Annotated in this window: 1007 protein-coding genes, 20 tRNA genes, 3 pseudogenes and 3 CRISPR repeat arrays (2 of these 1033 running past the window's edge); of the genes and pseudogenes, 533 read left to right on the top strand and 497 right to left on the bottom strand. The window is 57.3% G+C overall.

What is annotated here, in order from left to right; genetic code table 11:
* From PCAL_RS09440 to truD, 4 genes are all read right to left on the bottom strand, one after another.
* A protein-coding gene (locus tag PCAL_RS09440; RefSeq protein ID WP_011850461.1) for a hypothetical protein crosses the window boundary here: on the bottom strand, window positions 1-82 show its beginning. It extends 236 nt beyond the left edge of the window; 82 of the gene's 318 nt are visible here — the first part of the coding sequence; its start codon is at window positions 80-82; its stop codon lies beyond the left edge, outside the window.
* 67 nt (window positions 83-149) lie between these two features.
* Window positions 150-584: a 50S ribosomal protein L14 gene (locus tag PCAL_RS09435; RefSeq protein WP_011850460.1), complete on the bottom strand. Its 435-nt coding sequence runs from the start codon at window positions 582-584 to the stop codon at window positions 150-152.
* Between the two features lie 94 nt (window positions 585-678).
* Entirely contained in the window at window positions 679-1,476 is a 798-nt protein-coding gene (locus tag PCAL_RS09430; RefSeq protein ID WP_193322668.1) for a DUF362 domain-containing protein, read from the bottom strand.
* A gap of 29 nt (window positions 1,477-1,505) precedes the next feature.
* A complete protein-coding gene (gene truD, locus PCAL_RS09425; protein ID WP_193322667.1) occupies window positions 1,506-2,744 on the bottom strand; it encodes a tRNA pseudouridine(13) synthase TruD in 1,239 nt (412 codons plus the stop codon).
* A gap of 36 nt (window positions 2,745-2,780) precedes the next feature.
* On the opposite strand from truD, the gene PCAL_RS09420 reads away from it, so the two are divergent.
* The 3 genes from PCAL_RS09420 to PCAL_RS09410 are packed head-to-tail and all read left to right on the top strand — an operon-like array spanning window position 2,781 to window position 5,957.
* Entirely contained in the window at window positions 2,781-3,608 is an 828-nt protein-coding gene (locus tag PCAL_RS09420; RefSeq protein ID WP_011850457.1) for a TIM barrel protein, read from the top strand.
* Between the two features lie 22 nt (window positions 3,609-3,630).
* Window positions 3,631-5,475 carry a ribosome rescue protein RqcH gene (gene rqcH / locus PCAL_RS09415; protein ID WP_193322666.1) on the top strand — a complete coding sequence of 615 codons (1,845 nt, stop codon included), beginning with the start codon at window positions 3,631-3,633 and terminating at the stop codon, window positions 5,473-5,475.
* Complete coding sequence (locus PCAL_RS09410) at window positions 5,469-5,957, top strand: Mut7-C RNAse domain-containing protein (protein WP_011850455.1); 489 nt, start codon at window positions 5,469-5,471, stop codon at window positions 5,955-5,957. Before rqcH ends, PCAL_RS09410 begins: the two co-directional genes overlap by 7 nt.
* On the opposite strand, the gene PCAL_RS09405 is transcribed toward PCAL_RS09410, so the two are convergent.
* The 4 genes from PCAL_RS09405 to PCAL_RS09390 form a co-directional block, all read right to left on the bottom strand.
* Window positions 5,935-6,819 (bottom strand): beta/alpha barrel domain-containing protein, encoded by an 885-nt coding sequence (locus PCAL_RS09405; RefSeq protein WP_011850454.1) that lies wholly within the window; start codon window positions 6,817-6,819, stop codon window positions 5,935-5,937. The two genes, PCAL_RS09410 and PCAL_RS09405, sit on opposite strands and share 23 nt — an antisense overlap.
* Window positions 6,807-7,385: an orotate phosphoribosyltransferase gene (gene pyrE, locus PCAL_RS09400; RefSeq protein WP_011850453.1), complete on the bottom strand. Its 579-nt coding sequence runs from the start codon at window positions 7,383-7,385 to the stop codon at window positions 6,807-6,809. Before pyrE ends, PCAL_RS09405 begins: the two co-directional genes overlap by 13 nt.
* A complete protein-coding gene (gene pyrI, locus PCAL_RS09395; protein WP_011850452.1) occupies window positions 7,382-7,837 on the bottom strand; it encodes an aspartate carbamoyltransferase regulatory subunit in 456 nt (151 codons plus the stop codon). Before pyrI ends, pyrE begins: the two co-directional genes overlap by 4 nt.
* Before the next feature lie 65 nt (window positions 7,838-7,902).
* Window positions 7,903-7,996: transfer RNA gene (locus tag PCAL_RS09390), tRNA-Gly, on the bottom strand.
* Between the two features lie 93 nt (window positions 7,997-8,089).
* On the opposite strand from PCAL_RS09390, the gene PCAL_RS09385 reads away from it, so the two are divergent.
* Window positions 8,090-8,174 (top strand) — tRNA-Leu (locus PCAL_RS09385).
* Between the two features lie 151 nt (window positions 8,175-8,325).
* Here the strand turns inward: PCAL_RS09385 and PCAL_RS09380 are convergent.
* Window positions 8,326-9,627, bottom strand: a complete 1,302-nt coding sequence (locus tag PCAL_RS09380) for an ABC transporter substrate-binding protein (RefSeq protein WP_011850451.1) — start codon at window positions 9,625-9,627, stop codon at window positions 8,326-8,328.
* A gap of 63 nt (window positions 9,628-9,690) precedes the next feature.
* Here PCAL_RS09380 and PCAL_RS09375 point away from each other — a divergent pair, with 63 nt between their 5' ends.
* A complete protein-coding gene (locus tag PCAL_RS09375) occupies window positions 9,691-10,422 on the top strand; it encodes a branched-chain amino acid ABC transporter ATP-binding protein (RefSeq protein ID WP_011850450.1) in 732 nt (243 codons plus the stop codon).
* Window positions 10,422-10,628 carry a hypothetical protein gene (locus PCAL_RS09370; RefSeq protein ID WP_011850449.1) on the top strand — a complete coding sequence of 69 codons (207 nt, stop codon included), beginning with the start codon at window positions 10,422-10,424 and terminating at the stop codon, window positions 10,626-10,628. Before PCAL_RS09375 ends, PCAL_RS09370 begins: the two co-directional genes overlap by 1 nt.
* On the opposite strand, the gene PCAL_RS09365 is transcribed toward PCAL_RS09370, so the two are convergent.
* From PCAL_RS09365 to PCAL_RS09345, 5 genes are read right to left on the bottom strand one after another with little or no spacing between them, the layout of a single operon-like run.
* Entirely contained in the window at window positions 10,588-10,920 is a 333-nt protein-coding gene (locus tag PCAL_RS09365; protein WP_011850448.1) for a DNA-directed RNA polymerase subunit K, read from the bottom strand. The two genes, PCAL_RS09370 and PCAL_RS09365, sit on opposite strands and share 41 nt — an antisense overlap.
* 47 nt (window positions 10,921-10,967) lie before the next feature.
* Complete coding sequence (gene thsA, locus PCAL_RS09360) at window positions 10,968-12,632, bottom strand: thermosome subunit alpha (RefSeq protein ID WP_011850447.1); 1,665 nt, start codon at window positions 12,630-12,632, stop codon at window positions 10,968-10,970.
* 38 nt (window positions 12,633-12,670) lie between these two features.
* Window positions 12,671-13,564, bottom strand: coding sequence for a pyruvate synthase subunit PorB (gene porB / locus PCAL_RS09355; protein ID WP_011850446.1), 894 nt, complete (start codon window positions 13,562-13,564; stop codon window positions 12,671-12,673).
* A complete protein-coding gene (locus PCAL_RS09350) occupies window positions 13,561-14,712 on the bottom strand; it encodes a pyruvate ferredoxin oxidoreductase (protein ID WP_011850445.1) in 1,152 nt (383 codons plus the stop codon). Before PCAL_RS09350 ends, porB begins: the two co-directional genes overlap by 4 nt.
* Window positions 14,709-14,960, bottom strand: a complete 252-nt coding sequence (locus tag PCAL_RS09345) for a 4Fe-4S binding protein (protein ID WP_011850444.1) — start codon at window positions 14,958-14,960, stop codon at window positions 14,709-14,711. The genes PCAL_RS09350 and PCAL_RS09345 overlap by 4 nt, the downstream gene beginning before the upstream one ends.
* A gap of 150 nt (window positions 14,961-15,110) precedes the next feature.
* Between PCAL_RS09345 and PCAL_RS09340 the strand changes: the two genes are divergently transcribed.
* Complete coding sequence (locus PCAL_RS09340) at window positions 15,111-15,671, top strand: 2-oxoacid:acceptor oxidoreductase family protein (RefSeq protein ID WP_011850443.1); 561 nt, start codon at window positions 15,111-15,113, stop codon at window positions 15,669-15,671.
* Here the strand turns inward: PCAL_RS09340 and PCAL_RS09335 are convergent.
* Window positions 15,641-16,978, bottom strand: coding sequence for a nucleotide sugar dehydrogenase (locus PCAL_RS09335; RefSeq protein ID WP_011850442.1), 1,338 nt, complete (start codon window positions 16,976-16,978; stop codon window positions 15,641-15,643). The two genes, PCAL_RS09340 and PCAL_RS09335, sit on opposite strands and share 31 nt — an antisense overlap.
* 45 nt (window positions 16,979-17,023) lie before the next feature.
* On the opposite strand from PCAL_RS09335, the gene PCAL_RS09330 reads away from it, so the two are divergent.
* Window positions 17,024-17,731, top strand: a complete 708-nt coding sequence (locus PCAL_RS09330; RefSeq protein WP_011850441.1) for an MBL fold metallo-hydrolase — start codon at window positions 17,024-17,026, stop codon at window positions 17,729-17,731.
* Window positions 17,728-18,234 carry a GTP-dependent dephospho-CoA kinase family protein gene (locus PCAL_RS09325; protein ID WP_011850440.1) on the top strand — a complete coding sequence of 169 codons (507 nt, stop codon included), beginning with the start codon at window positions 17,728-17,730 and terminating at the stop codon, window positions 18,232-18,234. Before PCAL_RS09330 ends, PCAL_RS09325 begins: the two co-directional genes overlap by 4 nt.
* On the opposite strand, the gene PCAL_RS09320 is transcribed toward PCAL_RS09325, so the two are convergent.
* Window positions 18,231-18,386, bottom strand: a complete 156-nt coding sequence (locus tag PCAL_RS09320) for a hypothetical protein (RefSeq protein ID WP_193322665.1) — start codon at window positions 18,384-18,386, stop codon at window positions 18,231-18,233. The genes PCAL_RS09325 and PCAL_RS09320 overlap by 4 nt on opposite strands.
* 139 nt (window positions 18,387-18,525) lie before the next feature.
* On the opposite strand from PCAL_RS09320, the gene PCAL_RS09315 reads away from it, so the two are divergent.
* Complete coding sequence (locus tag PCAL_RS09315) at window positions 18,526-19,524, top strand: pelota family protein (RefSeq protein WP_011850439.1); 999 nt, start codon at window positions 18,526-18,528, stop codon at window positions 19,522-19,524.
* 21 nt (window positions 19,525-19,545) lie between these two features.
* Here PCAL_RS09315 and cc1 (PCAL_RS09310) read toward each other — a convergent pair whose 3' ends face one another.
* Window positions 19,546-19,719 (bottom strand): DNA-binding protein CC1, encoded by a 174-nt coding sequence (gene cc1 / locus PCAL_RS09310; RefSeq protein WP_011850438.1) that lies wholly within the window; start codon window positions 19,717-19,719, stop codon window positions 19,546-19,548.
* Between the two features lie 215 nt (window positions 19,720-19,934).
* On the opposite strand from cc1 (PCAL_RS09310), the gene PCAL_RS09305 reads away from it, so the two are divergent.
* Window positions 19,935-20,447 carry a Rab family GTPase gene (locus PCAL_RS09305; RefSeq protein ID WP_011850437.1) on the top strand — a complete coding sequence of 171 codons (513 nt, stop codon included), beginning with the start codon at window positions 19,935-19,937 and terminating at the stop codon, window positions 20,445-20,447.
* On the opposite strand, the gene PCAL_RS09300 is transcribed toward PCAL_RS09305, so the two are convergent.
* Genes PCAL_RS09300 through PCAL_RS09290 form a run of 3 tightly spaced genes read right to left on the bottom strand, consistent with a single transcriptional unit; the run spans window position 20,436 to window position 21,992 of the window.
* Window positions 20,436-20,963: an NTPase gene (locus PCAL_RS09300; protein WP_011850436.1), complete on the bottom strand. Its 528-nt coding sequence runs from the start codon at window positions 20,961-20,963 to the stop codon at window positions 20,436-20,438. The genes PCAL_RS09305 and PCAL_RS09300 overlap by 12 nt on opposite strands.
* A 25-nt stretch (window positions 20,964-20,988) precedes the next feature.
* Window positions 20,989-21,774 (bottom strand): polyprenyl synthetase family protein, encoded by a 786-nt coding sequence (locus PCAL_RS09295; RefSeq protein ID WP_011850435.1) that lies wholly within the window; start codon window positions 21,772-21,774, stop codon window positions 20,989-20,991.
* A gap of 29 nt (window positions 21,775-21,803) precedes the next feature.
* Window positions 21,804-21,992: a TrmB family transcriptional regulator gene (locus PCAL_RS09290; protein WP_011850434.1), complete on the bottom strand. Its 189-nt coding sequence runs from the start codon at window positions 21,990-21,992 to the stop codon at window positions 21,804-21,806.
* 77 nt (window positions 21,993-22,069) lie between these two features.
* Between PCAL_RS09290 and ribH the strand changes: the two genes are divergently transcribed.
* Window positions 22,070-22,522 (top strand): 6,7-dimethyl-8-ribityllumazine synthase, encoded by a 453-nt coding sequence (ribH, locus tag PCAL_RS09285; RefSeq protein WP_011850433.1) that lies wholly within the window; start codon window positions 22,070-22,072, stop codon window positions 22,520-22,522.
* Here ribH and PCAL_RS09280 read toward each other — a convergent pair.
* The 5 genes and pseudogenes from PCAL_RS09280 to PCAL_RS09260 all read right to left on the bottom strand — a co-directional run bounded on the left by PCAL_RS09280 (window position 22,519) and on the right by PCAL_RS09260 (window position 26,918).
* Window positions 22,519-23,430, bottom strand: a complete 912-nt coding sequence (locus tag PCAL_RS09280) for a branched-chain amino acid transaminase (RefSeq protein WP_011850432.1) — start codon at window positions 23,428-23,430, stop codon at window positions 22,519-22,521. The genes ribH and PCAL_RS09280 overlap by 4 nt on opposite strands.
* Window positions 23,427-24,422, bottom strand: a pseudogene (ilvC, locus tag PCAL_RS09275) (ketol-acid reductoisomerase); the annotation flags it as partial. The gene PCAL_RS09280 and the pseudogene ilvC, both read right to left, overlap by 4 nt.
* 21 nt (window positions 24,423-24,443) lie before the next feature.
* Window positions 24,444-24,665, bottom strand: a complete 222-nt coding sequence (locus tag PCAL_RS09270) for an ACT domain-containing protein (protein ID WP_193322664.1) — start codon at window positions 24,663-24,665, stop codon at window positions 24,444-24,446.
* A 19-nt stretch (window positions 24,666-24,684) separates the two neighbouring features.
* The gene (gene ilvB / locus PCAL_RS09265) at window positions 24,685-26,457 is read right to left on the bottom strand and encodes a biosynthetic-type acetolactate synthase large subunit (protein ID WP_011850429.1); all 1,773 of its coding nucleotides are present in this window, start codon (window positions 26,455-26,457) and stop codon (window positions 24,685-24,687) included.
* A 17-nt stretch (window positions 26,458-26,474) separates the two neighbouring features.
* Window positions 26,475-26,918, bottom strand: coding sequence for an NUDIX hydrolase (locus tag PCAL_RS09260; RefSeq protein ID WP_226951945.1), 444 nt, complete (start codon window positions 26,916-26,918; stop codon window positions 26,475-26,477).
* A gap of 46 nt (window positions 26,919-26,964) precedes the next feature.
* Between PCAL_RS09260 and PCAL_RS09255 the strand changes: the two genes are divergently transcribed.
* Complete coding sequence (locus PCAL_RS09255) at window positions 26,965-27,465, top strand: hypothetical protein (protein WP_011850427.1); 501 nt, start codon at window positions 26,965-26,967, stop codon at window positions 27,463-27,465.
* Between the two features lie 289 nt (window positions 27,466-27,754).
* On the opposite strand, the gene PCAL_RS09250 is transcribed toward PCAL_RS09255, so the two are convergent.
* Both PCAL_RS09250 and PCAL_RS09245 read right to left on the bottom strand, forming a co-directional pair.
* Complete coding sequence (locus PCAL_RS09250; protein ID WP_193322663.1) at window positions 27,755-27,892, bottom strand: hypothetical protein; 138 nt, start codon at window positions 27,890-27,892, stop codon at window positions 27,755-27,757.
* 6 nt (window positions 27,893-27,898) lie between these two features.
* Window positions 27,899-29,185 carry an MBL fold metallo-hydrolase gene (locus tag PCAL_RS09245; RefSeq protein ID WP_011850425.1) on the bottom strand — a complete coding sequence of 429 codons (1,287 nt, stop codon included), beginning with the start codon at window positions 29,183-29,185 and terminating at the stop codon, window positions 27,899-27,901.
* A 199-nt stretch (window positions 29,186-29,384) separates the two neighbouring features.
* Here PCAL_RS09245 and rplX point away from each other — a divergent pair, with 199 nt between their 5' ends.
* Both rplX and PCAL_RS09235 read left to right on the top strand, forming a co-directional pair.
* Window positions 29,385-29,771 carry a 50S ribosomal protein L24 gene (gene rplX, locus PCAL_RS09240; protein ID WP_011850424.1) on the top strand — a complete coding sequence of 129 codons (387 nt, stop codon included), beginning with the start codon at window positions 29,385-29,387 and terminating at the stop codon, window positions 29,769-29,771.
* Window positions 29,758-30,471, top strand: a complete 714-nt coding sequence (locus PCAL_RS09235) for a 30S ribosomal protein S4e (protein ID WP_011850423.1) — start codon at window positions 29,758-29,760, stop codon at window positions 30,469-30,471. Before rplX ends, PCAL_RS09235 begins: the two co-directional genes overlap by 14 nt.
* Here PCAL_RS09235 and PCAL_RS09230 read toward each other — a convergent pair.
* Genes PCAL_RS09230 through PCAL_RS09220 form a run of 3 tightly spaced genes read right to left on the bottom strand, consistent with a single transcriptional unit; the run spans window position 30,468 to window position 32,874 of the window.
* The gene (locus PCAL_RS09230; protein WP_011850422.1) at window positions 30,468-30,899 is read right to left on the bottom strand and encodes a hypothetical protein; all 432 of its coding nucleotides are present in this window, start codon (window positions 30,897-30,899) and stop codon (window positions 30,468-30,470) included. The two genes, PCAL_RS09235 and PCAL_RS09230, sit on opposite strands and share 4 nt — an antisense overlap.
* A 30-nt stretch (window positions 30,900-30,929) precedes the next feature.
* Entirely contained in the window at window positions 30,930-31,904 is a 975-nt protein-coding gene (locus PCAL_RS09225; RefSeq protein WP_011850421.1) for an ABC transporter ATP-binding protein, read from the bottom strand.
* A gap of 1 nt (window position 31,905) precedes the next feature.
* Window positions 31,906-32,874 carry an ABC transporter ATP-binding protein gene (locus tag PCAL_RS09220; RefSeq protein ID WP_011850420.1) on the bottom strand — a complete coding sequence of 323 codons (969 nt, stop codon included), beginning with the start codon at window positions 32,872-32,874 and terminating at the stop codon, window positions 31,906-31,908.
* A gap of 43 nt (window positions 32,875-32,917) precedes the next feature.
* Here PCAL_RS09220 and PCAL_RS09215 point away from each other — a divergent pair, with 43 nt between their 5' ends.
* Entirely contained in the window at window positions 32,918-33,697 is a 780-nt protein-coding gene (locus PCAL_RS09215; protein WP_193322662.1) for a PfkB family carbohydrate kinase, read from the top strand.
* On the opposite strand, the gene PCAL_RS09210 is transcribed toward PCAL_RS09215, so the two are convergent.
* Window positions 33,666-34,526, bottom strand: coding sequence for a CBS domain-containing protein (locus tag PCAL_RS09210; RefSeq protein WP_011850418.1), 861 nt, complete (start codon window positions 34,524-34,526; stop codon window positions 33,666-33,668). The genes PCAL_RS09215 and PCAL_RS09210 overlap by 32 nt on opposite strands.
* Window positions 34,527-34,650: 124 nt before the next feature.
* Between PCAL_RS09210 and PCAL_RS09205 the strand changes: the two genes are divergently transcribed.
* Genes PCAL_RS09205 through PCAL_RS09195 form a run of 3 tightly spaced genes read left to right on the top strand, consistent with a single transcriptional unit; the run spans window position 34,651 to window position 37,365 of the window.
* Entirely contained in the window at window positions 34,651-35,571 is a 921-nt protein-coding gene (locus PCAL_RS09205) for a D-2-hydroxyacid dehydrogenase (RefSeq protein WP_011850417.1), read from the top strand.
* Window positions 35,568-36,578: a pyridoxal-phosphate-dependent aminotransferase family protein gene (locus PCAL_RS09200; protein WP_011850416.1), complete on the top strand. Its 1,011-nt coding sequence runs from the start codon at window positions 35,568-35,570 to the stop codon at window positions 36,576-36,578. Before PCAL_RS09205 ends, PCAL_RS09200 begins: the two co-directional genes overlap by 4 nt.
* A complete protein-coding gene (locus PCAL_RS09195) occupies window positions 36,565-37,365 on the top strand; it encodes an ARMT1-like domain-containing protein (protein WP_011850415.1) in 801 nt (266 codons plus the stop codon). The genes PCAL_RS09200 and PCAL_RS09195 overlap by 14 nt, the downstream gene beginning before the upstream one ends.
* On the opposite strand, the gene PCAL_RS09190 is transcribed toward PCAL_RS09195, so the two are convergent.
* From PCAL_RS09190 to PCAL_RS09165, 6 genes are read right to left on the bottom strand one after another with little or no spacing between them, the layout of a single operon-like run.
* Entirely contained in the window at window positions 37,343-37,762 is a 420-nt protein-coding gene (locus tag PCAL_RS09190; protein WP_011850414.1) for a hypothetical protein, read from the bottom strand. The genes PCAL_RS09195 and PCAL_RS09190 overlap by 23 nt on opposite strands.
* A 36-nt stretch (window positions 37,763-37,798) precedes the next feature.
* On the bottom strand, window positions 37,799-39,055 hold the full coding sequence (gene cca / locus PCAL_RS09185) for a CCA tRNA nucleotidyltransferase (RefSeq protein ID WP_011850413.1): 1,257 nt from the start codon (window positions 39,053-39,055) through the stop codon (window positions 37,799-37,801).
* Entirely contained in the window at window positions 39,052-39,612 is a 561-nt protein-coding gene (gene thpR / locus PCAL_RS09180; RefSeq protein ID WP_011850412.1) for an RNA 2',3'-cyclic phosphodiesterase, read from the bottom strand. The genes cca and thpR overlap by 4 nt, the downstream gene beginning before the upstream one ends.
* Window positions 39,609-40,049, bottom strand: a complete 441-nt coding sequence (locus tag PCAL_RS09175) for a MarR family transcriptional regulator (RefSeq protein ID WP_193322661.1) — start codon at window positions 40,047-40,049, stop codon at window positions 39,609-39,611. Before PCAL_RS09175 ends, thpR begins: the two co-directional genes overlap by 4 nt.
* 31 nt (window positions 40,050-40,080) lie before the next feature.
* Window positions 40,081-40,977 carry a TFIIB-type zinc ribbon-containing protein gene (locus PCAL_RS09170; RefSeq protein ID WP_011850410.1) on the bottom strand — a complete coding sequence of 299 codons (897 nt, stop codon included), beginning with the start codon at window positions 40,975-40,977 and terminating at the stop codon, window positions 40,081-40,083.
* On the bottom strand, window positions 40,974-41,222 hold the full coding sequence (locus tag PCAL_RS09165; protein WP_011850409.1) for a Gar1/Naf1 family protein: 249 nt from the start codon (window positions 41,220-41,222) through the stop codon (window positions 40,974-40,976). Before PCAL_RS09165 ends, PCAL_RS09170 begins: the two co-directional genes overlap by 4 nt.
* A 106-nt stretch (window positions 41,223-41,328) precedes the next feature.
* Between PCAL_RS09165 and PCAL_RS09160 the strand changes: the two genes are divergently transcribed.
* Genes PCAL_RS09160 through PCAL_RS09150 form a run of 3 tightly spaced genes read left to right on the top strand, consistent with a single transcriptional unit; the run spans window position 41,329 to window position 42,770 of the window.
* Window positions 41,329-41,724 carry a 30S ribosomal protein S8e gene (locus PCAL_RS09160; protein ID WP_011850408.1) on the top strand — a complete coding sequence of 132 codons (396 nt, stop codon included), beginning with the start codon at window positions 41,329-41,331 and terminating at the stop codon, window positions 41,722-41,724.
* Complete coding sequence (locus PCAL_RS09155) at window positions 41,721-42,014, top strand: signal recognition particle subunit SRP19/SEC65 family protein (protein ID WP_011850407.1); 294 nt, start codon at window positions 41,721-41,723, stop codon at window positions 42,012-42,014. Before PCAL_RS09160 ends, PCAL_RS09155 begins: the two co-directional genes overlap by 4 nt.
* A 6-nt stretch (window positions 42,015-42,020) precedes the next feature.
* Window positions 42,021-42,770, top strand: coding sequence for an ATP/GTP-binding protein (locus PCAL_RS09150; protein ID WP_011850406.1), 750 nt, complete (start codon window positions 42,021-42,023; stop codon window positions 42,768-42,770).
* 10 nt (window positions 42,771-42,780) lie between these two features.
* Here PCAL_RS09150 and PCAL_RS09145 read toward each other — a convergent pair whose 3' ends face one another.
* Entirely contained in the window at window positions 42,781-43,080 is a 300-nt protein-coding gene (locus PCAL_RS09145) for a 50S ribosomal protein L21e (RefSeq protein WP_011850405.1), read from the bottom strand.
* Window positions 43,081-43,126: 46 nt separating this feature from the next.
* Between PCAL_RS09145 and PCAL_RS09140 the strand changes: the two genes are divergently transcribed.
* From PCAL_RS09140 to guaA, 6 genes are all read left to right on the top strand, one after another.
* The gene (locus PCAL_RS09140; protein WP_011850404.1) at window positions 43,127-43,552 is read left to right on the top strand and encodes a class I SAM-dependent methyltransferase; all 426 of its coding nucleotides are present in this window, start codon (window positions 43,127-43,129) and stop codon (window positions 43,550-43,552) included.
* A gap of 72 nt (window positions 43,553-43,624) precedes the next feature.
* Window positions 43,625-44,455: an ATPase domain-containing protein gene (locus PCAL_RS09135; protein WP_011850403.1), complete on the top strand. Its 831-nt coding sequence runs from the start codon at window positions 43,625-43,627 to the stop codon at window positions 44,453-44,455.
* Window positions 44,456-44,485: 30 nt separating this feature from the next.
* Window positions 44,486-45,781 (top strand): signal recognition particle protein Srp54, encoded by a 1,296-nt coding sequence (locus tag PCAL_RS09130; RefSeq protein WP_011850402.1) that lies wholly within the window; start codon window positions 44,486-44,488, stop codon window positions 45,779-45,781.
* Entirely contained in the window at window positions 45,778-46,257 is a 480-nt protein-coding gene (locus PCAL_RS09125) for a hypothetical protein (RefSeq protein ID WP_011850401.1), read from the top strand. The genes PCAL_RS09130 and PCAL_RS09125 overlap by 4 nt, the downstream gene beginning before the upstream one ends.
* A gap of 31 nt (window positions 46,258-46,288) precedes the next feature.
* Window positions 46,289-47,524: a tRNA pseudouridine(54/55) synthase Pus10 gene (locus PCAL_RS09120; protein WP_011850400.1), complete on the top strand. Its 1,236-nt coding sequence runs from the start codon at window positions 46,289-46,291 to the stop codon at window positions 47,522-47,524.
* A gap of 27 nt (window positions 47,525-47,551) precedes the next feature.
* On the top strand, window positions 47,552-49,069 hold the full coding sequence (guaA, locus tag PCAL_RS09115; RefSeq protein ID WP_011850399.1) for a glutamine-hydrolyzing GMP synthase: 1,518 nt from the start codon (window positions 47,552-47,554) through the stop codon (window positions 49,067-49,069).
* Here the strand turns inward: guaA and tsaA are convergent.
* The 3 genes from tsaA to PCAL_RS09100 are packed head-to-tail and all read right to left on the bottom strand — an operon-like array spanning window position 49,066 to window position 51,624.
* Window positions 49,066-49,548 (bottom strand): tRNA (N6-threonylcarbamoyladenosine(37)-N6)-methyltransferase TrmO, encoded by a 483-nt coding sequence (tsaA, locus tag PCAL_RS09110; RefSeq protein ID WP_011850398.1) that lies wholly within the window; start codon window positions 49,546-49,548, stop codon window positions 49,066-49,068. The two genes, guaA and tsaA, sit on opposite strands and share 4 nt — an antisense overlap.
* Window positions 49,549-49,583: 35 nt before the next feature.
* A complete protein-coding gene (locus tag PCAL_RS09105; RefSeq protein ID WP_193322659.1) occupies window positions 49,584-50,852 on the bottom strand; it encodes an MFS transporter in 1,269 nt (422 codons plus the stop codon).
* A gap of 22 nt (window positions 50,853-50,874) precedes the next feature.
* Window positions 50,875-51,624, bottom strand: a complete 750-nt coding sequence (locus PCAL_RS09100; RefSeq protein WP_011850396.1) for a carbon-nitrogen hydrolase family protein — start codon at window positions 51,622-51,624, stop codon at window positions 50,875-50,877.
* 480 nt (window positions 51,625-52,104) lie between these two features.
* Between PCAL_RS09100 and PCAL_RS09095 the strand changes: the two genes are divergently transcribed.
* Window positions 52,105-54,240, top strand: coding sequence for a hypothetical protein (locus tag PCAL_RS09095; RefSeq protein WP_193322658.1), 2,136 nt, complete (start codon window positions 52,105-52,107; stop codon window positions 54,238-54,240).
* Between the two features lie 89 nt (window positions 54,241-54,329).
* A tRNA-Pro gene (locus PCAL_RS09090) sits at window positions 54,330-54,452 on the top strand.
* Between the two features lie 369 nt (window positions 54,453-54,821).
* On the opposite strand, the gene PCAL_RS09085 is transcribed toward PCAL_RS09090, so the two are convergent.
* The 4 genes from PCAL_RS09085 to PCAL_RS09070 form a co-directional block, all read right to left on the bottom strand.
* Window positions 54,822-54,983: a hypothetical protein gene (locus PCAL_RS09085; RefSeq protein WP_193322657.1), complete on the bottom strand. Its 162-nt coding sequence runs from the start codon at window positions 54,981-54,983 to the stop codon at window positions 54,822-54,824.
* 36 nt (window positions 54,984-55,019) lie between these two features.
* Window positions 55,020-56,411 (bottom strand): gamma-glutamyltransferase, encoded by a 1,392-nt coding sequence (locus tag PCAL_RS09080; RefSeq protein WP_193322656.1) that lies wholly within the window; start codon window positions 56,409-56,411, stop codon window positions 55,020-55,022.
* 254 nt (window positions 56,412-56,665) lie between these two features.
* Window positions 56,666-56,790, bottom strand: a tRNA-Gln gene (locus tag PCAL_RS09075).
* Window positions 56,791-56,875: 85 nt separating this feature from the next.
* Window positions 56,876-57,003: transfer RNA gene (locus PCAL_RS09070), tRNA-Pro, on the bottom strand.
* A gap of 46 nt (window positions 57,004-57,049) precedes the next feature.
* On the opposite strand from PCAL_RS09070, the gene hemL reads away from it, so the two are divergent.
* Window positions 57,050-58,330: a glutamate-1-semialdehyde 2,1-aminomutase gene (hemL, locus tag PCAL_RS09065; protein WP_193322655.1), complete on the top strand. Its 1,281-nt coding sequence runs from the start codon at window positions 57,050-57,052 to the stop codon at window positions 58,328-58,330.
* Window positions 58,331-58,353: 23 nt separating this feature from the next.
* Window positions 58,354-59,490 (top strand): TIGR04053 family radical SAM/SPASM domain-containing protein, encoded by a 1,137-nt coding sequence (locus PCAL_RS09060; protein WP_011850392.1) that lies wholly within the window; start codon window positions 58,354-58,356, stop codon window positions 59,488-59,490.
* On the opposite strand, the gene PCAL_RS09055 is transcribed toward PCAL_RS09060, so the two are convergent.
* Window positions 59,448-60,035 (bottom strand): HAD family hydrolase, encoded by a 588-nt coding sequence (locus tag PCAL_RS09055; protein WP_011850391.1) that lies wholly within the window; start codon window positions 60,033-60,035, stop codon window positions 59,448-59,450. The genes PCAL_RS09060 and PCAL_RS09055 overlap by 43 nt on opposite strands.
* Before the next feature lie 45 nt (window positions 60,036-60,080).
* Here PCAL_RS09055 and PCAL_RS09050 point away from each other — a divergent pair, with 45 nt between their 5' ends.
* From PCAL_RS09050 to PCAL_RS09020, 7 genes are all read left to right on the top strand, one after another.
* Window positions 60,081-60,617, top strand: a complete 537-nt coding sequence (locus PCAL_RS09050) for a hypothetical protein (RefSeq protein ID WP_011850390.1) — start codon at window positions 60,081-60,083, stop codon at window positions 60,615-60,617.
* A gap of 22 nt (window positions 60,618-60,639) precedes the next feature.
* The gene (gene cobA, locus PCAL_RS09045; RefSeq protein ID WP_011850389.1) at window positions 60,640-61,386 is read left to right on the top strand and encodes a uroporphyrinogen-III C-methyltransferase; all 747 of its coding nucleotides are present in this window, start codon (window positions 60,640-60,642) and stop codon (window positions 61,384-61,386) included.
* A gap of 2 nt (window positions 61,387-61,388) precedes the next feature.
* Window positions 61,389-62,003, top strand: coding sequence for a uroporphyrinogen-III synthase (locus PCAL_RS09040; RefSeq protein ID WP_011850388.1), 615 nt, complete (start codon window positions 61,389-61,391; stop codon window positions 62,001-62,003).
* A 16-nt stretch (window positions 62,004-62,019) separates the two neighbouring features.
* Window positions 62,020-62,214: a hypothetical protein gene (locus PCAL_RS09035; protein ID WP_011850387.1), complete on the top strand. Its 195-nt coding sequence runs from the start codon at window positions 62,020-62,022 to the stop codon at window positions 62,212-62,214.
* 23 nt (window positions 62,215-62,237) lie between these two features.
* On the top strand, window positions 62,238-62,876 hold the full coding sequence (locus PCAL_RS09030; protein ID WP_011850386.1) for a precorrin-2 dehydrogenase/sirohydrochlorin ferrochelatase family protein: 639 nt from the start codon (window positions 62,238-62,240) through the stop codon (window positions 62,874-62,876).
* 20 nt (window positions 62,877-62,896) lie between these two features.
* Window positions 62,897-63,913 (top strand): porphobilinogen synthase, encoded by a 1,017-nt coding sequence (gene hemB / locus PCAL_RS09025; protein WP_011850385.1) that lies wholly within the window; start codon window positions 62,897-62,899, stop codon window positions 63,911-63,913.
* 118 nt (window positions 63,914-64,031) lie between these two features.
* Entirely contained in the window at window positions 64,032-65,003 is a 972-nt protein-coding gene (locus tag PCAL_RS09020) for an Lrp/AsnC family transcriptional regulator (RefSeq protein WP_011850384.1), read from the top strand.
* Here the strand turns inward: PCAL_RS09020 and hemC are convergent.
* Window positions 65,000-65,890, bottom strand: a complete 891-nt coding sequence (gene hemC / locus PCAL_RS09015) for a hydroxymethylbilane synthase (protein WP_011850383.1) — start codon at window positions 65,888-65,890, stop codon at window positions 65,000-65,002. The genes PCAL_RS09020 and hemC overlap by 4 nt on opposite strands.
* A complete protein-coding gene (locus tag PCAL_RS09010) occupies window positions 65,880-67,022 on the bottom strand; it encodes a radical SAM/SPASM domain-containing protein (RefSeq protein ID WP_011850382.1) in 1,143 nt (380 codons plus the stop codon). Before PCAL_RS09010 ends, hemC begins: the two co-directional genes overlap by 11 nt.
* Before the next feature lie 76 nt (window positions 67,023-67,098).
* Here PCAL_RS09010 and PCAL_RS09005 point away from each other — a divergent pair, with 76 nt between their 5' ends.
* On the top strand, window positions 67,099-67,689 hold the full coding sequence (locus tag PCAL_RS09005) for a 50S ribosomal protein L6 (RefSeq protein WP_011850381.1): 591 nt from the start codon (window positions 67,099-67,101) through the stop codon (window positions 67,687-67,689).
* Entirely contained in the window at window positions 67,649-68,761 is a 1,113-nt protein-coding gene (locus PCAL_RS09000) for an MFS transporter (protein WP_193322654.1), read from the top strand. Before PCAL_RS09005 ends, PCAL_RS09000 begins: the two co-directional genes overlap by 41 nt.
* Here the strand turns inward: PCAL_RS09000 and PCAL_RS08995 are convergent.
* A complete protein-coding gene (locus PCAL_RS08995; RefSeq protein WP_011850379.1) occupies window positions 68,739-69,614 on the bottom strand; it encodes a UbiA-like polyprenyltransferase in 876 nt (291 codons plus the stop codon). The genes PCAL_RS09000 and PCAL_RS08995 overlap by 23 nt on opposite strands.
* Window positions 69,615-69,667: 53 nt before the next feature.
* Here PCAL_RS08995 and PCAL_RS08990 point away from each other — a divergent pair, with 53 nt between their 5' ends.
* From PCAL_RS08990 to PCAL_RS08955, 8 genes are all read left to right on the top strand, one after another.
* Window positions 69,668-70,096 (top strand): thioredoxin family protein, encoded by a 429-nt coding sequence (locus PCAL_RS08990; RefSeq protein ID WP_011850378.1) that lies wholly within the window; start codon window positions 69,668-69,670, stop codon window positions 70,094-70,096.
* A 36-nt stretch (window positions 70,097-70,132) separates the two neighbouring features.
* Complete coding sequence (dpdh, locus tag PCAL_RS08985; protein WP_011850377.1) at window positions 70,133-71,254, top strand: D-proline dehydrogenase; 1,122 nt, start codon at window positions 70,133-70,135, stop codon at window positions 71,252-71,254.
* A gap of 22 nt (window positions 71,255-71,276) precedes the next feature.
* Window positions 71,277-72,623: an FAD-dependent oxidoreductase gene (locus tag PCAL_RS08980; RefSeq protein ID WP_011850376.1), complete on the top strand. Its 1,347-nt coding sequence runs from the start codon at window positions 71,277-71,279 to the stop codon at window positions 72,621-72,623.
* 65 nt (window positions 72,624-72,688) lie between these two features.
* The gene (gene mdh / locus PCAL_RS08975; protein ID WP_011850375.1) at window positions 72,689-73,618 is read left to right on the top strand and encodes an NAD-dependent malate dehydrogenase; all 930 of its coding nucleotides are present in this window, start codon (window positions 72,689-72,691) and stop codon (window positions 73,616-73,618) included.
* A gap of 34 nt (window positions 73,619-73,652) precedes the next feature.
* Entirely contained in the window at window positions 73,653-74,036 is a 384-nt protein-coding gene (locus tag PCAL_RS08970; protein WP_011850374.1) for a hypothetical protein, read from the top strand.
* Between the two features lie 72 nt (window positions 74,037-74,108).
* The gene (pdo, locus tag PCAL_RS08965; protein WP_011850373.1) at window positions 74,109-74,840 is read left to right on the top strand and encodes a protein disulfide oxidoreductase; all 732 of its coding nucleotides are present in this window, start codon (window positions 74,109-74,111) and stop codon (window positions 74,838-74,840) included.
* Between the two features lie 24 nt (window positions 74,841-74,864).
* On the top strand, window positions 74,865-75,422 hold the full coding sequence (locus tag PCAL_RS08960) for an XTP/dITP diphosphatase (RefSeq protein WP_011850372.1): 558 nt from the start codon (window positions 74,865-74,867) through the stop codon (window positions 75,420-75,422).
* Between the two features lie 16 nt (window positions 75,423-75,438).
* Entirely contained in the window at window positions 75,439-76,284 is an 846-nt protein-coding gene (locus tag PCAL_RS08955) for a CBS domain-containing protein (RefSeq protein WP_011850371.1), read from the top strand.
* On the opposite strand, the gene PCAL_RS08950 is transcribed toward PCAL_RS08955, so the two are convergent.
* The gene (locus PCAL_RS08950; RefSeq protein WP_011850370.1) at window positions 76,261-76,815 is read right to left on the bottom strand and encodes a hypothetical protein; all 555 of its coding nucleotides are present in this window, start codon (window positions 76,813-76,815) and stop codon (window positions 76,261-76,263) included. The genes PCAL_RS08955 and PCAL_RS08950 overlap by 24 nt on opposite strands.
* Before the next feature lie 42 nt (window positions 76,816-76,857).
* On the opposite strand from PCAL_RS08950, the gene PCAL_RS08945 reads away from it, so the two are divergent.
* The gene (locus tag PCAL_RS08945; protein WP_011850369.1) at window positions 76,858-79,644 is read left to right on the top strand and encodes a DEAD/DEAH box helicase; all 2,787 of its coding nucleotides are present in this window, start codon (window positions 76,858-76,860) and stop codon (window positions 79,642-79,644) included.
* Here PCAL_RS08945 and PCAL_RS08940 read toward each other — a convergent pair.
* Window positions 79,621-80,625, bottom strand: coding sequence for a sugar phosphate transferase (locus PCAL_RS08940; protein WP_011850368.1), 1,005 nt, complete (start codon window positions 80,623-80,625; stop codon window positions 79,621-79,623). The genes PCAL_RS08945 and PCAL_RS08940 overlap by 24 nt on opposite strands.
* 37 nt (window positions 80,626-80,662) lie before the next feature.
* Between PCAL_RS08940 and PCAL_RS08935 the strand changes: the two genes are divergently transcribed.
* A complete protein-coding gene (locus PCAL_RS08935; RefSeq protein WP_011850367.1) occupies window positions 80,663-81,388 on the top strand; it encodes a hypothetical protein in 726 nt (241 codons plus the stop codon).
* On the opposite strand, the gene PCAL_RS08930 is transcribed toward PCAL_RS08935, so the two are convergent.
* Both PCAL_RS08930 and PCAL_RS08925 read right to left on the bottom strand, forming a co-directional pair.
* On the bottom strand, window positions 81,376-81,657 hold the full coding sequence (locus PCAL_RS08930) for a hypothetical protein (RefSeq protein WP_011850366.1): 282 nt from the start codon (window positions 81,655-81,657) through the stop codon (window positions 81,376-81,378). The two genes, PCAL_RS08935 and PCAL_RS08930, sit on opposite strands and share 13 nt — an antisense overlap.
* Before the next feature lie 21 nt (window positions 81,658-81,678).
* Window positions 81,679-82,191: a ribbon-helix-helix protein, CopG family gene (locus PCAL_RS08925; RefSeq protein ID WP_011850365.1), complete on the bottom strand. Its 513-nt coding sequence runs from the start codon at window positions 82,189-82,191 to the stop codon at window positions 81,679-81,681.
* A gap of 116 nt (window positions 82,192-82,307) precedes the next feature.
* Between PCAL_RS08925 and PCAL_RS08920 the strand changes: the two genes are divergently transcribed.
* The 6 genes from PCAL_RS08920 to PCAL_RS08895 are packed head-to-tail and all read left to right on the top strand — an operon-like array spanning window position 82,308 to window position 87,031.
* A complete protein-coding gene (locus tag PCAL_RS08920) occupies window positions 82,308-83,372 on the top strand; it encodes a glycosyltransferase (RefSeq protein WP_011850364.1) in 1,065 nt (354 codons plus the stop codon).
* Window positions 83,363-83,590, top strand: coding sequence for a hypothetical protein (locus PCAL_RS08915; RefSeq protein WP_011850363.1), 228 nt, complete (start codon window positions 83,363-83,365; stop codon window positions 83,588-83,590). The genes PCAL_RS08920 and PCAL_RS08915 overlap by 10 nt, the downstream gene beginning before the upstream one ends.
* 45 nt (window positions 83,591-83,635) lie before the next feature.
* Window positions 83,636-85,405, top strand: a complete 1,770-nt coding sequence (locus PCAL_RS08910; RefSeq protein WP_011850362.1) for a ribosome biogenesis/translation initiation ATPase RLI — start codon at window positions 83,636-83,638, stop codon at window positions 85,403-85,405.
* Window positions 85,406-85,465: 60 nt separating this feature from the next.
* Complete coding sequence (locus tag PCAL_RS08905; protein ID WP_011850361.1) at window positions 85,466-85,933, top strand: 2'-5' RNA ligase family protein; 468 nt, start codon at window positions 85,466-85,468, stop codon at window positions 85,931-85,933.
* The gene (locus PCAL_RS08900; RefSeq protein WP_011850360.1) at window positions 85,926-86,390 is read left to right on the top strand and encodes a hypothetical protein; all 465 of its coding nucleotides are present in this window, start codon (window positions 85,926-85,928) and stop codon (window positions 86,388-86,390) included. Before PCAL_RS08905 ends, PCAL_RS08900 begins: the two co-directional genes overlap by 8 nt.
* Window positions 86,369-87,031, top strand: a complete 663-nt coding sequence (locus tag PCAL_RS08895; protein WP_011850359.1) for a trimeric intracellular cation channel family protein — start codon at window positions 86,369-86,371, stop codon at window positions 87,029-87,031. The genes PCAL_RS08900 and PCAL_RS08895 overlap by 22 nt, the downstream gene beginning before the upstream one ends.
* Here PCAL_RS08895 and PCAL_RS08890 read toward each other — a convergent pair.
* Entirely contained in the window at window positions 86,963-87,610 is a 648-nt protein-coding gene (locus PCAL_RS08890; RefSeq protein ID WP_193322653.1) for a hypothetical protein, read from the bottom strand. The genes PCAL_RS08895 and PCAL_RS08890 overlap by 69 nt on opposite strands.
* A 70-nt stretch (window positions 87,611-87,680) precedes the next feature.
* On the opposite strand from PCAL_RS08890, the gene PCAL_RS08885 reads away from it, so the two are divergent.
* Genes PCAL_RS08885 through PCAL_RS08870 form a run of 4 tightly spaced genes read left to right on the top strand, consistent with a single transcriptional unit; the run spans window position 87,681 to window position 89,961 of the window.
* On the top strand, window positions 87,681-88,043 hold the full coding sequence (locus PCAL_RS08885; RefSeq protein ID WP_011850357.1) for a hypothetical protein: 363 nt from the start codon (window positions 87,681-87,683) through the stop codon (window positions 88,041-88,043).
* Complete coding sequence (locus PCAL_RS08880) at window positions 88,043-88,666, top strand: hypothetical protein (protein ID WP_011850356.1); 624 nt, start codon at window positions 88,043-88,045, stop codon at window positions 88,664-88,666. The genes PCAL_RS08885 and PCAL_RS08880 overlap by 1 nt, the downstream gene beginning before the upstream one ends.
* A 54-nt stretch (window positions 88,667-88,720) precedes the next feature.
* A complete protein-coding gene (locus PCAL_RS08875) occupies window positions 88,721-89,008 on the top strand; it encodes a hypothetical protein (RefSeq protein WP_011850355.1) in 288 nt (95 codons plus the stop codon).
* Complete coding sequence (locus PCAL_RS08870; RefSeq protein WP_011850354.1) at window positions 89,005-89,961, top strand: hypothetical protein; 957 nt, start codon at window positions 89,005-89,007, stop codon at window positions 89,959-89,961. The genes PCAL_RS08875 and PCAL_RS08870 overlap by 4 nt, the downstream gene beginning before the upstream one ends.
* Window positions 89,962-89,974: 13 nt before the next feature.
* On the opposite strand, the gene PCAL_RS08865 is transcribed toward PCAL_RS08870, so the two are convergent.
* The gene (locus PCAL_RS08865; protein ID WP_011850353.1) at window positions 89,975-90,652 is read right to left on the bottom strand and encodes a methyltransferase domain-containing protein; all 678 of its coding nucleotides are present in this window, start codon (window positions 90,650-90,652) and stop codon (window positions 89,975-89,977) included.
* A 3-nt stretch (window positions 90,653-90,655) separates the two neighbouring features.
* Complete coding sequence (locus PCAL_RS08860) at window positions 90,656-90,973, bottom strand: hypothetical protein (RefSeq protein ID WP_011850352.1); 318 nt, start codon at window positions 90,971-90,973, stop codon at window positions 90,656-90,658.
* Between the two features lie 2 nt (window positions 90,974-90,975).
* Here PCAL_RS08860 and PCAL_RS08855 point away from each other — a divergent pair, with 2 nt between their 5' ends.
* Complete coding sequence (locus PCAL_RS08855; protein WP_011850351.1) at window positions 90,976-91,800, top strand: SagB/ThcOx family dehydrogenase; 825 nt, start codon at window positions 90,976-90,978, stop codon at window positions 91,798-91,800.
* Here the strand turns inward: PCAL_RS08855 and PCAL_RS08850 are convergent, their stop codons facing one another.
* On the bottom strand, window positions 91,801-92,988 hold the full coding sequence (locus tag PCAL_RS08850; protein ID WP_011850350.1) for a M20 family metallopeptidase: 1,188 nt from the start codon (window positions 92,986-92,988) through the stop codon (window positions 91,801-91,803).
* 84 nt (window positions 92,989-93,072) lie between these two features.
* On the opposite strand from PCAL_RS08850, the gene PCAL_RS08845 reads away from it, so the two are divergent.
* The 4 genes from PCAL_RS08845 to PCAL_RS08830 are packed head-to-tail and all read left to right on the top strand — an operon-like array spanning window position 93,073 to window position 97,238.
* On the top strand, window positions 93,073-94,716 hold the full coding sequence (locus PCAL_RS08845; protein WP_011850349.1) for a long-chain-fatty-acid--CoA ligase: 1,644 nt from the start codon (window positions 93,073-93,075) through the stop codon (window positions 94,714-94,716).
* Between the two features lie 29 nt (window positions 94,717-94,745).
* Window positions 94,746-95,501 (top strand): D-aminoacyl-tRNA deacylase, encoded by a 756-nt coding sequence (locus tag PCAL_RS08840; RefSeq protein ID WP_011850348.1) that lies wholly within the window; start codon window positions 94,746-94,748, stop codon window positions 95,499-95,501.
* A complete protein-coding gene (locus tag PCAL_RS08835; protein ID WP_011850347.1) occupies window positions 95,498-96,643 on the top strand; it encodes an MFS transporter in 1,146 nt (381 codons plus the stop codon). Before PCAL_RS08840 ends, PCAL_RS08835 begins: the two co-directional genes overlap by 4 nt.
* Window positions 96,621-97,238, top strand: coding sequence for a 6-hydroxymethylpterin diphosphokinase MptE-like protein (locus PCAL_RS08830; RefSeq protein ID WP_011850346.1), 618 nt, complete (start codon window positions 96,621-96,623; stop codon window positions 97,236-97,238). The genes PCAL_RS08835 and PCAL_RS08830 overlap by 23 nt, the downstream gene beginning before the upstream one ends.
* On the opposite strand, the gene PCAL_RS08825 is transcribed toward PCAL_RS08830, so the two are convergent.
* From PCAL_RS08825 to cutA (PCAL_RS08815), 3 genes are read right to left on the bottom strand one after another with little or no spacing between them, the layout of a single operon-like run.
* Window positions 97,209-97,475, bottom strand: coding sequence for a hypothetical protein (locus PCAL_RS08825; RefSeq protein ID WP_011850345.1), 267 nt, complete (start codon window positions 97,473-97,475; stop codon window positions 97,209-97,211). The two genes, PCAL_RS08830 and PCAL_RS08825, sit on opposite strands and share 30 nt — an antisense overlap.
* Complete coding sequence (locus PCAL_RS08820) at window positions 97,472-98,707, bottom strand: 2,3-bisphosphoglycerate-independent phosphoglycerate mutase (RefSeq protein WP_011850344.1); 1,236 nt, start codon at window positions 98,705-98,707, stop codon at window positions 97,472-97,474. The genes PCAL_RS08825 and PCAL_RS08820 overlap by 4 nt, the downstream gene beginning before the upstream one ends.
* Window positions 98,700-99,008 (bottom strand): divalent-cation tolerance protein CutA, encoded by a 309-nt coding sequence (gene cutA / locus PCAL_RS08815; protein WP_011850343.1) that lies wholly within the window; start codon window positions 99,006-99,008, stop codon window positions 98,700-98,702. Before cutA (PCAL_RS08815) ends, PCAL_RS08820 begins: the two co-directional genes overlap by 8 nt.
* A 69-nt stretch (window positions 99,009-99,077) precedes the next feature.
* Between cutA (PCAL_RS08815) and PCAL_RS08810 the strand changes: the two genes are divergently transcribed.
* The gene (locus PCAL_RS08810) at window positions 99,078-99,647 is read left to right on the top strand and encodes a 50S ribosomal protein L15e (RefSeq protein WP_011850342.1); all 570 of its coding nucleotides are present in this window, start codon (window positions 99,078-99,080) and stop codon (window positions 99,645-99,647) included.
* A 30-nt stretch (window positions 99,648-99,677) separates the two neighbouring features.
* Entirely contained in the window at window positions 99,678-100,496 is an 819-nt protein-coding gene (locus PCAL_RS08805; RefSeq protein ID WP_011850341.1) for an HD domain-containing protein, read from the top strand.
* On the opposite strand, the gene PCAL_RS08800 is transcribed toward PCAL_RS08805, so the two are convergent.
* A complete protein-coding gene (locus PCAL_RS08800; protein ID WP_011850340.1) occupies window positions 100,486-101,454 on the bottom strand; it encodes a hypothetical protein in 969 nt (322 codons plus the stop codon). The two genes, PCAL_RS08805 and PCAL_RS08800, sit on opposite strands and share 11 nt — an antisense overlap.
* Window positions 101,455-101,523: 69 nt before the next feature.
* Between PCAL_RS08800 and PCAL_RS08795 the strand changes: the two genes are divergently transcribed.
* Entirely contained in the window at window positions 101,524-101,889 is a 366-nt protein-coding gene (locus tag PCAL_RS08795; protein ID WP_011850339.1) for a hypothetical protein, read from the top strand.
* On the opposite strand, the gene PCAL_RS08790 is transcribed toward PCAL_RS08795, so the two are convergent.
* From PCAL_RS08790 to PCAL_RS08745, 10 genes are all read right to left on the bottom strand, one after another.
* Complete coding sequence (locus tag PCAL_RS08790) at window positions 101,836-103,338, bottom strand: cation:proton antiporter domain-containing protein (RefSeq protein ID WP_011850338.1); 1,503 nt, start codon at window positions 103,336-103,338, stop codon at window positions 101,836-101,838. The genes PCAL_RS08795 and PCAL_RS08790 overlap by 54 nt on opposite strands.
* Entirely contained in the window at window positions 103,338-104,054 is a 717-nt protein-coding gene (alaXM, locus tag PCAL_RS08785; RefSeq protein WP_011850337.1) for an alanyl-tRNA editing protein AlaXM, read from the bottom strand. The genes PCAL_RS08790 and alaXM overlap by 1 nt, the downstream gene beginning before the upstream one ends.
* Before the next feature lie 35 nt (window positions 104,055-104,089).
* Window positions 104,090-105,301 carry a threonine ammonia-lyase gene (gene ilvA / locus PCAL_RS08780; protein WP_011850336.1) on the bottom strand — a complete coding sequence of 404 codons (1,212 nt, stop codon included), beginning with the start codon at window positions 105,299-105,301 and terminating at the stop codon, window positions 104,090-104,092.
* Window positions 105,298-106,497: an aminotransferase-like domain-containing protein gene (locus PCAL_RS08775; RefSeq protein ID WP_011850335.1), complete on the bottom strand. Its 1,200-nt coding sequence runs from the start codon at window positions 106,495-106,497 to the stop codon at window positions 105,298-105,300. The genes ilvA and PCAL_RS08775 overlap by 4 nt, the downstream gene beginning before the upstream one ends.
* A 295-nt stretch (window positions 106,498-106,792) precedes the next feature.
* Window positions 106,793-107,674, bottom strand: a complete 882-nt coding sequence (sucD, locus tag PCAL_RS08770) for a succinate--CoA ligase subunit alpha (RefSeq protein WP_011850334.1) — start codon at window positions 107,672-107,674, stop codon at window positions 106,793-106,795.
* Window positions 107,671-108,819, bottom strand: a complete 1,149-nt coding sequence (gene sucC / locus PCAL_RS08765) for an ADP-forming succinate--CoA ligase subunit beta (protein ID WP_011850333.1) — start codon at window positions 108,817-108,819, stop codon at window positions 107,671-107,673. The genes sucD and sucC overlap by 4 nt, the downstream gene beginning before the upstream one ends.
* 54 nt (window positions 108,820-108,873) lie before the next feature.
* Window positions 108,874-109,041 carry a hypothetical protein gene (locus PCAL_RS08760; protein WP_011850332.1) on the bottom strand — a complete coding sequence of 56 codons (168 nt, stop codon included), beginning with the start codon at window positions 109,039-109,041 and terminating at the stop codon, window positions 108,874-108,876.
* On the bottom strand, window positions 109,038-110,285 hold the full coding sequence (locus PCAL_RS08755) for an NAD(P)/FAD-dependent oxidoreductase (RefSeq protein ID WP_011850331.1): 1,248 nt from the start codon (window positions 110,283-110,285) through the stop codon (window positions 109,038-109,040). Before PCAL_RS08755 ends, PCAL_RS08760 begins: the two co-directional genes overlap by 4 nt.
* 142 nt (window positions 110,286-110,427) lie before the next feature.
* Entirely contained in the window at window positions 110,428-111,345 is a 918-nt protein-coding gene (locus PCAL_RS08750; RefSeq protein ID WP_011850330.1) for an aldo/keto reductase, read from the bottom strand.
* A complete protein-coding gene (locus PCAL_RS08745; RefSeq protein WP_011850329.1) occupies window positions 111,335-111,730 on the bottom strand; it encodes a Fur family transcriptional regulator in 396 nt (131 codons plus the stop codon). The genes PCAL_RS08750 and PCAL_RS08745 overlap by 11 nt, the downstream gene beginning before the upstream one ends.
* A gap of 326 nt (window positions 111,731-112,056) precedes the next feature.
* Here PCAL_RS08745 and PCAL_RS08740 point away from each other — a divergent pair, with 326 nt between their 5' ends.
* Genes PCAL_RS08740 through PCAL_RS08730 form a run of 3 tightly spaced genes read left to right on the top strand, consistent with a single transcriptional unit; the run spans window position 112,057 to window position 115,930 of the window.
* Complete coding sequence (locus tag PCAL_RS08740; RefSeq protein ID WP_011850328.1) at window positions 112,057-112,551, top strand: adenosine-specific kinase; 495 nt, start codon at window positions 112,057-112,059, stop codon at window positions 112,549-112,551.
* 33 nt (window positions 112,552-112,584) lie between these two features.
* Entirely contained in the window at window positions 112,585-113,694 is a 1,110-nt protein-coding gene (locus PCAL_RS08735) for an MFS transporter (protein ID WP_011850327.1), read from the top strand.
* 1 nt (window position 113,695) lies between these two features.
* On the top strand, window positions 113,696-115,930 hold the full coding sequence (locus tag PCAL_RS08730; RefSeq protein WP_193322652.1) for a DEAD/DEAH box helicase: 2,235 nt from the start codon (window positions 113,696-113,698) through the stop codon (window positions 115,928-115,930).
* Window positions 115,931-115,951: 21 nt separating this feature from the next.
* Here the strand turns inward: PCAL_RS08730 and PCAL_RS08725 are convergent, their stop codons facing one another.
* Window positions 115,952-118,351: a valine--tRNA ligase gene (locus PCAL_RS08725; RefSeq protein WP_011850325.1), complete on the bottom strand. Its 2,400-nt coding sequence runs from the start codon at window positions 118,349-118,351 to the stop codon at window positions 115,952-115,954.
* Between the two features lie 70 nt (window positions 118,352-118,421).
* Between PCAL_RS08725 and PCAL_RS08720 the strand changes: the two genes are divergently transcribed.
* Window positions 118,422-119,075 carry an ACT domain-containing protein gene (locus tag PCAL_RS08720; protein ID WP_011850324.1) on the top strand — a complete coding sequence of 218 codons (654 nt, stop codon included), beginning with the start codon at window positions 118,422-118,424 and terminating at the stop codon, window positions 119,073-119,075.
* On the opposite strand, the gene PCAL_RS08715 is transcribed toward PCAL_RS08720, so the two are convergent.
* The 5 genes from PCAL_RS08715 to PCAL_RS08695 are packed head-to-tail and all read right to left on the bottom strand — an operon-like array spanning window position 119,072 to window position 123,655.
* Window positions 119,072-120,055 carry a TIGR00269 family protein gene (locus PCAL_RS08715; protein WP_011850323.1) on the bottom strand — a complete coding sequence of 328 codons (984 nt, stop codon included), beginning with the start codon at window positions 120,053-120,055 and terminating at the stop codon, window positions 119,072-119,074. The two genes, PCAL_RS08720 and PCAL_RS08715, sit on opposite strands and share 4 nt — an antisense overlap.
* Window positions 120,052-120,267, bottom strand: coding sequence for a hypothetical protein (locus tag PCAL_RS08710; protein WP_011850322.1), 216 nt, complete (start codon window positions 120,265-120,267; stop codon window positions 120,052-120,054). The genes PCAL_RS08715 and PCAL_RS08710 overlap by 4 nt, the downstream gene beginning before the upstream one ends.
* Window positions 120,268-120,283: 16 nt before the next feature.
* Window positions 120,284-120,889: an HAD family hydrolase gene (locus PCAL_RS08705; RefSeq protein WP_011850321.1), complete on the bottom strand. Its 606-nt coding sequence runs from the start codon at window positions 120,887-120,889 to the stop codon at window positions 120,284-120,286.
* A complete protein-coding gene (locus PCAL_RS08700; protein ID WP_011850320.1) occupies window positions 120,886-121,065 on the bottom strand; it encodes a hypothetical protein in 180 nt (59 codons plus the stop codon). The genes PCAL_RS08705 and PCAL_RS08700 overlap by 4 nt, the downstream gene beginning before the upstream one ends.
* Window positions 121,043-123,655: an MMPL family transporter gene (locus PCAL_RS08695; protein ID WP_193322651.1), complete on the bottom strand. Its 2,613-nt coding sequence runs from the start codon at window positions 123,653-123,655 to the stop codon at window positions 121,043-121,045. The genes PCAL_RS08700 and PCAL_RS08695 overlap by 23 nt, the downstream gene beginning before the upstream one ends.
* A 45-nt stretch (window positions 123,656-123,700) precedes the next feature.
* Here PCAL_RS08695 and PCAL_RS08690 point away from each other — a divergent pair, with 45 nt between their 5' ends.
* From PCAL_RS08690 to PCAL_RS08680, 3 genes are read left to right on the top strand one after another with little or no spacing between them, the layout of a single operon-like run.
* The gene (locus tag PCAL_RS08690; protein WP_193322650.1) at window positions 123,701-124,840 is read left to right on the top strand and encodes an ABC transporter permease; all 1,140 of its coding nucleotides are present in this window, start codon (window positions 123,701-123,703) and stop codon (window positions 124,838-124,840) included.
* Entirely contained in the window at window positions 124,831-125,595 is a 765-nt protein-coding gene (locus PCAL_RS08685; RefSeq protein ID WP_011850317.1) for an ABC transporter ATP-binding protein, read from the top strand. The genes PCAL_RS08690 and PCAL_RS08685 overlap by 10 nt, the downstream gene beginning before the upstream one ends.
* Complete coding sequence (locus PCAL_RS08680) at window positions 125,592-127,394, top strand: hypothetical protein (RefSeq protein ID WP_011850316.1); 1,803 nt, start codon at window positions 125,592-125,594, stop codon at window positions 127,392-127,394. Before PCAL_RS08685 ends, PCAL_RS08680 begins: the two co-directional genes overlap by 4 nt.
* Before the next feature lie 12 nt (window positions 127,395-127,406).
* Here PCAL_RS08680 and tes read toward each other — a convergent pair whose 3' ends face one another.
* Complete coding sequence (gene tes, locus PCAL_RS08675) at window positions 127,407-129,146, bottom strand: tetraether lipid synthase Tes (protein WP_011850315.1); 1,740 nt, start codon at window positions 129,144-129,146, stop codon at window positions 127,407-127,409.
* Between the two features lie 80 nt (window positions 129,147-129,226).
* On the opposite strand from tes, the gene PCAL_RS08670 reads away from it, so the two are divergent.
* A complete protein-coding gene (locus tag PCAL_RS08670; RefSeq protein ID WP_011850314.1) occupies window positions 129,227-129,973 on the top strand; it encodes a TrmB family transcriptional regulator in 747 nt (248 codons plus the stop codon).
* Between the two features lie 46 nt (window positions 129,974-130,019).
* Here the strand turns inward: PCAL_RS08670 and PCAL_RS08665 are convergent, their stop codons facing one another.
* The 6 genes from PCAL_RS08665 to PCAL_RS08640 are packed head-to-tail and all read right to left on the bottom strand — an operon-like array spanning window position 130,020 to window position 135,631.
* Window positions 130,020-132,407 (bottom strand): AAA family ATPase, encoded by a 2,388-nt coding sequence (locus PCAL_RS08665; protein ID WP_011850313.1) that lies wholly within the window; start codon window positions 132,405-132,407, stop codon window positions 130,020-130,022.
* A complete protein-coding gene (gene rkd3, locus PCAL_RS08660; protein WP_011850312.1) occupies window positions 132,385-132,555 on the bottom strand; it encodes an arcadin-3 in 171 nt (56 codons plus the stop codon). The genes PCAL_RS08665 and rkd3 overlap by 23 nt, the downstream gene beginning before the upstream one ends.
* Window positions 132,556-132,590: 35 nt before the next feature.
* Complete coding sequence (rkd2, locus tag PCAL_RS08655) at window positions 132,591-133,202, bottom strand: arcadin-2 (RefSeq protein WP_011850311.1); 612 nt, start codon at window positions 133,200-133,202, stop codon at window positions 132,591-132,593.
* A 26-nt stretch (window positions 133,203-133,228) separates the two neighbouring features.
* Complete coding sequence (locus PCAL_RS08650) at window positions 133,229-134,521, bottom strand: heat-shock protein Hsp70 (protein WP_193322649.1); 1,293 nt, start codon at window positions 134,519-134,521, stop codon at window positions 133,229-133,231.
* A gap of 22 nt (window positions 134,522-134,543) precedes the next feature.
* Entirely contained in the window at window positions 134,544-134,885 is a 342-nt protein-coding gene (rkd1, locus tag PCAL_RS08645; RefSeq protein ID WP_011850309.1) for an arcadin-1, read from the bottom strand.
* A 29-nt stretch (window positions 134,886-134,914) separates the two neighbouring features.
* A complete protein-coding gene (locus PCAL_RS08640) occupies window positions 134,915-135,631 on the bottom strand; it encodes a nitroreductase family protein (protein ID WP_011850308.1) in 717 nt (238 codons plus the stop codon).
* A 43-nt stretch (window positions 135,632-135,674) separates the two neighbouring features.
* Here PCAL_RS08640 and PCAL_RS08635 point away from each other — a divergent pair, with 43 nt between their 5' ends.
* Both PCAL_RS08635 and PCAL_RS08630 read left to right on the top strand, forming a co-directional pair.
* A complete protein-coding gene (locus tag PCAL_RS08635) occupies window positions 135,675-135,893 on the top strand; it encodes a CpXC domain-containing protein (RefSeq protein WP_011850307.1) in 219 nt (72 codons plus the stop codon).
* A 47-nt stretch (window positions 135,894-135,940) separates the two neighbouring features.
* Entirely contained in the window at window positions 135,941-136,327 is a 387-nt protein-coding gene (locus PCAL_RS08630; protein WP_011850306.1) for an Hsp20/alpha crystallin family protein, read from the top strand.
* On the opposite strand, the gene endA is transcribed toward PCAL_RS08630, so the two are convergent.
* Genes endA through glyS form a run of 3 tightly spaced genes read right to left on the bottom strand, consistent with a single transcriptional unit; the run spans window position 136,324 to window position 139,012 of the window.
* Window positions 136,324-136,875: a tRNA-intron lyase gene (gene endA / locus PCAL_RS08625; RefSeq protein ID WP_193323034.1), complete on the bottom strand. Its 552-nt coding sequence runs from the start codon at window positions 136,873-136,875 to the stop codon at window positions 136,324-136,326. The genes PCAL_RS08630 and endA overlap by 4 nt on opposite strands.
* Window positions 136,875-137,222, bottom strand: coding sequence for a hypothetical protein (locus tag PCAL_RS08620; protein WP_011850304.1), 348 nt, complete (start codon window positions 137,220-137,222; stop codon window positions 136,875-136,877). The genes endA and PCAL_RS08620 overlap by 1 nt, the downstream gene beginning before the upstream one ends.
* A gap of 32 nt (window positions 137,223-137,254) precedes the next feature.
* Window positions 137,255-139,012, bottom strand: coding sequence for a glycine--tRNA ligase (gene glyS, locus PCAL_RS08615; RefSeq protein ID WP_193322648.1), 1,758 nt, complete (start codon window positions 139,010-139,012; stop codon window positions 137,255-137,257).
* A 42-nt stretch (window positions 139,013-139,054) separates the two neighbouring features.
* Between glyS and PCAL_RS08610 the strand changes: the two genes are divergently transcribed.
* The 5 genes from PCAL_RS08610 to PCAL_RS08590 all read left to right on the top strand — a co-directional run bounded on the left by PCAL_RS08610 (window position 139,055) and on the right by PCAL_RS08590 (window position 141,692).
* On the top strand, window positions 139,055-139,921 hold the full coding sequence (locus tag PCAL_RS08610; protein WP_011850302.1) for a cation diffusion facilitator family transporter: 867 nt from the start codon (window positions 139,055-139,057) through the stop codon (window positions 139,919-139,921).
* Window positions 139,914-140,711 (top strand): agmatinase family protein, encoded by a 798-nt coding sequence (locus tag PCAL_RS08605; protein ID WP_011850301.1) that lies wholly within the window; start codon window positions 139,914-139,916, stop codon window positions 140,709-140,711. Before PCAL_RS08610 ends, PCAL_RS08605 begins: the two co-directional genes overlap by 8 nt.
* Before the next feature lie 77 nt (window positions 140,712-140,788).
* Complete coding sequence (locus tag PCAL_RS08600; RefSeq protein WP_011850300.1) at window positions 140,789-141,295, top strand: nicotinamide-nucleotide adenylyltransferase; 507 nt, start codon at window positions 140,789-140,791, stop codon at window positions 141,293-141,295.
* A 2-nt stretch (window positions 141,296-141,297) separates the two neighbouring features.
* The gene (locus PCAL_RS08595) at window positions 141,298-141,456 is read left to right on the top strand and encodes a DNA-directed RNA polymerase subunit P (RefSeq protein ID WP_011850299.1); all 159 of its coding nucleotides are present in this window, start codon (window positions 141,298-141,300) and stop codon (window positions 141,454-141,456) included.
* A complete protein-coding gene (locus PCAL_RS08590; protein WP_011850298.1) occupies window positions 141,456-141,692 on the top strand; it encodes a hypothetical protein in 237 nt (78 codons plus the stop codon). Before PCAL_RS08595 ends, PCAL_RS08590 begins: the two co-directional genes overlap by 1 nt.
* On the opposite strand, the gene PCAL_RS08585 is transcribed toward PCAL_RS08590, so the two are convergent.
* Window positions 141,684-142,646 (bottom strand): NAD(P)/FAD-dependent oxidoreductase, encoded by a 963-nt coding sequence (locus PCAL_RS08585; protein WP_193322647.1) that lies wholly within the window; start codon window positions 142,644-142,646, stop codon window positions 141,684-141,686. The genes PCAL_RS08590 and PCAL_RS08585 overlap by 9 nt on opposite strands.
* 40 nt (window positions 142,647-142,686) lie before the next feature.
* Here PCAL_RS08585 and PCAL_RS08580 point away from each other — a divergent pair, with 40 nt between their 5' ends.
* Both PCAL_RS08580 and PCAL_RS08575 read left to right on the top strand, forming a co-directional pair.
* Window positions 142,687-143,121 carry a hypothetical protein gene (locus tag PCAL_RS08580; protein ID WP_011850296.1) on the top strand — a complete coding sequence of 145 codons (435 nt, stop codon included), beginning with the start codon at window positions 142,687-142,689 and terminating at the stop codon, window positions 143,119-143,121.
* 56 nt (window positions 143,122-143,177) lie between these two features.
* Window positions 143,178-143,351, top strand: a complete 174-nt coding sequence (locus PCAL_RS08575; protein WP_011850295.1) for a hypothetical protein — start codon at window positions 143,178-143,180, stop codon at window positions 143,349-143,351.
* A 76-nt stretch (window positions 143,352-143,427) separates the two neighbouring features.
* Here PCAL_RS08575 and PCAL_RS08570 read toward each other — a convergent pair whose 3' ends face one another.
* Genes PCAL_RS08570 through PCAL_RS08555 form a run of 4 tightly spaced genes read right to left on the bottom strand, consistent with a single transcriptional unit; the run spans window position 143,428 to window position 149,571 of the window.
* Window positions 143,428-144,234: a sugar ABC transporter permease gene (locus tag PCAL_RS08570; protein WP_011850294.1), complete on the bottom strand. Its 807-nt coding sequence runs from the start codon at window positions 144,232-144,234 to the stop codon at window positions 143,428-143,430.
* Entirely contained in the window at window positions 144,224-145,147 is a 924-nt protein-coding gene (locus tag PCAL_RS08565; protein ID WP_011850293.1) for a carbohydrate ABC transporter permease, read from the bottom strand. Before PCAL_RS08565 ends, PCAL_RS08570 begins: the two co-directional genes overlap by 11 nt.
* Window positions 145,147-146,529, bottom strand: coding sequence for an extracellular solute-binding protein (locus PCAL_RS08560; protein ID WP_011850292.1), 1,383 nt, complete (start codon window positions 146,527-146,529; stop codon window positions 145,147-145,149). The genes PCAL_RS08565 and PCAL_RS08560 overlap by 1 nt, the downstream gene beginning before the upstream one ends.
* Before the next feature lie 21 nt (window positions 146,530-146,550).
* The gene (locus tag PCAL_RS08555; RefSeq protein ID WP_011850291.1) at window positions 146,551-149,571 is read right to left on the bottom strand and encodes a glucodextranase DOMON-like domain-containing protein; all 3,021 of its coding nucleotides are present in this window, start codon (window positions 149,569-149,571) and stop codon (window positions 146,551-146,553) included.
* A 35-nt stretch (window positions 149,572-149,606) separates the two neighbouring features.
* Here PCAL_RS08555 and mobA point away from each other — a divergent pair, with 35 nt between their 5' ends.
* The 4 genes from mobA (at window position 149,607) to PCAL_RS08535 (ending at window position 152,727) form a co-directional block, all read left to right on the top strand.
* Complete coding sequence (gene mobA / locus PCAL_RS08550; protein ID WP_011850290.1) at window positions 149,607-150,413, top strand: molybdenum cofactor guanylyltransferase; 807 nt, start codon at window positions 149,607-149,609, stop codon at window positions 150,411-150,413.
* A 74-nt stretch (window positions 150,414-150,487) separates the two neighbouring features.
* Complete coding sequence (locus PCAL_RS08545) at window positions 150,488-150,697, top strand: hypothetical protein (RefSeq protein ID WP_193322645.1); 210 nt, start codon at window positions 150,488-150,490, stop codon at window positions 150,695-150,697.
* Between the two features lie 13 nt (window positions 150,698-150,710).
* Entirely contained in the window at window positions 150,711-151,595 is an 885-nt protein-coding gene (locus PCAL_RS08540) for a hypothetical protein (protein WP_011850288.1), read from the top strand.
* On the top strand, window positions 151,570-152,727 hold the full coding sequence (locus PCAL_RS08535) for a pyridoxal-phosphate-dependent aminotransferase family protein (protein WP_011850287.1): 1,158 nt from the start codon (window positions 151,570-151,572) through the stop codon (window positions 152,725-152,727). The genes PCAL_RS08540 and PCAL_RS08535 overlap by 26 nt, the downstream gene beginning before the upstream one ends.
* A gap of 47 nt (window positions 152,728-152,774) precedes the next feature.
* On the opposite strand, the gene PCAL_RS08530 is transcribed toward PCAL_RS08535, so the two are convergent.
* The 8 genes from PCAL_RS08530 to PCAL_RS08495 form a co-directional block, all read right to left on the bottom strand.
* On the bottom strand, window positions 152,775-153,836 hold the full coding sequence (locus PCAL_RS08530; protein ID WP_193322644.1) for an asparagine synthetase A: 1,062 nt from the start codon (window positions 153,834-153,836) through the stop codon (window positions 152,775-152,777).
* Window positions 153,837-153,972: 136 nt separating this feature from the next.
* Window positions 153,973-154,644, bottom strand: a complete 672-nt coding sequence (locus PCAL_RS08525) for a class II glutamine amidotransferase (RefSeq protein WP_011850285.1) — start codon at window positions 154,642-154,644, stop codon at window positions 153,973-153,975.
* On the bottom strand, window positions 154,644-155,930 hold the full coding sequence (locus PCAL_RS08520) for a glutamine synthetase family protein (RefSeq protein ID WP_193322643.1): 1,287 nt from the start codon (window positions 155,928-155,930) through the stop codon (window positions 154,644-154,646). The genes PCAL_RS08525 and PCAL_RS08520 overlap by 1 nt, the downstream gene beginning before the upstream one ends.
* 211 nt (window positions 155,931-156,141) lie before the next feature.
* Window positions 156,142-158,223, bottom strand: a complete 2,082-nt coding sequence (locus tag PCAL_RS08515; RefSeq protein WP_011850283.1) for an FMN-binding glutamate synthase family protein — start codon at window positions 158,221-158,223, stop codon at window positions 156,142-156,144.
* On the bottom strand, window positions 158,213-159,931 hold the full coding sequence (locus PCAL_RS08510; protein WP_011850282.1) for a GltB/FmdC/FwdC-like GXGXG domain-containing protein: 1,719 nt from the start codon (window positions 159,929-159,931) through the stop codon (window positions 158,213-158,215). The genes PCAL_RS08515 and PCAL_RS08510 overlap by 11 nt, the downstream gene beginning before the upstream one ends.
* 178 nt (window positions 159,932-160,109) lie before the next feature.
* The gene (locus PCAL_RS08505) at window positions 160,110-161,375 is read right to left on the bottom strand and encodes a Glu/Leu/Phe/Val family dehydrogenase (RefSeq protein ID WP_011850281.1); all 1,266 of its coding nucleotides are present in this window, start codon (window positions 161,373-161,375) and stop codon (window positions 160,110-160,112) included.
* A gap of 64 nt (window positions 161,376-161,439) precedes the next feature.
* Complete coding sequence (locus tag PCAL_RS08500) at window positions 161,440-162,417, bottom strand: isocitrate/isopropylmalate dehydrogenase family protein (RefSeq protein WP_011850280.1); 978 nt, start codon at window positions 162,415-162,417, stop codon at window positions 161,440-161,442.
* The gene (locus PCAL_RS08495; protein WP_011850279.1) at window positions 162,407-163,543 is read right to left on the bottom strand and encodes a homocitrate synthase family protein; all 1,137 of its coding nucleotides are present in this window, start codon (window positions 163,541-163,543) and stop codon (window positions 162,407-162,409) included. The genes PCAL_RS08500 and PCAL_RS08495 overlap by 11 nt, the downstream gene beginning before the upstream one ends.
* Window positions 163,544-163,631: 88 nt before the next feature.
* On the opposite strand from PCAL_RS08495, the gene PCAL_RS08490 reads away from it, so the two are divergent.
* On the top strand, window positions 163,632-164,117 hold the full coding sequence (locus PCAL_RS08490) for a 3-isopropylmalate dehydratase small subunit (protein WP_011850278.1): 486 nt from the start codon (window positions 163,632-163,634) through the stop codon (window positions 164,115-164,117).
* Here PCAL_RS08490 and PCAL_RS08485 read toward each other — a convergent pair.
* Genes PCAL_RS08485 through PCAL_RS08455 form a run of 8 tightly spaced genes read right to left on the bottom strand, consistent with a single transcriptional unit; the run spans window position 164,101 to window position 172,713 of the window.
* A complete protein-coding gene (locus tag PCAL_RS08485) occupies window positions 164,101-164,571 on the bottom strand; it encodes an archaemetzincin family Zn-dependent metalloprotease (protein ID WP_011850277.1) in 471 nt (156 codons plus the stop codon). The genes PCAL_RS08490 and PCAL_RS08485 overlap by 17 nt on opposite strands.
* A gap of 33 nt (window positions 164,572-164,604) precedes the next feature.
* Window positions 164,605-165,645, bottom strand: a complete 1,041-nt coding sequence (locus tag PCAL_RS11620; RefSeq protein ID WP_226951943.1) for a molybdopterin dinucleotide binding domain-containing protein — start codon at window positions 165,643-165,645, stop codon at window positions 164,605-164,607.
* A 39-nt stretch (window positions 165,646-165,684) separates the two neighbouring features.
* Entirely contained in the window at window positions 165,685-168,114 is a 2,430-nt protein-coding gene (locus PCAL_RS08480; protein WP_226951942.1) for a molybdopterin-dependent oxidoreductase, read from the bottom strand.
* Window positions 168,107-169,240: a hypothetical protein gene (locus PCAL_RS08475; protein ID WP_011850276.1), complete on the bottom strand. Its 1,134-nt coding sequence runs from the start codon at window positions 169,238-169,240 to the stop codon at window positions 168,107-168,109. The genes PCAL_RS08480 and PCAL_RS08475 overlap by 8 nt, the downstream gene beginning before the upstream one ends.
* Window positions 169,237-169,884: a 4Fe-4S dicluster domain-containing protein gene (locus PCAL_RS08470; protein ID WP_011850275.1), complete on the bottom strand. Its 648-nt coding sequence runs from the start codon at window positions 169,882-169,884 to the stop codon at window positions 169,237-169,239. The genes PCAL_RS08475 and PCAL_RS08470 overlap by 4 nt, the downstream gene beginning before the upstream one ends.
* Window positions 169,885-169,942: 58 nt before the next feature.
* Window positions 169,943-170,497 (bottom strand): hypothetical protein, encoded by a 555-nt coding sequence (locus PCAL_RS08465; RefSeq protein ID WP_011850274.1) that lies wholly within the window; start codon window positions 170,495-170,497, stop codon window positions 169,943-169,945.
* Window positions 170,490-170,900 (bottom strand): molecular chaperone TorD family protein, encoded by a 411-nt coding sequence (locus tag PCAL_RS08460; protein ID WP_011850273.1) that lies wholly within the window; start codon window positions 170,898-170,900, stop codon window positions 170,490-170,492. Before PCAL_RS08460 ends, PCAL_RS08465 begins: the two co-directional genes overlap by 8 nt.
* Window positions 170,901-170,928: 28 nt before the next feature.
* Window positions 170,929-172,713: a phosphoadenosine phosphosulfate reductase domain-containing protein gene (locus PCAL_RS08455; RefSeq protein ID WP_011850272.1), complete on the bottom strand. Its 1,785-nt coding sequence runs from the start codon at window positions 172,711-172,713 to the stop codon at window positions 170,929-170,931.
* A 249-nt stretch (window positions 172,714-172,962) separates the two neighbouring features.
* On the opposite strand from PCAL_RS08455, the gene lysS reads away from it, so the two are divergent.
* Window positions 172,963-174,351 (top strand): homocitrate synthase, encoded by a 1,389-nt coding sequence (lysS, locus tag PCAL_RS08450; protein WP_226952007.1) that lies wholly within the window; start codon window positions 172,963-172,965, stop codon window positions 174,349-174,351.
* Here the strand turns inward: lysS and argF are convergent.
* The 7 genes from argF to PCAL_RS08415 all read right to left on the bottom strand — a co-directional run bounded on the left by argF (window position 174,348) and on the right by PCAL_RS08415 (window position 180,067).
* A complete protein-coding gene (argF, locus tag PCAL_RS08445; protein WP_011850270.1) occupies window positions 174,348-175,274 on the bottom strand; it encodes an ornithine carbamoyltransferase in 927 nt (308 codons plus the stop codon). The two genes, lysS and argF, sit on opposite strands and share 4 nt — an antisense overlap.
* A gap of 292 nt (window positions 175,275-175,566) precedes the next feature.
* Window positions 175,567-176,808, bottom strand: coding sequence for a 3-isopropylmalate dehydratase large subunit (locus PCAL_RS08440; RefSeq protein ID WP_011850269.1), 1,242 nt, complete (start codon window positions 176,806-176,808; stop codon window positions 175,567-175,569).
* Between the two features lie 95 nt (window positions 176,809-176,903).
* Window positions 176,904-177,734, bottom strand: coding sequence for a hypothetical protein (locus PCAL_RS08435; protein WP_011850268.1), 831 nt, complete (start codon window positions 177,732-177,734; stop codon window positions 176,904-176,906).
* Between the two features lie 35 nt (window positions 177,735-177,769).
* Window positions 177,770-178,534: an apurinic/apyrimidinic endonuclease family protein gene (locus tag PCAL_RS08430; RefSeq protein WP_011850267.1), complete on the bottom strand. Its 765-nt coding sequence runs from the start codon at window positions 178,532-178,534 to the stop codon at window positions 177,770-177,772.
* Window positions 178,535-178,539: 5 nt separating this feature from the next.
* Complete coding sequence (locus PCAL_RS08425) at window positions 178,540-179,205, bottom strand: ribosome biogenesis protein (RefSeq protein ID WP_011850266.1); 666 nt, start codon at window positions 179,203-179,205, stop codon at window positions 178,540-178,542.
* Window positions 179,202-179,471, bottom strand: coding sequence for a DNA-directed RNA polymerase subunit L (locus tag PCAL_RS08420; RefSeq protein WP_011850265.1), 270 nt, complete (start codon window positions 179,469-179,471; stop codon window positions 179,202-179,204). The genes PCAL_RS08425 and PCAL_RS08420 overlap by 4 nt, the downstream gene beginning before the upstream one ends.
* Window positions 179,468-180,067, bottom strand: a complete 600-nt coding sequence (locus PCAL_RS08415) for a DUF2067 family protein (protein ID WP_011850264.1) — start codon at window positions 180,065-180,067, stop codon at window positions 179,468-179,470. Before PCAL_RS08415 ends, PCAL_RS08420 begins: the two co-directional genes overlap by 4 nt.
* A 53-nt stretch (window positions 180,068-180,120) precedes the next feature.
* On the opposite strand from PCAL_RS08415, the gene PCAL_RS08410 reads away from it, so the two are divergent.
* Together PCAL_RS08410 and PCAL_RS08405 are read left to right on the top strand one after the other, a co-directional pair.
* Window positions 180,121-180,654, top strand: a complete 534-nt coding sequence (locus tag PCAL_RS08410) for an exosome complex RNA-binding protein Csl4 (RefSeq protein ID WP_011850263.1) — start codon at window positions 180,121-180,123, stop codon at window positions 180,652-180,654.
* A gap of 27 nt (window positions 180,655-180,681) precedes the next feature.
* A complete protein-coding gene (locus PCAL_RS08405) occupies window positions 180,682-181,044 on the top strand; it encodes a hypothetical protein (protein ID WP_011850262.1) in 363 nt (120 codons plus the stop codon).
* 73 nt (window positions 181,045-181,117) lie between these two features.
* Here the strand turns inward: PCAL_RS08405 and PCAL_RS08400 are convergent, their stop codons facing one another.
* The 3 genes from PCAL_RS08400 to rpl3p are packed head-to-tail and all read right to left on the bottom strand — an operon-like array spanning window position 181,118 to window position 183,245.
* Entirely contained in the window at window positions 181,118-181,363 is a 246-nt protein-coding gene (locus PCAL_RS08400; RefSeq protein ID WP_011850261.1) for a 50S ribosomal protein L23, read from the bottom strand.
* Window positions 181,360-182,217 (bottom strand): 50S ribosomal protein L4, encoded by an 858-nt coding sequence (gene rpl4p / locus PCAL_RS08395; RefSeq protein WP_011850260.1) that lies wholly within the window; start codon window positions 182,215-182,217, stop codon window positions 181,360-181,362. The genes PCAL_RS08400 and rpl4p overlap by 4 nt, the downstream gene beginning before the upstream one ends.
* Window positions 182,218-182,228: 11 nt before the next feature.
* Window positions 182,229-183,245 (bottom strand): 50S ribosomal protein L3, encoded by a 1,017-nt coding sequence (gene rpl3p, locus PCAL_RS08390; protein ID WP_011850259.1) that lies wholly within the window; start codon window positions 183,243-183,245, stop codon window positions 182,229-182,231.
* An 89-nt stretch (window positions 183,246-183,334) separates the two neighbouring features.
* Between rpl3p and PCAL_RS08385 the strand changes: the two genes are divergently transcribed.
* Window positions 183,335-183,793 carry a PaREP1 family protein gene (locus tag PCAL_RS08385; protein ID WP_226951941.1) on the top strand — a complete coding sequence of 153 codons (459 nt, stop codon included), beginning with the start codon at window positions 183,335-183,337 and terminating at the stop codon, window positions 183,791-183,793.
* Here PCAL_RS08385 and PCAL_RS08380 read toward each other — a convergent pair.
* The 19 genes from PCAL_RS08380 to PCAL_RS08290 all read right to left on the bottom strand — a co-directional run bounded on the left by PCAL_RS08380 (window position 183,790) and on the right by PCAL_RS08290 (window position 198,138).
* Entirely contained in the window at window positions 183,790-184,743 is a 954-nt protein-coding gene (locus tag PCAL_RS08380; RefSeq protein WP_193322641.1) for an MDR/zinc-dependent alcohol dehydrogenase-like family protein, read from the bottom strand. The genes PCAL_RS08385 and PCAL_RS08380 overlap by 4 nt on opposite strands.
* An 887-nt stretch (window positions 184,744-185,630) precedes the next feature.
* A tRNA-Arg gene (locus PCAL_RS08375) sits at window positions 185,631-185,724 on the bottom strand.
* 98 nt (window positions 185,725-185,822) lie between these two features.
* The gene (locus tag PCAL_RS08370; RefSeq protein ID WP_011850256.1) at window positions 185,823-186,404 is read right to left on the bottom strand and encodes a hypothetical protein; all 582 of its coding nucleotides are present in this window, start codon (window positions 186,402-186,404) and stop codon (window positions 185,823-185,825) included.
* A 22-nt stretch (window positions 186,405-186,426) separates the two neighbouring features.
* Window positions 186,427-186,636, bottom strand: a complete 210-nt coding sequence (locus PCAL_RS08365) for a hypothetical protein (RefSeq protein ID WP_193322640.1) — start codon at window positions 186,634-186,636, stop codon at window positions 186,427-186,429.
* Entirely contained in the window at window positions 186,633-187,142 is a 510-nt protein-coding gene (locus PCAL_RS08360; RefSeq protein ID WP_011850255.1) for a hydrogenase maturation protease, read from the bottom strand. The genes PCAL_RS08365 and PCAL_RS08360 overlap by 4 nt, the downstream gene beginning before the upstream one ends.
* Window positions 187,121-189,037, bottom strand: coding sequence for a nickel-dependent hydrogenase large subunit (locus PCAL_RS08355; RefSeq protein ID WP_011850254.1), 1,917 nt, complete (start codon window positions 189,035-189,037; stop codon window positions 187,121-187,123). The genes PCAL_RS08360 and PCAL_RS08355 overlap by 22 nt, the downstream gene beginning before the upstream one ends.
* 43 nt (window positions 189,038-189,080) lie before the next feature.
* Entirely contained in the window at window positions 189,081-190,364 is a 1,284-nt protein-coding gene (locus PCAL_RS08350; RefSeq protein ID WP_011850253.1) for a (Fe-S)-binding protein, read from the bottom strand.
* Entirely contained in the window at window positions 190,361-191,134 is a 774-nt protein-coding gene (locus tag PCAL_RS08345) for a hypothetical protein (protein WP_011850252.1), read from the bottom strand. Before PCAL_RS08345 ends, PCAL_RS08350 begins: the two co-directional genes overlap by 4 nt.
* Entirely contained in the window at window positions 191,131-192,459 is a 1,329-nt protein-coding gene (locus PCAL_RS08340; protein WP_011850251.1) for an NADH-quinone oxidoreductase subunit B family protein, read from the bottom strand. Before PCAL_RS08340 ends, PCAL_RS08345 begins: the two co-directional genes overlap by 4 nt.
* Window positions 192,460-192,494: 35 nt before the next feature.
* Complete coding sequence (locus PCAL_RS08335; RefSeq protein ID WP_011850250.1) at window positions 192,495-192,758, bottom strand: hypothetical protein; 264 nt, start codon at window positions 192,756-192,758, stop codon at window positions 192,495-192,497.
* Between the two features lie 50 nt (window positions 192,759-192,808).
* Window positions 192,809-193,081, bottom strand: coding sequence for a hypothetical protein (locus tag PCAL_RS08330; RefSeq protein WP_011850249.1), 273 nt, complete (start codon window positions 193,079-193,081; stop codon window positions 192,809-192,811).
* Window positions 193,068-193,529, bottom strand: a complete 462-nt coding sequence (locus PCAL_RS08325; RefSeq protein WP_011850248.1) for a hypothetical protein — start codon at window positions 193,527-193,529, stop codon at window positions 193,068-193,070. Before PCAL_RS08325 ends, PCAL_RS08330 begins: the two co-directional genes overlap by 14 nt.
* On the bottom strand, window positions 193,526-193,834 hold the full coding sequence (locus tag PCAL_RS08320) for a hypothetical protein (RefSeq protein WP_011850247.1): 309 nt from the start codon (window positions 193,832-193,834) through the stop codon (window positions 193,526-193,528). Before PCAL_RS08320 ends, PCAL_RS08325 begins: the two co-directional genes overlap by 4 nt.
* Window positions 193,827-194,552 carry a P-loop NTPase gene (locus PCAL_RS08315; protein ID WP_011850246.1) on the bottom strand — a complete coding sequence of 242 codons (726 nt, stop codon included), beginning with the start codon at window positions 194,550-194,552 and terminating at the stop codon, window positions 193,827-193,829. Before PCAL_RS08315 ends, PCAL_RS08320 begins: the two co-directional genes overlap by 8 nt.
* Window positions 194,549-194,953, bottom strand: coding sequence for a hydrogenase/urease maturation nickel metallochaperone HypA (locus tag PCAL_RS08310; RefSeq protein ID WP_011850245.1), 405 nt, complete (start codon window positions 194,951-194,953; stop codon window positions 194,549-194,551). The genes PCAL_RS08315 and PCAL_RS08310 overlap by 4 nt, the downstream gene beginning before the upstream one ends.
* 30 nt (window positions 194,954-194,983) lie before the next feature.
* Window positions 194,984-196,003 carry a hydrogenase expression/formation protein HypE gene (gene hypE, locus PCAL_RS08305; protein ID WP_011850244.1) on the bottom strand — a complete coding sequence of 340 codons (1,020 nt, stop codon included), beginning with the start codon at window positions 196,001-196,003 and terminating at the stop codon, window positions 194,984-194,986.
* Window positions 195,991-196,494 carry an MBL fold metallo-hydrolase gene (locus PCAL_RS08300; RefSeq protein ID WP_011850243.1) on the bottom strand — a complete coding sequence of 168 codons (504 nt, stop codon included), beginning with the start codon at window positions 196,492-196,494 and terminating at the stop codon, window positions 195,991-195,993. The genes hypE and PCAL_RS08300 overlap by 13 nt, the downstream gene beginning before the upstream one ends.
* Window positions 196,491-197,762 (bottom strand): hydrogenase formation protein HypD, encoded by a 1,272-nt coding sequence (hypD, locus tag PCAL_RS08295; protein ID WP_193322639.1) that lies wholly within the window; start codon window positions 197,760-197,762, stop codon window positions 196,491-196,493. The genes PCAL_RS08300 and hypD overlap by 4 nt, the downstream gene beginning before the upstream one ends.
* A gap of 28 nt (window positions 197,763-197,790) precedes the next feature.
* Window positions 197,791-198,138, bottom strand: coding sequence for a HypC/HybG/HupF family hydrogenase formation chaperone (locus PCAL_RS08290; RefSeq protein ID WP_011850241.1), 348 nt, complete (start codon window positions 198,136-198,138; stop codon window positions 197,791-197,793).
* Between the two features lie 56 nt (window positions 198,139-198,194).
* Here PCAL_RS08290 and hypF point away from each other — a divergent pair, with 56 nt between their 5' ends.
* Together hypF and PCAL_RS08280 are read left to right on the top strand one after the other, a co-directional pair.
* On the top strand, window positions 198,195-200,432 hold the full coding sequence (gene hypF / locus PCAL_RS08285; protein ID WP_011850240.1) for a carbamoyltransferase HypF: 2,238 nt from the start codon (window positions 198,195-198,197) through the stop codon (window positions 200,430-200,432).
* A gap of 22 nt (window positions 200,433-200,454) precedes the next feature.
* Complete coding sequence (locus tag PCAL_RS08280) at window positions 200,455-200,844, top strand: CopG family ribbon-helix-helix protein (RefSeq protein ID WP_193322638.1); 390 nt, start codon at window positions 200,455-200,457, stop codon at window positions 200,842-200,844.
* Here PCAL_RS08280 and PCAL_RS08275 read toward each other — a convergent pair.
* The 5 genes from PCAL_RS08275 to PCAL_RS08255 are packed head-to-tail and all read right to left on the bottom strand — an operon-like array spanning window position 200,838 to window position 204,654.
* Window positions 200,838-202,526: an AMP-binding protein gene (locus tag PCAL_RS08275; protein ID WP_226951940.1), complete on the bottom strand. Its 1,689-nt coding sequence runs from the start codon at window positions 202,524-202,526 to the stop codon at window positions 200,838-200,840. The genes PCAL_RS08280 and PCAL_RS08275 overlap by 7 nt on opposite strands.
* 14 nt (window positions 202,527-202,540) lie before the next feature.
* Window positions 202,541-203,152, bottom strand: coding sequence for an ATP-binding cassette domain-containing protein (locus tag PCAL_RS08270; protein ID WP_011850237.1), 612 nt, complete (start codon window positions 203,150-203,152; stop codon window positions 202,541-202,543).
* Window positions 203,137-203,790: a hypothetical protein gene (locus tag PCAL_RS08265; RefSeq protein WP_193322637.1), complete on the bottom strand. Its 654-nt coding sequence runs from the start codon at window positions 203,788-203,790 to the stop codon at window positions 203,137-203,139. The genes PCAL_RS08270 and PCAL_RS08265 overlap by 16 nt, the downstream gene beginning before the upstream one ends.
* A complete protein-coding gene (locus PCAL_RS08260) occupies window positions 203,765-204,049 on the bottom strand; it encodes a PDGLE domain-containing protein (RefSeq protein WP_011850235.1) in 285 nt (94 codons plus the stop codon). Before PCAL_RS08260 ends, PCAL_RS08265 begins: the two co-directional genes overlap by 26 nt.
* The gene (locus tag PCAL_RS08255) at window positions 204,046-204,654 is read right to left on the bottom strand and encodes an energy-coupling factor ABC transporter permease (protein WP_011850234.1); all 609 of its coding nucleotides are present in this window, start codon (window positions 204,652-204,654) and stop codon (window positions 204,046-204,048) included. The genes PCAL_RS08260 and PCAL_RS08255 overlap by 4 nt, the downstream gene beginning before the upstream one ends.
* Window positions 204,655-205,176: 522 nt before the next feature.
* On the opposite strand from PCAL_RS08255, the gene PCAL_RS08250 reads away from it, so the two are divergent.
* The 4 genes from PCAL_RS08250 to PCAL_RS08235 all read left to right on the top strand — a co-directional run bounded on the left by PCAL_RS08250 (window position 205,177) and on the right by PCAL_RS08235 (window position 207,611).
* The gene (locus PCAL_RS08250) at window positions 205,177-205,929 is read left to right on the top strand and encodes an aldo/keto reductase (RefSeq protein ID WP_264317720.1); all 753 of its coding nucleotides are present in this window, start codon (window positions 205,177-205,179) and stop codon (window positions 205,927-205,929) included.
* Entirely contained in the window at window positions 205,916-206,452 is a 537-nt protein-coding gene (locus PCAL_RS08245) for a GNAT family N-acetyltransferase (protein ID WP_011850232.1), read from the top strand. The genes PCAL_RS08250 and PCAL_RS08245 overlap by 14 nt, the downstream gene beginning before the upstream one ends.
* Before the next feature lie 174 nt (window positions 206,453-206,626).
* Window positions 206,627-207,412: a sulfide-dependent adenosine diphosphate thiazole synthase gene (locus tag PCAL_RS08240; RefSeq protein ID WP_011850231.1), complete on the top strand. Its 786-nt coding sequence runs from the start codon at window positions 206,627-206,629 to the stop codon at window positions 207,410-207,412.
* Window positions 207,396-207,611: a TRASH domain-containing protein gene (locus PCAL_RS08235; protein WP_011850230.1), complete on the top strand. Its 216-nt coding sequence runs from the start codon at window positions 207,396-207,398 to the stop codon at window positions 207,609-207,611. Before PCAL_RS08240 ends, PCAL_RS08235 begins: the two co-directional genes overlap by 17 nt.
* A 263-nt stretch (window positions 207,612-207,874) precedes the next feature.
* Here PCAL_RS08235 and PCAL_RS08230 read toward each other — a convergent pair whose 3' ends face one another.
* On the bottom strand, window positions 207,875-208,336 hold the full coding sequence (locus PCAL_RS08230; protein ID WP_011850229.1) for a DsrE/DsrF/DrsH-like family protein: 462 nt from the start codon (window positions 208,334-208,336) through the stop codon (window positions 207,875-207,877).
* Between the two features lie 198 nt (window positions 208,337-208,534).
* Window positions 208,535-208,942 carry a hypothetical protein gene (locus PCAL_RS08225; RefSeq protein ID WP_011850228.1) on the bottom strand — a complete coding sequence of 136 codons (408 nt, stop codon included), beginning with the start codon at window positions 208,940-208,942 and terminating at the stop codon, window positions 208,535-208,537.
* Between the two features lie 53 nt (window positions 208,943-208,995).
* Between PCAL_RS08225 and PCAL_RS08220 the strand changes: the two genes are divergently transcribed.
* Entirely contained in the window at window positions 208,996-209,931 is a 936-nt protein-coding gene (locus PCAL_RS08220) for a DUF1152 domain-containing protein (RefSeq protein ID WP_011850227.1), read from the top strand.
* Here PCAL_RS08220 and PCAL_RS08215 read toward each other — a convergent pair.
* Window positions 209,897-210,673, bottom strand: a complete 777-nt coding sequence (locus tag PCAL_RS08215; protein WP_011850226.1) for a hypothetical protein — start codon at window positions 210,671-210,673, stop codon at window positions 209,897-209,899. The genes PCAL_RS08220 and PCAL_RS08215 overlap by 35 nt on opposite strands.
* 40 nt (window positions 210,674-210,713) lie before the next feature.
* Here PCAL_RS08215 and PCAL_RS08210 point away from each other — a divergent pair, with 40 nt between their 5' ends.
* Genes PCAL_RS08210 through PCAL_RS08190 form a run of 5 tightly spaced genes read left to right on the top strand, consistent with a single transcriptional unit; the run spans window position 210,714 to window position 214,608 of the window.
* Window positions 210,714-211,364, top strand: coding sequence for an RNA 2'-phosphotransferase (locus PCAL_RS08210; RefSeq protein WP_011850225.1), 651 nt, complete (start codon window positions 210,714-210,716; stop codon window positions 211,362-211,364).
* 2 nt (window positions 211,365-211,366) lie between these two features.
* Window positions 211,367-212,026: a PD-(D/E)XK nuclease family protein gene (locus PCAL_RS08205; protein ID WP_011850224.1), complete on the top strand. Its 660-nt coding sequence runs from the start codon at window positions 211,367-211,369 to the stop codon at window positions 212,024-212,026.
* 47 nt (window positions 212,027-212,073) lie between these two features.
* Entirely contained in the window at window positions 212,074-212,814 is a 741-nt protein-coding gene (locus PCAL_RS08200; RefSeq protein ID WP_011850223.1) for a helix-turn-helix transcriptional regulator, read from the top strand.
* 49 nt (window positions 212,815-212,863) lie between these two features.
* A complete protein-coding gene (locus PCAL_RS08195; protein WP_011850222.1) occupies window positions 212,864-213,769 on the top strand; it encodes an MBL fold metallo-hydrolase in 906 nt (301 codons plus the stop codon).
* Entirely contained in the window at window positions 213,766-214,608 is an 843-nt protein-coding gene (locus PCAL_RS08190) for an NTP transferase domain-containing protein (RefSeq protein WP_011850221.1), read from the top strand. The genes PCAL_RS08195 and PCAL_RS08190 overlap by 4 nt, the downstream gene beginning before the upstream one ends.
* 45 nt (window positions 214,609-214,653) lie before the next feature.
* Here PCAL_RS08190 and PCAL_RS08185 read toward each other — a convergent pair whose 3' ends face one another.
* Window positions 214,654-215,157, bottom strand: coding sequence for a PaREP1 family protein (locus PCAL_RS08185; RefSeq protein ID WP_011850220.1), 504 nt, complete (start codon window positions 215,155-215,157; stop codon window positions 214,654-214,656).
* A 114-nt stretch (window positions 215,158-215,271) separates the two neighbouring features.
* Here PCAL_RS08185 and PCAL_RS08180 point away from each other — a divergent pair, with 114 nt between their 5' ends.
* Window positions 215,272-217,020 carry a chloride channel protein gene (locus PCAL_RS08180; RefSeq protein ID WP_011850219.1) on the top strand — a complete coding sequence of 583 codons (1,749 nt, stop codon included), beginning with the start codon at window positions 215,272-215,274 and terminating at the stop codon, window positions 217,018-217,020.
* Window positions 217,021-217,050: 30 nt separating this feature from the next.
* On the opposite strand, the gene PCAL_RS08175 is transcribed toward PCAL_RS08180, so the two are convergent.
* Genes PCAL_RS08175 through PCAL_RS08160 form a run of 4 tightly spaced genes read right to left on the bottom strand, consistent with a single transcriptional unit; the run spans window position 217,051 to window position 218,728 of the window.
* Window positions 217,051-218,091, bottom strand: coding sequence for an ATP-binding protein (locus tag PCAL_RS08175; protein ID WP_226951939.1), 1,041 nt, complete (start codon window positions 218,089-218,091; stop codon window positions 217,051-217,053).
* 40 nt (window positions 218,092-218,131) lie between these two features.
* Window positions 218,132-218,335, bottom strand: coding sequence for a hypothetical protein (locus PCAL_RS08170; RefSeq protein ID WP_193322635.1), 204 nt, complete (start codon window positions 218,333-218,335; stop codon window positions 218,132-218,134).
* Window positions 218,313-218,534, bottom strand: coding sequence for a hypothetical protein (locus PCAL_RS08165; protein ID WP_193322634.1), 222 nt, complete (start codon window positions 218,532-218,534; stop codon window positions 218,313-218,315). The genes PCAL_RS08170 and PCAL_RS08165 overlap by 23 nt, the downstream gene beginning before the upstream one ends.
* A gap of 11 nt (window positions 218,535-218,545) precedes the next feature.
* Window positions 218,546-218,728, bottom strand: a complete 183-nt coding sequence (locus tag PCAL_RS08160; protein WP_193322633.1) for an ATP-binding protein — start codon at window positions 218,726-218,728, stop codon at window positions 218,546-218,548.
* 49 nt (window positions 218,729-218,777) lie between these two features.
* Between PCAL_RS08160 and PCAL_RS08155 the strand changes: the two genes are divergently transcribed.
* The 11 genes from PCAL_RS08155 (at window position 218,778) to PCAL_RS11610 (ending at window position 225,861) form a co-directional block, all read left to right on the top strand.
* Window positions 218,778-219,242: a cob(I)yrinic acid a,c-diamide adenosyltransferase gene (locus PCAL_RS08155; RefSeq protein ID WP_011850217.1), complete on the top strand. Its 465-nt coding sequence runs from the start codon at window positions 218,778-218,780 to the stop codon at window positions 219,240-219,242.
* Window positions 219,232-220,179 carry a cobalamin biosynthesis protein gene (locus PCAL_RS08150; protein WP_011850216.1) on the top strand — a complete coding sequence of 316 codons (948 nt, stop codon included), beginning with the start codon at window positions 219,232-219,234 and terminating at the stop codon, window positions 220,177-220,179. The genes PCAL_RS08155 and PCAL_RS08150 overlap by 11 nt, the downstream gene beginning before the upstream one ends.
* Entirely contained in the window at window positions 220,176-220,784 is a 609-nt protein-coding gene (locus PCAL_RS08145; protein ID WP_011850215.1) for a TTX_0299 family putative ATP pyrophosphatase, read from the top strand. The genes PCAL_RS08150 and PCAL_RS08145 overlap by 4 nt, the downstream gene beginning before the upstream one ends.
* Window positions 220,781-221,605: an asparagine synthase C-terminal domain-containing protein gene (locus tag PCAL_RS08140; RefSeq protein ID WP_011850214.1), complete on the top strand. Its 825-nt coding sequence runs from the start codon at window positions 220,781-220,783 to the stop codon at window positions 221,603-221,605. Before PCAL_RS08145 ends, PCAL_RS08140 begins: the two co-directional genes overlap by 4 nt.
* A gap of 147 nt (window positions 221,606-221,752) precedes the next feature.
* The gene (locus tag PCAL_RS08135) at window positions 221,753-222,622 is read left to right on the top strand and encodes an aminotransferase class I/II-fold pyridoxal phosphate-dependent enzyme (protein WP_226951938.1); all 870 of its coding nucleotides are present in this window, start codon (window positions 221,753-221,755) and stop codon (window positions 222,620-222,622) included.
* Window positions 222,610-223,263, top strand: a complete 654-nt coding sequence (locus PCAL_RS08130; protein WP_011850212.1) for an adenosylcobinamide-GDP ribazoletransferase — start codon at window positions 222,610-222,612, stop codon at window positions 223,261-223,263. Before PCAL_RS08135 ends, PCAL_RS08130 begins: the two co-directional genes overlap by 13 nt.
* A 40-nt stretch (window positions 223,264-223,303) precedes the next feature.
* Window positions 223,304-224,314 (top strand): nicotinate mononucleotide-dependent phosphoribosyltransferase CobT, encoded by a 1,011-nt coding sequence (gene cobT / locus PCAL_RS08125; RefSeq protein WP_011850211.1) that lies wholly within the window; start codon window positions 223,304-223,306, stop codon window positions 224,312-224,314.
* Window positions 224,287-225,300, top strand: a complete 1,014-nt coding sequence (cbiS, locus tag PCAL_RS08120; protein ID WP_011850210.1) for a bifunctional adenosylcobinamide hydrolase/alpha-ribazole phosphatase CbiS — start codon at window positions 224,287-224,289, stop codon at window positions 225,298-225,300. The genes cobT and cbiS overlap by 28 nt, the downstream gene beginning before the upstream one ends.
* 21 nt (window positions 225,301-225,321) lie before the next feature.
* A complete protein-coding gene (locus PCAL_RS08115; RefSeq protein WP_011850209.1) occupies window positions 225,322-225,474 on the top strand; it encodes a hypothetical protein in 153 nt (50 codons plus the stop codon).
* Window positions 225,434-225,655 carry a hypothetical protein gene (locus PCAL_RS11615; protein ID WP_226951937.1) on the top strand — a complete coding sequence of 74 codons (222 nt, stop codon included), beginning with the start codon at window positions 225,434-225,436 and terminating at the stop codon, window positions 225,653-225,655. Before PCAL_RS08115 ends, PCAL_RS11615 begins: the two co-directional genes overlap by 41 nt.
* Window positions 225,656-225,684: 29 nt before the next feature.
* The gene (locus PCAL_RS11610; RefSeq protein ID WP_226951936.1) at window positions 225,685-225,861 is read left to right on the top strand and encodes a hypothetical protein; all 177 of its coding nucleotides are present in this window, start codon (window positions 225,685-225,687) and stop codon (window positions 225,859-225,861) included.
* Window positions 225,862-226,639: 778 nt separating this feature from the next.
* Here PCAL_RS11610 and cbiG read toward each other — a convergent pair.
* Together cbiG and PCAL_RS08100 are read right to left on the bottom strand one after the other, a co-directional pair.
* Window positions 226,640-227,581 carry a cobalt-precorrin 5A hydrolase gene (cbiG, locus tag PCAL_RS08105; RefSeq protein WP_011850206.1) on the bottom strand — a complete coding sequence of 314 codons (942 nt, stop codon included), beginning with the start codon at window positions 227,579-227,581 and terminating at the stop codon, window positions 226,640-226,642.
* Window positions 227,571-228,206: a cobalt-precorrin-7 (C(5))-methyltransferase gene (locus PCAL_RS08100; protein WP_011850205.1), complete on the bottom strand. Its 636-nt coding sequence runs from the start codon at window positions 228,204-228,206 to the stop codon at window positions 227,571-227,573. The genes cbiG and PCAL_RS08100 overlap by 11 nt, the downstream gene beginning before the upstream one ends.
* A 66-nt stretch (window positions 228,207-228,272) precedes the next feature.
* Here PCAL_RS08100 and PCAL_RS08095 point away from each other — a divergent pair, with 66 nt between their 5' ends.
* Genes PCAL_RS08095 through cobM form a run of 8 tightly spaced genes read left to right on the top strand, consistent with a single transcriptional unit; the run spans window position 228,273 to window position 233,756 of the window.
* On the top strand, window positions 228,273-228,500 hold the full coding sequence (locus PCAL_RS08095; RefSeq protein ID WP_193322632.1) for a CbtB-domain containing protein: 228 nt from the start codon (window positions 228,273-228,275) through the stop codon (window positions 228,498-228,500).
* Window positions 228,491-229,087 carry a hypothetical protein gene (locus PCAL_RS08090; protein ID WP_011850204.1) on the top strand — a complete coding sequence of 199 codons (597 nt, stop codon included), beginning with the start codon at window positions 228,491-228,493 and terminating at the stop codon, window positions 229,085-229,087. The genes PCAL_RS08095 and PCAL_RS08090 overlap by 10 nt, the downstream gene beginning before the upstream one ends.
* Window positions 229,075-230,046: a precorrin-8X methylmutase gene (locus PCAL_RS08085; RefSeq protein WP_011850203.1), complete on the top strand. Its 972-nt coding sequence runs from the start codon at window positions 229,075-229,077 to the stop codon at window positions 230,044-230,046. Before PCAL_RS08090 ends, PCAL_RS08085 begins: the two co-directional genes overlap by 13 nt.
* Window positions 230,036-230,773: a precorrin-3B C(17)-methyltransferase gene (locus PCAL_RS08080; RefSeq protein ID WP_011850202.1), complete on the top strand. Its 738-nt coding sequence runs from the start codon at window positions 230,036-230,038 to the stop codon at window positions 230,771-230,773. The genes PCAL_RS08085 and PCAL_RS08080 overlap by 11 nt, the downstream gene beginning before the upstream one ends.
* Window positions 230,770-231,780 carry a cobalt-precorrin-5B (C(1))-methyltransferase CbiD gene (cbiD, locus tag PCAL_RS08075; RefSeq protein ID WP_011850201.1) on the top strand — a complete coding sequence of 337 codons (1,011 nt, stop codon included), beginning with the start codon at window positions 230,770-230,772 and terminating at the stop codon, window positions 231,778-231,780. Before PCAL_RS08080 ends, cbiD begins: the two co-directional genes overlap by 4 nt.
* Entirely contained in the window at window positions 231,777-232,364 is a 588-nt protein-coding gene (cbiT, locus tag PCAL_RS08070; RefSeq protein WP_011850200.1) for a precorrin-6Y C5,15-methyltransferase (decarboxylating) subunit CbiT, read from the top strand. The genes cbiD and cbiT overlap by 4 nt, the downstream gene beginning before the upstream one ends.
* Window positions 232,357-232,986 carry a cobalt-factor II C(20)-methyltransferase gene (locus PCAL_RS08065; RefSeq protein ID WP_011850199.1) on the top strand — a complete coding sequence of 210 codons (630 nt, stop codon included), beginning with the start codon at window positions 232,357-232,359 and terminating at the stop codon, window positions 232,984-232,986. Before cbiT ends, PCAL_RS08065 begins: the two co-directional genes overlap by 8 nt.
* Window positions 232,971-233,756 carry a precorrin-4 C(11)-methyltransferase gene (cobM, locus tag PCAL_RS08060; protein ID WP_011850198.1) on the top strand — a complete coding sequence of 262 codons (786 nt, stop codon included), beginning with the start codon at window positions 232,971-232,973 and terminating at the stop codon, window positions 233,754-233,756. The genes PCAL_RS08065 and cobM overlap by 16 nt, the downstream gene beginning before the upstream one ends.
* Here cobM and PCAL_RS08055 read toward each other — a convergent pair.
* Window positions 233,753-235,258, bottom strand: a complete 1,506-nt coding sequence (locus PCAL_RS08055) for a bifunctional ADP-dependent NAD(P)H-hydrate dehydratase/NAD(P)H-hydrate epimerase (protein WP_011850197.1) — start codon at window positions 235,256-235,258, stop codon at window positions 233,753-233,755. The genes cobM and PCAL_RS08055 overlap by 4 nt on opposite strands.
* Before the next feature lie 280 nt (window positions 235,259-235,538).
* Here PCAL_RS08055 and PCAL_RS08050 point away from each other — a divergent pair, with 280 nt between their 5' ends.
* From PCAL_RS08050 to PCAL_RS08025, 6 genes are all read left to right on the top strand, one after another.
* Window positions 235,539-236,846, top strand: a complete 1,308-nt coding sequence (locus tag PCAL_RS08050; protein ID WP_011850196.1) for an ABC transporter substrate-binding protein — start codon at window positions 235,539-235,541, stop codon at window positions 236,844-236,846.
* On the top strand, window positions 236,843-237,763 hold the full coding sequence (locus tag PCAL_RS08045; RefSeq protein ID WP_011850195.1) for an iron chelate uptake ABC transporter family permease subunit: 921 nt from the start codon (window positions 236,843-236,845) through the stop codon (window positions 237,761-237,763). The genes PCAL_RS08050 and PCAL_RS08045 overlap by 4 nt, the downstream gene beginning before the upstream one ends.
* Entirely contained in the window at window positions 237,747-238,400 is a 654-nt protein-coding gene (locus tag PCAL_RS08040) for an ATP-binding cassette domain-containing protein (RefSeq protein ID WP_011850194.1), read from the top strand. Before PCAL_RS08045 ends, PCAL_RS08040 begins: the two co-directional genes overlap by 17 nt.
* Window positions 238,401-238,474: 74 nt before the next feature.
* Window positions 238,475-239,026 carry a DUF3782 domain-containing protein gene (locus PCAL_RS08035; protein ID WP_193322631.1) on the top strand — a complete coding sequence of 184 codons (552 nt, stop codon included), beginning with the start codon at window positions 238,475-238,477 and terminating at the stop codon, window positions 239,024-239,026.
* Between the two features lie 33 nt (window positions 239,027-239,059).
* A complete protein-coding gene (locus tag PCAL_RS08030) occupies window positions 239,060-240,217 on the top strand; it encodes a M16 family metallopeptidase (RefSeq protein WP_011850192.1) in 1,158 nt (385 codons plus the stop codon).
* 324 nt (window positions 240,218-240,541) lie between these two features.
* A complete protein-coding gene (locus PCAL_RS08025; RefSeq protein WP_193322630.1) occupies window positions 240,542-241,408 on the top strand; it encodes a hypothetical protein in 867 nt (288 codons plus the stop codon).
* Here the strand turns inward: PCAL_RS08025 and PCAL_RS08020 are convergent.
* Genes PCAL_RS08020 through PCAL_RS11710 form a run of 3 tightly spaced genes read right to left on the bottom strand, consistent with a single transcriptional unit; the run spans window position 241,405 to window position 244,112 of the window.
* Window positions 241,405-243,303 (bottom strand): oxidoreductase, encoded by a 1,899-nt coding sequence (locus tag PCAL_RS08020; RefSeq protein ID WP_011850190.1) that lies wholly within the window; start codon window positions 243,301-243,303, stop codon window positions 241,405-241,407. The genes PCAL_RS08025 and PCAL_RS08020 overlap by 4 nt on opposite strands.
* Before the next feature lie 41 nt (window positions 243,304-243,344).
* Window positions 243,345-243,977 (bottom strand): metallophosphoesterase family protein, encoded by a 633-nt coding sequence (locus PCAL_RS08015; RefSeq protein WP_011850189.1) that lies wholly within the window; start codon window positions 243,975-243,977, stop codon window positions 243,345-243,347.
* A gap of 3 nt (window positions 243,978-243,980) precedes the next feature.
* The gene (locus PCAL_RS11710; RefSeq protein WP_264317706.1) at window positions 243,981-244,112 is read right to left on the bottom strand and encodes a hypothetical protein; all 132 of its coding nucleotides are present in this window, start codon (window positions 244,110-244,112) and stop codon (window positions 243,981-243,983) included.
* Between the two features lie 44 nt (window positions 244,113-244,156).
* On the opposite strand from PCAL_RS11710, the gene PCAL_RS08010 reads away from it, so the two are divergent.
* The 6 genes from PCAL_RS08010 (at window position 244,157) to nrfD (PCAL_RS07985) (ending at window position 250,426) form a co-directional block, all read left to right on the top strand.
* The gene (locus PCAL_RS08010) at window positions 244,157-244,588 is read left to right on the top strand and encodes a DUF1122 family protein (protein ID WP_011850188.1); all 432 of its coding nucleotides are present in this window, start codon (window positions 244,157-244,159) and stop codon (window positions 244,586-244,588) included.
* 22 nt (window positions 244,589-244,610) lie between these two features.
* Entirely contained in the window at window positions 244,611-245,177 is a 567-nt protein-coding gene (locus tag PCAL_RS08005) for a hypothetical protein (RefSeq protein ID WP_011850187.1), read from the top strand.
* A 30-nt stretch (window positions 245,178-245,207) separates the two neighbouring features.
* The gene (locus tag PCAL_RS08000; RefSeq protein WP_011850186.1) at window positions 245,208-245,645 is read left to right on the top strand and encodes a hypothetical protein; all 438 of its coding nucleotides are present in this window, start codon (window positions 245,208-245,210) and stop codon (window positions 245,643-245,645) included.
* 91 nt (window positions 245,646-245,736) lie between these two features.
* Window positions 245,737-248,913, top strand: coding sequence for a molybdopterin-containing oxidoreductase family protein (locus PCAL_RS07995; RefSeq protein WP_011850185.1), 3,177 nt, complete (start codon window positions 245,737-245,739; stop codon window positions 248,911-248,913).
* On the top strand, window positions 248,910-249,599 hold the full coding sequence (locus PCAL_RS07990; protein WP_011850184.1) for a 4Fe-4S dicluster domain-containing protein: 690 nt from the start codon (window positions 248,910-248,912) through the stop codon (window positions 249,597-249,599). The genes PCAL_RS07995 and PCAL_RS07990 overlap by 4 nt, the downstream gene beginning before the upstream one ends.
* Entirely contained in the window at window positions 249,596-250,426 is an 831-nt protein-coding gene (gene nrfD, locus PCAL_RS07985; protein ID WP_011850183.1) for an NrfD/PsrC family molybdoenzyme membrane anchor subunit, read from the top strand. The genes PCAL_RS07990 and nrfD (PCAL_RS07985) overlap by 4 nt, the downstream gene beginning before the upstream one ends.
* Here nrfD (PCAL_RS07985) and PCAL_RS07980 read toward each other — a convergent pair.
* Together PCAL_RS07980 and panB are read right to left on the bottom strand one after the other, a co-directional pair.
* Window positions 250,397-250,891 carry a PaREP1 family protein gene (locus PCAL_RS07980; protein WP_011850182.1) on the bottom strand — a complete coding sequence of 165 codons (495 nt, stop codon included), beginning with the start codon at window positions 250,889-250,891 and terminating at the stop codon, window positions 250,397-250,399. The two genes, nrfD (PCAL_RS07985) and PCAL_RS07980, sit on opposite strands and share 30 nt — an antisense overlap.
* A gap of 26 nt (window positions 250,892-250,917) precedes the next feature.
* Window positions 250,918-251,715 carry a 3-methyl-2-oxobutanoate hydroxymethyltransferase gene (gene panB, locus PCAL_RS07975; RefSeq protein ID WP_011850181.1) on the bottom strand — a complete coding sequence of 266 codons (798 nt, stop codon included), beginning with the start codon at window positions 251,713-251,715 and terminating at the stop codon, window positions 250,918-250,920.
* Window positions 251,716-251,761: 46 nt separating this feature from the next.
* Between panB and PCAL_RS07970 the strand changes: the two genes are divergently transcribed.
* On the top strand, window positions 251,762-252,670 hold the full coding sequence (locus tag PCAL_RS07970; protein ID WP_011850180.1) for a fumarylacetoacetate hydrolase family protein: 909 nt from the start codon (window positions 251,762-251,764) through the stop codon (window positions 252,668-252,670).
* Between the two features lie 202 nt (window positions 252,671-252,872).
* Entirely contained in the window at window positions 252,873-253,034 is a 162-nt protein-coding gene (locus PCAL_RS07965; protein ID WP_193322629.1) for a hypothetical protein, read from the top strand.
* Here the strand turns inward: PCAL_RS07965 and PCAL_RS07960 are convergent.
* From PCAL_RS07960 to PCAL_RS11705, 3 genes are read right to left on the bottom strand one after another with little or no spacing between them, the layout of a single operon-like run.
* Window positions 252,972-253,643 (bottom strand): nucleotidyltransferase domain-containing protein, encoded by a 672-nt coding sequence (locus tag PCAL_RS07960; RefSeq protein ID WP_193322628.1) that lies wholly within the window; start codon window positions 253,641-253,643, stop codon window positions 252,972-252,974. The genes PCAL_RS07965 and PCAL_RS07960 overlap by 63 nt on opposite strands.
* The gene (locus tag PCAL_RS07955) at window positions 253,621-253,890 is read right to left on the bottom strand and encodes a HEPN domain-containing protein (protein ID WP_264317719.1); all 270 of its coding nucleotides are present in this window, start codon (window positions 253,888-253,890) and stop codon (window positions 253,621-253,623) included. Before PCAL_RS07955 ends, PCAL_RS07960 begins: the two co-directional genes overlap by 23 nt.
* The gene (locus tag PCAL_RS11705; RefSeq protein ID WP_264317705.1) at window positions 253,874-254,029 is read right to left on the bottom strand and encodes a HEPN domain-containing protein; all 156 of its coding nucleotides are present in this window, start codon (window positions 254,027-254,029) and stop codon (window positions 253,874-253,876) included. Before PCAL_RS11705 ends, PCAL_RS07955 begins: the two co-directional genes overlap by 17 nt.
* A 71-nt stretch (window positions 254,030-254,100) precedes the next feature.
* Between PCAL_RS11705 and PCAL_RS07950 the strand changes: the two genes are divergently transcribed.
* From PCAL_RS07950 to nrfD (PCAL_RS07940), 3 genes are read left to right on the top strand one after another with little or no spacing between them, the layout of a single operon-like run.
* Window positions 254,101-256,569: a molybdopterin-dependent oxidoreductase gene (locus tag PCAL_RS07950; protein WP_193322627.1), complete on the top strand. Its 2,469-nt coding sequence runs from the start codon at window positions 254,101-254,103 to the stop codon at window positions 256,567-256,569.
* Window positions 256,566-257,129, top strand: coding sequence for a 4Fe-4S dicluster domain-containing protein (locus PCAL_RS07945; RefSeq protein ID WP_011850176.1), 564 nt, complete (start codon window positions 256,566-256,568; stop codon window positions 257,127-257,129). The genes PCAL_RS07950 and PCAL_RS07945 overlap by 4 nt, the downstream gene beginning before the upstream one ends.
* The gene (gene nrfD, locus PCAL_RS07940) at window positions 257,126-257,998 is read left to right on the top strand and encodes an NrfD/PsrC family molybdoenzyme membrane anchor subunit (RefSeq protein WP_011850175.1); all 873 of its coding nucleotides are present in this window, start codon (window positions 257,126-257,128) and stop codon (window positions 257,996-257,998) included. The genes PCAL_RS07945 and nrfD (PCAL_RS07940) overlap by 4 nt, the downstream gene beginning before the upstream one ends.
* 390 nt (window positions 257,999-258,388) lie before the next feature.
* Here nrfD (PCAL_RS07940) and PCAL_RS07935 read toward each other — a convergent pair whose 3' ends face one another.
* On the bottom strand, window positions 258,389-258,571 hold the full coding sequence (locus tag PCAL_RS07935; protein WP_193322626.1) for a hypothetical protein: 183 nt from the start codon (window positions 258,569-258,571) through the stop codon (window positions 258,389-258,391).
* Between the two features lie 244 nt (window positions 258,572-258,815).
* Between PCAL_RS07935 and PCAL_RS11700 the strand changes: the two genes are divergently transcribed.
* From PCAL_RS11700 to PCAL_RS07850, 17 genes are all read left to right on the top strand, one after another.
* A complete protein-coding gene (locus tag PCAL_RS11700; RefSeq protein WP_011850173.1) occupies window positions 258,816-259,610 on the top strand; it encodes a 4Fe-4S dicluster domain-containing protein in 795 nt (264 codons plus the stop codon).
* The gene (locus tag PCAL_RS07925; RefSeq protein WP_193322625.1) at window positions 259,603-260,289 is read left to right on the top strand and encodes a 4Fe-4S dicluster domain-containing protein; all 687 of its coding nucleotides are present in this window, start codon (window positions 259,603-259,605) and stop codon (window positions 260,287-260,289) included. The genes PCAL_RS11700 and PCAL_RS07925 overlap by 8 nt, the downstream gene beginning before the upstream one ends.
* Window positions 260,289-261,266, top strand: a complete 978-nt coding sequence (gene nrfD / locus PCAL_RS07920) for an NrfD/PsrC family molybdoenzyme membrane anchor subunit (RefSeq protein ID WP_011850171.1) — start codon at window positions 260,289-260,291, stop codon at window positions 261,264-261,266. Before PCAL_RS07925 ends, nrfD (PCAL_RS07920) begins: the two co-directional genes overlap by 1 nt.
* A 53-nt stretch (window positions 261,267-261,319) precedes the next feature.
* Window positions 261,320-262,942: a hypothetical protein gene (locus PCAL_RS07915; RefSeq protein ID WP_193322624.1), complete on the top strand. Its 1,623-nt coding sequence runs from the start codon at window positions 261,320-261,322 to the stop codon at window positions 262,940-262,942.
* A complete protein-coding gene (locus PCAL_RS07910; protein WP_011850169.1) occupies window positions 262,935-263,639 on the top strand; it encodes a cytochrome c3 family protein in 705 nt (234 codons plus the stop codon). Before PCAL_RS07915 ends, PCAL_RS07910 begins: the two co-directional genes overlap by 8 nt.
* Window positions 263,624-265,432 carry a hypothetical protein gene (locus tag PCAL_RS07905; protein WP_011850168.1) on the top strand — a complete coding sequence of 603 codons (1,809 nt, stop codon included), beginning with the start codon at window positions 263,624-263,626 and terminating at the stop codon, window positions 265,430-265,432. Before PCAL_RS07910 ends, PCAL_RS07905 begins: the two co-directional genes overlap by 16 nt.
* Before the next feature lie 401 nt (window positions 265,433-265,833).
* On the top strand, window positions 265,834-266,631 hold the full coding sequence (locus tag PCAL_RS07900) for a hypothetical protein (RefSeq protein ID WP_226951935.1): 798 nt from the start codon (window positions 265,834-265,836) through the stop codon (window positions 266,629-266,631).
* A 27-nt stretch (window positions 266,632-266,658) separates the two neighbouring features.
* Window positions 266,659-267,975, top strand: a complete 1,317-nt coding sequence (locus tag PCAL_RS07895; RefSeq protein ID WP_011850166.1) for a hypothetical protein — start codon at window positions 266,659-266,661, stop codon at window positions 267,973-267,975.
* Window positions 267,976-267,993: 18 nt separating this feature from the next.
* Entirely contained in the window at window positions 267,994-270,573 is a 2,580-nt protein-coding gene (gene ccsA / locus PCAL_RS07890; protein WP_011850165.1) for a cytochrome c biogenesis protein CcsA, read from the top strand.
* A gap of 511 nt (window positions 270,574-271,084) precedes the next feature.
* Window positions 271,085-271,972 (top strand): hypothetical protein, encoded by an 888-nt coding sequence (locus tag PCAL_RS07885; RefSeq protein ID WP_193322623.1) that lies wholly within the window; start codon window positions 271,085-271,087, stop codon window positions 271,970-271,972.
* 55 nt (window positions 271,973-272,027) lie between these two features.
* Window positions 272,028-272,966: a cytochrome c biogenesis protein CcsA gene (gene ccsA, locus PCAL_RS07880; RefSeq protein ID WP_193322622.1), complete on the top strand. Its 939-nt coding sequence runs from the start codon at window positions 272,028-272,030 to the stop codon at window positions 272,964-272,966.
* A complete protein-coding gene (locus tag PCAL_RS07875) occupies window positions 272,963-273,337 on the top strand; it encodes a hypothetical protein (RefSeq protein WP_011850162.1) in 375 nt (124 codons plus the stop codon). The genes ccsA (PCAL_RS07880) and PCAL_RS07875 overlap by 4 nt, the downstream gene beginning before the upstream one ends.
* A 66-nt stretch (window positions 273,338-273,403) precedes the next feature.
* Window positions 273,404-273,979: an ATP-binding cassette domain-containing protein gene (locus tag PCAL_RS07870; RefSeq protein WP_011850161.1), complete on the top strand. Its 576-nt coding sequence runs from the start codon at window positions 273,404-273,406 to the stop codon at window positions 273,977-273,979.
* On the top strand, window positions 273,963-274,502 hold the full coding sequence (locus PCAL_RS07865) for a hypothetical protein (protein ID WP_193322621.1): 540 nt from the start codon (window positions 273,963-273,965) through the stop codon (window positions 274,500-274,502). The genes PCAL_RS07870 and PCAL_RS07865 overlap by 17 nt, the downstream gene beginning before the upstream one ends.
* Window positions 274,499-275,605: a cytochrome c biogenesis protein CcdA gene (locus PCAL_RS07860; RefSeq protein ID WP_011850159.1), complete on the top strand. Its 1,107-nt coding sequence runs from the start codon at window positions 274,499-274,501 to the stop codon at window positions 275,603-275,605. Before PCAL_RS07865 ends, PCAL_RS07860 begins: the two co-directional genes overlap by 4 nt.
* Window positions 275,596-276,738, top strand: coding sequence for a glutamyl-tRNA reductase (locus PCAL_RS07855; protein WP_011850158.1), 1,143 nt, complete (start codon window positions 275,596-275,598; stop codon window positions 276,736-276,738). The genes PCAL_RS07860 and PCAL_RS07855 overlap by 10 nt, the downstream gene beginning before the upstream one ends.
* A complete protein-coding gene (locus tag PCAL_RS07850) occupies window positions 276,735-277,307 on the top strand; it encodes a hypothetical protein (RefSeq protein ID WP_011850157.1) in 573 nt (190 codons plus the stop codon). Before PCAL_RS07855 ends, PCAL_RS07850 begins: the two co-directional genes overlap by 4 nt.
* On the opposite strand, the gene PCAL_RS07845 is transcribed toward PCAL_RS07850, so the two are convergent.
* From PCAL_RS07845 to PCAL_RS07830, 4 genes are read right to left on the bottom strand one after another with little or no spacing between them, the layout of a single operon-like run.
* Window positions 277,304-277,684: a CBS domain-containing protein gene (locus tag PCAL_RS07845; protein ID WP_011850156.1), complete on the bottom strand. Its 381-nt coding sequence runs from the start codon at window positions 277,682-277,684 to the stop codon at window positions 277,304-277,306. The genes PCAL_RS07850 and PCAL_RS07845 overlap by 4 nt on opposite strands.
* Before the next feature lie 52 nt (window positions 277,685-277,736).
* Window positions 277,737-278,981, bottom strand: a complete 1,245-nt coding sequence (locus PCAL_RS07840; protein ID WP_011850155.1) for a YeeE/YedE family protein — start codon at window positions 278,979-278,981, stop codon at window positions 277,737-277,739.
* Window positions 278,982-278,983: 2 nt separating this feature from the next.
* Window positions 278,984-280,330 carry a hypothetical protein gene (locus PCAL_RS07835; RefSeq protein WP_011850154.1) on the bottom strand — a complete coding sequence of 449 codons (1,347 nt, stop codon included), beginning with the start codon at window positions 280,328-280,330 and terminating at the stop codon, window positions 278,984-278,986.
* A gap of 2 nt (window positions 280,331-280,332) precedes the next feature.
* Window positions 280,333-281,355 carry a hypothetical protein gene (locus PCAL_RS07830; RefSeq protein ID WP_011850153.1) on the bottom strand — a complete coding sequence of 341 codons (1,023 nt, stop codon included), beginning with the start codon at window positions 281,353-281,355 and terminating at the stop codon, window positions 280,333-280,335.
* Window positions 281,356-281,562: 207 nt separating this feature from the next.
* On the opposite strand from PCAL_RS07830, the gene PCAL_RS07825 reads away from it, so the two are divergent.
* Together PCAL_RS07825 and PCAL_RS07820 are read left to right on the top strand one after the other, a co-directional pair.
* Complete coding sequence (locus PCAL_RS07825; RefSeq protein ID WP_011850152.1) at window positions 281,563-281,811, top strand: sulfurtransferase TusA family protein; 249 nt, start codon at window positions 281,563-281,565, stop codon at window positions 281,809-281,811.
* A complete protein-coding gene (locus tag PCAL_RS07820) occupies window positions 281,811-282,182 on the top strand; it encodes a DsrE family protein (RefSeq protein WP_011850151.1) in 372 nt (123 codons plus the stop codon). Before PCAL_RS07825 ends, PCAL_RS07820 begins: the two co-directional genes overlap by 1 nt.
* Here the strand turns inward: PCAL_RS07820 and PCAL_RS07815 are convergent.
* From PCAL_RS07815 to PCAL_RS07785, 7 genes are all read right to left on the bottom strand, one after another.
* Window positions 282,168-283,367, bottom strand: a complete 1,200-nt coding sequence (locus PCAL_RS07815) for an NAD(P)/FAD-dependent oxidoreductase (protein WP_011850150.1) — start codon at window positions 283,365-283,367, stop codon at window positions 282,168-282,170. The two genes, PCAL_RS07820 and PCAL_RS07815, sit on opposite strands and share 15 nt — an antisense overlap.
* Entirely contained in the window at window positions 283,364-284,122 is a 759-nt protein-coding gene (locus PCAL_RS07810) for a hypothetical protein (RefSeq protein WP_011850149.1), read from the bottom strand. The genes PCAL_RS07815 and PCAL_RS07810 overlap by 4 nt, the downstream gene beginning before the upstream one ends.
* Window positions 284,106-285,290 (bottom strand): YncE family protein, encoded by a 1,185-nt coding sequence (locus tag PCAL_RS07805; protein ID WP_011850148.1) that lies wholly within the window; start codon window positions 285,288-285,290, stop codon window positions 284,106-284,108. The genes PCAL_RS07810 and PCAL_RS07805 overlap by 17 nt, the downstream gene beginning before the upstream one ends.
* 36 nt (window positions 285,291-285,326) lie before the next feature.
* Window positions 285,327-286,133 (bottom strand): hypothetical protein, encoded by an 807-nt coding sequence (locus PCAL_RS07800; protein ID WP_011850147.1) that lies wholly within the window; start codon window positions 286,131-286,133, stop codon window positions 285,327-285,329.
* Window positions 286,130-287,026 (bottom strand): pirin family protein, encoded by an 897-nt coding sequence (locus PCAL_RS07795; protein WP_011850146.1) that lies wholly within the window; start codon window positions 287,024-287,026, stop codon window positions 286,130-286,132. The genes PCAL_RS07800 and PCAL_RS07795 overlap by 4 nt, the downstream gene beginning before the upstream one ends.
* Before the next feature lie 83 nt (window positions 287,027-287,109).
* The gene (locus tag PCAL_RS07790; RefSeq protein WP_011850145.1) at window positions 287,110-287,415 is read right to left on the bottom strand and encodes a Rieske (2Fe-2S) protein; all 306 of its coding nucleotides are present in this window, start codon (window positions 287,413-287,415) and stop codon (window positions 287,110-287,112) included.
* Between the two features lie 205 nt (window positions 287,416-287,620).
* Window positions 287,621-287,794 (bottom strand): hypothetical protein, encoded by a 174-nt coding sequence (locus tag PCAL_RS07785; RefSeq protein ID WP_193322620.1) that lies wholly within the window; start codon window positions 287,792-287,794, stop codon window positions 287,621-287,623.
* Window positions 287,795-287,826: 32 nt separating this feature from the next.
* Between PCAL_RS07785 and PCAL_RS07780 the strand changes: the two genes are divergently transcribed.
* From PCAL_RS07780 to PCAL_RS07770, 3 genes are read left to right on the top strand one after another with little or no spacing between them, the layout of a single operon-like run.
* On the top strand, window positions 287,827-288,072 hold the full coding sequence (locus tag PCAL_RS07780) for a sulfurtransferase TusA family protein (protein WP_011850144.1): 246 nt from the start codon (window positions 287,827-287,829) through the stop codon (window positions 288,070-288,072).
* Entirely contained in the window at window positions 288,069-289,772 is a 1,704-nt protein-coding gene (locus tag PCAL_RS07775; RefSeq protein ID WP_011850143.1) for a SelD-related putative sulfur metabolism protein, read from the top strand. Before PCAL_RS07780 ends, PCAL_RS07775 begins: the two co-directional genes overlap by 4 nt.
* Complete coding sequence (locus tag PCAL_RS07770) at window positions 289,769-289,990, top strand: sulfurtransferase TusA family protein (protein ID WP_011850142.1); 222 nt, start codon at window positions 289,769-289,771, stop codon at window positions 289,988-289,990. Before PCAL_RS07775 ends, PCAL_RS07770 begins: the two co-directional genes overlap by 4 nt.
* 211 nt (window positions 289,991-290,201) lie before the next feature.
* Here the strand turns inward: PCAL_RS07770 and PCAL_RS07765 are convergent, their stop codons facing one another.
* Complete coding sequence (locus PCAL_RS07765) at window positions 290,202-290,687, bottom strand: PaREP1 family protein (RefSeq protein ID WP_193322619.1); 486 nt, start codon at window positions 290,685-290,687, stop codon at window positions 290,202-290,204.
* 98 nt (window positions 290,688-290,785) lie between these two features.
* On the opposite strand from PCAL_RS07765, the gene PCAL_RS07760 reads away from it, so the two are divergent.
* From PCAL_RS07760 to merA, 4 genes are all read left to right on the top strand, one after another.
* Window positions 290,786-291,373: a hypothetical protein gene (locus PCAL_RS07760; protein ID WP_011850140.1), complete on the top strand. Its 588-nt coding sequence runs from the start codon at window positions 290,786-290,788 to the stop codon at window positions 291,371-291,373.
* 119 nt (window positions 291,374-291,492) lie between these two features.
* Window positions 291,493-292,200, top strand: coding sequence for a uroporphyrinogen-III synthase (locus PCAL_RS07755; protein ID WP_011850139.1), 708 nt, complete (start codon window positions 291,493-291,495; stop codon window positions 292,198-292,200).
* A 12-nt stretch (window positions 292,201-292,212) separates the two neighbouring features.
* A complete protein-coding gene (locus tag PCAL_RS07750) occupies window positions 292,213-292,590 on the top strand; it encodes a hypothetical protein (RefSeq protein WP_011850138.1) in 378 nt (125 codons plus the stop codon).
* Window positions 292,591-292,593: 3 nt separating this feature from the next.
* Window positions 292,594-293,988, top strand: a complete 1,395-nt coding sequence (merA, locus tag PCAL_RS07745) for a mercury(II) reductase (RefSeq protein ID WP_011850137.1) — start codon at window positions 292,594-292,596, stop codon at window positions 293,986-293,988.
* A gap of 7 nt (window positions 293,989-293,995) precedes the next feature.
* Here merA and PCAL_RS07740 read toward each other — a convergent pair whose 3' ends face one another.
* Window positions 293,996-294,805: a uroporphyrinogen-III synthase gene (locus PCAL_RS07740; RefSeq protein ID WP_011850136.1), complete on the bottom strand. Its 810-nt coding sequence runs from the start codon at window positions 294,803-294,805 to the stop codon at window positions 293,996-293,998.
* A gap of 82 nt (window positions 294,806-294,887) precedes the next feature.
* Here PCAL_RS07740 and PCAL_RS07735 point away from each other — a divergent pair, with 82 nt between their 5' ends.
* The 9 genes from PCAL_RS07735 (at window position 294,888) to PCAL_RS07695 (ending at window position 301,375) form a co-directional block, all read left to right on the top strand.
* The gene (locus PCAL_RS07735) at window positions 294,888-296,126 is read left to right on the top strand and encodes a sulfite reductase subunit alpha (RefSeq protein WP_011850135.1); all 1,239 of its coding nucleotides are present in this window, start codon (window positions 294,888-294,890) and stop codon (window positions 296,124-296,126) included.
* Window positions 296,123-297,223: a dissimilatory-type sulfite reductase subunit beta gene (gene dsrB / locus PCAL_RS07730; RefSeq protein WP_011850134.1), complete on the top strand. Its 1,101-nt coding sequence runs from the start codon at window positions 296,123-296,125 to the stop codon at window positions 297,221-297,223. Before PCAL_RS07735 ends, dsrB (PCAL_RS07730) begins: the two co-directional genes overlap by 4 nt.
* On the top strand, window positions 297,220-297,720 hold the full coding sequence (locus tag PCAL_RS07725; RefSeq protein ID WP_011850133.1) for a hypothetical protein: 501 nt from the start codon (window positions 297,220-297,222) through the stop codon (window positions 297,718-297,720). Before dsrB (PCAL_RS07730) ends, PCAL_RS07725 begins: the two co-directional genes overlap by 4 nt.
* A gap of 29 nt (window positions 297,721-297,749) precedes the next feature.
* Window positions 297,750-298,172 carry a DsrE/DsrF/DrsH-like family protein gene (locus tag PCAL_RS07720; RefSeq protein WP_011850132.1) on the top strand — a complete coding sequence of 141 codons (423 nt, stop codon included), beginning with the start codon at window positions 297,750-297,752 and terminating at the stop codon, window positions 298,170-298,172.
* Window positions 298,173-298,258: 86 nt separating this feature from the next.
* The gene (locus PCAL_RS07715; protein WP_011850131.1) at window positions 298,259-299,419 is read left to right on the top strand and encodes an NAD(P)/FAD-dependent oxidoreductase; all 1,161 of its coding nucleotides are present in this window, start codon (window positions 298,259-298,261) and stop codon (window positions 299,417-299,419) included.
* Window positions 299,416-299,844, top strand: a complete 429-nt coding sequence (locus tag PCAL_RS07710) for a DUF1641 domain-containing protein (RefSeq protein WP_011850130.1) — start codon at window positions 299,416-299,418, stop codon at window positions 299,842-299,844. The genes PCAL_RS07715 and PCAL_RS07710 overlap by 4 nt, the downstream gene beginning before the upstream one ends.
* Window positions 299,845-299,891: 47 nt before the next feature.
* On the top strand, window positions 299,892-300,119 hold the full coding sequence (locus PCAL_RS07705) for a sulfurtransferase TusA family protein (RefSeq protein ID WP_011850129.1): 228 nt from the start codon (window positions 299,892-299,894) through the stop codon (window positions 300,117-300,119).
* A gap of 7 nt (window positions 300,120-300,126) precedes the next feature.
* Entirely contained in the window at window positions 300,127-300,582 is a 456-nt protein-coding gene (locus PCAL_RS07700; RefSeq protein WP_011850128.1) for a hypothetical protein, read from the top strand.
* Window positions 300,583-300,664: 82 nt separating this feature from the next.
* Complete coding sequence (locus PCAL_RS07695) at window positions 300,665-301,375, top strand: hypothetical protein (RefSeq protein ID WP_011850127.1); 711 nt, start codon at window positions 300,665-300,667, stop codon at window positions 301,373-301,375.
* On the opposite strand, the gene PCAL_RS07690 is transcribed toward PCAL_RS07695, so the two are convergent.
* Window positions 301,350-301,595, bottom strand: coding sequence for a hypothetical protein (locus tag PCAL_RS07690; RefSeq protein WP_011850126.1), 246 nt, complete (start codon window positions 301,593-301,595; stop codon window positions 301,350-301,352). The two genes, PCAL_RS07695 and PCAL_RS07690, sit on opposite strands and share 26 nt — an antisense overlap.
* Before the next feature lie 104 nt (window positions 301,596-301,699).
* Here PCAL_RS07690 and PCAL_RS07685 point away from each other — a divergent pair, with 104 nt between their 5' ends.
* From PCAL_RS07685 to PCAL_RS07670, 4 genes are read left to right on the top strand one after another with little or no spacing between them, the layout of a single operon-like run.
* On the top strand, window positions 301,700-302,173 hold the full coding sequence (locus PCAL_RS07685) for a hypothetical protein (RefSeq protein ID WP_011850125.1): 474 nt from the start codon (window positions 301,700-301,702) through the stop codon (window positions 302,171-302,173).
* A gap of 58 nt (window positions 302,174-302,231) precedes the next feature.
* Window positions 302,232-303,470 (top strand): dissimilatory-type sulfite reductase subunit alpha, encoded by a 1,239-nt coding sequence (gene dsrA / locus PCAL_RS07680; protein WP_193322618.1) that lies wholly within the window; start codon window positions 302,232-302,234, stop codon window positions 303,468-303,470.
* The gene (dsrB, locus tag PCAL_RS07675; protein WP_011850123.1) at window positions 303,467-304,624 is read left to right on the top strand and encodes a dissimilatory-type sulfite reductase subunit beta; all 1,158 of its coding nucleotides are present in this window, start codon (window positions 303,467-303,469) and stop codon (window positions 304,622-304,624) included. The genes dsrA and dsrB (PCAL_RS07675) overlap by 4 nt, the downstream gene beginning before the upstream one ends.
* Window positions 304,614-305,105: a hypothetical protein gene (locus PCAL_RS07670; RefSeq protein ID WP_011850122.1), complete on the top strand. Its 492-nt coding sequence runs from the start codon at window positions 304,614-304,616 to the stop codon at window positions 305,103-305,105. Before dsrB (PCAL_RS07675) ends, PCAL_RS07670 begins: the two co-directional genes overlap by 11 nt.
* Here the strand turns inward: PCAL_RS07670 and PCAL_RS07665 are convergent.
* Window positions 305,095-305,445: a DsrE family protein gene (locus PCAL_RS07665; RefSeq protein WP_011850121.1), complete on the bottom strand. Its 351-nt coding sequence runs from the start codon at window positions 305,443-305,445 to the stop codon at window positions 305,095-305,097. The genes PCAL_RS07670 and PCAL_RS07665 overlap by 11 nt on opposite strands.
* A 100-nt stretch (window positions 305,446-305,545) precedes the next feature.
* On the opposite strand from PCAL_RS07665, the gene PCAL_RS07660 reads away from it, so the two are divergent.
* The 8 genes from PCAL_RS07660 (at window position 305,546) to PCAL_RS07625 (ending at window position 312,424) form a co-directional block, all read left to right on the top strand.
* A complete protein-coding gene (locus PCAL_RS07660) occupies window positions 305,546-305,881 on the top strand; it encodes a TusE/DsrC/DsvC family sulfur relay protein (RefSeq protein ID WP_011850120.1) in 336 nt (111 codons plus the stop codon).
* Between the two features lie 15 nt (window positions 305,882-305,896).
* On the top strand, window positions 305,897-307,234 hold the full coding sequence (locus PCAL_RS07655; protein ID WP_011850119.1) for a cobyrinate a,c-diamide synthase: 1,338 nt from the start codon (window positions 305,897-305,899) through the stop codon (window positions 307,232-307,234).
* Window positions 307,222-307,869: an SAM-dependent methyltransferase gene (locus PCAL_RS07650; protein ID WP_011850118.1), complete on the top strand. Its 648-nt coding sequence runs from the start codon at window positions 307,222-307,224 to the stop codon at window positions 307,867-307,869. The genes PCAL_RS07655 and PCAL_RS07650 overlap by 13 nt, the downstream gene beginning before the upstream one ends.
* A gap of 271 nt (window positions 307,870-308,140) precedes the next feature.
* Window positions 308,141-309,625 carry a (Fe-S)-binding protein gene (locus PCAL_RS07645; protein WP_193322617.1) on the top strand — a complete coding sequence of 495 codons (1,485 nt, stop codon included), beginning with the start codon at window positions 308,141-308,143 and terminating at the stop codon, window positions 309,623-309,625.
* Window positions 309,626-309,742: 117 nt separating this feature from the next.
* Window positions 309,743-310,879, top strand: a complete 1,137-nt coding sequence (locus PCAL_RS07640) for an NAD(P)/FAD-dependent oxidoreductase (RefSeq protein ID WP_011850116.1) — start codon at window positions 309,743-309,745, stop codon at window positions 310,877-310,879.
* Entirely contained in the window at window positions 310,876-311,313 is a 438-nt protein-coding gene (locus PCAL_RS07635; protein ID WP_011850115.1) for a DUF1641 domain-containing protein, read from the top strand. The genes PCAL_RS07640 and PCAL_RS07635 overlap by 4 nt, the downstream gene beginning before the upstream one ends.
* Before the next feature lie 47 nt (window positions 311,314-311,360).
* Window positions 311,361-312,125, top strand: coding sequence for a respiratory nitrate reductase subunit gamma (locus PCAL_RS07630; RefSeq protein ID WP_011850114.1), 765 nt, complete (start codon window positions 311,361-311,363; stop codon window positions 312,123-312,125).
* Window positions 312,125-312,424 carry a hypothetical protein gene (locus PCAL_RS07625; RefSeq protein ID WP_011850113.1) on the top strand — a complete coding sequence of 100 codons (300 nt, stop codon included), beginning with the start codon at window positions 312,125-312,127 and terminating at the stop codon, window positions 312,422-312,424. Before PCAL_RS07630 ends, PCAL_RS07625 begins: the two co-directional genes overlap by 1 nt.
* On the opposite strand, the gene PCAL_RS07620 is transcribed toward PCAL_RS07625, so the two are convergent.
* From PCAL_RS07620 to PCAL_RS07610, 3 genes are all read right to left on the bottom strand, one after another.
* Window positions 312,405-312,995 carry an adenylate kinase gene (locus PCAL_RS07620; protein WP_011850112.1) on the bottom strand — a complete coding sequence of 197 codons (591 nt, stop codon included), beginning with the start codon at window positions 312,993-312,995 and terminating at the stop codon, window positions 312,405-312,407. The genes PCAL_RS07625 and PCAL_RS07620 overlap by 20 nt on opposite strands.
* A gap of 20 nt (window positions 312,996-313,015) precedes the next feature.
* Entirely contained in the window at window positions 313,016-313,705 is a 690-nt protein-coding gene (locus tag PCAL_RS07615) for a hypothetical protein (protein WP_193322616.1), read from the bottom strand.
* 213 nt (window positions 313,706-313,918) lie between these two features.
* On the bottom strand, window positions 313,919-314,419 hold the full coding sequence (locus PCAL_RS07610; protein ID WP_011850110.1) for a metallophosphoesterase: 501 nt from the start codon (window positions 314,417-314,419) through the stop codon (window positions 313,919-313,921).
* Window positions 314,420-314,491: 72 nt separating this feature from the next.
* On the opposite strand from PCAL_RS07610, the gene PCAL_RS07605 reads away from it, so the two are divergent.
* A complete protein-coding gene (locus tag PCAL_RS07605) occupies window positions 314,492-314,986 on the top strand; it encodes a hypothetical protein (protein WP_193322615.1) in 495 nt (164 codons plus the stop codon).
* Here the strand turns inward: PCAL_RS07605 and PCAL_RS07600 are convergent.
* Window positions 314,983-315,885, bottom strand: coding sequence for a hypothetical protein (locus PCAL_RS07600; RefSeq protein WP_011850108.1), 903 nt, complete (start codon window positions 315,883-315,885; stop codon window positions 314,983-314,985). The genes PCAL_RS07605 and PCAL_RS07600 overlap by 4 nt on opposite strands.
* A 94-nt stretch (window positions 315,886-315,979) precedes the next feature.
* Between PCAL_RS07600 and aprB the strand changes: the two genes are divergently transcribed.
* Both aprB and aprA read left to right on the top strand, forming a co-directional pair.
* Complete coding sequence (aprB, locus tag PCAL_RS07595) at window positions 315,980-316,462, top strand: adenylyl-sulfate reductase subunit beta (RefSeq protein ID WP_011850107.1); 483 nt, start codon at window positions 315,980-315,982, stop codon at window positions 316,460-316,462.
* A 1-nt stretch (window position 316,463) separates the two neighbouring features.
* The gene (aprA, locus tag PCAL_RS07590; RefSeq protein ID WP_011850106.1) at window positions 316,464-318,347 is read left to right on the top strand and encodes an adenylyl-sulfate reductase subunit alpha; all 1,884 of its coding nucleotides are present in this window, start codon (window positions 316,464-316,466) and stop codon (window positions 318,345-318,347) included.
* 29 nt (window positions 318,348-318,376) lie between these two features.
* On the opposite strand, the gene PCAL_RS07585 is transcribed toward aprA, so the two are convergent.
* The 3 genes from PCAL_RS07585 to PCAL_RS07575 are packed head-to-tail and all read right to left on the bottom strand — an operon-like array spanning window position 318,377 to window position 321,266.
* Window positions 318,377-318,967, bottom strand: a complete 591-nt coding sequence (locus tag PCAL_RS07585; RefSeq protein ID WP_193322614.1) for a hypothetical protein — start codon at window positions 318,965-318,967, stop codon at window positions 318,377-318,379.
* Window positions 318,968-318,981: 14 nt separating this feature from the next.
* A complete protein-coding gene (locus tag PCAL_RS07580; RefSeq protein ID WP_011850104.1) occupies window positions 318,982-320,190 on the bottom strand; it encodes a DUF2201 family putative metallopeptidase in 1,209 nt (402 codons plus the stop codon).
* Window positions 320,187-321,266, bottom strand: coding sequence for an AAA family ATPase (locus PCAL_RS07575; RefSeq protein WP_193322613.1), 1,080 nt, complete (start codon window positions 321,264-321,266; stop codon window positions 320,187-320,189). The genes PCAL_RS07580 and PCAL_RS07575 overlap by 4 nt, the downstream gene beginning before the upstream one ends.
* An 85-nt stretch (window positions 321,267-321,351) precedes the next feature.
* On the opposite strand from PCAL_RS07575, the gene sat reads away from it, so the two are divergent.
* Both sat and PCAL_RS07565 read left to right on the top strand, forming a co-directional pair.
* Window positions 321,352-322,713, top strand: coding sequence for a sulfate adenylyltransferase (gene sat, locus PCAL_RS07570; RefSeq protein WP_011850102.1), 1,362 nt, complete (start codon window positions 321,352-321,354; stop codon window positions 322,711-322,713).
* Window positions 322,710-323,057, top strand: a complete 348-nt coding sequence (locus PCAL_RS07565) for a DUF6955 family protein (RefSeq protein ID WP_011850101.1) — start codon at window positions 322,710-322,712, stop codon at window positions 323,055-323,057. Before sat ends, PCAL_RS07565 begins: the two co-directional genes overlap by 4 nt.
* Here PCAL_RS07565 and PCAL_RS07560 read toward each other — a convergent pair.
* On the bottom strand, window positions 323,040-323,810 hold the full coding sequence (locus PCAL_RS07560) for an HpcH/HpaI aldolase family protein (RefSeq protein WP_011850100.1): 771 nt from the start codon (window positions 323,808-323,810) through the stop codon (window positions 323,040-323,042). The genes PCAL_RS07565 and PCAL_RS07560 overlap by 18 nt on opposite strands.
* A 128-nt stretch (window positions 323,811-323,938) precedes the next feature.
* Between PCAL_RS07560 and PCAL_RS07555 the strand changes: the two genes are divergently transcribed.
* The 4 genes from PCAL_RS07555 to PCAL_RS07540 all read left to right on the top strand — a co-directional run bounded on the left by PCAL_RS07555 (window position 323,939) and on the right by PCAL_RS07540 (window position 325,773).
* On the top strand, window positions 323,939-324,805 hold the full coding sequence (locus PCAL_RS07555; RefSeq protein WP_011850099.1) for a sulfite exporter TauE/SafE family protein: 867 nt from the start codon (window positions 323,939-323,941) through the stop codon (window positions 324,803-324,805).
* A complete protein-coding gene (locus PCAL_RS07550; RefSeq protein ID WP_011850098.1) occupies window positions 324,802-325,119 on the top strand; it encodes a hypothetical protein in 318 nt (105 codons plus the stop codon). The genes PCAL_RS07555 and PCAL_RS07550 overlap by 4 nt, the downstream gene beginning before the upstream one ends.
* A 34-nt stretch (window positions 325,120-325,153) precedes the next feature.
* Window positions 325,154-325,507, top strand: a complete 354-nt coding sequence (locus PCAL_RS07545) for an aspartyl protease family protein (protein ID WP_011850097.1) — start codon at window positions 325,154-325,156, stop codon at window positions 325,505-325,507.
* Between the two features lie 127 nt (window positions 325,508-325,634).
* Window positions 325,635-325,773: transfer RNA gene (locus PCAL_RS07540), tRNA-Tyr, on the top strand.
* A gap of 24 nt (window positions 325,774-325,797) precedes the next feature.
* Here PCAL_RS07540 and PCAL_RS07535 read toward each other — a convergent pair.
* The 5 genes from PCAL_RS07535 to PCAL_RS07515 form a co-directional block, all read right to left on the bottom strand.
* Entirely contained in the window at window positions 325,798-327,657 is a 1,860-nt protein-coding gene (locus tag PCAL_RS07535; RefSeq protein WP_011850096.1) for a hypothetical protein, read from the bottom strand.
* A 264-nt stretch (window positions 327,658-327,921) separates the two neighbouring features.
* Window positions 327,922-328,015: transfer RNA gene (locus tag PCAL_RS07530), tRNA-Arg, on the bottom strand.
* 328 nt (window positions 328,016-328,343) lie between these two features.
* Window positions 328,344-328,682 carry a hypothetical protein gene (locus PCAL_RS07525; protein ID WP_193322612.1) on the bottom strand — a complete coding sequence of 113 codons (339 nt, stop codon included), beginning with the start codon at window positions 328,680-328,682 and terminating at the stop codon, window positions 328,344-328,346.
* Window positions 328,683-328,702: 20 nt separating this feature from the next.
* Entirely contained in the window at window positions 328,703-329,203 is a 501-nt protein-coding gene (locus PCAL_RS07520) for a PaREP1 family protein (protein WP_011850094.1), read from the bottom strand.
* Window positions 329,204-329,231: 28 nt separating this feature from the next.
* Complete coding sequence (locus PCAL_RS07515) at window positions 329,232-329,537, bottom strand: winged helix-turn-helix transcriptional regulator (RefSeq protein ID WP_226951934.1); 306 nt, start codon at window positions 329,535-329,537, stop codon at window positions 329,232-329,234.
* A gap of 154 nt (window positions 329,538-329,691) precedes the next feature.
* On the opposite strand from PCAL_RS07515, the gene PCAL_RS07510 reads away from it, so the two are divergent.
* The 3 genes from PCAL_RS07510 to PCAL_RS07500 all read left to right on the top strand — a co-directional run bounded on the left by PCAL_RS07510 (window position 329,692) and on the right by PCAL_RS07500 (window position 331,199).
* Entirely contained in the window at window positions 329,692-330,291 is a 600-nt protein-coding gene (locus PCAL_RS07510) for a DUF981 family protein (protein ID WP_226952006.1), read from the top strand.
* Between the two features lie 76 nt (window positions 330,292-330,367).
* Window positions 330,368-330,853, top strand: a complete 486-nt coding sequence (locus PCAL_RS07505; RefSeq protein WP_193322611.1) for a peroxiredoxin — start codon at window positions 330,368-330,370, stop codon at window positions 330,851-330,853.
* Window positions 330,854-330,884: 31 nt separating this feature from the next.
* Entirely contained in the window at window positions 330,885-331,199 is a 315-nt protein-coding gene (locus PCAL_RS07500; RefSeq protein WP_011850090.1) for a 4a-hydroxytetrahydrobiopterin dehydratase, read from the top strand.
* Here the strand turns inward: PCAL_RS07500 and PCAL_RS07495 are convergent.
* A complete protein-coding gene (locus tag PCAL_RS07495) occupies window positions 331,196-331,357 on the bottom strand; it encodes a CDGSH iron-sulfur domain-containing protein (RefSeq protein ID WP_011850089.1) in 162 nt (53 codons plus the stop codon). The two genes, PCAL_RS07500 and PCAL_RS07495, sit on opposite strands and share 4 nt — an antisense overlap.
* A gap of 71 nt (window positions 331,358-331,428) precedes the next feature.
* Between PCAL_RS07495 and PCAL_RS07490 the strand changes: the two genes are divergently transcribed.
* The 10 genes from PCAL_RS07490 (at window position 331,429) to lipB (ending at window position 340,950) form a co-directional block, all read left to right on the top strand.
* Window positions 331,429-331,665, top strand: coding sequence for a hypothetical protein (locus PCAL_RS07490; protein WP_011850088.1), 237 nt, complete (start codon window positions 331,429-331,431; stop codon window positions 331,663-331,665).
* A 98-nt stretch (window positions 331,666-331,763) separates the two neighbouring features.
* A complete protein-coding gene (locus PCAL_RS07485; RefSeq protein ID WP_011850087.1) occupies window positions 331,764-332,621 on the top strand; it encodes a sulfurtransferase in 858 nt (285 codons plus the stop codon).
* A 43-nt stretch (window positions 332,622-332,664) separates the two neighbouring features.
* Window positions 332,665-333,576, top strand: a complete 912-nt coding sequence (locus PCAL_RS07480; RefSeq protein ID WP_011850086.1) for an ABC transporter ATP-binding protein — start codon at window positions 332,665-332,667, stop codon at window positions 333,574-333,576.
* Complete coding sequence (locus PCAL_RS07475) at window positions 333,573-334,745, top strand: ABC transporter permease (protein ID WP_011850085.1); 1,173 nt, start codon at window positions 333,573-333,575, stop codon at window positions 334,743-334,745. Before PCAL_RS07480 ends, PCAL_RS07475 begins: the two co-directional genes overlap by 4 nt.
* Before the next feature lie 20 nt (window positions 334,746-334,765).
* Window positions 334,766-335,641: a lipoyl synthase gene (lipA, locus tag PCAL_RS07470; protein WP_011850084.1), complete on the top strand. Its 876-nt coding sequence runs from the start codon at window positions 334,766-334,768 to the stop codon at window positions 335,639-335,641.
* A gap of 46 nt (window positions 335,642-335,687) precedes the next feature.
* The gene (locus PCAL_RS07465) at window positions 335,688-336,797 is read left to right on the top strand and encodes a thiamine pyrophosphate-dependent enzyme (protein ID WP_226951933.1); all 1,110 of its coding nucleotides are present in this window, start codon (window positions 335,688-335,690) and stop codon (window positions 336,795-336,797) included.
* A gap of 2 nt (window positions 336,798-336,799) precedes the next feature.
* Window positions 336,800-337,771: an alpha-ketoacid dehydrogenase subunit beta gene (locus PCAL_RS07460; RefSeq protein WP_193323019.1), complete on the top strand. Its 972-nt coding sequence runs from the start codon at window positions 336,800-336,802 to the stop codon at window positions 337,769-337,771.
* Window positions 337,764-338,939, top strand: coding sequence for a dihydrolipoamide acetyltransferase family protein (locus PCAL_RS07455; RefSeq protein ID WP_011850081.1), 1,176 nt, complete (start codon window positions 337,764-337,766; stop codon window positions 338,937-338,939). The genes PCAL_RS07460 and PCAL_RS07455 overlap by 8 nt, the downstream gene beginning before the upstream one ends.
* The gene (lpdA, locus tag PCAL_RS07450) at window positions 338,936-340,267 is read left to right on the top strand and encodes a dihydrolipoyl dehydrogenase (protein WP_011850080.1); all 1,332 of its coding nucleotides are present in this window, start codon (window positions 338,936-338,938) and stop codon (window positions 340,265-340,267) included. The genes PCAL_RS07455 and lpdA overlap by 4 nt, the downstream gene beginning before the upstream one ends.
* The gene (lipB, locus tag PCAL_RS07445) at window positions 340,264-340,950 is read left to right on the top strand and encodes a lipoyl(octanoyl) transferase LipB (protein ID WP_011850079.1); all 687 of its coding nucleotides are present in this window, start codon (window positions 340,264-340,266) and stop codon (window positions 340,948-340,950) included. The genes lpdA and lipB overlap by 4 nt, the downstream gene beginning before the upstream one ends.
* A gap of 378 nt (window positions 340,951-341,328) precedes the next feature.
* On the opposite strand, the gene PCAL_RS07440 is transcribed toward lipB, so the two are convergent.
* The gene (locus PCAL_RS07440; RefSeq protein WP_011850078.1) at window positions 341,329-341,688 is read right to left on the bottom strand and encodes a retroviral-like aspartic protease family protein; all 360 of its coding nucleotides are present in this window, start codon (window positions 341,686-341,688) and stop codon (window positions 341,329-341,331) included.
* 444 nt (window positions 341,689-342,132) lie between these two features.
* On the opposite strand from PCAL_RS07440, the gene PCAL_RS07435 reads away from it, so the two are divergent.
* The 5 genes from PCAL_RS07435 (at window position 342,133) to PCAL_RS07415 (ending at window position 346,528) form a co-directional block, all read left to right on the top strand.
* The gene (locus PCAL_RS07435; protein WP_193322610.1) at window positions 342,133-343,143 is read left to right on the top strand and encodes an ABC transporter substrate-binding protein; all 1,011 of its coding nucleotides are present in this window, start codon (window positions 342,133-342,135) and stop codon (window positions 343,141-343,143) included.
* Window positions 343,143-343,868, top strand: a complete 726-nt coding sequence (locus PCAL_RS07430; RefSeq protein ID WP_193323018.1) for an ABC transporter permease family protein — start codon at window positions 343,143-343,145, stop codon at window positions 343,866-343,868. The genes PCAL_RS07435 and PCAL_RS07430 overlap by 1 nt, the downstream gene beginning before the upstream one ends.
* The gene (locus PCAL_RS07425) at window positions 343,853-344,530 is read left to right on the top strand and encodes an ATP-binding cassette domain-containing protein (RefSeq protein WP_011850075.1); all 678 of its coding nucleotides are present in this window, start codon (window positions 343,853-343,855) and stop codon (window positions 344,528-344,530) included. The genes PCAL_RS07430 and PCAL_RS07425 overlap by 16 nt, the downstream gene beginning before the upstream one ends.
* Window positions 344,531-344,600: 70 nt before the next feature.
* Window positions 344,601-346,106: a 4-hydroxyphenylacetate 3-hydroxylase family protein gene (locus PCAL_RS07420; protein WP_193322609.1), complete on the top strand. Its 1,506-nt coding sequence runs from the start codon at window positions 344,601-344,603 to the stop codon at window positions 346,104-346,106.
* Window positions 346,103-346,528, top strand: coding sequence for a CBS domain-containing protein (locus PCAL_RS07415; protein WP_011850073.1), 426 nt, complete (start codon window positions 346,103-346,105; stop codon window positions 346,526-346,528). Before PCAL_RS07420 ends, PCAL_RS07415 begins: the two co-directional genes overlap by 4 nt.
* Here PCAL_RS07415 and PCAL_RS07410 read toward each other — a convergent pair.
* The 3 genes from PCAL_RS07410 to ppcA are packed head-to-tail and all read right to left on the bottom strand — an operon-like array spanning window position 346,525 to window position 348,727.
* Window positions 346,525-346,911: a CBS domain-containing protein gene (locus tag PCAL_RS07410; protein WP_226951932.1), complete on the bottom strand. Its 387-nt coding sequence runs from the start codon at window positions 346,909-346,911 to the stop codon at window positions 346,525-346,527. The two genes, PCAL_RS07415 and PCAL_RS07410, sit on opposite strands and share 4 nt — an antisense overlap.
* Entirely contained in the window at window positions 346,908-347,318 is a 411-nt protein-coding gene (locus tag PCAL_RS07405) for a CBS domain-containing protein (protein ID WP_011850071.1), read from the bottom strand. Before PCAL_RS07405 ends, PCAL_RS07410 begins: the two co-directional genes overlap by 4 nt.
* Window positions 347,319-347,347: 29 nt before the next feature.
* Complete coding sequence (gene ppcA / locus PCAL_RS07400; RefSeq protein ID WP_011850070.1) at window positions 347,348-348,727, bottom strand: phosphoenolpyruvate carboxylase; 1,380 nt, start codon at window positions 348,725-348,727, stop codon at window positions 347,348-347,350.
* Window positions 348,728-348,855: 128 nt separating this feature from the next.
* On the opposite strand from ppcA, the gene PCAL_RS07395 reads away from it, so the two are divergent.
* The gene (locus PCAL_RS07395; protein WP_011850069.1) at window positions 348,856-349,944 is read left to right on the top strand and encodes a zinc-binding dehydrogenase; all 1,089 of its coding nucleotides are present in this window, start codon (window positions 348,856-348,858) and stop codon (window positions 349,942-349,944) included.
* On the opposite strand, the gene PCAL_RS07390 is transcribed toward PCAL_RS07395, so the two are convergent.
* Genes PCAL_RS07390 through PCAL_RS07380 form a run of 3 tightly spaced genes read right to left on the bottom strand, consistent with a single transcriptional unit; the run spans window position 349,941 to window position 353,346 of the window.
* Complete coding sequence (locus tag PCAL_RS07390) at window positions 349,941-351,248, bottom strand: FAD-dependent oxidoreductase (protein ID WP_011850068.1); 1,308 nt, start codon at window positions 351,246-351,248, stop codon at window positions 349,941-349,943. The two genes, PCAL_RS07395 and PCAL_RS07390, sit on opposite strands and share 4 nt — an antisense overlap.
* A 39-nt stretch (window positions 351,249-351,287) precedes the next feature.
* The gene (locus PCAL_RS07385) at window positions 351,288-351,563 is read right to left on the bottom strand and encodes a 2Fe-2S iron-sulfur cluster-binding protein (RefSeq protein WP_264317704.1); all 276 of its coding nucleotides are present in this window, start codon (window positions 351,561-351,563) and stop codon (window positions 351,288-351,290) included.
* A 40-nt stretch (window positions 351,564-351,603) separates the two neighbouring features.
* A complete protein-coding gene (locus PCAL_RS07380) occupies window positions 351,604-353,346 on the bottom strand; it encodes a succinate dehydrogenase/fumarate reductase flavoprotein subunit (RefSeq protein ID WP_011850066.1) in 1,743 nt (580 codons plus the stop codon).
* A gap of 196 nt (window positions 353,347-353,542) precedes the next feature.
* Here PCAL_RS07380 and PCAL_RS07375 point away from each other — a divergent pair, with 196 nt between their 5' ends.
* The 5 genes and pseudogenes from PCAL_RS07375 (at window position 353,543) to PCAL_RS07355 (ending at window position 359,845) form a co-directional block, all read left to right on the top strand.
* Complete coding sequence (locus tag PCAL_RS07375; protein WP_011850065.1) at window positions 353,543-354,961, top strand: aldehyde dehydrogenase family protein; 1,419 nt, start codon at window positions 353,543-353,545, stop codon at window positions 354,959-354,961.
* 1 nt (window position 354,962) lies between these two features.
* Complete coding sequence (locus PCAL_RS07370; RefSeq protein WP_011850064.1) at window positions 354,963-356,843, top strand: acetate--CoA ligase; 1,881 nt, start codon at window positions 354,963-354,965, stop codon at window positions 356,841-356,843.
* Window positions 356,844-356,867: 24 nt separating this feature from the next.
* Window positions 356,868-358,501, top strand: a pseudogene (locus PCAL_RS07365) (acyl CoA:acetate/3-ketoacid CoA transferase).
* Between the two features lie 28 nt (window positions 358,502-358,529).
* Complete coding sequence (locus PCAL_RS07360; RefSeq protein ID WP_011850063.1) at window positions 358,530-359,639, top strand: 4Fe-4S binding protein; 1,110 nt, start codon at window positions 358,530-358,532, stop codon at window positions 359,637-359,639.
* A complete protein-coding gene (locus PCAL_RS07355) occupies window positions 359,636-359,845 on the top strand; it encodes a hypothetical protein (protein WP_011850062.1) in 210 nt (69 codons plus the stop codon). Before PCAL_RS07360 ends, PCAL_RS07355 begins: the two co-directional genes overlap by 4 nt.
* On the opposite strand, the gene PCAL_RS07350 is transcribed toward PCAL_RS07355, so the two are convergent.
* From PCAL_RS07350 to PCAL_RS07340, 3 genes are read right to left on the bottom strand one after another with little or no spacing between them, the layout of a single operon-like run.
* Complete coding sequence (locus PCAL_RS07350; protein WP_011850061.1) at window positions 359,842-360,063, bottom strand: hypothetical protein; 222 nt, start codon at window positions 360,061-360,063, stop codon at window positions 359,842-359,844. The two genes, PCAL_RS07355 and PCAL_RS07350, sit on opposite strands and share 4 nt — an antisense overlap.
* A 35-nt stretch (window positions 360,064-360,098) precedes the next feature.
* A complete protein-coding gene (locus tag PCAL_RS07345; protein WP_011850060.1) occupies window positions 360,099-360,287 on the bottom strand; it encodes a hypothetical protein in 189 nt (62 codons plus the stop codon).
* Between the two features lie 22 nt (window positions 360,288-360,309).
* A complete protein-coding gene (locus tag PCAL_RS07340) occupies window positions 360,310-360,510 on the bottom strand; it encodes a hypothetical protein (RefSeq protein ID WP_011850059.1) in 201 nt (66 codons plus the stop codon).
* 113 nt (window positions 360,511-360,623) lie between these two features.
* Here PCAL_RS07340 and lysX point away from each other — a divergent pair, with 113 nt between their 5' ends.
* Window positions 360,624-361,427 (top strand): lysine biosynthesis protein LysX, encoded by an 804-nt coding sequence (gene lysX / locus PCAL_RS07335; RefSeq protein WP_011850058.1) that lies wholly within the window; start codon window positions 360,624-360,626, stop codon window positions 361,425-361,427.
* Here lysX and PCAL_RS07330 read toward each other — a convergent pair whose 3' ends face one another.
* Both PCAL_RS07330 and PCAL_RS07325 read right to left on the bottom strand, forming a co-directional pair.
* A complete protein-coding gene (locus PCAL_RS07330) occupies window positions 361,428-361,712 on the bottom strand; it encodes an SWIM zinc finger family protein (RefSeq protein ID WP_011850057.1) in 285 nt (94 codons plus the stop codon). It abuts the gene before it with no gap.
* A 5-nt stretch (window positions 361,713-361,717) separates the two neighbouring features.
* Window positions 361,718-362,560: an eIF2B alpha/beta/delta subunit family protein gene (locus PCAL_RS07325; protein WP_011850056.1), complete on the bottom strand. Its 843-nt coding sequence runs from the start codon at window positions 362,558-362,560 to the stop codon at window positions 361,718-361,720.
* A gap of 6 nt (window positions 362,561-362,566) precedes the next feature.
* Here PCAL_RS07325 and PCAL_RS07320 point away from each other — a divergent pair, with 6 nt between their 5' ends.
* Genes PCAL_RS07320 through PCAL_RS07310 form a run of 3 tightly spaced genes read left to right on the top strand, consistent with a single transcriptional unit; the run spans window position 362,567 to window position 365,409 of the window.
* Window positions 362,567-363,307: a metal ABC transporter ATP-binding protein gene (locus PCAL_RS07320; protein ID WP_011850055.1), complete on the top strand. Its 741-nt coding sequence runs from the start codon at window positions 362,567-362,569 to the stop codon at window positions 363,305-363,307.
* Window positions 363,291-364,172 carry a metal ABC transporter permease gene (locus PCAL_RS07315; protein WP_011850054.1) on the top strand — a complete coding sequence of 294 codons (882 nt, stop codon included), beginning with the start codon at window positions 363,291-363,293 and terminating at the stop codon, window positions 364,170-364,172. Before PCAL_RS07320 ends, PCAL_RS07315 begins: the two co-directional genes overlap by 17 nt.
* Before the next feature lie 37 nt (window positions 364,173-364,209).
* Window positions 364,210-365,409, top strand: coding sequence for a hypothetical protein (locus PCAL_RS07310; protein ID WP_193322608.1), 1,200 nt, complete (start codon window positions 364,210-364,212; stop codon window positions 365,407-365,409).
* Between the two features lie 75 nt (window positions 365,410-365,484).
* Here the strand turns inward: PCAL_RS07310 and PCAL_RS07305 are convergent, their stop codons facing one another.
* Window positions 365,485-365,961, bottom strand: a complete 477-nt coding sequence (locus PCAL_RS07305) for a PaREP1 family protein (protein WP_011850052.1) — start codon at window positions 365,959-365,961, stop codon at window positions 365,485-365,487.
* A 51-nt stretch (window positions 365,962-366,012) separates the two neighbouring features.
* On the opposite strand from PCAL_RS07305, the gene PCAL_RS07300 reads away from it, so the two are divergent.
* From PCAL_RS07300 to PCAL_RS07275, 6 genes are all read left to right on the top strand, one after another.
* Window positions 366,013-367,083, top strand: coding sequence for a radical SAM/SPASM domain-containing protein (locus tag PCAL_RS07300; RefSeq protein WP_011850051.1), 1,071 nt, complete (start codon window positions 366,013-366,015; stop codon window positions 367,081-367,083).
* A gap of 15 nt (window positions 367,084-367,098) precedes the next feature.
* Window positions 367,099-367,719 (top strand): LysE family transporter, encoded by a 621-nt coding sequence (locus tag PCAL_RS07295; RefSeq protein WP_011850050.1) that lies wholly within the window; start codon window positions 367,099-367,101, stop codon window positions 367,717-367,719.
* 99 nt (window positions 367,720-367,818) lie between these two features.
* Window positions 367,819-368,418 (top strand): arsenate reductase (azurin) small subunit, encoded by a 600-nt coding sequence (locus PCAL_RS07290; protein WP_011850049.1) that lies wholly within the window; start codon window positions 367,819-367,821, stop codon window positions 368,416-368,418.
* Between the two features lie 2 nt (window positions 368,419-368,420).
* Window positions 368,421-371,501 carry a molybdopterin dinucleotide binding domain-containing protein gene (locus tag PCAL_RS07285; protein ID WP_011850048.1) on the top strand — a complete coding sequence of 1,027 codons (3,081 nt, stop codon included), beginning with the start codon at window positions 368,421-368,423 and terminating at the stop codon, window positions 371,499-371,501.
* Window positions 371,502-371,530: 29 nt separating this feature from the next.
* Complete coding sequence (locus PCAL_RS07280; RefSeq protein ID WP_011850047.1) at window positions 371,531-372,718, top strand: Nre family DNA repair protein; 1,188 nt, start codon at window positions 371,531-371,533, stop codon at window positions 372,716-372,718.
* Between the two features lie 62 nt (window positions 372,719-372,780).
* Complete coding sequence (locus tag PCAL_RS07275; protein WP_226951930.1) at window positions 372,781-373,854, top strand: metal ABC transporter solute-binding protein, Zn/Mn family; 1,074 nt, start codon at window positions 372,781-372,783, stop codon at window positions 373,852-373,854.
* Window positions 373,855-373,885: 31 nt separating this feature from the next.
* On the opposite strand, the gene PCAL_RS07270 is transcribed toward PCAL_RS07275, so the two are convergent.
* Genes PCAL_RS07270 through PCAL_RS07260 form a run of 3 tightly spaced genes read right to left on the bottom strand, consistent with a single transcriptional unit; the run spans window position 373,886 to window position 375,044 of the window.
* The gene (locus PCAL_RS07270; RefSeq protein ID WP_011850045.1) at window positions 373,886-374,236 is read right to left on the bottom strand and encodes a type II toxin-antitoxin system VapC family toxin; all 351 of its coding nucleotides are present in this window, start codon (window positions 374,234-374,236) and stop codon (window positions 373,886-373,888) included.
* Window positions 374,223-374,459, bottom strand: a complete 237-nt coding sequence (locus PCAL_RS07265; RefSeq protein ID WP_193322605.1) for an AbrB family transcriptional regulator — start codon at window positions 374,457-374,459, stop codon at window positions 374,223-374,225. Before PCAL_RS07265 ends, PCAL_RS07270 begins: the two co-directional genes overlap by 14 nt.
* A 39-nt stretch (window positions 374,460-374,498) precedes the next feature.
* Window positions 374,499-375,044, bottom strand: coding sequence for a class I SAM-dependent methyltransferase (locus PCAL_RS07260; RefSeq protein WP_011850043.1), 546 nt, complete (start codon window positions 375,042-375,044; stop codon window positions 374,499-374,501).
* Between the two features lie 24 nt (window positions 375,045-375,068).
* On the opposite strand from PCAL_RS07260, the gene PCAL_RS07255 reads away from it, so the two are divergent.
* A complete protein-coding gene (locus PCAL_RS07255; RefSeq protein WP_011850042.1) occupies window positions 375,069-377,324 on the top strand; it encodes a bifunctional alpha,alpha-trehalose-phosphate synthase (UDP-forming)/trehalose-phosphatase in 2,256 nt (751 codons plus the stop codon).
* Here PCAL_RS07255 and PCAL_RS07250 read toward each other — a convergent pair.
* Both PCAL_RS07250 and PCAL_RS07245 read right to left on the bottom strand, forming a co-directional pair.
* Window positions 377,266-378,483: a glycosyltransferase gene (locus tag PCAL_RS07250; RefSeq protein WP_011850041.1), complete on the bottom strand. Its 1,218-nt coding sequence runs from the start codon at window positions 378,481-378,483 to the stop codon at window positions 377,266-377,268. The genes PCAL_RS07255 and PCAL_RS07250 overlap by 59 nt on opposite strands.
* Window positions 378,480-379,076, bottom strand: a complete 597-nt coding sequence (locus tag PCAL_RS07245) for a mechanosensitive ion channel family protein (RefSeq protein ID WP_193322603.1) — start codon at window positions 379,074-379,076, stop codon at window positions 378,480-378,482. Before PCAL_RS07245 ends, PCAL_RS07250 begins: the two co-directional genes overlap by 4 nt.
* Window positions 379,077-379,162: 86 nt before the next feature.
* Between PCAL_RS07245 and PCAL_RS07240 the strand changes: the two genes are divergently transcribed.
* The 3 genes and pseudogenes from PCAL_RS07240 (at window position 379,163) to PCAL_RS07230 (ending at window position 381,273) form a co-directional block, all read left to right on the top strand.
* Entirely contained in the window at window positions 379,163-379,375 is a 213-nt protein-coding gene (locus PCAL_RS07240; protein WP_193322602.1) for a hypothetical protein, read from the top strand.
* Between the two features lie 28 nt (window positions 379,376-379,403).
* Window positions 379,404-380,068, top strand: a pseudogene (locus PCAL_RS07235) (DUF5752 family protein).
* Window positions 380,065-381,273, top strand: a complete 1,209-nt coding sequence (locus PCAL_RS07230) for a glycosyltransferase (protein WP_011850039.1) — start codon at window positions 380,065-380,067, stop codon at window positions 381,271-381,273. The pseudogene PCAL_RS07235 and the gene PCAL_RS07230 overlap by 4 nt, the downstream one beginning before the upstream one ends.
* Here PCAL_RS07230 and PCAL_RS07225 read toward each other — a convergent pair.
* The 5 genes from PCAL_RS07225 to PCAL_RS07205 all read right to left on the bottom strand — a co-directional run bounded on the left by PCAL_RS07225 (window position 381,251) and on the right by PCAL_RS07205 (window position 385,749).
* A complete protein-coding gene (locus PCAL_RS07225) occupies window positions 381,251-382,348 on the bottom strand; it encodes an ABC transporter ATP-binding protein (protein WP_011850038.1) in 1,098 nt (365 codons plus the stop codon). The genes PCAL_RS07230 and PCAL_RS07225 overlap by 23 nt on opposite strands.
* A complete protein-coding gene (locus PCAL_RS07220; protein ID WP_011850037.1) occupies window positions 382,345-383,208 on the bottom strand; it encodes a carbohydrate ABC transporter permease in 864 nt (287 codons plus the stop codon). The genes PCAL_RS07225 and PCAL_RS07220 overlap by 4 nt, the downstream gene beginning before the upstream one ends.
* The gene (locus tag PCAL_RS07215; RefSeq protein ID WP_226951929.1) at window positions 383,205-384,002 is read right to left on the bottom strand and encodes a carbohydrate ABC transporter permease; all 798 of its coding nucleotides are present in this window, start codon (window positions 384,000-384,002) and stop codon (window positions 383,205-383,207) included. Before PCAL_RS07215 ends, PCAL_RS07220 begins: the two co-directional genes overlap by 4 nt.
* Before the next feature lie 65 nt (window positions 384,003-384,067).
* Window positions 384,068-385,363, bottom strand: a complete 1,296-nt coding sequence (locus tag PCAL_RS07210; protein ID WP_193322601.1) for an ABC transporter substrate-binding protein — start codon at window positions 385,361-385,363, stop codon at window positions 384,068-384,070.
* 146 nt (window positions 385,364-385,509) lie between these two features.
* On the bottom strand, window positions 385,510-385,749 hold the full coding sequence (locus tag PCAL_RS07205) for an AbrB/MazE/SpoVT family DNA-binding domain-containing protein (protein ID WP_011850034.1): 240 nt from the start codon (window positions 385,747-385,749) through the stop codon (window positions 385,510-385,512).
* Window positions 385,750-385,911: 162 nt separating this feature from the next.
* Between PCAL_RS07205 and PCAL_RS07200 the strand changes: the two genes are divergently transcribed.
* The 3 genes from PCAL_RS07200 to PCAL_RS07190 all read left to right on the top strand — a co-directional run bounded on the left by PCAL_RS07200 (window position 385,912) and on the right by PCAL_RS07190 (window position 386,775).
* Window positions 385,912-386,244 carry a helix-turn-helix domain-containing protein gene (locus tag PCAL_RS07200; protein WP_193322600.1) on the top strand — a complete coding sequence of 111 codons (333 nt, stop codon included), beginning with the start codon at window positions 385,912-385,914 and terminating at the stop codon, window positions 386,242-386,244.
* Window positions 386,245-386,375: 131 nt separating this feature from the next.
* Window positions 386,376-386,573, top strand: coding sequence for a hypothetical protein (locus tag PCAL_RS07195; RefSeq protein ID WP_193322599.1), 198 nt, complete (start codon window positions 386,376-386,378; stop codon window positions 386,571-386,573).
* 22 nt (window positions 386,574-386,595) lie between these two features.
* Complete coding sequence (locus PCAL_RS07190; protein WP_193322598.1) at window positions 386,596-386,775, top strand: hypothetical protein; 180 nt, start codon at window positions 386,596-386,598, stop codon at window positions 386,773-386,775.
* 5 nt (window positions 386,776-386,780) lie between these two features.
* Here the strand turns inward: PCAL_RS07190 and PCAL_RS07185 are convergent, their stop codons facing one another.
* Together PCAL_RS07185 and PCAL_RS07180 are read right to left on the bottom strand one after the other, a co-directional pair.
* The gene (locus PCAL_RS07185; protein WP_193322597.1) at window positions 386,781-387,155 is read right to left on the bottom strand and encodes a hypothetical protein; all 375 of its coding nucleotides are present in this window, start codon (window positions 387,153-387,155) and stop codon (window positions 386,781-386,783) included.
* A 102-nt stretch (window positions 387,156-387,257) separates the two neighbouring features.
* The gene (locus PCAL_RS07180; protein ID WP_011850032.1) at window positions 387,258-387,713 is read right to left on the bottom strand and encodes a hypothetical protein; all 456 of its coding nucleotides are present in this window, start codon (window positions 387,711-387,713) and stop codon (window positions 387,258-387,260) included.
* Between the two features lie 100 nt (window positions 387,714-387,813).
* Here PCAL_RS07180 and PCAL_RS07175 point away from each other — a divergent pair, with 100 nt between their 5' ends.
* Window positions 387,814-388,371: a pyrimidine dimer DNA glycosylase/endonuclease V gene (locus tag PCAL_RS07175; protein ID WP_011850031.1), complete on the top strand. Its 558-nt coding sequence runs from the start codon at window positions 387,814-387,816 to the stop codon at window positions 388,369-388,371.
* A 285-nt stretch (window positions 388,372-388,656) separates the two neighbouring features.
* On the top strand, window positions 388,657-389,508 hold the full coding sequence (locus PCAL_RS07170; protein WP_011850030.1) for a ZIP family metal transporter: 852 nt from the start codon (window positions 388,657-388,659) through the stop codon (window positions 389,506-389,508).
* Window positions 389,509-389,683: 175 nt separating this feature from the next.
* Here the strand turns inward: PCAL_RS07170 and PCAL_RS07165 are convergent, their stop codons facing one another.
* The 8 genes from PCAL_RS07165 to PCAL_RS07130 form a co-directional block, all read right to left on the bottom strand.
* Window positions 389,684-389,971, bottom strand: coding sequence for a Rieske (2Fe-2S) protein (locus PCAL_RS07165; RefSeq protein WP_011850029.1), 288 nt, complete (start codon window positions 389,969-389,971; stop codon window positions 389,684-389,686).
* A gap of 170 nt (window positions 389,972-390,141) precedes the next feature.
* Window positions 390,142-390,657, bottom strand: coding sequence for a PaREP1 family protein (locus tag PCAL_RS07160; protein ID WP_011850028.1), 516 nt, complete (start codon window positions 390,655-390,657; stop codon window positions 390,142-390,144).
* Window positions 390,658-390,794: 137 nt separating this feature from the next.
* Window positions 390,795-391,916: a nucleotide-binding protein gene (locus tag PCAL_RS07155; protein ID WP_011850027.1), complete on the bottom strand. Its 1,122-nt coding sequence runs from the start codon at window positions 391,914-391,916 to the stop codon at window positions 390,795-390,797.
* On the bottom strand, window positions 391,907-392,188 hold the full coding sequence (locus PCAL_RS07150; RefSeq protein WP_011850026.1) for a hypothetical protein: 282 nt from the start codon (window positions 392,186-392,188) through the stop codon (window positions 391,907-391,909). The genes PCAL_RS07155 and PCAL_RS07150 overlap by 10 nt, the downstream gene beginning before the upstream one ends.
* A gap of 63 nt (window positions 392,189-392,251) precedes the next feature.
* Window positions 392,252-393,037, bottom strand: a complete 786-nt coding sequence (locus PCAL_RS07145) for a type II secretion system F family protein (protein ID WP_011850025.1) — start codon at window positions 393,035-393,037, stop codon at window positions 392,252-392,254.
* Window positions 393,034-394,509 carry a type II/IV secretion system ATPase subunit gene (locus tag PCAL_RS07140; protein WP_011850024.1) on the bottom strand — a complete coding sequence of 492 codons (1,476 nt, stop codon included), beginning with the start codon at window positions 394,507-394,509 and terminating at the stop codon, window positions 393,034-393,036. The genes PCAL_RS07145 and PCAL_RS07140 overlap by 4 nt, the downstream gene beginning before the upstream one ends.
* Window positions 394,506-395,276 carry a type II secretion system F family protein gene (locus PCAL_RS07135; protein WP_011850023.1) on the bottom strand — a complete coding sequence of 257 codons (771 nt, stop codon included), beginning with the start codon at window positions 395,274-395,276 and terminating at the stop codon, window positions 394,506-394,508. The genes PCAL_RS07140 and PCAL_RS07135 overlap by 4 nt, the downstream gene beginning before the upstream one ends.
* Before the next feature lie 31 nt (window positions 395,277-395,307).
* A complete protein-coding gene (locus PCAL_RS07130) occupies window positions 395,308-395,736 on the bottom strand; it encodes an archaellin/type IV pilin N-terminal domain-containing protein (protein WP_226951927.1) in 429 nt (142 codons plus the stop codon).
* 105 nt (window positions 395,737-395,841) lie between these two features.
* On the opposite strand from PCAL_RS07130, the gene PCAL_RS07125 reads away from it, so the two are divergent.
* The 4 genes from PCAL_RS07125 (at window position 395,842) to PCAL_RS07110 (ending at window position 401,499) form a co-directional block, all read left to right on the top strand.
* The gene (locus tag PCAL_RS07125) at window positions 395,842-396,255 is read left to right on the top strand and encodes an archaellin/type IV pilin N-terminal domain-containing protein (RefSeq protein ID WP_011850021.1); all 414 of its coding nucleotides are present in this window, start codon (window positions 395,842-395,844) and stop codon (window positions 396,253-396,255) included.
* Complete coding sequence (locus PCAL_RS07120) at window positions 396,242-399,766, top strand: hypothetical protein (protein WP_193322596.1); 3,525 nt, start codon at window positions 396,242-396,244, stop codon at window positions 399,764-399,766. The genes PCAL_RS07125 and PCAL_RS07120 overlap by 14 nt, the downstream gene beginning before the upstream one ends.
* 200 nt (window positions 399,767-399,966) lie before the next feature.
* Complete coding sequence (locus PCAL_RS07115) at window positions 399,967-400,401, top strand: CBS domain-containing protein (RefSeq protein ID WP_193322595.1); 435 nt, start codon at window positions 399,967-399,969, stop codon at window positions 400,399-400,401.
* Between the two features lie 72 nt (window positions 400,402-400,473).
* A complete protein-coding gene (locus tag PCAL_RS07110; RefSeq protein ID WP_011850018.1) occupies window positions 400,474-401,499 on the top strand; it encodes an ATP-binding protein in 1,026 nt (341 codons plus the stop codon).
* Here PCAL_RS07110 and PCAL_RS07105 read toward each other — a convergent pair.
* Complete coding sequence (locus tag PCAL_RS07105; RefSeq protein ID WP_011850017.1) at window positions 401,496-402,503, bottom strand: GumC domain-containing protein; 1,008 nt, start codon at window positions 402,501-402,503, stop codon at window positions 401,496-401,498. The two genes, PCAL_RS07110 and PCAL_RS07105, sit on opposite strands and share 4 nt — an antisense overlap.
* Before the next feature lie 312 nt (window positions 402,504-402,815).
* Window positions 402,816-402,922: transfer RNA gene (locus tag PCAL_RS07100), tRNA-Ala, on the bottom strand.
* A gap of 123 nt (window positions 402,923-403,045) precedes the next feature.
* Between PCAL_RS07100 and PCAL_RS07095 the strand changes: the two genes are divergently transcribed.
* Window positions 403,046-403,561 (top strand): NUDIX hydrolase, encoded by a 516-nt coding sequence (locus PCAL_RS07095; protein WP_011850016.1) that lies wholly within the window; start codon window positions 403,046-403,048, stop codon window positions 403,559-403,561.
* Here the strand turns inward: PCAL_RS07095 and PCAL_RS07090 are convergent.
* Window positions 403,558-404,850, bottom strand: a complete 1,293-nt coding sequence (locus tag PCAL_RS07090) for an APC family permease (protein ID WP_011850015.1) — start codon at window positions 404,848-404,850, stop codon at window positions 403,558-403,560. The two genes, PCAL_RS07095 and PCAL_RS07090, sit on opposite strands and share 4 nt — an antisense overlap.
* Window positions 404,851-404,904: 54 nt before the next feature.
* On the opposite strand from PCAL_RS07090, the gene PCAL_RS07085 reads away from it, so the two are divergent.
* Entirely contained in the window at window positions 404,905-405,960 is a 1,056-nt protein-coding gene (locus PCAL_RS07085; RefSeq protein ID WP_011850014.1) for a DUF1646 family protein, read from the top strand.
* Here PCAL_RS07085 and PCAL_RS07080 read toward each other — a convergent pair.
* The 8 genes from PCAL_RS07080 to PCAL_RS07045 all read right to left on the bottom strand — a co-directional run bounded on the left by PCAL_RS07080 (window position 405,957) and on the right by PCAL_RS07045 (window position 412,700).
* Entirely contained in the window at window positions 405,957-406,406 is a 450-nt protein-coding gene (locus tag PCAL_RS07080) for a hypothetical protein (protein ID WP_011850013.1), read from the bottom strand. The genes PCAL_RS07085 and PCAL_RS07080 overlap by 4 nt on opposite strands.
* Window positions 406,407-406,448: 42 nt before the next feature.
* Window positions 406,449-406,730, bottom strand: coding sequence for a hypothetical protein (locus PCAL_RS07075; RefSeq protein WP_011850012.1), 282 nt, complete (start codon window positions 406,728-406,730; stop codon window positions 406,449-406,451).
* Complete coding sequence (locus PCAL_RS07070; protein WP_011850011.1) at window positions 406,727-407,479, bottom strand: ATP-binding cassette domain-containing protein; 753 nt, start codon at window positions 407,477-407,479, stop codon at window positions 406,727-406,729. Before PCAL_RS07070 ends, PCAL_RS07075 begins: the two co-directional genes overlap by 4 nt.
* Before the next feature lie 23 nt (window positions 407,480-407,502).
* Window positions 407,503-409,254 (bottom strand): beta-propeller domain-containing protein, encoded by a 1,752-nt coding sequence (locus tag PCAL_RS07065; RefSeq protein WP_193323013.1) that lies wholly within the window; start codon window positions 409,252-409,254, stop codon window positions 407,503-407,505.
* Window positions 409,255-409,506: 252 nt separating this feature from the next.
* Window positions 409,507-409,947, bottom strand: a complete 441-nt coding sequence (locus PCAL_RS07060) for a hypothetical protein (RefSeq protein ID WP_193322594.1) — start codon at window positions 409,945-409,947, stop codon at window positions 409,507-409,509.
* An 81-nt stretch (window positions 409,948-410,028) separates the two neighbouring features.
* Window positions 410,029-410,670, bottom strand: a complete 642-nt coding sequence (locus tag PCAL_RS07055; protein ID WP_011850008.1) for a hypothetical protein — start codon at window positions 410,668-410,670, stop codon at window positions 410,029-410,031.
* Entirely contained in the window at window positions 410,667-411,524 is an 858-nt protein-coding gene (locus PCAL_RS07050) for an SPFH domain-containing protein (RefSeq protein WP_011850007.1), read from the bottom strand. The genes PCAL_RS07055 and PCAL_RS07050 overlap by 4 nt, the downstream gene beginning before the upstream one ends.
* 9 nt (window positions 411,525-411,533) lie before the next feature.
* Window positions 411,534-412,700 carry an NfeD family protein gene (locus PCAL_RS07045; protein WP_011850006.1) on the bottom strand — a complete coding sequence of 389 codons (1,167 nt, stop codon included), beginning with the start codon at window positions 412,698-412,700 and terminating at the stop codon, window positions 411,534-411,536.
* 144 nt (window positions 412,701-412,844) lie between these two features.
* On the opposite strand from PCAL_RS07045, the gene PCAL_RS07040 reads away from it, so the two are divergent.
* Window positions 412,845-414,560 carry a ferrous iron transporter B gene (locus tag PCAL_RS07040; RefSeq protein WP_011850005.1) on the top strand — a complete coding sequence of 572 codons (1,716 nt, stop codon included), beginning with the start codon at window positions 412,845-412,847 and terminating at the stop codon, window positions 414,558-414,560.
* A gap of 86 nt (window positions 414,561-414,646) precedes the next feature.
* Here PCAL_RS07040 and PCAL_RS07035 read toward each other — a convergent pair whose 3' ends face one another.
* Together PCAL_RS07035 and PCAL_RS07030 are read right to left on the bottom strand one after the other, a co-directional pair.
* On the bottom strand, window positions 414,647-415,414 hold the full coding sequence (locus tag PCAL_RS07035) for an XdhC family protein (RefSeq protein ID WP_011850004.1): 768 nt from the start codon (window positions 415,412-415,414) through the stop codon (window positions 414,647-414,649).
* 20 nt (window positions 415,415-415,434) lie between these two features.
* Window positions 415,435-416,598, bottom strand: coding sequence for an NAD(P)/FAD-dependent oxidoreductase (locus PCAL_RS07030; RefSeq protein WP_011850003.1), 1,164 nt, complete (start codon window positions 416,596-416,598; stop codon window positions 415,435-415,437).
* Between the two features lie 93 nt (window positions 416,599-416,691).
* On the opposite strand from PCAL_RS07030, the gene PCAL_RS11600 reads away from it, so the two are divergent.
* The gene (locus PCAL_RS11600) at window positions 416,692-416,970 is read left to right on the top strand and encodes a PaREP1 family protein (RefSeq protein WP_226951926.1); all 279 of its coding nucleotides are present in this window, start codon (window positions 416,692-416,694) and stop codon (window positions 416,968-416,970) included.
* 173 nt (window positions 416,971-417,143) lie between these two features.
* Here the strand turns inward: PCAL_RS11600 and PCAL_RS07020 are convergent, their stop codons facing one another.
* Together PCAL_RS07020 and PCAL_RS07015 are read right to left on the bottom strand one after the other, a co-directional pair.
* The gene (locus tag PCAL_RS07020) at window positions 417,144-417,518 is read right to left on the bottom strand and encodes a DsrE family protein (RefSeq protein WP_011850002.1); all 375 of its coding nucleotides are present in this window, start codon (window positions 417,516-417,518) and stop codon (window positions 417,144-417,146) included.
* Window positions 417,519-417,548: 30 nt separating this feature from the next.
* Complete coding sequence (locus tag PCAL_RS07015) at window positions 417,549-417,758, bottom strand: hypothetical protein (RefSeq protein ID WP_193322593.1); 210 nt, start codon at window positions 417,756-417,758, stop codon at window positions 417,549-417,551.
* 152 nt (window positions 417,759-417,910) lie between these two features.
* Between PCAL_RS07015 and PCAL_RS07010 the strand changes: the two genes are divergently transcribed.
* Together PCAL_RS07010 and PCAL_RS07005 are read left to right on the top strand one after the other, a co-directional pair.
* Window positions 417,911-418,849 (top strand): AAA family ATPase, encoded by a 939-nt coding sequence (locus tag PCAL_RS07010; protein WP_011850001.1) that lies wholly within the window; start codon window positions 417,911-417,913, stop codon window positions 418,847-418,849.
* A 185-nt stretch (window positions 418,850-419,034) separates the two neighbouring features.
* Entirely contained in the window at window positions 419,035-419,229 is a 195-nt protein-coding gene (locus PCAL_RS07005; protein ID WP_011850000.1) for a hypothetical protein, read from the top strand.
* On the opposite strand, the gene PCAL_RS07000 is transcribed toward PCAL_RS07005, so the two are convergent.
* Together PCAL_RS07000 and tenA are read right to left on the bottom strand one after the other, a co-directional pair.
* Window positions 419,201-419,845, bottom strand: coding sequence for a hypothetical protein (locus tag PCAL_RS07000; RefSeq protein ID WP_011849999.1), 645 nt, complete (start codon window positions 419,843-419,845; stop codon window positions 419,201-419,203). The two genes, PCAL_RS07005 and PCAL_RS07000, sit on opposite strands and share 29 nt — an antisense overlap.
* Before the next feature lie 35 nt (window positions 419,846-419,880).
* Window positions 419,881-420,525, bottom strand: a complete 645-nt coding sequence (gene tenA, locus PCAL_RS06995) for a thiaminase II (RefSeq protein ID WP_011849998.1) — start codon at window positions 420,523-420,525, stop codon at window positions 419,881-419,883.
* A 106-nt stretch (window positions 420,526-420,631) separates the two neighbouring features.
* Between tenA and PCAL_RS06990 the strand changes: the two genes are divergently transcribed.
* Window positions 420,632-422,113 carry a hypothetical protein gene (locus PCAL_RS06990; protein WP_193322592.1) on the top strand — a complete coding sequence of 494 codons (1,482 nt, stop codon included), beginning with the start codon at window positions 420,632-420,634 and terminating at the stop codon, window positions 422,111-422,113.
* A 136-nt stretch (window positions 422,114-422,249) separates the two neighbouring features.
* On the opposite strand, the gene PCAL_RS06985 is transcribed toward PCAL_RS06990, so the two are convergent.
* From PCAL_RS06985 to PCAL_RS06975, 3 genes are all read right to left on the bottom strand, one after another.
* Window positions 422,250-422,367: transfer RNA gene (locus PCAL_RS06985), tRNA-Met, on the bottom strand.
* A 24-nt stretch (window positions 422,368-422,391) separates the two neighbouring features.
* Window positions 422,392-422,928 carry an inosine/xanthosine triphosphatase gene (locus tag PCAL_RS06980; RefSeq protein WP_011849997.1) on the bottom strand — a complete coding sequence of 179 codons (537 nt, stop codon included), beginning with the start codon at window positions 422,926-422,928 and terminating at the stop codon, window positions 422,392-422,394.
* Entirely contained in the window at window positions 422,906-423,580 is a 675-nt protein-coding gene (locus PCAL_RS06975) for a methyltransferase domain-containing protein (RefSeq protein ID WP_011849996.1), read from the bottom strand. The genes PCAL_RS06980 and PCAL_RS06975 overlap by 23 nt, the downstream gene beginning before the upstream one ends.
* A 28-nt stretch (window positions 423,581-423,608) precedes the next feature.
* Between PCAL_RS06975 and PCAL_RS06970 the strand changes: the two genes are divergently transcribed.
* The gene (locus tag PCAL_RS06970) at window positions 423,609-425,231 is read left to right on the top strand and encodes an acyl-CoA dehydrogenase family protein (protein ID WP_011849995.1); all 1,623 of its coding nucleotides are present in this window, start codon (window positions 423,609-423,611) and stop codon (window positions 425,229-425,231) included.
* Between the two features lie 201 nt (window positions 425,232-425,432).
* Here PCAL_RS06970 and PCAL_RS06965 read toward each other — a convergent pair whose 3' ends face one another.
* The 8 genes from PCAL_RS06965 to PCAL_RS06930 all read right to left on the bottom strand — a co-directional run bounded on the left by PCAL_RS06965 (window position 425,433) and on the right by PCAL_RS06930 (window position 432,490).
* Window positions 425,433-426,170, bottom strand: coding sequence for an SDR family oxidoreductase (locus tag PCAL_RS06965; protein ID WP_011849994.1), 738 nt, complete (start codon window positions 426,168-426,170; stop codon window positions 425,433-425,435).
* A 277-nt stretch (window positions 426,171-426,447) separates the two neighbouring features.
* Window positions 426,448-426,597: a Clp protease/crotonase-like domain-containing protein gene (locus PCAL_RS06960; protein ID WP_193322591.1), complete on the bottom strand. Its 150-nt coding sequence runs from the start codon at window positions 426,595-426,597 to the stop codon at window positions 426,448-426,450.
* A gap of 33 nt (window positions 426,598-426,630) precedes the next feature.
* The gene (locus PCAL_RS06955) at window positions 426,631-427,677 is read right to left on the bottom strand and encodes a zinc-dependent alcohol dehydrogenase (RefSeq protein ID WP_011849993.1); all 1,047 of its coding nucleotides are present in this window, start codon (window positions 427,675-427,677) and stop codon (window positions 426,631-426,633) included.
* A gap of 66 nt (window positions 427,678-427,743) precedes the next feature.
* A complete protein-coding gene (locus PCAL_RS06950; RefSeq protein ID WP_011849992.1) occupies window positions 427,744-428,199 on the bottom strand; it encodes a Zn-ribbon domain-containing OB-fold protein in 456 nt (151 codons plus the stop codon).
* Window positions 428,196-429,359 (bottom strand): thiolase domain-containing protein, encoded by a 1,164-nt coding sequence (locus PCAL_RS06945; protein WP_011849991.1) that lies wholly within the window; start codon window positions 429,357-429,359, stop codon window positions 428,196-428,198. Before PCAL_RS06945 ends, PCAL_RS06950 begins: the two co-directional genes overlap by 4 nt.
* Entirely contained in the window at window positions 429,356-430,561 is a 1,206-nt protein-coding gene (locus PCAL_RS06940; protein WP_193322590.1) for an acyl-CoA dehydrogenase family protein, read from the bottom strand. Before PCAL_RS06940 ends, PCAL_RS06945 begins: the two co-directional genes overlap by 4 nt.
* A gap of 104 nt (window positions 430,562-430,665) precedes the next feature.
* Window positions 430,666-431,607, bottom strand: coding sequence for an alpha/beta hydrolase (locus PCAL_RS06935; RefSeq protein WP_011849989.1), 942 nt, complete (start codon window positions 431,605-431,607; stop codon window positions 430,666-430,668).
* Between the two features lie 91 nt (window positions 431,608-431,698).
* Window positions 431,699-432,490 (bottom strand): enoyl-CoA hydratase/isomerase family protein, encoded by a 792-nt coding sequence (locus PCAL_RS06930; RefSeq protein ID WP_011849988.1) that lies wholly within the window; start codon window positions 432,488-432,490, stop codon window positions 431,699-431,701.
* Between the two features lie 263 nt (window positions 432,491-432,753).
* On the opposite strand from PCAL_RS06930, the gene PCAL_RS06925 reads away from it, so the two are divergent.
* Genes PCAL_RS06925 through PCAL_RS06915 form a run of 3 tightly spaced genes read left to right on the top strand, consistent with a single transcriptional unit; the run spans window position 432,754 to window position 434,063 of the window.
* On the top strand, window positions 432,754-433,017 hold the full coding sequence (locus PCAL_RS06925) for a hypothetical protein (RefSeq protein ID WP_011849987.1): 264 nt from the start codon (window positions 432,754-432,756) through the stop codon (window positions 433,015-433,017).
* Entirely contained in the window at window positions 433,014-433,829 is an 816-nt protein-coding gene (locus PCAL_RS06920; protein WP_011849986.1) for a hypothetical protein, read from the top strand. The genes PCAL_RS06925 and PCAL_RS06920 overlap by 4 nt, the downstream gene beginning before the upstream one ends.
* 27 nt (window positions 433,830-433,856) lie before the next feature.
* Window positions 433,857-434,063 (top strand): hypothetical protein, encoded by a 207-nt coding sequence (locus PCAL_RS06915; protein ID WP_226951924.1) that lies wholly within the window; start codon window positions 433,857-433,859, stop codon window positions 434,061-434,063.
* Here PCAL_RS06915 and PCAL_RS06910 read toward each other — a convergent pair.
* Window positions 434,060-434,953, bottom strand: a complete 894-nt coding sequence (locus PCAL_RS06910) for a PD-(D/E)XK nuclease family protein (protein ID WP_011849985.1) — start codon at window positions 434,951-434,953, stop codon at window positions 434,060-434,062. The two genes, PCAL_RS06915 and PCAL_RS06910, sit on opposite strands and share 4 nt — an antisense overlap.
* 250 nt (window positions 434,954-435,203) lie before the next feature.
* On the opposite strand from PCAL_RS06910, the gene PCAL_RS06905 reads away from it, so the two are divergent.
* Both PCAL_RS06905 and PCAL_RS06900 read left to right on the top strand, forming a co-directional pair.
* The gene (locus PCAL_RS06905; RefSeq protein WP_193322589.1) at window positions 435,204-435,452 is read left to right on the top strand and encodes a hypothetical protein; all 249 of its coding nucleotides are present in this window, start codon (window positions 435,204-435,206) and stop codon (window positions 435,450-435,452) included.
* The gene (locus PCAL_RS06900; RefSeq protein ID WP_011849984.1) at window positions 435,443-436,195 is read left to right on the top strand and encodes a 5-formyltetrahydrofolate cyclo-ligase; all 753 of its coding nucleotides are present in this window, start codon (window positions 435,443-435,445) and stop codon (window positions 436,193-436,195) included. The genes PCAL_RS06905 and PCAL_RS06900 overlap by 10 nt, the downstream gene beginning before the upstream one ends.
* Here the strand turns inward: PCAL_RS06900 and PCAL_RS06895 are convergent.
* From PCAL_RS06895 to PCAL_RS06880, 4 genes are all read right to left on the bottom strand, one after another.
* Window positions 436,143-436,391: a hypothetical protein gene (locus PCAL_RS06895; protein WP_193322587.1), complete on the bottom strand. Its 249-nt coding sequence runs from the start codon at window positions 436,389-436,391 to the stop codon at window positions 436,143-436,145. The genes PCAL_RS06900 and PCAL_RS06895 overlap by 53 nt on opposite strands.
* Window positions 436,382-437,071 (bottom strand): hypothetical protein, encoded by a 690-nt coding sequence (locus PCAL_RS06890; protein ID WP_193322586.1) that lies wholly within the window; start codon window positions 437,069-437,071, stop codon window positions 436,382-436,384. The genes PCAL_RS06895 and PCAL_RS06890 overlap by 10 nt, the downstream gene beginning before the upstream one ends.
* Before the next feature lie 27 nt (window positions 437,072-437,098).
* Window positions 437,099-437,605, bottom strand: coding sequence for a PaREP1 family protein (locus PCAL_RS06885; RefSeq protein WP_226951922.1), 507 nt, complete (start codon window positions 437,603-437,605; stop codon window positions 437,099-437,101).
* A gap of 111 nt (window positions 437,606-437,716) precedes the next feature.
* The gene (locus PCAL_RS06880) at window positions 437,717-439,186 is read right to left on the bottom strand and encodes a DUF4349 domain-containing protein (protein ID WP_011849981.1); all 1,470 of its coding nucleotides are present in this window, start codon (window positions 439,184-439,186) and stop codon (window positions 437,717-437,719) included.
* Window positions 439,187-439,394: 208 nt separating this feature from the next.
* Here PCAL_RS06880 and PCAL_RS06875 point away from each other — a divergent pair, with 208 nt between their 5' ends.
* The 3 genes from PCAL_RS06875 (at window position 439,395) to PCAL_RS06865 (ending at window position 443,103) form a co-directional block, all read left to right on the top strand.
* Entirely contained in the window at window positions 439,395-440,459 is a 1,065-nt protein-coding gene (locus PCAL_RS06875) for an ATP-binding protein (RefSeq protein ID WP_226951921.1), read from the top strand.
* A gap of 348 nt (window positions 440,460-440,807) precedes the next feature.
* Window positions 440,808-441,308, top strand: a complete 501-nt coding sequence (locus PCAL_RS06870) for a hypothetical protein (protein WP_011849979.1) — start codon at window positions 440,808-440,810, stop codon at window positions 441,306-441,308.
* 193 nt (window positions 441,309-441,501) lie between these two features.
* Window positions 441,502-443,103, top strand: coding sequence for an ATP-binding protein (locus tag PCAL_RS06865; protein WP_193322585.1), 1,602 nt, complete (start codon window positions 441,502-441,504; stop codon window positions 443,101-443,103).
* Here PCAL_RS06865 and PCAL_RS06860 read toward each other — a convergent pair.
* A complete protein-coding gene (locus PCAL_RS06860) occupies window positions 443,069-443,635 on the bottom strand; it encodes a hypothetical protein (RefSeq protein ID WP_011849977.1) in 567 nt (188 codons plus the stop codon). The genes PCAL_RS06865 and PCAL_RS06860 overlap by 35 nt on opposite strands.
* Window positions 443,632-444,630 (bottom strand): DNA double-strand break repair nuclease NurA, encoded by a 999-nt coding sequence (locus PCAL_RS06855; RefSeq protein WP_011849976.1) that lies wholly within the window; start codon window positions 444,628-444,630, stop codon window positions 443,632-443,634. Before PCAL_RS06855 ends, PCAL_RS06860 begins: the two co-directional genes overlap by 4 nt.
* Before the next feature lie 68 nt (window positions 444,631-444,698).
* On the opposite strand from PCAL_RS06855, the gene PCAL_RS06850 reads away from it, so the two are divergent.
* Together PCAL_RS06850 and PCAL_RS06845 are read left to right on the top strand one after the other, a co-directional pair.
* A complete protein-coding gene (locus tag PCAL_RS06850) occupies window positions 444,699-447,575 on the top strand; it encodes a hypothetical protein (protein ID WP_193322584.1) in 2,877 nt (958 codons plus the stop codon).
* Window positions 447,576-447,808: 233 nt separating this feature from the next.
* Window positions 447,809-448,750, top strand: coding sequence for a hypothetical protein (locus PCAL_RS06845; protein WP_011849974.1), 942 nt, complete (start codon window positions 447,809-447,811; stop codon window positions 448,748-448,750).
* Window positions 448,751-448,977: 227 nt separating this feature from the next.
* Here PCAL_RS06845 and PCAL_RS06840 read toward each other — a convergent pair whose 3' ends face one another.
* The 8 genes from PCAL_RS06840 to cmr4 form a co-directional block, all read right to left on the bottom strand.
* Entirely contained in the window at window positions 448,978-449,115 is a 138-nt protein-coding gene (locus tag PCAL_RS06840) for a hypothetical protein (protein WP_193322583.1), read from the bottom strand.
* A complete protein-coding gene (locus PCAL_RS06835) occupies window positions 449,100-449,510 on the bottom strand; it encodes a hypothetical protein (RefSeq protein WP_193322582.1) in 411 nt (136 codons plus the stop codon). Before PCAL_RS06835 ends, PCAL_RS06840 begins: the two co-directional genes overlap by 16 nt.
* Window positions 449,511-449,686: 176 nt before the next feature.
* Window positions 449,687-452,191: a CRISPR direct-repeat array (repeat unit 24 nt; unit sequence CTTTCAATCCTCTTCTTGAGATTC).
* Window positions 452,192-452,643: 452 nt separating this feature from the next.
* Window positions 452,644-453,189: a hypothetical protein gene (locus PCAL_RS06830; RefSeq protein WP_011849972.1), complete on the bottom strand. Its 546-nt coding sequence runs from the start codon at window positions 453,187-453,189 to the stop codon at window positions 452,644-452,646.
* 433 nt (window positions 453,190-453,622) lie between these two features.
* The gene (locus tag PCAL_RS06825) at window positions 453,623-454,447 is read right to left on the bottom strand and encodes an AAA family ATPase (protein WP_011849970.1); all 825 of its coding nucleotides are present in this window, start codon (window positions 454,445-454,447) and stop codon (window positions 453,623-453,625) included.
* A gap of 24 nt (window positions 454,448-454,471) precedes the next feature.
* Window positions 454,472-455,176 (bottom strand): type III-B CRISPR module RAMP protein Cmr6, encoded by a 705-nt coding sequence (cmr6, locus tag PCAL_RS06820; RefSeq protein WP_011849969.1) that lies wholly within the window; start codon window positions 455,174-455,176, stop codon window positions 454,472-454,474.
* Entirely contained in the window at window positions 455,167-456,216 is a 1,050-nt protein-coding gene (cmr1, locus tag PCAL_RS06815) for a type III-B CRISPR module RAMP protein Cmr1 (RefSeq protein WP_011849968.1), read from the bottom strand. The genes cmr6 and cmr1 overlap by 10 nt, the downstream gene beginning before the upstream one ends.
* Window positions 456,206-456,646: a type III-B CRISPR module-associated protein Cmr5 gene (cmr5, locus tag PCAL_RS06810; protein WP_193322581.1), complete on the bottom strand. Its 441-nt coding sequence runs from the start codon at window positions 456,644-456,646 to the stop codon at window positions 456,206-456,208. The genes cmr1 and cmr5 overlap by 11 nt, the downstream gene beginning before the upstream one ends.
* Window positions 456,640-457,560, bottom strand: coding sequence for a type III-B CRISPR module RAMP protein Cmr4 (gene cmr4 / locus PCAL_RS06805; protein ID WP_011849967.1), 921 nt, complete (start codon window positions 457,558-457,560; stop codon window positions 456,640-456,642). Before cmr4 ends, cmr5 begins: the two co-directional genes overlap by 7 nt.
* Window positions 457,561-457,592: 32 nt before the next feature.
* On the opposite strand from cmr4, the gene PCAL_RS06800 reads away from it, so the two are divergent.
* From PCAL_RS06800 to cas6, 7 genes are all read left to right on the top strand, one after another.
* Window positions 457,593-460,217: a type III-B CRISPR-associated protein Cas10/Cmr2 gene (locus tag PCAL_RS06800; RefSeq protein WP_011849966.1), complete on the top strand. Its 2,625-nt coding sequence runs from the start codon at window positions 457,593-457,595 to the stop codon at window positions 460,215-460,217.
* Window positions 460,214-461,056 (top strand): type III-B CRISPR module-associated Cmr3 family protein, encoded by an 843-nt coding sequence (locus PCAL_RS06795; RefSeq protein ID WP_011849965.1) that lies wholly within the window; start codon window positions 460,214-460,216, stop codon window positions 461,054-461,056. Before PCAL_RS06800 ends, PCAL_RS06795 begins: the two co-directional genes overlap by 4 nt.
* A complete protein-coding gene (locus PCAL_RS06790; RefSeq protein WP_011849964.1) occupies window positions 461,053-461,958 on the top strand; it encodes an ATP-binding protein in 906 nt (301 codons plus the stop codon). The genes PCAL_RS06795 and PCAL_RS06790 overlap by 4 nt, the downstream gene beginning before the upstream one ends.
* A gap of 279 nt (window positions 461,959-462,237) precedes the next feature.
* A complete protein-coding gene (locus PCAL_RS06785) occupies window positions 462,238-463,026 on the top strand; it encodes a putative CRISPR-associated protein (RefSeq protein ID WP_193322580.1) in 789 nt (262 codons plus the stop codon).
* A gap of 49 nt (window positions 463,027-463,075) precedes the next feature.
* A complete protein-coding gene (locus PCAL_RS06780) occupies window positions 463,076-464,491 on the top strand; it encodes a TM1812 family CRISPR-associated protein (RefSeq protein WP_011849962.1) in 1,416 nt (471 codons plus the stop codon).
* A gap of 519 nt (window positions 464,492-465,010) precedes the next feature.
* Window positions 465,011-467,386: direct repeats of the CRISPR family, unit length 24 nt; unit sequence GAATCTCAAGAAGAGGATTGAAAG.
* Between the two features lie 108 nt (window positions 467,387-467,494).
* Window positions 467,495-467,746 (top strand): hypothetical protein, encoded by a 252-nt coding sequence (locus PCAL_RS06775; protein WP_011849961.1) that lies wholly within the window; start codon window positions 467,495-467,497, stop codon window positions 467,744-467,746.
* A gap of 771 nt (window positions 467,747-468,517) precedes the next feature.
* On the top strand, window positions 468,518-469,327 hold the full coding sequence (gene cas6 / locus PCAL_RS06770) for a CRISPR-associated endoribonuclease Cas6 (protein ID WP_011849960.1): 810 nt from the start codon (window positions 468,518-468,520) through the stop codon (window positions 469,325-469,327).
* 398 nt (window positions 469,328-469,725) lie between these two features.
* A CRISPR array of direct repeats spans window positions 469,726-470,218; the repeat unit is 24 nt; unit sequence GAATCTCAAGAAGAGGATTGAAAG.
* Between the two features lie 185 nt (window positions 470,219-470,403).
* Here the strand turns inward: cas6 and cas4 are convergent.
* From cas4 to cas4a, 4 genes are read right to left on the bottom strand one after another with little or no spacing between them, the layout of a single operon-like run.
* On the bottom strand, window positions 470,404-470,973 hold the full coding sequence (cas4, locus tag PCAL_RS06765; protein ID WP_011849959.1) for a CRISPR-associated protein Cas4: 570 nt from the start codon (window positions 470,971-470,973) through the stop codon (window positions 470,404-470,406).
* A complete protein-coding gene (gene cas2, locus PCAL_RS06760; protein WP_011849958.1) occupies window positions 470,957-471,232 on the bottom strand; it encodes a CRISPR-associated endonuclease Cas2 in 276 nt (91 codons plus the stop codon). Before cas2 ends, cas4 begins: the two co-directional genes overlap by 17 nt.
* The gene (cas1, locus tag PCAL_RS06755; RefSeq protein ID WP_011849957.1) at window positions 471,223-472,107 is read right to left on the bottom strand and encodes a CRISPR-associated endonuclease Cas1; all 885 of its coding nucleotides are present in this window, start codon (window positions 472,105-472,107) and stop codon (window positions 471,223-471,225) included. Before cas1 ends, cas2 begins: the two co-directional genes overlap by 10 nt.
* Window positions 472,088-472,936 (bottom strand): type I-A CRISPR-associated protein Cas4/Csa1, encoded by an 849-nt coding sequence (cas4a, locus tag PCAL_RS06750; RefSeq protein ID WP_011849956.1) that lies wholly within the window; start codon window positions 472,934-472,936, stop codon window positions 472,088-472,090. Before cas4a ends, cas1 begins: the two co-directional genes overlap by 20 nt.
* 78 nt (window positions 472,937-473,014) lie before the next feature.
* Between cas4a and csa3 the strand changes: the two genes are divergently transcribed.
* The 7 genes from csa3 to PCAL_RS06715 are packed head-to-tail and all read left to right on the top strand — an operon-like array spanning window position 473,015 to window position 478,720.
* Window positions 473,015-473,620 carry a CRISPR-associated CARF protein Csa3 gene (csa3, locus tag PCAL_RS06745; RefSeq protein WP_011849955.1) on the top strand — a complete coding sequence of 202 codons (606 nt, stop codon included), beginning with the start codon at window positions 473,015-473,017 and terminating at the stop codon, window positions 473,618-473,620.
* Between the two features lie 46 nt (window positions 473,621-473,666).
* On the top strand, window positions 473,667-473,960 hold the full coding sequence (locus PCAL_RS06740; protein WP_011849954.1) for a hypothetical protein: 294 nt from the start codon (window positions 473,667-473,669) through the stop codon (window positions 473,958-473,960).
* A 1-nt stretch (window position 473,961) separates the two neighbouring features.
* A complete protein-coding gene (locus PCAL_RS06735) occupies window positions 473,962-474,897 on the top strand; it encodes a DevR family CRISPR-associated autoregulator (protein WP_011849953.1) in 936 nt (311 codons plus the stop codon).
* 20 nt (window positions 474,898-474,917) lie between these two features.
* A complete protein-coding gene (locus tag PCAL_RS06730; RefSeq protein WP_193322579.1) occupies window positions 474,918-475,727 on the top strand; it encodes a type I-E CRISPR-associated protein Cas5/CasD in 810 nt (269 codons plus the stop codon).
* Window positions 475,714-476,595, top strand: coding sequence for a hypothetical protein (locus tag PCAL_RS06725; protein WP_011849951.1), 882 nt, complete (start codon window positions 475,714-475,716; stop codon window positions 476,593-476,595). Before PCAL_RS06730 ends, PCAL_RS06725 begins: the two co-directional genes overlap by 14 nt.
* Window positions 476,592-478,058, top strand: a complete 1,467-nt coding sequence (cas3, locus tag PCAL_RS06720; RefSeq protein ID WP_011849950.1) for a CRISPR-associated helicase Cas3' — start codon at window positions 476,592-476,594, stop codon at window positions 478,056-478,058. Before PCAL_RS06725 ends, cas3 begins: the two co-directional genes overlap by 4 nt.
* A complete protein-coding gene (locus tag PCAL_RS06715) occupies window positions 478,055-478,720 on the top strand; it encodes a CRISPR-associated endonuclease Cas3'' (protein WP_011849949.1) in 666 nt (221 codons plus the stop codon). The genes cas3 and PCAL_RS06715 overlap by 4 nt, the downstream gene beginning before the upstream one ends.
* Window positions 478,721-478,920: 200 nt before the next feature.
* On the opposite strand, the gene PCAL_RS06710 is transcribed toward PCAL_RS06715, so the two are convergent.
* The 3 genes from PCAL_RS06710 to PCAL_RS06700 all read right to left on the bottom strand — a co-directional run bounded on the left by PCAL_RS06710 (window position 478,921) and on the right by PCAL_RS06700 (window position 481,152).
* On the bottom strand, window positions 478,921-479,325 hold the full coding sequence (locus tag PCAL_RS06710) for a hypothetical protein (RefSeq protein ID WP_193322578.1): 405 nt from the start codon (window positions 479,323-479,325) through the stop codon (window positions 478,921-478,923).
* A gap of 737 nt (window positions 479,326-480,062) precedes the next feature.
* Window positions 480,063-480,776, bottom strand: coding sequence for an SDR family NAD(P)-dependent oxidoreductase (locus tag PCAL_RS06705; RefSeq protein WP_226951920.1), 714 nt, complete (start codon window positions 480,774-480,776; stop codon window positions 480,063-480,065).
* Window positions 480,742-481,152 carry a NifB/NifX family molybdenum-iron cluster-binding protein gene (locus PCAL_RS06700; protein WP_011849946.1) on the bottom strand — a complete coding sequence of 137 codons (411 nt, stop codon included), beginning with the start codon at window positions 481,150-481,152 and terminating at the stop codon, window positions 480,742-480,744. Before PCAL_RS06700 ends, PCAL_RS06705 begins: the two co-directional genes overlap by 35 nt.
* Before the next feature lie 70 nt (window positions 481,153-481,222).
* Between PCAL_RS06700 and PCAL_RS06695 the strand changes: the two genes are divergently transcribed.
* Window positions 481,223-481,837 carry a molybdopterin-dependent oxidoreductase gene (locus PCAL_RS06695; RefSeq protein ID WP_011849945.1) on the top strand — a complete coding sequence of 205 codons (615 nt, stop codon included), beginning with the start codon at window positions 481,223-481,225 and terminating at the stop codon, window positions 481,835-481,837.
* On the opposite strand, the gene PCAL_RS06690 is transcribed toward PCAL_RS06695, so the two are convergent.
* Window positions 481,753-482,655: a DMT family transporter gene (locus tag PCAL_RS06690; RefSeq protein ID WP_011849944.1), complete on the bottom strand. Its 903-nt coding sequence runs from the start codon at window positions 482,653-482,655 to the stop codon at window positions 481,753-481,755. The two genes, PCAL_RS06695 and PCAL_RS06690, sit on opposite strands and share 85 nt — an antisense overlap.
* Complete coding sequence (locus PCAL_RS06685; protein ID WP_011849943.1) at window positions 482,652-484,220, bottom strand: S49 family peptidase; 1,569 nt, start codon at window positions 484,218-484,220, stop codon at window positions 482,652-482,654. The genes PCAL_RS06690 and PCAL_RS06685 overlap by 4 nt, the downstream gene beginning before the upstream one ends.
* A gap of 52 nt (window positions 484,221-484,272) precedes the next feature.
* On the opposite strand from PCAL_RS06685, the gene PCAL_RS06680 reads away from it, so the two are divergent.
* The 6 genes from PCAL_RS06680 to PCAL_RS06655 all read left to right on the top strand — a co-directional run bounded on the left by PCAL_RS06680 (window position 484,273) and on the right by PCAL_RS06655 (window position 488,624).
* The gene (locus tag PCAL_RS06680; RefSeq protein ID WP_011849942.1) at window positions 484,273-485,142 is read left to right on the top strand and encodes a S1C family serine protease; all 870 of its coding nucleotides are present in this window, start codon (window positions 484,273-484,275) and stop codon (window positions 485,140-485,142) included.
* A 26-nt stretch (window positions 485,143-485,168) separates the two neighbouring features.
* A complete protein-coding gene (locus tag PCAL_RS06675) occupies window positions 485,169-486,176 on the top strand; it encodes a M20/M25/M40 family metallo-hydrolase (protein ID WP_011849941.1) in 1,008 nt (335 codons plus the stop codon).
* A 28-nt stretch (window positions 486,177-486,204) separates the two neighbouring features.
* Complete coding sequence (locus tag PCAL_RS06670; protein WP_011849940.1) at window positions 486,205-486,597, top strand: hypothetical protein; 393 nt, start codon at window positions 486,205-486,207, stop codon at window positions 486,595-486,597.
* A 42-nt stretch (window positions 486,598-486,639) separates the two neighbouring features.
* Window positions 486,640-486,807 (top strand): DNA-binding protein CC1, encoded by a 168-nt coding sequence (gene cc1 / locus PCAL_RS06665; protein WP_193322577.1) that lies wholly within the window; start codon window positions 486,640-486,642, stop codon window positions 486,805-486,807.
* 348 nt (window positions 486,808-487,155) lie between these two features.
* Window positions 487,156-487,959 (top strand): ParA family protein, encoded by an 804-nt coding sequence (locus PCAL_RS06660; protein ID WP_011849938.1) that lies wholly within the window; start codon window positions 487,156-487,158, stop codon window positions 487,957-487,959.
* A gap of 23 nt (window positions 487,960-487,982) precedes the next feature.
* On the top strand, window positions 487,983-488,624 hold the full coding sequence (locus PCAL_RS06655; RefSeq protein WP_011849937.1) for an eight-cysteine-cluster domain-containing protein: 642 nt from the start codon (window positions 487,983-487,985) through the stop codon (window positions 488,622-488,624).
* Here PCAL_RS06655 and PCAL_RS06650 read toward each other — a convergent pair.
* Window positions 488,621-489,628, bottom strand: a complete 1,008-nt coding sequence (locus PCAL_RS06650) for a family 1 encapsulin nanocompartment shell protein (RefSeq protein WP_193322576.1) — start codon at window positions 489,626-489,628, stop codon at window positions 488,621-488,623. The genes PCAL_RS06655 and PCAL_RS06650 overlap by 4 nt on opposite strands.
* Before the next feature lie 45 nt (window positions 489,629-489,673).
* Between PCAL_RS06650 and PCAL_RS06645 the strand changes: the two genes are divergently transcribed.
* The 4 genes from PCAL_RS06645 (at window position 489,674) to PCAL_RS06630 (ending at window position 491,518) form a co-directional block, all read left to right on the top strand.
* Window positions 489,674-489,865: a hypothetical protein gene (locus PCAL_RS06645; protein WP_193322575.1), complete on the top strand. Its 192-nt coding sequence runs from the start codon at window positions 489,674-489,676 to the stop codon at window positions 489,863-489,865.
* 384 nt (window positions 489,866-490,249) lie between these two features.
* On the top strand, window positions 490,250-490,573 hold the full coding sequence (locus PCAL_RS06640) for a hypothetical protein (RefSeq protein WP_011849935.1): 324 nt from the start codon (window positions 490,250-490,252) through the stop codon (window positions 490,571-490,573).
* A gap of 30 nt (window positions 490,574-490,603) precedes the next feature.
* Window positions 490,604-490,921, top strand: coding sequence for a hypothetical protein (locus tag PCAL_RS06635; RefSeq protein ID WP_226951919.1), 318 nt, complete (start codon window positions 490,604-490,606; stop codon window positions 490,919-490,921).
* 282 nt (window positions 490,922-491,203) lie between these two features.
* The gene (locus PCAL_RS06630) at window positions 491,204-491,518 is read left to right on the top strand and encodes a hypothetical protein (protein WP_193322574.1); all 315 of its coding nucleotides are present in this window, start codon (window positions 491,204-491,206) and stop codon (window positions 491,516-491,518) included.
* A gap of 355 nt (window positions 491,519-491,873) precedes the next feature.
* Here PCAL_RS06630 and PCAL_RS06625 read toward each other — a convergent pair whose 3' ends face one another.
* Window positions 491,874-492,758 carry a DNA glycosylase family protein gene (locus PCAL_RS06625; protein ID WP_193322573.1) on the bottom strand — a complete coding sequence of 295 codons (885 nt, stop codon included), beginning with the start codon at window positions 492,756-492,758 and terminating at the stop codon, window positions 491,874-491,876.
* A 36-nt stretch (window positions 492,759-492,794) separates the two neighbouring features.
* On the opposite strand from PCAL_RS06625, the gene PCAL_RS06620 reads away from it, so the two are divergent.
* The 4 genes from PCAL_RS06620 to PCAL_RS06605 all read left to right on the top strand — a co-directional run bounded on the left by PCAL_RS06620 (window position 492,795) and on the right by PCAL_RS06605 (window position 495,872).
* A complete protein-coding gene (locus tag PCAL_RS06620; RefSeq protein ID WP_226951918.1) occupies window positions 492,795-493,448 on the top strand; it encodes a hypothetical protein in 654 nt (217 codons plus the stop codon).
* Window positions 493,420-494,385: a hypothetical protein gene (locus PCAL_RS06615; protein WP_193322572.1), complete on the top strand. Its 966-nt coding sequence runs from the start codon at window positions 493,420-493,422 to the stop codon at window positions 494,383-494,385. The genes PCAL_RS06620 and PCAL_RS06615 overlap by 29 nt, the downstream gene beginning before the upstream one ends.
* A gap of 117 nt (window positions 494,386-494,502) precedes the next feature.
* Window positions 494,503-494,712 carry a hypothetical protein gene (locus PCAL_RS06610; RefSeq protein ID WP_193322571.1) on the top strand — a complete coding sequence of 70 codons (210 nt, stop codon included), beginning with the start codon at window positions 494,503-494,505 and terminating at the stop codon, window positions 494,710-494,712.
* 257 nt (window positions 494,713-494,969) lie between these two features.
* A complete protein-coding gene (locus PCAL_RS06605; RefSeq protein ID WP_011849929.1) occupies window positions 494,970-495,872 on the top strand; it encodes a ParA family protein in 903 nt (300 codons plus the stop codon).
* On the opposite strand, the gene PCAL_RS06600 is transcribed toward PCAL_RS06605, so the two are convergent.
* Window positions 495,835-496,176 (bottom strand): hypothetical protein, encoded by a 342-nt coding sequence (locus tag PCAL_RS06600; RefSeq protein ID WP_011849928.1) that lies wholly within the window; start codon window positions 496,174-496,176, stop codon window positions 495,835-495,837. The two genes, PCAL_RS06605 and PCAL_RS06600, sit on opposite strands and share 38 nt — an antisense overlap.
* 16 nt (window positions 496,177-496,192) lie before the next feature.
* Window positions 496,193-496,549: a hypothetical protein gene (locus tag PCAL_RS06595; RefSeq protein WP_011849927.1), complete on the bottom strand. Its 357-nt coding sequence runs from the start codon at window positions 496,547-496,549 to the stop codon at window positions 496,193-496,195.
* An 87-nt stretch (window positions 496,550-496,636) separates the two neighbouring features.
* Here PCAL_RS06595 and PCAL_RS06590 point away from each other — a divergent pair, with 87 nt between their 5' ends.
* Genes PCAL_RS06590 through PCAL_RS06580 form a run of 4 tightly spaced genes read left to right on the top strand, consistent with a single transcriptional unit; the run spans window position 496,637 to window position 497,861 of the window.
* Window positions 496,637-497,203, top strand: a complete 567-nt coding sequence (locus tag PCAL_RS06590) for a DUF996 domain-containing protein (protein ID WP_011849926.1) — start codon at window positions 496,637-496,639, stop codon at window positions 497,201-497,203.
* Window positions 497,204-497,249: 46 nt separating this feature from the next.
* Window positions 497,250-497,510 (top strand): HEPN domain-containing protein, encoded by a 261-nt coding sequence (locus PCAL_RS11755; RefSeq protein ID WP_011849925.1) that lies wholly within the window; start codon window positions 497,250-497,252, stop codon window positions 497,508-497,510.
* Window positions 497,477-497,632: a hypothetical protein gene (locus PCAL_RS11595; RefSeq protein WP_226952011.1), complete on the top strand. Its 156-nt coding sequence runs from the start codon at window positions 497,477-497,479 to the stop codon at window positions 497,630-497,632. The genes PCAL_RS11755 and PCAL_RS11595 overlap by 34 nt, the downstream gene beginning before the upstream one ends.
* On the top strand, window positions 497,604-497,861 hold the full coding sequence (locus PCAL_RS06580; RefSeq protein ID WP_226951917.1) for a nucleotidyltransferase domain-containing protein: 258 nt from the start codon (window positions 497,604-497,606) through the stop codon (window positions 497,859-497,861). The genes PCAL_RS11595 and PCAL_RS06580 overlap by 29 nt, the downstream gene beginning before the upstream one ends.
* A 132-nt stretch (window positions 497,862-497,993) precedes the next feature.
* Here the strand turns inward: PCAL_RS06580 and PCAL_RS06575 are convergent, their stop codons facing one another.
* A complete protein-coding gene (locus tag PCAL_RS06575; protein WP_011849924.1) occupies window positions 497,994-499,280 on the bottom strand; it encodes a chloride channel protein in 1,287 nt (428 codons plus the stop codon).
* Window position 499,281: 1 nt separating this feature from the next.
* A complete protein-coding gene (locus PCAL_RS06570) occupies window positions 499,282-499,467 on the bottom strand; it encodes a hypothetical protein (RefSeq protein WP_193322570.1) in 186 nt (61 codons plus the stop codon).
* Window positions 499,468-499,657: 190 nt separating this feature from the next.
* Here PCAL_RS06570 and PCAL_RS06565 point away from each other — a divergent pair, with 190 nt between their 5' ends.
* Both PCAL_RS06565 and cimA read left to right on the top strand, forming a co-directional pair.
* The gene (locus PCAL_RS06565) at window positions 499,658-500,911 is read left to right on the top strand and encodes an ATP-binding protein (protein WP_011849923.1); all 1,254 of its coding nucleotides are present in this window, start codon (window positions 499,658-499,660) and stop codon (window positions 500,909-500,911) included.
* A gap of 321 nt (window positions 500,912-501,232) precedes the next feature.
* Window positions 501,233-502,882: a citramalate synthase gene (cimA, locus tag PCAL_RS06560; protein ID WP_193323008.1), complete on the top strand. Its 1,650-nt coding sequence runs from the start codon at window positions 501,233-501,235 to the stop codon at window positions 502,880-502,882.
* Here the strand turns inward: cimA and PCAL_RS06555 are convergent.
* Window positions 502,823-503,689, bottom strand: coding sequence for a CoA transferase (locus PCAL_RS06555; protein WP_011849921.1), 867 nt, complete (start codon window positions 503,687-503,689; stop codon window positions 502,823-502,825). The two genes, cimA and PCAL_RS06555, sit on opposite strands and share 60 nt — an antisense overlap.
* Complete coding sequence (locus PCAL_RS06550) at window positions 503,676-504,077, bottom strand: acyl-CoA thioesterase (RefSeq protein ID WP_193322568.1); 402 nt, start codon at window positions 504,075-504,077, stop codon at window positions 503,676-503,678. The genes PCAL_RS06555 and PCAL_RS06550 overlap by 14 nt, the downstream gene beginning before the upstream one ends.
* 38 nt (window positions 504,078-504,115) lie before the next feature.
* On the opposite strand from PCAL_RS06550, the gene PCAL_RS06545 reads away from it, so the two are divergent.
* Window positions 504,116-504,388 carry a hypothetical protein gene (locus PCAL_RS06545; protein WP_193322567.1) on the top strand — a complete coding sequence of 91 codons (273 nt, stop codon included), beginning with the start codon at window positions 504,116-504,118 and terminating at the stop codon, window positions 504,386-504,388.
* Here PCAL_RS06545 and PCAL_RS06540 read toward each other — a convergent pair.
* Both PCAL_RS06540 and PCAL_RS06535 read right to left on the bottom strand, forming a co-directional pair.
* Entirely contained in the window at window positions 504,347-504,592 is a 246-nt protein-coding gene (locus tag PCAL_RS06540; RefSeq protein ID WP_193322566.1) for a TIGR00304 family membrane protein, read from the bottom strand. The two genes, PCAL_RS06545 and PCAL_RS06540, sit on opposite strands and share 42 nt — an antisense overlap.
* Before the next feature lie 29 nt (window positions 504,593-504,621).
* Complete coding sequence (locus tag PCAL_RS06535) at window positions 504,622-505,023, bottom strand: vitamin K epoxide reductase family protein (protein ID WP_011849918.1); 402 nt, start codon at window positions 505,021-505,023, stop codon at window positions 504,622-504,624.
* Between the two features lie 75 nt (window positions 505,024-505,098).
* Here PCAL_RS06535 and PCAL_RS06530 point away from each other — a divergent pair, with 75 nt between their 5' ends.
* From PCAL_RS06530 to PCAL_RS06490, 9 genes are read left to right on the top strand one after another with little or no spacing between them, the layout of a single operon-like run.
* Complete coding sequence (locus PCAL_RS06530) at window positions 505,099-505,956, top strand: hypothetical protein (RefSeq protein ID WP_226951916.1); 858 nt, start codon at window positions 505,099-505,101, stop codon at window positions 505,954-505,956.
* Between the two features lie 18 nt (window positions 505,957-505,974).
* Window positions 505,975-507,300, top strand: a complete 1,326-nt coding sequence (locus PCAL_RS06525) for a glycerate kinase type-2 family protein (protein WP_011849916.1) — start codon at window positions 505,975-505,977, stop codon at window positions 507,298-507,300.
* Between the two features lie 20 nt (window positions 507,301-507,320).
* A complete protein-coding gene (locus PCAL_RS06520; RefSeq protein WP_011849915.1) occupies window positions 507,321-507,758 on the top strand; it encodes an SRPBCC domain-containing protein in 438 nt (145 codons plus the stop codon).
* Between the two features lie 36 nt (window positions 507,759-507,794).
* Complete coding sequence (locus PCAL_RS06515; protein WP_193322565.1) at window positions 507,795-510,029, top strand: ABC transporter substrate-binding protein; 2,235 nt, start codon at window positions 507,795-507,797, stop codon at window positions 510,027-510,029.
* 9 nt (window positions 510,030-510,038) lie between these two features.
* Window positions 510,039-511,037 (top strand): ABC transporter permease, encoded by a 999-nt coding sequence (locus tag PCAL_RS06510; protein ID WP_011849913.1) that lies wholly within the window; start codon window positions 510,039-510,041, stop codon window positions 511,035-511,037.
* Window positions 511,037-512,101 (top strand): ABC transporter permease, encoded by a 1,065-nt coding sequence (locus tag PCAL_RS06505; protein ID WP_011849912.1) that lies wholly within the window; start codon window positions 511,037-511,039, stop codon window positions 512,099-512,101. The genes PCAL_RS06510 and PCAL_RS06505 overlap by 1 nt, the downstream gene beginning before the upstream one ends.
* A complete protein-coding gene (locus PCAL_RS06500) occupies window positions 512,098-513,066 on the top strand; it encodes an ABC transporter ATP-binding protein (RefSeq protein WP_011849911.1) in 969 nt (322 codons plus the stop codon). Before PCAL_RS06505 ends, PCAL_RS06500 begins: the two co-directional genes overlap by 4 nt.
* Window positions 513,063-514,025: an ABC transporter ATP-binding protein gene (locus PCAL_RS06495; RefSeq protein WP_011849910.1), complete on the top strand. Its 963-nt coding sequence runs from the start codon at window positions 513,063-513,065 to the stop codon at window positions 514,023-514,025. The genes PCAL_RS06500 and PCAL_RS06495 overlap by 4 nt, the downstream gene beginning before the upstream one ends.
* 6 nt (window positions 514,026-514,031) lie before the next feature.
* A complete protein-coding gene (locus PCAL_RS06490; RefSeq protein WP_011849909.1) occupies window positions 514,032-514,778 on the top strand; it encodes a flavin reductase family protein in 747 nt (248 codons plus the stop codon).
* Here PCAL_RS06490 and PCAL_RS06485 read toward each other — a convergent pair.
* The 7 genes from PCAL_RS06485 to PCAL_RS06455 form a co-directional block, all read right to left on the bottom strand.
* Complete coding sequence (locus PCAL_RS06485; RefSeq protein ID WP_011849908.1) at window positions 514,775-515,914, bottom strand: LUD domain-containing protein; 1,140 nt, start codon at window positions 515,912-515,914, stop codon at window positions 514,775-514,777. The genes PCAL_RS06490 and PCAL_RS06485 overlap by 4 nt on opposite strands.
* The gene (locus tag PCAL_RS06480; RefSeq protein ID WP_011849907.1) at window positions 515,911-516,828 is read right to left on the bottom strand and encodes a (Fe-S)-binding protein; all 918 of its coding nucleotides are present in this window, start codon (window positions 516,826-516,828) and stop codon (window positions 515,911-515,913) included. Before PCAL_RS06480 ends, PCAL_RS06485 begins: the two co-directional genes overlap by 4 nt.
* Complete coding sequence (locus PCAL_RS06475) at window positions 516,825-519,266, bottom strand: aldolase/citrate lyase/malate synthase family protein (RefSeq protein ID WP_011849906.1); 2,442 nt, start codon at window positions 519,264-519,266, stop codon at window positions 516,825-516,827. The genes PCAL_RS06480 and PCAL_RS06475 overlap by 4 nt, the downstream gene beginning before the upstream one ends.
* Before the next feature lie 38 nt (window positions 519,267-519,304).
* Window positions 519,305-520,759, bottom strand: a complete 1,455-nt coding sequence (locus PCAL_RS06470; protein ID WP_011849905.1) for an Nramp family divalent metal transporter — start codon at window positions 520,757-520,759, stop codon at window positions 519,305-519,307.
* Window positions 520,760-520,831: 72 nt separating this feature from the next.
* Window positions 520,832-521,989: a (Fe-S)-binding protein gene (locus PCAL_RS06465; protein WP_011849904.1), complete on the bottom strand. Its 1,158-nt coding sequence runs from the start codon at window positions 521,987-521,989 to the stop codon at window positions 520,832-520,834.
* On the bottom strand, window positions 521,986-522,960 hold the full coding sequence (locus tag PCAL_RS06460) for an FAD-binding oxidoreductase (protein WP_011849903.1): 975 nt from the start codon (window positions 522,958-522,960) through the stop codon (window positions 521,986-521,988). The genes PCAL_RS06465 and PCAL_RS06460 overlap by 4 nt, the downstream gene beginning before the upstream one ends.
* The gene (locus PCAL_RS06455) at window positions 522,957-524,357 is read right to left on the bottom strand and encodes an FAD-binding oxidoreductase (protein WP_011849902.1); all 1,401 of its coding nucleotides are present in this window, start codon (window positions 524,355-524,357) and stop codon (window positions 522,957-522,959) included. The genes PCAL_RS06460 and PCAL_RS06455 overlap by 4 nt, the downstream gene beginning before the upstream one ends.
* Window positions 524,358-524,412: 55 nt before the next feature.
* Here PCAL_RS06455 and PCAL_RS06450 point away from each other — a divergent pair, with 55 nt between their 5' ends.
* Genes PCAL_RS06450 through PCAL_RS06440 form a run of 3 tightly spaced genes read left to right on the top strand, consistent with a single transcriptional unit; the run spans window position 524,413 to window position 527,109 of the window.
* A complete protein-coding gene (locus tag PCAL_RS06450) occupies window positions 524,413-525,792 on the top strand; it encodes an FAD-binding oxidoreductase (RefSeq protein ID WP_011849901.1) in 1,380 nt (459 codons plus the stop codon).
* Window positions 525,792-526,088 carry a (Fe-S)-binding protein gene (locus tag PCAL_RS06445; RefSeq protein ID WP_011849900.1) on the top strand — a complete coding sequence of 99 codons (297 nt, stop codon included), beginning with the start codon at window positions 525,792-525,794 and terminating at the stop codon, window positions 526,086-526,088. Before PCAL_RS06450 ends, PCAL_RS06445 begins: the two co-directional genes overlap by 1 nt.
* 40 nt (window positions 526,089-526,128) lie before the next feature.
* Complete coding sequence (locus PCAL_RS06440) at window positions 526,129-527,109, top strand: sodium:calcium antiporter (RefSeq protein ID WP_011849899.1); 981 nt, start codon at window positions 526,129-526,131, stop codon at window positions 527,107-527,109.
* On the opposite strand, the gene PCAL_RS06435 is transcribed toward PCAL_RS06440, so the two are convergent.
* The 3 genes from PCAL_RS06435 to PCAL_RS06425 form a co-directional block, all read right to left on the bottom strand.
* Complete coding sequence (locus PCAL_RS06435) at window positions 527,089-527,985, bottom strand: cation diffusion facilitator family transporter (protein WP_193322564.1); 897 nt, start codon at window positions 527,983-527,985, stop codon at window positions 527,089-527,091. The two genes, PCAL_RS06440 and PCAL_RS06435, sit on opposite strands and share 21 nt — an antisense overlap.
* 400 nt (window positions 527,986-528,385) lie before the next feature.
* Window positions 528,386-530,224 (bottom strand): hypothetical protein, encoded by a 1,839-nt coding sequence (locus PCAL_RS06430; protein WP_011849897.1) that lies wholly within the window; start codon window positions 530,222-530,224, stop codon window positions 528,386-528,388.
* A gap of 428 nt (window positions 530,225-530,652) precedes the next feature.
* Window positions 530,653-531,405 (bottom strand): indole-3-glycerol-phosphate synthase, encoded by a 753-nt coding sequence (locus PCAL_RS06425; protein WP_011849896.1) that lies wholly within the window; start codon window positions 531,403-531,405, stop codon window positions 530,653-530,655.
* Between the two features lie 52 nt (window positions 531,406-531,457).
* Between PCAL_RS06425 and PCAL_RS06420 the strand changes: the two genes are divergently transcribed.
* Window positions 531,458-532,135: a queuosine precursor transporter gene (locus PCAL_RS06420; protein WP_011849895.1), complete on the top strand. Its 678-nt coding sequence runs from the start codon at window positions 531,458-531,460 to the stop codon at window positions 532,133-532,135.
* Here PCAL_RS06420 and trpA read toward each other — a convergent pair.
* Genes trpA through trpD form a run of 4 tightly spaced genes read right to left on the bottom strand, consistent with a single transcriptional unit; the run spans window position 532,107 to window position 535,672 of the window.
* Window positions 532,107-532,817, bottom strand: a complete 711-nt coding sequence (gene trpA, locus PCAL_RS06415) for a tryptophan synthase subunit alpha (protein ID WP_193322563.1) — start codon at window positions 532,815-532,817, stop codon at window positions 532,107-532,109. The two genes, PCAL_RS06420 and trpA, sit on opposite strands and share 29 nt — an antisense overlap.
* Before the next feature lie 28 nt (window positions 532,818-532,845).
* A complete protein-coding gene (locus PCAL_RS06410) occupies window positions 532,846-533,424 on the bottom strand; it encodes an aminodeoxychorismate/anthranilate synthase component II (RefSeq protein ID WP_011849893.1) in 579 nt (192 codons plus the stop codon).
* Window positions 533,415-534,677, bottom strand: coding sequence for a chorismate-binding protein (locus PCAL_RS06405; protein ID WP_011849892.1), 1,263 nt, complete (start codon window positions 534,675-534,677; stop codon window positions 533,415-533,417). Before PCAL_RS06405 ends, PCAL_RS06410 begins: the two co-directional genes overlap by 10 nt.
* Window positions 534,674-535,672 carry an anthranilate phosphoribosyltransferase gene (trpD, locus tag PCAL_RS06400; RefSeq protein WP_193322562.1) on the bottom strand — a complete coding sequence of 333 codons (999 nt, stop codon included), beginning with the start codon at window positions 535,670-535,672 and terminating at the stop codon, window positions 534,674-534,676. The genes PCAL_RS06405 and trpD overlap by 4 nt, the downstream gene beginning before the upstream one ends.
* Window positions 535,673-535,750: 78 nt before the next feature.
* On the opposite strand from trpD, the gene PCAL_RS06395 reads away from it, so the two are divergent.
* A complete protein-coding gene (locus PCAL_RS06395) occupies window positions 535,751-536,035 on the top strand; it encodes a hypothetical protein (protein ID WP_011849890.1) in 285 nt (94 codons plus the stop codon).
* Window positions 536,036-536,059: 24 nt separating this feature from the next.
* Here PCAL_RS06395 and PCAL_RS06390 read toward each other — a convergent pair whose 3' ends face one another.
* The 7 genes from PCAL_RS06390 to PCAL_RS06360 form a co-directional block, all read right to left on the bottom strand.
* Window positions 536,060-537,301 (bottom strand): TrpB-like pyridoxal phosphate-dependent enzyme, encoded by a 1,242-nt coding sequence (locus PCAL_RS06390; RefSeq protein WP_011849889.1) that lies wholly within the window; start codon window positions 537,299-537,301, stop codon window positions 536,060-536,062.
* 120 nt (window positions 537,302-537,421) lie between these two features.
* Window positions 537,422-537,835, bottom strand: coding sequence for a hypothetical protein (locus PCAL_RS06385; protein ID WP_193322561.1), 414 nt, complete (start codon window positions 537,833-537,835; stop codon window positions 537,422-537,424).
* A 219-nt stretch (window positions 537,836-538,054) separates the two neighbouring features.
* Complete coding sequence (locus tag PCAL_RS06380; RefSeq protein ID WP_193322560.1) at window positions 538,055-538,942, bottom strand: hypothetical protein; 888 nt, start codon at window positions 538,940-538,942, stop codon at window positions 538,055-538,057.
* On the bottom strand, window positions 538,939-540,132 hold the full coding sequence (locus PCAL_RS06375) for a hypothetical protein (protein ID WP_011849886.1): 1,194 nt from the start codon (window positions 540,130-540,132) through the stop codon (window positions 538,939-538,941). The genes PCAL_RS06380 and PCAL_RS06375 overlap by 4 nt, the downstream gene beginning before the upstream one ends.
* The gene (locus PCAL_RS06370; RefSeq protein ID WP_193322559.1) at window positions 540,129-540,779 is read right to left on the bottom strand and encodes a hypothetical protein; all 651 of its coding nucleotides are present in this window, start codon (window positions 540,777-540,779) and stop codon (window positions 540,129-540,131) included. The genes PCAL_RS06375 and PCAL_RS06370 overlap by 4 nt, the downstream gene beginning before the upstream one ends.
* A gap of 55 nt (window positions 540,780-540,834) precedes the next feature.
* Window positions 540,835-541,056, bottom strand: a complete 222-nt coding sequence (locus tag PCAL_RS06365) for a hypothetical protein (protein WP_011849884.1) — start codon at window positions 541,054-541,056, stop codon at window positions 540,835-540,837.
* A complete protein-coding gene (locus tag PCAL_RS06360; RefSeq protein ID WP_193322558.1) occupies window positions 541,047-541,397 on the bottom strand; it encodes a hypothetical protein in 351 nt (116 codons plus the stop codon). Before PCAL_RS06360 ends, PCAL_RS06365 begins: the two co-directional genes overlap by 10 nt.
* Between PCAL_RS06360 and PCAL_RS06355 the strand changes: the two genes are divergently transcribed.
* Window positions 541,396-542,031: a hypothetical protein gene (locus PCAL_RS06355; protein ID WP_011849883.1), complete on the top strand. Its 636-nt coding sequence runs from the start codon at window positions 541,396-541,398 to the stop codon at window positions 542,029-542,031. The two genes, PCAL_RS06360 and PCAL_RS06355, sit on opposite strands and share 2 nt — an antisense overlap.
* A gap of 45 nt (window positions 542,032-542,076) precedes the next feature.
* A complete protein-coding gene (locus tag PCAL_RS06350) occupies window positions 542,077-542,727 on the top strand; it encodes a phosphoribosylanthranilate isomerase (RefSeq protein ID WP_193322557.1) in 651 nt (216 codons plus the stop codon).
* On the opposite strand, the gene PCAL_RS06345 is transcribed toward PCAL_RS06350, so the two are convergent.
* The 3 genes from PCAL_RS06345 to PCAL_RS06335 all read right to left on the bottom strand — a co-directional run bounded on the left by PCAL_RS06345 (window position 542,680) and on the right by PCAL_RS06335 (window position 545,104).
* Window positions 542,680-543,090 (bottom strand): metal-dependent transcriptional regulator, encoded by a 411-nt coding sequence (locus PCAL_RS06345; RefSeq protein ID WP_011849881.1) that lies wholly within the window; start codon window positions 543,088-543,090, stop codon window positions 542,680-542,682. The genes PCAL_RS06350 and PCAL_RS06345 overlap by 48 nt on opposite strands.
* Window positions 543,087-544,217, bottom strand: coding sequence for an Nramp family divalent metal transporter (locus PCAL_RS06340; RefSeq protein WP_011849880.1), 1,131 nt, complete (start codon window positions 544,215-544,217; stop codon window positions 543,087-543,089). The genes PCAL_RS06345 and PCAL_RS06340 overlap by 4 nt, the downstream gene beginning before the upstream one ends.
* An 83-nt stretch (window positions 544,218-544,300) precedes the next feature.
* Window positions 544,301-545,104 carry an undecaprenyl-diphosphate phosphatase gene (locus tag PCAL_RS06335; protein WP_011849879.1) on the bottom strand — a complete coding sequence of 268 codons (804 nt, stop codon included), beginning with the start codon at window positions 545,102-545,104 and terminating at the stop codon, window positions 544,301-544,303.
* 34 nt (window positions 545,105-545,138) lie between these two features.
* Between PCAL_RS06335 and PCAL_RS06330 the strand changes: the two genes are divergently transcribed.
* Window positions 545,139-545,630, top strand: a complete 492-nt coding sequence (locus tag PCAL_RS06330; RefSeq protein ID WP_011849878.1) for a DUF6884 domain-containing protein — start codon at window positions 545,139-545,141, stop codon at window positions 545,628-545,630.
* Window positions 545,631-545,809: 179 nt separating this feature from the next.
* On the opposite strand, the gene PCAL_RS06325 is transcribed toward PCAL_RS06330, so the two are convergent.
* On the bottom strand, window positions 545,810-546,232 hold the full coding sequence (locus PCAL_RS06325; RefSeq protein ID WP_011849877.1) for a hypothetical protein: 423 nt from the start codon (window positions 546,230-546,232) through the stop codon (window positions 545,810-545,812).
* 46 nt (window positions 546,233-546,278) lie between these two features.
* Here PCAL_RS06325 and PCAL_RS06320 point away from each other — a divergent pair, with 46 nt between their 5' ends.
* Window positions 546,279-547,013: a hypothetical protein gene (locus tag PCAL_RS06320; protein ID WP_011849876.1), complete on the top strand. Its 735-nt coding sequence runs from the start codon at window positions 546,279-546,281 to the stop codon at window positions 547,011-547,013.
* 13 nt (window positions 547,014-547,026) lie between these two features.
* Here the strand turns inward: PCAL_RS06320 and PCAL_RS06315 are convergent, their stop codons facing one another.
* Window positions 547,027-548,061: a zinc metalloprotease HtpX gene (locus PCAL_RS06315; protein ID WP_011849875.1), complete on the bottom strand. Its 1,035-nt coding sequence runs from the start codon at window positions 548,059-548,061 to the stop codon at window positions 547,027-547,029.
* Between the two features lie 136 nt (window positions 548,062-548,197).
* On the opposite strand from PCAL_RS06315, the gene PCAL_RS06310 reads away from it, so the two are divergent.
* Together PCAL_RS06310 and PCAL_RS06305 are read left to right on the top strand one after the other, a co-directional pair.
* The gene (locus tag PCAL_RS06310) at window positions 548,198-548,506 is read left to right on the top strand and encodes a hypothetical protein (RefSeq protein WP_011849874.1); all 309 of its coding nucleotides are present in this window, start codon (window positions 548,198-548,200) and stop codon (window positions 548,504-548,506) included.
* On the top strand, window positions 548,503-550,419 hold the full coding sequence (locus PCAL_RS06305; protein ID WP_011849873.1) for a molybdopterin biosynthesis protein: 1,917 nt from the start codon (window positions 548,503-548,505) through the stop codon (window positions 550,417-550,419). The genes PCAL_RS06310 and PCAL_RS06305 overlap by 4 nt, the downstream gene beginning before the upstream one ends.
* 85 nt (window positions 550,420-550,504) lie before the next feature.
* Here PCAL_RS06305 and PCAL_RS06300 read toward each other — a convergent pair whose 3' ends face one another.
* The gene (locus PCAL_RS06300; RefSeq protein WP_193322556.1) at window positions 550,505-551,743 is read right to left on the bottom strand and encodes a molybdopterin molybdotransferase MoeA; all 1,239 of its coding nucleotides are present in this window, start codon (window positions 551,741-551,743) and stop codon (window positions 550,505-550,507) included.
* A 46-nt stretch (window positions 551,744-551,789) separates the two neighbouring features.
* On the opposite strand from PCAL_RS06300, the gene PCAL_RS06295 reads away from it, so the two are divergent.
* Window positions 551,790-552,800: a hypothetical protein gene (locus PCAL_RS06295; protein ID WP_011849871.1), complete on the top strand. Its 1,011-nt coding sequence runs from the start codon at window positions 551,790-551,792 to the stop codon at window positions 552,798-552,800.
* Here PCAL_RS06295 and PCAL_RS06290 read toward each other — a convergent pair.
* Genes PCAL_RS06290 through PCAL_RS06270 form a run of 5 tightly spaced genes read right to left on the bottom strand, consistent with a single transcriptional unit; the run spans window position 552,761 to window position 555,285 of the window.
* Window positions 552,761-553,489: a DUF973 family protein gene (locus tag PCAL_RS06290; RefSeq protein WP_011849870.1), complete on the bottom strand. Its 729-nt coding sequence runs from the start codon at window positions 553,487-553,489 to the stop codon at window positions 552,761-552,763. The two genes, PCAL_RS06295 and PCAL_RS06290, sit on opposite strands and share 40 nt — an antisense overlap.
* A gap of 27 nt (window positions 553,490-553,516) precedes the next feature.
* Window positions 553,517-554,176 carry a class II glutamine amidotransferase gene (locus PCAL_RS06285; protein WP_011849869.1) on the bottom strand — a complete coding sequence of 220 codons (660 nt, stop codon included), beginning with the start codon at window positions 554,174-554,176 and terminating at the stop codon, window positions 553,517-553,519.
* Window positions 554,176-554,415, bottom strand: a complete 240-nt coding sequence (locus PCAL_RS06280) for an Lrp/AsnC family transcriptional regulator (protein ID WP_193322555.1) — start codon at window positions 554,413-554,415, stop codon at window positions 554,176-554,178. The genes PCAL_RS06285 and PCAL_RS06280 overlap by 1 nt, the downstream gene beginning before the upstream one ends.
* Window positions 554,416-554,444: 29 nt before the next feature.
* Window positions 554,445-554,744, bottom strand: coding sequence for a hypothetical protein (locus PCAL_RS06275; RefSeq protein ID WP_011849867.1), 300 nt, complete (start codon window positions 554,742-554,744; stop codon window positions 554,445-554,447).
* 37 nt (window positions 554,745-554,781) lie between these two features.
* Window positions 554,782-555,285 (bottom strand): Lrp/AsnC family transcriptional regulator, encoded by a 504-nt coding sequence (locus PCAL_RS06270; RefSeq protein WP_011849866.1) that lies wholly within the window; start codon window positions 555,283-555,285, stop codon window positions 554,782-554,784.
* An 81-nt stretch (window positions 555,286-555,366) separates the two neighbouring features.
* On the opposite strand from PCAL_RS06270, the gene PCAL_RS06265 reads away from it, so the two are divergent.
* Window positions 555,367-556,035: a 30S ribosomal protein S3ae gene (locus PCAL_RS06265; RefSeq protein WP_011849865.1), complete on the top strand. Its 669-nt coding sequence runs from the start codon at window positions 555,367-555,369 to the stop codon at window positions 556,033-556,035.
* Here the strand turns inward: PCAL_RS06265 and PCAL_RS06260 are convergent.
* Entirely contained in the window at window positions 556,032-556,556 is a 525-nt protein-coding gene (locus PCAL_RS06260) for a KH domain-containing protein (RefSeq protein ID WP_011849864.1), read from the bottom strand. The genes PCAL_RS06265 and PCAL_RS06260 overlap by 4 nt on opposite strands.
* A gap of 44 nt (window positions 556,557-556,600) precedes the next feature.
* On the opposite strand from PCAL_RS06260, the gene PCAL_RS06255 reads away from it, so the two are divergent.
* Window positions 556,601-557,404: a serine protein kinase RIO gene (locus PCAL_RS06255; protein ID WP_011849863.1), complete on the top strand. Its 804-nt coding sequence runs from the start codon at window positions 556,601-556,603 to the stop codon at window positions 557,402-557,404.
* On the opposite strand, the gene PCAL_RS06250 is transcribed toward PCAL_RS06255, so the two are convergent.
* Window positions 557,372-557,923 (bottom strand): indolepyruvate oxidoreductase subunit beta, encoded by a 552-nt coding sequence (locus tag PCAL_RS06250; RefSeq protein WP_193322554.1) that lies wholly within the window; start codon window positions 557,921-557,923, stop codon window positions 557,372-557,374. The genes PCAL_RS06255 and PCAL_RS06250 overlap by 33 nt on opposite strands.
* A complete protein-coding gene (locus PCAL_RS06245; RefSeq protein WP_011849861.1) occupies window positions 557,908-559,689 on the bottom strand; it encodes a thiamine pyrophosphate-dependent enzyme in 1,782 nt (593 codons plus the stop codon). Before PCAL_RS06245 ends, PCAL_RS06250 begins: the two co-directional genes overlap by 16 nt.
* Before the next feature lie 77 nt (window positions 559,690-559,766).
* On the opposite strand from PCAL_RS06245, the gene PCAL_RS06240 reads away from it, so the two are divergent.
* A complete protein-coding gene (locus PCAL_RS06240) occupies window positions 559,767-560,036 on the top strand; it encodes a DNA-directed RNA polymerase (RefSeq protein ID WP_011849860.1) in 270 nt (89 codons plus the stop codon).
* 82 nt (window positions 560,037-560,118) lie between these two features.
* On the top strand, window positions 560,119-560,580 hold the full coding sequence (locus PCAL_RS06235; RefSeq protein WP_011849859.1) for a bifunctional nuclease family protein: 462 nt from the start codon (window positions 560,119-560,121) through the stop codon (window positions 560,578-560,580).
* Here the strand turns inward: PCAL_RS06235 and PCAL_RS06230 are convergent.
* From PCAL_RS06230 to PCAL_RS06220, 3 genes are read right to left on the bottom strand one after another with little or no spacing between them, the layout of a single operon-like run.
* The gene (locus PCAL_RS06230; protein ID WP_011849858.1) at window positions 560,567-560,806 is read right to left on the bottom strand and encodes a KEOPS complex subunit Pcc1; all 240 of its coding nucleotides are present in this window, start codon (window positions 560,804-560,806) and stop codon (window positions 560,567-560,569) included. The two genes, PCAL_RS06235 and PCAL_RS06230, sit on opposite strands and share 14 nt — an antisense overlap.
* Window positions 560,787-561,851: a hypothetical protein gene (locus PCAL_RS06225; RefSeq protein ID WP_011849857.1), complete on the bottom strand. Its 1,065-nt coding sequence runs from the start codon at window positions 561,849-561,851 to the stop codon at window positions 560,787-560,789. Before PCAL_RS06225 ends, PCAL_RS06230 begins: the two co-directional genes overlap by 20 nt.
* Before the next feature lie 20 nt (window positions 561,852-561,871).
* Window positions 561,872-562,327 carry a 30S ribosomal protein S15 gene (locus tag PCAL_RS06220; protein WP_011849856.1) on the bottom strand — a complete coding sequence of 152 codons (456 nt, stop codon included), beginning with the start codon at window positions 562,325-562,327 and terminating at the stop codon, window positions 561,872-561,874.
* A 67-nt stretch (window positions 562,328-562,394) separates the two neighbouring features.
* On the opposite strand from PCAL_RS06220, the gene PCAL_RS06215 reads away from it, so the two are divergent.
* Genes PCAL_RS06215 through PCAL_RS06185 form a run of 7 tightly spaced genes read left to right on the top strand, consistent with a single transcriptional unit; the run spans window position 562,395 to window position 566,560 of the window.
* Window positions 562,395-563,105 (top strand): SAM-dependent methyltransferase, encoded by a 711-nt coding sequence (locus PCAL_RS06215; protein ID WP_011849855.1) that lies wholly within the window; start codon window positions 562,395-562,397, stop codon window positions 563,103-563,105.
* On the top strand, window positions 563,102-563,989 hold the full coding sequence (locus tag PCAL_RS06210; protein ID WP_011849854.1) for a deoxyhypusine synthase: 888 nt from the start codon (window positions 563,102-563,104) through the stop codon (window positions 563,987-563,989). Before PCAL_RS06215 ends, PCAL_RS06210 begins: the two co-directional genes overlap by 4 nt.
* Window positions 563,977-564,927 (top strand): MraY family glycosyltransferase, encoded by a 951-nt coding sequence (locus tag PCAL_RS06205; RefSeq protein ID WP_011849853.1) that lies wholly within the window; start codon window positions 563,977-563,979, stop codon window positions 564,925-564,927. The genes PCAL_RS06210 and PCAL_RS06205 overlap by 13 nt, the downstream gene beginning before the upstream one ends.
* A complete protein-coding gene (locus PCAL_RS06200) occupies window positions 564,924-565,139 on the top strand; it encodes a hypothetical protein (RefSeq protein ID WP_011849852.1) in 216 nt (71 codons plus the stop codon). The genes PCAL_RS06205 and PCAL_RS06200 overlap by 4 nt, the downstream gene beginning before the upstream one ends.
* On the top strand, window positions 565,114-565,257 hold the full coding sequence (locus PCAL_RS06195) for a hypothetical protein (protein ID WP_193322553.1): 144 nt from the start codon (window positions 565,114-565,116) through the stop codon (window positions 565,255-565,257). Before PCAL_RS06200 ends, PCAL_RS06195 begins: the two co-directional genes overlap by 26 nt.
* The gene (locus PCAL_RS06190; protein WP_011849851.1) at window positions 565,254-565,742 is read left to right on the top strand and encodes a Rab family GTPase; all 489 of its coding nucleotides are present in this window, start codon (window positions 565,254-565,256) and stop codon (window positions 565,740-565,742) included. The genes PCAL_RS06195 and PCAL_RS06190 overlap by 4 nt, the downstream gene beginning before the upstream one ends.
* Window positions 565,739-566,560: a hypothetical protein gene (locus PCAL_RS06185; RefSeq protein WP_011849850.1), complete on the top strand. Its 822-nt coding sequence runs from the start codon at window positions 565,739-565,741 to the stop codon at window positions 566,558-566,560. The genes PCAL_RS06190 and PCAL_RS06185 overlap by 4 nt, the downstream gene beginning before the upstream one ends.
* A 35-nt stretch (window positions 566,561-566,595) precedes the next feature.
* Here PCAL_RS06185 and PCAL_RS06180 read toward each other — a convergent pair whose 3' ends face one another.
* Window positions 566,596-567,282, bottom strand: a complete 687-nt coding sequence (locus PCAL_RS06180; RefSeq protein WP_193322552.1) for a phosphoglycolate phosphatase — start codon at window positions 567,280-567,282, stop codon at window positions 566,596-566,598.
* Window positions 567,283-567,329: 47 nt separating this feature from the next.
* Here PCAL_RS06180 and PCAL_RS06175 point away from each other — a divergent pair.
* A tRNA-Asn gene (locus PCAL_RS06175) sits at window positions 567,330-567,440 on the top strand.
* Between the two features lie 157 nt (window positions 567,441-567,597).
* Here PCAL_RS06175 and PCAL_RS06170 read toward each other — a convergent pair.
* On the bottom strand, window positions 567,598-568,362 hold the full coding sequence (locus PCAL_RS06170) for a hypothetical protein (RefSeq protein ID WP_011849848.1): 765 nt from the start codon (window positions 568,360-568,362) through the stop codon (window positions 567,598-567,600).
* Window positions 568,363-568,414: 52 nt separating this feature from the next.
* Here PCAL_RS06170 and PCAL_RS06165 point away from each other — a divergent pair, with 52 nt between their 5' ends.
* Together PCAL_RS06165 and PCAL_RS06160 are read left to right on the top strand one after the other, a co-directional pair.
* The gene (locus tag PCAL_RS06165) at window positions 568,415-568,942 is read left to right on the top strand and encodes a THUMP domain-containing protein (protein WP_011849847.1); all 528 of its coding nucleotides are present in this window, start codon (window positions 568,415-568,417) and stop codon (window positions 568,940-568,942) included.
* Complete coding sequence (locus tag PCAL_RS06160) at window positions 568,935-569,522, top strand: alpha/beta fold hydrolase (protein WP_011849846.1); 588 nt, start codon at window positions 568,935-568,937, stop codon at window positions 569,520-569,522. Before PCAL_RS06165 ends, PCAL_RS06160 begins: the two co-directional genes overlap by 8 nt.
* On the opposite strand, the gene PCAL_RS06155 is transcribed toward PCAL_RS06160, so the two are convergent.
* Window positions 569,490-570,392, bottom strand: a complete 903-nt coding sequence (locus tag PCAL_RS06155) for a dihydropteroate synthase (RefSeq protein ID WP_011849845.1) — start codon at window positions 570,390-570,392, stop codon at window positions 569,490-569,492. The two genes, PCAL_RS06160 and PCAL_RS06155, sit on opposite strands and share 33 nt — an antisense overlap.
* 34 nt (window positions 570,393-570,426) lie before the next feature.
* On the opposite strand from PCAL_RS06155, the gene PCAL_RS06150 reads away from it, so the two are divergent.
* Together PCAL_RS06150 and PCAL_RS06145 are read left to right on the top strand one after the other, a co-directional pair.
* Entirely contained in the window at window positions 570,427-570,726 is a 300-nt protein-coding gene (locus PCAL_RS06150; protein ID WP_011849844.1) for a hypothetical protein, read from the top strand.
* Between the two features lie 22 nt (window positions 570,727-570,748).
* Window positions 570,749-572,071 (top strand): MiaB/RimO family radical SAM methylthiotransferase, encoded by a 1,323-nt coding sequence (locus tag PCAL_RS06145; protein WP_011849843.1) that lies wholly within the window; start codon window positions 570,749-570,751, stop codon window positions 572,069-572,071.
* On the opposite strand, the gene metG (PCAL_RS06140) is transcribed toward PCAL_RS06145, so the two are convergent.
* From metG (PCAL_RS06140) to PCAL_RS06115, 6 genes are read right to left on the bottom strand one after another with little or no spacing between them, the layout of a single operon-like run.
* On the bottom strand, window positions 571,989-573,701 hold the full coding sequence (gene metG, locus PCAL_RS06140) for a methionine--tRNA ligase (protein ID WP_011849842.1): 1,713 nt from the start codon (window positions 573,699-573,701) through the stop codon (window positions 571,989-571,991). The genes PCAL_RS06145 and metG (PCAL_RS06140) overlap by 83 nt on opposite strands.
* A gap of 25 nt (window positions 573,702-573,726) precedes the next feature.
* The gene (locus tag PCAL_RS06135; protein WP_011849841.1) at window positions 573,727-574,341 is read right to left on the bottom strand and encodes a VTT domain-containing protein; all 615 of its coding nucleotides are present in this window, start codon (window positions 574,339-574,341) and stop codon (window positions 573,727-573,729) included.
* Window positions 574,338-575,042: a polyprenyl diphosphate synthase gene (gene uppS, locus PCAL_RS06130; protein ID WP_011849840.1), complete on the bottom strand. Its 705-nt coding sequence runs from the start codon at window positions 575,040-575,042 to the stop codon at window positions 574,338-574,340. Before uppS ends, PCAL_RS06135 begins: the two co-directional genes overlap by 4 nt.
* Window positions 575,032-575,373, bottom strand: a complete 342-nt coding sequence (metG, locus tag PCAL_RS06125; RefSeq protein ID WP_011849839.1) for a methionine--tRNA ligase subunit beta — start codon at window positions 575,371-575,373, stop codon at window positions 575,032-575,034. The genes uppS and metG (PCAL_RS06125) overlap by 11 nt, the downstream gene beginning before the upstream one ends.
* Window positions 575,374-575,377: 4 nt before the next feature.
* Complete coding sequence (locus PCAL_RS06120) at window positions 575,378-575,776, bottom strand: hypothetical protein (RefSeq protein WP_011849838.1); 399 nt, start codon at window positions 575,774-575,776, stop codon at window positions 575,378-575,380.
* Between the two features lie 37 nt (window positions 575,777-575,813).
* On the bottom strand, window positions 575,814-578,243 hold the full coding sequence (locus tag PCAL_RS06115; protein WP_193322551.1) for a hypothetical protein: 2,430 nt from the start codon (window positions 578,241-578,243) through the stop codon (window positions 575,814-575,816).
* Between PCAL_RS06115 and PCAL_RS06110 the strand changes: the two genes are divergently transcribed.
* Window positions 578,209-578,967 (top strand): HAD family hydrolase, encoded by a 759-nt coding sequence (locus tag PCAL_RS06110; protein WP_011849836.1) that lies wholly within the window; start codon window positions 578,209-578,211, stop codon window positions 578,965-578,967. The genes PCAL_RS06115 and PCAL_RS06110 overlap by 35 nt on opposite strands.
* On the opposite strand, the gene PCAL_RS06105 is transcribed toward PCAL_RS06110, so the two are convergent.
* The 3 genes from PCAL_RS06105 to PCAL_RS06095 are packed head-to-tail and all read right to left on the bottom strand — an operon-like array spanning window position 578,948 to window position 580,262.
* Window positions 578,948-579,712 (bottom strand): MinD/ParA family ATP-binding protein, encoded by a 765-nt coding sequence (locus PCAL_RS06105; protein WP_011849835.1) that lies wholly within the window; start codon window positions 579,710-579,712, stop codon window positions 578,948-578,950. The genes PCAL_RS06110 and PCAL_RS06105 overlap by 20 nt on opposite strands.
* Window positions 579,709-579,918 (bottom strand): hypothetical protein, encoded by a 210-nt coding sequence (locus PCAL_RS06100; protein WP_011849834.1) that lies wholly within the window; start codon window positions 579,916-579,918, stop codon window positions 579,709-579,711. Before PCAL_RS06100 ends, PCAL_RS06105 begins: the two co-directional genes overlap by 4 nt.
* A gap of 35 nt (window positions 579,919-579,953) precedes the next feature.
* Complete coding sequence (locus PCAL_RS06095) at window positions 579,954-580,262, bottom strand: hypothetical protein (protein ID WP_011849833.1); 309 nt, start codon at window positions 580,260-580,262, stop codon at window positions 579,954-579,956.
* A 51-nt stretch (window positions 580,263-580,313) separates the two neighbouring features.
* Here PCAL_RS06095 and PCAL_RS06090 point away from each other — a divergent pair, with 51 nt between their 5' ends.
* Window positions 580,314-581,450: a hypothetical protein gene (locus PCAL_RS06090; RefSeq protein ID WP_011849832.1), complete on the top strand. Its 1,137-nt coding sequence runs from the start codon at window positions 580,314-580,316 to the stop codon at window positions 581,448-581,450.
* Here the strand turns inward: PCAL_RS06090 and PCAL_RS06085 are convergent.
* The gene (locus tag PCAL_RS06085; RefSeq protein ID WP_193322549.1) at window positions 581,413-581,604 is read right to left on the bottom strand and encodes a hypothetical protein; all 192 of its coding nucleotides are present in this window, start codon (window positions 581,602-581,604) and stop codon (window positions 581,413-581,415) included. The genes PCAL_RS06090 and PCAL_RS06085 overlap by 38 nt on opposite strands.
* Before the next feature lie 142 nt (window positions 581,605-581,746).
* On the opposite strand from PCAL_RS06085, the gene PCAL_RS06080 reads away from it, so the two are divergent.
* The 4 genes from PCAL_RS06080 to cobB are packed head-to-tail and all read left to right on the top strand — an operon-like array spanning window position 581,747 to window position 584,281.
* Window positions 581,747-582,559 carry an ABC transporter substrate-binding protein gene (locus PCAL_RS06080; RefSeq protein WP_011849831.1) on the top strand — a complete coding sequence of 271 codons (813 nt, stop codon included), beginning with the start codon at window positions 581,747-581,749 and terminating at the stop codon, window positions 582,557-582,559.
* Window positions 582,544-582,939 carry a DUF192 domain-containing protein gene (locus tag PCAL_RS06075; RefSeq protein ID WP_011849830.1) on the top strand — a complete coding sequence of 132 codons (396 nt, stop codon included), beginning with the start codon at window positions 582,544-582,546 and terminating at the stop codon, window positions 582,937-582,939. The genes PCAL_RS06080 and PCAL_RS06075 overlap by 16 nt, the downstream gene beginning before the upstream one ends.
* A 53-nt stretch (window positions 582,940-582,992) precedes the next feature.
* On the top strand, window positions 582,993-583,568 hold the full coding sequence (locus tag PCAL_RS06070; protein ID WP_011849829.1) for a hypothetical protein: 576 nt from the start codon (window positions 582,993-582,995) through the stop codon (window positions 583,566-583,568).
* Window positions 583,517-584,281 (top strand): NAD-dependent protein deacetylase, encoded by a 765-nt coding sequence (gene cobB / locus PCAL_RS06065; RefSeq protein ID WP_011849828.1) that lies wholly within the window; start codon window positions 583,517-583,519, stop codon window positions 584,279-584,281. The genes PCAL_RS06070 and cobB overlap by 52 nt, the downstream gene beginning before the upstream one ends.
* On the opposite strand, the gene PCAL_RS06060 is transcribed toward cobB, so the two are convergent.
* The 6 genes from PCAL_RS06060 to PCAL_RS06040 are packed head-to-tail and all read right to left on the bottom strand — an operon-like array spanning window position 584,262 to window position 586,304.
* Window positions 584,262-584,783 carry a DUF309 domain-containing protein gene (locus tag PCAL_RS06060; RefSeq protein ID WP_011849827.1) on the bottom strand — a complete coding sequence of 174 codons (522 nt, stop codon included), beginning with the start codon at window positions 584,781-584,783 and terminating at the stop codon, window positions 584,262-584,264. The genes cobB and PCAL_RS06060 overlap by 20 nt on opposite strands.
* Window positions 584,780-585,196 carry a CBS domain-containing protein gene (locus tag PCAL_RS06055; protein WP_011849826.1) on the bottom strand — a complete coding sequence of 139 codons (417 nt, stop codon included), beginning with the start codon at window positions 585,194-585,196 and terminating at the stop codon, window positions 584,780-584,782. The genes PCAL_RS06060 and PCAL_RS06055 overlap by 4 nt, the downstream gene beginning before the upstream one ends.
* 22 nt (window positions 585,197-585,218) lie before the next feature.
* Window positions 585,219-585,548, bottom strand: a complete 330-nt coding sequence (locus tag PCAL_RS06050; protein WP_011849825.1) for a hypothetical protein — start codon at window positions 585,546-585,548, stop codon at window positions 585,219-585,221.
* Window positions 585,545-585,970, bottom strand: coding sequence for a hypothetical protein (locus tag PCAL_RS06045; RefSeq protein ID WP_011849824.1), 426 nt, complete (start codon window positions 585,968-585,970; stop codon window positions 585,545-585,547). The genes PCAL_RS06050 and PCAL_RS06045 overlap by 4 nt, the downstream gene beginning before the upstream one ends.
* On the bottom strand, window positions 585,967-586,098 hold the full coding sequence (locus tag PCAL_RS11690) for a hypothetical protein (protein ID WP_264317701.1): 132 nt from the start codon (window positions 586,096-586,098) through the stop codon (window positions 585,967-585,969). The genes PCAL_RS06045 and PCAL_RS11690 overlap by 4 nt, the downstream gene beginning before the upstream one ends.
* The gene (locus tag PCAL_RS06040; RefSeq protein WP_011849822.1) at window positions 586,095-586,304 is read right to left on the bottom strand and encodes a hypothetical protein; all 210 of its coding nucleotides are present in this window, start codon (window positions 586,302-586,304) and stop codon (window positions 586,095-586,097) included. The genes PCAL_RS11690 and PCAL_RS06040 overlap by 4 nt, the downstream gene beginning before the upstream one ends.
* A 52-nt stretch (window positions 586,305-586,356) precedes the next feature.
* Between PCAL_RS06040 and PCAL_RS06035 the strand changes: the two genes are divergently transcribed.
* From PCAL_RS06035 to PCAL_RS06020, 4 genes are read left to right on the top strand one after another with little or no spacing between them, the layout of a single operon-like run.
* Window positions 586,357-587,040 carry a nucleotidyltransferase family protein gene (locus PCAL_RS06035; protein ID WP_011849821.1) on the top strand — a complete coding sequence of 228 codons (684 nt, stop codon included), beginning with the start codon at window positions 586,357-586,359 and terminating at the stop codon, window positions 587,038-587,040.
* Entirely contained in the window at window positions 587,030-588,742 is a 1,713-nt protein-coding gene (locus PCAL_RS06030) for a glutamate--tRNA ligase (protein WP_011849820.1), read from the top strand. Before PCAL_RS06035 ends, PCAL_RS06030 begins: the two co-directional genes overlap by 11 nt.
* Entirely contained in the window at window positions 588,735-589,724 is a 990-nt protein-coding gene (locus PCAL_RS06025) for a DUF354 domain-containing protein (RefSeq protein ID WP_011849819.1), read from the top strand. The genes PCAL_RS06030 and PCAL_RS06025 overlap by 8 nt, the downstream gene beginning before the upstream one ends.
* A 30-nt stretch (window positions 589,725-589,754) precedes the next feature.
* Window positions 589,755-590,141, top strand: a complete 387-nt coding sequence (locus PCAL_RS06020; protein ID WP_193322548.1) for a hypothetical protein — start codon at window positions 589,755-589,757, stop codon at window positions 590,139-590,141.
* Here PCAL_RS06020 and PCAL_RS06015 read toward each other — a convergent pair.
* Genes PCAL_RS06015 through PCAL_RS06000 form a run of 4 tightly spaced genes read right to left on the bottom strand, consistent with a single transcriptional unit; the run spans window position 590,104 to window position 593,021 of the window.
* Window positions 590,104-590,664 (bottom strand): adenylate kinase family protein, encoded by a 561-nt coding sequence (locus tag PCAL_RS06015; RefSeq protein ID WP_226951914.1) that lies wholly within the window; start codon window positions 590,662-590,664, stop codon window positions 590,104-590,106. The genes PCAL_RS06020 and PCAL_RS06015 overlap by 38 nt on opposite strands.
* 1 nt (window position 590,665) lies before the next feature.
* Entirely contained in the window at window positions 590,666-591,961 is a 1,296-nt protein-coding gene (gene asnS / locus PCAL_RS06010; protein WP_011849816.1) for an asparagine--tRNA ligase, read from the bottom strand.
* Window positions 591,961-592,215, bottom strand: a complete 255-nt coding sequence (locus PCAL_RS06005; RefSeq protein WP_011849815.1) for a hypothetical protein — start codon at window positions 592,213-592,215, stop codon at window positions 591,961-591,963. Before PCAL_RS06005 ends, asnS begins: the two co-directional genes overlap by 1 nt.
* Complete coding sequence (locus PCAL_RS06000; RefSeq protein ID WP_011849814.1) at window positions 592,212-593,021, bottom strand: NAD(P)-dependent oxidoreductase; 810 nt, start codon at window positions 593,019-593,021, stop codon at window positions 592,212-592,214. Before PCAL_RS06000 ends, PCAL_RS06005 begins: the two co-directional genes overlap by 4 nt.
* Window positions 593,022-593,600: 579 nt before the next feature.
* On the opposite strand from PCAL_RS06000, the gene PCAL_RS05995 reads away from it, so the two are divergent.
* From PCAL_RS05995 to PCAL_RS05980, 4 genes are all read left to right on the top strand, one after another.
* A complete protein-coding gene (locus PCAL_RS05995) occupies window positions 593,601-594,671 on the top strand; it encodes a hypothetical protein (protein WP_193322547.1) in 1,071 nt (356 codons plus the stop codon).
* A gap of 63 nt (window positions 594,672-594,734) precedes the next feature.
* Complete coding sequence (locus tag PCAL_RS05990) at window positions 594,735-595,763, top strand: L-threonylcarbamoyladenylate synthase (protein ID WP_011849812.1); 1,029 nt, start codon at window positions 594,735-594,737, stop codon at window positions 595,761-595,763.
* 18 nt (window positions 595,764-595,781) lie between these two features.
* Window positions 595,782-596,555 carry a class I SAM-dependent methyltransferase gene (locus tag PCAL_RS05985; protein ID WP_011849811.1) on the top strand — a complete coding sequence of 258 codons (774 nt, stop codon included), beginning with the start codon at window positions 595,782-595,784 and terminating at the stop codon, window positions 596,553-596,555.
* A 23-nt stretch (window positions 596,556-596,578) separates the two neighbouring features.
* The gene (locus tag PCAL_RS05980; RefSeq protein WP_193322546.1) at window positions 596,579-597,436 is read left to right on the top strand and encodes a ribose-phosphate diphosphokinase; all 858 of its coding nucleotides are present in this window, start codon (window positions 596,579-596,581) and stop codon (window positions 597,434-597,436) included.
* Here PCAL_RS05980 and PCAL_RS05975 read toward each other — a convergent pair.
* Complete coding sequence (locus PCAL_RS05975) at window positions 597,431-598,441, bottom strand: histone deacetylase family protein (RefSeq protein ID WP_011849809.1); 1,011 nt, start codon at window positions 598,439-598,441, stop codon at window positions 597,431-597,433. The genes PCAL_RS05980 and PCAL_RS05975 overlap by 6 nt on opposite strands.
* A gap of 40 nt (window positions 598,442-598,481) precedes the next feature.
* Here PCAL_RS05975 and PCAL_RS05970 point away from each other — a divergent pair, with 40 nt between their 5' ends.
* Window positions 598,482-598,673: a hypothetical protein gene (locus PCAL_RS05970; RefSeq protein WP_011849808.1), complete on the top strand. Its 192-nt coding sequence runs from the start codon at window positions 598,482-598,484 to the stop codon at window positions 598,671-598,673.
* Here the strand turns inward: PCAL_RS05970 and PCAL_RS05965 are convergent.
* Complete coding sequence (locus PCAL_RS05965) at window positions 598,636-599,277, bottom strand: creatininase family protein (protein ID WP_011849807.1); 642 nt, start codon at window positions 599,275-599,277, stop codon at window positions 598,636-598,638. The two genes, PCAL_RS05970 and PCAL_RS05965, sit on opposite strands and share 38 nt — an antisense overlap.
* 86 nt (window positions 599,278-599,363) lie before the next feature.
* Between PCAL_RS05965 and PCAL_RS05960 the strand changes: the two genes are divergently transcribed.
* Genes PCAL_RS05960 through PCAL_RS05950 form a run of 3 tightly spaced genes read left to right on the top strand, consistent with a single transcriptional unit; the run spans window position 599,364 to window position 601,357 of the window.
* On the top strand, window positions 599,364-600,029 hold the full coding sequence (locus PCAL_RS05960; protein ID WP_011849806.1) for a GTP cyclohydrolase IIa: 666 nt from the start codon (window positions 599,364-599,366) through the stop codon (window positions 600,027-600,029).
* Window positions 600,026-600,679, top strand: a complete 654-nt coding sequence (locus tag PCAL_RS05955; protein WP_011849805.1) for a 2,5-diamino-6-(ribosylamino)-4(3H)-pyrimidinone 5'-phosphate reductase — start codon at window positions 600,026-600,028, stop codon at window positions 600,677-600,679. The genes PCAL_RS05960 and PCAL_RS05955 overlap by 4 nt, the downstream gene beginning before the upstream one ends.
* Before the next feature lie 39 nt (window positions 600,680-600,718).
* Entirely contained in the window at window positions 600,719-601,357 is a 639-nt protein-coding gene (locus PCAL_RS05950; protein ID WP_011849804.1) for a 3,4-dihydroxy-2-butanone-4-phosphate synthase, read from the top strand.
* On the opposite strand, the gene PCAL_RS05945 is transcribed toward PCAL_RS05950, so the two are convergent.
* Window positions 601,341-601,754, bottom strand: coding sequence for a YkgJ family cysteine cluster protein (locus PCAL_RS05945; protein WP_193323002.1), 414 nt, complete (start codon window positions 601,752-601,754; stop codon window positions 601,341-601,343). The genes PCAL_RS05950 and PCAL_RS05945 overlap by 17 nt on opposite strands.
* Window positions 601,755-601,799: 45 nt before the next feature.
* Between PCAL_RS05945 and PCAL_RS05940 the strand changes: the two genes are divergently transcribed.
* Window positions 601,800-602,873 carry a geranylgeranyl reductase family protein gene (locus tag PCAL_RS05940; RefSeq protein ID WP_193322545.1) on the top strand — a complete coding sequence of 358 codons (1,074 nt, stop codon included), beginning with the start codon at window positions 601,800-601,802 and terminating at the stop codon, window positions 602,871-602,873.
* On the opposite strand, the gene PCAL_RS05935 is transcribed toward PCAL_RS05940, so the two are convergent.
* Entirely contained in the window at window positions 602,874-604,034 is a 1,161-nt protein-coding gene (locus tag PCAL_RS05935; protein WP_011849801.1) for a nicotinate phosphoribosyltransferase, read from the bottom strand.
* Between the two features lie 31 nt (window positions 604,035-604,065).
* On the opposite strand from PCAL_RS05935, the gene PCAL_RS05930 reads away from it, so the two are divergent.
* A complete protein-coding gene (locus tag PCAL_RS05930; RefSeq protein ID WP_011849800.1) occupies window positions 604,066-605,814 on the top strand; it encodes an ATP-dependent DNA helicase in 1,749 nt (582 codons plus the stop codon).
* Here PCAL_RS05930 and PCAL_RS05925 read toward each other — a convergent pair.
* On the bottom strand, window positions 605,771-606,262 hold the full coding sequence (locus tag PCAL_RS05925; protein ID WP_011849799.1) for a hypothetical protein: 492 nt from the start codon (window positions 606,260-606,262) through the stop codon (window positions 605,771-605,773). The genes PCAL_RS05930 and PCAL_RS05925 overlap by 44 nt on opposite strands.
* Window positions 606,263-606,331: 69 nt before the next feature.
* Between PCAL_RS05925 and PCAL_RS05920 the strand changes: the two genes are divergently transcribed.
* From PCAL_RS05920 to PCAL_RS05905, 4 genes are read left to right on the top strand one after another with little or no spacing between them, the layout of a single operon-like run.
* Window positions 606,332-608,122 carry a DNA topoisomerase gene (locus PCAL_RS05920; RefSeq protein WP_011849798.1) on the top strand — a complete coding sequence of 597 codons (1,791 nt, stop codon included), beginning with the start codon at window positions 606,332-606,334 and terminating at the stop codon, window positions 608,120-608,122.
* 6 nt (window positions 608,123-608,128) lie between these two features.
* The gene (locus PCAL_RS05915) at window positions 608,129-609,037 is read left to right on the top strand and encodes a diphthamide synthesis protein (RefSeq protein WP_011849797.1); all 909 of its coding nucleotides are present in this window, start codon (window positions 608,129-608,131) and stop codon (window positions 609,035-609,037) included.
* Window positions 609,038-609,056: 19 nt separating this feature from the next.
* Window positions 609,057-609,308 carry a hypothetical protein gene (locus PCAL_RS05910; protein WP_011849796.1) on the top strand — a complete coding sequence of 84 codons (252 nt, stop codon included), beginning with the start codon at window positions 609,057-609,059 and terminating at the stop codon, window positions 609,306-609,308.
* A gap of 38 nt (window positions 609,309-609,346) precedes the next feature.
* Window positions 609,347-610,921 carry a helicase HerA domain-containing protein gene (locus tag PCAL_RS05905; protein ID WP_011849795.1) on the top strand — a complete coding sequence of 525 codons (1,575 nt, stop codon included), beginning with the start codon at window positions 609,347-609,349 and terminating at the stop codon, window positions 610,919-610,921.
* Here the strand turns inward: PCAL_RS05905 and tuf are convergent.
* The gene (tuf, locus tag PCAL_RS05900; protein WP_011849794.1) at window positions 610,914-612,248 is read right to left on the bottom strand and encodes a translation elongation factor EF-1 subunit alpha; all 1,335 of its coding nucleotides are present in this window, start codon (window positions 612,246-612,248) and stop codon (window positions 610,914-610,916) included. The genes PCAL_RS05905 and tuf overlap by 8 nt on opposite strands.
* A 77-nt stretch (window positions 612,249-612,325) precedes the next feature.
* Here tuf and PCAL_RS05895 point away from each other — a divergent pair, with 77 nt between their 5' ends.
* Genes PCAL_RS05895 through PCAL_RS05885 form a run of 3 tightly spaced genes read left to right on the top strand, consistent with a single transcriptional unit; the run spans window position 612,326 to window position 614,243 of the window.
* Window positions 612,326-612,580: a 50S ribosomal protein L34e gene (locus PCAL_RS05895; protein WP_011849793.1), complete on the top strand. Its 255-nt coding sequence runs from the start codon at window positions 612,326-612,328 to the stop codon at window positions 612,578-612,580.
* On the top strand, window positions 612,580-613,134 hold the full coding sequence (cmk, locus tag PCAL_RS05890; protein ID WP_011849792.1) for a (d)CMP kinase: 555 nt from the start codon (window positions 612,580-612,582) through the stop codon (window positions 613,132-613,134). The genes PCAL_RS05895 and cmk overlap by 1 nt, the downstream gene beginning before the upstream one ends.
* 50 nt (window positions 613,135-613,184) lie before the next feature.
* Window positions 613,185-614,243: an FAD-dependent oxidoreductase gene (locus PCAL_RS05885; protein ID WP_011849791.1), complete on the top strand. Its 1,059-nt coding sequence runs from the start codon at window positions 613,185-613,187 to the stop codon at window positions 614,241-614,243.
* Here PCAL_RS05885 and PCAL_RS05880 read toward each other — a convergent pair.
* From PCAL_RS05880 to rsmA, 4 genes are read right to left on the bottom strand one after another with little or no spacing between them, the layout of a single operon-like run.
* Window positions 614,227-614,931, bottom strand: a complete 705-nt coding sequence (locus tag PCAL_RS05880) for a fibrillarin-like rRNA/tRNA 2'-O-methyltransferase (RefSeq protein WP_011849790.1) — start codon at window positions 614,929-614,931, stop codon at window positions 614,227-614,229. The two genes, PCAL_RS05885 and PCAL_RS05880, sit on opposite strands and share 17 nt — an antisense overlap.
* Window positions 614,932-614,960: 29 nt before the next feature.
* Window positions 614,961-616,211, bottom strand: coding sequence for an rRNA biogenesis protein Nop56/Nop58 (locus PCAL_RS05875; RefSeq protein WP_011849789.1), 1,251 nt, complete (start codon window positions 616,209-616,211; stop codon window positions 614,961-614,963).
* Between the two features lie 21 nt (window positions 616,212-616,232).
* Window positions 616,233-618,059 (bottom strand): Glu-tRNA(Gln) amidotransferase subunit GatE, encoded by a 1,827-nt coding sequence (gene gatE, locus PCAL_RS05870; protein WP_011849788.1) that lies wholly within the window; start codon window positions 618,057-618,059, stop codon window positions 616,233-616,235.
* A gap of 29 nt (window positions 618,060-618,088) precedes the next feature.
* Window positions 618,089-618,781, bottom strand: a complete 693-nt coding sequence (gene rsmA / locus PCAL_RS05865; RefSeq protein ID WP_011849787.1) for a 16S rRNA (adenine(1518)-N(6)/adenine(1519)-N(6))-dimethyltransferase RsmA — start codon at window positions 618,779-618,781, stop codon at window positions 618,089-618,091.
* 42 nt (window positions 618,782-618,823) lie between these two features.
* Here rsmA and PCAL_RS05860 point away from each other — a divergent pair, with 42 nt between their 5' ends.
* Window positions 618,824-619,687 carry an MBL fold metallo-hydrolase gene (locus tag PCAL_RS05860; protein ID WP_011849786.1) on the top strand — a complete coding sequence of 288 codons (864 nt, stop codon included), beginning with the start codon at window positions 618,824-618,826 and terminating at the stop codon, window positions 619,685-619,687.
* Window positions 619,688-619,700: 13 nt separating this feature from the next.
* On the opposite strand, the gene PCAL_RS05855 is transcribed toward PCAL_RS05860, so the two are convergent.
* Together PCAL_RS05855 and PCAL_RS05850 are read right to left on the bottom strand one after the other, a co-directional pair.
* On the bottom strand, window positions 619,701-620,450 hold the full coding sequence (locus PCAL_RS05855; protein WP_011849785.1) for a class I SAM-dependent methyltransferase: 750 nt from the start codon (window positions 620,448-620,450) through the stop codon (window positions 619,701-619,703).
* Window positions 620,451-620,453: 3 nt separating this feature from the next.
* Window positions 620,454-622,007, bottom strand: a complete 1,554-nt coding sequence (locus PCAL_RS05850; RefSeq protein WP_011849784.1) for a PINc/VapC family ATPase — start codon at window positions 622,005-622,007, stop codon at window positions 620,454-620,456.
* A gap of 46 nt (window positions 622,008-622,053) precedes the next feature.
* Here PCAL_RS05850 and PCAL_RS05845 point away from each other — a divergent pair, with 46 nt between their 5' ends.
* Window positions 622,054-623,043, top strand: coding sequence for a THUMP domain-containing class I SAM-dependent methyltransferase (locus PCAL_RS05845; RefSeq protein ID WP_011849783.1), 990 nt, complete (start codon window positions 622,054-622,056; stop codon window positions 623,041-623,043).
* Here PCAL_RS05845 and PCAL_RS05840 read toward each other — a convergent pair.
* Window positions 623,038-623,673 (bottom strand): diacylglycerol/polyprenol kinase family protein, encoded by a 636-nt coding sequence (locus tag PCAL_RS05840; RefSeq protein WP_011849782.1) that lies wholly within the window; start codon window positions 623,671-623,673, stop codon window positions 623,038-623,040. The genes PCAL_RS05845 and PCAL_RS05840 overlap by 6 nt on opposite strands.
* On the bottom strand, window positions 623,670-624,275 hold the full coding sequence (locus tag PCAL_RS05835; RefSeq protein ID WP_011849781.1) for a cysteine hydrolase family protein: 606 nt from the start codon (window positions 624,273-624,275) through the stop codon (window positions 623,670-623,672). Before PCAL_RS05835 ends, PCAL_RS05840 begins: the two co-directional genes overlap by 4 nt.
* A gap of 90 nt (window positions 624,276-624,365) precedes the next feature.
* Between PCAL_RS05835 and PCAL_RS05830 the strand changes: the two genes are divergently transcribed.
* The 4 genes from PCAL_RS05830 to PCAL_RS05815 all read left to right on the top strand — a co-directional run bounded on the left by PCAL_RS05830 (window position 624,366) and on the right by PCAL_RS05815 (window position 626,662).
* Window positions 624,366-625,280, top strand: coding sequence for a hypothetical protein (locus PCAL_RS05830; RefSeq protein WP_011849780.1), 915 nt, complete (start codon window positions 624,366-624,368; stop codon window positions 625,278-625,280).
* Window positions 625,281-625,321: 41 nt separating this feature from the next.
* Complete coding sequence (locus PCAL_RS05825; protein ID WP_011849779.1) at window positions 625,322-625,702, top strand: RidA family protein; 381 nt, start codon at window positions 625,322-625,324, stop codon at window positions 625,700-625,702.
* A 64-nt stretch (window positions 625,703-625,766) separates the two neighbouring features.
* Window positions 625,767-626,063, top strand: coding sequence for a hypothetical protein (locus tag PCAL_RS05820; protein WP_011849778.1), 297 nt, complete (start codon window positions 625,767-625,769; stop codon window positions 626,061-626,063).
* Window positions 626,054-626,662 (top strand): hypothetical protein, encoded by a 609-nt coding sequence (locus PCAL_RS05815; protein ID WP_011849777.1) that lies wholly within the window; start codon window positions 626,054-626,056, stop codon window positions 626,660-626,662. Before PCAL_RS05820 ends, PCAL_RS05815 begins: the two co-directional genes overlap by 10 nt.
* 80 nt (window positions 626,663-626,742) lie before the next feature.
* Here the strand turns inward: PCAL_RS05815 and PCAL_RS05810 are convergent.
* Window positions 626,743-626,835 (bottom strand) — tRNA-Thr (locus tag PCAL_RS05810).
* Window positions 626,836-627,053: 218 nt separating this feature from the next.
* Between PCAL_RS05810 and PCAL_RS05805 the strand changes: the two genes are divergently transcribed.
* Window positions 627,054-628,595, top strand: a complete 1,542-nt coding sequence (locus PCAL_RS05805) for a hypothetical protein (protein ID WP_011849776.1) — start codon at window positions 627,054-627,056, stop codon at window positions 628,593-628,595.
* A 135-nt stretch (window positions 628,596-628,730) separates the two neighbouring features.
* On the opposite strand, the gene PCAL_RS05800 is transcribed toward PCAL_RS05805, so the two are convergent.
* A tRNA-Leu gene (locus PCAL_RS05800) sits at window positions 628,731-628,815 on the bottom strand.
* A gap of 315 nt (window positions 628,816-629,130) precedes the next feature.
* On the opposite strand from PCAL_RS05800, the gene proS reads away from it, so the two are divergent.
* The 5 genes from proS to PCAL_RS05775 are packed head-to-tail and all read left to right on the top strand — an operon-like array spanning window position 629,131 to window position 632,399.
* Complete coding sequence (gene proS, locus PCAL_RS05795) at window positions 629,131-630,594, top strand: proline--tRNA ligase (protein ID WP_011849775.1); 1,464 nt, start codon at window positions 629,131-629,133, stop codon at window positions 630,592-630,594.
* 32 nt (window positions 630,595-630,626) lie between these two features.
* On the top strand, window positions 630,627-630,923 hold the full coding sequence (locus PCAL_RS05790) for a 30S ribosomal protein S26e (protein ID WP_193322544.1): 297 nt from the start codon (window positions 630,627-630,629) through the stop codon (window positions 630,921-630,923).
* A complete protein-coding gene (locus tag PCAL_RS05785; protein WP_011849773.1) occupies window positions 630,920-631,402 on the top strand; it encodes a tRNA (pseudouridine-N1)-methyltransferase in 483 nt (160 codons plus the stop codon). The genes PCAL_RS05790 and PCAL_RS05785 overlap by 4 nt, the downstream gene beginning before the upstream one ends.
* Window positions 631,403-631,414: 12 nt before the next feature.
* Window positions 631,415-631,960: a CDP-alcohol phosphatidyltransferase family protein gene (locus PCAL_RS05780; RefSeq protein WP_193322543.1), complete on the top strand. Its 546-nt coding sequence runs from the start codon at window positions 631,415-631,417 to the stop codon at window positions 631,958-631,960.
* A gap of 19 nt (window positions 631,961-631,979) precedes the next feature.
* A complete protein-coding gene (locus PCAL_RS05775) occupies window positions 631,980-632,399 on the top strand; it encodes a DUF2286 domain-containing protein (RefSeq protein WP_011849771.1) in 420 nt (139 codons plus the stop codon).
* On the opposite strand, the gene PCAL_RS05770 is transcribed toward PCAL_RS05775, so the two are convergent.
* Window positions 632,391-634,952: a DNA-directed DNA polymerase I gene (locus PCAL_RS05770; RefSeq protein ID WP_011849770.1), complete on the bottom strand. Its 2,562-nt coding sequence runs from the start codon at window positions 634,950-634,952 to the stop codon at window positions 632,391-632,393. The genes PCAL_RS05775 and PCAL_RS05770 overlap by 9 nt on opposite strands.
* A 92-nt stretch (window positions 634,953-635,044) precedes the next feature.
* Here PCAL_RS05770 and PCAL_RS05765 point away from each other — a divergent pair, with 92 nt between their 5' ends.
* Window positions 635,045-635,455, top strand: a complete 411-nt coding sequence (locus PCAL_RS05765) for a hypothetical protein (RefSeq protein ID WP_011849769.1) — start codon at window positions 635,045-635,047, stop codon at window positions 635,453-635,455.
* Here PCAL_RS05765 and hmgA read toward each other — a convergent pair.
* A complete protein-coding gene (gene hmgA / locus PCAL_RS05760) occupies window positions 635,440-636,639 on the bottom strand; it encodes a hydroxymethylglutaryl-CoA reductase (NADPH) (protein ID WP_011849768.1) in 1,200 nt (399 codons plus the stop codon). The genes PCAL_RS05765 and hmgA overlap by 16 nt on opposite strands.
* A gap of 36 nt (window positions 636,640-636,675) precedes the next feature.
* Between hmgA and PCAL_RS05755 the strand changes: the two genes are divergently transcribed.
* Genes PCAL_RS05755 through PCAL_RS05735 form a run of 5 tightly spaced genes read left to right on the top strand, consistent with a single transcriptional unit; the run spans window position 636,676 to window position 640,221 of the window.
* The gene (locus PCAL_RS05755) at window positions 636,676-637,782 is read left to right on the top strand and encodes a thiolase family protein (protein ID WP_011849767.1); all 1,107 of its coding nucleotides are present in this window, start codon (window positions 636,676-636,678) and stop codon (window positions 637,780-637,782) included.
* Window positions 637,783-637,816: 34 nt separating this feature from the next.
* A complete protein-coding gene (locus PCAL_RS05750) occupies window positions 637,817-638,221 on the top strand; it encodes a Zn-ribbon domain-containing OB-fold protein (RefSeq protein ID WP_011849766.1) in 405 nt (134 codons plus the stop codon).
* Window positions 638,218-639,270, top strand: coding sequence for a hydroxymethylglutaryl-CoA synthase (locus PCAL_RS05745; protein ID WP_011849765.1), 1,053 nt, complete (start codon window positions 638,218-638,220; stop codon window positions 639,268-639,270). Before PCAL_RS05750 ends, PCAL_RS05745 begins: the two co-directional genes overlap by 4 nt.
* A 46-nt stretch (window positions 639,271-639,316) precedes the next feature.
* Window positions 639,317-639,541: a FaeA/PapI family transcriptional regulator gene (locus PCAL_RS05740; protein ID WP_011849764.1), complete on the top strand. Its 225-nt coding sequence runs from the start codon at window positions 639,317-639,319 to the stop codon at window positions 639,539-639,541.
* Window positions 639,542-639,564: 23 nt separating this feature from the next.
* Window positions 639,565-640,221 carry a hypothetical protein gene (locus PCAL_RS05735; protein ID WP_011849763.1) on the top strand — a complete coding sequence of 219 codons (657 nt, stop codon included), beginning with the start codon at window positions 639,565-639,567 and terminating at the stop codon, window positions 640,219-640,221.
* Here the strand turns inward: PCAL_RS05735 and PCAL_RS05730 are convergent.
* Entirely contained in the window at window positions 640,218-640,550 is a 333-nt protein-coding gene (locus PCAL_RS05730; protein ID WP_011849762.1) for a 30S ribosomal protein S25e, read from the bottom strand. The two genes, PCAL_RS05735 and PCAL_RS05730, sit on opposite strands and share 4 nt — an antisense overlap.
* Window positions 640,551-640,628: 78 nt before the next feature.
* On the opposite strand from PCAL_RS05730, the gene PCAL_RS05725 reads away from it, so the two are divergent.
* The 10 genes from PCAL_RS05725 to PCAL_RS05680 all read left to right on the top strand — a co-directional run bounded on the left by PCAL_RS05725 (window position 640,629) and on the right by PCAL_RS05680 (window position 648,289).
* On the top strand, window positions 640,629-641,228 hold the full coding sequence (locus tag PCAL_RS05725) for a TATA-box-binding protein (RefSeq protein ID WP_011849761.1): 600 nt from the start codon (window positions 640,629-640,631) through the stop codon (window positions 641,226-641,228).
* Window positions 641,225-641,713 carry a hypothetical protein gene (locus PCAL_RS05720; RefSeq protein WP_011849760.1) on the top strand — a complete coding sequence of 163 codons (489 nt, stop codon included), beginning with the start codon at window positions 641,225-641,227 and terminating at the stop codon, window positions 641,711-641,713. The genes PCAL_RS05725 and PCAL_RS05720 overlap by 4 nt, the downstream gene beginning before the upstream one ends.
* The gene (hjc, locus tag PCAL_RS05715) at window positions 641,710-642,111 is read left to right on the top strand and encodes a Holliday junction resolvase Hjc (RefSeq protein WP_011849759.1); all 402 of its coding nucleotides are present in this window, start codon (window positions 641,710-641,712) and stop codon (window positions 642,109-642,111) included. Before PCAL_RS05720 ends, hjc begins: the two co-directional genes overlap by 4 nt.
* Before the next feature lie 21 nt (window positions 642,112-642,132).
* Window positions 642,133-642,372, top strand: a complete 240-nt coding sequence (locus PCAL_RS05710; protein WP_011849758.1) for a hypothetical protein — start codon at window positions 642,133-642,135, stop codon at window positions 642,370-642,372.
* 75 nt (window positions 642,373-642,447) lie between these two features.
* Window positions 642,448-643,125: a metal-dependent hydrolase gene (locus tag PCAL_RS05705; RefSeq protein WP_011849757.1), complete on the top strand. Its 678-nt coding sequence runs from the start codon at window positions 642,448-642,450 to the stop codon at window positions 643,123-643,125.
* 31 nt (window positions 643,126-643,156) lie between these two features.
* On the top strand, window positions 643,157-644,515 hold the full coding sequence (locus PCAL_RS05700) for a digeranylgeranylglycerophospholipid reductase (RefSeq protein ID WP_011849756.1): 1,359 nt from the start codon (window positions 643,157-643,159) through the stop codon (window positions 644,513-644,515).
* Entirely contained in the window at window positions 644,515-645,084 is a 570-nt protein-coding gene (locus PCAL_RS05695; RefSeq protein ID WP_011849755.1) for a class II aldolase/adducin family protein, read from the top strand. Before PCAL_RS05700 ends, PCAL_RS05695 begins: the two co-directional genes overlap by 1 nt.
* Window positions 645,081-645,719, top strand: a complete 639-nt coding sequence (locus PCAL_RS05690; RefSeq protein ID WP_011849754.1) for a DUF120 domain-containing protein — start codon at window positions 645,081-645,083, stop codon at window positions 645,717-645,719. The genes PCAL_RS05695 and PCAL_RS05690 overlap by 4 nt, the downstream gene beginning before the upstream one ends.
* Complete coding sequence (locus PCAL_RS05685; RefSeq protein ID WP_011849753.1) at window positions 645,716-647,074, top strand: ATP-binding protein; 1,359 nt, start codon at window positions 645,716-645,718, stop codon at window positions 647,072-647,074. Before PCAL_RS05690 ends, PCAL_RS05685 begins: the two co-directional genes overlap by 4 nt.
* 36 nt (window positions 647,075-647,110) lie before the next feature.
* A complete protein-coding gene (locus PCAL_RS05680) occupies window positions 647,111-648,289 on the top strand; it encodes a DNA double-strand break repair nuclease NurA (RefSeq protein WP_011849752.1) in 1,179 nt (392 codons plus the stop codon).
* Here PCAL_RS05680 and PCAL_RS05675 read toward each other — a convergent pair.
* Window positions 648,286-649,350 carry a radical SAM family protein gene (locus PCAL_RS05675; protein WP_011849751.1) on the bottom strand — a complete coding sequence of 355 codons (1,065 nt, stop codon included), beginning with the start codon at window positions 649,348-649,350 and terminating at the stop codon, window positions 648,286-648,288. The genes PCAL_RS05680 and PCAL_RS05675 overlap by 4 nt on opposite strands.
* Window positions 649,316-649,879 (bottom strand): ASCH domain-containing protein, encoded by a 564-nt coding sequence (locus PCAL_RS05670; RefSeq protein WP_011849750.1) that lies wholly within the window; start codon window positions 649,877-649,879, stop codon window positions 649,316-649,318. Before PCAL_RS05670 ends, PCAL_RS05675 begins: the two co-directional genes overlap by 35 nt.
* A 174-nt stretch (window positions 649,880-650,053) precedes the next feature.
* Here PCAL_RS05670 and PCAL_RS05665 point away from each other — a divergent pair, with 174 nt between their 5' ends.
* Together PCAL_RS05665 and PCAL_RS05660 are read left to right on the top strand one after the other, a co-directional pair.
* Complete coding sequence (locus PCAL_RS05665; RefSeq protein WP_193322542.1) at window positions 650,054-650,437, top strand: hypothetical protein; 384 nt, start codon at window positions 650,054-650,056, stop codon at window positions 650,435-650,437.
* Window positions 650,424-650,936, top strand: a complete 513-nt coding sequence (locus PCAL_RS05660) for a hypothetical protein (RefSeq protein ID WP_011849749.1) — start codon at window positions 650,424-650,426, stop codon at window positions 650,934-650,936. The genes PCAL_RS05665 and PCAL_RS05660 overlap by 14 nt, the downstream gene beginning before the upstream one ends.
* Here the strand turns inward: PCAL_RS05660 and PCAL_RS05655 are convergent.
* Complete coding sequence (locus PCAL_RS05655; protein ID WP_011849748.1) at window positions 650,926-651,888, bottom strand: DUF711 family protein; 963 nt, start codon at window positions 651,886-651,888, stop codon at window positions 650,926-650,928. The two genes, PCAL_RS05660 and PCAL_RS05655, sit on opposite strands and share 11 nt — an antisense overlap.
* Window positions 651,889-651,910: 22 nt before the next feature.
* Window positions 651,911-652,807: an HhH-GPD family protein gene (locus PCAL_RS05650; protein WP_011849747.1), complete on the bottom strand. Its 897-nt coding sequence runs from the start codon at window positions 652,805-652,807 to the stop codon at window positions 651,911-651,913.
* A gap of 43 nt (window positions 652,808-652,850) precedes the next feature.
* Between PCAL_RS05650 and PCAL_RS05645 the strand changes: the two genes are divergently transcribed.
* Together PCAL_RS05645 and PCAL_RS05640 are read left to right on the top strand one after the other, a co-directional pair.
* On the top strand, window positions 652,851-653,234 hold the full coding sequence (locus PCAL_RS05645; RefSeq protein ID WP_011849746.1) for a 6-pyruvoyl trahydropterin synthase family protein: 384 nt from the start codon (window positions 652,851-652,853) through the stop codon (window positions 653,232-653,234).
* A gap of 38 nt (window positions 653,235-653,272) precedes the next feature.
* Complete coding sequence (locus PCAL_RS05640; RefSeq protein ID WP_011849745.1) at window positions 653,273-653,551, top strand: ubiquitin-like small modifier protein 1; 279 nt, start codon at window positions 653,273-653,275, stop codon at window positions 653,549-653,551.
* On the opposite strand, the gene PCAL_RS05635 is transcribed toward PCAL_RS05640, so the two are convergent.
* Complete coding sequence (locus PCAL_RS05635) at window positions 653,526-653,969, bottom strand: flavin reductase (protein ID WP_011849744.1); 444 nt, start codon at window positions 653,967-653,969, stop codon at window positions 653,526-653,528. The two genes, PCAL_RS05640 and PCAL_RS05635, sit on opposite strands and share 26 nt — an antisense overlap.
* Window positions 653,969-654,835: a fumarate hydratase gene (locus PCAL_RS05630; protein WP_011849743.1), complete on the bottom strand. Its 867-nt coding sequence runs from the start codon at window positions 654,833-654,835 to the stop codon at window positions 653,969-653,971. The genes PCAL_RS05635 and PCAL_RS05630 overlap by 1 nt, the downstream gene beginning before the upstream one ends.
* A gap of 105 nt (window positions 654,836-654,940) precedes the next feature.
* Between PCAL_RS05630 and PCAL_RS05625 the strand changes: the two genes are divergently transcribed.
* A complete protein-coding gene (locus PCAL_RS05625; RefSeq protein WP_193322947.1) occupies window positions 654,941-655,546 on the top strand; it encodes a FumA C-terminus/TtdB family hydratase beta subunit in 606 nt (201 codons plus the stop codon).
* A 105-nt stretch (window positions 655,547-655,651) separates the two neighbouring features.
* Window positions 655,652-658,402 carry a DEAD/DEAH box helicase gene (locus PCAL_RS05620; RefSeq protein WP_011849741.1) on the top strand — a complete coding sequence of 917 codons (2,751 nt, stop codon included), beginning with the start codon at window positions 655,652-655,654 and terminating at the stop codon, window positions 658,400-658,402.
* 172 nt (window positions 658,403-658,574) lie between these two features.
* Here the strand turns inward: PCAL_RS05620 and PCAL_RS05615 are convergent, their stop codons facing one another.
* Together PCAL_RS05615 and PCAL_RS05610 are read right to left on the bottom strand one after the other, a co-directional pair.
* Window positions 658,575-659,009, bottom strand: coding sequence for an Lsm family RNA-binding protein (locus PCAL_RS05615; protein WP_011849740.1), 435 nt, complete (start codon window positions 659,007-659,009; stop codon window positions 658,575-658,577).
* Window positions 659,010-659,038: 29 nt separating this feature from the next.
* Complete coding sequence (locus PCAL_RS05610) at window positions 659,039-659,353, bottom strand: hypothetical protein (RefSeq protein ID WP_011849739.1); 315 nt, start codon at window positions 659,351-659,353, stop codon at window positions 659,039-659,041.
* A gap of 113 nt (window positions 659,354-659,466) precedes the next feature.
* Here PCAL_RS05610 and PCAL_RS05605 point away from each other — a divergent pair, with 113 nt between their 5' ends.
* From PCAL_RS05605 to PCAL_RS05595, 3 genes are read left to right on the top strand one after another with little or no spacing between them, the layout of a single operon-like run.
* Window positions 659,467-659,931 (top strand): TFIIB-type zinc ribbon-containing protein, encoded by a 465-nt coding sequence (locus PCAL_RS05605; RefSeq protein ID WP_011849738.1) that lies wholly within the window; start codon window positions 659,467-659,469, stop codon window positions 659,929-659,931.
* The gene (locus PCAL_RS05600) at window positions 659,924-660,952 is read left to right on the top strand and encodes an ATPase, T2SS/T4P/T4SS family (RefSeq protein WP_011849737.1); all 1,029 of its coding nucleotides are present in this window, start codon (window positions 659,924-659,926) and stop codon (window positions 660,950-660,952) included. Before PCAL_RS05605 ends, PCAL_RS05600 begins: the two co-directional genes overlap by 8 nt.
* Window positions 660,942-661,478, top strand: coding sequence for a hypothetical protein (locus PCAL_RS05595; RefSeq protein ID WP_011849736.1), 537 nt, complete (start codon window positions 660,942-660,944; stop codon window positions 661,476-661,478). The genes PCAL_RS05600 and PCAL_RS05595 overlap by 11 nt, the downstream gene beginning before the upstream one ends.
* Here PCAL_RS05595 and thsB read toward each other — a convergent pair.
* Together thsB and map are read right to left on the bottom strand one after the other, a co-directional pair.
* Complete coding sequence (thsB, locus tag PCAL_RS05590) at window positions 661,475-663,124, bottom strand: thermosome subunit beta (protein ID WP_011849735.1); 1,650 nt, start codon at window positions 663,122-663,124, stop codon at window positions 661,475-661,477. The two genes, PCAL_RS05595 and thsB, sit on opposite strands and share 4 nt — an antisense overlap.
* A 38-nt stretch (window positions 663,125-663,162) precedes the next feature.
* A complete protein-coding gene (gene map / locus PCAL_RS05585; RefSeq protein WP_011849734.1) occupies window positions 663,163-664,038 on the bottom strand; it encodes a type II methionyl aminopeptidase in 876 nt (291 codons plus the stop codon).
* 67 nt (window positions 664,039-664,105) lie between these two features.
* On the opposite strand from map, the gene dnaG reads away from it, so the two are divergent.
* Window positions 664,106-665,329 carry a DNA primase DnaG gene (gene dnaG / locus PCAL_RS05580; RefSeq protein ID WP_011849733.1) on the top strand — a complete coding sequence of 408 codons (1,224 nt, stop codon included), beginning with the start codon at window positions 664,106-664,108 and terminating at the stop codon, window positions 665,327-665,329.
* Here dnaG and PCAL_RS05575 read toward each other — a convergent pair.
* Window positions 665,321-667,672: a DNA-directed DNA polymerase gene (locus tag PCAL_RS05575; RefSeq protein WP_011849732.1), complete on the bottom strand. Its 2,352-nt coding sequence runs from the start codon at window positions 667,670-667,672 to the stop codon at window positions 665,321-665,323. The two genes, dnaG and PCAL_RS05575, sit on opposite strands and share 9 nt — an antisense overlap.
* Window positions 667,673-667,796: 124 nt before the next feature.
* Between PCAL_RS05575 and PCAL_RS05570 the strand changes: the two genes are divergently transcribed.
* Entirely contained in the window at window positions 667,797-668,135 is a 339-nt protein-coding gene (locus PCAL_RS05570; protein ID WP_011849731.1) for a hypothetical protein, read from the top strand.
* 162 nt (window positions 668,136-668,297) lie between these two features.
* A tRNA-Thr gene (locus PCAL_RS05565) sits at window positions 668,298-668,427 on the top strand.
* A 128-nt stretch (window positions 668,428-668,555) separates the two neighbouring features.
* Here the strand turns inward: PCAL_RS05565 and PCAL_RS05560 are convergent.
* The 8 genes from PCAL_RS05560 to PCAL_RS05525 all read right to left on the bottom strand — a co-directional run bounded on the left by PCAL_RS05560 (window position 668,556) and on the right by PCAL_RS05525 (window position 679,156).
* Window positions 668,556-669,413 carry an ABC transporter permease gene (locus tag PCAL_RS05560; RefSeq protein ID WP_011849730.1) on the bottom strand — a complete coding sequence of 286 codons (858 nt, stop codon included), beginning with the start codon at window positions 669,411-669,413 and terminating at the stop codon, window positions 668,556-668,558.
* A complete protein-coding gene (locus PCAL_RS05555; protein ID WP_011849729.1) occupies window positions 669,404-670,366 on the bottom strand; it encodes an ABC transporter permease subunit in 963 nt (320 codons plus the stop codon). Before PCAL_RS05555 ends, PCAL_RS05560 begins: the two co-directional genes overlap by 10 nt.
* On the bottom strand, window positions 670,363-671,754 hold the full coding sequence (locus PCAL_RS05550; protein ID WP_011849728.1) for an ABC transporter ATP-binding protein: 1,392 nt from the start codon (window positions 671,752-671,754) through the stop codon (window positions 670,363-670,365). The genes PCAL_RS05555 and PCAL_RS05550 overlap by 4 nt, the downstream gene beginning before the upstream one ends.
* Entirely contained in the window at window positions 671,754-673,040 is a 1,287-nt protein-coding gene (locus PCAL_RS05545) for a BMP family ABC transporter substrate-binding protein (protein ID WP_011849727.1), read from the bottom strand. Before PCAL_RS05545 ends, PCAL_RS05550 begins: the two co-directional genes overlap by 1 nt.
* Before the next feature lie 148 nt (window positions 673,041-673,188).
* Complete coding sequence (locus PCAL_RS05540; protein WP_193322945.1) at window positions 673,189-674,136, bottom strand: MBL fold metallo-hydrolase; 948 nt, start codon at window positions 674,134-674,136, stop codon at window positions 673,189-673,191.
* 245 nt (window positions 674,137-674,381) lie between these two features.
* The gene (thiI, locus tag PCAL_RS05535) at window positions 674,382-675,803 is read right to left on the bottom strand and encodes a tRNA uracil 4-sulfurtransferase ThiI (RefSeq protein ID WP_011849725.1); all 1,422 of its coding nucleotides are present in this window, start codon (window positions 675,801-675,803) and stop codon (window positions 674,382-674,384) included.
* Between the two features lie 21 nt (window positions 675,804-675,824).
* Window positions 675,825-677,282 (bottom strand): glycosyltransferase, encoded by a 1,458-nt coding sequence (locus tag PCAL_RS05530; RefSeq protein WP_011849724.1) that lies wholly within the window; start codon window positions 677,280-677,282, stop codon window positions 675,825-675,827.
* 47 nt (window positions 677,283-677,329) lie between these two features.
* Window positions 677,330-679,156 carry an aldehyde ferredoxin oxidoreductase family protein gene (locus tag PCAL_RS05525; protein ID WP_011849723.1) on the bottom strand — a complete coding sequence of 609 codons (1,827 nt, stop codon included), beginning with the start codon at window positions 679,154-679,156 and terminating at the stop codon, window positions 677,330-677,332.
* Between the two features lie 85 nt (window positions 679,157-679,241).
* On the opposite strand from PCAL_RS05525, the gene PCAL_RS05520 reads away from it, so the two are divergent.
* From PCAL_RS05520 to PCAL_RS05510, 3 genes are read left to right on the top strand one after another with little or no spacing between them, the layout of a single operon-like run.
* Window positions 679,242-680,615: a glycoside hydrolase family 57 protein gene (locus tag PCAL_RS05520; protein WP_011849722.1), complete on the top strand. Its 1,374-nt coding sequence runs from the start codon at window positions 679,242-679,244 to the stop codon at window positions 680,613-680,615.
* Window positions 680,602-682,056 carry a glycogen/starch synthase gene (locus tag PCAL_RS05515; protein ID WP_011849721.1) on the top strand — a complete coding sequence of 485 codons (1,455 nt, stop codon included), beginning with the start codon at window positions 680,602-680,604 and terminating at the stop codon, window positions 682,054-682,056. The genes PCAL_RS05520 and PCAL_RS05515 overlap by 14 nt, the downstream gene beginning before the upstream one ends.
* Window positions 682,057-682,093: 37 nt before the next feature.
* Window positions 682,094-683,323, top strand: coding sequence for a sugar phosphate nucleotidyltransferase (locus tag PCAL_RS05510; protein ID WP_011849720.1), 1,230 nt, complete (start codon window positions 682,094-682,096; stop codon window positions 683,321-683,323).
* On the opposite strand, the gene PCAL_RS05505 is transcribed toward PCAL_RS05510, so the two are convergent.
* The 5 genes from PCAL_RS05505 to PCAL_RS05490 are packed head-to-tail and all read right to left on the bottom strand — an operon-like array spanning window position 683,295 to window position 687,063.
* The gene (locus PCAL_RS05505; protein ID WP_011849719.1) at window positions 683,295-684,116 is read right to left on the bottom strand and encodes a putative RNA uridine N3 methyltransferase; all 822 of its coding nucleotides are present in this window, start codon (window positions 684,114-684,116) and stop codon (window positions 683,295-683,297) included. The two genes, PCAL_RS05510 and PCAL_RS05505, sit on opposite strands and share 29 nt — an antisense overlap.
* A complete protein-coding gene (locus PCAL_RS11685; protein WP_011849718.1) occupies window positions 684,117-684,245 on the bottom strand; it encodes a hypothetical protein in 129 nt (42 codons plus the stop codon). It abuts the gene before it with no gap.
* Between the two features lie 38 nt (window positions 684,246-684,283).
* Window positions 684,284-685,651 (bottom strand): preprotein translocase subunit SecY, encoded by a 1,368-nt coding sequence (gene secY / locus PCAL_RS05500; protein WP_011849717.1) that lies wholly within the window; start codon window positions 685,649-685,651, stop codon window positions 684,284-684,286.
* The gene (locus PCAL_RS05495) at window positions 685,651-686,121 is read right to left on the bottom strand and encodes an uL15 family ribosomal protein (RefSeq protein ID WP_011849716.1); all 471 of its coding nucleotides are present in this window, start codon (window positions 686,119-686,121) and stop codon (window positions 685,651-685,653) included. The genes secY and PCAL_RS05495 overlap by 1 nt, the downstream gene beginning before the upstream one ends.
* Before the next feature lie 51 nt (window positions 686,122-686,172).
* Window positions 686,173-687,063, bottom strand: coding sequence for an ATP-dependent glucokinase (locus PCAL_RS05490; RefSeq protein WP_011849715.1), 891 nt, complete (start codon window positions 687,061-687,063; stop codon window positions 686,173-686,175).
* Window positions 687,064-687,176: 113 nt separating this feature from the next.
* Here PCAL_RS05490 and PCAL_RS05485 point away from each other — a divergent pair, with 113 nt between their 5' ends.
* Window positions 687,177-688,451, top strand: coding sequence for a Glu/Leu/Phe/Val family dehydrogenase (locus tag PCAL_RS05485; RefSeq protein ID WP_011849714.1), 1,275 nt, complete (start codon window positions 687,177-687,179; stop codon window positions 688,449-688,451).
* Here the strand turns inward: PCAL_RS05485 and PCAL_RS05480 are convergent.
* The gene (locus PCAL_RS05480; RefSeq protein ID WP_011849713.1) at window positions 688,448-688,654 is read right to left on the bottom strand and encodes a hypothetical protein; all 207 of its coding nucleotides are present in this window, start codon (window positions 688,652-688,654) and stop codon (window positions 688,448-688,450) included. The genes PCAL_RS05485 and PCAL_RS05480 overlap by 4 nt on opposite strands.
* A gap of 3 nt (window positions 688,655-688,657) precedes the next feature.
* Complete coding sequence (locus tag PCAL_RS05475) at window positions 688,658-689,050, bottom strand: putative metallopeptidase (RefSeq protein WP_011849712.1); 393 nt, start codon at window positions 689,048-689,050, stop codon at window positions 688,658-688,660.
* 41 nt (window positions 689,051-689,091) lie between these two features.
* Here PCAL_RS05475 and PCAL_RS05470 point away from each other — a divergent pair, with 41 nt between their 5' ends.
* The 5 genes from PCAL_RS05470 to PCAL_RS05450 are packed head-to-tail and all read left to right on the top strand — an operon-like array spanning window position 689,092 to window position 693,970.
* Entirely contained in the window at window positions 689,092-689,781 is a 690-nt protein-coding gene (locus PCAL_RS05470) for an amino acid ABC transporter permease (protein ID WP_193322943.1), read from the top strand.
* Between the two features lie 3 nt (window positions 689,782-689,784).
* A complete protein-coding gene (locus tag PCAL_RS05465; RefSeq protein WP_011849710.1) occupies window positions 689,785-690,513 on the top strand; it encodes an amino acid ABC transporter ATP-binding protein in 729 nt (242 codons plus the stop codon).
* A gap of 27 nt (window positions 690,514-690,540) precedes the next feature.
* Window positions 690,541-692,433, top strand: coding sequence for a molybdopterin-dependent oxidoreductase (locus PCAL_RS05460; RefSeq protein WP_011849709.1), 1,893 nt, complete (start codon window positions 690,541-690,543; stop codon window positions 692,431-692,433).
* A gap of 8 nt (window positions 692,434-692,441) precedes the next feature.
* The gene (locus tag PCAL_RS05455; RefSeq protein ID WP_011849708.1) at window positions 692,442-693,152 is read left to right on the top strand and encodes a TatD family hydrolase; all 711 of its coding nucleotides are present in this window, start codon (window positions 692,442-692,444) and stop codon (window positions 693,150-693,152) included.
* Window positions 693,134-693,970: a metallophosphoesterase family protein gene (locus tag PCAL_RS05450; protein ID WP_011849707.1), complete on the top strand. Its 837-nt coding sequence runs from the start codon at window positions 693,134-693,136 to the stop codon at window positions 693,968-693,970. Before PCAL_RS05455 ends, PCAL_RS05450 begins: the two co-directional genes overlap by 19 nt.
* On the opposite strand, the gene PCAL_RS05445 is transcribed toward PCAL_RS05450, so the two are convergent.
* The 3 genes from PCAL_RS05445 to dcd are packed head-to-tail and all read right to left on the bottom strand — an operon-like array spanning window position 693,959 to window position 696,481.
* The gene (locus tag PCAL_RS05445; protein ID WP_011849706.1) at window positions 693,959-695,323 is read right to left on the bottom strand and encodes a hypothetical protein; all 1,365 of its coding nucleotides are present in this window, start codon (window positions 695,321-695,323) and stop codon (window positions 693,959-693,961) included. The genes PCAL_RS05450 and PCAL_RS05445 overlap by 12 nt on opposite strands.
* Window positions 695,320-695,892, bottom strand: a complete 573-nt coding sequence (locus PCAL_RS11590; protein WP_011849705.1) for a hypothetical protein — start codon at window positions 695,890-695,892, stop codon at window positions 695,320-695,322. Before PCAL_RS11590 ends, PCAL_RS05445 begins: the two co-directional genes overlap by 4 nt.
* Window positions 695,893-695,950: 58 nt before the next feature.
* Complete coding sequence (dcd, locus tag PCAL_RS05435) at window positions 695,951-696,481, bottom strand: dCTP deaminase (RefSeq protein ID WP_011849704.1); 531 nt, start codon at window positions 696,479-696,481, stop codon at window positions 695,951-695,953.
* Window positions 696,482-696,581: 100 nt separating this feature from the next.
* Between dcd and PCAL_RS05430 the strand changes: the two genes are divergently transcribed.
* Entirely contained in the window at window positions 696,582-697,082 is a 501-nt protein-coding gene (locus PCAL_RS05430; protein WP_011849703.1) for a hypothetical protein, read from the top strand.
* On the opposite strand, the gene PCAL_RS05425 is transcribed toward PCAL_RS05430, so the two are convergent.
* Window positions 697,079-697,351, bottom strand: coding sequence for a MoaD/ThiS family protein (locus PCAL_RS05425; RefSeq protein ID WP_011849702.1), 273 nt, complete (start codon window positions 697,349-697,351; stop codon window positions 697,079-697,081). The two genes, PCAL_RS05430 and PCAL_RS05425, sit on opposite strands and share 4 nt — an antisense overlap.
* A gap of 26 nt (window positions 697,352-697,377) precedes the next feature.
* Between PCAL_RS05425 and PCAL_RS05420 the strand changes: the two genes are divergently transcribed.
* From PCAL_RS05420 to PCAL_RS05400, 5 genes are all read left to right on the top strand, one after another.
* A complete protein-coding gene (locus tag PCAL_RS05420) occupies window positions 697,378-697,839 on the top strand; it encodes an MGMT family protein (RefSeq protein WP_011849701.1) in 462 nt (153 codons plus the stop codon).
* A gap of 88 nt (window positions 697,840-697,927) precedes the next feature.
* Window positions 697,928-698,155: a ferredoxin gene (locus tag PCAL_RS05415; RefSeq protein ID WP_193322942.1), complete on the top strand. Its 228-nt coding sequence runs from the start codon at window positions 697,928-697,930 to the stop codon at window positions 698,153-698,155.
* On the top strand, window positions 698,156-698,794 hold the full coding sequence (locus PCAL_RS05410; protein ID WP_011849699.1) for an HAD family hydrolase: 639 nt from the start codon (window positions 698,156-698,158) through the stop codon (window positions 698,792-698,794).
* Window positions 698,795-698,871: 77 nt separating this feature from the next.
* Entirely contained in the window at window positions 698,872-699,765 is an 894-nt protein-coding gene (locus tag PCAL_RS05405) for a phosphate signaling complex PhoU family protein (RefSeq protein ID WP_011849698.1), read from the top strand.
* Window positions 699,762-700,454, top strand: a complete 693-nt coding sequence (locus tag PCAL_RS05400) for a DUF1614 domain-containing protein (protein ID WP_011849697.1) — start codon at window positions 699,762-699,764, stop codon at window positions 700,452-700,454. Before PCAL_RS05405 ends, PCAL_RS05400 begins: the two co-directional genes overlap by 4 nt.
* 225 nt (window positions 700,455-700,679) lie before the next feature.
* On the opposite strand, the gene ribC is transcribed toward PCAL_RS05400, so the two are convergent.
* Window positions 700,680-701,138 carry a riboflavin synthase gene (ribC, locus tag PCAL_RS05395; RefSeq protein WP_011849696.1) on the bottom strand — a complete coding sequence of 153 codons (459 nt, stop codon included), beginning with the start codon at window positions 701,136-701,138 and terminating at the stop codon, window positions 700,680-700,682.
* Window positions 701,139-701,184: 46 nt separating this feature from the next.
* On the opposite strand from ribC, the gene PCAL_RS05390 reads away from it, so the two are divergent.
* The 6 genes from PCAL_RS05390 (at window position 701,185) to PCAL_RS05365 (ending at window position 704,209) form a co-directional block, all read left to right on the top strand.
* On the top strand, window positions 701,185-701,553 hold the full coding sequence (locus tag PCAL_RS05390) for a CopG family ribbon-helix-helix protein (protein WP_011849695.1): 369 nt from the start codon (window positions 701,185-701,187) through the stop codon (window positions 701,551-701,553).
* Complete coding sequence (locus tag PCAL_RS05385) at window positions 701,550-701,924, top strand: M67 family metallopeptidase (RefSeq protein WP_011849694.1); 375 nt, start codon at window positions 701,550-701,552, stop codon at window positions 701,922-701,924. Before PCAL_RS05390 ends, PCAL_RS05385 begins: the two co-directional genes overlap by 4 nt.
* Window positions 701,921-702,889, top strand: a complete 969-nt coding sequence (locus PCAL_RS05380) for a M24 family metallopeptidase (RefSeq protein ID WP_011849693.1) — start codon at window positions 701,921-701,923, stop codon at window positions 702,887-702,889. The genes PCAL_RS05385 and PCAL_RS05380 overlap by 4 nt, the downstream gene beginning before the upstream one ends.
* 396 nt (window positions 702,890-703,285) lie before the next feature.
* On the top strand, window positions 703,286-703,501 hold the full coding sequence (locus PCAL_RS05375) for a hypothetical protein (RefSeq protein ID WP_193322941.1): 216 nt from the start codon (window positions 703,286-703,288) through the stop codon (window positions 703,499-703,501).
* A complete protein-coding gene (locus tag PCAL_RS05370; RefSeq protein WP_011849691.1) occupies window positions 703,491-703,991 on the top strand; it encodes a hypothetical protein in 501 nt (166 codons plus the stop codon). Before PCAL_RS05375 ends, PCAL_RS05370 begins: the two co-directional genes overlap by 11 nt.
* Window positions 703,988-704,209 (top strand): hypothetical protein, encoded by a 222-nt coding sequence (locus tag PCAL_RS05365; protein WP_011849690.1) that lies wholly within the window; start codon window positions 703,988-703,990, stop codon window positions 704,207-704,209. The genes PCAL_RS05370 and PCAL_RS05365 overlap by 4 nt, the downstream gene beginning before the upstream one ends.
* 234 nt (window positions 704,210-704,443) lie before the next feature.
* Here PCAL_RS05365 and PCAL_RS05360 read toward each other — a convergent pair.
* Window positions 704,444-704,541, bottom strand: a tRNA-Ser gene (locus PCAL_RS05360).
* Window positions 704,542-704,740: 199 nt separating this feature from the next.
* Between PCAL_RS05360 and PCAL_RS05355 the strand changes: the two genes are divergently transcribed.
* From PCAL_RS05355 to PCAL_RS05335, 5 genes are all read left to right on the top strand, one after another.
* Window positions 704,741-705,916, top strand: coding sequence for an ABC transporter permease (locus tag PCAL_RS05355; RefSeq protein ID WP_193322940.1), 1,176 nt, complete (start codon window positions 704,741-704,743; stop codon window positions 705,914-705,916).
* A gap of 165 nt (window positions 705,917-706,081) precedes the next feature.
* The gene (locus tag PCAL_RS05350; protein ID WP_011849688.1) at window positions 706,082-708,448 is read left to right on the top strand and encodes a COG1361 S-layer family protein; all 2,367 of its coding nucleotides are present in this window, start codon (window positions 706,082-706,084) and stop codon (window positions 708,446-708,448) included.
* Complete coding sequence (locus PCAL_RS05345; RefSeq protein WP_011849687.1) at window positions 708,441-709,862, top strand: MFS transporter; 1,422 nt, start codon at window positions 708,441-708,443, stop codon at window positions 709,860-709,862. Before PCAL_RS05350 ends, PCAL_RS05345 begins: the two co-directional genes overlap by 8 nt.
* On the top strand, window positions 709,849-710,961 hold the full coding sequence (locus tag PCAL_RS05340; protein ID WP_011849686.1) for an MFS transporter: 1,113 nt from the start codon (window positions 709,849-709,851) through the stop codon (window positions 710,959-710,961). The genes PCAL_RS05345 and PCAL_RS05340 overlap by 14 nt, the downstream gene beginning before the upstream one ends.
* 37 nt (window positions 710,962-710,998) lie before the next feature.
* Window positions 710,999-711,472 (top strand): hypothetical protein, encoded by a 474-nt coding sequence (locus tag PCAL_RS05335; RefSeq protein ID WP_011849685.1) that lies wholly within the window; start codon window positions 710,999-711,001, stop codon window positions 711,470-711,472.
* Between the two features lie 11 nt (window positions 711,473-711,483).
* Here the strand turns inward: PCAL_RS05335 and PCAL_RS05330 are convergent, their stop codons facing one another.
* The 3 genes from PCAL_RS05330 to PCAL_RS05320 are packed head-to-tail and all read right to left on the bottom strand — an operon-like array spanning window position 711,484 to window position 715,413.
* Window positions 711,484-712,575, bottom strand: a complete 1,092-nt coding sequence (locus PCAL_RS05330) for an NTP transferase domain-containing protein (RefSeq protein ID WP_011849684.1) — start codon at window positions 712,573-712,575, stop codon at window positions 711,484-711,486.
* On the bottom strand, window positions 712,575-714,383 hold the full coding sequence (gene glmS, locus PCAL_RS05325) for a glutamine--fructose-6-phosphate transaminase (isomerizing) (protein ID WP_011849683.1): 1,809 nt from the start codon (window positions 714,381-714,383) through the stop codon (window positions 712,575-712,577). The genes PCAL_RS05330 and glmS overlap by 1 nt, the downstream gene beginning before the upstream one ends.
* Before the next feature lie 55 nt (window positions 714,384-714,438).
* Window positions 714,439-715,413 (bottom strand): DHH family phosphoesterase, encoded by a 975-nt coding sequence (locus PCAL_RS05320; protein ID WP_011849682.1) that lies wholly within the window; start codon window positions 715,411-715,413, stop codon window positions 714,439-714,441.
* A gap of 40 nt (window positions 715,414-715,453) precedes the next feature.
* Here PCAL_RS05320 and PCAL_RS05315 point away from each other — a divergent pair, with 40 nt between their 5' ends.
* The 4 genes from PCAL_RS05315 to PCAL_RS05300 all read left to right on the top strand — a co-directional run bounded on the left by PCAL_RS05315 (window position 715,454) and on the right by PCAL_RS05300 (window position 718,986).
* Entirely contained in the window at window positions 715,454-715,990 is a 537-nt protein-coding gene (locus PCAL_RS05315) for a hypothetical protein (protein ID WP_011849681.1), read from the top strand.
* A 49-nt stretch (window positions 715,991-716,039) separates the two neighbouring features.
* Window positions 716,040-716,204 carry a hypothetical protein gene (locus tag PCAL_RS05310; RefSeq protein ID WP_193322939.1) on the top strand — a complete coding sequence of 55 codons (165 nt, stop codon included), beginning with the start codon at window positions 716,040-716,042 and terminating at the stop codon, window positions 716,202-716,204.
* A 209-nt stretch (window positions 716,205-716,413) separates the two neighbouring features.
* Entirely contained in the window at window positions 716,414-718,753 is a 2,340-nt protein-coding gene (locus PCAL_RS05305; RefSeq protein ID WP_011849680.1) for an STT3 domain-containing protein, read from the top strand.
* Window positions 718,750-718,986 (top strand): RNA-protein complex protein Nop10, encoded by a 237-nt coding sequence (locus tag PCAL_RS05300; protein WP_011849679.1) that lies wholly within the window; start codon window positions 718,750-718,752, stop codon window positions 718,984-718,986. Before PCAL_RS05305 ends, PCAL_RS05300 begins: the two co-directional genes overlap by 4 nt.
* On the opposite strand, the gene PCAL_RS05295 is transcribed toward PCAL_RS05300, so the two are convergent.
* The 7 genes from PCAL_RS05295 to PCAL_RS05265 form a co-directional block, all read right to left on the bottom strand.
* Entirely contained in the window at window positions 718,983-719,783 is an 801-nt protein-coding gene (locus PCAL_RS05295) for a translation initiation factor IF-2 subunit alpha (RefSeq protein WP_011849678.1), read from the bottom strand. The two genes, PCAL_RS05300 and PCAL_RS05295, sit on opposite strands and share 4 nt — an antisense overlap.
* A 20-nt stretch (window positions 719,784-719,803) precedes the next feature.
* A complete protein-coding gene (locus PCAL_RS05290) occupies window positions 719,804-720,007 on the bottom strand; it encodes a 30S ribosomal protein S27e (RefSeq protein WP_011849677.1) in 204 nt (67 codons plus the stop codon).
* A 4-nt stretch (window positions 720,008-720,011) separates the two neighbouring features.
* Window positions 720,012-720,287, bottom strand: a complete 276-nt coding sequence (locus PCAL_RS05285) for a 50S ribosomal protein L44e (RefSeq protein WP_193322938.1) — start codon at window positions 720,285-720,287, stop codon at window positions 720,012-720,014.
* A 67-nt stretch (window positions 720,288-720,354) separates the two neighbouring features.
* On the bottom strand, window positions 720,355-720,840 hold the full coding sequence (locus tag PCAL_RS05280; protein ID WP_011849675.1) for a DNA replication complex subunit Gins51: 486 nt from the start codon (window positions 720,838-720,840) through the stop codon (window positions 720,355-720,357).
* Window positions 720,833-721,771, bottom strand: coding sequence for a DNA primase catalytic subunit PriS (gene priS, locus PCAL_RS05275; protein WP_011849674.1), 939 nt, complete (start codon window positions 721,769-721,771; stop codon window positions 720,833-720,835). The genes PCAL_RS05280 and priS overlap by 8 nt, the downstream gene beginning before the upstream one ends.
* Window positions 721,768-722,520 (bottom strand): proliferating cell nuclear antigen (pcna), encoded by a 753-nt coding sequence (gene pcn / locus PCAL_RS05270; protein WP_193322937.1) that lies wholly within the window; start codon window positions 722,518-722,520, stop codon window positions 721,768-721,770. The genes priS and pcn overlap by 4 nt, the downstream gene beginning before the upstream one ends.
* 124 nt (window positions 722,521-722,644) lie before the next feature.
* Entirely contained in the window at window positions 722,645-722,977 is a 333-nt protein-coding gene (locus PCAL_RS05265; RefSeq protein ID WP_193322936.1) for a transcription factor S, read from the bottom strand.
* Between the two features lie 74 nt (window positions 722,978-723,051).
* Here PCAL_RS05265 and PCAL_RS05260 point away from each other — a divergent pair, with 74 nt between their 5' ends.
* From PCAL_RS05260 to PCAL_RS05250, 3 genes are read left to right on the top strand one after another with little or no spacing between them, the layout of a single operon-like run.
* Window positions 723,052-723,528 carry a 30S ribosomal protein S19e gene (locus tag PCAL_RS05260; protein ID WP_011849671.1) on the top strand — a complete coding sequence of 159 codons (477 nt, stop codon included), beginning with the start codon at window positions 723,052-723,054 and terminating at the stop codon, window positions 723,526-723,528.
* Window positions 723,528-723,854 carry a DNA-binding protein gene (locus PCAL_RS05255; protein WP_011849670.1) on the top strand — a complete coding sequence of 109 codons (327 nt, stop codon included), beginning with the start codon at window positions 723,528-723,530 and terminating at the stop codon, window positions 723,852-723,854. The genes PCAL_RS05260 and PCAL_RS05255 overlap by 1 nt, the downstream gene beginning before the upstream one ends.
* Before the next feature lie 31 nt (window positions 723,855-723,885).
* A complete protein-coding gene (locus tag PCAL_RS05250) occupies window positions 723,886-724,041 on the top strand; it encodes a 50S ribosomal protein L39e (protein WP_011849669.1) in 156 nt (51 codons plus the stop codon).
* On the opposite strand, the gene PCAL_RS05245 is transcribed toward PCAL_RS05250, so the two are convergent.
* Both PCAL_RS05245 and PCAL_RS05240 read right to left on the bottom strand, forming a co-directional pair.
* Complete coding sequence (locus PCAL_RS05245; protein ID WP_011849668.1) at window positions 724,030-724,755, bottom strand: geranylgeranylglyceryl/heptaprenylglyceryl phosphate synthase; 726 nt, start codon at window positions 724,753-724,755, stop codon at window positions 724,030-724,032. The genes PCAL_RS05250 and PCAL_RS05245 overlap by 12 nt on opposite strands.
* Window positions 724,742-725,032, bottom strand: a complete 291-nt coding sequence (locus tag PCAL_RS05240) for a hypothetical protein (RefSeq protein ID WP_011849667.1) — start codon at window positions 725,030-725,032, stop codon at window positions 724,742-724,744. Before PCAL_RS05240 ends, PCAL_RS05245 begins: the two co-directional genes overlap by 14 nt.
* A 138-nt stretch (window positions 725,033-725,170) precedes the next feature.
* Between PCAL_RS05240 and PCAL_RS05235 the strand changes: the two genes are divergently transcribed.
* The gene (locus PCAL_RS05235) at window positions 725,171-726,406 is read left to right on the top strand and encodes a molybdopterin molybdotransferase MoeA (protein WP_011849666.1); all 1,236 of its coding nucleotides are present in this window, start codon (window positions 725,171-725,173) and stop codon (window positions 726,404-726,406) included.
* Here PCAL_RS05235 and PCAL_RS05230 read toward each other — a convergent pair.
* From PCAL_RS05230 to PCAL_RS05205, 6 genes are all read right to left on the bottom strand, one after another.
* Entirely contained in the window at window positions 726,386-727,048 is a 663-nt protein-coding gene (locus tag PCAL_RS05230) for a phosphoribosyltransferase (protein WP_011849665.1), read from the bottom strand. The two genes, PCAL_RS05235 and PCAL_RS05230, sit on opposite strands and share 21 nt — an antisense overlap.
* 31 nt (window positions 727,049-727,079) lie before the next feature.
* Window positions 727,080-728,072: a hypothetical protein gene (locus tag PCAL_RS05225; RefSeq protein WP_011849664.1), complete on the bottom strand. Its 993-nt coding sequence runs from the start codon at window positions 728,070-728,072 to the stop codon at window positions 727,080-727,082.
* A 78-nt stretch (window positions 728,073-728,150) separates the two neighbouring features.
* On the bottom strand, window positions 728,151-728,525 hold the full coding sequence (locus PCAL_RS05220; RefSeq protein WP_011849663.1) for an SWIM zinc finger family protein: 375 nt from the start codon (window positions 728,523-728,525) through the stop codon (window positions 728,151-728,153).
* A complete protein-coding gene (locus PCAL_RS05215; RefSeq protein ID WP_011849662.1) occupies window positions 728,494-729,261 on the bottom strand; it encodes an inositol monophosphatase family protein in 768 nt (255 codons plus the stop codon). The genes PCAL_RS05220 and PCAL_RS05215 overlap by 32 nt, the downstream gene beginning before the upstream one ends.
* 122 nt (window positions 729,262-729,383) lie before the next feature.
* The gene (locus PCAL_RS05210; protein ID WP_193322935.1) at window positions 729,384-730,409 is read right to left on the bottom strand and encodes an RAD55 family ATPase; all 1,026 of its coding nucleotides are present in this window, start codon (window positions 730,407-730,409) and stop codon (window positions 729,384-729,386) included.
* A gap of 190 nt (window positions 730,410-730,599) precedes the next feature.
* Window positions 730,600-731,025: a hypothetical protein gene (locus tag PCAL_RS05205; protein ID WP_011849660.1), complete on the bottom strand. Its 426-nt coding sequence runs from the start codon at window positions 731,023-731,025 to the stop codon at window positions 730,600-730,602.
* A gap of 73 nt (window positions 731,026-731,098) precedes the next feature.
* Here PCAL_RS05205 and PCAL_RS05200 point away from each other — a divergent pair.
* From PCAL_RS05200 to PCAL_RS05165, 8 genes are all read left to right on the top strand, one after another.
* Window positions 731,099-731,214: transfer RNA gene (locus PCAL_RS05200), tRNA-Val, on the top strand.
* 201 nt (window positions 731,215-731,415) lie between these two features.
* Window positions 731,416-732,555: a glucodextranase DOMON-like domain-containing protein gene (locus PCAL_RS05195; protein ID WP_011849659.1), complete on the top strand. Its 1,140-nt coding sequence runs from the start codon at window positions 731,416-731,418 to the stop codon at window positions 732,553-732,555.
* A 235-nt stretch (window positions 732,556-732,790) separates the two neighbouring features.
* On the top strand, window positions 732,791-735,394 hold the full coding sequence (locus PCAL_RS05190; RefSeq protein ID WP_011849658.1) for an ABC transporter substrate-binding protein: 2,604 nt from the start codon (window positions 732,791-732,793) through the stop codon (window positions 735,392-735,394).
* Between the two features lie 51 nt (window positions 735,395-735,445).
* Entirely contained in the window at window positions 735,446-736,516 is a 1,071-nt protein-coding gene (locus PCAL_RS05185; protein ID WP_011849657.1) for an ABC transporter permease, read from the top strand.
* Window positions 736,513-737,928 carry an ABC transporter permease gene (locus PCAL_RS05180; RefSeq protein ID WP_011849656.1) on the top strand — a complete coding sequence of 472 codons (1,416 nt, stop codon included), beginning with the start codon at window positions 736,513-736,515 and terminating at the stop codon, window positions 737,926-737,928. The genes PCAL_RS05185 and PCAL_RS05180 overlap by 4 nt, the downstream gene beginning before the upstream one ends.
* A gap of 28 nt (window positions 737,929-737,956) precedes the next feature.
* Complete coding sequence (locus tag PCAL_RS05175; RefSeq protein WP_011849655.1) at window positions 737,957-738,418, top strand: 30S ribosomal protein S13; 462 nt, start codon at window positions 737,957-737,959, stop codon at window positions 738,416-738,418.
* A gap of 30 nt (window positions 738,419-738,448) precedes the next feature.
* Window positions 738,449-738,928 carry a 30S ribosomal protein S4 gene (locus PCAL_RS05170; RefSeq protein ID WP_011849654.1) on the top strand — a complete coding sequence of 160 codons (480 nt, stop codon included), beginning with the start codon at window positions 738,449-738,451 and terminating at the stop codon, window positions 738,926-738,928.
* A 27-nt stretch (window positions 738,929-738,955) separates the two neighbouring features.
* Window positions 738,956-739,855, top strand: coding sequence for an isoaspartyl peptidase/L-asparaginase (locus PCAL_RS05165; RefSeq protein ID WP_011849653.1), 900 nt, complete (start codon window positions 738,956-738,958; stop codon window positions 739,853-739,855).
* On the opposite strand, the gene PCAL_RS05160 is transcribed toward PCAL_RS05165, so the two are convergent.
* Window positions 739,852-740,055 carry a hypothetical protein gene (locus PCAL_RS05160; protein ID WP_011849652.1) on the bottom strand — a complete coding sequence of 68 codons (204 nt, stop codon included), beginning with the start codon at window positions 740,053-740,055 and terminating at the stop codon, window positions 739,852-739,854. The two genes, PCAL_RS05165 and PCAL_RS05160, sit on opposite strands and share 4 nt — an antisense overlap.
* Before the next feature lie 34 nt (window positions 740,056-740,089).
* Window positions 740,090-740,443 (bottom strand): hypothetical protein, encoded by a 354-nt coding sequence (locus PCAL_RS05155; RefSeq protein WP_011849651.1) that lies wholly within the window; start codon window positions 740,441-740,443, stop codon window positions 740,090-740,092.
* A 38-nt stretch (window positions 740,444-740,481) separates the two neighbouring features.
* Between PCAL_RS05155 and PCAL_RS05150 the strand changes: the two genes are divergently transcribed.
* On the top strand, window positions 740,482-741,192 hold the full coding sequence (locus PCAL_RS05150) for a DUF72 domain-containing protein (RefSeq protein ID WP_011849650.1): 711 nt from the start codon (window positions 740,482-740,484) through the stop codon (window positions 741,190-741,192).
* Between the two features lie 57 nt (window positions 741,193-741,249).
* Here PCAL_RS05150 and PCAL_RS05145 read toward each other — a convergent pair.
* Window positions 741,250-741,355 (bottom strand) — tRNA-Ala (locus PCAL_RS05145).
* Window positions 741,356-741,485: 130 nt separating this feature from the next.
* On the opposite strand from PCAL_RS05145, the gene PCAL_RS05140 reads away from it, so the two are divergent.
* Window positions 741,486-741,579, top strand: a tRNA-Lys gene (locus tag PCAL_RS05140).
* 13 nt (window positions 741,580-741,592) lie between these two features.
* Here PCAL_RS05140 and PCAL_RS05135 read toward each other — a convergent pair.
* The 3 genes from PCAL_RS05135 to PCAL_RS05125 are packed head-to-tail and all read right to left on the bottom strand — an operon-like array spanning window position 741,593 to window position 743,807.
* Window positions 741,593-742,546 carry an aldo/keto reductase gene (locus PCAL_RS05135; protein WP_011849649.1) on the bottom strand — a complete coding sequence of 318 codons (954 nt, stop codon included), beginning with the start codon at window positions 742,544-742,546 and terminating at the stop codon, window positions 741,593-741,595.
* Window positions 742,547-742,574: 28 nt separating this feature from the next.
* Window positions 742,575-742,880: a hypothetical protein gene (locus tag PCAL_RS05130; protein WP_011849648.1), complete on the bottom strand. Its 306-nt coding sequence runs from the start codon at window positions 742,878-742,880 to the stop codon at window positions 742,575-742,577.
* A 24-nt stretch (window positions 742,881-742,904) separates the two neighbouring features.
* The gene (locus PCAL_RS05125) at window positions 742,905-743,807 is read right to left on the bottom strand and encodes a radical SAM protein (RefSeq protein ID WP_011849647.1); all 903 of its coding nucleotides are present in this window, start codon (window positions 743,805-743,807) and stop codon (window positions 742,905-742,907) included.
* A 42-nt stretch (window positions 743,808-743,849) separates the two neighbouring features.
* On the opposite strand from PCAL_RS05125, the gene PCAL_RS05120 reads away from it, so the two are divergent.
* The gene (locus tag PCAL_RS05120; protein WP_193322933.1) at window positions 743,850-744,413 is read left to right on the top strand and encodes a transcription factor; all 564 of its coding nucleotides are present in this window, start codon (window positions 743,850-743,852) and stop codon (window positions 744,411-744,413) included.
* Between the two features lie 37 nt (window positions 744,414-744,450).
* On the opposite strand, the gene PCAL_RS05115 is transcribed toward PCAL_RS05120, so the two are convergent.
* The 4 genes from PCAL_RS05115 to PCAL_RS05100 form a co-directional block, all read right to left on the bottom strand.
* The gene (locus tag PCAL_RS05115) at window positions 744,451-745,632 is read right to left on the bottom strand and encodes a pyridoxal phosphate-dependent aminotransferase (protein ID WP_011849645.1); all 1,182 of its coding nucleotides are present in this window, start codon (window positions 745,630-745,632) and stop codon (window positions 744,451-744,453) included.
* Between the two features lie 220 nt (window positions 745,633-745,852).
* On the bottom strand, window positions 745,853-746,596 hold the full coding sequence (locus tag PCAL_RS05110) for a DNA double-strand break repair nuclease NurA (RefSeq protein WP_011849644.1): 744 nt from the start codon (window positions 746,594-746,596) through the stop codon (window positions 745,853-745,855).
* Entirely contained in the window at window positions 746,596-747,102 is a 507-nt protein-coding gene (locus PCAL_RS05105; protein ID WP_011849643.1) for a hypothetical protein, read from the bottom strand. Before PCAL_RS05105 ends, PCAL_RS05110 begins: the two co-directional genes overlap by 1 nt.
* The gene (locus PCAL_RS05100) at window positions 747,092-749,950 is read right to left on the bottom strand and encodes a hypothetical protein (protein WP_011849642.1); all 2,859 of its coding nucleotides are present in this window, start codon (window positions 749,948-749,950) and stop codon (window positions 747,092-747,094) included. The genes PCAL_RS05105 and PCAL_RS05100 overlap by 11 nt, the downstream gene beginning before the upstream one ends.
* Before the next feature lie 47 nt (window positions 749,951-749,997).
* Here PCAL_RS05100 and rimI point away from each other — a divergent pair, with 47 nt between their 5' ends.
* From rimI to PCAL_RS05085, 3 genes are all read left to right on the top strand, one after another.
* Window positions 749,998-750,480 carry a ribosomal protein S18-alanine N-acetyltransferase gene (rimI, locus tag PCAL_RS05095; protein WP_193322932.1) on the top strand — a complete coding sequence of 161 codons (483 nt, stop codon included), beginning with the start codon at window positions 749,998-750,000 and terminating at the stop codon, window positions 750,478-750,480.
* Between the two features lie 146 nt (window positions 750,481-750,626).
* Complete coding sequence (locus PCAL_RS05090; RefSeq protein ID WP_226952004.1) at window positions 750,627-751,115, top strand: hypothetical protein; 489 nt, start codon at window positions 750,627-750,629, stop codon at window positions 751,113-751,115.
* A 16-nt stretch (window positions 751,116-751,131) separates the two neighbouring features.
* Window positions 751,132-751,902, top strand: coding sequence for a metallophosphoesterase (locus PCAL_RS05085; protein ID WP_011849639.1), 771 nt, complete (start codon window positions 751,132-751,134; stop codon window positions 751,900-751,902).
* Window positions 751,903-751,981: 79 nt separating this feature from the next.
* Here PCAL_RS05085 and PCAL_RS05080 read toward each other — a convergent pair whose 3' ends face one another.
* Window positions 751,982-753,268, bottom strand: coding sequence for a Clp1/GlmU family protein (locus PCAL_RS05080; RefSeq protein WP_011849638.1), 1,287 nt, complete (start codon window positions 753,266-753,268; stop codon window positions 751,982-751,984).
* Between the two features lie 71 nt (window positions 753,269-753,339).
* Between PCAL_RS05080 and PCAL_RS05075 the strand changes: the two genes are divergently transcribed.
* From PCAL_RS05075 to PCAL_RS05060, 4 genes are read left to right on the top strand one after another with little or no spacing between them, the layout of a single operon-like run.
* The gene (locus tag PCAL_RS05075) at window positions 753,340-754,254 is read left to right on the top strand and encodes an AAA family ATPase (RefSeq protein ID WP_193322931.1); all 915 of its coding nucleotides are present in this window, start codon (window positions 753,340-753,342) and stop codon (window positions 754,252-754,254) included.
* A complete protein-coding gene (locus PCAL_RS05070; RefSeq protein WP_011849636.1) occupies window positions 754,247-755,317 on the top strand; it encodes a VWA domain-containing protein in 1,071 nt (356 codons plus the stop codon). Before PCAL_RS05075 ends, PCAL_RS05070 begins: the two co-directional genes overlap by 8 nt.
* A 30-nt stretch (window positions 755,318-755,347) precedes the next feature.
* Window positions 755,348-756,388: a DNA primase large subunit PriL gene (locus tag PCAL_RS05065; protein ID WP_011849635.1), complete on the top strand. Its 1,041-nt coding sequence runs from the start codon at window positions 755,348-755,350 to the stop codon at window positions 756,386-756,388.
* Window positions 756,354-757,127 (top strand): N-glycosylase/DNA lyase, encoded by a 774-nt coding sequence (locus PCAL_RS05060; RefSeq protein WP_011849634.1) that lies wholly within the window; start codon window positions 756,354-756,356, stop codon window positions 757,125-757,127. Before PCAL_RS05065 ends, PCAL_RS05060 begins: the two co-directional genes overlap by 35 nt.
* Here the strand turns inward: PCAL_RS05060 and PCAL_RS05055 are convergent.
* The 5 genes from PCAL_RS05055 to albA form a co-directional block, all read right to left on the bottom strand.
* Window positions 757,072-757,365, bottom strand: coding sequence for a hypothetical protein (locus PCAL_RS05055; protein WP_193322930.1), 294 nt, complete (start codon window positions 757,363-757,365; stop codon window positions 757,072-757,074). The two genes, PCAL_RS05060 and PCAL_RS05055, sit on opposite strands and share 56 nt — an antisense overlap.
* The gene (locus PCAL_RS05050; RefSeq protein WP_011849633.1) at window positions 757,352-757,708 is read right to left on the bottom strand and encodes an aconitase X swivel domain-containing protein; all 357 of its coding nucleotides are present in this window, start codon (window positions 757,706-757,708) and stop codon (window positions 757,352-757,354) included. Before PCAL_RS05050 ends, PCAL_RS05055 begins: the two co-directional genes overlap by 14 nt.
* A gap of 192 nt (window positions 757,709-757,900) precedes the next feature.
* On the bottom strand, window positions 757,901-759,022 hold the full coding sequence (locus PCAL_RS05045; RefSeq protein WP_193322928.1) for an aconitase X: 1,122 nt from the start codon (window positions 759,020-759,022) through the stop codon (window positions 757,901-757,903).
* 19 nt (window positions 759,023-759,041) lie between these two features.
* Window positions 759,042-760,319 (bottom strand): UbiD family decarboxylase, encoded by a 1,278-nt coding sequence (locus tag PCAL_RS05040; RefSeq protein ID WP_011849631.1) that lies wholly within the window; start codon window positions 760,317-760,319, stop codon window positions 759,042-759,044.
* An 18-nt stretch (window positions 760,320-760,337) separates the two neighbouring features.
* Complete coding sequence (albA, locus tag PCAL_RS05035; RefSeq protein ID WP_011849630.1) at window positions 760,338-760,616, bottom strand: DNA-binding protein Alba; 279 nt, start codon at window positions 760,614-760,616, stop codon at window positions 760,338-760,340.
* Between the two features lie 72 nt (window positions 760,617-760,688).
* Here albA and PCAL_RS05030 point away from each other — a divergent pair, with 72 nt between their 5' ends.
* The gene (locus tag PCAL_RS05030; protein WP_011849629.1) at window positions 760,689-761,483 is read left to right on the top strand and encodes a helix-turn-helix domain-containing protein; all 795 of its coding nucleotides are present in this window, start codon (window positions 760,689-760,691) and stop codon (window positions 761,481-761,483) included.
* Window positions 761,480-761,977, top strand: coding sequence for a class I SAM-dependent methyltransferase (locus PCAL_RS05025; RefSeq protein ID WP_011849628.1), 498 nt, complete (start codon window positions 761,480-761,482; stop codon window positions 761,975-761,977). Before PCAL_RS05030 ends, PCAL_RS05025 begins: the two co-directional genes overlap by 4 nt.
* Here the strand turns inward: PCAL_RS05025 and PCAL_RS05020 are convergent.
* From PCAL_RS05020 to PCAL_RS05005, 4 genes are all read right to left on the bottom strand, one after another.
* Entirely contained in the window at window positions 761,946-762,959 is a 1,014-nt protein-coding gene (locus PCAL_RS05020; protein ID WP_011849627.1) for a phosphate signaling complex PhoU family protein, read from the bottom strand. The genes PCAL_RS05025 and PCAL_RS05020 overlap by 32 nt on opposite strands.
* Window positions 762,960-763,009: 50 nt before the next feature.
* Window positions 763,010-764,113 (bottom strand): DNA topoisomerase IV subunit A, encoded by a 1,104-nt coding sequence (locus PCAL_RS05015; protein WP_011849626.1) that lies wholly within the window; start codon window positions 764,111-764,113, stop codon window positions 763,010-763,012.
* A gap of 38 nt (window positions 764,114-764,151) precedes the next feature.
* Window positions 764,152-765,726, bottom strand: coding sequence for a DNA topoisomerase VI subunit B (locus tag PCAL_RS05010; RefSeq protein WP_193322995.1), 1,575 nt, complete (start codon window positions 765,724-765,726; stop codon window positions 764,152-764,154).
* Window positions 765,727-765,867: 141 nt separating this feature from the next.
* Window positions 765,868-766,740 (bottom strand): thiamine-phosphate synthase family protein, encoded by an 873-nt coding sequence (locus PCAL_RS05005; RefSeq protein ID WP_011849624.1) that lies wholly within the window; start codon window positions 766,738-766,740, stop codon window positions 765,868-765,870.
* A gap of 222 nt (window positions 766,741-766,962) precedes the next feature.
* Here PCAL_RS05005 and PCAL_RS05000 point away from each other — a divergent pair, with 222 nt between their 5' ends.
* Window positions 766,963-767,694 carry a hypothetical protein gene (locus tag PCAL_RS05000; protein ID WP_226952003.1) on the top strand — a complete coding sequence of 244 codons (732 nt, stop codon included), beginning with the start codon at window positions 766,963-766,965 and terminating at the stop codon, window positions 767,692-767,694.
* 20 nt (window positions 767,695-767,714) lie between these two features.
* Here the strand turns inward: PCAL_RS05000 and PCAL_RS04995 are convergent, their stop codons facing one another.
* Window positions 767,715-767,939 (bottom strand): hypothetical protein, encoded by a 225-nt coding sequence (locus PCAL_RS04995; RefSeq protein ID WP_011849622.1) that lies wholly within the window; start codon window positions 767,937-767,939, stop codon window positions 767,715-767,717.
* Between the two features lie 22 nt (window positions 767,940-767,961).
* Window positions 767,962-768,378, bottom strand: a complete 417-nt coding sequence (locus PCAL_RS04990; protein WP_011849621.1) for an RNA-binding domain-containing protein — start codon at window positions 768,376-768,378, stop codon at window positions 767,962-767,964.
* Between the two features lie 39 nt (window positions 768,379-768,417).
* Here PCAL_RS04990 and PCAL_RS04985 point away from each other — a divergent pair, with 39 nt between their 5' ends.
* Window positions 768,418-768,678 (top strand): hypothetical protein, encoded by a 261-nt coding sequence (locus tag PCAL_RS04985; protein ID WP_011849620.1) that lies wholly within the window; start codon window positions 768,418-768,420, stop codon window positions 768,676-768,678.
* Here PCAL_RS04985 and psmA read toward each other — a convergent pair.
* Window positions 768,675-769,403 (bottom strand): archaeal proteasome endopeptidase complex subunit alpha, encoded by a 729-nt coding sequence (gene psmA, locus PCAL_RS04980; RefSeq protein ID WP_011849619.1) that lies wholly within the window; start codon window positions 769,401-769,403, stop codon window positions 768,675-768,677. The two genes, PCAL_RS04985 and psmA, sit on opposite strands and share 4 nt — an antisense overlap.
* Window positions 769,404-769,486: 83 nt before the next feature.
* On the opposite strand from psmA, the gene PCAL_RS04975 reads away from it, so the two are divergent.
* Genes PCAL_RS04975 through PCAL_RS04945 form a run of 7 tightly spaced genes read left to right on the top strand, consistent with a single transcriptional unit; the run spans window position 769,487 to window position 774,029 of the window.
* Window positions 769,487-770,185: a ribosome assembly factor SBDS gene (locus tag PCAL_RS04975; protein ID WP_011849618.1), complete on the top strand. Its 699-nt coding sequence runs from the start codon at window positions 769,487-769,489 to the stop codon at window positions 770,183-770,185.
* On the top strand, window positions 770,185-770,892 hold the full coding sequence (gene rrp4 / locus PCAL_RS04970; protein ID WP_011849617.1) for an exosome complex RNA-binding protein Rrp4: 708 nt from the start codon (window positions 770,185-770,187) through the stop codon (window positions 770,890-770,892). Before PCAL_RS04975 ends, rrp4 begins: the two co-directional genes overlap by 1 nt.
* Window positions 770,889-771,629, top strand: coding sequence for an exosome complex exonuclease Rrp41 (gene rrp41, locus PCAL_RS04965; protein ID WP_011849616.1), 741 nt, complete (start codon window positions 770,889-770,891; stop codon window positions 771,627-771,629). Before rrp4 ends, rrp41 begins: the two co-directional genes overlap by 4 nt.
* Window positions 771,629-772,453, top strand: coding sequence for an exosome complex protein Rrp42 (gene rrp42, locus PCAL_RS04960; protein ID WP_011849615.1), 825 nt, complete (start codon window positions 771,629-771,631; stop codon window positions 772,451-772,453). Before rrp41 ends, rrp42 begins: the two co-directional genes overlap by 1 nt.
* A 51-nt stretch (window positions 772,454-772,504) precedes the next feature.
* Entirely contained in the window at window positions 772,505-772,882 is a 378-nt protein-coding gene (locus tag PCAL_RS04955) for a prefoldin subunit beta (RefSeq protein WP_011849614.1), read from the top strand.
* A complete protein-coding gene (locus tag PCAL_RS04950) occupies window positions 772,882-773,154 on the top strand; it encodes a hypothetical protein (protein WP_011849613.1) in 273 nt (90 codons plus the stop codon). Before PCAL_RS04955 ends, PCAL_RS04950 begins: the two co-directional genes overlap by 1 nt.
* Entirely contained in the window at window positions 773,139-774,029 is an 891-nt protein-coding gene (locus tag PCAL_RS04945) for a DHH family phosphoesterase (RefSeq protein ID WP_011849612.1), read from the top strand. Before PCAL_RS04950 ends, PCAL_RS04945 begins: the two co-directional genes overlap by 16 nt.
* Here PCAL_RS04945 and PCAL_RS04940 read toward each other — a convergent pair.
* Window positions 774,018-774,560, bottom strand: coding sequence for a hypothetical protein (locus PCAL_RS04940; RefSeq protein ID WP_011849611.1), 543 nt, complete (start codon window positions 774,558-774,560; stop codon window positions 774,018-774,020). The genes PCAL_RS04945 and PCAL_RS04940 overlap by 12 nt on opposite strands.
* Window positions 774,561-774,605: 45 nt before the next feature.
* Between PCAL_RS04940 and PCAL_RS04935 the strand changes: the two genes are divergently transcribed.
* Genes PCAL_RS04935 through PCAL_RS04925 form a run of 3 tightly spaced genes read left to right on the top strand, consistent with a single transcriptional unit; the run spans window position 774,606 to window position 776,008 of the window.
* Window positions 774,606-774,767, top strand: coding sequence for a metal-binding protein (locus PCAL_RS04935; RefSeq protein ID WP_193322927.1), 162 nt, complete (start codon window positions 774,606-774,608; stop codon window positions 774,765-774,767).
* A 28-nt stretch (window positions 774,768-774,795) separates the two neighbouring features.
* A complete protein-coding gene (locus PCAL_RS04930) occupies window positions 774,796-775,680 on the top strand; it encodes a hypothetical protein (protein ID WP_011849610.1) in 885 nt (294 codons plus the stop codon).
* Window positions 775,681-775,732: 52 nt separating this feature from the next.
* Entirely contained in the window at window positions 775,733-776,008 is a 276-nt protein-coding gene (locus PCAL_RS04925) for a hypothetical protein (RefSeq protein ID WP_193322926.1), read from the top strand.
* On the opposite strand, the gene PCAL_RS04920 is transcribed toward PCAL_RS04925, so the two are convergent.
* On the bottom strand, window positions 776,005-777,123 hold the full coding sequence (locus tag PCAL_RS04920; protein ID WP_193322925.1) for a radical SAM protein: 1,119 nt from the start codon (window positions 777,121-777,123) through the stop codon (window positions 776,005-776,007). The genes PCAL_RS04925 and PCAL_RS04920 overlap by 4 nt on opposite strands.
* A 43-nt stretch (window positions 777,124-777,166) precedes the next feature.
* On the opposite strand from PCAL_RS04920, the gene PCAL_RS04915 reads away from it, so the two are divergent.
* The gene (locus PCAL_RS04915) at window positions 777,167-777,820 is read left to right on the top strand and encodes a KEOPS complex kinase/ATPase Bud32 (RefSeq protein WP_011849607.1); all 654 of its coding nucleotides are present in this window, start codon (window positions 777,167-777,169) and stop codon (window positions 777,818-777,820) included.
* Here PCAL_RS04915 and PCAL_RS04910 read toward each other — a convergent pair.
* The 6 genes from PCAL_RS04910 to PCAL_RS04885 all read right to left on the bottom strand — a co-directional run bounded on the left by PCAL_RS04910 (window position 777,798) and on the right by PCAL_RS04885 (window position 780,550).
* Window positions 777,798-778,562 carry a tRNA (adenine-N1)-methyltransferase gene (locus tag PCAL_RS04910; protein WP_011849606.1) on the bottom strand — a complete coding sequence of 255 codons (765 nt, stop codon included), beginning with the start codon at window positions 778,560-778,562 and terminating at the stop codon, window positions 777,798-777,800. The genes PCAL_RS04915 and PCAL_RS04910 overlap by 23 nt on opposite strands.
* Before the next feature lie 28 nt (window positions 778,563-778,590).
* Entirely contained in the window at window positions 778,591-779,079 is a 489-nt protein-coding gene (locus tag PCAL_RS04905) for a hypothetical protein (protein ID WP_193322923.1), read from the bottom strand.
* A 104-nt stretch (window positions 779,080-779,183) separates the two neighbouring features.
* Window positions 779,184-779,277 (bottom strand) — tRNA-Arg (locus PCAL_RS04900).
* A 214-nt stretch (window positions 779,278-779,491) separates the two neighbouring features.
* Window positions 779,492-779,731 (bottom strand): hypothetical protein, encoded by a 240-nt coding sequence (locus tag PCAL_RS04895; RefSeq protein ID WP_011849604.1) that lies wholly within the window; start codon window positions 779,729-779,731, stop codon window positions 779,492-779,494.
* On the bottom strand, window positions 779,724-780,266 hold the full coding sequence (locus tag PCAL_RS04890; protein ID WP_011849603.1) for a ribosomal biogenesis protein: 543 nt from the start codon (window positions 780,264-780,266) through the stop codon (window positions 779,724-779,726). The genes PCAL_RS04895 and PCAL_RS04890 overlap by 8 nt, the downstream gene beginning before the upstream one ends.
* Window positions 780,242-780,550, bottom strand: coding sequence for a 50S ribosomal protein L37ae (locus tag PCAL_RS04885; protein WP_011849602.1), 309 nt, complete (start codon window positions 780,548-780,550; stop codon window positions 780,242-780,244). The genes PCAL_RS04890 and PCAL_RS04885 overlap by 25 nt, the downstream gene beginning before the upstream one ends.
* Before the next feature lie 54 nt (window positions 780,551-780,604).
* On the opposite strand from PCAL_RS04885, the gene PCAL_RS04880 reads away from it, so the two are divergent.
* The 4 genes from PCAL_RS04880 to PCAL_RS04865 all read left to right on the top strand — a co-directional run bounded on the left by PCAL_RS04880 (window position 780,605) and on the right by PCAL_RS04865 (window position 783,536).
* Entirely contained in the window at window positions 780,605-780,919 is a 315-nt protein-coding gene (locus PCAL_RS04880) for a DUF2175 domain-containing protein (RefSeq protein ID WP_011849601.1), read from the top strand.
* 21 nt (window positions 780,920-780,940) lie between these two features.
* Window positions 780,941-782,992 (top strand): alpha-glucosidase MalA, encoded by a 2,052-nt coding sequence (malA, locus tag PCAL_RS04875; protein ID WP_011849600.1) that lies wholly within the window; start codon window positions 780,941-780,943, stop codon window positions 782,990-782,992.
* A gap of 143 nt (window positions 782,993-783,135) precedes the next feature.
* A complete protein-coding gene (locus PCAL_RS04870) occupies window positions 783,136-783,279 on the top strand; it encodes a hypothetical protein (RefSeq protein ID WP_193322922.1) in 144 nt (47 codons plus the stop codon).
* Between the two features lie 26 nt (window positions 783,280-783,305).
* Complete coding sequence (locus PCAL_RS04865; RefSeq protein WP_226952002.1) at window positions 783,306-783,536, top strand: hypothetical protein; 231 nt, start codon at window positions 783,306-783,308, stop codon at window positions 783,534-783,536.
* A 4-nt stretch (window positions 783,537-783,540) separates the two neighbouring features.
* Here the strand turns inward: PCAL_RS04865 and PCAL_RS04860 are convergent, their stop codons facing one another.
* Together PCAL_RS04860 and PCAL_RS04855 are read right to left on the bottom strand one after the other, a co-directional pair.
* Entirely contained in the window at window positions 783,541-784,356 is an 816-nt protein-coding gene (locus PCAL_RS04860; protein WP_011849598.1) for a shikimate kinase, read from the bottom strand.
* On the bottom strand, window positions 784,353-785,351 hold the full coding sequence (locus tag PCAL_RS04855) for a pyridoxal phosphate-dependent aminotransferase (RefSeq protein ID WP_011849597.1): 999 nt from the start codon (window positions 785,349-785,351) through the stop codon (window positions 784,353-784,355). The genes PCAL_RS04860 and PCAL_RS04855 overlap by 4 nt, the downstream gene beginning before the upstream one ends.
* Window positions 785,352-785,406: 55 nt before the next feature.
* Here PCAL_RS04855 and PCAL_RS04850 point away from each other — a divergent pair, with 55 nt between their 5' ends.
* Window positions 785,407-786,228, top strand: a complete 822-nt coding sequence (locus PCAL_RS04850) for a hypothetical protein (protein WP_011849596.1) — start codon at window positions 785,407-785,409, stop codon at window positions 786,226-786,228.
* Here the strand turns inward: PCAL_RS04850 and PCAL_RS04845 are convergent.
* Entirely contained in the window at window positions 786,170-787,243 is a 1,074-nt protein-coding gene (locus PCAL_RS04845) for an anthranilate synthase component I family protein (RefSeq protein ID WP_011849595.1), read from the bottom strand. The two genes, PCAL_RS04850 and PCAL_RS04845, sit on opposite strands and share 59 nt — an antisense overlap.
* A gap of 52 nt (window positions 787,244-787,295) precedes the next feature.
* On the opposite strand from PCAL_RS04845, the gene PCAL_RS04840 reads away from it, so the two are divergent.
* The 11 genes from PCAL_RS04840 (at window position 787,296) to PCAL_RS04790 (ending at window position 797,491) form a co-directional block, all read left to right on the top strand.
* Window positions 787,296-788,180 (top strand): chorismate mutase, encoded by an 885-nt coding sequence (locus PCAL_RS04840; protein ID WP_011849594.1) that lies wholly within the window; start codon window positions 787,296-787,298, stop codon window positions 788,178-788,180.
* A gap of 535 nt (window positions 788,181-788,715) precedes the next feature.
* Window positions 788,716-789,330 carry a hypothetical protein gene (locus tag PCAL_RS04835; RefSeq protein ID WP_011849593.1) on the top strand — a complete coding sequence of 205 codons (615 nt, stop codon included), beginning with the start codon at window positions 788,716-788,718 and terminating at the stop codon, window positions 789,328-789,330.
* Between the two features lie 2 nt (window positions 789,331-789,332).
* Entirely contained in the window at window positions 789,333-790,565 is a 1,233-nt protein-coding gene (locus tag PCAL_RS04830) for a hypothetical protein (RefSeq protein ID WP_011849592.1), read from the top strand.
* Complete coding sequence (locus PCAL_RS04825; protein ID WP_193322921.1) at window positions 790,562-790,963, top strand: hypothetical protein; 402 nt, start codon at window positions 790,562-790,564, stop codon at window positions 790,961-790,963. The genes PCAL_RS04830 and PCAL_RS04825 overlap by 4 nt, the downstream gene beginning before the upstream one ends.
* Complete coding sequence (locus tag PCAL_RS04820) at window positions 790,960-791,322, top strand: hypothetical protein (RefSeq protein WP_011849590.1); 363 nt, start codon at window positions 790,960-790,962, stop codon at window positions 791,320-791,322. Before PCAL_RS04825 ends, PCAL_RS04820 begins: the two co-directional genes overlap by 4 nt.
* Entirely contained in the window at window positions 791,319-791,816 is a 498-nt protein-coding gene (locus PCAL_RS04815) for a Rab family GTPase (protein ID WP_011849589.1), read from the top strand. The genes PCAL_RS04820 and PCAL_RS04815 overlap by 4 nt, the downstream gene beginning before the upstream one ends.
* Before the next feature lie 20 nt (window positions 791,817-791,836).
* Entirely contained in the window at window positions 791,837-792,496 is a 660-nt protein-coding gene (locus PCAL_RS04810) for a winged helix-turn-helix domain-containing protein (protein WP_011849588.1), read from the top strand.
* Complete coding sequence (locus PCAL_RS04805; protein ID WP_011849587.1) at window positions 792,493-794,757, top strand: hypothetical protein; 2,265 nt, start codon at window positions 792,493-792,495, stop codon at window positions 794,755-794,757. Before PCAL_RS04810 ends, PCAL_RS04805 begins: the two co-directional genes overlap by 4 nt.
* Window positions 794,748-795,272 carry a hypothetical protein gene (locus PCAL_RS04800; protein WP_193322920.1) on the top strand — a complete coding sequence of 175 codons (525 nt, stop codon included), beginning with the start codon at window positions 794,748-794,750 and terminating at the stop codon, window positions 795,270-795,272. The genes PCAL_RS04805 and PCAL_RS04800 overlap by 10 nt, the downstream gene beginning before the upstream one ends.
* 144 nt (window positions 795,273-795,416) lie before the next feature.
* Window positions 795,417-796,439: an ATP-binding protein gene (locus PCAL_RS04795; protein WP_011849585.1), complete on the top strand. Its 1,023-nt coding sequence runs from the start codon at window positions 795,417-795,419 to the stop codon at window positions 796,437-796,439.
* 29 nt (window positions 796,440-796,468) lie between these two features.
* Window positions 796,469-797,491, top strand: coding sequence for an ATP-binding protein (locus tag PCAL_RS04790; RefSeq protein ID WP_011849584.1), 1,023 nt, complete (start codon window positions 796,469-796,471; stop codon window positions 797,489-797,491).
* Window positions 797,492-797,512: 21 nt separating this feature from the next.
* Here PCAL_RS04790 and ilvD read toward each other — a convergent pair whose 3' ends face one another.
* Entirely contained in the window at window positions 797,513-799,207 is a 1,695-nt protein-coding gene (ilvD, locus tag PCAL_RS04785) for a dihydroxy-acid dehydratase (RefSeq protein WP_011849583.1), read from the bottom strand.
* Window positions 799,208-799,295: 88 nt separating this feature from the next.
* Here ilvD and PCAL_RS04780 point away from each other — a divergent pair, with 88 nt between their 5' ends.
* The 3 genes from PCAL_RS04780 (at window position 799,296) to PCAL_RS11580 (ending at window position 800,021) form a co-directional block, all read left to right on the top strand.
* Window positions 799,296-799,487 (top strand): hypothetical protein, encoded by a 192-nt coding sequence (locus PCAL_RS04780; protein WP_193322919.1) that lies wholly within the window; start codon window positions 799,296-799,298, stop codon window positions 799,485-799,487.
* A 224-nt stretch (window positions 799,488-799,711) separates the two neighbouring features.
* Entirely contained in the window at window positions 799,712-799,876 is a 165-nt protein-coding gene (locus tag PCAL_RS11585; protein WP_226952000.1) for a hypothetical protein, read from the top strand.
* On the top strand, window positions 799,851-800,021 hold the full coding sequence (locus tag PCAL_RS11580; RefSeq protein ID WP_226951999.1) for a HepT-like ribonuclease domain-containing protein: 171 nt from the start codon (window positions 799,851-799,853) through the stop codon (window positions 800,019-800,021). The genes PCAL_RS11585 and PCAL_RS11580 overlap by 26 nt, the downstream gene beginning before the upstream one ends.
* A 67-nt stretch (window positions 800,022-800,088) precedes the next feature.
* Here PCAL_RS11580 and PCAL_RS04770 read toward each other — a convergent pair whose 3' ends face one another.
* The 5 genes from PCAL_RS04770 to PCAL_RS04750 all read right to left on the bottom strand — a co-directional run bounded on the left by PCAL_RS04770 (window position 800,089) and on the right by PCAL_RS04750 (window position 805,025).
* Entirely contained in the window at window positions 800,089-800,880 is a 792-nt protein-coding gene (locus tag PCAL_RS04770; RefSeq protein ID WP_011849581.1) for an ATP-binding protein, read from the bottom strand.
* Window positions 800,881-801,062: 182 nt separating this feature from the next.
* Window positions 801,063-802,274 carry a 3-phosphoshikimate 1-carboxyvinyltransferase gene (locus PCAL_RS04765; protein WP_011849580.1) on the bottom strand — a complete coding sequence of 404 codons (1,212 nt, stop codon included), beginning with the start codon at window positions 802,272-802,274 and terminating at the stop codon, window positions 801,063-801,065.
* Window positions 802,262-803,287 (bottom strand): 3-dehydroquinate synthase, encoded by a 1,026-nt coding sequence (aroB, locus tag PCAL_RS04760; protein ID WP_011849579.1) that lies wholly within the window; start codon window positions 803,285-803,287, stop codon window positions 802,262-802,264. Before aroB ends, PCAL_RS04765 begins: the two co-directional genes overlap by 13 nt.
* A complete protein-coding gene (locus tag PCAL_RS04755; RefSeq protein ID WP_011849578.1) occupies window positions 803,284-804,228 on the bottom strand; it encodes a transketolase family protein in 945 nt (314 codons plus the stop codon). The genes aroB and PCAL_RS04755 overlap by 4 nt, the downstream gene beginning before the upstream one ends.
* Window positions 804,222-805,025 carry a transketolase gene (locus PCAL_RS04750; protein WP_011849577.1) on the bottom strand — a complete coding sequence of 268 codons (804 nt, stop codon included), beginning with the start codon at window positions 805,023-805,025 and terminating at the stop codon, window positions 804,222-804,224. The genes PCAL_RS04755 and PCAL_RS04750 overlap by 7 nt, the downstream gene beginning before the upstream one ends.
* 90 nt (window positions 805,026-805,115) lie before the next feature.
* Here PCAL_RS04750 and PCAL_RS04745 point away from each other — a divergent pair, with 90 nt between their 5' ends.
* From PCAL_RS04745 to PCAL_RS04710, 8 genes are all read left to right on the top strand, one after another.
* Entirely contained in the window at window positions 805,116-806,063 is a 948-nt protein-coding gene (locus tag PCAL_RS04745; protein WP_193322918.1) for a tyrosine--tRNA ligase, read from the top strand.
* 61 nt (window positions 806,064-806,124) lie between these two features.
* A complete protein-coding gene (gene aroF / locus PCAL_RS04740; RefSeq protein WP_011849575.1) occupies window positions 806,125-807,114 on the top strand; it encodes a 3-deoxy-7-phosphoheptulonate synthase in 990 nt (329 codons plus the stop codon).
* A 7-nt stretch (window positions 807,115-807,121) separates the two neighbouring features.
* Window positions 807,122-807,883 (top strand): prephenate dehydrogenase, encoded by a 762-nt coding sequence (locus PCAL_RS04735; RefSeq protein WP_011849574.1) that lies wholly within the window; start codon window positions 807,122-807,124, stop codon window positions 807,881-807,883.
* Between the two features lie 12 nt (window positions 807,884-807,895).
* Window positions 807,896-808,711, top strand: coding sequence for an FAD binding domain-containing protein (locus PCAL_RS04730; protein ID WP_011849573.1), 816 nt, complete (start codon window positions 807,896-807,898; stop codon window positions 808,709-808,711).
* The gene (locus PCAL_RS04725; protein ID WP_011849572.1) at window positions 808,708-809,148 is read left to right on the top strand and encodes a (2Fe-2S)-binding protein; all 441 of its coding nucleotides are present in this window, start codon (window positions 808,708-808,710) and stop codon (window positions 809,146-809,148) included. The genes PCAL_RS04730 and PCAL_RS04725 overlap by 4 nt, the downstream gene beginning before the upstream one ends.
* Window positions 809,145-811,328, top strand: coding sequence for a glyceraldehyde dehydrogenase subunit alpha (cutA, locus tag PCAL_RS04720; RefSeq protein WP_011849571.1), 2,184 nt, complete (start codon window positions 809,145-809,147; stop codon window positions 811,326-811,328). The genes PCAL_RS04725 and cutA (PCAL_RS04720) overlap by 4 nt, the downstream gene beginning before the upstream one ends.
* The gene (locus PCAL_RS04715) at window positions 811,310-811,873 is read left to right on the top strand and encodes a nucleotidyltransferase family protein (protein WP_011849570.1); all 564 of its coding nucleotides are present in this window, start codon (window positions 811,310-811,312) and stop codon (window positions 811,871-811,873) included. The genes cutA (PCAL_RS04720) and PCAL_RS04715 overlap by 19 nt, the downstream gene beginning before the upstream one ends.
* Before the next feature lie 343 nt (window positions 811,874-812,216).
* On the top strand, window positions 812,217-813,155 hold the full coding sequence (locus PCAL_RS04710; RefSeq protein ID WP_011849569.1) for an NAD-dependent epimerase/dehydratase family protein: 939 nt from the start codon (window positions 812,217-812,219) through the stop codon (window positions 813,153-813,155).
* Window positions 813,156-813,234: 79 nt separating this feature from the next.
* On the opposite strand, the gene PCAL_RS04705 is transcribed toward PCAL_RS04710, so the two are convergent.
* Window positions 813,235-813,648, bottom strand: a complete 414-nt coding sequence (locus PCAL_RS04705) for an NUDIX hydrolase (protein WP_011849568.1) — start codon at window positions 813,646-813,648, stop codon at window positions 813,235-813,237.
* Window positions 813,649-813,750: 102 nt separating this feature from the next.
* On the opposite strand from PCAL_RS04705, the gene PCAL_RS04700 reads away from it, so the two are divergent.
* A complete protein-coding gene (locus PCAL_RS04700; RefSeq protein WP_011849567.1) occupies window positions 813,751-814,863 on the top strand; it encodes a PhoH family protein in 1,113 nt (370 codons plus the stop codon).
* Window positions 814,864-814,904: 41 nt separating this feature from the next.
* Window positions 814,905-815,900: an alcohol dehydrogenase catalytic domain-containing protein gene (locus PCAL_RS04695; RefSeq protein WP_011849566.1), complete on the top strand. Its 996-nt coding sequence runs from the start codon at window positions 814,905-814,907 to the stop codon at window positions 815,898-815,900.
* Here the strand turns inward: PCAL_RS04695 and PCAL_RS04690 are convergent.
* Window positions 815,897-816,619, bottom strand: a complete 723-nt coding sequence (locus PCAL_RS04690) for a pyrroline-5-carboxylate reductase family protein (RefSeq protein ID WP_011849565.1) — start codon at window positions 816,617-816,619, stop codon at window positions 815,897-815,899. The genes PCAL_RS04695 and PCAL_RS04690 overlap by 4 nt on opposite strands.
* A 52-nt stretch (window positions 816,620-816,671) precedes the next feature.
* Between PCAL_RS04690 and aroE the strand changes: the two genes are divergently transcribed.
* The 3 genes from aroE to PCAL_RS04675 are packed head-to-tail and all read left to right on the top strand — an operon-like array spanning window position 816,672 to window position 818,791.
* Complete coding sequence (aroE, locus tag PCAL_RS04685) at window positions 816,672-817,460, top strand: shikimate dehydrogenase (RefSeq protein WP_011849564.1); 789 nt, start codon at window positions 816,672-816,674, stop codon at window positions 817,458-817,460.
* The gene (gene aroC, locus PCAL_RS04680; RefSeq protein WP_011849563.1) at window positions 817,457-818,563 is read left to right on the top strand and encodes a chorismate synthase; all 1,107 of its coding nucleotides are present in this window, start codon (window positions 817,457-817,459) and stop codon (window positions 818,561-818,563) included. The genes aroE and aroC overlap by 4 nt, the downstream gene beginning before the upstream one ends.
* Window positions 818,564-818,611: 48 nt before the next feature.
* Window positions 818,612-818,791 carry a chromatin protein Cren7 gene (locus PCAL_RS04675; RefSeq protein ID WP_193322917.1) on the top strand — a complete coding sequence of 60 codons (180 nt, stop codon included), beginning with the start codon at window positions 818,612-818,614 and terminating at the stop codon, window positions 818,789-818,791.
* 136 nt (window positions 818,792-818,927) lie between these two features.
* Here the strand turns inward: PCAL_RS04675 and PCAL_RS04670 are convergent, their stop codons facing one another.
* A complete protein-coding gene (locus tag PCAL_RS04670) occupies window positions 818,928-819,323 on the bottom strand; it encodes a hypothetical protein (protein WP_011849561.1) in 396 nt (131 codons plus the stop codon).
* 45 nt (window positions 819,324-819,368) lie between these two features.
* On the opposite strand from PCAL_RS04670, the gene PCAL_RS04665 reads away from it, so the two are divergent.
* Window positions 819,369-819,794, top strand: a complete 426-nt coding sequence (locus PCAL_RS04665) for a CBS domain-containing protein (RefSeq protein WP_011849560.1) — start codon at window positions 819,369-819,371, stop codon at window positions 819,792-819,794.
* Between the two features lie 27 nt (window positions 819,795-819,821).
* On the top strand, window positions 819,822-820,784 hold the full coding sequence (locus PCAL_RS04660; RefSeq protein ID WP_011849559.1) for an NAD(P)/FAD-dependent oxidoreductase: 963 nt from the start codon (window positions 819,822-819,824) through the stop codon (window positions 820,782-820,784).
* A gap of 71 nt (window positions 820,785-820,855) precedes the next feature.
* Here the strand turns inward: PCAL_RS04660 and PCAL_RS04655 are convergent, their stop codons facing one another.
* Window positions 820,856-820,999 carry a hypothetical protein gene (locus tag PCAL_RS04655; RefSeq protein WP_193322916.1) on the bottom strand — a complete coding sequence of 48 codons (144 nt, stop codon included), beginning with the start codon at window positions 820,997-820,999 and terminating at the stop codon, window positions 820,856-820,858.
* A gap of 70 nt (window positions 821,000-821,069) precedes the next feature.
* On the opposite strand from PCAL_RS04655, the gene PCAL_RS04650 reads away from it, so the two are divergent.
* From PCAL_RS04650 to PCAL_RS04635, 4 genes are all read left to right on the top strand, one after another.
* Window positions 821,070-821,945 (top strand): hypothetical protein, encoded by an 876-nt coding sequence (locus PCAL_RS04650; protein ID WP_011849558.1) that lies wholly within the window; start codon window positions 821,070-821,072, stop codon window positions 821,943-821,945.
* A 64-nt stretch (window positions 821,946-822,009) separates the two neighbouring features.
* Window positions 822,010-822,225, top strand: coding sequence for a hypothetical protein (locus PCAL_RS04645; RefSeq protein WP_193322914.1), 216 nt, complete (start codon window positions 822,010-822,012; stop codon window positions 822,223-822,225).
* 36 nt (window positions 822,226-822,261) lie between these two features.
* Window positions 822,262-822,846 (top strand): translin family protein, encoded by a 585-nt coding sequence (locus PCAL_RS04640; protein ID WP_193322913.1) that lies wholly within the window; start codon window positions 822,262-822,264, stop codon window positions 822,844-822,846.
* Between the two features lie 102 nt (window positions 822,847-822,948).
* On the top strand, window positions 822,949-824,151 hold the full coding sequence (locus PCAL_RS04635; RefSeq protein ID WP_011849556.1) for an amidase: 1,203 nt from the start codon (window positions 822,949-822,951) through the stop codon (window positions 824,149-824,151).
* On the opposite strand, the gene PCAL_RS04630 is transcribed toward PCAL_RS04635, so the two are convergent.
* The 6 genes from PCAL_RS04630 to PCAL_RS04605 form a co-directional block, all read right to left on the bottom strand.
* Window positions 824,148-824,942 carry an MBL fold metallo-hydrolase gene (locus PCAL_RS04630; protein WP_011849555.1) on the bottom strand — a complete coding sequence of 265 codons (795 nt, stop codon included), beginning with the start codon at window positions 824,940-824,942 and terminating at the stop codon, window positions 824,148-824,150. The genes PCAL_RS04635 and PCAL_RS04630 overlap by 4 nt on opposite strands.
* 544 nt (window positions 824,943-825,486) lie before the next feature.
* Window positions 825,487-825,623, bottom strand: a tRNA-Glu gene (locus tag PCAL_RS04625).
* A 235-nt stretch (window positions 825,624-825,858) separates the two neighbouring features.
* On the bottom strand, window positions 825,859-827,445 hold the full coding sequence (locus tag PCAL_RS04620) for an ATP-binding cassette domain-containing protein (protein ID WP_011849554.1): 1,587 nt from the start codon (window positions 827,443-827,445) through the stop codon (window positions 825,859-825,861).
* Window positions 827,446-827,804: 359 nt separating this feature from the next.
* Window positions 827,805-828,101 carry an archaellum operon transcriptional activator EarA family protein gene (locus PCAL_RS04615; RefSeq protein ID WP_011849553.1) on the bottom strand — a complete coding sequence of 99 codons (297 nt, stop codon included), beginning with the start codon at window positions 828,099-828,101 and terminating at the stop codon, window positions 827,805-827,807.
* Window positions 828,083-828,808, bottom strand: coding sequence for a hypothetical protein (locus tag PCAL_RS04610; protein WP_011849552.1), 726 nt, complete (start codon window positions 828,806-828,808; stop codon window positions 828,083-828,085). The genes PCAL_RS04615 and PCAL_RS04610 overlap by 19 nt, the downstream gene beginning before the upstream one ends.
* 73 nt (window positions 828,809-828,881) lie before the next feature.
* Window positions 828,882-829,217 carry a hypothetical protein gene (locus tag PCAL_RS04605; protein ID WP_011849551.1) on the bottom strand — a complete coding sequence of 112 codons (336 nt, stop codon included), beginning with the start codon at window positions 829,215-829,217 and terminating at the stop codon, window positions 828,882-828,884.
* Between the two features lie 78 nt (window positions 829,218-829,295).
* Here PCAL_RS04605 and twy1 point away from each other — a divergent pair, with 78 nt between their 5' ends.
* Entirely contained in the window at window positions 829,296-830,384 is a 1,089-nt protein-coding gene (gene twy1, locus PCAL_RS04600) for a 4-demethylwyosine synthase TYW1 (protein ID WP_193322912.1), read from the top strand.
* Here twy1 and PCAL_RS04595 read toward each other — a convergent pair.
* The 7 genes from PCAL_RS04595 to PCAL_RS04565 form a co-directional block, all read right to left on the bottom strand.
* On the bottom strand, window positions 830,347-830,778 hold the full coding sequence (locus PCAL_RS04595; RefSeq protein WP_011849549.1) for a hypothetical protein: 432 nt from the start codon (window positions 830,776-830,778) through the stop codon (window positions 830,347-830,349). The genes twy1 and PCAL_RS04595 overlap by 38 nt on opposite strands.
* Complete coding sequence (locus PCAL_RS04590; RefSeq protein WP_011849548.1) at window positions 830,768-831,031, bottom strand: hypothetical protein; 264 nt, start codon at window positions 831,029-831,031, stop codon at window positions 830,768-830,770. The genes PCAL_RS04595 and PCAL_RS04590 overlap by 11 nt, the downstream gene beginning before the upstream one ends.
* On the bottom strand, window positions 831,028-832,011 hold the full coding sequence (locus tag PCAL_RS04585; protein WP_011849547.1) for an ArsA family ATPase: 984 nt from the start codon (window positions 832,009-832,011) through the stop codon (window positions 831,028-831,030). The genes PCAL_RS04590 and PCAL_RS04585 overlap by 4 nt, the downstream gene beginning before the upstream one ends.
* Window positions 832,008-833,012 carry an ArsA family ATPase gene (locus PCAL_RS04580; protein WP_011849546.1) on the bottom strand — a complete coding sequence of 335 codons (1,005 nt, stop codon included), beginning with the start codon at window positions 833,010-833,012 and terminating at the stop codon, window positions 832,008-832,010. The genes PCAL_RS04585 and PCAL_RS04580 overlap by 4 nt, the downstream gene beginning before the upstream one ends.
* Complete coding sequence (locus tag PCAL_RS04575; RefSeq protein WP_011849545.1) at window positions 833,009-833,257, bottom strand: hypothetical protein; 249 nt, start codon at window positions 833,255-833,257, stop codon at window positions 833,009-833,011. Before PCAL_RS04575 ends, PCAL_RS04580 begins: the two co-directional genes overlap by 4 nt.
* A gap of 22 nt (window positions 833,258-833,279) precedes the next feature.
* Window positions 833,280-835,055 (bottom strand): carbon starvation CstA family protein, encoded by a 1,776-nt coding sequence (locus PCAL_RS04570; protein ID WP_011849544.1) that lies wholly within the window; start codon window positions 835,053-835,055, stop codon window positions 833,280-833,282.
* Window positions 835,056-835,129: 74 nt separating this feature from the next.
* The gene (locus PCAL_RS04565; RefSeq protein ID WP_011849543.1) at window positions 835,130-835,657 is read right to left on the bottom strand and encodes a hypothetical protein; all 528 of its coding nucleotides are present in this window, start codon (window positions 835,655-835,657) and stop codon (window positions 835,130-835,132) included.
* Between the two features lie 619 nt (window positions 835,658-836,276).
* On the opposite strand from PCAL_RS04565, the gene PCAL_RS04560 reads away from it, so the two are divergent.
* The 4 genes from PCAL_RS04560 to PCAL_RS04545 all read left to right on the top strand — a co-directional run bounded on the left by PCAL_RS04560 (window position 836,277) and on the right by PCAL_RS04545 (window position 838,807).
* Window positions 836,277-836,495 (top strand): hypothetical protein, encoded by a 219-nt coding sequence (locus PCAL_RS04560; RefSeq protein ID WP_193322911.1) that lies wholly within the window; start codon window positions 836,277-836,279, stop codon window positions 836,493-836,495.
* Between the two features lie 244 nt (window positions 836,496-836,739).
* On the top strand, window positions 836,740-837,756 hold the full coding sequence (gene amrS, locus PCAL_RS04555) for an AmmeMemoRadiSam system radical SAM enzyme (protein WP_011849542.1): 1,017 nt from the start codon (window positions 836,740-836,742) through the stop codon (window positions 837,754-837,756).
* 399 nt (window positions 837,757-838,155) lie between these two features.
* Window positions 838,156-838,506 (top strand): HEPN domain-containing protein, encoded by a 351-nt coding sequence (locus PCAL_RS04550; protein ID WP_320056663.1) that lies wholly within the window; start codon window positions 838,156-838,158, stop codon window positions 838,504-838,506.
* A complete protein-coding gene (locus tag PCAL_RS04545) occupies window positions 838,484-838,807 on the top strand; it encodes a nucleotidyltransferase domain-containing protein (protein ID WP_193322909.1) in 324 nt (107 codons plus the stop codon). Before PCAL_RS04550 ends, PCAL_RS04545 begins: the two co-directional genes overlap by 23 nt.
* Window positions 838,808-838,872: 65 nt before the next feature.
* On the opposite strand, the gene PCAL_RS04540 is transcribed toward PCAL_RS04545, so the two are convergent.
* Together PCAL_RS04540 and PCAL_RS04535 are read right to left on the bottom strand one after the other, a co-directional pair.
* A complete protein-coding gene (locus tag PCAL_RS04540; protein ID WP_193322908.1) occupies window positions 838,873-839,250 on the bottom strand; it encodes a nucleotidyltransferase domain-containing protein in 378 nt (125 codons plus the stop codon).
* Window positions 839,220-839,633, bottom strand: a complete 414-nt coding sequence (locus PCAL_RS04535) for a HEPN domain-containing protein (protein WP_011849538.1) — start codon at window positions 839,631-839,633, stop codon at window positions 839,220-839,222. The genes PCAL_RS04540 and PCAL_RS04535 overlap by 31 nt, the downstream gene beginning before the upstream one ends.
* Window positions 839,634-839,673: 40 nt before the next feature.
* Here PCAL_RS04535 and PCAL_RS04530 point away from each other — a divergent pair, with 40 nt between their 5' ends.
* A complete protein-coding gene (locus PCAL_RS04530; protein ID WP_011849537.1) occupies window positions 839,674-840,672 on the top strand; it encodes a radical SAM protein in 999 nt (332 codons plus the stop codon).
* A gap of 4 nt (window positions 840,673-840,676) precedes the next feature.
* Here the strand turns inward: PCAL_RS04530 and PCAL_RS04525 are convergent, their stop codons facing one another.
* The 4 genes from PCAL_RS04525 to PCAL_RS04510 form a co-directional block, all read right to left on the bottom strand.
* Window positions 840,677-842,095 (bottom strand): putative sulfate exporter family transporter, encoded by a 1,419-nt coding sequence (locus PCAL_RS04525; protein WP_011849536.1) that lies wholly within the window; start codon window positions 842,093-842,095, stop codon window positions 840,677-840,679.
* Between the two features lie 67 nt (window positions 842,096-842,162).
* Window positions 842,163-842,756, bottom strand: a complete 594-nt coding sequence (locus PCAL_RS04520) for a helix-turn-helix domain-containing protein (protein WP_193322907.1) — start codon at window positions 842,754-842,756, stop codon at window positions 842,163-842,165.
* 89 nt (window positions 842,757-842,845) lie between these two features.
* Window positions 842,846-843,331 (bottom strand): DUF1641 domain-containing protein, encoded by a 486-nt coding sequence (locus tag PCAL_RS04515; RefSeq protein ID WP_011849534.1) that lies wholly within the window; start codon window positions 843,329-843,331, stop codon window positions 842,846-842,848.
* Entirely contained in the window at window positions 843,328-844,518 is a 1,191-nt protein-coding gene (locus PCAL_RS04510) for an NAD(P)/FAD-dependent oxidoreductase (protein ID WP_193322906.1), read from the bottom strand. Before PCAL_RS04510 ends, PCAL_RS04515 begins: the two co-directional genes overlap by 4 nt.
* Window positions 844,519-845,443: 925 nt before the next feature.
* Here PCAL_RS04510 and PCAL_RS04505 point away from each other — a divergent pair.
* From PCAL_RS04505 to PCAL_RS04485, 5 genes are read left to right on the top strand one after another with little or no spacing between them, the layout of a single operon-like run.
* Window positions 845,444-846,856, top strand: a complete 1,413-nt coding sequence (locus PCAL_RS04505) for an amino acid ABC transporter substrate-binding protein (RefSeq protein WP_011849532.1) — start codon at window positions 845,444-845,446, stop codon at window positions 846,854-846,856.
* Window positions 846,857-847,732 (top strand): branched-chain amino acid ABC transporter permease, encoded by an 876-nt coding sequence (locus PCAL_RS04500; RefSeq protein WP_011849531.1) that lies wholly within the window; start codon window positions 846,857-846,859, stop codon window positions 847,730-847,732.
* Entirely contained in the window at window positions 847,729-848,694 is a 966-nt protein-coding gene (locus tag PCAL_RS04495; RefSeq protein ID WP_011849530.1) for a branched-chain amino acid ABC transporter permease, read from the top strand. The genes PCAL_RS04500 and PCAL_RS04495 overlap by 4 nt, the downstream gene beginning before the upstream one ends.
* Window positions 848,691-849,416 carry an ABC transporter ATP-binding protein gene (locus PCAL_RS04490; RefSeq protein ID WP_011849529.1) on the top strand — a complete coding sequence of 242 codons (726 nt, stop codon included), beginning with the start codon at window positions 848,691-848,693 and terminating at the stop codon, window positions 849,414-849,416. Before PCAL_RS04495 ends, PCAL_RS04490 begins: the two co-directional genes overlap by 4 nt.
* Window positions 849,407-850,111 carry an ABC transporter ATP-binding protein gene (locus PCAL_RS04485; RefSeq protein ID WP_011849528.1) on the top strand — a complete coding sequence of 235 codons (705 nt, stop codon included), beginning with the start codon at window positions 849,407-849,409 and terminating at the stop codon, window positions 850,109-850,111. Before PCAL_RS04490 ends, PCAL_RS04485 begins: the two co-directional genes overlap by 10 nt.
* Here the strand turns inward: PCAL_RS04485 and PCAL_RS04480 are convergent.
* From PCAL_RS04480 to PCAL_RS04460, 5 genes are read right to left on the bottom strand one after another with little or no spacing between them, the layout of a single operon-like run.
* Window positions 850,108-851,082, bottom strand: a complete 975-nt coding sequence (locus PCAL_RS04480; protein WP_011849527.1) for a mechanosensitive ion channel family protein — start codon at window positions 851,080-851,082, stop codon at window positions 850,108-850,110. The genes PCAL_RS04485 and PCAL_RS04480 overlap by 4 nt on opposite strands.
* Window positions 851,082-852,170, bottom strand: coding sequence for a M42 family metallopeptidase (locus PCAL_RS04475; RefSeq protein WP_011849526.1), 1,089 nt, complete (start codon window positions 852,168-852,170; stop codon window positions 851,082-851,084). The genes PCAL_RS04480 and PCAL_RS04475 overlap by 1 nt, the downstream gene beginning before the upstream one ends.
* Window positions 852,171-852,209: 39 nt before the next feature.
* Window positions 852,210-854,198: a 3-hydroxyacyl-CoA dehydrogenase/enoyl-CoA hydratase family protein gene (locus PCAL_RS04470; RefSeq protein WP_011849525.1), complete on the bottom strand. Its 1,989-nt coding sequence runs from the start codon at window positions 854,196-854,198 to the stop codon at window positions 852,210-852,212.
* Window positions 854,199-854,248: 50 nt separating this feature from the next.
* A complete protein-coding gene (locus PCAL_RS04465; protein WP_011849524.1) occupies window positions 854,249-855,193 on the bottom strand; it encodes an aldo/keto reductase in 945 nt (314 codons plus the stop codon).
* 22 nt (window positions 855,194-855,215) lie between these two features.
* A complete protein-coding gene (locus PCAL_RS04460; RefSeq protein ID WP_011849523.1) occupies window positions 855,216-856,949 on the bottom strand; it encodes a long-chain-fatty-acid--CoA ligase in 1,734 nt (577 codons plus the stop codon).
* A 105-nt stretch (window positions 856,950-857,054) separates the two neighbouring features.
* On the opposite strand from PCAL_RS04460, the gene PCAL_RS04455 reads away from it, so the two are divergent.
* Genes PCAL_RS04455 through PCAL_RS04435 form a run of 5 tightly spaced genes read left to right on the top strand, consistent with a single transcriptional unit; the run spans window position 857,055 to window position 861,339 of the window.
* Window positions 857,055-858,287 carry an acyl-CoA dehydrogenase family protein gene (locus PCAL_RS04455; protein WP_011849522.1) on the top strand — a complete coding sequence of 411 codons (1,233 nt, stop codon included), beginning with the start codon at window positions 857,055-857,057 and terminating at the stop codon, window positions 858,285-858,287.
* Between the two features lie 50 nt (window positions 858,288-858,337).
* Window positions 858,338-859,510 carry a thiolase domain-containing protein gene (locus PCAL_RS04450; protein WP_011849521.1) on the top strand — a complete coding sequence of 391 codons (1,173 nt, stop codon included), beginning with the start codon at window positions 858,338-858,340 and terminating at the stop codon, window positions 859,508-859,510.
* 4 nt (window positions 859,511-859,514) lie between these two features.
* Window positions 859,515-860,084 (top strand): Zn-ribbon domain-containing OB-fold protein, encoded by a 570-nt coding sequence (locus PCAL_RS04445; protein WP_011849520.1) that lies wholly within the window; start codon window positions 859,515-859,517, stop codon window positions 860,082-860,084.
* Window positions 860,085-860,107: 23 nt separating this feature from the next.
* Entirely contained in the window at window positions 860,108-860,512 is a 405-nt protein-coding gene (locus PCAL_RS04440) for a translation initiation factor IF-2 subunit beta (RefSeq protein ID WP_011849519.1), read from the top strand.
* Window positions 860,512-861,339 (top strand): DMT family transporter, encoded by an 828-nt coding sequence (locus tag PCAL_RS04435; RefSeq protein ID WP_011849518.1) that lies wholly within the window; start codon window positions 860,512-860,514, stop codon window positions 861,337-861,339. Before PCAL_RS04440 ends, PCAL_RS04435 begins: the two co-directional genes overlap by 1 nt.
* 8 nt (window positions 861,340-861,347) lie before the next feature.
* On the opposite strand, the gene PCAL_RS04430 is transcribed toward PCAL_RS04435, so the two are convergent.
* The 8 genes from PCAL_RS04430 to PCAL_RS04395 form a co-directional block, all read right to left on the bottom strand.
* The gene (locus tag PCAL_RS04430; RefSeq protein ID WP_011849517.1) at window positions 861,348-861,989 is read right to left on the bottom strand and encodes a hypothetical protein; all 642 of its coding nucleotides are present in this window, start codon (window positions 861,987-861,989) and stop codon (window positions 861,348-861,350) included.
* 35 nt (window positions 861,990-862,024) lie between these two features.
* The gene (locus PCAL_RS04425) at window positions 862,025-862,927 is read right to left on the bottom strand and encodes a hypothetical protein (RefSeq protein WP_011849516.1); all 903 of its coding nucleotides are present in this window, start codon (window positions 862,925-862,927) and stop codon (window positions 862,025-862,027) included.
* Window positions 862,928-863,091: 164 nt separating this feature from the next.
* Window positions 863,092-865,464: a tRNA(Met) cytidine acetyltransferase TmcA gene (locus PCAL_RS04420; RefSeq protein ID WP_011849515.1), complete on the bottom strand. Its 2,373-nt coding sequence runs from the start codon at window positions 865,462-865,464 to the stop codon at window positions 863,092-863,094.
* Window positions 865,465-865,488: 24 nt separating this feature from the next.
* Window positions 865,489-866,289, bottom strand: coding sequence for a menaquinone biosynthesis family protein (locus tag PCAL_RS04415; RefSeq protein WP_011849514.1), 801 nt, complete (start codon window positions 866,287-866,289; stop codon window positions 865,489-865,491).
* Between the two features lie 18 nt (window positions 866,290-866,307).
* A complete protein-coding gene (locus PCAL_RS04410; protein ID WP_011849513.1) occupies window positions 866,308-867,111 on the bottom strand; it encodes an EamA family transporter in 804 nt (267 codons plus the stop codon).
* Window positions 867,111-867,545, bottom strand: a complete 435-nt coding sequence (locus PCAL_RS04405; RefSeq protein WP_011849512.1) for a methyltransferase family protein — start codon at window positions 867,543-867,545, stop codon at window positions 867,111-867,113. Before PCAL_RS04405 ends, PCAL_RS04410 begins: the two co-directional genes overlap by 1 nt.
* A 335-nt stretch (window positions 867,546-867,880) precedes the next feature.
* Window positions 867,881-869,002 carry a branched-chain amino acid ABC transporter permease gene (locus PCAL_RS04400; protein WP_011849511.1) on the bottom strand — a complete coding sequence of 374 codons (1,122 nt, stop codon included), beginning with the start codon at window positions 869,000-869,002 and terminating at the stop codon, window positions 867,881-867,883.
* Window positions 868,999-869,955, bottom strand: coding sequence for a branched-chain amino acid ABC transporter permease (locus PCAL_RS04395; protein WP_011849510.1), 957 nt, complete (start codon window positions 869,953-869,955; stop codon window positions 868,999-869,001). The genes PCAL_RS04400 and PCAL_RS04395 overlap by 4 nt, the downstream gene beginning before the upstream one ends.
* A 73-nt stretch (window positions 869,956-870,028) precedes the next feature.
* Here PCAL_RS04395 and PCAL_RS04390 point away from each other — a divergent pair, with 73 nt between their 5' ends.
* The 4 genes from PCAL_RS04390 to PCAL_RS04375 are packed head-to-tail and all read left to right on the top strand — an operon-like array spanning window position 870,029 to window position 873,090.
* The gene (locus tag PCAL_RS04390; RefSeq protein WP_193322905.1) at window positions 870,029-871,408 is read left to right on the top strand and encodes an ABC transporter substrate-binding protein; all 1,380 of its coding nucleotides are present in this window, start codon (window positions 870,029-870,031) and stop codon (window positions 871,406-871,408) included.
* Window positions 871,380-872,123: an ABC transporter ATP-binding protein gene (locus tag PCAL_RS04385; protein ID WP_011849508.1), complete on the top strand. Its 744-nt coding sequence runs from the start codon at window positions 871,380-871,382 to the stop codon at window positions 872,121-872,123. The genes PCAL_RS04390 and PCAL_RS04385 overlap by 29 nt, the downstream gene beginning before the upstream one ends.
* Window positions 872,120-872,827 carry a branched-chain amino acid ABC transporter ATP-binding protein gene (locus tag PCAL_RS04380; RefSeq protein WP_011849507.1) on the top strand — a complete coding sequence of 236 codons (708 nt, stop codon included), beginning with the start codon at window positions 872,120-872,122 and terminating at the stop codon, window positions 872,825-872,827. Before PCAL_RS04385 ends, PCAL_RS04380 begins: the two co-directional genes overlap by 4 nt.
* A gap of 20 nt (window positions 872,828-872,847) precedes the next feature.
* On the top strand, window positions 872,848-873,090 hold the full coding sequence (locus PCAL_RS04375; RefSeq protein WP_011849506.1) for an Lrp/AsnC family transcriptional regulator: 243 nt from the start codon (window positions 872,848-872,850) through the stop codon (window positions 873,088-873,090).
* On the opposite strand, the gene PCAL_RS04370 is transcribed toward PCAL_RS04375, so the two are convergent.
* Window positions 873,091-873,546 (bottom strand): 30S ribosomal protein S6e, encoded by a 456-nt coding sequence (locus PCAL_RS04370; RefSeq protein ID WP_011849505.1) that lies wholly within the window; start codon window positions 873,544-873,546, stop codon window positions 873,091-873,093.
* Between the two features lie 47 nt (window positions 873,547-873,593).
* Here PCAL_RS04370 and PCAL_RS04365 point away from each other — a divergent pair, with 47 nt between their 5' ends.
* Window positions 873,594-874,226 (top strand): hypothetical protein, encoded by a 633-nt coding sequence (locus PCAL_RS04365; RefSeq protein ID WP_011849504.1) that lies wholly within the window; start codon window positions 873,594-873,596, stop codon window positions 874,224-874,226.
* On the opposite strand, the gene PCAL_RS04360 is transcribed toward PCAL_RS04365, so the two are convergent.
* Window positions 874,207-874,560 (bottom strand): hydroxymethylglutaryl-CoA reductase, encoded by a 354-nt coding sequence (locus tag PCAL_RS04360; RefSeq protein WP_193322904.1) that lies wholly within the window; start codon window positions 874,558-874,560, stop codon window positions 874,207-874,209. The genes PCAL_RS04365 and PCAL_RS04360 overlap by 20 nt on opposite strands.
* 45 nt (window positions 874,561-874,605) lie before the next feature.
* Between PCAL_RS04360 and PCAL_RS04355 the strand changes: the two genes are divergently transcribed.
* Window positions 874,606-874,893 carry a hypothetical protein gene (locus PCAL_RS04355; RefSeq protein WP_011849502.1) on the top strand — a complete coding sequence of 96 codons (288 nt, stop codon included), beginning with the start codon at window positions 874,606-874,608 and terminating at the stop codon, window positions 874,891-874,893.
* Between the two features lie 52 nt (window positions 874,894-874,945).
* Here the strand turns inward: PCAL_RS04355 and tpiA are convergent, their stop codons facing one another.
* The 3 genes from tpiA to PCAL_RS04340 form a co-directional block, all read right to left on the bottom strand.
* The gene (gene tpiA / locus PCAL_RS04350) at window positions 874,946-875,632 is read right to left on the bottom strand and encodes a triose-phosphate isomerase (protein ID WP_011849501.1); all 687 of its coding nucleotides are present in this window, start codon (window positions 875,630-875,632) and stop codon (window positions 874,946-874,948) included.
* A gap of 91 nt (window positions 875,633-875,723) precedes the next feature.
* Window positions 875,724-876,050, bottom strand: coding sequence for a hypothetical protein (locus PCAL_RS04345; protein WP_011849500.1), 327 nt, complete (start codon window positions 876,048-876,050; stop codon window positions 875,724-875,726).
* A 21-nt stretch (window positions 876,051-876,071) separates the two neighbouring features.
* Entirely contained in the window at window positions 876,072-877,022 is a 951-nt protein-coding gene (locus PCAL_RS04340) for a M42 family metallopeptidase (RefSeq protein ID WP_011849499.1), read from the bottom strand.
* 506 nt (window positions 877,023-877,528) lie between these two features.
* Between PCAL_RS04340 and PCAL_RS04335 the strand changes: the two genes are divergently transcribed.
* Window positions 877,529-878,111: the 5' portion of a phosphorylase family protein gene (locus PCAL_RS04335; RefSeq protein ID WP_011849498.1), read on the top strand. The gene runs 83 nt beyond the window's last position; the window shows 583 of its 666 coding nt (coding positions 1-583); its start codon is at window positions 877,529-877,531; its stop codon lies beyond the right edge, outside the window.

The raw sequence follows: 878,111 nt of genomic DNA, 5'->3' as shown, positions 1-878,111 counted from the left end.
TCAGCTTGTACAGGGCGGCGGCCCTCTTCGCCGGGCTAAGCCTCCTAAGCCGCGGGATTAAAATCTCCACAGCCGCTTCCACGTGGTTTTGACTCTGCGTAGATAAATATGCTGTGTTTAACAAAGTGCGTGGGGAGAGTGGAGTGAAACTAAACCACTATGGAGGCTAGGTTTGCAATTGTGGGCCACCTAAGCGTCGCCTCCATGGCCACGGGGCCGTGTATCTCAGAGCCCTTCGGGTCTCCCTCGGGCGTAACTATGACAACGGCGTTGTCCTCAAACGCCACCCACGTGCCGTCCGGCCTCCTGTAGGGCCTCCTCTGCCTAACCACTATCGCCCTGAAAATCTGCTTCCTCAACTCGGGCTTCCCCTCCCTCACCACAACTACCACCATGTCACCCACGCCGGCGCCCGGAATTCTCCTATGCACAGACTTAGAGTAGTGGCCAACGACGCCTATCACTCTAACCAGCTTCGCGCCAGAGTTGTCAGCCACGGGGACTAGGCTGTTCATAAATATGCCAGGAGTCACGTGGAACCTATACGGGACGCCTACCGTTCTCTTGCCGCCACGCTTTGCCATAGCACCCCCTACAGCCGCAGTTTATAAGCTTTTCCCACGGAGGCCGTCAGTCCGTCCGTCGTCAGTCACCGTTCTTCCACCAACGCTTTCATCATCAGCCTTTCTTCCAACTGAGCAGTATGCCAACGTTGCTCGTCAGTTTAATATTTAGCCGGTTCTTCTCGACGAGCTCTGGAACGTCGATCTTGGGTATTGCCCCATCGTAGTAGAAGTAGAGGTAGCCCAAGTCCCCCGGGTCTACCCCCAGCCCCCTCGCGACGACGTAGTCCACCTCTGCGCAGTTCTCGCCCACCACTTGCACCCCCCAGTAGCGCTGGAAGCCCTTGATGGGGCCGTCTCCCTCGATGACGTACTTCCCGTCGGCGATGCAGAGGGTGTTTTTCTCCAGCTTGTATATGTCTGCGATGTACTTGTACAAGGCCCTGAACCCCTCGTAGAGGTTTTGCGAATCTTTCGGCTCCAGTATCTGCAACGCGGCGGTGGTCATCGTGGAGTAGAGAATGGTCTGGGGGTGGCTGACGGGCATCGCAACGACTATCTTCAGTAGTGACTCGTCGAAGGCTGCCTCGAGGGCTCTTACGCGGACCTTGTTGCCCAGAGGCGACTGAAGCTCCAGCCTATATGTGGCACTTTGATGCGGCATCACTATCTTGGCGCCGTACTTAGCCGCCAGTTTGTCTAGCCCCATCACTTTCACGGCCTTTTCAAAGTAGGACTTAGGCATCGAGAAAGTAAGCGACACGTGGCGCCCCTCCAAGATCTGTAAAATTGTCTCAAGGAGCTCGGCCCGGGGGTTTGCCTGAGAGGGGATGTAGCTGTGGACCGCCAAAACTATCAACGCGTCCTTCTTAGGCACCGGAGGCCTCTCGTCCGCCGGCAGTGCCACTACCACGCCCCAAGTTAGACGGTAAAATAAATGTTTTAGAACCCATGCGCGGCGGGGTCGACCGGCTTCACCACCTCCCTCAATACCACAGTGGCGTAGCTCCCCCTCGGCAGAGTCATACGTATCTCCACCTCGCCGCCGGCGACCTTGTACTCCAGCTGGCCTACGTCCAGCCGGGCGCGCCTATAGCTACCATACGCCCTCAAGCCCCTCGGCATCTTCAAGAAGAGGGCTGGGTCGAGGCCTAGGTCCTTCACCACTCTTACAAGAGCCTCGCCCACTCTGCCCCTCGGCATCTTAACCCCCGCGCCGGGCACGGGCAAGACGAGATCCCCCGCGAGGCCCTCCACGTAGTACGCCACTTGGCCCCCCACGTCCACTAAGTCCCCCTCCACGGGCTCCAGCGGCGCCAGCTCCATCCGCCTCGAGAGAAAGAGGTTAAAGACGTAGGACTGGGCAGCCTCTATGTAGATCTTGAGGATCTGCCCCGGTATAGCCATCGCCGCGTTCCAGAGGTCCGCCCCCTCCACCAGCTTCCTCAGAAAAGCCCTCTCCTCGAGAAACCTCTTGGGAAAAGCCTCCAGCGCCTTGGCGTACTCCCCCCTACACGCCAACTCCCTCGCTCTCTTGGCGGCCTCGGACTCCCGCGGAAATATTTTACAAAACATGACGTCGAAGAACGCCTCGGCGTCCTTCTTCAAGAGGGCTAGGCCGAGGAGGTGGCCCACGGGGCGCACAGTCCCGAAGCGCTGATAGCCGTAGTAGTTGGGAATCGGCGTCTTGGCCAAAGCGGCAAGCGCCTCAGCGGCGCAGTCCGCCCTATCCACGCCTCTGACAACAATCGTAAATCTATTCCCATATATCTCCGCCGGCGTAATAGGCCTATCCATCGGCCACATGCCTAAGAACTCTACCCCGGGGATCTGGGGCAGGCTGGAGACGGTTCCCCTCACAGACACTATCTGCGAAGTGACCGCCCTAGTGTCCTTTATGCCGCCGATAGATATGTCGCGTGGATTTACCCCAAGAGCCTTGGCCAACCTTAACACAAACTTAAGAGTGTCCACGCCCCTCTTCACGACGTGAATCCACGTCCAATTCCCAACCCTCGGCGTGAGCGCAACGCCGTTGACAGAGACAACAGTGCCGTCTTTGAGGATCTCCTCCACGACGAAATCCTCCACCCTTTCCTTGATACGGCCCCCGGCCGGGCAAGTGTCCGTGGCGTAGTATTGCATCCCCAAGCTTTTGTCAAATGGCGGGGCCTCCATCACGGCTGAAACTTAATTAGGTAATATAATATGTAGAGCATGGCGAAGGTGTGGTTAGGTCCAGCCGGCATCCCACAGTACGTGGTGAAGGCGAAGTCTACGCTGGACGCAGTCAGAGTGGTGAGAGAGCTGGGCTTAAACGCCATGGAAGTGGAGTTCGTGCAGGGTGTCCGCATGTCGCGCGAGCTCGCTAAACAGGTTGGCAAGGCCGCTCAGGATCACGGAGTACTGTTGTCTGTCCACGCGCCGTACTTTATTAACTTGTGCTCGGATGAGGCGGATAAGGTGGAGAAGTCTCGGCAGAGGCTTGTAGACTCGTTAGACAGGGCGTATCATATGGGGGCCTGGGTCGTTGTCGTCCACGCCGCCTACTATGGCAAGCTCGGCCCCTCTGGGTGTTATGAAAAGGTGAGGGAGGAGCTGGCTAAGGCGTATAGGGAGGCGGGCGAGCCCTCTGGCGTTTACATCGGCGTGGAGATCACGGCGAGGAAGAACCAGTTTGGGAGCGTGGAGGAAGCGTTTTCTCTCGCAAAGGAGTTGACGTTTGTCACCCCCGTGATAGACTGGGGGCACTTATACGCGAGGAACAACGGAACTATCGACTATGGGGCTGTCCTCGATTTGTGGAATAGGGAGTTCCCGGGGAGGCATATGCATACACATTTCACGTCTGTTAGATATCGCAATGGGAAATTTGTCGACGAGCACGAGCCTGTTGAAGTGGGGAGGCCGCCCTTTGAGCCGCTTGCAAAACAGTTGGCTGAAAGGGACATGGCTATTACGCTTATCTGCGAATCCCCCCTGTTGGACAAAGATGCGTTGTTTATGAAGGAGGTGTTGGAGCGCCACGGCGTTAAACTGTCTTAAAGCCGGGAGTTGACGTTTGGTTGTGAAGACTGTATTAACCGCGCTTGACTTATTGGCCTCGTCTGTGGAGATGTCGAGGCTTGTTGGAGCACATGTGGAAAACGTCTACAGGACGGCGGCGGGATTCCTCTTTAAGTTTGGCCAGGGTTTTGTGACTATCACTAGGCATAGGGTCTCTTTGACTGGGCTAATTCCTGAGAAGACGCATGAGGGGGCGGAGACTTTGAGGGGGCTTTTCCGCGGCGAGCGGCTTACGTGGGTTGGCCTCCCGCGGTTTGACCGCATTGTGGAGTTCCACTTTGAGACTGGGACGCTCGTAGTTGAACTATTGGAACCTTTCAACGTTGTCGCGGTTAGGGAGGGCAGAGTTGTGTGGCTTCTCCACAGCTATAGGGGGAAGGACAGGGAGCTCAAGGCGGGGGCTCCCTACACCTATCCGCCCGCTGTGTTTGTAGACGTCTTGAGGGCCGGGGTGGAGGAGGTGGCAAAGGCGATAGATCCGTCAGATGTGAGGCGTAGCTTGATTAGGCGAGTTGGGACTGGACCTGAGTTCGCCGATGAGCTCATTGCTAGAGCCGGCGTTGACCCCCACGCGCTAGCCGCCGCGTTGAAGAAAATCGTGGACGACGTGGCGGCGGGGAGGCTTGAGCCGTCTGTGTGCATAAGGGGCGGCGCCGCTGTGACCGTCCTCCCCATTGTGCCTGTGGCCGCCAAGTGCGACGAGGTGAGGCGGTTTGACTCATTCTGGGTTGCCCTCGACTTCTACTTTGGCCCACTGGAGCTGGAGGCGGCTAAGGCGTCGGCTACGCGGGAGCTAGAGCAGAGGCGGAGGCGGCTGGAGGCGAGCATACAGGAGTTGGAGAGGAAAATTCCTGAGTACAGAGGCGAGGCGGCGAGGCTCAAAGCTCTTGCCCATAGGCTGTTAGTGTATAAGTACGAGGTAGAGCAAGCCTTGGCTGGCTCCGAATCAAGTATACGTGTAGTATACGTAGACGGAACTAGAGTAAAGATAATTCTGCCAGAGGGCGACGAGGTGGAGATTAGGCGAGATGTACAGTTGGGGCGCCAAATCTCTGCCTTGTTTGAGAAGGCCAAGGAGTTGGAGGAGAAGGCGGCCAAGGCGCAGGCAGTTCTAGACAAGATGAGGGGGGAGTTGGCTAAGCTGGTGGAGGAGCAGAGGAAGGCGGAGGAGAAGGTGAAGTCGTCTGTCAAGGCTGTGGTTGAGAGGGAGTGGTTTGAGAAGTACCACTGGACTGTGACCACTGGGAAGAGGCCGGTGTTGGGCGGCCGCGATGCCTCTCAGAACGAGTCCATTGTCCGGAAGTACTTAAAGGATCACTACCTGTTCTTCCACGCGGATATCCCCGGCGCCTCTGTGGTAATAGCGCCACCCATAGAGGACCCCCTTGAGGTGCACCAAGTGGCCCAGTTCGCCGCGGCGTATAGCAGGGCGTGGAAGATAGGCATTCACGCGATCGACGTCTACTACGCCAGGGGGGAGCAAGTGTCTAAGCAGCCGCCGGCCGGCCAGTACTTGGCGAGGGGGTCGTTCATGGTGTATGGAAAGAGGGAGTATGTGAGAAACGTGAGACTGGAACTCGCCGTGGGCTGTAGACGCGACGGCGAGGCGGCGAGAGTGGTCGCCGCGCCGCCTAAGTCGGCTCCCTTACTCGCGGAGAAATACGTCGTGGTGACCCCTGGGAACGTTGAGAAGAGTAGGCTGGCGAAGGAGTTGGCGGAGAAGTGGGGCGGTTGCAACGTTGATGAGATAGTGGCGGCCTTGCCCGGCCCCTCGAGGGTGTCTGAGGTGGGCAAGGGCTCGCCGCTGTCTTGGGAGGAGATAAGGGAGATATTTAAGTCGTGGTAGACTGTTTGTACAAGGGGCCTCTGCGCCTCGATTGTATATACGTGGACTCGATGCTCGGTTGGCTTGCCAGACTGTTGCGCATAGTGTTTGGGCTAAGAGTCGCATATGCGCCCGACCTCGACGATGCCGAGCTTCTGCGGACGGAGTGCCTAGTGGTAACCCGCGACGAGGAGGTCTTCAGAGCTAGGAGGGGGCCGGCCCTTCTGCTTAGGACCGACGACCACGTTAAGTGGATTGCAGCGTTTCTCTCCATGGGCCTTCCGCCGTTTGTAAAAACTGCTTGTCCCATATGCGGCGGCGAGTTAGTGGAAATAGACTGTGGAGAAGCTGGGCGAATCGTCGGCCATGTCGTGTACAGCGAGAAATGTTGGCGTTGTATCTCCTGTGGCCGGGTCTATTGGGTGGGCTCCCACTGGCGCGGCATAAGGTCGTTGGTGGAGGCGGCGCGTAGGGCCAATGTCAACTGCGTCCACACTGGTTAAGCCACCTCAATATAGCGGGGGTGAAGTACAGCACGGCGGTTAAGACCTCGACGCCGTCTGCGTAGGCCAAAACCTCCCTCACTTGTCTACAGGTAAAGACGCCGCCGACATAGATAATCGCAATATCTTTCCCTGCGAGGCGCCTAGCCTTTTTCAATGCCTCTAAGCCGTATCTGTACAACAGCAAGCCGCTGAGGCCGCCTCGCCCCACGCTAATTCGGCGGTCCTCGACGGGGATGGTGTTGGTCACAACGAGGCCCCACCCTGCCCTCCTCGCCTGTGCCACGGCAGACGGCAAGTCGGCAGAGGGGCCCACCTTCAAGAATATGGGTATATCCACCTCTGCCAGTTGCGGCGCGGTTTTCCAAAAGCCCTTGTACGTGGGGCTTGAAATGTTTATCTCAACGGCCGCTGGCTTAAAGTGCCGCTCTAGAAATCTCAGTTGTACTAGGAAGTCCTTGGCGGTGAAGCCTGCTAGACTTATGAAGAGCGGGTAGTTTACCTTGGCCACCCTCGACACCACCACGGGCAGGCCGGGGGAGCCGAGCCCCATGGCGTTCACCAGGGAGTAGGGGCGCACTCTGGCCATCCTAGGCGGCTTATTGCCCCGCCTAGGCCTCGGGAGCGTGGAGCCCACGACCACGAAGCCGGGACAGAAGAAGGAGAGAAACCTGGCGTACATCCCTCCCTTGTCTAAGCCAGCGGCTACCCCCACTGGGCCGCACACCTCCACCTCGCCTATACGCCACCTCTCTCTACATCGACAGCTGGGCAACGGGGCTGAGAACAACAGGGCCCCCAGCCTGTGGCTAATTTCGGGATGTACGAAGTGTAGCAACTTGCCGAGGGTTAACAAGACCATTTAGCCAAGTATTCAACCGCGGCGCGGTAGTGCCCCTCCCCGATATACGGCTTCAATGTCTCCAAAAGCTCCCTCATCTTATACACACTGAAGACCTCCACTCCCGTCTCTCTCCTAACGTTTTGCGACCCGCACTGCTCTCTGTCTAGGAACACCAAGGCGCCCACCACCTCGCCCCCGGCCTCTCTGACGGCTTTTATGGCGTTTATCAAGCTATTCCCAGTGGTCAACACGTCGTCTACAACAACCGCGGCTAGCCCCGCCACATCTGCCCCCTCGACGGCCTGCATTGTTCCATAGCCCTTGGCCCCTGCTCTCACATATCCAAACGGCTTTTGTAGAAGGTAGCCCAAAATGGAGGCGTAGGGTATTCCCCCAGTGGCAACTCCCAGCAAAACGTCGAACTTTAGCCTAGAGAGCGCAGAGAGGTATCCCGAGACCACCCACTTGACTAAGTCCGGGTGCCCCAAGGCCCTCCGCAAATCTACGTAAAAAGGGCTCTCAATGCCGCTAGAGAGGACAAATCTTCCAAATTTGACGACGCCAGCGTCAATTAACGCCTTCATATCAAGTCGCTAAGCTCGTGATATCGGCCACAGTATGCGCATACAAAGAGGGGAGGCTCTCTCTTCACGAGGTAAAACGTGGGGACCACGGGCTCCCTAGGCGCATTTGTTATACACATGGGGTTGCGGCACTTGAATCTCCCCCTTATCACCTCGGGGGGCGACACCTTGAACTTCTTAATCACCTCGAAATTCTTCACAATGTTTATAGTGGCGGTTGGCGCTACCGCCGAGATTATATTCACTTCCTCTGGCGTCAACTCCCGCCCCTCAATTTTGACGATGTCCTTCTTACCAAGCTTGCGCGAATCCACGTTCATCACAAGGGCGATGCGCAACCCCTCCCTCCCAGTTATCCCCAAGACCCGCAAAACCATCAAAGCCCTGCCAGCGGGTATGTGGTCTATCACTGTGCCGTTCTCAATTTTACTCACTATGAGCTCCTTAGACACGAAAAGAAGAAGCCCGGAATATTAAAAACCAGCCCGGCGTCTCACGGCGTGGTAAAACTCAGACATGCGGCGGCCGGGATTCGAACCCGGGATCAACGGCTTGGGAGGCCTGTGGGGGTTGCGCCCTCGCCATCCTAAACCAGGCTAGACTACCGCCGCTGTGATTAACTACATAGACTGTTTATAAGCTTTGACACCATCTTTGCCCCGGACCACGGGTTAAGTTTAAAACCCCGTGTGTATTCACTATCGGCGGGGGTGCCCGAGCCAGGTCAAAGGGGCAGGGCTTAAGACCCTGTGGCGTAGGCCTGCGTGGGTTCAAATCCCACCCCCCGCATACCCCCTCTTGTTTCCTGCAAGAAGGGCCAAAGGCGAGGTTCTGAGTCAGTAAGGTGCGCCCGTGTTTATGGTAGTGGACTCGTTAAACCGTTGCTTGATTTTACTAGAGTTTGGGCCTTGGGAAAAAGTGTTATATAAAATTTGTTATATTATTTAAAGTATTGTTGTCCCTCTTGTGTAAATGTTATGGTGTCTTTGTCATAGTCGTAGTAGCCTACTTCTATGTAGGTAAGTGTGCCGTTTTTCGACGTGACTCCCCATAGTAGGAAATTGGGGTTTGCCCTATCGCCGTTTTCGTCTAGTAGCACTACGCCTGTGGCTCCCTTATATCTGCCTTCTTTGCCCCACTGCTCGAGCGTGGCGCGTACCTTGTCTGGGTCGTCTGTGCCTATTGTGGCCATTATTTCGCCTAGCATTTTGATTATGTCGTATGACTGGGGCGCGGGGGTTATGGGCTCGGCGCCGCACTTGGCTTTGAACTTCTTGTAGAAGTCTTGGTACTCTGGGGTCGTGGGTAAGGCCCAGTTGGTTGTCCCTATGATTTTGCCGTTGGCCATGACGTCTCCCGCCTCCTTGAGCAAGATGGGGGAGAACGCCATGCCCTCTGTTCCTATGAGTCTGGCCTTTGAGAGAACTGGGTCTTGGCCTATGGCTTTTAATACGACGGAGCCGTCGTCTTCAAAAGACACTATTACTAGTGCAAAGTCCGGCCCCACTAGGTCTTTTACCTTAGAGGAGATTGACCTCACGGCCTCTGGCGCTGCTTGTGGAAAAACTTTGGGGTCTGGGTCGTACGACGCGGCGGCTACTAAGTTAAATCCACGTGCTTTTGCCTCCTTCTGTAACTCTAGGTATAGCCCCTCGCCGTATGTGTCCTTTCTATAGATTATTGCGACGTTTTTTACGCCCAGTTGCTTTATAATAGCGCCGATGGCCTTTATTTGCTTCGCATCTGTCCCAACTATTCTATATAGCCAGTCGTTGGGTATGGCTAGGAGGCTTGAGGTAGACCACGCGCTGAATAGTATGATCTTGTTTTGATCTGCGAAGGGCTTCTCGCCTGACGCCTCTCTGCTGGTCAACCCCGCATGTACCGCCCTCACGCCTCTTGCGTACAGCGACTGTAACTTCTGTAGTGCGATGTTTGGATCAAGTTGCGTGTCTTCCACGTATAGTTCAAACTTTATGCCCTTGCTCCCATACTCGGCATTTAGATCGTCGATTGCGAGTTGCGCAGCGCATTGTGCAAGTTTTGCATAGCTACTGAAGCCGCCTGTGAGAGGCAGTAGGGCCCCAAGTTTAAACACCTTTTGGCTGGTAGTTTGGGTGGGTTGGACGGTTGTTGTTTGAGTAGGCGGCTGTTGGCCTCCTCCCATTAGCAGAAGCGCCGCCACGGCGGCCAGCAATATTACAACAACGACAATTGCTATGTAGAGAGTTTTGGACGCCATAGAACCACCTTTTTTCAAGTATAAAACAATTAACGCTTATTAACTCCTCCGATTTCCCTCCTCGTGTCGGCGGAGGTTTTGAGAGTGGAGAAGCTTGACGCTGGGTATGGGAAATTTCACGTGTTATTTGGCGTAGATTTGGTCGTGCGTCAGGGGGAGATCGTGGTACTGCTTGGCCCCAACGGCGCGGGGAAATCCACGTTGTTGAACGCCGTGGTGGGCATGGCGGACGTCTTCGGGGGCAGAGTGGTGCTGTCTGGTAGAGACATAACTGGGAAGCCGCCGCACGAGGTCATGAAGATGGGGGTCGCCTACGTGATGCAGTCGCCCAACAACTTCGGCACGCCCAACGTCTTCGGCGAGTTGACAGTTTACGAGAACCTACTCGCGGCGTCTATCGGCCTGCCCAGAGACGAGGTTAGTAGGAGAATCGAAGAGGTCTACTCCCTGTTCCCAAAACTCAGAGAGCTGAGGGATAGGAAGGCCAAGTTTCTCTCCGGCGGCGAGAGGCAGATGCTTGCAATAAGCCTCGGCCTCATGAAGAAGCCGACGCTGTTGATGCTGGACGAGCCCACCGCGGGGCTTGCGCCTAAGCTCGTCGGCGAATTTTTCCACGCCATTAAAGAGATTAGGGACAAGTTGGGCATCTCCATCCTTCTCGTGGAGCAGAACGCCAGAAAGGCCCTTGAAATAGGCGACAGGGCCTACGTGCTTGTGACAGGTAGGATAAAGTACAGCGGAGCCGCCAAGGAGTTGGACGAGGAGAAGCTGGCAAGTCTCTTCCTAGGGGGCTAATGTCGGTGGAACTCCCAAAAGGCGTGAAGTACAAGGTGTATAAAACCGACAAATACACTATATACTACGTCATGGACGAGGTAGAGCTAGGGGGATTTGAAAAAAGGATGGTTAAGGGAGGCCACGAGTTTCTCTACTATGGAAATGCTGTAGTTATAAGGCCGATTAAACAGATTTCTCAAGGTCGAGAAGCTCCTTCAGCGTAACACGTATAGCCCTCCCGTCAGGTAGCTCTCTTACAATTATAAAGTCTAGAAGCCCCTGCCTCAGCTCCTCCATGGCTATGAGCACTGGGTCTATTGTGCCCAGTTGCCTTACATCCACAAGTGGCTGCGCCCCCATCGCCAGTTGCGTGGCCCTAGCCCCTATTATGCGGGCTATCTCGTACTTAGTCAGCCTAGGCGGATAAAGCTCCCTTTTTACCAATGCGCGCTCTAGTAAATCAACAAGGCGGTTTATCTTCTCCAGGAGTTCTGTTGTAGAAAGGGTTTCGGCCACGGCGAGGAAGGTAAAAACTGTATTTAACTTTTTGGGGTGTGGAAAAACTAGTCGAATTTAGACTCCCCCTTCTCCTCCTTCTCCTCTCCCTCCTCCTTCTTGCCGCCCTTCTTTTCCTCCTTCTTGGCGGCGCCGGCGGCGATTATGTCGTCAATGCGCAGTATCATTATGGCCGCCTCGACAGCGGACTTGATGACCTGCTTCTTGACGAGCAACGGGTCCCACACGTTTAACGCGGCCATGTCTGCAATCTTTCCGCCGTGGACATCTACGCCGGCGGTGATCTCGCCGTTGTCGTGTCTTCTCCTAAGCTCTGCAATGGCGTCTACTGGGTCTAGGCCGGCAGTGAGCGCAAGTATTGTGGGTATGTGTTCAAGAGCGTCTGCGAACTTCAGGGCGGCTAACTGCTCTTTGCCAGACAGCTTTCTCGCAAACTCGCGAACCCTCCTTGCCACCTCTATCTCGAACGCGCCACCTCCTGGCACAATCTTCGGCTCGCGGAATAGGTCTCTTACCACGTGCAACGCGTCTTGTAGAGACCGCTCTACCTCGTCCAGTATTCTGTCGCTACCGCCTCTCACCAGTATTGTGACAGCTCTCGGGTTGGGTATCTCCTCTACGAAGACCATCTTCTCCTCGCCTACTTTCCTCTCCTCAACTAGCCCGGCGGTGCCCAAGTCCTCCGGCCTTGCGTCCTTTATGCTTGTGATAATCTTAGCGCCCGTGGCTCTGGCGAGCTTCTCTATGTCGCTCCTCTTGACTCTCCTAACCGCTAAGATGCCCTTCTTGGCAAGGAAGTGTTGTGCAACTTCGTCGATGCCCTTCTGTGTAATTACCACGTTTGCGCCAATAGAGGCGAGGTGGTCCACGTAGCTCTTGAGAATCTCGGCCTCTTGGTCTAGGAAGGCCTTTATCTGGTCAGGCGAGGTGACGCTTATCTTAGTAGTCCACTCCGGCTTCTCTATCTCAAGCGGCGCGTCCAACACGGCTATCTTGGCGTTGACCACTCTCTTAGGCATGCCGGGGTGCACCACCTCTTTGTCTAACACTATGCCTCTGATGAGCTGCGTCTCGTAGATGGACTTGCCCTTCTTCTTCTCAATCTTAATCCAGTCCAAGTCAAGGTACGGCTTGCCGTCTCTCATCTCCACAGCCTGCAGCGCGGCGTCTACGACGAGGCCTGCCAAGTAGTCGCGCGTCTCTGCGACAACTTTTGAGGAAAGCGCGCTGGACGTCACCTTTAGCAACTGCTCCTTTGTGAGCTCTATGGGCTTCGCAATTTCCTCAGCAACTTTCAAGGCGTACTCCGCCGCCTTCTTGTACCCGTCAATTACAATTGTGGGGTGGATACCCTCTTCAAGTAGCTCCTCGCCTAGCTCCAGTAGCTTGCCTGCGAGCACCACCACCGTCGTAGTGCCGTCGCCAACCTCGGCGTCTTGGGCTTTGGCGACCTCGATGAGCAATTTGGCGGCCGGGTGCTGGACCTCCATCTCTTTTAGAATCGTAGCGCCGTCGCCGGTTATGGTGACGTCTCCGAAGGCGTCAATCAACATCTTATCCATCCCCCTAGGCCCTAGCGATGTAGCCAAGATCTCCGCTATAACTTTTGCAGCCTGTATATTAGACCTCCTTGCATCTACGCCAGTGGTCCTCTGGCTCCCCTCTTTCAAAATCATTACGGGGACTCCTGTTCTTGGCGCCTGCTGTGACATGGCTTTACAAAAATCGTGTATATAAAAACTTTTCGATCCTACAGCTTAGCGAGCTTTAATATCGTGTTCCACTTGGCGTCTACCTCCTCCTCTAAGGCCTTTATCTCCTCCTCTGTCAAATGGGCGAAGCGCCCCTGTAGCTTCAAGTAGTCTTTAAGGGGCCTCCTCTTTGACTTATCTGCGTATACTGTGCTGGGGGGATTCAGCTTAAATACGCCGTTGTCGTACTCCCACAAAATCCACGCGCCAGTCTCCACGGCGAGTCTAGCCACCTCCACCGTCTTAGCGGGGTCAAAACGCCAACCCGGAGGACACGGCGTGTACAAATGTATAAATTTGAAGCCCTGGATTTCCGCGGCTCTCTTAAGCTTTCTATAGAAGTCCTGGGGGTACGCTATATTGGCTGTTGCAACATAGGGCACCCCGTGCATGGCCATGAGAAGCGCCACATCTTTCTTGCGTTCACGTTTTCCAGCAGGCGTTGTAGTAGTCCACGCTGTGCGGGGGGTAGAGCTACTCCGTTGTATCCCAGTATTCATGTACGCCTCGTTGTCGTACATTATGTAGATGATATTACTATTCCTCTCAGCGGCGCCGCTTAGTGCGGCAAAGCCGATATCAGCAGTCCCGCCGTCGCCGGCCCACACCACGGCGTGGCCCTTCACGCCGAGCATTTTAAACGCCTCTGAGATCCCCGTCGCGACGGCTGGAGAGGAGGCAAATGGGACATTTAAAATCGGCATTGCCACGCCCGACTTAGGCGCAAGGCCTTGTACAACAGAGGCGCACGAGGCCGGTATAACTAGGACAGACTCCTCCCCCAGCGCCATGCCCAATATCTTGAGCCCTATCATCATTCCACAGCCTGCACAAGCGGCGTTGCCAGGAACTACGTACTTTTTCTTTGGCAGAAGGTCTAGTCTAAAGCTCATATTACCACCTCCACGTCCCTGTACTTGCCCTCCAACGCCCTTTGGAGAGTTTCGTAGAAGTTGCGGTTGTCAAAGTCCACCCCCGCTATTCCGGCTATGATGTTAACCACTTTTGCCCTCCTAAGCGCCGATTTTACCTCAATCCCCAATATCCCCCCCGCCGGCGTTATGTCTCTATCGTATACAACGACTAAGTCGTATTGATCTAGCTTCTCCACCTCTTCGCGTGGGAACGGCCTTATGAATCTCAGACGCATTAGCCCAATTGGGACGCCCCTCTCTCTCAAGGCGTCTACCGCATCTTTTGCATCACTACACCAGGCGCCGGTACACACGGCAATGTACTTGGCGTCACTTGCCTTGTACCACTCCACAAGGCCTTGGTAGCCGCGTCCAAACATTTTTCCATACTCCCTGTCCACTTGTGTTATCACTGCCTTTGCCTCTTGATGTGCCTGATATATCGCCGCCTTGTGCCTAGCATGTATCCGATTGTCAGAGGGAAGATTTCCGAAAGTTATTGCATTACCCGGGCGCAAAGCCAGCGGCACATCTGGCCTCCTAGGCGGCAGGAATTTGTCCACGAGCTCCTGCGGTGGAATCTCCACAGGCTCTGTTGCATGCGAGAGTATAAACCCGTCTACTCCCACGGCCATTGGGAGGACCACGGTTTCCGCGATTTTGAAGGCTTGAAGAGTTAAGTCAAAGGCCTCTTGTACAGTCTCCGCCATAGCGATTATCCACCCGCTGTCTCTCAATGTCAATATGTCGTTGTGTTCTACGTGTATGTTCCAAGGAGGGCCTATGGTTCTAGTCACAACCGCCATTACGACGGGCGCTCTGCTTAGGGCAGTCCACCAGATGGCTTCGTACATGTAGAGAAGGCCGTGTGAAGACGTGGCGGTGAAGGCCCGGGCGCCCGCCATGGCGGCGCCGTATACGACAGACATCGCTGAGAACTCCGATTCCACATTCACAAAGCTCGCGTTTAACTCGCCCTTTTCCACAAACTCGGCCAATTTCTCCACGATGGTGGTCTGAGGCGTAATTGGGTAAGCCGCTATTACGTGCGGTTTTGCCATCTTAACCGCGTGCGCCACCGCGTAGTTTCCAGTGAGAGCGGTCCTCTGTACAGTCAGCGTCTTCATAGTTCACCTTCTGGGACCATGTCTATGGCCTTTACGGGACATACGTCTGCACATATGCCACACCCTTTGCAGAACGTGTAATCAATAGTCACCTTCTGGCCCTTCTCCCAGTCGATTACAGACTCGGGGCAGTACAGCCAGCAGAGTCCACAGTCTATACACTTCTGTAAATTCACCACGGGCTTATAGGTACGCCAAGTGCCTGTCACACCCGCCGACGCTGTTGAAGGAGTTGAGATCGGCAACACATCTCTTCTACATCTTCCATTTATATATTTTATATTGGCATATAGAACCGAGATATGGCAAATAGAGTTGCAAAATTTACAAAGGCGAAAAGGGACGTGGTAGAGGTAAACTTTGACGAAAACTAATTAAACATGGTAGTTCAATAAGTTGTGTACGAGGTGGTGTTCCTTGGGCGGGGCGGACAGGGCGCGGTTACGGCCGCGCAACTTCTAGCCTACGCGGCTACGTTGGAGGGAAAGAAGGCACAGGCGTTGCCAGAGTTTGGGGCCGAGCGCAGGGGAGCCATTGTGAGGGCGTATCTCAGGTTTGGGGAAACTCTTCTCCACTCCTCAGTAAAAGAGGCAGACTACGTCGTGGTACTAGACGGGAGAATACTAGAGCAGATAGACGTGAGGCGGTATGGCAAACCTGGCGCAGTTTACATAGTAAACACAAAGTCCAAAGCCGAGTGGTACATAGGCATAGACGCGACAGCCATAGCGCTGAAATACGGCCTAGTGGTCGCCGGGTGGCCCGTTGTAAATCTCATCATGGCCTCGGCTTTTGCGGCAGTTAGCAGGCTTGTCTCACTAAAGAGCATTATTGATGCAGTGCCCGTATTTGTGCCTAAGAAGTACATAGAACCTAATGTAAAAGCCGTGGAGGAGGCCTATAGGACTGTGGAAGAGCTGTTGAAATCTCAGGGCCAGCGCCCTGCGTCAATCGCGTAGATCTCTATATCGGGAATTAAGACGCCCCTCGCGTCAATTATAATAGACCTGCCTAGTCTGCTCGCCTCCATGCGGTATGCCGTGTGGTCAGTGGCTACAATGACCACATCTGCGCCTCTTACTGCATCGTCTAGGCTCTGTGTAAGCGCTATGCCCCACTTGGCCAGCGCCGCGTCGCTTCTCACATATGGGTCGTGTACCACTATCTGCGACGGCTTAATGCCCATTTTTACCAATGTGGACACTATACCGTATGTGGGGCTTTCCCGCGTGTCATCTACATCTCCCCTAAAGGCGAGGCCCAGAATAGCTATTTTTGCAGTTGCCGGGTTTATGCCGTGTTTCAGCATTGCGCGTAGCGCCGCGTAAGCCACCTCGCTGGGCTGGCTTTCGTTGATGCGCCTAGCGGTGGCCGTCAAGGGGAGTTCCACTCCGAATTTCGCCGCTGTCCATAGCAGGAAGTAGGGGTAGACCGGTATGCAGTTGCCCCCTACCCCAGCCCCCGGCTTGTGCACGTGACTGTACGGCTGGCTGTTGGCCGCCTCGCGCGCCTCTTTGAATGAGATGCCGAGGGCGTTGGCCAGCCTTGCCATTTCGTTTGCGAGCGCTATGTTGACATCGCGGTACACGCCCTCGAGCAATTTCTCAAACTCGGCCTCCTTAGGCGAGCGCAGAGTTATCACGCCCCTCTTGGCGATTAGGCGGTAGAGCTCGGCCGCCTCCTCGGTGCTCTTCGGCCCCACGCCGGCCACGACCTTTGGGTAATTCTCCACAATGTCCTTAAATGCGTGTCCCACCATTATGCGCTCAGGGCTGTAGGCCAAGTAGAAGTCTTCCTCGGCCGCCAGGCCTGAGGCGTTTTCCAGCGTTGGCTTAACTACTTCCTCCGTGGTGCCCGGAGGCACGCTTGACTCCACTATCACCAAGTCCCCCCTCTTTAGGCCATTGCCAATTGCTCTAACCGCAGAGAGTAGCGACGAGAAGTCCACGTCGACAGAAGAGGGGGACTTCCGCAAGTGCACAGGCACGGCCACGATTTTTACGTGGCTTTTTATTGACGCAACTACGCCGTCGTCTGTGGCAGTTAGCCTCCCCTCCCTCCAAGCCTGCTTAAGAACGTCTACCACATCTCGCTCCGGGTACTCTATCGCCCCCGCGTTTATCCGCTCCACTTTAGCTGGGTCTACGTCTACGCCTATCACTCTCGCCCCTGCGTACGACCATGCCGCAGCCAAGGCCATGCCCACGTAGCCTAGCCCGTATATAGACACCACGAGTTCGCCCCTCTTCAAGAGGTCTGCAAGCATAGCCGCGTGGGGGCAACCTTTTAAAAAGTAGATGGCCGTCGAGCTGTGGAGATATACATATTGGGCTACGGCGGCTGGATATCTAACCCCAACATAGGGTACACCTCGCTCTACGTCAAGACGGATATCAATCTGCTTTTAGACGCTGGAGAGGGGACATACGCAAGACTTGCGCAATGCGGCTTGCCCTTCCCCGACGTCATATACATAAGCCATCGACACGGGGACCACATACTGGGAGTACCCACATTTCTGCTTATGGCGCGTAGGCTGGGGCGCAAGGTTAAAATCGTGGGAAGCGCCGAGGTGCTAGACGCTGTGAAGAATTTGGCGGTAATAACGGGCATCGAAAACGCGTTACCCCACGCGGAGCTGATAGAGGCGCATGACAAAGTCAAAATAGGCAACACTGTCATGTCTTTTGCGCCCACGGAGCATCCAGTGCACACGTTAGCTGTGAGAGTGAAGCATGGGGGCAAGTGCCTTGTGTATAGCTCAGACACTGCGCCAGTAGACACAGTCGTCGAGTTGTCAAAGGGGTGCGACTTATTGGCCCACGAGGTGTCCGGCAACCCCGGCCAGGAGGAGGAGGCGCGGAGGGTTGGCCACAGTACCACCGCCGACGCCGTTGAGATAGCTCTAAGGGCGGGCGTAAAAATGTTGATGCCCATACACTTCTACATTGAACAGCCCATAGTCCCCCCCGGCGTCACCCTAGTGTTGCCATCTCCCTGTGGAAAAATTGTCCTATGACGTGCTACCGTTTGGCCAAGAGGCGTGATTTATTCGCGTTCCCTTACCCAATAGCCATATGGAGGGATCCTCCCAAGTCCGTCGAAATAGTCCGCAACCTAGTTGCAGATGGCGGTTTTAAGCACATATACACGGTGGGGGACGTCGTCACGAGAAACTTCCTTGAATACGGCCTAATACCCACGTCGGCCGCTGTGGATGAGAAGACGAGGAGAGGGATACGTGTAGAGCGTTTCTCGGCTTTTAGAAGCGTGGTGGAGGTAGTGAATCCGCCTGGGTACATTACTGACGAGGCGTGGTCAGCTGTGGAGAAGGCTGTAGAGGGCGGCGTGGTCGTAAAGGTAAGGGGGGAGGAGGACATGCTTTCCTTGGCGTTTATCAGGTTGGCTCCCCCGAGGTCAATAGTGGCTTACGGGCACTACATGGGCGCACTTATTGCAATTCCAGTGGATTGGTACAGGCGAGATCTCCTAAAATTATTTGACTTTCTTGAGAAGTGTTAGTCTGTAGCTGGTGGTATAAGTCTTTCTCTCTCTTTCATTAGCGCTATTATTCTTGCCTGTTCTAACGCCCGGGCCACCTCTATGTACCCATGTTCATAGAACTTGTCCACCAACCTCGTCAACTCCTCGATTAGTGACGAATCTGGTTTCATAGATAGGCGAAACGGATATGTTTATAAACTTTTTGCCTCAGCCAGCTGCCGCGCAGTCACACGTCCTCTTTGGTCGAGCTCATCACTGTGTAGTAAGCCGCTTCCAGTTATAAATACCGGTGCCGCCCCCCTTGGATACGTGAAGTTTGAGCTAGACGAGAAGCGTAGAGTCGTGCGAATTGTGCCAGAGAGAGAAGAAGACTTATACTTCATCTACCTGCTTATAGACAGAGGCGATATAGTCAGAGGGTGGACCGTCAGAGAGTACAAGCCAGAGGGCGCAAAAGAGGGAGAGAGAGTGAAAATGTATCTAGGGATAAGTGTTGAAAAGATAGAGTATCACAAGTTTCGGAGTAGCTTGAGAGTGAGGGGCACCGTGGTGGAGGTTCAAGAGGAGGTAGAAGGCGTTAAAGGTAGACGCCACACCTTTGAGATAGTCCCCGGTAGAGAGGTCGTAGTAGAAAAGAGACGGGGCTCTGTTGAAGTTGTCAAAAGGATACTAGATATGGCAAACGTGGCGCTTCCAAGAATTCTCCTAGTGTCTATAGACGACGAAGAAGCGGCTTTAGCGTACATCTCGGCGCTAGGCGCCGAGATTATGTATACAGTGCCTAACCAGGTGAATAGGGGGAAAAGGGGGGAGAGCCTCCTTGAGGACTTCTTTAAGTCTGTAAATACACTAGTAGAAGAGGTGAAACGTCTGCGGAAGATTGACAGAGTTGTACTGGCGGGCCCCGGCATGGTGGTGGATCAAGCGGGCAGATATATTCGGGGCGAGAGGGTTGTCCAAAGTTCTGGCGGAGTAGCAGGCGTTTATGAGTTTCTTAGGAGCGGCCTATATGACAAACTCAAAGAAGAGCTGGGTCTCGAAGCCTATAGCAGGTTGCAGAAGATGTTGGCTAGCCAAAGAGACTTAGTTGCACTTGGCGTAGAGGAGGTGAAAGAGGCTGTTTCAATTGGCCGAGCTGAGACGGTCCTCATATTGGACACATATATGAAGGAGAAGCCGGATGAGGCGTGGGAAATACTGTCGCAGGTTTATAACACAGGCGGCAAGGTGTATATAGTTAGGGAGGATACTGAGGTTGGCGCCGCGATAAGAGCGATGGGAAATATAGTTGCGCTATTGAGATGGTAAAAAAGGTGGGTTTTGGGGTTTTTACTTTTTCTTGCCTAGTAGGCGGTATACTTTGATGCCGGTGTATGGGGACTTGGCCACTGCAAACATCATCGGCCCACGAGCAGTCTGCTTCTCCACCACCTCATACTGATCCGTCTCAAACGCCTGCTTCGCTTTTATGTCGTAGAACTTCAACTTCTGCTTCTTCGACATGTGACAACAGTTCTCACCGGTTTATAAAGCTTTTGTTTAATTTAACTACTGGATATTGTTATTAGGCTATTCATATGAAATTTGTGTAAGATATTCGCTTTATATTCTTTTTATAATTCATCTAGTTTTCCTATTTCTGTATATTCTATATTGCTCTGTAGTTTTTTAGAATACTCTCTGTGAGAGCTGAAAGGAGGGACCGGTTGTGCCCTATCATGTTTAAAACTTGCGTCTTTAGATTCATCGTGCGTAGAAGAGTAGTTGTTTTGCTCGGCGTTGGTGGCGTTGGTAAGACTACACTTGCCTACAGAGTAATCGGCCTATCTGAGAGGCCTGTGATGACTCTTAGGCCTAGCTACTACAGGCTGTATATAGGGGACTTGGAGCTTGATCTCGTGGATGTTCCAGGTCAACGTGCCTATGAGGTGGCCATGAAGTTTGCATCATTTAAAGTGTCAATTATAGATAGACTTATATATTTATACGATGTAACAAATCAAGAAACACTATATTCAATATCTGAGATCCACAGTATCTTTATAGAGTTGAACTCCCACGTTGCGAAAGAAGTCGCCATAGTCGGCAACAAGAAGGATTTGGCCGAGGAAATAGGCGTTTTTATAGAGGCTGACGACGTTGCTAAGGCCTTAGGCGTAGGTGAGATATACTACATATCTGCAGTTAAAGACCCGCCAGAGGTACTTGTAAAAATTCTACTAGGTAGATAGAGAAAGAGCTTTGAGCACCGTGCTTAGCGTCGAGTTCCAGTTTTCCCGTGTAAGCCAAATAATCTCAAAGCCTAACTTCTCCGCTGTATGTATATAGTTCCTATGTACTGTGGCTATTATCCTTGGAATTCTGTCCACTGCCACGCGGAGGTCTGTGTAAAAAGTTGGGCACTTGAACTCCATGGCCCCTATCTCGTCTATGAAGGCCACTTCGCAGTCCTCTTGCCGTAATGCGCGGCTTATAACTTCACAACTGGGGAGGTTGACCACGTACTTCCCCACCGAGGGACTTCCGGTGCCCACTCTAGCTAGGGGGACTCTTGCGCCGCTTACCACGTCGATTGTGTCAAATCCTATTCGCACGCCCCGTTCTCTTACTTCTACCGTCACAAAGCCGCAGCAGCGATATTTACTCCGCGCCAGTTCTAACACTCTTAGTACTAGCGTCGTTTTTCCCACGCCGGGCATTCCACTAATCCCAATGAGTAATTTCTCAGCCCTTTCACGCCACGTCATTATTCGGCTTAGTCTAGCCTCATCATTAGATTGTACGTGAAACAGTTAGCGTGCCCTCCAGCGCTTTGCCTATTAGGTACTTAATAAGTCTTTCAAAGGGAGCGATGGCGTCTCCCACATGTTCTTTGATTTTTAGCAAATACCTACCTATTTCATTTGCTATACTTTTTGTCTCAGGTCTTTCTACATTTTCATCGCTATAATCATCTGAGTATTGGTAGAGTATGCCTAGCTTAGTCCCAAGTTTTTTCGCAGTCTCTATTAACTCGCGGCGCCCCAGGATCACAAGCGGCATTACTAGCGCCGCCTCAATAAGCGGCGCCGTTTTGAATTCTGCAGCCTTGTCACGTTCTCCCTCTAAGTCTAGCGCCTGGCCCACAGAGAGCCTCTGCGCCACGTCTGCTAGATATGTCACGACATCGGCTCCCAGGTTCACCGCCATTTTAATGGATTCCGCGATTAGCCAATCACTGGCGACAATAGCCCTACCGTCGCCATACATTGCGCGGGGCGTCTTTATGCCTCTTCGCTGGTCGTGTTGATCCATGACGTCGTCTTGCAGAAGCGAGACGACGTGTAGAAGTTCCACTATGGCGGCTGCCTCTAAAATCCTTGGATCCATTATAGAGCGCCTATCAATGCTATAAGTAAAAGTCAACAAGAGGAGAGGCCTCAGCAGTTTGCCAGGCGTCTCTATGTAATGCCGCACGGCTTTTCTGAGGGATATTGGCTCAAGCTCTTCGCCCACTTTGTTGAGCCTGGCTTTAACACGCTCCAATGCGGCTAAAACCTCTGGCGGCAATGAGTACACGGGGATAAAAAATAGGTGTGTTTATATGCTCACTTAGCCCTATACTTGCCCTCGGCCGTTTTTTCCACTTTCCCCTCTCTTATTAGCCTAGTTAACTGCGCTTTTACAATGGCTACCTTGTCTGCTCCTATGGCTTTTGCAATTTCCTCCGCTGTAAACTCTTTACCTTTATTCTGGGTCAGATACTCATAAATCTTGGTCTTAACCCCGGACGGCATGTACTAAGATAAAGTCCAGTATTTAAATATTTGACTTCGCAAATCAATTTTTATACCTGCCACTACCCACAGCCTCAATGGTAAAGCTGGCGTTAGTGGTAGCGGAGTTCAACTACGACATTACGCACCTCATGTTGCAAAAGGCGTTGGAGCACGCCAAATTTTTAGGTGCCGAAGTTACCTATGTAGTTAAGGTGCCCGGCGTATTTGACATTCCAATGGTCCTCAAAGAGCTGGCGCTGAAGGAGGATGTAGACGCCGTAGTGACGCTAGGCGCCGTGATACAGGGGGCTACAAAACACGACGAAATAGTGGCCCAACAAGCAGCTAGAAAGATACTGGACTTGGCTGTGGAGAGCGGGAAGCCCATAACCCTCGGCATTATAGGCCATGGAGCCAATAGGATGCAGGCTTTGGAGAGAGTTGAGGAGTATGCCAGACGCGCTGTAGAGGCGGCGGTTAAACTGGCACGTAGAAAGAAGCTTCTGAAGGAGGCAAAATACGGCGGCTCGACAGTTGTAATAGACTAATAGGTGGGAGTAAGCCAGTGTAGGTATTTTTCAACCCCACCTCTTACAACTCTTGCGTACAGCTCTCTAAGCCTAGTGGTTATAGGGCCTGGCCTTCCGTCGCCTATGGCTCTGCCGTCTACCTCGACTACTGGCGTAACCTCTGCCGCAGTCCCCACCAAGAATACTTCGTCGGCAGTGTACACCTCCTCTCTAGTCACGGGCTTTTCCGCCACGGGGATTTTTAGATCGTCTGCAAGCGTAATAATGGCGTCCCTGGTTATGCCCTCGAGTATTGAGGAGTGAACAGGTGGCGTATACATCTTTCCCCTTCTCACCACGAACACGTTTTCCCCAGACCCCTCTACCACGTAGCCATTGGCGTCTAAAAGCAACGCTTCGTCGTATCCGCGGCTTCTAGCCTCTACTAGAGCTAGCACAGAGTTTACGTATATCCCGCCTATCTTTGCCATGACTGGCAACATGGTATTATGTACTCTTCGCCATGTGACAATGGCGGCCCTAATTCCGTCGGGAGGTAGGTATTTTCCAAACGGGAACGCCACAACGGCGACTGAAACATCTAGGCTTCTGACATCCAGGGTGACGGTCGGCGTAGAGACGTACGCTACCGGCCTAATGTATACGTCCTCCTTAAAGCTATTTGCACGTAACACCTCCAGCACGGCGTTTCGTACCTCGCCCTGGCTGTATGGCATCTTTATCCCAAGGATTTTCGCCGAGTAGAACATCCTCGCCACGTGGTCGTCGAGTCTAAACACGTAGAGGTTTTCGCCGTTCCAATACGCCCTAATGCCTTCGAAGATGGACGTGCCGTAGTGTAGCGCGTGGGTTAAAACGTGGACTTTTGCCTCTTCCCATTTCGTAATGCGGCCGTCTAGCCAGACGTATTGGGCGTATATCTTCATGGCCCAAACAGCAACTTCCGCATTTCTGCACCAACGGCTTCAATGGGGTGGTTTTTCGCTTTTTCCATTAACTCGCGTAGGCGGGGGGCGCCTCGCTGGTACTCCTCGACCCACTCTTTGGCAAACTCTCCGCTTTTAACTCTCGCCGCGGCTCTCCTCATCTTCTCCTTTACCTCGTCGTCGATGACCCTGGGCCCCACAGTTAGACCGCCATATTTTGCAGTATCAGAGACTCCGTTTAACATGCCGTAGATGCCCCTCTGCCATATGAGATCCATGATTAGCTTAGCCTCGTTCAACACTTCGAAATAGGCCACCTCTGGCTGATACCCCATCTCAACTAGTACCTCAAACCCCTTCTTTATCAACTCCATTAGGCCGCCTACTAGCACCACTTGTTCGCCTATTAGGTCTGTCTCAGTCTCCTCTGCAAACGTGGTCTCAATTACTCCGGCCCGCGTAGCCCCTATGCCCTTGGCGATTGCCAGCGCATACTTCAACGCCGCGCCGCTGTAGTCTTGGTAGACGGCGACTAGCGCCGGCACTCCCCTTCCGGCTAGGAACTCCTCTCTCACGGCCTTTCCCGGGCCCTTTGGCGCCACCATTACGACGTCTACATACGGCGGCGGCGTGATGAGCTTGTAGTGAATGTTAAAGCCGTGGGCGAAGTCGACTACGGCGCCCTTGCGCAAATTGGGTGCCACTTGTTCACGCCAGACGTGCGGTTGCTCCATGTCGGGTATGAGCATCATTACTACGTCGGCCTTGGCTACGGCCTCTCCCACTTCGTATACCTGAAAGCCGTCCCTCCTTGCGGCCTCCCAGGAGTTGCCTCCCCTTCTCGCACCTATGATTACGTCAAGGCCGCTATCTCTCAGGTTTAACGCCTGTGCCCTGCCTTGAATTCCGTAGCCGATTACTGCGATGGTTTTCCCCTTTAGCCAGTCTAGAGATGCATCGCCGTCTCTATATATCTTCGCCATGGTGACTCTCTTACTATAGTTTTTAAATTGTTACCTACTGACTATCGCCGTTGCCGTAATTATGGGCGCCGTTTTGATCTCTAGCACCTCTGGCAACTTGTCCAACTTTGCAACCAGCCACTGCACCTCGTCTGCGGCGCCTTCTACATACATCTCAACTTCGTATAGGGAGTCTGTGGAGACTAGCTCTAGTCTCTTTACGCTGACCTTGGCCCTTCTAACTATGCTGATGACTCTTCCGACGCTGTCCATTGATTGGGATATCTTTAGCTTAATTGTGTTCATATGTTAGCACAACGTCTTCCATGCCCTTTGGCAGAATTGCTTGAGTGAGCCAGTCGCCTGGCTTAACCCACGGCAGTACAATATCCTTGTCTTCGTCGATTGTCACGTCTATAACGAGCGGTTCGTTGTTTCTAACGGCCCATGACACGGCTTTTTCCAACTCTTCATATGAGGAGGGCCTAATACCCTCAATGTTGTACGCTTCCGCTATTTTTATGAAGTCGGGGTTTCTAGCGAACCTTGTCGCAACTTGTCTATTGCCATATAGGTAAACTTGCCACTGTTTTACCAGTTGCAGAGATGCGTTATTAAATATTATTTCAACAAATGGGAGATCGTATTCTCTCACTAGGGCTAGGTTGTTGAACGTCATCTGGAAAGAGCCGTCTCCGTCGATGCACACCACGGGCCTAGTTCTGTCGGCCAGTTTTGCCCCCAGCGACGCAGGAATTCCGAAGCCCATAGTGCCTAGCCCAGCCGACGTGATAAAGGTCCCCGGCTCGTAGACATCCCACCAAATCTCAGCCCACATCTGGTGGCTCCCCACGCCGGTCACAGTTATCGTGTCGGGGGGCGTCGCCCTCCTCACAGTTTTCAACACCTTCCAAGGGGCGAAGAACTTGAACACGGAGGCCCACTTCTCCATGGTCTCCTCATACCTCCTCCTAATTGTGTACAGCCACTCTAGGAACTTGCCGTTTCTCATAGCCGCCTTAGGCAGTAGCCGTAGTATCTCTTTCAAGGCCTCTCTGGCGTCTGCCACAATTCCCAAAGTCGGCTTCACGTTCTTCCCTATCTCGCTTTTGTCGACGTCTATGTGTATTAACTTCACGTCGCCTGACTTTACCATTTCTTGTAGCTCCTTAAACCGTCCCCATGTCCTATCGCTAAACCTTGTGCCTACTGCGATGATTACGTCGGCGTTTGCCAATGCGGCGTCTGCCTCAGCTCTGCCGTGCATCCCAGCGGGGCCCATGTAGAGGGGGTGGTTGTGTGGTATCGCCGCCTTGCCCGGCAGCGTGGACACTATAGGTGCGCTTAGCCTCTCTGCAAGTTCCAATGCCTCTTTTGTTGCCCCCGACCAGAGGACGCCGCCGCCGACCAAGACGACGGGCCGCTCAGCCTCTAAGATTATCTTTGTGGCAAGCGCTATCTCAGACTCAGAGGGCTTGGGAGGCTTGAACTTCGCGACATTGACCAATATCCTGCCCTCGCCGCTGGCTTTTGCTAGTTGTAGGTCGCGCGGTATATCCACGAGAGTGGGCCCTGGCCTGCCTACCGTGGAGATCTCATAGGCCAGTTTGACCGCGGCCGTGGCCTCTTCGGGCTTTTTCACCTGGTATACCCACTTTGTTATTGGTGTAACGACGCCTAAGATGTCTGTTTCTTGAAATCCGTCACGCCCGAAGACCCATGTGGGCACTTGGCCCGTTATAGCAACGACGGGCACTGAGTCCATATATGCATCTGCTATACCAGTTACTAGATTCGTGGCCCCCGGCCCGCTAGTTGCCGCAACGACGGCCGGCCTTTTAGCCACGCGGGCGTAGCCCTCGGCGGCGTGCACGGCGCCTTGTTCATGTCGAAACATTACGACCTCGATGTCGTCTGTGAAATAGAGTGCGTCAAATAGTGCCATAATTGAACCCCCTGTGATGCCCAACACGTGTTTAACGCCGAGCCCCCTTAGTGTGTCTACGATCTTGTCTACAACTCTGTCAGGCCTTTCGCGAGCCCCGATACCCCCGACATTGCCCAAGTGAAAAGTCTGTATATTTAAACGTTTCCCGATCTATATAGGCTTATTACAGACGCGGCGAGCTTTATAACTTGTCGAACATTGGGGTAGGTACTTATCCTCTCCACCTCTGCTAAGTCTACCCACACCCCGTTTACTAAAGAGCCGCCTACCTCCCTAACCAGATACACAAGGTCGAAGTGTATATGTACCTCGTTGGGATATTTAACGGTCTCCTCAAGGATTACTATGGGCAACGGCCTCTCTATCACATTTTCGTCGCGTATCCCACGCCGCGCTCCCATCACTTCCACAGCAAGCCCCGTCTCCTCGCGAAATTCTCTTTCAACGGCCTCTATGGGGGTTTCGCCCTCTTCCACATGTCCGCCTGGGTATATGTATACGCCAAGCTTTGGGTGTTTCACTAACAGAACTTTCCCGTCTCTAATTAGCACCCCGCTGGCCACAATACACTTTTTCACACGAGGCGTTTAGTTTAACTTTTTAAATTGCCGCGGCTGCCCACATGTGCTGGGGAAAATAAAACTTGGGGTAGAGGAGTGGAAAAAACTTGAAACAGAGCTACAGAGAATAGCCGGCGGAGAACAGCTAGAGGTAGTAATAAGCCTAACCCTAGTATCTTCAGCTGACGAGGGAGAGGAGGAAGAGGAAGAAGAACATAACCATCACCACCATTTTGTAGAAAACGAGTTTACCAAGGAGGTGTCTGGTCTCATAGACCACTTGGCGCACACCTATAACGCGCATGTGCATCCGCATTTACATAGCAACCACGGCACTATAACGCTCTCGATAAAGGGTGAACCAAAGTACTTAGTAAAATCGCTTAAAGACATAATAGAGTTCGTAAAACTAAACTGTGAAAAATGTGTCTTACACTCATTAGACGGGGAATTCCACATAGGCGAAGACTTAGCAGGCATATATTTCGGCGACGCCTATAAAATAACGGTAATTCTGCCGGCAAGCGACGGGAGACGGCTCATCGTGCACGAGTTGCACTTCTAAGCTTATCCATTATACAATTTACCACATCTAAATTTCCCCCTCTAATTTTGCCGATTTCATGTATGTCTATATGCGGAAGTCCTCTTATCCACACATATCGATGTACAAAGCTAGGATCGTCAATAACCCACACACAGTCTCCGGCGCCAACTCTCTCTAAGTCATTTACGTGTATCACCACATCGCAGTCACAAGTGGTGGGGCATCCCAACAATTTGGCGTATGTAGAAGGCCCACTCAGCACGGGAATTCCTCTGTCATAGAGTTGCCAATAGAGGTCGCACATGCCTTAGCTTAGCCACTCAACGTCGCCGTCCAATAGTATTATTATATCGTCTAACTTCCTCTTTTTTGCCAGGTACCTGAGCGGCACTTCTACGAACTCTACGACTCCTGTCTCGTCCACCTTCTTCACTAGGACTTTCATGTACTTCTACTTCTTTAAATCCAGGTATAGCTCCTCGCCGACGGTTGTGGGGAGGTATACTCTGCGGCCCTCTTCGATTAGCTGTTTAACGAATGGTGACGATGCCGCAGGGTCTGTGTGAACAAGCAGGATGTTTGTATCTTCGTGGAAGTGTTTTATGAAGGCTCTTAGCTCGTCTCTACCGGCGTGAGCGCTGAAGTCAAACCACTCAATTCTCGCCTCGACCTTTATGGTGGCGCCTTCTACCACGGCATGCCCTTTGCTCAAGATTTCGAACCCAGGCGTATTCGGAGCTTGAAACGATGGCAGAAAGATTCCGTTTTTCTTGTTGGCGGCAAGCCGCTTGAAGTAAAACAAGGCGGCTCCCCCCTTTAGCATGCCAGCTGGCGCTATGATTATCGAGGGCTCCTCTGCCGCGCCTTTTCTCACATAGGCGTTTGGCACCTCTATAGCTACCTCAAGCGCCTTCTTGTAAAGTGCCGGATCTCTGACCAAGTGCAGATATCTGCCAATTATCTGGTTAATCTGGCGCGCGAGCCCATCTATGTATATTGGGTAACTATCAAGCTTATTTTTTACTAATGTCAACAGTATTTCTTGGGCTCTTCCAAGGGCGAAGGAGGGTATCAGCACTGTGCCGCCGCCCTCCACTACCTCCCTCACCGCATTTACGAACTCCGTCTCCATCTTGTCTCTAGGCGGATGCGTCGAGGAGGCGTATGTGGCCTCCATAACTACCACGTCTGGGTTCTTTGGTATATTGTACAAGTCGGCCCCCCTCAGCAGATTTGTATCAGACAAGTTAAAATCGCCGGTGAATACCACCGTCGCCCCCTCGACCTCTATAACGCCTATCGCGCTCCCCGGCACGTGGCCTGCGTTATACGTCGTCAACACGGCGTCTCTGCCGATTTCCACCGGCTCGCCATATGTGAGAGGAAAGGCGCTAGACATGACCTCTCTCACCTCTTCTTGGGTGTATGGGAGGTAGTAGCCGGAGAGCTTTATCGCGTCTGCATACATGAGGTCTGAAAGTTCCATAGTCAAAGGCGTGGCATAAAGCGGCGTCTTTGTCGTCACGTAAAGCGTTGGCACACCCCCACTGTGGTCTAGGTGTGCGTGGCTTAAAAAAACTGCAGTAAGATCGCGGGGACGTACGTGAAGTGGGAAAACAGGCCTTCCTTCTGCGTCAAAATTTACGCCGTAGTCTAACAGTATGCCATTGTAGGCCGTCCTTATGAGTACAGCAAGCCTGCCCACTTCGCCAGCGCCGCCAAGGAGTCGCAAAATCACGACGTGGTGGAGGCAAGGGGTAAAATATTTTTTAGAACTAGTAGGGGCGCCTGTGGAAGAGATCGACAAGGCGATAAAGAGGATAATAGAGATCCATGAGAGGATAATAAGACACTTGGATGAGTTAAACCAAGCGTTGCGTAAGTCGGCTAAGAAAACGACGTGATAAACTTTATATATAGTACGCACCGTGTCGGCTATGCCGTTTACTGCGTCAGCACAACCGCGCAAACAAAGGCTGAGTCTATACGCCGCGCCGCTCCACCTTAGGCGAAAACTGTTAAACGCAAAACTATCGCCTGAGCTTCAGAAGAAGCTGGGCGTGAAAAGGTTGCCAGTAAGACGGGGAGATACCGTGTTAATAATGCGGGGAGATTTCAAGGGCGTGACAGGCAAAGTTGTCAAAGTGGATTTGAAGAGGGTGAGAATCTTCGTGGAAGGCGCTACTAGGACCAATAGCAGGGGGCAGACGGTCTACTATCCAATACACCCATCCAAGGTAATGATCGTAGACGTAGATCTGTCGGACAAAGCAAGGCAAAAACTTATAGAGAGGAGGAAGAGGGGCCAGCATGGTTCATCTTAGAAAGTCGCTGGCGCCATATTGGTGGCCAATACCCAGAAAAGCCGGTGGAGTCTGGGCCGTAAGGCCATCAACGGGGCCACATAGTTTGGAATACTCTCTTCCGTTGGCAGTTGTAGTAAGGGATGTACTGCGATATGCAAAAACGCTACGCGAGGCGAGGTACATAATTTCGAGAGGGTACATAAAGGTAGACGGGGTCGTAAGAAAAGACTATAAATTCCCCATAGGGCTCATGGACGTAGTTGAAATAGTGCCAACTGGCGAGATTTATAGAGTGGTGCCAGACGAGGCCAAGTACTACGACTTGAAACCCATACCGTCCAGCGAGGCGGCTCTAAAGCCGCTACGTGTAGAAGGTAAAACCGCCGTAAGCGGCGGCAGAATTCAGCTACACTTTCACGACGGCCGCAACCTGATACTACCGCCCGACGTAGGCCGCCAGATAAAGACCTTTGACACTGTGGTGTACGATTTGGAAAACAAGGCGATTAAGACTCATTTGCCGCTGAGGCTGGGCCAGCTCGCCGTAGTAACTCACGGTGGCAACATAGGATTTGTGGGCCAGTTTTTTGAAGTGGTGTGGACGCTTAAAAGACGTCAATCCGTTGTGGCTCTTAGAAAAGGCGAGGAGGTAAGAAGAACGATCTTAGACTACATAATGGTGATTGGGACAGAAGCCCCAGTAGTAAAAATAAGCTAATCCGCTGGCGGCTGTTGTTCTTCGACGTAGGTCTGCGCCATCTTTTTCGAGAGGAGCTTCTCCTCTGTCTTCCAGAAAATGTCGCCGTAGTAGTCAAGTGTCTTCTCAATATCTGGGGCGCTCACGGCTATAGGCTCGTAAATCTTGACCACGTTGCCTTCCACGACCCACCCTTCCACGATTCCGCCAGACACCCAGTCAAATTTCGCAGATATCACATATCTACGCTCAAACGTTGCCGTTCTTACCCTTATGTACACTGTGGCAACTCCAAACTCCGTGAAGAACTTGGAGACTACCTCCCTATAGCGCTCCCCCGCTCTTGGAGCTGGGACGCGCTCGACGTAAATTACGTCGTCGCGTTTTAAGTCCTCTTCTAAAAGCCTTAGCAATGCGGTTACCGGCTGGCCGCTTCGCTCAATTTTCATAGATGGATTTGCTAAGCCACGTATTAAATGTTAACGCTTTATATGAAGCCAGCAGGCCACGTAGTGGCCCCTCTTTACTTCCACGAGGGGCGGCTCTTCTTTGTCGCACTCGCCCTTTATCATATATGGGCAACGTGGGTGGAATCTACACCCAGTCGGCGGATTGACTAGACTTGGCGGCTCTCCCGGCGGGACTTTACGTATTTTAAGCCTGTTCGTGGGATCTGGATCTGGCAACGCCTCTATGAGCGCCTGAGTGTAGGGGTGAAGAGGCTCCTTTATCACATCTCTAAACGGCCCGTATTCCACCGCCTTACCTGCGTACATTACTAGTAGTTTATCCGCCAAGTACTTGGCCGTGGCTATGTCGTGAGTGATGTACATCATGGCTATGTTGTACTTCGACTGAAGAGACCGTATTAGGGAAAGTATCTCAGCTCTGATAGAGACGTCTAGCATAGACACGGGCTCGTCTGCCACAATGAACCTCGGCCTAGTAATCAACGCCCTTGCAATTCCCACCAGTTGCCTTTGACCCCCACTTAACATATGCGGATACTTCTTTAGAAAATCTTCAGGCGGCACCAACTTAACCTCTTCAAGCGCCTTTACCACGAGCTCCCGCCTCTCCTGGGGCGGCACTTTCCGCAGAATTAGAGGCTCTTCCAATATGTATTGCACAGTGTGATATGGGTTAAGCGAGCTGAAGGGGTCTTGGAATATCATGGCGGTAGAGAATCGGTACCACTTGAGAGAGGCGTCGGGCGCGTAGGTGATGTCTTTTCCATCGAAAACTATCTTCCCGGCAGTCGGCCTTATCAGCCTAAGCACAGTTCTTCCCAGCGTCGTTTTTCCAGAGCCAGACTCGCCAATAACTGCGAGAACCTCTCCAGCATCCAGCGTAAAACTAACGCCGTCTACAGCCTTTACGTATTTCACAGGCTTAAAGAGCCCTCTTCCAACGGGGAACCACGTCTTAAGGTCGTGGACCTCTAACAACGGCATATCAATACAGCCAACAAGCCACTTCGCTACCCTCCACTTGCTTCCTTGGCGGCTCTTCTCTTTCGCACTTGCCCTTTATCATATATGGGCAACGTGGGTGGAATCTACACCCAGTCGGCGGATTGATTAAGCTGGGCACATCGCCTGGGATGTATTCTATCGCCTTCTCTTCTCTTAGACTGGGCACGGCAGCCAACAACTTCTGCGAATATGGGTGTTTAGGCTTTCTGAAAAATATGTCGGAAGGAGCTATTTCGACGATTTTACCAGCGTACATGACCCCAATTTTGTCAGCTATTTCAGAGGCTAGAGCTATGTCGTGTGTAATAAGTATATACGACAAGTCGAACTTCGCCTTCAACTCCTTTAAGAGGTTCATAATATTGGCCTGGGTTATCACGTCGAGCGCCGAGGTTGGCTCGTCTAGTATAACTAACTTCGGCTTCATCATAATAGCCATGGCAATAACAACTCTCTGCTTCATGCCCCCCGACAGCTCAAAGGGGTATCTCGTGAGCACGTCTTTGGCTAAACCTACGGAAAGCAACGCCTCTTCGGCAATTTTGATGGCCTCCTGCTTAGAAAGACCCAGGTGGAGAACCAACGGCTCCACCATTTGATCCTGCACCTTTAGTATGGGATTTAGGGCGTTCATAGAGGCTTGAAAAACCATGGAGATTTTCTTCCACCTAATCTTCCTCCTGAGCTCTTCCTCGCTCATTTTTGCCAAGTCCACTGTGCCCAACTCCTCGTCGTGTAACAAGATTTCTCCGCTGAATTCTGCGACGTTGCGAGGCAACAGCCGGATTATTGTAAACGCCAAGGAGCTTTTTCCACTGCCGCTCTCTCCAACCAACGCCATGGCCTCCCCCTTGTTTAAAACAAACGACACCCCGTCAACGGCTTTTACAACGCCATTTGTCACCCCGTAGTACATTTTGACATTTCTCAGCTCTAACAGAGGCGGCACGGGTGTTGGACATCTTTATAATATATATCTGTTGCCGCCAAGCGTGAAATTGGTAGTGGCGGGAAATCCAACGCTGGACATAATATACACTGCCACGGGTGTCTACAAACGCTACGGCGGCCCCATATACTACGCGGCGCTTGCGCTCAGAGCCCTAGGAGCAGAGGTGGAGGTGATGGGCGTCGCCTCGCCTGACGACGTTGAAAAGCTAGGGAGAATATTCGCAGAGATGGGGGTAAGGCCGCGCCTATTTGAATCCGACTTTACGACGACCTTTGAGTTAGACTACAGAACGAGGCCTAGGTCTGTGAAACTGTTGAAAAAGCCCTCTAGGGGCATCGGAAGAGTGGCGGGCGACATTGTAATTCTATCCCCAGTCTACGATGAGCTGAAAAGCGCCGAAGTCGATGCGCGCATAGTTGTGGCCGATTTACAAGGGTATCTACGCTCGCAGAGCCCCCTCCCACGCGCAGATCTGGTGCATTTCTCAATAGACGATATCCAGTTGACCCTCAGGGAACTTGTGCACTTTGCAGAGAGGTGGCCGCGTGTTGTGTACACGCTTGGCGAAGAGGGTGCCTACGTCCTCTTTGACGGCTCTATCTATCATATAAATAGCGCAGAAGTGTCAACAGACGACACGACGGGTAGCGGCGACGTGTTTCTAGCGGTGTTGACATATTTCCACTTAGTCAAGGGGCTGGACATCTTGTCTGCGACATGTGAAGCTAGCATGTATGTGGCTGGGTTCTTATTAACTAGACAAATCGTAAGACACGAGTTTAATTGTGTTAAACGAGTTGTTCCAATGACGCAATTCTGAGAAGCACGTCAGTCCGCGTAATAATGCCCACCAGCCTATCCTCGGAGTCTACTACGAGGACTCTTCCAATGCCGCTGGTGACCATGAGCCTAATAACCTCGTGGATATCCTCCTCCTCATGTACCGTCGGTGGATTAGGCATCATATAGTCGCCGACCTTGGCGTCAAGGCGGCAGGAGGCCACTGCCTCCATGACCTTTGACGCAGTCAATAGGCCTATGGGTCTCTTGGACTCGTCTATGACAGGTATGCCTCTGTACCGCTTCTCAATAAAAAGTCTAATGTAGTTGCCTAGGGGGTCGCTGGGCTTGGCGACTATCGGGTTTGGCGTCATTATGTTCTTTGCGCTAGTTCTAGGTATCGAGACTATTGAAGTTATCTCAATGAGAGATTCCAAGTCGGCCCTTGCCAGTTTCCCTATTACTACGACGCCGCTGGGCAGAGGGCCTATTTTAACCTCCCTATTTACAAACTCCGACAAGTCTCCAACAACGCGGACCGAGGCGTAGGGCCTCTCGGAGAGTAGGCCGATTAGGGTTACGTCTAAGGCATAGCCTATGACGTTGGCCCCTGCGACTATAGGTATCGAAAAAGTCTGGCGGGACAACACGTCAGCCGCCTTAGGCGTAGGTATATAGCCACCGTGGGGTCCCGCCTTACTAATAACGAGGCCCATCGACTTCAATATAGACAACATGTTGCGCACATAGCCCTCATGTATGCCGAGCACATTGGCAATGTCTCTAGATTTGACAGGCGTCCCAGTTTTATTGTACAGTTCTGCAAGGGCCTTCAATACGTTGTACACAGAATCTGATAAACCAGCCATGGAGTATACACAAGATAGATATAAAAAGATTCAGCGATCGGTCTCCCGGTCATGGGTCGCCAGACCGTTTTTTCATCACACGTTTTTTATGGAATGTTTTTAAAGGAATCTAATTCCGCCTCCAATGTCGGCTCTAATAGCCGATGCCGTAGACCCGTTAATAGTAGAGCGGCTAAAGAAGATGGGCATAAGGGCCGATGTGAAACCCGGCATTTCGAGAGAGGAGTTGTTAAAAGTGGTGGGAGACTACAACATTTTAATCTTCAGGGGCAGGCTCAAGATAGACAAAGAGGTAATAGACGCCGGTAGGAACCTAAAGATTCTGGCCAGGTACGGCGTTGGGTTAGACAACGTCGACGTAGAATACGCAGTGAAGAGAGGAATCTCTGTGGTGAATGCACCAAACGCGCCAGCTAGAAGCGTGGCGGAGCTCACAATAGGGCTAATGTTCGCAGTAGCGAGGCGGATACCCCTCCTCAGCACAAAGGTAAAGGCAGGGGAGTGGCCCAAGGGCAAATATGTGGGCATAGAGTTATTTGGAAAAACGCTCGGCGTGGTTGGATTTGGTCGTATTGGGAAAGCTGTGGCGCAAGCGGCGAGGGGGCTTGGCATGGATATACTGGCCTACGACGTTATAGACGTCAAAGACGAGGTGGAGAAAATAGGCGGCAGACAAGTGAGCTTAGAGGAGCTTTTAAGGAGAAGCGACGTAATATCGCTCCACGTCCCGCTCACCCCGGCCACGTACAGACTGTTAAACGACGAAAGATTGGCATTGGTAAAAGATGGGGCAATAATAATAAACACTAGCAGAGGCGAGGTAATAGATCACGAGGCCCTCCTAAAGCACTTAGACAGGCTTTGGGGAGTTGGACTAGACGTATTGCCAGAGGAGCCTCCGAGGAGTGAGACGTTGCGTCAGCTCATAAGTCACGAGAAGGTGGTGGTTACGCCGCATGTGGGGTCGGAGACCTTTGAGGCGATGAGGCGTCTGGCAGAGGAGCTTGCGGACAACATAGAGGAAGTTGTCAAAAGGGTGTTATGAAGTACTTAACCCCAGGCCCGGTACAACTGCCGAGGTTTGTGATTGAAGCGATGGCCAAGCAACCGCCGTTCCACCGAGGCGAGGAATTTAAAGCGCTTTTCAAGTCGGTTTTAGAAAAGCTGGGCGCGCTCTACCCAGCAACGCCTGTGGTAATGCCTGGCACCGGCACGCTGGCGGTGGACACGATGATTTACAACTATGTAAACCCCGGCGACGAGGTTCTCGCCATTATCTACGGCGAGTTTGGAAAAAGAGCCGCAGAAAGCGCCAAGTCTAGAGGCGCTACGGTACTGGAGCTGGAGAGAGACACCCCGCCGGCCCCCGACGAGGTCGACGACGTTTTGAGAAAAAACAGGAGCATAAAAGCGGTTATATTAGTTCACAACGAGACAAGCACAGCCATTGCGTATAAGGACATGAAAAAGCTCGCCGACGTGGTCAAGTCGCATGGGGCGTTGTTGCTCGTCGACGCCGTGTCAGGATTCCCGGCAGAACCCCTGGCGGCTGGCGTTGATGTGGTGGCAACTGCCTCCCACAAGGCCCTCCTCGCTCCCCCAGGGGCCTCGATCCTATACCTCGCCAAGGAGCCCCGCGCCACCTCTAGCGTGCCCCCATCTATGGACCTGAGGAAGTTTCTAAAGTCTTTAGAGCACTTTGAGACGCCTTACACACCTCCAATTCCTGTCCTATACGCACTAGACGTCTCGCTAAGCTACATACTGGAACAGGGCGTTAAATACACGGAAATGCATAGGGAAAGAGTCGACTACCTGTACTCAAGCGTTAAGCTGAAGGCAATACCGCCCCCAAATCTGCGTAGCTTGACCGTTACCGCGTTTTACTGCGACAAGCCAAAGGAGGCCATTGCAAAGCTCAGGTCGGCGGGCTACGTCGTCGCTGGTGGTATGTATAAATACAGAGACAGGTCTATCAGAATAGGGGTAATGGGCGACATAACCCTAGATGATTTAAAGAGGGTTGCAGAAGTAGTAAATGACTTGGCTTGACAACGCCAATTGTAAACTCTGCCTCATATACTCAAGAACAGGCGACTTAACTAGGCTCGGCAAAGCCGAGAAACTTCCCGACTTGCTAAACGAGTTGGTGGCCCTGTTGAAAGAGTCCAGTAGAAGCGTTGCGTTTTCAACAAGTTTCCAAGTCGTGGCAAATTTAGTCGGAAAAGAGGATCCGTATAGGGACTACAAGGAGAAACTCATCGCCATAGGCAAACGAGTTGCCGAGTCCGTGAGACATAGACTCGCCCAAGCCTCGTGGGATTTGAGAATGGCCTTGAGGATAGCCGCAGCAGCCAATATCGTGGATACAAGCGTGTTGGGGTACAGGCCTAAGAAACTTGAAGAAGCCGTGTGGGACCTCCCTGCCATTGAGGAGTATGTCTCCCTTCCAGATTCTGTATACTACGTATTAGACAACGCGGGAGAGGCTCAGATAGACCTCGTGGTTGCCGAAGCTCTGGAGAAAAACGGCATAAAGCCCACATTTGTAGTAAGGTCCGAGCCATATGAGATAGACGTACTAGAAAAAGATTTGGGCATCTACAACGTGGTGAAGACCCCGGGGAATATATCCCCAGTGAGGTGGCTACGGGGATTTGCAATTGCAAAGGGCATTGCAAACCTCGAAGCGTATGTCGAGTGGAACGCCGCACAGACGTTACACTTGTTTAGGGCCAAGTGCGACGTGCTTGCCAGAGTCTTTTCCGTCCCGCGGAATGCGCCTATTATTATAAGTGGGCCAAAGGCCAGCGCTATTATCCGCTCACAGCAAGTTTAACGGGGACGCCGTTCTTAAATTGTACAACCACTTTGAGGGAGCCCAGTTCCCCCTCCTCAATGACTGTGCGGGCGACCTCGTACACCTTCTTAAGGACGCCGAGCAGGTCAACCATCTGCTTGTACGCCTCTTCAAGAATTTCGCTTTTCACAATTGGGCTAGGGTCTATGTATATCTGAAGGCCTGTGACCTCTATGGGGGCCCCCCTCTCGGCGCCTCCGCCCCCAAACTTCTTTAGAAGCTCCTGCAACTTCTTGTACCGCTCAAGTTGCGGCTTAATTCCCTCAAGCTCGCTTCCAGCGACTTTCGTCAACTCCTCCAGCTCCCTTATCTGCCTCTCTAAATCCTCTAGGAATTTGTTGGCATTGTCGTAGACCTTGACAGTGTATACGTCCATTGTCTTTCACTACTTGTTGTTTTATAAGCACATCGCTTAAGTAATCCACGGGTTCTTACGCACCAGCTCGCCTGAATATTCGCCGAGTTTTACGACGTATTCCCCACCGCCCAACTTGGCCTTGATACAGTCGGCTATCTGCGTATATTTCCGCCTTTTGATCACATAAACTCTACTACCTTGCACAAATGGGCCTACCACGTCCTCGCCCACGTATTTCTCTACAAATTTATCTACTGCGTCGTCGTATACCGGAGGCCCCTTGTGGAGGACGTACGGCGGTAGAACAGCGGTCTCTAGGACATACACGAGAGATACGTAGCTTTTCTCGTCGCTTTCAACGCCCCAGCGGTAGACTCTGAAGCCGCATTCCCTAATCCAGTTAAACAGCGCGCGGCCTAAGCGTTTGTACTTCCCCCAAACTATGTCGGGAGGCTCAGCTGGGTAGGGAAACACCACCTCTACGACGTGCAGAGGCTGTACAAGTTTGCCAACAGTCGGACGGAAATACGACATAGACGGCCTCTTTAGGAAGCGCCTAGCCGCAAGTATAAAGGTAGACATTGAGGTTAAAGACACGGCAGCTGCGGCATTTCTACTAGAGTCCACTGGGTCGACCACGACTAGGGGAGCCCTGAACTTAGTCTTAACCTCTTGGAAAGATATAAAGGTGCGGTATGGGCGCCATTTAGACGCCGCCTTTAACACGTCAAGAAAACTCCCATAGTACACAACCAACAACTCTGCCAAGTAGCCCGAGAAGCCCTCCACCTTTATCTCAGCCCCGTAGACCCCTATGGCCTTTAGAAAAAGCTTGAGGAGCCTAACGTCTTGTCTCTGTTGCTGAGTCATTCTCTGCATAAGAAACTGGTGGTGAAGCGGCGACCGATCTGCGGCAGTTATAGGCCTCTCGCCTGGGCTAATTTTGTAGCAAGGGACTACATCTACTTCGTAGCCGTCTATAAACACTGTCAAGTAGGGATGTTGCGCAAACCTCAGCCCCCAGCTGACGCCGACCACGTCTAGAAACTTGGAAAGAGATTCCACAACCTCCTCCGGCTTAATAGACCTATCCTCTAGAACTATAAATATGTCTATGTCCCTCTGGCCCGGTAGCCACGTGCCGCGGGCGCTGGAACCAAGCACTTGCACCTCTGCCCTAACCCCCCTCTCCTCTACCCACCTGGCCACGAGACCTTTAACGTTGCTGGCCACTTCGGCCACCTTTTTCTCCTCCTCGGGCGTCGGCGTTACGAGCTTATACGCCTCCTCCAGTACCTCTTCCAAGCTCACGTAAGATTTAGCGTAAATAAGTCGCTATAAATAGGTCCACGCGGAGTAAGAACGGACTTCTTCAGCTTAATGCTAGTCACTTCCACAACGCCAAACTCTACGCCGTTGTAGCGTGCGACAAGGTCCCTAAGCCTTTCCACGTTTCGACTAGACTTCAACCTGCCCACAGTGAGATGCGGCGTAAAATCTCTCTCCTCGACATGCTCCGCGTACTTATCCACGGCCGCTCTAACGGCGGCGGCAACCCTCGAAAGCTCCTCTGCGCCCTGCGACACGCCTATCCACAAAACCCGCGGCCTTGACAAGTCGGGGAAGACCCCGACTCCGCTCAACCTCATAGAAAAACGCGTAAATCTCAACGAAGACAAGGCCCTAACAACGTCGTTTACGCGGCTTTGAGGTATTTCGCCGAGAAACCGCAGAGTAATGTGGAGGTTCTCCTTTTCCACAAACTTGATGTCTAAGCCAAGCTTGGCGACCTCCCTCTGAAACTCCTCAATCTTCTTCACAACGTCGGGATTTTCTATGTCAATAGCCACAAAACTCCTCACGCTCATACCCTAAGCCTGTAAGACCACCGGGCGAACAATTCGCAGTTCTGGGGAGAGATAAAGCTTACGCCGCATTTGTCCGAGTATGGACAGTAGGTGCACGGTATAGATAGAAGAAGCCTAAGCTCCTCCGGTAGCGAGCTTTCATCAACTCTAAAAGTCTCAACAGCCTCCTCCCTCAGCTTGCTGAGCAGTTTATAGGCCTTCTCCGTCAGCCTTATCGTATATACGCCGCGTTTATTCCCACCGACGCGCTCTCTGACTATCAACCCCCGCTTCTCAAGCCTCGCCAAGATGGGCAGACCAGTTTTACTATCTATCCCAATGTACTTCCACAAGTTCCTCTGCTGGTAGCTTCCGCCAAGTCTCTCAAGCCCCTGTAAAATTTGCACCTCCACCTCGGTTAATACATCACTCTCCTCTGTATATTCCTGGGAAGACACAAAGAGCACTACGCCGACCTTTTTAAGCCTTCTACACGGTGAGCTCTATGTAGAGCTTGTCGGCTAGCTCTCTCAAGAGCTCCCTAATAGGCCCCTCCGTGGAGTCTGCAGCTCTCGCAAGCTCTTTCTGAGTCACTTCAACGCCGGCGATGAAACATGCATAGTAGACGGCCGCCGCGGCCAAGACTTGGGGCTTTCTACCATTTCTAATACGCGGCGAGGATATTATGTACCGCAAAATGTCTACAGCCACGCGTTGCACCTCTGCAGACTTCTCATCTCCTATGCCGAGCGACGCGACTATTCTCGGTATGTAGATCTTTGGATCTGCCTTCGGCGGCCTAATGCCGAGGCTTAGCGCCACCTTCATAAGTTCCATATAAGCAGAGATAAGGGCCGACCTATCAATGCCCAACTTCTCCGTCAAAGCCTTTAGAGTCACCGAAGCTAGCCCATGCCTCTTTGCAACAAAGTACAACACGGCGGCGTACCCCTCGATCCTAGGAGCCCTAAAGCCCGCCTTATACACCTCCCTATACAGAGCCACAGCTTCGTCTACAACCACCTTAGGGAGGCCAATTCTAACTCTGGCACTTTCAAAAAACTCTCTAGCATCTAATTCAAGGCGCTCCAACGGCGTCGACATAGGCTTTGAGAATTTGCCAAGCATTATGGCCCTGAGCTTATCCGTGATTTTCACATTTCCACGCTCAATATCGCCAATGGAGGATCCTATGGGCCCTGCATAAGCCCTAGACGCCTCAGGCTTCCTCCATTCTGGGCCCAAGTCGGCGACTCCCTCCTTTAGTACAGTTCCACAGTTTTTACAAATTATCTGCCCCCCCTCGTAGTCGATAACTATGTTTTTGTCGCTGCCGCACACAGGGCAGCGATACTCCTCCACCTCGAAGATAAGTCTCCGGGTCATCTCCCCCTCCTCTTCTCCAGGTCCTGAAGTCTTACATACAGCGACTGTCCAATTATGCTCTCATCTTTGGCTAGGGGCTTTACAAGCCCGTAGGGGCTTTTAACGTTGCCAATTACGTCGTACAACACCCCCACCTTTTTCATCGTGAAGGTATACACATTTACATAAAGCGGGGGAACCTCGGAGAGACGCACCACGAGGTTCCCCATACGTGAGTAGTGAAGAGCAACTCCAATACGTTTCATTGCCTTTTAAGAAGCTTAGTTTAATAAGAGTTCCCCCCAATATCCCCGTATTACCGCAAGGCAGATAAAGGCTGATGACTTATAAACCCCACCAAGTAGTGGGGGCGTGAAGCTGGGGGCGTTTTACAAAGGTGGAGACTTAGTAAAGCCAAGCGGAGGCAAGAAGGGAAGGGTAAGAAAGACGAAAAAGAAGGCGCTCGGCGGAGGTCCCCCACAGATTCCAAAGCTAGGGGAAGAGGATATCAGATACGTGGAGAGGGTAAGAGGAGGCAACCACAAGGTGAGGCTGAGGCAGGCCAGATATGCAAATGTCTACATACCTAAGGAGAGGCGCCATGTAAAAGCGAAAATTCTCTCAATAGTTTCCTCCCCATCAAACCCCGACTACGCGAGGCGGAACTACATAGTTAAGGGGGCCATTATCCAGACGGAGGTGGGGAAGGCCGTGGTCACCTCGCGCCCCGGCCAAGACGGCGTGATAAACGCCGTCCTCATAGAATGAAGAAAAGGGGAGGCCGAATCCTCTGGCTTGTATACCTAGACTCCACAATACCCAAATCCAGAGGCAGAATAATCGCAAAAGGCGTCGCAGTTCCCAAGCCCACGATACAAGAGGTAGAGGAGGCCTTGAGAAGACTGGGCTACAGCTACGAGTCCTACCCCGAGAAGAAGTACCCCCCGCTTTGGTTTGAAGAACGGGCGCGCGGCTATTTCCTAGTGAAAAGCGACGAGAAGCCGGCCTCCATAGCGGCCAAGGTGGCTGAGGAAATAAGGAGAATAAGAGGGCAGTAGTCCGCAATGTATACAGTATTTTTCATCGGCACGGCTGGCTCAGGCAAGTCAACGCTAGTGTCTGCGTTGTATAACTGGCTCGACGACCAAGGCTACGACGTCGGTGTCGTCAACTTAGACCCAGCGGCGGAGTATCTCCCCTACACTCCCGACATAGACATTCGGGATAGGATTAGCGCGAGGAAGATAATGAAGCAGTTTAAGTTGGGCCCCAACGCGTCTATAATAGCCGCCGTGGACATGGTGGTCACGGAGGCGGAGAGAATCAAGGAAGAAATGGAAGTGGTGGGAGCCCCAATATACCTAATCGATACGCCCGGCCAAATGGAGTTGTTCGCATTTAGACAGAGCGGCGCCTACCTCGTGCAGAAGCTCTCAGACGTCCACAGCCTAGTAGTATACGTGGCAGACGCAGTCTACGTCCAAAGCGTCGACGGCTTTGCAACCACGATGCTCCTCGCGCTCTCGAGCAGAATACGCTTCAAGAAGCCCCAAGTCCTCGTGGTTAATAAGGCGGATCTCTTGAGCGAAGAGGCAGTTGCCAACATAGCCCAATGGGCCGAGGACCCCGACATCCTCCTCGAGTCCATAGAGCTCCCCAGGTATGAGAAAGAGATACTCCGATCAGTGGCCAACCTAGGCGGATTCATTGAGCCCATATTCGTGTCTGCAAAAACCGGTGAGGGTCTCGACAAGCTCTACTACCAAATACAGCTACACTACACAGGCGGAGAAGACGCGCAACTGCCCCCCTAGAACCGCTCGCTCAGCCTCCCAAGTGTGGCCTCAAATGCTCCGGCGTCGTTATTATGATCTTCTTCTTGTCCCCAATGTACGTCTCTATTACATATGCCCTCCCCCGTGTGCCTATTACGACGCCAACTTTGCCTTGGTACCGCCGGTGGGGCGCCGTTGAGATAAACGTCGGATCTATGTCTATCACCACCTTGTCGCCCGGCTTATACTCATAGAGAAGCCTAGAGAGTCCCGACATTCCGCGCTCCCGTGGTGCCTTAGAGAGCAACTTCCGGCTCTTGTAACGGTAGCCGTGAGTCCGCTTGACCATGCCGTGGACAATCCGCACACTTAATAAAGTTTGTCCCGTATCCCACGTGTACGGCGACAAGAAGGGGGTGCTCGAGCTCTACGAGAAGTTGGCCGAGGTGTACGAGGAGGTTTACTGCGGAGAGCAGAGGCGGAAGTACTGGCTCATATCGGGGCAAGCAGGTGAGAGAGTCGTGGACGCCGGGTGCGGCGTCGGCATTGCGCTGGAGGTGTTGGCGGACAAGTACGTGGTCTGCCTAGACCTCTCCGAGGATATGCTGAGGAGGGCGAGGGATAGGAGGGGAGAGCTGGGCGAGTTGGTGCTTGGGGACTATTGGCTTCCCCCCTTCAGAGATGGGGCGTTTGACGCGGCGTTGTTCATCTCCTCGCTTGAGCCACAGCGGTTTTCGGAGGCCCACCAGCTGTGGCGACGCATTGCGAAGAGGACGTTTTTTGAGTTTAGGGGGGAGTGGTACATATTCAACGCAACGTAATTAAATAGATGCCCTTGAAGGGTATGCATATGTGAACAAAACAAATATATTTGCGCCGCCAGTAGGGGGCGTATGTCTTATGCGCAGGATTATGAGTACCAGGAGTATTACCAGTACGACAATAGAGCTCCCACGGGCATTTGGTACGTCGATCAGCTCCTCCAGGGGGGCTTTCGCAGGGGCGAGATCTACCTAATAGCTGGCGAGGCTGGCCAAGGCAAGACTATATTCAGTCTGCAGTTCCTCAAGACCGGCGCCGAATTATACGACGAGCCTGGCCTCTACATTACCATTGACGAGCCCTCGGAAGACGTCAAGAGGGGCGTCAGAGAGTCGCTGGGGTGGGACCTTGACGCGTTAGAAAGCCAAAACAAGCTTGTCTTCGTTGACCTCCGCACGCACTTTAGGACATACGCCAAGGAGGAGAAGGTGTCCGCCGACCCCAGAGACATTGCGAAAATAATCCTGGAGTATGTGAAAAAGTTCGGGATAAAGAGGCTCGTCATCGACCCAATAGCCCCGCTGATTATAACGTCTCACACAGACGTGCTGTGGGTAAGGGAGTACATGAGGGAGCTAGTGTTTCAGCTAAGGAAACTTAAGGACGTGACCACGTTGATGACCTCGGAGATACCGACGGGGGAGAACAAGATAAGCAGGTTTGGAGTTGAGGAGTACTTGGCCAGCGGCGTGATTAAGCTGGAGCTAATGGAGTACAGAGGGTTTGTCTTTAGAGTGATGTTCATTAGAAAGATGCGATGGACGCCGGTAAGGCCGCAGAAGCTGGTCTTCGAAATATACCCACACTACGGAATTTACGTTCTAGATAGGCTTGAGAACTTTATGAAACAAGTGGACATGTGGTACGCCTCGCTTACTCAGCAACAGGCACCGCCGGCCTAAAGTTTATTACTGTCTCACTCGCGTCTGTCTGTGAAGCTGAGCGAGGTATTTAGCAAGCTAATTGAGAAGATACGCGGGGTAGACTACATAGACGAGGCGGTTTTACAGGAGTTGTCGAGGGAAATCCAGAGGAGCTTGTTGAAGGCTGATGTTCCGCTGGAGTTGGTAAAGGCCTTTACCGACAGTGCGGTAAAGAGGATAAGGGAGGAGAAGCCCCCTGCGGGAATACCGCCGAGGGAGTATTTGGTCTATGTGCTCTACGAGGAGTTGGTAAAGTTGTTGGGGGGCGAGCAGCCGGCTGAGTTTAAGCCTACGAAGAAGCCGTATGTGGTACTGCTCCTGGGGGTAGAGGGGAGCGGTAAGACGACTACTGCGGCGAAGTTGGCCAAGTACTTGGCAAAGAGGGGGTATAAGGTGGGTTTAGTGGAGACTGACACGATTAGGCCCGCCGCCTTTGACCAGTTAAAGCAGTTGGCGGAGAAAATCGGCGTGCCTTTCTACGGCGAGAGAGATGGGAAAAACGCGGTGGAGATAGCCGTGCGCGGTGTCCAGAACTTTAAGAACATGGACGTCGTGATCATAGATACCGCAGGCCGCCACAGAAACGAGGAGGAGCTCTTGAAAGAGGTCAAGGCCATATATGACGCGGTGAAGCCCGACGAGGTGTTCCTAGTGATAGACGCAACTGTGGGCAAGCTCGCCGCGGCGCAGGCTGAGGCCTTCATGAAGTACCTGCCCATACACTCGGTGATAATTACTAAGATGGACAGCACAGCCAGAGGCGGAGGCGCACTGGCGGCGGTGGCCAAGACCGGGGCCAGGGTGAAGTTCATAGGCGTCGGCGAAGACGTGGACGAGTTTGAGCTGTTTAACCCTAGGAAGTTTGTGGCAAGAGTACTCGGCATGGGCGACTTAGACGCCTTGGTGGAGAAGATAAAGGCCGTCTTTGAGGAAGACAAAGTCCTCGAAGAGCTGGAGTCCGGCCGCCTAGATCTCCTCACTTTTAAGAAGCAGATAGACAGCTTGCTCAAGCTGGGCCCACTGAGCAAGGTCTTCCAACTCCTGCCGTCAAACTTCGCCATTAAGGTGTCAGAGGAGCAGATAGAGCTGTCGCAGAAGAACTTGCGCAAGTGGAAGGCCATCTTGAGCTCAATGACCATGGAGGAGCTGAAGCACCCAGAGGTGTTAAACGCAAGCCGCATACGTAGGATAGCCATGGGGGCAGGCGTCACGCCGAAGGACGTAAAGGAGATGCTAACCGTGTTTGAAAATATGAAGAAGATGAGCAAGATGTTGAAGCGCCAGATGCGCATGAAAATGAGGTGAGGCGCTTCTTAGTCGTCACGTCGACAGAGGCCTTCAAGAGGCAACCCCACATACATGCGAAGATCCTCACAGCCGCTCTGCTTATATCAAACGGTGTAAGACAAGACGCGGAGGCCGTCTTCTACCTCGTCGACCTAGACAGAGCGGTAAAAGTTGTCGGGGCAAGAGTAAAGAGGCTTTACCCAGACGAGGAGTCCGCCGCGGGCTTCTTGAAAAAGGCAATCCTTGGCAAGCCTTTACCCGGCGTTGTGGTAAAGAGTGGCGTGAGGGAGCTGGCCCTCGGAGCCCTGCTGGGCCCAGAGGGGCCGCAGCAGTGTCTACCAAAGCCGCCGTTTACCTACCTCGTAAAGCTTCAAGAATATGGCATATCCCCCCACTGCGGGCTGGGCCTTGGCAATTTGCCGCCGCATCACCAAGTGGCTGTGGTAAACATAGCTGCAGACAGGCTTCTATACGGCAGAAGGCCATGGCCGTGAACATTTTATAACCGGCCGCCACAAGCCGTCGATGGAGGTATTAGACAAGGCGCTTGAAATACTTAGGGCATACCCCCTCTGCGACTCGTGCCTCGGCCGCCAATTTGCCCAACTGGGCTTCGCCTTGGAAAACTGGGAAAGGGGCAGGGCGATAAAGACGCTGGTTCACATGAAGCTGGTCAGCGAGTATAGAAGTGGCGCCGACGTTTTAAACGACTTGGTAAAATTGGCAAAGACTCACCAGCCCACCCGCAGATTTCTCTCCACGGTGGGGGTAAAGGCGGAAGAAGAGAAGTGCTATATCTGCGGCGGTTTACTCGCTGATGTGGAAAAGTACGCCGAGAAGGCGGCCGAGGCACTTAGAGGGGTCGAGTTCGAAACCTTCGAGGTCGGGTCCTCCCTCCCCCGCGACATTTTGGAGAGAGAGGGCGAGGTGGTAAAGAGGTTTCTAATCACAACGGGGGAGTCGATAAAGCATGAGATCAATAGGCGCATTGGGCGAGAGCTTCTAAGGCGCCTGCCTGGCAAGAAGGTGGAGAAGCTGAGACCCAACGTAGTTGTAAAAATAGACTTTACAACCGGCGACGTTTCGGTGCTGAAAAACCCCGTCCTATTGGAGGGCATCTACCTCAAGCTCAGCCGTAGGACTTCCCAGGCAAAGAAATTTGGAGGCGTAAAGGCAACTCTACTTGAGAAACTGCAGTATGTACGCGACATATTCGGCGGCGTGGAGCACGTGATTCACGCGGGTGGGCGGGAAGACGCAGATGCCAGGATGCTCGGTACGGGCAGGCCGGTCGTGGTGGAGGTAAAGCAGCCGGCAAGATACAGAGCCGACGTGCCTCCGCTGGTGGACAGCGACGTCGTGTTCAAGCCGATAGGCTATGTCAACAGAGAAGAGGTGAGGAGGATAAAGGAGAAGGCTAAGACGGACATAAAGCTTTACCGTGCATTAGTGCTCTCTGAGAGGCCGCTTACTGCGGAGGAGTTGTCCAAAGTGTCTGAGCTGTCTAGGAGGACGGTGGTTCAATTTACGCCGAGGAGAATAAAGAGGCTTAGCCCTAAGAAGAAGAGGGTCAGAATGGTATACGACATCCACGCTCGTCTCGTCTCGCCGCATGTATTTGAGCTGTACGTGAGATGTCAAGGGGGGCTATATGTAAAAGAGTTTATACACGGCGATGGGGGAAGGACGACCCCCAGCGTTGCTGAGATTTTAAATGCGCAATTAGACGTATTGGAGCTAGACGTCTTGGCAGTAGAGTAGTTTTTATATCAACCGCTTAAAGGCCCCGTGGAAAAAGCCGTAGTTGTAAACTTCGGAGGCCAGTACGCCCACCTAATTGCCAGAAGAGTCAGAGAGCTTGGGGTATATGCAGAGGTGGTGGCCCCCGAGGACGCTGTAGAGGCGGCAATGAGAGAAGAGGTAAGGGCAATCATACTCTCAGGGGGCCCCCGCTCTGTCTACGAGGAGGGGGCGCCTGACTTGCCCAACGACGTCCTCTCACTGGGAAAGCCCATCTTGGGCATATGCTACGGCCACCAGCTAATCGCAAAAAAGATGGGCGGCACAGTGAGCAGAGGCGAGGGAGAATACGGCAAGACGTTGGTAAAGGTGCTGGTTTCCGACGTGTTGTTCGAGGGGTGGGGCGGCGAGGAGGTCACGTGGATGAGCCACGGCGACTACGTGTCGGAAGCCCCGCCGGGCTTCACTGTGTTGGCAGTATCGGAGCGGGGGTACATAGCTGCCATGCGCAGGGGCAACATATACGGGGTGCAGTTCCACCCAGAGGTTTCCCACACGGCGAAGGGGAAGGTGCTCTTGGAAAACTTTCTCAGAAAGGTGGCGGGGATAAGGGACGTGTGGCGCCCAGAGGACCAAGTGGAGAGGCTGGTCAAGGAGATAAGGGAAAGGGCCACCGCTGGCGACGTAATTATCGGAGTAAGCGGCGGCGTCGACAGCACAGTAACGGCAGTGTTAGTGTATAAGGCAGTCGGAGAGAGGGCAAAGGCAGTGTTCATAGACCACGGCCTCTTCAGAGAGGGCGAGCCGGAGCGGGTGGTCGAGTTGCTCAAGTCCATTGGCCTAGAGGTTTACTACGTCGACGCGAGAGAGCGCTTTCTGTCAAAGCTGGAGGGAGTCTCTGACTGTGAAGAAAAGAGGAGGATAGTTGGCGAGACCTTCGCGGAGGTATTCACAGAGGCTCTCGCGAAGTTTCCCAACGCCAAATACCTAGCCCAAGGCACTCTTTACCCAGACGTAGTAGAAAGCGGGGCGGTAAAGGGCGCCGACAGAATAAAAAGTCACCACAACGTGGGAGGTCTACCCCCGTGGTTCAAGCTCGAGCTAATAGAGCCCCTCAGAGAGTTCTACAAGGACGAAGTTAGAAGATTGGCAAAGGCCCTGGGACTGCCAGACGAGGTTGTCTATAGACAGCCCTTCCCCGGGCCGGGGCTCGCGGTTAGAATAATAGGGCCCTTTACCAGGGAGAAGTTGGAAGTGGTAAGGAGGGCCAGTAAGATAGTGGAAGAGGAGCTAGAAAAGGCGGGGATTTTGCGCAACGTGTGGCAGGCGTTTGCCGTAGTGGGCGACGACAAGTGGGTTGGCGTGAAGGGAGATAGGCGGGCCGTCGGATACATAGTGACAGTGAGAGTCGTCGAGAGCGAAGATGCCATGACCGCCGACTGGGCGAAGATACCCCACGAAGTGCTTGAGAGGATCTCCTCGCGAATCACCGCCGAGGTGCCCCAAGTCGTCATGGTCACATATGCGGTGACATCCAAGCCTCCGTCGACGATAGAGCCTTGCTAAGCCCTCCTAGGCCCTAGCCACTTGGGCAAGGCGCCGCCCTGCTCTTCGAAAAATCGCTCTACCCAATCCGGCGTGCGAAATTCGTTTACCACGTCGAGGTGGTCGTACGGCTTTATGTCGAGCACGGGGCTACCTGTCCAAGCGTCTAGCCCCATGACACGTATACGCGGGGGGTCCACGTCCACGAGTTTTACGATGGTTGTTGCAATGCGGTTCGGCCTCGGCGTAAACCTAGTGGCGAAGATCCCCACCTCCGGCATGTCCTCCCTGCCCCACGGCCTAACCTTCAGCCTGTAGGGGGGCGCCTCATGGAGATGCCATACGATTATGGCATGGCTATATTCCTCGAGACCCGCCAGCCCCTCTGCAAACTCGTCGAATATCCTTACGGTAGATACATAACTAAATCTGTCTACCCCGCCGCTGCGGGGCAAGCCGACTTCCACTACGCCTATAGGCCTTAGACAAATCTCCGCCACGTCCCCAGATTAAAATGGCTATATTTGTCTTACGTCTACTCCAGCCTCTTGGCGGCAGTCTCTGGCAGATAGAAATAGGCCACGACCAGCGCCAGCGCCGCCACGACGTAGGTGTACAGTATCAGCCCGGCCAGCGGGTTCTGTAGCGATATGCCTATGAGTTGCACAACGGTGGGAGTAAAGCCCCCGAAGACTCCCACTCCTATATTAAATGTCAGAGACATTCCTGTGTACCTCACCCTAGTGGGGAACAGCTCCGCTATGGCCGTGCCCAAGACGCTGAAGGTAAACGCGGTTGCGTATATCAAGATGAACACGGCGAATATAGTCTCTGCCAATCCCCTCGCCGTTCCCAGCCACTGGTAGATTGGGTAATACGTGAGAAGCCCCAGTGCCAGCCCCGCCATGTAAATCCTCTTCCTCCCATACTTATCGGCCAGCCACGCGTTTATTATGTAGAATGGGTACTGGAGGAGCGCCGCCACGCCGACGACAAGGTTAACGGTTAAGGGATCTAACTTCGCCACCTGGGTCAAGTATGTGAATATGTAGCCAGTGGAGGTGTAAGCCAGCACCGCGTGCCCGGCGCTTATCACGACGCCTACTACAATCCACTTTGAGTACTTGGTAAAGGCCTCTACCACTGGCACTTTGGCCACCTTTCCCTCCCTCTTTACCGCCTCAAACAGCGGAGTCTCGGTTAGCCTAAGCCTTAGATACACGCCGAGTATAGTAAGCACAATTGAGAACAGGAAGGGGACGCGCCACCCCCATGCCTCTATGTCAGCCCGCGACAGAAGGAGCGAGGTTGAGACAAGAGTAAGCGACGACAGCGCGAGGCCGGCTGGAGGCGTGGCGGAGAGAAATCCCGCGTAGAAGGCCCTGCGGTTGGGAGGGGCGTGTTCTAACACGTACGTCAACGCGCCGCCGTACTCGCCGCCCAGCGAAATGCCTTGGAGTATCCTGAAAAGCGCCAGGAGGAAGGGCGCCAGTACCCCGACCTGTTCGTAGGTGGGCAAAAGGCCTATGGCAAACGTGGAGAGCCCCATAAGCGTCAATGTGGCGAGGAAGGTGGCCTTCCTCCCCACTCTGTCGCCCAGGTGGCCGAACAAGACGGCGCCAAGCGGCCTGACGACATAGGCCGTGGCGAATATGAGCCACGTGAGAAGCGAAGCGACTATTGGATCCCCCTTTGGGAAAAACTTAGCGGATATGTAGGGCGACACTGATGCGTATGCAAAAAAGTCGTACCACTCAATCAACGTGCCGATGGTAGACGCCGCTGTTATAAACCGCAGAGACATAACCACAGCCTCTCTACCCTTTTTAAACATTCACACGGCCCACTCTCTCCAAGTCGTCGAGAAACCGCCGCCTAGACCTGGCGTAGTGAACCTCGGCCTTATCGAGCTCCGCTGTGTAGACCCCCGGCTCGGAGCCGAACCTCAAAAGCGAGCCGTTGGGGGAGGCGACGAAGGAGCCGCCCTCCACGGGCCTGCCGTCGGCGTACAGATACCCGGTGCCCAGCGCCGCGGCCACGTAGACAGAGTTCTCAAAGGCCCTCGTCAGCCCCACAGCCTCCCAAAGGGATCTTCTGTCTGAGGAAACGCTGGCAGGGTTCACCAACACCTCGGCCCCAGCCAACACAAGCCTCCTAGCCAGCTCGGGGTAGAGAATATCCACGCACACGAGGCAGCCTACGGCCCAGTCCCTTACCTTGAACAAGGCCAGCCTAGAGCCGCCCACAACCCTTTCCCGCTCCCCAGTCGCCGCAGCGGGGAAGATCTTCTCCCCCAGTGAAACAAGCCCCCCGCCGCCCACCACTGGACATACGTTTTTCACATGAGGCCCAAACTCTACCGCAACAGCCCCAGCCACCACCACGCCGCCCAGCGCCTCTGCCACATGCGCCATGGCGGACACGTACTTCTGAAACTCCTCGCCGCTCAGCGGGCGCGTGCCCACCCAATATTCGGGGAGGATCAAAACATCGGCCCTGGGAAGCCTAGAGAGAAGCCACTCCACGCCCTCCTCTATGCCCCTAAAGCGCGGCGTCTGACCTACAGCAATGCGCATAGGGACAAGCTGTGGGTGAGTTATATACCAAGCCGTCTATTCCTCGGCGCCCCCTACCGTGAACGCGGTGCAGGGCGCTTTATAAGCCCATACATTTTATAATCGTGGATATTTACGTGGGGTCTCTCTGTGAGTGGACCCGTGGGGAAGGTGTTTAGGCGTTGCGGCTCTGTTTAGGGCAAAGTGATGAAGGAGCTTGAGGTTGTGGTGTCGGCGGGCTGCGAGGGGACAAGCGGTTTATATAGCCTCTTCGTGTTCCAGGAATTATTGAGTGGCTGAGGCTATATACATGCCTTTTCACGTGTAGCACCCTGGTGTAGTGCTAGCAAAAGTGCTCCGGCTTGGGCAAGGCATTGCTGGCGAGGTGGCCACGGCCGCCCTCCACTAACGTTAAGACAGTGGGTTGAGTAAAAGTTTTAGTGATTTCTCATAACATCTCCGTAACGAAATAGCTTATATTCGCTCACGCGTTGTCTACCTGTGCACACAAGTGTCCCCGCTACGCTTTACCCTGGATGCCGCAACGCCCCCTCGGCTAATGCGGAGATGGCCACAACGGGCGCATCCCAGTTCGCCGAGCTGGCCGCTTTGGGCTTTTTCAACCCAGTAGCCAAGGCCGACGTCGATAAGGCCCTCGGCGACGTGTTGAGTGGGCTTAGGGCCGTGGAGGGACTGGAGGGGAGTCTGGTCGGCCACGTCTCCAGGGGCTTTGCCTCAGCCGACTTCGCCCGCCTGGTCGAAGGCGCAGTGAAGGCAAACCTGGAGACCGAGACGAAGGGCTTAATAAGAGCTAGACTTATGAGCAAAGCGGCACGCGAGGTGACTCGCGACGAGGTGGACCACTTCATGGCAAACGCCGCGGCGGCTGTGGAGGCCGCGCTTGGCCTCATCTATAGGGCGGTGCACGAGAGGTGGAGGGCTACGGCTAGAGTTGACGAGGCTGGGAGAAAGAACTACGTCCACGTAGACAAGGAGCTCGTCGATACACTCGACGTGCGCAAGAAGGACATGGTGCACTACCTATGCTACGAGGTGGGCGACGTCGTGTATGGGGGCGCAAGGGCCGATGGTGTGGTTGTGTTAGTCTTCCTGGGCGGAGAGAAGTCGATAAGGGTTGAGGTGTTTGCTAAGTCCATCGCTGGCCTCCCAGTCCGCTTTGAGGAAGTGGAGTGGGGCGGCGAGAGGTGGCTCAGGCTGGCAACTGCAAAGATCCACAAACCGAGCGGTTCCGATAAGCACGTGGCACAGGTGGAGCTTAGGCTGGCGAAGCTTGAAGCAGAGGTGGACGGAGGCGCCGCCAGTGTGGAGGGCCTTAGGGGCCTACTGGTGTCAGATGCCTCTGGGAAAGAGATAGAAACTCCCGATCCCCTTCTCCTCAAGCTTTTTGCGCACCCCTTCGAGAGGGTAGAGATTGAAGTGGCTGGGGTGTCGCACACCGAGGCTGGCTTCGCTCTGACATTCAGAGCTGTTGCTCGTGACGACAAGCCGTTTAAAGAGCTTTTTAACGACATCGCCGAAAGGTACGGGAAGGAGTTATGGTTCGTAGTGGACGAGGCCAAGGGCATGTGGCTAGAGGCGATGCGCAAGCTATGCGAGGACATCAAACGCATAACAGATAAAGCCGCTGAGGTGGGGAAGAGGGAAGGCGTTGAGAGTGGCAGAAAGGCCCTTGTCGAGGGTCTAAAGCGCCTGTTCGAGGAGAAGGAGCGGGAGGCGTTAGACGCTGGCCGTAGCGACGAGGCTCTCGCAATTGCAGTGGCGGGCCGCCTCCTCATCGGCATTGTAAATAGCCCAAGGGAGTGGCTTTCTCTCCTCGTGGGAGACGGCGTAGTGGACTTCGTCCACAAGACGCTTGGCTTTTCAGCCAAATACACCGAGGTTGCCGAGGCAGTCCTACGCCTCTTGGCCACGTGGGCTGGCGCGTATGGGGCGAAAATAAGGGCGATAGGTAAGGGCGCGGTCGTATACGCCAGCTCCAGGGACGCGGTCAGGGTGCTTGGAGCAGTCCTCGCGGGCGAGGTGCTTGAGTACGCGGCGTCTCTGGCCAAGTCGTGGAGTGGGCTTGCCGGGTCAGACGCGCCTAAGGTCATCTCGCTTCTGGCTCTCGCCCAACTCCTCGGCGTCGTTGAGGAGAGGTGGGCCGTTGAGCTGTGGTTGGCACACAAGGCCGTCACGACCCCCACGCAACCAGAGGCGGCGAAGGCCCTTGAGGGTCTCTTCGCCAGAGTGGAGGGTGTGGACAAGGTGGAGTGGACGAAGAGAGGCGTCAGTCTCTACTTCAAAGTGAGAGGTGTGGGGGGCGCCGAGCGGGCGGCCGTGTTTAAGCTGTACACAGACTTCCGCCACTTCCTCCTCTACTGCGAGTCGTGTAGCGATGAGAAGTCGGCAAAGAGAGTCCTAGGCGAATTGGCAGAGGAGCTTCGCCCAGCGGTGGAGCAGTTGGAGAGGCGGCTGGGGCTGGTTGCCAAAGAGCAAAAGTGGCCGAAGTGGAATTGGAACGCCCTTGAACTACCAGCCAGAGTGGGTTGGCCCATGTTTTTAAAGCTATGGATAAAAGTACATGACCTTTCCCGTGAAGAGGGAGGGGAGAGAGCTTCTCCGCATGGAGGTGCTTGATGTTAGACTTAATGGCATGTCCAAGTTCCGCCTTTGGCTCTACAACAGGCTAAAAAATTTATAAACGCGTCACAAGGAGGGAAAGGAACGGGGCCGTAGTCTAGCCTGGCTAGGATGCCGGCCTGGGGAAGACTCCCCGCGGCAGGGGTCTAGAGAACGCCGGTGATCCCGGGAGGGGAACCCCGGGAATTCAAATCCCGGCGGCCCCACCACACCTTTCTACGAAGGCTCATCGACGAAAACTTTTTATAACATGTCCAAGCGTTAAATGGTGACTAAGCGGGGCGCGCTGGCGTTGCTTATGGCGCTAATGGCAGGCGCCTACGCACTGGCGTTTACGCCCGTTGAGACAGGCAACATTGGCGCGATGTTTAATGAACTAATTTCCAGATTAGTGTATAGAGCGGTAATACCAATAGTTGCAACAATATTAGCCGTATATATTTTGGCTAAAGTCCTCGAAAGGCACCTCTCAAAGAGACGATCGAGACGTTCTGGACAGATGCAATGTACCTGCTATTGCGGGTGAGTCTACAGCGTCCCCTTTAAAATCACCCCCTCCCTTTTTACTCATTCTGGGTTTATCCACAGGCGCAACCTCCGGAGGTGCCGATTATGATCTTGTTCTCTGCCATTAGCTTTGACCAACAGTCGGGGCATACGAGCACCGCTCCCATGCCTTTTACATTTGCCTCGAGTAGTGGAGTGTCTTCTCGGCCGCATATGGCGCATTTAAACTGCATATGCGTCTATGGTGTCTTTGTCTTTAAACTTTTCTCCTAAATGCCTATGGCGATTCCGTCGCCGCGTATGTCGGCTACGGCGCCTACGTGGTCTAGGCCTTTGTAGGCCAGGGCGGCGACTCCCAGCCTGCTTGGGTATTTTACGAGGTGGACTCCTGGCTCCTGCTCGTAGCCTTCCTCTGCCTGTACCTCGTCGCCTCCCAGCCATATAAACCTGGGGGCCCACACTGCGTCTCTTGGGGCCATTTTGTACACTACTAGGTTGTGTATTAGCTGGGCGTAGATGGCCGGCCTGTAGTGGCCCGCGCTGGCGCCCAAGGCGTAGACCTCTTCGCCTCTCTCGACCACTGTTGCGGAGAGGGTGTGGGCTGGCCTCTTGTGGGGGGCCGCCTTGTTGAGGCCGTCGGTGAAGTCGCTTGCCCTGTTGTTCAAAGTGATGGCGTATTTGGCCGTGGTGACGCCAGCGCCGAAGGGGTAGTACAGAGACTGTATTACAGAAACCACTTGTCCGCCGTCTGCAGCCGCTAGGTAGGTGGTGCCGGGGGTGGGCGCCGGCCGCAAGGCCTCTCCCAGCTCTATCTTGCCCGAGAGCAAGTCGTCCACTGGGACGTTGCCGTCGTGTAGATATCTGTCCCTGGCCCAATGCGCCTTCTTAAGCGCTGCCACTGTGTTCTTTATCCTCTCGTAGCTGAAGGGGGAGGCGGCGGGCTTGGCGAGTTTGGCGGCGAGAAGCACGGCGAAGCCCAGCGAGGGGGGCGGCGCCTCGTACACAACGGCGTCGCCGAGCTTCACCGAGATTGGGCGCCTAACCTCGGGTCTATACAGCTTGAAGTCCTCGGGCTCAAAGTGGCCAAGCGCAACTATGTCTTCGGCGACTTCGTCGTAGAAGGACAGGGGGTCGTCCCTCAGCCGCTCCCAGAGCCTCAGCAGAGGCTCTATGCGGTACGGCGCGCCTGGGCGCCTTGGCAGTTCTAGGTACACTCTGCCCCCGGGGTCTCCTCTGAGGAGCGCCTCGTTTTTCTCAATGGCGGACACTAGGGAGGGGTGCATCGTGGCTTGCGCCATGGCGTCTAGGGCCACGTCGACTACGCGTCCCCACTCCAACGCGCCGTACCTCTTGTGGAGTTCGTAAAGCCCGGCCACGTAGCCAGGCACCACGGCCGACTGAAGGTCTCTAGCAGGAGGCCTCTCGGGAACCCGCCTGGGGGCCCACCCAAGTCCCAACACCGCATCAACGGAGCCTCCGCGGTGCACCAACGCCAAGAGGTCGCCCCCCACTCCGCCGAGGTGGGGGAGAGTATACGTGAGCACAATGGAGGCGCACACCGCCGCGTCTACGGCGTTGCCCCCGAGCTTGTAGGCCTCAAACCCCGCCCTAGAGGCTAAGTAGCTCTCCGACGCTATTGCGAATCTACGGCCGAGAAACATACAAAAACCAACCCCCATATTAATACACCCCCCGGCTCCCCGCCCGCCGACGTCCCCGAGTCACGGGGATGAATGAAGGCGGGGCCGGCTACCGCCACGCCATTTTCAACTTGTGACCTTCCTCAGTGTTAAACGTCCTCATAGTAGTAGGTCGGCGTCTAGAATATGTATCGTGAATAGGGGGAGTCTTGAGACTGTTAGGTAGTTTAAGCGGCGGTCTATGTACAGCGCTCAATCGGGGGAGAGTAAGAGCGTGGTAGCCCGGCCGGGATTCGAATTCCCGGGCTTGCTCCTCCCGGGCCACGGGGTTTCTCCTCCCTTGGATCCAAAGCCCCGCATCCCTAGCCGGGTTCCCCGTTGGCCGCTAGACGACCGGGCTCGCCTCTTTATACCGCCGCGTTTTTAAACTTTTTCGCCTTGCCTCTATGTATAAACTTCTGTGGGGTTTCGCGTGGAGGAGAGTGTGGTGGGGCCGCCGGGATTTGAATTCCCGGGGGTCTCCCTCCCGGGGTCACGTGGGGGCTTGGGCTGCGCCTCCCAAGCCACGCCTTGGGGGGCTGTGCCCTATCCTACCAGGCTAGACTACGGCCCCCATGCCCTTTGATGTACAGTTTTTAAAAGTGTTTGATGGTGTCCTCATGCTGTTTGAGAGGGCAAAGGCTGTTTTTCCGGGGGGCGTCAACTCGCCTGCCCGTGCGCTTAAGCACCTCCCCACTCCCCTGGTGGCCAAGGCGGCTTCGGGGCCGTATCTCTACACGGATAGGGGGAGGCTTGTGGATTTCTGCCTCGCGTTTGGCGCCATTATCCTCGGCCACGCCCATCCCAAGGTTCGTAGGGCTGTGGAGGAGCAGTTGGCCAGGGGCTGGATATATGCCTTGTTGACTGAGGAGGAGGTGTTGTTTGCTGAGAAGATAAGGGCCCATGTCCCCTCTGTCGAGAAGATGCGGTTTGTAAACTCGGGGACTGAGGCCACCATGAACGCGGTTAGGCTGGCTCGGGGCTTTACTGGGAGGGACTACATAATTAAGTTCGATGGTAATTTCCATGGCTCTCACGACTATGTGCTTGTCAAGGCTGGGTCTGGAGCAGCCACGTGGGGCATCCCGACGAGTGCCGGCATCCCTAGCGACGTGGTTAAGATGACGGTCGTGGTGCCTTACAACGACGTAGATGCCTTTGTTAAGGCGGTGAGAGAGGTGGGGGATAGGCTGGCCGCAGTGATTGTGGAGCCCATCGCCGGCAACTATGGCTTGATACTCCCAGAGGTGGAGTTCTTGAAGGCGCTCAGAGAGGAGACGGAGAGAGTCGGCGCGCTTTTGATATTTGACGAAGTTATCACGGGCTTTAGAGTAGGCCTAGGCGGCGCGCAGGGCTTGTACGGCGTGGTACCTGATTTGACGACTTTGGGCAAGGTTATCGGCGGCGGCTTCCCAATAGGCGTCTTCGGCGGCAAGTCCTTCATCATGGACTTGGTGGCCCCGCAAGGTCCCGTTTATAACGCTGGCACTTTTAACGCGCACCCTGTCTCGATAGCGGCGGGCCTCGCCGTCCTCGAGGAGCTGGAGGGTGGCCAAGTCTACTCCGTCGCCAACGATGCGGCGAGGAGGATGGCGGAGGGCATAAGGGACTTGGCTGAGAGGGTTGGCTTCGACGTGGTAGTTAAGCACATAGCGTCGATGTTCCAGTTCTACTTCAAGAAGGGCGATGTCAAGACTCCGCAGGACGTGAGAGAGAGCAACGAGAAGCTTTATCTGAAGTTGCACGAGTTGGCCATTGGGCACGGCGTCTACTTAGCCCCGTCACAGTTTGAGGTCAATTTCACAAGCGCGGCGCATACGGCCGAGGTGGTCGAAGAGGCGCTAGGCGCTTTGGAGAAGGTGTTTAGGGAGCTGAGGCGCGAGGTGGGCGGCAATAGTTAAATGTGGATAGCGCTTGATGGGAAATGCGGAGCGTGGAGGAGCTCATTAGGCGATTCCACGAGGCCCCCTTGTTGGTCTTCTGGGAGTCCACAAAGGCCTGTCCCCTTGCTTGTAAGCACTGTAGGGCTGACGCAATTTTAAAGCCTCTCCCGGGCGAGCTGTCAACTGAGGAGGGGAAGAGGCTTATTGAGCAAGTGGCGGAGTTTGGAGACCCCAAGCCCCTCCTCATTATAACCGGCGGCGACCCGTTGATGAGGGCGGACCTCTTCGAGCTTGTGGACTACGCCAACTCCCTGGGGGTGCCCGTCTCGCTTGCCCCCGCCGTTTCAAAGAGCTTAGACGACGAGGCCCTTAGGCGTATCAAGTCTTCTGGCGTCAAGTCTATCTCGATAAGCCTAGACGGGGCCACGGCTGAGACTCATGACGAGTTGAGGGGGGTCCCGGGTAGCTTTGCTGAGACAGTGTCTGCGATAAAGAGGGCGCTGGACTTGGGCATATCTGTCCAAGTCAACACTGTGGTGTGGAAGAAGTCGCTCAGCGAGCTCCCCGACGTGGCGTACCTCCTCCGCAGGCTCGGGGTAAAGGTGTGGGAGGTCTTCTTCCTCATTGTAACTGGCAGAGCCAAGGAGGAGTTGGACATCTCGCCTGCGGAGTACGAGTCCGCTGTTCAGTTCCTTGTCGACGTGTCCACCTACGGGTTCCAAGTCAGAACTGTCGAGGCCCCGTTCTACAGGAGGGCCAAGCTTGAGAGGTTGCGCGGAAAGGCCTACAGCGATCTCCTTTACGACAAGCTTGTAGCAAGGCTGAGGGAGCTTCTGGGCCCGCCTCAGCGGGGCGTTGACCCCACTATTGTGCCCACGCGGGATGGCTTTGGCATAATCTTCGTGGGGCACGACGGCACTGTGACCCCAAGCGGCTTCCTCCCCTACCCCCTGGGCAATGTGCGGAAAAGGCGCCTAGTGGACATCTACCGCAACCACCCCCTCCTGGTGAAAATGCGGCGTGGCGAGTTTGAGGGCAGATGTGGCGTGTGCGAGTATAAGGACATATGCGGCGGCTCGAGGGCCCGGGCATTCGCCGTGTTTAAAAACCCGCTGGCGGAGGACCCAGCCTGCGTTTATATCCCCAGTAGTTGGAAGAGTGTGGAGATGACGCGGTGAGCTCCTCTGCAGGGGACGCCGCGTCTAGCTATACAGACGCCTAAAGCGCCGGCGTTTTTAGCCATCTCAATGTCGTATTCGCTGTCGCCTACCACCACCATCTCGCTTGGGGGGACCCCGAAGCGTCTTGCCACTAGGTAGAGGGGGTCCGGCGCCGGCTTTCCCCGCGGGACCTCGTCGCCTCCCACCACTAAGTCCACATACTCGGCGAGTCCCGTGGCCTTTAGGATCTCCCTGGCCACGTAGCCGCTTGCCGAAGTGACCACGGCTATGGGCCTTGGCAGGCGCGACAGCACAGCCGCGTCGTCGTATGCGCGCACGGCACCTAGGTACTTTTCTAGGAATAGCTTGTTCTTAATTCTTGCCAACTCTTCGGCGCGTTGAGGCGCTATGCGCCGCGCTATTTCGAGAGCGGGCAACCCCATTAGAGGGGCCAGCTCCTCTCTCCGCTTTTTGATGCCGATGAGTTCCAATGCCTCTATCCACGCCCCGATGTGTGCGTCCACCGACTCCACGAGCGTCCCGTCGAGGTCGAAGATGTACACGAGTGGGGCAGCCAAGGGTTTTTAAAACAATGTCGCGTGGCCAACGTGTTGGTGTTGATATTCCACGGCTCCCCTGACGCTGAGCATAACAAGCAAGCCGCTATGCTGGCTAAGGCGGTGGGGGCTGGCTACGCCTTTCTCGAGGCGGAGCCAATGTTCACGGGGGGGCTTGGGATGCCTGTATTCGTCGCAGATGGCGCCGACTACAGAAAGGCGTTGAGTATTGCGGCTGTGAAGGCGCCGCCGTTGGTGAAGTGGCCTGGGTTTAGGGAGTTTCTCCTTTCGCTTGGCGCCCAGTTGTACATATTCCACGGGCCTGACAGAGGCGACGTAGGCGCGCTGGGCTTGCCAGTAGCCTTTTTGGAAGGCGAGCCAAACATTAGGGATGCGCCTTGCGTCAACGTGGCGGCTCCTGTGGTGTTGACAAGAGGCTACATCTATAAGAAGATTGAGAGCTTATACGCAAGATGCGGCGCGAGGCTGTTGCCGCCGCTGGCAGAACAACGGCAATTTCTTCTCTACTTCAAGTCTGTATTGCCGATAGTATTGGAAAAGTGGGGGCCTAGCAAGAGCGTAACTTAAATTACGTCTCTGACGTTTACGCGTGGGCCGTGTATATATTGTAGGCGCCGGGCCTGGGGACCCCGAGCTTATTACTGTCAAGGGCCTTCGCCTGCTCCAAGCGGCAGATGTCGTGGTGTACGACAGGCTTGTGGCCAAGGAGCTTCTGAGTTACACAAAGCGGGGGGCCCTCCTCGTGGATGTTGGGAAGAGCCCCGGCGGCGTGGGCCCCTCGCAGGAGGAAATTAACGAACTGCTGTACAAGTACGCCAAGGCTGTGGATATTGTGGTGAGGTTGCATGGGGGCGACCCCCTTGTCTTTGGCCGAGGCTTCGAGGAGTGTCTATACTTGGCAGAGAGGGGGATCTACTGCGAGTTTGTCCCCGGGGTCACCAGCGGCCTTGCCGCCCCCGCTAAGTACTACATACCTCCAGTGGCGAGGGGCATTGCGAGTTCTGTGGCGCTTGTTACCGGCAGAGAGGACCCAAGCAAGGGGAGGAGGTTTGTAAATTTCAGGAAGCTGGCCGGCGCAGTGGACACCTTGATTATATACATGGGTGCGTCTACGGCGGGGGAGATTGCCAGAGAGCTGTTGGAGGGAGGGCTGAGCCCCGAGACTTCAGTGGCGGTGATAAGGTCCGCCTACTTCAGCGACGAGGAGTTTATCACGACGACTTTGGGGGAGCTTAAGAGCGTGGCTAGCCCGGCGATTATTGTGGTAGGTCACGTGGTGGCAAAGGGCGTCGCGTTGATGGAGCATGTAAGGAAGATTTCACCACCGCCCTCTTAGCCATGTCCATAGTCGTGGTGAGAATTAAAGAGGGGAAGTGTCCCGAGGGGGCAACGTGCATATCCATAGGCCGCGTGGCGCCCCGTCCCGACGTGTACATCCCCGAGGGGGACTACCTAGTGGTGATGAGCCCCGCCGTGGCGCAGTTTGTAGACCTCGAAAAAATAAGAGCGAGGTTCAAATGTGTAATATGCGTCGGACCCGCCACTGCAGAGGCCGTAGGGAATTGCATCACGCCGAGGGAGTACAGTAGCTACGGCGTGGCCAAGTTGCTTAAGGAACTCGCGCCGGGGGTGGTTGTGGTGTTAAGGTCGGGGATGGGCAACGACGTATTGAAAAGCTTAGTTCCAAACGTCGTGGAAGTGCCAGTATACGACATAGTTATTGAGCCGGACAAGCTTGAGAGCGCCACGGCGGCCATAGCTGCGGCGAGGGCGGTAGTTTTAACGAGCGCCACAGTGGCTGAGGTTGTCGCCTCGCGAGTAGACTTGAGGGGTAAGAGAGTTGTAGCAATAGGGCCTGTCACGTCAGCTAAACTAGCCGAGCTGGGCATCCCCCACATAGTAGCGCCGGAGGCCACGATAGAGGCAGCGGTCAAAGCCACAGCAGTGGCTTAAAAAGCGCAGTTGTTACATGAAGAAGAGGGGATCGGTGCTCGTCGAGGAGGTCTTGCTAATACTTATAGCCGTGGCGCTTGTATCAGCATTCGCGCTAACCATAAGCGGCATGGTTCAGGGCGCGGTGGACAAGATACTGGGCTTCCGCAATGCTACCAACTCGATTTTGAACTCCCTAGTCGAGGGAGTCAAACAGCTCATCCTCGGCTAATTTATAAAGGTCCCGTTTTTTACATGCGCATTCCTCTTTGGGTAGAGGCCTCTCGCCTTAAGGTGTTAGTCCTCGGCGGCGGCGCCGTGGGGACAAGGAGGGCAAAGTTCTTCGCCTCCAGCGGCGCCAAGGTGCGCGTAATTGCTAGAGAGGTCAGCGACGAACTGAAGAAGTTGCCCGTGGAGATAAAAATTGCGGACTTAAACGAGTACGACCCAGCAGAAGATGTTGAGTGGGCTGACATCGTCGTAGTGGCAGTTAGCGACAGAGAGTTAGCCGACCGTTTGTTCCGCCTGGCCAGCGAAAGGGGGAAGCTTGTAAACGACGCCACAGACGCCTCCCGCACCCATGTGGTTGTCCCCTATGAGAGAGTTGTCGAGGGCCTTAGAGTGGCTGTCACAAGCGAAGGCGCCGCGGGAGCCCCCGCGCGCCTCTCTCTGGACGTGATTGAGGAATGCATCAAGAGGAGCTGGATACCGACATTCTTCAAGGCCTACAAGGCGTTGAAGGCTGAGGCAAAGGAGCGTATACCCGACGTGAGGCGCAGATTGGACTTCTACGACGCGTTGTGGCGCGACGAGGCGTTTAGAACAAGCGTCTTCAACGGCGACGTAGACGGCGCAGTAGAAAGAGGGCGCGAGATTATGAGGCAGTATATATAAACAGAGGGCAAGGGAGGGACATGCGCGTACAGTTTCCAACGACTAGGCCTAGGCGCCTACGTGCCTCAAAGATAATCCGCGACGCCGTCGCTGAGACGCAGATCGACGCTGGCGACTTCATATATCCACTGTTTGTAAAACCGGGCGGCGAGAGGGAGCCCATAGGCCCCATGCCCGGGATATACAGGTGGCCCGTCGGCCGCGAGTTGATAAACCACGTGGAAGAGGCCCTGTCGTTGGGCATAAATAAGTTCATTCTCTTCGGCGTATTGCCTGACGAGCTTAAGAACCCTGAAGGCACCGGCGGCTACGACCCCGAGGGCGTAGTGCCAAGGGCCATACGGCTCATAAAGGAGATCTTCGGCGATAGGGTCCTAGTTTTTGCAGACGTGTGCCTCTGCGAATACACAGACCACGGCCACTGCGGCGTGGTGAAGGAGAAGAGGGACAGGTGGTACGTCGACAACGACGAGACGATAAAGCTTTATGCGAAAGAGGCCGTCGTATATGCGGAGGCTGGGGCAGACTTCGTGGCGCCAAGCGGCATGATGGACGGCCAAGTGAGAGAAATTAGGCGGGCGCTAGACGCCCACGGCTTTGAGGAGGTCGGAATAATGGCCTACAGCGCCAAATACGCCTCAGCGTTTTATGGCCCATTCCGAGTGGCCGCGGCATCGGCCCCAAAGTTCGGCGATAGGAGGACTTACCAAATGGACCCCCGCAACGCCTACGAGGCGTTGAAGGAGGTGGCCATGGACCTTGAGGAGGGGGCCGACATAGTGATGGTAAAACCAGCCTTGGCCTACCTAGACGTCATTAGGCTTGTGAAACAGCACTTTCCATGGGTCCCCCTAGCCGCATATAACGTCTCTGGCGAGTACTCCCTCGTAAAGGCGGCCGCGACAGCCGGCTATGTCGACGAAAGGACGATAACGCTAGAGATATTGACGGCGATAAAGAGGGCAGGCGCCGATCTAATATTAACATATCACGCGCTTGAAGCGGCCAAGTGGATAAAAGAGGGACTGCCCTTCTAGCGCATTGCGAACAGCGCTACTCCTTGCGCCTATTTGCGCCTCATATGCAAGCGGGCTTGTTGCCAACGCCGTTTATCGTTTCAGCTAAGATTAATTAGTTCAAACGGATCACGTGGGTATGGACGCCAAGACGGTGGACTTGCTAATGGCTGTGCAATACGACTTCCCCCTAGTGGAGAGACCTTTTCAAGCAATTGCGGATACCCTGGGGACCTCTGAGTCGTGGGTATTGGAGAGGCTTAGGGAGGCCGTCTTGAGCGGGGTGTTGAAGCGCATAGGCGCAATCCTCAATTACAAGTCCCGCGGCATGGTGGCCGCGTTGGTGGGCATGGCGGTGCCTGAGGATAGGATCGAGGAGGTGGCGGCCGAGGTTAATAGGGATCCTATGGTCAGCCACAACTTCCAGCGCGACTACAGGCCGTACAACCTCTGGTTTGTAACTAAGGCGCACTCGAAGGAGGAGCTAGAGGCCAAGGTGAAGGCTGTGGCGGACAAGTTCGGCGTAGACTACGTGGTACTTTACTCGCTCAGGTCCTACAAGGTGGATGTCAGATTCGACCTCCGCCGCGGCATCTCTTGGACCAGGGGGTACATAATGCCGGAGGATCCGCCCTCTGTGAAATCGCTGGGAATTCCGATGGAGTTCTTTGGAAAAATCAAATCGCTACCGCTTGTCCCAGAGCCGTTCAAGGAGGCAGCCGCGGTGCTGGGTTTGTCGGTTGCACAGACCCTTGAGAAAATAAAGGAGTTGATAAAGCTGGGCGTACTCCGCGATTTACACGCCACGTTAGACGGAGAGGCTGTCGGCTTTAGAGAAAACGCCATGGTGGTAATGAGGGAGGCCAAGTGCGAAGAGGTGGCGATGTTGCCCATCTCTACCCATGTGGTTTTGAGAAACACAGTGCCAGGGAAGTGGGAATACCCCTGCTACTTCATGGTACATGGGACAAGGCGAGACGTGATTGAGTCATATGTACAAGAGTCATTGCGCAAGCTAGGCGTGGAAAAGTATGCAGTATTGTACAGCGTCCGCGACTTCCTCGGCGGCAGAGAGATGGGGAAGAGGGTTGAAAGAGTCGCGGAAATCTAATCTCCCTCTCTAATTTTCCTAATCTCCTCTGCTGCACGTCTTCCAACCTCCCGCGGGTCTTCGCCCCACAGTTTTATCACATACCTCCTACCCCCTGAGGCATACCCAGCCACGAAGCTCATCCCCCCGTCTTCATATCTGGCAAGTCCTCCCACGGCCACGTGGCAGCCGGCGCCTACGTGCATGAGAAACTCCCGCTCAGCCGTAGCCTCAACCGCGGCCCTCCTATCGCTGGCTCTTCTAAGGATGTCGATAAGCCATGCCTCTCCCTCTTTTACAACCGCCACCACGATCCCCTGCCCAGGCGGCGGCGGAATCTCCTCGGGCCTAATCGGCGACAGCTTCACTGGCGCCTCCCAGCCGTAGAGCCTCACGAGGCCTGCCATGGCCATAATGGCCGCGTCGTATTGGCCAGACAAGATTTTGCCCACGCGCGTATCTACGTTGCCTCTGAGGGGGCGCACTTCGACGTCCGGCCTCACGGCCCTTAGGAACTCTGCCCTCCTCACGCTAGATGTGCCGACCACGGCGCCTTTCGGCAACGTGTAAAGGCTGTACCCTTCGCGGCTTGCTACAACGTCGTAGGGCGGGGCCCTCCGCGAAAAGCCAGCGATCACTAGGCCGGGCGTAAGCTCCGACGGCAAATCCTTCAAGCTGTGCACAGCCACATCCGCCTCCCCCCTCAACACTGCCAAGTTCACCTCCTTTTCGAAGATCCCCTTCACGCCAATTTGGTAAAGCGGCCTGTCTTGAACGACGTCGCCTGTGGTTTTTACAACTACTAGCTCAAACTCCACCTTTGGCTCAACTGCCTTTACTTGGTCTAGGAGTTCCTGTGTCTGTAATAAACTTAGCTTCGACCCCCTCGTCGCAACCCTAATCTTCATTGCCAAAGAGGCGTGGAATGGGGCACAGGGGGTCGTCGCCGAAGATGTCGCCAGTTAAGTAGTAAGCCCTAGTCCTGTCCCCGCCCTTGCAATATCTCTTAAAGCGGCAGGGCGAGCACTTGGGCCCCCGCAGATAGCGGTCAGTGTTTACAAAGGGCTCCAACACCTCGGGGCGCAGTATGTCCCTCAGCCTCTTCTCTCTGACGTTGCCCAACTTGTAGAAGTCTATGAACTGGCAAGGGTATACATCGCCGTTTGGGTATATAGACACGATTTTCCTGCCGCAACCCCCCGTCGCCTCCACAAATTCTAGATACTTTGTATCGCCGTGGCCAACCGTCAAAGCTATATAGATGCCGTCGTAGGGTGCCAGAGTAGTTTCTATCTCCAGCTTGCCCGCGTACTGCCTGGCCTTGGCTATCAACGTCTCAATAAACCGTCTATACTGCTCCGGCGTGTACCACCAGTCCTCAGAGAGCTTCTGCGCCCTGCCAGCCGCGGAGAGGTGGTAAAAGGTGATCCTCCTCACGCCAAGAGACGCGGCAAAGTCGACGTATTCCCCTACCTCGTGTATATTCTTCGCAGTGACGACAAAGCGGAGGCCCACGTCGAGACCTGCCTCAATTGCGTTCTTGATCCCAGCCAACGCTGCGGCAAAGCTCCCCTGCACGCCCCTAAATCTGTCGTGGAACTCTGCGCTTATAGAGTCGAGACTGACGCCGACATAGACGACGCCCACTTCTTTCAGCCTCTTCGCAACCTCCGGCGTTATCAAAGTGCCATTTGTGGATAACACTAGCTTAATGCCCCTATCTCTGGCATACTGGGCAATCTCAAAAAAGTCGCGTCTAACAAGCGGCTCGCCGCCTGTGAACAATATGAGCGGCACGCCCACTTCTGCCATTTGGTCAACGACATCTAAGGCCTCCTTTGTAGTTAGTTCGTTAGCCTCGGCCTCGCCTGCATCGATGTAGCAGTGGAGACAGCGCAAGTTGCACCTCTTTGTGATATTCCAACTCACAATCGGCCTTAGCGGCGCCGAGAAGTCGCTTGGCTTTTCCACACCGAACCTACCCTTAACTTTAAACGAAGTGGTACCCACGCCGGCCACCATGACGCTTATCGGAATCACTAGTTGAGATCCGTACGTAATATATTTTTGTGACCCGCCGAGGAAATTTTTTAAAGACGTAATAGAGGCGTTGCGTATGCACGTCGTGTACGCAGTTGAGGAGGTGCCAATACCCGACGGCGTCAAGGTCGCCATAGAGAAGACCGGGCCCTTCGACTACGTTGTCAAAGTCAAGGGCCCTCTTGGAGAGCTCGTCAAGGAGTTTAAAAACACCCCAGTCATAATGTCGCTGAGCGACGGCAAAGTGGTGCTCGAAGTACTAAACGCGAAGAAGAGAGAGTACGCCCTGCTTGGGACTTACAAGGGCATATTGAAAAACATGTTCCTAGGAGTCACAAAGGGGTGGCGCTACAAGCTCAAAGTCATATACACCCACTTCCCCATGCTTGTAAAAGTGCAAGGGAACCAGCTGACTATAGAGAACTTCTTGGGGAGAAAATCCAAGATAGTGTTAGAGATACCCAAGGGCGTCAAGGTGGAGGTAAAGGGCAAAGAGGACATAGTGGTGGAGGGCATCGATAGAGAGCTTGTCAGCCAATTCGCCGCAGCCATCCAAGCCGCCACGGAGCTGAGGGGCGAGGAAAAGCCGTCGCCTCACGGACGCGAGGGCGGCCTAGGCGTAGTAGATGGGATATACGTCGTCGGCTACGAACACGTCAAAGCCTAGGCTTTCTGCATACGTCCTATACTCATCGCCATACTCATTTGTAGCATTCCTGTTGCCCTTCTACATCTTCGAGCTCGGCCACGGCGAGGTGGAAGTAGGCATCGCCTACGCCTCCTACGCAGCCGCCGTCGTTGTAATCCGGCCAGCGGCGGGGCACTTAGCCGATAAAGCGGGCAGACGCCTTTCAATGGGCATAGGCGGCGTCCTCCTGTCCGCGTCTATGACGCTGCTGAGTCTCTCTACGTCGATAAGCCACGTCTATGCGGCAATGTTCCTATCGGGCGTTGCCTCAAGTCTGATAAACGTAGCCGCAGTGGCCTACGTCTCAGACGTGGGAGGCCTAGAGGACCCGGCGCTCTACTCCAAGCTCAAGATCGCCGCAGCCGCCGGCGCCGTGGCGGGAGGGGTCTCTATCCCTGCCGTCTATATTTTGTCGAAGCTCATGGGATACGCGGCGGCGTTTAGACTTACCGCGCTGGCTTTCGCCGCCTTATCGGCCGCCGCGTTGTTCCACCTCCCGGAGGAGACTAGGCACTTGGCCGTCCGACACCACCGCACAGATGTGCGAGTCTTGTCTTGCATAATCGTTGCATCGCTTCTCGCGGGCCTCTCCACCGGCTTATACGGGCCCCAAGTGTTACCATTCCTACACGACAGATTTTCCCTCTCCCCCTTCGCGGCAGTATTGGCGTATTTGCCCGCGGCCATCTCCTGGTTTGTTGGACCCCGTCTCGCCAGACCCGCTCGCTCATCAGTTGCGCTAGGCTCTCTAGTGGTCGCAGTGGCGCTTATAGGCATGGCGTATTCGCCCTCTCCATACATCTTCTCAGCCATTTGGGTCTTAGAGAGCTTAGGCGTTGCAGTATTATCCACTTCGCTAGAACAGATGGTCTCTAGGAACGTCGCAGGTGTTTACTGGGCCAGGGGCTACGGGGTTTACCAGGGAGTTAACAACTTGGGCTACGCTGTGGGCGCCGCGGTCTCCGGCTACATGTACCCCCCATTCCTATACGCCGTAATACCCGCCGTAGCGCTCTCGGCGCTTTCCCTCAAATGCCTAAAACCCCAATAAATATGCCAGTAGGTATGAGGATTCCCACCGCCAGATTTAAGTTAAAGCCCAGCCCCACTCTGCCCAAAGCCCCCAGCACCGCCGACGCCACCTCTACCCCGGCGCCTATGAGGGTGACCAAGAGGCCCAAAGGCCCCAAGCCGTAGGCCAAGTAGTTCGCCACGTATAAAGCGGCGGAGAGAGTTAGAAGTACAACCGCCGCGGCGTCTGCCGCCTTTACTCCAAAACACGCCGCAATGCTACCCAGTCCAAACTTTCTATCGAACTCCACGTCCCCCTTGGAGTACACTACGTCAAAGCCGGCGACCCACAGCGCGGCGGCGGCCACGAGCATCCGCGGCGTGTGGGCCAGCGCGGCCGCTATGTCGTCGGGGTACATGGCGATAGAAGCGCCTAGGGGGACGAGGGCGTAGACAAGCCCCAGGTGGAAATGTGGAAAACAGTGTAGCCGCTTCGCATAGGGGTAAGTCACAGCCACAGCCAAGTACGGCGCCGCCAAGAGAAGCGGCCATAGACCTAACGCCGTAGCCGAGGCAAAGAAGACCGCGGCGCCAGCGGCGAAGGTCGCATAGGCCTCTCTAAACGTGACTTTCCCAGTCACCAACATCCTCCCCTGCGTCCTCGGATTTAATTTGTCGATGGGGAAATCGACGATGTTGTTCCACGCCATGCCCGCAGTCCTTAGCCCAAACACAGCGAGCCCTATAAAAACCGCCTTCCACAAGTCCAGGTGGTTGCCTGCCAAAATAGCCGCGGCATACGCCATTGGCAGGGTGAAAATCGTGTGCTCGACCCGTATAAAGCGCAGTATACGGAGCGTCGTGGCCCCAGCGACCTCTGGGTCAAAGGGCATAGACGTGGTGGCGCTCTGGGTAAAAATATTTAAGGGAAAGGCGGCGCGCAGGCGTGGACGAGCTAGACCGCATACTCTGGAAAAAGGCCGTGGAACTTACGAGGGCCAAGGACCCGCCAAAGTGTTGCACCGTCAACTACCCCCCTGGCCACGTGCTCAGAGACGTGGCCCAGTTTAAGAACGCTGTAATGGGGTGTAAGGTTGCCTTCGTCATGTTTTTTGGAAAGACGTGTCCATATTGCGCCGCCTTTGACCCCATCTTTCGACAAGTGGGAGAGAGGTACAGACATATGGCGAACTTTGTAAAAGCGGACATAGAAGAGTTTTACCACATAGCGGCATCTTTGGGCATTATGGCTACTCCTACGACAGTGGCGTTTATAAATGGGACCCCCGTCGAGGCCGCGCCTGGCTTTATGACAGCGCCTCAATTTCGCACATTTGTGGAATCCGTACTAGAACACGCCAGCTGTAGAAGTTAATCGGCAAGTATATTAAGATGTATTATAGTAGCCTTGATGTATATTGTAGTTGGTGGGGGCGTTGTTGGACTCTTCTCCGCTGTATACCTCGCCCGCGAAGGGGCGGATGTTGTCCTGGTGGACTCCGCGCCTGGAGGCTGGTCGAAGGCAGCCGCGGGCGTGTTAGAGCCGACAAAATTTGAGATAAATAGAATAAACGTGAGGGGTTACCCCGTCAGGTACATAAAGATGTGGCTTAAGGGTAAGGCCCGCATCGCTAGACTGGATTGGCGTTGGATTTTGACCTATATCAAGGTATATGGAAGAGAATACCCAGAGGAGATCTGGAACCAGGTCAAAGAGCTAGCGCGTTTTTCTATATCTGAATATCGCCGACTTGCCGAAGAGAAAAACGATTTTGAATTTAGGGAGGAGCCCCTCTACGAGGTGGTGGAAGACATAGAGGCTGAAGTTGCGGCGCTTAAGCAAGATCCGCTCAAGCCCAGGTTCGACGTGGGGGAGGTAAAGGGTAGACGGGCGATAGTATACCTAGACTCCGTGGTTATTTCCACGGACTTGGCCGTAGAAAGGCTCTACAGAGAGGTTGCGTCTAGAGGTGTGAGAATTGTGAATAAGAAAGCGAGCAGAGTAGAAGAGGGGCGCGTCGTCTTGGAAGACGGCGAGATTTTAAAAGGCGATGGGGTAATAGTGGCTGCTGGCTGGTGGGCCAGAAGGCTAGGCGTTCCCGTGGCGCCGTTAAAGGGATATGGGTTTAGGCTAGTTGCGCGGTGGTCCGGTCCTACAGTCGCCGACTTTATAGGTGGCGTTTTTCTAGTCCCATTCAAGGGGTGGATCAAGGCCACTGGGCGCTTCGACTTAGACGCATCACCAGACCACTCGCCGTCAAGGAAGGTGTTGGCCGCGGCTAAGACGTGGCTTGGCGACTTCGAAGTAATGGACATGGCCGTGGGGTATAGGCCCTGTGCGCCCGACGGCCTCCCCGTGATAGAGAGACGCGGCGGCGTCGTGGTAGCCACAGGCGGTTGCCGCCTAGGATGGACCCTAGGGCCCGGCATTGCCCATGCCGCAGTTCAACTACTCCTCGGGAGGTCGGCCACGGCCCTAACAACGGCGAGATTCAGCGCCGGCAAGCGCTTAGCGGCTGCACTAAAACATTAAAAGAGCATTTGGACACGTCTCCATGGTGCGTGTAGTGATTGTAGGTGGCGGGGCCGCTGGCGCCTCGGCGGCGGCGCGGGCAAGGCGTCTAGACCCATCGGCCGAAGTGGTGTTGATAGAGAGGGGCTCTATGATTACACATGCCCCTTGTGGCATGCCGTACGCCATAGGCGGAATTGTGAAAAGCCATGAGGAGCTGATGACGTACAGCCCCGAGGAGTTTGAGAAGGAGAGAAACATCAAGGTATTGATACGTACAGCCGTGGTGGATGTAGATGTGGACAAGAGGGTGGTAGTTGTAAAGAGGGGCGAGTCTACTGAGAAAATTGCGTGGGACAAGTTGGTCATAGCCACTGGCGCAAAGCCCCTCGTGCCTAAGATCCCCGGAGTTGAGCTAAAGGGCATTCTCACAATGCGGCACCCAGACGAGGTGCCTCACTTGAAGGGCCACCTAGAAAAGGCTAAGACAGTCGCGGTGGTGGGAGGGGGGTACATAGGGGTCGAAATGGCGGAGGTCCTTCTGGAGATGGGGAAGAGGGTGCTCCTATTTGAGATGTTTGACCAAGTCCTCCCCGCGGCGCTTGACCCCGACGTCGCAGCCATAGTCGCCGAGGAGATGAAGAGCAGAGGCGTGGAGCTACACCTAGGCGAGAAAGTGGTGGAGTTCAAGGGCTCCGACCATGTGAACAAGGTGGTGACAGAGAAGGGGGAGTACCAAGTAGACGAGGTGGTCCTCGCAGTTGGAGTTAGGCCAGACGTAGACTTGGCTGTGCGCGCGGGGGCAAAGCTGGGGGAGACCGGGGCCGTCTACGTAAACGAGTACATGGAGACCACAGTTCCCGATGTTTACGCTGCAGGCGACGTGGCGGAGAAAGTCCATAGGATCACAGGGAGGAGGGTGTGGATACCGCTGGCCCCCACGGCCAACAAGGAGGGGCAGGTGGCCGGCGGCAATGCGGTAAAGGGCCGCGTTTTAAAGTTCCCAGGAGTGGTGGGCACGGCTGTCACAAAGTTCTACGACTTATACATAGCAAGAACGGGGCTGGGAGAGAAAGAGGCGGCACAGCTAGGCTTCAAGGTGCAGAGCAGCCTAATAAAGGCGAGGACAAAGGCGCACTACATGCCAAACGCCTCGCCTGTCCACGTAAAGCTTATCGCCGAGGAGTCCACAGGGCGCATACTCGGGGCTCAAATCGTCGGCAAAAGTCAAGTAGTGGCCGCGTACGCAGACATAATGGCCGTTACCATACAGTCGGGCTACACCCTCTCCGACCTCTTCTTCTCCGACCTAGGCTATATGCCAGACACGGCGCCTGTGTGGCACCCCCTCATAGTTGCGGCACGAGTATTAAGCAAGGGCCGTTTATAAACTGGCTATATAGATTTCGTTTTTAGCCAATATTACGGATTTTTACATACCCACTCCACTCTACAATGATAACAATAGTGGGAAGCGGTAGAGTGGGAACAGCAGCCGCGGCCATAATGGGAATAATGAGGATAGACAAAAAAATACTACTAATAGACATAGTAAAAGGCTTACCACAGGGAGAGGCGCTCGACTTAAATCACATGAGCGCAATACTCGGCCTAGACGTAGAGTACGAGGGTAGCAACGACTACAAAGACATGGCTGGAAGCGACTTGGTCATAGTCACCGCCGGCTTCCCCAGGAAGCCAGGCATGACGCGCGAACAATTAGTTGAGACAAATGCAAAAATTGTAAGCGACATAGGCAAAGAGATTAAGAAGTACGCCCCAGACTCCGTTGTGATATTAACCACGAACCCCCTAGACGCCATGACCTACGTGATGTGGAAATCCACGGGGTTCCCCAGGGAGAGGGTGATTGGCTTCAGCGGCGTATTAGACGCGGGCCGCCTAGCCTACTACGCCGCCAAAAAGCTGGGAATTTCGCCGGCCTCGATACTCCCCATAGTGCTGGGCCAGCACGGAGAGAGCATGTTCCCAGTGCCCTCCAAGAGCTTTGTACACGGAGTTCCCCTGAGCAAGTTGCTAAGCGAAGACCAGCTGAGGGAGGTGGTTGAGGAGACGGTAAAGGCGGGGGCCAAGATCACCGAGCTCCGCGGCTTCTCATCCAATTGGGGCCCCGGCGCTGGCTTAGCCATTATGGCCGACAGCGTAAAACGCGACGCACGCCGCTCGTTAATAGCCTCGGTAGTGCTGAAGGGCGAATACGGCGTCTTTGACCTGCCAGTGGAAGTGCCCATAGTGTTAGGCAAGACAGGCGTAGTAAAAGTGCTGGAGATTGAGCTCACGCCAGAGGAAAAGGAGAAATTTAACCAAAGCGTTGAAGCCATAAGGAAGCTCGTAGGCACAATACCGCAGTCGTATCTCCAGTAGTCAAAAGATAAAAAGATTTTTCTCTCCCGCCTTTGTGAGCGTCCTATTTGAGGTTTTGGGCCAGCGGGGGAAGCTACAGGTGGTAGAAGACCCAGAGGTCGGCCACATCTACGCCGTAGTGCCTCACTCTGGCAAAATAAGCCCGGCCACTCTGAAGGAGGTAAAGGAGCTCACTCTCGACCCCTGGAGATACGTCGACGGCGTTGGGCTAGTCCTAGACATAACCATCTGGAAACAAGAGGCAGACATATCCCCCGAGGAGATACGCAATAGAATAGAGAGTAAGTACAAAGAGTTGGTAGACGAGGTGGCCAAGCTTCTCGAAGAGGGCTCAAAGACCTCCTCAGCTCAGAAAAAGCGGAAAAAGAAGCGAAAAAGCCGGAAGTCAAAGACGAAGAAGAAGAGAAGCAGGCGCTGATTCCGTACGGCATCTGGGGTTCAGCGCGCGGTAGCTTCATTACGTTAATAAAGTAATTTCAACTGCCACACTATGTCTACCGTTCCAATAGGTCCGCCCGAGGAGGTTCCCCACATAGAGGTAGACGAGGAGACCAAGGAGATAATTAAGGAGATGTTGTCTCAAATGGAGAACCCGGTAGAAGTGAACTTTTTCACGAGTAAGGGGTGCGGAGGCAGAGAGACCAACTGGTGTGTACCCACCGAGGAGCTCCTAGACCTACTAGTGCAACTTGCCCCCGCCGGCAAATTGAGAGTCAACAAATATGCGTATGAACAAAACGCCGATGTGTTCAACAAGTACGGGGTTGAGCCGCACAGAGTGCCTGTTGTATACTTCGGCGATGGCTTCATTAGGTACCTTGGCGCGCCTATGGGCGAGGAGGTCAGAGCGTTCATAGAAACCGTGGTGCGGTTGAGCACTGGCAAGACCGGCCTTAGGCAGAGGACCAGAGGCGAGCTTTCTGCTCTCGCGCAAAATGCCCCAAAGCGCGTATACGTCTTAACGGTGGTCACTCCCAGCTGCCCCTACTGTCCCTACGCCGTCCTTTTGGCAAACATGTTCGCGTATGAGAGCAAGGGCAAGGTTGTCTCCGTGGTGGTGGAGGCCTATGAGAACCCAGACATAGCAGACATGTACGGAGTCACCGGCGTCCCCACAGTTATCCTACAAGCCGAAGACGCTGCGGTGGGAGAGGTGGAGTTTGTGGGAGTTCCACCAGAGCACGAGCTGTTGGCAAAAGTGAAAAATCACATGGGTCTTTAAAGGTACTGTTGCAGTTTCCTTTAAATGCGTATAAGAGTAGCTACAAGCAACTTGCACAAACTAGCCGAAATTTCGCAGATCTTGAAGCCTTTTGGAATAGAGGTGGAGAGACTAGACGCCGAGAAGGTCGAGGTTCAACACGACGATGTGGCAGTCGTAGCAGAAAAGGCAGCTGAGCCTCTGTGTGCCAGGTACGGGGACTACGTGGTGGTTGAAGACACGGGCTTGTACATAGAGTCGCTTGGGGGCTTCCCCGGCCCCTATGCCGAATACGTCTATAGAACAATAGGCCTAGCTGGCGTGTTGAAGCTGTTGGAGGGGGTAGTCAACCGCGCTGCAGTCTTTAAATGCGCCGCCGCAATATGCGTAGGCGGCGGTGTAAAAGTGTTCATAGGCGAGACTAGGGGCAGAATTGCCCATACGCCAAGGGGGACCGGCGGCTTTGGGTACGACCCCATCTTCATCCCCGAAGGCGAGGAGAGGACTTATGCGGAGCTTGGCGCCGAGGTAAAAAACGCCATTTCCCATAGGGCGAAGGCCTTTAAGGCCATGGCGCTTTGGCTAGTTAATACATTTAAATGAGGAGATATAGGCTATTGTGACCCTCTTTGATAGGCCTGTGGCTGAGTTCGCCACTAAAAACGTAGTCACTGTCAGCGAGAAGGAGAAGGTCTTAAACGCCATGAAGACCATGATTAGCTTGGACATTAGGAGGTTGCCCATTGTAAGAGGCGACAAGGTTGTGGGCATAATCACTATGTTGGACATACTCGACGCAATATACTCGTGGCTCAGCGACAAGAACGCCAGCGGTACGCTCTACAGTGACATTTATATGAAGAGCGTGGCTGAGGTGGGGACAAGAAGCGTGGTTACAGTGAGGCCTAACACGCCAGTGGGCGAGGTCATATCGCTATTTCTACGTCACAACTTCGGCTCAATGCCTATAGTGGACGAGGAGGGGAGGTTGGTGGGCATATTTACAGAGTGGGACGTGTTAAAGCTCGCCTCCCAGCTCGACTTCCCCCACAGAGTCCGCGACGTGATGACGAGGATCGTGTACGTATTGACGCCGTACTCCACAGTGATGGACGTGCTAGAGGGGATCACAGTCTACAAGTTTAGGAGGTACCCCATAGTGGACGAGAGCGGCAAGGTGGTGGCAATGCTCCACGCAAAAGACGTACTGAGATACTTCGCCGAGGACGAGACGGTGGAGAAAATAAGGCAAGGCGCCGTGGAAGAGGTAGTTAACAACTACGCGATAAATATCGCCAAGTCGCCCATCTTTTTGGCAAAGCCAAGCGACCCCGTCATTGACGTAGTGAGAAAGATGTTAGAATACGACGTAGGCGGCGTGCCAGTGGTAAACGAGGAAGGCACAGCCGTAATTGGGATGGTCACTGAAAAGACCCTGCTACTACTTTTCGAAGAATCGCAGTAGTCGTTGCGTTCTAAGCAGTAAAATTGCTATTGCAAATAGGGCAGTTGCAGAGGCCGCTGTGACGCCTGCCAACAGTGGCATAAGTGGGTTAGACGTAGAAGTCGTGGCTGCCGCAAAGTCGGCTTTGCACTCTACCCCGAGCGACTGGGTCAGCTTATAGATCTCAATTCTGTCTCTCGCCTCGCTGGGCTGTAGCGTTTTGCCAGAGGCAACGTCGCGGCACGTCACTCTGGCCTTGGGGTCTTTGACAGCGACTACGTTTATCTCGGCCCCCTGGGCGCATTTTATATAAAACTCAGGCCTATCCGGGTACCTACCCTCTGTACAGCCTGGGGAATACCAAATCCCAAAAGCCGCGTAAGAGCCATTCCCAACCCAGTCAGACACCCTGGGAATCCCCACAGACAAGCCGTCCAACACGAGAGTGTTTCCATTTACAACGGCGGTAAAATTACCCGACGGCCCCTTCACTACCACGGTGCCGGCCAGCGCCAAAGTGGCTGCCAGTAACAAGAGTACCGCCTCCCGCACAGTGGGCGACGTTGAGATAATTTAAAAAGATTTTGAGTTGCCGTGGTCTTTCACCTGCTTCATCCGCTGGTCGTGGAGGCGTTGCGAGAGAGGGGGATAACGGAGCCCACGGAGCCTCAGAGGGCGGCTATTCCAGAGGTGCTCTCTGGAAACAACGTGTTGATAATAGCGCCGACTGGTAGCGGGAAGACCGAGGCGGCAATGTTGCCGATTCTCTCCAAGATGTTGGAGAACGGAGTGGCCGACAAGTCGGGAATATTTGTGCTCTACATAACGCCGCTCCGCGCGCTTAATAGAGACTTGTTAGATAGGATAAAGTGGTGGGGCGAGAGGCTGGGGTTCTCGGTGGATGTGCGCCATGGCGACACTGATAAGGCAGATAGGCAGAGGCAGAGCCGCAAGCCTCCCCACATCTTAATCACCACCCCCGAGATGTTGCAAGCCATCTTGACTGGCAGAAAGCTTTTGGAACATCTGAGGGAGTTGAGGTGGGTCGTCGTAGACGAGGTCCACGAATTGGCAGAGGACAAGAGGGGGGTCCAGCTATCGCTTGCCCTAGAGAGGCTTAGATACCACGTGGGCCGCGACTTTCAAATCGTCGGCCTCTCAGCCACGGTGGGCTCGCCTGTTGAAGTGGCCAAGTTTCTGGTGGGGGATGGCAGACCGTTTAAAGTGGTCATGGTGAACTTCGCCCGGCATATACAACTGGACGTGGCTAGGCCGCGCGCAAGTGACGAGGACCGCAAATTGGCAGAGGCCAGCGGCTTGTTCCCCGACGTGGTGGCTCGGCTGAGACTAATAAAGAGGCTTATTGAAGAGAATAGGAGCACTCTCATCTTCACAAACACTAGGAGCATGGCCGAGCTGTTGGGCTTCCGCCTCTCCTACCTCTACGGCGACCTCCCCGTGGCAGTCCACCACTCCTCTCTCTCTAAGATGGTGAGGATATCGGTGGAGGAGAGGTTGAAGAAGGGCGAGCTAAAGGCGGTGGTGGCTACGTCAAGTCTCGAGCTTGGGATAGATATAGGCCACGTCGACTTAGTCATTCAATACGTCTCGCCGCACCAGGCCACTAGATTGCTACAGAGGGTGGGCCGCAGCGGCCATAGGCTAAGCGCTGTTCCAAGGGGCATTGTAATAGCCGAGGACATCAACGACGTGTTGGAGTCTGTGGTGATTGTGAGGAGGGCTAAGGCGGGGCTGATAGAGCCGACGCAGATTCCATACAAGCCTTACGACGTGTTGGTAAACCAGATAGTGGCGTTCCTCCTCTTAAAGCCCAGGTGGCAGATTGAGGAGTTGTACAAAGTAGTGAAAAGGGCGTACCCCTACCGCGATTTGACTATGGACGAGCTTAGGAGGGTGATTAAATTTATGCAAGATTTGTACCCGAGGCTTGCCCTCTACTACGAGGACAGCGACACGGTGGTTAGGCCCAGGAGCCGCGGCTTTTACCGCTACTTCTACGAGACTCTCTCCATGATACCCGACGAGAGGCAATACGCTGTGATAAACGAGAAGACTGGCGAACTAGTGGGTACATTAGACGAGTCCTTTGTCGCAGAGTACGGTGAGGCGGGGGTCAAGTTCATATTTAGGGGGATGCCCTGGCTCATAACGCGCGTGGACGAAAAAAGCGTGTACGTAGTAGAGGCGTCTGACCCCTCGGGCGCAATACCCAGCTGGGTGGGAGAAGAGATCCCAGTGCCCTTCGAAGTGGCGCAGGAAGTGGGGATCCTGCGCAGGAGGATTAAAGAAGGCGCAGAGGTGGGCGAGTTGGCGAGAGAGTATGGAGTCAGCGAGGAGGTCATTAAAGACGCCGCAGAGGAATTGGCAAAGCATAGAGGCCCCCTCCCCGACGATAGGACGGTGGTTATTGAACAGTACAGGGAAAACATCGTAATTGTCCACGCGGCGTTTGGCACCTTGGTCAACAGGACTCTTGGAAAGCTCTTAGGCGAGTTGTTAATTAGAAGACTTGAGAAGCCGGTGGGAGTTCACCAAGACCCCTACGGCATAATAATACAGTTCTCGGAGCCCCTATCCGCCGCCACGGTGGGCGAACTTCTCAACGCCCTGGCGCGCATGGACGCCAAAGAGCTGGCCGAACTCTTAAAGTCCGCCCTTGTGAAGTCCGGCTCCTTCAAGCGCAGGATTTTACACGTGGCCAAGAGAATGGGTGCGATAGACAAGGAGGCCGATGTACACAGCGTAAGTATGTCGAAGCTCGTCGAAGCGTTCAGCGGCACGCCTGTCTTTGATGAGGCAATAAGAGAGACTCTCGAAAGAGACCTGGACTTAGATCACACGGCTCAAGTCCTCCAAGACATTGCCAGCGGCAGAATCAAAGTGGTATATTCAGACGGGCCCACATACCTAGGCGAAGTTCTCTACGAGAAGATGTCCCACAGACTTGAGGTTATACCGCCGGAGAAGCTCAAGCGCCTTGTGTTAGACAGCACTAAGGCGAGGCTTTTAAACTACACAATGCTCGCGGCGTGTTTAAACTGCGGCTGGTACGGCCTCGTGAGAGTAGGCGAAGTTGCCGAGCTCAAGTGCCCCAGGTGCGGCGGCATCGACGTAGGCGTAGTTAGAGTGATCAAAAGCGACAACTTAGAGCGCGAAGTGAAGAGAGGCTTGGAGGAGGTCAAGCGGACGTCTGAGATTTTGAAAAAATACGGCTGGCTAGGCCTATACGCCCTCGCCTCAAAACTGCCCCTAGACGCTGTGGAATATGTCCTATCCACCTCGGACTCCGACTTAAACAAACTCACTGAGAAAATACAAGAGGCAGAAAAGGAGTATCTAAAACAGAGGTTGCTCGACTAGCCTTTTGTAGAAGGGATACAAGTCGTCTCTGCCAAATTGCGCCAAGTCTCGCCTAATGTATTCCTTTGCCTTTTCTCGATCCATTGGGACAATTTTCCCCCCTCTGAAAATTGAGAGCGGTGGTACGTCCACGTCCACGACTCCGTACACGTGGGAGAGGGGGCCAACATACCTCCCGCCGTACACCAATGTACCAATAGCCGTTTTTACAAACTCGCCGAGGACAGGCCCCAGCTTCTTATACCCCCTATCTGCGTAAGACGGCTTAATTAATCCCAACGTGTTTTTAAGATTTGAAAACGTAGTACCAGCCCCGAGGTTTACGAAAGAGGCCACGTAGCTATCTCCCACGTATCCCCCGTGTTGCTTCCTCGTATATGCGTCAAACACGGCGTTTTTCACCTCGTCTCTCACCTTTGAGTCAAAGTACAAGACGGAGCCAGCCCGCACATAGGTAAATGGGAGAATAGAGGAGTTTGGCCCCACAACTGCCGGCCCCTCTACATAGGTATATTCATACACCTTGCCGCGTATAAACATGTCTCCCACAACCACGCCCCTCACGTCGCCTTTTACAAACTCCACGCCGAGCTCTCTCAACTTCGAAAAAGCCGCCTTCATAACTTCCACGTTCTTCTCTACGACGTCTGCGAGAGTTCTCAACGGCTCCACGGCCCTTGGCTCCCCCTTGCCCAGTCTAACCTCTCTGTCTCCACAGCGCAAATTTAAAGAGGATAAGAGGTGTGGAACACATCCAGTGTCCACCGCTGGGACGTCCTCCGGGGCGCCCTGCCTCACCTCGTACCTACAGCCCTCAAGCACCATGGGCAAATCCACAGCCTCTTCAACATAGACTACCACTTTTCCAAACTCGCAGAGGGCTAGCGCAGCCAGTTCCACAAGCCTAAACCCGCCTACCACCAAGTAGGGGGCTGGAGCGGCCAGCTTTGGCCTTAGTTCGCCGCGTATGGCGACCTCCACACTTATTAAACTGGTTAATTAACATTGAACTGTAGCAATGCTGGAGAAGATAGTCAAAAGGCTAGTAGGCGTTGAGGATGCCCCAAAGTGGCTAGAGCGGGAGGTATACGACAGAGCCCGGAGAGACGGCACAGACGTAGAAAGCGTCGTAAACTACCTAGCTCCACGGTTGTACGAAATATACAGGGGGAACTTGGCCAAGTATAGGCCAGGCCGGCACGTGATTCGGAAAGCCGCGCCGTACCTGGTCGCTGAGCTAATACAACAGTTGGGCTACCCAGTGGCTTTTGTGAACCTGTTTGGGGAAATTCTGCCAGCTGCCGTGAGGGGCGAAGGAATGTACACGCCCGTTTTGCTGTTCATGGACGCAAAGAGGAAGTCGCTGTACTTAGCATCTAAGAGTAGGAAAATAATGCAAAGCATAGTCCAGCTCACTGCCACTAGCGATGTAGACGGCATTGTGGCAGAGATTGTCAAAGTGGAGAAGCCGCCCTACTACTATTTAACGACGCGTGCCGACTTGCGAAAACACATAGAGAGCAGTGTGCCAATAACAGCCACGCCGAGCCCCAAGTACGGCGCTATATACCACTACTGGCGCCACTTCAGAGAGCGCGGCTATCTAGTCCTCGTGGGCAAGGAGGTGGGAGGGGTGTCTGTGGAGCTCTTGGCTGTGGGCATTGGGAAATATGCAGTTGTTGGCCGCCATAGCAAGAAGATTGCCAGGCTAAAGAAGTTGCTGGACGGTATTTACTTAGTCTGAGCCTGGGCGCGCCTCTGGCGAATCTTAGAGATCTCTTTTTCGAGGAGCGCGATGTGGAAGTTCAATTCCTCGATGTTAAACTTCTTGGCTACCTCTTTGCCGTATTTCAACAGCTCCTCCGCCTCGTCGAGTTTTTTCTTCTTGACCTTTTCAGTGGCTGTGTAGACTATACACTCCACTAGCTTCTCCCTGAACTCAAGAGCCTTGTAGCTGTTGCCACCCTTCTCTGCCCACGTTATTAAGCTCTCCCACTTACTACACAGCGGCATCAGGGCTGTGTAGAGGCGGTCTTAAAAACTTTCTATCATAGACAACTGCGTCTTAAGTTTGACAAGCTTCATATACTCCTCCTCGAGGCCGAACTTCTTAGCGGTCTTAAGCGCCTTGGCTACCCTCTTTGCGAGACGCATGGCTATCTCGGGGTTCTTCGACGCAAGCCCCGCCTTAACTTTCCTCAAGTAGTCCTCCACATCTCTAATGACGTTGCCTATCTCCTCTAGGGCGAGCTCTGCCTCAACTGCATCTTCAACAGCCTCGCCCCTTTTATTTACGTTTACCGTCAACACTATTGGCTCTACTAACACCTTCTCCCTCGGCCTCTCTATCCCATATTTGCCAAGGAGGTAGCCAGCTATGAGGTATCTGACTAGCTCAGAGACGCCGTCGAGCCCCTCCCTCTTCGCCAACTCCTCGAGCACTGCCTTGACCTTCCTGTGTACACGCACGGAGACTATGGCGCCCTCTCTATCCGGGGCCCTGAACAAATCCGCATAGGTCAAGTCGAATTCTTTCACATTGCTCATGTGGTAGAGACTGGGGGAAATATATACCACATCTCCCAATTTCCAATAAACTCAAGCTATGATGTACACATGTCCACTGCACTTAAATAGTTTTAAACAGCCGCCTTCAGAGAGGCATGTGGTACGCCGTCTTGATATCGCCATTCATAGCCCTCGCAGTGGCAGGATTAGTGAGAGAGTACCTCTTTTGGAGAAGCGGCGAGTTTGACGGTGGGCAATCTTGTGGGAAAATCACGGTGGTAATACCGATGAGGGGCGTGGCCCCGTGGACTGAGGAGAACCTGAGGGCAATCGCTGCGCAGAAGGTAGATGCGGCTGCAGAATACATCTTTGTAGTAGACAGCGCGGACGACCCGGCGTACAGCTTGGCGAGCAAGTTTGGCAGAGTAGTTTTAAACGAGGGAGAGGGGAAGAGCGCCGCCTTGGCCACGGCGCTTAAATACGCCGACGGCGATTGCATAGTCTTCGCCGACGACGACATTAGGCCAGGCCCCCTGTGGCTCCACCGCTTGACGGCGCCTCTCTCTAAGTACCACGCGGCTACGACATATCGATGGTACCTCGGCAGAGGCCTCTGCCACAAGGTGAGGCTTGCAATAAGCAACATGGGCTTCCCCGCCATGTTAGACAAGCGGTCGAGGTTTGTCTGGGGGGGATCCACGGCGCTTAGGCGCGAGGTCGTGGATAAGTCGAAGTTAGCCGCCAGACTTCCCAAGTATGTAAGCGATGACTATGCCGTATACTCAGCCATAAAAGAGCTAGGTGGCTCCATCTGGTTCTCAAAGGCGGCTATAGCCCCCACTCCAGACCCAGAGTGCCGGCTGAGAGAGGCGTTTATGTGGGGCATCCGCCAGATCTTGATGGTGAAGTGGCACGCCCCAGCGGGGTGGTACGCAGGCGTGGCCATTTATACAATAGGCTTTCTACTATCCATCGCGTTGCCCCTCGCCGGTCTCCTCCTCTCTCACCCCGAGCTTTTGACCGGGCTGGTTTTACACCCAATCAACTTGGCCAAGGACTTGGTGAGGGCAAGGGGGGTGGCAAAGTACTCCGGGACGCCGGTCAAGATGAGTCAAGTGGTTGCCACATGGCTCGTGGGCAACGTAGTGCTACCGCTCGCCGTGTGGGCCTCGGCATTTGTCAAGTGTGTATGGTGGAGGGGGCGTCGGATATGCCGCTAGATTATTCATCTGTGTGGTACATAGTAAAGGGGGCGTTCACGTTGCTTGCCACGCTGTTCGCCGCGTTGGGCTTCGGCGAGTACGGAGGCCGCGTAATGGCGGCATTGTTCACACTCTCTTTATTCTACCTCTCCGGGGTGTTCAGGAAGACGCGGCGCGTGGTTGGACTTGCGCTGGCTTTAGTGATAATTATCTTAACGCTGGCCAACTACTTCTAACACACGGCTTTATGGAGGTTTATTTAGGTATGTCATTCTACCGCCGTGGTCCGCATCGCGGTGGTGGACAGAGATGCGTGCCAACCGAGGAAGTGTGGACACGAGTGTGTAAAATACTGCCCGGTGAATAAGAGTGGGAAAGTTGTATACATCGACGAACAGCTAAAGAAGGCGGTTATATCTGAGGCTCTCTGCATAGGTTGCGGCATATGTGTCCACAAATGCCCCTTCGACGCCATTACCATTGTAAATCTGCCCGACGAGCTCGAGGGCGAGTGCGTCCACAGGTATGGCCCAAGCGGATTTAAGCTGTACAGACTCCCCATCTTGAGGAAGGGCAAGGTGGTCGGCATCTTGGGCCGCAACGCGCTGGGGAAGACGACTATGGCAAGGATTTTGGCAGGGGAGCTTGTGCCCAACCTCTGCGGCGACGGCCAAGCGACTCCAGAGGAAGTGGTCAAGAGGTTTAGAGGCACAGAGCTCCAGACCTACTTCTCAGAGCTCTACGCCAAGAAGCTTAGGACGGTGCACAAGATACAGTACATAGAGCTGATACCCATGTACCTAAAGGGCACAGTGGGCGATGTGGTCAAGAAGGCGGGCATAAAGGAGGAGCTTCTCCGCAGATTTGGACTAGACAAGCTCCTGGAGCGGCCTGTTGAGAATCTTTCGGGAGGCGAGCTCCAGAAGTTGGCAGTGGCGGCCGCGCTTTCAAAAGACGCCGACGTCTACATATTCGACGAGCCTGCCACGCACCTAGACATAGTGGAGAGGGTCAAAGTCGCCGACGCCATTAGAGAGGGAGCCGCGGGCAAGTACGTACTAGTAATCGAGCACGATCTAACGGTGCTGGACTTCTTGGCGGACAACGTGGTGATAGTATACGGCAAGCCTGGGGCCTACGGCATAGTGTCATACCCAGCTGGGGCCAGAGAGGCGATAAACGAGTACCTCTCTGGCTACATCTCATCCGAGAACATGCGGATTAGAGACCGCCCTATAAAATTTGAGACAAGGCCCCCCGAGAGGAAAGGAGGTAGGGCGGCCCGCCTCGTGGAGTGGGAAGACTTGCTCATAGACCTGGGAGGCTTCACTCTGGAGGTGTCGGCATCGTATATAGCGAAGGGGGAGGTAGTCGGCGTAATAGGCCCCAACGGAATTGGAAAGACAACTTTCCTAAGAGCCCTCGTGGGGGAGGTGAAACCTGCGAAGGGCGCCGTAAGCACGACGCTTAGAATTAGCTATAAGCCACAGTACGTAAGAGACATAGCGGTCAAAAACCAAGACGTGCCTGTGGGCCTGTGGCTTGCCCAGCAGGTAGGAGACTACTCGGAAAACCCAATATGGCCCGACTTGAACTCAAGCTTCAACTTGACCCCCCTCCTTGAGAAAAAGATGGGGGAGCTCTCCGGCGGAGAGCTCCAGAGAGTCGTCGTGGCGGCCGCCTTGCTTAAGAAGGCCGACCTCTACGTCTTAGACGAGCCGATGGCATACCTAGACGTTGAGCAGAGGATCACAGTGGCGAGGACAATTCGGCGGATTATAGAAGAGAGCGAAGTGGCCATGCTGGTGGTAGAACACGACATAGCAATGCTGGACTATATGTCAAATGCCATAATGCCGTTCTTAGGTGAGCCAGGGGTGAGGGGTAAGTCGCCAGGCGTAGTAGACATGAGGACAGGAATGAACATGTTCCTCAAATGGGCCGACGCCTCCTTTAGACGCGACGTCAAGTCAGGTAGGCCGCGGCTCAACAAGCCCGGCTCGGTGTTAGACAGAGAACAGAAAGAGAGAGGAGAGCTGTACTACATTTGACGCGACAACCAGCCGTGCGTGCGGCGCCTCATGTTATATAAATCTGCCCAAATTGCTACAATGGGCTACGTCTACGGCATATTGCCCCCTCTGCCGCCGCTCCGCCCCCTCGAAGGCATTTCCCCCGTCAAGCCGCACATCACCCTGGTCAAAGTCAGCCGGCCTGTGAAGGTCGAGTTGCGGTATAGGCCTTTTGTAGCCACGGTGGGACCTGTGATTTTGCTCCCCAGCGAGGCGAGACCGCGATACATTGCGCTGAGAGTGGAGCCATATGGGGAATTCGCCGCCTTGAGGACGTTGCTCGCGGCGGCTTTGCCCGGCGTAGTAGAGGAGAGGCACGCAGAGTTTAAGCCCCACCTCACCGTCTACGCAGTGCGCCTAAAGAGACCGACATCTGAGGACTTGAGAGACGCGGTAGAAAACGCACGTAGCTACGTCGGCACATCCTTCGAAGTGAGGGCCATCCACCTCCTAGACACCACAGAGGGCTCCTACATGCCCGTATTCACAGTCCACCTCCATGAATAGGGCTACGAGGGCCTACATCGCCGGCCTCGCGGCAGGCGGCTGCGTTGTGAGGGGGTTGAGGCCCCACATCTCGATGTGGCTGAGAGACTTAGGCTTCAGAGTTGAGGGAGACGCGGCGGAGTTGCCCGAGGAGTTCTGCAGGTACAAGCCGACAACTCTCCTGGAACATGTATACTTCCTCAAGGGCGTATTTGAGGCACACGGCGAGCTCTTCCTAGCGGACCCCCACGGAGGCGACATGGTGTTAATAATAAGGCTGTGGGATAGAAGGGTGAGAAATTCGCTGTCTCTTCTTGGCATAAGACCCCTGGAGACCACAGACGAGGGCGGCCAACGCCGTTTCACAGTTGTCTACAGGAGAAGAGATGTGGCGCGTTTCATAAAATTCGTAAAGCCGGTTATAGACGACGTGGCGATTGCCGAGCGCTTGGGCTTATGCACGCCGAGGCGGTCCTAGAGGTATTGAACTACGTCGGAATTGTCGCCTTCGCCGTATCTGGGGCATTAAAGGCAGGGGAGAAGAACATGGACTTGCTGGGAGTGATAACCCTCGGCTTCTCCACAGCTTTGGCCGGCGGAATAATAAGAGACGTGCTGTTGGGCAGAGTGCCCCCGGTAAACCTAATCTATTTACCGTATTCCCTGACGGCTGTGGCCGCCTCCGTGGCCACCTTCATACTATACCCACGCGTCAGATCATACAAAGACTTATTCCTCTACCCGGACGCAGTTGGCCTCGGCGCATTCTCTGCGATAGGCGCAGACGTAGCGGCTAGCTTCGCCCTGAAACACGGCTACTCCGCGTCGGAGAGCTGGTTTTTAGTCGCGGCGCTGGCCTCAATCACGGCTGCGGGCGGCGGAGTAGTGCGGGACGTCCTCGCTGGCGAAATTCCACAGATCTTGAGAAGAGAGATCTACGCAACGGCGGCCGCCGTTGGCGGCATTATATATTTGGCCACGCTTCCCGCGGGCCGTGAGGCCGCCATGTTTACAACAATTGCGTCAGTCACAGCCATTAGGATTGTATCGCTATGGCGTCGTTGGGAACTGCCAAAGATTACGACACCTGACGCCCAGCCTCTTGTGCACGACGCATAAGTCGCCCTCCCCGGGGATGCCCTCAGTCACCACTTTGTACCCCCTCAAGTAGGCAGCGTACAAGGGGTGGGGCGCCTCTCCCTCAGACATGGGCATTATACACATGGTCTCTAAGTCGTAGACGGGAGACCCCTCGTTATTTCTGGCCACATAGACCACGGACTCCTCTCCCATCTTTTCAAGTAGAACAGTTGAGGGGCGCCTCGGCGGCGTTGCGCCGACTACCGGGACGTGGGAAAGCACCACTAAGCCAATGTCGCAGGTGGTAAACCCGGCGCCGAGCTTTAACACCCTCTGGAGGGCGAGGATGTCCGCTACTGTGGCCTTTTGCAATAGGGGGATTAGCTTGTGCGCCAGCTCTTTCTTCGTGAGAAGCCCCCTCTTCATTTGCATCAAATATGCGTACACGCCCTCAACCACCTCTAGAGTCCCAAAGGAGCTCCACGCGGCGATGGCGTGTTCAAATCCCTCCTCCGAGGGGCCTATGATTATCGCTGACAGCAGAAAGCGCGGCTCCCGCAGAATTTTTACATCGGTAATTGGGCCATAGTAGTCGAAATGGTCCACCCAGCCGATCACGTCTTCCTCTGCTCAGTTCTTTTTAAATCGCTGAAGAGAAAGTATTTATACGGGGTCGGGGCCGTTCTGCGTGGCGCCTCGGTTCTTTGTTTATCCGGGCTACAAGAGCATAGAAGATGAGCCCAAGATTAGACAGCTGATATATAAGGGTCTGAAGGAGATTGAGACCCAGATAAGGAAGCAGATGCTCAACTCGGACAACGTAGATGAGCTGGGCCGCGCATTGAAGGCCGTAAACATGATAGCCGTAAAGGTGAAGTCCCCCGAGGGGAAGGCCACGTCGAAGAGAGACCTCGAGGCCATAGACGCCGCTATATTCGACAAGTTAAACACGCTACTCAACCTCCTCTCAGCCAAGGACTACGCCGCCATGCTCACCACGCTCTCCGAGCTCGAGAAATTGGTAACGCGCCGCAACTCTCTGTTTTCCTAATGACGTGCCTAGATCCCCTTACCCCCGACGAGTTTACCAACTGGTACAGACACTTGGGCCGGCTGAGGCTCTTTTGGTCTAAGCCGCTTGTGGAGCTCTTCCACCTCTATCGATTTGTCGAGGGATGTGTAATAAAGGTGAGGTGGGCGTCGGAGAAGCCTAGGCTGGAGGAGGCCTACATCGCCATCCTTAAGAAAATGAGGAAGTTAGACTTCTTGACGCAACTCCGTGGGACTAAGATATTGATCACGCCCGCGGAGGTGGAGAGAGAGCTCTATCAGCAGCGCGGCTCGCTGTACATATACTCCACCACGAGGCCCTGTGCCACTGGCATATACTTGGAGGGCGCCGTGGAGGGGCACCCGGAGCCCACGCCGGACCACGTGATTCTAGCCTCAAGCAAAGAGGACTTCAAATACCTAGTATACCTCAACAAGTGGAACTTCAACATAGACTACATATGGCTCGCCTCTCCAGAGTTTTCAGACAAGGCGATTGAGAGCGCGATTTGCGAGGCGAGGAGATTGGGCAGTAGATATGCCACATTGGCGCTAGGCGACGAGAGCCCAAAAATATACTATAAGCCAGACTACTTTTACAACGTGTTTAAATTAGCCTTTTAGTACATAAAGAGAATTACACCAGAATCATAAAAAAGGCTGCCGTATGTGTAGTATATGGCCCTCCGCCTTGAAAAAGTCAAGTGCCCAGTCTGCGGAGTAGAGTTTGTTCCACCGACTACCCACGGCGAAGTTGTATGCCCAAACGGCCACGTGTTTAATATTGGCGATGTCGAAGAGAACAGCGTACTAGACTGTGAAATTAGGGATTGGGAGAGGTTCGCCCTGTTGCCACTGTCTATGCAAAACGCCGTTCTTGAGGTAATACAAAGCGGAAGAGTTCCAAAGGACCTTCTACCCTTAATGAGGAGGTTGAGGGAATCTGGCATTGTCGTCTGCACATGAGGTTTGTCGAGGAGATTAACGTACTCAGGTACTACAAGCCCTTCATAGAGGCGGCTGGCGGGGTGGGGCAGGTAAAGAGGGCGCTGGGCTGGAGCACTTGGTACGCAGTTAAGTGGTGGGACGAGGTATTCAGCGATATTGGCCTCTCCTCTATACGTGAAAGCGTTTTTGCAAGGGCGCTGTACATATCGCTCAAGATTAGGGGATACGTGAGAGAGGACGGGCATATTAAGAAGCGGCCTGAAAAGCCGGAATATCCCACAAACAGCTACGCCATTGAGTTTGTGGAACTGCACGAGTCATTTGACAGAATAGGCGCCGTCAACGTGGCCACAAACAGAGCCGACGAAAACACCATCTCCATCGTATACTCCACGATGCTGAGCCAGGGGTGGTACAAAATCTTGAGGAGGACGTTTCTCCAGCTAGTCGGCATAGAGAGACACCAGGTGATATTTGAGCCAATTGTAAAAGAGGGGCACGACGCCATGGCCGTGTTAGAAATGCACAAGCCAAAGTTGTACATAGGGTTTGACTACAGGAGGGACAACTTAGAACTCGCCGCGGCTACGCTAGGCGTAAAGCCAGGCGAGTGCACAAAGGGCATCTGCCTCATACATGCCTCTACCATATGCGACGCAGTGCATCGCATTAGGAACATAGCTCCGTGGGGCGTAGACGCCGTCTTGCTGTTGCACACGCTCTACTGGCTAATAGACCCAGTCAGAGAGTTGCAGTGCGTTGCCGCTGTTGCGGGAAAGAACACGCAGTTGCTCGTGGGGCAACAAGTGGTGGAGTCCACCCCCGGCCTACTAGCCATGGTCGTGGCCATGGGCGCAAAACACGTCTTCAGCTGGAAAGGCGTAGAGAACACGCTAAAAGCCGCAGGCTTCTCTCTACAAAAACGCTATCTGGCATACACGCCTTACTATATCGCAATTTGGGGGCGATAACTCTCGCCCACGCCTACCTCCTACTCTTTGCTACGTACATATAAACGCCCCCAAGACCTCTCGTCTTAAACACAAGACTTGTCGCATACTTCTCAATAGTCCTCTTAACAAGGGAATTGGGCATTTGCGACTTCACTATAACAAATATCTTTCCGTATTCGTCGCAGACGCCCCTGGGCGCCACTATGCAAGCCAGTCTGGGGAGTATGTACCTCGTATAGAAGTACAGGAGCCCCCGCGCTATTATGTTGTCCGGCTTGCCTATAGACACGGCCACTTGGTATTCGGCCACTCTGCTGAATTCGGCTACTGCCTTTTCAAAATCCACAGCGGCGTGTAGAGAGTAGCCAGCTAGTACTACGTCGAAGCATCTAGACCTAAACGGCATATATTCAAAAAGCCCGACGACTTTGTCGTCGGCCACGTCGTTTGCGCGAAGCATCTCCGCTGTGGCATCCAACGCCACGACGTACTTCACCCCCCTTATATGCCTGGCCATGTTCCCAGGCCCAGCCCCTGCGTCAAGGACGCGTAGGGGGTTTTTCCCATCCAACTGATAGAAGAGGCCAATCGCCTCACGCCTCCACCTATCGACGTTTCCAAACGTCACGAGTAGGTTAGCCCGCTCGTAGAACTTCACAATCTTCTTGTACGATTCATACACCACGCGCCAAGAGGAGCCCAGCCCCACGAACTATGCCAGATACATGTAAATAAACCAAGCCGCCGCGCCCGCGCCAATGGGCCACAGCCACCATCCATCTAACCCAAGACGCGAAAGCCACACGTCTAGCCCCGCCACGCCGTGCACAACCGCCACAAAAATGGCCGCAATTGACCAATAGAGGTGGAGGCGGGTGCATGCGGCATATGTCAGTAGCCCCGCCGTGGCCTTTTCCACCACGTCCGGCTTAACTAGGCAGAGCCCCGACACCGCGGTTAAAAGGCCAAGCAGAATTAGCACGATGGACGTAACGCCTAGAATGAAAAAAGATATGGACACCCTATTCACACATGTGGCGCCGCTCCTTCTTAAAAATAATATTGGCCACGCCCCTGGGCAGACTAATAGCCGGCATAGCCGCCTCTCTTGCAACAGCCACAGCTATATACCTAGATATCTCGCATATAGACATGAGGAAGCCGCAGAGGATAAGCGGCGTCGAAGTGTTTCTGCCATACCCCAAGCTTAGGGGCACGGTCTCAGTGGAGGAGGCCTTGGCCAATAGGCGCTCTGTAAGAGAGTACCGAGACGAGCCAATAACGCTGGAGGAGCTTGGCCAGCTCTTGTGGGCGGCGTACGGCATAAGTGAAACTAGGTACGGCCTAAGAACAGCTCCGTCGGCAGGGGCGCAATACCCCCTGGAAGTATACGCGGTAGTGGGCGAGTGGGGGGTGGCCGCTGGCGACGGCTACTTGGCCGCCGGCGTGTACCACTACGAGCCGCACCGTCACAGCTTAACTCTGAGGAAGAGCGGAGACTTTAGGAGAGAGCTCTACCGAGCCGCCTTAGATCAACGGTGGGTGCTCGAGGCCCCAGTCTCAATAGTCTTCACCGCGGTGTTTGCCAGAACTACTCGGGTGTACGGAGAGCGGGGCCGGCTACGCTACGTCCCAATGGACCTAGGCCATGCCGCGCAGAACGTCTATCTACAAGCCACGGCGCTGGGCCTGGGCACTGTGGCCGTAGGCGCCTTCTACGACGAAGATGTGGCAGAGATCCTCGGCCTCTCTGAGGAGGAGACTCCGCTGTACATAATGCCCGTGGGAAAACCAGCCGCCTACTACAAGCTGTCAGAACGAGAGCTGGTGCAGTACTACGAGCGGCGCAGGCGGTGACTACCTCAGTTTTTTCAAAAGGTTGAAGTACACTTGGGCCACGTTGACTACCTGCCTCACCTCTACATATTCGTCGGGGGCGTGGGCTAGGCCTATTGGACCTGGGCCATATGTCACAGTGGGTATGCCGGCCTTAATGAAGAACCTGGCGTCTAAGCCGCCGACGCACACAGTGCGCCTTGGCTTCCTCCCTATCACCTCCTCCACGGAGCTGGAGAGGGCCTCCACCAGCGGGTGAGTGGGTTCGATGAGCGCCGCCTCTGACACATTGGTTACCTTAACCTCAACTCGGTGTGGAAGCTCCTTTGCCACTCTCTCTACAAATTCGATGAACTCGCGCTTCACTTGTTCCAAGTCCTCCTCGGGGATCACTCTCCTGTCTACTGAGAAGGCGAAGTACCCCGGCACCACGTTGGTCTTCACAGAGCCCCGCACCTCGCCGCCGATGGTCACAGTGGGCGACGCCGCCCTGGGATCGTCGTATTCGTACTTGCTCACACGGGCGGAGACCTCCTTTGCATATTCCCTCAGCCTGTAGGCGATGTAGGCGGCGCCTTCAAAGGCGTTTAAGCCCAGCCACGGAGTAGATCCGTGGGCTTGTTTGCCGTAGACCTCAACGAGGAACCACACAAGCCCCCTATGCCCAATCCAGACGTTGTCCTCGCCCGACCCCTCGGCGATTATCACCCACGGAGCCTTTACCTTTCCAGATCTCGCGAGGTAGCCGGCCCCCGTCTCTCCGCCAATTTCCTCGTCGGGTACAAAGGAGACTTCAAAGTTCTTTAACCCCGCCTTTACGGCCCGCTCGGCCGCGAGCATAATGGCCGCGAGGCCGCCCTTCATGTCCACGGCGCCTCTTCCGTAGAGTCTGCCGTCTCTATAGACGGGCTCAAATGGCCTTGTCACCTTCCAGCTCTCCAAGGGGCCGGGGGGCACTACGTCGTAGTGGCCGTTGAAGTGTATCTTTGGCTCACCTATGCGGGCGAGTAGGATGAGCCTGGGGTAGTCTGCGCACTCGGGGCACCGCGCCGCCACCTCGGACTTAGGCACCTCTAAGACCTCGGTCTCCATGCCGAGGGATTTGAAGAACCTCTCAGCGAATTCTACGAACTCCTGGTACTTCTCCCCCGGCGGATTAACCGTAGGTATGGAAATCAGCTTGCTTAGGAGAGAGATAGCCTCATCCATGTGTGCGCCGAAATTCCCCTATAAATATTATCTCCTTCGACTATAGACGAAAAAATGTATTAAAATGCTCTCGAATATACACCTATGGAGACCTATCAATTGACACTAAATAACATATTGAAATATGTAAAGGAGATTTATAGCGATGTAGAAGTCGTCTACCGCCCACCTCATGGAAACGACATACGATCCACCTATGGGAGAGAATATGAGAGAGTGCTAAAGCTGGCAGACGGGCTTAACAAACTCGGCGTAGGGCCTGGGGATAGAGTGGCAACTCTCGACTGGAACACCATATGGCACTTTGAGCTATACTGGGCAGTGCCAGGCATGGGCGCCGTGCTCCACCCATTGAACGTAAGACTGGCCCCCGAGGACCTCGTTTACATAATCAACCACGCTGGAGACAAAGTGTTAATATACCACCGCGACTTTGCGCCGCTAGTAGAAAAGCTAAAGCCACACCTCAAGACGGTCCAACTCTACATACAAATAGCAGATGGGCAAGGCCCCGCCACCAAGGACGTAGAGATAGAAGACGTAATAAAACAAGGCGAGCCAAAGCCCTTGCCAGAGATAAGCGAGGACAAAGTCGCGACAATTGGCTACACAAGCGGCACCACGGGCCGCCCCAAGGGCGCATACTTTACACACAGGGCGCTAACATTACACACGCTAGTCTCTGCGCTCGCATTTGCGGGGTTTAGAGGCTTTGCACGGCCCGAGTGTGTAGAGGAAATTTGCACATTTCTACAGCTAGTGCCCATGTTCCACGTGCACGGCTGGGGCACCCCGTGGACATTTGCATTGCTTGGATGGCGCCAGGTGTACCCCGGAAGATTTGACGCTGGACACACGGCTAGGCTCATAGCCGAGGAGAACGTCAAATCCCTGGCCGGGGTGCCTACGATGTTGTACATGATCTTGACGCATCCAGACTTTCCAAAGTACGTGGAGAAGGTTAGGAAGATAAGGCCAATATTCACCGTGGGCGGGGCGGCTCTGCCTAAGGAACTGGCTAAGAAGGCCGAAGAGGCCGGCTTTATCCCCAGGGTCGGATACGGAATGACTGAAACTGCGCCGATACTGACGCTGGGCTTCTTCAAGCCCACGGAGAAGATTCCAAAAGACGTAGAAGAGTACTACCACCTGCTGACGGCCACGGGGTTGCCTATTCCGCTGGTCGACTTAATGGTAGCCGATGAGAACTTAAGGCCAGTGCCCCGCGACGGCAAAACAATGGGCGAAATTGTGGTAAGGGCGCCCTGGGTCACGCCTGAGTACTTAGGAGACCCCGAGAAGACTAGAGAGGCGTGGAGAGGCGGCTGGTTCCACACAGGCGACGTGGCCATATGGCAGCCAGATGGCCGCGTTAGAATTGTGGATAGGGCTAAGGACGTCATAAAGTCCGGCGGCGAGTGGATATCGTCGCTACAGCTGGAAGACCTAATCCTAACTCACCCGGCGGTAGCCCAGGCGGCCGTCATAGGAGTCCCGCACGAGATGTGGGGAGAGAGGCCTGTGGCTGTGGTCATCTTAAAGCCCGGCGCCTCGGCTAAGGAGGAGGACATAATTAAGCATCTCGAAAAGTTCGTAGAGGCGGGCAAGATACCGAAGTGGTGGCTCCCAGACAAGGTCATCTTCGTGCAACAGTTGCCGCTGACCGGGACCGGGAAGATAGACAAGAAAGTATTAAGGGAGCAGTTCAAGGACGTTTTAAAGAAGTAAAACTTTTTTACGACCAGCGAGTCCCCCGCGTGTACGTCTTAGTACTGTCTATGGGGGACCCAGTCTCTCGAACTTTTTTAGATGTGACAGGCCCCATGCCCCTTCTAAAGACCGTGGGAAATGTAGAGGTGAGGAAGTACAGAGATATGCCAGTCGTAATACACAGAGGAGACCCCGTAGAGTTTGGAGCAGAGGAGGTCTTGGCATCGCTTGGGAAATGGGCCATCTTCATATCGCGTCATGAGATGGCCAACCCCAAGCCCTTTCTGACAGTCCACACGCCGGGCGCGTGGCCCGACGTCTCTGTCTCTAACCCCCGCCTCGTCTCGTCGCTGTATAGGGCCTTGTGTAAAGTCGCCGAGGAGCCGTTCGACTGTGCGATAGAGGCCACGCACCACCCGCCAAATACCTCGGCCGTCTCAGCCACTTTTCTTGAGGTGGGGAGCACAGAGGCGGAGTGGAACAGCCGGAGGGCCGTGGGCCTCCTCCAAGCCGCTCTCGAGGAAGCGGTAAAGGGCGGCGTCGAGGCTACGCCTACGATGGTTATAGGCGACTTGCATTATACGACTGTGGGCGACTTGGTGCTCAAAGGCGACATTGACGTTGGCCATATTGTGCCAAAGTACGTCGAGATAACGCTGGACGTGGTGAGGCGCGCCTATGAGAAACACACTGTGCCCATTAGGAGGGCCATACTGTTTCGAAAAAACGTGAAAAACCCGACGAGGAGCGAGGTCGTGGAATTTCTAAAGGCTAAGGGCGTCGACGTGGTGTTGAAGGGATGACGTCCGCGTTCAAGCTCATAGTCTTCAGCGGCCTTGGCTGGATGTTCGACGCCATGGACGTGTTGATACTGTCCTACCTCCTCGTTGCCGCGTCCAAGGATCTGGGACTTGATACACAAGCCAGAGCCATCGTGGTGCTTGCCAACAACCTGGGCATGTTAATAGGCGCCATACTCTTCGGCAGACTCTCGGACAGGGTAGGCAGGAGGCCCGTATTTATGACGACGCTATTGATCTACAGCGTAGCGACGGCTCTGTCGGCGTTTTCACGAACATGGCCAGACTTGGCCATCCTCAGGCTAATCGCCGGGCTAGGCCTTGGCGGAGAGTTGCCCGTCGTCGCCGCCTACGTCTCAGAGAGCTCGGCGCCTAAGGAGAGGGGGAGAAACGTCGTTTTGCTCGAGAGTTTCTGGTCGCTTGGCGCAATTGCGGCCGCAGCGGTGTCTCTCTTCCTGTTCACCAGCATAGGGTGGAGAGCCTCCCTTCTACTGCTAGGCCTCACAGCCTTTTACGTGTTTGTAATTAGGCGGACTCTGCCCGAGTCACCCGCGTGGGCCACCAAGGCGGAGGCGCGGCTGACTGCCGAGCTGATCCGCAGAGCCGCCGTGGTGTCTGCCGTGTGGTTTGCCCTGGCCTTTGGGTACTACGGCGCATTTCTCTGGCTACCCACCATATTGGCCACGGAGAGGGGGTTCACGGAGGTCCGCACCTACCAGTTTATGTTCTACACAACTCTCGCCCAGTTGCCAGGCTACTTCTCAGCGGCGTACTTGGTAGAGAAAATCGGCAGAAGGCCCACCGCCGCGGCCTACTTCCTAGTCTCAGCCCTCGCCGCGTTGCTCTTCGCAAACAGTGTGTCAAGTACGGAGCTCTTCCTCTGGGCGCTGGCACTGAACTTCTTCAACCTCGGCGTGTGGGGCGTGATATATGCCTACACGCCGGAGCTCTTCCCCACAGCCGTGAGAGGCGCCGCCATGGGCATCGCCGGCTCTGCGGCGCGCGTGGGCATGATCATTGGGCCCACGCTTTACCCCCTCATTGGGATAAACGCCATGGCCGTAATCGCGTCGCTGTGGGCCCTAGCCGCCGCCCTCGTCTACCTCCTGCCTGAAACTCGGCATGTGCAAGCCGGCGATCTTTGACCCACTGGAGTGGGCGTACGTCAGATCGCTGGCGATTAGCCTTCTCCCAGAGCTCTCATTTCACAGAGACGAAGAGGCGACCCGCACCGCCGCATCGCTTGAGGGAGTCGACATTGGGGTATTGAAGGACTTCGACTGGGGAGAGCCGGTGGTCTACATGCCGCCCTTTGAAAAAGTAGTGGGGGGAAGCGTGGTAGTGGCCGTGGAGGGCTACTCGGCCAGAAAGCTGGCGACGAGGGGCATCAAGCCAGATGTCGTTGTGACAGACTTGGACTTTGAGCCAGAGTGGGTTGGGGCCGGGAGAGTGGTCGTGGCGCACGTCCACGGAGACAACTACTGGAGAGTACCAAAGAGGGACTGGGTGTACACAGTGCAGACATGGCCGAGGGGCTGTACCTTCAACATATCGGGCTTCACAGACGGCGACAGGGCCGTCTACCTGGCCTACTACATGGGCGCCGAGAGGATAGCCGTGTCGGGGTTTTACCCATATGCCACTGTGAAAAGGGCCGACTCACTAAAGCAGAGAAAGCTCTTTGTAGCCGCACACCTGTTGGCTAGGCTGTCACGTAGAGTGCGCATAGACTTTGTCTAACAGGTACCGGATAGTATACCAAAAGCTCTCCAGCCTCCTCTTATCCGTCTCAAACCTGAGGTACTCCTCTATGGACATCTGCACAGGAGACATATCTTGCCCCGCCACAACGACGCAGGGCGCGCCGCCGCAGAGGGCCAGGGTGTAGACCGTCCTAAAAGGCTCCAGCTCTATGTAGAACCATATGTAACCGCCTACTTCCTCAAGCGCCTTCTTGAGGCGGGCGAGCGGTATCACTCTCCGAACTTCTCAGAGAGGCCCAAGTAGCTGGCCAGTATAGGCATTATGTCGATGCCCCTCAGCCTCCCAAGGGCTCCCCTCCAACACGTGAGCTCGGAGAACTTCGCCACATCGTCCGGGACCACGTCAGGTCCGTATAACGTTAGCGGCACGGGCTCTCCTGTATGCTCACGTATTGACACAGGGGTGGCGTGGTCTGAGGTCACTATGAAGTAGTTCTTCAACAAGTGGTCTAAGTAGGGCGCCAGCGCCTTGTCCAAACGCTCTATCACTGCCACCTTCCCCTGGAAGTCTCCGTCGTGGCTTGTGGAGTCGGTCCCCTTCACATGTAGAAAGACCACGTCGTATTTGCCCATGAGCTCTACTGCGAGTTTTACGGCGTGGTCAAACACGTCGTCTTTTGTACCGCCGAGGCCCTGGGCTGTGTATACGTCCATTCCAACCGCCTTGGCCACCCCTCTTATCAAGGCGACGCCAGCTATGGCGGCCGCCTTGACTCTGTACTTCTCTGCCACGGGCTCAATGGCGGGCATGTAGCCCCCTCCCCTGAGCAATATCGCGTTTATGGGGGGCCTGCCGCTGGCGGCTCTGGCCTTGTTTATCTCAAGGCCACCCGCGGCCTCTGTGAAGCGGGCAGTGATGTAGTTGACCACCTCGGCAGTGAGAGCGGCCTCTCTGTCGTTGCCCAGGGGAGCCGCCTTGGCCACGGGCATGCCTACCTTGTGCGGATCTGTGTCGCTTACCTTGTGGCTCACCGGGCCCCTCAGCACTAGCACACCCCTGTGCTCGACGGTGGACTTGTACACCACCTCTACCCCGTACCTCTTTGCAACTTCGTCGCCTATTTTGGCCATGACCTCCTCCACGGCCCTCGTCTCCTCGGGCGCTATGTAGCGGCCGGCCCTCCTGTCTATCACCACGCCGGAGCTGTCCACTGTGGCTAAGTTAGTCCGGAAGGCCACGTCGCCTGGCCTAAGCTCTATGCCGGCGCCAAGCGCCTCGAAGGCCCCCCTCCCAGTGTAGTACTTGTAGGGGTCGTAGCCAAAGAGCGCGAGGTGGGCGGTGTCAGAGCCCGGCCTGACCCCCGGCGATATGGGGTCTAAGAGGCCGCAGGAGCCCAGCGACGTGAGGTAGTCTATCGTTGGCTTAAAGGCTACGTGAAACGGAGTTTTGCCGCCGTTTGGCCTGTCGCCTCCGCCGTCGAAGAGTATCCAGAGGACGCTAGGCATGGGTCTCCCTCTCCACCCAGCTTAAGTACTCCCTATACCCGCCGATTATGGGAAGCGCCACGACCTCCGGCACTTGGTACGGGTGGACGGCCCTCACCTCTTTGACCAAATCGTTCAGCTTATCGGTGGAAGTTTTTACAATCAGTAGGGCCTCCTCGCCCTCCTCGATCTTGCCCTCCCACCAGTACAAGGATTTCACGTCTGCTATATTGACGCATGCGGCTACTCTCCTCTCTAGGAGGTGTCTGGCGATTTTCTCCGCGTCCTTCCTAGGCGCGGTTATTAATACAGCGGTGTACATGTGAGGAGGGCCGTTTGAGTAAATAAATTTGAACGCGAAAACTATTTAAACTAGCGGCTGAGGTGGCCTGTGCCCTCGGCTTATCAGTACATGGCCATGTGGTATCGCAAAGTCGGCAGAGAAGTACATGAGCGGCTAATGCGGAGCGTGTTGATCAAGTGGAGGAAAGAGCCGGCTATCGTAAGAGTGGAGAGGCCGTTTAGGCTCGAGAGAGCTAGGAAGCTTGGCTACAAGCCTAAGCAAGGCGTCGTGGTTGCAAGAGTTAGGCTAATACGTGGTCCTTTCAACAGGAGGAGGCCAGACTCGGGTAGAAGGCCGAAGAGGATGGGCGTCTACGGCATCACTGCTTGGAAGTCGTGGCGCCAGGTGGCAGAGGAGAGGGCGGCGAGGAAGTTCCCAGGCTTGGAGGTTCTCAACAGCTACTGGGTCGCGGACGACGGCATATACCGCTACTTCGAGGTAATCCTCATAGACTGCAACCAGCCCACTATCCAGAGGGACCCGCTGTACTCCGGAATCTGCGGCAGGGAGGTGCCTCGCAGAAGGCTGGCAAGGAGGCTGAGGGAGAGGCAGAGAAAGCTAATTGAACACTTGAAGAAGACTTTGTTGCCCAAGCTCAAGGGTACCTCCACGGCTTAAGCGTTTTTATACCTCCTCGTAATTGTTAACGTGTTAAAATCTGTGTACGAGGTTGGGCCCAAGCTCATTGACCAGGTTCTGCCGAACAGCGGCAAGGTGAGGGCTGTTTGGGACCTCTTGACTAGCGATGTTGAGGTATCCGCTTATTTGAAGATGGCCAACGTCTTTGCAGTCCAGCGCTTGAAGTACAACGACCACGGCCCTGTGCATTCTAGGATTGTGTCGGGGAGCGCCCTCGCAATATACAAAATTCTAACGGAGAAGGGGTTTAGGCCCAGCGTTGTGGCCGATGGAGTCGGCGACGTTGAAGACTCCATGGTCGTAACTCTCATGGGCGCGTTTCTCCACGACATTGGGAACTCAGTCCACCGCACTCACCACCCCATATACTCGGCGCTTCTCACAGACAGAATTGCTGAGAAGATCTTGTCAAAGGTCTACGGCGAGGGGGAGAAGATGTATATGCTGAAGCAGGAGGTCATGCACGCGGTGTTTTGCCACGACGAAGAGTTCACGTGCCTCTCCTTTGAGGCGGCATGCGCAAAAATCGCGGATGGCACAGACATGAGTAGCGGCAGGGCGCGCTACCCCTACAGGGCGGGGAAAAACGACATACACGCGCTAAGCGCGCTCTCCATTGAAAAGGTGGAGCTGGCTCCAAACGACGCCAGGCCGCTGGCTATAAATGTGCATATGTCAAATGAGACTGGGATATTTCAAGTGGACGTGGTTTTGGGGAAGAAGATCGCCACCTCGGGCCTTGCGCCCTACGTAGAGGTGCGGGCCTACATCAGGGGGAGGCTTTTCGCCGTGAGGACCTTTGAAACAACCCACGTGATCAAGAGCTAGCTTTTACAAGCTTCGACGCCCTCTCCAAGTCCCCCCTGACTACTTCAACTAGGAGCTTAAGCGATCTGCATCCCCCGCCCCCGCCTTCAATGATTGGCACAATTTTGACATACACCTCGTAGACGCCTTCCACAATCTTCTCGTCTAGCTTCGCCAGAGTGTTTTTCAGCCTCTGCGGCTCGGCGGTCTCCACGGGCTCCGCGATAAGCAACATGCCGATCTGCTTTGCAGTGCCTTTGACATTTATAGAGTACGCGTCTCTGGCAATTTGCACGTAGTCCAAGTGCTCTGGGAGTAGTGAGATGTCTAGCTTCTCGAAAAGCTCTCTCATGTGAGGCGTAGCTATTTGAACCAGCCGCTGTGTGCATGCGGCTATTTTCTCAGGCGTCACGCACTTAAACTCACACCCACTGCACCGCGGCTCTATCAGTTTGATCAACTCCGCCGTATACTTAAGTTCATCAAAGCGGACGCTTTTCCCATAAGCCGCCAAGACCGACGCCACCACCTTTTCCAGCTCGGCGCAGTCGCCCACGTTTTCCAACACTTCTCTAAGGACGCAGTTCCTCATCACCAGCTGGCGCAGTTTTTCAAAAGCCTCCTCGGACCTGCCCTCTGCTAGCAGTCTCCCAAGCTCCACGGCCGCCGCTGTGAATTTTCCACCGGCCATAAGTCCCAGAGAGCTCAAAGTCGGCGTTATCACCCGCGACAAGCTCTTCGACAATTTGTTCTCCTCCAGGTACTCGGAGATCACCTCGCTTACGGCCAACACTCCCTGGGAATATTTCATAAAGGCCTTCTTAAGTATGGCCAGAAGCCTGTCAGGCGGCACCCTTATGTACCAAGAGTGGTATTGACAACCGCCGCCTTGAAGCTCCTCCCTCAATTTCTTGCACAATTGCTCTAACTCTTCGATGGTCTTCACCTCCTCGACGCGGCCATCTATGCGAATCTGCACGCGGAATTAGGCCCCGCGGATTAAAAGGCAACAGTGTATAATCTTAAAAAAGCGGGAAGCTCTAGCGTCGTGGACATAGTTGGAATACTAAGGCGTGGGGACCCCAGGGAGATTAGGGAGGCGTTGGCGGAGGTGCACAGGCAGAAGTCCTTCTCCTTGGCGGACTCCGAGTATTTCAGGGAGGAGCTCAAAAACGCGGCGCGGTACCACGCGTACCACATCGCCCTTATGTCTGTCATACTGCCAGAGGTGGAGGTAGACGAAGACAGCGTCACTGGCTTGGACTACCGACTGGCGAAGGCGTTTAAAGAGGCTGCGCAGAGGTGTCAAGGCTTGTCCATAGCCGTAGAAGACGAATTTTTCAAAATGGTCGTGGAAGAGCTAGACGCGCTTCTCCGCTCTCTTTGTGCTCAGCCCTCTGTAAACTCCGTATAGGAAGTATATCGTCATCGCCGTGATGACTATGGATGAGTATAAATGTAGCTCGGGGACCTTCGCCATTAACACAAGCGCCACATACAGAGCCAAGGCGAGGGTGGATGCCAGCACGGCAAAACTGGCGTACCTTGCTCCTCCTAGCTCTCTCAAGGCTATAAGTAGGTCGCGGTATATTTCGCTCGAGTACTTGAATAGGTAGTAGGCAAGCACGGCCACCACGGCCAGAGATATGGGCCATAGGTAGGCCAGGAGAAACGCCGTGGCAAGCGCCAGCATCGCCAACTTAGTCGCCGTGAGAAAGGCGTGTGTAACTACCCTATACAGCTTCTCGTACGCCACGACAGTCTGCACCTCTCTCACTCTAGAGGCCACGGCTTTTTCAAACCAGCTCTTATGTCGCCACACCACTGGCGCGAGAAATAGGGTAAAGACCGGCGAAATCGCCAGCGCGAAGGTTAGGCTTGCCTCCTTCAAGAGGAAGGAGGCCGCTACTGGGATTGAAATAGAGAGCTCAGAAACATGTGCAACAGACAGCGCCACGTCAGTTGACGTCTTCGGCTGGCCCGTGGTTAAGAGAGAGCTTAAGAAGGCGGCGGTAGCTCTCACAAGCACCGAGAAGAGGGCTACTGCGAAGCTTAACAGAAGTAGGTCTGGCCTAATTTCTGCAGATGGGACTGAAAGCCCCACAGCCAAGGCGTAGAAGTATATCAAGAGGCCAGAAAGCGCGGTTGCCTCTTTTTCGTGCATCTTATATACGTCGGCTTTTGAGAAGAGGTAGCCACCTATGAAGGCGCCTATTAAGGGAGATGCTATTTGGAGGTACTGAACTACGTAGAAGAAGCCAAATGACATGGCTATGGCGAAGGGCAGGGCGTACTCGCGGCCTACGATATATTTGTACACCTGGGAGAATATGGCCAACGCGGCGAGGCTTAGGGCGGCGAGTACGGCTAGGGCAATGGGCAAATTAGCAAAGCTGCCGCCCCCCAACAGCAGGCTAAGGGCGAAGAAGAGGACTGCATCTTCCAATGTGGTGAGAGACAGCGCTATTCCTCTGGCGTTCTCGGGAAGAGCTTGGGAGAACCTAAGCGCCAATACGCTGGAGGAGCTCAACATCATGACAGAGGCCACCAGCGCCTCTGCCACAGAGGAGCGGACGAGGAGGAAGAGGGCCATGGAGAAGCCGAGGATCAAAGCCGCCTCTAATAACACTGCGAAGAAAGCAGCAGGTGACAAGCCCGCGGCGCCGAGCTGACGCCCAACTTCAAATGCGAGAAGGGCTAGTAGAACTTGTAGATACGCCTCTGGCATAGAAAAGTCGAAGAGCCTCCCCACCACTAGCCCAGATAGGAAAAACCCGAGGAGGGGAGGTATTCCAATTCTGTCGAGAATATATGCGAGGAGTACGCCGAGTAAAATCGCTATTGAGACTATGCCTAAGTCCACTACTCCACGGTGTAGTAAAGCCGCTTCTTGCCCTTCCCCCTATTTTCAATCTTCAGAATCTTGATTGTCCCTATCTCCCTCGTGTTGCGGACGTGGGGCCCCCCATCTGCTTGAATGTCGACGCCGGGTATTTCCACAATCCTGAGGATGGGGATGTTGGGCGGCATCTTTTCCGCCAGTTTCACGACGCCGGGGATCTTAAGCGCCTCCTCTCTGGGAAGCCAGTACACCTTTACGTCGATGCCTCTCTGCGCTATGGCGTTGGCCTCTGCCACAGCTTCTTCAAATGCCTTTCTAACAGCGGCCATGTCTCCCTCTATGTTGAAGTCGTCGCGGGCGTACTCATGTGTAATATCGCCTCCCGTTATCAACGCGTTGTACTTGTTGTACAACACAGCGGCGAGGATGTGTGCCGCCGTGTGAAGGCGCATCTTCCGGTAGCGCTTCTCCCAGTCCAACACGCCTTTTACAACGTCGCCGGGCCTAAAGGCAGGCGCCCTGTCCAAGACGTGGGCTACCTCGCCGCCCTTGTGCGCAGCAACGGCTTGGTATACCTCTCCCCCAAATATCAGCACCCCCGTGTCGGCTTGGACGCCGCCTGTCCCGTCGTGAAACGCCGTCTTGTCCAAAACCACCTCTACCCCGTTGACCTCCAGCACAGTTGCCTCAAACTCTCTTATGTAAGAGTCCTCTTGGTACAGGAGCTTAGTCCTCATTGGAGCGGTTATAGTTGTGATTTTAAAACGTTGTACTAGCGTTGAGACGCCTCGAAGAAGAAGCCGTTTTTCTCAAGCTCGTCTAACAGCTTAGCGATGTCGAGAGTCCCAGGGATCTCTACCACAAAGATTAGGCGGACGTAGTTTGGCCTCTGCTCTGGGTCATACCGCTCGTGGAAGACCTCTAGAATGTTCACATTGTGAGCCGCCAAGATTGCCGAGGCCTTGGCCAAGGTGCCCGGCCTGTCGGGGACCTCTCCGACGAGCTTCACAACCCTCCTCTGCCTCGCCAGAGACTTCATTAACACCCTCATTAGTATTGGCGCGTCTATGTTGCCGCCGGAGACCACGGCCGCCACCTTCTTTCCCCTGGCGTCTATCTTCCCGCTCAACAGCGCGGCGACAGAAGCCGCGCCCGCCCCCTCGGCGACTACTCTGGACCGCTCAATGAGTAGGTATATGGCGTCGGCTATCTCGTTGTCGTTCACTAATACTATGTCGTCGACATATTCGCGCATAAGCTTCAGCGTTATATCGCCGGGCCGCTTAACCGCTATGCCGTCGGCTATTGTATCCACTTTTTCTATTGTGACAGGCTTACCCTCGCGGAAGGACAAATAAGCCGCTGGCGCCCCGCTGGCCTGCACGCCTATAATCTTCACGCTAGGTCTCCGCCTCTTTACCGCATAGGCGACACCGGATATTAGGCCGCCCCCTCCCACGGGCACTACGACGACATCTACGTCGGGCACGTCTTCGACAATTTCGGCGCCTAGCGTGGCCTGGCCCGATATCACATAGTAGTCGTCGTAGGCGTGGAGGAACTTTACCCCCTCCCTAACCAGCTCACGGGCTCTCTTCTCCGCCTCGTAGTAGCTCTCGCCGTATAAAACTACGGAGGCCCCATAGTCCTGGGTCTTCTTCACCTTGAGCCACGGCGTAGTCTCCGGCATAACCACGGTGGCCTTTACCCCGTGCAACTGCGCCGCGTAGGCCACCCCCTGGGCGTGGTTGCCCGAGGAGGCGGTTATAAATTCTCTGTACCCCTCCTGTATGTACTTGTGCATGGCGAAGTAGGCCCCCCTTATCTTGAAGGAGCCAGTCTTCTGAAGCGCCTCAAGCTTTAGATAGACGTCGCCGCCCACTATCCTCGACAGAGACTCAGACCTAAGCGTGGGAGTTCTGTGGATCTTGCCCTCGCTCTGCTTCTGCCTAATTACCTCTAAAGCCTCTTCGAGAAGTATCATGCCTCTTTAATTGCCAGAGCGAGGCGGCGGATGCCCTCGTTTATTTGCTCAAAAGAGGGGTAGGTGAAGTTTAGCCTCATGGCGTTTTTGACAGACTCGTCGACGAAGAAGCCGTGGCCAGGGATAAAGGCCACCTTGTACTGGGTGACGGCCTTGCGCAACAGCTCCCGCGTGTCTATCTGCGGCGGGACGGTGGCCCATACGAACATGCCGCCCGAGGGCCGGGTCCACCTCACGCCTTCAGGCATGTAGGTCTCCAAGGCAGCCAACATGGCGTCGCGCTTCCTCTTGTATAGCTCTTTAACCCGCGGCAGATTTTTAGTCACCACGCCGCGCCTAAGCCCCTCCAAGAATATGTATTGCACAAAGTTCGAGGTGTTTAAGTTAAGCGACTGCTTGGCCAAGTAGAACCACTTAATCACCTCCTCACTCGCCACAACCCAGCCGAGGCGGAAGCCCGGCGCAAAAATCTTAGACGCCGTGGAGAGGTAGATCACTCTATCCGACTTGTCCAACGCCTTTATTGGGGCCACTTGTATAGGCTCAAAGAGGAAGTAGGAGTAGGGGTCGTCTTCCACGATGAGTAAGTCGTACCGCTCCGCCACCTCTAGGAGGTACTTGCGCCTGTCCTGCGTCATTGTAATGCCAGTGGGGTTCTGCGCCGTGGGGATCGTGTAGATGAATTTTATCCTCTCGCCCCTGGCCAACAGCTCCCTCACCTTGTCCTCTAACAGCTCTACAATCATGCCGTGCTCGTCCATCGGTATGCCCACTAGCTTGGGCTGGTACACGCGCCACGCCTGCAACGCGGCCAGGTAGGTCGGGTTCTCTGTAATAACCACGTCGCCGGGGTTTATAAAAACGCGGCCGAGCAACTCCAGCGCCTCCTGCGACCCCACTGTCACAAGGACGTTCTCAGCCTTGGTCTTAATTCCGTGGTGCTCCTCGCTAAATTTTGCAATTTCTTGGCGTAGCTCGTAGACTCCCTCAGTTGACCCATACTGGAGGGCCTTGTGTGGATACGCCTCGAGGACATAGTTGACGATCTTTTGGATATCCTCCACGGGGAACGTGGAGGGGTCCGGCATGCCCCCTCCAAACGAAATCACGTCCACGGTCGCCCACTTGAGCAACTCCCTAATCTCGCTGGCGGTCATATACTTGGTACGCTCCGCCAGAAGCTTGCCGATGTCCATATGCGTCTCCAAGCCCAGTCTATATAAAGTTATTTATATGTATTGTATATTCACATGCGACGGAGTTCTATACATCTTTTACAAACTCTTCCCAGTCCCCTCCTTACGCTACACTCATCGCACACTGGGATTCCGCAAATCATGCAAGTAGCTATGGAGAATCTGACGCCGCAGATCTTACACAGCGTAGACGCGCATGCGGCACAGCGATCCCCCTCCCAGTCATAACGGCAGACCCTCCGCCCACATAGGGGGCACTTAAACTCAGCTTCTTCAAAGCCGCAGATCTGGCACTTCAACGCTTTAACAGCTTAGCCAAGAGCTGAGGCACCTCAAATGGGGTCTCTGCGACGGGGATCCCGGCGGCTTTAAACGCCTCTATCTTGCCCCTCGCATCGCCGGATCCCAGCATTACTATGGCCCCCGCGTGGCCCATGCGCTTCCCCGGCGGGGCAGTGCGGCCGGCCACGTAGGCTACAATGGGCTTCTTAATAGCACCCTCTGCGTAGAGCTTCGCCAGCCTCTCCTCGGCGTCGCCGCCCACTTCGCCAATTACCACGATTCCATCCACATCGGGGTCCTCGGCCACCTTTACCGTAGCCTCCATTAAGTCGAGTCCCACTATCGGGTCGCCGCCCACGCCTATGGCAATGTTTATGCCAAAGCCGGCCTTCACGAGCTGGTACGATATTTCGTATGTGAGAGTCCCCGACCTGCTAACTACGGCGATTTTTCCAGGGGTCTGGTATATGTTATTGGGCATTATGCCGAGCTTTGTCCTCACCGGGGGAGCCACTATTCCGGGGCAGTTTGGCCCAATGACTGTGACGCCCCTGACCCTGGCGTAGTTCACGGCTCTGAGAGTGTCGTGGATTGGTATGTGCTCCGTTATTACAACCACCAGCTCTATGCCTGCGTCCACGGCCTCCAGCACGGCGTCTGGGGCAAACTTAGCTGGGACAAATACGACAGAGGCGTTGGCGCCGTGGCGTCTAACCGCCTCCTCCACGGTGTCGTACACAGGCACGCCGTGGACCGTGGTGCCGCCTTTGCCCGGAGTCACGCCGGCGACTACCTTTGTACCATACTCCAACATGCGCTGTAGGTGGAAAGAGCCTTCGCGGCCGGTGGCGCCTTGTACTACGACTCTCGTGTTAGGGCTTACGAGGACTGTCATAGTTTGGCCAGTTCTACCGCCTTTTTAGCTGCCTCTTCGGCGCTTTCAAAGAGTGGTACTCCTATTTCGGCTAAAATGGCTCTTCCAAGCTCCTCGTTTGTCCCCTTCATTCTTACCACGATCTTCTTTGTGGTACCCCCAGCGGCTTGGAGGGCCTCTTTAACGCCGTAGGCGACTTCGTCAGCCCTAGTAATGCCGCCAAAGATGTTTATGAAGATCACCTTGGCCCTGGGGTGGTTGAGGAGGACTTTCACAGCCTCCCTCACAACCTCTCTGCTGGCGCCGCCGCCGATGTCGAGGAAATTCGCCGGCCTGCCCCCGAAGTGGTAGACTAAGTCCATGGTCGCCATAGTGAGGCCGGCGCCGTTGCCTATTATGCCAATGTCGCCGTCGAGCTCCACGTAGTGGAAGCCTATCTTCTTAGCGTAGGCCTCAAACTCCGTGATGTCGCGGGGGTCCTCCTCGAGGGCCTTCTCCAGCTCTGGGTGTCTAAACAAGGCGTTGTCATCTACGATCACCCTCGCGTCGAGAGGCACGACGTCGCCCTCCTTGGTGAGGGCGAGAGGGTTGGACTCCACTAGCTCTGCGTCGTAGTCCACCGCTATCTTGTACATGGCTTGAACAATGGAGGCCGCTTGTTGCCACTGAGCCGTACCTGGGCTAAAGCCGAGCCACGAGACTATAGAGCGGACGTGGTAGTCTCTAAGCCCCACGAAGGGGTCCACGTACACTCTCTTAATCTTCTCCGGGGTAGTCTTGGCGATTTCCTCGATGTCCATGCCTCCCACGGGCGAGGCGAGGAAGAGAAACCGCCGAGTGGCCCTATCTATGATGAGGGAGAGGTACATCTCCCTCTCCACCTCCAAGTACTTAGTCACATACAGCTTCCTCACCGTTAGGCCCTTTATATTCATCCCAAACATCTGCTTCGACAGCTCATACGCCTCTTCCACGCGTTTGGCCACTTTTATGCCGCCGGCCTTGCCGCGCCCAGCCACCACCACCTGCGCCTTTAGCACAACCGGCGGCCCCATCTCCTCCGCCGCTTTGCGCACTTCCTCAGGCGTGAGCGCCAGCCTGCCCGGCGGGATCTTTACCCCGTACTTTGCGAAAAGCTCCTTTGCCTCATATTCGTGCAACTTCATAGTGGGGATGGGTTCTCCCCCTATAAAAACAAATTGTCAACGGTGGTAGTATATCTATTCAACAAGCACTAGTAGGTATACCCCCGGCTCCTGTGCGCTTGCTATTGCGTCTCTTCTGTCGCTGAATACGCCCACCACTTCCCCGCCCTTGACTAAAACCCACCCCTTCTTGCCGCTCTTCTTAGCCGCCGCTAGCCACCGCCGTAGCTCTTCCTCAATCATATCACAAGTCTCTCCGGCTCCAGGCACCTATTTGCCTTTAGGACGTTGCTCTCCACCACGGTTCCCCCGTAGAGTTCTGCCTTCTCATACCCCAGGGCTAGGTACGCGGCAATTCTCCCAACGGCGTCTGCCTTCATGATCCCCGACCCCGAGGTCCCAGCCGCAATGTACAACCCCTCGGCTAGCCTATCAACTATCGGCTGATAGTCCACTACGTTTTCGTCGTAGTGGCCTGCCCACGCGGCTTGCGGAGTCTTCCCCTCAAAGGCGGGGACGTACTTCGTCAACACTGGGTAAATGCCATAGCGCCACAGCGTCTCCTCTGGCTCTGGGGGGTCCTCAAAGCGGTACGGCCTCCTATCGGCGACTCCTATCCAGAAGGTCTTCTCAGACGGCTCAGGCCTGATGTAGATCCCCCTGGGCAATATGATCATTGGGGCATACCGCTCGGCCAGGCCGGACAGCAGTAGGTCCTCCAACTCGCCCTCAGCATTTACCACAAAGACTTGCCGCTTCCTAGGCTTTATGGGGAGCCCAAAGCCCAAAGCGTCGGCAAGCCGCTCAGTCCAGGCCCCCGTGGCCAAAACCACGTTCTTCGCCTCCACGAAGCCCGCAGTGGTCTCCACGCCTCTCACTTTTACATCCTGCCAAGGAAACGGCTCGCCGGGGATCCCAATTGGCCTCTTCGGCGAAAAGGCCACGCTCTCTACCTTTGCGTTAAACAGCACCTCGCCGCCCTCGTTGAGGTACTGCTCGTAGTAGTATCTAACCACCCTCTCCGGGTCTATTATCCCCGCATCTCTCACCAAGATAGAGAACGCCACGTCGGGAAGCCCCATCTCTCTAGCCTCTTCGTCGTCTCTCACTCTAAACCTAATGGGCATGTCCAATTTCTCAAAGACGTCAACCCCCACCCCCATCCGCCTAAGCTCTTCGACGACTTTCAACATCGCCTCCCTCGACTCCTCAGGCACTAGGAAGAGGTACCCCACGAACCTCATCCCCAAGTCCACCCCCCTGCTCTGGACACTGCGGTAAAAGTCGACGCTGGACTTGGCCAAGGCCCGGTTTATCCACGACGTGAATATAGTCCTAAAGGCCGCGGCCGACCTAGCCGTATCCCCCATTCCAACGCCCACGTTTTGATCCACGACTAAAACCTTGGCGCGTGGCGCAAGGCGCTTGATATGAAAGGCCGTGGCCATGCCCACGACCCCCGCCCCCACTACCACATAGTCATACATAGGGAGACAGTAGTAGCCTATATATCAATATTTACACCAACGTCAAAAACTTATAGCACGGTCGATTTCACCTCTGTGATGAAGTAAACCGCGCCGGCGAGCCATGAGCGTAGAACTCACAACTGAGCAGACGGCGCCTTTGTCAACTCGCCAACTCCCCCCTATGCCTCTTCCAGAACTCCTCAAGCGCTTCCAGGTGGTGTCTCGGCAACGGCTTCCCGTCGCTGGCCTCGGCATATTCCTCAAGCTCCTCCACAGTCGTCGCTGTGACCACCACCGAAGTTATGGGGTAGGAGAGGACAAACTTCAACGCGTACTGCCCCAGGGTTAAGCCGAGCTCTCTTGCAAGCGGCACTATCTCGCTTTCAACAAGCCTCCTAGCCTTCAGCAACCACTCCCGGCTCCTCAACGACCTGTGGTCGCCCGGCGGAAACTCCGGCTTAAACCTGTCGGTGAGCACATCGGTGGCATGAGGCACTCTCGCCAGGAGAAGCCTGCCTTGCCCACGTCTAATCAGTGTTAGCGCTGGCTCCTGCTCCAGTATGTTGAAGACGAACATCAACGCGTCGTAGCCCGCCGCCAGGGCCGCCAGCCCCTCCTCTAGGACATCGGTCTCTGGGCCGAGGGCGGCGCCGACGTATTTGGCGAAGCGCCCCTTTAGCCTCAGCCCAGCCCCCCTCTTCAACACGTCGCTGGGGGCGTTGTGGATCTGGAGAACGTCGGGCCTCCTTCCCAGCCTCCTCACGGACATCTCTGCGGCATATTCCAGATACTCCTCGTCGTATCTCCTAACTGGCTTTTGGCTTGAGTAAAAGTCGTACCCCACCTTGGTGGCTATGTACACTCCCTCTCTGCCCGCCAAGAGGCGGCCGAGGTACTCCTCGCTCCTCCCCCTGCCGTATACGTCCGCTGTGTCGAAGAAGTTTATCCCCAGGTCTATGGCCTTTTCCACGAGTCTTCGCGCCTCGTCGAAATCCGCCACGCCGTACATCTCGTCGAACACCCACGCGCCGAACCCAATCTCAGATATGCGGAGATCCCCGTAGGCCCTATACCTCACGGCAAATGCCTTTGACGAGGATAGAAGTGGGGTAGACCCCGGCCCTCTTAAGGGCCTCCACCACCTCACCGCCGTCTAAGTCGAGGATCTTGTTGCTATTTACACACACCACATTTACATGGGGCGTTACGCTGTCGTAGTACGTCCTCCCGTTGTGCTCAAACGACACAACGACGCCGGTCTCCTCAAGCAACTTCAAAATGGAGTACACCGTGCTGACGCTTATCGACGGCATCTTCTGCTTAACCTCGTTCAATATGTCGTTGAAAGATGGGTGCTCCTTCTTGGCGAGCTTCTCCAGAACAATGTTTATTACCTCAAGTCTCTGCGGCGTGACGCGGTATCCCTTCTCCTTTAGCGTGGCGACGAGCTGTGCCGTCTCCATAATTCACAATACTCCTTATAGATATAAAAATCTAATTCCGCTTCAAGCACCTTATTTTCATTGAACCGACACAGCCAACATGACTGCGAGCATGACTAAGTTGCCCCGTGCGGCGCTCACCAAGTTGATCACTACTTTCCCGTCCTAGGTGCAGATGGGCTGTCGCCTAGAGGTCGCCCCCGCGCATGGGGAGAGCTCGGCCTTCCCGACGGCCCCCAGGTGGCGGATGAGACCACGACCGATGAGAGCTGATAGTCCGCCACCTGGGGAACTCAGGTCGGAGGAGGAGGTCGGTTAAGTATAAAACCCTCTGCGTTTAACTCTCTATGTCTATAAAATTGGAGGTGGTGGATGTGCCCATCCCCCAGGGCTGCAACGTCATTGTGGGCCAGGCGCACTTCATAAAGACTGTGGAAGACCTCTACGAGGCCCTAGTGACCTCGGTGCCCGGGGTGAGATTTGGCCTAGCCTTCTGTGAGGCAAGCGGCAAGCGCCTAATTCGCCACGAGGGCAACGACGAGGAGTTGAGAAATCTCGCAATAGACCTGTGTAAAAAGATCGCTGCGGGCCACGTCTTTGTCATATATCTGAGGAATGCGTGGCCCATCAACGTGTTAAATGCGATTAAGAACGTTCAAGAGGTCGTGAGAATCTTCGCCGCCACGGCAAACCCGCTCAAGATCATAGTGGCCGAGGTTGAGCCAGAGAGGAGGGGAGTCATAGGCGTCGTCGACGGCCACTCGCCGCTGGGCGTGGAGACTGAGGCAGACCGGGAGGAGCGTAAGCGCTTCCTGAGAGAGGTCACTAAGTACAAGCTGTAGCGTTTTTATAGTATCCACGAACTTTAACGTTTTGTGTCACGCGAAGGAGCCTCGGGGTTTTTAAGTGCCGTAAATGTGGCAACACTCCTCTTCTTTTTGGCGAATGGAATAGCCATAGTGGCTATGCCGCCCTATCTGAGGGACTTGGGTATCTCCAGCGAGGCGGCCATTGGCGCCGTGGTCTCCACGGCCTTCTTCGTGTCTGTAGTATTGCGACCGATAGGGGGCTTCTTAGGCGACAGAGTGGGATATGTCAAACTGATGCGCCTCGGCGTATTCTTTGCCGTAATAGCACAGGTCATGTATCTAATGCACAACGTAGCCACAGTGGTAGTGGGGAGGCTTTTCCACGGCGCCGCCATAGCCACCTTTCTCCCAGCCTCTATTGCAGCCTCTGTGAGAGAGGGCGTAAGTTCCTTGGCCTCCCGCTCCTTGGCTGTGGGGATAGGCAACGTGTTGGGGCCCCTAGTCGGCTCCCTCGCCTACGACGCCGGCGGCGCCCCTGTCTCATTTCTATTAGCCGCGTCGCTGCATGGGGTAAATTCTGTGTTGATAGGGAGAGCTCCTCCGCCGAGTCGCACAGGGACGAGCATTGGCGGGCGCCTGGAGCGGAGGGTACTGACGTTTATGCTACTGCTAACAGTCTTTGCAATAACCTACATGAGTATCTCCACCTTTGTGCCAGTGAAGTTGAAAGACAGGGGACTTCCCATTGCGTTTTGGGGCGCTTTCTCGTCCACAGCCGCGGTGGCTAGCCTCATCCCGCGCGTCTTCTTAGCGCGGAGTCCCAGCCACATAAACTACGCCGTGGCGGCCGTGGCCACTGCGGCGGCCTCGGTGGGGCTGTACCTGGCGACGTTGGCCGAGGATCTCCCCTCCTTTGTGCTTGCCGGCGTGATCTACGGCCTGGGCCAGGGCGCCGTGGTGATCACGTACCAAGTCTTGGCGCTTGCGGGTAGCAGAGCCGCAGGCCTGTCCTCCGCCGTCTACACAATGGGGTGGGACTTCGGCTCCATTGTGGGCCCCGCGGCCGCGGGGTGGGTCGTGGAGAGAGCTGGCTTCTCCGCGTTGCAACTCATGCCTTTCCTCCTCTTGGCTAACGTAGTTGCGCTTACTCTTTTATATGCACTACGGAGCCGGTGACGTGTCATTTTTGAGAAAGGTATTAGAGGACCCAGGGAGGGAGGTGGTGTATGTGAAGACTGACGAGGCTGAGAGAGTGGAGCCCTGTTGTGACGTGGGGGAGGTGCTTAGGGCTGAGGTGGCGCAGGCGTTTAAGTCGCTGGGGATTTCCTCTCTCTACCGTCATCAGTATGACGCAGTTGTGAGCATAAGGGCGGGGAGAGACACGGTAATTGTCGCGGGCACCGGCATGGGGAAGACCGAGGCCTTCCTGGCCCCCATACTAGAGGCCTCTCTTGAATCTCTCGGGGGGCCCGTCGCGCTTGTCCTCTACCCCACCAAGGCCCTTGCTCGAGATCAGTTGTCTAGGCTTAGGAGATTCGCCGACCGGCTGGGGGTGAGAGTCATGGTTTACGACGGGGACACCCCCCAGAGGGAGAGGAGGATATTGTACGACTCACCTCCCCACATCATTGTGTCAAACCCAGACATGGTTAGCCAAGCCCTCATGCATGTGGCTAAGTTCAGAGAGCTTGTGAAAAGGGTTAGATACCTAGTCCTCGACGACTTCCACGTGTACGGGGGAGTCTTTGGCTCACATATGTACTACCTACTTCGGCGCCTGCGGCGGTTTTCCAGGCCTGTGTATATCGCCACCTCTGCCACCGTGGGCAACCCAGCCGAGTTTACACAAGCACTGTTTGAGAGCGATAGAGTGAACGTAGTCGTCGGCCCCCTGGGGCGGCGGGGGAGGCTGGTGCAGGTCTTGGCTAGGCCTAGGTTTAGGTCTAAGTGGGCTGAGGCTGCTAGGCTGGCCGCGATATGTGTGGAGGAGGGGGTGAAGTGTCTCGTGTTTACGGACAGCCACAGATACAGCGAGGTTATCTACAGGGCGTTGAAGATGGGGGGCTACGGCGAAAGAGTGGCGGTGCACAGGGCTGGGCTAGACGCAGAGGAGAGGAGGCGTGTGGAAGACGCCTTTAAGAGGGGGGAAATCGACGTGGTGATATCTACGCCCACCTTAGAGCTGGGCGTAGACATAGGCGACGTGGATGTGGCAGTTCTAGCCTCCATACCGCCTTCCTACAACCGCTACCTACAGCGCGTCGGGCGAGTGGGGCGGCGCGGGCAGACGGGCTACGTTGTACAGATACTTGGCAACGACCCCATCTCCCAGTACTACCGCAACTACCCCCACGAGTTTTTTGCAAGAGCGCCGGAGCCGCTTGGCTTTGAGAAAGAGAACGAGGACGTCGCAGCCCTCCACCTCTTGGCGGCGGCCTCCGACATGCCCCTACGGCTCAGCGAGTTGAGCAATTTTGAGAAAGAGCTGGCGGAGTCCCTCCTGGCGAAGGGCTACTTGGCCAAGGTGGGCAACTACTTGCGCATAACCCCAGCGGGGAGGGAGGCGTTGAGCTCCCTCAGCCTGAGGGGGTCGCCCCACGTCGTAAAGATAAAGACTGTGGATGGAAGGACGCTGGGGGAGAGGGAGTTGCCCCTCGCCCTCTACGAGCTTCACCCAGAGGCCATATACATGCACGGCGGGAGGACCTACGTGTCCAAGTCCCTCGACTTGACGAAGAGAGTCGCAATCGTGGAGCCTGTGGACGCCGAGGACTTGGTCACTCAAGCCCTCGAGGACATGGATCCCGAGCTCGTGGAGGTTGTAGAGGAGGGCTCTGTGGAGGGCGTCCGCTATCAGTACGGGCGTCTTAAAATTAGGATCACGGTGCACGGCTACGCCTTAAAGCGGTTTACAACTGAGGAGACGCTGGGCGAGTACCCCATAGAGCCTCTCTCCTACGAGTTTGAGACCAAGGGCGTCGTGTTGTACATGCCCCTGGTGCGCTTCACGTCTGAGGAGGCCTTGGACTGGGAGGCGCGGGCCAAGGGGTACCACGCCACTGAGCACGTCCTAATATCTGCGGCCGAGATCGCAATAGGCTCGGCGAAGACCGATCTAGGCGGCATAAGCTACCCGGACGGCGTCATAGTCATATACGACTCCCACGTGGGAGGCAACGGCACCTCTAGACTCCTCTTAAAGAACTTTAGGCGCGTCGCCGAGGTGGCGTACAAGATAGTGAAGGGCTGCGACTGCGTCGACGGATGCCCAAAGTGCGTCTTCTCCCCCTACTGCGGCAACAACAACAAGATGCTGTCGAGGCGGAACGCCGCGAGGATTTTAGAGCATGTGCTCAAAGGCGGCGGCGCTTCGCCCGTTCTTGAAATACCGAAGGTCCGCGGCATAGTGTAACCTACTGCCCTTTTCGCAGAGTCAGTCGAGGGAGGCGAGGCCTTCCTCGTCTATTGGCTCTTTGCAGGGGCCGGCTTTTACCTCGGGCACCTTATGCGTATACTTGAGGTCTTTCGAGGCGGCTAGCGCCTTTTCGGGGACGCAGAGCGGCCTGTCCAGGGGGTCTGCCAGACTGAGCCCCTTCCTGTTCTTGTAGCGCCACACTGCGCTGTTTATCGCCTTCACCATGTCGAATAGCTGGGCGTCGCCCTCCCGCCACGCCTCGGGCGGGTCTTCTATCGCCTCGTCGTGTATTGAGCGGCCGTAGACCTCTCTCCAGATTTTATCTGTGACAAAGGGCATTATTGGGGCCAGTAGTTTGAAGCTGTACGCCATGACTGTGTGAAGCGTGTAAATTGCCGCCTCCTGTTCTTCTTTGGCGAATTCGCCGCCTCTGTTGTACGCCCTGGACTTCGCCAGTTCGATGTAGTGGTCTGCGAATTCGTGCCAGATGAAGTTGTAGAGGAGGTGCGCCGGCTCGTATACGTCGAAGTCGCTGTAGGCGGCTATGGCCCTCTTGGCCACGTCGTATAGCTTGGCCAAAATTGCCTTGTCCACTGGGGTGAGGCTGGGCGTTCCCTGCGGCTTTGGGAACGAGGTGACGAAGCGGGCGATGTTCCAGACCTTTGTCACAAACTCCTTTCCCTCCCGTATTACGTTTTCGTTGTACCGGTAGTCGCTGCCAAGTTTGCCCGCGGCAGCCGCCCAGAACCTCACCGCGTCTGCGCCGTATTTCTCCACTGGGGCTAGGAGGTCGATCACATTCCCCTTCGACTTGTGCATGGCCTCGCCCTTCTCGTCTAGCCCCATGCCGTTTATTCTCACGTACTTGAAGGGTATGTCGCCGAATAGTAGGAATGCCCTTAGTAGCGAGTAGTAGAGCCACGTCCTAATAATGTCGTAGCCCTGCGGCCTCATGATGGAGTGGGGGTAGACCTTGGGGAAGACGTTGAACTCCTTGGTGACTCCCGAGGCGTACATCCAGGAGATGGAGGAGTCCATCCACGTGTCAAAGACGCGGGTGTCGCCCTCGAGCACGCCGTCTTTGCACTGCTCCTTTACCTCCGGCGGCGGCTCCTGTCTCCAAGGCACGTAGTACTCTCCGCCCTTTGGCAAAATGGGCACGCGTTCCCCATTTGGCTTTATACACCACCAGATGGGTATCTCGGTGGCATAGTACCTCCTCCGGGACACTGGCCAATCTAGCTCGAGGGAGCGTATCCAGTCTATTAAGACTTGGCGGTACTCAGGCGGCTTAAACTCCATTCTCTGGGCCAGCTCTACCAGTTTTTCCTTGAATTCCACCTGCCTTATGAAGAGCTCCCTTGTTACAATAATTTCAAGCGGAGTCTTACAGCGCCAACACACCGGCACGTTGTGGACAAGCCTCTCTTGTTTAACCAAGAGGCCCTCTCTCTTTAGGTCTTCGACTATCTTCGCCCTTGCTTCTCTCACTGTGAGCCCCGCGTACCGACCCTCCTTTATTCTCCCCGCCTCGTCTACCACGATCCGGATGGGCAACTTGAGCTCGTTCACTATCATTAGGTCTCTAGTGTCGCCGAAGGTGGATATCATGACAAGCCCTGTGCCGAACTTCGGATTGGCGGCTCTGTGGGGGAGAATGGGGACTACCTGCCCCTCGGGCGGCACAACCGCGTGCAGGCCCTCGAGGCGTTTATACCTGTCATCCTCTGGGTGGAATATGACGGCGACTGTGGCTGGAAGTAGCTCAGGCCTCGTCGTGGCTATGACTATGTCCTCGCCGGTCTCCTTGACCCTGAACTTTATGTAGTTGAGGTAGGTCTCCTCCTCCTTGTACTCTATCTCCGGCTCGGCTAGGGCGGTGCGGCAACGTGGACACCAGGGGGTAGGCCGCTCCGCCTCGTACACCAACCCCCTGTGCCACAGATCTATGAAGGTCTTCTGCGTCATCCTCCGGTACTCCGGGCTGTCGGTCCCCTGCGGCCAGTAGTCGAAGGAGAGGCCCCACCTCCTAAGCGACGAGACAAACTCGCCCTCGTAGCGGTCCAGCTCCTCTTTACACAGCTTTATGAACTGCTCCCTGGGCACTTCATGCGCGACGATGCCGTACTTCTTCTCCACCTGCACCTCTATGGGGAGGCCGTTTCTGTCGAGGTAGAAGGGGAAAACCACGTCGACTCCCCTCATTCTGAGAAATCTCGCAATCATGTCGAAGTGGGCGTACGACGCCGTCTGGCCTATGTGGGGTCTATTGCTAGACAGATAGGGCGGCGGCGTGTCTATTACAAACACCGGCCTATCCCCCCTAACCTTGGTCTTGAAGCGCCCCTCTTTCTCCCATGTGGCTATTAGCTCCTCCTCCCAACGTATGTCCCACCTAGTGGGCAATTTGGAGACCACGGCGGCATATTCACAGTTTTTTAATTTGTTGAAACTGCAAAGTTTTAAATATGCCCCAGGTTCCCCACTGATGCTTAACCGTGAGATTTATCTCATAGCTGGACAAGGCAACAGGCTGGGTGAATTCCTCGTCGAGTTGAACTTCGACCAGCCCGGCATTTTGTCTGCTCTTTCCAACATCTTTGCCGAGCACGATGTAAACATTGTTAACATAGCCATTGACGGCCCCCGTAGAAATCTCCACTTCATAGTCGACTTATCCACAGCGACAGAGGAGCAGATTAGGGAAATATTAAAGCAACTGGAGATGTTTGCCTTTGTAAAAAGGGTCAAGTATAGGGTTTCAAATGCGCAGATTTTTGTGCCCAGGTGGATTACACACGTCATAAATGGAAGTCCAGCCGTGGCGCTGGAGAAGGAGTTTGTGCCGTACTTCCACGACGTCTCAAGACTTGCCGAAGAGATCGCGAAAAGAGATGTAAAAACCGTGAGAGAGCTCGCCCCCAGCATAGACGCCGTGACGCTTGAAGAGGCCTTGTACATTGTACAATTAAGGGGCTTAGCCGCCGTGAAAGAGACCACGGTGGCCGGCGGCAGACTCACGGCAACGTTGTGCAACTTGGCGCAGACGGTCGCTAGGAGGTACATCGACGCGTTGCTGAGGGAGCTGGGGGTCCAGTACAGAATTGTGGAAGAAGGCGCGTGTATAAGAATTGAGGCCTAGCCCTGCGCCACCTTTGCCAAATAGACGTCGAGGAGCCCCGCTTTTTCAAACAGTTCACAAGTCCTACAAACATCACGGGCCGAGGGGGCGCCGCAGTATTTACACCTCTTAACCACGGCGCCGGGCTGCGCGGCGCGGAGGAGTTTTGCAAGTCTCTCGCCGAAGGAGACTAGGTTGTATTTGACCGACGGCATCTCTCTCTCAAGCCCGGCCAAAGTAAATTTCAAGTCGTACCTGGGGTTGGCCACTACGTAGGGGCACTCTAGCTCCATAAGCGGGATGCCGTGGTAGTAGGCGTATAGGGCTATCTCCTCCTCTCTGATGTACTTCAGCGGCTTTATCCGAGGCACGAGGTCTTTCTCCTCTGCGTCTTCGTAGAGGCCAAACCAGGCGAACCGCCCCAAGTTGCCCATCAACACGTTTAACATGACGGTCTGCGCCTCGTCGTCTAAGTTGTGGGCAGTGGCTATCTTCGTCCAGCCCCTCCTTTTCCCTATTATGTTCATAGCCCTCCGCCTCAACACGCCGTCTATTGTACACATATGTACCTCGTGCCCAGCCTTGGCCAACCTCTCCGAGAGCTCCATCGCGGTTACGCCAAAAATGTCCTTGAAGTGGTACACGTTGTACTCAACGCCGAATTTCTCCGCCAGCTCTCTCACGTAGTCCCTTCTAGACATCCTATAGAAGCAACTGTAGGGATGCCCCTCGTTTATTGTAAAGGCCTCAAGCCTCACTCCCCTCAAGGCACCTCTCTCCCTCAACTTCCCCAGTATATAGAGCAGTACTAGGGAGTCCTTCCCCCCGGACACCGCCACTGCCACATAGTCGCCTGGGACTATAAGCCACTCTTTCCTGATTGTCTCCACTACCTTATTTTCTATTGACGCGAAGAGACACTTAAGACATAGTTTTTCTCCGCTTACCTGCCTGAGATACTGCGCCGGCCTTTTTCCACACCGGTCGCAGAGCGCCGTCACAGGTTAATGTGGGGTATGGTGCCGTGCTTTCTCTCAGCCTTCTCAATCTCTAGGGTAAAGGTTTCCAGCGACGTTCTGAATATGTAGAAGATAATGCCGCAGTTTTTGCAGCGTGCAATCATGATGGTGTTCTCTGGCCCCTTATGACGATATGTGTGAGGCGGGGGTAGCGCCTCCCACTCCGGCAGTCCGCATCTGGGGCAGACGATCACGGCCCGTCTCTCGTTTCTACTTAAAAATCTGCTCAAGCCAGCTCTTCGCCTGGCAGAGGTCGTTAAAGCTGACGTGTCCGCCCTCTTTGCCCACGATTATGGTCAACATTCCCAGGGCCATTGCGCCTAGGTCCTCCTCGCTGTCGCCCACGTACACGGTGTCGCGCGCCTCGGCTCCCAGACGCCTCAGCGCGTACTTAAACACCGACTTGAGGGGCTTTCTCTTAAGCAAGACGTCTGAGGTGAGCACGAGGTTCACCCTCAAGCCGTGGGCCTCTAAGAAGGCCGTGATGAAGCATTTGCAGGGCGTGTTAGAGAGTATCGCCACTTTTCCCGCGCTGGAGGCCCACTTGATAAACTCCACGGCGCAAGGTGTCTCCCTGATCTTGCCCGACACTTGGGCCACATACCTATTCCACATCTCCCTTGCCTCCAAGCCCGCCATGTGTGCCACTGCGCTTATTACAGACCGTAGTGGCACTTCCACCCCGGTGGCCCTGATCTCCTCCACGACGACTCTCACTTGCTCCACGGCGCCGTCGTTGCCCACCGTAGCCTTTAGCTCCTCCCAGAAGTCCACCGGCTGTGCCAAGAGGCCCCAGAAGCTTGTGATTACGTTCATCTAACGCGGTACCGCACGCCTACGTCGCAGACCACCTCCACCACCCCCTTCTCCACTAGTCTCATCAACCTCCTCGTCGCCACTGGCGGCGGTATGCCCCTCTTCCACGCGGCCTCGGCTATTGTCTCTAGGTCGGCCTCTCCCCCCAGCTCCTTAATCAAGAGGACTAGGTCCACGGCCTCCGCCGAGCTCTGGGTTTATAACTTTGACGCTGTAGCCCGTGACCCACAGCCAGTTGTACTTGCCCGCCAGCACGATGAGGGCTGGCACGACGAGGGGCCTTATGACGAAGGCGTCTACCAGCGCCGCGAAGGCTATGGTGAAGCCCACCTGCCTCAGCAGAGTGAGCTGAGATAGGAGCAGGGTGGAGAAGGCCGTGGCCAAGATCAAGGCGGCGCCCGTTATCACGGGCCCTGTGGTGACGATGGCCCTTTTTATCGCCTCCCTCTCGCCGAGCCCCTTCTCAAGCTCTTCTCTTATCCTCGCAATAATGAAAATGTCGTAGTCTGTCCCCACGGCCATTAAAAAGGCGAAGAGGATTATGGGCACGAGCCAGTATGTGGGCTGTCCTGCGAGTTCTTGGAAGAGGAGCACCTCCAGCGCGAGGCTCCACGCTATAGACATAAGCACTGTGGCTATCAGCCGGAGGGGGATTAGGAAGCTTTTCAACAACACGGCGAGTATTACGAAAACCGCCACTATTACCACGTACACTTGGAAGTTCCAAAATCGGACGTAAATCTCGTTGAATACCACGTTCTTCCAAGAGGCGGCTCCGCCAATTAATGCGCCGTATTGATCCTTAAGCGGCTTCAAGAGCTGATACACCTTCAACAGTTCGTCAGATGTGTCTTCCACAGAGAGCCTTACATTGATTACATACCAATCGCCGATCTTTTCCACAGTATGGTTAACGTAGTGAGGTAGCCCCTCCACGGTTGCCAGAACTTGCGGCGGCGGAGGCTCCCTCATTACTACATACGTGGTAGAAATCGCCGTGATGTTAGAAAAGTATTTGGTGGCAATCTCTAGGGCCTTCTTGTGCTGCGTCTCTGGCATTGCCACAACTGGGTCGGTTGTGATCTTTAGAGTCGTTGTTAGAAATATGAAGGAGACTAGCGTGGCGGCCAGCGCTACGGCGGCTACGGCGAGGGGCCTTCTCAACGCGAGGTCCACCGCCTTGGCCATCAGCCTGGACCTGCCTGTGTGTCCAACGACCTTTTTCCTAGGCCAGAAGATCTTATCGCCCAGGACATACAAGATGGCGGGAAAAACTACGAAGACGGAGGCTACGACAAACGCCGTGGTGATTATATAGCCTATTCCTATGGACTGCATAAATGGGAGAGTGGAGAGGGCGAATGAGCCAAGCGATGTGGCCACCACCGCGGCGCTAGCCGCTATGGCCCTCCTGGCGTATTTAACCACGACGTCGATGGCCTCCCTCTTGCTTTTGCCAGTAGCCCTCTCTTCCCCATAGCGGCTAGTCATGAGGAGCATGTAGTCTACTCCTATGGCGAAGACCACGGGGGCCGCCATGTAGACGACGAGGTAGTATATGCCTTGGAAGCTGCTTATCTGCTCTAGGAATCCCAAGACGGCGAGGTACGTGAGGCCAACGGTGGACACTATTACGAGGGGGGCCGCAAGCGTCCCCATAACCGCCAGAAGTACCACAAGCAGAGACGTTGCGGTGGTTTTGTCTATTGAGGAGACGTCTTGTGTCACAATTTCTCTAAAGCTGTCCATTATGTACGCCATAGAGACAGGCACGCCCAGCGCCAGGGGTATAACCGGCTTATCTTCAGTGGCTTTGACAAAGGCAAGCGCGTACTTCCCCCTGTACACCAGCTGGGACGCGAGCTTCTGCGTGTCCAAAGTGGGGGGCGGATACTGCGCCGTTATATTCCTCAGCAAGTCGGCTCTAAAGAGCTCGACGGCGCGGTCCACATCGCCGTTACACACGAGGTAGGACAGGTAGGGGCGCAAAACAGGCGGGGCCTTATTCACTGTGGATACATAGACGTATTTCTCCACGCCTACAGTTGCGACTTCCCGCGCCAGTTGTATCAACGTTTTGTTCAAGGCTGTGGATAAAATGGCCTCTGTCACGTTCTCCACGGCGCCCTCAGAGGCCCACGTCCTCCACGTGACATTTGCCAAGAGCCGCGACGCGTTGACGCCGTAGACCTCCTCTGCTGCTAATCTCACCGCCACGTCCACGTCGTAGACTGCCACATACTCCCTGTACTTCTTGAGGAACTCCTCCGTCTTGTTGTCCACAGCTTTCCCCAGCGCCGCGACTCCGTATGTGGCTAAGAGGAGCTCCCTAGCCCTCTCCCTCGCCTCTGTGTACCCCTGCACGAGCTTCTTCAATTCGCTACACGTCTCTCCTGTGGCGTTTGCCACGGCCACGGCTACGTCTCTAAACGCCACAGTGGCGTTTTCAACGGTGGCCTTTATGCGTCGCCAGTAGATGTCCAGTGCCTTATCTAAAATAGTCCACGGGGTTGTTGAATTAGGGAACAGCTTTGTCAAATTCCTCGCCTTGTCCTCAAGGAAGGGGCCGAATATGACCACCGGCACGGTGTTCACTCCGCTGCCGTTCTTCTGCTTGACTATGGAGTCTACTAGCTTTGGCTCTACGTCGGGAGGCGTAAGCTTAGACTCATCGTATACCAGCACGCTAAATACATTGGGCGAGTGGAGCGCTAAGTATACGTACAAGATTAGGAGAGCTACAGCGGCCGCCACCGTCCTCTTCACGTGGGGGCATTAGACAAGTATATAAAAGGATGCGGCGTAGAGGCCGTGGACCACGTACTGATGCTCGCCTTAGGAGACTTGAAGTCGAGGGCCTTGCGATATTTGTTGACAGCAGTCGCCATAGGCGTCGGCGTAGCGTTGCTGGTGGCCTTAACCGCCGTCAGCGACGCCACGAGGGCCTACGTGGAGCAGACGCTTTACAAAGTCTACCCAGCCGATATTATGATGTATTCAGACTCTATAAATATCCCACAGCGGCTTGTGGACTTGCTCCAGCGTAACCCCGCCGTAAGTGGGGCAGAGGGGATCATAATTACCACCGGCGTTGTGAATGGGCAAGTGGTATCTATCGTGGGGATACCTCTTAGAGACGTCGACTACTTCGCCATTGACTTAAAGGAGGGGAGACTCCCCTCCTCGGGGGGCGAGGCCGTTGTAGAAGAGTCACTCGCCGCGCGGCCCGGCGACACTATCACGATTAAGGTGTACTCAGGCGCCTTGGGCGGGGAGAGGACAGTCACGGTTAAGGTGGTGGGTGTTATGAGGAGCTTCTTAAGGGGCTTCATAGGCGCCTTTAGGCTAAATCTGGTGGTGGTTCCCCTTGACTGGCTTCAGGAAGAGCTGGGGGCTGGCCCCTTCGTCAACGCCGTCTTGATAACGCTCAGAGACAAGGGGTATGTAACGCCTTTTTACAAGACGCTGAAAGAGACGTTCCGAGATGCCCAGGTGTATACCCAAGAGGCTCTGTTGAATACAGTATCCCAGGTCTTCAACGCTTTGAACTTCGTCTTCACTGTGATAAGCGCCGCGGCGCTTGCCACAGCCGCCGTGACGACCTTCGCCGTCATGTCTATCACTGCCAGGGAGAGGCTTAGGGAATTCGGCTTGCTCAAGGCCGTGGGCATTTCGTCTTCCGACATCGTCGTGTCCGTGGCTGTGGAAGTGGCGTTGCTAAGCGTGGCCGCCGGGATCGCCGGCGCGGCGCTGGGCTTCTACGGCGCCACGCTTGTCAAACAAATTTTGATAGGTATGGGCGTCAACTTCGACGTCCCCATAGAGTTCAAGCTCCGCTACATCGCCCTAGCCCTGTCAGCCTCTCTAGCAGTAGCATTAGCGGGGGCCGCCTCGCCGCTGTATAGAGTGGCAAAGTTGCGGCCTATTGAGATACTTCAGCTATGGCGGTAGAGCTTAGGAGGGTGAGCAAGGTGTATGGGAACGGCGCTGTGAGAACCGTGGCCTTAGAAGAAGTCTCGCTTGTAGTGGCCCCGGGGGAGTCTGTGGTGTTGATGGGTCCCTCGGGCTCGGGGAAGACCACGTTGTTGAACATAGTGGCGACGCTTGATAGACCAACGAGCGGCGAGGTGTACGTGTTGGGCGTAGATGTTGTCAACATGCCAGAGAAGAAGCTGGAGAAGTTCCGCCTCCGGAACATAGGCTACCTCTTCCAGAGCTACAACCTCGTGCCCTATTTAACCGCGGAGCAGAACGTGGCCCTCCCCCTAATTGCCCTGGGCGTGAAGAAGGAGCTGGCCCTGCTGAAGGCCAGGGTGCTTCTCGAGCTAGTGGGGTTGGAGAAGGCCGCTGGGCTTTACCCACAGCAGATGTCCAGCGGCATGCAACAACGCGCCGCGGTGGCGCGGGCTCTCGCGAATAATCCCCCCATCCTCGTCCTCGACGAGCCAACCTCAAACTTAGACGCCGACAACGCCTCAAACCTCCTAGCCCTTATAGCCGCCGTGAACCGGATCTTTAAGACGACCGTTTTTATTGCGACACATGACGCAGAGGTGGCGCGCATAGCCACAAGGCTCATATACATGCGTAGCGGCAGAGTTTACGAGGCGGCAGAGCCCCCCAAGAGGGAGCTGAAGATAGAACTGGAGAGAGTCGCTACGGCGTATGAAAAACTTAGACGCATAGACGAGTTAATTGGGCTATGAGGCAGCTCTTGTACCTACTCGCTGTGGCGGTTTTCCTAGCCGCATCTACGCTTGTAATGACGTACAACGTAAAGCCTGGGGGCGCCGTCACGAGCTCTGTCTCTCTTCAAGAAGTCCTCGTAAACAATGGGCCAAGCCCCGTGAATGTGTCAGGCGTGACGGTTCCCCCCTACTCGGCGGTGGTGTTGGAGCGGCCGGCGCAAAATGTGTATCCCCCATTTCTCGCGGTGGACGTAGACGTGAGTTATGTGAACGGGGTCTATAGAGATGGGGTCCTCTGGGCGGATAACACGACCGTGGTTCGGCTATTGGTGAAGCTCCGTCCCCTTCTCCCTGTGTCTGTGCCCGTGGTGGTGTCGGTGGCGACGGATGGAAAAGTTGCCCTGCTCTATGACGTGGCTCCTACCTCAGTGACCCAGGTGTCGGGCTCTACTGTGTACTACTGGGCTCTCCTGGTGGGTAACTACACAGAGTTTAAGCTGGGTCTGAGGATTAGGGAGTTTGGGAGCTTTGGGGCTGTACGGTTGCCCACGGTGTCTATAACTGCGACGCTTGATTTAAACGGCACATTGTCGGCTTTTGATAGGCAGACGAGGGAGTTAAACAGCGCCGTTGCCCAGCTACAGAATTTCTCAAGGGTTGTCTCACTGTTTACGGAGACTGCCTACGGCCAGTTGCAAAATTTGACCCGCCTCATTCAGCTTCTCAACTTGACGGGCCTTGCCCTGGGCCAGGGGGCCAGCGCGTTGAACACGTCGACGTATGCGCTGGAGGCGCTGAGGAGACAAGTGGCGGCGCTGGGGGATGCTGCGGCTGGGGTGTCGCAGGTGTTAAACCGGAGCCTCCTCTTAGTTGACTACCAGTACCTAGCGCTTATAACAGCCGCCAACTTGTTAGAAACGCAGTCAGCGGCGTTGGCCTCCTACGACGTGGCCGCTGGGCAGACAATACAGGGGCTTGCCGAGACGCGCAGACAGCTCTTTGGCATTAGATCTAATCTACTGGCAATCCGCCAGTCAATCGACTTGGCGATAGGCGAGTTAGAGAGCGCCAAGAGAGCTCTCTCCCAGCTGAATTTAACACAAGGTGAGAGACCTCTCGACGCAGCAATTTTGCAGTTGCGCTCGCTGAGGCAGTCCGTGGACTCTTTGCTAGGCATTGTAGACAGCCTTATCGCTATAGTTGATTCTTCTGTGAATACTCTCGAGGCAACTAGGAAGAGCTTGGGAGAGCTGGCGCCTCTGTTAAACTCCACTGCGGCCTCCACGCGGGGGAACGCCACGGCGCTTAAACAAGGCATGCCGCAGATCATATTAAACGCATCGAAGAACTTAGACGACGTTGCGGCCAACCTCTACAAAACTGCAGACGAGGTGTCTAAATACGTGGCGCCGCTTTACAACGCCTCTGCTACGCTCAGGAGAGCTGGTGACGACCTCGTCCACTACGCCCGTGGCCTTAGAGACTATCAGGTGGAGCAACTGGCCGCGTTGCCCAGGCTCGGCTTTGTAGAGTCCGCATTGTACAACTACACCGCCGAGTTGAGAAGGCAGCTTTATGAGCTGTCGACGCGCCGCGCCGCAGTGGAGATGTATCTTGCCGTAGTGAATGCGACAAGGGTCGAGGTCCGGTATTTCATTGAACTTCCGCCAGCCATGCGCAACACCACGATACCCCTACCCGCAGTAGCCACTACGCCGCAGCAGAGAGATACTATGTCGTTTCAGATGCCGTTGGCAATAGTTGCCGTAGCTCTAGCAATTACTGTGCTCCTCGTGATAAGAAGAGAGAGGAGGTAGAGGAAAAAAGGTTTATGGGCTTATGCTTGTGCGTATTTCCTGGAATTTCTGCTTGTTCCACCCGGTCAGAGATACACCGGTCACCTTCACCCAGGTCTTTGGATCGACCTTAAAGGACTGCTCTACCTTTTCTCTGTGTCCGACGACGTTGTATGTGCAGAATGGGAATACGCGGCCGTCTGGCGTCGCGTAGTGGATGTCGCAGCGCTGCACTCTCTCTACGTCGTAGTTCATTGTGTCCATGAAGTGCATTATGCCGATGCCCACCACGTTGAAGAAGAAGCGGCCAAGCGACTCGTAGTCCTTTTTCACGAGGAAGTCGTAGATCAAGTCTTTTACCCTCTTGTGTTTGACCGCTTTCAATAGCTTCAGCGCCTTTAGCTTAGCCGCCTGCTTATACACTCCGCCCTTCACCGCTGTGTAGTACACATCCCACGCGCCGCGCTCAAACGCGTCGACGTCTACCAACTTTGTGATTGGGTATATGCGCTTCTCGTCTTCGTCGTAGTATATGAAGGTGGCGGCGCCGCACATGGGGTTCATGGAGAAGAGAGGCTTGGGCGAGTCTGTCAACGCCTCGACCATCTTGGCCACGGCCACTGGCCAGTTGGTGGGGCGCCAGTCCCACCTGCTGATGGCTCCGCCGGTCTGCTTCTCAATCTCAATTATGGTGTCCGGGATCGTTATGCGGAATTTGCGGAGCTCCTCCTTGCTGTACAGCCTGGCGCGGCCTGAGAAGGACACGGGCTGTATATTCACCCACCTCACCACGTCTCTGTTCTGAATTGCGAAGTCGATGATCTTGCCCAAGTCCTTGTCGTTGTAGTTGCGGGCCAGAGTCACCACTAGGACTATGGAGCGGTGGCCCAGCTTCCTCGCGTTTTCAATTACTCTGTACTTTATGGCGGCGTAGGCCTTGGGGTGGTAAAGCCTGTGGCGCCACACGCCCTCGTTCTTTTCGTCGATCGTGTCGAACTGGAGGTATATGGTGGACATGCCCGCGTCTAGCAGGGCCTTGTAGTACTCCGGCTCGTTGGCCAGCCTAATGCCATTTGTGTTCACCTCAATGTGCGTAAAGCCGAGCTTCTTGGCCATGGATACGATTATGGGCAAGTCGTCTCTAAGCGTAGGCTCGCCGCCCGATATCTGAATCGCGTTGGGGGGCCACGGCTTCTGCGCCCTCAACGTGCGCAACATGTACTCTATCTGCTCTAGGGTCGGCTCATAGACGTAGCCGGCGGCGCCGGCGTTGGCGAAACACACGGGGCACGCCATGTTGCACCTATTGGTGACGTCGATTATGGCCAACACGGTGTTGGATTTGTGCACTGGGCAGAGGCCGCAGCCCTCGGGACAAGAGCCCATGTCCTTGTAGAACTCCAGATCTGTGTAGGGGTTTGCAAGGCCCTTGGCGATGTACTCGGGCCTGTCCCACTGGAGGAAGTAGTAGTACATCTCCGCGTCGCCCCAGTACAAGTCCTCAAATACGCCGTGTTCTGGGCAACTCTTCTTAAGCCATATAGCACCGTTCTCCTCGTAGACCACAGCCGGTATCCTCCTGTTGCAGACTGGGCAGAGAGACAGCGTCGCCTTCACTGCGCGGGTATCCTCTGGCAGTCCGTACTGCCTCTTGACCATCGTCTGCCACTTCTCATTTGTCAACGTCGATTTGTACCTCTCTGGCAGATTAAACCTGGAGAGATCCACCAGCCTCTTCGGCTTAGCCTCTAGCTCCAGCACTTGTTTGCTCATTGCGCCCCCGTGGCCATCTATATTTAAACTTTTTAACCCGGTTAACGGAAAAAGATAAATAGCTAAACCGCCACCTCTCCGTGGACCAGCTCGGCAGAGTCCTCTCCCTCCTCGGCGTCGGGGAGCGGGAGGCGGAGATCTACGTAGCCTTGGTAGAACAGGGCCCCAAATCGGCAAGAGAGTTGGCAGAGGCGCTGGGCATCCCCTACACAAAGATATACACCTACCTCTACAAGTTGGAGAACCTGGGCGTTGTGGCAAAGGAGGGCGGTGGGAGGCCGTACAGGTACAGGGCGAGACCCCCCGCGGAGGTCTACAAAATGCTTGTAAACAAGACATCGGAGGCGTTGAGGCAGTTAAAGCCCTATTTCGACGGGTTGCAAATGGTCTACGAGAGACAGCACGCAGTTGCCTCGACGTTCTTGACGCTGGTGAGAGGCACGGAGCGGATTGCCGAGTTAGTCCACGAGATCATAACTACGGCGGACTCCGAGGTGTACCTCGCTCTCCCCTTCCCAGAGCTGGTGACGTATAGGCTGGTCTCGGCAATAGAGGAGGAGTCAAAGAGGGTGTCTATCAAGGTTCTTACCACTGCACGTCTGAGGCCCATGTTGAGCCTGCCTCCCCGCGTGGAGGTGAGGACCACGGCTGAGCTCTTCGGCGGAGGCGCCATCGGAGACGCCGTCGTGATCTACGTAAAACACTTCGACGAACTGAGCGGAGTTTACTCCAACGAGCGCTACATAATCGAGGTTGCCAAGACTTACTTCAACCACGTCTGGCAGAGGGCAAGTTTTAATACTGGAACAGAGCAACACACAAGCTGAATGGTGGTGAAGGTCTGGAGCTGGGATCGGTGACCTGCACTGAGGCTCAGCTTTGTAACCCCTCTATCAGCGCAGAGGCGCCGTCTTTCACAACGGTGAACAGCTTTGCGTTTGGCAAAGCCTCTCTGACCTCCTCCGCGAACTCCCTAGACTGGGTGGCCACTAGGAGCTGGTAGCGCCCAGCCAGCGATGTGAGAAGTTGGGCGAAGGCCTTTCTCACATTTACATCGACGTAGGGTATCGGCTCGTCGAAGATTAAGAAGCCGAGCTTCACCTGGGAGATTTCTCTTAACGCTAGGGCCAGGGAGAGGGCTATTGACAGCCTCTGCCCATCGCTCAGCCGGGAGACGCCATATCTATCGCCGGAGGGAGAAATGGCGTAGAAGTCGTAGTACCCCCTGCTGGGCTCCACCGCCGCGTCCACTTTCACAACGTCGCCATACTTATACAAGCTTTGAAACACCTCGTTGAAACGGCTCCTCACCACTTCCACAAGCCTAGCTCTTGCGCTAACCTTGGCTAACTCAAGCCGGGACTTGAGCTCCTCTAGTCTTCCATACGCATACAGCACGTTGTCCAGCCTCTTCTTCAGCCCCTCCGCCTCCTCCCCAACCTCCCGCGCCGCCTCCTCCAAGAGGCTCTTCTCCTTGTACAACTCGGCTAGCCTAGCCGCCGCCTTTTCAAGCTCAGCCGCCGCCTCCCTCCACTTGACCTCCACCTCGAGCTCCTCTCCCCCTATCCCCGCCTGCCTCAGCCTCTCCTCAAGTTCTTTGACCCTTTTCCTAAGCTCCCTAATCCTCACGGCTCTCCCATACCTAGAGACGGCGTCTGAGATGACACGCTTGTCCACTTTTGCAAAAAACTCGCGCAACTTCTCAATTCTCTTCTCCAACTGCCTAACCGACTTCTCAGCCTGCAACACCTTTTTCACCACCTCCTCTCTCTCTACCTTTAATTCGTCCAGTCTAGCCTTCGCGGCTATGTACTCTGCCGCGTCGCCCTGGAGGATCTCCATCTCCTCTACCTCTCTCTCCAGCGCCTTAACCTCCTCCCGTAGCTCTTCCACTCTCTTCACTACGCCGCCGAACTTTTCATCGATATCCCGAACTACTTTCTCTACGGCCTCTCTGCTTATAGGCGAGCCGCATATTGGGCAAACAGAGGCGTTTGTCTCAGCTAGGTACAACGCCACAGTCTTGAGAGACGTGTAATACGCCGCCTCTCTCTCCGCCTCGCTAAGCCTACGCCTGGCCTCGCTTAGCCTCGCCCGGGCCTCCTCCAAAGAGCGAAGCTTCTTTAAAAGCTCTTGAAAGCGCAAAAACGGCTTCTCCAATCTCCTCAGCCGCGCCTCAGCCGCGGCCACCTCCTCCTCAAGTCTCCTCGCCCTGGCCACATACTCCTCATAGGCCTTTTTCACGTCGGTCAGCTCGAGTTCCAAGTCTTTTGCAACCCTAGTCAATGCGTCGTACACCTCGGCCATGGCCACCGAGAGGGCCTCCAGGTCGGACGCCTTGTACAACTTCTCCAATATGCCTGGGTCAAGCATGTGTTCAAACTCCTCAGCGGCCTCCCTAAGCGCGGCCTTCACCTTCTCCAGCGCGCCCACGTCTACCTCGCCCCCCGCGGAGGACTCCAAAAACTCGAGCTCAGACCTGGCCCTGTAGTACTCCAGTAGAATCTGCTCGTGCTCCTTCAGCTTCGCCAAATACGCCGCCCGCGCCCTGGCAAGTTCCTCCACCGTCCTCGTCAACATAGCCTCCCGCTCCTTCAGCGCCTCAATCTCGGAGCTCAGAGCCCTAAGCCTAGACACTAGCCCCGAGTAGCCACCATACCTCTTAATCACATCCCGGTACTTCTCATAAGCCGCCAGCCTCTTCCTCAGCTCCTCCGCCTTCCCCAACAGCGCCTTCTCGGCCGAGGAGACGGTCTTAACTACGCCGTCTATCACGTCGATGCCGAAGAGCCTATCCACCGAGATTGCCCTCTTCTGAGAGGTGCCGTAGATAAAGCCCTCCAGCGTCCTGTGAGAAATGTATACCAACCGCTCGTACAAATCCTCGTCTACGCCTAAAAGCTCCTCCAGCCTCCTCTCCGCCTCGCCGCCTCTGAGCTCTACGCCGTTGTGCACAACGACGAGCTTCTCCGCTCCCCGCTTTCCCAGCTTCCTCTCCACCTTAAGCACATTGGCCCCGTCCACCAGCTCTAGAGCCACTCTAGCCTCGTGAGACCCCGAGTGTATCAAGTCGGCTAGCTTGGCCACCCTCTCCTTGACCTCAAGCTGTTGGCCAAACAAGGCGTACTCAATGGCGTAGAAAACGGAGGTTTTCCCAGCGCCTATCCTGCCCCACAGCAAATTGACGTCGCCTAGCTCCAGCCTGTGCGCTCCCCTATACGAGCGGAAGTTCTCCAGCTCAACTCTCGATATCCGCCACATCTACGCCCAACTCCTCCAAGTACTTCTTTAAAACCTCTCTAGCCCCCCTAGCCCCCCGTTGTCTGTAGGCGACTATGAGCCTCTCTGCGAGCTTCCCCTCGTCGGTGTTCCCAAAGACTTTCCTAACCTCCTCGAGGAGGATGTCCACGCGTGAGAGGACTAGCCAATATATATTCTTACAGCCTAGCGCTTCGACCTAAGTATCTTAACCCACTCATTTTCGCCAATGCCTCCCCTGGGCTCCTGGGCAGACTCAGCCGCGGCTCTCTGCACAGGCGGGGCGGCCCTCTTCGCCTCTTCTACCGCCTGTAAAGCCCTCTTTACCTCCTCTACCCTCTGGTCTACATACCGTCTAACTTTCTCAAAGAGGGACTCCTCAACTCTCTTCAACTCGGATGCCAAATACTCATGCAACGCCGCCTTAACGGCGTCGATCTTCAGAGGCTCCACTGCCGCAGGCCTAGCTCTTGCAAAAATCTTCACCTCGACGCCGTCTACGCCCTTGGCGGGGTCCACGACGACTAGCCCTACCCCATTTGCCTTAAAATACCGCGGGTCAACGAAGGCCAAGGCGTCGGGGAGCACAGCCAAGAAGACCTTAGACGCGCCTAGCCCCATCAACGCGCCCACACGCTTGTAGAGTTCGGCCTCCTCATATAAGTCTGTGAAGTATATCCCAACCGCCACCCTGTTTAACCCCTCTTCAAACCACAACACCTCTCCCCCCTCTCCCGCGTACTTCATCCCCAAGACCTCTGTGAAGTGGCGTATTAAGAGGACCTTGGGAAAATCCACGATATATCCAACGCCAGTATTTAAATTCAGCGGCGTGGAAACCTCCAGCCCTCCCTCGTGGTGTCAGACCACTCCAAGCTCAGCGGCAGGGCGTAGCCGTATATCACCGCACCTCGCCACACGGAGTACTGCGGCTCCGAGACCAGCCTCACCTCTACCTTAGACGCCAGGGCCGGGCTCTTCTCCTCCAGTGCGATCTTGACCCTCGTCACGCTGTCCGCCGCCACATCCTCCATGCCGGGGGGCACTCTCCAGCTGAAGGCGCCTCCGCTCAAGATGATCTGAGACGCCACCCTCTCCTGTATTTCCACAGAGACGTTTCTCAGCGACGTGATTATTGCACTGGCCACGTCCATTTCGCCGTAGAGAGTGACGTCGCCTATCACCGCGTTTTCAATGCGGAGCCGCGACTGCTCTATGTAGCTCTTAATCTCCTCGTGGTTGGGGTCAAAGACTATTTCCCCAATGAGAAACCTCGTCCACGCGTACTCCCGCGGTATTTCCACCTCCACGACGGGGGACAGCCTCACCTTTGTCACAAAGCGGTCTGGGTCAGACTTCGCTGCCCTAATTGCCTCCTTAAGCCTCCTCGGGACAAGCCCCACGGCCCTCTTCACCACCTCCACCGCGTACTCCTCTCTGGCAATGTCGCTGTACCCAATGTCCTTGAGAATTTCCCTAGTGATGGCATTGGCCTCGGCTCCCCCCCTGTTGAGGGCCACCAGCCCCTCTCTAATTAAGGCAAAGCTTATGGGAGCCACCTGGATATTCCCATGCCCGCCCTCCACAATTACGCAGTTAACCGCGTTTTCTGCAATGGCCACGGCCAGGGGCTGGGGGAGGATCGTCACTGCGTAGATCTTAAACTCGCTGGCCAGCTCGTCATAGATGTCGAAAATGGCCTTGTACATATAGTCCGGCGCCAAGGCTGAGAGAGCCACGGCCACAAGCCACCCGGCGAACTCTGGGTCCGACACTGGGAACTGGGCAAGAGTGTACCTTGCCAACTCCTTCAACACTCTCCAAGCCTCCTCGTCGTCCCGCCTAGCCACGCCGTCTTTAAGCGGGTACTTCAAATTCCGTTGCACATCTCTAACGCTCGACAGATATTTCCGCACCTCCTCGTCGCCTACCACAAGGCCCCGCGCCAACACGTCAGGGGGTATTCTCATTTTTACAGACTCGGGGAGATCCCGGAGAAAGAGCCCCCTAGTCTGCACCATCTTAGGCTCGTTGAGAGTTATGGGCCCGTACTTGACGTAGCTGGTGCCGAAGTCCACGCCGAAGGTGTACTTAAGCCTATACGCGTCTGAAATCACGCCCACTCTCAACAACAGCTATTTAAGCTTCTGGCTTTACCTTAATTTCGCCATTTTCTACAGAGATTAAAACGACGTCGCCCACGTCCACGTCGCCAAACATCTCCAGCTCCTCGTCAGTCAGCCACAGAGTTAGCCTCGGCACTGCTATCTTACCCCCTCCGAAGGGGAGAGACCGCACTATCTGTGTAACAAGCGGCATTACCTCGCGCATGAGTTGCGCCGTCTGCTCATCTTGCGCAGAAAAGGCCGCCACGGGGCCCGGCAACTCCTTCTCCTCTATTATATCGACTTTTATGTATCTAGCGCCGCTCGGGTCGTACACCAACTGCTTGCTAATGACGATGCCCCTAATAGTGGCCATGGAAACCAAAACCGGCAAATATATAAATGCTACCCAAGCCCCTGCTCGCCGAGGAGCCGCCGCATGAGGGCGCTCCTCGCCTCAAAGTAGCCCCCAGCGGCCGCATATCTCTCCAACAGCCTCAGCCAGTCCCCCGACCTCGTTATCTTCGCCATGACTCTGTACGCCTCATCCAGCTCCTCTCTGCTGTAACTCCGGTATTTGTCCACGTGGAACAACATGTCGCGGGGGAGCCTAGGCCGAGGAGGCGGGTCCTCGTCGGGGACGCCAATCGCCAGCCCGAAGAGTGGATAAGTCAGACGTGGAAGCTCTAGAATCTTTATGAGCTCCTCAGCGGCGTTTTGCACCGCGCCTATGAAACAAGAGCCGTAGCCAAGCGCAGTAGCGGCCAGGGCCATGTTCTCAGCCGCCAAAGCTGCGTCAACTGCCGCGAATACGAAAAGGGCGAAGCGGTCTTTCGCCAGCTCCCTCCCCCTGTGCTTTAACAAATTTTCCAGCCTATACAAATCCGCCAGAAACACGAAAAACTCCGAGGCCTCGGCCACGTGGGGTTGCGCAATTAGTTCCGCGATTTTGGCCCTCTTTGCCTCATCTACAATCCGCACAGCGGTCCACAGATGCAGAGTTGCATCTGTCGGCGCCGACCGCCCAGCCTCCATTATGCGAATTACGTCCTCCTCTGGCATTTTAACACGCTTAAACCTCCTTATCGACCGCCGCCTTGCCAACGTCTCCCAGAAGTCCATGTGTCGAAGATTACCTTTTTAAATATCATCCACCTCGCCCCCCATGGCCCAGGAATTTCCAGAAGACTGGGAATACTCAGGCGGAGAGCTGGAGAAGACGCTAAAAGTGCGCGCCACATGCCCATACTGTAAACACAAGTTCGAGGTAGAGATTGGAGAAAGCTGGTACAACATTGGCTTTAGCATTAATTGCCCCAAGTGCGGCCGCTCATTCCCAATAAACGCCTACGGCGAGATCATAGGCGTCGTTGGACAGAAATAACACAGATAATACCCAGCCCCGTTTTTTAAGAGGCCGCAGTTTTCTACATGGAGCCAGTGAGGAAGATCGAGGAAGGCCTCAAAGAGCTGTACGACTCCAATGTCGGCAAAGTGGAGAGACAGCCAGACGTGGATATATACGACCTAGGAGACTCCGTGGTTATATACATAGACATGCCCGGCGTGAAGAAGGAGGGGATAAAGGTTAGAGTATACGACCGCTCAGTGGAAGTCACGGCGTCGCCGTCGCAACAAGAGGCCCAGGGGAAGCCCATTAGAAGAGAGCGCATTTCCAACTTCCCCGTGTCGAGAAAAATAGAGCTACCCTTCAGGCTCAGAGTGGACAGCGCCAGGGCGGTCTACAGAGACGGCGTATTGCAAGTGGTGGTGGGCAAGGCGGGGGAGTACGGAGTGGCCGAGCTCAAGATAGACTAGAGGCGCGCCCAGGTAAAGCCGAGCAGAGCCACCTCCCCCGCCGGCTTCAGCACAGTGGCCAAGGTAAAGGTCTTTTTAACGCTGTGCCCCAGCCTCCCACCCCTCGTAATGTCCGTAGCCGAGATGCCCTTGTCAGGCTCCAAAAACACTACCACCATAGGCGCGTGGTCTATGCCCGGCCCCTTCTCGTACACTGAGAACAAGGCGCCGAACTTAAGCCCGCTCTTAACCACGTAGCCCAAGTCTCTAAAGTACTTGTATATCTTGTATATATCGTCGAAGTTCTTAATCCTAGCCCTACCCAGCTCCACCAACTGTTGAGGCGGTATTTCCACTCCGTTCTCATCCACCACCGTCAACACCCCCTTCTCCGCGAGGTACAACGCCTCGTAGAGGGCTAGTATCAGCGGGGCATCTACCTTATCCACCTCCTCCCTCTTCACCTTGTCATAGCCTAGAAACCGCCCGTAGAAGCCCCGCCTATACAGCTCCCTGCCGCTTTCTACGTCTTCTACAACTACCGCAAGGCCCCTCAAGACGCCTTTGATCATCTCTTTCTCACTGTAACAACAGTGCCGTCGGCCACTCCAAGAGACCTAAGCTCCTCAGCCGACACCAACACCTCCCCCGCGGCTAACTTCTCGTCTAACACGGCGCGGAACACCTTCTTCTTCTCGTGAGAAGAGCCGCCTGGCGCCACCACCTCCACCTCGCTCGGCTTATCGAGCTCCTCGTAGACGTCCTTAGACAACTTGGCCACGCCCTCTTCCACATCTCCGGCGCGTATTTTGACTCTGCGCTCGCCTCTTTTCTGCTCTTTCTTCTCCTGTTGAGGCTTGAGAAACGGCGGTATCAACAGCCTCTTACCCCTTTCCACGTCCTTCCCCTCAGACATGTACAATACAGGGGGTGGGGGTTAAAAATGTGTTACTGAGGTGAAGCGCCCAGCGCCTCCGCGGCCTTGTCAAAGGGAACACCGCCTCTAACCAAGGCGGCGAAGCGGGCTACGTCGCTAGTTTTCACTCTAACCTGCCTCCTAGTGTCGCGGTCGCGAATAGTGACAGTGCCGTCGACGGGGGTTCTCTCGTCTATGGTAACGGCGAGGGGAGTCCCCACCTCGTCGCACGCGGCGTATCTACTGCCAATAGTCCCCTCGTCGTCATAGTGCACGAGGAAGCCCTCAGACGCCAACTCTCTCATAAGCCTCTTACCAATGGCCACGTAGTCCTCCCTTTTTACAATTGGCAAAATGCACAAAGTCACAGGCGCAATGTCGGGCGGCAAGCGCAGATACACTCTGCCGCCCTCCTCCGCCACCGCGTGCTCTAGCACAACGTATAGAATTCTGTCAAGGCCAAACGACGGCTCCACCACGTGGGGTATAAACTTCTCCAAGTCGGTACGACGCTTCTCGGCCTTGATAAACACCATCTCGCGCGTCACAACGAAGTCGCCGACTCTCACCTCGCTCGCGCCTTGCCTAAAGGCCTCCGCCACCCTTGCCTCCGCCTCCTTAATTGCCTTAACCACTTCGCCCAGCCTATCGCCGTACTTCTCCCTTATAGTAGCCGGGTTGGGGTATACGCGGACCACCTCCACCTCCTTCGGCGCGGGGAGCCTCCTCTCCAAGTAGAGCTCCTGCCCACTGTGCTTGCTGTGACCAGAGAGGTCGTAGTCTGTGCGATATGCGTGGCCAGAGACCTCCACCCACCCGAACCTCTCTGTGTAAACCATCTGGTCGTAGGACTTGGCCGAGTAGTGCGCCCTCTCGTGGGGGAGCTTCCCGAGGAACTTCTGCTTCTCTAGAGGCACGCCGAGCTCCCTTAGGAACTTGGCGGCGAGGGCCATGAAGAACGCCATCCACTCGTTGGCGTACCCCTTCTCCACCACTTCCCGCGCCGTGAGGTAAAGCGGGTCGGTCGCCCCCTTTGCCACGAGCTCCTCTGGCACAATGGGCACCTCCAAGTTCTCCACCTCGGCGAAGACTGGACACTTGGGGTTCTGTGGGTCAAAGAACAGCTCAATCTCCATCTGAGTAAACTCCCTCAGCCTAATGAGGCCGCCGCGGGGCGATATCTCGTTCCTCGCCACTCTGCCAATCTGCGCCACGCCAAATGGGTGCCTCCTGCCCACATACTCCGCGAGCCGCGGAAACGCCACAAAAATGCCCTGCGCAGTCTCAGGCCTGAGGTAACCCGCGCTGTCGCTGTAGGGGCCTATCGTCGTCTTAAACAAGAGGTTAAATGTCTCCACGTCCCCCAGCTCGCCGCCGCAGACTGGGCAACGAATCTTATGCTCCTCTATGAGGCGCTTGAGATCAGCGGCCGAGAGACCCTCCGTGGACACCTTGAGCCCCCTCTTGGCCAACTCCTCCTCCACCAAGTGATCCGCCCTAAACTTTCTACCACACTTACTACACGTCACTACGTAGTCTGTGAAATGGTCCAGGTGGCCGGAGGCCTTGAACACGGGCTCGGGCATAATTATGGGAGTTTCCACCTCCACGATGAAGTCTTGGTAGGGTAAGACGAAGGTGCGTCTCCACTTCTCGACAATATTCCGCCTAATCTGCACCCCCAGGGGGCCGAAATCATAAAAGCCGCCGATGCCGCCATAGATCTCCGAGCTGGGCCAATAGATCAACCTCCTCTTTACGATCTCCTCAAGCCGCTCAGCACGCCCCATTGCGCCCATGTAGTAAATATATTTTAAGCCTTTCCAAGAGCCGTGTCGCCGTCGACCCGACTATGGCTTGCCTCTCTCTACCTCTTCATCATGGGGACGATATCCCTCGCATACTCCTTGGCGGAGCTCCTCCTCGGCGTAGTGTACCAAAGCCTCCTAGTCACAAGCGATGCACTCCACGGATTTCTGGACAGCGCCATCGCGTACGTCAGCGGATTCGGCCTCTACTTTGCGTCAAGGCGCTCTAGGCCATTCCCATGGGACTACTACCGCGTAGAGAGCCTGCTGACGTTGCTCTCTGTAATAGCCGTGGTGGGCTTCTACACCTACCTACTGGCATCCTCTATAAAGCTGGACGGGGAGCCCACGCCCCTATGGATGACGCTTCTGTTGCTGGCCAGCGGCGCAGTGACGGCGTTGATGTACCTCTGGGAAAAGCACAACTACCGCGTGTTGAAGCTGGACATACTCCAGGCAGATGCCACACACGCCAAGGTTGACACATTCCTCTCCATTTTCTCCGCCGCGGCCGTTGTTGTGAGTAACTTGTTCCACTTATACATCGCGGAGACGGCGGCTGTGGTGGCGATATTCGGATACGTGCTCTACGAGTTCCTGCGCTTGGCCAGAGAGGCCACTTACGGAATCCTGGGCGCATTGTACAGAGACGAGGAGCTCGAGGAAAAGATCAGAGATGCACTCGGCGAGCTGGGCCGCCCCATCGACGTAAAAATTAGGAGGGCTGGGAGCTTCCTAGTTGTGTATTCCCTCGTGGCGGTGAGCCCCGACATGACCATCGGCCGTCTACACGTCTTGAGGACCAGGGCCATAAGGGCAATTTCAAAGCTCCACCCCCTCATAGTGCATGTTGATATAAAAATTGTCCCTAGGAAGAGGCGCCATGCTTAAGAGCGTCTGCCGCGAGGGAGACGTAAAGCTGTTCGGCGCGCCGATGGAGGACACCGTCAGCTTTAGGCCGGGCACTCGCTTTGCTCCACAGAAAATACGGAGCATTCTGCCGTATCTAGAGTACACGACTGTCCTCGGCAACGTGGCAAAGCCGCTCTGCGACCTCGGCGACGTGGAGCTACTGCACGGGGCGCCCGGCGAAAACGTGTCGCGGATAGAGGCCTTCATTAGGAAGACTACGCCGCCCTTTATAATGCTGGGTGGCGAACACACGGCTACGCTTGCCGCACTGAGGGCGCTGAGGCCCGACGTGTATGTCCACATAGATGCCCACTTCGACCTCCGCGACGAGTGGCCGCCTGGGCAAAAGCTATCCCACGCCACTTTTGCAAGAAGGGCGCACGAGGAGTTGGGCTTCTACGCCTTGTACATAGGGGTCAGGGCATACGACGACGAGGAGTACAAATACGCAAAAGAGGCAGGCTTCTACGTGGTAGAGGGGTCAGACTTCACGAGGTCCGAGGTGGCAGACGCCGTGGCAACTGCCTCGGGGAGAGTGTACTTAAGCCTAGACATAGACGTCTTAGACCCCTCCGAGGCGCCAGGCGTGGGGACGCCGGAGGCCGGCGGCCTCTCCTTTAGAAAACTGGAGCTCCTACTGGCCGACTTAATGCTCTCTTTAAAGCCCGTGGCCGTAGATGTCATGGAGTACAGCCCCCCGTTCGACGTCTCCGACATAACTGCGGCGAAGGTGGTGAGGATACTAATGCACATTTCTTCTCTGCTTTAGTCAGCCAGTATGCCTCTCGTCACACCTCAGCCGCGAGCTACAACATCACTAAAATACCCGGAGTCTCAGTTTTAAATATGCGGGCCCTCTTCGTAGGACGTTTCCAGCCGTTGCACTGGGGGCATGTAAAAGTGGTGGAGTGGCTCCTCACGCACTACGACGAGGTAGTAATAGCGCTGGGGTCGGCAGACAAGGCCCTCACATTTGAAAACCCCTTTACCCCCGGCGAGAGGCTTGAGATGTTCAGGCGGCACTTTGGCCCAAACTGCCGCCTCCTCTTTTGCACAGTGCCCGACACAGGCGGCTCCTCAAGCCTATGGGGTGCATATGTCCGCCACTGGTGTCCCCCCTACCAAGTGGCCTACTCCAACAACCCCTACGTCGCTGCCGCGCTTGAGTACTGGGGGGTAGAGGTGAGGGCTCACCCACACCACGAGGGCTACTCAGCCACGGAGGTAAGGCGCCTAATGGCGCAGGGAGATCCCCGGTGGAAGGAGCTTGTCCCAAGCGCAGTGGCCGAGTACATCGAGGAGATAGGCGGCGTCGCTAGAGTTCAACATTTATATAGGGCGGCAAACAGGTAGCCGTGGCGGAGGAGAGGAAGCTCTACGTGTGTATGAGATGCGGCCGGACGTTTTCAAAGTCTGAGATGGAGATTCTCCCCGGCATAAGGTGCCCCTACTGCAACTTCAAGATAATTATGAAGGTCAGAAGCCCAATGGTCAAGCGCATACCCGCCATCTAATGGCCGCCGACTTCTCCGAAATAGCCGACAGGTTCAGAAAATCAAAGCTGGCCGAGGCCCTCAGAGTGGAGGTGGTGGGAGGCCGCCTGCTGGTTGACGTAGAGACGGGCAGAGTCAGAGGCTACTTTGTGGCAATTAGGGGAGGCCGCCTCCGCATGCGGGTAGACGGCTACACGGTGGTGTGGGACCCAGAGACGGACATGGTGGTGTGGGCAGGGGGGAGGGGGCTAGGCTGAGAGAAAGCGCCAGACTTGCCCACGCCAGAGGTCGTACAGCCCCTTTAAGTGAATCACGGGGGTGCCAGAGGTCATGCGGTAGACCATCCACTGCAGGAACTTCTCTTTGTCGCCCTCCGCCAGCCAACTCTCGGCCTCCACCTCGAAGACTCCGCTCTCCAACTCCTTGGCTATTGCCTTGGCCAGCGTGGCGGCTTGCCAAAGGGCCCCCCACCCAATGGGAGGCAGACCCAGCTTTAGAAGCGAAGAGTCGCCGATGAGGTATACGCGCTCGTACTGAGTCTCAAAGGTGGTTGGATCTACCTCAAGCCCCGCGGCGAGGGGGTGGGGCCTCGCCGCGGGCACTTTTATGTACAACTCGTCGGGGCGCCACGGCGGCGGCTCGTCCGACATCTCGAGTCCAATCTCTTGCGCCCACCTCTTTCCCACCTCCATGAAGGAGCGGTAATCTTCGCCAATGTAGACTACGTGAATTGACACCTCCTTCTCCGGCCACCTAGACTTAATGGCATATGCCAGCTCCTGGAATCCCGCAACCGGCGTCAGCTCGTTCACTATGAAGCGGACGGCCTTGGCGCCGGCGGCGGCTTGAGCTATGGCTGCGCTGCCCTCCACTGACCAGTACTGCGCGCTGCCTATGTGTAGGGCGCCTGGCGCCAAGACTAGGTAGTCGCCGCATATGGGCCCACTGCCCTCGGCCGGCCTTGCACATCTCTCGTCAATCGCCGCAACTCTTGCCTTGACGAACTTCGCCTTGGTCAACTGGCGGAAGGGAAAGAGGAGGTCTTTAAACTCCACGAGCCCAGCCACCGCCATGGGCACTCCCACGATGAACTCGTGGTAGTCCTTGGGGTCTACTAAGACTACTTCTACCTCCCTCGCCGCCGAGAGCAGTCTATATGTGAAGTAGAGCCCAGCGATGCCTCCTCCAACTACCACCACTCTATGCGGCACATGGTCATAACGGGATGTCCTTATATCTACATTTCGCACAATGGCCGTGAAGAAGCTTGTGCTAACTCCAACTTACGAAAGCTACGGCGACGTGGAACTAATGGCAAACTTCTTGGTGTCAATGGCCGGCGTTTATAACGTGTATAAGGAGGGCCGTAACATCGTGGTTGAGTTAAGCGACAACGCCAACCCGGCCGAGGTGGTTAGAACCATACTAGACCTGGGACACGAGATAGTTTTGCCCCACTTCTCCTTTTCCACGAGACAGGGGCTAGACGACCGGGAGGTGGTTAAGAGGCTGACGTCTCATCCGCTAATAGTAGCCGCCGAGTACTACCCCCGCACTGGGCGAGGTATCGTGGTTACCGTGCCCGGGGCCGCCGAGGAGGAGGTGGTTGCCGCGCTGAGGCGCGTGCTCGGCGTGGTGACAATAGACCGGCGCTACGTGGAACCGGTGCGGCTTTCCTTTGGGTAATATTTCTTACGGCTATTTTACCTGATCTAGATAAATCCCCCCGCCTGCTCTTCCCCATGCCCACAGTCTTTGTAAAAGACGGCCGCATCTATGTCGCAGTAAGAGAGGAGGAACTAGACTTAGCAGAGGAGGGGTGGGAACCCGTGGCCAGGGTAAAATCTCTCGCCCACGCTCTCAGACTTGCCTCTTTTTTAGCAGACAAATTCGACTACGTACTAGAGTGGGGCTAGCGACGTCCCCATTGCCGCCGGCTTCCCGCATATATTTCGTTGCTACGGGACTGTCGGAGGGCTGGGGCGCTCTGTGCTAGTATATAAAGGCGAGTCCTCTGCGGAGGAATCGCTGAAGTGCCACGTATAGAGCCACTGGGGGTATGGCGTATAGCAGGGCCGCGGCGGCAAAGCGGTTCCACTGTACTGAGTACACGTTGGACAGCAGGGAGTATATCCAGAGGATTAGAGTCCTATTTTCGCCTGATAGGAATAGGTTCGCCATTATGAGCTCTCCCCAGGCGCCGATGAAGCTCAGTATAGAAGTCACGGCGATGGCCGGCATCATCATTGGCAATACGATGCGGAGGAGCACGGTATTGGTGCTTGCGCCGTCTATAAACGCCGCCTCCTCCGCCGATCTGGGAATGGTGTCCATGTAAGTCTTCATAAGCCACGTGTGGTATGGGATACCCCCCGCCGCATATATCAGGGCTAGGGCAACCAAGTTGTTTCTAAGCCCCAGCGCGGAGACGATGCCGAATAGGGCAATTAGCCCGGCGATGCCGAGCCCGCCGGCCACCTGGGTAAATACCACGTAGAAGGACAGTAGCGAGTCCCGGCCTCTAAACTTGTAGCGGCTAAAGGCGTAGGCCCCCGGCAGAGCCAAGGCCACGACTATTACCACGGTGAGAGAGGACACTATGAGGCTGTTCAAAAGTCCCCTCCAAAAGTCGGGCTGGGATAGAACCCACTGAAAGGCCTCGAGCGTGGGCACAAAGTCGCCCCCTATCCGGAAGTAGGGCAGTTTATTAAAAGACAAGAGCACGATCTGTAACACTGGGTAGAATAGGAGGAAGGTGGCCGCCGCGGCCACGGCGGTTTGAAACACGCTAGCTCTCATAGGCCCCCTTTAACAAGCCAGTCAGCCTAATCGCCGCAAGCATAAACACGGATATGAAAAGCGCGGAGACTGTGAGCACGGCGGCCGCCAGCCCGTACTCGCGGAAAGGCGACCCAAAGGCCCAGTAGTACCCATAGGCGAGGATGAAGCGGTCGTATAGCTGGATAAAGTTCCAGAGAAAGGCCACGAGGAAGAACTGTAGCGACGCCGCGGCGGTCATCACCGAGGCGTAGATTAGCGGCCTCTTAATCAGCGGAAGAGTGATCTTCGTGAATATGTCCCACCTCCCCGCCCCATCTATATAAGCCGCCTCGTACGCAGCCCTAGGCACGTTGGCCAAGGCGCCGATGACCACGGTCATTATGAAGGGATACGCAAGCCAAGTCTCTATCACCACCATTGCGGCGTAGGCGTAGTCCTTATTCACTATCCAGTCGGGCGGATTTCCTACGCCGAAGTAGCGCAACAACTGGTTGACAGGCCCAAACGCGGGGTCAAAGACGTAGCGCCACGCAACCACCGAGAGTATAAGCGGGAGGGCCCACGGCACTACCAAAAACGCCCTCATAATCGACTTGCCCAACACCTTTTCAGAAGACATGAGCAATCCCACCAACGTGCCCACGGCCACCTTGGCGGGGACAGACACTGCGACGAAAATGAGAGTCCAGAGAAAGGCGTTAAAAAAGCCTGAGGCGGCTGGCCCGGCGAAGATAGAGACGTAATTTTTAAGGCCGACGTAGTCAGGGGGCGGCCTCGCCTGTTTTAACTCCTCGGGGGCCCAAGGAGGCGGAGTGGGGAAATTTCTAATGTTGGCATCTGTAAAAGAGATGTACACTGAGTAGACTATAGGCCACAAATTGAAGAGGAGGAAGAGAAAAAGACCCGGGAGTATTAGCCACAGAGGCCTCATCAACAGACGCCTCTTGCGCAGAGGTCCTTAACCGCATCTTGCACAGCCTGCGCTATCGTCTTTTGGTTGGACACGATGGAGTTCTGTATTACCAAATCCACGGCGCCCCACACGGGTTGCATCTTAGGCGACACGGGCATTAGATACGCGTTTTTAACTGCGTCGTAGAAGCCCTGCACCACTGGATCTGCAATGTTCACATCTTTAATCACTGGCACATAGCCTAGCTTATCCACTAGGATCTTTGCCACTTGGGGATCTGTGGTAAACCACTTCATGAAGTCTATGGCCTCCTTTGAGGCGTATATGGTGACATAGAACATCTTCAAGCCTCCGTAGGGCCTTGGGACGTAGGTGCTGTTGACTGGGGGCAGGGGCACTACGTAGAAGTCTATCCCGGCTTTCTTAACTGCGCCTATGGACCAAGGCCCGTTCACCATGCACGGGGTCTGCCCTGAGAGGAATAGACTCACTTGGGTGTTGTAGTCCGTGGGGTTCGGCGCGACGTACGGCATAATGTATGTCTTAAAGAACTGGAAGCCCGCTATCGTCCTGGGGTCTGTGAGACCCTGCTTCTCGGTCTTGTCGTCGAAGTAGTATCCGCCGGTCCCGTGTATCCACGCAGATATGAAGTAGGGATTTACAACATATGAGATGCCGTAGGTCTGAGGCGGCTTATTAAAGCTCTTCATGACGTTTAAGAGGTCGGCAAAAGTGGTGGGGGGCTGAGGCGCCATCTTCTTATTGCATATAAGCGCCACAGTCTCTGCTGTGAAGGGCAGGCCGTAGATATGGCCCTTGTACTGAGGTATACTTACCACGAACTTGTTTAACACGTCTTGCACATCGTTTTCTACAGGCTTTAAGGCGCCGGCCTCCACCATGAGCCCAATCCAGTCATGTGCCCAGATAAAGAGGTCGAATTTCTCGCTGTAAGGAGGCGCAATAGCAGCGAGAACCGCGGTTTGAAGATCAGGCGCCTTGTTTTCAAACACTATTTTCACATTGGGGTGTTGTTGCATATAGAGGGCGGCCACCTCTTTAAACACGGCCTCCTCCTCTGGGTTAAGCGCGTGCCATATCCTTATGGTCACTTGGGCGGCCTGCGGCGGGGTGGTAGTTGTCGGAGTGGGCGTGGCGGGGTGAGTCTGCGTAGGAGTGGCCGTGGTGGTTGGGGCCGGCGTTGGGGAGGGCGCGGTGGTTGGAGGGGTGGGAGAGGGTGTAGTGGCAGGCGGCGTGGTAGTTGGAGTAGCTTGCGTTGGGGCAGTAGTGGCGGGGGACTGCGTTGGGGAGGGCGCGGCGGGTGATTGTGTGATAAAGTAGGCCGCCAGACCTATTAAAATCACTGCTAGGACGATTCCAAGGAGTAGGTACTTGTTCATATCTAAAAAGATGTTCTTAGTTTATATAGATTGTCGCGGCCTCCTCTTGGCTAAAGCCAGCGCCAAGGCGATGGCCGCCACAGTAATTAGGGCCATTAAGGCCACGGGAATTGCCGCTATGCCCCAGTCTACTACTTTTTCTACAAGCGTAGTAGTCGTAGTCGATATGTACGTCGTGGTATACGTGGTTTCTCTTGTTACGGTCTCCGTAGTCTGTTGCGTCACGTATTGTACCACTGTTTGTACTACTGTGGTTGTCTGCGTCTCTGCTCTGCTGGGGGAGACGTATGTACACACAGTCGCCGGCGTCCCCACGTAGGTGCCGTTGGGCAGTCTACTCACCTTGTAGGTGGACAAGGCCTTTTTCTGCTCCTCGGCCGCTGGCGCTAGTAGGTCGAACACTCTCGGCGCCACGCCGGCGAGGACGGCCGCGGGGTCTGCGCCGCCCACAGTCCACTCGTCCGCCATAACTCCGAAGTTTCTGATATTGTCTGGGCCGTAGCCGTCCCACGAGGTTAAAAACACCGTGAGCCTCCACTTGGGGTCAAAGTCACCTATGTACTTCTTTGGCACATCTGCCACCACGGTGTTATTGGGCCCAGCCCTAATGGAAATGGCGTCGTCTATGAATGAGCCGTCTGCAAACACTATCCGGTTCCCCCCGCTCCACCCAGGCCCTATGAGCAAGGCCGCGTCCCACGCCGCGTCTCTACAGAGCGCGACTCTAAGGCCGAGGGTGTCGTTTCTCGTGCCGCGTCCCCTATTTATGTACACGTGGAAGAACTGGAGAGAAAAGCCGGCTGGCCCGCCCCAGGGGTTGCCTCCAAGCTCTCTGACTCTGAAAACGAACCTGAGCTTGTCTCCGAGGTCGTACACCTCCATGCCGAGTAGGTCGAACACGCCTGGCCTAAAGGCGGGGTTTTTGGGATAGTTATAGCTCCCGGGGCCAAAGTCGTCTCCAGGCGGGTCCTCTGCCGACATTACTAGCCTAGCTGATGTGGTTGTCTCAGGTATTCCTAAGACGTAGACGAAGCCGTTGAACTCTACGTACAGTTTGCCGCCTGGCTTTGCGCCTATTAGGCTTAGAAGAGCGTTGTTGCCCACGGCGACGAATTTGCCCCCATCTGCGAGATACACAGTCCCATTACACGTGTCAAGAGCCATGTCTGCGTATATGTCCAGCCTCTCCCCGCGCAGTCCGAACACTGCTCCACGGGGCACATACGGCGACCTTGGCACATTGGGGTTAGAGATGTAAACGACGCCGCATCTGCCTCCGGACACCCACACGTGGGTTGTGTTAACGTAAATAGTGGCGTCTTGCGCCTTTACGCTTCCATGCCCCTGCCCAGCCACTTTGTCTTCCCTGGGGATGCCCGCCGGGTAGGCCGTGGTGTATAAATACGCCGGCGGCTCCAAGCCGGCTCTCTGGTAATACGCCCTCAAGGCCGCCTTTGCCACTGGGTCAAACGTCTGCGGAGATCCCATGTCTCCGCCGTACCAGAAGGGCCAGTCGCTTGCCTCAGCAACAAGCAGTGGGAATAGCACATCCCAGCTCTTGGCCGCGCCGACGTCCTCCCGCGCCTTCTTAAGCCACATCCACCACGCATTTTCGTCGGGGTCTCCAATCCACACGGCCAGGCTACCCCCCGAGGACCAAGAGCCCTCGGCGATTTTCCCCAACACGGTCCGCGTGGGCAACTCCCGTATCGAGTTGTAGAAAGATATGTCTACGCCGAGGTTGTAGTACTGGAACTCCCGCTGCGGGAGCGGCTCTGCCTTATCTCCACACGCTTTTACGAAGTCTGTGGGCTTCCAAAGCTTAATTGTGCCATTTTTCTCAAGCTGGGCCAATCCGCCGAAGAACTGTAGCAAGAAGTCGTCGCCGAAGTTGGGGTAGTTCTCCCAGGGGTTTTCCCCATCTAGCGCTATTACGACTACGTTGCAGTCGCCGCGCGGCACCCGCCTTAGGTAGTTTACAAAGTCCGCGAGCGCCGCCTGCGGACTCATGGATGAGTACCTAAACCCAATGTTGTCAGAGAGAGTCTTGTCTCTAAAGAAGACGTAGATGCGTCTCCCCCCGTAGTCGGCGTAGTAGAGCTGGAAGTGGCTCTTGCCAGGCATAGTCATCTTAAGCACGTCTTCGTCGGTCACAGTCCACAGATAGCCCTCTTCTGCGAACAGTCTCAAAACTTCGTCGTTTACCGCCTGTTCAGGCGGCCAGACGCCCAGGGGCGAGGCGCCTAAGTACCTTCTGAAGAGGCCGTTGGAGAGCTGTATGTGTAGCCTCAAGTCGTCTACTGCCCCCATGTCCGCCAAGAGCGGCATCAGCGGGTGGGAGTACGGCACTGGGACAAGCTCAATGCGGCCTTGTTCTGCGAGCCTCTTGTAGAGGGGCAAAACCTCTTTTATTAACTCTATGTGGAATTGTAGAACCTTGGCCAAGTCATCCCTCGTGAAACTTGTCTTATTCCTAAGAGCCCATATGTCTGGCCTCTGCCTAGCTATGTAGGGGTCTATCCACATTAGGTTGAACAACGTGGCCAAGTCGACGAAGTCTTGGTCGCTGAATTTCGACACTACACATGTAACATCTCCGGGCGGGCACTTGTTAAAGGCGTCGTTTCTAATCCCCAGGAGCGCGGTGTAGCGCGGATTCTTGTAGAGGATATTCTGCCAATTGATGTCGAAGAAGCCCCCTGGCACTTTTAACATGGAGTACTTCTCCTCCGCCGTCAAGGCCTCTCCCCTTGCCAACTTCTCCGAGATTTTAAACCTGGCATCGAGATATGTGCCATTGGCATACCAGTTCAACTGTTCTATCAAGCTACCGGAGAGAGTGAAGGCCACGGACACCCCCGTCTGATTTATCAAGAGAGGCACCTTTAGGTAGTTGCCAACCGCGTGCATTCTCACCCAGGGGAGCACGAGCTCCCCCCTCTCCAAGTCTATGTACCAGGGCTGGTGGTTGTGCAATATCACCACGACGTTGACGGTCTGGGCCAGTACGAGGGCCGACAAGAGGAGGGCGAGGATCTTCATAGCTACAAGTTATAACTGGTAATTAAGTGTTGCCCATGGCCGTGTTGGTCATCTTCGCCGGGGGCCTCTCTAGGAGGTTTGGAAGAGACAAGTGCACATACTCCCTGGGCGGGAAGAGGTTTATAGACAGAGTGGCTGAGGCGGGAAGGGCCGTGGCAGATCGAGTCTACGTGGCCCCCGGGCCCAACGCCGATTTGTACAAAGGCGTCGACGTGGTGGAGGACAGCCCCCGCTTCTCTGGACCCCTCGCCGCGGTGGACACGGCGTTGCACCACTTCGACGAAGAGGTGTTCTTTGCCCCCTGCGACGTGCCCTTCATAACGCCGGCCGTGTTTAAGGGATTGGCCGAGGCAGGCGGTGTCTTCTCTACCTGGGTCTTCCCCAATGGCCGCGTAGAGTCGACGGTGTTTAAGGCCTCTCCCCGGGAGGCTCGGCGGGCGCTGGACTTCTTGGCGGCGCACAAGAGGAGGCGCCTTGACGACCTGTTCAGACTATCTCCAACCGTCTTTCTATCCGTTGTTAAGCACGGGGTTGACCCCCTCTGGCTCTACAATGTCAACACGCCGGAGGACTTGGCCGTGGATAGGGTGGAGATACGCCTACAGGTCTTTGTGGAAGACGTAGAACTCCGCTGGGACACGCCCCCGCTGGCCAAGTGGCTGGAGGAGGGCGACGTGGAGGCGCTTAAGAGGGAGCTTATCCGCTATGTGGAGCTTGGGCTTTTCTCCATGGCGGCGCACGTGGCAAAGGACTTGGCCCCCGTCTCTCCGGCCTACAAGGTGCTGTCCGACGTGCTCTACGAGGCGGTTGAAATAGAGAAAGGCGCGACGAGAGTAAACTGAAAGTTTAAATGTACTTAGGGGATAATTGTAAGCTGAAAAACTCCGGCTTTTTAAACGCGTATACGTATACGTACATGTTCCGGGTCTACCTAAACCCCAAGGAGGCCAGAGTCCTCGTCACTAGGGCAAAGGTGGAAGAGAAGGACTGGGTCTTAGTAAGCAGATACTCCACCTGGGACAAGGCGTACAAAAAGGCGCTCTACCTCGCCAGCCGCCTAGACTACGTCCTAGAGTGGTACCTAGAAGACCAGGTAGAGAGCGTCTTACAAATTTTTAAAAACTGAGAGACCCCCCTCCGTGCGCCTCCTAGTCCTCCTCGCCCTTCTAGCCGCCGCCGTGTCTGCCGCTTACATCGACGGCGTAGTAATTGCCCTAAAACAGTGCCTCTGCCTAGCGCCGCGGTGGGCCTACATAGACGTCTGGGCCCACGTGGCAGCTCAAAAGCCCTTAGACGTGGCCCTCTACTGGTTCGACGGCTCGTGGAGCGGCCCATGCCCCGTCGGCACAGGCCCCACGGCCCACAACACGTGTTCAATACCTCTAACTGCCAGCGCCGTGGCCCTTTCCCTCCTCGACGGAGGAGAAGAGGTGGATAGAATAGAGATATGGGGCGTCAAGATAGCCAATGTCACAGCCTGCGACGCCCAGCCGTTGCTAGAGGTAGTAAACAAGACGACTTCCTACGCCCCTCCCAGCGCCGTTGTGACAGTACGCGCCAGGTGGATCAACCCAATCCAAGTGCACTTCGCCGCCGCAAATTACACGGCCTTTAGAAGCATATCGGTAGTAGACCTAAACCCATGCAACGACTATCTGATCAAGCTCTGGTTCCGCACACCTACGCCGTCGCCTTGGCACATCACGCTATACGGCAACTACACCCCCGCCTCTCCCATAGTTGTTACAAGCACGGTAACTCACACGGTGACTCAAACTGTCACACAGCGCGCAACGGAGACAGTAACTCAGACGGCCACGGCCACTGTTACTAAAACTGAGACTCTTACTGTTACATATGCCTCGGAGCGGGTCTACACGACCACGGTTACAGAGGTGGTGAAGGAGGTGGATATAAGGGGCGTGGCGCTGGCCTTCCTCGGCGTAGGCATGCTGGGCCTCGCCCTGGTAGTTTTTATACTCTCGGGCAGGAGGGGACATGTTCAAGAGGTACGTCGAGCGTAGGATTGTCACCCCAGGCCCCACAGCGGTGCCGCCTTGGGTCAAAGCCGCCCTGTTGAGAGAGACCACGAACCCGGACCTAGACCCGCAGTTCTTCCAGGAGTACAAAGAGACTGTGGACATGGTGAAGGCGCTTGTGGGGGCCCAAAGGGGGGAGGTCTATCTGTGGGCAGGCGAGGCTATGCTGGGGCTAGAGGCCGCGGTGGCCAACGCCGTGAAGCCTGGGACAAAGGTGCTGGTAGTCGACAACGGGGTGTACGGCGACGGCTTTGCCGACTTGGTCAAAATGTACGGCGGAGAGGCCATTAAGATGGGCCTAGACTGGAGGCAGGCAGCGGACCCCTCGGCGGTGGATAGGGCGTTGGAGAAGAACAAGGACGTGGAAGTGGTAACGCTGGTGCACTGCGACACGCCATCCACAGTCTACAACGAGCTGGGCGAGGTGGCCAAGGCCGTCTCCTCCCACGGCGCCTTGTTGATTGTTGACGCAGTCTCCTCCATCGGCGCCGACGAGATAAAATTCGACGAGTGGAAAATAGGCGTGTTAATCGGCGGTTCTCAAAAGGCGTTGAACGCCCCGCCTGGGCTGACGATAATGGCGTTGAGCAAAGCCGCTTTGGACAGGGCGGCGGAGGTGAAGAGGGGAGGCTTCTACATGAACTACTTTGTGTGGAAGGAGTGGCTGGACAAGGGCCTCTTCCCCTACACAATGCCAGACGTGTTAATATACGCCGTAAAGGAGAGCCTAAGGAGGATATTCGACGAGGGGCTCGACTCCGTATACAGGCGCCACAGGGCCACGAGACTCGCCGCGCGGAGGGCGATAGAGGCCATGGGGCTTGAGCCATACCCCCGCTCAGTAGAGTGCACATGTCCCACGGCCACAGCCTTCAAGCCGCCCACCAGCCCAGCCGCCCTCCGCGACCACATTTGGAAGAAGTACGGCGTCATGTTGGCCGGTAGCTGGGGGCCCCTAGAGGCGGAGCTGATGCGTATAGGCCACATGGGGGTCCAAGCAAGCCTAGACTACCTCCTCTCTGCAGTGGCGGCGCTGGGGCTAGGCCTAAGAGATATGGGACACGAGGTAGACGTAGGAAAAGCGCTAGAGGCAGTACTAGACGCTTTCGGGCAATAGAGTATTGTGAAAGAAAGGCGCTAGAAATTTTCGCGCCACAAACTAGTCTATGGCGTGGGAGCTATTCCTGCAAGCTTTGGAAACGGCCTTGCCTCCCACACGGCCCTCAAGCCACATATGTACCTGGTAAATCTCTCGACACCAATTCCAAACCCAGCAGTTTGCAACGGATACAGCTCCTTTGCCATTTGTAAAAACCAACCGTATTTCGCGGGGTCTTCCCCGCCCTCCTTTATGCGTTCAATCAACCTATCTGGCTCGTACTCCCGCTCCGCCCCGCTGATAGCTTCCCCAAACCCCTCTGGGTACAGCATGTCAAAGTCTCTCAACACGCCGGGCCTCTCCGGGTCTTCTCTATCATAGAAGCCCCGAGACCCCTTTGGGTAGTCGTATATAAAGACGGGGGAGGTGTGCAAGGCAGAGAAGAGCTTTTCACATTCCCACCTCAACTCCTCGCGGGGGCTGTTGACACAGCCGTATTCGTTCACTATTTTGACCGCCTCGGCGTGGGCATAGCGCTTGAAAGGCCTCTTAAACTCGGGCAGCTCCCTCCCCAACGCCTCAAGCTCCCTCCAGTACTCTTCTCTCACATATTTCGCCACGTGGTAGACGAGGTCTTCGGCGAGGGCCATGGCATCGTAGTATGTGGCCTTGTACATCTCTATATCCACCTGGTAGAACTCGACTAAGTGCCGGCCTGTGTATATGCTCTCCACAGGCTCAAGGCGCACGTTGGGCGACACGAAGTAGATTTTCCCAAGCGCAGACGCCATGTACTGCTTGTACAAAATAGCCGACGACATAACCTTGTACTCCACGCCGTAGAAGTCGATAGACGCCTGTCTAGCCCCCCTGATCCCAGGGTCGGTAACTGGGCCTATGACTGGCGCAAGCACTTCGACAAACCCCCTCGAATCTAAGAACTCCCTTATGCCCCGCAGTATGCCGGCCTGTATTTTGAACACAGTTTGATACTTCTCATCTCTTGCCCAGCGCCACGAATATCGTAAGAACTCTTCCACGGCCTGCTTATATCTCTCCTTGTCTTTAACAAGCTTCTCGAACTCCAACACCGCTGGGTGGTATCTGGGCTCCTTGAGATCGACCATGGGCCTGGGTTGGGCAGGAGATAAATCAATTCCAAGTACGTAATGCACAACTCTCCCGGGGTTTAGTGCATTATATTCCTAATAGTCCCGGGGCGATTCAGAAAATAATTCAATAAATTCAGGCTAATTGTGTATTTTATGTGCGGAGTGTGAGAAGCGTATCGTTAGGTATAGGCATCCAAGAGTCTCTGCCCACGGGCTCTGAGCTTATTAAAATGGGGCTCCCCTTGGAGATCTGAGGTACGAAGTGCGGATGTTCCACAAGCCTGTAGGTGTATAGGTACACCTGCGCCTCGTTTAAGTCTACTATGGCGAAGTTTAGTAGCGGCTCCTCTCTGTCGATATACCTCTTGGCCACTTCGGCGACCTCTCTAGCCGCCTTTTCGTTGCCGCCTAGCTCAACGAACGCAGACAGCAGAAGCTCTGTGTCTGTGCCCCCGGCGGTCTTTACGTCTAGGCCCCGCCTCTTGAGCTCCGCCGTGAGTCCCTCCTTGTCTAATGTGCCGTTGTGTACAATGGCAAAGCCCCCGCGCAGGATGGGGTGGGTATTCTCTATTGCAATAGAGCCCACGGAGGCTAGGCGCGAGTGTAAGACGTATATGTCGTAGCCGCGGGGAGGGGGCACAAAGCTCTCCCAAATCGCTCTCACAGACCTATAGACGCCGGCCTCGCCCCGCCTCAGCCAGAGCATGCCCCACCCAGAGCCGTGGCTCCAGCCCATGGTCCTATCCCTCCTAGAGACGGCCGCAAAATCCTCAAGAGCCTCCTCGGGCGGGTATCCGCCTATGGCGACGAAAAATCTACACATTAGACGTTGACTAAATAGGCGTTGTACTCCCACCGCGTTATCTTGTTCCACGTCTTCTCCCAATCGCCCTCCGACTTCAAATAGCTGAGCCACTCCTCCTCCTTCAGCGCTAAATACGGCTTTACAAATTCCTCGGGCAGAAGCGCCGACTCTTGGGCGTACTTAACCGCGTCGCCGAGGTGCCGAGGCGTCTCTCTAACTCCCTCAAGCTCGTACGCCACAGTGTCCACAGGCGGCGGAGGCTCCAGTCTCTTCTCAACGCCCATGTATGCGGAAAACACTATCGACGCGAAGGCCACGTAGGGGTTCATCGAGGGGTCTGGGTGGCGATACTCCAGCCTGTTTATTCTACCGCCGTAGTAGGGCACTCTCACCATGGCGGATCTGTTGCCAAGGCCCCACACTATGCGCGTAGGCGCCTCGTGGTGAGGCACAAGCCTCTTATAGCTGTTGACGGTTGGCGCCACAAATACGCTGTTTGCAATGGCGTTTTGCAAAATGCCCGCCACGGCGTATTTCAACTCCTCCCGCGGCTCTTTCACCGAGGCAAAGAGGTTCTCGCCGTCGCGCCACAGGCTTAAATGCACGTGGGCGCCTGAGCCATTTATGCCCCAGAAGGGCTTAGGCATAAAGGTGGCAGTGTAGCCGTGCCGTTGTGCCACAGACTTAGCCAAGATCTTAAACGCCAGCACCTTGTCAGCCACCTCCAGCGGGTCGCCCGCTGGTATATTCACCTCGTACTGCCCTGGGGCCACCTCGTGGTGTGTCTTAGTGCTACCAATGCCGGAGAGGTGGAAGTGCTCCATGATCTCCTCCAACACAGGCCATGTGTGCAGTAGGTGTCCATCGAAGTAGACTCCGCCGTCGGCGTACATGGGCGGATCGCCTTTGACTAAGAAGAACTCAAGCTCAACGCCGAGAAGCGGCTTGTATCCCCTCGCCTTAACCGTCTCCAACGCGCTTTTCAGCACGTTTCTTGGGTCCCGGAGACTCGGCCTTGACCCATCCATTACACTTGTGAAAATCAGCGCCGTTTTACCGCCGTTCCACGTCTCTATGTACACGGAGTCGAGGTCTGGCATGGCCACGAAGTCGCTTCTATTTACCCCGCCGTAGGCCGGTATAGAGGAGCCGTCAAATAATACTCCATCTATAAAGGCGTCTTTTGCCTCGTCTATGGGCAAGATATCTACGCGCGGTCTTCCAAATATGTCCACAATCACAAACCTCACGTATTTAACGCCGGCACTTTTCAACAGCCTCCACGCCGTTTTTGGTTCCGGCATAGACATCACGAAGATAACCCTTAAAAAGATTTCTACATAAATAGGGTATATAGCCAGCCACTTGATACGGAATATATGCCGGTACCTACCTGGCTATGTTGAACTAAATGCAATGAGATAGGGGAATATAATATACAAAATCTTGGGATTTAACGAGCTGTGAGGAGGCAACCGACAATGATATATAGCGTTTGGTGCGTAGTATATACCTCTACCTACCTGCCACCTCTACGCCTAGCCTCTTTGCCACCGCGCCGTCCAGTGACCTCACCAAGTCCCTGTTGCCCACCATGTGTTGATAGTTTGTCACACCACCTGCGCCCATGGCGAGCTTCAGCTCTTTTTCAATGGACAAAATGGCGTTCTCGTATTTCTCAGCTCTTTTCCACATGGGCAAGTCCTTAAAGCGCCTGTGTATATACGTAAATATCCCCAGCGGTACTATCACATCGGCGCCGAGAGCGGCGAGTTTATACACGTCAGCGCCATCGTAGAACTCCCCCACTGCGACAACCACCACCCTGTCCCTAACCCTCCTCTTTTTCAACTCCACGTCTAGCCTCGGTATATACTCCTCAAGCCACATGTCGCCTCCAAGCCTTTCGTCTACCACTATGATCTCCCGCCCCAGCTCGGCGACGCCGTTCGCCAGTGTGGCGCCACTAGGCGGCACGGCGACCCAGTCGTAGTTGTTTACGCAAAGCTCGTCTTCGCAGTTGCCGTATATGAAGGCGCCCAGGCCCTTCCCCACTTCCACAAGCGCCTCGTCTACCTCCGCCGCCACTCCCACAGGCGTGTCAGCCCTAAAACGCCCAATGTTGACCTCTATGGACACCGGCTCTCTGTAGGGGTCCACAGAGGGGCGCGTAACCTGCACCGCCTCAATGCGCAACAGGTCGAGAGGCCGCCTCGCGGGGTAGGTATAGCCGGGCACTACTCCGCCCATTCCTATTATCGGCGGCTCTCCCCGCTCGTAGACCTCCTGAGACACCACGGGCTCGTATTTGCCGTAGAAGGCCACTCCTCCAGGGGTGCCGAGCTCAACGCCGATGGTTGAGGCCACCTCTTCGTCGACGTAGTCGATCTTGAGGAGGTCTTTGCGGCCCACCAGCTCTCTCACAGAGCTGAAGCCCAAGGCGTATACAATGGCCTTAAGCCCCGCCTCCAGCGCCTTGAGGTAGTTCTTTAAATTGCCCGCGGCCCACTCTATGTCCAGCTCTTTTCCATACCCTATTAGGTTTGTCAACGCCGTGGGGCACCCGCCGGTGTGACAGGCGTGGCACATTATACAGCCGAAGGAGAGGAGCGCGGCAGTGCCTATGTTCGCCATGTCTGCGCCAAGCGCGATCAATTTTGCCACGTCCTCTGCGCTGAACAACATGCCGCCGCCTATGACTAAGAAGTTGTCTCTCACGCCGTTTTTCCTAAGCCACTCGTGGACGACGGGTATGGCGTAGTCGATGGGTATGCCTAGGTGGTTTCTAATCGCGAGGGGCGTGGCGCCTGTCCCCGCGCCTGCGCCGTCTATGATGATGCCCTCCGCGGTCGACCTAGCCACGCCCACTGCCACATACATTATCTTGTTCACCGCCGCGACTTTGACCAATACTGGCTTCTTGCTTATGTCTCTAAGTGCTTTAACTCTCTGCGCCAGGTCTTCGATTGAGTAGATGTCGTGGTGTGGTGCGGGGGAAAGCGCATCGCTACCCTTAGGTATCTTCCGGAGTTGCGCTATTATGTCCACCACCTTTCTGCCGGGCAAGTGGCCGCCTATGCCCGGCTTAGCCCCCTGTCCAATCTTTATATTAACTGCGAGGCCGGCCCTCAGCAGATCTAGGCCCATTCCAAACCTGGCAGAGGCCCATTGAACCACTATGTTCCTATACTTGGCCACCTCGGGGTGCAGCCCGCCCTCGCCTATCCCGGCCACCGCGCCGAACTCCGTAACAGCCTTTGCTATGGCGATATTGGGATTTCCGCTCAATGCGCCGAAGGACATGTCGCCAACGTAGATGGGAACACTCAGCCGTGTCCCAAAGAAGTCCATTCCCACGTCTACGTCCAATTTATCCGCCTTCTCCAACAGCTCGTTGACCTCCCTCGGCCTTAGATCCTTGAACGAGATGCGGTCTAGGAGTCTGCCAACTCTCCGCGGCTCGCTTAGGGCATACGGCGGCAAGCCGCTCTGCGATGAGGCGCGGACGTAGTTGATCTTCTCCTCGTCCCAGAACTCCGGCACTCTGTGACGTGCCGGGGGTATGTAGCTTTTTACAACGACAAGCTTAGAAATCATGGCCTCTGCTCACCACTGTGAAGACCTCCTTAGAGATGTCCACGTTGAGGCCAAAAAGTGCGTTGAACTTAGCCACATACGGTGCCAGCTCCCTCACCTCCTCTTCGGTTAAATGCCTATGCTCTACCCTGAGGCTTCCTCCCCACAACTTATGAAGGTGGGAAGGCGCGGCCGCGAAGTCGCCCAACGATAGCCTTCTATACTCCTCTTCGCCTATACGCCCGCTCCTATATAGGTATTCCACATACCTCTTAAGTCTCCTAGAGGACGGCGCTAAGCCCACGAAGTCTGGGGGCACGTCGTCGCCGCGTATGTATATCTTCCCTCCCACCAGCCCGCTTCCGATGTACCTGCCCACAGGCTCGTCGTTAGTAACCCTTAGTACGACGACGGTGCCTCCCCCCATGTACTCCCCCAGGAAATCCCCGGCGGAGCCGCCTATAATCATTACGCCGCCGCGGTGCTGAATGGCGGCCCTTGTGCCAACGTCGCCGTAGACGTAGATCTCTCCGCCGCGCTTAGCCTGTCCCAAGGTGTCGCCGGCGTTGCCGTATATTACAGCCACGCCGCCGTTCATGGCATCTCCAAAGTCGTCTTGCACATCTCCATAGACGTAGACCTCCCCACCGCTCATCACATTCGCCGAGGCGTTCCCCACAACACCCCACATCTTAACCACCCCTCTTTCGAGCCCACTGGCGAGATATCTGTGGCCGTTCACATTTACGACGCTTACCTGTCCCCGCTTTTCCACCTCCCTCCTTATAACATCCGCCAGCTCTGTCACGCCGAAGGCCGACGCGTCAATAAACCCCTCTGCGGGAGGCAGCGGGGACTGCGGATAAACATAGCGCATCTTGAAGTTGCCCCAGACCTCGCCCTTATGCGCAACGATGTACTCACCACCTCTAAGGGCCCAAACCCGCGCAGACGGCGACATGGCCTTTATAGCCGCGGCCTCACTAGCCACGTAGAGCGTTGCCCCATCGGTCCCTACGTACAGGGGCCTAAAGTGGTACAAATCGACAAAAGCGCCAAAATACGGACTCGGCCCGCCCACCATAAACGCCACGGCGTACGGGCCGTCTAGCCTAGCCCACCTCACGCGCTGTCCGTACAACAGCTCTCTGATGGCCTCCTCTACGTCATACGTCTGTAAAAGATAGTTAAGGAGATGCGCAATAGACTCGCTGTCATTTCCAGTGAATTTGCCATCCCCTACGTAGTGGTTGATCAATTCTACATGTGAGCCGTACGAGGACAAATCACCGTTATGCACAATGGCCACCTCCCCCACGGCAAAGGGATGGGAGTACAGCGGGAGCCTGCCAGGGCTATTAGTGGGGTAACGCGTGTGGCCAAGCCAAACCGGGCTTCTAACGCCGTCAAGCTTATAGCGAGCAGCCAAGCCCTCCGGCCAATCGGCAACTTTATAAACGTCAAGCCACCTACTCTTTAAGTATACAAAGCCGTCGTCTAAGGTCTCATTTTCCAAAGTTACGTCGTAAAATCCGTCTGTAATTTTGACATATCTGCCAACAGGCGTGCGCGAGAAGGCTTTAACGAGGAGTCTTCCATCACCTCTGTAGTAAGCCACGCCAGCCCCGTGAGGAGTACCTCTTTCTCTCATTGCCAGAAGCCCACGAAGAACTATTGAGAAGTCTATTGATCCTCCGTCAAGGCTATATATTCCAACGATGCCACACATAGCAAGGCGTGAAGATCAATACTTTAAATCTTTAGTCATTATACAAATATAGAGAGAGGCAAAATCTATTTAAAAGAAGAGAAGAAAACTTATGACATCGAGTTGTATATGAATAACAATAAGATACAACATTGTATATATAGATATTCTCAACATTCTTCACCAAGATACAAATAATCTAGATCCACCCCCTTGTCTTCATGGCGTTGTATATTCTTTCTAGGGCTGTGACTACTGCTGCGTCTCTCATGGTCCAGCTCTTCTCCTTCTCCCACCTGGCGTATACTCTAGCCACGTTGTTGGACATTATGGCCTCAAGCCTCCTCCTAGTCTCCTCCTCGTCCCAAAACAGCCACTGCAAATTCTCCACCCACTCCAGATAAGACATAATCACGCCGCCCGCGTTAGCCAAGATATCCGGCACCACCACAACCCCCCTCTCATACAGCCTCCTCTCAGCCCCAGGGGTAGTGGGCCCATTAGCCCCCTCCACCACCAACCTAGCCCTAACCAACCCCACATTATCCTCCCTAACCACATTCTCAATAGCGGCAGGCACCAAGATGTCCACGTCTTGGTAGAGCGAGGCGTTGGAGTCAGCTATCTTCTCCCCCTCCAACGCCAGCACTGTGGCGCTTTTGTCCCTCTTCTTCTCCATGTAGACCTTGAGGATCTGCTCGCCCGGTATGCCCGCCTTGTTCACCACGGTGCCCCTCGTGTCTGAAATGGCCACGACTTTGGCGCCCATTTTCTCAAGCCAATAGGCCGCCCAAGCCCCCGTATTCCCGGCGCCGTGGACGGCGACGGTTTTTCCCTCTATTCCTCCCCATAGCCTCTTCGCGACTTCTCTTGCCGCTACTGCCACGCCGAAGCCTGTGGAGTATTCTCTGACTGGGTTTCCCCAGAGCTCGGGGGGCTTTGAGGTAAAGACTGCTGGGGCGTTTCTCCCCGCCAGCTTAGAGTACTCGTCTACCATCCAGGCCATTACCTGGGAGTCTGTGCCCACGTCTGGGGCTGGGATGTCCAACTGTTCGCCTATGAGAGGCGCCACAGCCCGCGCGTAGCCCCTAGCCAACTCCTCAAGCTCCCGCCTAGAGAGCCTCCGCGGGTCCACTCTCACAGCCCCCTTAGCCCCGCCGTAGGGCAGGCCCGCGAGGCTATTCTTAAGCGTCATAAGCATGGCAAGAGCAATATCATCAGCCAAAGTCACCTCCGGGTGAAAACGAATACCACCCTTAAAAGGACCAAGAGCGTCGTTGTGTTGAACACGGTAGCCCTCAAACACTTCGTAGCTGCCGTTGTCCATTTTCACAGGTATTGAGACTTGTATTATCCGCTTTGGCCTTGATAACAGTTTGTAAAAGTCCTCTGGGAATCCGCCCATTTCCACACCTCTCCTAATTACTTGCAAAGTATACTCAAGGAATTGCCCGTTTTGCGACATAATGGCGCATGTCTTGGATTCTTTATAATGATTCTACCTCGTGGTATACTTCGCCAATCTATATTCAAAGGATTGAAGCTATATACTTTCCCACTTCTTTTGTACTATACTTGCCGCCTATGTCTGGAGTTTTATAGCCGGCCTCTATAGATTTTTCTACGGCGGCTCTAATTGCCTCGGCGGCGTCTCTTCTGCCCAGCCACTCGAACATCATGGCCGCCGACAGTATAGTGGCTATGGGGTTCGCCACGCCCTTCCCCGCGATGTCGAAAGCAGCGCCGTGTACAGGCTCAAACATGGCCTTGTTGTCGCCTATGTTGCCGCTGGGGGCTAGGCCAATGCCGCCGGCCACCTGCGCCGCCAAGTCTGTCAAAATGTCGCCGTATTGATTAGTGGTGAGGACTACGTCGAAGCGGGAGGGGTTTCTCACGAGCTCCATCGCCGCGGCGTCGACGTACATCTGGTCCACCTCCAGCCCCCTGAGCTCCTCGAGGGCCACATCTCTGAAGAAGCCATCCACCACCCTCAACACATTGGCCTTGTGGACAATCGTTACCCTCCTCTTCCTAGCCTCGGCGTAGCGCCTAGCCACCCTCGCCACGCGCCTCGTCCCCTGCCCCGTGATGACCTTCAGTGCGATGGCCACGTCTCCCACCTTGTACTCGGCCCCCACATATACGTCTTCCACGTTCTCTCGCACAAAGACGCAGTCTATGGGCTTAACGGCGGGCACGCCGGGCAGATCTTTCACAGGCCTAATATTGGCGTAGAGGGTGTACCTCATCCTAATAAGCGACGTCACGTCGTACGCAGACTCCCCAATGGGGCCCTTGAAAATTACGTCGGCGGCGTCGGCCAGCTTCAAAGTCTCCGGCGGCATGGCCACGCCGTATTTACGCAAAGCCGCGTCCCCAGCCTCCGCGGTCTTCACCTCAAGCTCCACGCCGAACTTGGCCGCGGCGGCGTTTACCACGTACATGGCCGCCTCCACCACCTCCGGGCCTATGCCGTCCCCCGGTATGACCAACACCTTATACGGCATATGGGCGAGAAGAAGCCCGCATATAAGCATGAACAACCTCCCTCAATACCTCCTCGTCTATCCTCACCTTTCTAACGGCGAGCTCCTTCACCTGCTCCAAGACGTAGTTCACCAACTCGTCGTGAGGCTCTACGCCTATGTTCTTCAACGCCCACACAACGGCATGCCTCCCCGAGTGCTTCCCCAAGACAATCCTCCTCCTATTGCCGACCGCCTCCGGCGTCATTGGCTCGTATGTGAACGGGTTGTTCAAAACCCCGTGGACATGGATCCCGGCCTCGTGGCTAAAGGCGTTGTCCCCCACCACCGCCTTGTTGGGAGGCACAGGCACGCCGAACAGCCTTGACACAAGCCTAGACAACTCATACAACATCTCAAGTCTAACATTGGTCTTATAACCCAGCAAGAAGTGCAGAGCCGCAACCACCTCCTCCAAAGCCGCGTTGCCCGCCCTCTCCCCAAAGTTGTTCACCACCACCTGCGCCACGTCAGCGCCCGCCTCGATGGCCGTTATAGTGTTGGCCACGGCCATGCCGAAGTCGTCGTGGCAGTGCACGTGCATGGGGACCGGGGGCAACCTCTCCCTTAGGAACTTCACCAGAAACGCAATTCTGCTCGGCGTCATGACCCCCACCGTGTCGGGGACGTTTATCTCGTCAGCCCCAGCCTCAATGGCCGTCTTATACACCTCGACTAAGAAGTCCAAGTCGCTCCTAGTGGCGTCCTCCGCGCTGAAGAGAACTCTCACCCCGTGGGACTTGGCGTAGGGGATCACCTCCTCCACAGCCCTTATAACCTGCTCCCTTGTCATGCCCAACTTGTACTTCATGTGGACGTCGGACGTGGCTATAAACACGTGCACCACATCCACGTCGGCGGCCACAGCCGCATCTACGTCAGACTTAGTCATACGCGCGAGGCTCACCACCTCCGCCCTAGACACCTCCCTGGCGATCTGCCTAACGGCCGCCGCCTCCTCCTTCGACACAGCGGCGAAGCCGGCCTCAATCATGTCTACCCCCGCCTCGTCGAGGGCCAGGGCAATTTGCAACTTTTCCTCGGGCGTCAGGGCGACCCCAGGCATCTGCTCGCCATCTCTAAGAGTGGTGTCGAAGATTTTCACCACCCGAGCCCCGAAACCATAAGGCCCAGAACAAGGCTATATATAAACCTTTCCCACCCTCAAATATATATAGGGATGAACCCCCTCCTCCATGCTCATAAGAGGGAGGGCAATAGTCTACGGAGACAAGATAGACACAGACGTCATAATACCGGCCAAGTACCTCGTGTACACAGACCCCGCCATCTTGGGCCAACACGCCATGGAGCCCATAGACCCCGAGTTCCCCAAAAAGGCCAAGGGCGCCATACTTGTGGCGGGCAGAGCCTTTGGCATGGGCTCTTCGCGCGAGCAGGCAGCCATAGCGCTGAAAGGCGCCGGCGTCTTGGCAGTGGTTGCGGAGTCCTTCGCCCGCATATTCTACCGCAACGCGATAAACGTGGGCCTCCCCGTCCTCCAAGCGCCAGGCGTGAGGGCTAAAGTGAGAGAAGGCGACGAGCTCGAGGTAGACCTCACGGGGGGCGTCGTGAGGAATTTAACCACGGGCGAGGCAATACAGGGAAAGCCCCTAGCCGGCCTCCCCCTAGAAATCCTAAAGGCGGGCGGCCTATTGCAGTACCTCAAAAATAGGGCCTAGCGCGGAGGAGCTGGCGCCTACAACGCTGGCAGAAATACGGCGTTTTCCTATCAGTGTCATAGATGGAATTGCTGAAGTACATGACGCAACGGGGGTCGTCGCAGTGGCCTAAGCCGTAGAGATGCCCCGCCTCGTGGGTAATCTCCTTCGCCAGCCTCTCCTCAAACCTCGCGCCCCGGAGCCTCGCCGTGAAGACCACCGCAGTCATAAGCTCGGGCACAGCCAGGCCGAAGACAAAGTTGAGGCCGGGGTAGTAGCCGTCGCAGTCGAGGACAAACACAGTCGGCACGCCCCGCCCCTGCGCCAGCGCCTTAACCGCCACGTCCGCCCTACACTGGACCCTAAACGGGTCGAGAAAAGGCCGCGTATCTACGTCAAAGGTGAGCCACTCTACCTCAAACTCGGGGACCTCCACGCGGGGAACCCGGGGCTGGGAGAACACCCTAAGACGCACAGAGGAAAAGGAAGGGGTTTAAAAAAGAGTGGATTACCAGACGATGTACGGCACCTTGAACTCGTGCCTCTTGCCAGTCTTGCTGACCTTGGCCGGAGTGTCGAAATATGCCTGCGATGCGCCCAGCCAGCTCAAGAGAGGCCACTCTCCCAACGACGGGTCCAACATCTCGGCCACATTTGGCGTAATTCCATTAAACCTCCACTCATCTACGGCGAGGCCGTTGTAGTAGTCGGCGGGGCTCTTGGTAAACAGGATCTTCTTAACTAAGTCGGGCAAGTTCTTGACTGGGTTTACCGCGTCTTCTGGAATCTCCACGCGGTCTGGAAGCTCTTCCACAAACTTCGCCAACGGGCCCTTCAGCGCAAAGTAGGCGGGCTTCTTTACCACAGTGTCGGCCCACCTGCCCATTCCATACGGCACCACTATGACGCCGGGCGCCACCGTCGCCTCCACCACGGCTGGCGCCTCGAAGAAGCCCGCCGGCGTCTCAACCCGCACCACGTCGCCAGTCTCTATGCCCAACTTAGCCGCATCCACCGGGTTGATAAGCACGAAGTTCTCAGGCGCCACCTGCTTCACCCAGTAGTAGAACTGGCTACGGTGCTTAGTAAACAGCGGGCCTGTGTAGAATACGACCATAAACGGCCACTCGCTCGGCGGATATAGTTGCCTCAGCGGAGTTCCAGACAGCCACTTGTCCACTTTCTGGAAGGCGGGTCCTGCCGGCGCGTAGGTGGCAATGGGGAAGTACTTAGGCCCACCCCAGAACTTTTCGCCAGTTACGCTGTTCCTCGTCTTTGCAACGTCTTCGCTCCACAGATATAGTGTGCCTCTGCCGGGCACGCCCCTCTTAGAAATGCCCCTTTCGTCAAAGGAGTCATCGTACTTCGTAAATACTCCGCCGCGGGCTAGGCCGTAGGCCACGTACCTCCACTCATCAGACGGCAGGATGTCCTTAAAGCGGGCAATTGGGTAGTTGTCCTCCACGTATTTCACCTCTTCGTCTGGCACATTCTCCGGAATCAACTTGAGGTCCTTGGCGTGGAGTGCGGCGTTTGCGTATATCCGCATGATGTACTCCCAGGCACAGTGTAGCGAGAACCACTGCCCCTAGTACTTCTTCCCCTTTGCGCCCGGAATTGCCTTATCGCCGAAGCCCGGCATACCCAGCTTCTTAGCCACATCAATGAAGAACTCCCAGAAGCTGGCGTACCTCGGGTGGCCGTTGGGACAGTCGCCTATGCGTTGCGTCAACGGCATTATCACTGGCGAGCGCCAGCCCTCTGCGCGGACTACGCCGCCGCCAGTTGCATAGAGGTACTGTACGCCCATGGTGCCCGTCTCGAGATACGTCGTGTCGGGTACAATGTAGTCGGCGTACATCATGGTCTCGTTGATGGTGGTAGTTATGGCGATAAAGAGCGGCACCTTGGCCGGGTCTCTCAACACTTCCACAAATTTAACGCCGTAGTTTGCCGAAAGTACAGGATTCGCATAGAACATAATTAAGGCGCCTATCTTGTAGGGATAGCCCTCTGCAATGCCGGCGAAGATCTCTGTGTAGCTCTCCTCAGGCGTGTGCGGATACCACGGCCTCTTAGTGGGATACGCAGCCCTTACGGCCTCCTCGCCAGTCTTACCCTCCTTAAGGGCCTTCTTGACCCTCAGCCAGTACTCCAACGTATTCTCATAGGCATATCCATGTCTATCAATTGGCGGCCCCCACCTCACGGGCTCGCCAAAGCCAGAAGTTCCTGCGTCATAAACATAGTTATTATACGACGTAGTTGACGGGCGACCCAATATGCCGCCTTTTCTGTGGAAATTCCCTACTAAAGTATCTAACATCCTATAGGCCCAGACTATGTACTCTCCATTGGGGTGCATGCCGGCGCCTCTGTGGACAATCGTCGACGCCGCTGGTGCAGCATCGGCGAAGTCCTTAGCCATTTGTTCAACTACTTTGACGTAATCGGCAAACTCTGGCGTCCCCACAGCGTAGGGGCTAGCTATGGCAAGCCACTCCTCAAACGACTTGCCGAAGGCCTCGTCGCGCAGAATCATGAAGGCCGTCTTCACAGTGACAGTCTCGCCGTTGGGGAGCGTCACTTTACCCACGTAGTAGAGGTTGGCCTTGTCCACAGAGTCGTATGTGGCAAACTTCTCCCCAGTCCACACCACGGGCTTGTCGGAGTTTTCGATGCCTACGTCTCTGGCCTTTAGGAATTCGCCGAAGCGGCTACCCTCCGCTATCACTAGCCACGTGGCGTTGGTGTTAACGGGGTAGCCCAGCTTCTTCGCCGAGGCGGAGTTAGGTATAGACAGAAACTCCTCGTTGTAGCGCTTGTTTTCAATTATCCACCTAATTACGGCAAAGGCCAGCGCGGCGTCTTCGCCAGGCTTAACGGGCACCCACACGATGTTGTCTCTACACGTGGTTCTAGGCGCCACCGGGTTCACGTAGTACAACTTCAGCTCACCTTCGCACGCTCTCTCAATGATAAATCCTTGCCCAGTTGCGCCGGGGTGAAGTCTCCCCATAGACCACCCAGCGCCTATGATCACCTTCGCGCCCATGGCGTCTCCCTGTAAGTCAGTATAGCCAGCCCAGATTCTATTTGCCGTGTAGTATCCGAGCTGACATGCAGAGGTGTGCCTAGTCCAGTTTACACTGCCAAATGCGTATATCCAGCGTTGTGAAAAGTCGTCGGTGTTAGACTGGCCGCGACCCCTCAGGTACATCACTTGGTTAGCCTTTGTGCCTAAGTCGGGCCTATCTGGGTCAATTAACACGTCCTCGAGCTTCAGCCCCCTCTCGCCGAGGCGTTGCTGCCACTTGGCCTTAAACTCCTCAATGGCCTTAACCACGTCGTCGTACGTCGTCTTGGGATCCCTGGCGATGCTTAAGATGTTGTCCACGTCCTTCTTCATTTCGCTGAGTACGGCGTTGGGGTCAAACCCGGCCTCCCTCAACTTGCCGTAGACAAAGAACTCCTTTAGCCCAGGCAGTCTCTCCCCAGTCTCCTCTATTACGCCGCCGTTGACTACCTCGTCTATCAACTGCTCCCACGTGATCTCCTTCCACTTTCCGCTACCCCTCGGCCCCGCCCTCTTAAGCGGCTTTAACACTCTGTAGGGGTCGTACACGTAGTGGATGCCATCTACGCCCTTTGGACATAGCGTGCCGCTCCACTTCTCCAACGCCTCTTTCACGGGCGTGCTGTAGGGCAGTGGTTCGTACCTCTTCACTTGTTTGTCTACCGAGACAGCCCTGTTATACAAGTGGTACGGGTTGCCCTCAATTCTCTCGATCACCTCCACGCCGTTGTAGTTCACAATTCTAGCTCTGATGCCGCAGCGGACGTTGCAACCTAGACACACGGAGTGTACATATCTTACGTTTTTGCCGGCTTGTGAGTCAGGCCCGTAGGGCTGGCGCTTGGGGCTAATGATTTTATCTATCACTGGCCAGTATCCCCAGAGGAATACGCCGAGCGACGCCGCGGCGGCTAGGGCCTTTATATATGTCCGCCTATTCATAGCCTCTCAGCTCCAGGGGGAATATCATTGACAGCACTGCGAGTATGAACACTCCAAAGGCCACTATTGCGGCCATTATGGGAATTTCGGCTAATAGATGGCCGACGTCTACGGGCATTAAGCCGGCGCCCGTTTTTGACACAGACTGGGCGTTGAGGATAATATTCCACTTGTTTACGACGGCGCCTGCAAACCCGGTGATGGGCACTACCAGCGAAAGCGGCGTAAAACGCTGGGCGGCGGCGGAGAGGACGAAGGTCACTAGGAAGAGGGCCACGGCGTAGTAGATCCACTCCACTATGGGCTGAAGCGAGTTGTAGAAGAAAGACCCACCGAATTTGTTCCCCCATATGGCCACCTGCAACAACAGCAGAGCCGTAACCGCCATGGCCGCTGCCCCGTGGATTGAGAGGAGGGGAGACAGCACCTCCCGATCCGGTTTGCCCCACCTCACTGCCCAGTGTAACAGGATGGCGATGGCGGTGGCAGTCAGAAATACGTCTGCGAAATATATGGCGGGCAGGAGGGTCCAGTTGTTCCACACAAAGTTGCTCGTCTGCATTACAAACAGGGTGGCAGGGTACACAGCCCAGAAGGCCAGCGGTATGATGGTCACAAGCGCCAGCACCTTAAGCGCCTTGCCGACCGCGGCGTATCTGGCTTCTGAAGAAACTCCAAGCGACAGGACCCTGTAAAGCGGGTTCCTAGTGGCCAAGTACTTCTTGTACATGGGGTAGGAGAAGTAGAGGAGTGTAAACACGGCGGCGAGTAGGAAGGCTGTTGTCCACAGCACCGCGCCTTGTAGCGCGATAAGTGAAACGCCTGGGTTTGCCTCAGTGGGGGAGAGGTGTGGGTGGACGAACATCAGCGTGGCTCTGTCGGGGTTTCTCAAATCGGCCAAAGGCCCAAGCAACACTGTGGCGAAGAAGGATATGCCGGCTATTAACAGCATTGGAATAGCCTTCTTCAGTCTCCCCAACACATAGCCAACCATTGCGAGGATTAACAAGTCGGCGCCTGAGATTAGGAGCGAGTAGGCAAATACCGTGGGCAACCAAACCACAGGTTCCACAAACTCGTTGGGGTATAGGTAGCCGAATGGGTACGTCACGAATGGGTATGTCATAGCCCCGCCTCCGCTGGCAGGTCCTTGTAGAATATCATCGGCTCTGCGCCCGTCTGCACCTTGAGCCTCTGGACGCCGGCCTGCGTTGCAAGCTTAGAGACAGGGGACTCGGGGTCGTTTAAGTCGCCGAATACTCTAGCCCCCGTGGGACAAGTCTCCACACAGGCGGGGAGTTTGCCCTGGTAAATTCTGTGGGAGCAGAAGGTGCACTTGTCCACCACGCCCTTTATGGGGTTGTAAAACCTCGCCCCGTAGGGGCACGCCTGTATACAAGCGCCGCACCCAATACACAAGTCGTCGTTTACCAACACCAGCCCATCCTCCGTCTTATAAGTAGCTCCCGTTGGGCAGGGTTTTACACATGGGGCATTTTCACAGTGGTTGCACTGCTTTGGCACAAATATCACAGTGCCGCCCTTCGTGGCCCACCTCTCTATCCAAGTCCTAAATACGCCGATAGGGACGTTGTTCTCTGCGGCACACGCGGTCATACATGCATAACAGCCGTAGCACTTGCTGACGTCGATGAACATGGCCCACCTCCTCTTCTGCTGCGTCTCTGCCTTAGCCGCTGGGATAATCGCGACAAGCGCGGTGGCGGCCGCGGCCTTTAGAACCTCACGCCTAGAGACTTGGACAGACACGTGGTTAGAGTGTACAAGGGAGTATATAGCCCTTGCTATTATCCCTAATTATAGTTAATTAACCTTCAGAAGAGATGCATTCGGACACATTAGCCTCTATTAGGTTTGAGCTTGTAGATACGGTGTGCCGCGTGCATCCAAATCCGTCTAAGAGGCCTCTTAGAAATGAGGCAAATAAATGCGCCAATTTTCCGCTCCGCGGCGGCAACATTACTACTAAGGCGCCTCTCTGGAATTCCACCCTCCTGGCGGGGATCAAGCTCCTCAACATGTCCCCATTTTTCAAAAGCTCAGAAAGCTTAAGCTCCCTAGAAAGGGCGGCCCCCAAGTCTCTGCCATAGTCATAGAATTGTATAAGGTAGGCGTCTGCGTCCTTTAAAATCTCTGCCACTATGCCAAGCGGCATGTACACCATGTCGAACACCGGGGCCACCTTGTGCAACTTCACGAGGGGGATAACCTCGGCTGGCGTTTTGCCGTCTATTACAACCTCCGCGGCGAGATCAAGCGCCTCTGACGCCACTTTCAACAGGGAGAGCCCCCTCTCCCTCGCCAATTTCCCTATCTTTAGTGCAGCCTCTCTACATACAGTGATAGTAGTTTTGTCAGACATGGAGCCTCTTTTTGACCTCCTCTGCGTCGGCCTCTAAGATTTCAAGAAGCGCCTTCAGACTTGGGCACGCTTCTACGCCGTATTTTACCGTGGGTATTAAATGCGAGTTTAAAAACCTCAACTGGGCCTTAAGAGACTCCTGACTTTCGTCGCGCGCGAGTTGGGCCATGAAGGCGAGCATAGTCACCAAGTGGTCGGGCTCCTCCCGAGCCTCAAAGCCGTAGTTGTTGTAAAACTCCGCCAACGCCCGCGGCAGTAAGCTCCGTGTCACTGCGTCGTAGTCCTTCCGCAGTTTAGAAGCCTTAAGCTTTTTGATGTCGCAGTTGTCCAAGGTAAACAAGTTGCGCATTTTCCCGAGCAGATTTAACACCAGGGAGAGATATAGGCTAGCTCTCTCGTTCACAGAAATGGACGCGTACGTGTAAATATAGTTATTCGTTTCTATACACTAGGTACTGAGCCGCGGGGCACGCCTTGCTACAGAGCAGGCAGCCAATGCACTTCTCGGCATCTACTGCGAAGCTCCTCCCCGGCCCAGTCCGCCTCAGAGCCCCCGTGGGGCACCACTCTACGCACAAGTCGCAGTCTCCGCATATGGCAGACCTCACGAGGAGGCCCGCCGCGTGGAGCGCCAACTCTTCGCTGTCAGCCCTAATAAGCCACCTCTCCCCGTCCGAGGCCAGCTCCACCCTGCCACGCCTTCCCTCGACTCTGTAGCGGCCCTCCACTCTGCCGAGCATTTTCAAAAGCTCGCCGAGGGTGGCCTCGTTGGGCACCTCGTCCATCTCCACCACGAGCGCCTCCCCCTCCCTCCTCAGCCTCACGGGGAGCTCCGCCGACTTTGCGCCCTTCACGTAGCGGGCCAAGTCTCCCGGCACGGCGCCGCGCCACCTCCAGAGGCCGAACTCCACCTCCCGGGGGCCGAACTGCCTCCTAAGAGCCGCCTCCATGCGCTGGTACAGCTCTGGGTAGCGCTCTCTGACGGCCTCCAACTCTGCAAGCTCGTTGGCGGGGCACACCACGCAGCCGAGGCGGTCGAACCCGTGCTCGTAGGCGGGGTTGTAGGGGAGCTTGTGCAAAACTATGTAGAGCCACACCTCAAGCGCCGTCCAGTCTTGTAGGGGGGCCGCCACAAGGGACCCAGCCACCCACTTGCTGGGGGAGAGGCGGGGGAGCCTCGCCCTCTGAAACGACTCAGCCCCCCTCTGCCCCACCACGCTTATGTAGCCCTGGGGGAACCTCTCCTTCAGCGCGGCGGTGGTGGGAGCCAGCTTAATCACTTTGCAACACCAGCGGTAGTCCCGCGCCGGCGGCCCAAACTTCTCCATAGCCCTCCAAAACCGGTCCCCCGCGGCGCCTACGATGACCTCCACTCCGTACCTCTCCTGCACCGCCTTTAAGTTCTCGTAGGTCTCCCGCGGCTCTAGGCCGGTATCGTTGAAGTAGACGTAGAACTTGACCCCAGACCTCGCCGTGAGGTCGAGCGCCACTAGGCTGTCCTTCCCACCGGAGTACGACACCACCACCGGCTTGCCGTACTTCTCAGCCACCTCTCTTATGAAGCGGATGGCCTCCTCGGCCCTCCGCTCGATGTAGCCCCTATTCAGCTCCGCCGCCTCTGCCAGCGTCGATGGCCTGCCGGGGGGCAGAGGCGGCTTGGCGCGCCACGATTTTACAACGTGGAGGCGCCTCCCCCTAAACAGCTTAGCCACGCCGTGGAGGCGGCCGTCCCTCGTCGCCAAAGCCACATGCCTAAACTTCTCCTCGGGGAGGACCCCCTCCACCACTCTGTCTGGGTGTATGTCGTAGCCCACGGGCAACTCCTCCATGTCCACCACAGCCCACCACCCCCTCCTCTTCGCCAAAATTGTGGCCACTCCCTCGTAGAGGGGCCGGAACCGCCACCGCCTCTCCAACACGTCGTAGAACCTGTGCCCCACGAGGCGCCCCCTCACCACCACCTCGTCCGCCTGATCCGCGTACCCCGGTATCTTGTTGAACAAGACCACCTCGTTGTCTGGGACCAGCTCCTTGGCCAACTCCCAGTCGCCCAGCTCATACGCCAACGCTCCCCTAGTCACCTCAACGTCCTTGGGAAAGGCGGGCCTGGGATCTGCGGGGCTTGTGAGCCGCACTTCCACGTACTGGCCGCACCTCCCCGCCACCTCGCGCGGGTCCAGCGCTGGGAGATTAAGCTCATCACACCAGTAGAGCACGGCCTACCCCGTGTGGAATATAAAAAATCCTTCAGGGACTATTGCCCGTCTCGGGCGGCCCATATGCCAAGCGTTTTCTCCACAAGCGAGGATTATAACGTCGCCACGACCTTTTCACATGTCTAGCGGTGAATAAGCTCTCTGATGCGCCTATATAAGCGTAGAGTGGTTGTATTATGGCTCTGAATCCGTAGAAAGCTTTATATAGGGGGGCTCTCCGGGTGGTATGCCGGGGAAAGACACCCAAAGATCCTCGACTCAACACTGAGAGAGGGCGAGCAGACGCCCGGCGTGGTGTTCTCAGAGGAGTGGCGCGTTAGAATTGCCAAGGCTCTCTCGGACATCGGAGTCGCCATGGTGGAGGTGGGAGACCCAAACGTGGCCCCCGACATAAAGTCGGCCATTAAGAAGATTGTGGCCTTGAAGAAGGATGGGGAAATCGCCAGCGAAATCGTCGTCCACAGCCGCGCCGTTAGGCAGGACATTGAAAACGCGGCGTCGCTTGAGCCGGATAGAATAGCCGTCTTCTACGGCGTAAGCGACATCCACCTGAGGCATAAGCACAGGAAGAGCAGAGAGGAGGCGCTCCAAGTAATCGCCGAGATGGTGTCCATGGCCAAGTCCCACGGCGTGAAGGTGCGCTTCACGGCGGAGGACGCCTCCCGCGCCGACTTGGACTACTTAATCCAGGTGGTCAAGACAGCCCGCGACGCTGGAGCCGACAGGGTAAGCATAGCAGACACAGTGGGGGTCTTTACCCCAGACAGGGCGAGGGAGGTCTTCTCAAAGGTAAAGGCCGCTGTGCCAGACGTGGGGCTGGACATACACGCCCACAACGACTTCGGCATGGCAGTGGCCAACAGCCTGGCGGCGGTGGAGGGGGGCGCAGACGTGGTACATACTACCGTAAACGGCCTGGGCGAGAGGGCGGGCATAACCCCCCTGCAGGCCTTCGCCGCCGCCTACTACTACCACAAGGGGGCCAAGCTGGTGAAGCTGGAGAAGCTACCAGAGATAACGGCCATGGTGGAGGTGGCCAGCGGCATCACGGTAATGCCCACCTTCCCCATCGTGGGCGAAAACGTCTTCACCCACAAGGCCGGGGTGCACCAAGCCGGCGTCTTGGCCAACCCCGAGACATATGAGCCAATACCCCCCGAGGTGGTGGGCCGCACCAGGGACTTCTCCCTCGACAAGTACAGCGGGCGGAAGGCCATACAGCACAGGCTTGAGAGAATGGGGATATCAGTGCCCCCCGAGGTGTTAGACAAGGTGGTGGAGGAGGTCAAGCGGACAAACGCCAGGCGGCTTAGAGACGAGGACCTCTTAGAAATCCTGGAGAAAGTGACAAACGCGGTTTATAAAGCCAGGGTGAACAAGCACATAGAGGCCTACGTGTGGCTTAAGGTGGCTAACAACGTCTACACAACCTCAGTGGCCAGGAGAGTGGCCGCCATAAGAAACGTGGTGGCGGTCTCGGAGGTGACTGGCGAGTACGACATAGTGGCCAAAGTCGTCGCAGATAACACAGAGGAGCTAAACGCCACGATAGAGAGCATAAGAGAGGTGAAGGGCGTAGTATCCACGCTCACGAGCCTAGTCCTCAAGGAGATACCGGTCTCTAACGGCCGTGCCTAGGCCCTCTTGTTGAGCAGATATGCAAAAACGGCTTTTGCCGTGTGCATCCTATTCTCTGCCTGGTCCCACACAGCCGACTGCGGCCCGTCTATCACCTCGTCGGTGACCTCCTCCCCCCTGTGGGCGGGGAGGCAGTGGAGAAAGACGGCCCTTTTCCCCGCTATGTCCATAACCCTCTGGTTCACCTGGTAGGGCTTGAGGAGGCGTCTCCTCTCCTCTGCCTCTTTTTCAAAGCCCATGGAGACCCACACGTCTGTGTAAACCCCATCCACCCCCGCAACCTCGTTCATTGAGTCTGTGAAGTAGATCTGGCCCCCTGTCTTCGCCAAGTCCTCGGCCAGCTCCTCCACCAGCTTCTGGTTCCACAGAGGCTTGGGGCCTACGAGCCTCACCTCCCAGCCCAGCTTCGCCCCCACCACTGCGAGGCTAGTGGCCACGTTGTTTGACACGTCGCCCACAAAGGCCACCTTAAGCCCGTGGAGTCTGCCCGAGCGCTCCCAGAGAGTGAGAGCGTCGGCTAGGGCCTGGAGGGGGTGGTGTCTGTCCGAGAGGGCGTTTATCACGGGAATAGAGCTGTAGCGCGCCATCTCCTCCAAGGTCTCGTGCTTGTACACCCTCGCCGCCACGGCCGCGGCATACCTCGACACAACCCTCATAGTATCGGCGATGGTCTCCCCCCGCCCGATCTGTAGCTCCCCAGGCGCCGTGTACACCGCCTGCATCCCCAGCTGAGCAGCGGCGGCGGTAAGCGAGAGGCGGGTCCTAGTACTCGGCTTTTCGAAGTATAGCATCACAATCCGCCCGGGGAAGAGGGGTGTGTACACCTCTCCAGCCATGTACCTAGCCTTGAAGTCCCTGGAAATCCTTAGGAGGTCCTCCACCTCGTGCGGCTTAAACTCCATTAATGTGAGTAGGTGTTTCATAGGGCGGTCGAAATAGTTCCTTATAAATTTTGGAGGCAAGGTGCGCTTCCGCCCGCTTTAGGTCTAACAGCTCTGGGTCTACGTTGGTGAGTCCGATGTAGACGTGCCGTCTTTGTTTTATTTCGCTTCTACCCTCCTCTCCGTTCCTATCTCGCGGTAGGTGGCATTGATGGCCCTGGCGATTATGAGGACAGCCTCGCCGTAGATCATTACTCGTCCGCCGCTCTCCAAGCCTTCTCTGTCTTTATGGCAAAGTAGCAGTAAACGCCTTCGGCGCGGAAGACGTGCAGTCCTAAAGGTACTGGCGTGGGTCTGTGATGCGGCCTGTCAACGCGGTGGCCGCCGCCACGGCTGGGTTCGCCAAATAGACCTTTGAGTCTGGGTGCCCCACGCGCCCCTTGAAGTTCCTGTTGCTCGTCGTGAGGACTACCTCGCCTGGCCCAGCCACGCCGAAGTGTCCCCCGAGGCAGGGCCCGCAGGTGCCGTATGTGACAACACAACCCGCCTTGGTCAAGACGTCTACGTAGCCGAGCTCCATGGCCCTCCTAAACACGTCGTAGCTGGCGGGGATGGCTATGCACCTCGCCTTCACTCTCCCGTGCCTTAGGATCTTGGCCGCCACCTCTATGTCGCTGAGGCGGCCGTTGGTGCAGCTTCCAATGAAGACTTGGTCCACCTCGATGCCCTCCACCTCTGCCACGGCTTTTACGTTGTCTACGCTGTGGGGCGCCGCCACGAGGGGCTCCAGCCTCCCGAGCTCCACCGTGTACTCGTCCGCGTATTTGCCGCCGCCGAGGGCGGGGGGCTTGTAGCTTACGCCCCTGGCCTCATGTAGATAGGCCACAGTGACCTCGTCGGGGATGAACACGAGGGCGTCTGCGCCCATCTCCGTGGACATGTTGGCCACGGTGGCTCTGTCGTCCATGGGGAAGGCCTTGGGCTTCTCCACGGTGACCTCCACGGAGTAGCCGTTGAAGCCCTCTGCGCCGAAGGCGCCGAGGAGGTGGAGCGCCACGTCTTTGCCCATCACGCCCTTGGGAAACTCGCCGACGACCCTTACCGCAAACGGCGTGGGGACCACCAGCCAAGTCTTGCCCAGCTTCAACGCAGCGGCGATGTCGGTGGCCCCCAGGCCCTGGGCGAAGGCCCCCACGGCGCCGGCGGTGTTGGTGTGAGAGTCGGCGGCGAATATGACCTGCTCAGGCATGGCGTACTTCTCCAGTATGATCTGGTGCAAAATCCCCCCGCCGACGTCGTAGAAGTGGGGGAGGCCCAGCGCCTTCACGTGCCTACGTATGTAGACCTGAAGTTCCGCAGCCCTCTGCGTCGGCGGAGGCGCCAAGTGGTCAAACGCCACGACGACGCGCCCTCTGTCAAACACCTCGACCTTCCCCATCTGCTCCAACACCTCGAGGACGTGGTACCCAGTCAAGTCGTGGAACCCCACCAAGTCTGGCACCACCTCCACCACGTCCCCCGGCGACGGGGCCTTCCCCAGCTTTTTATAGAATATATACTCGGTCCACGTAGGCATAGAAAAGGAGTGAACGGTATATTTAACAATACCCGCCTATGCCAGCCCGCGGGCCCGGCGAGGCCAACAAGAAACTCAGAAGGTAGGCTTTAGGCCTACCTCCTTGTGGCAGGCTCCGCCCTTACTGTTACGTACGGCACCTGTGAGAGGATGGATATGACCTTCTCCACGTTGTCCTTGTGCACTAGGGCTAGGACAAGGGACTTCTCTACCTCGAAGGGCAGGGCGCATGCATCTACCACGTAGTGGCCAAACCAGCTCTCGCCCACCCTAGTCACGTTGACGGGCACTGGCTTGGGCAACTTAATTGGCACAATGGTCCTGTTCTCTGGGAACACTTGGACCCTCACCGTAGTATCGCCCGCCACCATTATGGGCGGAGGCCACGGGCCGTAGTAAGTGCCGTTGCAGAACGGGATGGCATAGGCAAACCAGAAGATGGGCAAATCTAACTTATACCATACTATTTCATTGCCTAGTGGTATATCAACGTGGCGTGAGACGTTGGCTATCCACCATAATACGTCTTCTAAATCCTCACTCACGTAGGTCATGTTAGGCTTGCCGCCCTTGATAATCTCGGCTCTGTAAGATTTGCCCACCTTCTTCACAACCGTTTCTACGTCTGGCACTGGCTTGTCGCCTACTTTAAGGAATGTGCCGTGTAGCCCCCGGGATGACACATCTTTCTCGATGGCTTCCCTAGAGCTTCCCACGGCTATGCCAACGTCGCCTGCCCAGGAGGCCCATATTGTGTAGTTCTTTATCTTCTCAAGGGCGGCGAGGAGCTCAGCTCTAGAGAAGGGCGGGGCGTGTGCGATGACTAAGTACACGTCCGATTCGGGGCTCCCCTGTGCCATGAGCACGGTAAACGTCAGCGCCACGGCGAATAGCACAAGGCCTATGCCTATGCGCACCAGGGCCATTGTAAGCGTTGAGGCGCGACTTTATATGCTTTGGGCTACCACCCCATCAGTTCGTCGTAGATCTGTGCCACTCTCTTCTGCACCTTGCGGGAGACTCCCGCGCTCTTCGCCGTGTTTATTACCTCGTTGGCGATTTTCAGCTGTAGGTCTAGCTCTCCAGCGAACTGGGGGGCTGTCCTCACGGTGGCTCTGCCCTCCCACTGTATGAGGTGGAGCATTTGGAGAACCTCGGCGTAGTTGATTATGCCCACGGGGTCGAATGGGGGTAGCCGGGGCCCCCGCTCGCCGCGTCTGTTCGAGAGGTATATCTCCCGTATGTACCCGCTCAGCGCTATGATCGTCGTGTATATCTCCTTCAGCCCCTTGGCCTTGACTGGGTCGTACACTAGCCTAGCCGCGGTGGGCCTAATGGCCTTGGCCACGGCGTCTACGTCTCTAATGCGTGCCAGAGGCCCCTCGCCGTATATCCAGTTCACCTCCACGCCGTATTCCACGGCTACGTCGTAGAGCTCGGCCACTCCCTCGACGGTGGGCGGGGGCGCTACTACAAGCCTCTTGACGTCGAGGGCATCGGCCAGCATGATGTACCACTCAAATTTGTCCACGGCGTCTCGGGGGAGGACAAGCGCCTCGGGGGAAACGTCGCCGAGCTCCAGCGCCGTGGTTATAGGAGAGCGGGAGGTGTCGAGGGGCCCCACCTCGACCACGTAGGGAATCCCCAGCGACGCGGCTACGTCCAGCACCTGCCGCCACTTTCCCCGCCTCTTGAGGTAGAGCTGGAACTGCACAATTACACCCACTATATTTAGATTAAGCCCAAGGCCGCCTCAGCCGCCGCCACGGCGCGGCACACCGCCTGCGCTGCGTCCAGAGAGACGTTGCCAATTTTATACACGGCCTCGGCCCCCTCCAAGATCCACTTGTTCTCGAAGTCGCCGTGGGGGAAGCCCCCCACTACGACCACGGCGTCGGCCACAGCCCTTCCCAGCTCCGCGAAGGAAACAGCCCTGCCTTGCTCGTGCAGTGCGACCCACTTGCCCCCCAGCTCTTCCAAGAGGGCGGCCAAGGATCCCCGCCTCGCCTCCATCAGCGCCTCCCCCTCGGGGGGCACTCTGCCCACCTTGAAGAGCTGCTCCATTAGAGAGACAAAGTTGTTGTAGTTCTTGGGCACCCTGGTCTCCGGCTTGACGGAGATTATGTAGTCGCCCACAGTGTGTACAAACGCCCGCCCCCTCCCCGCCCTGTTCAAGAGGCTGTACTGAAACGCCAGAAGCACTTGGTGAACAATGTCGGGCCTGCCCCTCCTCTCCGCCTTGTCCAACTTGGCCATGGCCACGTGGTGTCTAGCCCGGTCCAGCAGTATTTCGCCCGGCTTCTTCCCCCTCCTCCTGGCGTCAGCCACTATGGCTGGGTGCCGCCACAAGCTCTCTGGCACTAGCTCCAGCGCGGCCTCGGCCAAGACGAGGATCACTGGAAGAAGCCTCTTTCGAGCTCTTCTAAGTCTCTTAAGATGGCCTCCACCGCCCTCTTGACGGCGTCTAGGGGGTTGCCCCGCCTCACCTTGACCTTAAAGGTGACGTTTTCCTGAAGGGGGTGGTCTACGTCGAATTGGACGTACTCGACGTCGGGGTCTTTTGACAGATATTCGACGAGCGGCGAGAATAGGGTGTAGGTCTCGCCCTTGGCCTTGAACTCCAGGTAGGACTCGTCTAGTCTAACTATGTCTATGCTTATCACGGCGCCTTTTTCTCAACAATTTTTAAAATTGCCTCTCTAGCCTCCTCCAGAGGCTTTCTTAGGCTGATAAGCTCGCCTCTGTTCAATACGCCCGCCTTGGCTAACTCCTCCACGGCCTCCTCCAGCCCCTTGCCCGTGGCGTAGGCGTACGCCACTACTACCCGCTTTGCGTGAGGAGTTATCCTCAGCCCCTCGGCCTCTAGGTACATCTTTGAGAGAGCCTCCGCCGTCTTCAACACCTCTTCGTACTCCGCCGTTGTCTCCAGTGCAGAGCCTTTCACGGCCGAGGGGTAGCCCCTCAGCGTTAACGCGTCGGCGATTACGTCGGGGGGTATGGGCCTGGCGAGCTCCACGTCTCTGAAGAGGACTAGGAGGGGCACTCGTCTCCGCTCTCTCCCCCGGCGCGCCAGGCCGGCCAGGCTTTTCACGAGGGCCGCGGCTTCCTCGAGCTTCTTCTCGTCGCCCTGCAGTTGTACGTAGACGTGTGTAAGCCGGACGTCCACGAGGTATTCAACGTCGAGGTGCCGCTCTAGGAAGGCGAGGAACTTCTCCACCTCCCCTCTGTCGTGGAATTTAAAGGACAGGCCGATGTACACGGCGCATGTTGAAGGCAGTTTAAAAAAATATATACTGAGGAGCTTTGCCCCACGTGAAGAAGGTAGTTACGCCAGGAGAGACTGTGGCTTATGCGGAGGAGTTTGAGGTTAGGGGAGCGGCCTACCTCAACAGCTACAAGTACATGGCCTCGGCCACGGGCACGGCGGCCTACGACCCCAAGGCGCACCTAGCCGTGGTGAAGCCCTTCCGCGAACCCCCCATTCCGCCCCCCGGCACAGTGGTGTATTGCGTAGTGTTGGGCAAGGGGCGCCGGGCGTACCAGCTCAAGTGCTTCGCGGTAGAGGGGGAGCGGGGCCCCGTGGACATGAAGTACCAAATCACTGGAGTCTTGCCCAACTTCTTCGCCGACGGGGAATTCGGCATAGGCGACTACATAAGGGCAAAGGTGGTCTCCACCTACGGCCCGCCTCTCGTCGTCTCCACGAGGGGGGCCACATACGGCGTAGTGCTCTCCAGGTGCCCCAAATGCGGCTCTCTGTTGAAGAGGAGGGGAAACACTCTTTACTGCCCCAACTGCGGCGCCGAGGTCAAGAGGAAGATCGCCGTGGGGTATTACACCGCGTAGCTTAAATACACGCCCAGGTTTTTAGACGTGGAGTCTGTCTTAAAGGAGATTGAGAAGTACTGGCCACACTTCCTCGAGAGCGACTTGGCGAAGGGCTACAGGAGCGAGGTGGAGAAATTCCGCGCGTGGCTCAAGACCGTGGGCATCCGCCTCTTCTCGCTCCGCGCAAGAGAGGCCGCAGAGCGCGGAAACCCAGTGGCGCGCGACTACCCAGAGGAGTACATAAAGGGCCTCGTGAGGAGGGGCGGGGCGAGAGTCCTCGTAAACCTCTTCGCCGCGTACCTAGTCCAGGCAAAAGTGGTATCCCAGTACTACCTCATTAAGAACAAGTACGTCGCCGGCGGCGAGTCTATAGCCACCTGGATCCGCCTACTGAAAAAAGAAAAGTAAAAAACACGTAGGCAGTAGGGGTCGGTGATGTGGGTTTTAAGTACTGACTAGTGATGTAGAACCCACGAACTGACTACAGGACTCCCAGCTTTGTCAATAGGTCCATCGCGCTGTAGCCCTCGGCGAGTTTTACATATGCCTTCTTCTCCCCGCGCGGCGTTATGAGCGTGTTGACCTTCTCCACTTTGACGTTGTAGAGTCTCTGCACTTCGTCTGCTATCTGCTTCTTAGTGGCGGTCCTCTCCACGATTATGGTTATCTTGTTCTCCCGCTCCGCGAGCCTCAAGGCCTTCTCAGTGATGACAAACCTCTTGATCATAGGAACAGTCCCTTCAGCCTTTCCACAGCCGTGGCGGTCCAGAGGGTCAGCCGCCCCGGCACGCCGCCGGGAGCCAGCACCAGCATGTTTAAGTGGCTCACTGGCACAACGTCTACGCCTGGGAAATTCCTAACGGCGCCTATTAGAGGCACGTCCAGCTCCGACACCACGACTAACACGCTCTTAGGCTCCTTGTACCTCCTGCCGCGCATCTTCCCCTTCCCAGCCCTAATTTTCACGCCCTCCGCCGCCCTCTCCACGTCGGGCCAGAGGCCCAGCACCTCGAAGAGCTTCTTCGCCTCCTTGGCCTTAGCAATTTTCTCAGCATCCCCCGACACCACAAGCGGCAGAGAGGGGACCTTCTCCACCATGTGCCCCCTGGCGGCTACCCACGACTTGTACGCAGTGGCCGCTATGGCGGACCTAATGGCCAAGTTCTTCTCCTTCCAGTTAATCTCCTCGTGCAACTTCTTCTCAGGCCTCGGCGGGTGGGCCCTCCTGCCTCCCCTAGTGTTAGGGGCAAAGCAGCCACGCGGCCAGAGATGCCCCTTGTACCTCGGAATTCTCGCAATTCCCAAGCCCACGCCAAAGGACTCGCAACTGTGTTCTTTGCCAGCGCCCTCGTAGACGCCCTTAGGCTGAAACCTCGCGCTCAAGGCGCTTAAGTAGGCTCTCCTAATCAAGTCGGGCCTCACGGGCTCGTAGAAGTGTATCGGCGTCTCTATGTCGGCCATGTACTGCCCATTTACGTCATAAACCTTAAGAGCCTCGGGAGGCCTCTCCTCCGCTGGTTTTATGTACGGCGAGAGGTCCAGAAGCTTGAACTTCAACAACTCTTTAACCACGGCGCCCATATTGGCCCAGTTTAAATACTTTGAGAACTAACCCAAACCACCTGCGGCTCTGCGGCTGGCGGCGCCTTCTTAGGCGGTCTAACTGGGTATCTAAGCACGACAAGCCTCTTCCTAGCCCCAGGCACGCTGCCCTGCAGAAGGATGTACGGCCCCTTTATAACGCCGTAGTGCGGAAAGCCAGACTTGGGTGTAATCTCGGCGCCGTTGTCCCCTATCTTTAGAATCCTCTTGTTGTACTCAGTGCGCTGGTGGAAGCCCATCTGGCCCGGCCTGGGCTGAGTGAACATAAGCGCCGGCGCCTGGGGGCCTATGGTGCCCGTCCGCCTGTGGCCCTTCCTGTGCTTGTGCCACCTCGGGAGGATAGTGACGCCGAACCTCTTCACTACGCCCTGGTAGCCCTTGCCCTTAGTGACCGCAATCACGTCGACCAGCTGGCCAGGCGTAAAGACGTCCTTCGGCGACACGGTCTTCCCCAGGAGCGATATGGCGAAGTTAATCCTCTCGTCTATGCTGGGCACTCCGCCCACGGGGATTTCCAAGACCTCGGGCGTCTTTTTCCCAATGCCGGAGAGCCTGGGCTGAGTAGCCACGAGGACTCTCACGTCGACAGCCACGTCTCTGTACTCCTCCAACGCCTTCAACTGCTTCTCAGTGTCAAACTTCTCCGGCAAAGTGAGAACTCTCCTCAAGTCGGCCGGTGGCTCAGAGACCCAAGCCTCCCCCACCGCCACCTTGTAGCCGTTGGTTGGGTCCAGGGTGTAAAGCCTCACCGCGGCCACGTAAAGAGGAGGCGCGTCGAGGACTGTGACAGCCTTCACCACCTCTTTCCCATAAAGCGGGCTAGTGGGCCTGTCGTCTACAACAACGGCGTGGAGCATCCCCGCCTTATACGCGGCAAAGCCCAAGAGCGTCGGCTTCCCCAGGTTGACCTCAGGCCACGTGCGCACCCTAGGCACAATATCCGCCGCGCGCTTCCTCGGATAGACTCCCATCGAGCCTCTACGCGGCCTATTGATCTTAAGACCCATGCCCCCGCACAATGGACCAGTTTATTAACTTTAACCCGTAGCCGTAAACACATTTAAGCAGACGCCCACAAGCCCATGCGGACTACGTATTGCCAAAGGAAGTTGCAGAAGTGGCCAAGGCCGTGGCGCAGAGGCGCGGTAAGTCCGTAGAACAGTCGCTGGTTGACGCCGTGTTGCGAGAGCTAGACCCGCAGGAGAGAGCCGTCGTCTACTTGAGGCTGGCGGAGAAGTACCTCGCCGAGGCTGAGGAGCTTTACGCAAGGGGCGACCTAGTGCAGGCGGGGGAGAAGTACTGGGGGGCTGTGGTCGCGCTGTTGAGCGTTGTAGCAGAGAAGAGGGGGATGCCGAATTACACGCAGAGAGGCTTGTGGGAGGCGGTAGAGGCGTTGGTGGAGGAGACTGGGAATCCGGAGTATTCAACGCTGTTCAGCATCGCCGAGAAGCTACATGCGAATTTTTACCACAACTTCCTCAAAAAGCCCTCCTTTGACAGACACAGAGAGGAGGCGCTGAGGCTTGTGGAAATGTTAAAGCGGCTGGCCGCCTAGGAGACGCGGACTGCCACCTTAGTCGGCGACTTTTCCACGGCGTATTCAAAGGCCTCCCGCGCCTCTGCGAGAGGGAAGACGGCGTCTAGAGTGGGCTTAACCGCGCCGCTTAGCAGAAGGCGTATCGCCTCCCTAAACTCCCTAAAGGTGCCGCACCTCGACCCCACCACAGCCACCTCCTTCACCACGAAGTACGTGGCGTTGAAAGTCGCTGGGAGGCCCGGCGTGGACTTCAGGTGGACGACCCCCCTGGGCTTGGCCAAGCGCACCGCCAGCTCCAGCGCCGAGGGGTCACCCGAGGCCTCGAAGACCACGTCGTAGGCGGATTCGGCCGGCTCCTCCACCACTGCGTCTACGAACTTGGCGAGGGTTGCGGCCTTCCTGCTCCCCCGCCTAACCACGCCGTCTACCCGCGACGCGCCGAGTGCCCTCGCCGCCTGCGCCGCCAGCTGGGCCACGTTACCCGTGCCAATCACAGCCACCTTGTCCCCAGGGCGAATCGGCCTAATGGCAAAGGCGTTTAACACCGCGGCGAGGGGCTCCACGAAGATGCCCAACTCCGGCGGCCCATCGAAGACGTGCAACGCCGTGGGCGGGGCGGCGAAGAACTCCGCCATGCCCCCGTCGAAGTCTATGCCCAAGGTCCGCTTGTAGGGACAGTGGGTATACAGCCCCGACCTACAGTAGTCGCAAGACCAGTCCGGGAAGTTTATCTCGCTCACCACCCGCCTCCCCACCAAGTGGGGCGGCCCCTCCACCACTATTCCCACAACCTCGTGGCCAGGCACGAGGGGGCGCTTAAAGAGAGGGTATGTGCCAACGTAGAAGGCCTTGTCAGTTCCACATATCCCCACGAGCTCGCTCCTCACAAGGGCATACCCCTCCACCCTGGGCACCGCCACCTCTCGCACAAAGAGCCTCCTAGGCCCCTCCAAGACAGCCGCAAGCACGTCAAAAACACGGGATAAAAATATAAGATGTGGCGGGCAGGCCGCCGTAAATACGCCAGACTTTTCGCAACAGTCGCGCGTCATAGTGTCTGCCAACCCATAAAGTGTTTCGTTCACAAGCCGACTCTCCTCTCTCCAACACAATAATCCATGGCGCTTAGCTAATTGACTGCGCTTCAAAGTTTAAAAATAGCTAAGAAATCCTTATAGGGCGGGGGAGGGAGAGTCAGCGAGCCTGGTGTCGGTCAAGGATCCCCCTGCCAAGCTGTTCATCATCCCTCCCCCCGATGAGTCTTCTCCAGTCTACACAACTTTTTGAAGGTCCAAACGCGGTATATAACTTAGAGATGTACAACGCAACATAGTGGGTTTGCTGAAAGTAAAACTCGACACAAGCGGTGACTCACCTGCGCTTTATGGAAAGTGTGAGATAGATAGGCGACCTCGGCAATGAGGCCTTGCGCCGCAGAAGGTGCGTAAGAGCGGGCAGGATATTGGGTCTACGCCTTTCAAATGCTTTGAGGACTAGAACACTTGTTGCAAACTCAATAGCGCAGAAGTCAATCTTATGTGATAGAACAAGAGAAGGCCTAGAGACGGCTCGCCGCGCTTCCGCTCCGTCCTCCACATTTGCCGTATCTCTCTTCACTTTCTAACCCTATAATCGTCTCGTTTATCTACTTCACAAATGAGATGGCGTCTCTGCTACCCATATATCTCTGATATTGCCAAAAGTGAAATCTGGCGGTACACGGACAGTCATTTACCGCCTTTACGCCAACCCTCGGCAAAGGAGAAGTAGCGCTGGCTTCGCTCTGAAGCGGCAAGTAAAAGTAGCGCCTTGTGTCAGAATAAGAGACATGGTTAATCACGCAGATGAGGACAGGTGGCGGGCCCGGTGGGATTTGTGGGCGGCTTTGCCTGAACCCACGACCTACGGCTCCGGAGGCCGCCGCTCTGTCCTGACTGAGCTACGGGCCCCTGGCGTACCTAGACCCATTTTTTAAAATTTTACATCTCTAAGGAGATTAAGCGAGGAGACGTCCCCAGTGGCGTTGAGAAAAAGAACGTGCCGACGCCTATGTCACTAATTCCTTTAATAGCTGTGAAATTATGTCGTAGATGTTGTTGAGCCTCGATCTTACGAAGGCCCAACTGCCGCTCACTATGAGATAGAAGAGCAGTCTCTCTACTCCTAGGGGGCTTATAGAGACGAAGACTCCGTCTCCGTTGAACGGTGTGCCAGCGGTTAAGTAGACGCCGCTTTTGCGAAATTCCGTATCTCCCACTTTCACCTCGCCGCCCTCCCTTAGCCTGCCATGTATTCCAAATGAGATGTGCAACTCCGCGCGGGGCGGTTCCCCCATTTTGAGTTCTATCAATGCGCGGGAGAGGTCGGCGAGCCCCCTCTTAAGGAGTAGGAAATCCTCTGTTACAACGCCTACCGCCCCCCTCTGTAGATTGGCTAAGATGTATACGTCCCCCTCCTCGTAGCGCCGCACAGCCGCATAGCCCCCTGGAAGCGGGTCAAAGTAGGCCACGCCCTCTCTGTACCCGCTTTTGGCAACCTCGTAGCCGAGGCCCACAAGCTTTGCTAAAATTGCGGGCAGGTCCACTTCTGTGCCGTATATTAGCCAAAAGACGTGTTGTTTCCCGTACATACCAGACGAGGGAGGCTACCTATTAAGTTTTTTCAAAGTGAGACCTAACCCTCTTGAGGAGCTCTGCCACGTCCACCGGCTCAAACTCCTTAGCCTGAGGCAACTGCGTCAACGACCTGTATAACACCTCGCCCACAGCCTCCCTTAAGGCCTCCTCCACCGGCTGAGTTATCTGTCTTTTCAGCTCGTTGTACTCCCTGGCCAATTCGCCGAGAAGCTTAAACAGACTCATCCCAACACCCTCTTATAACACTCCTCTACCTCTCTCTCTGCGTCAAAGTCTGCCTTCAGCTCTACCCCGTGCTTTGCCACCACCTCTTTCAATAGGGACACGGCGGTGGGCACCGCGTTTAACACCTCCTTAGACGGCGGGGCAAGAGGCTCCACTCTGCTGGGCCCAATGGCCACGAGGTAAGCGGTTACGTTTTTACCCATGGCCCTCAGATATCCCACGAGAAGCGAGGGAGGGGCCCTATGGGCGTCAATGAGGCGGGTCTCCTCCACCGTCAAAGAGCCGTGGATCTCCTCAAGAGCTACGGCCCCCGGCGGGAGCTTCGTATCTATGTCGAGGAATATTAAGACCTCTGCGTCTGTGAGATTGCCCAAAATGCCTATGCCGTGTGCATTTCCATCTATTACAAAGGGGTTAAAACGGGAGAGGGCTTGGGCGAGGCAGGAGCCGACCCCGTCGTCGCCGTAGATGGGGTTTCCCAGTCCTACAACGCGCAGGCGTTCCATATAACTTTCTCAATAGTGGTATACACTCTGCCGCCCTCGCCCTTTGCCTCAAAGTGCACTGCACATGCTAGACATGGGTCAAAGCTCCTGATAGCCCTTACGAGGTCTAGCCCAGTCCACTGGTCTGGCGGCACCTCTTCTGTAACTACGGAGTTTATCACAGACATCTCAAACGGACCGGCGCACTGATTCTTCCAGGGGTCTGTACAACGGTTGTTGCGCGGGCTCACGTTGGGCGTAGTCGGCGCCTCGTACTGGTAGTTGACAATACGCCCATTCTGTTGCACAAGCCAGTGCATACAGTTGCCCCTGGGCACTTGGTGCCAGCCGAAGCTGTAGCTGAAGCTGGGCCACTTCCCATAAGACCAAGGCCTAGACGTTTGCACTCTCCCCTGGTTCACTAACTCGAGGCCGTAGAGCAAGTTAGCCCACGCCACTACGTTGACCACCGCTAGGTGGACGGCTCTCGCCAACAGTCTCTCAAATGTGGTGGAGTACTTGGGCAACCTCCACTCGATCGTTAACTCCTGGGCTGTGCCAGGGGGTAGATCGTCGGCGACCGTGCCCCCAGGCAGGTGGACCTTGAGGACGCTCCCATTGCTCTCCCACCACACCTGCCCACCTAAGTCAAACTTTGTGGCATGGAGGGTATCTAACGCCAGTTGAGATATGGGCCCAGTTTCTATTGGTGCAATTCTCTTGTCTCTCAACATTAGCCTGGCCTCGGCCGCCCATGTGTATTTGTCCGCGAAGTTTATGGCGCCGGGCTTCGGCATCGTTGTCCTATTCCACATGTGGTACTTGTACAGCTCTGTGCCAAATGCCAGCGGGTTCCCTAACGGGTCTTTGTCAAGCCAACCGTAGGGAGGTGCCACGTTTGCCTTGACCCAGTCCTCGTAGAAGGAAGAGTCGGCAAACTCCATGTAGCCGAGGTTTAGCTCAATGACGCTCTTGCTGTAAAGCTCGCCGCCGACCGCGAGCCCCGGCTTCTCGGCCCTCGCGTTGTAGATCTCGTCCAATTTTGCATACAGCTCGCGCCAATCTCCCTTAGCCTCGTCAGCCGCGTTGCTGTAGACCTCTGGATCGTCGCCGAAGCCGCCCGCGAGTAGAACATACGGGTCGTGGGTCTTGCCCTGGGTCAAGGCGTAGGACTGTCCATCTGGCGTAGAGACGTGGTCGCGGTAGAACTCGTAGAGCTCCTGCCATATGGCCCACACAAATTTAACCCACGCCGTGAGCACGCTCAGCCTTGCGTAGTATTCCTGCAGTAGGCTGGGTAAGTTCGTTATGTCGGTGGCGATGCCGCCTGGGATCAGCGTGGCTGGGTGTGAGTGTCTGCCGTATATCAACACGCCGGCCTCTCTCGCAATACGCTGGTACTTGACAGTCAATTGCCATATTCTGCCAGTTATTGGGTTTAAGTCACGCATAATGTCTGCAATAGTTCTATAGCCGTGGATGTCGCTGTACTTGGCAGGGGTCTCTTGGGCTATCTTCCACACAGAGGGAGTGAGCTTGCTGACGATTGCCTCGCTGTAGTCGGGGCCCTCCAACATGTTTAAGATAAGCGGGTGGTCGTAGGTATAGTCGGTCATGGCGTAGGCCAAGTTTCTCAACACCGAGCCCATGGGATACGGCGTAAAGCCCGACGCAATGTCGCAAGCTCTCGTCGACGCGTTAGCATGTGCAGCGCCGCAGACGCCACACGTGCGCGAAGTAATGGCAATGGCATCCTCAGGCGGCCTACCCCTCAAGAAGACCTCAAAGCCTCTAAACATCATCACTGACGTGTGCGCCTTGCCAACGCGCCGGGTGTTCGCGTCAACTTCTGCGTACAGCGCTAGGTGGCCCTCAATGCGGGTAATTGGGTCAATCCAAATTTTTATAGTAGACATAGTCTACCCCACTCCCGGCTTTTAAAAAAGATTATTTTCACCTTCATGAAATGCCCAGCGCCTTAGCTATGAAGTCTACAATGTGCACAGCCCTCAGCTCTACGCCGCCTAGCTGCGCCCCCGTGTTGATAGAATATATGCAGTCCCAACACGCCGTGACCACGGTCTTTGCGCCAGTAACCTTAAGCTCGTTAATCCTCCGGGAGACAGCCTTTTCAAAATCTGTGTTCAGCTTCCTTAGAAACTCCCCTTGTTGTGACGGGTCCACCCCGGTTATGGAGTTGTAAATTTCGAACTGCTTTCCGTGCAACATAGCCACTCCGCCCCCGCCGCCTGTGCAAGAGACCTCGCCGTACCTCTTAGGCGCCTCCACCAACTCTGCGGCGCTGACGAGCAAAGCCCTAGGCTCCTCCCTCACCCCTCCCCACCTTGACAAGTAGCAGGGGTCATGCCACGTCACCTTCTCCTCAACCTTGCCCAACTTCAACACGCCGGCTTTTGCATAGTCATACAACAGCTCTACAATGTGCTTAACCTCAAAGCTCGGCTTTTTGCCCAAAATAGCCGAAGCCTCGAACCTAAGGTACTTGTAGACGTGGCTACCGTCCAGCAGGGCCACAGTCTTCGGCGCAATCCTCTCAATATAGCCCACGATGTCCTCTAGAACCTTTCTCGTGCTTGAAGTATCTCCAATCAAGTAGCCGACGGGGGGCCTAATCCCAAGCGGCCTCTCAGGTATTGCAACGTCTACGCCGAGGCGCCTCAAGACCTTTAACGCGTTCACCACAGTTTCAAACCCCACAAGCAGATCTGCGCCAGTGACCATAAGCAACACCTCAGCCTTTGCCCCAACTTTCACGCCCAACCTGCCCGCCTCATTAACCAACTTCTGCAATTTTTCTTTAAGCGCCTCGTAATAGCCGCCAGAGGCCTCCACCTCACTTAGTTTCTGCAAAAGCGCAGGCGCCCGGTTAACTGACGTAAGCATTTCACGTAGCCTAAACACAAGTCCGCCGCTGTATATGCCAACAGTGCAAGTCTCGTAACAAGACCCACATCCAGTGCACCTATACGCTATGTCCAACAGGCGGTCGAGGTCTTTCTCACTGGGCCTCTTTGCCCCCACGAGTGGGCCAAGGATGCGGCCTGCGAAGGTGTACTTAGTTCTAAGAATCCTCCTCGCGGCCTCTGCCTTGTCCACGGGCGAATACTCCTCAGATACATAGAAGTAGGGGCAGGAAGGTGCGCAAGCGGCACAGCCAATACAAGCCTCTAGATAGTGAATCTCTGGCGCGGTGAGGACTGGGATCCTCACGGCGACGGTCATGCCCCCCTCTTTACTACAAGGTCGTACCACTCATGTAGCTTGCCGTACCAGAAATTCCACACAAAGTGGAAGAGCTTTGTAAATGGCATAAGCACTAGGAAGAGCGCGGCAGACGCGATGTGTAGGCCAAGGATTAATCTGTAGGTCTCGATGCCGGGGAATACGTGATGAGTAGCCAAGAGCCCCGTTATTACTATTGTGAACAAAAGCGGCCAGATGATCAAGTCGCCCCATCTCACATGAGGAGTTCCCCTCAGCTTGTGGTAGACCTTCTCCACCATCTTGTATGTTATGCCAATCAGCGCCATGGCCGTTAAGACATCCCCGTTGAGGATAATCGTAAGCGGCCCCCAAATGCTCCCCGCCTCTGCTACTACGCTCTGCGGCGTGGTATATGCGAGGTAAGAACTTATTGGGTTAATCGGAAGCGCCAGAGGCCACAATATGCCGTATGGTGGGAAGAGGTAGGAGAGGTAAGCCACGTGATGTGCTAGGAGGAACACCAAGAGGATTAGTCCCAACACGTGTAGGGCGATTAAGCCGCCGACTACCTCAGGCGCGTTCCACTTGACGCTGAATACCGAAGAACGTAGAAATGTCCAGATAAGTCCAGACACCTTATGCCCAGCCGAAGTTTTTCGATGTACATATACGCCTCTGCGGAATAGGAAGACGTAGCGTAAAAGCCTATATGTGGCGCCTGCAATGAAGATAAATATTGCGGCGGGAAAGATGTACCAGAGGGCGAACTCCAAAAGCTCCGCTGTCATTTCTTCTCCTCCTTTACACCCTCCTTTTTGACCGCGCGAGCCAGGGCATATGCCCCCAGTGCGCCCAGCGCCACGCCTGTGCCAACGCCCACCGCTATCGCAGTCGTGTCAGGGAGCCTCGGCGCATTCAGCGGAGCCCAGAAGGGCTCATATGCGTCTGTGAAGCCCGGCATAGTGCAGCCAATACACACGCCGCCTGTCCTCGTGGGCCCTCCAACGCCGCTGACCCACCCCACCTTGTTCCACGGGCAGTTAGATATGGGCCCTTTGCATCCCACCTCAAATAGACACTTCCCATCTCCGGCGCCCGGAGTTGGCCTAAAGTTGCCCGCGGCGTACCAAGCGGCCCTTGGACACTGCTCATGGACGGTTAACTCAAAGATAAACCTAGGCCTCGCGTATTTGTCGAGAAACGCCTTTCTCTCTAGCACATCCGGCTTTAAGTAGCCCGCGGCCACTAGAGTTAAAAGCGCCAACGTCCTCAGGATGCCGTTGCCGTTGGCTGGGCAACCTGGCACCGCCACCGCGGGCTTTATCGTTTTGAAGTCGGGCACGCCTCCCTCGTCTATGTACTTCCTAAACGGCTCTATCTCGGGCTGGAAGTAGGGCTGGTGAATTGCGCCTTTTATTCCCCTAATTGGGTCGTCGAAGAAGCCTATTGCCCCAGTGGGCGAGGGTGACCAAGTGGGGTATGTAAAGCCGGGGGGCGGCTCTAGCACCTTGTTTGCCACAAGTCCGCCGTAGGCGGCGCAGTTTCCAACCGCCACGACGGCTAAGGCGTTGTTTAATAGGGACTTCAGCCACGCTGTGCAAGTCTTGTGGCCTACTACGCAGTAGTAGCCTCCCTCCTGCTTTATGTTGGACCCCTCTATCCCGTACTCCTGCGGGAAGCTACCTTCAAGCACTAAGACGTACGGGCCGTACTTGCCCTGGGCTATTTCCTCCAGAATCTTCATTGCATCGCCAGGAGGCGGCTGGTGTTCCACATAGGACTCTAGGATCTTCTCACTTGCCACATCACTCGCTTGTTTTACATGGTATGTGCCCCACTGCGGCATCACAGTCTCGTGGAAGATTAGTCTCACAGTGCCAGGGCCAACGAGGGGAGTTGTGCCTAGAAGCACGTCAAGTAGCGAGGGGTCTGTGGCTTGTATAACCGCCGTGGTATTACCTGCACAGTCCTGTGCCTCAAACCAGACGATGTTTACGGCGCCAGACCTTACGGCTTCTCCAGCGGCTTTAACAAGAGCGGACCAGTTCAGCGCGCTTAAAGCGGCGGCTAGAGAGCCTGCCCTTATGAAATCTCTCCTAGTGATCTTAACCATAGCCTTCTCTTGCTCATTTCTTAAAAACTATATTTTCAGCTTTTTGAAAAACGGCCCTCAATGATTCGTTGCCAGAGGTTGCACTTGGGCAAAAGCTCAGCCCTCTCGCCTTGGCAGAGCCTACACTTTGCAGCTACTAATACGCCGTGGTCTATCAAGTACTCTCCGAGGGAAGGGATTTCGATTACGGGGTACGCGTATAACAATAGCTTAGCTGCCGAGGGCTCAAGCTCGGAGTCTTTGAACTGTAGAAAGAGCGAAAGCGGAATTCCTCTCGCAATATCCTTTATATCGTGCAATATGAATTTCGCAATATCTATACATTCACATATCTTGGCAAATATTTTTACTAAATCGTCTCGCTTGACGCCAGTCTTTTTTCCAGGTAAATGGCACTTTTGACGTCGCCGTTTACTGCAAGTATAATCTTCGCCTTGTCCGTGGTCATCAAGGCCCCATATTTATCCTCAGTCACAAACGCATCTTGCTTCAACCGCTGTATTCTCCTCCAGACTGTGGCAAGGGGGGCATTAACCGCCTTGTAAACGCGGTAAAAGTTTGTGGGCTCAAGCTCTACGACTTTCCTCAACACCTCCAAGTAGGCGTCTTCAACTTTGCACATAGCGCTCTAAAATGCGCCTTGCGATTTCCCTAGCGCACTGCTCTCCGCCTGACGTAAGCCCAACCCCAGGAGCTATAGAATAGGGCTCGCACTCAATGACGTAGATTTCCTCGGCTACAGTCCCCAAGACGCTTAGCCCAACTAAAAAGTCCTCCAGGGAAATTCTCCCCTCCAGCGAGGGTCTCATCGCCTCTAGTATGTCAAACTCGTCCTTGAACTTGTACGGCTTGAACAGGTACTCGGTTATTGTGCCGGGGGGCCTGCCCCTCTTTGCGGCTCCAACCACTACAGCCCTCTTTGGGCTAAGTTTATTAAATTCGTCGACCATGGCGAAGAGGTCTCCGCTTAGCTCGTACACTTGTATGCCGGCCTCTTTTAACAGTTCGCCTACTCTGAGACCAACGGCGCAGTCGGATTTTAGGAGATGGCCTATTACGAGGATCATCATAGGAGGTTTTCAACGGCTTTGTCTACGGGGAGTGTGTTGTACTTCTCTTGATCTGCGTCATAAACCAATAATTCTTCTACGCCAACTATGATGTAGTAGCGCAAATCGGGGGAGTGTATCACTCTGGGAAGCAATGAGCCGAACATCTCCACCAGGCTGTTGACTGCGATGGCGTAGCAAATCTCCGGCTTCTTGCCGTTGAGGCACTCTAGATAGCTCTTCCTAATGTCTTTTAGACCTTTTATTAACACTGGTATAGATAGCTTACGGGGAACAACGCCGTCGTCGACTAAGAGCTCAGACATATTCTACGAACTTTTTCACCGCTTGAAACACTTCCCCCTTGTACTTGGCCAAGACGCCAACGTAGTCCTCGAGCGATGGGTCTAGTGGGAGCTCTAATACACGCTTAACTCTTGACTTTAGATCTTCGAGCTCCTTTGGCCAGCCAAACGGGTGTATTTTCTCTCCCTTGCACATTAGGTACGCCATGTTTATTACTAACACCTCTGGGATAATCGACTGCTCTTGTAGATAGTCCATTAGCTGCCTCACTACGCTAACTGCTGCACGAGACGGCGTAGTGACCACGATGGGCGTAAAGGGGGTTACCCTAACCAAGGTGAGCAATACCTCCCCTGTGCCGGGCGGCATGTCCACTACCACGTTTTCTACTCCCGTCAAATCTGCGAAGGCCAAAAGCGCCTCTGCTACATTTCCCTCATTTGCTCCAGGCAACACCACCCATCTATCTCCCACAATTCCGCCGAGGCTGAAGAACTTAACGCCGTCTACTTCAAACGGCTTTATCCCCTCCTTATCTACCTCGTGCAACTTCTCTACGCCGAAGAGCTTCACAGTAGACATGTTGAAAAGGTCCAGATCTATAAGCGCCGATTTGGGCAAAGCCATGGCCCAAAACGCCGCCACGATGCTCTTGCCCACGCCGCCTTTGCCGCTCAACACGGCGAATACCCTCTTGCCCTTAAGCTTCTCTCTCGCTAAGTCAAGTATGGGCCTCATGCCGTCTCCACCTCCTCTACCTTTATTGAGAGGTCTGCCTCAATGTCGTTAGACCCACATCTAGGGCACTTAATGAAGGTCGGTGTCAGCTCAGGTATCAAATGCAACGGGTACTCCTCGCCGTACTTCCTCCTTACTTCCTCAAGCGGCGTTTCACGATCTGTGAAAGTATAGCCGCACCTACGGCATTTAAAAGTGGGGCTCTTGACTTTAACCTCAAGCTTTGAGTTCTCAAGCCTAGACTCCCTCTTCAACATGTCGTATGCCTCTTGGAGGATACCTAAGTCGAGCATTGCCACAGAGGGCACAGACACAACAACCCTCTTGACATATACACCCACCTCCCTAGCCCATTTGTCTACAGACTGGACTATGGAAAAGGCGAGAGAGTATTCGTGCATATATAGTTTGATAATTTTACTTTATAAGCTTTAGCAAATTCTGGGGACTAGCTCTCCCCGTGGCGTCTCCAATATCCTATATCCCCCGACCTCCGTTCTGGCGAGCACAATGCCCCTGTATTTTTCGCTCTTTCTAACTTCGCCTGCTATATATGCCTCGGGGAATCCTGCCTTTTTGAGCTCTTCTACGACTTCCTCCGCTACTGTTGTATCCACTGCCAAGACTGCTACGCCTTCTGACGCCAAGTACAACGGATCTATGCCCGCCATATCTGCTATAGCTCTCGTGGAGTCGCGCACCTTTACTCTGCCCTGGTCTATCACGATGACGGTGTCTGTGGCTTTTGCCCAGTCATTTAACACCATGGCAAGGCCGCCCCTTGTCGGATCCCTTGCCGCGTGTATATACGGCCTATATTTCTCTAAAACGGGAAGGAGGTTCGTCAACGGCTTTACGTCACTTATGATATTCGCCTCTAGTCCCAGCCTATTTGCCAGGATGACTCCGCCATGGTCGCCGACGAAGTCTGTCACCACTATCTTATCCCCCTCTCTGGGCTTGTCCACTATCACAGGGCCTTTTGAGATCCCTATGCCCACGGTGGTTATCACAACGCCATCTATCTGCCCCTTTGGCATAGTCTTAAAATCGCCTCCTATGAGGGCCACGCCTTCCTTCGTGAAAATTGAAATCATAGACTCCACAATGTCTTCTAAGGTTTTGACGGGGAAGCCCTCCTCGACTATTATGGCGTCAAGCGCCGCTATTGGCCGCGCCCCCATCATAACTACGTCGTTTATAGTCCCGCTGGCAGCCAACGTGCCTATGTTGCCCCCGGAGAAGTAGGGCGGGCTCACAGTGTAGGAGTCCGTGGTTACCACTATGTAGCCGTCGCCGACGGGTATCGCGGCGGCGTCGTCGGGGAAATCGATCCCCACGCCCCCCTCCACTTTCTTAAGCCCGGGGGGCACCTTGGAGAATATCAGCCTCTGTAGAATTTCGCTTGTCTCTACTCCGCCTGCTCCGTGGGCTAGGACTATCCTCTCCATATCGCCGCTATTTGGGTGTAGGGCTGGGCCAAGTCTCTGAAGAGGGCGTATTGACTCCTCGCCGCGTAGTGATAGGGGATTGTTATCTTAGGCCTTATGGACATCACTGCGTCTGCCGCCTCCTCTGGCGTCATAGTCCCCCGATCCCCCATGGCGATTATGAGGATATCCACGTTTTTCACCTTTACTAGCTCCTGCGTTAAATCGCTGTCGCCCGTGATAAATATAGAGGCGGGCCCTCTTATGACGTAGCCGTACCCCCTTTGGCCCTTCTTAATGTCGTAGACGGGCACTGGCACAACTTCCCACTCGCCCAATTTTACCGACTCAAGGCTGTTTGGCGCAGAGGCGCCTTGGCCATCGTAGTGGTGGGGGTGTGTGATAAACGCGTTTTCACAGCCCCCGTCTATGCATATGCACGTGGAGGCGCAGATTCTCCATCCAAATTTCCCCACTTGCGCTATGGAGACGGGGCCGTAGACTAGTCTCATATAATGCCGAGCTCTCTTGCCACATCATCTGCGAGTCCTCCGCCTCCGAACCTCGCCCACACGGCGCATGCGCCCTCCATAGACACCATGCAGGGCCCTATGGGCCTGTCGGGGGTACACGCCTTCATGAAGAGCGGGCAGTCTGTAGGCTTGGCCTTGCCCAAGTTGACCTCTGCACATCTGCAGTTTAGGGGCAGGTCCTTTCTCCACGCCTCTGGCTTAAGCTCGGGTATTCCGAAGTGGAGCATTGCGTCTATGTTGGCATACTCCTCTCTTAGCGCTAGGCCTGACTTTGGTATAAACCCTATGCCTCTCCACGCCGTGTCCACGGTCTTAAACGTCTTCCTAATGGCCGCCTGGGCCTTTAGGTCACCGTCCCAAGTAACCGCCCTCGTGTACTCTATTACGACTTTGCTCTCCCCATTCTTCAACTGTCTTAAGACCTCGGCTATTGCAAACAACACATCGTTGGGCTCAAACCCTGCGACTACCACAGGGATTCCAAAATTCTCAGCGATGGGGGTCCATGCCTTTGCCCCTATTATCGTTGACACGTGGCCAGGCGCTATGACGCCCATGATGGGGAAGTCCGTCGGCTTTTCCCTTATCGTGTCTATGGCCAAGTAAGCAGCGGGCGGCGTCAACTTCACCAAGCTCATAATCTTCAAGTTCTCTGGGATTTTCCCGTCTAAGATCGCCACGGCATAGCCCGGCGCCACGGTCTCAAAGCCTATTCCCAGAAACATGCCGGGTTTCTTGTTGTGAGTTGCCAGCGAAATTGCTTGGAGTATGTGGGACACCACTTTGACGTCGGCGCCCTGCGCCTTAGCCTCTGCAAGCGACTTCACCCCCTTGACAGGCCTTATGGCGGGCAGTCTATACGCATCGCCGTATGTGTATATAACTACGCCGTCTAGCGCTAGCTTTATTGCCTCCTCTATGTAGTAAGAGGGGACGACGCAGACGGGGCAGCCAGGACCAGGCACTAGCTCGACGTTTTTGGGAACAAGACTCCTAAGCCCAAAATGCACAATTGTCCACTCGTGTGTCCCACAGAAGTCCATGATCTTGAAGACGTAATCTCTTCCATATTTGTTCTTTAAGTACTCAGCATACTTGGCGATTAAATCCTTCAGTTGCGCTGTCATTTTGATATTTTTCCGGAAGAGGAACTCGGCCACCTTTATCCTGTTCTGAATAGTGGTGCAACTCCAACAGTCCTTTGGCGGAGAGGTGGGGTCTACACAGCCTACGCAATAGGTGGCCATGTCCAGCTCCCGCTGCTCCCTTATATAGTTACCAAACTGCGTATTGGTTCTGTTGTTTTTCCAAGGCTCTCTCCCTAGCCGTCTTTAGCCACTCCTCGAAGCTTTTTTCCACCTCTTCGCGCACCTTTTCTACATCTTCCCCCGAGGCTGCGGCTAGCTCTGTGAAGAGTTCTACGTAGTTCTTTTTGAACTCTTCGATGGCGTTGAAGTCTAAGACGGAGATGACGACCCCCGCATGTACTAAGACGAAGTCTCCTGGCGAAACTCTAGCGTCGCTTATCCCCAAAACAGCGGGGCGAGGGACCCCGTCGCCTATGTCAACCCACACGGTGTCTCCCTCTATCTTTTGGACGACGGCGGGCACGGCCCAACACATTGAACTTGATCAACACTATGTTTTAAATGTTTTAAAAATATGGAACGGAGCAAGGCGTGGCCTACAGGATAACAGTTATTGGCGTTGTCCAAGGGGTTGGCTTTAGACCTTTCATCTTTCACCTAGCCGAGAAATATGGAGTAACCGGCTATGTGAGAAACATGGGAGGCGGCGAGGTGGAGATTTGGGCCGAGGGAGGCGACGTGGAGCACTTCGTGGAAGAGCTTCTCCACAAGCGTCCCGCGGTTATAGAGTTGGAGGAGGTGAAGGTGGAGAAGGTGGAGCCGGCTGGCTACAAGTCGTTTGAAATTTTGAAGAGCGGCGAGGCGCAAGTCGTTAGGTCTGAGATTCCGCCTGACTTCGCCATTTGCGACGCATGTCTTAAGGAGTTTAAGGGGGGCTCCAGGAGGGCTGGCTACTACTTCATCTCTTGTAGCTGGTGTGGCCCGCGGTTCTCAGTCATGCGATCTCTGCCTTACGACAGAGAAAGGACGTCTTGGGGCAACTTCGCCATGTGTCCCGTCTGCAGAGAGGAGTACAATAGTTTGGACAAGGGCGGTTTAAGGAGGTTTTACTACCAGGGGATCTCCTGTCAACATTGTGGGCCCAGGTTTACGCTACTAGACGGCGGGGGGAGAGTCGTCGAGAGAGACCCCTCTATCGCTGAGGTGGCCAAGCTCGTGAAAGAGGGCTACATTGTAGCTGTTAAATCCACTGGGGGCTTCCACTTGGCTGCCCTCGCAGACAACGACGACGTTGTGTTAAAGCTTAGGGAGAGGAAAATGAGGAAGCGTCAGCCCTTCGCCGTAATGTCCCTGGAGGAGGTTTTGCCAAAGCTTGTCCACTTAAGCGACGAGGCCCTGGCGATTTTAAAGTCGCCTCAGAGGCCCATCTTGCTTTTGCCCAAGAGGGAGGGTAGCCCAGTCTCAAAGTGGGTCTCTCCCGGCCTATCCGTGGAGGGAGTCTTCCTCCCATACACGGCGTATCACTACGAGCTTCTCCAGGGAGCGGGCTTCCTAATTATGACAAGCGCAAACCGCCACGGGCGCCCCACTTGCACAAGCGAGGAGTGTGTGATAGAGCAGAAGCTCGCCGACTACATCCTCATACACAACTTAGAGATTGTCCACAGAACGGACGACTCTGTGCTGAGGTTTACAGATGGGGAGTTGGTGTTTATACGGAGGTCTAGGGGCTACGCCCCCAGATGGATTAGAGTCAAGCGGAGGTTGCGCCGGGATGTAGTGGCCTTTGGCGCAGATTTAGCGACTGCGGGGGCAGTGGCATTTGAGGACAAGATTGTGCCCACTCAGTACATAGGCGACTTAGATGACTTAAGCGCTGCGGAGGAGCTTGAGAGAGAGCTTAAGTGGTTTGCCCAACAGTACAAGCTCAAGGACGTGGTGGCAGTTTGCGACAAAAACCCGGCGTATGTTAGCAAAAGGCTCTGCGAGAGCTGGGACGACAAGTCTGAGGTGCTACAAGTACAGCACCACTACGCCCACGCCCTGGCTGTGGCAGCCGACGCAGGCATAGACGGCCCCTTTGTGGCTGTGGCAATAGACGGCGTGGGATACGGCGACGATGGACAGGTGTGGGGCGGCGAAGTGTTGCTGGTCGAGGGGGCGCGTTTCAAGAGGCTCTACCACTTGAGGTACGTATCTATGCCGGGCGGAGACGTTTCCACGAAGTGGCCAGCCAGAATGGCCGTGGCGTATTTAGTGGAGGCTCTGGGGCCGGGCGAGGGAGTGGAGGCGGCGTTGCGTTTTGGGCTTCAAAACAGGCTTAGGTGGGGCGTAGACGAGCTAATGGCTGTGGCGCGGATGGTGCCGCACCCGCTTAAGACCTCCAGCGTGGGCAGATTTCTTGACGCTGTGTCGGCCCTCCTGGGGGTGAGCTGGGAGAGGACCTACGAGGGAGAGCCCGCAATTATGCTCGAAGATTTCGCCAGAGGAGGCACCTCGCTACCCGTGGAAATAGGAATAAAGGGGCGGGAAATCGACGTTGTAGAATTCTTCGCCGAGGTCGTAAACCTAAGGGCCTCTCCCAAGGACATAGCGCTTACGGCGCAGCTCTCCTTGGGCAAGGCGTTAGGCGAGGCGGCGAGAACTGCCGCAGAGTCCGAAGGCGTAGAGCACGTGGTAGTGGGCGGCGGCGCCGCCGTTAACGACTTCATAATACGCGGAATAACTACGGCGTTGGGGAAAAGGCCTATACTGCCGAAAAGAATACCTCTTGGCGATGGAGGCATAGCAGTTGGACAAGCATACTTTGTGTCATACATTGAAAATTAAAAGTAGCGCTAAACAATACGTGGTGAAAAGGATCTCTATAACAATCGACGAAGATCTCTATAACCAGCTCAATAGAGCAATGGTGAAGTTAGGCGAGAGCAATAGGTCTAGGTTTTTGGCGAACTTGGTGAGAGAGGCCTTGAAAGAGTTGGGACAAGGCGTTAGTAACTTCGCCTTAGTGATAGTGGTATATGACCACAGAGTGGGAGAGGTGGATAAGACGCTTACGGAAATACAGCACGAGTATAGAGACATAATCAGGGTGACAACCCATATACACTTGGACGAGAGGCACTGCGCAGAGGTTCTACACGTGCTCGGCGACGCGAGTAGGGTGGAGGAGCTCGTCAGATCTATAAGTCTCTTAAGAAGGGGGCTGAAGTACGTAAGAGTAGTGCCAGTTGCCTATTGAACAACCTCGGGGTCTGCGATAGGGCCCACGTAGCTCCTCACGACTTTCTTCACTTCCTCAGGGGGGCTACCAGCCTTTACCACAGGCACTTGAAACTTCAGGGGGTCTGATCTCCCGTACACCTCTGCCTTTATGCCAACGGCCTCAAGTGCCTTCCTTATGTCGCCTGGCGAAATCCTGTACCCATTCACCTTCAAGACTTCGTCGTCTCTGCCCAAAACGCGTATGTACATGTCGTCGTCTATTATGCCGATGTCGCCCAAGTAGAAGACTCCGCCGACCCACCTATGTGACTCAAGCGGCATCCCTGGCCAAGGCATCTTGAGCACAAGGCGCCCCGGCTTATTTCTCACAGATGCGCCGTTGTCCAAGGAGTCTATCGCAAAGCCTGGGAAGGGGAGTCCGCTTGTGCCCGGCTTTATTGGAGCAAAGGCCAAGTTGGGCAAATTCCCTGCGAGGAAGGTCCCCACCTCTCTGGTGATGTAGAAGTGGATCACGGGCACTCTCCCGCCCCCGCTCTTGGGGTCATAGTCGTAGACAAAGGACTGGCCTGTGGCATTTTTATACGTCCACCACCAGAGCTCTTCCTCCATGGGCTCGGCAGTTGTCAAGACCAAGCGTAGCATGTCCAAGTTGTACTCCTCCACCTTACTCGACCTAGAGAGCAGACGCAACGCGCCAGGCGTAGTTAGAAACACCGTGACAGCGTAACGTTCAAGGATAGACCACCACCTATCCCAGTGCGGGTAGTCGGGGCCTCCCTCGTATACGACCACGGTGGATCCCACCATGAATGGGCCAAAGAGGACGTAGGTAATCCCCGTTATCCACCCCGGCAACACTGTGCAGAAGTACGTGTCCCGTGGCCTAAGGCCAATCCACAGAGTCGTGGCGTAGGTCTGCGTGAGATACCCCCCAGTCTCGTGCACCACGGTGCCCTCCGACCCCTCTGCCTCTGTGGCAGGCAACGCGAAAAGCGGATGGTCGGCCTCTACGAAAACAGGGCCGCCCTCCCCTGTGTCAGACACGTCGAAAAAGTGTACGTCCCACGGCTTCTTCTCCACGTCAATGCCCATCCTCGGTATCAGCGCCACTTTAGTCTCTATGCCCGAGGCCTCAACCGCCTTGTCCACATTCGCCTTGACGGCCACCGGCCTCCCCCTCCTGGGAAAGGCGTCCGTCGTAATAATCACCTTGGGCCTCACTGCTCTTATCCGAAGCGAGAGGAACCAGAAGCCCCACCCAGTGAACACCCACTCGAAGGGGGCGCCCACCCTGGCGGCGGCCCAGGCGACGGCCAAGGTCTCTGGAAGCGGCGGCGCGTAAATTAACACATAGTCCCCTGGCCCCACCCTCAGCGCCCTCAACTTCGCTGCGACTTTCTCAGTGAGCATGTGGAGCTGTGAGTAAGTGTAGACATGGACGTCCCCCTCCTCTGTCTCAAAAATTAGGCCGGCCTTCTCCCACACAAAGGTGCCCCTGTGCTTGTCCAAGACGTTTACAGAGGCATTGAGCTTCCCCCCGGCGAACCACCTCCGTCCGTCAAATGGGCTTCTCCACTTTTCGTGCCACTTAAGCTTCTCGGCCCAGCTTTCCCAGAAGCGGACTAGCGAGGACAAATCCCCAGTGGTAGTCTTCCAAAAGGCCAAGTACTCCGCCGTCGAGACGGCCTTATACTTCATTGAAGGTGGAACAATCATTGCAAATAGCCGTGTTCCACCGCCTTGGCCTTGGCCTCTTCGCCGACGTATAGTCGTCCATCTTCTACGAAGTAGAGCTTCCACCTGCCGACGACCATATGTGTTGCGATAATCACAGTTTTTGAGTGTTCGGCCGCTACGGTTAAAACACGTATGTGAAACCTCGGCGAGAGCCCCTCCAGAGGCTCATCAAGCAATAAGACGTCTGGCTTTTTTGCAAGGGCGCAGAGAAACGCCGCAAGCTTCCTATGCCCCCAGTTTAGCTCAAAGGGCGATCTGTGTAAGACGTCGCCAATTCCTATGTCGTTTGCCAACTTGGCCACCTCAGCCTCAGTGGACCTCCCCCCACTCCACACAAGCGCGTTTTCTAGCACAGTGCCTGCGAAAAAGTGGAGGTCTGGATCTTGAAACATTATAGACGCAGTGCCCGATACTTTAACCTCGCCCCTAAAAGGCTTTACTAAACCGGCGATTGTGTATAACAAAACAGTTTTGCCAGAGCCGTTTGGCCCCACGAGTTGGTTCTGTCCATTAAACTCGGCAGTTGCGCCTCTTATAACCTCTCTACCTCCAAGCTTAACCCATACATCTCTCAAAACAACAGCCATATCGCAATTAGCAGGGCAGGGTAAAGTATGTACATGTCCGGCTTCTTTCTACAGGGGTAATTAATGAGATGCGCAACCATGGAGATGTCTAAATATTTCCTCTCCAGCCTCTTTAGAAATAGGACGTATGCATAAGAGGCTATAGTTAAATCCTCCTTCCCCCTCAGTGCCTTAGCCGCTAGGAACCCCTCCCTAAGAGCCGTAGGGGACATTAACACAGTCTTGAGAATTGTAAATAGCGTGGGCCCAAGGCCAATGCAACTAAGGGAAAGGGCCACGGGAGTGAACCCCCTCGCCGCCATGTAGCCGCTTAACACTGCGGCAGAGGCCAGCGCTCTGTAAAAGGTCTCCCACGGCGCCGTGCGGCCAGATACCACGTAGCCAAAGGCGTAGACCCACGCCGTGAATATAAATACAAACGCCACAGTCGACGCTACGGAACTCCATCGCCTAAATCCAACGGCGAAAGCCACTAAAAGCGCCGTAGCCATAGAGAGGAAGTCGGCCTTAAACGCGTAGAGCGCTGTGGCTAAAAAGGTTAGAGCTGTGGACGAGAAAGAGGCGGGGCTCCAGCCTTCCCTAGAGATTAAAAAGACGAACTTTTGAATTCTCTCAAGAGCTCTTTCGACCGCCGACATGTGCAAATGTATATGTCAGGAGTAGGAAGATCGTAAACCCAATGACGCCTGCCACAATATAGCCAACCTCATCGGGTAGCCCAGGCACTGTGTAGTCTTTAAACGGCGTCCAGTTAAACTCGCTCTCGTTCAATTGCAACGTCTCTGCGACGTGGTCTAGAGGCTCTGCGTAGCCCACGAGGTCGGAAAGCCACACACCAAAAATCGGTGAGATTAACAAGAGGATTGTAATAATTATTAGATACCTCTTGCCTATCATAGCCTGGGAAATGCGTACACGTGTAATCTTTCCATGGTCGTCAAAACAGCTGACGTTAAAACGCCTTCGACAATGCCGAGGAGGAAGTGCGGCACGGCCATGGCCGGCAGAGTGACAGACAGCGGGTATCCCACTGTCGGCATTACGCCGATTTCAATGCCCGCGGCACACCCCGCCAAAAACAAGCTCATCCATCCCGCAAAAAAACTTGCTATGCGAGGCCTATTTTGCAACGCCCTGTATATAAGGAGGCCGACCCACGGCGCCACTATTCCCATGTTTATGAAATTGGCGCCGTAAGCGGTAATTCCGCCGTCGTGGAACAACAAAGTCTGCACAGCCAAGACGAGGGAAATGACGGCGGAGCCCTCCCACGCGTTCCCAAGATAAATAGCGGCGAATGCCCCGCCCACGAAGTGCAGAGAGGTGCCCCCTGGAATAGGCCAGTTCAACATCTGAGCCACAAATATGGCCCCAGCAACAGGCGCAATTACCTGCCACCTCTCCCTAGGAATCTTCCTAACCATAAAAACGAGATAGGCCGCCGCAATAAGCCACGTGGCACCAGCCAAATATGGGTCAAGCCACCCGTCGGGGATATGCACAAATAGTGATGAAGTATTACCTTATTAAGTCTTTATATGCCAGGATGCGCTTAAGACTCTTGTTTGTTCATGCCCGAAAATGCTTAAGAAAGTAATACTATCAGACGACTATGACTGAGTATACGAGTGGCTAGAGAGGACAAAGGAGTACCATAGACACATTGTCCATTTCTAAGGCTCTGGAATTTAGAGTCGGGTTATCGACCTTGGAAAGGCTTAGGATAAAGAGGGCTAGCTCCCATGACACTATCACGGAGAGTCTTGTGGCAAATGTGGAAATTTAAAAGCGACAGCAGATGGAGTAAAGTAGATCTGGCCAGAGGGAATCCTCATAGAGGGGAGAAAATATTTCATTTACGGAGTAAAGAGCGGTACACAGAGACATAGGGGTTGTAATACGCGTGAACTAACGCCGCATGTGGCCTCTTATAAGACTTTAATACTTGAGCCGCGTTGTCGTGTGTGAAGGCGTGCTTCAAGAGGGTTGGCTGTGTGTCGGCTATTGGGCTTGGGACTTGGGGCATGGGGGGCGGGTTCTGGACTGCGGACACCAGCCGCGACGGCGAGTGGGTTGAGGCCATTAGGTATGCGCTTGAGAAGGGGATTAGGCTTGTGGACACCGCGGAGATGTACGGCGGGGGCCACGCGGAGGAGCTTGTGGGTCTGGCGGTTAGGGGCTTTCCCCGGGACGAGGTTTTCATTGTGACTAAGGTGTGGCCTAACCACGCGAGATACGACGACGTTTTAAAGTCGGCTGAGGCAAGCGCGAGGAGGCTGGGCACATACATCGACCTCTACCTCCTCCACTGGCCCTCCGACTCTGTGCCAATATGCGAGACCGTCAGGGCGTTTGAGGCGCTGGTGGACAAGGGGGTCATTAGGCACTTCGGTGTGAGCAACTTCTCCCTCGACCAGCTGAGGGAGGCCGAGGCGTGTGCAAAGAAGTACGAGCTCGCCGCCGTGGAGAACCACTACTCCCTCCTCAACAGGCGAGACGAGGCAGACGTGTTGCCTTACGCCCTCTCCAACGGCATCCTCTACCTGGCCTACACCCCCCTCGAAAAGGGCGCCTTGGCGAAGAGCCCCCTCCTCGCCGAGGTGGGGAAGAGGTACGGGGCCACGGCTGTCCAAGTGGCGTTGGCCTGGTACATTAAGAGGGGCGTAGTGCCTATCCCGAAGGCAGAGAAGAAGAGCCACATAGATGAAATTGTAGGCGCCTTCCACGTGAAGCTGAGTGACGAGGACTTTCAGAGGATTGACAGTGCATATCGCTGAGGACTTGGAAAAGGCCTTGGAGCTGGTGGGCAGGCTGTACGAGGGGCCTACGAAGTACGCAAAGGCAGTGCTGAGGCGGTGGCCGAGGGCCTGGGCGGCCGTGGCGTACGTGGGGGGCGAGGCGGCGGGTGCAGAGGTATACTACGCCGTGACGCTGGCCCGGGACGCCTGCGTCCACTACTACGTGGTGGTGGAGCCTAAGTTTAGGCGGAGGGGCGTGGCCACGGCGCTGGTCCGCTACGTGGAGGAGAAGTGCCGCGGCGCCGTCTACATGGCCACAACTACGGAGGACAACGCGGCCGCTGTGGGGCTCTTTACGAGGCTAGGTTACTCCGTATACCGCTGGGGCGATCTGCCTCGGCGAATTCGCGAGAATTTGCTCAAGGCCACGTGTGGATACGACGACGACATCCTCTTAATAAAGGGGGCCAGCCCCGCCGACGTGGGGAAAGAGCTTGGGGAGGCGGGCGAGCTTTGGAAAGAGACGTGTCTAAAGCCGTATCTCGGTGTGTGGAGTCAGTGAAGGGCGTTTCGCACATCCATCGCCTACCGTGAGGCTCATCACACATATAACCCGGGGGGTGGGGTTTATTTGTGATGACGTCTTGGGGAGGGGGAGCGGTGACGAGGCGGTTATCACGCTGATAACCAACTTATTGGGACGCTAACACTTATAAATGGAAGTTGAGTGGGGACCATGGAGTTGAAGATCGGCAGGGCGATTATTAAGCACGGGCTTGAGGACCTCTACGAGTACAGCGACGTGGACGTGGCCATAGTCGGGGCTGGCCCGGCGGGGCTGACTGCGGCGAGGTACTTGGCAGAGCGGGGGTTCAAGGTGTTGGTCTTCGAGCGGCGCTTCTCCTTCGGCGGGGGAATTGGGCCTGGTGGTAACATGATTCCCAAGATAGTGGTGCAGGAGGAGGCCTTGCCCATCCTCAAGGACTTCAAGGTGAGGTTTAAGCCGGCCGGCGACGGCCTCTACACGGTGGACCCCGCGGAGCTCATCGCCAAGCTGGCGGCGGGGGCCATAGACGCGGGGGCGAAGATCCTCTTGGGGGTCCACGTAGACGACGTGATTTTCCGCGGCGACCCTCCCAGGGTGGCTGGGCTTCTGTGGATTTGGACGCCTATCCAGATGTCGGGCATGCACGTGGACCCGCTCTACACCCAGGCCAAGGCCGTCATCGACGCCACTGGCCACGACGCAGAGGTGGTCTCAGTGGCGGCTCGGAAGGTGCCCGAGCTCGGCCTGCAGCTTCAGGGGGAGAAGTCGGCGTGGTCGGAGGTGTCTGAGAAGCTCGTGGTAGAGCACACGGGGAGAGTGGCGCCGGGGCTCTACGTCGCCGGCATAGCGGTCTGCGCAGTGTACGGGCTTCCGCGCATGGGGCCCATATTCGGCGGAATGCTCATGTCGGGGAGAAAGGTGGCCGAGGTGGTGGCCAAGGACTTGGCAGAGGTGGCCTATGCCGTTCGAGCTTAAGGTCGTAAAAACCACGGAGCTTCGTTGCACCAACTGCGGCAAGATAATAACGGGGAGCCCCATAGTGGTGAAGACCTGTTGCGTGAACAAGCCCTGGGTCTTCTGTAGCCGAGAGTGCTACAAGGCCTTTTTAACCAAGTGGACGCGCAACCAAGACGCAGCCCGAAGCGGCGGCACACTCCGCAGAGGCGTAGTATAAACCATAAGGTAAAAATGGATCACGTATCGTTTTTCGCTGGCGTAGTTAGGCCTGCCAAGACCGACCACTTAAAACGCCCAAACTTGGGCTCTGCCTCAAGGCCGGCCTCGGCGGCTTAGTTCCACCTACCGCTTGACGGTCGGAGCGGCTGACTGGGAACATGTGGGTTTTGGCGCATGACGCCCCTCTTCTGGGCCCTTGCCCTAAGGGGCTGGTTGTTGTAAAGCGGGTTCCGATTTTGCGCCGAAAAAGGGAGGATAGGTTTAGAAGACCATTACCGTACCTCCGTAAACCTCTTCTAGAAATGTTTCAGCTCCCGCTATTTCGTCGACTATATCGAGGAGGTCCTCCTTCCTTATTCCATACGCAGCAGCCGCTATGGGGCATGCGTATATCTTGAACTTGTCCTTGTACTGCTCCTTAAGTTCGCTAAGAAATGTGGGCCAGTCTTTAAACTGACCGCTCTTTATCATGTTTTGTAGATTTTTGAGAAAGGTTTCTACATGGGGTAAGTATCCTTGCGGATATATTGACCAAACGTCCGGCTTAGTTTCTGCCCATATTTTGTATGCCGTGTCTTTTCTAAACGCTACTAACCCCTCGTTCACCAAGTGGAGTACCACCTTATACCCGGAGGCCAACGCCGCGGCACTATATACAACAACACAGCAGATCCTATTAGCCGCGCCGCTTTGGACAACAATCCCAAGTTTTCTCTCCTGCATGATACACAGAGATTCTCATAAGTTAAAAATACACATTTACATGCATTTTTTACACTTTATACAGAGAATTTACACCGGACGCCCCCCATCTGCGTCGGCGGATGATTAAAGCAGCCTCGGAGGACGTGTGATGGGGCTAGTTGCACCTGTGGCTTCTTGCCGTTTCTGCCGTGTACCGTTGTTAGTGTTTGACAAGAGCTAGCCTCCGCAGAGCGGCTTGGCCTCTGGTGCTGGGCCGCGTTTCACTGATGCGGCAAACGGGTAGGAGATGTTGCCTCGCAGTATTAATCTGCCCGCGAGGACTCTGCCCGGCTCCACGCTGGCGTTGGGCAGTTTAACCGCATAAACCCCACCCTGGCTTATTACGTTGTTGAAGAGACACTCTACGTAGAAGTCGCCTATCTCAATTGCGCTGACTTGTATAGTGCCATTTAGCGGCTCGATTTCTAGAACAGCCTCAGAGTAGTTTCCTACGTAGACCGCGGCGGACTTTATAGTCAGCCGAGGCGGCGTTTCGTCGCCGCCTGGCCCTCCCACTGTTGCAAGTAGTGCAAACGCCACTATAATTACTACGGCGGCTACTGTAGCCAAGGTCGACATGCGCATAGCCTCTATGCGTCCCCATTTTAAGAAGTTTAATACCCAGCTTCTTCCACCTCGTGGACAGTCTCTACTTGGCGATTGGGGGCGGCGGCGACGTAATCATGGCGGCCGTCCTCGCGGGAGACGCTGCAGTGGGGCACATACCCTGGGAGCGGTTTGTGGTAGACCCAGAGCCGGGCCCCATACCCCTCTCCGCCTTTAGAGAGGCGGTGCAACTGGGCGACGGGCTCATCTTAGCCACACCAAGGACCTACGTGGAGAGGGGCGGGCGGCGGTTTAAGACGCAGGGGGTCTGCGTGGCGGAGGCCTTGGGCAAGTCGGTATACGTGGTTGACCCCTATAGGAGGCCGTCTGAGGTGGCAAAGACGCTTTCAAGCTTCGGCCGCGTGGTGGGGGTCGACGTAGGCGGCGACGTCTTGGGGATCGGCTGCGAGGAGTCTCTGGGCAGCCCGCTGTCGGACGCCTACGGCCTCACCGTGTTGGCCCGGCTCAGGGAGCTGGGGGTCGAGGCGGAGCTACAGGTCATTGCGCCAGGCGCCGACGGGGAGCTGAGTAGAGAGTACCTCATGGCCCGCGCCGCGGAGGTCGCCAGGAAGGGCGGCTTCTTGGGGACGGTGGGCCTCTCCAAGCCGCAGATCGACGCGCTCGCCGCCTTGGTAGAGCGCTGTGTAACAGAGGCATCCGCCATAGTGGTGAAGGCCGCCAGGGGGGAGTACGGCGTAGTAGAGCTGAGGGGCGGGCTTAGGCGGGTTAAAGTAGACTTGTTCGCCGCCGTGGGACTTAGGCTGGACCCCGCGGCCGTCCTCGAGGTCAACAAGGCGGCGCGCATAATCTACGAGCGAGATGTGCCTATAGACAAGGCGGCGGAGGTCCTCTTGGCAGAGGGTATTCCAACGGAGTACCACCTGGAGGAGCTTTTAGCCAGGGGTCTGACGCCGAGGGAGGCCGCGGAGGCGCTTAAGAAGCTGAAGAGGTGCGGCGGGGCGCCTTGACCTCGCCCAGCACCTCTCCGTAGCGCGTCGCGTTGAAGGGGCCCGCCTTCACCGCAGTGGCCTCCACCGTGAGCTTAACAGTCAGGGCTTGGCCGTAGAGCGTGACGTTTAGATACGCGGAGCTTTTAACTGTGAGAGGCACCCCGTTTACGCGACACGTGGTAGAGACGTACTCGCCTCTCCCCTGCGCGCCGGGGAGCAACGTCTGCAGTGCGGCGGGAGTAATGACGCCCCTCTCCTCCACCAGCACACCCGCGTAGCCGAGCGCCTCGCAGCGGCCGACCTCTCTCGCAGTGGCGTTGACGCCCCTCAGCAGTACGCCGACGGTGTAGTTGGCCGGACGCCCCTCCGCGTAGCACTGCCCCTGAAGGCAGTTCACCACGTAGAGGACGCCGCCCTCCGTCGCGGCCTTGTAGGACACCTCCACGGGGCCCCGCGGCGGGAGGTTTGCCGTGAGGACGCCCACGGAGTAGTTGCCCAAGAGGCCCACCCCCTCCAGCCCCCAGCCCCACAGGGAGATAGACACCTCGCCCACGGCCACAGACATCACATAGGTGTAATTAACTTCGTAGTTCCTCTCGCTGAAGGGCACGGCCGGGGGAGGAGGGGCGGAGGTGACCACCGCCGCCGTCGTCGCTGGCGTGGGAGTTGTCGTCTGCACGGCTTGTTGCTGGGCGGTGGAGATGAAGTACACGGTAGCGGCCGCGGCCAAGACGGCGACTATTATCAGCCCCCACTTCATGACCCACTAACTCAACTAAAATATAAGACTTATCCGACCCGTGGACGTATACCGTTGTAGAGTGTGCGGAGAATACGTCGAGGAGCCTCGCCACTGCGGCGTAGACGCCGAGCTGGTCTTAGATGGGAAGACCAGGGTGAAGATCTCCAAGTTGCTCTCCCTGGCGTTGCGCCACAGCCCCTCCGCCCTGGGGATGTCGCTAGACGAGGGAGGCTGGGCGCCCCTAGACGCCGTTGTGGCCGGGCTCAAGAAGCTCGGCCTCCCGGCATCGGCGGAGGCGGTGGAGGCTGTGGCGCAGTTGGACAAGAAGGGACGTTTTGAGCTCTCAAACGGCCGCATTAGGGCGCGGTACGGCCACAGCGTCTCGGTCAAGGTGGACTACGAGGTGGATACAGAGACGCGCCGACTATACCACGGCACCACGCGCAGAAGCCTAGAGGGAATAATGAAGATGGGCATTTTGCCCATGAACAGGCTGTACGTCCACTTAGCCGTGGACTTCTACACGGCGTGTGAAACGGCGGCTAGGCGGCAAGACCCAGTGGTGCTGGAAGTAGACGCAGACTGCGCCAGAGCCGCTGGCCCAATATACAAGGCGTCTCCCGCAATCCGGCTCTCAAAGTATATACCGCCCACCTGCATTACCGGCGTCTACCCATGCGAAAAATTTTATACAGCCACCCAGGCATAGCCATGGACGCGTCCCAGCTCAAGGCCGCCTTTCTTAAGCTGTTGAAAGAGGACGAGGAGTTTAGATACACGGTGGCAGGCTACTTAGGCGTCGCAGAAGTGCTCAAAAGACTGGACAAGCTGGCAGAGGAGCAAACTAAGATTTGGAAAGAAATTCGGCGCACTTGGAGGGAGATCCGCCGCATTTGGAGAGAGATACGTGAAATAAAGAAGGAACAGGCTAAGATGTGGGAAACAATCAACAGCGTAAAGAGCGAAGTGGCTACAGGCTTTGACCGTCTACAGCGCCACTTGGACGCCTTGGGCGCTAGGTGGGGTGTGATGAGCGAGAAAGCGTTTCGGGAGGGTCTCCGTGGCGTTGTCGAGAGGGAGCTTGGCCTTAGAGTGGAGAGGTGGACGGCGTACGACGAAGAGGGCAAGGTGTTCGGCTTCCCAAGCGAGGTAGAGGTAGACGTCGCCGTTAAAGACGGCAGGGTTATACTCATCGAAATTACATCGCACGCCAGAGCGCCCGACGTGGCCATCTTCAAGAAGAAGGCAGAGCTCTACGCCGAGAAAGAGGGCAAGAGACCAGACAGACTGGTCATCATTACCCCCTACGCCGAAGAAGACGCGAAGAAGGTCGCAGAGAGGTTGGGAGTCGAGATTTACACGGGGGTATAGCCGCGCCCCCGCTGGCAACACTTATATAGGCGGGTATTGACGTAGCTGTGCTGGCGTTGCTCAATCTCACTGCTCCGCCGGTTTTGCTCTTGTTTTTGCCGGCGGCTTTGGTTGGCAATTACACGCTTCCCGTCCCTCCGGCGTCTGAGGTGGCGGCTTTTTCGCCCGGCGGGGCTCCTCTGCCCACTTGGGTCTTGAACGGGACGCTCTACGTGTTGCAAGGCGGCGAGCCGGCGGTGGCTGTGTATGTGCCGAGGTTTTTCAACTCCAGCGGCGTCTACAGCGTGGCGGTGGAAGGCCCCTTTGTGGCACAGGCGCCGCCCGGGGTAATGGTGGTAGAGGCTAAGCCACAGCCGGCGAGGGTGGCAGTGAACAAGACGGGGCTATACCTATACTTCGACACAGGAGCCACAATCGCCTACCAAGCCTTCACCATACAGCCGACTCCCACAACAAGCCCACCTCCAGCGACGACCAGCCCAACTACGCCTACCCCGCCGATTGAGTGGTTGCTTGTGGCCGTGGCGGTGGCTGTTGTCGCAGTGTTGGCAGTGGTGTTTGCCAGGAGGAGGCGCGGCGGCTGTGGGGATCTGGGCGACGTGGACTTGGCGTTGCTTAAGTTCTTGGAGTCTAGGGGCGGCTCGGCGGAGAGGGCGGAGCTACAGGCGGCGCTAAATCTGCCAAAGACCACGCTCCACAGACACCTCCACAAGTTGGCTAGGTATGGCTATGTGAGACTTGTGCAAGAGGGGCCGCGGCAGAGGGTAGAGCTCTTGCGCAAGTGCTGAACGCTCCATCCGCCTTGGTTGATTTTTAAAATCAGCGTTGTTTACCGCCGTGGAGATTGTGCCCGTCGGGGAAGAGTCGCTGGGGGTGCGGTCTATGTGTCTCTACGTGGAGACGCGGGACCTCCGGATTCTCCTAGACGCAGGGGTCTCCCTTGCTCCAAGGCGCTTCGGCCTGCCGCCCCACCCCCTCGAGCTTCAGCGGGCTAGAGAGGTGAGGGAGCAAATACTCCGCCTAGCCGCCTACGCGGACGTGGTGACCATAAGCCACTACCACCGCGACCACTTCACAGTCCCCTACCCAAGCCAGTACATGGCCACAGACTCCGAAACCTACAAGGCCGTCTACGGGGAGAAGACCGTCCTTGCCAAGAGCCCCCACGACCTCAACTGGTCGCAACGCAGGCGGCACTACGGCTTAGCCAAGGCGCTGGACGGCGTAGCGACCGTGGTCTACGCCGACGGAGGGGAGTGGAGATTCGGCACAACCGTGGTAAGGGCCTCTGGCCCCCTCTGGCACGGGCCCGCCGGCTCTAAGACGGGCAGAGTAATCGCCTTCGCCGTGTCAGACGGCGAGGAGACACTGGCCTTTATCCCAGACGTGGAGGGGCCAGTGGAGGAGGAGGCGGTGCACTTCGCCGAGGAGGTAAAGCCCACAGTCGTAGTAGTGGGGGGCCCGCCCACGTACCTCGGCTGGGACCTCGCCTCTGCTGTGTCCAACCTCAAGAGGATAGTGGACCTGCGGCCCCGTCTGCTAGTCCTCGCCCACCACCTCCTCAGAGACGTCCAGTGGCGGGAGAAAGTCGGCGAAGTCCTCCAGTATGCAGAGCGGCGCGGCGTAGAGGTGGCCACATACGCCAAGTTGGCCGGCCGCGAGGAGCAACTGCTCGAGGCCAGGCGGCGGGAGCTATACGGCGAGACGGGACGCGGCGAGGAGGCCGGCGAAGAGGAGGAATGAGGGCGGTGGTGCTAGCCGGGGGGAGGGGGTCGAGGATGGGAAGGCCTGAGAAGTGCTTACTTCCCGTGGGCGCAGTGCCTCTGTTGCTCAGAGTGGCCGCCGCGCTGATCTGGGCTGGCTTCGACGAAGTGGTGGTGGCCACCACCAGGGGGCACCCCGGAATTGTCTGGCTGGCAAAGACGTGGGGGCTTGCAGTGGATTACACAGAGGGCTTGGGCTACGGCCCCGACTTAGTCCGCCTGGCGGAGAGACACGCCCCTGCCCTGTTTGCCTCATGCGACTTGGCCAACTTGACGCCCAGCCACGTGAAGCCCCTCCTGAGCCGCCCCCGTATGGCCACGGCAGTCGCCAGCGGGCAATACGTGGGACTGACGTGGATGCCCAGCCCAAACATGTCCAAGTGGGAGGAGGTGGAGGTGCCGCCGTTGATGAACATAAACACGTGGCGCGACTACGAGGAGGCCGAGGCGGACCCCCCACCTGCGTACCCCCTGCCCATGGACCCCCACACGCTTAGGCCGCACGAGGATGTCTTCCCAGATGTCGTCGCAGGAGAGGCGCCCATAGCCGTAGAGGCGTGGACGTGCACTGTACTGGATGGACACCACAGGTTAAACAAGGCGAAGAGGGAGGGGCGTCCCATATTTGCCCTCCCGGTGGACTACCGGGCAGTAGAGGTAAACATGACGAAGATGGAGGTGTTGGCGAGGGCCGCCGCCGGCCTTCTCTACCCCCCGAAAACCACTTGGCACACCTACAGGGGCATACACATCAGCCAGATACCCACCGCCCAGTTGCCTCACATGCCGACAAGGCTCCTCAAGTGCGATGCAATATAGCCCAACGCGAGCCCGCCAGCGGCTCTGAGCGTGCAGTTGCGCGGGCTATTTAGACTGGGCGTCTAGACGCGCCTTTATAGACGCGGCGTACTTTTCCACAATTGCCACGACGTGTTCTACGTCTTTTGCGGCGTGCTTGTCTGTCCTATACCGGCTGAATACGCCCTCTCGGTCTGGCCCATTGTACTGATACTCATGTAGCGAGAGGGCCACCTCTGTGACGTAGTACACCTCGTCTCCGTAGACCTCCGAGAGGGCCTTAGCCACCTCCCTCAACCTCGTCGAAGGCATAAAGGCTATCACCCAGTCAGCCTCGCTCACCCTCTTGCCCTCCCTCAGCCGCTTCACCCCAGTGTACAAACGTGCGAGCGTCTCCCTCCTCTCGGCGGCTAGGGCCGCTACGACGGCCTTCCACGCCTGATAGGCCTTTCCAGCGGCGTTGCGGACAAGCCCATTCCGGAGGAACTCCTTGGCCAACTCTGCCTCGTATAAAGCCTCCCTAAGCCTAGCCGCGATGTAGCCCTTCTCGTCTACCCAAGGCTTAGCCAACTCAACGTCGTTTATGTACTGCTGAGTTTAAAATTTTCGGAACTAAGTCTTCTACGGAGATAGGAATGAGCGGCGGACGGCGGTCAACATTAAAATGGACCTTAATTTTAGCGCGTGTCCATTAGCACACTACCGTACTTTGTCAAGTGGATAATCGTAGGCACGTTGATAGGCGTCGTTGCGGCGGTAGCGGCACTGACATTTATCTACGCTCTTGAGTTGTGCCAAAAATTTTTCTTAGAGCAGATCGTAGGTGTTGAGCTCCCGAGGCCTGTGGGCGAGGGCGGCTTGGGCAACTACACATTAACTTCCGAGAGACTATGGCTCTTGCCAGTGGCCACAGGCCTAGGAGGCCTCTTGTCTGGGCTATTGGTCTACGGCCTGGCCCCAGAGGCCGAGGGCCATGGCACAGACGCGGCCATAAACGCCTACCACAGACTGAGGGGCCGCATTAGGAGGCGGGTCCCGTTTGTAAAACTAGTGGCCTCAGCCGTAACCATAGGCTCGGGGGGAAGCGCCGGCAGAGAGGGCCCCACGGCGCAACTAAGCGCAGGTCTTGGCTCAATAATTGCCGACATTTTGCGCTTAAACGACGACGACAGGAGAATTGTCACCATGGTTGCCGCCGGCGCTGGCATAGGCACAATATTCAAGGCCCCCATAGGAGGCGCACTATTTGCGGCAGAGGTCTTGTACAAACGAGACGTAGAGTCTGAGGTACTCTTCCCCGCGCTAGTGGCCGCAATTGTGGGATACGCCATCTACGGCGCTATTACGGGCTTCACCCCAGTGTTCGGAGAAGTCCCAGCGCACTTTGACGTAAGACAACTGCCGCTGTTTGCCCTATTGGGCCTCGTCAGCGGAGCTGTCGCATATGTGTATGTAAAAGTTTTCTATTACTTTCACGATAGGTTTAAGAGCTGGCACACCTCTCCCTATGTAAAACCTCTTGTGGGAGGCTTAGCCGTAGGTGCCTTAGGCATCGTCGCGCCGCAGATACTAGGCGTTGGATATGGATGGGTCAGCTTACTAATACAGGAGTCGCCGTCCGCGTTTTACTCGCCCATTCTCCCCGCCGTGTTGTTGATTGCCTTGTTGCCACTCTTGAAAATCTTAGCGACTTCTCTCACCGTGGGCTCTGGGGGTAGCGGCGGAGTATTTGCGCCAGGCTTAGTCATAGGCGCATTTGTGGGATACGACATGTACCTAGTATTCAAAACGCTCTTCCCCTCGCTGGCCCCCAACGCCGCTCCATTCATTGTAGTGGGCATGCTGTCGCTGTTTGGCGCCGCGTCAAAAGCGCCTTTGGCCACGGCAATTATGGTAGTCGAAATGACTGGTAGCTACGATTTACTGCCAGCCGCCATAATCGCCGTCGCAGTAGCCCGGCTAGTCTCAGGGGAGGACTCTCTCTATAGATCCCAAGTGCCAACTCGGAGAGATTCGCCAGCCCACTTAGAGGAGTACCACGTGCCATTACTCATGGAGATGAAAGTGGCAGACTGCGCCCTCGACAAAGAGCCAGTGGTAAAACACGACGACGATGTGAAAAAGGCTGTCACAATTATGACCACTAGGAGTATGTCAGCGCTACCAGTGGTTGACGACTACGGCAACTTCCTCGGCGCAGTCTACCTATTTGAGTTGCTGGGCAAGAGCGGGAGAGTTGGAAAGTACGCCAGGAAAATCCCACACGTATCGCCCGAGTCTTCCCTACTAGAGGCTTTACAAGTAATAGGCCAGACGGGTCTTACATGGGCGCCTGTGGTAGACGACGGCAAGCTAATAGGCGTGCTAACGCTTCAGTCAATAAACCGCGCATACACCCAAAGACTGGGAAAAGGCAAGAGCGGCGTACAATAGCCCCGAGACGCCAACACGGGCGCGGCCGGTTTACTCGGCCAACGCCTTGGCGAAGAGTTCTCTGTAGATTGGGACTTGCCATGCGTAGTGCTTCCCCACGCCGAGCTCTCTGTCTATGGGGGGTGGCTCAAATGGGGTGTCTACCTCGTTGCCTAGCTCAAGGTCTCTGGGCAACTCCATCACAAGGTTGTATCTTATGAGCAAGTCGGCTAGCTCGTGGAGCTCGGGCTCTTCGCCTAGGCGGAGGTAGTCAACGTCCTCTACCACCCGCCGCGCGAGCTCGCCTAGGCGCCTCCCCTTCACCAAACCGACAAGAGACTCCAAGCCCTTAAGCGCGGCGAGCCGCCGCTTGTACTTATCCACGTCCCAGCCCAGCTTTGCCAGCTCCTCTAGCCCCCTCGGATTCCCGCCATAGAGCTTCCACACCTCGTCGAAGGGGGGCGCCGGGCCGGGGTAGAGCTCCCTCGCTCTGTAGTACAGCTCTTCGAAGTCCCGCCTGGGGAGATTCCACAAATAGGCCTGCCAGACGTAGCTGTGCCGTGCCAGTAGGCCTCTGGAATAGCCCTCTGACGTAAGAGCGAAGAAGTTGACTATGACGTCTTTCAACTCCTCTGGTCTCCCCACGTTCATAGTGGATTCCATGGATTTGGCATATGCCTCCACATTGACGAATGTGGTGGTGACTTCGTCTACTACGATGAATATCCGTTTTACGTCCTTGGTTTTGACGTATTTTGGTATCGACGTGGCCATGATGGCAAAGAATTCGCCGAAGTGCGTGATTTGGGAGAGGCTCCTAAACATGGCCTTGGCTAACTGCTTGGCCAGCTTTTTCACGTCTACGGGCGCGGTGGCAATTACGGCCTCGGCGAGCTCGCTCTTCCTCGTGTCTACAAGGACAGCAACCCCATCGGGATACCACTCTTTAAATCTCTTCACCGCCTCTTTAAACAGTCGAGACTTACCACAACCCTCAGGGCCGAAGACGAAGAGGGGGAGGTACATCTGCCCCGTGTTGTACCTCTTCACCGCCTCTAGTTCTATCTTCCTTCCTATGAATGGGAGTTCCACGTTTGTGCCAGGTCGCGGGGTTATAAGCTTCTCCGCTTGTTTAGACGGCGACTGCCGCGGGGTAGCAACTGAGTTGGCAGTGTCGCGTATGGGCTCTACCCAGAGACTCTCTCCTAGACTCACCCTCCGAGGTGAGGGCGAAGAAGTTTATCTTTCTGTCGACGTCCTCGGCCCTCAGCGGGTCTGTGGTGTGGTACATGTCCTTGGCCACTCTGTCCACCTCAGCTACGCCAAAGGCCGCCACAGCTTGTCAAAAACGTCCTCCTAACCCTCTTGTATATACGCCGCGCAATTCTCGCACATAAGAACGCCGCAGGCTTTCCCAGAGGCGCAGAAAAGGGGCCAGCCCCGACTTGTTGCGAAGCGGCGGCGGTAAACTCTTCCACGACTTCACACAACATGTCAGGGGAAGACGCGGCGAATATCTTATACACATCGTCCATTGTTGCATCTATTAGAAGCGCTTGCCGTCTTGATACCACTCCTTAAAGCGGCGCACGGCCTCTCGAAAAAGGCGGGACTTCCCGCAGCCCTCAGGCCCGTAGACAAATATGGGCACAAGCATCTGCCTCGCGTTATACCTCCTCAAAGCCTCCAACTCCGCCCCACGAAGGGCAACACGAGCAATATTCAACATACACATATAAATAGTGGTGACGCTTTTAAAACGTTGGAGTCTGTAACGCATGCGCCTGGCATTCACGGGGAGCGGCAAGGGGAAGACCTCTGCGGCACTCGGCATAGCGCTGAGGGCGTGGGGCCACGGGCTCAGGGTGCTGTACGTGGGAGTCATGAAGACGCCCTTCTACATGGGGGAGGAGGTGGGGGAGTACAAGGCCATGAGGCGGCTGGGGATAGACGCTGTGTATCTCACCGACTTAAGGAGCCCCGCCGCCCTCCTGGAGTACGCCCTCTCCCAAGGCGACAGCTACGACGTAGTCGTGTTGGACGAGCTGTTGTACGCGGTTAGGCAGGACCTTCTAGAGCCGCGGCACTTGGGCGATCTCGCAAGGCTGAGGTCCCACGTGGTGGTCACTGGGGGGTATTGGGAGGAGGGCTTTGGGGGCTACTTCGACTTAGTGACGCGGCTGGACAACGTCAAACACTACTACCAGAGGGGGGTTTTGGCCATTAGGGGGCTTGACTGGTGAAATCTGGCTTGCGCTAGCGCTCGCCTTGGCCCTCGACGTGGTGTACCCCGAGCACCGGGGCCTCCTCTTAAAGATACACCCGGTGCACACCTCCTACTTCATGGCGCTACGGCTGGCCAAGCGGCGGAGGGACAGGCTGTGGGGAATTGCAGTGTGGCTCGCCGTAGAGGCGGCGCATTTGACCCCCTTCGCCGCGCTTTTGGCCCTGGCCGCCTTCCACCCCCTGGCGTGGGCTCTGGCGGCCGCCGCTACACTCAAGTTCTCCATCTCGTACAAGCTCTTGGTGGACATATGCCGCAGAGTGCAGAAGGCGCTTGAGAGAGGCGACTTGGCAGAGGCAAGGCGGTGGGTGAGTCACATCGTGAGAAGAGACGTATCCTCCCTAGAGGAAGCCGGCGTAGCGTCGGCGGCGTTGGAGAGCTTGGCGGAGAGCCTAGTGGACGGCTTCACTTCACCGGTCTTCTACGCCGTACTGCTGGGCCCCCTAGGCGCCTTAGGGCAAAGGGTGGCCAACACGTTGGACGGCGCTTTAGGCTATAAGACGCCCGAGTTTAAAGACGTGGGGTGGGTCTCGGCCCGGGCGGACACAGTCCTGAACTTTATCCCGGCCCGCCTCACCGCCCTACTGATAGCCCTCCTGGCGCCCATAGCCGGCGGCGACGTGAGGAAGGCCCTGGCAGTGTGGCTAAGGTGGCACAACGCCACAGAGAGCCTCAACGCGGGCCACCCAATGTCGGCCATGGCAGGAGCGCTCGGCGTGAGACTGGAAAAGAGGGGGCACTACGTCTTGAACCCCTCTGGGAGGCCGCCCACCGCGGCCGACATAGCCAGAGGCGTTAAGCTTGCCACGGCAGTCACCGCGGTTTACTTCGTAGTCATGTTTTTAATATGGACGATTGTTCAATATTTAAAAGTGTTGATTTTTGGAGGCCCATGAAAATAGCCTTCTACAGCGGGGGCAAAGAGAGCGTGTACGCGGCTCTCTTGGAGTGGCCCATAGACGCCTTTGTATTCCTCATCTACGAGTTTCCCAGGCCCTCTCCCCACATCGCTAACTTGGGCTTCGCCGTGGGGTTTGGCTCGCGTATAGCCCCCGTGGTGGTTCACAAGTTGCCCAAGGGGAGAGAGTTTGAGGAAAAGGCCCGCCTCTTGAGGAAGCTGGGCGTAGACGTGATTGTCGCTGGGGACGTCGACGTGGAAGACCACTTGCGCTACATGGAGAAGCTGGCGCGCGAAGTGGGGGCGTCGCTGAAGGAGCCGCTGTGGGGGATGGACCACGAAGAGCTCCTCAGGAGGGAGGCGGAGGAGCTCTCCTTTTACATCATCGGCGGGCCGGGGGAGCTCCTCTGTAGAAGAGTCGACGGGAGCAACGTGGAGGAGTTTATCGCCTTGGCGAAGAAGATGAGTGTCGACCCCCTAGGGGAGCGCGGAGAGTACCACAGCCAAGTGGTAGAGGTGAAGAGGCTCGTCGTCTCAGCTGAGGCAAAGTGTGTGCCTGCGGCGGTCTACGGGGGGTACTACATCGCCGAGATTAGGCCGTGATTGTAGACCTCTTGTCTAAGTATGCGGAGTGTGACGGCGTCCTCCTCTCCGGGGGAATTGATAGCACTTTGGTGGCCTACGCCGCGAGGCGGATAGGACATGTGCCCGTCGGCATAACAGTGTCGCTGGTCAGTTGCCAGGGGGATTTGCCATTTGCCTTATACGCCGCGGCCCGCCTCTCCACCCCCCTCTCCATTGTGCAAGTGAGACTTGTAGAGGCGCTCGACTACGTGGAGAGGGCCATGGAGGTGTTGAAGAACTTCAACGCCATGGAGCTCGTAAACTGCGCAGTGCAGTATGCTGGGCTTGAGAGGGCGAGGGACTTGGGGCTTAGGAGGGTGTGTACAGGCGACGGGGGAGACGAGCTTTTCCTCGGCTACTCCTTCTACCGCAAATATCCCCTCCACGCGCTTGAGGAAAAACGCCGCGAGATAGTGGCAAAGTGGAGGTTCTGTAGCCGCCAGATAGCCCAGGCCTTGGGCCTAGAGGCGGTGCTCCCCTTCACAGAGAACGAGGTGGTGAAATTTGCGCTCGCTCTGCCAGCCGCCGAGGTCTTAGACAAAAAGCCGCTTAGAGAGGCCCTAAAGGGCGTGGCGCCGCTAATCGCCGCGAGGAGGAAGACCCCGCTGGAGGAGGGTAGTTGCTTCAACCGCCTGTACGAGGAGATGGAGAAGAGGGCTGGGAGCCCCTACGCCTACCTCTGCCGCCTCTTTGAAGCAAAGGGCTTCCAATACCTGCGGAGCGCCGAGGGGTGCCCTAGATGCGGCTACGCTCAATTCGACGGCTACTGCTCCATGTGCGGCTACTATGAAGAGCGGTAATGCGCTGGGCATGGAATTGAAGTTGTACACACTAGGCGAGGTGGACGCCGCAATTCTAGCGGAGCTACAGCCTCGGCTAGCCCCCGTCAGAGTCCAATGGCTGTAGTCTTCTATCACGGGGGCACCAGTTGGGCGGAGGAGGGCGTCATGCCAGATTTCTCGGACAACTCAAACCCCATAGGCCCTCCCGAGGGCTTGATTTATTACGTGAGAGAGGCCGTGGAGAGGGGCGTCTACCTCCGCTTCCCGGCCAATTTGGCGGAGGAGGTGTTGAGGGAGTACGAGGGGGTTGAGGTGACTGTGTTCAACGGGGCGACTGAGGCCCTGCTTGCGGCTATCGCGGCGCTTAAGCCGCGGCGCATTGTAATCCCCTGGCCCAACTACGCCGACTATGTGAGAGTGGCTCAGCTGCTCGGCGTCGGCTACGTCCTAGTGGAGGACCCCCTACAAGCCGCCTCGGGGGACCTAGTGGTGATGTCAAACCCCAACAATCCGCTGGGGAGGTACGTGAGGAGAGACGAGGTGCTCGACTTGGCGCGCCGCCTCAAGGCGAGAGGGGCGGCGCTTCTCGTGGACGAGTCCTTCATAGACTTCACAAGGGGCGAGTCCGCCGCCCCAGACGTGCCCGTGGTGAAATCCTACGGCAAACTCCTCGCGGCGCCGGGCCTCCGCGTCGGGGCATACTTGGGCGACCCCCCGCCGGGCCTCAAAGCGCCTTGGCGTCTCAACTCCATAGCAGACTACGCCATCTACCACCTAGGCGCATCTGGCATAAAGAAGCACAGAGAGAGGACCCTCGCCTACATAGCCGAAGAGCTCCCGCGGGTGTGGCAGAAGGTCGCCAAGTGCGCGAGCCCGCTCCCCACCGACGTCCACTTCTTCGTGGTGAAGGGCAGAGAGCCCAAGGGGGTCAAGGTGAGGCCGCTGTGGACCCACGGCCTTGCAGACGCCTACCGCGTATCTATCAAAACTCCGGAGCTAAACGACGTGTTGATAAAGGCCATATGCAGTGCCTAAGGGCGCTCCTCTCCTTCTTCACAATAATACCGGCGGGAGTAGCCAAGCTGGACTTCAAATGCGCCTGGGCGCTCCCCTACGTGGTACCCCCCTTAGTGGCGGGGCCAGCGGCCGCCGCCCTGTGGCTCGGCGCAAGTCCCCACGTGGCCTATCTCTTACTCCTCTTGATGACCGGGCTCAACCACCTCGACGGCCTCGCCGACGTGGCCGACGCATTGATGGTCAGAGACAGGGAGAGGGCACGCGCCGTGTTGGAAGACCCCAGGAGGGGCACTGGCGGCATATTCGCAGTGGTGGCCACATACGCAGTCGCCACAGCCTCTACCGCGTCCCCTCTTCAGCTCCTCTTGGCAGAGGTCTTCTCAAAGGCACTGATAGTGACCGTAGCGGCGTTTAGCAAGCCATTCAAGCCCGGCTTAGGGGCGCTGTTTATAGACGGCGCGAGGTCCACCTGGCCGCTGGCGCTCCCAGCCCTAGCCGTGATAATATGCTTAAGGCCAGCCGCTACGCTTGCCGCCCTTGCCGTTGCCTTGGCGTTGTATGCTGTTGCATATCAACACCTCGGTGGGGCAAACGGAGACGTCTTCGGCTACCTTCTAGAGGTCTCACGTGTGGCGTATATAGTTACGTGGCACATGTAGCCGTATGAGTTTACTTATATAATGGATTTCTCTCCCTCTTATGAACTTAAAGCCAGCCATATTCGCCGTGGTGATTGGGACTACAGACGTCTCTCTAATCCCCGGCATAACTGTTGCGGGGGCTACTCCTGAGCTTACCCACTATACCCCCGCCTTGGACGTGGAATATCTCCTCACCGGGAGGCCTATCACCCTCGACGTAGTGCCAGTGACGCCCGACGGCATTCCCACCCCCGCGCTTGTCACAAGGGCAGTGGCCTTCGACGTGCCTAAGCTGGTGGTAAACGCCGGGGCTAGAGTGAGGCCGAGGGTGCCGTATGTGGACTTAGGCGGCGAGCCAGGCGGGGACATAAGGAGGGGCCCTGCCATGAGTTGCGCCGCGGCCGAGGAGCTGGCGAGCAGGGGCAGGATGCTCGGGCGGGAGCTGGGCCGCCTCGGCGTAGTGTACCTCGGAGAGTCTATACCAGGGGGAACCACCACGGCCATGGCCATACTAGTGGGGCTGGGATACAACGCTTGGGGCAGGACCAGCTCCGCCTCGCCCAATAATCCAAAGGAGCTTAAGGCCCAAGTCGTAATGGATGCCCTCGAGAGGGCCAAGCCGCCCCCCGACCCGCTCAGGGTGGTATGCGAGCTGGGCGACCCGGTCCACCCCGCCTTGGCGGCAATTGCGCTGGGCGTCGCTGAGGCGGGCGGAGTCCCGGTATTGGCGGGGGGTACTCAGATGGCGGCGGCCGCGGCGATTTACAAGGCCATGGGCGGCGACCTCGCCAAGTTGCATGTGGTTACCACTAGGTGGATTGTGGAAGACAAGTCGGCGGACTTCCTCGGCCTAATGGCCGAGGTAGGGGTCAAAAACGTCCACGTGGCCACCGCCTCTTTCGGCGAGTCGAAGTACGAGGGGCTTAGGGCCTATGAGAGAGGCGCCGTTAAGGAGGGGGTGGGGATGGGCGGGGCGCTCTTCTACGCCCAGTCCATGGGGCGCGACGTGTTGAAGCTGGTGGAGGCCGAGTACGAGCGCGTATGGAGATACGTAAAGAGAGGGGACTAGTGGTGGTGGAACTCGGCGAGGCGCACCGCGCCATTTCCTCTCTCCCCACGCCGCCCCAGATCGCTAGAATAGCGTTTAAGCAGGTGGACAAGGACTTCTCCGATACCTACGAGGCAGAGGCGGCCCGCGTGAGGAAGGCGCTGGGGGAAGACACTGCGGTCTTTCTAACGGCGGCAAAGCTACCCGAGTCCTTTGGCGTAAGGGCCGAGGGCCCCGTCTCCGCGGCGGCCACAGTGGCCATGTCGCCGACGAGTTGCGTCGGGGGGACTATCAACGTGGCCGTTATAGCAGACGCTCCGCTGTCCAAGTGGGGCATGGTAGACCTCCTGAGGACAGCGGTGGAGGCCAAGTGCCTAGCCGCGGTGGACAGGCTGGCCAGATGCAACGGCATGAGGAGCCCAGGCACAGTCACCGACGCGGTTCTAGTAGCCGTGCCGGAGAGGCAAGGAGAGTCGATACATCACGCCGGCCCCGCCACCGAGCTGGGGCAAAGGGCTACGCAGCTCGTCTACGAGCTTGTCGTCGCTTTGGACGCCTACGACCTCTTTGAAAGAGCGCTCGGGGCCACTAGGAGGGAGTTCTCGCAAGCCTTCGCCGCCTTGCTTAAGGAGGCTCCTCTGCCAGTGAAGGAGGGGGAAGAGCTGAGAGAGCTTGACAAATTCCTCAAAGACCCAAACGTCTGGGCCCTCATCTTGGCCGCCTCTGAGCTGGACGCCATGGGCACAAGGGGCCTCATCCCAGGGCTCTCGGCGGAGGAGTTCAAAAGCGACTCGCCTAGGCTTGTCGCAGACGAGCTCCTCGGTGTGGCGCTGGCGGACTACCTCGGGGGATTCCAAGCAGTCTTGACCACTTACTGGGTCGAGCGGGTGAAGAAGAGGGGCGCCTTTAGAGAGCTCGCCCCCTTTGCAGACGACATAATGTCGGCGTTGCTGGCCTCGGTGTATCTATCCCTCTACAAAAAGGCGTATGGGGGCGAGAGGCAATAATTTTTATACCGCGATAAGGTTGTGGAAGAGCTACCTCCCGAGCTGAAGGCCATGTTCGAGGCGTATAGAGAGGCGAGGAGGCCCCGTATAAAGATAGGCTACATGAGGATAAAAAGGGTCGTGGGGGAGATATGTGGCCGTCAGAGTGAAGATAAGGCTGAGGGCGGGAAATAGAGAGGTGTCCACGTCGGCCCTCGTTAACACGGGCTTTGAATCCCCAGCGCCCGACGTGGCGGTACCCACAGCCGTTGCAAAGGCCCTCGGTTTGTGGCCCCCTACAAGAGCTTGGCTTGTCTCAGCCGATACAGGCGGCGGAGAGGTTGAGATGGCGTATATAGAGACTGGGGAGAGCTAGAGCTAGAGGGTAGGCGATTAGTGGTCAACGTGGCGGTGAACCTCTACATCGACGAGGTATTGCTAAGTGACTACGTCGTGGGGAAGCTGTGCATAATAATACTAGACGCCAAGAGGGGCTTGTGGCGCTTCTGCAACGAGGACACCGTTAGACAGTCGGCATTTAGGTTATTATCTTGCCTTAAACTATCGTCTCCTACACAGTGATATGCACCTGTGCTTTAACACTCAGAGGAATTGGCCAAAATCCCCAGGATTTTTTGAGAAAACTCATCGGGGGGAGGGGATGGTGAAAGGGAGCTAAGGGGTTCCTGTCCGTGACCTGGCACACTGACCTCTCCCCTCCACCTCTCCATGTACATTATTTGTGTTTTTAGATAAACTTTTCTCTGCCGTCTAGTCACGAGTTGGCAGTCGTCCTTGGCGGCGGCTGTGTGCTGAGTCAAGTCTCGGCGTGCCTCCCTCAGTCGAAGTGGTCGCATAACTTCTGTGACACAGTTGGCGGAGAGACGGGAAGGTACATGCATTGTGTCGTTAAATTAGGCGGGCCTATAGCTGACGCGATGTGTTGTTACGCCTCTTTTCAATATCTGGCAACGGTGGTAGGATGCGCCGTTGCTAATATGTGTAAGGGGACGATGGTGTAAAATATTCAAAAAATTATAATTTTCTATATATGACTGGAGAAAGTTGAAACATGTTTATAAAGTGAAATGTATAAGATGTTTATGGAGATTCAAACTTCAGTCGAAGGAGGTCGGGGAATGGGGACTGCTAAGGAGAAGGCGTCACGCGCCTGCCAGCCGACTTAGCGACACGCCTCTTGAGCCGCAAGACATGGTCGTCAATCGTAGCGTCAGTACTGCGCCCGGCAATCGCTCCTGACACCGTGATTCCGTACTATAAGGCCCAAGATTCCGCGCGCCAAGATCCTTGAAAAACCGCCGCTTTAGCTTTTGTTCTGTGGCGTTAAAGTAGCGTGGCTTTAGGTTGATGCGGCTATCGCCACAGTTACCCGACGCTTGTAGGATCTCTTTCTGTAGAGCAAAAAGCCGCGGGGGCCCGCCGCGGCTAGCGCAGATGCTTCAGCCACGTTTCCCGCGCCCACTGTAGCCTTGGCGATTTCAAGAGGCGGCGAGAGGCACCGATCCCTCGCCAGTTGCCCCGGGTTAAGCAAGATGGGCCTCGTTCCCAGCCTCTCGGCCACTTGATAGACGAGAGGCTTTATCGACGCAACGGCCTCCAGAGTCGTTGCCCCCACCGCCTTCATAGCTTGTAGAATAGCCTCTACTACGTCCTCTACGGTAGCCGTAGAAGTGGCGCCGAAGCCTGCGTAAATCTTCCACGGCCTACAACACATCTCCCCATCGCAACCCACCCACACCACCACGTCGCAGTCGTTGCCCTGCCTATAGCCAGGGAGGGGGCGTGGAAGAGGGGCGTCGACGCACACCGTCTTGCCCAACGCAAGCGCCCGGTAGACCTCTAAGGCGTCTCGCGGATCTAAGCCGCACAGTAGCGCCCTCTCGAGGTCTTCGACGGGCGCAAATCCCGCCGCCTCAGCGGCCGTTGTCAAGACTGGAGTTGCGCCAAGAAGCTTCGCCAGCTCTATGGCCAAGCCGTTGGCCCCCCTGTGCATGCCCACCACCGGCACCACGTGGCCTAAGTCGTGGGACACCACCACGACTGGGGGGTCCGCCGCCTTGTCCACCAGTCTGCCGCAGAGCCACCTCACCACGCCCCCCAGCGCCATGACGAACACATACGCGTCGTAGCATCCCCAGACGTCCTCCAACTGGCCGTACCTGAAGATATATGCTGCCACGCCCGCCCCCCTCAGCGACTCGGCCACTCTCTCGGCGGGATGCCGCCCAGCCTCTGAGGCGTACACTACGGCAACCCCCCTCCACAGCAGGTCAAGAGACACGGCAGTCCACCACGACGGCCGCGAGGTCCCCTGCGTCGAGCTCTGCCATCTCTTCTACAGACCCCCTCCACTCCCACTCCCCCGGCAGAGTAAGGTTTTCCAGCACCACGGCGCGGCACTTGCCCATGCCCAGCGAGATCAACGCCTCTGCCAGCCGCCTAATTCCGCCAGGGGGAGGGAAAATTACAAGCGCCCTGCTCCTTGCAACACAAGCCACTTCGGCTACGTCCTGCGGCCTTGAGGCGTGCATGGTGAGAAACACCACCTGAGCCAAGTCCAGCCCCACTCTTCCAAGCGCCACGTTTACAGAGGAGACGCCGTTCACCACTTCGAAATCTACGCCAAGCGCCCTTACCCTCTCAAGAAGCTCCCAGTCGGAGACCAGGGGATCGCCATGCACCAAGAGGCAGACCTCATCGCCCGCGGCCCTCTCGGCCGCCCTCCTCAACTCAGCCTCTTGATTCCCATAGGTCAAATAAACCACCTCCTTTCCATCAAGCAGGTGTTTAAACCTCTCCACCACGCTACGCCAGCCCAACACCACTCTGCACCCGCGGATTGTATCTACGGCTTTCAACGTGGCCAGAGAGGGGTCTCCAGGCCCCACGCCCACTATGTACAGCATGGGGGTAGAGAATTTTTCAGGTATTTAAATCTGAAAAAGCTTAAATATAGGAGAAATATCCCAACTATGAAAATTAAAACCAAAAAACTAGGCCTTAAACTGGCGCAGAAGACAAGCCGTTTTCCTCTAAAGACGGCGCTCGCCCTTGCGGCGGCGGGGGTTACTCTGGCCGTGCTCCTCTACCCCGCCGTGATTGACGCGGCGCTCGGGGGAATTCTTCAGAAGATAGTGCCAGCGCCTATATACAACGCAATACACGAGCTGAGACACCTCCTTGGTATACCATGTCACTGAGGCTGGCCCTCGTGGCCGGGGCACTGGCGGCGCTGGTCCAGCTGGCCTTCCTCTACTACTTCGCGGCCCCCCTGGCGGAGTTACTCCACGACAAGCTGGCCGTGGTTGAGGGGGAGGAGGAATACGCAGGGTGGGCTCTCCCGCTCGTGGCCATGGCCCTTGGGGCCGCGTGGGCTGCTCCTTTCCACTACTTGTCCATGCGCCACGGCGTGGCCAAGACGGCCGCGCTTATGTTTGTGGCCTTCTCCCTCCTACCAGGCCTCAAGTGGCTCCCCACTCCGCATGGAGTCTCCTACGTGGAGCCGGTGTGGTGGCGAGAGGCGGTGCACGGTGCGTATCTGCTCTACAACCTATTTGCGCTTCTGTTGGTGCTGAGGGGAGGGCTTGCCGCAGTCGCAGGCGCCGCGGCCCTTGGGGCTGGCCCCCTCCTATTTCCAAGCTTCACTCTCCCCGACAAATACGCGGGAGTTGTGCCAGAGCTGAGGGCCCTCCAAGGCCTTTCCCTGGCGTCTTGGGCGCTGTTCTGGAGCTCGCTGGCGATTTTAACATCTATATTTGCCCCCCTTAGGAGGCTATGGAGGTCATAGTTGTCAACCACGGCTCCCGGAGGTCGGCGTTTAACGAGCTAATGGAGAGGTGGGCCGCCGAGGCGTCAAAGCGCCTTGGAGTTAGGGCCGTGGTGGGGTACAACGAATACGCCGAGCCCAACTGGCGGCAACTAATAAGAGAAGCGGAGGGAGACGTGATAATTGCGCTGGCCTTCCTCGGCGAGGGGAACCACGTGGCCAAGGACATCCTCCGCGAATTAGGCGTGGACTTTGAGCAGTGGGCCACCTCTCCCACGTATGGGAAGAGGGTCTATGTGACAAGGCCGCTGGGCGACTCGCCGCTGGTGTTGTCAGCCTTTCTCTCACGCATAGTAAGGGCCATTGAGGCAGGCGAGGGCGCGCGGCAGAGCCCAGACGTCGTGTGGGATCCAGAGGAGGTGGAGGAGTCGTCTATGAGGTACGTGGCTGAAAGGCTAGGCCTCGACTTGTCCAACTGGAGAGACCGCCTCATAGCCAGGGCGGTTTATGCAAGCGGCAACCTAGAGCTGGCGAAGAACGTGTGGATTTCCCCCGACTTGCTCAAGGCCGCCGAGGAGGCAGTGCGTGCCGAGGTGCCAGCTGTCGCTGACGTGAGAATGGTGGCCGCTGGGCTCAAGTACCGAAGGGTGTACGTGGCAGTGGATGCGCCCGCTCAAGCAATAGGCGTGACGAGGGCGGCGCAGGGCGTGCGCCACTGGCTCAGAGAGCTTAAGCACGGGATCTTAGCAGTGGGCAATGCCCCCACGGCGCTTAAGGCAGGCTTAGACGCGTGGAGGAGCGGCGAGGCTGAGTTGGCCTTTGCGGTGGCGTCCCCCGTGGGCTTCACCAATGCCGAGAGAGTCAAGGAGGAGCTCGTGGAGTCTGGCATCCCCGCCGCAGTGGTCAGGGGGACATACGGCGGATCTGGAATCGCCGTGGCGCTTTTCAACGAGCTGGTCAAGCTGGCCCATGGGCGGTAAGATATACGTAGTGGGAATAGGCCCCGGCCACCCCTCCCAGCGCACCTTCGCCGCAATTGACGCCATAGCTAAAAGCGAGGTGGTGGTGGGGTATGAGACGTATATAAAGCTGGTGGAGGACCTCCTCGGGGGCAAGGAGGTGGTTTCGGCCAAGATGCGGCAGGAGGTGTACAGGGCAGAGGTGTCTATAGCCAAGGCGCTGGAGGGGAAGACCGTGGCCTTGGTCTCAGACGGAGATCCGCAAGTCTTCGGCATGGCCCCCCTCCTCTTTGAGATGTTGGCCAAGAGGGGGATCTCCGTAGATGTGGAGGTGGTGCCTGGCGTAACCGCGGCGCTGGCCGCTGGGGCTAGGCTCGGCTCGCCTCTAGGATCAGACTTCGTCGTGTTGAACCTAAGCCCCCTTCTGACCCCCGAGGATGTGATTCTCCACAGGGCGTTGAAGGCCGCAGAGGGCGACTTTGTAATTGCGTTGTACAACCCCATAGATAGTGGGCTGCTGAGGCGCGTCTTAGAGGTGGTAAAGGCCGTCAGAGGCCCCTCGACGCCTGTGGGAGTTGTTAAAAACGCCTACAGAGAGGGAGAGGCGGTGAAGATAACCACGTTGGGCGAAGTAGACGTAGACGAGGTGGACATGCGCACTATCCTCATAGTGGGCAACTCTGAGACATTTGTCTGGGGCAGCTACATGATTACGCCGAGGGGATACAGCAGGAAGTACCGGCTATGATTCCACTGATGCGTTTTGGGATAACCACCGGCCTCGCGGCGGCTGCTGCGGCCAAGGCCGCCGCGCTGTTTGCGCTGGGGGAGCGGCCCAGAGCTGTGGTAGTGCCTACGCCCATTGGGCTAAGGATTGAGGTGCCCGTGGAGAGGCTGTACGTAGAAGAGGGGAGGCACTGCGCCGAGGTAAAGAAGGTCTCTGGGGACAACCCCGACGTCTTGGACGGGGCGATAATCAAGGCGTGTGCGAGGCTGGGGGGCGAGGAGGTGGTAGTTAAGGGGGGCAGGGGGGTCGGCGTGGTCACTAGGCCCGGTTTGCCGGTGCCCCCCGGAGAGCCCGCCATAAACCCTGTGCCTAGGCGGATGATTGAGGAGGCCTTTAGAGAGGTGGCGAAGGGCGGTGAAGTGGTGATAGAGGTGCCCGGCGGGGAGGAGCTGGCCAAGTTAACCATGAACGAGAGGCTTGGCATCGTGGGCGGAGTGTCTATACTGGGCACCACTGGCATAGAGTATCCAGTGAGCGCCGAGGGGTATATTGAACATGTAAAGGCCGAGCTGAAGGTGCTGAGGTCGTCTGGGGACAGAGTGGTGTTGGCGCAGGGGAGTGGAAGCGCCCAATATGCCAGGTCCGCCATATGCGACTGTGTGGTCAAAATAGGGGACTTAGTGGGAGAGGCCGTGGCGGCGGCTAGGGAGTTTGGCTTCTCTGAGATCTACTTGGCCACGATGCCGGGCAAGCTGGCTAAGATAGCTTGCGGTGCGTTGAACACCCACAGCAAGTTGTGTAAATGCGGCGTAGAGTCCGTGCTTTACTCGGCCGTGGCGGTGGGCGTAGATCCCGCACTGCTTGGGGCACTAGTTAAGGCCTCGTCTGTGGAAGAGGCGCTGTATTACTTGGGCCCACACGCCAGGGCCGTGGTGGAACACATGGCCGTTAGGGCTAAGCAGGCGTTGGGCAACGACGTAGTAGTGGTGGTGTTCGCAAGGGGAGGGGAGCTGTTGGCCAAGGTATGACTTGGCCCTACGCAACGCCGGGAATACCCGACGAGCTGTTTGAGAGGGCGGAGGGCGTGCCTATGACCAAGGCGGAGGTGAGGTCAGTAGCTCTTTCAAAGCTTAGGCTACGCAGAGGCGGCGTCTTAGTGGACGTGGGCTGTGGGACAGGGAGCGTGTCTGTGGAGGCGGCGCTTATAATGGGAGAGGGGTCGCGCGTATACGCCGTGGACTACGACGAGGAGGCGCTCATGTTGACTAAGCGCAACGCGGAGAAGTTCGGCGTGGCGGACAGAGTGGTGTTGGTGAGGGGAAAGGCCCCGGAGGTGTTGGCCGAGTTGCCTAAGGCAGACCGCTACTTCGTCGGCGGGGGAGGGCTTGAGCTACCGGCCATAATCAAGGCCGCTGTGGAGCGCATGGAAAAGGGGATCATAGTCGCCGACGTGGTGACTTTGGAGTCGCTTAAGGCGGCGGTGGAGGCCCTCGGCGAGTTGGGCCTAGACTACGAGGTGACCCAGATATTCGTCGCCCGCGGACAGCGCAAGGGAAGGTACACGGTGATGACCGCTTTAAACCCCGTCTACATAATTACGGCATATGCTTAGGGTAATTGGCCTAGGCCCCGGAGACCCGGAGCTTGTGACAATTAAGGCGCTTAAGGCCCTCCAGAGGGCAGACGTGGTCTTTGTGCCCAAGTCCACCTCCTCAGAGGCCAGCCTGGCGAGGAGGATAGTGGAGAGGTACGCCGGCGGCCAAGTAGTGGAGCTGGAGTTCAAGATGGGCGCCAGCGCCTCTGAGGACTACGCCAAGGCCGCGGAGGCGGTGAAGAGGTACGGGGGAGAGAAGGCGTATGTGGTGCTGGGAGACCCCGCGCTGTACAGCACCTTCGCCAAGCTCCTGCCCTACGTTGATGAGCCCGTGGAGTACATCCCCGGCGTCTCCGCCATAGTTTCCTGTTCACTCAAAGTCGGCAGGCCGCTCGCCGTCGGGGACGAGGCCGTGGCCATTGTGCCAGCCACGAGGCCGGAGCTAGTGGAGACCGCCCTCTCCCTCTTCGACGCAGTGGTGGTGGTCAAGGCCAACAAGAACCTAGACTTGTTAAACCGCCTCCTCTCTTCATATGCCGGCGCGGCTGTCAGGAGGTGCCACATGGAGGGAGAGGCTGTGGGCCGGGCCGTGGGGTGGACTGACTACTTCACCACTGTGTACCTATGGCGGGCAAGGTAGTGTTCATAGGCGCCGGCCCCGGCGACCCAGAGCTCATCACTGTGAAGGGGCTGAAGTACCTCCAGGCGGCAGACGTAGTGGTCTACGCGGGGTCGTTAGTTAACCCCGAGCTTTTGAAATACGCGAGGCCAGACGCCGAGGTCTACAACAGCGCTTCTATGACCACAGAGGAGATAGTCTCAATCCTCGTGGAAAAGGCCTCCAAGGGGTTGCTCGTGGCCAGGCTAAAGTCGGGCGACCCCTCCATATACGGCGCCTTGTGGGAGGAGATAATCCCCCTCCAGTTGCTGGGCATACCCTACGAAGTTGTGCCAGGCGTCACGGCGGCGCTTGCGGCCGCCTCAGCCATGAAGATTGAGCTGACCGTGCCCAAGAGAGTGCAACACGTAGTTATTACGAGGGCGTCCACCAGAGTGCCCATGAGGGGGTCCCTCGTAGATGTGGCAGAGTTCATGCGCAAGACGGGGGCAGTCGCAGTGATATACACCGGCGTCCACGTAATAGACAAGGTGGTCCACGAGCTGTTGCAAGGCGGCCTTGGCACCGATACCCCAGTCGCGGTGGTATACAAGGCCACATGGCCAGACCAGAAGATAGTGACAGGCACACTCGGGGACATAGCGGAGAAAGTCAAAAGAGAGAGAATAGTCCGCGACTCCATCATCATAGTGGGTGAGCCCGTGAGCCCACCCGAGCTACCGAGGAGCTCCGTATACGACCCAAGCCACTCACACAGCTATCGGCCAAGGCGTGTCGAAGAGCCGCGTTAAACCACCTGCTCTCTCGCAAACCTCTTGACTACGCCGGGGATGCGGTCTAGGAGGTCTGTGGCTGTTATGTGGAAGCCCAGCTGAGCCGCCGCCTCTTCGCCAGCGAGGCCGTTGACGAAGGCGGCAACCGCCGCCGCCTCTAGGGGGTCCTTGGACTTGGTGAGGAAGGCCGCCACAAGGCCCGTGAGCACGTCGCCAGTGCCCCCCACGGTCATTGCAGGTGTCCCCGTGGCGTTTATCTTAACCCTCTGCCCGTCTGAGGCCACGTCGAACCTGCCCTTGAGGAGGATGACCGCGCCTCCGAGCCGCGCCGCCCACTCCTTCACCACCTCGGCCCTAGCCCTCAGATCTGCGGGGGGCTCCACGCCGGTGAGCGCCTTGAACTCCCCCGCGTGCGGAGTAAAGACCACGACACCCCTCGCCTCCACTCCCCTAAGCGCCTTTATCGCGTCTGCGTCTACCACCAGCGGCTTCCTCCCGGCCAGCTTGTTGAACAGCTCGCGCACGGCGTCTGGCGTCTCTCCCTCAGTCCCAAGGCCGGGCCCCATGGCCACTACGTCGAACCGCTCCGCAAGAGACGCCAGCTTGTCCACGTGTTTGAGGGAGAGGCGGGCCCCCTCGAGGGGTATGGCGATGACCTCAGGGCCCTGCGCCTTGGCCGCGTAGGCCGCCGGCTCGGGCGCCGCCACCACTGCCAAGTCCACGCCGCCTCTCAGAGCGGCCTTAGCCACGTAGACGGGGGCCCCCGAGTACTCCAACGAGCCCCCAACCACCAGCACCCTCCCGTGGTCCCCCTTCTTAGAGTCAGCCCGCCTAGAGAAGTTGAGGTAGGCGAAGTCCCCCGGCCCCACCACCAGCTCAGCCTCAGGCGGGATGCCGATGGGCTCCACCACAAGCTCCCCCACGTACCTCTCGGCGCCAGGCGCCAAGAGGCCCCTCTTAGCCTTGTGGAAAGTGACCGTCAGCGCGGCCTTGACGGCCTTGTCTCTCACCTCCCCCGTGTCTGGGTCAAGGCCGCTTGGCACATCCACAGCCACCTTAGGCGCCGCCGCGGCGTTCATGAGGTCAATGGCGGTGGCCTGCGGCTCCCTCAACACACCCCTAATCCCCGTCCCCAACACGGCGTCTACAATGACGTCAGCCCAGAGGAACCAGTCCTGCAAAGCCAACAGCTCCAACACGTCGCGGACCACCGCCAGCTCCACCCCCCACAGCCTCCTCACAGCCTCGAAGTTGACCCTCGCCAGCTCCTCCCTTGGCTCGCCCAGCCCCACCACCCTCACCCTCTTCCCAGCCGCGTGGAGGTGCCGCGCCGCGACGTAGCCATCACCGCCGTTGTCACCAGTGCCACACACCACCAGGACGTTTGACGCGTTGGGAAACTTCCGCAGAAGGTTCCTAGCCACAGCCGCCCCGGCGTTCTCCATAAGCACAAGCCGCGGCACCCCAAGCCACTCGGCATTACGATCCGCCACATACATCTCCAGAGAAGAGATGGCCATGCCCCCCCCAGATACGTCAATATTTTATCAATTACCCGCGCCAGCCACTTAATGCGGCGAGCATAGTGAGTTGTTTGCATGACAGAGCCGCAGTCAAGGCTCCCCACTCGCACAATGCTAGCCCAAACGGCTACAGCCAAGCGAGGACAGAGCTCCAGTAGACGTCAGTTAATCAAGCCCTCTTCACACATACGCCGTTCCCATGCTCATCACGGAGGGCACCTCGCCCGTCGTTAAATCTCTTATGGAAATTGTTAAATATGGGATATTTCTCCCACATATGAGTCAAAAAATTACGCTGGGACTAGCCGCGGCTGCGTTGTTAATCTCCATACTGGCAGTGGCGCTGGCCTGGTCCACCTCGGCTAAGGTCGAGGAGGCGCTCCACGCGACGGGGCAGGAGCTGGGGGCTCTCACATCTGCCGTAAAGTCGCTGAACTCCACCCTCGCCTCTCTGGCGTCTGGGGTTGAGCAGAGGCTGGCCAACGTGGAGAGGGAGGCCGCCGCGGCGAAAAACGCCACGGCCATTCTGCTAAAGGCCGCCCAGGCCCCCGCCGGCGAGGTGCCGGTCAAGTACGCCAAGCTGTTCTCCATAAGGTACGAGGGGGGCTACTACGTGCTGAGGGACGCCCTCGGCAGGACGATACTCCTCGCCCCCAGGGGCGCGGGCCCGGCCCTCACAAAGTTCTACGTGGATAAGTACAAGCCAGCCGCCGTGGTCTACTACCCCGTGCAACGCGCCGTGTACATGTCCTCTACGCATGTGGCCATGGCGTACCGCCTGTACAAGGAGGGCGGCGATGCCCACGTGCTTAAGTCGGTGGTGGGCATAATGTGGGGGAAGGAGTACGCGTGGCACCTCCCCGAGGTGGCGAAGGCCCTTGAGAACGGCACAATCAGGGACGTGGGGCCCGCCAGCTCGCCCAACTATGAGCAAATAGCCGCGCTGAAGCCAGACGTGGTCTTTGTCTACTTCTACCCCGGCCCCTACGGCACAGAGGCGGTGATACAGCGGCTTGACCAGTTGAAAATCCCCTACGCCGTGGTCAACGAGTTCCAGGAGGGGTCCCCCCTGGGCAGGGCCGAGTGGATAAAGTTCATAGCCGCCTTCTACAACCTCACCGACGCGGCCGTCAAAATCTTCGACGGGGCGGAGGCCAAGTGGAACAGCCTAGCCGCGTTGGCGAGGGAGGCCGAGCATAGGCCAAGGGTGGCCTGGTTCATAATATTCGGCGGCGTCCTGTACCCAGCGGGGCCGCAGGTGAGAGAGCTCATATCCCTCGCCGGGGGCCGCTACGCCTATTCAAACTACAGCCGCGTAGACCTGGAGGTGGTGCTGAAGGAGAAGGACGTGGACGTCCTCGTGTGGTCGGGCTATGGCGTGCAGTCCGTCTCCGACATTTTGAAAATCGAGCCGAGGCTCTCCGAGCTAAAGGCCGTCGCAGTGGGCAGATTATACGCCTACAGCGACGCCTTCTACCAACTCGCCAACGCATACCCCGACCAAGTGCTCGAAGAGCTACTCTGGATAATACACCCCGAGCTGGCCCCGCCGGGCAACTTCACCCTCTTTGTGCCACTGAGGTGAAGGCCATATACCTCCTCATAATCCCACTCCTCTTCCTGGAACTAGCCTGGGGACCCGCCGGCTTTGACCCCGCCATAGTCGAGGCGGTTAGACTGCCCCGCGCCCTCGGGGCCGTGGCCGCAGGGGCCGCCCTCGCCATATCGGGCCACCTGCTCCAGACCGCCCTCCGCAACCCCCTCGCCGACCCCTACCTCCTAGGGGTCAGCCAGACCGCCCTCTTCACAGCCCTCCTCTCCTACGTCCTCTGGCGCCTCTTCTCCGCGCCTTACCTGGGCTACCTCGCTGGGTCGCTTCTCGGCGCCGCGGCCGCCACCGCCGTCCTCCTCTACGCCGCGAGGAGGGCCCCCCTCACCGTCGTAGTGCTCTTCGGAGTACTCCTCGCCTTCGCCGCCTCCTCGGCCACACAGCTCCTCCTCCTCGCCCTGCCCCCAGAGGAGCTGGGCTACATCTACCTGTCGCTGCAGGGAACCTTCGCCGCATATCCCCCCGGCCCCGTGGGCTACGCCGCGGCTGCCGCCGTCGCCGCAATATACGCCGCAGCATGGGCCAGGGCTAGGCGCATAGCGGCCTACATCCACGGCGAAGAGGCGGCTAAGGGCCTCGGCGTGGACGTGGAGAAGACAAACCTCCTCATCGCCGCCGCAGGCGCCGCGGCGGCGGGCGTTGCGACGGCTACGGTGGGGCCTGTGGGGTTTATCGGTCTCTTGGCGCCGCACATGGCCAAGTGGGCGGAGAAGAGCGTCCGCTTTGACAAAACTCTCCACGCCGCCGCGGCCATGGGCGTCGCCCTCGCCCTAGCCGCAGACAACGCCATACGCCTCCTCCTGCCCCGCGACGTCCCAGCCACAGTGGTTCTGTCGATCGTCGGAGCCCCGGCCGCCGCCTGGCTTCTGCTGAAGTATGTACGTGGCCTTTGACGTAGAGAAGCGCCTCGGCGAATTCCGCCTGTCGGCAAGGGGGGAGCTGAGGGAAGGCGCCACATGCGTAGTGGGGCCCAACGGCGCGGGTAAGACCACGCTGTTCAAAATACTGGCCGGCATCCTCAAGCCAGACAAGGGGCGGGTGGAGTACGTCGGCGTCAAGTCGAGGGCGTACGTGGGCGACTTATACGCCCCGCCAGACAGCACAGTGATGGACGTAGTCCTCGCCGGCCGGACGCGCTTCGGGGGGAAGCCGGTGGGGAGGGAAGACGCCGCGGCCGCGGCCCGCTTCGCCGAGCTAGTGGGCGTCGGGGCCCTCCTCCAGAGGAGGTGGGGCACCCTCAGCGGGGGGCAGAGACAACTCGCCGTGGTGGCCGCGGCGCTAGCCACAGAGGCCGACCTACTCCTCCTCGACGAGCCCATGGCGAACCTCCACGGCGACAGACGCGCCGAGCTGGCGGAGTTGCTCAAAAGAGAGGCGCGGGGCAAGATAATAGCCTACACCACACACCACCTCGACGTCCTGCCCTGTTGCGACTACGTAATGGTGATAGAAGACGGAGAGGTCAAGTGGGCAGGGCCGCCCAGCCAGATAGACCCCGCCCACCTCACGCGGCCAAAGGCGTGTAGATAATTCGATTTTCACACGCCGTTTATGCCAAGGGGGTGCATTTGAAGACTTTTTTATCTCTACGCGTGTTAGCTATTGTGAACAAGGAGGAGTTCTTAGACCTACTAGAGAAAGACAAAGAGTTTCGCTATGCTGTAGCTGGCAAGCTGGGGATACTAGAACTTTTAAGGCGCATGGACGCAGTAGAAAGGGAACTTAAGAGACAGAGAAAGGTGCTAATAACATTAGTGAAAGAGGTGAGGGATCTAAAGGTGGCCGTGGGATCTTTGGGCAGGAGGCTCGGCGTTGACGTCCGGGCGTTGGTCGACGAGTTGTTGAAGAGGCTGGGGGTCGGGGAGTACGTGGTGGAGAAGTTTAGGTTTGAGGATAGGGAGGGGAGGTATGGGCCGAGGGGCGTGGTGTACGAGGTAGACCTCTACGTGTCTAACGACAAGACGTTTCTCGTAGAGTTGAAGAGCCTCGTGGAGCCCGAGGATGTGGACCGCTTCTACTTAGTGGCAGACGCCGTGGAGAGAATACTCGGAAGGCGCGCAGAGGGCAAAATAATCGTGGGAGTGCACGCGGCTAGGGAGGCCCTAGAGAGGGCTGAAAAACTCGGCGTAACTCTCCTCTACGGCGATTTGGTCTAGCGCAGGTTTATAACTGAACCTGTTCTGCCCATTGTGCGTCGAGTTATCTCGTTGGAGAACGGCGTCAGGCTCGTTGTTGATAAGTTTGACTCACCGTTGGCGGCTGTTGTGACGTCGGTGGGGGTTGGGTCGCTCTTCGAGCCGCGGGAGGCGCGGGGGGTGACGCATTTGTTGGAGCACCTCTCGTTTAGGGTGCCGGGCTTCGACGTGGATATGGCTGTGGAATCTCTCGGGGGTAGCTGTAACGCGTATACGCACAGGGACTTCGTGGCGTTTGTCTTTGAGGGGCTTGGGGGCTCTGCCGTGGGCCTCGTGGAGCTGGCCTACCGCATCTACGCCAATGGGAGGTACGAGGCGGCTGACTTTGAGAGAGAGCGGGACGTGGTTCTCTCGGAGTTGCGCATGTCGCGGGAGGACCCGTCGGAGCGGGTGGGGGACCTAGTAGTGAGAGCGCTTTTCGGGGACTCGGACTGGGGGGCGCCGGTGGGCGGGACGCCGGAGACTGTGGGCTCCCTCTCGCTGGGGGACGTGGTTGAGCACAAGGAGAGGTGGTTCACCCCCGACAACACCGTGGTGGTGCTCTCGGGGGGCTTCTCCGACGAGGCTGTGGAGAGGGCCGCCTCTCTCTTCGGCTCGTTGGAGGGGGCGGCGCCGCGCAAGGGAGACCCCTCGGAGGGGGTTGGGCCTGGGTTTGTGGAAGAGGTGGGGGAGGTGGATGGGGTGTACTACGCCAGGGCGGTTAGGCTGGCCGTGGACAGCCCCCCGGCCGCGTACGCCCTCCTCCACGGCGCGGCTTTCCACTTGGAGACTGGGACTAAGTCTATACTCTTCAACGTGGTGAGGGACAGGGGCGTGGCGTATTCCTTCTACGTGGATTTCGACGTGGTGGGGCAGGTGGCCTACCTAGCCGTGGTGGTGGAGTCGGCGAGGTCTCTCGGCGACGCCAGGACTGCGGTGGCCGAGGCGCTGAAGCCGAGAGAGCCGCCGGAGTACAGGATGCGGTTCTACGACTACCTCATGTCCAGCACACTGCGCTCGCCCGCCGGCCGCGCCCTGGCCTTGGCTGAGTACATGGCGAAGGGTGGCCGGCCCGAGGCCATGGAGGAGGAGCTGAGGAGGGCCGCAGAGAGGGGCACCGAGTGGATGCCGCCATACGTGGTCAGAGAGGCCGAGGCGGTGGTACACGGCTAGCCCAGGCGCCGTGGGCGCCTCCCGCTGGCTGTAGCGGGGCTTGGGTTTCTACCTCGAGCGTGTTTCCCAAGAAAAGGAGATGTCTAACCTGCTTGAGTCGGCTTACGTAGCTTCACACGGTGTCTCTAGGCGTAACCTTTTTGTGAGAGAGTTTGGCGTTGCAGACGGCGTCGGGTATGTGACCATGTGGGACAACTCTGCCGTTGTCGCGGTGGGGTGGCGAGGGGGCTGGGTGTAGGCGCGTCGTATGGCGGGTTGCCGGCGTTTGGGCTGTTGGGCGCTGGTGGTGTTGAAAAGTTTTTATCTCTGTGCGGGGGTGTGTCTGTGGATGAGGTGTGGATTGCTCTGTTTGGCCTTCTCGCGACTGTCGTGGCGCAGATTGTGGGGCTTGCCTACTGGCTGGGGAGGAAGTTTGCCACTATTGACGAGAGGTTTGAGGAAGTGGACATGCGCTTTAAGGCGGTGGAGAGGCAGATCGCAGATCTTAGGGCGGAGATGGACAAACGCTTTGCCGAGGTAGATAGGCGATTTGCAGAGTTTAGGGGGGACGCGGATAGGCGGTTTCAAGCTGTGGAGAGACAAATTGTAGAACTTAGGGGCGACGTGGAGAGGCGGTTTACAGAGCTTAAGGGAGACGTAGATAGACGTTTTACAGAGCTGAGGGAAGAGATGGATAAACGTTTCGCCGAGCTTAGGGGAGAAATGGATAGGCGGTTTGCGGAGTTTAGGGGTGAGGTTGAGAGGCGTTTTCAAGGTGTGGAGAAGCGGATTGAGGAGCTGGGGGAAGAGTTGCGGGGGGAGATTCGCCGGTCTTCTGAGTCTGTCTTATCCGCCGCAGTTGCCATGAACACCTTTGTGGTGGACTTCGTGGCGTTGAAGGGGCTGTTTACGGAGGGTGAGAGGGACTTCGCCAAGGCCCAGCTTAGGGCTATTGCGGGGGTCGCGGCGCCTAACCCCGTGTCTAGGGAGGAGCTGGAGTTTATAAAGGCGGTCTTCTCTAAGCCTGATGAGGAGATCTCCTTTGAGGAGTTGGACAAGGCGTTGGACATCTTGTGGCGCTGGTTTTTAGAGACTTACAAGGTTGAAGTGTTCAGGGCGTATCTCTACGCCTATATGATCAAGGCCTCTCTCTACTTTGAGAGACTGAAGAAGAAAAAGGAGGGGGGCGGCGGGCCTGGGGCGACTGCCTAAAGTCTGCTGGCCACGTTGTAGGCCTCGTGGACTGCGGCGTAGAGGTTTCTCGGCCTTACGCAGTCTCCCACCTCGTATACCTCAACGCCGTGTTTTGCCAGGGCCCTGTAGGGGGCTGTGTCTCTGGGGCGCATTCCAGTGGCTATTACGAGGGTGTCGAAGGGCACCTCCACGGGGTTGCCGTTGTGGAGTCCGTAGAGGCGCCCCGGGCGTACTTCCAGTGTGCGGAAGTTTGTATATATGGAGACTCCCCTCCTCTTGAGCTCGCCTAACATGGCCAGCCTGTAGCTGCGCTCTAGGTCTGTCATAATGTCTGGGAGGATTTCCACTATGGCCACTTGGGCGCCTTCTAGGGCTAAGTGTAGCGCCGTTTCTCCGCCCACTCGCCCGCCGCCTAGGACGACCACTCTGCCCTGCGCCTTTGCCTTGCCCAATAAGACGTCGACGGCGTATACCCCCTGCTCTATGCCGGGGATGTTGGGGGTTGCCGGCTCTGACCCCAGGGCGAGGATCACGGCGTCGGGCCTCTGGCTGAGTATCTCCTCGGGGGTGGGCCTTGTGCCTAGCCTCACCTCTACGCCAGCCTTGTGGACTTGGCGCCTTAGCCACTCCAGGTAGCGCCTAAGGTCTTGTTTAAAGGGGGAGGCCGTGGCGGGTATTAAGTTCCCGCCTAGCTGGTGGCTCTGCTCGTAGAGGACCACTCGGTGCCCCCTCTCGGCGGCTACCCGGGCCGCCTCCATCCCCGCGGGGCCCCCGCCGACTACCACCACCGTCTTTACGTGGGTTGGGGGCTTGGGCTTGGCGAATCTGAGGAACTGCGGATTCACGGCGCATTTGGGCGGCAGTTGCCTGAGGCTAAACCCCCTGTCTATACACTCGTTGCACCTAACGCACGGCCGTATGTCCTCTGGCCTGCCCTGCCTCAGCTTGATAGGCCACTGAGGGTCTGCTATAAAGGCTCTTCCAAAGGCCACGAAGTCTGCCAGCCCCTCTTCTAGGGCCTTGTTGGCCAAGTCGTGGTCTAATGCGCCAATGGCAATTACAGGGATTTTCAACGCCTTTTTCAATTTGGCGGCTCCCTCTAGGAAGAGCCCCTGTGGGAATACCGCGGGGCTTATGGGCGCTGGGCCGCCTGACGCCTCTATGGCCGCGGCGCCGGCCTCCTCAAGCCTCTTGGCGAAGTAGAGCACTTCCTCCTCTGTGACTCCCCCATATGCGGGGTTTACCGCGTCTATTCTAAAGATGGGGGGTATCCCCTGGCTTTTAACCGCCTCTGCCACCTCGATGGCGAATCTTATCCTGTTCTCAATGGGCCCCCCATACTCGTCGCTCCTCTTGTTCGTGCGGGGTGATAGGAACTGGCTGAACAGCCAGCCGTGACCCGCGTTTATTTGCACAAAGTCAAACCCAGCGTCTTTGGCCCTGCCGGCGGCCTCGGCGAATTTCTCAACCAACCGCTTTATCTCCTCCCTAGTGAGCTCCCTCGCGTGTGCCTTAAAGGCGTGTCTCCCGTGCACAAACAGGAGGTACTCCATGGCCGTGGGAGCCACAGGCACGTTCCCCCTCACCCTGGGGCTCGCCGCGCCGCCCGGGTGCAGGAGCTGGATGGCCACCCGGGGCCCCCTAGCCTTGATCTCGTCTACGAGCAGGCTGAGCCCTCCGACGAAGGCGTCGTCGTATATGGCCAACATCCCGTGGCTGTCTCTCGCGTCTTCAGACACGGCGGCCCCCTCCACTACCACGAGGCCGGGCTCCGCCTCGGCGAGCTCTACGTAGTGCTGTATGAGGGCCGGGGTGACGAATCCGTTTTGGGCAAGGCCGGCTCCCAGCGGCGCCACTACAATGCGGTTGGGCACTCTCACCCCCGCGATAAAGCCCTCCTCAAATAGCTTCATGTAGCAACCACCGCGGCAGTTATTATGCTTAACTTCGACTCCTACCTAACTCTCTTTAGCTCCACTTTGACTGTCCTGTCCAACTCCGCCACGGCGTAGTACCCCTCCTTCAAGGGACCCGGGTTTACCAACACAGTGTCGCCCAAGAGGTCCACCCCCCTGTCCTCGTGTATGTGGCCGTGGATAGAGAGAAGCGGCTGCCTCTCCTCTATGTACCGCCGCACGGCCAAGTTCCCCACCGGCCTCACCCCTCCCACTCTGTCTAAGTGGCCCCTCGGGGGATCGTGCGAGACGAAGACATGCGGCGTTGGGGAGAGGCCCCTCAGCAACGCCTCAAACTCCCCTTCCCCCATGACGAACAGATTGGCGTATGGGAAGGGGGTGGGAGTGCTACCCCCCACACCCCCCACCCGGAAGGGCCCGAGCTGGACCACACGGCTGTGTAGAGGGTAGACTCCGTCGGCCGTGTAGTCGGCGAGCTGGGGAGGGTCGCAGTTGCCTGGGACAAAGTAGACTGGGCCCAGCTCGGCGAGGGCGTGGAGGACCGCGGCAGAGGTCTCTAGAGTGCCCCTATAGGTGAAGTCCCCCGCAGCGATCACCGCGTCCACGGACTCCCTAATCCTCTTGACCATCTCCACGGCGTCGTGGACGTCTGCCACGATGAGGAGGCGCATAGGCTAGCCCCCCGCCTTCAACACGTGCTCACCCCTCTGGATTTTTATCAGCTGGGCGGCCAGCCAGCGGCCTAGGGTAGCCGACGAGGAGGCTATTGCGATGACCACGTCCACAAGGCTCAAAAGAGCGGCCACGCCGACAATTAGACATAGATATAAATACTTGACGAGGTGCGGCCGTGCTGGCTGAGTTGGAGCCCTCGGCCTTTGCGCCTCTGAGAGCTGTGGCAAAGAGGGGCCGCTACCCCGAGGAGGTGGACTTCATAATCTACAGGGGCGGGGAGGCGCTGTGCGTTGTAAAAGTCTTCAAGGGCCGCCCGCCCTACTACTCGCCGTGGGCAGAGGTCTTCAACATAAGCCAAGGCGCCTCCGCCGAGGAGCTGCGCCACGTCCTCTGCGTCCTCCACCGCCACATGGAGCCCGGCGACGTCCTCTACCTCGAATACGTCGGCGACAAAGAGACCCTGGCCCAGCTCCAGAGGGGAACCCCGCCAGGGGAGACCAGACTTGGAAAACTGCTAGAGCAGTGCGGCTTCAAGATAGTAAAAGACTGGTACTTCCCCGAGGGGGGACTAGAGGGAGGCATGAAGCTACAAGCCGTGAAGCCTTAAAAGGAAGCAATGAGTTGCGCACATGGAAGAAGAGACGCCGAGAACCACGATACCAGTCGAAGGCGACGTGGCAAAGGAGGCCTCCGCCCTCGCAAAAAGCCAAAGACTCTCTCTCATAAGGTTTTCCTCAGACGCCCTCCGCTTGGCTGTGGAGCTTTTTCGTCGTGGTATTTCTCCTTCTAGGGGTTTAGAGATGTTTAGGCTGGTGGAGCTTGCCCTTGCCTTCGACGTCGTCCCCGTGCCTCTTCCGCTTTTGGAGCTCTTTGCCGAGAAGTGGGGAGTGTGTGAAGACGGAGACGTGGCTAAGGCGCTGAGAGAGATGGGGGCAAGGTTTGGCCAACTGGCCTCTGCACGCTTCACATTCCCCGAGCTGGTACAGACGGCGGCCCAGTTCTTCGCCCTATTCCCAACGGCCCGCCTAAGCTTCACCCGCCGGGGAGAGACGTGGAGAATAGTCTTCATAGCCCCCGGCGAAAAATCGGCAAAATGCCTAGCCACATTCGCAGAAGAAGCCATACGACAATGGAAATGTCAGCCAAAAATCGCCGTGGAGAAAAACGTAATAACAGCAGAGATTACTTGTGGATAATTTTTATATCTAGATGTACTACGGTAGTACATGCCTCAGCGTTATGCCCGCCTGGCCGTAGACCAAGCCCTCGCCCAAGAGTTTTCTCAAAAGGTGAAAAAAGTGGGGAGGAGGCCCTCCGAGGTTGTAGAGGCGGCGATACAGGCGCTTATAGACGCCGTAGACCACGGCATTGACCCCATTGACCTAATACACATCTGCAGAATTACTAGGAGTGTTGGGCCTGGCAGATCTGGCTACGAAGTCGGCGTCAATGCTGGGATGTTGCTCCGCGCGTACTACACGCCTAGGGAGTTCTTCGAGGTAGTTACATGCGTGGGGCCCCAGGTGATGTCTGCATACAGGGTGGGGAACAACCTCTTCCGAGTGAGCGACCCCCAGATGAGGGCCACGCTCTGTGGCCTCTTCGTCGGAGTTGGGTGCAATTGCAGAGAACGGGGCGACTTCCTCGAAGTGGAGTGTATATAAAGTGTACACAGGTGTACAATAGACATATACTGTGTTAACTCTTGTCCATTATTAATACAAACGTTTAAAAATAAAAGCATTCGTATAACACATGTCTATCTCTAGGCGTGATGTAATTAAAGCTGGTATTACCATAGGCATTGTTGGAGGTGTCGCCGGTGTTTTAATCAAGGCCGCGGAGCAGGTGGGACAACAGGCGCCAAGCGCTGTGAAGGTCACCTCGGTGCCGTCTATATGCGGGATGTGTATGGCGCAGTGCGCCATCTATGTAGACGTGGCGAACGGGAAGCCGGTGAGAATTAGGCCGAACACCAACGCTCCCACCAGCGCCATGGGGATATGCGCCAGGGGGGTCTCGGGCACGTTTAGTACGTGGCTTAACCCAGACGCCATAAAGAAGCCCATGGCCAGGAGGGCGCTGGTGGACTGGGCCCAGGGGAAGATCAGCTGGGAGGAGGCAAAGCGCCAGCTCTCACAGAACAGGGGGAAGTACGACGACTTTGTAGAAGTGGACTGGAACACGGCCATTGAGATAATAGCGAAGAAGCTCAAGGAGCTCGCCGACAACAACGAGAGGCACGCCTTCACGTTCCTCTTCGGCGCCTGGGGCCCCACGGCGTCAATGAGGGCAGGAGTCCCCATCTCTAGATTCGCCGACACCTTCGGCGGAGGGATAATAACCTTTGACAACCCGTACTGCACATACCCCCGCTACCTCGGCCACTGGCTCACGTGGGGCCACGGCCACCAAGCCCACACCGTGTGTGTAGACTACGGCGAGGCGGAGGCCATACTTGTGGTGCGGCGCAACGTCATAGGCGCCGGCGTTGTGACAGAAACGTGGCGCTTCATGGAGGCCGTGAAGAGGGGGGCCAAGCTCGTGGTGCTAAGCCCAGTATTCGACGAGACCGCCTCCTACGCAGACGTCTGGCTGCCGGTTAAGCCGGGCACAGACCTCGCCGTCCTCCTGGCCTTTATTAAGTACATACTGGACAACGGCTACTACGCAGAGCCCTACCTCGTCAGATATACCAACGCCCCCTTCCTAATTAGGCTAGACAACGGGATACCCCTCCTAGCCTCTGAGGTAGACTGGGCCAAGTACGGCGCATCTGAGCCCAAGGCCTTTGCCTACGTGGTGTGGGACGCCGCCGCCAACGCCCCTGCGCCAGACAACGCCGCGGCTAAGCCGGCCCTATTCGGCGAGTACGAGGTACAGCTAAAAGACGGGACCACGGCGAAGGTCAAGACAGCGCTCACCATCCTGAAGGAGTGGGTAGACGCCAACTTGGCCGCCCTCGCGAAGAAGCACGGCGTCGCCGACTACATGGAGGCTGCGGCAAAGGAGGCCGACGTCTCGGTGGAAGACTTGAGGAAGGCGGCGGAGATTGTTGCCAAGCACCGCGCCGTGGCGCCCATCGGCTGGCACGACCCCCGCTACTCCAACTCGCCGCAGACGTGGAGAGCCGTTGGGATAGTAATGGCACTGCTGGGCCGCATACAGCAGCCAGGCGGCATCTTCCTGTTGACGCACCTCATAATGCCCTACTCCGACATATACACCAAGGTGCTTAAGTACACTAGGAAGGACGTGCCGTATAAGACAATACGTGGGGCCACCTTCAGCGAGTACGTCTCAGCTAACCTAGGCGGCATATACGTCATCCCAGTGGCGCCTCCGCTGCCAGGCCCCAGCGACAGAGGCGCCCCACCCGTCCCTGCCCTAGTGGAGAAGTGGGCCGAGGAGGCCGAGAAGAAGGGCTACCTCTACCCGTACGACACTGTACAGGCGCTGTACGAAAGCGTGGTACACGGCAAGCCCTTTAAGACCAAGGTTGTGTTCATCGTAGGCTCTAACCCAATACCGCAGATAGGCAACTCCAGGCTGGTGGAACAGATCTTCAGAGAGCTCGACCTCGTAATTGTCCACGACATACAGTTCAACGACACCACGGCCTTCGCTGACTTAATACTCCCCGACTTGCCCTACCTCGAGAGGATGGACTTGGCGTTGCCCGGCCCGTTCTCCCCGTTCCCAGCCATCTCTGTCAGATTCCCGTGGTACTACGAGGAGTACATGGCGAAGATACAACAGGGGGCTAAGCCGGGGGAGTTGGACAAGCAGTACCGCTCCAGGGACGGGCGCACAATATTCGAGGTTTTGCTAATGATTGCGAGGCGGTTGCAACAGCTCGGCGTCAAGGCGAGAGATGGGACAGACTGGTCTCAGAACATGCCCGTGGGAATGATCACAGAGGACGGCATATTCCCAATAACAAATCTGAGGAACTTCATCAACGCCACGTTTAGGAGGATTAGGATTGTCGACGAGCAGGGCAACGTGAGAGCTCCAACGGTGGACGACTTGTACAAGATGGGCGGCTACATGGTGCTCGTGCCCACGGGCCGGATAGAGACAGTTGTAGACGAGAGGTGGTCGCAGGCGCTCGGCAGGGAGGTGAAGGTGAGAGTCCACGTGTACAAGCCCGTGAAATACGACGTATCTCTAGAGCAGTGGCTGTGGAGGACTATACACTACAATGCGCCCATCACTGCGGGCACTGTGCCATTCCCCACGCCGAGTGGGAGAGTGGAGATATACAGCATAAACTTGGCCTACGACGTGTCGAGAGTCTTCGGCAAGCCAGCCACGTCTATAGACCCCTCCGACCTCGAAGGGACAAAGAGCGGCGTAGACCCCCTGTTCTCCCCAGTGCCTCTCTACGCGGGCATGGCTAGGCCAGACTACATGTGGGCCACGGCGCCTCCCACGCCGGACATCGAGGTCAACGGCCTCGTCCCGCCGCAGCCGCCAAAGAGGTTGTTGTTGGTATACCGCCACGGGCCATATACCCACACCCACAGCCACACTCAGAACAACATGCTCCTAAACACTCTGACGCCCGACGAGCTCCTCACTGCGTGGATTCACCCGTCCACCGCGGCGGCCCTCGGCGTGAAGGACGGGGACTGGATTGAGGTAAGGCCCGCGGCGCCCAAGGTCCTTGAGCAATTAAAGGCCGTGGGCGCCCAAAACGTCCCCACGGCCAGGTTCAAGGTGAGGGTGACGAACATGGTTAGGCCGGACATCATCGCCATATACCACTACTGGCTTGTGCCAAAGGGCCGGCTGAGGGTCAAGGCGGCGAAGCTGGCCGACATAAGGGCGGGGGACAGCGACGACAACTACTTCGGCGCTATGATGGCTGGGAAATTGGGCACGCCTGGGGCCATGGGTAACACAGTGGTAGAGGTGGTGAGGGTATGAGGCCGGTATTCGTCATAGACGTAGGCAAGTGCGTCGGCTGCCGCGCCTGCGTAGCCGCTTGTGTAATTGAACACGGCCAAGTCTTCACTGCGGCTAGGCCAAAGAGCGTGGGGAGGCCTCAGACTGTGAAACTGAGGACTTGGGTGGATTGGCGTGAGTCAGATATGCCGGCGAGGAAGTTTATCTCATCTCTGTGCTACCACTGTGAAAATACGCCGTGTCAGAGGGTGTGTCCAACGGGCGCTACGTATAAGACAGAGGAGGGCGTCGTGTTGGTGGACAAGGAGCTGTGCATCGGCTGTGGTTACTGCATAGTGGCCTGCCCCTACGGGTCTAGGTATAGGCCAGAGCCCCACGAGTGGCGCGAGGCCGAGGAGGCGCCCCTTGTGAAAGAGGCCGCGGCCGGCGAGGCCTACGGCGGAGTCATGTTTAAGCCTCCTGTGCCAAACAAGTGGGCGTTTAGAGTAGACGCAGTGGACAAGTGCACCTTCTGCTACCACAGATACGCCGGAGATGGGAAGCTGTGGACGCCGGCGTGTGTGGAGGTGTGCCCCACCAAGTCTAGAATGTTCGGCGACTTGGACGACCCAAGCGACCCAGTTGCCGAGCTTGTGAGAAGCGGCAAGGCCAAGTTGGCAAGGCCAGACCTTGGAACTGGAGGAAGAGTGTACTACGTGGGGCTATGATAGTCCGCAACGAGGTCTGGGGTCTACCAGTCGCTGTGGAGATGACGTTGTTAGCAATAGCCAGCTTCGCGGTGGTGTGGGCCTACGTGCTGTGGAGAAGAGGCGAGGCCAAGTGGGCGGCCCTAGGCGGCGTCCTCGGCGTCGTGTTGCCGGCAGCCGCGCTGGGCATACTGGCCTCCGAGCTGTTAAAGCCGCCCACAGCCGGCATGTTGGTATTCCCATTTGTGAATCCACGTGCTAACCTCTCTAGCTGGATGGTGTGGGGAGCCACTGGGATATCCCTGCTCATACTCTGGTCCCTCCTGTTCACGTTGCCGCTCATAAGGCCGTTAGACAAAGTGGCCGTGTGGGGGCGCAGTAGGGCTGTGATGAACGCGCTTGGGGCATTGATGGCCGCCTTCGGAGTATTTGCCGCGATCTACACAGGGCTCGTCTTGGCGTATGAGCGGGGAATAGCCTTCTGGCACAGCGCCGCCGTGCCTCTGCTGGCGCTCTTCATGGGGCTCGCCGCCGGGAGCGGTTTGTACGGGCTAGTGGGCAAGAGGGAGACAGGCCCCTGGATAGCGGCGGGAAGCGGACTAATGGCTCTCACTTGGCTGTTACACCTCCAACTCTCGTCAATAGGCCCCTACGCCGCGGCCTACAGCGCAACAGCGGCAATGGCAGACCCCGCCTCCACTGCCGGCGTCGTGCTAGCCGCCGTAGCCGCCGTCAGCGCGTTGACGAGAAACAAGCTCGGAGTAGCCGCTGGCGGCGCTTTAGCCATAATAGCGGTATTCTTGATAAGACTAGCCCTCTTAGCCAACGGCGCCTGGTACTTCCCCTAAATCCCCTTTTTTCAGTTTTCCCACAAGCTTGACTAAATTTTCCACGTCTTCTACGTCTTTTTCAGTGGGCTTAAGCCTAGCCTCGTGGAATCCCTCCACGTGCAATACCCACGCAGTTCTCCACCACCACCTAACCTCCCTCTGCGTCTTTTCAGCCAACTTCTCTACTGCGCTGAAGAGAAGCGCCGCGGTCCACCTGCCTGCCTCCCTTGCCCTCTCCGCCTCCTCAAGGCCCAACAACACTGCCGCCGCCTTCACGGCCTCTACAGCCGCCTTGTACAACTTCTCGCTGGCCTGCACAGGGTCTTTATCCACTAGCCCCCTTCCCTCCTCCAAGAAGCGCTCGGCCAGCTCCAGGTGCGCCTCGGCGATGGCTGGCGGGTCGAGAGAAAGGGCCTTAGCAACCACTTCCACAAGGTCGACGCCTCTCCTCTTGGCCTCCTCTAACAGAGACTTCGGAAGCACGTATTGTCCAACTCCTGGTAAAAAAGTTATGGGCGGTAGTGCTCGGGGGTCGGGAACTTCCCCTCCCGCACCTCTGCCACGTATTTAGCCACGGCCTCTCTAATTATCGAGGCCACGTCGGCGTATCGCTTTGCAAAACTCGGCGGCTTCTCAGACAAGCCGATTATGTCGTGTAACACGAGGATTTGCCCATCGCAGTGAGGCCCCGCGCCTATGCATATGGTGGGTATCTTCACAGCCTCTGTAACCTCCTTAGCCAGAGAGGCAGGGACGAACTCCACTACTAGGGCGAAGGCGCCTGCCTCTTGCAAAGCCTTGGCGTCTTCCAACACCTTCCTCCTGGCCTCCTCATCTTTCCCTACCATTCTGAATCCGCCCAGGGTCAAAACGCGCTGGGGGTTAAGCCCAATGTGTCCCATCACGGGCACCCCCGTCTTAGTCAACTTCTCCACCACGTCCACAATCTCCACGCCCCCCTCCGGCTTCACAGCCTCGGCACCGGCCCTCACGAGCTTCGCCGCCGCTCTAAGGGCGTCCCTCGGCCCAGTCTCGTAGGTCATAAACGGCATGTCCGCCACCACGAGGGCCCTCGGCCTGGCGCGGGCCACAGCAGCCACGTGGGCCACCATGTCCCTCAGAGTGACCCGGAGCGTGTTCTCATAGCCCAGCACCACCATGCCCAGAGAGTCCCCCACCAAGATTCCGTCTACCCCCGCCTCGTCCACAAGCCTGGCCGTGGGGTAGTCGTAAGCCGTGACCATGGCCAACTTCCTAGACCCCTTAGCCTCTAGAAAATGTCTAATAGTGACCTTCCTCTTCTCCATGTGGCAGAAATCTTCTATATTTATAAACTTGGGACATCTCGCTCATATGAGGCTGTTGACGTTTAGAAAGGGGGGCGTGGCCAAGGTTGGGCTTTGGAAAAACGGGAAAGTGCTAGATCTGCCAGAGGCCTACAAGGAGGTCTTCGGCGCCTACGAAGCCCCCGACTTTTTATACAGCATGAGGAAGCTAATCGCCGTGGGAGAGCCCGCGCTTGAGGTCGTGAGAAGGCTGGAGGCAAAGGCCAAGGGCCCCTACTACTCGCCCGGCGACATTCTGTGGGAGCCCCCGGTGCCAGACCCAGAGAAGATATTCGCAGTAGCCGTGAACTACAAAGCGCACGGCAGAGAGATGGGCTTTAAGCCTCCTGAGAGGCCCTACTTCTTCCCCAAGTTCCCCAACGCCCTGGTGGGGCACGAGGGGAGGATAATCAAACACAAGGTGGCGCAGAAGGTGGACTGGGAAGTGGAGCTGGTCGTCGTCATTGGGAGAGCTGGGAAGTACATACAGCCCGAGGAGGCCTTGGACTACGTCTTTGGCTACGCGGTGGGCAACGACGTGTCTATCCGCGACTGGCAGTTCCCCGAGGGATGGCCCCATCAGCTAAACCCCTATGGGCAGAACTGGATTTGGGGCAAGTCCATGGACACGGCGGCGCCGGTGGGGCCTTGGATTGTCACTAGGGACGAGGTGCCCGACCCCAACCGCCTCGACTTGAGGCTGTGGGTAAACGGCCAGTTGGAGCAGGAGGGCAACACCTCCGACCTCATCTTCAACGTCCAACAGTTGATCCACTGGGCCTCCCAAGGCATAACGCTGAAGCCAGGCGACATGATATTCACAGGCACCCCACCGGGCGTAGGGCACTCAAAGGGCAAGTACCTGAGAGGGGGAGACGTGGTAGAGGCAGAGGTAGAGGGCGTGGGGAGACTTAGGAACTACGTCGTGGAAGAGTAGTTGGGCGGTGCTTAGCCCCTCGTCCGGGGCCGCACACCCGCCCGCATACGGCTAGCCGGTGCTCAGCCCCTAGCGCGGGGCCGCATCTCCGGCGTCACAGCCATAATCTACACTCTATACAGATTATAAGCCTTGTGCGCAATAAGTAGCTAAATCGGGTCGTAGCCACGGGACACCTTGCAGTTATTATGCCGTTGGCGGCGTGCTAATAGAAGTGGCTGGCTATATGCACGGCGGCTTAGACCTCGTTGAAGCGCTCAAGCGGAGATACGGCATAGTCAAAGAGCTAAAGTGGAGGGTGTTAAAGCGGATGGGCGTCGGCGAGGAGGCGTACGTGGAAATCGTGAGGCATTACCCCACGTAGTATGTGGTCGTTCACATAGGCGAAGAAAGACCTAGAACAAGCCTTCCTCAGGCTTATAAAAAGCGTGGAGGCCGACCTGTATGTAGTAGATGAGGGGCTGGTCAACATAGGTAAATTCGCCCGCTTTGTCGCCAAGCCGTCGCACAAGGTGCCAGACATACAGCTGGCCGACGTGGTCGCAGGTCGCGCGGCGGAGAGGCTATGTCTTAGAGCCACGCGGGGATCCACCCCCAGCCTAGTTCTCACAAGCCTCTTCTCCTCGACGTAGCGTTTGAATCTCTCCAGCGCCGACTTGTACAACGATTCGTCGCCGCAGAGCAACACCCCGTCGGCGAATATGTCCAATACGACCATACTGAACTCCAGGATGTTGTCCAACTTGTCGAGGGGGACTATGAAGAGTTGCCCAACGCCAGTGCTCTCCACTCTGTACTCCCCCTCAGCCACAATGAGCGCCAAGTCCCAGTCGCTGAGAAGGTGCGCCTCTCCCCTAGCCCTAGAGCCGAAGAGCAGAACTGCGCCGCCCCTCTCGCACAGCCGTTTAATAAGCTCCTCAGCTCTCCTCCTCTTCTCCTCGGCCACCTCTCTAACGATACTTATCCACGACATGCGCCCACACCTTCTCCATACACTCCACGGCCTCCTCAGCCTCCCACCGCCTATAGTCGCTGAGCCGCGCCTCTGGGCAGCGGGGCTGGATATAGTGCTGTTCTAAAAGCTCGGCGCAGCGCCTTACGTCCTCTGGAAAAGTTACGCCGAGCGCCTTTTCCACAAGCTCAAGCAAGTCGCCAGTGGCGTGGGTCTGAGGCCTAGAGCCCGTCAGCTTAATAAGAAGGGCCTTAAGCGCAAGCTCCACCGACTGTTGCACAAAAAAACGCCGCGGAGTCGTACCTCCCCGCGCGTAAGTCCTCGCGGGCATATTCCCTAAACTTGGCGGCCCGCCTAAGCCAAGACTCCACGCGCCATGGGGCTGAGAGAAATAAAAGCTTTGCCATATGTACAACATGTATATCAAGTGTACACTTTTCATAACAAGAGTTTTATATCTATAAAATTCTATGGAAACATGGAAATTTCGAGAAGAGACTTCGTCAAACTCGCCGCTACTGTTGGCGTTGTTTCTGCGCTTCCGCTGACGCTGACATCGGCGGCTCAGCAAACTGCACAAAAGACGGCCGCGGAGGAGGTGAAAGCGCCTGTGATCTGCGGCGCGTGTGGAGCAGCGTGCGGCTTAATCTTTGTCAAAAGAGGCGACAGAATGTACCTCTTGCCCAACCTGGAGCACCCCCAGCCCGGCATGTGCTTCCGCCCAGCCTCTGCGCTTCAGCTCTGGAACCACCCCCTCAGGCTGAAGAAGCCTCTAAAGCGCGTTGGAAACAGGGGAGAGGGGAAGTTCCAAGAGGTGGACTGGGACACTGCGTTGAACGAAATTGCACAGAAGCTCAGAGACATAGTGAACAAGTACGGGCCAGAGAGCGTCGCCTTCACTAGACACGACGTACACTCTTGGATACTGCCCTTCATAGCCAGCGTCTTGGGGACTCCCAACGTGGTGGGGCACGAGGGGACTTGCCACAACGCCCCCACCGTGGCCAGGGGGTTTGTCCTAGGCGCAGGAGGCCCGCCCTCAGTGGACCCAGACTATGAAAACGCCACTTACATCCTCCTGGTGGGGAGGAATTTAGACGCCGCGATGGGCCTCGTGAGGCAGGTGGCCAAGGCTAGGGAGAGGGGGGTGAAAATTGTCGTAGTTGACCCAAGGGCCCCCAACTTGGCCTACTCCTCGGTGGAGTGGGTGCCCATAATCCCAGGCACAGACACGGCCTTCGTACTCTCTCTCATAAACGTGATAATAACCCGGGGCCTCTACGACGCCGCGTTTTTAAAGAAGTACACCAACGCCCCGTTCCTCATTAAGCCAGACGGCAAGCCGCTCACTGAGAAAGACCTAGGCGGCGAAGGCTCGGCCTACCTCGTCTACGACAATGCGACTAAGTCCCTTGTGCCACATGACAAGGCCCAAGACCCGGCCCTGGACTACGAGGGCGTTGTTCAAACGCCGCAGGGCGAGGTCAGAGTAAAGACGGCGTTTAAGCTCTTGGCCGAGAGGGCGGCTAAGTATCCGCCAGAGGAGGCCGAGAAGATAACCGGAGTCCCCGCGGCCGATATTCGGAGAATTGCCGTGGAGTTCGCCACGGCGAGGGGCGTGGCAGAGGACGGGTGGTACGCCGCTAAAAACGGCAACGAGCTCGACTTGTACATGGCAATCCTCATCTTAAACGCCCTAGTGGGCAACATAGACAAGAGAGGCGGCCTCTGCTTCCAAGAAAGCGCCAAGTACCCAAACGCGGTTACCACCGCGGCGGGGAAAGTGGTGACGATATTCCAAGTATGCGACGTGGGCATAACCGCGCAAGAGCTCCCAGCGCCCAAGGCCCAAAGAGTGGACAAGGTGGCATACCCGCTTGCGACCAGCGTCTTTGACGCATTGCTCGACGCAATAATCACTGAGAAGCCCTACCCGATAAAGGCCCTCTTCATAGTGGGCACTGCGCCTTTCACAAGAGACGTCAATACGGAGAAGCTCAAGCAAGCCTTAAGCAAGTTGGAGCTAGTGGTGGCCATAGACATACTGCCGCAAGACCACGTGGATTGGTGCGACTACGTACTGCCAGACCTCATGTTCCTCGAGCGCGGCGAGATGGGGACTATGAAGTGGAGTCTACACGCGGGCGTAGTCTACTCGGAGAAAGTGCTCGACCCGCCCCCCGGCGTAGATGCGAGAAACGCCTTCTGGGCCTTGATGGAGATCATCAGGAGGGCCTTCCCAGAGAAGGCCGCCGCCGTGGGCTACACGGAGAAGTACGCAGACCCACACGCCTTTGAGGAATACGAAGAGGCCATTAAGAAGGCCGTAATCATAAGTCTGGCAAATGCGTGGAACCTAGACCCTGCGAGGCTGGAGGAGGAGCTCAAGGCCAAGGGGTTCTACGTCTTTAAGAAGAAGTCTTACGAGGCCAGGCCGTATAAGACGCCCCTGGGCACTCCGAGCGGGAAAGTGGAAATCTACGCGCTGAGGGCTCTGCAGTACAACAGAGACCCACTGCCCGACTGGAGGCCGCCTCTGTACAAGGTCCCAAGCGCCCCCGACGAGTTCTACCTAGTAAACGGGAAGGATCAAATCATAAGCGCGCACATGGTCATGGTGAAGAACGCCAAGTGGATCGTGGATAGGACTGTGTGGATGAACCCCGTCGACGCCGAGCGGCTAGGCGTCAAAGACGGAGACGTGGTGGAGCTAGAGGGCTTAGACAACGGGTTTAAGGCGAAGGCCGTGGTAAAGGTGACAAACCGCGTTAGACCAGGGGTGTTGTTCACATACGCAATGGCTGGGGGTAGGACGAGTAGGCTACTCACTGGCGAGTACGAGTTCCTCCGCGAGGGCGTCAATCCGGAGTGGTTTGCCAGCGGCAAGCTAGAGCCGGTGAGCGGTAGCGCTGCTACAAACGCAAGCGTTCGGGTGAGGAGACTATGAGGCTGGCACACCTCTGGGACCAGTCCAGGTGCATTGCCTGCGGCGCGTGTATAGCCGCGTGCAACGCCGCAAACTACCGCTCTTCCACAGGCGAAAACAAGACGTGGGGGTGGCTTAGAAGCAATATAAAGAGAATCGCTGTGGAGAAGGGGCCCAGGCCCATGTTGTTGCTAGTCCAGTGCCAGCACTGCGAAAATGCGCCCTGCGTCACAGTGTGCCCCACCGGCGCCTCTTACAGAGACGTAGACGGACTCGTCAAGATAAACCCGGCCCTCTGCATCGGCTGTAAGTACTGCATGGTGGCCTGCCCCTACGAGGCCAGGTGGCTAGACGAAGAGACCGGCTTGCCCATGAAGTGCATGGGCGAGGAGTGTTTAAGCAGAGTAAAGGCCGGCCTCCGGCCGGTCTGCGTAGAGGTGTGCCCAGCGGGCGCCAGGGCGTTTGGAGACATAGACGACCCAACGTCTGAGATTTCTAGAAGGCTCGCGAGAAGCCGCTACGTTAGGTTGCTTGAGGAAAAGGGCACTTCGCCAAAGTACTTCGTGGTGGTGGGGCCATGACGGCGTTTCAAGAGATTTGGAACCCCTGGCTCATAGGGCCGTTCCTCTGGCTAGCCGGCATTAGCGGAATGACGGCCGTGGCCTACGTATTGCTAAAGTGGAGCGGCGTAGAGGAGAAGAGGAGGGAGCTGAGCTGGGTGACCTTTATCTCCCTCGCGCTAGCGCTTGTGTTTGTGGTAGCAGACTTGTCTAGGCCGTGGAATATGCCCTCGGCAATCATGAGCGCGGTGTTCGGCGGAACCTTCGGCTGGACGAGAAGCTGGATGGCCGTGGGCATAGCCCTGCTGTTGGTAATGCTGGTGTTAACTCTCTTAGTGGCACTGAGACACGCCGGGATCGGGGCGTTGAGGCCGCTGGTAGACGCCAAGTGGTATGACGCACTGCTTCTGCTAGTGGGAGTTGCGGTGACAATATACAGCGGGTTCTTAATCGCCGCGGCGCCGGGGGTGCCGTTTTGGAACACGGCGCTGATACCCGTGCTGTGGATAATAAGCGCCTCAGTGTGCGCAACGGCGGTGGTCAAACTGTTGGTGCACTCAGAGGCTGTGTCAAAGGCCGCCACGAGGTACGGCTTCGCCTTAGACGCGGCGGAGTTGCTGGCGGTGTTCGCCTTAGTCAGCCTCGCCCTCTACGGGGGCAGTAGGGCGGCTAGGACAAGCGCAGAGGCTTTGGCATACGGCGATTTGGCCGCGCCTTTTTGGATAGGCGTAGTGGCGCTGGGGATATTGGCGCCATTATTCATAGGCCTCTACCTCGCCAAGAGGGAGAACAAATACCTCGCCGCTACAGCCGCCTTGCTGGCACTAATAGGCGCCCTACTGCTGAGGGTATTAGTACTACAAGCTGGAGTTTTTGAAGCGCCAGTGTAATACAAAGTGTACATCTTGAATAACAAGGCATATATTTTTCTGATTGTGAAGCATTGTGTTGAAATTTAGAATGCCTATTAAAAAGGCGTCAGTAATAAAGGCCATCGTAATTGTCATATTGATACTTATTTTTTCGATACCGGTCCTATACGCATTTTTTGTATATACTCCAACAGTAAATGTACAATGTGGAATATGTCATACAATGTCATTCTACATAGGCAATATAAGCAAGCCGCACTCAAAATACAGCTGTCTCGTATGCCACAAAATTACGATAGGCGACATGGCAGACATGGTTTGGACATACTTGACATCTCGCCCAAATTCCCTCGACGTATTCAATAAGTATTATCCACACAAAGGCCTATATGAGCCCTGTCTAGAATGTCACACAAATCCACAGAAGTTGTACATACACACCGCCCACCTTGCAGTAGTTAATACCACTAATACATGTAGCGTGTGCCACGCCATCCACATCGAAAACTTCCTCCCCCAGTCCTGCGCCAATTGCCACCCATACCTCCCCACAGTGGAAAAGCATATGCAAATGCACAATAGCCCCTTCACATTCAGCGTAGAGATGTGCGGCAAATGCCACTCGCCAAATTCACACGCCTATGTACCCCCGGCAGCTCCCTGTCTACAAGGCGTGGTAGAGGGCAAGACTTGTCTTACCTGTCATCTACAGCTTACGCCGCCTGATATAACAGGTAGGCCATGTACACAGTGCCACTACTCGTAGTGTACACAATGTATACCAAGTGTACATTTGTAATAGAATGGTTTAAATAAACATAAAAGAAGCTTTTACGTGGTCAAACTGACTCCAGTGTCGTGGCCTAATCCGCGGAAGGAGTATGGCATATTATTCGACGTGGATAAATGCACTGGCTGTGGAAAGTGTGTAGAGGCGTGTAAAATTAGAAATGGCACAGCATATGAGCTACGGTCAAAAACTTTTTCCCCTTCCTCTCTCACTGCGACTAACTGGCTCTCACTTAGGCAATATGCCAGCGTCCCAATGCTTTACAGATGTTTCCACTGCTACTCGGCGGTGTGTGCCTTGGTATGCCCAGTGGACGCCCACATTGTCACAGAGTACGGCGCCGTGGTTATTCAGACAGACAAGTGCATAGGCTGTGGGAGATGCGCCGCTGTTTGCCCATACGGAGTACCTAGACAAGGAGCAGATAGACGGTATAGAAAATGCGACCTCTGCGTGGATAGAGCGGCGGAGGGCAAGCCGCCCGCTTGCGTAGAGGCTTGTCCAACAGGCGCGTTAAAATTCGGCCCCATATCGGAGATATACGCCCAGGCAAGAAAAGAGGAGAAAAAGGGGCGGAAAACCTACGGCATAGAGCTCACACATTGGGTGTACGTGTATAGCGACGAGAAGGCCTTCTCCGCCTTTTTAACCGACGTCGCAAGAAAGAAAGACCCCGAGGAGACTAAGAGAATTCTCTCATTCCCACTAGAAAGAGGCTCTCTCCCGCCAATCAGCTACTTAGGCATAGAGGCGGCCGCAGCCGCCGTGGCGATCATGGCCTTAGTGGGCTGGCGCCAGTCGCGCATCGAGGAGAAGAGTGGCGAGGGGGGCCATGAATAGGCGCCAATTTCTCACATTGCCAGTGGCTCTAGCTGCACTATCCTTGTTGCCGTCGAAAAGCAACGCCAAGGGGCTAAAACTACAGCCAGTAGAAGTGGGCCAAGTCAAAGACGGCCAAGGCAAAAAGTACGCCTTCCTCTGGAGCGTTTCCAAGTGCATCTTCTGTGGAGCCTGTGTGGCTGCCTGCAACGCGGTAAACTATGGAAGAGACAAGTCTCCAAACGCGTCGTGGGGGTGGCCTCAGGCAAATACAAAAATAGTTGAAACAGAGCACGGAGATTTGCCGCGCTTTATATTTATACAGTGTCAACACTGCGAAGATGCGCCTTGCGTCCGCAACTGCCCCACTGGCGCCTCCTACGTCGATAAAGACGGGGGCATTGTGCTAGTGGACTACAACCTCTGCGTCGGCTGTAAGTACTGCATATCTTCGTGCCCCTACGACGCCAGGTGGATAAATAAAGAAGGCACGCCCTCCAAGTGCACTTGGTGCATCCAACGGGTAAAGAGTGGGGGGCTCCCCGCCTGCGTCGCCTTCTGCCCAGTGGGGGCAAGAGACTTCGGCGACATAAACGACCCCAACTCCTCAATCTCAAAGAGGCTGGCCGCCGCCAAGCGGGTCTACGTACTAATGCCAGAGAAAAACACTAAGCCCAAGTTCTTCATCGTGGAGGAGTAATGTTTCAGGAGTATTGGGACGCCTTCTTAATAGGCCCCTTCCTATTCTTCGCCGGGCTAGTCGGCATGGGGATGGTGGCCATGTCAATTTTCAAGCTAAGGGGAGAGGAGCTACGGTACGAGACGCTGACCTACGTGCTACTGGCCTCGATCATACTTGCCCTCCTCTTCGTAATGGGAGATCTCTCAAGACCACCCACAGTCATGATGTTCGCCATGTTGAACTCCTTCCTAGAGCTTAGATACAACTTCCTCTTCCCATTCCTAAGGGGGGAGTTGCGATTTTCCTGGATGGCACTCGGCATAGTCATGTTAATACTGGCGCTTCTCGTAGTGGCCATATGGGCACTCCCCTACCTAGTAAGACGAATCCAAGCCGCGCTCCCACAGCCTTTGGCAAAGCCCCTCGCGCCACTACTAGCCCTCTTAGACAAAATCGCCACGTGGCTACTGGCACAGAGGTGGTACTACTACCTAGCAATGGCCATCGGAGTATTGGTGACGTTGTACAGCGGCTTTTTAATATCTGAAGCAAAGGCAGTGCCGTTTTGGAACACGACGCTCTGGGGAATCCCCGGCATACCCACCATATGGATATTCAGCGCCACGGCGGGGGCCTTAGCCCTCATAAGAATGTACCACTTAGACAGAGAACACCTAGTACACACCACTGAGAAATACGGCGTCTTATTTGAAATAGGCGAAGTCGCCGTGATATTCCTCTTCCTCTACAACGCCCTAAACTCCGCCTCATTCGCGGCAAGAGAAAGCGCACACGCAGTGCTGTGGGGCGAGCTAGCGCCGATCTTCTGGGTCTTCGTAATCGGCCTCGGAATCGTAACCCCCCTCGCCACAGCCGCGCTGTCAAAAATTAGGCACAGCCCCAAGTTAACTTACGCAGGATGCGTCGCCGGCCTCTTCGGCGCACTAGCCCTAAGAACGCTAGTGGTATACGCTGGAATTCCAGAACCATTATAACAAGTGTACAACTTGAATACATGTGCTTAAATAATTTTACAAAATTCAGACACATGAAATACCTCGTTCTACTTATTGCCCCTTTCGCCATAGCCATAACAGTGGCGCCAGGCATCGAGGTAGAAGTAGTAAACAAGACCACGCTCACCATAGTAACAGACGTAGTAGTTGCAGTCAAGGTAAACAACACCGCCCTATCTCAACACCTAGGCGAAGACGTCTACACAATAGCCGTCTTACACCTACGCTTCAACTGCGGAGCGAAGGGGGAGAAGACGATGCACTACGTTTTCCAAAACCCGCAGAACACTGCCACGTTGTCCCTCAGCCAAACCCTCATGGACGCGTGCGCAGGCGAGGAAACAGCGGTGGAGTTCTTAAATGCCACTTTCATAGTGGTGACCCGCGGCGGCGTGGTAAAAGACGTGTACTACCTAGACATAGCAGAGGCGGCCAAGAGGGCTGGGCAAAGCCTAGTCTTTACCCCCGAGTGGCGCGCCCTAGCCTTCAACGTCAAAACGCGGGTGGTAGACCTCTGCAACTGGCTTCAAATAGACCTAGCCGGGAAATACGGGGGAGACATAGGCCTTCTAAAAATAGTCTCATGGTACTGCTTCAATAGGTCTAAGGCCCTGAGAATAGCGTACCAGCCCTATTACTACTACTTAGCCAAGTACATACAGGTAAAAGTAACGCTGAACGTGGGCAACGTCACCGTGGAGAAGGACTTAAGCGGCGGCGGAGAGATACTCCTAGAGCCGTCAAAGGCGTGGGGCAACGTCACATACTTCAAAGTGGAGATAGCCGGGCCTCAAAACCGCTACGCCATATACCCCATGAACTACACCGGGCCTATATCAATACAGCCGCCCACGGTGGAATACAGGACGCTGGCCGGAGTAGTAGTGGGCATTAGACAGACGGCGCTGGGAGTACAATACGACGTGTTATTAAACGACACAGTGTCGCCAGAGGGGCTCGCCCTAGAACACGCGCTCTCAGCCACGCTCTTTGCAGAGGTGGCCAAGCCCAGTCTGTTGACAATACGCCTCTTGCCGCTGGAGGCCACGGCAGGCGGAAATGTCACAGTCGTATACACAGGCCCCGGCGTAGTTAAAAAAGGCGTGGTACAACTGCCCCAAGTACCCGCCCAGCCCATTACACTGGAGAAAAAGACACCCCTAGTGGTGCCCCACTACTACTCCATACAGCTAACACAGCCGCAGCCCCTCATGAGACTGGAAATACCCCGCCTCCCCAACGCCGTGGCGGCCTACGTCGAAATGAACGTGACAGCGAGGCCTAGAGACCCCCTAAGACAGACGGCGCTATGGCCAATCCTACTAATGAACAAAAGCGGGGTTCTCATCCCGTTGCCGCCCACGACGCTTTTCAATTCCACAAACTCTGGCCGCTACGCCGGGTACATAAACGGCACAGTGAGACTTAGATACCTCTTGCCAATGCCCCCCGGCGACTACGTCTACCTCGTCTTCTACCTCTATGGCGACAACCTCGCCGCCTTCAAAGTAGAGTCGGGGTACGCGTATGTACTAACTCTACCACAAAACCCCCAGCTAGCCCCCAAAGAGACGCGAGACGTGTTGACGGCGGCGATTTTTCCGTTCATTGCCATACTTGCAATTTTAATAAGGAGGCTGGCGGGCCATGGGTAGGCTACAGCGGCTGAGAAAGGCGCTTACTCCCAGGACTGTGGCACTGCTGTTGTTAGCCGCGGCGGTGGTCGCCGGAGTCGGCTTTTGGCTGTACTTGAGGTACGACCCCGGGTCATCGGCCGTGTGCGCCACCTGCCACAACATGCTCCCCTTCATCGCCAACATTAAAAATACGCCGCATGGGGGAACCTCCTGCGCCACCTGCCACTCCATAGACCTACTCCGCTGGATCTACGTACAAGCAGTGGAAAACCCAACTCCCCAACAAATAGCGGCGCGATACGCCCAGCCCATGTTCGACCAGTGTCTCACCTGCCACACAGCCCAGTCCTTCTCCCAGTTAAACATCCACGAGGCGCACGCCCAGCTGGCAGACAGGCTAAAGAGCTGCACCCTCTGCCACAACCCCCACGACTCCGCCACCACAAGCGCCAGATGTCAGACCTGCCACGACTACAACAAAGTGTTAAACACCCACATGGTCTTCCACGACTCCGCCTGGGCCCAAGTAGACATGGGCAAATACGAGGTATGCCTAGAGTGCCACAGTCCGTGGTCCAGGTGGTATGTCCCAATAGGGCCAGACTGCCAAATAGGCGCAGGCAAGGGAGTCCCATGCATAGGGTGCCACGGGCCCAGAGCCATGGGCTTTAGCCCAGCCGACTTCCTAGACTGCGCCAGATGCCACGGGCGCTAGTCCTCCTCCTACTAGCCGCCTTGGCCTACGGCCAGGGGACGGCGTATGGGCTAGCCATCTACGACGGAAGGGCAGTGCCAGTCCAAGTGGCGGTGTACGTGGGGCCAGGCAACGGCACCGTTGAAATCAAGGGCCTAGACTACTACGACTTAACCTTCTACTACTCCACAATCTCGGCGTGTTGGGAAGCCGCAATAGCGGCGGGAGTCGACCCCCTCGCCCTAAACTACACCGTGGTGATAAACCCGCTAAACGCCTCGCGGGCCCTAGTGGGGACAAGCCTATCGCTGACAGTGGCAGTGGCGGCGTACAGCGCAATAACGCACACCCCCCTCAACGCGTCGATCATCTACACGGGGACTCTGGCCCCCGGCGGCGTAGTAGACTTCGTGGGAGGCCTCGTGGAAAAGGCCCAGGGCGCCAGGCAGTACGGCTTCAAACTCTTCGTATACCCAGTCCTCCAACACTACGACTACAAAATAGTGTGGAAGCCCAAGCTCTACGGCGTCTACGGCGCCTTGGTAGAGAGAGTAGAGAGGAGGCCCCTCCCCCTGGCCGAGATAGTGCCAGTAGAAGAAGTGGGCAACATATACCAAGCCGTAGCCATCGCCGCGGGGGCCGCCTACAACCTCACGGCGAATCTAGAGAGGCTGGGCCAAGCCGCCGAGACCGTCTTAAACAGCGCCACGCCAATAGACGCAGTTGAAAAAGAGGCCCTCCTCTTTGTAAACAAGACCCTCCGCCTCGCGGCGCTTTACCCACAGTACGCAGATGTGCTAAGGCGAGGCGCCGCCCAAGCCCTGGCCTATGTACAAGTGGCAAAGAACAACACTGACCTCGCCACAGAGGCCCTCCCCCGCGCAATAGCAGAGGCGGCCACGCCGTACTTCTACGTGAGGATGCTGACAGACCCACAGGGGGCCGAGGTAGAGATAGCCACATACCTAGCCGCCTTGCTTGAGCTCGCAGACGCTGTGGCTAACAACACGGCGCCGCTGTGCGACATGGCATACGCCCACATGTATATACACACGGCCCAGGTCTACATGCGAGACGCTGGACTCGACTATGCCTATTACAAAATGGGCTTTATAGACAGCGCCGCGCAGGCCGCGTACAAATATGCACAAGCAGTCTACTACCTATGGAAATCCCTCCTCTACTATACACACAGCGCTGAGCCATACGACATAGAGAAGGCTGCGGCGAGCCTCCGCAGATATGTAGAACAGGCAGTGAGATACGCCGACATGTACTCAAAAGCCACAGACATAATATCTCCACAACTCGTGGGAAACGCCGCCCTCAACTACGCCAGAGGCGAAATAGCAATGAGACAGGGAAACTACAAGGCGGCCCTGGGCTACTACATAGAGGCGTTGGCCTACGCCCTCACCTACTTCGCCCTACACCCAGCCTTCCCCAACACCACAGACGTAAAATACCTACACTACCTAGACGCGCTGAGCCACGTCGTAAGACCAGACGGCCAAGTCTCATTACGAGAAAACTTGGCCATAGCCGCCGCGGCTCCCCTAAACGAGACCAAGTTACTCTACTTGGCGAGAGTACACGCTTGTCAAATAGCAGAGAGGTGGGCCAACTGGAGCCAAGCCCCCGCCCAGCCCCACGCCCAAGTCACGGCGCTACCCAAGCCTCCACAACGCCAAGAAGAGCCGCCCTACGCCCCCGCGCTAGTCGCCCTAGCCCCACTCCTATTCCCAGCCCTACGCCGAATACAAAATGTACACACAAAATACAGAGTGTACAAAAAACATAAAAAAAGTACTTGACAAATACAAAAGTTTAAATACCCAAAAATTTCTCATCTCACATGAAGAAATTCCCCGCGCTAATTACAACGCTACTACTACTAGCAGTATTCGTAGCAGCAACGTACGGCCCGCCCTATTCATACAACCACCCAACAAACTGCATCTCCTGCCACTCAAACTCGACAGGAACGGCCAACAGCCAAGCCCTCTCCGGACTAACTAGCGGGCCGGCCGCTGGCGCTTGTGACCCAAGCCAGCAGGAGTGTGTCTGGAGCCACCAAGTACTCAAGGGTACAGACGTATGGAAAAAGTGTATAAACTGCCACGTAGCTATTTGGAACTCTATTAATAGCGGCCCCGGTAATGTGCACTCCGGTCTTCTGAACTCGTATGGATGTGCGTGTCACGCAGTAGCACACGTGGGCTACGGCAATCCAACAGACGGCTACACTGCATGTATATACTTCTATGTGCCCAGATTATCTACCGCTACGCCGGGCTATTTCGGCGCCAAGCCCACTCTAGACTTCCGGAACGTGTACATATGTTTCAAAGGTACGCCAGAAGGCACATACACATTCAGTGGTAATGCGCCGACGTCGTTGATGCAACTTCTAGAGAGCAAGGGCGAGGTTACGGTAAAGGCGCTACTTGTAGGCTACGATAAGTATGCCAACGGCACAGTAAAAGCAAAGAGCTCTGCTGCCGACTTCCTTGAGACAGACTTCTTCAGTGCTTTAGAGCAAGCTGGTATATTCCGCTATGAGTGGGGTACTGCATCTGGCGCCGTGCTGAAGAACCCCAGTGTCAGGACGCATCCGTTGACTGAGGAGGCGCCTAATGGCGAGACTATTGTCATGGGCGTATTTGACATACACACTGGCGACTTCATATTGGTAGCTCCATATGCGCCATATTCAAGAGCTCCCTACTACTTGCCAGTGGCCGTTAACCCAGGCGTTGCTGCGTGTTTCAACTGCCACTTCGTCTACCAGGGTCAGCTTGGCACGGCTAAGGTGATGGAGGTGGGCGGCGTGTGGAAGATAGGCATACCCGCCGATGTGCTTAACTCTCTCACTGACCCGCACAAGATTGTGATGCCGGCGGCTCAGGCGGCTGGCGGCGGCGTGGCGCCTAACTTGTCGCTAGTCGCCCTCTTGGCCACTGCCACGTTGCTTGGAGGCGCCTTCTTGGCGCTGAGGAGGAGGGCACAGTAAAAATAAACCCCCTCCCTTTTTCTCCCCGTGCCTGACCCCCTCCCTTTCCTAGCTCTTTTCTCTCTCGCCTTGGCGGTTTTTGCCAGGGGTTTTAGGTGGTTTCTCTCTCTCTACGCCGCGTTGCTTTTCGTGGTGTGGGCGGCGGGGGGGTCGGGGCAGTTTTTGTCGCTTCTCCTCGCGCTTTCTCTTGCCCTATTCCTCTCCGCCATTGTGTTCTGGCGGCATGGGTATCTACTCACGGCGGGGGGCATCGCCGTTACCTCGGCGGGGTATATAGCGGCTGGGCAGCCCATCGACGTGTTAAGCCCCTACTTCGGCTACGTCGCCCTCTTGGCGTGGGCCGGGTGGAGGGCTGGAGGGGGGAGGCTGGCCTACCTGCTGGGCGCCACCTCGCTGGTTTTGCAGTCCGTCGTCCTGCTGTTTGACTCGCCTTTTGGCCGCTGGCCTCTGGCCCCGGCCCTCTCCCTCGCCCTAGTCCCCCTCGTCTTTTCTCCCGTCGATAGGGGCAATGGGAAATGGGCCGTGGTGCTCACCGGCTTGACTGCGCTTTGGCTGGGCTGGGGGCTTTTTAGGCTTTTCACAGGCTCGCCGGGGGAATTCGTCGGGGGGAGGTACTTGTTGGCCCTCGCCGCGGCCTCCGTGGCAGTGGCCTCTCTGGCCGCCTCGCCTAGGAGGTTTGCTGGGGGGTTGGCCATGGCGGCGGGGGTCTACCTCTTGGCCGTCTACTTCTCCCCGCCTTCGCTTGCGCCTCTCCTCTCGGCTGTGTTGCCCTTCGCAGTTCTCCTCGCCGCCTCTTTGCCCAGGGCATCTCTCCTGGCCTTTGCCGCGGCCGCGGTGGCGTTGATCTACTTCTCCCCCCTCCTCCTGCCTCCCCCCGCCACTTTTTCGGGGAAGTTGGGCCCCCTCGACGTGGCGCCAGACGGCTCTCTGGCTGCGGCAGATGGCAGATATGTGGCATTGAAGGGGGCCACGTTTGGCGTAGAGGGCGAGCGGGGGGCGGGGGTTTTCGACGTGGTAATAAAAGGCGTGGGGGAGTACTCAATACCCCTGTCCGTGGACTTTTCAATGGCCAAGGCGGAGTCGTATACGGTCACTGCCTACCTCTTTCCACACGTGGTGGTGGCGAGGTTTTGGCTGGGAGACGAGGTGTACTTCTCATACCAGCTGTGTAGACTCTCTGCTCTCCTCGGCAGGGAGTGCGGGGGGCTGAAGGTTTCAATTGTGGCAGACATCGCGGTCTACCCCAACCTACTCCTCTTTTCGCTTCTCTGGTTTTTTGTTCTACTAATTCCTGTGGTTCCACTGTATATTAAGTGTACACGTTGTATAGCTAGGCATAAATAGTTCTGTGTAGAGGCGCATATGCATCCAACTGGCTTCGTCTTTGCAATAGCTCTGGTTGTCTACCTGGCGTTTGTTGTCACTGGGAGAGTCCGCTTGCTGGCGGCGGCCACCGCGTTGTTGGCCGCCTCTTGGCTTTACTACGCCGCGTCGTTTTTGGCCCAGGACTTCTCTCTCCTCGAGGTGGCTAAGAACACTAACGTGGGGGCGGACTGGTGGCTGAGGCTTTCTGCGTCGTGGGCTGGGACTGGGTCTAGCCTCCTCCTCTTGTCTTTCTTCTTGGGGGTTTTCATTTTCCTTGTGCATAGGGCTGGCGCCCCTTTGAAGGTGGCGAGGGCCGCGGCGGCGGTGCTCCTCCTCTTAGGCGCGTCGGCATACTTCTACGGGCCGTTTGACACTCTGCAGGAGGCCACTGTGGGCGGGGGCATAAACCCACTGCTTAAGAGCTTCTGGGTCTCTATCCACCCGCCGCTGGTCTTTTTAGGGTATGCGGGAGTTTTTGCCACGTCTCTCGCCTTGGCCTACGTCGAGGCCGTTGGACTGAGGCGTCTTGCCTATGCGGCGCTGGCCTTCCTCTTCGCGGGGCTTGTGGTAGGTGGGTACTGGAGCTATGTCACTTTTGGCTGGGGTGGGTACTGGGCGTGGGACCCCGTGGAGACTGCCCAGCTCATGGTCTTCGTCGTGGCTGCCGCCGCCCTCCACGCCCCCAAGGCGCTTAGCGACGTGAAAAAGGCCTCTTTCCTCTTGGCGGCGGGCTCGGTGTTTCTAGCCCTCTTTGTCACTCGCACGGGGATGAGCCCCCTCCACGGCTTTGCCTCGCCTGGCGCAGGCGGCTACCTCCTCCTAGCCCTCTCCCTGGCCTTTCTGCTTATGGCCCTCCGCCACCTCCTCGTGGCTAAGTGGGCTGTGGAAAACTGGGGCAAGATGTTGACTTTCCTCTCCATATTCACGGCGGGGGTCTTTCTCTACGGCTCTCTCCTAGTCCCCTCGCTGGGGGTGGCCTTTGGCTTAAACACGGCGCCGCCGCAGATGGACGACGGGATGTGGTTCTACAACCCCGCCCTCTATCTGCTGGTGTTGATAACGCTCATGTTCTCGCCGCTGATATACCTAGAGAGGGGCGGCAAAACGCTCCTCCTCTACGTCGCCGTGGGGGCCGTGGCCAGCGGCGCCTTGGCCGCGGCCGCCTATGTGGGGGCGGTCCCCTTCTCGCCGAAGTCGCACCCGCTTACAAACGCCGCGGTGGGAGCCGCCTTGGTCTGGGCGGCCATGGGGGCCGGGGTAATTTTATACTCGGCGTATAGGGCTAGGGGGAGGACGTCTGTGTTGAGGATACTCCACCTCTTCCTCCTCCTCTTCTTCGTAGCCGCGGTGTACAGTCTGCCTCACGCGTACAGCAGGGCGTATTTCCTAGACCTCTACGTGGAGCCAGGCGCAGAGGCTAAAGTGGCCGGCGTCTCCATAAGAGTGGAGGACTACCAACTCGGTCTCTCCGCCGACAAGGTCGACATCTACACGGTGTATAGGGGAAACTCCGTGTATCAATACGCCCAGTATGGCCTATTGTCGGCGGGCTCCCTTGTGAGTCAGGCTAGGCCTTTTATAGAGGAGGGGAGGCGGCGCGTCGAGGGAGACCCCGCCTTGTCCTACCTCTTTGCGCTAGTCAAAAAGCCTGTGCATGTGGGCGACCTCCGCATTGAGGCGGGGGACAACGTCTACTTCGTGGAAAACGCGTCTGTGGGGGCGTATGTGGCACACGGCGGGGCTGGGGGGCTGGCCCTCATGTTGTACATATGGGGCAACTCCCCGGTGAATCAGACAATGACAGTGGAGAAGCCGCTTGTGTTTAAGGCGGGGGACGCCGTGGTCAACGTCACGGGGACTTTAGTGTCCAGCGGTGGCGCCCTAATCCCAATGTCTGCCGTGGTGGAAGTGGGGGGCGTGAGGAGGGCTGTGCCCATGCCGCTTGACATGAACTTGACTTTGTACTACATGACTATGACGCCGGGCACCCCCCTCTACGGCCTATTACAAACCCCCTACCTCGACCTCTTGTCAGACGTGAGAGCTGCCCACACCTTCTCCGACGTCCCGAAGGCGGTCCCCGCCGAGGCCTTCTCCAAGACTGTGTTGGCGGTAGATGGCAGGAGGCTGGAGGCCGTGGTTAGATACGCCATAAACGGGGAGGTGTCTGGCATACACGGCCTAGTATCGGCGGTTGTCACTGTGCCCCGCGGGCTCGACGATGTTTACATAGCTGTCTTCACTCCATACGTCCAGGGGGAGTTTGCCACATATCCAGAGCCCATGATTTACTACCTATCGCAGGTGTGTAAGACGCTTAACCCGCGGGAGAGCCTCAAGCTATTGGCCCTCGCCGCGGCGGGGTACAACATAAACCTCCTCTCCAACGCCGACCCCCAGAGCTTCGCCACCACCTTTTTGACAGCCCTACTAGAGCTCGCCACGTTAGTCCACCAATACACGCCGACGCAGAGCGAAATACACATAAGCGTAAAGACGGTGCCGCTGGTGAACCTCCTATGGCTCTCCTCGTTGGCGGCAGTAATACTGCTGTTCTACTTAACCCGCTATGAATAAGCTCGTCCTAGTCTTATCTCTAGCCGTGTTTACCCTCGCCGTGTCGGTTCAAGTGGGGAACTGCGACAGTTGCCACAGTGAACAGCGAGATAGAGGCTGTCTTAACTGTCATGTGGAGTACGTGGCCGGCGCCCCCCACGCGAAATTATCCAGCGCCACGTTTTACCTCTCGCCCCCGCCCTACGGACATCGCCAAGACCGAAGGTATTGTGGATGTCATGACGGCAACGGCAAGCGGGTGGCTGGGGTGCCTGTTATGCCGCGTGCGCGTGAATGTGCATGCCACGCAGTTATACATGTAAATCTCAACCGTCACAGTTCTACACACCCTAGCGAGGTTTTAGTAGAGACTTATCTTCCCGTCGCCGCTCCGCCTTATGTAGACCCGCCTCTCGTGTTTAAACAGGCGAAGCTTTGGTGCAACTGTACGCGGACGCCCAGCAACTGTCCCCCCAAGGTATGCCAGCTTGTTAATCAGTTGTACAGTGGAGGGTATACAGTTAATGTGGCCGTGGTGGTGTTGTGGGATTGGTGGGTGGGCGACATAGCCTCTGTGCCCGCCAAATTCGGCGGTGCCTATGGGGCAGTGGCGGAGGAGAGCTGGCTTTCCTGTTTTAACTGCCACTTCCATGGGTATAACATTTGGGATGTCGCCCGCTACATTAATGCGACGAAGAGGACTCTTTCGCCTACGCAGTATTTGCAACATCCTGATGCTTGTCAGCCGTGTCACGGCCAGCCGTCGACGGTGTATGACCCCACGGTTAGGCAAAATGTCTGGGCGCACAACACCTATGGTGGGGACGAGGCTTGGAAGTACTGTGGCTCTTGTCACTCGGCTATTGCGTCTGTGGTTTCTACTAGTGTGCACTGGGGTGTGGGGTGTAGGTGTCACTCGGTGGTTCACGTGGGCTATGTGTATGGGGGGCAGTGGCTCGCGGGGTTGTGGACGTATGAGGGGTCTGGCTCGGGGGTAGAGACGGCGCCCACTATTGTGAAACTTGCCCGCGCTTATACTCAGTACAACGCCACGGGGAGCGTCGCCTCGCTGGTGGGTAATATCACGGCTAAGACGCCTGGGCGGAATATTGAGGTGGGGCTTTGGGACGCCTATAAAAACGACTTTGTCTCTACTCTGCCGTTGGGCGTTGGGCCTAGTAGAGTCTGGGTCTCCTGCTTCAATTGCCACTTTCTCTCCATAGACCCCAGTAGGGTGTCTAATGCGCATGCCATTGGCTACCAGTTTAAAGTTCAGACGTGGGCTGTGGAGCCCTCTGCGTATTCAGAGGTCGTGGCTAAATCGTCTGCGGGGCCTAGCCCAGTGGGGCTGATCGCCGTGGTCTTGCTTGTTGGCGGGTTGGCGGCTCTGTGGGTAAATAGACGCGTGGATAAACGTTAGTCTTTGTGTACACTTAGTATACATAGACTTAAATATGGACGTGTATTATGTCCACATGTCTCCCTTGGGTATTCTCCTGGCGGTTTTAATAGTGGTAGACGTGGCTACCGCGGTTTATTTGGTGAATTGGGGGCCGTTTCCGCTTATTGTGGCTGAGCTGGGGGCTCCCACGGCGTATTTAAACGTCTACGTCCACGTGCCGCCCGCGGTTGTCCTCTACGTCATGGCCGCTCTGTCCTTTGTCTTGGCGGTGTGGGGGGCTTGGAGGGGTCTCTCAGAGCGGGCTCTCAAGTGGATGGACTTCTCGGCCTACTCAGTGGCGGCGCTGGGGTGGTACGCCTTTGTCAGCGGCACCGTCTGGGCGGCGGAGAGCTGGGGCACGCCCCTCGCCCTAGACCCCAGACAGATGTCTATCCTAGTGCTCGCGCTGATTTACTCCCTATACCCAGCCATTAGGAGGGGGGTCGAGGACCCCGAGAGGAGCGTAAAGCTTGCCCAGTCTTTTGTTATCGCGGGCTTTGTCCTCGCAATTGTCTCTCTCCTCGCGCCTGTCTTGGCACAGGCGTTTCACCCCAGGCCGGGCACCACCTTCGGGGGGCCCCTGGGGCAGTACATGGGCATGCGCATCCTCTTGATCTTGACCATCTTCTTGACCCTCCTCTTTGTTAAGCCGGCGAGGTGGACCTCAGCCGTGTATTTAGCCGGCCTCGTTGTGGCAGTGGCTCTCCTCTACCCTTGGCTCCTCTACCAACCCCAGAGGGTGGTGAATGTGACTGAGACGTCTATTGTGTTAGAGAGCGGGCAGGTGCTCAACGTGCCGCCTGGGCAAGTGTTAAGCCCCGCCTTTTTCAACGGCACGCCTACTTTGCCCAAGAACTTCGTGGCTGTGGCAGGCGGCGGGGTGGAGCTGGTGCGGCACTTCAGCGCGTATGTAAACGCCGCGCTTTACTTCGCCACAATGGCTTTTATACTCTGGCTCCGGGAGAGGCTATGAATAGGTGGGTAGTGGCGGGGGCCCTTGTGGCAGTCTTCTTGGCCGCGGGCATAGCCTCGCTCTTTGTTGGAACTCCCAAGGACGTCTCCGACTTGAAGAACTTCCCAGGAGGCAAGGTGAGAGTGTCCGGCCAACTTGTGGAGTACGGGAGAGAGGGGGACTACATCTACCTAATCCTCAGAGGCCGCGACGGCTTTACCATAAGGGCTGTGGTGCCCTACGACACCGTCGTAAGGCTGGCGGGTCCCTCTTTCCAATTCAGCGGCGAGGTAGTGGTAGAGGGGTTCTACAACCCAGCCACCAAGACCTTGAACATAACCACAATTTTGAAGGGTTGCCACTCTGCCTACTATGCCCCAGTTAAGTCATAGTGTATATTAAGTGTACAAGTGTTATAGCAAGGCTTTAATGTGTGAATTTTTGTATATGGCGTGTATATGATTGAGATTAGAGACGTGTGGAAAAGGCTTGGAGGATTTTGGGTCCTCCGTGGGGTAAACATGCGAGTTAACAGCGTTGTCACATTGGTGGGACCCAACGGCTCTGGCAAAACTACCCTGGTTAAAATCATTGCTGGGGTGTTGGAGCCCTCTCGGGGGGAGGTGCTGGTCGACGGGAGAAGGCCCAGGGTGCCCGCCAGCGTCTTAGGCGTGGTATTCCACACGCCCATGCTCTACCCAGAGCTCACTGTCCGAGAGAACTTGAAGCTTTTTGCCAAGCTGTCCGGCGGGAGGCTTGTGGGCTGTCCCCTGGGCGTCTGCAAGGTGTTGGACAAGCCTGTCAAGGCGCTTAGCTTTGGGTGGAGGAGGCGGGTAGACGTGGTGAGAGCCCTCCTCCCCGACCCCCCCAACCTCGTAATCGACGAGCCTACCACGGGCCTCGACGAGGAGGCGAGAGGCGAGTTGTTAGACTTGTTGAAGGAGAGGGGGGCCGCCCTCCTCACCTCCCCATTCCCCCTGGGGATTGGGCATGAGGTCAGGATTGAGGATGTTCAGTATGCTGGAGGTAGTTAAGGCCGACTTCAAGGCGGCGGCTAGGAGAGTGGAGGAGCTTGTGTTTCTCTTCGTGGCCTCTCTGGCGGCTGGGGTAGTGGGGTCTTACGCTGGGAGATACGCAGTCTTTCTCGTGGCGTTTTTGGCCTCGCAGCTCTCGGCGTATCTCTACGTCATTAGAGACTGGGACCGCGGCGTGTTGGAGGGCCTTGTCTACTACGCGGGGCACAGCGGGGTCTACGTCTCAAAACTCGTTGTCACAAGCGCCTTGTCCATGGCCTCCACGGCCCTCTCCTCCCTCTTCATTGACCTCTCCCTCGCCCCACTCGCCGCCGCGGCGGCGTTTCTTATGTCTACTCTGGCCGCGTTGGCGGCGCTCTTCGCGGTATACGGCGGCTTGCCCCCGCCCGCAGCTACTGCAATGACCGCAGTCTTGGCCCTGCCCCCGTTGGCGATGGTGGTAGAGGGGGCCCCGGCGTGGCTTGCCGCAGTTTTTACAACTGCGATAGGGATAGTAGTGGCGGGGCTGTTGGATAGGCTATGAGGCAGGTACTGCTCGTCTTAGTTCTCGCCGCTTTGGCCTTAGCTCTGCAGAAGGGCCTTCTCGTGTTTCAAGAGGTGGAGTCGCCTTACGAGGTCAACGGCACCTTCCTGCTGTACATATACCAGCCTGGGTGTGAGGAGTGTAAGAGGCTTGAGGCGCTTTTCTCAGATGGGGAAGTCGCCGCCTTAATGTCGAAGTACAGCCTCTACACCCTTGATTTATCTAGGGCGCGTATAAGCGGCATTGACGTAGTGGTGGATGGGCAGGTGGCGTATGTGGATCACGGGGTTGTGAAATACTACGTGGTTAGGGGTGAGAGGACTTTTTTAATCCCGGGCACGCCCACGGTGGTAATAGGGGTGGCGGAGGGCGGGAGGATTAGGCTACTGGGCTTTTGGACGGGGGCGGACGTGCCTCCTGGGGTTGACCTAAAGCGTGTGTTTGTGGAATTTCTCTCTCCCAAGGGCGTGCAAGAGGGCGGCGACGCCTTCCCGTATGCCGCTTTGCTGTCTGCGTTTGTGCTAGGCGTCGCCAGCGCGTTTTCTCCCTGCGTTCTCCCAGTGCTAGGCGTCGCCGCCGTGACACATTTTGCGCGGCGGAGTTTGCCCAAGGTGCTTCTGGGGATGGTCTTGTCCTACGCCGCCGTTGGCGTGGCTGTGGCGGCGGTGGGAGGCGCAGTTGCGTATGCTAGGCAGGTCTTTCTCGCGGTGGGCGGGGTGGCTCTGCTACTGCTGGGGGCTGTCCTCCTCGTGGAGAGGCTGAGCGTCAAATACGCCGCCGCTGTCTCTAGGTTGCAGACTTTCGCCTTTAAGCGGCTTGGCTCTGCCGGCGACTTCCTCTTCGGCTTTTCTCTAGGCGCTGTGTGGACTCCCTGTATTCTCCCCTACGCCGGGTTTGCCACAGTGGTGGCGCTGGCGTCGCTTGCCGGGAACTACCTCGCCCTCTTTGCCGCGCTTCTGCTCTACGGCCTAGGCCTCGCCGCAGCCGTATACGCCGTGGTGCGGGGAGTGGCGAAGTACATAAAAGGCGGGAGGTGGGTCGAGGTGGCAATCGGCGTCCTCTCAGTGGCGGCGGGGGTCTACTTCTTGGGGCTATGCTTGTAGACAAGTTGTACGCCTTATCGCTTTCGCATAAGCGACTCAGTGTGGACGAGCTGTCCGAAATTTCCAGAAATGTGCACAAGACCTGTTACAACGTCCAAGCCTTTGTCTTTCACACGTGTAACAGGGTTGAGGTGTACCTATACGACGCCGACGCTGGCCCAGCGGAACACATTAAGCGGTCTTACGGTCCCTACGTTGAAAAAGTGGCGGAGTTCAGAGGCGTTGAGGCGGCGAGGCATTTGTTTAGAGTGGCCGCCGGCCTTGAGTCCATGCTCATAGGCGAGACAGACGTCTTGGGCCAGCTGGAGGAGGCCTACGAGTCGCAAGTGAGGAGGGGGAATCTCAGAGGTCTTCTCAAGACCGTGGTAGAGAGGGCCGTGGCTGTGGGGAAGCGGGTGAGGACAGAGACGGGGATCTCTAGAGGGCCCAGAGGTCTCGGCTCTCTCTCAATTGTGTATCTAAGCCGCCGTCTTCCACTGCGGGAGATCTCGGTATGCGTCATAGGGGCTGGGGCAGTGGGCCGCGGAGTTGTTAAAGAGCTCATAGACGCAGGGGTGAGGCGGGTGGCTGTGGTTAATCGCACTGTGGAGAAGGCCGCCGACCTGGGCGTAGAGGTGAGGCCTCTCACAAGCGAAAACGTGGAGTGGTGCCTCAGGGAGTTCGACGTAGTCTACACGGCCGTCTCCTCCTTCGAGCCCGTAGTCGTGTACGTGCCCCCCGGCTCTAGGGTTAAGCTAGTGGTAGACTTGGGCGTGCCCCGCAACACTGCGCCGAATCTGCCAGTGGAGGTTGTTACGCTGGACCACTTGAGAGAGTTGGCTGAGGAGTTTAATAGGCAGAGGGCTGAGGAGGTGTCCAAGGCAGAGAAAATTGTGGAAGAGGAAGTGGCGCGTCTCGAGGAAGTCCTTAGGAGGAGGTGGGTGGAGTTGGAGATGTCCGCCTTGCTGAAGAAGTGGTTTGCAGTGGCTGAGGAGGAGGGGGAGAGGGCCGGGGGAGGGCCGGCCAGGCTTGCCGCCATGTCGACTGTCAAGAGGACTCTCCTGCCCCTGGTGAACTACATAAAAGAAGTTGCTGTGAAAGACCTTGCGGTAGCCGAAGGCTTATTGCAAGTTCTCAAGTCTGCTTACGCATGATACACGGAAAGACCCGCCGAACTACAGTGCCCGTGGAGGCTGATGCGGCACGCGAATTTTCTGAAATGGCAAAGATACAAGGATACTCCGTAGTACGCCTAGCCTCAGACTCTCTTCGTCTTGCTGTGGAGCTTTTTCGTCGTGGTATTTCTCCTTCTAGGGGTTTAGAGATGTTTAGGCTGGTGGAGCTTGCCCTTGCCTTCGACGTCGTCCCCGTGCCTCTTCCGCTTTTGGAGCTCTTTGCCGAGAAGTGGGGAGTGTGTGAAGACGGAGACGTGGCTAAGGCGCTGAGAGAGATGGGGGCAAGGTTTGGCCAACTGGCCTCTGCCCGCCTCACCTTCCCAGAGCTGGTACAGACGGCGGCTCAGTTCTTCGCCCTATTCCCCACAGCCCGCCTAAGCTTCACCCGCCGGGGAGAGACGTGGCGAATAGTCTTCATAGCCCCCGGCGAAAAGTCGGCAAAATGCCTAGCCACATTCGCAGAAGAAGCCATACGACAATGGAAATGCCAGCCAAAAATCACCACGGAGAAAAACGTAATAACAGCAGAGATAGAGTGCAACAGCTAGAGTTTGCAGTGTTTAAGCAGGTCTCTTATAGATATGACGCCGTATAGATCTCCGCTTCTTTCCAGCACGAGTACATGTCTTATGCGGTGTTTTTCCATCTTCTTGGCCGCCTCCTCCAGCGGCTCGTCTACATAGACGTATATGAGCCCCGCGGTGGTGGCGACCTCTCTCACGGTGACTGTGAGAGGCGCCTTCCAGGCCAGGGCTCTTACCACGTCTCTCTCCGATATCACGCCGATGGGCTTCCTTGGGTTTTCTCTATCCACTACCACTAGTATCCCAACGTCGTGTTTTGAGAGAAGTTCTACGGCCTCCTCCAGCGTCTTGTCTGGGGTAATGGTGATGGGAGGCCTAGAGGCAATTTCTCCACACTTCATAGGTAAGTTGGGAGTTTGTAGATAAAAAGATTTCTCTCTTGGGAAAAGGGGGTTATTTAGACCTAGTTATTAGTAGCTTTGGCAGTTTTATGTTTAATTGGCTTAGTTGTATAGTGCCGTCGCGGATACTTGGGTAGAGGGCTAGGAATAGGCAGAAGAGGTAGCCGAGGGCCGCCGCGGCGGCCACATTGCCGTGGAGCATCTCGGGCAGTGTTAACACTGGGCTAAGGGCCACGGCAGTAGTGTAGAAGAAGGGCCATACATATGCCAAGAGCGTCATCCCGATTATCATGAATATCCATGCGATTAAGTGCGGTATGCTCCCCTCGCCGCTTCTATACGCGGAGCTGAAGCTACACCCAGCCACTAGGACCATGCCTATGCCGAATAGGAAGCCGCCAAGCAACGTGTGAATGCCCACTGGGAATAGAAACTCGCTGTAGCTGTAGCCGACGCCGTATTTGAGCACTAAGTTCGCCGTTATGGTTATGGAGAGGGCTATGGCCACGGCCCTGGCGTTTGCGCCGTAGGGGGCCAGCCGGCTCCAGAAGCCGTCTCTCAACATGGAGGTAAAGCATATATCCGCCTTCGCCCCCGCGAAGCCGTACGCCACCCCGAACAGCAGATAGAGAAGGCCTGCCATCACGCCTATTTGCCACCAGTATAGAGATAGAGCCGCCGTTATAGCCACAGCCGTGGCCAAGACCTTGCGATTGTCTACGTTGCCTCCGATGGATATCCTAATGGGTCTCGTCTTGGCTATTCTATCCATGAGCCACGTCTCTATGAGGAACGTGGCTACGTATGTCCCCATGGCCATGCCGAGGAAGAAGACGAAGCCGGAGAACACAAGGCTCTGCACGGTGGCGAAGAAGTTCCCCACGTTGCAACCCAGGGCGAGCCTGGCGCCGAAGCCCAAGAGCAAGCCCCCGATAATCGACGTAATCACCACACCCCAGTTGGCGGGCCACCGGAGACGCCACGCGCCCTGGAGCGCCTTGGCTATCGCGGCCCCCAGCATGAAGCCGAGCACTATTTGAAAGCCGGGGTTCTCCAGCGGCCCCAGGGCCTTTGCCACAAACATGGGGGAGCTTGGGTTGAAGTAGTCCCACAGATCCACCTTCACGGCGCCTAGAGTCAAAGTCTTGAGGAGCCAGCCGCCGAACTGAGTCTCGGGGCCTGTGATATACCACGGCGATCTAATCACAAGTATCTGAAGAGAGGCTACAATGCCGATGACCAGCCCAGCCACCTCAGGCCGCCAGGGCTTTACCAAGAAGTCCTTTACCCTCGACATGGTCACCCTCTCAACACTCCGCTATAGTATAGCCACTCGCCGCTGGGTATTGCAATGATCCACACAGCCGACTTAGCCTTTATAGTCTTTACCACGGACTTAGCCGCCACGTCAATTACATCTATGCCGCCAGATCCCACGACGTAGAAATAGCGCCCATCTGGGCTAAATGCGCCTTGTACAATGCCCTTAACGTCTATAGCCGTGGCAACGCGCGTGATTTCCCTGTACTCTGGCGGCGGCGATCTGACATAGACCCCCGCACCTCTCACCACCACCCAGACCTCGCCCTTGGCCATGGGATGCTCCTCAGCCATAAACGCCACGGTGCCAGAGGGGTAGCTCACCTCCTTTACAATTCTCGCCGACTTAGCCGCAACGTCCACCTCCACCACTGCCTCATAGGGCCTAGCCTCCCCCTGCAGTAATACATATTTCCCGTCGAGCGTCCAGTAGGTCATGGAGGGCTCCGTGGGAGGCCCAGCCTCGCCAGGCCTTCTAAAGTAGGCGCGCGCCACCTCCCTCCCCTCCCGGTCGATGATCAAAACGTATTCAGGCTTGCCCTCTGCCCCGTCGGCCCTCACAGGAATGGCGAAGTAGTTTCCGTCGGGCGAAGGCGCCACGTCGCACGGATTGGCGTCAGTCTTCACCGCTCTTATCACATCCAAAGTCTTGGCGTCTAGGTAGACTATCTGTTGCGCCTGGCGTTGCGCAACCACTAGGAGCTTCCCATCAGGCGATATGCCGCCGTACTGTCTAGTGTACTTGTCGTAGATCTTCACGTTCTTCACCAAGGAGAAGTCCTTGGGATCTAGGGCCGCCACATAGGACCCCCACGGCCCCTCGTATAGGATATAGAGGTACTGCCCCGGCTGCGTATAATACCGCGGCATCCAGACCTCTAGCGTGGAGGGGGAGACAAGCCTCAGTGAGGCGTTTCTCATAAGCGTATATACGTCTGCTGGCAGTCTATCTCTTAGAGGTATTTTGACGACGAGGTCGTTGGTGCGGGGGTCGATCACATATATAAACAACTCGTCGCTACCGCCTACAGTGTCAACCACAAGGGCGTACATGTAGCCAGCAATGGGTTGCGCTTGTCCCCTCAGCGCTTCTATGGTCTTCTGAGCCTCGGCTAGCCTCGACTGTAGCTCGTTCAGCCTGTTCTGAAGCTGGGTCAACTGCCCCCTAAGCTCCTCAGCCTGTTTACTTGCCTGCGCCGCCTCCTGCTTAGCCTTTTCAACCTCTCCCCGGGCAGAGGCCAACTCTTGTGTGGCCGAGGTGTATAACGCCGCAAGTATCACCAGGGCCACGACCAAGACGGCTATGAGTATAGTTGCCGCCCTCATGGCTACCCTCCGCAGGCCAGGGCCACTTTTCTCGCGGCTCCTCCGCCCAGCGCGGCGCCGGCGCCCGTTCTAAATATCAAGCCGTCGAGGGGCTCCGGCAGATTGACCACATGCGTGTTTAAAGACGGTATCAGTATCACGGTGGCCTTGGAGTCCTCCACTGCGTATACTACACTGCAAGTGGGGTCAGCATACAAAATGCCCCTCGCGTCTAGTCTCTTTATAACTCTTAGATCTGGTATAGACACCGCATATACGCCGCCGTCTGTGGAAGCAAGCAGTATCCCGCGGCAGGCCAAGAGTTGAGACACGCCGCCATCCAATTTAACCTCGGCTATCTGCCTATTAGATTTGTCAAAGGATTTTACAAAGCCGTCGCCGCCGACGAAGAAGTAGAGCACTCCAACAAACAACGACTTGCCCGAGACGGCCACCTCTCCCAACTTGTTTAAATCTCCGTCGAATTTGACGAGGGACCTCTCCGTCAGCACGTACACCACTGTCGAAGGCTCGTTTACGCCGGCGATATACACGCCGTTGGGCACTTCCACCGATTTAACTATGTCAAGAGTATCCGCCGATATCTTATACAGTTTATCTCTAGACAAGGCATATATGTAGCCGCCCTTTTCGTCTAGGTACACTCCCACAAGGCCATCAATATACACCACGTTCTTAATCTCAAGGCCCTGGGTTATCTGGAAGATTTTTCCCCGGTCCCCGTCGTAGGCTATATACATGTCCCTATAGGCCCCGGCCACCCTCGCCGCCCCGCCGCTCCACTGCGCAGTGGTTATGGGCGTGCCCATGGCGGTTAGGAAAAACGCCGCACCCTTAGGAGAGAGGGCCACGACGTATACGTCGGGAGGAGGCTGTTGAGCAGATTCAAGCAACCTATAGGCGTACTGAAGCGTGGCCGCGTTTAAATAGTAGCCAATTACCAGCCCCACCACTACGCCTACCACAAGACCCAAAGCGATCCAGTACTTCCTCGGCGTGGGGACTCCCAGCCCTAACTCCGCCATAGTCCCGCCTCTATTTTTACATATTTTCTTTTATCTATGTGAATTTTTTGCACATTAATACGTTTTGCCCTTCGTCTATCTACATGTGCGCAGGTTATCATGGCATTGTCTGTCAGATTTGGCTTTAAGTGTTGTTAACTAGGTGATTGAGAATATTTTTTACAAGCTGTGGAATAATGATTAAAATTGTGCAAAATGGGGGTCGGCATGCCCAGCTTGAAGAAGATTGGGGATGGGAAGTACGAGCTAGATTTAAAGGGCTTTGTGTGCCCCTACCCCCAGATGTATACGGCACAGGCGCTTAAGAGCATTAAGAAGGGTGAGGTCCTGGTGGTGTACACAGACAACCCTCCCTCCTGCGACAATATAAAGTCTGTGGCTGAGAGAAACGGTAGCAAAGTCGTCGCCATGGACATGCCTGAGAAGGGCGTTTGGCGCATTGTGATAGAGAGGTAATGGCCTTTGGAATCATAGTGGGGAGCGGCGACTTTGTGAGACTGTACGAATTTGCCACGCTTGTGTCTACGCTGGTGGCCAGGGGCGAGGAGGTTAGCATATTCGTCACCGGGGAGGCTGTCAAGGCGTTTAAAAAAGAGTACGCCCCTCCCCTATCCTCGCCAGAGCACAAGAGAATCGTGGAGTTGGGCGTGGATTGGAAGTCCCTGCTCTCTACAGCGAAGTCCATAGGGAGCGTCAAGGTATACGTCTGCGAAACGGCCAGCAAGATCTTTGGAATCTCCGAGGAGGAGTATGACCCCGCGCTTGTGGACAAGGTCACCTCAATGTACACCTTCCTGGAGGAAGTGGACAGACTAGTAGTATTTTAGCAACTGTCGGAAGAACTCTATTGTTTTTTTCTTCGCCTCCACGACCTCTGGGCTTGGGCCCTCTATCTGCCGCCAGTAAACATCGCCGTATATTGGGTACCACCTCTTCGCCCCCCTAATCCCCAGGTCTGGGGTTATCCTTATAGCATCTTCGCTGTATATCTCCTTGGGCTTCTCCACGCTTATGCCTAAGTCCTCGAGCGCCCACGCGGCGGCTATGGCGGCCTCGGTGGCCGCGGCCCATCCTGTCTTAACCACGTGCCAAACCGCGTCTCCCGCCACGTAGATATCTCTGTACTTGGGGTGCCTCATCCTTTCGTCTACCTCCACGTAGAACCCCTCGGCGTTTGACACAGCTGAGATAAACCTAGGAGCCTTATTGGGGGGCACTAAGGTGAGGTAGTCGAAGGGAACCTTCTCCCCAGTGGAGAGGTGCACCACCTTGTTTTCCCCATCCACGAGCTCTACCTCGGCGTTTATGTACTCGACACCCCTCTCCTCCAGTATTTTCCACACGAGCTCCCCCATCTGTGAGATATATTTTTCAAAGACGGCCGGGATCTTCCCCACCTGCGAGATTATGGTGACGCTGTGGGGCTTCCCCTCCTCCCTAAGTCTCCAGTCTAGGAGGAGGGCGAACTCGTAGGGCGCCGAGGTGCACCGGTAGGGCAAATTGGGGTGTACAATCACGTAGCGCCCGGCGCTCAGCTCCCTCTTGGCCAGCGCCGAGCCTAACTCGTAGGGGGTAAAGTTGTCCACTCTGCCCTTGACCTCCACTGCGCCGTAGTCGAAGACCACGCCCGGCGTCAAGAAGAGGATGTCGTAGGAGTACACCCTGGTGTCTGTGTAGACGAGGCGGTTGTCGGGGTCTATGCCCGTGGCGCAGGTCTTCACCACGCCGCCGCCGACGCCTAAGTGGACTAGGAGGTCTCCCGCGTCGGCGAGCCCCAGGGCCACGTCCACTTTCCCAGGCCCGGGCAGAGCCGCGTCTGAACACTCAAGCACCGTGGCCCCCACACCGTGGCTGTCTAAGATCATTTTCACCATGCTGCCGGCAATGCCTTTCCCAACCACCAAGACCTTAGCCTTGACGTCTGCCCCCGGGCGCCCCCTGGGCCAGATTAGGGGCAACAACGCGGCTAAGAGGGGCAAGGGGGCGAGCTTTAGGAGGTCGCGCCTCTTCATCTGTGTAAAAGGTCGTGAACCTGTGGGTTCTTAATCATGAATAACACTTCCACAAGGCCGTAAGCGAGGTTTCCAAGGAGGAGGTAGAGCCAAAACTTGGTGGACTTAAAGCCGCCCATTTTGCCCAAGGCCGCCACGTTGTTTCTAAAGCCTAGGTACACCATCATAGCCGAGTTGAAAGAGTAGAGGTTGGCCGTGGTGAACATGTAGTAGAGGAGGCCCTCGGAGTATAGGAGGTTGGGGGTTGCGGCGTAGGCTAAGTTGCCTAAAAGCGCGGCGACCGCAAAGGCGAGGGGGTAGGCGGAGGGCAGCCTAAGTGCTAGGTTGTGGGAGACGGCAGAGGCGGAGGCGGCTAGGAGCATGCCGTATGCCACATAGCCCAGATAGGTGACGTCTACGCCGTATGTTTGAAGCGCCTCTACGGCGGGGGCCTTGTTTGCCAAAAGAGCCGCTGAGAGGGCCAGAGGGAGGTAGAGGTGCCTCTCCCCCCACTTTATTGTTGCGATTACCCCCAGCATGAATGCCGCAGATGTGGTAAATACGCCGAGGATGAACAAGGGGATTAAGTTCACTGGGGCCACTACGGCGAGGGATTTGACGAAAGACGCCGCTAGAAACGCTTGGACTAGCGCCATGTGTAAAACAACCCCTCCCGCAAAAGCCGCCCACTTGGGCGAGGCCAAGTGGGCAAAGGCCGCCGCGCCGCCCAGCGCGCCAAGCGTAATCAACAAGGCGGGCTCAACTGGGGGGAGCATCGCCGCAGTAGAGATAGGGCGGTATCTCCAAGGGCTTGAACTTGACCTCGGGCTGTATGTCCATCTTCTCCACTACCTCCTTGTCCACAAAGATGACGGTGTGTGGCCAGAGCATGGGGGTCTTCACTACCTTTGCCACTTCGTCTCTCCTAACGTCAATCACGAGCACTCTCCCCCCTACGATGTCTGTGACATAGACCGCCGTACACTTGGGGTTGGCAAAGGCGCCCCACGGAACGCCCCCCGTCTTAATGGTCTTTACCAGCTTCAGCGAGGGGACTTCAAATACGTACACTAGCCCCTCCACTGGCGAGGTGGCGTAGAGCTTGCCGTTGCACACGGCGAGGCCGGGGAGGCCGGGCGGCGGGGCGTTGGTGGGAGCCACCGACACAACTCTCCCGCTCAAGTCCATGGCCACCACAAGGGCGTGGGAGTGCACCCCCACCGCGAACCTTGTGCCAGGCTCCACCAAGTGCCCCTCGCCGTATATGTACCGACCGTCTGTGGTAATCATGTGGAAGGAGAGCTGGGTGTATCTCAACACGTCGTGGGTATTGACGAATATGGGCCAGTCGTACCGCGGCGATATAACCCTTAGAGAGCCATTGGAGGGGCTGTAAAAGACCAGCCTCGGCTCCCTAATTGTCGGAGCCACCACCACGTCGCCCACCTTTATGGGGGCGTGGGGGTACATCCCAACGCTTATGCACTCCTTGAGCAGAAGCGCGTCTAAATCCAGCGCGCATACGTAGCCTCGCTTCTCGGCGAAGTTGGACACCGCTATGTACAACGTGGAGCCCACCAGGGGGGCCAGCCCAAGCTCCCCGTAGAGGAGGTGGCTCACATTGCTTGGGGCGTGCACTGTGCCATACACTTTCTTAAAGTCGGAGATGTTGTAGATGTAGATTATGGAGCCCGCCTCGCCTTGGAACACCAGGAGGAAGTCCCCGTATAGAAAGCTGTCGTACATGGGGAAGTAGGGATCTGCGTCGTAGAGGTAAGACCCCCCTAGGAACTTGCTGCCGTTGAAAACTGCCACCGAGGGGGGATTTCCCCCCACCACTATGTACAAGTCGTCGCCCACTTCTCCGCCAGAAGGCGCAAACTGCATGTACAAGAGGGCCGCAGATAGGGCGAATATGGTTAGGAGGTACAGCCTCTGGGCCACGTTGACACGCTGGCTGGGGTTTATAAACGCAATTCTCTACTCCTTGGCTAATACCACCCTCCTGGTCGTTGGGTGAGGCCCGAGGAGCCTCTCGGCGGAGGCCCTCTCGACGTTGACGGCGTAGGTGTAAGTGGTGGAGTAGATGCACCTCCCCCCTTCGCAGAGGAGGCCAGTGGTCCCGTAGTCGGGGGGCGGCAGCTCTAGGCCGAGGTTTTGCCAGCTCTCCCCTCTATCCCTCGACACAATTATGGGCCTTTTAGACTTGAGGTGCGCCGCCACCGAGCCTCCCGCGGCAGACAAGGCGTGGCAATAGCCCCCGGCCGCCCGCTTGAACTGGGCCAAGTCGTCGGTGTAGTAGACGCCGCCTGCGGCCGCTATCAGAAGCCTATCCCCCAGGGGGAGGAGGTTGTGCAAATCCTCCTCAAACCCGGTCGGCCTCAGCTCCTGGGGGGAGGGGCCTGAGAGGAGGTGCCCCACCTCCACCGTCGCCACCACCTCGCCCTTGTAAACGGCGAAGTCCGTTATGTGTGGCTCCCCGTAGAAGAAGTGCCAGCCCAGCTCCTTGGCATAGCCCCTGTAGTCCGCGGCCACTCTGCCCCTGTCGGCGTTGTAGACAATGGGGCCCTCCAAGGCGGCCAGCACCTCCCCGCCCCACTTAAAAAGGCGCCAGCACTGCCTCTCGGCAAGCCTCTCCAGCCTCCCGCCCACCTCCACGTAGAGCCCCTGCCAAGCGCATATGTACGCCCTCTCCCCGAAGTAGAGGTCGTTTACGTCGAGCTCTCTGCAACATTTGAGCGAGCCCCCCAAGTCGTAGACCCCGGTCTCTGTGGCCAAGAGCATCATAGATCCACCACGCGGGCCCCCTTTTTCACAAAAATCCCCTCGGCCAGCTCCCGCCTAGCCTCCAGAATCTCATCCCACGTATTCATGACTATGGGCCCCCACCACGCTATGGGCTCCTCCAGAGGCCGGCCAGAGAGGAGGAGAAATCTGCCAACCCCCCTCGCCTCCACCTCGCCCCCCTCTCTGTTGAACACCGCGAGCTCCCCCGCCGATACGCGGCGGCCGTTGAAGTCAACCGCGCCCTCGAAGACGTAGGCCAACACTGTGTGCCCCTCCCTTGTGGCGAAGCGGAAGAAGGCCCCCTCAGCCACTGCCACGTCCATGTACACCACGGGCACCTTTAGCCCAGAGACGGGGCCCTCCACCACCCCAGTCCCCGGCTCGTATACCCTCCCCGCCACCACCTTAACTACGGCTCCCCCATCAGCCACCACCCTGGGCACGCTACTAGCCTTGACGTTCTTATACTCAGGGTCGGACATCTTCAAGGCCCTGGGCAAGTTTACCCAAAGCTGGAACGCAGACACCTCTGGGTTCTCCACCTCCCTATCCCCCACCCTCGCCCTCCCAGGCCGGGGCATCTCCTCGTGGAATATCCCGCTCCCGGCAGTCATCCACTGGAGGTCGCCGGCCCCCAGGACCCCTCTATACCCCATGGAGTCGGCGTGGCGGACCTCGCCCTTGAGGAGGTACGTCACCGTCTGAATCCCCCTGTGGGGGTGCCAGGGAAAGCCCATTAAGTACTCATGGGGATACCGCGACCCGAAGTGGTCTAAGAGGAGGAAGGGGTCGGTGAGCTCTGCAAGAGTGGGCCCCCCAAAGACTCTGTAAAGCCTAACCCCCGCCCCATCCCGCGTCCAATTACCCCTCAAAACATGCACAACCCGAGCCATGTAACTACCGTCTTGTACAATTAAAGATTTTTGAACATAGCTGGCAGAAAGCCTTTTGACAGATCCGCAGGCTCGGCGGGGGGTTAAACCTCCACGTACACGCTGTCGCCCACGACCTCGGCCTTGTACGCCTTTATCTGAAGCGGGTAGCCGTTGAGCTCCCCCGCGCCGGTGGCCAAGTCGTAGACGGAGCCGTGGCCCTTGCACCTCAGTTTGCCCTCCTTATAGTCGCCGAGGCTGAGGAGCCACCTGCCGTGTGGACATATGCCGTAGGCGCAGTATACTCTTTCGCCGTCGCGGACGAGGACGAGCGGCGTGGCCTCCACCGTCTTGGGAACAGGCCTTTTGTCGGGTAGCTCCCCCAGCTTGGCGGCCGCCGCCCTCACCATGGCACTCTCACGTAGACTACTCCGTCCACCACCCTGGTTTGATGCCTCGGCAACGTCCTCGCCTCGCCGTGGTTGGGGTGCATCGCCACTCGCCCAGTCTTGGCGTCAAAAGTGGCGTGGTGACCCAGGCAGACCAGCTGGCGGACCTGGAGGTAGCTGTAACATCTAAGCGCTTAGAGGCGGGCGTGTTGAGTGCATCCCGCGCCTAGACTCTCTTCCGGGCTTCGGCGAGGCCCAGCCCGAGGGGGAGCTTAAGACGCTGGCCGTCCTCCTCGGCGCGGTGAAGCCCCGGCGGTGCGAGGTAGTGGACTACGCCGTCCCGTGGCCGGGGGTCAGCATGCTCGCCGCGTACTGCAACTGAAGTGTCTTTTTTGCACATTTGCAACACCTTTTATATCCCCACATTTGCCCATGGCTGTGAAGGAGGTGGGCAAGAGGGTGCTTGACCTCAGGGGGTACGTGTGTCCCTACCCCCAGTTGGCCACTGTGAAAGCGCTGAGGGAGATGGCGGTGGGGGAGGTTTTGGAGGTCATTACCGACAATCCGCCGTCGTGTGAAAACGTGCCTGCAGTGGCTAGGCGGGAGGGGCAAGAGGTGGTGGGGGTCTTCGAGGTGGAGAGGGGGGTGTGGCGCATTGTGATTAGGAAGGTGCGATGAGCCCAATCGAGCGTTTTAGGGAGAGGGTCAAGCTGTACCGCGAGGCGGGCATCGCCCTGGAGTCTCTCTCGCTTGGTTGCTCTGTGAAGGTGGACCTCTACGACGTGTTGTACCCCGCCATCCAGCTCCTGAGGGACGAGGTGTCGAAGCTCAACCTAGTCATTGCCCCCAGGGAGGACGCGGCCATTGTAAGGGGGGAGGAGGCCCAGCTGATGAGGGTCTTCCTCGACGTGGAGAACCCACAGCTCGACGCCGCGGCTGTGGAGTCCTTTGCCCCCTCTCTGGCGGTGGTGCTTGTGCAACTCTACATGGCCAAGGCCGCTTCGGCGGAGAGATTCGCCGAGTACGCCGCGAGGCTCTACAAGGCGCTTGGCTCCACCCGGCACAGGGTGTGGCTCGGCAAGGGGCACAGCATAGTGAGCACGAAGCAGGGCGCGGAGTTCTTCATGGTAGACTTCTTAAAGACCTACGGCGAGGGGGGCTACATCCTCGCCAACAACGACACTATCCAAGTGATAGACCCCTCCGAGGACTTGGACTCCCCACTCCAGGTGGCCGTGGCGATAAACAACGCCCTCAACGACCTCTACGTCAAAGGCGTCTACAAAGACGTCCACATAGCCCCCATATACGACGCGCCTGAGCGCTGGTACGAGGGGGTGGAGAAGAGCTACCTAGCCCACGCCTCTAGGCTGGGCAAAGTGGTGGAGGCCCCCCTCCCCCGCCGGGGCTACCTCCTCCTGGGCGCCACGGCGTGGGGCTACCTGGACAGGGAGCCCCCCACCTTCTACAGAGAGTTGGACAGAGGGTTCGTGGTGGTGGTCACTAGGCCCTTCGGGGAACTTGCCTACTTCACCACCTACGTGGCCATCCACGCAGACGAGGAGCTTCTAAAGGCCTTCGAGTCCTCGGTGATGCCCCTTGAGGAGTTTGAGAGAGAGAAGAGGAGAGTCCTCGAGCTTATGGCCACTCCCAACGCCGAGGTGGCCAAGGTGATATACCGCCACCTGCCGGGGCTGGGGGAGAGGTTTAGGGCTGAGGATCACATAGCCGCGACGATAGACGTCTCGGGGCCCGGGATCTTCGTCTTTAAAGAGGTGGCGGAGAAGGCCGGGGTAGACATAGAGCTGTTCGAAGTGCCCCTCCTCAACCCCAAGCTCTCTAAATTCGCCGCAGACTTCTACATTATGCCCGACGCCACCGCGGGGACCAACGGCGCGGTGGCCCTGTTCCTCCACGAGTCTCTGGCAGAGGAGGTGGTGAAGGAGCTGTCCAAGATCCCCCACCTATCCCCCAGGGTGGTGGGCAGAGTGGTGGGCAGAGGCGAGGGGCGGCTCCACGTCCCCCCGGAGGCCCTGTCCTACATATCCAATAGAAAGCTCAAGGAGAAGTTGGCCGCCCAGGCGCCCATCCTTGCGGGGCTGGGGGTGGCCAAGCCGGCGAGGGCTAGGATCTACGTGGAGGGGGACGTGCAGGGTGTGGGCTATAGGCCCTACCTAAGGTCTAGGGCCCGGGTGCTGGGCTTGACGGGCTACGCTAGAAATCTCCCCGACGGCCGCGTGGAGGTGGTTGTGGAGGGCGACGCAGACGCCATTAGGAAATTCGCAGAGGAGGCCTGCAGGGGGAGGGAGAGGTGTAGAGTGGCAGAGACCCAGTGGGAAAGGTATTTGGGGGAGTTCAAAGACTTTGAAATTTTATGATCTTAGACATCAGGGGGAGGCCCTGCCCCGAGCCGGCTCAACAAGCCCTCTCAGCCATAATGGAGAAGAGCCCGGGGGAGCTCCAGGTGGTCACAGACGACGAAGACTGCGTAAAGACGCTCAGAGTCATGTTGCCTCTGCTCGAGTACAAGGTGGAAAGGGTGGAGGAGGCCGGGGGCGGCTATGTGGTGTACGTAAGGAAGAAGGGGCAAGGGTAGTGCGCCTGGGCCGCCGGCGCCAGACGAGTCGTGCTTCACGGGGTCCCCTACGCTGGGTCTCCGCCGTCCATGGTTGCTGTAGTGACGTGCTTCTCTACGGCTCGGGTCTCCAGGATAAGATGGGCTCTTGGTCTACCGTGGGCGACTAACCGCACTAGGCAGAGGTTAGAGATAGACCAATGCTTTGTGTCTTAACGTAGCCGCGCGGCGTCTAGCTCCGACGGGGAAGCTTTGCAACATATTCTTTGACTTTGCCGACGAGGATTTCTACATCTCTCTGCGCGCTCTTCTCGTCTGGGTATGGGCTGTATATTCCCTCTGGGTCTGGGCCGTTGTACTGGTAGCTGTGTAGGTCTAGCGCTATAGATGTCAAGGCGCTTTCCTCGCCGCCGAGGAGTTGGGCGAGCTTTTTCATCTGGGAAGTGGGCACCAGCGCTATGACCCAAAGGGCCTTCTTAATCCTCTTCCCCTCCCTGATTCTCACAACGCCGGGGTACGCCTTCTCCACCTCCTCAATCTTATCGACCAGCAGTGCGCCCAGGAGGGACTTCCACGCCTGGAAGGCCTTCCCAGCGGCGTTTCTGACTAGCCCACTTTTGAGAAACTCCTCAGCCAGCTCGGCCTCGTACACGGCCTCCCTGACTCTGGCCTCTCTGTACGCCTCAAGGTTAAGCCAAGGCTTGGCGAGCTCTTCCACGTGCGGCAGTGCGGTGTGCCTTATAAGCTTGTCTCGGCTGGGCGAGCCGGTGTACATGTGTATCTGTAAAGTTTATATAGGTGGGTATTAGTGGACATGTGAGTGTAAAGAGGGATAGGGTAAACATAGCTGTGGCTAGGGAGGTGGCTGAGGAGTTGGGGAACGTGGCGGAGTCCCTCGGCATGACCCAGTTCGCCCTTGCCAACGACATACTCACAGTGGGGCTTGAGGCAGTCAAGGCGGGGTACAGGGTCTCGCAGATAAGGGAGCTCCTCCAGTTCTACAAGCTGATGGTGGAGCTGGAGATTGTGCCTATCCCAGGCCGCCTCCTCGACTCAATCGTGGCTGAGCACTACAGGAAGGACAAGGAGGGCGCGCTTAAGGTCTGGTGCGAGGCGGGGAGGATGCTGGGTAGCTACTTGAGGGCCACCTTCGGAGGGCTAGAGGAGGTGTCCCAGCTCGTGCCCTACTTGGCCAAGATAGTCCCCGCGAAGCGTTTTGAGCTCAAGGTGTCGAAGGGCGAGGCGGTTTTGGAGATAGTAGGAGTGGGCTACAGCTTGGAGGCCGTGGAGGTAAACGCCGCCGCGGCTAAATGCCTCTTCGACTCCTACGGCTACGAGGTGGTGGAACAAGTGACGGCCCCCGGAATCTTGGTGGTAAAGGCCAGGGAGAGGGAGGCAAAGTAGCCCAACGCTCACCCGGCGCTCTACTGCCGTGGCTGGGGTTGGCCGAGCCTGCACGGCCGCGGCGTTGGCTGGACGCCGTTGGGCGCGATAGCTTTTTCTCGTAATATCGCAGTTACGCCGTGCGGGTGGTGGTGACTAGTCCCAGGGCGGTGGAGCTGTTTGTGAGAGTGCTGGGGCGGGAGAGAGTCGTGGCGGCGCCGGTGGTGAAGCTGGTGCCTCGGTCTATCTCTGCGGAGGAGGTGGCGAAGGCCTTGGCGGGGGCTACCCACGTGGTTTTTGTCTCGGGGGCCGTTGCGTATAGGTTGGCCGAGGTGTTGCATGGGGCAGGCGCATTGTTTGCGGGCAGGGCTGTGGCCACGGCGGAGGGGGCGAAGGGGGCTGTCATGGTGAAGAACAAGTTCGGGGTCGAGGCCTACCCTGGCCAGACTTGGGAGGAGGTGGCGGCGTGGGCTAGGGGCTGCGGCGCCGCCGTGGTGTTTCACCACGGAGAGTTCCACAGGGAGTTGGCCGAGGCGCTTGAGGCGCTGTGCGGCTCAGTGGCCCACTTCCAGCTCTACGACGCCGTTCCAGAGGACTTGGACAAGATGCGCCTGCTCGTGGAGCCCGGCGGCGACGTGTACGTCTTCTTCAGCGGGGTGGCTGTGGAGTACGCCGTGGAGAACCCCTACGGCCTCCCCGTGGCGGAGAGGCTGAGGCGCGCCGTAAACGTGGCGGCGGGCCCCGCGGTGGCAAAGGCCTTGGCCAAGTACGGCATAGAGGCGGTGGTGCCGCCCTCGGGGAGGCTGGGCGACGTGGCGAAGTTCGTGGCATCGCTTATAAGGGGGTAGACTTCTGCCCCCGTGGAGCTCTACTACGAGGGGGAGGCCGAGCTGTCCCACGTGGACGTAGACGAAATGGCGCAGTGCCTCGGATTTACGCCTAGGGGGCAGGAGGGGGAGTACCGCGTCTACGCCGCCTCTGGGCCATTCGGCGCGGGGGAGGTCAAGCTCTACCTCCGCGTCCTCTCCCAGAGCCCCCTCGTCTTAGAGGGGAGGCTGGAGGGGCTGGGCACTGTGAACAACTTCGAGCTCTCCGTGGCGGGGGGCAAGTGGCGGTTCAAGGGGAGGCAGACGGGCCTCTTGAACTTCCTTGGAAAGGAGTTCTTCGACAGAGCCGCCAGGTCCTTTGTGGAAAGGGCCTTGGCGTGCGTAAGGAATATAAACAGGGGGGAGGGCTAGGGCGTGTACGACCTCTGCGTCTTGGGGGGAGGCTCCGCGGGCTTTGCCGCGGCTATAAAGGCGGCTGAGCTGGGCGCCAAGGTGGTCATGGTTAACGCCGGCCTGCCCCCCGGGGGGACCTGTGTCAACGTGGGGTGTGTCCCCACCAAGTACTTGGCCAAGGCGGCTGAGGTTGTCCACAGGGCGAAGATGGGGTACTACCCCGGCGTCAAGGCAACGGTGGAGGTCCGCCTTGGGGACCTCTTGAGGGGCGCCGCCGGCGTGGTGGAGAGGCTTAGGCAGGAGAAGTACATAGACCTCCTGGAGTACTACGGCATAGACTACGTTGAGGGCTTCGGCGTTCTCGCCTCTGCCAACGCGGTAAAGGTGGGGGATAGGACGATAGAGGCCAGGCGGGTGTTGATAGCCACGGGGGCCAGGCCCGCCGTCCCGGCGATAAAGGGGCTGGAGGAGGTGAGGTACTACACCAACGAGAGCTTGTTTGAGCTTGGGGAGCCCTCCAGCGTGGTGTTCATAGGCGGCGGCGCCGTGTCCGTGGAGCTGGCCCAAGCCCTCAACAGGCTGGGGGTTAAGACCGCCATATTCACGAGGGGCAGACTGTTGAAGTACGAGGAGGAGGTGGCGTCCCACTTCGTGGAGGAGGTGCTGAGGGAGGAGGGGGTCGAGGTGATACACGACGAGGCTGTGGCAGTGCGGCGCGTGGACGGCGGCGTGGAGGTGGTGGGGCGGGAGGGGTCTAGGGCGAGGGGAGAGGCTCTCTTCATCGCCGCTGGGAGAAGGCCGAACTCAGAGGCAGCCGGGGGGCTCGTGGAGCTGAACCCGGAGGGCTCGGTGAAGGTGAACGAGAGGATGGAGACCAGCCTCCCCGGAGTATATGCGGCGGGGGACGTCACGGGGGGACTGCCCGGCGGGAGATATCTAGAAAACGCCGCGGCGAGGCAGGGCGTGGTGGCGGCCATAAACGCGCTAGGGGGCGACGCCAGGTTTAACCCACTGCACGTCCCCCGCGTCGTCTTCACAGACCCACCCGTGGCCTCCGTGGGGATGAGGGAGGAGGACATGTTGAAAAGCGGAGTGGGTTGCGTCTGCCGGCTGGCCCCCGTATCCGCGGTGGCCGCCGCGTGGGCCTCCGGGCGCCTGGACGGCTTCATAAAGATAAACACCTACCCCCAGACGTGGCGCATCTCCATGCGCGGCGGGAAAATAGCCGGCGCGGTGGCCGCCGCGCCGCAGGCAGAGGAGCTGATACACATCTTCGCCATGGCGGTGGCCCACGGCCTAACGGTGGACGACATTGCTGATATGATACCCGCGTTTCCCACCTTCGGCGAAGCCGCCAGACTAGCCGCGCTGGCCTTCTACAAAGATGTGACAAAACTCTCCTGTTGCGCAGGCTGAGAGGCCGCTATTGTGTCCTCACGCTGTCGGTGTTCAGCGTTGGTTTTAAGTGCCTTATGATGGCCTCGCCGAGATACGCCAAGAAGGGCTTTTCTGGCACAATGTGCGGCTCTACGCCAAATTTTTTGCACTCTTCTGCCGTGACTGGCCCCACCGCCGCCAGCTTAACGGCGCCCGACCTAAACCGGTTGGCCACTTTTTCGGCTAGGCCTAGGGCGCTGAGCTGTGTGAAAAAGCTGTTGCAGGCCAGAGCGCTTGTGAAGACCACCACGTCTGCCTCCCCCGCCAAGACCAGCTTCGCTATCTCTGCCGCATTTTCCTCAAGCTCTGTCCTGTAGGTCTGTATGTACTTCACCTCTGCGGCCCTCTTCTGCACCTCCCGCAGAAACTCGTCGTCTAGGTACCCGTAGAACGATATGGCCACCCTCTTCCCCTCAAGCGTTCTCTCAGCAACCTTCAACAGCTCCTCCGAGGTCTCCTCCACCACGGCGCAGGTGAGGCCTAGGAGAGATTTCACGTTGCCAGCGGCCTTGCTGCCCCTACACAGAATAGTCATCCTGGAGAGGGCCTCCCTAAGCCTCTGCTCTAGCCCAGCCCTCTTAGCCTCTTGCACTAAGCTTGCAACCGACTGCCCAGTCATGAATATGAAGACGTCGAAGTGGGATATCTCGTCGATGAACTTCGCCACGTCCGCACCCCCGGCCTCTCCTATCTTTACCACGGGGAGGTAGACAGGCTCTATGCCTGCCCTGGTCAACATCTTGGCCAGGAGGTCCGCCTTGTGTGCCCTCCCCGAGGTTATTACCACAGTGGGCATGTATATACCTATGTGGGGTATTTATTGCTGTATTGCACAGAAAAGGGGAATAAGGAATTTTTAAACAAAACCATGGGTTACCATGGAAACTGTTGAGAAAAAGCCCCTAACTGTTGACGCATATGCAGAAGAGGGGCGCCGCATCCTTGAGTACTACGAGAAGGGGCCTTGGCCGAGCCACGTGGCGGAGCTCAAGAAGACCAACTACCCCATAGACGCCTACGGGGCGGGGCTGGCGGCTAGGAAGACCATGTGGGCCGCTGGCTCCGCCAAGATACGGTTCGTCTACACTGGCTTCATCGCCAGGAGGACCAGGGATGGAAAATACGCGGAGCTCCACTTCAGAGTATGGCAGCCCTCGGGCCAGATATACACCACGCAGAAGCTCCGCCAGCTGATCGAGTTCATTGAAAAGTACGGCCTAGGCCTCGTGGAGCTGGCCGGCCAACAGGGGATGATGATTATCTCCATCCAGCCGGAGAAGGCGGATGAGGCCATCGACGCCTTGAGGGCCATTGGAACAGACGTGGGGGCCACCGGCGACACCATCAGAGAGCTGGCCACGTGCGTCGGGCCCGCCCTCTGCGAGTTCGCCCTATACGACACCCTCGCGGCGCGGGACTACTTCTTAACCCACCCCAAGATATACGAGTGGATGAGCAACCAGCTGTTCCCCTTCAAATTCAAGGCCAAGTTCTCGGGATGCCCATTCGACTGCACTAGGGCAGTGCACCGCGCCGACTTCGGCTTTATAGGCATCTGGGAGGGTGCTCCTGAGGTGGATCAGGCTAAGTTTAGGGAGCTTGTGGAGAGGGGGGTTGTGGACCCGGTGAAGCTTGCCGCCAATTGTCCCAGCGGCGCCATTAGGTGGGACGCCGAGAAGAAAGAGCTCGTGATAGACGGGAGCAAGTGCAAAAAGTCTATGCACTGCATCCGCACAGCCTTCCCAGCCATAAAGCCAGGCAAAAACAGGAAGATTGCGGTGCTCGTGGGCGGCCACGTCAAGGGCAGATTTGGCGGAAAGATGTCCAAGCCCTTGGCCATAGTCAACGACTACAAGGAGGCCGCGGACTGGGTGGTGAAGACTGTCGAGGCTTGGATGGAGGGCATGGAGAAGGGCATGGTTAAGCACAAGGACAGGATTGGGGACTTCATCATGAAGGTAGGCTTCAAGCGCTACCTCGAGGAGGTGGTGAAGGTGAAGCCGCAGGGCAAGCCCACCTTACACCCGTCGCTTAGGGCGGGCGCGGTGCTCGACGACGAGGAGAGGAAGATGTGGCTAGACTGGGTCAACAAGATAGTGGCTGAGTACAAGCTATGAGCGCTGAGAGGTTTAAGAAGAGGCTCCCAGTACCCTACACCGACTGGCTGCCGGAGGCGCTGAAGCGGAATTTGGGCAAGTGGGTGGATAGGAAGTTCCACGGCTACGGCATAATTGAGCACGTCTCTGCCACTGGGGAGAGGATATTCACAGTGAAGGTGGGCACGCCGCCCAACTTCCGGGTCAGCGTCGACACTCTCAAGAAGTTTGTCGAAATCGCTGACACCTACGGCATCGGGGCGCTGAGGATTACCAGAAACGGAAACGTGGAGTTCATGGCAGACTCTCTAGAGAACGCGCTTAAGATCAAGGAGGCCGTGGAGAAGCTGGGCTTCCCAGTGGGAGGCTGGGGCCCCACCATATGGTCTATAAACAGCTGTACTGCCTTTCTGACGTGCACCACAGCGGTGGTGGACGCGCCCAGCATTACCAAGGTTCTCTACGACGCGCTTAAGCCCTACTTCACAGGCGAGATAACTCTCCCGGCGAAGCTTAGGATAAACGTCTCTGGTTGCCCCAGCAGTTGCGGCGGGTTCACAGCGGACATAAACCTGGTGGGCCACTACGGAGACGCCCCCACCTACGACCCCGAGAGGATAAAACTCTGCCTCCCCAAGTCCGCCAAGGCCCTGGAGGCCGGCCACGTGCCAGAGGTGGCCGAGGTGTGCCCCACCAACGCCATAAAGGTGTATGGAAAACCCGACGGCTCTGTGGGCCTCGACATAATTAGGTCCAAGTGCATCGCCTGCGGCCGCTGCCGCGACGTCTGTGACTGGATTGACTTCGACCAGAGCAAGGCCGGAGTGGCCGTGCTCATAGGCGGCAAGGCGAGCAACACAGGCAGAGGCCCGCTCCCCTCGGTGCAGGTAATACCCTGGGTGCCAGCCATCCCGCCCGCGTATAGGGAAATCGTGGCCGTGGTGAAGAAGATAATCGACGTGTGGAGGCAGAACGCCAGGGAGGGGGAGAGGCTGGGCGACTGGGTGCACAGAATTGGCATGGAGAAGTTCTACGAGATGTTGAACATCCCAGTCACCAAGTGGAATAAGCCCGTGAAATTTGAGGGCGAGTTCGGCATAAGGCAGTTCTTGGCGTGAGCATCTACGACATAATTGGGGACTTTTTACTAAGGCTTAGGTTTAACCACGGAGTTGAGGAGCTGGGGGAGGTAGAGGACTTGGTCCACGAGCTGGCGAAGCTGGAGGAGGGGGCCGAGGCCACCTACATCCTCTCCCTCCCGGGTAGGCCCAGGCCCTACCTTGTCACTGCCTTGAAGACTGAGGAGGGCTACGCCTTGGCCTTCTTGAACCTGGACGACGTGAGGCGCCTTGAGGGCGTCTCCAACGTGGAGGAGCTGGAGGACGCCACGACTAGGTTCTCTGTGGAGAAGTTCGGCAACCCGGCGCCCTTCCTCTTCCCAATAAAACAGGAGGGGGAGGTGGTCTACGCCGCGATGGGGTTTAAGACCTTTGTGGAAAACTTAACTGCTGGAAACATTGAGGACTTGATAGACCAGTTCGAGCTAGACAGCGACGCGTATTTCCTAGAGCTTAAAAAGGCGTTGACAAGTACTTCCACTGAGGGCGTGGAATAACTCTTATTAATAGAGAGAGAGTTTTTCGCATGGAAAAGAAAAACAAGCTTGCAATAATCGTGTGGAGCGGCACTGTGGACAAGCTGTACCCCGTGGCCATTCTTTCGAGCGCGGCCGCCGCTGGGGGCTGGGACGTGGAGCTCTTTTTCACCTTCTGGGGGCTAAACGCCATTAGGAAGGAGAACTTGTCCCAGATGAAGATCTCGGCCGACTTCGCAGAGTATGCCCCCGCGGTGGCTCAGGCGGTTAAGCAGATGAACTTCCCGCCGTGGCACGAGCTTATAAGACAAGCCAAGTCCATGGGCAACGTACGCGTCTACGCGTGCTCTACCACCATGGAGATGTTTGGCATAAAAGACAAGGCGCAACTCGCCGATTTCGTGGACGAGGTGGTGGGCGCCGCCACCTTCCTCGAGAGGGCAAAGGACGCCTCCGTCACTCTGTTTATATAATCCTTCCCACAACGCCGGCAATTTTTCACATTTTTATTACCACACGAGAGAAATAATGCTTTAATACTTTTTGGAAAGTGAAGTCTATGCCCAAAAAGGTGTTGGTTCTGGGCGGTGGAACTGGCGGCTTAATGACTGTGAAGGAGCTTAGGGAGAGGTTTGGGCCGGGGGATGTGGAAATAACGCTCATAGACGCCAAGGATAGGACGGACTTTAGGCCTTCGTACCTCTACGTGGCTTTTGGCTACAGGAGGCCGGAGGAAGTCTCTGTCCCTCTTGAGCACGTAAAACGCCACGGGGTAAATTTTGTGAAGGCCAAGGTGACAGCCATAGACGCGGCCAATAGGAAGGTGAAGACGACGGCCGGGGAGTTTACCTACGACGTGTTGGTGGTGGCCCTCGGCGCAGAGACCGTAGAGACTGGGTTCCCCCACACGTGGGAGCTAGAGCCTTCTCTCAAGGTTGCCGAGGCCCTCGCCCAGGTGAAGCAGGGGCACATCGTCATCGGCGTTTACTCTCTGCCCTACCGCTGTCCGCCAGCCCCCATCGAGCTGGCAATGCTTACCCACTTCTACTACCTAACCCGGGGACTGAGAGACAAGGTCAAGATAACTGTGGTGCACCCGCTCAAGAGGCCCTTTGAGAACTTTGGCCCAATGGCGGCCAAGTGGATGTCCGGCTTCCTACAGCAGCTGGGGATTGAATACGTCGGCGTGGGGCAGTCCACGGCAATCAAGAGCTTGGGCAAGAGCGAGCTGGAAACCACCACCGGGGAGAAGTTTAAGTTCGACGCGGCCTTTATTGTCCCGCCGCACAAGGCGCCGGACCCCGTGCTCAACAGTGACTTGGCTAAAAATGGGTGGGCGGCGCCTCGCAACCCCGCCAACGGCGACTTTAGAAGCGCAAAATACGACGACGTATACGTAATAGGCGACGTTGCCGCTCCCAACGTCCCAGTGGGGATGGCTGGGACAATTCTACACAGCTACATGCCCTGGGTTATAAGCAACATAGCCGCCGACCTATTCGGCGTATACCTCGGGAAGCCCCCGTTTAGAATTGTTGGCACATGCGCCTTAGACGTGGGGGCCTTTGGAATGGCCGCTGCCTGCGACTTCACGCCGTTTGTGAAAAAGCAGAAGCCGTACCCCGACTGCATGTTCCTTCCGCCAGCACCTGCGACGCGATTGTTCAAGGAGATGTTTGAGAAAGTGTACTTCAACTGGCTTCTGGGGGTAGTGCCATGAGCGAGGTAGTCACAATACCCAAGGCCGACTACGAGAGACTTCTGCAGGAGGTGCAGGCCCTGCGCAGGGAGGTGGAGGAGTTGAGCTCCCTCCTCCTCCCAGTAAAGATCGTGCTGGAGAAGTTGCCCCACCTAATGGCGGACATACAGGTGTTCAAAGTGGCGGCGCCGCTCATCTCCATGTTGTCCATAATGGACTCGGCTGACTTGAACGCCTTGGGCGCCGCCATGCAGGGAGGCGTGGTCTGCGCCAGCAAGGCGTTGAGACAGGTGGCCGAGGACGGGGCGCCGCGTGTGGGGCTCTTCGGCCTCCTCTCCGCCATGCGTGACCCAGAGGTGCAGAAGGCCATGGGCCTCATGGTGACTCTGCTAAAGGCCATGGGCAGTTGCATGGAGGAGAACCTAAAACAGGTAAGCGAGAAGTAGCCAGGGGCTGTGGAATAAGGCTTTTAAACGTAGCCTCCCCTTACCTTATGCCCAAGACGTTGGACGTGAGGGGGAAGTTCTGCCCTATCCCCGTTATGGAGACTGCCAAGGCCATAAACGAGGTGCCCGTGGGCGACGTCTTGGAGGTCCTCGCCACCGACCCCGCGGCGGATCCAGACATAAGGGCGTGGGCCAAGCGCATGGGGCACGAGGTGGTCTCCTCTGAGAAAACCGCCGAGGGGTACCTACGCATTGTAGTTCGCAGGCTCAAGTAAGCGGCGTGTGAGCGTTGTATCAATACCCGACTTTTTCCAGCTGTTGGCCAAATGGATAAGCGCCAGGGGCCGCCCCTGCAAGCCCAGCGGCTACGACATGGCCCTCTGGGACGGGCTCTGGGTCAAGGGGGACCTCCTCGTCTTCGAGGGGGAGGGGGAGCCCCGGTGCTTGGAAGACGGGGAGCTAGTGGAGGCCATCAAGGCCACAGCCTACCCCGACTGCGTGTCTAAGGCCTCTCCCGTCTCGGTGGAGCCCCCCTACGTCGAGCTGTATGGAGGCGAGGAGTCGGCCATCCTCCTGGGAGTGGCCGAGGGGAGAGTGGTCATGGTGGAGGCCAGCGGCGGGCAGGTGGGTTGCGTCTGCGTCACCGACATAGACGTGGAGAAGTTTAGGAAAGTAGCGTACATCCTCGAGAGGAGGTATATGGAGATGTACAAGCTTTTACACCATGCGCCCGGATAGATTCACGTGTATGTTTGTAAAAAATTGTGTGATAGATCATTATTGTTAGAAACGTTTATTAACCTCGGCTATCATATTACTAATGTTGGTCGAACTTTCTAGTCTTGTTGGGGTAAAGGTCGACGAAACCGCTAGGGCCATGGTGTCCTTTGTGGCCGTAAACGAGCCTGTTACTATGTACAGAGTGGCGCGGGGGCTCAACATGCACTTCTCTCATGTGTATAGAAAGGTGAATAAGCTCGTAGCGCAGCGCCTCCTCGAGCCCGCGTCGGCTGGGAGATCCACAGTGTACTACGCCACGGTGAGGGGGCTCTTAATCCCGCTGATCTACGGCACTGCGCCTAAGTCCCTCATCTTGGCCAAGATCAAGCGGAGGCTTAGGCTGGAGTCCTTCTCAGACGAGGAGGTGGAGGCCTTTCTGAAGTTCTACGGGAGGGTGGCCGCAGGGGATGCCCCCCTCGAGGGGCTGGAGCTGGTGGGAGCCTACTTGGCCACGAGGTGTGGGAATAGGCTTGAGAAGTGTTTTTCCCAGATGGAGAGGGGGGACGCGGTGTTGGCCAGCAGAGTGGCCGCCTATGCGGTTATATCGTTGGTGAGGAAGATATTTGACGAAGCGCTTATAGTGAGAGATGAGGAGTATACGGCGGTGTTATTTAAAGAGGACGGTGGGTACAAGCTCTTCGCTGCCCATTGTAAGATGTGCGGGCGGGACAAGTACTGTAGCCTAGACCCCTGCCCCACGCTGATGGAAAAAATAGTTGGGAGAATTAGGCTAGGGCCGCGGCAGGCTTGACTGCGGTCTTCCTGAGGTAGGCAGACCTACGTATTACGAAGTAGTGGAGGTATCCGCCTTGCTCCGTCTTCACTACAACGCCCTTCGCCGCCTTAAGGACCTCCTCTGCCCTTTTCCCCGCGTACTGGGCGGGAGCGACCACCACGCCGTCTTTCACTTTTAGGTATATCTCTATGTCGCAGAGGCAGAACTTGGACACCACATCGTCGTAGGTCAACATGGCCCTACCCCGTTGGATAGTTATAAACGTTATTACAAGGGTGGGGGAAATACTTCCGCCGCGTCGGCGGAATAAGAGATAATTAGTGTTGCCTCCCTACCTCCATGTTTGATAAACTCGACGAGAGGGAGTACCTAATCTTGTCTTATGTCGCCATGCGCGAGCCCGTGACAGCTTATAGGATAGCCGTCGATAACCGCCTCTTCTTCTCCTACACCTACAAGAAGGTGGTGGAACTCGAAAGGCGAGGCTTCTTGGCCTCAGCCGCGGCGTCTAGGGGGCAGAGGGTCTACAAAGCCACTCCCATGGGCATCATAGCCCTCATCCAGAGGGAGGGGCCCCGGCGGTACTTAGTGGATAAGCTGGCCTCGAAGTGGGGCCTAGACGGGCCGCGCGCCCTCGCGCTTGTTGAGAAGGTGGCTAAGCTCTACAGGCCCGATATGCCGCTTAACGACGTTGAGCTTTTGTACATATACCTGGTCAAACGCGGGCTAATAGACGGAGAGCTGGCGGCCGCCCTCTCGCCAGTGGCAGAGAGGGTAAAAGCCTCTCTGCGCGTCGTATGTACATCTGTGTAAAACAGTTGTTACACGTTGGTTAGGAATAGGGCTTAAAAGGGGGCACGTAGATATGCTCATGTCAGCACCGCCCAACCTACCGCCGCCCGACCAGCTTCTACAGAGGGCCGAGGAGATATTGAAAGAGCTTGAGAAGGGGCCTTGGCCGAGCCACGTGGCGGAGCTGAGGAAGACCCAGTACCCGCTCAGAGTCTACGGCGTGGGCCTCGCGGCTAGGAAGTCCCCCTGGGGCCCCGGCGCCGTCAAGGTGGCCTATGTAAACACGGGGGTATTATCCCGGTGGGCCAGAGACTGGGTTCCAGGCGGCGGCGTAGAGGTGCACTTCAGAGTCTTCCACACCCCAGGCAAGTTCTGGAAGACCGACTTCATAAGAAAGATTACAAAGATCTCCAGAGAGCTGGGAGTGGGACTTATAGAGGTGGTGGGGCAGACCGGCGCCTTTGTCCTCAACCTAACGCCCGACAAGGCAGAGGAGATGGTGGACGCCCTTAGGTCCATAGGCACAGACGTAGGCGGCAGCGGAGACGCCATAAGAGCCCTCAACGCCTGCGTCGGGCCCGCCCTATGCGAATTCGCCCTCTTCGACACCTTGAAGTGGTACGCGGAGTTTCACAAAGACAAACGCGTCAACGACAACATAGCGACGCCCAACTACCCCTACAAGTTCAAGATCAAAATATCTGGCTGTCCTCTGGACTGCGCCCGCGCCAACAGGGCAGACATAGGCTTCATTGGCGTGTGGGAGGGTGCTCCTGAGGTGGATCAGGCTAAGTTTAGGGAGCTTGTGGAGAGGGGGGTTGTGGACCCGGTGAAGCTTGCCGCTAACTGCCCCAGCGGCGCCATTAGGTGGGACGCCGAGAAGAAAGAGCTCGTGATTGATGGGAGCAAGTGCAAAAAGTCTATGCACTGCATCCGCACAGCCTTCCCAGCCATAAAGCCAGGCAAGAATAGGAAAGTCGCTGTAGTAATTGGGGGCGGAGTTAAGGGGAGGTATGGGCCTAAGCTAGGCTGGTTCATCGGCTACCTAAGGCCGGACCAGGTGAAGGAGGCCATAGACCTCACCTTCAAGGTCATTGCCCCCTGGGAGGCCGAGGCTCAGCCCAAGTACAGGCTCGGCGACTACATTTTGGTGACTGGGCTGGACAAGTTCATTGAGAAGGCTGGGATTAAGCTTGAGGGCATGCCCGAGTCCATTGCCAAGACGCCGGACGACGTGCCCTACGCAGTGTTGCCCAAGGAGGAGAGAGACATGTACCTAAAGCTGGTGGAAGAGCTCAAGGGCAAGGTGGGGGTATGACCGCCGCCGCCCCGTCTAAGGCTGAGAGGTTGCAGAAGGTCTTCCCCGTCGACTTAGAGAAGTTTCTGCCCGAGGCCATACTCAGGAACTATGGAAAGTGGGTGGATAGGAAGTTCCATGGCAATGGTATAATTGAGCACGTCTCTGCCACTGGGGAGAGGATATTCACTGTGAAAGTCGCGTTGCCGCCTAACGCGAGGCTTTCGGCGGATACGTTGGACAAATTTGCCGATATTGCGGACAAGTTGGGCATAGGCGCGCTGAGGGTGACCATGGCAGGCAACATAGAGTTTCTGACAGACTCTCTGGAGAAGGCGCTTAAGATCAAGGAGGAGGTGGAGAAGCTGGGCTTCCCAGTGGGAGGCTGGGGCGGCGCCTTGTGGGGAATCAACAGCTGTACTGCATATCTGACGTGCACCACCGCGGTGGTGGATAGCCCAAGTATTAGCAAGGCCCTCGGCGATGCGCTGAAGCCCTACTTCACTGGCGAGATTCCGCTTCCCGCAAAGCTCAGGGTCTTCGTCAGCGGTTGCCCGGCCATGTGCGCTGGCGGCACAGCTATAGATATAGCAATAGTGGGCCAGTGGGGCGCCCCGCCGAAGATACGCGAGGAGGTCCTCCCCATGTGTCTCCCGCCGCCTAAGGCCTTGGCCAAGTTGCCGGAGTCGCAGATATTCCTAGTCCAAGTCTGCCCCACCGGCGCCCTTTCTCTGAGGAGGGAGGGGGACAAGGTAAAGCTCGTCCTAATTGGGGAAAAGTGCATCAACTGCGCCAGGTGTAAGGAGAACTGCGACGCCTTTGACTACGACCCAGAAAACGTGGGCGTGTCAATACTCGTGGGCGGCAAGATGTCTAACACTGGCACTGGCCCCAGGCTGGGCCGGGTGTTGATACCGTGGTTGCCCGCAAATCCGCCGAGGTATGAGGAGATAGTGGCCGTGGTAAAGCACATAGTAGAGACGTGGAGGCAGCACGCCCAGCCCGGCGAGAGACTCGCCGACTTCATCGAGAGAGTGGGGTGGACTAAGTTCCTCGATCTGCTGGGCTTCGGCAAGGTTAGAGACTACTACCAGAGAGTGCCTGAGTTTGCCAGGACGTTCCTCACCTACAGATCCCGCGGCGACGTCTACCCGCGGCTCAGAGATGGAATTTGAGGAGTTTGAAAAAAAGATAAGGTCTTTTTCCCGCCCCGTCTACCTCCGGGAGTTTCCCCAAGTCCTCGTCTTTCAAGACCCCTCGGAAAAGTTACACCTCTGGGTCCGAGACGTCAACCTCTACGCCTTGGTGGTCCTCGACGGGAGTAGGTACAAGATGGGCTTCATAGACTTGAACATACGCGTCTTTACCACCGCTGGTTGCGCCGACGCGGAGGGGGAGACCACTCTCCTGGGCGAGGTGGAGGACCTCCCCTGGCCTGGGTACAGGCTCAACTACGCCATGTCTCTATTCCCAGTGAAATGCGACGAGTCCGGCCTCTACGGGTTCCTCTCAGTGAAGTTCACAGTCCCCCTCGAGTGGGGCTTCTTCAACTGGGCCCAGATCGCGGCCTTGCTAATTAGAGAAAGGGCGGAGGAGTACTTGGCAGAGTTAAAAAACAAGTTTGGATACGTAGACGCCGTGGAGGTCACCAAGTGAGCACAACCTTGGCCTCAGCCGCGTATTCGTAGAAGCTCGCTATGCCCATTATCTTGACTCCCTCCACTACCTCGTCCTCTTTTATGTTGAAGGTGGCCGCGGCCGAGGAGCACAGCCACATCTTACACCCCATGTCCATGCACTGCTTAAACCTCTCCCTAATCTGCGGGTCTAGTTTTTCAAAGACTTTCTTTTTTACTATGTGGGCTGCGTCCAAGGTGTAGAAAATCAACACCTCGAATCCCATAGAGGCGGCTGCCAAGGCGTAGCCGAGCATTGTAGAAATTCTAGGCCCATCTGCAGGCGGCATTGTGGCTAAGAAGGCCACTTTATCCGGCATGTGGGCGACTTGGGGCATGTATATATACCTTATTCCACTGGAGGAAGTCTTTCCGAGATTAGTGGAATAAATCTTTTTAAGCACAGGCCCAAGTGGGTCTATGCCGGTTAAATGTCCAGGAGAGTACACAGTGGATGGTAAAAAGGTGATCCTCGACGAGGACTGCTTCTTGCAGAACACAGAGGACTGGGATGAGAAAATAGCCGAGTGGATGGCCAGGGAGCTTGAGGGAATACAGCAGCTGACAGACGCCCACTGGAAGGTAATTAGGTATCTCAGGGAGTACTGGGAGACATACGGCTCTTGCCCGCCGATTAAGATGTTGACAAAGGAGACAGGCTTCACCCTTGAGCAGATCTACCAGCTGTTCCCCTCTGGGCCAGCGCACGGCGCGTGTAAAGTGGCCGGGGCGCCTAAGCCCACGGGCTGCGTATAAACCCCCTTTTTCCCCGTGGTACCCCGCCTCGTCGTCTCCTCTTTTAAGGGCATCTCTGGGAAGACCATAGCGGCGCTGGGCTTGATGTATGGCCTCCGCCGCAGGGGGCTGAGGGTGGCGCCCTTCAAGGTCGGCCCCGACTTTATAGACCCCTCGTACCACGGCGCGGCGGCTGGGGCCGCCAGCAGAAATCTCGACGTGGTGTTAATGGGGGAGAGGGGGGTCTTGGAGAGGTTTGTAAAATACTCAGCCGGCTTTGACGTTGCCGTGGTAGAGGGCGTCTTGGGGCTATACGACTCAGTGGACGGGGTCTCCGAGCTGGGGTCCACCGCGCAGGTGGCTAAGTTGCTCAAGGCCCCCGTAGTGCTGGTGTTGAACGGGGAGAGGGTGAATAGGACGTTGCGGGCCGTGGTGAGGGGGCTCAAGGCCTTTGACCCCGGCGTGAACATCGCAGGGGTTATTTTGACCAACGTGGTGGGCCGCCAAGTGGAGAAGTTGGCCAAGTCTATCCCCGAGGAGGGGGTGAGGCTGTTGGGGGCTATCCCGAGGAGCGAGAAAATTGCCCAGTTTTTCGCGTATAGGCACCTGGGCCTAGTCCCAGTGGCCGAGAGGGGGGATGGGGGGCTCTTCCACGTGTTGGAGCGCCACGTCCTCCCCTACATAGACTTCGACGAGGTGTTAGAGGTGGCAAGGGAGGCCGGGGATCTTGACGTAGAGGTGGTGGACCCCCCGCAGCCCCGGAGGCTCGGCTGTAGAATCGGGGTGGTGTTTGACAGGGCTTTCAACTTCTACTACCCCGAGGTGTTTGAATACGCCTCGGCCCTCGGCGAGGTGGTGTACGTCAACGCTCTTGAGGACCAGGCCGTGCCCGAGGTAGACGTCTTGTACGTGGGAGGGGGGTTCCCAGAGGTTTTGGCAGAGGAGCTGGAGAGGAACAAGCCGTTTAGGGCCTCGCTGAGGCGCTTCGTGGAGTCTGGGGGGAGGGTGTACGCCGAGTGCGGCGGCCTCATGTACATGGCCTCTTCGGTGGTGTACGAGGGGGGCGAGTACGAGATGGTGGACGTGGTAGACGGCGTGGCTGTTGTGCTTAAGAGGCCGGTAGGGAAGGGGTACGCCTGGGGCCGCGTAGTGGGGAAGACCCCCATAGCGCCGGTGGGGGCCCAGCTGAAGGGGCACGAGTTCCACTACTCCAAGCTCATATTGAGGGAGAGGGTGGAGCCGGCGATTAAGCTGGAGAGAGGCGTGGGGATTGGCGGAGGCGTCGACGGCATTGTGAAATACAACATGCACGCCCAGTACCTCCACATACACCCCTACACCTACAACGTGTTGGAGAGGTTGTGCTCTACATAGTGGGCGTCGGGCCGGGGGACAAGGAGCTCTTGACGCTTAAGGCGGTCAAAATTCTGCAGAGGGCAGACGTGGTGGCCTACGGCGACTTGGTGCCAGAGGAGGTGGTGGAGGAGTTCGCCCCCCAGGCCGAGAGGGTGAAGATTGGGCATAGGCATAAGGACCACGACGAGGTCGTGGCTAGGTTGCTTGAGGTGGCCAGGGAGAAGAACGTGGTGTTGTTGAAGAACGGCGACCCCACGGTGTTTGGGAGGGCGCATCAGATCTGCCGCATGGCCCGCGCCGCGGGCGTGCCGTGCGAGATTGTCCCAGGCGTGTCCAGCTTCACCGCCGCCTCAGCCCTAGGCGGAGTGGAGCTAACCGACGGCGTCGCCCTCCGCCACGTGGCCCTCCTCTCCTACCCCCACGTCGACGAGGAGGTTCTCAAGAGCGTGAGAGCCGACGTGTACGTCATATTTATGATGGGCGACAGACTCTCCCAAGTGGCCGAGCTTGTGAAAAAGGTGTGCGGCAAAGCCGTGGAGGTCTACGTGTGTAGCAGAATCTCCCTGGGAGGGACCTGCCTCCCACTGGAGAAGGTGGAGAAGGTTGAGAAGCCCCTCCTAGTTATTGTGAGAAAGTGCTGGTCCCCGCCCTAGGGGCTTGGCCCATTTAAGGGGGCCACTGGGCTGATGCGGCAGAGCTTGCAGAACTCCGCGCCATAAGTTGTACACGTGTATTGTGCCCCAACATTGCGCCTCGACGGGACAATTGCCGACGCCATAGGGCGGTGACGCGGTATATTCGGGGGGCTTTGTGTAGTTGAAGGCGGAGAAGGTAGATACGGCGTAGGCGGCCTCCTCTGCATGGGGCACGGGAGTTAGCATTGTCTGTGGAATAAGCTTTATTTATACAAACGGCGTTGGGGATATGGCTGTGGCGCATGAGGCGGCCCAACATGGAGCCGCGGCGTTTAAGATGGGGGATACCTCCAACATCAAGCCTTTTAAAGCCAAGGAGGACCAGGTCAAGGTTCTTCACTCCAGGGTGGGTCTTGAGCTTCCTAAGGACCCCCTGGAGCACATACGGCGGCGGCTGAGGGAGGAGGTTTCACGGAACCGGAACGTGAAAATGGCCATGGAGGTGTGCGTCCACTGCGGCATATGCCTAGACAACTGCCCCACATATGTCCAGACTAAGGACATCTTCAACTCCCCCGTGGGCAGGGCGGAGCTCATTAGGTCTGTAATTAAGGCCGAGTCCCTGAGCGGGAAGCTGTTCGGCAAAGCCGTGGGGGCGGTGAAGCTCACGGAGGAGCAGTTGGAGAAGATATACACGTACTACTACCAGTGCCTGGAGTGTAGAAAGTGCGCCTACTCCTGCCCCTTCGGCATAGATCAGGCGGACATCACTAGGCTTGTTAGAGAGGTCATGTACGAGGCCGGCATAATCTCGAAGTACATTGCCACAGTCATTGACGCGGTGGAGCGCACGGGCACAAACTTGGGCATGAAGCCTATGGCGGTTATAAAGTCCATAACCTTTGCCGCGGGGGAGATCAAGGAGGAGAAGGGCGTCGAGGTGGAGTACTTCATATACCGCGACGACCAGAACAAGCTGGTTAAGTACAAGGCGGATCAGCCGGTCAAGGAGGTCCAGCCCGGCGACCCCGATTGGCCGGAGGCCTTGCTCATTCCGCCCTCGGCCGACTTCTTTACAAACATGGAGACTCTCAAGGGGTACATGCTCTTCCTCCACCTAATGGGGATTAAGTACGCCTTTAGCACAGAGATGGCGGAGCTGGCAAACTTCGGCCTATTTGCCTCAGAGCGCCACATGAAGTTCATAGGCCAGAAGGCCGTCAACGCCGCGCTCAGGCTCAAGGTGAAGTACGTAATTGCGGGGGAGTGCGGCCACGGGTGGCGCGCCTTTAAGAACTACACTGGGCCAGAGCTGGAGAAACACGGCATAAAGACTATGCACGTCTTCCACCTAGTGGTAGACGCCATTAAAAACGGCAAACTGAAGCTGGACCCCTCCCGCAACGGCGACGTCGTCTACACCTTCCAAGACTCCTGCAACTACGCCCGCGGCGGCGACTTGACGGAGGAGCCACGCTTCATAATTCGGCACGTGGTTAAGAACTACGTGGAGAGCCCCAACAACAGAGAGAAGACGTGGTGCTGCGGCGGCGGAGGGGGCCTGCTGACCGACGAGCTTCTGCCGCTGAGGATTCAATACGCCAAGAACTGGTACGAAGACGCCTTGAAGGTCAACGCAAACCACGTGGTCAGGGCCTGCGCCATATGCAAAGCCCAGCTGAGCCACACAATCCCCCACTTAAACAAGGAGTACGGCAAAAACATAACCTACTCCGGGCTAATGGACCTGGTATACAAGGCCATAGTCGTTTAAAGCTCCCTGAAATATATTTTAATTTTAATTTTGTTCAAAATTGCTTTCGAATAAACTTTTGCCTTATTATACAGCGACTAGGGAATAAGTTGTATAAATTTCTCATTGCGTGCTGGCATGCGGAGGGTGGTAATAGTGGGAGGGGGAGTCGGCGGCGCGTTTACTGCGAATAAGTTGGCAACTAAGGCGTTTGCAAAGGTGAAGAAGGGGGAGCTGGAGGTCGTAGTTGTAGAGCCGGAGGAGAACGTGGTCTACCAGCCCGGGTTCCTATACGTCCCGTTTAAGGAGTTGCCCAGCGAAGTGATGTTTAGGCCCGTGCGGAAGGTGCTACACCCACTTGTGAACTTGGTGAAAAAGCCGGCCACCAAAATAGACGTGAAAAACCGCAAGGTGGTTCTGGGGGATGGGTCTGAGATTCAGTACGACTACCTCGTCTTGGCCACGGGCGCGGTGGTTAAGACGGACCACTTTCCCGGGTTTAAAAAGGTGTGGCACACTTTCTGGACTTACGAGGGGGCCAAGGCGCTGAGGGAAGCCCTCTCTAAATTTGCTAAGGGGACCTTGGTATTCTCCGTTGCCTCGACGCCTTTTAAGTGCCCCGTTGCCCCCTACGAGTTCCTCTTCTACTTCGACGACGTGTTGATGAAGACTGGGCGGAAGAAGGACGTCAAAATAGTGTTTACCACGGTGGCGCCGCACCTGCATGCGCAGCCCAATGTGAACAAGTTCTTGGAGGAGGAGTTTAGGAATAGGGGGATTGAGTATAGGACCAAGTTCGAGGTAAAGGAGGTGAGGGAGGGGGAGGTGGTGGGCCCCGAGACGTTGAAGGGCGACTTAATTATCGTGGTGCCTAAGCACACCGCGGCAGAGGTGGCCTTTAACTCGGGACTGGTGGACCAGGGGGGCTGGGTCCCCGTGGATAAGTACACTCTCCAGATCGCCGGGGGCAACGGAGTGGAGTACGCGATAGGCGATACCACCAATTTGGCCGTGCCTAAGGCTGGCAGCGTGGCGCACTTCCAGTCCGAGGTTGTGGCTGACAGGATATATGAGGATATGGAGTTCGGCCACGCAGACTCTGTATACAACGGCAGGGTCATATGCTTCATTTTGACGGGGACAGAGGAGGCTACGCAGGTGAGCTGGAACTACGACGGCCCCGCCCTCTACCCCGTGCCAAGCAATAAGTTCATGATGAGGCTAAAAGATTTGACTAATTTCTCCATATGGAGCGCGGTTAGGTGTGGGCTATGAGTACCGAGGAGAGGCTCTTAAAGGCGTTGGAGTCTCCTAAGACGCAGGAGGCTCTCGCAGAGATCGTCGAGCGGATAGACGTCCTCCGCGACTTGGTGAGGACGCTGTGGGAGTTCAAGAGGAGCGGCGTGTTGGACGACTTGCTCCAGTTGGCCACTACGTTACGCTTTATAACCGAGGGCCTGCTCACGCCGGGCTTCATAGAGAAGGTCGCCAAGTTGCAGGAGGTGGCCCTAACCGCCGCGGTCAACATGTCGCAAGATACTTCAAAGCTGGACTGCTTAACCACCGCCGTGGCCGTTGCGGAGGTGGAAAAGCCAATTGGCCTAATGGGCCTACTGGCGGCGCTTAGGGACCCAGACGTGCAGAGAGGCTTGGGCTACCTCGTCTCTCTCTTAAAGCAGCTGGGCAAGTGCATGGAGAAGAGGTATTAACCGTGAATGTGGAATAACAGATTATAAGCCCCACTCCCAATCTTCCTATGTCTCCACTTGATTTATTTGTATTTGGCGTAGCGCCTTACATATCTCTGGCGCTGTTCATAGCTGGGGTTTTGTACAAATTCGCCGGGTGGCTCAGGGCGCCGGACCTCACGGGCCTCTACTCAGTACAGGTGCTGGGCTACAAGTGGGGCTTCGGCGACAGGCTCGGCGAGGTGCTCAAGAGGATCTTCGTGCTCTACAACCTCGGCATGTCCGACCGCCTCTTGCAGGTGGGGTCTTTCCTATTCCACTGGGGCATCTGGATCGCGCTCCTCGGCCACCTCTCCATGATCGTCCCCCCGGAGAACTTCGGGATGCCGAAGGAGGTGCACAAGGCCATAGCCCTGTATGTGGGCGGGGCGGCGGGCATTGCGGCGTTCATAGGGCTGGTCCTCCTCCTCGTGCGGAGGCTCGTTAGGCCAGACGTGCGGAAGCTGAGCTTTCTAGACGACTGGTTTGCCCTAGTCCTCCTCCTCGCAATTGTGGGCCTTGGCAATGTGCAGACCCTCGTCTTGCACCCCAACTACATGGAGACTGTGTCTCCGTGGTTGCAGAACGTCCTCTTGGGGAATCCCGTGGCTGGCGTTGAGAAGATGGCCGAGGCGGACGTGGTCACTAAGGTTCACGCGGCGTTGGCCATGCTCTTCATAGCCTACGTGCCCTTTGGAAAAATGGTGCACCCATTCTCCTTCTTGGCCATGCCCACCCTCTGGAGCGCCCCCACTAGGCTCTACGGATATATACTGACGAAGCTGAGGGGATAGTGGAGGAGATCCGGGTAGAAAACGCCAGGGAGTTTTTTGAAAAAGTTTTTGCTGAACTCGTCTGCCTCTGCAATCTAAAGGCGTTGGTAATAGCCGAGGGGGGAGTCGTCAAGTTGCCTGCCACGTACGGGGGGAGGCCCATTGGCGACGTGGCTGCTGAGCTGTGCGGCCCCTGTATACTTGTCGACGACGGGGCTGTGCAGTACCTCGCCGTGTTTTACAAGACTGAGAAGCCGCTGGGGCAGGTGGCGGCTCTTTTGAGAGAGTTGTGGAAGACCGTCAGCCGAGGGCGTCTATGAGCTCGGATAGCTTGCCCGCGGCGTACTCTGCGTGTTCAAAGGGCCGCGTCTCTGGCACTTTGCGTAAGTCGATTATGTAGACGATGCACTCCGCCGCCTCGCAGGCCGCGTAGGCGTAGTGCCGGTTGGCCTCTTGGTGCCTTTCCACGTCTTCGGGGGTCTCCACGTCCCTCGTGGGCCTAGTGGCGTCGCTGGCTCTGCGCTTTAGCACCACCTGCGGGTCCGCCTCTATTAACACAATGGCGTGCGGCTTCATGAGCGTGATAATGCGGTGGGGTAGGCCTGGGTAGTACCCCCCGGCTATCTTTATCGACGCGTGGGTGTCCACCACCACGTGGCCCTGCATCTGGGCGATTCTCTCCGCGGCCTCCCTCTGGACCTCCCTGTACTGTTCCAGGGGGATTTTCTTCCTCATCTCGTCCCTATTGGCGATGCCGAAGCGGGCCTTGGCGATTTCGAGCATCACGTCGCCGTAGTTTACCACTTGGACGTCTCTCCTGCGCTCAGTTAGAAACTTCAAAATCGTGCTCTTCCCCACCCCGGGCACTGCTACTAATATAATCCGCGCCATGGGACAAACATCTAACCCCTTTATATTGATTCTTTCACACCACCGCCGGCGATGTATGTAATTATGCGCCTAGCCCTGGGACAGCTCAACGGCGATGCGTGTCCACACTTCCCAAACTTAGAGCAGGCCACGTCTGCCACCACGTGCCTCCCACCAGCGCGTAGCAACAGAACCCTAAGCCCATCCACATACACTTCGCGGAGGGCAGTAGCCTCTCTCATTACCTCAAGCGCCTCTTCTACCACGGCGGGCTCTAGGCCCAGCTTCCTCCCAGCCTCTGCGGCTCCGCCGGAGAGAAATGGAATTATGTACATGGGGGTTGCGTAGAAGTCGCAGATGTAGGCCTCCTGTAACTTAAAGCCCAGCCGCCTAAGCGCCGCGCCCAAGAGGAGGAGGTAGCTGTAGACCCCCCTCCGGGGCCCAAGTCCCCAGAACTTCTCCACGTAGGATAGATACGCCTCGTCGAGGTGGTAAGCCGCAACTATGGCCGCCTTCACTGTGGCCACGTAGCCCCCAGTCTCTTCCCTCAAAATTCGGAGAGATTTCAAGGCGCGGGCCGATTTATATATAGTCGACGCTGGGTACGGGAGAGCCCTATATGCGGAATATATAGAAGTCGGCCGCGGATATTCGCCTAGGAAAAATTTGACAAGTTCCAGAGCAGATTCCGAGAGAGGAGGCACAACGCCTCTCCAAGTCTCTCTAAACATATGACGTGTTACACTAATATTTTTAAACGTAAAACCCATAGAGCAAGGTGGGCCGCGGTGAAACAACATGCAGGAATGGGCGCCTTGTAGAGGCGGTTGGGGGCTTAGCCTATGCCACGCCTTAGCCAACAGTAGGCAGTGTTGAGCTCGGTAGCCGTTGATGAAGAGTAGCCGCGGTTTCCTTAGCGTGTGTGGTCTCCGTGGGACGGGCGGTTAGAGGTCCACTATTTCCACGTGAAGCGTCGACAAGTCTAGAAATGCGGCTGTTTTTCTCTCGTGTGCGCATCCACATGCCTCGCCTGGGTTTATCACCAGTGTCCCATCCACGTGCCTGATGTCAACCTTGTGGGTGTGGCCGTAGACAACTATGTCAAACATCTTCGACCTTATAAGCGCCTCTAGGATGAGCTCTGAGGTTCCGTGGTAGACGCCAATCCTCCTACCCCCGGCCTCTATGAGACCGGCGTCTCCCAAGATCTCTACCTTGTGGGCGGCGGCCTGCCGGGCAAAGTTGATCTTATCCCCCTCGTTGTTGCCCAACACGGTGTAGATGGGCATGTCGCCCACGGCCTTCCTCATCTTCATTAGGCTAAAGGGAGATGTCCAATCCCCGGCGTGGATTATAAACGCCGGCCCACGCCTCTTGACCAATTCGCCGAAGCGCCTAATGGCCACCCAGTCGTCGTGCGTGTCCGAAATAACAGCCACCAACATGGCGCCAAAAACCTGTGCTTATAAAAACCTGTCGGCGGTTATACGCATTTATACTCACACATGTCCAAGTCCATGTATCTGAGGATGTGTTTAACTCGCACTATCTTGGACTACAGGCCTGTGGTTTTTTTAGACGTGGAGGTGCCCTACGTGGAGTTGAGGTCTAGAGATGGGAGGCGGGCCGTGGCTAAGGTGGAGAAGGGGCCGTGCATAGGCGTGTCGAGGGAGCTCGCCGTCATGCTCTACCCCTACTACGGCTGGGGCGCAATGGACGTAGAGGCCTACTTCGAAGTCTCTGAGGCAAACCCTGTGGAGGCCACGCGGGTGGTGATGAAGGTCCCCTTTGGTATCACCGAGCTGGTGGTGAGGAGGCAGTTGACGGGCTTCCCAATATACGAGGGGACGGTGGCCCTGGAGTATCTAGACCACGTGGAATTCGGCGAGGTGGTACACGTGGAGCCTCAGCCGTTCGCCATATTGACTAACAACACGGCGCTTAGGCTTGTGGAAGTGCCGGTGGAGGAGGATGCGGTGGTCTTTATGATGAGGGGAAAAAGAGGGGTTTAGTAGCCTGGCTGTATCTCTTTGCCCGTCTTATTCATCACCTTGAGGGTCGGCGGCGGGAGTCTGCTGATGTTGTGAGAAGCCGCATACTTCTTGTCGGCGTACTCGTATATGCGCCAGAGGATTCTGTAGATTATGTGGTCGGCCTTTGTCCAAAAGAACGCCCAGAAGAACAGCGCCACGGGGATGGCGTGGAAGTGTTCAGCAAAGTAGAGGAAGGCGTTGGCAAAGGCGTCGCTGGGGTTGTGGGCCCAGACGTATATGGCGGCTTGTAGGACGAACCCGGAGAGCCCCAGCAGTAGAACCATGAAGGGCAAGTAGTCTGCGCCGAGCCAGTCCCAAATGCCTCTGTAGTTCACCTCCTTGTACCTAACGGAGAGCCATATCAAGGCGCCCACCACCATGAGCACTCCGCCCGCCACGCCAAATATCCTGGCTGGGTGGTGCAGGTCTAGGACGATCATGTTGTGGGGGAAGGTGAAGTAGGCCAGCGTCGTAGAAATGCCGGCGAGTACAAAGCCCCATACCATGAACAGCTTCGCGACCCGCTTCGCGGCCCTCGTATTAACCACCTCCTTCTCCGACTTCCCGTATTCGCACTTCAGAATTCCCATAGCCAACACGTCGGCGAACAACGTCTTGAAGAAGTATGCGATGGCGCTTCCGACGCCTATGGGGGGCTTCTCCCTTAACAACTTTCTATCCCACTCGGCGTAGGGTATCATCGTCTCAATGTAGGGGTATCTTACGACGTTGAACTGGCGCACCCCCTTATACCAAAAAGTGAATAAGATCCAGAGCACTGTTAACGCGGCCAACACGTCTATGGCGAACCAATCAACAGGCGACTCAACGAAGCGGTAGGTCCCCCACGCCGTTTGAATCTCCTTTATAGTCGCCATCTCTGTGGGCATGGTCCACTCGGCGCGCTTGTTCTTAAGTCTTATTTCCATCTGTAGATGAACAACTCTTTTAAATGTGCAGAGGGGTGGGGACATGCCTACATTTGTATATGCCTCTCTGTGCAAGGGGTGCGGCAAGTGTGTAGACATATGCCCGGCAGACAACATGCACTACAACCCCAAGATAAGGAAGGCCTACAACGCTGACCCAGTGTCGTGTGCCGAGTGTTTAAACTGCGTCAAGTACTGCCCAGAACACGCGGTGGAGGTGAGAGGATACAGCGACTTTATCCCGCTGGGCGCCCGGATAGGCGTTGTGAGAGATACCAAGAAGAACATAATCTACTGGCGCGTAATGTACAGAGACGGAACGGTGTACGAGTTCGCCTCCCCCATACGCACCACCCCTTGGGGCTCGGCGAAGGGCGCGCTAGACTTCCCCGAGAGGCCCGACCTAGACTCGGAGCTCCTCGCGCTGGAGGACAACCCCGAGTTCTTGGGCTTTAAGGAGCTTCCACGCCCGGCGCAGCCCGTGAGAATCGTGGGTAGTATAATAAAGGCTAAGCAGGCGAAGTAGTATGTCGGCGCTCCACTTCCCCACGAAGGTCGTCGAGACTGACATTTTGGTGGTAGGCGGCGGAATGGCGGGATGCGGCGCAGTTTTTGAGGCCAAGTACTGGTGCAGGAGCAAGTGCAAGGTGACCCTCGTGGAGAAGGCCAACACTGAGAAGAGCGGCGCAGTGGGGATGGGCCTCAGCGCCACTAACCTAGGCGTCTTCAGCGAGGACCCAGAGGACCCCAAGCCCGAGGAGTTCGTCCGCTACGTGCGCAACGACCTACTCGGCGTGGTCAGAGAAGACCTCGTGTACGACATAGCGAGGCACATGACCTCCACCATAAAGCTCTTCGACATGTGGGGGCTGCCCATCTGGCGCGACCCCAAGACTGGGAAGTACCTCAGAACCGGCAGATGGCAGCACCCAATCCACGGGGAGTCCTACAAGGCGATTATAGCCGAGCCCTGTAGAAAGTCCGCCGACGAGGTCTACGAGAGGGTCTTTGTCACACACCCGCTCCTAGATGAGCAGAGGCCCAACAGGATTGCGGGCGTGGTGGGCTTCCACGTGAGAGACGGCACCTTCTACGTCTTTAAGGCCAAGGCGGTGATCGTGGCCGCGGGCGGCACGTCGCTTTTGTACAGGCCGCGTAGCGTCGGCGAGGGCCTGGGGAGGGCGTGGTACCCCACTTGGGCAAGCGGAAGCGCATACGCCATACCTCTCCTGGCCGGGGCCGAGACTGTGAACTTTGAATTTAGGCTTGTGGTAGTGCGGTTCAAAGACGCCTACGGCCCCGTGGGCTTCCCCTACCTCCTGCTCAAGATGCGCTCCACTGACGTCAAGGGCAAGCAGTGGGAGCCTCTCCCAGACGAGGCAAAGGCGGAGTTGGCCAAGATCTTCTACGACTACGCGTGGGCCAGGCCCACGCCGACTCCCATAAGGACTTGGGTCACTATTCAGAACTTGAAGGAGGGCCGTGGGCCCGACATAATGCAGACGCAAGAGAGGCTCCCAGACGAGGAGAGCCTCAAAGTTCTCTTTGAGGACTACTTAGACATGACACCCACCCAGGTGATATACTGGGCCAGCCAGAACATACACCCGCAGAGGACGCCCTCTGAGCTACTGCCCACCGAGCCCTACCAACAGGGTAGCCACGGCTCGTCGGCAGGCATGTGGGCCTCCGGGCCGCCGGACATTGCGCCGCCTGAGTACAAGTGGGGCCCCAACCGCATGTTGACTGTGGAGGGCCTCTTCGGCGCCGGCGACACCGTGGGGGCGTCTGGCCACAAGTTCTCCAGCGGCTCCTTCACAGAGGGTAGAATCGCGGGCAAGTCTGCGGCTAGATACGTCTTGACCCAGGCCAAGGACTACAAGCCGGTGGTGAGCAACGACACCATTGAGAGATACAAGGAGATTGTGTACAGGCCGCTGGAGTGGTACCACAAACTCAAGCCGTTGACCACCACGCCGGAGATGCCGCCCAACTTGACCAACTGGTTTGAGATACACCCCAACTACCTAAACTGGTACCAGCTACTGACAAGGCTTCAGAAGATCATGGACGAATACGCGGCGGGCTGGGGTACCTTCTACACCACCAATATGTACATGCTGGGCCGCGCCTGGGAGCTGTTGAAGATGTTGGAGGAGGACTTCCGCTTCGCCGCCGCGGCCAGCCTCCACGAGCTCCTCCGCGTGTGGGAGGTCTATCACCGCCTCATAGTGGGCCAGGCGGTGGTCTTCTCCATGATGAACCGCAAGGAGAGCCGCGGCTACTACTTCAACGCCGATTACCCCTACATCGACGAGGACAACTGGCACGTATTCACACACGTCAGACGCGACCCCAAGACCGGCCAGTGGAGCTTCAGAACCTCCCCAGTAATACACATAATCGACTAATTTTTCCTCCTTCCCCCACCGGTTTTTCCCTACTCCCCGCCTTTCGACAAGACGTAGGCTATGTACTCCCTTTTTAGTCTCTCGATGGCGGCCTCCACCTCGGCTAGGTACTGGGCCAGCTCCGGGTAGGCGGCCTTTACTGTCTCAAGGCGCTTTGCCGCCGTGGCGTGGGGGGCCTTTAGGTCTATCAGCTTTTCTGCCTTTTCTGGCCGGGGGGCGGGTGTGGGGGCGGGGCATTGGCCTTGTGTGAGGTAGATGGCCTCTCCGTCGAAGTAGAACCTCCTGTGGCAGTGGGGCGGCGCGTCGGCTAGCACGTGGAGTGGGAGATGGAGTAGGGCCGCCTTGGCCTCGTATATGCGCATAAGTAGGCGTCTCGCCTCTTCCTCCACAGCCTTTAACAGCCTTCTGCCATGCCTGCCCAGCCTCCTCTGCTTAGACAAGAAGTTGTAGATCTGTAGCGGCGCCAACCACGGGGGCGGTTGGGGGCACGTGTCCCCGGCCTCGAGGGCTAGGACGCACGCCTCTTCCTCCTCCTCCGCGAGGCGCCTCGCGGGGTTGCAGGCGGCTTCCAGCGGCGTAGTGTCTACGCCTCTCTTGGAGAGCTCCTGGGCGGCCTCCATGCAGAGCAGGGCCGTCATCCGGACATGCCGAGTAGCTCCTCCACCTTGGGCTCGGCGATTTGGACGAGCCGGGCGCCCGGCACTCTGGGCCTGACGGCCGTTGTGGCGAGGATGACCTTGCCCCTCTGCGCGGCCTTAGAGAGGGCCTCCACGGCGGCTGAGAAGTCCCATAGGACGAAGTCTGAGAAGACCACCACCGGCTCCCAGGGCTTGGCGAGCTCGGCCACCCTCCTAATGGCGGGGGCTAGGACGGTGCCGCCGAAGCCTATCCGGCTTATTTTCTCCAAGTCGCTCGGCCGCCTCACCTCGTGCACGGCCCTTATCCCCACCTCCCACTGCACAAACATTACCTTGGACTGGGTGCGCCTGGCGATTTCGGCCACCTCTGCGAGAAATAGGGCGTACTCCTCGTCCGATATCGAGCCTGAGGTGTCCACGAGGCACCACACCTTGGTGTACGTCCTCCTCCTGGCGCCTGGGTACTCCTCCACGCGCCTATTGGGCCGCGCCCACGTCTCAAGGACGGCGGCGGCTGTGCTCGCGAAGAGGCTTCGAAGCGACCCCCGCCAGGGGATTGCCGCCGACTCGGCAAGCTTGGCGTATTCCTTTTCCACGGACAAGGACATGTAGCCAGCCCTCTTGGCGGCCACAGAGGCGGAGCTTACGAGCTCTATGAGCATCCTCCGCCTGTCCTCCGGCCGGGTGGCATACAGGGCGGGGTCCCCCCTGCTGACGTCCTCCTCTACGTCGTAGTTTTCGCGGTAGAAGTGGCCCCGGTACGTGGGCAACTGCGACCTGTCAATGAGGTACTTGGCGGAGGTATTGACCAAGCGGTCGTATATATCTTCCACAGAGGCGGAGCGGGGGTCTAGCCCTGTTAGATACTTCACGGCGTCGATGAGGGCTTTGGCGTATTTGGGCAACTCCACGCCCGTCGACTCCACTATAGAGTAGGCCACGGCGTCTGCGGCGAGCCACCACAGCTCTGGGTCTCTCCCCGCCATCCGCCCCACGTGGTCGAAGAGGACGTGGGTCGCCACGTGGAGGAGCTCGGCGATGCGGTGGGCGGGGGGCAGTTGGAGGTAGCGGTCTCCCACGGCTATTGAGTAGCCGTCTAGCTCCACCACGGACTTTGCCCCCACCCTCCTCACGATGCGGAGGCGCCACAGAGTGGCGGCCCAGAAGGGGGATAGGGCAGTTGCGGCGTAGAGATCCTCTATCATTTTTTCAGTTTTTCCACAATGGTGGCCACTTTGTAGAGACGCGTCACCACCTCGTGTGGCATTGCCGAGAGGAGCTTGGCGGCTACGTCGCGTTTGACGAGGCGGAGGAAGAGGATGAGCCACTCCATCCTCCCCTGGAGGAATTCCACGAATTTTGACACGTCGCGGTGCTCCGCCGCGCGAGCCACCTCGTGGAGGAGGATGAGCCTCTCGTCCGGCTTGAGGCCGTCGAACTTCTGGGGGTTGGACAACACGTCTTCCACGTCCACCTTGGTGGAGATAAAGGCCTTGAATTTTGCCCCCACCGCTGGGCCGAGGAGGCCGTATATCACGTCAGGCGACTCCACCCCCCTCGCCAGGAGGAGGGCCAGAGTGGTCCAAGACCGGGGCGTGGCGAAGTTATTCACAGTCTCAAGACTGGCCGCCTTCTCCAGGAGGTCCTCAGGGTAGAGGGTTAGGTAGAGGTAGGTCCTCTTGTCGAAGTCACCGTGGCGCTCGGCCATGTACTGATACCACTCCTCGACGGTGGGGGGCTCCGCCTTGAGCACCACCACCCTGTTTATTAGGGGGGCTGGGAGGGGCCTGGCTATGGGGGAGGTCTCGGGGTCGTTTCCCGCGGCCACCACCATGGCCCCCTCGGAGAACTTCGTGAACCCGGCCTTTTTCTCCAGCAGTAGTTTATACGCCACGGCGGCCACGTCATCGCGTTGGACGTTGGTCAACTCGTCGAGGAATAGGAAGCCGCACTTGGCCTTGGACAAGGCCTTGGCCCACGCCTGGGGGAAGTACTGCACAGCCCCGCCGTCCACGGGCCTAGGCACGCCTACAATGTCGGCAGGTTCTACCTCGGTGAGGCGGAGATCCACGAGGAGGCAGACCTCGGGGTTTTTCACCACGTCTAGGTACACATCGTCGCTGTACTCCACCAGTGGGAGACCCAGCTCCTTTGCCACGGCGGCCGCCGCGGCGCGGACAGACTCAGATTTTCCAATGCCGGGGGGCCCTAGGATGAGGAGGGAGGGGCGGCCGGCGAAGTAGAGTGACTTTATGAGCATGGGTATCTCGGGTATGCGCACGTGTGACACAGGCGGGGGGAATATATGTATACAATTACACTCTAGATAGGAATTAAGATTAAAAGGTCTCCCTCGGCGGTTTGCTATGAAGTTCGAAACGCCGCCGCCCCACGGGGGCAGGCTCGTGTACAACGTGGTAGAGGATAGAGACAAGGCGGCGAAGATGGTGGAGGGGCTCCCCTGCGTAGATATAAAGCCGACGCTGGACCCCGCCGGGACTCCCATTAGGAATGTGTACCGAGAGATCATGTCGATTGCCTACGGCTTCTTCTCGCCGCTGGACCGGTTCATGACAAGAAACGAGGTGGAGAGGGTGCTCGAGGAGAGGCGGCTCCTCGACGGGTGGATATTCCCATACCCCATAGTCCTCGACCTCTCCGACGAGGACCTCAAGGCCGCCGGCGTCAAGGAGGGGGACGGCCTCTGCCTTAGGCTCAAGGGCAGGCCCTTCGCTGTTGTGGAGAGGATAGAGGAGATATACAGGGTAGAGGACAGGAAGACGTTCGCCGATAGGGTATTCGGCACGCCTGAGAGGAATAAGGAGGTTGTTAGGAAGAGGTTTGACGAAAAGCACCCAGGCTGGCTGATATACAGACAGTTGAAACCCAACTTCGTCGCTGGGAGGGTCTACGTGGTAAATCCGCCGAAGTTTAGACAGCCCTACGACAGGTTCTGGTACCCACCGCAGAAGTCCAGGGAGTACATAAGGCAGAAGGGGTGGACCATCGTTGTGGCGCACCAGACGCGCAACGTGCCCCACCGGGGCCACGAGGCCCTTATGAAGCACGCGCTCTTCGTCGCGGGGGCCACTAGGCCGGGAGACGCGGTGCTGGTAAACGCCATTATAGGCGCCAAGAGGCCCGGCGACTACTTGGACGAGGCCATCCTCGAGGCCCACGAGGCCCTCAACAAGTTCGGCTACTTCCACCCCGACAGGCATGTGGTCACCATGACTCTGTGGGACATGAGGTACGGCAACCCACTGGAGTCCCTGCTCCACGCAGTGATTAGGCAGAACCTCGGCTGCACTCACCACATGTTCGGCCGCGACCACGCCGCCGTGGGCGACTACTACGACCCCTACGCCACGCAGATACTCTGGACCAAGGGCCTCCCCAGCTACGGCCTAAACGAGCCTCCGCATGAGACAGACAAGGGGTTCAAGATCCTCCCAGTCAACTTGGGCGAATTCGCCTATAGCCCCAAGGCCGACGAGATTACCTACTACGGGAGCGACTTAGACAAGCCGCTTGTGGGAGACAAGCCTGAGAAGTTCAGCGGCTCCTTTATCCGCGGCATAATAATGGAGGGCCTCAGGCCGCCGCCCATAATAATGAGGCCCGAGGTATTCGACGTGATTGTGAAGTGGTGGAAGGTGTACGGCTACCCCTTCGTGACAGACCGCTACTTAAAACTTAAAGAAGAGCAACTGGAGGTGGAGCTATGACGTACAAATTCGCCCTGGTATTAGACGAAAAGCGGCTTGAGAGAATCAAGGGCACTCCGCTGGAGTCGTTGATAAAGTCCAGCTTCGGCGGCAGAGTCAAGACTCTGGACTTCGAAGTGCCAGAGGACGTGGCCAAGAGGATACTCTCGGAGTTCCCCGCCGCGAGAGTAGACAGCAGGGGCTACATAGAGGACGTCCCCGTGGCCTTTAGAAAGGCGGTGTTTGAGGCAGTGGCCAAGCACAAGTCCACGGGACGCGAGGTGTGGGACGAGGTGTTTTCGAGACTCGAGGAGATAAAGCAGATGGCCGCCAAGGAGAAGGAGTACCTACCGCCGCCCGAGTAGCTCCTTAACTCTAAGAAAGGCTTTTGCCCCCTCCACCAAGTACTTCACGTCGTGTGAAAGAGCCACGAAGTTGAACCCCATCTCCACCATCCTCGCCGCCTCCTCGGGGCTGTACGTCATGACTCCGGCCAGCTTGCCCCGGCTCTTGGCCGCGGCCAACACTCTTTCAAGCGCCGCGGTGAACTTGGGGTTTTTAAAATCTCTAAACGCGCCCAGGGAGGCCGAGAGGTCGTTGGGCCCCACGAAGAGGCCGGTGACGCCCTCCACCGACGCGATTTCTTCAACGTTTTCCACGGCCTCCGCCGTCTCCACTTGGACCAGCAAGACGTAGTTCTCGTCCCACTCCTTGTAGTACTTTACCACGTCTGCGAAGCCGTACATGACGCTCCGCCGAGGCCCCACTCCCCTTATGCCCCACGGCGGATAGCGCACCGCCTTAACCGCGCGCTCTGCCTCTTCCCTAGTGTTAACCCACGGCACGAGGACCCCGGCCACTCCCAGGTCGAGCACGCGTTTAATCTCCACGGGGTCGTTCCACGGCACCCTTGCCAGTGGGACAATGTCGCTCCCCCTAAGCGGCATAAGCATGGTCTCCAGCTTCTCCACAGTGATGGGGGCGTGCTCCATGTCGAACATAAACCAGTCAAAGGGGAGATTGGAGAGAATCTCCACCACCTCGGGGTGGGGGATAGTGATCCAGACGCCGAAGGTTGCCCCCATGCCCGCCTTCATGAGCAACTTGGCACGCGCCACGTCTCTACTTCGTTCAACATAAATATTAATCTCTCCCAGGCAATAACACTTAAAAAGAGTCCTCACCGAAGTGGCATGCCGTTGGACTCCGTCGTGATTTTTCAAGTTGTGTGGAAGCTCCGGGGGATATGGACGTCGTAATATTTGAAGGGCTTCTCTTCGTCGCGTCTTTAGTCATAGGCGTAGTGGCCGCAATGGCCGGGGTAGGGGGAGGCGTGGTATTTACGCCGCTCATGCTCGCCTTCACTCAAATGGACACCACAGTAATCAGAGCGGCGGGCCTGGCGCTGACGATGACCACGTCCGCCTTCGGCGGCAGAAAGTACTTTCTCGCCGGCGCGGCGAGACTTAACTTAGTCTTATTCACCTCGCTCTTCATGTCGCTGGGGGTAGTTACAGGGGCCCTAGTCGGCATACACGTAGTCAAATCGCTCGGCAAGGCTGGGGAAGCCATCATAAGGCTGACCCTTGGCGTCTTACTCTTCTTCATAGTATTGATAATGCTTACTGTAAAACCCCGTGAGGTAAAAAGCGAGGCCAGCGGGTGGTCGAGACGCCTAGGGCTGTACGGAGCCTTTAAAGACCCCGCCACAGGCGAGGAGGTTTCGTACACCGCGCAGAGGCTACTCCCCACCGCATTTGCGCTTTTCGGAGTAGGACTCATAGGCGGCGCCTTTGGCCTAGGCGCCGGGTGGGCCCTAGTCCCAGTCCTAAACCTAATAACGGGATTGCCAATAAAAATCGCCGTCGCCACATCTACATCCACCTTCATAGTGGCCAACGCGCCCGGCCTCTGGGCCTACGTCCACGAGGGAGTCGCAACACCTCTGGTGCTAGCCCCAGCCCTAGTCGGAGTCGCCATAGGGTCCAACATAGGCGCAAGACTCGCCCTCAAGGCTAAGGCCAGGGTCATTAGACTCGTCGTCATAAGCGTAATGCTCATCGCCGCGGCACCACTGGTGACAAGGGGCTTGATGGGGCTGGGGCTAATATGATTGAGAAACGGTTCTCAAACGCAGTCTTCTACACCGTTTTACTCGCACTCGCAATGCTCGTGGCAGACGTAATCCTCTACGCCCTGGCCAACCCACAGGCAACGTCGGAGAGAGTAAACGCAATTATGACCGGGTCGAGGGAGAACATATCTACCACACTACTCGGCCAAATCGGCGTGGCCTTATTAGGCGTAGCAAGCTCCATCGGACTTCTCGCCGCCTTGACCAATCTGAAAAACAAGAGAGCCGCCGCCCTTGCTGTCGCGATACTCATAATAACGGCCCTCGCCGCCATTGGGGTGATAAGGGCGTAGCCACAACCTTTTAAACACGGCTTGGGCAACCCACGTGGGCCATGTGTGGATGACGGCGAAGATAGGCGACGCCGAGGGGAGAAAGGCCGTCGACGTGGACGCCCTAGTGGACACCGGTACGACGCTGACTGTCGTGCCTCGTAGACTAGCCAAGGAGCTCGACCTAAGGCCCACAGGAAAGGCCACACTCACAACCGCCACCGGCGTCGTGGAGCTCAAAAAGACGCGGACATGGATAGAGCTAGAGAGAAGGGGAGAGGTAGCGCCAGCCCTCCTCTCCGACGCCGTCGACAAGGTGTTAACAGGCGCAACAACGCTGGAAGTCCTAGGGCTAAAAGTAGACCCCACCTCCGGCAAACTCAAGGAGCGGACCATACTTCTGTATTAAGCGCCGTCAACGCGCCAGCTTATGAGAGGCCCAGTAGAGCGGGGCGAGCCGAAAAGACGATAGCCGACAAGAGAACATGAGAATAGGAGGACAAAACTTAAATACACCCAGCAGAAAAAGTAACGACCGGCCCGTAGCTCAGCGGTCCAGAGCGCCCGGCTGTAGACAGCCCCTGGGGGTACAACAGCCACAAGCCCCCAGGACCTGTAACGGGCGGTCCCGGGTTCAAAAGGGATAGACCCCTGAGACTCCCGGCGGGCCGACCAGTATCTTTGTAAATTTTCTTCTTGTCATATATCAAAACTCTCATATATAGGTGCCTTAATTTTGCAGTAGTGTGATTGTAGAAATGTAAATGGGTGGAAAAAGTGGGGGGCTATCCTACGGATTATTTCTATCGACTTTTGTTCGTGTATTCTTACCTCTCTCTTCTTGCGTAATATCGTGGCTCTTATTCCCACGGCTCTCAGCTTGGCCGCTATTTCCTCCGCCTTGGACTTGTCGTGGGGGATTATCCTTATGTAGAGCCGGCCTCTGTCTGTAGCCACTACTATTCTCGCCATCTTGGCCACCTCCTCTAACACGCGCCTAACGGCGTTTGGGTCAGACGCTGGCGTCACAGCCTTAACTTCTCTCACCGCGTCTTTCTCCATGTCGTTGAGGAATTTGACGGCAAAGCCGCGCCTCGCCAGTTCCTCCAGCTGGGCGTAAGTCAGCACTAGCAATTGCCCCTTTAATCTCGTCTGTATGCCGAGCCTGTTTACTGCCTCGTACAGCTCTGTAGCTCTCCCTTTTCCAATTACAAACTCGCCACCGCCGTTGTGAGTGAGCAAATATGTAGCGCCGTTTATTTCGACAACGGCGGCCGCCGGGTAGTTGACAAGTACCTCGTACAGTTCTGCCGTCTTTTCAAAGGCGGGCGTAGGCGGAGTTAGCAACAACAGGCGCATATGCCAGCTCTGGAGCTTTACCTCTCTCCCAGCCACCACGCCGCCCAGAGCCTCAGCCAACTCTTTTATGTGCGTACCTCCCTCCAACGTCTCTCTGGGCGAGGCCTTAGCCACAATTCTAAACTCCGCCGGCATGGCGTAGCCGTCTCCCAACACCAGAGTAGCCACTGCGTTGCTAAAGGCAATCCACGCCCCTACGTCGTTGACGACGTACATCTTGCCGTCTCGCTTGAAGGCCTCTTCCTTCAACGCCTTAAGCACTAAGTAGCCCCTCGCCAACACCTCCTCAGTCTTACCCAGCGTTATCCCGAACCAGTCGTATACTGTGGAGATGGTCTCCGTAGCTGTGCCGACGGGGCGCACTTCGACGATAGGGTTTTTGCCCCTCTTACTCCTCGTGATCAGATAGATAGACAGCTTGAATACCAGCGGCGCCCTTGGCGCGATCCTCCGCTCCATCGTGTACTTGGCCAGGGCTATCCAGTCAAACAGCCTCACCGCGACCTGGCCGGGATTGCCAGCAGTGTGTCCAAGATGCTGTCTCCAGTCGTCGCTCAGCAACCAGCCCAAATTCCTAAACAGTGCCACTGGCGCCCTATTCCACCTGCCTAGCAATCCCGACACGGGCCTTGGCAGTGGCACCTCAAGCAGTAGGCGTTTATACTCGTCGTCTACGTCGTATACTTCGGCGGCGATGCCCACTTGCATGGCCTCCCTTATCAGTTTCTCCAGCTCATCTCCCCTTAGCCCTTCGCCAATTGACATGCCGTCGTAGAAGACGTACAGCCTCTTCTCCCACAACGCCACAGTTGCATATACCGGCTTTTTTATGCGCCAGTGTACGATTTCTGTCACAGCCATGGACTTTTCCTCTACGCCGCCGTGTTTCTCAAGGCTCTCCACGCCCATCTGTCTAAACCTCTCCTCCACATCTGCCAGTGCCTTGATGAGATCGCCGCACAGCGGCGCCGTGTTTGCGATATGTAGCCACATGAACGTGAGGTCGCCCACATCGTACTCCCGCCCCCACGGCCTCTTACACCTCCGCCCGGGATAGAAGCACTTCTCCGAGCGGAAGGCGGCCAGGTCAATGTAGCGGTAGTAGAGCCCACGGAGTTGCATACACAGCTCCTCCCAGCGTTCAAGTCTCCCGCGGAGCTCCTCCAACGCCTCGTTGCTGAACGCTTCTCCCCAATCCATGTTTTAGACACGTTTTAAAAGCACCTACGCCGACTCAGCCACGCTACTGAGAGCTTTCCGCGTCTCCATTAACATCGCTCTCTTATTTCCGTAGCATTTAACATGGCCACTACTTCAACAAGCTCGACAACTATAGTTCAATTCCGAGATTTAATGCCCTCGCAAAACTAGCTGGGCCTATTCCATGTTGCGTATCCGCTTCTTCTACTACGCTGAGGCCAAGAATCTTGCAGTTCTTCTCGGTGAAACTCGTATGAAGATGGGTGGCGGGCCCGATGGGATTTTTGGGCGGCGTTGCCTGAACCCACGACCTACGGCTTAGAAGGCCGCCGCTCTATCCAGGCTGAGCTACGGGCCCCACCGCTGATCAAATTCTCTGTTTAAAAGTTTTGTAGCTTTACGCTCACTACCTCGCCTAGGCTAGACAATGACAAGCGAAGCTCCACGGCCTTCTAAATGAGGAACTCCGCTATCCTAGCCGAGTCGAGGGCGTCTCCAGCTTCTCTGAGAGGCGTACACTTAGAGGATCTCGTCGTCTAAGTCCTTAAACCATAGTGGATTTTCCACAGCCCTTGGCCCTAGACGAGGAGGGGAGGGGCGCCGTTTGCACCTAGTTGTACCTCCTGGCATTAATTCGCCCTCACTTCCGCGAAGGGCGACTCTGCGCGCTTTGTGCTACGCCGCCGTTAACTGGCGGCGTCTTCTACGACTCTATCTAACACTTCGTCTCCTATTCTGATAACCACGTGGCGTACCCGCTTGCCTATGAGGCGCCTTGGCCTAAAGACCACGGTGTAGGTGCCGTCTGGGTTCTGGCTGTAGGACTCCACGCCCCAGTCCTCTCCTGCGCAGTCTGAGAGGAAGTAGGCAAAGTCCTCGAAGTAGTCGTAGGTGCCGCAAGTGTAGCACATGTTCCCCCCGAACCTGGCCGCCACTCTGTCCCCGGCCGCCTCTATCACCTCTACCTCCGCCTCTGCGCCGAACACGGCCTTGAACTTAGACAAGGCCTCCCCAACACAGTCCACGGAGGCGTATCGTCCGTCCTTTAAAAGGCTTTCAGCTTGGCCGCCCACTCCCGCGCCTTCTCCGCCAAGTGCCGCACGTCTCTCTCTACGTCTCTCACGTCCGTGTACCGGCTGGCGACGCCCTCGGGGTCAACGCCGCTGTGTTGAAACTCGCGGAGGTCTAGGGCGAGGGAGGTCAAGTAGACCACTTCCCAGCCGAACTTCTCCGCGAGGGCCCCCGCCACGGTGCGCATCTTGCTCGTGGGCATTAGGGCGATGACCATGTCGGCGCGGCGCCGCCTCTTCCCCAGCCTATCCACGACGAAGCCAGGCACGCGCTTCTCCACTAGCTCTCTCGCAAGAGCAGCCGCGGCTGCGAGCACCGCCTTCCACGCCTGAAACGCCTTGCCGGCGGCGTTTCGGAGGAGGCCGTTTTCTAAAAACTCCTCGGCCAGCTTGGCCTCCCACTCCGCTTCCCTGAGCCTAGCCTCGACGTAGCGCTTCAAGTCTCTCCACGGTGGGTAGAACTCAAGCACTCCCACGCATTGGCTACCGCATTTCCTTATAAGCCTACTGCTCGGCGGCGCGGGGCGGCATCCACTTCTCAGCCCACTTCCTAACCGCCTCCACTACCTCTGCCAAGTCCCTCCCCTTCTCTGTCAAGTAGTAGTAGACGTGCCTTCCCTCGGTCTTCCTCGCCACTATGCCCAACTCCTCCAACTCCCTCAGCGCCTTGGAGAGCGTCCTGCTGCTAATGCCCGGCATGCTCCAGAGGAGGTCGTTGAATTTTCTAGGCCCGTGGAGCAGTCGCTCAATTATCACAAGACGCCACGGCCGGCCTAAGATGCGCCACGCCTTCACAACGGGGCACTCCACATATACTTCTGCGCGTCTCATTAAATACTTAACTGGCCTTAGTGAACGGTTGTATACACTGTGGCCGTTTGTGTACACCTTGAATAACAAGGTTTAAATAGTAAAGTGAAAAAGTAAACCGAAGCAGTTCCAAGCCCAAGCTCAACAAGTAACACTGTTTATCGACCCGCTGGATCTGTGGCTACAGATACTGGGCGTTTCCCTGTTCCTACTGGCCTACTGGGTCTACAGGAATTTTGTAAAACCGGCGGATCCCGGACTCAACAAGGCCTTCGCGGCTGGCTTTGTACCCCTGGGCGTTTACATCCTCGCCACAGGCATATGGGCAACCGCCGTGTGGCCTTTCCCAGGCCCCTACAACATACTTTACTCGGACTCATGGCCTCTGCTGGGCGTCGTGTTTATATCGCTGGGCGTGGCCAGCTGGTTTAACCACATACAGAAGCCGGTGTTCTACCTCTACGCCGGCTTGTCGTTGCCCATATTTATATACGGCGTTGCCATCGCCTACTTCCACCTCACACAGGAGCCCGAGATAGCCGCGGCGTTGTTCATGTTCGTAGGCCTCGCAGGCCTACTGAGCCCGCTCTTAACCATGGGCAAGGCTGGCAGAGGCGCCGCCTACCTCATCATCGCCATACTCGTGGTAGCCGCCATCATCGCCCTATTCCTCGGCATAAACTCCACCTTTGCCCACATACCAAGGTGGGCCAAGTGGAGCCCCTGGTACGGTAAAGTGGTAGTCAGCGGGTAGATCGAAAACAACTTTCTTTTTTCTCCAACTCTTCTACTGTCTTTCAATGTTTTTATGTGGAAGTCGGCCTTGTGTCATGCCGTTGAAAGTTGGAGACAAGGCACCGGACTTCGAGGCGTTGGACACAGATCTAAAGCCCGTGAGGCTGAGCGAGGTTTTGGCGAGGGGGAGGTACGTGGTGCTTCTGTTCTTCCCAGGGGCGTTCACGAGCGTGTGTACAAAGGAGCTGTGCACCTTCCGCGACAACATGGCCAAGCTCGCCAAGGCTAACGCCGAGGTTATAGCAATATCCGTGGACTCGCCGTTCTCGCTGAAGGAGTTCAAGGAGAAGAACAGGCTCCACTTCACCCTGGTCAGCGACTTCAATAGGCAGGTCATCGCCCTCTACGACGTGGTGCTCCCAAAGCTCCTCCACTTCCCACTGTACTACCTCGCCAAACGCGCCGTGTACATCATAGCGCCTGACGGCACAATTAAGTACGTGTGGTACAGCGACAACCCCCTCGACGAGCCTCCATACGACGAGGTGATAAACACGGTGAACAAGCTGGCCGCCCAGTAGGCCACTTTTTAAAACACAAATCGGCTTTTTCATGGCCTGTAAAAAGCCCAGCGACGCCTTGTCAGAGCTCGCGGGCAGGGGCGCAGTGGGCTGGGGCACGTCTGGGCAACCCCCCAGGCTCCACAAGCGCTTCTCTCTGGCGAGCTTCGCCGAGGCGGTGGAGTTCTTGGCAGAGGTGAGGAAGGTGGCCGACGCGGCTAACCACCACCCAGACGTATGCATAGAGGGGTACAACAAGGTGGACGTCTACCTCATAACCCACGACGAGGGCTGTATCACAGAGAAAGACGTGGCCCTCGCCCTGGAGATCGAAAAAATATACGCCAGGTTCGCCGCCCGGCGCTAGACTATTTTGGCGCCAGGCGCCTTAAACCCCACTTTTGCATGCGTGCCGTCGCAGTGAGGCTTTGAGCCGGAGTGCCCGCAGCGGCAGAGGTAGATGGCCCTCCCGCCTATCTTAACTTCATACGGCCCATTCTCTATTGCCCTTATTTCCACCGCCATGGCGCTTAGACACACTGATTTATTTAAAAGTTAACAAACTTAAACATTTAAATAGGATTCGTGGAACATCTGTGGAAAAGGTGGTTATTCTTAGGGAGGATGCGTGCGGCAAGCTTGGCCTTAAACACCCGGCTTATATAGTGATGGAGAAGCTAAGCGAGGTAAAGGCCAGAGGAGGCGGCGGAGTCTTGGTGGAAACCGACGACTTTGACTGGGCCTTGACCATAAAGGCCGTGGCCCAAGGCGCGGGGTTCAAGGTGCAGGAGGAGAGAGACGGCGGGAGAATTAGGCTTCTCATCACCGCTTAGCACACCTTGGCGCCTCTGGCCGCCTTATGGCCTCGCGGCGTGTGGTGTAAAATGAGCAGAAGTATATAAGTATATAAAGTTGTATCGAAAATTAGTTCATGCCAGAGGTGTTGGTTTCGACGGAGTGGGTGCAGCAGCACCTAAACGATCCCAAGGTTAGGATCATCGAGGTGGACTACGACCCAAATACGGCGTATAATGTGTGGCATGTCCCCAACGCTGCGTTGTTGACGTGGAAGGAGATGAGGCACCCAGTCATAAGAGACTTCGTCCCCCCTGAGACCTTTGAGAAGCTGATGGAGGAGCGGGGCGTGTCCAACGACACCACGGTGGTGCTATACGGCGACTTTAACAACTGGTTCGCCACCTACGCCTTTTGGCTATTCAAGGCGTATGGCCACGAGGACGTGAGAATTATGGACGGGGGCAGGACGGCGTGGGCCAAGGAGGGGAGGCCTACCTCGAAGGAGGTGCCCAGCTTCCCCAGGGGCCGCTACAAGGTGAAGAGGGTGGACTGGGGCTCTCACAGGGCGTACTTCTGGGAGATCCTCCAGGCGGTGACCAGGGGGGAGGTGGGGAGGCGCGTCGTCCTCGTGGACGTGAGGTCGCCCGCCGAGTACCGGGGCGACGTCACGGCACCCCCCGAGTATCCCAACGAGCAGACACAGGTGGGAGGCCACATACCCGGCGCCATTAACATACCCTGGGCCCAGGTGGTGGACCCCGAGACTGGCAGATTCAAAGACCTCTCGGCGATTAGGGAGCTCTACGAGAAGAGGGGAGTTACGCCGGATAAGGAGGTGATCACCTACTGCCGCATCGGCGAAAGGGCGGCCCACACCTGGTTTGTGCTAAAGTACCTACTGGGCTACCCCTCGGTGAGGGTATACGACGGGTCCTCGGCCGAGTGGAACAACCTAGTGGGCGTCCCAGTGAAGAAGGGCGACGAGCCGTAGCCCCCTTTTAACTCGCTATTTTTTAAACGCGTTTAATTTCTCCATGGGGTGTGTAATTGAGGCTCTGGGGCTTGTGAAGGCCTTTGGCGGGCGGAGGGTGGTGGACGGCGTCTCTTTCTCCGCTGGGGTGGGCTTCACTGCTCTGATGGGGCCCAACGGGGCTGGGAAGACCACCACTCTGTCTATGGTGGTGGGGGCTCTCAGGCCCGATAGGGGGAGCGTGAGGGTGTGCGGCTTCTATATGTGGGGGAGGGATGGGCTTAGAGCTAGGAGGCTTCTTGGCTACGCGCCTCAGGACATGCCGTTTAAGGACAAGCTCAGCGGGTATGAGAACTTGGTCTGGATAGGCCTAATAAAGGGGCTGGGCCTCTTTGAGGCTGGGAGAGAGGCGCGCCGGCTTTTGGAGGAGGTTGGGCTGTACGAGCATAGGGGGAAGAGGGTGGCTCTCTACAGCGGCGGGATGAGGCGCAAGCTCGCCGTGGCCGCGGCGCTCCTCGGCAACCCGGAGGCCCTCGTCTTAGACGAGCCGACATCCGGCCTCGACCCAGTGGCCAGGGCCGACCTCTGGGACCTACTGGCCAAGGTGGGGAGGGGGAGGGCTGTGCTCTTCACCACCCACATGGCGGAGGAGGCCCAGCGGAGGGCAGACTTCGTCGTAATTATGCACGAGGGGAGAGTCGCAGCGGCTGGGCGGCCGGGGGAGCTCGTGGCCAAGTATGCCCCAAACCCGCGCGTCTTGGTATACGCCGAAGGCGCCAAGGGGATCGAGGTGGAGGGGGCGCGGCCGAGGGAGGCGGGGCCCGGCGTCTACGAGTACGAGGTGGCGGACGCCTCCCTTTGGATTCCCAAGCTCGCTGAGGCCTATCTGCGCGTCGGCGCCAAGGTCTGGCGGATAGAGGCGAGGGAGCCCGGCCTAGAGGAGGTGTTCTTCGCACTGACGGGGAGGAGGCTATGAGCCAAGTGCTGGCGGAGACCTACCTATTTCTAAAGGGGCTCTGGAGGTACCGGGAGACTCTCTTCTGGGTGGTAGTATTCCCCGCACTCCTCGTCGCAGTGTTCATACTGATCTTTGGGTCGCCCCAGCAGAGCGTCAGCCTAAACGTGGCGGCGGTGGACTTAGATGGTGGTCCCCTCGCCTCCGCCCTCTTGGAGGCCCTCAACTCCACGGGGGTGGCTAAGGTGCGCCTGGCCCAGGCGGGCGACGTGGCGGGGCTTGTGGCCAATGGCACATACGACGTAGTGCTGGTGGTGCCCGCTGGCTTCACTGCGAACTTGACACAGGCGAGGAGGGCCGTGGCCTACTTGTACTACTACGCCGACCCCAACTGGGGCGGAGTGGCGAGGGGGGTGGTGTATGGGGTAGTGGAGGAGTTTAGCGCCTCAGTCGCCAAATACGCCGTCAACTTCACGCCGGCCCCGTTTCGCCCATACGTGGAATTTGTGGCGCAGCCCATCGCCCTCCGCGAGGCCCCCGTGGAGCCCAAGCTGGGCCCAGGCGGGTTAGCGCTCTTCCACGTGGTTAGCGTCATCGGCGTGCAGACGCTCTTCATAGGGCTGTTCACCGGGGTCAACATCGTGATAGAGCGGCGGCGTGATAGGACGCTTGCCCTCCTCCTCTCTAGCCCAATGAGGAGCTACCACATATTCCTCGGCGACACGCTCGCCGCGGCGGTGGCCGTGGGAATCTCGGCCGCGGCTGTGCTGGCGGTGGGGTACGCCCTCGGCGCAGACTACGGCGCCATTTCGCCGGGCCAGGCGGGCGCCGCCGCGCTTCTACTGGCCGCGGGCCTGCTGTCCACCATAGGGATAGGCCTCCTCTTGGCGCCCCTAGCCAGGACCCCCGAGGCGGCCGCCGCCATGGCAAACGGCGTAGCTTTCCCGCTCATGTTCCTGGGAGGGCTCGCCGTCCCCCAGTGGATGATACCCGAGTGGCTCCGCATTGTCCCAATGGCTCTGCCGCTCTCGTGGTGCATCAACGGGGTGAGGGCCATGTTCCTATACGGCTACGGGCCTCTGGAGGCCCTCTCCCAGGCGGCTCCGGGGGTTGCCGCGGGGCTGGCGCTGTACGCAGTAGGCGCCTTGGTCTACAGGCGGTTGCTCCACAGGGCGCAGGAGAGTCCATAAATCCATATCGAAGTTTCTACGTGGAGTTGCCTAGCTGGATTAGGGTTAAGGCGGGCGACTACGGGAGGATCGTCGCGGTGAGAGAGGCCGTCTTCGCGGCGGGGGTTCACACCATCTGCGAGGAGGCGCACTGCCCCAACATATTTTCCTGCTGGGGGGAGGGCACTGCGACCTTTCTCATCCTGGGCGACGTGTGTACTAGGGCGTGCAAATTCTGCGCAGTTAAGACGGGTGACCCCAGGGGCTTCGTAGACCCGACTGAGCCGGCGAGGGTGGCGGAAGCCGTGGCGAAGCTCGGCCTTAGGTACGTGGTGATAACCTCGGTGGATAGAGATGACCTCCCCGACGGAGGCGCCTCCCAGTTCGCCAGTGTGGTCAAGGCGGTCAAGGCCAGGGCCCCCTGGGCCAAGGTGGAGGTGTTGACCCCGGACTTTGGGGGGAGTGCGGAGGCTGTGGCGTCTGTGGTAGAGGCGGGGCCCGACGTCTATGCCCACAACTTGGAGACTGTGCGCCGCTTGACTCCGCTTGTTAGAGACAGGAGGGCCTCCTACGACGTCTCGCTTCGCGTGTTGAAGATGGCGAAGGAGCTGGGCGCGGTCACCAAGTCTGGCCTAATGGTGGGGCTTGGGGAGACCTTTGACGAGGTGTTAGAGGCCTTGAGCGACTTGAGGCGGGTGGACGTGGACATAGTCACCATTGGCCAGTACCTCAAGCCCCGGGGGCACAAGAGGTTTCTAGAGGTGCAGAGGTGGGTGCCGCCTGAGGAGTTTGAGAAATATAGGGAGGCAGCCGAGGCCATGGGGTTTAAGGCCGTGGTGGCTGGGCCGCTTGTCAGAAGCTCCTACAAGGCTCACGAGGCCTATTTAGAGATGTTGAGAAAAACTATAGGACGATAAAATTGTAAATAAGCGAACATTTTTATATTGGAATCAAACTTTTTCTGTGGAAGTAGAAGTTGGTAAAGAATTTCCCGCCAGATACATGGTCGAGGCTAGGGAGCCTGAGGTCTTCACCGTCTTGAAGCCCGACGGAGACGTGGTGGAGGAGAACTACGGCGTGGGGTACAAGCCATCGTGGGAGGAGCTCGTCTCTGCGTACAAGTACATGGTGCTGGGGAGGGCCTTGGACAAATACGCCCTGCTATACCACAGGATGGGAAAGGTGAAGTCCACCTACGCCCCTCACGAGGGGCACGAGGCGGCTGACGTGGGCACGGCCATGGCCCTCCGCCCCGAGGACTGGATTGCCCCCTACTATAGGAACTTGACCCTACTCCTGGTGAGGGGAGTTCCGCTGGAGGTTCTCTGGGCCAAGTTCATGGCAAAGCTGGGCGACCCGGACAAGGGCAGGAATCTGTCGGTGGAGTGGGGAGGGTTTAGACAGTGGCGCCTGCTCTCCTTCGGCGCGCCCATCGGCCACCACCTAATAGCGGCCGCGGGCTTCGCCTATGGGCTAAGGTACCGCGGGGGGAGAGAGGTGGTGGCCGCCTACGTGGGAGACGGGGGGACCTCTACCAACGGCTTCTACTCCTCGCTCATATTCAGCTCCGTCTTCTCTCTGCCCGTGGCCATATATATCTACAACAATGGATACGCCATATCTGTCCCATCGTCGCGTCAGTCCAAGACCAAGCGCCTGGCCACAAGGGCGGCGGGCTTCGGCGTGTTGGGCATCGCCGCAGATGGCATGGACCTCTTGGCCACGCTGAAGGCGGCGAAGTTCGCCGTGGAGTACGCCAGGTCCAATGGCCCAGTCCTTGTGGAGTTGGTCACCTACAGATTTGGCCCGCACACCACGGCAGACGATCCACAGACCAAGTACAGGGATAGGGCAGAGGTGGAGGAGGCCAAGTCGAGGGACCCCGTGGCTAGGCTGGAGAAGTTCTTGCTCAGAAACGGACTGTTGAGCGAGGGCGAGGTGAAGTCCATTTGGCAGGAGGCCGAGGAGAGGGTTAAGTCGGCGGCTAAGCAGGCCGAATCTCTGCCCGACGTCCCCCCTGAGGAGCTGTACACCGACATGTTCGAGGAGGAGGTGTGGATAACCAGGGATTAGCCATGCCGGTCTTGAACATGGCCAAGGCCATCAACGCCGCTCTCCACGAGGAGATGGAGAGGGACTCCTCCGTGGTGGTGCTGGGGGAGGACGTGGGGAAGCGGGGCGGGGTCTTCTTAGTCACCGAGGGGCTGTACGAGAGGTTTGGCCCCAGTAGGGTAATAGACACGCCCCTCAGCGAAGGGGGGATTATAGGCTTTGCCATGGGCATGGCCATGGCGGGGCTTAGGCCCGTGGCTGAGATACAGTTCGTGGACTTCATCTGGCTCGGGGCAGACGAGCTCATCAACCACCTCGCCAAGCTCAGATACAGGTCGGGCGGCAACTACGCGGCCCCCGTGGTCGTGAGGAGCCCCTACGGCGCCGGCGTAAAGAGCGGGCTCTACCACAGCCAAAGCCCCGAGGCACACTTCGCCCACGCCCTGGGCCTCAAGGTGGTGGTGCCCTCCACCCCCTACGACGCCAAGGGCCTCCTCAAGTCGGCCATCAGGGGAAACGACCCCGTGGTTTTTCTAGAGCCAAAGCTCCTCTACCGCGCGCCGAGGGAGGAGGTGCCCGAGGGGGACTACACTGTCCCCTTGGGCAAGGCGAGGGTGGTGGCTGAGGGCGACGACGTCACTGTGGTGACGTACGGCTCAATGGTGCACAGGGCCGTGGAGGCGGCCAAGAGGGCCAGGGCCTCTGTGGAGGTGATAGACCTCAGAACGCTGGTCCCCTGGGACGCGGAGGCCGTGTTGAAGAGCGTCAAGAAGACTGGGAGGGTCTTGATTGTGCACGAGGCGCCTAAGTTCGCCGGCTTTGGGGCAGAGATCGCGGCCACGGTGGCCGAGAAGGCCATCGACTACTTGAGAGTCCCCATTAGGAGAGTCGCCGGGCCCAACGTCCACCAAAGCCCAGTGGCCCACGACGAGTTGTACATGCCCACCGTGGAGAAAATACTGGCCGCCGTCGAGGAGCTGATGGGCTATGATTGAGTTCAAGTTCCCCGACTTGGGCGAGGGGCTGGTGGAGGGGGAGGTGGTGAAGTGGCACAAGCGGGAGGGCGACTTCGTCAAAGAGGGGGAGGACCTCGTGGACGTCATGACTGAGAAGGCCACTGTGACTCTGCCCTCCCCCGCCACGGGGAGGATTGTGAAAATCTTGGCCAAGGAGGGGGGGGTGGTGAAGGTGGGCCAGGTCTTGTGCATAATTGAGGAGGCGGCCCCCGGCGCCCCCGTTGAGGCTAAGGCCGAGGCGCGGCCAGAGGTTAGGGCTATGCCCGCCGCGAGGCGGTTGGCCAAGGAGCTTGGGTTGGACTTGTCCAAAGTGGTGGGAACTGGGCCGGGCGGGGTTATCACTGTGGAGGACGTGAGGAGGGCCGCGGAGGCGGCGAAGCGGGAGGTCGGCGTTGCGGAGGCGAAGCCCGCTGCGCCTGCGCCGCCGGCTGAGGAGAGGCCTGCCCAGCCTCTGCGGGAGGAGAGGATCCCCGTGAGGGGTGTCAGGAGGGCCGTGGCCGAGAAGATGAAGAAGTCCAAGTCTCAGATACCCCACGCCTACCACGTGGACGAGGTGGATGTGACAGAGTTGGTCAAGCTGAGGGAGAGGCTCAAGGCCTACGCTGGGGATGTGAGGCTCACCTACACGCCTTTCTTTGTGAAAGCCGCCGTGGCCGCCTTGAAGAAGTACCCCCTCCTCAACGCGTCTTTCGACGAAGAGCGGGGCGAGATAGTGGTGAAGAAGTACTTCAACATAGGCGTCGCCGTGGACACAGAGAACGGGCTCGTCGTGGTTGTGATCAAAGACGCAGACTCTAAGTCCATACTGGAGGTGGCAAGGGAGCTCCAGGAGAAGAGCGCGCGGGCCAGGGAGGGGAAGCTCTCCCTTGACGACGTGAGGGACTCCACCTTTACCATAACCAACATAGGCGCCATCGGCGGGCTCTGGGGCCTGGCAGTGGTGAACTACCCCGAGACCGCCATATTGGCCACGGGGAGAATTGTGAAAAGGCCCAGGGTGTACGAGGGGCAGGTGGTGCCCAGGGACGTGATGTACGTGGCGGTGAGCTTCGACCACAGGGTGGTCGACGGGGGCTACGTGGCCAGGTTCACCAACGCGTTTAAGGAGCTCCTCGAGTCCCCCGACCTCCTGGTGCTAAACCTATGAAGGTGGTGGTCGTGGGAGGGGGCCCCGCGGGCTACGTCGCGGCGATCAGGGCGGCCCAGCTCGGCGCAGAGGTCACGCTGGTGGAAGAGGCGCACCTGGGAGGCGAGTGCACAAACTGGGCCTGCATACCGTCCAAGGCGCTTTTGCACATGGCCGACGTCTTTTGGGAGGTCAAAAACAGCCCCTGGGCGAGGGGCGGCGTGGAGTTCGACTGGAGGGAGGCCCAGAGGGCGAAGGACGCCGTAGTGGCCAGGCTGAGGGGAGGCATTGAGAAGCTCCTAGCGGCAAACGGCGTAGAGGTAGTGGCGGGCAAGGCGGAGCCCGGCGACGGGAGGGCGGTTAGGGTGGGGGAGAGGGAGGTGAGGTTTGACTCGCTGGTGCTGGCCACCGGCAGCCTCCCGGCGCCTCTCCCCGGCGCCCCCTTCGGGAGGAGGGTCCTGGACACACGCCGCGCTCTAGCCCTCGAGGAGTTGCCCAAGTCGCTCTTCATAGTGGGCGGCGGGGCCGCCGGCGTGGAGTTGGCCGTCTTATTCGCCAAGCTAGGCGCAGAGGTGCACTTGGCGGAGGCCATGGACAGGCTACTCCCTGCCATGGACAAGGACCTGGGGGCATACTTGGAGAGCCGCTTGAGGAAGCTGGGGGTCAAAGTCTACACCTCAGCCGCCGTGGAGAAGGTGGAGGAGGGGCCGCGCTCTGTCAAAGTGCACTTGAGAGGCGGCGCGGCTGAAGTGGAATACGTGGTTGTCGCCGTGGGGAGGAGGCCGAACCCAGGCCCCTTCGCCAAGTGGGTGGGCGACGTGGCCAAGGTGGACGAGAGGATGTGGACGGGGGTGGGTCAGATATACGCCGCAGGCGACGTGGCAGGCCCGCCCTACTTTGCCCACAAGGCCTACGCCCAGGGCAAGGTGGCCGCCGAAAACGCCGCGGGGCGCCGCTCCTTCTACGTCCAGCGCCACGTCCCCTCAGTGGTATTCACAGACCCAGAGGTGGTGTCGGTGGGATACACGGAGGAAGAGGCGCGTCGGGCAGGCTACGAGGCCGCCTCTGTGAGAGTGCCCATGTCGGCCATTGGCAGGGCCGTGGCCGGCGGGAGGCCCGAGGGGTTTGTAAAACTAGTCTTCGACAGGAAGAGAGGCGTCGTGCTGGGCTTCCACGGGGTGGGGCCCGGCCTGTCTGAAATTGCGGCGGAGGCCGCTCTTGCCGTGGAGTTCTCAGCCACTGTGGAGGACCTCGCCCTGGTGATACACCCACACCCCACTGTCTCAGAGGCGTTGGCCGAGGCGGCGGAGCTGGCCCTGGGCAAGCCTACTCACGTGCTTAAGCCGTGAGGGGTCTCGACCTAGGCCTCCTAGACTACGTCTCTGCGTGGCGCATGATGAAAATTCTCCACCGGGAGGTGGCGTCGGGGGGCGACGACGCGTTTATACTGGTGGAACACCCCCACGTGATAACAGTGGGCAAGCACGGCAGGACTAACAACGTGGTAAAGTGGGAGTTGTTCGTCTACGTGGTGGAGAGGGGTGGAGACGCCACATACCACGGCCCAGGCCAGCTGGTGGCCTACCCCGTGGTGAAGCTGAGGTGGCCCCTGTCGAGGTACCTCTGGATGCTGGAGGAGGCGGTGATAAGGTCGCTGAGGCCCCTGGGGGTAGAGGCGGGGAGAGTGGAGAAGCACAGGGGGGTGTGGGTGGGCGGAAAAAAGGTGGCGAGCATAGGCATCGCCGTGGAGGGCGGCGTCGCCTACCACGGGGTAGCGGTAAACGTCTCCACCGACCTCTCCTACTTCTACCACATAAACCCATGCGGCCTCCACCCCTCCGCCATCACCTCCCTCAACCAATTGGGCGTAGAGATCTCCCTGGAGGAGTACAAAGGCCTCTTCGTAGAGGCCTTCGAGGAAGTCTTCGAGGCCAAGGTTGTGTGGGTAGACCCGGCGCCATACCTAGCGGCCGCCGCACAGCTCCGCGCATCGCCCACACTGCTCTCGGCGCCAATTGAAGCAAGCACTTAATCAATCGACGGTCGTCCATCAGCGTGGTTCACGCGAGGAGACGGCTGAGTCGGCGCGGAGTTCACCACACTAGGGGCAAAGGTGTCCGGCCTGCGTTCGTCTCTCTTGCAAAGAGAGCTTTCTCCGCACTGGTTAATTACACGCCAGCCTTTTGACGACATATTCAAAGAGTAGTGCATAGTTGTAATAGCCGTAGATTGGTAGAGTAAAGCCTTATAAGCCAAGGATAGGCAACTATGAAGAAGGTGGTCGAGACAACTATGCCAATTCTAAAGCGTCAAGTAACGAGAAAAGTTGCGATAAAATTACACAGTCAAATCGCTAGCTCCCAAATAAGCCCTTCTTGACGGTAGAGACTTCCTTTAAGGCTTAGAGAAGTTAAAGTAGATATCCCCCCTCTGGCGATATCTCCTCCACCTCTCCAGTTCTAGGGTTGACTTTGAAGCCAAGGGTCTCAAGCGCGTAGACTCCCAGTAGGGGTATCGGCGTGTCTAACTCGGCCACTAGAGCAGGCCCCCTCCTGCCCTTGACCTCTACCTCGGCTAAAAACAGCCTGGTCTTAACTCTCCTCCCATTGGCGAGAGTTACCTCAACCGCGTAAGGCGTTTCGTAATGTCCAAGCTCTCGAATGAGGTCGGGCCTAAGGACAATATAAGTGGAACTAGCGTCGACAAGCATCCTGACACTTTTTGAAGACTTAACCCCGCGGACGACAACGTTGACGCAGACGAAGCCCACGGTACTATCACTGCAAAAGAAAAAATACTTTCTGGACGCAGACCTCTTGCTCCTCCAGGCTGGAGTTCGTCTTACAAAAGCTGTCCACTAGCGGCTGTGGACACTGTTTGGTCAAGCACAGCCCGGCTAGAGGACTCAGAGATGTCTCTACAACGGCATTACATATTGTAGCCGCAGTATCGCCGTTGTGAGATTTAGGCAGACTGATTCCCATTGATTTGGTGTGAGGTGTACGTGTTGGCGGTTTAAGTGCATAGGGGCGGAAGACGTAACGCCGACTTCCTCGGCATTCGTCAAGAGGCGGTCGTCGGTTAAAAACCTCTTATACTTAAATTTTTATTTATTTTATTTACAAGTTTTTTACAGTTAAAATTCTAACATATACATGGTTTCTAAATTTAAATGTAAAAGAGGAACATTTATTGACAGACTTTTTAGCCGCACATGAGGCGGGCCTATCTTGCGGTAGTAGTGGTCATGGCCCTATTAGCTTTTTCCCTCTTGACCATGTCCCCCTTGGCTCCCCCGCCGAGTTCTGCCACAACGCCAGCCCCCACTTCCGCGGCGGTCAGTCAGACGCAATCCTCTGCGCAAGCCGCCGCCTGTGGCGGCTCGGTGATTGGCTATGTGGCGCCGACGCTTGTGAGAGTAGTGAAAGACGCGGCTAGGGAGGCCGGTCTCTCCGTGGAGGGGATACAGTCGGTGGGCTCCTTGGAGGGACTCAGGAGGATTCAGCAGGGCAGTGTCCCGGATGTCTACGCCTCCGTGGACATAGAGCTCGCCGCCGATGTGAAAGACGCCAGGCAGATCTACTCCCTGGGGCGGTTCAAGCTGGCCTTGGCCTGTGCCAGGCCCATAGCATCTGTGAGCGACCTGCGGGGGGCAAAGACGGCCTTGGCAGACCCCAACAAGGCGCCCATTGGATATAGGGAACTGGCCGTTGCATACATGCTCAAGAAGGGGGGCGTGGCGGACCTCACGGCGAGGTATGAGGCTTTGGGCATAAGGTTTGTAGACACTGCGGTGGGCTTCAACGTCACTGTGCCAACGGCCTTGTTCTCTACGGCGGAGGTCAAGGTGGCTCCCAGCCTCGACGGGAGCTGGAGCATGTTTGAGACTGGGCAAGTGGACTGCGTCTTCGCCTACCTGCCCTTCATCCTTGGCAAAGGCGTGGAGCTTAAGCCCGCGGGGGCGTCCGCCGAGCTTTGGGAAGTCTACGTAGGCGACTACGGCCGGGGCCAGTTCTACGTCTACGTCTTCAAGCCTCCCTATGACTTTTTCCAAGACCCGCCGCTCGCCATATATGTAAACTTCGTGGACCCCTCTGGTAGAGTGGTCAGGGCCGTGCGCGTGGGCCGCTTCGAGGCCTTTGTGGCGTCTTTTACCGAGAGGGGTGACTGCGTGGTGGAGGCGTTGAAGAAGATGGACTTGGCCAAGTACGGCTTTGTCAAATGATGGACGCCGTGAAGGCTGTCGCCGCCTCCACCGCCGCCCTCCTGGCGCTCCTCCTCTTAGCCCTCCCCCTGTTCTTTCTCTCTGCGCCTCCGCCGGGGTTTGTGGAGAGCTTCCTCTTCACGGCCGCGGCCTCGGCGGCTGCGGCGGGCGGCTCTCTTCTGCCGGGCCTTGCGGTGGCTATGGCGGCTAGGAGGGGCGGTGCTTGGGGGGCCTTGGGCATGGTCCTCTACGTCCCGGCGCTTGTCCCGCCGACGTCTGTGGGAGTGCTCCTCCTCGCCGCCTTCTCCACGCCCCGCCTCCTCTGCGGCGACTGCCCCCTCTCGCAGTTCGTCTCCGCGTGGGTGGTGAACCAGCCGCTCGGCGTCTTCTTGGCCATGTGGGTCATGGCGCTCCCCGTGGCCTTCTCCATATACGACGGCGCCTTGAGGGAGGAGAGGGCTGAGGCCTTTTTCCGGTCGCTGGGCTTCTCCGGCCTTAGGCTCCTGGTGCTCACGGCCATGTCGCTGAGGGAGGCCACCCTCTCGGCGGCTCTCTTCGCATGGCTGAGGGGCTTCGGCGAGCTGGGGGTGCTCCTAATATTCGCCAACTACCCATACGCCGCCTCTATCTACATCTACAACGCCTGGCTCATCTACGGCGTCGGCCCGGCCATAGGGGCCTCCCTGGCCGTTGTAGTAACAGCGCTGGCGGTGGGCTACGCGGCGAGGCGATGGCTCTCGAGGTAGAGGGCCTCGAGGCTAGGCGGGGGCGCTTCCGCCTCTACGTGGAGAGGCTAGTGGTAAACTCCGTGGTGGCTGTGGTGGGGAGAAACGGCAGCGGAAAGACCACGTTGCTGGACGCTATCGCCGGCTTCATAGAGGCGAGGGGCCGCATAGTGGCCTGCGGCCGCGACGTGTCCCACCTCCCGCCCCACAGGCGGGGCCTAGCGTATGTCCAGTCCACCCCCATAGACCCCCCGCAGAGGGTGGGGGCATTCCTCCGCGCGGTGGCCCGTCTACATGGCACAGAGGGCCTTGTGGACGAGGTGGCGAGCCGCCTCGGCATATCCCACCTCTTGGACAGGGGGAGGGGCCTATCCACTGGGCAAAAGCAGCTAGTCAACCTAGCGGCGGCCCTTCTGGCGCGGCCATGCGCCTTCCTCATGGACGAGCCCACCTCCCACCTAGACTGGGTCAACAAAAGGGCCTTCAACGACGTGGTGAAGAGGCTGGGGGTGCCCACTCTCTACGTGACTCACGACCCCCTCGAGGCACTCTACGTGGCCGACGTGTTGTGCGTAATGGAGGAGGGCCGTCTGACTAAGTGCGTGGAGAAGCCCACGGACGCCGCCTCTGCCTACAGAGCCGCCGAGGAGTTCGCCCTCAAGTTGTTTAAGGGGGTCTTTTAAACAGTTTTATAATTATCTAAAGTTTTAAATCGAGTTTTGAAGGTTTATATATGCAAGTTGATATATGTCCATGGGTCTAAGGACTGGGGATCAATACGTGGAGGGCATAAAGACGAGGAATAAGGCGAAGATTTATGTACTCGGCAAGCGCGTGCACGACGTTACTACAAACCTGTTTCTAAAGCCCTCCGTCCTCTCCTTCAAGGCCACCTTCGACGCTGCGTTTGAGGAAGACACCCGCGACTTGGCCAGAGTATACAGCCCCTTCGCGGGGGAGGAGGTGAACCGCTTCAACTCCATACACATGGGGCCCCAAGACTTGGTGGCCAAGGTGAAGCTGTTGAGGAAGCTCTCGCACAAGACTGGGACGTGCTTCCAGAGGTGTGTGGGGTGGGACGCGTTAAACACGCTCTACATTGTCACTAAGAAGTTGGCAGAGAAGGAGGGGAAGGGCATCTACTACAAGAACTTCATCAAATACCTGGAGTACGTCCAGAGGCGGGACTTGGCCCTTGCGGGAGCGATGACAGACGTGAAGGGGGTTAGGCCGCTAAAGCCCAGCGAGCAGCCTAACCCAGACGCCTATGTGAGAGTGGTGGAGGAGAGAGACGACGGGATCGTGGTCAGAGGGGCTAAGGCAAACATCACGGGGATCGCCGTGGTGGACGAGGTCGTCGTCATGCCCACTAGGGCGATGACGGAGAAGGACGAGGTCTACGCCATATCCTTCGCCATTCCCCTTGACACGGAGGGGGTGACTGTGGTCGTCGGGAGGCAGTTGAACGATGCCAGGAGGCTTGAGGAGGGGGAGATCGACGGCTTGCCCTATATGTTCAACCACGAGGGGCTCTTGATACTCGAGGACGTGTATGTGCCTTGGGACAGGGTGTTTATGTACAGAGAGTGGAAGTGGGCGGGGGTGCTCGTCGAGGTCTTCTCGGCCTACCACCGCCAGGGCTATGCGGGCTGTAAGTCCGGCCTAGGCGACGTGATCATCGGCGCGGCGTACAACTTGGCTAAGCAGATCGGCGTCGCCGACAAGCCCCACGTGAGGGAGAAGCTCACCGAGATGGTGTTTCTCAACGAGACTATGTACTCCGCCGGGCTGGCGGCCAGCTGGGAGGGGAAGAAGCTTGTGGAGGGAGACGGGGGCTGGTGGGTCAACCCCATGTACGCCAACGTCACTAAGCACTTGGTCACGAGGTTCCCCTACGAGGTGTCTAGGCTGGCTCACGACATTGCCGGGGGTCTTTTGGGCACGGCCCCCAGCGAGTTTGACCTTAAGAACGAGGAGGTGGGAAAGCTGGTGGCCAAGTACCTCCAGGGGGTCCCCGAGTTCACCGCCGAGGACAGGCTCAGGATGTTGAGGCTGTTGGAGAACACCAGCATAAGCGTGGCGTACCTAGTGGAGTCTGTCCACGGCGCCGGTAGCCCCCAGGCGCAGAGGATATCCATGGAGAGGATATACGACTTCTACACAGTGGAGAAGATAGCCAAGTCGCTGGCGAGGATGGGCCAGAGAAAGGCAGACCCACGGGTGGAGCCTCACAAGCCGACGGACAGCGAAAAGGCATGAGAGTGGCCGCCTTTGCCTCAAGACCCCCCATCACGGCTGAGGCCGATATATCTATCAGAGAGGCGGCTAGGATAATGGCCGAGAGGAGGATTGGCCTACTCGTATTGACCAAGGGGGGAGAGCTCTACGGCGTAGTGTCGGAGCGGGACATTGTGAGGGCAGTAGCGGAGGGTGTAGACGTGGAGAAGCCCGCCTCCTCCATAGCCACGACGAGAATTGTGACAGTGGACGCCGACGCCGATATAAGCGAGGCCGCTGAGCTGTTTAGGCGCCACGGCATCCGCCACTTGGTGGTCACTAAGGGCGGGGAGCTCTACGGCGTCTTGTCTATACGCGACTTAGTGCGCGAGAGAGAGGTGCTACGGCACGTGGCCGACACCTTTGCACCGGCCTTCGACTACGTACTGCCCAGCGGGGATTAGCAGAGTTGCCTCCTCCTATTGGGCTCGAGGAGGTCTCTCACGGATATAACCCCCACGAATTTGCCCCGTTCTACTACCACCAAGTGGCGGATGTTGTACATCCACATGAGGTCCGCGGCGCGGGACAGGGGCTCCTCCGCCTCAACGGTGACTAGGTCTGTGGACATGAAGGCCTCCACTGGGGTAGATAGGGGCATCTTGGCGCTTATGGCTTTTACAATGTCTCGCTCAGACAGTATGCCGATGGGCTTGTCAGGGCTTGAGGGGTCTACCACCACCACGGCCCCCACGCCGTGGCTTGTCAACGCCTCAGCCGCCTCCAGCAGAGTGGCGGTGGGCGGCACCGTGACGGGGGGCTTCCTAATGAGGTCTCTCACCTTCATTCCTCCGGCGGCGGCCACCATACCTTGTCCCCGAGCGCTTTAAGGGCAGCGTCCTCTAGAAAGTCTCTAATGGACAAGACTCCCACGAGCTTCCCCTCCTTGTCCACAACTAAGAGGTGTCTCACCCGCCTTTCCCTCATCTTTTTCAACACCTCGTACTCGTCGTCCTCTGGAGAGGCTGTGAGGAGGTTGGAAGTTGTGCCAACCTCGACCACTCTGGCCCCCAGCGCCCGCCTAGCCACTGCCTTAACCACGTCTCTCTCAGTGATAATGCCCACGGGCCTGCCCCCCTCATCCACAATGGCTAGAGATCCCACGCCCTTCTCGGCCATCAACGCCGCCGCCTCTTCGACGGTGGCGTCTCTGCCTATTGTAATAGGCGGCCTCTTGATATAGTTCTTAATCATGTCCTTGTGTATCTTCCTGTTTATATAAATTATCCTAGGAATTTGCGGTATTTGCCCAATGCTATTATGTTGGCCTCGTTTCTAGGCATTCTCAAGAGCGTTGCATAGGCGGGGTTGGGCCTCGCCTCAAGCCCCAGGTAGTCCGCCAACTCAACCACTGCCTTGACAATTTCACCGTCGAGGTACTTCTCAGCCGTGGCCCTGTCGAAGAACTCTAGGTCGTATTCAAGCTCCTTGAGGTAGGTGGGGAGGACCTTCAGCACTAGGTCTAGCTTGTCGCTCTTGGCGAGTTCCAGGAGGTAGGGCGCGTCGAGGAGAGTGGGCGGGAGCCCCGTGGCGTACCACGCGGAGGTGTATACGATGGCCCTGGGCATGTTGACCACTCTCTCTCCTCCAGTCAGCGTCCTGCCATAGGCCGTCCAGCTGACTCTGTCCCTAGTGGAGGGCACTAGGCGGGCCACCTCTATCACCTTGTCGGCGTACTTCATCACAAGGGCGCGATACCTCGCCGAAGCCTCTTGCACTATGTGCAACACCTCGTCCGGCGCCCTTTGCCTAGGCGCGCAACAGCCGTTTAAAATGGCCTCTCTCACCTTCAAAAACTCCTCCAGTGCCACGTCGTACCTCACCGCTGACTGGATAGTGGCCGTGTAGTAGCCCGCGTACTGCACCACTTCCATGGGCGCGAGGCGGGGGTTGTTGAGCCCGCCCCTAAACGGCGGCGAGCCCATCCCAAGGATAGGCCTAATCCTCAGCCCAAGCTCCGACTCCACGTCGCCGAGTCTGGAGAGCGTGTAGGCAATGGCCAGCGCAGAGGCGAGGTGGCCGTGCTTAACGGCGGAGTCCGACTTGCCCAAGAAGAGCCTCACCTCCCTCACCTCCTCCCCTTTAAACACCTCGCCCAACAACGCCTTCGCCTTGAGTTGCACGAAGGCGTCTTCGAAGAGGGGTATGACCTCTATATTTCCCACGTCTACCTTGGCCTCCGCCTTGTAGTCCTCCACCTTCCGCTTCAGCATGCGCCTAACGAGGGACATGGTCTCCACATCTTCAACCATGGGCAACACCACCCACTTCACCGCCCTCACCCCCATGTACTTCACAGAGAAGTAATTAGCCACCACCGCCGCCTCCAGAGCCAGCATAGCTCTGTCAAACTCCTCGAGGCGGGGGTTGGGCAACCTCACAGTAATTACAAACTTTTCGCCTAGCGGAAGCTCGCTCTTAGCCGCCTTCATTACCACCTCCTTAGGCTGAGAGTACGGCGTAGCCTTCCCCTCGTAGTCTACCATGACCTCGTCGCATCCATACGCGGTAAATGCCACAATGGCCTCGTCTACCTCCTCCGCGGCCGTGATTTTCACAGTGGTGTCGGGGTGCTGAGTACACATAAGACGCGGTATAGGCATATATATCGCAACACGGGGGTATATAACTCTTTACATCCTCTACAGTGATCTATACTTTAACTAAATTATAATTACATAGTCTATTTAGAGTTTTAACAAAGTTTATAACTGGCTTCCCTCTGGCGCACATGCGGGCGGCTGTGCTACATACATACAACACCCCCCTCAAGGTGGAAGAGGTGGAAGTGGAAAAGCCAAGGGACGGCGAGGCTAGGCTGAGGGTGCTCTCGGCGGGGGTCTGCCACAGCGACCTCTACGTCTTGGAGGGCGCCACGCCTGTTCCCCCGCCTCTTGTGCCCGGCCACGAGGCTGTCGCAGTGGTGGAGGAGGTGGGGCCCGGCGTCGAAAGCGTGGCCCCAGGCGACGTGGTGGTGACCTCCTTCATATGGCCCTGCGGGAGGTGTAGAAACTGCGCGAGGGGCCTTGAGAACCTATGCGAAAGGTTCGCAGAGGTGAGGCTCAAGGGGGTGATGCTGGATGGGACGACAAGGCTTCGCCTAAACGGCCAGCCTCTCAGGGTGTTCCTCGGGGGCCTTTGGGCAGAGGAGGCGGTGGTGCCCGCCACGGCCTTGGCCAAGTTGCCCAAGTCTCTCCACGGCAGGCCCGAGATGGCCATGCTTGGGTGCGCCTTTTCCACCGCCTACGGCGCAGTGGTTAACTCGGGCTCTGTAGCGCCGGGGGACACGGTGGTGGTGATAGGCACCGGGGGCGTCGGGCTGGCGACGGTGCAGGTGGCCAAGGCGGTGGGGGCGAGGGTGATCGCAGTAGGGAGGAACCCGGAGAAGCTGAAGTTGGCCAAGGAGCTGGGGGCAGAGGTAGTCAACACGAGGGAGGTGGACTTGGTGAAGGCTGTAAAAGACCTCACAGGGGGCAGGGGCGCGGACGTGGTGGTAGAGGCGGTGGGTAGTGAGGAGACTGTGGAGGCGGCAGTGGAGGCGGCGGCGGCAGGGGGGAGGGTGGTGTTGGTGGGCTTAATGGCCGTTGGGAAGAAGGCCCCGCTCCACGTGGCCAGGGTGGTCCGCGGGGGCATAGCTGTGGTGGGTAGCTACGGGGCGAGGCCCCGGGTGGACTTGCCCAAGGTGATTTCGCTTGTGGAGAAGGGCCTCCTTAGGCCGGACCTCTTGGCTAAGGACTTCTACAAGCTTGACCAGATAAACGAGGCGGTTGAGGCTCTGCGGAGCGGCCGGTCTATAAGGCCCATAGTGCTCATGCGCTAGTCCAAGAGCCTGGCGGCTGAGACGAGGGGGTGCCAGACGGGGCCTGTGTGGGGCATGTAGGAGTATTCTGCCAAGATCACCTCCTCGACGGGTCTCCCTATCAGCTGCGCGGCGAAGTCCACCACGGCCGCCACGTAGGGCGAGAAGCCCACCACCTCCACCCCTATCAAGACCCCCCTCGACGCCACGGCCTTTACGTAGATCTCCCTCGCGTCGGGCATAAAGGCCGCTTTGTCGCTGGTCTTGACAACGGCAGACGTTGCGCCTATGCCGTACTGCCTGGCCTCAGCCTCCCCCAGCCCCGCCTTGCCGATGTACATGTCAAAGAACTTAGTCACGGCCGCCCCCACCACAGGCGGAAACCTCACCCTCTTCTCCCCGGCCCCCGCGTTGTACCCAGCCACGTAGCCCATCTTGTTGGCGTAGGGGGCGAGGGGCATCCAAGTCCGCCGACCGGTGACCTTGTGAACCACCTCGGCCACGTCGCCCGCGGCGTATACCCCGGGGACTGAGGTCTCTAGAAACTCGTCTGTCCACACGGCACCAGTCTCCCCCAGCCTGGCGCCGAGCGCCTTGGCCAACTCCACGTTGGGCCTAACCCCAGTGGCCAACACCACCGCGTCTGTCTCCACGGAGCCCCCAGTGGTCTCCACTCTCTCCACCCTGCCCCTACCCACTATCCTCGTCAGCGTCTCCCCCAGCCTAAGCTGCCCGCCCCTCGCCGCTATGTACTGCTCCACGAGCCTCGCCATGTCCTCGTCCAACATCTTGTTCAAAATCCACCTCCCCGACTCTAGGAGCACCACATCCTTGCCCCCTGCCAGGAGGACCTCCGCCATCTCAAGCCCAATGTACCCCCCGCCCACCACTACCACCCTCCGCGCAGGTTGCAAGGCCTTCTTTATGGCCTCCGCCTCGGCGGGATGGCGCACCACTTGGACTCCCTCAAGCTCGACGCCCTCCACCTGTGGAACCCTCGGGCTGGCCCCAGTGGCTATGATCATGGCGTCCCACTCCAACGCCCCGCTCACCGCACCGCTCAGCCTGAGTCTGCCGCCTTCGCCTACCTCGGCCTTGGTGTTGGTATACACAACAACGCCCTTCTCCCTTGCGAACTGCTCGGCGGTGTATATATACAGCCTCGCGGCCTGTGCGATGGCGTAGGGAACGGCACAGGGGGCGTGGGTAACGTAGGGCCCCGCCTCTACTAACACCACCTCGGCCCCTGGGTTCACCCTCTTAGCCTTGGCCGCAGCGGTGGCCCCCGCCGCCCCGCCCCCCACTACCACAATTCTCTTGGCCATGAAAGCGCCTGTGGAATGATATAAATCTATTTTTCTAAATTATCTACTTTCAAAATCAACAATAAGATCTTTAATTATATTTTTGTCTGATATAGGCTCTATGTATATATTGGTGGTCCCCAAGTCCATTAGCTTCACTGTACAGGCAAGGGCTGGCTTGCCGTTGATCTTGACGGCACATGCGCCGCAGACCCCCATTCTACATGCGTAGCGGAAGGATAGGGAGCCGTCTAAGTCCTCTCTTATGTTTATGAGGACGTCAAGCATAGTGGCCCTGGGGTCTGCGTCCACGTGGTAGACTTGGTCGTAGCTCACGCCGTCTTTTCTTCGCCGGATTGCCACTCGGATCCTCATACTAATACGCCCTAACCTCGGGCGGCCACTTGTCCACCTTCACCGGTGCGTAGTAGACGCCGAACCCCTCTCCCACTTTGTGCACTAGGGTGTGCTTAAGCCAAGTCTTGTCGTCTCTCTGCGGGTGGTCCACCCTGTAGTGGGCGCCCCTCGACTCCCTCCTAAAGTAGGCGCCTAGGAGCACAGCGTGGGCGGCCAGGAGCATGCCGTCAAGCTCCACCATCTCCCTTAGCTCCATGTTGTATATTCTGCCAGTGTCGTGCAAGTTGACCTCTTTAAAGGCCGAGATGAGCTTCGCCACCTCCGAAAGGGCCTGCGCCAGCGCCGACTCCTCCCTAATGATGCCTGCCCCCTTGTGCATGGCGTTTTGAAGCGCAGACCTAATGGCCGCGGCTGAGGTGCCCCCCACCTCCTTCCTCCCCAGCTTGTAGAAGACCCTATTCTCCTCTCTCTCGACCAGCGCCTTGACCGCGCCGTCTGCCTCCCCCTCCCCCCGCCCCTTGGCGTACTCAGCCGCCTGCTCTCCGGCCAGCCTGCCCCACACCGCGCACTCGGCGAGGGAGTTGGAGCCTAGGCGGTTTGCGCCGTGTACGCTCACCGCCGCGGCCTCGCCGGCGGCCCACAGCCCCCTAACCCACTCCCCGCTCACGGTCAAAACTCTGCCGTAGAGGTCTGTGTGTATGCCGCCCATGAAGTAGTGCACCGCGGGGGCCACGGGGATGAGCTCTGTGAAGGGGTCCACCCCCGCGTAGGTCTTGGAGAGCTCTAGGAGGAGGGGGAGCCGCTCCTTTACCCTGGCTGGGTCTAGGTGGCGGACGTCGAGCCCGACGTAGCAGGTCCCGTCGCGCCAGGTGAAGCCCCTCCCCGACATGCACTCCATGGCTATTGCCCTGGCTATTACGTCTCTGGGGGCCAGCTCCATCTTCTGCGGCGCGTACCTCCTCATGAACCTCTCGCCGTACTTGTTCACGAGGTAGGCCCCCTCGGCCCGGGCCGCCTCGCTGATCAAGATTCCGCTGGGGACGAGAGCCGTGGGGTGCCATTGGACAAACTCCATGTCTTTCAACGCTATGCCCTCCCGGAGGGCGAAGCCGTACACCTCCCCAGTGTTTAAGTAGCCCATGGTGGTGAGCTTGAACATCCGGCCGCCGCCCCCCGTGGCTATTACCCCGGCCTTGGCCTTGAAGAACTTGAACTCCCCCCTCCTCATGTCTAGAGCAGTAACGCCGTAGAATACGTTGTGTTTAACCACCAGCTTGGTCACCAGGTGCTCTTCGTAGAAGGCGATGTTGGAGAAAGACTTGGCGTGCTTGTACAAGGCGGTTAGTATGTAGAAGCCGGTCTTGTCTTTTACAAAGAGGGTTCTGGGCTTGCTCATCCCCCCGAAGAGCCTGAGGGAGAAGGTCCCGTCCGAGTCCTTATTCCAGGGGACCCCTATCTTGTACAAGAAAAGGGCCTCGGACGGCGCCTCTTGGGCGAGCAACATGGCCGCGTCTTGGTCCACGAGGAAGTCGCCGCCTTTCACAGTGTCGTAGGCGTGGAGGTGCGGCGTGTCTCCAGTCTTCTCTGGGTGCACCACGGCTGCCATGCCGCCCTCGGCTGAGATGGTGTGAGACCGGGGCCCCGCCACCTTGGTGACTACGCAGATGGAGAGCTTCTCGCTAGCCGCCGCGGCGGCCACGGCGGCCCGCAGGCCCGCCAGTCCCGAGCCCACCACCACTACGTCGCAAGATAATACTTCCATGCTTTGACGATTTGTATGACCATATTTTAAGGTTTATCTAAATTATTATAAAGAAACGAAAATTGTAATTACCTATAACAGTAAAAGTTAGGCCAGGCTCCTCCTTGTCTAACATTTATAATTTTAGATAATTACAAAGTTAGTTAATAGACAAAAATTTCGGAAAATCTTAAATAGGTGGCTACACGCCTTTTCAATGTCTAGCAAAGAAGTGGTGGTCTACAACCCTGCCACTGGGGAGGTGATAGCCGTTCTAAGCTCCGCCTCGCGGGAAGACGTGAAAAACGCCGTGGATGAGGCTGAGAGGGCTTTCCACAAGTGGGCAGCCCTGCCGCTTAGGGAGAGAACCCGCCTCTTGCGCAAGGCCGCGGAGTACATGGAGCTCGCCTTCGACGAGCTGTTGAAGACCTTGGTGGCGGAGTCGGGCAAGCCCATCCGCGACGCGAGGGCGGAGCTTTGGAGGGCTATTGAGATTGTGCGGGCCAGCGCTGAGGAGGCTAGGCACGTGCTTGAGGGCTCCTCCCCCAGGGTAGACGCCTACGACTACCCGCCGGGCAACGAGTCTCGCCTCGTGGTAGAGAGGAGGGAGCCCATTGGAGTAGTGGCCGGGGCGCTGAGTTACAACAACCCCGCCTCCACCTTTGCCCACAAGGTGGCGCCGGTGGTGGCCGCTGGGAACACCGCGGTGGTGAAGCCCTCCACTCACACGCCGCTGACGGCCCTGAGGCTGTACGACGTGTTTAAAAAGGCCGGCTTCCCCGACGGCGTTGTAAACGTGGTTGTGGGCAGTGGGGAGGAGGTGTTCAACGAGCTACTGGAGAACTCCAAGGTGGCGGCCATATCTTTTACGGGCAGCACGGCGGTGGGGTTGCAGGTGGCGGCCAAGGCGGCGGGGAGGGGGAAGAAGTACATGATTGCCCCCAGCGGCTCCGACCCGGCCATAGTGTTCAAAGACGCCGACTTGGCCAAGGCCGCGGCGACGGTGGTTAGGGCCAGGTTTGAAAACGCTGGCCAAAACTGCAACGCCACTAAGCGGGTCTACGTAGAGAGGGAGGTGTACGACGAGTTTGTGAAACTGGTGGTGGAGAAGACGGCGGCGCTGAGGGTGGGGGACCCCATGGAGGAGGCCACGGACATGGGGCCCTTGATCTCTGAGAAGATGGTGAAGGCCATGGAGGGCTTCGTGGCCGACGCGGTGTCTAAAGGCGCCAAGGTCCTCCTGGGGGGGAAGAGGATGGAGAGGAGGGGCTTCTTCTTCGAGCCCACTCTCCTCCAAGTCCTCAACGGCAGAGAAGACATGAGGGTTCTGAAGGAGGAGGTGTTCGGCCCCGTCTTGCCCATAGTCCCCTTCGAGGGGGAGGAGGAGGCAGTGGAGTTGGCCAACTCCACTCAGTACGGCCTACAGGCGGCGGTCTTCACCTCGGACTATAGAAAGGCCCTTAGAGTGGCGTCCGCAATAAGGGCGGGGGCTGTGATGATCAACGACTCAACCCGCGTGCGCTTCGACGCCCTGCCCTACGGGGGAGTGAAGTACTCTGGCTTCGGCTGGAGGGAGGGGGTGCGGTCCACCATGTACTACTTCACCGAGCCTAAGTACTACGTCTTGGGGCTGTAGCATGTCTAAAGAGTTCCTCGAGCTCTACCAAGAGTCGTTGAAGGACCCGATTGGGTTCTGGGAGAGGCAGGCCGCTAAGCTGTACTGGAGGGCCAAGTGGGAGAAGACGTACGACGACTCCAACCCGCCGTTTTACAAGTGGTTTGTGGGCGGGGAGACCAACATCACGTACAACGCCCTTGACCGCCACGTGAGAGAGGGGAGGGCGAACAAGGCCGCCCTCATCTGGGTCTCCTCCAGCGGCCAGACCAGGGTGCTGAGGTACTGGGACCTCTACCGCGAGGTAAACCGCTTTGCCACTCTGCTTAGGATGAGGGGCGTGGAGCGTGGGGACAGAGTCGTGATTTACATGCCCATGATTCCGGAGGCCATGGTGGCCATGCTAGCCGTAAGTAGAATAGGCGCTGTGCACACGGTGGTGTTCTCGGGCTTTGGGGCCCAGGCGCTGGCGGATAGGATAAGAGACGCCGAGGCCAAGCTCGTCATCACCGCCGACGGCATGACTAGGCGCGGTAAAGTGATTCCGCTTAAGCCCACGGTGGACGAGGCCTTGGCCATCGCGGGGCTAGACGCCGAGGTGGTGGTGTATAGGCACGTGGGCGTCGGCGTGCCGATGAGGGAGGGGAGGGACTTCTGGTGGCAGGAGGAGATGAAGTCTATTCCGCTCAACGCCTACACTGAGCCTGAGTGGGTGGCCGGCGACGAGCCCCTCTTTATACTCTACACCTCGGGCACCACGGGGAAGCCCAAGGGCATTCTCCACCTCCACGGGGCCTACATGGTGTGGGTGTGGTACGCCTTCAGCCACCTGGTGGGGGCCGAGAGGGAGTTTAGAGACGACATCGTCTTCTTCTCCACCGCCGACATTGGGTGGATCTCGGGCCACCACTACGGCGTACACGGCCCGCTCCTCAACGGGCTGACGGTGCTCTGGTACGACGACGCGCCGGACTACCCGCACCCGGGCATCTGGTGGGAGATAGTGGACGCCTACAAGGTGACTCACATCCTCTTCTCCCCCACCGCCATCCGCCTCTTGATGAAATACGGAGACGAGTGGCCGCGGAGGTACAGCTTGGACACCCTAATGGCGGCTTATCCCACTGGCGAGGTCCTCAACGAGGAGGCGTACAAGTGGCTTGTGACCAACGTGTGCAAGAGGGGGTGCCAAGTGGCGGACATCTGGGGGCAGACCGAGACCGCGTGCTTCGTCACAGCGCCCGGCTCCATGAACCTCGGGGGGTTCAGCTACAAGTACGGCTCTGTCGGCCTTCCCTACCCCACTCTCAACCTGGTGATTCTAGACGACGAGGGGAGAGAGTTGCCGAGGGGGCAGAAGGGCCACGTGGCGGTCAAGCCCCCGTTGCCCCCGGCCTTCTTGCACACCCTGTGGAGAGACCCCAAGCGCTACGTGGAGAGCTACTGGTCTAAGTTCAAGGGGTACTACCACACAGGCGACCTCGGCTACATAGACGAGGACGGCCACCTCCACATCCTAGGCCGCTCCGACGACGTGATCAAGGTGGCGGGGCACCGCCTCTCCACTAGGGAGGTGGAGGACATAGTGGCATCGCACCCCGCCGTGGCGGAGGCTGCGGTGGTGAGCATACCTGACCCAGTGAGGGGGGACGTGCTCGCCGTGTTTGTAGTGCCCAGGGCCGGGAGGCTGATAACCGAGGAGGAGGTGGTGGCGCACCTCAGGAAGAGCCTCGGCCCACTGGCCGTGGTGGGCAAGGTGGCCATTGTGGAGAAGTTGCCTAAGACTAGGACTGGGAAAGTCATGAGGAGGGTGCTCAGGGCCATGGCCATGGGGCAGCCGCTGGGCGACTTGAGCACGCTGGAGGACGCAGAGGCGATAGAACAGCTAAAGGAGAAGTTGTAGATTTTTTACTCTCCCACTTCTCTTGTGGTCTCAAAACACGTATCGGCGGAGGCGGCCGTGTCGAAAATTCCAGACGGGGCAGTGGTCGTCGTGTCGGGGTTCAACGTGGCCAATGCGCCCTTTTACCTCCTTGACAAGTTGCTGGAGCGTTACAAGGAGACCGGTCACCCAAAGGGGCTGTTCATAGTCTCCGACGTCTTGCCCGCCATCCCCGGCTTTGGCTTAGATAAAATAGGCGAGTTCATCGTGAAGGAGAGGGACCAGGACTTTGTGAGAGGGTTTCTCCTGTCTTTCTACGGGTGGGCCCCCTCGCTTCAGAGGGCCGTGGAGGAGAACTTAGTGGAGGCCTACACCTGGCCCATTGGCATTATCAGCAGGTGGTTTAAGGCCGTCGCCGTGGGTAGCCCCGGGGTCTTCTCTAGGGTGGGGCTTGGCACATTTCTTGACCCCCGCCAAGACAACTGTTTTTTAAACGACTTGGCGAGGGAGAGGAGGACCGCCAGAGTGGAGTTGGTGTACATAGACGGGAGGGAGTACTTGCTCTACAAGGCGCCTAAGCCCAACGTGGGGATTATCCGCGCCACAACCGCCGACGAGTTGGGCAACTTGTCTATGGAGCAGGAGGCCATCTACGGCTCTGCGCTGTCCATAGTCGAGGCTGTCAAGGCGAACCCCGGCGGGCTTGTCTTGGCGCAGGTGTTGAGAGTGGTGACGCTGGGGGAGATACATCCAAAGCACGTGGTTGTGCCAGGCCCCCTCGTGGACTACGTCGTAGTGGCGCGGAGGGGCACTGAGGCGGAGAAGTTCCACTGGCAGACGGCTTCCTTTGACTTAAATCCAATAATCAGCGGAGATGCGCCGTATAGAGCGGGCTACGAGCCTCTGCCCCTGGGGCTGGAGAAGGCGGTGGCGAGGAGAGTGGTGTTGGAGCTCTTGAGAGTGGTAGAGGAGGTGGGCCGGCCAATAGTTATAAACCTGGGCGTGGGGATCCCCGCCGCCGTGGCTGACGTAGTTAGAGAAGAGGGGCTAGACGACGTGATACACATGACTGTGGAGTCGGGGCCCTGGGGAGGCGTCGCCCTCATGGACTTAGACTTCGGCGCCGCCATGGGTCACTACGCCGTGTTGCCCATGCCCGACCAGTTCATCCTCTACGAGGGCGGGGCCATCGACGCCACCTCGCTGGGCTTTATGCAGGTGGACGAGTTGGGTAACGTAAACTCCGCCTTCGCCCCTGGGAGAATAACGGCCCCGGCGGCTTCCCCATAATTGCCACGGGCTCCCCCAGGGTCTACTTCGCCGGGGCCTTCACCGCCGGCAAGAGGGACATCCGCGTGGCCAACTGCCGCCTAGCCATTGCCCAAGACGGGCCAATTGTAAAATTCGTGAAGAGGGTGTTCAAGATAGTCTTCAACGCTGGCTACGCGCTGGAGGAGGGGAAGGTGGTGATGTATATAACTGAGCGCGCCGTGTTTAAGCTCACTCCAACTGGCGTTGAGCTCGTGGAGGTGGCGCCGGGCGTCGACGTGGAGAAAGACGTGGTTAAGAAGATGGAGTTTGTGCCTAAGATTGGGAAATTGGAGGAGATGGACAAGAGGGTCTTCTGCGAGGGGAAGCTGGGCCTCCGCAGAGAGGCCCTCCGCCTACTAAGGCGGTAATGTTATATACACGTGTAGGCGTACGTGTGTGATCAATAGGGATAAGCCCTCCGTTGTCGTCGCCTCTGGGAGAGCCCGCCTGGCGGACCTCCTCTCCAAGGCCCCGCTCTACTTCGCCTACAGGGGGCCGCACGGCGAGTGGTTTAAGTCTGTGGCAGAGCGCCACCTAGAGGAGGCGCGTTGGGAGAGGTTGCCCCCCGCAGAGAGCCGGGTAGCCACTAGGCGGGACCTCTTGACGGGGGGCTTCATAAGGCTTAGAGACACCGTAGTGGCGGACTCCGGCAAGTGCATCTGGTGCGGCATATGTGCCAAGGCCTGCCCCTTCTCCGCCGTGAAGTACGCAGAGCGCAAGTACGTGGAAGTGGACTACGGCCTCTGCGCCGACTGTGGGCTGTGCAACGCGGTGTGCCCAGTGGAGGCCATTCAGATGCCGTCGCTCCCCGACGGCTACCTAGCCGACTTGGTAAAGACTTCGCCGGGCTCGCTGAAGTTCATCTGTGACTACGCCTTTGAGCTAGAGGACGAGGAGGGGGTCAGGGTGAAGTGCATTGCCGCAATTCCCAGGCAGTACCTCTACCTAGCCGCGGCTAGGCACGGGGAGGCGAGTGCCCACTGCGCACTGGGCGAGTCATGCCCCCTGTGGCCGGCGGCGGAGAGGTGGGGACGCGGCTTGGCGCGGGAGGGTAAAGACTTCGTGGTAAAGAGCGAGGTGAAGCCGCTAGAGCCGGGGGGCAGGTGGCAGAGCAGGATGTTGGCCGCCGCGGTGGGAATGCCCGTGGGCAACGTAGAGGTGCTCCAGGGGTGTACTCTCTGTGGCGCTTGCGTCAACGTGTGCCCCACCGACGCCCTCTCCCTCCGGGAGTTTGAGCTGAGGATAGTCCCCGCCCTCTGCATTGGGTGTGGGCTATGCGCAGAGAAGTGCCCCGAGGGCGTGATGCGGGTCTCAGAGAGCCCCAGCCCGGCGCCATATGAGCGTAAGACCCTCTTCCGAGACGCCCCGGCGCGTTGCTCCTCCTGCGGCAAGTCCCTGCCCTACACGGAGGCCGCCGCTCGGAAGATAGCGGAGAGGCTTAAATCGGCTGGACTGCCCCACGACCACGTCTACTTGTGCGAAGAGTGCCGCCTAAAGAGGCTATGACAGTGCTGGAGGTGCCCGGCTGCCCCGAGGGCTCCCTCCGCGTGGTGGCCTACATACAGGAGAAGTCGCCCAGCGAAATAGTGGTGAAGACCCCCGACGAGGACTGTGTAAAAGTCCTCCGCCTCGTCTTACCCCTCTTCGGCTACGCAGTGGTAGAAGTCGGCAAAGAGGGAGAAGCCCACTTGGTAAAAGCCGTGAAGCGCTAGCTTATTGCCAAAGCCTCCGCCCTCCTCCTGCCCCGCAGGCATTCTAGGTACATGGAGTACAACACCTCAGCCACGTGGGGACCCACCGCCTTGACCAACAACTCCATCGCCTTATCCTCTTCCACGTCCTCAAGGGCGTACCCCCTCTTCTTCATGGCATAGCTTATGTAGTAGCTAAGCGGGGGCTCCAGTTGGCGGAGGAATTCTTTAAACTGCATGGGTCAATATTACCCGGGTATTAAATGTATATCGTTTATTCCTGGAACCTCTTTATGAGGAGCGGCGCCGCTATTCCAAGGGCTATTGCTAAAACAGCTGTGGCCAAGTTGCGGATTAGGATTGCGGGGTCTAGGGAGGGGGAGGAGATGGAGTCTACGAGGAAGAGGAGCCCCAGCACCACCGCCACTGCGCTTAAGGCGTATACCACCGGCTTGCTGACCATGAAACGTAAAACGGGGGTCTATTTAAACTTCCTCTTGAGACTCTGTGAACTTCCTGTGTAAAATGGGCGCGGCGAATCCCAGGGAAAGCGCCGTGATAGAGAGGCCTAGGTCGCGGGTGAGGATTAGGGGGTCTAGAGAGGGGTTGCTCAACGTGGAGACGAGAGTCAGCCCGCCCAGGGCAATGGACGCAAAAGCTAGGGCTTTCACGACGCCGCTCTTCATATCTCTAAGTCTGCATCTGTATATAAGGGCGTTGTGGAATATTGAGATAATAGTCAAATTTTTATAGGGGGGCAATCTCCCGGTGGCATGGGGAAATTGACTTTGTCTACGACTTGGCGCGGCTCGACGAGAAGCTCCTCATAAACGCGCTACAGGCGGCCGGCCTCTCGGTGAGAGTTCTACACGCCGAGTCCTTCCTCGCCCCCGACGATGTGGGACAAGTAGGCGTGATAAGGCTGGCGGCCAGGTCCAGAGTCGTGCCCGTGGCACACACCTACGAGGCCAGGGGCGGCCTCTCCATAAACACCGCCCAGTCCCTCGAGGTCTCCCACGACAAGTACCTCACCTACCTCCGCCTCCGAGACGCCGGGGTCCCGACGCCCAGGACCTTCCTGGCCTTCGGCCTAGAGGGGGCCAAGGCGGCGGCGGAGAAGCTGGGCTACCCAGTCATCGTAAAGCCCACCGACGGATCTTGGGGGCGCTTCGTCAGCTTGGCCAAGTCGCCCGAGGACTTGGAGGCCATAGTGGCGCAGAGGCTAGCCATGGAGAGCGGCCTCCACCTCTATCTGGTCCAAGAGTACCTGGAGAAGCCGGGCCGCGACATTAGGGTGACGGTGGTGGGGGAGAGGGCAGTGGCGGCCATATACCGCATAAACTCCGCCGACTGGCGGACAAACACCGCGAGGGGAGGCAAGGCGGAGCCCGTCAAGATAGATCCCGAGCTGGAGGAGGTGGCCGTGAAGGCGAACAAGGCCGTGGGGACGTTCTACTCGGGGGTAGACGTGGTGGAGACGCCGAGGGGGTACGTGGTGCTTGAGGTAAACGGTGTGCCCGAGTTTAAAAACGTCCAACGCGTCACGGGGATAGACGTGGCTGGGGAAATCGCCTCCCTGGTGAAAGAGCTGGCGAAGCGGTAGCTACTTGGCCTTCAGCTTTGAGTACTCCCTAAGGGCCACCTTTGCCCTCACGATGTGCTTACAAGGCCCTCCTCTGTACTTAAAGTCGCGGCAGTCGCACCGGCCGAGGAAGTAGCGGGTGCCGGCCTTTAGCTTGAGCACCACTTGGTAGCACTCCTCCCGCTCTGTCTGATAGCGGACGTAGCACACGGCGTATATCCAGGGGCCGCGCCTCTCTACGCTGGCGATGTATACCTCCTCGCCCAGCTTGTATATCACCTTTGGCGCCACCTCTCTACACAGCACACCTCCTACTGGGCAAATATATATGAACTTAACTCTGCGTAGAAGACCCGGGGCGGGGCCGGGGAGAGGAGGCCCAGGTCTGTGATAAATAGGTCGAAGACGCTGGGCGGGATTTTGTCAAAGAGTGGCACTTCCACGGCCCCCAGCGGAGTCTCCGCGGCTACTCTAAGCGGCTCGGGGGCAGGGATGGGCGCCGCCTTGTAGCTCTCGAAGACAGCCGCCGTGCGGATGCCCCGCGCCTTCGCAGAGGCCAGCAGGGGCAGTGACCCCACCTTGTTAAACGCATAGTCTTCGTAGAGCCCGTCTAGCCCCACCACTGCTAGGTCGTAGTCGAAGGCCCCCACGGCGGAGTCTGGCACAACCACTACTCTCCTGCCGTACGTCTTGGCCGCCTCCAGCGCCTCGAGGCCGGGCCTGCTCTCGGCTAGATACACCACCTCAACGCAGTGCGCCTTGGCCTCCAAAAGCCTAGCCACGGCTCTGCTGAAGCTCACCGTGGCCACTGCCCTGGGGCACCCCAAGGCCTTCACCGAGGCGTCTAGCCTGCGGCGGGCCAGGGATATGTACTCCCTAAGCTTGGCCAAGGCCTTCCCCACGTCGGCCCCCCTCTCCACCGCCTCAGCCACTATCAGATACAACACGTCGAGAGGCCCCATGCCCGGCCTAACCCTCCTCACCGCCTCAGCCGCGCGCAACGGGTCGGGCGAAGAGGCCACTATGTCAAGCGCCTTATCGATGTACCAAGAGGCTCCCCTGACCCACTCCCTCTCCAGCTCTTTCACAGCCCCGCTGAGCCACGTATTTATTTCTGTGCACGCCGCGGCGTAGATCGCGGCGGTTCTGTGCATTTAAATATGGTTCAAGTACCTGCTGTGCTCACGGTGAAGAACCTCTACGTGTACAGAGGGGGCAAGGCGGTTCTTGAGGACGTGACTTTCGACGTGGGGAAGGAGTTTGTGCTCGTGGTGGGTCCCAACGGCGCGGGGAAGACCACCCTCTTCCTGGCAGTTTTAAACCTGGTGAAGTACCGGGGCGAGATCTGTGTAGAGGGGGTATGCGGCCCAGAGAGGGTGAAGAGGGTTGGCTACGTCCCGCAAGCGCTGGAGGTGGGGAGAGACGCAACTGTGTGGGAGTACGTCTATCTGCCGGCCAAGTTCCGCGGCATTCCGCCCGAGGTTGCTAAGGCGGCTTTGGAGGAGGTGGGGATGGCGGACTTGGCGGATAGGCCGCTCTCCGCGCTGTCGGGGGGCCAGCGGCAGAGGGCCGCCATAGCAAGGGCCCTCGCGGCGGGCGGGGACATCTTGCTCTTGGACGAGCCCTTGGCCAATGTGGATCCGCAGGGGAGGCTGGAGCTTCTCACACTGCTCAGAGAGCTGAAGAGGGGGAGGACGATTCTAATGGCCTCTCACGAGCTCACACTCCCCTCAGACTTGGCGGACAAGGTCTTGTTGCTCAACCGGAGAGTGGTGGCCTACGGATCCCTTGACGAAGTTCTACAGGAGGAGGTCTTGTCCAAAGTGTATAGCTACGTCCGCGTGGCGAAGGTTGGGGGGAGCTACGTGTGTGTCACAGAGGACTATGCGCATCCTCATTGAGGTCTCTGCGGCTGTTCTGGCCGCGGCGGCGCTTGTGCACGCCTACTTCGTTGCTCCGTTGCTCTTCTGGCCCTTGGTCTCGCTTATGGCTTCGTCGGCGGTGCTGGCGGCCCACAGCCCCATGGCTTTGAGCAGGAGGATGACATTCCTCGCCCACGCCCAAGCCCACAGCATATTGACGGCCTCTCTACTGGCAGCCATCCCCGCCGCCGCGCTTGGGGCAGGGCTCTCGTCGCCGCTCTTCCTGGCCTTTACCCTAGTGGCCATGGTTTTGTTAAACTTCGCCGTGCTCGCGGTGGAAAGGCTCGGGTATGCCCGCGACGTGGCCACCGGCGTAGTCATGTCGTTGCAAGTGTCGGCCACGGTGGCCCTCCTATACCTAGTGAGGCTAGTATACGCCGCCGTTGTGGACCCCCTCGCGGTGTTGACGGGGGAGTACGTGTTGATTACGCCTAGAGACGTGGCGCAGCAGGCCCCCCTGCTGGCGGCCGCGGCGGTGTTCCCTTTAGCGTTTGGGGTAAAGTACCTCTACGCCGCGGTGGATGAACAGTATGCCCGGGCCGTGGGAATCCGCGTGGGGTTGTACGACTTCGGCTACGTCTTCTCCATGTCTATAGCCGCGGCGGCGGGCATCTACGCCCTCGGCGCCTTGATGCCGGCGGTGCTCTTAGTAATGCCGGGCGCAGTTGCGGCTAGGCAGAGCAAGCGCCTCCTCGACCAAATCCCCCTCTCCACCTCCTTCGGCGTGCTGTCGGCGGCCGTTGCACACTTCTTGTACACGGCACTGCCGTGGCTTTGGCCAAGCGCGGCCCTGGGGCTGGTCCTCGCGCTTCTGTTGGCCGTGGGCTTCAGAGGGCGGGGGTAGGGGGTAACTTTTATATTTGCATGAGGTAAAATGGGGCATGAGGTACTGGCTGTTGGCGCTGGTGGCGGCCGCGTTGGCCTGGGCCGGCATGCTCACCGACCACTTCACCTCGCCTCCCATAGAGGTGTGGGTGACTAGGACAGACCAGTGGCTCTTCTGCACCGACTACGGCGTCACTGTGAATATAAAGGCGCTGGACCCCGTGACTGTGAACAAGGTGGAGATAAAGGTCAAGTTCTTCGAGGAGGGCACCTACGTCCCCACGGTGACTTCGCGGTCTTACTCAGGCTTCTCTCTGGCCAAGGGCGAGTCTAAGCAGATTGCCACCACGTTCAACTACTGCCCGCAACGGAGGGTAGACCCCCTGATACTCCTCGAGATATACGTCTACATGCCCAACGCCACGTGGTCGTACCAGTACTACATCGGCAGAGTGCTCCCCACCACCTACGAAGACCTCGCGGCTAGGGCGGCCCAGCTGGATGCCAAGGTCAAGGAGCTGGCCGCCCTGGTGGACCAGCTCAAGGCCCAGATCGCGGACCTCCAGAGGCAGTTGAAGCAGAGGGAGGCCCAGGTCGCAAACCTCACCGCGCTTCTGGCCGCCGCGCGGGCTGACGCAAATCAGCTCTCCGCCGCGCTGGCCCAGGTGAGGGCCGAGCGCGACGCGCTTAGGGCCCAGCTGGAGCAGACGCAGGCCCAGCTCAACGCGGTGAGCCAGGCCAAGGCCGCCGTGGAGGCCCAGCTGGCCGACGCCAAGAGGCAACTCGACGAGTTGAAGGCGGCCTACGACAAGCTGTCCGGCCAGTACACAGACGCGCAGAGGCAGATAGCGGACTTGCAGGCCCGACTCGCCGACCTCCAGAAGAGGTACGAAGAGCTACAGGCCGAGGAGCGCCAGCTGAGAGACAAGTACCTCTCCCTAAGCGCGGACTACAATAGGCTGAGCGGCCAATACTCCGAGCTCTCCAGGGCATACGAACAGGTGCAACAGGAGAAACAGCTCCTCCAGAGCAGGTACTCCGAGCTCAACACGGGCTTCACATGGGCCATAAACTTGGCCACGGCCCTGGGCGTGGCGCTGTTGTTCGTCATAGCGCTTGTGTTGACTAGGAAGAGGCAGGCGGCGCCTCCCCCGCCGCCGACTCCGCAGACATCCCCGCCCACCTCCGTCAAGGCGGCTGTAGTGTTGGAAAACGCCGCGGAGAGACTCGTCAAGTGGCCCGTCACTCAAGAATAATTAAAACCCACTCACTTTTTTCCCGGTGTTGACAACTTGAGCCACTGAGGGGTGAAGAGACGGCGGATTGCAGAACTAGCCCTGGGAGGCCAGTCGCCTTATCCGAGCCACGACCTCTTCGATGTCTTTTTTCACAAGCTCCTCTGAGCGGTAGCGGGACAGCTCGTACTCTTCGTCGACGCCGCTGTGCTGAAACTCGTGGAGATTCAAGGCAAGCTCCACTAGGAGCCTCAACTGGTCGTCTCCTATAAGCGCGGCCACCTCCCTCATGCGCGATGTGGGCATCACGGCGATTATCCAGTCCCCCTTCTCCACCGCATTTTTGGGGCCTACCCTCTTCACACCCTTAAACGCCGCAACAATCTTGTCTTTGTGCAAGGCCGCCGCGGCGGCTAGGTAGGCCTTCACCGCCTGGAAAGCCTTCCCAGCGGCGTTGCGGAGAAGGCCATTCTTGAGAAACTCCTCAGCCAGCTCCGCCTCGTAGAGCGCCTCCCTAAGCTTATCTCTCCTAAACTTGTCCAAGTCCACCCAGGGCGTAGTGACAGTTAACACGGAACCTCTGCGCATGGGTATATATCTTTTAAAGGGGGAATCGGCACCTCTGTGCTTTGGTTCCTCCTCACCACTGGGGCGTGCAACCTGAGGTGTAACTACTGCGGCGGGTCTTTTTCTCAGAAGCACAGCCCCTGGAGACCCACCGTGTCGCCTGGGGATGTGGTCAAGTTCATCGCGGAGAGGGACTCCTCGCCCACTGTGTTCTTCTACGGCGGAGAGCCCCTCTTAAACGTGGACTACATTGTGCAAGTCATGGAGGCGCTTCCCCACGCAAGGTTCGGCATACAGACCAACGGCACCTTGGTCAAGAGGTTGCCGCCGGAGGTTTGGCGCCGGTTTTCCACAGTGCTCCTCTCCATTGACGGGCCTCCCGAGGTGACAGACTACTACCGGGGCCCCGGGGTGTATAAGAGGGTGGTAGAGGCGCTGAGGTGGCTGAAGGGGGAGGTGGGTTGCGGGTGCAAGGTGATCGCCAGGATGGCTGTGACCCGCCGGTCGGACATATACAGAGACGTGACCCACCTGCTCTCCCTCGGCTTCGACGCGGTGCACTGGCAGCTCAACGTCGTATGGACCGACGAGTGGGGGCCCCGCGAGTTCCTCAAATGGTCCCACTCCACGTACCTCCCCGGCGTGGCCAAGCTGAGGGACCTCTTCCTAGGGGAGGCGGAGAGGGGCAGAGTCCTTGGGATTATCCCAATCCTCGGCATCTACCGCGCCTTGCTGGTGAAGCCGTACGACTGGGTGCCCTGCGGCGCCGGCCGCCACTCCTTCGCCATAAACACAGACGGCCGCGTCCTCCACTGCCCCATCGCCGTGTCCGAGAAGTGGGCCACCGCGGGCAACATCAAAGTGGGCATTGTCAACACGCCCAGACTCAGCGAGAAGTGCCTCCGCTGCGAGTATAGACACGTGTGCGGAGGGCGGTGCCTCTATACGCACTACGAGCAATACTGGGGAGAGGAGGGCTTCGACGCCGTCTGCCAAGTCACCAAGGCCACCATAAGGCTGTTGGAGGAGGGAGCCCCCCGCCTCAAGTCGCTCATGGAGAGGGGGGTCGTTAGGCGTGAAGACCTGAACTACGACCCGCTGGCGGACTCCACAGAGGTTATTCCTTAAAACTCCTCCAAATATATGGACTTTGCCAAGTTTCTCCTCGGCGCGTTGCTCGGCTACAGCCTCGCCGTACCTCCCGGCCCAATGAACGCGCTGATAGCCGCGTGGTCTCTCAAGAGTTTCCGCCACGGCTTCGCCGTGGGGGCCGGCGCAATGAGCGCAGACTTCCTGTTAATGTTGCTAACCCTGGCCCTATCCACCGCGCTTAAGTCCCTCGGCGAGATCTACTACACGCCTTTCTACGCCGCGGGCGGGGCCTTCTTCCTATACCTAGCCTACAAGATAGCCACGTCTAAGCCGCCCAAGGAGGGCGGGAGCGGAGGGGGAAGCCCCGCGAGGGGCTACCTCCTCGGCCTCAGCCTAGGCCTCGTAAACCCCTACCAGGTGGGGTGGTGGATCACCGCGGGGCTAGGCTCCATTGCCCAATTCGGCGTCGAGTGGGCCGCCGGCCTTTTCGCCGCAATCTTCACGTGGATAACCGCCTTCCCAGCCGCCGTGAGGGCTGGGTGGAGGGCCAACAGCCGCGCCACGTGGCTCGCCATAAAGATCTTCTCCACGGCCACCCTCCTCATATTCGGCGCATACTTCCTCTACATCTCTGTGCTACTCATTTACAAGACGCTGACATCTGCACATTGAGGTGGCTTCTGTTAATATATCTGTACACTTACGAGGATTTTTTCCCTTAATTGAATTATTTTCGAGAAAAGTTTTTAAAAGTTAATTTTTTTGGGTAACATGTCTGAGGGTGAAAAGAAAGAGGGGGTAAAGCGCCCCGACTCCACTAGACGCACTGTCGTGGCGGCGGCCGGGGCCTTGGTAGTTGGAGGCGTGGTGGGCTACCTGCTGGCGCCCCGAGGCGCCGTGGAGACAGTTACCCAGACCGTCACGCAGACGGTTACGCAGACCCAGACGGTCACTCAGCAGGTCCCCCAGCCGGTGCCCCAAGCCAAGGCCTATGAGCGGGTTAGGCTGGCGAATATTAGGGATTTGGCCAATAAGAGGCCGGTGGTGAGGCAGTACATGGGTCTGAACGTGCTTCTAGTTAAGCTGGGTGAGCGTGCTGTTGGGGGCGTTGGGCCCGACGGAGATGTTGTGGCCTTTGTAAATGTTTGCACTCACATGGGTGGGCCGTTGATTTATGTCCCCGACACCAACTGTGCCGTCTGCCAGCTCCACTATACTCAGTTCGATTTGGCTAGGGGCGGGAAGCAGGTCACGGGGCACGCCACCGAGTATCTGCCCCAGGTGGAGCTCGAATACGACGAGAAGACGGGCGATATATATGCCGTTAGTATTAACCAGCTTGTCTACGGGAAGTACGACAACTTGGCGTAGCCATGTCGTTTAGGTTCACCGGCAGGGTCCCGCTTCCGCCGCCCGACGCAGAGAGGTACACCACTATGTGCCAGTTCTGCAACGTTGGATGTGGCTACGACGTGTATGTATGGCCGGCGGGCGCCTCCGGCGGGCCTAAGCCGGGAGAGCACGGAGTTGTGTACAAGCTGAAGGACGAGGTCTACGGCAGAGAGCTGACTCTCCAGTCCACCGACTTCTCTAAGCCGTTGCCAGCGCTCTCGGCGAAGGCCGGCACGCCTTGGATTTCCGAGGCCATGGTGGTGAGGACTATACGTAGGGATTGGAAGAGGGGGAGGGGCACGGGGGAGTTTAGGGAGGTGTACGTGGCGCAGATCCCAAGCCCCGAGTGTCCCATAAACATGGGCAACCACAGCATTCGCGGCGGCACCAACGGGGAGAGGAACTGGAGTCCTTGGAACGTGGCTGGGGCTAGGCGGCTGAAGTTCCCAATGGTCAGATTCGGCGGGAGGCTTGAGGTAGTCACCTGGGACTACGCCATTGACCTCGTGGCGCGGGTGGTGAAGGGGGTGATAGACAAGTGGGGCATCGACAGGGGGATGGGCAAGGAGGGCCACGCCGTCTTTGCCCACAGAATGGACCACGGCGGAGGCGGCGGCGGGGCGATGATAGAGAACACGGCCGCCGGGCTGTTCTTCTTCTACGGTGTCCGCACCGCCTTTGCCAGAATTCACAATAGGCCCTTCTTCGGCCCCGAGAACCCGGCGATAGGCGACGCGGGCCCGGGCGCCATGAACAACTCGCTCCACGACTTGAGGCTTGCCGACGTGGTCATATTCTGGGGCGCCAATCCCTACTCCACGGGCACTGTCATGTTTATTGAACACGCGTTGGACAACCTCCGTGGGGCCACTGTGGAGGAGAAGCGGAGGTGGTACAGCCAGGGCGAGTCCGCCGGGCCTGCCTACATGATAATCGTAGATCCGCGCGACACGGAGACCGTAAGGGCCGCGAGGGCCGCTGGCGGCGACAGAGTGCTTGTGCTACGCCCTGAGCCCGGCACCGACATTGTCTTGGCCAACGCCATTGCCCGCGTCATCTACGAGAGGTATAGAGACGTGGTGGAGAAGTACGTGCAGCAGTACAGAGACGCGGCCCAGCGGTTTGGCTTTGGCTGGGATGAGAACGCGTGGCGGCTGTACCTAGAGAAGGCGTTGCAGATCAACAGGCCGCTTGACGACTTCCTCAACGAGGCTGTCAATATTACGAAGGTGAGCAGGGCCGACATCGAGAAGGCGGCGCAGATAATAGCGGAGCCGAAGCAGGGAGGGTTCTTGAAGAGGGTGTGGCTTATGTATGAGAAGGGCATTATCTGGAACCAGAACTACCGCTCCATCTACGCCCTGGTCGACCTCTGCATCGCCGTTGGCGCCTTCAGGGGGGTGCCCGGCACCGGTTGCCAGCGGCAGGGCGGGCATCAGGAGGGCTACGCGGGTCCGGCTCCGCCGCCTCCGCCTTGGACAAATGAGCGCCACCACGTGAGCCCGTGGAATTACGCAAAGGAAAAGGGCATAGAGCTTAGGACCTACGACGACTATGCGAAGCTGTTTGAGGAGTGGTATAGGGAGGTGTATAGTGAGGGGTACTACAAGACGAAGTGGCCCCTTGGGGACAGGTACATGCCTACGACCGACTTTAGGCTGACCGCTGGGGAGGGGAAGGTGCTGTGGGTGCATGACATGGACAACTACAAGCTTGCGCCGCAGGCCCAGAGGCTGAAGGCGGCGGTTAGCGACCGGGCGTGGAGGGTGACCAGGTACGTCTTTGCCGAGGACTTTGCGAAGATCGGCGGCGCGGAGTCCAGAGAGCAGTACGACGTCAAGGCGTTGGACATCCCCGTGACCACGCGCCTCACTTCGAGGGAATACGCTGAGAAGGTGCTGGAGGCGTTGGAGAAGACCGGCGGACTGTTCGTAGTTGTCCAAGACATATATCCCACGTTTATGATGGAGGACGCGCACGTGGTCTTGCCAGCCGCGTTTAACAACGGCGAGGTTCCCGACGTGAGGATGTCTGTCCACGAGCGGAGGTTTAGAATCTCCGACGCCTGGCTGGACCCGCCCGGCGAGGCTAAGCCGGATTGGTGGATCTACGCCATGGTGGCTAAGAGGATCGTGGAGCTGTACGAGGAAGAGGGGAGGGGCAACGACAAGGTGGCTGAGAGGTTTAGAAAGGCGTTTAAGCCCATTTGGGACGCCATGGAGAAAAACGCCCGCGACCCCACCTTCGAGGTTGAGAATGAGATATTCAAAGTCTACATAGCCAACGCCGACGAGACTTACAAGCAGCTGGGCGTGGAGTGGGAGGTGCAGTACTGGACGCCGGCTTTCAAGAAGCTGGACTTGAACATCTTGAGGAAGTTTAGAACCGTCGGCGTGGTACTCCCGCTGACTGAGCTAAAGGTAGGCCCTGATGGGACTGTGGAGGCGCGGGGGGTGGTCAACCTCATGGAGCCCGCCTTGAACGAGAGGTACAGAGAGGAGGTGGTGGTGGCGAGGCCTGACGGCACTATAGAGAGGAGGATTGAGTACGTGCCCTCGGAGAAGGCGCGGGGCTACGTGGTGAAGCATCTGCGGGCGTGGCCGTCCCTCTGGCTTGGCTACCCGCCGTATGTGGCAGAGCAGAGCCAGAAGTACAGGTACTGGGTCATAAATGGGCGGTACAACGAGATTTGGCAGACCGGCTACGCCGACCCCAACAGCGAGGTGTTGATGAGGCGCTGGCCGTACGCCTTTGTGCAAGTGAACCCCAACGACGCCAGTAGAGAGGGGCTGGCAAACGGCGACGTGGTAGTGGTCTACAACGACAACGGCTCTGTGCCCGCGATTGTGTGGGTTACCGACATAGTAAAGGAGGGGCACATATTCTTAATAATGGCGCATCCGTACAGCGTGGGGGCAAACGCTGTAACTACGCCAAGCGTAGAGCCTGTGGCGCAGAACCCAGACTACAAACTGACAAAGGCCAACATGGTCAAAATAGGCACGCTCGACGAGGCGGTTAAGGCGTTGCTAACTTTCAAAGACGTAAAACTAGCCCCATAATACTATTTTTTTATCTCGTTCTAAACTGTGTGGCTTTTACCCCTTGTTTAAAGTGCCGCGCGGGGAAGCTACTCTGCGGGTTGTCGTACTGTCCACTGCTCCGCCTCCCCGCCCCGGCCAGACAGCCGCCGATGGAGCTCTTCGGCTCCACGCCCCCCTCGGTATTCGTCGGAAGAGTGGGCTACCCAAGGGTCAGGGTGTACCCCTCTGCGCCGCCGGTGGCCGGAGACACGTCCATCTACGAGAGCCCCGGTGCCTGGCTCTCTCTGCCCATTGAGCGGTTCGTGGAGTTGCGCCTCTCCCTCTTCAGAGGTGGGGTGGAGGTGGACGTGGACAAGCCGAGCCGCCTTGGGGAAATCCAAGCCTTGGCCCTCTCCCAGAGCCCTGTGGACGTGGAGATGCGCTTCGCCAAGAGGCCCGCAGGCGTTTACTTGAGCGAGTACGCCCCGCCCATGGGCCCAGCCGCCCCGCTGAGGGAGTTCAAGCCCGCGGGGAACCCCTCGCTCCCGAGGGCGGCCGAGGAGGCGCTCAGCGACGTGGACATGGGGGCCCACGAGGCGGTGGTAAAGCTCTACTTGGCTGGGCTAGACGTGTCTTACATCTCCAGGGCCTTGTCCATAGGCGCCTTGGGCAGGCGGAGGCGCCTAGTCCCCACCCGCTGGGCCATCACCGCCGTGGACAAAGCCGTCTCAGACTTCTTGTTGAGCAAGGTCAAGCAGTTTCCAGAGGTGGACGGGTACTACCTATACGCCCGCTACGCCGAGCGCAACCTCTTTGTCGCAATACTGGCCCCGGCGAAGTGGGCCTACGAGTGGGGAGAGGCCTTTGAGCCCCGCACGGTGTGGAACCCAGGCGGGTCTGTGGAAGTGGAGGTGGACTACGAGCTCTTCCAGGGGAGGCGGGACTACCCAGAGATAGGCGGGTGCTACTACGCCGCCCGCCTCGCCGCAGTTGAGCACCTCTACTCCATTAGGAGGCAAGCCGCGGCCGTCATCTGGCGGGAGGTGTACACGGGCTTTACCACGCCGACTGGGGTCTGGTGGGTGCGGGAAAACGTGCGCGCCATGTTCAGGGGGGAGCCAGTCCGCTTTGACACCCTCGACGAGACCCTAGAGGCGGCCTCCCACCTGCTGAAGTACTCCTCCACGTGGCTGAGGGCCTCCAAGCTTCTCCCAGTCCTAAAGTCGAGGCTCTACGGCGTGCACGGCACTGCGTAATGACTGCGTGTACTACGAGGTGCTGTGCACAACATTTAAAAATGGAAATTTGTAGGGTGCTCATGCCGATCGAAAAACGGTTCTCGGTCTACCTCGCACTGGCGGCTCTGCTGGCGGTGGCTGTGCATGGGGCAAAGATCGTGGTGTCGTTCCCCGCGTACAACGTGGTGCTCAAGGAGGCGTTCCCGCAGGTGGAGGTAATCCTCTTGACGAGGGGCGCCGCGGATCCGCACGAGTATCAACTCACGCCGCAAGACCTCGAGTTTCTCAAGTCGCTGGGGCCAAGCGACGTCATTGTGAGCTCGATGCACGCGCCCTTTGAGCTAAAGATCGCTGAGATGGTGAAAAGGGGCGAGATCAGGGCCAAGATGATAGACATCACGCAGCTGTACACCTTCTTAACCTTCGACGGAAAAGAGGTGCGCCTAGAGGAGGACCACAACCATGAACACGACCATCACCATGGAGGCGAAGGGTACAGCCACGAGGAGCATGGCAGTGTGAACATGCACGAGCACGGGCTCTACCCGCCCAACGTCGTAAGGCTCATACGCGCAGTGTCTGAAGCCACCGGCCTCAGCCCCGACCAGCGGTTTCTGCAGAGGCTGGAGGAGTTGAACAAGACTTATGCGGGTAAGTTCACCGGGATGGCTGTGGCAATTACGCCGGCCGCCCAGTACATACTCTACTGGCTCGGGTATAGAGATATAGTGGTCTTAGTAAAAGAGGCGGGAGTGCCCCCGACCCCCCAGGACTTGGAAAAGGCTATACAGTACGTGAAGGAGGGCGCACCTGCGTTAGCGGCGTATGTGAGCGGAGAGAGGCCCAGAATCGTGGACCAATTCATTCAAAAAGTCGAGGAGGCCGGGGTGAGCAACCCGAAAATAGTGGCGGAAAGCTTTGCCAACAGCTACATCGACACTCTTGCCAGAGTCATAGAGAAAATAGCCGCACAGTTCACAGCGGCTAAGACCAGCGTGGCTACTGGCACCACAACGCAACCCCACGCGCCGCAACAAACCGCCGCTCCCACGTCCGCAGGTCAGTGGGACAGTGCATTGACGTGGACGCTAGCGGCTGTGGTAGCCGTAGTCATCGTCGGAGTGGGCATTTGGGCGCTGAGGAGGCGCAGGTAGGTCTCATTTTAATAAGACTTTTTCCCACTTTTTAGAAGATCCTTTCTACGTCTAGGCCGTCGAAGTCTTTGTCGTTGCTGATAATCTTCTTTATCCCGTGCTTCTTCATGGTGGCATAGTGGAGTCTGTCTTCAAAGTCGCGTGGCTTTTCGAGCTGGAGGGCTAAGGTGTAAATGTCGGCGGTGAGGGGCAGTATGTCGGCTAGCTGGAGGACGGCTTCGGCGGCTTTTGGGTTTTTCGCGAGTACGAACATTAGCCAGGGGGTTAGGGCGGAGGTCGCCAACTCGCCGATGTACTGTTGAAACAGTCTCTTTGCCCGTGGCCCGTACTGCGGATGCGCCGTTAGGAAGTAGTAGATGGCGTTGACGTCAACGTATATCACCGCCCACGGCCCTTGCCGACTCCTCCTCCACAGCTCTGTCTATCTCCTCCGCGGTTTGGTAGAGGGCAGGCGCGAAGGCCCCGTACAGCTCTTCCAACTCTATGGGGACGAGGACCAGCCTATCTCCCTGTACGAAGGCCCTAAACCTCCTGGCCTTAAGCCTCCTCCTAATTGAGACGGGGAGGTATATCCTCCCGTTGGAATCCATTTCTACAATTTCCACACACGAAAAATTCTCCATAAATATAAGCGTTTTGCCAACCTAGCGCGTCTTGGCGTAGGCCACTAGGAGCGGGAACCTCCTCTCCACCACCACGTCGAAATCCGACAATACCTCCTCTAGACACCTCTGTGTACAGCCGTGGCTACCCACTAGGGGCATCCTCGCTTTGTCCACCTCTATGGCCACGAAGTAGGCCCCAGGCCTGAGGGCTCTCTTTACCTCGTCCGCGGAGGGGCCGTGGGGGCCCCAGTGGTGTAGCGTGAAGAGGGCGACGGCGGCGTCGAAGGCGGCCCCCCTCAGCGGCAGGGCGAAGCTGGCGCCGGCGAGGGGGTCCCCCGCCCCCCTCTTCCTGGCGTATTTGAGCATTGGCGGCGAGATGTCTACGCCCACTACGCGGTACCCGGCGGCCTCTAGCCGCTTCATAAGGGCCCCGGTGCCTGGCCCAATCTCCAACACGCGCCCGCCCGGCTTGGCCACCTTGGCCACGGCCTTGGCGGCGGCGGAGTATGCCCAGTCGAAGACCCGGAGCTTCACCAGCCACTCGTAGAACGCGGCGGTCCTCTCGTCGAAGCGCTCAATCTCCATGGCCCCGCCTCAAATTCCTTATAAATGCGTTCAAGTGGGGGGAACGTGAAGCTTGTTATTGTATCTAACCGCCTCCCCGTGTCCGTAGTGCAGAGAGATGGGGCGTATGAGATTAGGGAGGCCGTGGGGGGCTTGGCCACGGCGGTGCGCTCTTTTCTCCGCGCAGTGGAGGGGGGTAAGGCGCTTGGCCTCTCGGAGGTGGTGTGGGTGGGGTGGTCGGGGTTGAGGGCTGAGGCGGAGACGGAGGAGGTGCGGGGCAGGCTGAGGGAGATGGGGCTTGTGACTGTGCCGCTTGCGGGGGAGGAGGTGAACCTCTTCTACGAGGGGTTTTGCAACTCCACTCTCTGGCCCCTCTTCCACGGCCTTATCGTGTATACCGTCTTTGAGGGGAGGTTTTGGGACGCCTATGTTAGAGTCAACCAGAAGTTTGCAGAGGTCGTCCTGCCCCTCGTGGAGCCTGGGGACATAGTCTGGGTGCACGACTACCACTTAATGCTCCTGCCGGCCATCATCCGCGACGCGGCCCCCGACGCGGCCGTCGGCTTCTTTCTCCACATACCCTTCCCGCCGGCGGAGGTCTTCCAGCTCATGCCACCGCCGTGGAGGTCGGCAATACTCGACGGAGTGCTGGGGGCAGACCTCGTGGGGTTCCACGTCCACGAGTACGTTAACAACTTCTTGAGGTCCGTGGCCAAGTTCCTGGGCTACAAGGCCGAGGCCGGCGCCGTATACGCCGGGAGGAGGAAGGTGAAAGTGGGGGCCTTCCCCATAAGCATAGACTTCGACTTCTTCTACAACTCCTCTCTGCGCGAAGACGTGGCGGCGATGATAAAGGAGTTTAGGCAGAGGCTAAGGGGGCTGAAGATAGTGTTTTCAATAGACAGGCTGGACTACACCAAGGGCAATTTAAATAGGCTCAGGGCGTGGGAGAGGTTTCTGAAGGAGAACCCCGAGTGGAGGGGCAAGGCCACTTTCATCATGGTGGTTACGCCGTCTAGAACCGGCGTGCCGCAGTACGAGGCCATGAAGAGGGAGATTGAGCGAGAAGTGGGGAGGATAAACGGGGAACTCGGCGAAGTGGACTGGACCCCAGTGGTGTACATCTACCGCTTTATCCCCACCCCCACGCTACTCGCCTTGTACAACGTGGCAGACGTGGCGCTGATAACCCCCCTGAGAGATGGCATGAATCTAGTGGCCAAGGAATACGTGGCGTCGAGGAGGAACTGCACAGGCGTCTTAATACTCAGCGAGACGGCGGGGGCAGCCCACGAGTTGCTCCAAGCGCTTATTGTAAACCCAAACGACGAGGGCGGCGTAGCCGCCGCAATAAAGCGGGCGCTCACCATGAGCGAAGAGGAGCAGTGTAGGCGGATAGAGGCGATGCAGGAGCGCATTAGGCAACACGACGTGGTGAGATGGGCAGTCGACTTCATCCACGCCCTGGCCGAGGCCCACCTAGAGGCCCAAGAGGCCGCCCAGCCCGCCGCGGCGCCCGTGGACGGAAAAACCGCCGAGTCCATCGCCGCCGCCTTCTCTGCGGCCGCCCGTCGCCTCCTACTGCTCGACTACGACGGGACGCTGGTGCCCCACTACCCCTACGCCTATCAAGCAGTGCCCGACGCAGAGCTCCTAGCCCTCTTAAGAGAGCTAGCGGCGCACCCCGAGACACATGTGGCCGTGGTCAGCGGGAGGGGGAAGGAGTTTCTAGAGGCTTGGCTGGGCAATCTGCCGATATACATTGTGGCCGAGCACGGCGCGTTTATAAGACACAGCGATGGGAACTGGGTGCAGATTTTCCCATTTGACACAGAGTGGAAGGCCGCCGTTAGACGCGTCATGGAGGAGTTCGCAGAGCTGGCTCCGGGGTCCTACGTGGAGGAGAAGCAGTCCTCCATAGCGTGGCACTATAGAAATGTAGAGCCAGAGGTGGGGGAGGCCATTGCGGCGAGGCTCATAGAAGCCCTCGGGGGACTCCTCGCGGGGACAACCGCTGCAGTTTTAAAGGGTAACAAGGTAGTGGAGGTAAGGCCGGCAGGCGTGAACAAGGGGGCTGCGGCCAGGCTGTTGGTGGAGAAGCTAAACCCCGACTTTGTACTCGCGGCGGGCGACGACGCCACAGACGAGGATATGTTCAAGGCGTTGCCCCCCACGGCGTACACCGTCAAAGTGGGGAGGGGCGAGACGGCGGCCAAGTACTACGTCCCTTCCTACAAAAGGCTTAGGGAGCTCTTGACCCGCCTGTCAAAATCTCTTCGGCCAACTTCGCCACAGCCTTAGCAGTGGCAATGGCCACGAGGCCCTCCCCCCGCGCCCTGGCCCTCTTCTTCATTTCTTCCCACACTTCCGGCCGCCTTGCCAACTCTGCGACCCAGCGCGCCGCAGCTTCGACGTCGTCGGGATTCCTCAAGTGGATCCCCTCTACGCCGTCTGAGATATACCACGCCGCCTTTGATCCCGGCGATGCCGCCACCGGGACGCCAGCGTAGAGAAACTCTTGGGCCCTAAAAGCCGCCGGCTCGTAAAAGGAAAAGTCAACGGCCGCCGTGGCCTTCGTCATGAGGCCGGCCAGCTCCCCCAGCGAGAGGGGGCCAAGCACTAGGAGGTTCCTACGCCTAGCCGCCTCCCTCCTAAGTCTCTCTTCCCAGCTCCCCGCGCCCGCCACTGCGACCGCAGCCACGCCGGCCAGTCTGTCGGCCAGCTTAACCAAAGCCTTCACGTTCCTCTCCTCCTCTAGAGGGCCCACGTATGCCACCACGTGGTCAAAGCCCTCCACGTCTAGAGGCCTCGCAGTGGCGACGGCCTCGGCCACGTCTGGGTCGACCCACGCCGCGCTCTCCACGATCCTTTTCGCGCGCCTAAGCTCCTCCGCCTCAGCTCTACAGCAGACTACCACGCCGTCTGCGGTGCGTAGAACCTCTGGCAGAGCCACGGAGGCCCACATGGCCCTCGAAGTCCTCTCGAGGGGACCCAGGCGGCTCGTCCTGGGAAAGTACAGGGGCACGTAGACAAAGGCGGCCCTCTTCGAGGTCTCGCCAGCCTCTACCAGGGCCCTCCTCACGGCGGCCCACTTGGCAACCTCCTCGGGGCCATTCCAAAAACTCGACAGAACAACCACCGCGTCTAGTCCCAGCCTCTCTTCAAGAGACATGAGCACCTTGGCGAAGCTCCTAAGCGAGGCCCTGCCCCCGGGGAGGAGGGGCCTGGCGCTCAAGACCCGTATGGCGGGCACGCCGGAGGGGTCCCTCTCCACTTCCACAAACCCATCCACGCTCTTTTCCACCGTGTCGGGGTCCACGGCGGGTCTCCCCTCGTGGAATATGCTGGCCACGAGCCACGCCCTGTGGCCCAGCCGGGCGAGGGCCTTGACGAGGATGACGCCGGCCCTGTACTCGTCCTCCCACGCGGAGGTCTCAGGCGCCACTACGGCTATGTTCATTTCCTCTTAAGAGCCTCCAGCACCAGCACCGCCACTACTGCCACGGCGAGGCCCCAGGTTATCGGCGTAAGCATTGCGCTGAGGGTGGCGACGTTTATCCCCCCTTGCTCAAGGGCGAAGGTTATTACCACGAGGTAGAGGATAATCCTGATGTACTCAGCCACGGGGCCTATGACGGACTCCACCCTAAAGATGGCCCCCTTGTAAATGTACTCAACAAACCCGTCCACGAGGATAAAGCCCACGAGGGCAATGACGAAGAATTTCACAAACCCATACACGTAGACGTTGACCATGTCGAGGGCCCACCGGTAGAGCCACGGGCTGTCAAAGGCAAAGCCCAGGTAGGCGACGGCCAGCAAGATGGACGTTATGTAGATAAGCCACGCCGTGAGGGAGCCGAAGAACTCGCCCGCCGTGTAGCCGGAGCGGAGAAGCGCCCTGCCAATATTGAAATTTCTAAACCAGTCATTAAAGCCGAGCCTAGCCAGCCCCCGCTCCAGAAGCCTCTTCACCACTCTCCCCAAGACAAACCCCACCGCCACTACAGCCACCGCGGCAACTACATGGAAGAGATAGGTCCAAATGTCCATGTCAGAGGCGCCACACATATTAATAAGAGTTAACGCCGCCGACGCAGTTAAGCGATGTGTATATAAGTGGTTGCCCAGAGGGAGATGTGAAAAGGCCGCTCAAGTTCTTCGACATAGCCGTGGGGAAGAGCTTCACCACAGCGGAGTACCAAGTGGTAGAGGTGGCGTTCCGCTTCCCGCACGGCGTAGAGCGGAGACCCATGGCCGTGGCCGTGTCCCCCTACACGGGGAACAAGTGCTACAGCTTTGCGCCTAGGCGTAGCGAGATAAAAGCCGCGCCGCTCAACCACTACTTTTAAGCTTATATACCGGGGCTGGGTAAGAGGCGTGAGGCTAGACGCCAAGTCGTTAGACACAAGGGGCAACGGCATTCCCTTCAAGTTCTACACGGCGTACTACGTCTCTCTCTACAGCGGGATGCAGGCCAAGACCCTCCGCCAGCTTTTGGAGGGAATAAAGGCGGCGGACAGCCGCGTCTTATTCCACCACCTCTTCCACACCATTAGGACAAAGCACCTAATACCCCCAAGTACACCAACGACTTCGCCCGGTGGGTGGGGGAGGAGGTAGGCGACGAGGACTTGGCCGCCGAGCTGTCCGACATATCTGGCGCAGAGCCCGCCACCCTCGAGGACATCCGCAAAGAGATAGTGGAGATCCTAGAGCCAAGAGCCGACGAGAGAGCCGGCAGAGAGAAGTTCATCTTCGTAGGCATGGAGCCCGTCGTAGTGGAGACAGACCACGTGGCGCACACCCTTGCCGACTTTCTAGACCTGCTAGAGGTAGTGCCGGGGGAGTCGATAGTGTACCACTTTGTCACTAGGAGAGTCTTGGAGGGGGCTGGGAGAAACGACTTCTCCACGTGGCTTGAGAAAAACTTCGGCCTCTCAGACGTGGCGGCTCAGCTGTCCAAGATCGACCCGCTGATGTACAACAGCGAGGAGGCTCTCAGAGAGGCCATACTGAGGACGTTGAAGAAGGCGTTGCTATGATTGAGAAATACGCCGAGTTCGTGGGAGAGCAGGAGATAGACGCCATATACAAGCTGGCCCAGAGGCTGAGCGACTTATCCATACTCCACGTCAACTCCACTGCCGCGGGGGGCGGCGTCGCGGAGATCCTGCAACGGATGATCCCCCTCATGAGAGAGCTGGGGCTACGCGCCGACTGGAAGGTGATAAGGGGAGACGAGGAGTTTTTCACCGCCACCAAGACCTTCCACAACGCCCTCCAAATGGGGAAGGCGGTGGAGGTTCCGCCCCACCTATACCAGGTGTATGAGAAGTGGCAGGAGATAAACGCCAACGAGCTCGACTTAGACTACGACGTGGTGTTCATCCACGACCCCCAGCCGGCCGGCCTCGTCAAGTATAGGAAGAGGGGCTGGTGGATATGGCGCTGCCACATCGACTTGTCCACCCCCCACCCAGAGGTGTGGACGTTCCTAAGGCGCTACGTCTCGCAGTACCACGCCGCCATCTTCCACATACCCGAATTCGCCAGAGACGACCTAGAAATACCACAGCTCGCAATACCCCCCTCCATAGACCCCCTCAGCCCCAAGAACCGCGAAATCCCCCACACCACAGTGGAGAGGGTGTTGAAGAAATTCGACGTAGACCCCGAGAGGCCCCTCCTCCTACAAGTCTCCCGCTTCGACTGGGCCAAGGACCCCCTCGGCGTCATACAGGCGTACAAATACGCCAAGCGCCACGTGCCAGACCTCCAGCTGGTCTACCTGGGGAGCCCAGCCCACGACGACCCAGAGGGCGAGGCCGTGTACAGAGAGACAGTCAAGGCGGCGGGAGGCGACAAAGACATACACCTCCTCATGCTACCCCCCGACAGCCACCTAGAGGTAAACGCCTTTCAACGCGCCGCCGACGTAGTAATGCAGAAGTCCATAAGAGAGGGCTTCGGCCTAACAGTAAGCGAGGCCCTGTGGAAAAAGAAGCCTGTAATAGGCGGGAGAGCCGGGGGGATAAAAATACAAGTAATCCACGGCGTCACCGGCTTTTTAGCCACCACGCCCCGCACGGCGGCTCACTACACGGTGTTCCTACTCCGTGAGCCCAAGATAAGGGAGGAGATGGGGAGGGCTGGGAGAGAACACGTGAGAAGAAACTTCCTAATCACCCACCAGCTCAGGCGCTACCTAATGGCCATCGCCTTCGTCACAAAGCGCCACCGAGTGTAGCCGACTCAACCGCGGACAAGAGAAGCTTACCAGTGGCTTCGTCAAAGATCTTGGCCTTTCTTAAGTTAAACCTTAGGTATATCTCATCGCCTGGCCTCAGCGCGACCTCTCTAAACGTCTTTACCTTTATCAAGGTGTTCCCCAGAGTCACATTTATGATGTACTCTGAGCCTATGGGCTCTACTACATACACCACGCCCTTGACCGCGCCCTCCACATGCTTGGGGGACCACTCTATGTACTCCGGACGAATGCCGAAGTAGACCGGCTGGCTCACGCCGGGGTTCCTTAGCTCAAAGCCAGGGCACTTAAGCACTTCGCCGGCGGGAGTGCACTTGAGAACGTTCATCGGCGGGTTGCCCACGAAAGTTGCCACAAACATGTGCTGAGGCTCGTCGTAAATCTCCCCCGGCGGGGCGTACTGCACCACTCGCCCAGCGTTCATCACCGCGATTCTGTCGGCGAGAGTCAAGGCCTCCACTTGGTCGTGAGTGACGTAGATAGTGGTAATGCCAAGGTCCCTCTGTAGCCTCTTTAACTCAGCCCTGACCTGGAGCCTAATCAACGCGTCTAGGTTTGAGAGAGGCTCGTCCATAAGCCACACCTTGGGCTCTCTAACCAAGGCCCTCGCCAGCGCCACCCTCTGCTGTTGCCCCCCGCTCAGCTGGGAAGCCTTCCTATTCAGCAGATGGTCAATCTGCAACATCTTGGCCACCCGCTCCACCCGCTCTCTAATGTCCCTAGGCGTGAGGCGGAGCTTCTTCTTATTAACCTCGAGGGGGAAGGCTATGTTCTGAAAAACCGTCATGTGGGGGTAAATGGCGTAGTCTTGGAAGACCATAGCCACATCGCGTTCTCCCGGCTCTAAATCGGTGACATCCACACCGTCGATGTAGACTCGGCCGCTAGTCGGCCTCTCTAGGCCAGCTATAATTCTGAGCGTAGTCGTTTTCCCACACCCAGAGGGCCCCAGAAATACGACGAACTCCCCCTTCTTCACCTCAAGCGAGACGTTGTCCACTGCCACGACGTTTCCAAACCGCTTGGTGACCCTGTCCAATACGACGAACGTCATCGCTTCACCCCCCACCCGGCGACGCCTCTCACAAAGTACTTGTTAAACACCACGTATAAGACAAGCGGCGTGAGCATTGTGACAACAGAGCCCGCGGAGAGAAGGCCCCAATCCACGTGGTACTCGCCCTTGAGAAACACCACCTTCTGAGTAATCACCTGGTTAAAGGGCGAGGAGAGGAAGACCAAGGCGTAGAAGAGGTCGTTCCAAACCCATGTGTACTGTAGCAGAGCTGCGGCCACGATGCCGGGCTTAGCCAATGGGAGCACCACCCTGCGGAAGATAGCCCAGTCCCTGGCCCCGTCCACCTTCGCCGCCTCTACAAGGCTCCTTGGGATAAGGGCGAAGTAGTTGCGCAAGAAGAAGGTGGCCCAGGCAGTGCCCCACGCGCTGTGAAGCAGAATTATGCCCAGCAGAGAGTCGTAGAACTTGACGCCGTATGGCCCAAGGCTTTGATCCAGCCAGTTATAGAGAAAGAACAAGGGCACCACCGAGATCTGCTGCGGGGCCATCATTACAAAGATTATCAAGGTAAATATAAAAGTCTTCATAGGAAACGGCAGATTGACAAAGGCGTATGCCAACAGCGCCGCCGCGCCCAGCGCAATGGCCGTAGACGCAGAGGCAACAATAAGCGAGTTCCTAAACCCCGCGGCGAGGTCATAAAGAGGGTTAAACAATGCCTCGACGTAGTTCTTCAACGTAACACTCCCCGGCTCCGGCAACCTAAGCCACCCCTTTGTCACAACTTCGCTGTACGGGAGCAGGGAGAGCATGAGTAAGCCCACGAAGGGCAAAGTCCACAAAACGGCGAATAGCCAAACGGCCGCGTTCAACAGCGCCAAGTAGAGCCTCTTCATAGCCACCTCTTAATGGCCACGACAATGGCGGGGACCACGAGCAAAGTCAATATTACTGCCACAGCCGCCGACCGGTAGTAGTCCAAAAGTCTGGCAAAGTAGTTGTACATGACCAGGGCCAAGACGTTGGTGGCCCCGCCGGGCCCCCCGCCAGTGGAGGCAAAAACCACGTCGAAAATCTTCATGTCCCACAACACGGTCATCACCACCACAATGATAATCGCCGGCCGCACCTCGGGCACAACAACTCTGCGGAAGATCTGCCAACTAGATGCGCCGAATACCCTCGCCGCCTCTATGTGGCTCTTAGGCACAGCCTCGAGAGCCGCGGCGAAGATAGTCACAGAAAACCCAAGCCAAACCCACACCGAGCCCAGAATCAACGCGTAGAGGGCCAGGCCAGGATAGGCGATCCACGTCACCGCCAGCTCTTTCACCCCAAGCGCGGAGAAAAACATTGGGACTAGGCCGATATCCCTGTCAAACATAAATCTGATAATCAGCCCACTGACGGCCGGAGGCACCACCATACCCAAAAACACCACCCCCTTCACCACGTTGCTACCCACCACGTAGTACTTAAGAACAAAGGCCAACAAGAGGCCCAGCACAGTGACCACGGGGACGTGTATGGCGATCCACACCACATTGTGCACCAGCGCCCCCCAAGGAGGCGTGCCCGAGAGAGTCGGCAACACCAACGCCCTCAGCGGATTTGTGTCAGTTAAAACTTTCGCATAATTGTCAAAGCCAAACCCCCCGCCGGTGTAGAAGCTATAGACAAAGGTAGCCACGGCGGGGTAGAAGGTAAAAACGGCAAGAAAAACAAGCGGGGCAACCAAAAAAACTAGGTACTGCCTCATTTAGCGGGGAAGTTAGCCGCCAAGGTGTTAACAACGTCCTGCCACTTGTCAGGCTGCACCCACAGAAGCTTCAACTGGTCCCAGAAGAGCTTCTGCCAATCGCCGCCAACGCTGTCGTCAAGGTCGGGGAGAAGCACCATGCCCTTGCCCACAGTCTTCTCATACACGGCCTTCAAAGGCGGCCAAATCTTGTTGGGATCGGCCTTAAGCCACGACGGCACCTTCCCAGCCTTAGTAGAGGCGTGGACCTCCTGCCCCTTAGTGGCGAGCCACTTCACAAACTCCACAGCCGCCTCCACGTTGGGAGAGTACTTTGGCACAAATATGTAGTCAGTGCCCCCAGTTATCCCCCTAGTCTCCGGCATGGGGAAGAAGCCCACATCGTCTGGGTTATCCACCATGCCCAAGATCCAAGTGCCCATGAAGTAGATGCCATACTCCCCATTCCACCACTGTTGCACAGCCGCAGTCCACTCCGTCGGCTCGCCAAAGTATCCCTTCTTCAAAAGCGGCACCAGCCTATCTCTAAAAACGGCCACAACCCTGGGGTCTGTGAATTTTACACTGCCATCAATCAGCCCCTTAAACACGTCGGGACCAGCGTACGCTATTATAAAGGCCTCAGTGACGTCGGAAAGAGGCCACCCAACTCCGTCGCCAGAGGCAATGGGCGCCTTGACGCCCTGCACGCCCTTAAGCTTCTCCAAGAGCTGGACAAACTCATCCCACGTCTGCGGCTCAGAAAGGCCATACCTCTGGAAGAAGGACTTCCTATACCAGAAGCCCGGCTTCAACGACATGGTAAAAGGCGCGGCCCAGATCTTGCCGTCGTACTTCACGCCGTCGAGAATCCCAGGCACAAACTCCGCCTCGTTAACAACGTTAGTCAAATCCACGAGGTGGCCCCTCTTAGCCATCTCGACCACAAACCAGCCAAAAGACGTGAAAATGACATCGGCAGGCGCCTGCCTAGCCTCAAGCTGAGTAGGCAGAATTTGGGCAATATCCTCAGCCCTCCTAGTGACATATTCAAACTCCACATTTGGATTAAGCCTCTGATACTCGTCGAGGACTTGCTTAAAGTACTCATACTCAGCCCCCGACCAAGGTCCCCAAATCCTAATCTTCACCTTAGCCGGGGCAGGAGTCGGAGTAGGAGTTGGAGAGGCAGTTTGAGTTGGGGCAGGCGTGGGAGTTGCCGGAGGCGCGCCCTGTGACGCAAGCCATGCAACAATTACGCCTAGAATTATCAGTATTACAACCACGCTTACTATTAAACCTGTCCTGCTCATATGCTTGTTTCATAGATTGAATATTTATTCGTTCGCATATATAGATTAATATTCGGAATATATAGAGACCTAGTGGCCGGAAGCCCTTGTTATACGTCAACTACTCCGCACAAGACTCATACCCAAAAGTAGTAGCTAAACACGTCCTAATCGGTAGTACGCTCCGCGGCCTCTGCCACGGCCTCTTCCACGAGGCGCCAGTCCACTCTCTGGCCGAGCCTAATCCTCAACGCTGTGACGTCGCCCTTGGGCTTCTCAACGATGATCCGGTCTCCCTCAAGCCTCACAATAAGGCTGTCCCCTGCCCGCAAGCCAAGCTTATCCCTAATAGGCGCGGGGATTGCGATGTGAAAATTCTTAGTCACCCTCACTCTGTACTCCTCCACACCTCCACCTCGCCAAGTGTATAAAAGCTTAACTAAGGCGCTGGGCGCCGGAGCCCCCGCCAACGCTCGGCGGGAGCGGGCTTATATAGCCGCATGTTCTTAAGTTTCACGAGCGTTAAAGTTAAAAGCACAAACTATTATCCCTACAGCGGCGGTTCAAATATGGTACAGATAACCCCAGAGGAGAGGGCTGGCGTCATTAGATGTCTCGTAGAGGAACTGGAGTATGGCATTAGCGATATTGCACGGGCCGCCGGCGTCTCCCCAGCGGCAGTGAGCCAATGGCACTCTGGCAAAAACACCCCCACTGCGGACAAGTTGGAACGCCTATATCAATCTCTAGGAGAGGCCATGGACCGGTGTCTGCCGGAGCTCCCGCTCTCCCAGCTCGACATTGCCCAAGCCGTAAACGTCATAGCCAAGGCCCTGCGGAGCAAGACCCGGCGCGAGCACGTGATTAAGGAGCTGTCGGGTTGCTCCCGGGCCTGCAACTAGAGCCAGCCTACACAGTCACCAGGGAGGATATTGAGCTGTTTCGCGCCCGTGCTACAGCGGATGGCAATATGCCGCAAACCGTACGCGACTATCTAAGATATTAGTGAATTCCTAACCATGTCGGCTGGGCCTTGACGCCTGAGACCCACCAGCGGGTCTACACGTATAGCGAGTCGGAGAAGGCTAGGCGCGAGGCCACAAAGGCGCCGAAGCGGTTTATTGACAGCGTAGTGCGCATAAGAGACCCCCAGCCTGCCAGCCTGCTTTATGACGCGTTTGTCACACTTCAGCAACAACTGATAAAACAACCGCCAGTGTTGCGGTTATAAATCCCCCGAGCTCCTAGAGAAGGTGGAACGTGTAGACGAGAACAAGCCCAAGCTGTCGGGTCTCGACAATTTGGCCCATGGTGTTGACATGGCGCTCCGTCTCTGGGGACGATTTGACCCCCACCGTGAGGAGTGGCTGGACTACCTGGCGAAGTGGGCGACTCGGGCCATATTGGATGATGTGGGCACTGCCAAGTTTTAGGTTGACTATTCTCCGCCGCATCCCAAGTGCTCTGGCCCTACCAGCTTTTTGCCGTACTCTCTTGCAAGCTTGTGCAAACTCTCTGAGCGTAGTATCTTTCTGTCCGTAGTAATTAGTCCAGCACAGTCCTTATCCACTAGTGCATGTGCTATGATCAGTGCATCATTGACAGAAATGTGGTAATCCGTCTCGAGAACCTTCTGTAAGACTTTTGAAATGTTATCACATGAAGCGTCCCCTCCCCCCTCAGGACATTCTCTATGTGTTACAACGTATGGATGAATCACCTTGTCCACTAATTCCGCTATTTCGCATAGATGTTCCTGCTCACTCTTATCCTGAAGACCACGGTATTTAATGAGAAGTTCTCCAAGCGCCACAACGCTTACTCTATATGTTAAATTCCTTTATCTTATATGTAAGGCAATCGAATATACGTCTTTCAAGGAGTATCGACGTGTCTAAGTGCCAATACGTGGGCATTACATTAGGCCCAGCTCCTTTAACAGCCGCGTGCCTGCATTTATCAGCCGCTCGGTGGCGTAGGGCTTGAGCTCCATTACCCTCTCCTTTGCCTCCTCCAGAGGCCAACCGGCATCGAGAAGGTCGTACAACGTGGCAGCAACTTCGAGGACCAGCACGTCTTCTGCGGCGAGCTTGTCTACGATGGGCCCCCACTTCTCCTCGTCCACCTCCGCGTATTTCGCGTACTCGTGGACGAGGCCCTCCCTGGCCAACTCCATGTAGTCGTTGGCTAGCTCCGGGCTGTAGGGGCCCCGTATGTACATGCTGAACTCGTAGCCGGTGGGGAAGCCGAGGGCCTGCAGTAGGTAGACGGCCTTCTGCACCCTCAGCCTAGCCCGAAAGCTACTTTCTACTACATTATCTGTTACTCCAAGCCTTACCATAACCCACGCAAGTAGATTCAACTTATCCATATGTAGCTCCTTGTCCGCTAGATATAAACTTTGTTACCCGTTCTACCCAAACTGATAAAGCGGGCGGAGAGCTTTAATAGCTACGGCCCCCCATTAAGGCGTGCAGATTTTTAGGCCCTACCGAGACTGGGCGAGGTCGGCCAAGGTGTTAGACGACAGGAGGCTTGGGAAGCAGAGGGTGGAGACCAAGCAGGTGTTGCTGGCCATTTTGAGGAAGCTCGGCGTCTTGGCGGATGGGCGCAGGGGGTGGCTAAACCACCCCGTGGTCTTGATGTACTTCAACGGGGGGAGGCCCTACGTGGGAGACCTCGTGGGCTACTTCTACGCCATTGTGGAAGAGTGGAAGGCGAGGGGGCACAAGAACAACATCTCCCTCGCCGACGTGGTGCCCCTCTTGGCGAAGGTAAAGGGGGCGCCGGGCACCCCCATAACCCACGTCCACGAGGTAGAGTACAGGCGCGTATTGATACTAAAGGAGCCCTGCCACTACCTAAGGGTCTTCTCACCCGAGGAGGTGGCCGAAGTCCTAGAGACAGAGCCCGCGCCAATACCCGGGGTCAACACCTGGATACTCCAAGTATACGGCCAATACAGGAGGTTTGTGGACAAGTTGAAGAGGGGGGAGGTAGACTGCGCATCCATATTTCCGAGAAGCTGACGAGGGTAGACGCCTTGTCTAAATGCTGATCCGGCTTTCTTAACAGCCGGGGATGTCTATGCGGGCACCTGGAGAGGTATAGGTCTCATAACGGCCAGTGAAGTGCTGTTTTGAGGGGTTAGGAATGGGTTTATTACGGACATCTTTTCACCTCTCTAGGCTCGATTTTGTAGTGACAGGCGCGTGACATTAGAGGGGAAGTGTTACATTTTTTGACGTAGAAGTCTCTTCTACCTAAAAGCATTAACAATGTTAATACTTTAAAATGGAAAACAGAATAGGGCCATGGGCAAGGGAACCTCTATACTGGCAGGAATTGTAGCAACACCGTTAACAGCGTATGCCGCGTCGTTTGACTACACGCCGCTGGCCTACGGCTTCGTGGCCGGGATAACGGTGCTGTTCGGCCTCTTGTTCATGTTGTGGGCTAGGTCTAAGCTGAGCGGTAGCGCCGTGGGGCTCCTCCAAGCCGTGGCCGGGGGAATACTGGCCTACTTGGCCTTGGAGACTGGGCACGCCGCGGCTGAGTACGTGGAGGAGCTGGCTAAGCCAGAGACGCTGGACCAGTTCCTAGTGGCGTCGTTTGTCACCACGGCGTCCCTCGCCTTGACCTACGTGGCGCTGGCCAAGGCGGAGAGGGCAGTGCACGCCGCACGGGGGAGCACAAGCCTCACCGTCGCCCTCATAGTGGCCCTGGCCTTCGGCGTCCACAACGTGGCAGAGGGCTTCGCCATCGCCGCCGCCCTGCTGGAAGGCGCCGTGGCCCTCGCCGTGTTGTTCACCGTGGGCTTCGCAGTGCACAACTTCACCGAGGGGTTCGGCATAGCGGGGCCCCTCCTGGCCGACAAGCGGGTGGCCGTTCCTCTAACGCAGGCCGTGGGTCTCTCCTTGCTGGCGGGCCTGCCAGTAATCCCAGGCGCCGCGATATACTACGCTGGGATAGAGAGCGGCCTCTTCCTAGCCACCCTAAACACGATAGCCACAGCCTCCATCGTATACGCCATGTTGCACGTGAATTTAAACGCCTTAGCCAAACTCGGCGGAGTGGCAAGCGCCAAGTTCTGGCTAGGAATAACACTGGGCGTAGTCATAGCCTTCAGCACAGAAAGCCTCATATACTTCGCCACAGCGGACTAACGCCAGCTATTTTTACAACCAAACCCTCGCCAAGGAGGTTACCCGCGGAGCAATCCTTTGTTAGCAATTGCAGAGTTACACATTGTCGTATAAGTGCTTCATAATTGACTTTTAGCACATGGTACACGGTTTAAACTGCGTTGCCCAACTGTATTAACAGCTCCACGGCTGGGGTCTATTCCTCTATCACGACTTCGTCGCCCACTATACGCACGGGGACTCTGGCCAGGGGTTCTGTGGTTAGCTCTGGCGTGAGGGATCTGCCCGTGGGTATGTCAAACCTGCAGTAGTGGCACGTACAGATGAGAGTCTGGCCCTCCACTACGCCGGCCGTTGACAAGGTGCAGTAGGCGTGCGGACACTCGTCCCTGTAGGCATACACCTCTCGGCCCAGCCGTATCAAGATGACACCCTCAAAGGGCGTTATGGCCCCCTCCCTCAAGTCGCTAATCTTCACTCTCATGACACCAGCCACCGTGTGCTACATAAAAATCTGCACCCACCTCCGCCGCTTGCACCGCGCCCCTGCCGCGCCTAACCACAGTGAGAGCGCCTCAACAGCCCAGCGCCGCCCATTTGACCCCCTGCCGCCAAGTTGCGCCTTGGGAGATATCTCGTGGGGCGGCTAGCGAATTAACCGCCGCGGCGTTGTTGAAGGTCGCCCTTGAGCCTTTCAACGAACTTCTTCCCCTCCCGTATCAACCGCCTTATGTCCGCCTCGGCTAAGTCTAGGGCGGCGTAGCGGCTCAAAAGGCCCGCCTCGTCTACGCCGTTGTAGTAAAACTCGTGGATGTTCAACGCCACGTCGGTGAGAGCCACCACCTCGAAGCCGTACACCTCCTCGAGAATCTGAGCCACGGCGCGCATAAGGCCAGTAGGCATCACGGCGGCGACCCAGTCCGCCCTCTCGACCACCTTGCCGATCCTCGTCTTCACACGCCCGCTAAACCGCCTCGCCAGGATCTGCCTATTCAACGCCGCGGCCGCCGCCAACGCCGCCTTCCACCCCTGAAACGCCTTCCCAGCCGCATTTCTGTACAACCCCTCTCCGAGAAACTTCTCAGCCAGCTCAAACTCTGCAAGGGCCTCCTCCAGCCTAACCTCCACATATGCCCTAACGTCGCGCCAAGGGTAAACAACCGTTGCCACATCTACATGCGGCCACGGTTTTAAAAGCAATAGCCGCGTCTAGTATACATTCAGCTCTGCGCCTTAGGCCCATCCGTTAGAGGTTATGCCCATGTCAGGGCCAAAGCGCGGAGAACTTATGCGGGGCGAGGAAAAAGTTAGAGTTTGCACTCGGCCTTTGAAATTCTGTGTCTCCCAATTGGGGAGCGCACCGACTCTACGAAGTCCTCTCCTACGCGTATTACTACATCGAAGAGAATGTCCATTCCGTAGAGCCTTCTCAGCGAGGCGACAACGGCCGGCCCCATGCGCGAAACTCTAGTCGCATATCTAAGGGCTTGGACAAAGGCGTCTCTTCCAAATGCACTGCCAAAGGCGTCAAGCCCGCGGATAAATACGGCGTCGTAGCCCACGCCAGCTAGCCTCCGTAACGTATGCACCAGATGGGTGACGTTTAGCTCCACGTCTATGGTCTCCACGCCGTATTTCTCAGCAACCAAAGACCCGCCGCCTCCCACGTCTACATAGGCCACCCTCTTACCCCTATCCATCAACGCCTTAGCTGCCATAAGCATGATGGTAGTCTTCCCAGACCCCACAGGCCCCACCACGGCCGTGGCGGCGCCTTTGTAAACACCGCCGACCAGCTTGTCGATGCAAGTGCCAGTCTCCAGCGCCGTTGGCCTCGCCCCGCCAGCGGGAGGCGCAAGTGGAACAAAGCCCTCCCCCTCTACTATGATGAAGGGCGTCGTGTACCCAGCCGGCCCCCCGCGCACCTTTCTGACCACAAGCTCTCTAAAAGAGCCGTAGGGATACACCTCGTACTTGAGCTCGATCACGTTGTCTGCGAGGTAGGTCAACTGCTCAGCCACGTGCGCCTCAGCGGTGAGAAAGACGTCCACGCCCATCTTCCTCACAACGCGGTAGACCAAGTTCTGAAGTAGGTCAACGCCGCTCTGTGGGAGAAAGGCTGTGACAGAGTCCACGACGAGTGCCTCCGGTCTCTCCTTCGCCACGGCGTCTACCAGCGCGTTGAAAAAGGCCTCCGCCTCGCCGAGGGGCGCCTCCCAGAAGACCAGCCTATCCCCAAACTCGTAGCCAAGCTTAGCCATGTTCGCCCTAAAAGTGGCCTCGTCCTCAAAGGCCGAGACCCAAAACACTTTGCCATAACGCCGCACCCACCACGCCGTGAAAGTGGTCTTCCCAGCCCCCGCGGCGCCGTAGACAAGAGTAACGCCCCTAAGCTCTAAGAGGGCCAAATCTAGCAAAGTCACTGCCATAGCCCCCTCTCCCTAAGGTATTTTCTTATATCTTCTACAGACTTGAGACAACCGTTTTTCTCAAGCCAGTGCTTCAACATATAGACGAAGAGCTCGGCGTTGTGGACACCCATTGCCCTCTCCAAAACCCCATAGACAGACCATGGCTCCTCCACGAGGAAGTAGTCGAAGGGCTTTTTCGTCGCCGCGAGGACCCGGTGGTGGATAAGCGTCCTAAGCGAGAAGCTCAGCGAGCCATAAAACTTGACCAGGGTCTCCCTGGTCAAGCACATGAGACTTATTTTGCATCATAATATATTAAAATGTTTCGGTATGTATCCTTGTATATACTGCAACTATATATTTGCATTTGAATCAAAGATGATGTAGAAGACAGCTCCAACTAGTGGGCTGTATATTAGCCCCGTGAGGGCGATTAGAGTCACTGGGTCTAGTGCGAAGCCAGCCACTTCTAGGGCGCCTAGTGGGCTGAGGGCTAGGGCGAGTATGGCCACCAATATGGGCAAGAGCATCGCCGCGACGACGTATATCTCAAAGAGGAGGGCCAGCGACCGCACGAGGGACTGGGCCTTCACCTGCTTCCCCCTGAGCATCCACTCCAGCCTGGCCAACAACACCTCGTCCACGCGCTCCGTGACCCGGGAGGCCTTGGCCAAGAGGTTCACCGTCTCCCTATACGCCTGGCTGGGCACCCTCTCTGCGCTGTGTAGGAGGGCCTCCGTGGGAGTGGCCCCCATCACCACCACCTCCCTCGTCACCAGGGCGAACTCCCTGGCGATGTACTTGTCCGCCTCCACCTCGGCCAGCCTAGCTATCACTCTCCCAAGGGGCACCCCCGCGGCGAAGAGCGGGAGCATCACGGCCAGGGTGTAGACAAAGTTGTTCTCAAAGTGCGACCGCCTAGCCGAGACGAGGTGGAGCGGATACGCCACAACCCCCGCGAAGGCCAAGAGCCCGGCCATGAGCCCCACCGCCAAGGCGGCGACTGGGCCCAGGAGGAAGAGGGCCGCCACGCCCCCCGCCGCGCCGGAGGCCAGAGGGATAAGGACCAGCGCGGCCAAGTAGCGCCTGTAGCTAAACGCGAGGCCGCTCTGCCTATAAAGCTCGAAGAACAGCCTCATACCTCCCCCCGCTCCACGGCGGCTAGGGCCGCCTCCGGGTTTAAGTGGTAGCGGGTGAAGATCTTCGCCACGACGTACGGCGAGGTGTAGCCCCTCTCCGCCATAATTGAGATGAGCCTCCTCCGCCGCTGGTACTCCTCCCTCAGCTGCTCAAGCGGCACAAACCGCGCCCTCGATATAGTCTCCAGGTGCAAACTCTCCTCCACCTGCTCCAATGCATCTTTCTCGGGGTTCCACCTAAAGACGTAGTGTAGCCGGGGTCTCCCGCCTCTAGAGACGCCCATGTTCTCGGCGATTTCCACCACTCTCCTAACCACCCTCTCCCCCACCTTGACCCGCATAATTCTCACAAACACGTGGGCTAGGCCGAGGAGCATCGGCGGGACGTTCATGGGCCTAGTCAAGAGGCGCCTAACCGCGTCCTCGATAGTCTCTGCGTGGATAGTGGTGGCGCCCGAGTGGCCAGAGCCAAAGGCCTGGAAGAGGACGTACGCCTCCTCCCCCCTCACCTCCCCCACCACCACGTAGTCAGGCCGTGACCTCATGGCAACGGCCAGCAGGTCAAACGCAGAGACGTCGCGCACCCCCTCCCCCCTCGCCGGCCTTGTGAGCAAGGCCTGCCAGTGGTCGTGGACAATGTTAATCTCCCTAGTGTCCTCGATGGTGAGAATCTTGGCCTCCGGCCTCACCAAGTAGAGGAGGGCGTTGAGCAAGGTGGTCTTCCCAGCACCCGTCGGCCCCACAATCACAATGTTACGCCCGTAGTCCAACATAAGCCACAGATACGCCGCGGCGTCCGCCGATATCGTGCCCATTTTCACAAGGTCGACCAGGGTCAGGGGCTCCACGAAGTACTTCCGAACCACGAAAGAGGGGCCCCTAGGCGACACGGGGGGAATGGCCAACTCCAGGCGGTACCCCTCCGGGAGCATCCCCTCGAGGACCGGGTCGGCGTACGAGACGGGCTTACCCACAAGCGACGAAAGCCTCTGCACATAGGCGTCGAGCTCCTCCTCAGACAGCGCCACGTCCGTGCGCAGAGACTCCCACCTCGCGTGCCAAATCCACACACTGCCCGGCCCATCGACGTGGATATCCTCGATAAAGGGGTCGGCGAACAGGGGGTCCAACTTGCCGTACCCCAGCAGATCCCGCCGGAGGTAGTACATGACCTTCCTCCACGCCCGCTCATCCACCCTAATCTTAAACTCAGACGCCGCCCTCTTCGCCAACTCCTCCAAGTACTCAACCCGCCTCTCCCGCGCCAGCTTAAGCACCCCGTCGCGGACACCCCCCACGTTCTGAATAGCCGACTTAAGCCTCTTGAGGGCCGCCGCCTCCTCCTCGCCCAGCGGAGGCTCCACAGCCCTATACCGCCTAAACCCGTCCCTATCCACGTAGACAACGGCATGCACAAACTCAGACACCTCGTACTCGTCCAACACTTCTGCAATCTGGGAAGGCGACGTCATGGCTGCCACCCAAGCCACGCCGGGGCCACTAGCCCCACCGCCGAGGCCGCCGACGCAACGCCGCTGTGCAGAAGCCCAGCCCGGGGGCTAAAGTACGCGAGCCTCCCCACGATGAGGCCGCCGATCACCGACTGGACGAGGGCCGTGAGGAAGAGGACTGGCACAAGCTCCTCCCTCGGGGGCACAGAGGCGGAGACTCCTCCCCAGGGCCCCCCGGAGGCGGAGAACTTAGCCACGCTGGGCAGTAGGAAGTATACCAAGACGTCGGCGAGGACGACGTACACCGCCACCACGGCGTAGAAAAGCGCCACGTAGGGCCTCAGCTGAGACCACAACTCCCGCCTAAAGTCCACCACCACGGCGAAGCTCCTCGCCGCCACGCCGAGCACCTCCCCCAGCCTAGCACCACTCCTCGCCCCCTCAGCCACGATAAGGGCAAACCTCCTAAAATTGGGGGAGGGGAGCTCCGAGGCCACTCTCCAAAGAGCCTCATCCACCGCCAGCCCACCCACCTCCGCCAGCGAGAGCACCCGCCTAAAAACCGCATTCGCCGGGTACAGCCCCATCCCCGCCACCACCTCAAACGCCTCCCTCAGCCCCATCCCAGCCCCCACCGCGTCCGCCACCATGCGGAGCACCTGCGGAATCTGCCCCTCCAGACGGTACACAAACACAGCCCTCCTAAACCCAAGCCACCCCACCACCCCCAACACAGCCCCAACCCCAAGCCCAATCCACAAAACCCACCCATACAAGAAAGAAAACACGGGGAGAAAAAAAGAGGGGAATTTAAAACACCTACGGCGAAATAAAGGTAGCCGCAGCCTCAGTACCACGCGCCGTAACCACTTTAACAATATAGCGGGCGCCAGCGATTAAATTACAAGTACCCGGCACATTTATAGTTTGTATAGTTCCGGGGTCTATTTGCTGTGGGCTGGTGAGAGATCCTCCACATATCATTGTTAATGTTGTGGCATTTAACACATATGCTGAAGCTATTTTAACAGGCACTTCTCCGACATTTCTTACATTTACACTAACTGTAGTGCCTGTTTTTGATACTGCTTCTATTTTTAGTTGTTCGGCTGCGGATAGTTGTTCTGCCTGAGAGGTGGCTCTTGTTACATAGCCTGAGAACCATAGGTATACCAGCACTGCGCCTATTACTGCGACGACTATTAGCAACACCGCGGCGACTATTGGTTCGAGGCCTTTGGTTTTCATGGGCATAGTATTTTCAGTGTAACATATATTTTGTGGTGTGGGTCGGGGGGTGCACCGTCGGCGGGGTGCACAGTAAAATACTTCTTCTTGTGTGTATATGTGGCTATGGCTTTGAGGGGTTTGAGCGAGGTGTTTTCCTCGGTGTTGCTTCTTGTGGTCACTGTGGCGCTTTCCGCGTTTGTGGTGGCTGTGTTTTTCAACATGGTCTATGGGCCGTCGGTGTCGCGGCTGACGGTGGAGGGGGCCTCCCAGCTGTGCGTGGGGAGGATTTTCGCCGTGGTTAACGACGGCGGGTGGGCGCGGCTCTACGTGGTGAACACAGGCTCGGTGCCCTGCACCTTCGACAGGGCCTATCTCATAGTAAGCGGCACTGTTGTAGATGCGAGCGAGACATCGTGGTGCTGGGGTGGGGGGCCCGTGCCGCCGGGAGGCGTGGGCTGTGTGATCACTCGGCTAGAATACCGCGCGGACGCGCGTTACAGGTTGACTGGGCCTAGGGGGGAGTATGTGGAGAATTAGGGGCCTCTCCACCGTCGCCTCCTTCGCCATATTCCTCACGGCCTTTGCAGTGATTGTGCTGTCTCTCTTCTATTTCTACAACTTCCTCATGTCGACGACGCAGAAGGGCGTCGCGGCGGTGTACTCCGCCGTCACCGTAGACCAAGAGACGACGTTCAACGCCTCCACCGCCGGGGGACAGCTGAAGTGCTGGCTGGGGGGCTCGGGGATCTACTACGTGGTGGTGGACGGGGAGGGGCGCCTCGTCTACGAGGGCACGGAGCCCCGTTGCCCCCCTGGGCCCGGTGAGTATGTGTACAAGGCGGTGAGGAGGGATGGGGGGATCTACTTGGCTAAGGTGCACGTCGGCTATGCAACCCTCTCGCCGAGGGTGAATGCCGCGTTTCTGTACGTAGACGACTTGTACAAAGAAGCGGCGGTGGTCCTCTATGTGAATATATACAATCCCAGCGATGGGTACGCCGTATTTACAAGCTTTAAGGCGGAGTTGTACGGCTACGGCAACAGCCAATATATTGAATGTAGCAAGAAGAACACCGAAGAGCCGGTGGTGGTGCCTCCCGGGGGGTCCGCCTCCCTCAATCTAGGTTACTTCGTGTGTAGCGTCACTAAGGACGACTACTTTTACAGCGCTGGGGCTCCGCCTATCCCCATATACGCGCGGGTCGAGGCGTACTACAACGGCATCCTCATCGCCTCGGCCGACACATTCGTAGCCACCGTGGTGCAGAAACCGCTGAAGTGGGGATCTTTCAACTACACCGGCTCGGCATGCGTGGTGGGCGGCGCTTCTGAGCCCCTCTACTACTTCGTCGTCAGGGGAGGCTCCGTGTTGGACAGTGGCCGCGCGACAGGGGGGAGTGTGGCGTGTCCGCCGGGGGTTGTGGGTAACTACACGTATAGGGTGGTTGACGGAGGGGGGTACATAGTGACGGTGGACGTGGTGGTGGGGAAGGTGCGGGTGTGGGCTGAGGCTGATAGGACTGTGGCCTACGTCAACTCGACCCACAACTCTACCATCTTCAACCTCTACCTGAGGTTTACGAACCCCAACCCGGGCTACACGCCGCTCAACTACACCTACTTCCTTGACTACGACAGGAGGCTATTGCAGTGCAGACAGATAGGGGTAGAGGGCTTGGAGGAGGGGGCGTGGCGTCCGTTGACATTGGCGCCGGGGGAAACCCGGGCCGTGTGGGTTGCCACGTTTAATTGCACTGTGACTAATGCCTTCTGGTCTTATAACAGCACTACCGTGGCTGTCCGCGTCACGGCGAGCTACAAGGGGGTGGTCCTTTACGACGGCGTGGTGGGCCGGCCGGGCTTTTTGCCGGCTAACTGGGTCGTGTTGAAGGTGGTGGCTGGCCGGAGCGCGGAGTCGCCGGGGAAGTCTGTGTTTGCCGTCGCCCAGGGCCCTGGTCTCGTCCGCTTCATCGCTGTCAGGCCGCCGGTCGCCGCGCCCTACTGCCCGCCCTTCTACCTCACTCCGAACTCCACGATATTCCCGCTTCTCGCCGTGTCTGGCCTTTCTCTCCGGCTGAAGTTTATGCCTGGGTGGTGGGAGGACTACGTGGTGGGCCGGCTCTCCGGCCCCTCCCCGGCGTGGCTCGTGAAGACGGGGGAGGGGGGCTCCCCCGGCTACTACGAGATTTGGCTTGGGCCAAACCTCCAGCTCAAGCCGACGCAGTCCTCGGGCTCTCCCACGCCGCTCCAAGCCCCAGTGAGGTGGGCCACCCGCTCCAACACCGCCTACTGGGTCACGGCCAACGCCACTGCCAGCAGCTGTAGCCAGGCCGTGGCCAACTTCACAGCTGAGCCCATGTCCCGCCTCGCCCAGTGGACGTTTTCCTGCGGCACTTCGCAGGTGGTGGATCAGTTTAACTATTGTCAACAGCGTAGTCTCACGTGGGGCTGGGACACAGGCCTAGCCCCGCCCGGCGTGTCTTATGACCAGTGGGTTAGGGCTACGGGTAGCGTTACCACAAGCGGCGGTACGTTGCAAATCACGGCAGACGGCAGTAGCACAATCGCCTACGGCGTGTCGGCCCTAATATGGGATATCTCAAGCCTAGCCATATCAACAGACACCACAATACAAGTACAGCACAGATTAGCATACGGCGACAATTCCGTCGACGAAATTACCTACATACAGCTCGAAGTCGTAAAGCCAGACGGCTCTAAAGTATACGTTTATTATGTGAAGAGGATATGTGATGCACAAACTTCCTTGCAAGATAGAAATGCTGAGCTTTGGGATGTAATTAACCGTCAAAAAGTCTGCGACTACCGCATGAGGACGGGGAGCTGCACCTCGTCGCCGCCCGCCAGCCACGTGGTAAAAGACCTAGGCCCTGTGCCAAGTCCCTGTGGCTCCATTAGCGGCTCGCTCTACTCCTTCTTCTCCGCCAACTTTAATTTGCGCAACGACTTGGGGATTGACGGCGTGGTGACAAAGGTGGCTTTTGTGGTAGGCGACAGTGGGCGTCAAGATGGCGCCGCCACGGGGCGGTTTGACAACCTTAACATGGCGGGGTGGAGTTGCTCTCTACCCCCCGCCGTAAGGGTTGTGAAAAGCTCCGCCTCAGCCGTCTACGTGACTAGAGCCGCCAGCCCCACTTCGCCCCCCTCTCTGGCCACTGAGGCTGTCCCCTCTGGCGGGGTGGTGTACGCCGTGGCGCAGTACTGGCTCCCCCAGCCCATCCCTGTCCTCGGCACCTCGATCTCGGTGTGGGGCCTCTACGTGAGGAACACCGGCGATACGCAGAACAACGTTGCCTACGTCTCAGTGGGCGTAGACACAGACGGAGACGGGGCAGTGGACAGGGAGTACATCTACTACCGCAGTGACGGCACCGCCACCACCGTCAGCGCCTTCATAAGCCCTGGCACAGTGGTGTGCCAGGGGACATGCCAAAACACGACTCAGTACGTCTTCCGTAGCCTGGGCACAATGACGAATGTGTCTAAGTACCAGTGGTCGATATCGCTCAGCGGGCCTGGGGCAGTGCTGGCAGTGGCCATGGCCGCCGTAGACGGCGGAGGCTCCGGCGGATTTAAAGTCTATTGGGACGACCTAGCAGTGACATACAGCGCCTGTACACCGCCAGCTGGCTGGAGCGGGAGGGGATACGCCTGGGCCTCCTACAACTACCTCCTAGTCACAGCGGGAGGCGTCGCATATACGCCGGTGGTGCAAGGCGCGTTGACCTACGTGGCCAATTTCACCGGCGTGGGGAAGTACGTTGCCCTCACCTTGACGCTGGGCGAGGCCTTCGGCCTATACTTGCGCGGCTCGTCGGCGGGTTGCGTCTACGGCTACTACAGCCCCTCCTCGCAGTGGGTAGAGCTTAGGCCCCTCGCCGCGCTGGGAGACGTCATCGTGAGAGACTCGTCGGGCAACGTGCTGGCGAGGTTTGGCTGCGCCGCGCCGCCCAACGCACAGTTCATCGGCTTCAAGGCTGGGCCAGGGGAGTACCTAGTGGTAAGGACGGTGGAAGCGTGGGGTTAACCGTACAAAGGTTTGTTAAAATCCCATTTTCCGTAGTTTTCGCTTGGTTGTTGCGTGTATTAAATCACGCCTTCTTCATTGGCTTACGTGGTCTGTGGACTTGTCGGCTGGCTATGCGCTGTTTGGGGCGCGGCGTAGTTGCTTGGGCGTGGATGGCTGTGTGTGGCATAAGTTTTTTATTTTCTTGGGTTGGCTTGTGTGTGAAGGTGGTTGCTGTGGCTAGGACTAATGTGGTTACCTGCACACCTAACACTCCTCTGCGGGAGGTGGTGGAGCTTATGGTTGAGCGGGGTGTGGGGTCTGTGGTTGTGGTTGATCCTGCTAATCCCAGGCGGCCTGTGGGCATTGTGGGCGAGAGGGACGTGCTCCGGGCTTTGGCGCTGGGCGTAGACCTCTCTACTCCCGTGTCTCAGGTCATGTCTAAGCTCCTCGTCGCCGTGGACGCCGAGGCTCACGTGGGCGAGGCCGTTTTGGCGATGAGGGAGCACAACGTGAGGCGGGTCGTCGTCTTAAAAGGCGGGGAGCTCTACGGAGTGGTGGCCCTGAGGGACATTGTGTACAACATCCCCTTGCTAAAGGAAGTGGTGGAGTACTTCCAAGCTAGGCAACCAGCTGGCGCGTCAGAGGGGCGTTGACGCCAGCGGCTGGACGCGCGGTAGGAGCTCTGCGGTTGAGCAAAGTATTTAGGGTGTTGACGTGGCTGAGGCGTGAGAAGGGTCAGGCTTAGGCTTGTGAGGGGGGTCGAGGTGGAATTTGTTGACCGCGAGGTGGCGCTTGGCCAGCTTAGGGAGGTCGCGGAGAGGGGGACGCGTTTTCCGCTCGTGGTGTACGGCCCCGAGGGCTGTGGTAAGACGGCCCTCCTTAGGCAGGCCGTCGAGGTGTTGAGGGAGTGGGGCTACTCTGTCGTCTATGTCAACCCTCTCGGCGAGGTGGCTGAGCGGCTTGTCGCCACCGACGACTTGAAAGATGTGGTAAAGAGGACGTGGAGGGAGGTGCTCGGCGGCGTAGTCAATCCTGCGGCGCCGGCGCTTGTAGACCTCGCGCTTGCAGTGGTGTCTAGGGCGCTGAAGAGGGGCAAGAAGAGGATCGCCATACTCGCCGACGACGTCTTTCAAGCCGTCGGCCTGGACAGGGTGGAGCAATTGGTCAAATCGGTTTTGAATTTCATTGAGTATCCGCCGGCTGACTACGACAGCGTGGTGGCCGTTGTGGCGTCTAGCGAGGGTGTTACGAGGAGCCGCGTGGGGAGGCACGACTGGGCTTCGCTGAGGCTTATGTGGAATATGTCGCGGGAGGGTTTCGAAGAGTTGTACAGGGCGATGCCAGGCCCAAAGCCCCCATTCAACGAGGTGTGGAGGTGGACTGGGGGTAATCCGAGGTATTTGGGCAAGCTTTACGAGTCTGGGTGGGACCCCGCCGTGGTGGCGAGGGATGTGGCAAAGGGGAGGGGGCTTTGGGACTTTGTGAAGAGGCTGGGGGCGCGGGAGGTGGAGTGGCTGAGGAGGGCCGTGGAGGACCCCGACGCCTTGTACGACGGCGAGGCGCCGGCGGCGCTGGTGGAGGGGCTGGTGGAGATGAACTTGGTGGTGAGGCTGTGGGATAGAGACCCCCGCGGCTGGGTCGACGCCCCGCCGCCTGAGCGGGACCTTGAGCTGGGCATAGGGAGGCACTACGCCTGGCAGACCCCCCTACACCGCGAGGCCGTAAAAGTGGCGCTGGAGTCCTCCGCCTAGCCCTCCTTCTTCTCTCTCGGCTCTTGGATTAGCTTGTATGTCCTAATGGTCCAGGCTATTAAGAACAGCCTGTAGGCCTCTTCTTTGCCTTCTCGGTACCACCACCGCTTGGCGATTTCCGCCGCCTTTTCCAGCTCTTCCACGGTCATCTCCTCCACTGGCTTAGAGAAGACTCGCCTTAGGAATTCCACCTCTTCCTCGGTGATGGGGTTTGGCCTTATGGCGAGGGCAAGGCGTGAGGCCTCCCTCGACAAAAACCCAACCTCCTCACGAGAGAGAAGACCCTTCAACCCAAGAAACTCCACCACAAGAGAATTCATAGAAACCACACTCCCCCTCACCGAGTCGGCAAAAGAGACAAACCTCTCCTCAAACTCCACAAGACGACCCTCCACCCCGGCAAGCCGACTCCTCACATCGGCAAGACCTCTCTCGACTTCTGCAACTCTGCCCTCCACGCCGGCCAGCCTATTCCTCACATCTGTTAGACCTTTCTCAACTTCTACAACTCTACCCTCTACGACGGCTAACCGGCTCTTGACCTCCTCCAGCCCCTTCTCTACGCCTACAAGCCTACTTTCTACGTTGGCAAGCCGACTCCTCACATCGGCCAAACCCTTCTCCACCTCCGCCAGCCTCCCCTCTAGGCCTGCAACTCTGCCCTCCACGTTGGCCAGCCTGCCCTTGACTTCCTCTAACTCTTTCTCTACGCCCATAAGTCTACTTTCTACGTTGACAAGCCGGCCTTTGACCTCCTCTAACCCCTTTTCCACAGCCGCGACTCTCTCCTTGACCCCGGCCAGCTCTCCCTCAACCTCGGCGAATTTTTTCTCAGTCCAGTTCTTGAACTCAGTCAGAGTGCTTCTTAGTTCTTCATATCCCTTTTCCAGCCGCTGGAGGCGTTCGTCTATTTGGGCGAATTTCCGCCCTAGCCAGAACATGGCGCCGCCTAACATGCCGATGATCGTGACTGAAAGGCCCACGAGGTAGTAGACCACGTCCACGTATTAGGCGTCCCACAGGTTAAAATATTTTATTTGTGAGCAGTAGGCGTTGTGCAGTTTTAGCAGTGGTAGTTTTTTGCGGTGAGCTGAGCTGTTTGTAGTACTCCGGCGTGTGAGGGTCCTGCGCCGTTGTTGTCTCAATGCCGAATATTTGTAACGCAGATCTCCATTTGGCGCTACTCTGCGCTGGCTGTGCTTACACGCGACGACCACGGCAGGAGACAGTTAAGGGCTATTTTGCCATATGGAAGCCGTGCGTCGGCCTAAGTCACGTGTAGCGCACATGGATTCCTAGGGGATGGCGTAGAAAGATGGTGGACCGGCCGGGATTCGAATTCCCGGGGTTCCCCTCCCGGGATCACCCGCGTTCTTGGGGCTAGCCGCGCGAGGCGGGCATCCTTCCGCTAGACTACCGGCCCCAACGCCTCGTATATGTCTGTTTAAAAGTTTTATTTCCTGTTTTCTGGGGCTTGTGTGTTGATACCCAGGGCGCCGATTGGGGTCTGGCGACTGAATTTTTAACCATCCCCCTTTCCGCCTCTATGGAGGAGGTGATTTACAGGGGGAGGAAGTTTACTCTGGTGCGCAGGGCGAGGGCCGTGGGCGGAAGGCTTGTGTGGGGGGAGTATCTGGTCCACCCGGGGGCTGTCGCGGTGTTGGCCTTGGTGGATGGGGCCGTGTTGTTGGTAAAGCAGTTCCGCCCGGCGCTTGGGAGGTGGACTCTTGAGGTTCCGGCTGGGACTCTTGAGCCTGGGGAGCCGCCTGAGCGGGCGGCGGTTAGGGAGATGGTGGAGGAGACGGGCTTTGAGCCGCTGCGCCTTGTCCACCTCTTGGATTTCTACCCCTCGCCGGGGGTGAGCAACGAGGTTATTAGGCTGTATTTCACTGACCAGGTTAGGTACGTGGGGGTTTCTGGGCGGGACGAGGGGGAGGTGGACATGGAGGTGGTGAAGGTTCTGCCCGGGGAGGCGCTTCGGATGGTCGACGCGGGGGAGATCGTGGACGGGAAGACGGTAATAGCGCTGTTGGTGGGGAGGGCGCGGGGCCTACTGCCCTAGCGCCTCTTCTTGGCGTAGTAGAGGGCGGCGCCGGCGGCGGCCCACAGGGCCAGGGCCCAGAGGTACGGCCACTTCTCTGCGAGGGTTAGGGCGAGGCCTGGGGGTATGAGGGCTAGTCCCATCCAGGAGGAGAGGGGGACTCCCATTATGTACGGCGTTCTGAAGGCCCCGTGTAGTGTGCCAGACTTGGCGGCTTTGGCCAAGGCGGCGGCGACTAGGAGGTAGTTCACCAGCGACCCAATTGCATATATGGCCAGTATTATCCCCACCTCACCCACGGCTATTAGGGCTAGGGACACCGCGTAGGTGACGACGAGGGAGATGTAGGGGGTTCTGAAGCGGGGGTGCACTTTGGCGAAGTGGTGTGGGAGGTCCCCCGACTGGGCCATTATGTAGGTGAGGCGGGAGAAGGAGACGTAGCCGGCGAGAGCCGCCGTCATCATTACGGCGAATATGGAGGCCGAGGCTAGGGCGTAGAGGACGGGGCTCAGCTTGGCGGCGAGGTATAGGGGGGCCACCGCGGGGTCCTCAATGTGCTGAGGGGTCAGGGTGGACATTATGGCGGCCATGAGGCCTAGGCCGTAGAAGCTGCCCATGGCCACAGCCGCCAGGGTGGCGCGGGGGACTTGCACAAGGGGCTCTCTCGCCTCGCCGGCGAGTTGGCCAATGGAGTCGAGGCCGGTGAAGCCGCGAGAGAGGAGGGAGAAGGCGAGGAGGAGGTTCGCCGTCTCTACGCCGTGCCAGTTGAAGTAGGGGGGCGGCGCGGGGTTTTGGGCCAGGGAGAGCGTTACCATGGTGGTGGTGATGGAGATGTCTAGCACTGCGACGGCGGTGGCGAAGAGGGCGGACTCCCTAATCCCGACCAGCGTGATGGCGAAGAGCGCCGTGGAGAGCAGAGCAGCGACGAGAGGCACCTCGACGTGTAGCCCCAGGGCCTTTTCTAACACCTTAGCCGCGTCTATTGTGCCGTAGCTCACCATGACGATTTGGTCAAAGGCCAGCATCCAGGTGGAGAGAAAGGCAACCGTTTCGCCGAAGGAGTACTTAACGTAGAGGTAGGACCCCCCCGCCTCTGGGAACCGCGACCCCATCTCGCCGTAGGCCAGCGCCACCGCCGCCATTAGCAATACGCCGTACACCGCGCCTATGAAGCCGAAGGCGCCCGCGGCCAGGGCTATGTAGCCCACAAGGAAGTAGTAGGTGGATTGGAAGTCTGAGTGGACTAGGGCGTATAGGCCGAAGGTCCCCAGCCTGCGCCTAAGCCACTCTCTAGCCACGTGTTCGCCCACGCCGCGTCGCAGCGGCGAGTATTAAAACTTAAATAGGCGCACAGCCGCGCCCCCATGGAGTTGCCCCTTCTCCAAGTGGTCTTCCTTGTCTTGTTGATCGCCCTGCCGGTGGTGTCTAAGAAGGTGGAGCACAACTTGGAGCTCTTCTTCTTGGCGATGGCGGTGGTCGGCGCGACGCTGGAGGGCATTTGGTCGCTCCACTTGATCGAGGAGGCACTCCTCCACCCCGTGGCGGTCTACCAGCCCGGCCTGGGCTACTTGCCCATTGGAATTGTCCAAGTGGTGCTGGCGGCGGGCCTGGTCTTCTATGCGCTTCGGCATAGGATGGCCAAGGCGGCGGACGTCTTGGCGAGGCCTGGGGTCGTGGCTCTCCTCATCTTCGTCCTTGGCCTGTCCTCCAGCGCCATCTCCGCCATAGTGGCGGCGGCTGTGTTGGCGGAGCTACTCGGCTTCGCAGACGCGCCCCACGGCTACAAGGCCAGGGCCGCGGTCTACGGGGCCTTCGCCATTGGGGCAGGCGCCGCCCTTTTGCCAATAGGGGAGCCCCTCTCCACCATCGCGGTGGCTAAGCTGAAGCAGGGCTTCTTCTACCTCGTCCACGTCCTCTTCGACGCCGTGTTCATAGTGGTCCTCTTCTTCGCCCTCTACGCCTACTTCACGCTGAAGAGGCTACGCGCCGCGGAGGTGGAGGTGGAGCCCTACGAGCCCGAGCTGAGGGAGGTCTTCCTAAGGGCGGCGAAGGTGTTCATATTCATCTTCGCCTTGACTATCCTGGGGGAGTTCTTCAAGCCCATAGCAGAGGCGGTGGCGGAGCTGGGGAAGGAGGTGCTCTACGTGTTCGGCCTCCTCTCCGCCGTGGCCGACAACGCAACGCTGGTGGCGGCGCTGGTGGGCCCAGAGATGGCTGTAGACGCCCTTAGGGCCTTCCTAGTCTCCCTAGTGCTCTCCGGGGGATTGACTATACCGGGCAACGTCCCCAACATAGTCCTGGCGGGAGTCCTCAAGATAGGCTTCAAAGAGTGGATAAGGCTGGCGGCCCCAGTCGGCCTCGCTGTGTTGGCCGCCATGGGCATATACGTGCTAGTGCTCGTGCCCCACCCAGTCCTCTAGTCCCCAGGGGCGATGAGCTCCTCCCTGTTCAAAAACCGGGGGGCCACCAACACCGCGGCTACACTCGCCAAAATAGCCGCGGCCGAGGTGGCGGAAATCACGATGGTGGCCGTCTCCACGTCTAGGGATATTAAAAACGGCGTTGTTGCAAATGTAAGAGCCATTGAGGGCAGTAGGGCAAGCAGATACGCCAAGTTCTGAGTAGCCCCTACGCCTGTGCGAATTTTGAACAGCTGAGGTTTTGCAAGGCCAACGACGAGTATCAACGCAGCGGCTGAGAACACGCTGGCCAAGGCGGCCAGCGCCGCGGCGGGCATTATGGGCCACGCCTCCGGCGCCGCTAGTGCTGTAATTACGGCCGCCAAGGCCACTGCCAAGATGTAGAAGGCGGTTGCGGCAGACATGGCAGTGTAGAAGAGGGCCTTTGTCAACTGCCCCGGTGCCACGCCGTTGCCTAGCAAGACCTCGTAGACGCCGTTTCTACTGTCCTACTGAATAGAGCCGCCCATCACCATCGCCGCCACTCCGCCAGCAAAGAGGGCCACGGTGATTGCGGTGAGCATTAGAAAGAGGGCCTTGAAGTTTGTGTAGGCAACCTCCGGCGGCAAGTGCGGCACGTCTTTTGCCACCTCCTCTGGCGAGACTGTAGTTAGTACTACGGCGAACGTCAGAGTTATGCCTAAGCCTATTATCAGCATTATGGCGAATGTTGTGCCGTAGGCGGCGCGGCCCACTTTCCAGGCCCTTTTTACAAACGGCGCGGTGGTCATGTCATCAGCCGCTTGAGCTCTGCACTGGAAATCTCCTCAATAGTGTACCCCGCCGCGGCGAGCTCCGCCGCCTTGGAATCGGCGTCGTCGCTCTCAACAGTGACTACCTCGCCGCCTCTTCTAGCCCTTATCACCGCCCTCTTTCTGAGCCCCGCCAACGCGCCCACGTAGCTCGGCTTACCCCCTCTAATTACGACAACCCATTGTGCAACTTTTTCTACCGCCTCTGGCTCGTGGGTGGTGAAGATTACGTAGGGCCCGAGCTCCCTGAGCGCCGACAGCACGGCATCTTTGTACTGGACGTCGAGGCCCTTCAGCGGCTCGTCGAGGAGGTAGACCCTCCTCTTGAGTGAGAAGACAATGGCCAACTCCACCCTCCGGCGCTGGCCGTGGCTTAGCCGCCCAACCTTCTCCCCCATGAGCTCTTTCAAGCCGAGAAGCCCCACGGCCCAGTCCCTCCTCTCCCCGCCCAGCACCTGCCAGTAGAACTCCAACTCGTCTCTCACCAACATGTGTGGGTCAAGGCCGCCGGAGGTGGGCAAGTAGGCCAAGTCCCCCGGCCTGACCTCGGCGCCCTCCACGGCCACCCTCCTCCTAGCCGCCGGCAGCACACCCGCCGCCAGGCGGAGCAGAGTGGTTTTCCCACTGCCGTTGGGGCCCACCAGCGCCGTGACCCCGGGGCCTACCTCAAAGGCGGCGTCTACCACCAGCCTCCCCTTGTACCCACCTGCGACGTCTATGAGGAGCACATTGGAAAAAAAAGCAGGATTTATTAACTTAGCCCCACTTCTCCAACCTTGTTGAAGGTGGCGTCGTATAGCCACACGCGGCCTCTGCCCACGAGGTGGATCCTCCCGTCTTTGAAGAAGGCCCTGTCTGCGCACACGCCCTCCAAGGTCCTCGCCGTTAGGCCGTCGCCGACTTCCACGGCGAGAACGGCGCACTGCCGCCACTGGAGGCGGATGGGCACCACGGCCACTCCCTGGCTGTAGGCGAAGGCGTGGTGGTCGAATATGATGGGTGTATAGGAGTGGGGCACGGTGATGTTGGAGACCTCGCGGGGCGCCGCGGGGTTGGAGACGTCGAACAGCGCGATCTTGACGCCGTCGCCGTAGACGCCGACGCCCAACAACTTGCCGGGGGCCACGGGGTGTAGGTACTCCGAGAAGCCCGGCGTCTTGAGGTAGCCAAGCACCCGTGGCTCTCCCCGGGACAAGTCCACCGCAAACAGCGGGTCGGCCTGCCTAAAGGTGACTAGGTAGAGAGTGGAGCCCACGAGGCGCGCGGCGTATATCCTCTCGCCACTGGCCAGCCCCTCCGCCTTGACCACCAATGTCCCATCCGGCGTGTAGAGGTAGACGGCGTTTGTGGGCTCCCCCTCAGCGGCGTAGAGCACGGGCGGTGGGGAGGGCGGCGGAATTTGTGTGGGCAACCCCTCTCTCTTAATCACCGAGGGGAACGGGTCGGCTGGGGGTGGGCGTAGGAGCTCGAATTTGACGGGGGCGGCGGTGGTGGCCACCACCAGCCTGTCCCCAAGCTCTTCCACGGCGAATTGGTCTAAGACGCGGCCGGGGACTATAAAGACGGCCTTGAGCCTTGCCTCCACGCCCTCTGTCTCAAAGACGTAGATCTTGGTGGCCGTGGTGGTGTTGGCCTTGTTGAGGTAGGACAGGTACTCCCCGCCTCTCCACTCCAGCAACCCTCTGACGGTCTTGTAGAAGGTGTAGACGTTTTCCATGTCAAGCACGGCCCTCATCTCCGGGGGCAGTCTCTCCCACACGGCCTTGGTCGCCTCGTAGGCGAGGTCGTAGGGGCTCAGGGGCGCGGCTATGTACAGCCTGTTTCCCCTCATGTAGACGTGGCTGACCGCGGAGGAGACGTAGGCCGCGGCGTTGAAGCGGCCTGTCCTCATGTCCACAGCCGCCACTATGAGCGTGGCGGGGGGATCGCCGAGGGAGAGGAGGGGGGCCTCCTTGACCGCGGCGCCGTTTATCTCCGCCTCCACGCCCCCCATTGCGACAATGTACACCACGCCGTCCCGCATCCTCGTGGACACGGGGTACCCGGAGTAGTTGTAGACAGCCCTCCCCCACGGGCCGTATAGGTAGAGCACTGTGCCCGCCTCAGTGGGCGAGTAGGCCAGCACCGAGTTGCCCCAGGCAAAGACGTAGCAGACCAGCGAGGAGGGGCAGGGCAACCTCTTCTCCACGGACAAGTCTGGCCCCACCACGTAGACGTAGCCCCTATACGCAACGTAGAGCCTCTCCCCGTCGAATTTCACGTAGTCCTCCTCGTCCACGCCGGCCACTTGCACGTTTGCCGCAACGGCGGGCGCGGCGTCGGCGGCCGCGTAGTAGAAGAGGGCGGTGGGGACGGCGGACCAGCCGGTCACCATGCGTAGCTCCGAGAGGTTAACCACTGGGAGCTGCAGCGCCTCTACCGCGCCGGTGGGCTGAGGCGGCGAGCCGCCGGCCAAGGCCAAGAGAAGCGCCAAGGCCAACACGGCCGCCGCCAGCTTCCACATGGCTCCCTCGGGGCCGTGGGTTAAAAATGTGATGTACTTAAAGTACACGCTGCCTTCGCCTTCCGTTGGGAGCACTAAGTATCTACGTCTTCACAGCTCACTACAGCCTTTTGCGCTCCGCCCTCGTAACAGTGGCAACAAGCGTATAAAAGCGGAGACTTCGGCGTGTTGGAGGAGCCGTCAACGCCAAGAGAGCCGTCGGGAGACTTCTCAGATCCTACCCCTGGGACGGACCGGCGTAAGACGGACGCGTCAGCGAGGCCAAGTTCGTATGATGTAGTATGTGGCAAACAAGGCATAGTAAATTATCACGAGGAGCCAAAGAGAGGTGTTTTGAGTTAGCAACACTATGTTGGCGTATACAGCTAGACCAGTCACAATTGTCCTTAAGACTAGGACGGGCATGAGGATTTTACACGCCTTATCCCCCAACACCGCGCAGGCGGCGTAGGATGTGATGGCCAGGCCCCAAATGGGGGCCACAAAGCCAAGCCCAAAAATCCAACCAAACCCACGCTCATAGGCCTCAAGGCAGTCTGTCACCCCGCGTATATACGCAAGGAACTCACTTGACATTATCGAAAATATGCTAAGCACTACAAAGAGCACAAAAATGGAAGCGTACTGCCACATGTAGAAGGCCGATGTGCCTGCCCCCTTGCCCCTAAGCGCTAAGAGCCAGCGCAACTCCACGAGGAAAACGGCCCAGAGAATGAGATCGGCGAAAAAATACGGAAGTTTTCGCTGAAGGAATAGGTCGAGGCAGTCGGTCATCTAGCCACGAAGTACAGCTCGCTTCCTCAGCCGCCAGAGGGCCAGAGAGGCGAGGACGGCGGCAGAGGTCGCCACGGCTAAGAGGGGCGTGGGGTAGGCCACGGACTTCGCCACTGGGGGCTCCATGGCCCTCTTGTCCAGCTCCTTTTCCACGAGGGTGACTGTGATGCCTGGCGCAATGAGTTCTACCCGCACTGTGGGTACGGCGTAGAACGTGGTGTTGAATGTAGCGGCGCCGGTGGCCTTGAAGCGCGCTGTGCCTGGGACGTCCACCTCTACGCGTGTGGGCTCTGCGCCGGCGGCGGTGGTCGCGGCGCGTATTTTCACGTTGGCGTATATCTTCAGCTCTACGCCGGGGGCCAGCTCTAGCCTCGCGGCGTTGCCGGCGCCTGGGGGCAGTTCTAGCTCGTACGAAACAGACCTCCCGCCCACGAGGGGGACGCCCTGGGGGATTGTGAGGTTTAGCCTGAGTCTCCCCCCGGCGGCTGTGTAGGTGGCGGTCACCTCCTCTCCGGGGATCCACACTACCGTTTTGTCGAGGTGGAAGTCCACGTCGGCTGTGTACGTCGCCGTTGCCTGCACTCCGCCTATGTTGATGGTCCAGGTGGCCGCGGCGGCTATGAGGAGGGCTAGGGGGGTCACTCCTTGCCTAAGACCTTCTGTAGCGCCGTTAGTAGCTCCATGGGCACCACTATCTTTGTGGAGGGGGAGCTGGCTATGTTGCGCAGGGCGTCTAGGTATTGGAGGAGTATGGCGTTTTGGCTCAGCTTCATCGCTGCCTCGTTCACCAGCTCCAGGGCCTTTGCCTGGCCCTCTGCCCGCAGTATCGCGGCCTGTCTCTCCCCCTCTGCCTGTAGAATCGCCGCCTGCTTCTGCCCCTCCGCCTTGAGTATGGCGGCCTGTCTCTCTCCGTCGGCTTGGGCTATCATGGCCCTCCTCTCCCTCTCGGCGGCTATCTGCTTGACCATGGCCGACTGGACGTCCGCCGGCGGGATTATCTCTCTTATCTCCACCGCCGTCACCTTCACCCCCCACCGCGCCGTCACCTCGTCTAGCTTGGCCCTGAGGACCGAGTTTATGTACTCCCTCTTTGCCAACACCTCGTCTAGCTCTATGTCCCCCACCACGGCCCTCAGCGTCGTGGTGGCGATGCCCACTGCGGCTTGCCTAAAGTTCTGCACCTGGGTGACCACCTTCTCGGGGTCTACCACCTTTAGGTATATGAGGAGGTCTATGTCCACGGGGGCGTTGTCCTTGGTTATACACGTCTGCTTAGTCACGTCGATGACCTGCTCCCTCAAGTCGATGGGCACAGCCTGGTCTATCACGGGGATTAGGAAGACGAGGCCGGGCCCTCTGAGGCCTATTAGCCTGCCCAGGCGGAATACGACGAGCCTCATGTACTCGGGCACTATGCGGATGGAGGAGGCGAGGATGGCCACTATAATGATGGCGATGACCGCCGCGGCGATTAAGGTTCCGAGCTGTAGAAACATGGTGATCGGTTAGCCGGCCTTTTTAACTTTTACCGTGAGCCCCTCCACGTCCACTATCACCACCTCTGCCCCCGGCGGCACCTCCTCGTCTGACACGGCGGTCCACTCCTCGCCCTTGGCGTAGACGACGCCCGGCCTGCCTGGCCCAATGGCGGTTTTGGCAACCCCCCTAGCCCCCCTCAGCTCCTCCACGTAGTAGGAGGGCCTCCTCCTCAGGGCCTTCCTCACCTTGTAGCCCAGGTAGGCCACCGCCACTGCCCCTAGGGCCCCCAGCCCGGCGAGGAGGTACGCCAGCTCCCCCGCCTGGTAGTAGGGCTGGCTCGCCGCCGCGAGGTAGACGGCTAGCGCAAACATGGCTAGGCCAGATGCGGCAAATGCCCCGTGTCCAACCACGACCTCTGCGGCTATGAGCGCCGCGCCGCCGATGGCCAACGCCGCAACGAGCCAGTCGATGCCCAGTTGCCCCACTAGGTAGAGGGCGAGGACTAGCAACACGGCGCCAACCACCCCCACGCCCTGGAAGCCCGCCGCGAGTAGCTCGTACCCAATGAGGACGGCCCCCAGGAGGAGGAGAAGCGCGACTAGGGTCGGGTCAGACAAGGCGTTTAACAGCCTCATGAGCGGGTCCCTCTTGTACTCTGCCACGATTTCCCATCCCCCGGGCGGGGGCGGCTCCGCGAGGCCCAGGGCCACGGCCTCTCTCCCAGTCAGCACTCTGTTCTCGCGGACGAAGGACGCGGCCACGTCTACCCGGCTGTCGTTCCACTTCCTCTGGGCCAGGGCCCTCATGCGGCCCTCGGCGTAGTTCACCGCCTTGGGGTCGGGGGGCCTGGGCTCGGCCGCGCCTATCTCGCCGGTGGGGTCCATGTAGAGCCTATCCGCGGCTATGGCTATAAAGGCCCCCGCGGACATGGCCTTGCCGCCCCGGGGCACGTAGGCGTACACCTCCACCCGGGCCCTCAGGATGGCGTCAACTATCTGGTCGGTGGGCTGGAGAAATCCGCCGTATGTGTCTAACACGATGAGGAGGGGCACCCCCCTCCCCTCTGCCTCAGCCAACGCCGCCGAGACGAGGGAAGCCGCCGTCCCGTCCACAGTCCCGTCGAGGTAGACGACCACCACGCCCGCCGCCTTGAGGGCGGCCGCCAGCGCCAAGGCGACGAGGAAAAGCCGCATGTACACATAGACGTCTTAAAAATTATCCCCCTCCCCGATCTGTTGCTTGACGGCGCGGGGTTGTTTTAACTTGTTTTGAGTAAGAATTGGTTTTGGAAATGGTTTTATTGATAAAGTTTAAATGTTCACATTGTTAACGGGGGCGTGGTTAAGCGCGTTGCCTTGGTGGGGCCCCCGAACGTTGGGAAGTCGACGCTGTTCTATGCGTTGACTGGGCGCTATGTGAAAACGGCGAATTACCCGGGGAAGACTCTGGATTTGAACGTGGGGTATGTAAGAAGGTACGGCATTGAGGTGGTGGATCTGCCCGGCGTCTTTGACCCGTGGAACCCCAAGGACGAGGATGAGAAGTTGGCCATTGAGGAGGCTCTCTCGGACAAATACGACGCGGTTGTTGTAGTTGGGGCGCCGCATGCAATGAGGGAGGCGCTGGCTCTGGCCGAGTTTTTGAGCCGCCGCAAGCCCGTGGTGTTTGTCTTCAACATGGCAGACCTCGGGACGCCTGGAGCGGAGCCGGAGGAGCTCTCGGCCAAGTGGGGGATCCCGGTTTTCTACACCTCGGCGGCGCGGAGGAGGGGGGTGGAGGAGTTGGCTAGGTTTTTGGCCTCTTGGACGCCGGCGGGGCCTACGCCGGTTAAGCTGGAGGAGGTGTCGGTTAAGCCCACCGCGAGGCTGGCGGGGGCTATTTTCTCAAGGCCGTGGGCGGCTTTCACACTGTTAATTGTGCTCTCCGCCGTAACGGTGCTGGGGCTTTTAGCTGCGGTGGAGGGGATACTGCCGTGGGGCGCCGAGGTGCCCGGCCTACTGCCCCTCGTAGAGCCGTACCTAGACCTCGTGCCCGACTATATCCGCGCGCTGGGCCTCCCCGCCTGGCTGACCTCTCTGCTTGTCAACGGGGCGTGGACCGGCGTCTCTGCCTTTGTCACATTCATCCCCTACGTAGTGGCCGCTGTAGCCCTCGTGACTTTTTATGAGGAGAGCGGCGTCATAGGCGCCTTGGCTAGAACGTTGGAGATGCGTTTCGCATCTCTGGGCATCCCCGGCAGGGGACTTCTCTGCCTGGCAGTTGGCTCTACGTGTAATGTTCCAGCAATCTCCACGGTCAAGGTGATGTGGGGGCGGGGCAACCGGGTTCTGACCGCCCTCCTTGTCCCATATGTCCCCTGCGCCGCGCGTCTTTCCCTCTTCGTCGCAGTGGCGGCAGCCGTGTTGGCAAATAGGCCCTACCTAATACCCCTCGCCGTTTTTCTCCCCTACGCGGCGTCCGGCGTTGCGATCTTGCTTGCCTCTCTCATCTACCGCAGAGCCCTCCGCGTGGAGCCAAGGGTGGAGGGCCTCCCGCCGACTCCCCTCATGTGGCCAAGCGGCAGAATCTACGCGCTAAAGGTGTGGGCCTATCTCAAGGACTTTTTAACAAAGGCGGGGCCTCTGATAGTCTTACTCCCCCTAGCCCTCTGGCCCCTCACCGCGTTTGGCCCAGGGGGCTTTGCAGTGGACATGTCCCACTCTTGGCTTGCCGTCTTTGGGCAAGCCCTGGCCGCGGCGTTTGAGCCCATGGGCATACCTTGGCAGATAACCACATCGCTGGTTGCCGGGTACATATTCAAGGAGTTGGTGTGGGCCTTCATGGGGGCTCTGGGCGCCGTGGATCTACTGCCCGCTCTCTCGTTGCCCTCAGCCCTCGCTCTGCTGGTATTCTTGGCTTTCTACTCCGCCTGCATAGCCACCACCGCCATGTTGATTAGACAAGTGGGCTTGCGTCTCACCGCCCTCTCCCTCGTGGTGCAGCTCCTCCTCGGCCTCGCCTTCGCCTACGCCACCTACTTCACGGCCCTAGCCCTCCTAGAAACGTTTTTATAGTACTGTCCACCCCCCACCCATGTGCGCGCCACCGAGCAAGGTTAAGAAAGAGGAGAAAAAGGAGGGGGAGAAAAAGCAGTAGTTTTTTACAGGCCCCTAGGGGGCCTCCAGTCGCATTTGTAACTGGCCAGGGACTCCCCCTCCACCTCTTTTAAAACGCTACGCGGGTTTTTCACCTCTCTTAGGCTCCTCCCCGTGCCGCCCCTCAAGGCCGCCACCGCCTCTGCCAATATGCTCACCGCGATTTCTCCCGCGGTCTTTGCCCCTATGTCTAAGCCCGCGGGCGTGTAGAGCCGCCTCTCCAGCTCCTCCTTGGGCACCCCGCGCCTCTCCAGCTCTCTCAATATCAGCGCAGCCCGCCTCTGGCTGGCCATCACGGCTACGTATCTGGCCCTACGCCTAATGGCAAGCTCCGCCACGTCCACGTCCGAGGGATCGCCCCCCTCGTTGGCCACCACAACCACCGCGTGCTCCCCCACCAACTTCTCCAGATCCTCAAACGTGGCCTCTAACGCGCCGCGGGCAGTGTGGCCTATTGAAACCACGGCATAGCCCATGGCGGCGGCGACCTCTGCCACGCGCCTCGCCACCTCGCCTCTCCCCACGGCCACCACCGTCGGGCGGATGAGCACAACCTCGGCGTGTACCTCCACGCCGTCTACAACGCCGTCGAACCTATCGCCGGGTTGCCCAAGCCTCAGCTGCTCGGCGACGTGGCGGGGCACGAGCCCCAGGACTGGTCTCCCATCCACCACCACGTCCACCACCCACTTGTCTCCCACCCTGGCCTTGACTAAGACGGCGACGTCTCCCGGCGCTGAGGAGAGCGCGTTGAAAATTTCGCAGATGGACACGAAAAGTGTTGGTCTTTATTTTAATAACCGAAGAGTTGCCGTAGGTAGGTCTGCTCCCAGCGGTCTTTTGCCTTGGTGTAGTCTGTCTTTGGCTGTGGGTCCTTCTGTGGCTTGGGCGGCTGCGTGGTGAAGTCTAAGCCGAACATTAGGGAGTAGGTCTCCAGCCTGCCCTCTAGGTTGCCCACGTATGCCCAGCCCAGGAACGCGTATTGGACAGAGGCCCTGTAGGTGAGACCCTCCATCTCCAGTATCTTGTTGGCGGCGAAGAGGGCGCTTTCAAAGGCTATTTCCTGGTTCTTGGGGAATGGGAGGCCAGCGGCGTCGCCTGCGGCCAGCACGTCGTCGAACTTGGGGTGTCGGAGGTCTTGTGGGCTCCTAACCTCGATCCAGGTCTTGCCGAGGCCTGCCTCTTCCACGAACTTGGGAGCCCTGTTGGGCTCCAGTAGGGCCAATATGTCGTACTGATACTTCTCGCCGCTCTTGGTCACCACGTAGTTTTTCCCAATCTCGACTATCTCCTGGTTTGTAACCACCTCTATCCCCGCCTTGGCGTATATCTGCGACACCACGTCTGCGATGACCGGGGGCTGGGTCTTGTCGTTGGCGTCTATGTGAATTATTTTGAACTTGTCTCTCACACCCCTGTGCCTCAGCACTGCGTCTATCAACAGGGCGGTCTCAGTGGGCGCGGGAGCACAGCGGTAGGGGGCCTTGGGGGCGTAGACGACGACGGTGCCCTTCTCGGCGTTCCACACCCTGTTCTTAAGCACAGAGACGCGCCCTGGGTCGTATACGTTGGCCACGTTGCCCCGGTTCTCGGCGTAGCCAGTGATCCCGCTCCCGTCGAGGACTATGCCGGGGGCAAGCACGAGGTAGTCGTAGCTCAGCTCCCCTATGCCGCCGTGCGAGGTGTAGCCGCCCACGTACTTGACCTTCCTCTCCGCGGGGTTCACCGCGTAGACTGTGCCAACGACCACCTTTACCTTCTGGGCCACCTCTTCGTAGCCTCTCACGATTCTGTCCAAGCTCTGCTCGTTGGTCAACAGTAGCGGCCTCGAAGGCCCTGCGAAGTAGTGCGGGTTCTGCGTCACCACAGTGATCTCCGCCTTGAGCCCGCCCTCGATCAACGTCTTTGCCACCGCCAATCCCGCGATCCCGCCGCCCACTATTACCACCCGTTTCATGGCCTCCGTTTCGAATTCTATTTTTAAAGAATTAGCCGGTGGCGTACCGCGGGTCTGCGGGCGAAAACAAAATAAAGTGGGCGTAGCTAGGGCGTGTTGCCGGAGTTCATAGTGGAGGCGATTAGGAAAAAGGCGCCGGGCGTAGACCCTGTGGAGTACATCCACGGGCTTGTAGAGAGGGAAATTGATCCAGGGGAGAGGGTTGAGTTTTATCTAAGGTCTTCCGACTGGTTTTGGGAGGAGGGTCTGAGGCTTGTGAAGTCTGGGGAGCTGAGGCAGGGCGGGGAGAAGGTGTGGAACTTCGTGGTGCAGTTAGTGAAGGCTGTGGCAGAGAGGAGGGGCTGGCGCCACGACTCTCACCACTTGGTGTAGGCTTGTCTTCGGAGGATTGCAAACGAGCTCGGCGATAGGTCTATCCTCCTCCTGTTCGCCGCAGTGGAGCAACTGTATGTGAATTTCTACGAGGGGCACCTCGGCGCCGAGGAGGTGGAGGAGTTCGTCAAGGCGGCTGGGGCTTTGAGGGAGAGGCTGAGGACCCTAGCCGCCTAGAAGGCCACTACTCTGCCGTTGCCCACCTCCTCTAGGAAGGTGTACATGGAGGACACCGCGTCCACCAGCTCTTTGTCCAGCTCGTCTGGCGACACTTCGTATATCCTCAGCGCAGTTTCACATGCCACGATCTTCAGCCCCAGGGGCTTAGACGCCTTTAAGAGACTGTGCCAGTCCACCTTCAGCTCCCTCATCTTCTCGTAGTAGGGCCCCCCGGCGCCGCCTCTGCCCGCCAGCGCCAGCACAGACCGCCCAGCGGCGAATATCACCACCTCTTTGCCCATGGCAAGCTCCGTGGCCACGTAGGTCGCCGCGACGTAGAGCCTCTCTGGGTCGTCTGAGGCGAGCACTATGCCAACTCTCTCGCCCATGGCCCACGCGCAGTGGGGGGAGTAAATGCTTTATCGTGCATATTCTGCACCGCCCAGCTTGAGGTCCATGTCCATGGCGTCGCCCATGGCCCTCTTCAAAAGCTCGGCGTACAGCGCCCAGTCTTTTACCAACACGGGGAGGCCCCCGGCAAGGGCCTCAAGCCTCACCCAGGACGGCGCCTCGTCTAAGGGGACGAGGTCCACGGGGACGCCCAGTAGCTCCTCCAGCTCGGCGCCCATCGCGAGCCACTCCTCCTACCATGTTTTCCTCCTCTGCCCTTATTTTGCGGGAGCCGGGGTGGAGGAGCTTTAGCTTGTCTCTATTCGCAAGATGCTATGAGCTTTAGGCGTAGTGTATGGAAGCTTTATATCTCCCTAGTTACTAGGGAGGTATGTATTTTAGGCCTACGCCGGTGGAGAGGCCGGAAGAGCTGTTTGACAGAGAAGAGGAGGTTAAGGCCTTGAGAGAGGCCGTGGGGAGGTCGCCTATGGTCGTGGTGGTGGGCGTGAGGCGGGTGGGGAAGACGTCGCTGGTGAAGGCCGCCACTTTTGGCATGAGGAGGGTCTACCTCGATTTGCGGGCGTTTGAGTGGAGGAGGTACATAACTCTAGACGACGTCCTTGGGGAGCTCGGCCGGGCGGTGTCTGGCCTGTCTAAGAGGCTTGTGGAGCTTCTCTCCCGGGTGGAGGGGGTCTCGGTGGCTGGGGTTGAGGTGAGGTTTGCCAGGGGGCGGGGGAGGCCTATCTTGCACCGGGTATTGGAGGCCTTGAACCAGTGGGGGGAGTCCGAGGGCGGCGACGTGGTGGTGGTCTTAGACGAGGCGCAGGAGTTGGCCAAGCTCAGGGGGGCCAGCCTCCTCCCCGTCTTGGCCTACTCCTACGACAATCTCCCCAGGCTCAAGTTCGTTGTTACGGGGTCGAAGGAGGGCATGCTCTACAAATTTCTAAGGCTCAGCGACGCGGAGAGCCCCCTCTATGGCAGATACGCGCCGCGGGTGGAGGTCAAGCCTCTGCCTAGGCGTTTAGCCGTGGAGTACCTACGGCGAGGCTTCGAGGCGGCCGGGGTTAGGGTAAGCGCGGAGGTGGTAGAGAGAGCCGTGGACGAGCTCGACGGCATAATAGGCTGGCTGGCCCACTTCGGCCTAATGGCTGTGGAATATGCGAAGGCAGGGAAGAGCGTAGAAGAGGCGCTTGAGGCGTCGGCCGAGGCCGGCGCCGAGCTTGCGTGGAGTGAGTTCTGCAACTTCGTCGCCCTGCGGGGCAGCGGGCGGTATGTGGACATCGTGAGAGCAGCCGCCGAGGGGGCCACCTGGTCCGAAATCAAGAGGTAGATAAAACACGGCGTAATCCACGACCCAGAGCTCGCCCGGCTCCTAAAGGCGCTACTCGACGAGGGATTTTTGGTCAAAGAGGGAGACCTCTACAAGGTGGCAGACCCCCTACTCAGACGTGCCGCAAAGAGGCGCCCCTGCCGACTTGCACAGCCAAGTTTTTAACCCTGCGACCTGGCGGAAATGTGCAGATAGATTTGGCTATCCTCCGCGTCGCAGACGTGGCGTTGGTTGTGAAGGACGCGGAGCGGCTGAACACGCTACAGAGGCTAGAAGCCCTAGAGCCCGGGGTAGGCCTCTTCGTTTATACGCCAGGCGAGTGGAGGCAGGAAAGCCCCTGGATGTTGGAGCTTAGGCGAGAGGCCGCGCCGCTGGAATAGGCAATAGGGGGGCCACCTCGGCCGTGGGCCTGGCGCGGGGCGGCATGTACACGTCAAGGGCCACGTCCACTGGGACTCCCAGCCCAAAGGCGTAGATGGCGCGGGCGGAGCGGTATGCCTCAAGCACAGCCCTCTTAAAATCCTCCGAGTGCCCCGGCGCAGAAACCACCACCACTCTCCTAACTCCGCCGGCCGTGCCCACGGACACAATAAGACCAGCCCTCCGAGCCGGAGACGCCCTCCCCGCCACCTCCATATAGGCGGTGCAGTAGGAGCACCTCGCCCCGTACCTGGCCACCGCCGCGAAAAACGCCGGCTCCAGCTCCCTCCACAAGCCACGTTTCACAAACCCAGAGAAAAGCTCAAGCCCATCCCCCACCGCCCTCACAGCACCCTCGGAGAGGACGAAGCGCATGGGAGGCCCGCCAGCTGCGACAAAGAAGACCAGGGGGCCGCCGCCGACGGCCGCGGAGCTGGCCCTCACCCCCCGCCCCCGCTCCACCACCAAGTACCTGCCGGCGCAGCTCCCCTCGGTCAAGTGGGGCCACCCGCCCACCAGCCTCACACAGCCCCCTTCCACTGGCAGTGCGTTGTACAGCTCAGTAAGGACAATCACGACTCCATGTCGACCGGCGGCTATAAGACCATCGCTTAAGAAGTCCCGCGGTACGCGGCGTCCCAAAACGCCAGCTCGTACTCCACAGCCGCCTTGAAATACGGCCAAAGCTCGTCGGCGCCTCTGCCCCCCTTGTCTAGGGCCGACTTGAGGCTCTCCACGAGGCGCCGGTACTCTTCGGAGAGGTATGTAGAGGCCCACCTCACGTATACGTCCACCTTGTTCCCCCTAAGCCTCTCCCGGTGCCGTTCCGCGATGTCTAAGTAGGTCCAGAAGCAGGGGAGGACAGCCGCCATACACTCGTAGAACCCCTCCAAGGCGCAGGCGGCCAAGAGGAAGCTCATGTAAGCCCTATTCACCTCGTTGGGCTCCGTCGAGGCCGCCGCCTCCACCGAGAGCCCCACCTCCCTCAGCAGCCCCTCGTAGTTGGCCATTTCCCCAGTCACAGTGCCGTAGGCTAAGCCAAGCGCCAGCTTCATAAGCCCCACAGAGGGGGCCCTAGCCGCCGCGAGGGAGAGGGCCTTAGCGAAGTTCACGAGGTAGAAGTAGTCCTGGAGCAGGTAGTACCTAAACTTGTCCACGGGGAGCCTCCCCTCGTACAACTCCACCACGAAGGGGTGCTCCAAGATGCGCCCCCAGACCCCCCACGCCCTGTCCCTAAGCACCTCAGAAACGCCCATAAGAAACAAATTGAGAATAAATAAAAACATTAAACAAAAACTTTCACCAAACACCCCCCACATCCGCATAAGCGACAGCCATAAAGCCACACAAGGCCACTCACCCATGCCCTTGCCCAGCCAACACGCCGCCACGTGGAGCGAGCAGTGCCAACGCCAGCTGGAGGCGTATAGACGGTACGTCGAGTTGGCCAAGTTCAGAAGCGAAAAGTGCCACTTCTCCGGCCCCAACTGCGGCTACGCCGATGCCGATATACGGCTGATGTGGCAGTACATCGAGAACACGGCGCCGCTGTGCGGAAAACTCATAAAGGCGCTGGCAGAGGTGGAGGAGAGATTTAGACAGATGGGCGTGGAGAGCCTTGAGAAACACGGTGGCGTAGAGGAGAAGACGAAGGCAAGAACGGAGATTGTGCTCTGGCGCCTAAAAAAGCCAGTATACGCCACAGCCGTGTTGCGGAGGAATAGGCTGTACGTCTTCTACGACGACGTGTCCATTGACAACAGACTAAGGGACGAAGTGTTGGAAGAGCTGGCGAGTGAGGCTGTGCAAGCAGGTATAGTCGCTGAGACATACTACGTGGATGAAGAATACAAACGTCTATTGCTAGAAGTGTCATTGCCAAAAACAGTATCTAGGTTGCTAGGTGGAAGGGATAGGGCGCCGGTTACATTGTTTAGGAACCTGGGCTGGCTGTTGAGCGATGACTGGAGGCGGCAATTTGGACACACTGCTGGCAACTTTGGACAAGTGGCGGTGAGACTGTTCGACTGGATGGCGCTGGCGAGATACGCGGCGGATGTGTTGATGAAAACGCCAGATGAACCGCTGACATTCAAGTTGACAATACGCCAAGTGGCTAAACCAAGCGCCGTTGGAAACTCTCTTGTGGATATAAGGCCGATAGGCACGGCAAATAAGCTAATCAATGTAGCTTATGAGCATTTTGGAATTGTGTTAGGAAAAACGGACGAGGTACTCATGCGGGGCTATACTTTATTGAAGGCGCTGAGAGAGGAGGCATTTAGGAGGAAAGGCAGGATGTACGTCGTCAACGACGTCGGGGCATGGATTGCCTTTAGCAACGTGGTCGACATGTTGGTCATCGGCGACGGGTATATCACGCCTGTGGAGCTCAGGGTAGTGGCCAAGGCCACGCCAAGAGAGACGTTACAGGGAGAGACAACGCTCATGAGAGAGTTGGCCAAGGCGCTCGGCGCAACCGCAGGCGGCGGAGGAAAAATACGCCTCAGAGAGTGGTACATGCGCCTACTGCTCCCAACCCCGCCCACGCCTGCCTTCGACAAAACCGGCCAGCTATACGAAGCGTTGACAAATTACCCAGTGGCCGCCAAGGTCGAAATAGGCGGCAATACATACTTGTTCTATCACAACGGCGGCGGAGAATACGTAATTGGCGTAGGTAAAGCGACGGAACTTTACGAAATAGCAAATAAGATCGGCCTAAAGATCAGACTTAAGAAAAATCTGCTTGTACTAACCCACAAGCGATTAGAAGAGTTGAGACGCCACGGAATACAAGTCCAATTCCTTAATGAGATAGAGAAAGAATCGATAAAAAGTTAGCCCACTTTTTTGCAATGTGCCCTTCTACGCCGAGAACACATCCTTGAAAATAATATCCGTCCTTACTCTTTACAAAGCGTAAAAACTTTGGTATAACACTATGAGAATCTTGACGAAGATGGAAGCGGGTGTCATATAGCGGGGCCCGGAGTCTCAGGGGTTGTCCCCCTTTTGAACCGGGGACCTCGGGGGTGCACGTCCCCCGTGCGGGGGCTTTATGAGCCCCGCGGCCTACCAGGCTGGCCTACCCCGCTCGCCTTTTTACAACTTGTGGGTTTTTAAGCTTTTCTGTAGTGGGGGGCGTTGTGTGGTAGGCGGGGGGTTAGGGCCATTAGGACTGCGGCGTAGTTTAAGTCTATCCGCTTCACAACTCCCCTCGTGAGTAGGCCAATTATGCCTTCTCTGTAGCCCACTGCCGGGCGTCCGTAGTGGGCCTCGGCTGTGGCGCCTAGCTCTCTGCCTTGTAGCACGTCGTGGAGGAGGGCGGTGGGTATTTGGAAGGCTGGGCTTGTCCCCACGGTGACGTAGCCCTCTCTGTCCACGATGGCGGCTATGGTTATGTCGAGGTGGTAGCCCGCCACTTCCACGACCCCCGCCTCTATTCCCACGCCGTGGTCTGCCCCCGGGGCCGCGGCTAGGGCGTGTCTCGCCCTTTCGAGGGCCCACTTGGCCACTGCGTCTAGGCCGATGGGCTGGGGCGGGGCGCCGGGGGGCTTGTCCACTGGCACCACCTCCGCGGGGAAGCCGAAGGTCCGGTAGGCCTCTCTTATGGCCCTGAGCTTGTTTGGGTTCCTAGTGGCGGCCGCCACCTTCATGCCGCCCCTCTCGGCTTCTCTTTATAAACTCCACGCAGGCGAAGCCGTATCGCTCAGCCTCCTCAAGCGACACGGGTCGCGGCCTCTCGTACCCGCCGGGGGGGCCTCCCTCCAGCGCAGCCACCGCCCTGGCCGGGGTCAGGCCCGCCGCCTTGGCCATCTCCACCACCTCTGCCACGGTGTAGAACTTGGCGTGGGAGTAGAAGGGGTGGCCGGCGGCGGCTTGGGCCACGTAGTAGAGCCCCCAGGGGGAGCCCCTTGGCACAATACACGCCACTACCCTCTCCGCGGCCTCCGCCGCCTCTGCGAGAGCCTTGGCTGGGTCTTGGAGGAAGCAGAGAGTTACGACGAAGAGGGCGCAGGGGTAGGCGCCTCGGCGGAGGGGGAGCGACTCGGCGGCTGCTTCCACTAGGTCTAACTCCCGCGGCGCCAGCTTCAACATGCCGCGGCTCACGTCGACCCCGGCCCGGAGGCCCAGCGGCCCGGCGAATCGGCCAGACCCAACCCCCACCTCCACCCCGCCCGCGCAGCCCAGCGCCGCCACTGCCTCAAGCTCGGCGCGGTAGAGGTCGCGGTGTCTTATGTACCACTCGTCGTACCGCCTCGCCAGCTTGTCGAAGAGGTCGCGGGCCACAGACCCCCCGGCGCCCATATTAATAAATATGAGCATACTCGTCTTTATGTTTCGGGAAATTTGGCTGAGTTATGGCAAGAACTACTACGACGATGACAAGCCTCTCCAGCTTTTTCTCCGCTACATAGGCTTCGAGGGGGATGAAGACTTGTCTCACCTGGGGCAGTACGTCTCCACGAAGATGATGGAGGTGGCGTATGTGGTAGATCACTACGCGCGGCCTGTGTTAAAGAGGTGGAGCGTGAGGGGCAGGGAGATAAACTACGTCCAAGTGGCCCCCGAGCACTTCGAGGCCGTACGTCAGCTCCTCAAATACGGCGTGGTGTCTAAGCCTTTGTTAAACCAAGACCTGCTCTACCACTTCGTAAGCGGCTACGTCATCTCAGACGCGGGCTTCTTCTGCACAATAACGGTGACAGAGCAGACGGCGTATGGGCTAGCCAAGTACGGCGACGAGGAGGCGAAGGCCTACTACCTCCCCAACTTCTTCAAGTCCGAGTCGCCGTGGCTAGGCGCCACCTTTTACACAGAGGTGCAGGCGGGGAGCGACTTGGGGTCCACCGAGGCTGTGGCGTATCAAGAGGGGGAGAGGAGGTGGAGGCTACGCGGCATTAAGTATTTCACAAGCAACGTGGGTCTCGCAGACGCGGCCATAATAACGGCTAAGCCCCACCCGCCGAGGCCGGGGGCCAAGGGCGTCGCCGCCTTTTTCGCCCCGGCGTATAGGCCAGACGGCGAGCCCAACTGGCGCATACTGCGCCTAAAGGACAAGCTTGGCACAGTCACAGTCCCCACTGGCGAGGTAGAGCTCGTGGACACGGTGGCGCATCTGCTCGGCACCGTGGACACTGGGATATACATAGCGCTTGAAATCCTCACCATAGCCAGAATAGACAACTCGACAGCGGGGCTGGGCCTCGCCAGGAAGGCCCTCTGGGAGGCCTACCTCTACGGCCAAGAGAGGAGGGCCTTTGGGAAAAGGCTCGTGGAGCACCCCCTCTACATCCGCGACTTGGTGGAAATGGAGGCAAAGCTAGAGGCAACCCTCCTCCTCACCTTGAAGGCGGCGAAGCTGTTCTCCGACGCGTCTAGGGAAAGGCCGCCCTACACCCCGTCGTACCACTACGCGAGGCTGTTGACCCACATTGTGAAAAACATGGCCGCGTGGGTGTCCATAGACGTGACGAGGTACTCCATGGAGCTACTCGGCGGCATAGGCTTCCTAGAGGAGTTCCCCCTGGCGAAGCTCCACAGAGACGCCCTGGTAACCTCCATATGGGAAGGCACGAGCAACATCCAGTCTTTAGACATGGCGGAGGCCTTCTTTAGAAAAGACGCGGGGCGGGCCTACGTGGAGGAGGTCTCCACGGAGATTTCAAAGATAGGAGGCCAGGAGGCTAGGCAGAAGCTCTCCGCCGCGCTTGCCCAGGCGCGAGACGAGGTCGCCTATGCGTTAAACGACGGCGTCGAGTTCCACTCCAAGCGCCTCCTCTCCACCCTCGGCACTCTATACGCCGCGGCGCTGTTCCAAAGATGGGCAGAGGACCTCGGCGAAGAGTGGGCGCAAGCCATGGGCAAAATCTACATACAGACAGAACTCTTGAAAAAAGACATCGACCAAGCCACCGCCAGGAAGGCGGCAGAGGGGCTCAGCTGGATGGCACTCTAACTCCAAGCCTCGCCGTAGTCGCAACTCCTAGACAGCTCTATCTTACCTCCTTAGACCCCTCCACGTGCAGCATGGTGGCCAGATGCCGCCCGCCGCTAGATCCTTGTAAGACGCTGAACTTTTTACCACGGAAAAACCAACTCTTGCCAAATCTGCTCCCTATGCACTTGGCGATGGCAAACAGCCGCCAGACTCAGACGGCTAGTGCAACTGGGCCTTTAACATCTCGCCGGCGTCTATCACCACCACTTGCCCCGTAATTGTCGGCACTTTTACCAACATCCACACCACCTCTGCCACATCCTCCGGAGTCACCATCTTCTCCACCAGGGTGTACCTCTTGGCGAACTCCTCCTCCGAGAGGCCCAGCATCTTGAGCAAGCTGTCGCCCATCTTAGTCTTGACGACGCCGGGGGCCACCGCGTTTACCCTAATCCTAGGCGCAAGCTCCACGGCGAGCGCCTGCGTAAGATTGAGAATGGCAGCCTTCGCCGCGCTGTATATGGACAGCCCGGGGAAGGGCCTAATCCCCGCTATAGAGGCCACGTTGACTATGACCCCCTCCCTTATGGCACGCGCCGCCTCTTGCGAGCAGTAGATCACAGACTTCAACGTCACCTCTAACTGCTTTTCGATGAGCCGGTCGTCTGCGCTTAGAAAGGGGGAGTAGAGGCCGAGCCCCGCGTTGTTGACCCACACGTCTAGCCCGCCCAGCCCCAGGGCCGCCTGCGCCAACGACCTACAGCCCTCCCGCGTGGCCACGTCGGCCATTACCACAACCCCGTCGCCCCCCGCCTCTTTCACAAGGCGGAGAGTCTCCTCGGCCTCCTCCCGCCCCTTCTTCGCGTTTACAACCACTCTCCACCCCTCTCTCGCAAACCTCACCGCTATGGCACGCCCAATGCCTCTCCCAGAGCCTGTGACAACGGCCACCGGCATGTAACGCACCTTACACTACTTAATAAACTTTTCTAAACGTTTCTCACATCGAATTTCTATCTTACTCTTGTCATTAAACACATCTACAATCTTTCCTTGATATTTCAATTCTGCAATCCCGAAAAATCTAAAGCTAAAACTAACACTGGCCTTCCCCACGCGCTCTACCACCTATAGGTTTGGGAAACTCCCGAATTAGAGTGAATACTCTCTCCCTCGCTCAAGGCCAAGCTTGAAACAAAGCTCATATCGCTTGAATATGTCTCTGCAAAATCTCTCACATCTTGTACAGCGTAAAAGTGCGCCCACTCACCCTAATAACAATCACTTTCACGCTTCTATCCAGCCTGGCATTCCACAGCGCCGAGTATAGCTCCTCATACTTCGAAGCATTAATTGCGTTTAACACCGCAGACCTATTCAACACAATTTCGAAGAGAGGCCACTCTCTCTTTACTTATTAGATTTTTAAGACTGCCCTCCCCACGATCTTTCCCTCCTCTAAGTCTTTGAATACTTCATTTATTTCGCTTAGAGAGGCCGTCTTTGTAACGTGGCTCTTCACTTTCCCCTGCACCACTAGGTTAAACAATTCTTCAAACTCGTGGGTTACGCCGACCGAACTCCCAAATATCCTAATGCCGCGCCCCACGACTACGAGGGGGTAGAGCTCAAGGCCGCCCTCTTTCATGTCTGGGAGGCCCACGAACACCAAGGCCCCAAGAGGCCTCAAAAGCCTCAGCCCCAGCCTATAGCCCTCTAGCCTGGGCGTAAAGACAACTGAGGCATAAACTCCGCCCCACTTGTCCATTACAAACTTATCAGCCTCTCCCACGTCTACTGCATAATCGGCGCCGAGCTTCTCCACGAACTTCACTCTCTCCGCTCCCACGTCTATTCCAACCACCGTGTACCCAAAAGCCTTGGCGATTTGCACGGCGTAGTGGCCTAGGCCGCCGGCAGCGCCTATAATCGCTATGGGCTTCCCTGGCGGTATCGCCGCCTCGGTGATCAACTTCCTCACCGCGCCGTAGGCCGTCACCCCGGCGCACATAAGCGGCGCGGCTTCGACGTCGCTAATCTCCTTGGGTATACGAGGAGTCGCGCGTTCGCTAATAATAGCATACTCGGCGTGTGTCCCATCCACGTGGACAGAGGTGTACTTGGCGTGGGGGCACCAGTGGGGGTAGCCAGAGAGGCAGTACTCACACCGGCCGCACCAGTAGTTCATCCAGGGGACTCCCACTCTGTCCCCCTTCTTGAGGGTAGAGACCCCAAGCCCGACCTCCTCTACCACCCCAATCCCCTCGTGGCCGAGGATCCGCACGCCGTGTTGAATCATCAGGGCTTGTACCGGGGGCCAGTCTCCCTTCCACTGGTGGATGTCTGTGTGACACACCCCTGAGGCAGATATGCGGACTAAGACCTCGCCTGGTCCAGGCTCGGGCTTGGGCACGTCGGTTACTTCCAGCGGCGTGCCCCACTCCTTGATCACCGCCGCCCTCACGGTTTAGGGAGTTTCTCTTGTTTATATACTTTTCCAATTTAAGTTAATAAAAAATACATTTGATGTTTATGTACAACTCTTTTTAAGCTTTAAAACTATAATATATTTATCTTTAACACTTTTTGTACCTACTTCAACGGCGTCTCCAACTTTTATACATCTCTCGTCGGGGGGCTCTACCCAGCCCATAACTCTTACGCCATTTGAAAGCGTGGCTATGCCAATGACGTACGGCTCTAAGTCGTCGAAGCCCTGAGGCCTGGCGTAAACCTTAGTAAAAGCTTCCAAAACCCCCTCCCTGGGCAACTCCACCCACTCCATCTCAGAGCTCATATCAACGGGGCAGTCTGCCTGCGGCGGGAAGTAGACGGCGCCGCACTTCTTACACCGGGTGGCGTATATCTTCCCCTCGGCGAGCCCCCTCCAGAACTGCTCAGTCTTCTGAATCGGTATCTTGTGCTTGTACACAAGCGGCACAGACTCCACGTAGGGCCCCTCAATTTTGACGTACTTCCTACTCATCGCCTCAACACGACCACATATGCTACGTGTCCCACCCCGGCCACGTTGTGCGCCAAGGCGACGTACCTCTTGAGCGGAGCCTGCCTCTTGCCCTCACGCTCCTCTCTCAACTGTTTAGTCAGCTCATACACCATGCCGAGCCCCGTGGCGCCCAGGGGGTGGCCCTTTGCCTTCAAACCGCCGTCTATGTTGACGGCCACTTTTCCCCCTGCGTAGGTCTGCCCCTCGGCGATTAGCTTGGCCCCCTCGCCCTTTTTAACAAACCCCAAGTCCTCATAGGCGATAATCTCGGCGATGGTGAAGGCGTCGTGGACGTTTGCCACTTCCACGTCCTGCGGGGCGATGCCCGCCCTCTTGTACGCCATCTCGGCGGCTAGCCTAGTGGCTCTGTAGCCCACGTAGTCCGGCCTACGGGTCAGTATGGGGGTGTCGTTGGCGTAGCCTATGCCCGCTATCCACACCGGCGTGTCCACTTTAAGCCTTCTCGCCGCGTCTTCGGAGGCCAGCACCACGGCGGCGGCGCCGTCGCTAATAGGCGAAGAGTCGAGTAGCTTTATTGGCCACGCCACAGGCCTAGACTTAAGCACCTCTTCTACGGTAACTGGGTGTTGGAAATGGGCCTTGGGATTCAGCGACCCGTAGTAGTGGTTTTTCACAGCCACAAGGGCCATGTGCTCCTCAGTGGTGCCGAACTTGGCCATATGCGCAGTGGCGTAGAGCGCGTAGCCAGCCGGCATAGTAGTGCCGTAGAAGTGGAACTCCCATAGATAGTTCCCAGCCCTCCCCCCAACGGCGAGGGAGGTAGGCGTGTCCACTTCGTTCATCTTTTCAACCCCTATGGCCAATACCACGTCGGCGTTTCCGCTCGCAATAAAGTTATACCCCACGGTAAGCGCCGCCAGCCCTGTGGCACAAGCCATCTCCACCCTAATGGGGCCCTTCGGCGTCATTCCCACGTAGTCGTTCACGGGCTGGGCAGGCATTAGCTCGTACCCCCTAGTCCCCACAGTCCCCACGACGCTTATGTCGACGTCCTTCTGCGTAATCCCGGCGTCTTCCAACGCCTCCCTCACCGCCTCCCAAGCCAGCTCCTGCAACGTGACATCACCCCTAACTCCGAAAACCGACTGCCCCACGCCTATTACGGCGACTTTTCTCATAAAGTGTAGAACCCCCGCCTCAGCGAGTCAACAATTGTCAAAGTGTTTATCTCGGTAGTCCCCTCGTAGATGCGGGTAACTCTGTGGTCTCTCCAGATCCTCTCCACGTCGTACTCCTCCATGTAGCCGCTTCCGCCCAGGATCTGAATTGCGTGGTCTATCACCTTTGTGGCATTTTCAGTGACAAAGACCTTAGTGATTGAGGAAATTGCCGCCATTGTGCGCGGCTCCACGGCGCCTTTGATGTACTCGTCGAGAATTAAGTGCGCCCTATACACGGCGAGTCTAGATATGTCTATCAACTGCGCCATCTCGGCCAACTTCTGTTGAATAAGCTGGAACTCTATGATGGGTCTGCCAAACTGGACCCTCTTCTGAGCGAAGTCGTACGCTCTATCAAAAGCCGCAAGCATCATGCCAAGCGCCACGGCGCCGACGTGCACTCTCCCAATGTTTAAATACTGGAGAGCCCAGTAGAAGCCCTTATTAAGTCCCTCCGGCCCGCCCACCACGTATTCCTTGGGCACTTTTACTCCGTCTAGCCTAATCTCGCCCAGGGGGGATGCCCTCTGCCCCATCTTCCCCTTCAGCGGCTTAACGTCTACGCCAGGCCAATCCGTGTGAATGAGGAACAGCGTCTGGCCCCTGTACCCCTTCTCAGGCTCAGTCTGCGCAAGGATGAGGCCGTACTCGGCCGTTGGGGCATTTGTAATAAACGTCTTAATCCCCTTTAACACGTAGTAGTCCCCCTCCTTCTTCGCCACAGTGGAGAGCTGTGTTATATCGCTACCATGGTCCGGCTCTGTTAAAGCGAGGAAGAAGGTCTTCTCGCCCCTAGCCACGGGCGGTATGTACTGCTTCTTCTGCTCCTCGGTGCCGAAGAGATACAACGCGTAGAGCCCAAAGGCCCCGGAGAGAATGCCCTGGCCCAGCGTGGTGTCAGCCCTCACCAACTCTTCGGTTATAACCGCCGAGGCGAGCTCCGTCGTAAGCCCCCCGCCGCCGTACTCCGGGGGCAGAGTAGCGGCAATAAACCCCAACTCGCCCGCCTTCCGATACAAGTCCCATGGAAACTCCTCCTTGTGATCCACCTCGCGGGCGAGCTCTCTCGTGAAATACCTCTGGGCAAATTCACGCGCCGTCTTTCTGACCAGCTCAATCTCCGACTTATACTGCTCGGGGATGAGATATGGGTCAACCATTATCCTAAATTCTGCCACATATCTTTACCTTTGTTTAGACAAAAAACGAAAAATTATAATCTCCACGCCGTATCCATCTCCTTTATCAAGTCAGCCCCCGCGAATTACGCCACAGCCATCGACTTTATTGAGGCCGCAATTTGCGAAACTGCCTCTCTCCCCTCTTCTAATATGGGGTAGAAGTTGACGAAGCCGTGGATGACGCCGTTGTACCTCACCGCCACGGCCCTAACTCCCCTAGTCTTCAACAAGTGGGCGTAGAGCTCTCCCTCGTCGCGTAGCGGGTCGTACTCGGCGGTTATCACCAGGGCGGGCGGGAGGTTTGACAAATCTGCAAATATGGGAGAGGCATAGGGACTGAGGGCGTCTTGCGGCTTTGAGAAATACTGTCTCCCAAACCACGCCATTAAGTCGGCGGTGAGGATGACGTATTCGGGCCCGCTGTACTCCACTCTAGACACTGTGGGAGACCCAGTGAGGTTGACCGCGGGGTAGATTAACACTTGGTATTTCACAAAGCTCTCCCCCCTGTCCCTGGCCATGATGGCCGTCACCGCGGCTAAGTTGCCCCCCGCCGAGTCCCCAGCCACGGCGATTTTCCCATTGTCGACGCCGAGCTTGTCGTAGTTGTCGGCGACCCACTTGGCGGCGTCGTATGCGTCTTCCACGGCGGCGGGGAATTTGTGCTCGGGGGCTAGGCGGTAGTCCACAGAGACGACGACTGCCCCGGAGAGGTTGGCCAACCGCCTACACACGTGGTCGTGAGTCTCCACGCTCCCCAAGACGAAGCCCCCGCCGTGGTAGTACACCACCGCGGGCAACCTCTCCCCATCCCGCGGCCTATAAACCCTAGCCCTAATTGGCCCGCCCCTGCCCGGAATCGTGATGTCCTCCACACGGTGAATAGGCTCATTGGCCATTTTGACGAGGATGAGGGAGGACTTCTCAAACTGCTCTCTCACCGTCTTGACGTCCATGTCGGGTCTAAACTGCAACTGCGCGGCCAACTGTTGGAGAATTTGCCTTAGTATAGGGCTAAGAGGCATACCTATAGAACCCCTCCCCGCTCTTTCTGCCGAGCTTGCCATCGGCCACTTCTATGTTCCATTGTGCCAGCCCCAATTACAAACACGCGCATCATCGCCCCTTATAGACAGGCTTCCTCTTCTCTAGAAACGCCCTAAGCCCCTCTTTACCGTCCTCAGACACCAAGGCCCTTTGAAACATCAGCGCCTCGTACTCAAGGCCCTTGGAGAGAGGTAGCTCAAGAGCCGCGTTTATGGCCCTCTTCGCCAGGGCAATGGCCACGGGGCTCCTCTGCTTAATTTCCTCAACGACCTTGTTGACACACTCGTCGATTTTCTCAGGCGGGCACACCTCGTTGACAAGCCCCCACTCCTTGGCCTCCTGGGCGGTAATCCGCCGTGCGGTGAAGATGGCCTCCTTGGCCCTCTTCTCGCCGATAAGCCTAGGCAGTAGCTGTGTCCCCCCGCCTCCTGGGATAATCCCCACGTTTATCTCCCCTTGGAAAAACACCGCGTCAGTAGTGGCGTATACCAAGTCGCAGTACTGTATGAGCTCCATCCCCCCGCCTACGCAGTACCCATGCACCACGGCGATAACCGGCTTAGACATGCTCCGTATGAAAAGCCCAATATCCGTTATGCCAAACCCCTTCAACTTGTCAAAGTCCGCCAACGTCATCTCAGACAACATCTTCAAGTGGCTAATGTCGGCACCGGCGCTAAACGCCTTGCCGCTCCCCCTAATGACAACCACTCTCACATCCTCCCTCCTCTCAGCCTCTTGAAGACACTGGAGAAGCTCCTTGCGGAGCTCTAAGTCCATGGCGTTCAACTTCTCGGGCCTATTCAACACAGCCCAAGCCACTCCATCCCTAAGCTCACACAAAACCCGACGCTCCGACATTGACTAAAAAATTTGAGATGTTTATAACTATTTAATAGCCAAAAATTGAAACTTTGCGTAAATGCACACTGAAGCACGGCCCTCAAGCTATATATACGCATACATATACTATATGTAGCTTAATACACGTTTCAATTTCTAAGACGCAATTTTAAAACGGAAATAATCAAATCGAAAAATTGAAGGCGTTTCTGAAATTTAATAAAAGGTCAAATATAAATATTTGAACAATCAACATTTAAAAACTGTGCGAATTTACCAATGTGGATGTGGTCTTTCTATTCACAAGATGTCCCCCCGAACGTGCCCTTGCGTTAGCCAAGTGGGGCTTCCGAATTGTCTGCACGGCCGATTGCCCAGGAGTAGAAAAAGTGGCAGACCCCCACGCATACATTAAGCAGAAGTTCGCCATAGTCGTGGGAGACCCGGATCTGGCGAAGCGGCTCCAAGTGGCAAACTTCGACGAGGCCGAGATAGAGGAGTTGCTAAACTGGCTCGCCAGCCAGCAGGCGGCCGCCCCACAGTGAAAGCTCTGTTGCTTGCCGCCCTCGCCGCCGTTCTCGCCCTTGCCCAGTGGGTTGCCTCTTTTAACCCAACGCCGGGGCCAGACTACGCCCTCGCCGCGTGTCTCTTCGGCAACTACGTCGCCGTTGTGGGGTACTCAGATCTGCCCCGGCAGTCCCCAGTCGTCGTCCTATTGGATAGAGAAAGCGGCTCGGCGGCGGGTTGGCTGAGGGGAGAGAGCGGATACTTCGCCGCCTGCGCCTCCACGGGAGATGTGTTCTACGCCACGGGCCGTGGGGCTGTGGGCGCGGAGGTGCTTCCCGGCCGCTACACTGTGAAAGCCACAGCACCCGGCAAAGAATACGCCCAAACCGTGGAGGTGAAGCCAAGCCAAAACCAGACCCTCACGATGCAAGTGCCCACTGCTGTGTTGAACATAGTCGTCTTAGACGACGACAGGAGGTCAATTGACAGATACGTCACTGCTGTGGTTATAACCGGGCCGGTGGCTGTGGAGCTCTCCACGCCGCCTAGGGGGCTTGAGGTGCCGCCGGGCAAATACACCATACGCGTCACAGCCCTTGGCAGAGAGAGCCTGCCCGTCACCGTGGAAGTGGGGCCAGGCGAAGAGAAAACTGTGGAGGTCATAGTGCTGGGCACCGCGGGCTACGACCAATTGCCAGCACGACCCACGCTGGTGGTGGTAACATACGCCGTGGTCTTCTGGGCGCTCATCACCGCGTTTATACTACTGTGGCAAGACGCGCGACGCGGCCAAGTTAGTCCCTCCATTGATGACCCACAGCCGCCAAGCGGGCCAGCCGCTGTAGCGTAGGCTTATATCTCTGCCCCTGGCAACAACGTGGAGCTACCCTTCGCGGGGAGGATGGCTGAGCTGGAGGCAGTGAAGAGGTTTAAAGAGCGGTATCCCGACGGCGTCGCGGTGTTGGTAGACGTGAGGGAGGAGAGGCTTGAGAGAGCAGTGTTGGCAACAGCGCCAGTGGACGTGAAGAGGCTGGCAAAGCAGTTGGCCAAGGCCAAACAACAAACACAAAACACATGCCCTTAGTCGCCCCCCGTGTAGATTTCAATTCCCAGCCTCTCCGCGACTTTTTTCGCATCTTCTTCGGCGTAGGGCGTGATAATAATAAGTCTGTCTGGCCTTCTGCCCTCTTTCTCGGCGTATAGATCGGCCTTTTTCTTGAAGATGATCACGTCAGGCGCCCTGGCGTGTGACGTAATTTCGATGAGTATGACCTTGCCGTCTTTAACGGCGACGTCCACCTCTACCTCGCTTGGGAAGCCGAACACCTTGCCCTCCCCGTCGTACGCCGTCCACCTCTCTACCCTGAGGCCAAGCTCCTCCTCCACAACGCCACGAAGGCCCTCGCGGAAAGCCTTCTCACTCATAACGCCCCACCTAGCGCCCAGGGCATCAAGACGACGCTGAAGCCGGTCAAAGCCCTTATTCATATCTTCCCTAAGCTTGGCAAGCTCCTTCTCCACTCCCCCAATCCTCTCCTCGTGTTGCGCGAACCCCTTGTTCATGTCCTCCCTAAGCTTCACCAACTCTTCCTCGTGGCGATCCAGCCTCTTGAACACCTCAGCGAATAGCTGGTCGTAGCGTTGGAACCCCCTATTCATGTCTTCTCTTAAACGCACAAGCTCCTCCTCATGGCGATCCAACCGTTTAAATACCTCGGCAAAGAGTTGGTCGTAACGCTGGAACCCCTTGTTCATGTCCTCCCTCAGCCTTGCCAGCTCTTCCCAAATTTTCACAAGCTCCTCCTCGTGTCTCTTAAGCCTCTTGAAGAGTTCCACGAGAAGTTCCTCGTGTCTATCAAGCCTCCTCAGAATCTCCTCTAGCCCAATTAGCCCAGCCACTGCGTACCTAAACTCCTCATCCTCCTTCAACAGCTTGAGAAGAGCGGCCTTAAGCTGGGCAAGATCCACAACCACGCATATGCCCAAGTATATAAGCCTGTACAGCGCACCAGCCAGCGAGGCGCCCCCAAAGGCGAAGAGCCTGCCCCTGCAACTAATGACGCGCAGAAATTCAGCGGCTAGCCTATGCCCCTCCCCGCCCCCACCTACTCGCCACAAGAAGCTTCTTCAAAACCACCCTAAACCTATCCCTCTGCGCAGGCGTCGGGACCTATGCGAAGAGTTCTACGCCGCCCACGGCAGAGAAGAATTCGCAGAGGGGGCCGTGGTCAAGTCTTACCAAGGCGAGCAGTTAGCCACCTTCCTCGTTGAGGCAAGGGGAAGGCTTCACGGCGAGTGCTTCTACGGGCAGATCTTCGAAGAGGTGGGAGTGCGTGCCCCTAATACGCGGGGTGGAGCACTACCTAGAGAGAGCAAAGGCCCTCCTCTAGTCTGGGGGGAGGCCGCGTCTTTGCTGGCGGCCGCCTTTGGGGGCGAGGATACCGCCTGGCTGTGGGGGTTCGAATGTTTTTAACTGTGGGCTGGCTGGGGGGCGTGGTGAAGGAGGTTAAGCGGGCTATTAGGGAGCGGGTTTGGCGGGTTTTGGAGGAGCGGGGGGTGGCGGCTTTTCCCAGGCCGGTGTTTGGGAGAATTCCCAACTTCAGGGGGGCCGAGGAGGCTTGCGCGAGGCTGGTGGCGACGCCGGAGTTCGCCGCGGCGCGGGTTGTGAAGGTTAACCCAGACGCCCCGCAGAGGCCTTGTAGGAGGGCGGCGCTGGAGAGGGGCAAGGTGTTGATTATGCCTACTCCGAGGATTAGGGAGGGGTTCCTCCTCCTAGACCCCTCTGAGGTGAAGGACCCAGCGGAGGCTTCCACTATTGCGGGGGCGTTTAAGTGGGGGCGGGGGGTCAAGCCGTGGGACTTGCCTAGGGTGGACCTCGTGGTGGTGGGCTCCGTGGCGGTGGACCCGCGGACGGGGCGGAGGCTGGGGAAGTCCCATGGATACGCCGAGATTGAGTGGGGCCTCTTGACTCTCTTCGGCAAGGCGGGAGAGGAGACGCCGGTGGCCACCACTGTGCACGACCTCCAGCTGGTGGAGGAGGTGCCGCGGGAGCCCTTCGACCTCCCCGTGGACATCGTGGCCACGCCCACCCGCCTAATCCGCGTGCGCCGCGTAGACGCCAAGCCCCGCGGCATCTACTGGGAGTACGTCACAGAGGAGATGCTCAGGGAGATTCCCCTCCTCGGGGAGGTCCGGCGCCGCATTGGGACAGGATGAGCTCTAGGAGGGCGCCCTCGTTGTCGGGGAGGCCGCGGAACTGCGCCCCGCAGACTTCTATAAACACGTCGCCGCACTCCCCCACCGCCTCCACGCGAAGGGGCACCCTCAGCTCCTCCAACAGGGGCTCGATGTACCTCAGCCACTCCCTCAGCGTGTAGAGGTAGTAGGGAGGGGCGCAAAGTCTCACAGACATTCGAAGCCCGGGGGCAGGTAGTTGCACTGTGGGGGGAGTAGGTGGGCCACTGGGAGGTAGGCGAGGGCCCCCAAGACGGTGAAGCCCCCGCCCTCCTCCGCCGGCTTCCAAAAGCCGCACTTCACAGCGGCCTCTCTCACCCTCGGCGACTTGTCGTAGGCCAGGGCCCAGAAGGTCTTGAGGCACTTGGGGTTGGACAAGGCGTCGAAGGCGCCGGCCATGAGCCTTGTGAAGTCCTCCACACGGGCCCTGACCAACTCCTCCCACGTCTTAGCCCGCCGCGCCTCCCTCGCCCACGCCACGGCTCTAAACACCCTCGCCGCGTAGGCCGGGTAGTGCGACGGGGACATGAGGGCCAGGAGGAGAGACAAGTCGCAGACGTCGCACTCCACCTCTAACACATGCGCCGCGCCCCCAAGCGCCCCACGCGCCTCTCTGGCAGGCGCCAGCCTAGCCACGTACCACCTCCCCAGGAGAGGCGCCTCCAGCCTCAGCCCCCCACGCGCCTCAGACACCCGTCTAACCCCCACAAGCGACACAGGAAGGGGGCCCCCGCCTCCGCCCAAGTCAACAGCCCTAGCCCCCGGCAGAGGGACAGCGTCGAGGAAAAACACTTCGTCAAAAACCACCAGCCACCCACCCGGTGAAACCACGTGGTGAAGCCACCGCCCCGCGGCCATGGAGAAGAGGGGCCACCACCTTAAAAACTAGCCCCCCGCCAAGCCCCTCCTAACCCCCTCCACAAACTCCCTCCCCCTAGCCACGAGGAGCCTCACGTCGTCCTCCACGTCCCTTAAGTCGGCGTAGCGGCTCAGCACCCCCGCCGGGTCGAGCCCACTGTGCCGAAACTCGCGGAGGTCCAAGGCCAGCTCTGTGAGCAAGACGACCACGTCGCCGAAGTCCCCTGAGAGGACCTTCGCCACCTTCTTCATCTGCGACGTGGGCATCACCGCCACCACGAAGTCCACCTTCTCAACCCTCTCCCCCTCCCTAGTCTTGACAAAGCCCGCGTATTCGCCCTTCAGCGCCTCCCGCCTCACCGCCGCGGCCGCCGCCAGCGCCGCCCTCCACCCCTGAAACGCCCTCCCAGCCGCGCCCCTGAGCAGACCACCCTCAAGAAACTCCCCCGCCAACTCAAACTCCGCAACCGCCTCCGCCACGCGCGCCTCTACATACTTCTTCAAGTCCTTCCACTGGCGCCCCACCTCCTCCACGCCCCCGGCGGGAAATATAAGAATTGCCCTCCTGAGCGGGGGGCTGGACATTGAACGCTGTGCGAGGCGCACTGGGTCCACGGGACGCGGCTCTCGGGGGCGTGTTGTGTCTTATGAACCGCCGCCTTCCTGGGCCCCGCCTGGGGGCGTGGGACCCGGCGCGGCTTTTCTCTTCTTGACGCGCATATACGCCGCGTATCCCCCGTACGCCGCCAGGCCCAGGGGCACGAGCACTATGGCGAGCGCCAACAGGGCCAAGGCGACGAACTTGAGGGCCTCCACGCCGTTTTGCAAGGCCTGGGCCACCGGGTCTACGCGCTTCTGTAGTCGGATGGTGTACCTAGACTCCCTGGCGTTTACGAGGTCGGTCCTCTTAGACACCACTCTGCCCGGGAGAAGCTCCTCCAGCCTCGTGGAGTTGCCAGGCGGCAGTGAGATGACGACGACCCCCCCGTCCCCCCACACGGCGGCCTGCTCCACTCTGCCAACCCCCAGGCCCAGCAGGGCTCTAAACGCCTCCTCCACGTCGGGGACCTCTAGGCGGATCTCCACGGCGTAGGCCACGGAGCGCCCCACGAGGTTTATTGTGACAGTGGAGACGCCCGTGGAGGAGGGGCTCACAGACTCCCTCCGCTCCACCACCCTGCCCGGGATCAGCCTCTCCACCTCGTCGAGTCTGCCAGTGGGAATCTCCACGCTGACCACCCCACGCGCGTCGCTGAACTCGCCGCGGACCACCCTCCCAACTCTCCCAAGAGCCTCCACCAGCCCACGCGCCGACTTCGCCACGTCATCCACCTCCACAGTCACCACCACGTCGCGGGAGGCGGCGCCCCCCACCAACGTCACCACCACCGTGGAATACGCCACCCTCGTAGACAAACTCCTCAGCTCAGCCTCCAGCCTCTCAATCTCAGCCCTAACCCTCGAAAGCTCCCCCTCCACCTTGAGCACCTCATCCACACTCCCAGCCCTAGACAAAAGCTCCAAAAGCCTCTTCTCCAACGCGCGGGTAGAGTTAAGCCTAGCGCCCAAGTCCACGTAAGTCTCCGTCACGTCGGTCGCCGAGACGGAAAAAGACTCGAGCATCCCCACCCCGCCCAAAAACGCCACAAACTCGTCCAACTTATCCGACGGCACTCTCACAGTCAAGGTGCGCTGCCCAATCCCACCCTCGTCCTTAACCAAGTAGCCCCCCAGCCTCTCCACCTCCCCAAGAACCCTAGACGCGGCCACCTCCACATCGGAGACAATCAGCCTAACAAACCCCTCCTTAACAACCACGCGGGACCCCGCCGCCCCTTGAGGCGCAGTAGTAGTAGTCGCCTGAGGAGGCGCAGTAGTCGCCGTGTACTGAGGAGGCAGTCTCGCAGACGCCGAAGCGTCGTAAGACTGCCAACCACCAGAGGGAGGCGCCCACGGACCCGTCATAAAGGGCCCCCTGGCAAGCGGCTCAATGCCCCCTGCAGAGCTAAGCCCCGTAGAAGCAAAAAACGGCACCACCAGCAACACCACAGCCACCACAGCCAAGGCCGCCACCAACGCAAGGACAGACCTCCTCACAGCCGCCACCACGTCCACACACAAAAACTTAATGTACTAAAAGTACAACACGACGCCCCTCCCCGCCCCAACCCACGGCCACGCCTACGAGCACGCGCCACCCACACACAGGTGCTACAGAGCGGCATGCAATCGGCCAAGCCACAACGGAGCCACCTCCAAAGCGGCGCAACATTTAGCGCGAAAGGGAGGCTAAATGCTTATAACGCCGCCCGCAGACACAGACGTGGAGTTGCCCTTCGTTGGGAGAGCCGCGGAGCTGGAGGCGATAAGGAGGTACAACGCGAGACAAGTGTACCTCCCCATCTTCGTCTTTGGCCCCGAGGGGTGCGGTAAATCCCGACTGTTTAAAGAGGCGGTGAGGAGATTTAGAGAGTGGTACCCCGACGGTGTGGCGGTCCTTGTAGACACGAGGAAGAGCGAGCTCGCCGAGGCCGTAATTGCCACCGCGCCCGTAGACGTGAAAAAGCTGGCCAAGCAGTTAGCCAAGGCCATGTTTAGGAGCCTCTCCCAAATCACGCACTTCGGCGAATTCTTTGCCATCATGGCCACGTCGATACCAAAATACGTCAAAACCAAGGACGTAAAACGGATATTCATCGTAGTAGACGAAGTCACCACCACATTCGTCAATGTGGAGGCATATGCCAAATCCATGGAATCCACCATGAACGTGGGGAGACCAGAGGAGTTGAAAGACGTCATAGTCAACTTCTTCGCGCCTACATCAGAGGGATACGCCAGAGACCTGTTGTCACGGCACAACTACGTGGACCAGAGGTACATATGGAATCTCCCCCGGCGGGACTTCGAAGAGCTGTACTACAGAGCGAGGGAGCTCTACCCCGGCCAGGCGCCACCCTTCGACGAGGTGTGGAGACTCTACGGCGGAAATCCGAGGGGGCTAGAGGAGTTGGCAAAGCTGGGCTGGGACGTGGAAGAGCACTTGAAACTCCTCATGGACAAGAAAGAGATGAGGAGAGTGGCGAAGTTGTTAAGGGAGAGGGGGCTTGCCGAGCTGGCGGTGAAGGTCATAGAGGACGTGGACTACCTCTACCTCGGAGAGGAACGCGGCCTCGGAGACCTGAGAGAGTTGCTGATCAAGGAAAACCTCGTAATGGACCTGCCAAGAGGCATACCCCTCGGCGGGGAGTCCATAGTGAAGTCCCCCTTCGAGCCCCCACCCATAGACAAAGACCTAGGCGTGGGGCAGTACTACGCCTGGCAAATGCCCGCCTACAAGGAGCTACTGAGGAAAGCCCTGGCAGAACAAGGCTCCCGCAGCAACTAGGAGCCGACGCAGAGGTCCCTCTCAATACTGTCGGCACTACACACGGCGGACCAATGCGCGGGAGGCAAACGAGACGGCGCCTGGCTGAGAAGGGCCGGCCCGTAGAGATGCAGTCAAAGCCCCTCCCGCCCGCCAGCCCCTCTCCCAAAGACCACGCAACATGCCTAGCACCCCCCATTGCCCAGCTCCACCATCCAAGACGCACAAAGGCAACCCCCATTGGCCACTGCGCGGCGGGCAACGCCTGCCGCGGCACAACCTCCTGCCCAGCCTGTCGTGTGCATCTTCCAGAAACCAAGCGGCAGACACGGCAGAGCAAAGGTTTTTAACACAGGCGGAGAACATTTCGTGTCCGTTGAGCTACTTATCACAGCTATTGGGACAATAGGCGCAGTAGTAGCTTCAACTGCCTCTTTGGCGTATTGGCTCGGCAGAAAATTCGCCGAAATAGAGAAGAGGTTCGCCGAGATCGACAAGAGATTTGACGAATTCGATAGAAGATTTAACGAGCTGGCTAGGGCTACTCGTGACCAATTTGAGTTTTTTGCTGAGTTTTTGGGTTTTAGGGGTGTTCTTGAGGCGAGGGATGTGGATTTTGTCAAGGGGGAGTTGGCTAGGCTCGCCCGCCTCAACCCCCTCACCGAGGAGGAGCTGAGGCGGATTAGAGAGCTTGTGGAAAAGGAGGAGCTCACACTGGAAGAGGCCGACGAGCTCCGAGAACTCGCCAGAAAGTTTGTAGACGAGCACGGAGACGTGCCGGGGGCTTGGAAGCTGTTGATATACGCCTCGATAATGAGGGGAATCGCGCTGAGGAAGAAGAAGCAGAGGGAGAGCGGCCAAGTCTCTTGAGACTTGTCAAACCGCGTTGCGTTTAGGCGGATACAGAGCGCCGCCTCCAGCGCGCTGGTCGCCGCCCGCGGCGGGGCTTTGCCCATGTTCCACCTCTGGCAAGCGTGCGCCGTACCCAAGCGCGCCGTGCTCTCCGCGGCCTTTAGAAAGTCTGCGGAGGCTAAGTGTTTTAAATGCGCATGTGCGCGTAGCCGTGGTTGGGGAGTGTGGGTTTGTGTCTAGGCAGTTTCCCACGGTGGTGTCGCTCGAGGAGGCGAAGGTGAGCGTCCTCTTGAGCTGCGACGTGGGGGTGGGGGCCTTCCTCGTGGCGGAGGACAAGGGGAGGAGGTGGCTGGGGAGAGTGGCCGAGGTAAAGATGGCCGACCTCTACGCCGTGGCCAACACCCCCGTGCTCTCCCCCGAGCAGGAGCTGGCGGTTGGCCTCAGGCTGGGGCCAAAGATCGCCGTGCTGGAGCTGGTGGCGGAGTGCGGCGGCTCCGCCTGCGGCGCCCCGGCGACCCCCGTCCCAGTCCACGCCCCAGTGAGGAGGCCCAAGCCAGGCGAGGTGGGGGAAATGCTCGGCCTCCCCCGCGACGGCGTCGAGCTGGGGGCCCTGGCACTCCCCACGGGAGAGGAGGTGCCGGGGGAGGTTGTCAGACTGCCCCTAGACGCGTTGAGGCACCACCTCCTCGTGGTGGGGACAACCGGCAGCGGGAAGACCGTCTTCGTGAAAGAGCTGGCGCTCCAGCTGGCCCAGGCGGGGCACCGCGTCGTGGCGCTAGACGCAGTGGGCCACTTCTACCACCTGGCCTACAACGGCCTCACAGTGAACGTTATACTGCCCACCACGGCCAGGCTCATGAGGAGGGGCCCCCGGGCGGTGGTGAGGAGAGCTGTGGCAAAGGCGGCGTGGGGGAGGAGGGCCAGGTACAAGGCCAGGCTGTACAAGAGAGGCGACGTCTTCACAAGGGCGGAGGTGGAAGTGGAGTCCCCCGCCGGGAGGGCCAGGATGCGGGTCTACCCCTGGGCCCTAGAGAGCAGAGACATACTCCGCCACCTCCCCAGGGCAGTGAGCATACTCTCCCAACAGGCCAAGATGTTCTACAAGAGGGTCCTCCAAGAGGCTTGGAGGAAGGGGGCACCAAGAGACGCGGCGGGCCTCTTCCAATTTCTCACAAGCCCCACCGGCGAGGCGGGGAGGCGGCCGGCCATAATGTACGAGGCCATCGGCGCGTCCCTGGGACTCCACGTCAGCACCATGGAAAACATAGTGAGGGCACTCCTCTCAGTCATAGAGACGGGGCTAGTGGACGTGCGGGGAGAGGCCAGAGTCGTAGAGCCGGACTACCGGGAGGCCCTCTCCGGCTACGCCGTGGTGGACATCTCGGCCCTGGGCGTGGGCCAGCAGAGGCTGGTGGTGTACAGGGTGCTAGACGCAGTCTACCAACTGGCGAGGCCCATAACCGCCGTTCTGGTAGACGAGGCGCACCTCTTCTTCCCCCAGACCAGGAGCGAAGACGAGCAAGCCTTCCTAGAGGCCCTCTTGACCAAGCTCACCAGGCTCGGCAGGGCGAGAGGGGTGGCTGTGGTCTTCGCCACCCACACCCCCGACGACTTAAACGACGTAGTCCTCCAACTCGCCAACACCAAGGCCGTGCTGAGAAGCGACACGAAGGTCCTAGAAAAGCTCTCCGTGCCCCCCTCAGAGAGGAGGTTCATAGCCCTCGCAGAGAGGGGAGTGGCATACCTCTGGAGCTACGCCTACAGAGTACCCGTCTACGTCAAGGTAAAGAAGAGAGCCGCCCACTTCGGATAAGCTCCAACACCCACCCCCTCGGCCTATCCCCAGCGTATAGGAGCTCCCTCGGGAGGGAATCCACCCTCACCTCAACCCTAGGCAGGAGGTGGACTCCGCCCCCCACGTCCACGTAGACGGGCTGGGCGCCGGCAATCCACGCCGCGAGGAGCAGGTAGAAGACCTGCGGCTTGGCGCCAGAGGTCAGCCCCACGTAGCCGCCCCTCCGCAGGAGACGCACCACCGCCTTGTCCAAGAGATCCGCCGCCCCCTCCAGAGACCCCGGCCTAAACCTCTTCACCACGAAGAAGCCCACCGGCCTAGCCACCCCAAGCCGCTCAGCGCAGAGAAGCACCGCCTTAGCCGCCGCGACCCCCTCCGCCGTGTCCGACGCCGCCAGCTCCAGCTCCACTCCCCCAAGCGCCGCCGCCATGTGGAGCTCCGGCACCTCCCACGGCCTGGGACAGGAGGAGACGTCCACCCTACCCGCCGGCCCAGTCACCTTCACAAACCTCAAGATAGAGACCCCAGCCGCCGCCAGGAGGTAAGTCACGACCTAAACGCCTCAAGCACAGCCTCAAGCCCCCTATACGTCGGCTCCACGGGGGACGCCGCGTAGATCATTTTGACAATAGACGCGTTCAGGCGCCTAGCGATCTTGTCCGCCACCGCCACGGGCACCGGCACCCCAAACGGGTCACACAGCGACGCAACCCACCGAGCCGCCTCAGCCGCCAGCCCCTCCTCAAGCGCCTCCACCCTCACCACCCTAACCCCCCGCCCACTAGGCACAGCCACGTAGTACATCCACTTCACAAACCCCCCAACCCGAACAACGACAGGCCCCACAAACCCCACCCTCCCCTCCAAAAGCCTCAAAGCCGCCACCTCGTCGTTAGCCCCCACCCCCACGCACCTCGCCAGGTAATAAGAGCGGTCAAGCCTCTTCACCACCCCCACAACCCTCCTCCCCCCAAAAGCCCTCACCCTCTCCTCAATAAACCGCCGGTACAGCTCCCCATAGACCCCACCCCTCTCCGCCGCAGCCGCCGCCCTAAACACCGGGCCGTCCACAATGAGGGTCCCACCACCATCCCAAGCCCCCGCCAGCACCCCCTCCACGTGAAGCCTAACCTCGTCACGCGCCGCCTCCAAGTCAAAAGACGCGTCAAAAGCCCTGTCCAAAAATGCGGAGCGCCAATAAAGCCGAGAACCCACAGGCAGGCCCCCCTCCAGCAAAAAGTTAAACCTAACCCCAAGCCACCTCGCCGGCAGGCCAGGCACAACCCCCGAAACCCTCCCCACCAGCGCCCCAGTCGCCACGATGACAGAAACCCCACCAAAATCCACCACCACAGTGTGGCTATCAAGCCCATGCACATCCCCAGGAGGAGGCCCCCACTCAAACCCCACCTCGTAGTACCCACACTCCTCCACCACACCCCACTCACCCCCCTCCCACTCCCCCACACCCCCAGGCGGCGAAACCTCACCAGCCGCCTCCCCCGCCCACCTCAAAACCTCCACCAACTCAAAAACCTCATCCACAGCAAAACAATATCACAAATATAAAACAAAACACAAAAAGCTTTTATTAACACGGCGACTACTACTTGTTGCTTGCAGACCTCTTTGAACGCTTAGTAAACCAGGCGGCGGAGGACGTGGCAAAAGAACTCTGCGGAGCCATCCCCGGGACAGACGTTGTGATATTAGTAACGCCGGGCTCAGCCCGACACGAAGTGGCAAGAAGAGCGGCGGCAAAGTGCGACACCCCCGTCAAAATCCTAACATACAAGGCAGACGAACCCGGCACAGAACCCCTCGACAAAGACAAAATACTCAAAGAAGACGCCAAGGTCATAGCCATACCCCTAGACAACCTGGCCGCACGAGATCTCTATCAACACCTTGCCACAAAACGCAGAAAAGTCATAGACCTGCCCTCCATCTATCAACGGCTTCTAGGAAGTAGCTACAACTACGCCAAAGTACGCTACAAGAAGCTAAGACACATTGCAAAAACAACAGAAGGCATCTCCATATCTCTACTTCAGCTAAACCCCCTAGAAGTTGAAAAAGGCATAAAAGCCATAAGAAGGCTACGTCCACGACAAAGAAGCGCAAAGGAGCTATTAGCCGAAGTGCTAGAAGACTTGGCAACAAAAGTTGGAGCCCAGCTAGTTGCAGAAGTCCTTCACCTCGGAATAGAGCTACTGGAGAGATCTGGCACAGGTAGCTGGCTCATAGACAAAGTGCACAAGCTATCCAGCCGGCTGGGAATCAGAAGCGAGGACCTACTAGAAAAACTCTTGACAAAAGGCAGAGCACGCGACCACTTTATCGAGGCGGTGGTACAATTCGCCAAAGCCGCCGCAGAAGCCAGCCCCTATCTACAAAACCCCAGTTTCGAAGCCGTAGTAGCCGAGGTGGCCAACGACGGGTGGGGCCTAAGCATAGAGAAGTTCAAAACCCTCGCAGAAAACGCCGCAAAGCTTCTCCGCTCTAAAATAGCCACAAAAGACGACATAGAAAGGCTGAAGAAAGAGCTGGAAGACAGACTAGACAAAGCGTGGAAAGAGCTCGAAAAACTCAAGAAAAGGGTAGAAGAGGCTGAAACCGAGTTGCAAGTATTAGGAATAGTAAGCGAAGTATGGAAGAGGCCGAAGGACCTCGGCTTCGATCTAGAGAGGGGGGTCTTCCACGTCTATGGTTCGGACAAGCCCCTAGTAGTCACAGACAGCTTCGCAAAGCAGGCGGAGGAAATATTAGACGGGATACGCGAAGGCAAATTTGTCGTCGTACGGGGAGAGAAGGGCATCGGCAAATCTACGCTGACGCTATACGCCCTAGCCAAGGCACTAAGCACAGGAAACTTCCGCGTATACAAGATAGGCCCGACGCATAAGGAGCCAACCGAGGAATTCCACAAACTCAGCATAACGGTGAAGATGGCACTCCACACTCCCGTACTCTTCTACGACCCAGCCACACCCCCGTACTACGAAGCGCCTTCTGACGCGCCTCAGCCCACGGCTATAGGCCAAATAATCCGACACCTCCTAGACCTACACGAGAGGTTGCTAGAGGAAGGCAGCCCCATACCCGTGGTAGTGGTACTGCCAAACGACATATACGCTACATTGCCCAGTGAACTCAAACAACGCCTTGACGCCCACATGGCAGTGGAGGTAGACCTACGCCAGCCCCAATTCCTAGCAGAAATCGTAAAAGCATACAGCGGCACCACGTGCAAAGACGAGGTATATCAAAAAATCGGACGTGAAATAGCCGAGAAATACGAAGGCGGCTACACCCTAGTGGCCAGATATGCCGGCGAGTGGCTAAGACAGGCAGGTTGCGCAACCAACGTGGCAAAAGCCGTAGAGGCAGGCGGCGGCAACGCCAAGACCTTCCTCGCCCTGTACATATACAAAGGCATTTTCCAAGGCGACAGCCGGCTCTTATGGGCCCTCGCAATACCCTTCCTCGCCCGCGCCAAACTCGGCCCCATGCCCCCAAAGTGGCTAGAAGAAATCCCACAAATAGACCCAAGAGACAACACACTATACTGCAACACCCCACTCCACAGCGTCCCAATCCAGGGAGGCGACGAAGCAAGGGAATTCATCAAGAAGTGGCTAGCAGAAGAACATGAAGACTTAATCGAAGAAGTCATAAAAGAACTAGCCCAAGGCACCTTATCCGCACAGGTAGAGCCAATGCTAAAAGGAAAGACAGCGCTTAAATATATAATGAATATCGAGAACACACTCGCCGAAGTAGCAGAAAGACTAAAGTCGCCAGCCAGAGTAGTCGGCAACTGTGGAGGAGGAGACCCCGTCGACGTACTCTTCGAACAACTTGCACAAAGGAAAGAACTAAGAGAAGCAATAGAAAGACACACCTGGGAATTCCTTGAAGCAGTGGGTGAATCCTTGTTGAATGTAAGAGTAGAATTAGTTTATCCGAAGATAAAATCTCAGAGGGGCGATCTTGGCGAATGGATATTTGTAGATAACTACATGCCGTTATCTGTAATTTTATTTTTACAAAAATCAGTACATAGATTTACCTATATCATTGACCACTGTCAAGCTATAGAACATCTCCACCAAAGAGCCATAGAAAGAGGAGAACTACTTGAACCGACACCCCTAGCCATCTTAGCTCTCTCGAAAGGCAGACTAGGGCAATGCATAGACAAGGCATGGAAAGTACTCGCCAAACAGATAGGAAACATCATACCAACAGAAGAGGCACTGACATGGGCCAGGGAGTTCATACGCCATCTAATTGAAAGGGAGATGTTCAACGAGGCCGCCGTCATTATTGCTCAGCTATCCTCCTATGACCAAAACCTTGTAAAGTTTATCGAACCTAGCAAATTAAATTGGATTGGAAAAATTTACTATGGAAAAGCTCTAATAAGTTTACTATATAACACAGAGATAACAGAACACAAATACATGATTGAGAAAATCGAAGAATAATAAACGATATTTGTAATTCATATAATAGTATTAAATGCAATCTAGCATCACTCATATTAGCCACAAAAATTCCGTTATCTCTATTCAGAAAATCACCAATATGTAGCCGACTAATATCCCTAGTTGTTGAAAACTTAAAACAACTATCTAAATATATATATGAAATAATAAGAGAAGAAGCAAAAGAATATTTAGATATTGAATATACTTTTTATAACACAGAAGACGCCATAATGGAACTCTTTAGATGTATCTTCTCCTTTCTAACACGGATGATCACTATTTGTTCTCTTGACAAAAATACACTTCACAGCAAATTTATAGATCTTTGTACTAGATATTTACAAAATATAAAAATAAAATTCTTCATAGAAATATGCCAAAAAATTGCCAAAGAATTATTGAAAACACAGTACGAAGATACTGCATTAGAATTGTTAAAAATTACAATAAGTGAAACACAAGTAATTGATAGTGATCTCGCCTCATCTCGTATAATAGCCCACCTATTAGAAAATAATTTAGCTAACGCAATAGAAGAATATAGAAAAATGCAAAGAATTATAATCTCAGACCCTTACAACTGGGCCCTTGTTTCAGGCCTATTGATGCTCCATGGCGCCGACACAAAAGAAGACTTTTATAAAGCGAGAAATGCCCTATTGCACTCTCATCCATACTACCAAATAGTTCTCAAATGTCTAAAAGAGGGGCAATGCGACGTAGAAAATTGCATTAAGGTATGGAACCATTACCTTTCCAAGTGTGATGTGACAGATCACATAGTCTGTGCGGCGTCGGTTCTAATGGCAATAGTTATGGAAAAGGAGTGTTCCAAATTGCTTCGCGCGGCAAAAAGTCGAAACGCCTTTAAAAAATACGTTAATGAAAAACTTGGCACTAATCACGCACACAACCTCTTTAGAGAAACAGAAGAAGACCTAGAACTCGAAATCACTCTAGCTTCGTCTGAATTAGTAGAAATCATAAGACTCATCGCCGAGGGCCACATGGACAAGGCAAAGATCATCGCAGAACATAAGCAAGTTACCAGTATGCGAAACAGGACGCTTTGGGCTCGGCTAGCAAAATCCCTCTCAAAAGAAAATACAAGCAAACATATAGATGATACGAAGCGAATTTTAGCAAAGCTTGCCCTTCTATCACTACCCTAAAAGCTGACTCCACACAAGCTAAACATATGGCCCAAACAGCAGGAGAACGACAATCTAGCCTGCTTAAGCACCGCGCAATGAGACAAAGGCAACTTCAAACAGGAGACACACATGGTATAAGGGGGACACGCCGCCAACGCAGAATCTGTCCACATAAAGGCAATACGACACGGAGTCCGTCGAGCGGAAGACTGTGGCAAGCGGGGAGGTCTGTGACATTTAAACGCCTAGTCTACCGGCGTCACCTCCACCCAGCCGAACCCCATCGACGTGGCCCGCCCCCCCCCCCCGATGTACCTCGCCAGGGAGAGGAGCAGAGAGAGCCACCGCCACCTCTTCTCAGGCGCGTTCACCCTGTAGAGCACCGGCCCCACAAACCCCACAGCCCTGTGAGGCCCCACGTCACCGCCGCCGGCTTAATGGCGTGGGTAGACTCCACAAGGTCAAAAGGCGCGTAGACGTACAGGGAAAGGGGAGCCTCCACCCCATACACCCTCGCCCTATTCACCAGACTAAGCACCACGAGCCGCGGCTGAGGATACAGCGCGTTCACCGACGGCGCCCTCACCCTCGGAGGCTTAGGATACTGCAAAAGCGCAGGCGTCAAAAACCGCACAGACACAAAACGGCCACGCCGAAGCGGCGACACCTCCTCCAAAACCCCCTCCACCACCTCCAACGACGCCGACCCCCCATAAAGCTGAACCCTCCCCGGCGCCTCCAAAAGCTTAAGCGCCATCTCCTCCCCCACCCTCTCCACATCCACCACCCAAAACAGGTAGCGCCCCCCCACCCCTCAAAACCAGCGGCGCCACCCCATCACCCCACAAAGCCCCCTCCACAAACAAAAACGAAAACTCACAGGCCCCTCAAAAACCCCACCAGACCCACCCCAACCCCACCAGCACATCTATCTTCTTTACGTGGTCTACAGACCTTTCAATCCTCTTCTTGAGATTCCGTTTACTGCATAGACGTTGGACACAACGGCGTTTACGTCTCCCATGCTTTCAATCATCTTCTTGAGATTCCCATGGGTAACGTAGTAGAGCAAAAAGGGGAGAGCGAGATAAAGCTTTCAATCCTCTTCTTGAGATTCCATAACACCTTTAACCGGTGGGGGCGGCCTCACGGTCTGCTTTCAATCCTCTTCTTGAGATTCGGCTGAGTTTAAGTCTATTAGCGATGCGATAGTGGGATTCATACACTTTCAATCCTCTTCTTGAGATTCCAATACGTGGCTGGCTATATAATCGGAATACTGGCGCGCTACATCTTTCAATCCTCTTCTTGAGATTCCGCGTCTCTCCGTAGTTATACACGATATTCCTCTCCGCGACTTTCAATCCTCTTCTTGAGATTCAGGGCCGAATGCCTGCAGACCCGCCTGTTGGCGTTGCGGGCGACTTTCAATCCTCTTCTTGAGATTCGTAGAGGAAAGCTGTTGCACCACAGCGACCCATGCCCAAAGTGCTTTCAATCCTCTTCTTGAGATTCGTGGTCTCGTGCGATTACACAAGACGTGTGGGCCCAAATACGTACTTTCAATCCTCTTCTTGAGATTCGAGGAGGAAGACACTATTGGCAAAATAAGGCGCACGGTAATAACTTTCAATCCTCTTCTTGAGATTCGTAGGAGGACGAGGGGCAGGTCCCCACTCTGTGCCAGCCTGCTTTCAATCCTCTTCTTGAGATTCCGACTGAGAAGCTGGTCGGCCACGAGATTGGCCACGTAGGCTTTCAATCCTCTTCTTGAGATTCGGCAAAGGGGGTTTAGGGGGCGCAGGAACGCCCCCCAAAAAAGACTTTCAATCCTCTTCTTGAGATTCCGGCCCTTGCGCACGCGCGTGCGCCCACCGCGGTGCTGGTGGACTCTTTCAATCCTCTTCTTGAGATTCTGACAGGGCGCAGAGGCTGGCTAGGGAGCTGAGGGAGCAATACTTTCAATCCTCTTCTTGAGATTCCGCACATCTCTGCCAAATGCAATAACATCTGCGCCAGGAGCTTTCAATCCTCTTCTTGAGATTCTTGGACAGAGTTATACAGTTTTACCCAAACGTGGCTTTGAAATCTTTCAATCCTCTTCTTGAGATTCTTGATGGCCCAGAGGGGCACTTCACACTGCCGCTACCAAAGCTACTTTCAATCCTCTTCTTGAGATTCCGCTGCGGAGGAGTGCGCCCTCGTCGTCAGGCAGGTGGCGAGGACTTTCAATCCTCTTCTTGAGATTCATAGCATCATGAAGTGGTTAGTGCCTATCGCGGGTGCGGCTTTCAATCCTCTTCTTGAGATTCGCATAATTCACACTGTAGTAACCGATATTTTTTCACACTGGAAACTTTCAATCCTCTTCTTGAGATTCATCTATAGTAATCATAAATGCGGCCCCCGTGGTAAAGGCGCCCAACTTTCAATCCTCTTCTTGAGATTCTCGTAGATGAGGTGGGGGACGTGTACGAGATTGGTGCGCCAGACTTTCAATCCTCTTCTTGAGATTCCGCTTGCTATTCGGCGAGGAGCTCGCCGCCGCAAAAATGCTTTCAATCCTCTTCTTGAGATTCATATGGAACACTATAGTCGTGTTAGGCTCTGGCAAGTACTATCTTTCAATCCTCTTCTTGAGATTCCCTCCCATCGTGGCGCAGTATTTTCACCGGGACGCCAACGCCAATCTTTCAATCCTCTTCTTGAGATTCGGCGAGGGACACCTGCGACCCCTCGAACCTCCTCAAGAGGTCTGTCTTTCAATCCTCTTCTTGAGATTCACAATGAATATGTATGCGAGCGTCAATATCAACACGGTGAGGGCCTTTCAATCCTCTTCTTGAGATTCCTACGCTTGAGTCTGAGGAATTCGTGGGCCGCATAGAGTCTTTCAATCCTCTTCTTGAGATTCACAAAAGGGTCTACGTTGATAAAGAGGAGGAGACCCCAGAGGTCACTTTCAATCCTCTTCTTGAGATTCCGGGTCCCTGCTTGAACGGGTGTCGTCGGACCTTATTGATTCAATATATCTTTCAATCCTCTTCTTGAGATTCTGACGGTTGAACCCCGCCACGATTAATAGCGGGTCCGGAGTGATTCTTTCAATCCTCTTCTTGAGATTCCAAAGTCCCGACGGTGACTGGAGGAGGGCGTCTAGGTTTTGGACTTTCAATCCTCTTCTTGAGATTCACTGTTGTAAGCAATGAGCTTATCCTGGCGACGGCGTATAGAGCTTTCAATCCTCTTCTTGAGATTCGTGTCCTCCGGAGCGGGTGGTGGAGCTGGATCGCTGACAGTCTTTCAATCCTCTTCTTGAGATTCTCGCACCTGAGTCGTAGTGGTAACGGTGGTAGTTGATCCAAGAGGACTTTCAATCCTCTTCTTGAGATTCAAACCAAACCACCGCGTCGCTCCCGCTCGGCGGCGTACAACCTTTCAATCCTCTTCTTGAGATTCTGGGTTTCTTGGGCATTTGTTTTTGTTAGTTTTTAAGTTTTTCTTTGGTGTCTTTTAGAGGGTGTGCGGCGTGCTTTTGAGTTTACTAGAATTGATCCCTTACGGCTTGTCTGCCACCTCTTTCAACTGTGGAATAGTTGAAGGCGTATCTTCAACTCTCGGCGCCGGTGTACGCTTTTCTCCTGCACGACGTTTTTTAAATTGGATCTCCACGATATATAAACGCCGTACGGCGGGGAGAGCTGAAATATTGACAAATGCCAAGGGAGAGTTGCACGACGTTTTAAAAACGCCGACGTCTATGTAGTCTATTGTTGTAAAATGCGTCTTAGGGCTTCTCTCACGTCTTCTTCCCTCGTTGCTTCTTTACTATGCCACAAGCCGTTAGACGCGGTGGCATACTCGCGCAACCCTCGTCTCCAGCGTGAGGAATAGAGCCTGAGGGGCGGAGCCTATTTCTCTGGGCGGCGGCCTTCCGCTGTCTCGGCGGCTTGGATGCAGAGGGTGGGGGGCTTTTCCCACACGTTTACTTTGACGAAGGGTATTTCGAGGTCGGGGAGCTCGCGCACGTCTATGATCTTTGCACATTCGGCGCCTTGGGGGCGCCAGGCCACTTCTATCACGTCCCAGGGCATCATGCCGGGGCCCAGGGTGTAGTCCTGGATGTAGGGGTTTGTAGTGAAGATTAGGACGAGGGGTCGGAGCCTCTCCCAGATGGCGCACACTACGTCCTTCAGCTCCAGGAGCTTCTTCAACACGAGATCTTTGGACACGGCGGAAGGCTTGTAGTCCTCAGGGTCGTGGTCTCCCTCCAACCTCGACGTGTCTAACCTGAGGACTAGGTAGTCGTACCTGTCGCCGGGGTGGCAGAAGGCGAAGTAGTCCCCGTATCTGCACTCGGCGAGGTATGGCTCCCCCTCCCCCAGCACCTCCAAGGCCTTCCCCAGCCCTCCACACCCTCCGCCGCAGATGCCCTTCTCCAAGAGGGCGATTAACATATCCTACATGTGAGACCATGCGTGCAGTGTATTACTTTACCTATCTTTTTTAGCCTTTCTTTGCCTCGTTTCGATTTTCCTCTACCATAGACGACAATGTAAACTTCAGCTATACTCCAATATGTTCTGCTGTTTTTATCTTTATTCTCAATATTTTCGATGTATTCATCTAATTCTTCTACGTCTTTTACTTCTATAGCTACTATTTTATTTTTACTTTTACATATAAAATCATAATCGCCGCGTCTTGTTACACAACAACAACACTTAAATATATCTCTACACTCGGGATAGTCAGGACTACAGCAACACTCAAGGCAGTTGCCAGTAAATGGCGCTTTGCATAAATCGTCACTACATTTTAGAGAGTTTACATTTTTATTTTGTATATAGATGGATAGACCTCTTAGAGTTTTTATATTAGTAGTAAGTCTCATATTAAGGATGAAAAAACTTCTGCTTCACGCTTAAATAACTTGATGTCAAAGTTTGTTATCTTCTCTACGCTTCTTTCAACGTAGTATGGCTGTATACCGTATTTTACAGCTAGCTTAAGGGCTAATCCGCTGTGGGTCTCTGCAATAACTTTGCCCTTTGAAACCGAGGCGGCGTTAAGCACATACACTAGTAAATCGAGGTGGAGACCGGACTCCAAGTTTTCAATTAAGACATAACCGCCGAGCTCGAGGGCGGCGAGGATAACGATGGCCCTCCTCTGGCCGTAGGAGAGGCGGGACAGCGTAGTCCACGTCGTCGCTCCGTCGAGTCCTATCTCGGCCACATTGTAGTAGATTTTAAAAAGGTCTTCCGAGGCTTCAGCTGCCGCTGGACAAAGCACTCTTATATCAAAGTAGCTGTATCCTATGACGCCCGAGGGAACTCCCTCAATGGGGTCGCCCAAGCACTGCGGAACTCTACCGTATATGGCGAAATAGGACTCGGTTATATGCCATAGAGAGAAGTCTGCGACTTTAAGGGGCTCCGTGAGGGGGTAGGCTCTCCCCCTCCACCACAGCTTACGTTGTCTGATCTCAAACACGTCGAAATCTTCAAACCTCACGTATGTGTCGTCGTGGAAGTCCCCTTGGTTTATAATATTTTCGTCGTGGGCCTTTACTCCGAGAGCGGCCCCAAGGATTAGGGCCACAGTGTGTATCAGCGTGGACTTGCCCCCGCCATTAGGACCATATAAGATGATTCTGTCGCCTTCCAGCACAGCCTCGGTAATGTGCTTAAGGTTTTGCACTTTGAGTTTCATAGTCTGATTCTCACGCTAATGCTTTTATAGTTTTTTGAGTCTGCTATAGCCTATCTTTGTCTTTGCTCCTATGCCTTTTGCGAAGGCTCTGTCTATGGCTGGCCATATCTCGGAGAGGCACCGCTGTTCTAGCTCTGTGGAGGCTATGTGGAAGGCGAATCTCGCGCCGGGCTTTACCACGGGGAAGACTATGGGGATCGGTCTCACCTTGTGTTCTTCTACCTGGTCTGGCTCTTTGTAGTGGGGGGTTATCACGTCGGCGCCCAACACGTCTGGGGTTATGGGGAGGGCGTCTGTCACTATTAGTGCGCCTTGGTCGCCTACTGTGCCAAAGACCTCTGCGGCCGGCCTTCCGCAGATCTGGGGCGGGGAGTACGCCCTGAGGGCTCCCTTTATGGTGGTGGCGGGGATGTAGGGGGCGTTGAAGTAGGGGTGCCACGCCAGGCCTATCTCCAGGGGCATGTAGGGGTTTCTCACGTGGACGACGAGGGGGGTGGTCACCTCTGCCTCTATCCGCGCCACGAGGGAGCCTCCCTTGAGCTTCTCCTCTAGGTACATCAGGTAGGCGGAGATGGGGGCCGTGTCAATTTTCACATCCTTTAGCTCAACTGTAATTTGATTACTTAGTTCTGTGAACTTTGGAGACCCGGGGCCCTCGTAAGCGCTGATGATGTGCCTCACTACGCAACTGTAGATGTTGTAGCCCGGTCTGAGGCAGGCTAGGGCCATACCCTCTGCGGCTTCCACCCGAATTGGTTTAAGAGAGCAAGGAAGGCCGACTTGGCATCTCGGAGCGTTTGTTCATTTATCTGAATTAGTTTTCTACCGCTCTCTCCTACCCAAGTAAGTTGAGTAGGCCAATCTTGCGAGAGAAATATGGAAATATAGCCTCCGCCTCCGAATACATGCTGGATGGAATGCCACGCAACAAAGATAGGCGAAGCCCTTCTCTTCACCTCTATGTCGTTGATATGATAGCCTGTGCCCTTCTGCTCTCTTGGTAGGCCAAGGAACCATGCCTTTTGATTAAGCGGGTCTGGTGCGGCGTAGTACAACTTTGCCATTCTAGCTCTTTCTGATCTTAGGAACATATTATGAAGATGATGGAAGTCCACGTTCACTTTGTATACTTCAAATACCTCATTCGACACAGCAGAAATCTTGGGGAGTTCCCTAGGAGGCCCACATCGTTGTACTGATATTTGTCGTCTTATCTCGTTTATTATTTCATTTAGCGGGCGTCGGGGTGCGGCCCCAGAGACTCTGATAATATCAAGAGACCCAAGTGCTTTACGGCCTCCCTTGCCTATGCCCGAGAGGGTTAGAGCTACTGCTAATATGGATGCAACTAATTGGATATCAGCGTCACCCTCTAGAATTATTTTGAATCTCCCACCAATCGCATATTCAACTGCAGGTCTTCCCTTTCTTCTGCCAAGATTCAATAGCCTAAATCGCTGGAGATTTTCCCTCGAGCTGTCGACTACTCTGGGCCTCTCCAGCACCTCCACTGTGAGGTCGTACCGCGAGGCGGCTTTGGTGGAGCCTAGGCCAAGTCTCTCTGCCACAATTTCGTGTACCCGCCTGAGGAAGTCTGGGCCTGTGCAACCCGCCTCGTACAGGGCGCCGGCGGCGAAGGCCCTAGCCCACCACCGCCACACTCCTTTGATCTCCGTGGGGCGGATGTAGAAGTTTCTGTCCACTAGGGCGGGGTCGTACCAGCCCGCGGAGAGGGGGGTCGCTATCGTTACCTCGAATTCAGCTCTCATGCTTGACAAGCTCGAACTTCGCCTCGGCGAGTTTTTTGACCCAGTCTACGAACTCGGCTAGGCGGGCCTCGGCCACGCCTCTAAGCTTGTTCAACTCTCTGAGGGTAGAAGTGAGGCTCTCGGCCCTTATCCCCAGCTCCTGCAACGCATCCACAAGGCAGAGGCCGTAGACGGCGTACCCCTTATCCTCATTGCCCAATTCCGACGCCTTGCATACTGCCGCTATGGACTCCTCCAGGCTCTTGCCTGTGAAAATGTGCCTCTCGCTGGACCTAGCCGCTAGGATGGCCAAGGCGTAGGGGGCCCCGACGTAGTAGAGCTCAGAGGGCATCTGCCGTGCCCTAGTCCGAAACGCCTTTTTTGCCTCATTGTCGCAGTGCCTCTCTACAAGCTCTACGCACTTGATTGCCTTTTCTAGCCAGTCTACCATATCACCTCCGCCAGGCCCTTTCCCACAGTCTCCTTTCCGCCGAGCCAGAAGACGCCGCTGGCCTTCCCAGCCACGTACTGGCAGAGGTCTCCCTTCACGTCGACCTCCTCCACTGGGTGTTGATCTTGCCCCTCTTTCTTGGGGAGTTTTACCTTTACCTTGTCTGGCTTTCTGGCGCAGTATATGCCTGAGGCGAAGACTGTGAATGGTGGTATGTACTCCTCGCTCCATGGCCCAGTCTCTACTGTCTTTTTCTCGTTTAGCCTAACGCGGTATTGGACGAGGAGGCTCCTCTTCACTACCTGTAGGAGGTCGTTGTCGTGGAGGTACGCCACGCCTCGCGTCCCCACTATCTGGGTTGCGGCCTTGATGGGCGGTAGGTTGAGGGGTGGGGCTTGGGTTGTGGCGACTTCGAACTCCATCTCGTTTATTACCGCGAGTTTGCCGTCTATGGCGTAGTCGCCGCTTGTGAGCGCTACTTGGCCCTCCTTCACGGCGGGGGGCTGCGGCAGTTGTACATCGACGCCTAGGGCCTTTGCGTAGAGCTTCACGAAGTTCAGCAACATGGGGGAGGTGGCCCACAGCCATACCCCCCTCAGCGACCTGGCGGGGATTGCCACGAGTTTTGCGTCTAGGAAGACGACGCCCGAGGCGTGTTCGTGGGCGGCGTCGGGGCGTGGGCCAAAGGCGGCGAGGAAGGTGGCGCACTCGCCTTTGTCGCCGACGCAGACCCCGTTGTTGAAGAGCGTCTTCTCTATCCGGCTCCTAATGGCGCCCTTGAGGGACGACGCCCATATTGTGGGCAGGCCGAACTCGTCCCGCTGGACGGGGAGGTCCACCTGGGCCTCCTCGCTCCTACCCACGCCTGGGTGTAGAGAGGTGAGCGACAGTATCCACATCAATTTGCCGTTCATAAACTATAAAAAATGTAACAGTTTTAAGCTTTGTGAACTGGTTTTTAAAATCATTTGCACTACTCCACGACCCGCCGCACAAGGCCCTGTGGTTCGAGGACGCGGACTACCGGGTCTACGACAAAAACAGCCACGAAGAGGAGGCCGCGAAGCTCTTCGACGAAATTTTCAAGGGCATGGGCTTCGGCGGAGTTCCAGGGAGCGAAGAGAGCGCGGCCGTGGCCGAGGCCGACCGCCTCGCCGCGTCTTTTGACCGGTGGGCCCTCCCCCCGAGCCCGGGCAACTACTGGGTGAAGGCCAAGTACATGATAAACCCCTTTGGCCGAGAGCGGAGAGAAATCAAGAAGCCGACCCCCCAGGAGTTTAGGGAGAGGCTGGGGAAGTTCGTGGGGGAGGTGAGGAGGGTGCTGGAGGCGGCGAAGGGCGACGAGAGGTGGCTCTACTTCGCATTCTACGCCGCGTACGAGCTGGCGTGGATTAAGGCCGGCCTGCCCACGCTACCGGCGGACACAAGAGTCCCCACCCACTCCATCTTCGACCACCTCTACGCCACCGCCTCTATGTTGAACTGGACGAGGGGCGGGGGGTGCCTAATGGTGGTAGATCTGCCGGGCATCCAGTCTATCTTGAAGTCTGCGCGTAAGGCTGGGGACTACCGCGCCGGGAGCCTCCTAGTCTCCCTCGTGGCCTGGCGCGTCGCGTGGCGGTTTATGGAGAGACACGGGCCCGACATCCTGCTCTCCCCAACGCCGCGCTTCAACCCGCTCTTCTACGCCCAGCTCGACAGAAGGGTAAAGGGAGTGTGGGGGCTATACGCCGGGGCCATGTCCTACTACGTGGGAAAGAAGTTCGGCGTAAGCCAGCAATTGCCAGTGGACGAATGGCTCCACGGGTTGATTAGAAGGTCGTCGCTGTTCCCCGGCACTCTCTACCTCGCCCTGCCGGAGTGCAAGGGGGAAGACGAGGCCTACTCCTACTTCGACGAGGTTTTAAAAGAGGTGTTGGAGGCCGCTAGGGGAGGGGAGGCGCCAAACCTCCCCTTTGACCTAGGGGGGCTAGATGATGGCGTAAAGAGGGTCGTGGAGGCGGGGCTCAAGGGCCTGGAGTCGGTACGTTATCTCCCCATCAGAGTCGCAGTTGCGTATGTGGAAGAGGGTCTGAGAAATCTCGAGAAGTGGACGACGGAGAGGTTCGGCATAGACGATGAGGTGAAGAAGCTACTAGGCGGGGACTTAAGGAGGTTTCTCTTTGCCAGGCTGTTGGAGATGGTCAACGAGAGAAAGAGGAGGGCCCTGCCGAAGTACCCCAGCTGGTTCGACAAGGAGGGTCGGCCGAGGTTCTCTCAGACCTATAAGGGAACTTGGATGCACAGTAGCCTTGACCCAAGCCAGCCCGCCGTGGTGAAATTCGGCGGCGTGTTTAAAGACGGCAATTTGACATACGACGACGAGACACATAGCTGGCTCAAGTCGCTGGGAATTGAAGAGAAAAAAGACGCAAACTTGACTAAGGTGTTTAAGCCGAAGGAGGCGCTGGGCCCCGTGGACCTGATAAAGAGGGCGCTCTACCTCAGATCTGCCAAGAGAGCTGGCATTGACTCTGTGGAAGTGGTAGCGCTCAACTACTACTACCTTAAGCATTATTTCGACAGTGAAAGGTGTCGAGAGATCAAGGGGCTTGTGGAGAGAGTCTTAGACGGTGAAGATGTTGAGGACGTCTTCGGCTCCTCCGAGGCGGCGGATAGGCGGCTGGCCGAGTGTAAGGGGGCTGGAGAAGAGCCTTGGACGCCGGGGCTTGAGTACGTCGTTATTAGGGCAGATGGGGACAACGTGGGCAAGCTTCTCAGGGGGTGTCTGCCTAAGGAGCCGCAGATGCCCCAAGACGTGGAAGTCGTGAGAGACAGGGAACAGTTTGAAAAAGATATGAAGCACGCGTTGAGAGTTCTTGGAGCTATGCGCGAGACCGCGAAGCACATCTGCGGTGGGGGCTACCTAGTTGTTCCAAGCCCGGCCTACTACGCCGCTGTTTCTGCGGCGCTTATGGTCACAGCCATAGGCGACGCCGCCATTGTGGAAAAAAGCCAGGGAGAGCTGGTCTTCGCCGGGGGCGACGACTTGCTGGCCTTCTCGGCTAAGCCCCCCTCGTTTGACATTGTAAAGGAGACTAGAGAGAACTACTGGGGGGAGGGGGGCTTCCACTCGTTGTCGGAGAGCTACTTCCTCCCCGCCCTCACCGCATATGGCAGAAGCTACTCGCTTAGGGTTGCCCACGCGGTGACAGACATGATGTCTGTGGAGGTGGACAAGGCGGCTGAGTTGCTCGACGAGGCGAAGGATAGGGTGCCGGGCAAAGACGCCTTGGCTATCTCCACCTCTACGGGCCACGTGGGGTTTACCAAGGTGAGCGCGGTGGGGAGCGTTAAGGCAATCGCCGAGGCCTACGCCAGGAGGACTCTCGGCAGAAATCTGCCCTACGACGTCGAGGCGTGGGGAGAGGCGGCGGAGGTGGAGTACGTCCTGCGGTACTTGGTAGGCAGAAACACGGACAAGAAGGAGCTCGCCGACAAGGTGGTGGAGGCGGCGTGCTACGTAGATGGGCGCGGGGAGAAGTGGAAGAACGCCGTCGAGCTACTGAAGGCTCTTAGGGCGTGGATATGAGGGCGGTTAGAATTAGGCCTCTGGGTCCAACTCACTACGGCACTAGGCCGCTGTCTACGCCGGGGACGGTGACGAGAGACGACGTGTGGATAGTGCCGCAGCCCTCCACGTTGCTGGGCGCCTTAGGGTATCTCGCTGGCGTGAAGATAGACTGCCCGGGGAAGGGGCCGGAGGGCGCGCTTGCGGCGCTTAGGGAGGTGGCTAAGGCGCTTGGGGTGAGGAGGGTGTGGGGGCCCCTCGCCGTGGTGCGTAGGGGTTCCGAAGTGCTGGTGGGCGCGGCGGCTGAGGGCTGGATTAAGACGCACATGTGGGCGCCTAGAGAGCGCGGTGAGGCGGCGGGGGGTGTGCCGGTGGCAAAGTTCTCGAGAATAGGTCTCATGTTGACTGAGCATAAGACGGCGGCGCAGGGCTACCTCTACAGGGCAACCTACTACGCCCCGGTGGAGGCCGTCTACTTCATAGACGCCGACGTGGTGCCCACGGGCCTGGTGAGGCTAGGCGGAGAGGGCCGGCTGGCCGCGGTGGAGGCGGACCCAGAGCTGAGGCCCGACCCCTACCTGCCGCCCAAGAGCGGCGCCGCCGTGTTGCTCACGCCCCTCCTCATGCCAGAGGGAGAGTTGCCCAGTTGCATAAGGGCTGTGAGAGGCTTAGAACAGCCGGGAGAGGAGCCGAAGGTGAAAGTGGTGCAGTGGGGTCTCGGCTTCAGCGAGGTGTGCAGAGAGAGGAGGCCCATGTACCCCGCCCTGCCACCTGGCACTGAGGTAGAGGTGGAGAACTGCGACCAGTCCCAGTTCTTCCTAGGCGAGCTGGGCTACGGGGCTCTCGCCAGACTTCCATGACGTGCAGAGTCTCTGCAAAGTTCCAGCTTGGCGGGTGGACAGTGGCGCTGGACGCGGAGGTGGAGCTGGCCCCCGTCACCCTCTTCGTTGGGCCAAACGCCTCGGGCAAGTCGCTTACGCTGTGCAGTATAGCCAGGGCGCTGGGAGGACCAGCGGAGCTGGAGTGCCCAGAGACAGCGGCGAGGTGCACGGAGGAGAGGGGACACGTCTTCTTCCTAGACGCCTACAGATCCGTTGCCAAATTCGCAGAAATTGGGACAGAGACCTCCGGCGGATTTGCGCTAAAGCCGAGGGGGCTTAAGGCGCTTCTCTCAATGAGGCGCCTCGCCGATCCAAAGCTCTTGGCAGAGGCAGAAGCCGCAGTGGAGGAGGAGCTGGCGCGTATGGAGAGGGCAATAAGAGAGATGGGGCTAAAGGCCGACGCGGCCGACCTACTGCCCATCGAGCTGGCGGTAGACGGCGGGGAAATCCGCTGGAGAGACCGCGCAGGCCCTTCGGGGGCGGGGCTACGCCAACTCCCGGCAGGCCTCTCCGCCGCCATGGTGGCCGCGGGGCTCAAATACGCCTACGCTGCAACCGGGGAAAGGCCAGTCTACCTCTTCGTCGAAGAGCCGGAGGCCCACGCCGGGCCGCTACAAGCCTTCTTCCTCGGCCACCTCGCCGCCGTTCTCACAAAGAGGGCAGAGGAGCGGGGGGCCAAGCTGTTTTTCGTAGCTTCTACGCACAACATAGACTTCATAAGAGGCGCAACGAGGAAGTGGACTAAGATCTATCTAATGAGCAGAGAAGTGCGCAGAGACGCGCGAGAAATAGACCTCAGGACCAGCCTGGTGGAGTCTATGGAGTGGATACCGCACTTCCCAGAGGTAGCTATTCTTGCCACCGTAGAAGACGAAAAATGACAAGTATAGCAGTAGGAGACTTCTACTGCGTGATGGCAAGTACGCAGAATAGAACTACTTAAATTAAGAAGGACTTTAGCTTGTTGCTCGTGAGAAAATTGTGTGAATAAGCATCTTGAGCGCCCCTATGCCAAGGGGAGCGGCGTTGTATGACCTACAGAAAACATACATGGACTCTGTGCCAATGTAAGTCTGGCGATTGAATTGTGGTCGCTGAGGCGAACCTCAGGGTGGGGGCTACCTCTTTTAACTTTTTTATAGATGGGCAGTACGGGTGGCATGAAGCCGAGCTTCTTTGCAATTACCGTGGGGACGTCTATCTTGGCTAACGCGGCTAGGGAGGGGATTGTCCCCGAGGTTTGGTCAAGGCTGGCGCCGGACGACCCGAGGCAGGAGGAGGCGGAGCGGGGCCCCGTGGAGAGGCTGGTGGAGTTCGCCGTGGCGGACCCCGAGAGGTGTTGCGCGGAGTTGAACACTGTGGCTAAGGTGGCGAAGAGGTGGCCCGCCCTCTTTAGGCGGGTGAGGGCCGCCCTCTACGCCTCTGACACCGGGGCCGGCCGCCTTGCGGCGCGGGCGCTGGAGGGGGCCTTCTGCAGGGCGCTGGCCAAGCTGGGCGTGTCGACGGAGGACTGCGCCGCCGAGGTGAAGGTGGTGCCGGGCCTGGGCCGGGACTTCTCCAGGTCACTGGGGGAGCTGGCCAGGGCCGTGGCGAGAGACGTCAAGTGCGCCAAGGCGAGGGGCGTGAATCCGTACGTCGTGGCCACGGGGGGCTACAAGCCGGAGTCCACCTTCGCCGTGGTGGCGGCCTACCTCGCGGGGGCCCTCGACGTCTTCTACGTCCACGAGAGCTTCCGCGACGTAGTCAGCCTAGGCCTCCTCCCCATCGACCTACACCCAACCGCGAGGCAGGTGGCGAGAGGCGAGGGGGAGCCCGAGGACTTGGCCAAGGCGTGGGGCGTCGACCCCCACCACCTCGTGGAGCTCGGCGTGCTGGCCGAGGAGGCCAGGCGGAGGACCCTCGCGCCCCACATAGCCGCCCTCATCGACGCCCTAGAGACGCCCTGCTGAAGAGGCTGCGAGGGGGCGCAAGCATTTTTATACGCCCCCTACACTGTATATGGGCTCTGGCGGGGGCGCCCTGGTCTGGCTCGGCGGCGACGTCTCTCAGTACCGCCAAGTGACGTACGTCGTCGACGGCAGTGAGTACAGGTCTTTCATCAGCGCCGCGGCCTTGGCCAGGGCTAAAAGCCCGGCAAAGCTCGCCGTCATTGTCCCCGAGACGCTGTTTGAGGAAGGCCACTGCGAGAGCTACCGAAAGCTTTTGGAGGCCAAGTCGCGCTATGGGGGACGCAGGCTCTTTGCTAGAGAATCAGATTCTTTTGAAGACGCCGCTGTCCACGAGCTCCTTAGGAGAGGCTTTGACTGCTACGTGGTCCCCCACCCGGGAATCGCCTCGCCTCTCAGGCTGGTGGAGGAGGGGAACGAGGTGCGCGTAGAGCGCGGCGGTGCGAGGGAGTTCCCCAGCTACGGCTTCAACCTCGTCTTCAGCTCCGTGTACCTAATCCTCTCAAAGTACGCCAAGGACTCCGGCCGGCTCTACGTCGATGTGACGCACGGCACAAACGTGCTGATCTCAGCCACCTTGCTGGCGGCCGCGCTGTTGCCCATAGCCTACGACGCCGAGGTGGAGATCTACGCGGCCCCCGTCATGGTCAGAGTCGAGGAGGGTGCCAGAGTCGAGTTCCTACGCCTCGACGAGGCCACGAGGGCAGTGGGAGAGGTGGCGGCGGGGGGACAGGCGTGGAAGTGGCTCGACGAGAGGCTCCTCCCCGTAAGGTACTACAGAGAGGTGGGAGAGAGGCTGGGCAAGTACAGAGATGTGTACAGCGGGGTAAACGCGTTGCTCAAGAAGGGCGCCCAACTGCTGTGGGCGCTTAGGAGCGGGCAGTTGGTAGCCGCGCGGAGGCTGGTCGAGGAGCTGGGCGAAGAGCTGGAGGAGGCCGAGCAGAAGTTCAGCCGCCTCGTCTCTCAAGAGCTCCCACTCGACGACAAGCCGCACGAGGAGTGGGGCCGACACGCGGGGGAGCCCCCCTGGCCGCCTGTCACAAGCATAGCGCTGACGCTGACGAAAAGAGCAGTCTCGGAGCTGCGCAGCGGCACCAACGTCGAATTCGTCCAAAAAGGCCTCAGACTCCTGGCGGAGAGAGAGTACGCCGACAGGGCCCTATCCATAGCCCGCGAGTGGGCCGTGGCACTCAGCCTATGGCGCAAGGGCACGCGAGGCGAGGCAAAGGTGGGGGACAGCGAGTGGGCGAAGGCAGAGGCGGACCTTGTGAAGAGAGACCCCGTCTTCGAGAGAGTGCGGCAGTACCGAAACAGGCTAATGCACGGGAGGCTGAGCAGAGACGACAACGCTAGACTCAAGCTAAGCGACAGAGACATAGAAGTCGAACTGCCCACGGGGCTAATAGACAAGGAGGAACTAAACAAACTGGCAAACGAGCTCTTAAAAAAGCTAGAAGAAGAGACTTGAGACAGAGCCCACGCGGAATCAGCCCAGGCCCCACTAGAAACGCAAAGGTGGGCCCTCAAGCCGCTCCACACGCGCCAGCTATGAAAGAAGCGACAAGCCACCGCGGCAACCCACCGGCGCCCAGGGTACCCTACTTCGCTTGGAATCCTCAAAAGGGACAACAGCCCCATTGTCTTAGAAAACCACTAGCCCGTCCTAGGCAACATATGAAACCTATATAGATGTCGGCGCTTTTAAATCGTCGTACAACTCTCCCTTGGCCTTTGTCTATATTTCAGCTCTCTTCGCCGTTCGGCATTTATATATCGTGGAGATCCAATTTAAAAAACGTCGTGCAGGAGAAAAGCGTACACCGGCGCCGAGGTGCAAAAACACGCCATCAACTATGCCACAGTTGAAAGAAGTAGCGTACAAGCCGTAAGGCTCCAATTAAACAAGCTCAAAAACACGTCACACGCTCTCTGAAATACACCAAAGAAAAACTTAAAAACCGCCAGAAACAAAAACCCAGGAAGCCCAGAATCTCAAGAAGAGGATTGAAAGAGCTTTTTGCACAGGGCCTTAAGCACTGTGGCCACCTTCACCGAATCTCAAGAAGAGGATTGAAAGGCCTGCCGATATGGGCGTACTCGCTTGGCTTTTCAATAAGCGGAATCTCAAGAAGAGGATTGAAAGGTATACAGCTATATGTCGTGTTGAAAGCCGTTGACTATTTTGTCGAATCTCAAGAAGAGGATTGAAAGTCGTTTATAGTGCGTTCATCATAGCCTTCTGCAAACAGGCACCTGAATCTCAAGAAGAGGATTGAAAGCATTTACGCATATGTGACACTGTTTCAAGTGGTGGTTAACCCGTGGCTGGAATCTCAAGAAGAGGATTGAAAGTCACAGTTAAGGCGGATATTCGAGGAGCCATGTCCACAGTAATGAATCTCAAGAAGAGGATTGAAAGCGGTCTGGCTATAGATGTCGCACTCGCCGCCGTGGGCCTCGGAATCTCAAGAAGAGGATTGAAAGTTGCACTTGTCTCTTGCCAATCGAGATTTGGTAGACAAGCGCCGAATCTCAAGAAGAGGATTGAAAGACGCGTCCATAAGCGAGACCGTGTCTGTGGCCCTCGCCCGCGAATCTCAAGAAGAGGATTGAAAGGCTAGTCAACGCTCTGGCCCCCCACGTGGGTTTCGACGTGGGAATCTCAAGAAGAGGATTGAAAGACTACATATTTTGCGCGCCCATGCGGCCCACATGCACGGCGCGGAATCTCAAGAAGAGGATTGAAAGCACTTAGCCAGGCCTGGGGCAAGTGCACATAGAGGCTGTGTAGGAATCTCAAGAAGAGGATTGAAAGTCGAGGGCGAGGTGGTGCCTGGCACCGCCTACGTCAAGCTGGTAGAATCTCAAGAAGAGGATTGAAAGCAGCACCACGGGGCCACGCGCCACGTATCGGTAGGTGGGGGGGAATCTCAAGAAGAGGATTGAAAGGCTGTGGCTAGTGGCGAAGTGTTGCAAGGAGGGTCGCTTTAGGAGAATCTCAAGAAGAGGATTGAAAGATACTATGCCGCTATGATTGAGTATAACGGCGGTAGATTTGGAATCTCAAGAAGAGGATTGAAAGGGCGTATTGAGGAGCTGGCGCCCCGCCACGTGGACTTGAGAGGAATCTCAAGAAGAGGATTGAAAGCCACGAGACCCCTAAGCGCCAGGACAGAGAAGGTGGAGGGAATCTCAAGAAGAGGATTGAAAGTCTACTGGTGCAAAAATGGAATTAATCGCTGTGCATTTACCAGAATCTCAAGAAGAGGATTGAAAGGCGCTTTCCCGCGCGCGCCTAGGCGCGCGGGCATTGTTTGTGGGAATCTCAAGAAGAGGATTGAAAGCTTCTCCAACAACGACGTTGTCCTGGCGACGACGGGGGACGGAATCTCAAGAAGAGGATTGAAAGTTAGCAAGAACGTGCGCGCCCCCTCTAGCGCTTTACGTGCGCTCGAATCTCAAGAAGAGGATTGAAAGACAATGCACCCCACATCAGTGCACAGTAGGCGCACTTTGCCCCTATAGGAATCTCAAGAAGAGGATTGAAAGTTCCTACTGTGGTCGCATCCACGTGTCTTCTTGTCATAAAGCAGAATCTCAAGAAGAGGATTGAAAGAACAACGACGTGAAAATGATATCCGTAAGCGTGGACTCCCAGAATCTCAAGAAGAGGATTGAAAGCGGAAGGTGAGGAGGTGGGTGTACAAGGCCGCCGCCGACCTGGCGGAATCTCAAGAAGAGGATTGAAAGTTAAGAAGCTGTGGGACATATACACCCCCACCGAGTCTCTAGATGAATCTCAAGAAGAGGATTGAAAGCGCCGTTGTCACACCCACTGGAGGGGCCGTTGACTGTCACGAGAATCTCAAGAAGAGGATTGAAAGTTAGTCTCTCGTACTCGCCAGTCATAGCACCTCCACCTCCACCCACCGAATCTCAAGAAGAGGATTGAAAGATACCAAAGGCTTAAGGAGGGGGTTAAGGGGAAACAGCTACCTACAGAATCTCAAGAAGAGGATTGAAAGCTAACGCCTCGGCGTGGTTATCATAACCATGCACCACGTGGCCAGAATCTCAAGAAGAGGATTGAAAGCTCATAGTATGTATCTACCGTATAGCCCCGCTTCCTATAGTGAGAATCTCAAGAAGAGGATTGAAAGCTGAGTATCTCTCTCCAGGGCACCATCGAGAGGAAGGGTAGGAATCTCAAGAAGAGGATTGAAAGCCACCGACGGTATTATATCCTCAACGTCGAAGCCGTACTTGGCAAGAATCTCAAGAAGAGGATTGAAAGGACGTAATCACGGCAAACCCCTTACCAGTCACCGTATCTAATACCGAATCTCTAGGAGTGGATTAAAAGGCCAAGCGTTCTTCTTAGCTTTTGTTCATAGTGCTGTTTTGCACCATGTGGCTTCGTTGTCTTGGCAGTGGTAGCTATAGCTTAAATTCAATGAACTTTGTTTGATGTATGTTGGTTTTCTTTGTCGCCATCTTTCTCTTGGCCTTTGCGGCGGGTTTTACAGTGGCGTGGATTCTCCAGTCGGCGCTTAAGGCGGCGGCGTATTTGACGGCGTTGTTTGCCCTCGCCGTTGTGGCGGCGTTCGTCGTGTGGAGGCATCCCCTCATGTCGTGGGCCATCGCGGTCTCGGCCGCGGCGCTCTACGCAATGGCCATGGCGGGAGTCGCCGCGTGGTGGCTTTGGCACAATCGGCCCAGGTAGCCGCCGGTGGGGCCTCGTCAAGGACTACGCGAGTTTGTGCGGCCGTTGGGCGGGCGAGGGCGTCGAACACGCAGTAGCATACGACAGGTCAGTGGGCAACAGCCGGAAGCTATCATGCGTGGGGAGGTCGCGCCCATCGGCTGTGTGTACCACGGCTGCTCAGATGGGCGAGTTAGGAGGGCGGGACCACGGATGCTTTTAAGAAGTGGTGCCGAAACGCTAGAGGAAGTCGACGGGTTTCTGTCTGGTAATCGCGTCGTTTATGCACAAGGCGGCTCGGAGGCCTCTTAAGACTAGGCTTGTGAGAATCTTCAAGGGGGATGGGGGTCAGGAGGGGCAGTGGCCCAATGTGGAGGTCTTCTCTGCGAGAGGTCCCTTTGGGCACGCTCCATCGGCGCCGCCATTGGGCGAAAAGTGCTTCACGTGGCTGGGCGCGTCTGCTTCTCAGAGACGTTTGTCTTGGACATAAAGCACTTCTTGGCGTAAGTGTGTGGGCCCAAGGGAACTCTGGGCCCCGAGTGGCAGAGGAGGCTCTACGATGCGTTTCAGCTACTGAGGTCACCTCCACAAGCACAGGCGGGAGCGCCTACACCGCCGAGGTGTCGGCCTAGCCCATACTGCGTCGATGTATGCCTCGTCCGTGGTACCGCCGTCTGAATGGAGGGTTTGGCCGTGTTGACGCAGTTTCCGTTGGCGCGGATGTAGCCAGCGGCGTAGCTCTGCGCGGGACCTGCGTCTGACACGTTTTTATATGTGGGGTGTGCGTCACGTGTGGCGTATGTGGTGCGGGTGGTGTTGGCGGCTCGGGAGGGGTTCTCGCTGGGGGGGTTCACGGGGACTGTGGTGGAGTCGCTGGTGCTTAGGCTGACTGACCCCTCTCTCCACGGCGCGGGGCCGAAGCCCTTCTCCGTGACGCCGCTCTTCGTCGGGGGGAGGCCGGTGGTGGACTTGGCTGTGGTGGGGCCGGGGGACCTCTTGGAGTTTCGGGTGGGCTTCGCGGGTGAGGGGCTGGCGAGGGGGTTTGTGGAGCGGCTCCTGGGGGGTGGGGTGGAGCTCTTTGGGCGGAGGGTGGAGGTGGCTGAGGTGGAGATGCGGGACGTGTGGCTGGACCCCCTCCCCGAGGCGAGGTGCTTTAAGCTGGAGTTCCTCACCCCGACGAGGTTCGCCGTGCCGCCGCTTTACAAGAGGAGGCGGGCCCTCTTCGACTTCCTTCCCCGCCCCCTGACCCTCTTCAAGTCCGCGGTGAGGCACGGGAGGGAGCTCGGCCTGTTGAAGCTCGGCGCGCCCTTCCTCCGCTGGGTCTACACCTACGTCGCCCTCACCGACGTGGGGTGCTGGTGCAGGAGGCGCGGCTCCTGCGTGAGGACAGTGAAGCTTCCAAACGGCGGCGTCGCCAGGGGCTTCGTGGGGTGGGCCCTCTACCGCATCTACGGCAAGAGGCGCCTCGCCGACGTGTGGAAGACCATCCGCCTAATGGAGGCCTTCAACGTGGGCACAGGCCGCGGCATGGGCCTAGGCGTAGTCCGCGCCACCCCCCTCCCCTGCCCCGGCGAAACAGCCAAAGACGGCGGCCAGCGGTAGGCCACACGACAAGCCCCTAGAACAGTCCACGCCGACAACCCGCAAAACGCGGCAACCCAGTGCTCTAACATCTATATAACTCATGACGTATCTATATACATTTCGGCGTTTTTAAAACGTCGTGCAACTTGCCCTTTATCTTTGTCTATATTTCAGCTCTCTTCGCCGTTCGGCATTTATATATCGCGGGGATCCAATTTAAAAAACGTCGTGCAGGAGAAAAGCGTACACCGGCGCCGAAAATCAAAAACGCACCTTCAACTATGCCACAATTGAAAGAGGCGGCAAACAAACCACTATACTAATAATAGATCAAGACATCAATGGCCCCGTACGACTCCCAGAAATCGCCAAAGAAAAACTTAAAAACTGCCAGAAACAAAAACCCAGGAAGCCCAGAATCTCAAGAAGAGGATTGAAAGCAGATAATGCGGAAGCCAGCTCTGGAGAGAGCGCTGGCGAATCTCAAGAAGAGGATTGAAAGTTCTCGAACTGGTCCAACCACGGAGACCAGACCTTCGTCAACTGGTGAATCTCAAGAAGAGGATTGAAAGCGACCCCGGCCCCCGTCGTACCCCCACTCCCGGGCGGGGCGAGGAATCTCAAGAAGAGGATTGAAAGTTTACATAGTTTAACAACGGCGTAAATTCGCCCCTTTACAAATAGAGAATCTCAAGAAGAGGATTGAAAGCTCTTAATGCGTAGGTTTCATATGCGGACACGTTAGTATGAATCTCAAGAAGAGGATTGAAAGCATATCTTTTCATACCCGCGGCCTCCCATATCCTAATTACCCGAATCTCAAGAAGAGGATTGAAAGCTATGCCCCCACCTAAAATGAACCCAATCGCGAGACCCACGGCGAAGGAATCTCAAGAAGAGGATTGAAATGAATTCGACGTGTCGCAGGCCGCCTTCACTGCGACAGAGTGCGCGAACCTCTAAAAGAGATTTGAAAAGATATGTAATCACAACGGGACACGACTGGGTACAATATGTAAAAATTCTGGCAGAAAGTTGAGGGATAGAAGCACTTGCTGTGAGGGGCTTAGTGAAGGTGTTAAGTCCCCTGGGTGTTATATTGTGTCTACTTGTGTCTGGGTGTGGCCGCAGTATTTTTTGTACCAGCAGCCTTGGCATTTGGGGGTGGGCTGGGGGTGTGGGGTCCAGCCTTTTAGTATTTTGGCTACTTGGGCGGCGGTTTGGAGGACGAGGTGGGTTAGGTCTTGGGTGAGTTGTACTGTCCTTACCTCTCCGGCCTCGGCGTAGTATATGTAGGCGTGTGTTGCGGCTTTGCGGTAGGTGGCTTGGGCGGCGAGGGCGTAGGCGGCGGCCTGCGCTTTGTGGGGTAGTGGGGTTTTGGGGGGTGGGGTGGTGTACTTCACTTCGAGGGGGGCTGGCCTGCCGCGTATCCAGAGGACGGCGTCTACTACGCCGCATATTCCCCAGCCCTCTAGGCGTGGGCTGTGTTCTACCTTCTCGGCTTGTAGGGCCTTGGCTATGGCCTCTATGGCTTCTCGCTGGATCTCCTTTCCTCGGCGCATCCGCTCGGTGGGGGGCTCGGCTAGGCCTGTGGCGATGTAGTAGGCGGCGGCTGGACAGTAGAGGTACTGTCGGATTAGGGATGGGTTAATGCAGGTGGACATTGCCCTCCCTTGGCAGAGCGGGGCCTATCCTCACGGCGGTGTCTAGGGCCCTCTTGTCTACTCTTATGATTATCACGTCGGCGTTTGCCCCTCTTGTGACTCGGCGTAGCTTCTCCGCAAGCTCCTTCACCAGGGCTGGGGGTAGGCGGCCTGCGAAAACTGAGCGCTGTATTCTCTGGAGGCCGTAGGCGGCTAGGGTCTCGGCTACCTTGTTGCGCACGTGGTCTTCCGACACGTCGTATGCCACCACTATGTACATATGGCCCTGGCGAGGGCCCTGGCCTCTCTGTGTATCTCCGCCGAAACGGGCCTCGCCCCGGCGCCCAGCTCCTCCAGCACCGCCGCGGCGACTCTCAGCCTGGACTTGTGGTCTAGGAGGCCGTTCTCCGTGGCGAGCTCCCCGGCAACCTTCGCCACCACTGCGTCTACCCGGGGGCGCCACTGTTCCATGAAGTCGAGGACTAGGGATGGCCTCCCCGACTTGTCCACGTGGAGGAACCCAACGTAGGGGTCTAGACCTGCGAGGAGTATGGACTTGAAGCAGAGGGCCTTCAGCACGCCGTAGCCGTAGTTTAACGCGGCGTTTACCGGGTCTCCTCCCTCCTGGTCGCGGCCTGGAAAGCCCGTCACCTCTCCGTAGGCCCTCCAGTATGCCTCTGCGGCTGCGGCCTCGGCCTCCATCACCTCGCCTGGCGACGCGGCGGCTCTTAACGCCTCCAGGGCTCTGCCTATCTGTTCCACGTAGTCGCCGTAGTGGGCCAGCCTCCTCCTCCACGCCTTGACGTTTTGGAGCTGGCCCCTCATCTTCTTCCACACCCACTCTCTGGCCCACTGGAGGCCTCTCCCTCCTGCCGCCGCGGCGTATTGGCACCTCCTCTTTTCGCCTGTGGCGTCTCCCACGGGCCTCATGAAGATGCCCAGGGGCTCGCCCCGCTGGTCGAAGACCGCCACCACTGCCCCGGCGCGGAGGAGGGCCCTCAGGGCTCTGGAGGTTATGGAGACGCCCCCGGTGAGGATGAACACCTCGTCTACCTGGTGCAGGGGGTACTCCCGCCTCTCCCCGCCCCTCTCTACCACGAGGAGGCCCTTCCTCGTCCTTATCCTCGTCCCGTAGCTAGCTACTGCGATCTGCATGGCAGATGTGGTAGAAGGGGCAGGCCTTGTTGCACTGGGGGGCTGGGCCGGGGTCTCTTCCCGAGGCCACGACGTCTATGGCCTCGTCTCTGAGCTCTAGGAACTTGGAGCGGGCGTCGTCTCCGAGGAAGTGGGCCGTGGCTCTGTACTCCACGGTGGCGTTTACCGAGATTTGGACGTGGATGCCGTAGTCTATTGGGACTCCCCACTCCGCCTCTATGGCCATGGCGTATCCCGCCAGGGCGGCCTCAACGTTGGGGGCTGGGCCGAATTTGAACTCCACAACCGCGCCTAGGGCCACGGCGTCTGCCACTACCGTGGATAGGCCGAGGGGTGTGCCGTCTACTGCCACCTGGGTGGCGAGTGGGGCGACGTAGAAGGCGGCGGAGTCTCTCCCCCTCGCGGTGCGGGAGGCGTAGACGTAGTGGTGCTCGCCGAGTAGCCTGGCGGCTATGTACTTGTAGAGGGCCTCGGCCTTGGGCTTCAGCTCCTCTGGGACTCCCTCTAGGGGCGGCGACATGGGCTGGCCTGAGTACACATATCGCTTGTAGTCCTCGACGGCGCGGAAGAGGACGGAGTGCAGTACTTGCCCCTCGAGGAGGGCCTTGTTGGTGGCGCCGCGCTCCCCCGCGACGTATTTTAGGTATAGGCTCCTCCCCGTGGGGCAGTAGCCGTAGGCGAAGTCGGACAGCGCCAGGGAGAGGTATGCGGGGGGCTTGACGGGTGGCTTGTCGTAGCTCCACCCTCTGAGGTCTGGCGAGACCTCGGCTCCTCCCGCTACTACCTTGGCCCTTTTGAGGAGTCTGGCTATCTCTAGGAGGGTTAACACAAACTTTCAGTTTCCCGTGGTATTATCCTTATACTTCTGCAGTGGTGAAAGGTTTAAATTGCAGGTGCCTGCACTTCAATGCGGCTCGCGGTGACGGTGGGGTTTGACGCAGATCTAGTGGTTAGGGCCTTGGCTAATATTAACGCTGATGAGATATACTTGGTGAGGGGGGTGACAGGCGGCGAGGGCGACGCCAAGTCTGAGGTCACGGTGCGTAGTATTTTGAAGGCGTTGAGGAGGGGGGAGGAGCGGGTGGTTGATCTGCGGGATTTGCCTACTGGGCTGAGGCAGATGGCTCAGATTCCCTTTGACGCCGTGGCCTTGGCTGGGGGGCCGCGGGCTCTTGTGATTGTAGCCTTCGTGGCCGCCGTGGTGAAGAGGGCGGGGCTCTTCTTGGTGCCTGAGTATTCGCCGCATCCTGTCGACGTGTCTGGGTTTGTCTCACTTGTTGCTCTTGGCCGTGTTTCTAGGAAGAAGTTGGAGATCTTGGCTGCCTTAAATTCGGAGGCTGAGGTGGAGGAGGTGGCTAGGGCTGTGGGGATTGATGTTTCAACTGCGTATAGGCATCTTTCTTCTTTGGAGGAGGCTGGGTTGGTGAAGGGGGTGGGCGGTAGGAAGAAGAAGTATAGCGTAGATCCTCTTGTTGTTGCGCTTGCCTCTTTATTTCTGCAAAATTCTGGTTAACAAACTGCAGGGTGGTATATTTATATTTGGGGCCTATTGTGCTCCTATGAGTGAGCGGGAGTTCAACGTCGAGCCGGTGGTTGAGCTTTTGGCTCAGTTGGCGCGGGAGAAGGTCTACGGCCCGCTAGACTTGTTGAGCAGGGTGGAGGACAACGACGAGTTTTACATGAGGCTGGCGCGGGAGGCCCTCTACTCGGCCCTCAGGTATCTATCCACGGAGAGGAGGAATGTGCCTGAGCTTGAGAAATCGGTAGAGCTCGCGTTGAGGGTGATTGAAAAGAGGCCCTACTTTGCGAAAGAGCTTGCGCTAAAGGCCTTGGCAAAGGCGATGAGTGGGTAGTATGTTTGTCTCAATAGGTCTCAGGTTTAGGGCTGAGGTCGAGGCGTTGAACATGGCTGAGTCTGTGGGCAACTATGCGCGGCACCGCTTGGCGCCGATAATCCTCGTCAGAAGGGGCGAGGACGGGTCAATAAAGGAGTATAAGGTGACTATGGCCCCCGCCGTGTCTGGGCAGTCCATCGCCTACGGCTACATGGCCGCTTTGGTAAAACTCGCGCTAGAGCGCGGCCTGCCAGTGAGCGACCAGGCCAAGAACTACGAGAACATTGGCGGGTTCTTTAAGAGGGCCGACGATGCGAGGCTGTCGTACGATGATAGGGTGAAGACGTGCGTAATCGAGGATTTAACCGGTTTTATGGCGGCTGGCGAGGGTAACGTCGCCGTGAGGAGGACCTCCCCCGTCATGTTCAGCTACCTTGTGCCAGATGGCACAACTGTGAGGGGGGTCGTTATGCCTCAGCTACATGTGAGGTACAACTTGCAGAACCCCGAACAACAGGTTCCGTTCCAGATTGAGGCGGGGACTGCGGTGTATGTCCACGGCGTTGCAATCGATGTGGACAGAATAGGCAGGCTCTCCGACGGCTCATATGTGTCGGACAGGGCGAAGAGGGTTGAGGCGGCCTTTGACGCCCTCAAGCTCCTCTACGGCGGCTTGTTGTTTGGCGCCAAGAAGGCGCGGTATTTGCCCATATTTGAGGCTCTGGGCGGGGTGGCTGCGGTGTCTGACAAACACTTCACAGTGTCGCCGCCGCGTTTCTACGACTATGTCGACTACAACGCTAGGCGCGCGGCGTCGTACTTGGGCAAGGTGGAGCTCTTCTGCTTCGACCGGGAGGGCATCACCAGCTGTGGGTCTCGTAAAGATGTAAAAGCCGCCGACTCCCTTGAGGGCTTTATAGATCTTGTGAAGGAGAGCGTCCTCAAAGCCTTGTAATGCGTTACGTCTTGCTAAAGGTGGATTTTTACTCTCCTTACACCTCTGTCCAAGTCTTTGCTGAACATGGCAGAGGCCCCCCTGTCCCGCCGCCTTCAACTCTCATTGGCGCCTTGGCCGCGCCTTTGTACCATCCTGAGGAGAGGTGGGAGTTGGGGGCGGATTTGCTCGACTTGGTTAAGTATGTCACCTTCTGGGTCCCTCCCTACGCCGTGGTTGAAAACATTTCTCGCCACTTCTCTATTTTCAGTCAGAGGAAACAACGCGCCAAGGTTATCGGTGCCGCGATGAAGCTGGTCGGAGGGGGGAGAGTCGCGGATGTCTACGATGATTTAAAGAACTATGCAAACGTTAGACAGAGTGTAGAGGAGTTGGAGAGATTTGGCCGTTATGATGCGGCTAGGATGGCCGTTCAAGTTCTTCTTCAGCCTGCCACTAGGCTGGAGACGTATTTTGCGGAGCCGGGGTACGTGTTGTACGTGGTAGAGGATAAGTTGGCTGAGGTTGCTAAGAGGGTGTTTAGGATTGGGCCTAAGGAGTCTCTTGTGGCGGCTACGCCGATTGAGGTTAGGGTAGAGCCGTTAGAGAGCGAGGTGGTCAAGACGCGCTTTTACGCGCCTGAGGAGGCTGGGAGTCAGTGGAGCAAGTGTGTCAACGTCTACATGCTTGAGCGCCCGAGCAAAAATCCTCTTGCGGATTTGAAGCGCTACTGCGTGCCTGAGCCGCTTAACGACATGGAGGTTGAGGTTGGGAAAGGCTGGAGGGCTGTGAGAATTGTTGGCGAGGGGGTTGAACTCAAGGCTGTGTTGCCTAGCTATGCCGCGCCGTAAGTCCCAAGAGGCAAGCTCGGCCGAGGTGTGTGTAAACTTGGAAAATGTAGAGAGGTTTCTGAACTTTGTGTATTTCTATAAGGCGAATGCCGTCTCTATTCTCGTCAGCGGCCGCGAATTGGCTGGTGCAGATGTGGGGAGTCTCGCAGAGCTCTTTAATAGCTATGTGAGTGGGTTGAAGGTCAAGGGGGGCAAGTCGCGGAGGGAGGGGGAGTGTGGTGATTGGCAGAGCCTAGATCCGAAGGACTTTGAGGTGTGTGGTAAAAGGCTCTCTTCTGATGAGCTGGTGGAGATGAAGGAGTATTTGAAGTGGTCTTCTAGGCCGTATAAGCTTAAGACGAGTGAGGTTTTTAAGACGTCGTGTGGTATTGCTAAGCTGGCGGAGGCGGCGGATAGGATTATGCGGGTGAGGATAGGCGATGTGAATTATGTCATGGTGATTGAGGTTCCGCCTGAGAAGATCCACGAGCGGATGAGGATGGCTGAGGTTAATAGGAGGTTTTTTGAAATGGCGAGGGGCGATTTGGGGTTTACTGAACTGTTTGTCTTGGCGAATGCTCTTCTGGTGCAGACGTTGGGGGGCAACTGTAATGTTCCAGCCCGCCTTGTGTTAATAAGGGACCCGTACTACACCTCTCTGCCTCTCTCCGCCTCGTCTCTGTGCAGAGAGAAGGAGTTTGCGCAGTTTTACTTGGATTTGGTGCGGGCGAGGTCTGGCTATACCTCGTATGTGGCTTCTGCGCTTTTGCGGTATTTGCAGACGGGGGACGTTGGGGAGCTTTACGCTATTGTGCGTAATATGACGCAGAGTAGGAGGCTTACTTCGGCGGAGCGTGATGCAGTGTCTAGGCTGGTGGCGCGTATATGAGACGCGCTATTTTGAGGGCTGTTGAACTAGTGAGGCGTGGTGTTGACAAGTTGGTGTTGGAGTTGCCCACTGGCTATGGCAAGACGGAGGCAGCGCCTGTGATTTACAAGGCGTTTAGGGAGCGGGGGGTGTGTTGGAAGGCTATCCACGTCTTTCCCCTGAGGACGCTTTTGCACAAGACGCTTGAGAAGTACTCCAAGAAATACGGCGACATCTCTTTCACGTATCAGGACGGCGACATCTCCCTCGTCAAGAGCGGGTACGTTAAGGACCCCTACTTCACCGGCGAGTATGTCCTCACTACGATTGATTCATTTGTTCACAACCTCTTCAAGGCGCCGGTGGCCGAGTTGCCCCGGCTGTTGCGGGGGAGGTCGGTGCACTACCACGTCCCCTTTGCCTACATCTATCCGGCTTGCGTATTTTTTGACGAGGCGCATATTATGGCTGAGGGGGGACAGAAGGCGGCCGCGGCGTTGAGGGTCACTGTGGAGGCCCTCGTCGACGCCGAGATTCCAGTGGTTGTAATGTCTGCCACGCTGGGGGAGTGGAAGTGGGAGGTTTTCAAGGGCTTTGAGTTTGTGACGCTGGGGCCTAAGGGCACCGCTGGCTACGACCCAGATTTTGAGGCCGAGCTTGAGGAGACAAGGTATGTGACAAAGGTAATACGTGAAGAAGACGTGCTCGCGGTGGCGCAGGAGGAGGTGAAGAGCGGGAGGAGGGTGCTCATAGTTGTAAACAACATATCTAAGGTAGTTAAGTGGTACCAAGAGCTGAGGGACTACGGCGCCGTGCTTATCCACTCTCTCCTGACTAGGGAGGACAGGCGGAAGGCAGAGGAGGCGTTGTGCCCCGTTCCGGACAAATGTGAAGCTCAGGGGGCTAGGATTGTGGTAGGGACAAGCGCTATAGAGGCGGGCGTAGATGTCAGCTTTGACACACTTATCACATCTGCCGACTCGCCTGAGTCCGTGGCGCAGAGGGTTGGCAGAGTGTGCAGGCGCGGCGGGAAGTGCGAGGGGCGGATATACGTCTTTGGCAAAGACGCAGAGAGGTACCTGGGCGTTAGGGAGTGGCGCCTCCCCTACAAGGAGGGTAGCTACGTGCCTCTATTGTCGAAAAACTTGGAGTCGGACAGGAGACTGGAGTGGTTTTTGCGCCAACTATACCGCATGCTCTATGTTGACCCAGATAACTTGTCTAAGGTCTTTAAAATTTTTGGATACACCTACGTTAGAGAATACGGCTTGCTTGAGGTTTGTACCTCCGTTGAATACAGCCCTGAGAAGTGTTTCTCAACCTCGATAGACAGAGTCAACTTCCCCGTGGGCGTGGTAGTAGATGGGAAGGTGCAGGAGGTGGAGAAGGTAGACGAGAGGTGGCTAATGGAGTGGGTAGAGAACCACGGCGAGTTTCCCATTCTCTATGCGAAGAAGTATGTGCCAGGCGTGGGACCTCTATGACGTGTCTGGCAGGGCCCTGCGAACCGCTTGACCGCCACCTCTTAGAGGTGGCCGAGTGCGTGGCCAGGGAAGGCGCGCTTGTGGCCCATAAGTTGGCCAGAGTCTTCTCAGTGGGCCCCGAAGAGGCGCTTGACTTGGTAGTCTTTGCGGCTCTTCTTCACGACGTTGGGAAGGCCGACGTCGAGTACAACGATGAGAGCGGCTACTACCCCCGCCACGAGGTTAAATCAACCGCTGTAGCATACAAGGTTATGAAGCGGCTGGGCTTGGTGGAGAACTGCCGCCTAAACGGGGAAAGTGGGATCAGTGGAATCTGTAAGGCGGTGCTTGCCGCGATAGCTCTGCACCACTACTCCCACAAGGCCCCAAAGGCCGGCGCGTCCAGCTTTAAGGCCAGGTGCGGCGATCCCGTACACGCTATCAAGAAGTGGTCTCCCCACACGCCGCTCGGCGCATCAATGAAGGGGGCAGTCATTGCCGCATTAGAAGAGGGCACCGAGAACTTGTGTTTCGACAACATCGTAAATAGTCTGAGTAAAACACCGCCGAGACTAGCCAGCGCAATTTCGGCGATACTGGGCGTGTTAAATAAGTGCGATATAGAGACCGCCAAGAAAAATCGATGCAAAGAGACCACATCGACAACTCTACTAAAGAGCTAGCATAAGCGGTAACCCGTCGAAGTATCACAAAACGGCGGGAAGGATTGACTAAATAGGCGGAAAAGAGGGGATTGGGGAACTAGCGTCGCTTCTTGAGGAGCGCAACTGCCGTTGCAACCGCGACTGCTATTGCGGCTACGGCGTGCATGTGGTGTCTAGGAGAACTTTTGAGGAGCGGCGGAGACTCTTCGGCGTGTTGATCAAGGTGTAGCCAGCTCTCTGCCTGCCTGGGCCACGGCGCGTTCTAGCTGGTGGGCCTTGTAGAGCATCCAGAGGAGGAGGACGACGGCGAGCCAGGCGAGCTGGGGGACGAGTAGGAGTAGGGCCACCGCCCAGGGCCATGGCCAGGATAGCTGGTAGGTCTGCTGGGAGCATCTTATGCGCATGGTGTAGGTGAAGAAGAGGGCCTTGGTCTTTACCACCATGATGTCGCCTATCCGGTCCACGTAGACGTCGTCTAGGACTGTCTCCAGCACGCGGCGGAGGGCGTCGGGGCTCGGCGGGCAGGCCACAGGCACCCGGGGCCTGGCCAAGCCGTATACAACGGCCGCAACGACGATGACGGCAAGGACGGCGATTAACAGAACCTCGCCACCCAAGATCATGTGAATTACTTTTCTCATGTTTATATCTCTTCCCCTTTCGGCCGGCGTGGAGGCTACGCTTGTGTTGACAGCGTCCAATTCGCGTGGGGGTCCGCCTTTAAGCCGCCTTTGCCCTCTCTACGCCGCGCTCCCGGGAGCTGGGGCGCCTATCGTCGGCGTACCGTGGTTAAAGCGCGGTTTTAAAGGCGGTACGAAAATGGACGCAGCCACTGTCCGTCTCCGTTTGCACACCGGTGGCCGTTGGGGTCGAGGTTTGTGCTTCAGCGACTCCCACTTCCACACTGTCTACACTTGCTTTTAAACTGCCGCCTGCTGTTAGTGGCATCATCTGTGCCTAGTTGGCCAGATTTTCCATGGAGAGAGGCTGACTACAAGTGCAAGTGCCCTTGTGTTTCTTGGGAAGACTCATCGGGGGAGGGGATGATGAGAGGGTATTGAGGGAACAGATGCCCGTCGGCCTGGCCCACTGACCTTCCCCCTCCCCGTGTCTTTATGCAGTTTAATTTTTAAGGTTTTCTCCGCTGACCTTAAACGTTTACGAGCGTTGGTAGCCCCTCCAGGCGATGGCTGTGCACTAGCCTCGGCGTACTTCCTCGGTTAGACTATCCGCTTGTACTGAATAGCGGCGAGGGGGCAGGTCTGTGTCAGTGCTGGGGGTGACGGGGTGGGTGTACTATCTGGCGCTGGTGTTGATGGTTGTTTTTGAGGGGGTCTTATTTCTGTAGGGGGGCCGGTTGCTATCCTCTTAGTCTTCTTCCTCCGTCGACGGGTATGATGGCTCCGGTTATCCACCTGGCTTCGTCTGTGAGGAGCCAGATTATTACCTTGGCCACTTCGGCGGGGGGTGCCTGGGGGGCTCCTAGGGGTGGGGGCTGGGCGTCTGGGTTGTCTTCTTTGGCCATTCCGCCGGGGGCCACGGCGTTTACTCGTATGCCTCTGTCGAGGAGCTCCGCGGCTATGGACTCAGTTGCCTTGGCTAGGGCGGCTTTGGCGGCTACGTAGGCCACGTGTCTGGGCCACGCGGCGTATGTCCCGCCTATGGAGGAGGTGAGGACTATGGAGGAGCCGGGGGGCATTAGGGGGAGGATGGCCTTGACGGCGTATATGTGGGCTTTTAGGTTTCTGGCGAGCATGTCCTCTAGCTCGGCTTCTCCCACCTCTTCCACTCCCCCCGCGGCGTATCCCCCCGCTGTCACTACTAGGCCGTGTACGGCGTTGAAGGCCTTGGCGGCCTCCTCGGCGGCGGCCTTTGCCTCCTCTGGCTTGGAGAAGTCGCGTGTCCCCATGCGTGCCCCGAGCTTGGCTAGGTGGGGCTTGGGGGTTCTGGCGAAGGCGTATACCGAGGCGCCCTCTGCGATGGCTAGGCGCACTACCGCTGTGCCTAGGCCGGGGCCGGCGCCTGCTACTACTACGTTTTTACCCCTCAGCCGCATCTCCGAGGGCGCGTTCAAACTCCTCTGGGTTCTCTCTGATGTACTGCTCGAGGAGGTCGATGGGGACGGGGTCTGTGTAGAGCATCCTCACGCCTTGGCTTGTGAAGTAGTTGTGGCTGGTCTGGCAGGCCCCCGCGGCTATCACTGCGTCGACGTCTGGGAGGACCTTCTCTCTGAGCCAGGCGTATTTGGACACGCCGTGGTGGTGGTGATGGTGGGCGTGGTGGTGTGGCTGGGCGTCTAGGTCTGGGACGTCGCCTAGGGGGTTTTTCCGCTCTTCTACGGGCCTTAGCCCGCCTCCTGGGGTGTATTCGTAGATCTTGAAGATGGGGGCGTGGGCGAAGTGCCCGTCGTATACCTGCCCCTCTGGGGTTGATGCCACTGCTATTCTCATGTGCCCTTCTCGATGGATATTAATAAACATTGGTGGGAAAGTGCTAATAAATGCAGTTCGGGGGTGTGGCGTGGAGTGTAGGGAGATTAGGGTGGATAGGCCTTGGCCGCCTAACCAGTCCCGGGTGAGGCGGTTTGTGGTTTACGACGTGTTTGACCCGCCTGACGTGCCGCCTGAGAGGCACGTGGTCAGGGTGGTGGGGGCTGTGGAGAGGCCGGTGGAGGTGCCGCTGGTGGAGCTTCAGCGTAGGTACCCCTGTGTGGAGGTGGTGGCGCCGTTTCACTGCGTCACGGGGTGGTCTGTGGAGGGGGTGAGGTGGAGGGGGGTGCAGGTCCGGGCCTTGCTTGAGGAGGCTAGGCCGTATGGGGGCTACGCCTTGGCGTGGGGGGTGGATGGGTACAGCGCCTCTCTCCCCGTGGAGGCCCTCTGGGAGGAGTCCACGATCATCGCCTGGGCTTTGAATGGGGAGCCTCTTCCCAAGAAGCACGGTGCGCCGGCGAGGCTGGTGGTGCCGACTCGTTATGGGTGGAAGAGCGTGAAGTACTTCACGGCTATCGAGGTGTTGGAGGAGCCGGTGCCGGGGTACTGGGAGGCCTTGGGCTACTCGCTTAACGGCGACCCCTGGCGCGAGGAGCGGTTCGACTTCGGCCGCCCGGCGATGCGGGGGAGGAGGGTGGGGTTCTGAGCGTAGTAGACGCCGGCCACTGCCAGGGCCATGCCAACGGCCTGTAGGGGGGTCACCGCCTCCCCCAACGCCGCGGCCGATATGGCTGTGGTGATCACTGGCATTAGGGGGAGGACAGCGGCGGCGCGTTGTGGGCCTATCTCTCTGACCGCGGTGTTCCACGCGGTGTAGGCAAGGGCCCCGGGGACCGCCGCCACGTATAGGACCCACGCCGCGGTCTCCCAGTGGGCTAGCCAGCCGTAGTGGGCCAGGGGGGCCAGCGGCGCCAGCTCGGCGGTGCCCACCAGGCTTATCCAAGCGGAGGCCTCTGCGGGGCTGTACCTGGCGTATACCCGCCTCACGTACACCGTGTAGAGAGACCACGAGAGCGTGGCCGCGGCGGCCAGTAGCGGGCCCTCGACGGCCCTAACCTGGGCTTGGGGGGCCAGGACTAGGTAGGCCCCGGCCACGGCGGCGGCGCCTCCCGCCAAGACGTGGGGGTTGGGCCTCCTCTTGCCCGCTGCGGCCTCGATTAGGCTTGTGGCTGGGCCGGCTAGGACTACGAAGAGGGCCGCGGCGGCCGCCGTCATGTAGTGGAGGGCGGTGTAGAGGAAGGTGTTGAAGGCGGCTACTCCCAACAGCCCGGCCACGGCGAGCTGTGCTAGGGCTCCTCGGTAGGGGGGCGCCCGGGCTAGGGCGAATATGATGGGGGTGGCAGCTACAAATCTTACGAGGGATAGGGCGAGGGGGTCTGCCCCCGCCGCGGCGAGGCGCCGCCCCGCCACGTAGTTGGTGCTCCACGCGGCCACTGAGAAGAGGGCTAGGGCGAGGCCCTTCACTGCGACGTCAGCCAGTCCACTACGTTGGAGAAGAACTTGTGGTTGTCTCCCAGCTGTATGAAGTAGGGGGTGAAGGACCTCACTGCGCCGACGAAGAGGAAGTTGCCCACCTGCGCTGCAATTGTGTAGTTGCCCCACCCGTAGCCGAAGGCGTATGCCCACGCCTCAAGTCTGTGGGGGGCGCTTGTGGCGACGGCGGAGGGGCTGAAGAGGACTAGCCGCGCCGCCCCACTGAGCAGCGTCCAGTTGCCTCTGGCCTCCACGGCCACTATTTGCCAGTTTTGGTCGAAGGCCGTTGCCCCGGTTGTGTAGTTGTAGACGGCGCGGAGTCCCGACATGTTGAAGTACATGGGCAACGTGTCGGGGGCCGCCACTGCGCCGTATGGGGCAATGTACGCCGTTCCCCCTATTGTGACTATGCCGCTTGCCCTCACGTCGTAGAAGTAGGCCACTTTGACGCCTCTCTTCGTGGCGTTGAGGACGGCCTTGACGGCGGTGGGCGAGAAGGGCGTTGCCGGGTTTGCCACCACTAGGGCTGTGGCGTTGGAGAGGAGGGCGGCGAGTCTGTCCTCGGTGGCTGCGGCGACTAGGGCGTAGCCCCTCTTGGCCAACTCTGCGCGGAGGACTTCTAGGAAGCCCTTGGGCACCACGTTGCTGTGCGCGGCGTCTAGCACCACGTAGCGCCTGCCGGCGGGGACCTCGGAGACGGCGGGCAGGGAGGCTTGCTGTTGCCTAATGTCGATCTGCAGGGCGGGGGGCCACATGTAGAAGATGGGGAGCGGGGTGGAGTTTAGGAGGGCGGATAGGGAGGCCCTCTGGGAGGCGGGCCCCTGCGTGGCGTTTAGGGGCTTGAGGTACTCCACTTGGTACTCTCTTAGGCCGAGCTCCTGTGCCATGTCTCTCACCGCGTCGGGGACACCGCCTATTTTGTCCACTAGCCCCATTTCCAGGGCCTGGCTGGCGGTGTAGAGGGCGGCGGTCTCCAGCTCCGTGGCGTTTACCCTCAGCCTCCCCCTCCTCCCCTCGGCGACTGCCTTTACGAAGTTGTTCCGCACCTCCTCCACCGCGTTGTAGAAGGAGGTGAGGTCCATCCCGTAGTACTTCAGGGGCCCGGTGGTGTATACGTAGTCTGGGGCGTCGTAGAGGTACTCGTCGGGCCATATGACGGCTATTACCCCTATGCTCCCCACCCAGCTGGAGGGCGTGGCGTATATCTTGTCCGCCGCGGCGGCGACGTAGTAGGCCCCCGAAGCGGCTAGGCCGTAAACCACCGCGTACTTGGGCTTGCCGAGGCCGCGCAGAGTGGCGTAGAGGGCCTCTGTGTCTGAGACAGTGCCGCCCGGCGAGTTGATCACGAGGACGACCCCCGCCACGTCTCCCCTCTGGGAGAGCTCCACTAGCCTCTGCGCCAGGGCGCCGGCGTCTGGGCTCTGTATGACGAAGTCCAGTGTGGCCACCACGATCTTGGGCGGCGGCGCTGGGGCTGGCGGGTGGAGGGCTAGGTAGGCGAGTATGGCCGCCACGGCTATGGCTGGGATCACCGCTATGGCTATCCAACCTCGCATATGGGCCGCGTGTTGGGAGTATATATTTTTAAGCCCGGGGGGCGGAGGGGGCATGGACTTGAGCGGCCTCGTGGAGAGGGTGTCCAAGTCCGTGGTAGCTGTGGTGACTAGGGGTGTGGAGCTCTGGGGAGAGGGGTTCGGCTCCGCCTTCTCCGTGGGCGAGGGGTTCTACGCCACTGCCTACCACGTGGTGTCCACCGCCGGGGAGGTGGCCTTGGTGACCCCCGAAGGGGAGAGGGGCACGGCCGAGGTGGCGGCCGTCGACCCAGAGGAGGACCTAGCCCTCCTCTACTCCTCCCTGGTAGCCCCTCCTCTGCCCTTGGGGAGCGCCTTGGAGCTTAAGGTGGGGCAGGGGGTGGTGGCGGTGGGGTACCCTCTGGCACTGTTGGACAAGCCCACGGCCACGTTCGGTATTGTGAGCGCGGTTGGGAGAGCGCTGAAGGCTGGGGACAGGGTGTTCGAGTTCCTTATCCAGACCGACGCGGCTATTAACCCGGGCAACTCGGGGGGGCCTCTTGTGGACATGGGGGGCAGGGCGGTGGGGGTGAACTCGGCCGTCATTGCGGGGGCGCAGGGCATAGGCTTCGCAGTCCCCATAGACCTCGTGAAGATTATGCTGGAGATGTTGAAGCGGTTTGGGCGCTACGTGAGGCCGAGGCTGGGGGTCTACGTGGCGGCGTTGAACAAGGCCCTCGCGGCGGCCTACGGCCTCCCCATAGCCAGGGGCCTGCTCGTGGCTGGGGTCTACCCCGGCTCGCCTGCGGAGAGGTTGGGCATAAGGCCCGGCGATGTCATCGTCAAGGTGGACGGCCGCGCTGTGTCCAACGTCTTTGAGCTCAGGCTCTTCCTCGCCGAGGCCGTGGCTCAGGGCAGAGAGCCGGCCGTCACTGTGTGGAGGGCGGGGCGGGAGGTGGAGCTATAGTTATATACTCTCCATATCCCACCGCCATGGACGCGGGGTGGCTTTTGGAGGAGTTGCTTAAGATATATAGCCCGCCGCATGGGGAGGGGGAGTTGGCCAAGTTTTTGCACAGCTTCTTGAGGCAGTACGTGGCCGACGTGTGGATCGACGAGGCGGGCAACGTGGTGGCTGTCAAGGGGCGGGGGGAGCCGGTGGTGTGGCTACACGCCCACATGGACACGGTGCCCGGCCCGCTCCCGGTGAGGCGGGAGGGCTCCGTGCTGTGGGGGCGGGGGGCGGTGGACGACAAGGGCCCCCTAGTCTCCTACGTCAAGGCCTTCCTAGAGACCGAGCCAAGGGGCACCCTCGTCCTCGCCCTCGTGACGGCGGAGGAGGACGACAGCGCGGGCACGGAGGCCCTCCTCAGGGGGGGACCCCCGAGGCCTGCCCACGTTTACGTGGGTGAGCCCACGGACCTCCACGTGGCTTACGCCTACAGAGGGGGGGCCAAGGTGTACATTGAGCTGACGTCGAGGGGGGGCCACGCGAGCTCGCCCATCTACGGCAACATTGTGGAGGAGCTCTTCGGCGTGTACCAAGAGGTCAAGCAGAGGCTCGGCCACGCGGAGAAGTTCGACTCCTTCACAGTGACTCCCACCGTGGTGCAGTGCGGCGACGCGCCCAACAAAGTGCCCACTAGGTGCGTCATGATCCTCGACGTCCGCATCCCCCTGGACAAGACCTGCGCCGACGTGGCGGCGGCCCTCCCCCCCGCGGCTAGGCTGGCCACTTGCACAAACCCTGCCGCCGCCTCTCCCACGTCCCCCGCCGCCCGGGCCCTGGTGAGGGCCTTGCTGAGGCTGGGCATAGAGCCCAAGTTGAGCAGGAAATGGGGCACCGCCGACTTCAACCTCCTCATCTCTCTCACCAAGAGCATAGCCGCCTTCGGCCCCGGCGACCCCAAGTACGCCCACACAGAGGACGAACACATCGACATACGCCAAGTGGAGACAGCCGCCGCGGCGCTTAAGATGGCCGTGGAAGAGCTGAGATAAAGAATTAAAAGGGGGACCATCTACACATGTGGAGTCTATACAGTGGCTTATCCACCTCTTCGCCCTCCTCCTAGACCTCCCCCTGGCCAAGGAGAAGCACTTCTCCGCCTACGTAGACGGGGGCAGGCTGGTGGTGTGCGTGGCTAGGGCGCCTAGTGAGTTGGCGGTGGAGGCGGTGGACGTGGAGGGGCACTACGTCCACCCCTCCTCCGTGGAGGCGCGGGGCGACGTCAGGCGGGAGGGCGGCCGCCTCGTGGTGCCCAAGGGGTCCACAGCCGCCCTCTACGTGCCCATTGTGGCTGAGCCGAGGCGTGTGAGACTGATCACAGGCGACGGGGCGGTGGAGGTCAAGGTCGGCCGCGGCGGGCTCTGCCCCGTCGAGTCGGCCCATCCCCGCCACGTCCCAGCTCCGTATTACTAATTCTTAGACGTTGGAGATTTATACTGAGGCAAGTTGTGGGGCATGGCGAAGCAGAAGTTAAAGTTCTACGACATAAAAGCAAAACAGGCATTTGAAACAGACAAGTATGAGATAATTGAAAAAGACACAGCGAGGGGCAAGATGAAGTTTGCCGTCGCCACATCGCCGTACACCGGGATTAAGGTCTACAGGCTGTTGGGCAAGGCGTAAGCCGCCTCCACACAATATAACCCTCTTTTTAAAACCTCCCCTAGAACCCCACTTCTCCCCCTTTCCCCCTCGTAAGTGCAGTAGGGGGCGTCTACTCTGGGCCGCCTCCCCCCCCCCAAGGACGTGGGAGACACAGTCGGCGAAGTATGCCTCTAAACACCTTGGACGCCACTATGAGGCCGGCGTCTGATAGGCGCCCCGCCCCCTGGCCCTAGAGCCAAAGAGTATGACGCGGGCGTTGGCTCAAGCAGTAGGTCTACAATCAACGCAGCCTACGCTCGCGTAGAAGCCGCGCTATAAAACGTTTGCCCTCCAGAGACTGTTATAAAGCTGGGGGCCGCGACAAGTGTGACAGTTTTTGCCTTTCTCTCCGCGGGGGGCGGGGTGGGCAAGACCACCATGGCTCTGCACTTGGCGCACCGCTTCCTGCTCGAGGGGCGGCGGGTCCTCCTCGTGGACTTGGACCCGAGCGCGGGCTTGTCCACCGCCCTCCTGGGGGAAGAGGGGGCGGCCAGGGCCGAGGAGTCCGGCCTGACCGTGGGGCACCTCCTGTGGAGGCTTTTGAAGGGGGCGCCCGTGGACTGGGCGGGGTATGTGGCCAGGCCGCGGCTGGGGGGCCTCGAGGTGGACCTCTTGGTGGGGGGCGAGGAGCTCAGCGACGTCATGGGCTCCATATGGTTCTCCGCCACGTGGCCCAGCCCGGAATCCGTGCTTGGGCGCCTGCTGGGCCCCGTCTTCGCCGCGTATGAAGTAGTCATCCTCGACACTATCCCCTTCTACGAGCGGCGGTACTCCATGTCTGCGTTTTTCGCCGCGGAGAAGGTGGTCGTCGTGGCGCATCCCTACGGCGCAGAGCCGGCTAGGCTTAGGAGGATGTTCGCCAAATTTGCCCAAGTCCTGCAAACCACGCCTCTGGACATGAAGACGCGCCTCTTGGTAAACAAGGTGGGCAACGACAGAGAGGGCAAGGCGTGGAGAGAGAGACTCGCCCAGGCGGCTATCCCAGTGTTTAAGACAGTGATTGGGGACAGAGTGGCCTACTCCCGCGTCCCCGAGATGGCCTACGTCAAAGACAGAAAGGCTAGGGGTGAGGTGGAGTCCTGGTTTAGAGAGGTCGTGGAGTGGGCCGCCACAGAGGTGGAAGTGTTTTAATAATAGTACACATTGCACGCGTTATGGTAGTTAAATTTGTGCTTGCCCTTGTCTTAGTAGCGCTTGTTGTGTGGAGTTTTGTAGAACTCGGCGGTGGCTGTTGCACATTGCGCCAGGGTTTTTGCTACGGGTCTCTCTGCGGCTATGTGCTGAATTTCACGTCGTGCCAGTCTTTTGGCAATTATACCCCCTACGCCGAGGTGAAAGCTGTAGATGGGGCTGTTTTAGTAAGCGGCAGAGTTGTGCCAAATTGTTGCTCGGAGGTTTTAAAGGCTGTTGTAAGCGAGTCGGGAGGCGTGCTCTTTATCTACTTACTAGAGGCAGATTTAGACGGCGTGTTGTGCAAATGCGTCTGTCCTAGGGATTTTAACTTGTCGACTACGTGGAGCGGAAGGGAGGTGTCTGTGTTGTGGGTTGTTTTCCACGGCGGCGCCTTGGCGAGCGCGGAGGTTCTCTACACTACATTCTGCGGCGTTTCTACCTACGGGGAGTGTAAAAGCGACGCCGATTGTGTGAGAGACGGCTGTTCTGGGGAAGTGTGCCGCAGTGTGCATGAAGAGGCTACTCCCACTCCGTGTGTTTGGAGGGAGTGCTTTGACGCAGGGCGGTACCGACTTAAGTGCGGCTGCGTCAACGGGAGGTGTCAATGGACCTACGCGGGCTAGCCCTCTCTTAGCACTGCCACGCCTTTTTCCTGCCTCACTCTTACGGCTATGGTTTCCCAGAGGCGGAAGAGGTGCTTCCCGTCTTCTGGGCCGAGGTACTCCACCTCTGTGTCTGCGCCTATTACGAGGTCGAGGGTCTGCGGAGACGCCGAGATTAACAGGGCCGCGGAGGGGGGCACAACCGGCGTGGGGACGACGTCTTTTACAATGGCCTTTATCCTAGTCAGCTCCATTACGCCGGTTTTCTCATACACCGACACTAGTTTGGCGAATCTGGCCGGGTCTACGAAGAGGATGTAGGGCCCCGGCGCGCCTGCCTTAATGAGCTCCGCCACCGCCTTAGACACCTCTGCCACCGCCTTGCCGGGCTCGTCCCAGCTCGTGGCCGCCATCTTTAGGGCATTGGAGAGGTTGAGGAGGGTGTGCGCCACCAGCCTGTCCTCCTCAAGCGCCAGCTCGGCGGCGGCGCGCAGGGCGTCTCCCGCGTCTAAGGGCTGCCCAGTCCTCTTGGCGTAGTCCAAGGCGGCTTGGCTAATCTTAAACTTGGCCGAGATCTCCACGAGCTTCACCGCGTCGCGAACGCCCTCTCTCTCCACGGGGACGTACTCCACGCCTCTGCCCACTCTCGTGGTCGGGATATAGCGCCTAAACACTCGTATAGAGTCGGCGGCCTGCCGCGCGGCCTCTCTCAACTCGGCCCACTCGTCCTGCGGCGGGTCGCCGCCCTTCTCGGCCACCTCCACAGCCCCCTTCTCCAACTCGGCGACGAGCTCTGGGTCAAGGCCCTTGAGCAGGGCCAAGAATTCTCCAACGTGAGTCTTCTCCTCCCTGGCCACGTCTTCAAACACTTTTCTCACCTTCTCGTCGTCTATGGCTCTGGCGAGCTGTAGGTATAGGCTAATGGCGTCTAACTCGGCAATTATGGCAAGCCTAAGGGCGTCCGCCACCTCGCCCTTTGTCAACTTCCTATCGGGAGGAATCTCAAGGGGGTGTTTAGAGAGCATTTGTATATCTACGTGTAAGTTATAAACATTACCCGTCCACCAGTCGTGAGAAAGTGCCATAGGTTTAGGCACAGGGGCCGGCCCCCCGTATTTGGGCGAGTAGAGGAGGTGCCCCCCGCCGTCGTGTACATCTCCGTCGCAAGCGCCGGGGTCGACGCCATAAGTCTGGCCCACTTGGAGAGATTCCGGTGGAGGAAGGCTCGGCGTCTCTGCGGCTACCGCGTGGCGAATTCTTGAATCTGGGAGGGGGAAATCGCCGAGACTCTGGTGTTGGGCAAGCCGTTTAAGGCGAAAGCCTAAGCATTTTTGAAACACATTTCACATGGGCTGGGAATTGGACAGGGACTGGCACCTACGGGGCATGTGGCCGGGCAGAGGGCCTTGGAGCTGGTTACCGCCCCCACTTAGGCCAGGCTGACGCCTCTGGCACCACTGGTGGCCTAGCCCATGGCCCATCGCCACGAGGGAAGAGGAGCTTAGGTACCTAGAAGAGACGCTGAAATACTTAGACGAGGTAAAGAAGCAGATCGAGGAGAGAATCGCCGAGCTGAAGAAAGAGCTAGGAAAATAACCTCTTTTCCCTCCTCTCGCGGACCTCCCGGGGCCGGCTTCACCCACCCCTTGCCAAAAGAGGCGGCGAACGGCTACGTCGTTGTGCTTACTCCTCAGTCTGCGCCTCTAGTGGGGGAGAGAGTGAGGCCCCTCCTGAGGAAGCCCTACGTCGTAGTGTTGAATAAGTGGGTGGAGGGGCTTCCCGGCCGCAAGGCTGAGGCGCTGGGAAGGTCGAGGTGGGGCCCCGCGTGGCTTATCGTCGAGGACGAGCCAGTGGTCGAGGTGGCCACTGCCCAGGGGAAGCTACCATACGACATATCGCCCCGGCCTAAGTTCGCCGAAGCCACAGAGAGAATAGCCGCCTTCATAGCCAAAGTCTTCTACAGCGTATAAGATATTAGGAAGAGTATTTTTCTATTTTCCATGGGCCGGTGCGACGTTGGAGCCATCATGTTTGCTGGACTGATGTTGCTGGGGGCGGGGGTGGGTCACCTACTGGGTTACCCTGGCGCAGGGGCTTTTATAGGCATAGGCTTGGGCTATGTGGCTATGGCGCTTCTCAGAGGAAGAGCCGTTTTCCTGCTTGGGCTTGGCGCAGTTTTCCTGGTGACTGGGGTTGAGCAGTTGCTCGGGTTGGAGGAGCAGTGGAGGACAATGGGCGCGCTGTTTACAGTGCTCACTGGTCTCGGCTTTGTGTTGTGGGGAGTCTCTCTCCTGAGGGCAAGGACTGGTCAATTCTAACTTTTTCCAACTCCCGTTAGAGAGACGGCTCTTTCAACCAGAGGCTGCCGTCTCCACGGACGTGTACGTGGCCTTGTCGTTTACAATGCTGAAGGTTCCCGAGGGAGAAGTAGAGGAGTTTGCGGATGAGCAGATGGCTACGTCGTGGCGCCGAGGCTATAGACAAAATAGTAGCCTTCGTAGCCAAGGCCTTCTACAGCGTATAACATATAAGTATACTTTATGGCGTCTTCTATGGGTAGTGGACGCGGCAACAGTGGCCGTATTCTGTTTTGGAGCCTTGTGCTTATTGGATTGGCGGTCTTGGGGTTTGGGATCGGCCTTCTGGTGGGCCAAGCCACGGTGGGGGCTTCAATAGGGTTGGGACTGATACTTATACTAATGGTGTATCTCAGAGAGGGCCCCGCCCGCGGCCGTTTTGGGGCCGTCTTCTCCCTTGGCCTCAGCGCATTTTTCCTGGCGCTTGGGGCTGTGCAGTTGCTCGGCTTGGCGAAGGCAGAGAGAGTAGTGGTAGATGCTTTGTTTATAGTGATGTCGAACATCACCTTCTTGTGGTGGGGAGTCTCTGCAGTTTTGGCCAAGGCTAGTCAATCCTAACACGTTTTTTGGAACTCTCGTCTTAGAGAGACGCCTCTATCAACATAGACGCGACTGTGCTACAGGCGTGTACGTGGCTCTCTCCTTCGCGAGCTTGCCTCGCTTATCTGTCAACTTTCCGAGGAAGTCGCCTCCAAAAGAGACAGAAACCCTTGAACGGTATGCCCACCGCTAGTTTCACGTTTTTAACTTTCGTGTGTTTAATATCTCTGTGTGAAGATGGCGGGGTTTTCCGATGGGTGAAGAGGCTTTACTGGGGCTGAACATCTTTATTTGATGTATGTTTCTCTTGGTGTGAGGAGCCGGAGTACCTCTGACTTGTGAGGAGAGGTCCGCGTGGGCGGCGTGTGGCCGATTAGTGGCACATCTCTGTCTTCCACATGCCCATTGGCGAGACCTCTTCCATTGGTGTCACTTGGCCTTTCTTCAGCCTTTCGAGGGCCTTCCGTAGGGGGGCCGCGTCTAGGGCCACGGTGTAGAGGTAGACTGCGAGGCCTGCCCATTGGCCGAACTTCTCTCGGAGGTATTGCTCTGCGTCTTGGCCCACGGCCTCTTGGACGAGCCGCTTGACCCACCTGTCTACGGGGGCTGCGTCGTATCTCCGGTGGGCGAGTAGCTCCACGAGGCTCCTCGTGTAGGGCCCTACGCCTCTCGCCTTGAAGGGGTCTCCGCCTTTTGCAAAGGTCTCGGCCACGGCGGCTATGGTGGCGGCGCGGTATCCGATGGGGCAACTCCTCAGCTTGTCTCCCAGGTCGAGGACCTCGCGTGGGGTCGGCGGGGCGATGGTGTACATCTGCCCCAGCCTCATCGGCGTGCCAAACCGCTTTATTATACAGCAGAGCCCCCTCCAGCCCTGGAGGAAGCTGGCGTTTTGCTGTAGCACTGCGACTAGGAAGGCGTACCAGGGCGTGGCAGATCTGAGCCTCCACTTTGCAAATATCCGCGGCGCCTCTCTGAGAATGGGGTCCCCCGCCGCCCGGCGGAAGAAGTCGGAGTAGTCCTCGCCCAGGCCGAGCCTCTTGGCCACGAGCTCCGCCGCCTCACCCTTTTCCACCTCCCCATAACCCGTCACTCTCAGCCACGTCCCCTCCTCCTCGACCACGAGCGCCGCGTCTCTGTCCTCCACGAGGACAAGCCTCTCCCCGTCGTAGTACCATTTGAAGTTGTAGACGGCGGCTGTCAAGTGGAAGTCCACGTCGCCCTTCTCTACCCGTATGACGAATCTCTCCTCAAGCTCCACGGCGTAAACCATATATTCCTATAAATGGATTGGCGCGTGGACTTGCTTTTGGAGCTCTGCCGCGGGGGCACGCCGGCGGAAGTGCGGCTGGTGGAGAAGGTGTTTTCTAGGGAGGCGCTGGAGAGGCTGGCCTCCGCCGGCCTTGTCGCCGTGGAGGGCGGGGTCGTCAAGCCTCTGGCGTGTAGAGGGGGTGGGGGGCGGCTTGTCTTCCCCCCGGCGCATATGGGGTACGTGGTTGTGCCGTGGCTTAAGAAGGCACTCGGCGCGTCGCCTCCGCTGGCTGTGGCAGACGCGAGGCTGAAGGGGCGCCTTGAGGTAGAGGCGGTGTACGTCTCCGACTTGGGGGAGAGGGAGTTCTACTACTCTCCCTACCTGGGCTTCTCTGTGTGCTCGGTGGAGCAGTGCTACGCCGATATTTTGACTTTTGGGGAGCCTGGGCCGTATCTCGTGGATTTGGTGTGGTCTAGGGGGCTCTACGACGTGGACAAGGTGTACGAGCTGGCTGGGGAGAGGGGGCGGCGGATACTCGCCGCGTTGGTGGTGTGGGACATGGTGTTGACGGGGCGCTCCGTCTCCTGGGGCCGCTTTGACCCCTACCGCGAGGAGTTCGAGGAGTGGCTGGACTACGTGGCAAAGTGGGCCACTTGGGCAATATTGGACGATGGCGGAGTCGACCGCCTCTCAATTTAGGCGCCTCTTCTCCACGGCGCCTACCCTCGGCGAAATCGACGGCGCTATAGAGGCGCTGGGGATCCCCCTGACGCCGCACGAGCTGGCGCAGATGAGGATGGACTTTGAGCGCGTAGCCTATATGCACCGCTACGCGGCCGTGCTTGGACGCGGCGGGCTAATCCTCGGCGGGGGGTACGTGATAAACTTCTTGGTGCTCCCAGAGGTAGGCGAGCCGCCGCGGCTCACCTTCGACATAGACACGGCGACCCGGCGCGCTACAACTAAGGCCGAGGCTCTTAAGCAAGTGGCTTCGCTAAATCAAGCACTCATAGAGTCCGGACTTGCCGCCTCCTTAGAGGTCGGGGGCAGGCGCATCTACTTGGGCCTCCTTGAACACGACATAGAGCGGGACGTCCTCCCCTTCCTCCTCCCCCTGCGCATACCCGTCGTGTCCAGGTGGTCCGGCGTGCCTCTCTGGCGCTTCTTAGCGTCGCGAGGCATAGAACTGCGGTACCGCGATGTGGAGGAGGCGAAGAGGGCCTCAGTGGAGACGCTGGGCGTAGACGAGCCCAAGGTGGACTACTTAAGAGTGGGGATCTCCATAGCGCTGGAGCCCCCGGTGGCAGAGGTGAGGGGCCTCCCAGTGTCCGACATCTCTTGGCAATTGTCCTTGAAGCTTAGGGAGAAGCTTCTGAGGCCGGTGGCCGAGGGGAGAGTGGTCGCGGAGGCCCACGACATGGTTAAGGCCTTGCTCGACTTGAGGGCCGTGGACTGGTACAACTTACGCGAAGGCGCAGAGTGTAGGGCCGTAGAAGCCGCGATTAGACAGGCAGCGCAAGTTGCCGCAGATTTTTGGCAAAGCCACCACTACCTGTTGGTAAGAAAGCGCTACCCCACGCCCCAAGATGTAGCTCTTAGAGTCTGGAAGTCGCTCAAACAAAGACTTAACTGCTAGCGTGGACCATACACGTTCCCGCAGGCAGCGACAGGCGCCAACACGTGGGCATTATGATAGGCCCGGCTCTTCAACAGCCGCGTGCCTGCCTCCACCAACCGCTCAGTGACGTAGGGCTTGAGCTACGTCACCCTCTCCTTTGCCTCCTCCAGAGGCCACCCGGCGACGAGGAGGTTCTACAACGTGGCCACCATTTTGAGGATGAGTGCATCATTCAAGCTTGTCAATGGTTCCCACCTCTCCTTGTCCACGTTAACAAAGCTGGTAAGCTTAAAGCCCAGACTGAGCATGCACGTGCCGCAGAAGAGGTGGAAGAAGTTTAGCTAGGGGCTGTAGGGGCCCCATATGTACATGTTACACTTGTAGCCTGTGGGGAAGTCGAGGGTTTCAGTAGGTAGACGACCTTTTGCACCCTCAGCCTAGCCCGAAAGCTACTTTCCGCACCTTCTACTACTCCCAGCCTTGCCATAGCCCACGCAAGTAGGTTCAGTCTACCTCATACGTCCCCCGTCTGCTTTACTTTACTTCTTGTATATCCTCCATTTATAACGGAAAGTATTATATTTACACGTAGACGAGTGCTTATGCATGTGGTTAGTTTCATCTCTGCCAGCGGCGGCGTGGGGAAAACCACGCTTTCTCTGCTCACCGCGGGCGCCTACGCATTGCACGGTAAGAGGGTGTTGCTTGTTGACTTAGACTCATCGGCCACGGCCACTATGTGGACGGTGGGAGACCACGCCGAGGACTGCAACTTGAAGACTCTCCTCCAGAGGCTGGTGGATTTTAAGACGGGGCGCGTGGGCAGGCCGCCGGACGCGGGGGAGTGTGTGAGGAGGGTTAGGGTGGTGGGCACTCATTCGGACTTTCACCTCCTGCCGGGGGGAAATCTAGACGACGTGGCTGGCGAAGTGAAGAACCTCCCCAAGTGGAGCGACCTCCTCGTGGACCTGCTGGGGCCCCTCGTGGACAAGCACGACATCGTCATCCTCGACTCGCCTAACTGGGTTTACTGGTCTTTCCCCATGACGATCCCCCTCTCCTCATTCTATGTGGCTATTACTCGGCCGGGCGAGGCCGAGGTTAAGAAGACCGCTGTCTTCCTCCAGCGCGTGTACGCAGTCATGAGGAACCAATTCGGCATAGACAGCCCCGACTTGTACATCTCAGTGTTGTTAAACCAGATTAGGGATAACAGGGTGGATAAAATAGCAGAGGCGTGGGAAGAGACGCGTAACACGATAACTAAGGCGTTTCCCAATATTACAGTCATTAAGTGGGAGGAGAGAGCCAAGTACTACAGCGATAAAGTGGAGAGCGAGTACTACGGCTTCAAGCTCAAGAACGGGCTCGGGATAGAGGAGTACCGCGAAAAGGGCCATGTGCTAAAGAGGGACAAGGGGGAGGACAAGCTACAGTTTGAGGCCTACTTCAAGGCTCTTAACAGGTTTATTGAGTCGACGGCGCCTTATAGAAGAGTTGAATGACCTCTCCGCCTACGTAGACGTATACGTCTATCCCCAGCTGGGAGGCCCAGGCGAGGAAGTTGCGCAGGGGGTTCGACACCTCCTCCGCGATCACAACCAGGGCGGCCTTCCCCACGGCGTATTTGTAGGCGAGGGCTTGGCCTAGGCCGTAGTGGGCCCTCTCGGCGCACTCCACCTCCACTGGCACCCCGCCGCAGTCGAGGTCTGGCTTAACTTGGACGAAGCCCAAGTCGAGGGGCTTGCCCTCTTGGCACCCCATGCGCAGTCTAACCTCGGCCAAAAACAGGCGCTCGGCGCAGGTCATGCCTCCGCTCGTGGCGTCAGTCCGCCGGGCTCGGCGCTGGCGGAGGCACGCAGTCCACCGCCTTCTTAAATCCGCCGGCTACTATCAAGTAGATGCCCGGTCCCCTCGCTCTGCATACCTCGTCGGAGCCCCTCCCTATTTTGTCGAAGGCGCATACAGCAGTGCCGTTGACGTCTAGCACTTGGACATTTGTCAAATCTTCGTAGGCGCTTATCACCACGACCGAGTTGCGGCAGTAGGCTGTAAACGGCGAGGGAGGCGGGGGACGGTAGGACATCTGCATCGTGAAGTATGCGTGTAGAACAATGCCGACTGCCACCACGGCGGCCACGCCTAGAAGCAACACCCCGACTCCGAGGAGGTTGACTCCCATATACACACCTAGCCCCCCATTAAAATGTTGTGCCCCCTGTTCGCCCGGGTGGCTCACAAGCTTTAAATATATGCTGTATGAAGGGGTATGGAGTTTGAAACTGCTAAGGTTCTGTTTGCGGTTGGGCTTATTCTCGAGCTCGTGGGTGGGTTTGCGGTTGGGGCCGATGGGGGGCTTGTGGCTCTGCTTGGCCTTGTCTTGTCGCTGGTGGGGATTTACTACCTCTCAAAACACTTTGGGCGGCCCGACGTCTTCCGGAACTATCTCTACTCCTTCATAGCGGCGCTTGTTGGGGCGCTAGTGTTAATCGGCTTCGTGGTGGCTTACTTCTTTTCGTTGGGCAAGCTAGTTCTCCCTCCGTTTGACTTCCTGTCTATACTTCTGGCCCTTCTCCCCATATGGATCGTGTTGTGGGTTGTGGTGGTCTTTTCCGCCTATTTTCTGCGTAGGGCGTACATGGGCCTCGCAGAGGCGGGCGGCGTTGGGCATTTTAAGACGGCCGCGACCCTCGTGTGGATTGGGGCGCTGACTTTTGTCATTCTTGTAGGTCTCGTAATCTATTTAATAGGGCAGATATTCGCAATAATAGGGGCCTTCGAGTTAAAACAGCCCACCGCCGCCCCTGCGCAAACCCCCGCTCCGCAACCCGTATAGTGCCGTTCTTCGCGGGGAATAGACTTAATTCCACTTGGATATTTTCATGTGGGCAGACGCGAAGTGGAGCATCTCAGGAGGCGGGCTTTTGAGTTATTGGAGGCGGCGCGGGACGACGTTGAAAAAGGCAGTTGACTTGGCGGCTTTTCACGCCGAGCAGGCTCTTCAGCTTGCCTTGAAGTGCCTCCTGGCGCGCGACTACGGGCATTATCCCCATACGCACGACTTGAGGGACTTTGAACTTGGAGGAGAGGCCAGAGGTTTGGGACTTCTATGGCCAATAGGTACGCCGTGGAGATCTTGGTAGACGCATACGTGGGCGCTAGGTATCTGCCACGTAGCTACAGGGCTGACGTAGTTAAACACCTTGTGGAAGTGGCGGCGAGGTTTCTGGAGGAGTATGTTGGAGTGGGGCGAGAGGAGTGTTGAGCGGCTTAGGAACTGGCGCAACGTTGCCGAGGTTGTCTGCGCGGTGGTTAAGCGGTTTCTGCCAGACGCCTCGGTTTACGTGTTTGGGAGCGTGGCCAGGGGGGACTGGTCAGCCGATAGCGACATAGACATGTTAATCGTCAGCAGGGGAGAGGGCGAAGATAGCCGTGGCTGTGAAAGAGGTGCTGGGGAGCCCGGCGGTGGTGGAGCTCTACTTTGCCACGCCTGAGCAGTACCGGGGGTGGTACGCCAAGTTTATTGACGTTGTTGTCGAGGTGTGTTAATTTTTTAAGGCTGTCCTCGGTGGGGTAGTGGTGGCGATGGGAGAGACGGCTGAGCTGTGACGAAAAACCGCTGGCCGCTACTGCCTCGCCTCTTTCTTGCCGCTGTACACAGTATAGCGGCCCGATATGAGGTACGCTGTTGCCACCGCCACCGCGGCGGCGGGGGTCACGGTGAAGGCGCCTGTCATCTCAATTGCCATGACTGTGACCGAGAGCGGCGTCTTGCCAGCCGCGGCGAAGAGCGAGACGGCTCCTACTACCACAAACGCGTAGAGCGGCTCGCCGAAGCCCGGCACGTGGTTTAACAGCTCCCAAAGGCCGGCCCCCACCATTCCGCCTATGAAGAGGCCTGGGGAGAAGACGCCGCCCACACCGCCGCTGCCGAGCACCAAGGCCACGACCAAGATCTTCAACAAGGCTAAGAGGAAGAAGAACCACCAGGGGTACACCACGCCGAGGACTACCTGTTGCATCCACCCATAGCCGGGGGTCAAGATCTGTGGGAAAAACACGCCGAGGGCCCCCACCGCCGCCATGGCCAAGGTAGGCTTTACGAGGGGAGGCGCGCGGACGCCGTGCAACGCCTCGGAAACAAGGTGGAGCACCACGGCGTAGAAGACCCCCACGGCCCCCGCCACGGCGCCTAGAAACACGTAGTATGGGAGAGACGCAGGCGCCAAGTGTTCCCATGCTCCGGGCAGATATAGCTCTCTCTTCCACCCTGCCGCGGAGGCGAACACCACGTAGCTCACAGAGGACGCCACGAGAGTTGGAATAAGCGCCCTTGCCTCGATGTCTCTCATGTACAACACCTCGAGGGCAAAGAGGGCGCCGCCGATGGGCGCCCTGAAGATGGCGGCCATGCCTGCCCCCAGCCCGGCCACTAGGGCCACGCGCTTCTCCTCGGGAGAGGGGGAGAATAGCCGGGCTACCGCCGACCCAATGCCGGCGCCAGCGAAGGTTATGGCGCCCTCCCGCCCCGCTGGGCCGCCGGCGCCTAAGTTGAAGGCGGTCGCCGCCAGGCTCAGTAGCGACCGCGAGAGTTTTACAACGCCGCCGTGGGTGTGGTAGGCCCTAATAGCCGCGTCGGTGCCTCTACACTCCGCCGGCGCGATTACGCCCACCAGCACCGCCCCCACTAAGCCAGCCAGAGCCATCACCAGGGGCAGGAGCCAAGGCCTCTCTGGAGGCGAGTAGGGCTCCATTTCCTCGGCGTAAGAGGAGGGGAGCACCACGCCCACAGCCCCCCTTAAGAGCACAAACTCAACAGCCTTGATGCCGTACACCATGGCCAACGCCGCCAGCCCCGTCAACGCGCCTATCGCCACGCTCAGCGCAACCAGCCTGAGAGAGACGAGAGCCATGTCAAACTGCGCAGGGCGCCTCTACGGACACCACGCCGCTTCCTCCACCGATCCACCCCCAGCCGCTAGGCTCCTCAGAGTCGCCGCAGAAGAGTCCGCCAAAACCACGTCCAATCCCCCACACGGAGCCCCACGTCGTTCCAAGCGGCGCCAAGTCGGCTACACTGGAACAAAATGCCTTGTGCATAGTTGCAACATATTATTTGTATTAATCATTGCCCCTGCTCTCCATCGCGGTAAAGCCAAGGCGTGAGGACAAACGTTGGCAGTTCGCCAGTGATGCCGTGTCTGGCAACGCAGCTAAGCTGAAACGCACGGCGTAGACTGTTTCCTATAGGAAACATTTATCTGGGGAATGTGTTTCCTACGTGGAACGCATGTTTAGGGAGGTTATAGGCGAGTGGTTTACGAGGCCTCTGCCTAGGTATGTGCCGAGGGAGGTGGAGTATGTGTTGGGGGATTTTGCACTGGCTGTGGTGGGGCCAAGGAGGGCTGGGAAGACGTATTTCCTGTTCCAAATCGCCGATGAGCTTGTGAAAGGCGGCGCTCCGCGGGAGTCCGTGGTCTATGTGAATTTTGAGGATGTGAGACTCGCCGGGGTTAGGCCGGAGCACTTCGGCTCCTTTGTAAAAACAGTGGTTGAGCTGGCGAAGCCGCATGGCGACGTTATCTATCTGTTGCTAGACGAGGTGCAAAACGTCCCCATGTGGGGGAGGTGGGTTAGGACCCTCCTCGACTCTGGCAGATTTAGAGTAGCCCTGGCGGGCTCTTCTTCTCAGCTGGACGCCCGCGCGGTGTCAACCGAGCTTAGGGGGAGGTACATCAGCCGCGTGATGTTCCCCTTCTCCTTCCGGGAGTTTCTCAAGGCGAGGGGCGCGGCCCCGGCGCACCTCTACGCGCCGACGGCCAGGGGCACTCTGCTGGCGCTTCTCAGGGAATACGTGGAGTGGGGCGGCTTCCCGGAGCTGGTGGCCAGGCCCGAGCTCCGCGGCGAGCTTGTGAGAGTGTACAGGGACACGGTGGTTCTCCGAGACGTGGTGGAGCGGCACAGGATATCCCCCGCCCCAGTCTTCGAGGTGTTTCTCTCCCTGGTAGAGGAGGGGTTTGGCCGCTACTTCTCCATCAGCGCCGCGCACCGCTACCTAAGGGGCCTCGGATACCGCGTGAGCAAGAAGACGCTAGCCGCCTACTTGAGGTACCTCGAGGAAGCGTACTACGTCCTCTCGGCGCATAAGCTGGGGGGCGCCAGAGAGGTACACCAGCAGCCGAGGAAGATATACCCGGTGGACCCCGCCTACTTCAACCTCAGGAAGAGGCTCGACATAGGCGTCAGGATGGAGGCAGTGGTGGCGGCTGAGCTGGCCAGGCGGGGCCTCCCCCTGCGCTACTGGCGCGGCGAGGGGCACGAGGTAGACTTCGTAGTGCCTGGCGACCCGCCGACGTTGATCCAGGTGACATACGTCTCTGCGCCAGACGAGGTAGACAGGAGAGAGGTTAAGGCGCTTGAAAGGGCCAAGACAGTCTTCACGGGGGCCAGGGCCGTGGTTGTCACTTGGGACTACGAGGAGGAGCGCGGCGGCGTCGCCTACATCCCGCTCTGGAAGTGGTTGTTCACAGCTCAAATGGGGTAAACGGCCTCCCCCGCCTAGGTAGAACTTGTACTAATGGCTAAAACGGCTCGCCGAGTTAAGAAGAGGCCGGCCCAACGGGGCTGCTCCACATGCTCTGCACCGCCGCCGGGCTCGTTTAACGCTGTCAAACTCTTCGACGGGCTTTTACAGCGGAGTTTATAAGCCCCTATTTTTCGACCCCTCTTCAAAACACCACAATACCCCAGAGGTTACATCAGCACTGCATCCACAGGAGAGGGCCTCACTATTACAATTCCCTCACGTGACACGCTTGCACAATTTCCCCCGTCTTTACGCCGCGCTTCTCCTCGTCGGTCTGAGATAAGTTTATATGTACCACATTTCCTAAATAGGCATGCCGGGGATTATGTAGAAACATTAGACACAACACTGAGAGACGGCGCACAGGGCGCGGGCGTCTCCTTCACGCTTGAGGACAAGATTAGGATTGCCTTAAAGCTGGACGAGGTCGGCGTGGACTACATCGAGGGGGGCTGGCCCTACTCCAACCCCAAGGACTTGGACTTCTTCAAGGCCATGAAGGAGTACTCTCTCACTAGGGCGAGGCTCGCGGCGTTTGGAAGCACTAGGCGCAAGGGGGTTAGGCCGAGGGACGACGAGAGTTTAAACGCCATAGTGAAGGCCGACGTCCCAGTGGCGGTGATCTTTGGGAAGAGCTGGACTCTCCACGTGGAGAAGGTGTTGGAGACCACGTGGGAGGAGAACTTGGCCATGATAGCCGAGAGCGTGGAGTACCTCAGAGAGCACGGCATGGAGGTGATATACGACGCTGAGCACTTCTACCAAGGCTACATAGAGGACCCAGAGAGGGCCCTTGAGTCTATAGAGACTGCTTGGAGGGCGGGGGCCAGGGTGGTGGTGCTGGCAGACACCAACGGGGGCACTCCGCCCCATGAGGTGTACAGAATTACGGCGGAGGTGAAGAGGAGGTTCCCAGCCATGGCGCTGGGGGCCCACATGCACAACGACATCGGCTGCGCCGTGGCCAACACCCTAATGGCCGTGGTGGCGGGGGCTAGGCACGTGCAGGGGACTATAAACGGGGTGGGGGAGAGGACGGGGAACGCGGACTTAACCGCCGTGTTGCCCACCCTGGAGCTGAAGATGGGCTTCCGTGTGCTTAGAGACGAGCCGCCCCCCGTTAAGTTTGGACGGCTGAGAGAGCTGTCGCGGATGGTGTACGAGGCGCTTGGCAGACAGCCGAACCCCTACCAGCCCTACGTGGGAGACTTCGCCTTTGCCCACAAGGGCGGAGTCCACGCAGACGCGGTTATGAAGGTGCCGAGGGCCTACGAGCACATTGACCCAGCGCTGGTGGGGAATAGGCGCGTCGTCGTGGTGTCCGAGATGGCTGGGGGCGCCAGCGTGGCGCTCAAGGCTGCGGAGGAGCTGGGCATCCCCCTCGACAAGCGCCACCAGGCGGTTAGGAGGGCGCTTGAGGAGGTGAAGAGGCTTGAGAGAGAGGGCTACTCCTTCGACGAGGCCCCAGCCTCGGCGCTTTTGATACTGTTAAAACACCTCGGCCTTTACAAGGAGCGGTTTAGGCTGACGGAGTGGCGGGTGGTGACTGGCCCCACCCCTGCCGCATTTGCCGTGGTCAAGGTCAAGGTGGGCGGCAGAGAGATGCTCGAGGCTGGGGAGGGCGTGGGCCCCGTGCACGCCGTAGACGTGGCGCTGCGGAGGGCCTTCACGGCAGCTTTCCCAGAGCTTCTGAGGGTCACCCTGCGCGACTACCGCGTCGTCTTGCCCACCACGGTGAAGAGCACGGAGAGCGTCGTGAGAGTCACGGTGGAGTTCACAGACGGCGAGCGCGTCTGGAGGACAGTGGGCGTCTCCAGCAACGTGGTAGACGCCTCCATAAAGGCGATAGTAGACGCCTATGACTTTGCGCTACAGCTTCAGTCTCTCAAAAAGGCGGCGGAGGTCCAAGGCGTCGGCCACCTGGCCTAGGCCTCTCACTGGGGCTATGGGGACCTCGGCGCCTAATGCGAGGAGCTCTCCGCAGTCCATATCCCCAACGGCCTTTTCCACCTCGGCGGCGGCCGCCGGGTCGTAGGCCCTGTCCGCTAGGTCGGGCCGGCCGATGGCCTCCACGAACCTCCGCCAGAACTTCTCCTCCAAGGCCGCCACCGTCACGGCACCGCCCTTACACGTGTACACACGGTAGAGGGGGTAGACTCCCGTGGTGAAGACGGGCCGGCCGTCCTTCTGCGCGGCTATGGCCAGAAGGTTGAGGAGGTAGGCCACGTCCTCCATGGCAAGCTCCACGTAGCCCCACTCCCTCTTCCACACGCGCGTTGCCACTAGGTAGGCGGCGTAGAGGGCCGTGGCCACGTCCACTGAGAGGGCCAGGGGAGGGCTTTGTACGAAGTGCGCGGCGAGCCCAGCCAAATTCAAGTCGTGGGCGGGCCAGTCTCTGTCGCCGTATCCCACTATGGAGAGGTAGACCAGCTCCCGCTTCACCTCCCTCAGGTGTTCATAGGACACGCCGAGTTTTGCCGCTGTGGAGGGGCGGAGAGTGGTCAAAACCGCGTCTGCCTCTTTCGCCAGCTCCCGCACAAGGCCGCCGCCTTCTGCCCGGAGGTCCACTTTTACAATCTCCTTCCCCTCGTTTAAAAGGGAGTAGAGAGTTGGCGAGTAGGCAGAGAGCGGGTCGCCGCTGGGCGGTTCCACCTTCACCACTCTGAACCCGGCCGACTGGAGGACTCTGCCCGCCAGCGGCCCTGGGAAGAGAGTTGAAATCTCAAGGAGGAGCATTTCTCCTCCACGCCTCTAGGAAGTCCTCGGGGCACTCCACCGCGACGAGCTTTCCCTCTTTGACGTCCACGCAGACGCCTACCACGTAGCCCTCCGCGGCTTTGACCCCGGCGGTGAGGTTGAACACCTCGAATCGGTATTTCACAGCCCTCCTCCTAACCTCCTCAGCCCATATTCTAACTGCCACCTCGTCCCCACGCCTCAGGGGGTAGGTAAAGGAGGCGTAGACCTCCCGCCGCGGGAATATCCCTTGGATAGAGGAGACTCCGGCGCTGGCGTAGAAGTCCTCCTCCGCCTGTTCCACAAGCGCCAAGAGGCGGGAGAAGTGGACAATCCCCGCGGCGTCTGTGTGGTGTAAATACACCCGGTACCGGGCCTCAAAGGGCATTGGGACAAAAACTTTTAATCTTAAAACCATTGCCGCTTGTGAACCTCCTATTCGCCGCCGGCCTCGCCCTTGTGGTGCTGGGAGTCCTCCTCCTCGCCGCAGTGCCGTTTATCGCAATGACGTACCACGCAGAGGGGGGCGTGGCCGCAGTGGGGTGCGTCGTAGTGTTGTTCTTCCCCATCTGCTTCGGCGCGGGGGCGCCGCCAGCGCTCACATGGGGTTTGACGGCGGTGGCGGCTCTGCTGTTTGTCCTCGCGCTGGCCCAGTGGCTACTTTGGAAGAAGTACCACCAAGAAGAGGAGAAGGCCTAACACCATTAGCGCCGCCACGGCGGCCGCCAGCGCCGCGTTTTTGCTAGTGCCAAACACAATTGGGACTGGGCCTATCATGATTACCCCGCCGGCCTCGCCCCTGGCCTCGCCTCCCCTCGCGGCCAGGAGGAGCGAAATGACCATTAGCAAAAACCCTGCCACAATAAGGGCAAAGGCCAAGAGGGCCACCTCCGCCAGAGCCATGTGGGAGATGGGGCTTTGATTTAAAACCATTACGCCGACAGCAATAGGGCGGCTGCGGCAAGGCCTATTAGGTGGGCCACTGTGCAGTAGGCGCAGAAGGCCCTCAGCTTTGCCTCAATGGCCGTAAGCACGGCCACGCCTGCTATGCCTATAAACGCCCAAAGTTGCCCCGCGCCGAGGTAGTACGCCGGCAGCACGCCTATGAACCACGCCGCGCCGAGCACCTCCATGGGCACGCCGAAGGGCCTCGCATATGGGGATGAGAGAACTTTCTCACACCCCCCGCCCTTTGCGCAAAGCGCCTGCGGCTTCTGAAACAGGGCGTGAAAGACGCCAGTGGCCGCCAACGCCCAAAGCGCGGCTTGTCCTAGGCCCAGTAGGGCCAGGGCGATCCCAGCCGACAGGCCTGCCAGCGAGGGGAGAAACCGCATGGGGGAGCCATGGCGGCCCCCTATAAGGCTTTCTGTGCAACATTTGCATTTTTATATGTCTACACAATTGTCAACGTGTCGCCGCTTGACGCCGCGTATAGAGCCGCCATGGTCTTCATATCAGTGGCCGCGGGCCTCCTCGCGGCTAAGTACCTACTCCGCCACCTGGAGAGGGTGGCCGCCCCCATTTCGCGCCGCACGGGAGTGCCCGCCGGCCTAGTGGCCCTGGCCGTGGCAGACGCCCGCACGCCCCACGCAATACTTGCCCGCGCCCTTGGCGAAGGGAAGGTGGACATGAGGCACATTGTGCAATACACCTTCGCCACTTGGCCCATCAGAGTGGTCCTCCTCCACCTCCGCATAGGCGTCATCCCCATAGCCCTGGGGGCCCTTGGCCTACTGGGGGCGGCCTACTTGGCCGTTGTGTACCTCTCATCGGCGCTGGGCTTCCTCCTGGCGACGAGGATCCGCGTCAAGTGGCCCGACGTCACCGCCGACGTTGCAAAGACGCCCACTGTGAAAATCCTCAGACAAGCCGCCTCAATCACGGCGCGGTACGCCGTCTTTGAGGCGGTGTTCATGGCGCTTGAAGCCCTCGGCGTGGCGGTGCCCATGGAGTGGCTACCCATAAGCCCAGAGGCGGCCCTCGTCGCCTCCATCTCCGCGGTGAGGCCCACATACGGCATAATGGCCGCCGCGCCGCTGTACCACGTAGGGAGGCTGACGCCCCTGGAAGTCCTCATCGCCCTAGTCGCCGGGAGAGTGGCCTACATGACCATCTACGAGTTCCCCCGCTCCGCCGTCCAGTTCTACGCCTCCATATACCCCCCAGCCGTGGCGGCGAAGCTCACCGGCTACACAGCCCTGGTAATGTACGCCACCGCCCTGCCCGCACTGGCCGCCCTAGTGGCCCTCCACCTAATGGTTAAATAGAGGCAGAGGCAACAGGACGTGATTAAAAACAGAGAGGAGTTGGCAAGGGACTGGCGCCATGCCCTCCTCCTAGACGCCTTAGAGGAGGCACTGGCGGCGGCCGACCCCCGCCGAGCAGTCCTCAGCGTCGTCAAGAGGCGGGGAGATGTGGCTGAGGTGGCGGGGGTGGAGTTGCGGGGGAGGGTACACGTGGTTGGCTTTGGGAAGGCGTCGAGGGCCATGGCGGAGGCCCTCGTGGAGGCGCTGGGGGACTTAGTGGCCGGGGGCGTGGTCATAGACCCCGCCGTGGAGGGGCGGATAGGCCCCGTAAGAGTGGTAAGGGGGGACCACCCAACGCCCGGGCCCAACACCGCGAGGGCTTCCCAGGAGCTGTTGGATTACCTAGCCTCGGTGGGCCGCGAGGATTCGCTGGTGGTGCTGGTGTCTGGCGGGGGCTCGTCGCTCTTCGAAGTGCCGGAGGACGGCGTGTCGCTTGACGACATTAGCCGCTTGACGCAGGAGCTCATGCGCCGGGGGGCCGACATAGTGGAGCTCAACGCCGTGAGAAAGCGCCTCTCCCGGGTCAAGGGCGGCAAGCTCCTCAAGCTCATAAAGGCGCAGAGGGTGGTGTCCCTCATCATAAGCGACGTGGTGGGCGACAGGCTAGACGTCATTGCGTCGGGCCCCACCGCGCCCGACGAGTCGACCCGCGAAGACGCAATACGCGTCCTCAAGAAGTACGGCCTCTGGGACGGGCTCCCGCCGGGCGTTAGGCGGGCGGTGGAGAGCGGGGCGAACACGGTGAGGCGGGACGACCCGCTCCTGGAGAAGGTAGTCAACGTGGTAGTGGCCAGCAACGTCCAGTCCCTACGCCGCGCCGCACAATTCCTCTCCGCCAAGGGGTTCAACGCCGTGATTGTGACCGCCATGCTCGAGGGCGAGGCGAGGGAGGCGGGGCGCGTCTTGGCCTCTGTGGCTAAGAGCGCCTCGGCCCACGCCCTTCCTGCGCCAAAGCCAGCAGCCGTGCTCGCCGGGGGAGAGACCGTGGTGACTGTGAGGGGCAACGGGGTGGGCGGGAGAAGCCAAGAGCTCTGCCTCTCTTTCGCAATGGCGGTGCGGGGGAGCCGCGACGTAGTTGCCGCGTGCATGGGCACCGACGGGGTAGATGGAAACAGCCCAGCGGCAGGCGCAGTGGTGGACGGGTTGACGGCGGAGGAGGCGGAGAAGGCCGGCCTCGACCCCTACGCGCACCTCGCCAACAACGACAGCTACACCTTCTTCAAGGCGCTAGGGAGGGCAATATACACCGGCTACACTGGGACCAACGTAAACGACATCTTCATCGCCCTGGTGGCAGACTTATAAACAGCCCACTACGCTGACACATGCGCGTAGAGGAGTCTGGACAATTCGCCGTCCCCAAGCCCCCCGCCCAGGTTGTAGAACTGTTAAAAAACCCCGAGGCGGTGGCCAAGCTGATACCTGGGGTCACCAAGGTTGAGAAGTCCGGCGACGAGTACGTGGGAGAGGCCACGGTGAAGCTGGGACACCTCTCGGGCAAAATGGCCGTCCGCTTCCGGTACACCTACGTGGGGGACGACGGCGTAGACGTGGCGGGGAGGGCGACCGGCCTCCAGACCACCGCCGACTTCAAAATATCGGCCCGTGTAGAGCCCAGCGGCGGCGGGTCCCTCGTGAAGTGGCGCTTTGAGGGAGACGCGCGGGGCCTAGCCGCCTCTCTGGCACCGAGCATTGTAAAAAACGCGTTAAGGTCCATGGCCACAGAAGCCGTCAACAATTTAGCCAAATATCTATCCAGTTAGCATTCAACATTTAAAAATGCGCAAAAGTCGTATACTATGCCAAAAATCAGGGGATTATCTAGAGCCGCAATAATAGGCCTGGTCGTACTATTAATCCTAATAGGGGCCGCGGCATTAATGCTAACAACACAGGGGCCCCCACCTACGACAACTACCCCAACAAAACAGACCACACAGCCTACCACAACTACACAGCCTACGACAACGCCTAAAACAACTACGCCGCCGCCCACTACGCCGACTGCACCAGCCACAACTACGCCGGCCCCGCCCTCTAAGGTATTCCACAAGTATGTAATCTACGTGATAAACAACGACGCCACAGCCCGCATTCAAATGTATAAGACGGGCACGGTGGATATAGCCGCCATACCGTTAGATAGGCTGAACGAGGTGGTTGGCACAAAAATGGGCAACTACGAGATACGGCTACAAGAAGACCCAAATCTACTGACGCTTACCATTGAGTACATAGTCTTAAATGCGTATAGGGCTCCGTTTAATAACAGCCTGGTTAGACAAGCATTGGCATATGCCGTGCCTTACGACACCATTTTAAACAGGATATACGCAAACCGCTTTGTCAGACTCTACGGCGTAATACCTAAGGGACTGCCGGGCTACACCGAATACGGCATTGTCAAATACACCTACAACCTCACCAAGGCCAGAGAGCTGATTAAGAAGAGTGGAATTGACCCAACTAAGTATACCATTGTAATAAACTACAACCTTGGCAACGACCAGAGGGCGCAGACTGCGGCGTTGCTGGCCAACACTTGGGGTCAACTCGGCTTCAAAGTGACAGTGGAGCCTCTCAACTGGCCCACGCTCCTTAGTAAGACAGAGAAGGGAGACTTCGACGTCTACATAATAGGGTGGTTGCCCGACTACCTTGACCCAGACGACTACGCCTCGCCGCTCTTCTACGGCGGCACTCAATTCAGCGAATTACAGGTGAAAGAGGCCACGTCGCCCTCCGACGTGTCTGCAATGCTTTCTAAGGCGGTGGTCTACGACGTCGGCGGCGGCGTCTACGTGGTGGTAGGTCCAAAGGGCTCTGGCGCCTCTGTAAATGTGCCAGCTGGGAGCAAGATCTACGTGGTTCAATACGTAGTCGACGAGAAGGCGACGAAGCCTATTGAGGAGAGCACTGGGTTTGTTGACATAAATCCCGCGTTCTACCGCAACTACGACGTTGACGCCTTGATAGTGGCCGCGAGGACTCACTTCGACCCCGCCCTGAGAGAGGCATTATACAAGGCTATATACATAGCTAGTAATAGAGATCCTGCTATCATATGGCTTGGCCAAGCCAAATTCTTCATGCACCAGTGGAGCTGGGTAAAAGACCGGTACTACACCCCGCTGGAGCTAGAGCGCTACGACCTGTTGTGGGAAACCCCAGACGCTCCCTCTGTGCCGCTGGGCATTAAGGACTATAAGAACGGCCCCGATACTCTCGCCATTGCCACAATCGGCTGGCCTCAGAGCTTTGACCCCGCGGCAAGCTACGAGTCGTTTGGTTGGGAGATATTTACCCAAATTGGCACACCCCTTGTGACCTTCTGGAGGGAAAACGTGGAGTACGTGGTGCCCGCTGGCGCTGTGGCTTGGGCCCACGACGAGGAGGGTACCACCTGGTACTTCGTGATTAGGGGTGGCATGAAGGCCTACGATCCGTGGAATAACAAGGCGTACGACATCTCGGCGGTAGACGTGTTGTTCACCATTTGGAGAATTGCGAGGCTGAGCTTGGACCCCAGCTGGATGATTACCACGTACTTCGACGTAAATGCCAGCTCTGTTCTCACAGAGGACGAGTTTAAACAAGTGCTCTCCAAGGGCCTTGTCACAGAGTACGCTGGCAAGACTTACAATGTGAAGAGCTGGGACGAGCTTATGAGGATCTTCGGCTACTCTGGCCCCACGGCTGGCGTGGTCAAGTTCAAGCTGACTCAGCCATACCCCGCGATTTTGCCCATCCTCGCCGCGCCGTTTACAATGATTGTCTCCATGCAGTACGCGCTGGGGGACAACTACCAAAAGGCCCTCGCCGATTCTAACAATGGGAAAAACCCGTCGGCATGGGCCAAGTATGTGATCCCCGGCGAAGACGACGCGACGCATAGGCTACTTCACGAGAAGCCCATTTCCACTGGCCCCTACTACGTTGCCGACTACCAACAGGACTCCTACATAGTGCTGAAGTACAACCCGTATTACTGGAACGCCACGTTGTGGCAACAGCTCTACGGGTTTAAGCCCTAGTTTTTTCCCATGTCTTCTTTTCGTAGGTTTTTACTCCGACGCATTCTCACTTTTCTACCCACGATCTTCGGCGTCGTCTTTATTACCTACCTAATTGCGTACGCCATCCCGGCCGACCCTGTGAGGGCTTGGGCTGGGGGCGAGAAGGCGAAGCCCGAGGTTATTGAAAAGCTCAAGGAGTATTACCACTTTGATAGACCTTGGTATGAGCAGTTCTACTACTTCCTGGTTAGGCTTTTCGAGGGCTCTTTAATTAGCCCACGTACTGGCAACACGGTGTTTTCAGACATAGCGGCCCGCTTCTCTGTGACTCTACAGCTGGCCCTCTTCTCCATATTCTTCTCTGTGGTAATAGGCCTGCCCCTCGGGCTTTTAGCCGCGTATAAGCGTGATACTAAGATAGACGCCGCTGTGAGAGTGCTTGCGCTGATAGGGGTCTCAATGCCCGCCTTCCTCTTGGCCTACCTATTGATACTAGTGTTCTTCGTCCAGTTCAAGGCCATAACTCTCGCCGGTGTTCCAACGTCTAAGGTGGTGATAACCGGCGTGCCTTTGATTGACGCGTTGATCACTGGGGATTGGCAGTCTCTTTCTCAGATAGTGGGCAGATACTGGCTTCCTGGGTTTGTCCTAGGCTTCTCCGGTGCGGGCATTATCGCCAGGTTTGTGAGAAATTCCACAGTGGAGGCTCTGGGGGCCGACTTCGTGGAGTATCTACACGCCAAGGGCGTCCCCGTGAGCTGGGTTAGGAGACACGTCTTTAAGAACTCGCTGGTGCCCATAGTTACAATAATTGGCCTAGAGTTTGGCGCATCGCTGAGCGGCGCCCCCATCACAGAGACCATCTTCGGCCTGCCGGGGCTGGGGGCCTACGCCGTGCAGTCGATATACTACCTAGACTTCCCCGCCATCATTGGCACAACCTTCGTCTTCGCCTTGATATACGTAGTTACCAACTTCGTAATCGACGTATTATACGCTTTTATAGACCCCAGAGTGAGGTATTGATGAAGATCCTCGACAGAGCCGCGGACCTATTGATATCGCTGTTGGTGAAGCTCATCACGCTGGTTAGGAGAGACTGGTATGCGAAGAATAGGGCGAGGGTGGAGGAGTGGCGTCTAACTCTGTACGCGCTTAATAGATCGCCCACGGGGGTCGCGGGCCTCATACTCTCCATGGGGTTTGTAGTCGTCGGAATCGTCGGCCCCTTTGTGGCCCCCTACGGCTACGACCAGTTCCTCTACTTAGAAAACCCGGACCTGTATCTAGCCCCTCCTGGGTCCTACGGCATGTTGCTGGGCACGGACATCTACGGGAGAGACGTTCTCAGCCTCATGCTCTACGGGGCGAGGGTCTCGCTTGTGATTTCTGTGGTTACAATCGCCCTGGGTGTGCCTCTGGGGATTTTGCTGGGCCTCATCGCCGGCTACTACGGCGGGAAGATAGACGAGGCTATCATGAGGGTGACAGACATGTTCCTCGCCTTCCCAGCGCTTGTCCTCGCGCTTGCGCTCGCCGCGACTCTGCCCCAGAGGATTAGGGAGGCGTTGGTGGAGAACCAAGCCTTTGCATACGCCATGGCTGCGATCTTCGGCGTAAAGCCCGACGACGCTATCCACCTCGCGCCTCTCATCTCCATCTTCACAGCATTGATAATTGTGTGGTGGCCCACCTACGCGAGAGTCGTTAGAGGAATGGTTTTAGTAGAGCGTGAGAAGACCTACGTGGAGGCGGCTAAGGCGCTGGGGTACTCCTCTTGGAGGATTATGACGAGGCACATTTTGCCCAACATAATGTCCCCAGTGGTTGTGTTAATAACCTTCGACTTCGCCTCGGTGAACTTGCTCGCGGCGGGGCTAAGCTTTTTAGGCCTCGGCGCGCAGCCCCCCATAGTGGATTGGGGCTCTCTCATAAACATGGGCGGTAGCCGCTTCCCCACTGCGTGGTGGCTTGTGTTCTTCCCAGGTGTCGCCATTTTCCTGACGGCACTGGGGTGGAACCTCCTTGGGGACGCTCTACGCGACGTGTTTGACCCCAAGTTTAGGAGGAGGATAGAGTTTAGGGTATGAAAATCCTCGAGGTGCGAGACTTAACCGTATACTTCTACACCTACGCCGGAGTTGTCAGAGCCGTGGAAGGCGTGTCCTTTGACTTATACAAGGGGGAGACTCTCGTCATCGTGGGAGAGACTGGGAGCGGCAAGACGGTGACAACTAGGGCTATTACCAGGCTTATACAGCCGCCTGGAAGAATAGTGTCGGGGTCTGTCATATATAGGAGAGACGGCGAGGAGGTGGATCTGCTGAAATTGCCCGAGGAGGAGCTTAGGAAGATAAGAGGCTCTGAGATAGCCTACGTGTTTCAAGACCCGTCCTCAGCCCTAGACCCACTTTACACCGTTGGCTACCAGGTGGGAGAGACCGTGGCGGCGCATAGGGGTGGGAAAATTAAGCAATACTTTAGAGACGCTGTAGAGCTACTGCGCAAAGTCTTGATACCAGAGCCGGAGAGTAGGGCCAAGTCGTATCCCCACCAGCTGTCCGGCGGCATGAAGCAGAGGTCCGTCATAGCCATGGCTATAAGCAATCGGCCGAGGATCCTCATCGCAGATGAGCCCACTACGGCGGTGGACGTGACTGTGCAGGCTCAGATACTCCACCTATTTAAACAGCTCAAGGACGAGCTGGGCATGTCCATAATCTTCATTACGCACAACATGGGGCTAGTGGCGGAGTTCGCCGACAGGGTGTTGGTGATGTACGGGGGGAAGATCGTGGAAGAGGCTCCAACAGAGGAGCTCTTTGAAAAGCCAATGCACCCCTACACCAAGGGCCTCTTGAGGGCAGTTGTAAACCCAATTCAGCCCCAGGAGAGACTAGAGCCAGTGCCGGGCACTATACCCAACTTGATCAACCCGCCGCCTGGATGTAGATTTCACCCACGTTGTCCATATGTGATAAAGGGCAAGTGCGAAAGAGAAGAGCCCCCGTTGGTGGGGACTAGGCACAAGGTTGCCTGTTGGTTGTACACATGAGGGCGCTGGTCAAGGCCGAGGGTCTTACGAAGTATTTCCCAGTGGGCGGACTGCTGAGGCCCAGGGGCTATGTGAAAGCCGTGGACCACGTCGACTTGGAGATATACGAGGGCGAGACGCTGGGGCTCGTTGGAGAAACTGGGAGTGGGAAGACTACGCTGGGGCGCCTAATTTTGAGGCTCATAGAGCCTACGTCGGGTAGAATATACTTCGAGGGAGAGGATATTACAAAGGCCTCTGGGGCTAAGCTGAGGGAGTTTAGGAAGAAGGCGCAGATGATCTTCCAAGACCCCTACATGTCTCTAAACCCCAGGATGACTGTGTACCAGACTCTGCTCGAGGTAATAAAGGTGCACAAACTGCCCATCGACGATCCGGAGGAGTACATTGGCAAAATGCTAGAGCTCGTGGGCCTTGAGAGAAGCCACTTGCATAGGTATCCCCACGAGTTTAGTGGAGGCCAGAGGCAGAGGATAGCCATATTAAGGGCCTTGTTGCTGAGGCCGAAGTTTTTGGTGTTAGATGAGCCGACCTCGGCGCTGGACGTGTCGGTACAGGCCCAGATATTGAACATGTTGAAGGATTTGCAAAAGCAGATGGGGTTGACGTACCTCTTCATAAGCCACGACATTGGGGCTGTGAGGTATATGAGCGATAGAATCACCGTGATGTACTTGGGGAAAGTCGTGGAGGTGGGCCCAGCTGAGGAGATTGTAAAAGAGCCACTACACCCCTACACTCAAGCCCTCATATCTGCCCTGCCCATACCGGATCCAAAGGTGGCTAGGAGTAGGAAGAAGATTTTGCTCACGGGCGAGCCGCCGAGCCCCATAAATCCGCCGCCTGGATGTAGATTTCACCCACGTTGTCCATATGTGATAAAGGGCAAGTGCGAAAGAGAAGAGCCGCCCCTAGTGGAGGTGAAGAGGGGACACTATGTGGCATGCCACTTGTATTAGGTGGCCATGAGCGGCGTGCTTAGAGAGGTTGAAGCAGAGCTTTTCCACTACCTGCTCTACCCAGCCACGGTCCCCATTATAGCGGCTAAGGCTGGGGAAGAGGCAGGCGCCATGCCCGCCGTGTGGACTACGTCTATCTCCATGTCGCCACCTCTCCTGATTACGGCCATTGCCCCAGAGCGGCGCACCTATAGGCTGGTAAGAGAGAGCGGATACTTCACTGTAAATCTCCTCGACTTCTCCAGGGCAGATGCCCTGGCCTTTGTAGGCGACGTCTCTGGCCGCGTTGTAAGAGACAAGCTTGAGCGTGCTGGACTTACCTTAGTGCCGGCGTGGAAGATCCCCAGCGTGGCTGTGGGCGAGGCAGTCGCCGTCATTGAGTGCGAGCTTAAGCAAGTGGTAGACGTGGGCGGAGACCACGACATATTTGTGGGGCGCGTAGTTGCGGCATACGCGTCTGAGGATTTCACCGAGGGCGGGTGGCGGCTGGAGAAGTACAAGCCTATTCTCTACGTCGGCAGGTCGAGGCGCCCCGGCCCTGTGAAGAGGCGATTTGCCACAGTTGGCCCCCTCGTGGAGTTTGAGTATGCCAGGGGCATGACAGACGCCGTGGAGAAGAGGAGGCATATGCAGAGCGCGGCCGAGGAGGCTGTGGCGGAGTTTGCAAAGAGGCTCGACCTCGACGTCGGCGACGCCGCCTACCTCCTCTTGGACGCGTTGAAGAACCTCTTGAGCAAGAAGTGGAAGGGCTAACGCGCCCTTAGATATCTGGCCCTTATTGCGTGTATCACCTTGGGGATGTCTATTGACATTGGGCACACCTCTCTGCAGTTCCCCGCGTGTACGCACTTAAGCGCGTGTGGGCCGGCCTCCTCTATGCCCCGCGTAACCGCTGTCCACATCACGCCCATGGGCCCCGTGTAGGGGGGCCTCCCAAACTCTCTGCCCAGCGTCAGGTAGACTGGGCAGTGGAGGTGGCAGCGGCCGCACCTTATGCAGAGGAGCGCCTCCCATAGGTCTGGGTCTTTGGCGGCCTTCCTCCTCCCGTTGTCTACAAGCACCACGTGGAATTCACGCGGCCCCTGGGCGGGGGACACCCGGCGCATTTCCACGTCAGCCGTGGAGCTCGGGCCCGCGGAGAGGTTTACGTAGGTGGGCGGGTAGAGGCCAGCGTAGGCGGACTGCACCATGGCGGACATGAAGGCGTGGTGTAGCGTGGGGACTACCTTCTCCACGCCGTCGTAGACTATGTGGACCGGCGGCAACACTGTGGTCATCCTAATGTTGCCCTCGTTTTCCACGAGCACCACCGCCCCCGTGTCTGCGGCTATGGCGTTTGCACCTGTGATCCCCACGTCTGCCCTTAGGAACTTCTCCCTCAAAAACTCCCTCGCCCTCTGCGCAATGGCCTCCGCCTCTGGGGGAACGGCGATTCCAAGCCTCTGCCTAAGCACCTCGGCCGCCCTCTCCTTGGTCATGTGGACTGCGGGGGCGAGTATGTGGCTCGGCTCATCCCCGGCCAGCTGTATCAAGAACTCGCCCAAGTCCGTCTCCCACACCTCGTTGCCCGCCGCCTCAAGCCTCTGCCTAAGCCCAGTCTCCGTGGCCACGTTGTTCTTGCTCATTACCACCACCTTGCCCCTCCCCACGATCTTTGCCACAGTCTCAACGGCCTCCTCCCCCGTGGCGGCTAGGTAGAAGCGCCCGCCTATCCGCTCCACGGCCCTCCTCGCCTCCTCAATGTAGTAGTCCAAGTTCTTGACCACCTCCTCCCGCGCCTTCCTCACCTCCTTGGCCAACTCTCTGACGTATTCAAACCTCTGCAACACCTCGTACGTCCTAGGCACAATGTGCGCCCTCGCCCTCTCTACAGCCTCCTGCCAACTCATTCCAACACCTCGGCCATGTCTCTCACCTCAATTGCCCCAGTGCGGGAGAGGTTTACGAAACATATTGGGCAAGCCACCACGGCGGTGCGAGAAAGCTTTGAGAGCTTGGCCGCCCTGTCCATGGCGATTTTCCTCGTGAGCTCTGGCATTATGGACTCCGCGGGCCCTCCACAACAGCCCGAGGTCTCTCTCCCAGTTATAAACGGGTCTTCCACAGGCCTCCCAGCGGCCAGTAGCTTTCTTACCGTGTCGTAGCGGCCTAGGTACCGGGCGTAGAGACACGAGTCGTGTATTGTAAAGCCGCTGATCTTCACCTTGACCTTGGAGGAGTCTAAGAAGTCGAGGTAGCTTCTCACAGAGATGTCGAACCCCTCCACGAACTGCGGGTAGACCTTCTCCAAAATGTGCTGAGTGTGGGGGTCCACCGTTATCACCTCCCTCACCCCCTCCTCCTTAAACCGCTTGTATACCTTCTTGGCATATTCGGCGAAGTCGTCTACAAAGCCCAGCTCGTACAACAAGGCGCCTGAGTAGGGCTCCTCCTCCAACACGCCGAACTCCACGCCGTGTTTCTTCAAGAGGGAGTAAATGGAGCGGAGTATGGCCGCGGCGCGCCGCTCCTCCTCCTCGCTGGGCTTCAGCAAGATGCCTCCGAGTAACCTGGCGCCCAGGCTCGCCACGCGGGTCCTCAGCCCGCCCCGGTGGGCGCCGTACTTCTCCAAAAGCTCCACGGCCTTGTGAATAAGCGGCGCCATTTGGTACATGCAGGAGGTGTACAACACCCTCTCCCTCCCGCCGAAGGACAGCCCCTCCCTCCACTTCTTGCAAACCCCAGGGTCCACCGGGAGGGGGAGGTGGGATCGCTCTAGGTTGTCCACTAGGAGGTCTCTGAGGGCAGAGAGCCACTCAATCATCTTATGTCGTGGACGTAGTCGTATATCTCCAACACCTCTTTGCCGAGTCTGCCAGAGGCCACTAGCCTCTCCACCTCTTCCCTGGGCATGAAGACCGCCTTGAGCGCCGCGTCTCTAACCTCGTCCGGTAGGGGGGCTAGGGCCATGATGAGTCTGCCGCCGTGTTGGAGGTACATGGGCGACTTAAGCTTCGCGCGTAGTATCTCCATTATGACGGGCGCGAAGGCCCTGTCGAAGCGCGGCGCATTTTCGACGACGGCCTTCTCCACCTCCTCAGCCCTTATGGCAGAGAGGACCCGCCTCGCCGCGTCGCCCGGCTTCACGCGCCTAAACGGGCCAGCCGCATAGGCGTCGCGTACGGCCTCCTTCACGGCGTTTACAAACTTGTGGAGTATCCTCTCCGACGCTATTCTGTCCAAGTCGTCGTAAAACGCCCAAGTCCACTCCATGTGCAACTCCCAGAGCTTGTCGAAGAGCTCCTCGGTGAAGGGGGTGCCGGCCGCCACCTTGACCCTGTCTTCGGCTGGGATGACCCCGAGCGCCGTCTTGGCGGGCCCCTTAAACGCCCCGTCCTTCGTAATGGGGGCCTTGTGGCGCAGTAGCGTCCAGAGCCAGGTGGAGAATATGCGGTAGGTGGCTAAGTCGTTCATGAAGCGCTGGCCCAGCTCGTAGTCGTCGATGGCCGCGGCCAGATTGCCGTTGAGGAGTTGGAAGCCGTAGTTGGCGGCCATGTAGAAGGCGTGTTGTATGTGCTCCGCCGTGATGTCGCCCTTCGGCGGCTGGTAGAGCGCGGTCCAGAGGTCGGCGCCCCCCCACAGCTCCGGGTTTATGAGCAGCTTCTCCGGGGTGTCCACCATGTCCGGCCTTATGACCCACGGCGTGATGTTCCCCGCCTCGTCTATTAGGCCTAGCCTTATGAAGAGTTGCCTCTCTTGCTCCGTGAGGCCGCTGTCCACCGCCGGTATCTTAACCCCGTCCACCTCCACGTATTTGACGGGGCGGTTGATCAACTTCTCCAACTCCTCCAGCCTCGCTCTAAGCGGCTCGTTGCCCGCCCTCACGTACGCCTCCTCCGGCGTGGCCACCCAGCTCTGCCTAAACAAGTCGTACAGTCTCCCCCTAACTTTCCCCTCCAGGATCTCCCTGAGCTTCACCTTCTTCACGGGCTCCTCAGTCACGAAGATTAGTCCTATTAGCCTCTCCCTGAGCTTGTCTAGCCATATGGCCCTCAGCGCCCTGGCGTTGTACCTATGGCGCTGGTACGGGTCGTCGGGGCGGTAGAGCATCACCGCGGCCATGCCCCCAACCGGCGCGGCGTTCAGTCTCCCATCTCTCCCAAGCCCAGCCATTAGGCACATCAACGCGTTGTACTTCTGGTACGCCATCATTATGGGGTGAGTCATCGTAATGTTCTGCGGGTCTGGGTAAACCGCCTCGTCTTTCCACATCTCAATCAACGAGCCCAAGTAGTCCCACCTCCCGTTGTTAGACTTGACAAGCCTCTCTCTCCAAATCCAGAAGATGACGGGGAGGTACAAGCCCGCCCTGGCCTCCTCGTACAACATGGCTATCTTCAACTCGCCCCGCCTAAGCCCCAGCGCGTCCTCCACCCGCCGCAAGATCTTCTCCACCACGAGGGCCTCCTCGGGCGTCTGCACCTTGGGCACATAGAAGTACACCCCCGAGCCGGCCCTCTTCAGCGCGTCGTAGTTGTTGACGGTGTAGATCACGATGGAGGTGATTATGGCCGGGACGGGCCTCCCGTCCACTCTCACGTCGAAGTCGAGGATGTGGAGGCCCGGCACCCTGTGTATGAGAGTGGGCCACCTCTCCCTGGGCTTTTGTATACGGTACACCTTGCCCCCCTCGTAGTAGGGGTCTGGCACATCCCCCGACAAGACCCGTTTCACTATCCGCCGCGCTTCCCAGACAGGCGCCACTTCTCTCCCAGAGCCCCAGGGCACGTACCAGGCAGGCGAGGCGTCCTCCTCGTCCTCCATCATGGATGCCACGTCTGCGTTGATTTGGTGAATGGCGCGGGACATGGGGAACCAAGGCCCAGTGATCTCCAGCCCCGGGTTCTTCAACGGGTGCAAGTCGTCTGGCACGGGCGTGTTCCAGTTCAGCCCCCACCGCAGAGGCGTGTCTCTGCCGAGGAAGTTGTCGATAAGCCCCTGCACAATTTCCCTAAACGTGCGGACGTTCCCATCCGCGTCTACAAACTTGTCGTCCCACTTGGGAAACGCCGCCTTGACTCTCACGGGCTCCCTCCTCTCAAGCCACTCCCGCCTCGCCCTGATGACTCTATCTATCTCAGCCCGAAACTCCCTGGTCAAGTCCTCAATAAGTTGTTCCACGACCACTCTCCGCCCATTAACAACCTTCTCGCCGAAGAGATCTCGGTATAAGTGAAGTACCTTAGGGTTTATTTCTATCATTATAGAATACAAAAAAATGTGTATTTAAATTTTTCTTCTTATAGAACTCCCAGCGCTCTTCCCACTGAGAATGTCAAAAAGATTGCACATATAATCATGAATATGATATTTAGCACTATTAGCCCCCAGTGTAACCTTAGCTCCTTAGGCATCTTATAATTTAGATACAGTAAAAACGGTACTCCGTATAGAGCTGCGGCGTTTGCCATGTTAGACGATATAAGAATCAGTGTTACTGGTGCCGTTGCGAAAAACGCCACAGAAGCCCAAGCCAAGATGATAGCCACTAACAAGTAGTAGAGATATCTTATGTCGTTTCTAAAGAACTTCCTAACGCCTTCCGACTTCCAAGCGGCGTCTGCCACATTTCTAACTATAGCATCTACTATTCCAAGTTGCGTCTTAAATAAAACAAACACAGCCACTACCACGCCCCACCAATACCCGGCGGGTCCCCATAACTTGCCTAGCGCTAAGGCTAGCCACAACGGAATTCCCCAAAGAATTTCTAATCCAAGACCTCTGGCAATCGCATATGCCAGAGTCATAGGTATAAGCATGCCAACAATGGCGCCCAAAAAGAATATCACAAATAATTCTTCTAATGCTAGATTGCACCATCTTTTAAATATCTTTATATTCTCGGGTGTGAGTCTAAATATTTTTCCAAATGTACTAACTTCTATTTTCTTACCGCCAATCAGCGCCGATATGTAGCCCGTAAGCGATCCCATGCCATGGCCTTTGTCTTTAAACCAGCTGACCGCCACATAATTTAGCCCTGTGAGTAATCCGATGTACCCCCACCAACCCGCTAAGAGAATAGGGTCAATTCCTTGAGGTATGGTAAATGAAACTAGGCCGCTACCTAGCTCACCCCATATAGAGGGCGGAACTAAAATTATTGCAAGAATTATAAACGAAGTAAAAACTACACCTAGGTCAAACCAATTAAATATTTCAAGAGTTCTTGCAACTCTCCGTCCTAGGGAGAGAATCACAAACGCGAGAAGTAATAGAGAGAAGCCGGCGATTCCGACAAACATGCGATCTTCGGGGGTTGGCTGTCTGCCTAGAAAGCCTCCTGCCAATGCTGCTGCGGCAGAGTAGGCCCAACCACCCCAGATATTCCCAATTAAGACACCAAGTGCTCCCAACCAGCCTGCCCATATACCAATTCTGAAGAACATTGTCACAGGTGTTTCACCTGTAGCTATAGTGAATTTTGTATAACTATATATGTATATTGTTTGTAGAAAAGCTCCAATAGGCACAAGCCACGCTAATACAAGCCCTAATTTTATAGACAGGGAGGGGCCCAGTAAGAATTCACCGCTTCCTATTGAAACACCAAGAGCTATAAGCGCCGACCCATATAGTAACAAAATCCTCTCTTTTACTCCAATTTTCTTTACGTTAAAAACTTCTTCGGGCGTCGGAATTTTATCAACAACTTCAATAGGTAACTTACCTAACTTAGTTGTTTCAGTCATATATGGAAACTTTTATACCTTTATAAATATTTATTCGTTAATTAACGATATATAGAATATATTTATGTTTCATTAACCAATTTCTAAATCAAGATATTTTAAATTATTTGCATTCTTATATGATAAATCTAAAATTTCAATAGGGGTGTAGACGGGCACGCCTAGCTTCGACAATTGTTGCAAACACGCAGGACTTTCCACTAATATTCCATCGGGTTTTATCTCGAAGACTTCACGCCTTTTTACTTCTAGGATCTTATTTGCAATATCTCTATGGCGCATGGGGTAGAGTGCGCCACCTCCGCAACAGACGTCGGCGCTTGGCAAGGGGACGACTTTAAGCTCCGGCACTTTTGACAGTAGAGCAACAATGTGCGTATGGGCCTTGGCCACGTTCATGAGATGACAACTGTGTTGCAGCGCCAGTCTAAGTTTAACAGGCCCCAGTCTCTCCCTCACGCCGTTCTTGGCCAACAGCTGAAACACGTCGACAACGTTGTCAAAGTACCTCATTAATTCGGCTTGGCAACCTCCAGAATTTGCAACTACGACGTAGTCTATGCGGCCAAGTTGTCCCACCACAGCCTTGTTATACTTGGCCAGCTCTTCGCTTTTTTCAAACTGGCCGCTGTGTCTATAAGGCGCACCGCAACAACGGAAGCGCGGCACCACCACGTCATAGCCGTTCCACGTCAAGACACGGATGGCGGCCTCCACCATCTTCCCCTTGTAGCGCCACGCCACACAGTCTGGGGCAACGAAGAGGGCTACTCTGCCGACTCTCTCCCCCTTGGCCTTAAACTCCTTCCCCACATACATTCTCACGTCCCTGCCAGCGACCAGGGCCCCGAGCTCTTTCACAAGGCTGCCACCCACGCGGGCCAAGGCGAGGCCGGGGCCCGTGTTTAGGGCGTTGAAGAGGGGCAGGTAGCGGCTGTAGGTGATGGACTGGAGCTCTTTCCTATGCTCTTTGAAGAATTGTTCATACACCGCGCCGTATTTCACTCCGGAGGGGCAGGCGGTTTCGCAACGGAGGCAGTAGACGCATGCGTCTAGGTATTCGAGGAGGTCTTTGGTGGGCCTTGCCCGGCCTTCTAGCACCGCTCTGATGAGGTACAGCCTGCCGCGGGGGCTCATCCCCTCCACGCCTGTGGCGAGGTATGTGGGACACGTGGGGAGGCAGAAGCCGCAGTGGACGCACTTATACACCTCGTCGTATGCCGCCGTCATGGAAGCCGCCCGGGTGCAAGTACTCCGTTTGGGTCAAATACCTGCTTTATTCTGGCCATGAGGTCTGCGTTAGGGAGTTGCCACTTTTGAGGAGGCTTGAGCCTATAGCCAGCCCCCGCCTCCCCGCCCACGTACATTACGCCCAGCAGTGGGTATTTCACATACCTAGCACCGCTCGGCGGCGGGGGCAACTGGGCTGGGGGCGCCACCACCTTGTACACAACGTCTGAGGAGAAGACGTCTATGGCCTCCGTGGCGCTTTGCCAAAGGGCCTCTGCGTCTGCGCCATAGTAAACCTCGCCTCTGCCCGCCTTCGCGACGCGGTACTCCACCTCAGCCGCTGTTCCCTCGAACCTCAGGTAGAGCTTTCCATTCTTCTCTAGCGCCGCCGTTGAGAGTAGCTTGCGCACATCGCCGAGGGGCTTGGGGTCTGTCTCCACCACGGCGACGGATTCCGGCAGGGCGTATATCCTTAGGAATGCTTCAACTATTACGGCGAGGGTGCCCCACGAGCCTGCTAACAGGCGCTTCAGGTTGTACCCCGCCACGTCTTTCATCACCGGAGCCCCGAATTTAACCAACTGCCCGCCCCCAGTCACCGCCCGGACGCTCAACAGTTGGTCTCTGGGCGTCATGTAGCGATACGCCATGGGCCCGTAGAAGTTTGTGGCTATTATGCCGCCTATGGAGGACCTGGTGAAGAGAGGTGGGTCCATCGCGAGCCTCCTCCCCCTCCTCGCGAGCTCCTCTTGGAGAGAGGCCGCTGGGTAGCAGGCGGAGACTTTGACTACCATCTCCTCCTCGTCCACTTCGACAACCTTAGGCATTGACGTAAGCTCGAGCAATTCGTCGTAGGCCGCCGGGGGGCCCATCCCGGCCTTGGAGCCTAGGCAAGTGGGGAAGAGCCTTATCCTCAGCCTATTTGCCTCGGCCACGGCGCCGACGAGCTCCTCCACGGACTTGGGCCTCATGGGAATATCTTGCCCGGGTTTAGGAGGCCCTTTGGGTCAAAGGACGCCTTTATGGCCTTCATGATGCCTATCTCAGCCTCGCCGTACATCTTCGCCAAAAGTCTCTTTTTCATGTAGCCCACGCCGTGCTCCCCGGTGATGGTGCCGCCGAGCTCTACGCATGCCTCTAAGATCTCTTCTCCCGCCTCTATCGCCTTCTCCCTCTCCCCGGGCTTTCTCTCGTCGTAGAGGATGAGGGGGTGCAAGTTCCCGTCGCCGGCGTGGAACACGTTGGCCACGCGGAGGCCCCTCTTCGCCGCGGCGCTTCTGGCAATGGCCAAGGCCTCGGCCAGGCGCTTCCTGGGAATAGTGCCGTCTTCCACGACGTAGTTAGGCCCCACAAATCCCATGGCGCCGAACGCCTGCTTACGCGCGGCCCAAAGCCGCGCCGCCTTGTTGGGGTCGTCTACGATTTCTACTTGGGCGGCCCCGGCCTCTCTGAGGACTTTGGCCACCTTGTCCGCCTCAGCCGCCGCGCCTGGGGGCGAGCCTTCTACCTGTATGAGGAGGACGGCCTCGGCGTCTCTGGGGAGCCCGGCGGCGTATGGCCCAGACTCCACCGCCTCCACGGCGAGCTTGTCCATGAGCTCCATCGCCACTGGCATGGCGCCTGAGGCTATGACGGCGGAAACTGCTCTGCCCGCGGTGTAGAGGTCTTTGAACGATGCCAGTATTGTGAGCGTGGCCTCGTAGAGGGGGGTTATCCTCACCACGGCCTCTGCCACTAGGGCCAGAGTGCCCTCGGAGCCCGCCACTAGGCCTATTAGGTCGTATCCAGGCTGCTCGAACTCTTTGCCGCCGATTCTCCTCACCTCGCCCGGCGGGATAACGACGGTGAGGCCCCTCAGCTGGTTCACAGTTACGCCGTATTTAAAACACTTGACGCCTCCGGAGTTGTGGGCTATGTTGCCCCCTATGGTGGACACCCTCTGGGACCCCGGGTCGGCCATGTACTGGTAGCCGAGGTCTACTGGGTATTGGTAGCCCAGGCGGGAGAGGTAGGCGTTTATCCAGTCGTTTATCACGCCGGCTTGCACGACAGCCACCTCGTTGGCCAAGTCCACCTCTATGATCTTGTTCATACGCGCCGTGCTTATCACGATGCCGCCCTTTGCCGCCACGGCTCCGCCGCTTAGACTCGTCCCAGAGCCGCGGCCCACGATGGGGACCCCATGGCTGTACGCCAGCTCCACCACCTTGGCCATCTCCTCCACGCTACGTGGAAACACCACGGCGTCTGCCCGCCCCCTAAGCGCCAGGGTTCCGTCTGATTCGTACACCAACAAATCGACCTCACGATATAAGACGCCTCCTCTCCCCACAACCTCCTCCAGCCTCTTTATAAAGCTAAGATCCACTACAACGCCTCCGAGTTTTATTTAAAGCTTTTATATCAAAACGCACGTCTATAGTGTGAAGACCGTTCTCAAAGAACTTGAGTCAATTTTCGGGGATCGGTTATATACAGAGCCGCAGATACTGGCTCTTTATAGTAGAGAGGCCTCTTCTGAGTCTGGCCGTCTTCCCCTGGCTGTGGTTTATCCAGCAAATCCAGATGAGGTGGTTGAGCTGGTGAAAACTGCTATTAAAAACAGGCTTAAGATTGTACCTCTAGCCTCTTCCACTAGCCTTTCTGGAAATACTGTAACAAAGGAAGAGGGAGTGGTAGCTGTTTCTTTTGAAAAAATGGTAAAAGTTTTAGAAATCTCCGACGTGGATTGGTATGCACGGGTGCAACCTGGCATTAGGGTGGATGAGCTTAACTTGGAACTCTCTAAGTATGGGCTTCAGTGGCCTGTTGACCCCGCATCCGCAAGGGCGGCGTCGGTGGGGGGCGTCATAGCAAATGGCGGCGGAGGAGTCAAGGGGGCTAGATACGGCCCGGCTTCTCATTGGGTACTAGCTCTTGAGGCAGTCATAGGCACTGGGGATGTGATCAGGGTGGGCTGTTCCACTGTGAAATGCCGCGAGGGGTACAACCTTATGCAACTTTTCATCGGCAGTGAGGGGACGTTGGGCATTGTCACTGAGGCAACTCTTAGACTGGCGCCGTTGCCGCAGTCTTTTGTAGGAGTTATGTCGCGGTTCCAAGACGTAATGCCGCTAGTAGACGCGGTGATAGAGGTGAGGAGGTCGAGGATCTGGCCCACGGTGGCCGAGTTCGTGGATAGAGAGGTGGCCAAGCTGGTGGGCCTCGGGGAGGGGTACTACCTGTGGCTTGGCTGTGAAGTGACGCCGGGGGGCGAGAAAAACATGTTAAATGCTCTCAGCAACGTGCTGTCCAGCAGGGGTGAAATTATCGCAGTGGCGTCGTCTCTTGGCGAATTTAATAAGCTGTTAGAACCGAGGAGGAGACTTTACAGTGCTCAGCTTAATGCGGCGTTTGAAGACTATGGCACCGACGCCTTTCTCTACATAGAAGATATCGCGGTTCCAATAAGCAAACTGGGAGAGGCCGTTAAGGCAATTGAGACTCTGGCGAGGAAATACAGGATAAAGTATGCAATGGGCGGACACATAGGCGACGGCAACTTACACCCGGCGGCATGGGCGAGGAGGAGCGATGAAGAGGAGATGTCAAGAGTGAGACAGTTCTATCTTGAGGTGGGGAGGCTTGCCATTAAGCTGGGAGGTACGATAAGCGCAGAACATGGAATTGGCACACATAAGAAGGCCCTATTGAGGGAGGCGGCAACTGCCAAGGGCAGCGACGTCGTGTTAAAGCTTATGAAAGAGCTGAAGAGGGTGTTTGACCCCTATGGCGTATTTAACCCTGGCAAAATCGTGGACTAATGCTCAGTGAAAGAGAGATTCTTGAGGAAGTTCGGCGGTGCCAATTCTGCGGGTTTTGTGAACACGTCTGTCCCACATATGTGGCAACGCGGGAGAGGCACTACGGCCCCAGGGGCAGGATCAACCTCATCCTCATGGCGCTTACAAACGGCGGAGTTGGAAAAGAGGCGCTCCGTGGAGTGGCAACTTGTCTACACTGCAGGGCGTGCGACTTCCAGTGCCCCGCGGGGATACGGATCGCCGAGGTGATACGTAGCTTCAAGGCCTTGTACTACAGACGAGTCGCCCAGAGGTAAGAGGGGGATCAACGATATAAACCCCGCCTCACCGCGTGGCATGGCTGGCGAGGGGATTGTGCCCTCCATAGGGCCCTTTGGGGTGGCCGCGGGGGTTTTGCTCACAGTGTTGGCCGGCCTCCTCATAGAGCAACTCGTCCACTTTATCTCCTGGCGTTACAAAAGGGCCGCCACGGGGGTTGCGGCCATCTTTGCCCCTATCATAACCTCCAGCCCCGAGCTGGCGATCTTCACTGTGGCACTGTTGCAAGGCCAGGCGGAGATCGCTTGGGGCTCCATCGTGGCTCAGCCCTTTATGGCCTCCACTATCATATACCCCGTGCTGTTGGCTGTTGCGCTTGTCTCGTGGGCTTTTAAGCGGAGGAGATATATGCTTCTCCATGTGCATAGGGGGGTAGCCATTCCGCTTCTCGTCTTTACAATTCCCCTGGCCCCTATCCTCATCCTTCACCCCGAGAAGTACGGGGCATATGGCCAACTCTACGGCCTTGTCCTACTCGCGCTATACGTGCTCTACGCCAGGTATATGCTTAAGGAAGAGGAGGCAGGAGGAGGGGAGGCCAAGCTGTGGCTACGCCACCCCGCCCTACAGGTAGCTGCCGCTATAGCGGCGATGTATTTTGGCGCCGAGTGGATGGTGAGTGGAATAAGGGAGATTGGCGCGGCTCTTGGGTTAGACAAGCTGGCGCTTTCTGTCATATTAATACCCATAGCCACCGTGGTTCCTGAGTCAATAGTAGCGCTTATCTTCATAGCTAAGGGCAAAGACGACGAGGGGGTCAGCGCGGTGGTAGGGGAGAAGGCGTTGTACAGCACGTTTTACCCAGGCCTTGCCATGGCGTTAGGGATCTACACTCTAGAGCCAGCTGCGATAACGGCCCTTGTGATTGCGATTTTTGTCTCCATTGTGGAAATAGCGATTGTATGGCGCTTTGGCTACTTCGGCCTCTCAGCACCCCTAGGCCTGGCCAGCTACGTATACTACGCCTACTGCTATACCCTAGGCGGTGCTTGTTTCTGAGCGCCGCTCTTTGTAGGGCTCCACGTGTACAGTCACGTCTCCGCCTAGCTCGCCCCTGAGCACCTTCTCCACCTTGTCCGCTATCTCGTGGGCCGCGGCCACCGTCAAGTTCTCGTCTACGGCTATTGTGACCTCTGCGTGGTACACCGAGCCTGCCTTGCGCACTTTCACAGCCGACACGGCTCTGACGCCTTCCACAGCCGCGGCTCTGGACCTGGCCCGGGCCACCACGTCCGGGGGGGCGTAGTCGAGTAGCTCAACCACCGACGTCTTGAGAAGCGACAAGCTCAGCTTTGTGAAATACGCCACTAGCGCCAGCGCCACTGCGGCGTCTATCAGCGGCCCCCACGTCGCAAAGAGGTTGGGCAGTTGGGCCGAGGCAATTAGCCCAAAGGCCAGCACCGCGGCTATGGCCGTGGAGGAGGCCAGTTCTGTGGAGAAGTGGAGGGCGTCTGCCTCAAGGGCCCTGGACACGCCCTTAAACCTCCTCAGCACCACCACTCTGTTGAAGTCTACGAAGATTGCGACGGCCACCACGGCGAGCCCTATGAGGGTCGGCGTGTAGATCTCCCAGTGGATGAGCCTATGCACGGCCTCATATGCCACAAAGGCCGCCGATGCCATCACCGCAAGCGAGCCCCCGACGCCTCCAAGAAGCTCAGCCTTTTGGTGCCCGTAGGGGTGCTCCTCATCCGGGGGCTTTAGGCTGGCCCTCACCGCGAGGTACGTAATAGTGACGGCCAGCAGGTCCACCGCCGAGTGCACCGCGTCTGCAAGCACTGCAACAGAGCCACTGAGGGCCCAGGCAACCGCCTTGAGAGCCGTGACTGCAACCCCGGCCAGAAGCGAGGTGAGTGCAGCCCTCAGCTTATCCACGGCGGCGGGCACTCAGACATATTTAAATGTATATGCGCCGCGGCGCCGCTTCACCGCCTCTGTCTACACTTCTCAGCGGCGTGGTGTGTATCAATTAGTAGTCTGGAGAGGTTCAATTTCTCGTTGATCCCATCTACCATAGGCATTTGTTACCATGTATTGCTTCACTATATATCTCTATATATTCACTTTATTAATTCAACTCTGGACACATATCGAAACCTTGAAAACTCTGTAAAGAGCGTTTTCAAACCTAATAATTTTTGACGGCAAGCTTAACTGTGTAAAACGTTGGATCTACAGCGGGGCGGAGTTTATGGTCGCTCGTTTTTGACAGCATTAGCGACGCTTTGAAAAAAGAAAGGTAAAGCGTCGGTACAATCTGCATGCACAGTCAAAATTAGAGACGACCTGGAAAAAGATGTAGAATCGACTTACAAATTATTTCGACCGACCTTCGTTCACGTACCAACAATAATCCTTCCTGGCGAACTAGAGAGAACCTTATCCCTACAGTTTTAAGCATGGCGGCTACTTCCTCGACTTTAGACTTGTCATACAATGTAATGTAGACATATTCGCGTCCCCGATACAATCCGACAGAAATTCTTGCAACGTTAGCTATTTTCTCAAACACCTTTCTAACCTCCTCTAAGTCGGGCATCGGTAACACAGGTTTTACTTCTCTTATCGCATCTTTTTCCATATCATTGAGGAATTTAACGATAAAGCCCCGTTTCGCTAACTCTTTAAGTTGGGTGTAAGCCAATACTATCATATTCTTCTCAAATTTTGTCCTCAACTTAAGCCGCTCCACAGTCTCGTATAGCGTTTTTGCCTTCTCTTTTCCAATTACAAATTTGCCACCCCTAGTATGTGTAAGCAAGTATGTAGTACCGTTAATCTCCACTATAACGGCCGCTAAATAATTGACAAGTGCTTTGTATAACTTGGTCGCTTTTTCAAAAGATGGCATTGGCGATATTGGAAGCAATAAGCGCATATGCCAACTTTGAAGTCTTACCTCTCTCCCAACCGCCGTCCCGCCCAGCGCCTTTGCTAGCTCTTTCACTCTCGCCGTCTCTCCCGCTAACGTTTTATTCGTCGACAACTTGGCTACTACTCTAAATTCAGTTGGCATGACGTAACCGTCGCCCAACACCACTACCGCCGCGGCGTTGCTAAAAGCAATCCACGCACTGACGTCGTCAACGACGTATACTTTGCCATCGCGTTTAAAGGCCTCTTCTTTCAGCGCCCCCAGCACGGCATAGCCGCGGGCAAGCACTTCCTCAGTCTTACCCAGCGTTATTCCAAACAACTCGTAAGCGGCTTGAACGGCTTCGACCGCAGTACCAATAGGCCGTATTTTCACTATGGGATTTTCACCGTTTTTTGTCTTTGTCATTCTATTTACCATAAACCTAAAAATTAGTAACACATTTGGTGAGAATTCTCTCGTCATTTTATATTTTACTAAAGAAATCCAATCGAATAATCTCATAGTCATTTGACCAAAATTGCCAGCTGTGTGTCCAAGTAGTTGTCTCCAGTCGTCACTCAACAACCACCCGAGATTCCTAAATAGCGCTATCGGCGCCCTGTCCCTTCCACCCAACAACTTCGAAATATTATTTGACAAAGGAACTTCGAACCACAGTCGCTCATACTCTTTGTCAATATCGTATTCTTTCACTTCAACTTCTACTTCCTCACCGCGTTTGTACCACTCTATAACGTTTGTAACTCTACGCCCAACCTCATCGACTCTCAGTCGACCGTTCTTGGGCAAATCATCAAACTCGCCCCATATTGTGTAAAGCTTGTCATTCCACAATATTAAATACCCATATACTGGCTTTTTTAAACGGATATGTATTATTTCACGCCCACCGTTGGGACTCACCTTCTTTTTAACACCGCCATACTTTTCAAGACTCTCTATTGCCCTTTTGCGTATCTCGTACTCCACTTCCGCCAACGCCCTTATGAGCTTGCCGCATAGCGGCGCGGTGTTCATAATGTACGTCCACATGAGGGTGAGATCGCCTACGTCGTACTCCCGCTTCCACGGCCTCTTGCACTTTCTGCCGGGGAAGTAGCACTTTTCCGAGCGGAAGGCCGCTAGGTCGAGGTACCTGTAGTAGAGCTCCCTTAGCTGTTCGCACAGCTCGTCCCACCTCAAAAGCCTCTCGCGGAACTCCTCCAAAGCCCTGTTGACAACCACTTCTCTCTCCATGTTAAAAACACGTTTTAAAACCACCTACGCAAGCTTGAACACGCAGTGAGATATCAGGTACTAAAATGCGGCCAATGATTAGCCGCCGTCTAACACTTGATTTACACAAGCAAGACAACTGAACGCCGCACTTCCCATTTACATTTCCTTTGTCAAAGCGGCGCCGACACGGTGAAAAGCGGAAAGCCGATTGCCCAAAACGGCGGCCACCCAGTGCTTGACAGAGTTGAGCCCGCCGTCAAGATCTACTTAGGCTTGAAAATCGCTCTTTACACAGTTTTCAGAATTTAGACATATATTTAGAACAATTTTGTCAAATAAACTATATAGAAATATACGATTTATTCAGTATGAAAAATGGATAAAAGTTAGGTAACTATTTTGATGGGACTCTCCACGTTACTGTAGTTACAGATGTTTCACTCCCCTTATGAACGAGCCTTACAAGCCCGATGTGCGGCGTGGGCAAGCTCCTTGGCCAACTGCGGGTTTTTCATCAGGGCCGTCCCAACCAACACGCCTCTTGCGTAGACCTCGCAGGCCCTCTCCACCTCCTCCGGCTTGGAGATGCCGCTTTCAATTATGTAATCCACGTCCCCCCTCAGCGCCTTGGCCACCTCAAAGGCCCTGGAGAGGCTCACCTCGAGAGTTCGCAGGTCTCTCGCGTTTATCCCCAACACCACTCTCCCGCCCCAGGTGGCCACCTCCTTGGCGTCTTGGACGTTGTCCACCTCCACCACTGGGGTTAGGCCTAGGCGCTGGGCGTACTCGGCCAACTCCATCGCCTTCTCCCTCCCCACGAGCTTGTATATTATGAGCACGGCGTCTGCGCCGTAGCCGTAGGCGGCGTCTATCTGCCTCTTGTCTATTATAAAGTCCTTCATTAAGACGGGCTTAAAGGCCTTGGCCAGGGGCAGGAAGCGGTAGTCGCCTAGGAACCAGAAGGGCTCTGTCAGTACTGAGAAAGCGGAGACGTGGGGGTATACCTCGGCGAAGTAGGCCCAGGGGGGTAGGTCCAGCCTTACTACGCCCCGCGGCGAGGCGCGCTTGTACTCGGCAATTATCCCAAACTCCCCGAGCCCCTTGGCGAAGTCCACCAGCGGCGCCGTGCGGGGAGGCGGCGGGGGCTCCGTGGCCAGCCTGAGCTCAACAGCCCGCTTGACCGCGGCCAGGAAGTCCATGTCTATGCTCTACGCCTGCTTTATATTTTTAAAGTTGACGTCTCAAGCCCCCATGCTCGCCTTGGCGGTGGCGTGGGCCTACGGCCTCGTCATATACGCAATATACCTCTTTTTAATCCGCCTGTGGAGGGACAGGGCGGACTTGGTGCTTGTGGGGCTGTTCTTCGGCACTCTCTCCGCGGCGCAGTTTATAGCCAACAAGCTGGTGGACTATGGAATAGGCGTTGCCCCGGCGGGCACAGTCATCTTCATGACCAACGTGGCCGTGTTAGACGCCATGGCGGTCTTCTACGGGAGGAGCTTCGCATTGAGGGCCGTGAGGCTCGGCTTCTTCTTCCAAGCCGCGGTGGCCTTCGCCGCCTGGGCGGCCTCCACCCTCCCGCCTCCCGCCTGGTTCGCCGAGAGGGCGGCCGTGGTAGACAGCGTCTTGGCGCCGTCGGCGAGGATAGCCGCGGCCTCGCTCACGGCCTACCTCATCTCCTCGACCGTGGACGTGTACATTGTCACCAAGTGGCCCCGGCTACACATCTTGGCCAGAGTCTACTCCTCCTCCCTCGTGGCCCAGGTGGTGGACAGCTTGGTGTTCATATCCCTCGCCTTTGGCCCCGAGGCCTCGGTAATAACGGGGCAGATCTTGGTGAAGTGGGCCCAAATCCCCCTGGAGGCGGTGTTGATATACGGGGCCCGGCGGTACGTGAAGGCTATCGTAGCCCAACAAGCGCCTGCTTAATCTCCCACAGGAAGCGGAGCCCCTCCTCCACGGAGCTTTTCAGCCTCCTCATAAACGCCGTGCCAACCACGACGCCGTCTGCCCCCGCCTTCACCGCCTTGACAGCCTTCTCCGGCCTGTCTATTGCAAAGCCAGCCACGAGGGGGACCTCAGGCGCCAGCCCCTTGACGATGGAGATGTTGCGCTCCACGTAGACGGGGAGCTCTATCCCCGTGGCCGCGTAGAGTCCGAGGTATATGAAGTCCGGCCCCGCCGCTGCGATCCGCCTGGCGAGGCTGTGCGGGAACTTCGAGGGGAGGAAGAAGACGGGGGCTAGGCCAAACTCCTTGGACAAGGCCAAGTACTGCTCCAAGTCCCCCGGGTAGTCCACGAGGAGGTCCGGCGCCAGGACCCCCCGCGCGCCGACCTCGGCCGCCAGGTTGAACAACTCCGCGGGCCGCGCCGCGTAGTCCTCCCAATACGCCATCAAGTAAGTCGGCGCCGCAGGCTTGTCCCAAACCGGCGCTGCGACTTCTCTATGAGCCGCGCGGATGTAGGGCCCGTCGTACTTGGGATTCTTCGTGGGGACGCCCAGCTCGAAGAAGTCCACGAGGCCGGAGAGTCTGGCCACGGCCTCCCTGTATACCTCGGCGCTGGGCCAACCAGCCACAATGTACACGCCTAGGGCGGGTCGCTTAATCATGTGCCCGGACATGCACCAATTTTTAACCTCATACGAGGTCTAAGAAGTTCTTTATTATCCTCTTGCCGAGGGGGGTTCCCACCGACTCTGGGTGGAATTGGACGCCGTATGTGGGATACTCCACGTGGCGGATTCCCATGATTTCGCCGTCGTCAAGGGAGACTGCCTCCACGGCCAAGACGTCGGGGAGGTTGTCCACCACTAGGCTGTGGTACCTCATGGCTGTGAACACCTCAGGGACTCCCAGGTAGAGGGGGCCCCCGCTGTGCCTTATCTGGCTAGTCTTCCCATGCTTTATGGTCCTCGCCCTCCTAATCGAGGCGCCGAAGACGTGGCCAATTATCTGGTGGCCGAGGCAGACCCCCAGCAGGGGGACTCTGGGGGCGAACTCTCTGACTATGTCGGGGGAGTTGCCCACGTCTCTTGGGTCCGCGGGGTGGCCCGGCCCCGGCGAGATGATTATGCGGTCTGGCCTAATCCTCTCTACCATCTTCACCGTCACCTCGTCGTTGCGGAGGACTAGGGGCCTGCTACCGAGCTCTGCCACGTAGTGGGCTATGTTGTAGACGAAGCTATCGTAGTTGTCTACTATTAGCGTCAGGTCCATAGCCCCAGCGCCTCCCTCAGCGCCTTGAGCTTGGCCTCAGTCTCGTTGAACTCCCGCTCCGGCGTCGAGTCGTATACCACCCCGGCGCCTGCCTGAATGCGGAGGAGGCCCTCGTGGAATACGGCGGACCTTATGACGATGGCGAACTCGGAGAGGGCGGGGGAGAAGAAGCCCAGGGCGCCTGCGTATATCCAACGCGGCTCTTCCTCGAGCTCCGCTATTATCTCCATGGCCCTCACCTTCGGCGCCCCCGAGACTGTGCCGGCGGGGTGCGCGGCGAGTAGGACGTCCACTGGGCTGTACTTCTTCTCCACGACGCACGAGACGCGGGACACGATGTGTTGAACTCTGCTGTACTTCTCCACCGCAAACAGCTCGTCCACGCGCACGGTGCCCGGCCGGCAGACGCGGCCCAGGTCGTTCCGCGCCAAGTCCACCAACATGGAGTGCTCGGCTAGCTCCTTCTCATCTCTCAGCATCTCTTCCTCCAGGGCTATGTCCTCCTCCTCGGTGGCCCCCCTGGGCCTAGTGCCGGCGATGGGGTGCGTCTCGGCCCTGTCTCCCTGCACCTTCACCAAGAGCTCCGGCGAGGTGCCCAACACCGCCACGTCTCTCCACTTGAGGAAATACATATACGGCGAGGGGTTGAGCTCCGCCAGCGACTGGTACAGCTTGAACAAGTCGCCCCGCGCGGCGAAGTCCACAAAGCGGGAGAGCACCACCTGGAAGGCCTCCCCAGCCTCAATCCTCCTCTTGGCCTCCGCCACCCACCTCTTAAAAGACGCAGAGTCCGTCTGGCCCACGGGCCCCCTCACTTCTAGCTCTCCGCCGTCGCCCACGCCGCGGATCGGCGGCACTTCGCCATACACATACGCCCTCCCAAGGGCCTTGTCGTATAGCACAAACCCCCTGGGCTTCACAAAGAAGGCCACGGGGCGCCGTACCTTCCCGTACTTAAGCAGCACCGGCTCCACGTAGGCTGCGGCGTCGTAGGCCACCACGCCTATTGCCACCTCGCCGCCGAAGGGGCCCTCCCCCCTCGCAAGGCCCCGGTAGGCCGAGTCCAATACGTTGTACAGCTCCCCGCCGTGGGCCACGTACTCCCTCTCCACACCCCAAGCCACCAGCGTGTACCTAGACCTCTCCACAAACCCCTGCCCAGACTCCAGGAGCGCCACAAACTCCTCGCCCCCCAGGTAGAGGCCGTGGGCGAGGTCCCTGGGAGGCGGAAGCTTAGACAGCGGGATCTTCATCGCGACGCCTCCACCGCCTCCACCAGCTTTCTATACGCCGCCCCCTCCTCTATAGTCTTCAACGCCAGCTCAAACCCGTCTCTAAAGTCCTTAACCACGTCGGCGACGTATAGGGCAAAGCCGGCGTTTGCGGCAATGGCCACCGCCGCCTCTCTATCCTCCCCCCTCAGCCCAGCCAAGGCCCTGGCCACCGCCTCCTCCCTAGACCTAGCCCTGGGCAGTGGTGTGACAGGCGCCCCGAAGTCCCCCGGCGACACCACGTACCGCTCCAGCTTAAACCCCCTCACCTCCACCACCGTAGTCGGACCCTCCGTAGACACCTCGTCTACCCCACCCCCATGCACCACGAGCGCCTTGACGTGGCCCATTCCGGCCAAGGCCTCCCCCACCACCTCCAACAGCCTCGGCTCAGCCACGCCCACCAGCTGCCTCTTCACACAGCCCGGGTTTGCCAAAGGCCCCACCACGTTGAATATAGTCCTAAACGGGAGCCTCCTCCTCACCGGCGCCACTTTGGCAAAGGCTGGGTGGTACTTTGGGGCAAAGACAAAGGCGAAGCCCACAGTCGCCACGAGCCTAGCCGCCTTTTCGGGCGGGAGGTCGAGGTTGTACCCCACAGCCTCCATGAAGTCCGCGCTCCCAAAGAGGCCAGAGGCGGATCTGTTCCCGTGCTTAAGAACCTTGGCCCCAGCCGCCGCGGCGACTATGGCCGCCGCCGTGGACAAGTTTATAGTCCCAGCGCCGTCGCCCCCAGTCCCCGCCGTGTCAATGGCGTCTACCTCCAGGGGGACTCTGACAGCCGCCTCCCTGGCCATTTTCACAAACCCCAACACCTCCTCCCCCGTCTCCCCCCTCACACTCATCGCCGTCAAAGCCGCCGCCACCTCCACCTCCCCCAACTCGCCGAGGAGAATGCCCCGGGCAAGCCTATAGGCCTCGTCCACCGTTAGAGTCTTGCCCTCGCCCAGCTTCTTCAGCAAAGGTTGGACGTCCACCCCGAAGCCATAAGCACTACAAACGCCCCCTTTAAATATTTTCCACCACCTTCATAAACCCCCAAGCCCCACCCCTATGTGCAACTTGAGACCACACTAGTCAAGAGGGGCCCCGCCCAGTGGACGGCCATATACCAAGTAGCCGTCCTAGACTGCGGCGACGTGATAGACATGTACTGCTTGATAAAGCAGTACGGCCCCCAGGCGGCTAGAGGCGGGAGGGCGGAGCTCTCCCTAGAGCTCTGCGGCAAGAGGATACAAGCCGTCCTCCACTTCCAGTTCTTCGCCGGAGGCGTGAAGTACCGCCTAGAAGTGCCAGAAGTAGAGGCGGCCAAAGTAGAGACGCAGGTAAAACAACTATAGGCTCAGGGCCTAAGAGCCGTCGCTCTAGGGCTGTTTTATGTCTAGGAATTTTTCGTAGGCGTCTACGTCTAGGAGGCCGTGGCCGGAGACGTTTATGGCGATGACGGAGCCTGGGGGCAACTTCTTGGCTATGTCTATTGCGGCTTTTATGGCGTGGGCCGACTCGGGGGCTGGGATTACGCCCTCTGTTCGGGCGAATAGTAGGGCGGCTTGCATAACCTCCTCCTGGGGGTAGGCCACTGCCTCTATGTAGCCGAGGCGGCGTAGGAGGGATAGGCTCGGCGCCGCTCCGTGGTAGCGGAGCCCCGCGGCGTGGACGGGGGGCGGGACGTAGTCGTGGCCCAGGGTGTACATCTTGATCATGGGCAAGGTGCCCACCGCGTCGGGGAAGTCGTATCTGTACTCTCCCTTGGTCAACTTGGGGGCGGCGGCGGACTCTGCGGCTATGAAGCGGGTTTTCTCAAACCCCTCCCCCCTCAGCTTGGCCCCTATCATTGGGTAGGTAAAGCCGGCGAAGTTGGACCCCCCACCCACGCAGGCCACGGCGACGTCGGGCTCCTCGGGCAACTGCCTCACGGCCTCTAGCCCAATCACCGTCTGGTGCAAGAGGACGAACTCCATCACGCTGCCCGGCAGGTAGCGCCTCCTCTCCCCCGAGAGGACGTACTCCACAGCTTCCGATATGGCTATGCCAAGGGAGCCGGGGTGGTCCGGCCTGTAGTGCCTCCTCCCCGCCTCAGTGACGTCGCTTGGGCTGGGGTACACAGTGGCGCCGTAGGCCCTCATAAAGGCGAGCCTCTGCCGCTTGGAGTTGTAAGAAGACCTAGTCATAAACACCACCGCCCTGAGGCCAAAGAGGGCCGCGGCTAGCGAGACCGCCATGCCCCACTGCCCCGCCCCAGTCTCCGTGGCCACTTCCACCGCGCCGTCAGCCTTGGCGTAGTAGGCCTGGGCCACCGCCGTGTTGACCTTATGGCTACCCACCGGCAGAACGCCCTCGTACTTGTAGTAAATCCTCACCTCGACCCCAAGGGCCCTCTCCAGACCCTCGGCACGGAGGAGGGGAGTGGGCCTTCCCAGCCTGGCGTAGACCGCCCTAACTTCCTCCGGGATGGCGACCCACCTCTCTGCGGTGAACTCCTGGTCGATAAGCGCCGATGGGAGAATCCTCGTCAAGAGGGCAATCCTGCTCTCCCCCTCGTCCGGGTCCCTGGGAGGCGCCAAAGGCGCCGGCAAGTCAGCCGCTATGTTGTACCACCTATCCACCCCGAGGACATGTCCCCACAAAACACCGAATATAAAACTCTTTCTAGACAAGAGGGGCGCCTGTGATCATGACAGCGAACACTGTCAATGCCGCGAGAAGCTGTTCAAGCCCAGCGGCGGCTACGGGGGCTGGCCATGCCCATGGCGAAGCTTTCTAACAACCTCAACGGCTACTATCAACCACGCAACGGCCAATAGAAGGTTGAGGAACACGCCTGTATATCTGTTTAATAGGTAGATTTCGAAGAAAAGATGTATATCCACGGTGTATAACAGCGCGAAGACCCCCATGATGGCGGCGACACCATAGTAAATAGCCCCAGCAATCTTGCTCACACTCAAAAGAACACGGCCAAGGGCGAAAAGGGCAACAGCATATAAGACAAGTGGGATATGCACCGCCTGCAAAACCCTACGCACATCCTCCGGAATAATTGACCCAACGATTGGTAAGAATAGAGCAGACAAAAACGAGACTGCGGCAAAGACCGCAGCAACTCGCCGGAAAAACAGTGGAAATATGATGACAAGCAAACTGTCTATAATCCAACCGTAAAGTAAAATATAACTCAAAGGAGACCAAGGGCATAAAAAAGCTACCACATAAGCTAGTATAGTAGCACTATTTACTAGCGCATATGCCACCAGTATTTTATTCTTAATTTGGGAAGTTCGCATATCAGCATGTATAAAATTTAGTATTTATGAACTTCTCGTGAAGGTGACATATTTCTGCAGGGCTATGGTCTGCGTCTAAGTTTCTATTAGCATCAACAAGTCTTCTAAGGGCTTTGCAGGAGCGATCATGCCTACGCCTATGTCGCTTCTCATGCCCACAAACGCCGTGTAGATCTCCTCGCGGGGCGGAAGCGCCACGCCCCGCTTGTTGAGCAACTTTTCGTAGACGTCTAGCATTACGTCGAGGTCCTCCCTCGTCCCCACCCCCAGCGCCAGCGCCTCTAGGGCCACGACGTATCTCAGCCGGCCCGTGGCCCGGAGAAGGCCGATGTATGTGGGAAGTGGGGGGTGGCCCATGTCGAGGTGGAGGGCCAGGGCGTAGCCGAGGCATGTGGGCCTCCTCTCCGCCGCGGCTAAGTGGAGGGCGTAGAGGTAGGCGTGTCTAAAGCGGAGCTCTCTCCTAAAGCTGTCTGGGTCGCCCACCTCCACCTCCTCGCCCTGCGCCAGCTTGGCCAACAGGCTGAGCGTCCCGCGGAGATTGAAGGCTTGGGACTGGGCCACGGCGTCTAGGAGCAGGGCCTTCTCGGGGAGGGCGAGGGCTGGTGGCAGATAGGCGGCGTCCTCTGGGCCTCTGGCCTTGAGCACCTTGAGCAAGGCCTCGACAGTGGCGGCTACTTCCCCGGGGTCTAGGCCTAGGCGCTTGGCGTACTCCATCGACTTGTGGGGGTCGGGCTCCCGCCCGCCCCGCGTCTCGTAGCCAAGCCACCTCAGCCGCTCGGCGAGCCACGCCATCTGGGGCCCGATCCTCTTGACATACGCCAAATGGCGTCGCAAGAGGTCGCCTGGGTCCAGCCCCTTGACCTCGGCGTATAAGAGCAGGAAGAGCACCCGCGGGGATTGATACACCCAGCTACCCCTACCCCCCTTGTGCAGTGTGCCAAGCCTTTCCACAAGAGCCGTCATACAACGCCAAGCTCTGTGGATATCCTCTGCACTACGTCCTCCCCAAAGAGCGCCAGAAGCCTCTTCTGATAGCCGCCACCTCTCGCCAGCTCCTCTAACTCATGTACCACGAGGGGAGAGAGGTAATAACCGGCGACGCCCCTCCGAACTTTTCTGTTGCGCCTTAGTACTTTGACCGCCTCGTCAACACCCATGTCCACATCTGCCCCGAGGTACTCCTTGGCAAGAGACGTCGCCTTTTGAAAAATCGATTTGTCAAACTCCATGTAGACGCTCTGCCTTAGCCACGCCGCCGTCAACGCTATGAAGAGGGCCTTCTTAACCTTAGGCCCCTTGGCCAAGAGGTCTGCGAGAGCTCTAAGCACCTCAAGCCTCAACTTAACTACGTCGGCTGGGCTCTTACCAGAAGCGAGCTCTCGCAATATAGCGGCTACGACTCGCGGGTTTCTAAATTCGACGGGCTCAAACTCCCTCGGCGTCTGCCCAAGCTTCCTTCTCATAAACTCACGCATGTCCTCCGGCCTTACGTCGCCTGAGATGAAGTAGACTGGGGCAATACGCGACTTTATCTGTATGTCAAATGTCGCCCAAAGCGACACAGGTATTGCAAAGCCGGCGGCGCCGCTACGCCTATCCACCAAGTTGAAGAACTGCTCGCGGAGGTCTAGGAGGTCTCTAAAGCCGTAGGCCGTCGGCTGTTCCACTAGTCTCTCTAGCTCGTCTACCACAACCGTAAAACCCCTTGACCTCAAGTCGACGATTATTGAGTCCAGTTTACTAAGCCTTTCCCCTCTTACCTCGAGCTTTTCCCTACAGTTTAAACGCATCGCACCCCCCTCATCTAGTTTTATGACTTTTCTAAACCAGTCGCGGTACGTTTCACCGCACTCTTTTACGACGTCGTTCAACATTCCGCAAGTTGACACGTCCTCCAACTCCGTCTCGCCTGCTAGCACTTGATTAGCCCTTATCACCACTGCCCGCCTCCCCTGGAGGAGCTCCGCCAAAGCGGTCAAATTGGCCAGCAAGCTCTTTCCCTGCCCGTAGAAGCCCACTACGGCGCCCCCCGCCTTTAGAGCTGAATAGGCGTTTTTCAGCTGTGTGCCCAGCGCAGGATTTGCAGGCTCCCCAAACTGCTTAATCTCTGAGCATATCTCCTCAAGCGCCTCATACGCGGTTATCGCAATCACAGTAATTCAAGGTTATACGGCTTTAATAACTCAATTAGCTCTTCTTTCATCTCCTCCGCCCTCCTGCCTTCTTCATCGTCCGGAGGATATTTACTCAGGTAGTTGTCTAAAGCGGCTAGATATGCGGCAATATCGCTAAGGGCAACGAGATAGTTTTTACCACGAATTTCGCCGATTATGCTAAGTCTCCTTTCCTTAAGCCCCCTCTTTATCTCCTCCGCCCGCACTGCCTCGTCGCCGCTTAGTTCGTCATAAACGATTACGTTTATGCCGTGGAAACCACGCTGTGCTATACGGCTAATTACTACACTTGTGTACTTAGTTGCAAGTAAGTAGGAGACTCTTAGCCCCCTTCCCCTGAGCAGTCTAAGGAAACTGCGTATCTGTCCTTGCTCTAGTCTCTCCCTGACGTGGAAGCCTCTGAGCGCCGTTTCTATTGCCCTCATCAAACACCTCCTAGACGCGCACGTCGCCGCAATTTTGTGGCTAGCCCACGACAAAGTGAAAGACTGGCGTAGAACGTGCCGCAAGTCTCCCTCATACACGGCCACGCCTATGCCCACGGCGCCTCTGTAATATGAGAAGTCTACTGCAATCACCCTCAGCAATAACGGTGCACCACTACCTACGGCGACGCTGTAAGCCACAGCAAGGTTCAATGCACCCTTTATTTGCACTACGCCAAACGGGGCCTTTGCGGAACTATGCGGCCGAGCTTCTTACCTTTCCCTCAGGGTCATTTACGTGTCTCCAAAGCCCCTTGCCGAAGCTCACCACTTGTATCCCAAGCGCATCTATTGTGGCATCTGTTATCAACGGCTCTGTTATCCCCTCTTCGACGGCCACGTCGGCTACGACTTTGCCTAACGTCTCACCTTCGTCGCCCAGTAGTTCTATTTCAACGGCGTCTGGAACTACATACACGTATCGAACTTGAGAGACCTCAACCGCCTCATAAATCTCCGAGTGGGGCGCGGGAGGTAGAGGTCGAGCTCTCTAGCCCCTTCTACGCCTAACACTATCGTCGGCTTTCTGCGCCCCCATTTACTAATACGACAAGCGTAATGGAACTCCCCGTGCCTAACGACCTCGGACCGCCATTGTTTTTCTACCAACCTCCACTTGCCTATCCTAATCTGCCTATTCGTTACCTTGACCTTCCCCTCTGCTACAAGCTTTAACAGCTCCTTTGAGATTAGGGCCTCCCTCCTCTTTACGACCTCTCCCCTTTGCAGATTTATATTTTTTCGAAATCCATGCCCCATGGGCGAGGACGTGGGAAAGGCGGCGGAGGCGTTTGAGTACATAAAGAGGGGAGTTGTATACGGCTTTGTCGTTGCTGTAGTTGGGATTCTCGCCATCTTTGTTGGCCTTTCTATTGCCGCCTTGTCGCAAAGCGTCACGCCGTTTGCCGTCGCGCTGTCTCTTTTCGTCGTGCTCTTCATCGTGCCTGCGTACTTCGAGTTTAAGGGGTTTTTGGGCCTCAGCGAGTTCTACGACGAGAGGCTGTACCGCTATGCGGCTTGGCTGACGCTGGGCGGGGCTGTGGCGGCCGCAGTGGCGGCGCCCGCGCTGGCGTGGTGGGTCGTATCTCTGGCCGAGGCGGGGAGCAGGCCGCCGGATCTATCTCCGCTGAGGTGGCTCGCGTGGCCCGTGGGCGTCCTTGTCGGTGGGTTCTACATGCGGGTATTCCTCAAGCTAGCCGAAGACTCTGGCGTTGACTTATTCAAGGCGGTGGGGGTGGTGGCGCTGTTGTCTGGCCTACTCTCGCCGGTGGACCCCGGCCTGCTAGGCCTCGTAATGTTGATACTGTTGTACATGGCCGCCTCGCGGGGAGAGGAGGCGGTATACGAGTGGGCGTACTCCCGCCAGAAGCAACAAGGCGGGCCAACGGCTTAGTCCCGCCTCCTTTGGAGGTATTTAAATGGCGTCTTTTTGCGTTTTGTGGTTTTGGTGAAGATCTGCGGTGTTGCCAGGGTGGAGGATGCGGAGGCGTTGGACGGCTTGGTAGAGTACGTGGGGTTTATCGTGGAGCCTACTAGTCCGCGGTCGGTGCGGCGGGAGGCGCTTGGGGCGCTTAGGGGCGCCGTGTATAAGAGTACGCCTGTGCTCGTCACGGCGAGTCTGTCTCCCAGGGAGGCGGTGGACTTGGCGGCGGAGTTTGAGATCCCGGTGGTGCAGCACCACGGCGGCCTCACCGCGGCGGACGTCGACTACGCGGCTTCGCGGGGGGTGCGACTTGCCCCCGTGGCTGTGTACAGGCCGGGCGTCGACTTGGCCGAGGCGGTGGCCAGGCTTTTGGCCCTGCCCCACGAGTACGTCCTCGTGGACGGGGAGAAGGGGGCTGCGCCGCGCTACGAGGGTGGGCTCAAGGTACTCCTCTCCGAGCTTAGGCGGGTTGTGCACATGGGCAAAGTGGCAGTGGCAGGCGGGGTTACCCCCGAGAACGCCCACCTCGTGGCGGGGCTTAGGCCCTACATGGTGGACGTGGCCAGCGGCGTAGAGTCTGCGCCTGGGGTAAAGGAGTTGGGGAAGGTGGCGGCTCTCCTAAGGGCGCTGGGCAGGGGGGCAGGCGAATTCCCTAAGCGCCTTTAGCAGAGCCGCGGCCTTGGCCATCTTCTCCACCACTCTGCGGTCTATCACGTGTTCAAGCTTCTCCGCCTCGGCCTCGGCGAGGTCCTCCTCCACTCCTATGGCCTTGAAGAACTCTGCCAGCGCCCTGTGCACCTCGTCCAGCTCTCTTATGCGCCGAAGCCCCTCCTCGGTGAGGGCGATGCCCCCACGGCCTTGGTACTTGACGAGGCCCTGCCTCTCCAGTGCCAGCAACATCTTCCTGGCCGTGCTGGGCTTGACCCCCAGCGCCTTGGAGACGTTGGTGAGAGTGGCCTGGGGCCCCAGCTGGTGTATGGCCTCTAGGTAGTGCTCGGGCCTGTACCTGAGGTACTCGTGGCCCTTCACGGCCCAACCCGTACGCCAGCTAAAATAGTTAACGCGGTTAGAGCCGCGGCGTAGAGGGCAGTGGCGCCTACCACGGCCCTGACGGCTCCGCCGACTGCGCCCTTGGAGCAGGCCCAGAGCATGGCCAACACCGCTGGCAGCGCCGCGGCGAGGACGAACTGGGTGTATACAAGTACGGATAGGGGGGTCATGCCGAGTGCCGTGAGGGCGAGCACCGCCGGCGCCACGTTTACGGCCCTGGCCGCCAGCCTGGCCTTCCAAGCCGACACGGGCCTCCCCAGGAGGAGGCGGGCGGTGATTAGGCCGAACTCCACAGACACGGCGGAGGAGGAGAGCCCGGAGAGCAACATGGCTAGGGAGAAGAGGTAGGCGGATAGGGGGCCGTAGAGCGGCTCGAGCAACTTGGGCACGTCGGCCACGTCGGCCTCGGCGCCGTGTAGCATGTACGCGCTGGAGATTAGGATTGAGGCGTTTATGGCCGCGACCCCGAGCAGGTTGACCACGGTCTGCCGCAGGTGTTCCTCCCGCCTCTGGCCCACCGCCAAGTGGCTGTGGAGCACAACTGCGTGCGGCATGATGGTCGCGCCGACGATGGCGGCGGCCACCAGCGCCTCCTCGCCGCTGAGCGTTGGAGTCACCGAGTACCGCAGGACGGCGGCCCAGTCGGGCTTGACCAAGTAGAGCTCTACGAGGAAGCTCACGGCTATGGCCGCCACCATCGCGCCTATCACTTTCACGAAGAGGCTCCTCCTGTCGGCGAGCGCGGCGAGCAGAGCCACATCGGCAAAGCCCACCACGGCGGCGGCCTCGTAGGGCAGGCCGAATAGGAAGTGCAACCCCAGGACCACCCCCATGTACTCGGCCATGTCCGTGGCCAAGACCACGGCCACCCCCACCGGCGCCGCGACCCACCTCCTCCCCACTAGGTCGAAGATACCAGCCCCCTTCCTGACCCCCACCATGCCCGCGGCGTACTGCACCACCACGCTCAACGCGCCGCTGAGCCACACCACCCAGAGCAGGGAAAGGCCAAACCTCATCCCAGCCTCTATGTTGGCCCCAAAGTTCCCCGGATCTACATACGCCACGGAGACGACGGTGGCGGGCCCCAAGACGTTCCAACCCATTGAAGAAGAGCCGACTTCTAGATAAAAACTTTGCCCAGTCTAAAATCTCGGCGTCGCAAGGGTTTAATTGTTCATGCAGTTTTTTAGACTGGTCTAATTAACGCGGCTAAGCCGCCTGCCACGGCGATGAGCCCCACCACGGCGTTTACCAGCGCGGCTCTCCCGCTTTTTGCAAATCTGAGTAAGGCCTCTATCGTGGCTAGGCTAACCGCCACGCCCACCGCCATGGCCAGCGCCGCAGTGGCAGTGGCCACTGCGCCTCCCTCGGCGGCGTATGAGAGCACCGCTGCGCCTAACCCGGCTATGGGGACTAGGGCGAAGGAGGCCTTGAACGCCTCTTCCGGCTTGTAGCCGAGGAGGAGTAGCGTGGTAGTGGTTGCGCCAGATCTGCTCACCCCGGGGAGGACGGCGATTGCCTGGGCGAGGCCGACTAGGGCCATGTCTCTAAGAGTAATCTCCCGAAAGTCCTTCAGCCCGGCGGCCCTCTTCGCCCTTGATAGGAGAAAGGCGTTTAACATGACGGCAACCCCCAGCGCGGCCATGAGCCACCCGGCGGCCCCCGCGGGCATGGACTTTCTAACCGCCACGTACAGCGGGACTCCCACGGCCCCCGTCACAGCGGTGGTCATGACGAAGTAGGCCAGCCAGCGCCTTCCCTCTGGATGGCCCAGAAAGCCCCTAAGCGCTGTTGCGTAGATGTGCCGGAAGTATATCAACGCGGCTAGCACCGACGCGGCCTCTAGGAAGAGCCCCAGCGAGTATGCGACGCCGGGGTCTAGGCCGAGTAGCCACATGGAGGCGAACATCACCTGGGTCTTGCTACTGATGGGCAACCACTCGGCTACCCCCTGCACCACGCCTAGGACAAGCCCGGCGATCCAATCCATGCACGTATAAATCCCCCCATTAAAGACCTTTCGCATGATCTCCGTCGTGGCGAACTGCACGGCGAAGAAGCTGGGCAGGCCGGCCCCCGCCCGGGAGCTGTACCTCGGGCCCTCTGTGGCGCGGGTGGTCAAGGCCGTGGACGAGGCCAGGGCCTGGGGCGCCCCCGTGGCTCTGTACATAATCTCAGCCAAATACGGCCTGCTGGGAGAGTACGACGTGGTGGAGCCATACGACGAGACGCTGTCCGGGAGACCTAGAGAAGAGCTGAAGAGGTGGGCCGCGGAGCGCGGCGTGTTGGAGAAGCTTAGAAAGCTGGCAGAGGCGTCCACCCTAGTCCTCGTCCTCTCTAAGCCGTACTACACCGCAGTAGAGGAAGCAGCGTGTGAGACCGGCGCGTATGTGATAGCACCCTTTAAGCCAAACTGCGGCGTGTGGATCCGGTCGGGAAACTTCGACAAACACATAGCGCTGAGAAAGTTGCTAAAGGAGCTCAGCACCCCCAACCCCCGCTCACCCACTCGCTGAGGGGGCCACAAGTTTACATCATCGCTATAAGGCGGTCAGCAAAGGGTGAGACGCTCACTTATCTCGCCCACTGGCGGCTCATCAGCCCAAGACGTCGGTGCAGGACACCCTCTTCACACGTCAGCCCGGGTCTCCTCCCCACACATGAGACTTTCAACACCGTTTATATGCGTAGCCGCCTAAACTTCAGCCCAGGGCCTAGCGCCCTCGCACAGCTCTGCAAGGGCCTCTGCTTCCCTCTTCCCTATCCTCATGTAGCTGGGCGGGGGCCTTAGCCCTGCCTCGGCTGGCGGGACTGGCTTGGCGCACTGCCGCGGGTTCTTCACCTCGATGAGCATGGCGTATCGGGCCCCCTCGACGTATTTCAAGTCCTCCTCGCCTACGCCTGTGTCTCCCAGCTCTGCGAGGAGGGCGGCGAGGTTTTTCACCGGCGTTAGGAAGACAACTCCGGCCTCAAAGAGGCCTTGGACTGCGCCGACCGGCTTGGTTAAGTATAGGTAGACCACGTCGCCGGGCTCTATGAGTCTCCCAACGAGCCTCCTAAGCTCGTACCTCTTCTCCCCGTGGAGGATGGCCCAGCCGAACTTTGGCTTTATGGACATTAGGTAGTGCACACCTTTGCTTAAATAGCGGGTTTTATCTCTACCCGTGTACTGCTTCTGCGGGCGGCCGGCTAGGGAGTCCGGCTTCTGCGAGTACCACGACCCCCAGTGCGTGAGAGACCCCAAGTGCAGAGCCAAGCTGGTCTTCACACCCAGCTGCGAGAGGTGCCACCTGCCGGGGGGCGAGGCCTCGGGGATTGCGCCGAGGCTCAGGGAGACACACATCCACGGGCCCCTTGTGGTAGAGACCGTGGTGGGGGACGTGGAGCTGGAGGGGGCGAGGGGGGTGGACGTGTACATATACAGCGTGAGGGGGGTCGTGAACATGAAGGGGGCCAAGTTTCGCCATGTCTACGTGGACGGAGTGGTCGGCGGCGTGGAGATGGCCGGCGCCAGAGTGGAAAGCGCCGTGGTGGTCGACGTGCTGGGGGGCGTGAACTTGGACGGAGTGCGCGCTGGGGGCCACGTATACGTGGGCTGGGCCTCCTCCCTAAGCGCCAGGGGGGCCAGCGTGGCGGGGGAGCTCGTCGTAGAGAGGGCCAAGGGCGGCGTTGCCGCAGCGGGGGCCAGGGCCTATTCGCTCACAGTATACAGGGCGGGCGGAGTCGTCGATCTGTCAAACGCAGTTGTAGAAGGCGACATCTTCATCGTAGAGGTGGTGGGGGACAGGCTCGACCTCTCAGGCGCGGAGGTGGGGGGCAGAGTGTACATAATGGAGTCGAGGTTCGGGGGAGTGAGAGTAGACAAGGCGGACCTCTTTAAGAGGGTTGTAGTTCTGTAGGAAAAAGGTCTGTTTAGAGGGGTAGCTGGTCTAGGAATCTAAGCCGCTTAGGTATCGGCGGGTGCGTTGAGAACACCTCCTGTAGCGCTGAGTAGTTGGCCCTCTTTATCTGCTCCACCTCTGCCCTCGTAATGGTCACAAATGGGTTGGCCACCGCGTTGACCAGCGCGTATATGAATAGGGCGCGGAATTTGCTCTCCGACACCGCCTGCCTCGCCTCGGGGGCCATGAAGTAGAACTTGTGTATCTTCGCCAGGGCGAACTGCATGGCCTCTTTCCCAGCGGCCTTGGCCCCCGCGGTGTCTGCGTAGTACTCGCGGAGGCGGCTGAAGGCCAGCACCAAGAGCTGTATCAGGAAGGACGCCAAGACGGCGACTACGCCCACGGCGAGGAGCGCGGCGTTGCCACCTCTGCTGTTACCGCTGCCGAGACCCATGTGGACCGCCGTGACGCCGAGGTAGTAAACCACGGAGGGCAGTACGCCGAATAGGAGCATTATGGCGTTGTCTCTGTGGAGGTGGTGGCCAATCTCGTGGCCAATGACGGCCTCTAGCTCCCTCCTATCGACGAGGGAGAGCATGCCGCTGGTAACTGCCACATAGCGGCCAGTCAAGAAGTTGCCGTAGGCAAAGGCGTTGGGAGGCCCGTCTACCACCACGGCCTTTAGCTTAAATGGGGCGCCGAGCCTCGCCGCCACCTCGTCCACTATCTGCTGAAGCCTGGGGTCGGGCCTGGCGCCGTAGGAGGCATTTATGATATACGGCGAGGCGACGTAGGTGAGCAAGTTCATCAGCACCACGAACGCTATTAGGCCCACTAAGAAGGAGACGGTGGCCAAGGTCGGCGCCGCCACTAGTACGAAGAGGTAGATGACGAAGGCTGTTGTGAGAACGATCATTACGCCGGTGAGCGCCATGGCGCCGTACAAGGTGAGGCGCCCAGACACTGCGCCGGCCACCCTGGGCGCCACTGTGGCGGCTATTACGAACATGAACAGGTAGCCCAGCATGTATAAGCCGAGGGCCACTGGGTCAAACACCGGTATCATGTTCGGCGTTTATGAATCCGCTTAAAAGCTTTTCCCCACGTCAGCCGGTACGTGAAGTCGTCACAAGTCAGACACGGGAGCTTTCACCACGCCACTTCGCTCCCACAAATATTTAAACTTCCCCGCCCCATGCCACATGCAGTGTGTAGATGAACAGGCTGCAGAGAAGGCGGCCAGGCGGAAGGCCTTGGGCAGGCTGGGGTCCCTCCGCCGCTCAATAGCCCAGTTTAAGATCCGCGTGGGAGACGACTGGCTCTTCGGCTTTGTAAAAACGAAGTTTAAGGAGGGTGAATTCGCGGTCTTCGTGAAGCTGGCCTATGTGGACTGCAAGGGCGTCGCCCTTGAGAAGCTGCCACCGGAGATTTGGGAAAAGGTGAAGAGCTACGTCGAGGAGAGCGTGGCGGCGCTCCTCGAGAGGGAGCTGGGCGGCGTCGTGAGGGCGTGAAGCGGGTAATATTCCACGACTTAGTCACCCTGGAGCAGGCGGTTGAGGCTTTGACAAAGTTCGCGGCGCCGCTTGGGGAGGAGGAGGTCCCGCTTGAGGAGGCCTACGGCCGGGTGTTGGCCAAAGACGTGGTGTCGCCTGTGGACGTCCCGCCGTTTGACCGCTCCACAGTGGACGGATACGCGGTAGTGGCCGAGTCCACCTACGGCGCCTCAGAGCTTACGCCAGTGGAACTGAGGGTCGTGGGGAGAGTGGAGGCGGGAGGGTGGCCGCGGGGCGAGGTGGGGCCTGGCGAGGCTTATGAAGTGGCCACGGGAGCCCCCCTTCCCAGGGGCGCCAACGCGGTGGTCATGGTGGAGTACACCCAGGAGAGGGGCGGCGTGGTGAGAGTGTTCCGCCCCGTGGCGCCGGGGGAGAACGTGATGACGGCGGGCTCCGACATCTCTGCGGGCGAGGTGGTGCTGAGGCGGTGCACTAGGCTCACCGCTAGGGAGGTCGGCGTCCTCGCCGCCGTCGGCATGAGGAAGGTGGCCGTGGTGAAGAGGCCGGTTGTGGCCATCATCTCCACGGGGGACGAGCTCGTGTCGCCGGGGGAGCCCCTCGGCCCGGGGAAGCTGTACGACGTGAACAGCTACTCTCTCGCCGCCGCTGTGGCCGAGGCGGGGGGCGTCCCACTGCTCTTCGGCGTCGTGCGAGACGTGGCTGAGGAGTACAGGGGGGCCATAGAGGCCGCCCTCTCTAAGGCCGACGTGGTGTTAATCAGCGGAGGCACCTCGGCGGGCGTGGCGGACTTGACCTACAGAGTGTTGGGCGAGTTGGGGGACGTCCTCTTCCACGGCGTAATGGTCAAGCCGGGCAAGCCCACCCTCGCCGCGGTGGTGGGGGGCAAGGTCGTGGTGGGGCTGCCGGGGTACCCGTCCTCCGCGCTCATGATCTTCCACACGGTGGTCAGGCCCTTCCTGCTGAAGTTACAGTGCAGAGAGCCGGAGCCCCCCGCCGTGTACAAGGCGAGGCTTGCCGTGTCTGTGGAGGGGGCCAAGGGGAGGCGAGCCCTCTACTCGGCCGTGCTCATTGCGAGGGGTGGGGGATATGTGGCATATCCACTGTACGCCGAGTCGGGGGCCATCTCCGTCCTCGCCAGAGCAGACGGCTACTTCGTAGTCCCCGAGACCGTTGAGTTCATGACAGAGGGGGAGGAGGTGGAGGTGCACCTCTTCGAGCGGTATAGGCCGGCCGAGCTCTACTTCATAGGTAGCCACGACCCGCACTTAGACTTAGTCATGGCCAAGTGGAATGTGAAAGCCGTGTATGTGGGGTCCATGGGCGGCCTCATGGCGGTGAAGCGCGGAGAGGCCGACATCGCCGGAGTCCACATGCTAGACCCCGACACGGGGGCCTACAACGTCCCCTTTGTGGAAAAGCTGGGCATTAGGGGGGTCGCGGTGGTGGGTCTATACAAGAGAGAGCAGGGCCTAATTGTGCAAAGGGGCAACCCCAAGGGGGTCACCTCCGTGGAAGACCTCTTGAGGCCAGACGTAGTCATTGTCAATAGGCCGAGGGGGACGGGGACGAGGGCCCTCCTCGACCTCTACCTTAGGCAAGCGGCCGAGAGGCTCGGCCAGCCCTTCGAGGAACTGGTGAAGAGGATAAGGGGCTACACCCACGAGGTGAAGACGCACACGGCGGTGGCCGCCGCGGTGGCCCAGGGCAGGGCAGACGTGGGCCTCGGCGTAAGATACGCCGCCGAGATGTACAACCTCGACTTTATACCAGTGGGGTGGGAGGAGTATGACCTAGTGGCAAGGCTAGAAGTATTAGACAAGGCCCTCAAATTAGCCGAAGAGGCCTTGCGTGAGCTACCCCCCGGCTACTCCCGCTACGAGTACTCCGGACGCATTAAGCACAAGGCCTAACAATGGACACCACGAAGAACGGCGCTGAAGAGACGTACAGCCCCACAAGTCTCAACCGATGGGCAACCCAGACTACTCGGGAGATCTACTCTATGGGTCCCAACAGTACTACCTCCACCTCGTCGCCCTCGTCGTATCCCTCTCTGTTTTCGGGTATGATTAAGAGGCCGTTTCCCCTCGTCAATGTGGAGAGTATGCCGCTACCAGTCACGGCTAGGGGCTCTGCGTAGAGTCTTCCGCCCTGTCTATAGACGCGGACTCTGACGAAGCTCCTCACGTTGATGGGGGTGGTGACTCTCCTGGTCAAAACCGCCTTGACTACTGGGCGGGGCTCCTCCGCCGCCCCCGCCATTTTTAGGACGGCGGGTTTTACAAAGACCTCGAACCCGACGATGGAGGCCACGGGGAAGCCCGAGAGCATTGCGATAAGCTTTCCCTCCACTACCGCGGCGCTGTTGGGCCTCCCGGGCCTCGCCGCTATGCCGTGGACGAGGACGCTGGGCCTCAGCCTCGACACCGCGGAGACTACGTGGTCTGGCTCTCCCACGGAGACGCCGCCCGTGGTTATGACCATGTCGTGCTCCCTCAGCGCCTCTCTGACTCTCTCGTATATCACGTCTTCGTCGTCTGGGACTATGCCCATGTAGTGGGGCTCCACCCCCACCTCCCTCAACATGGCCTCTAGCACGTGGCGGGTGCTGTTTATGATCTTGCCGGGGGGCGGTGGGGCGTCGTCCAACTCCACGAGCTCGTTGCCTGTGGAAATAATGGCCGCGGTTATTTTGTAGACCGGCACCTCTTTTATGCCTAGGGAGGCCAACACGCCGATGTCCCACGGCTTTATGAGCCGGCCTCTGCGTATGACCACTTCGCCTGCCACCACGTCTTCTCCCCGCCGCGAGACGTAGTAGTACTGGGGGACCGGTCTGTACACCTCCACGTATCCCTCCCTGGCGGCGGCCTCTTCGTATGGCACAACGGCGTCTGCGCCTGGAGGGAGGGGGGCGCCCGTCGCCACTTCTACGGCCTCGCCGGGGCCCAATGCGCCTTGGTGGGGGCGCCCCGGAAGTGCCTTGCCCACCAGCTTCAACATAGCGGGGTTTGTCCTAGACGCGCTTAGGGTGTCGATGGACCTCACCGCGTAGCCGTCGAAGGCAGCTCTGTCAAAGGGGGGCACGTCCGCCGGTGCCACCACGTCTGCGGCGGCGTATTTGCCCACGGCGGTGGGGGTCGGCACGGCGGCGGCTCTGGGGACGTGGGTCAGGGCGGCCAGCACGGCCCTTTGGGCCTCTGGTATGGGGGTGAGCTGCTTGAAGCCGCGCACGCCCATACCCTCTTTTCCGCATTTAAATATTGGCCTTAGTATTGACGTGGATCCGCTCGTCTTAGAGGCGAGGTTTCAGAGGGCTGTGTACAAGGGCGACGTGGGCGTACTGGAGGGGGACTTCCGGCTTAGGTATGGGGAGAGGTGGGCCGAGCTGTGGGCCGCCGCGGAGGGGGCCGGCGAAGAGGACGTGAGGCGCGCCGACGAGCACTCGGACGAGCTCTGTAGATTAGTGGAGTCCCGCATTGACGACAGAGAGCTTGCGGCGTTGTACGCGGCGTATGGGAGAAGTCTGTCCCTGGAGGGGGAGGTCGAGGCTGGGCTTGAGCTCTTGGGGAGGGCCGGGGGGCTTGAGAGACTCTTGAGGTGGGGCCTCGTCATGCACTTCTCCGAGGACGTAGTGGCGGCGCCTCCCTATTTGGCCAAGCTCCTCATAAAGCTGGGGGGCGAGGCGTCTCGGCCACGGGTGAACTTGGACGAGGAGCTGGGCCCCTACCTTCGCGACGGGGGGCTAATGGCCTTTGTAGAGGGCTTGCTGGCGGAGGAGTTTGACGAGAGGTTGCACCGGGCCCTCTACGGGGAGGTGCCGCGCACCGTCAGACTGGGGAGGGCGGCCCTCTACAGGCCGGAGGTGGGGCTGGTGGTCAACCCAGTCCTCTCCGCAGGGGAGCTTTTGGAAGAGCTTCTCCGGGTGAAGCGGTCTAGGGCCGACGCCTTGGCCAAGGCGCTTTCTCTACACGGCGAGTACGAGTTCAGCCTTGACCACAGATGCGGCCTTCAGTACATCTCAGTAGACGGCACAGCCGAGAAGAGCGGAGTGGTGGCCATCTGCCCCTGGGCCTCCTACTCGAGGAAGCTTTGGCGGAGGACGCGCAACATGGTCCTAGTGCTTGAGGGAGAGCCGCCGCCTGGCGTAGAGCGGCCCTGGTTCGGCGTAATATACGTGAGGGGGGGAGAGGCGAAGGTTCTGAAGCCGCGCGAGCCAAGCCGCCTCTTTGAGTACGTGGTAGACGTGCTCTACAGCGTGGGCTTCTCCGTGGCCGAGGAGGGCGCTTGAGGCTGGGCAGACGCCACGGCCTTATTTATGGCTGACCCAAGGCCTATGTACATTAGTATGTGGCCCACCAGGGTGAGGAGGCCGCCTAGTCCCAAGAAGAGCAGGACGATGTCGACGATGTAGAGGATGCCCGCCGCTTGGAACAGCGACTCTTTGTACTTATCGCTCAGTTTAAACGCGCCGACGATGAACACCAGTATCCAGCCCACTAGGGCCAAAATTCCGCCGACGACCGCCACGCCCACCGCCGCGAGCAGAGGGGATAGCAGAAAGTCGGGCGGCAAGCCTCTCCACTGCCCGGGGTGTGAGATCGCCGTCCGCGCGAGTTCCACAGCCCACGGAACTATGGAGAGGAGCCCCGCCAGGGCCACTACGATGCCAGCGATTAATATGGTGACGCCCGTGCGGCATATGCCAAAGCCGCGGTCTACCTGGGCCAGTTTTCCATAGCCGCCTCTGATGTATATGAGGAAGGCAACGAGGCCCACGACGGCCAGGGCCACCACGGCCGCCACTATGACCCACAGCAACGCCATGAGGGCAGAGAGGGCGTCTATTCCCCTGCCTAATACGCCGATGGCCGCGCCTACTGTTGTAAAGACCAAGGCCACCGCCACTACCTCAAGCGCTATGAAGATTAGGAAGCCTGTGCGCAGTTTTTTCAAGCCCTCCAACTCCGGCGACTCCATAATGGAAAGTTTGGGGGTGTTAAAAAGTTAGAGTTGTAGAAATGTGCCCTTCTCTAGCTTTGTGGCGTCGGCGTCTACATGTCTGAGTAGAGTGGAAGACGCCACCGCCTTCCCCACTCCCAGCCTTAGCAAGTACAGCGGGTAGTACTCCCCCTTCCCCTTGTAGTAGGTGTAGGCGTAGGCCTTGGGGCCTGGGAGCTCTACCACGGCGATGTTAAGCGCCGTTTTTACGTAGGGCAGGGCCTTCTCCACGGCGGCCTGTGGATTGTCCCAGTGCTTGGCCAAGTATAGGGCCAAGATGTGGCTGTCGGTGTAGGGGGCTGGGTCTAGGCCTAGTTGTTGTGCTATGGCCTTTTTGTCCACTGACCCGTTGTGGGCGAGGAAGATGAGCCTCCCGTCGGGCGTATACGCCATGTAGGGGTGTGCATGTTGTACGCCTAGGGGCTCGCCGGGCGATGCAGCGCGGGCGTGGGCTAGTACCACCTCTCCCATGGGTATGGGGGTTGGGTCTTCCCATATGGGCGCCTCAGACCTATAGTACAGGTAGCCCCTGCCCAACACAGCCACGTATCCCCAGCCGTCGCCATGTTGTTTCCGCTCACCAGGGGCGTAGGGGTCGTACTTAGCCGCCAGCCTCAACGCGCGGGAGAGGTCTACCGGCCCTTTGGCTATGTAAAATCTACACACTACTTCGCGTGGGACTTGGCCACAATCAAGGTTGTGGTGGACCTAATGCCGTCTATTTTCCTCACCTTTTCTCTCACCACCGCCCTTATCTTCTCTATGTCGGGCGCCTCAATTTTTACCACTAGGTCGTATGGCCCGTAGACGAAGTACACCGCCTTGACCTCCGGTATTGCGGCGAGCTGTTCCATTACCCTATCCTCAGACCCTATGTCCACGTTTAAAAACACCACGGCCTCCATAACCATACTAATCTCCTTAGTTTTAAAATTTATCTACTTCTAGACTCTAGGTACCTCCTAATGACCACAGCTGTGGAGAGGTCTACTCTGTGCTTCTCGCTCAGCCCCGTGTCTGTGTCTGTGAACTCTACGACGAATTCGGCGCCCTCCCCCTCGCCTTTGTAAACCTTTATGAGAGTGTTGGGCTTGCACATGGCGGTGATAGTAGTGGGGGTCTTCTCCACTATTGAGCAGTCTACGTATTTGTACACCTTGGCCTCCGCCGGGGTTCTGCTGATGGGGCCTATCGGGGTTTCCTCGTAGTAGTACATCTTACGCCTTCTGCTCACGTGGATCTACAACCCCCCCTTTATATATTTGTCGCACTTAGGCAGGCTGTGAGGGCGGCATTACGCGCCTACGCCAGTCATCCACGATCTCTAGCACGATCAGCGTCTCGGTGCGCTGTATGTCGGGGTTGGAGGCCAGATACGCCACTAGGAACGTGGAGAGCTGTTTCACGTCCCTCGCCCAGACTTTGAATAAGAGGTCGTAGGGCCCCGTTATTATGTAGGCCTCTTCTACGAAGGGCATGCCTCCTTCGCCGTTGCACTCCTGTAAGACCTTCTCCGCCACTGCCTGTTGGAGAGGTTTTGACTCGGCGGAGGCGCCTCTTCTAACGCTGACGAGGACGAAGGCGAGTAGCTTGTAGCCGAGGGCGAAGGGGTTGACCACCGCCTTGTAGCCCAGTATTACGCCTTCCTCCTCCAGCTTCTTAATTCTCGCCGCCAGGGTGGTCTTAGGCCTACCCAGCTCCTCGCTTAGCTCCTGCAGAGTCTTCTTGCCGTCAGCCTGAAGGGCCATCAATATCTTTCTGTCTACCTCGTCCATTGGCAGTACTGCGAGGCGTAAAAAAATGTTTCACGCAGTGGGCGGGGGCAAAGTTTATATTTACCGTGATACTTGGCGGCGATGGCAGAGAAGCAGAAGGCTGTTGCCGCGCAGGAGAAGGTCGCCATCTCCAAGAGGGACCCCTGGGCGTTGAAGAAGTGGTTCAGCGTGTATGCCCCTCCCTACCTCGGCGGAGTTTTCCTCGCAGAGGTGCCCGCGGCTGAGGCCCAGAAGCTTGTGAAAAGGACTCTCGAGGTCACGCTCTACGACATTACTAAGGACATTTCCCACCTCCCCATTAAGCTGAGGTTTCAAATACATAGGGTGGATGGGCTAAACGCGTCGACGAGGTTTAAGGGCCTTGAGCTGACTAGGGACTACCTCAGGTCTCTCATTAGGCGGGGCACCAGCAAGATTATGGCTATAACGGATGTCAAGACTAAGGACGGGTGGGTCATGAGAGTCGCCGTCCTGGGCGTGACCACCCACAGGGTAGGCACGGCGCAGAAGTCGGCAATTCGGAAGCGGTTCATCGAGGTGGTAACTAAGAAGGCCGCAGAGGCGGACATTGGGCAGTTTTTAAAGGAGGTGCTTGAGGGGACTCTGGCCGCCGACTTGTTCATAGCTGGGAAGAAGATTGCCCCCATGAGGAAGGTGGAGGTGGCTAAAATCAAGGTGTTGAGATATCCGCCGGAGGAGGAGCGCGTCGCGGTGAAGGAGGTAGCGGCGGAGGCCGCCGCCTCGTCTTAGCCTCTTTTAGCCTCCTGGATATACTTATACACGGTGCTGTGTTTCTTCCCCTCTATTAACATCTCCACTGCTCTTTTCGCTATCTCTACGTCGCCTAGCTTGCCGAGGATCGCCACGTAGTGGTCTCCCACCACCATTGACACCTCGGCCAATTGCTCAATGGTGTGTTTAGCCCTCCCCTCTTCGCCTATTATGCGGCCTTTTATCCTCCTGAGGTGGTTAGGCTTGTCTGTGTACTCCTTTAAGTCCACCACAGCTAAGACGTACTCGTCGTCTTCTAGCATGAGCGCCTGTTGTGGAGTAAATCCGAGCGCCACGGCCCTTGCCATCTCCCTCAGCTTCAACACAGCGTCTACCCCCGTGCCTTGGCCAGGCGTTATTTTGATGACCATCTCCCTCTCGTCGAACTCCGCCCTGGCGCCGTATTTGCCGTCCACAAGTTTGACGAACTCCCGCGCGGCCCTCGCCCTCTTAGCCTCTATCGGCTCTACAATGGCCCCGCGCAGATATTCAGACGCCACGGCGTCTTCTGTGAAAGGTTTTAAATCGCTTCTCCCCCCTAGACGTGGGGCGTTTTAGGACTGAGAAAGATCACGACTACTTCAAAGTGGTAGACGATGCGATAAACGCCTACACCTGGGCCGCCGTGGTGAAGCTACAGGAGAGGGGGGTCGTGGGTGACGTGCTGGGGCCGGTGGGCCAGGGCAAGGAGGCGAAGCTCGTCTTAGCCAAGGACAGAGAGGGGAGGTACATAGCGCTTAAGATATTCTACCCAGTCCCCGTCAGGTTTGTGAAAAGTAGGCACGGCTACATCTTGGGCGACCCGCGGTTTAGGGGGGTGAAGATCAGCGACCAGCTCCACTTAGTCGAATTGTGGTGTCGAAAGGAGTTCGGCAACCTCGCTAGGGCGTATGAGGCGGGGGTCCGCGTGCCGAGGCCGAGGGGGTTTCTGCGAAATGTCCTCGTCATGGACTTCATAGGCGAGGGCAACACGCCGGCCCCCCTGCTCCACGAGGTTGGGCTAGAGGGGTTGGACGACCCCGAGGCCGTGTTTTTAGAGGTGGTTAAGAACCTCGAGAAGACGTACATCGCCGCGGGGCTTGTACACGGCGACTTAAGCCCCTTCAATATCCTCTACGACGGGGAGGCCCCTTGGATAATTGACTGGGGCTCAGCGGTCAGGAGGGGCCACCCGAGGGAGCTTGAGCTACTGCGCCGCGACGTGGAGAGAGTGTTGGAGTTTTTTGGAAATCCAGTGGACCCGTCTCACCTCTTCAAGCGGCTGGTGGAGCGGGGGAGCGCCAAAGGGAAAATCGAAGTGGACGAAGAGGGGTGGCTACTGGTCGGGGGAAAGAGGATTTTGGAGTAGGGCGGCGCCTCTTTGAAAGGCCTTTTTATTGGCCTCGTCTAGGCTGGGCGGGGCTGGGAGGCTTAGCAACGCCGATACGAAGCCCAGCATTACCGAGTTTTCATAGACTGGGGAGCCCAGCTTCAGCGCCTCTTCGTAGCAGGGGACTACGTAGTGGCGCACGCCGGACTTCTTCAACGCGTCTAACACTTGGCCTATGTCGTACCACGCGCCTGGCGGCTGGATTATCCTCCTATTTACCACCAGCACCCCGCCCTGTCTGAGGTACCTAAGGCCCCGCAAGGCCTCCAACGCCTCGAGGGCAACCACGACGTCGGCCTCGCCCTCGTCTACTACGGGGGCGTAGACCTCATTCCCAAATCGCACGTGGACTTCCACAGCCCCACCACGCTGGCTTAAGCCGTGGACCTCTGCCACTCTTACGTCGTAGCCAGCGGAGAGGGCGGCCTCTCCCAGCCACCTGGCCAGCGTCAACACGCCCTGTCCTCCCACGCCTACGATGACTATGCCTGTCTCCATACCTCCAGCCACTTCGCCCTGTCTCCCTCTCCCTTTATTGCCCCCACGGGGCACACCTCGGCGCAGACTCCGCATCCGACGCAGAGAGCGGGGTCTATATACGCCTTTCCGCCAGACGCCTTGGAAATGGCGCTACACTTCAACACGTTGTAGCAAATTCCACAAGAGACGCACTTGTCCACGTCGACGAAGTACCTCGGGAGCCTTACGCCGCTACGGCGCGCCTTCCTCACCGCCATGAGAGTGCAGGGCCTCCTTGAGACGACGACCGCAGGCCTGCCGCTCTTCACCACCTCCACCGCCTTTTTCACAGTCTCAATAGACGACTTGACATACACGGGGTCTACTACGAAGGTGGGTATGCCAAAGGCCTCGGTTATCTTCTCCACTGGCAGAAATCTGCTTGGGCTCGGCTGGCCGCCCGTCATGGCCGTGTAGGCGTTGTCCATGACCACGATCAACATGGGGACAGATTTGGCGGCTACGTCCACAAGCTGGGGGAGGACGGCGTGGTAGAAGGTGGAGTCGCCCACTGTGGCTACTACAAACCGCTTTGCCGCTACGGCGACGCCGTGGCCAAGGCCCACAGAGGAGCCCATGTGCGTTATTATGTCCTGCTGGCCCGTGTTTAAGCCCAGCGAGTAGCAGCCTATGTCACCAGACCAGACTGGGTTTAGCCCAGCCGTGGCTACCTTAAGCGCGTAGAAGGTGGCCATGTGGGGGCAGCCTGGGCATAGAGACGGCGGCCTTGGGGGAGGCGCCATGGGCGACTTGTAGACCGCGGGCGGGGAGTAGGGGAGGCCAAGCGCCTTGGCTATGCCAGCGGCCACCTTCCCCGTGGTCAATTCGCCGTACCGCGGAAAATAGCCGTCCAGCTTTCCCCTGGTGGATACGCCGAGTGCCCTGAGCTGAGTCTCCACCACTGGGTCCCCCTCCTCTACCACTATGGCCTCTCCCTTCACCACCTCGGAGATCTTCCGGGGGAGCGGCACAGACATCCCCAGCTTCACCACAGTGGCGCAGGTGCCCAGCCTCTTCAACGCCTCTTTTACATATGTATAAGCTACCCCCGCTGTCACCACCACGGCCTTGTCGCAGCCGTCTTCCACAGTCATGTACTGCTCGGCCCACTCCCGCATTTTCTCCCACTTCTCCACCAGCTCCCTCCTCCTCTCCCGCGCATGGGCTGGCACAAGCGTGAAGCGCTTCACATCTCTGACGAAGTTGCCCCACTTGGGAGGCGCAGGGGGCTCCACCTCCACGGGCGCTCTCACGTGGCTCACCCTCGTCACGCTCCTAAGCAAGACGGGTTGCTTGACCCTCTCGCTGAGCTCTAGCCCCGCCTTGGCGTAGGCGTAGGCCTCGGCCGGGCTAGAGGGCTCGAGGACGGGCACGTATGCCTGCACGCCGTACCACCTGGTGTCTTGCTCATTCTGAGAAGAGTACATCCACGGGTCGTCTGCCGACACCACTAGGAGGCCCCCCTCCACGCCTGTGTAAGCCGCGCTGTGGAGGGGGTCTGCGGCCACGTTCAGCCCCACGTGCTTCATAGCCACCAGGGCCCTTGCCCCAGCTAGGGCGGCTCCGTAGGCTATTTCAAACGCCGTCTTCTCATTGGCCGCCCAGTGTGTATAGCGGTCCTTAAACTCCTCTATTGTCTCTAACACCTCTGTAGAGGGCGTGCCTGGATATGCCGTGGCTACGGCTAGGCCTCCGCTGAGCGCCCCGTAGGCAATTGCCTCGTTCCCCAACAGTAGGAGTTTCACAAATATAGATGTATATATCTTATAAAGCTTTCTATACCGCGCAAAAGGCTTAAATACGGTAGACTTGTTGAAGTAGAATGCGGTTTTGTCCCAAGGACGGCACGTTGATGGTGCCAGTGAAGAAGGATGGGACCACTGTGCTTAAGTGCCCCAAGTGCGGCTACGAGGTAAAGCTGACTGAGAAGGCGAAGGAGGGGTACCGCCAGAGGTCTGAAGTCTCTGAGGAGAAGAAGCGGGGGGTAATGGTTGCCGAGGAGAGAAGACAGGAGTACGACCAGGAGGAGATGGAGGAGATGAGGAGGCTCCTCTTGGAAAATTTGCAGGAGAGCGAGAGGGAGAGCGACTAGCTCAGCCTGGTTTAGGACCTGTCACCTATCCTCAGCCGTGCCTCATCACGAAAGATTTTAAGCACCTAGATATTCATCTACAATGGCTAGGTATTTAAAGGCTGAGCTCATCGACGTCGTTGAGACCGTGGACTCCTTTGGGCAAGTGGCGGGCATCATGTTAGTGGGGGCAGAGGAGTGGGGAGACAAGGCCCTCCCCATTGTGATCGGCGCCGCGGAGACTCTGTCCATTAAAAAGGGGCTGGGCGAGGTGGACTTCCCCCGCCCGCTAAGCCACGACCTCCTCGCCGAGATCCTTGAGGCGCTCGGCGCCACTGTGGAGAAGGTCACCATAGACGCGCTGGTGGCGAGCACCTATACGGCCACCGTGTATGTAAAAGACAGAGAGGGGAAAATACACACCTTCGACGCCCGGCCAAGCGACGCCGTCGCCCTCGCCGTGAGAGTAAACGCGCCCATATACGTGGCAGACAACTTGGAAAAATACGCCGAGGACATACGCAAGTATATCCCGCCACCGGAGGGGAAGGTCACTGAAGATTAATCTTTTCCACAAGCTGGAGGGCCCTCACCACGTCGTCCAAGGTATTTTTCAACGTGAGTATGTCCTCCGGCGACTCCACTACGTATACCACTTCTATATGCCACCTCCCGTCGACGCAGAGGTGCCTAATCTCCATGCCCCTTGGCAACTCCACGTCGTCTGGCCTCACCGCCTCTATGTACTCGCAGGAGAGCGGAGTCTCGATCCTACTCCTTAGCCTTCTCATAAGCCTTCAGGAAGTCCCCCCACCGCCCCGCCTCCACGTAGAGGAGGAGGTGCGTGGGGAATTCGAAGACTTGTCCCACCTCGGCGAAGAGGGGCGCGACAGCCTTCAGCCGGCCTTTGAGGCCGTGCGGTGGGACCACTGCCACGACAGACCCGCTGGGGGTTTCATATCTCAGCGCCGCCCATTGAGAGGACTTGGCAAAGTAGGAGAGGTATGGGGCTATCTTGTGGAGGTAGAAGGGGTTGCGGAGCGTGACCACACCCTCTCTGGCCCTCTTGACGACGTTGTAGAAGGCTTCGGCCAGGTTGAGCGCGTAGTCCTCCACGTCTTTGTCCACAAAGCCGGCGAGGTCTGCCTCAATTCTCTGCGCCACGTCGGCGGGGTTGAGAGTCGGCGAGTAGGGCCTCACGGCCTTGTCTAACACCGCGGTGTGAAAGCCCTCTGCGGCCACGGCGCCCAGGGCCCAGTCGAGGAGCGATATGGCCTCGTCCCGCGTCATCACCTCCAGCCGCTTGTCCTCTTCCACTGCTTTGCCAAATACCCCGGGCACGATGGGCAACGTGGAGAGGGACAGCGCCCTCTTCACTCCCCTCTTGAGGCCGGGAAACACCACGGCGAGCCTCTCGTCCCCCACGGCGAGCTCCTTGGGCACTTGGCAGTTGCGCTCACAGACGTCGACGCTCCACGAGTAGTGTCCAACGTACAGCGCCTTGTGCACGTGCCGCTCGAGGGGGGACAGGGAGAGGATTATGAGTGAGACCATGTGGCTTAGGGAGGTGGGCTCCACGGCCAGCTTCGCGTCGTCTACTCCCGCCTCGCCCTCGGCTATGTAGAACCCGTCGCACCTAAACCCTACGCAGACGCCTCTCTGGGGTGGCCAGTCCGCCACCGCCACGTGGGTGGTCTCACCTAGGGCGGCGGCGAGCGCGTAGGCGGCCATATACGCGTCGACGCTCCTCCTGACGAATATGGTCAAGGGGTTTTGCTTCAAGTACTCGAGGACCCGGTCTATGTGGTCGATTATGAAGTTTTTAAACGACTCCACGTGGTAGATGGGTCAAAAATTTAAGTTGCTAAGTGGGAGAGGGCCTCTGGGTTGTATACAAAGTCCTGTGGGATCTTCCCCACCCTCTTGTAATACTTTATCAGGCGGTGTATCTTCGACTCCACTAGCTGCAACCCTCTGCGAGACGCCATGTCCTTGGGGTGCTCCTCTAGGTGTTTCCTAATTCTCAAAGCGCGCCTAATCAAGTTGAGCAAGTCCTCGGGCAACTCCTGCTTTATCCCATGCTCCTCCAGTATTTTCGTGAGCTTTTTGCCAGTGATGGGCTTTACTAGGGGTATCCCGTACTGGTCTCTCAAAATTATGCCTATCTGCGACGGGGGAAATCCGCGTCTGGCGAGCTCCACCGCGAGCTGTTCCACCTCCTCCGGCGTGTACTGTATCCAAGTTGGCACTGTGGGGTGGGGAGGCCTCACCGAGCTGGAGCGCCCCTTCTTGTGACGCGACCTATGAGGCACATTGGGCGAAACTACACTATTTATAAACTTTTTACATGGAGCCGCCGTGGCAGAGCCCCCTCCCTGGATGTGGGACCTACCTCTTGTAAACTTATATAGTACAGACATTGTGGGGTTCATGTACGACGTGCCCTTCGTGGCGACGCCCGAGGTGGTGGTCAGGAGGATGCTCCAGCTCGCCCGGGTCCAGCCCGGCGAGATCCTCTACGACCTGGGGTCTGGGGACGGGAGAATTGTCATAATGGCGGCGAAGGAGTTCGGCGCGCGGGCCTTCGGCGTGGAGATTAGGAAGGACCTCTACGAGCAGTCAATGGCCAGGATCAAGGACTTGGGCTTGGCCGACAGAGCCACTATAATAAACGCGAGCTTCTTCGATGTAGATTTGTCAAACGCAGATGTGGTCACCATGTACCTCCTCACCAGCGTAAACGAGAGGCTCAAGCCGAAGTTGGAGAGGGAGCTCCGGCCCGCCACGCGGGTGGTCTCCCACGACTTCGAGGTGCCGGGCTGGCGGCCCGTGGTAGTGGAGGAGATATACGAGGAGTGGAGGAGCCACAAGCTGTTCTTGTACAAGGTGCCGGGGAAGGAGGTGCCCATGCCCGGCAAAGCCGTGGCCCTGGAGGACAAGTGGCTTAGGCAGGTGGCCGAGCTAGTGGACGGGTCCAGGTCGCTTGAGGAAATCGCGGCAAAGCTCGGGGTGACGATTAGGCGCGTCAGAGAGGCCGTGGAGGAGTTGAGGAAGCTCGGCGTTGTTGATGAGGTGAAGATAATTAAATGAGGGAAGTCGTCGAGTTGTACAAGAGGATAGGGGGTTTTCAGGCGCTACACGTCGCCCAAGCCTACGAAGTTCTAAAGGAGGCGCTGGGCGAGGCAGACGTGCGTTTTTTCTCCTTCACTGGCAACCTAGTGGCCACGGGGCTTAGGGAGATTATAGCCGAGGCTCTGAGGGAGAGACTCTTCAACGTGGTCGTCACTACCGCCGGCGCCTTAGACCACGACATAGCCAAGGCCATGGGGGCCTCCTACAGGCCCGGCTCCTTTGACTTAGACGACTACGAACTGGCCGAGAAGGGGCTTCACAGGCTTGGAAACGTGGTGATTAGCAGAGAGGAGTACGGCCCGTACGTGGAGAAGTTTGTGCTTCAGAGGTGTGAAAGGCTGTGGGGGAGGTCGCTGGCCACCTACGAGCTGGCCGAGGAGTTTGGGAGAGATCTCCCTGAGGACTCCATACTCGGCGCGGCGGCCAGGGCGGGGGTAAAGGTCTTTGTCCCCGGCATCGTCGACGGCGCCGTGGGGACCGCCTTGCTCACTTGCAACGACTTGGCGAGGGTCAGGAGAGGCGGGGCGAGGCTTGTGGTAGACGTGTTAAAGGACGAGGAGGCCCTCAGGGAGATTGTGCACGGGGGCAAGAGGCTGGCCGCGCTCATCGTCGGCGGGGGCATCAGTAAACACCACGTAATTTGGTGGGCACAGTTCAAGGGCGGCCTCGACTACGTTGTTTACATCTCCACGGCTGTTGAATACGACGGCTCTCTAAGCGGCGCCCGGCCGAGGGAGGCGGTGAGCTGGGGGAAGGTCAAGCCCACGGCTAAGAGCGTGTACGTCTACGCCGATGCGACCCTCGTACTGCCCATACTTCTAAAGGCGCTATGTGGCAAATAGCCCTGGCCTTCTTTGGGGGCGTGGCCTTTGGGTGGTGGTGGGTTAAATACCAGAGGGCAGCGGGCATCACCTCCCGCGACGTCTATAAGGGCATAGACGGCGTGCCGAAGGCGGGGGGGCTTATGGCAGTGGTGGGGGCCGCCCTGGGCTACCTGGCGCTTGCCCCCCAGATCCCAGAGGCTCTGCTCGTCTTCATCGCGGCGCTTATAATCGGCATGTTGGGCCTCTGGGACGACTTGAGGGGGGTCAGCGAGTACGTGAGAGTGTTTGTGCCGCTCCTCGTGGCGCTTGTGGTGGCCAGGGCCCTTGGCGAGGTGAGACTCACCCTCCCCCTGGTGGGGCTGTTCTACGGCGCCACCGGCTGGTTTTCAGTGCTGGCGATCCCGGTGGTGACAAATGCCTTCAACATGTTGGACCCAGTAAACGGCTTTTTGCCCATGGCAAACGTGGCGGTGGCCCTCGCCTTAGCCGCCGTGGCGTATGTCAGAGGCGACTTAGGCGCCGTAATGCTGTTGTTAGTCCACGCAGCGGCCGCGGCGGCGCTCTACGTCTACAACAGGTACCCCGCCAAGACCTTCAACGGTAACGTGGGTAGCTACTTCCTGGGCGCCAGCATTTCCACGGTAGCCGTGGTGTACGACCTAGTGGCCTACCTAGTGCTCGCGGCTCTCCCGTTTATTACAAACGGCGTGTTGATAATCTTCTCCTCGGGCGGCATAAAGGGGCGTGAGAAAATCCAGAGGCCCACAAGGGTGGAGGGCGGGGTGGTGCAACAAGACTGCTCCTCCCCCATAGTCTCTCTGGTTAGGCTGGCAGTCTCGGAGAGGGCCATGTCGGAGTATGAGATATTTAAGGCCCTGACTCTGGCTGTGTTGACCACTTCCCTCCTAACGGCGGCGCTGGCGTTTATGCTACGTGCATACTCGCTACCGGTATGAAGAGGCTACTGGCCTACACGCTGTGGTCCTACGCGGCTCTCCTGGCCCTACTGGCGCTGGGGTCCTCCCTTCTGAGGCTCCTCAGGGCGAGGCTCGTGGACGGGCTGACTCTAGGCGACCTCGTGCTAGTGGCCGCCGTTCTTGTATACGGGTTTGCTATTTATACCTCCGCATTGGTGGTAATACGTGGCACTTGCAAAAGAGGACATTGAGACGTTGAAGTGCATCGCCGGTGCTGAGGAGTGGGATTTTTGCACACGGGCGAGGCGCTTGAGGGCAGAGGTGGCTAGACTGGAGTCGAGGATAGCTGGCTTGTTGGAGAATATATGAAGAGGTACTCGGCGGCTGTGCTCGGCGTAGGCGGCGTGGGCAAGACCACGTATATATACAGGCTGTTGGGCCTCTCGCTGAGGCCGAGGACTACCCTGCGCCCAGGCCTCTACAGGCTCTACTTAAACGACAGAGAGATAGACCTCGTGGACGTGCCAGGCCAAGCTGCGCTGGAGGTGGCGAGAAACTTCGCACGGACGTGGACCTTCTATGTGGACCTCATGATCTACATGTACGACCTCACTGACCAAGCCACGCTCTACGCAATAGCCGAAATCCACAGCGCCCTGCTCGACAGAGGCATCCAGCCCTACAAAAACGTCGTCTTAGTGGGAAACAAGCGCGACTTAGCCGAAGAGCTCGGCATCTTCATAGAAGGAGACGAAATCGCCACAGCAATAGGTGCGCAGAAGATATACTACATATCGGCCCTAAAAGACCACATATCCGCCTTATACAAGCCCGTAGAGGAAGTCCTGCCATGATACCCCGCGGCGACATTCTACGGGGCGTAAGAGATACGCCACTGGTGGCCCTCCTCCTCGAATTCGAGGAGCTCAAGCCTTCCCCAAAGCTGAGGCCCCTCCTAGAGCTACTGGCAGAACTCGGCGTATTAGCCAAGAGGGGAGACGCCTACGTTAAAGCCGATGCGAGGCCTCCCACAGGCGAGAAAAGCGCGCTGTCTGAGGCCATAGGCGTAGTGCTACACCAGCTCGTAGTCCCACACCTCGCCTCTGGGGCAACCGCTACTAGGCTGACTCCTGAGCTTAAGCAGAGTTTGTACATCTACACGTCCATATTCCAGACGTTGAGAATCGTCGCGGCGCAAGAGCTACTGAGATACGGCGGACTGACGCTCGTCGCGGGGTGGTTCCCCTGCGGCTTCTCCTCCGAGCTCATGTCCATCTCGGGGAGAGACGTGGTGATAGTAGAGGAGCGGGAAGATCTACTAACCCTCGAGATAGACAGGCTCTCCCTACTCCCACTAGCCGCGGCCCCTGTCGAGGAGGGCTTGGCCCCGGCGAGCTTCTACTCCTTCGAGGTAATGCCGCTGGGCGAGGTGTCCCAACTCGTCGATAAGTATGGAAAATTCGACACAGCCATTGTATGCGGAAGAGGCGTAGACATAGACGCCGTGAGGAGAGCCGCAGAGGAGGTCTACTACATACACATAGGCGACAAGGCCCTCAGCACTTTAAACAGCCTCGTGCTAAAAAGTCTAGGCCTCCAGCCGCCCACCGACGAGGCGCCAAAGGCGCCTAGAAGAGGCAACCTAGACGGCTTTGAAATATACATATGGTAGAGGACGCTAACACGGCGTTCCAACGATGACGGCGACTAGGGCGTACACGCCTCCCCCGACAAGATCAACTCCACAGCCTCTTTAAACCCCAGCCCGCTTGGGCCCTCCGCCACGTACCTCGCCGCGCGCTTGGCGGCCGGCGTGGCGTTGCCCACCGCGATGCCCCACCCCACCTCCAACATGCCCACATCCACGTCGCTGTCCCCCACCGCCGCCACTTGGTGGCAAGGCACCCCAAACCTCTCGCAGAGCCACCTCACCGCGGTGCCCTTGTCAACGCCGGCGGGCCTCACATGGATGGCGTACCCACTCGACTCCACCACGTACCCCGGCCCAACTGCCGCCCTCACGAGCTCCACGGCATTTGCCGCCTTGGGCACATAGGCCAAGTCGTACTTCCTACACTTGTTCTGAGGACTCGGCTCAACAGCCCCCGTGGCCAACACCGCCCTATCCACAGCAGACATGTCCCCACTACACAGCTCATAAGTCACACCATCGACGTGGACAAGGCAGCCGTTTTCTGCAATGACGTCCCTCACCCCAAGATACCTAGCCACAGTGAGGGCGAAGTCCAGGCCGTTCGCCGTAGCCAACACAACCCGAAGCCCCGCGTCACGCGCCCTCCTCAGCGCCAAGAGAGCCTCCACAGACAACTCATAGGTGTTACGGCTCAGGGTAAGAGTCCCATCCAGGTCTACAACAAGCACCTTACACCCCACGCCAAGCCGATGCTCAAAGTTTAAAAACACATACATACCCAAACCCAGCCGCCGTAGCTCAGCCCGGTCAGAGCGGCGGGCTGTTAACCCGTAGAGCCAACGGCGCGGAAGTCCCGGGTTCAAAAGGGAAACCCCTGAGACTCCCGGCGGCGGCGCCATATTTTTATTATCAATCTCCATTTTACAGTTGTAAGAATTTTAGTCTTTGAAAATTGTGGTCCTAAAATTGTATAACAGGAAATTTACATGGAGAAGAGAATAACTAATGTGGCAGATGCCTATGCTTGTTTGTGCTTCTAGTAGCGCCAACCGAGGTCAGCCTGTCTTTTTTTGGCTTAGGAGGATGTCGAGGGACTTCTTTTCTAGGGTGGAGAGGTTTTCGTTGATGGCTTTGCAGCCGGCGGCTTGGCTTTGTTTACACTTCTCGTATCTGCCTAGCGCTGCTTTGGCTTTTTCGCTGTCTGGAGGCTCTTCTCTCCTGGCGAGGGCCTTCAGCGTTTTGACGGTCTCTGCCACACAGTCTGGGTCTGGGCCTTCGGATCTGTCTACTTCGCCGCCTTTCCTGTAGCTGGCCATGTGTACTGTGCATGTGGTCTCGTCGTATGAGACTTCTACCTTGTCTGCGTTTTGGAAGATGGCGGCTTTGAGGGTTGAGGTTATGGCTTCTTCGACACGGGAGGCGTATCGGAGGAGTCTTAGGCCTAGTCTCACCGACCTCTTGTCTAGCCGGCCTAGTAGCTTGTAGGCCACTTTTTTGAGGTCTATCAAGTCTTCGTAGGTGAGCTGACGTGGGTCTTTGTCCAATAGTTCGTCTACTCTGTCTAAGTCCTCGGCGGTTAGGGGGCCTGGGATTGACACATTTTTCAGGGCCGCAGCCTCCACCTCCGTTATAAGCCCTTTGGATACTAGGAGGGAGGTGAGGAATTCTACTAACACGTAGTCTCTCTCCCTCTTTCTTATGACTTCGGCGTAGAGGGGTATGAGGTACACCTCTAGGGACTTTATTAGCCTGTACACCACCACTCCCAGTAGCGCCACGGCTATGGCCACTGCGGCTAGGGCGGCTGTTACAAAGTCCATGTCACTTACTTGCCGTATAAAAAAGTTTATTACATCGCCCGTGTGGTTTGCCGTGAGTTGGAACTTAGTTGTAGCCACTGGGTGGCGGCAGGAGAGACTCTGCATGGAGGAGCTGTACAGGGTGGGGGACGTAGTTGGGAGGAGGGTAGAGGAGGTGTGGTTTACTGGGTTTGACGGTCTGCTGACGGCGAGGGTGGACGGGGACTCCGTGGAGTTTGTGAAGCTGTTAATCGACGTGGTTCAGGCGGGGTACTACGTCCCTAGGTATATCCTCCGGGCGACGCCTATCATGGCCGTGGTGAAGACCGACTTGGATGAGATACAGAAGGTGGTGGGGGAGCTGGCGGAGCGGTTTATAGCGCCCGGCGAGACTTTTAAAATTGAGTTGAAGAAGCGGGGGGTAAAGTTCGACCGAATGGCCGTAATTGAGTATGTGGCTAAGGCGGTGAATAGGAAGGTCAACCTCACCAGCCCGGACAAGGTGGTGTGGGTGGAGATGTTCCCCTCGCGCACTGGCGTCTCTGTGATTCGGGAGAGCGAGAACTTCTCGCTGATGAAGGCCCGGGCGGCGCATGAATGAGCGGTATATAACGGTTGAGGGGAGACAGGTGCGCGTGGTGCAGGGGGGCTCTGGGAAACCCCTTGTGCTTCTCCATGGGTGGTCTTTTAACGCAGACGACTGGGTCAACAGCGGCATTTTTGCGAGGCTGGCCGCCTCCTACGAGGTCTACGCCGTGGATATGCCCTACGGCGTTAAGACCAAGAGCGAGCGGTTTCAGGCGCCTAGGCCGGAGTACGCCAAGTTTCTGAGGCGGGTCTTAGATGCGTTAGGACTTGTGGATCCGCCGCTTGTGGGGCCCAGCGCGTCGGGGGAAGTGGTGCTGTGGTACGTGGCCATGGGCCTGCCCACTAGGGCCGCGGTGGTGGTGGGGCCCGTGGGGCTTAGGGGGGAGCTCTTGGAGAAGCTCGCCGAGGTGGACACGCCCATATTGGCCATATGGGGGGAGCGGGACGAAATTTCGCCTCCGTCCAACGCAGAGCTGTTGAGGGGGAGGCGGGTGGAGAAGGCGGTGATTAAGGGGGCGGGCCACGCCGCTTATTTAGACAAGCCGGAGGAGTTTGTCTCACTAGTGGTCAAGTTTTTGGAAAAGGTCTACTAGCGCCTTTGCGAAAGCGGCAGCCTGCCTAGTCTCCTTCGGGTTGTGTGTCCTCACCACGTGTGCCCCGTGTAGCACTGCGACGGCCTCTGCAGCCAGCGAGGCTGGGAGCACTTCGTCGGGGCTCTCCGCGCCGACGATTCGCCTTAGGAAAGACTTACGCGACACGCCTATTAGGATGGGCTTGCCGAGCCTCCTCAGCTCTCTCAAGTTGGCGAGTATGTGGAGGTCCCACTTCCACCAGGGCCACTTCTCGTCCCCGTGCCTATACTCGCCTTTTACCACGTAGGGCTCGTCTCTCGGGGGCAGTAGGGGGAAGCCCACGCCGGGGTCCACCGCTATCTTCCTGGGGTCTACTCCACAGCGCTGGAAGTGCTCCACCGACTCTCTAAGTGCGTCTAAAACCCTCTGGATGGGGGCCACGCCCCTCCTCGCCTCCCTCTCCCTGGCCAACAACACCACTGAGGCGTCGTGCTCGGCGACGACGCGGCACATGTCCGGGTACAGCTTGCCGCCTGTGACGTCGTTTATCACCTCTGCGCCGACCTTAAGCGCGTAGCGCGCCACCTCTGGCCTGTAGGTGTCCACGCTCACTGTGGCTTTTACAGATTTTACAATGTCGGGGAGCACTGCCTTTAGCCTCTCCAGCTCCTTCTCCGGCGGTATCCAGGTCTCTAGGTAGGGGGCTGTGGACATGGCGCCTACGTCTATAATGTCGGCATACTTCTCGAGCCCCAGCGCCCTCTCCACGGCGTTTTCCACAGCCACTGACCCCTTGTAAAACGACTCGGGGGACAGGTTTAACACGGCCATTATCCTCACGGGGAGCCCGTCCCCCACCTCTACTCTCCCCAGAACCCCCCTTATTTCCATGACAACGTTTTTATTAACCGCGTATATAACGTTGATGAAAGTTGTACGTAGTAGAGCGTACGTGTTTGAAGGCGAGTTGCCAGAGGAGGTGGTTACTCTGCTGGAGAAGTGGGGCCGGCTGGTCAAGAGGGGGGAGGTCGCCGTGTATTCCATGGACAGCGGAGAGGTTAAGGTGAAGAAAGTGGCAGAAGACCCGGCGAAGGTGGTGAGGCGGTTGTACATAAGCCCAGGGTGTGGGTGCCTCGTGGAGTTGGACGAGGTGAGAGACTTCGAGGGGGGGCAAGTCCGCTACTCCCTGGCGAAGAAGAGGCTGTGCCCGGAGCATCAGACTTAAATCAACAAGTCGCAGTGCAACTGTGGCTAAGGCGTACGTCGAGGCCTTTGGCTGCTGGCTTGCGAAGGCTGACGCAGAGGTAATTAGGCAGAGACTCGGCCTCGTCCCTGTGGCAAGGCCGGAGGACGCCGACGTTATACTTGTCTACACATGCGCCGTGAGAGAGGACGGCGAAGTTAGACAGTTGGCCAGGATAAGGGAGTTGGCGGGCCTTGGGAGAGAGATGATTGTGGCTGGGTGCCTCGCCCGCTTGAGGCCTCACACTGTGAAGAGCCTTGCGCCACACGCCGAGTTGATCTACCCCTCGCAGGTGGAGGGCGGGAGGGAGAGGGAGATGAGAGTCCTCCCACGGTTTGAGGGCGGCCTCGTCTACGTTGTCCCCCTTCAAGTGGGCTGTCTGGGGAACTGCACCTTCTGCGCCACTAAGTACACGAGGGGCGGCGCTGGGTATGTCAAAAGCGCAGACCCCGACGAGGTGATACGCCACGTGAAAAAGGCCGTGGAGGGGGGCGCCAGGGAGATCTACCTCACGGGGCAAGACGTAATTACGTACGGCTTTGACGCAAGGTGGAGGAGTGGGTGGACTCTGCCCGACCTCTTGGAGCGGCTGTTGAGAGAGGTGGACGGGGAGTACAGAGTGCGCATTGGCATGTCTGAGCCGTGGGTCTTTGAGCGGTTTGCAGACCAGATATTGGACATCGTGAAGCGCGACCGGCGGGTGTATCGGTACTTCCACCTCCCCGTCCAGTCTGGCAGCGACAGAGTGCTCAAGGCCATGGGGAGGCGCTACACGGTGGACGAGTACAAGGAGCTTATACGCAAGATTAGGCGCGTCTTGGGCGAGCCGGTCTTCATAGCCACAGACATAATTGTGGGATTCCCGGGCGAGGAGTGGGAGGACTTCTTGGCCACGGTGAAGCTGGTGGAGGAGTTGCAGTTTGACAAAGTCCACGTGGCTCGGTTTAGCCCTAGGCCTTTCACAGAGGCTGCTGTTATGCCGCGCCAAGTGCCGGACGCGGAGAAGAAGCGGCGTAGCAAAATCCTCTCAGAGGTCGCCCTCAGAGTGGCCCACCTCAGAAACGGCGCGAGGGTGGGCTCTCGCGACGTGGTGTTAATAACCGAGGTGGACCACGGCTTAGTGGTGGGGAGGGCCGGCGACTATAGGCAGGTGGTTGTGAAGAGGGGGCCCGGCGACGGGCTCCTGGGCCAGTTCGTCGAAGTGGTGGTGGCCGGGGCTGGGCCCGTCTACCTATACGGCGACGTCATAGGAGAGCTTGTTCCCAGGGGTACTTCTTCGACGCCTTCTCCCTCTTCATTTGCTCAAGAGCTTGCAACATCTTCTTAACCTCGTCCTCCCCCACTTTTCTGAACAGGGGCTTTACCTCCCCCAGCTTGACCCCTGGCGCCGGCTCCCTCAGCGCCTCGTCCCACGTGAGGGAGGCCGGCCTCCCCATCATCTCCCACATCTTTTCAACGCTCTCCGGGATCACTGGCGCCAAGCCCGCGGCGAGCATCTTCAGCGACCAGTAGGCGTGGTACATCACCGCGTTAGCCTCCTCCGGCCGCGTCTTTAGCAAGTCCCACGGCGCCCTCGCGTTGAGGTACCTATTGCCCTCTCTCGCAATTTCGACGACGGTGTGGAGTGCGTCTTTTAGCTCCACGGCCTCGTAGTGCCGCTCGGCCTTCTTAAACAGCTGGAGCGCCGCTTGGAGAAAGCTCTTGTCCTCCTCCTGCGGCGTGCCCGGCGGAGGAACGACGCCGCCCATCCTGCTCTTTATAAACGACAAGACTCTATTGACGTAGTTCCCCACGTCGTCGTTTAAGACCTTGTTTACAATTTCAAGGGCCTGGGCCCAGGTGAAACTCGTGTCTCTATTCTCCGGCCTTATGTAGACTAAGATGAACCTCCAATAGTCCGCTGGGAGTAGGTGGAGGGCCTCGTCTATCCATATGCCCCACCTCCTGCTTTTCGAAAACTTGTCGCCCTCGTAGAGGAGGTACTCAGTGGAGGCCGTGGTGGTGGGCAGAGTGTACCCGCCGCCGTTGGCCAAGAGCAGGGCGGGGAGTATAATCACGTGGAATGGGATATTGTCCTTGCCCACGAAGAATATTATCTTCGTGTCGGGGTCGCGCCAGTACTTCTCCCACTCGGACTCCTTCCCCAGCCTCTTGAAGTGCTCGACCACGGCCGATATGTAGCCCAGCACGGCTTCAAACCAGACGTAGATAGTCTTGCCCTCCGCCCCCGGGAACGGCGCGGGGATGCCCCACTTGTTGTCCCTAGTGACTGCCCTTGGCTTGAGACCCTCCTTCAGCATCGCCAGAGACATCTCCTTGGCGTTTTGGGGGAGGTGGGGGTTCTCCTCCACGTATTTCCTAATCTTGTCCTCCAGCCTCCTTAGGTCTAGGTACCAGTGCCTCGTGAGGCGCCACTCAGGCTTAGAGCCGCATACGGCGCAGCGGGGCTCTACCAGCTGCTTTGGGTCTAGGAGGCGGCCGCAGTTCTCGCACTGGTCTCCCCTCGCCCTCTCGTAGCCGCAGTAGGGGCACTTCCCAATAATGAATCTGTCGGGGAGGAAGATCTTGTCTCTGGGGCAGTAGGGCATCTCCTCGTCTTTGGTGAATATGTACCCGTTCTCGTATATCCGCTTGAAGAACTCTTGGACAAACGCCACGTGGGTCTCAGAGTGGGTGTGAGTGTAGAGGTCGAAGGATATGTTCCACCTCTTGAAAAGCTCTGCCACCACCCCGTGCATTTTGAAGGCATACTCCGCGGGGTCGACGCCGAGTTGAATTGCCTCAACCTCAATCGGCGTGCCGTGCATGTCGCTGCCAGAGACAAAGACCACGTCGTGCCCCCTCAGCCGTAGGTACCTGGCATATACGTCAGCGGAGAGGACAGAGCCTATCATGTTGCCGAGGTGAGGCACTGTTTGTACATACGGCCAAGCCGAGCCTATGACGTACTTAGCCACGGAGGTGGGCAACAGTGGTATTAAATTATTTTCTTGAAAACGCCGACTTAAACGCAGCCTTTAAAGCCGCCTTGGCCCCCTCGGCCTCGTACGCCTGGAGCACTGCGGACCACCTTACCCTCGCCACTAGCACAGAGCCTAAGACCGCCAGCCCAATGGTCAGCGCCACCCCAGCGACACCCAGCGTGTCTAAAAAGAGGCTGCCCAGCTCTCCGAAGAAGAACACCAGGATTACGGCCAAGACGGCCTTTCCAGCCAACACGGCAACAAAGAAGCGCCTCAAGTCGTATCCGGCCATGCCCAGCGGTATGTACAAGACGTCATCTGGCAGTGGAGATGCGGCAAAGGCCACGACCGCCAAGTCTATTCCCCACTTCGAAATTTTCTCAAACAACCTCTTGGCGTACTCCGCCTCTCTGCCCATGACAGCCTCGCCTATCTTACGACTTGTAAAAAACACCACGACTTTCCCCAGGGCAGCGCCCAGCGCCACCGCCAAGGCGGCCGCCGCTAAATCGGCCAAATTGTGGCTTGTCGCAACACATACGGCCACAAGAGTGTAGCCGGGCAGGTGGGCCAGGGGCACCGCGTGAGATATAAACACCGCGAGGAACAGCCCCCAGAGCGGGCAGTGGATCACCTGCCGAACCGCCTCTGCCTCCTCGAGTACTCCTCCACAATGTAGGCCAAGTCCTCCCTCTCTACCTCGGGCCAGAGCTTGTCTAAAAACACCAGCTCCGAGTACGCCGTCTGGTAGAGGAGGAAGTTGCTGAGCCTCTTCTCCCCGCCTGTCCTCACCACCACGTCGGGCTCTGGGTTGGGCAAATCCCTCGTGTCTAAACACTGGAAGAGAGACTCCTCAGTTACCTCGGCCAGCTTCACTTCGCCAGATAAAAGCCTTTTCACACATCTCACAATCTCGGCGCGGCCCCCGTAGCCCAGGGCGAGGGTCAAGTGGTAGTTGCCGTAGTTCTTTGTGGCAGCCTCCAGCTCCTCGGCCCACTTTACAACTCTACTGGGCAAAAGCGACATGTCTCCAATGAATCTGACTCTTACTCTGTTCTCATGGATGAGGGGGTCCTCCAGAGTCTTCCGAAGCTCCTCCTCGAATATTCTAAAGAGGATCTCGAGCTCTAGGCGGCTTCTCTGGAGGTTCTCAGTGGATAGGGCGAAGAAGGTGACGTTCTTAATCTCCCGATACTCAAGGGCCCAAAGCAGGAACGACCTCACCTTCTCCACGCCCCTCTTGTAGGCGTGGTAGAAGTCTAGTCCGACCTTCTTGGCGTATCTCCTATTGCCGTCGGGTATTACTGCGATGTGCGTGGGGATTTTAACATACATGCTCCCCCACGTGCTCGTCACCGCCTCTCTCAATGGTCAAGAGGACTGGCTTGTCGCAGGTGGCCAGCAACATGCCCTGGCTCTCGATGCCCATGATCTTCCGGGGCTGGAGATTTGCCACAACTACCACGTACTTCCCCACCATCTCCTCAGGCTTGTAGTACTCCGCGAGGCCGGCCACTATCTGCCTCTTCTCAGTGCCGATGTCTACCACCAGCTTTAACAGCTTTTTTGACCCCTCCACCCGCGAGGCCTCCACTACTTTCCCCACGCGGAGCTCGACGCGCTTAAAGTCGTCGATGGTAATGGCCATGCCGCCTTCTCGGTCCATGTATTTAAAGGTTAAGCTTAAAATCTCTATAGGCCGCGCCCACGGTGTAGACCACCACTTCCTCAAGCCTAACCTCCCCCACGGCGTGGTATTTAAACAAAATGGCCACCCCCTGCACCAAGTGCACATATCCCACTCTCTCCACGAACCCCTCCTTGATCTCCTCTCTCGCGGGCAACACGTTGGCGAAGTCCCCAGCCGACGTGGCCAAGTAGACGTCCACTCGCTCGAAGAGGCCGTCCCGAGTAGTTCGGCAGGGGAGGTAGATGGGGCCGTCTGAGTGTACGTGTCTAATGGGCGCGCCGATCTGCTTCACCTTTGACACCACGTAGTTGACCGTTTGCCCCACCTGCTCCTTTGAGGCAAGTGGGACGACTATGATGGCCGGCGGAGCTGTGATCACACGCTCCCGCACGACCCTCTTTAAATTCTTTACAGTGCTAAACAGACTTCCTGAAAAACCACCTCACGACGGCGGCGGCGGCGATGCCTGCGCCGAGGCTTCCCAAGTAGATTGAGAGGAGGAAGATGGGAATTCCCAAAACGCTCCTCTCCACTGTGACTACCACTACGTTTGACCTACTCGGCATGTTGAACTCGTTGCCCAAATATTCGGCCGCGATTTCGTAGACCCCGGGGGCTTGGAACCTCAAGTACACGTAGGCGCTACCGTTGACAAACACCGTCTCCACCTCGGTTGTGTTCGCCGACTTGTTTACCTTGTACACTACCACGTCTCCGTACCGCTGGCCCACCGGGCTTGAGACCGTGATTGAGATAGGGAGAGAGGCGTCTACTGTAGATATTCTACGCGGCGAAGAGATCTCCACGGAGGAGGGGTTCTTCACCACCACCACCGCCTCTGAGGAGGAGCACGGGTAGTACCTGGCGTCCCCTGGGAAGTACACAGTCACGTTGTAGACCCCAGTCCTGTTGAACAACACCGCCGCGCCCGCGGCTGTGCCGTTGACGTATATCTTGGCCGGCAGATCTGTGCCCACCTCCACTACATACCGCCTTAGGACGTAGGCGGCTCCTTCTGGAGAGAAGGGGCCGCGTAGAGAGAAACGTATGGTGCACTGCGCCCTGTCGATGAAGATGTAGGTGACGTTCTCGGCCCCAGAGTAGTTTGGGTCTAGGCTTTCGAACCTCGCCGAGATTTGGTAGACGCCGCCGCGCGGCGGAAGCCAAAGCCCGCTGTACGCCGAGGAGTTGCCCGCGTATACCACTGTCTTGTTGACCTCGACGTACAACACGCCACGCACCCACGGCGGGTAAATAGATGCGCGTATGGGTACAGCCTCTCCGTAGACCCCCCTAGTGGGCGCGGTTAAGGCCACTTTCACAAGGGCAGATGAGACAAACACGGTAAAGGGCTTAGACTGGGGAGACAAGCCGATCCCGGCCACTGTCACTAAGCCCGAGTACACCCCAGCTGGGATGTCCCTCAACACCACCTTGCCCAAGCCGTTTACCACGGCCACTGTGAAATTCGCATAGTAGTTCCTTCCAGACACTTCCACATACGCCGTGGCGTTTATAGGCCTGCCGTAGAGAGACACGGAGAAGGCTATGGCCAGGGGCTGGCCGAAGACTGTGGAAAACGTCCGATTTATAGAGACCTCGGGGGGCGAGGGTATCACCAATATTTGAGCCGACGCAGAGGCCGGCCGGAAGTTCCCCGTGGCGGGCTTAAACACCGCGGTGAGGTTGTAAACCCCGGGCCTCAGCCTCAGAGTATCTACCAGGGGCTTGACGGGTGTCCCGTTTAAATACAGCTCCACTGTACCCAAGGGCTTCACCAGGGAGCGGGCCAACGCGTCTACGGCTAGAATTTTCCCATAGTTGACCACGTAGGGGCTTAGGTACGTCCCATTGATCCTCAACTCAATGGAGACGGGTGCAGGCGCTATCCTGAGCTGAAAGGTCCTCGATAGAGAGGTAACGTTCCTATCCCCCTGCACCGCCGCAACCAGTTGGTAAACTCCGGCGTCGAGCAGGGGCAGTGTAAAACTAGCGGGGGAGAAGCCGGTCAGCAACCGGCCTCCGACGGAGAGTTGCACCACTCCCCTGTACTCCCTCTTGCCCACGTATACCCTCGCCGATATAGATATGGGCTCGCCGTATATGTACTCCGGCTTGTAGTCGAGCTCGAGGTTGGGCACCGCCTTTTTTACCGTGACCGTGGTGAGGTTGTACCAGGCACCCATGTAGAGGGCTAGGGTGTAGTTCCCCGCCCCGAGGCCCCAAGTGTCTATTGAGACAGACGAGGCGGCCTGGACAGTCGCCGGGCCCAGCCGCAGAAGGCCGGCACGCGGCGGGGGGCTGAGCCTAATTTCCATTACTTCGCCGAAGACGTTCCCTCTCACCGTGGCGTTTGGCAACACCACTACCCTCGCCTTTTCGTAGAAAACGCCGTTTGACGCCGTTACGACGTAAACCCCCGCGTACTCTGGCACATAGTCCACCCTCCCTCTACTCGCCCAGGTCCCGTTCACGTATATCGAGAGGGGGCCGGCGCAAGTGGCATTGGCCGCCACGGCTAACCTGCTCGTCAAATTGGCCGCCTCTATTGTGATATTGCACTCGGCTCGTACTCGGAGCTGATGCGTCGTGTTTCCAATTTTCAGCAGTACGTAGTCGCTGGCAGTGGGCTTTAGGCCTATTATGACTCTGTCGCGTAGGGCTATTTGGAAGTCTACCACTGCCCGTTCCACTGTGACGCTGGCGTTGGTATATATCGTGAGGTTTGTGTATGTGTATGCGTTTACATACCTCGGCTCTATCTGAGGCGCCGCGGCGTTTAGATTTATAAAAGCGGGTAATATAAACACCGTGATTAAGATGATAACTCTAGACGTTTGGGGCACAATTCTGCCAGTGGAGCCTGCCTTAAAAACTGTTGTGGACGTAATTTACAAAAGCCTAGGGGGCAGGGCGCCTTTTCAGACGCTTCAGGCGCTGGTAAACGAGGAGAGGAGGAAGATTAAGCTGGCTAGGAGAGAAAAGCACGAGGTAGTGCCGCCGGTCTACGTACTGCTCGACATGCAGAGGCAGCTCCGCAGTAGGGGCATAAACGCCGCCTTCGACGTATACCAAGTGCAAGAGGCCATAGACCAGGCGGTTGGGAGCTTGGAAATTGCCCCAGAGGGCGACGCCGTTGAGGCGATTAAGTTGGCAAAAGACGAGGGGTATAAGATAGGCATTATTTCAAATGTCCTCTTCTGGCGGTCTAGGGCGACTAAGAGGTTGTTGGAGAGCTTGGGCATAGCCCAGCTGGTGGACTTGCAACTGTACGCAGACGACGTTGGCTACGTCAAGCCCTCTGTGCAGATATTTGAGGCGGCTCGGCAGATATTGCTGGGAGACGTGGTCCCCGACGTATATCTCCACATAGGCGACGACATGTACGAAGACTTCCTAGGCGCCTTGATGGCAAGCTACGGCGCCGTGCTCGTGGATAGACATGGTGTCTACGTGAAAAAGGAGTTTGTGGAGTCTATACCCTGCAGGGCGTACATTGTGCGTAGCTTAAAGACTCTCCCACTTGTGTTACACGCGGCGGAGAGCTGCGTTAAAGAAGCTTCGTTGTGAGGTACTTCGCGTATTCCAGTATCGCCTTGACCCCCGGCGACTCGCCTGGCCTAAGCTTCAAAACCTCTATCTCAAGGGCTTGCCTAGCCGCCTGTATCGCCTTGTCGTAGGGGATTATGTGAGGCGGCTCGCCCAGCGAGCGCTCTACTACGCGCTCCCAGTGGGCTAGGTATACGGCGCTTATTTGGTACTCAGGCATGTACATATTCAAGACGGGCTTAAGCCGCGTCCCCCCCATTGAGCCAAGGTAGTACTTCGTGGCCTCTATCGCGGATACGTCCGGCGTAACCACCGGCGCCACGAAGTTCACCAGGCCCGAGAGGTGGGGAGATTGAGCCATGGGAGGCGCGTCTATCACCAGAAGCTTGGGCCTAAGCCGCGTCTCTACGTTTTGCACCAAGTACTCCAGGTAGCGCCTAGACACATTGACGTCTTGGGTCAAGTAGGCGAAGACCAGTTGGAAATCCCCCCTGTCTGTGGTCCACCTCTTTAGGTAGAAGGCGCGGAGGGGGTCTGAGATCTTGCCGGCGAAGTAGTCAGAAAGCGAGGGGCGGCCCCACGCGGCTAGGTAGTCCCCGAGGAGGATTAGGGAGGCTGTGCCAAGCCCAGGGGTGAGGTCTAGCAATACCACTGGGTACTGGGCGTCGTTGCGCCAGGCATAGGCGAGCACCACTGCTGTGTTTAACGCCAGCGTAGTCTTGCCAGTGCCCCCCTTTGTTCCAGAGAAGAAGATTAAGCTCTTCATACCTCAGGCGCGGACACGGGCCGCCTCTTAATCTCGTCGGGCGTCAACTCCCTGGCCGCCTCTTTCCTCTCTTCAACTTGCCTCCTCTTTGGCCACAGCAGAATTACGACGCTGGCAACGTACAGCGGCACGGCTACGTAGAGGAGGCCGATGCCGATGAGCAAAAACGCGGCGGCGTTGACCACTAAGCCGATTATAGTCTTCACGTGGCAAAGAGAGAGTTTTTATTTATCTCTAACGACTACTTGACTACCTTGGAGTAGTTGAAAAGAGCGTTTTCAACAATTTCGCACATCCCCTCCACGTCGCCTGCCTTGGCCTTGACCCACAGGGGGGAGTCCCTCTTCAATATATACTTCTTACCAATTTTCTCCAACAGCCCAGCCGCGAGTAGGGCCTCCGCCATGTTAGTAATTTTAAACACCACAGAGCGCGTCGGCCTCACCTTAGTCTCAGCCCACCTGGCCACGTCCCCCACTACAAATGATACCACATTCCCCTTTGCCCCCTCCACTAACTCGATTAGGTACTTAGCCAGTATTTCACACATTCTCACAGGCGTAGATGCGTACTAAATATATATACGTTACATCCCAGGTACGTGCGAGTACTCGCCATTGGGACCACTGGCGTAAAAATGCGCGAGGTGGCAAGAGAGCTCGAGGAATGCCACAAGGCAGAGGGCAAGGGGAGGCTCGGCATGTACTTCGTCGAAGATGAGCTGAAGAGGGAGGTGGACTGGCTTATATTCCTCGACAGCGACGACTACTACTGGCAGGACAGAGTCTGGCGGGAGGCAACGGCAAGAGCCATCGCCAGGGCAGAGGAGGAGGGGGTAGACCACGCCGCGATCTTCATGAATCTCCCGTACTTCCGCAAAAGCAGGTTTTTCCCAGCCGTAGACATATCTCTGCTGAGGGCGTTTAAGCCCGACGTCGTTTTAACTCTCATAGAGGAGGCGCACGTGATCTGGCGGCGGATACAGCTCAGGGAGGCGAAGGAGAGGACCGGCGCCGCGCTACGGCTAAAGGACGTCTTCGCTTGGCGGACGGCGTCTATTCTCATAGGCGACATAATCGCAAAAGCCTTGGGAATACCCAACGTGGTCATAGCCGTGAAGCACCCGGCCAAGACCATATACGGCGTGTCCATCGGCGGGAGGAGGCCCAGGTTCTACCTCTCCTTCCCTATAACAAACGTGCGGCGGGACCCAGAGGCCAGGAAAGAGATAGACTCGTTTAGGGCCAAGGCGCATATGAGGCTGGTTGCCTTCGACCCTCTTACCATGGACGAACGCATATTGAGAACTGGAGAGAGGCGGGGAAACGTCGTTGTTGTACACGCCGAGGATAGGTGGCTTCTCCCAGCTGGGATAAAGCCGGCCGTAGAGGACGAGGCAGAGCTCTACCCCATGGAGATCCCCATGGAGCAGGTGGAGGAGGTGTTGGGAGACATTGACAACATAATTAGGTACAAGGACTTTAGATACATTCTTCAGTCAGACGCAGTTGTTGTATATAGACCGTTTATGCGGGGGATGTTTCACAGAGGCGTGTTTAGCGAAATTATGTATGCCTCAAATACTGCGCACAAGAGGCTCTTCATATACATGCCCCACGAGGACAGAGTGGCGGGGATGGACTCGCCCTTTGACCCAGGAGTGGGCGTTGTTGACGAGGACCTAGAGGCCCTCTTTGCCTCTATTGAGAGCTTCTCTGCGCGCTTCTCTGGGCAATAAACTCGCCGATTTTTTCTTTCCCAGTGATTTCTAGGAATCCAAATCTCTCGTCGAATATATACAACACGTCTTCTTCTACAAAGGGTATGTACACCACTTTTATGCCCTCTGGGAGGGGGGTGGACGGGTTCTTGGTTACTAAGAAGGCTTTCACAACGGCATGTGTATCCCCATTTTTATAGCCCACGTGTAAATTTCGGTGCACAGCGTCAATTGAAAGTTTCAGTGTCGTCTAGCCTCTTCACAAGTCAAGCCGACCGAGCTTCAACATTAAAACCCTCAACATTTCACTATTTATGGATTACAAGGTCATAGTAGGACTCGCGCTGGGGCTAGTCATCGGAGTTGTCTTAGGCGCCTTGGCCAATTGGGGCGCTCAGCAACAACAAGCCGCCCCGCCCACATGCCCCACGTCTGTGGACGCAATAAAGAAGAGGGGGAAGCTCATCCTTGGCACTTCGGCGGATTGGCCCCCCTACGAGTACGTCGAGGGGGGACAGATCGTGGGTATAGACGTTGAAATTGCCAAAAGGATCGCCAACGCGCTTGGGGTCCAGCTTGAGATACGCGACATTAAGTTTTCAGGGCTGATAGAGGCGGTTAAAAGAGGCGAAGTCGACCTCGTGTTGGCTGACATGGCCATAACCCCCGAGAGGGAGGCACAGGTGCTTTTCTCAATTCCGTACCAAGTGGACAGCTCCGTGGTTATTACCCTGGGGTCTGGGAAGGTCGCTAGCGTAGACGACTTGAGGGGCAAGGCAATAGGCGTGCAGATAGGCACGGTGCAAGAGGATTGGGCTGTGAAAACTCTCGGCAACTCTTCAAAGATTGTGAGATATGACAAGGTTTACCCCTACATGGTTGAGGCGTTGAAGAAGGGCGACTTAGACGCCATTGTGGTGGGCGGCGTGGTTGGGCGGGCTCTTGTCGCCAAGTTCCCAGAGCTGAGGCAGGCCTTCTCCGTGGGCGTGCGCTACAGCGCGGCCGCCATGCCCCTCTGCGCACACGACCTAAAGCTCGTGGTGGACAAGGTGATTTACGACATGCTTCAAAGCGGGGAGATGGAGAAGCTGATAAATAGCTGGGTGGAGAAATGGCTGTATGGATAGCGCTTCTCCTCATATCGCCCTTCGCGCTTGTAGCCACGGCGCAGTTGGACGGGGGGACCTACCAACTCTACGTGGCTGACCACGCGGCGAGGTGGACGGTAGGCTACATGAACGTGACGTCGTACGACCCCCGCGGCGTCGGCGCAGTGGGCATGGCGTTTCTATTCCCGAGAAACGCCACTTGGTGTTTTTGGATGAAGAACACCTACCTGCCTCTCAAAATTGTGTGGGTGAGCGGCACGGAGACCACGGGGTGGGTGTACGCAGAGCCGCTGGACGTGACGCCCCGCTGCGGCTACGGCGACAAGGTGGTGGAGCTGAGGCCGGACATCCCCACGCCGAGGGTTGTAATACTCGGCGAGCAACGACTTCTTCACTAGTCAGGGGGGTTCATCTTCGTCACCTATAAATAGCAACGCCGCGTTTTATAAACATGCGGCTAATCGTGGCCGCCTTGGCGTTGTACATAGTCTCCTTAGCCGCCGGCGTGGTCGGCCAACTACTGCTCTCCTCTCTGGCAGGCGCCGCGTATGTAGTGGCGGTGGGGGCCGTGCTGATGCAACTCCGCCGGGGGCTTAACAGCCTAAAGTCGGCGGCTGGGGACGCCGCCAAGTTTTTGCCCACAGACTCTTACGACGCCGCCATACTCCTCTACGTGGTATCTGGCGTGTTTTTACAAGCGGCTGGGTTCTTCCTAGCCTCCCAGATTCCACAGCTACAGCCAACGGTTGACGTGGAAAAAATCGCCGGGCTCGCGCTCTTCGTCCTCGGCGTCGCGCTACTGGCGGTGGTGGGATTCGTCGCATGGGTCTACCTAGTGGAGGTGTTTACGAGGGACTTGTACATATTCCAAGTTGCCAAGGGCCTTGTGGTTTTTCGCCCACATAGTGCTACGTTTTATGTAGTGCTTGGACTAATCACGTTAGGGCTTTTATACTTCTACTGGCTGTACGTAGTATGGAGGTGGATGTCTCAGCTGGAGAAATTGATGAAGTCGCCTCCCTCATAGCTAGGTCTGGGTGCACTGTGGCCCTCACCGGCGCCGGAGTGTCTACGGCGAGCGGCATTCCCGACTTTAGAGGGCCCCAAGGCGTGTGGCGGTTTGTAGACCCCGAGAAGTTCGAGATTTCCTACTTCCACCAGCATCCAGACGAGGTGTGGGACCTCTTTGTGCAATACCTACTGCCCGCCTTTGACGTAAAGCCGAACCCAGCCCACTACGCATTAGCAGAGCTGGAGCGGGTGGGAAAGCTCTGCGCCGTAATTACGCAGAATGTGGACATGTTGCACCAAGCCGCCGGCAGTAAAAACGTGGTAGAGCTCCACGGCGCGTTGCGAGACGCCGTTTGTACAAAGTGTGGAATGAGGTATCCACTACGCGAGGCATTGAAGTGGCGCACGGCTGGGGCGCCCAGGTGCCCCAGGTGCGGCGGAGTTTTAAAGCCAGATGTGGTCTTCTTCGGCGAGCCTCTGCCGCAAGACGCGTTGCGGGAGGCCTTTATGCTCGCGGAAATAGCGGAGGTCTTCCTAGCCGTGGGGACGTCCCTCGCCGTGTATCCAGCCAACCAGCTACCCGTGGTGGCAAAGAAAAGGGGGGCAAAGCTCGTCATAATAAACGCAGATGAGACGTACTACGACTTTTTCGCCGACTACATACTGCGGGGGAGAGTGGAGGAGATATTGCCCAGACTCGTTGAGAAAGTCAAGAGCATTCTATTCTAAAAGGCGCCTTCTGTACCAACGCGGCCAAGGCCTTCTCCCTCAGCTCCTTGGCCCTTATACACCCCACGTCCTCTGTTATTAGGCCCACCGCCTCTTTTATCAGTGTTTCAAACTTGTCCAACTGCCCCTCTTGCAGTTTTACGAACGCAGCGGCGAGCATGATCAGCCCCTGCAACGTGGGGTTTCTGGTGGATCTCCAAAGCCCCTCGAGGGCGTTGTGGGCCTCCCAAAACCTCTCTTGGTTAAAGAGCCGGACGTAGTCCTCTACGCCGCCCTTGACCTCTTCAAAGGTTATGTCCACTACCTCTACCACAGATCCTCCCAAAATCCTCTCGACAATTTTCCTGGCCTCTTGGGGGTCGGCGCCTTTCACATCTACTTCTATGTGCCGAGTGGCGATTCTGAGGGCTATGACTGGGAGGTGCGCCCTGAGTTCCTTTAACAAATGCGGCCTATTTTTGACTGTGTAGCCGGGGTTCTCCACTATGAGCAAATACCTCATCTAATGGACGTCAACAGCAGCGCGGTGTCTAACACGTCTCTAAAGGATATGATGCCAACGAGCTTGCCCGTGGAGTCTACCACTGGGAGGTGGCGTATGTCGAGTTGTCGCATCTTCTCCATGGCCTCTGTCACTAGTGCGTTCTCGTTGATTGTAACGGGGTTCTCTGTCATAACCATCCATGCGGGCGTGTCGGGGGAGAGTCCGCGGGCGCATACGTAGACCATGTCGCGCTCGGTGATTATGCCCACTGGCTTGCCCTCCTCGTCTACAACAACGACGCTGCCAACCTTCTTTTCATACATCCGGAGGGCCACGTCTTTTATCTTCTCGTCCTTCTTTGCCGTCACAACCTCCTTTACCATTATGTCAGAGACTCTTAGGGGTATTTCCCTACGCCTTATCAGAGGCATATGATGTCTTTTTCCTGTCTATTTAAATTTTGATTGTGACTTTTTTGACATTTATATCAATATCTACGATAACTTTTACATCTCCATAAATCTCCCTAATTTTCTTAATAGTGCTTATTAGCCTATCTAGACGTCTAACAAACTCGGCGTTGTCCGGGAGGGGGCCGCCGGAGTAGAACTCAACCCCCTCGGCGGGCTTTAGCTCGACGCCGAAGGCGAAGGCGAGCTCTTCGAACTTCTTCCACCGCTCCTCCACTGCCTCAAGCACAGGCTTGGTCGTCCTGTACTTCTCCGCGTAGTTTCTAATCGACGTCAGAAGCGACTCTAGCTCAGACAGAGTCAAATATATCATTGTGGTAGGTAGTACGCGATTTCTACGTCGCCTATGCAGAAGCTGACCATGCCTCGCGGCGCCTCTCTGCAGCCGAAGGTGTTTATGGCCACCTCCTCCCTCGGCACTGGGGGCACCTCGCGCGGCTGTGGCAATGGCGGCAACACCTCGGGCAACGGCGTCGTGGTGATGTAGCTGGCCTCGGGGCCTATCACGAGGGTGTAGTCTCTCAGCTTTAAGTCGTCGGCCATTTTATCCGCCTCTATCAACACCTCTAGGACGTAGGACAGCGTCGTGTATAAATAGCCCAAGGTGCCGAGCCCAATGACGTAGTTCCCCACCTGCCGCTTTGCGAGAAGCATCGGCGTAGACTCAAGCTGGGGAAGAAGAGACCTCACATGCCAGGCGAACTTCTCCACATTAGACGATTTGACCACTATCATATGATGATCCTCACTCTGCCTCCCACTTGCTCGACGTATACCTCCTCCCCCGGCCCCAGCACTTTTAACAAGACCTCCTTCACCTTGGGCTCGATTGGCAGATCCTCCACCTTCATCTTCCGCATCATGGCACAATTATCAGCGTCTTGCCCCTAAGCACGACGTAGACGTCGCGGGGAAGCCGCTTGAGTAAGTCAAGCGGAACTCCGGTGGGCTGCGGCGGCCATACGAAGTTGACCAGCGACCCCTTCACCACCAGAGGCTTCACCCGGTACCGCCTCAAGATCTCCTCCACCTCCTCAATTGCCGGCAGTTGAGACGTGTGAAATATCATAGCCCTAAGTTGTGGCTCATTTAAATATAAATAAGGGGGCGTGACTGCGGTTATGCAAGCCGTGATTTTGGCGGGCGGCTTCGGCAAGCGCCTCGCCCCTCTGACCTCGGAGACGCCGAAGCCTCTGCTTCCCGTGGGCGGGAAGCCCATCTTGGTGAGGCAGATTGAGTGGCTGAAGAGCTTCGGCATAGGCGACATAATCCTCGCCGTGGGGTATCTGAGGCATAAGGTCTTCGAGGCCTTGGGCGACGGGAGGCGCTATGGGGTGAGGATTTTTTACAGCGTAGAAGAGGAGCCGCTGGGGACGGGCGGGGCAATTAGAAATGCCTCCCTCTTCATAAACAGCGACGTCTTTGTAGTGGTAAACGGAGACGTGTTGACGAACTTGCCCGTGGACGTCTTGGCCGAGTCGCTTGGCGAAGCAGACGGCGCCATCGCCCTAGTCCCGCTTAGGAGCCCCTACGGCATAGTGGAGTTCGACGAAAAGGGGTACGTCGTTAGATTTCGCGAAAAGCCGTTGCTAGACGGATTCTTCATAAATGCCGGGGTATATGTGCTTCGGCGCAGGGTGCTGGAGGAGTTGCCGGAGCGCGGCAACATTGAAGAGACGCTTTTCCCAAAGCTGGCGAAGGAGAGGCGGCTGAGGGCCGTGGTGTTTAAAGACGTGTTTTGGCGCTCTGTGGACAGTCTCAAGGACTTAGAGGAGGTGGACAGGTACTACGCCAATGAACATTGAAGAAGTCGCGCTTAAATACGCCTTAGCCAACGCAGTTAAATACGGCGGAAAGGCCGACGTAAAGGCAGTTATGGCCAAGATAATGGCCGAAGTCCCCGAGCTTAGGCCTAGGGCTAGGGAAGTGAAGGAAGTTGTGGAGGCGGTGGTGGCGCGGGTAAACGCCATGTCTCTAGAGGAGCAGAGGAGACTTCTCGAGGAGAAGTGGCCTGAGGCCCTGGAGGAGAAGAGGCCGGAGCAGAAGAGGCCGGGTATCGAGGCCCTCCCCGATCTGCCTAAGGTTAAAGGCGGCGTGGTAGTGCGATTTGCCCCCAACCCGGACTTTGTGCTCCACTTGGGCAGCGCCAGGCCGGCGATTTTGAACTACGCCTACCGGCTCAAGTACGGGGGGCGGTTTATCCTCAGGTTCGAGGATACGGATCCCAGGACTAAGAGGCCTCTTGTTACTGAGGAGGTAAACGCCTACGAGGCCATTAGAGAGGATCTGAGGTGGCTCGGCGTCTCTTGGGACGAGGAGTATATACAGTCGAGGCGCATGGAGGTGTACTACGACTACGCCAAGAGGCTCTTGGCCATGGGTGCCGCCTATGTGGACTTGTGTAGGCCGGAGGAGTGGAGGAGGCTGAGAAACGAGGGGAGGGCTTGTCCCCACAGGTCGCAGAGCCCCGAGGAGAACCTAGAGCTTTGGGATAAGATGTTGGAGGGCCGGTTTAGGGAGGGGGAGGCCGTGGTGAGGATAAAGACTGACTTGTCGCACCCAGACCCAAGCGTGAGAGATTGGGTGGCCTTTAGAATCATCGACACGTCTAAGACCCCCCACCCCCTTGTGGGGGATAAGTACATTGTCTGGCCTACGTATAACTTCGCCGTCTCTATCGACGACCACTTAATGGGCGTCACCCACGTGCTGAGGGCGCAGGAGCACAGCGTCAACACCGTGAAGCAGTCCTACGTCTTTAAGCACTTCGGCTGGGAGCAACCTGTCACTATCCACTTCGGCCGGCTTAAAATCGAGGGCGCCACCCTCAGCAAGTCTAAGCTCAAGGCCCTCAAGGTGAGGTACGACGACCCCACTTTGCCCACGCTGGCCGGGCTTAGGGCCAGGGGGATACTCCCAGAGGCCATATGGGAGCTCATCCTCACAGTGGGCATAAAGCCGTCTGACTCCACCGTCGCCCTTTCCAACCTCTTTGCCCTAAATAGGAAGAAAATAGAGCCTGTGGCAAACCGCTACATGTACGTGGCCGACCCCGTGAGGCTCGTCTTTGAAGCCGATAGGGAGCTTGTGGCAAAGGTGCCCTATCACCCCAGCTTCAGGGAGCGGGGGGAGCGGGTGTATAGGCTGGGGCCGGGCAGGGTCGAGGTGTTTGTACAGCGCCAAGACGTGAAGGAGGGGGCAGTGGTTAGACTCATGGAGTTAGCCAACGTGGAGATTGAGAGGGTTGAAGGCGGCGTGGCTTACGGCCGCTTGCACAGCCTCAGTCTCGAGGAGGCTAGGAAGATAGGCGCGCCGATTATCCAATGGGTTGTTGACCCCGTGGAGGTCAGAGTGGTGCGGCCGTGGGCCCCCGGCCGAAAGGTGGAGGAGGTTGGCCTCGGCGAGGCTGTGCTAAGGGGCGTAGAGGTCGGTGCCTATGCGCAGTTCTTTAGGTATGGGTTTGTGAAAAAGATCGGTCCCGACGTTTTTATCTACGTACATGACTAAGTTGCTCTTCGACGCGTTGACCCCCAAGCAGGCGCGTATAGCCGCAGTTCTCCACGTAGAGGGGCGGCGGAGGGGCATAGAGGTGGTGGTGACGTGTAGAGAGTATATGCATGTGGAAGACATGTTGAAGATGTACAACGTGCCACATCTCTGCGTTGGGAAATACGGCAAGAACACGTACGAGAAGCTGGTGTTCGGCCTGGAGAGGCAGCTGGGGCTAGTGGAGGTGGCCAAGGGCGTGGACGGCATGTTGAGCTTCCCCTCGCCTGACGCGGCGAGGGTCGTCTTCGGCCTCGGGAAGCCCCTCGTGGTGTTAAACGACACTCCCCACGCAGTGCATGTAAACAGGCTCGTCCTGCCTCTATCCGACGTGCTTATAGCCCCCTCGGCAATACCCGCAGAGGAGTGGGCTAGGTATTGTCCTCGGCGCGTGGTGACCTTCGACGGGGTGTTTGAGTACATGTGGATTTCGAGGTTTAGGCCCAACGCCTCTACAGTGGAGAGCCTTGGCCTAGCCCCAGGGCGGTACGTGGTTTTTAGACCCGAGGAGAGCCACGCGGCGTACTACCGGTGGAATTCTGCGTCGCTCCGCAGGAGGCTTATGAAGCTCGCCGTCGAAATGGGGTACCAGGTGGTCAACGTGCCGCGGTACGATGACCAAGTGGAGGAGGGCGTGGTGAATCTCACACACGCCGTGGACCACTTAGACTTGGCATACTTCGCCGCGGCGGTGGTCTCTGGGGGCGCGACCATGGCAACGGAGGCCGCCCTCCTGGGGGTCCCAGCGCTTTCCTACTTCCCAGAGGACTACTACATTGACCGGTACCTCCAGGAAAGGGGCGCCCCTCTGTTCCGGTGCAAAGACGAGGAGGGTTGCGTAAAGGCGTTGAGAGATGCGCTGAAGAGCGGGAGAGCCACGCCGCCGAGGTTGGAAGACCCGACGGGCCTCATCTTCGAGGTAGTGAAAGATGTTGTGAGATAAGCTTTTTAACTCGTGGTGTTTGTTGTGAGTGTGAAGTCTGTCGCAGTTCTAAAGGTCGGCCGCGACTACGGCGTAGCTCTTCTAGACCTAAAGATCGCCGGGTTGAGAGAAGTGGCGGGAAGAGTTGACAAATACCGCCAAGTCCTCGACTCCATTCAGACGGACGTAGCAGAGGCCTTGCCGCACCTCGGCGGCTTATACGCATTAGACATAGCCTTGGAAGACGCCGTGGGCCGTAGGTATTTTGCAAGACTGCTAGTCAGCGACGGCATTGTGCACTACGTCGTGCTCACATCCCCTAAGAACAGCCTCAGGGGGGTGTTGAAGAGGCTGACGGCGCAGGGCTGGGCCCTGCTCGTGCTCGTGGAGAAGAAAAGCCTTAAGACAAGCCCTCCGAGCGAGACAGACGTTCAATAAAGTCGAGAAACCCGCTCCTCTCGGCGTAGGACAGCCAGTCCACCTCCTCGTCTACACACTCGCCGGAGAGGCACTTCATCAAGAGGGCAGAGGTCTCCTCGGGGCTCCTACGCGTGACATCTATCTGAAACACCTTGCCCCACCTCTCTCTGGCGGCCACGTATACCACGTCTAGTATCTCTGCCCACACGTTCTCCACGACCTTCCTCGTGGGCCACCCCCTCTTGGCCAACTCGGCGTATAACACGTCGGGGGCTTTCCTTAGCACAAACACGACGTCTACGTCATCCACTAACTCGACGACGTGGGTCTCTAAGACTCTGCCCTTCGACAGTAGAGGCTTCACATACCTCTTGGCCTTCTCCATGTCCACTATCTCGTAAGTGTCGAGGTGGGGGACGTATTTAACGTAGGGCGAGGAGAGGAGGGCTTCGCCAAGGGATATACACTCTGTGTGCAAGAGGGGGGCTAGCCTTTTACACTGCGTGGTTTTCCCAACTCCCGGCGTCCCCGTTATAAACACTCTAGGGCCTTGTCCTCCTAATGTCACGGGGGAATGGGACCACGTCTCTTATGTGGTCTGCGCCGGCTATCCACATGACGAGTCTGTCTACGCCGAGGCCAAACCCGGCGTGGGGCACTGAGCCGTACCTCCTCAAGTCGATGTACCACTGGTAGTCCTCTGGGTTTAGCCCAAAGCGGATTATCTTCTCCACGAGCTCCTTGGCGTCGTATATCCTCTCTCCCCCGCCTATAACTTCGCCGTATCCCTCTGGGAGAAGCACGTCAAAGCTCAGCGTAACCTCCGGCCTCTGGGGGTTGTTCCTGTGGTAGAAGGCCTTGAGCTTCTCGGGGAACCCGTGGAGGATTATGGGCTTGTCAAACTCAAGAGTGAGGGCCCTCTCCTCATCTGCGCCTATGTCGTCGCCCCAGCTCAGCGCAAAGCCCTTCTTCCTCAGCACCTCTATAGCCTCGTCGTAGCTGAGCCAGTGGAATGGCGGCTTTGCCCTCTCTAGAGCCTCAACCTTCCTGCCCAAGAGCTTTAACTCATCCTGCCTCTCGTCCAGCACCCTCTCAACCACGTGGCCTATCACCTCCTCGCCGACTTTAGCCGCGTCGTCCATGTGCGCCCACGCGATCTCCATCTCGGCGTGCCAAAACTCGGTGAGGTGGCGCCTAGTCCTAGATGGCTCCGCCCTAAAGCTTGGAGCCACTGTGTAGACCTTCTCTAGGCTGTAGATCAACGCCTCTAGGTAGAACTGCGAGCTCTGCGTGAGATATACCGTGCGGTCGAAGTACTCCACCTTGAATAGAGTGGCCCCGCCTTCCACAGCCGCCGTTATAAACATCGGCGGGTGCACCTCGTAGAAGCCCCTCCGCCTAAAGTAGTCATGTATTGCCCCAAAGACGGTGTGCCTAATCTTCAGTATGGCCTGCATCTTCCTACTCCTCAACCAGAGGTGTCTAACGTCGAGGAGGTACTCGCTGTCTGAGACCGCGGCGTCTTCATTTATTGGATAGGGCTCGCCCACGTAGACCCAGTCTATGCTTTCCACATGTAGCTCAACGCCGCCAGGCGCCCTGGGCTCTCTGACAAGCACCCCAGTGGCCACCAGAGACGACTCCAAGTTCAACGACTCGGCCTCCGGGAACTTGGCCCTGGGGACGACGAGCTGGATAACCCCCGTGGCGTCTCTCAGGAGAAGGAAGACCTTTTCCTTAAGCGTCCTCTTCCTATAAACCCACCCCCTAACTGTGGCCTTGCCCTCGCCCCTCCGCAACGCCTCGGCTATGGGGATTGCCGACTTGTAGGGCAACATCAACGCTCTTGTTGCACCTCCTTATATATACCCACCACCACTCCGCCTGGGCAATCCTCCACGGGCTTCCCAACGAAGTCTCCCTCCTGGTACTTACGCCTCCGCTCCGTCCCATCTCCACATTTAACCACTGTATACGTCTCGGCCGGCTTCTCCCTGCCCCTCGCCGCGGTCTCTCTCCAAAACATGTAGAGAAAAAGGAGGAGCATGAGGAAGGAGCCTAATAGGAGGACGAGGTACTCCACCGGCGTCATTTCGTCTCCAGCAACCCAGCCTTCACGTAGTCCTCGTCGCCGAGCCCCAGCGCCGTTAGGACCTCGTACAAGGCCTTGACGCCGCTTATGGCCACGTTCCCCACGCCGGCCTCCCCCGCCGCGGCGGAGGCGTAGCGCATGTCCTTAGCCGCGTTTCTGACGGTGAAGGTTGGGGCCGTCTTGCCCAACATTCTCTCCACGTAGCGCGCCGCCACCTCCTTAAACACAGTGTGCGAAAGAAGCTCTCTAAACGCGTCCGCCGATATGCCGTACTTCAGCGCCAGAGACAGAGACTCACCCAGCGCGGCCACCGTGGATATCAAGAGCGCGTTGTACGCCAACTTGAGAGCAGCCGCCTTTACGCTGTCCCCGACATAGAACAACACGCCGAATTTCTCGAGGTGGGGCCTCAGCTGCGTATACACCTCCTCGGAGGCCCCCACTAGGTATATAGCGTCGCCGTTTTCCACGTTCCTGGGGCTACCCACCACAGGCATCGCAAAAGCCCTCTTGCCCCTAGACGCCAGCGCCCCTACGGCCCTCCTAACTGCGTCGACCGAGTATGTGCCAGCCAGAGCCACGTACTCACCGCCCAGTTTGTCCACCACGGAGTAGAGGGCTTGGTCGTCTGCCACAAACACAACCACGAGACCCCTCGCCTCCTCAAGCCTCTTTAGCTCAACGCCGGGCGCGCCCTTTACCTTCTCCCTAGTCCTATTCCACCAGTAGACAGAGAACCCCTGGGCGTGCGCCCTCTTCGCAAACGCAAATCCCATGTTGCCCATGCCAACCACGGTTACGTCCATGGAGGGGAATTAGCACAATATTTAAATCAGTAACTACACGCGAAGCCCTTAATACGTAACTTTAAGAAAGAAGTTTCAACAAACATCGAAGCGGAAAAGGTGGGAAATTCAAACCCCATGTTAAACCCCAAGCTCATACACACCGCCGCAGTAACGGCGCTAATACTATCCACGGCGGCCATGGCCCAGGTGTACGTAACTACGTGGCTACTGTTAAAAACCGTTTTCAACGGAATAACGTCTGGATGTATAATCTTACACGTAAAAGTGATGCCAAGCCGTCATGAGAATTTGGATCTCGGTACTATGTTACACGTTTTTCTTACAGAGCCGATAGCGCAACATGGAAATAGCGGTGGTCCAGCTACGTCGACCAACGCGTGTTATCTGAGTAATACGCCAGTTCGGATGGGTGATATACTTTGTTGCTAGGGCCGTTCTGCGTGCTATGGGAATAACTATGCATAGATGACTTCAGTTGGCTACATATTCAGTCTGTTTAGCCTAACACACCAAATAGTTGGACGTAGTATGTACTTTGGGTACGTTAGCTTTTTCTCTGGGTGGGGTGGGGCGGCTGTGAGGGCGGCGTTTGTGGTGTGGGCCTTGGCGGCTTGGGCGTTGGCTGGGTCGGTGTTGTTTTTCCCAGAGGACTTCAACGTGACGAAGGCCGGGCCCTTCGTGGTAGTGGAGCCAAAGGCGTGGGGCACGCCGCAAGTCTGGGTGTTCAAGGGCGGCGTGGAGGGCGCCGTCCTTCGCCACTTGGGCATAAACGCCAGCTCCGAGGGAGCCCCGCCGGCCCTGTCCTACGCCCTTAAGGGCCTTGTGGACTCCCTATTCCCCAACGCCACGGCCACCGGCGTATTCTCACTAAAGCCCCCAGTGGCATACGCCGTGGTGAGGCATAGGCCCACCTTGCCCTCAGTGGAGACAAACGCCACGATAATCGTCTTCGTAGTGCCCTGGGGCCCAGAGGAGTGGGCAGGGGAAAACGTGACAAAATACCTCCTCAACGTGAATGCCTACTTCGAAAAGTCGAAATGGGTAGATGAGACTAAGAATGTCACGAGGAAGGCCATGGAGGTCCTCCTGCGCCAGCTCTGTCGTGAGAGGAGGGAGGCCGTTGAGAAGGGGCTTAACAGGTTTGGCCTATCCTGTGACAAGCCGGTCAATCTCACCGATTTGGAGGTTAGGTGGCGTGTCTGGGCGGTCTTGGCGACGCTGGAGTGGGCTCCCTCGGTGTGGGCCGCTATGCACGAGAGCGGCACCCTCGGTGTGCCCACGTACGGCATTTCGTTCGCCAAATCGGTCTGCGCCAATATGACAAAGGCGGAGTTGGCGAAGGCGGTGAGAGAGGCCGCGGGGAACCACTCCCTAATCCTTGAGCTGGGATGTGGAATAGGCGGCGGCAGATTTGACATATTAATCAAGGACTACACACCGATATACAAGGAGCCGCCGCACGACGTGGAGGCGTGGCTGGCGGAGCAGTTGGCAAAGGGCGCGGCCTACGAGCCCTCGGGGGACAACGCGCAATCGGCCGGAGCCAGTGGTGGTGAGGTCAGTGCGGCCGCCAGCGGGCTGATCGGCGCCGTTGCCCTCGCGGCTGTGGCGGTTGCCGCGGCCTACGTGGCGCTTAGGCGGAGGTAAACCCGTCCTTTTTCCTCGCCTTTCCCCTTTTACAGCCTTTTATAAACCCACCGTGGCTCCACTGTGTTGGTCAAATGCGACCCTCTTAGGCCGGACCCGGACGTTGTGAAGAGGGCGGCCGAGGTGCTTAGGAGAGGCGGCGTAGTGGCGGCGCCTACTGAGACCGTTTATGGCCTCTTTGCCCACGCCTACAGTGAGGCGGGGTGTAGAAAGGTTTTCCAAGTGAAGAGGCGGCCCATGGACAACCCCCTCATTGTCCACGTGGACTCTGTGGAGATGGCTGAGACTGTGGCATATATTCCGCCGGAGTTGAGGGATATCCTTCGGCGAGTTTGGCCTGGCCCCATCACTGTGGTGGTTAAGTCCAGGGGGGTTCTCCCTAGGTGTGTCACAGCTGGTTTAGACACCGTTGCCGTGAGGGCGCCTGCCCACCCTATCCCTCTTGCAATTATAAGAGAGCTGGGGGCGCCCATCGCCGGTCCCAGCGCCAATAGGGCGGGCAGGCCTAGTCCCACCACGGCTGAGCACGTCTTAGAGGACTTGGGCGACGAGGTTGACTTAATTGTGGATGGGGGGCCCACCTTCTTCGGCGTTGAGTCAACCATAGTGGACGTCACGAGGACTCCGCCGGTCTTATTACGGCCTGGCCCCTTCACTGTGGAAGAGCTTGAGAAATTCTTTGGCAGAGTGGAGGTGCCTCCGGTGGCCCGGGGGCTGGCCGAGGCCGACGTGGCGCTGGCCCCTGGGATGAAGTATAGGCACTACGCCCCCGAGACGCCGCTTGTGATAGTCCACTTCGACTTGGAGGAAGCCGTAAAGTGGCTAGAGGCCAGGGGGCTTAGGGTGGCCGTGTTGTGCGTGGGGGAGTGCCCCAAGGCGAAACGCACGATTCCGCTCGGCGGCGATTTATACGAGGCGGCGAAGAATTTATACGACGCCCTCCGGCAATTGGACAAATTGGGCGTCGACATCGGCGTAGTGCCCGCCGTAGAGGAGAGGGGGATTGGCCTCGCCATAATGAACAGGCTTAGGAAGGCCTCTGGCCACAGAGAGGCGCGGCGCCCCGAGGACCTCGCGGCAATTGTTAAGTAGTCGCCCTGCTACACCTCCGTGAGTTGGATTGCCGAATTCTTCGACGACGTATACCTCGACTTTATGCAGTACTACAGAGGCGAGGAGGCGACTAGGCAGGAGGCTCTGTTTATTCAAAAGGCTTTGGGCATTTCGCCGGGTAAACGCGTCCTCGACGTCGCCTGCGGCCACGGGCGGCACATGGCCCACATGCCGAGGGACAGCGTCGTGGGCGTCGACATTAATGTCAAGTATTTGAAGTATGCCAAGAGGTTTGGCGACGTCGTTGCTGGCGATGTGAGAAATCCGCCGTTTAGGAGGGGGGCCTTCCACGGGGCGTATATAATGCACTCCACGCTGGGGATGTTTGGCCCGGAGGCAGACCTCGAGATTTTGACTTGGCTCTCTGGAATAATTAAGCCGGGGGGCAGGCTCCTAGTGGACGTGGCCAACAAGGCCAAGATAGAGGACATATACGCGGCGCTGGGAGAGACGTGGAACTTCTGGATATCCGCGGGGCCTTACCGGGTCTTGTCCACGGCGCACTACAACCCCCTACACTCCAAGATTAGAGAGGTGAGGCAGATATACAAGGCTGGGAAGTACTTGGGAGAGCGCGTCCTAGAGCTGACTCTATACGGCTTGGGAGAGTTACGCATTATGTTGTCCACAGTTGGCTTCGTCGTAGAAGCCGCCTACGGAGACTTCAACGGAGAGGAGTACAGAAGGGGGTCAGACCGCCTCATAGTTGTCGCCATGAAGACAAGCGGCGTGTCTAAAGCGTTGGAAGAGGCCGTGAAGTGGACAAAATAAATAGCCGTGCTTTGTATACGCCTATGCACATACTTACGTTCCAGAACGCCCTCGACATAGCCGAGCATTTTGAGGGGCTGGGGAAAGTTGTGCAGGTGGAGGAGAGGACTTTTCCCGATGGGGAGGTTTTGGTGAGAGTGCCCGAGGCTGGGCCTGTGGTTGTTCTCGTCGCTAGGCTGTACCCCGGCGTAAATGACAGCGTGTTTAAGCTCTTCTTGGCCCTCGACGCGTTGAACGACATGGGGGTGGGGAGGGTCGTCGTAGTGGCGCCGTATCTCCCCTACGCGCGGCAGGATAGGCGGTTTAGGCCGGGGGAGCCCATCAGCGCTAAGGCTCTGTTGAAGACTTTGGCGAATCTCTCGGTGGGGGCCTTAGTGGCTGTGGACCTCCACAAGCCGTATATTGCCGACTACGTGCCGCGTGTCGCCGTGAGGAATGTGTACCCCGCCGAGGAGTTTGCGGAGAGGCTGAAGGGCGTCGACGCCGTGGTAAGCCCAGACTTCGGCTCGCTTCACAGGGCGGAGGCCGTCGCCCGCATCCTCGGCGTGCCTTATACGTACTTTGAGAAGTACCGGGATAGGGAGACTGGGGCCATCACCCTCATGCCCCGTAGGGACTTGGAGCTGAGGGGGGCCAGGGTGGCCATAGTCGACGACATTTTGTCGACGGGCGGAACTTTAGTGGACGCGTGTAAGGCGGCGAGGACTCTCGGGGCGTCTGAGGTCTACGCCGCGGTTACCCACTGCCAGTTGTTAAAAGACGCGAGGGAGAAGGCGAAGAGCTGCGTCGATAGGCTGATTTGTACAGACAGTATCTTGAACGAGTTTGCCGAAGTTAAGGTGGGCCCGCTCCTCCGCAGAGAGGTGGAGAAACTGCTATAGGCGCCAGTGTTTTGAGACGTGCCTCTTTACTTCGCCGAGCTCTCTCCTAAACCTCTCGTATACCTTGGCGTCGGTCTTTGAAGGCGCTTCTCCGGCGGCTTCTTCGCCCTTGTCCACCAGCCTTATCAGCGCCGCAGTGCCTCTCCTCAACACGTCTCTGTTGTAGCCTCCCTCGAGTAAGAAGATCGTGGGCTTTTGGAGTTTGAGTATGGTGGAAATTGCGCGTAGGTAGCCGTTTATCGTCAGCCCCATGTTGGCCAAGGGGTCGTCTCTGTGTGCGTCCCATCCCAGGGACACGATTATGATCTTGGGGTCGTACTGCCGCAAGATTGGCTCTATAACCTCCTCTACTGCCTCGGCGTACGCGTCGTCTCCAGTGAGAGGCGGGAGCGGTATATTGACGTTGAAGCCTTCCCCCTTGCTTGTGCCTACTTCGTCTGGGTAGCCCGTGCCTGGGTACAGCGTGGCTGGGTGCTGGTGCGTAGAGATGTAGAGTAGGTCCTTGTCGTAGAGAATTTCTTGTGTGCCGTTTCCGTGGTGTACGTCGATGTCTACCACAGCGACGCCCTCCCCCTTGTACAATGCGCCAATTGCCGCAGTATTGAAGATACAGAAGCCCTGCGTTGGGGCCGTCAGCGCCCTCCCCACAAACCCCGCATGGTGGCCGGGCGGCCTAACTGCGAGCAAAACTGTCTCGCCTGCGTCCACGGCGTCTGCCATAGCGCTTACTGCCAAGGCCGCTGCCTCGCATGTGCCAGAGGAGACGTACGTGTCGCCGTCGATTTGGGCATAGTCCTCTTTACACAGCCTTCTCACAAACTCTATGTACCCCCTCTCATGGGCCAGCGACACGAGGTTCCACACGTCCTCTCTGGCCCTTGGCGCTTGGACGGCGGCGCCGGCCTCCTCGGCGCCTTTTAACACTGCGTCGAGTCTGTCGGGAGCCTCGGGGTGGCTGTACGGCGGTTTGTGCAACTTAAACACGGGGGAGAACACCACCTTCATATCTATCTCCATATAGTAGGCTTAAAAGTTGATAGTAGACATGTCGATACTCAAGAAGAAGAAAAAGGAAGACGAGGAGGGCGACGACGAGCTTGAGAGAATCCTCTCCCAAATCAAAGACGAAGAGGAAGGGGCAAGGGGCGCCGCCGTGGTGACAATACAAATCGCTGGACTAAACGACCTCGTCAAGGCCATTAGGGAGCTCGTGGAGGCTGTGAAGAAATGCGAATAAATTCGGCAATTTTTTTAGCCATTTGGCTTATCCCCTCCTCCAGCAAAGCCCTGCCTCGCTCGGCGGAGACCTCTGCCGGGCGGAGGCACCCCACAACCCCCGTCTTAGAGAACGCGGAGACCCTCATAACGCCGAATAGGGACACATCCCCCTCGCACACCTCCTCCATTTTGCCAACAGCGCCGCCTATCGCCAAGTACACGCTGGTCTCGTCTGTGCCCGCGTGGTCGCGGACTTTTACATAGCGCCACACTGGCAGGGGGAGGAACCTTGGCCCAAGCTCGTAGTTTAGCTGCTGTGCCACGAGCGTGACGACCTCCGCCACTCCTCCATGGCCCACCACGACCACCACCCTCTCACACGTGTTGGCGGCAGACCTCAACAGATCCTCGAGGTACTGGATAAAGGTCGCGCACTTGACCGAAATTGTGCGGGGGAAGCCTTGGTGCTCTGCGCTACAGGTGTAGTACACCGCCGGCAGTACCACGCCGTTTGTAACTTCCGCAAGCCTCTTTGCCACATACAGGGCGACCTCGGCGTCTACGGTGGGGGGCAGGTGGGGGCCGTGTTGTTCGTAGGAGCCCACCGGAAGTAGGCAAAGCATGTGGACGATTCCCAGCGCCTATATATCTCCACAGTCTCCAAGAGTTTACATTTTCAACATATTTAAAAAACTGGAGTTGACCGGCTGTGCACAGAGTGGCCGTTGTAACTCTGCGAGGCTATAGAGAGTGGACTGAGAGCTTGGGGCCGCGCCGAGAGCACATAATACAGAGAGTGCAAGCTGGGCTACACATGGCCCTGTGGAGGCACTTTACCTCTATCGGCGCCTTTCCCCACCACACCCGCTACGACGCCGCCGTGGCCCTCGTGAACAACATACCAACGACGCTCATAGAGAAAGCGGTTGATAAGTTGAAAAAGGCGTCCCCCGTCCCCGTGGAGTACTGCATTGGCACTGGCCCCACCCCATATGAGGCGTATTTGAGCTGTGGAGAAGCCGCAGGAGATGGCGACAACTACGCCGTGTTGGCGCATATGGACATGGTGGACAGTACACACGTAACTAGGGCAAATGGCCCCCTCCACGTCTACCTACAAATTCTCCACATAATCAGCGACCTCGGCGATTTGTGCAAAAGGCTTGGGTGTATAGCCCTGTACTTAGGCGGGGACAACGTGGCAGTTCTCCTCCCCGAGCCCAAGGCGGCATATGAAATAGCCGAAAGAGTCCCAGTGCCTGTGCGTGTTGGAGTCGGCGTAGCTAAGAGGCCCTACACGGCGTTTGTGAAAGCCACAAAGGCGTTGGACTACTTGAGAAGCCACGGCGTAGTGGGAGTGAAAGTGCTCAAATGAGACCGTACGTCTACTTGGCCGCCGCAACGACGCTGGACGGGCGAATTGCCAGCGCCACCGGCTACTCACGCCTCTCCTGCCCCATCGACCTAAGGCGCCTCCACGAGCTCAGGGCGAGGGTAGATGCGGTAATCGTCGGGGCCAACACGGCCATTGTAGACAACCCCAGGCTCACAGTGAGGTACGTGGAGGGTCGAAACCCAATGCGCGTCCTCATCGACGGCGCGCTTAAGGTGCCCACCAGCCTCCGCATGTTCGACAACTCGGCCCCAACCCTCGTCTTCACTACGGCGAAGGCGCCGGCGGAGAAGATAGTCGAGCTTAGGGCGAGGGGCGTGGAGGTGTACGTGGCAGACGGCGAAAAAGTGGACCCCGCGTGGGTTCTCTCTACGCTTTACCAGAGGGGCGTGAGGAAGGTCCTCCTCGAGGGCGGGGGGAGGACAAACTGGGAGTTTTTACACAGATGTCTCGTGGACGAGGTGGTGTTGACAATCACGCCGTATATATTCGGCAGAGGAGTGTCCCTAGTAGAGGGGGAGGGGTACCCCACTAAGGAGGACATGCCCTACTCGCTGGTCCTCCAGTCTGTGAAAACCTGCGAATGCGGACAGGAGGTAGTGCTGACGTACCGCGTCCAGTGTAAAAAATAGTTTACACAAAGTATTTAACACCTCACCTAGAGTTGACAGATGATCGAAGAGGCCTTAAAGGCGCTTAGACAGGGGCGGCTCGTCATGATCTACGACGGCGATGGAAGAGAGGCTGAGGTGGACTACGTGGTTAGGGCAGACGCCGTCACTCCAGACCTCGTGCACTGGCTTAGAAAAAACGCCGGGGGGCTCCTATGCTTTGCCACTACGTACCAGGTGGGAAAGGCGCTCGGCCTAGACTTCTTAAGCGACTTGTACAAGGCCAAGGGCTTTCAGACAAAGGCGCCGTATGGAGACGACCCCGCTTTTATGGGATATGTAAACCACGTGAAGACCAAGACGGGGGTTAGAGACGTGGACAAGGCGGTGACTATAAACGAGCTGGCGAGAGTGGTGTCGCTCGCGTTGAAAGACCCGGAGCGGGCGAGGGAGGAGTTTGTAAACAACTTCTACCTCCCAGGCCACGTCCCAGTCCTAGGCGGCAGAATAGGCGCCAGGTGGGGCCACACGGAGCTCTCCCTAATTCTCGCACAGGCGGCCGGCCTCCCCCCAGCTGTGGTCATAATTGAAGCGCTCGGCGACAGTAGAGAGGCCATGTCCCTCGCCGAGGCCAAGAGACTTGCCGACGCGTTGGGCATACCCCTCCTCACCGGCGAGGAGGTCAAAGCCTTAGCTTAATTTTCACCTTAGCGCGCTCGACCTCCTTCAAAAACTCAACCACGTAGGGGCCTAGGCGGGCTACTTCGCTCTTCGGCACCGTGTGCCAAGTGGGACAAGTCTTGTCCACCTCTACGCTGCTGCCGTTGAACACGAGGGGGTACAGGCGGCACCCTATGGGCCTTATGTCGTATATCTTGCACATCCTAGTCGCAGGGTCGTAAAAGACGCAGTGCCCATCAACGTTCTTCAGCCTATACACGCCGTCTTTCTCCACCACGAAATCCTCCATCTTGTACCCCGCGGCCTCGATTCGCCTTATGTCCTCAGCCGTGAGCTCCATCTCTGTGCCTATGCAACATATGCCACACTTTATACACTTGAACTTCACCTCAAACCACCTCAAATCGCCCCACACGTGTCGCACAGATAAATGATTTATTTGAGCTTATACAACGCCCCGATGTACGACGTTGTAGTAGTGGGAGCAGGCCCCGCCGGCTCCACCGCCGCCATTGTGGCGGGCAGGCTCGGCCTCAAGGCAGTGGTAGTCGACAGACTACAGCCGCCTAGGGAGAAGCCGTGCGGCGGCGGCCTCACGCCTAGGACACAGCGCTTGTTAAATGCATTGGGAGTAGAGTACCCCGTGTATGGGCGGTGTGACACCATAGTGGTACAAGCCGCGGGGTATAGGTACGAGATGAGGAGAGAGCCCATATTAGTCACGAGACGGCCCGACTTCGACTACGCCCTCTTAAAACAGAGCGGGGTAGAGTACGTAAAAGATCAAGTGGTTGAGGTCAGAGACAACACCGCGGTGGGAAGAGCCGGCGAATACGCCGGAGAGGTGATCATTGGGGCAGACGGCGCCACCAGCGCCGTGGCCCGCTCCATAGGGGTGTACAACTACAAGGGCCACAAAAGCCACGGCATAGCCTACATGACCATCGCCAGCGGCCCCCCACGAGACATATGCATAATAGACTTCGACGCAGTGATAAACACAGTGGGAAAAGTGGGATACGCGTGGATCTTCCCCCTAAAAGGCGGGGCCAACATAGGCGCTGGAACTGGGTGGGGCAAGTGGCTCGACTTGAGGGAGCTCGTCGCAAAATATGCAGAATCCGCGGGGTATAAGCCAGGCCAAATCCTCGGCCACCCCCTCTCCCTGGGCCACGTCGAGGGCGTGGGCAGAGGAAACGTAATACTGGCTGGCGAAGCGGCGGGCCTCGTAGACGCCACCACGGGGGAAGGCATATACTACGCCGTTGCCTCAGGCGCCTTGGCGGCGCTGGCGGCCTACGCCGCATTGAAGATATACGGCAAGGGGAAGTACGCGAGCCAGGTATATGAGGAGCTTGTAAAGCCGTATGTAGAAGAGGTGAAAAAGACCAGGGTACTCTCCCGAGCCGCCAACTACTTGTCAAAGAGCAGGACTGTGGTCAAGCTGATCGGCAGAAGGCTCCTCAAGCTCTACACAGCGGTTTACACAGGAGAAGCCACCTACAGCCTCCTACTAAAGCCCGTACCCAAGTAGCTAGAGCTGAACTGAGCCGAGTTGTCTCAACACATACTCTCTTATCTCTCTGTCGCTGGGCAAATCTCTTACAGGTACGCCGTTGTCTAACCACTTGACTAGGAGGGGCTCGCCGCAGGGCCTCTCGGCGTTCCAAGGAGCCATTACGCGTCTCCCACCACAGTCGTAGAGTTGCTTAAACCCGGGGAGCTTCCCCCGCTTGGTGACGGGGACCCACTTGCCCTCCACCTCCACCTCTACGATGTCCATTGAAACGTCTACAGAGGGCGGAAATGCTATAGAGGTCCCGACGCCGAAGCCGTCCGCCACGTCTCTCAACGCCGCGATCTGTTGCTCGTCCACGCCGCCGCTGACAAATATTTTCACGTGCCTATACCCGTGGAGGTCCAGAGTCCACCTAACCTCCTCCACTATCTTTTTCATGTTGCCGCGCCTGCTGCCGGGTGTGTCCAGCCTCACGCCGTATAGCCTCTCGCCGAGGAGCTTGGCGGCCATTAAGGCCTCTTCCCGCTCATCTAAGAAAGTGTCGGCGAGGATAATCCTCGGCACGTCCTGCGGCACAGTCTTGTCAAACCACACCCAGGCGAGGGCGTGGTCGCCCATGGCAGCCTTAAATATTATCATTAGGGCATGCGGCATTGTGCCCGTCGGCCTTACCCCCAGCTTCTCTGCCCCAAGCACGGTGCTCACGCCGTCGCACCCGCCCAAGTAAGCCGCGCGATCCGCCATCGGCTGAATGGCGGGGTGGAGGGCCCGCGCCCCAAAAAACAGACAGACCTTGTCTCCGACGAGCTTCTTTATCCGAGCCGCCTTAGTGGAAATCGACGAGTAGTGGCGCACGATGCCCAATATGGCCGTCTCCAACACCGCGAACTCCACGTACGGCCCCTCGATGACCATCAAAGGCTCGTTTTCATAGAAGAGAGTCCCCTCCGGCAACGCGTAAAGCGTCACACTGCGCCCCTTCAAAAGATCCACCACCTCCCTCAGCCCCGTGAAGACGGCCCACTTGTACTCCCTGGGAAGCGACGCCACGTGAAACTCCGCCCGCACTCTCACCTTGTCTAAACCGGCGTTTTTCAACACCTCAACCGTACGCGTGAAGTAGACGTCCGTCGTCCTTCCCTCCAAAATCTCCTGCGGCGACGCTGTGTAGAACATAAGTAGATAAAACACCATCGTAAAAAAGCTTGTGGACATTTTCCCCTACCAAGAGCCGCGGCCCTTCCAGAGAGAGATCTACTTAACCGTATACGAGGCGCTGAGGAGGGGGCGACCGGCGTTAATAAACGCGCCCACTGGCCTCGGCAAGACGGCTGCTGTGTTAAGCGCTGCTGTGAAATACGCCCTTGAGACAGGCGTGAAGATACACTACGCCGTGAGGACGAGGAACGAGCTTGTAGCCCCCCTGCGCGAGCTCGCCAGACTGAGGGAGAGGGGCGTCGAGGTGGACTACGTGGTGATCAAGAGCAGGCAGGACATGTGTTGCTACGCCCAGATGAAGAAAATGGAGTACCTAGCCTTCCTCGCCGAGTGCAACCTCCTAAAGGCCATGGGCAAATGCGAGTACTACCCCCCGAAAGAGGTGGACGTGTCTCTCCGCGACGTGAATACCTACGTGAAATACCTCTGCGCACTGCGCACATGTCCCTATGAATATGCAAAAGAGAGGTTAGACAAGGCAACGGTAGCCGTCTCCACGTACTACTACGTATTTGGCTGGGAGAGAAATCTAAAGGGCAAGGTGGTAATCGTGGACGAGGCACACGCCCTCTTCGACTCTGTGACAAGCATCTACACACTCACAGCCACAGAACAAGACTTGAGAGCCGCCTATAGAGAGTGCAGGAAGTACGGCCTTGTAGAAGAGGCCGGCGCCATATACCGCCTCTTGACCCTGGTCAGAAAGACGTCAGGCGAAGTGCCCGACCTACTCGGCGAGCTAGAGGCCGTGAACTTAGACGCCGCAGTGAGAGAAATCGTTAAGAGAAAGGCGGAGGAGGGCAAGAGCCCGTACACTCCGCTACTATTAGTGAGAGAGCTCAGAAACGCGCTGAAGAGCAGGCTGGGGTACATAGCCGAGGTGAGGACAGTTGACTCCTCAAAGGCCCTGGTCTTAACCCCCATAGACCCCGTCTCGATAGTCAAAAAAGCCGTAGAAGAGGCCGTGAACACTATATACATAAGCGGCACTTTGCCCATCAAGCTGTTCTCCGAAATGCTGGGCCTTAGGGACTACTACTCTCTAGACATAAGCTTTAGGCAGTACATACCGCGGGAGAACTACATCTCGGTAATCGACATAGGCGTCACCACGAGATATCAAGAAAGGGGAGAGGAGATGTACCTCAAGCTAGCGGAGAGAATAGCGGCCGTGGTAAACCTCTCCCCAGGCGGCGTATTGGCAGTATTCCCCTCGTACGAGGTCATGAAGGCCGTTAGAAAGTACCTCCGCTTCTCCATACCCCACTGGTACGAGGGAGGCGACGGAGTGAGCTGGGGGTCTCTACCCGAGAAGTTTTTCATCGGCGCCGTGGCGAGGGGGAGGTACACAGAGGGCGTCGAGTACACGGCAGGCGGCAAAAACTACTTAACCACGGTAGTCGTGGTAGGGGTCCCCTACCCAGAGCCTTCCCCCTACCTGGATAGAAGAGTTGAAGCTCTGCGGCCCCGCATGGGCGAATTGGCGTGGAGCGCCGTCTACCTCTACCAAGCCTTGGTAAGCGTGCGGCAAGCGGTAGGTAGACTTTTCCGAGGCCCGAATGACAGAGGCGCCTTGATCTTCCTAGACAGACGCTACGCCGAGCCGGAGGTTTGGAACAACTTGAGGGACCTCCTCGAGGGATCCCTCATCGTCAACAACGTAGAGGAGGCGGCCGACGCGTTAGAGGCCTTTTTCACCTCTTCGAGAGAAGCCGCCAGAGGGCAATGGCGACTATGATCAAAGCGGCGTTTGTCCCCGCTATTGCCACCGCCAGCAGAGAGATGCTCAACTCGGCGTTGAATATGGAGACGATGGAGGTCACAATGCCCATGAGCGCCGCTATGAGGGCGACGACAATTCCGAAGAGGGGCAGTGAATGCGCCTTTTCCCCGCCTACGGGCTTAGCTGGCCTCCTAGGCGGCGCAACCTCCTGAGGGGCCGTCGGCTGGGGCGGGGGCGAAAGTGGCTGTTGTGGAAGAGGCTGTGGGAACTGGGGCGGAGGCGCCCTCTGGGTCCTAATAGTTCCCGGCGGCGGGGGGTAAGGCGCAGTGGGCGGCGGAATTGGCGGCGGCTGTGGCGGAGGAGGCGGCATTGGCTGTTGAAACTGAGGCGGGGGAGGCGGCGGGGCTTGCCTAGGCGGGGGAGGCCTCTTCAGCGGCTTCTCCTCCCTGTCTTCAGATGCCATAGGAGACATCCACCCCCTCTTATATAAAGGTTTCTAAGTTGACTTTTATACGGCCGTGGAAACCGATATGTGAAACTCATCGTCGCCGAGAAGCGGTCGGTGGCTAAGGCAATAGCCCAGTTCCTCGGCGGAAGCTACAGAGCCCAAAGGGTCTACGGCGTCCCAGCGTACTTCTTCAACTACGGCGGCGAGGCCGTCAGCCTGGGCCTCATGGGCCACATCATGGACTTCGACTTCGCGGCGCGTGAAAACGTGTGGACTTGGATACCCCCCGAGCAACTCTTTCACGCCACTCCGCTCCTCGTCATACGCGACGAGGCGGCGCAGTACGTCAAGGCGCTTCAGTCCCTCGCACGAAGGGCAGACGAGGTTTACCTCGCCCTAGACGCCGACGTGGAGGGAGAGGCTATAGCCTACGAGGCCGCCATAGCCGTGAGGGCAGTCAACAGGAGAGCCAGGCTGTACCGAGTGAAATTTAACGCAGTTACGCCGAAGGACATAAGAGCCGCCTTTCAAAAGCCCGACACACTAAACCTCAAGCTAGTGGAGAAGGTATTTACCAGGATGCAGATAGACCTCACCCTAGGCGCCGTCTTCACAAGGGCGCTGACGCTCTCCGTGAGAAACTCGCTGGAGAAGGGGCAGTTTCTAAGCTACGGCCCCTGCCAGACGCCGGTGCTCGGCATTGTGGTCAACAGAGAGCTAGAGCGGATAAACTTCAAGCCGGAGAAGTACTACGTAATAAAAGCCGTGGTGGACATAGGGGGCCACCGGGTGGAAATGGGCTCAGAAGTTAGGTATAAGACTAGGGCTGAGGCAGAGGCCGCCGCCTCTCTAATTAAGCGCGGCGTCGTAAAAGCGGCGGTGTACAGGCCACACAAGGTGGAGCCCCCAGAGCCTCTGGAGACTGTGGAGCTGGAGCGGAGAGCCAGCCGGTGGCTTGGAATAAACTCGAAAAAGACGCTTGACGTGGCCGAGGAGCTCTACCGCGCCGGCTATATCTCATACCCAAGAACTGAGACAACCATATACCCCCCGAGCCTAGACCTGCGGGAGGTCCTACAAGAGCTCGCCAAGGGAGAACACGGGGAGTACGCCAGGGGGCTACTCAAGGCCGGGTTTAGGCCCACGAGGGGCGACTCAGACGACGGCGCCCACCCGCCCATATACCCCACCAAGGGGGCCACCAAAGACGAGTTGTACAGACGGTTTGGAAAAGCCGCGGCATACGCGTGGCCCATATACGACTTCGTAGTCCGCCACTTCCTAGCCACCCTAAGCCCCCCCGCCGTGGTGGAAAAACAGAAGATAGTGGTCTCCTTTGGCAAAATTGAGCTAGAGGCAGAGGGGCAGAGAACGCTGGACGAGGGGTACTGGCGCATCTACCCCTGGGAGAGGCAGGCGGAAAAGCCGCTTCCAGTGGTAAAGCCAGGCGAGGCGGCGTACGCGGTCAAGGTCTCCGTAGTGGAGAGGGAGACCCAGCCACCGCCCCCAATGACTGAGTCGGAGCTCCTCGCGCTCATGAAGAAGTACGGCATAGGCACAGATGCCACAATGCAAGACCACATTCACACAAACGTCAAGAGGGGCTACATGAGGCTACAGAAAGGCAAGTGTACGCCAACGCCGCTGGGGATGGCCCTGGCCACCGCCCTCTTCCAATACGTCCCAGAGCTCATTGAGCCGACCGTCAGGGCCAAGATAGAGCGCGCACTGAACTCAATAGTCCGAGACGGAGTGCCCCCGGCAAAGCTGGCGGCTGAGGTAAAGGCAGAGTTCGCCAAATACTTTGAAAAACTACAGCAACATCGGAGGGAGATAAAAGAAGCCCTTGAAAAAGCTTTAAACTCTAGTCCATGAGGGGCGGTGGAACACGTAGAAGTGCACCCAAAGGCGTGGGAGGCCGACCGCGACACCCTGATCGAGGCGCCGCCCGGCTTTAAGTGGCTTGCGCTAAAGATCGCAGAGAAAACCGGCGCCGCCGTCTCCGGAAGGCCCGTCTGGGGCAGTTGCGACGTGAGAATTGACCCACGCTACAGGCGAATCTTCCACCTCGGCCACGGCGTTCCGCCCAACATAGCGCACTTGCTTAAGAAGAACCTGGGCGCGTCTCTGGAAAAAGTCGAGGAAGACGTCTACCGGCTAGCGGCCGGAGGCGTGGAGGTCTACTTCCTCCCCGTCTACTACAAGCCCCCGCCGCGCCTCCCCCGGCCAGAGGTCGAGGGAAAGATATACTACCCACTGCCCTACAGGAGAATCGCCGAAGTAGTCCAGAGAGAGACGGGGTTCCCAATGGCCAAGGAGCCCATCACGGGCTGCTGGGTAGGCGAGCCACCAGGCGAGGTGGCCTACGTAGTTGCCACAGGCTCCTTCTACCCCCTCACAGTCAAGCTCTTCTACCCGCACACAAGGGTGTACCAAATAGACCCGTTCAGAGGCGAGGTCAAAGACGTCGAGAGCGAGTTTGCACGGCTTATGAAGCTGAAGGCCAGGGCCCACATCGCCGAGACGAAGAGAGTCGGCGTGATTTTGACCACAAAGCCCGGCCAGAGGCAGGAGGAGAAGGCACGCGAGCTCGCAGAGAGGGGCTTCCTCCTCATCGTCTTAGACGAGGTGACCCCCGAGTATATAGACGACTTGCAGCTAGATTTGGTAATAAACACGGCGTGTCCCCGCATTGGGCTAGACGACCTAGACCGCGTAAAAACCCCCATACTTAACTACTACGAGTACAAAGAGGGGCTCGACCCCAGGGCCGCGGCGAGACTTCTTTAAAACCTGTATATTTCCATATGTGATTCGGCTGAGGTGCCCAGTCTGCGGCGAGGAGATAGCCTTCAACTTCAAAGGCGGCAGAGAGCCCGTGGGCGGCCTCTACGAGATAGTGGTACAACACAGAAACCACTGGCTAAAGGTCTTCATAGATAGGCAAGGCGTAGTGAGGAGAGCGGCCCCCGTGGAGTACTTCGTGGTAGTAGATCCGCCTAAGTACACGCTATACGTGTACGAGGGGGGAATTGAGATTAGAGAGGAGGGAGTCTTGTAATATATAACGGCCTTAAATTGGCGGAAGGTCCTACATTTGTGGAAAAGATCGGCGTCGTCATACGGTCGCCCTCTATATACTACTACATATTCAGGCCCTTTAGAGGTATAGAAATAGACGTGGGGACTTTCGTCGCCGTGGAGGTGGACGGGGCCCGCGTCTTATCGAAGGTGACGGCGGTTAGGCACAGAAACACTGCCACGGACCCACGGCTCATAGCCCACTTCGACGACGTCGAGACCGTAGACACGGTGAAAGAGACGTTGGGCATAGAAGACGCCCTCTACTACACAGAGGCAAAGGCAGTGGTCCTGGGAGCCCGCAGAGGAGGGAGGATCTATAGGCCTCAGAAGCCGGTCAAGCCCCTCTCCTACGTCTACAAGGCGTCAAAATCTGAGCTTGAGGAGTTCTTCGCCCCGAGAAGCGACGGCGTGTATATAACAGTGGGCACAGTAAAGGGCACAGACATACCAGTGCGCATAGACGCAGAGAGGCTCGTCACCCACCACTGCGCAATACTGGCAAGCACTGGGGCGGGGAAGAGCTGGCTCGCGGGAGTCATAGTGGAGAGACTGAGCCTATTAGACATACCTATCATAATCGTGGACCCCCACGGGGAATACTCCGCCATGTCTATCCCCGCCACAGACAAGGGGAAGCAGGTATCTGAAAAAGTGCGGATATACGTAGTGGGGAAGGTAGACGTCAAACACGTCGACGAGGCCTTCGCCCAGCGGTACGGCCACCCACGTGTATACACTAGGGTGGGGATAAACCCCCGCAGTCTGCCGCCAAGGACCTTGGAAAAGATCCTCGCCGACTTGTACGGTCTCACAGACGCCCAGAGGCGGATACTGGAGGAGGGGTGGCAACAGGCGACGAGCTACGGCGAGAGACAGCCCCTAACCTCGGTGGAGGAGCTCGTAAAAGAGGTACTCGACGGCGGCAGACACGTGGCACCGCCTGGATACGCGGGAGAGATGGCCCTAAGAGGGCTGGAGGGCAGGCTGAAGTCCCTATTCTACAACAGCCCCATCTTCATAACCATGTACGGAGAGACCTACCAGGGAGAGCCGCTGAAGTTGATAGACCCCCAGGCCTACGCCACCTCGCCCAACATACATGTCTTCGACCTCTCTGGGCTAGACAGCCTAGACCAACAGATCTTCCTCGCAGTGCTCCTAGACCAGTTGTACAGACTCGCCACAAGGCGCAGAATAGCCACCACCTTCACAGTAGTAGAAGAGGCGCACATCTTCGCCCCCAGCTCCGCACAGTCTGTCAGCAGGAGCTACTTGGCGAGAATAGCAAGAGAGGGGAGAAAGTTCGGCCTCGGGCTCTGCCTAATAACACAGAGGCCGGCAAAGCTTGACCAAGACGTGGCCTCGCAGGCCATGACTCAGATCTTTAAACGCATGATAAACCCCAACGACCTAAAGTACGTGGCCAACGTCGCCGAGCAGCTGGAGGACCCACGGCTACTAAAGACCTTAAACGAGGACGACGCGGTGGTAGTGGGGGTGTCCGTCCCGGCGCCCCTGTTAATAACAGTGGGAGAAAGGTGGACAAACCACGGGGGTATAACGCCGAGGTTGAGAAAAGAGGTTACTTAATCTGGACCTGCGCCGGCTTAACCTCTAGTATTTGGCCAGCGGCAATTGTCCTACCCATGTCGCGGAGCGCGAAGCGGCCAAGCGGCGGGAAGTCGCTGAACTTCTCAGCCACCACAGGCTTAAGCGGCTTGATTTTCACAATGGCCACGTCGCCCTGCTTAATGAACTGAGGCTTCTGCTCCACGGCCTGGCCAGTACGTGGGTCAAGCTTAGACACCAGCTCCACTATCTGAACTGGCACAGTGGCCGTGTGTATGTGCATCACTGGCGCATAGCCAGGCCCAATCGCCGTGGGGTGCCAGAGAACTACAATACGGGCCACGATCTCCTCAGCCACCGTTGGGATATTGTCAACTTTGCCCAACACGTCGCCGCGCTTCACATCCTCCTTGTTAATGCCCCTCACGTTTACGCCAACGTTGTCGCCCGGCTGCGCCTGCTCAAGCTTCATGTGGTGAGTCTCAATAGATCTGACGTCGCCCACCTTGGCCGGCGGGACTATGACCACCTTGTCGCCCACCTTAAGCACCCCAGTCTCCACTCTGCCCACTACCACAGTCCCAGCGCCAGTGATGGAGAACACGTCCTGTATAGGCATTCTAAGCGGCTTGTCCGTAGGCCTGGGAGGCGGCTGGAAGGTGTCGAGAACTTCCAGAAGCGTCGGCCCCTGGTACCAAGGCGTGTTGGGAGACTTCGTTCTTACGTTGTCGCCCTTAATGGCGCTGACGGGTACAAAGTGGATCTTGCTGGGGTCATAGCCGAGGAGCTTGAGGAGCTTAGACACCTCAGCCTTCACTTGCTCATACCTCTTCTGATCGTAGTTAACAGCGTCCATTTTGTTCACAGCAACAACTAACTGCTGTATACCCAGCGTCCTTATCAAGAACAAGTGCTCTCTTCCCTGCCCCTGTGGGCCTATCGCGGTCTCAAACTCGCCCGGCCTCGCCGAGATTACGAAGAGGGCCGCGTCGGCCTGGCTGGCGCCGACGATCATGTTCTTCACGAAGTCCCTGTGCCCCGGCAAGTCGATAATTGTGATGAAGAGCTTCTGCGTCTCAAAGCCCACGTGAGTAGCCTCTATCGTCACGCCGCGCTCTCTCTCCTCTTTGAATCTATCTAGAATCCACGCAAATGCGAAGTCCTCCTTACCCATCTTCTTAGCCATTTCCTCAATCTCCTTAAACGCCTTCTCGTCCACGTACCCAGTCTCATAGAGCAGGCGGCCGACCAGCGTAGACTTGCCGTTGTCCACGTGGCCTACCACTGCTAGGTTTATGTGCGGCTTCTGTAGTGCCGTGGGTTTTGGTGGCAGTACTATAGACGGCATAGGCGTCGTTTATCCGCAGTCTTATAAATTTTTCGAGCCATGCCTAGAAACTTAAAAATTGGCAAATTCCACCGGTCATGCCCAGGCCAGCCTACCGCTCCCGGAGCCTAAGGAGAGTAAAAGTAAAGACGCCTGGGGGCCGCACAGTGGTACACTACGAGAAGCGCGCAAAGGGCGTGCCGAAGTGCGCCGTGACTGGGCAACCCCTCGGCGGGATGAACTCCAAAGTCTATAGATTTGGCATTTCCACACGGGCCCCAAGCAGGCCCTACGGCGGCGTTGTTTCCCACAAGGTATTAGCCAGGGCCATTAGGTACGCAGTACGCCGCTGATGGTAGTTGTAGCAATATCTGGACAGCCGGGCAGCGGCAAGACCACTGTGGCGCGGGAGGTGGCCCGGGTTTTAAAATTGCCCATGGTGTCTTCGGGGTCTATTTTTCGAGAGCTTGCGGCGAAATACGGCATGGATCTGCTAGAGTTTCACAAATATGCCGAGCAGAACACTGAGATAGATAAAATAGTGGACTCCATTGCCTTGGAGAAGGCCAAGGCCGGCAACGTGGTGCTAGAGGGCCACTTAACGGCGTGGATTGTCAGACCCTACGCAGATGTGTGTATATACCTCAAGGCGTCTAAAGAGGTTAGGGCCAGGCGAGTGGCTATGAGAGACGGCGTAAGCTTTGACGCCGCGTTGAGGGAGATAGAGGAGAGGGAGAGGCTGAACAAGAAGAGGTATTTGGCGATATACGAAATAGACATTGATAACCTATCTATTTTTGACTTAGTTTTAGACACATCTTACCTATCTATTAATGATACTGTCAGGATAAGCCTAGACTTTATATGTACTTCATTAAATTCAAAGTACATGAAAAACTTCTGTTAATTCGACAAAAGTAGAATATAGCGATATAAATAGCTCACTTTGAGTCTCACATGAAGTTCCTACTGAGGTGTAGGCCAGAGACAAAGAAGCCCCCAACGGGGAAGAAGGTGGCAATCATTGGCGCAGGGCCCGCCGGCCTAGGCGCTGCTGGCGTGTTGCTGTGCAACGGCCACGAGGTCCACATATACGACGCCCTGCCCGAGCCCGGGGGCTTGCTCATATTTGGGATACCGCCCTTCAGAGTGCCCCGCGAAGGCGTGAGAGAGGGCGTAAGAGAGCTAGCAGAGGCCGGCGCCGTGTTTTTCACATCTACCTTCGTCTACTGCGGCGAGAAGCCTCACGAACACGAGGCCCTCCTCTTGGTGAAACAGTACATAAGCTTGGAGGAGCTTGTACAGAAGTACGACGCGGTGTTGATAACCACGGGGACTTGGAGGAGCAGGTCGCTTAACGTGCCTGGCGAAGACTTGCCAGGCGTCTACAAGGCCTTGGACTACCTATTTAGAATCTACGCCCACCAGCTAGGCTACTTGCCCAAGGAAAAGGTGTACCCAACTGGCAGAAAGGTGCTGGTTGTAGGCGCTGGGCTTACGGCAGTGGACGCCGCCTTGGAGGCCAAGCTACAGGGCGCCGAGAAGGTAGTTGTGGCGTATAGGCGCACTATAAACGAGGCGCCCGCGGGGAGAAAGACCATAGAGACAGAGCTCATCGCAAAGGGCATAGAGTTCAGAGAGTTGATAAACCCAGTGGCGTTTCTCGGCTCTGGGAAGCTGGAAAAGGTCAGGTTCATTAGGATGAGGCTGGGGGCGCCTGACAAGTCGGGGAGGCCGAGGCCGGAGCCTGTGCCGGGTAGTGAGTTTGAGGAAGAGTTCGACACCGTGCTCATAGCGGCGGGGGAGGAGCCAACGCCGCCGGGGAAGTGCCTTGGCATCGAGTTTAACCCAGACGGCACTATAAAAGTAGACGAGAAAATGCAGACGACACGTAGAGGCGTGTTCGCCGCGGGGGACGTGGTGACTGGGCCGTCGCTTATTGGAAAAGCGCTGGGCTCTGGGATGCGCGCCGCAGCCTTTATAGACGAGTATCTAAGATCTACTTCCGCGCGATAACCATCGCATGTGCCGTGTCGTAGGGCTCTAGGTGTACTGTCTCCAACACGTCGAAGCCTCTCTCCTTGAGGGTGTTAATCTCTTGTTTAAACGTTTCAGTAGCAGGCGCAGTCACGTCGATGCTCATGGCCTTTATCACCAACATGACATAGCCGCCGGGCTTTAGGAAGTAGTCCGCGTTGTCGGCTAAGATCTTGGCTTGGGCCGGCTGCGCCACGTCGATGTAGACTACGTCGACTCCCTTGATGTAGTGGGCATATTGGTACGGGAATCTGGCATCTCCGAGAATTGGTATAACGTTTCTCCTCCCCTGGTCCACTAGCTTTTCCATAAACTCTCGGAATACGCGGGGGGAGAACTCCACGGAGTAGATCAGCCCCCTCTCTCCAACTATGTCGCTTATGTGGCTTGGCGTAGTGCCAGAGGCGGCCCCTAGGTACAGCATGTGTGTCCCCTCCCTAATTGGGACAAGTTTTAGGCCGTTTAAAATCGCCGCAGCGAGCTTGGAGCGGTAGGGGTTCCACTCCCTGTACTCTACCCCCTCCCACTTTATCAAACGCTCCCCGTAGACCCGCCTGCCCGGAGTGAGATTTCTTGTGGCAAGCCGCTCGGTTCCGTCCTCGAACCTTACCACGTATACGCCGTAGTGAAGTTCGTGTGGTCTAACTTCGACAACCTCAATTGACATCGGCAAACCCAACGCCCTCGTTTAAATACTTAACGCCGTCTGCGCGACGGTGGAGGCGGGGGCTGGCGCCTCTCGCCGCCCTTGGGAGGAGGCGGAGGTGCCTTGGCCTGGGGCTGAGGCGCCTTGGGGGGAGGCTTGGCGTAGAGCGTCTTTATCTCCTGTATCCTTTTCATTAACTCCTCCTTTAGTCTCGGCGCGATGAAGTTCCCAGTGAAGGCGTCTGCCTTAGCTGCTATCGCCAGCTTAGCCGCGAGAGCCCTCGCTATCTTCCCCCTCTGCCAGCGAGGCGACCTAAATATCTCCGGGTACTGGAATATCACGCCGTGCTTTGGCGGCTTGCCCCCAGTCCTCAAGGCGCGGAATAGGGCCTTCTCTGCCCCGAGGACTTGTATCGTTGAGGCGGGCAGAAAGGCCATACGCGTTAGGCCGCCGGCCAGCTTTATCAGCCTCGCGCCGAGCAGGGGGCCCACGAGCTCTCTAATGTTGGGTGCCACGTCCTTCATGGCGTCGTCGATGTAGGTGGCCAAGCTTTCGCGGTAAGCGTCTAGCTTTAGAAACACCTCGGCGTAGGCCTTGATTTGGTCCAAGTCCCACTCCGACATCTCGGCGCCAATGCTCTTCTTAGCCGCCTCTACAATCCTTTTAACTCTCTCCTCGGGCAAGCCAGGCAGGACCTTTGTCAAGGCCTCTTCGCTGATTTTAGACCTGTGGCCGATGTGGTAGACGATTTTGACGTACTCCTTGTTGTCTCTCACCAGCTCCTCAAGCTCTGGGAAGTGGAGCCCATACCACTCCCTGATCCTCGACGCGATGAGGTTCAGAATCTTGTCCACGTCGTCGAGCGCGCTTATGGCCTGCGCTATGAAGAGGTCTCTCTTCTCCACGGCCTGCCTAAGCTTAAGCCTAGTGACCAAGTCGCTTACCTCGAACAAGAACTTCCTGTACTCCTCCCAGGAGAGGCCCAGCTCCGGCAGGTACTTATCGAAGTTACGCCTCACCTCTACCAACAGGGGGGCGGGACTCTCGGCCACTACCTCGAGCTTCGTCGCCGCGACAAGCTTCCTAGCCAGCTCTGGGTCCTCCACCACCACTGTGCCCATCTTCCCCACGCGCTCCACCAGCTTAAGCAACTCGGGGACTGGGTTAGACTTCTCCAACTCCAAGAGCTTGGCGGCGACGGCGTCTAATTTTCGCTCAAACAGCTCCTTGTCCACCACCCTGCCTCCCTCGTCCACTGCGAGGAAGCCCAAGACGTCCGTCAGTATGTAAACTTTCGCCATTAGGCCCCCCAAATACTATGCTTAAAAATGTAACTCAGAGAGAGCCCGCCTTACGTCCTCGGCGTCCACCCGCCCCCTGTACCTCCTCATGACCTCGCCCAAGGCCTTCTCCCTCCCCACCTCCTTGGCCACCTCCTCCACAATCTTCCGCACTTCCTCAAACGGCAGTCTAACTAGCCCAAGCCTCTTCGCAACCTCGGCGGCCGACTCACCGGGCTTCATAGCCCTCAACACGTCCTCCACGGCCTCCTTCGTAATAACCTTGTTCTCAAGGGCCTCGAAGACTGAGGCCAGCTTCTCCTCAGACACCTCCACCCCCTCCCTGGCGAGGGCCTTAGCCGTGTTCAACATGATCGACGCAATGAGCTGAGGCGGTAGAGACTTAAACCTAGCCACAAACTCCTCGAACTTCTCCAAATGCGGAGACTTCACCAGCCTGAGGGCCAGATCCTTGCTCAAGCCCATGGACGTGAGCTCGGCGATCTTCCCCTCCAGGCTAACCTTGGCCACCTCCTCAGCCCTCTTCAAAAGCTCGAAAGTCACCTTGATGGGCGGCAGGTCGGTCTCAGGGTACATCCTCGCCGCCCCCGGCCTCGGGCGGAGGAACCTAGTCGTGCCGTCTGGGTTGGCCCCCCTAGTCTCCTCCGGCACCCCCCTCAAAGCCGCGTTAAGCCGGTCCACCACGACTCTAGCCGCCTCCTCCAGCTCAGCCGCCTCGACGCCCATGAGCAAGACGTAGGAGTCCACGCCCACCCTCTGCTCCACGGCCCTCACCTCATCCGCCGAAATGCCATAGCCCGGCAACTCGTCGCTGTGGAGCAAGCCGCCGAGCTCAGTCCACGCCCTGACGTAGTCCGCCAGCTCAGTCCCAAACCGCCTCCCCGGCTGAACTTCAAACCCCAACAACTTCCTAAACCCAGGCGCCTTAACCGCGACGACTCGGCCCCCCGCCTCTAGGACCCTCTTCACCAGCTTAGACTTCGTGTTGGAGAAGACGTCTGTCACGTCCACAGTGGACAGCTCGACGGAGGCGACACCCCTCTTTTTCAACTCCTCCGCTATCTTCAACAGGTTTACCTGCCTCTGCGCCTCGTACTCAATAACCTTTGGAATTAGGGAGAGGTCCGGCACGCCCTTTATCTCGGTCTTGGCGCCCCCCGCGATGGACACGTTTACGTCCTGCCTCACTGTGCCCACCCCGCGCTTGGCCCTCCCAGTGATCTTCACGCTGTAGCCGATGATCCACGCCACCTCTTCCACCTGCTGGGGGGAGTAGGACATGGGCTCCGTCGCAATCTCGATCAGGGGGATCCCCAGTCTGTCCAGCCTATAGATCACGGCCTTCCCCTCCTCGCCCATCTTCCGCGCCGCGTCTTCCTCAAGCGCAATTGTCTCCACCCCAATGTCGTAGCCCAAGATCTTGGCCCTCCCCCCATAGGCCACTAAGACCGTCCTCTGGAAGCCGGAGACGTTGCTCCCGTCGACGACTATCTTGCGCATCACGTGCAACTCGTCGAAAGGCTTCGCATTGAACATCTTCGCAACCCCAAGCGCAGTGACCAAGGCCTCCTCGTCGGGCAGGTGGGGCGGCTCCTCGTCTAGCTCCACAAGGCACGTGGTATCCCGGTACCCCTCGTACACGTACCGGCGCCTCTTCCTCACCTCCCAAACCACCGCCGGGTCCACGGCGCCCAGCTCGCTGAGCGATATGTGAAGCCGCCTTTCCAGCCTAAAGTGAGGCTCGTCGTCTCGGAGCACGGGGGGACAGTGGCAGAAGAGCTTCCGCCTGGTGTTCAACTGAATGTGAATCTCGAGGCCGACCTTGAGGCCCAGCGCCCTGTAATCCATGCGTGGGACTACAAGGCCGTTTAAATCCGTTAAGGCCCCCTCGTCCTCTTGTACAACTCCACGATCTCCTCGAGGGAGAGCTGGAAGATCCTCTTCTCGGAGTCCGCGAGCTTGAGCCGGCGCAGCGTCTTACGCCTCGCGGAGAAGAGCGCCGCGGTGAAGCGCTGGAAGCCCTCGAAGTCCTCTATGCAGGGGGGCCTCGGCGTCAGCCTCACGACGGCGGAGTACACCTTCGGCGGGGGAGAGAACGCGTGTGGAGGGAGGACCCTCACCACTTCTACGTCGTAGTGACAACGCACCGCCACGGTGAGCCTCCCGTACTCCTCGGTGCCCGGCTCGGCGGCGAGGCGGTCTGCCACCTCCTTTTGGACTGTGACCACGGCGGGGAGCCTGTGCCTGGCCAGCTTGAGCAAGAGGGGGGAAGTGATCTCGTAGGGGACGTTGGAGACGAAGTACTGGGCGGGCGGCCACTCCACCTCGAGCGCGTCGCCCACGATGACCACCACGTTGGGCGGAGCCGCCCGCCTGAGCTCCTCCGCGAGCCCCCTGTCGATCTCTATGGCGTATACCACGCGGGACTTCTCGGCGAGGGGGATGGTAAGTGCGCCTCGGCCGGGCCCCACCTCTAGCACGTCTAGGCCCGGCGGCACTAGGCCCACTATGAACTCAGCCACCTCCCTGCTCTTGAGGAAGTGCTGGCTGAACCTCCTCCGCCGCCCCACGGCCCACCTTGAACACGTTTATATAAGCCGGGTGGTTTTGCCGTGCCTCTCCTGAAGCTGGTCTTTCTAGGCACTGGGGGCGCTGTGCCTAAGGCTGATAGGATGCTCCCGGCCATATACTTGGAGGACTGGCTAGGGCACAGAGTGCTCCTCGACGCCGGCGAGGGGGCACAGTACAGACTGTTACAGGTGGGGGTGTCCCCGGCCTCTCTCACACTGGTGGCAGTCACCCACGGCCACGAAGACCACGTCTTGGGCCTGCCCGGCCTCGTGATCACGAGCCGCTTCCTGGGAGGCAAGGTGCGGGTGCTCGCCCCCCGCTCAATGCACAAGGCGCTGGAGAGGCTGGGGGTAGAGGTGCTGGAGGGCTACGCCGCGGAGAGGCTGAAGATCACTTGTGTTGAGGTGTGCCACACAGTGGACGCGTGCGGGTGGCTCTTTGAGTGGGACGTGGGATACAAGTTGGACTTGCAGAAGGCTACGGGGCTCCCCAAGTGGGCTCTCACCAGCCTAATAAAGGGCCACCCAGTGGAGGTGGAGGGGAGGGTCATTAGGCCGGAGGACGTGGCCGACCCGGCCCACAGGCGGTTTAAGAGGCTGTTGTACACCGGCGACACGGGGCCCTGCCCCCGCATGTGGGAGACAGTGGGCGAAGTCGACGTGTTGATCCACGAGGCCACTTTTGCCGACGACGTTGAGTCCCAGAAGGCGCACGAGGAGGGGCACTCCACTTTCGCAGACGCCCTAGAGGCGGCGAGGGCCCTCAGGGCAAAGGTCCTCATTTTGACGCACATAAGCGCGCGGTACCCCGACAAGAGCCGCCACAGGCAACTGGCCGCACAAGTGACGCCCCCACCCCACGTCTATGTGCCCGACGACTTTGATACTTTGCTCGTACAACTTTGACTGCGCGCGGGGGCTAGGGCTTCTTGGCCACGTATATCACGGTGGTGGCTAGGGGGGCGAGGGGCTTTAGTAGGTCTAGCTTCTCCAGGGGCTTTGTCTTGAAGTCGCGCTGTAGCACGCGGCTGGGGAGCAGGGGGAGGAGGTAGATGGGGCGCGCTTCGACCAGCTTGAGCCCGGCGCTGTGTAGGACCTTTTTTACGTAGTAGTAGGTGTAGTAGGTGAAGGGTATTTCGCCGTCTGCGGATTCCCATACGCCTCTCACCGCTCCGCGCTTGAGGGCTTCGACGAGTTTTCCAAGGCCTTGGAAGAGGGCGTATTCGTACAACATGTCTAGGCAGAGGGCGTTGTCTACGTCGGCTATTAGGACGCCACCCGGCCTGAGGGCCCGCGATGCCTCTCTCACGGCGCGCGCGGCGTCTGGCATGTGGTTGAGCACGCTTCCCAGCGCCGTCACTGCGTCAAAGCGGCTTCTCCTCGCCGGCAACGACTCGCCATCGGCGGCCACCCGGTCGCCGCATTTGCACTCGCGGAGCGACTTGGCGGATATGTCCAGAGCAATTACGTGGGCCCCCTTGGCGGCCATGTAGGTGGTCCAGAACCCAGTCCCAGCCCCCACGTCTAGGATGGACATCCCCGGCTTGACGTATTTGTCTAGGACCTCGCCCACCTTCCTGTACAAGGTCCTGTAGTACTCCATTTTGAGATACTTGTCGCCGTACCTCTTGGCGGCGGCGTCGTAGTACGCCGCTACTGCCTTGAGCACCGCCTAGCGCGGCTCAATGCGAAAGTCCAACGCCAGCTTCCTCCTGAGCTTCTCCAGCTTGGTGACTCCCCGGGACAAGACGACCCCGAGATACTCCTCGGGGACCTTCACCACGACTACGCCGTCCCGCTCCTCCAGCTTTATCTCGCTGGGCGGCACGTAGCGCTTCAGGGCAGATATCACCATGGAGTACACCTTCCTGCTCGGCGCCCTGCCCTCCTCGCCCCGCTTGACGGGCACCACAAAGGTCTCCTCGCCGAATACGTAGATCTCGTACTCCACCTCCCCCGTGAGGAAGTCTTTCACGAGAATGACGGGGCGGGCCAAGTCCTCCTCTCTCATGCCCGCGGGCACCTTCACCACCATGGAGAGGGCGTAAACCTTCCTCACCTCGCCGTCTTTCATGAAGATGACGGTGTCAATTATGGAGGGGATCATGCCTAGCTCCACTCTCCGTATGAACCTCTGTATGGCGTCGATGGGGGACGTGGCGTGTACCACGCCCACCATGCCCACGCCGGCGAGCCTTAGGTCTACGTAGAGCTGGAAGTCCGCCGTGTCTCTCATCTCGTCGAAGATGGTGTAGTCGGGGCGGGAGAGGAGGAGTATGTCGTGGACCTCCTCCGACGTGGCCAAGTTCTTGGAGAGCTGAGTTATGGGAGGCGGCAACACCATGTCTCTGGGCGACTCTAGAGTCTTTACCACCTTGCCCCGGGAGAGGTAGAACTCGGCGAGGGCTTGGGCAAAGGTGGTCTTCCCAGCGCCGGGGGCCCCCGCTATTAGGATGCCCTCCGCGCTTTTCTCCAGCCGCTCCAACACCTTGGGGTCTAGGCCGTAGTCCTCAATCCTCTTGCGCACCACCGGCCTCGTCGCCGTTATCTCCAGCCGCTCGCTAACCGGCGGGAACACGACGACGATTCTGTACTCCTTGTGCTGAATGATGAGGGAGTGGGGCCTCCTAATCTCTATCTTAGTCCTCGGGGTGAGCCTAGAGGCCTCCGACACCAGCTCTCGCACAATGGTCTCCAGCTGCTTCCTGCTGAGCGGCTCCTGGGAGAGCTGCACCATCTTCCAGTTGCCAGGCCTGCCCACTTTGCCGAACGGCGGGAGGCCCTCCTTTAGGTGGACAGACATGACGTCTCTGTCGAAGAACTTCTCTATTGTCAAGACGTCGCGGGGCTTGCCCAGGTACAGGACCTCTATCCCCTGGGCCTTGGCCGCGTCTCTGGCGAGCTCGTCGCTGGTCACGTATATGCAGCCGTTCTCCTTGGCGAACCTCCTCACGTAGGCGTCGAGGTCTCCCTCCACCCTCCTCCCGGCCGCGACGGACTCCACGCGGAGGAAGTCGGAGAGGCCCAGCTTCTCCACCACCTCGTGTATGTCCCTCAGCTCCTCCATGGCCACAATGCCTATGCCGTCCCCCTGGCGCGCCAGGGAAGCGAAGTGCTCCACCAACTCCGAGAGGAGGAAGAGGGTGCCGCGTATTTTGCCCCCTACCACCGCCTCCTTCAGCGAGCCGTCCAAGATCACGGAGCTGTCTGCCACGTATTTATCCACCGCCTCTGAGTAGGCCTAGGTATAAATCTTTTGTCAATTAGCCCCCGTGCGCTACTTGTTAACAACGGTGCCTGGGCTCGAGGACTTCGTCGTTGAGGAGCTGATGCGCCGCTTCGCGTTGAGGTGGAGCCGCGCCACTTATCTTACTGGGCGCGTCGCCGCGGAGGTGGAGGCGGAGCCCCCCTCCCTCTTCTCTCTCAGGACCGTGGAAAGGTTCGGCGTATTCCTCGGCGACGGCTACGCAGAGACGCTGGACGAGGTAGTTGCAGTAGCGGAGGCGCATCTTCCACAGGCCGTGCGGTATTTGACTAAGAACACCACTGTGGGCATACGCACGGAGAGAGTGGGCGCGCACCCCTTTACGTCGCGCGACGTGGAGAGAGAGGTTGGCAAGTGGCTAAAGCGGCGCGGCTACGTCATAAGCCTGGTGGACCCAGACGTGGAGATAAACGTGGACGTGGTGGAGAAGTACGTGGTGGTGTGGATCACGGTGGCGAAGAGGAGCTTGAAGGATAGGCCGTGGCGCGTCTATGAGCACTACGCCAGTCTAAACCCCATAATTGCCTACGCCATGGCCATGTTGGCTAAGCCGAGGCCGGGGGAGACCGTCTGCGACTTGACCTGCGGCGGGGGCACAATACCCGCCGAGGCCGCAGAGGCCGCGCCCTGGGCGCGCTACATCTGTGTCGACATCTCGCTGAAGCACGTCAAAGGCGCCGTGGCTAACACGAGGCGGTACCCCCAGGTGGACGTGCTGTGGTTTGACTCAACGAAGCTTCACCGGGCCATGAGGCCAGTCTGCGACAAGTATATATTCAACCCGCCCTACGGCTTTAGAATCCCAGGCCGCGTCGGCAGGCTGTATAAACTCCTCGGCGAGGCCATGAGAAGGCTGGCGCGGGGCCCAGAGGCGCTCTACGTGGCCATCACCCCCCGCCACAAGACGTTCATAAGCCAGGTAGGGGGGCAAGTGCTCTTCCGCAGAGTGATCTACCAGGGGGGCCTCTACAGCCACATAATAATGGGGAAGCTATAGGAGAGACGCCGCGGCTAAGAAGAGGAAGGAGGTGAGCGGAACGAGCACGTTGTCGTCGATAGGGGGGAACTCGAGCCTCTCCACAAGGCTGGCGAGGAGCCCCGCCACTGCGCCAATTGGCCCCATGTAGAACCACCCAATGGGCAGAGAGACGGCGGCCATGGCCACGTTGCCGGCCCAGTGCTTAGTCCGCCTCTTGAAGAGCAGATTTCTCACCACCCCCGTCGCCGAGTCTCCGACGGCCATGAAAAGCGCCGGCACTACGCCGAGTCTCCAGTCGCCGAGTAGGCCCCAGCCCAGCGCCACCACGACCCCCCAGGCAATTGCAAACGAGACCTCATACATGTTGTCCGGGTCCTGAAACCACCAGAGGAGCCAGCGCCTCCTCACCAAGTAGAGAAACGCGGCTAGAACTAGGGCAGACGCCGTGGGGACAACCCAGCTTGAGAAACACGGCACGCACACTGCGGCGACGCCGCCGGCCAACACGTGGATAATCTTCCTATTGAAGTAGACGGCCCTCATGTGGCCGAAGCGGGCCGCCAGGGGCCCGTACGTCCACCTCGTCAAGGCCAAGACCACGAAAAGAATCCAGGCCCCCAGCGCAAGCGCCAGCCAGATGTCTGTCACTGGAACTCCACCCCCTCCGTCGTAGTCAACGTGACTTTGTAGAGGAAGTCCATCTGCCGCAGCGCGGCGGCGTAGTCGAACTCGTTGAGTGCCGCTATTGCGTCTATGGGGACAACCACGTCGTAGAGCCTAAGCCTGGCGCTGGCCACCGTGTGGAGGACGCATATGTTGGCCACGGTGCCCGTCACCACTAGGTGTCTCACGCCGTACATACGGAGTATGTGATCAAGCGGCGTGCCAAAGAAGGCATCGTAGCGCATCTTCTCGACCACGATGTCGCCCTCGGCCGGCTTGAGCTCGTCCACTATCTGCCATCCCCAGCTACCCTTAACCACATGCGGCCCCCATATGGGAAACTCCACCGGGTCGTCGGGATAGTGAGTGTCCTGGGTGTATATGACCCTCACCTTCTTCTCCCTGGCCTTGGCCAAGAGCTTGGCTATCCTCGGGATAATCTCCCGCGAGGAGGGGGAATACAGCCTTCCGTTGGGGTGGGCAAAGTCGTTCTGCATATCTACTACAACCACCGCGGTCTTATCCGCCGGGAGGACCACCTTGTCCACCACCGTCACCCTTGGCACAGAGACAGTGGCCGGAAGCATGGAAAATACGACCACCAGTTATAAAAATTGCACGCCCCGCCCCACGCCGATGCCGCAAAAAAGGATTTATACACGTTCGCAGAGACGTATATGGGCGGAGAGGCCTCTCTGACAGTCTCCAGGGCCGGGGCCTTCGCCGCCGCGGTCTGGGTCTTCCTAGGGGCTATAGTCATTGCCGCGGCGCCCGCCCTCATCGGCCACTTAAGCGAGGTCGGCATCGCCATATTCGCCGCCGTGGGCGGCTTAGTGGCAGCGCTGGGGCTCTACGCCGCGTGGACTCTGGGCAGGCTTAGGCTCCACGGCTACTTCTTCGCGGCCTACCTCTTGGCTCTGGCATCCGCCGCCGCTTGGGCGAGCCCCCTGGGGCTACTGCTCGCGGCCGCCTCGCTCGCCCTCTATATAGCCGGCGCCTGGCGCCCAGCCACTGCGGCAGAGGGGCGCTGGGCAAGGAGGGCCGCGGCGACGTTTTTAGCCTCCCTCGTCTTCGTAGGCGTGGCCTCGCTTCTCCCGGCTCCGTTTCTGCTGGTCTCGGCCTGCGAGGGGGGCGCGGCCACATATGTCCCCCTTGGCGCCGACGTGTGGAAAATCCGGCAGTTGGGCTACGTGGCCACCGACTACGGCGTCTGTGGCGACGTGACTCGAGACGCGAGGTTGCTGTCTGCGTTGAAGGAGCTCGGCGTGTACGAGGTGGGTGTAGTGAGCTGGGTCCCCGCCCTGTTTTTAAACATCCCGCCGTGGAGCGGCGAAGTGGCGGTGGACGGGCTTAGAGTTGTGTACACGTCCCTCTTCACGCTATCCGCCTTCCTCCTAGCCTTCTCGTCCCTGGGCATATTCGGCGCGTGGGCTCTCGGCAGGTGGGGCCTCCGGGGACACTTCCTAGTTCCCTACGCCGTTGCCTTCGCGCTGGTGGTGGCCGAGGTAGGCTCCGCGGTTGTCCTCGGCGCCTCGCTATCTCTGGCCGCTGGCGCTTTCTCTAGCGCCGCCGCTTGCCTACTACGCGGCTAGGCGGAGGGCTAAGTATTAAAACCCGGCCCCAAGTCTCCGACATGAAGGAGGTTATATACACTGAGGCGGCTCCAAAGCCCATCGGCCCCTACTCCCAGGCGGTGAGAGTGGGGAACCTACTCTTCGTGGCTGGGCAAATACCGGTGGACCCCAAGACAGGGGAGGTGGTGGGGAGGGACATAAGGGAGCAGACAAGGCAAGTGTTAGAGAACATAAAGGCCGTGCTAGAGGCGGCGGGGTACACCCTCGACGACGTGGCAATGGCCTTCGTATTTCTAGCCGACATGGGGCACTTCCCAGCCTTCAACGAGGTCTACGCCCAGTACTTCAAGGAGAAGCCGCCAGCCAGAGTCACTGTGCAGGCGGCGAGACTGCCGCGAGACGTCCTCGTAGAGATAGCGGTAATAGCGGCGAGGGGATGATTAAGGCCTCGCAGCGCTGACCGGTGACGAGGAACTGGGTTATGACCCCCAACTGGGGGGCGTTGTGAAAAAGGTCTTTATCCTCGGCGGCGGCAAGAGGGGGCTGGCGCTGGCAAAGAAGTGCGGGGGCATCCACGTCGACTACTACGCTGAGGTAGACCCGGCGGAGGTGGAGGGCGGCGTGCAGATACACGTGGAAGACAGGCTACAGGCCTTCCTCTTCCTTGACGTAGCAGAGGCCGTTTACGTGTTTCCAGACTATGCAGAGCTGTTGCCCCACCTGCCCCATGCCGTAGTGGTGGCCCCGCCGGGCCACCCCCTCTGCTCCGAGCGCCCCTGCGTAGAAGAGCCGTGTTCATAGCCACCACCTCTCTCACCCTCGCGGGCGTGGAAGCGTGTACAGACTTCCTCGAGGCCGTGGCGCCTAGGCTGAAGGAGGTGTGGCTCCCCCTCCCCGTGGAGGTATGCAGGGGGGAGCATGTAGACCTAGGCCCCCTGGAGAGGTACCTGGAGCCCCTCCTCTCCCTCTACCACGAGGTGCGGGGGCGGTGGCGCTGTTATGGAACGGCAGAGGAGCTCAAGAGGCGGGAGCTCGCTGCGGTGAAGCTGGCGGCGCTAGTGATAAAGGCGAGGGTGTACGGGAAGATCGACTTGGCCGAGTGGGACAGATACTTCTCTACGCCGCCCCCCGCCCCGCCGCCGACCCCCGCGCTGGCCATCGGCGCAGTCCCGAGGAGGGGGTACATAATCTGCGGCGCCCACCCGCCCAACCCAGTGGAGACCGCCCACGAGCTGTGGAACACGCTGAGCCCCCGCCAAAGGCTAGAACTCGCCCGTTGGATCGTCAAATTCATAACTGCAATAGTAGAAAGCACGGGGATAGACGAGGCCTACTTCAAGATAGCGAGAGAGGGCTGGCCTCAGGCATACCACAGCTTGACCAGCGGCTCGTCCGCCTAAACGCGTCGCTCTAAAGCGCATCTACCTCCTCTAAAGACAGACGCCGATTTCACATTCCTCTTCCATAGAGGACAGAAGAGTGGAGCCCCGGCCGGGATTCGAACCCGGGACCTCCTCACTCGACGGATGCGCCATTACCAGTGAGGCGCTCCACCAGGCTGAGCTACCGGGGCCGTCTGAACATTTTAGCGGTCTTAAAAAGTTTTACAAGAGCTGGTGGCGTGGCGGCGTGGTGGAACGCTGGTGATCACACCTCGTGGGGCCCCGCCGCTCAAGCGGGGCAGTTGCCCAAGGAGGCTCTATACATATGGGCTGGACTACGGTTATATGAATAGGGTGCCGTTTAGTGGAGGGAAACGTAACTCATATATAGCAATACATTTCGGTGAGTATGAGGTTGGCGTTGGTGATATTAGTAGCGGCGTTGGCGTGGCTTGTGGCGGCTCAACAGTTCCCCGCGGTGAGCGTTTCCGAGGTACGGTTTATCTACAGGGTGTATGAAGATGGGTCAATACAACCGTTTTACAACGCCTCGTTCAGCATTAAGCTGGCCGAGGTAGTGCTGAACGGCTCGCTTTTGTTAGAGGGCTTTGAGAGATATGTGTCTGGGCTTCTTGTGGGCGGCTATACGCTCAGCGGTGCCTTTTACGGCAACTTTACGCCGGGTGTCTACTTTGCCTTCGACATGTCGTGGAAGAACTGGTACAGGGGCGGCTTGGGCAACTTCTCCTACCTGTTCAACGTTGCGGCTAGCAACGCCACGTACAGGACGGAGGTGTTCAGCCTGGCGCTGGAGGGGCGGCTCAACGGCGGCGTTGTGAAATTCAGCCTCTCTCTACGCGCTCCCAACACGCAGAGTGGGCCCCTCGTGTTGCCGACGCCAGAGGCGGTGAACAACAATTTGACAAAGGCGGGCATTGACTACCTGAGGATCACATCGCTGAGGGGTGTAGAGGAAAGGGACGTGGTGCACATCTACGTGGAAGGCCTAGTGGATGTGGCTAAGGCGGCTGCGAAGGCGCGGGGGGCCGGCGCAGAGGATGCAAGCGTCAAGGCCCTCGTGGAGCTGGCCGCTGGGCAGTACACAGTGGAGGGAGAGGGCGCCATCTCGTTCACCTTAAACTCGACGGGCACCGCCGTGGTGCTGAGGGGGCATGGATCTTGGCGCTCTGCGGGCGACGTCGAGAAGTCGGACGTCCTCTCGGCAATGGCCACTCCCGCAATTGCTACGCTGGTCCAAAACGCCACTCTGGGCATACTCTCACTCTTCATGCCCACGCCGCTTCCCGCCCTCGGCATGCCGACGGCGGCCGTCGAAGCTGTGCCTCTGGTGAAGAGGCCGCCCAGCAACGCGTCGCTTAGGCTAGTCGCCAGGGCCGAGTCGGCGCCCGGCGGCTCTACAATAGCCGTAGGCGTAGTGTACGTGGGCCACAGAGAGGCTGTTGTAAACAAGTCGGGGGACCCGGCCAGAGACGCAGAGGCGGCCCTCTCCTACGCGGCGATACAGTTCCGCGAGACGGCCAACTCGATGGCCTCCCTGGCGATGCTCTTGCCAGGCGCACACCGGCTTGTCCCAACGCAAGTGGAGATAAGGCCCGCCAGCCCCGCAGTCAAGGTGCAACCAGAGACGGCAAGGCCGCTGGACCTCCCGAGGGTAAAAGTAGAAATAGCCACTACTCCGACACAAACCGCAACGACGACCCCATCACCCACGCCAACGCAGACGTCGGCGACCACGCCCGCTCAGACAACAGCCACGGCCCCAACTGCACAGACGACCACCATAACCACTACGCATACTGTGACCACAGCCACAACTACAAGCCAAGCTCAACCATCTATCGAGACAATAGCCGCGCTGGGCGCGATAGTCGCAGTGGTAGGAGTCGCTGTAGCCCTCTTGGCTAGACGGCGCAAGTCGACTAAAGGCTAAAAGCCGCCGCAGTATAATTAACACGCCTTTCTTTTTGTGAAATCTTCTGGGAATGCGTACGCCTAACGCTATACGTTATACGTATAGTATAATGTGGCCCGTCAATGTATCTAAGAATAAGGCCAGAATTAGCCATGCGGGGGGTGGGATTTGAACCCACGCAGGCCTACGCCACAGGGACCTCAACCCTGCCCCTTTGACCTGGCTCGGGCACCCCCGCCGCTAGAAAATACGCATGGGGTTTTAAATTTTAAGAGCCTTTTAATGGCTGGTGACGGCCACGGGGCTTTCTGTGACTGCGACCTGCGTCTATAGTGCGGCGCCTAGGCTTGGCCTACTCCTAGATAGGGCACAGCTCGAGCGCATGCGTTGTTTCGTACGATATTTGTGCAACCTGGGGATGCGCTAGCGCGATTCCGCCGGCGTTGCCGTCATCTTGCGCTAAATTTTTACGCAACTCTATACTTGTTTGAGCGTGTTTGGGTTTGTCTCTGGGCGTGGGGTTAAGTTTTTTAGTTGGTGGTGATTTGTCGGCATGCGGCTTGTGAGGGAGGCGAGGCCTCATGGCCGTGAGAAGTTGCGGTCTAATTTGATGGAGTGGTTTCACTGGCTTTTGAGGGAGGCGGAGATCTACGATGTGCGTTACCCTGTGAAGGGGGCGTACGTGTGGCGTCCTTATGGGATGAAGATTAGGCGTAACGTTGAAGCCTTGATCAGGCGGCTACACGACGAGACGGGGCATGAGGAGGTGTTGTTCCCCGTGTTTATCCCCTACGAGTTCTTTGGGAAAGAGTCTGAGCACATACGGGGGTTTGAGAAGGAGGTGTTTTGGGTGTCGAAGGGCGGGGAGGGGGGCGAGCGGCTTGTGCTTAGGCCTACGTCTGAGACCGCTATTATGCCCATGGTGAAGTTGTGGGTGCAGGATTACAAGGATCTGCCGCTTAGGCTTTACCAGATTGTGAGCGTGTTTAGGGCTGAGACTAAGATGACGCATCCCATGATTAGGCTTAGGGAGATCAGCATGTTTAAGGAGGCTCACACGGTGCATGTGGATAGGGAGGACGCGGAGAGGCAGGTGAGAGAGGCCGTGGAGATCTACAAGAGGATTTTCGACGAGATGTGTCTTGCCTATATGATCAATAGGAGGCCCGACTGGGACAAGTTCGCCGGCGCCGTCTACACCATCGCCTTTGACACAGTGCTCCCGGACGGCAGAGCGCTTCAGATAGGAACAGTGCACTACCTGGGGACTAAGTTTACCGAGGTTTTTGAGGTCACGTATCTGGCGCCTGACGGGAGTAGGAGGCTGGCCCACACCACCTCATACGGCATTTCGGAGAGGAGTATCGCGGCCATGCTTATTACGCACGGCGACGACGCTGGCACTGTGATTCCGCCTAAGCTGGCGCCCATCCAAGTGGTGGTGGTGCCCATCTTCTACGGCGAGGAGGAGAAGGGAGTCGTCATGCCGGCGGCGGAGCAGGCCGCAAAGGCCCTCAGAGAGGCGGGGTTCAGAGTACATGTGGATGGGAGAGACGACAAGACTCCTGGGTGGAAGTTCTACTACTGGGAGCTGAGGGGAGTGCCGCTTCGGGTGGAGGTGGGGAAGAGGGACGTGGAGGGGAGGCAGGTGGTGGTGGCGCGGCGCGACACTCTGGCCAAGTACGCCGTGGCCGTCGACGAGTTGGTAGACGCCGTGAAGGCGCTCCTTAGCGAGGTGGAGGCAAATCTTAGGAGGAGGGCCGTGGAGGAGCTGAGGGGCAGGATTGTGCGCGTTGAGACCGTCGAGGCGGCTAGAGCAGCGATTAGGGAGGGGAAGGTGGTGGAGCTGCCGTGGAGTGGGGACAACGACTGTGGGCTAAAGCTTCAAGAGCTCGTGGGGGCCGACGCCTTGGGCGTTCCCATGGACTCCGAGGCCTCCGTGGGCGGCTTCGACTTGCGGGACCCCGCGTGTGGCAAAAGGGCAGAGGTCTGGCTTAGGCTTGCCGAGCGTTATTGAAAAGTTTAAAAAGGGCGCATTTAAGAGTGGCGATGCCTAAGAAGAGGAAGAACCGAGGCCGTAAGAAGGGGGATAAGGGCCGTGAGCCGTATGTGTACTGCGACAACTGCGGCAAGGTTGTGCCAAGGTCTAAGGCTATTAGGCTCACTGTGCCCTACTCCCCGGTGCCTCCCGACCTCGCCAGAGAGTTGGAGAAGCAGGGCGCAATAATATCGAGGTACCTCGTGACTAAGACGTATTGTATAAACTGCGCCGTGTTCTTCGGCATTATAAAGGTGAGGCCTAGAGAGGAGAGGAAGAAGAGGGTTCCGCTTCAGCAGGTTATTTGAGCTTCCTGATAAAAAGCGACACTGTCTGCCCCTGGACTATAGACGTCAAGGCCCTGGTAAAGGGGCGTTTCGACGTCTTGGTGGACTTCGCCGCGGAGTCCATTCGGGGCGGGGCCCGGGAGGTCTACATAGTGCTCTGCGACGGGACCACATACCGCGTGTCGTCTGTGCCAGCCGGCCCCGCCGTAGAGGTCGCCTCTTGGCTTCTCTCACAGCCGAGCTTCAAGGCCTCTCTCGAGGCAATCCTCGCCAACTACCGCCGCGTCTACTACCTCCACGAGAGGGGGGTGGACATCTTGAACGCCGACTTGTCTGGAGATGCCTTGTACGTCTTCGGCGACCACGACGGCTTGTCTAGGGAGGACGAGGAAGTCCTTGCCAAGAGGGCGCAGTGGCTCTCCCTGGGCCCAGTGCCCTACATGTCTTGGCAGGCGGCGGCCTACGTGGCCTTCCTCTTGAGGAGACTTAATAAGCTGTAGTTGGTTGGAGCCGTGGTCTCCGAGAGACTTAGAAGGTATGTAAGGCTGGAGGGCTTGGGCAGGCTGATGCCCGTGGACCCCAACGTCTTAACTCTACTATCGGCCGTCGTAGCGTGGCTGGGAGTCCCCCTTGTCCTTCTCCACGGTGTCCCGCCTTGGCTTTTCATCGCCGTGTCTGGGGTCTTAGACGCAGTGGATGGGGCTGTGGCTAGGGCGCGGGGGCTTGCATCTAGGAGGGGGGCCTTCCTAGACTCGTTCGCAGACAGATATACCGACGCGGCTTACCTCTTGTACTTCTGGCGCCAAGCGGATCCGCTGATTCTGCTCGTAGCCATGGTGGGCACCTTCACCATAAGCTACGCGAGGTGTAGAGGCGAGGCTCTTGGGGCCGAGGTGAGGGGGGTTGGGTTCATGGAGAGGGGGGAGAGGGTGGCGTACCTCTTCGTCGCCAGCTTTTTCGGCGGAGACCTCTTGCCTTGGCTCCTGGCGGCGTATGCGGTATTGGTAAACGCCGCGGCGCTGTACCGGGGGTTCGCCGTGTTTAAAAAGCTTAAATAGGCAATCTCACACCTCGGCAATGAGCGTCGTAGCCACAATATCCAAGAGCACCGTGGTAAAGAAAGAAATAGTCAAGGGGGATGTGTATGAAGTTGTTAAAAGCGTTGCGTCTGAGCTTTTGAAGAAGTGGGAGCCGTCGGCCTCCGACTTCATAGTCCTTAGAGACTTCTACACTGTACAATACCCCATCCCCGTCAGCAGGGAGCTGCTTGAGAAGATTAGGAGGTTTTCGCCCAAGCGCGTGGAGAACAGCGTCGAAGTGTCTCTGCCAGTATTTGAAATTGTGTACGGGGCGCAGTGGTCTGGGGATAATGTAAAAGTGGAGGACGCCACGGTGGTCTTCCCCTACATCGATGAGGAGACAACCGAGAAGGTTCTCAGAGGAGTTGTGGAGGGGTTCTCCGCAGCCTCCGAAGAGGAGGAGCCAGAACTAGAATAGGCGCATTGCCCCTCTCAGCTCTTCCATCGAGACTCCCATCGCCTCTAGCACTTGTTCTAGGGACGTGCTAATGTACTCTAGGTACTTCTTCTCGTCTATTTCGTCTATGCGCGCCAGCTGTATCGGCTTTACGCCCATGGCGTCTTTCGTCTTTATGAGCACGATGGCGTCGCCGCGCCCCACCTGAATCCCGTACTTCAGCAACTGCTCTGCCGCCTTCACATGCTGCGGCTTGTTTTTGGTGTACTCGTTGAGGTTTTTGTTGAGCACGATCTTTATCCCCAGCTTTTCTAGCGTAATTTTTTTCTCCCTAATCTTGGCCTCGGTCTCCTTCACCATGGCTATTACCTCCTCCCTGATTTTGAGCATGTCGTCCACCGTCGCCACGTTCTTAAGCCGGTCGATTATCTCTTCCACGAGCTCTTTCACCAGCGGCGGGGCGTTGCGCTTCTTGGCCACAATGCCCTTTACTACGACGCCTCCGTCCGCGGTTACGCCTAGGTAGTTCTTCTTCCTGCCGCTGAACATGACGAACCTGTACACCTTGTCCAACTCGATGTCTATGCCCAACTCCTCTGTGTACTCAATCAACTTCTTTAGCTTGTCCTCGGAGACGTCCCATAGGAAGAGGGAGTCCGTGTCTCCGTACAGGGGGATTAGCCCCAGCTGCGTGGCCTTTAGCACAGTGCTCGTCATGACGTACCTGGCGAGGGCAGTGGTCAACTCGGCGACCGGCGGGCAGTACAGCGGGAAGTTCTCCGCCCCGAAGACGCCGTAGGACGCGTTTATGAAGACCTTCATGGCGCTTTGGACGACGTCGTACAGCTGCCTCTCCGCGGGCGTGGGCGCCGACTTGGCCAACTTCTTGTACACGTGGACTCTCAAGTCTCTAAGGACGCCGACCAGGGTGCTGGTCATGCCCGGCCTATCGCGGCACACGGTGTGGGGGAGCTCCGGGATTGGCCTCTCCCCACCGCCCTTGCAGTTGACAGTCTCGTAGGAGAGGTTCCACTTGCTGATTATGGAGGGGTACAGAGAGGCGAAGTCTAGCACATACACGTTGAAAAACACGCCGAGAGGCGGGTCCAGCACCACGGCGCCGGCGTACTTCTTCCCCTTGATAATGGCCTTGGTGTAGACTTGGCCCTTCTCCGCTAGTATGTCCTCCTTGTTTGGTATAAGCCAGCCCCTCCTCCTGTGCTCGTAGTACAACATGTTGCGGATCCAGGCCGACACCTGCGACCTAGTGATGTCCTCAATGGGCATCTTCGCAATTCTAGACATCAAGAGTATTAGCTTCATCACCAGCTCGTTATTGTAGAGAGTGAAGTAGAGGGTAATTAGGGCGTCTCTGTAGTTGTACTCGGCGAGCTCCCAGTAGCCCATCTTAGATACGTTCTTCTGTCTCTCCACCTTCCCCACGCCCAAGATGGCGTAGGCGATGCCGTCGAGCCCCCTCTCCCCCCTATATACTCCGCCGAAGGCGTAGGCCTCAACCGCCTTGATGGCGAAAAATTTGAAGAGGTCTATGTGTATTCCGGGGACCACGCTTACGTAGTCCCGCTTAGCCGCTATCGGCAACTCCTCCTTGGGTATGCCGAGGGCCAAGGCGCGGTTGTAGAGATATGGGAGGTCGAAGTTGTCCCCGTTGAAGGTTATCACCACGGGGTACTGGACAATGACCTTCAAGACCTCTCTAATTAGGTCGTACTCGCTGTCAAAGAAAAACACCTCGTAGTCCGGCCTATACCTGAGGTCCGCCTCGGCGCCGGGCCTCTTCAAGACAAAGACGCGCTTGAGCCCATCGCTACCCACCACGGCCACGGAGATTACCTCGTAGAGGGCCTCCTTTGGGTCAGGGATCTTGTTCTCCTGCGGCGTGTAGACCTCCACGTCTATTGCCACCCTCCTCAGGTGGGGTATTGGCGCCTGGAAGAGGGGCATCCACTCCTCGGCCACCTTGGCGTGCTCCTGCTTAAACACCTTGCCCAGAGAGGACTTAACCTCGGGGGGTATGAATATCTCCACTGGGACAAGGCCAGAGCCGTTGGACCTATACCACATGCCGGGGATTATGCCCCGGTCGAAGAGGTAGCTGTGGTGGTACTTTATCCGCGACTCCCAAGTGGCGCCAAGCATATCCCTAAAGGACTTCTTCCCCCCTCCCACAGTGAGGGGGTCCTTCGCGTAGACCTTTGTCACAACAATCCTCTCGTCGTGCAACGCGTCGTATTTCTCCTCTACGTCTATGTGGCTAAAGCCAGGGTGTTTTAACAAGTCTGGAAACTTCTCCACAAGCTCCTCCGGCGACATCTTTACGATTAGGTACGGCCTATGGCCAGTGTTGTCGTACCAGTAGTAAACCACGTCGCCGACGGGGTCGTAGAACTTCACCAAGGCCTTTCCCTCGGCCCCGTCGTAGACCACGGCGAGAACCAGCGAGGGGGGGATCGTGACTGAGACAACGCCCTTTAGCTTACTCTCCTCGATGGCCTCCCCCTCGTACTCCTGTACTTCTTCTTCAAATTCTTCAAACTCAAACTCGTTCTCCACGCTCTCTACAACCTGTGGGTTAAAAACAAACCGCCGTATTACCCTCTCCTTAAGGAGCTTAAAAGCTTAAATACTACCTCAAAGGATTTGTCGTGGTAATTTATGTTTCGCCGCATAAGTCAGACAACAAGCCGTCAGCTGCCACAGACTTAAAGCGAATTATCATATCAGAGATTATTAACGACGCCATCCACGGCGTGACCATACTAGACCAGCGAGGCGTGCCAGTGATTCACCACCTCCCCAACACCCTCACCGCCAAGACACTTCGACAAGTGACAAACCTCGTGGAAGTAATCAACATCATCAAGCAGAACCAAGACGAGAGCCTAGGCGAGTTTAACTACGTCGTGGTAAAATACGCAAACTACAAAGTCGGAATATTTGAAATACCCAACGGGAAGGGGTGGCTAATAGTCTTCGTAAACCCGCTATGGCACGTGGAAAACCTCATGCCTAAAATCCGGCAATTTGCCCACAGAATTTCTCAAGCCCTTTCCTGAGGCCTTGCGCGGCCCAGCCGCTCGTGGGCAGTGGCAAGCTCATTTCTAGCGAGAGCCACCAGCAGGTTAAGCTCCCCAGCCAGCACCGCCGCGGCGGCGATCTCGGCAAACTTCAAGGCATTTGTGCCAGGCGGGTCCCCCGGCCCGGCGACGCCTAATAGCGCAAGCGCCTCCCTCTGGGTGGGCAGTCCCGTGCCCCCGCCCACTGTGCCCACCTCTAGGCTTGGGAGAAACACAGAGATGTAGAGCCCCTCCTCCCTCGGCTCCGTGGTGGTGATGCCCATGCTAGACTCCACCACCTGCGCCACGTCCTGCCCCGTGGCTATAAACAGAGCCGCAATTATGTTTGCGAAGTGGGCGTTGAAGCCGTAGGAGTGAGCCAAGGCGGATCCCATGAGGTTCTTTCTCACGTTGACCTCGTGGACTGCCTCGGGGGTTACCCCCAGCCGCCCCAGAACCTCCCTCTTGACCACAGCCTCCGCCACCACCGTCTTGCCTCTGCCCAACAAGAAGTTCACGGCGTTTGGCTTCTTGTCAACACACATGTTTCCACTGAGGGCCACCAGCCGCGCGTTTGGGAACTTCTCCTGTAGATACTTGGCCACGGCGTCGGAGGCCACGGTGACCATGTTCATGCCCATGGCGTCCCCCGTGGAGAAGACAAGCCTCAGCCAGACGTAGTTACCCACTATGAAGGGCTGAATCTCCTTCAGCCTGCCGTGCCTAGTGGTAGACTCGGCAACCTTCTTCACCTCCTCGAAGTTTTGAAGGACCCAGTTTACGAACTCCACCGCCTCCACGAGGGAGGGCAAGCGGAAGAGGGGGGCCCTCGCCATGCCGTCCTTCAACACCTTGGCCCTAGCCCCGCCCGACTCTGTCACAAGCTTGGCCCCCCTGTTCACCGACGCCACGAGGGCCCCCTCAGTCGTGGCGAGAGGTACGTAGAAGTGGCCGTTGGCGTAGTCCCCCCTCACGAGGAGGGGCCCCGCCACGCCCACGGGGACTTGCACCGCGCCTATTACGTTTTCAATGTTGCGCCCAACCACGGTGTTTAGGTCTATGATCGTCTTGCCTATGTTCTCAAGCTTGGCCCCGGTCACTCTCTCCAAGTACTTCCTCCGCTCCTCCGCCGCCTTGTTGGCGTCGCCGTATATTTTCTCAAACTCGTGGAGCTTTACTTCCATGAAACATTTTAATACATTTGGCTTTAAATCTCTTCGATGAAAGACGTATACGTTGTAGGCGCAGCCCTTCACCCAGTGGGCCGCCACTATTCTAAAAACATCGACGACATGGCCGCCGCAGTGTTAGACAAGGCCATTGCAGACGCGAAGGCCGACATAGAGGCCCTATACGTGGCCTCCTCCACCACCGAGTTGGCAAATAAGCAACAGCTACTCGGCGTCTACATCCTAGAGGCGCTGGGGCTGGACGGAATCCCAGTGTACAGAGTGGAAAACGGCGACGGGTCTGGAGGCTCCGCAGTGGCGGCGGCATACCACGCGCTGAGGGCCGAGGAGTACAACTGCGTTGCAGTAGTCGGCGTCGACAAGCCCAACGACGTCTTAAGCAACCAGCAACAGGACATATACGCCACCACGTTGGACACGTACTTTGAGAGATACTTCGGCTTCACGCCCCTCTCCCAGGCGGCCCTCATGGCCAAGATGTACCTAAGGAAGTACGAGTACAAGTACGAGGACTTGGCCCAGTGGGCCGTGCTCATGCACAACCGCGGCGCGGCGAACCCCTACGCCTACTTTAGAAAACCCATAAAGCTAGAAGACGCCGTCAACAGCGAGTACGTCAGCGAGCCCCTCCGGCTATACGACGTCGGGCCGCTCGCAGACGGCGCCGCCGCGGCCGTGCTGTGCAACAACAGGCGAGACGGAGTGCGCATACTCCACGTGGCCACGGCCACCAACCCCACGCCCTTTAACCTACGCCAAGACTACGACAGGCTGGTCAGCCTGGAGAAGGCGGCTGAGCAGGCATACTCCAAGGCAAAGATAACCCCCAGAGACGTGGCAACGGCCGAGGTGCACGACTCGTTCTCCATCTTCGGCATCTTGGCACTTGAGGCCCTTGGACTAGCTAGGCGGGGCACAGCCCCCCTCATCATAAAAGAGGGCAACGCCCCCGTGAACTACAGCGGCGGGTTTAAGGCAAGGGGGAACATACTGGGGGCCACCGGTGTGTACCAACTGGTAGAGGTGGCTTGGCAACTGCAGGGGAGAGAGTTCAAGCGCGTAGACGGGAGCTACGGCCTCGTCCACTCCATGGGCGGCGTGGACAAAATTTCGACTATTGTCCTAATGGGACTGTAGCAAAAGTATAAAAATGTCGAAATAGTGAGGGGCAATGAAACACGAATCTGTGCCAATCTACTGGAGGAACATCCCCCAGTACTACCGCCTTGTCGCCAAGAAGTGCAAAAAGTGCGGAGCCGTGTACTTCCCGCCAGCGGCAAAGTGCAAGTGCGGATCCACGGAGCTGGAGGACTACGAACTTCCACGCGAGGGCCGCCTCGTGGAATACACAGTCTTGTACCAAGTGGGGACAGACTTCTTGAAACAGAAGCCGCTCGTGTTAGGCCTAGTGGAGCTAGACGGAGGCGTGAAGGTCAGCGGGCAAATTGTAGACGCGCGGCCCGAGAGGCTCAAGCCGGGGGTCAAAGTGGAGGTGGTGTTCAGACGCGTCGTAGTCGACGGGAAACACGGCCTCGTCATGTACGGCTACAAGTTTAGGCCAGTGGAGAGGCCATGAGCAAGCTCGGAGTAGTAAGCTGGGGCGCATATATACCGAGATACAGGGTGAGGACCGAGGAAGTGTCGAGGATCTGGGGCGACGACCCGTTGCGAATTGTAGACATGTATCTCGTCGATGAGAAAAGCGTGGAAGGAATAGACGAAGACGCCGTGACCATAGCCGTGGAGGCGGCCAGGAGGGCCATAAGGAGGGGCGGCATCGACCCCCGGAAGATTGGGGCAGTCTACGTGGGCACAGAGTCTAAGCCCTACGCAGTCAAGCCCATCTCCTCCATCCTCATAGACGCGCTCGGGCTGACCAACAACGTCTTCGCCGTCGACATGGAGTTCGCCTGTAAGGCGGGAAGCGACGGATTGGTGGCCGCCATAGGCCTAGTGGAGGCCGGGCGCGTGGAGTACGGCATGACCGTGGGCACAGACACGTCGCAAGGAGAGCCAGGCGAGCATTTGGAGTACTCCGCCAGCAGCGGCGGCGTGGCGCTTATAGTGGGCAAAGACGGCGTGGCGGCCGAGCTCGAGGCCATGTACGCGTTTGTATCCGACACGCCGGACTTCTGGAGGAGGGAGGGGTCGCCGTATCCCATGCACGGCGAGGGCTTCACAGGCGAGCCCGCCTACTTTAGACACGTGATCGGGGCGGCGAAAGGCTTGATGGAGAAATATGGCTACAAGCCGTCGGATTTCACATACGTCGTATTCCACCAGCCCAACGGCAGATTCCCCGTCCGCGCGGCGTCTATGCTCAACATCCCCCTAGACAAGGTCAAACCCGGCATTGTGGTGACGCACATTGGCAACACCTACAACGCCTCGGCGTTGATGGGATTTGCAAAAGTCCTCGACATAGCCAAGCCCGGCGACAAGATCTTGCTCGTGCCATTCGGCAGCGGCGCGGGGTCCAACGCCTTCGTCTTCACAGTAACCGACGTGGTCAAGGACAGGCAGAAGATGGGCGTGCCAACGGTCGAGGAAATGCTCCAAGACAAAATACTCGTTGACTACGCCCAGTATCTAAAGATGCGTAAAATGATTAAACTATTCGAGTAATACCTTTTTTTAGCGTAGGCAGAAAAATACCTCCACATATTTTTACATGCCGCGGAGGCAGACAGACAAGGTGCATGAACGCAAAGAACAGGTAGTCGAGCTTCTTAAGACGTACGGCGAACTTACCACCAGCCGCCTCATCCAACTCACGGGGCTTACGCACTCCCAGATCTTTTACATACTCAAGCTACTTGAGAAGGAAAACGTAGTAAAAGAGGTAAAGAGGGGAAAAATTGCCTACTGGAGACTTGTAGAAGTTAAAGAGGCTTAATTTTTTAACGCGCAGAAATAGTTGTGATCTCTGAGCTATACAAGGCGGGGAAAGTCAAAGAAGACCTACTCGGCACATTGGCAAAGACCATAATATGCGCAAAGACCGGATGCCTGGCAACAGGCCCCGAGGTTGTGTTTGGAAACGTTGTCTTACAACTCGCAGAGTCAATAATCCTCGCCCCAAAGCCGCAGACAAGCGCCAGCACAAAGCAGAGGCCCACCACCAAGACAGAGCAAAGGGCGCAGAGACCTACGGCCGCTAAGACAGAGCAGAAAGAACAAAAGCCCGCCACGCCGCCCCCCGTTGCAAAAGTTGAGACAGAGAAGAAAGAGGCAAAAGAGCCACCGCCTCAGACTGAGACAAAGAAACCACTACCAACGGGCGAGGCAAGGCCTGGGGTGAGGTGGGAGGAGTTAGTGTCTATACTGGCCCGAGAGGCCAAGGTAGACGGAGAGAGAGCCGACGCCGTGTTGGCAGGCATTTTAGACTACCTCTCTGTATATCCAAGCGTCGGAGTCTTAAGGCTTATAGAAGACGTGGCTAGAAAGGCCAAGGCAGATCCCCGCGTCGTTAGAACCGCACTTGAAATCTTAAGGGGGATAGACGTGGTGGAGATGAAAGAAGAGGGGGTAGTCAACTTGAAGAAGTTGGTGAAAAGAGGGGGGACACCGCTTTAGCTCCTCTTTGGCACATACACCTCTGTGCGGTGCCCCTTAGCCACTAGGACTAGGTCCCCCCTGTCTCTCAAAGCCCGCAGTACTTTGAACGCCAGCGACATCTTTATGCCGTACTTAGTGGCAATCTCGTAGGGAGTCACCGCCTTGAGAGACTGCACCTCCTTGGCAATGGTCTGGAACACCTTCTCGTCTAACGTTTGTATAGTCCTCTTAGCAGGAGCCTCCTCCTTCTTCACCTCCTTCTTACTCTTTTGCTGCTGCGGCTGAGCTTTCTCTTTCTCAGCCTTCTTAGCCAACTGGCTTAAAGTGGGTCTCTTCTTCCCACCCATCGAGTGTCGTTTCTCACGTGTTTAAATACTTGCTATTCTCAGTGGTGCATATTTAAATAGAGGTATTTAAATCCACGTATGTCTTCTAAGGGCCCTTCTTACCGCATTGAGAACATAGTGGCGACGGTTAACCTAGGCGTAGAGCTAGACCTAGAGAGTCTGGCAGAGAGACTCCCCATGGCCGAATACAATCCAGACCAATTCCCCGGGTTAATCCTCAGACTCACCAAGCCCAGAATCTCCGCTTTGATTTTTCGCACTGGGAAAATGGTGTGTACGGGGGCGAAGAACGAGGAGGATTTGAAAAACGCCGTTAGGGCTTTGGTGAAGCTTTTGAATGACCACGGGGCCGAGGTCCCCTTTGACCCAGAGGTCCAGATTCAGAACATTGTGGCAAGCGGCAACTTACACGCTGAAGTAGATCTAGAACAAGCTGTGTTTATGCTTGAAAATGCAATGTACGAGCCAGAGCAGTTCCCAGGACTTATTTATAGAATGTCGTCGCCTAGGGTTGTCATACTTATATTTGGGTCAGGCAAAATTGTCTGTACGGGGGCCAAGTCTGAGAAGGATGTGGCCACGGCGGTGCAGAAGTTGTATAACCAGCTGAAGGAGCTTGGCGTATTGTACATAGAGGAAGGCGGAGGAGAGGAAGAAGAGGAAGAAGAGGAGATGTGATTCTGCTGTACACTGACAAGTTGCTAGATGTAGAAATCCCCCAGATTGTCCCTACTTGTGAGGCTTTTGACGGCAGGGTACTGCCGCTTGTGGGAGAGGACTTGCGTTGTCTCTACATGGCCCTTAGAACTGCGACGCGCGGCGTCGTTGTAAAGTCTAGGGGGCGGCTTTGGATCGCGCTTGCGAGAGAGCTGAGGCCTGACCTCGTTATATATCTTTGGGGGTTGCCGCTCCGCGGGCGGGGGCTTGTGCCTATATACATAGGTCCTGAGTACAGGGGGCCGGGGCTGTACTATGTGAGAACCCGGGGTGAGCTGGAGAGGCTGAGGGGGTACGCCGTCGACGGCGTGGTGTTAGATGCCCGCGGCTTTGACCCGCGCCTCGTGGAGCTCATCGTCAGGGGCAAGGTGCGGTGCGACTGTGAAAAGTGCGGCCTAGTGGAGCGGCTGGCCTGTGAGGTGTATAAAGAGGTTGAGGTTCTATGAGTGTCAAGCGTAAGGGCTCGGCGAAGGAGAGAGAGTTGGCGAATTACCTCTGGGAGCGGGGGTGCGCTGTGCTGCGCGGCTGTTCTTCGGGGGCGGGGGTTAGGAAGAGGTATGTCCCCGACATAGTGGCCATCTGCAGGGGGAGGGTCTTGGTGTTTGAGGTGAAGTACCGGTCTAAGTACACAGCGGTTAGGATTGAGGAGGAGAAGTTGGAGAAGCTTGTCAAATTTGCAGAGAGGGCGGGGGGAGAGGCGTTTATTCTCGTGAAATTTGGCCGTGGCCCTTGGAAGGTGGTGAAGCCCACTGCTAGGGTGGGGAGGGAGGAGTACGAGGGCGCGGTGGAGCTGAGGGCCTTCCTGGAGTCTATATTCGCCGCGAGGATTGACCAGTATTTTTAAACACGGCAAAGTTTCTGCCTTGTGAAAGAGCTGGAGAGAGCTGTTGAGGTGGTGAAAAGGGTGGGGGCCGGCTATGTGAAATATGTCAAGTACAGCTACGCGCCTGCCACCGGCCTGTACCACCTAAAGATCTACCTGGTAAAGCCCATGGAGTTCAGAGCGCTTGTGGAGGTGGTAAGAGAGCTTGAGAGGTACTTCTCTGTGAAAATCTTCGCCCCCCACAGAGGCGCCATTAGGCTGGATCTTCAGAAGAGGGGGTAAACGTCGCCGCGCAACAACTGCAGGGTTATATCGCGCGGGCGCAGAAGAGTTAATAACCCGCACAGTTCTACGGTTATGCAGATCAAGTGGTTTGGGCATTCGGCGTTTATGGTGGAGGCCGCGTCGCTTAAGTTGTTGATAGATCCCTGGGTCTCTAACCCTCTGTCCCCGGCCTCTCCTCAGGAGGTGGCCGCGGCGAAGCCGACGCATATCTTGATTACCCACGACCACTTTGACCACTTGGGCGAGTCTGTGGATATTGCCAAGGCGACGGGGGCTCCCGTTGTGGGGACTTACGAGCTTACCCTCGAGGTGGCGGAGAAGGGGATTCCCGAGGCGCAGACTATGCCTATGAACATTGGGGGCACTATTAAGCTCGGCGATGGGGTGGAGGTCTACATGACGCCAGCGCTTCATACTGCGAATAGGGGCGCACCGTCTGGCTTCGTGATAGCGACGCCTGAGGGCACGGTTTACCACGCGGGGGACACGGCGCTGTTTAGAGACATGGAGCTGATAGGCGAGTTGTATGACATAGATGTGGCGCTTCTACCCATTGGCAGCGTCTTTACCATGGGCCCACGCGAGGCGGCCATTGCGGTGCAGCTGTTGAGGCCGAGGAGGGTCGTGCCTATGCACTACAACACCTTCCCGCTCATAAGGCAGGATCCGGAGGACTTCAAGGCGCGGGTGGAGGCTGTGACGCGGGCCAAGGTGTACGTGATGAAGCCAGGCGACGTGTTGAAACTCTAAAGTTTTTTATATACCAAGGTCTTTACTCTGCATGTCCAGTGAAAATTTCGATGTAGTGGTGGCTGGAGCGGGCACCGCCGGCTCCTACATCTCCTATCTCTTGGCCAAGGCAGGGTTTAAGGTGGCGCTCCTCGAGTCTAAAAGTGGCAACGAGCTGGGTGTAAAGACCTGCGGCGATGGGCTTGGGCTACACCACGTGGAGCGCATGTCTAGGCACCTAACGCCTAACCCCAGGGTGTTTCAGAACAAGATAGAGGGCGTGGAGCTCATAAGCCCCGACGAGAGGACTAGGCTCTTGATAAGGGGGGAGGGCTACGTGCTGGACCGTTTTGGCTGGGGCAAGTGGCTTATAGAGGAGGCCGTGAGGGCTGGGGCGACTTTGTTTGAGGGCCACACGGCCACTGCGCCGATCGTGGAAAACGGAAGCGTCGTGGGGGTCAAGGCGGTGGAGAGGAGGACGGGCTCGACCAAGGAGTTTAGGGCGAGGGTGGTGGTGGACTCCACGGGCTCTGCGGCGGTGCTTAGGACGAAGCTGAGTGGGTGGCTTATCTCAGAGCCGTTGCACCCAGAGGACGTCTCCCACGCCTACAGGGAGATTGTATACACGGAGGACGAGCACGAACGGCCTCAGTACATCAAGATATACCTCGACATGGTGGTGGCGCCCGGCGGCTACTGGTGGATTTTCCCGAGGAGTAGCACCATGTTGAACGTGGGGCTCGGCATATGGGGCGTCCTCAAGCTCAACCCCAGGGCCCACTACGAGAAGTACATATTGCCCAGGTTCAAGGTGAGAGAGAAGTACCACATTGGAGGAGGCTTTATACCTACGAGGAGGCCGCTTAAGTCCCTCGTGGGCAACGGCATTGTTGCCCTAGGCGACGCCGCGGCCGCCGTAAACCCCATCCACGGCGGAGGCATTGGGCAAGCCCTTCTGACCGCGGAGCTCGCCTCGAGGACCATTGAGAAGGCCTTCGCCAGAGGCGACTTTTCGGAGGACTCGCTGTGGGAGTACAACGTGGCGTACATGAGGGAGTGGGGGTATAGGCAGGCTCAGTTGGACGTGTTGAGGCTGATGTTGCAGACGTTGGACAACGACGACTTGAACTTCGGCTTGTCGAGGAAGATCCTGAACGAGGATGAGATATACCACCTAGCCGCGAAGGGGACAGACCTCTCCCTCTTGGACAAGTTTAAGATTATGATGCAGTTCATCGGCAGGCCCGGCCTCCTCAAGAAGCTCTCCACCTCTGTCCAATACGCAAAGGAGATCGGCGACTTGTACTTACGCTACCCGCAGAGCAAGGCAGACATCGAGAGGTGGTACGCCGAAGTGGTGGCCAAGTACAACGAGTATCGGGAGAAGATTGGTCTCGGCCCTCTGCCCTAATGGAGGAGGAGTTTCTACGGTACGTAAGGCTGTTGTACGAGAGGGGGCACATAACGCTTTTGTCTGGCAACGTCTCGGCCAAGAGCGGGGACTTAATCCTCATTACGCCGACGAATTGGCCGAAGCCCTTCTTGACGCCCGAGGACTTGGTGTGGATAAACCTCTCCGGCGAAGTGGTGAAGGGTAGGCTGAGGCCGACTAGCGAGTGGAGGCTCCACGTGGAGGTGTACAAGAGGCGGCAGGACGTGGGGGCTGTGGTTCATACGCACGACGTGTTGCCCACTGTGTTGGCCGAGAGGATAGACGCCTCTGCCTTGTCGGAGGCCGAGGCCTATCTGGGCTCTGGCGTGGCTGTTGTGCCGTATATAAAGCCGGGCACGAGGGAGCTCGCGGAGGCGGCGGCCGAGGCGCTTATCCACAGCAACGTGGCTGTGTTGAAGAGACACGGCGTGGTGGCCGTGGGGAGAGACTTGGCCGAGGCTGTGAATAGGGTAGAGGTGTTGGCAGACTTAGCTAAGGCGACGTTGTACACGACTATTTTAAAAATAGTGGAGAAGTATGCGCTGTGACAGAGCTCTACTGTGAGAGAAAGACGCTGGCCGACCTCATAGCTTTTGCCTCTGTAGAGGGCTTGCCTGTGGGAGAGGCGGCAAAGAGGCTCTGTATGTCTAGGCAGGGCGCGTATAAGGCCGTGAAAGCGCTAAGGGAAGCCGGCTATTTGTCTGAGGGGCCTGTCATAAAGCTTACTCAGAAGGGCCGCGACGCGTTAAGCATAGTCTTGCGCAACCTTCTCCGCTACTTTGACATAGCTTCTATTAAGCTCGTGGGAAGAGTGGTGACGGGGCTCGGCGAGGGGGCTTTCTACATGTCGCTGGAGGGCTACAGAAGGGCGATTGAGAGAGAGCTGGGCTTTACCCCATACCCCGGCACTTTGAACATAAAGCTGGAGCCCCAGTCTCTGGCACATAGGAGGTACCTCGACGGCCTCCCCGGCATTCACATACCGGGGTTTACAAACGGTATGAGGACGTACGGCGCTGTGAAGGCGTTTAGGGCTAGGCTGGCAGACGTGGAGGGCGCAGTGGTGATGCCAGAGCGTACTCACCACCCCGTCGACGTGATTGAGTTCATTGCGCCTGTCCGCGTCCGAGACGTGCTAGGGTTGAAAGATGGCGACCGAGTGGAGCTGGAGGTGTACCTATGATCGAGATTGGGTTTGTGGTAAGCGGCGCCACTGTCGGGTCAATTCCGGTTCAAATCTACCGCGCGGCAGAGCGCTACGCGGTTGAGGAGCAGCTTGTCGGCGTGGTGGACAGGGAGAATCCGGGCGAGCTCGTGGTGGGATTTCTCAGGAGGATTACCAAGCTGGAGCCCGTTGTGAGGGATAGGGTGCGGACGCCCTATGTGGACCGGCCTGAGATGGTGGACTATGGGATCCTCCTCCCCTACACCACGGCCATAGTCAAGCCCTACGTCACCATTAGGGGGGGCGCCGTGGGCGAGGTTTCCCATGTGGTCACGCCTGGCTCGAAGGTGTATGTGCTAGACGCCTCGACTCTCGGCGACGTGTTTAAGGGCGACTACATCTATGTCGGCCACCATAAGTACTCTGGGTGGCCCCTCCCCCTCGACGCTAGGTATGTAACGCACCACGTGGGGGTGTTCGGCGCCACTGGCATGGGGAAGTCGAGGCTTGTGAGGGCGCTGGTAAATGAGCTAGTGGGCAAGGGCTACCGTGTCGTGATTTTCGACCACACGGGGGTGGACTATGCCCCCTATTACGAGGCGGCGGTTAAGTCGTCTGAGGTCAAGATACCGGCCAACATCTTGGCGTCTGTGATCGCGAAGGTGGCGCAGTTGCCTTGGCAGACCTACGGCGAGTATATAGAGATTGCCGCGATGACATACGAGGGCCGGTGGGGAAAAGACGCCTTTATTGCCCACCTCAAGCGGACTATGAAGAGGCTGAACGCGCGAGACTCCACGGTGGAGAAGGCAGAGCTCTATCTGAGGCAACTGGTGGACAGTCTCTTCTTCGAGGAGCTTAACGCCAGGGTTAAGGAGCCAGAGGAGGTCTTAGGCCTTGGTGCAAACCCCGTGGTGGTGGACTTGAGCTATGACACAGACATATCGGTGAAGCAGGCGATTGTGGCCTCCGTTATGGAGACGGCGTGGGAGAGGGTGAAGAGGGAGAAGGCCCCGGCCAACATCGTGTTTGTAATTGACGAGGCTCAGAACTACGCCCCGCAGACGTGGACGCTTTCTAAGGACGTCATTGAGACCACGGTGAGGGAGGGCAGGAAGTGGGGCCTCTCGGTGGTTTTGGCCAGCCAGAGGATCGTGGGCGACATTGACCCATCTATAAGGGCCAACTTGGGCACAATATTCTTCTCCCGCCTCACTGCCCCCACCGACGTGAGAGAGATTTCCACGTACTTAGACATCGCCGACGTAAACGAGAGCGTTCTCACACAGCTGCAGCCCCGCGACTTCTTCGTGGCTGGCCTCATGAACCCCCTCAGAAGACCTGTGCTACTGAGAGTAAAAGAGGTGGCGTAGCTATGCGCTATATAAACGCGCTACCTGGCTTGTGACATGTACGAGGGGCCCGACACCCTTGACTACTGGCTTGAGCCCGATCTACTGGCCGCGCTTAGACACGACATGGAGAAGTACGTCGAGAAAATCGCCAAGCTGGAGCGCGTCGCGGAGGAGCTAAAGGCGCTGAGGCAGGCGCTTGAGATAAGGGCCATAAGCGGCGGCAAGCAGTTCTCCGCATATGCGGTGGACTCCTCCTACGGCTCGCCGCCTCTGGAGCTCGTGGGCGGGATCTTCACCGTGGTGGCATATGGATATGTGGGCGTGGTGAATGGGGCGCAAGACCGCTTTCTCTCGGGCACGCTCTACTTCAGCGACTCTAGGGAGGGGGACATATCTCGATTTGCCTCACTGCTGGAGAGAAGACTTGCCGCACGCCTCTTGGAGGCTAGGGCAAGGGGGAAAAAGAACTTCGACGTCCTCCTCCTCGACGGAGACATTGCCATTCACCCCCTGCCGTACAATTTAGCCGTCAGGGGCGGGAAGTACGAGGAGGTAAACCGAGTTGTAGACCGCATGCTGGCCGCCGCCGAGGCGGGTAGGGCGACGGTCGTCGGCGTGGCCAAGAGGGTGAGGTCTAAGTACTTGTCCGTGGCCGCCGGGCGCTGCCTCCCCGTAAACGACAAAGTGGCCGCGTCAGTTGTGCTAAGCCCCGGGGAGTACTTCTCCCTTGGGAAACTCCGCGACCTCTTGCCCAAGTGGGCCCCCATACACTACGCAGAGTGTGAAGGGGGCGCGCTACGCGACGAGGTTCTAAGGTGTTACAGGAGCGAGGCGCCTGCGCGGGGGGAGAAGGCCGAGAGGCTCTGCAGGCGGCTGAGGGAGTTCTACGAAAACTTCAACAAGGTGTTAACCAACTCCGCGTACCCACACCTCCGCCTGTTAGGCGACGTCGAAGTGGTTTACTACAAGCCCCCCGGCAGTAGGACGGCCGTGCGGGCCGAGGTGCTGGACTTGGGAAACCTCGGCTTAGAAAACGTGGTGGGCTACCTGGCCTCGACCGCCTCCACGGTTACGGGGTACCCCCAGCTGCTGGACTCGGTGGACCAGTATGTGAGAGTCTCGCCGGAGCTCGTGGAGGCCGTCTTGACGAGCTTAATGCTGAAGGCGCCGGGAGAGCTGGCATTCACCCTGTGGCCCACGAACCCCCAGAAAAGGCTGTCGGGCAGATTTTAACGCCGCTTGTCCTCCACTACCCTAAGGCGGGTGGCCTGTTCTAGAAAGGTCTTGTCCGCCTTTGAGAGCTTGGCGGACACGCGTATGACATCGTCCACATGTACCTTAGCCTTGTACCCCCTCGCCTCAAGGTACTCCTCCACCTCTCTCTGTTCCACCTTCAGCTTCTTCACGTCTCCGCAGGGGCCCCAGTGGCAGAGGGCGCATGCTTGGCCGTGTGCGGCCACGTTGGCCGCACAGGAGGCGGGGAGGACTTCAAAGCCCAAGTCCCTCGCCATGGCCACGAATTTCTCCTTGGGGAACCTTATTGGCGTCTGCCTCTTTTCGTCAAGTCTTTTGACGTACGGCGTCACGTCTACGCCGAATGCCCTAAGCCGGCGCACTATTCCAGTGGTGACCCGCAGAGTTCCAAACACGACCCTCCGATAGCCCAGCTCCCTCGCCGTTATTAACAGCCTCTCTATTTCCCTGTCCGTGACGCCGGGGACGATCGGCCGCACAAACAGTGTGGCGTGGGCGCCGCGTCTTATAAGCTCTGCGCCTGCCCTCAGCCTCTCCAGAGGCGGCGGGGCCCTGGGCTCTAGCCTCCCGCTTAAGTCTGTGACGCTTATGAGGACGTCTAGCCCCTTCTGAATCTCCGCCAGCTTTAGAGGGGGCGGCATCTTCGTGGCGACTTGTATGGGGTTGCCGAGCCACTTGGCTATTGCCTCCATGTAGGACAGAGCCAAGTCCCTGGTCTCTGGCAGAAACGGCTCTGTGACCGATCCGACGGCTACTAGCGAGCCCCACTCGCCTACCGCCACATATGGGTTGGAGGCTATGGCGAAAGCCATCTGGAGCGGGCTTAGCGGATACGGCGTGACGCGGCCTGGGAAGCCCATGTCGTATATGTAACAGTAGGCGCAGCCGAGCGGGCATCCTATGCCTGTGTGAATAGTGATGCCGCAGGGCCTGGGCGGGCGCTTTGCGTGGTGGTCGCGGAGGGCCTCTCTCCGCTCCTCGGGAGAGAGGAGGGCCTCCAGCTGCCTAATTGTCTCTATTTTTCTCCTCCAGGCCTCCATTGATCAACTTGGCCGCGGCTTTTCTTAGCACTTTCCGGATAACCCCCCGTTTCTCTATTGTTCCAAAGAGCTTTAGGGCGGCCTTCCTCAAGCTCTTGGTCTCAACCACCGCCTTGAGGATCTCTCTCTCCCGCCTGCTGAGCTCCAGCTTGTTCAACGCCAACGTCGCTATTTCAACCGGCGTTAATCCGCCATAGTGGGCGTCCTCGGGCATGTCTACTTCCTCTACCTTGCTAAATTTTATCACTGTGACGACGGAGCTGTCCTTCAGCCCTGGGTAGCGCCTCTTTAGAAAGGCCACAAGCTCATCTCTGCTGCTGAAGCCGTCTATCTGCGCATCCTCGTCGGTGAGCTCGCCAACCCTCTTGTATACAACCTCCTCCACCTCGGCGACTGCCACAATGCGCCCCTCGCTGTGTATATACACCTTCTCCGCCACTTTTAACACGCCAGGCCTAATAGTGCTCCTCTTCTTCCCACTGAGGAGCAATTTTACATATTTGCGAGACATCATGAGGTGCCTAATCACGCCGACTTAACACGTTGTGTGATATATTCTTTGTGCACAAAAACGCGAATACGTAAAGTCCTTGCTCTCTCCTTTTTAAACGATATACGGCAGATAAGGCAACCCCTTCTCTAGCGCAGTTACCCTTTTCTTTGTTACCACTACAAAGTTTTTTGTTTGGAGAGTTACTCTCTTATGCCCCTGTGCAAAAAGGATCTCATAGTCGTCTATGGTCTCTTAGCGAGTGGGATTGTTGCCGTGGTGTTGTTTTCTCACTGGCTCATAGCCGTAGTCATTGCTCCCGTTCTGCTTCTGCCCCTTGTGTTGATGCCTGTGGAGTGTAGGTACGAGGGGGGCAGGCTCTACGTTCGCTTCCCCTTGCGCACGGCGTCGTTTGACGCCTCTATAGAAGCGAGAGGGGAGGGGCCGCGCGGCGTTGTCTGTCTCTCTGGGTGGCGCCTTTGGTCTTTCTACGCCAGCTGTAGTAAGAAAGGCAACGAAGTCCTCGTAGTTAAAACTTGTGGCTGTAAAGAATGGATAAGGCTGAGGGGTAGGTCTGTTATCTATGCCTGCTGTTGAAATCTCCACGGCAGTTTTGCCCAGCAGTATAATAACGTGGATGGGTATTCTCACTACGGCGCTTCTCTTGCTCTCGCTCGGGCTAGTGGTGGCTCTGCTAGAGAGAGCAAGGCGGCGTGGCACACTTGACAAGACGACTTTACGCATCCTATACGCGGTAGTCTTAATCCCGGTTGGGCTTCCGCTCGTCCACTTCGTGGGCACGCTGGTCTTTCAACCGTATGGGTACTGGGTGGAGGGGGATGTGCTTTACGTCAAAATGCCGCCTGACTTCCCCTGGGTGCTCCCCCACGAAGTTACGCTCGACTTGTCGAAGTGTGAAATTGAGGTGGTTAAATGGGGCGAGGTGAAGAGAGTCGTCGGCGTCATAACTCCCGACCTTAAATACGGCTTGTACTCTGTGAGGGGGCTCCAGGCGAGGACTCTCATGTACAAGGTGGAGGAGGGGCTTTTGCTGAAGTGTCCAGAGGGGGTCTACGTAATTGGAATCAAATCTTAAGCGCGGGGGTTTTGCCAAATCCTGCCACGTCGTATTCCTCGTCGTCCACTGGGAAAATTCTTACGCCTATTGGCCGCCCCTTCGCTTCGGCTATTGCCACCAGGTCGTACAACAAGCGCTTTAGCGCATCCCAGTCTTTGACTCTTATGGGAGCCATGTCTAGGCCTGGGACGCACACGGCAGTATAGCTTACGAAATCTCTAAGCGTGAGGGCCCCCGCTCTTACCAAGCGTTTTAGTTCCTCGTCTTCTGCCAGTGGTAGCATGACCTCGTTGAAGCCGACCTTCTTCACCTCCGCGCTTTTGATGGCCTTGTTCAACTGCCAGATCGCGTAGTGGGAGCCCGGCGTGCCCAGCCTTATGCCAAAGAGGCGCTCCACGGCCTTTGCCACAGACTCCTCGCCCCACGGCGAGAGCGAGCCGTCTACGCCTAGGAATTCTAAGCCCAAGGCGGAGGAGATGTACATGCCCAACTGCTCCCCCCTCTTTAACGCCTCTTCTATGTCGCTTAGCGTCTTTATGTCGTTGGGGTAGAGCAGTGAGAGCGAGATTCCCCTCCTGGTGGTTATAGAGGCGGGGAAGTATGGGGAGTTGAAGACCAGGCCCCCCGCCAGTAGTGAGACGTATCTCGATAGGTGGGCCTCCCCCTTGTCGTATATTGTCTTTAGGAACTTGAGGTACTCTCCCACGTCTGTAAATGACGCAAAGACTCCGTATTCCGCGACGTATTTGTACACCTCCTCGGCGCTGTAGTAGAGGTGGAGCGCGGATATGTAGTTTATGCCCATGTCTCTCAGCTTTGCCACAGCCCTCTCGGCGGCCCTCGGCGGAGGGGGCGAAATTGAGACTCTCACAGTGGCCGGGTTTAACTCCTCGGCGGCTTGTTTAAACTTGGCCACTATGGAGTAGTCGTCGTCCCAGGGGAGGTGGAGCGTAATAGACCTTATCCTCATGCCCCTCTAAACCTCATATCTATTAATAGTACCATGTGGCTAAGTGGAGGTGCTCTGGGGGGTAGCGGCCCAGCTTGTGCGCCTTGCACACCTCTCTTAGGGGGCATTGGCCGCAGTTGGGCCTCTCCCTAGTGCAGATAGTCCTGCCGAAGTTCCACAGGAAGTCGTCTAACGCGAATGGGTGGAGGTCTGCGAATTTGGCCACTATTCTCCACGCCGTTTTTACAGTTTCCCTGAGCCTTATATCCTCCTCGCGGTTCGTCTCTACGCCGCTTTCTAGAAAGTCGTAGTCCACTTCCACTATGCCCAGCCGGTAGGAAATGCGGGAGAGGTGGTTGTCGACGGGCACGTCTGCCTCATTTACGTCCTTGAAGTCGGCCAGCCTTCTCCCGTCGAGGAATTTTGCCAAGAGGAGTGTCTTCTTGGCCACTGGGTCTTCATACGCCCTAACTTTGGCGAGTCTCTCCTTGAGCTCTTTTATCGTGTCCACGGACACGAGTCCCTCGAAGCCCCCCTGCGCCAGGGCCTTCTTGCCCAAGTCTCTCAGGAGGTAGAGCCTCGTGTAGAAGTCCCACACAGTCTTTCCCCCCACTGAAAACAGCTTAAGGGCCTCCCTCGGCGTGAGGTTGGCCAACCTCTCCGCCTTGAAGAGCCCCTCGTCGTAGGCCAGTCGGCCAAGCCTGTAGAGCACGTCTGCGCCGTGGTAAAACTCGCCGCCTATGTACCCCTCAAAGGATTCCCAGGGGGTGGACGTCCTGTGGTCCACCGCCACCATAGCGGTGAAGAAGGCCAGTTGATCCTCCCGGGGGTCTCCCACGGGGGGATAGAGCCGGGGGTTTTCGTACCTGTCGCGTTCTATGCGCAACTCCCTTAGGCGGCTGGCGACTTCCTCCGCCTTGTCTACATCGATGGCTATCACGCCGTTGCCAAATACTTTATTTATAAAGCTGTGATTGCCCCCTATGCGGACGTGTGTAGAATTGAGGGGCTCTATCTCGGTTGCTCATAAGCCCTCTTTTTCGCCGGGGTGGGCAAGGGTCCACGGCCATGACTACTTCATCACAGTGGGCATATGCGTCGAGGGGTATAGAGACCTAGTGGTAGACGCCGACGAGGCCTCGAAGAAGTTTAGAGAGGCCCTTGCGCGTATGGACGGCAAATACCTCGCCTCTCCCCAGGAGAAGGTGGCCTTAGACGCCGGAGAGATATACGTGGTGCCGTGTAATCTGCCCGGCGTCAGCGGGGAGTGCCTCGCTAAACACATCGCAGACCTAGTAGGCGCCGCTTGGGTGAGAGTGTGCGAGTCCTCGCTAGGGGGGCCCTGCTTCTACTTCAGCAAGAGTTAAGCGCGGGTAATCTTATAAACTCAGAGCCGTACACACCAGTGAGATTGCGGGTGAAGTTTTTGGCTACGTTGTACGACTTGACGGGGGTCTTGAAGACTGAGGTAGAAGTCCCCGACGGCATCACTGTGAGAGAGTTGATAGACGTGTTGGATCAAAAGTTTGGAAAGTTGAAGGCGGAGATCCTTGAGGGCGACAAGCTCAAGCCTATGTACAATATATTGGTCAATGGGAGAGCCGTGGAGTGGTTGAATGGCCTAGAGACAAGGCTGAAGGATGGGGACGAGGTTGTCTTTATTCCGCCTGCCGCTGGCGGTTGATAGTGCAGGGATCCCATACAGCGTAGTCGCCGCACCCGTAGGCGGCTTTGACTTGGCAGAAGACGAGGACGTGTTCTCCCACCTCTACCTCTCCTTCGTATAGGCATTCTACGACGCGGCTTGCGTCTCCAAGCGTGTTGCACGGCAACGTCTTGCATTTGGACGCGGCGCCCCATTTGGATAGCTTGTCTTCGCCTGGCTTTCCAAATATTTCAAAGGCCCTCTCGGCGTCTCTTACAAAGTTTATGGAGAAGGCCTTCTTCTCTCTTATGAGCGCCAGGGTCCTCCGCGTCTTGTGCAGAGGAAGGGCCAGCAGAGTGGGTTCGCCTGGTATTACTAGGGGCCAGCCGACCACTGCCCCGTGGCTGTCTACTACCACTACTAAAACCGGCGTGGGTATTGGCGATTTTTCGCACATTAGAGGAATTCGTACTTCCCGTCGGGGTATACTCTGGCGCCTGCCCTCCTCGTGGCCCAGCAGCTGAACACTATGCCTATGGAGAAGGTAGCTGGGTGCCTATATGCGTACTCTATGTGTACGTCTAGCGCGGTCACGTTGCCTCCGACGCCGTGGGTCCCTATGCCGAGCTTGTTTATTGCCTTTAGAAGCTCTGTCTCCATCTTGGCGATCTCTGGCTCTGGGTGGCGGGAGCCCACTGGCCGCAGTACAGCGGCCTTCTTTGCGAGCTTTGCCGCTATGTCCACAGAGGGGCCTATGCCCACGCCCACGATCACCGGGGGACAGGGCATGGGGCCTGCCTCTACCACGGCCTCTAGCACGAGTCTGGGCAACTCCCTCATGGCTATCCCCGGCGGGAGGGTTAGAGCTTTGCTGGGGAGCTCGGTGCCGCCGCCCTTTGGGACATAGTGGAACTCTAGGTAATCTCCGTCGAATAGTTCTACTTCAAACCACGGGGCGTAGACGCCTGTGTTGTCGCCGGGGTTTTTCTCGGTGAAGGGGTGGGCCGTGTTTGGCCTAAGTGGCAGTTCTTTGGTCACCTCGCGCACGGCTTGTGTAAGTATGTCGTATAGCCTGCTTCTTATTGGGAAGCGGTCTCCCAGTTTTATGTAGAAGTTTGGGAAGCCGGTGTCTTGACACACGGCGGCCTTCTCCCTCTCGGCGAGCTCGATATTCTTCAATATTGCCTCCAGTTGCGTCTTCGCCGTGTCGCTTCTCTCTTCGCCTAATGCCCGTTTAAGGGCTGTAGAGACGTCGAAGGCGGGGCCCACGCTTGCGCGTGTTACCACTTCTTTGGCCACTTTTAGAATTACTTGCTCTAGCATATAGATGGACCCTAAATCTCTTAATATGTGTTCTTATGCCGACCTGCGGCAAATGTGTCGTTACTTGTTTTATTAATGCTTTTAATACCGTGCGTAGTTTGTGCTATGGCTGTGTATCGGTTGAAGACTCCTCTTTCGGACAGCGACGTGTCTAGGCTTAGGGTTGGGGACACTGTCTACATCTCCGGCGTAGTGGTGAGCGCGAGGGATTCTGCCCATAAGCGGATGGTGGAGCTTTTGCAAAAGGGGGAGCCCTTGCCTGTTGATCTACGCGGAGGCGTTATTTACCACGCGGGGCCCGTAGCCCAGCGGGTGGACGGCGGGTGGCGCATCATCAGCATGGGGCCCACCACCAGCGCCAGGATGGAGGCGTTTGAGGCGGAGGTTATTGAAAAAGCCGGAGTAAAGCTTGTGGTGGGGAAGGGGGGCATGGGCAAGAGGACTGCGGAAGCCATGAAGAAATACACGGCGGCGTATGCCATTTTCACCGGGGGGGCTGGGGTACTGGCGGCGAGGGCGATAAAGAGAGTCATAGATGTTCACTGGCTTGACTTGGGCGTCGCAGAGGCCATGTGGGTGCTGGAGGTGGAGGATTTCGGGCCCCTGACCGTGATGATTGACTCCACTGGGAGGAACTTCTACGACGAGTTGCGGGAGGACGCCAAGAGGCGTATCCCAGAGATACTTAAGGAGATTGAGTGGGGCCATTAGCCGATTAGTGGCCAAAAGCGCGGGGCGTAAGCGCTCAGCTTGAGTTAGGCAGAGCGTCTGCCGGCAGTGGGCTAAAGGTTAAGAAGGGGCTGAAGATGTAGCGACGTGGATAGGGGCTCGGACGTTTTTGCTAAGCTCCACCCCCGTGTTAGAGAGGCTATCTACAAGTTGGGCTATGTTGAGCCGACGCCTGCGCAGAGGGAGGCTATTCCCAAGGTCTTGGAGGGGCGCCACGTATTGTTGATTGCCCCTACGGGTTATGGGAAGACGGAGGCGGCGCTTTTTCCCATCTTCTCTAAGATGGTGGAGGGCGGGGGGTCTGGGCTTCGTTGTCTCTACATAACTCCTCTCAGGTCTCTTAACAGGGACTTGCTTAAGCGGCTGGAGAGTTTAGCCGCGGAGTTGGGGTTTTCCATAGCTGTGCGGCACAGCGATACGCCGGAGCGGGAGAGGCGTATCATAGCCTCTAGGCCGCCTGATGTCCTCATCACCACGCCTGAGTCTCTTCAAATTCTTTTGCTTAACAAGCGGCTTAGGCCCGCGCTGAGGGAGGTCCGATACGTGGTGGTCGACGAAGTTCACGAGCTTGTGAACAGCAAGAGGGGGGTCCAGCTCGCCGTTGGGCTCGAGAGACTTGTGGAACTCGCGGGGGAGTTTCAGCGTGTGGGCCTCTCCGCCACGGTGGGCTCGCCCCGGCTGGTTGCTGAGTACTTGGGCGGGGGGAGGCCAGTGGAGGTGGTGGACGTGTCTGGGGAGAAGAAGTACGAGGTGGACGTAGTTCTGCCTACGCCCTCTGAGGAGGACTACCTCGACGCAGAGCGGCTCGACGCCACGCCAGAGGCTGTGGCCAGGATTAAGAAGGTGGCGGAGTATATTAAGTCGGCGAGGGGCAGAGTTCTCGTTTTTACAAACACTAGAGATGGGGCAGAGTTCCTCGCCTCTAGGCTGAAGTCGCTCGGCGTAGATGTGGAGGTGCACCACTCCTCTCTTGCCAGAGAGCATAGAGTAGCCGTGGAGGAGAAGTTCAAGAAGGGGGAGCTCAAGGCGGTCGTAGCTACCTCCAGCTTGGAGCTGGGGATTGACATAGGCGAAGTGGAGCTGGTGGTCCAGTATGGATCGCCTAGGCAAGTCTCTAAGCTGGTGCAGAGAGTTGGGCGTAGTGGCCATAGGCTTGGCCTCGTCTCTAGGGGGATTGTCGTGGCGGCAGATGTGGAGGACTTGGTGGAGTCTGAGGAGATTGTGGAGAGGGCTCTTCGGGGGGAGCTGGAGGGAGAGGTAGAGTATCACGAAAGCGCCCTCGACGTGCTTCTACACCAAGTGGTGGGCATAGCCCTTGAGGCTAGGATAGATGGGCGAGAGATCGGCTTTGAGTATTTGATGGGGGTTTTGAAGAGAGCTCACCCATACAGAAATCTCACGGAGGGTGATCTCCGCCTTGTCTTAGATTTTGCCGAACGCCATGGGCTACTGAGGGGGCTGAGGCCTAGGAAGGGGAGCGTCAAGTACTACTTTGAAAACGTGTCCACAATACCCGACGAAAAGAGCTACAAGGCCGTCGACGAGACTACGGGGAGAACTGTCGGCGAACTTGACAGAGAGTTTGTCTACTCAATCGAGCCCGGGACTAAGATTGTCCTCTCTGGCAGAGTGTGGGTTTTCGCCAAGAAGGAGGGCGATGCGGTCTATCTATACCCGGACTACGACGTGGCGGGGGCTCTCCCCGCCTGGGTGGGGGAGCAGATACCTGTGCCCTTCGAGGTTGCCCAGAGGGCTTGTGAGCGTAGGAAGGAGCTCGTTATATCTGCGCTCCGTGGCGAGGTGGACTTGCCCATAGACTTGGAGGGTTTGGACATAGAGCTCGTGCCGGGGCTCAGCCCGGTGCATGTGCACGTAGTTAGTGGCAGGTATGTAGTTGTACATAGTTGCCTGGGTCATAAGGGTAACGAGGCCTTGGGGCTCTACCTCTCCCATGCCTTGTCTGGCTATGTGGGACCAGTGGGCTATAGGGCAGATGCGTATAGGGTGCTCTTGATTTTTAGGGACTTCTTCCCAGCGCAGGCATTTGACGAGGTTTTAAGAAAGCCCCATAGCTTTGTCTATAAGACGTTGCAAAACGCTGTGAAGAGCTCTAAGCTGTTTAGATATAGGTTTCTCCAGGTAGCTAAGCGGGCCGGTGTTATTTCTAAAGACGCCGAGGAGATTCCACAGAGACTCGTAGACGTATATGTAGACGACTTGCCGGGAATAGAGGCCGTGAACGAGATATTTGTGGAGCGGCTCGACGTGAGGGCCTTGTTTTCTTTCCTAGAGAGGGCTACGGAGGGGGGCTACGTGGTTAAGAGGCTGGCCAAGCCCACTGCCCTGGAGAAGCCAATACTGGAAGAGGCGTTGCGTCTGGATTTCTCGTTTAGAGGACTCTCAAGGGAGACGCTGGCAGACCTAGTGCGGAAGAGGATTTTGAACAAACCTGTGACACTTCTTTGCATAAACTGCGGCTGGACTCTTACGACTAAGGCAGTTGCCCTCCCAGAGGACGTGTTTTGCCAAAACTGCGGCATGAGGGTCTTGGCCGTGGTTAAGGGAATTGACTTGGCCAAGGCTAGGCAAGTATTAAGCAAGCTTAAGATACGCCAGAGACTGTCGCCCGAGGAGAGGAAGGTGGCGGAGTATTTGCAACAGAGCGCCTCCATTGTTCTCCAACATGGTAAACTTGGCGTGTTGGTTCAACTGGCCCATGGAGTGGGGCCAAAGACCGCCGTTAAGATACTCAACAAGGTCGTAGAGGGGGGAGATCTCTGGAGCGCCGTCTTGGAGGCAGAAAGGCAGTACGCTTCTACCAAGGCTTTTTGGGACTAGCCTTTTCCGTAAATTTCCTTGTTTCGACGCAAAATAGGCTATCGCCAGGAGATATCTTGTGCCTTTGACGTAGAAGCAATCACTATGGGAAATCTGGGTCTCTGACCTCCTCCCCGCCCTAAAGGGCGAGTCTTTCGGTGTAAAGAGAGTTGAGAAGACGCGCCAGAGACTGTTAGGCCCCCTCTCCCCGCATCTTTAGAAATTCGTCGAAGAGTCTTTTTGCTCTCTCTGCCACTGGGCCTACTCCCTCGACTCCAATTTCGCTTACGCGTACCTTATCCCCTATTAGGACTGTGTTTGTCTCTTCTACGTACTTCACCATGCCTGGGAACACCTTTTCGGCGTATTTTGCGAATTCTCTTAGGTCTATTCTCTTCTCAACGCTGTCTATGTGTACAATGTATCTATACATTATGAAGACCCGGTTGTACCTATCCCCGGACTTCGCCGTGGCGTTTGCCAGGAGTATGTTGAGCTGGCTGTCCACGGCGTGTAGAACGCCCTTGTACACTTCGCCGTTTGATAAAACCACCTGCACCTCTCTTCCAATTAGGCTGTTTAACTCTGCCACGAATCTCTTGTTTGCCTCTGCAAGAGTTGTGGCCATGGCTGTGCCTATAGGGGTGTATAAAAGTTTTAGAGAATTCCTATGTATACCTTTTCGCCTATTGCTAGGGGGAGCTTCTTCTTAATGTCCAGTTGCAACCCGCCAATGGATATTCGCGTGAGTTCCTCTGCGACGTGGTAGACAATACCCCACATGTACACCTTGTATTTGGAGAGGTCTCCGTCTTTTTCTTTGCTTAGTACTAGGCGTATCTTATCGCCTTTCTTAAGTGCAACGCCTAACTTCTCCAGAGGTAGCTCTACAGTGGCCTCCACATCTCCGCTGAGCTTTATTACGTTGGGAAAGTCGCTTGTGATGTCGACTACTGAGAGGGAAAACTCCATAGGAGCCTCGCCCGCCCCAGCTATTAAAATTTTCTCAGGAGCTGATCTAAACTTTTAGTTAACTCTCTTAGTGTAAAAAATTGTAAATAGTAAATTTAAAAGAATTGGAAGAAATGAGGCACATGAAATGTACGTATTGTAACTCTGACAAAGTTATACTAGTGGATGGTGAATACGTGTGCACTGAGTGCGGCACAGTGGTGGGATATGAAGCTCTGCCGCCTATAGTTACAAAAGTTCAACCAATTAAAAAGATTAAGCAGATACTTATGATATTAGAAAAAGAAAAGAGAGAAATAATAAAGACTAAGTATAGTGACATAGTTAAATACTACATAGCCAAGATTTGCCGCGAGCTTGGAAGCCCAGAGCTAGAAAGAGAGGCACTAGAGCTTCTTTCCACGATAGACAAAAGGGTGTGGCAGGGAAAGAGTCCCCGCGTCATTGCGGCCTCTCTGGTATACCTTGCCGCAGAACGTCTCAACTACCACTTTCACAAGAGGCAAATAGGCGAGATTGTAAAAGTCAGCAAATTCAGCATAAGAGACACCGTGGTTAAACTCCGAAAGTATGTATGATGTAGTTTTAAGAGTCCTCGAATGCCTAGAGTGTAGATATGCCTGCGCCGAAAAACAAATATGCAACTTTAAGGAAGAAGAGCTGGCCGCTGTAATAAAAGTAGTGTCGCGAATATATGCCGCAGATCTTGACAAAACCCTAGAGGCTAGGTACAACTTGCTAAAGAAGATAAATAAAGACTTCGCCTTGGAGGCGACCTTGGCCACAGTTGGCCTAGCCAAGCTCGCCCCATATATCAGGGATGAAGAGGTCGAAGACCTAGTCCTCATACCCAACCGACCTATATACATTGCCACTAGGCGCGGCAAGTTAAAGACTAATACCACTGCCACAGCAGAAATGATAAAGAACTTTTTGCGTCTTGCACATTTGAAAGGGGTGGAGTTGACATATGCAAGGCCTTCTCTCAGATTTGGGCTACGCTTCGGCGTGTATAGGCTTAGGATTTCGCTTGATCTGCCTCCAATAGTCCCCTACCCCCATGTATATGTGAGAATACACAGGAGAAAGTTGAGGCTCAGCCACCTCCTCTCTAGCGGTTTTCTAAGCGTAGAACAGCTGAAGACTATCTACGCCGCCGTTAAAGGGGGAAAGCACCTAGTAGTCGCCGGCCCTCCCGGCGCTGGCAAGACCACTCTGCTCGTGGCAATTGACGAGCTAATTCCACCAACGTGGCAGAGGGTGTACATAGACGAGGCTGACGAATTTGACGAAGACCCTGACAAAAACCAAATAAAGATCGCCGATGTAAACAAGAGTAGGGAAATCTACGCATCGCTGAATAGGAATATCGACGTGGTTTTCATAGGCGAGTTACAGTATGAGGACCACTTCAACGCCTTTAAAACAGCCACTGAGATAGGGCTACAGACCTTTGCCACAATGCACGCCGCCACTATAGAGGACGCGTTAAAAAGACTGGCGAAATACGTAGAAGTGAAGAACATGGCGGTTGTGCTTGTGGAAAAGAAGTACGGGGATGTAGTAAAGAGGAGGGTAGCCGACGTCTATGTTAGCTGACTACATTGTCCACAAGATACAGACTCTGCAGGAAAAGGCCTATAATAAGCTCGTCTTGATACTCGCCGCGAGTTCGCTTGGGAGCGTCTTAATCAGCGGCGTCTCGCTTATCTTCAACTCCCCGACGAAGTACCTCGCCTACGTTGTACTACTCGTGGGCGCCCTTGCCGCCAAGGCCGTGTTGAAAAAGACCGAGAGAAAGATTAGGTTGCTTTTGGCAAAGCCGGAGAAGGAGATATACGCAAAAAAGTACTTAGCGGCGCTTAAGGACGAGTACGACGAGGAAGAGCTCCTCCGCCGACTGGCCACAGAGCCGAAAGTGGAAGACCCCCTCGCCAGGCGCGAGAAAAAGCCCCTAGAGGCCGCGAGGTTCTTCATACGGGGAAGGTATGCCGCGTTGAAGGCCAGGGTGAGAGTGGTGTTGCTATCCACGGCGATAGCCGCCGCTCTGCCTCACTTAATTGTGGTAAAAGACGTGGGGGTTGTTATGGTTATGTTGTTAATCGTTTGGCTATTAAAAAATTAGTCGAATTCCTCCTTCTTCTCCTCCTTCTTTTCTTTCTCTTCTTTCTCCAGCTTAGAGGCCGCGATTATCTCGTCTATTCTCAGGATCATGCTGGCGGCCTCGACGGCCACTTTAAGCGCGTTTATCTTTACCGTAAGCGGCTCGATTAGGCCAAGGCTCATCATGTCCACGACTTTGCCTTGGTAGACGTCTAGGCCGTATCTCCATCCGTCTGGCTGCTCGTGCTTGTGAGTCAGCTCTGTCAATATGTCGATGGGGTCGAGGCCGGCGTTTTCTGCAAGTGCCTTGGGTATTGCCTCTAGGGCTCTTGCGAAGGCCTCAACTGCGTACTGCTCTCTGCCGCCTACCTTGGGGGCAAACGCTCTAACAGCCTTGGCGGCCTCGATCTCCGCTGCGCCTCCTGCCGGCAGTATGTACGGCTCTTCTACGACGTCGGCAACTACAGATAGGGCGTCGTCGAGATTTCTCTCAGCCTCGTCCACGAGCCTCTCAAAGCCGCCGCGCACCAATATGGACACCGCGCGCGGGTTCTTACACTGCTCCACGAACACCATCTTCTCATCTCCCACGCGGCGCTCTTCCACCAAGCCGGCGAAGCCTAGGTCTGCCTCTGTGAGGTCTTCGAGGCTTGTGACAAGGCGGGCGCCGGTGGCCCTCACCAGTTTCTCAATGTCGCTACGCTTCACTCTCCTCACGGCCAAGATCCCGGCCTTGGCCAAGTAGTACTGCGCTATGTCGTCAATTCCCTTGGTGGTAAACAGGGCAGTTACGCCGAGGGACTTCAGCTTGTCGACATAGCCCTTCAGTATCTTCTCCTCCTCCTCCAAGAAGGCCCTCATCTGCGTCGGATCGTTGATTCTGATCTCCGCATCTATCTCGGGCTTCTCCACCTCAAGAGGCGCATCTAAGAGGGCTATCTTGGCGTTTACCACGCGCTTCGGCATAGCGGCGTGTACAACCTCCTTGTCTATCACAATGCCGTACACTAGCTGTGTGTCAAGGAGGGAGGCCCCGTGCTTTTTCACAATTTGGATGTTGTCCAAGTCCACGTACCACTTCCCATTCCTCTCCTCGGCAACTTGCAGTACGGCCCTCACGGCCAAGTCAGCGAAATACTCCTTCACAGTCTCGCTTATCTTGCCGCCCATGGAAGTCATGGCGATCTTCTTAAGCGTATCTACGTCGCTCCTATTCACCGGCACGGCCACTTTTCTCAAATGCTCAGTGGCTACGTCAAGCGCCTTCTTGAAGCCGCTTACAATTACCGTCGGGTGGATGTTCTTCTCTAGAAGCTTCTCAGCCTCCTCAAGAAGCGCGCCGGCGAGCACCACCGCGGTCGTAGTGCCGTCTCCCGCCTCCTCCTCCTGCGACTTAGAAATCTCAACAAGGAGCTTGGCGATGGGGTGTTGTACATCCATCTCGTCTAGGATCGTGGCGCCGTCGTTTGTGATAGTTATATCGCCAAGCGAGTCTATGAGCATCTTGTCCATCCCCTTTGGCCCAAGCGTCGTCCTCATGACCTCGGCAATTGCCCTCGCAATCATTATATTGAGCCTAAGCGCCTCTTTCCCAAACGCCCGTTGTGTGCCCTCCTTGAGCACCAGCACTGGAACTCCACCTATCTGAGTCAACACTGCCTGGCTCATGGGTTTGACAAATTTCGCGTATATAAAAACTTTTCGCCCTACAATAACTCGAGCGTGCGGGCCAGCGGCACCGCTCCCTCCTCGCCTATGTAAACGGTGTCCTCAAACTGGGCCACGTATCCCCTACTCCGCTCCACGAGCACCTCATAGCCGTGGATTACGCCCAACTTAAGCGCCTGGGTAAACACCGAGTCGTCTAGCCGAGGAAACCAACGCGGAGTAAACGGGAGAGGCCCCACCTCGGCGCCGACGACGTCTATGAACTGCTGTAGAGACTTGTGCCTCATCTTCAGTAGCCTGAAAATAGTTACCTCCCTCCCATCAACCACCTGCCCCTCTCCGTTGGTGACAAACGGCTCTATGGCGTACACGTCTCCGGGCATCAACTGCTGCGAGGCGGTTTTGTCTGGGTAGTTGGGCACCACGTGCCCCGCGTGTAAGATGAACCGCTCTATCTTGTGCCCCGTCAAGTTGTAGATAGGCCTAAACCCATAGCCCTTGGCCACCCTCTCCACCGCCTCGCCTATCTGCCACGCCCTTACCCCGGGCTTCGCCAAGCTCAACGCCGCCTCCAACGCGCCGCGCGCCGCCTTGACTAAGCTCTCAAACGCTGAGCCAAACGCTATGGAGACGGCGGCGTCGACGATGTAGCCATCCCGATGTGCGCCAACATCTATCTTCACCACCCCGCTCTTTGGAATCTCAAGGGCATCTCTACGCTTGGCAGTGTAGTGGGCGGCAACCTCGTTTATGCTCACATTGACGGGGAACGCCGGCTTTGCCCCGTTAGCCCTAATAAACTCCTCCACTTTCTCACAAAGCTCAAGAACCGGGACCCCGGGCTGGGCTAAGTCAAGCGCGTACTTGAGCGCCTTGTGCACTACATCGCCCACATGGCGCAAAATCTGCAACACGACAGCCCGTTGATGGGGGTTTAAATCCTTGTGAAAACATTTAAAACATAAAGCCCCAACAGCCCACATGGGCGCTTTAACCATAGTAGCCAAGTACATGATAGTGGCGCAAATAGAGGTAAACGGCGGAGTAGATAAATCAGACATCATAGGCGCACTGTTTTCCCAAACCGAAGGCCTACTAGGAAAGGACATGGACCTCAGAGAGCTACAAATGATGGGGCGCATAGGGAGAATAGAGGTGGACATACAGGAGAAGGACGGGAAGACAAAGGCGAAGATATACATACCGAGTAACTTAGACCGCTACGAGACCGCGCTAGTGGCCGCTTTAATCGAGAGCATAGAAAGAGTGGGGCCCTACCCCGCCACCGTAAAAGTGCTAGAAATCAGAGACCTGAGAGAGGAAAAGAGGAAGAAAATCGTTGAGAGAGCCAAGGAGCTGATTAAAATGATAGAGGAGGAGATACTGCCAGACACCAAGGAGATAATTGAAAAGTTGAAAGAGGATGTGGCAAAGGCAGAGGTTGTGGAATATGGGCCAGAAAAACTGCCGGCAGGCCCAGACGTTGATAAGTCGGATTGGATCATCGTAGTCGAGGGGAGGGCAGACGTCGTAAACCTTGTAAAACACGGCTATAGAAACGTAATAGCGCTAGAGGGGATTAGCCGCGGCGTGCCTCAAACCATCATCGATTTAAGCAAGAGAAAATCCATAACATTATTCATAGACGGCGACAAGGGAGGCGAGATGGTGTTAAAGGAGTTAATGAAGGTTGCACACATCGACTACGTAGCCCGCGCCCCGCCCGGCAAAGAAGTAGAACAACTGACCGCTAAGGAGATAGCAAAGGCGCTGAGGAATAAGGTAACACTGGAAGAGTGGTTGGCGCAACAGAAGGCGGGAGCTGAGAAGACCGAGGCCGCCGCTCCCCCGCCGCAACAGCCGACAGCCCCTCCAGCGGCCCCCTCGCAACAGCCCATTGCAGAGGTGCCTCAGGAGATTGTAAAACGGCTAGGCGACATGCAAGGCACGCTCGAAGCCGAGCTCTACGACACTAACTGGTCTCTAATAAAGCGCATAGCCGTGAGAGAGCTGCCCGACGAGCTGGCAAACTCCACAGACTCTATCTACGCCATATTAATGGACGGCATTGTCACACAGAGGATAGTGGATTTAGCCGCAAAGAAGGGCGTAAAGATCATAATAACGGCGAGAGTGGGCCCGCTGACAAAGGTGCCAGAAGACCTAAAAATTGTAACCTTTGAACAACTGCAGAAACTAGCCTAGGAAGTCCAAGAGTGATTTTTCGACTCTGCCTGTCTTCAAGTCGCTCTCTTTTACGCCGAGGACCTCTGCTATTCTGAGCGCGGCTGGGATAACTTGCTTCTCAATGTAGTAGTCCACGTCCACTTTACTCGCGTCGTCGACGAATATGTAGGGCATGGCGCGTTCAGAAACCTTGCCGGGCCCCCTCACTATCACATACCCCACAGTGGTCCCCTTACCCACTTTGTAGCCCCTCCTCTTAAGCTCCAACGCGGCGTGGACGTGGGGGCCATAGGCCTTGTACTCATCCAGCTCCTTGTCCAACGTCTTCCAGATGATCAAGTCGTCTAAGTCGAATTTATACGCCTTTAGGCGCTCAACTACTTCGCGGACATATTTCACAACCCGCTCCCTGGCCTCGCCCACGCTCTTCGACTTAAGAATAAGTTCCACCACGTTCAGCTGGACCTCCTTGGCCAACTCGCACCAGTCCCCCCTAACTACTTCAAACCCCACGATGTCTATTCTCCCATCTCTCAACAACCCGGCGTACCTCTTCTTAGCCTCAGTAAACAACACTCTCTCATAGTCCTTATCCACCTTAATCTCAATGCCGTGCCGCTCTTCCACATATTTCACCAGCCTGTCCACCGCCCCGCTCTTCTTAACGAAGAGGCTGTCCGTGTCGCCGTATATCACCTCGATGCCAAGCCTCTTCGCGTACTCCACCACGTCGAGTAGAATGGCCCGCGCAAACGCCGTAACGGACTCCGCGACCTCTTTCTTGTACCACCGCGCACCAACCCAGCCTAAGTAGCCGTACATGGCGTTTGCCATGACCTTGAGAGCCCTCTGCCTCTCGTCCAAGAGTCGGTACTCAGGCGAGTCGGGGGGATACTTCTTCGCCTCCTCTCTAACCGCCCTTCTAAGCTCCACTAAGTGCTTCAACACGGCGGGGATAAAGCCGGTTGGAGCCTTTCTAAAGCGGTGCCCCACCTCGGGCGCCACCACTACCCCCTCCGGGGGATCTGGCTCATGCGGCTCCAAGTAAGTATCGGGCGAGAGGTTGTACTTCATCATTATGTTGGGGTACATTGAGGAGAAGTCTAACACAAGCACGTCGCTGTACAGCCCGGGCTTTGGCTCTAGCACAATCGCCCCCTTGTAAGGCTCGTACTCCCTCTCCTCCCTATTCGGCGCCACCTCGCCCATGCGGTAGGCGTAGCGCAAAAGCATCCACTCCACTCTATTCCCAACGCTGGCCGCGGCCACTTGGTCGAGCGGCAGTCCAGACACGGAGGAGAGCTGGATTAAGAATGGGAGAAGCTTCTCGGCGAGGCCCAGAGTGGATCTAACGTCGTCGAGGACGTAGCGCATAAGCGTGGGCCTCTTCGCAGGGTCGTTCCAATACTCATACACCTTGTGGCCAGGTATTAACACGCGCTCACTCCTCTTCATGACGCCGAAGTACTCAGCCACGCGGTCCAGAGTCTTCACCTTAATCTCTGGAAACTCGTCCACTATGTTGTACAAGTCGACGTTCGCCCTGCCTACCACAGACCAGTGGCCGTAGACACTCTGCTGAGGCACGCCGCCCAGCCTATCCACCCTCAGCGGAACACCCAACGCCTTAGCCCTCTCGGAGAGGTAAGGCCAGTCAAAGCCGTTGGAGTTGTAGCCAACTATTACATCGGGGTCAAACTCTTTTACAAAATCCACAAACCCCCTAATGACCCTCCTGTCGTCTCTGCCCTCCGCCTCGAAGACCTCCTCGCGGCCGTCGCTGGTCTTGACAGCGAGCATCACCACGGGATCGCGAAGCGGGTCTGGGCTCCCCCTCTCGTTGTACACCTCTATGTCGAAGGCCAAGACGCGAAGAGGGGGCGGAAAGCCCTCCTCAACGCCGGCCCACTCCACAACTTCGTACAACGGCAGAGGGCCGAGCTTGCCCGCCTCTCTCGCCTCTACCACGTTCCAAGCGCAGGGGACAACTCCCTTATCTATCATGTAACGCATGTAGTACCTAATATCGGCCTCGTACACGTCTACGACGCCGGGGGCTCCCAAGGCCGCCTCCCGCAACTTCCGCACATCCTCAGGCACCTTAGCCACCACCTTTAGAAAGATCGTGGGCCTGCCGAAAAACCGCCGCTCCACCACCTCCACGGCCTCCACAGGAGCCACACGGGAAAGATACGACTTGGCCAAAGAGGCGTCGCACTTGTCACACTTGGCGTAGAAGTACGGCCTAAAACGCCTATCGACGAGAACAACCCTCCGACCCTCGCCGTCGACGCCGAAGACCCTCACCTCAGGCACCCCGCCAACCACAGAGTACGTGGCGTCTAGAGGCCAAAACCTCACACAGTTAAATACAGGTCTAATTAAAAGGTATGGCCGACAAGAAGTGCCTAGAAGAGCTACCGCGGCGGAGGGGCACAGCTCATGCGCACATAGTGGAGTGGTTAATTAGAAAACTGGAGGAGACATGAAGCTCTACTTCGCCCTAGCCGCGCTAACTGCCGTATACGCGGCAGCCATCACGCCGGCCACAGACCCATACGCGGTCCTGTGGAACGGGGTAGTAGGCGCCATGCTCTCCATAGCACTAATCCTCTCAGTGATACCAGCGGCGGGGCCCCTCATATACGAGGTGGCGCTACGGGCTCTGTCAAATTCCCTCCACGTAGACCTAGGGCTTGTGTACACACTCCTCCGCACGGCGTCTTGGGCGATAAATATCACATTTACCGCAGCCCTCGCCCTATACCTACTCCAATGGCAGAGAGCACGCGCCAGACGAGTAATTAGGCTCCTCCTCTGGTAGCCGACAATAGTTAGACAACACAAGCCCCAACTCCCCGGCGGCCTCACCCCGACCGCTAGCGAGACGCAGTACACCCTCTTCGATGCACTTGCCGCTGTAGTCGGCGCTACTGCGCCGTAAACAGCCCCTTAAAACTTATTAAGACACCTAAACATAGACACGGCCCCGGTAGCTCAGCCCGGTCAGACAGCGGTAGCTGGGCCAAAGCGCCCGCCTTGTAGGCGGGCCGCCGAGACAGCGGGCGGCCCCGGGAGGGGACACCCCGGGAATTCAAATCCCGGCCGGGGCTCCACCGTTTTATATCGGCGTCGTTGCGGACGTAAGCTTGAATGCGTCTCAACTCAGCGCCTTGTACAACCCTACTCCCTTCCTTGGTCGTGTGTAGAGGGCGTCGCCTTATCGGCGCTTTAGTGCGCCTTGTTACCGCTCTTCGCGGATGTAGGGCTTGGCGAGCCATCGAGGCGCCGATGTCTTAAATGCTCCGCGTCTCGCCGCAATGTATAGGATTACCAAAACGGCTATGGAGGCTAGGTATGGCGTTGTGTTTAAGAGGTGGGGAGAGATCTGTAGATACCGTTGGAGTGTGTATGAGAGAGATATAAACGTGGATGGCACAAGTGAGGCGGCTATTGCAAGTAGGGGCCGCCATAGGGCTATCATTGCTGTGACAACTGCAAGAAAGCCCCAGCCCATGACCAGTTGGTCGCTCCAGCTACCGTAGTATGCCAACACCAAGTAGGCGCCGGCCGCCGATGCCAAAAGGCCCTCCACTGCGCCTGCAATTTTTCTAACGCGATATACGTCAATCCCCATTAGGTCAAGCGATGCTGGGTCGTCGCCGGAGGCCTTTATCGCCACGCCGAGCCTCGTCCTTAGGAGAACATGCACCACCACTGCCAATACAACCGCCGCGGCGAAGGCCTCGGGGCCGTACAGCGCCGGCTTCTGCAACGGCACACCAACTCTGCTCTGCGCCACTTGGGAGCCCACGCCGTATGCCACCATAGTGAAGGCAAAGCCTAGCAGGACTTGGTTGAGCGCAAAGTCGTTTGCAAGGAAGTAGTAGAGAAGGTTGTACAAGGTGCCCACCACCACGGCGAGTAGAAGGCCCCAAGGGGGGCCCAGAAGGGCGGCCACGGCGGCAGATAAGTAGACGGTGCCCTCAATGCCTAAATTGAGCACACCCGCTCTTTGCCCCACCGCCGCCCCCAGCGTCGCCAGCAGTATAGGCGTAGCCGCCTTGAAGACCTCGAAGAGTACGCCGAGCTCTACCGCCATACGACTCTATACTTGTAGAGGACGTAGCCGGCGAGGCCCCACGCCATGGCGCTTCCCACGAGAGCGTTTGCCACAAGCGCCGGTAGGCCGAGGACTTTGAGGTTTACGCCCACTTGGTAGAGCCAGGCCACATAGGCCGAGGCGGCTAAGGCGCCCAGGGGGCTCAGCCCACCCAGCCAGGCGGCCGATATGCCGTATAGCCCAAACCCCGTTGACACCTGCTGGAGCGTCATATATCTGCCTGCCTCTCTGCTTGAAATCTCTACCGCGCCCCCCAGGCCCGCCAACGCGCCGCTCAGCGCCAGCCCCAACAAGATATACACAGTGGGCAATGCGCCGGCGTACCTTACTACCTCTTCGCCGGAGGCCAGTAGGCGGAGGTATAAGCCGAGCCGCGTCTTATACAGTACTAATACGCCGATAGCTACAACAGCCAGTGCTCCCACAGCGGCGGCTAGGCCTAGGTGGGGGGCCTCAACCGATGCCACAAAGCCCCTCTTGGCCGGGTCTCTCAGGGGGCCCTCTATGAAGTAGCGGGCGGTGTAGACTGCGACAAAGGTTAGGAGGAATGTGGTAACTGCCTCATTTACGCCGAGGAAGGCCCTCAGCAAAGCCGGGGGCAGAGCCCAGGCTAGGCCGACTAAGAAGCCGGCGAAGAGGGCCCCCAGCGGGTCGGTGGACGCCAGGGCGGCGAGCGCGCCTACCACTGCCTGGCCCTCTTGGCCGATGTTCCAAAGACCAGCCCTATACGACACAACCCCCGACATGGCCACAATGCCCACCACTGCGAATACCCTTAGGTAGAATCCCCAATCTGTGATGGCCAGCACAGCCAAGGCCGAGTCTAGTCGGTTTGTGGCCAGCAACACTGCGGCGAGCGTCGTGGCTAAAGAGCCGGCCAAGGCCACTGCGTAGCCGAGGGGGTACGGCTCTCTTCTCTGGACGAGCCTCATGAGGCCATGGCCTCTGCGATCTGATCGACGTCGTAGGGCGGCGTGAATGAGGCAACAACGCGGCCTCTGGAGAGCACGTATATCCTATCGGCCTTTTCCACGGCCTCCTCCACGTCTTCCAAACTCACCACAGCCGCGCCCTTGACCACCTTTCTAACAATGGCATAGAACTTCTCGCTGGTTTCTAAGTCGAGGCCGCGGGTGGGGTAAGAGGCCACGACTATGTAGGGGTCGCGGAGGAGCAGCTCTCTGGCCAGGAGGAGCTTCTGCTGATTTCCGCCCGACAACGCGCTTACCCTTGTGGACAAGCTCGGTATGTCTATGTCAAGTAGCTCCCTAAACTCTTCAAGTTTTTTCACGCAGTCCTTGAAACAACGCATCTTAAAGTTGTCGATTACGCTTAAATCTCTCGCTAAGGCGCGGCCTCTATCCTCTGGCAAATAGACGACGCCGCGTCTTAAAAACTCTGCGAAGGGCCGGCCCGTCATATCTACGCCGTCTAGCACAATTCTGCCCCTCTGCGGCCTCTTGAAGCCCGCGAGGAGCTCCATAAGCTCCTCTTGCCCATTCCCTGCAACTCCCAAAACTGCGACAAGCTCGCCGCGCCTCAGCTCAATAGACATGTCGCGAACTCTCTCGCCCGTTAGCCCCTCGGCGCGGTATATCACCTCGCCGCCTGCCGCCGACTTGTAGACGCTCCTCTGAATCACTTTGCCAAACATAGCCTCCAACAACTCGCCCTCGTCAAACGGCTTTTTAAACACGCCAACTCTGACCCCCCTCCTAAGCACAGTTATCCTATCAGCCACCTCCACCGCCTCCCTAATCTTATGTGTCACCAACACCACCGCCTTCCCCAGCTCAGCCAGTCTCTTAGCCGTGGAGAGGAGAGCCTTCGACTCCCTTGGAGAGAGGAGGGCCGTGGGCTCGTCCATTAGGAAGAGCACGCTCTCCTTCGCAAGCGCCTTCACTATCTCCACCCTCTGCCTCTCGCCCACGGTGAGCTCGGCGACGTACTTGTCCAGAGGTAGCTCTACCCCAAGCATGTCCGCCATCTCTAGAGCGCGTTTTACCTCCACGCCGGCCAGTTTTAAGTTCTCCTCGACCGTCAGCGTCTCCACTAGGGCGAAGTGCTGCGATATAAGCGAGATCCCCATCTGCGCCGCGCGGCGTGGCGACGTAATTTCAACCCTCTTCCCCTCTATGTAGATCTCGCCGCCGTCTGGGAGATACACCCCGTAGATAATTGAAACCAGGGTAGATTTCCCAGCCCCGTTCTCCCCCAGGAGGGCGTGGACCTCGCCTCTCTCCACCTCAAAGTCTACTCCGTCGAGAGCGACAACGCCTGGAAAAAACTTCCTAATTCCGACCGCGCGGAGGAATGGCATTACGCCGGAAGCTTCCCGTAGCCCTCCACGTACCAGTCCATGTTGTACAACTCGTCCTTGCTAAGGCGCCTTCTCTCCGGCACCCTCAACCTCCCCTCTCTATCCCTAATTGGCCCAGTGAATGGGTCCCACACGCCCTCAATGATCTCCCTCCTCCTCTGATCTACGTACCTCCTCACCTCCTCTGGCACAGCTGAGTTAAGCGGCAAAATTATGTCGGCGGGATTCTTGTCATGTCCATATCCCGCGTAGGCGTTTTTCATGCTCCACCAGTAGTCCCGGGGCCTCTCTGGCGGCCACTCGCTCCACAACGTAATATCGCCAGAGACCCACGCCAAGTAGGCCCTAATCAACATCTCCACGTACAACGGCCCCCAGTTCACCACTTGCCCAGTCAAGTGGGCCCTCGGCCCATACTTGCTCATATCCGAGTAGTGGGAGAAGGACCACACGGCCTTGCCCCTCTGCTGATACTCATCTGCCACCTGCAACACGGTGGGGCTATCCTCAGTGAAGGCGAGGACGTCGACACCGGCCTCTACTAAATTCACTGCGGCGGACCTGGCCCTGTCTGGGGCGTACCACGCGCCGAGCTCTACCACGTCCATTTTCACGTTGGGATTCACCTCCCGCGCGCCTATTAGGAAGGCGTTCATGTGGCGTATAATCTCGGGCAACTTTGGAAACGCTGCGACATACCCAAGCTTGTTAGTCTTAGTCATTTTCCCAGCCACAATGCCGTTGAGGTAATAAGCCTCGTAGAGGTCAATGAAATACTCGGCGAAGTTCTTCAACTGGGCCCACTCCTCCGGGCTCGCAAAATAGCCGGAGCAGTGGGCAAAGAACCTATCTGAGAACTCCTTCGCCGCCTGCTTTGTGCCATCCATAAAGCCATACGACGTTGTAAACACTATGTGAGCCCCCTCTTGGACAGCCCTCTTCACGTAAGTGTAGGCCTGGTCCTCGGGCACGCTCTCCACGTACTTCGTCTCCACAATACACCACCTCTCGCTGGGGCAGAGGGCACGTTCGGCAAACCGCCGCCCTCTGTCGTGGGCATACGTCCAGCCGTAGTCGCCGACTGGCCCCACGTAGATGAAGTAGGCCTTCATCTTGGGCAAGCCCGCTTGCGAGGGCGCAACCGTGGCTGTGGGCGAGGTGGTGGCCACCTTCTCCACTGCTCGCCCTATACTCTGCAAGGCGGCGTACGTGGCGCCGCTACCCACAATTGCGCCTACGGCAAAGGAGGCGACGGCCTTAAGCCACTCCCTCCTACTTGCCGACATGAAGTGAAGAATTAAACATCAATATAAATCTTATCCTTAGGACCGTTGCCAAATTTAAGCAAGGTGTTAATCAGCTACCCCTGGAAAAATCACCGGTCATACGGGCATGACTCACATCACCGTGTTAGACGGCGCGCGGAGTATATAACTATTTCAGAAATCTGGACAGCCCAGCGGCGCCTGGTATTGTGTAAGCCCTGTGCCCAAGCCGCCTAAGGCTACGGGCAAGGCGCTCTGAAAAGCCGTATACAGTGTATACAAGCTTAGGCGCCGACGCGTTGACAAACTCTATAAGTCCCACATAATCGCTGTGGTCGCTGAGGGGCACGCCATATATCCCCCTCTCGGCGCTCCTTCTTCTGTACTCTTCGTCGGAGTACCACCCCGTCGCCTCCACTTTGACAAAGCCTGGAGGCGCCGCCTTGAGGCTGGGCACTACGACCACGTCGCCGTCGGTGCCGCTCCTAATGCCCAAGGCCCTGTTGTAACGTGCCACGAGGGGGTGGGCCTTGGCCCTGCTCCCGAGCAGTGCAGAGACCTCCTGTGCCTTGCCCAGGGGATATGCCGCAATGGCCACGCCCCTCTCCCCCGCATGTCTCTCCACTAGGTCGAGGAGTTCGTTGTACACATCGGCCTTGTTGGGGAATACGTAGGCCGGGTCCCCATAGGTGGCCTCTGTGATGAGTATGTCGGGCTTTTCCACGGGCTCTGCCCCGTCTGTGAGTATTGAGCCGTAGACGCTGTAGTCGCCCGTAATTAAGATCTGAACCCCGTCCAGCTCCACTAAGTACATCACGCTACCCACGATGTGCCCTGCGTCAAACACGGCCACCTCCACGCCGCCTACCTCAAAGACTCTGCCGGGCGCCGTCACGAGCCGCCTCGGAGGCACGCCGCCAAATTTAACCTCAATGGCCTTAAACGTCTCCGCCGTGGCGACCACCAAGTGTTTAAACATGTACCGAGAGACGTGGTCGCTGTGGCCGTGGGTCACGAGAACGAAGTCCACAGGCCCCTCCACCGGGCCCACGGGATCGACAACAAACCTCGCCCTCCTGCCCTCGACATATATGCCGCGGTTCCAGTATATATTCACGCACTGGCGCATCTACACAGTTTTTAAGGATGGGGCCTCCGGTGATATGTGATGAGCTGTCCCTTAGCAGACCAGTGACGAGTTACGCCACAGGCTGAACACGTCCATCCACACGGCGTCTAGGAGCAGAAGTCGCCAATACGGCGTCGGGACTTCCATAGGAAGCTAGCCTCCCTGCTATGATAGAACACACGCCGTAGCGAGGGGAGAGAGTCAGACGAGGACTCGTTCAAGTGTGTCTGTCTTCACTCACGGTCGAGCCTTAGCCTTAGCGAGTACGCCCTTATTCCCTGTTTTCTCAGCGCCTCGGCGACGTCGATGCTTAGGCCCCCGCTGTAGCAGTAAAAGACGTAGGTCTTGTCTCTCCCCAGCTTGTCCACCAGCTTCGCCACGTCCTCTACGTCGGCTCTCACGGCGCCGGGGTAGTGCCACCTCTTGTACGACTCCTCGTCGCGTAGGTCCACCACCACCGCGTCCGGGGGCGGCTCCTCCACCTCGAGGTCCGTCGGCGGCGACAACGTAGATATGTAATCCGCGAGCTCCCTCTTCCGAAGCACCTTGGCCGCCGACGCGACTTCTCTAGCCACGTCCCCCACCGCCAGGTCTATCTCCTCTACCTCCTCACGGGTAGCCCACTTCTTTGGCCTCCTGCTGAAGATGGCGCAGTACTCTGGCATGTGGGCCGACAGGTCGTAGGTCCCTATCCTCTTCGCCAGTTGTACAATTTCCTCCTTGTCCATGCCGATGAGGGGCCTCAACACCGGCATGTCGAGGCCCTTCTCGACCGCGGCGAGGGCTTGCAACGTCTGAGACGAGACTTGCCCCAGCGACTCGCCAGTTGCCAGCGCTAAGGCTTTGACTCTCCGCGCCGCCTCGGCCGCCGCAAGGTACAAGGCCCTCTTGAAGGCTATGTTCCACAGCTCCTCCCTCACCTTGGCCCTAATGGCCTTTGCCACTGGCGAGCAGTCTGCCACAATTACCCGGGCGTTGTAGCCGTAGGACCATGAGAGGAGTTGCCTTATGACCTCCAGCGACCTCTTCAGAGTGGGGGTGCCCCCAAGGGCGCAGTGGAAGACGTCTACGTGGGCCCCCCGCCTCATCAACATCCACGCGGCCACGGGGGAGTCAATGCCGCCGGAGACCAGCGCGAGCACCTTGCCCTCGGAGCCCAGCGGGAGGCCGCCGGGCCCCTCCACCACCTCGGTGTAGAGGTAGGCCTTGTCGCCCCTCACCTCCACAAAGAACTCCACCTCGGGGTTCTCCAAGTCCACTGTCCCCCCGGCGGCCACAAGCGCGGCCCCCACAGCCGCCGCCACGTCCCGCGACGTAAAAGGATGGTCGCCCACCCTGTGCACCCTCACTGCGAATTTTCTCCCAGCCGCCGCATTTGACCACAACGCCGCCGCGGCAGACGCTATGTCCCCCACCTCTTTGAACGTCACCACGTGGGCTGGGCTCACCGACTTTACGCCGAAAACTCTCGACAAAGCCCTCTTTAGGCACTCGACGTCGCCCTCGGCATATATCCTTCCCGGCTCTCTGCGAAACCTAGCTCCTCCACACTCACCAGCGGCCTCCCTCGCCGCCCTCAGGAGCAGTCTCTCCATCTCAAGCCTAGTGGCCCCCCGCTTGACTGTGAGCTCCCCCGGTCTAATTATCAGTATCACAGAGAAGTGTGAGTGTCGCTTTTATTCTTTATAGTGGTAATCGCGAAACAGCCGGTCCATGGAAAAGTACTGGCGGAATGTGACATAGGCGTTGTACGCCACTTGCCAATACTCGCCGCCGTAGTAGCTGTTCAAGGCCTCTTCCACCTTTTTCTTAAACTCGGCGTATTCGCGCTCGTCTACGTCTCTGCTGTCCAGCGGCAGTAGGACGGGGCGGTCTTCGCCGAAGAGCCACCCGTTGTAGCCGTCGCGGACGGCTTCGACCACTGCCCCATCTCTAGAGGCAACTGAGGGCACGCCGTTTATGCCAGCCTTCATAAAAGACGTGCCGCTGGCCTCCCAGCCGCTGAAGGGGGTGAAGAGCCATATGTCCGTCGCCCAGATGATCTTCCTTATTGTGTCTATGTCGAGCTGGGGGAAGTAGTACACGTTGGCCGCGGCGTTAGCCACCTCCTTGAACTTTTTCATCATCTCTACGCCGTAGCCGTCCTGGGGATGGGCCCTGCCGCCTAGGATAAACACCACATCTCTGTCCACGTCCTCTATCAATTGTAGCACGAAGTGGGGCCTCTTGTAGTGTGTAATGCGGCGCGCCCACGATATCACAACCTTGCCCTCTGCCTCGACGCCGAGGGCCCTCAGCGCCTCTCTCTTCACCTCCTCTCTAGCCTTCCGAAGCTCTTCGGGGCTTTTGACCCTGGACACCTTGGGGTGCTCCCAGCGGGGCACCTCCACGGCGTTTGTCACAGGCCTAATCTTGTGGCAGAAGTGGGGAAAGGCGTTGCACACTAGCCCAACCATTTTCTTCGACACGACTATCCCCTCCACAGACGCGGCGAGACCCACCTCTGTCAGCACCACGGGGTCCATGGCCATGTCGAAGCCGAATTCCTCTTTGAAAAACCGCTTAGAGAAGGCGGGATGGCCCCACGGCGCAGGCGTGTGAATTACAATTCTAGCCCTCGCGTGGCGTTTCACAAGCGGCACTAGGGCAGTGTAGGCCTCCTGCAAGTCCAAGTAGCGCACGTTGTCCCACCCAATGTACCTCTCCACGTAGTCCACAGCCGCCTTAGCCAAAATAACGTATCTGTAGAAGCGGTCCGCCTCCTTCTCAGAGATGTAGAGCTGTTGCACAGCTCTCACGGCCCACTCGGGAGCCTTCACTTTTACAAAAACCGCAGTGGCCGTGTTAAGCCTATATGCCAGATACGCCACGGCGACCTTCTCACCCCTCACCGCCACCTCCCCCTCGCCCACGACCTCGAGGCCCTCCTCTACGTTGCCCTCCTCCACCGGCACGGCCTCGCCGTTTTCGAACCTGTAAGCCACGTAGCCGCCGGGGTACCACAGAGTAATCACCGTGTAGGGCACCCCCAGCCTAGCCGCGGCGTAGAACTTATCCCCCTCAAGCACGCCGAGGCCGCCAGCAAAATTTCTCCCAACGTCGATGCCCAGCTCTGGGGTAACACTGACAATCACGGCGCAGGGGCCGTACTCCCTTTTAAAAATTGACGCTTGGAGGGGGCCTAGGCCAGCTCTACCACTTTCTCGAGGGTGGGGATTACGTAGTCTAGGCCGAGCTTTCTCAGCGTCTCGCGCGTCGGCACGCCGCGCCTGTCCCACCCCCTGATCTCGTAGTAGTAGTCCAGGAGCTGGTTGTAACCGTCGTAGTCGAGCCGCGCCCCCTTCAGTGGGCCGCGCGTCAGCGGCTGTTTAAACCACTTAGCCGGCGGCATGTCCATGTCCCTGCTCCACTGCCCGTACTCTCTTATCCAGAAGGCCCTTATCAGGGCGTATATCCTGTCTCCCACCTCGTTGAAGTAGTCGGGGGTTGCGTCTACCCCCGTGGCGGCCTTGAACAACTTGGCGTACCACTCAAGCGGCAGGCCCACCTCGACCCAGGGGAAGCGGCAGCCCACAAAGGTTTCAAACCACCCGCCCCTAATCCTCTGCAACTCCACCACTTTGGCGGCCTTCTCCCTCGTGTAGCCGAAGCGGTCTGTCTTAACCTCCCAGGATATTACCCAGGCATCCTTGTGGTGGGCCCCAATCGGCGATGTGGCATACGCAAGCGCCATGGCTGGCGCGGCGTGGCAGTCGTAGGCAGAGACCTCGAGCCCCTTGACGTGTATCGCAAAGTCGGTGCCCCCGATCCTCTCCGCCACTCTCTTGACTCCCTCGGCCAAGAGGTCGCCGAATCCCCTCCTATGCGCAATATCTAGGGCCAGTTGCCTAGCCGCCTCGAAGTCGCCCCACTCTACCACAAAGCCGAGCTTGTCCCCAAGCCCCCTCTCGGACGCCTCCATGGCGTAGCCGAGCACGTTGCCGAGCGATATGGTGTCCATGCCCATTACGTCGGCGATTTTGTTCAACTCGGCTACCTTCTGCAAGTCGCCTATCCCCAGGTTGGATCCCAACATGGCTATGTTCTCGTAGTCCACCTCCGCCGTGCCCTCCACCGCGGGGACCCAGTGGCCGCACGCCATGAAGCACAGGGGACACGACTTGAGGTCTGTCTCAAACTTCTCCACGGCGGCGCCCCCAATTTTCTCAAACTCCTCGAACTGCCCCTCCGAGAAGTTGTACGTGGGAAGCACGCTGGCCTCCTGCGCCCACTCCACCGTCGAAGTTGTGCCCTGCCGCATCCAGAAGCCGTAGCTTGGGCTAGAGGAGCCCTCCTTAACCGCCTCCACGGCAAGCTTCTGGTAGGCAGATTTGTCAGCTATGGGAATTTCGCCCTTGCCCTTGACCACCACCGCCTTCAACAGCTTAGACCCCATGACCGCCCCCATCCCCGGCCTCCCCCCAGAGCGGCCCTTTTGAGACACCACTGTGGCAAACCGCACTAAGTTCTCGCCGGCGGGGCCTATTGTCACAACTGCGGCATCTCGCCCGTGTATCTTCTGGAGCTTCTCCTCAGTAGCCCACGCGTTTAGCCCCCAGAGGTCCCGCGCATCGTAGATCTCCACCTTATCGCCCTCTATGTAGATATAGGAGGGCTTCTCGGCCTTCCCCTCTACGACGAGTGCGTCGTACCCCGCTTTGCGCAAATTGACGGCGACCCACGTCCCAATGTTGCCGTCGCCGTAGCCCTCGGTGAGGGGGCTCTTAGCCGCTACTACTAGTTTCCCAAAGTTGGGACCAGGGAGGCCGGTGAGGGGGCCTGCCGCGAAAACCAGTTTGTTGTATGGAGAGAGGGGGTCTACGCCGGGGGGAAGCTCGTCCCACAAGATCTTCACGGCGAGCCCCCTGCCCCCAATAAACTGACGCGCCACAGAGGCGTCTAGCTCTTGCACCACGACCTTCTTTCTTGTTAAGTCCACCCGAAGAACTCTTCCCTGCCACCCAGCCATATGCCACAAATCTATACTTCTATATAAACTATGCCGCCCGCGTCAGGTATCCGTTAAATGTATATTCACGGCCCTATCTGCGTCTGTGGATGTAGTACTATTTTTCGAAGTACACCAGCCGAGGCGTATACGCCCAGACCTACGCCGAGTGTTTCCCCGTACGCCAAGCGAGCACGAGGTGTTTTACGACGAGCTCAACGCCTCGATCTTCAAGAGGGTCGTGGAAAAGGTCTACAGGCCTGCAACGCGTATAATCCTGGAGGCGGCAAGGGAGGTTCCGGGCTTCCGCGTCACCTTCAGCGTCAGCGGCCTCGCCTTGGAGCAGATGCGCAAGTGGGCGCCCGACGTATTGTCAATGTTTCAAGAGCTCGCGGCCCTCGGCTCTGAGTTCGTGGCGCAGACCTACTATCACAGTCTCGCGTGGTTTATAGACAGAGAAGAGTTCAGGGAGCAGGTGGAGGAGCATGCTAAGGCTGTGGAAGAGCTAGTCGGCTATAGGCCGAGGGCCGCGGAGAACACCGAGTTTATATACAACAACGACGTGGCGTGTGCCCTCTGGGAAATGGGCTTTTCCACAGTGGTGACCGAGGGAGTGGAGTGGGTTCTGGGCTGGCGGTCGCCCAACTACGTCTACAAGGCGTGGGGATGCGACGCCAGAGTTTTAACAAGGAACTATAGGCTCAGCGACGACATTGGCTTTAGGTTTGGGGCCAGGTGGTGGGACCAGTGGCCCTTGACCGCCGACAAATACGCCGCCTGGCTTGAGGCAACGCCGGGGGACGTAGTGCTTATCGCCGTGGACTACGAGACATTTGGCGAACACCACTGGCCAGAGTCGGGGATACACGAGTTCTTGAAGTGGCTCCCCCGAGAAGTCGCGAAAAGGCCTAGGCTCTCCTTTGCCACGGTGTCCGAGGCAGCGCAACGCTACCCGCCGCGCGACGTCTACGATGTGCCGCCCTGGAGCACCATCAGCTGGGCCGACGAACGCGACCTATCGGCGTGGCTCGGCAACGAGCTCCAGAGAGAGGCCTTCTCCCTACTAGCGTGGCTATACCCATACGCCAAGGCACTAGGCGGCGATGTGCTAAGGCTCTGGCGCCTCCTCTCCACAAGCGACCACTTCTATTACCAAGCCACTAAGATGGGGCCCGCGGGGGAGGTGCACTCATACTTCAGCCCCTACGGCTCCGCCTACAAGGCTCACGACGTGTATATGTCGGCGTTGACGGCGCTTCTGTTCCACATACGGGAGAAGTGGACTGTGGAGGCCGCCGAGCGACTATCGTTCAAAGACGAGAGGTGTTTCTGGGCCGAGGGCCTCCGGCTTTGCTCCCTGAAAGACCTCAAGAGCGTCGACCGCTCCTTCAAGGAGAGACACAGGGAAGAGCTTTTGAAGTGGCTCACCGACGTCTTCCTACTACCCCTCCCCGCCGCAGAGCGGTATGTACGCTCCTGAGAAAATTCGCCGGGTGTACATACTCACGTTTGAATTTGCTGGCCTCGTGAAGGTGGGGGGTCTTGCCGAGGCCGTACGCCAGTACGCTGTGGGGCTGGCCAAGAGGGGGTACGACGTAACGGTGCTCATGCCCAGCCACGGGAGGCACCTCGACCCCAACAGAGGTTTTGACCTATTCCCCCTCGACTTCCGCGCGTGTGGAGAGAGGTGGGGCGTGGACGGCAAGGCATATCCGTACTGCCTGGGGGCAGAGATCACGTGGGTGCAGGGCGTTAAGATCGTCATGTTTAAGGGTCTCGACTACGCCACAGGCCACGTCTTTGACAGATGGGGCGTCTACGAGTACGCCGAGGAGAAGTCTGCCCTTCTCGCGAGGGCGGCTGTGGCCTTCGCCGAGAGGTTCGGCCTCCCTGACTTAGTGCACGTGAACGACTGGCCCACCGTCTTGGCTGGCGTCGCTTTAAAGGACTTAGGCGAGAGGAGGGGGGTCGCCCTGCCTCTGCTCTACACCATCCACTTGTCGTGGGACTACGCCTTTCCTTGGCACTACGCGGAGTGGGCCGGACTTGTGAATAGGCCACACCCGGTGTGGCGAGTCTGTTGCCACCGCTATGAGTACTACGACGCCGTGTGGAACGAGGCGTGGGGAAACGTGGAGAAGTTCGGGGTGCTGGAGGCCGACGTAATCTCCACAGTGAGCTACGGCTACCTCGAGGAGCTGTTGAATAAACATGGGCAGTGGCTGAGGGATAAGTCTTGTGTTGTGTATAACTCCACCGATTGGTCTATAGACGAGGTGGCTGGCGTTTCAGAGGGCGACGTGTGGAAGCTTGTGAAAGAGGCCGAGGGGCTGGGCGCCGTGGGACACGTAGAGCCTGGAGGGGCGCTTTTTCTTGCGGTTGGCAGACTCTCGTGGCAGAAGGGCATAGACTTGGCCGTCAAGGCGCTTGACTTCAGCTCCTCGGCCCGCCTGCTCATCTTGGGGATGCCCGCGGGAGAGCCCGGCTACGAGGAGTACGTGAAGCGTCTTGTGGCCGAGCGGTGGGGTAAGGCGGCGTTGGTGACCTCTAGGGTCCCCCCCAGACTGTACAAGGCGCTTCACTATGTGGCAAAGGCCTTGGTAATGCCCTCGCGGTGGGAGCCCTTCGGCATATCGGCGATAGAGGCCATGGCCCTCGGAACCCCCGTGGTGGCCGCCAGAGTCGGCGGCTTGCCTGAAGTAGTAGACGGCTACGGCGTCTTAGTGGAGCCAGAAGATGTAGAGGGACTTGGCAGGGTGCTTGAGGCGCTGGCCACAGGCGTCTACAAGACCCCTCCGCGTCACGAGATCGTTAAGTACGTGGATAGCAGATTTCGGCTTGTACATACTGTCGATATGTTGGAGAAGTGCTACGAGAGGGCCAGGACCTTTGCCTACTACAGGGCTGTGACTGTGAGATAGGCGTGGAAAATAGTTATATACGCATGTAGTAAGTAGTATGGGCGTTAGAGTTGCCATTATTCCCGTCGGCGGCGAGGCTGTGCGCCTTCGTCCTCTCACGGTTGAGACGTCGAAGGCGATGGTGAGGTTTCTCAACAGGCCCCTAGTTGAGCTAACGATATTACAACTGGCTCAGCAGGGCGTAGAGGAGGTGTACTTCGGCGTGAGGGGTTACTACAACTACCGCGACATATACGACTACTTTAGGGAGGGCGCGTGGTTCTATGCGCGGTATGGGAGAAAAGTCCGCATTAGGTACATGCCCCGTGTAGAGACTCGGGGCAACGCCGAGGCTGTGTTGGCCACCATGGAGTACTACGACATCAAGGAGCCGGCGCTCGTGGTGCAGGGGGACAACGTGTTTAAGCTGGACTTGGAGGAGATGTATAAAGTACATAGTGAGAAGAGGGCCTTTATCACCATTGCCCTCAAGGAGGAGGAGGAGGGCGACTTAAGCGAGTTCGGCGTGGCCGCCGTCGACGAAGAGATGCGCATATTGAAGTTCGTGGAGAAGCCGAAGAGGCGGGAGGACGCGCCCAGCAACTTGGTGAATACTGGGATATACCTCCTCTCGGAGGACTTCAGAGACTTCTTCGAGGGCGAGCTTGGGCAAAAGCTGTACATGGAGGGCAGGCTGGACTTCGGCGGCGACGTAATACCAGCGGTGGTGGCAGCTGGCCTGCCGGTGTACGGCTATGTCACCCGCGGCTATTGGTTCGACGTGGGGACTCCCGGCCGGTATCTAAAGGCTGTGCAGTACCTCTTGGAGAATTTGACGCCGCAGGAGCTAGAGGCTGAGGAGATAGCGCCGTCTGTATACGCCCAGGGAACAAGCAGACAGTCAAAGGCGCTGAAGGAGAAGATACGTGCCGACATCGCCAGTGGGGCGGTAAAAATAGAGGGCCACATATTAATAGGGCGGCATGTGCACATTGGTGCAAACAGCTACATCAAGTCCTCTGTGATAGACAACTACGTTGTATTGAGAGAAGGGGCCACCGTCGAAGACTCAGTGATAATGGATAGGTCCTACGTGGGCAGGGGGGCCGTGATTAGGAGATCCATCATAGGGCGGCATGTCTACGTGGGAGAGGGGGCCGTGATAGAAGACTCCGTGATCGCCGACGATGCGACAGTTGGCGATGGGGCTGTGCTGAGGCGCGTGAAGGTGTGGCCTCACAAGACGTTGGAGAGGGGGGTCAAGCTCGAGGACTACAACCTCGTCTAGCGCCGCAATTGGCTAAGTAGTGCAACACGCCTAAGACAATAAAGGCGGCTTCTTCTGTCCTAATAGTCTCAACTCCCTGCCCAGGCACAAAGTTCACCAGATCGCCGGGGGGCTTCAGCCCCGCCTCTCTGTATATTTCGTCAACGCCCTTGCGCGGACTGCCAAAAACTATAAGCGTCTTTTCTCCCAGTCTAATGTTCGTTTCGCATATAGACTTTCCCTCCTTGCCCGTGAGTACCACAGTGTCGAAACCCTCTGTCAGAGTCTCCAGGGGTCTTACCTCGACGCGGTAGCCCCAATACGCGGGCGGAGGCCCCTTGAACACCGAGGCTCTGAACGTGTCAGACCTCTGGGTGGGCGCCTCTATTTTCACGAGGAGGCGTGTCCCTATTGGATACGGCTTTGGCACCTTGGCGTATCTGCCCCCGCCGATGTAGACGAGGGAGTAGTAGCCGTCCCACCGCTCCACCACCCCCTCGCGCACTTCGCCGACTCGGGGCTCTTCTGGCGCAACGTGGCTGGGAATCTTAAGTGGGGGAAGGAGTCCAGCTAGCTTAAGCCTCTTGTCTAGCTTATACACCTTTTTCCTAAGGTAGGGGGGCGTGGCCAAGTACTCTAACAACGTCTTCATGAGGTCTATTTCTTCTCTAAGCGGCTTCCCGTAGTGGTAGATTATGATTAGGGGGGCCTTGAAAATCGCCGCCGCCCTAGCCAAGAAGCCAATCTTCCTCACCTTGCTAGCCTCATCTGGAGACTCAGAAAGAAAATCGTGTGGAATTGCAATAGAAAACACCTACTTCTTCCCCTTCTCTTTTTCCTTTTCCTTGCTCTTCTCCTTCTTCTCCTCCTCAGTCTCTAGCCCAAGCTTCTTTGCCTCTTCCTCTGTAGTCATAAACAGCGAAGTCCTCTGCCTACCGCCCATGAGCGACCAATAGGACCTGCTTTAAATTTTTAACGCGCCTACCTGCTTAGAACCTCCTTGAGGCCTGGGTACATCTCGAGCAACTGCTCCCGCATCACCAAGGCGTAGTACTGTAGGGCAATTTCGACGAGCAGTATTAGCCCCACGCCGCCGCCCCACACGCCTAGCACGTTTCCAAGAGACGCAAAGGTGCCTGCTATAAATCCGCTTATGATAGTCAACGCGTTTATAGGCCTCTCCAAGATTTTGGCCAACACGCGCTCGCTCTGCCTAAACCCTGGGACGTGTAGCTGTGACTGCGTAAACTGCCTTGCTTGATCCTCGGCGCTTAGCCCAGCCAACTGCACCCAAATCCAAGCAAAGGCTATGGCGAGGGCCACGTACAGGGCGAAGTTGAGTATTATGAGAAGCGGGTCGAAATATCTATGCGGCAGAAATATCACATTGAGGACCGTAATTAGCGCCGGGTTGTTTGCGGCAAATGGTTGCAAGAGTTGCCCCACCAGCAGTAGCGAGTAGGTGGTGAATATTATTGGCAGTACCGACACGTAGACGAAGCGCAGGGGTATTGTGAACTTAATTCCACGGTACTGCGCAGAGGCGACGGGTATGTTCACTTTCATCATTTCTAGGTAGAGTATTATGTAGCCTAGGAGGATTGTGGCGACAAGCCCTACGAAGTCGGGGAGGTAGGTGTTGACGGTTAGTGGGCGGTTTACAAGCCCCAGCAAGGTGTTTGCATTCCCAGAAGTAAAGAGGTCGTACAAGGCTACTCCAAGCGCGGGGAGAAGACCGAAGACTTGCGTATTGCCGTTAGAGTCTTGGACTGTGTCCCAGGAGAATAGGCTTAGGAATATCTGCCTAGACACTCCCAAGAATATTATTAGACTAATAGCGCTACCGATACCCCAGCCCTTAGACATCAAGTCGTCTAGGAGCAGTATTATGACTGTGGCCAGCAACAGTTGGAGGACTATTAACACTCCGCCGAGAGGCGTAACAGTGCCGAATTGGCCGCCCAGCACGTAAGCAGTCGCCTCTAAAGCCGCTATTCCCAGGGCCGCCCACTTCAGCATCAACGTAAACTTGAGCCTATCCTCCCGCTTGTTTAAATCTAGGTTCAATACGCCGGAGAACGCGAAAACCTCCATCAAGATACCGGCTATGACGATGGGACCTATGCCGAGGTGGGCAAGCGTGCCCGACGCCGTGCCGAAGATTATGGAGAGGAGTTGCTGAAGCTGAGGATTTCCCTGCGCTGCTTGGGTATGCGGAATCCCGTAGAGCGGCGTTATCGTCATAAGTATGTAGATAGTTGCTACTACGGCCGTCCAAAACAGCCTCCTAGATATCGACAACCGCCTAGGCGGCCTCGGGACTGTGGGTATGAAGGTTAGAAAATCCATCACCTGTGGACTAGGCTCACAATGCGCACCTCCCCCCCGGCCTTCGCTATTTTCTCAACAGCGGCTTTGCTGGCCACAGGCGTGTAGACCACTAGGGGCACGTCCATGTGCCCTCCGCCCAACAGCTTGTTGTAGCCAAGTTTTAACAAGTCTACAACTAGGCGGCCCTCCTCCTCTCTCACCTCGCCCCTCTCCCTAAGCTCTTTAACCAGCTCGGCCAGTCTGCCCACGTTTATGGGGCGCCACTCGACGGAGATGGTTTCGGGTTGTTTAAACCCGTGTTTTCCGTAGAAGGGCCAGCCGGTGCCGCTCTCGCCGTACTTCATGACGAGAGACCACTTATGCTTGTGAAAGCCAACCATGCCCTTGCCGCCAGAGCCGCCGCTCTTCCTATGCTGGCCCACTCGCCCCCAACCATGCGTCCTGCTCCCCCTCCTATACTTAGTAGCGCGCTTAAAACGTCTAACCATGTAGCCGCCTCAATCCCCTATATTTTAAACTTTTTCACTACGGCAGGGCGCCTATCGGGGATACCCAAACTTCTTCAATGTCTCAGGCGTCTTATACGCCAGAGCGGCGGCCCCGATGGCCACCTCGTCGTCACCAAAAGACGCCGGCCTAATCTCCGCCCCTCTTACGCCCAGGTATTTTACAAGCCTCTTGGGCAACTCCCGGCCCACAATGTCCCAGTTGTTCAAGGCTATAGATCCCCCCACTATCAAAAGCTCTGGGTCATATGCTGCAAGGATGGTGGCTACCCCCGCCGCAAGTGCGTCCAACCACACGTCTAAGAACTCCACTGCCTTGCGGTAGCCCTCTCTAGCCCGCTTAAATATCTCCTCAGGCAGGAGGGGCCCTTCCCCGGCGACCTCTTGGTAGAAGCTGGGCATGTTGGCGCCGCCGACGAAGGCCTCAAAATGGCCGAGGCCGCCGCAACCGCACCGCCTAGGCGACTTGAAGTCTATCACGGCGTGGCCGAGCTCGTGGGCGTTGCCGTCTTTGCCCAACAGCAAGACTCCGTTTACAATTGCCCCAACCCCAACGCCAGTGGACAAAGTCAAGTACGCCATGTTGTCCACGTGGTATTTAAACACGTACTCGCCCCACACCGCCGCCACGCAGTCGTTAGCAACTACCACAGGCCTTTTGAACTTCTTCAGAGGCTCCACAAGTGGAAACCGCCTAGAGGGAGAGTTCGGAGAATTTACGACCACCCCCGTTTTGAGATCCATTGGGCCAATGGACCCCACCCCCACCGCGTCGAAATCCCAACCAGCGACAACCTCGGCGATTTCAGCAACGGGGCTCACGCCAGTCCTAATCTTCGCCCTTGACAGAACGGAGCCGCCCTCATCAACTAAAATGGCCCTAGTCCACGTCGCCCCCACATCTATCCCCAAGTACTTCGCCATGGTAGGAGAGGCGGCACAGTTTTAAAAAGCCAAACTATATACCTCTATAGTGTGCCTATGTAAACGAAAATTTATAAATTCTCACATGACGAGACACGGTGGCTCAAAATCTAGTGAGCACAACCTACATAGTATCAGACTTCCTAATCAATACGCTACTGACAATTAAGCGAGGAGTAGAACTGGCCGGACTACCGCCAGAATTCTACGAAGCACTAGAAAAGCCAAAGAGAATACTAGTGGTAAACATACCGGTGAAAATGGACGACGGAAAGATAAAGTACTTTGAGGGCTACCGTGTTCAGCATAATGATGCTCTTGGTCCTTTTAAGGGTGGTATTCGTTTTCATCCGGAGGTGACTTTGGCTGATGATATTGCTCTTGCCATGCTTATGACGCTTAAGAATAGCCTCGCGGGCCTGCCCTACGGCGGGGCTAAGGGGGCTGTGAGAGTGGACCCGCGGAGGCTCTCTAGGCGGGAGCTTGAGGAGTTGGCTAGGGGCTACGCGCGGGCCGTGGCGCCTCTCATAGGCGAGCAGTTGGACATCCCAGCCCCAGACGTGGGGACAGACTCCCAGGTAATGGCCTGGATGGTAGACGAGTACTCAAGGCTTGTGGGAAGAAACGCCCCAGCAGTCTTTACCTCAAAGCCCCCAGAGCTCTGGGGAAACCCAGTCAGAGAATACTCCACAGGCTTCGGCGTGGCAGTAGCGGCAAGAGAAGTCGCGAAGAGGCTATGGGGAGGAATAGTGGGAAAAACCGCGGCTGTGCAAGGCTTAGGCAATGTGGGCAGATGGGCCGCCTATTGGCTTGAGAAAATGGGCGCCAAAGTCGTGGCAGTTTCGGACGTCAACGGCGTGGTATACAGAGAGAGGGGGTTAGACGTGGATCTCATTAGAGAAACAAAGGCAAAAGGCCCGCAGCTACTCGAAATGATAAGCCAGAAAAACGGCGTTGAAATTGTGAAAAACCCAGACCAGATCTTCTCCCTAGACGTGGACATCTTGGTGCCTGCCGCTATTGAGAATGTGGTTAGGGAGGACAATGTGGATGGGGTTAGGGCTAGGTTGGTGGTGGAGGGGGCTAATGGGCCCACTACCCCTGGGGCTGAGAGGAGGCTGTATGAGAGGGGGGTTGTGGTGGTGCCGGATATCTTGGCTAACGCTGGCGGCGTGATTATGTCTTATCTGGAGTGGGTGGAGAATTTGCAGTGGCTGTTTTGGGATGAGGAGGAGACTAGGAGGAGGCTTGAGGCCATAATGTCCAACAACGTGGCTAGAGTATACGCCAGGTGGGAGAAGGAGAAGAGCTGGACCATGAGAGACGCCGCAGTAGTCACAGCCCTAGAAAGAATATACAACGCCATGAAGACAAGGGGGTGGATCTAGTCTACCGTCGGGGCGATTAATTCGATTAACTCTTTTGGGCATTCCCGCGCAAGGGTTTCCTCGGCCTCTTTTCCAACCGCCTGTGTTACTAATCCCTGTTTGTACAGTTTGTACAATTGGTAGAGAGTTCTACACTTCAGCGCCAGGGCTACTCCATATTTCTCAGAGGCTACTTTAAGCCGTTGGTCGGCTAGGTAGTACACGCCCTATATTCCTCTAGGGCTTATAAGCCTGAGAGATGGAAAATCGTCGCAAGTCATCATACCCGCATATCTCCTGTAGTCTCTCCAAAAGGCCTTGTTGTGCGGCCTCAACGCGCCGCTTGCCGTAGACGGCACGTGGGCGAGCTCGTGGGCGAGGACTCTGGCCCTCCCCTGGCAAGACATGTGGAAAAAGGCCTCTAAAAGCTCTAATACGTACAGCGGGGGCATGCCGTATGCAAGTTGGAAAACTCTGTTTAGCCCCCACATCCGCGCCACTGCCCTAGACCTAGACCTAGGGTTGTAAACCACTGCGATCTCCACATCTGCCAAGTGGCGCAAGCCCCGGGCCCTCGCCCACGCTTTTATGTCTCGCTCAATCTCCTCTAACCGAATCACGCCGTTGGACAAGGATAAAAATTTTAGACTTTATGGCGCCAATGGCGTTCCAAGACTACATAGACGCGCTTCTCTATGTATCAATGGGAATTCCCACAACCATGTCTCTCGCGGCTCTGGCGTTCTCAATAGGCATAGTGCTGGGCTCTCTCTTGCTGTTGACAAGGTTCTTCTTGCCAAAGCCGTTGCCGTGGATCGCCACGGCGTACGTCGAGGCCTTTAGAGGGACTCCCCTGCTCGTGCAGATATTTATAATCTACTTCGGAGTGGGCGGCTACTTAAAGGCCTATGGAATCAACCTAGATCCGTTCACGGCAGGGGTCATCGCGCTGGGTCTCAACAGCGCAGCCTACCAGGCGGAGATCTTCCGAGCCGCCGTTCAGGCAATCCCCGTGGAGCAGTACCTCACTGCGGAGGCCTATGCCTTTACCAAGGCCCAGACCTTTAGGTACATAATTCTGCCCCAGGCTCTAAGAATTGCCCTGCCCGCCCTCATGAACGAGCTCGTCCTACTCATCAAAGACTCCTCGCTGGTGGCAGTCATAGGGGTCTTCCCGCCTGACGTCTTTAGAAGGGCCGACTACTTCTCAGCATCGCGGTTTATGTACTTCGAGGCGTACATGGCCGCCGCAACTGTATACTTCATCCTCTGTTACACAATGGTTAAGATAAGCCACTGGATAGAGAGGAGATACGCCATACCCGGCTACTTGAGGAGAGGCATATTGTAGGCCATGTCCGCCGTAGTCGTAGAAAACCTAGTGGTCGCATACGGCGACCACGAGGTGGTGAAGGGGGTCAGCCTCAACGTGCGAAAGGGGGAAAAGGTTGTAATAATGGGCCCCTCTGGGTCTGGCAAGTCCACTTTCCTAAGATCGCTGATTTGGCTCGTCAAGCCTAAGCAGGGCAGAATAGTGATAGACGGCGTCGAAGTAGGTCCGGCCACGTTGGCCAAGGTGAGGACTAGGGTGGGCTTCGTCTTCCAGAGCTACAACCTATTCCCACACCTACGCGTAATAGACAACATCGTCCTCCCGCTCGTCAAAGTGCACAAGCTACCGCTCAGCGAGGCGAGAGAGAGGGCAATGGAGGCGCTACAACTAGTGGGACTGTTAGACAAGGCGAATGCATATCCGCTACAACTCTCAGGCGGCCAGCAACAGAGGGTGGCAATAGCCCGGGCACTCGCCATTAGGCCCTCGGTTCTGATGTTAGACGAGCCGACCTCTGCCCTAGACCCAGAGCTGGTGGAGGAGGTGCTACAAGTGCTTGAGGACATCGCCAGGCGCGGCACCACGATGTTGATAGTCACACACGAGGTAGACTTCGCAGAAGACGTAGCAGATAGGGTGGTGTTCTTCGAAAACGGGAAAATAGTGGAGGAGGGGCCGCCAGAGATTTTGTACAACCCCCGCACAGAGAGGCTCAGGCAGTTTTTAAGGAGGCTACACCGGAGGATTTGATTTTTAACCCAAATCGGCGGGCGAGCCATGGTGTTAGCCTGTACCCGAGACTGTTATGACACATGCCTATTTGACCCAGTGACAGAGGGCGGGCTACTAAGGCTACGGCCGCGCCCAGATTTTCCAACGCTCGGCTTTACATGTGCAAGAGGCGCGGCCGATGTAAAACGGCTCAGCTCGCCCCGCCGGGTAAAAACGCCGCTTTTGAAAAAAGAGAGACAGACCGTGGAAGTGGGGTGGGACCGGGCGCTCTCTGAGCTGGCGGAGAGGATGAAGGAGGCGGAGCCTAGAAGAATTCTCCACATTGACTACGACGGAAACCAGGGCCTGCTCACTTGGTACCTCCCCGCGAGGCTTTTCAACGCCATGGGCGCCGCCTCGACAGACTACAGCATCTGCTCGTCCGAGGGGGCAGAGGCCATTAAGCTACACTGGGGCAGGGCGTGGGGGGCATTGCCCGAGCACCTCCAGGGTAGGCCTGTGGTCTTCTGGGCCCTAGACGCCGCCACGTCTTTTATACACGGCTTCGCAATTGCCAAAAGGGGGCGGAGGCCGCTGGCCGCGGTGGACGTGTTGTGGACTCGCACTATGAAGAGCGTGGACTTGCCCGTGCTCGTGAGACCGGGCACAGACGTGGTGCTCGCGCTGGGCGTGGCGAGAGAGATCATAGAGAGGGGAGCCTACGATAGAGACTTCGTGGAGAAGTATACCTACGGGTTCGACAAATTTGCCACATACGTCGAAAGATATACGCCAGAGTTCGTCGCCGCGGAGACGGGCGTTCCGCGCGAGACTTTTGAAAGACTTGTGGAATTCTACTTAGAAAAGCCTGTGACAGTGATAGGCTTTGCCATTGGCAGAACTGAGAACGGGGGAGAGGCCGCCAGGGCCATATCTCTGCTCCACGCGCTCCTCGGCGACCCTGCGGGCTTTTACTACAGCAACTCCGGGGCCTGGGGCATCGACTTTAGGTATCTAAGGGGGCTACACCTCTCGTCCCCAAGCCGCGTGGTGCCCATGGGGCTCGTCGGGTCTGAGATAGGCAACTTCGACGTAGTTTACGTGTGGAACGCAAACCCCGTCTTAACTCTGCCCCAGGGAAACCGCATCGCCGAGGCCGCTGAGAGGGGAGACATCTTCCTCGCGGTCCACACCCCTCTGATGGACGAGACAGCTGAGGCGGCCCACCTCGTTCTCCCCGCGCCCCTGTACTTGGAGAAAGACGACGTGGTGTACTCCTACTGGCACAACTACTTGGTGTACAACAAGGCCGTGGCCGATCCCCCAGGCGAGGCGAGGAGGGAGACTTGGGTTATGCAGGAGCTGGCGAAGCGGCTGGGGCTGGAGAGTCACCCCCTGTTGCGGGAGGACCCCTGGGACGCCGTAGATGTGGCAATACGAGGCACTGGGATTACACTAGACGAACTCAGGCGGCGGGGCGTGGTCAAGCTGGCCGCTCCAAACTACTACCGCTACCCGACAAAGACGGGCAAAGTCGAGTTCTATAGCGTCACGGCGGAGGAGAGGGGGCTCCCGCCCCTGCCCACATACGCCAAGCCCAGAGAGGGGTGGCTCGTGTTGACCTTTCCCCCCAGCCCGCTTTACACCAATAGCCAGTTCAGAGACATATACGGCGACCCCGACGCCGCCGTAGCTGTAAACCCTGAGGACTATGTATCTCCCTGCGTGTATCTGTACAACGAGTATGGAGAGGTGCTAGTGAGGGCGATAGCCGATTCGGCTGTGCCCAAGGGCGTCGTGGCGTACTGGGGCATAGGGAGGGGGCTGAGGGGGGAGCCTATTAACGCAGTCGCCAGGGGGGAGCCGGGGCCGTACGGCGGAACGCCGAGACTCTACACCACCTACGTCAAAATGAGGCCGGCCCCCTGCCCAGGGCAAGGTGTTTTTATACGGGGCTAAGATAACACGTGTTCGACAACCACATACACTGCCACGAGTTACCGGCTGAGGAGTTGGAGGAGTACAGGCGGGAGTGGACGCTGGTATGCGTCTCAGACGACTTAGCCACTTCTAAAAAGACACTGGAGATGGAGGGCGTGGTGAGGTGTCTAGGGATACATCCCTGGCAAGTGGAAAAGGCAGAGCCCGGGGACTTGTCCACAGTGCTTAAGCTCCTGGAGAGGCGGGAGGTCCCCTGCGTGGGAGAGGTGGGGTTAGACAAGAGGTTTGTCCCCCACAGCTTTGACAAACAGAGGGAGTACTTCAGAGCCTTCCTACGCGCGGCTCGCGAGCTAGACCTAGTGGTCAACGTCCACGCCCCAGACGCGTGGGCCGACGTGGTGGAGGAGCTTAGACGCTCCGACGTGGATAGAGCGCTAATCCACTGGTACACTGGCCCCCTACACCTTTTGGACACTATAAGGGACCTGGGGTACTACATCTCAATAAACCCAGCCGTGACCATTCAGAAAAAGCACCAAGAGGTCGCGGCAGCTGCGGACAGGAGGATTGTCCTTGTGGAAAGCGACGGGCCCTACGAGTATAGGGGGCTGAGACTCGTGCCCCCGCTGATCGAGAAGACTGTGGAGAAGATGGCGGAGCTCTGGTCCACCACGCCCGAGTACGTGAGAGAGATCGTCGAGGAGAACGCCAAGAGGCTATGGCGGAGGCTTTGGTAGACCTCTTGGCCAAAGTCCGCGAAAGGAGCAGGGGGCTTTTGTTGCGGCTTGAGGGAAGGTACACCGTCGTGGGGGATCTCCATGGGGACTACGCCACGCTTCAAAGGGTATTAAACGAGTGGCCGCCCCCGTACCTATTCCTCGGCGACTATGTAGACAGAGGCGACAAGGGGCTTGAGGTAGTTGAAGAGGTCTTCCGCCTACTCCTAGAGGGAAAGGCAGCGGTGCTGAGGGGGAACCACGAGTCGCCTGCCATGAACGTGGACGGGGGGTTCCTCGACGAGTTATGTGAGAAGTTGGGCAGGGGATGCGGCGCGGTGTACAAGGAGTTTGAAAAAACCTTCGCCGCGCTCCCCTTAGCGGCCGTGGTAAACGGCAAAGTGGTGGCGCTACACGGCGGCATACCGCTCGGCGAAAACATGAGGCCAGCCCCGCTCAACCGCTTGGCTACGCTGGAGGGAGATTTAACAATCCCAGGGGACCCCCTGGCGTTTCAAATCCTCTGGAATGACCCATGCAACTGCGACGACTATCTCCCAAGCCCCAGAGGGCCCGGGGCTTGGCTATTCGGCAGAGAGATTACAAAGACGTTCCACGCGTTGCACAACACCAGAGTAGTGGTGCGGGGACACACCTACGTCTCGGCGGGGTGCGCCACCCACCACGGAGGCTCGGTGGTGACTGTGTTCAGCTCCACCGCAGGCCCCTACAGGAAGACAAAGCCTAAAATAGCCGTCGTCAGCGACGGCGTAGAGGTATTTGACCTATATACAAAAAGCCGGGCCGCCTGCCCAGAGGACGTGGACCTACTGCTGTGAGCCCCTCTTTAGAGGCCCCACTAGGCCAGCGGCGCCTATGGCAAATCCGACGAATAGTAGGATCAGTCCCACATCCATGGGCACCAGCGCCGCCTTTTTCACCTCCTGCGACTTCTCGGCTATGGTGGCAACGAGCTCCAATGAGACGCCCTTTTTAGCCCCCGCGAATATGGGAGACAGCTCATAGACAAAGGCCCCGGCCAATGCAACAAGAGCCCCAATGACGAATATCCACATGGACTTTCTCGCGAAGCCCCTGAGGCCGTCTGCATACAGCAGAAACGTGGTGTACGCGAAAATCAGCGCCAACATGTGCCAATGCGCCACGTTGTAGGCGATTTCGTCTTCAAGAGGCCACACTACCCTGACCACGTCTCTCAGTTGCATTGTAACAAGAGGACCCGTCAAAGTCACAAAAACTACTGTGAGTACAGGAGATAGAAATATGCCAAACTTCACTGGGTCTTTCCACCCGCCGCCCCGTAGCTGTTTAAGCAAGTACAGCCAGAGGAAGAGGAGAGATATGTGCAGAGGCCCTATGCCGAAGAAGATTATCTGATGCGCAATGGGCCTTAACGGGGCCACCACTGAGACGCCCACAAGCGTGATCAAAGAGCCCACCGCGGCGAATATCAACGCCCACTTGTACATTCTGCCGCTTGCCCTCACCCACTTAAAGCCTATCAGCATGAGCGCGGCTCCCCACAGCGCCACTGCGCCATGGGCATGCCCCGTGGCCACTAACTGCAGGGTAGTCGCCGCGGGCCCTAGCCCCCTGTACTCAAGAGTTGAGTGGTGTTCTAACAACACCGCCTTTACCCCCTCGTCGAAGCCGAAGTGCGAGGCATATACGCCGCCAAACACGATGGAAAGAACTAGGCTGAGGCCAGTTATGAAAAAGGCGGCTTTCTCTAGCGCGTTCTCTCTCCAGTTAATCCTAAGCGGCGACATGGCGTATAACAGGACCACCGCCGCCGTAAACATCAACGACAGGCCAATTATCCATAAGGCGTGTATCAACGGAGACCTCCAGAAGTAGGCAAAGATGAGGCCAGAGGGTATTGAAAGCGCCCAGCCAGCCGTCACCAGCTTAGAAATAGTCGGCTTGAGGGAGTGGTCCATGTCTACATACCTAAGCGCGAGGTAGGCCAAGGCAGACGTGACGACCACAGCCGCGACGTGGTATGCCATTATTGCCCTAGCCTCAAAATCCTCAAAGGTGTCCTTAGCCTGGCCTAGAGACAAGATGGCCTTTTTGACCGGCAAAGTCTCGGCTAATGGGCCAGAGAGCGTCGCAAGAAAGGCGATGGTGAAAAAGGTAACGACTAGTAACGCCTTTTCCTCCCTCGTCATTGTTTCTTACCCAGCAAAGCCCCAAGCCCCATGAAGACCACTGTCCCAAGAAGCACGTAGGGGAGTATTGCCAGCACAAGCTCCAGCGGCAAGAGAGGCCTCCCCGCGGCTATTGTGGCAAGAGCCACGCCGCCCACCCCGATGAGCAATGCGCCAACTGAGACAAGAGAGAAGTAGGGCGGCGCAACTTTTTTGACCACAGCGTATATGGGCAGTGCCAGTAGTATTAGACCTGCCACTGGGTGAAAGACCATGACTGTCTGTCTAACCGCCGCAATTGCCGCGATGCCCACTACGACGAAGATGAGGTACAACTTCCAATACCTAGGCAACGCCACGTACACGACCCCCAGCGACATTAGGAGTGGGGGCAAGGCGCCTAAGATGGGGACCACGGCTAGGCCCAGGGCCTCGTAGCCTACGGCGGCTAATACGAGCGATAACACCCCTAAGACTAGCAAGCCTATGGAAAAACAGATGTCGCATAAATCCCTCTTTTTGACCCCCCTAAGTCCCAGATAGCCGCCTAGCGCGAGCCCAATTAAGCCGGACACCCAGAGAGCCGGCATGTGTATATAGTGTCGGCAACCACTTAAGCCTTTAGGTTAACCTCATTAACTAAAACTATTAACACTCTCCCTTGAGGCCCTTGGGCGGGGTGACCCCTCTCTGTCCTTGGTAGGCGCCGCGGTAGGCGGCGCGCCCCTCGGCCTTTATTAGCACTAGGTGGAGGAAGCGCATCCCCCTCTTGAGCACAATGGTGTTTGGGCTATTGTTCACCACCTCGATGGTTATATTGCCCTCGAACCCTACGTCTACCACGGTCGGCGGTATAGAGAGGCCGTAGCGGGCGAGAGTGGAGCGGAGGTTTGCCAAGCCGGCCACGTCCTCGGGCATTTTCACGTACTCCTCAGTCGTCAGAAGCACGAAGTTCCGCGGCGGTATAACCACCTCGTCTGCCTTAACCACGCGGAAGAGCGGCTTAGCGTCGTCTAAGTCGCACGGCCTAACCACAGCCCCCTCGTAGGCGTATATGGCGTACTCTCCGCCGATGCGGAGGTCGAGGCCATTCTCTCTCACCGCGTCGGGGTAGAGGGGGTCTACCTTCAGTTTGCCCAAGGAGATGAGCTTTTTCAACTCGTCGTTTGACAGTATCATAAACTCATGCGCCACCACGTTTTTAAGAGACGCCGCGTTATGTAAGTATACTTGCACATCCTGCGCATTAGGCTTATATTCCGGCGCCGCGAAATGTGCAATGAACATAGGAGATCTTATAAATGAGACGAGCCGCTACCTCAGCCACCCCGTCTTCGGCGGCTGGGTGTGGTTCATGATAATTGCGCTGGCCCTCGCGTTTATAGCCTCGCTACCCCCCAGGAGGCCTCTGTCCGGGTGGGTGGGTGACTTCTTCATAAGGTGGGGCCTCGCAGGAATTCTCGTGTGGTTTGTGATAAACGGCATATGGGCGATAAGAGAGGTGCTCAACATGAGACTGATAATACCCTTCTCGCCGCTGGAGGCGTACCTGGAGTACGCCACTGTGTGGAGCGCCGTCTTGACGGGCATGGCCACGTTCCTCTTCTTCGGCTCCACTCTACTGCTGAGGGCCATCTTCGCAAAGGAGGAGTGGCCAAAGGGCCTGGTCTACTACAGACAAGAGGTCGTAATTGCAAGCCCCGAGGCGGCCGCAGATGAGAAAGCTACGCAGAAAATCCCCGCCGTAGTTGTCGACAATAGAAAAAAGAAGAGAGACTAGCCCGGGTGTATATACGCCAGGATAAGCACAACGTCGTCTTTTTCAACCCTGGTCGCAAGCCCTGACAAGAGCCTAATGTCCACGTCATTCACGGCGATGTATATATCGGGCCGCAGTCTGCCCCCAGGTTCCACCACACGCTCATACAGTCTCTTAGACACTGACGCCAAATTTTCCAAGACCTCTCTCACAGTGGCCCCCTCTACCTCGAACTCAGATCTGCCCCCCGCAAGCGCCACGAGGACTCCGGCCAGTTTTACGCGCGGCACTTTTTAGAATGGGCAGAAATTTTTACGTGCTCTGCGCCTCCTACGGACCCGTAGCCGTTGGATTCGACGGTGAGAGACTGTACGTAAATCCGCGGTGTACCAGCTGGACAACTCTGGAGAGACTTGTCAACGCCGTGCCAATCGAGAAGGCGGACAAGAGGCTCTTGTACCTGCTAAGCGTGCCGAGGGGGGCCGTGACCACCTACAGCCTATACGCCGAGGCCGTTGGCGTAAGCCCCAGGCAGGTGGGCCGCCTCATGGCGTCAAACCCCTACCCAGTCCTCCTCCCCTGCCACAGAGTAGTGTACAACAACGGCGGGCTCGGGGGCTACTCAGGCGGCGGCGTAGAGGTGAAGAGAGCGCTGTTAGAATACGAGGGCGCCCTCTGCGGCGGCAAACCGTGTAGAATCGTGAAACCCCACGACGTAGACGACGTTGTGTCCGCCGTTATGAAAAGCCTGGGGCTGTCAACCACTTCGCCGACCTAGGTCCTGGAAGAGCTTCCCGTTACCTGCAGGGCTCGGAGCCTCCACAGTTGCGTGATGAAGAGATAAATAGGGGAGACGCGTGGGCCTTGTGCCTGTGCGAGTCAAGATTGATAGAGAGAGGTGTGTAGTTGCCCACTTCTGTTTCTTCTATGCGGCGACAGTGTTTATCCCAGGGGAGGGGGGAAAGCCGGTTATTTCGCCCGAGTACGCCGTCAACGGCGTCTCAGAGGGCGTGGTGCCAGACGAGTTGTACGAGCAAGTTAAAGAGGCTGAGAGGCACTGCCCCTCTAGGGCAATTAAGGTGTACCGGGAGTAGATGCCCAGCGCCCCTGCCTATAAGGCGGTAATATTAGACGTCGACGGCGTCGTGACCCCGTTTACCTCTGCCTGGCAGAGGCTACACGCGGTATTTGGAGTGGACGCAGGGTTGAACAGGAAGTTGTACAAACTCGGCCTAATCGACTACTACGAGTGGGCACTCTTAGACGTACTGCTCTGGCGCGGCGCCCCGCGGAGGTTTGTAGAAGCCCGCTTCCAGACCACCCGCGGCTTAGACACCTTATGTAATACGTTGAAAGAAGCGGGCGTATATGCCGTAGCCATATCGGCCGGGGTCGGCTACACAAGGGCTGTCTCGCACTGCTTCCACTTCTACGTGGTAAACGACCTCATATACAAAGACGGAGAGGTGGCCACAGTGGCTGTCTCTGTGAGCGACAGAAACAAGGCGGAGATAGCCGAGGCTATATTGGATCTGCTTGGGCTTAGGTGGGAGGAGGCCGTGGCCGTGGGCGACGGCGAGGCTGACTTGCCCATGTTTAAGAAGGCCGGCTACTCCATCGCATTCAACCCAGTGAACGAGGAAGTGGCCAGGGCCGCCAAGGCAGTGATTCGCGCCGAGACGCTCTACCCCCTTGCTAAGTTTTTAAAGGCGCTCCTAGATACTGCCAGGTGATGACCACATCCGATGTCGATTGGTGACAAAGCCGTCCCAGTCTGATACAGTAATATATATTACACCTAGGGTATAACGTGGAGCTCCGGAGGTTGATCAGGGTTGGAGAGAGGTCGCTCGGCATAACTATTCCAAAGGAGTGGGCCGAGGCGCATGGGCTAGGCGTGGGATCCCCCCTGAGAGTGTTCATAGACAAGGACAAGATTACTATCTTACCAGCAACGGAGGACAAAGGCGCTAAACGCATCAAGCTGACGGGAGACGACGTAGAAAAGCTCGTGAGAGACATAATCGCATACTACATAGAGGGGGTAGAGGAGGTGGAGATAGCCACGAGGCAGGTCTCCTCCGTTGTGACAAAGGTGGAGGGGAAGCTCCCAGGAGTCGTCCTCATGGAGGTGGGCGGCGTGTTAAAGCTGAAGATCGTCACGCGGGAGGACGTGGACATAGACGAGGCCATCCGCAGCATGTACACCACTGTAGACGCCATGTTCACCCTATTTATACAGATGTTGAGCAAAGGCGAGAAGGGAATCGCCGAGGAGATCTTGAAGTTGGACGACCAGTTAGACAAGCTTTACTTCTTCTCGCTGAGGACAATAAAGAAGAACATAATCCAGAGGCCGGAACACTACGTAGACTACGTAATAGTAGTCAAAAACTTGGAACACGTGGGAGACGCCATAGACCGGGCCACGAACTACTACCTAAAAAACGGCGTTGGATGCGTCGAAGAAGTCTTAGACATATTCAAAAAGGTTCACAAATATCTGCAAGACGCCTTCGACGCCTTTTACGCCACAGACGCAGAGAAGGCCCTAGGCGTGTTGCTACGGCGGGCCGCGTTGGAGAAGGAGACTGTGAAGCTGACGTGCCCCGAGGCCACTCCCGTCATGCACGAGGCCGCCTCCGTAGTGGGATTCGCCGCCGACATCGCCGAGGCGGCGTATTCAAAAGCCGTTAGAAAATGAAGATAGTAATCGCACTGCCTTTCTACGGCCCGCTAGGCATCTTCTACGCACTACTCGCCGTGCTGATGATGCCCTTCTTCGCCGCCTCTTTCGCCAAAGTGCTGTCATCTGTCGGCGTCCATCCCATTGCGGCGGTTGTCCTGGCCCTCTCCATCACGTTTCTAAGCTTGCTCACAAGCCCCATAAACGTCGTCGTGTACACGGCGTCTAGACGCCACTACGTCCCAGTGGTAGACACAGTGGTCGTGTTTGGAATACCCTTTCCTGTGCCCCGCGTGGCTGTGCATGAGGAGAAGTCATACGTCGCTGTGAACGTGGGCGGCGCAGTCATACCACTCGCCGTTGCCACATATCTCTTCGCCAAGGCTCCCAGCGCGGCTCTCCTGGCGTCAATAGCCGTGGCCTCCCTCTTGGTCAACGCAGTGAGCAGAGTGGTGAGGGGGGTGGGCGTCGTCACGCCTGCGTTTGCCCCTCCCCTCATCGCGGTGCTCTCGGCGCTTATAGCTGGCGGAGGGCCCGTGGCCACGTACGTAACGGCCGTATATGGGACAATAATAGGGGCAGATCTGTTGAACATGGGGAAAGTGCTTAGGGATATGCCGCCGCTTGTGTCAATTGGAGGCGCCGGGGTCTTTGACGGCATATTTCTAAGCGGGGCGCTGGCGGTAGCGCTCTCAGCACTGCTGTAAAGAGAAGGCGGACCACGGCAACCTGCGGCGGGGCGTGGGGGGCGTGCGCAGTTGCCGTAGCCGCCGTTCTAAAACTCGTGGAGCTTTAAATAGGTTTCTCTAGAAATATAAAAATGAAAATCTTGCGAGACATATACTATGCATAATTATATATAAATCTATGGTAAGCGGACTACTCCCTTTACTTTTACTTAGGCGCTTTATATAATTTGTTTCTTATACGCTTTATACAATTTCACCTGCGTGTGGATACCCCTGCCTAAGCCCCTTCCCGGCGTACGGGGACAAGTCGCCCCTCAGAAGCTGGTATAGGTTCCACACATGCTTCTTCGTCCTATCCACAGCTATTTCCCTCAGCCGCTTCTCGTCGCCGCCTGCCTCGTCCTCGTGAACTGTGACGTCTAGCACCAAGACGCCCGTCTGTATCTGCAACTGCATAAGGCCTATAGAGGTGGCCAAGTAGCTGTACTTGTCGGTCTGAGTGGGCCCCACCCAGCCCAGCACAATAACCGCGTCGCACCCCTCTTTTATCAGCTTGAGGGCGCCCCAGACCGTGTTCTTAATCCCGGGCACGGTGAGACGCTTAACTACTGCGTCGGGCATTAGGTTGCGCAACTCATCCACCGCAAGCGACCCCATGTCGATGCGGGCGAAGGTGGTGTCTACGACGCCTATACACGCCACGTGGAGCCCAGGGGTTGAGTATATATACGTGTACCCCACTCTATGTGTGAAACGCTTTGGCGTGTCTCTGCCGAAGGAGGTGGCCGAGGCCGTTGAGAGCATAGCGGCAGAGCTCGGCGTGACGCGTAGCGAGGTCGTGGCAAACGCGGTGCAGGCCTATTTAGAGTCTAGGCGGGGACACGCAGAGCCGTCTCACCAATGCCTAGGCGTCTTAATGGCGTTGTCCAACAGCTTCTCCGACTTAAGCGACGTGGTGGAGAGGCACAAGGAGGCCATCTTGGCGTATACCCACCTCCACGTAGAAGGGAAGTGTCTAACAATCTTCGTGGTGAGAGGCGATGGGCCTCAAGTGGAGAGGCTCTCCATGGAGGTGTCCAAGAGGAGCCACACGGCGCGGTACGTGCCGCTGGTGTGAAAATCCCAAGGGCCTTCCTAGAGGAGGCCATGGCGAGGTGCACCCCCGGGGCCGAATGTGCCGCGTTGCTGTTCGGCAGAGGAGACGTTGTGGAGGCTTGGCGGTGGATGCGCAATGTGTTAAACAGCCCAGCGGCGTTTAGGCTCGACGCAGAGGAGATGTACAAGGCCTTGGCTGAGGCCGAGGGGGCGGGGAGAGAGCTCGTGGCGATCTTTCACACGCATCCAGGGCCCCCGGATCCCAGCCCCTTGGACGTGAGGTACATGGCCGTGTGGCGCGTCGTGTGGCTCATAGCCAACGTGTACACTTGGGAGACCGCCGCGTGGATCCTCAAAAGCGGCGTAGAGCTAGTGCCCGTTGAGTACATATGATCGTCGCGACTACCACTGTGAATTTTGCATACCTGTCGGGGGTCTGGCTTGAGACGTACGAGAGGTTCAAGGCCGCGGTAAAGTGCGGCGACTATACGGCGTACGTCGTCCCAGCGCTAGATGCGGAGAGGGTAAGGGGTAATGTCTTCTCCTATAGAGACGGGGAGGACCCCGCCGAGGCGTTGAGGGCAGCCGCCTCTCCCTGTGACAGCGGCGAAGTGTACATAGACGGCGGCACCACGCTGTTGCACTTCGAGGTGGTCAAACGCGCATTTCCACGCGCCACATTTAAACTTGCGGATGAGCTGTTCAAGAAGTGGAGAGCTGTGAAGAAAGAAGACGAGGTGGCGAAGATTAGAGAGGCGGCGAGGCGCATACGCAGAGTCCTCGACGCGTTGGAGCTGGCCCAAGACGCCACAGAGAGGCAGACTGCGGCGAGGATATACCTCGCCCTATACGAGGCGGGGCTACGCCCCGGCCCCATCCTCGTCCAATTCGGCTCCAACACAGCGCTCCCCCACCAAGAGCCCACGGAGAAGAAGCTACGGCGCGGCGACGCGGTGGTAATAGACGTCTCAGCCGCCTACGAGGGGTACTACGCCGACTTGACGAACTCCTTCTTCTACGGCGAGCCCCCCAGAAAGTACCTAGAGGTGTACCAGACCGTGGAGAAGGCCCAGGCCAAGGCCATTAAGGCGGCTGCGCCAGTAGTGCGGGCCTCTGAAGTAGACAAGGCGGCTAGGTCCACCATAGAGGCGGCGGGCTACGGCCCCTACTTTATACACAGGACCGGACACGGGCTCGGCCTCGAAATCCACGAGGCGCCAGACATATCCCCCAGCTCGCAAGACGTGCTAGAAAGAGGCATGGTGTTCACCATCGAGCCCGGCATTTACATCCCCCACGCCTTCGGGGTAAGGCTCGAAGTAGACATACACTTGGGAGAAAAGGCGGAAATTCTGTAGCTCTGCTTCCTTCACCTATTGACGCTACAGGAAATAAGCGGCGGCGACCCGGGACCGACGACGCCCCCGGGCGGCGCCCGCCTCGGCGTCTCTCCCCCCGGCGCCCCAGCGAACGCGCCAGCTGCGGGTTAGGCGTGCTCCCTCCCGGACCTCCGCCGGTTCCCCGCATGCCCGGCTTGACTCGGCCCTACGGCCGAGCTAGCCGGGGACTGGCGCCCCGCTGGACCGGGGCTCCTCGGTAAGCCTGGGCGGAACGCCGCAGGAGGCGCCGCCCGGCCCCGGTTTCGGGCCCCCAAGCCTGGGTCCGCCCATCGGCGGAGCGCGGCCGGCGCGCCGCGCAGCCCCCCGCCGCATGTACATACGCGCAGGTTTATAAAACTTGACGTGGTGTACTACGTGGAGGAGCTTCTGGCAAGGGAGGAGGAGGCGAGGCGGATACGTAGAGAGAGCGCCGACTGGGAGTTCATAAACTCGCTACCCCCAAGGCAGAGGGCGGCGCTTGTGTACTACATAGAGACCGGGGACTTATATGTGGCCTCTCGAATCGCTGGCATGTCCATGGAGGAGTTCAACGAACTGCGGATAAGGGCGAAAATTCCACATGTCAACTGAGGCCATCGCAGATGCGTCGTTTATAATAGATTGGGCCCGCTACTCGCGCCGGGACCTCCTGTTCAAAGTATTTGACGTGGTCTGGATTCCGGAACCTGTTCTCGGCGAGCTGAGGTCTGAAAGGAGCGTCATGTGGGTGGCAGAAAAGCTTGCGGCAGGCGTCATGGCGCTCTTCCCAGAGCTCCCAAACTACAGAGACGAGGCACTGCGGCTCATGGAGATGAGCGGGAGGTACCCTGTTAGGCGCCTCGACTACCCCGAGGCGTACTGCATAGCAGTAGCAGGCGATAGGGGATACACGGTCTTATCAGAGAACGGTGCGGCATACGCCGCGCAGTTCCTCTACGCGAGGGCACGCGTGTGGAGGGCGCTGGAGGTATTAATAGAGCTTGAGAAAAGGGGCTTCATAGACAAGAGCGAAATATACAGATACGAAGAGGAGACAAAGCATAAATTCCCGAGACGCGACCTACAGATGTTGGGCCTATGACGCTCCCCCAGTGGTACATTGAGCGCGAAGAGGAGGCCAGAAAAATGCGCAGAGAAAGCGCCGACTGGGAGTTCATAAACTCGCTACCCCCAAGGCAGAGGGCCGCCGTGATGCTGTTCATAGAGCTGGGCGCCTTGAGGCTGGCCCAGAGAATATCCGGCCTACCCCTCGAGGACTTCATAGAACTCCTAAGAAGGGCGGGGGTCTGGATCCCCTAGCCCTTCTTCACATCGCAGAGCAGATGCAACGACTCAGCTCTAGACACGTATTCCGAAACTGCGACGACCACAAACACGCAGAGACACAGATGTAAAGTCTCAGAACTGACTTGTAAAGCACAGCAGACGCTAAATCTACTGGGCCCTTGGCTAAGTTCATAGCATGGTACAAAAGTAAAGATATCAGAGGATCATCGCTTCCCTGGCCATAACCCGAGGGTAGAGGATTTGACACGCCGGGGGTGGGATTTGAACCCACGCCCCCTGAACGGGGACGGGATATCTCGTATACATCTCCAGTCCCGCGCCTTGGGCCGCTCGGCCACCCCGGCGCCTCTATCTGTGCGAGTGTTTTTAAGTTTTGTCTCGCCAGCCCTGGCTACTCCTCTCGTCGGTGTGTTTTCATCGCTGGCACAACAATGCGACTATTATAACCCCTCGCTCCCAGCGCTGTCTTAATGACCTAGATCGTCTAGACCCGGCACAGAATCAGTTATAGAAATGAATTTAAGTGATTACAAAGTGTTGTTTATGCTTTTTGAACTGTTGCGGCTGTCATGGAAGGCTTTGTGGGAGCGTAGGGGGAGGACTATAGGGGCCATCGTGGGCGTCGTCATTGCGTTTACTGCGCTTAGCTTTTCGCTTCTGTTGACGCAAACGATGAAGGAGGCCGTGGCTGAGTTTTTTGAGAAAAACTTTGGCCTCAACATAGTCATGTTAGTCGGCTCGCTTTTCACCGACGCAGACGTGGCGTCCTTGTCCTCCATAGAGGGGGTAGAGGCGGTGGTCCCCATGGTGGCGTACAGGGGCCGTGTCAGAGTGCCCGGCAGTGGGGAGTTCATTGCGGCGAACGTGTACGCCATAAACCCGGCAGATGTCCCCCGGGTTATACCGCAAGCGGCGCTACACGACGGTCAGCTCTTTGTGGGACAGGGCTTCGCCTTGGCGGGGTACTATATCGCATACGACAGATCCACAGGTGAGCAGAGGGTGGGCCCCGGCTCCATTATTTCGCTCGACTTAGAGAAGAAGGCTGTGAGCCTGGTGGTGGCTGGGGTGCTGGCCGTGGGGAGCATAGGCTTCTTCAGCACTGCCACTGGGGTGGTTATTGACTTAAGCGAGTATCGACGGCTCACAGGCTTTGAGAAGTACAACGTGTTGGTGGTGGTTGCTAGGGACTCCTCCCTTGTTGATGACATTATCAGCGAGGTGAGGGCCAGGTTTCCGACCGCCGAGATCCTATCGCCCCAGGTTATACTCAAGTCGATCAACGCCTTTTTGACAGGTTTTCAAGCGTTTCTCGGCCTAGTGGCTGGGGTCAGCACTGTTATCACAGCGCTTTGGCTGTACGACACCATGAGCATAAGCGTCTTGCAGAGGACTAGGGAGATCGGCATTATGAGGGCTGTGGGGTTCAAGAGGAGGCACATAACCCTCATGTTCCTCGGCGAGGCGTTCATAATAGCCGCAATAGGCGTGGCCATTGGCTCTGTACTCCTCGTGCCGCTGTCCGACATAGACCTGTCTACGTTATTTAACGCTGGGCCCGATATGTCATTTCTCCCACCAGGCACGAGGCTGATAATCGACCCGACCGCAGTAGCCGCAGCCGTCATGGTGGTAGTTGCTGTCAACCTCATTGGCGCCTTGGCGCCGGCAATACGGGCAAGCAGAATAAGGCTAGTAGAGGCACTGAAATATGAGTGACGATTGCAACTTTTTGTCGTGCCTCTTAGCCTATTAGTGAGGCGCGACAGGTAGACAACGCTCTTGCTCATCAGCCCTGGCCACTTCGTTCATCTCTCTCCTTGGTGTGTCTTCATCACTGGCGCACCGTTTTAAAGTATTTATAACCCCTTCACCGCGCCTCTTATGTCTTCGATATATCGGGTCCTTCCGCTCGTGGCGCTGGCGGCCCTCGTGTTTGCGCAGTCGGCGCCTCAAGCCCCTATTAGCGTGTCCGTGTCGTACTCCCCGCCCTATGTCTACCCCGGCTCTGTGCTCCAGCTGTACATCACAGTGTTTTCGCCGCAGAGCCTCACCTATGTCTACGTCGACGTGGATTCCCCCTTCAAGGTCCTCACGGGGACGACGATGCAGATCCCCAAGTTGGCGGCTAACACGCCCACCACTCTCACGGCGGTTGTGCAAGTCCCCCTAGACGCCAAGCCGGGAAGCTACAGGGTGAAGGTCACGGCGTATACTCTGTTCACGTCCGCCGAGGCCTCCGTGGACTTTGAAGTGCTACCTTTCGACTTCTCCTCGCTAATCGTGGCGGTTCCCAGTAGCTATGTGGCTGGGCAACCTGCGCAACTCCCGGTGCTTGTGATAAACCCCACCTTGGACTTCTTGAAGGTGAACATCAACGCGACGGGGGGCGTGGTAGAGAACTACCTAAACCGCTCAACCGCCTGCGATGTCACTGTGGCGCCGAGGGGAAATGCCACGTGTTTTATAGTGTTTAAAGTGGCTGGCGGTGCCAGGCCCGGCTTTTACGACGTTACGCTGTCAGCACAGTTGAGGAGTCTGTCTGGATACGCGGGCTCTGTAAGCGTTAAAAAAGTCGTTCAACTCCCCGTGGTCAGCGCCCCCGATGTAAATATCGTAGCAACCCCGGCCCAGCCGCCTGTGGCTGGCACGCCCACTGTGTTGACCCTATACGTGACGCCGGGGAGCGCTGGCGTTCTTCAGAACGTGACGGTGAGAGTGGTCGACGGGGAGGGAGTAAGAGTGCTTTCCGGGGGGTTCGCCGTGGCGCCCATGCTCACGCAACTGCAATTGCCTGTACAAGTGGTGTTTTACAGGTATGGCAACGTCCCCCTGCCTGTGGAGATCTGCCTCTACTCTGGCACATGTATTACGAGACTCGTCTCAGTGTACGTGCCAACTCCCAAGATAGTAGTCAACGCAGTGTTCAACCCGCCGAGGGGGTACCCTGACTCTATTGTGCAAGCCACCTTTATCGCCGCCTCTAACTACACTGCCTCCGACGTGATCGTAGAGGTGCATGCGCCCTTTAAGCTCATCTCGCTTACTCCCACGCGGATCCCATTCCTCACTCCGCAAAGCCCCGCCACTATAACTGCGGCGTTTGAAATACCGCCTTCCACAAGGCCGGGGCTTTACCCAGTCGCTATAAGGGTGGGGAATGCCAACTACACCTTCTACTACGAGGTTAAGCCGCAGGAATTTACTGTGTCTATGGCGTTCAACCCGCCGATCTCCTACCCCGGCGGGCTAGTTACTGGGACGGCGACGGTTGTCTCGCCGTTTACTGCGTCTAACTTGACCATCCGAATTTCGACTCCGCTTAAGCCCCTCTGCAACGCAGAGGTTAATGTGCCAGTGCTACCTCAGGGCCAGCCGTTTACTATCCCATGCGTCTTTCAAATCCCAGAGGATGCACAGCCGGGAGAGTACCCGGTGTCCGTGGCCGTGGGCGACGCCAACTACACCTTTTACTTAACCGTTGGCGCGCCGTCTGTGGCTGTGCAAAACGTCTTGGCAACGCCGCCGAGGGTTTTAAAGGGCATGCCCGTTGTCCAAGTGGCCGTGCAGTTGATAAACACTGGGCCTGTGGCCGCCAGGGGCGTGGTTGTACAACTGTTAAACGGCACGGTGGGGCCGCGGGAGTTTAGAATCGACTACCTGCCGCCGGGATCCCCCACCACGCTCACCTTCCTCCTCGACGCCTCAAAGCTACAGCCCGGCCTCTACAGCGCCGTTGTCGACGTCAAGTGGAACGGCGGCGAGGCCCGCGGGAGCGGGAGCTTTGAGGTAGTGGAAAAGTCTACGTTTAAGGTTGAGTACGCGGTATTAAACGCCCAACCGGGGTCCACGGCCACTCTCCTGCTCAACTTAACCAACGTGGGGCCCTACGAGGCTAAGAACGTGAGACTCCTCATGACGCCCTCCCAAGTGTTTGAGCCCCACGCCTCCAACATAGCTGACGTTGCCACCGCCACTTCGAGAGTCATCGGCGACTTGGAACCCGGCTCCTCTGCCTCCACAGCGTTTTTGCTCGACGTGTCTGACAAAGCGGCGCCGGGGAGGTACTACATAACCTTCGTAGTGACGTGGAATCAGACCAACGCGTTTGGCCCCGCGGTTCAGTACATCACTGTGCCAGTGGAGGTCAGAGGCGGCCTCGACCTCTTCGTAGTAGTGCCAGCAGCCCTCACCGTCGTTTTAATCCTAGTCGGAGTCGCCATGGCTCTGAGGAGGAGGCGCCGTGGATAACTACGACGTAAAATACGCGTGGAGAGTAACGCCAATTTTGGGATCGGTGGCTCTACTCGTGATGTACACAGAGGCGATGCTAATGCCGAGTCTGCCGAAGATACAGTCGGAGTTCAACGTAACTCCCGCAGACGTCTCCTGGGTCTTAACCATATACCTCATAGTGGGCACCATAAGCGCGGCGCTCTTCGGAAGCTTGGGAGACATCTACGGCAAGAAGAAGATTTTGTCCATCATAATTTCGCTGTACGCCGCCGCGGTAACGTTCACAGGCTACGCCCCCACGTTTGAAACTCTCCTAGTGGCTAGGGCAGTACAAGGCTTGGGCATGGCCATGTTCCCACTGGCCTTTTCCCTCATAAGAGAGCAGTTCCCTCCGCAACTTGTCCCCACCGCCCAAGGCGTCATAAGCGCCATGTTTGGCGCAGGCATTATAATAGCGCTGCCGACCGGGGCATACATTGCGCAGAACTTCGGCTGGAGAGCTACATACCACACGGCGACGCCCTTGGCCGTGTTTTTGGCAATGGTAATCTGGATCTACGTAAGAGAAGGCGCGTACAAAACTCCGAGGAAAATAGACTACCTGGGGATCTCCCTCTTTGGAACTGCCGCAGCTTCAATGCTTCTGGCCATCTCCAAGGGCCCAGACTGGGGGTGGACCTCCCCCAGAGTTATTACACTGTTTCTACTTTCCGTAGTTGCGTGGGCCGTTTTTACCCTGCGCCAGTTGACCGCAGACGAGCCGTTTCTCCCGAGGGACATATTGAATAGGAACGTCGTGGCCAGTACTATTGCAATTATGATAGTGGCCTACGCCTTTCAAATGAACTCTCAAAACTTGACGTACCTCTTCCAAATGCCTCCTCCATACGGGTACGGACTCACGGTGTTGCAGACAGGGCTCTACATGCTTCCAATAGCCGCCGTACAGATAGTCGTGGCGCCGCTCTCGGGGAGACTTGTGTGGAGACTTGGCGCAAAGGCCGTGGCAGTAGCCGGCGTAGTCTTCGCAGTGGTGGGCTACCAACTGGCGGTCAGCCACTTATACAGCGGAGTGTGGACACTCATAGGATACTTGACAATCGCGTTTACGGGCCTAGCTCTCTTAAACGTCTCACTGATAAACCTGCTCACATTCTCAGTGCCCAGACACAGGCTGGGCTCAGCCACGGGGCTCAACACAGTCTTCAGAAACTTCGGCTCCGCCATCGCCCCCTCCGTGGCTGGAAGCGTTTTGACAAACTACAGCACGTATATAGCGTTTAACACGCCCATGGGGCCCATGTACTTTTCTGTGCCCTCTAAAGACGCATACGTAATAAACATCGACATAGCCACCGCCATGTTTTTAATCACGCTAGTACCAATACTTTTATCCAAAGAAGTTTTGGGAAGGGGTGGAGGGACTTAACATCCGCCTCATATTGCTCCTGGGCCTAGTGTCCCTTTTTGCAGACTGGCTTTACGAGGGTATGCGCGCCGCGGCGCCGCAGTATTTGGCATACCTCGGCGCCTCGGCCGCCTTCGTCGGCTTTGTGTTTGGGCTGGGCGATGCGTTGGGATATGCGGCGCGGTTTGTAACAGGCCCTCTCGCCGACAAGAGAGGCGGCTACTGGCTCGAGACTTTCCTAGGCTATGGGCTACAAGTGGGAGCAGTGGCAGGGCTAGTATTCGCCAGAGATGTGTGGCACGTAGCCGCGCTTATTTTCCTAGAGCGGTTCAGCAAGGCGCTTAGGACCCCCGCCCGCGATGTTATTATCGCGTCCGCCGGAGGCAAAGGGGCGAGGGGGAAGGCGTTTGGGATACACGCCGCGCTCGACCAAATAGGCGCAGTGGCCGGCGCGGTCACCGCAACCACATTGCTCTACCTCGGCCACACGCCTAGGGACGTCTTCGCCGCAGTCCTAATACCAGGCGTCGCCGCCCTGGCAATGTTGTACCTGGCGTATAAGGTGGGCAACGTGAAGCCGTCTAGGAGAGCCCCGACGCGGGGGGAGTTGGCCAACGCGTTGGCATTTGGAGCCGCGCAATTCTTCCTAGGCCTCTCGCTGGTCCACATATCGCTCTTCATGTACAAGACCGCCGACGTGGCCTGGGTCGCCTCTCTCCTCTACTTAGTGGCCATGGTGGCAGAGATCCCGCTCTCAGTGGCGCTGGGGCACCTCTACGACCGCTCCAGCCGCATGGTCTACGCCGGGCCGCTTCTGGCGGCGCTACTAGCCCTCTGCTTTATCCAAGGCGGCGCCTACTACTTCGTGGGCGCAGTGCTCTACGCCTCTCTAACAGCCTACGCCGACATAGTGGCTAAGGCATATGCCTCCAAGCTCGGCGGCGCTACGTCGCTGGGAGTCGTAAACTCGCTGTGGGGGCTGGGGCTCATGCTCGGTGGAGTCTTGTACGGATACTGGCTCGACGTAGGTCAAGAGACCTACATAGTGGCCATGGCCCTACTCTCCTCAACAACCTCGCTAGCGATCCTCAGATTTCTCCACAGCCGTATTCACCTCTAGTGAGTTTTGTTTATATTCCGCGGCAGATAGGTAGGCCATGAAGAAGGTGCTGATAGCGATAGGTGTGGCGCTGGCACTGGCCGCGGCTGTGTACGCAGCTGGGTGGCACGCCAGTGGAGCCAAGGCGAAGTGGAACACCGTCAATGCTACTAAGGTAAATTGGTGCGGCAACTCTACTGCGTGGCATCCGCCGGCCGCGTGGGGGCACGGCGGGCGGGCTACCGCGCATGGGATGCCAATTGCATGGGGGCGCGGCAAAATACACGGCGGTCTGGCTAACGCCACTCTCTACGTCTCCACTCGGCAGGTGACTATCTCGGGGGACGGCATATCTGCACAGTTGACCGTAGACGTTGTGAATAAGAATGCGACGTCTACTGCCGGCCGAGTGGTCTACGGCACGGGCATGGTGACGCTGGGCGGCGCGACGTACAACGCCAAGACTGTGTACGGCGTCGTTGGGAACAACGCGGCGCGCTTGACCATATACACGGGAGACGCCATACGATAGTGGACTTACTCCTATATGAATCCCATGCCTGGACGCAATACGCTACCCGCTGGGATTCTTGCCTTTGCTTCTATCAATGCGCCGAGTTTGTAGAACTTTCTGCCCCTCACCTCGACGGGCTCTAGTCTGTCTCTCCCCTCTCTCAGAACAGACATGGTGACTGTGTTGGGCTCCACCACTGCCTCTGGGCCAACGACGCTGTATGATATATACGAGGCGCGGCCTATCGTGGCCTTTTCGCAAATGAGGCTGTGGCTCACCTCGGCGGAGCTGCCGACAAGCGCCTCGTCTTCTATGTCTGTGTAATTGCGTATTAGCGTGTGCGCCCCTATGAATGCGCCGCTACCAATGTAGACCGGGCCCTTTACCACCGCGTAGTGGTCTATCTCGGCGCCGTCCTCCACTACCACTGGGCCTTCTAAAACGGCGGTGGGGCTTACCCTGGCCTTGCTCGATATGCGGGTGTAGGTCGGCGCCGTGTACTCCAGCAGTTGCAACAAGTCCTCTGGGTAGTTCACGTCGTGCCAGACGCCGCTCCACGGGACCACGGCTATTTTCCTCAGCTGCGCCGCCTCGTTTAACACCTCGTAGAGAGCGGCCGAGGCTACTTTTTTCACAACGTCACGGGGGAGGAGAGCCACGCCGCCGAAAATCCACTGGCCTTCTCCGCCAACTTTCGCCAAGAGGCCCCCCACCCTTGCCTCCAACACGCCGTACCCCTTTGTAATTCTCCTTGGCACTGCTAAGACAGCGCCGTCGGCGCCCATCGACGCAGTTGCTTCCACAAGGGCTCTGTACGCAGAGGACTCCACGTACACGTCGCCGTATGTGAACATGACGTGGCTCTCAGACCCCAAGTAGGCCTCCGCCGACGTCAGTGCGCCTTCTATGCCCTCGCCTCTCTCTTCGACGTAGGTGTAGCCCCCGCCCACGGGGTGTGGAGCAACTACGTACACTCTTCCGAAGAGGGATAGGAGGGCATCCGCGGCATATTGAAACAGCCTCTTGCCCCCTATCTTGACGTAGGTCTTCGGCAGGCCGCCCGTTATTTTTTCAAAGACGCCGGGGCGGCCGCCGGCTAGGACTACGGGGGCGATCTTCATTACTCCACTGTCACAGTTTTTGCCAAGTTCCTCGGCTTATCTGGGTCGTACCCTCTCTCAACGGCGGCGAAGTAGGCGAGGAGCTGTAGAGGCACTACGTAGGTCACAGGGGCCGCGAGCTCCCCTGACTCGGGCACCTCCACGGGGAAGTCAAGCTTCTTTGCCAAGTCGCTTTTTGCAGGCACGACGCCGATGGCGTATGCGCCCCTCGCCTTCATCTCTGCCACATTGCTAAGCGTCTTCTCCCTAGTGTCGGGGTCTGAAAACACGAAGACGACGGGGAACCCCTCCTCCACCAACGCGATTGGCCCATGTTTAGACTCACCCGCTGGATATGCCTCCGCGTGTATATACGCCACCTCCTTCAGCTTTAGGGCTCCCTCCATGGCGACGGGCAGAGAGAGCCCGCGGCCTAGGTAGTATGCGCTCCGCTTCTCCTTCATCCTCTTGGCCAAGTCCTTGGCTGTGCCGGCCGTGTTTTCAATAGTCTTTCTAACCGCCTCGGGCAACGCCTTGAGCTCCCTCTCCAGCTCCGACGTATCTACGCCCACCGCCTTCAGCACCGCTAAGTAAAGCGCTGAGAGGGTGGCCACTTGCGTAGTGAAGGTCTTAGTGGCGGCGACGCCTATCTCGGGGCCAGCCCGCGTATATATTACCACGTCGCTTTCCCTGGCAAGAGTGCTCCCCACGACGTTTGTCACCGCGACGACCTTTACCCCCCTCTCCCTCATGGCCCTGGCGGCCCTGATGGTGTCTATGGTCTCCCCAGACTGAGATATGGCTATCGCCACGTCGTCTCTGTCAAACAGCCGCTCATATGTGTAATACTCAGAGGCGATTATGGGCACGGGGGTGAGCCTCAGCCGTGGGAGCCGCGCCGCAAAGGTGAGGCCGGCGTGGTAGGAGGAGCCGGCCCCCAGGACGTAGATGTTTCTAGCTGACAAAAGCATGTCGGCCACGGCGCTGAGCTGAGCCCACTCAAGGCCTGCCACAGTGCTCGCGAGAGACTCCGGCTGCTCATATATCTCCTTGAGCATGAAGTGGGGGTAGCCCCCCTTTGTCGCCATCTCGGCGCTCCAGGGGATCTCCTCCACCCGCTCGTACACGGGCTGGGGCACTCCATCCGCCTCTATGTAGACCTCCGTGGGGGTTATGTAGCCGTATTCCCCATCCCTCACCGCGACTATCCTCTTGGTGTAGTCCAGCACCGTGGGTATGTCGCTTGCAACTATGTTGAAGCCGTCGCCGACCCCTATTATGAGAGGGGACAAATTCCTGGCGAAGTATATGGCATTGGGATTCTCAGCGTCTATCAACGCTATGGCGTAGGCCCCCCTAATCCTCGCCAGCGCCTTCTTAAACGCTGTAAAAGTGTCAAGGCCCTGCCTCTTGTACTCCTCCACGAGATGTACCACAACCTCGGTGTCTGTCTCAGACTTAAACACGTGGCCCTTCGCCAGAAGCTCCCTCTTCAGTTCTGCATAGTTTTCAATTATGCCGTTGTGTACAACTGCGATGACGCCGCGGCAGTCCGTATGCGGGTGGGCGTTGCTCTGGTCAGGCTTCCCGTGGGTTGCCCAACGCGTATGCGCAATGCCGACTGTGCCCTGCAAGGCGTCGAAGCCGTAGCGAGACGCTACCTCGGCCACTTTCCCAGCGTCTTTCCTAACCACAAGGCCCTTGTCCACCACGGCGACGCCGGCAGAGTCGTAGCCCCTGTACTCAAGCCGCTCCAGAGCCCTCCTCAGAATCTCCCCAAGAGGCCTCCGCGGCTTTTCAGCAAAGACGATGCCAAAGATGCCGCACACGGCACAATACGTACCCCATTATAAAAAAATAGCGGTCAGCGCCGCTGAAGGTCGTTCACCGCTCCCCTGAACCACTTCTCATCAACGCATCCAGGGACTCGGGCAATTTTATTTCTTCACACCTAGGCCCAATATTATTACAGGGCCCAAGGACGTATACAACGTCGGGCTTGAGCATTTCCACGAGCGTGCGCAACGGCCTTTCTGCGTCTAGCAACGGCGCCTTGATCTGCGCGCCTGCGGCGTACTTGTGGCCTCCTCCGCCTAGGGGCACTGCCACTTTTGTGCAATCGTACACGCCGTCTTTGTGCGCTCCGCAGTAGAGCCTGTAGCGCCGCCTGGCCCGCCTTACGAGTATGTTTACAAATTTGGCGCCCCTCTTCTGCAGCTCTATGGTGAGGGCCCTGTAGGAGATCCCTAGGTGGACCGGGTTGTATATAAACAGCGTCTCTCTCGGCGGCACCCTCTCCGCTATGGCTAAGACCAGCTTCTCCTTCTCCTCTCCTCTGGCGGCCATGGTCTTTAAGGGCTCTTCGTCCAACGCGGCTAGTCCCTTCTTGGCCAGTATCTCGATTGCCGCAAGCTTCTCCTCGGCAAAGCCGTACCTGATGGCCAGGTCGAGCTTCTTCACCGTGGGATCTCTCACATCTGCGGTGTCTGTCTGCACGGCCGCCTCTACGAGCTCCCGCGCCACTGGGTCTTCTTCAAGGCCTAGGGCCTTGGCGGCTAGTACAGCCGCGGCGGGGGCCTCGGGGTCGTAGAACTCGACTTCGGCGCAGGGGGCATTTGTCTTGTGGTGGTCTGCCCTAACCTTGGCCTTGCCGGGGCAGGGGAGGTCTGCGACGAAATCCCACGTAAAGGCCTTAATCCACCACTTCTTGACCTCGGAGGGCCCCGCTAGGACCACCACCCCCTCTGGATACTTGCGCTTGAACAACGCGGCCGACGCTATGCCGTCGACGTCGTTTGAATCGCAGAGCGCCACCGGCCTCTTCTGCAATTTAGCCGCGAGTACCCTTAACGCGTCCACAAGGCGCAGATTTTATAAATTTCTTAAGTTTATTGACACGTTGAAGCTGGCCTATGTTGGGCGGCGGAGTATATACGACGTGGTGCGGAAGATAGCGTACGGCGTGTCTCTATTTGGCGACGGCGACGTAGTCATAGTAGATGGAAGGTACAGAGCTGGCGGCGACGTAGTGTTGCCGTGCGACGACTATAGGTGTGTGGCGAAGGAGCTCTTCGCATCTGTGCCGAAGATCCTAGGCGGGGGGAAGCTGGGGGTCGACCTGGGCACTGCGAAGAACGGGGTGGTCTACGTGTGGAGGGGGGAGCTGGTCCTACACGCCGTGTTGGACTGGGCCACGGTGGAGGCCGTGTTGAAAAGCGCCGAGTCTGTCCAAATCCACATGGGCTCTTCCCCATACGTGGACATGAAGAGGGCCCTCTCCACGCTGGGGTGCCGCGAAGTCCGCCTCGTAGATGAGCTAGACGCTGGCTCCTCAAGGCCGTGGCTCAAGAGGCGGTACCCCGAGCTTGAGGAAGACGAGCTAGACGCCTTGACCTTCACCTTCCGCGAAGGCGTCGGCGTGAGAACTTGCGTGTAATAGCTAGGTACTATCTCACACTTTTAAAAGGCCATTATACACCTTGGCCGTGTTTGTCGTAAAGTGCGACTCCTGCGGCTTTGTCCTTTACAGCGACAAAGAGCCTAAGACGGTGGAGGCGGTGCTAAAGATGTGGGGCGGCGTGTGCCCTAAGTGCCTCTCGCCCCTAGAGAGGCGGCCTATCAAGATTGCGGTTGGGCTTAGGAGGGGATAGAAGGCGTCACGGTTGCGATTAGGTTGCGCTTTCACAAGCGCCGCGACATCTACTGCAGGATGGCGCGGGCCAGGATGGAGCAGGCGCAAAGAGGTACCTCATACCCTACCCACAGGCGGGGACTTTAGAGTGTTAAGGGCTTGAGAGGGGGCTGGGCTTTAAGAGGGGCGGGGGGTTAAGAAATATATTTGGGCCTGTTTTCGCGCTTGATGGATAGGAAAGAGAGGATTCTCCTCGTCACGTCGTCTCTGCTTGCCGCGTTTGCCATAGCCTTATACGCAAGAATGTACCGCGTCTTCCTATGGGGGTGGTGGCTCGACGAGTTTGACCCATATGTCCGCTACTACTTGGCCAAGTACACGTTGGAGCACGGCGCTGGGTGGTGGTGGAGCGGTGCGCAGTTTTTACAGTTCTGGTACCCCTACGGCGTCGATTGGGGCAAAGTTCTTCTGCCGGGCACCTCTTTCTACGGCTTGTTTGTCTACGCGCTTCTCCGCCCATTCGGCGTTGATCTGTGGCACGCCGTAGTAGCGGCGCCGGCGATTATGAACTCTCTCGCCGTCTTCTCCATGTTCTACCTTGGGTACAAAGTGGGCCAGGAGCTGGGGGAGGGGGGTCTCAGAGTGGGGCTGCTCTCTGCCATGCTTACCGCCGTTATGCCCGCCTTCATTGAGCGCGGCTTTGCCGCGTGGTTCGACGACGAGCCCATAAGTCTTTTTCTAATACCCCTGGGCCTAGCCCTCTTGTTGGACGGGCTGAGGAGGCCTTTGATGGGGGCTCTCGCCGGCGTAGCGCTTGGCTATGTGGCGTGGACGTGGGGCGCGCACTTCTACGTGTGGAACTTGGTGGGCCTCTACGCGCTCCTCTTGCCTACTTACTACTTCCTAAAGCTCGCGTTTACGCCGGCGGCGCCTTCTAAGGCGAAGAGGGGGCCGGCGCCTCCTGCGGTCCAGCTCCCCTTTGACGCCAGGAACTTCTTCCTCTCCTACCTCCTCTTCTACTTGCTCTACGGCGTCTTCGTGGCCACAATACCTAGATACGGCGTAAATACGCTCATAAGTGCCTTTAACATTATCCCGACCTTTGGCTTAGCCGCCGCCTTAGCTACATGGCTTTTAGACTCAAAGCTCGGCGTTACGAGGACCGTGGAGCTCTTGAGGAGGTATATGTGGCTCGTCGTGGCCGTGGTCCTCGCCGGCATCGGCATATTCGTAGCAGCGCTGGCCACAGGCGCCATAGGGGGGAAGTACCTCGCCACTCTTTTCCCCGTTGGTCGCTCCGCCATTGTGGCCAGCGTGGCGGAGCACAGCACAACTTCCTTTGTTCAAATTGTGGCTAGGTATGGCCCAGTGTTGCCGTTTATACTCGCGGGGGTGCCCTACCTCTTCACGCCCGGCGGCCTTTTGGCGCTGTCCTACTTAGCCACGGCGGGCTACGCCGCAGCGACGATGGTCCGCCTCCTCGTGCTACTGGCCCCCATAGCCACTGTTGTGGCCGCTGTGGGCATTGCCAAGGCAATGGAAAACAAGAGGCTGGGCCTACTGGTGGCCCTCGCGGCTATTATATCCGTGGCCATGTTGCTCTCCTCGGTGATGCCCGCCCTCAATGCCCAGAGACTTAACTACGGCGAGGGGCTCGCGAGACAGCCTACGCAGATTGCAACGTCGGCCGTCGGCGTTGTAAGTGAGGACTTCCTCGACATGTTGATGTGGATGAAGACGAGGCTACCGATCTACGAGCCTGTGGCGTCGTGGTGGGACTACGGCTACTGGATCTCGATAATAGGCAATAAGACGAGTCTCGCCGACAATTCCACAATAAACGCGACGCAGATTGGGAAGATAGGCCTCGCGCTTATGGCCCCGCCGCAGGTAGGCGCAGAAATATTTACCAAGGACTTCCGCACGAAGTACGTCTTGGCGATAATGCCGTACATAGCCACTCCACTGTCTGCGGGCTATCTGCTTGTTCACGAATACCCGCCCGGCGGCGACTTTTTAAAGTCCTACTGGATGGCGCGTATAGCGCTTGAGAACGTCGGCGATGCGGCCAAGATACTGGGCGCCACGTCGACGAACTTCGAAGACTTCTTCTACACAAAGGTCATGAGCTACCCAGGCCCGCCGCCCAGCGCCACGTACGCCTATTTCACTATACAGGGGAGCTACTACCCGGTCCCCCTCAGCTTAAATAGGACGCTTTACGCTATGTTGTTCAGCAAGGTTAGGCTTGTCCCCGCCTACGGCAACGCCACCGAGCAGTACGCGTGGATGTTCGAGGGCGTGTATCAACAAGGCGTCTTCACCACGTTTAGAGACCTCAAGCTGACGGGGGGCAACGTGTACCTGCCCGGGTATGCGCCAAGGCTGGCAGGGGCTCTCCAGTACACAATACAGGGGTGGACCTCCGGGAGCGTGGAGGTGGTGGCCGACCCGCTTACTGGCGCAAAGGAGCAGGTGCCGTTTATTACAACGGCGACGAGGCCTCTGAGGCTTGTCTACGTCTCTAGGCCCCATGGGTGGGTTGTGCTGTACGAAGTGGGGCCGTGAAGTCGCTTCTGAGGCGTTGTAAAAACTGCGGCTGGTACACGCTTTCGAAGGCCAGCTGCCCGAAGTGCGGGGGCGAGGTCGAGGTGCCTCACCCGCCTAAGTTTTCCCCCGAGGACAAGTACCAGCGGTATAGAATTTTACAAAAGGCGTTGCTCGGGACACTCCCCGTGAAAGAGGAAACGAGGAGGAAGATCTTGGAGGAATTCGCCGCCGTGGTGGAGGGGAGCGGCTAGCCCTGCTCTATTCTCTGGACGCTTGCAATTACCTTGTACTTCTTCTGTAGAGACTGTAGGAGGGCTGAGACCTCGTTAAACGCCGCCTCTACCTGCTTCGGCATTTTGCCCACCAAGTCTATCCGATACCGCGGCGGGCCTATCACGTAGATTTTGGCCGAGACTTGTGGATACTTTGCCTCCAGAGCCTTGAGCAACTCCGTCAATGCGGCCTTTATCTTCTCAACGCCATCGCCCTCCACGCTCACGGCCTTAATTACGCCGGAGATCTTCGTGGGTGGGATTTCCACCTGTTGCCGGGCCAGCTCTACGAGGAGCTCCTTCAGCTTGTCGTCTAGGTCTAACCCGTCTAACACCTGCGGCCCCGTTTTCACAATTTCTTCGAAGACTTTGAAGGGGTCGCCGAACTGCTCCTCTAGATACCACAAGACGTTTAAAGCCTCTTGTGGCGGCCTGTTCAGCCTCTTCATGGCGATTTCCAAGAGCTTCAACACTCTGACTCTGTGGCGGTAGAGGAGGAGCTTCTTCTCCTTCTCGTCTACTCTAACTCTCTTGAGAGAAACCTCTACCACGCGCATCTTGGGGTTTACGCTTATCACCTTAAACACCGTCTTATTGCCCTCCTTTATGTAATCCCTAATGCTGTGAAACCAAGACTGGACCACCTCTTGCGTCGGCGCAAAGGCCTCCAAGTCGTATTCGTCTAGGTACACATACGCCCCGTGCTCCGCGATCTTTTTGACTGTGCCTATGACTAACTCGCCTACGTCTGGAAAATCCTTTTTCACTAACTTCATTGAAGGAAGGGGTTTGGGGGCTATTCTAAAACTTTTACGACGTGGCCTGCGAAAATCGCCTTCCCACCGGTGGGTTGCGCCAAAACTCTGCCGCACACGAGACAGCGCACCACCATCGCGGCGTGGCTAAAGGTTACCTGCTCGTTTCCACAGTCGGGGCACCTAAGTCTAACAAACCTAGACCGAGGCTGTGGTATTAGGACTCTGCTGAACCTCTGTGGCATGGGCCTACACCAGTTCCACCTTCTTCATCCTGCCTAAGCTCTTCACAATTTTGTAGCCGCACTTAGTGCAGGTAAATACTAAGGTCACCTTTTTATTGACCTTGGCAAACCTCTTCTGCTTAGGCTTAGGAGTGGAGCCGTACCCCTTCAACTTTCTCTCATACCTCCTCTGGCCCTCCGCCAGCGACCTCCTCTGACCTCCGTGGTAGTTGGACACGCTATGCTGCGTATATGTGTTACACCGTGGACAGTACATATTTACGCTCTTGGGAAACTTCACGAAGGGGCAAAAAGGGGGACAAAATAAATTTTACTCCCACCACGCCCCGCAGGGGATCGGGCCTCAGTTAGTCTTCAAGCCGGAGGAGTCTGGCAACGCCCCTTTCCTCTAGGTCTTTCGCGTCGCGGGGAGGCAGTTTAGCCAAGTCGCCCTTGTTAAAGGGACCTATCTGTTTAAAGTCCTCAGTTATTATGGCAGGGTGGGGAGTTACGAATTGTACAATCACATACTCCTGCGCCTCTCTCCGGTGGGGTCTGGCACGGAGGATTTTCAACAACGGCCGTATGAGCCTCTCCTCTTCTGCCGTCGTATTCTTAGGCTCGCGGCCTTGGCTCAGTTCCCACAGTATCTTCCGCGTTCTAAGTTCCACTATCGTGACCAACGTGGAGTAGACATGGGCTTTAACCTGCTCCGCTATGCTCTGCGGCAGCGGCGAGTTCTGCAAATCTCTGACAAACTGCTCAGCCGCCTCTGCGTACGAGCCGTACGGCGGCTCTGTGAGAAAGCGCGAGTTAGCCTCAGCGGCTAACCAGAGCCTCAGCTTCTCAATCATATATTTTGCCAAATTCCTGTAGCTCTAGGTATATGGCCACATGTGCTGGCAGCGTCTTAATGTCGCCCTCTCTCGCCTCCACTTTTTCAAACAACACAGTGCCCTGGAACGGCTTTTCGAACCTCAGCCTCAAATTCCCCTTTCTAAAGGCGATAGCCCTCTCGACTATGTGCGCCACTTCTTTTTCCAAGTCTCTCACTGAGAGAGGCAATGCCACGAGGCCCGTCTTCCCGTTGAGCGAGCCGGGGGCCCTTATGAGCCTATGCACGTCCTGCGTCACCACCTCGTCTACCTCAACCTTCAACGCCTCGGGGTCCTCTATGCCTCTCCTAATGCGCAAGAGGTTGCCCACGGCCTCCTCCTCGTACAACACGACCTTCCGCCTCCCCACCTTCATGTGGAACTTAGAGGGGTCAAACCCGACTGCCTTTAGGTAGTTCACAAGCTCTCTACGCTCCTTTTGCCCAAGGGCCAACACCTCTTCATCGACCACGTGCACGTGGAATCCCCTGTTGCCGGAGAATACGACCTTAGTCGGCTTAAGGCCCAGCTCCTCTGTCAACACGTCTATGAGCTTGTTGGCCTCCTCCTTGGCGTCCTCTAGACACGCCAAAGACACCACCTTGCTCTCTCTACACGCCTCAGTGTCGAGGTGGTCTCCATCTATGTCAAATACTAAGTCGGCGCCTAGCCAGCCCTTTCGCTCCATGTCCTCCTCCCAAGGCCTCTCGTACCGGGCGGTGGAGTAGTAGACGTGCCGAGGCGTCTTCTCAACCAAGTGCCTCTTCAGCTCTTCGAGGTTTTTAAAGGCCTTGTGCCTAACCATGCCGCCGACAAAGGGCTGGAAGGCGAACTCCCTCTTTTCCACCTCGTCTACTTCCAGCTTCGCGTAGTTCCTGTAGTAGTTGCGGAAAAATACTTCTACAATCACTCCACCCTCGGCGCCACGTAGTAGGCAATTCGGCCGCCGGCCGGTATGTCGAAGGTGAGCAAGACAGGCTTCGCAGTGGCCAACTCCACAGTGGCTATGTCGCTTATTTTAGACGCCTTGCCCACGATGTCCACGAGGTACTCCAGCGAATAGCGGGCCGAGGCCGGCTCCTTTACGTCAAACTCGTAGACAAGCTCGCTGCCCTTGTCCAGCCGCACTTCCACCTCGCCCTTGTCGCTGGCCGCGCTTATTACAAAGGCGTCCTCGTTTGCCTCAAACTTCACCTCGTCTGCTACAGCGTCTGCGTCTTTCACAGCAGAGGCCAATACGTCGCTACTGGTTTTGACAAGCGCCGTGAAGACCACCTTAGGCGTTGGGAGCTCCTCAGACACCACCTCAATCATGGGGAGAGTTATAGATCTGACAGACTTGCCCACCAGCTTCACCTTGACTCTGGACTCCTCGATTTCAAGGCTTATCTTGTCGCCCTTCTTCACCCGCCGCAGTAGCTTCTTAAGATCCTTAAAATTGAAGCCGAGCTTTACCTCTTCCTCAACCTCTGGGAATTCCTCAAAGGCCTCCTTAGGCATAGAGAGGTCTACCATGGCCGTCCTAGACGCGTCTAACGCGCGGAGAAAAAGGCCATCGCTCCTAAGCACGAAGCTTGCCTCCTCCACCAACACCGATAGTGAGTCTATTATGTACGCGAACTCCTTGGCGTCCATATACGTTAGAACATACTTAGGCATGACATAAGGTGGCCCACTTTTTAAAAAATTGAACCCATAATACACCCCACCCTAAGGTACCCCTAAGCGCCTATGCGGGCGGCCCGCCGCCAACGCCTCCTCTGACTGCGATAGAAAAGATGGGCTATTCGTATTCCCGCCACACGTGGCCGCATTTTGTACACTTGTAGAATCTGGTGGGAGGCTCGTCGGCGGCTCTCGTCTGCTGAACCCAGAAGTAGGCCTCGTCGTGGCCGCACTTTGGGCAACCCCGCGTCTTTACCTTGGGCAAGTTAACTGCGTTGTCTGCAACTACTATGAGTTGGTTTTTGTTTTCTACTGCGGATTTGCTCTGGTACCTGCCTCTAACCTCTTGAGACACCTCCTCCTCGTAGCCGCATTTGGGACATCTAAGCACTGTGCGATCGCCCTTCTTTACTGGGATTAACAAGCTCTTGTCGTTTGGACAAAATCTCACAGAGGTCCCCCTGCCCCTGCCCTTTAAATTCTTTTTGCCCACGAAAACTTATAAACCCGGGGGGTGTGGGACACGTGACTTCGGTGAAAGACGTGCCAGCAGACTTGTTAATAGCGGAGTTGGCGAAGTACATAAAGGACAACGTGCCGCAGGTCAAGCCGCCTGTCTGGGCGCCTTTTGTAAAAACTGGGGCCAATAAGGAGAGGCCGCCCATGAGCGAGGACTGGTGGTACATACGTGCCGCCTCTATTATGAGAAAGCTTTACATATATGGACCCGTCGGCGTCGGTTCTCTTAGAACCGCCTATGGCTACAGGGCCAAGATAGGCGACAAGACTAGGCCCGAGAGAACTAGAAAGGCAGGCGGCGCAATAATTAGGAAGATTCTACAACAGCTAGAACATGCGGGTTTTGTGACAAAGACCAAGAGGGGGCGCGTGTTGACGCCAGAGGGCAAGTCTCTTGTGGACAGAGTCGCCGCCCGTATTGCAAAAGAGTTGGTGAAGCAGAGGCCTGAGCTCGCCAAATACGTCGCGCCGCCCAAGGAGTAATGGCAGAGGCCGAGGATAGAGAGCTTGAAGAACTTAGAAGGAAAAAGCTCGAGGAGCTACAAAAGAGGGCAGAGGCAGAGCGGCAGGCGCAAATAGCGGCGGCCCAGAGGAGGGCAGTGCTCAAGAGGATACTAACGCCGGAGGCCTTGGCGAGGCTAGACAACATTAGAGTCGTAAGGCCGGACATCGTGGAGGCGCTGGAGCAACAATTGATCTCCCTGGCCTCCTCTGGAAGAGTAAAAGTGCCAATAGACGACGAGACTTTGAAGAAGATCCTAGAGGCTGTGTACAGCCAAACCCGGCAAGAGTACAGATTCCGACTCTGAAAAATTTAAAACTTCGACATTTTAGGCGGCCATGGCTAGAAACAAGCCGCTGGGCAAGAAGCTTAGGCTCGCCGCGGCTTTAAACAGCAACAGAAACCCTCCCCTGTGGGTCATCGCCAAGACAAAAAGGAGGGTTACTAGGTCCCCCGCGAGGCGGCACTGGAGAAGGCAGAAGTTAAAGGCTTGATTTTATAGCTCTGACGACTTCGGCAAGCTTCTCGGGTTGCTCCTCGGCTAAGGTCCCCGTCACAATTACATTAGGCCTCTCTCGCGCCAATTGACGCGCCGCCTCGCCGCTTCTTATCCCTCCGCCCACTATTAAAACTCTTGGGAAGACTTTTCTCACCGCCCTCACCATCTCCGGCGGCACCGGCTGCGGAGCCCCGCTCCCGGCCTCTAGGTACACGGCGCCGAAGCCTATGTAGTAGGCGGCGAGCGCGTAAGCCACGGCCAAGTCCCACCGGGCGTAGGGAATTGGCTTGCTCATGGAGACAAATCCTGCCGCTCCTCCGTCGCCCACGATGACGTATGCGGTGGATATCACCTCTAGCCTTGGGAAGTGTTTGGCTATTAACACAGCGCCTTGCACCTGCGCCCCAATTATGAAGTAGGGGTCTAGGGAGTTTAATACGCTGAGGAACAAAACGCCGTCGGCCTCCTCTGTGAGCTGGCTCGGAGAGCCGGGGAATAGGACCACGGGGACGTGTGCCACAGACTTGATGTCCTTCACCACTTGCGTCATCTGCGTCTCTCTAATGCCCAAAGAGCCGCCCACCAAGATTCCGTCTGTCCCCGCGTCAAGTGCGTATCTCACTATCTTCAAATAGTCCACCGACTTGTCGGGGTCTATCAGCGTGAAGTGTTTAACGCTGCCCTCCAGTAGGTAGTCAACTAGCTTCATCTCCCCCGCCCTCGGAATGCGCGTGGCTAGGCTGGGGGGGCTGGATCTTGCCCTCTAGGTATAAGTCGACAAAGGCGTTGTAGTAGTCCACGGGCATCCACCCGGCCCTTTCTTCAAACTCGTGGCTAAGGCCGCAGCTTCCGCAGATCACTAGGTAGCCGTTCTTCGTCTTCTTCACAGTTACCAGCTGGGCGCCGCAGTGTGGACAAGTGAAGATCTTGGGCAACGTCTTCTTAGGCTTGAGAAGAATTTTCCTCCTCTTCCTACGCTTGCCCATCGACGACTTCCACAGCCCTGTATATAAATATATCAGCGATAGCGCCTCCGGTCATCTATCGCCGTAACCCTGACTCCATCACCGACGTCTCCTACGGCTTGGTATAAAAACTTTATATACAGAGCCTGGGCGACATACATGCGCTACCTCGCCGGGCTTAATCCGCTGGCGAAAGTGGCAGAGATACTGCCCCTCGTTAAGAAGATCGGCGATGTGAAGAAGATCGCAACCTGGGACGCCGTTGGCTATGTGGCAGCTCGCGACGTCGCGGCACCGCACGACTATCCCCCATACCCCAGAGCCGCCTACGACGGATACGCCGTCAGCTCCGAGGCCACCCCCGGCAGATTTAAAGTGGTTGGGAGAGTCTTGGTGGGGCAATTCAGGAGAGATCTCTCCCTCAAGCCGGGGGAGACGGTGTATGTAACAGTGGGCGCCTTTCTGCCAGAGGGGGCAGACGCGGTTGTGCCAGAGGAGGCTGTCAAAAGAGAGGGGGACTACGTAGAGGTGGAGAGGAGGTATGAGAAATACGCCAACGTGGACCCGCCCGGCTCCTACGTGCAGAGGGGGGCGCTTCTAGTTAAACAAGGCCAGGTAATTACGCCCTTTGACGTCGTCGGCCTCTTAGACGTAGGCGTGACCACTGTGCCAGTGTATAGAAAGGCTACTGTGGGCATAGTGGCCACTGGGGACGAGCTAGTGGTTCCCCCCATAGACCCAGAGGTGGCGGCTGAGCTTGTGATGAGGGGGAAAGTCATTGAGTCTACGGCGACTTTGGTAGAGTGGTACATAAGGACGTTTATGCCCTATGTAGAGGTCAGAGAGAAGGTGGTTACTGGCGATAAACATGAGGAAGTTAGAGCCGCCGTTGACCGCTTCTTGGCTCAGTACGACGCCGTGATTATAACCGGGGGGGCTGGGCCCAGCGAGATAGACCACTTCTACAAGTTGGGCTACCAGGGGCTGAGGGGGTTCCGCATGAGGCCTGGCCGCCCCACCAGCGTCGCCGTAGTAGAGGGCAAGCCCATCTTCGGCCTCTCTGGGTACCCCATAAGCGCGTTACACGGCGTAGTTCGAATCGTGGAGCCAGTGCTACGCCACATGGCAAATGTGACCCGGGGAATGGGCCAGGGCTGGACCTACGCCACAATTACCCAAGACGTGAGGGGCGAGATGGCGCAAATCGTTAGAGTGAGGCTAGAGCTGGGAGAGGGCGGCCTCTACGCCACGCCTATAAAAGTGCACCACCACAGCTTTACAGAGGTGGACGCCTGCGGCGTAGCGCTGATTCCTCCCGGCGGCGTGAAAAAGGGCGACGTTGTTGCCGTGCTTGCCTATAGAGACGTGAGGCGGCTAGGCCCTACACTTGGCTAGCCTTATAGCCCCTCTGCTCGCCAACATGTCCAAGGCGTAGAGTATGTGGCCAAAGCGCTTTTCCACATACTCCCGGCCGTACCACTCCAAGTGTGCCTGTAACATCTCGTCGAGACACCACTCAGACTTGCCAGTCTCTCTAACAATCTTCATAATGAAGCCGACGGCGTCTTCCACTGCGTTCCACGGGTAGGCAAACCAGGCCCACTCCTTCACCTCCACCGCGTAGAAGTCGGGCACAAACTTGGCCACGCTTGTGATTAACTGTAGCGCCGCCGTCTTCACCTCAGCCGGCCTACAACACCCCTCGATGCTCCTCTTCGCCAGCTCCACGCTGTCCCCCGTGTCCACTATGTCGTCCACTATAAGTACGCGTTTGCCCGAGAGATCCACGTTTACGGGATATTTCACATACGCCTTCTCGGCCACCTGCGCTGCAACGGGCCAGTGCACTATTTGTATACTGACCAAGTCGGTTACGCCCAGCCAATCACAGAGCAAGCGGGCTGGCACATAGCCGCCTCTGGCAATTGCCACAATGACGTCTGGCGACCACCCACTCCCCCTGATCTTTTCAGCCAACAACCTGCTCCACTCTACTATTTCGTCGAAGGACACCACCTTAACTGGCACCTTGGGCACTTACACAACTGAACTAGGACTTTTATATACGTTACTTACAAGGCTCAACGGCTACAAAGGGAGACCCCCAGTCTCTACATTTAACCACTCCCTTAAACTCAAAGTCCCAGGTACGCACCACGCCGCAGTGCAACTCCACACATTCGTTGAAAAGCAGAGCGCCTACTCTACACCTAGCGCCGTCGCACGACGCGTAGGAGTCCCTCCGCCGGCCCCCATCCACCATCATGTTAAAATTCCCAGCGGCCATGTAGAGGCCGGCCACGTTGAAGGCCACGAGCCACCTGCCCAAGACTCGGGCAACTACGTACGGCACAGCCCTCAGGAGTCCTAAGTCCACGGCGACGCCCCCTGGAACAGCCACTGGGTCAAGCGCGGAGTATAAGCCGAGGAGCAAGAGCCAGCTGTCTGGGCCGGGGGGCAAGTCCCACCTCAAGGCGCCGTAGATGCCGTACCTCAAGGCCACCACAAGGCCTGGCCAACTCCTCTCGACTAGGTTAAGTGCATCGCCAAACCGCAGAAGGCCGAGAAAGCCTGCAGTCCACACATCTGCCGCAGGCGGCGAGTATAGGCGGCGCTCTCTGAGGCCCCGGGCAATTAAAAACTCGGCAAACTCCCTACACCCACGGGGCGGCGTAGGCTCCCTCCTCTTGTATATATCCCACAGGAAGGCGGCCCCTCTCACAAGCCAGTGGAGGTACTCCGCGAGACAGTCGCCGCCATTTAGGCGGGACGTTGCGTAGAGCTCGGCGAGCCTAAGCCTTGGGCCAAGCCCCTCCACAAATACGTCACGGTAGAAAAACCGGGGGACCTCGGCCGGTCCTCCACAGAGGTAAAGGCCGCCCACTTTCACCGGGCACTTCAACGCCCTCCTAAACACCGCCAGCTTCCCCCCGACGTACAAGCCGTCGTCTCTCACCTCCACCTTCCCCACGGCCCTGGAGCTGCCTAGCCGAAGCCCTCCCTTGTCAACGTACAAAACCCTCCGGGGAGAGATCAGAACCTCGAGCTCGGCGTCAAACATCAGCGTTCAAATCCCCGCTCACCTTTCGCCGTCTGCCTGTCGTCACCTAACACAGTGGAGGCGCAGTTTTATAAACTTTTACGACTTCAGCCACGCCAGCCTCGAGAGGTCTACCCCGCGGCCTTTCTTCAAGAGAGAAGACATATGCCACGTAATTAGCCCAATTATTATGTGGCGGCATATCTTCCCCCCCACGGCGTTGCCTCTACATGTGCACTTGGCGCCGTATAGGCCCACCGAGGTGTAGTACCACACGTCGGTCCTCTTCCTAGACTTCACGGCCAGCCTAACTCCGACGATCTCCCCGCCCTGCTCCACCACTTCCACAAGCCTTACGGTGGCCGGCGAGACGTAGAAGTAGAGGTCTAGAACGTCCTCAACTCTCATGCCCAGCGCCTTGGCTAAAGACAGGAGAAACTGCCTAATCTCCTCGTCGATAGGCTGCTGCCTCATTCACAAAATCCTCGTCACCAGCTATTATAGATATTTTTGCATCCACAGCGCCGTCCCCGTATAATACGTACTTAAACCCGGGGACGTACTTCCCCACAGTCAAGGCGCCCGCCACATCTAACACCCTAAGCCTACCCCGGAGGTCCACAAACCCCCTGGCCACACCCTCCACCGTGTAGGCGAGCTCAGCCGCCGAACTGCCGAGGCTCCGGCCCTTGTAGCCCCTCCTCTTAACTACCTCACACGTGAACTCAGGGAACCCGTTGCTTATGGCCACAAAGACTATTCTACTACCGCCGCGGCGCGTTAGAGGGGCCCCGTTTTTCCTCGCGCCGAGCGCGGGAGACGCCGTGTAGACTTCGCCAGTTGGGGGTACGACCACTACGGCGTACTCCAAGTCTGACAAAGTGCCCTCCCTATAGGCGCCCGCCGCGAGAGATATTGAGAACATGGGTATGCCCACGGCGTAGTTGTAGGAGCCGTCTAGCGGGTCTAAGACAAAGATGTAGCGCTCGTCGCCCCACCGGTAGAAGCCCCGCTCCTCCGCGTAGAGGACGCCGCCCTCCCTAAAGTTATCCCTAAGCATCTTGTAAACCATCTCCTCCAGAGCTAGGTCAACCTCCCGCGTCACGTCGTCGCCCTTGTCCACAACCACGTCGAGACCCCTCCTAGCCCTAAAACTCTCCAAGAGGTATTGACCAGCCCTTGCCGCAATGGCCTCAAGAGCGCCGAGCACGGTGCTATACAAGAACTATTTAAATAACACCTCCTCTTAGCTGACGGCGATAAAAATAGCGGTAGGCCACTTTACATGGAGAAGATAAGAAAGAGGTTTGTAATAGCCTCGCTGGGGGTTTTTTAAGCTGTGATTTTTGCGTCTAGGAAAATCTCAGAGAGGCGGCCAACCCCCTCTCCTATTTCGAAGTCCACCACGTAGTCTACGTAGCGCGCCACGCTACTAACGACAGTTATGTAGTCCACGACGTCGTTCCCCACCATCCTCTCCACATCTCTCAGGCCCGACACCGCCAAGACCCTGGCCTTTATACGCCCAGAGTAGATGTTGTACGCGACTTCCACAATGTCTTTAAACGTCGTGGCGACCAACATCTTCTCCTCCTCTATCTCTACGGGGAGCGTGGTGGGCGGGAAGAGAGAGAGGTAAAAGACGTCGCGCTTAGCCGCAATCTCCTCCAGCCTCTTGGCCAACTTCTTCTTATCCGAGCCGTATATGCCCACTACGCTGGATTTATAGAGTTCTTCCACCCCCAGCAATGCCGCGTCTTCGGGCAGAGGCACCTTGGCCGCTTGAGGCTTCTTATTCGGATATATGTACACCAAGCCCACCCCCTCCACGAAGTCGAAGAGGAGGCGCTCGCTGGGAGGAGAAAAACGCGATTTCACAAGCTTGATGTACCTAACCGTGTGGCCCAGGGCGTTTTCCCTATACCCAACTCTCACCAAGTTGTCAGCGAGGTAGAAGATCTTTAGAGGCCGGCCCTCAACCACGGCCACGATGGGCATATCTTTTGAGAGCTGGTAGAGAAAGCCGTGCACAAGCTCCTCCAGCTTCTCCTCCCTAGGCGCAATCCCATTAACAGCGTCTACCACCAACGCCTCATACTCGTAGATGTGGTCAGCTATAAACTTGGCGATGTTCCCCCTAAACGCGCGGGGGAAATCAAATATGTAGAACTTGTCCACCTTTGCGCCAACCCGCATAAGCACCTCCTTCAACGCGCCCTGTGTCTCATTAGTGCTAATCCACATCACCCTGTTGGCCACCCTGTCCGCAATCTTTGCAGCCACGCTCGTCTTACCAGACCCAGGCGGGCCATAAATCACAGTAAAACCCCTAGACACCACGTCCTGAATCTGAAACACATACACAACTAAACAATAATTTAAATCTCTACTGCACAACGCCCGCACGTCGAGCCAGAGACACTGGCTCTACGCTCAGCCTCAAGCACAACGGGCCCCTCGTATTACACACTGTTGTGGATTTCTGCTAGAATGACGTGGACGTGGCGTCTGCGGATGCCGGCCCCGGGGACTGTTGAGACAGGAGTTTCTACATCCCCCACATGCAACATGGCCCGAGGGCCTCTGCCAAAAGCCTCAAAACGCGGCTCTCAAAAATGCCGCGGGCCCTTTTCACAAGCCTATCTGGGCTATCCCTCTCCTTGGCCATTGCAGGGACGTAATAGGCCCCCCTCTGCGCCACAACGACCCCGCCGACAGACAAGTTGAAGAGGCCGGCGTTGTAGAACTCAGCGAGGAGGCAGGCCAGGCAGTGGTAGAAGAGGCGGGGGATAAAAACCGACACCCCGTCGTCGAGAGAAAACTCGACGCAGTCTACGCACCGATCTCCCTCGCCACACTTCATCGCATACACGGCGCCCCGCTCGGTCACCACCACGTGAAAATCGCCGATAGAGGTGAGACAAGAGAAGCCGCGCCCCTTCACCAAAAACCGCACAGACAACACCTCAAACACCAAAGGCGAAACGCCACTAGTTAAAAACCCTTGTGCCACAAAACCTTTTAAAACCGGGGAAACACACCTCAAGGGGCCCGTAGTCTAGCGGTAGGATGCCCGCCTGACGAGGACACTCGGAACGCGGGTGATCCCGGGAGGACGGCGCCACGAGCCGACCCGGGAATTCAAATCCCGGCGGGCCCACCAATTCTTACACCAAAAATGCGCCAAATTCAGTTTTACAGCAGTTTTGACAGCAGGGAACTTTTTCGGCTATTTTTCTCATTGAGCTAAACTGGGGGCGGCGCTGGGTTTGACACGCCCACGTAGAAGCGTGTGAGTTGCGTAAATTTGACGCCTTAGTAAAAGCCGTGGCAATCTATAAATATCCTCAAATATCTGAAATTTATGAGCAAGAAGTTGCCACTTCTCCTAGTGGTGCTGTCGGCTGTGTTGTTATATGCCCAGGGCGTATTTGTTGTACAATCGGCCACAGACCCCACTGGCGACTACAAAGGCCCAGGCTGGTTCCTTCCGCCTCAAAACCCCGTGTTCAAGAACGGCACAGTGTTTGATCTCACAAGGTTCGAAGTTTTGTACAACGCCACGGCAGACGCGCTGGTCTTTAGGCTGACTTTCGCCGACTTGGGAGACAACCCGTGGGGCACTGAGACCGGCTTCTCTGTACAATATATACAGATATATATCCACAGAGGGTTCCCGGGCAACCCGTGGGGCACTGTCTCTTGCACCATCTTGAGGCCCGACGACGGCGACGTGGCCGCCGGCAACGCGTTTTTCGACGAAGCCACTAGGTTCTTCTGCCCAGACCCCGCCAATTTGACACAGTTTAAGTACACCCCAGGCGTGAAGTTCTCAAACGACGCGCCTTGGGACGTGGCCATATTCATAGGGCCTAAGTGGGGCAATGAAACTGTCAACTACGTGGCCGTGGCCGACGTGACTGGGGGCACGATATCCGTGGCTCCGTTGCAACGGGTATACGCCAGTGGAAACACCATAGTGGCCGTTGTCCCAAGAAGCGCCATACCCCCCACCACTAGGCTCATGAGCGACTTCCCACAGCCCAGCTGGCGCTACTACGTGTTAGTCACGTCGTACGACGGATATGGCCCCGGCCGCATTAGGCCCTTTGGACCCATGGCGCAGGAGTGGGCCGTGGGCGTCGGCGCAGCCAACGCCTCCTCAGTGCTCGCTGGGACAGTACCCAGAGTGTTAGACGTACTGGGCCCCAACACTCCGCTTGCCACATTTACACGTAATTCCTCAGCAACGCTACCCTCCACCACACTTGCTTGGGGCAACTTCCCGCTCGCAGTTACAACTACCACAGTTAACAGAATCCTGCCAGTAACTGCAACCAAGACCGCCACCTTGACTATTACCGAGACTTCCTTTGTCACAAGAACTGTGACTCAGACACAGCAAGTTATTCAGCCCGTGGTGGATCCGATGAGCTACGTGGTGATGGGGATAGGCGTTGTGGCAGGCCTTGTCGGCGCCATTGCAGCAGCCAGGCGGAAGTAGGGCAAGGCTGTTGTTAATATCAGGTTTTTTGCTTCTCGCACTCTCTTTTTTAATAGCGTTTCAACAGTCTTATGCGCAGTCTCAGTGCGGATATCAGCGGTGTATAGACCCGTTGTTTATTTTTATAGCTCTTATTTTTCTCATCGTGGGGGCCCTCGTCTTACTTGTTGGTGTAACTCTCTTTATACGTGTAAAGCTTGAGGAAAATTTAAAAAATCTAGAGAACTAAGACTCTATGAAGAGGTCTATCCTATTGGCAACAATACTACTAGCAACAGTGCTCCTCGCGCAGTACACGCCTCCGCATACAAACCCAGGCCCAGCTGCCGAGAGAATTGTGGGCAAGTCTGTCCCACTGGCTCAAGCCGGCCCTGCAGTAATTGCAGGCGACATAGACGTTTACATCTTCGGCATGAGGGCATCGCAGGCGGCGGCCCTTAAAGGCAACCCCAACGTGGCCTTCTACGTGGCAGCAGCCGGCTTCAACGACATTATCCTAAACCCCGCGCCTTCTAACCCGCCGTGTGCTAACCCGTTCTCGAATAGAGCTATTAGGCAGGCGATGCAGTACGTCATTGATAGAGATTACGTGGCCAATGAGATTTACAAGGGCTTCGCGGTGCCTATGTACCTCTGGCTGTCTAGGTACGACCCAACGTACTCCGTCGTCGCCGACATTATTTCGCAGTTGGGCATACGCTACGACCTCGACTACGCCCGCTCTATTGTTGATAGAGAGATGCCTAAGCTGGGCGCCACTAAGGGTGCTGACGGCAAGTGGTATTGCCAAGGCAAGCCTGTGACTATAATAGGCCTCATCCGTATTGAGGACGAGCGCAAAGACATTGGAGATGCCTTCGCCTCAGCGCTAGAGCAACTAGGCTTCACAGTAGACAGAAAATATGTAACATTTGACGTAGCTATACAAACCATATACGGGACAGACCCGGCACAGTTCCAGTGGCACTTCTACACAGAGGGGTGGGGCAAAGCCGTTTTAGATAGGTGGGATACCAGCTCTATCTCCCAGTACTGCGCCTCTTGGTTCGGCTATATGCCCGGCTGGGGCACGACCGGGTGGTACAACTACGCCAATGAGACAATAGACAAATTGACGGAGAAATTGTACAAAGGCTTGTACAAGTCTTTCGACGAGTATGTGAACACGTATAGGCAAGCCACTCTGATGTGTCTACAGGAGTCTATTAGGGTATTTGTTAATACAAACCTTAACGTGTATATAGCTACGCCGAAGTTGCAGGGAGTTACCGCCGACCTCGGCGCCGGGCTTAGGGCCTCTGTGTTTAACGCCCGCAACTGGTATATACCAGGCCGCGACGTGATAAACGTAGGCCACCTATGGGTGTGGACTGCCTCATCTGCGTGGAACCCTGTGCCGCAGGGCGGATTCACCGACGTCTATTCAGTTGATTGGTGGAGAATGATGTACGACCCGGCGGTGTGGAATCATCCGTTTACTGGCGAGCCTATGCCGTTTAGAGCTAGCTACGTCGTAGAGACTAAGGGTCCAGACGGCGCCTTTGACGTACCAGCGGACGCCTACAGGTGGGATGCTAGGCAGAAGGCTTGGGTGAGCGCTGGGGGCGAGAAGGCCAAGTCTAAGGTTGTGTTTAACTACGCCAAGTATACAAGCGCCAAGTGGCACCACGGCCAGCCCATTAAGCTGGCTGATGTGTTGTTCATATACGCCTTCCTTTGGGATATTGCCAATGATCCAAATAAGGTGGCTAGAGAGTCGGGCGTTGCCTCCTACGTAAACTCGTCGATGTCTCTTATAAAGGGCATAAGAATTGTCAACGACACGGCGATTGAGGTTTACATAGACTACTGGCACTTTGACCCCAACTACATTGCCTCAATGGCTGTTCTTACGCCAGATATGCCGTGGGAGGTGTACTACGCAGTTGACCAGCTTGTGTATGTGAAACAGACCTATGCCGCGTCTAGAGCTGGCGCTACTAAGTATAATGTGCCGTGGCTTTCGCTTATTTTGAGAGATCACGCTAAGGCGGCGGCTGACGTGCTTCAAGAGGCCTTGTCGGCCGGGGCCTATCCTGAGAAGTGGTTCACAGTTGGGGGCAAAGTGTTGTTGACTAAGGACGAGGCGTTGGCTAGGTATAGGGCGGCCATTGACTGGTTTAACAAGTACAACCACCTCATTATTTCTAACGGTCCCTTCTACCTCTACGCCATTGACACCGCTAAGCAGTATATTGAGCTTAGGGCTTATAGAGACCCCGCCTACCCGTATAAGCCGGGCAACTTCTACTTCGGCGTGGCGACCCCCGTGGAGGTTAGCGCAGTGAGTATACCCACCATAGCGGTGGGCCAAGGCGGCATGGCCACCGTCACTCTGAGCGTGCCGGCGGGGGCTGGGCGCATTTTCTACAAGTGGGGCATCATAGACCCAGCCACTGGCAAATTCCTCTACATCTCTAAGGAGGAGGCAACCACGGGCAACACCATTACCATAAACATGCCCGCCGACGTCACCGCCAAGTTGACGCCTAATAGGGCTTACCAGCTGTGGCTACTCACATACGCAGAAAACGTGCCCATAGTCGCCGAAGCCACCCAAGTATTTGTACCAAGAGCCGCTGCCCCAACCCCGACACCCACGCCGCCGCCCACTACGCCAGCTACAACACCAACCACAACTACACCGGCGCCGCCGCCCTCTCCAACAGTCACTGTGACCACGGCGCCTACTGCGGGCGGCACTGAGGCCATGATAGCTGCTGTGGTTGGGCTTATCGTGGTGATTGCGGCTGCGGCATTTGCGCTGATGAGGAGGGGCGGGGCTACAAAGACTAGATAGTCCTATATATCTCTGGCAGTATAGTTTTTTAATTCTGGCTTTTTACCTCCCATGGCTTCTCTTGCCAAGACTTTGGCTATTAAGGCGGTTACACTCTTCCTAGTCCTTCTCGGCGTGTTGGTACTATTAGCTGTGTTGATGGGGGCTACTGGTCTTTCCGACAGGATACTAAAGTCAATTTTAGACGAGCAAGTCAGGGCCTATCAACAACAGTTGATTCAGCAGAGACTTCCCTTGGAGCAAGTGAAGAAAGCGGTCGAGGAGTACAACAAGACTTTGGCGGAGCAACTTGGCATTAATCAGCCGTGGTATTTTAGAATGCCTCAAATGATTTGGCGCTTGTTGACCCTCGACTTGGGGGAGTCTCGGATATTGCAGTCCTCATGGGGGTCTAGGAAAATTTCAGACCTAATACTCGACCGCTTGCCTAATACAATAATTTTGACGACGACGGGGATTGTATTCACGGCGCTCGTGGGTATTTGGACGGGAATTTACATTGGCTCAAAGATTGGAAGTAGGGCCGACAGAGTTGTGTCTGTGTTGTCTGCCATCTCTTATGCACTGCCTTTGTGGTTCATGGGGCTAGTGCTTGTCTTTGTCTTGGCTTATGCACCTAAGATTCTTTGGGGGGTTCAGATATTTCCTCCCGGTGGCATGGTCTCTACGCCGCCGCCTAGCGAGTCGGTGGCCTATTTCCTAGACTTGCTGTGGCACTTGGCTCTGCCTCTTTTGGCCTCTTTTATTGTCTTTTTTGGCAGTTGGGCGTATACGACGCGGAATATAGTCTTTAACGTGTCGCAGGAGGATTTTGTTAATTTTGCAAGGGCTAAGGGGGTGCCCGAGGGGCTTGTGCGGCGGCGGTATATACTGCGGCCGTCTCTGCCGCCTATATTGACAAATTTTGTGCTCAGCTTGGCGGCCTCGATTTCTGGCTACATAATTACTGAGCGTGTGTTTAACTGGCCCGGCATGGGGTCTCTCTACTACGCCGCGATTACGGCCCTCGACGAGCCTGTGATTTTTGCCTTGACGTATGTGTTTACTCTCGTTTATGTGGTAGCTAGGTTCATCCTCGAGATATTGTACGTAATTGTAGATCCAAGGATTAGGTTGGCATGATTAGGGAGTTTTTCAGAAGCGCATCTGGCGTGGCTGGGTTTGCTATAATACTGTTGTTCTCTATCATCGCTATTTACGTAGTTGCCACATTTCCCCTGGACTATGGTACACGGTATTGGTCAAATCCTAAGTATTGGGAGGAGTACCCCAAGCTTGTGCCGCCTGTCTGGTACAACTACTTTGTGCCAGAGAAGTTGCCTCAGCACTATATATCGGAGCTGAGGGCGCCGACTGCGACGGAGGAGGATGTGAAGAGGTGGGTCTTTTCTTATAACTTTGACGCTGATAAGTTTCCCACTGGCGTTATTTTAAAATATGCCAATTTGACTTTTTATGAATCTCTTCCAATAATCTCTATAAAGGTAAAGAGGCCGGACGGGCAAGAGGTTGTATTAATGGACTTTGACTCTGGCATCCCATCGCCTCGTCCTGGTGAAAGTCCGCCGTATGTAAGATTTGTGGAGAATCCTAGGTCTATTGTCCTGTCTGTGGAGCCCGGAGTTGTGCGTAGAGCCGCGGAGTTTGCGAGATCTCAAGGCGTTAATTGTACTGTGACTGAGGTAAGAGAAGCGGTCTTACTGCCGTATATAATCTTCGGCATACCCCAGAGTAGTAAGTGTAGCGCCGAGTCTTTCAAGCCTCTAAAAGGCACGTACATCTTCGAGGTGGAGCTCGTGGGCGACCCTAGAGACCGCGTTGACTATGTTAGACTTATTGTCCAAGGCGCCGTCTACGGCGCAATGGGCACAGACTACTTAGGACGCGACTTGGCGCAGGGACTTCTCTTTGGATTCCCCGTCGCGCTTTTCATAGGCGGCGTGGTAGCCGTGTTGGCCACAGTCATTGGTATGGGCCTCGGTATAGTCAGCGGCTATGTCGGAGGCAAGGTAGATGAGGCTATACAGAGGTTTGCCGACGTGATGAACAACCTGCCTCTATTGCCCCTGCTTATTCTCTTTGTATTTGTGCTAGGCAGGAGCTTGTTTAACATTATTTTCGTGCTGGTGGTCTTTGGGTGGGCTGGCACCACGATCATAGTGCGCTCCATGGTTTTGAGCATTAAGACTAGCCAGTTTGTGGAGGCGGCTAAGCTGGCCGGCGCCTCTAGCTGGTGGATTATGTGGAAACACATACTGCCGCCTGTTCTCCCATACTCCTTCGCCTTAATGATTTTGAACATCCCCGGCGCCATACTGTCTGAGGCTAGCTTGAGCTTCTTGGGCCTCGGCGATCCCTCTATACCCACTTGGGGTCAGATTATGCAACAGGCTTTTGACAACGGCGCCTTGCAGAACTTCTCCTGGTGGTGGATACTGCCCCCGGGCATACTCATAGTGATAACCGCGGTGGGGTTTGTGCTCATCTTCTTTGCCCTAGAGCCTATAGTGAATCCGCGGCTGAGGAGGCAGTAAGCTTAAAAACCTCGGATTAGCAAGCGCCGTGGCTCAAGAGATACGTGCCATTGTCCGCATTGGGGACACGGACTTGGACGGGAACAAGACTGTGGCGTATGCCTTGGCCAAGATTAGGGGCATTGGAATTGCCACTGCCTATGCCATATGTAGAAAGCTTGGGATTGACCCCCACGCGACGCTGGGCCTGCTCCCGGAGGATCAGATAAACAAGTTGGACTGGGCTGTGAGAAATCTCCACGAGCTTGCCCCGGCGTGGTTTTTGAACAGGAGGAAGGACCCCGAGACTGGGCGAGACCTCCACTTGATAGGCTCGGAGCTTGTCCTAGCGGCTAAGAGGGACGTCGACTTGATGAAGAAGTTGAAGAGTTGGAAGGGCATACGCCACTCTCTTGGCCTAAAGGTGAGGGGCCAGAGGACTGTGACCACGGGCAGATTCGGCGCGACTGCTGGCGTCACTAAGAAGAAGGCGGCGCCTGGAGGCAAGTAAGTTTAAAAATGGGGCCTGTGGGGGTGGGCCATGGGCGGTTTGAAGAAGCCTAAGAAGAAGTACCTCGCTGGTAAGCCTAAGAAGATTTGGAATAAGCAGCTGTTGCTAGAGGAGCTTCAGCTAATGGGCGAGTATGGGCTAAGGAACAAGAAGGAGCTTTGGCTTGCTAGAGCTAGGCTTAAGTGGATTGTGAGGCGCGCCCGCGCCCTGTTGTCCATGACCGCAGAGGAGAGGGCCCCGCTGGAGGTGCCGTTTAAGGAGAAGCTGTACAAGATGGGCTTCATCGAGGATCCCAACGTGCCGTTGGACAGAATACTCTCCCTCGACGTAAGAGCCATATTGGAGAGGAGGTTGCAGACTCTGGTGTTTAGAATGGGCCTCGCCAAGTCTATCCACCACGCGAGGCAGCTCGTGGTGCACGGCCATGTGTTAGTCGCGGGGAGGCGGGTCACGTCGCCGGGCTTCCTCGTGCCCAGAGAGCTTGAGGACAAAATCACGATAGAACAATAGCTTAAAAGAGTCTATTACCGTTGTCTAGTGACGACGTTAGTTGTCCACGGAGGGGCCGGGCGGTGGGCGGTAAGTGAAGAAAAGAGGCAGGCGGTTAAGAGGGCGTTGGAGGACGCGGTGAGGGAGGGCCTTGCGGCGATGCTAAGGGGCGGTGCAGTGGACGGCGTAGTGGCGGCCGTGGAGTATATGGAGGCCAGCGGCTTGTTCAACGCGGGCTACGGCTCTGTCTATGCGCTGGACGGGCGAGTCTACATGGATGCCGGCATTATGGACGGCAAGACCGGCAGAGCGGGGGCGGTCGCCGCCGTCGAAGGGGTGAAAAGCGCCGTGCGGCTTGCCCGCGCCGTCATGGAGTTGACAGACCACGTCATTTTGGCGGGGGAGGGGGCCACGCTTTTGGCGAAGAGGCTTGGCCTAACTGCTCCCTTTTACAAGTTTTACAGCGAGGAGAAGAATAGGCAGTTTAGCCAAGTTCTTGAGGAGGCCAGGCAGGGCAAGTGGCATTTCAAGAGGGTTCTAGATTTTGCAGACACTGTGGGCGCCGTGGCTTTAGACAAAGATGGGAACTTAGCCGCCGCCACGTCCACCGGGGGCGTGTGGCTGAAGCTACCAGGCAGAGTGGGAGATAGCCCACTGCCTGGGGCGGGCTTTTGGGCTGAGAACGGCGTTGGCGCCTTTAGCGCGACTGGCGTAGGCGAAGTGATTATACTCTCCACGCTTTCTCTACGCGCTAGAGATTTGCTTGAGCAGACGGGCGACATACGCGCGGCCGTGGAGAAGGCCGTGGAGTACGTCACTCGGAGGTTTGGGCCAGACACGGCGGGCTTGATAGGCGTAGACGCCAGGGGGCGCTTCGCGTTTAGCTACAACACTAGGGCAATGGCGAGGGGGTGGGGAAAACCGGGGGAGGTACGGGCGGAGCTTTAAACTTTCTTTCTCCAAGTCTTTGTGTCTGGGTCAAACTTAAACCCCATCTTCTTTAGCTGGTTAATTGTGTCTCTAAACTGGTCCTCCGGGAGTCTCTTCCCCTTTCCGACTTTTACCACTACCTCGTCTTCGTCGTATGTGTAATCTACCGGCAACTTTCTCAGCCGCTCTTCTACACCTTGTCTTTTGTCCTCTTCCATTTGCCCAAAGGCGTTGGGGTATAAAAATTTGATGCTACAGGAGGCGCGATATTCTTACAAGTTTCTTTTTCGCGAGCTCCATCGCCCACGGCGGGAGTTCGAAGTTCTTAAGCACGTAGTCGACCAGTTTTTCAATTTCGTCGCAGTCTCTGCCCCCCTGCTCTCTGCACAGCTTGACGAGGTACTTTGACCTCGCCTCAAATAGCTCGGGCGTCATCTTTACTCTGGCACAGTCGTGGTCATACGTGTATCCCCTCTCCAGGTCCAGCATGTGCAAGTAGAGGTGTGCCGCGGCCTTTGCGAGATCCATCGCGCCGCTTTCCACGTATACGCCCTCTTTCTCGGCGTAGCAACTCCTCGCGCCGGAATATATAGACCTGCGCTCCACGTCTCAAATCGTTTTTAAAATAAAAAGGTAGTAGACATGTGGAGGTGTTAGTGGGCACATGCGGCTTTCCCAAGTCGCGCCGACAAATATACTCAACGCTGGATGTAGCTGAGCTACAAGAGACGTTCTACAATATGCCAAACAGAGGGAAGATGCAGGCCTTGAGGGAGGAGGCGCCGGGCTTCCACTTCACAGTCAAAGTCTTCCAGGGGTTGACGCACCCGGCGGATAGCCCCACTTTTAAAAGGACGAAGGGGTTCAAGCCCACTGAGAGACACGGCCTGCTGAAGCCCACCGAGGAGAATTTCCAGCTGTGGAACGAGTTTGTAGACTCCGTGGCGCCTCTCCGCCCAGAGGTCTTAGTGTTTCAGACGCCGCCTAGCCTAAAGCCGGAGCCCTACATATACGACTTCTTTGCCTCGGTGGCTGGCGCCGGGTTCAAAGTCGCGTGGGAGCCCCGTGGCGAGACTTACAAAGACCCCACGCTCATTGAGAGAGTGGCGTCTCTCGGGGTAGTCATTGTAGTGGATCCCCTAAAGAGGGCGCCGTTGCGGGGCGGGATTTACTACTTTAGGCTACACGGACTCCCGGGAGAGGTGAACTACCGCTATAAGTACACCGACGACGATTTACGGAAGCTGGCAGAAATTATCAAGTCGCTGGAGGGGGAGGCGGCGTACGTCCTCTTCAACAACGTCTACATGTTTGACGATGCGAGAAGATTCAAGTCGATAATAAGAGGGGGGTAGACACGTGGAGTAGCAGAGCTACGGAGGCTTTCCTCCACCGGATGTACGCTAGAAAGATGGTGGACCGGCCGGGATTCGAATTCCCGGGGGTCTCCCTCCCGGGATCTCCCGCATTCTGGGGCTACCACGCCAAGCGGGCATCCTTCCGCTAGACTACCGGCCCCGACCCCTACTTAAACTACCGTTTTTAAACTTAACTCGCCTTGTCTGCGGCGGGTGCAGTGCGTCTTCGGCATGTGGGTTTGACCCTGTGAAGGCGCTAAACTTTTTAAACACGTGTTTAGACACGGGTGGGGCCCGTAGCTCAGCCCGGTTAGAGCGGCGGGCTTTTAACCCGTAGGTCGTGGGTTCAGGCAGAGCCGCCTACGAATCCCACCGGGCCCGCCACGTCGTCGGTTTTCTAATATGTGACGTATATTATCTTCTGTGAGATCTCCCAGCCTAGCCTGTCTAACGTCTTCCAGTCGTCGTCTGTTAATTTCCAGCCGACTGAGCCGGCGTTTTCAATGACCTGCTCTGGCCGCTTGGCGCCTGGTATTGGCAGTATTAGTGGGTCTCGCGTGAGCCAGTTTAGGGCTATCTGTGCTGGGGTTTTTCCATATTTGGCGGAGAGGCGTTTTAACTCGTCTAGTAGCGGCAGTACCCTCGCCAGGTTATCTCTTGTGAAGAGGGGGTCGTTTCTTCTCACGTCTTCAAATGTGGGCAAGTTGTCTGGGGTGTACTTTCCTGTGAGTACGCCTTTGGCTAGGGGGCTCCAGGCGATTAGTGCTATGCCTTCGCGTCTTAGGTATGGGAGGAGTTCTTTGTCTGCCTCTCGTTCTACCAGGTTGTAGCGGTTTTGCGACGTCGCTATGTCTATTTTCGATAGACACTTCCTGGCGTGTTCAAGTAGTTGGAGTGGGAAGTTGCTCACTCCTATGTACCTAATGGCGCCTCTGTCTACCAGTTCCTCAAGCGTCTTCATAGTTTCGCATATTGGGGTGTTGTGCCAACAGGCTGGCCAGTGTATTTGCATTAAGTCTATTGCGTCTACGCCTAGCCTACGCCTCTGATTCTCTACTGCAACTAAAATGTCCACTCGGCGTAGCCACTCCCCTGGTATCTTTGTGGCAATGTAGACGTGGCCTCTGAGGCCCAGTTCTTTGAGGGCTCTGCCTAGGAACTCCTCGCTTCTGCCTCTGCCGTATACGGCGGCTGTGTCGAAGAAGTTTATGCCTACCTCATACGCCTTGGCCACGACCTCTTTGGCGGTTTGGTAGTCTATTGCGCCCCAGGCGTCTCCTGAGAATTGCCACGCGCCTAGCCCAATTCTGGAGACTTTCATGTCTGTTTTACCCAGTCTTATGTACTCCATGGCGGTGCAATGTTGCTAATTTATAAGCCTAGAAGGAAGAGATGAACTCTGCCAAGACGTAGAGTAGAATTGCGCCGAATATTAGACTTCTCCCGCTGTATTTGCTTATCCCAGAGAAGTACAGCACTGCGCCTATTAGCCCCATGATCACTGAGAGAGTTCTGGATATTGAGGACATGTGAGCCTTGAGCACGTCTTTGAGATTTTGTAGAAACTTGTCGATGGAGTTTAGCAAGTTGTCTACCATTTGCCCAATTTTTGCAAATGGGTCTGTGGAATTTGAAGCGGCGAATGCGAGGACTGATGCGACCAGAGCCAGTACTACAACTTTCACGTATATCTAGGCGTTTAAAGGCACCTACACCACCTCTAGCTCTCTTGGGCCTGTGTTGATTTTTACTCGGATGTTTCTCGCCTTCGCGCTTCTGGGGTGGTGGCCCTCCTCGTCGTATATGACTGTGCCATCGTCTTGCACATATTCCCCTGGCTTCGCCGTTGTCATAGCCAGCCTGAACAGCCTGGCGCCTATTTGTACCAAGTCCTTTGTCTTGCCTCTGCATATGTGGACGGGAACGTCTTTGACCATTTCTGCGATTTTGAGAGCCGCTTGTAGGCTACCGGGGACGTTAAGCCCTTCTACGCGGTACCCCGCCTCTCTCAGCTTTTCAACATTTGGCTCAGAAACGTCTAGCTCGTTTATGTTTACAAACTTAATGTACGGCGCCAGCGCGTTTATCGCCTCAGCTATCTGTTTTTCAAGCCCGCGCAACGCGGGGACTTCTACTCCTACGTCTTTTCCAGCGGCCGCCAGCGCCTTTACGTACTTGACCCTCCCCTCCAGCTGCGCCTTCGACGTCACGTGTATTCTCACCTCGTCTACTCTGCTTGAGGCAATTACGCCAACTCTCTTCCCGTCTAGATTGAGTATGTGGGTGTACATGTGGATGTGGAAGTTTTCGCCAAACGACTCTTTTAACAACTCGCTAACCTCTCTAACTCTCTCGGCGACGGCGGCTGGATCGCCGCCGGTTATCGCGGCCCCGTCTGAGGCAAACTGAGCCACCACTTCTGGAATCTGCCTAATGTCGGCGACGGGCACGTCGTTTACAAAAATTACGTCTCTCCCAAAGCGGTCTCTCCCCACCGGGCAGTAGAAGCAGTTCAGGGGGCAGACGCCTGTTATGAATATCACGCTCTTCGCCCCCAGTAGGCACAACTCACATCCCGTTGCTATACGCCCTCTGGCTATGTTGTAATACACAACAGAGCGTTCGGATTTTTATTTATGAGCTTTACTATACATATGGCAGAGGAGGAGAGGACGGTGGAGCGGGCGCACGTAGAAGAGCGGGGAGGTAGGCAGATACTAATCATAAGGTGGAACACTGGCAAGACGTCGGCAGGGCGGCTCTTTGGAAGATACGGAGTAGGCGGGAGGCCCGACTTCTTTAGACTTCTCTTTGGCGCAATTGCCGGCTCGCTTAGAGAGAAGTTTGGGCCTCAGGGCGAGGAGATCTTTGGCAAGATAAGGGACTCAGAGGGCTTTAGGAGGAGTAGCCGTGAGATGTTTGACGCACTGAAGGAGTGGTTTTTCAACGAAGTTGCCCCACGCTACGGGCTCGACAAAGGCGACATATTTATGATTATAACAGAGGTGGAGGTGGATTTGGCAAGCGGCGAGTTGAAGTGGCAGAAAGATAAGACGGAGTTCTACTACTGGGTTAGAAGCGACAAATGTAAACCAGCGGCGCCTAAGGGTTGCGAACAGCTTGCCGAGGAAAACGCGCGGCTAAGGCAAGAGGTAGAACAACTCAGGCGCGAGTTGGCACAAATAAGAGAAAAACTAGCCAATCTGCTAAAGTCCTAGCGGGGACTCGCCCGCGCCAAGGCCGCGGCTGTTTTAGCTAGGTTGCGGAGAGGGCTTCTCCTATCCGCCTAATTCCTTCCTCTATTCTCTCTGTGGTTTCGGTTACGAAGGAGATGCGTAGAGCCGCCTTGTATACTTCGCTGAAGTACGAGCCGGGCACTGTGGCTACGCCGTGTTTCTCGAGGAGGACTTTGGCAAATTCTTCGCCGTCTACTATATACCTAGATAAGTCTACGAATATGAACATGGAGCCAGACGGGGGCACGAACTTGGCCTCGGGTATGTACCTCTTAACTGCCGCCAGTGCTACGTCGCGCTTGTGGCGATAAACCTCCACAACTTCTCTTATGTACCTCGTCCTCGCCTCAGATCTTAAGTAGATTGCAACCATTCTTTGGGCAAATGACGGAGGGCAATACACCATCTCCTCGTTGGCGAGTTTTACCTTTTGGACAACGTCTTTGGGGCCGTATACATAGCCCAGGCGCCAGCCAGGGATGGCCGGGTCCTTTGAAAAAGTGTTTATAGAAATTGTGTGCTCTGGGGCCAGTTTATAGAAGTAGACGTGTTCCCCCTCGTATATCAACGTCTTGTACGCCTCATCTGTAATAATCCAGAAGTCGTAGTCTTGGGCCAAGTCGGCCACCGCCTTGGCCACCTCCCTGTTTAAAATTCGGCCAGTGGGATTGTCTGGCGATACTAGGACCACCGCCTTTGTCTTTCTCCCAACTAGCGTTTTAAGCCGCTCTGGGTCTGGCTGAAAGCCCTCCTCTATCCGCGTCCTCAGAGGCTTCACCACTGCGCCAAAGTATTCAAGCAGAGGCCTGTAGCCGAAGTACGTCGGGTCTGTGACTACGACCTCGTCGCCTTGCTCCACCACGGTGGCCAGCGTGGAAAACATGGCGGCCTGCCCCCCGGCCGTGACGACGATCTGATCCGGCGGCACGTCGAGGCCGCCGAGCTTTTTCAAGTCTTCTGAAATAGCGGCTCTCAGCTCGTATATCCCCTGGGAGGGGGTATAGCCGTATAGGTCCATTGAGTCGACTTTCAACAACTCTCCCAGCGCCTCTCTTACCTCTCTAGGAGGCGGGACGCTGGGCTGCCCCGTGGAGAGCAGTATTACATCGCGGTTCTCACGCCTCAGCCTTTCTCTAAGTTCATCGATCTTCCGCGTGGGGGATTCGCGGAATGCGGCAACTCTGGACGAAAATCCGCGCATTGCTGGACAAGTGGCCTCGCTATATATATGTTTACGTGTACGTTTTTTGTAAAGGGACTATAAATCTCTGTCCTTGGTTAACTTCATGGAGCGTGTAATTATTCCTGTTTCTGAGGACGAACTAGAAAGTCTCTACGAGGTCTGCAAAAAATATAACCTAGAAACACTTGATGACTGCATTAACATGGCCTTAGCACGACTTATATACATTTACAAAGGGTTATAATAATTCTCTAATGTTTATTTTTTGTGGTTTAACCATGTTCAACATCAAGTAATATATTGAATTCAGAAATTCTCTATTTAGCTTGGCCAGATGGTGTGCCACTCTAAGTCTTATCGGGTAGCGGCTTAACACTCCACATATCTCCTCGGCCCTCATACTCTTTGGAAATTCTACATATAGAACCCAGTCAGACTTGATAAAAGTTCCGTAGAAATCGCCTATTTCCACAGGCTCTAAGTAGGAGCCAGGGGGCTCGCCTTGGAGCAGGCGGCGGGCCACCTCTTTTTCTCCAATCTTCTTAGCGACGCTTACAAACTCGTGACGCAGGTCCTCCTGCGCTATTCTCGGCCCATATCTCACAAGGCGCGGGTCTTTAGATACTCCAACAACATTGGCCGTGTTTACATATGGGGTTAATGGCCCATCTACAAACACAAGGCCTCCGTGGAGGGCCTCGGCGAATTTTATCTCGTTTATGCGCGCCACATAGTGCACATCGTCGTACGCCTTCTGCACTAGGAACCTCTTCTTCACCTCTCTTCCCACCCCCACCACCAGTTGCACTAAGACGTCGTAGTCGCCCACCTCCTGTACCACGTAGCCTGAGTCAACCGCGTAGTAGTCTCTGAGACGTCCCCCGCGGCAGTAGTTGACAAGCCTTTTCAACGACGGAGGAATCTCCACCTCGTGGGGGTAGAACTCTAGTTCTACAAATCTCAACAGCTCTGAAAATACCATTAGTATATCTCCTCTAACAATTTTTCAAACAGCTTCCTTGCCTCATCTCTACTCAAGTTGCCCACTATGTCGATCAAATGCGGCGGTAGCTCGGCCACCTCGCCCTCTACGTATTTGGCCAAGATGGCCAGCGTCTGCGACCGCTTGTACCTACGCCTCTCTCTTATTACCACCTCTTTCAGTTTCTCCAACGCCACATCTGTAGTAACGCCTCTGCCCAACGCCTCCACAATCTCCCGCTCAAGTATTCCTAACTCGTAGTAGAGAGATATGGGGATTCCCCTTATTACGACTCTGCCCTCTACGACGGCCGCCACGGGCTTCTTCGTGTATTTACCAACTCCAATTGGAACCCCGCCCTCTACGGCCCCTATGGCCACCACAGATTTCAGCTCTCTCCCGCCTAGTATCACTGCGTCGAAGAACTCAGGAGGCCCGCGTGCATCTATCACCACGTCGCCGAGGGGCTCTCCGCCCTCTTTTAACACCACTATTTTAAGCGACATACCTCTTCTCCACAACCCCCGCTCTGTATAACTTCTCCAAACCCTCTTCAACCAGCGACTTGTCTAACCCAGTCTCCTCTGCCAACTCCTCTATTGTCAAATGCGCCCCTCTACCTCTGCGGGCCACAGCCTCCAACAGTCTTGCATCTACACCAAGTCTTTTAGCAACTTCTGGCAACAAGTCCAGCTCTGAGACGCCGAACTTTTCCCTCAGCCATTCCTGCACCGTCTTCCTAGCCCTCTCCTCTTCCCGCATTTTTTCATACTTCTTTTCTAGCTCGGCCACATAGAGCTTCAAATGGGCGGCGTAGTCGTCTAGCCAGGGCTCTGGAAGCTCTAACAAAAGCGAGAGGTCTCTCTCTACGTCTAGGGCAGAGCCGACGGCTTGAGCTATGTGTCTAGCGCTCTCCCAAATCCTCATTATCTCACTGGCCTTTTGAAGAATGGCCTCCTCTCTTTTGACTATCTGCTCGTCCAGCTTGTCTAATTCTATCATCTTTGCCCTCATGGGGAACTTTTCCACAACCGCGGCGAGTCTTTTAACAAGTTTTACCCTCTCTTCTACCTCTGCCTCGGCCTCCCTTTTATTCTTTTCATGGCTTTCTCTCGCGGCGGCCAGCTTGAGAGTGAGCTCTCTTACGACTTTGCCATACTCCTTCTGGTCGCGGAAGCTGTATTCTCCCTTGCCGATGTCGAGCCTCTTACGTACTCTCACGGGGCCAAGAGGCGTCTGTCTCTCAATGAATATCTCGCCCAGAGACTCTAGTTGTGATAAAAGCTCTTGTACGTGGCGCTTGGCCAAGTCCTCTCTATATTTGTATAAGAGGTCACCTACGGGGACTAATACGCCCCTCAGCTTCATTAACTCAATGACGTCGTCCTCCTTAATCTCTCTCCACAAATTAGTTGGAAACAGTGTAGCTATGAGCGACTTAAGCTCCCTCTCGTGAATAGACGCGTCAAATGCCTTGAGAATTATCTCCTCTATCTCGCGATACGCCTTCAAGCCCTCAACCTCTAGACCCTCGTCTAGGGCCTCAGCCACTTTTACCAAGACAACGAGCTTCTTCTCTTTGCCCTTCCTAAGGGCCAGCGTATACCTCAACGTCTTTTCACGCGCCTTCTCTCTGCCAAGCCGCACTGCGTCTACAAAGCTCGGCGGCTTGGCATCGCGCCTTAAGACTTTGTCTACGGCATATCTCACAAGCTCCTGCTTCAATTTCTCAAACTTGTCCGCCCCATATACCTGAACAATTGCAAAGTCTAACGCCTTGACGGGGTAGAACCTCTTCCAATACGCGGAGAAAATTGGGGCAAAGGCCCTCTCCACGGTTTCTGTGAGCAGTATTGGACTGGCGACGAAGAGGGCAAAGTAGTCCACGACGTATCCGCCTATGGACCCCTGCGCCACGACGTCCGCCAGAGCCTTAGCCGCATTTCTCAACTCATCTTCTCTGCTTATGTACATGAAGATGTACGCCTCTCTAAAGCCCATGTTGTTGTCCCAGACTGCGTATCCGCAACAGCTCCTCAGTCTTATGCCGGAGATTTCAAGAGCGCGCTCTACCTCCTCTAGGAGATACGCCGGGTTCTCCAACTTCTGCATATACTGTTTGGCAAAAGCTGCTGAGGCCAATTGATCTTCGCCGACTATAATTTTTGCAACATCGCTTGATATAATAAGTTTTTTACCAATAAAATATCTATTTAACTCAACCACTTCCTCGTCTGAGAGTAAATATATGTACAACTTCCCCCCTTCTACCAATGAGTAGTAGAGGTACGGCTCGTAGGATATGTTTTTTACATCTTTTATGTCTAGGGAGCCTCCTCTGAGGGCTATTTGCTCTCTAGCAATGTCCAAGGCCTCTTTCTCGTCGTAAGGTATCTTGTACACGTAGACCTCCCTAGACGCGGCCCTAAGGGTCTCATCGTCGTGAGGCACACCAGCGAAGGCCAGCTCTAGCACTCTGTCGTCTACCTCTGGGCTTATGCCCTCCTCTCTTAAGAGGTGGGCAAGCCTGCGCCCCTCTGCCTTGTATTGAAAAAGCCTGGCCGTCAGCTTCATTAAGTGGCGCGGCGCCGTCTCCCCCTTCCTCTTCGCCAAGTGGTATAACGCCGCCAGCTCGGCCAGAGTGAAGGGACTGAGCGGGTTTAACTCGCCTGACTCTATCTTCCGCCTCCTCTCCGGCGTAGAGTAGGCGTATAGCCTCTGTCTAACGGTCTCAACGTATTGCCAAAATGGGTATCTAGTGTCCAGCGCTATTTCTTTGTAGACACGGCCCGTGGTTAAGTCAAAGACGTCTGGAACTACGTTTTTCAATATCGTGTAGTATAGCTGGGGCGTGAGCGCTATTATTATGGCGACCTTGTTAAACCGCTCAGGTTCGCCGAGTATGTGGCGGTAGGAGCGCGGCTCTAGCAACGCCCTTATAAGCGTGGCCACGTTTTGAACTATCTTCATAAACCTCTCGTCGCTAAGCGCGCCGAGTTTGTGGACAATAGCCATGCGCGAAATCTCGTCAGCCTCGTCGATGAGGACTAGCATGGGCTCGTCGCGCTTTTTAGACGCCAAGTCTATGGCAAGGCCTTGATCAAGAGTCAACGCAGTGCGCACCACTCTGAACCCCTCCCTCTTGGCCACCTCCTCAAGCTCGTCCAACAACTCAGATTTGCCGTAGCCATACGGCGCGACTACCACCGCCAACACATTGTTATTGCCCCTCTTGGCCGCCTCCAACACCTCAAGGGCCTCCCTAAGCTCTCTCTCAAGGCCCGTGGACTTGTGAAGTCTAACTAGGTGAGTAACCCCACTGGGACTAAACGGCAAGTCCACAAAGGCGTACACGTTAAAACGTGGAGGTGGACAATTTATTTACAGTAGATAAAACCAGCGTGCTTAGGAAGTGCTCCCCCCCAGACGTGGAAGAGATCTACGGCATAGAGAAACTGTCGTTTAAGCCCGACGATATCTACAGCGTTGAGCTACTGAAATTCTTGTGCTCATTTTGCTCCGACCATTCCTATGTGTACGTGTCAAACGGAGACGTAGTGGGCTACATTATCACATGTATAGAGGACAACGCGGCCCATGTGATATCCATCGCAGTGCACCCCGAACACCGGCAAAGGGGCGTTGGAGCCGCATTGCTGTGCACCGCGCTGAAGCTGCTAACGGAGGGGCAGGTGTCTGAGGTCTTTCTAGAGGTGAGAGTAACCAACGAGCCAGCCCTCCGTCTGTACAAAAGCGCCGGGTTTGAAGTCAAGGAGAGGCTACCCGCCTACTATAGCGACGGAGAAGACGGATACAGATTGGTGCTACGCGACAAGAGAAAAGCCCAGGAGTTTTGCTCTAAGGAGCCACACCACCAACTTTAGCCAATAGGCCACCACGTTTCTCCTCTTGAGGCGGTATAGGGCAACGTATTCGCGGAGATCTATCTCGCCGTTTAGGAAAGCTTTCTTTATCACATAACTCCGTGCCATTAAAAGCCGCTATAGGAGCTTTATATGCCACACCTAACGTGATCTGTATAACGTCGGGAAGTAAAGGTGGGACTGGGAAGACCACCTTCGCCGCCGTTGCCGCATATGTGTGGAGGTCTCTTGGCGTGCCTGTGCGCGTCGCCAAGACGGCCTCCGCCGCCGGCTTCTACCTCGTTGACTTGCCCGCCTTTCGTCTCGACGACGTGCTGTTTGTGAAAATTCTGTCTAAATGCAAGGCGCTTATCTACGTCGTAGATGAGGATTTTGAGACCTTGGGATCTGTGGAACGTCTCCACGCCGCGGTTAGGGGCGAGGTCTATGGCGTTATTTTGAACAAAGTATTTAGAAAGCCGGGCGAGGTTTTTGTAAAGGCGTATAAGAGGTTTGGGGACGTATACGTCGTGCCTTTTGACGAAAAGTTGGCCGTCCACAGGGCGGTGGGCGTTCCGCCTTTCCGCGTCAAGTCGCCTGCCACGCTCGCCATGGCGGAGGCCGCCGTGGATCTGCTTCTAAAAAATAAATTCTGAAGTCGTATGCCTCTCAGTGCGCGGAATTCTGCTACAACACCGCGGCGAGAGGATATTGCTGCTAGCGGATACTCACGTGGGCTACGAGGTTGAGCTAAGGAGGGAGAGGGGGATAAATGTGGTTAGCCAAACCGCGAAGCTTGCCAACTCTGTGCTAGAGCTAGTGGATTCGCAAAACGCTACTATGGTCGCCATACTTGGCGACGTTAAACACGAGCTCCCCGTGCCTAGGGAGAGTGTGGATGAGGTAAAGGCCTTTCTCAAGACCTTGGCAAAGAAGGTGCCCGTTTTGCTTATCCCAGGCAACCACGACTCTCTACTGCAAGAGATTGCGGCGGGAATAGAGGGCGTTGAAGTGGCGTCTGCGCGCGGCGTCTTAATTGGGAGATTTCTCCTCTTCCATGGGCATGTAAAACCTCTTAAGTCAGACCTCGAAAGGGCGGACGTTGTGGTAATGGGGCATACACACCCCGCCGTGGTTATAAGAGACGAGGTGGGCTACGCGGCTAAGGAGCCCGCAGTGCTGAAGATATATGCGCGTCGCTCTAAGCTCTGCAAGGCTCTGTACGACGAGCCTTGCAGACGACGTGGAGAGCTGAAGGTCGTGGTGTTACCCGCCGCCCACCCCCTCATAACCGGCGTCGATGTAAGAGAGCTACAGACCCTAGCGTCTGAAGGCCGGACTTTTCTAAAATACGTCGAGCTTAACCCGGAGAAAGTGGAGGTATATCTATCGGACTTGACCTACCTAGGGACACTTGCCGATATCACAGAGGCAACGCCATAATTCGCGTGAGATGAGATCATCACTGCTCAGGCGCTGCCCGCACCGCACATCGACCAATGAGGAGTGCCACTTTTTATACTTATAGGTGCGGTGCGTGCTCGACCTTGAGAAGGCTTGCGACTTTCTCCACTTCGTTGAAGTTCTCGTCAAGCCTTATGAGGCCTAGTCGTATACACTTCACCTCGCCTAGCCTCTTCTCTACGTCACTTGACGTATATAGAACAGCCTTTCTCTTGTCGTAGTATATCTTTTTCATGACACCGAGCCCCACTAGAAATCCTTCGCCGTCTTCAAGCCCCACTAAGAGGCCCTTTTCAAACTCCAGCGGCATACAGACCACTTGAAAACCGCCAACCTTTTTCATAAGCCACGCGTCGTTTTGAACTAGTGCGTAGACCCTCTCGCCCACTTGATAGGCTCTGACAACCGGCACGCCGAGGGTTTTCGCAAGCATTCTCTTCAACTCGTCGCCTATCTCAACGCCTTTGAAGAGGGGGAGGTTGCAAATAGGTATTTTATCCAGCGGCACGGCCAGCTCTACTGGGGGAAAGATGTACCTCCCGTACCCCATCTCCCTATGTATCTTCCTATCCTCCCTAGACTTGGCTCTGACGTGGGGAGGCGGCGGTAGCAACAAGACGTTTGAGTAACCTTTTACAATGGGGAGTAGCTCGTTCTCCACCTGTATTCCCACTATTAGCGACGGCTTTATCTCCTCGATAAGTCTACGCTTAAACGCCACCGCCTCCTCGTCTAAGATCCACCCATCGGTGTTTATGACCACTGTGTCAGCCTTCCAGACCTCTAGCGCATACCTCGCGGCCTTGTAGATCTGTTTAACGGCCCTAGGCCATATGCGCTCAAGACTCGTGGCCTGTAGAAATATGCTCTTTTCAGCAGTTAACTGCCTCAAATGCGTTATGTACTTGTCGAGCCTCGCCAGAGATATCGTGGTCGGGGGGCCCAAGTCGTTTTGACCAACGTCGGCGTCTATTATGGCCACCCTATGCCCCTGAGACAGGGCCTTGTTGCCCAACAGAGCGGCCAAGGTAGATTTGCCCACGTCCATTACGCCGATAATCAGTATAATACCCCTCAAGTCCATCTCCGCCACGCTTTTCTCCCAGATGTCGATGACCTCCTCCCCCGGGCTTGTCTTTTCCAGAAGGGCGCCGGGGCCAAGCACGAGTTCCACTTCCGAGTCCTCCACCGCCTTTATGACGAGTTTTCTAGCCCTAAGCACTGTGAAGCTCTGCCCCTCGGAGTATACGACGCCTGTGGCATATACGCGGCCGCGTTTTACTACAACCTTGGCAGGCCCCTCTATGCGATATACGTCGCCGCTCCTCATGACGCGGATTGACATTTGGGAAACTCGCCTACGCGTTTATAAACCTGTAGAGGGCTGAATTTTTAAACTGACTCGCCGTGCCTTACGTGCGACTTTCTGAACTTCTACAGAGGAAGCCCATCGACATGCCGAGATTAGTGAGGGAGAGAGTCAAGAAAATGGGCGTGGATGAGATAAGAAGGAGAATTGGAGGCGTGCTTAAGGGACTCGACGACGTTTTACTGGACGTGTTAAGCGGCATGATGATCGGCCGGCCCGTCGTCTTAGTGGGGCCAGTGGGCCTGGGAAAGACCACCTTGGCGGAGGCCGTCGCCGAGACTCTGGCGCTGGGCGACCCTCCGTACATTGAGGTGGCATGCCACTCCCACATGACCGCAGTTGACTTGACAGGAGATATCGACATAGCGGTGGCTCTTCAAGCCGGGCTCGACCACCCCCTCTCGTACATCCCTGGGCCGCTTGTCATGGCGCATGGCACCGTGTTAATAATGGACGAGCTCAACAGGCTGAACCCCTACGCACAGGCGGCACTGCTACAGGCAATACAAGAGCACTATGTGTACATCAGGGGGTACAGGATTAGGACGGACTTTGTCTTGATAGGCACGGCAAACCCCAGCGAGTACGAGGGTGTGTACGAGCTATCGGAGGCGTTGGCGGACAGACTTAAGTTTGTAGAAGTTAAGATGCCGGACAGGGAGCTCCTAAAGAGCATCCTTCTGTGGAAGGCGAGAGAGGCCTTGGGAGACTTAGAGGTGGACATACCCTCCAAGCTTGCCGAGATTCTGTCTAAGTTTGCCCACGAGGCGAAGAAGGCCGGGTATCCGCAGTCTGTGAGATCGCTTAGCTATGCCTTGGCCGACGCTTCGGCACTTGCGTGGGCGCAGAGGAGGGAGGTTGAGCTTAGGGACTTGAAGAGGAGCTTGGTCAACAACTTGCCCTTCGACTCCGAGACCAAGGAGGCGTTGCTAAAGATATTTGACAGAGCGGCAAATGAATGACTTAGTAGAGCTCTTAGCGGCTGTATACTCCTGCCTCGGGGGCCTCTCCATACGCAGTCTTATATACGGCATTGAGGACGTCTATGTACGGGCAGAGCTCGGCGACGTGGACTGGGAAAAAGTTCTTGAAATACTTGCACAGAATTTGGCGGGCACGCTTAAGATGAGCCCCTCTGCGGCGAAGGAGGTTATAAGAGAAGCTATAACGTGTCGCCCGAAGTTGCGCGAAGGCGCGCCCACGCTAGCCATAGGCTCGGTGGGCGACGAGAAGGCGCCTACGCTTGCCCACTTGGTTAATAGACACGTCCCAGTGGACGCCACGCCCAGGGTAAAGCTTGAGGTAGTTAGGAGGCTGGGCCTTCCTAGGGACAGAATTTTGCGCTCGTATAGCAGAGTCGTGGGTAGAGGCGAGGGGTGGCACGTGCGGGGCGCCGTGAAGTCTCTGCGAGGCTATATACCCGGCACGCCTTTCGCCGATGTAGATCTGATAAGGACGGCCACGGCTTTTAGAAGAAAGCTCGTCATGAATATGCCGATTTCCGACTTCGACATATTCGTAAGGGAGTATTCAAGGACGGCGGATAAGCCGGTGTACATAGCGCTTGACGTCTCGGGGAGCATGAAGGAGTACATGTGGGGCGACGTGAAGCTTAGAGTCGCCAAGAACGCCGTGGCGAGGTACTTGCGTCAGATGGCAAGTCTCAGAGGCCGCGTCTCGTTGTTGCTCTTCAACGTCGACGCCGACTTTATGTGGACTCCCTACGAGGTTCATAAGTATCTTAGGGAGATGCTCGAAATTCTCGAGTACGTATACGCCGGGGGCGGCACCGAGCTTGCGTCTGCCCTAGAGGTGCTCTACAGCTACGGCGTTAGAGAGGCGGTGTTGATAACTGATGGGAGAACCGCCGACGTTGAAAAAACTTGGAGTCTCGTGAAAAAGTTCAAGAGACTCCACGCCGTGGCGGTTGAGAAAAGCGACTTGTTGAAACAGATTGCGAAAGCCACAGGCGGGAAATACCAAGAGCTTAGCCCCAAGTTAGACATGTCGGTAATACATGACTAGAGCTTTTAAAGCCGTAGCGGGGTAAGAGACGTGTCTTGCGATATTTCTGCCGACGTATTTGCCTGCTACTTCCCCTTTTTAAACAGGTCTGCGTCTTATTTGGCCAAAAGGGGGTACGTATTAGAGAGCGTGCTTGACGACAGAGATATGGTGGAAAAAGCCATTGAGCGCGTGAGGAGGGCTGTGGCCCGCGAGAGTTTTAACGCCAAGTCGTGTTTAGACAGACCAGAGGAGGGTGCCGTGGTGGCCAGGCTGGCCCTGTACCTAGCCGCCGCGACTGGGAGTAGCCACATACTGCGTAGATTTGCCGACTACGAGAGCAAAAATTTCGCAAGTCTCTTAGACAAAATCCCTGGCGTTCAAAGCCCGGGGTGCAAAATTGAGATTGGAAAAGACTTAGGCATCTACGCCAAGCCGTCGCAAGAGGTTATGTCAGGCATAGCCGTGGTACAATTCCCCATAGCCGTTAGATGGTCGACATATCTAAAGTATGCGCCACAGGATCCCCATTGGGCAATGATAAACCGAGTTGTAGTCAGGGGGTGGGTGCTCTTGCCCATGGCAGACTACCATAGGCTACTAGAGGAGGCGTATGAGGAGCGGATATTAAAGACGGTAGACGAAAACGAGCTGGCCGTGGGCAAAGTCGCCATGAAGGTCGATATGTCAAAACTCGAGGACCTCGTCAAGAAGTACTCCTACAAGCCGCTTCCGCAGGCCCCCGTCGCCGGAGGCCCAGATCCCCCCTGTATGAAGGCCATACTAGACGCGTTAAAGGCCGGGGAAAATCTGCCACACACGGCGCGGTTTGCCATAACGACGTATTTACTCAAGAGGGGGTGGGACGTGGAACAGATAGTCGACTTATTCCGGAACGCGCCAGACTTCAACGAGAAGATTACGCGATACCAGGTCCAACACATAGCTGGCAAAGTTGGGGGTAGGAAGGAGTACGCCGTGCCCAGTTGCGAAACCATGAACTCCTGGGGCCTATGCCCCACAAACCTTGGGTGTAATGTCCGCAATCCTCTCCAGTATGGCAAAAGAGTCGCCGTTAAGAAGAGTAGTTGAGGCCTTAGGCACGCTGGGACTAGACGCAATTCTAGAGCTTGAGAAGAGAGATCCGCAGTACATAGCCGTGTGTAGAGTGTGGGAGGCGCAGGGGGAGGAGGTCTGCGCCTCTCTTTCGATGTTGAACGCGTTGGTGAGCTACAGGCTGTCGGGCAAAGGTGAGGAGCATTGGCAGTTTTTTGGCGACTATTTCTCTAGGCAAAGAGTGACAGACGTTTGTACACAGTTCCTCGCCTACTTACGCGCCAGTCCGTTTCTTAAAATCGGAAGAGAGGCTAGGGAGAGGCGGGTGAGAAAAGTCTGTGGATATAGGCCAAACTTGGAAAATCTGCTGGAGACGTGGAGGCGCATGTCCGCGCTGTTGGACGTTGATCCTGGGCAAAAGACCGTGGTCTTCGCGGTGAAGATCTTGAACTATGTCTATAGGTGTAGTAGGGGCGTGGAGAGGGTGTTGCCGATGGAGATCCCGTTGCCAGTTGACTATAGAGTTGCCCACTTGACGTGGTGCGCCGGCCTCATAGATGTGCCTCCCGACGTCGCAATGAGGCAGTATAAGGCCGTTCAAGCGGTTTGGAACACAGTGGCGGAGGTGAGCGGAATACCGCCGCTTCACATAGACACGGTGCTGTGGCTGGCTGGCAGAATTCTCCACGGAGAAAATATACACAACATACCGCTGAAAATCATTGACGCCTTGCTGTGGCGAGAAGACTGTAAGCGGATTTCAAGACCTCGTTGAGAGTCTTAGATGGCTTAAACGGCTTGAGTAAGACCACATAGGCGCCCTCAATTTTCACATAGCCGCCCTCCACAAGTCTCTTTAACACGGCCTGTGCGACGTCGCTCCCCAGCCAAAACTCGGCCAGCCTGTAGGTCTTCCAATACTTCACCTTGACTCTGTTGCCTCTACGTAGCGCGAGCTCCTCCAACATGTGCAAGGCAAGGGACGCCAGTAGGTTTCTATCAGCACTTGACATACTCCCCACTTTCTAGGTCCAATTCTACACAGCCTTCTTCCATGACGCCTTGGAAAAGCGGCACGTTTGCGAGAACGCAAGCGGTCACCAACATGAGGTCCGGCTTCTCTGCCACCACGGCCAGGGGAATCTTGCCCCGCCTTGAGGCACTCCACATGAGGTAGGGCCCCACAGTGGAGCCCTTCACGTACGGCAGCGCCACAATTTTTCCAACTACATCGACGCCGAGGAGTCTGCCAGTCTCTGGGTCAAAATCGCCTAGGAGAGAGACCGGCTGCGTTATTTTGACAACCTCGGCCCTAACCACTCGCTTTACACCACTGGCCCTAACGACCGGTTTCACGCTAGCCACAAAACGTAGTGAAGCCCCCATATTTATCTCTCTTCCACTTAGAAGACGGCCCACGAGCAGGTTCTGCGAGGGCGCCGCCGTAGCAGTGCGAGGCCTCAAAGACTGGGACTCTGCCCCACGCGGATGTAACGGCATGCTGGCAAGTGGTCTAAAACGCTAGGGCTGGGAGGGGGCAGAACAAGCTTAGCCATACGCCAAGTCTATGCACCTCTCACGTCTACACGGAACTACTTTCACGCCGTGGAGCCTGGGTATGTAGTACGCCGCTTTGAAGGAGTCCGTGGCTATGGAGCTGAAGCGCCGCGTATGTGGCGAGACCACGAGGCAAGACCCGGCGAATATCTTTACGTTTAGCTCAGCGGCCTTTTCCACAAGTTTGCCCAACTGCTTAAGTGTCGAAGGCGAAGTAGATATGTAGATAGGCCTCTTGGCGGCCCCCCTTTTTGACACCTCGCCTAGAACCCACAGCACCGTGTCTACATCTGCAAAGGGGCAACCTATGTATACCGCGTCAACGTCGCCGGCCTCCTTTATGTACGCGTTCACGTCCTCCTCCGAAATGACAACCTTGTCCGTCGGGTCCCACATTTCTCTATACTCCCGCCAATTTGGCGTCACGCCCTCCACCACCGCGAAAACAATGGCTGAATACGTCGACAGCGCCGCCACAAACTCTCTACGGCTCTCCTCATCTTTAAACACAGCACCTCTCACATACGGCACCCCTGTGCCCACTTTTTCGCCAATTAACGCCCCCACAACGCCTGCCTCAAGAGAACCTAGGGGGCCGACCTTAACTTCCACAAGGGCAGTGGGACGCCTGCCCTCGAGCGTGTACAAAGGCGTACGAGGGACAAAGCCCGCAATTGCCCCGAGGAGGGCTAGTGGGCCTGGGTTTTTATCAGACCAAGCGTCTCTAAACGTATTTATGTAGGCGGCGGCGCTTGACTCAGCCCAGGCGTGGAAAGTGCGTTGACGTGTTAGCACAAATTCATAAGGCACACAGCTGTAAAACGTGCTAACGCCCATCGTCCTAAGCGCCTTGTTTATCCTCTCTTGGCCCCGTGCAATCTTTTCGTCGACGGAGAGGGCGCCGCCTATGTCCACGGCGGAGGGGTTAGACGTGGTAAACACAGAAACCCTTGCCCCCAGAGACGCCAAATGCTCCAAAAACTGTGTACCGTACTCGCCGATTGTTATATAAGAGACGCCGGAAATATGCGCCGTCTCTATTGGGACAACCTCCCCGCCAGATACGGCGTCGGCAATTTTGTAGACAAGCTCTTTCACATAGTCGAGTCCCACGGTGGGCAGTACAGCTCTGTTAAAAATCTTCTGGAATCCTAGCCCTCTCGAAAAGCGCAGGGTCTGCGTCTAAAGGCCTAGTAGCATCTATGCCAATCTTATGGGTAAGCCCCTCCTCGTTGAGGGCAACTGGGTCAAGAGTCGACCCCCTCACATAGGGGATTATGAAAAGGCCCCGGTCGGCCCTTAGCCTCGTGGCAATGGCCCACTCCACCGCCACTGGGTCGTCTGGGTCCACGTCGCTGTCTACTGCAATAGCAATTTTTAAACTGGGGTGAGCGGCGAAGGCTGCCAAAATGGCGTTTTTAGCATCCCCTTCCACAGACTTATCCAGCGAAATTACGGCGACTAGCCAGCCAAACCCTCCCCTGGTCAACCTGACCTTCCTCACGCCGGGCACTGCCGACTTTGCCAACTTCCAGATCTTAGCCTCTTTCTCAAACCCCATAAGCATTATGTGTTCTAAGCCAGCGGGGAGCAGGTAATGCACATATGCCTCCTCCCGCAGAACGTAAATCCTCTCAACTTTGACTACGGGCTGTTTCCTCACTCTGTCGTAGACCCCCACTATGTCGACAAAGGGCCCCTCTGTCGCCAACTCCGCCGTTAAGTACCCCTCGATAACTACGGAGGCCATAAAGGGCGCCACTGCTCCGTTGTCCATCGCCATAATCTTAAGCCCGCCCATAAGCTTGGCGGCTACGTCTAGTTCAAACACGCCGTAGGGGGGAGAGGTGGCGGCGGCGAGTAGGACGAGGGGGTGGACTCCCCACGCCAACGCTATTGGAGTCTCTCTGCCGTAGCGCAAGTTGGTTTTGTAGATTTGGTATAGGTGACGTGGGACAAGCCTCACCACGGCCCTTCTATCTCCCAGCGGCGAAAACCTGTGTATAGATGCGTTCATGACGCCTTGGGGCCCTACGCCTATTACAACTCCCGAAGTTATATACGGCGTAGCCTCTTTTTCGTAGTAGCGTACCATGGGCAATTTGCGCAGAGAGTCCACTTCTCTGTACATGTCGCGCCAGGTGGAAACCAACTCCGCTCTACCCGGGTTCTCCACAGCGGATAGGAGCTTTGTATACGCCTCCTCGTCGCTAGATACGCCTAAGAACGCGAAAAGCTTCGCCCTAGTGTCCACGAGATTTCCCACCCCAGTAAACCCATCTCCCACGCCTCTGAATACGGGCGTCTTCCTCCCCTCAGTAGCCTTCAATATTCTAGCAATGGTGAACTCGCCGTAGGGCGGGTCGAAATATTCGACGTCGAGAGAACTTACGACGTCCCGGAGGTGCATTAAAGGTGGGAAAAAATCTTAGGCCATTTCGAGCACTATCTCAACGGCCGCGACCGTGCGCTCTCTGCCGCCTTGGCCTTGCACCTTGTCGCTGAGCAACTTTACATCTCTTATCTGGACTTTGCCTGGCAGGAACCTATCTCTAACCATCACGGCTGTTGACACAGCCTTGGATATCGCGGCGCCTCTGGCCTTTAGCACTACTCTTTTAATTCCGGCGTTGAACGCCATCACTGTAGCTATTACGTAGTTTGTCGTGGGTTTCTTGCCCACTAGTATTGTCTGTTCTGTCGCCATGTCTACCGCACAACAGGTGGGGTTTATAACAATTGCGCCCTCAGCAATATTAAGCCGTGTAGTTGAACCTCCGTGGAGCGCGTAATACGTGGCGTTTTGACGGGCAGAAGGCGGGACATAATACTCTTGCTACATAGAGAGGGCCCTCTCACGCTGTCGAAACTCCGCAATGCTTTGAAAATCTCCTCGTCCACGCTTTTGTACGAGCTGTCAGCCCTAGAATCGCTCGGCGTGGTTAAAAGAGAAGACGTGGTGGTATACCTAACAGAGCTGGGGGAAAGAGTTGCCTCCATAGTCTCCACCATAGAGCCATTGAAATCGCTGAACTTCCTTTCTCTACTAGGCTTACGCCCGCTAGTAGTCTGGTTTCTGTTTTCGCCATACGCCCCCGTAGCCGCCGCCGCTTTTCTGCTCTCGTGGATTGCGGCGTTGAGCTTCGGCGCGTTGCAAGACCCCCCTCTTGCGCTTCTCGGAATAGCCTACGTGGGATACTACCTCCCCCTCTCTGTAAAACTAGAAATGCAACACGCGTTGGCCGTTTCGATCCTCTCCGTGGCTTTAATACATGTGGCGGGCTACCTCGCATCAAAAAGGAGACTAAGGCCTCTAAACATCGTGGTCGGAGTACTGCCCTTGGCCATTTACCCCACGGTCCATATGACGCTAGTGCAAGTGGCACACGCCACAGGCATTGCGTATGTAATCTCCTTCTCGCAAATTCTCCTCTTCGTTTCTCTGCTCCTCACGGCCACAGTTTTTGCAGCTGTGTACTCGCTGGAAAGCGGGGCGCCTTATGAGAGCTCTCTGGCGTACTCGCTTCTCCTCTTCTTCGTGGCGCCGGCACTCGTATACCTGTTCCCGAGATGATTTACAAACCTGCTGAAGACACAGAGCTGGCTCTAAGGGCCATAGAGGCGCTGGAGGGGGACGTCTGTGTAGACGTGGGCTCGGGCTCTTGTATAATTGCGAGAAAATTGGCGACTAGGTGCCGCTGGACACTCGCAATAGATATAGAACCTCAAGCCTGTAAGACCTGCCCAAAAGAGGTTGACGTAATCTGCGGCAGTGGACCAACCTCCCTGAGGAGGGCTGACGTGGTGGTGTCAAATCTGCCATATCTGCCCCCCGAGGAGCCGCTTGACCCGTCAATACACGACCTTGGATTAACGCAACAAGTTTTACGATGGATATCCATGTATAGGCCGAGGACTGTGGTACTAGTCTTCAGCTCCCTGGGCAGGGCGACCCACATCACAGAGGCGCTTAACGCCATGTGCACTATAGTTAGAGTAGAGAAGTTACACCTCTTTTTTGAATCTATTTACGCAGTTACTGCGGCTTGTGGACAACCTCGCCGATGACTATTGCCCTATCTTTGAGACGTATTCTTCCCAGAGATTCAAAAATGTCGGCTACATACTCGCCTATTCTAACAGCGCTTTCTTTGGCAATAGATGTGGCCGGATCAGGCGGCGTCTCCTCCCGCCTCACCTTTTGACTCCACCCAAGTATCTCGCTCTGCAGTTCCGCGATTCTCTGCGGAGGAGTGTCTCCGAGTATGGAGTTCTCCACTTGCGCGAGAAAGTCGGACACAGTCTTGAGCAGCGGCATTATTATCCGCGTGTTCACCTTCTCCTCCTGGCTAACGTAGGCAATTCTACAGACGTGGTCCGCCATCCTCTCTATCGACTTTGCGATTATTACGTACTCAACCAAGTCCCGTGGGTCGTCCACCTTCAGCTCCAGCATTACGTGGCGCGACATGGCGGCGCGTTTAAGCTGGCGCTCCATAAGCCAGTACAGCCTATCCACTTCATCGTCCCTCTCAATGATGTCCCTAAGCATGTTTACATCATCTCTCTCAAGCCCTGCCATTAAATCCTTCAACATGTTGCCCACGAGCCTGAGCATCTTAGCTGCGACATCCACCACTGCAAGCTCTGTGGCGGAGATCATAGACTGGACGATGAGCCTATCGCTGGCTTCTTCCACAATCTCCATATCTACAACCCTCCTCCTAATGAAGTCCTTAATCTGCTTACGCAACCCCATCGCCTCTTGAGAGAACTTAATCACAATAGTCTCGGCACCCCCTATGTAGAGCGCCATAAATATTCTCTCAATCTCCTCCACAGAAGTCGGCCTATTTATAGCAAGCTCGGCCGCCACGCCCGCGCGTCTCCCCAGCTTTCTAGGGATGATCACCAGCGTGTCGTCTGGCTGCGTGACCACGAGCACCTCATCCCCAGGCGATAGCGAGATGCGTTTTGCCCACTCCTTAGGAAGACTAACAATGAGGGTAGCCCCGCCAGTTAACTGGACCTTCCGAACCTCGCCTCGCATAGATCTAAATAGACAACATAAATAAATATATTACGACTAAAGAAAGGCAGCTAATCGATGAATTTGCCCCCTCTTATCTTGTCGCGTAAATAGTCGTGGAGAAACTTGAGGCCATGCGTAGAGAGAGCCTCTATCTCCACCTTCTTTTTCTTTTTCAGGAATAGGTTTATCTCCTTAGTCCACTCCGGCTTCTGGAACCAGGGATAGCGTAGAAGCTCCTGCGCCCTTTTTACGTCGCGGTCATTAGCCGCTATTACATAGTTATCGGATATTTTGTAAGCGTCAATGTCTGTGGCAGTCAAGCCCAAGAACTTAGCCTCGGGAGTTGCCAAGCGCTCACTTTCGTAGCTCAGCTTAATAGAGCCCGACTTATACACAGAGTATATATACCACCCATAGGGGTCGCCGTCTGTCAATACGTAGACGGGAAGCTTGTACTCCTCGTTGAGGCGCCTTATGAAGCGCCTCGTCGCCCTGTCGGGCATGCCCTTGGCAGTTACCAAGATGCAGTTCTCCTGGCTCCAAAACTTTTCTCTCACCAGGCGCTGGAAAATTGCGTCTTTCTCCACGACGAGTACGTAGGCGGCCTCCACTTTTACAATCTCTAACGCGTCGACGTTCACTGGGAGGCTCAGCGCTGTTTCGCCAAATTTGCTTGCATCAAGCTCATAGCCCTGAGACCTAACTATGATAGGCCCTACGATCTTCCCCTTAACATCCGCCGAGACCCCCATCTCCTCTCTCAACACATTAGTCGCGACTTCGATGTCCTCAATCACCGCGTTAGACTCGTCCTGCTCATCCCACGTATTCTCCCTATGAGTCCTCCCCAACGGGTCCTTGTATACTATCGTGTGCTTGCCGTTGTAGTACAAGTCTCTTATCGTGGGATACACGTCCTCCCTAATGGCCTCAACTATTAGGCGCAACATGAGCACAGTCTGCATAAAGCGCCTCGCCTCTTTCAAGTCTAGAAACCGCCTGTGTATCTTCTCGTTGCCCAGCCTCAAAATCTTCGCCTTCTCGTCCCAGATAGTGTTGCTCAAAGTCCTCGCCGGAATCTCCATGACGGGCTCCTTCAGCTCAAGCACGGCTTTAGCCAACTCAGCTCCCCAGCTCTCAAGCCGCTTTAAGAACTGCGACCTATCGCCCACGCACCGTTGAGAGAGGCGGTAAAAATAGTTTTACCCCACTACTGTGGGGCGGCCAACTCCTCCGCTTGAGCAGTCACAGCAGTGGCGTGCTTAATCACGTCCTCTACCGTCACGCCAAGCTTCTTCTCGATCAGCTTATACAAACTGTCGACGAGGCGCCCCTTATCTACGCCCGTTATAATGGAGAAATTGTGCGCCACCTCGTCCACGTACTTGGCGAGCGAGATGTATTTGTTTAAGAGCTCCTGCTCCCTCTCCTTCCTCGACAAGTACAACCTAAGCTTCTTTGCGGCGTCCCTCAGCGCTAGACGCATCTCTTTCTCAATCTCCGGGACCTCCGCAATTGCCTCCTTACCAGCCGAGGCGTATGGAATCTTTGTAGAACAAACGTGTATTATAACTGCGAGAGGCGCCGGGAATTTAACCTTGTAATTATCCCAGTGGAATTCGTCCACCACTTTCCTAGCCACGTCTGCGCCTTCGTCGTAGAGGAGGGGAATCTTGTTGGCATACCTCAACAAGATCGGCTTATCCGAAGGCGGTATTTGGCCGCCCCAAGCAACCGCCGCCTCGACAATGAAGGGGTGGCCGCCGTAGGACTCAGGCCTCCTAGTAACCGCGAAGACGGCCTCTGCGCCTAAGATCGCCTTGGCGCCTATCTCCAACAGCTCTGCGCCCACGGGAGACAGCCAATCTGCGCGAGGCCTCCTCCAGCCCTCGTACTGCTTCATCTTTTCCACAAGTCTCACGAGCTCCTCCGGCGTCAGCCCAGCCACCTTCGCGTTTGGGTTAAACCCAGCCCACTCCAAGAAGGCTTTTGCAGTGCCCTCCCCCACGGCGTCGAAGTTCTCCGTTAGAAACTCAAGGAGGGTCATCCCCCTGCTGGCTTGAATCATCTGCTTCAAGGTATCCACATCGACGCTTTTCGGATGGGGAAGGCCCTCCTTGGGGGCCGGGGGAAGCTTCGTCGTTCTCCTCTTAAGCCAAAGCTCTAAGTCAGGCCCCTTGAACACTATCTCCGCGTAGGGGGCAATTATGGCCGTCCTCTTAATGTACTCCTCAATCCTCTTCTTCGCCCCCAGCCAATTGCCCTCGAGGTACACCTTAACCGCAGTTCCGTGCCACTTCTGCCTATTCGGATACTCCCTCCTATCCAGGATTATTGGACTATTCTTATTCGTGTCTATCATTATCTGATACTCGTATATCTTATCAGACTTCACCGTAGCCGATCTGACATAGACAGGCTTATTCGTAGTGCTTTGGGCATACAACACCACCATCTTAAGGCCAAGCCCAAACACGCCCCTATGTTGCTTAATCCTATACTTGCTACTGTAGAAGACGCGGCCGAAGACGTTTGGAATCTCATCCCCAGGTATGCCTATCCCGTTATCCTCGGCGTAGACGGACACCCAGCTCTTCTGCTCATCCTCAATCTTCACCCGCAGATACACCGTTGGAAGTATGCCGTAGGTCTCGGTGGCGTCTAGCGAGTTCTCAGTAAGCTCTCTGATAGTCTGATAGAGCGCCCTAGTCGGGTTGTGAAAGCCTGCCAGCTCTTTGTTACGCCTAAACCACTCAGCTACAGGTAGTGCCTCATAGGTGTACAGCGACACGGCGATAGATACTCCATAGGTTAAAAGATTTTACAACTGAAAACCCCGCCCCGTATGGCTAGAGAGTGCCAGAACCAAAAGCCACTTAAGGAGCAGAAGGCCGAATTGCTCGTCTGAGGGGCATGACGCGTGCGATTAGCTAAGACACTTGGCAACTTCTAGTATCTTGCTCGCAACGTCCACCGCGTCTGTGCCAAAGACGTATGCGTTGGGTTCAATGCCTCTGCCGCCTGTGTCGTATACCACGTCGTATATTCCACTTTTAAACGCCGCTTTGATGTTCTCTACGATTTCGTCCTCGCTGTTGCTGGGCCCCACCTCGGCGACGGCCATCGTCTTTGCGACGCAGTCTTTGGCCACATATGCGATATTTGCCGCCGCCCTCACTTCGCCATGTATTGCGTTGATTTCTTCCACAAGCCGGCCTAAAAACCGCGATGCGCCGGGTCGAGGCCTCTCTCTGGCCACTAGGCGTGTCCCCTCTACGAATATCCTGCCTGGAAATCCTACGCTTCCCTCTGGGCCGAGCTCCACTATGTTCATCAAGACCTTAGGCACCAGTTTGTGGCAGTTGCCGCAGTTTTGCAGTATTGCCAAGGCGGTCTCCACCCGCTTGACGGCTTCTGTGTGCACGCTTATGTCTTTACAAATGTCGCAGGTCGGGGAGAGTGGGTACATAGATCTGTGGAGGTGGCATAGGCGTAGCGATGAGAGAAGCGACAGGGCGTAGTTGTCTATATAGCGGAGGACCTCCTCGGCGGGGGAGGACTCGGCCAACGCCGCCGCCGATCTGACAAGGCTTTGGAGCTGGCGCCTGTCTACGACTCGCATGAGCTTCTCCTCGTACTGCGCCCTCGGCGTCTTTAGATACGCGCTAACGGCGGGCTGAGAGATTCCTAGTAGTTGGCCAATTCGGCTCTGGGAGAAGCCTCTCTCGGCTAATTCGTGGGCTAGCACTCCCTTCAGCGGTGTGACAAATACCTCTACTATGAACTCGATGGGTAGCACGGTCTACATTTATAACATATTTATGAAGTTACGCCGATGGTGGAGTATGTAGAAGTCGAAATTGGGGGGAAAAGAGCCTCGGCACATTTGACAAATATAACATTTATAGTGGGGACTGGCAAAACAACATTTTTGGAAATACTATGTAAAATAATTAGTAGTATTGGTAAAAACATTCCAAAAATAAGTAGAGATGTGAATGTGTTTATACAGGCGGGAGATGTGAGTTACGGCCTCTCCCTAGATGGAAAGCGCGTTAGACAGACTATAAGCGTTGGGGGGGAGGAGGTCGTGTTTGAGTGGGTCCCGTCTAAGTCTATACACAGGCTAATTAAGCCAATCGACGTGTCTATAGCCAGCGCAGACGTCATTATGCCCACCATACGAACTCAGGAACATGTGTCTATAGTCGCCGAGGAGGACTTAGAACGGTTAAACAACCTCATACTAACTGCTAGGCGGCGGCTTGCATTAGACGCGTTGTACATAGGCCCCTACGTGGATCCCCGTTCCGCCGTAGATGCCTCAAAGCTGTCAACGAAGCTGGACCGGCATGGGAGAAACTTGGCCCAAGTCTTGTCTTACCTCGCCCTCCACAAGCCCAACTCCTTCGACGCGGTTAAGACACACGTCAAAAAGCTCGGCCTCTCGCTTGCCGTGGGATTGGCAAAGCCTGGCAAAATCGGCGCCGTGCTCTACGGTAAAAGCGGCAAGATACCCCTCTCCAAGGCCCCGTGCTCAATAAAGATGTTCCTGACGCTGGCCACAGCATTGGAGCTCGCGCCAGACATCTTATTCGTCGAAAACTTTGACTACTGCCTCACGCCCAAGACCGCCGAGGCCTTAACTCCGCTACTTAGGCAGAAAAAGACCAAGGTCGTGGCAGAGATCCACAGAGAGGAGGTAGCCGAGTGGATAAGGGCGGACAAATCGACTATAGTTGTAGATCTCTAGAGTATACGTATACGATACGTTTACACTACCAATGCCTTAAGCTCCTTTATCAATTCTACCACCGATTTCAATTCCTCTATTTCTCGAGCCGCCAATCTCTCGGCCTCCTCCAATATCTCTATGGAGGGTCCCCCGACCTCAAACTCGTAGGCGATGTAGTTCACAATGGCCCTCGACCCCAAGCCCTCTAGTCTTTGCAAAAAGTCTCTTAGCCTCTTAGCCGCGTCTTCAGGTAGACGCTCCATGGGGCGTTGGTCGCGTCTATTTTTAACGCTTCTCCTGAGCCCTCAGAGATTCTAAGAACTGCCTCAAGTCGGGCACAAGGAGGGTCCTCGCCCTTACCTCTAGGTGAATTACATCGTCGCCGTGCGACACTCTTAAGACGCCCCTATAGGCGCGCTGTTTGTCAAACTTGGCGTAGAGTCTCCCCTCGTCGATGCCTGAGAGCAGGAGTTGAAACTCGACGTCGTCTAGCCTAGACAGCAGAGACTTCAAGGCGTCTAACGCCTCGCAGTCTTCCAACTTCACCTCAACTATGTGTATCGGGTTGCCGTGGTGCCCCTGTACGCTTTTGACGACTGGCCTGCCGCGTGCCACAGACTCCAGTGCTTTTAACACGCTTTCCATGCTCTCGGTGGCGTGTACATAGGCCCTAGCGTAGAGAAGCGAAATGGGGCAGTTCACAGAGAAAAGTATATCAAATATTTCTAGCTTTACCCACGCGTGAGTGTCTACGTGGTTCAAAGCGGCGGCGCAGTGATAGAGTGCCACATGGAGTATGTAAGAGGGGGCGAAATCGTCTGCACCACGTCGGGCACATCCCCAGAGTGTTTAAGAAAGGCTGTTCAAAAGGTCTCCAGCCCAGAATTCGTCAAAGTGGACGAGGCCGCCGCCAAGTTCTACATATCCACTGCGCTTTTCGAAAGGGGGAGGACTCCTGGGGAGGTGATTAAGGAGCTTGCCGTGCTGCTCCGCCTATGCTAGGCCTTCTTAAGGCCGAGCTTGTTTATTAATTCGGTCACCTCCTCCGGCGTCATCTTCTTTACTCTCTTCTCCTCCACTGTGGCGTAAGCCACTTCCACGTTTGTGCCGTCGCTTATCTCCACTGCGGTGGCCAGAGCCCTAACTGCGAGCTCTACACAGCCGCCGATGTCTAAGTCGTGTTTGTAGTTCTTCTCTAGAAACTCCATTATTGTGCTAGAATCGGCGCCTATTGCCGTGGCGTAGTAGCCGATATATACGCCAGATGGGTCTGTTTGAAATAGGCGTGCGCCCCGCCCGTCGATGCCCGCTATTAGCAGAGCCACTCCAAACGGCCTCGCGCCGCCGAACTGTGTATATTGTTGCTTAAGGTTACACACCGCCTTCGTCAAATACTCGACGTCTATGGGCTCGTCGTAGATAAATCTGTGGCTCAGCGCCACATCTCTTGCGTAGTCTATCAATATTCTTGCGTCTGCCAGAAGCCCAGACGGCGATATTGCCACATGCTCGTCCACTAGGTATATTTTCTCAAGCGACGTGGGGTCGAACAAGGCTGAGATCTTCCTCTTCTCTGCCGCCAACACCACGCCGCCTTTGCACTTGACGCCCACGGTGGGCCACCCCCGCTTCACTGCCTCGCCGGCGTATTCCACTTGGTATATCTTGCCCTCAGGTGAGAATATCGTTATTGCCCTATCATAGCCTGCCATGGCTGGCGGAAACATGGGAGTGCCATATTATAGCTTTAAATATGTTGTAGGTAGCCGCCGCGCGGCAAGGATATAAACCTACTGCTTGACACCACCCGATGACAAAGAAAGTGGCCGTGGCCAAGCTGGACAGGCAGGGAGAGCACTTTGAAATCCTCATAGACCCCGACGCGGCTCTGGAGCTGAAAATGGGGAAGCCCCTGGGGATAGACAAAGTCCTCATACACGAGGAGGTGTACAAGGACGCGAAGAAGGGCCTACGCGCCTCTGAACAAGCCTTGAAGAAGGTGTTTGGAACTACCGACGTGAGGAAGATAGCGGAGATAATCATAAAGGAGGGGGAAATCCCCCTCACGGCTGAGCAGAGGAGGCGGCTTATTGAGGACAAGAGGCGCCAGATAGTGGAGTGGATCTCCCGCAACTGTATAGACGTTAGGACAAAGACGCCAGTTCCTCCCCAGAGGGTGGAAAACGCATTAGAACAGGCGCGGGTGTCCATAGACCCCTTTAAGCCTGCCGAGGAGCAGGTGCAGGAGATACTGAAGGAGCTACAGAGAATTTTGCCCATAAAGGTGGCCACGGCGCGCATGTCTCTTTCGGTGTCGTCTACCTACGCCCAGAAGGTGAAAGGCCTAGTGGCCAAGATGGCGAAAATTGTAAACGAGCGCTACAAGTCAGACGGGTCTTGGGAAGCCGTGGTGGAGCTACCGGCGGGGTTGCAAGACGTGTTGATATCTAAGGTAAACGACGTGACTCACGGCGACGTTGACATCAAAATACTTGAAATAGTGTACTAATGTACTACGTAACCCCCCGCCAGTTGATCTTCCCAGGGGACCTAGTGGCCACGGCAGATAGCAGAGTGGAGGGGCCTGTATATGTGGACAATGGAAAGATTAGAAGCGCCGTGGTGGGCCTCGTGGAGTTCAGAGAAGACGTCGTTGTGATAGTCCCGCTAGATGGAGTCTACAAGCCCAAAAAAGGCGACTTAGTAATCGGCTACGTAACAGACGTATTAGCCACGGGCTGGGAGGTGGACGTCCGAACCTTTATGCCGGCCTACCTCCCAGTAAGCGAGGCTCTCCACAAACACGTGGACTTAGAAACTACGCCTCTCACAACCTTCTTAAACATCGGAGACGTAATTGTGGCCAAGGTAAAAGACGTCGATTTAACAGACGAGTACCCCGTGGTGTTGACTCTAAAAGAGGAGAGAGTGGGCAAAGTGGAAAGCGGCACAGTGGTGGAGATAGCCCCGGTGAAAGTGCCCCGCGTCGTCGGGAAAAAGGGCAGCATGTTGGCGGTGCTTGCCGAGGTGGGGTGCGACATAGTGGTAGGCCAAAACGGGCGCATCTGGGTCAAGTGCAAAAGCCCAAGAGACGAGGTATTTTTAACAAGTCTCATAAAGAAGATAGAGGCAGAAAGCCACGTCATGGGGCTAACTGACAGAGTAAAGGCGGAGGTGGAAAATTATAAGAAGATGAGACAACAAGCGCAGGCATGAAGAAGCCCCCAGTGCCTTTACTCCAAAACGGGCTCCGCGCCGACGGCAGAGCGCCTGACCAAATGAGGGAGGTCCAGATACAGGTTGGCACAGTTTCAAACGCCGACGGATCAGCCGTGGTGTCCTACGGCGCCACCACGGCGGTTGCGGCCGTGTATGGGCCGAGGGAGATGCACCCGCGACACTTATCTCTCCCAGACCGCGGAGTCATGAGAGTGCGCTACCACATGGCGCCATTTAGCACAAAGGACGAGAGAAAGAGCCCAACGCCCTCGCGGCGCGAGATAGAGATCTCCAAGGTTTTAAGAGAGGCGCTAGAGCCAGCCGTCATGTTGGAGCAGTACCCCCGCTCCAGAATCGACGTGTTCATCGAAATTCTACAAGCAGATGGGTCAACCCGAGTGGCCTCCCTCACCGCGGCCTCACTGGCGTTGGCAGACGCGGGGATATACATGAGAGACCTAGTGGTGGGCGTCTCAGTGGGTCTCGTCGACGGCACAGTGGTGCTCGACTTAAACGGCCTCGAGGACAACTACGGCGAGGGCGACATGCCAGTGGGCTACATGCCGAACTTAAGGCGGTTCACGTTGCTCCAGCTAGACGGGGCGTGGACTCGGGAGAAGTTCCTAGAGGCACTCGGCTTGGCGGTGAAAGGCGCGGAGTACGTCTACCAAGTGGCAAGAGAGGCGCTTAAAAACAAGTACATGGCCATAGCGGAGGAGATATACGGGAGATAATGGCATCGATATCTCCGTACGGAAAACGCTTTATCTCCTACCTAAGGCGGGAACAGATAAGAAGACTCATTGCGTCGAAGGCCAGGATAGACGGCAGAGAAGTAGACCAAGTGAGGCCCGTCGAGGTGAAGACCGGAGTCGTAAAAACCGCCGATGGGTCCGCAGAGGTAAAACTCGGCAAGACGCACGTGGTGGCAGGCGTCAAAATAGGCCTCGGCCAGCCGTTCCCCGATGCGCCAGACGAAGGCGTGCTGGTAGTAAACGCAGAAGTTCTCCCCCATGCTTCGCCTTACACAGAGGTGGGGCCGCCCGACGAATTCGCCATAGAACTCGCCAGAGTAGTAGACCGCGGCCTTAGACACTGCGGCTACGTCGACTTTAAGAAGCTATCCGTGGAGGGGGGAAAGGCCTACGTGCTATGGGTAGACCTCTACGTCATCAACGACGACGGCAACCTCGTCGACGCCGCCAACCTAGCCGCGGTGGCCGCGTTAAAGAACGCCGCCCTCCCCGCCGTGGTAAAAGACGAGACAGGCGCCGTGAAGCTAGACCGGAACAGCAGAACCCCCATGCCGCTGGACTTAGAAAAGGCGCCGATAGCGGTGTCCGTAGGAAAAATAGCAAACGTACTATTTCTAGACCCCATATTCGAGGAAGAGCTATCTCTAGACGGCCGCATCACCTACACCTTCGCCCAGGAGAGAATAGTCGCCATACAAAAGACCCTAGGCTCATTTACACAACAAGAGCTTGAAGCCGCCCTAGACCTAGCCTGGAGAGGCAGAGAAAGCTACTTGGCGTCGCTCAAGGAGGTGCTACAATAGGCGGCTGCCGCGTTTAGGTAAGCTTTATATAGACAGATAGTACGACTCCCCATGGCTCAAGTACCACCCTCGTTGCAAGACCTTGCCAATCGCTACAATCAAGCCCAAGCCCAGCTTCAGAGCGTACTGCTGAGAAAGCAGCAGTACGAGGCAGAGCTGAGGGAAGTGGACAAGGCCATAAGCGAAATTGAGAAATTGCCGCAAGACGCCAAGATTTTCAAGAGCGTCGGCAACTTCCTCGTCCAACAGAGCAGAGACGCGGCGCTTCAGGAGCTGAAGGATAGGAAGGAGTTGCTCGAACTGCACGTGAAGACGTTGGCCAAGCAGGAGTCGATGCTCAGAGAACAGTTAGAGAAATTGAAGGAGGAGTTGAACAAGGAGCTGGCAAAGCTCAGAGGCGGCCAGGAGGCGGCTAAGGGCGGCGGGTAGTGGAAGTATCCACGTTCATCTCCTCCGAGGTTGAGAAATTTTTGGAGAAGAAGCTGGGCGACGCGCTTAAGTACGCAATAGTCGCCGTATCTTTTACGGACAAGGGTGTCGACGTTGAGGTGGAGGTAGACGCCAGCGTGTTAGTGGACGACGCGTATCTACAGAGGGTGGTGGACGAGGCCGCTGAGCTGGGCATATGTCTCGCAGACGCCGTTAGAGAGAAGGGGTGGCCGCTGGCACGGGAAGACGTAGACAGATGTTGGAAACGCTGAGGGAGTTGCTGGCCGGGGCTAGGAGGGCCGCCGTTGTGACACATAGGAGAGCTGACGCAGACGCCTTGGCGTGCGCCGAGGTGCTAAAGCTGGTCTTGGAGAGGCTGGGCGTGGAGGTAGTTGCCGTGGTTTGCCCAGAGGGATCTCTCCTCGGCGGATGCTCCGAGGATTTGCCCAGAGACGTGGACGTGTATGTGCTCGCCGACGTGGCCTCCCTAAGCCAAGTGCCGCCCCTCCCCGGGAGAGCCATTAGAGTAGACCACCACTACGCGGGAGACGACGTCCCCGGCGTCGTTGTAAATAGGCCGAGTTGTACCGAGGTTGCGCTGACCTTGGCGGAGGAAGCCGGCGTAGAGATTCCGCCAGATGTGGCAAAGTTGGCCGTGCTCGGAATTTATGCTGACACAGGCGGGCTGAAGAGGGCTGACGCGGGGACTCTCCGCGCCTTGTCTAAGCTCCTTGAAAGACTCGGCGCACCTCTCGGCGACATTGTAAAAGAGGGGGGCGAGGCGTGGAACACGTCTAAGACCATGGCGTTTTTAAAGGGGTTTCGACGTCTTGAGGTCTACAGCTCGTCGGTTGGCCTCATCTGCGCAACTCACGTGGGCGCCTATGAGTCCGACGTGGCGTCGCTACTCGTGTCAGTGGGCTGTAGAGTGGCCGTGGTGGCATCCAGGAAGGAAGACGGCGTCCACGTCGTCTTTAGGTCGAGGGACTTCGACGTCGCCTCTATAGCGAGGCGGATTGGGCAAGGCGGGGGACACAGAGAGGCCGCCGTGGCTGTGTTAAAGCGGAGAGTCTCCAAGTCTGAGCTCCCCTCAATCCTAAGAGCTGTGGTTAAGGAGATAGCTCCAGACGCCAAGCTAGTCGAGTAGTTCGACTCTCCTCGCCCTAAAACCGCAAGCTCTACACCCGTATATGCTCTCCACTGCCCTCCCCCGGTACTTTCTTGAGAAAAACCGCTCTTGCCTATACAAGCGCAGAACGTCTCTGCCGCATTGAGGACACGGCGTGTCGGTCTCAACTCCGTCGCCGAGCTTATGCGGCTTTTCCACAAAGGCCCTCCCCAAGACGTCCTCAAGCCCCACCTCTATGTCCACGGAGCTCAGCCCAAGCAACTTCACGTCGAATTTAAGGCCGTACCACCTATAGGCTCTCTCAAGCATGGCGTTGACGTAGTCCACGACAACGTACGGCCTGTAAGACACCACCACTAAGACGTCCACCGAGTCTAGAGAGAGCCACTTCCTGAGCTCTTCCACGTCTCCGAAGTGGGGGAACTCCTCCTGGGGACACCAGAACTCTATCTTCAGCCGGCCAGCGGTCGCCAAGACTAACTCCCTCCCGCGGGCCTCGGCCTTTATATTCCGCTCTTTCAACAGCTCTGCCACAGCGTTGCACTCCACGGCGCTGGAAACGAAGAGATTTTAAAACTGTGAGAAAGGGCGGCTATGCGTTGCATCTTCTACCGCCACACAGCCGACGGCCCTCGCTGCGTATTGATGCCCCCAGAGGAGTGGAAGACGAGGAGGGGGCAGTTGGAGAAGTTCTGCACAAACGGGGGGAACGGCTGCCCCGTTCTTGCGAGAGTGCTTTCCCTCAAAAGACGCTAGGTATATAAACACGTCGCTGTAACACCTCATGCTGTGTATATCGCTGGGGGAGTGTATAGAGAGCATAAGGCCGAAGTATGTAATTGCCATCTCGTCGCCTCTAGGAGGGCTTGGGCTTCTAGAGCTTGCGCGCGGCGTAAAAGTGGTGGCCTCCACCTCAGGCCCCGTGTTCAATAAGCTGGCTGTGCTAGAGGCCGTGGACAACTACAGCGCAGATGTCCGCTACGCCCCACGTCTACACACAGCAGTGTACAAACTAGTAGGAGAGCGCACATGCTACGCCGCGGGTCCCCCGCTTGTGAAATCCACAGTGGCCGGCCACTCCACAGCCATCGCCGTCTACACATGCGGCGAGATAGAGGACAAGGGGATATTCGGCGTTGGCAAACCCATTGAGCTATATACCTCCGACGTGTTAGGCGGGGGGTCCGACGGCCGCGACTACGACGTGGTTGTCCGCCTCAGGTCGCTCAAGGTGGAGGGAAGCGACGAGGAGGAGGTGGCAGACAGGATCATCAGAAGCGGCGTTGTAAAAGGCGAGGACTTAGACGCCGTGGCCGACCAAATATGGCGCCTCGTCTCTAGGTGGAGAAACAGGTCAGTGGTGTTGTTTAAAGACCCAACGACGAAGCTGGGCATCACCATACCCCTGATATACTACGCCGTGAAGGTAGCCGCCACAGGACAAGACTGCGGTGGAAAATGCATAAAGACAACTACAAAGCTCTTGGAACGCGCCCTAAGAATGGTGCCACAGAGCAAAGTCCACGAAGAATGGGCCACAGCGCTGAGAGAACCCCAGATGAGGAGACAAATAGAGGAAAGCCCCTACATACCTGCCCTACTGCTCCTCACCGGCAAAGTAGACGTAGAAGTAGAAGGCGGCGTGAAGCTGTACAAACTGAGGGGCTAACCGCTGCGTACGTAGGGAACGGCCTATACGTGCCTAAAAACGCCTAGGACATGTGGAAAATGGGGAAAAGATGTTGAGAGAGTGCGGCTTGGCGGTGAGACGCGCATCTGGCGAGCCGTTAAAAAACGTAGGCGTGGCGGCGCTGAGCCGCAGGTTGGTTGAGTGCTTGTATCTCGACGACGAGAGGTTGGGCGCACTGTTCGTTATACTCTGCACGTCGCTAGGGCTTTCATGCGACCCCTGTTGCGGCCTCGCCAGTGCGGCCGCGGAGAGGCTTCTAGACGTGGCTGAGTGTCTGCCGTATGGTCTCGACGTGACGTGGATCTAGCGGGTTACCTCTCTCCACGCCAAGCCGAGGGCGTCTGCGTACTTGTAGGCTTCCTCCATCTCCTCCTCGGAGACGCGCCTCCTAATCTCCTTGTACTTGTCCAACTTTGGCACAAGGTACTCAGGCCTGTACTGGTCCATTATGTTGACAAGGGCGTGGCGGCAGTTCTCGGCAAGCCACTTGAGGACAGGCTTTGTACAACACTCCACGTGGCCAGGGAGGACCAAGTGGCGTACAATTATGTCCTCCCCCCTCCTGCATATAACTGAGAAGTTGCGCGTGACGACCTCCCAATACCTAGGCGCCACTGAGTACCGCAAAGCGCAGGCGTTGTTCCCATACTTGAAGTCGGGAAGCCAGATATCAATTACGTGGAGGATGAGGGAGAGCCCCTCGGGGGTTAGGTACATGTTTGAGTTCCAGAGCTGTGGCACATTGACGCCGCGGCGGGCCAAAATCTTGAGCGACTTCAATATCCAGGGTATATTAGGAGTGGGCTCGCCGCCGACCCAGTTGATGTTCCTCGCCCCCTCCTCCCTGAGGCGGATCTGCATCGCCGCGAGGGCCTCAGCCGTAACCTCGACGCCTGCCTCGGGGTCCTGCGATATGTCCCAGTTCTGGCAGTAAACGCATCTGAAATTGCACCCGGCGAAGAAGATCGTGCCAGAGGGCACCAGCGGTGCCTCTTCGCCCAAGTGGTGGAAAAACGACGCAACTCTGGCCCTGGCGTCCAAGAGACACGCCCCCCTCCCCCTAGTTCTATCGACGCCGCACCTTCGTTCGCACAACATACACCTCCTCAACTGCCTCTCAGCAAGCTCAATCTTCACATCCAAAAACGAGGCCTCTGGGAGCCCCCTAGAGGCAAGGGAGAAGTCCGGCCTCGCCCTCTGCTCAGCCCACGCCTCGTCAAAGACGCGGCCCAGCTCCTCGTGCAACTTCCACAGCTCCCCGTCGCCCATTGCCGCAAAGTCACGGGGGGCCTCAACCCTAGCCGCAATGTGGTATTTGGCTGGCGCAATGTTCCGCATAACGGCGTAGTACCACCTAAGCCTCTCCCTCACCACAGGCTCCTCCCACACCAAAACTGCGTCAGGACGATAAAGACGCCACACACTCCCTATGTGCACATTTTTAAAAGTCTGTCGCCGCCACGCCGTGGAAGGCTCGCTGTTGGCCAAGGGGGCAGAGGCAGAGCTGTACCTAGTGGAGTGGTTCGGCCTAAGGGCCGTCTTAAAGTGGCGTAAGCCAAAGGCCTATAGACACCCCGCCCTCGACTACCAAATAAGGCGCAGGCGCACGATAAACGAGGTGCGCAACATGTACATAGCCCACTCGCTAGGCGTAAAAGTGCCGGCAGTCTACTTCTTCGACCCCGAGAAGGCGGCAATCGTGATGGAGTACGTGGAGGGCGCCAACTTGAGAGACCTCTTGGCACAAGGCGCCTACGACCTCTTAAGAGACGTGGGGAGGCTAGTCGGCGTAATGCACAAGGCCGGCTTAATCCACGGCGACCTGGCGCCGACGAATATAATACGCGCGGGGGACAGCCTCTACTTCATAGACTTCGGCCTAGGCGAAGTGAGGAAGGGCTGGTCCAAGCGCACCGCCGTGTTCATGGCAAGAGACATCAACGTCTTGTTTAGAACGCTGGACCTCTACGGCGACAGAGCCGAGGAAATGAAGCGCCTCTTCTGGGATGGCTACGGAGAGGAGATGGGGGAAAGGGCGGCCGCGGTAGAGCGGGAGTTGACAAAGATACGCGCCGCCGGACGCTACGCAGAGCGTGTCAGCAGTTCCTCGCGGCGATAATCCACCCCGTGTGCACCACGCCGAAAGTCTCCGGTCTTACCTCGCCCAGCGTCGGCTTCCACCTCCTCGCCAAGACCTCCTCCACAGACACTTCGCAGAACCCTGCCTCCTCCACAGCTGCGAGGCTCTTCACCAAGTGTTCCACCGTGGTGGAAAAGATCGCCAACGCGCCGCCCGGCTTCAGCGCCTCCTTGGCGTAGGGGACAGCCGCCCAGGGGTCGCCCATGTCTAAAACCACGGCGTCTAACCCCGCGAGCCCAAAGCCAGAGGCAGAGACGTCCCTAAGTTGCAGTTCCACATACGGGTCAAGCCCCACGCTCCTTATATTATCCACAGCCACCCTCAAGTGGTCAAGCCTCCTCTCAAAGCTGTAGACGACCCCCCACGGGCGGACGTACCACGCCAACACAGCCGTCAAAAAGCCAGAGCCAGTCCCCGCCTCAGCCACCCTAGACCCAGGGCCAACCCCAGCCACTCTCACAATGTGCACCGCGTCCTTCGGGTAAATGGCTTGCGCCTTACGCTTGAAGCGGTGCTCAATTACGTCGAAAATCGTCGCAGGAAGAGCCATAAACCTAACGCCGAGAGAAGAGGACAAGACAGAGCCGTAAGGCGCCCCCACCAACGCGTCCAGGTCCAAAAAGCCCCTAATAGTCTGCACAACACCCCCGCCGACTTTAGCCACAGTCCTGTACCCGCCCCCCACCTCCAAGAGAAGCGCCCAGTCCCCCCTCTTAAACACAGCGCCACCAGAGGCCCCACTTAAAAAGCTAAAACCTAGCCACCACGTACCACCGCGAGAAGTACCGTAGGACTCTCTCCAGCTCGGGCCCTCTGCCAAAAGCCGCCGCCCGATAGGCAGCCAAGAGGAGGTCCCCCTCCTCAAAGCCCCCGGCAGACGACGCCACGGCCAGCGGCACGACCACGTCGGGCAGAGCCTTATACAACGGCTCATCCCCCCTGCTCCGGAGCGCCATGCAGAGCTTGTACAACTCGGGCATAACCCCCTCCAACAACTCACAGCGGGGAACGCCGCCCAGGCGCACGCCAAGCACCGAGTTAAGCGCCACATCGGCATTGTCGCCGCCCACCCTCAGCGCCAAAAGAGACAAAAACTCAGGCTCCACAACCCGCGAGACACGCCGCCGCAGGAGGCTGTGAGGAGGCACTATACGTGTATCCACCAAAGCCATGTAAGCGAACTCCGCCGCCAGCCGCCACAGAGTCAACCTAACCCTCTCCTCCAAAAGAGAAAACACGAGACAGGAAAATGTGCCACATAAATAGGCCGTACACACTTCAAACACAGTAAACGCCAATGTCACCGTCTACCGTCAGATGCAAGGACACAAGTAAAGACAAGTGGCGGGCCCGGTGGGATTCGTAGGCGGCTTTGCCTGAACCCACGACCTACGGCTTAGGAGGCCGCCGCTCTATCCTGACTGAGCTACGGGCCCCATCGGTCTCTAAACGTGTGTTTAAAAGTTTAGCGCCGTTGCTAGACGTGGCAGGCCTATGGCTCGCGCCGCGTCAAGCCTAACGGCTCTAAATCGATGTTAGCAAGTTGGATACACGACAGTTCGTCTTTGCGCCACCTCACCTGCCCTTCACTCTACGTCTATGTAGCCATAAATGGCGTTGATTGTTGTGGACGGCTTCGCTAGTAGCCCCCTAGGGATGGGTGGGGGGTTGTTGGCGTGCGGCTATTTCCTCGACCGTGGCCACTACGTATATGGATCGGAACACCGTGTGGAGTAGGGACCTCAAGCTCGCCGCGTCGGCGGCTGTAGCTACGATTTTTCCGACTTCTAGGTGGAGCTCTCCTCTTCTGAATCTCACCTCTTTCTCAAGCGTCTTGAACACGGCGAGTGCCAAGTCCCAGTTGTCTACTTCTACGACTAGTTTATACACGGCGGTAAACCACCTTGGCAACTTTTATGGAGGAGGCGCGGGGGCCCATGTCTGGTCCTAGGAATTCCACTACTAGGTGGCCGTCTCCTCTTCTCACTAGAATTATTGTGTCGAAGCCCCTCACGTCTAAGCTGTATAGGAGGGGGTAGCCGAAGACCTCTGAGAATATTTCCCCAACCTCGCTCTGTGCTAGGTCTACCACGACTGCGGTCTTGGCCGGCGGCCTTCTGGCGACGAAGGCTGGGAAGTCCCGCCTGCTTCTTACGCCGGCGATTTTTAGGGCGTAGGGCTTCCACCTTCGCTGGGCTATGTCGTAGAACAAGACGGCGTAGGGCATGCCCCTCCTCTCCCATATCAACACCACGTGCCGCGCGCCGCACTGGACGGCCTCTTCCAGCAGGACGGTGAACGGCCGCTTCCCTCTTACCACCTTTCTGACGCCCGGCAGAGAGTTGGCGAGGTCGTTTACAAGCTCTAGAGTGCGCTTGGAGGGGGAGCGGGAGGTGGTTATCAGCGCTTTGCAGCCTCCTTCCATTTAGCCTTCTCTGCCTCGACTCCCTTCAGCTCCTCGGGGGCTATCGTCTTGCCCAAGATGGTCTGCGGCACGTAGGCGCCCCCCGCGAAAGTGTGGCCGCACTTTGGACAATGCCATATGCCAAAGGCCAGCCTCTCCAGCCTCACCAGCGACCTACAGCTCGGACACCTGTGCTTCCCCCTCTGCTTAACCTCTATAGTGGTGACTTTGCGCCTAATGCCCATCCCGTAGCGCGCCCCATATCGCCCAGCGGGTCCTACGATCTTGGTGTGGCTAAAGGGCATGGGGGAGATGTAACCGGGGCTTTATATCTTTTAAATGGAGGTCGAGTTGAGGCCATGCAGAGGAAGAGGTGGAAGTGTGTGGTTTGCGGCGACGACATAATTGAGGGGCAGTTGTTCACATTTTACTCAAAGGGCCCCGTGCACTGGGAGTGTCTGGAGAAGGAGCTTGCCCAGAGGCTGTATAAAGACGCGGACTTAGCCGCCTTGCTAAGGCTGGACCACTATATACACGAGGGAATCGTCTTGGCTAAGGAGTTGGAACACCTCGCCCAGAGCGAGGCCGCTAAGTCGAGGATTGCCGAGGTGAGGAAGCAGCTGGAGGCTCTGGCTGCGCGTCTTACAAACGAAATTACGTCTAAGGCCTTTTAAAAGCCCCGGCTTTTTGCCTATGTGCTTGAGCTAGGGAAGAAGAGCGTAAGGCTAAGGCTGGGGGAGCAATTTCTCTCTTTTCCCCTCCCCCAGGGCGAGCCCAAGCCCTCGGCCGAGTTCGACGGGAGGGCTCTCAAGGCGTCTTGTTGCGGCATAGAGGTGGAACTAGCCGTGGAGGCGCGGCTTGGGTCGACCACTGTCCGCAAGAGGCTTGGGCTCCACGAGCACGTGTTGGGCTTGGGCACTAGGGCCTACCCCGTGGATAGGCGCCGTGGGCGGTTTCAGCTCTTCAACAACGACTTGTACGCATACCAGCTCGGCATGGACCCACTCTACGCGTCGATACCCTTCATGGTGTTTGTTGAGGGGGGCAGGGCGTACGGCCTAGTGGTCAACAGCCCGGCCTATGGCTTTGTCGACGTGGGGCGCGAGAGGTACAGCGAGGTGGTGGTCTACGTGGAGGACTTGCCCGAGTTGTACATACTTTTTGGCCCCGCGCCGCTGGACGTCTACGGCCTATACAGCGAGGTCACCGGCATGCCCTTCCTCCCGCCGAAGTGGGCCCTCGGGGTGCACCTCTCCCGGTACAGCTACGAGCCGCACGACGCGGCGAGGGAGGTGGTGAGAGAGGTGTCCTCACTGGTCCCAGTGGACGCGGTATACCTCGACATAGACTACATGGACAAGAGGAGGCCCTTTACTTGGGACGTGAGGAAGTTCCCCCCGAGCTTTGTGGAAGAGATGCACGAGGCGGGGGTCAGAGTGGTGGCGATACTCGACCCCTACATAAAGGCCGAGCCGGGCTACAATCCCTTTGAAAAGCTGTTGCACTGCCTCCTAGTGACTGAGAACGACGAGCTTTTCCTAGCCCAGGGGTGGCCGGGCCTCTCCGCCCTGCCCGACTTCTTAAACCCCCGCTGTAGAGAGCTGTGGGCTGAGCTAGTGGCAGACTTCGTTAAGACCTACGGCATAGACGGCATTTGGCTAGACATGAATGAGCCCACGGTCTTCAACTGTGACATACCAGCGACGAGGAGTAGGATATACGCCTTGGCGGGGGCGACGCCGCACGGGCTCGCCCGGGAAGAGCTGTTCTGCAAGGCGCCCCGCGGCGCCTACCACGTGGTAGGCGGGGTCAAGGTGCCCCACGAGAAAGTGCGTGGCCTCTACCCCTACTACGAGGCAGAGGCCACCTACAAGGCCCTAGAGGCGGCTGGCAGACAGCCCTTCATTCTCTCCCGCTCAGGGTACCTCGGCATACAGCGCTACGCCGCGCTTTGGACAGGCGACGTCCCCAGCACGTGGGAGGGGCTGAGGCTGACGCTAATGGCCGTCCTAGGCCTCTCCGCATCCGGCGTCCCCTTCGTGGGGTGTGACGTGGGGGGCTTCGCCGGCATCGGCGACTACGAGCTCATAGCCAGGTGGTACCAAGCCGCCGCGCTCTTCCCCATATTCCGCATCCACAGAGACAAGGGGGCCACAGACGCTGAGCCCACGCAGCTCCCGGCCAAGTACAGGCAGATGGCCGTTGACGCAGTTAGGCTGAGGATGAGACTTCTCCCATACCTCTGGCACCTCGCCCACGAGGCCCACCTCGCCGGCCGCCCCATCGTGAGACCCCTCGGGGTGGAGTTCCCAGACGACGAAGACGCCTTTAAGATAAACGACGAGTACATGGTGGGGTCCCACCTGCTCTACGCCCCCATCGTGGACAAAGGCGCCATGCGCAGAGACGTATACTTGCCCAGAGGCGTCTGGATAGACGCGGCCACAGGGAAAACCCACCTAGGCCCCAGCTGGACGACCTCGGAGGCCGACATGCCGCTCTACGTTAGGGCAAACTCGGCCGTGCCCACCAGCGACGGCCTGTGGATATTCGGCGAGGGAAAGTGGACCATTTACACAGACGAGGGGGCGGTCGCCGTCTCCAGGCGGGGCAACGCGGTGGAGCTAGGCGGGGCGTGGCGCTCAGTGCACATACTCGGCGAGTGGCTAGAAGAGGTGGTGGTCAACGGAGAGAGGCACAAAGCTGTTCACACAAGGCTCGGCACATACGTCTCCATAAGTCACTAGCCTCGCCCCGGGCGGGGCCGTCAACTTAATAAACTCGGCAGAGCTATATACCGGCAGGATCGGCCCGCGAGAGGGCGCCGAGCGCCCACCGTGAAGCGGGCTCCGGATACTAAGCATTTTTACTGCTCCTAGATTACGTGGCCGTGGAGAAGAGCGAAAGAGTTAGGGTGTACCTTGAAGACGCTTGGAACTTCTTTAAGAGGGGTGTGGAGGAGCTTGAGGAGGGGGTCAAGTTGGGGGACGCGGTTAGGATTAGAGACGCAGTGGAGAAGCTAACGCCGTGGTGAGCGCTACCAATGTCCTCATTTTGCATATGCTCGACGTAGTGCCGGCGAGCCACTGGGAAAGGAGGAAGCTGTTGGATAAGCTTGAGGAGAGGCCGGAGGTGGAGCGGCTTGGCCTTAGAGATCGGTATGGGGCAAGGGAGCGTTATCTGCACCAAATGACGTTCTACGACGGCATAATTGACTTGGAAATGCTGAAGATCGAGGTGGAGAAGGTGGGGCGCTACATATCCGACGTGGAGAGGCTAATTGGACAGTGACGCGCTACGCCTCGCAAGGGCCTCTCGGGATATCCACCACGTAGGTTTTCCCATACTTGGCCAAGGCTTGGGCAAGCCGCTCTGGGTCCTCGGCGACGAAGACGTGGGAGGGCCCCGTCCCCGACACTCCGCCAACGGCCCCCAGCTTCAGCGCGTCGAGGAGGGGGTCTGGGGGGTAGCCGAGGGCGTAGCCGTAGGCCACCGCGTTTATCAGCATGGCCTCCTTCCACATGCCAAGCCCCGCGTGCGACACAGCGACTCTGACGACGGGCGCCAAGGCCCCCATCTCCTCCAGCTTGTGCCTTCGCTTCTCCCACGGCGGTATCAACACCACGGCCCTCCCCGACACGTCCAACTCCCTAATCACCACTAGCTTGAAGTTGTCGGTGAGATACGCTCTGCCGACGGCGCTGGCCACGGCGTCGTCAAAGGCCCCCGTCACGCTTATCCCCACCTCTCTGCTTATCTGCGCGTTCAGCCTCGCCGCGTCGAATAAGTCGAGTTTAACCCCCGCGAGCTCCGCCGCGGCTCTAATGACGGCGTTTAACGTGGCGCTACTCGACTTAAGCCCCCCCGCGGTGGGCAAATCGCCCTCTATCCTGACAGAGAGAGGCCCCAAGCCCAGCTTCTCTCTCACAAGGGCCACGGCTCTCAAGACAGGCCCCATGTCCACGTCGGCATATGTGGAGACGGAGTCGCGCTCCGCCTCACAGACCTCCGCCGTCGCCCTCATAGAGATGGGGAAAGCGGCGCCGAGACCTGTGGCAATGGCGTTAATTATAGTCCCCCCGCCCCACGCGCAGGCCCTCGCACACTTCACGGCCCCCCGGCGCACGCCTCGTTGAGGGCCTTAAAGGCCTCCGCCAGCCGCGGCGCCTCTTCCACCAAGGCAATTCTCACATGGCTCTTCGAGCCGTACAGACCACCCGGCAACACGGAGACGCCCCTCTTAAGCGCCTCTTCAAAACACCGGTCCCCGTCGCCCACCTCTGGGAAAATGTAAAACGCGCCGCCTGGCTCCACGAACTTGAGCTTAAGCGTCTCGGCGGCCAGCCGGGCCCTCTCCGCGTACGCCCTAGAGACCTCCGCCCTCCGCCTAGGCAGTATGTGTATAACCTCTGCCACGGCCCTCTGAACAGGCGTCGGGGGGACGTTCACCGTGGCCTTGTTGAACTTGGCCACCTCCTTCACCACCTCGCGGGGCCCCACCACGGCGCCGATCCTGAGGCCCGGGATAGAGAAGACCTTGGAGAAGCTGTACACCACAGCCACAGAGGAGCTCAGCTCAGCCGGCGATGTGAACTCCGCAAAGACGATGTCTCTGTAGATCTCGTCGCTTATGACAAAAGACGCCACGTCCACAAGCTCCCTCACCTTGGCCCTCGGGAGGACCACCCCCGTGGGGTTGTTGGGATAGTTGACCACGTAGACCCCCCGCTCGGAGAAGCTGGGAAGCCACCCCACGCCCGCCTCCACAAAGCCAAGGCCTATGCCGAAGACCTCGGCAATTTCCAAGTAGCCGGGATAGAAGGGCCTCGGCGTCAACAGCCTCTCCCTACGGAACTTCCACATAAGCGCCGCGAGGCCCAGCCTCCCCCCAGCCACGGCCGCCACCTCGCCCGGCTCAACGCCGAAGACCTCCGCCACAGCCTCTCTAAACTCGGGAAGCCCCTCGGGAGGCCCGTACCGAAAGTCGCGCGCTCTCCCAAGGGCCTCCAAGAGCTCAGGCGGCGGCGGAAGGTCGGGGTCGCCTATGTCGAGGCGGTGCCTAGGCCCCGACGCCCTAATACGCTCTAGCACAGAGGCGAAGTCCACGTTAGATATGTGCAGTATATAAAACTGGATTTTTATTTGCGGCCATTTTCCGCTTGTGGCGTGTAAGCTGTACGGCAGAGAGGGCTACCACGCGGTCTTTCTAAAGCCGCTGGCAAAGGCCCTCGGATGCGAATACGTGGAGCTGGACTACATGTCGCTCTACCGCAGATACGTCGAGGGAAAGCCGGGGGTCTACTACGTGGAGGAGCCCTGGCTCTACGAGGCCGAGGGAGAGGCGCCCGAGCCCCCCGGCCTGCTACCAAGCCAGCTGTCGCACTTGGCGGGGAGGATGTTGCCCATGCTCGGCAACGTGCAGGCCGCCTTCAAGGCGCCCTTCGGCAAATGCCTCGGCCTATTGGCAAAGCCCGGGGAGCCCCTTGTCACGGACCTCTTCCTCCCCCTGTACTTAATCCACCGCGACGTGAAGTCTGCGCTGGCCGCCGCACGGGAGGTGTACAGATGCGCCCCGAGGACTCCGAGGGAGCTCGTGGAGGGGGCCCGAGCCGGCGCATACGTCTGGGGAGTCATGTGGACGGCTTGGGCAAGCGACGTCGCGCTTGAGGCGCCGCCCTGGGGCCCCATCTCCGGCATCTGGGGGCTTACGTGGAGAGGGCACAAGCCCAAGCCGCTGTACACCTATGCCTATCCTCCCCCCTATCTGGACGCGCAGTGGGGTGAGTGGAAGCGCCACAGAGGCCTCCTAGAGGCCGCCAGGCCCCTGAGGGGCCCGGGCTGGATGAAGTTCGTAGAAAAGTTCCACAAGCCCCTCTACAAGTACCTCTTGGGGGAGGCCGAGGCGAGAGAGGCGGTCGAGGTAGCTAAGGAGGTGGAGAACTACCTAGCCTCCTCAGCGCGGCCTTGGCAGGCGCCATTTTGACCTCGGTCTCCCTCAGCTCCCACGCCGGGTTTGAATCTGCCACAATCCCCGCCCCGGCCCACACATAGAACGTGTCCCCCTCCCCATACACGCTCCTAATGACCACGGCAAAGTCAGCAAAGTCCTTGGCCAATACGCCGAAGCTACCCGCGAAGGGCCCCCGCGGCTCTTCCTCAAGCATGTCTATAAGCGACATGGCCCTCGGCTTGGGCACCCCCACCACCGTGGTAGTGGGGTTAAGCGCCAAGACTGCATCAATGGGGCGGTAGAAGCGGTCGAGAACCCCCTCCACGTAGGAGACCAAGTGCTGGACGTAGCTGTACTTCTCCACCTTCAGCACCTCCACCGGCCTCACGCTCCCCCACGCGCACACCCTCCCCAAGTCGTTTCTCACAGAGTCCACCAGCATTATGTGCTCAGCCCTCTCCTTAACGCTCGACACGAGCTCCTCCTCCAACGCCCTGTCCTCGTCGGCCGTGCGCCCCCGCGGCCTTGTGCCGCCGATAGGCCCGCTTAACACCCGCCGCCCCTCCACTCTGGCCAAAATCTCGGGCGACACCCCGGCGAGGGCCACTTCCCCAGCCTCGAAAAAGAAGTGGTACCTCCCCTCAGACGCCTCGGCGAGGGCCCTATACACTGTGTCAATTGGACACTCCACGAGGTATTTCTCAAACCGCGCCAACACGAGCTGGAAAACCTCGCCCCGGGCCAAGGCCTCCTTAGCCGCCGCCACTGCCCCAAGAAAGCCCCCCGAGCCGCCCAGGTGTTCCACGCGGCAACGCGCCGGCCTTGAGAAGATCGGCGAGGTGGGTCTCCCAACCACGAAGAGGGCCCCCGGCCACCTCTCCCTCCTCCTCACCGCAACCCCCTCCCAGGGGGAGAAGTCAAAGGTGAAGACTCCCACCGCCACCTCCCCCCGCCCCACAGCCCTAGCCACCTCCTCCACATCCCACGTCACTTGCCCCTCTACGTACACCTCCACCACGTCGCTCCTAAAGTATGCCCGCCCCTCCACGGGGGCGCATGCAAACGGTTTTAAAAACACCAGTTCTCAGAGACATGGGGTATTGATATGCGGCGCCGTGCCCGTGAGAGGCGTGGCAGACATACGCAGGGCGCTGGAGGCGCCGACGCCCTGCGTTGAGTACAGGCTGGACTACGCCGAGCGCGTCGACGAGCAAATGATGCAGGCGCTGAGGGAGGCAGTGGAGAAGAAGGTGGCCATATTCACCGTGAGAAGGAGGGAGGAGGGCGGCGCCTGGAGGGGGACAGAGGAGGAGAGGATAAGGCTCTACGCGTCGCTCCTCGACCTAAGGCCCCACTACATAGACGTCGAGGCTGAGTCCCCAGCCGCACGGGAGCTGGCCCCCAGCGGAGGCACCAAGGTGATAGCCAGCAGACACGACTTCGAACAGACGCCCCCACTGGAGGTGCTGATGCAGTGGGGCAGAAAAGCCGCCGAGGTGGGCGACGTGGTGAAAATAGCCACCTACGCGAGGAGCCCAGCCGACGGGCTCAGAGTCCTCTCCCTAATAGGCGCCCTAGAGAAGCCCACAGTGGCCTTCGCCATGGGCCCCCACGGAGTCTACACCAGGCTCGCCGCCGCCGCCCTGGGAAGCCCCATAATGTACGTCTCCCTAGGCGAAGCCACAGCCCCCGGCCAGACCACCCCCGACGCCTACTACGCCGGCCTCCTCGCCATAGGCCTAGCCCCACAAGGACAAGACCTCTCCACCCTCAGAGAGGCCCTAGACTGGGTAGACGGAGCCCTCATGCACCTACTAAAACGCAGACTAGAAATCTGCAGAGACATAGGCAGAATAAAAAAGGCCGCCGGCCTCCCAATATACGACGACGAGAGAGAGGCAAAAGTCCTAAAACGCGCAGGCGACTTCAAACAACTATTCGAAATACTAGTACAAATGTGCAAAGCAGTGCAAATAGTCGCCTAACGGGACATACAAGACGCGGCCTACTACGTCGTGAGTCTCTCGTTGACCATAACTGGCATATTAGGCGGCTAAGCTCTCCAAGAGCAGAGGGAGAAAAAGGTAAACACATGGCGCATCCATAGCGGTAGACCACGGGCAATCCCGCCCTTGTTGACCCCCCGTCCACAGCCACGCCTAGGGAGCTCGCCCTTGGGGCCAGGCCGTCGAGCCAACAGCCCGGCGCAGGGCCAATCCACCCTACTACTCTTCAGACCGCTTCTGTGGCACGGAAACCAGCGTGAAATAACAAACGGCATGCAAGGCTCCCCTGGGCGTCTCTAGGCGCTGTAAGATGGGGGGCCCGCCGCAAAATATGTAACAACGGCCGTGACAAACCACGGCGGCGCTAGGCGCGCCTTGCGAGAGGCGGTGTGCGCAGACGCGGAACGAGACAGACGGCCCCGCTTGCATGCTACTCGATGTCTGACGCCCATGGCACATGTACGTATACAACGGCACAACGTTGAATATTTAAACTTATGAGTCTCAGGCGCACATGGCGAGGAAGAAGAACTACAGACCACTAATCGCGTTGGCGGCGCTGGCAGTTGCCGCGCTGGCGATGGCTACGCTGACGTTTACTAACCTGACGTACTGGTTGATCAACGCCACACTGCCTCCAGCCATGAAGTACCCCGGCACAGACACCACAATAACTAGGTCAGACAGTAGCGGCTACAACAGATACGTCTACGTCTCCTACTACTACGACCCCTCCACCGGCTACAACGTGACGAGAATCTCGATAGTGGGCTTCACCGGCGACCCCACCAACTACACCAACGTCCTACAGCTCTGCAACAAGTACTACAGCGGGACACTATACGCCAAGCTAGTGGCCGTCGGCACAGTAGGTACCACTAACTACGAGAGCTACATAAAAGACTTCCGAGTGTACTTCGTCAACCCCACCACCACGCCTAACTACGTACAATTCCAGGGCACCAGTGTCACACAGAGCGCCACAGGTAGCGTGTCCATTGGGCCAGGCCAGTGTGCCACTGTGGGCGCCTATGTGCTAGTAGACCCATCGCTACCTACGTCGGCTAGAGACGGCAAGACTGTAATTGCCACGTACCAGGTAAACGTAGTGTTTAGCACAAGTCCGTAAGGGTGAAGGGGGAAAAGGTAAAGCGGTTTTTTCTGTTTTTCCTCCCCTCTCTAGTTTTTCTCATCGCCCTGTCCTCTCCCTACGGGGAGTATGTGTTTACCTCGGGCTCCCCGGCTGAGGTAGGGCCGGGGGTCCTCCCCTCCTACGCCGCGTGGCGCGACGGCGTGCTCTACCTCTACAGCTCGCCCTACGCCCCGTGGCAGTACGACAGGGCGGTAAAGGTGGAGCTGATGGCGCCTGTGGAGGTGCACGTCGGGGGGAACTGCCCATTTGTCCCGCCGCACTTCCTCACACCGCCGCCCGGGGCCAAGTGGGTCAACATAACGGTGCCGCCGGGGTGGGAGGGGCGCTGCGTCCTCAACTTCACCCACGCGTCGGGGTGGTGGAGGGCCGTGGAAGTCAGGGTAAAGCTCGTGGACTGGTACCCAGCGTCGCGGCGGGCGGTGGTCACGCTGGAGGGCAGGGGGTGGCAGTTTGTGCAAGTCGGCGGCGGAGAGGTATACGCCTGGGAGAGGCCAATTGGCAGAACGCCGCTTGTGGGCTGCGCCGCGGTGTACAACAAGTCGCTCCTACTGCCAGAGGCCCTGCGCTATGCGCCAGTGGCCCCACAGGTGCGCCCGCTGCCTCTCTTGCCCTCAAGGGAGGGCCAGACCCGCTACGGCTTCTTCATAAGGCTAGAGGGCAGAGGCCAGCTCTACATATACGACGCGCCGTGCCCCAACGGCGTGGGGAAGGCCCCAACCCCGCCTCCGCCCAACTACACGGCCTATGAGTACAAATTCGGCGTGCCCACCCCCGAGGGGTATATACTGGCGACGTACACCTTCAACGCCAGCTATATAAACACCACCCTGAGGAGGGTCGTGGTGGCCAACGGAAGCGGCTACGGAGAGCTGTACGCCTATTGGTACAGCACCCCCGTGGGCATGTGGGGCGGGGTACTGTACTACCACTTCCCCTCCGAGCCCCGGCTCACGACGTATGTGTCCTACTTTGCCCCAGGCAGAGGCGCCGCGCCGGTGGAGGTCTCGCCAGGCGTCTGGCTCTACAACGGCACTGTTAGATACTGGGTGGCTGGCCCCGAGGCGCCCCTCCAGCGGCTCGCCCTGCCCAAGGGGCTCCCCACCGGCTGGTTTGGGCCATTCTATGTCGTGGCCGATCCCACGGGCGGCTGGGACGGCTGGCCAGTGGTCGTAGACGTCAGAGTAGAGGGGCTTAAGCCGTGGGGGCCATGAATTGGGCAGTCCTCCTCGTGGGCGTCGCGGCGGGGCTCGCCGTGGCCTTCGGCAGAGTCTACGCCGAGAACGTGGTGGCGAAGAGGTACGGCCTGGCCCCACAGCTCATGTTCAAACACCGAGACGTCCTTGTCCCCTTCCTCGCCTTGGCGACGGCGGCCAACGTCTATGGAGTATGGATTACCGTGGCCTATGGGGGACTCGCCTCGCTTAGGCTTTCCGCAGTGCTGGGCCTCGCCCTCCTCCTCGCGGCGCAGCTCCTCCAGCTACACATCGCCCTGCGGCCCCTGAGACGCGACCTCGACCTGGCGCTCATATCATGCGCCCCCTATGTGTACCTATTCGCCCTCTACCTCGCGGCGCTGGCTTTAAATAGCTACACGCTGTGGGTCATATGAATTTCGCCGAGATGATGCTACTGTCGGCGGCTGGCGGCGCAGTGGCGGCGCTGGCGCCCCTGGTATATATATTCTACGTGGCTAGGCGCGCCACCTTCACCACGTGGACTGGGGCGCTCGTCTCCTTCATCGCCGGCTTCGTCCTAACCCTCCTCCTACAGCAGTGGCAGCTCTTCTATGCCCGCTTCACCTACCTACTCGCGGTGAGCCTCCTCGCCGTGTCTATCGCCTACACTTGGTGGGGGATGTGGACCCGGAGGTGGACCTTCTACCTCTTCGCCGCCGCGGCCTGGGTCTACATTATCCTCCTCGCCGTGGTGGCCAGGGCGCTGGGGCTAGGCGACCCGTTCCTGGTATGAAGCGACACGCCGTGTCTTTCCTCGGGGTGGGTGGAGTGGGCAAGACTACTTACATATATCGCCTGCTGGGCCTCTCCAGGACGCCGAGAGTGACGAGGAGGCCCCAGTTCTACGCGCTGAGGGTTGGGGACATGGAGCTCTTCCTGCTAGACGCCCCTGGGCAATACGCCGCAGAGGTTGTGGCGCTTTACAACGAGGCCGTTAAGACTTACGGCGCCCAGATCGACTTAATTGCCTACATGTACGATGTCACAGACCGGCGCACATTGGAGGAGCTCCTTCAGCTTGCGCCGCTTGCCAGCTATGCTCCCCGCAAAATTCTGATAGGCAACAAGCGGGATTTGGCAGAGGAGCGCGGGACGTTTGTCCGCGGCGAAGAGGCGGCGAAAGCCCTTGGCGCAACCCGCGTCTACTACACCTCAGCGCTGAAAGACAGCCCGGACACTCTGCTAAAGGTGCTCCTAGAGGGGCTTAGCGCAACACAAAACATTTAAGTACGTATGAGGGGGGTGCTATGAATGCTACTGTTTTATTGTTACTCGCTCCGCTCACCATGTGGATGTTTGTGGTACAGCCGCCTCCGGGGACGTCGGCTGTAGTGTCGGCTTCGCTTCCCCCGGTGTGCAACTTCACGGGGGTGGCTGAGGTGTACAGCCGGATGGCCATCGCCTGCGTCAACACGGGCGGAGAGCCGCTCCTCCTCTCGGGCTGGGTTGACGTGCAGTGGCGCACCCCCCAGCCGCCTCCCACGCAGTTGCCCCCCTCTGCCCCCATACTGGCGCTGGCCGTGGGCGCCGCCGCGGCGGCCGGCCTCAGCCACCTTCTCTCAAACAGGAGGGAGCTCCTCCTAGCCCCCATTGCCCCCATTTTGGCGAGGGTCAAGACGGCGAGGGCCGAGGACCCCGTCAGGCGGGAGATTGTCCGCGTCGTGGAGAAGATGGGCGCCGCCACTCTTTCGCAGATCGCCAGGGCGATGGGGAGGTCTTGGAGTTCGGTGCAGTGGCACCTCTACGTCCTCGAGCGGGAGGGACGCGTCAAGTCGGTGAGGATAGGCCCCTTCACGTACTACTACGTCAACCCCAAGGCCGCGGCTGAGGTAATACTTGCCTCTGTGAACCCCGACACACTAAGCCCAGAGGACAGAGAGAAGCTAGACTTTATGGCTTCTGCATGAGGCGCCGTGCAAGAGCCGCCTCTCTCGCCTTGGTGGCCCTCGCCGCGGCGGGGGCCCTGGCGCTCCTCGCCTACTTCAACGCGTCGCAGTGGGCTGCCAACGCCACGCTGGCCCCCATCTCCAAGAACTTGAACCAGTCGCTGTACCCACTGGCGAAGGCGTGGTACCAGTACTCTGGGCCGTACAACGTGACGTACTACTACGTCAAGTTTAAGCCGGGGTGGCCCGAGACATATACAGTGGGCATATTCGCCGCCAGAGACGCCGGCTGGCAGACAAGGCTTGAGGTAGTTGGCCGTAGCGGAAACCCAGGCGGGACGTACACCATCTCGCTGGGTAACGTCCAGCAGATAGGTAACACGCAAAACGCGGGATCCTACGCTCCCGCCCCGGCGCCTCTCGTGTGGTCTATGGCGACGACGGGGCGGTACTCCATCCTCGCCACAGCCCAGTTCAACAAAGGAGGCATATACGCCGTACAGCTGGTCAACTTCACAGCAGAGCCCATGTCGAAACTGACGTCGTGGAGCTTTTCCTGCCCAGGCCACACCTACACCCAGCAGTACACTTGCGCCGGAGGCACCTACACGGCCACGCTTCCGTCCTATAGCGACTCCTTGGCCTACAGCTCAAAGCCAACCTACATCGACGAATACGCAGTGTACAGCTCCACTTACCTTGCAGTGTCGCCGGTGCGGTACACCGGCTCGTCGATAAGGACGCAGATAGACGCAAGAAGTAGCACCGACTGGGGCCTCTCCTCAGCCATATACAGAGTGGCAGACCGCTGGGGCCTAGTAGTAGCGGCTGGGGCTACGGTGCAAGTCTCCGGCGCCTACGCCCTTAGCGGCGATACGCGTAACAACGTGGCCTACCTCTCCGTGGGCGTTGACGAGAACGGAGACGGCGTAGCCGACGTGGAGTACATAGCCTACGTCTACGACACAGCCCAGGGCAACGGCCTTATCGTGTCTATATTTATCAATAGGGGGAGTAGCGTGGCTAGTATAAATAGCCAGGGAGACCCCACCACGACGCCGCCGCCTCAGTACAGGCTGACGAAGGTTAGTAGTGTGACTAGTGGCAATTCCTTCACCATATCTATTACACTGCCCACAACGCAGGTGGGGCGAATCGTCGGCATTGCGTTTGTGGTAGTAGACGCGTCGGGCGCCGCCTCTGGTAGCCCCTCTGGCGACTTCTGGGTTGACTGGCAGAACTTCGCCATAACTGTGGTTGCTCCGGCGTGTGACCCCGGGCTGAGGGTTTGGGAGCTTGGTAGCTATCGTACTGACGTGTTTGTTAGGACTGACAGTTGGAGGCTGGTGACGCAGGTAGATGCCCGCGGTTCCTCTGGCACACCCTCCACGGACTACGGCGTTGCGGCGGCTTTCATAGACTACAAGTTTAACGCCACGGGGGCTCAGATCTCCGTAGGCGTTAGGTACATCCGGGGCGGAAACGAGGCACGTAACAACGTGGTCTATGTGGACGTGGCTGTGGACGTGGACTACGACGGGTCGGCGGATAGGGAGTATATCTATTACTACTACGACACCGTCGACTACAACGGCATAATAGTCTCGCCGTTTACACAGCAGGTGGTGTGTACAGTAGACAGCGCCGGCGCCTGTACTCCCTCGGGTACACGTTACGTGGCTACGCGGCTTGGTAGCATAACGCCGGGCGACTACGCCTTCACCATAACGCTGACTGCGCAGGGGGCTGTCACATCGGTGGCCCTAGTCGTGACAGATGCAAGCTATGCCGACTCTGATGGCACCCTAGGCGACTTCGCAGTGGAGTGGGGGCCCGTCACTGTGCAGAGCTACTCTTGTCCACTGCCGGCCGGCTGGTATAGCAACACGGCGCCGGGGGCCTACGTGTGGCAGACTAACTACGCCTTGTTCGTGGCAAACGGCGCCACGGCCTACACTCAGCTTGTCCAAGGCGCGCTTACATACGTGGCCAACTTCACAGGCAAGGGAAAGTACGTTGCCCTAACCTCAGCGCTGGGCGAGGCCTTCGGCCTCTACCTACGCGGCGCGTCGGCGGGCTGTGTCTACGGCTACTACAGCCCCTCGTCGAGGTGGGTAGAGCTTAGGCCACTCGCCGCCCTGGGCGACGTAATCGTGAGAGACTCCGCTGGTGGCCCGTTGGCCCGCTTTGGCTGCGCCGCGCCGCCAGCCGCGCAGTACATAGGCTTCAGGGCTGGGCCGGGGGAGTACTTAATAGTGAGGACTGTGGAGGCGTGGGGATGACGTCGGCGGTGGAGAGGGCTGTGGCGAAGGTGGAGGAAGAGGAGGAAAGGAGGCCTTCTCTCGCCGTGGTGGTGCTCGGCGCGGTGGCCCTCTTGTTGTTGGTGGTGTTCTCTTTGGTGGGGGTGGCGCCGGGGGTTGCGCTGGGCCTGGCGGGTGGCGGCGGCGTGTCGGCGGTTCCCTTGGCGGTGTTGGTGGGTTGGAATGGGACGCAGACTTTTGGCCTTGTGGCGCCTGTGGGTGCCCTCGCCGTGTACGACGTGTATGTGTGCAACGTGGCGGGGGCCGACGTGGCTGTCTCGGCGAGGGTAGTGGAGGCGCCGCCCGAGGTGAAGGTCTTCCTGCTGTACGTCAACGGGACAGCGTTTGGATACAGCTTTGGCAACTACACGCCGCTAAACGCAGTCTTTAAGGCGGGACAGTGCCTCCCCGCGAGACTGGAGGTCCTCATCGACGCCAAGGCACAGCCAAACCGCGCCTACCCAGTCGCCGTAGAGTTTACCTCACACGCGCGCTAGACAGACCCGGCGCGCCTCCCGCAGAGCTTGGCGGCATGGAGGCCCGACGCCCTCGACCAGTTGCCGTTGCGTTTGGCAGACGCCTTTGGAGGCGGTGGAGGGCGTCGGGGATAACCTCTTAAACTCTGTCAGGAGTCTAACCCCGTGAAGAGGATCAAGGTCTCGTTTGCCGGCCTTGAGGTTGAGTTTGTGGATAGGGAGAGGGCTCTGGAGCAGGTCAGAGAGTTTGGCGAGCGCGGGACTTTCCCGGTCTATGTCGTGTATGGGCCAGAGGGGTGTGGAAAGACGGCGTTTTTGAAACAAGCTAAGGCCATCCTAGAGGAGGAGTATGGGTATCACGTCGTTTATGCAAATCCCCTGGCCAAAAAAGCCGAGGAGGTCCTTCAGTACTCGCCGTCTGCAGAAGGCATAGTCAAAGAAGTCCTTAGCGCGACGCCGGACCCGTGGGGCAAGATGGTAGATGTCACAATAGCCGTCGCCGGCTGGATTATGAAGAGGCTTAGAAGATCGAGAGTGGCCGTGTTGATGGACGACATATTTCAGGCGGTGGGTGTGGAAAACGCAGAGGCGTACGTCAAAGCCCTACTCAACCTCATTGAGTGGCCACCCGCCGAATACGACAGAGTAGTAGTGCTAGTGGCGTCGAGTGAAGGCGTCACGAGGGAGAGGGTGGGGAGGCACAGTTGGGCGACGATCAAGGTTATGTGGAATATGGCTAGGGAGGGCTTCCGCCAACTATACGAGCAACTCCCGGGGCCAAAGCCTCCCTTCGACGAAGTGTGGAGGCTGACGGGGGGCAATCCGAGGTACCTCGAAAATTTCTACAAGGTTGGGTGGGGGGTGGAGGAAGTAGTGGCGGCGTTGGGGGGCGGTAAAGGGCTTGTGGGGTTCGTATACTCTCTGTCTGACGTGGAGAGGCAGATTCTTGAGGAGGCCGTCGAAGACCCAGACGTCCTCTTGAAGAGGTACAGGGAGGCTAAGAGCCTAATAAGCCAGCTTACTGAGAAAAACCTCATAATAGAGATAGGGGACCGCAAGCCGTTTCTCTGGATTGACCAGCCGCCGCCCGAGAGAGACCCAGAGCTGGGCATCGGCCGCTACTTTGCGTGGCAGACCCCTCTGCACAGAGAGGCTGTGAGGAGTGCGCTGGAGGTTACGAGGAAGTAACCTCTTAAACTTCTACGGGCGGTACACCCGTGAAGAGGATCAAGCTGGCCTTCGCCGGCAGAGAGACGGAGTTTACAGACAGAGACGTGGCCCTGGAGCAAATAGCCAAGCTAGCCGAGAGAGGCACCTACACAGTACACGTCGTGTACGGCCCCGAGGGCTGTGGCAAGACGGCCCTCCTCAAACAAGCCAAGGCCGTCCTAGAGGAGGAGTTCAGCTACCACGTCTTATACGCCAATCCTCTAGCCAAGAGGGCTGAGGAAATCCTCCAATACTCTCCCTCGGCGAGGGAGCTTGTGGAGAAGGCATTCAGCGTATTCTCTGACCCATTAGCCAAGGCCGTAGACCTGGTAATAAACGTGGCAGGGTGGATAATCCAAAAATTCCACAAGGCAAAGGTTGCGGTCCTCATGGACGACATATTCCAAGCCATTGGAGTTGAGAATGCAGAGGCCTACGTCAAAGCTCTACTCAACTTGATAGAGTGGCCACCCGCCGAATACGACAAAATAGTCGTGCTAGTGGCGTCGAGTGAAGGCGTCACGAGGGAGCGTGTGGGTCGGCACAGCTGGGCCACTATTTTTGTAACGTGGAACATGGCGAGGGAGGGCTTTCGCCAGTTGTATGAAACGCTACCCGACCCCAAGCCTCCCTTCGACGAAGTGTGGAAGTGGACAGGCGGTAACCCAAGGTTCTTGGAAAGACTCTTCGAAACTAGGTGGGACGTGGAACAACTGGTGGAGAGGCTCGTAATATCCAAAAGCCTCTATGATGTAGTGTCTGGACTAGACAGCGTCAAGCTTGAAGTTCTCAAAGAGGCTGTGGAAGACCCCGACGTGATATTTAGGAGGATTGGGGAGAGGGAGGTGCAAGAGCTTAGGGACATGCTCGTCGAGAAGAACTTGATTGTTAGGGTATGGGATCGCAAGCCATACCTCTGGGTCGACCAGCCGCCCCCCGAGAAAGACCCAGAGCTAGGCATTGGGAAGCACTACGCGTGGCAAACCCCACTACATAGAGAGGCTGTGAAAAAGGCGTTAGAGGTGGCGTAGAGCGCGAGGGGCAGTTAGCCGCTAACACTGGCAGGTTTCTGGGGTTGTGACGGCGCCTTGGTCTGCTTGTGACACCAACGCGGCGTATTTTGCCAAGAGGCCGCCTTTGTACTTAGGCGGTGGGGGCGTCCACTGCCTTCTGCGGCGTTCTAGCTCTTCGTCTGATACGTCTAGCTTGAGCAGACCGGCTTCGCCGTCGATGACTATCCGGTCGCCGTTTTCTACAAGCGCAATTGGGCCGCCTGCGGCCGCCTCGGGCGCCACGTGGCCCACCATGATTCCCCTGGTGGCCCCCGAGAACCTCCCGTCTGTCACAAGCGCCACGGACTCGCCCAGCCCGGCGCCTACAATGGCGGCGGTGACTTTCAACATCTCGGGCATCCCGGGCGCGCCCTTGGGCCCCTCATAGCGTATGACTACCACGTGACCCGGCTTCACCTCTCCAGCCGCCACTGCCTTGAAGGCCTCGGCCTCTCCGTCGAAGACGAGGGCCTTCCCCTCGAACTTTAGAACCTCGGCGGCGCCTATCTTCATCACTGCGCCGCGGGGCGCCAAGTTGCCCCACAGTATCCTAATGCCCCCGTGGGGCTTGTACGGCCTATCTACGTCGTACAGCACGCCGGCCTCTGGCACGGCGGGCGGCTCCCAGCGCTCGAGCAGTTTGCCGATGGGCTCCCCCTCTACGGTGAGGGCCTCGCCCCTCAGGAGGCCCGCCTTGTACAACTTTTTCAAAAGCCTGGGGACTCCGCCAACTCTGTCTAAGTCCTGCATGGCGTAGGGCCCCGCCGGCCTAAGCGCGGCTATCACCGGCACCCTTTTCCCAATTTTGTCGAAGTCTTCGAGGGCGAACTTGACACCGGCCTCGTGGGCGATGGCTAGGAGGTGGAGTATGGCGTTGGTGGACCCCGCGGTGGCGAATAGCGCGACTGCCGCGTTGTACAGTGCGTCGTAGGTGACGACGTCTCTCGGCTTAATTCCAAGCTCTAGGGCTCTCACGGCGGCTTTGCCCGACTCCACTGCGAACTTCCTGCGCCTAGCCGACGTGGCGGGGGGCGTGGCCGAGCCCAGGAGGGAGACTCCCATGGCCTCTGCCAAGAGGGCCATGGTGTTCGCCGTGAACATGCCCTGGCACGTGCCGTATGTGGGGAAGCTGAGCTCTTCCACTCTCTTGAGCTCCTCAAGAGTAATCCGCCCCGCGTAGTAGGCCCCCACGGCCTCAAACACGTCTTCCACGGTGAGCTCTCTCTCCCCCAGCCACCCTGCCTCGGCGGAGCCGCCGTATAAGTACACCGAGGGCAAGTTCAGCCTCACCATGGCCATGATGATGCCGGGCTGAGTCTTGTCGCAGCCCCCAATCCCAACCCAAGCGTCTACCCCATGTGCGTTGAACTGCGCCTCTATCGAGTCGGCGATCAGCTCCCGGCTGATCAGCGAGTACCGCATGCCCGGCGTCCCCATGTTAATGCCGTCGTTTACCACAATGGTGGGCGCCGCAAGCGCCGCGCCGCCCGCCTCCTTGACCCCCTCTTTGACGTACCGCGCAAGCTCCAGCGTGTGGTAGTTGCACGGCCCCAACTCTGACCAAGACACAGCTACCCCCACCAGGGGCTTGGAGAAGTCCTCCTCTGTAAACCCCACGGCCCTTAGGTACACCCTATGCGGCGCGTTGTCTACGCCGTCGTACCACGACGGAGAGCGTATCCTAACCCGGACCATGGTCAAAGAAGAGGGGAATATATTAGCCTTTCTTGCAAGCCGCCGGGCGGCCTCTTTCTAGCTTTTATACATGGGCAAAATCGTTTGTGTGATTGACAAGCTGAAGGCCTTTCCTTGGCGCCGCTACGTCAAATTTGCATATCTCACGGGGTCTTGGGCAGAGGGCAGGCGCGGGCGCGACGTAGACATAATCATATCCCCCGTCGACTTAGAGACGTATGGAGAGCTCCTAGAGGCCTTGTCAAACACCTCGGCGTTACAGAGGATCAAATTGACCTAATACCGCTTAACCCCGCGCACTCCCTGTCCCTTCGTCTTAGACGCATTGCCAAAGGCCATACCCCTCTACGTCGAGGACATAGACTATAAAAAGCTGAGGCCACACGAGGCGTTGTTGGAGACCATAGGATGAGACTGAGGGCGCTCTTCGAGTACTTGGTCAAGATTACGGCCGAGATAGAAAACGAGGCGGCAAAGGGGTTTGACCTCTCGTAGCTCGGCGACTTGATGAAGTTTGCCCATGCCCTACAGATTCAAGCGCAGACGCTCATAGACATGGTTCAAAGAGCCGCCGCACAGCTGGGAGAAAGCCCCCACAGCTATGCCGAGGCTGGGGAGATACTATTACGCAGGGGGATATTCGATGAGAAAAGATTACAAGAGGTATAGGGCGATCGTCGGTTTTAGGAATATCTTGGTGCACGGCTATGCCTCAATAGACATAAGCATCATAGAGGACATACTAAAAAACAAACGCTACCGCGAGACAGTAGAGCTGGCGAAAAAGATACTAGAGAGAGTGAGGGATCCCTAGAAGTTCACACGGCTACGATGTCACTGGCGTAGCTTTAGCATAAGCGCCTCTGGCCCTGGCTTATGCCTTAGGTCAGCTCCAGCGCCCTCCTCACAGCCTCTCTATGCAGAGGGGTCTGCCACGCATAATATTTCCCAATGCCGAGCTCTGGGTCTTTTTCGGGTGGTGGCTGGTCTATGCAAGCGTCTGGCCTCCTCCCCTTTAACAATACGACGAGATTTCTCTCTACGAGCTCCTTTGCCAGCCCTTCTGCCTCGGGCTCTTCCCAGAGATAGTCTGGGTCCTCCAGCGCCTTGGCCAAATGCGCCCTCCACCTCTCGGCAAAGGCCACGCTCAGCCCCTTATCAACCGCCAAGTCTTCCGCCACTTTCTCCACGTCCCAGCTGGTCCCAAAAAGCCTCTCTAAGGCGTCGGGATTGCCCCCAGTCCACCTCCACACATCGTCGAATGGGGGCTTTGGGCTTGGGAGGAGGTGGTAGAGTTGCTCAAAGCCGCTCCGCGGCATATTCCACATGACTCGCAACTCGGCCCACCTATGCTTCCCGACTCTTTCTCTTGTGACCCCCTCGCTTGATGCTACAAGTACGACTATTTTATCGTAGTCGGCCGACGGGTATTCAATGAGGTTAAGCATAGTCTTGACAAGGAGCTTGGCCCTATCAACTCCCACAGCTTGAAAGACGTCGTCGGCGAGTATGGCGACTCTCTTCTTGCCCCTCTTCAGCGCCCTAGACGCCACCGCAAGCGCGAGGTCTACAAGCGCCGGCGCCGCCGGGTTAACCACGCCGCCGAGCACCTCCTTCCACGCCCTCTTCACCACATCCCTCAAATCCTCAGTGGCGACAAGCCGCTCAGCCACCTCGCCAAGGGGATTGACGTAGACGACGGAGTAACCTTAAACAGTGCTATTGTTTGCTTCAAGAGGGCTGTCTTGCCAGCCCCGTCTAAGGAGGGCTATCTTTAGAGAGGGTAGCAGAGACTATGAGAGCCGTATAGGGGGCAGAGGTGGGGGTTGTCCCAAGGCGGTTGGCGCGTTTTGGCCTATTTTTCTGGAAGGACTATAAAGTAGAGAGGTGCCGTTGGCCACGACTTGGATATCGGCGACACGTCGTCTAGACACCCGCCGACTGCTTTACTGGCGGCGAGGGCCATTAGCCCTATGCGGTGGTCGCCGTGGGAGAGGAATTGTACATTTCTCCTCCTGGGCGGGCCCCGTATGTGCAATGCGCCGTCTTTGTACGTAGCCTCTACGCCAAGCCTCTGCAGTACGTCGAGTACAGACGCCACGCGGTCGCTCTCCTTATAGCGCAAGTGCTCTACGCCTCTAATCACTGTCCAGTCTTCTACAAAGGCGGCTACGAGGGCCACCGGCATGACTAAGTCTGGGTTTGAGCCCAGGTCCACGTCTACTCCGCGGCTGGGGGTGCCCCAAGCCGTGGCTCTTCTGCCGTCGTACGCCACATGGGCGCCCATGGCGGCGAAGATGTCTAGCACCTGCTTATCCACGTCGCTGGCCTGGCCCTCCACTTCCACTCTGCCTCCGGTTATTAGGCCCGCGGCGATTAGGAAGGCGGCTAGGCTGTAGTCCCCAGGCACGGCGACTTCCCCGGGGCCCCTCAGCCCGCCCTCCACCTCTATCACATCGCCGACCTCCACCCTGGCCCCAAACTGCTTGAGCACAGAGGCGGTGGCCTCGACGAAGCTCCACGACTTTCTGCCGCCCACCGGCCTTACGACGCCGCCCTCCCCAGCCGCCGCCAGGAACATGAGCCCGGAGATAAACTGGGAAGAAATGTCGGCCCGCATCTCTACCTCAAAGCGGCTCAGCCTCTTCCCTCTGATGAAGACGGCGCCGGGCGCCTTCGCCACGTCTGTGAGCGATCTGAGCGCTTGTATAAGTTCGTCTATGGGCCTCCCTCTGAGCGTCCCTCCGTAGTACACCGCGGTGAGGCCTGGGACCCCCGCGTACACCGCCACGGCTGTGCGCAAGGTGAAGCCGCTCTCCATCACGTTAAACGCCCTGTAGACGTCGGGCTCCCGCCTCTCAACATGTACGTCGCCGCCGTAGATGCTAATGCGGGCGAGGGGCTGTATTGCGCGTAACATGGCCACGACGTCGTCGCTTAGCTCCACGCCTTTGACAACGGTCTCCCCCTCGGCGAGGGCCCCCGCAAGGAGGAGCCGCTGGGAGATGGGCTTAGAGGGCGGCGCCTTGAAGGTCCCGGAAAAGACGCCGGGCTCTACGCAGAGCATTTTACAAAGTCCACGGCGCGCTCCACCTCTCCCACGTGGACTTTCTCCAGAACCCACTTGCCCAGTCTAACCACCACGGGCATTAGCACGTACTCGCCGCGCCTCTTCTTGTCGAATTTGACCAGAGACTTGGCCTTCTCCAGCTCCTCTGCGCTGGCCCTTATGCAGGTGGGGAGGCCGATGCGCGTTAGCAAGGTGGCCACTTCCTCGGAGGTGCCGCGAGTCAGGTACCCCAGCTCCTCGGCCATCTTAAGCTCGGCCACGATGCCCACGGATACGGCCTCGCCGTGTAGCAAGCCGAAGACTCGCTCAACGGCGTGTCCCACGGTGTGTCCCACGTTTAACACCTGCCTAATCCCCCTCTCCTCAAACTCGTCCACCTCCACGATGCTGGCCTTTATCTTGAGCGAGCGGTACACCACCTCCTCCACGGCCCTCTCCCCCCGCCTGAGGACCTCGTCCACGTTTTCCGCCAGCCACTGGTAGAAGTCGGCGTCTAGCGCCACTCCGTACTTCACCACCTCGGCCAAGGCGGAGCGGTAGACGCGGTCTGGGAGCGACTGTAGCCACTCCAAGTCGCAGAGGATGGCCCTGGGCTGGTAGAAGACGCCCACTAGGTTTTTGACGGGGCCCACGTCCACGGCCCCCTTACCCCCCAGCGCCGCGTCGACCATGGCCAGCAGCGTGGTGGGCACTAGGACGAGGCCGATGCCCCTCATGTAGGTCCCCGCGGCGAAGGTGGCCAAGTCGAGCAAGGCGCCTCCCCCCACAGCCACCAGCGTAGAAGATCTGTCGGCTCCCTGCTCTGCGAGGAATTGGTAGACTCTGAGGAGGGAGTCGAATGACTTGACCTCCTCCCCGCCCCTCAGTCTCAGGGAGGGGCCCTCCAGGGGGCTTGGGAGGCCTTCCTCGATTAGCACAAGTGGCGAGGGGGCATACGTAGCGTAGTCTAGCCTCTTGCCCACCGCCACCTCGGTCACGCCGCGGGAGTGCCGGTAGTAGAAGCGCCTCATCGCAGTTTCACCAGCTCCTCTGCCCTGGCGGCTATGTTCTCAGGCGTGAGGCCGAAGTACGTGTAGAGCTCCATTGGGCTTTTGGCAGTTCTGCCGTACGACTTGAGGCCCATTATCGCCATTTTCACGGGCCTCGTCTGAACGAGGTACTCTGCCACAGCCGAGCCGAAGCCGCCGTGCACCATGTGCTCCTCCACGGTTAAAACGGCGCCGGTGGCCTGGGCGTACTTCTCCACTGTGGCGTAGTCGAGCGGCTTCACTGTGGGGAAGTGTACCACTGCGGCGGAGATCCCCCTGTCGCGCAGTATCTGCGCCGCCTCCACGGCGAAGGGCAACACTACGCCTGTGGTGAAAATGGCCACGTCGCCCCCCTCAACGGCCACATACGCCTTGCCCACTTCAAATCTTCCGTATAGCTCACAAGTCGTGGGGATGTGGAAGTCACGCCCAACTCTTATGTAGACCGGCCCCTTAACAGCCGCCGACGCCAGCACCGCCCTATACACCTCGCACGAGTCGGCCGGGGCCAGTACTGTGAAGTTGGGCAAAACTCTGAACAGCGCTATGTCCTCCAACGCCTGGTGCGAAGGTCCGTCGTAGGCGTCGGCGAAGCCTGCGTGAGTCCCCACGAGCCTCACTGGGAGGGCCATCCTGTCCACTGAGTTACGCGCTTGCTCCCACGCCCTTGTTAAAAACGAGGCGAAGGTGAGGGCGTAGGGCATAAAGCCGGCGAGGGCGAGCCCAGCCGCTATGCCCACCATGGCCTGCTCGGCTATCCCCACGTTGAAGAAGCGCCCGGGGTGTCTCTCGGCGAAGAACTTGGCCCTAGTAGTCTCGCCCGTGTCCGCCACGATGACCACTACGTCCTCTCTCAAGTCTCCGAGGTCCGCAAGCGCCCTGCCCAAGGCCTCGCGTGGGGTTAAGCTCTGTATGTCTAACATGGCCCATTTGCGTAGCTCAGCGCCTCGTCGCGGGGGAGCCTCTGCTTTGCGGTGTCCTCAATAGACGGCACGCCTCTCCCTCTTACGGTCTTCGCCAAGATGACCACAGGCCTGTCGCTCTTCTCCGCCTTCTCAAAAGCCTCAACAACTTCTCTCACGTCGTGGCCGTCCACCTGCAGTACCTCAAAGCCCAGCGACTTGAACCGCCCAGCCAAGTCTCCCTTCTTCAACACCTCGTGGCTGTGGCCGTCCAACTGTACGTCGTTTAAATCTACTATTGTGACAAGGTTGTTTAACCCGTAGTGGGCCGCCACGGCGAAGGACTCCCAGCTCTGCCCCTCGTCGAGCTCGCCGTCCCCCGTCACTAGGTACACTCTGCCCTCCTCCCCCCTTAGGCGGAGGCCCAGCGCCAGGCCCACGGCGAGGCTTATGCCTTGGCCGAGAGAGCCTGAGTTAGGCACGTCCACGTAGGGGGTGTCGACCTCTGGGTGGTTTTGGAGGCGGCTTCCAAGGCTGCCGGTCTCTCTCAGCTCGTCGATGGTCAAGTGCCCCATTGCTGCAGCAATGGCGTAGATGGCGTGTACGGCGTGTCCCTTTGAGAGAACGAGGTAGTTCCTATTCTTGACGCCGTTTGCCACGTTGAATTTGACGCGGCCTGTGCCGTACAGCGCCGCCAATATCTCTAGCACGGAGAGCGAGGAGCCGAGGTGCATGCCGGGGTCGTAGGCCGCCATGAGCAATATGTACCTACGCGCCTTGCACGTCAGCGGCGCCAATTCTGAAACCCCTCTTTCCACCCCGACAGCGCGTACCCCTCCGATTCCATGGGCCAGGAAATGCCCACCTATTTAAAATTAACACATTTAAGGAGTTGCGTCTCTCTTTGCATGGAGCACTTACTTAAAAACGTGGAAGAGGTGGTGACCAAGGAGGAGTTCCTGCGGCTGGGGGGCGGCAGGGCGTACCTGGGGTTTGAGCCGCTGTGGCCTATACACGTTGGGTGGTTGGTGTGGGCCTATAAGCTCAGGGAGTTGCAAGAGGCCGGCTTCGACGTGGTGGTGCTCGTCGCCACTTGGCACGCGTGGATAAACGACAAGGGGAGCTTGGAGGAGCTTAGGCGGCACGGCGACGAGGTGAGGCAGTTTCTGGGGAAGGTGGCCCAGTTCAAGTACGTCTATGGCGAGGAGTTGGCAAAGGACCCAGCCTACTGGGAGCTAGCGGTGAGGGTGGCCAAGGGGGCCTCGCTTGCGCGCGTGAGGAGGGCCACGCCTGTGATGGGGAGGCGGGCGGAGGAGGTGGAGTTGGACTTCGCAAAGCTCCTCTACCCCGTGCTCCAGGTGGCGGACATCTTCTACCTAGGCGTCGACGTGGCCGTGGGCGGGGTGGACCAACGTAGGGCGCACATGTTGGCCAGAGACGTGGCTGAGAAGCTTGGCTTTAAAAAGCCCGTCGCCCTCCACACCCCCATAATAACTTCGCTCTCGGGCGTGGGGCGGATGGAGGGATCCCACCGGGAGATCGACGAGGTCTACGCCATGTACAAAATGTCTAAGTCTAAGCCGCAGAGCGCCATATTTGTCACAGACCCGCCTGAGGAGGTGGAGAAGAAGGTCTGGGCCGCCTACTGCCCTCCCAGGGAGGTGCGCTTCAACCCGGTGTACGAGCTGGCAGCGTATCTGCTGATCCCGTACCACGGGCCGCTGGAGGTGGGCGGCAGGAGGTACGAGGACCCCCAAGCCCTTGCCAACGACTACAAAAACGGCGACGTATCGCCACAAGCCTTAAAAGACGCCGTCGCCAAGGCGCTTATCGACATGTTGGCCAAGCTCAAGTGACGCCCTTGTCTCCATCTGCGGCGTGGAGCAAACAATTTTATAGAAGGTTTATCTGCCGTATATGCTTTATATAGTCGATGGGCCTGAGAGGGGGAAGGCCTTGAGGGAGGAGCTGGAGTCGAGGGGGGTACCGGCTTGGTATATAGAGCTCTGGGGGCACTACATAGTTGCCACGCCGCCGGGGGCGAGGACCGAGGTCAAGACCCCCGTCAAGGCCGTCGTGGAGCTTAAGACCGACTACCAGCTAGTGTCGCGGGAGTGGAAGAGGGATCCAACGCCCGTGTTTATAGGGGATAGAGAAGTGCGGGAGGGCAAGGTCTTCATTATTGCGGGGCCTTGCTCAGTCGAGGGAGAGGAGCAGATTATCTCTACGGCGCTGGCCGTCAAAGAGGCTGGGGCACATGCGCTGAGGGGAGGGGCCTTCAAGCCGCGGACGAGCCCCTACGCCTTCCAAGGCCTGGGGGAGGCGGGGCTTAAGCTCTTGGCTAAGGCTAGGGAGGCCACTGGGCTCCCGGTGACCACCGAGCTGATGGACCCAGAGGACCTCCCGCTGGTGGCCAAGTACGCCGACGCGATACAAGTGGGGGCCAGGAATATGCAGAATTTTACGTTGTTAAAGAAGCTGGGGAGGGCGGGGAAGCCCATACTGCTCAAGAGGGGGTTTGGCAACACTGTGGAGGAGTGGCTACTGGCGGGGGAGTACGTGGCTCTCCACGGGAATGGGGGCGTGGTGTTCGTGGAGAGGGGGATTAGGACGTTTGACCGCACTCTGCGTTTTACCCTGGACGTGGGGGCCATCGCCTACGTAAAACAACACACTCACTTGCCTGTGATAGGCGACCCGAGCCACCCCGCCGGCGACCGGCGCTACGTCATTCCGCTCGCCTTGGCCATACTGGCGGCGGGGGCAGACGGCCTAATCGTCGAGGTGCACCCAGACCCAGACAAGGCGTGGAGCGACGCCAAACAACAACTCACCTTTGACCAGTTTAGGGAGCTTATGGCTAAGGCGAGGGAGCTGGCCCGGGCTCTTGGGAAAGAGTTCCCGTAGCGTAGCCGTGAGAGTGGGCATTGTGGGAGGCGGCGCCATGGGGCAGTGGCTTAGGCGCGAGATAGGCAAGGCGCACGACGTGTTGATATACGACGTGGACAAGTCGAAGAGCGACGTGGAAAGCCTCGCGGCGCTTGTAGAGTGGTCTGATGTGGTGCTGGTGGCGGTGCCCTTTTGGGACACCGCGAAGGTCCTAGACGCCATTGCGCCCACGGCCTCTGGGCGGCTTGTGATGGACATAGCGACCTTTAAGGAGGGGCTGGCAGAGGTGTACAGACGGTTTCCCCCCGACGCAGAGGTGGCCACGGTCCACCCCCTGTTTGGGCCGGGCGCCTCCGGCATAAGAGGGCAGAGGGTGTTGGTGATGGAGGTGCCGGGGAGGAGCGGGGCTCAGCGCGCCTTTGAGTTCTGGCGGAGCCTTGGCGCAGAAGTGGAGTGGGGCGACTTGTCTAAACACGACTACTATGTCTCAAGGACGATCGCGTTGAGCTACGCGGTGGGGCTTGCACTCGCAAGACTGTACTCCGAGGCAGGCGAAGAGATCGTCAAATATGGAGGCACGTCCTTCAAATACCTCGCCACCTACGCCTTCTCGCTTCTCAGAGACAAAAACGCGCAACGGTACGCGGAGAGGGCCCCGCTGGACGAGTTCATGAAAGCTCTGCAGGAGGGCGGCGACCTTGGTAGATCGTTGATTGACCCAGACGTGGCCTACGAGAGGTTTTACAAGGCGCTGGAGTGTATAGGCGATATCTTTAAAAGGGAGTAGGGACATCGCGGTGTGTATCCTCCGGAGTTTGAATACGTAAAAGTGTATACAGTTGGCGAAGCGGTTCGCCGCCTCTCCGCCGAAGGCGCAGTGGCGCTGGCAGGGGGCCAGTCGCTGATCCCCCTCCTCAAGCTCAGGCTCATCTCTCCGACCCTTGTGGTAGACCTCGGCGGAATAAGAGAGCTGCGCTACGTCCAATACGGCGACGTGGTAAAGATAGGCGCGCTTACTAGGCACTACGAGCTGGAGAACTCCCCCTGCCCGTTGCTTAGAGAAACTGCAAGGAGGATAGGCGACCAACAGATTAGGTCGCTTGGCACCGTCGGGGGCTCTCTGGCCCACGCGGACCCCCTCGGCGATTGGCCTGTGGCAATGCTAGCGGCCGGGGCGTCGCTGGTCGCCGAGGGGCCCTCTGGGCGTAGAGAGGTGGAAGTGGACGACTTCTTCAGGGGGCCCTACTCCACGGCGCTGGAGCGGGGGGAAGTTTTGACGGAGGTGAGGCTCAAATGTCCGCCGCGTGTGGCCTTCGTAAAGTTCTCCAGAAGGCACAACGACTTCGCCCTAGTGGCGGTGGCCGTAGCGGCGGAGGTGGAGGAGGGACATGTGAAGTGGGTTAGAATCGCCGCGTCCGGCGTCGCCGACAAGCCCATTAGGCTTAAGAAGGCCGAGGCCGCCGCCCTGGGCTCCCGCCTGTCTAAAGACGCCGTCGTGGAAATAGCTGAGGTAGCTGCGAAGGAGGTGGAGCCGCCAAGCGACTTCAGGGCCTCCTCTGAGTATAGGCGGGCGCTTGTGAAAGTGGGAGTGAAGAGGGCCTTGGAGAGGCTATGAAGATCACGCTTAAGGTGAACGGAAACATACACGAGGTAGAAGTAGAGCCCAGGAGGCTGTTGGTACACGTACTTAGGGAGCTGGGCTACACCTCTGTTAAAGTAGGTTGCGACACGGCGACGTGTGGCGCGTGTACAGTGTTGATGAACGGCAGGCCTGTCAAAAGCTGTAACGTGTTGGCCGTCCAAGCAGACGGCGCTGAGATCATCACGGCTGAGTACAGCGACGAGCTCATGGAGAAGATAAGGGAGGCGTTTAAGAGGAACCACGCGGCTCAGTGCGGCTACTGCACCTCGGGCATGCTCATATCTGCCTACCACTTGGCCAAGTCCGGCGCCAAGAGCGAGGAGGAGGTTGTGGAGGGGATAAGCGGAAATCTGTGCAGGTGCACGGGATATCAAAACATCATAAACGCCATAAAGGAGGTGTTGGTATGAGGTACATCGGCAAGCCCATCCTCCGTGTCGAGGACGACGTCATTTTGAGAGGGCGCGCGCAGTATGTAGACGACATAGAACCCCCAGGCGTGTTATACGCTGGGTTCGTCAGATCTCCGTATGCCCATGCCAGAGTTGTAAAAGTGGATTTGTCGGACGTTAGGGGGGCCAAAGGCGTCGTGGCAGTGTTTGGCCCAGAGCTCGGCTTTGCCCCCGGCGGGAAAGTCCGCTACCAGGGAGAGGCCGTGGCAATGGTAGTGGCCAGAGACAGATATCTGCTCTACGACGCGTTGGAGAAGGCAGTGGTGGAATACGAGCCGCTTCCCGCCGTGTTGGACATATTTGAGGCAATGAAGCCCGGGGCCCCGCTGGTGGACGAGTCGCTTGGCTCCAACATTGCAAGCGACGAGGTATACCAAGGTGGCGACGTGGAGGGCGCGTTTAGAGAGGCGGCGCGGGTCCTCGAGGGGAGGCTGTCCACTCAGCGCGTTATACCAGCGGCTATGGAGCCGCGTGGCGTCGTGGCCATGTACGACGGAGCGACGCTGACTATGTGGAGCTCTACGCAGGTGCCCTTCGACATTAAGAAAGAGGTGGCTAAGGCGCTTGACCTGCCCCTCTCCTCTGTGAGAGTCATTCAGCCGTACGTGGGCGGCGCCTTTGGCTCAAAGCTCCTCGTCTACCCGGAGGAGGTGGCGGTGGCAAAGGCGGCCTATATGCTCAAGAGGACGGTTAAGTGGGTCGCGACGAGGAGCGAGGACTTCAAGGCCACGACCCACGGGAGGGCCCTCGTCCTAGACTACAAAGTCGCCGTTGACAACGGCGGCAGAATTTTGGCAATCGAGGGAACCGTGTACGCAGACGCCGGGGCCTACTACTGGGGCGAGGGGCTGGCGGACACGGCGGCGAAGATGTTGCCGGGGCCGTACGAGATTAGAGCGGCGAGGGTGAGGGCGGTCTCTGTGTTGACCAATAAGACCCCCCTAAGCGCGTACCGCGGCGCAGGGCGCCCCGAGGCGACGTTCTTCATCGAGAGGATAGTGGATGCAGTGGCCGACGAGCTGGGCCTAGACCGCATAGAGGTAAGGAGAAGGAACTTGGTCAAGCGTCTCCCGTACACGAACCCGCTCGGCGTCACGTACGACACGGGGGACTACCCTGCCGTGTTCGAGAGAGCGCTTGAAAAACTCGGCTACTACCAGCTCAAGAGGTGGGCGGAGGAGGAGTGGAAGAAGAATGGGAGGCTCATAGGCGTAGGGCTTTCGGCATATGTAGAAATAACTACGTTTGGCTACGAGGCCGTGGTCATGCGGGCCGAGCGCGACGGGAGTATAACAGTGTACACCGCACTCACTCCCACAGGCCAAGGGCTTGTGACCGCCCTCGCGCAAGTGGTGGCAGACGAGCTAGAAATACCGATAGAGAAGGTGAGGGTGTACTGGGGCGACACCGCCTACGTCCCCGACGGAATTGGGACCATGGGATCTCGTTCAATAACGGCGGGGGGCTCCGCGGCCATCCTCGCCGCGAGGAAGCTTAAGGCCGAGTTGTCGAAGGCGGCGGCGCAGTTGTTGAACTGCGAGCCCGTGTACAGAGGCGGCGTCTTCCACTGCGGAGACAGAAGCGCAACGATACAAGACGTGGTTAAAGCAGTGCTGAGGGGCGACGCCGAGGCGCAGCTGACAGTTGAGGCCATATACCACGCCGAGTCCAACTTCCCCTTCGGCGTACACTTAGCCGTCGTAGAAGTGGACCCAGAGACGGGGTTTGTCAAACCGCTTTTGTACAAGTCGTACGACGACGTGGGGCAAGTGGTCAACCCCCTGCTGGCCGCTGGTCAAATACACGGCGGCGCGCTCCAGGGCATTGCACAAGCCTTGTACGAGGAGGCAATATACGACGAGGGGGGCAACCTCCTCACCCCCAACCTCGCCTACTACTACGTGCCCACGGCCCACGAGGCGCCGAGGTTCGAGGTCTATTTCGCAGAGGAGCCTCACCCCTCGGCGACGCCCATTGGGAGCAAGGGCATAGGCGAGGCCGCTACCATTGCTTCAACGCCTGCGGTCATAAGCGCGGTGGAAGACGCCATTAGGAAGATAAACCCCAGGGCCAGAATTGTTAAGACGCCGGCGGACCCCGAGTACGTGTACAAGCTAATGTGGTCTGCACGGGGGTAGTCCTAGCGGCGGGGGCCTCCACGAGGTTCGGCGGGCTGAAGCTTGTGGCAGAGTACAGGGGGAAGCCGCTTGTGAGATGGGCCGTTGAGTCTGCCAAAGAGGCGCTTGGGGAAGTGTACGTAGTCTTGGGCTACGTCGCCGACGAGGTGCGCAGGGCGGCGGGGCTGGTGGACGGCTTTATCTACAACCCGTGGTGGCGCCTTGGGCTTTCCACAAGTGTAAAGGCGGCGGTCTCCGCGTTGATAGACAGGAGGTGCCTCGTGTTCATGCTGGGGGACATGCCCGAGGTGTCTCCACGCACAGTTGTCGCAGTGGCGTCGGCGTGTGAAAGAGGCATCGTGTTCCCCGTGTACAAGGGGGCGAGGGGTAACCCCGCGGCGTGTTGCAGAGACGCATACCCCCTGGCCTTGGAGCTGTTGTCAGGCGACGTGGGGCTTAGGGCGCTTGTGGAACACGCCGAGGTTAAATATGTGGAGGTGGACGACCCCGGCGTATTATTCGACGTAGATACGCCTAGCGGGGGGCGAATATATCCTCGGCAGTGATAACGTGTCCTCCTCTGGGCTCCTCCTGGCGGCCACAAGGTACACCCCCTCTCTCCCGCCGAGCTTTTCTTAGTCTCTCGGACTATCTCAAGAGCCTCGCCTTCGTCCACGCCTCCCCACTTGACTTCTATGGCCACCACTCTGTCGCCGCTTAGAGAGCTCCTCAAGGATGTGCAACTCCTCAGACCTATCTACAAACACACAAGACTAAATCTGCAAGATTCAAATCTTGCAGATTGCAATCTTCAAAACTTAAGAGCGTTGCTAGGAGGTGAGCCAAGTTTTGTGGACAATTCGGCTCTTGCCCTAGGTTAGTTTTAAAAAGCGGGTAGCTCTCTGCCACATGAGAATTGTTGTAACAGGCGGCGCTGGGTTCATTGGTAGCCACCTCGTGGACAAGCTCGTGGAGCTTGGGTACGAGGTCGTCGTCGTGGACAACCTCTCGAGCGGCAGACGCGAGTTTGTCAACCCCAGCGCAGAGCTCCACGTCAGAGACCTCAAGGACTACTCCTGGGGCGCGGGGATCAAAGGCGACGTAGTTTTCCACTTCGCCGCAAACCCCGAAGTCCGCCTATCCACCACAGAGCCCATCGTTCACTTCAACGAGAACGTGGTAGCCACTTTCAACGTGTTAGAGTGGGCGAGGCAGACGGGGGTGAGGACTGTGGTATTTGCCTCATCCTCCACCGTGTACGGCGACGCCGACGTCATTCCAACGCCGGAGGAAGAGCCGTACAAGCCGATATCGGTCTACGGCGCGGCAAAGGCGGCGGGCGAGGTCATGTGCGCCACCTACGCCAGGCTATTCGGCGTCCGGTGCCTCGCGGTTAGGTACGCGAATGTGGTAGGGCCCCGGCTTAGGCACGGCGTAATATACGACTTTATAATGAAGCTCAGGAGAAACCCCAACGTCCTCGAGGTGCTGGGAGACGGGACGCAGAGAAAGAGCTACCTCTACGTCAGAGACGCCGTAGAGGCCACGTTGGCCGCGTGGAAGAAGTTCGAGGAGATGGATGCCCCCTTCCTAGCCCTCAACGTGGGCAACGTAGACGCGGTGAGGGTGTTAGACATTGCGCAGATAGTGGCAGAGGTCTTGGGGCTAAGGCCCGAGATTAGGCTAGTCCCCTCTACCCCAGACGGGAGGGGGTGGCCCGGAGACGTGAAGTACATGACACTCGCAGTGACAAAGCTCATGAAGCTGACGGGGTGGAGGCCCACTATGACAAGCGCCGAGGCCGTTAAAAAGACGGCGGAGGACCTGGCAAAAGAGCTATGGGGCTAGACACGCTCATCACCGCATTGATATTCACAGCCGTGGTGACATACACCATAGTAAAACACCGCGGGAAGTGCGGCAAGGCTTAGCCCCTCCCGCCAGACTCAGCCAGAAGCCTCAGCACCTCCCTAGCGGTCTTAGTTAAGTCCAGCTCAAACGCCCTTTCTAACTCCACCCATGCGGCGTCTTCGGCGTCGTCCGAGGCCCTTGGCGCCCCGTCGCCCTCCACCAAGTACACGAGAATGACAAAGTGGTATTTCACCTTGTCCCCCTCCCGCTCTATGTACTCCACTGGGGCCAAGAACTTTTTTACAACGCCCTCTATGCCCGTCTCCTCCCTCAGCTCCCTAAGCACAGCCTCCTCAAGTCTCTCTCCCAACTCCACGTGGCCCCCTGGGAGAGACCACTTGCCCGCCGACGGTGGGTACTTACGCTTGATGAGAAGGACCTTCCCATCTTTGACCACGGCCGCGGCCACGGCTACTGCTGGCCTCTCCATGAGCGTCACCGAGCCGGTCAATTTAAAACTTTGACTAAGCCGCCGCTTGCGCGCTGTGGCGTTGAGTTGTTAACGTTTTTAAACTTGTGCCCTCGGTCGGTCATGCTTGACAAGCTTAAGCCGATGACTGTGGGGCAGGAGCGTGCTGTAAATGTGCTAAGGGACCCTGAGAACGAGCTTGTGGGTCTCTTTGGGCCCACTGGGACTGGCAAGTCGCTTTTGAGCATTGCCTACGGCATTTGGGCTGTGGAGAATGGGAAGGCTAAGCGGTTTATCATCGCGCGTCCAATCGTGGACGTGTCGACGGGGGAGACTCTGACGCCGGAGCGTCTCGGAGACATGTACTACAGAATAGCCTCGGCGTACTTGGGGGACATCCTGGGCCCCTACGCAGACAGCGCCTATGTGGAGAAGCTCATAAAGGAGGAGAAGGTGGTTGTCACAGACGTGTCGTACCTGCGCGGCAGGACCTTCGACGACAGCGTAATCTTCCTCGACGACGCGCAAAACGTGCAGCCGGAGAGCGCCGCGGAGATCTTGATAAGGCTTGGGAGAGGCAGCCGCCTCATTGTGGCCGGCGACCCCATTTTCCAAAAGCCCGTGGGCGTCGAGAGAGATGGGGCAACTCTTCTCAGAGAGGCGTTGCTGGGGGAGGAGAAGGCCGAGGTGGTGGACCTCGGCGTGAAGGACATCGTGAGGCCCGGCGCGAGGCGGGGGATTAGGCTTGCGCTCGAGCTGAGGATGCGCAAGAGGACGCTTTCAGACGCCGAGCGTTACATATACGAGACTGCGCGCATCTTTGCGCCAGATGCCGACATAATAACCGCCGTGGAGTTTCGCGCAGATAAAGACGCGCTGGGGATAAAGAGTGAAAATGTGCCAGACGCCCTCCTAGTCGTCAAAGAGGGGCAACTGGGCAGAGTGGTGGGCAAGGGCGGAGAGCGGATTAAGACCATTGAGGGGGAGGCGGGGGCGCGGCTGAGGGTGTTGGAAATGACCCTGGACTTTAAACAGTGGATTAGGGCGCTCCATCCCATCGGCTGGATTCAGAAGCACATCGTCGATGCAGACTTCGCAGGCCCCGAGCTGCTCGTGCAAGTAAAGAGGAGCGAGTTCGGCGCCTTTATAGGGCAGAGGGGCGCCTACATAAGGCTAATAGACAGAGTGATGAGGAGGCTTTTGGGCATCGGCGTAAGGGCAGTTGAGGCGGAGTAAGGGGGAGAGAACAGTTATAACTTGGGATTCGCACCGCCTATATGAAGGCCTTTGTCTTACGGGCCTTCGGCGAACAGCCTTCTCTTGAGGAAGTGGAAAAGCCGCGGGCGACGCGCGGCCGCGTGGTGGTGAGAGTTGTGGCCGCCGGCGTGTGTTATAGGGACTACCTGGCTTATAAGGGGTTTCAGCGGGTCAAACTGCCAATAGTGCCCGGGCACGAGTTCGCGGGAGTAGTGGAAGAGGTGGGCGAGGGCGTAGAGGGCTTAAAGGTGGGCGACGCGGTGGCTGGCATGATGTACGAGTTCTGCGGAGAGTGCGAGCACTGCAGATCTGGCAGAGAGTATCTGTGTAGGAATAGGAAAGTCCTGGGGGAGGAGATCCCCGGAGTCTTCGCCGAGTATGTGTCAGTGGATTACAAGGCCCTTGTAAAAATACCGCCAGGCGTTTCCTTCGAGGCCGCGTCTTACGCGGCTTGCGTCCTCTCCACCTTGGTTAGAGCGGCCAGAGTGGCAGAGGTGGGGCCTGGTAAGGTGGTAGTTGTGACCGGCGCAGGGGGCGGCGTGGGGATACACGCGGTGCAAGTGGCCAAGGCCTATGGGGCAAAGGTGGTGGCTGTGACTAGCCCCGCCAAGGCCGAGGCAGTGTCTAAATTCGCAGACCACGTGGTTACCACGGCTACGTTCTCCGAAGAGGTAAAGAAGCTCGGGGGCGCGGATGCGGCCATTGAAAACGTCGGAGGGCCCACGCTGGAGCAGACGGTTAGGTCGCTGAACTGGGGCGGCAAAGTGGCCCTCGTGGGGAACGTGGACCCCAAGCCGGCATCTCTGCCCCTAGGCCTCTTGATCTTGAAACAGGTGGAAATTCTGCCAGTTCTCCAGGGGAGCAAACGAGACCTCGAGGCGGCGCTCCAGATGTTGGCCTCCGGCGCAGTCAAGCCTGTGTATACACTGTACCACTTCTCCGAGTTGCCCAAGTTGCTTGAGGAGACGCCCAAGGCCTCCCACATAGGCAGGCGGGTGGTCAAAATAGGCGGCTAGGAGGTCTGTTGGCGTAATTTTAACACGCGCTCGTACGCCTTCTCAAAGGCGCTTGCTATAGCCGCCTCCGCCGGGGCTAGCTCGAGGAGGGCCTTTATCGTCGTGCCGCCGGGCGTGGCCACGTACTGGGCCACTTTCTCAAGGCCGAACTTGTCGTCTAGGTATGGGAGAGCGGTCATTAGAGAGAGGGTGATCTCCCTAGCCACGTCCCAAGGTATTCCAATGTTGACAGAGGCGCGGACCAACGCCATGGCCAACTCGGCAACTATGGCGGGCCCGCTCCCCAGGAGGATGGTCAACGGGTCTATAAGCCTCTCCTCGACCCAAATCGTCGGGGCAATTCTAGAGAGAAGCTCTTCCACAGCCTTGTCGTAGGGGCCGGCCACCGCTATGGTGGTTAGGCCAATGTTCGTCATCGCGCGGTAGGGCCTAGCCGACAGTCTGCGAAGCGCCTCAGAGGTTGCGCCAGCCACGAAGGAGATGAGCGGCTTCTCCGTGTAGAAGTCCAGCTCGGGCAAATTAGCCGGCTTCACCGCGAGTATTAACACGTCGCTCAGCTCCACGACCACTTTGTTGTCTCGGTACACCTCGAGGCCGAGGGCGGACAGGCGCTGATACGACCTCTCGCTCTTCACCGATGCCACAACTCTAACCCCGTTGCCCGAGAGTCTGATGGCTATTTGGCTACCGAGCTTACCAGCGCCTATTACCCCAACCACTTGGGGGACGCATGGAGGCTACCACTTATCTTTTTAAATAGTTTTCTTCTCTGTGTACTTCGCCGTAATTGGGAAGGGAATTAGGGGAAAGTCGGCCAGCCCAGCCATGCACACGGCCTCTTTCAAGGCGCTCGGCATCGACGCCGTGTACGTGGCGCTGGACGTGCCAAGGGAAGAGCTCGGCTGCTTTGCCCAACTCGCCCGCCTAAACTTCCGCGGGTTCAACGTCACAATACCACACAAGGAGGAGATAGTGAAGTACTTAGACGCCTTGGCGGCGGAGGCGAGGGCCGTAGGAGCCGTAAACACAGTGCTCGTGGAGAGGAACCTCTTGGTGGGCTACAACACAGACGCCCTAGCTGTATATAACCTCGCCGGGGACTATATAAAGGGAGCCGACGTGTTAATAATAGGCGCAGGCGGCGCGGCTAGGGCAGCCGCCTTCGCCGCAGTCAAGGCCGAGGCGCGGAGGATCTATATAATGAACAGGACGGCGGAGAGGGCTGAGGCTCTGGCCAAGGAGTTTGGGGAAAAATTCAGTCGCGAAGTGACAGCAGTTAGATGGGGCGAGGCTCCGCCTGCCGACGTGGTAATAAACGCGACCCCCATACACGACCAAATACTCGCCGACTTGAGCAAGGCCGCCCTCTACGTGGAGTTCGTCTACACCCCAACCCCCCGCACTAGGATGGTCCAAGAGGCGGAGAAGAGGGGGGTCAAGGTGGTGGACGGAGTAAGCCTCTTAGTGGAGCAGGGCGCCCTCGCCGAGAGGATATGGCTGGGGGTAGAGCCCGACAGAGAGGTCATGAGGAGGGCCGTGGCGCAGTTCCTCGGGCTATGAACACCTTCGGCCGGGAGTTCCGGATAACCACCTTCGGCGAAAGCCACGGCAAAGCAGTAGGCGTAGTAGTCGACGGAGTCCCCGCCGGCCTGCCCTTGTCCGAGGAAGACGTGAAGCGGGAGCTTGAGAGGCGCATGTTTTGCCACATCCCTGTCCTAAACCCGAGGTGTGAGCCAGAGGAGTTTGAAATACTCTCGGGAGTCAAAGAGGGGCGCACCCAGGGGACTCCCATAGCCATAGTCATTTGGAACAGGAAGGTCATCTCCAGCTACTACGAGGAGCTTTGGCTCAAGCCCAGGCCAGGCCACGCGGACTTGGCATACTACCTCAAATACGGCATCAACTACGACCACAGAGGCGGGGGGAGGGCCTCTGGGCGCACCACGGCGGCCATAGTGGCCGCGGGGGCGGTGGCAAAGGCCGTGCTTAGACACGTGGGGGTCGAGGTGCTGGGCCACGTGGTGGAGCTCGGCGGTGTGGAGATATCGGCCACGTACACCGTGGACGACGTGAGGAAGAGCTGGGAGAAGCCCCTCCCCGTGGTAGACGACGCGGCCCTGGAGAAGATGGTCGAGAAGATCAGGGAGGCTGTGCTGAGGGGAGACAGCATAGGAGGCGGGGTAGAGGTGTGGGCCTTGGGAGTTCCGCCGGGGCTCGGCGAGCCCCACTTCGGCAAAATAAAGGCCGACTTGGCCAAGGCCGCATTCTCCATACCCGGCGTAGTGGCGTTTGAGTGGGGCGCCGGGAGGGCCTTGGCCAAGATGTTTGGCTCAGAGGCCAACGACCCCATCACCGTCGTCAACGGGAGACCGGCGCTGGCCACCAACAGAGCCGGGGGCCTTCTGGGCGGCATAACTGTGGGCGCTCCGCTGTACTTCAGGGCGTGGTTTAAGCCGACCCCCTCCGTGCGCAAGCCGCAGCAGACCGTCGACTTGGGCAAAATGGAGCCCACCACGCTGGAGTTCAAAGGCAGATACGACGTCACCATTGTGCCAAAGGCCCTAGTGGCGCTGGAGGCCATAACCGCCGTGGTGCTGGCAGACCACGTCCTGAGAGCCGGCATAATACGCAGAGACAGGCCGATAAGCGGCTCGCTGGTCTAAACCGCAAAACCATCAGAAAAACATATATCCACAGACGTGGACCAAGACGTGGCAGAGGAAATACTCAACAAAGAATACGAGGTGGTCTACGAGGGGAAGCGATTCTTGCTCAAGCCAGCCAAGGCCTGGGTTCTACAACCCCCCGGAAAACCCGGCGTCATAGTAGCCCTATTCAAGCTCCCCAACGGAAAGACCGTAAGAAAAGTAATCGCAAGACTACCGCCATAGACGCCCCCCCCCCCCCCAGCCCTATCTTGTCTACGCTCACACAACATTCGCTAGACTACACCTGCAAGAGCCCCATCTGCCGTAGGACTGGGCCACGCCCCTCCCCCGCCTCACTCAGCGTCGTGTTTTCGCGCGGTTATGTGGCTTGGGACGCCTTGGCGGTCTCTGTCAGCGCGTTTATCAGCATTCTCACCGTTATGTGGGACCTCTCTATCGACTTCTCCAAGGCGGCCACCACCTCGAGCTCGAGAGGCGTCTTAGCGGCCTCCCTCAGTTTCTTAACCTCGGCCAAGTGCTCCTCGTAATGCGTACACATGACCTCGAGCGCCTTGATTACCTCGTCGAGAGGCCTCTTCTCCGCGGCCTCGAGCGCCATCTCGGGGAGCGACAGGGCGTCAAGCAACTTAACGCGGAGGTACGTCTCCCGAATTAGCCCGTCTATAAACTCCCTCAGGTACTCCGATTCGACAGATGCCTTGAGCTTCATCAACTCCGCCAAGTGAGTCAACTCGTGGCTCCTGACCTTGTCCATGGCACATATACGCGTTCAATATATTTTTACTCCCCGTATTTCATTATGATTGGCCAATTTGCAAAAAAGGAGGTGGTAAAGGCGACGCCCTCCACTTCAATACGAGACGTGGCAAAGCTAATGGCGGAAAACAACGTAGGCCTAGTGGTCCTAGTAGACCCAAGGGACCCCCAGAGGGTCGTCGGCGTGGTTTCTGAGCGCGACGTAGTTAGAGCAGTGGCCTACGGCATAGACTTAGACCAGCCCTGCGACATAATTGCCACCAAGAGAGTTATAACCCTTGAGTACGACAGGAGTTTGGCAGAGGCGGCAGAGGCGTTTCGTAAACACGGCATACGCCACATAGTGGTGACGCAAGGCGGGAAACTCTACGGCGTACTCTCCATACGCGACCTAATCCGAGAGGACGCGGCGCTGAGAGAGGCTGTTGCCTTCCAAGAATGGACCTTCGAGCCTGGGATGTCCGCATAGCTTATATTAGCAAATCCCCTCCCCGACGTGAAGCCACGAGTCACAGTCATAGGTCTCGGCCCCGCAGGCTCGGCCTTTCTAAGAGCATATAAAGACGCCTCCGGCGTAGACATCTCTAGGCGGTACTTTAAGGCGTGCGGCGAGGCGGTGCCAGTGGAGACCCCCCTAGTAGATCCCCGCTTCGTGGTAGACAAGGTCAAAGTCTTCAGATTCTACCACTGGACTAGCCAAGTGGGAGAAGTGGCCTACGCAAAGCCCAGGTGGTACATTGTTGACAAGGAGAGGTGGGTGGAGGCACTACGCCCAAGGGAGGTGCAGGCAGAGAAAGGCGACGTGGTAGTGAAGGCCGGCGGCCCCTACCAAAGCCGCGGCGTCAAAATAACCGTTGTGAGAGCCTACGTGGCGGGGGCCAAGGCAGACGAGGAGACCGTCCACTTCATCTTCCCACGCGAGGCTACGGGGTTCTACTGGGTATTCCCCCACGGAGGAGTGTTAAACGTGGGTGGGGGGTTCCTAGGCGTAGAGAACCCAGTCCCCCTTGTGAGGCAGTTCGTGGAGAAGTGGCTAGGCGGAGGCCGGATACTAGACGTGCGAGGCGCCCCCCTCACAGTTAAGCCAGACATTGTGCTGAACGACGGCGAGGGGTTTAGAATCGGCGAAGCGGCGGGGCTCGTCTACCCCCTAACCGGCGAGGGGATTAGGCCGGGGATACTCTCAGCCCTGGCCCTGGCCGAGGCTCTCTCCACAAAGAAGCCGCTGGAGGAGTACAAAAGGCGAGTAAAGAAGATTGTAAGACAGGTGGAGTTCCAAAGGAGCCTCCTCTCTCTAGCCGAGCGGCTCATTCGGAGCGGCGAGGGTCTGCTAGAGCTGGCCGAGGACGGAGTACTGCGAGACTACATAGAGGAGAATCTGTCGGCGAAGACGCTGTTTGTGGCGCTCGCCAAGCGGCCCCGCCTCGCCGTGAAGTTCATCGCCGCGTTGATAAAATAGTCAGCGGCCTATGTCCTCTGCATAGTACAGACCCGGGTTTCTCATCACTGTCAACACTAAATCTGGTGTATTTAAGACGCGTCGGCGAGCTTTACCGCTAGCCGGGGCGCGAGGAAGTATAGCCTCGGTATCAATAGCTGTGGGGGGAGCCTTACGTCGATGCCAAGTTCCATAAGCTCTCTTGCCCAGCGCCCGAGTCTTTCAACCGCCTTCATAAGGCGCCGAGGTGTACCGTTTAAAAATTTTTGCGTAGCGACGTGAAAGGTTATATATACGCCAGTGGACATGTGCGTGGTTGTCCTTGCGTTGCTGGCCGTTGCCTTGGCCGCGTTGCTGGGGACGCTCCCCCTCTACGTCAGACCCTATGTAGAAAAGCCGCAGATGGACACAGCGATCTACGCCACTGCGGAGACCCCGGGCGCTACTTTGTACAACCTAGCCGTGTTTTTCACACTCCTAGTGGTGGCAACTGCGGCTATATACCTACTCCTCACCCGCAGGAGGTTGCTAAGCCTCTTCCTCTACTTCGTCTGGTTCACACTGGCGTTGGGCGTCGTGCAGTTCTACGCCTGGCTCTACTACAGCTACGGGATCCTGCCCCCGGGGCCCGCCACGTGGGCCATATTGCTCTCCCCCGCAGTCGGCGTGTTGGTGGTCTTTCTCTTGAGCAGAAGGAGGGGCGACCTCTTCCTGGGCTTCCTCGGCGCGCTCGCCGGCTCAATGTTCGTCTGGATTCTGCCAAGCGTCACAGTGCTGGCGTTGCTAGTGGCGTTGCCGGTGTACGACTACCTCATGGTAAGCCGTGGCCTCCTCGGCAAATTGATAAAAAAGGCGAAGGAGGAGGCCGCCAGCGGTAGCGGGGCGGCTCCTCCCAAGGGCCGCGACACGCCGCTCTTCGGCTTCGTGGTGAGGCTGAAAGCCTTTTCGCTGGGAGTTGGCGACTTTGTAGTCTACTCAATGGCCCTGAGCTTCGTAGCGGCGAGATTAGCGGCGTTTGGAGGCGCCGTGGCCCTGGCCGCGGTGGCCCTAGGCGTCGCGACGATATACGCAGGCCTCCGCCTCACCGTCGAGGTATTCCTAAAAAGGTGGGGCTACGGCCCGGCGTTGCCCCTCCCCATACTCCTCCTCTCCCCCCTAATCGCCGCCGCGTGGCTCGTATAAGCACCTCTATTTGCGTCAACGAAACGCCAATTACGCGCAGTTAAAGACGGCGCAAACTACTGCCGTGATGACAAAGGAATGGCGGAGGGCAACGGGCGGGAAGTACGACGGCAAACAAGTGTGGGTCACCGGCGAAGCGGTCCGCGCAGTCACGGAGACCATAAACACACTGTACCGCGAAATAGGCGTGGAGAGGAAAGTAGAAGTGAAGTACGACAAAAACGGCACACCCTACATCACTCTCACCAATATAGACTTGGGGCTATTGGGCGTAGCATAGCCTGTAGTGCATAAGCCGCCGCGTGTCTTTATAAACATGCTCTCACTGGCCGTTGTGATTGACATCAGAAACCTCTACGACGACCTAAGGGCCTACGAGCGGGCAAAAGATGAAGTAGTCCAAACCTCTATCAAGGTCTCCCGCCTCTCGAAGGCCGTGGTGTACTCAGCCATTAGGAAGGACTTCGCCGCGGCTGAGAGGGCGCTCAAGGAGATGAACGACGTGGTGGCCCACTTGAGGAAGTTGATTGAGCAGTGGCCCATGTTCTATGGAAGCGCCACCACGGGTCTGCAGGAGTATGTAGAGGCCACGGCCCTCTACAGCTTGTTGAAGGAGGGGCGTCTCCCGACTAAGGAGGAGCTGGGGGTAGATGTCTACACGTACCTCATGGGGATAGCCGACGTGGCAGGCGAGCTGGGGCGCACGGCAACGGAGGAGCTACTCCAGAAGAATGTAGAAGCGGCGAGCAGGATTAAAGAGGCGGTTGAGAAGCTCTACCTAGACCTCTTGGCCCTTGAGCCGAGGGATTACGAGCTTAGGAAGAAGGTGGACTACGTGGGGTCGCAGGCCAACTGGATCTCTGAGAAGCTGTTCTACGCCACTACGTGCCGCCATGAGTAAGCTGAAGTACGTAGAGGCCCTGTTGAGGGACTTGGAGATACCCGTGGACGCCGAGGAGGTTGAGAGAGTCGTGGAGAGGGTCTTGGAGGGGCTTCAGCTACTATGATTGAGAAGAGGCTTGAGGAGGCCAAAAGGCGCGCCGACTTGAACTACTTCGTCTACATAAACGAGAGGGCGGCTGAGGAGCTTGAGGCGCTGGCCAAGGCGGGTAGGTGCGGGAAGCTGTGCGGCTTGGCGGTGGCTGTTAAGGACAACATAGAGGTGGCAGGCATGCCTATTACAAACGGCGCCCCCTACATGCGCCGGGTTGCAACAGAGACTGCGCCTGTCGTCGCCGCGTTGATGGCGGAGGGCGCGGTGGTGATTGGGAAGACAAACATGCACGAGCTGGCCCTCGGGGCCACGAACATAAACCCGCACTTCGGCCCGACTCGAAACCCGCACGACCCAACGCGGATAACGGGAGGGTCGAGCGGCGGCAGCGCGGGGGCCGTGGCCATAGGCGTCGCCGACGTGGGCCTGGGGACAGACACCGGGGGCTCTGTGAGAATACCCGCGGCCCTCTGCGGCGTCGTCGGCTACAAGCCCCCCTACGGCAAACTGCCGACTAGGGGAGTCCTCCCCCTGGCCCAGAGCCTAGACCACGTGGGGCTCATCACCAGAAGCGTAGACGACTTAGTCCGCGTAATGGCGGCCGTGGGCTGGCTTGAGAGGGAGCTCCCCGAGGTCAAGAGGTTCCGCTTCGCAGTGTTGATGGGGATTGCTGAGAACACTAGGCATGTGGAAAAGGCGTTTTGGAGGGCCGTGGAGGTCCTCGAGAGAATAGGCGGGGTGAGAGACGAGGTGTTTGTCGAGGCGCGTAAATACGCGTCGGCTAGGGCGGCCATCCTCCTCTCTGAGGCCGCCGCCAACTACTACCACCTGCTGAGGGGCGTGGGGGACAAAATGGGGAAAGACGTGGCCACTCTGCTCGCCGCCGGCGCCGCCCTGCCCGCCGTGGCCTACATCACGGCCAAGCAGGTCAAAGAGGAGGCCACCCAGTTCTTCAACAAGCTATTCAAGAAATACGACGTGGTGGCCACGCCCACGACAGCCACTGAGGCAATTCCAATAGAGGAGGCAGACAGCGTGGCGGTGAGGCCCAAGCTGCTGGCATACACAGAGCTCTTCAACCTCACGGGCCACCCAGCGATTTCAGTCCCAGCCCCCACCTCCGGCCTCCCCGTGGGCCTACAGCTCGCGGCGCGGGACGAGGAGGTGCTACTCGCCGTCGCTAAAATGTACGAAAAAGAGGTGGCCGACTAGCCTCTCCCCCTCAAGTAGTCAAGGAAGCCCAATACGCTGAAGCGGAGATAGAAGTCGAGGTAGAGGCCGCCTGCGGCGAGCACCTTCTCCACGTTTTCGTCGGCTTTGGCCAAGGCGCGGAGAGCCTCTTCGACGTCCATGTGGGGGTTCTGCTGCAGTACCTCAACCCAGGCCCTGACTTGCTCCCTGTGCCTCTCCAAGATCTCGACGTTGTGTGTGCAATGGTAGTGGGGGAAGCAGATCTTCTCCACGTCTAGCCCCCTCACCTTGTCGAGGGACTGGAGGTATACGTCGAGCTTAAAGGGCGGGGGAGTCGTCGGCACTACGACGCCTAGCTCAGGTATGTGGACCCCAGCGCCGTCGCCCACAAACAACGCCTTCTCATCTCTGTAGTAGTACATCACGTGGTGGGGGGCGTGCCCCGGCGTATGAATGGCATCAACGGCGTCGAAGAGTCTCGTCCCGTCGGCCACGCCCATCACGGCCTCGTTTGGTCTCGGCTGGCCAAACTTCTCCGCAAAGACGCCCAAGACGGCCCTACTAGACTCATAAAGCTTAGAGGGGTCGGCCACGTGGCGAGTATACCTCTCATGCACATACGTGGGCTTGCCCAAGTGCCCAGCGGAGCCGCAGTGGTCCAAGTGGATATGTGTACAAAGGACTGCGTCTACGTCCATGGGCTCAAACAACGAAGCAGGGCCAGGGTCGACGACAACTCTAACGCCACCAACTTCAAACACGTAGGCGGTAACGAGGGGAACGCCCTCAAGACGTTTAACAATAACCTCCATAGCAACTATCACACCTCATTTAAATAAGTTTGATCTAGACAAACGCCGTACAGCACATTCCCAAAGATACGCACTAGGGCCAAGGTAGCCTGGACATGTCAAGGGTCAAGCAAAAGCCATACTACGTCACAGAGACAAGGTCGCAATTGGGACTCCCAATCTGAGACCTATATGTGTGAGACCTGACGTCCGCCATTGCCAAGAGGCTACCGAAATTTATACAGCGAAAAAAGTTATATAGTTCCCCTCTATATTTCAGCCAGAGGGGGAGGGAGGTCAGCAGGCCTGGTTTCGGACAGGGACTCCTCGCCAAGTCGATCACCATCCCTCCCCCAATAAGTCCTCCACTAAGCTGGCTAATTAAATGCCGATACAGTAATGATTGGCACATTGTCGCTAATTATGTACACATAAGAGCAAATCTTGTAGTGTTAGGCGCCGAGCCCCATAGTTCTCACTTTTCACTCGGTTTACACCTCTATACATCGACCTCCCCGCCGATATTATCAAACAACCTATGTGGATTGAGAATTTGATAAAGACGTGGTGCCCCGGCCGGGACTCTCAGGGGGTGCCCCCTTTTGAACCCGGGTCACGGGCTCGATTGGCCTATACTTCCCGTATATGAGGCCCGCATCCTTAATCGGCCTAAGGCCCTTGACCGGGCTAGACTACCGGGGCCGCACTTCCCGCACACCCCGCTTTATAAGTTTTTCTCCCAATTACCGCGCACTAACTTACGGGGAGAATAGCCCCCATCACAAAACCGCCTAAGTAAGCCGATCAGCACTTGACACTTCACTTCCCAACACGCTAGCCAGCGGCACTGGCCACCCCCTACGTGCAACGCCGCTGAAAGCGTAAGACGCGCTTTCCCGTAGACTGGTGGACAAGCTCGGCGACTCCAAAACTAAGCTCACCTTTGCGCAGAACTATCCCCGCCAACGCCTTTATTGACTGTTACCATGTACGCCCTTCCTTCTCTTACTTCTACTATTTTGTTGCTGTACTGTGCTGGGCTGTCTCTATGCGACACTACTACCACTGCCTTTGCGGCCTGCCGCACTGCCTGTAGCACTTTGGTTTCCAGCTCTTTGTCTAGGCCGGAGGTGGCCTCGTCGAGGACGAGGAGCCTAGGCCTCCTCAGCAGAGCCCTGGCGATGAGGACCCTCTGCCTCTGCCCCTCGGAGAGCTCCCTACCCCCCTCCCCACACCTCTTGTCCAAGGGGAAGTCCACCCCCGCCGCCGCGGCGGCCCACTCCACATCCCCCCTAGGCCTCCCCTCCCAAAGGTCGATGTTTTCGTACACAGTGGCGTCGAAGAGGTAGTCGTCGTTGCCCACGTAGACGCAGTCCACAGCCGCCACCGCAACGCCGCCGGCGGGCTCCACAAGGCCACACAGCGCCTTAGCCAAGGTGGACTTCCCAGCCCCAGAAGGCCCCCTAACCCACACAAAGTCACCCTCCTCAACAGCCACCTCACCCACCACCTCCACAACTACGCCGTTGTCGTAAGAAAAGACCGCGTCCCTTAGATACGCCACGGCCCCCCTCACAACGCGGGGTTGTGCAGAGCGCAGAAGAGGCTCAACACGCAAAAACGACGAGGCCATAACGTAAAAAGAGCCCACCGTGGACATGAGGTGGCCGATGGGGAGGAAAAGTCCGTTGAGGGAGTTTCTCAGCGCCACTGCGTCTCCCACAGTGCCCTGCCCTTGCAGAGCCAAAAGTAGCGCTACTGCAAAGACGAAGTTGGGCCCTACTTGTGCCGGGGCTTGAAGCAGGTAGTCAATACTACGGCTGTACAGCGTGAACTTTTTGAACTTGGCGAAGTATGTGGCTGTGGCGTCTGTCAACAGCTTGGGCGCTCTCCTCAGCCCCAGCCTGTGTAGGCTGTGTGCCCCCTCCACAGCCTCTTTCAGCCTTTTGAACCAGCCGCCGTAGGCCTCTCTCTCCCTAGACCTAGCGTCCAATAGGCGCGGCCCCACCCTCTTCATCAAAACGGCGTAGAGCGCGGCGAAGGGGAGTATAAGGGGAAGGGAGAGGGGCTGAAGCCAGTAGGCGAAGAGGGCAACCGCGGCCACATCCCCGACAACGAAGAAGAGCCAAAGCGGCGTCGCAATGGCGTAAACCGCGTTCTCCAAGTCAGCGGTAACGCGAGACAAGACCTCACCAGGCGGATGCGAAGGCCCCTCAACCCTCCTTTCAACAATGCGGAGGGCCAAGTCAAGCTCCACTGCCTTCTTATACAGGTCGGAGATGTAGTCGCCGAGGAAGACTAGTACAAATCGTGATGTGACAGATAGGAGAAAGAAAGCAGTGTAGAATATTACATTATGTAACTCGCCAGAAATCGCGGAATCTACAAGCTGTTTAAGTAAGTAATTCATAAGAAGGAATACGGCCACATCTAGCAGATAGGAGATATAGAAAGGTACAGAGTATTTCCAGTATTTTTTCGTATACTCTATGTCATATTTCAATAGTTTTAAGAAGAGGCTCATGGCGATGGGCTAGAGGTTTTTCGCAAGATTTCTTTCCTCCATATAATGATCTCTGTTTCACAGTGTGCCAGAGATGGCGACGGGCTGTTCTCTGAGAGCTTTGTGATGGTCCAATTCTGTCTCATGGGCGTGCAAATCGTCAGGCTTATTATGAATTGTAAAGTAGTTGTAATTGTACGTAGTATTGTAGGTACACGTCGGTATTTACAGCACGTCCATTGAGACATTTTTGCCTAAGCTGTACTGAGAGCCCAGCGGCAAGTCCGCTGACAGACTAGATGTCACATCGGCCCGCGCTGGCGGCGGCTGAGGCGGAGTCCTGGGCCCGCGCGTATAGGAGTGGGCGCCAAGCGCGTGGCCTATAGGAGGCCGTTTAGCGAGTCTTCTAGGTTTTTGCAGATCTCCTCGTCGGCGTAGTACAGCCTCTGGCCCCCCACTTTGACCTCTTTTACCAAGCCGAGCCCGAGGAGGGATTCCTCGCGCCTATACCGCCTCCCCAGCCCGCGCAGGGCCCCTAACACGTTTTCGTAGCTTGCCCCCACTGCCCTGGCTATTAGGGCTGGGTAGAGGGGCTCCCCCGCCTCGCACAGTAGCTTGAGTATGGCCAGCCTCAGCCTACTTCTCCTGAGAGACCTCGCTATTTTGTACAGGGCCATTTTGACATCTCCGCAAGGACCTTGTCCACGAATTCCTCCGTTGGGCTTGTCCCTGCCCTAGTCTCTTGCACGTAGTCTCGGACGAGCTCTAAGGCCTTGCAGTAGGCCTCTTTCCAGTCGGCGCCCGTCAGCTTTCTCACGGCGTATATGAGAAAGGCGAAGAAGCCGTAGGCCGGAGGGAGCCATTGGGTAGGCTCTATGCCGTGTTGTCTTATGAGCTCCTCCCACCTCTTGTCCACTGGCTGTAGTGTAGCGCGGTAGAAGAGTAGTGTGAAGCGGGGCCACTCCCCAATCCAAGCCAGGGCGGGCTCCATGTCGGCGCGGGATCTTATTTCGAGGTCTATGAGCCTCGTGAGCGCCTCGTGGCGCCTGATTCTAAACGGGAGAGTTATATACGCCTCGTCGCTTAGGTAAAAGCCGCGCCTGTAGCCAGTGAAGGGGGCGAAGTAGCCCGCGCCGTATGTGACATACGACGTGTCTAAGTAGCCGAGCTCCCAGGCCCTCTCAACGCTCCTCAGCCTTACCACGTACTGGTTGCTGAGCTTAAGCACTCTGACAACTCCCTCCCTCTCCAGCCTATACACGGCACGCCTAATCGCAGAGAAGGGCATGCCAGAGCCTTCCGCAAAGCTCCTAATAGTCAAGCTGTAATCGTAATGCCCGTGTGCAAGTGTTCCGACTATCAGCCTTTCAAGCTGATTCTCCACATAACAGAATCATCTGATCTTTATAAAGTTTTCTATGGAGGGATTGACGCCGCTGGGAGGGGGTGAAAAAGGGCTAGAGTTTTAGCGTGGGGAGGAATAGGCTGAGCACCCCGTTTATTATGTAGATGAGTATTGCGAGCGCTAAGGCGCCGAGCCAGCCGACGTGCTGGATCTTCCTAAGGGCGTAGAGCCAGACGAAGAAGCCCAATATGCCGCTTATCACGGGTATGCGGAACACGGCGTGGAAAAACCAGTAGACGAGGGCGCCCACAGCCGCGGTAATCATTGCCCCTACGAAGTCCTCTCTCCTCTGCTTGCCGGGGAAAATCTTCAATGCGAGCCACACCGCGAAGCTGCTCACAAGCCACCCTACCAACAAGCCCACCACGTCTCCGACTACGCTTGGCATACCTGCTCATTGTCCCACGTTTATATGTGTTGCGCTGTTCCTTTGGACAAGCTTATATATAGAGAACGGGGCTTACCTGTGTCCTGCGAAGTTGAGCCCATTGGCCGCTACCACGTGTTGGAGGGGCCGCGGATTAAGATTAGGGCATCTGCCGGCAGGGCGCTCGTGGAGCGGCACTACGGCTTTGTGGGCCACGCCGCCGTGGAGCTCTGTAAGTGGACTAGGGAGGCCATCGAGGGGGGCAAGTCTTGCTACAAGGTGAAGTTCTACAACGCGCCGGCGGGGGGCTCCCACCGCTGTGTAGAGATGAGCCCCGTGGGGCTTGTATGTAGCAACCGTTGTGTCTACTGCTGGCGCCCCACGGAGGAGTTCGACGCCTTTGTCCTCGACGAGAGGTTCTACCTAGAGCCCGAGGAGATCGTGAGGGGGGTGTTGAAGGAGAGGGTGCGCCTCTTGTCGGGGTACTGGGGCCACCCCGAGGGGAAGAGACGCGTCAAGGAGGCGCTGGCGCCTACCCACTGGGCTATTTCCCTCTCGGGGGAGCCCACTATGTACCCAAAGTTGCCAGAGTTGATAAAGCTGATAAAGTCGCTCCCCGAGACCAAGTCCGTATTCCTTGTCACAAACGGCCAGCACCCAGAGATGATTAAGCGGCTTTGGGAAGAGGACGCCCTCCCCACGCAGCTCTACCTCTCCACTAACGCCCCCAACAAGGAGCTGTACTACAGGGTGAACGTCCCCGTGTACAACAGGGAGGACGCCTGGGAGAAGTGGCTCCAGTCGCTTGACCTACTCGCAGTGGTGCCCACGAGGACCGTCATGAGGATTACTCTGATAAGGAGCTTGAACTACGACGAGAGGTACATCCCGCAGTTCGCCGAGCTTGTCAAGAGGGGCAACCCCCACTTCGTCGAGGTAAAGAGCTACATGCACCTAGGCCACTCCACCTTCAGGCTGAAGAGGGAGGACATGTTGAGCCACGAGGAGGTCAAGGCTTGGGCATACAAGCTCTTGGAGGAGCTGAGGAGGATAGGCGCCGACTTTGTCTACATGGACGACGACGAGCCCAGCCGTATCGTCGTCTTGCAGAACATGAAGAGGTATGTAGACCGCTGGATTGTGCCCCCGGCTAGTGGCAACGGCTCTGCCCCACGTAGTTCAAAATAGACAGATCTCTCAGACCCTCAAGCGTGATTTTGACTGTGCGGTCTGTGCGGTCGCAGTAGAACTGAATTGTCAAGTGGTACCTATCGCCCCTCTCTCTCACTTGGTACACTCCGTGGTGCCCGTTGATGGCTATTGGGGTTCCCTCGGCTTTCTTCCTCCCAGGCTTTACGCTTATCTTTAACACGTAGGCCTCTCCTCCGTCTTTTACAAAGTGCATCACCTCCCCGTCCCTCACCCACTTGACTCCGTCTACTTCTCTGTGTTTAAACACGTCGGAGGCCATGGGCATTATGACGATGCGCCACGTCGGCGGAGCTGTGAGGACTAGGAAGTTGTAGGGGCCCAGCATCCTGTTTCCCACGGCTATTGCGTGCCAGGAGAACTCAGTGGACATCGAACTCCGCCAGCTCTTCAAATATGTCGTGTTCGCGTGCTGCCTCGCGCCTTAGGTCGTACAGTTCTTGTAGCGAGTAGGGGAGTAGGCGTAGGGAGTAGTATGTGGTCAAGAGCGGCATACCCACAAAGTCGCCGAAGGTCAATAAGTGGAGCAGCAGTTTGTACTGTAGGTACGTCTTGGCTGTCTCTCTGTATAGGTCTAGGAATAGGAGGCCGTAAAAGAAGTCGCGTACAGCCTGCCGAACTTTCATGAAAATAGCTCTTTTGTAAACATCCTCAGCCTCTCCAAGCCCACTATCTCCTCGGGGAACTGCTTCACCACTGCGAGTATGTGGGGGCCGAAGGCGGACCTTATCAGCTCCAAGTTCTTCGCCTGCTCCTCGTACTTGCTCTTTATGTAGCCAGTGGCGTCGGCCTCGGCCTCCTCGCGGGGTATCACCATATTTACAACGACGCCACCGAACGGTATCTCATAAGCCTTAACCATTTCAACGAATCTCTGTACTACCGAGATGGAGAGGATTGTGGGTATTGTTACAAAGACAAACCGCGTAGAGGACGGGTCTGTCAAGACGGTTCTAACTTTCATGTAGCGGTTGTATAAGTCTTGTAGCTCGAGGAGGATTGGGTCTTGCTCAATCTCCTTGGCCACCTTCTCTTTTCTAAATGAGAGCTGTTCCTTTAGCGAGAGGGTCTCTCTGCGCATCTTTATCGTCCTCTGAAGCCAGGCGCCATACAGCTTCGAGAGGCCTATCAGCCTCACCGCGTTTGCCACAGCGGCCATGTCGAAGATGACTCTGTCGAAGTTGGGCCCCTCCTTTAACACCACGTCCATCATTTTGTCAAAGGCAGCCGCCTCGTGGAAGGCCGGGTTTGTAGTGGCTATGTCCACAAGAGGCTTTATGTCGATCGAGAGCTCCGCCATCTTCAACATCTCCTTGAGCAAGTTCGTGATGCGGGCCTTGTACTTTTCCACAATGTCGTCGTACTGCACCTCTATCGCCCAGAGGTTTTTCACGCCTTGCACCTGCTTTATGACTCCTCCGGAGAGGTCTTGCTGGAAGAGCGACGTGAGAGAGTGGACGGGGTTGAAGCTGGCCAAGAGCGTCCTCTCGCCCAGATTCTCGGCGGCATAGAGGGCCGTGGCTGCGGCGACCACGGTCTTCCCCACGCCGCCCTTCCCGCCGAAGAAGATGTACTTAATGCCCCGCTGAGATAGGAGCTGTCTCATATGTAGTCCTCCAGTCTCTTCTTTGGGCTCCAGAGCTCCTCGGCCACGATTTTTAAGGTGTCTAGCCCCTTGGGCTCTCTGTTTAACATGGGCGTAACTGCTATCACATACTTACCGAACTTGTCCGCTATCTCGGCTATGTACTTCTTCTGCTCTTCCACCTTCTTCTTTAGGTAAGACGGCGCATCTGGGCGAGAGGCGAGCTCTGGCGGGTATACTTGGTTCACCACTATGCCAGTCAACTTCAGTCCCAGGGACTGGAACATCTCAAGTGCCTTTTCCGTATCTAGAATAGTCATCTTCTCGGGGGTCATGACCATGAGAAACGCCGTGGTTTCCGTATTCATTACGATGTCTCTAAACTTGAGGATCCTCCCCCGGATGTACTCCAGCTCTTGCAAGATCTCGTCCTCGTAGGTCAGCTTGCTCCTCTTAAGCGACGCGGCCACTCTGCCGTATTCATAGGCCTGCCGCCTAAGCTCGGTGATCTTGTCCACCCACTTGCTTATAACGTCTGCTATCGCGATCATTCTAATTCCGTGGCCAAAGGGCGGCATGTCGAAGACGTAGTAGTCGTACTTCCCCTCGGTGACTACGTCAACCATGGCGTCGTAGACCGCGGACTCGTACATGGCCGGCTCAGCCGCCGCGCTGTCTATGTACTCCTCGATGTCCTGGGGCAGGCGGTCGAGCTTGTACATGTCGATGATCTTCTTCTTGATGGAGGAGACGTACTCGTGTATCCTCTTGTCCGCGTCTATCTCCATCACGTATAAGTTCTCCGCGATCTTCACCTCCCCCTTGCCGAACACGTTTTGCTCAAACACGTCGCTGAGCGAGGCTTGGGGGTCTGTGCTAAATACGAGGGTCTTCTTGCCTAAAGAGGAGAGCTTTACTGCCGTGGCGGCGCTGAGGGTGGTCTTGCCTAATCCGCCTTTGCCGGCATAGATGAATACCTTGAGCCGCGGGTTCTCCTCTAAAAGTCCCTTAAGGCCCTTCATGACACTAAGTCTGTGACATCTCTCTCCCTGAGCATGTAGCGCTTCCAGTTCTGGATGTTGGGAAAGACGTAGGGCATTAGCCTAAGGGAGTAGTACGGCGGAAGGATGGGCACGCCCAGCATGTCGCCAAGGGTAATCAACATGAACAAGTTGTCTATCTGCGCCTTTACTCTAAGTATCGCGGTAGACTGGCCGTGGACCGTGAGACCCTCTATCACCTCCCTTAGCTTATCGAAGATTTTCATAGGAAAAAACGTGTACGGGTTTTTATTTCTTTACCGCCTCCCCCCTCTTGTATTTAACCCAGCCTGTGATTAGGTAATACGTGGTTATTGCGCCTAGTACAAGCAACAGCGCTCCAAACGCCGCGGAGATCAAGTTGGAAATTGTAACTATGTCTTTGCCGTACAAGGCTGCGACCGCCGCTTGAACCCCTATCGGCTTGCCTAAGTATGCGTATAGGCCATATACGTACGTCTCCCAAGCCAGCGCAGCAAGGGTGGTGATGGCCATGAATATGCCCGGCACAAAGACGTAGGCCGTGGGCTTCTTTATGCTGGCGAGGAATATTGCCACTAGTAACAGCGCTAGGCCGGCCAGTAGCTGGTTGGTGCCGCCGAAGAATATCCAGAGATTTGTCCAGCTACCCACAAACGCCAAGAAGCCGGAGATGGCCAGTATCACCAGGGGAGATATGTACTTGTTGCCAAGCGGGCTTTCCTCAAACAGCTCCGCCATTATCAGCCTGAACACTCTCACAAAGAGCATCGATGTTATAAGCCCCATCACCGTCACGAAGATGCCGTACAAGATGTTCATGTACACGTCTGGGACGTTCAGAAGCTTGGTGGTGAGCAGAGTCGCACCTTGCACATACGCCGCGGCGCCCGCCGGGGGCTGTGATAGCACCATTATTGCGGCGATGGAGGAAAGGGCCACGGCGCCCTCGGTCATCATGGCCCCTCCGCCCACTGGCAAGGCGTCTGTCTCATACTCAAGTTGCTTAGGCGTTAGACCCGACGAGACTAGGCTGTGCCAGCCAGAGATCGCTCCGCAGGCAATTGTCACAAAGAGTATTGGCCACAGCGGGCCGCCCTGGGGGTTCTGAAGCGGATCTACGTAGAGAGCCTTTACGGGCGTCTGCTGTATCGTCAGCCCCGTCAACGGCGTAAAGATCGCGGCAATTAAGACGAGCACTAGGGCGATAATGCTCGGAAGATATCCCACGTACACGGTGGGCAGTAGGAACTTGGGCATCGGAGTCACAGCGGCTATGTAGTAGAGGATGGAGAGTACCACCAGCCAGAAGGCCACGGTCAACGTGCCAGGCCACGTCAGAGCTGGGTTGAAGTTGTGTGCCTTGAAGAAGTCCGGCGGGTCCAGGAAGTTGGTCCCCGGCGCCCTAACTGCGGGAACTAGTGCCACGGTGAAGTAGCCCACGAACACTATAGCGAGGGCTATGAGGGTCGCCAAGAGTACGTCCATCCTCATGCGGAAGATAAGAACGCCGAATATTACGCCGCCGAACAATACAAACAACACGGCAGTGAAGGTCCCAGGCACTCTGTTCAACACGTCGATGATCACCCACTCAAAAACCGCCGTGATAATTATCAAGTAGAAGATTAGATATATTAGCAAGATTTTCCGAACTCTATCTCCAAGCAGTCTGTAGGTTATCGGCCCCATTGAGCGGCCCTCATTTCTTATGGAGAGCATCATGGAGCTGTAGTCCTGTACCCACCCAATGAACATGTTGCCAAATATCACCCAGAGGAGGGCAGGCACCCAGCCGAAGAAGAGGACGGCAGTCAAGGGGCCCACAATGGGGCCAAGCGCAGCCACCGACTTGAACTGGTAGCCGAAGAGCACGTACTTAGACACTGGGAAGTACTCCACGCCGTCGAAGTAGAGCTTCGCTGGCGTGGGCCTGTTGGGGTCGCTTTCCCAAATCTTCTTGTCCACCCACCTGGCGTAGAACCAATATGTCAAAAAGTATAGTATTAGCCCCAACAAGATATAGGGGGCCGGCGTGTTTAACATGGAACAACATTTTATTCTGTTTTTAAATCTAGTTTCGTTAACTTCTAAAGAGAAAAACAGGGTGTCCCAAGTCTTTATCGTTCTTTGGCTATATTTTTAATTATAGATAATGCCTTTTCCACATAGCTGCAGTCTTTGCCGCGCCATAGGAGCTGGACCAATTCCCCGGACACTGTGACTCTCCAAACTCCAGCCTCATCGGCGAGGCTTAACAGCCTCTCCGCCAGCTCCCGGGGAGTCGATATATTAACCACGTAGTAGTTTCCAACTCTTCTCCCAGCGCCGCTCCGCGAGGCGTCAATTACGCCTGCGTCAAATCCCAGGCTAAACCGCACTGCCGTGTAGGCGCTCCTCCTGAGCAGATAGAATGCGGCCAAGTTGAGGGGGTTGTCCCACGGCTCTCTCCTTATGTACACCTCCACCTTTTTCCCACCGCAGTTGAGGTTCACGTAAAGCGAGGAGGGATCCCCCAGATAGCGCACCACTTCACATGGGCATTTGGACACAACCCTCCTATTGGCGAATCGGGCTAGAAAAGATGCCAGGAGGTACCAAGCGGCTAAGAGCAAGACTGCGTAAAGCACGATGGCCGCGGGCTCCATGGCCGTTGCTTTTTAGCAGTATTTCAACATAGCGGTATGAGACTTCTAAGACTTGTCAATAACACAAGAGGAGGTAAGCGTCTACACCGGCACGGGGGAGTTAAGGCTAGGCTACCGAAGACACAAGACCTCAGGTGTCTTTCCCCTTTGTCCAGCTCTATACGGTAGCTGTCGCCCACCGCTATGATATGTGGTTGGGGGCTCGTCGAGACTTTTAGCGGCAGAGGAGAGGTTCAAAAATATCGGCATGGGGCGCATTCTACGCGGCTAAGTAGTGGACAGAGCTGGGACAAGAGCTCGTCGTTTTTAAGGCCACTCAGCGGCCCTTAGCCCACGCGGCTCTTCTCAAAGGAGCAACACTAGGAAGCTCCAGGATCCAATACGCCGTTGAACAGCTATGCGACTAAGCACGTAGAGTTTTTAGAATCAGTATGAGCTAAGTCGATTCAAACGCCGCTGACAAGAACAGCTTTGAAAGTAATCTATAGCGGCCTGCTGACCGTCGAAGCAAGCCATCTACTTCAGGTTGTTTGAGTCGTTTTCCAGGAGATGACATATTAGCTCATGTTGCGACCCTCAAGCTCGGGGTAAGGCACAGAGGCTATGGTCTCAGATAGATTTGACAAGAGGCATAGCGCTCTCTGGGGAGTTTGCCAAGGCGGCGTCTGTCTGCGAGATTGGCGTAGGGGCAGACTTAGCTTCTCTCCTTGAAAAACTACAGCGTTTCACAGACCCGGTAAGAGGGCTACGATGCTTATACAACCGACTTAAACAAGGCGGCGCGGCTCTAGTTGCCAAGCCGGACGTGGCTCTATCACCGGCGTATGTGGCACTTTAGACGACCTTAAGCGCCTTAGGCGTCGCGACGCGGAGGCTGATGGCCAAATTCTTAGCCGTGGGGTTTGTGTGAGAGACAGAGGCTAACTTGCCCCTTACTACTTGTCGGTCTGGAGGAGGCCGGCCTGCATATTCTTAGCGCTCTCAGAACAGAGGATTAAGACTTTTACCCCCTAGACACATACCAGCTTGTGGCCTATAGCTGGCCGCGCGCATCGCCGCCTCCGAGCCCGAGGGGGCCTCATGTGGTTGAAACTCCCCTTTTTGAGCGCGTGGGCTCTGGCGTGAGGTGCCTCGTCTGTAGACGTAGGTGTATGTTGCGCGAGGGGACTTGGGGCCTTTGTAAAAACCGGTTCGCCAAAGGGGGGAAGCTCTACGTCGCCACTTACGGCCTCCTCTCCGCGGCGGAGTCGAGGCCAATGGAGATTAAGCCGATGTACCACTTCTACCCGAGGACCTCTGCGTTGACGATAAGCGGGTGGGGTTGCAACTTCCCCTGCGCTTGGTGTCAAAACTGGCACTTGAGCAAGGTGGTGATGTACTCCGGCGTATATACACCGCCGGAGAGGATAGTGGAGTGGGCCTTAGAAAACGGCGACTCTGGAATCAACGTGAGCTTCAACGAGCCGACTATGCTCCTGGAGTACACAGTGGACGTGTTTAAACGCGCCGCGGGCCTCCACAAGACGATTAATACAAACGGCTACTTAACCCGCGAGGCCTTAGACGCGCTTATAGCTGCGGGGATGGAGGGGGCAAACGTGGACTTAAAGGGGGGACCTGAGACCTACAGACGCTGGCTGGCCGCGGATTTTCACGGCGTAGTGGATACGATACAGTACCTCTGGGGCAGAGGCGTACACGTCGAGGTGACGTACTTGGTAATACCCGGGGTCAACGACCACGAAGCAGACGACGTCGTAGAGGCCGTCGCCAAGGTGGATAGGTCAATACCGTTGCACATCACGGCATTCCACCCGGCGCACTTGATGCCCCACGTGCCGCCCACCCCCGTCCAACTCTTGGAGGAGATATGGCAGAGGGCTAGGAAGGAGCTGGACTACGTATACGTGGGCAACGTCCCCGGCCACAAGGCCCAACACACCTACTGCCCCAAATGCGGCGCCCTGCTAATAAAGAGATTCGCCGACAGAGTTGTCGAAGTGAAGCTGGACGGCAAAAGATGTCCAAAGTGTGGCTACGAGATAAAAATCAGGGGGCACATAGGCCACTACGGCAACCTCTACAGGCGATTTATCTAAAAACGGCGTAATGCCAAAGCGGCATATTCTATACGCTTAAGAGAGCGGTTAAGATGCCCATTGCGATAATAGCAGATGCCGGCGACAATACGGGCCGTGCCCAATCGCCCCCTTGACAAATACCGGGTCTCCATGGGGCGGCACTGGATACGAGCTACTCATCCAGTCAAAACCTCTGAGAGTAAAGACCTCCGCTTGTTCTACACAATGAGAATAGACAAAGGTATTCCTAAGGGCTTCTGGAGTAGCCGCGTTCCAGAGAGAGCGTGTTATCTAACGTGTCTAAGGCTACCGAGCACTCCGCGCATAGTGATAAAAAAGTGTAGGTAGACGTAGGTGTGAGAGAAGAGGGGCTGATTTGGCTTAGGGGAGGCCGTCCACGAGTGCAAAGTTGCCAAGATATTACTTGAAAATGGGCTTTACAACTTTGTCGCATTTCACTCACATCAAGCGGCGGATAAGGCTCTGAAATCCCTCTTCTACCTCTTCTTGAGAAAGGAGCCCCCCAAGAGGCACAATTTGCTAGAGCTATACCGCGAGCTGAGGGGCGCTGGCGTCGAGTTTTCGCCAGAGCTCGTGGAGGGGCTCGCCGTTTTGACAAAGTACTACGCCACGTCTAGGTACCCGGACGCGGCCGGCGGCCCGCCCTCTGAGCTTTTCACAAGGCGAGAGGCGGCGTACGCCGTCGAGATCGCGGCAGAGGTCGTAAAACTGGCGTCGCTGGCATATGGCGGAGGAGAAAGTTGTTAGAGCAGTTAAGCTACTGGTGGAGGAGCTAGAGCGCATGGGTATAGTGGTTGAGGCGGCTTACCTCTTTGGCTCATGGGCCAGGGGAGACTGGCTCGTGGACAGCGACGTAGACGTAGTCATTGTGTCGCCCAGCGTCCGGGGCATGCCGTGGCTTAAGAGGCTTGAACTCGTGGCCAAGGCGGAGGCCAGGCTGGATCTGCCGCTCTCGCTAGACGTACTGCCCTACACGCCTGAGGAGGTGATAGAGGCCAAATCCGCCGTGCTCCGCGACGCCATGAAGTACTGGAAGAGGATAGTGTAGACAAGGGGGACCCGACGCGGCTCTTCACGGCGCCGCTGGCGCGGCCCTCTGAGCCCTCTCTACCTCTACCCCTCTTTATAACTCTTTCCCGCAGTGCACCGCTTAGCCTTTTGAATTAACTCCTCGGCGATAGACAATTCGTCCTTTAGCACTACTCCAAGCGCAATGTCGTAGGCGATGGGGTAGCACTTTTCCACGGCTCTAAGAGCCTCCTCCGGCGTTAAGGCTATGACTTCCACGGGCAGAGTGAGGCGCAAGAGCCTCCGGTGCGGCGGCTCTGTGAAGTGTGCAATCACTAGGAGGTCTACGTCGCTGTCCTCGCCGAAGTCCCCCCTCGCATATGAGCCCACGAGGAACACAGTGCCGTGTACCTGCGCCGCGGCCTCCAAGGCGAGGCCGAGGGCCCTCTTCCTTAGCTCTTCTCTCCACCTAACGACCTCCATAGTCCCTTCGCAAACTCAATAATCCTCCTCGCAGCCTCTATTGCTAACTCGGCGTCGCGCCTCGTGTAATACTCATACGGCACGCCCTCGCTCCACGCATCCACATACCTAGTGGGCACGTAGAATTTGTCTAAAAGCGCCGCGTCCTCGAACGCATCCCCTCCCACGGGGACAAACGCAGTGAGCTCCCTCAGAAGCCGAGTAATAGCATGGCCTCTCGCTGGCTTCCCTATGCCGTACAGGACGGCCTTAACGGCGAACTCCCCGGCCTGGTGCGCCTTAAAACAAGCCCAGTTATAGTCGCCGCCCTCCATGTCCCTAATGGCGGACTCCAACGTGCGTTCCGCCATGAACATCCACCTCTTAAACTCGGCGACGTCCACATACTTAAGTAGTTTTAAATTAAATAAAAGGATAGGTCTCGTGGTCTCCATACTCCAGGTCGAAGTTTCGACGGCGTGTACCTCTCGTTGTATTTACTGTCCCGTTGCACTTTACAGCGACTGGAGGAGGGAGTTCATGGATTTCTCGCTTTTCCAGAAAATAGTCCAAGAGGGGAGAGAAGTCGGCGTAGAACACCTACATCTACAGGGCTGGGGAGAGCCCCTATTGCACCCACGCTTCTTAGACATGTTAAAAGAGGCGAGGCGTTACTACAAAGTCAGCTTTACCACCAATGGGCTACTGCTGGGAAGAGTAGCGGAGGATGTTGCAAAAGTAGGCGTAGACGTTGTGGCAGTGACTTTCGCAGGGGCGACGGCTGAGACGCACAACAGAGTCAGAGTGGGAAACGACTTCGACACTGTCCTTCAAAACCTCAAGACCTTTGTAAAGGCGGCGAAAAACGCCTTGGCGAAGACGAGAACCGTCGCCATATACATGATGTTGAAAAACACCTACCGCGAATTGCCCCAGTTCGTAAAACTAATGGCCGAGGCAGGGGTGGACGAGGTACGCCTAAGCAACCTCAGCTACATCCCCCGCCCAGACCTCTGGGGGCTCAAGGTATTTTCAAAGATGTTTGAACCACCACCAGACGACGTGTTAGCCGTAGTAGAAGCCGCAAAGAGAGTGGCAAAGGAAGTGGGTATAACGCTCTTCCACCGCCTATACACGCCTTGGGAACACGTGGAGTGTCCAGAGGCCCCCACTTCGACGCTGTTCATAGGCGTCGACGGCTCAGTCTACCCCTGCGTATACCTAGGCCTCTCTACGCAGTCGGCGGAAAGGTGTTTTGAAGAAAGGTGCGAAAAAGCTCCGCGACTAGCCTTTGGAAATATACGACACGAGAGACTGGCCGATATAATTAGGAAGAAGAGCTACAGAGAATTCGTCTACAGATATGAGATTAGAAAAATAGAGACAATTCCACCAGAGCCGCCGGAAGCTTGTAAAAAATGTTATAGGCTGTATTGGATTTAAAAAATTAGGATTTGGGAAGCGGCACGCCTGCAAAGAAGGCAATAGACAGCGCCAGTGCAATGACTATAATTATCAACAGCGAAATGGCGTATGCCAATACCGCCTTGCCAGCGCCAATCTCCTTAAATTTTCTAAAGTTTGTAGTTAGCCCAATCGAGGTGAAGGTGATGAGGAAGAAGAACTGCCTCAACACGTCTGACTGTCCAGCAATTGCGTTAGCTAAATCTGCGGCTTGTTTAAGCGGCATAAACCACGCCAGTCCCATAAGCGCAAGCATAGTGACAAAGTAGCCAATTACAAACTTCGGGAATCTAAACCAGATAACTATGGCGGACACCTTCTCCCCGGGCTTTCTCTCCACTCTAGTGACCCACCACAGCGCCATTATAAAAGCCCACAAGCCTATCCATATGTCGATAAACACCTTGACTGTAACCGCCGTCGCAGTAACCCAGTTCTTAGCCTCTGGAACCACGACCGATATGAGTGCGTCCGCCACTGCGCCCGACGCGGCGGCGGCACCGTCGGTTTTAACGGCGAGCCCCATCCAAGCGCCAGCGGCTAGGGGAGCCCAAGTCAAAATCTGTGCAGCTATCCACGGGAGGATAATAAGTTCTACTACGGCGAATATGACAATTATAGAGGCTATGGTGCCGGGTATCACCGCGGGCGCGCCTATTGCGCCAGCCGTGGCGATAGCTGCAGACACGCCGCATATACTCACGCCGGAGGCCAACACGGCGGACCACTGTCTATCTAAGCCTAGCTTTCTAGAGACCCAATAGCTAATAGGCCAGTAGATCAAGTAGGCGGCCACTATTGCTATAAGGCTCCTAGTCAGAATCTCTGCCGCGACTTGGAGATTAGCTAGAGACTTGGCGCCGATGACTGCGCCTAGGAGGACAATAGCGGTTTTAATATACCACTCAGGCCTGGCAGCTGTCTCCAGCGGCTTTGGTAGCTTTCTAAAAGCGTTGCCAATGATCAAGCCCAGCAGAAGCGCGAAGATGTAGCCGGCTTCGCCGGTCAAGCTAAGACTCCAGTTTATGCCAAACTTGGGGTATTGGTCGGGAGTAGCGGCTATATATGCGTTGTGTCCAATCCACCACATGAGGTAAGACAGCCAGAAGATAACAGTGTAGCCAACTGCGTAGGCCTTCACGTCAAATTTCATAATCGCCGCCGCTATAGTCAAAACTACTAAAGTAAAGAAGTAGAGGAGGAGGATGCTCCAGCCCCCTAGATATGCAAAATCTTTACTGGCGGTAGAGACGCTTTTCATTGGGTCGAGCCACACACTGACCTTAGGCGCCCACCCTAGTAAAAAGGCGGCGGCTAGTAGAAACACAAATAGGCCAAGCCACAGAGCCCACCAATCCTCCTTCTTATACAAGGAACTCCAGTCGATTTTAGTTTGAGACATAGGCGTATTTATAAACTATATTAAAATACATTATTACAACAGCATGTATAACAAGAGGCGTTATATTTCAACGCGAGAATATCTCTTTTAAGATTTTTAATGGAAGGTTCACGTTAAATGGGCACTTTTCTTTCTTACATTCACCATCATATAAACTTGTTGTACAAAAACAATATCGAGCCCCATTTTTGTGCATATATACACATTTGCCCCCTATTATCATCATAAAATCTATGTCTTTCAATAATTCAACAAGTAATTTTCTTATGTCATTATCATAAAAATTGAGTAGACAAAAACCAATAATTAGATAGATGTAGCCGTTATTCCCATCAAGAGAGGCCAATTTTTCTAAGACCCTATCTGCACTGTCAATTTCTAATAATTTTAAATTTAATTTTTTAACAAATAGTAGTCTTGCTAAATTCTTATTGTATTCTTTAAATAATGTAACTATTCCATAAAGAGTTAAGTTGCAGATTCTCCCTTTTTTATTCTTCTTACATATTATATAGTTTTCTTTTTCAAGTTTTTTAATAAGTTTATATGAAAAAGCTGGGTAGAGATTTAGTTTCTTCATTACATAATAAGGTGAAGCACCTCCTTTGTACAACTCTGCCTCTGCCAACGTTTCTATTATCTGGAGAGAAATCACATCCATGCATCGGCACATCTCTTGAAATATTTAATCATAACTATTACAAGTGTACATAGAATATACTTTGTGTACACATATCGGTGTTCGTAATTTTACTCAAGCGTCTTAGTTGCTTTTCCCAACGCTTTTAGAAGCTTGAGTACGATATAGAGACCTTGGCGTACTTCTTGGTCGTTAAACAGAGAAATTAGCGTGATAAGCGAGATCTTTTTTCCGTCTTTTACTTCTAGAATTGCTCTTTCTAACTCTACGTCTAGTAGCGCATTAGACAACACCTCTAGAAGCGACGTCCTTGTAAGACTGTCGGCTAGGAGGCCTACTTTCCTTAGGTTTCTTGCCCACTCGTCCACCATTCTATCTGTTACAACGTCTTGTAACATTGCAAGCGTCGCCAAGAGTTCAACTACGACGTCTAATGTGCCAGATCTTACAAGAAACTCGGCGGCTGCCTTTAAATGTTGTAGCACTACCTCGTCTGGGAGAACAGGCTTAGACTTCCCCGCCGCCGTGGCTACAACTCTCTCAGTGGCAATCCACCTAGACCTCAACTCTTTGACTAACTCGCTTACCTCACTCATATCAACCCCCTCAGAGTGAGAGGTATTGTGAGATAGTAAGTTCTCATGAGGTACCAGCCCCAGGTGGTGCCTACGAAGGGCCTGGCGTTTTTAGCATAAGTCCACCACGGCATCCACGCCCTGCCCTTATCGTAGGGCGTATAGGCCGTCTCTAGGTAGGGGCATATAACCTCCCCGAAGAACAAAATTTTGTCCCCAAATCCTTTAACTTCGCTGGCTATGTTGTGGGCAACTACGTAGGCCTCGTAGTGTGCTACAGCGCCGGCGCGTGCAACGCCTATATTAGCAACGTCGCCAACTATGTACACTTCGTCGTAATGTTCTTTCCCCCTCCTGTACGTCAACGTATATCTATCTCCCGGCAAGAAGCCGTATGGATCGCCTATTTCAGACTTTTTAATCACCTCAGGGCCTCTGTGAAGGGGTATGGTTATTAGCAGGTCGTATTTTACCCTCTCGCCGTTTGTTGCTATGACCTCTTTCTTTTTCGGGTCTACCTCAGAAGGTTCAAAGTTGTATATCCACGTATGTCCTCTCTCCCTCAGTCTCTCTTCTAGGACTTTATTTACCTCTGGCTGTGCATGTAGGTGGTCCACGGTGGTCACCACCGTAACCATGTATTTGCCGCGCAGTCTTCTCACATGGCTAAGGTAGCTGTCTATTAGGAGTGGGCCTTTGCCAGATGCTATGGGACACTTAATAGGAACGTCGGGCATGTAAACCATTTGTACAATTGAGCCCCCCGTAAAACGCTCAAGCATTTCTCTGAGCTCTTTCGCTTTTTCAAACTCGTAGTAGGTGTGGTAGTCGTCTTTAAGTCCGGGGGGTTGGCTTATGTCGTAGGTACATCCCAGCGCTATTACTAAGTAGTCATAGCTATACTCTTTTCCATCTTGTGTTTTAAACTTTCTGTTTTTCAAGTCAATATATGTAATAGTTCCACTAGGCCCTGTATAGTACTTAATTACAGGGTCGAGAAGAGTTCTCTTGTTATATTTTAAATCTTCTTCGTCAAATGCGTGTGCCACATAGGGGAGAAGCCCCGCCTCTAATATATACGTATTACTTTTGTCAAACAGCATGAGATCTACCTCTCCTTTTACAATTTCTCTACGGAGATTGCGCGCAAGTAAATTTGCCACTATTAAGCCTCCTGTACCTCCCCCTAGAACTGCTATCCTTTTCACAAAAAACCATTTTTACAATAAAAAATGATTTATTTCACTAATATGTAGAATTTAGACACGACATAAGAGCATGACGCTTAACTGCATGGCCGTGTCCCGCTCACCAAGCATGGTTTTGTGGACAAACGCCGTGTAGAGGAGCAGGATGAGGGGACTGTACTCCAGCACAACAGCGTTAAGAGTGTACAGCCCGTCCAAAAAGCCCAAGGGCCCTCCTAGCCGTGGAGGTAGAGGGGCCAGGAAACCGTGGGCAGACCACTAAGCCGTTTATAACGGCTACCACACTCCGCCATATTTCCGTCTCTGCGGTAGAGCGACAAATATGCTTGGCGCCGCCGCTATTGCCGTGGGGAGTAGAAAGACGTAAAGGGAGTCTAAGGCGACATCAACTAACCCACCTAGAGACACGGCTAGGCCAAATAGCGCGTTTAAATCCTTCATTCACCACGACGCCTGTCAGCCCTCTTTATTGGGGTAAAGAGGGGCTTACTCGCCGCAGTCAAGTTTCCGGTTACGCCGCGTCCCCTCGTCAACATATACTCTGTCATGAGGCAGGCGGCGGGAGACGGCTTGACAAGTTCAAAGATAATTTAGGAGGTCTGGGGCGAATGGGACTCAGATACTTTGATAATGCGCAGTCCGCTTTTTTAGGACTTAGCCTCTCCATTATAGGCGTCAGGTATTTCCAGGTGAAAGCGAAGAACTTGGTGGCAAAATCGTACCTCCTCTGACGTAGGTGTTACGTCTTATTTATTATAAGCGATTCTGGCCTATACCCATTGCGACAGCGCATAGGCGCTTAGATAATCGGTATTATGTACCTCATTTTCTGGTTAAAACTATGTTTAAATCTTAATATAGGCGAATTGTACCTCTACGTCGAGTAACGATAAATAAGTTTTTAAACATTTGAAATCTCAGCTCTATGCAGACAAAAAACCTAGTAATAATAACCACCATTATCGTTGTTATTATAGCTATTGGAATAGCGTCTTGGCTCCTCACGCCTCAACAGCCCGCACCGGTAACACCCACAACCGCGAAACCCACAACTACTACTCAACCGGCCACTACGCCAGCACAAACAACGACAACTCAAGCCACCTCCTCGCCTTCTCCCTCTGCTAAATGCCCCGATGAAATTGTTATAGGCACCGCAATGCCCATCTCTGGGAGATATGCGGCTGAGGGGCAGTACTCGCTCTGGGGCGCCTTGGCTGTGGTCAATTGGATTAACGACCAGGGTGGGCTAGACTGCGGCGGTAAGAAGGTGAGGGTGAGGCTTGTGTATAGGGACAGCGAATCTAAGCTAGAGCTCGCGCAGAGCATCACCGAGTCTCTTATCACTCAGGACAAGGTGAACTTCCTCCTCAGCCCCTACGGCTCCGACTTGGCGCTCGGCGTTTCGTCAATAGCTGAGAAATACGGCGTCCTCATGGCGGTGGTGGGGGCCTCCTCCGACCGCATATTCCAACAGGGGTTTAAGTACGTCTTAGGAGTAGCCGCGGTGGCGAGTCAGTACATGGTGCCCGTCCTCGATATGATAAAGCAGAGGGATCCGACGGTAAAGACTGTGGCCATTTTGTACAGAGACAGCGAGTTTAATAGGCAGGTGGCAGAGGGGGCAAAGGCGTACGCCGAGAAGCTCGGCCTCCAGGTGGTGGTATACGAGGTGTACCCCTCGTCTCCCAAGGACCTCACGCCCCAGATTCTCAAGGTTAAACAAGCGAACCCCGATGTAATAATCGTGGCGTCGCACTTCGCCGATGGGCAGTTGGCCGTGCAACAGTTGGCGGAGCAGAAGGTGAATGCAAAGGCCATCGCCCTCTCCGTGGCCCCACTGGTGCCCGAGTTCTACACGTCGTTGAAGAGCTTAGCCGAGTGTATACTGGGCCCGTCTCACTGGGAGCCCGGAGTCCGCTACACGCCGGAGTTAGCCAAGCAGAGGGGAGTCGAGTGGTTTGGCCCCACGAGAGAGGAGTTCATAACGTACTTCAAGAAGGTGGCTAAGGAGATGAGCGGCAAAGAGGTGGACCCAGGCTATCACGCCGCGTGGGCCGCGGAGGGCGTCTTGGCGCTGTTATACGGAGTCTACAAGGCCCAGTCGGCGAGCTCCAACGATGTGCTAAAGGCCTTGCAAAACGCCAGGTTTATGACTTTCTTCAGCGAGTTTAAGCTAGACCCCGCCACGAATTTAAACGTGGCCCACTCAATGGTAGTCACCCAGTGGCAGAACGGCACAAGGGTTGTGGTGTGGCCCTCAGCCGTCGCCGAGGGCAAGCTGGCCTACCCCTCGCTTACGTGGGAGGCGAAGCTGGGCGGCGCCGTCTGTAAGTAAATGGACGTACTCCCTTTTTTCCTCTCTGGGATTATCATCGGCTCTATCTACGGCTTGACTACCCTCGGGCTTAGCCTCATCTTTGGCGTGTTGAGAGTGGCCAACGTGGCGCATGGCTCCTTCATAATGATAGGCGCCTACACGGCCTTTTTCGCGTTTACGCTGTGGGGCATCGTGCCCTTCTTGTCCGCGGCCTTGGGCTTTGGGCTTGGCGCATTGATGGGGTACCTTGTCTACTTAGGCGTTATTAAGCCGCTGAGGAAGATGGGGGAGTTGCATACGCTGGTGGCGCTGTTTGCGCTCGGGATGTTCATAGCCGAGGTGGCCCGCGTGTTGTGGGGCCCCGACTTCGTGGGATATAGGTGGTCTATCGGCAGCTTCTCAGTCGCCGGCCTCGAGGTAGACTACGGCAAGGCCCTGGGCGCAGTTTTTGCGCTCGTAGTGGCCTTGGCAATAGACTTTATGTTGAAGAAGACCTACCTGGGCCGCGCCGTTAGGGCAGTGGTGCAGGACCCAGTGGGCGCACAAGTAGTGGGAGTGAACGTTGATAGGGTGTACGCCTTCGCCGCGGCCTTGGGCATCGCCATAACTACCATGGGCGGTGTACTTCTAACTCTCTTCATTCCCGTTGGCATAAATCCGTACATGGGAGGGCCCTACACGCTGATTGGGTTTGTAATTGCCGTACTGGGCGGCCTGGGCTCTGTGCTGGGCGCCTACGTCGCTGGGCTAATCTTCGGAATAATAGAGTCTGTGGGGTTCTACGCCTTTTCATACCTTGGCTTCGCCGAGCCTTCGCAAATGGCGCTTTTCACGGCGTTTGTCCTCCTGCTAGTAATACTGCTGTTTAAGCCAACTGGACTGTTGAAGCTATGAAGCCGTACCTCCCCCTCTCCATATACCTCCTACTTATAGCCGTGGCGGTTTTGTACCCTGAGTACTCCAAGGCTGTCGCCACTTTTGCCTTCTTCATGGCACTGGGGCAGGCTGTCAACATCTTCGTGGGCTTGACAGGGTACGTCGACTTCGGCTACGCAGCCTTTTTGGCCATGGGAGCCTACGGCCTCGGGATTGTCGTGTACTACTGGCCGCAGTTGGGCATATACGCTTTGCCGATGGGCCTTTTACTCGGCGTATTTATGGCGGCTGCTTTAGCAACCGCTGTGGGCGGCATAGCGCTTAGGCTGAGAGGCGCCTACTTTGCCATAGCCACAATAGGGGTAAACGAGGGGTTGAAGCATCTTATAATCGGGGCAAACATTTGGGGCGGCGGCGCTGGCCTTATCCTTGGCACAAGCATGTTCAAGGCCTTTGGTAGAGACACTGCGTTGTTCTTGGCCAATGTAGGGTCCACAACGCTGGTAATAGCCACTGGCCTAATCGCAGTGGTGGCAATGTACCTAATTCAGGCCAGTAAAGCCGGCCTGGCTCTTGCGGCTGTCCGCCAAGACGAAGACGCGGCGAAGGTCATGGGGATAAACCCGACGAAGTACAAGTTATTGGCATTTATTACAAGCGCATCATTGTCCGGCCTCCTTGGCGCGGCGCATTTCCCACTTGGTAATATGCAGATATTTCCAGAAAACGTGTTTTTCATCGAGTACATACTGGACGGCTTGGCGGTCGTTTTTCTAGGCGGCGCTGGCACAGTCACTGGGCCCATAGTGGGCGGCCTCATCTATGTGTTAGTCAGAAACCTCGTGGGGCTCTTTGCACCAGGTTACCAAGTATTGGCTACTGCGTTGTTGCTCATGGCAGTGGTAATTCTCATGCCTAAGGGCATAGTTGGGACACTGAAAGAATACCTACCAGCAAAAGTCAGAGAGTGGGTGCCATGATTCTGAGGCTTGAAAACGTGGTTAAGAAATTCGGCGGGCTGAGAGCGGTGGATGGAGTGTCGCTAGAGGTGGGCAAGGGGGAGTTTCTGGCAGTGGTTGGGCCCAACGGGTCTGGAAAGACCACACTTCTCAACATAATAAGCGGCGTATATAGGCCAGACGAGGGCAGAGTCTATTTTGAGGGCAGAGATGTCACAGATCTGCCGCCTTACAAGAGGGCGAGGTTGGGCATGGCTAGGGCCTTCCAAGTCCCCCGCCCGTTTCCAGAGCTCTCTGTGCTTGAAAATGTGGTGGTGGGCGCGGTGTTTAACGGAGGGCTAGACTTGCACAAGGCTAGGGAGGCGGCTGAGGAGGCGTTGTCCTACGTGGGTCTGGCCTCTAAGAAGGACCAGCTGGCGGGGAAGTTGACGTTTAACGAGCTTAGGCTCTTGGAGTTGGCCAGGGCGCTTGCCAGCAACCCCAAGCTCCTCCTCTTAGACGAAGTGATGGCCGGCTTAACGCCGACGGAGATAGACAGATTTGTCGAGCTTCTCCGCCGCCTCTCCGAGGAGCGGGGCATATCTGCCATCTCGCTTGTGGAACACAGGATGAGGGCCGTTGTTAGACTTGCGCATAGGGTAGTCGTAATGCACCAGGGGAAGATAATAGCGGAGGGCCCCCCTGAGAAGGCGTTAAACGATCCCAGAGTGGTCGAGGTCTACCTGGGGAGGCCATGGCGTTAGTGCTTGAAAGACTGGAGTCGGGCTACGGGAAGTTGAAGGTGTTGTTCGGAGTCTCGTTGAGGGTGGAGAAGAACACAGTGACGGCGCTCCTGGGCTCCAACGGGGCTGGGAAAACCACCACGCTTCTCACGGCCATGGGGGTGGTGAAGCCCTGGGCTGGGCGGGTGTTTTTAGACGGCAAAGACGTGACCGATGTGCCGCCGCATAAGAAGGTAGAGTTGGGAATGGCGCTTGTGCCTGAGGGCCGCCGCCTATTCGCCGATATGACTGTGGAAGAGAACTTGTTGATGGGGGCGTACACGAAGAGAGCTCGGGAAAAGGTGTTAGACACCTTGGAGTGGGTCTACTCGCTTTTCCCAAGGCTTAGAGAGAGGAGGAGGCAGAAGGCTGGGACCATGAGCGGCGGGGAGCAACAAATGTTGGCTATAGCCAGGGCGTTGATGTCTAGGCCCAAGGTGTTGCTCTTAGACGAGCCGAGCGCCGGCCTCGCGCCCAAGGTAGTGGCCGACTTATTCGACGTAGTGAAAAGGCTTAAGGAGGAGGTCTCTATTCTCCTAGTGGAACAAAACGTGGCCGCGTCTCTGGAAATAAGCGACTATGCCTACGTGCTTGAAAACGGGCACATAGTCAAGGAGGGGGCCCCACAGGAGCTCGCACAAGACGAATACGTGAAGAAGGCCTACCTCGGAGTCTAGCCAGTCTGCTGTAGAAATCTGTCGCACGCAACGCCCCTAGTCAAGCACAGGTACTTGTACATATTCTCCCTGATCTTTTTCTCCCGGTATTTCAAAATTCTTCTCAGGGCCTCGCTTTTGACAGGCCGCCAGTCTCTGCCGAGCGGCACTCTGATTTTTACTCTGACTATTACAAAATCCTTGTCGCTTTGCTCTGTGAAGTCCACAGCGACTACGTCGAAGTCCTTGAGCTCTTCTCTAATCTCGTCCGCAGCCTTGTCTAAATCGATGACAGAGAGGGGGAGCTCCACTCTCACCAGCACTATCTGGCTCTCGCTCCACGCGGGCGTGTAGTCCACTACGCCCGCGTTTAACAAGACGGAGTTAGGCACCCGTATCTCATAGCCAGTGTCCAAGAGGAGGGTGGTGTAAAAGAGCCCTATTTCCACTACTCTGCCCTTGAAGCCTGGCACAACGTAGTCGGGGGAGAAGTACTTATAGGCTGGGAGAGTTGCCAAATGATATGGCAGTTGCGACGTAGTGATTCTAACCACGTCGCCCACTGTGACAAAACGCGTTGCCAAGATCAACAGTCCGGCGAATAGGTTGCCGAGCACTGGCTGGAGAGCGAGGCCGAGCACGAGACCCGTCACCGTGCCTCCGAGCGCCGCGAATTCTACTCCGAACTTGGACGTGGCGAGGGCGAGTATTATCACGAATAGGAAGCCCACTACCTTGACCGTGTTTCCCACTGCGTATGCCCTCTCGCGTATGGTGGGCTTTAAGTATAGTATGACCGCGTTGCCTACGACGTTTACTGCGATGATGCCGGCTGCGGCTACGATCAAGCCCCTGACGAAGTCTATATACTCTGGGGGTATGGCTATGTGGAACAGCGGCAAGACTTCCTTAACTGTGTAGTATATGAGGAATGAGAGAACGGTTATAAAAAACAGTTTTATAATTACTTCGCCAATTATCCTATATTTCATTACTTGATTTTCTTATCAAGGAACATCTCTATAATATTAGGCTTAGTTTTTTCTAACACGGCGGCTAATAGCCGCGCTGCATTCACGGCGTCGCTGAGGCTCAGAACCTCCACGGGGGAGTGGACGTAGCGCGTTGGCACGGAGATTGCCGCAGTGGGCACGCCCTCTCGCCTAAACGCTATAGCCATGGCGTCTGTGGTTCCGCCGTAGAGGACTTCCAGTTGGAAGGGGATGCCCAGCTCCTCTGCAACTTTGATAATGTGGTTGCGCAGAGGCGGGTGGGCTATGAACAGCCCTCCTCTGCCGCCGTCGATGACCTTAATCGCGGGCCCCTTCCCCACTTTTACTATGTGTTGCCGCTCTGGCACCCCTGGCACATCTGCTGCAATGGTGGTATCGAGAGCAATGGCGTAGTGGGGGGACACCTTCTCCGCCGCTATCTGCGCGCCCCTCAGCCCCACCTCCTCTTGCACAGTGGCCACGGTGTATACAGTCGTGGGAGTCTCCTTGAGCATCCTCAGCGCGTACAACATGACGGCGACGCCGACTCTGTCGTCAAACGCCTTGCCAGCCACAACGTCGTTCTGAAGCTTGACCACGTCTCTGTCTAACACGGCGACAGAGCCTATGGTGACCCCCAGCTTCTCTGCCTCTTCTCTGTCTCTGGCCCCTATATCTATGAACAAGTCCTTCATCTCGGGGGCCTCGCGCTCTTTGCCAGACGGCGTAATGTGCGGAGGAGTGACGCCGACGACGCCGCGTATCCACTTGCCGTCTCTAGTCCTCACCCACACTCTCTGGCCCACTAGGGTGACCTCGTTCCACCCGCCGATGCCTCTCACGCGGAGAAAGCCCTCCTTCTCTATGTGGTCTACCACTAGCCCAATTTCGTCTATGTGGGCGGCCACCATGGCCCTGTAGTTGGTGGAGCCCCTCTTGACGCCGATTACGTTGCCCCACCGGTCTACCACGACTTCGTCGACAAACGGCTCCATTTCCCTTGCCACGAGTTCCCTCACCTCGTCCTCAAAGCCCGAGGGGCCCCTAGCCTCCGCCAATTTTTTCAGCAGTTCAAAGAAGTCGTCCATTGGAGGGAAGAGGAGGGGGCTTTAAAAAAGTTAAGGGAGTTACTTCCCCTTGAACTGCGGCTTCCTCTTCTGTAGAAACGCCGATACGCCCTCTATGACGTCCTCGGTGGTGAAGAGTAGGCCGAATTGAGCCGCCTCAAGCATCATGCCGACCCATTGCGGAGCCTCTATGCCGAAGTTTATTGCGTATTTGGCCATCGCCAGCGCCAAAGGCGGCTTCTCGGCCAGCTTATTGGCGAAGGCCCTTAGCTCTTGCTCAAACTTGTCGGCCGGGACTACTCTGTTCACAAGGCCTAGCCTCTCAGCCTCGCGGGCCGGGATTCTGTCGCCAGTGAATATCAGCTCCTTAGCCCTATCTCTCCCGATGTGTCTCGCCAGCCTTTGCGTGCCCCCAGCGCCTGGGATAAAGCCTAGGTTTATCTCAGGCTGGCCTAGCTCTGCGGTATCCGCGGCTATTCTAATGTCGCAGGACATGGCAAGCTCAAGTCCTCCGCCTAGGGCGTAGCCGTTTATGCCGCAGATCACGGGCCTATCCAGCGCCTCAATTCTCTCGAACAGTATCTGCAACTTCCTCGAAGTCTTGAATATTGTGACAGGCGTGGCGCCCATAAAGGCTGTCACGTCTGCGCCTGCGGAGAAGGCCCTCCCAGTGCCTGTGATGACGACGACGCGCACCTTGTCGTAGTCCATTTGCTCAATTTCGTCGATGGCTTTCCACAGCTCTTCCACCATCTTTGGATTTATTGCGTTGAGTCTCTCTGGCCTATTCAAGATAATCCATGCTACGCCGGGCTCGTACCTGATTATTATGGTTTCCAACTTCTTTTCTTCAGCTTTTACATACGTGTAGAAGCCCTCCCCAGTCTTTTTCCCAAGCTTCCCCTTGGCCACCATGTCGCGGAGTAGCGGGTCGGGCTCAAACTCCTCGAAGCCGGTCTTCTGTCTCCACTCTCCGAGCGCCTTAACCACCGTGTCTATGCCGAACTCGTCTGCAAACTCCAGGGGGCCCTTGGGCCAGTTGAGCCCGAGCTTTACTGCTTTGTCTATGTCTTCGCGCGTTGCTATGCCCTCTCGCAGGAGGTAGGCGGCTTCGTTTATCGCGGGGGCCAGTAGAGCGACGACGTCTATCCGCTCGCCAGCGCTCTTGGGAACCTCAGGCCACTGGAATTTGCCCGGCGCGGGGTACTTGTAGAAGCCCTCGCCTGTCTTGACGCCGAACTTCTTCTGCTGGCACTTCTCTACAATCAGCGGGCATGGGTGCGTCTTAAAGCCCCTCTTCGACATGGCGTCTCCAATGAAGCACGCCACGTCTATTCCTGTGTAGTCTAGTAGGATAAACGCGCCCATGGGCAAGCCGGCCTTGTACATAAGCGCGGAGTCCACCTCCTGCACCGTGGCCTCTTTTCTGGCCACCATCCAACACGCCGCATCGTTTACCCTCGCCAAGATTCTGTTCACAATGAAGCCGGGTACGTCCTTGTTCACTATGACGGTCTGCTTGCCTAGCTTAGAGGCGTACTCCACAATCTTTTTCACAGTCTCGTCGCTTGTATAGGCGCCCTTTATCACCTCCACAAGCGGCATCAACACCGGCGGATTGAAGAAGTGCATGCCCACTACCTTGCTCCTCCTCTCTGGCCTCACGGCCTCCGAGATCTCCGTAATGGGGAGCGAAGATGTGTTGGTGGCTAAGATTGCCTCCGGCGGGGCGCAACGGTCGGCCTCGGCAAAGACACGCCTCTTGACCTCGATGTCTTCCACAACGGCCTCAACCATCAGCTCTGCCCCCTCCACGGCCTTGCACACGTCGTTGACTATTGGTTTAACCCTCGACAGCACCACGGAGGGGTCCTCCTTGATCTGCCCCTTCTCGGCAAGCTTCTTGAGAGACCACTCAACGTTCTGCAAAGCCCTTTTGAGGTAGTCCTCCGCCACGTCGACGAGGGCAACCTCGTAGCCCGCAATTGCAAACAGCTCAGCTATTCCATGGCCCATCGTGCCAGCTCCTATTACTGCAACTTTTGGCATAGAAGCTAGTTGGAGATGTATTTAAAGTATGTATACGTCTATAGCCAAATTCACACTCTGGCAATTGTGAATGCCAACTTCTGTAAAAAGCCAGGTATCGCCCGCATAACCCCCGGCCATATGTCCCCCTCCAAGAAGGGCTGAGAGACCTCGTCTATCCGCCGCATCTCGTCCTCAGACAGCTCAAGGCCAAGCGCCTCCACAACCTCTCTAGCCTGGGCGAAGGTCTTAACCCCGGGGATGGGGATGACGCCCTTAGCCTTATGCCAAGCCAAAACCACCGCAGCCGGCGAGACGCCCCGCCTCTCTGCAATTTCTCTCACAGCCTTCACAACGGCTCTGCCCTGGGGCGTCTTGGCCCTCTTCACCGCCGGGTCCAGCCTCCTCGCCGGGTCGTCGCCCACTTGCTCCTTCACCGCCGCCCCCTTGGCGAGAGGGCTCCACGCTATAACAACGAACCCCCGCCTTCTCCCCAGCTCTATCAAGGGCTCCGCGGCCCTCTGCAATGGATTATAGACGACTTGGTCTGACACAATGGGATAGCTCTTGGTGCAGGTCAGCGCCTTTTCCATGAGCGAGGCGTCAAAGTTGCTTACGCCTATTTCGCGAGTCAGGCCTGCCTTCGCCGCCTTTTCAAGCTCTCTAATGGCTTTACAGAGGGGGACGTAGGCCGGCGGCGGCCAGTGGAGCTGAAGCAAGTCTATTCTCCCAAGCCTGCTACGGCTTCTCTCGGCGCTTTTGACCGCCTTTGCCCAGTTAAAGCCGGCGACTTTCGTCGCCACGACCACGTGGGGTCTGCTTCTCACCAGCTCGCCCACGAACTCCTCGCTCTTCCCCATCCCGTAGATCTCCGCCGTGTCGATGAAGTTTACGCCGTTGTCTAAGACGTACTCGTAGGCCTTCCGAAGCTCCGCGAGGTCGACGCGCCAAGCGGCGGCGCCCGCCTGCCAAGCCCCAACGCCTATACTACTGACGTCTAGGTTTCCAATTTTCACAACGGCGGGGTAGGGCGGTAATTTAAGCCTTTGCCGCGCTTTCCTGTAGCTTGCGTAGCTCCTCGGCCCTCAGCTCTCTTTTTAGGATTTTGCCCACGGCGGATTTAGGCAACTCGTCTCTGAACTCAACGGCGCGCGGCCTCTTGTAATGGGCGAGCTTGTCCTCTGTCCACTTAATTATGTCCTCAGGCGTTACCTTGCCCTTGCACTCCTCTCTTAGGACTATAAACGCCTTTGGTATCTCGCCTGCCTCTGGATGCGGCACGCCTATTACCGCCGCCTCTTTCACACATGGGTGTTGATAAAGCACCTCCTCTATCTCTCTGCTGAACACAGAGTAGCCCTTGTACTTAATCATGTCCTTCTTCCTGTCCACAATGTAGAAGTACCCCTCCTCGTCCATGTACCCCATGTCGCCTGTCCTAAACCACCTCAAGCCGCAACATTCAAAGAAGGCTTGGGCGTTTTCCTCAGGCCTATTATGATACCCCTTGAACACCTGGGGACCCGATATGACGATTTCTCCCACTTGGCCTGGGGGCAGGAGGATGGGCTTGTCGGGGTCTGCCACAGCGGCGTAGGTAGAAGGTATGGGGAGTCCAATGGACCCCGCCTTGGCTTTGCCATATAGAGGATTGACGTGTGTAACAACCGCTGTTTCAGTAAGGCCGTACCCCTCCCTCAGCACTGCGCCTGTTAACTGTTCAAACTTCTTAGCCACCTCCACGGGGAGAGGCGCGGCCCCAGATATGCAGAAGGCGAGGCTCGACAGTTTGTACTGTCTCGCCTTTGGGTGATTTATTATCATATTATATAGGGTGGGTACGCCGTGGAGCACATGTGCCTTGTACTTTTGTATCAACTTCATAATTTGTTCTATGTCCGGCCTTGGTACTACTACCACTGTGGCGCCGTCAAATATGCCGTAGTGCATGACTGTGACTTGGCCGTATATGTGGTACCAAGGCAGTACGCCCATCATAACCAATTGTTGTTCTCCTCTTCTCCTCTTTACAACCTCGTAGAGCGGCTTAAGTTGTTGTAGATTGGACGATATGTTGCCGTGGGTTATTTCGGCGCCTTTGGGGACGCCGGTGGTGCCGCCGGTGTACATGAGCGCGGCTAAGTCCTCCCTGGGGTCCACAGCCGCTCTGTACGACGTGGCTTTGTGGGATAGCAGAGACTTATAGGACACGATGCGTCCCCCATAGGGGATTTTTGGGGGCTTTAGCCGCCTTTTTGCTAGCGGCTTGATAAAGGCCGGCATGTACTCGGCCACTTCTACTACCACCACGCGGTCGAACTTGTGCATCTTGTCGGCCTCTTCCACGTTTTTGTACAACACGTCGGCCACGAAGATGACTCTGGCCCCAGCGTCTTTGGCTTGGTACGCCACCTCTCTTGGGGTATACATGGGGTTCATGGGGCTTACCACTGCGCCTATTTTCAAGGCGCCGTAGTAAATAATCGGAAAGGCAGGCGTATTAGGCAAATATAGCGCAACGACGTCACCTTTGCCTAGCCCCCACTCCTTGAGCGCCGCTGCCACCCTATCGCTGTGGTCTCCCACCGTCTTGAAGCTTATCTTGTTGCCGAAGTACACATACGCCGTTGCGCTCCCCCTCTCTGCGGCTTGTCTGTCTAAGTAGGAGAAGAGGGGCTCTGGCTTAATTTGAACCTCGGGGGGGACCCCCTCGTCGTAGTTCTTAGCCCATATCCTCGTTGCAATATATTTTTCAAATACTTCCTTTGTCACATTTTACAGTGTGTAGCTACTTATTAAGGTTTTTTTGCTCAGGGAACGATTGGGGTGTGTGTTTTGACGAAGTTAACACTTAAAAATAGGCGCTAGGTGGCGGTCATGGTGTTCCCATTCGACTCAGTGGAGGACTTCTCGGTGGTGTTGACGCCTGAGCATGAGATGTTTAGGAAGGCGGTTAGGGAGTTTGTGGAGAGGGAAGTGGCGCCCAAGGCCATGGAAATTGAGGAAAAAGACGAGGTTCCGTGGGATCTGTTGAAGAAGATTGCGGAGCAGGGGTTCTTCGGCATTGGAATTCCCGAGAAGTACGGCGGCCAGGGCGGGGATCACAGAATGGCGGTTATCATGTCGGAGGAGTTCTGCCGCGTTCTGCCCGGCCTCAGCGTCTACTTTGGCACCAACGAGCTGTTTTTAACCCCCATACTGCTCTTTGGCACAGAGGAGCAGAAACAGAAGTACGTCCCGCCTATTGCCCGAGGCGAGAAATTCGGCGCCTTTGCCGTCACAGAGCCCTGCTGCGGCTCCGACGTGGCTGGCATTCAGACAAAGGCTGAAAAGGTGGGCAACAAGTGGGTTATAAATGGGAGAAAGGCGTTTATCAGTAGCTCAGATGTGGCTGACTACTTCATTGTGCTTGCCAGGACATACCCGCCGCCGGATAAAAAGTTGCGGTACCTAGGTCTCACCTTCTTCATAGTGGAGAAGGGCACTCCCGGCTTTAAGATAGAGCAGTGCTACCACAAGATGGGTCTACACGGCAACCACGTCTGTGAGCTTGTGTTTGAGAACGTGGAGGTGCCAGATGAGAACAGGGTTGGGGAGGAGGGCATGGGCTTCTTGTATGCCATGGAGACTTTTGATAGAACGAGGATAGGCGTCGCGGCACAGGCAGTCGGCATGATGCAGGGCGTGTTTGAAAAGGCGTTCCAGTATGTTCACCAGAGGCAAGCCTTCGGCCTTCCCATAGCGGCGTTTCAAGCCATACAGTTCAGCCTTGTGGAGATGATGACGAAGATTATGACGGCGAGGCTGTTGACCTACTTGGCGGCTAAGCTCGCGGATGAGAATAGGAAGGAGTTCACCTTTGTGGCCTCCCTCGCTAAGTACTATGCCACCTCGGTAGCCGAGGAGGTTATTTCCGAGGCCATAAACCTCCACGGAGGCGTTGGCGTCATCGTAGAAACCGGCGTGGAGAGGTACTTGAGAGATGTGAAGATTACCCAGATATATGAGGGAGCTAACAATATCCAGAAGCTTGTGGCATATCGCCAGCTCATTAGAATTCTAAAGGAGAAGGGTCAAATACCTGACGAAATTGCCAAGTTTGTAACCTAGTTGCACTAACAAGCTAAAGTAATTTTTTATCCTCTTCCAAAGTTTTCCATATGAGAAAAGTTGCAGTCGTTGGCGTAGGAGTTAGTAAATTTGGCAATAGGACAGACGTCTCTCTGCAAGAGCTTGCCTGGGAGTCTGTGAAAGAGGCTTTAGACGACGCGAGGCTGGGTCCCGAGGACGTTGAAGCATTTGTTGTGGGGAACGTCGGCGGCTGGTCCTCCGAGGCCCTGCCTGCGGTTGTGGTGGGAGAGTACTGCGGCTTGGCGCCTAGGAGTGGGATAAGAGTCGAGGCGGCGTGTGCCACGGGCTCCGCCGCCGTGAGAACTGCGTATCACATGGTGGCAAGCGGCGAGGTGGATATAGCGATGGCTATCGGCGTTGAGAAAATGAACGAGTCCCCCACTCCAACCGTCGTAGAGTTCATAGGGAGGGCGGGGAACTACTTCTGGGAGTTTGAAAACTTCGGTCTAACCTTCCCCGGCTATTATGCGCTCTACGCCACGGCCTATATGAACCGCTACGGCGCCACAGAGGAGGACTTGTGCAAAGTCGCCGTAAAGAACCACTACTACGGCTCGTTGAACCCCAAGGCGCAGTTTCAGAAGGCTATAACAGTCGAGGAGTGTCTAAACTCCCGCTATGTGGCTTGGCCGCTTAAGCTGTACGACAGTAGCCCAATTACAGACGGCTCGGCGGCGGTGATACTCGCCAGCGAGGAGGTGGCGAGAAAAATCACTGACACACCTGTGTGGATAAAGGCCATCGGCTATGCCAATGGCACGGCCAATTTGAGCAAAAGAGTGGACTTTGTGGGCTTAGAGGCGGCGCAAATCGCCGCGCAGATGGCCTATAAGAAGGCTGGGATAGACCCCCAGGAGCCTGTAAAATACCTCGACGTGGCCGAGGTCCACGACTGTTTTACAATAGCAGAGATTATGGCGTATGAGGATTTGGGGTTTGCGAAGCGGGGGGAGGGATATAAGCTGATTAGAGAGGGGCAGACCTACATAGGCGGGTTAATACCGGTGAATTTGGACGGGGGGCTGAAGGCCAAGGGGCACCCCATTGGCGCCACTGGCGTATCAATGATAGCCGAGTTGACGAAGCAGCTTAGGCAAGAGGTCGAGAAAGGGAGGCAGGCGCCCATAAGAAAAGGCATGGCACTGGCGCACAACATCGGGGGGACGGGACACTACGCCTTTGTGACAATACTAAGTCTGTAAGGCCATGGAGGGCGGCAAACCTATTGGGGAAAACGTCGTCGCGGCTGTGACTAAGACTCTTGACAAGCTGTATAAAGAGCCGTTGGCGCAACTGGAGGCTTTGATAAATGCCACTGGACTGCCCGTGTACAAAGATCCAAAAACAGGCGCGTTGCTGTGGGTGGACGTCCGCGAGTTGCGTCTAAGGTTTACACTCTCTGTGAACAAGATCGCCAAATTTGTCGAGGGGCTGGCGGAGGGGAAGCTGTTCTACACACAGTGTAAGAGGTGCGGCGCTAAATACTTCCCGCCGCAGGCGGACTGCCCCAAGTGCAAATCCTCTGACATGGAGTGGCGCGAAGTGACTCCAGAGGGCGAGTTGTTGACATGGACTGTGATAAATGTAAAGCCAGCTAGCTTCAGCTATCACGGGGACTACGTTGTGGGCATAGTTAGAATGGCTGACGGGTTTAACATAACTGCGTGGGTTGAGGCAGACCCCAAGACGCTGAGGCCAGGGATGAAAATGAGGCTTGTAGTGGGGAGAAGGCCCGGCGAGAATTACATAACTTATTGGTTTAGGCCGCAAATTTAAATAGGGCTCACACTTTTTCCCCGATGGACGACGAATATTTGGCACTTTTAGACAGGGCGTACAAGCTAGTTTCACCAAAGGCGCAACGACGAGCTGAGATACCTAAGATAGAGGTGGTGAATATGCCCAGGAAGACGATTATACAGAACTTCGGCGCCATTGCGAAGAGGCTAAACAGAGACGTCTACTTAATGGCCAAGTTTTTCCAGAAGGAGCTGGCGGTGCCCGGCACGGTGGAGGGCGACGTTTTTACTCTCCATGGGGAAAAGTCGCCTAAGGTGGTGGAGGCGGTCTACGAGCGCTTTATTAAGTACTACGTGGTGTGTCCAGTGTGCAACTCCATAGACACAGAGCTAAGGCGGGAGGGCCGCATCTTCGTCTTACACTGCCTCGCCTGCGGCGCATCAACGCCCGTTAGACCCCTCTAATGGACCTCTTAGGGGTTCTCTCGGCCCTAGCCGCGGCCACCATCTGGGGGCTAGTGATATTCCTGTACAAGCGACACATGGCGGATTTAGACCCCGTGTCTGTAAACTTCTCCAGACTGGCCTACGTGGCTCTCTCCATGTGGCCAGCGGCCCTGTTCACAGCCCCCTCGCCGGGCATTCTAGCCGCAGTTTTCAGCGGGTTGATAACTCTCGTAGTCGGCGACAGTCTCTATTTCTATGCCATTTCCAAGGTCGGGGGGTCTATAGCGGCCCCACTGGCGTACACCTACATAATAATTGCCCAGTACTTTGCCCTACTCCTAGGCGAGTCTGTGTCCCACATGCTCTTCCTCTCCTCAATCTTAATCGTGGTGGGGGTCGCGCTTTTGACAAAAGGCGGCGAGGCAAGGCTGAGCGTGCCCGGCCTCCTGGCGGCGGCGGGGACGGCCCTGACGTGGAGCGCGGGCATGTCGGCCATAAAGCTCGCCTCTCTAGGAGGCGTACACCCAGTCGCCATAGCCTACCTAAGGGCAACCTCCGCCGCAGCCGCGCTGGGGCTTTACGGCCTCTTAACGCGGAGAATAAGAGTGGTAAAGTCCCTCCCCTTCGCGGCGGCCTCTGTGCTAGACCTAGGAGTAGGCTCGGCGTTATTCGCCCTCTCTGTGGAAAGGACAGGCCTCTCGCTGACAACAATAGTCGTCTCTCTCTCGCCCCTAATAGCACAGCTATACGCAAAAGCCACCGGCTTAGAAAGCCTCACCGCCAAGCAAATATTAGGCGGCGTAGCAGTTTTTACGGCGGTTGCAACAGCGGTGGCAACGGGATAGCCTAGCCGCTAAAAACGCCACCTCTTTCTACTTCTGACTATTGCCACTATCACCACTACGACGATCACTAAAACGATTGCAAGCAACCACTCAACTGGCGCTGTAGGGGTTGGCGTAGCGGTGGAGGTTGGACTAGGCGTTGTTGTAGTCGAGGGCGTCGTGGTGGTTGTGGCATGAGGCGGCGTACTGGTCGTCGCTGGAGGTGGGCTTATCGTCGTAGTCTGCGTAGTTTGAGGTGGGCTTGCCGTCGGAGTCGGCTGTATGGTGAAGGCTTGGTAGACAATTGTGGCTCCTGTGTCAAAGTATAGGTATAGCCCCGTCTTGTTCACAGCCACCCTCGCCGGCTGTGGCCTAGCCTCTATCACCATTACCCCGGGCGGCGCCTGTGCCACAAAGGGGCCTTCTACGGTCACGCTGTAGACTCCGCTGGAGTTGAAAAACCTCGGCACATAAACGGCCACCGCCGGCTCGCCGCCTTGCAACACGTAGAGCGTCCCGTTCAAGACCCAGGTGGGCAGAGGAGCCCCGTCGAGCGAAAAAGCCGCCACCTCAGACGCCGGAGGGACGGGAAGCGTATAATTGCCAACCAAAGCCGCCGGCAAAAACAAGAGCAAAACCGGCGGAGCAGTGAGATTGAGCAATGCCGACATGTAAGAAAGAAGGGGAGGGGTATAAAAATTGGGGTTTAGCGGCCGCGACCAGCTTGTCCTTTACCTCTTTCGACTGCTTCCCTAATTTCTCTTTCTACGATGTCTGGGCGCTCCCTTTTTGTCTTCTGGGCTATTTCTCTTATCGCCGTCAAGTTTTCAGCTCTGATGTACTTTACCACTTCGCCGCGGTTTAATCTTGCCGCTATCCATATGTCCCAGAGGGTTGAGTTTGTCTCATTTAGCCACCTCTCCGCCCGCTTTCGGACTAACTCTCGCCAAGCCAGTTTGTACTCTTCGAGCCTATCCCACAAGGCGGCCCACTCTCTCCTAAGCTCCTCCACTCTCTTCAACGCCTCCTCAATCTCCGCGTCGGAGGCATTGCCAACCGCTGTTATAATCCACCTATCGCCTTGCCGCAAAGTCCATAGAAGTCGGCGAGTGGCATTTATCCACTCCAAGTCTCTCTCTACAGCAACCACGGCCACGGGAGAGGCGTTGACTTTCCTCAAGAGTGTTGCCACGCGGCCTAACGTCTCTACTGCGCGACCTGTGGCATTGTAGGCCTCCTCTAGCCCGGTGGTGTTTAACTCTCTCAAAGTCATGTGCTGTACTTTCTTCACGTGGGCAGTCAGATTGGCCAAGGCCTTTCTCCTAATCTCCTTGAGTTCGTTGAAGACTTGCCCTGGGTTAGACACATTTAACTTTCTCAATTCTCCAACGCCTATCATTGGCAATGGCGCCTTTGTAAAATTAACTGTTCTTACCTGTTTTAGTGCTTGGTCGCATGGAATTGTGGCATTGGCCCCCGTGACGTTTAAGTAGAGCTCAATGGCCTTGCACTTGAGCCATAAGTCAAAGCTTGTGGTATTCGTATTAGTAGCGCTGGCGAACGCCACTAGCGCCACGGCCAGTACCAGTAGTAGTTTGTAGTTGGGCATGTGTCTCAACCGTACAGGGAGCTTATTTAGACTACGCGAGGAACAAAACGCGGAACATGTTTCTACAAACGCGGAACAAGCCGCAGAGGCGCAATGCTACGCCGCAAGAGACGGGGTTATATACTCAGCGCTGGGCTGTACATATTAGGCGTCGGCTTTCGCCACTAGTCTTTTTCTCGCCCTTTGACTGTCCCCACGACGAATAGGGGCACTTCGAATTCTCCTCCGTAGTAGTAGAAGAGGAGGACTTTGGCGATTTCTCTCAAGATTAGCATTAAGTCTCCTCTGCGTAGCCCGGCGGCTTCTGCAGCCTCTTTCCAAGGCCTTGCTTCTAGCACCTTGCTTATCAACGCCCTCACGGCTGGTTCGGGGAGAGTTGGCCTCCGCTGGCGCGAGCTGTAGAAGTACTGGGCCACTAGCGTGTAGATGGCGTCTGTCACATTTTCATAGGTCATTGGCCCATATGCGTATGCCACAAGTCGGTCCAACTGGTTTTTCGAGAGGGCTATTGCGCCGTCTATGTCCCACCCCCAGTCCTCGAGGAGTAGCTGGACCTCGGAGGGGGACATGTCGTTGTATGGGCCCATGAGGGAGTGGATGAGCCTCCTCCTGAACTCAACGTTGGCGTATTTCACAAAGGCCTCTGCTTTCTCGTTAAGCGGCTTTACCAACAATACACTGTACTCCCCTGAGGTGGGGTTCCGCTCCGGCGAGAGGTGTATTGGGATGTACCCATTCCTAATCCAGAACTTCAAGAGGCGGTCGTATACGCCGAACCCCACGCCGAGCCAGTCCATCCCCAATGCCCTAGCCTCTTCCTCCAGCTTCTTGAGCATAAGAGTGCCCAGTCCCATGTCCTGGAGCTCTGGGTGTGTGGCTATTCTGACTATGCGCCACCCCTTCAACTTCGCGAACTCTGGCAACCGCCAGTACTTTAGGAACCTGTCCGGTATTATGTTGCCGGGTAGCTTCAGCCCCCTAAGCGCCTGGTCTATAGACGCGTCGTCCAGCGCGCCTTCGAAGGCAAGTTCCACTGAGACTACTACTTTTCCGTTGGGAAGCGCCAGAGCCCTGGCCGTGTGGTGGGGGGCGTCTAGCAACATGCCCAAGTCGTCTGGCTCGTTCCGATAGTGGGCTTGGACGTAGATTCCGAAGAACTGTCTAAAAGTCTCCTCGTCTCTCATCACGTCCTCCTCCTTGAGATACACCACGTTGCCCGCCTTAGCAGCCTCCACGTCGGCGGGCTCTATCTTGGCAGGCTCGGCGTTTAGGAGGAAGGCGTCGAAAAGCCACTCCTCCACGGGGTCGCCTCTGCCGTAGCGGATGGGCTCCTCCATCTCGAATATGTGCACGTCTGTGTCCTTGGACTCCCTGAGGTATTTGAGGAACCGGATTGAGAAGCCCCGCCCTGCCCCCTCGTAGCCGTGAATCGTAGTGGCGAACACCAGTCTGTCGAACTTCTTATGCACCGCGTATAACACGGGGAGCGGCACTGCCGCGGCCTCGTCCACTGCGACTATGTCCGCGTTCTCCCTCTTGAGCAACATGTAGGGCGTGACCACGTCTACGAAAATGCCCCGGGCCTTAATCGCCCTAATCTCGCCCCCCTCCCTCTCCACCCCGGGCTTGTAGCCAAGCGCCTCGAGGCCCTTAATTACAAACTCCAGGAGAGTCTCTAAGTTGGAGTACTCCATGGCCGACACCACGATCTGCACCCGGGCCTTCGCCTTCCTAAGCTTGTGCCCAATCCCGGCGAGGCCCAGCCCCACCGCGGCGCTCTTCCCCCTCCCCCTATCCGCTATGATGACCAACGCCTGCTTCTTCTTAGGCTTGTTGTAAAACACCTCGAAGAGCTTGAGCACCTCCACTTGGTCTTGCGTTGCGGCTAGGCGGTAGACCTTGAGCGGCAGAACCGCCTTATCGGGGGGCTCAGGCCGCTTGGGCTCATACGCCTGTGCCTCCTCTATGCCAGAGGACTTCAGCAGGGCCCTTTTGTCGACGTCGTAGATTACGACGCCTTTGTGGCTGTAGAAGCTGCGCCACACCCGCTCCTTCAGCCTATGCCTAATGTCGTTGGGAGTAAACTGCGGCACGAGGAGAGTGGCTTGGAACTTTGTCACATAGCGCTTCCAAGCGTCTAGAGGCATCATTAGAAAGACATAAAAGCCGCCGCCCCGCACTACTCCGCCAAGCCGCCCAACGTCGTTAGGCTTGAGGTCGTTTACAAGGTCTAGCACGGCGAAGTCGTACGTAGTGCCCAGTATCCGGGGGGTGTCCTTGTAAGGCCTGAAGTCCACCTCCAGCCGAGAGCCCTCCACTGCGTCCCTAAAGTAATTCATCCGCTTATTCGCATCCGCGAACTCGGGCTGGAACATGTACAGCCCCTCCCCCCCGCCCCCAGCCGCCTCCCACCCCCTCAACACCTCCGCTGCCGCCTCCGCCAAGGCCCTGTCGTCTGTGCCAACAAGCACAAATAGCCTCCTATGTCGCGCCGCCTTGGCCAACTCGGTCTCCCTCTTGGCGAGCTCAAAGAGCACGGCTAATACAACCCCGTAATAAATTTAGATGTACTCCACTTCGCAAGGTGGTGCGTGTCCCGCCTCGGCGGCCCTCTGGAGAAGTTCTCTAATGGCTTTCTCCCCCACCGCGCCCATGTCCCGCGTGTAGGCGTTTACATACATGTCGACAAATTTGGCCGTGTCCTCCAGGGTAAGCCCCCTGGCGAAGCGCTGTGCATACCTCAGCGCCTCCTCTCTGTGCTCGTCGGCGTATCTTATGGAGTCGGCCAGCGCCTTGGCGATGGTGGCCGCCATCTCTCTGCCGAGGGCCTTGCGCACCACGTCCACGCCCAGCGGCGTGGGGAGGCCCGTCTCGTGCCGCCACCACTCCCCCAGGTCTACAACCTTGCGGAGGCCCCACCTACCGTAGGTGATCTGTCCCTCGTGGATGACTACGCCGCCGTCGACAACCCCCGCCGCCACCGCGTCAAGGACTTTGTCGAATGGCACCTCCACCGTCTTGACCTTAGGCATGGCGAGCTTGAGCAGAAGCGCCGCCGTCGTGTAGCGGCCTGGCACGGCGACCCACCGTAGCTCGCCTGTCTCTCTGGCAACGACCACTGGGCCGTAGCCGTCTCCCATGGAAGCCCCAACTCTCATCACGTAGTACCGGCCACATATGTAGGCCAGCGCGTGGACGCTCACGGCGGTCACGTCCAATAGCTCCTCCATGGCCAGCTTGTTTAACGTCTCTATATCGGCGAGAAATTCCACGTACGGCGCCGGGAGCTTCACGGCGCCAGCGGCAATGCCGTAGAACATATAGGCATCATCTGCGTCGGGGGAATGCGCAAGCTTAATCATGGGCGAGAGAAGCCGCGACTATTTATTGCTTAACGCCAGCAACGTCGCCGCGGTAATAAGGCCGTATGCGACCAGCGTGTAGACACCTGGGATTTGGCCGAAGAGCAAGGCGCCCCAGACAGCGGCTAACACTGGCTCAACAGAGGCAATCACAGAGGCCCTGGCCCCGCCGACTCTCCCCACGGCTGAGGCGAAGAGGATGTAGGGGACGAGGGTTGTAAATATGCCCATGTAGAGACCAGCGGCCACGGCAGTTGGGGTGGGCGACTTGTGGAAAGTCGCGAAGTATGCCAGGGCAAGGGGCGCCGTGACTAATGGCGTATATATCATAGCGCCTAGAGACGCCGCTTTCTCGCGCCCTGCCTTGGCGAGCCTCCTGGCGGTTGCAATGTACAGCCCGTAGAAGGCCCCCGAGGCGAGGCCTGCGGCGACGCCTATGGGCGAAATCTCCCCGTGTAGAGAGGCGAGTAGCACGACAGCAACGGCGGCTACAACAAGGGCGACACCGGCGAGGTCGGCCCTGCTTGGCCTCTCGCCCCACAGCGCCAAGGCCGTAGTAGTCCAAAGAGGAGCCGTGTACAAGAGATACGCCGCGGGCCCCACGCCGGCGAACAAGGCCGCCGCAGGATACGCTGAAAAGAGACCTCCGAGGAGGAGGCCGGGCACTAAGCCCGCCCTATTCGCCGGGGCTCTCAATGCGGCCGCAGCAGCCGCGGCCACGATGGACCGAAAAAACGCCAGCCAGATGTAGTCTCTCCCCCACACAGACGCTACGCCTATTGTAGACCACAGCGCAGCGGCGGCTAAAATCCTGGCGCTCACTACAACGCCCAGTCTTCTCCTGCGTCGAAGTCGATTGTCTCCTCTGCCTCGCCCATCGCCAACTGCCACAGAGCCAGGTCTATAAGCCCAAGCGCCAGCAGAACGGGGAGCACGGAGACCACTGGGCCTAGGAGGGCCTCCGCCTCCTCCTCTCTCCCGGCGCGCCTCAACTCCGCTGCCTTCTCAATTTTCTGCTCTACGTCCCGCTTCCACTGCGCAAAGACTTCCCACCCCCTCTCCGTGAGGGCATAGACCTCCTTCTTGAAGAAGAGGCCTCTCTCCTTCCTCTCCACTAGTCCATACGCCATTAGGGTGCCCAGCAGAGCCTCGGCGTCGTGCGGCTCTATGTCGAGCTCTGCGGCAACTTCTTCAGCCGTCTTAGCGCCGCGTGACAACACTGCAAGGACCGCGTAATGGTGCGGCTTTAGCTCCATGGAACAAAAGACAAAAATATCTATAAAAGGTTGTGGCCGTGATGTGAAGCGGCTGCTATCCGAGCTGTGAAGAGGATGGGACGAGCTGATCATAAGCGGCAAAGGTCCCCACGACCACCTTCGCCTTGCCCCGTGGTCATCAACACCGCGCTTTTCAGTGCCCTGTATATATAGCGAGCCGCCACGAGGCTACTAGGGCCTACGGCCCTGTTTTCAAGTCTTATGTAAGCCCTGCCCCCCTGACGTTCTACCTCGTGTACATTTGACGCCGGAGGGCGCGTCTCCGCCTATCCACACAGCCTTTTTGTCCATAATTGACGTTCTAGTGGGTCCTCTTAACCCCCGGCGTCGCCTTTACTACCTGAAATAGCTCCACTGCCGTGTTGCACTGAGGGTTTTGTTAGAGGCTTGGCCTCCTCTGGGACAATGCCTCTGGGCGCGGCAATTATTATGGCGAGGGCCAGAGCGCCGAAGAGCATGTAGCCAAGCCACACGGGATCGAAGCCCACGACGGCGCCTATCTCGTACTTATATACGTCGAGGAGGCGGTATATGGTGACAAATATGAGGACGCCGTTTGCCACGCCTAGGTTGTTGCCCATGCCTCCCAGTATCATGATTAGCCATGGGTAAAAGGTGAAGGTGACTCTCTCAAACCCTCTGGGGTGGACCGCACCGACGTAGTACGCATACAAGACTCCGGCCACGGCGGAGAGGGCCCCGCCCACGGCCATTGTCCAGCCCCTCAGCTCCGCCGGGTCTCTTCCCAGAACTGACAACAGCTCGGGGTCCTCTCTGTGTACTCTCAAAGCCCTCCCAAATGGTGAGTTCCCAATCTTCTCCACAAGCGCATATATCAACATCGCCATGGCGAGGGAGATTGCGGCTGCGCCGACGGCCCTGGCCGCGCCGCCTCCGAAGAGCTTCTCATAGAGGGGAGGCGCCGCCACACCTAGAGTGCCGCCAACGAGAGGTTCATAGTTCAGCCCCACGTAGTAGGCCACGTCGCCGAAGGCCAAGAGAGTTATGGCAAGGTAGTCCGCCGACGGCCTCCTCGCCGGCAGAGAGGTGAGGTACCCCACCGCGGCTCCCAACGCGGCGGCCAAGAGAAAGGCGATGGCCAAAAGGCCTGCGGCTTGGCCTGGGCTAAGCAGGCGGGAGAGGGCGGAGACTGCCGCGGGGTTGTCCGCCACGTAGTCCAAGCTCTGCCCAGTAATAAGCACTGCGAGTCGGCCCACAACTCCGCCTGCCACGTAGGCCCCAAGGGCAACTGTGAGCACTCTGCCGAAGTTTGGAATTCCCGCGATGCCCGCTTCCAAGTTCACCGTGAGGGTTATGGCCAGGTATATGGCCAGGTCCACGGCTGTCGTCAAGAGGTAGCTCTGCCAATTCCTTCCCGTGGCTGCCACCAAGGCCGCTCCGAGGAGATATACGACGAGACCTACGACTTGCCTCATTTCCCTAGGAGTCCCCTAGGCGATATCAATAGGACGGTCGCTATTGCTAGGAGGGGCACCAGGGGGCGGTACGCAGTGATCTGGTACTGCGGTATGCCGAAGGCCCAGTTAAGAAGCGTGGCGAACTGTAGCGTGGCCAAAGTCTCGACGAATCCCATTAGGAAGCCGCCGGCCAACGCGCCGTAAATGCTCCCAAGGCCCCCCGCTATGCTTGCTGCGAAGAAGCTCGCAAGCATGAGCCACCCCACGTCGGGGGTGGCCTCTATGTATAGCGGAAGATATACTCCGGCCACTCCCGCGGCGGTGCCGGCGATGGCCCACGCGATGGCATAGGCTCTCTCCACGTTTATCCCCAGCGTCCTGGCCAAGTCCTCGTTCTCTACTGCAGCTCTCAGCGCGGTTCCAACCTTGGTTTTTAGAAACAGGTACAGGAGTAGGGCAAACAGCGCAGTGGTCGCCGGCGCGATTATGTAGGCGCCGGGTACAGAGGCGATGGTCACGTCGTAGGGCCTCAGAGTTATGCCTCTCATAAATATCCCCATGGACCTGCCCGCCCAGTCGGCGTACGCGTTTAGAAGGCCTATGTAGATTATGTTGAAGGCCATGGTTGCCATCATCATCACCTCTGCTTGCGTCCCTCTCTTGTAGAGGGGGAGGAGGACTAGGTAGAGCGCCAGGGCTGAGACTACGGCAAGCGGCACGCCAATCAAGAGGGCGTAGTAAGTCGGCTTGCCAAACGCTTGGGCCACAGTCAGCGCCGATACGACGCCGACGTTTATCAAAGCGCCATGGGCGAAGTTGGGCACCTTCGTGGTTTGATATGCCAGAGTTAGCCCAAGAGCCGCAAGGGCTAGAATTGAGGAGTATAAAACTGCGTCAGCTGCCTCTCTTGGCCAGAAAAAGGCAGAAAGCCCCGCCCACGCGGCGAAGACTAGGGCAACAGTCTTGCGCATTGACGCCGTGAAACCCGTACATATAAACATTCCCCTCAGACAAAACTTAAAAATAGAAAGTTTTATAGGGGAAATGAACAGGGGAATTATAATAGGGATAGTTGTTGCAATACTCATATTAGCGGGTTTGGCGTACTTTTTAGCTTTACAAGCCCCTCCGCAACCCCCTACGCAGACGCCAAAAACAACCACAACCCAGCCTACGCCCACTAGCACGCCATCTCCCACGCCTACCTCGCCGGCCACGTCTCAGTACAAGTGGCAACTAGTCGGCATGTACATCTCAGCGGAGGATAAGGTGGCGAGGGGGACTCCTCCGCCGCAGACTCCTCCACAAGGCTACCTCACTCCGGTCATCGTAAATGTGCAACCCACCCAGGCGCAGACCGTGGTTGAGATAGGCGTCTTGCAACCGCTCAGCGGGAGACTTGCCTCTCTGGGCGAGTTGGCCGCCGCCGCGGCTAGACTGGCGGAGCAGGATGTGAACGCGTACTTGACTAAGATAAATGCCACGTTTAGGGTGAGAGTCGTGGTCGCCGACACGGCTGCGGATCCCACAAAGGCCCTTGATCAAATGAAGGCTCTTCACAGCCGCGGCATAAAATTCTACATAGTTAGAACGTCGGGCGAGGTCCGCGCCATGAAGTCGTATGCGGATGAGAACAAGCTCCTCGTCATCTCTGTCTCCTCCACTGCCCCGGCCTTGGCTATACCTGGCGACTACGTCTTTAGGCTCCCGCCAGACGACACGAAGCAGGTTAAGGCTATTTCCAAGGTGCTTCAAGACGACGGTATTAAGGCTGTTGTGGTAATTTGGAGGAACGACGACTGGGGCAATGGGCTGGTGAAGGGTCTCGAAGACATGGCGAAGTCCCGGGGCTTTGAGGTCATTAGGGCTTCGTCTTATGACCCGCAGAAGGGCGAGTTCTCCACTGAGGTCAGCGTGTTGGCCCAGAAGGTCAAAGACGTTGTTGCAAAATATGGGGCAGACAAGGTGGCCGTCGCGGCGTTTGGATTCGCCGAGCTGCAGACCATTTTTATAACTGCGAAGAACTACCCAGAGCTTGCACAGGTTAGGTGGTATGGGGCCGATGGAAGTACGGGGCTCTCCGAGCTCCTTGTCCCAGCGGCGGCGGAGTTCGCGGTCAAGGTAGGCGGCTTTGTGAGCCCCAAGTTTGCCCCAGCGCGGAGCGTATACTACGACCGGGTGCGCAACTACATATTAAGCGAGTACAAGAGAGAGCCTGACTCATATGCGTACAACGCCTACGACGCCGTGTGGCTAATAACATATTCAATACTTCAAGCGGGCTCAGCCGACAGCGAGAGGGTGTGGCAAGTGTTTCCGCAGGTGGCGGCTAAGTACTTCGGCGCGTCTGGCTATACTAAGCTGAACGAGGCTGGGGATAGAGAGAGCGGCGACTATGAAATCTGGGCCATTGTTAAAAGCTGAGCGCATCGTCAAGAGCTTTGGCGGGTTGAGGGCCTTAGATGGAGCCACCGTGGAGGTGAGGGCGGGCTTTTTTACGCTGGTGGCGGGGCCCAACGGCTCTGGCAAAACTACTCTGATAAATGTCATCACGGGGGTCTTGAGGCAGGACGGGGGGCGCATATTCTACAAGGGGCGCGACATCTCCCACACGGCGCCGTTTGAGAGAAGAAGGCTCGGCATAGTCCGCACGTTTCAGACGCCGAGGGTTGCGCAGAGGCTGTCTGTGTTGGATAATGTAATCATGGGAGTGCTGCAGCGCGAGACGCCCAAGTGGTGGGGCTGGAGGGAGGCCGAGAGGAAGCTTGCCGACAAGGCGTATGAGGCGTTAAAGCTCGTGAATTTGGCTCACATGTGGGATAGGCCTGCTGGAGAGCTTAGCGGCGGTCAGCTCAAATTGCTAGAGCTGGCAAGGGCCCTTGTGGCAGAGGCAGAGGTGATACTCCTCGACGAGCCGGGGGCAGGCCTTAACCCCGCCCTGGCCCGGGAGTTATTTGCCGCGTTGAGAGCCGTGGCGCAGAGGGGCGTGGGAGTCATGGCCGTGGAGCACAGACTCGACATAGCTCTCGACTACGTGGACTACGCCTATTTTATGCATGAGGGGAAGGTCGTAGTGGAGGGCGCCCCCAGCGAGGTGTTTAGACACCCCCTAGTGGCAGAGGTCTACCTAGGCCAATGATAGCAACGAAGGGGCTAGACGCGGGGTATGGCAAATTGCAGGTTTTATTCGACGTCAATTTTAAGGCGGAGCAGGGGGCCATAACCGCGGTGGTGGGGCCCAATGGCAGCGGCAAATCCACTCTACTGAAGGCGATAGCGGGCATTGCTAAGATTTTCCGGGGAGTTGTGGAAATAGGCGGGGTTGACGCCACGCGCATAGCGCCGCACGAGAGGGCGAGGCTGGGGCTGGCCTACCTACCCCAGGTTAAAAACGTCTTTCAAAACCTCACAGTGGAGGAGAATCTGCGCATGGCAGCCTACCACCTTGACAGCAGGGAGTATAAGGAGAGGCTTAGGGAAATCCTCGAGGTGGTGCCGATTGGGGGTTTGTTGCATAGGAGGGCGCTGGAGCTCAGCGGCGGATGGAGGCAGATGGTGGCGGTTGCAATGGCGCTGATTAGAGGCGCCAAGTACTTCATGTTCGACGAACCCACGGCCCAGCTCTCCCCCAAATTCGCCGAGGAGGTGTTGAACCTTGTGAAAAAGTTGGCGGAAATGGGCTACACAGTGGTGCTCGCTGAGCAAAATGCGAAGAAGGCCCTTGAAATTGCGCACAGCTGCTACCTGCTGGTGTCGGGCAAAGTGGCCTATGAGGGGCCGCCCTCTGGGCTACTGGCTAGGGCAGATTTGGCGGAGCTGTACCTGGGAATAAAAAGCATTTAAATTGGGTATTTGTAAGTACCATGGTCGAGGCGTTTGTGTTCATAAACACTGAGATTGGCGCAGAGGACGAGGTTATGGAGGCGTTGATAAAGTTGCCCGAGGTGAAGGAGGCTATGATAGTGTACGGCCCCTACGATGTCGTCGTTAGGATCTCCGCAGATACGGCCGAGAATTTGAGGAAGCTCATCAGCGAGAAGATTAGGAGGATGCCAAAGATTAAGAGCACTACTACCTTGGTTATAGCCAAGTCAATTGTAAAATAGCTACTGGGAGGCGGCCGCCTCCTCTGTTTTTCCGCCCTTCAGTTTTTCCAACTCCTTAGCTCCAAGAGGTATTGCCGGAGGTCCGCTGTAGCCCTCTGGATAGACTAAGACTGCGTTTATTTGCACAATTGAGTCGGTTATTGTGTCGCCTCTCACCAGCTTCTTCTTTCTCATACCCCTCTTCCGCGGCCTATAGCCCGGGGGCCCGTCGGCCAGGATGTACCTCTTGACGGGGCCTGGGACGCCTGGGTGCATTGGCGCGCCTTCGACGCCGCTTCCGCCAGTTATCCTTATTTTGACGCCCTTTGGAAGCTCTATCAGCTCTTTCAACACGGTGCCGTCTATCTCCTCGCCTATTCTAAGACCCACAAATCGCTGTGCCAAGGGATCTTTTATCTCGAACTGCCTAGCCTTGCCCGAGAGTGGGTCTGATAGCACCAGCTTAAACGTCGGCACGTCCCCCTCGCTATGCCTAGTTTATAAATATTTTTTCTCATTGGGCTGTGGAACTGATTGTGCCCCTATGCGTGCCGTGGGGAGAGTTTCAAGAAGCCACTATCATAATTAGAGAGAATGGCGCAGTGGCCGTGGGCCGCACAGCGGGGGGCTTTGACGAGAGGGTCATAGATTCTCCAGAGGCGTTGGAGCCCCTAATTAGGCCCTACCTAGAGCTGTACGACTACCTCGGCGCAGAGATAGGTAGAGTACTCTCCCTCGACTATGCGCCAGGGGAGAGGGGGGACGTGTTTACGTGGCTTAGGAACCACGTGTCCTTTATAGACGCGGCCAACGGTAGATGGGGTCGCCTGGCGGACAGGATGGGCCCCTTCTCCGTGAGAAAACACGTCAAAAAAGTCTACATGCCGTACAGCGGCCACGCTCTCACTCTGACTTATGTGGCCTACCCGTTTGAAGACGCGGTCGTGGCGGCGGAGAATAAGGGGAAGGTGATGGCGATCGGTAGCGTGGCTGTCGAATGGGGCGGCGTGAGAGTGGCCTCCGCGGGCATTAGGACCATAGCTGGGGCACTGCTTCTAGCACAAGCGGCGCCGGAACTGTCGAACGAATTGAGCGAACTAAAAAACGCGTTGGAGAGGTTTGTGGAAAAGTTTAGGTCTATCTCACCGTGTCAGTGATGTCGAACGCCAAATCGCCCCACTCCTTAGTCTTAGCCCTTATGTCAATACGATGGGCGCCTGGGGCGAGAGTCACTCCCGCTAGTAGAATGGTTACTTCGTCTCTTACGGCGAATCTCTGCCCGCTTGAAGCCAGCTCGCCAACTCCCCTCTTCTGTCCTCCGGCTATTACGTAGATCTTCTCGCTGGGCACCTTTTGCCCGTCCACTGACACTTCGAGCCCAACAACCGTCGCCGGGGCCAGCGAGTTCTTCAGCTTAAAAGTTGCCCCCTCCGGGGTATTCGTCAGACTGCCTTGCACATACAGCTGTCTTAGTACTGCAGGCGGTAGCATGACCACTATGGAAAACACATATATATACGTAGTTTAGCCAACTAGGTGAAAAACATTTACATCCCCCTGGAAAAGCTAGACAAATTAGGCGAGCAGTATGAAGTGCGGCGTGTGGGGAAAGAGGTTGAAATCGTATTTACAACGCCATCCATAGCCGAGGCGGCCTCAAACCCGGAGCTCGGCGCTGAGAGGAGGCGCATTATCATAAGAGGGGTAGTCAGCGGCGACGTTGTCAAAATCGCGGAGGCGTACGTAGAAGACGAGGCTGGGAGAAGGACGAGGGTCGACGTAGGAGAACTAGAGCTGTGGGCCGAATATGTGAAAAACTTATAAACATAAGCGCATAAATACGCACCCCGGATGGGGGCGGATGAGCGGCAGACACCTAAGGCGGCCCTGCCGCGACCAAGGGCTTTGCCAGCTCCATAATCTTCTGATAGGGGTCTTTAGCCTTGACCGCGGCGCTTGCGAGAAGGACCCCCCTTGTCCCAAGCCTGAGCGCGGCCTCCACGTCTTCTCCACTTTCAATCCCCGCGCCAGTTATCACGGCCACATTGGGGAAGTGGGCAGAGACGAGCTCAACCGTCTTTACCACAGTCTCTGGCTTGTACTTAGACACGGCGCGGCCTGTGCCAATGAGCTCCGGCGGCTCTACGGCGACGGCGTGAGGCCCCAACGCCGCGGCCGCCAGCGAGGTCAGAGGGTCTGGCGCACAGACAACGACGTCTAAGCCCATCGCCTTTCCGCCCTCCACGTACTTAGCCAAATCGTTGAGCTTGAGGGGTGCCTCGCTGTGGTTCAAGATAACCCCCACCGCCCCCGCCTCCCTCAAGTTCTCAAGAGCCACATGCGCTGTGTAGGCCCCAGCCTTCTCTACGTCGACTCCCTGGGCATACACGGGGATGTCTACCGACGCCGCTACAAGGGCCAGCTCGAGGTGGTTGGGCGCTACCGCTATACTGACGCCAAGTTCCTTAGCCACCTTCTCCGCGGCCTTGGCAAGCTCCACAGCCCTCTTCCCAGCCGCCTCGCGATACGCCTTAAAGTTTATGATAAGAATTGGTAACCTCATGCCCCCGCCTGAGTCCCCCTATTAAAATGTAGCTGGTGAAGCGTTATGCCGATGTTTAGCCCCATTTGCGGCGCCCAAGCGCAGAATGGGCCTACTGTCTCGCCAAAGCCACCGCCGTGAGTATTGACAAGATGAGGAGGTATGCCAAGAGGGGGACATGTTCAAGGGCAAGAGGCGCCCAGCCGGTGGTGGGCGACCACACGCTTCTAGACACTCTGCCGGCATTAAAGGCGAGGAGAAACAGCAATATGATGAGCGACGTCCGGCTCCACCGCCTCGCCAAGGCCAAGGCCAGCGCGGCGTAGGCCGCCGCCAGCGCCAAGTTCTCTGCCACGAGGAGCGGCGGGAGACCCACCGCGTTTATCCCCAGGTAGGCCACCGTTAGGAGGACGAGCAGGGCTATTAACAGCCTCCTCATAAGCCGAAAAAGAATTCTGTTTTAAAACAGTTCCTCGGCAAGCGCCGCAATGAGCTCCACTGCGTATTTCAAGTCGTCCCTGTGGGCCATCTCCACAGGCGAGTGGGAGTACTTGGTCAATATCCCAATTGCCACAGCCGGCACGCCGGCCATGAAAAAGGCCGCGGCGTCGGTGCCCCCGCCGCCTGAGCCCACCTGAATCGGTATCCCCCTCCTCTTGGCCACCTCGAGAACCCTCTTAGCCAGCTTGTTGTTATACGCGCCGTAGCTGTCGAAAAGGCGGAGGACTGGCCCCTGCCCTGGCTTCACGCTCCCTGTCCAATTGGGGTGGCAACATGCCATGGTGTCTACTACTATTACCGCCCGCCCCTCCAAGCTCCTAGAGAGAGCGCGGGCCCCCAACAGCCCCACCTCCTCTTGCACAGTCCACACGTAAGTAGCCTCTACGCCCTTTCTATACGCCTCCAGCAGAACCCAGCAGCCAGCTCTGTCGTCGAGTGCTGTGGCAGACACGTAGCGCCCCACCTCAGCATACCTCCTGGCAAACGCGGCAGGTGTCATGGGGCCTATCCCCATGGCCTCCACCTCTTGCCTACTGGAGGCCCCCACGTCGATGTAGAGGTCTTGCCACGTCACCTGCTGTTGCTGTTGCTGAAAGTGGGGCGGCGCCACGCCTATGACCCCCTCGACGCGCGTGGACTCGTTGTATAAGACGACGGCGGTGCCTGGGAGAATTCTGTCGTCAACGCCCCCCACCTTTCTAAACTTCAGCCTACCATCCTCTTCGACAGACGTGACGAGGAGCCCCACCTCGTCCATGTGAGCCACAAACGCCACCTTAGAACGCCCCTTAGCCACCACGTTGCCAAACTCGTCCACCTCCGCCTCCTTAACTACGCCAGTTATAACGCGCCTAACCTCATCCTCAAACCCAGACACGCCCAGCGCCTTAGTCAAAGTTTCCAACTCCATGGCGTAGATATACGAGCTCTTTATATTTCATTGGGCCGAGAGGCCTTGCGCAAACTCCCATTTTCTACTGAGCGGGGTACGACGTCCCCAGCCGCCCTTGGCGTCTGCGCAAGTTTGCAACAACGACGCCCCAACTAGCCGCCCAACAATGGCCAAGCCAGGAAACCTCTGGACATTCAGCTACGGCAAGCCTTGCTAGAAGGCGTAAACCCATTAATTGCCTCAGACCTGAAGGAGCCCTATGCTGGCCGCGAGAGAGGACATGGCAACGATCTCGTGTTCGCGGAGAGGGAGAGGGGTGGCTGGCGCGAGGCTGGGCAGAGCCTCGCCCCTTAACACCTGGCCTCGTAGAAATGCGTCTTAGACTGCGGTCGCTGTGACTGTTAGCCCATTCGCCTCATTTCAGGGCCCCACTAGACGTCCAGCACACGACCGCCTTAGTCCAGTTGGAGAAATGCAAGCCCACGTTTTCCGTCACACTTTTGAACACGGGCTATTTATAACTCATGCCTTACCACATTTGGGCAAAGGAAGGGGATATTGCGCCCCTCGTCATCGGCGTGGGGGATCCAGGGAGGGCTGAGCTCTTTGCCTCGCTGATGGAGGAGGCCCAGCTTGTGAATAGAAACAGGTTTCCCGTCTACACTGGCTGGGTTGGCGGAAGGCGTGTCACAGTAGCCGTACACGGCGTTGGCGCCCCCTCGGCGGCCATCGTCCTAGAGGAGCTAAAGATGTTGGGTATGGAGCGCTTTGTGAGAATCGGCACCGCTGGGTCCTTTGGTGACCTGCCCGTGGGCGCCGTGTTGGTGGCCGCGGCGGCTTCGGCGTACCCCGGCGGCGTCCTCGGCGCGTATTTCCCCGGCGCACTGCCGCCCCTGGCAGCCGACCCCGAGCTCACTCTGAGGCTCGCGAAGGCCCTCAATGCGCCAGTGGGGTACGTGGTCTCGAGTGACGCCTTCTACGCCGAGGATCCCAACTTCGCCGAGTATTGGAGACACAGAGGCGCCATGGCGGTGGAGATGGAGTGCGCCGTAGCCATGGCCCTCGGCTGGGCCAAGGGGTTTAAGACTGGCTGTGTCCTTGTGGTGT

It is taken from the genome of Pyrobaculum calidifontis JCM 11548, assembly GCF_000015805.1.
In the GTDB taxonomy this organism is placed as follows: Archaea; Thermoproteota; Thermoprotei; order Thermoproteales; family Thermoproteaceae; genus Pyrobaculum; species Pyrobaculum calidifontis.
Note: the sequence above shows the minus strand (reverse complement) of the source record. Positions and strands in the feature narration are given on the sequence as shown.

Excerpts from the sequence above, each read along its gene's own strand:
- PCAL_RS09435 (WP_011850460.1), bottom strand. The coding sequence starts at position 584 with ATGGCAAAGCGTGGCGGCAAGAGAACGGTAGGCGTCCCGTATAGGTTC.
- PCAL_RS09420 (WP_011850457.1), top strand. The coding sequence starts at position 2,781 with ATGGCGAAGGTGTGGTTAGGTCCAGCCGGCATCCCACAGTACGTGGTG.
- PCAL_RS09405 (WP_011850454.1), bottom strand. The coding sequence starts at position 6,819 with ATGGTCTTGTTAACCCTCGGCAAGTTGCTACACTTCGTACATCCCGAA.
- pyrE (WP_011850453.1), bottom strand. The coding sequence starts at position 7,385 with ATGAAGGCGTTAATTGACGCTGGCGTCGTCAAATTTGGAAGATTTGTC.
- PCAL_RS09380 (WP_011850451.1), bottom strand. The coding sequence starts at position 9,627 with ATGGCGTCCAAAACTCTCTACATAGCAATTGTCGTTGTTGTAATATTG.
- PCAL_RS09370 (WP_011850449.1), top strand. The coding sequence starts at position 10,422 with ATGTCGGTGGAACTCCCAAAAGGCGTGAAGTACAAGGTGTATAAAACC.
- thsA (WP_011850447.1), bottom strand. The coding sequence starts at position 12,632 with ATGTCACAGCAGGCGCCAAGAACAGGAGTCCCCGTAATGATTTTGAAA.
- porB (WP_011850446.1), bottom strand. The coding sequence starts at position 13,564 with ATGAGCTTTAGACTAGACCTTCTGCCAAAGAAAAAGTACGTAGTTCCT.
- PCAL_RS09350 (WP_011850445.1), bottom strand. The coding sequence starts at position 14,712 with ATGAAGACGCTGACTGTACAGAGGACCGCTCTCACTGGAAACTACGCG.
- PCAL_RS09335 (WP_011850442.1), bottom strand. The coding sequence starts at position 16,978 with ATGCTTGCAGACCTCTTGAAGAGGGGCGAACTCGTGGTGTCTATATAC.
- PCAL_RS09325 (WP_011850440.1), top strand. The coding sequence starts at position 17,728 with ATGACGTGCTACCGTTTGGCCAAGAGGCGTGATTTATTCGCGTTCCCT.
- PCAL_RS09320 (WP_193322665.1), bottom strand. The coding sequence starts at position 18,386 with ATGAAACCAGATTCGTCACTAATCGAGGAGTTGACGAGGTTGGTGGAC.
- cc1 (WP_011850438.1), bottom strand. The coding sequence starts at position 19,719 with ATGTCGAAGAAGCAGAAGTTGAAGTTCTACGACATAAAAGCGAAGCAG.
- PCAL_RS09305 (WP_011850437.1), top strand. The coding sequence starts at position 19,935 with ATGTTTAAAACTTGCGTCTTTAGATTCATCGTGCGTAGAAGAGTAGTT.
- PCAL_RS09300 (WP_011850436.1), bottom strand. The coding sequence starts at position 20,963 with ATGACGTGGCGTGAAAGGGCTGAGAAATTACTCATTGGGATTAGTGGA.
- PCAL_RS09290 (WP_011850434.1), bottom strand. The coding sequence starts at position 21,992 with ATGCCGTCCGGGGTTAAGACCAAGATTTATGAGTATCTGACCCAGAAT.
- ribH (WP_011850433.1), top strand. The coding sequence starts at position 22,070 with ATGGTAAAGCTGGCGTTAGTGGTAGCGGAGTTCAACTACGACATTACG.
- PCAL_RS09280 (WP_011850432.1), bottom strand. The coding sequence starts at position 23,430 with ATGAAGATATACGCCCAATACGTCTGGCTAGACGGCCGCATTACGAAA.
- PCAL_RS09270 (WP_193322664.1), bottom strand. The coding sequence starts at position 24,665 with ATGGACAGCGTCGGAAGAGTCATCAGCATAGTTAGAAGGGCCAAGGTC.
- PCAL_RS09250 (WP_193322663.1), bottom strand. The coding sequence starts at position 27,892 with ATGAAAGTCCTAGTGAAGAAGGTGGACGAGACAGGAGTCGTAGAGTTC.
- rplX (WP_011850424.1), top strand. The coding sequence starts at position 29,385 with ATGCCGTTTACTGCGTCAGCACAACCGCGCAAACAAAGGCTGAGTCTA.
- PCAL_RS09235 (WP_011850423.1), top strand. The coding sequence starts at position 29,758 with ATGGTTCATCTTAGAAAGTCGCTGGCGCCATATTGGTGGCCAATACCC.
- PCAL_RS09230 (WP_011850422.1), bottom strand. The coding sequence starts at position 30,899 with ATGAAAATTGAGCGAAGCGGCCAGCCGGTAACCGCATTGCTAAGGCTT.
- PCAL_RS09225 (WP_011850421.1), bottom strand. The coding sequence starts at position 31,904 with ATGCCGTTGTTAGAGGTCCACGACCTTAAGACGTGGTTCCCCGTTGGA.
- PCAL_RS09210 (WP_011850418.1), bottom strand. The coding sequence starts at position 34,526 with ATGGCTGGTTTATCAGATTCTGTGTACAACGTATTGAAGGCCCTTGCA.
- PCAL_RS09205 (WP_011850417.1), top strand. The coding sequence starts at position 34,651 with ATGTCGGCTCTAATAGCCGATGCCGTAGACCCGTTAATAGTAGAGCGG.
- PCAL_RS09200 (WP_011850416.1), top strand. The coding sequence starts at position 35,568 with ATGAAGTACTTAACCCCAGGCCCGGTACAACTGCCGAGGTTTGTGATT.
- PCAL_RS09195 (WP_011850415.1), top strand. The coding sequence starts at position 36,565 with ATGACTTGGCTTGACAACGCCAATTGTAAACTCTGCCTCATATACTCA.
- PCAL_RS09190 (WP_011850414.1), bottom strand. The coding sequence starts at position 37,762 with ATGGACGTATACACTGTCAAGGTCTACGACAATGCCAACAAATTCCTA.
- thpR (WP_011850412.1), bottom strand. The coding sequence starts at position 39,612 with ATGAGCGTGAGGAGTTTTGTGGCTATTGACATAGAAAATCCCGACGTT.
- PCAL_RS09170 (WP_011850410.1), bottom strand. The coding sequence starts at position 40,977 with ATGACCCGGAGACTTATCTTCGAGGTGGAGGAGTATCGCTGCCCTGTG.
- PCAL_RS09165 (WP_011850409.1), bottom strand. The coding sequence starts at position 41,222 with ATGAAACGTATTGGAGTTGCTCTTCACTACTCACGTATGGGGAACCTC.
- PCAL_RS09155 (WP_011850407.1), top strand. The coding sequence starts at position 41,721 with ATGAAGAAAAGGGGAGGCCGAATCCTCTGGCTTGTATACCTAGACTCC.
- PCAL_RS09150 (WP_011850406.1), top strand. The coding sequence starts at position 42,021 with ATGTATACAGTATTTTTCATCGGCACGGCTGGCTCAGGCAAGTCAACG.
- PCAL_RS09145 (WP_011850405.1), bottom strand. The coding sequence starts at position 43,080 with ATGGTCAAGCGGACTCACGGCTACCGTTACAAGAGCCGGAAGTTGCTC.
- PCAL_RS09135 (WP_011850403.1), top strand. The coding sequence starts at position 43,625 with ATGTCTTATGCGCAGGATTATGAGTACCAGGAGTATTACCAGTACGAC.
- PCAL_RS09120 (WP_011850400.1), top strand. The coding sequence starts at position 46,289 with ATGGAGGTATTAGACAAGGCGCTTGAAATACTTAGGGCATACCCCCTC.
- PCAL_RS09105 (WP_193322659.1), bottom strand. The coding sequence starts at position 50,852 with ATGTCTCTGCGGTTTATAACAGCGGCGTCTACCATCGGCACGTTGATT.
- PCAL_RS09100 (WP_011850396.1), bottom strand. The coding sequence starts at position 51,624 with ATGCGCATTGCTGTAGGTCAGACGCCGCGCTTTAGGGGCATAGAGGAG.
- PCAL_RS09085 (WP_193322657.1), bottom strand. The coding sequence starts at position 54,983 with ATGCAGTTTAAATGCGCCATATGCGGCCGAGAAGACACTCCACTACTC.
- PCAL_RS09080 (WP_193322656.1), bottom strand. The coding sequence starts at position 56,411 with ATGTTTCTCGGCCGTAGATTCGCAATAGCGTCGGAGAGCTACTTAGCC.
- hemL (WP_193322655.1), top strand. The coding sequence starts at position 57,050 with ATGCTGTTTGAGAGGGCAAAGGCTGTTTTTCCGGGGGGCGTCAACTCG.
- PCAL_RS09060 (WP_011850392.1), top strand. The coding sequence starts at position 58,354 with ATGCGGAGCGTGGAGGAGCTCATTAGGCGATTCCACGAGGCCCCCTTG.
- PCAL_RS09040 (WP_011850388.1), top strand. The coding sequence starts at position 61,389 with ATGTCCATAGTCGTGGTGAGAATTAAAGAGGGGAAGTGTCCCGAGGGG.
- PCAL_RS09035 (WP_011850387.1), top strand. The coding sequence starts at position 62,020 with ATGAAGAAGAGGGGATCGGTGCTCGTCGAGGAGGTCTTGCTAATACTT.
- PCAL_RS09030 (WP_011850386.1), top strand. The coding sequence starts at position 62,238 with ATGCGCATTCCTCTTTGGGTAGAGGCCTCTCGCCTTAAGGTGTTAGTC.
- hemB (WP_011850385.1), top strand. The coding sequence starts at position 62,897 with ATGCGCGTACAGTTTCCAACGACTAGGCCTAGGCGCCTACGTGCCTCA.
- PCAL_RS09020 (WP_011850384.1), top strand. The coding sequence starts at position 64,032 with ATGGACGCCAAGACGGTGGACTTGCTAATGGCTGTGCAATACGACTTC.
- hemC (WP_011850383.1), bottom strand. The coding sequence starts at position 65,890 with ATGAAGATTAGGGTTGCGACGAGGGGGTCGAAGCTAAGTTTATTACAG.
- PCAL_RS09005 (WP_011850381.1), top strand. The coding sequence starts at position 67,099 with ATGCACGTCGTGTACGCAGTTGAGGAGGTGCCAATACCCGACGGCGTC.
- PCAL_RS09000 (WP_193322654.1), top strand. The coding sequence starts at position 67,649 with ATGGGATATACGTCGTCGGCTACGAACACGTCAAAGCCTAGGCTTTCT.
- PCAL_RS08995 (WP_011850379.1), bottom strand. The coding sequence starts at position 69,614 with ATGCCCTTTGACCCAGAGGTCGCTGGGGCCACGACGCTCCGTATACTG.
- dpdh (WP_011850377.1), top strand. The coding sequence starts at position 70,133 with ATGTATATTGTAGTTGGTGGGGGCGTTGTTGGACTCTTCTCCGCTGTA.
- PCAL_RS08980 (WP_011850376.1), top strand. The coding sequence starts at position 71,277 with ATGGTGCGTGTAGTGATTGTAGGTGGCGGGGCCGCTGGCGCCTCGGCG.
- mdh (WP_011850375.1), top strand. The coding sequence starts at position 72,689 with ATGATAACAATAGTGGGAAGCGGTAGAGTGGGAACAGCAGCCGCGGCC.
- pdo (WP_011850373.1), top strand. The coding sequence starts at position 74,109 with ATGTCTACCGTTCCAATAGGTCCGCCCGAGGAGGTTCCCCACATAGAG.
- PCAL_RS08960 (WP_011850372.1), top strand. The coding sequence starts at position 74,865 with ATGCGTATAAGAGTAGCTACAAGCAACTTGCACAAACTAGCCGAAATT.
- PCAL_RS08935 (WP_011850367.1), top strand. The coding sequence starts at position 80,663 with ATGCTGGAGAAGATAGTCAAAAGGCTAGTAGGCGTTGAGGATGCCCCA.
- PCAL_RS08930 (WP_011850366.1), bottom strand. The coding sequence starts at position 81,657 with ATGCCGCTGTGTAGTAAGTGGGAGAGCTTAATAACGTGGGCAGAGAAG.
- PCAL_RS08925 (WP_011850365.1), bottom strand. The coding sequence starts at position 82,191 with ATGAGCAATGTGAAAGAATTCGACTTGACCTATGCGGATTTGTTCAGG.
- PCAL_RS08920 (WP_011850364.1), top strand. The coding sequence starts at position 82,308 with ATGTGGTACGCCGTCTTGATATCGCCATTCATAGCCCTCGCAGTGGCA.
- PCAL_RS08915 (WP_011850363.1), top strand. The coding sequence starts at position 83,363 with ATGCCGCTAGATTATTCATCTGTGTGGTACATAGTAAAGGGGGCGTTC.
- PCAL_RS08905 (WP_011850361.1), top strand. The coding sequence starts at position 85,466 with ATGGGCTACGTCTACGGCATATTGCCCCCTCTGCCGCCGCTCCGCCCC.
- PCAL_RS08900 (WP_011850360.1), top strand. The coding sequence starts at position 85,926 with ATGAATAGGGCTACGAGGGCCTACATCGCCGGCCTCGCGGCAGGCGGC.
- PCAL_RS08895 (WP_011850359.1), top strand. The coding sequence starts at position 86,369 with ATGCACGCCGAGGCGGTCCTAGAGGTATTGAACTACGTCGGAATTGTC.
- PCAL_RS08880 (WP_011850356.1), top strand. The coding sequence starts at position 88,043 with ATGACGTGCCTAGATCCCCTTACCCCCGACGAGTTTACCAACTGGTAC.
- PCAL_RS08875 (WP_011850355.1), top strand. The coding sequence starts at position 88,721 with ATGGCCCTCCGCCTTGAAAAAGTCAAGTGCCCAGTCTGCGGAGTAGAG.
- PCAL_RS08870 (WP_011850354.1), top strand. The coding sequence starts at position 89,005 with ATGAGGTTTGTCGAGGAGATTAACGTACTCAGGTACTACAAGCCCTTC.
- PCAL_RS08855 (WP_011850351.1), top strand. The coding sequence starts at position 90,976 with ATGTGGCGCCGCTCCTTCTTAAAAATAATATTGGCCACGCCCCTGGGC.
- PCAL_RS08850 (WP_011850350.1), bottom strand. The coding sequence starts at position 92,988 with ATGGATGAGGCTATCTCTCTCCTAAGCAAGCTGATTTCCATACCTACG.
- PCAL_RS08845 (WP_011850349.1), top strand. The coding sequence starts at position 93,073 with ATGGAGACCTATCAATTGACACTAAATAACATATTGAAATATGTAAAG.
- PCAL_RS08835 (WP_011850347.1), top strand. The coding sequence starts at position 95,498 with ATGACGTCCGCGTTCAAGCTCATAGTCTTCAGCGGCCTTGGCTGGATG.
- PCAL_RS08830 (WP_011850346.1), top strand. The coding sequence starts at position 96,621 with ATGTGCAAGCCGGCGATCTTTGACCCACTGGAGTGGGCGTACGTCAGA.
- PCAL_RS08820 (WP_011850344.1), bottom strand. The coding sequence starts at position 98,707 with ATGCCTAGCGTCCTCTGGATACTCTTCGACGGCGGAGGCGACAGGCCA.
- cutA (WP_011850343.1), bottom strand. The coding sequence starts at position 99,008 with ATGTACACCGCTGTATTAATAACCGCGCCTAGGAAGGACGCGGAGAAA.
- alaXM (WP_011850337.1), bottom strand. The coding sequence starts at position 104,054 with ATGAGGACTAAGCTCCTGTACCAAGAGGACTCTTACATAAGAGAGTTT.
- ilvA (WP_011850336.1), bottom strand. The coding sequence starts at position 105,301 with ATGATACTTCTCGAAGAGGCTTTAGAGGTAATTAGGCAGAAGCAGAGC.
- PCAL_RS08775 (WP_011850335.1), bottom strand. The coding sequence starts at position 106,497 with ATGGACATCGGCAAGCTTCTGGCGGAGCGTACCAAGTATATGACCGCC.
- sucD (WP_011850334.1), bottom strand. The coding sequence starts at position 107,674 with ATGACAGTCCTCGTAAGCCCTAACACGAGAGTCGTAGTACAAGGCGCC.
- sucC (WP_011850333.1), bottom strand. The coding sequence starts at position 108,819 with ATGAAGTTGCACGAATATGAGGCAAAGGAGCTTTTCGCAAAGTACGGG.
- PCAL_RS08760 (WP_011850332.1), bottom strand. The coding sequence starts at position 109,041 with ATGATTGAGGAAGAGCTACGGCGGTGGCTAGCGGCGGCTAAGAAGAGC.
- PCAL_RS08755 (WP_011850331.1), bottom strand. The coding sequence starts at position 110,285 with ATGTATGACTATGTGGTAGTGGGGGCGGGGGTCGTGGGCATGGCCACG.
- PCAL_RS08745 (WP_011850329.1), bottom strand. The coding sequence starts at position 111,730 with ATGGAGACGGCACAGCTCGTCGCCACGCTAAAGGAGAAGGGATACCGC.
- PCAL_RS08740 (WP_011850328.1), top strand. The coding sequence starts at position 112,057 with ATGTCTATAAAATTGGAGGTGGTGGATGTGCCCATCCCCCAGGGCTGC.
- PCAL_RS08720 (WP_011850324.1), top strand. The coding sequence starts at position 118,422 with ATGCTTAACCGTGAGATTTATCTCATAGCTGGACAAGGCAACAGGCTG.
- PCAL_RS08705 (WP_011850321.1), bottom strand. The coding sequence starts at position 120,889 with ATGAACGTAATCACAAGCTTCTGGGGCCTCTTGGCACAGCCGGTGGAC.
- PCAL_RS08685 (WP_011850317.1), top strand. The coding sequence starts at position 124,831 with ATGGCGGTAGAGCTTAGGAGGGTGAGCAAGGTGTATGGGAACGGCGCT.
- PCAL_RS08680 (WP_011850316.1), top strand. The coding sequence starts at position 125,592 with ATGAGGCAGCTCTTGTACCTACTCGCTGTGGCGGTTTTCCTAGCCGCA.
- tes (WP_011850315.1), bottom strand. The coding sequence starts at position 129,146 with ATGAGCAAACAAGTGCTGGAGCTAGAGGCTAAGCCGAAGAGGCTGGTG.
- PCAL_RS08665 (WP_011850313.1), bottom strand. The coding sequence starts at position 132,407 with ATGTGGCGGATATCGAGAGTTGAGCTGGAGAACTTCCGCTCGTATAGG.
- rkd1 (WP_011850309.1), bottom strand. The coding sequence starts at position 134,885 with ATGGCCACTATTAGGGGCATCGTCATTAGCAAGCAGTTGGTGTACGAC.
- PCAL_RS08640 (WP_011850308.1), bottom strand. The coding sequence starts at position 135,631 with ATGGACTTCTGGGAGACGTTGGCAAGGCGGCGGTCGATAAGGAGGTTT.
- PCAL_RS08635 (WP_011850307.1), top strand. The coding sequence starts at position 135,675 with ATGGCCCAGGAATTTCCAGAAGACTGGGAATACTCAGGCGGAGAGCTG.
- PCAL_RS08630 (WP_011850306.1), top strand. The coding sequence starts at position 135,941 with ATGGAGCCAGTGAGGAAGATCGAGGAAGGCCTCAAAGAGCTGTACGAC.
- PCAL_RS08620 (WP_011850304.1), bottom strand. The coding sequence starts at position 137,222 with ATGTCTGAGGGGAAGGACGTGGAAAGGGGTAAGAGGCTGTTGATACCG.
- glyS (WP_193322648.1), bottom strand. The coding sequence starts at position 139,012 with ATGGGGCGTGCTGAGCGGCTTGAGGAGATCGTAAAGAGGAGGTTGATC.
- PCAL_RS08605 (WP_011850301.1), top strand. The coding sequence starts at position 139,914 with ATGCTTAAGAGCGTCTGCCGCGAGGGAGACGTAAAGCTGTTCGGCGCG.
- PCAL_RS08600 (WP_011850300.1), top strand. The coding sequence starts at position 140,789 with ATGCGGGCCCTCTTCGTAGGACGTTTCCAGCCGTTGCACTGGGGGCAT.
- PCAL_RS08590 (WP_011850298.1), top strand. The coding sequence starts at position 141,456 with ATGGCCGCCGACTTCTCCGAAATAGCCGACAGGTTCAGAAAATCAAAG.
- PCAL_RS08580 (WP_011850296.1), top strand. The coding sequence starts at position 142,687 with ATGGCCGTGAAGAAGCTTGTGCTAACTCCAACTTACGAAAGCTACGGC.
- PCAL_RS08575 (WP_011850295.1), top strand. The coding sequence starts at position 143,178 with ATGCCCACAGTCTTTGTAAAAGACGGCCGCATCTATGTCGCAGTAAGA.
- PCAL_RS08570 (WP_011850294.1), bottom strand. The coding sequence starts at position 144,234 with ATGAGAGCTAGCGTGTTTCAAACCGCCGTGGCCGCGGCGGCCACCTTC.
- PCAL_RS08565 (WP_011850293.1), bottom strand. The coding sequence starts at position 145,147 with ATGAGGCCTCTGTGGCTAATACTCCCGGGTCTTTTTCTCTTCCTCCTC.
- PCAL_RS08560 (WP_011850292.1), bottom strand. The coding sequence starts at position 146,529 with ATGAACAAGTACCTACTCCTTGGAATCGTCCTAGCAGTGATTTTAATA.
- PCAL_RS08555 (WP_011850291.1), bottom strand. The coding sequence starts at position 149,571 with ATGAAGATCCTCGCCCTCCTCTTGTCGGCCCTCGTACTGGCCCAGACC.
- mobA (WP_011850290.1), top strand. The coding sequence starts at position 149,607 with ATGGCCGTGTTGGTCATCTTCGCCGGGGGCCTCTCTAGGAGGTTTGGA.
- PCAL_RS08545 (WP_193322645.1), top strand. The coding sequence starts at position 150,488 with ATGTTCCGGGTCTACCTAAACCCCAAGGAGGCCAGAGTCCTCGTCACT.
- PCAL_RS08535 (WP_011850287.1), top strand. The coding sequence starts at position 151,570 with ATGTTCAAGAGGTACGTCGAGCGTAGGATTGTCACCCCAGGCCCCACA.
- PCAL_RS08530 (WP_193322644.1), bottom strand. The coding sequence starts at position 153,836 with ATGGTCGATCTCAAGGAGCCCAGATACCACCCAGCGGTGTTGGAGTTC.
- PCAL_RS08525 (WP_011850285.1), bottom strand. The coding sequence starts at position 154,644 with ATGTGTAGATTTTTCGTCGCCATAGGCGGATACCCGCCCGAGGAGGCT.
- PCAL_RS08520 (WP_193322643.1), bottom strand. The coding sequence starts at position 155,930 with ATGCCGGAACCAAAAACGGCGTGGAGGCTGTTGAAAAGTGCCGGCGTT.
- PCAL_RS08515 (WP_011850283.1), bottom strand. The coding sequence starts at position 158,223 with ATGATTTCTAAGCTTGTCGTTGTAAAAAGCTACATACCCCCGGCACGT.
- PCAL_RS08510 (WP_011850282.1), bottom strand. The coding sequence starts at position 159,931 with ATGTGTGGCATCGTTGGAATATATAGCCTTGACGGAGGATCAATAGAC.
- PCAL_RS08505 (WP_011850281.1), bottom strand. The coding sequence starts at position 161,375 with ATGTCGCAAAACGGGCAATTCCTTGAGTATACTTTGCAAGTAATTAGG.
- PCAL_RS08500 (WP_011850280.1), bottom strand. The coding sequence starts at position 162,417 with ATGCCGTATAAGGTGTTGGTCATACCGGGGGACGGCATAGGCCCGGAG.
- PCAL_RS08490 (WP_011850278.1), top strand. The coding sequence starts at position 163,632 with ATGCTCATAAGAGGGAGGGCAATAGTCTACGGAGACAAGATAGACACA.
- PCAL_RS11620 (WP_226951943.1), bottom strand. The coding sequence starts at position 165,645 with ATGCGGATATACGCAAACGCCGCACTCCACGCCAAGGACCTCAAGTTG.
- PCAL_RS08480 (WP_226951942.1), bottom strand. The coding sequence starts at position 168,114 with ATGAATAGGCGGACATATATAAAGGCCCTAGCCGCCGCGGCGTCGCTC.
- PCAL_RS08475 (WP_011850276.1), bottom strand. The coding sequence starts at position 169,240 with ATGACATACCCATTCGTGACGTACCCATTCGGCTACCTATACCCCAAC.
- PCAL_RS08465 (WP_011850274.1), bottom strand. The coding sequence starts at position 170,497 with ATGTCTGACAAAACTACTATCACTGTATGTAGAGAGGCTGCACTAAAG.
- argF (WP_011850270.1), bottom strand. The coding sequence starts at position 175,274 with ATGAAACACCTACTCACATTAATGGAGTTTAAGCCGCACGAGGTGGAG.
- PCAL_RS08440 (WP_011850269.1), bottom strand. The coding sequence starts at position 176,808 with ATGCCTACGTGGACCGAGTATATATTCTATAAAAAGCTGGGGAAGGCC.
- PCAL_RS08435 (WP_011850268.1), bottom strand. The coding sequence starts at position 177,734 with ATGGCCCTGGTGCGCATAGGCATAGGCCTTGTGCTATTCGCCGTGGCG.
- PCAL_RS08400 (WP_011850261.1), bottom strand. The coding sequence starts at position 181,363 with ATGATCAAGAGGTTTGTCATCACTGAGAAGGCCTTGAGGCTCGCGGAG.
- rpl4p (WP_011850260.1), bottom strand. The coding sequence starts at position 182,217 with ATGGGCGCCGTGGTTAAAGAGTTGTTGAAGTTCAAGCTTCTGGACCTC.
- rpl3p (WP_011850259.1), bottom strand. The coding sequence starts at position 183,245 with ATGGGTCTTAAGATCAATAGGCCGCGTAGAGGCTCGATGGGAGTCTAT.
- PCAL_RS08370 (WP_011850256.1), bottom strand. The coding sequence starts at position 186,404 with ATGTACGGGAAACAACACGTCTTTTGGCTAATATACGGCACAGAAGTG.
- PCAL_RS08365 (WP_193322640.1), bottom strand. The coding sequence starts at position 186,636 with ATGAGTCTGTTTAAGCTTCTCGGCGAATTGGCCAGGGAGTACAACGAG.
- PCAL_RS08360 (WP_011850255.1), bottom strand. The coding sequence starts at position 187,142 with ATGGAACGCCTGCGCGTTGTAGGACTGGGAAACCCCATCTACGGCGAC.
- PCAL_RS08355 (WP_011850254.1), bottom strand. The coding sequence starts at position 189,037 with ATGTCTACTATAAAAATTTGGATTGACCCAATTACCCGCATTGAGGGC.
- PCAL_RS08350 (WP_011850253.1), bottom strand. The coding sequence starts at position 190,364 with ATGACCGTCGCCGTGAGGATCCCAGTCCTCACCGCGCCAGAGATTCAC.
- PCAL_RS08345 (WP_011850252.1), bottom strand. The coding sequence starts at position 191,134 with ATGACAGCGGAGCTTTTGGAGTTCGCCCTCTGGTACATCTTTCCCGCC.
- PCAL_RS08340 (WP_011850251.1), bottom strand. The coding sequence starts at position 192,459 with ATGGTTAAGATCACTAGGAGAGATTTCATAAGGGCAGGCTCTCTAGCC.
- PCAL_RS08330 (WP_011850249.1), bottom strand. The coding sequence starts at position 193,081 with ATGTGCAAAGTTGAAGACGCCTACTTGGAGGTGTTGAGGAAAGTCGTA.
- PCAL_RS08325 (WP_011850248.1), bottom strand. The coding sequence starts at position 193,529 with ATGATGATCCTCGTAATAGGCCATCTCCTAAAATCCGACTGCGCCGTT.
- PCAL_RS08320 (WP_011850247.1), bottom strand. The coding sequence starts at position 193,834 with ATGTCTGAGCTCTTAGTCGACGACGGCGTTGTTCCCCGTAAGCTATCT.
- PCAL_RS08315 (WP_011850246.1), bottom strand. The coding sequence starts at position 194,552 with ATGAGGCCCATACTTGACTTAGCGAGAGAGAAGCTTAAGGGCAAGAGG.
- PCAL_RS08310 (WP_011850245.1), bottom strand. The coding sequence starts at position 194,953 with ATGCACGAATACTCTCTCGCCTTTTCCATAGTCCAGTCTGTAGACAAA.
- hypE (WP_011850244.1), bottom strand. The coding sequence starts at position 196,003 with ATGGAGAGGATAGTCCTAGCCCACGGAGCAGGCGGAGTAGAGACAAGC.
- PCAL_RS08300 (WP_011850243.1), bottom strand. The coding sequence starts at position 196,494 with ATGAGACTAGTCTACGGCCCCGTCTCCATAGCGCAAGTGGGGAAATTT.
- hypD (WP_193322639.1), bottom strand. The coding sequence starts at position 197,762 with ATGGCCACCTATTGCGTAGGCTGTGTAGACCCCACCTCTCCGCCAAAG.
- PCAL_RS08290 (WP_011850241.1), bottom strand. The coding sequence starts at position 198,138 with ATGTGTTGGGCCGTGCCCGCCGTCGTCCAAAAGATAGAGGGAGACACC.
- PCAL_RS08275 (WP_226951940.1), bottom strand. The coding sequence starts at position 202,526 with ATGAAGTATAAGGCCGTCTCGACGGCGGAGTACTTGGCCTTTTGGAAG.
- PCAL_RS08270 (WP_011850237.1), bottom strand. The coding sequence starts at position 203,152 with ATGGCTGTTGTTTTGAGAGATGTATGGGTTAAGCTTGGAGGTAGAGAG.
- PCAL_RS08265 (WP_193322637.1), bottom strand. The coding sequence starts at position 203,790 with ATGTCGGCGGTCGAAAGAGCTCTTGAGAGAATTCAAAAGTTCGTCTTT.
- PCAL_RS08260 (WP_011850235.1), bottom strand. The coding sequence starts at position 204,049 with ATGATAGGCAAGAGGTATCTAATAATTATTACAATCCTCTTGTTAATC.
- PCAL_RS08250 (WP_264317720.1), top strand. The coding sequence starts at position 205,177 with ATGGGGGGCGGGTTCTGGACTGCGGACACCAGCCGCGACGGCGAGTGG.
- PCAL_RS08240 (WP_011850231.1), top strand. The coding sequence starts at position 206,627 with ATGGAGTTGAAGATCGGCAGGGCGATTATTAAGCACGGGCTTGAGGAC.
- PCAL_RS08235 (WP_011850230.1), top strand. The coding sequence starts at position 207,396 with ATGCCGTTCGAGCTTAAGGTCGTAAAAACCACGGAGCTTCGTTGCACC.
- PCAL_RS08230 (WP_011850229.1), bottom strand. The coding sequence starts at position 208,336 with ATGCAGGAGAGAAAACTTGGGATTGTTGTCCAAAGCGGCGCGGCTAAT.
- PCAL_RS08225 (WP_011850228.1), bottom strand. The coding sequence starts at position 208,942 with ATGCGCATGTCGACCTTGGCTACAGTAGCCGCCGTAGTAATTATAGTG.
- PCAL_RS08215 (WP_011850226.1), bottom strand. The coding sequence starts at position 210,673 with ATGAAGTGGGGGCTGATAATAGTCGCCGTCTTGGCCGCGGCCGCTACC.
- PCAL_RS08205 (WP_011850224.1), top strand. The coding sequence starts at position 211,367 with ATGGACGCGTCCCAGCTCAAGGCCGCCTTTCTTAAGCTGTTGAAAGAG.
- PCAL_RS08190 (WP_011850221.1), top strand. The coding sequence starts at position 213,766 with ATGAGGGCGGTGGTGCTAGCCGGGGGGAGGGGGTCGAGGATGGGAAGG.
- PCAL_RS08165 (WP_193322634.1), bottom strand. The coding sequence starts at position 218,534 with ATGGACGATGTGTATAAGATATTCGCCGCGTCTTCCCCTGACATGTTG.
- PCAL_RS08160 (WP_193322633.1), bottom strand. The coding sequence starts at position 218,728 with ATGTTGAATATTGCTCGTGTTGCCCTTCGTGGGGCGGAGTTGGAGGCT.
- PCAL_RS08155 (WP_011850217.1), top strand. The coding sequence starts at position 218,778 with ATGCGCCTGGCATTCACGGGGAGCGGCAAGGGGAAGACCTCTGCGGCA.
- PCAL_RS08145 (WP_011850215.1), top strand. The coding sequence starts at position 220,176 with ATGAAAATAGCCTTCTACAGCGGGGGCAAAGAGAGCGTGTACGCGGCT.
- PCAL_RS08135 (WP_226951938.1), top strand. The coding sequence starts at position 221,753 with ATGCCAGATTTCTCGGACAACTCAAACCCCATAGGCCCTCCCGAGGGC.
- PCAL_RS08130 (WP_011850212.1), top strand. The coding sequence starts at position 222,610 with ATGCAGTGCCTAAGGGCGCTCCTCTCCTTCTTCACAATAATACCGGCG.
- cobT (WP_011850211.1), top strand. The coding sequence starts at position 223,304 with ATGAACTTAAAGCCAGCCATATTCGCCGTGGTGATTGGGACTACAGAC.
- cbiS (WP_011850210.1), top strand. The coding sequence starts at position 224,287 with ATGGAGATACGTAAAGAGAGGGGACTAGTGGTGGTGGAACTCGGCGAG.
- PCAL_RS08100 (WP_011850205.1), bottom strand. The coding sequence starts at position 228,206 with ATGCTGTACATAGTGGGCGTGGGGCCTGGAGACCCCTCTCTGGCCACG.
- PCAL_RS08095 (WP_193322632.1), top strand. The coding sequence starts at position 228,273 with ATGAAAATTAAAACCAAAAAACTAGGCCTTAAACTGGCGCAGAAGACA.
- PCAL_RS08090 (WP_011850204.1), top strand. The coding sequence starts at position 228,491 with ATGTCACTGAGGCTGGCCCTCGTGGCCGGGGCACTGGCGGCGCTGGTC.
- PCAL_RS08085 (WP_011850203.1), top strand. The coding sequence starts at position 229,075 with ATGGAGGTCATAGTTGTCAACCACGGCTCCCGGAGGTCGGCGTTTAAC.
- PCAL_RS08080 (WP_011850202.1), top strand. The coding sequence starts at position 230,036 with ATGGGCGGTAAGATATACGTAGTGGGAATAGGCCCCGGCCACCCCTCC.
- cbiD (WP_011850201.1), top strand. The coding sequence starts at position 230,770 with ATGATTCCACTGATGCGTTTTGGGATAACCACCGGCCTCGCGGCGGCT.
- cbiT (WP_011850200.1), top strand. The coding sequence starts at position 231,777 with ATGACTTGGCCCTACGCAACGCCGGGAATACCCGACGAGCTGTTTGAG.
- PCAL_RS08065 (WP_011850199.1), top strand. The coding sequence starts at position 232,357 with ATGCTTAGGGTAATTGGCCTAGGCCCCGGAGACCCGGAGCTTGTGACA.
- cobM (WP_011850198.1), top strand. The coding sequence starts at position 232,971 with ATGGCGGGCAAGGTAGTGTTCATAGGCGCCGGCCCCGGCGACCCAGAG.
- PCAL_RS08055 (WP_011850197.1), bottom strand. The coding sequence starts at position 235,258 with ATGGCCATCTCTTCTCTGGAGATGTATGTGGCGGATCGTAATGCCGAG.
- PCAL_RS08050 (WP_011850196.1), top strand. The coding sequence starts at position 235,539 with ATGAGTCAAAAAATTACGCTGGGACTAGCCGCGGCTGCGTTGTTAATC.
- PCAL_RS08040 (WP_011850194.1), top strand. The coding sequence starts at position 237,747 with ATGTACGTGGCCTTTGACGTAGAGAAGCGCCTCGGCGAATTCCGCCTG.
- PCAL_RS08020 (WP_011850190.1), bottom strand. The coding sequence starts at position 243,303 with ATGAAGCTATTTGAGGAGGGCTTTATCGCGGGGGTGAGAGTGCCCAAC.
- PCAL_RS08015 (WP_011850189.1), bottom strand. The coding sequence starts at position 243,977 with ATGCGCCTCCTCATCGTGGCAGACGTCCACGACGCCGTGGAGATGGTC.
- PCAL_RS08005 (WP_011850187.1), top strand. The coding sequence starts at position 244,611 with ATGGAAGAAGAGACGCCGAGAACCACGATACCAGTCGAAGGCGACGTG.
- PCAL_RS08000 (WP_011850186.1), top strand. The coding sequence starts at position 245,208 with ATGCCTCAGCGTTATGCCCGCCTGGCCGTAGACCAAGCCCTCGCCCAA.
- PCAL_RS07995 (WP_011850185.1), top strand. The coding sequence starts at position 245,737 with ATGTCTATCTCTAGGCGTGATGTAATTAAAGCTGGTATTACCATAGGC.
- PCAL_RS07990 (WP_011850184.1), top strand. The coding sequence starts at position 248,910 with ATGAGGCCGGTATTCGTCATAGACGTAGGCAAGTGCGTCGGCTGCCGC.
- nrfD (WP_011850183.1), top strand. The coding sequence starts at position 249,596 with ATGATAGTCCGCAACGAGGTCTGGGGTCTACCAGTCGCTGTGGAGATG.
- panB (WP_011850181.1), bottom strand. The coding sequence starts at position 251,715 with ATGGAGAAGAGGAAGGTCACTATTAGACATTTTCTAGAGGCTAAGGGG.
- PCAL_RS07970 (WP_011850180.1), top strand. The coding sequence starts at position 251,762 with ATGAGGCTGTTGACGTTTAGAAAGGGGGGCGTGGCCAAGGTTGGGCTT.
- PCAL_RS07960 (WP_193322628.1), bottom strand. The coding sequence starts at position 253,643 with ATGTCGTGGATAAGTATCGTTAGAGAGGTGGCCGAGGAGAAGAGGAGG.
- PCAL_RS11705 (WP_264317705.1), bottom strand. The coding sequence starts at position 254,029 with ATGGCAAAGCTTTTATTTCTCTCAGCCCCATGGCGCGTGGAGTCTTGG.
- PCAL_RS07950 (WP_193322627.1), top strand. The coding sequence starts at position 254,101 with ATGGAAATTTCGAGAAGAGACTTCGTCAAACTCGCCGCTACTGTTGGC.
- PCAL_RS07945 (WP_011850176.1), top strand. The coding sequence starts at position 256,566 with ATGAGGCTGGCACACCTCTGGGACCAGTCCAGGTGCATTGCCTGCGGC.
- nrfD (WP_011850175.1), top strand. The coding sequence starts at position 257,126 with ATGACGGCGTTTCAAGAGATTTGGAACCCCTGGCTCATAGGGCCGTTC.
- PCAL_RS07925 (WP_193322625.1), top strand. The coding sequence starts at position 259,603 with ATGAATAGGCGCCAATTTCTCACATTGCCAGTGGCTCTAGCTGCACTA.
- nrfD (WP_011850171.1), top strand. The coding sequence starts at position 260,289 with ATGTTTCAGGAGTATTGGGACGCCTTCTTAATAGGCCCCTTCCTATTC.
- PCAL_RS07915 (WP_193322624.1), top strand. The coding sequence starts at position 261,320 with ATGAAATACCTCGTTCTACTTATTGCCCCTTTCGCCATAGCCATAACA.
- PCAL_RS07910 (WP_011850169.1), top strand. The coding sequence starts at position 262,935 with ATGGGTAGGCTACAGCGGCTGAGAAAGGCGCTTACTCCCAGGACTGTG.
- PCAL_RS07905 (WP_011850168.1), top strand. The coding sequence starts at position 263,624 with ATGCCACGGGCGCTAGTCCTCCTCCTACTAGCCGCCTTGGCCTACGGC.
- ccsA (WP_011850165.1), top strand. The coding sequence starts at position 267,994 with ATGCATCCAACTGGCTTCGTCTTTGCAATAGCTCTGGTTGTCTACCTG.
- ccsA (WP_193322622.1), top strand. The coding sequence starts at position 272,028 with ATGTCTCCCTTGGGTATTCTCCTGGCGGTTTTAATAGTGGTAGACGTG.
- PCAL_RS07875 (WP_011850162.1), top strand. The coding sequence starts at position 272,963 with ATGAATAGGTGGGTAGTGGCGGGGGCCCTTGTGGCAGTCTTCTTGGCC.
- PCAL_RS07870 (WP_011850161.1), top strand. The coding sequence starts at position 273,404 with ATGATTGAGATTAGAGACGTGTGGAAAAGGCTTGGAGGATTTTGGGTC.
- PCAL_RS07865 (WP_193322621.1), top strand. The coding sequence starts at position 273,963 with ATGCTGGAGGTAGTTAAGGCCGACTTCAAGGCGGCGGCTAGGAGAGTG.
- PCAL_RS07860 (WP_011850159.1), top strand. The coding sequence starts at position 274,499 with ATGAGGCAGGTACTGCTCGTCTTAGTTCTCGCCGCTTTGGCCTTAGCT.
- PCAL_RS07855 (WP_011850158.1), top strand. The coding sequence starts at position 275,596 with ATGCTTGTAGACAAGTTGTACGCCTTATCGCTTTCGCATAAGCGACTC.
- PCAL_RS07850 (WP_011850157.1), top strand. The coding sequence starts at position 276,735 with ATGATACACGGAAAGACCCGCCGAACTACAGTGCCCGTGGAGGCTGAT.
- PCAL_RS07845 (WP_011850156.1), bottom strand. The coding sequence starts at position 277,684 with ATGAAGTGTGGAGAAATTGCCTCTAGGCCTCCCATCACCATTACCCCA.
- PCAL_RS07840 (WP_011850155.1), bottom strand. The coding sequence starts at position 278,981 with ATGTCGAGGGTAAAGGACTTCTTGGTAAAGCCCTGGCGGCCTGAGGTG.
- PCAL_RS07835 (WP_011850154.1), bottom strand. The coding sequence starts at position 280,330 with ATGAGGGCGGCAACTATACTCATAGCCGTCTTGGTCGTGGCCCTGGTG.
- PCAL_RS07830 (WP_011850153.1), bottom strand. The coding sequence starts at position 281,355 with ATGGCGGAGTTAGGGCTGGGAGTCCCCACGCCGAGGAAGTACTGGATC.
- PCAL_RS07825 (WP_011850152.1), top strand. The coding sequence starts at position 281,563 with ATGCCCAGCTTGAAGAAGATTGGGGATGGGAAGTACGAGCTAGATTTA.
- PCAL_RS07820 (WP_011850151.1), top strand. The coding sequence starts at position 281,811 with ATGGCCTTTGGAATCATAGTGGGGAGCGGCGACTTTGTGAGACTGTAC.
- PCAL_RS07815 (WP_011850150.1), bottom strand. The coding sequence starts at position 283,367 with ATGAAGAGGCGCGACCTCCTAAAGCTCGCCCCCTTGCCCCTCTTAGCC.
- PCAL_RS07810 (WP_011850149.1), bottom strand. The coding sequence starts at position 284,122 with ATGCTCCCCCCAGTTGAGCCCGCCTTGTTGATTACGCTTGGCGCGCTG.
- PCAL_RS07800 (WP_011850147.1), bottom strand. The coding sequence starts at position 286,133 with ATGATGCTCTTGGCCACAGAGACCGGGGTCTACGACTTGGGGGGCTCG.
- PCAL_RS07795 (WP_011850146.1), bottom strand. The coding sequence starts at position 287,026 with ATGGCTCGGGTTGTGCATGTTTTGAGGGGTAATTGGACGCGGGATGGG.
- PCAL_RS07790 (WP_011850145.1), bottom strand. The coding sequence starts at position 287,415 with ATGGTGAGGGCGGCGGCCGCCAAGCTGGGGGAGCTACCCGACAAAAGG.
- PCAL_RS07785 (WP_193322620.1), bottom strand. The coding sequence starts at position 287,794 with ATGTGCAAAAAAGACACTTCAGTTGCAGTACGCGGCGAGCATGCTGAC.
- PCAL_RS07780 (WP_011850144.1), top strand. The coding sequence starts at position 287,827 with ATGGCTGTGAAGGAGGTGGGCAAGAGGGTGCTTGACCTCAGGGGGTAC.
- PCAL_RS07775 (WP_011850143.1), top strand. The coding sequence starts at position 288,069 with ATGAGCCCAATCGAGCGTTTTAGGGAGAGGGTCAAGCTGTACCGCGAG.
- PCAL_RS07770 (WP_011850142.1), top strand. The coding sequence starts at position 289,769 with ATGATCTTAGACATCAGGGGGAGGCCCTGCCCCGAGCCGGCTCAACAA.
- PCAL_RS07740 (WP_011850136.1), bottom strand. The coding sequence starts at position 294,805 with ATGCCCACTGTGGTAATAACCTCGGGGAGGGCACACAAGGCGGACCTC.
- PCAL_RS07735 (WP_011850135.1), top strand. The coding sequence starts at position 294,888 with ATGGAAACTGTTGAGAAAAAGCCCCTAACTGTTGACGCATATGCAGAA.
- dsrB (WP_011850134.1), top strand. The coding sequence starts at position 296,123 with ATGAGCGCTGAGAGGTTTAAGAAGAGGCTCCCAGTACCCTACACCGAC.
- PCAL_RS07720 (WP_011850132.1), top strand. The coding sequence starts at position 297,750 with ATGGAAAAGAAAAACAAGCTTGCAATAATCGTGTGGAGCGGCACTGTG.
- PCAL_RS07715 (WP_011850131.1), top strand. The coding sequence starts at position 298,259 with ATGCCCAAAAAGGTGTTGGTTCTGGGCGGTGGAACTGGCGGCTTAATG.
- PCAL_RS07710 (WP_011850130.1), top strand. The coding sequence starts at position 299,416 with ATGAGCGAGGTAGTCACAATACCCAAGGCCGACTACGAGAGACTTCTG.
- PCAL_RS07705 (WP_011850129.1), top strand. The coding sequence starts at position 299,892 with ATGCCCAAGACGTTGGACGTGAGGGGGAAGTTCTGCCCTATCCCCGTT.
- PCAL_RS07695 (WP_011850127.1), top strand. The coding sequence starts at position 300,665 with ATGTTGGTCGAACTTTCTAGTCTTGTTGGGGTAAAGGTCGACGAAACC.
- PCAL_RS07690 (WP_011850126.1), bottom strand. The coding sequence starts at position 301,595 with ATGTTGACCTACGACGATGTGGTGTCCAAGTTCTGCCTCTGCGACATA.
- PCAL_RS07685 (WP_011850125.1), top strand. The coding sequence starts at position 301,700 with ATGTTTGATAAACTCGACGAGAGGGAGTACCTAATCTTGTCTTATGTC.
- dsrA (WP_193322618.1), top strand. The coding sequence starts at position 302,232 with ATGTCAGCACCGCCCAACCTACCGCCGCCCGACCAGCTTCTACAGAGG.
- dsrB (WP_011850123.1), top strand. The coding sequence starts at position 303,467 with ATGACCGCCGCCGCCCCGTCTAAGGCTGAGAGGTTGCAGAAGGTCTTC.
- PCAL_RS07670 (WP_011850122.1), top strand. The coding sequence starts at position 304,614 with ATGGAATTTGAGGAGTTTGAAAAAAAGATAAGGTCTTTTTCCCGCCCC.
- PCAL_RS07665 (WP_011850121.1), bottom strand. The coding sequence starts at position 305,445 with ATGCCGGATAAAGTGGCCTTCTTAGCCACAATGCCGCCTGCAGATGGG.
- PCAL_RS07660 (WP_011850120.1), top strand. The coding sequence starts at position 305,546 with ATGCCGGTTAAATGTCCAGGAGAGTACACAGTGGATGGTAAAAAGGTG.
- PCAL_RS07645 (WP_193322617.1), top strand. The coding sequence starts at position 308,141 with ATGGCTGTGGCGCATGAGGCGGCCCAACATGGAGCCGCGGCGTTTAAG.
- PCAL_RS07640 (WP_011850116.1), top strand. The coding sequence starts at position 309,743 with ATGCGGAGGGTGGTAATAGTGGGAGGGGGAGTCGGCGGCGCGTTTACT.
- PCAL_RS07635 (WP_011850115.1), top strand. The coding sequence starts at position 310,876 with ATGAGTACCGAGGAGAGGCTCTTAAAGGCGTTGGAGTCTCCTAAGACG.
- PCAL_RS07630 (WP_011850114.1), top strand. The coding sequence starts at position 311,361 with ATGTCTCCACTTGATTTATTTGTATTTGGCGTAGCGCCTTACATATCT.
- PCAL_RS07620 (WP_011850112.1), bottom strand. The coding sequence starts at position 312,995 with ATGGCGCGGATTATATTAGTAGCAGTGCCCGGGGTGGGGAAGAGCACG.
- PCAL_RS07615 (WP_193322616.1), bottom strand. The coding sequence starts at position 313,705 with ATGTTTAGAGAGACTTGGAGAGGCGTTGTGCCTCCTCTCTCGGAATCT.
- PCAL_RS07610 (WP_011850110.1), bottom strand. The coding sequence starts at position 314,419 with ATGTTGGTGGCTGTTATTTCGGACACGCACGACGACTGGGTGGCCATT.
- PCAL_RS07605 (WP_193322615.1), top strand. The coding sequence starts at position 314,492 with ATGTATCTGAGGATGTGTTTAACTCGCACTATCTTGGACTACAGGCCT.
- PCAL_RS07600 (WP_011850108.1), bottom strand. The coding sequence starts at position 315,885 with ATGGCGACTATAAAGGAGATTCAAACGGCGTGGGGGACCTACCGCTTC.
- aprB (WP_011850107.1), top strand. The coding sequence starts at position 315,980 with ATGCCTACATTTGTATATGCCTCTCTGTGCAAGGGGTGCGGCAAGTGT.
- aprA (WP_011850106.1), top strand. The coding sequence starts at position 316,464 with ATGTCGGCGCTCCACTTCCCCACGAAGGTCGTCGAGACTGACATTTTG.
- PCAL_RS07585 (WP_193322614.1), bottom strand. The coding sequence starts at position 318,967 with ATGGAGGCCGCCCAGGAGCTCTCCAAGAGAGGCGTAGACACTACGCCG.
- PCAL_RS07580 (WP_011850104.1), bottom strand. The coding sequence starts at position 320,190 with ATGATAGAGGATCTCTACGCCGCAACTGCCCTATCCCCCTTCTGGGCC.
- sat (WP_011850102.1), top strand. The coding sequence starts at position 321,352 with ATGAAGTTCGAAACGCCGCCGCCCCACGGGGGCAGGCTCGTGTACAAC.
- PCAL_RS07565 (WP_011850101.1), top strand. The coding sequence starts at position 322,710 with ATGACGTACAAATTCGCCCTGGTATTAGACGAAAAGCGGCTTGAGAGA.
- PCAL_RS07555 (WP_011850099.1), top strand. The coding sequence starts at position 323,939 with ATGGACGTCGTAATATTTGAAGGGCTTCTCTTCGTCGCGTCTTTAGTC.
- PCAL_RS07550 (WP_011850098.1), top strand. The coding sequence starts at position 324,802 with ATGATTGAGAAACGGTTCTCAAACGCAGTCTTCTACACCGTTTTACTC.
- PCAL_RS07535 (WP_011850096.1), bottom strand. The coding sequence starts at position 327,657 with ATGGATTGGGGAGAAGCGTTCAGCAACGAGGCGTTGGAGGAGCTCCGC.
- PCAL_RS07505 (WP_193322611.1), top strand. The coding sequence starts at position 330,368 with ATGCCGTTGAAAGTTGGAGACAAGGCACCGGACTTCGAGGCGTTGGAC.
- PCAL_RS07500 (WP_011850090.1), top strand. The coding sequence starts at position 330,885 with ATGGCCTGTAAAAAGCCCAGCGACGCCTTGTCAGAGCTCGCGGGCAGG.
- PCAL_RS07495 (WP_011850089.1), bottom strand. The coding sequence starts at position 331,357 with ATGGCGGTGGAAATAAGGGCAATAGAGAATGGGCCGTATGAAGTTAAG.
- PCAL_RS07485 (WP_011850087.1), top strand. The coding sequence starts at position 331,764 with ATGCCAGAGGTGTTGGTTTCGACGGAGTGGGTGCAGCAGCACCTAAAC.
- PCAL_RS07480 (WP_011850086.1), top strand. The coding sequence starts at position 332,665 with ATGGGGTGTGTAATTGAGGCTCTGGGGCTTGTGAAGGCCTTTGGCGGG.
- PCAL_RS07475 (WP_011850085.1), top strand. The coding sequence starts at position 333,573 with ATGAGCCAAGTGCTGGCGGAGACCTACCTATTTCTAAAGGGGCTCTGG.
- PCAL_RS07460 (WP_193323019.1), top strand. The coding sequence starts at position 336,800 with ATGCCGGTCTTGAACATGGCCAAGGCCATCAACGCCGCTCTCCACGAG.
- PCAL_RS07455 (WP_011850081.1), top strand. The coding sequence starts at position 337,764 with ATGATTGAGTTCAAGTTCCCCGACTTGGGCGAGGGGCTGGTGGAGGGG.
- lpdA (WP_011850080.1), top strand. The coding sequence starts at position 338,936 with ATGAAGGTGGTGGTCGTGGGAGGGGGCCCCGCGGGCTACGTCGCGGCG.
- PCAL_RS07435 (WP_193322610.1), top strand. The coding sequence starts at position 342,133 with ATGAGGCGGGCCTATCTTGCGGTAGTAGTGGTCATGGCCCTATTAGCT.
- PCAL_RS07430 (WP_193323018.1), top strand. The coding sequence starts at position 343,143 with ATGGACGCCGTGAAGGCTGTCGCCGCCTCCACCGCCGCCCTCCTGGCG.
- PCAL_RS07425 (WP_011850075.1), top strand. The coding sequence starts at position 343,853 with ATGGCTCTCGAGGTAGAGGGCCTCGAGGCTAGGCGGGGGCGCTTCCGC.
- PCAL_RS07420 (WP_193322609.1), top strand. The coding sequence starts at position 344,601 with ATGGGTCTAAGGACTGGGGATCAATACGTGGAGGGCATAAAGACGAGG.
- PCAL_RS07415 (WP_011850073.1), top strand. The coding sequence starts at position 346,103 with ATGAGAGTGGCCGCCTTTGCCTCAAGACCCCCCATCACGGCTGAGGCC.
- PCAL_RS07410 (WP_226951932.1), bottom strand. The coding sequence starts at position 346,911 with ATGAAGGTGAGAGACCTCATTAGGAAGCCCCCCGTCACGGTGCCGCCC.
- PCAL_RS07405 (WP_011850071.1), bottom strand. The coding sequence starts at position 347,318 with ATGATTAAGAACTATATCAAGAGGCCGCCTATTACAATAGGCAGAGAC.
- ppcA (WP_011850070.1), bottom strand. The coding sequence starts at position 348,727 with ATGCCTATACCGCGTCTTATGTGTACTCAGCACCCCGACACCACTGTG.
- PCAL_RS07395 (WP_011850069.1), top strand. The coding sequence starts at position 348,856 with ATGCGGGCGGCTGTGCTACATACATACAACACCCCCCTCAAGGTGGAA.
- PCAL_RS07390 (WP_011850068.1), bottom strand. The coding sequence starts at position 351,248 with ATGGCCAAGAGAATTGTGGTAGTGGGGGGCGGGGCGGCGGGGGCCACC.
- PCAL_RS07380 (WP_011850066.1), bottom strand. The coding sequence starts at position 353,346 with ATGGAAGTATTATCTTGCGACGTAGTGGTGGTGGGCTCGGGACTGGCG.
- PCAL_RS07375 (WP_011850065.1), top strand. The coding sequence starts at position 353,543 with ATGTCTAGCAAAGAAGTGGTGGTCTACAACCCTGCCACTGGGGAGGTG.
- PCAL_RS07370 (WP_011850064.1), top strand. The coding sequence starts at position 354,963 with ATGTCTAAAGAGTTCCTCGAGCTCTACCAAGAGTCGTTGAAGGACCCG.
- PCAL_RS07355 (WP_011850062.1), top strand. The coding sequence starts at position 359,636 with ATGACAGTGCTGGAGGTGCCCGGCTGCCCCGAGGGCTCCCTCCGCGTG.
- PCAL_RS07350 (WP_011850061.1), bottom strand. The coding sequence starts at position 360,063 with ATGCAGTTTAAAGAATTCCTCCGCCAACTGGAGCCCCCGCTTAGCTAC.
- PCAL_RS07345 (WP_011850060.1), bottom strand. The coding sequence starts at position 360,287 with ATGGTCAGCAAGCCGGTGGTATACGCCTTAAGCGCAGTGGCGGTGGTG.
- PCAL_RS07340 (WP_011850059.1), bottom strand. The coding sequence starts at position 360,510 with ATGAAGAGCGGCGTCGTGAAAGCCCTAGCTTTTGCGTCCATTGCCCTG.
- PCAL_RS07325 (WP_011850056.1), bottom strand. The coding sequence starts at position 362,560 with ATGCACAGAACCGCCGCGATCTACGCCGCGGCGTGCACAGAAATAAAT.
- PCAL_RS07320 (WP_011850055.1), top strand. The coding sequence starts at position 362,567 with ATGGTTCAAGTACCTGCTGTGCTCACGGTGAAGAACCTCTACGTGTAC.
- PCAL_RS07315 (WP_011850054.1), top strand. The coding sequence starts at position 363,291 with ATGCGCATCCTCATTGAGGTCTCTGCGGCTGTTCTGGCCGCGGCGGCG.
- PCAL_RS07310 (WP_193322608.1), top strand. The coding sequence starts at position 364,210 with ATGAGGTACTGGCTGTTGGCGCTGGTGGCGGCCGCGTTGGCCTGGGCC.
- PCAL_RS07295 (WP_011850050.1), top strand. The coding sequence starts at position 367,099 with ATGGACTTTGCCAAGTTTCTCCTCGGCGCGTTGCTCGGCTACAGCCTC.
- PCAL_RS07290 (WP_011850049.1), top strand. The coding sequence starts at position 367,819 with ATGTCTGAGGGTGAAAAGAAAGAGGGGGTAAAGCGCCCCGACTCCACT.
- PCAL_RS07285 (WP_011850048.1), top strand. The coding sequence starts at position 368,421 with ATGTCGTTTAGGTTCACCGGCAGGGTCCCGCTTCCGCCGCCCGACGCA.
- PCAL_RS07275 (WP_226951930.1), top strand. The coding sequence starts at position 372,781 with ATGCCGATCGAAAAACGGTTCTCGGTCTACCTCGCACTGGCGGCTCTG.
- PCAL_RS07260 (WP_011850043.1), bottom strand. The coding sequence starts at position 375,044 with ATGGAGATTGAGCGCTTCGACGAGAGGACCGCCGCGTTCTACGAGTGG.
- PCAL_RS07255 (WP_011850042.1), top strand. The coding sequence starts at position 375,069 with ATGCGTTCAAGTGGGGGGAACGTGAAGCTTGTTATTGTATCTAACCGC.
- PCAL_RS07250 (WP_011850041.1), bottom strand. The coding sequence starts at position 378,483 with ATGAACATAGCCGTAGTGGCGCCTGAGACCTCCGCGTGGGAGGACGAG.
- PCAL_RS07245 (WP_193322603.1), bottom strand. The coding sequence starts at position 379,076 with ATGGACATTTGGACCTATCTCTTCCATGTAGTTGCCGCGGTGGCTGTA.
- PCAL_RS07230 (WP_011850039.1), top strand. The coding sequence starts at position 380,065 with ATGATTGAGAAATACGCCGAGTTCGTGGGAGAGCAGGAGATAGACGCC.
- PCAL_RS07225 (WP_011850038.1), bottom strand. The coding sequence starts at position 382,348 with ATGACGTTCGTCGTATTGGACAGGGTCACCAAGCGGTTTGGAAACGTC.
- PCAL_RS07220 (WP_011850037.1), bottom strand. The coding sequence starts at position 383,208 with ATGAAGAGGCTCTACTTGGCGCTGTTGAACGCGGCCGTTTGGCTATTC.
- PCAL_RS07210 (WP_193322601.1), bottom strand. The coding sequence starts at position 385,363 with ATGAGCAGGACAGGTTTAATAGTAAGCGTGGTTGTAATACTGATAATT.
- PCAL_RS07200 (WP_193322600.1), top strand. The coding sequence starts at position 385,912 with ATGGTACAGATAACCCCAGAGGAGAGGGCTGGCGTCATTAGATGTCTC.
- PCAL_RS07180 (WP_011850032.1), bottom strand. The coding sequence starts at position 387,713 with ATGGATAAGTTGAATCTACTTGCGTGGGTTATGGTAAGGCTTGGAGTA.
- PCAL_RS07170 (WP_011850030.1), top strand. The coding sequence starts at position 388,657 with ATGGGCAAGGGAACCTCTATACTGGCAGGAATTGTAGCAACACCGTTA.
- PCAL_RS07165 (WP_011850029.1), bottom strand. The coding sequence starts at position 389,971 with ATGAGAGTGAAGATTAGCGACTTGAGGGAGGGGGCCATAACGCCCTTT.
- PCAL_RS07155 (WP_011850027.1), bottom strand. The coding sequence starts at position 391,916 with ATGGCAGTGACTTTGCTAGATTTGGCCCTCTTAGAGCTTAGGGGCGTT.
- PCAL_RS07150 (WP_011850026.1), bottom strand. The coding sequence starts at position 392,188 with ATGTGCTTGACCAGGGAGACCCTGGTCAAGTTTTATGGCTCGCTGAGC.
- PCAL_RS07145 (WP_011850025.1), bottom strand. The coding sequence starts at position 393,037 with ATGAGGCTGTTCTTCGAGCTTTATAGGCAGAGCGGCCTCGCGTTTAGC.
- PCAL_RS07140 (WP_011850024.1), bottom strand. The coding sequence starts at position 394,509 with ATGACGTCGCCTTCCCAGATTGCAGAAGTGTTGGACGAGTACGAGGTG.
- PCAL_RS07130 (WP_226951927.1), bottom strand. The coding sequence starts at position 395,736 with ATGAAAACCAAAGGCCTCGAACCAATAGTCGCCGCGGTGTTGCTAATA.
- PCAL_RS07125 (WP_011850021.1), top strand. The coding sequence starts at position 395,842 with ATGGCTTTGAGGGGTTTGAGCGAGGTGTTTTCCTCGGTGTTGCTTCTT.
- PCAL_RS07120 (WP_193322596.1), top strand. The coding sequence starts at position 396,242 with ATGTGGAGAATTAGGGGCCTCTCCACCGTCGCCTCCTTCGCCATATTC.
- PCAL_RS07095 (WP_011850016.1), top strand. The coding sequence starts at position 403,046 with ATGGAGGAGGTGATTTACAGGGGGAGGAAGTTTACTCTGGTGCGCAGG.
- PCAL_RS07085 (WP_011850014.1), top strand. The coding sequence starts at position 404,905 with ATGGAGTTGCCCCTTCTCCAAGTGGTCTTCCTTGTCTTGTTGATCGCC.
- PCAL_RS07075 (WP_011850012.1), bottom strand. The coding sequence starts at position 406,730 with ATGACCACCGCGCCGTTTGTAAAAAGGGCCTGGAAAGTGGGCCGCGCC.
- PCAL_RS07065 (WP_193323013.1), bottom strand. The coding sequence starts at position 409,254 with ATGTGGAAGCTGGCGGCGGCCGTGTTGGCCTTGGCGCTTCTCTTGGCC.
- PCAL_RS07050 (WP_011850007.1), bottom strand. The coding sequence starts at position 411,524 with ATGTTTCTACAGCTCGGAACCTTAATCGCCGCGGCGGTCATCGCCATC.
- PCAL_RS07045 (WP_011850006.1), bottom strand. The coding sequence starts at position 412,700 with ATGCGGCTTTTCCTCGTCGCCTTGGCGCTGGCGGCCGCCCTCAAGGCG.
- PCAL_RS07030 (WP_011850003.1), bottom strand. The coding sequence starts at position 416,598 with ATGAAACGGGTGGTAATAGTGGGCGGCGGGATCGCGGGATTGGCGGTG.
- PCAL_RS07020 (WP_011850002.1), bottom strand. The coding sequence starts at position 417,518 with ATGGGCGAGAGAGTTGGCATAGTGCTCGCCTCAGACGACCCAGAGAGG.
- PCAL_RS07015 (WP_193322593.1), bottom strand. The coding sequence starts at position 417,758 with ATGGGCGCCGAGCTGGAGGAGCTACTGGGCGTCCCCGTGGACCTCGTC.
- PCAL_RS07010 (WP_011850001.1), top strand. The coding sequence starts at position 417,911 with ATGTATTTTAGGCCTACGCCGGTGGAGAGGCCGGAAGAGCTGTTTGAC.
- tenA (WP_011849998.1), bottom strand. The coding sequence starts at position 420,525 with ATGGGCGTTTCTGAGGTGCTTAGGGACAGGGCGTGGGGGGTCTGGGGG.
- PCAL_RS06990 (WP_193322592.1), top strand. The coding sequence starts at position 420,632 with ATGCCCTTGCCCAGCCAACACGCCGCCACGTGGAGCGAGCAGTGCCAA.
- PCAL_RS06980 (WP_011849997.1), bottom strand. The coding sequence starts at position 422,928 with ATGAAGGTGGCGGCCGCCACTAGGAACCCAAACAAGCTCAGGGCCATA.
- PCAL_RS06975 (WP_011849996.1), bottom strand. The coding sequence starts at position 423,580 with ATGGGCGCCGGGGGGTCTGTGGCCCGCGACCTCTTCGACAAGCTGGCG.
- PCAL_RS06970 (WP_011849995.1), top strand. The coding sequence starts at position 423,609 with ATGTTTCGGGAAATTTGGCTGAGTTATGGCAAGAACTACTACGACGAT.
- PCAL_RS06965 (WP_011849994.1), bottom strand. The coding sequence starts at position 426,170 with ATGCCGGTGGCCGTTGTCACAGGCTCTGGGAGAGGCATTGGGCGTGCC.
- PCAL_RS06950 (WP_011849992.1), bottom strand. The coding sequence starts at position 428,199 with ATGAGTAGGAAGTACGTCAAAATTGAGGGGCCCTACGTGGAGTCTGTG.
- PCAL_RS06945 (WP_011849991.1), bottom strand. The coding sequence starts at position 429,359 with ATGAGAAAAGTCGCCGTAATAGGCGTGGGGCAGTCGGTTTTCGGAGTT.
- PCAL_RS06940 (WP_193322590.1), bottom strand. The coding sequence starts at position 430,561 with ATGGTTGACCCATATCTCATCCCCGAGCAGTATAAGTCGGAGATTGAG.
- PCAL_RS06935 (WP_011849989.1), bottom strand. The coding sequence starts at position 431,607 with ATGCCTCTTAGCCCTATACTAAGGCAAATTCTCCAACAGTTGGCCGCG.
- PCAL_RS06930 (WP_011849988.1), bottom strand. The coding sequence starts at position 432,490 with ATGTCGGAGCGTCGGGTTTTGTGTGAGCTTAGGGATGGAGTGGCTTGG.
- PCAL_RS06900 (WP_011849984.1), top strand. The coding sequence starts at position 435,443 with ATGTTTTTAACTGTGGGCTGGCTGGGGGGCGTGGTGAAGGAGGTTAAG.
- PCAL_RS06895 (WP_193322587.1), bottom strand. The coding sequence starts at position 436,391 with ATGTCTGTGAGACTTTGCGCCCCTCCCTACTACCTCTACACGCTGAGG.
- PCAL_RS06890 (WP_193322586.1), bottom strand. The coding sequence starts at position 437,071 with ATGGCCGCGGGGCGGTGGCTTCACCACGTGGTTTCACCGGGTGGGTGG.
- PCAL_RS06845 (WP_011849974.1), top strand. The coding sequence starts at position 447,809 with ATGGAACTCTTTAGATGTATCTTCTCCTTTCTAACACGGATGATCACT.
- PCAL_RS06830 (WP_011849972.1), bottom strand. The coding sequence starts at position 453,189 with ATGTTAATCGCCCTCTTGGAGAAGGGCATCTGCGGCGGAGGGTGTGGA.
- PCAL_RS06825 (WP_011849970.1), bottom strand. The coding sequence starts at position 454,447 with ATGAAACTCAAAGTGCAAAACCTTAAGCACATTACCGAGGCTGTGCTG.
- cmr6 (WP_011849969.1), bottom strand. The coding sequence starts at position 455,176 with ATGGCCCTAGCCTGCCTCAGACCGGGCTACAACATCTACAGTTGCGTA.
- cmr1 (WP_011849968.1), bottom strand. The coding sequence starts at position 456,216 with ATGAGAGCTGAATTCGAGGTAACGATAGCGACCCCCCTCTCCGCGGGC.
- cmr5 (WP_193322581.1), bottom strand. The coding sequence starts at position 456,646 with ATGGTAGACTGGCTAGAAAAGGCAATCAAGTGCGTAGAGCTTGTAGAG.
- cmr4 (WP_011849967.1), bottom strand. The coding sequence starts at position 457,560 with ATGAACGGCAAATTGATGTGGATACTGTCGCTCACCTCTCTACACCCA.
- PCAL_RS06795 (WP_011849965.1), top strand. The coding sequence starts at position 460,214 with ATGAGGGCGGTTAGAATTAGGCCTCTGGGTCCAACTCACTACGGCACT.
- PCAL_RS06790 (WP_011849964.1), top strand. The coding sequence starts at position 461,053 with ATGACGTGCAGAGTCTCTGCAAAGTTCCAGCTTGGCGGGTGGACAGTG.
- PCAL_RS06785 (WP_193322580.1), top strand. The coding sequence starts at position 462,238 with ATGAAGCCGAGCTTCTTTGCAATTACCGTGGGGACGTCTATCTTGGCT.
- PCAL_RS06780 (WP_011849962.1), top strand. The coding sequence starts at position 463,076 with ATGGGCTCTGGCGGGGGCGCCCTGGTCTGGCTCGGCGGCGACGTCTCT.
- PCAL_RS06775 (WP_011849961.1), top strand. The coding sequence starts at position 467,495 with ATGTTGGTTTTCTTTGTCGCCATCTTTCTCTTGGCCTTTGCGGCGGGT.
- cas4 (WP_011849959.1), bottom strand. The coding sequence starts at position 470,973 with ATGTCCACCTGCATTAACCCATCCCTAATCCGACAGTACCTCTACTGT.
- cas2 (WP_011849958.1), bottom strand. The coding sequence starts at position 471,232 with ATGTACATAGTGGTGGCATACGACGTGTCGGAAGACCACGTGCGCAAC.
- cas1 (WP_011849957.1), bottom strand. The coding sequence starts at position 472,107 with ATGCAGATCGCAGTAGCTAGCTACGGGACGAGGATAAGGACGAGGAAG.
- csa3 (WP_011849955.1), top strand. The coding sequence starts at position 473,015 with ATGCGGCTCGCGGTGACGGTGGGGTTTGACGCAGATCTAGTGGTTAGG.
- PCAL_RS06740 (WP_011849954.1), top strand. The coding sequence starts at position 473,667 with ATGAGTGAGCGGGAGTTCAACGTCGAGCCGGTGGTTGAGCTTTTGGCT.
- PCAL_RS06735 (WP_011849953.1), top strand. The coding sequence starts at position 473,962 with ATGTTTGTCTCAATAGGTCTCAGGTTTAGGGCTGAGGTCGAGGCGTTG.
- PCAL_RS06725 (WP_011849951.1), top strand. The coding sequence starts at position 475,714 with ATGCCGCGCCGTAAGTCCCAAGAGGCAAGCTCGGCCGAGGTGTGTGTA.
- cas3 (WP_011849950.1), top strand. The coding sequence starts at position 476,592 with ATGAGACGCGCTATTTTGAGGGCTGTTGAACTAGTGAGGCGTGGTGTT.
- PCAL_RS06715 (WP_011849949.1), top strand. The coding sequence starts at position 478,055 with ATGACGTGTCTGGCAGGGCCCTGCGAACCGCTTGACCGCCACCTCTTA.
- PCAL_RS06710 (WP_193322578.1), bottom strand. The coding sequence starts at position 479,325 with ATGATCTTGGGTGGCGAGGTTCTGTTAATCGCCGTCCTTGCCGTCATC.
- PCAL_RS06700 (WP_011849946.1), bottom strand. The coding sequence starts at position 481,152 with ATGAGAATAGCAGTGGCATCAACCCCAGAGGGGCAGGTATACGACGGG.
- PCAL_RS06685 (WP_011849943.1), bottom strand. The coding sequence starts at position 484,220 with ATGCGAGGTTGGATAGCCATAGCGGTGATCCCAGCCATAGCCGTGGCG.
- PCAL_RS06680 (WP_011849942.1), top strand. The coding sequence starts at position 484,273 with ATGGACTTGAGCGGCCTCGTGGAGAGGGTGTCCAAGTCCGTGGTAGCT.
- PCAL_RS06675 (WP_011849941.1), top strand. The coding sequence starts at position 485,169 with ATGGACGCGGGGTGGCTTTTGGAGGAGTTGCTTAAGATATATAGCCCG.
- cc1 (WP_193322577.1), top strand. The coding sequence starts at position 486,640 with ATGGCGAAGCAGAAGTTAAAGTTCTACGACATAAAAGCAAAACAGGCA.
- PCAL_RS06655 (WP_011849937.1), top strand. The coding sequence starts at position 487,983 with ATGGTAGTTAAATTTGTGCTTGCCCTTGTCTTAGTAGCGCTTGTTGTG.
- PCAL_RS06650 (WP_193322576.1), bottom strand. The coding sequence starts at position 489,628 with ATGCTCTCTAAACACCCCCTTGAGATTCCTCCCGATAGGAAGTTGACA.
- PCAL_RS06635 (WP_226951919.1), top strand. The coding sequence starts at position 490,604 with ATGGGCCGGTGCGACGTTGGAGCCATCATGTTTGCTGGACTGATGTTG.
- PCAL_RS06615 (WP_193322572.1), top strand. The coding sequence starts at position 493,420 with ATGGCGGAGTCGACCGCCTCTCAATTTAGGCGCCTCTTCTCCACGGCG.
- PCAL_RS06605 (WP_011849929.1), top strand. The coding sequence starts at position 494,970 with ATGCATGTGGTTAGTTTCATCTCTGCCAGCGGCGGCGTGGGGAAAACC.
- PCAL_RS06600 (WP_011849928.1), bottom strand. The coding sequence starts at position 496,176 with ATGACCTGCGCCGAGCGCCTGTTTTTGGCCGAGGTTAGACTGCGCATG.
- PCAL_RS06595 (WP_011849927.1), bottom strand. The coding sequence starts at position 496,549 with ATGGGAGTCAACCTCCTCGGAGTCGGGGTGTTGCTTCTAGGCGTGGCC.
- PCAL_RS06590 (WP_011849926.1), top strand. The coding sequence starts at position 496,637 with ATGGAGTTTGAAACTGCTAAGGTTCTGTTTGCGGTTGGGCTTATTCTC.
- PCAL_RS11755 (WP_011849925.1), top strand. The coding sequence starts at position 497,250 with ATGTGGGCAGACGCGAAGTGGAGCATCTCAGGAGGCGGGCTTTTGAGT.
- PCAL_RS11595 (WP_226952011.1), top strand. The coding sequence starts at position 497,477 with ATGGCCAATAGGTACGCCGTGGAGATCTTGGTAGACGCATACGTGGGC.
- PCAL_RS06580 (WP_226951917.1), top strand. The coding sequence starts at position 497,604 with ATGTTGGAGTGGGGCGAGAGGAGTGTTGAGCGGCTTAGGAACTGGCGC.
- PCAL_RS06575 (WP_011849924.1), bottom strand. The coding sequence starts at position 499,280 with ATGGCTCTCGTCTCTCTCAGGCTGGTTGCGCTGAGCGTGGCGATAGGC.
- PCAL_RS06570 (WP_193322570.1), bottom strand. The coding sequence starts at position 499,467 with ATGCACAAGGCATTTTGTTCCAGTGTAGCCGACTTGGCGCCGCTTGGA.
- PCAL_RS06565 (WP_011849923.1), top strand. The coding sequence starts at position 499,658 with ATGTTTAGGGAGGTTATAGGCGAGTGGTTTACGAGGCCTCTGCCTAGG.
- PCAL_RS06555 (WP_011849921.1), bottom strand. The coding sequence starts at position 503,689 with ATGCTCCTCCTTGAGATTTCAACTCTCTTCCCAGGGCCGCTGGCGGGC.
- PCAL_RS06550 (WP_193322568.1), bottom strand. The coding sequence starts at position 504,077 with ATGCCCTTTGAGGCCCGGTACCGGGTGTATTTACACCACACAGACGCC.
- PCAL_RS06540 (WP_193322566.1), bottom strand. The coding sequence starts at position 504,592 with ATGGCTCTGGCGGAGGTGGCCCTCTTGGCCTTTGCCCTTATTGTGGCA.
- PCAL_RS06535 (WP_011849918.1), bottom strand. The coding sequence starts at position 505,023 with ATGCGGTTTCTCCCCTCGCTGGCAGGCCTGTCGGCTGGGATCGCCCTG.
- PCAL_RS06520 (WP_011849915.1), top strand. The coding sequence starts at position 507,321 with ATGCGCGTAGAGGAGTCTGGACAATTCGCCGTCCCCAAGCCCCCCGCC.
- PCAL_RS06515 (WP_193322565.1), top strand. The coding sequence starts at position 507,795 with ATGCCAAAAATCAGGGGATTATCTAGAGCCGCAATAATAGGCCTGGTC.
- PCAL_RS06510 (WP_011849913.1), top strand. The coding sequence starts at position 510,039 with ATGTCTTCTTTTCGTAGGTTTTTACTCCGACGCATTCTCACTTTTCTA.
- PCAL_RS06505 (WP_011849912.1), top strand. The coding sequence starts at position 511,037 with ATGAAGATCCTCGACAGAGCCGCGGACCTATTGATATCGCTGTTGGTG.
- PCAL_RS06500 (WP_011849911.1), top strand. The coding sequence starts at position 512,098 with ATGAAAATCCTCGAGGTGCGAGACTTAACCGTATACTTCTACACCTAC.
- PCAL_RS06495 (WP_011849910.1), top strand. The coding sequence starts at position 513,063 with ATGAGGGCGCTGGTCAAGGCCGAGGGTCTTACGAAGTATTTCCCAGTG.
- PCAL_RS06490 (WP_011849909.1), top strand. The coding sequence starts at position 514,032 with ATGAGCGGCGTGCTTAGAGAGGTTGAAGCAGAGCTTTTCCACTACCTG.
- PCAL_RS06485 (WP_011849908.1), bottom strand. The coding sequence starts at position 515,914 with ATGAGTTGGCAGGAGGCTGTAGAGAGGGCGAGGGCGCACATTGTGCCT.
- PCAL_RS06480 (WP_011849907.1), bottom strand. The coding sequence starts at position 516,828 with ATGATTGAGTGGCTCTCTGCCCTCAGAGACCTCCTAGTGGACAACCTA.
- PCAL_RS06475 (WP_011849906.1), bottom strand. The coding sequence starts at position 519,266 with ATGATAGAAATAAACCCTAAGGTACTTCACTTATACCGAGATCTCTTC.
- PCAL_RS06470 (WP_011849905.1), bottom strand. The coding sequence starts at position 520,759 with ATGACTGAAACAACTAAGTTAGGTAAGTTACCTATTGAAGTTGTTGAT.
- PCAL_RS06465 (WP_011849904.1), bottom strand. The coding sequence starts at position 521,989 with ATGACGGCGGCATACGACGAGGTGTATAAGTGCGTCCACTGCGGCTTC.
- PCAL_RS06460 (WP_011849903.1), bottom strand. The coding sequence starts at position 522,960 with ATGAGGCCCAAGTCCGTGGAGGAGCTCGTCGGCGCCGTGGCCGAGGCA.
- PCAL_RS06445 (WP_011849900.1), top strand. The coding sequence starts at position 525,792 with ATGCTCAGTGAAAGAGAGATTCTTGAGGAAGTTCGGCGGTGCCAATTC.
- PCAL_RS06440 (WP_011849899.1), top strand. The coding sequence starts at position 526,129 with ATGGCTGGCGAGGGGATTGTGCCCTCCATAGGGCCCTTTGGGGTGGCC.
- PCAL_RS06430 (WP_011849897.1), bottom strand. The coding sequence starts at position 530,224 with ATGGAGAGAGAAGTGGTTGTCAACAGGGCTTTGGAGGAGTTCCGCGAG.
- PCAL_RS06425 (WP_011849896.1), bottom strand. The coding sequence starts at position 531,405 with ATGGACTTCCTGGCCGCGGTCAAGCGGGCTGTTGAGCTCAGGCTGGCC.
- PCAL_RS06420 (WP_011849895.1), top strand. The coding sequence starts at position 531,458 with ATGCTCGCCTTGGCGGTGGCGTGGGCCTACGGCCTCGTCATATACGCA.
- trpA (WP_193322563.1), bottom strand. The coding sequence starts at position 532,817 with ATGATTAAGCGACCCGCCCTAGGCGTGTACATTGTGGCTGGTTGGCCC.
- PCAL_RS06410 (WP_011849893.1), bottom strand. The coding sequence starts at position 533,424 with ATGGACCTGACGCTAATAGTAGACAACTACGATAGCTTCGTCTACAAC.
- PCAL_RS06405 (WP_011849892.1), bottom strand. The coding sequence starts at position 534,677 with ATGAAGATCCCGCTGTCTAAGCTTCCGCCTCCCAGGGACCTCGCCCAC.
- PCAL_RS06380 (WP_193322560.1), bottom strand. The coding sequence starts at position 538,942 with ATGACGGCTCTTGTGGAAAGGCTTGGCACACTGCACAAGGGGGGTAGG.
- PCAL_RS06355 (WP_011849883.1), top strand. The coding sequence starts at position 541,396 with ATGGGCGAGGACGTGGGAAAGGCGGCGGAGGCGTTTGAGTACATAAAG.
- PCAL_RS06360 (WP_193322558.1), bottom strand. The coding sequence starts at position 541,397 with ATGGGGCATGGATTTCGAAAAAATATAAATCTGCAAAGGGGAGAGGTC.
- PCAL_RS06340 (WP_011849880.1), bottom strand. The coding sequence starts at position 544,217 with ATGGGTTGGAACGTCTTGGGGCCCGCCACCGTCGTCTCCGTGGCGTAT.
- PCAL_RS06335 (WP_011849879.1), bottom strand. The coding sequence starts at position 545,104 with ATGGATTGGATCGCCGGGCTTGTCCTAGGCGTGGTGCAGGGGGTAGCC.
- PCAL_RS06330 (WP_011849878.1), top strand. The coding sequence starts at position 545,139 with ATGATCTCCGTCGTGGCGAACTGCACGGCGAAGAAGCTGGGCAGGCCG.
- PCAL_RS06325 (WP_011849877.1), bottom strand. The coding sequence starts at position 546,232 with ATGTCCATAAAGCCAAAGTTCGGCTGGGCCATCCTCCACGGGGAGAAG.
- PCAL_RS06315 (WP_011849875.1), bottom strand. The coding sequence starts at position 548,061 with ATGATACCGGTGTTTGACCCAGTGGCCCTCGGCTTATACATGCTGGGC.
- PCAL_RS06310 (WP_011849874.1), top strand. The coding sequence starts at position 548,198 with ATGCAGTGTGTAGATGAACAGGCTGCAGAGAAGGCGGCCAGGCGGAAG.
- PCAL_RS06290 (WP_011849870.1), bottom strand. The coding sequence starts at position 553,489 with ATGGAGTCGCCGGAGTTGGAGGGCTTGAAAAAACTGCGCACAGGCTTC.
- PCAL_RS06280 (WP_193322555.1), bottom strand. The coding sequence starts at position 554,415 with ATGGAGGCCGTGGTGTTTTTAAACGTGGACATAGGGTCTGAGGATAGG.
- PCAL_RS06270 (WP_011849866.1), bottom strand. The coding sequence starts at position 555,285 with ATGGACGAGGTAGACAGAAAGATATTGATGGCCCTTCAGGCTGACGGC.
- PCAL_RS06265 (WP_011849865.1), top strand. The coding sequence starts at position 555,367 with ATGGCAGAGAAGCAGAAGGCTGTTGCCGCGCAGGAGAAGGTCGCCATC.
- PCAL_RS06250 (WP_193322554.1), bottom strand. The coding sequence starts at position 557,923 with ATGGAGACAGGCATAGTCATCGTAGGCGTGGGAGGACAGGGCGTGTTG.
- PCAL_RS06240 (WP_011849860.1), top strand. The coding sequence starts at position 559,767 with ATGCGGTTTTGTCCCAAGGACGGCACGTTGATGGTGCCAGTGAAGAAG.
- PCAL_RS06235 (WP_011849859.1), top strand. The coding sequence starts at position 560,119 with ATGGCTAGGTATTTAAAGGCTGAGCTCATCGACGTCGTTGAGACCGTG.
- PCAL_RS06230 (WP_011849858.1), bottom strand. The coding sequence starts at position 560,806 with ATGAGAAGGCTAAGGAGTAGGATCGAGACTCCGCTCTCCTGCGAGTAC.
- PCAL_RS06215 (WP_011849855.1), top strand. The coding sequence starts at position 562,395 with ATGTGGGACCTACCTCTTGTAAACTTATATAGTACAGACATTGTGGGG.
- PCAL_RS06210 (WP_011849854.1), top strand. The coding sequence starts at position 563,102 with ATGAGGGAAGTCGTCGAGTTGTACAAGAGGATAGGGGGTTTTCAGGCG.
- PCAL_RS06205 (WP_011849853.1), top strand. The coding sequence starts at position 563,977 with ATGTGGCAAATAGCCCTGGCCTTCTTTGGGGGCGTGGCCTTTGGGTGG.
- PCAL_RS06200 (WP_011849852.1), top strand. The coding sequence starts at position 564,924 with ATGAAGAGGCTACTGGCCTACACGCTGTGGTCCTACGCGGCTCTCCTG.
- PCAL_RS06190 (WP_011849851.1), top strand. The coding sequence starts at position 565,254 with ATGAAGAGGTACTCGGCGGCTGTGCTCGGCGTAGGCGGCGTGGGCAAG.
- PCAL_RS06185 (WP_011849850.1), top strand. The coding sequence starts at position 565,739 with ATGATACCCCGCGGCGACATTCTACGGGGCGTAAGAGATACGCCACTG.
- PCAL_RS06170 (WP_011849848.1), bottom strand. The coding sequence starts at position 568,362 with ATGGACTTTGTAACAGCCGCCCTAGCCGCAGTGGCCATAGCCGTGGCG.
- PCAL_RS06160 (WP_011849846.1), top strand. The coding sequence starts at position 568,935 with ATGAATGAGCGGTATATAACGGTTGAGGGGAGACAGGTGCGCGTGGTG.
- PCAL_RS06155 (WP_011849845.1), bottom strand. The coding sequence starts at position 570,392 with ATGGAAATAAGGGGGGTTCTGGGGAGAGTAGAGGTGGGGGACGGGCTC.
- PCAL_RS06150 (WP_011849844.1), top strand. The coding sequence starts at position 570,427 with ATGAAAGTTGTACGTAGTAGAGCGTACGTGTTTGAAGGCGAGTTGCCA.
- uppS (WP_011849840.1), bottom strand. The coding sequence starts at position 575,042 with ATGTATGTTAAAATCCCCACGCACATCGCAGTAATACCCGACGGCAAT.
- metG (WP_011849839.1), bottom strand. The coding sequence starts at position 575,373 with ATGGACCGAGAAGGCGGCATGGCCATTACCATCGACGACTTTAAGCGC.
- PCAL_RS06105 (WP_011849835.1), bottom strand. The coding sequence starts at position 579,712 with ATGAAGAGCTTAATCTTCTTCTCTGGAACAAAGGGGGGCACTGGCAAG.
- PCAL_RS06095 (WP_011849833.1), bottom strand. The coding sequence starts at position 580,262 with ATGTGTGAAATACTGGCTAAGTACCTAATCGAGTTAGTGGAGGGGGCA.
- PCAL_RS06080 (WP_011849831.1), top strand. The coding sequence starts at position 581,747 with ATGGATTACAAGGTCATAGTAGGACTCGCGCTGGGGCTAGTCATCGGA.
- PCAL_RS06075 (WP_011849830.1), top strand. The coding sequence starts at position 582,544 with ATGGCTGTATGGATAGCGCTTCTCCTCATATCGCCCTTCGCGCTTGTA.
- PCAL_RS06070 (WP_011849829.1), top strand. The coding sequence starts at position 582,993 with ATGCGGCTAATCGTGGCCGCCTTGGCGTTGTACATAGTCTCCTTAGCC.
- cobB (WP_011849828.1), top strand. The coding sequence starts at position 583,517 with ATGGAGGTGGATGTCTCAGCTGGAGAAATTGATGAAGTCGCCTCCCTC.
- PCAL_RS06060 (WP_011849827.1), bottom strand. The coding sequence starts at position 584,783 with ATGAGGTATTTGCTCATAGTGGAGAACCCCGGCTACACAGTCAAAAAT.
- PCAL_RS06055 (WP_011849826.1), bottom strand. The coding sequence starts at position 585,196 with ATGCCTCTGATAAGGCGTAGGGAAATACCCCTAAGAGTCTCTGACATA.
- PCAL_RS06050 (WP_011849825.1), bottom strand. The coding sequence starts at position 585,548 with ATGATATATTTGACTCTGTCTGAGCTAGAGTCGCTTCTGACGTCGATT.
- PCAL_RS06045 (WP_011849824.1), bottom strand. The coding sequence starts at position 585,970 with ATGATAGTGGTCAAATCGTCTAATGTGGAGAAGTTCGCCTGGCATGTG.
- PCAL_RS11690 (WP_264317701.1), bottom strand. The coding sequence starts at position 586,098 with ATGATGCGGAAGATGAAGGTGGAGGATCTGCCAATCGAGCCCAAGGTG.
- PCAL_RS06040 (WP_011849822.1), bottom strand. The coding sequence starts at position 586,304 with ATGATATTTCACACGTCTCAACTGCCGGCAATTGAGGAGGTGGAGGAG.
- PCAL_RS06035 (WP_011849821.1), top strand. The coding sequence starts at position 586,357 with ATGCAAGCCGTGATTTTGGCGGGCGGCTTCGGCAAGCGCCTCGCCCCT.
- PCAL_RS06030 (WP_011849820.1), top strand. The coding sequence starts at position 587,030 with ATGAACATTGAAGAAGTCGCGCTTAAATACGCCTTAGCCAACGCAGTT.
- PCAL_RS06025 (WP_011849819.1), top strand. The coding sequence starts at position 588,735 with ATGACTAAGTTGCTCTTCGACGCGTTGACCCCCAAGCAGGCGCGTATA.
- asnS (WP_011849816.1), bottom strand. The coding sequence starts at position 591,961 with ATGTTGCCCTACAAGTCGGCAATCCCCATAGCCGAGGCGTTGCGGAGG.
- PCAL_RS06005 (WP_011849815.1), bottom strand. The coding sequence starts at position 592,215 with ATGACGCCGGTGGAGTACCTCGTCCTCCTATTAGGCTCCTTCCTCATG.
- PCAL_RS06000 (WP_011849814.1), bottom strand. The coding sequence starts at position 593,021 with ATGGACGTAACCGTGGTTGGCATGGGCAACATGGGATTTGCGTTTGCG.
- PCAL_RS05980 (WP_193322546.1), top strand. The coding sequence starts at position 596,579 with ATGCACATACTTACGTTCCAGAACGCCCTCGACATAGCCGAGCATTTT.
- PCAL_RS05975 (WP_011849809.1), bottom strand. The coding sequence starts at position 598,441 with ATGAAGGTGGTGTTCTCCCCCGTGTTTAAGTTGCACAAACCGCCGTAC.
- PCAL_RS05970 (WP_011849808.1), top strand. The coding sequence starts at position 598,482 with ATGTCGATACTCAAGAAGAAGAAAAAGGAAGACGAGGAGGGCGACGAC.
- PCAL_RS05965 (WP_011849807.1), bottom strand. The coding sequence starts at position 599,277 with ATGCTTTGCCTACTTCCGGTGGGCTCCTACGAACAACACGGCCCCCAC.
- PCAL_RS05955 (WP_011849805.1), top strand. The coding sequence starts at position 600,026 with ATGAGACCGTACGTCTACTTGGCCGCCGCAACGACGCTGGACGGGCGA.
- PCAL_RS05950 (WP_011849804.1), top strand. The coding sequence starts at position 600,719 with ATGATCGAAGAGGCCTTAAAGGCGCTTAGACAGGGGCGGCTCGTCATG.
- PCAL_RS05940 (WP_193322545.1), top strand. The coding sequence starts at position 601,800 with ATGTACGACGTTGTAGTAGTGGGAGCAGGCCCCGCCGGCTCCACCGCC.
- PCAL_RS05935 (WP_011849801.1), bottom strand. The coding sequence starts at position 604,034 with ATGTTCTACACAGCGTCGCCGCAGGAGATTTTGGAGGGAAGGACGACG.
- PCAL_RS05925 (WP_011849799.1), bottom strand. The coding sequence starts at position 606,262 with ATGGCATCTGAAGACAGGGAGGAGAAGCCGCTGAAGAGGCCTCCCCCG.
- tuf (WP_011849794.1), bottom strand. The coding sequence starts at position 612,248 with ATGCCGTCTATAGTACTGCCACCAAAACCCACGGCACTACAGAAGCCG.
- PCAL_RS05895 (WP_011849793.1), top strand. The coding sequence starts at position 612,326 with ATGCCCAGGCCAGCCTACCGCTCCCGGAGCCTAAGGAGAGTAAAAGTA.
- cmk (WP_011849792.1), top strand. The coding sequence starts at position 612,580 with ATGGTAGTTGTAGCAATATCTGGACAGCCGGGCAGCGGCAAGACCACT.
- PCAL_RS05885 (WP_011849791.1), top strand. The coding sequence starts at position 613,185 with ATGAAGTTCCTACTGAGGTGTAGGCCAGAGACAAAGAAGCCCCCAACG.
- PCAL_RS05880 (WP_011849790.1), bottom strand. The coding sequence starts at position 614,931 with ATGTCAATTGAGGTTGTCGAAGTTAGACCACACGAACTTCACTACGGC.
- PCAL_RS05875 (WP_011849789.1), bottom strand. The coding sequence starts at position 616,211 with ATGGCGAAAGTTTACATACTGACGGACGTCTTGGGCTTCCTCGCAGTG.
- gatE (WP_011849788.1), bottom strand. The coding sequence starts at position 618,059 with ATGGATTACAGGGCGCTGGGCCTCAAGGTCGGCCTCGAGATTCACATT.
- PCAL_RS05835 (WP_011849781.1), bottom strand. The coding sequence starts at position 624,275 with ATGCTTCCGGCCACTGTCTCTGTGCCAAGGGTGACGGTGGTGGACAAG.
- PCAL_RS05830 (WP_011849780.1), top strand. The coding sequence starts at position 624,366 with ATGGGCGGAGAGGCCTCTCTGACAGTCTCCAGGGCCGGGGCCTTCGCC.
- PCAL_RS05825 (WP_011849779.1), top strand. The coding sequence starts at position 625,322 with ATGAAGGAGGTTATATACACTGAGGCGGCTCCAAAGCCCATCGGCCCC.
- PCAL_RS05805 (WP_011849776.1), top strand. The coding sequence starts at position 627,054 with ATGAGGTTGGCGTTGGTGATATTAGTAGCGGCGTTGGCGTGGCTTGTG.
- proS (WP_011849775.1), top strand. The coding sequence starts at position 629,131 with ATGCGGCTTGTGAGGGAGGCGAGGCCTCATGGCCGTGAGAAGTTGCGG.
- PCAL_RS05790 (WP_193322544.1), top strand. The coding sequence starts at position 630,627 with ATGCCTAAGAAGAGGAAGAACCGAGGCCGTAAGAAGGGGGATAAGGGC.
- PCAL_RS05775 (WP_011849771.1), top strand. The coding sequence starts at position 631,980 with ATGAGCGTCGTAGCCACAATATCCAAGAGCACCGTGGTAAAGAAAGAA.
- hmgA (WP_011849768.1), bottom strand. The coding sequence starts at position 636,639 with ATGGAAGTAAAGCTCCACGAGTTTGAGAAAATATACGGCGACGCCAAC.
- PCAL_RS05755 (WP_011849767.1), top strand. The coding sequence starts at position 636,676 with ATGAAAGACGTATACGTTGTAGGCGCAGCCCTTCACCCAGTGGGCCGC.
- PCAL_RS05750 (WP_011849766.1), top strand. The coding sequence starts at position 637,817 with ATGAAACACGAATCTGTGCCAATCTACTGGAGGAACATCCCCCAGTAC.
- PCAL_RS05745 (WP_011849765.1), top strand. The coding sequence starts at position 638,218 with ATGAGCAAGCTCGGAGTAGTAAGCTGGGGCGCATATATACCGAGATAC.
- PCAL_RS05740 (WP_011849764.1), top strand. The coding sequence starts at position 639,317 with ATGCCGCGGAGGCAGACAGACAAGGTGCATGAACGCAAAGAACAGGTA.
- PCAL_RS05730 (WP_011849762.1), bottom strand. The coding sequence starts at position 640,550 with ATGGGTGGGAAGAAGAGACCCACTTTAAGCCAGTTGGCTAAGAAGGCT.
- PCAL_RS05725 (WP_011849761.1), top strand. The coding sequence starts at position 640,629 with ATGTCTTCTAAGGGCCCTTCTTACCGCATTGAGAACATAGTGGCGACG.
- hjc (WP_011849759.1), top strand. The coding sequence starts at position 641,710 with ATGAGTGTCAAGCGTAAGGGCTCGGCGAAGGAGAGAGAGTTGGCGAAT.
- PCAL_RS05705 (WP_011849757.1), top strand. The coding sequence starts at position 642,448 with ATGCAGATCAAGTGGTTTGGGCATTCGGCGTTTATGGTGGAGGCCGCG.
- PCAL_RS05700 (WP_011849756.1), top strand. The coding sequence starts at position 643,157 with ATGTCCAGTGAAAATTTCGATGTAGTGGTGGCTGGAGCGGGCACCGCC.
- PCAL_RS05695 (WP_011849755.1), top strand. The coding sequence starts at position 644,515 with ATGGAGGAGGAGTTTCTACGGTACGTAAGGCTGTTGTACGAGAGGGGG.
- PCAL_RS05685 (WP_011849753.1), top strand. The coding sequence starts at position 645,716 with ATGATCGAGATTGGGTTTGTGGTAAGCGGCGCCACTGTCGGGTCAATT.
- PCAL_RS05680 (WP_011849752.1), top strand. The coding sequence starts at position 647,111 with ATGTACGAGGGGCCCGACACCCTTGACTACTGGCTTGAGCCCGATCTA.
- PCAL_RS05675 (WP_011849751.1), bottom strand. The coding sequence starts at position 649,350 with ATGGAGGCCTGGAGGAGAAAAATAGAGACAATTAGGCAGCTGGAGGCC.
- PCAL_RS05665 (WP_193322542.1), top strand. The coding sequence starts at position 650,054 with ATGCCCCTGTGCAAAAAGGATCTCATAGTCGTCTATGGTCTCTTAGCG.
- PCAL_RS05660 (WP_011849749.1), top strand. The coding sequence starts at position 650,424 with ATGCCTGCTGTTGAAATCTCCACGGCAGTTTTGCCCAGCAGTATAATA.
- PCAL_RS05655 (WP_011849748.1), bottom strand. The coding sequence starts at position 651,888 with ATGAGGATAAGGTCTATTACGCTCCACCTCCCCTGGGACGACGACTAC.
- PCAL_RS05645 (WP_011849746.1), top strand. The coding sequence starts at position 652,851 with ATGCGGACGTGTGTAGAATTGAGGGGCTCTATCTCGGTTGCTCATAAG.
- PCAL_RS05635 (WP_011849744.1), bottom strand. The coding sequence starts at position 653,969 with ATGTGCGAAAAATCGCCAATACCCACGCCGGTTTTAGTAGTGGTAGTA.
- PCAL_RS05630 (WP_011849743.1), bottom strand. The coding sequence starts at position 654,835 with ATGCTAGAGCAAGTAATTCTAAAAGTGGCCAAAGAAGTGGTAACACGC.
- PCAL_RS05625 (WP_193322947.1), top strand. The coding sequence starts at position 654,941 with ATGGCTGTGTATCGGTTGAAGACTCCTCTTTCGGACAGCGACGTGTCT.
- PCAL_RS05615 (WP_011849740.1), bottom strand. The coding sequence starts at position 659,009 with ATGGCCACAACTCTTGCAGAGGCAAACAAGAGATTCGTGGCAGAGTTA.
- PCAL_RS05610 (WP_011849739.1), bottom strand. The coding sequence starts at position 659,353 with ATGGAGTTTTCCCTCTCAGTAGTCGACATCACAAGCGACTTTCCCAAC.
- PCAL_RS05605 (WP_011849738.1), top strand. The coding sequence starts at position 659,467 with ATGAGGCACATGAAATGTACGTATTGTAACTCTGACAAAGTTATACTA.
- PCAL_RS05600 (WP_011849737.1), top strand. The coding sequence starts at position 659,924 with ATGTATGATGTAGTTTTAAGAGTCCTCGAATGCCTAGAGTGTAGATAT.
- PCAL_RS05595 (WP_011849736.1), top strand. The coding sequence starts at position 660,942 with ATGTTAGCTGACTACATTGTCCACAAGATACAGACTCTGCAGGAAAAG.
- thsB (WP_011849735.1), bottom strand. The coding sequence starts at position 663,124 with ATGAGCCAGGCAGTGTTGACTCAGATAGGTGGAGTTCCAGTGCTGGTG.
- dnaG (WP_011849733.1), top strand. The coding sequence starts at position 664,106 with ATGGGCGCTTTAACCATAGTAGCCAAGTACATGATAGTGGCGCAAATA.
- PCAL_RS05570 (WP_011849731.1), top strand. The coding sequence starts at position 667,797 with ATGAAGCTCTACTTCGCCCTAGCCGCGCTAACTGCCGTATACGCGGCA.
- PCAL_RS05560 (WP_011849730.1), bottom strand. The coding sequence starts at position 669,413 with ATGGCGGTAGAGCTCGGCGTACTCTTCGAGGTCTTCAAGGCGGCTACG.
- PCAL_RS05555 (WP_011849729.1), bottom strand. The coding sequence starts at position 670,366 with ATGAGGCTCGTCCAGAGAAGAGAGCCGTACCCCCTCGGCTACGCAGTG.
- PCAL_RS05550 (WP_011849728.1), bottom strand. The coding sequence starts at position 671,754 with ATGCCATTCCTCCGCGCGGTCGGAATTAGGAAGTTTTTTCCAGGCGTT.
- PCAL_RS05545 (WP_011849727.1), bottom strand. The coding sequence starts at position 673,040 with ATGTCGGCAAGTAGGAGGGAGTGGCTTAAGGCCGTCGCCTCCTTTGCC.
- PCAL_RS05525 (WP_011849723.1), bottom strand. The coding sequence starts at position 679,156 with ATGGCTGGGTGGCAGGGAAGAGTTCTTCGGGTGGACTTAACAAGAAAG.
- PCAL_RS05515 (WP_011849721.1), top strand. The coding sequence starts at position 680,602 with ATGTACGCTCCTGAGAAAATTCGCCGGGTGTACATACTCACGTTTGAA.
- PCAL_RS05510 (WP_011849720.1), top strand. The coding sequence starts at position 682,094 with ATGGGCGTTAGAGTTGCCATTATTCCCGTCGGCGGCGAGGCTGTGCGC.
- PCAL_RS11685 (WP_011849718.1), bottom strand. The coding sequence starts at position 684,245 with ATGGGCGGTAGGCAGAGGACTTCGCTGTTTATGACTACAGAGGAAGAG.
- secY (WP_011849717.1), bottom strand. The coding sequence starts at position 685,651 with ATGGATTTTCTAACCTTCATACCCACAGTCCCGAGGCCGCCTAGGCGG.
- PCAL_RS05495 (WP_011849716.1), bottom strand. The coding sequence starts at position 686,121 with ATGGTTAGACGTTTTAAGCGCGCTACTAAGTATAGGAGGGGGAGCAGG.
- PCAL_RS05490 (WP_011849715.1), bottom strand. The coding sequence starts at position 687,063 with ATGGCGAAGTACTTGGGGATAGATGTGGGGGCGACGTGGACTAGGGCC.
- PCAL_RS05470 (WP_193322943.1), top strand. The coding sequence starts at position 689,092 with ATGGCGTTCCAAGACTACATAGACGCGCTTCTCTATGTATCAATGGGA.
- PCAL_RS05465 (WP_011849710.1), top strand. The coding sequence starts at position 689,785 with ATGTCCGCCGTAGTCGTAGAAAACCTAGTGGTCGCATACGGCGACCAC.
- PCAL_RS05460 (WP_011849709.1), top strand. The coding sequence starts at position 690,541 with ATGGTGTTAGCCTGTACCCGAGACTGTTATGACACATGCCTATTTGAC.
- PCAL_RS05450 (WP_011849707.1), top strand. The coding sequence starts at position 693,134 with ATGGCGGAGGCTTTGGTAGACCTCTTGGCCAAAGTCCGCGAAAGGAGC.
- PCAL_RS05445 (WP_011849706.1), bottom strand. The coding sequence starts at position 695,323 with ATGACGAGGGAGGAAAAGGCGTTACTAGTCGTTACCTTTTTCACCATC.
- PCAL_RS11590 (WP_011849705.1), bottom strand. The coding sequence starts at position 695,892 with ATGCCGGCTCTCTGGGTGTCCGGCTTAATTGGGCTCGCGCTAGGCGGC.
- dcd (WP_011849704.1), bottom strand. The coding sequence starts at position 696,481 with ATGATACTGTCAAACGACGAGTTGAAAAAGCTCATCTCCTTGGGCAAA.
- PCAL_RS05430 (WP_011849703.1), top strand. The coding sequence starts at position 696,582 with ATGAACATAGGAGATCTTATAAATGAGACGAGCCGCTACCTCAGCCAC.
- PCAL_RS05410 (WP_011849699.1), top strand. The coding sequence starts at position 698,156 with ATGCCCAGCGCCCCTGCCTATAAGGCGGTAATATTAGACGTCGACGGC.
- PCAL_RS05400 (WP_011849697.1), top strand. The coding sequence starts at position 699,762 with ATGAAGATAGTAATCGCACTGCCTTTCTACGGCCCGCTAGGCATCTTC.
- PCAL_RS05380 (WP_011849693.1), top strand. The coding sequence starts at position 701,921 with ATGATCGTCGCGACTACCACTGTGAATTTTGCATACCTGTCGGGGGTC.
- PCAL_RS05370 (WP_011849691.1), top strand. The coding sequence starts at position 703,491 with ATGTCAACTGAGGCCATCGCAGATGCGTCGTTTATAATAGATTGGGCC.
- PCAL_RS05365 (WP_011849690.1), top strand. The coding sequence starts at position 703,988 with ATGACGCTCCCCCAGTGGTACATTGAGCGCGAAGAGGAGGCCAGAAAA.
- PCAL_RS05355 (WP_193322940.1), top strand. The coding sequence starts at position 704,741 with ATGCTTTTTGAACTGTTGCGGCTGTCATGGAAGGCTTTGTGGGAGCGT.
- PCAL_RS05350 (WP_011849688.1), top strand. The coding sequence starts at position 706,082 with ATGTCTTCGATATATCGGGTCCTTCCGCTCGTGGCGCTGGCGGCCCTC.
- PCAL_RS05335 (WP_011849685.1), top strand. The coding sequence starts at position 710,999 with ATGAAGAAGGTGCTGATAGCGATAGGTGTGGCGCTGGCACTGGCCGCG.
- PCAL_RS05330 (WP_011849684.1), bottom strand. The coding sequence starts at position 712,575 with ATGAAGATCGCCCCCGTAGTCCTAGCCGGCGGCCGCCCCGGCGTCTTT.
- PCAL_RS05305 (WP_011849680.1), top strand. The coding sequence starts at position 716,414 with ATGGATAGGAAAGAGAGGATTCTCCTCGTCACGTCGTCTCTGCTTGCC.
- PCAL_RS05295 (WP_011849678.1), bottom strand. The coding sequence starts at position 719,783 with ATGAAGTTAGTGAAAAAGGATTTTCCAGACGTAGGCGAGTTAGTCATA.
- PCAL_RS05290 (WP_011849677.1), bottom strand. The coding sequence starts at position 720,007 with ATGCCACAGAGGTTCAGCAGAGTCCTAATACCACAGCCTCGGTCTAGG.
- PCAL_RS05280 (WP_011849675.1), bottom strand. The coding sequence starts at position 720,840 with ATGATTGAGAAGCTGAGGCTCTGGTTAGCCGCTGAGGCTAACTCGCGC.
- pcn (WP_193322937.1), bottom strand. The coding sequence starts at position 722,520 with ATGCCTAAGTATGTTCTAACGTATATGGACGCCAAGGAGTTCGCGTAC.
- PCAL_RS05255 (WP_011849670.1), top strand. The coding sequence starts at position 723,528 with ATGGCAGAGGCCGAGGATAGAGAGCTTGAAGAACTTAGAAGGAAAAAG.
- PCAL_RS05250 (WP_011849669.1), top strand. The coding sequence starts at position 723,886 with ATGGCTAGAAACAAGCCGCTGGGCAAGAAGCTTAGGCTCGCCGCGGCT.
- PCAL_RS05245 (WP_011849668.1), bottom strand. The coding sequence starts at position 724,755 with ATGAAGCTAGTTGACTACCTACTGGAGGGCAGCGTTAAACACTTCACG.
- PCAL_RS05240 (WP_011849667.1), bottom strand. The coding sequence starts at position 725,032 with ATGGGCAAGCGTAGGAAGAGGAGGAAAATTCTTCTCAAGCCTAAGAAG.
- PCAL_RS05235 (WP_011849666.1), top strand. The coding sequence starts at position 725,171 with ATGCGCTACCTCGCCGGGCTTAATCCGCTGGCGAAAGTGGCAGAGATA.
- PCAL_RS05225 (WP_011849664.1), bottom strand. The coding sequence starts at position 728,072 with ATGTTTGACGCCGAGCTCGAGGTTCTGATCTCTCCCCGGAGGGTTTTG.
- PCAL_RS05220 (WP_011849663.1), bottom strand. The coding sequence starts at position 728,525 with ATGAGGCAGCAGCCTATCGACGAGGAGATTAGGCAGTTTCTCCTGTCT.
- PCAL_RS05195 (WP_011849659.1), top strand. The coding sequence starts at position 731,416 with ATGAGCAAGAAGTTGCCACTTCTCCTAGTGGTGCTGTCGGCTGTGTTG.
- PCAL_RS05190 (WP_011849658.1), top strand. The coding sequence starts at position 732,791 with ATGAAGAGGTCTATCCTATTGGCAACAATACTACTAGCAACAGTGCTC.
- PCAL_RS05185 (WP_011849657.1), top strand. The coding sequence starts at position 735,446 with ATGGCTTCTCTTGCCAAGACTTTGGCTATTAAGGCGGTTACACTCTTC.
- PCAL_RS05180 (WP_011849656.1), top strand. The coding sequence starts at position 736,513 with ATGATTAGGGAGTTTTTCAGAAGCGCATCTGGCGTGGCTGGGTTTGCT.
- PCAL_RS05170 (WP_011849654.1), top strand. The coding sequence starts at position 738,449 with ATGGGCGGTTTGAAGAAGCCTAAGAAGAAGTACCTCGCTGGTAAGCCT.
- PCAL_RS05160 (WP_011849652.1), bottom strand. The coding sequence starts at position 740,055 with ATGGAAGAGGACAAAAGACAAGGTGTAGAAGAGCGGCTGAGAAAGTTG.
- PCAL_RS05135 (WP_011849649.1), bottom strand. The coding sequence starts at position 742,546 with ATGGAGTACATAAGACTGGGTAAAACAGACATGAAAGTCTCCAGAATT.
- PCAL_RS05120 (WP_193322933.1), top strand. The coding sequence starts at position 743,850 with ATGGCAGAGGAGGAGAGGACGGTGGAGCGGGCGCACGTAGAAGAGCGG.
- PCAL_RS05115 (WP_011849645.1), bottom strand. The coding sequence starts at position 745,632 with ATGCGCGGATTTTCGTCCAGAGTTGCCGCATTCCGCGAATCCCCCACG.
- PCAL_RS05110 (WP_011849644.1), bottom strand. The coding sequence starts at position 746,596 with ATGGTATTTTCAGAGCTGTTGAGATTTGTAGAACTAGAGTTCTACCCC.
- PCAL_RS05105 (WP_011849643.1), bottom strand. The coding sequence starts at position 747,102 with ATGTCGCTTAAAATAGTGGTGTTAAAAGAGGGCGGAGAGCCCCTCGGC.
- PCAL_RS05080 (WP_011849638.1), bottom strand. The coding sequence starts at position 753,268 with ATGTCAATCCGCGTCATGAGGAGCGGCGACGTATATCGCATAGAGGGG.
- PCAL_RS05070 (WP_011849636.1), top strand. The coding sequence starts at position 754,247 with ATGAATGACTTAGTAGAGCTCTTAGCGGCTGTATACTCCTGCCTCGGG.
- PCAL_RS05060 (WP_011849634.1), top strand. The coding sequence starts at position 756,354 with ATGGCAAAAGAGTCGCCGTTAAGAAGAGTAGTTGAGGCCTTAGGCACG.
- PCAL_RS05055 (WP_193322930.1), bottom strand. The coding sequence starts at position 757,365 with ATGTCAAGTGCTGATAGAAACCTACTGGCGTCCCTTGCCTTGCACATG.
- PCAL_RS05040 (WP_011849631.1), bottom strand. The coding sequence starts at position 760,319 with ATGCACCTCCGGGACGTCGTAAGTTCTCTCGACGTCGAATATTTCGAC.
- albA (WP_011849630.1), bottom strand. The coding sequence starts at position 760,616 with ATGGCGACAGAACAGACAATACTAGTGGGCAAGAAACCCACGACAAAC.
- PCAL_RS05025 (WP_011849628.1), top strand. The coding sequence starts at position 761,480 with ATGATTTACAAACCTGCTGAAGACACAGAGCTGGCTCTAAGGGCCATA.
- PCAL_RS05020 (WP_011849627.1), bottom strand. The coding sequence starts at position 762,959 with ATGCGAGGCGAGGTTCGGAAGGTCCAGTTAACTGGCGGGGCTACCCTC.
- PCAL_RS04995 (WP_011849622.1), bottom strand. The coding sequence starts at position 767,939 with ATGGAGCGTCTACCTGAAGACGCGGCTAAGAGGCTAAGAGACTTTTTG.
- psmA (WP_011849619.1), bottom strand. The coding sequence starts at position 769,403 with ATGTTTCCGCCAGCCATGGCAGGCTATGATAGGGCAATAACGATATTC.
- PCAL_RS04975 (WP_011849618.1), top strand. The coding sequence starts at position 769,487 with ATGACAAAGAAAGTGGCCGTGGCCAAGCTGGACAGGCAGGGAGAGCAC.
- rrp4 (WP_011849617.1), top strand. The coding sequence starts at position 770,185 with ATGTACTACGTAACCCCCCGCCAGTTGATCTTCCCAGGGGACCTAGTG.
- rrp41 (WP_011849616.1), top strand. The coding sequence starts at position 770,889 with ATGAAGAAGCCCCCAGTGCCTTTACTCCAAAACGGGCTCCGCGCCGAC.
- rrp42 (WP_011849615.1), top strand. The coding sequence starts at position 771,629 with ATGGCATCGATATCTCCGTACGGAAAACGCTTTATCTCCTACCTAAGG.
- PCAL_RS04955 (WP_011849614.1), top strand. The coding sequence starts at position 772,505 with ATGGCTCAAGTACCACCCTCGTTGCAAGACCTTGCCAATCGCTACAAT.
- PCAL_RS04945 (WP_011849612.1), top strand. The coding sequence starts at position 773,139 with ATGTTGGAAACGCTGAGGGAGTTGCTGGCCGGGGCTAGGAGGGCCGCC.
- PCAL_RS04935 (WP_193322927.1), top strand. The coding sequence starts at position 774,606 with ATGCGTTGCATCTTCTACCGCCACACAGCCGACGGCCCTCGCTGCGTA.
- PCAL_RS04930 (WP_011849610.1), top strand. The coding sequence starts at position 774,796 with ATGCTGTGTATATCGCTGGGGGAGTGTATAGAGAGCATAAGGCCGAAG.
- PCAL_RS04890 (WP_011849603.1), bottom strand. The coding sequence starts at position 780,266 with ATGGAAGGAGGCTGCAAAGCGCTGATAACCACCTCCCGCTCCCCCTCC.
- PCAL_RS04885 (WP_011849602.1), bottom strand. The coding sequence starts at position 780,550 with ATGCCCTTTAGCCACACCAAGATCGTAGGACCCGCTGGGCGATATGGG.
- PCAL_RS04880 (WP_011849601.1), top strand. The coding sequence starts at position 780,605 with ATGCAGAGGAAGAGGTGGAAGTGTGTGGTTTGCGGCGACGACATAATT.
- PCAL_RS04865 (WP_226952002.1), top strand. The coding sequence starts at position 783,306 with ATGCTCGACGTAGTGCCGGCGAGCCACTGGGAAAGGAGGAAGCTGTTG.
- PCAL_RS04835 (WP_011849593.1), top strand. The coding sequence starts at position 788,716 with ATGGCGAGGAAGAAGAACTACAGACCACTAATCGCGTTGGCGGCGCTG.
- PCAL_RS04825 (WP_193322921.1), top strand. The coding sequence starts at position 790,562 with ATGAATTGGGCAGTCCTCCTCGTGGGCGTCGCGGCGGGGCTCGCCGTG.
- PCAL_RS04820 (WP_011849590.1), top strand. The coding sequence starts at position 790,960 with ATGAATTTCGCCGAGATGATGCTACTGTCGGCGGCTGGCGGCGCAGTG.
- PCAL_RS04815 (WP_011849589.1), top strand. The coding sequence starts at position 791,319 with ATGAAGCGACACGCCGTGTCTTTCCTCGGGGTGGGTGGAGTGGGCAAG.
- PCAL_RS04810 (WP_011849588.1), top strand. The coding sequence starts at position 791,837 with ATGAATGCTACTGTTTTATTGTTACTCGCTCCGCTCACCATGTGGATG.
- PCAL_RS04805 (WP_011849587.1), top strand. The coding sequence starts at position 792,493 with ATGAGGCGCCGTGCAAGAGCCGCCTCTCTCGCCTTGGTGGCCCTCGCC.
- ilvD (WP_011849583.1), bottom strand. The coding sequence starts at position 799,207 with ATGGTCCGGGTTAGGATACGCTCTCCGTCGTGGTACGACGGCGTAGAC.
- PCAL_RS11580 (WP_226951999.1), top strand. The coding sequence starts at position 799,851 with ATGAGAAAAGATTACAAGAGGTATAGGGCGATCGTCGGTTTTAGGAAT.
- PCAL_RS04765 (WP_011849580.1), bottom strand. The coding sequence starts at position 802,274 with ATGCTCTGCGTAGAGCCCGGCGTCTTTTCCGGGACCTTCAAGGCGCCG.
- aroB (WP_011849579.1), bottom strand. The coding sequence starts at position 803,287 with ATGAGGCGCTTCTACTACCGGCACTCCCGCGGCGTGACCGAGGTGGCG.
- PCAL_RS04755 (WP_011849578.1), bottom strand. The coding sequence starts at position 804,228 with ATGTTAGACATACAGAGCTTAACCCCACGCGAGGCCTTGGGCAGGGCG.
- PCAL_RS04745 (WP_193322918.1), top strand. The coding sequence starts at position 805,116 with ATGGAGCACTTACTTAAAAACGTGGAAGAGGTGGTGACCAAGGAGGAG.
- aroF (WP_011849575.1), top strand. The coding sequence starts at position 806,125 with ATGCTTTATATAGTCGATGGGCCTGAGAGGGGGAAGGCCTTGAGGGAG.
- PCAL_RS04725 (WP_011849572.1), top strand. The coding sequence starts at position 808,708 with ATGAAGATCACGCTTAAGGTGAACGGAAACATACACGAGGTAGAAGTA.
- cutA (WP_011849571.1), top strand. The coding sequence starts at position 809,145 with ATGAGGTACATCGGCAAGCCCATCCTCCGTGTCGAGGACGACGTCATT.
- PCAL_RS04710 (WP_011849569.1), top strand. The coding sequence starts at position 812,217 with ATGAGAATTGTTGTAACAGGCGGCGCTGGGTTCATTGGTAGCCACCTC.
- PCAL_RS04705 (WP_011849568.1), bottom strand. The coding sequence starts at position 813,648 with ATGGAGAGGCCAGCAGTAGCCGTGGCCGCGGCCGTGGTCAAAGATGGG.
- PCAL_RS04700 (WP_011849567.1), top strand. The coding sequence starts at position 813,751 with ATGCTTGACAAGCTTAAGCCGATGACTGTGGGGCAGGAGCGTGCTGTA.
- PCAL_RS04695 (WP_011849566.1), top strand. The coding sequence starts at position 814,905 with ATGAAGGCCTTTGTCTTACGGGCCTTCGGCGAACAGCCTTCTCTTGAG.
- aroC (WP_011849563.1), top strand. The coding sequence starts at position 817,457 with ATGAACACCTTCGGCCGGGAGTTCCGGATAACCACCTTCGGCGAAAGC.
- PCAL_RS04670 (WP_011849561.1), bottom strand. The coding sequence starts at position 819,323 with ATGGACAAGGTCAGGAGCCACGAGTTGACTCACTTGGCGGAGTTGATG.
- PCAL_RS04665 (WP_011849560.1), top strand. The coding sequence starts at position 819,369 with ATGATTGGCCAATTTGCAAAAAAGGAGGTGGTAAAGGCGACGCCCTCC.
- PCAL_RS04655 (WP_193322916.1), bottom strand. The coding sequence starts at position 820,999 with ATGAAGGCGGTTGAAAGACTCGGGCGCTGGGCAAGAGAGCTTATGGAA.
- PCAL_RS04650 (WP_011849558.1), top strand. The coding sequence starts at position 821,070 with ATGTGCGTGGTTGTCCTTGCGTTGCTGGCCGTTGCCTTGGCCGCGTTG.
- PCAL_RS04640 (WP_193322913.1), top strand. The coding sequence starts at position 822,262 with ATGCTCTCACTGGCCGTTGTGATTGACATCAGAAACCTCTACGACGAC.
- PCAL_RS04635 (WP_011849556.1), top strand. The coding sequence starts at position 822,949 with ATGATTGAGAAGAGGCTTGAGGAGGCCAAAAGGCGCGCCGACTTGAAC.
- PCAL_RS04630 (WP_011849555.1), bottom strand. The coding sequence starts at position 824,942 with ATGGAGGTTATTGTTAAACGTCTTGAGGGCGTTCCCCTCGTTACCGCC.
- PCAL_RS04620 (WP_011849554.1), bottom strand. The coding sequence starts at position 827,445 with ATGAGCCTCTTCTTAAAACTATTGAAATATGACATAGAGTATACGAAA.
- PCAL_RS04615 (WP_011849553.1), bottom strand. The coding sequence starts at position 828,101 with ATGGCCCTGTACAAAATAGCGAGGTCTCTCAGGAGAAGTAGGCTGAGG.
- PCAL_RS04605 (WP_011849551.1), bottom strand. The coding sequence starts at position 829,217 with ATGCCAAGCGTAGTCGGAGACGTGGTGGGCTTGTTGGTAGGGTGGCTT.
- PCAL_RS04595 (WP_011849549.1), bottom strand. The coding sequence starts at position 830,778 with ATGTCCACTGAGTTCTCCTGGCACGCAATAGCCGTGGGAAACAGGATG.
- PCAL_RS04590 (WP_011849548.1), bottom strand. The coding sequence starts at position 831,031 with ATGAAAGTTCGGCAGGCTGTACGCGACTTCTTTTACGGCCTCCTATTC.
- PCAL_RS04585 (WP_011849547.1), bottom strand. The coding sequence starts at position 832,011 with ATGAGACAGCTCCTATCTCAGCGGGGCATTAAGTACATCTTCTTCGGC.
- PCAL_RS04580 (WP_011849546.1), bottom strand. The coding sequence starts at position 833,012 with ATGAAGGGCCTTAAGGGACTTTTAGAGGAGAACCCGCGGCTCAAGGTA.
- PCAL_RS04575 (WP_011849545.1), bottom strand. The coding sequence starts at position 833,257 with ATGAAAATCTTCGATAAGCTAAGGGAGGTGATAGAGGGTCTCACGGTC.
- PCAL_RS04570 (WP_011849544.1), bottom strand. The coding sequence starts at position 835,055 with ATGTTAAACACGCCGGCCCCCTATATCTTGTTGGGGCTAATACTATAC.
- PCAL_RS04565 (WP_011849543.1), bottom strand. The coding sequence starts at position 835,657 with ATGGAGCCCGCGGCCATCGTGCTTTACGCAGTCTTGCTCTTAGCCGCT.
- PCAL_RS04545 (WP_193322909.1), top strand. The coding sequence starts at position 838,484 with ATGGCGGAGGAGAAAGTTGTTAGAGCAGTTAAGCTACTGGTGGAGGAG.
- PCAL_RS04540 (WP_193322908.1), bottom strand. The coding sequence starts at position 839,250 with ATGGAGGTCGTTAGGTGGAGAGAAGAGCTAAGGAAGAGGGCCCTCGGC.
- PCAL_RS04525 (WP_011849536.1), bottom strand. The coding sequence starts at position 842,095 with ATGTCTCAAACTAAAATCGACTGGAGTTCCTTGTATAAGAAGGAGGAT.
- PCAL_RS04520 (WP_193322907.1), bottom strand. The coding sequence starts at position 842,756 with ATGGATGTGATTTCTCTCCAGATAATAGAAACGTTGGCAGAGGCAGAG.
- PCAL_RS04515 (WP_011849534.1), bottom strand. The coding sequence starts at position 843,331 with ATGAGTGAGGTAAGCGAGTTAGTCAAAGAGTTGAGGTCTAGGTGGATT.
- PCAL_RS04505 (WP_011849532.1), top strand. The coding sequence starts at position 845,444 with ATGCAGACAAAAAACCTAGTAATAATAACCACCATTATCGTTGTTATT.
- PCAL_RS04500 (WP_011849531.1), top strand. The coding sequence starts at position 846,857 with ATGGACGTACTCCCTTTTTTCCTCTCTGGGATTATCATCGGCTCTATC.
- PCAL_RS04495 (WP_011849530.1), top strand. The coding sequence starts at position 847,729 with ATGAAGCCGTACCTCCCCCTCTCCATATACCTCCTACTTATAGCCGTG.
- PCAL_RS04490 (WP_011849529.1), top strand. The coding sequence starts at position 848,691 with ATGATTCTGAGGCTTGAAAACGTGGTTAAGAAATTCGGCGGGCTGAGA.
- PCAL_RS04485 (WP_011849528.1), top strand. The coding sequence starts at position 849,407 with ATGGCGTTAGTGCTTGAAAGACTGGAGTCGGGCTACGGGAAGTTGAAG.
- PCAL_RS04480 (WP_011849527.1), bottom strand. The coding sequence starts at position 851,082 with ATGAAATATAGGATAATTGGCGAAGTAATTATAAAACTGTTTTTTATA.
- PCAL_RS04475 (WP_011849526.1), bottom strand. The coding sequence starts at position 852,170 with ATGGACGACTTCTTTGAACTGCTGAAAAAATTGGCGGAGGCTAGGGGC.
- PCAL_RS04470 (WP_011849525.1), bottom strand. The coding sequence starts at position 854,198 with ATGCCAAAAGTTGCAGTAATAGGAGCTGGCACGATGGGCCATGGAATA.
- PCAL_RS04455 (WP_011849522.1), top strand. The coding sequence starts at position 857,055 with ATGGTGTTCCCATTCGACTCAGTGGAGGACTTCTCGGTGGTGTTGACG.
- PCAL_RS04450 (WP_011849521.1), top strand. The coding sequence starts at position 858,338 with ATGAGAAAAGTTGCAGTCGTTGGCGTAGGAGTTAGTAAATTTGGCAAT.
- PCAL_RS04445 (WP_011849520.1), top strand. The coding sequence starts at position 859,515 with ATGGAGGGCGGCAAACCTATTGGGGAAAACGTCGTCGCGGCTGTGACT.
- PCAL_RS04440 (WP_011849519.1), top strand. The coding sequence starts at position 860,108 with ATGGACGACGAATATTTGGCACTTTTAGACAGGGCGTACAAGCTAGTT.
- PCAL_RS04435 (WP_011849518.1), top strand. The coding sequence starts at position 860,512 with ATGGACCTCTTAGGGGTTCTCTCGGCCCTAGCCGCGGCCACCATCTGG.
- PCAL_RS04430 (WP_011849517.1), bottom strand. The coding sequence starts at position 861,989 with ATGTCGGCATTGCTCAATCTCACTGCTCCGCCGGTTTTGCTCTTGTTT.
- PCAL_RS04425 (WP_011849516.1), bottom strand. The coding sequence starts at position 862,927 with ATGCCCAACTACAAACTACTACTGGTACTGGCCGTGGCGCTAGTGGCG.
- PCAL_RS04415 (WP_011849514.1), bottom strand. The coding sequence starts at position 866,289 with ATGATTAAGCTTGCGCATTCCCCCGACGCAGATGATGCCTATATGTTC.
- PCAL_RS04405 (WP_011849512.1), bottom strand. The coding sequence starts at position 867,545 with ATGGAGCTAAAGCCGCACCATTACGCGGTCCTTGCAGTGTTGTCACGC.
- PCAL_RS04400 (WP_011849511.1), bottom strand. The coding sequence starts at position 869,002 with ATGAGGCAAGTCGTAGGTCTCGTCGTATATCTCCTCGGAGCGGCCTTG.
- PCAL_RS04395 (WP_011849510.1), bottom strand. The coding sequence starts at position 869,955 with ATGCGCAAGACTGTTGCCCTAGTCTTCGCCGCGTGGGCGGGGCTTTCT.
- PCAL_RS04390 (WP_193322905.1), top strand. The coding sequence starts at position 870,029 with ATGAACAGGGGAATTATAATAGGGATAGTTGTTGCAATACTCATATTA.
- PCAL_RS04385 (WP_011849508.1), top strand. The coding sequence starts at position 871,380 with ATGAAATCTGGGCCATTGTTAAAAGCTGAGCGCATCGTCAAGAGCTTT.
- PCAL_RS04380 (WP_011849507.1), top strand. The coding sequence starts at position 872,120 with ATGATAGCAACGAAGGGGCTAGACGCGGGGTATGGCAAATTGCAGGTT.
- PCAL_RS04375 (WP_011849506.1), top strand. The coding sequence starts at position 872,848 with ATGGTCGAGGCGTTTGTGTTCATAAACACTGAGATTGGCGCAGAGGAC.
- PCAL_RS04360 (WP_193322904.1), bottom strand. The coding sequence starts at position 874,560 with ATGCTACCGCCTGCAGTACTAAGACAGCTGTATGTGCAAGGCAGTCTG.
- tpiA (WP_011849501.1), bottom strand. The coding sequence starts at position 875,632 with ATGAGGTTACCAATTCTTATCATAAACTTTAAGGCGTATCGCGAGGCG.
- PCAL_RS04345 (WP_011849500.1), bottom strand. The coding sequence starts at position 876,050 with ATGAGGAGGCTGTTAATAGCCCTGCTCGTCCTCCTAACGGTGGCCTAC.
- PCAL_RS04340 (WP_011849499.1), bottom strand. The coding sequence starts at position 877,022 with ATGGAGTTGGAAACTTTGACTAAGGCGCTGGGCGTGTCTGGGTTTGAG.